This window comes from Vibrio alfacsensis (genome assembly GCF_019670485.1).
In the GTDB taxonomy this organism is placed as follows: domain Bacteria; phylum Pseudomonadota; class Gammaproteobacteria; order Enterobacterales; family Vibrionaceae; genus Vibrio; species Vibrio alfacsensis.
This window is the reverse complement of sequence record NZ_AP024165.1, coordinates 865073-1787818: the sequence shown is the minus strand read 5'-3', so window position 1 is coordinate 1787818 and position 922746 is coordinate 865073. Positions and strand designations below refer to the sequence as shown.

The window sequence follows — 922746 nt, the reverse complement described above, 5'->3', positions numbered from 1 at the left end:
AATAAAGCCACTAACAATGGCAACGGGCACACACCGTACACCACCCGTGGTTTGAATGACTGGAAGAGTAAAGTCCATCGCCGTTGCGCCGGCATAACCAATTGCAGTGCAAGGGTAACGTTGAATTAGCAAAGGAATGGCCACAAGAGCCAGTAACTCTCGCATGAGTTCAATAAGGAATGATGCGCCACCAAAAATTGGCCCAAACGCATCACCCATTAAAATGCCAGCAAGTGAGTACCAACCAAAGCCTGAAGACATCGCAAGGGCTTGATAAAGCGGAATGTCCAAAATGGCTGCTGCAATGACCCCACCTAGCATACAAGTCACAATAATAAGGGCGGCAATCGCCATACCTTGCTTATTCAAGAGAATTTGCTTTAACGTCAGGCCACTATTTCGAAGTTGAATGCCAATGAAAAACAGTAGCAAAAACAAAATCCATTCGCTTGCAGTATCCACCCAGGACAGACCAATGGGTAATAATAGTCCCGCGGCCAAACCACCCCCAACAACCACGACAAGTTTTATTGACTCTAGCGCCATAGAAGAAAGTGGTAGTTTTTTAGAATTGTGATCCGTTTGAAGAGGGATTAATTTGTCGATAATCGGCAAGGCTAATAAGTTACATATACTCAAGCAAAAGAAAAAGGTACCAGCGTAAAGCAAGATCGTCTGTAAGTTCGTCCCTAAGTTATCAAGAGCGGCTAAGCTTAACCCCATTAATGATAAAATGACGTAAATCAGATAGGAGGTAGAACGGTTGATTTTCTCGAGAACAGAAGCACGAGAAATTGGTATTAAATACCCCACAACAAGTGGGGCAAATATAAATAGCATCCCTGAAAACATAAGACTCAGAAATTCCTTTGTGAGATAACCGCACTATTTCAGTATTTATTAGTAAATCGAATCTAATAAGTGAAAGAGCCTACGGAACGATTGTTTGTTGATTAAAGACCACTCGCTACGAGTACATCGCTAATTTTACGCTGAAAATCGACATTACTCATGTTACTCAAGTCATAGAGTATTTCTGCGCCAGTTACATTAAACTCAACGTCATGATCTTCAATACGTTCATCTTGATTACGGAACATCAGTAAGTGGTTGGCAATTCTCGCGATATCCAAATAACTGACTTCAGGGCGTACATCAAGGTACTTTTCATTAGAAGATACTTCTCTGAAATCATTATCAAAGCCCCAACTTTCCAAAACCAGTTTACTGGTTGCTGAACAGCGAGTCTGGAAAATTTGTAATGCGATGTCTGCGTCCAAGTAATTACCTCTGTCCAGATAGAGGTGGTATTCATTGATTAAGCAGAAAAGGCCAATATCCGCCAATAGGCCAACTAACAGCGCTTTTTCTTGTTCAAGGTGACCGTACGTTGAAGGTTCATGCTTTCGAAACTCTTGAACCACCATGACCATGGTTGCGCCCAACTCTCGAGAAACGGCCGCACTCTTCATCAAAATGAGATTACAGTCTTTAGACAGGTTGACAGAATGTTTCAACTGTTCAATGGCTTGTGCGGTAACAATGTCTCGCACTCGCAGGATACCTAAACGAGAAACCGCAGTACTTAAGTCGGTACAGGTAATGTTGCGACGATTGAAAATAACGGAATTTGCCACACGAATGACGACCGCAGCTAAACCTGGGTCTTCAAGCAATGCGTTGGCCACATCAATAATAGTGGTGTTTTCTTCAGTGCATAGCTTTTGAATCTTTAAAACGACATCGGGGATCGGAGGTAGCGAGATTTTTCCAGTAGAAATTGACTGTTCTACCAGTTGTGCAAACTCTGATTCCAGTGCTTTTATAAGCTTGTCTTTATTATTTGGCAGCCAAAAAAATGATAAGTGTTCCATTTATATTATAGTGCTTAAGAACTTTTAGACAGTTTACCCTTACAACGAGTTACTTATCAATCAAATGAGAGGGTTATCGTTATATTTGCTTTATTCGATGTTTGATTCTTGACGTCGTATTCGTCAAAAAAATAGCACTAGCAATTAATTTATGTGAAACTAATCACAGATATAGCAACTCCTGTTTGTCTTATGTGACGCAGATCCTAACTTATTTTTTATCGTTAAGTATGATTAGGAAAGTTGGTGAGCACAAATCACAAAAATATCGCCAACATAATAACATTTTATTCGCTACAAGCTGCTGTATATCTGGCGACTCGCTAATCGGGGTAATTTATTCAGATTAAAGAGGTCAATGGAAATGACAGACCAAGCTTTTTTTATGTATGTAAGCAGTTTTACTAAGTTTCAAAAACGTTCTATGTTTGGTGGGATTGGGCTATTTAGCAATGATGCCATGTTTGCTTTAGTGAGTAATGATAGCTGTTACTTGCGTGGTGGAGATGGGCTTGATGAAGAGTTTATTCGACTAAATTGTGAAAAGTATAAGCACGTCAAGAAGCAAACCACGGCAACCGTTAATTACTATGAAGTGACAGAGCTATTTGAATCTGGTTATGCGGGCTTAGATGAATTATTAAATAGATCCATCGAGTGTTCAGTGAAAGAGCGCAAGTATCAACGTTCTCTCGCAAGTAGACGTCTGCGCGATCTCCCAAACATGCAGCTTACTTTAGAGCGTATGGTTAAAAAAGCGGGCATTGATGATGTTGAAATGTTCTTAGAATTAGGGCCCGTTGAAACGTTTAACAAAGTAAAAGCTGCTTATGGTAGCGATGTTGACGTGAAACTGCTTTGGAAGTTTGCTGGCGCAGTTGATGGCGTTCACTGGAAACTGATTCAAGAACCTCGTAAAAAACAGCTCCTTGCTATGTGTGAGTAGTTTAGTGATTACGTCACCTATTTTTAGCTAATGAAAAACTTGCGATATAGGTGTTGGTACAGAATAACGTTAGTAATGACTCATTCGAATGAAGTTCGCGAGTCATAATATACAAAGTGTTGGAAAGTTAAAAGGAAGTTAACGTTTTTGACCGCTTCATGGCGACTGTCATTACAACGCAAAAGTTATAAAAAAAACCGAGGTTTTGCCTCGGTTTTTTTGATCGTATAAAGGTTCTAGAAATAAAACTTAGATTCTGGCTTAGAACTTAAAGCGTGTAGTGAACATAAGTTGATCACCGTAGAAATCATTAATACGAGCTTCAGCACCTAGAGAGAATAGCTCTGTTGAGTGGAAACGTGCGTAAGCTGAGCCCATCCAGTCGTCATCGTTGTCGATAGAAACGTAGCCAACTTTGCCGCCCACTTCAAGTTGAGGACCAAGCCACTGGCGAACACCTAGGTTCAGTTCCATGCCCACATCAGCACTGCTAGAAGATGATGGTTGAACGACGCGCATTAGCATTGCACCTGTTAGGTCTGCCCAGTTGTTGACTGGAGAATGGAAACCAAAACCTGCAGCAGAGTCGAAATCACCGTCGAACTCAGAGTCGATGCGAGCAATAATGTGTGCGTTTGGGTGAATAGATTTGCTAAAGCCAGCACCGAATGTCACTGGGCTTGCACCAATACGTGCTTCGAAATAGTCGTAGCTAAAATTGCTCATAGTTGCAGGTGAGTTGTAATCGTCTGCAGCTAGAGCGTGGTTTGATGCCATAAGTAGAGCCGCGGCTAATAGTGTTTTACGCATAACTAACGATAAACCTTGTTCAATTTTTCCGTGGGCGCAAGTCATTCCAATCGCTGAAAACAACGAGTCATGTTAGCTTGTTATTACGCTAACGATGAACACGGGGCTACTTTGATTGGTATAAGCACTTGAACCGTAATCTGATTTGTTCGACATCATAATAAAAACGGTGGTCTACGACCAACAAAAATGTGTCGATGTTTTGTCAATTGACTCAATTGTGCCAACTAAACAGCAAAAAACGCGCCATCTCAACTCGACATGGCGCGTTTTTTAGATTTTTCTTACTCACCGAAACTGGCTCGCCTCTCTGACATGGCATTCAAAATGGCTTCTGAATCGAGAATTGCTGTCCAAGAGAGTAAGTTATCATCGTTTTCTATCATGAAAGCAGTCAGTTGCGAGATGATTGCTGAGCGAAGTGTTTCGCCATGCCATGGTTTAGCAATGTAATAGTCGAGGCTAGCATGGTTAACGGCTTCAACCGTGTCTTCAAGGCCAGCTTGTCCAGTTAATAATACTTTGCGTGCCGATTTAGTGTCGTTATTTTGACTCAATTCAATCAAGAAGCTGATACCAGTTTGTTCTGGCATGATGTGATCACACAAAATCAGTGCTAATTTGATGCCTTCTTCCGCCATTTCTTCGATCACCTGTTTGGCTTCTGTGACGGATTCTGCTCCTTCAACGATGAAGTTGTCTTCAAATGGCATCAGATCTTGAAGGACACTATCTAAGACTTCTCTTTCGTCATCTACGCACAATATTAGATACTTAGTCATGCTTGATCTCCTTCTTGAGTAATAGGTAACCAGACTGTCATGCACGTGAATTGGTTGAGTTCTGACTCAACGTCTATCCATCCTCGATGACTGGTTACAATTTGTTGGCAGATAGAAAGCCCAATGCCTAGGCCAAAATTGCCTTCTTTTTTCGTTGTATAGTTGAGCTCAAAAATTGCTTTTTTCTGTGACTCTGGGATCCCACTGCCGTTGTCGCGGAAAGAAATGACGGCGTAGGTCTGTTGGTGTCTTGTGACCAGTTTTGACTGGATAGTCAGTATCCCTCGTTCAGGAAAAGCATCAATCGCATTCGATATGAGGTTGGTCCAAACCTGTTGCAGTGCGATGGGTTGGCACAATGTCTTCGGCAGATCTGCGTATTCTGTTCTGACCGTGTGCAATTTGAGCTTGTTTTCAAAAATCACTAATGTGTCTTCAATGCCTTCATGGAGATCGGCAAAATGCAACGTCTCGTCATCTGAGCGAGCGTAGCCTTTGAGGCTTTTTACCATATCGGCAATTCGAGCCGCACAAACGTTAATCGAGCGAAGCGAAGAACCGACTTGATGATATTGCTCAAATGTAGTGAGCATATCGAGTGACTGATGTTTTTGTTGTTTGATCTGTTCAACAAGCGCTTGATCCGTCTCTAAGCCTAAGTTAACTATTTTTTTGGCCAACGCTCGTTCAGGTAATATATGGCAAAGTTGTTTTACACGATCTCTTAACTCGGAAGTGGAGGCCGGTTTGGCCGTTCGTGCTCGATTTAGTAGTGCGACACCTTGATCTTGTATTTCGTGACTTGGGTGTATTGTTAAGAGTTGTTCAAGAGTTTGGGTGAGGTTTTCAACGCCTCGTAATATGGCGGCAATTGGGTTATTTAGCTCATGCGCGACGCCTGCAACAAGTTGGCCGAGCATAGCCATTTTCTCACGCTCAATCAATTGCTGATGGGCCGACTCTAATGATTCTAAGGTTTTTTGCAGTTGCAGTTTTGTATTGATGCTGCGTTGAAGGCGACGATTGAAATGTCGCAAAAGCAGGTTGGTAAAAAGAGGCAGCAAGTTTGAATCGCTTTGCATGACTTTGCGAAATACATTTCTATCTAACTTGATGACTTCGGTTTGAGTCAGGGTTAATGCGGTAGAAAAGGAGTGTTCTCCGGTGACAAATGACATACTACCAACAATGTTACCTTTCGAATGACGGACGACTTCACGCTGCATACCAAGTTCATCGCGTTTATATAAGGCGACTTCACCGCTGGTAATAAACCACAAAAAACTATTGGGTTCGCCCTCAATGGTCAGCAAGTGCTCTGGAGAGTATGTGCGACAAGCGGTTGTATCCTTGTTTTGCTCGAAAAAATCCTGCAGTGCATTAATGACTTGTTCTGCCAGCGCGGAATCAGACAGGGCATGATAGTCATTTAAAAAACCGGCCTGAAAATTACTCATTTGGTTTTCAATATGAGCTCGGAGCAATTTATGTTGGTCAAGGATTTGGCTGTAATTAAGTAGCTCGTCTTTGTCATGGCGTAATACGAATTGTGTGAGCTCTTTTTGTGCCGTATTGAACAAGACATTATCAGGAAGTGGCTTGGTTAAACAGTGATCAAGACGTCCCTCATTGACGGCAGTGAGGATTGCGTCAATATCCGATGAGCAGCTGATTAATATCTTGCGGGCTTGTTCAGTGTGCGGTTTGCGATCGAGACCAATCAGAAAATCAACACCGTTAAATTGTGCGTGATGGCTTGCGATCACGAGCGCGACGGTTTGCTCTTTTTCTTCTAAGTATTCAAGAGCGTGTTGGGCTTCTTCAATTGACTCCACAGAGAGGATGTCAAATTTACTTGAAAACGCAGACAACTCTAACCGAAATTGCTCGGCACTGATGGGGTTGTTGTCGAGGCACAATACGGCGTAACGGTTCACTGGCGTTGAGGCTCCGGTAATATACTTGCGTTGTTCACCATAGCAATTTTGGCATACTCTGGTTGAGAGCTAGGTTTTATTCTGAACTTGTTTGAATAGTTAACCGTCAATACTCTGATTTATCTCAATGTTTTAACCTCGCAGGGTTTAGGTTAGACTGAGTACAAATACTTAAAAAGTGACGTTATGGAAAATTTAAGAAAAATTGGAGCGATTGGCGGTGCTGTCGCGTTGGCTCTTTGTTGGCCACTTGCTGTTGGGCAAATCGGACAATCCATTATTGAAGATGGTATTGCGAATATGAACGACGACATGTTTAAAAGTGAAATCGTTCAATATGACCGAGGCTACCTTTCTTCCGTTGTGCATACGCGCTACACCGTTATCGACCCGGTATTGAAAACGGAGTTAGAAAGAGATGGTCTGGCGACGACATTTGATGTAACGAGCCAAGTTTCACATGGTTTGACGAGTCTAAGTGCGGATTCAGAGTTGGTCGACAATGACATGTTACCTCTAACAATGCATAGTCAAACCCAACTGAATGGGAATACAGAATTTACCGTGAATTTGGACAGTTGGAATTACCAAAATGAAGCGCAAGGCGTTTCGGTATCAACCAGTCCAATGGAAGTGACGGGAGATATTACTGTACTAGGGGATCTCAATTACGCGGTTTCTATCCCATCCGTTCAGGTCGATTTTGATAATGGTGAAGAAATATTCCTCAATAAACTGACCGGTCATGGAAAAGGAAAACAGGCTAAAGGTTACTGGCTCGGTGAGCAAACATTTTCACTGCAAAAGTTGGACGTATTAGATGCATCACTTACTCCTATTTTTGTCATTGAGAACGCAAGCTATAGCGGAGTGACAAAACTAGATGAAGCTGGAGAGAAGTTAAACAGTAACCTCAATCTCGGCGCCCAAAAAATGCATTTAACCGATGGCACGATTGTGGATGACTTTAAGCTGGATTTCTCGATTGCAGATGTTGATAGCCAATCATTCGACCAGATTATGTCGATTTACCAAAGCTCTACAATGCTGGATACACAAGAAATTGAAAGCTTGTTGCCTTACATCGATACTTTATTCAGTCAAGGTTTTAACTTATCGGTTAATGAACTCTCTCTTGCGTTTGGCGAAGGCAAGTTTCGAAATGAGTGGCAACTTTCTGTACCTCAAGGAACCGATAATATTACACAGGATCCGATGAAGTTAATGATGGCGACAACGGGGTCATTGAGCACTTACTTCTCAGATGAACTTGTCGAACAGTACCCATTTATTCAAGAGGGTATCGATGAGTTAATGGTGATGGAGCTGATTGAGAAAAAAGACAATGGCTATGAGCTAAAAGCGCAAATTTCTGATGGAAAACTGAAGTTTGAAAATGGTCAAGAGTTTCCGCTGATCACCTTGCTGATGCCAGCTTTGATGCAATAGAAAGTGATAACGAAGTAACAATGACTCGGCTCATTCGTTTTTGAGAACATTATTTGATATTGTTTGATAATTGCAATGTGGGCGAACGTTATTTTTATACAAAATGAGTTTTTATCTTTTTCAGTTCAAAAAGAGGTCGTAAGACCTCTTTTCTTGTTTTTCTCCCCGCGAAAACGTGATATTAATTTCGTAATCTTTACTTAGCAGGAGCAATGAGCATCATGGAACAAAATACGGATAACGTATTTAACTTCAGTGCAGGGCCGGCAGGTCTGCCAAAAGCAGTCATGCAGCAAGCACAAAAGGAGCTAATTAACTGGCAAGGCCTTGGTACTTCAGTGATGGAAATCAGTCACCGAAGCAAAGAGTTCATCAAAGTTGCAGAGGAAGCTGAGCAAGATCTTCGCGATCTGTTAAGCATCCCTGACAATTACAAAGTGCTATTTTGCCAAGGTGGTGCTCGTGCTCAATTTGCAGCGGTTCCGCTTAACCTACTGGGTGATGCTAAAACAGCGACTTACATTGATGCTGGTTACTGGGCAGAGAGCGCAGTAGAAGAAGCACAAAAGTACTGTGAACCCGACGTATTTGATGCAAAAACAACGATTGATGGAAAAATCGCGGTGTTGCCAGCCTCAGAGTGGAAAATACTACCTGACGCGGCTTACGTTCATTTTTGTCCAAACGAAACCATTGATGGCATTGAAATCAATGAGTTGCCTATTACAGATAAACCAATCGTCGCCGATATGTCTTCTACGATTCTATCTCGTGAAATTGATGTATCAAAATACGGGGTAATTTATGCTGGAGCGCAAAAGAACATTGGTCCATCAGGCATAGCAATTGCCATTGTACGTGATGATCTACTTGGCCTAGCCAAAAAGGTATTACCGAGTATTTTGGATTACAAAGTGTTGGCAGAAAAAGAATCCATGTTTAATACGCCACCGACGTTCGCCTGGTATTTGTCTGGTTTAGTTTTCAAATGGCTAAAAGGACAGGGCGGAGTTAAAGCTATTGAGCAAGTTAACCGCGATAAAGCGCAATTGCTATATGAGTACATCGATCAATCAGATTTTTACCGAAATGAAGTGCACTCGGGTAACCGTTCATTGATGAATGTGCCATTCCAACTTGCGAAACCAGAGCTAGATGGTGTTTTCTTAGAACTTGCAGACGCAAAAGGTTTGAAATCATTAAAAGGTCATCGTGCGGTTGGTGGTATGCGAGCTTCAATCTACAATGCAATGCCAATTGAAGGCGTACAAGCACTGGTTGATTTTATGCGAGAATTTGAACAGCAATACGCTTAATCATTCGCTATGATATACTTCGTTAAAGCGTCGCAATTGCGGCGCTTTTTTGTGTGTATTTTTACTAATGCTTGTTTTACTAACCGTTATAGCGACAAAAATTTTTGTTACCGATGCTCGGCGCAATTGATGATTGTTGTTAGTGAGAGATATAGCGCTCAACTTATTCGGTTAAGTGGAAGTTCGGTTAAGTGGAAGCATACGCACAATTTCATTGAGTCTCTTTTGAATACGCGATTTAGGTTCGCTATTTTTGTCCCATCACCAACTACCGAGAATTCTAGTGAGACAACTCTGCCTAATATTTATGTTTTGCTTCTCTTCATTGGCCTTTACTCAAGAGATTCAAGTATGGAGTGGTATTGAGTATTCAACCGTTGCTGAAATCAAAGAGCGCTTTGAGGCCGAGACCGGTAACACGCTCACTATTAGGGAGTTCGATGTCAATAATATTCGCTCAGAACTTTTATTGGCAAAGCAGACAAGCATTACTGTGCCTGATGTAATTTGGGTCCCATCCGACTTTCTTGGCTTACATGATTATTTTGATTTGGCAGAGATCCCACTAAATTGGATAGATGAACAGGAAATTGAGCCCAAAGCGCTGGAGTTGGTGACCGTTGGAGATGCCATTTATGGGGTACCGCTTGGTTTAGGTAATCATTTAGTTTTGTATGTGAATACCAAACTGACGGATGATCTTTATCCGACTTGGGAGAGATTGCGCAGTTTGGCTGAGAAAGGACAGATTTCATTGGCGATGCAATATCCCAATATGTACTTCTTGATGTCATTTATACCGATGTTTTCGGATCAGCGTTTTGAACCTGTTACCACCTTTGATACGGACACATTGGCAGCAGCCCTAACGTTTTATGGGCGGTTACTTAAAGATGGGGTGCTTAAAGGTCGTTATACGCAAGAACAAGCTCGTGCTCAATTTGTGAATGGGGAAGTGCCTTATCTGATCGATGGGGATTGGGCGTTAGGCGAGCTAAGGATGCATTTTTCCGATGAGTTGAAGATAAGCCGTTTGCCAACGTATAACAATCATCATATGCACTCTCTAAGCGGGGGGAAAGTGTTAGCGTTTAATGCGCAAGCGATGCTCGTTCCTGAAAAACGAAAAGCGATGAAAACGTTAGCAATGATTGTTCAAAAGCCTGATTTTATTGAAGACGTTATCATAAACCAGAATCTGATTTCGACCAATCAAACGATTAATCGCAAGTGGTATGACAAAACTCATTCCTATTACAGTGACCTTTACCGAGAGTTGTCGCCATCTTATGTAATGCCAAGTTCGGTGGAAATGGCGGTGACATGGGAAGCATTAATACGCGGCTATAAAAGATACAGTGCAGGCATGCCCGCAGAAGAGGCGGCAAAGTTCGTCATTGAGTTCATTAATGAGCATTCTGAGCGTATTCACAGTAGTAGGAAATCATCATGATAAGTTTACGTAATATTTTAACGTTGATTGTTGTGATGGGCTCTTTGTTACCGGCGTATTGGGTCGGAACGACGATGATCGACAAACACCAAGACGATCTCTTAGTTCAAAAAGAGCTTAAGTTAGAAAACAGCACCAAAGGTATTCAGAAAAGTATAAAAGAAGATCTCACGTTTATTACTAACTTAACCAGTTGGTATTCGAAAGATCGTTTGCTGGTTCAAGGGATGGAAAACGTGCTTTATTCCAGCATTATCTGGCAGATGATTGAAACCTTTGAAGAGTTAGCAACCAATGTCAGCACGACTTACATTGTGGATAAAAATTGGCAGCCGATGTATGAAAGCAATGGTTCTGTTTATCATTTGGAGAAAAGTCGGTTATTAAAAAAAATTCGTGCGGCTGCATCCGTTTATAAACAAGGAAAGATGTTGCATACCACTTATTTTGACGAGGGGCTGGTACTAAAAGGAGGACAGAACGGTATTGCATTAGTGAGCCCTTTGTTGCCTTACACGCTGCTTCCTGAATCTGAATATGAGCCTCAAGGCTATATTGTGGTTTTGATCTCTTATCAAAACCTTATCCAGATATCTCAGCCATTTTTGTATAAGCAAGAAAGTGTTGATTTCCATTATGGGGATGTCAGCAATACAAAAGGAGATGGGGATCGCCACCTTTCCACGGTAGAGATACCAAATGGTCATTTTGTTGAGCCGCTTGAAATTTCTATGATTCATTCCGTTTCTAACGTAGTACGTGATCAGGAATTGAAGCAATCTAAACAACAACTGAATAATATCATCATAGCGACGTTAATCGTGACTTTGTGCATTGCCATATTGGCGAGTCGTTGGCTAACCCAACCAATTCGACAAATGGAGGAGGTGGTGCGCAGCTTTAAGGATAACGAGCGTCCCGATCTGCAAGCAAAAAGAATTCAGTTTAAAGAATTTAGACAGTTGATGAACTTGCTTGATTCGATGTGGCTACAAATCACCAATTATGTTGAAGAGCTAGAAGTTCGTAACCAAGCTCTGCATAAAGCAAACCAAAGAGTGCAAGAGACGAATGCTCAGTTAGAAAACTTTAATCAAGAACTGGAGCATTGTGTTGGTGAGCAGACGGCGGAATTACGAACTAACTTAGCCAGAGAAGAAGCCCATAAAGCCCATTTAATGACGTTAATTAATTTTACAACGAGTCATGCAGGGGTTGGTTATCATGCAATTCCGGATTTGATCAATTCAGGCCTACTTCGACTGTTCCCTCATTCAGATATGAGTTTTAGCTTTCTAAGGCCTAAAGGAAACCGTATTAAAACCATGTGTTCTTCTCATGGTGAAGTCTTAGGCTATTTTGATTATGGCTCTTATAAGATGAATGATGAAGAGCGACTCCTACTCGAGTTGTTCAAAAAACAGTTGTATTCCTGGTTGGAGCTTGAGGATTTCGCTCGTAGAGATAAGTTATCTAAGTGCTTTAACCGTAAAGCGTTTGATGAAGATTATGAATTTGCTTGTCAATCTGTTGCACAGAATCGTTGGGATTCGATGGCAATGATTATTATCGATATTAATGGCTTAAAAACGCTCAATGATACGTATGGTCATGACCAGGGCGATATCCTCATTATGAAATCAACGCGCCTTATTCGCAGTATCTTGGGTGATGGTCATTCTTTGTATCGAATTGGGGGTGATGAGTTTGCGGTGATTGCACAAAATCATGGTAAGCAAGAGCTTGAATCACTCGTAGCGGCGCTAGATTCAGTGCAGCAAGATCAATGGATTGAATTTTCTGAGAACCATCGCTATCCAGTTAAATTTTCTGTCGGTGGTGAAACAAGTGAAGTGGCATCACTAAATTGCTTGATATCAATGGCCGATGAAGCGATGTACCGTAAGAAAAGAGAATTTTATTCCGTGTAGTACGTTACTTTGCAAAGTGTGTTCTTTTGACTAGATCACGACGCTGCATCGTACATTAGTTTTGTACGAACAATGACGGAATCGAATGAGACAAAATGTAAACGGCCAGCGTAGGTTTTCTTACTTCTGGCCGTTTTTATTAGAGATGTTCGTTCATGGAATCTCAACTAACTTAAATTGTGTTAATTGGAGCTTTGTTAATTTGAACTGCAGTTACTCTGAATGTGACTTACTTAGTATGGAAAATTTGCTCTGTTTCAAGTGAGGTCAAAGCACGAATTTGGCGCCACACGTAGTAAAAAATACCGAACATCATCAGCATACTTGGAATGGCTATCATCGGGTAGCTATATAACGTGAGCTTACCTAACTCTTCATTGAAAGCAGCAGTGCCAGCAGGGCTTGTCACAATCCAAGTAGCAAGGAAATAGTTCATTGCTGAGGAGAACGCAAAGGTACTCGCAAATAGGTAGTTTGATGACATGAGACAACGCTCAAATTCCTCAGTGCGGCCATTCTCAATCAAACGCTCTTTGATTAGAGTCAGATTCAAAATGGTGTCGTTGAGTAGCATCTTTTGCATAAATGGGTAGCGAGTGAACGTTGAGCCCAACACTGCTAAACCAATGAGGCCAGGAATCAAGGCTTCTTTAAGCGCTAACCAGCGCGTATCAAGTTCTAATAAACCGATGCCACCTGTTAATAGCACACTGACAAAGCCAAGTGCAGCGATAAAGTTAAACTTCTTATTGCGAATAAGATCCATGCCACCATAAATAATAGGAAAGAGCAAAGCGACAATGAGTGCCATTGCTGTTCCCAAATGCTCTTCGCCACTAAATTTCATCAAGATGAAAGAGGGGATGAAGACGTTAAAGAGGATCTCGAATAAGGGATTCGACTTTTTTGTGGTCGTGTTACTCATAATTTCTAATGACTCTATTGTATCGGATACGATTTCACTTCGAGGGGAAGTGTTTACTGCTCAGCCGCAGATGTAAAGTATTAAAGCGTCGGTTTATGTAACGACTTATGAAATAAACAGCACTGAGCACATAGTCTATATGCCGCTGAATGATTTTATGAACAAAAATCAGACGCGAAAAGCTCGATGCACAATAAGAAAGGCTCATCAATCGATGAGCCTTGTACTAAACGTTAATAGCTATATCGATTGCCACAGCTGGTGGTATCGGCCTTTTTGTGCAAGCAGCGTGTGGTGATCACCTTGCTCGATGATCTCGCCTTGCTCCATTAAGCAGATGTTGTCCATACTCTCTAGCTCAATTAAACGGTGGGTAATAAATACGACCGTTTTATTGGTGAAGTGCAGCTGGAACAATTCCATCACTTTTTGTTCGGTGCGCTTATCAAGACCTTCGGTTGGCTCATCAAGAAGTAGGATAGGGGCATCTCGCAATAGAGCTCGAGCAATACCAATACGGCGCTTTTCGCCTCCAGATAGCTGACGACCACCATCACCTAACCAGGCGTCCAGCCCAGGTTCATCTAGCAGATTTGCTAGTTCCACTTTTGTTAGAATTTCGACAAGTTGATCATCACTTGCTTCTGGAGCGGCAAGTAATAAGTTATCTCGCAGTGTGCCATTTAAAACGTCCACGCGCTGGCTTACTACTGTGATCGCAGCACGCAAATCGGACTCACTCCAATCTTGAAGTGGAGCACCACCAATACGCACTTGGCCTTTGTTTACGTCCCAGTAGCGACATAGCAATTGTATTAATGTTGATTTACCTGAACCCGTTTGACCAACGACCGCCGTTTTTGATCCAAGCGGTAACGAGAGCGTGAGATCCTTTACTACTTTCTGCTGGCCATCAGGGTAAGTGAAATCAATATTGTCGAATTCAATATCCATTGGTAAATCTGGTCGCTCAGATTGCTCGGGGAAGATAACATCAGGCTGTGCCAGAATGACGTCATTCAAACGACGTGCAGACGTTAAGGTTTGACCCAGATATTGGAATGCACCTGCAATTGGCATGAGGATCTCAAAACTTGCCATGGTTGCGAATGCAAAAAGCGCAATCCAAGGATCGGGCGCACGACCACCAACACCATCCGCCGCAAACCATAGCATAACCACCAACGTTAGTCCGTTTGCTAACATAAGCAAACCAGAAGCCATACCAGTTAGATTTGCGTTTACGAACTGGTTCGACAGCAGTTGATTTTGCTTTTCAAGAATCGCATTTCGGTAACGCACTTCTGCGCCAAATAGACTCAATTCGCTGTAACCTTGCAGCCAGTCTAATGTCGCAACACGCAGTTGAGCTTTATTTTGAGTGAGGTGCTCACCATTGTGTTTACCAAGTTTGTAAAACAGCACCGGCCATATCAGCAGCATAACCGTTAAGATGCCACCTAATAGAATAGCAAGATGCCAATCGAAGAACGCTAAAACGGCGGTCATCGCTAAAATGCCGAAGATACCAACAATTACTGGGCTAATAAGACGCAGATAAACGTGGTCCATTGCATCGACATCAGCCACTAAGCGATTCAGGAGGTCTGCATCACGTAAAGTTGAAATACGGCCGGGAATAAGCGGTGCAAGCTTCTTAAAGAAGAATATCCGTAGGTCGGTCAGAAGCTTGAATGTTGCATTATGACTAACAACACGCTCTCCCCATCGACCAGCGGTACGTGCCATCGCTGCACCACGTACCCCTGCACCAGGCAACATGTAGTTGAAAGTTTCACGAGCAATGGTGAGGCCAGCAACTGCTGATGCAGAAATAAACCAACCAGAAAGAGTTAATAGTCCAATAGAGGCCGCTAGAGTGAGGAATGCTAATAACATGCCTAACGACAAGCCAAACCAATGTTTTTTATACAGCTTTAGATAAGGGAGTAAATCACGCATCTAAGTTCCCCTTGTCTGATTCACGTTGAGCGAGGTTCGCTGCCAACATTTCTTTAAATAAACCATCTTGAGAGGCTAACGTAGTATAGTCACCACGTTGAACGATTTGACCTTGTTGCATAACAAGAATTTGCGACACATTTTGTAGTGGCGCAAGTTGGTGAGTGATCATCAAGTTGGTGGTAGACGCCGTGTATTTACCAATGCCTTCCATAACAAGCTTTTCACTACGAGCATCCAAACTTGCTGTCGGCTCGTCCAGCAACCAAAAACGACCATTTTGCAACATCGCACGTGCAAGCGCGAGACGTTGCGCCTGACCGACAGATAAGCCTCCGGAACGGTCGGAGACCTGGTAATCCAAACCGTGCATCTCAACAAATTCAGAGGCATGAGAATCATGGAGTACCGAGTGCACTTGCTGATCTTGAATATTTTGTTTACCAAGAGTGACGTTGTCACGAATACTGCCGTGCAGAAGCATTGGGTTTTGACCAATCCAACTGATGGCCTTACGCCATGTGGATAGATCCAATTCAGACAATTCATCACCGTTTATCTTCAGGCTGCCTTTGTATGGCATAAAGCCAAGGATAGTATTCACTAAACTGGTTTTACCGGCACCACTTGGTCCGACTAACGCCGTACTTTGGTTTGAATCTAGTGTGAAACTCAGTGGGCCAGCCAACTGCTTTCCCTCAGGGCTAAAGACAATCAGGTCCGTCGCTTCAATATGAATGGCTGAATTTGGCTCTATTGCTTTATTGCCATTTTTGACTTGATCAACATCTAACTCAAGAAACTCTACGATACTTTCGGCTGCACCAACAGCTTGCTGCTTGGCGTGGTAAAACGTACCAAGGTCACGCAGTGGTTGATAAAATTCAGGGGCAAGAATCAAGATGAAGAGGCCCGCGAATAGAGTGACCCCTGTACCGTAGTAGCCAAAGTTGAGTTCACCAATGTAGCTAAAGCCAAAGTACACCGCGGTAATTGCGATAGAGATAGAGGTGAAAAACTCAAGAACAGCTGAAGATAAGAACGCAATCTTTAACACATCCATGGTGCGAGTGCGAAATACTTCAGAGGCCCCTTTCAGCGTCTCTGTTTCGGATTGAGTGCGGTCAAACAGACGAATGGTTGTCATCGCTTGTAAACGATCATAGAAATGACCGGATAAGCGTTGCAGTGCTTTAAAATTCTTGCGGTTGGCATCCGCGGCTTTCATACCAACAAGTGCCATGAACATCGGAACTAACGGAGCAGTGATAAGGAAAATTAGACCCGCAGCCCAGTTAATCGGGAAGACCACTACGAGAATGATAAAAGGCACGAGTACAGACAGTGACATTTGTGGTAAGTAGCGAGAGAAGAAGTCTTGCATATCTTCCACTTGCTCTAAGATCAGTGTTGCCCAACTACCGGCAGGTTTGCCTTTAATGTAAGCGGGGCCAAGCTGGTGGACTTTATCTAGAATCAGTTGGCGGATGTAAACGCGGATTTGCTCACCACAGCGGTAACCTGCGATTTCGCGTCCCCACGTACAAGCTGCGCGCCCAATAACGGTGACGCCTAATCCGACGAAATGCCAAACAAGATCATTTTTGTCGACATGTTCAATGATTAACTGATGAAGAATGGAGGCGAGCAGGGCTGCTTGAGCCAATAAAAACACGCTTGATAGTACGCCTAGGCCTATCGCAACCATTAGCCAGCGCTTGGCCAACTTACTCTGTTGCTTAAGCCACTTATTCAAGCTGCTTTGCTTTTTCTTATCCATTATGAAGGCTTAATGATAATTGTTTTAATGAGGCGGTAGTATACAAAAGAAAACCCAGCGGGAATACCGCTGGGCTGTAAGGATATGACACAAATGTGAAAAGTTATATGTCAATATATCTTAGTGAGCAAAGGTTATTCAGGTAGTGCATCTAGGAAGCGTTCTGCATCTAATGCTGCCATACAACCTGTACCCGCAGAAGTGATTGCTTGACGGTAGTTATGGTCCATCACATCACCTGCGGCAAAGACACCTTCAACACTGGTTTGTGTTGCGTTACCCTCAAGACCTGATTTAACGATGATGTAACCGTCTTTCATGTCGAGTTGGTTTTCAAAGATTTGAGTATTTGGCTGGTGGCCGATTGCGATGAATGCGCCCATGACTTCAAGATCTTCAGTTGCACCATTGTTGACATCTTTAATGCGAACGCCGGTGACACCCATATCATCACCTAGCACTTCATCGAGTGTACGATCCGTATGGAGAATGATGTTGCCACTTTCTACTTTGTCCATCAGTCGTTTGACGAGGATTTTCTCTGCGCGGAATGTGTCGCGACGGTGAATGAGGTGAACTTCAGAAGCAATATTTGATAGGTAAAGTGCTTCTTCGACTGCAGTGTTACCACCGCCTACCACTGCCACTTTTTGGTTACGGTAGAAGAACCCATCACAGGTTGCACATGCCGAAACGCCACGGCCTTTGAACGCTTCTTCGGATTCTAAACCTAAGTATTTCGCAGATGCACCAGTGGAGATGATCAACGCATCACAGGTATACTCCGCCGAGTCACCTTTTAGACGGAACGGGCGTTGAGACAATTCTACTTCGTTGATGTGATCGAATACGATTTCTGTTTCGAATCGCTCCGCGTGCGCTTTCATACGCTCCATCAAATCAGGACCAGTCAGTCCTTCCGCGTCACCGGGCCAGTTTTCTACTTCTGTTGTTGTGGTTAGCTGGCCACCTTGCTGCATTCCCGTCACAAGTACCGGATTTAGGTTAGCACGTGCTGCGTATACCGCGGCAGTGTATCCGGCTGGACCAGAACCAAGAATTAATAGTTTACAGTGTTTTACGTCGCTCATTATGGCTCCAAAGAGGGCAGAACATTTCTCTCGATTGTAGGGAAATTCTCCGTGCTTTAAAAGCATAAACGGCGGCCTCTGTTCGAATTAATGGTTATAGGTTAGAACTTGCTGATGCGCATAAATCGTGGTTTTAATGCAGCATAAAATTCTGTTTGTAGTAGAGAACGCTAGTTTCAAATGTCGCCAATGCTCAGGATTGAATGTTTAATCTGTCATCGGTTGAATTCTTAGCATGGTATGACGTTTTATGTAATATGTTGAAGCTATCAACGTCAAATGCTGGCAATTGCAGAATATTTGCGTATCCTATGATGTAAATTAAATGTTAAATAAACAAGCTAGATGTGCCTCATTAAAGGAGCCAATGATGTTACATTCACGTGAGAACACCCTACATTTAACCCAGCTCAGCATGGCAGCCATTGAGCAGCTTTCGCCATCATTTAATGGCTTACCACGCACGGAACATGCAGATGGTCAATATCGCCTTAGACGTTACTCTGTGGTTGGTTTTGAAAATGGACAAGTTGTGGATTTAAATAAAAACAGTTTTGTCCAATCTTCGGATATCAACCGCTTTCAAGGCGATGTCGTTCGTCAATTTGAACCGATTGAAAAGGAAATCATCTCAAGCGAGGGATTCCGAGAGATGTGTGCTTTGTTTATGAACGCAAATCATTTAGCGGATGGACAAGAAATCGAGATTCATCAGATTCGAATTACGGCCATTTATGATGAAACCCAAGTTGCCCCAGAGGGGGTACACCAAGATGGATTTGATCATATCGCTTTAGTTGGTGTGGGGCGTCATAACATCATGGGAGGGGACATCATGTTATATAGCAGTCATAACCAAGCACCGTTTTTTAGGAAAGTGTTAGAGAATGGAGAAGTGGCTATGTTGGCAGACAGTAAGTTGTGGCACAACGCCGTCCCAATTCGCTCTGTTATTAATGATCAAGAAGGTCATATGGATGTTTTTGTTTTGACAGCAACGGACAAGCGCAATGAACTTCAATCTTAATCAGGTCAGAGAGCAATTCCCTGCATTGGCTCAATATCATAATGATCGACCGGTGACATTTTTTGATGGCCCGGGCGGGTCGCAGGTACCGCAAAGGGTATTGGATAGGATGGTTAGCTATCTGGGCCGTTTTAATTCAAACCTTGGTGGGCATTACTTTTCTAGCCAAGCAACCGTCCAAGTGATGCAGTTGGCGAGAGAGTCAGCACAAGCGCTCTTAAACGCACCATCCTCAGGCAATATTGTGTTTGGCGCAAATATGACTTCTCTTACTTTTCAATTGAGTCGTGCAATCAGTCGTGATTGGAAGGAGGGAGATGAAATCATCGTTTCCTCATTAGATCACTATTCAAATGTATCGAGTTGGCAGCAAGCTGCGCAAGACAAAGGGGCGGTTGTTCATCAAGTTCGAGTTAATGAAGAAGACTGCACATTAGATCTCGACCATTTGAAAAACTTACTCAATGAAAAGACCCGTTTGGTTGCAGTGACTTACGCTTCCAACACGACAGGCTCGATTGTAGATGTTCAACGTGTCGTTGACATGGCCCATCAGGTTGGTGCGCAGGTGTATGTTGATGCGGTTCATTACGCGCCTCATCATTTAGTGGATGTGCAAGAGCTAGAATGTGACTTCTTAGCATGTTCTGCGTACAAATTTTTCGGTCCTCATGTCGGTATTGCATACGTGGCAGATCAGTGGCTACATACGGTTAAACCATATAAGGTTGAGCCTGCCACGAATATTGGCCCTGGGCGCTTTGAAACGGGCACGCAAAGTTTCGAAGGATTGGCTGGCGTCACCGCAGCGGTGGATTACTTAGCACAATTTGGAGAAGCAGGCTTGCCACTTCGCCAGAGACTAGAGCAAAGTTACGCTTTGTATAATCAACATGAAGAGCGATTAAGCGCACATTTTTTACAGCGTTTAAGCGCGCTTGATGGTGTTAATTTATTCGGTATTAATCACGAAAGCAGTCAACATCGAACGCCTACTTTTGCTTTAACATTTGATAGATACTCTCCTGAATTTATTGCTAAGACGTTAGGGGAGCACAATATCTGTGTTTGGAATGGTCACTTCTACGCCTTGGGTTTGGTACGTCAATTAGGCTTAGAGGAGTCGGGGGGCGTGGTTCGTATCGGTTGTATGCACTACAACACCACGGCGGAAATAGATATGTTGTTTGATATACTGGAAAACATCCTTGATGCCTAAGTGATACTATTTTCAGCAAACAAAGCTCGAGTGATTGACTCGAGCTTTTTCTTTTTGGGAGAAGTAAATGGCTTAAGCACTTACTTCTATTTCGTAAGATGTAAATTTACGGATGTTGATCACACCTGAATCAAAGATCAAATATTGACCTTTAATACCTTGCAGCGTGCCGGAAACAATCGGGTTTTTGTCAAAGTTGTGTGACGTAATCTTGATTGGATGCTGCTGAACCGGGTAGCTCAAATCGGTAATACTCTCAGTCAAAACTTCAATCGCATCATCACCATACTGTGCTTTGATCTCTGCAATTTTGTCTTCTACTAATGGTAATAGTTCGTTGAAGCGCTCTTGTAACGGCATTGGTTCACCGTCGCCTTTTAATAGCGTTCTCCAGTTAGTTTTATCGGCAATGTGTTTCGCCAATTCCACTTCAATTAAACCTGAAATTTGACGAGTTTTCACCTTGAAAATAGGCAGGCCTTGAGTTGCACCTTGGTCAATCCAACGTGTTGGAATTTGCGTGTGGCGTGTAATACCTACTTTTAAGCTAGAGGTGTTTGATAGGTAAACGAAGTGGTCAACCATACAGTTCTCTTCGCCCCATTTAGGCTCGCGGCAGGTGCCTTGTTCGTAGTGACAAGTTTCTGGCTTCATAATGCACATATCGCAGCTTGCTAATTTCTTCATGCAAACGAAGCAATGACCTTGAGAGTAGCTTTTTTTAGTCTTCTTGCCGCAAGAGCAGCAGTAAATGTTACCCGTGTGGGTAAGAGTCAGAGTTTGACCGAGAAACGCACTCAGATCGACTTCTTCATCACCTACAGGAAGACGGTAACTGACAGCACCGTCAAGAGATGCACGCATTTTTTTTAGCGTACCAGTAGCAATTATTGACATGACATTACTCATTATTGTGTTTTTGACCAGTATATACCTTACCAGCCTATAGATGGAGAGGAATGCTTCATAGAAACCGACTTAAACCTGTATTTGTTGCTTTTTTTGCAGAATGAGGGTGCCTGACGTGAATTGCTTCGCAAATCAGTGATTTGTCGTAAAATCATACAGACGTGAAGCAGGATCACGTTTAACGTGTGCGCTGCATGTGTTTAAAGTGAGAATGTGAGCTAAAAATCACTTTTTGACTTGCCAAAATACTTTATTTGCAAAGGCAAAAATCTTTCAGTACATTGCACGATATAAATAGGGCGATTGATAGTCACTGGGCCAATCATGATGAAATGGATACACAAATTTGTTTTTACCTTGTCGATATGCACGATCAGTTTGGTTGCGCTTTATGCTTTGCTTGGTGATACGCGCAAGCTTGTGGTAACGCCGGAACAGTTCAATATCCATGCTACGAATGACGCGAGTGCTAATGGTCTTAGCAAATCAGAAATCACATACAATGAACAAAGTCTCACTCTGGACTGTGATTTACAGAAAAGTACATACGCTTGGCCGTATTGTGGTATTTCGGTCTATACCGATGTAAAAGAAGCCACAAAGGGATTAGATCTCTCTAGCTACCATACCATTCGTCTGACTCTGCGTTATGAAACCGCGGGTATTGGGGAGAACCCGAACAAAAATCTTCGAATTTACCTAAGAAATTACAACTCCGCATATTCTATTCCTCAAGATGAATACACCATTAAATACAATGGTATGCAATTTTCACCTTCCAGTTTTAGCGAAGTGATTGAAATTCCAATTAAGAATCTTCAAGTGATGACGTGGTGGCTAAACGATAACAATGTTGCCATTGAGCACTCTGCTCCTGAGTTCTCCAATATAACTCGAATTGATTTAGCGACAGGCGCTGGCGCGGCACTGGGCAAACATAAAATCGTTATTGATAAGATTGAGTTTGAAGGTGCGTATATCGAAGAGTCGACATTGTTGTTTGCATTACTTTTTTCATGGATGGCATTAGGGCTTGCATTTTCATTACATGAAATGCGTAAAAATAAAATTGCCTATGACAAAGCAAGCAAACGTCATCGCCATTTAGAAAAGGTGAATAGCACACTAAGAGCGCAAAATTGTGAATTCGCTGAGTTAGCACACCGTGATGCGTTAACGGGTGCGATGAACCGTCATGCTGTACATTCCTGGTTAGAGCAGCAAGCTCGCCATGTTCGTTGGGGGTATGAGTCGTTTTCAATCCTATACTTGGATTTAGATAAATTTAAGCGCGTTAACGACAAATATGGCCATCAAATGGGGGACGATATATTGCGGGAGTTCGTGATGGTGATTGCGAGCAATATTGATGCAGATGACCGTTTGGTACGATGGGGTGGAGAAGAGTTTGTTGTTTTCTGTCCGGAAACGAATATCGAGCAGGCCGTTAAAAAGGCAGAAGCGGTGCGCAAAAGTGTTGAAAAGCATTTATGGGTTCATGGTGATACGTTGACGTGCAGTATTGGTGTGGCTCAAATGGAAAATGAACGAATTTCAGAGACCATGGCAAGAGCGGATGAAGTGCTTTATTTAGCCAAACGTAACGGGCGAAATCGCATCGAAGTGAACTATGGCACTCAAGTAAACAGTGGCACTCAAGTAAACAGTGGCAGTCAACTGAACACTGGCTCTCAAGTAGATAATGGTAGTTAAGTGAAGTCAGATACTGAGGCTCATTTTTAGGCCCGACAACCTTAATCCCCACAACTAACTTAATCTCACTACGTTAATTTCAAAAACCAAGAAGAAAAAAGGTGGCCGATTGGCCACCAAATAGAAACTGCTGCTCAATCTCGGTGTGAGAGGGGGAGGTGATTACATTTATCACCAGAACAGCAGTGTGTTGTGGTTTAATAACTTACCAAAACAGCCAAGCAAATAGCGTCAGCGCGCCGATGCAGGCAATATTTAGAATTACCCCGATCCTCATCATTTCTTTTTGCTGAATGTGACCCGTACCAAAGACAATCGCGTTTGGTGGTGTTGCGACTGGCAACATAAATGCACAAGATGCAGCTATCGCGATTAATGCGGAAAGAATGACCGGTGACAGCCCTAGCGCTTCAGCAATCGTGGCGAATACCGGAACAAGCAGCGCAGCACTCGCCGTGTTACTCGCAAATTCAGTAAGGAATACGACGAAAGCGACGACTGCCAGGATAGTAAGAAACACGCCAGCTTGCTCTAAGAAACCTGTCAGACCATGTGCAAGAAACACACTTGTACCCGTTACCTTTAAGACATTGCTAAGACAGATACCACCACCAAAGAGAATGAGTACACCCCAGTCGGTCGTTTTTTCGATGTCTTTCCATTCCACGGCGCGAGACGCCCCCAACAGTAGAATTGCACCGATAGCAACCAGCGTATCGAACTTGGCAAATCCGCCTAGCATGGCATTGATCGGTTTACTAAAGATCCAAAGTGTTACGGTTAAAAGGAAAATAGCCAAAGTCACCATTTTTCCGTTGGTCCACTCCACAGGTTTATGAGAGAGCTCGAAAGTATGGCTAAGATCCGGCTTAGTGACGGTGTATAGAACTAAAACAGCGATAGGTAATAAAATTAGTGAGATAGGTAGGCCGAGTTTCATCCAGTCGGTAAATCCTAAGCCAACTTCTGCGGCTGCAATCGCATTGGGCGGGCTTCCGACCAATGTTGCAATACCGCCGATTGAAGCACTATAAGCGATACCAAGCAGTACGAATAGAAATGTACGATGGTTTTTTTCTGCATCTAATTTGCTCATTACGCCCAAAACAAGCGGTAACATCATTGCTGTCGTCGCTGTGTTTGATATCCACATTGATAGTGCAGCACTCACACCAAACAACATAAAGACAGCCACCGACATTTTTCCGCCTGCGATGAGCAACACTTTGTCAGCGATAGCGCGATCCAGTTTTTGTTTATGTAGTGCCGCTGCGAGTGCAAAACCGCCAAGAAATAGGAAAATGATAGAGTTGGAAAAATTGTTGAGAGCAGTTTGGGTATTAAAAACACCGAGAAATACAGCAAGCAATGGGATTAAGAGCGCAGTAATACTTACATGAATTGCTTCGGTTAGCCAAAGAATTGCAACGAACACTAAAATACACAATCCGGTCACGACTTTGGGGGCAAAGGGTAGCGTGTTGAATAGCAAAACAAACAGCATGATATTGAACACTAAAATCATACTGTTGCGAGTGAAGAACCAGTTCTTCAATGTCACAGCAAATGCGGTCATGGTTAGGCTCCTTTATTCCTGCCGTTTTGTTGATTTATTATGGCAAGGTAACTGACTTGTAGTTATTTATTGATTAAATGTTACATGCAAGCGCGATTGGGATTTACGGAGATTGAACCGAAAAATAAGAAAATGTGACGCCAATAATTGGAAATGGGTAGAAAGCTACCCATTTAGTGATTTGGTTTTCGTGTTAAGAATAACACCAGGTATACAAGAGTCGCGTCGAGCGGTGATATAAGCTAGTTAGCTTGTTTTTGTTGGACGGATTCTTTTTGATCTTGTGCTTCTAGAGGAGGTCCTTCCGCGACTTGTGAAGCGGGTATTTCATCTTCAGTGTTCGTCTTGTCGACCGCGACAATAGGCACTTGAGGACCAAGGAAGCGAGGTTGGGTATCCATGATGTAAAGGTCTAAAAAAGCTTTTACTCGAGCCAGCAGTTCACGGGTACGCATTGAGGTCTTTTGTTTATTTGTCGTTGGTCCCGCAACCGCAAGACACTGCGCATCAATATTATAAGCATCAGCAATAAACAGAGCTCGTTCACAATGAAAGCGTTGTGTCACGATGAGGAAGCGATCGGATGCAAAAATCTTTTTTGCTCGGACGATAGAATCGAGCGTACGAAACCCTGCATAATCAAGGTGAATTACCTCTTCTGGTACACCTGCTTTTAGTAGATCACGTTTCATCGTCCATGGCTCATTGTAAGAACGGTGCGCGTTATCTCCACTGAGGAGAAACTGTTTTATCTTACCTTGTTTGTAGAGTTCAATGGCTGAGTTTATTCTGTGGGTGTAATAGGTATTGAGTGTTTTTCCTATGTACTTACTAGTGCCAAGAACCACCGCCACTTCATGATTCGGAACTTGCTCGTAATTGGTATAAATTTGATCCTGTGCTTGAAGTACAACCCAGCGGTCAATTGCGATAACCGTGCACAACAGGCCGAGAACAGAGATCGACCAAACCAAAGCAAAACGCTTCCATGACAACTTAAGCTTCCACTTTGATCTTATGCGAGAAAACAGCAAAACGTTCTATGTCCTTAATGAAAAAAGAGTCTCTCATCATATCTTATAGAATTAAAGAGAGAAGCCCAGAAATGCCAAAATATGGTTAGGAGGATGAAAAATAGCATAAAAAATAAAAGCCCCCGCAGAGCGAGGGCGAATTATTAGACAAATCGTCTCATTGCTTAGAATGCTGTGCGTTTGTAACGGCGGTAAACTGGCTGCCAGAATGCTTGGTCAATGGCATCATTCAGTGCTTCGTCAGTAATTTCTAACGCAACACCTTGCTCAATCGCTTTTTTAGCAACAGCGAATGCAATCTTCTTCGATACCAAATGAATTTCTTCTAATGGTGGAAGCAGTGCTCCGTGACCATTGATGGCAAGCGGAGAACAAGTCGCAAGTGCTCGGCTTGATTCCTGTAACATTTCGTCCGTTACTCTTCTTGCATTAACCGCAAGCACGCCTAGACCTATACCTGGGAAGATGTAACTGTTATTACACTGGGCGATAGGGTAAGAACGACCCTCATGCACGACGGGCTCAAACGGGCTACCTGTTGCAACAAGAGCTTCACCATTTGTCCAACGAATAATGTCGTTTGGTGTTGCTTCAACACGACTTGTTGGGTTTGACAGTGGGAAGATAATTGGACGCGGACAGTGTTTGTGCATTTCTTCGATGACTTCTTGGCTAAATAGGCCTGGCGCACCAGAAACACCGATAAGTACGGTTGGTTTAGCGTTGTGCATCACATCAAGTAGTGAGAAAGCATTCCCTTCCGTTTCCCACTTCTTCGTGTTGTCGAACTTCTGAACGAGACGCTGTTGGAAATCAAGTAAGTTCGGCATGCCTTCTTGCAGTAGGCCCCAACGGTCGACCATGTAAACTTGAGATCGTGCTTTTTTATCAGAAATGCCCTCTGACACCATCTGAGCGATGATCGCTTCGGCAATGCCACAGCCTGCTGAGCCCGCGCCTAAGAAAGTAATACGTTGGTCAGAAAGTTTTGTTCCCGCAGCTTTACATGCCGCAAGTAGTGAGCCTACTGTGACCGCCGCGGTTCCTTGAATATCATCATTGAAACAACAGATACGGTCTTTGTAGCGTTCTAGTAATGGCATCGCATTTTTTTGAGCGAAATCTTCGAATTGGATTAACGCATCTGGCCAGCGACGTTGAACCGCTTGGATAAACTCCTCAACAAACGCATCGTAGTCAGGGCCAGTGATGCGTGGATGACGCCATCCCATGTACATAGGATCCGCTAAACGTTGAGGGTTGTTTGTACCAACATCCAGCACGATAGGCAGCGTGTAAGCTGGGCTGATACCACCACATGCGGTGTACAGTGATAGCTTACCGATAGGAATGCCCATGCCACCGATACCCTGGTCACCCAAACCTAAGATTCGTTCGCCATCGGTTACAACAATCACTTTTACGTTATGGTTTGCTGCGTTGTTTAACAAGTCGTCGATGCGATCACGGTTCGGGTATGAGATGAACAAACCACGGCCACGACGGTAAATGTTAGAGAAGTTTTCACAAGCTGCACCCACAGTCGGAGTGTAGATGATAGGCATCATCTCTGAAATGTGGTTTTGAACTAAGCGATAAAAAAGCGTTTCGTTTGTGTCTTGGATGTTGCGCAGGTAGATATGCTTATCCATGTCACTTTCGAAGCTTTTGTACTGACGGTAGGCACGCTCTACTTGCTCTTGGATAGTTTCGGTCGTTTCAGGTAGAAGACCATCTAAGTTGAACGAGCTGCGTTCTTCTGTCGTAAATGCACTGCCTTTGTTCAAAAGCGGAGTTGCCAAAAGAGCCGGTCCCGCAAAAGGGATATAGAGTGGGCGCTTGTCGTTGTTCATTGGGTGCCTTTATGTAGGGTTGTGGGATGCGGGTAAAATTCTAACGGGTTCAGTATTTAGTTGTAAACAATCGTTGATGCACATCAACGTAATGTCGCAAAAAAAATTAATACCCGATGAAAATATCGTCAGTATAGCCACTGTAGTGATTCCTAAAGCAAGAATTTTTCACTTGAGTATAATAGGGCGTTCTAACCACATACGATCCTTTCATTTATGTCTCAATTGCCTATTGATAGCTTAAAAGCTGAATTTGACCAACTCGTAAGTCACCATCACCTTGTAGTTGAAGCTGAAACGGGGTCCGGTAAATCGACTCGTTTGCCAATATGGGCTGCCAATCATGGCCGCGTTTTGGTCATTGAGCCGCGTCGAATTGCTTGTACGTCATTAGCTGAATTTCTGGTTGAGCAATCTGGTCAAGCATTAGGCACGAAAATTGGTTATGCGATTAAGCTCCATGCGCACTTTGATGAGAACACACAAGTTGTGTTCGTCACACCTGGGGTCGCATTGCGTTGGTTTGCAGAAGACAAGCTTACAAACTTCGATATTGTTATGGTGGATGAGTTTCACGAGCGCCGCTGGGATATTGATCTCCTTACTGCAATTTTAAAGCAAGAAAATCAGCATCGTTTAATCGTCACTTCTGCAACGTTAGAGGGCGAAAAACTGGCTGAGTATTTAGGGGCAAAAAGACTTCGTTCTAATGGGCGTTGCTTTCCCGTGACGGTGACATATCGAGCGCGTGATAGTCGTTATTTGCCCAATAAAAAAGGTTGTGAGAATGATGTCGTAAGTACCGTCAAAGAAGCGTTAGAAGATGAAGATGGCGATATTCTTGTCTTCTTACCCGGGCGTAAAGAGATCACTCAATGCGCTCAGATGTTGCAGCATATTGAAGACGTGCTGGTGGTCAAATTGCATGCATCGGTGAGTGATGATGAAAGGCATCGTGCACTTACCACTCAAAATCAGCGCAAGATAGTGTTAGCGACCAACGTGGCGGAGACGTCTTTGACGATCCCGAATATCCGTGTCGTGATAGACAGCGGTTTAGAGCGTCGGACTATTCAACGAAACGGGCGTACTGCTCTGATGTTGACCAATATTTCTAAAGCCAGTGCCGCACAACGAATGGGTCGAGCAGGCCGGGTTTCTGAGGGAGCGTGCATTCGTTTATATGGTGAGCATGCGCCACTGGAACTCGTCACGCCACCGGAGCTTCATCGTGAAGAACTCGTGGAGCCAATGTTGGCAGCCGCTTGTTGTGGCTATCCCTTGTCGAACCTTCCATTTCTTGAAACATTGCCCGAGAAATCATTAGCTTTGGCCGCGCAAACGTTGCGTTCAATGGGAGCGATTGACGAGCAAGGTAATGTCACTGACCATGGCAAAAAGGTTTACCCGCTGCCGATTGATGCTTTGTTTGCAGATTTGGTTACCCGTATTCAAACAAAAGCAGAAAAAGAGGCGATGATCGATTTGGCAGCAGCGTTATCTGTACCTGCTCAGTTGTACCAGTTGCAGAGTGGAGAGGCAGCAGAAGCATTAGACCAGCAAGAAACATTCGGTTGCGATGTGGCTTTGATGACTCGTCTGGTGCGTGGTGAACAACTGCCCGGAGTAAACGTTGATGTGAGTGTCTTAGAAGAAGCACAGGGTTTAGCCAAACAGATGCGAGCGGTTTTTGAACTGCCCGATCTTGAAGTTGCCTCGCGTTATAAACGAGACGTATTGGTTAAAGCGATGGCTAAACTGCATCCAGAGATCGTATTTGTGCGGCGTGAGCGTCGGCGAGATGCGCTTGGTAATGGCACGATGGAAATGATGGTTGGTCGCAATAGTCGGTTCCCAGCAGCAAGTGAAGCGGCTTTGGTTTTAGATAGCCACAGCTTACCCGGACGAGGTGTAAAGCAAACGCTCAATCTTGCTTCAGTTATGATGCCAATTTCGCTCCGTTTGTTTAGAGAGTTGGAGCTAGGTGAGTGGCAGCAAGGCGAAACGAATTATGAAGAAGAATCGCCACGTGCCACCATGCATTTGGTTTATGCCGGTCGTCGTATCTTTACAGAGTACCAAGCACTTAAAGGTGAAGTTGCACTTCAATCCATTGCAGAGATGATTGAAGATGAAACGCTGTTGCCTGAATTTGCGCCATTAAGAAAACAACAAATTCAGCATTGGAAGATCTACAACGCACTTGGGTTAAACTCAGATCTTATCGATAAAGGGGCAATTGAAAATCTGACTTTTTCATCGTGGTTGGTCGAACAATTGGAAGCACTGGGTGTAGAGAGTATTGAAGATATTGAGTTGCTCGAAGCGAAAGACATCCCATTTAAAGGCGTTCCCGAGTGGGAATACGAGGATTTCGCGGAGAAGTTTCCATTAAAGCTGGTTTTAGCGGGACTAAAGCTCGATGTTGAGTATTTTGTCTCTCGAAAACTGGTCCACGTCATTTATGCAGAGGGAAGTCGAAAAGCTGATCCAAAGCGGTGGGAATTGCCGCGATGGTCTGGATGGAAAGTTCAGTATAAAAAGGCGAGTCGAGTCATTGACGTTAAATGATAGTGAGGAATCGTTCTTTGGTTTGTTTATTGCTGCTTTCTTTCAAAAACGGTCATCCGTTGGTTGTTGTTTATAATTAAAAAATATGAATTAAATCGACATTCACACATAGCTAATATGTGTATGGTTTGTTATGAGATTGATTTTAATATTTCCTTTTGTAAATAAAATCGGGAATAAAAGACCAATGTTTTATATCCTATTGCTATATCAAAGTAATTGTACGATATTTCGTATAACTCAATTTTGTTGGGTGTAGAGGTATAGGATGAAGCACCAAGGAAAGACATGCATTGAATTCGACTACACCAGTTTTTTAGGCGCATCAGGAAGTAAAAAATGGACCTTCGTTGAGGCTTTTTCTACTATTGCTCCTATTTTTGGTTTGTTGTGGAAGCAAAACATCGCAGAATTAAGCAAACCAGAGGATCGTCTCTGGGAAGCAGCATTAAAATCGATGTCTTCACGTCAAAGCGACGAATCAAATCTCGTGAAGTTAGCAAAGCTAGCTCAGCATGAGGGAATACAAGAACTACGCGTAGTCATGCCTTATTCGTTAGACTCAGAACAAATTGAGTACATCGAAGCTCGAAGTCAACTAAAAGTAGATATCACAGAGCAAGACGTACTTAACTTGAAACTCTAACGAGAAGTATGAAATCAATAAAGCGACCGCACAACCGGTCGCTTTTTTTGTTTGGATTCCGGTTGATTTTTAACCGGGTAGCTAATCAATTAGCCCGTATTCTTTGCTAAGAATTTCAATGATCTCCGCTTTCGGGTTGTCACTGAGTGCGATTGGTTTTCCTGTGATCTTTTCAGCAATACCAATGTAAGTGCGAGAAATATCCATCAATGATTCAACTGGAAGATCATTATCACGGGCTAATGCTTCACGCTCAGGCATACGCTCTTTATTGAGTAAAATGTCCGGATCTGGGAAGTGGTTAAGTAAGAACTGGCGGAACCCTTCTTTTGAGTTTTCAACAATGTTGCCCGCTAAGTATTCTTTTGTATCCCAAATACGTGAAGAGTCCGGTGTGCCCACTTCATCCATGTAAATTAGCTTTTCGTTACCAACGGCGTCATGTACATAGCCAAACTCAAACTTAGTATCAACAAACGTTTGGTCAATGGCTTCAAGCGCATCGCTAATAACACTGAAACCCTCTTTTAATAGCTTTTCGTATTGCGCGATGTCTTCTGCACTTGAGAAGTTAAATGCTCCAAAGTTGTCGACAATATTTTGGCGAGTAATATTCACGTCATCCGCTTCAGGAACGCCTGGGATACCTTTCAAAATGCCTTTAGTTGATGGTGTCATCAGCAGTTCTGGTAGGGCTTTGTCTTTCTCTAAGCCTTCAGGGAGTTGAATACCGCAGAATTCGCGTTCACCATTCGCATAAGCACGCCACATCGAACCTGTAATGTACTTACGGCAGATCGCTTCTATTTTAACTGGCTTCGCTTTTTGAACAATCCATACAAACGGGTGAGGTATATCAAGAATATGGCTATCAGCTAGACCGTTATCTTTAAACAGTTTAAACCAGTGATTCGAAATTGCGTTTAGTGCGGCGCCTTTGCCCGGAACGCCTTTTAGGCCGCCCTCACCATGCCAGATACAATCGAATGCAGAGATGCGATCACTAATTACCATAATGGCTAATGGCGCATTAGGTGCGACATCGTATCCTTTTTCTTTGATCAGTCGTGCACTGTCTTCTTCTGTTAGCCAATAAACAGAGCGAACTTTTCCGCTGTGTACTGGTTTTTTTGTGCGAATTGGCAGGTCGTCATTGACGGCAAGTACTTGATTGGCAAGGCTCATTGCGACATTCCTATCATATTATTCAAACGTCATAATAGAGGATATATTCAGCAAAAAATTAACGCTAAATAAATCGAATGTGGGCATCATACCAGAACTATTTTAAGTCGCCAGATAAAAAGCAAACGTTTGCTTATTTTTCTTAGAATACAAAAAAGCCTCCCAAAACAAGGAGGCGAGATGCAGGATGGATAACGTCGATCTTATTAGTGGTACTTATTCACTCTGCCGTCGACGAAAAAGACTTCACACTGATAACGTTGAGCAATATTACGAAGCATCGACTGATTCATTGGTGCAATCTTACTTGATGCAACAACGGCACTTGCATTGCCAGAACGAATCGCCTTGATGACGATTTCAACTTCAGAAAGTTGCTGAGATGGTTTCATTTGAATGATGTTTTGACAGCGAATATTAGAACCAGCAAGTTGTTCAAAATCAGGGCGAGGGCACTCAGCCGTAAACAGGATCCACTGTTTTTGTTGAGACAACACGGCCAACTTAGAAAGAAGTTGGTCAGACACATCCATAGGTTGCGTTGTTTGCGCCAATACGTTGTAGCGTGAGTATGTATGAGATTGACTTTGTAACTGCATCTTACTGTTCCTTTATACATGCTGTATGTCTATACAGTAGTTTGTTTTTGAAAAGTGATCAACCAATTTTTATGAGTGTAAGAGCGTATATGGATATAAATAGTCTTTTGTTTTTACTTTAACTGATTGAAATTAATGGTTTTTATTGAAATGTGCCTATGATGAAATAGAACAGAAAAATGTGAGGTGAGTGGCAGGTAAGAGGTAAAAGCAGTCAATGATCAGTACTGTATATACAGGTGTTCAGTACTGTTCATACAGTACTAAAAGGCTAAGTGCTGCATAGCTAAATCGATCTAAGTGAGCCCTTTGGGTATTAAGTGGCATCAAAAAAGCGCCTTAAAAAAGACGCCTTTGAAAATCAGTTCCGTTGATTTTTTTGTTTAGCCTAATTGCTGTGCCATGCGTTCGCGCATTTTCATTTCGCCTTGGTTGAAAAGGCGGACATCGATTTTTGCAATGTCGTAGCAAGATTCGCAAGAACGATTAAATTTACCATCGAGGTAATCATGACGAGCAACAAAACTAGGTTTTTTGCACCAGTCGCAGGTGCCTTCTTCTGTGAACATTGATTTTCTCCCCACCTACATGAATTTGAGTCGCTAGGTGTTATTTTTCACGGCCATTATGACATAGAAATCATATTGAAGTTAAATGTCTGTTAATTCGTTTGAGAGCGAGATCGATTGCGAGCCTTTGATTTCAGGAAATAAGATGTTCAAATAGAAGTAATAGAGTGATTATTTACTGTTTTGTAACATTTTGTGAGATTACGTTGAAAGCGTGATTTAAACGTTTCATTTCTTCCTGAGAGCCTCGCGAATCAGGGTGATAGAGTTTTGACAATTGTCTGTAGCGCAGTTTCAGTGCTTTACTGTCAGGAATTGAGTGAGGAGTATAGCCAAATGTTGCACAAGCAATGGCTAAGGTTTGACTCTCTGACTGGCTTTTAATTTTTTTAAACTCTTTGAAGACTTTTTCTAGCTGACGTTTGAGCTGTTTGTTTGTAAATTGAAGCTCATTTACTTGTGTTTGTAGGCGTTGAGATTCTGACACATCGTTTACGGTATCCGCTTTCGTTTTTATGGTGTGTCTACGATATGCACCAAACCCAAGTAATATAACAAAGATGATCCCTGTTAAGGTGTACCATTGGTAATGAGTGTCGGTGTTCTGCTTCGGTCGATGTTCAACTTTTTCACGCATTTCTTCGTCTGTGGCTTCTTTATCGAGCGTTACGATTTCTGAGAGTTGCTTGGCGCGAAGTTGATTGAAGCGTTGCTCCAAGAATTGATTGTACGCCTGCTCGGCTTTAGGGTTTTTAAGTGCAGCGAGTTGATACCATGCTTCGATGAGATCTGCATTGGACACATCGGTCTGATGATGCTCGACAAAACTAGCTAAGAGAAATCCACGATCTTGTGGGTCATTGAGCGCAACAGATGTAAACCAGTAAACCGCTTGGGTAAAATCCACACGCCCAGTAAGCCCGCGAGCGTAATCTTCTGCCAATTGTTTTTGTGCGGGTATAAAGCCTTGATGGGCAGATTGCTCTAGCCAATATCGAACATCAGGGCGCGAGGCGGATTCATTCGTTAAGGCGAGCGATTGTGCCAGTTCAAATTGCGCTTCAGGTTGAGTAGGAGTAGGTGTTTGAGTTGCACATGCGCTGTACGATACGCAAACGCTAAAAATAAGGCTATAAGCAGTGGTTTTGAACGACATTGTGTGTCAGGTCTAGCGAAAGTCGCTAGACCTGCTCCGATAATATGATCTATTACCGATATGGTGCTACCAAATTACTTCAGTGGCAAGATCTGGATTTCAACACGACGGTTGCAAGCACGACCTTCTGATGTTTGGTTTGAACACAGTGGGTTACGCTCACCGTAGCCACGAGCAATCGCGCGGCCTGGTGCAACGTTTTGTGACACTAAGAATTGACGTACAGACTCTGCGCGGCGCTCAGAGAGTGTTTGGTTGTATGAATCACTACCAGTGCTGTCCGTGTAGCCATCAATTACTAGGCTTGTGTCTGGGTACTCAACGAGGATACGAGCCACACCACGTAGTGTATTATGGATGCCTGCGTCTAGTTGGTAAGAGCTTGAAGAGAAGCCAATGCCGTTTTCCATACGAAGTAGTAGCTGGTTTTCACCAACGCGCTCAACCTGTACACCAGAGTTAAGTAACGCACGACGAAGTTCGGCTTCTTGTTGATCAAAGTAGTAACCAACACCAGCACCAGTTGCACCACCAGCAGCGGCACCAATTAGCGCGTGTTTACGTCGCTCTTTCGCATTGTCACCTGTCGCAAGACCAATTGCTGCACCAGCGATCGCACCGATCAGAGCGCCTTGCGTCGTTGAATTTGTTTCGTATTCGCCCGTTGTGGCATTTTGACGTTGAGTGGCTTGACAGCCAGTAAGAGCAAGCACTAACGCAAGTGCGATAGACATCTTTTTCAAGGGAAAATCTCCGTATAAAATTGAGGCGCAAATGCGCCTCACAAAGTGATTCGAATTATGGAGTAGGTGTTATTGATATTTGTTATGCGAACGTCAGATTGATAAGCGTGTTGTAAGCTTTTTCTTGTTGTTGGCGACGTTGTAACCAAAATTACGATCGGTTTGTTGTATCACCTAACATTTTTCTCGCTTGTGCGCCGCCAACCCCTCGGTTTACCGACACCTTGCGACCTTTTTTTAAGCCAACTTCGTAATCTTCGGTCAGATTTTTCATCGCTTCTTTGAGTTGTTTCTTGAACGTTTCACGATCAATATTCTTGAACTCTTTATCTATGTAATTATTGATTTTGTTTGCTGACTCTTCATCAGGTGAGATCACCGGTAGCTTTTCTAGCGCACCCTCGACCCAACCTGAAACATAAGAGTTTACGCGGCGAGTGACTTCGAGCGAAGAGGTGCCAGAGCCTGCAAAACTATTTCGAAATTGGCCAGTACTTTCATTTAGCTCGCGATAGATGATATCAAAAGCGAAAGCAGCGAAAATTGCGCGGTCTGCCTCACCGATAAATTCAACACGTTTAAGCCCTTTGTGATTCAATAGTACGGCTTCAACACCAAATTTAGTGTTAATGCCTCGAATCACGCGCAATAGTGTAGAGCTGATATTGGCTGGCAACAGATGTGAGGATTGAGTCTTACCCATTTTGATAAACTCAATATCATCTTTGTCTAAGCCATATTTGAGCATGAGGTTGTGCGCCATTTTTATAGCGTTAGCAGCTTCATTCACATTGGCGGAGTTGCCCAGTTCTAAACACTTGGCAATTTTTTTCAGAGCTTTTTGTTTATCCATCGACGACCAGTCATGAGTACCAAAATTTAAGAAGTCGGATATATTACCTTTTTTGGCTCAAAAACGAAACAAGGGGCGTGAGGGGAATAGGAAAAGAAAAAACAAACCCCTTATGGAAAGGGGCTTGATGAGGGTTATGTTCTTTAAAAAAGTTACAGACCGAGTTGGTCAAGTAGATCATCCGCTTCGTTTTTAGTGCTTACTGTACTCGCAGTGCTTTTTTCCATGCTTTTGCGTGTTGCTTCTAAAATGTCATCTGGGTTTTCATCTTCGACCACGTCAAACTCTTCAAGTTGGATGAATTCAGTTTTATCCATAGCCAGTTCTAGATAGAAAATATTGTTGTTTTCTGTTGAGAATGTCACGCGACGTGCCTGAGGGCGATCTAGGTTGGTATCCACTTGCAATATGACTTGTTTATTAAGCGCGAGCATTTTCGGTTGGTTTTGTGTGATATTGGTTTGCAGTTCTTTGCGTATCTTATTCGTGAAGTTACCAACCAATTGATTCATCAGTTCACCAAGGACATCGCCAACTTCATCAGAAGTATGTGAGATCGCAAGCTCTTCTTCAGGCATGCCCATGTTACGCATGTAGTTGGTATAGATCTCAAGTGCCGCTTTTGCTGTGAAGTTAATAACAACAAGCCCGGTAAAACCGCCATCAAACAAGACAAAGCAACCAAAGTCAGGCTTTAAGCTCGTTTTATTGATCTTTTGCACCATTGCCGAGTAGTTAATTTGAGAAGACGTAGCCGAAGTAAGAACACTTGAGACGGATTTGCATAATTTTAGGAGGATATCTTCGGTTGTGACGACTTTATTCTTTTTCATTATTAGAGCTCATTATAAAAAGGCGATTTATCCCTAAATGTAAGGCATCCGACCTAAAGAAATAAAGCATAAGTTCATATCTTCTATTGAGATTCTGATTTGAACGCTTTTTTAAATGTTGTAAAGTGAGGGAATTCAAAGAATATGACTCCATTCACGTTGTTTACTTGCTCTTTGAACAGGATGCAATGTGAATGATTAAGAATTAGATAACCCGCAGCTGATCGGATCAGCGCAGTAGGGGCAGGAAGCAAATGTTACCAAGATTACACTCGCAAACGGATGTTGATCCTCTTGTTCTTCGTTTTCTTAAAGAACTCGAACACGCCGGGTTTACTGGCGATATCGAGAGCCAATATTCCAGTCGTCTTGCGGTTGCCACTGATAACAGTGTCTATCAGCAATTACCTCAAGCTGTGGTTCATCCTCGAACCACACAAGATGTCTCTCTCATCGGTAAACTCAGCAATAAGGAAGAATACGAACGCATTACGTTTTCTCCTAGAGGTGGTGGTACCGGCACAAATGGCCAATCGCTCACTAAAGGTATTGTGGTTGATCTGTCTCGTCACATGAACCGAGTTCTAGAAGTGAACGAACAAGAAGGATGGGTGCGTGTTCAGACCGGGGTCGTGAAAGACCAACTGAATGATGCCATTCGTCCTTATGGTTATTTTTTCTCTCCAGACTTATCGACCAGTAACCGCGCTACCATTGGTGGCATGATCAACACGGACGCTTCTGGGCAAGGCTCATTGAAATACGGAAAAACGTCCGATCACGTACTTTCACTCCAAGCGGTGTTTGCTGATGGATCAATTTTAGAGTCAGATCTTTCTCACGGATTGCCAAACGAGGGTGAATTTGCGGATACCGCCATTCGGGTCACAGAGTCGGTTTGCCGAGAAAAGCGTCAGCAAATCAATGATAAATTCCCCCCTCTAAATCGTTTTTTAACTGGTTATGACTTAAAGAACGCTTATGATGAAGAGCAAGATCGTTTCGATATTACCCGAGTGCTGTGTGGGGCTGAGGGGTCGTTGGCATTCATTACTGAAGCTAAATTGAACCTAACGCGTATTCCTAAAGCTCGTACCTTGGTTAACGTAAAATACAATAGTTTTGATTCAGCGCTGCGTAATGCACCATTTATGGTTCAGGCGAATGCGTTATCGGTTGAAACGGTGGATTCAAAAGTTCTTAATCTCGCTAAGCAAGACATTGTTTGGCATACCGTCAGCGACTTAATCACCGATGTTCCAGACAAAGAGATGCTTGGTATTAACATGGTGGAATACGCGGGTCAGGATGAAGAAGAAGTGGCGTCTCAAGTCGCCTATCTGACGGCCAAGCTAGACGACATGTTAGAAACGGAAGAAGCTGGCATCATTGGCTATCAAGTGTGCAGTGATGTAGCAAGCATCGGGCGTATCTATAACATGCGTAAAAAAGCGGTGGGTCTACTTGGCGCGGCAAAAGGTCGCGCTAAACCCGTCGCATTTGCTGAAGATACTTGCGTACCACCAGAAAACTTGGCTGATTTTATTGTTGAGTTTCGTGAGTTATTAGATGCAAAGTCCCTTAACTATGGCATGTTTGGTCACGTGGATGCTGGCGTATTGCACGTTCGTCCGGCACTCGATCTGTGTGACCCTCATCAAGAAGCGTTGATGCATGAAATCTCTGATGAAGTGGTCAAGCTGGTGGCGAAATATGGCGGTTTGATGTGGGGTGAGCACGGAAAAGGATTTCGTTCAGAATACGGCCCAGAGTTCTTTGGCGAAGCCTTGTTTACCGAGTTAAGGCGCGTAAAAGCGGCTTTCGATCCACATAACAAAATGAATCCAGGTAAGATTTGTACACCACTCAATAGCGACGCGGAGCTGGTAAAGATAACCGACACCAAGCGCGGTTATTATGACCGACAGATTGACGTTCAAGTCCGTGATAGCTTTAAACAAGCGATGGAATGTAACGGTAACGGCTTGTGTTTCAACTACGATACTAGTTCGCCAATGTGCCCTTCGATGAAAGTCACGGCAGACCGTCGTCACTCACCAAAAGGGCGTGCGGGTTTAGTACGTGAATGGTTACGCCAGCTCACGGAACAAGGTATTGATATCCTCGACTTAGAGCAACAAACGCTGGAAAACAAAACCTCTGTTAAAACGATGATTGATCGTGTTCGTCATTCGATCAATCGTCGCCATGAATACGATTTCTCACATGAAGTTTATGAGGCGATGAATGGCTGTTTAGCGTGTAAGGCGTGTGCAAGTCAGTGCCCGATTAAAGTCGATGTGCCGAGCTTTCGTTCTCGTTTCCTTAATATTTACCACTCACGCTATCAACGCCCAGCGAAAGATTACTTGGTATCAAACATTGAGTCGATGTTGCCATTGATGGCGAAAGCACCAAGTGTTGTGAATGGGGTATTAAAGCAATCTTGGGTACAGAGCTTAACGGCCTCGGCAGTGGGTTACGTGGATGCTCCTTTATTGTCTGTACCGACGCTAAAACAGCGCGTAGACAGTTTAACGACAGCTTATGACTTGCAAGCACTAAGAGGCTTACCAAGCGAAGACAAACAAAACCATGTGTTGATTGTTCAAGACCCATTTACCAGTTACTACGATGCTGATGTTGTGGAAGACTTTATTAAGCTCGTTAAAAAGCTGGGTATGAATCCTGTTCTTCTGCCGTTTAAACCTAATGGTAAAGCACAACATATTAAAGGGTTCCTACGCCAGTTTAAGAACACGGCGCAAGATACGGCAAAATTTTTGGAAATGGTGGCGGATTTAGATATCCCCATGGTTGGGGTTGATCCTGCATTGGTGCTTTGTTATCGCGATGAGTATGAGGAAATCCTAGGAAGTAAACGCGGAAAGTTTGACGTATTGACCGCGCATGAGTGGTTATACCCAAGATTGAGCGAGTTCACCGCTATTGAGTCTGGTGAAGCAACGCCCTGGTATTTATTTGCGCACTGTACCGAAAAAACAAAGCTGCCGAACGCTGAAAAAGAGTGGGGCGCAATCTTTGCTCATTTTGGTGCAACGCTGAATACGGTTCCGGTTGGATGTTGCGGTATGGCGGGGACCTTCGGGCATGAAGTGGATAAACTGTCTATGTCTCGTGATATCTATGATCTCAGTTGGAAGCCAAACTTGGATAAACTCGATGCTGAACGCTGCTTGATTACAGGTTATTCATGCCGAAGCCAAGTGAAGCGCTTTGAGAATGTAAAACCAAAGCACCCAGTCCAAGCATTGCTAACCTTGCTATAATACGTCTTGAAAGCCCAGTCTAACTGGGCTTTTTGTCACTAACAGCTTGTCATACGACGATGAATGCGTTCATTTCATAAGGACATGAAAATTGAAGAAACTTGAGCTAAAAGTCCCACCTGTTGCTTTGTTCTTGCTGGTGGTATTACTGATGTACGGCTTAAAAGAGATGATGCCGGGGCTAAAAATTACCGTACCATTTGTGGGTTTTGTATCTATCGGGTTAGCATCGATTGCCATTTGTGTTGGTGTCGCGGGTGTTATGGAGTTTCGCAAAGCAAAAACGACGGTAAACCCAGTCAAACCAGAGTCTGCGTCGACAGTGGTTGATTCGGGCATTTTTTCTTATACACGTAATCCAATGTACGTTGCATTATTACTCGTCATCATTGCTTTAGGCTTATGGTGGCAACACTTGAGTGTGATTTTGTGTAGCGTATTGTTTGTCGCCTACATGAACCGGTTTCAAATTAAGCCTGAAGAACGTGCACTAGAAAGGTTGTTCGGTGAAGATTACGTCGATTACAAGAATCAGGTACGTCGATGGATTTAACGAGTCTTATAAGAGTAAAAGCAATAAAAAATAGCCCAGCAGAGATGCTGGGCTATTTTTTTAATTTTTGCAGCGTTAAGCCGCTTTAGCGAACTTTGCTAGGAATGCATCCTTACGTTCATGAAAACGCTGTACAAGATCGTCAACGGCGTCTTGGTCATAAGGTTTAAGGCCACTTGCGACCATTCGTTTGATGCCTTTGCCTACAATTTCGCCGTCTTGTTTAAAGGCAAAGTTGAGTGTTACGACACCGCGTTTGCCTTCAACATCGAAAGTCGCACCTGTGAAGTCCACTTCCGGATGAGTAAGATCGAGACGGCAGAATTCCACTTCCATACTTTCGTAGATAACAAGAGGGCGCTGGCAGTTGATCATCATTTGTTTCTCTTCCATCAGAGGAACCATGATGTGAGGGAAGTTCATCCCTGAGAATTGAACGTAGTTTGTCACTACATGTTCAATAAATGCTGGGTCATGGTTAGTTTCACCTTCACGAGACATGCGTAAGTATTCTTTGCCTGCTTCGTCGATGACTGCACTTTCTTTCTCACATTTATTTTCAATGTGAAGTGCAACACCATCGTTCACCATTCCAGAGAAGTTAAAACGCATCTTTTGGCTGATTCCCTCTTTGCTTAGTAGAACCGCAAAAAGTAGGTCGCCTGGTACGCAAAAGCGTTTATTATCTTCATCGTGAATAGGGTTGTAATCACCAGCAACGCGCTTAGCAAAGTGACTTGCCTGCTCGCGAGTGAACTGAAATTGGTGATTAGTGCTTGAAAAATAAGGTGTTAGAAACATAATTTTTACGTAGTAACCAAAACTGTCAGAGATTATATGCGAATATCTGCGTAGCAATGGTCCATCCAGTGAAAACTTCACGGTATCTTAACAATGAAACGATAATGCAAAGGAATAAAGTGTCCAAAAGGACGCGCTTACCTCGTATTGTTCAATATATTAATCAATCAACAAGTTATCCCTTTCACAGTAAGTAAGTTATCAGAGTCCGTGCAGAAAAAAGATGGGGCTCCATTTTCATTGGTTAGCTCGATACGTAAGAGACAGTAAAGGCTCCAGCGAGGAGCCTTTATATTTCGCCAAACCTTTTGTATTTCGTGGACCCTTTTTTCTTAGAGGCTTGGACGACTTAGTGCACGCTAGGCAATAAGCTTTCTGGCATCAGCGCATTGTGCAGTGCCAATTTGAGTAACGCATTAGCATGTTCAATATCGGGTGCAAAGAATCGGTCTTTATCGTAGAAAGAGACCTTTTCACGTAGCATTTGCTTCGCGATTTCAATGCGCTCTGATGACTTATTCGGCGCTCGGAAATCGAGACCTTGAGCTGCGGATAGGTACTCAACCGCTAAAATACCACGCGTGTTTTCTCCCATCTCTTTCAAACGACGACCTGCGAACGTAGCCATTGATACATGGTCTTCTTGGTTCGCGGATGTTGGCAAGCTATCCACAGATGCAGGATGTGCTAGCGTTTTATTTTCGCTCGCCAATGCTGCAGCGGTAACTTGAGCAATCATAAATCCAGAGTTCACGCCGCCATTGTCGACAAGGAAAGGAGGAAGCTTAGATAGAGCACTATCAATAAGTAGCGCCATGCGGCGTTCTGATAAGCTACCAATTTCGGCAATCGCAAGGGCGAGATTATCCGCTGCCATTGCGACGGGCTCTGCATGGAAGTTACCACCTGAGATAATGTCGTTATCTTCTGCGAACACAAGTGGGTTGTCTGAGACGGAGTTTGCTTCTACTTGTAATATGTCTGCAGCATTACGGATTTGCTGCAAACACGCGCCCATCACTTGAGGCTGACAACGCAGTGAGTATGGGTCTTGTACTTTTTCACAATCAGTGTGAGATTCACCAATTTCACTGGTTGCTTCAAGCAGATGACGGTATGCATGAGCGGCGTCCATTTGGCTGCGGTGACCACGTACGCGGTGGATACGTGGATCGAATGGTCGACGGCTACCCAGTGCCGCTTCTACCGACATTGCGCCACACACCGTCGCCGATGAGAAAAGGTCTTCTGCGATGAACAAGCCCTCAAGCGCAAAAGCTGTTGAAGCTTGCGTACCGTTAAGAAGTGCAAGCCCTTCTTTTGGGGCAAGAGTGATTGGCTCAAGACCTGCGATTTGCAGTGCTTCTAAACCGGAGATGATTTTCCCATTGTGGCGAGCTTCCCCTTCACCTAGCAGTACAGTGCTCATGTGAGCGAGGGGAGCTAAGTCACCAGACGCGCCAACGGAACCTTTTTTGGGTACGCATGGGTAAACTTGTGCATTGACCAAATCAATCAACATATTGATGACTTTTAAACGCAAGCCAGAGAAGCCACGGGCGAGGCTGTTAATTTTTAGCACCATCATCAAACGAACAGTTTCGTCTGACATTAATTTGCCAATACCAGCAGCATGAGAGAGAACGATGCTGCGTTGCAACGTTTCCAGATCTTCTGGTGCAATGCGCGTATTGGCTAACAAACCAAAACCGGTGTTAATGCCGTACACGGTGCGATCTTCAGCAATCACGCGGTCGACGACTTGTGTGCTTTCATCAATTGCTGGAATGGCTTCTGGATCGAGCGTAAGGTTGACAGGTGATCGGCTCACCTGACGCAGTTCGTTTAAGCTAATATGGCCTGGCTTTAGCGTTAAATTGAGCATTTCTTTCATCCTTACTTCAGCTTTTTCAGTTCTTCGTTGAGCATTGGTAAATCCAACTTTTGTTCGGCAGCGCATTGTTTTGCGATGTCGTAGCCTGCATCTGCGTGGCGCATTACGCCCGTTGCTGGGTCATTGTGGAGCACGCGAGCGATACGCTCGGACGCATCTTCGCTACCGTCACAGCAAATCACCATGCCAGAGTGTTGAGAGAAACCCATGCCAACGCCACCACCATGATGCAGCGACACCCAAGTTGCACCACCTGCGGTGTTTAAGAGGGCGTTGAGTAGTGGCCAATCTGAAACCGCATCGGAGCCATCCATCATCCCCTCGGTTTCTCGGTTTGGACTGGCAACCGACCCAGAATCAAGATGATCACGACCAATGACCACAGGCGCTTTTAATTCACCGTTTTTGACCATCTCATTGAATGCTTGGCCGAGACGTTCGCGATCTTTCAAGCCAACCCAACAAATACGTGCTGGTAGGCCTTGGAACTGAATGCGTTCACGTGCCATGTCTAACCAGTTATGCAGATGCGGATTGTCAGGAATGAGCTCTTTCACTTTTTGATCGGTTTTGTAGATGTCTTCTGGATCGCCAGATAGGGCAGCCCAGCGGAATGGCCCAATGCCTTCGCAGAATAGAGGTCGAATGTAAGCAGGTACGAATCCTGGGAAATCAAACGCGTTCTCAACGCCTTCTTCCAAGGCCATTTGGCGAATGTTGTTGCCGTAATCGAGTGTCGCTGCGCCACGGCTTTGTAGGTCCAGCATCGCTTGCACTTGCACTGCCATGGACTTTTTGGCCGCTTTTACGACGGCTGCTTCGTCTTGCAAACGCATTTCTGCGGCGTGGGACATGCTCCAGCCTTGAGGCAAATAGCCATTAAGTGGATCGTGTGCGGAGGTTTGATCGGTTACGACATCTGGGGTGATGTTACGTTCAACCAATTCTGAGAAAATATCAGCCGCATTACCTAGCAGACCTACAGAGATTGGGGTTTCGGACTCGTTGATGATCGCCAGAGCTTCATCTAGCGATGTGGCTTTTTCGTCGACATAGCCAGTACGTAGGCGGTAATCAATACGTGACTCGTCACACTCGACAGCAATCATTGAAAAACCGGCCATGGTGCCAGCCAATGTTTGCGCACCACCCATACCGCCCAAACCGCCAGTGAGAATCCAGCGACCTTTTGCATCGCCATCGAAGTGTTTTTTCGCCACCGATACAAAGGTCTCGTAAGTACCTTGAACGATGCCTTGTGAGCCAATGTAAATCCAGCTGCCTGCGGTCATTTGGCCGTACATCATCAAACCTTGTTTATCGAGCTCATTGAAGTGCTCCCAGTTTGCCCAATGTGGTACGAGGTTTGAGTTCGCGATGAGAACGCGAGGTGCATTTTTGTGGGTAGGAAAAACACCCACCGGCTTGCCAGATTGCACTAAAAGAGTTTGGTCGTCGTCGAGTCTCTCTAATACTTCAACCATTTTATCGAAGCATTCCCAATTGCGGGCCGCACGACCAATACCACCATAAACCACTAAAGAGTGTGGGTGCTCAGCAACATCTGGGTCAAGGTTGTTCATTAACATGCGAAGAGGGGCTTCAGTAAGCCAAGATTTGGCGCGCAGTTCATTACCGCGTGGAGCACGAATTGTTCTGCTTGTATCAAGTCGTGGATCTTGTCCCTGGCGCTGTGTCATTTTAAGACTCCTTTAGTTTCACGTGTAAACCAAGTTCATGCTTGGTCTTTGTTGTTTTTAGGACTTATGCTCTTTTTCAGCCATCGCATTGGCAATATCCCAGCATAAGCGGGCGGCCAATCGAGCCGTCTGGCTGTCGACGTCGTAAGTCGGGTTGTACTCGGCAATGTCTGCCAGCATTAGCTTGTTTTTGTAATGTAGGATTCGGTCGAGGAACGGTGAAATGATGTCGTAGCTGACACCTCGTGCCGCAGGCGCACTGACTCCCGGAGCGGTAGCTGCAGGAAAGACATCCAAATCGATCGTCAAATAGAGGTAATCGCAGTCATCAATAAAATGCTGTAATTGGGTTAAGTGGTAGCTGTGGTTCATGTAGCACAGTTGCTTGTCTTCTACATACCAAACATTCAGTTCATCCGCTTTTTGAAAAAGTGCCTTGGTATTGCTGCTGCGACTCACACCAATACAGGCATAATGGAATTTCCAATCATTGCGTTGGCAAAAATGATGGATCTGATTAAACGGGGTGCCTGAACTTGGCTTAACATCAGCAAGCGAGCTTTCAAAAGCGCGTAAGTCAAAGTGAGCATCAAAATTAATAATGCCAATCTTTGGTTGTTTTTCTGGGTGATGGGTTTTGAAAAATTCAGCTAATCCAGAAAAGGAGGCCCAAGCGATTTCGTGCCCGCCACCAAGCACAACGACAGGGCTATGTGGGAGAGCTTGGGCGATAGTTTGCGCGCATTGGGCCTGACTGCTTTCTAGCAAGTCATCTTCACAAATGACGGTGCCAAGATCATAGAGTGGCGTCTTTTGGTGCCATGCTAAATTTGCTAACGCTCGACGGAGTAGATCTGGGGACTTCTTCGAGCCGATACGGCCTTTGTTTCTTGCTACTCCTGCATCGGTGGCAAAGCCAAGAATCGAAACGCCCTTATTAAGTTTTTCTAACTCTTCAACCGAGGTGTTTTTTATAACGTGATGGACACGCTTTCCTAGTTCGCCATCTTCGGCATCGTGGCGGCCTTGCCAATGAAAAGGCGCATTATTTAGGTCGGATTGGGCCATCTTATCGTCCTCCGTGAGAAACATACTCACCATTTACTATACGACCTACCAACCGTTTTGCCCCGACTTGGTAGCTAAGATCCGCAGGGTGTTCGATATCCCAGATAGAAAAGTCCGCATCAAAGCCAACCTCAATAACACCGCGTGACGTACCATAACCTAATGCTTTCGCCGCATTTTCAGTGACGCCGCGCAACGCTTCTTGTGGGGTTAAACGGAAAAGCGTACATGCCATATTCATCATTAGCGTTAAATCGGCAAACGGTGAGGTTCCTGGATTGATGTCAGTGGCAATCGCCATTGGAATGTTGTGTTTTCTTAGCGATTCTATCGGTGGTAATTGGGTTTCTCGGAGGTAGTAAAATGCGCCTGGAAGCAGTGTGGCAACCGTTGATGAGTTCTTTAGTGCAAGCACGCCTGTTTCATCAAGGTATTCAATATGATCGGCAGATAAGCCTTGATACTGCGCGGTTAATGCTGTTCCGCCTAAATTAGAGAGTTGTTCAGTATGTCCTTTTATACTCAAACCATGCTGTTTAGCGGACTGAAATACCCGCTCAGTTTGCACGAGGTTGAATCCGATGGATTCGCAAAATACGTCAACGCTGGTGGCCAAATTTTCTTGTGCCACGAGAGGGATGATATCGTCACAAATGTGTGTGATGTAATCATCCGCCCGACCTTTGTACTCTGGTGGAATTGCGTGAGCGGCAAGTAGCGTTGTGGTGATTTTTACTTTGCGTTCTTTTTCTAGCGCTTTAGCGGCACGCAGCATTTTGAGTTCATCATGAAGTGTCAGTCCGTAGCCTGATTTCACTTCAACTGACGTTACTCCGCTGGCGAGTAGGCCATCAAGACGAGGGAGAGCGAGTTCAATAAGTTCCTCTTGCGGCGCTTTACGGGTGGCATGAACGGTAGAGAGAATCCCACCGCCTTGCTGAGCAATCTCTTCGTATGGCACCCCATTGAGTCGCATTTCGAATTCGTTTGAACGGTTTCCGGCATAAACAAGATGCGTGTGACTATCAATGAGACCCGGCATCAATAGCTTGCCGTTGAGGTCTATCGTTTGGTCGTATTGGTTTGGGCTGAGAACAGATTCGCTTTGCACAGCATCTTTACCTCTTTCAGTCGTGCTAACGGCGATGATTTTGCCCGATTGAATGCCAACGCGAGCAGGCGGAGAGGGTAAGTAACCCATTTCTCCCTCTTGCATCGTGACCAGTCGAGCATTTTCTATCAGCAAATTCATTTCTGTTCATCCTAAAACGTAATTGATTAAATGTATATACAAATAAATAGGAGAAAAAAGCGTCACTGACAAGAGTTATGTTGCTGAAATGTGATCAAAGTGAAGAAGTTACACCTAGTTTACAATAGAATCTTAGAGCTTAATTTGTATTTGTTGCCAGGATGGTAAAGTAACGCCGTACTCACCAGTTTATCTTGGCTCCAAGTACGGCGATTGAGCAGCAAACATGGTTCGTTTGCCTGCATTTTTAGATCTTGTTTAACACGTCCATCAGGAATGATGGCCTCTACCGTATGTTCAATGGCACTGAGTGGGCAATTGTTAGAAAGGTATTGATTGGGTGTCATACAGGTAAAGTCTTGAGTCAAATAACTCGGAGCATATTGACTGTTTACCCAACGCAGCTCCAATTGGATTGGAACATTATCTTCGTAATGGATGATTTCACTGTAAAAGATTGTTTTTCCTAGCATGACGCCAAGTTTGATCGCAATGCTATCATCCGCTTTAAGTGCAATTTGTTTAAGTACTTCACTGTGATGTGTATGGCCACGATTGCTAATTTCATCCGCAATATTACGAATATCGAGCAGAGGAGATTCTGATTTTTCTGCGGGATCGCAAACAAACGTGCCAAGGCGAGGACGGCGTTGAAGTTTCCCCTCATTTACCAAATCTCGGATCGCCTTATTGACGGTCATTCGACTGACACCAAACTGCTCAGTTAACTCAAATTCCGTTGCGATGCGGTGTCCAACCATCCACTCACCAGAATTCATCTTATCTAGGATAAATTGCTTAATTTGTATGTAGAGTGGTGCAGACATAATGATTTCCTTTTAATTGACTATACAAATAGTGCGTAATCTATGTACAAATTGCAAATGACACGTACTATTTTGTGAGTTGTTAAAAGGAATTAGTCCGCATTCTTATCGTCTATTACTTGCAGGAGTGGCGTCTGTTGTGTAAACAGGTATCCATCTAATTAAAATAAAGAAGACAGTCACAAAAGGAATAACATGTTTAAAAAACTTAAAGCATCGCTTGGCATTGGCTCAGCAAAAGTCGATACAATTTTAGATGAAATGAGCATTTTCCAAGGTTCGACCTTGCGAGGGCACGTTCAAATTAAAGGTGGCGATGTCGAGCAGCAGATCGATGCTATTACACTTAAGCTGAATACAGAAATGAAAGTAGAAGCGGATGACAGTGTGAGCTATCAAACATTCACCATTGATCAGTTGAAAGCGGTCGAGCCGTTTGTTATCCAGCCAAACGAAGAAAAGCAGGTTCCATTTGAATTAAAACTGCATGATGAAACGCCAATCACTGCCGTTAGTGCATTAAAGAATCAATGTCATGTATGGGTTGAAACAACGCTAGACATCGGCTTTGCGATTGATCCTCGTGACCGTGATTATGTCGAAGTAAAACCGTTGTCAGTTGTTTCTCGGGTCATAAGATCGATTGAGCAAGCGGGTTTTACGATGGTCAAAGCAGATGTGGAGAAAGGCTTCTTGCGTGGCAATGGCTTTTCCTCTCGTTCTGGCATTTATCAAGAGCTAGAATTCCGTAACAATGGCTTTATCTCGACAAAAGAGATCGAATTGTCATTTATCCTTGATGGCGCTGTTGTGCATTGTTTGGTGGAAATTGATCGTTCGTTCAGTATGTCTGGTGACCAATATCGTTCATTTACATTACCGTTGGATGCGTCTGACAGCCAAGTCGCTTCTGCTCTAGCACCTGTTATTGGTTAAAACGATTTTTGTTTCTCGTTCGTTCGACAGCTCAGTACGAAGATTAATACGATGAATAGACGAGATTGATAAGTGAGTGCCAACGTTCAAATAAGCTGAAATTCATGGCTTAATCGTGCTTTGGTACTTTTTCTTCTGCGTTATTTTTCCTTAGTTCCTTAGTTCCTTAGTTCCTTAGTTCCTTAGTTCCTTAGTTCCTTAGTTTTCCAGTGCCCCAGTCCGTTTTCCATCTATCAATCTTCTTCGGTTACGCAAAGCGATAGCTAAGTTCCTACAATAAAGCTCTAGTCCATTTGCGGGTTGTTGGCCTGTTTAACTTCTCTTCAATATATAGGCTGAGAGACAGGATCAAGAGGCCCCATGAACTTTAGTTATACAGATGAACAAATCATGATTGAACAAAGTGCATCCAACTTCTTCAGTGAAGTATCTCCGATAGAATCTGCGCGTGAGATCATGGTGACAGAGCAAGGTTATGACGTAAAAGTATGGCAGAAAATCTGTGATGAGATGTTTTTCCACGGCATTCTCATTCCGGAGGAAAATGGTGGGTTGGGGCTTGGTTACGTCGAGTTGTGCATCGTGCTTGAACAAATAGGTGCGAAACTCGCTTGTTTACCATTTCATGCCAGTGCGTGTATGGCAACCAGTGCCTTATTGGTTGCGGGAAGTGACTATCAGAAACAGTACTATTTTGAGCATTTACTTCGAGGGGAGGTAGCGACTCTCGCCTATACCGGTATCCATGCAGGAACTAAGACCGGTTGGGGTTGTGATGCTGTAGATGTGACCTATCAAAAGCAAGGGCAGCAATATCGGCTTAATGGGACTTACCGTTATGTTTCTTTTGGCCATAACGCTCAATGGCTCATTTTGGCTGCAAGGAAAAAGGGTACGCGAGGCAAAGAGGGGATCAGTTTATTTGTTACAAAAGCCGACACTCCCGGGATATCCCGCCATTTACTGCCGACAATGGATCAAACACAAAAGCAAGCTCAAATAGAATTAGATAATGTCTTTCTCGATGCATCATGTGTGATGCCAAATGAGGGGCATTGTGGTGAAGCGTTACATACAGTCATTGCCGTTGGGCAGATTGGATTAGCAGCGGAACAATTGGGCGGAGCTCAAGCCGTATTAGAACAGACAGTTCAATATACCCAGCAACGAACTCAATTTAACCGTCCGATTGCAAGCTTTCAGGCCGTGAAGCATCAAGCGGCAGATATGATGTTAAAAGCAGAGGCCGGCTGTTCTTCCGTCTATTACGCGGCCTGCACGGCGGATGCAACACCCTTGGCTCGGCCAACGAGCACTGAGATCACCTTGAATGGCCGTCAACCGCTTTCAGAACGACTCTATGAGTTATACCAAGCGGCCAGTATCGCTAAGAGCTATTGTTCAGACGCTTATTTTTTTAATGCTGCAACGGCGATTCAGCTACATGGCGGGGTCGGATTTACATGGGAATTTGATGTTCATTTGTATTTTAAACGCGCTCAGGCCAGTGGCGTTATGTTAGGAAATTCTGCTTACCATCATGAGTTGATTGCGGAGCACTTATTGCCGCTTGCAACAAAGTCAAAAAAATAATCATCAGGAGCTTAATATGAAACTGACATTTAGTACTGAAGATGAGCTGTTTCGCCATGAAGTTGCTAATTGGTTAACTAACCATCTTGTCGGTGAGTTTGAGCCGTTACGCTTTCGAGGAGGTCCTGGTGATGAACACATGTTTACTGAAGAGCGTAAAGTGTGGGAGCAGCAATTAGCAAAAGGTGGCTGGACCTGCATCGGTTGGCCATTAGAAGATGGTGGTCGTGGTGCAACGATAGAACAGCAGGTCATCTTCCATGAAGAATACGCACGCGCTGGTGGGCCTGGTCGAGTCGGGCATATCGGTGAGGGTCTTGCCGGGCCAACTATCTCGATGTTTGGCACAAAGGAGCAAAAAGAACGCTACCTACCGGGTATTGTCTCGGGTAAAGAACTGTGGTGCCAAGGGTATTCGGAGCCTGATGCGGGGTCCGATTTAGCCGGGGTGAAAACAAAAGCCCGTTATGACGAGGCGATCAATCAGTGGGTGATCAGTGGCCAAAAAGTGTGGACATCATTGGCGATGGATGCTGATTGGTGTTTTGTTATTGCGCGCTGTGAGCCTGGTTCGAGCGGCCACAAAGGATTAGGTTTTTTTCTCGTTGATATGGTACAAGCGAACGTTCAAGTTCGTCCGATTAAACAATTGACAGGAACTTGCGAATTCAATGAAGTGTTTTTTGATGACGCAGTGGCCGCCGATATTATAGGTGAGCCAGGTGATGGTTGGCGCATTGCCATGGCACTGCTGGGGCTTGAGCGTGGAGTGTCAACCCTTGGTCAGCAAATGTTGTTTCAAAACGAACTCAACGAAGTGATTGAATTAGCCAAAAAGAATGGGATGGCCGATAGCTGTGATATTCGTCAGCGAATAGCGAAAGCACACAGTGAACTTACCATCATGCGTTATAACTCATTACGAATGTTGTCGTCTAAACAGTCTGGTCAGTTACAAAAAGAGGCATTAGTTTATAAGCTCTTCTGGGCGAGCTGGCATCGTGATTTAGGCAAACTTGCCATGGATGTGATGGGCCCAGAATCGGAAATATTGGCTGGCGAGTCGTATGACTTAACGCGTTTGCAATCATTATTTCTATTTACTCGCTCTGACACCATATATGGTGGAACAAATGAGATACAACGAAATATTATTGCTGAGCGTGGGCTGGGAATGCCAAAAGAGCCGAAATTATAGGAGTATGTGACAATTAAACACGACTATCAGAATGAGATTGACTTGGCATTTTCAAGTGTGCATTTATTCTATGATTAAAACGAAGTGTGATAAAAGTTTTTTACCTTGAATCCTATCCAAGAGTCTTCGTGAGGCACGCATGAAAAGTAAGTGGCAAGGTCTTGATGGTCATATACTTGATACGGCTCGAATAGCGATAGTCGTTATCTTAGTATTTTCTATTCTTAATATTGCTCACTTTTACATGGCGCTCAAAATATTCCAGGAAAATATCGCAGATTCGGCACTTCAAAGGACGACTAACTACATTTCAAGAACACTAAAGGATGTCAATAATACGTATACATGCTTAAGTAAAACCTTGGCTGAAATATACGAGTATAAGCTACAGGGTCCCTATAATATTGATGCGATTTTACTAGACCTTAAGAACAAGAAAGAACAACTTTCTGTGCATACTATTGGTTTAGTAGACATTCGAGATAACCTCTATCTGGATAGTTTTGGTCGTGTACTTTCGATTGATACGACATCGGAAAGAGATCAATGGGTTCAAGAGTTTATAGACCAACCGGAAGATTCTCGCTATCACTTCTATGACCCCGATCAATCTGAATACGAAGCACTTTATTCCTTTTATTATGATCACAAACTTAAAAATCATCTTGGTCAAGTCATCGGTATTTTTGGCGTAGGGATAAACTATGAAGCGTTCTACAGCAAGGTTCAAGGGTTGGATGAACAAGTTAGTGTTTTATTCTTAACTAAAGATGGAGAGGTGCGACTTCCAAAGAAGAATAAAGGGGAGTCAATATTTACTCTTTTCAAGAGCATATCATCAGAACAATTTGAAGCGGCTAAAATGCAGGACCGTATTGTTTATACATACAGCTTAAATAAGAGTGAGCTGTTATATATACACTACTTTAAAGACATTAACAGAATGCTTCTTATTAAAATGAATATTACAGATTACTATGTTCAATCTATTAAGCAGCATATATATTCATTTTTAATTGGATTAGGCTTAACGATAGCTATTGTAGTCCTAAATTTATTTAATAATTTATACCAGAATAAAAAATTATCGCGTACTGCTTATTATGACTCACTGACTCTTTGCCGAAATCGGCAATACCTTGAAAGTAGAATGCAAAAACGTGGTTATTGGCAACATGTTCAGCAATCAGGTCATTCGTTGATTGTTTTTGATATTGACCATTTTAAACATGTTAATGACACGTATGGACATCTAGAGGGTGATCGCACATTAACACAAGTTGCATCAATCGTTAGACGCTGCTTAAGAGAAAGTGATGAGTTCATTCGATGGGGCGGGGATGAATTCATTGTTCTTTTTGACATTAAAGCTCATGAAGCTGTCCACATTGCTAACAGAATGCGGGAAAGCGTTAAACAAGAAACGATGGTTTCATTGTCTATAGGCGTTACGGATATCTTGATAGATGACAGTTATACATCTGCAATGGGTAGGGCCGACTGCGCGCTATATGAAGCAAAACAAAGTGGCAGAAATCAGGTAAAAGTGCGTTAGTAAATAGGCGGTTTTTTGGGGGCCGTTAGCTATAATTTCAGCTTTTTCATCAGTTTTTAATGTTGGATAGTCTGATAAAAATCAAATAGAGTCAGGACGCTACCAATTAATGATAAATATTATGATTGAAAAATGAATGTCTCTCTATGAATAAAAATTGTGATGTCATAAGTGATGCGAAAATATAAATAACGCTAAAGATCTGTGCTGTCCTTATTAATGCGCATTAGGCGCTTATGAATGCGCAACTTTTGAGGCTGGTTATTTTTAAAGATTTGAAATTAAATATACTGCTCACATCCAACGAGGTTTAGATTAACTGAGGTTGGGTTGGGGATTGAGCCCAAATAAATTGACATTTACTAATACATATTGAGATATAAGAATGAAAAACACTATCATTGCACTAGCACTTTCTGGCTTCGCAGCTTCTTCTTTCGCAGCTTACGATCCAGCTTCTCAAACAATGCAATGGACTGGTACTGTTCCTGCTGCAACTATCGCACCAGATGCAGGTTACGTGATTAAAACTACCAGTGCTCTAGGCCTGATGAACGGTACAGTAAACTTCCAAAACGTTGCTGGTAAAGTATCTGTAGAGTCTTCATCTGAGCTAGCGTTCGAAGTACTAAAAGACGTAGATGCTGATGGTACTGTATCAGAAGGTGATACTAAACTAGCTTACGGTCTAACATTGACTAACGTAAAAGTTGGTGTTGATGGTGCAGCACCAGCAGAACAAGCTGATGGCTTCTTCCAAGTTAACCTAAACGGTGTAGCTCTAGCTAAAGATGCAGCTCAAGCTATCGCTGTAGACGCGGCTCCATCTGCATTCAAAATTACTCACAATGAAGCAGTAACTTCTACTCTTGAAGCTAACCAAGATGTAGTACTACAAGCTGTAGTAGCAATTGCACCTACTGAAGCTTAATTTTTATCTGACTAAAAATTAATTAATCAAATAAGTCTAGGCCCGTTATTATTATTAATTTCGGGCTTTTTGGGTTTGCAAAAGTGTTTATCAAAAAAGTATTTACAGTAGTGCTGTTGAGCTCAATTGCTTTCACCTCTATTGCGGCAGGTCGATTAGCACAACAAGAATTACATACCAGTGTTGTTATTCATAATGATAACAAAGGGGGCGCGATAAATATTGTTTTGAAAGAAAATAACTTCGAAGCAATTTATGATGTTGACCGAAACCACTTCTTAGATCATCGAACAGGTTTTAACGTAATACCAGTAGATGGTGCTGTAGATTACCAACTGAAATTGAATGTATCTGATCACTTTTGCAAAGTATCAAATAAAGACGAACTGACAGAATATATAGGCGTATCTTTACAGATTGATAACACACCTTTTTTATTAGGTGAACCAACGGAAAGAATATATCACGCGTCGTCTACCAATTGGCACGAATTGATTTTTAAATATCCGAAGGTCGAGCGGCAGTTAAGACCGATTGACTGTTATGGCATGCTGGCAATAACGGCTGAACTGAGTGAGGGAACAATATGAAATTAAACAAACTAACTATAGCAATTTTCATGTTCCCAAGCGTAGTGGCTAATGCGAGTGACTACCCACTAGAATTCGCGGATTTTTTTGAAGAACAGTTGCGTAATGTTGAAGTGGTTATTTCGGGTGAAACTCTTAGTGAGCGTATTTTTGGTTATGTAAACTTCGATTCTTTTCGATTAGATATAGATGAGAAAAACAGAAACACGCTCGTTAGTTATTTGACGGATCGCAAAGTTAATGCAAGCGCCATAGAAAAAATTGTGGCCTCATTGGTTGAAGGGGTTAATGCAAATCCCGGTTGCAAAGGTGAAATAAGTTATTGTATTCCTAAAATAGACAACCAAACGGCAGTGTTTACGTACGATTACGACAACAATGTCTTGCGTATTTTCCCAACATCGTCGTCGCTGATTTCCGGAAGTGACTCAATTCAATATTATGATGGTTTACGTCAAGATAATGCGCTGATAAACAACTCGAAATTATACGCATCATCCAGCAATGACCAAAACAATGTGTCTCTGAATAATAGTACTTTGCTCGGTGTGCCATACGGGTATGTTGAAACAACAAATCGTCTATCTAATGATAACGATTCGTTTGAACTCTATTCTGCCCGTTATATTGGCGAGGTTGGACGTACTCGAGTTGAAGTGGGTTATCAAAGTCAGCACACATCTGATAATTTTAATTCAACGGATAGCTTACGATATGGTGCTAATTTTTCAGGTACCCAAATAAGCATTGGAAGTAGTCGTAACTTGTTGATAGGAAAAGATAAGTCAACACAGAGAATTTATTTTTTTGCCCCACAATCAGGCACGCTAGAAGTGTATCGCGGTACACGGTTACTGCTGACCAGAACGGTGTATCAAGGTGAGAACTCAATAGGTTACGATGAATTGCCCGGTGGTGTTTATGATCTAAATATTGTCGTGAAGCGCGGTGATGAACGCTTGCTAGATGAACAGCGAACGGTAGTGAATAACAATCGATATCAGTTGGATGTTGGTGGTATTGATTATCGCCTGGCTTTTGGTGAGCTTGAAAAAGCCGATATAACGCATACCTATGTTTACAGTGCTGCGAGTTATCGCAATAGCGAAAAGATCATTTTTGCTGGTGGTCTGGGTAGTGATGGTGATGACAACCTTATTCAACTTGGTGCGACTTACACCCTCGACGGTGATTCAAACGTGCAGTTTTCTGGTGGTTATTTTGATGATCAAAGCCACTATTTACAGGCACAAATGCAAGTTGGCCCTTTCCTAGCGTATGGCAAGGAATTCAAGCCTGCTGATGGATCATTTGACGAGAAGAAAGACTTCGCTTCAGTTCTTTATGGAGAAGGTGGATTTGACGAAATCGGACTGTCCTACTCAAGCAACATTCTCGGTGGTTCTGGATTTATTAATCTTTCTTCCGCGAATTATGAACTAGACAAAGAATATTGGCGAACCAATAGCTTGTCATTGACGTGGTCTAGAAAGTTGTTCGGAGGGGATTTCAGTGTTAATGCGACGTTGAGTGAGAGTGAGTATCAAGAGCAACTTATGACTATGGTGAACTGGAGTCACCATTTAGGTGAAAATTCACAAATAAGCACATCAGCCACCATGGATAAGAATGGCCTTAGTCAAACACAACTTGATGTTCAGCATTTATATGAAAGTGATAGTTGGAGCGCTAGATCATCAATTGGTACCCGCCGAGATCAAGAAAACTCAGATTTCCACGGAACTGCATCCATAAATGGTAAAAATGAATTCGTTCAATATGATGCCTACGGGTATGCAGCTTCAGATGGCGATTATTCCGTGTCGGGAAGCTTAGAGAGTAGTCAGATTCTGACGCAATCAAAGGCTTGGGTTACGTCTGAATCAAGCCAGTCGTACCTTTACATTGAACCCAAAACAGAGGGTAACGAGCCAATAGAGGCGGGACGTAATGTTTACTACAACTTGGTGAGAGATGATGACCTATGGTTGTCAAACAAGGTAGCTACAGGAACTCAACAAGTGCATAGCTTACCAAGCTATGTTCAGTTGGACGTAAAGTTAGATGCAGAGTTGGAAGGGATAGAGATTGCTGAAACAAGTAAACGCTTCTTCGTTCAACCCGGAACCGTTTTTGATGCGTCACCGGAAATAACTTCTGTCGAAAGCCAAATTATAGTTTTAAATAATATGTTTGGTGAACCAATACGCCAAGCGAGCTGTGTTGGTGACGGTTGTAAAGGTGTTGAACCAGTATCAGACGATGGTATTTTCCGCCTCAACTATATTGCGGAAAAACCGTTCAAATTGGTCTCAAGTCGAAAATTGTGCGTTTACGATGCAAAGGCTTTTGGCAATGCTTACGTGAACTCATATTGCTTAGAGGGACTAGACGATGCTGGTATCGATGATGCGATAGTCTTGAGTACCACTGCCGATGGTATAGAAGTTGGCAAAGTTTCAAAACAAGGGTTTATTTACTTAGGCCGTTATCGAACCAGTGAAGAAGCTGAATTGATACTTGAACGACTTCGCGAGGTGAACTTACTGACTCATCATGTCAGCGTCGGTGAAAACCTTTATGTATACGTTAAGCACCCACATGAATATACGGTGGCACAATCTTCGCTCTTAGAGTCGTTGGAAAAATACGCGATCTATGACGCCATCGATCAAGAACAACAATTTGGTATTCGATAAATGAAAAAACTAATCCTTAACTTAGCTATATTAACCAGTATTACAAATCCAGCGCATGCGATTGGTATCGATGCATTAATAAAAGTTGCGGAAGATGGTGAGGCGGTTTTCACTGTTAGCAATGGCGACGGTTACCGTCAATTCATCTCTGCCGTAATTTCTGATGTTGCGGTAGAAAATGGCCAGTTGAAGACAATCCCATACACTCGTGAAAATTTGGCAGATTGGAGTTTAGAGGTTAAACCATCGCGTACCGTACTCGATGATAACGCAACTAAAACATTTAAAGTGATCAGTAGTAAAGTCAATCAAGAGCATGACCACGTTTATCAAGTGACGTTTGTGCCAACGCCTTATTTTGAGAATGGTGAACGCCCGCAACATGCCGTGCAGATGGCCGTTGGTTTTGCTCCGATCATGATTGTCCCTGCGAAAGAAGACAAACCGATTCGCTACGATATCCGACACAACGGAGATAAAGTGAACATTACTAATCTTGGTCAAACATATCTCAATATTGTCTTGGATGGTTGCAGCGACAGCACACCGATGGCTGAGCGTTCTTCATGCAGCAAAGTAGTATACGCATTGCCAAATCGCGATCTCGTTGTCAACCTTGATGGCGAAATGTTGAAAAAACCATCCTTGGAAATGAGTTTGATGACTCATAACAATGATTTCAATACGAAATTTGAGTTAGAGAAAAATACTCACCATGCCAAATAGGGATTTGTGATGAGTCGTATATTCGTAACAATATTTGCGCTTTTATCTGTGTTTCAAAGCAACGCTTCTATTTTGGAGGCTCAGATTCGAACTGGAAGTCTGCAATGGCGTTCTGGCATCGAAAGTGGTGGGCATCTAATGTCAAGCCAATGGGATCTTCCGATAGCATTGCCTACGGCTTTGCGAATAGTACCAGCAGGTCCTGTGAATGTTGGGGCGGAAGAATTACTGGTTCTAACCGGTGAGGGGGGGGAGGTAAATATTCCGTATACAATACTTGGCATGGAGTATCGGTTGTCGGAGACTCCAGCCAGCGAAGTTGATGAACGTGGTACAGCAACGGCTACACGCAATGGCGATGTCGTTAAAGTGCTGGGGGCTGGAATTGCAGATAAGGGATATCTTTTTAATGCACAGAAAGCACCATTTAGCCACTTCAGGCCAATATTTAAGCGTATCGATCATGCAGAACTTGTTGAGGCATTTAAAACTGCCGATGTATCTAAAGGGGTATATCGAGGAAAGGTGACATCTTCAATAAGCTATGAATATTATGTAAATGGCATTAGAAATAAATTCGTACTCCCTTTTAGCTTTGAATTTGTAATTAACTATAATCCCGCGATCATTAATAGTGTTTCAATTATTAGCGGCAACGGTGTCATTAGTCCTCGTTATTATGGTTACCCTCAGCGTGTAGTTGGTGGGGAATCCCATTATGTATTACGTGCAGATGGCGATTTTAAGTCTGGACTAAAAATGGGTTTACGTTCATCAAGACAGCCTGATGGACATTTTTATATGAAACATCAAGGCACGACTGAATCCCAAAATCCGGACACTAAAATTTACTATAACGTTAGATGCTCTAGTGGTTGTATTGGATCGGGTGATATTATTAAAGATGGCATAGCGCAAATTAATGACACTAATGAAAGGGTCTCAATTAACATTACAGATAACGACAAAAATAGCGACATTGGAATAACAATTAGCTTCAAGGATAAGCCCTTATCTGAACTTAATCACGGCACTTATCAAGATTCATTTGTCTTGGTTTTTGAAGCTCTTCTTTAAATATCATTGGTTTGTATCATGTTTCATTTTTTATATAAAGTACGCGTTTTTCCATTGTTGTTAGTTTTTTTGTCATCAAATGCATTTTCAAACATGCATGAAAATAATAATCAGTATTTTACTTTATCTACTGAATATGGGTATAAAATTCATGACAATCAAAAAAACTCTCAAGGTGACAGCTCAATAGGAATAAGTGTTGGCTATCAATTAAATAGCGATACTGGCGTCTTTGGTCGATATGCTATTGGCTCTAAAGGGCAAGAAGTAACATCACTTGGAGTTAGTAAACATTTCAACATTAATGATAATTGGTTTTGGAGTGGTAGTGTTGGAACGGCAATGTTGGATGAACCATTGGATAGGTTAAAGCCAGAATTAGGGATTTTAATCAACCGAAAAATAGATGAAAGATTTTCTTTAAACTTTGGCGCAAATATTATTTTAGATCAAAAGTTCGATCATATTTCAAATGCGCAGTTCGTGGTCAGTACCAGTTTTAAATTTGGTGCGGGGTACGCTAAAAATATAGAAAAATATGGTCTTCATGATTCTGCTTCTAACTTAGCTAGTGATGATACTACAAGCGGTGAAAATCTGCATAGTTCCGACAATACAGTTAAAAAACGAAATGTATTGAATAAAACGAGCATTCATTTCGATTTTTCTTCATCGGAAGTGAACTCAGATCCAAATGTCGATTTAAATGGCAATATTATTTTAATTGAATTAGTAGGGCACACCGATAGTATTGGTAGAAAGGAATATAACCAGCGTTTAGGTTTAGAAAGAGCATCTAAAGTTAAAAAGTGGTTTGTTGATAAAGGTATAGATCCACAAAAAATAAAGATATCTTCTAAAGGTGAGAGCGAGCCAGTATCGAGTAATCAAAATTTACAAGGGCGAAAAGAGAATAGAAGAGTAGATATATACATTTGTAATTGATCTTGATAATTATCTAAATTCAGATGTTGCTTTTATTTTTAATGGTTATGTGTGTATGGAGTATACATATGCCTTAATTAAAAAGAGGAAATATGGGATAGCAACTTTAAATGTGGGTGAGATGGAAATTAAAAAATATTGGAGTAACGTAGAGCATTCGATAACTAATGCATCCAATTTAGAGGATGTAGTGGCTAAGCGTAAGCGTTCTTGTCCAGGCGGAGCTAAGCTATCCATGAAAGTCGTGAATGGCGTGCTTTTCGAGCGGAATTATTCTAATAAAAAACTTAAGTTATGATGTTGTCATATTATTCATGTGATTACTATAAATGCTTGTAAAGCAGGCTTTAATCAATCAGCAATGAGAACTTAAGTTTGCGCAAACAAAAGTTAAGCTTATGCAAGAGAGGGCGTTTGGATTGAATTTTGAACGAGTGCGCTTAATGTAGTGCTGTTTATTTTTCTTAACTTGTAATACAGCATATTTTAGTTAAGGGCTTAATAGTTAAGATAACCAAAATGAAGTGTTGAACGTGGAAAAAGCAAAATTTAGACATCGCATACTGGCGCTTTGTTGCTTAGCCAGTCTTTCGGGTTGTAATGATGATTCGGAAAATTCATTGAATCCTCACCCTGCTAATGAGTTGAAAGCGATTAATGGCTTGTTAATTGTAAATCCTAACGCTCCTTTACATGAACTTGGCCGTTTTTTTAATGGTGATAATGTCACGATAAAAAATATGAGATCACAGGATCTCATTCGTTGTCCAAAGCCAAATGTATCGGGACTACAAGCGACTTTTGCTTTGCAAGGGGGGGAGCTGTGTACCTATGAGTTCGTCGTGCAAGATCATTATGGTCAAACAGCGTCTTCATTGATTAATGTGCTCTCAACCAGCAATGAAGATCCACTTTTACCAGCGATTTCTAAAGCTATGTACGCGGGAGGGGCCGCGATCAATATCGAGCTGGAAAATGAGTTGGCATGGCCTGATGGCTTCGAGCTTGATTTGGCGAGCGTGCAAGTTCAAGGACAAGACGTTAATCTGGGTAGTGCATTAGGCGCGGATGGTAACACAATCGCTTACACGCCCGCTCCCTATGCCGGTTGGAACCAAATCAGTTTCCGCATACGTAGTGTAAGTAACCCTGATGACTATATGTTAGGGTCAGTGATCATTGCTTTATCAGAGCAAGGGAACGTAGCACCTGTTATTAATCAACCGCATTATGACTATAATGAAAACACGGGAAACCGTGTGCTTGACGCGACCCGACTTTTGGTTGATCTTGAAAATCTAGAGGGTTTGGCAATCGACGATGACAATTGGTATTTGGTATCAGCAACCAGCCCATCTTCATCTGTTGAATTGTTCGATGATGTCTCGCAAACGAATAAAAAGTTCTATTTTACAGCCCCCACTTTGGGGAATCATGTCGTTAGTTATATTGTGGCCGATACTCGTGGTGGTTATGCATCAGGATTAATGAACATTTACGTAGAGCCAAGACAAAAAGAACCAAACTGGGTCGATGTGGTCATTGAAGGGAGTGGTTATAAAAATACGTTTATCGCGACAGAACGTTATAGTGATATAGATTCAGGAATCGAAACAGAACCCTATTGGGACACCTCGATGAAGAATACGTTAGCGTTGTTCACTCCAGAGCAAGCGGAACTATACTGTCAGACAAAGGGGCAGCTTCCAACCGTTTATGAGTTTGAGCGCGCAAGGCAACGGGTTATCGCGGGTACGCAAACCTCAGGAGACTTCTCTAAATGGCCCAAGCAACGTGCATATATTGTAAAAAGTGATTCAGGCAATGGCTACAAGCGATATAGTTTAGTTGATGGTGGAGCGAAAGATTATGACGGTCGTCCTGGCTATGTCAGTTGTGTAAACCAGCATGATTTTACGATGGACACCTTGTTACATACAGTCGTGGCCAATAATCTAACCTATCAAGTTTTACGTATACAAAAATCGGATCCGGCAGATGAATATCTTATTGAGGCCTTGGCCGTTAATGGCAGTACTATCGTTCCGGACATCGCGATTCATCAAGAGAATGTGAATGAGCTAGAAACGGTTGTCACCATTAGTGGCGTTCAATCTGGACAATTCCGCTTACAAGTTTCTAACGAGATGGATCCGAGTCAACAACTGGTTAGTGATATGATTTCAATCATCGGAGATGCCGCGACTACAGAGTTAACCCACAGTTTCAGCAAAGATGATCCAGAAGCGCCCTATCAGCAAGAGCTCACCGCTGACGATGCCGACGTATTAAATGTTAATCTCGATTTCAACGATATAAATGGTAACCCAATTGCAGATAAATGGTATGCGTATATAGCAAACACGCAAAAAATGTATACCGAAAAACCGCTCGAGCAAATGATTACGGACCAAAATGGCCAATTGACAATTCCAATGAAAGCGTCGTTGTCGGCATTGGCCGGAGAGTTTGAGATTAATCGATCGTTTCACATCGATGTCAATGGTGAACCAAAACGGGTATTGGTGAGGGTTATACACCCAAACCGATATGTTACGGTGGAAATGACGCCGCTCGAAACCGCTCGTCTTTACACAAAATCGAGATTCCGAGTGTTAAACGCAGTTAACGAAGCAATTCCAGCAACTTTACAGATAGTTGGCGGTGAAATCGGTTCAATTATTCACATTGATGGCTCTGATTACGTGACAGAAATTCCCGTCCCTGTCGAGGGCGTTGAAGTGATGGTATCGATGGCCATCAATAATAACCCGGCTCATATTGAATTTGCTTTGGACGGTTCGCCAAGTCGCCCGAGTATTGATTTGCTAGGCATGACACGTTCGCATATAACTTTGACAAACACAGTTGAAGGGTTGCCGATTGAACCGGGTGCCCCATCAGGCCCTGATGACAAACAGGCTAGTCGTAATTTCTGGCGAGAACAAATGGGTGATAATGATGTGTTGTGTGTAGAGCGCACCCGTTCGAATACTTCATTAGCACAAGAATTTTTTCCGCCGATTATGGGGCCCGACGATGTGGGGAAATTGGCAATCTTGATTGATCGCGCGAAAGGAGGCACCAGATTGTATAGGATTGATGGCGGATATTATTCAGTTAATGACACGTCCGCTGTTGCTGGGTCTGCGGTAACGTATTGGGATGGGCGAGACTGGACTCGGCTTAATCAAAACCTCCATCCGATGATAAGAACCTGCGCTGAATTTTTCGCGCTATAGCGGTAAGAAATGAGCATTATGGTGAGCCCTATTTTTTCAACTAGGGCTCAGATTGATGACGATTCCTTTTTCAAACTCGGGGCTTTTTGGGAGTGTTACCCGCGTTGGTATCGCTATCAAGGATATTCCCGTTTTGAACATCAACGGTTTCGTCCTAAAATACATTGACAGTTTGACACTAAGCCAACTGCGTAAGCAGTTGGTTTTTTTTATGCACTTCATTTGAGCGTTTCATCTTAAGAATAGGGCGTGGACTCATAGTGTTATCGATATTTCTATACGCCTATTCGATAACGGTCTAGCTAGCAAGCGAGACCATTGTCAGCAGTCCGAGCCCTACATTTTAAAGCAGGCTTTTGTTAGTTAGGGTTTGGTTGCAAGAGTTGATCGCAAATCCTACCGTTCATCAAAGTGACGTAGTGGTGTTATTGCTTGATTGGAATGCGCAAAAGAACAAACAAAACGCGCAAACAAGCATTAAGTGTGTAGGTGATATTCGTAAGTATTTACTGCAACTGAGATAATATAATTTTACCTCATTCAAATGGATTATGCTTAAAATTAAAAAATGTCGCTTGATAGCTATTACATTGTGTACAGTTTTATTAATGGCTTGCAATAACGAGTCGAATCACAATAGCGATACCACCTTACCATCTTTGTCTGCCAACGATATGTTTATCTCTGCACTCCCCGGAACTTGGCTGACGCTATCTTCATACGTGGACGGAGATAACCCGCGAATTAGGCAGGTGATGCTAAGCGATTCTCTGACTCTACAAGAGGGTGAGGCGTGTCCTTTACCGGAGTTTGCACAGCTTAGCGTAAAACCTAGCCAATTAATGGGTGTATTTTGTCAATACCGACTCATTATTAACGATGATCATCAACAAACGGTTTCTTCGACACTTAACCTCTTTAGTTCATCCTCACCAGAGCCAACGTTACCAGAGCTTAGCTATGCCGCGACTCTTAATGAATCGGTGTATCTGAATTTTGCCGAAGTGCTTGGTGAGCAATTTCCAGATGGGTTTCGTGTTCGCCAGGGCACGCCAGCCATGATTGGTGATCCCAATAATCTCGGACGTGCCGCTACAGACAATGAAAAAATAAACTTCATTGCGCCAGCCAGCCCAGGCTGGACTCGGGTGTTGTATACCTTGGAAAGTGAAGTTGATACCTCCAATACTAAGTTGGGGTCGATCTATTTTACGTTCACAGCACAAGGTTCGGAAGCGCCTGAAATCACGCCTGCTCATTACGATTACAATGAGCAGATGTCGATGGCCGTTGAAACCATGCAAACCTTGACGTTGGATTTATCCGCTCTGGAAGGACTTAGCATTACTGACGATCAAGAATGGCAACTGTTGGAAGTCTCCAGCCTTACAGCCGATGTGGAAATAGTGGATAAAGAACAAGTCGGAACTAAAGTGTTTCGTTTTAATGCAACCACACCAGGGCAACATTTTGTCAGTTATGTCGTAGCGGATGTGCACAATAATATCAGTCGAGGTGTTATCTCCCTCAACGTGATTGCGAAAGAGCAAGCGAAGACTTGGTCGAATATCAGCTTTGAGTATGCGCAAGGCAGTCGAACGTTTACGTCGCCACCACGTTACAGCGAGGTGATAGAAGAATTGAAGATCGACGCGGTGTGGGATAGCGATGTTCAAAACACGCTGGCTAGTTTTACCCCGACAACAGGGCAATATTATTGTGAGAGTGAAGGTGCAATCCCATCCATTTTGGAATGGCAAACGCTTTGGGAGCGCGACCGTGCCGCGAATACGGTGGGGGATCGTTTAGTCAATTGGCCAAAACAACGCTCTTACCTTGCTAAATCAGCCGATGGTTTGGGCTATATGTTGTTTGATTTGATGAACAAGTCAGCCGAACCGTGGACGGATGGTCAAAGTGCCTATATAAGTTGTGTGAACCGTCATAATTTGGAGCTGGATCAGATAGTAAAAACCGTCGTGGCAGACAATAATCAATACCCTGTTGTAACGGTGTTTAACGTTAAACCGGGAGTAGAATATGATGTTGAAGCTCTCTCGGTAAATGAAGCTGCGGCCCTACCCGAATTGAATATTGAGAAGTCGGCTGTCATCGATGGTCAATTTGATGTGATGGTCAGCACGATTCAAGCTGGGCAATTTCGCTTGAGAGTATTTAATTTGGCTAACCCAAGCGAGCAATTAATCACGCAACCAATTTCCATTATTGGAGATGCTGCGACGACAGAGTTAACCTACAGTTTCAGCAAAGATGACCCAGAAGCGCCCTATCAGCAAGAGCTCACCGCGGACGATGCCGACGTATTAAATGTCAATCTCGATTTCAACGATATAAATGGTAACCCAATTGCAGATAAATGGTATGCGTATTTAGCAAACACGCAAAAAATGTATACCGAAAAAACGCTCGAGCAGATGATTACTGACCAAGATGGCCAATTGACAATTCCGATGAAGGCGTCGTTGTCGGCATTGGGCGGAGGATTTGAGGTTGATCGATCGTTTCACATCGATGTTAATGGCGTGAATCAGGAAATTGTGGTGAGAGTCATACACCCAAACCGATATGTTACCGTTGAAATGACGCCGCTCGAAACCACTCGACTTTACACAAAATCGAGATTCCGAGTGTTAAACGCAGCTAACGAAGCAATTCCAGCAACTTTACAGATAGTTGGCGGTGAAGTCGGTTCAATTATTCACATTGATGGCTCTGATTACGTGACAGAAATTCCCGTCCCTGTCGAGGGCGTTGAAGTGATGGTATCGATGGCCATTAATAATAACCCGGCTCGTATTGAATTTGCTTTGGACGGTTCGCCAAGTAGACCGAGTGTTAATTTGGAAGGCATGACACGTTCGCATATAACTTTGACAAACACAGTCGCAGGGTTGCCGATTGAACCGGGTGCCCCATCAGGCCCTGATGACAAATTGGCTAGTCGTAATTTCTGGCGAGAACAAATGGGTGATAATGATGTGTTGTGTGTAGAGCGCACCGCTTCGAGTACTTCAGTTGCACAAGAATTTTTTCCGCCGATTATGGGGCCCGACGATGTGGGGAAATTGGCAATCTTTATTGATCGCGCGCTAGGGGGTTCCAGACTGTATAGGATTGATGGCGAGTATTATTCAGTTAATAACACGTCCGCTGCTGCTGCGGCTGCGGTAACGTATTGGGATGGGCGAGACTGGACTCGGCTTAATCAAAATCTGCATCCGGCAATATGGGACTGCGCTCAATTTTTCGCGCTATAGACGGTAAGAAATGAGCCCTACTTGTTAAGCTAGGGCTTTGTTACTGGATTTATAAATGTGCAAGAGCGCGCGTTGAATGCGCAGGCGAAAGGTGGAATAGAGAATGTCGAGCTGAGTTTATTTACAATCCGCCAATGATTAACTTACACGTTTTGTAACTATGAATGGTGGAATTGCATTCCCAACGATTATCATCTGTTCTTTTCTACTCGCTGGTTGCGGGAATGACGGGGATGAAACGAACACAACATCGCCCCCTTTAAGCGTTCAAGATGGATTTATATCTGCAGGTGTTGGAACATCGGTTGATCTTTCACCGTACATTGACGGAAACCAACCGCGCATTACGGCAATCGTTGCAAGTCAGGATCTATCTGCCGGCGGGATGCAAGACTGTCCCGAGCTTGTTGCATCGGATTTGAGTGTGCAAGTTGAGCAAGAAAGCGGTATTTTTTGTCAATATCAATACACAGTGGAGGATGCACATCAACAAACAACCACTGCAAAACTGAATCTATTCAGTTCATCCTCACTCGCGCCAACGTTACCAGAGCTTAGCTATGCCGCGACTCTTAATGAATCGGTGTATATGAATTTTGCCGAAGCCCTTGGTGAGCAATTTCCAGATGGGTTTCGTGTTCGCCAGGGCACGCCAGCCATGATTGGTGATCCCAATAATCTCGGACGTGCCGCTACAGACAATGAAAAAATAAACTTCATTGCGCCAGCTAGCCCAGGCTGGACTCGAGTGTTGTATACCTTGGAAAGTGAAGTTGATACCTCCAATACTAAGTTGGGGTCGATCTATTTTACGTTCACAGCACAAGGTTCGGAAGCGCCTGAAATCACGCCTGCTCATTACGATTACAATGAGCAGATGTCGATGACCGTTGAAACCATGCAAACCTTGACGTTGGATTTATCCGCTCTGGAAGGACTTAGCATTACTGACGATCAAGAATGGCAACTGTTGGAAGTCTCCAGCCTTACAGCCGATGTGGAAATAGTGGATAAAGAACAAGTCGGAACTAAAGTGTTTCGTTTTAATGCAACCACACCAGGGCAACATTTTGTCAGTTATGTCGTAGCGGATGTGCACAATAATATCAGTCGAGGTGTTATCTCCCTCAACGTGATTGCGAAAGAGCAAGCGAAGACTTGGTCGAATATCAGCTTTGAGTATGCGCAAGGCAGTCGAACGTTTACGTCTCCACCACGTTACAGCGAGGTGATAGAAGAATTGAAGATCGACGCGGTGTGGGATAGCGATGTTCAAAACACGCTGGCTAGTTTTACCCCGACAACAGGGCAATATTATTGTGAGAGTGGAGGTGCAATCCCATCCATTTTGGAATGGCAAACGCTTTGGGAGCGCGACCGTGCCGCGAATACGGTGGGGGATCGTTTGGTCAATTGGCCAAAACAACGTTCTTACCTTGCTAAATCAGCCGATGGTTTGGGCTATATGTTGTTTGATTTGATGAACAAGTCAGCCGAACCGTGGACGGATGGTCAAAGTGCCTATATAAGTTGTGTGAACCGTCATAATTTGGAGCTGGATCAGATAGTAAAAACCGTCGTGGCAGACAATAATCAATACCCTGTTGTAACGGTGTTTAACGTTAAACCGGGTGTAGAATATGATGTTGAAGCTCTCTCGGTAAATGAAGCTGCGGCCCTACCCGAATTGAATATTGAGAAGTCGGCTGTCATCGATGGTCAATTTGATGTGATGGTCAGCACGATTCAAGCTGGGCAATTTCGCTTGAGAGTATTTAATTTGGCTAACCCAAGCGAGCAATTAATCACGCAACCAATTTCCATTATTGGAGATGCTGCGACGACAGAGTTAACCTACAGTTTCAGCAAAGATGACCCAGAAGCGCCCTATCAGCAAGAGCTCACCGCGGACGATGCCGACGTATTAAATGTCAATCTCGATTTCAACGATATAAATGGTAACCCAATTGCAGATAAATGGTATGCGTATTTAGCAAACACGCAAAAAATGTATACCGAAAAAACGCTCGAGCAAATGATTACGGACCAAGATGGCCAATTGACAATTCCGATGAAGGCATCGTTGTCGGCATTGGGCGGAGAGTTTGAGATTGATCGATCGTTTCACATCGATGTCAATGGTCAACCAAAACAGGTACTGGTGAGGGTTATACACCCAAACCGATATGTTACGGTGGAAATGACGCCGCTCGAAACCGCTCGTCTTTACACAAAATCGAGATTCCGAGTGTTAAACGCATCTAACGAAGCAATCGCAGCAACGTTACAGATAGTTGGTGGTGAAGTTGGTTCAATTATTCATATTGATGGCTCTGATTACGTGGCAGAAATTCCCGTCCCTGTCGAGGGCGTTGAAGTGATGGTATCGATGGCCATCGATAATACTCCGGCTCACATTGAATTTGCTTTGGACGGTTCGCCAAGTAGACCGAGTATTGATTTGCTAGGCATGACACGTTCGCATATTAAGTTAGCAAACACAGTCGCAGGGTTGCCGGTTGAATCGGGTGTCCCATCAAGCCCTGATGACAAACTGGCTAGTCGTAACTTCTGGCGAGAAAAAATGGGTGATAGAGATACGTTGTGCGTAGAGCGCACCCGTTCGAATACTTCAATTGGGCAATATTTTTATCCGCCAATAATGGGGCCTGATGATGTGGGGAAATTGGCAATCTTTATTGATCGCGCGGAGGGGGATAGCAGAGTGTTTAGGATTGATGGAGCATATTATACCGTTAGTGATACGCATGAGACATATCTTCCGGCTGCGATTTTGTACTGGGATGGGCGAGACTGGACTCGGCTTAATCGAACCCTCCATCCGATTATAGGAACCTGCGCTGAATTTTTCGCGCTATAGACGGTAAGAAATGAGCACTATGGTGAGCCCTACTTGTTCAGCTAGGGCTTTGTTACTGGATTTATAAATGTGCAAGAGCGCGCGTTGAATGCGCAGGCGAAAGGTGGGGTAGAGAATGTCGAGCTGAGTTTATTTACAATCCGCCAATGATTAACTTACACGTATTGTAACTATGAATGGTGGAATTGCATTCCCAACGATTATCATCTGTTCTTTTCTACTCGCTGGTTGCGGGAATGACGGGGATGAAACGAACACAACATCGCCCCCTTTAAGCGTTCAAGATGGATTTATATCTGCAGGTGTTGGAACATCGGTTGATCTTTCACCGTACATTGACGGAAACCAACCGAGCATTACGGCAATCGTTGCAAGTCAGGATCTATCTGCCGGCGGGATGCAAGACTGTCCCGAGCTTGTTGCATCGGATTTGAGTGTGCAAGTTGAGCAAGAAAGCGGTATTTTTTGCCAATATCAATACACAGTGGAGGATGCACATCAACAAACAGCCACTGCAAAACTGAATCTATTCAGTTCATCCTCACTCGCGCCAACGTTACCAGAGCTTAGCTATGCCGCGACTCTTAATGAATCGGTGTATATGAATTTTGCCGAAGTGCTTGGTGAGCAATTTCCAGATGGGTTTCGTGTTCGCCAGGGCACGCCAGCCATGATTGGTGATCCCAATAACCTCGGACGTGCCGCCACAGACAATGAAAAAATAAACTTCATTGCGCCAGCCAGTCCTGGCTGGACTCGGGTGTTGTATATCTTAGAAAGTGAAGTTGATACCTCCAATACCAAGTTGGGGTCGATCTATTTTACGTTCACAGAACAAGGTTCGGAAGCGCCTGAAATCACGCCTGCTCATTACGATTATAACGCGCAAATGTCGACAACCGTTGAAGCTATGCAATCTTTGACGTTGGATTTGTCTGCTCTAACAGGGCTGACCATCACTGACGATCAAGAATGGCAATTGCTGGCAGTGTCAAGCCTTACCGCAGAAGTTGAATTACTCGATAAAGAAACCGTTGGCAATACCTCGTTTCGTTTTGAAGCCTTATCGCCAGGTGTTCACATCGTGAGTTTTTTGGTGGGTGATGTGAATAACAACAATAGCCAAGGTTCAATCGCCATCACGGTTATACCTAAAGAGCAAGATAAAACGTGGTCTGAAATTGTGGTGGATGGTGCTAATTACAATAACATATTTACCGCACCGCCAAGATATAGCGATGTGGTTGGTACCCTAGCCGTGACACCAAGTTGGGATCCCGAGGTGGAAAACACGTTAGCAAGCTTCACTCCAGAAGTGGCAATGCGCTATTGCAATCAGTACGGCAATGTTCCTACATCTCAAGAGTTAGCACGACTATGGTCACGAGACCATGCAGGCACTACGACAGGAGACCGTTTATCTAACTGGCCAAAAGAGCACTCTTACATTGCAAGGCGTATGGATGGCAACTTTGAACTCATGGAGCTGGACTCTTCTGAGGTGACGCCTTGGGTTGACGGTAAAAAGGCGTATTTGACGTGTATCCGACATCATGATTTGTCGTTGGATATGGTGGTCCAAACAGGTATAGCGAATGGGCAGAACATCAAGGTTGCTTTGGTCCAAGGTGTTAGCCCTGAAAACAACTATGAACTAGAAGCTATAGCCATAGATTCTGATGATGTTGTGCCTTTTGTGAACCTTGAGCAAGTGATGATAAACCCCAATCAATTTAGCGTGCTGGTCAACAGTACTCGGGCCACTGAGTTTCGCATACGAGTCACAAACCAAGAAGACAGCAATGAGACTGCAACCAGTCTGGGCGTCACATTGCTCGGCGATGCAGAGACGGCTCGATTGAGTTACCACTTTTCGAAAGTTGACCCGGAGGCTGCAGGGCAACCTGGCGTGGGTGGTGAAACCGAATACAAACTGATAGCGGATGAACTGGACGAGTTAGTGGCAACATTAGTCATCACTGACGAAAATGGCAATCCAGTTCCTGATGTGAGACTTGTTTATGAGTCAAATACGGCAACAATATTGGTTGACACGGCGCCAGAGACGATGTTGACCAACGATGTTGGTGAAGTCAATGTCGACATCCGCGCAACGGCAGCATCCGTTGGTTCTGAATATGAATTGTTACGTTCAATTTGGATCAATCTAAACAATGAACGGAATGTCGTGGCTTTCCCTATCGTATCGAGTTCTTTTTATGACACGTTGGGGCTTAGTGACTTGAATATTTCAGGGCTTGTCAAGTACGCGACGTTAAAGATAGTCGATTATAGAGGTCGACCAAAGCGAGGTATCGTAAGGCAGCGACTTGCTGGGCGAGATGGCTTGATATTACATGTGGTTGGGCTTGAAGTAACGCCAACGGATATCGCTGTACCAGAATCAGGCGTTCAAGTTTTTCTGGCATCACATTTAAAAAACAGTGTCGTGGAGACAAGGTTTGAAGTAAGCAGCTCTCCAAACTACGCTATGTTGTCACTGGATACGTCGTTAATCCCTAGAAAGAAATCGGCCACAACTACAGGTAAATTAGGGCAGTATGATGCTGTGAGGGAAAGATTTGTTGGTATTGATTCTCTTTGTGTTACCCGTTCACGCGGCAACGATTCGGGTTACCTACCAAACCTTACCAGTGCGGATGTAGGGAAAACGTATATTCAGTTTAATTCGGGTACCAATTTGTGGACAAATATGTATAGAGAAAGTGATGGTAAAGAGATTAGGGTTTCAACCAATGCTCAAAGGACGTTTTATTGGACAGGGACAGTCTGGGTAATGCAAAATAACTCGGCAGCCGCAATCTTTGATTCATGTGCTGAGTTTCTTAAACTATAATAAACAAAATGTAATAACCAAGAGCTAACATTCATTACGTTGCGTTGGTTAAGTGCTTTTAAAATAAAGGCCCACTATATGTGGGCCTTTATGTTTTTGAAATAGATATTTGCAAGCTTTTCATGGTAAGCTATATTATGAAAGCACCAAGGTTTACAATCTATTTTAAGTAAAATTAGTGAATAATAACTACATTATGTGTGCAGTGCTAATGGATTAAATTAAATGTAGCTTATTTTCTCGGCCAAGATTTGGTACTTCTAAAATATTCATCAAAATATAATGCTCAAAGTTGATTTCAATTGGGTTACGTAGAACAATGTAAGACTTCTCTCCCATCACTTCATGAGAAATGACGCTCCTTCCCTCGGTTTTACAAACGCTTTCTACATATTTACAAAACATCAAGTTTGCCTGAATGACAGGTTCATCGTTGTCTTCTATCATTTCTGTAAGATCACTTTTATCTTTAATGAACAACCTTTCTGATTGCTCGTTTGAAATGACAATTTTATCATTCTTAGCGTTCACTAGAGCCATAGGAGTAGGAGAATTCTTAATTAGAATCTCAAGGGATTTTAATACGGACATTGGTTTACCTCATTTTGTTTCATATATAATACAAAATGAGGTAAAACCAGGTTAGTTAATAATTAACAATGAGGATTACTAACTGATTAGTTAAATTATTTTTTAAAAAACAATAGCTTGCGCTGAGGTTGGTTGTAATTATTAAGTGTGAATTGCTTTCCATTTTGCGCATCATTGCATTGAAAAAACGACCGTTTCAGGTCGAGATTCATATGCAATTGGAAGAAAGACAGTCAATGTATCAGCAAGCTAATAGCTATTTAGTTAAAGAAGAAAAAGAAAATATTGCTGAAGGATTAGTAAATATTACTGCTAATGTTAAATTTAGTGGCAGTTATAAAGGAAGTATAAGGGTAGGAATGTACGCTCAACCTCAATGGATAACGGTTATCAATGCAAATTACAAAGTTACGATCAAAGATAACAGAACCAAAGCAAGCCACATATTACTACAAGGTTTGAATATCCTATATGGAGATTATACGATACACATGCCAGATAATGTGCAGATTTTGCTAATATCTCCAGATTTTTATGATTCGATTTCAATACCAAAATTCAATTATGGGTTAGTGAAACATGTGCATGGTAGGTTAATTGAAGATTTGCTCGAAAGGACCAAGATATCCATCAAGCCTCAATATGAGTTGTTAGCTATTGCACATCTTATTGGTGTTGATCAATATGACATTGTAGTTGACGGGAAGTTTGATAAGGTTATGAAAATCATTAGAGATAAAGCAAGTGATCCAAATTTTAACTTGGATATGCTATGTTCATTGTCACATATGTCACGAAGAAAGGTACAATATGTGTTGAGCGAAAAAGGGCATTCATTTCTCGAATTAACTAACAAAATTCGGGTGAGAAACTTAAAAGAAACGCTGACAATAGAACCAAATTTGACACTCACACTAGCATTGAACCAGGCAGGGTTTAGTAGCTATAGTAATGCAGCCAGAGTCTTCAAGAATACTTATGGTATGACGATTACTGAATTTCTGACTTCTCAATAATTAATGTTTAATATAAGTAGATAAAAGCCCAATAGTTCTATTGGGCTTTTTTAATATAAGTTTTATGATAAGCGTAATATAGGTATTGATGCCGAAAACATTGGCTTAAATGGCTTGCTGTCATTGTTTTTAGTCAACAAGTCGTCCGGCATTTATGAGAGTTGCCGCTCTTTATTTACATGTTTGTTCAATAGAATGCTATATATTTCTGGTTTTCTAATGTGTTAAGTTGTAACTAATGAATTGGTTTAGTTGTAAGTTATTAAACGGTTTTATCAGAATTTTTTCTCGAAATATTTTTTTTGATTCCAAAATGTGTTTGTATTCTAGAACGGCACTTTCACTTCCCGTAATTAAAATTGTTATATTATCAAAGTTGGTGATTGTTTTTAATATGTTCTCGATGTGCTCGTTTGCGTAACTGAATCTTGAAAATAAACGTATACGAGTATCCAAGTCTAAAATTAGTACGATACTGCCATTTTCTTCAACTAAATGCTGAATTTTGTCGAGATTGATATTACTAATGTTATTGACTTGCATTATTGGCATGTTTTTTTTATGTGTTCTCAAATTGAACTTGATAGAGCTTCGAATCGGCTCAAATTCGCTAATTACGGCTGTCAACATGTTGAGTGCCACCCATCAATTAGTGCTTTCATTGGCGTTGGCTTAGAGTAAAAGTAACCTTGTAATATTGCATTGTTGTCAATCTTTAGAATCTGCTCTTGCTGTTTAAGTGTTTCTACGCCTTCAAAAACAAACTTGGTAAATCCCATTTTTCTCAACATTTCAATAAGATATTTCAGATGGCAGAATACGTCACCATCGGTATCGATATTATCAATTAGGGACTTGTCTAACTTTATTTCATCAAACTTGTTTTTAACCAATAAAATTGAGTGAGCGTAACCTTTTCCAAAATCGTCAAGTGAGATTTTAATCTTGCCTTGTTGTAGTTTGGCAATGTTCTTCGCGAACAATGCTCTGTTGTCAATATCACTATATTCTGTGATTTCTAGAGTAATGCCTTTACCTTGAACCTCAGTGAGACAAAAGTTTACAAATGCATCATTCATAATGCTTTTCGCATTGATGTTTACTGATGTATTGACGTCAATCGCGTGGAGGCATAGTTCTTTCATCACTTGCTTGATAACAAGAATGTCTAATCGAATTGGATCAGGACAGGTTTGAACAAATTGCTCTACATTGATTTTGTGCTTCGGCCTTAACAAAGCTTCACAAGAGATCATTCGTCCATGCATGATTTTAGGTTGGTAGTGCATCGTAAATTCGTACATGAGACGCTCTAAGTTTAAGTTTAAGTTTAAGTTTATTTGATTAAGGCCAGAGTCTAAGAGGCCTGTATCAATTGAGCAATCCCAATGCACAGGGCTGTCCGATTTATGCACAAATCGCATTAACTGCGCGCGTTAGCGTACTCCAAGTATATTTTGCCCCCTCATACAAATTTGTTTCGTAAACGTGCAATGTAACTTCTTGAATGTGCAAGCTTTAGATCAGAGTCTAAAGGTTAGTTTTACAGATGATTAGAATTACTCGTCGTTATTTCGATATGTGAGTGGTCGTTAGCTGTGACTTAAATGGTTTCAGTTCCAACCACGTTACTTTCGTTTGTGTAATTTTTAGAGATTATATGCACAATAAATTAATTTTAGCGTCCATGGTGTCGCTTGCGCTTACAGGGTGTGGCGGTGATACGGTTATAGGAACTGCCCCAAGTAATAATCAGCCTCCGTTTGTACCCTCGATACCCAATTTAACGGTTGCTCCAGGTCAAGATTTCACTTTTGAGATTAGTGCTGAGGATGATCAAGTATTGACTTATGCATTAGAAGGAAATCCTGAGTGGATCACTATCGATGCATCGACCGGTGTCGTTTCTGTTGATGCAGATGCATCCGTCGTGGGAGACTATACTTTCATGGTCGTGGTTTCGGATGGGGAACTACAGTCTAGCCAGTTGATCACTTTAAAGGTATCCAACGATTTACCTGAAACAGGTAACAGTGCGCCTATTTTCTCCGATATTCCGCAACTCACGGCCCGTACTCATTACCCTTTGAACTATTACGTAAAGGCATCGGATGCTGAGGGTGATTTCGTTTCTTACTCACTGGCCGAGCAGCCTGCTTGGGTGACGATTGATCCCGAAACGGGGTTGCTGACTGTGGCGGCTAAGAGTGGTCATGAGGGTGACTATCGTTTTCTGGTTAAAGCACATGACGGACAAAAGGAATCGTCGACAACGATTTTATTGGTCGTTGAATATGCTGAAGCGCCGGTGACGCCCCCAAGCAACCAAATTCCAAACGTTCTCAATATTCCTACGCAGTTTGCTAAGTCTGATCATGAGTTTTCACTGCGAGTCGCTGCGAATGATCTCGATGGAGATATCTTAACTTTTGCCTTACAGGATTCGCCAAATTGGATCGCGATTAACCCTGAGACAGGCTTGATCACTGCAACACCAAGTGCGGAACAGGTTGGGGAGCACACCATTAACGTTGTGGTGACAGATGGAAAGGTGGATGTGGTTAAGTCTTTTGCACTTAACGTTGCCCTTTCAATGACTCCGGTTGACCCTGACGCAGTGCAGACGGCACCATTTGTGTATGATATTCCGACCTTAAATGTGAAGTCTAATCATCAATTAGCGTATCGCGTGAAAGCGTCAGATAAAAACCAAGATGCACTGACTTTTGAGCTTAAATCTCAACCTCACTGGGTCAAAATTAACCCATTGAGCGGTCTTATCACTGCGATGCCTTTGGATGGGCATGTTGGTCGTCACAATTTTACCGTGGAAGTGACCGACGGTGTGTTTGTGGTCTCTAAACCCGTTCAGTTGGAAGTCGAGCTGGCGGAAGTTGAAGATAATAGAACGGCTCCTGTTGTCGAAGCGATCCCTGAACTTTCAGTGAAAGCGAATCAGCCTTTGAATTATCGTGTGAAAGCCACCGATGCAGATGGTGATACGCTCAGTTATAGCATTGCTGAACAACCTGGCTGGATCGGTATTGACCCGCTTCTCGGTTTAATTGTTGCCGAGCCACAACCTAGCCATGTTGGGCGTCACGTGTTTACACTAACCGTAACCGATGGTGTATTTGATCAAGTACAATCATTTACGGTGGATGTGGCACAAGCGGATGCACCAGATCTTCCTAATTTGGCACCCGTGATAGACGAGATTGATGATATCAGTGCGAATGCTGGTCAATTAACGACTTACAGGGTAAAGGCGTCTGACGAAGACGGTGATGTTTTAACTTACTCGGTGGAATCTTCGCGTAGTTGGATTTCTATTGATGCAAGAACTGGCTTGCTATCTTTTAGGCCTGAAGTAGGGCATGAGGGACGCTATCGTGTTGCGGTGAATGTCGATGATGGCAAAGAGACGTCGAGTAAATCATTCATTTTAGAGGTCGTTTCAGCACCAATTTCGAATGTCGCACCTGTAATCGAAACTATTCCTGCGATAGAGGCCGCCGCCGGTCAGCAAACTACTTATCGCGTGAAAGCTTCAGACGCAGATGGTGATGCACTCTCATTTTCACTGGAAAGCGCTCCTGCTTGGATCACGATTGATGACATTGGTCTGTTGAGTCTAGTTCCAACAGAAGACGTGCTCGGTGAGCACACATTTACAGTTGTTGTATCAGATGGTTATTTGACCACCAAGCAAACCGTAACGACGTTAGTTGAAACTGTGACGGAGCCTGATGGTCCGGATATTCTGCCGATGGTATATAACGCGACATTAACGGCTTCAGGCAAGCGGATATCTGGGCAGGTGCTTTGTAACGGCGAACCACTAACGTTGGGTTCGTTTAAAGTGACTGAAGAAGAATCGACGACTTGCCATCTCGGTCATGTGGAGTTGGGTTCATTTGAACCTAAACCTTATCCAGATCTTTCACCAAGTCGTCCACTCGAAAGCGATATGGCTTTTGAACTTAGCTCCATTCATGGTGTTAATGTTACTCGTGTTTTGCAGGCTATAAATGGTTGTGAAACCACAGATGAGCTGTGCCTAGAGGAAATAAACGCATATGACATTGAGGGCATTTTTCAGCAGTTAGACGATACGACCGCAGTGAATGCATTCTTGCAAGCACTTGAAGAAATGGAAACGGATGATATTAACAAATCACCAACCTCGCATGTTAACACTGATATCGTTCCCGCTGTATCTGGTGGCAGTAATGATCTGAACAGTCCGTTTGTTTCTTCTGTTGCTGAAGATTTATTGGTGTACAAACCTTCTGTTGAATCCAAAGTAATGACACAAGCCGTGCTCACTGATGTGAATAATATTCCGTTGATGGGGGTTGAATTTTACTCAAACAACGCACGAGGGGTCACGGATGAAAATGGTCACTTCGAATATCTTTGGGGGGATGAGGTTTCATTCGGAATTGATACTTTTGAATTTGGTTCGATCAAGGGTAATCGTATTGACTTTAAGCTTGCAGATGTCACGAGCAACAAGATCAAACAAGATAACATCCAAGCGTTTGTTGAACGCTATGCGACCAATCGTACCAGCCATTTCGAATTTGCGCCTTTAGTCAAAAAAACATTTGAGATTTACCCTAATGTAATCAATGAAATCATTAGCTTAGATCTACCGAATGGCGGTAGGTTAGAGGGGACAGATTTCGCGTTGCCAAATGAATTCGAGGCCCAGTTCGAACAAGGTGAAGCGAGCGAAATTGACGCGGTGTTAAAACAGCACACGACAGGGTTTACTCGTGCGATCAATCTTTACCGTGCCGCGGGTGATACAGCGTATGTGACTGATTCTCTGAACCGACTATTTTCAGATGTAGAGAACTTCCATGTATTTCATGACGGCTACACATGGTATTCATCGGTGGGTCCGGCTCGTGCGATGAGAACGCTCAACTTATCAAATAGTGCATTCCCAATCATGATGCCACGTAACGACCGCAACGGTCAGCTTCCATTTGGTCAGCCACAGAAATGGACTCGTGATGGTAAGCCTTTTGTTGTGAGCCACCCGGGAGTCACTATGCCTCCGGTTCCTTTGGTATCGTCTGACAGCGTGACTTATAACTTGCCATTTGTCGCTTCGGGTGAAATTGGTCGAGGTAAGGTTATCTCGATGGGCAACATTTACTACCTTGATATTCTCGCTTGTCCAAATACGTTTTGGTCGACGCACTCAAACGAGATGAGTGTTGACTCTACGACGAAAACTTGTACGACAAAAGCGTCAACAAGTGATAAGCGGTATGACAACGGGGACATGAAGCGATTTTTCAAGAACACCTTTGAATGGTTGGGGGTCACATCGGCTAACATTGCGACGAACGTTGATAGAGCTTACCATTTTTTAGGGACTAAACCGACGGGACTCAACTACCCATTTTTCGTCAGTGATGAATATGGCTTTGGTGAGATGCGTTTCATTGAGAAAGGGGGATTTGGTTCTCTTTCTGCTAAAGAAACGCCATTGGTGATATTGCGTGGTTATGAGCCGACAAGAATCGAGCAGACGATGAGCCATGTGCTGACGGCTGACCTAAGCAAGCCACTACTGACAGTGGAAGACGTGAGTGCGTTAATAAATTACGTGAACGATGGTGGTAACGTTCTGCTTATTGACACGATTTTAGGCAACAACCCTGAGCCGATTGGTCGATTGGTTGATGCGGCAGGCATCGCATTAGGCAATCAAAACGTAGCACCTGTATATCAAAACTACTGTGGTACGAGTTATTACTGTAGACCACCAACGCCTAATGTACACGTACAGTACTCTTCAGATGTTGTGATCCTAGAGCGTATTAATATGCTGGAAAATGGTGACTTGCCGTACACCGTAAGCGCTGATGGGCATGTGACATGGAGCAAAGATACACCAGTAATGCACATCCCAACCTTTGAGGATGAAAATGGCACAACGCATTACGCTAAGATGAATGTCTCTGGAGAGGAGGAGAAGCAGGCGGCGATTACTAAGTTGCAAGCGGCTTTCCCCGGCACACCAGTATGTAGCAATGATTATCAATACGAGTTTAACTGTATTGAATTTCGTCAAGGACATGGCCGCAACGAACGTGGGCCGTATGGTCGTACAGATTTTGACCGCTATAACGTTGATGTAGCGAGCATGGTGAAGGCGGCCAATCTCGGTCAAAACATCACAAAACTGGCCGAGCACGAACTTTACTATCGCTCACGAGGTCACCAAGGTAAACGTTTGTCGCAAACTGACTTGCATCAAACATATGACAACATGTCTGTTTGGATGTGGAACGATAACCAATATCGATATGATTCAACGATCCAAGACGAGTTAGGTTTCGAAACCTTGGTCAACTACCTAAACTGCTATACAAGCAATCAACATGGTGGTGGCACCTCTTGTCCAGAGGATTTAAAAGCCAAATTAGTTTCTAACGGTATGATTTATGGTGATGAGCATGGTGAGCTTGCCGGTCAAATGAACCCAAGCTACCCACTTAACTTTGAGGAAAAGCCGCTTACACGAATCATGTTAGGTCGTTCATTTTGGGATCATGATATTAAGGTGGATACCACTTCTTATCCGGGGCGAGTGACAGAATCGGGCACTAATGCAACCGTTAGCATTATGACTGGTGGACGCAAGGTCACCATGTCAGCCGGCAATATGCAGTCGACAGGATTGTGGGCTAAGCAGCATGAAGAAATCACCGTGACAGGCGGGGTTGCCGCGTCAATTAGCGTAATGTTGGCTGATAACCTCACAGGAAGACCACAACATGAGTTAAGCTTGAAACGACCACCTCGTATGCAAACATCGTTTGATCATGACGGAACAAGCACGACCTTTAGCGTACCTTATGGTGGATTGATCTATATTCAACCAAGAGGCACGGCAGAAGACAATGTCGCGAATTTCACATTTAATAACGTTGTTAAAGCGGCATTCTATAAAGATGGTACCTGGATAACAACGCCACAAGAAACGTCGGTCAAGATCGCTGAAGTAGATACGGGGCATGTTGTTTATACAACGCCTGTTGCAAATGTCACCGCTCAGGATATGTCGCAGTTTGTTGCTGATATGAATCGTTTCGCCAATGCAACGAGTGATTTCTATGGACGAGATGAAACATCGTCGGAGGGCCTCCATCGCCGCTTCACTTACGACGATCTACCGGGCTATCGTCATCGTTTTGTTAATGATGTGCAGATCTCTGTAGGCGCCGCTCATTCTGGTTATCCTGTAATGAGCAGTACTTATTCACCGACAGCAACGACGATACCTACGCAACCAAAAAATAACTGGTTGTTGTGGCACGAGATAGGTCACAATTTGGCCGCTGCACCATTTAGTGCGCAAGGGTCAACAGAAGTGACCAACAATTTGCTAGCACTTTATATGCAGGAGCTCGACGGTCGTAACGAAAATCCACGTATGGATCGCATTATCTTTGACATCAAAAAAGCACCGACGTGGCTAAATGCTTATGCAGGGCATGCTTGGTCGGAGGGCAACGCAGGTATTCGTTTGGTTATGTTTGGTCAACTGAAAATTTGGGCGGAGACCCATTTTGATATTGATGATTGGTATGCAGATGGTGAACAAAAACCAAGCATCTACAACCATGACCAAGGTTGGAACCTGTTTAAGTTAATGCATCGTAAAGCTCGTGGTGATACTCAAGGTGACACTGGGATTAATTATTGTGATTCTCGTGATGTTGGTTTAAACGAAGGTGATCAAATGATGCTTTGTGCTTCTTACTTAACAGGCTATGACCTATCGGAATTCTTTACCACGTGGAACGTAGGTGAAAGTAGTGTGGTAAATCCACAAGGAGAGGTTGAATATTCTGGTGGTATTTCGCCGCAAGCATTGTCGGTATTGGCGGAGCTTGAACTACCAGAACCAGAAATTAATCCGCTGTCAATCAGTAGTTTGCCTCACTAACTTGACTTATTAAACCCCGCTTTCGCGGGGTTTTTTATACCACTAGTGAGCGTTATTTCCCCCAAGATTATAGTTTGTAAGATATTACTAATATGGGTTTTACATCTGGGCGAAGTTGGAATTCTTGTATAATTAAACCTTGATCGCGTGCGATGCTTGAAAGCAGGTTAGGAGTGATAGGATTAGAATCAACAATCGTTTTTAAGCTTGGAGTTGGCACTCGACCATTCCATTTTAATGCAACGTCGGCTAGAGCCAAGTTTGGAGCGAACAACACAAAAAAAATCAAAGTGGTTACACGCATAGAAATTCCTTTTCTAATTAAACGAGGGGTAAATACACAATGATAATTACTGGTCTGATCTGTTAGGTCAATTAAAAATGCGCAATTCAGTTTTTAATGTGCGCAAAGTGAGAGGGGGTGTCAAAATAATGATAGATATTGCTTGACTTCATAAGTTTCCTTGTGCCGCAATTTTCTAAATCTTGGTTTTTTATGAACACAAAAGAATTTCAGGAAATAAACTAGCAAGGACTATGAATTATTCTGGTTAGGTATTAATAAGATGAACGTCAATATATGAATTTCAGAATGGTATCTTTTATGAGGTGGAAATGATTTTAGAAGTTAAGGTTAACTTTATCTCAGGTGCTAGTTGGTGACTATAAAATGAAATAATGGAAGATAGAAAGCAAAGAGAGGGGCTAGCTGTTACTGGAAAGCCGATCTCTTGCTGATGAATTGTAGAGCCAAGGTAAAATATTTGGCTGTTAATTAATAAGGTTATCTAACTTCGATTATGTAAGATAATCCTTAATATTTAGTTCGTATGTATTTGTTTTCTATCAGTGTTTAAATGAAAATTTTTAATGCTAGTTAAAACATTACCTTATACAAGGTACGCGCATATTGAAAGCGTCGTTGCTGTTAAACAGCAAAATGGCACACTCACTATTTAGTCGGTAGGATTTTAATTTTACTGAAAACGCTTTCCTGTTATCAGTTGCCATGTGTTTTATTATATAACCTAATTTAGTGGGTTTATATGTAACGTTGTACTCATTTCCATGTCGAAATTCACCTTTTTCATTAGATGAACCACTGTTATGAGTTACAAGATAGTTGATATTAGAACCTTTTTGAATTGATAGCACATGCCTTTCAGTATTATCTACGATGACATAAGATTCCCACTCTGATTGAATTGAGTTAAAAATAAATAATAAAAACAAATTAAGTAAAAATAATCCAATGGTCGCTATAAGAAGTATCTTATTCTTTCTCACAATTTACCTCATGACTACTTTTGGAAAAACGACAAATGTGTCCGTTAACCCTGAATAAAATTTCACCATCTGATTCGCTAATTATTTGGTCGTAGCGATCTGAATTAAGATGAATGTCTAAGAATTCTTGTCTTTTTATTTTTCTTTCGTAAATTCCTAGTGATAGTAATATCGAAGATATTGTTAAAAAAAATATCAGAGAGTAATAGATAGCTAATTTTGTTTTTTCTTTTAACAATGAATTTGATTTTTTTATATTTTGTTCAAGTTTATCTTTTTCATCAATCAGTTCTGTTTCTACAGGAATAGAGTTAGTGTTTAAATAAGCGCTGTGATTAAGAATATATCCAACATTTCGTAAATGCTGTATTACATTTTTTTCACTATCGTATATTGATTTTCTGGTTTTATTGATTATCTGAGGGAGGCTTTCTGGTGATATTGCTTGACTAGGCCAAATTGTATTGATGATTTTTTCTTTTGATACAGGCTCTTTGGATGGGTTATACAGGCAATGTAATAATTCCCACTGTTTTTGTGTTAGTTTTACTTCTCTCAGGGTGTTGATGGAGCCATCCCTTTCTAAGGGATAAATTTTGTTTTCTGATAGGACCCAACAAGTTTGTCCTAGTCTAACTATATCATTGTTTTCCATCGTTTCTTTGGTCTTCATAATTGACGAATATATCAAAGTTGTTTCATTGATCACTTGTTATAGACGAGATAATCGAAAAATAATTGATGTTTATTTGACCGCGCTTTCATCGTATAAGCGTTGTTTGAGTGTTAGGGTTTTAATTTTCTATAACCATTATCTAAATTATAGCGATCATTATACAACAAATTGTACCCAAATTTTAACGACGCGCAACGTCAGATATCTAGAATGCACAAGTCTACATATGTAATGCATAACTTTTGATGCTTGTAATATTTACATTACATTTTGCGCTTGATTGTTGATTATCTTCACAAATTGAACCTTTGTTATCAATGCTTCTTTTAGAGATGCAACGCTCATTGCATGCCGTAGCTTCATCCCATTTGTCTATTCAGGGTGGCGACAATGAGAAAAGGCTTAAATTGATATTTGCCTTGTTATTTCATCACCATCCATTAGAATGCCTAGGAATGCAAAGCCGTGTACATCCGTATTTGTACCAAGTTTTGTACCAAATTCAGTTTTTCTACACAAAAACAACATATAACCAATTGATATTTAATTGGTTATGCAAATTTCAAGTGTTGCTTGGTATGCAACACCACTGTAAAGGACATAGCATGCCTATTATTACTCTTCCTGACGGCAGTCAGCGTCAATTTGACAACCCAGTATCTACAATGGAAGTTGCGCAATCGATCGGTCCTGGTCTTGCGAAAGCAACGATCGCTGGTCGTGTAAACGGTAACCGCGTTGATGCGTGTGATCTAATTGAAGAAGATGCAAGCCTAGAAATCATCACAGTTAAAGATGAAGTAGACGGTCTAGAAATCGTTCGTCACTCTTGTGCTCACCTTCTTGGTCACGCTTTAAAGCAACTTTACCCTCAAGCTAAAATGGCGATCGGTCCAACCATCGACAACGGCTTCTACTACGACATCGACCTAGACGAGTCTCTAACGCAAGAAGATTTAGAAAAGATCGAAAAGCGTATGCAAGAGCTTGCGAAAACTAAGTACGAAGTTGTTAAGAAAAAGGTAAGCTGGCAGGAAGCACGTGATACATTTGAATCACGTGGTGAACCATACAAAGTGGAAATCCTAGACGAAAACGTATCTCGTGATGATCGTCCAGGCCTTTACCACCATGAAGAATACATCGACATGTGTCGTGGCCCTCACGTTCCAAACATGGGCTTCTGTCAACACTTCACGCTATTGAATGTTGCAGGTGCTTACTGGCGTGGTAACAGCGACAACAAGATGCTTCAGCGTATCTACGGTACGGCTTTCCATGATAAGAAAGCGCTAAAAGCGCACCTAACTCGCTTGGAAGAAGCGGCGAAGCGTGACCACCGTAAGATCGGTAAGCAACTAGACCTATTCCACATGCAGCAAGAAGCACCAGGTATGGTGTTCTGGCACCATAATGGTTGGTCTATCTTCCGTGATCTAGAAGTGTTTGTACGTGACAAACTTAATGAGTACGACTACCAAGAAGTAAAAGGCCCATTGATGATGGACCGTGTTCTTTGGGAACGCTCTGGTCACTGGGACAAATACGCAGACGCAATGTTTACGACTTCTTCTGAAAACCGTGAATACGCGATTAAACCAATGAACTGTCCTGGTCACGTTCAGATCTTTAACCAAGGTCTAAAATCGTACCGCGACTTACCGCTACGTATGGCTGAGTTTGGCTCATGTCACCGTAACGAACCATCTGGTGCACTACACGGTATTATGCGTGTACGTGGCTTTACTCAGGATGACGCTCACATTTTCTGTACTGAGAGCCAAATTCAAGAAGAAGTAACAAATTGTATCAAGATGGTGTACGATACGTACCAAACGTTCGGTTTCGACAATATCGTCGTGAAATTGTCTACACGTCCAGAAAAACGTGTTGGCTCTGATGAAATCTGGGATCAATCAGAAGAAGCATTGAAACAGTCTCTAGAATCAATGGAAATTCCATACGAGATTCAAGAGGGTGAGGGTGCGTTCTACGGTCCTAAGATCGAGTTCACGCTATACGACTGTCTAGATCGTGCATGGCAATGTGGTACTGTTCAGTTAGACTTCAACCTACCAGGTCGCTTAGGTGCAACTTATGTAGGTGAAAACAATGAGCGTCTTGTTCCGGTAATGATTCACCGTGCAATTCTAGGTTCACTAGAGCGTTTCATTGGTATTCTTATCGAAGAATATGCTGGTTTCTTCCCAACTTGGTTGGCGCCAGAACAAGCAATTCTTATGAACATCACTGACAAACAGTCAGATTATGTTCAGGAAGTAGTACAAAAATTACAAAAAAGTGGAATTAGAGCTAAAGCGGACTTGAGAAATGAGAAGATTGGCTTTAAAATCCGCGAACACACTTTGAAGCGTGTACCGTATATGCTTGTAGTCGGTGACCAAGAAATGGAAGCTGGCGAAATCGCAGTACGTACTCGTAAAGGTAAAGATCTCGGTAAATTTAAAGTGGATGATTTCATTTCTTACATCCAAGACGAGATTTCAAGCCGTAAGCTCAATCTGGAGGAATAAGCTATTAAAGGCGGAAGACGCGGCCAACAGCCGGTAAAACAAAACCCGCACCGTTTGAACGGTGAAATTCGTGGCGTTCGTGAAGTTCGACTAACAGGCGCTGACGGTGAATCAGTTGGTATTGTTTCAATCCAAGAAGCACTAGCAGCAGCCGACGAAGCTGGTATGGATCTTGTTGAGATCAGCCCTAACGCCGAGCCACCTGTCTGTCGTGTGATGGACTACGGTAAGTTCCTCTTCGAGAAGAGCAAAGCTGCGAAAGAGCAGAAGAAGAAGCAAAAACAGGTTCAGATTAAGGAAATTAAATTCCGTCCTGGAACTGATATTGGAGACTATCAGGTAAAACTACGCAACCTGACGCGTTTCCTTGAAGAAGGCAACAAAGTGAAAGTAACTATTCGCTTCCGTGGCCGAGAAATGGCACACCAAGACATCGGTGTTGATGTTCTTCATCGCTTGAAAGAAGATACTGTAGAGTTTGCTGTAGTAGAATCTTTCCCAAGTCGTATTGAAGGTCGTCAGATGATCATGGTACTTGCCCCTAAAAAGAAGTAATTAACGGCTCATAAAGTAATTAAGACCTAGCCGTTTCCCTTTCGAGGGTAAGCGGTTGGGTTTTGTTCGCCCTAATTACATTGTTTATTAAACTACTACAATGCGGAGTTATTCATCATGCCTAAGATGAAAACCAACAAAGGTGCTGCTAAGCGTTTCAAGAAAACTGCTGGTGGTATTAAGTACAAGCACGCTACAAAACGTCACATCCTGACTAAGCGTACTACTAAGAACAAGCGTCAACTACGTCCAAATGCAATCCTTCCTAAGTGTGAAGTGGCTGCAGTTCTTCGTATGTTGCCATACGCTTAATTCTTTTTAGTTATCAATCGTTTAGTTTAGGAGAAGCATAATGCCTCGCGTAAAACGTGGTGTACAAGCTCGTGCACGTCATAAGAAAGTTCTAAAACAAGCTAAAGGTTACTACGGTGCACGTTCACGTGTTTACCGCGTAGCTTTCCAAGCAGTTACTAAAGCTGGTCAATACGCTTACCGTGACCGTCGCGCTAAGAAACGTCAATTCCGTCAACTTTGGATTGCACGTATCAACGCAGCATCTCGTCAAAATGGTCTATCTTACAGCCGTTTCATCAACGGTCTTAAGAAAGCATCTATCGAGATCGATCGTAAGATCCTAGCCGACATCGCAGTATTCGACAAAGCAGCATTTGCTGTACTAGTTGAAAAAGCGAAAGCTGCTCTTTAATTAGCAGTTTAGGTTTAAGAAAAGGGGAGCATTAGCTCTCCTTTTTTATTTGTGCTAGTCATTTCATTTGTAGTGAACATTTTATTGGTTCTTGTTCTGTACGATTTATCACAGTCAAAGCTATATGGAGATAGGCTTCAATCACTCCTCATCCCATCCAAATTCTTTCCTAATCTATTTTTCTCTTCTGATGCAACTCTGCAATTAGTAACATCCTGTCGGTTTACATCGCGAATACACATGGTAACGTAAGTGAATCATTAAGTTATCTTTCAGAGGTTATATATGATCTATACAACGACCGATACTATTCCTGGCCGTGACATCGTTGAAATCAAAGGTGTGGTCACTGGGAATGTCGTTCAATCTAAGCATATTGGACGTGATTTCATGGCTGGTCTCAAAAGCATTGTTGGTGGTGAAATTCGTGGTTATACCGAGATGATGACTGAAGCGCGTAATATCGCCATTCAACGTATGGTAGAAGAAGCGTCGAGTAAAGGGGCGGATGCAATTGTCGGTATTCGTTTTACTACGAGTTCGATCGTTGACGGCTCATCTGAGATATTGGCCTTTGGCACGGCAGTGAAACTTGGTTGATCCGTATTCAGGAAGTGCTTTTTCTGTCGTTAGAGATACGACGGAATCATCTTGTGCATTAATACGCATACGTTTGTAGTATTTGGTGTACGTATTATTTTTGTCGTTACTATATTGCTTGGTTTTATATTTCTCTATTTGGTTTGTAGCGGGCTATTGTTCTGAGTTTTTGTTGTTTTCTTTTGGGTTATTTTTCAAGGGGAGTGTTCGATGAGTAGAGCATCCGTTTATACTCACAAGAAAAAACAACGTTCAAATCGGTAAGTGATATATAAATTCATAGTTTATATATAAAAATCTGAACTTATTGCTTGCTATGTTGTTCTAAGTTGTTACAAATATAATAAAGATGTAACAACTGGAGGGGGTTTAATGAGAGAGCTAACACCGGAATATTTGTTAGCGGCTTTACGGCAAGCAATCAAGACGAAAGGATTAACATACCGAGAACTATCAGAAAAAATGGGCATGCCGTTGTCCACCTTTAAGCGACATTTAACAAGCACCAATCTCGCGCTTGATAAGCTGCTTGAGTATTGCCGTGCCATCGATTGTACGTTGGATGAATTACAGAAGTTGGCAAATCAACTTCAAGCGGAAGATCAGGACTATTTCAGCCATACACAAGATGAAGTGTTTTTTCAGTTTCCCCATCTTTATGATTTTTATCGTGAGTTACGTATGCTGCGTGGTAAGGATGGTTATACCATCTTGATGAAAAAGTACGGCCTTTCGAAGCAGAGTATGGCGAGTTATCTTGGCGCCCTTGAACTACTCGATTTAGTCTATGTTGATGAAAATAATAATATTACATTACACGGCCCGCTTTATTATCGCTATGCGGAAAACTCAAAACTCAACGATAAATATACAGAGATCATTAAAGATCAGACAACGACCTATGATAAGTGTGTTCGAGTCGCACTATCCAGAATGAAAATTACGGAAGAACAGCTGCTTGTATTAGAAGACTTGGTGGCAAAAACCGTATTGGATTTTCATTCAAAAAATGTAGTCGCAGAAAACTTTAATGTGTCTGATTTTACGAATGTTCTATTGATAGCAGGCCCACATCAGCCCGTGACATTTTCAAATGGGATTGTTCAAACGGATGATAACTTTATTGATGATATACGCTATGCCATTGCTTCTGCGGGAGAGAAGCCAAGTCTCTCAATTTAGCTCATGATCGCGTGTAGTTTCTGGGTATTATGGTTCTTGGTTTTTGGTTCTTGGTTCTTGGGCAGCTATATCGGTGCTGATTAACATGCTGGTCGCTTTTCGCTGCCAGCGATATTTTTCAGTCATCAAGATAACGGTATTTTCATAAATGAATTGGTCTCTTTATGAACAACGCCGTTTACGAGAAACCTGCGGGTTTGTTGCTTAAGCTGCTTTTTTCACGTTTTTGTGTTCTTTTTATTCAATAACCTCTTCTTTTTGTAATTCAATTTGGCTTTGTTGACGGGTTTGGCTACTATGTACAGCTATCAAAAAACCAATCACTCCCTTATGGATACTACCAGTAGGTAGATGAGGAAACGATGCAACATCTAGAAGAGATCATTGCTAACGCGAGTGCAGCAATTGAAGCAGCAGAATCGCTAGTCGTACTTGATGAAGTGCGTGTTCAGTATCTAGGTAAGAAAGGTGAGCTAACTACTCAACTTCAAAGCCTAGGTAAACTACCACCAGAAGAGCGCCGTGAAGCGGGGCAAGAGATCAACAAAGCGAAAGGTGTTGTTCAGCAAGCTATCGCAGCTCGTAAAGATGCACTACAACGTGCAGAGCTAGAAGCAAAGCTAGCAGCAGAAACGATTGACGTGACACTACCAGGTCGTCGTATCGAGAACGGTGGCCTACACCCAGTTACTCGTACTGTTGAGCGTATTGAGAAGTTCTTTGGTGAACTTGGCTTTAATACAGAGTCTGGTCCAGAGATCGAAGATGCATTCCACAACTTTGATGCTCTGAATATCGCTGCGGATCACCCAGCGCGTACTGACCATGATACTTTCTTCTTCAACCCTGATTTGATGCTTCGTACTCATACGTCTGGTGTACAGATCCGTACAATGGAAAATGGTAAACCACCATTCCGTTTCATTGCACCGGGCCGTGTATATCGTAACGATTACGACCAAACGCACACGCCAATGTTCCACCAAGTGGAAGGTATGCTAGTTGATGAAAATGTAAACTTTGCTCAGCTAAAAGGCATTCTGCACGATTTCCTATGTAATTTCTTCGAAGAAGAAGTTGAAGTTCGTTTCCGTCCATCTTACTTCCCATTCACTGAACCATCAGCTGAAGTCGATGTTATGGGCAAAAACGGCAAATGGCTAGAAGTACTAGGCTGCGGTATGGTTCACCCGAACGTACTACGTAGCGTAGGCATCGACCCTGAAAAATACTCTGGTTTCGCATTCGGTATGGGTGTTGAGCGTCTAACAATGCTTCGTTACGGCGTAAACGACCTACGTGCGTTCTTCGAGAACGATCTTCGTTTCCTAAAACAGTTCAAGTAATCCAGGGGATAAATCACTATGAAATTCAGCGAATCATGGCTTCGTGAGTGGGTTAGTCCTTCGATTACCACTGACGAACTAACTCACCAAATTACAATGGCGGGTCTAGAAGTTGATGACGTGCTACCTGTAGCAGGTTCGTTCAACGGCGTTAAAGTTGGTCACGTTGTGGAATGTGGTCAACACCCAGATGCAGACAAACTGCGCGTAACTAAAGTTGACGTGGGTGAAGAAGAGCTTCTAGACATCGTTTGTGGCGCACACAACTGTCGCCAAGGTCTGAAAGTAGCAGTAGCAACCGTTGGTGCTGTTCTTCCAGGCGATTTCAAAATCAAAAAAGCGAAACTACGTGGCCAGCCATCTCACGGCATGCTTTGTTCATTCACTGAACTCGGTATCGACGTTGAGTCAGACGGCATCATGGAACTAGCAGAAGACGCAGTAATCGGTACCGATTTCCGTGAATTCCTAGGTCTAGATGACGTAACGGTAGACGTAGACCTAACAGCAAACCGCGCTGACTGTTTCAGCATTCGTGGTCTAGCTCGTGAAGTTGGCGTACTAAACCGCGCTGACGTGACTGAGCCATCAGTAGAAGCAGTAGCCGCTTCAATCGAAGACAAAGTGTCTATCGAAGTGAAAGCGCCAGCTGCGTGTCCACGTTACCTAGGTCGTGTGGTTAAGAACGTAAACGTTCAAGCTGAAACGCCACTATGGATGCAAGAGAAATTGCGTCGTTGTGGTATTCGCTCTATCGACCCTGTAGTAGACATCACTAACTACGTTCTTTTAGAGCAAGGTCAACCAATGCACGCATTCGATCTAGCGAAGATCGAAGGTGGCATCGTAGTTCGTATGGCTGAGCAAGGTGAGAAGCTAACACTTCTTGACGGCAGCGAAGCAGAACTAAACGCAGATACACTAGTTGTTGCTGACCACAAGAAAGCACTTGCAATCGCAGGTATCTTTGGTGGTGAAGAGTCTGGTGTAACAACTGAGACTAAAGACGTTCTACTAGAGTGTGCATTCTTTGCACCTGACCATATCCGTGGTCGCGCACGTAGCTACGGTCTTCACACTGATTCTTCAATGCGTTTCGAGCGTGGTGTGGATTACGCACTACAAGTAAGCGCAATGGAGCGTGCAACTCAGCTTCTTGTTGAGATCTGTGGCGGTGAAGTAGCTCCTGTTGTTGCAGTAGAGTCTGAAGCAGACCTACCTAAGCCAAATAAAGTTGCTCTACGTCGTACTAAGCTAGACAACCTACTAGGTCACCACATCGCTGATGCTGACGTAGTAGAAATCCTAGAGCGCCTAGGTCTGACTGTTGAAGCTTCAGAAGAAGGTTGGATGGCAGTAGCGCCAACATGGCGTTTCGATATCGCAATCGAGCAAGACCTGATTGAAGAAGTTGGGCGTATCTACGGTTACGACAACATCCCTAACCAGCACCCAGTAGCAGCACTTAAGATGCACAACCACGTTGAAGCGGATCTTCCACTGAAACGCGTTCGTGATCTTCTTGTTGACCGCGGTTACCACGAAGCAATTACATACAGCTTCGTTGAGCCAGAGCAACAAAAGCTAGTTGTTCCAGGTGTTGAGCCGCTAATTCTGCCATTCCCAATTTCTGCGGATATGTCAGCGATGCGTCTTGGTCTTATCCAAGGTCTGCTGAACACAGTTGTTCACAACCAGAAGCGCCAACAGCCACGTGTTCGCCTATTCGAATACGGCTTACGTTTCATCCCATGTGAATCTGCAGAAAACGGCATGCGCCAAGAGCCAATGCTAGCGGGCGTTATTGCTGGTACTCGTGGTGAAGAGCACTGGGATATTGAAACGAATACTGTTGATTTCTTCGACCTTAAGGGCGATCTAGAAGCGATTCTAGAGCTATCTGCGAACGAAAAAGCGTACTCTTTTGCAGCTCTATCTGCTGAAGACAAAGCGGCGAATCCAGCTCTTCACCCAGGTCAATCAGCGGCAATCATCGTTGATGGTAAGCAAGTTGGTGTGATTGGTACGGTTCACCCTGAGCTTGAGCGTAAGTTCGGTCTAAACGGTCGTACTATCGTATTCGAAATCGAATGGTCTGCAATTAACAACAAAGTGATCCCTGAAGCGGTAGCACTTTCTAAGTTCCCTTCAAACCGTCGTGATATCGCGGTAGTCGTGGACGAAGCGGTTGCATCTGGTGACATCGTTAACGCTTGTTTAGAACAAGGTGGCGAGTACCTTAAAGATGCGAAACTGTTTGACGTTTACGTAGGTAAAGGCGTTGAAGAAGGTAAGAAGAGCCTAGCAATCGCTCTGACTCTACAGTCACTTGAGCGTACGCTTGAAGACGCAGATATCGCTGGTGCGGTTGACGCTATCGTTGCTCACGTATCTGAGAAGTTTGGTGCGGCTCTACGTGACTAAATAGCGTATCGCTAAACTTGATTAAAGACAAAAACCCTGCCAGAACGGCAGGGTTTTTTATTGAAAGCGAATCGTGGAAAGCGAGTCAATTAGAAAAGCAAGTTCATTAGCAAACCCCGTTATTTTCTATGAATGACTCTACAAAGAATAGAATGACTACTAATAGTCATTATTGCTGAGATTGCAGTTTTGCTCGGATAAAATCACGGTGATCAACATACAGTAATTCTGCCGTTTTACGGATAACAGCATCTTCTAGCGGATCGAGCTCTCCATCGGCATACGCGACATCCCACATACTCTTAATCAAATCGTAGCGAGTTTCTTGAGGAAGATCCCTGAGCTGAGAAGTAAAGTCATAAATCGACGCAGACTCATTAGATTTTTCCTGCGCTTGTTGAAGCAGTACTTCAGTCTCTTCTTCATTAAGAGACAATAGGTGCATTATTAACGAACGTTTGGTTGCTTGTTCTCTTTCATCGATCTCATGGTCTGCCCCTGCGACTTCACAAAGCAGACAGGCAATGGCCAAGTTGGGGGAAAAAGTACTGGAATGACTAAGATCAGAGCCCTCGATAAGCTGCTTAAACAGTGCAGTGAGAGAATTAAACATAACGATCCCCATGTTAAAAAGTGATGTATCAAAGATGGGGCCGGATTATGAATATCTCAAGTTTTCCATACCCCTTATTCAAAAAAGCATACGAATTTGGCTTCTTGATTGTTCACTCTTGATGGCAAACTTCCTTTGCTCAATGGGTTGCGAAAGCTGGTATCGTTATGCCTATGCCTTATTCTTCAAGTTTAGTGGGTGGAAAGTGAACCTCGTTTCCATCACTAGTGAGAATACTAATTTGGCTTGGTTTGCCATTTTCTTCTAGCCGTAATTCACCAATCGCACTTTGGTTTACTAAGCGGTAGAAGTCATGGTTACTTGGGGCTCGTTTGAATATCTTAAGGCGCTTACGTTTCGTGAACCAGTTTAATGGCGAACGCGGGCTATAGAGTAGGCGGTCCATTGCATCGCAAAAATTGAGTAGGGCGGTCGGAAACTGATTTTTAAATCCACTGCAAGTGATTTGGTAGATATTTGGGCTGTTTTTTCGGTAACGCAACTTAATGTCGTAAGCAAAAGAGTAGTGAACATCACCAGACAAAATCACAAAGTTGGTCGGGGTTTTCGTATGCGTAAATATGCTAATGAGAGTATTTGCACTGCCGGGGTGCGCCATCCAGTTTTCTGCATCAATGACTAAAGGTTGGCCGCAACTGGTCATGACACGTTGTAGCATCTCAATAAACTTGACTCCAAACATCGGCGCGGCCGAAACGATAATGACTTTGTCTTGATTCATCAACTCTTGCTGAAACTCAATTAAAGCCTCCCAATCCATCAAACCTGATGGCTTATTCATGCGTGACTCTGAGCGCCAGCGACGGGTACGAGTATCGAGAACGACGACTTTAGGTGATGTATGTACGGTGTAGTGCCATTCTTCAAAGCGATATAGGTACTGAATAAATTGGTTTTGTGCTTCGTCGGTGAGTTCATCGAAGTAACGATGCGCATACTCCATGAACGTAGTATTAAACTTCTCCGGCGCGTTACCCCAACCTTGGCATAGCCAGTAGGCGATCAATCCGTTGCCGATGATACGATGTGAAAACGCATTTTCTGTTGCGGCTTTTTCCCAGCCGACCGTTAAATTCCAGTCATCGGTGATATCGTGATCATCGAAGATCATATAAGTTGGAATATGAGCCAGTAGTCGCTGAACGTTGTTTAGACCAGATATAAATGCATCGATATGCATTTTTTCATCACGCCAGTGCTGTTGCCATTTCGGGCTTAACTGTTTACCGCCAATAGAGAAGCCGAGGTCGAGAATTCTATCGCGGTTTATCAATGTCCAAGGTATTGGAGACCAAACCAGCAGATACATTGCGAAAAATTCAGCAAAACTAATTAAGTGGTTTTCACTCTCTCTTGAGCTGAAAATGGGCACACCTTTGTGGGGGAAGAACTTGGCTATCAAGCTTCCATCATCAACAAAGTGCGGCAAAATATGATCGCGACCGTAGTAGCAATCAGGATGTCGATAGAGCTCTTGAGTATTTTTGATAGGCGCTTGATCAAAGGTCTCATCTGGAAGACCGAGTAACTGAATAAGTTGTTCTATCGCATCAAGCATTGGCCCAGCAACGTGATCGGCATAGATCTGGTCACCACTCATTAGGAGCATGTCAGGGCGATCCGTCACTTCTTGTTTGGCTACTTTTGCATCCGCTGTAACGAGGCTGTCTTTACTAAAATGATGCGGATTACGGCACGACCCATGAAGCAGGTAATCCGCCTTTTCACTGATTACAAACTCAATACCATTTTGGGCGTTTGTATCGTTTTCATAAGCAAGGTGCGGCATCAGTGTTGTCAATGGACCGTCTTGGGTATGTATTTGGTAGCGAAGTGCTTGCCCTGAGGGGTAGTTACCTTGAAGTGTCAGCATACATACCCAAGCATTTTTACCTACTTGAAGCTGCTGGTGTGGTGAAATTGCTTCTGAGTAAAGTGCGCTATCGGAATGTGCATCAAATATATCAACAGCGCCATCTAAACGTTTTGTTGTGACTAACCAAATGTTGACCTCTGCCGGGGTCACTTTTCTTAAAATTGGGCCTGCGATGATCAGAGGTAGTTGGTTTGGCTCATTGGCCGATAGCGGTGTTGGCAAAGTGGTTCCTTATGCGTTTGAGTCTTCTTCAAGGAGTTCGATAACTTGTGAGCTGCTAAGTTCATGACCCATAAGAAATAAGCCTAACATAGCATCCGTTTTTGAAGTGTTATCGGCATCTTCATCAAGGATTTGTTTTAAGCGGGTACGAATGAGCTCAATTTCATGCTCTACAAAACCACGACCTTCTTCATCGCCTTGGCCCTCGTCAGGTGCATTATCAAAGCGTAAAAAGAGCATTTCCCCGTCGAGTTCAGTTTCAACTAAGCGTTCGGGTAGCCATTCATCACCCATAACGATATCGGGATCGGCCCCTTGTGGCAGAGTGTTGAAAATGGAGATGAGTTCAGATGCTTTCACGATAAATAGTGGTTTCTAGTAGTGATTTCCTATTGTATCGGCGAATCCACTAAAAATCTAAATCTCAATAGTGTTGATAAAGAAAAAAATACAACGTTGAACATTGGATAAACAACTTGAATGAAAATAATCAAACTCTTACGTGTTTTTTTCACGCGTTGAGCGTTAAAGTAGTAAGGTAACGGGTTAAATTTCCATTTATATTGAACCCCTTAAATTTAAAACCTAAGTTACTGAGTTATACCGTGAAACAGGAATGTTATGAAACACTTCACTAAGGCAAGTTATGCTGCGGCGGGAATACTATGTAGTTTGCCAGTCGCTGCTGAGTTTTCAGTCTCTGAACAACAATGGGGAATTGCGGCGATGTATCGGACTGCTTCAATTCCGTTTTACACCGCGGATGATGATTCAACCGTGAGTACTTTTGTCCCGATGATGTTTTTTGAAAATGATTATGTTTACATCGACGGGATAGAGGGGGGCGTTTTTATTCATAATAGTGAGGATTCCAATTGGCGAATTAGTGCTATTACGCGGCTTAGGTTTCTTGATATTCCCAAATCGGTGCAAAACGCTTTCGAGGGAGACCGAGCAGATTTCGGCGGTCAAATTCGTTACAACATTGATGATAATTGGCGTGCTGAATTTGAAGTAATGACGGATGATGAGTTTCAATTTCATACTAACTATCGTCTTGCGGCCAACTATGAGTTTGGTGATTGGGAGTTAGAACCCGCTTTCACTGTTCGTTATAAAGACGCGGACTTTAACAGCGCCTATTACTCGTTTAAGGACGTTACGGGCGAGAGTATTGGCGCAGGCATTGATGCAAACTTAGGTGTGAAAGCGCGTTACCACGTCGTATCGAACTTATATCTATTGGGGCAAGCAAGCGTTACTCGTCTTGATAGTGCAGCTTACGATAGCCAAGTGGTCGAAGATCGTTATGAGAGTGAAGTGTTTATCGGGTTTGGTTTCTTCAATGATAAGTCTAAAGCGTCTAAATCAGAGCTGAGCAATCGTCCTTATTTACGTGTTGCACATGGCTGGGCAACACCATCTAATATCGGTGATATCTTCAAACTGAACGCGGAAAAAGATGAGTACAATAACCAACTTACGTCGTTATTCTATGGCCATCCGTTAACCGATGAAATATTTGGTTTCCCGCTTGATATTTATCTAACGCCGGGTCTTGTTCACCATTGGTCTTCGGATGTGCAATCATCGAGTACTGAATATGTCGTGGCGATCAAAGCGTATTACACGTTCAATTGGCCAACCCAGTGGCGCTTTGGTGTTGCAGAAGGGATGTCTTACATTGATAACATCACTTACATTGAAGGAACGGAGATGGAAGAAAAGGGATATACAGCAAGTAATCTTCTTAACTATCTCGACTTTTCGTTTGATGTTAATGTAGGCGATCTGTTCAATCAGAAAGATTGGGAGAATATGTGGGTAGGTTATTCCTTACATCATCGTAGTGCCATTTTTGAGAGTGCTTCCCAATTTGGTCGCATCAAAGGTGGCAGTAACTACAATACCATCTATTTGCAGTATGATTTTTGATATGAATGCTTAAAACGCTAAAACGCCCTCGTATTTAAACATGAAAAGCTCCGATGAAACGGAGCTTTTCTATTACGATTCTAAGAAGCTTCTTCTATAGAACGGGTCTAGATTTGTTCCCAAGGTGAGCCTGCAACGCCTGGCTTGTCGCCTTTTGTCCACCATTTGGCTTTGTAATTTAGGCCTTGGTAAGTCGCTTGGTCACCACCGTTGTAGACTTTAGATGCACTCCATTCTTTTACAGAACCGTCATCTTTTTCTTGCCATACTTCAGATGATCCTGGTGTATCACCTTGTGTCCACCACTTAGCGGTGTACTCGACACCATTGTAAATGACTTCATCTCCACCTAGGTAAACTTGGTCTTTGTTCCAAGTGTCACCATCGGGTGCTTGTGTGCCTTTGATATTTATTGTCACGGAAGATGACGTTTGTGATTGGGCATCTGACACCGTTACGATGACGTTTAAAGTGCTGTCTTTATCTGATTCTGGAGTAGGAACGGACACCGTCGCCATGTTTCCATTTTGAACTATTGTTCCAGCAGACGCAGTAAACGTTAAGGTATCCTGATCAACATCAGTTGCAGATACCGAGATGGTTGCGATATCACCGGCAATGACATCAACAGATGCAGGAGCGTTGAGCGATGGAGGCGTATTCACTTCTTCACCTGTTCCTTTGATATTGATTTGTACGGTTTTTACATCAGAACGTTTTCCATCTGTTACCGATACAGTCACATGCTCAGTCGTATCGACCGCTGTTTGTGGGGCTTTGAATATTACCGTTGCGGTATTGTCACTGCTTTCAATCAACTGTGCATTTGAAGCAGAGAATGAAAGTGCATCACCGTCTTTATCCGATGCAGATACCATGAACGTAATGGTTTGTCCGGATTCCGCCTCAAATGCAGTTGGTGCGGTTAGAACGGGTGCGTGGTTCGGTACAACATCTTGGCTGAATACCGCATCGATTTGTTCTGCTAATGGTGAGCTTAGCTCAGAACATTGTTTTAGTTTGGCACCAAAACTGGTAAATGAGCCTTTACACTCAATGTCACCATGAACTTGCCACACGATGATACCGCCCAAATCGTGGTTAACAATGTACTCAGCTTTCTCTCGAATTGACTGAGGATCGTCATAGCTCAAGAAGTACTTACCATTTACCGCATAAGGGGCACGAGCGTTATCATCCCAGTGATGCTCCCAGCTTGGTTGTTTTACAAGATAGTTGTAGTTTGGTTGGCCTTCAAAATTTGCCCAGTTAGTCAGATCCACAGACGAGAGCGTAGGGCCATCGACCTCAAAGTTAACCATTCGCTTATCAGTTGGTGCTCCTAAATATGCGGTCGTTTCCGTGGTTTGCACGCCACGGCCGTAGAATGCTGCGCCGAAGTTAATTTTGTCTGCTGGGATACCACGCTGATTTACCATCCAATCTCGAAGTGTATCAATCGTTAAACCTGCGAATTCTTCTTCAGGATACGGGTAGAGAGGAGAGTTATGACCGGTAACATTAGACCAGCCGCCATTTAGGTCATAAGTCATCATGTTAAAATAATCCATAGAATTTACTAGACGTTCCCAGTCAAATCCCTCTAGTGCAGATGGCACCGCTTTGAATGCTGCTGTTAACAGCTTATCTTTTCCGATACGCTCACGGATGTCTTCCATTAATTGCTCGAAGTTGTCGTAATCTGCCTCTGTACCAACGAAGTTCATACCACCTGTCCCAGGATACTCCCAGTCGATATCGATACCGTGGAAACCCAGTGCCATTAACTTGTCCACATCTGCAAGGAAACGCGCTTTTTTAACTGGATCAGCAGCCACTTCTGGAAAGTGCTTTGACATACTCCAACCACCGATTGAAGCCATGACTTTCACGCCTTTTTCGTTGGCTAAATCGATAAGACCAGGTGCGCCACCCGCTTTTTTCAGTGGGAGCGGCATTTCACCGGTAACACCCGATGGTTCGTGTTTCCAGCCATTACCATTTGGAACAAAACCTTGCGCTTTTACTTTTGCGAGATTTTCTGCTTCCCACGCTTCATTACCTGGATAAGACCAAAGGTATTCTAATTCACCCCATAGGATGTGCAGATCCCAGCTAGAATAAACATCGGTGTATAATAGAGAACCTGGTTCTTGCACCGCATCAGGCTGATAGATTTTCTTGTTGCGTAAATCACCGCTGTGTAAAGAACCATCTTTTGCAACGCCAAAAAACGAGTAGTTCAGAATGGAATAGATATCCATATTCACATTCAGATGGGTTGCTTCTCCTGCGACGCTAAAGCCGTGTTGTGGGCCTTTCCATGCCTCCCATTGCGTCAGGTAGCCAATCACATTTTTGTCATGCGCTGGCGCTGCATATAGGGATGTGCTTATTAGCAAAGAGCTGGCGATAGACGCAGCGATTGCGGTCAGTTTAATACTGCTTTTCATTTCGGTTTCTCCACGCGATGTTTTTTTTGCATTTATATATCGCTTAATTCATTCCGCAAATAAATGATTCTAAGTTTGGTAGCGTGGTTCCAATTTGGTTGTTTTTGGACTTGTGGATATAACTTGTTTTTGAAGCAATATCAGATATTTGCAATGGATCTTTGAGCGGGGGAGAAACCGTTTAACGAACAAGATAAGGAGCAATATAACCAAGTTGATGATGTTTTATGTGAGATGATTTGAGGCAGGACGAAGATAGGTTCGCGATAAAATCAAACAACGAAACGAGAGAAATTCTCTCGCTCCGTTAGTCAATAAGTCATAATTTCTGACGTGGTTACACGAGTGCAAGCAGTTGGTCTTGCGCTTCAGTCATGCCTTTTGTTGCCGCATCTTCACCCATATTCAGGGCTTCAGCGTAAACAAATTCGACGTCAGTAATGCCAATAAAACCCAGTACAGTGCGTAGGTATGGCGTCATAGTATCCGTTGGTGAGTTTTTATGGATACCACCACGAGTCGTAACGACGATCGCTTTCTTACCCTCAACGAGTCCTTGCACACCATTTTCAGTGTATTTGAAAGTCACACCTGCACGAGCAATTAAATCAATCCAGTTTTTAAGCTGAGTTGGAATCGTGAAGTTGTACATTGGCGCGGCGATGATCAAAGTGTCTGCCGTTTTGATCTCTTCAATCAAAGTATTGGAAAGGTTAACAACTTGTTGCTGTTGCTGAGACAGATCTTCTGTAGCGCGTAATGCAGTCGCAATTGCAAAATCCAACACTGGTAGTGGTTCGGCAGCTAAATCACGGACAGTAAGGTTCGCATGGTCTACATTTTTGATATAGTTTTCAACCAGTTTGTTTGATTGAGAGTAATCGCCTAGGATGCTTGATTTTAGAGCTAGTACGCGAGACATAATGGATTTCCTTGAATAAGTGCTTTCGGCTATGGGATGTATTATAGGCGGTACATCGAGGCTCAAAATCCTGCTTATTTGCTCAAGTTGTTCGAAATATTTGAATAAGATTGAGAGTGGCTTTCCGTTATCCTGTTTTCCCCCTTGTGTGATACAATCTGCACAGATTTATGTAATGAAAAGAATAGGAAACGCTTTGACTTCGTCACAGCCCCCAAAAAAGACCTCTGCTGAAAACTCAGCGGCACCAGAGACTGGTGTTTCAAAGGCACAAGCAACTCAGACCGCCGCTCCACAAGTTCACGTGAATAGCGCAGCGTCACTACGCAAAGCATTAAGTCAATGTATGATGCGTGATCGCTTCCGTTTAAGTAAGCGAATCTCAGGTGCGAGCAAAATTAAGAAAGACGCGGCGCGTAATGCTGTGTTTGATGAAATCGCATTAGATATCGCTAAATCTATGATGGTGGTCGAGCAACGTAGCCGTTTTCAACCTACGATTGAATATCCAGAAATCCTGCCAGTTAGCCAAAAGCGTGACGATATTGCTAAAGCGATTGAAGCGCACCAAGTGGTTATTGTTGCTGGTGAGACAGGCTCAGGCAAAACGACGCAATTACCAAAAATTTGTGCAGAACTTGGACGTGGCAAGTTTGGTCTGATTGGCCATACTCAGCCGCGCCGACTTGCCGCTCGTTCGGTTGCAAACCGTATCGCAGAAGAGATGGAAACTAAGTTAGGCGACTTTGTCGGTTATAAAGTTCGATTTAACGATCAGATCTCTGAAAATACGCAAATCAAATTGATGACAGACGGTATCTTGTTGGCTGAGATCCAACATGACCGTTTTTTAAATCAATATGACACCATCATCATCGATGAAGCGCATGAACGTAGCTTGAATATCGATTTCATCCTAGGTTACTTGAAAGAGTTGTTGCCACGTCGTCCTGACTTGAAAGTGATCATTACGTCGGCAACCATCGACCCTGAACGATTCTCTAAGCATTTTAATAATGCACCGATCATTGAAGTCTCCGGTCGTACTTACCCAGTTGAGACCCGATACCGCCCCCTAAGCGGTGATGACGACACCGATCGTGATCAGCTTGAAGGCATTTTCGAAGCCGTAGATGAACTGTGTGATGAAGGTTTAGGTGACATTCTGATCTTCATGAACGGTGAACGTGAAATCCGTGATACCGCAGACGCCTTGTCTAAACGTAATCTTAAAAGCACAGAAATCGTGCCGCTTTATGCGCGTTTATCAGCGGGCGAGCAGAATAAGATTTTCCAACCTCACGCAGGTCGTCGAATCGTATTGGCGACCAACGTAGCGGAAACGTCGTTAACAGTTCCTGGCATCAAGTACGTTATTGACCCGGGTACGGCACGTATTAGCCGATACAGCTACCGAACCAAAGTTCAGCGTCTTCCAATTGAACCTATCTCTCAGGCAAGCGCGAACCAGCGTAAAGGTCGTTGTGGTCGTGTGGAAGAGGGTATCTGTATTCGTTTGTACTCAGAAGATGATTTTGAGTCACGTCCAGAGTTTACCGATCCAGAAATTCTGCGTACCAACCTAGCGTCGGTTATCTTGCAGATGACGGCCCTTGGCTTGGGTGACATTCAAGCGTTCCCATTTGTGGAAGCGCCTGATAAACGCAATATCCAAGACGGTGTGCGTTTGTTGGAAGAGCTTGGTGCCATTAACGCAGAAATCAGCGATCCTAAGAAACGACTAACGAGCATTGGTCGTCAGCTTGCTCGTCTGCCAATCGACCCACGTTTAGCGCGTATGGTACTGGAGGCGCCAAAGCAAGGTGCGTTGAAAGAAGTGATGATCATTGCAGCGGCGCTATCCATTCAAGATCCGCGTGAGCGTCCTTCAGACAAACAGCAATCGTCAGACGATAAACACCGCCGCTTCTTCCATGAAGAATCGGATTTCATGACGCTTGTTAACTTGTGGGATTACATTCAGAAGCAGCAAAAAGCATTAACAGGTAACCAGTTCCGTAAGCAATGTAAGCAAGACTACCTGAACTACTTGCGTGTGCGTGAGTGGCAAGATGTGTACTTCCAAATTCACCAGTCTATGCGTGAAATGGAATTTAAATTAAACACGGAACCTGCATCATACCATGGTGTACATAGCTCAATCTTAGTTGGTTTATTGTCCCATATCGGTATGAAAGACCAAGAGAAGAATGAGTACCAAGGCGCGCGTAATGCTCGTTTCCATATCTTTCCAGCATCGGGGCTATTTAAGAAACAGCCTAAGTGGATCATGTCGGCTGAGTTGGTTGAAACCTCAAAACTTTGGGGTCGCATCATTGCAAAAATTCAACCTGAATGGATTGAACCACTGGCGAAGCACTTAATTAAACGCAGCTACAGTGAACCGCATTGGTCTAAGAAACGTGCTGCGGTCATGGCGCATGAAAAAGTGATGCTGTATGGCGTACCAATCGTGCCGAAACGTTTGGTGAACTATGGCAGCATTGATGCCGCAGTGAGCCGTGAGATCTTCATTCGAAGTGCGCTGGTGGAGGGAGAGTGGGAAACTAAACATGCATTCTTCAAGCAAAACCGAAAACTGTTGCAAGAAGTGGAAGAGCTTGAGCACAAATCACGTCGCCGCGACATCTTGGTTGATGATGATGAGTTGTTTGATTTTTACGATCAGCGCGTTGGTACAGAAGTAGTTTCTGGTAAGCACTTCGATACATGGTGGAAAATTGCCTCTAAAGACAACAAAGAGCTGCTCAACTTTGAAAAAGAGATGCTGTTCAAAGGCGATGCGAGTCATGTGACGGATTTGGATTACCCGAACTTCTGGCATCAGAATAACCTGAAGCTCAAGTTAAGCTATCAATTTGAACCCGGAGATGACAACGATGGTGTGACTGTGCATCTACCGCTGCCAATTTTAAACCAAGTTGAACAAGCTGGCTTTGACTGGCAAATACCGGGCTTGCGTCATGAGCTGGTGGTCAGTTTGATCAAGTCTTTACCGAAAACAATTCGTAAGAACTTTGTCCCTGCACCAAACTACGCCGATGCGTTTTTGGCTCGTGTAACGCCGATGGAAGCGCCACTTCTTGATTCGTTAGAGAAAGAACTGCGCCGCATGACTGGCGTGGAAGTTTTGCGCGAAGATTGGAATGTGGATCAAATTCCAGAACACTTGAAAGTGACATTCCGCGCGGTTGACCATAGAAATCGCAAGTTAAAAGAGCATAAGAATCTCCACGAATTAAAAGAAAGCTTGAAAGAAAAAGTTCAGGAGACGCTTTCAAAAGTCGCGGATGATGATATTGAGCAGCAAGGTTTGCGAACGTGGAGTTTTGGTGAACTGCCGAAGGTGTATCAACAAAAACGTGGCGGTTACGATGTTAAAGCGTACCCTGCGATTGTCGATACCAAAGACAGTGTTGAGATCAAACTGTACGAGACTGAATTCGAGCAAGTGACGGCAATGCAAGCGGGCCAGCGCCGTTTGATTTTGTTGAATGTGCCATCACCGATTAAATATTTGCACACCAATTTACCGAACAAATCAAAGCTCGGGCTGTACTTTAACCCTTACGGAAAAGTATTGGATCTGATTGACGACTGTATCGCATGTGGTGTTGACAAGTTGATCGAAGAGCAGGGTGGTTTGGTATGGGAACCAGAGAAGTTTGAGGCTTTAAAAGAGCACGTCCGAGCGGAACTGGGCGATACCGTTGTTGAGATCGCACAGCAAGTTGAAACCATCTTGACAACGGCGTTCAATATTAATAAGAAATTGAAAGGTCGTATTGATTTCACGATGGCATTTGCGTTGTCTGACATCAAAGCGCAAATCGAGAGTTTGATTTTTAAAGGTTTTGCAACAGAGTGTGGCTGGAAACGTCTACCGGATATTCTACGTTACATGCGTGCGATTGAGCGTCGTATGGAGAAGCTACCGATTGATCCAAATAAAGATCGCTTGCACATGCTTAAAGTGGAATCAGTAACCAGCGATTACAAAGAGCTACTGAATAAAATTCCGAAAGGCATGGTGATACCAGAGAACGTAAAAGAGATTCGTTGGATGATTGAAGAGCTTCGGGTTAGCTTCTTTGCTCAACAATTAGGCACACCGTATCCGGTGTCTGATAAACGAATCAAAAATGCGATTGATGCTTGCTAACTGGTCAGTACAATAGCGACAGTTTTTTGTAGGGTTTGACGGGTTATCGAATGCTTGGTCACTTGTGGCCTTAGCTGGTACGGTAATTGCTATCACACTTCTATAAGTGTTTTTAAGTCATAAAGGAGGCAATGGTTCGCCTCCTTTATGTTTGCAGTACCCATCTCTGAATCAAACAGCAGTGGGTGATATTAAAGAGTAAAGGTTGATGATGAAGAAAACTCTATTGGCAGTGGCACTTCTTGGTGCTTCTTCTGCAGCGATGGCGGACTCATGGATTTATGGTGGTGCTTCTGTAGGTCAGTCTGACTACAAAGGCGAAACAGACACGTCATACTCTGTACACGTAGGTACAGGTATTCTGCCAATCATCGGTATTGAAGCTGGTGTTACTCAGCACGGCGAATTTAAAGTTGCAGGTAAAGAGACCAAGCTGACTTCTTACTACGCAGCACTTAAGCCAAGCATCGATTTTGGCCCACTTCACGTATACGCGAAAGGTGGTATCCACCAGTGGGATAAAAAAGTGAAAAATGGTGCAGATGATGATGATTACGATCTAATGTACGGTGTGGGTGCGGAATACTTCATTTTCGGTCCAATGTCTGTGGGCGCTAGTTACATGAACTACACTGCGGGTAAAGACGACATTGGTACGTTCTCTCTAAACGCAACACTACACTTCTTATAATCATCTAGCTGTGATAATGAGGAAAATAAAACACCGGCCAATTTGCCGGTGTTTTTGTTTTTGTCTAACGATTTTCTTCAGTTTAGTTTTTAACAGTGTGTCTAAGACGCCGATTTTTCGATGTTTTAATTGGCTATAAGCGTTAAGGCATCCGCTTCATCAAGTGGTTGTTTGGTACGCTTGATGACCAATGTAAGACGGATCAGCATTGCAATTGCAGCTATGGTTAAACCCGTAACAATACCAACCCAAAAGCCTTTCTCTCCCATTGCAGGGACAATTTCATCGGTAATACCAAGCAGCATGCCCAGCGGTAGGGCGAGGCCCCAGTACGCAAGGATAGCTAAAATCATTGGGATCTTTGTGTCTTTATAGCCGCGAAGCGCACCATTGGCAGAGGTTTGCAGTGCATCACTAAACTGGTAAACCGCGGTGAACATCAAAAGTGTCGCTGCTGTGGCTGATACGATAGGGTCGGTGGTGTACAGGCGTATGATCCAATCTGGGAAGAGTAGGAAAAACGCGACAGAGACCAAAGACAACCCTGCTGTGGTAACGACACCCACGAAACTACGATGAGAAGCGCAAACTAGCTTTTTCTCACCTAATGCATGCCCGACACGAATGGTAATACCAAAAGAGAGGCTCATCGGGATCATATAAGTCATGCTTGAAATATTGAGCGCGATTTGTGCTGCAGCAACGTTTTCTGCGCCAATACGACCAATAAGAAGTGCAATGACAGCAAATATGCTGCCACAAACGGCGATATTTAGACCAATAGGCATTCCGAGTTTAAACAGCTGTTTGATTTCTTTCCAAACAGGTGCCAAATCTGCGAAGTGAAGAATCGATTTGTAATGGTGATGACGCTTGATATAACTAAACAGTAGGCCTGACATCAACCAGTAGACTAAACTCGTCGCCCAACCACAGCCAACGGCCCCAAGGGTAGGCATACCAAACTTGCCGTAGATCAGAATGTAGTTAACAGGAATGTTGACTAATAGACCGATGACAGAAATCAACATAGGCGCGCGGGTGTTATTCATCCCCTCACAAAAGCCATTTAAGGTGTAGAACAGAGCAATGCCCGGAACACCGAAAGCAAGTGCAACGACATAATCACTGGCAATGGGAATGATTTCGCTTGCGACGCCTAAACTTAACAGGATTGTCTCACCGAGTAGTAGGTAGACAATCAAAATGGTGCTAACGAAAGCAGCGAGCCACATCATTTGAATGAACGAGATTCGGATACTATCGTAATTTTGTGCGCCGCGGTGATAAGCCACTACCGGAGTTAGGGCCATAATGATGCCACGAAGCAATAGCGAAACGGGTAGCCATAAACTGGTGCCTAATGCAATCGCAGCAAGATCGGCAGCGCTGACTTGGCCAGCCATTGTCGTATCTACAAAGCCCATTGATTGGGTAGCAAGTTGCATTAGGATGATTGGGATCGACAAATGCAGCAGTGCGCCCGATTCTTTAAAAAAACGAGTAAAAGAGGAAGGTGTGTTTTGCATGGATGTAAGTAAACACCAATATCAATGCACCAATGAAAGCAGGATAGCGTTGTGCATTGTAGGGTGTGCCCCGTAGGCAAGCGAAATATACGGGCTTTTGTTGTTCGATTCAATGTGTAATTGAGATCACAAAGAAACGTTTGCTTGTTGTGGAAGTAAATAAAAAAGAGTCAATTGATTGATTCAATTGACTCTTACAAACATCAAACGAGTGTACAGTGTTGATTACATTGCCGCTTTTTTAGCTTCTGCTACCCAAGAGTCGAAGAGGCCTTGATTTGCTTTAATCCAACCATTTACATGAGACTCGATGTCTGCAGAGCTATTTTTCCCTTGGCTCATCATCATGTTTTGAGCGCTCACGTCATTGATGTCGAGTTTTACGATCTCAAACAGTTTCGCCGCAGATGGATTTTTTTCTGCAAATTCTTTGTTTGCCACAATACGCATTGAGTTCATTTCAAACCCGTAGTTTTTGCCATTTGCTAATGCTGTGTCGACATCTTTACGCTCACCTGGCAGCGCAGAGAAAGGCACTTCTAGCCATACCACGTCTTTACCCGGAATTAATACGCCACTTACCCAGTAAGGTGTCCATGTGTAATAGAGAATCGGGTCGCCTTTCTTATAACGTGAGATGGTATCTGCGATGATTGCTGCGTAGTTACCTTGGTTGTGAGTGACAGTGTCACGAAGTTTGTAAGCGTTTAACTGCTCCTCAATCACCATTTCACAGCCCCATCCTGGGTTACAGCCGGTTAGATCAGCTTTACCATCACCATTCGCATCAAACAATTTCGCTAACTCAGGGTCAGTCAATTGGCCAATGTTGGTAATGTTGTATTTCTCTGCGGTCTTTTTATCAATTAAATAACCTTGCGCAGCCCCACTGACGTATTGACCTTGACGATAGAATTTCTCGTCACCACCAGACATGGTGTATTTATCCGCATGAAGAGGAAACCAACCTACCGCAAGAAACGTGGCGTCGCCTTTTGCAATGGAAGTGTAGCCAACGTTGTAATCGACTTCTTTGGTTGGTTTTACATCGTAACCTAGCGCTTCTAGGGCACGGTTAACAATCAAAGTTTGAAAGGTTTCTTCTGCAACGGTGGATTGAACTGGCTGAACAGAAACGCCTTTGCCTGGAAGATCATTTGCCAATGCGCTCATAGAAAAGGTCATTGTCGTCAAAGCACCTGCCGTTAGGGCTTTCTTCCATGAATTAGTCATTTGTATTTCTCCTTAATTTTAGGTCAGGTTGTTTCTTCTTTCTTGTCAGTTGTAATAGGCCAGAGATAGGGCCGGTGTGATACCAACGCACTTTCGTATTTCCGGCGTTGACGCCAAGAACTTGAGTAATGCGGTCAAGTAAGATCGCGAGAATGACGATGCCGATACCACCGACAGCGGCAAGTCCCATATCCAATCGGCCAATTCCTCTTAATACCATTTGACCTAAACCGCCAACGGCAATCATGGAGGCAATCACGACCATTGACAGTGAAAGCATCAATGTTTGGTTTACCCCAGCCATAATGGTAGGTAGAGCTAAAGGAAGTTGGATTCGATAAAGCATCTGTTTCTTGCTTGCGCCGAACGAGTGACCGGCTTCAATAAGCTCTTCAGGTACTTGTTGAATACCAAGAATAGTGAGTCGAACGACTGGAGGTAGGGCAAAGATGATGGTCACGACGACACCTGGCACGTTACCGATACCAAATAACATGACGATAGGAACCAAATACACAAACGCCGGGGTCGTTTGCATTGCATCGAGTATTGGCCGCACGATTTTTGCGGCGGTTTGACTGCGTGCTAACCAAATACCCATAGGGAGACCGATGAGCAGGCAAAAGAAAACGGAAGTGAGCACCAGAGACAGCGTCGTCATCGCTTGCGTCCATGCGCCAATTAATCCGATAAAAATAAGAGAAAGCAGCGTCGCCACGCCCAAACGCAAATTAGAAAATTGCCATGCGAGTAAAAATAGAATCAACAGCATGAAAGGCGCTGGGGTGGAAACCAATGCGGTTTCAAATGAAGAAAGAATAAAATCAATGGGAACTCGAATTGCTTGAAAGACGGGCCTGCCGTGCTCAACGAGCCAATCTAACCCTGACTCGACCCAAGTATCTAACGGTAACACGGCATCTTGAAATGGATTCATTACATCAAATGTTTTCTCATCTACCGTTTCTGTGTTGAGCCAGTCATTATTTGCCGTTGTTGGTGAATCTTGTGCCCACGGATTACTTTGAGCTTCCGTTTCTTGAGTCGTCTGTGACCATGGATCGTTGTTGGTTGTTTCTGATGACATCACATTATTCCTTATCCAACGTTTGTAAGAGACGCGATTTTGTCACGACACCAAAGTAGGCACCTTGCTCATCCACAACAGGGACGGCGTAAGGAACGTTAGCAACGGTTCCGAGGATTTCGTTGATGGATTGTTGCGGTAGTAAAGTCACGCCATCTTCAAGTTGTGCACTGGCTAGGGAACGGTTTTCTTTGTGAGCGAGGCGTAATGAGTCTATCGAAACAATGCCGGAGTAGTGGTTAGAACGGTCAACGACGATGCCATAATCTCGATCATGATCCATCAGAATCTGCATCGCTGAACCAGGCCCATCGTGTTCAGACTTTTTAAATACAGCGGCAGGCTTCTTACGAGCAATGTCTTTTGCGGTGAGCACACTGGCGACATTCACCCCGCGGAAAAAGGCTTCAACATAATCGTTGGCAGGGTTATGGAGTATTTCATCGGGTGTTCCTACTTGAACCACATCGCCATTTTGCATAATCGCGATTCGGTCACCGATTCGCATTGCTTCGTCTAAGTCATGAGAAATAAAAACGATGGTTCGCTTATCATCGTTTTGAAGACGAATCAGCTCATCTTGCATTTCAGTTCGAATAAGAGGATCGAGTGCTGAAAAGGCTTCATCCATCAGTAGGATATCTGGGTCGCAAGCGAGCGCTCGAGCCAAACCGACACGCTGCTTCATTCCACCGGACAATTCATCAGGATAAGAATCGGCGTTTGCTTCTAGACCAACACGTTGAAGTGCATCGAGGGCGCTTTTATTACGCTCGTTGAGGTTAACCCCCGCTAATTCGAGACCAAACGCGGCATTTTCAACGACGGTCATGTGAGGCATCAGAGCAAAGTTTTGGAATACCATTGAGATGTCGTTTCGGCGAACTTCTCTTAACTCATCGTCGGAAATATGGGCGATGTCATTGCCTTTAAGGTAGACGCTTCCCTTGGAGGGTTCGATTAATCGGTTAAGTAGGCGAACTAACGTAGATTTTCCTGAACCAGACAGCCCCATGATGACAAAAATTTCTCCCTCATTGATTGAGAGCGAGACATTATTAACACCGACCGTTAATCCAGTTTGCTCAAAGATCTGATCTTTATCTATGCCTTTCTCTATCAATGAGAATGCTCGTTCGGGATTGTCACCAAACACTTTATACAGTCCCTTAACTTCCAGTATGGGATCCATTTGAATTGTCCTTAATGTATATGGTTTATCGTCAAATGTTTTGTACTCTAAGCAAAAGTGGCGAAAATTTCAATAAAACAGTCAATTTGATCCTGCTTTATATGGGGTGGTAATGAACGTTTTTCTGATTGATTTGGTGATATCTTATTGATATTTATCTGTCGGTTTGACTTTGAAACTAAATGAGGTGACACGAGTGTTATGGTTGTCAGATATGATTTGATTATTCGTAATCTAATTAATTAAGTGCTCAATTAGTGTGGCATTGTGATTTTGCATTGACATCATACTGGTTGGGTTAAAGACTTTATGCTGAATATCGCATCAGTTGTTACTGGGTATAGATTTATTTATTGCTTGATTCCTATCTTGGTGATATTTATCACTACAGTTTAGGAAGTACATGGAATAAAGAATGGAAGCCGAGCAATTAGAAGTTCTCAACTTCATTAGCCAACACCCTCCTTTTGATGATCTACCAGAAGAACAACTTAGAAACATTGCACTGAATGCGGAAGTCGCTTATTACCGAGCGGGTACTGACATTCTTAAAAAAGGCGATGATATTCGTGATCTCTACATGATTCGTAGCGGTGTAGTAGAAATCTATCGACGCAAAGGTGAGTTGTACAACCGCTTTGATACTGGTGGTGTATTTGGCCAGATGGGCCTATTGATGAACAACCGTGTTCGGATGCCAGCAAAAGCAATAGAAGATACTCTGGTGTACTGCATACCAGAAAAAATCTTCGTTGAACTTTGCGATGAATTTGAGAATTTTGCGGACTTCATGGAATTAGAAGACAGTGCAAGATTGCGCACTGCTGTTTCTAATCATTCAGATGGCAACGATTTTACCACGGCTAAAGCGCGCAAAATATTAAGCCGAGAACCCGTCACTTTAGAAGCGACCGCAACCATTCAAGAAGCGGCAATATTGATGGCCGAAGAGGGGGTGACAGCCTTACTCATTGTTCGACCGTTTGAAGAATTGACGGAAGAAGATGATGATCAATTGTTGGGTATTTTGACTGACCGCGATCTCTGTATTCGAGTCTTAGCGCAAGGAATTGAGACCAACATTCAAGTCAGCGAAGTCATGACCTATGACGTCGTGTCACTCGACTATAGTGCATATGTGTTTGAAGCTATGCTTACGATGCTGCGGTATAACGTTCATCATTTGCCAATTTTAAAGGACCGCAAACCAATTGGCGTGATCAGTATGACGGATATTGTTCGTTATGAATCACAAAACAGTTTGTTGCTCGTGAGCTCTATTTTCCAACAAAACACGGTGGAGGATCTTAAAGCTGTCTCTAAACAGGTGAAAGATTGCTTTGTTCGCATGGTGAGTGAAGATGCCAACGCGCACATGGTTGGCCGAGCGATGTCGGTGATTGGTTCTAGCTTTAAACAGCGTTTAGCTGAACTTGCAGAGCAAGAGTTTGGTCCTGCTCCGGTTCCTTACTGTTTAGTTGCAATGGGCTCGATGGCGCGTGATGAGCAGCTCATCGTTACAGACCAAGACAATGCTCTTATTCTTGATAACAGTTACGATCCACAAAAACATGGCGAGTACTTTGCGCAGTTCGCCAAGTTTGTTTGCGATGGGCTAGCAGAATGTGGTTATACCTATTGTACTGGCGATATCATGGCAACCAATCCTGAATGGCGTAAAACACGCGCCGAATGGGAAGAATGTTTTGCTAACTGGATCGATAACCCAACGCCAGAGCGACTACTCAATAGTAGTATCTTTTTTGATTTACTTGGCGTGCATGGCCGAGTGAAGTGGGCCGAGCAACTGAGTGGATTTATTGCTCGTCGTGCTAAGAAGAACAGTCGATTTTTGGCTTGTATGGCTTATAACGCCATTCTTCGGACGCCGCCGCTGGGCTTTTTCAAAGACTTTGTGATGGAGAAAGACGGGCGTCATCGAAATTCCATTAACTTGAAGCGCCGTGGTACTGCGCCAATGGCAGATTTGATACGTGTTCATGCTTTAGCGATTGGTTCTCGCTCGCAAAATTCATTTGAACGTCTGGATGACATTAACAATGCGGGAATTTTACCGAAAGGGCGTGGAATGGACTTGAAAGACGCCATGGAACTGATTTACATGGTCCGTATTCGCCATCAAGCATTGGATATTGAAAATGGCGAAGAGCCAGATAACAATATTGAGCCTGAGCATATGTCCGAGTTTGAGCGCCGGAATTTGAAAGCGGCATTTCAGATTTTAAGTAACGCCCAGAATTTTATTAAGTTCCGCTACCAGAGAAGCAGCAAATAATGTGGTTTTCTAAAAGTAAGCAGGGTGATTCACCATTACTTAATACAAGTCAGACTCCTGAATGGGCAAAGTTGTTTCAGCAATTGGCTGCCCAGGCGAAAGACGAACGACTTAAGCGTTACTACTCAACACCAATTACAGATGGTGATACGCCGCTTAAAGACGTGTCTTTTGTGTCGATCGATTTTGAAACTACAGGTTTGAACGCAGAAGAAGATGCGATTCTAACCATCGGTCTTGTGCCTTTTACTATCGATAGAGTTCAATGTTTGGGATCACGTCATTGGATCGTGAACCCGAACCGAGAGCTAAATGAAGAATCAGTGGTTATTCATGGTATTACCGATTCTGAAGTACGTAATGCACCTCAATTAGAAGAGATACTGGACTCGATCTTAGAGGCGATGAGCGGAAAGGTGGTTTTGGTCCACTATAAAAATATTGAGCGCCAGTTTTTCAATAACGCGTTATTAAACACAATAGGGGAGGGTATTCAATTTCCGGTTGTGGATACCTTAGATATTGAGTATGCAATTCAAAGGCGTCAATGCGAGGGGTGGATAAATCGACTAAAAGGTAAGAAACCGGGATCCGTGCGTTTGGGGCATGCTCGAGAGAGGTATGGTTTACCTGCTTATCAGCCTCATCATGCTTTAACGGATGCATTGGCAACGGCGGAGCTATTTCAAGCCCAGTTACAGTACCATTTTGACCGCGAAATGCCGCTGTCTAAAGTTTGGCAATAAAAATTATTAGTCGTCCCGATAACAAAATAAAATGCGTTATCGGGGTGTTTAACGTTAAAATTACAGCGTAGAGCAATAATTCTAAAGACGATGCAAGAATCGTTTACAAGCGATACGACAAGTGACGCAAGAAAGCCATCACTCCCAGTCCTACATTTTTTATTTGGTCACAGATTTTAAGGAGATAAATCGTGAGCACTGACAACAACGGTGGCATTCAACGCCCCGACGGTAAAGTTAATGCTATTGATACTGACTACCAGATTGGTCAGGATAACGTAGCGTTAAAAGTAGGCCCATTCGGCCTCGACATTCACAACCGAGTATTTGCAATTTCAGGTATGTCGATCATCCTGTTCGTAGTGCTAACACTTGCTTTCAGACAACAAGTTGAACCGTTCTTCTCTGGTTTACGTAATTGGCTTGTCTCTAACCTTGATTGGTTCTTCCTTTCTGCAGGTAACATTTTTGTCGTTGTGTGTTTGCTGTTAATCGTAACGCCGCTAGGTCGCGTGCGTATCGGTGGTACAGAAGCAACGCCTGATTACACCTATGCAGGTTGGCTAGCGATGTTGTTCGCAGCTGGTATGGGTATCGGCCTGGTCTTCTTTGGTGTTTCTGAGCCAATGTCTCACTTTAGTGCTGCATTGGGTGGCGTGAACGTCGAGGGTGGTGTTCGTACTGACTGGGCTCCCCTAGGCGCTGCGCAAGGCAATACAGAAGCCGCTTCTGCACTAGGCATGGCTGCAACGATTTACCACTGGGCACTTCACCCTTGGTCGATTTATGCACTATTGGCTCTAGGTTTGGCGATTTTCTCGTTCAACAAAGGCCTACCTCTAACGATGCGTTCTATTTTCTACCCACTTTTCGGTGAGCGCGTTTGGGGTTGGGTTGGTCACGTGATCGATATTTTGGCTGTTATCGCTACAGTATTTGGTCTGGCGACGTCTCTAGGTTATGGTGCATCTCAAGCTGCTACAGGTCTGAACTTCTTGTTTGATATTCCTGTGAATAATACCACTCAGGTTATACTGATCGTGGTTATTACAGCACTTGCATTGATTTCTGTGGTTGCTGGTTTGGATAGTGGTGTCAAACGCTTATCTGAAATCAACATGGGACTAGCTGCGTTGTTGCTATTGTTTGTGATCATCGTTGGTCCAACATTGGCGATCATGACCGGCTTCTTTGAGAACATTGGAGCGTACCTAACTAATATCCCGGCGTTGTCCATGCCATTTGGTCGTGAAGATGTAAACTACTCACAAGGTTGGACTGCATTCTACTGGGCGTGGTGGATCTCATGGTCACCATTCGTAGGTATGTTCATTGCACGTGTATCTCGTGGTCGTTCAGTTCGTGAATTTATCATTTGTGTTATTTTGATCCCATCAACTGTTTGTGTTCTTTGGATGACGGCGTTTGGTGGTACGGCAATTAGCCAATACGTGAACGATGGTTACCAAGCGGTATTCGACGCAGAACTGCCACTTAAACTGTTTGCGATGTTAGATGTGATGCCGCTGTCTGAAATCACTTCTATCGTTGGTATCATCCTAGTTGTGGTGTTCTTCATCACTTCAGCAGACTCAGGTTCTCTAGTTATCGATACGATCGCGGCTGGTGGTAAAGTGGATGCACCAACACCACAACGTGTATTCTGGTGTACGTTTGAGGGCTTAGTTGCGATTGCGCTAATGCTAGGTGGTGGTCTTGCAGCTGCTCAAGCAATGGCGGTAACAACGGGTCTACCATTTACTATCGTTCTTCTTGTTGCAACGGTATCTTTGGTGAAAGGCTTGATGGATGAACCTCGTCCATCGTCTAAATCGGCGAAGAAAGCGAAAGCTTAATCTCTTCACCTCAAAAGATAACAAAACGGCATGCTTTGGCATGCCGTTTTTTTTTGCGTATTTTTTGCGAAAACAAACTCTGTTAAAAAGCTCCGTATTGTTTAGGCCATCCTTTCGTTCATTAACAAAAAATCTTGCGACACCCTATAAATAAATTAGACCTCAAATAAAATAACTTTTCATGCTTAATTTAATTTCATGTGATAATAATCACAAAAGTCGTCTTTAAATAGGCTTGGGTTTGATTTCTACTACCAAAAAATGCTCATAATACGCCCGAAATTAATTAGAGTACGAAAGGATATGTATCTACACATGATCACATCAGCTCCTTGGGTGATGTATCCAGAAATTGGACAGGACCCAAGTCAAAAATGGATTTTTCGCGAGCCTAGAGCGGCCGATGGTGATGAAGTTTACAGCTTGATCGCGGACTGCCCTCCGCTCGATATGAACTCTTCTTATTGTAACTTTCTCCAATCCACCCATTTTTCTAAAACCTGCATCTTGGTCGAACATAAAGGCAAAGTAGCGGGCTTTATTTCTGGCTATCAAAAGCCATCAGAGCCTAGCGTCCTATTTGTTTGGCAAGTGGCGGTTGCTCCTCATGCTCGTGGTAAAGGGCTCGCATTTACTATGCTCGAAGCGCTTTTGAATCGAGATGGGCTAGAGAATATTTCCGCAATAGAAACAACAATTACCGAAGACAATGCGGCATCGTGGGCACTGTTTAAGAAGATCGATGCGAAACATGGCAACTTTGGTGAGGTGACGACTTTCTTGGACGAAATGGAGCACTTCAAAGGCAAGCACGATACAGAATATCTTTATCGTATTCCCCTCAAATAACCTTTACTTACTAGGAATTAAATAAACGGTCTCATCATGGATATTTTCAAAAAGCAGGAATCTAACGTTCGTTCATACTCCAACAGTTTTCCGGTGATCTTTCGTAAAGCAAAAGGGTGCTGGCTAGAAACAGAGCAAGGTGAGCGCTACCTAGACTTCCTCGCTGGAGCGGGATCTCTAAATTACGGACACAATAATTCAGAGCTTAAACAGGCATTACTTGAATACATCGAAATGGATGGTATTACTCATGGCCTTGATATGCATTCAGAGGCGAAAGCTTCATTCTTAGAAGCGTTAGATGACCTTATTCTTAAGCCAAGAAATTTGGAATACAAAGTACAGTTCACCGGGCCAACGGGAACAAACGCGGTAGAAGCGGCATTAAAACTGGCCAAAAAAGTAAAAGCAAGAAGTTCGATTGTTGCGTTTACTAATGGCTTTCATGGTTGCACTGCTGGGGCCTTAGCCGCGACAGGTAATCAGCATCATAGACAAGGTGCGGGCTCACCACTTAACAACGTTACGCGTATTCCATTTGAGGGCTATGCAGGTATTGATGGCTTAACGCTGTTTGAAACCATGCTTAATGATAACTCAGCGGGCATGGATAAACCGGCGGCGGTTTTAATTGAAACTGTACAAGGAGAGGGGGGGCTAAACGTCGCTTCCAACGCATGGTTACAGAGATTAGAAAAAATATGCCATTCCAACGATATTCTCCTCATTGTTGATGACATTCAAGCTGGCTGTGGCCGAACGGGTACATTCTTCAGTTTTGAACCGTCAGGTATTAAGCCAGATATGGTTACGCTATCAAAATCCATTGGTGGTTATGGTTTACCAATGGCTGTTGTATTGCTCAAACCAGAACTTGATCAATGGAAGCCTGGTGAACATAACGGCACGTTTCGCGGAAATAATCACGCATTTATTACTGCAGCAAAAGCGTTAGAAGTCTATTGGTCAAATGACAACTTTGAACAACACATCAAACGCTGTTCAGAGAAAGTTGATGAAGTGATACAACGCTGCGTTTCTCGTTTCCCAGAAATGTTTGTGCAGCGCAAAGGGCGCGGCATGATGATTGGAATCGAATGTCAAAACGGCCAGTTATCGGGTGATATCGCCAAAACATGTTTTGAAAAAGGCATGGTCATTGAAACGGCAGGCCCGAATGATGAGGTTGTGAAGTTTTTCTGTCCGTTGACCATTACCAACGCTGAGCTGGATCAAGGCCTAACAATATTTGAAGACGCAGTGGAAGCCATTGCAGCAAAACACTTTAAGAAAGCATCGTAACAAGGAAAGAATTATGATCGTTAGAACACTCGATGAGTGTCGCAACAGCGAAAGACGCGTAGTTTCAGATAACTGGGAAAGCGTTCGTATGCTGCTGAAAGATGACAATATGGGCTTCTCATTTCATATCACGACGATTTACGAAGACACCGAAACTCATATTCACTATCAAAACCACTTAGAGTCGGTTTTCTGTATGAGTGGAGAGGGCGAAATCGAGGTTGTTGGCGGTAAGACTTACCCAATTAAGCCCGGTACGCTTTATATCCTTGATAAGCATGATGAGCATTATCTACGCGCTTATAAAAACAAAGAAATGGTTATGGCATGCGTATTTAATCCACCGATTACCGGTACGGAAGTGCACGATGAAAATGGTGTCTATCCTCTCGTGGATTAACCATGTGTATTTGGGGTGAATTTACCCCATTTCCCCATTTCTTTTAAACATGACCAATTATTAAGGCCCCGCCCATGACCTTTACCGTAGAAAAAATCGGCGGTACATCGATGACTGCATTTGATGCGGTTCTCGACAACGTTCTTTTGCGTCCTCAAAATCCATATAACCGAATCTTTGTCGTGTCTGCGTACAGTGGAATGACGGATGCTTTACTTGAATGTAAGAAAACAGGCAAACCCGGTGTATATCAACTTATTGCGAAGCGAGATGATAGCTGGCAAGATGCGCTTGCGTATGTTGAAAGCCGAATGCTGCTGACAAACGAACATATTTTTGCTGATCCGATGAACCGAATGCGAGCAGATAAATTCATCCGTTCTCGTATCTCAGAAGCGAAAAATTGTGTTTCCAATATTCTTGAAACATGTCAGTACGGCCAATTTTCACTAAGGCACTATTTGCCGCAGATCAGAGAGTTTTTGTCTTCTATTGGAGAGGCGCATAGTGCTTACAATACGGCTCTAAAACTGAAGAACATTGGCATTAACGCAAAGTTTATTGATCTATCTGGTTGGGATAATCAACAACCCAAAAGTTTGGACGAAACCATTAGTAGCGCATTTGATGACATTGATGTGTCAGAAGAACTGCCAATTGTTACGGGGTACGCGTACTGCAAAGAGGGCTTAATGCACACCTACGATCGTGGTTACAGTGAAATGACATTTAGCCGTATCGCAGCCATTACCCAAGCAGACCTCGCAATTATTCACAAAGAGTACCATTTAAGCTCCGCTGATCCTCGTGTTGTCGGTGTCGACAATGTGAATCCGATTGGATCAACGAACTACGACGTCGCCGATCAGTTAGCCAATCTTGGTATGGAGGCGATTCATCCCAACGCGGCGGCAGGATTACGTGAAAGTGGCATCGAGCTACAAATCAAAAATACATTTGAACCAGAACACGATGGCACATTGATCTCGTCCGATTATCGCCCGGATACTGATCGTGTTGAAATTATTGCAGGCAAGCAGAAAGTGTTTGCATTGCATCTGTTCGATCAAGCTATGGTCGGCAAGGTGGACAACGTTAGCTACGAGTTAATGGAACTCATCGCTGATGCCAGAGTTAGCTTAATAGGAAAAGAGATGAATGCTAACTCGATTACGTATTACCTTGGTGGCAGTATGGACAGCTTGAACAAGGTTCTCTACAAAGCTGAGAAACGTTATCCTCAAGCAACAATCACGGGGCGCATGGTTGCATTAATATCTGCGATAGGCTCTCAAATTGATACCAATAAAACATTAGCAGAGGGTGTGCTCGCATTGATGAACAATGGCGTAACACCAATTGCACTGCATTCATCAATGAGGAATGTAAACGTACAATTTGTGGTGAGTGACAGCGAGTATCAACAAGCCATCTGTGCGCTACATGACGAGTTTTTTGAGCACGATAAGAGCGTAGCAGGGTCTGTGAACGTTGCTTAAATTCGTTGTTTTGTCTCGGTAAGCAGCGCTGGGGTTTAGTATCCTTGTGTTGCTTATCTCTTAGTAATATTTATCAAATTGACAATTTTTATTTAATTTCAGATTCATTCCGTATGCTATAGAATGTTGCGTTTTTTGCGTCAACATTTGGAACCTAGAGTTCTCTAATTGGTTACAGAAATTATAATTATTAGTAATAGCGATATGATAAATATTAAAAAAGCAACACTATCAGTATTAATTCTTTCCACCTTATCCGGTTGTGGAACGGACTCAAAAAATAGTTCAGAATTGGAAGCATTTCAAACCATCAGTGGCTTAGCATCAGATGGCGGTGCAATAAAAGGTCAGTTGACAATTAATGATGGCATTAACGGTGCAACGCGTATTTCCAATGAAAATAAAGTGATTAGTGTTTTTGATAATGGCCAATTCAATATAAATAATGCGAATGATATTTCTTATCCGGTGCTCATTAAAATAGAAGGGGCACACGGTATTGAGGCGACTACAGAATATTCACTACTGTTAAACAATGAAAACTCTCGTGTTAACTTGTCTGCTCTAACTCGACTCATAGTTGGTAAGGTCGCTGGTGTGGATGCCGACACTGTTTATCAGGATTTTTCGAAATATAAAGCACTATTTACTGAAGATGACGTGAACAAAGCACAACGTGGAGTATTGAAAGTAATAGCGCCTCTTTTAAATGCCGCGAAAGTGGATAGTGATGTAAATTTATTGTCATCTATTTATCAAGCCAACTTCACCCATCTTGATAGCATTTTATCTACACTTCATATCGAATATAGTAATGAAGAAGCAATAATGACTTATATTCCAAATAAGGAATATTCGGTTACTTTACCTTATAAAGAATCATGGGAAAATAAAACATTGATTCCATCTGGTAGTGATAGCATTCAACTGGAAAAAGATTTGAGTGTTATTCATCAAGCAAGTGAAATACTAGAAAAAATGATCCTGCTAAAGGACGATCGAACTACGTTTGAAGAGTTACTTTCGCCTAGTGCTCATTGGTTTGGCAATGATTATCAGTCACTTCATGATGGTTACTTTGCAATATTACCTGCAGAAAAAGATCCAGACTTAAAACGTCATCGCGATCTTGTAATTTTAGACAGCCAGCCTGAAAAGCAACGATACCTAGTCGGTTACACAACTTCTTTTGAAGCAAGTACTGCATCCAGCGTTTCTCGCGATCAAGCCTGGTTCGAATATGTCGATGAAGAATTGAAGTTCTTGGGTGATGATCAAGCCTTTCCAACGTCATTTTATGCGTTATATAAATTGAACACATCGCCAAAAGATTACAATTGGCCATGGATGGGAAGTGAGGAGTTTCGTTGGGTATTCGAGACAACAGGGTTTCTTGCTGAGAAAGACTGCACGGAAGCACTGGATCGTGGTCACTGGACGTGGGGTGATGGTGCGAGCGAATTTATAAACAGCCTTGCTTCATTGAGTGATGTTTTTCCTGGTTTGAAATACGTAACGGTGACCTCACCAACTGATGTAGAAATCAAGCTTGATAAAGTTTTTCGAGACCCAAGTGACAAAACTTGTCATTTAATTGATAGTCAGAATCAAATCAGTGGTCTTTTAGATGGGTACAAGATTGATTTGAACAAAGATAAAATCAAATACAATCAAGAGTATAACGTTAACTTTGTTTATGAAAATAATACCATGCTAACAAAAACGATCTATCTAACTCAGCCTCCTGAGAAGAAAGAAGTGATGTCAAGTTATCTTGCGAAACTAAAGGACTTAGATGGTCAAAAAGATTCGTTTTATTACGACTGGGAGCGTGAAAGTAATTTTGTTGTGGAGGGCGATTTGTACGTTTTCTTCCCTAACCATGAGGGTGTAGGACAACGAATCAATATTGAAGAGGGAAAAACAGAAGTTCGCACTAAAACAAGCGATGATGTGCTTAGAATTTTCCACACAGGTTTGGACCCTTATGGTCGAGTTATTTATAACTACTATATCTCTCAAGATGAACAGCCTTTGAAATAAGAAAAATGAATCAAAAAGAGGAGCCAAACTGGGCTCCTCTTTTTGATCTAACTTCAATATTAACCAAAAGCATCGGTCTTTTGTTTTAAGAACTCAATCAAAGTTCGGACTCGTAACGGCATCAAGGCTTTTTCTTGGTATACCGCATAAATTGGAATCTCTAAATCGTGTACATCAGGCAGGATGCGCACCAAATCTCCTCGTGCTAACTCATCTTTCATCATAAAGCTTGGCATGATGGCAAACCCTAAATGATTCAGAACAAATTCTTTGACCGTCGCTGCAGTTCGAACTTGCACTTTAGGGCTGTGAACTAAGCGAGTGACCTGGCCTTGAGCGTTGGTCATCGTAAGTTGTTTGTCTCCGTGGACGATGTGGTGGCTAATCCAATCAAGCGATAAAAGGTCTTCGTGCGTGGAAACGGTTTTAACTTTGCTGAGGTAGGTTGGTGTGGCACAAAGCATATCTTTGAAATAGCCAAGCTTAATTGCGTACAGGCTTGAATCCTCAAGAGCTGAAGATGCCCGCAACGCTATATCACAGCGAGATTCAATCAGGTTGCTGTAACTGTCGCTCTCGATAATATCGAGTTTGATTTCAGGATAGAGGTGCAAGAATTCACTTAATATATCCACCAAAGCAGAGCTAGGCGTGGATATCCGAATCGTACCGCTTGGGACTTGGTTGGTATCCTGTGTTTCTGCGTTTGCTTCCGAGGCAATATCGTCAATCAATTTGCACTTCTCATAATAACGCAACCCTGCATCAGTCAACGAAAGTGAACGGGTCGTGCGATGCAGTAAGCGAGTATTCAGCGCTCGCTCAAGTTTAGAAACAATCTGTGAAACGCGCGCTTTACCTATATCAAGCTCATCTGCTGCTTGAGTGAAAGATTGCTTCTCTGCCACTTTGGCAAAGATCATCATGTCATCGAGTGAAATCATAAAGGCAACTGTTTTGATGTTATGGTTTATTAGCGATTGCCTAACCATAATTGTTTAGTAAAAATGAACAATTAGTTTAATCAAAGGCTAATTATCTATCAATCATCAAACGATATAGTGTCTCCATCGACAGCGGGAAGCCAAAACAGCTTGGTCATTTCCGCCTAATCAGACAGAAATAATGTAAGAATTGATTGGAGAAATCATCATGTCAGATCGCAAAGTTCTAGTAACAGGAGCATCAGGTAAACTCGGTTCACAAGTGGTAAAAGCATTGCTTGAAGAGTTATGTGTCGACCCAAGCCAATTAATCGTTACCACTCGCAGCGCAGATAAACTGCAAGCGTTAGCAAATCAAGGTGTGGACGTACGTGAGGCAGATTTCTCAAGTCCAGAGTCTCTAGAAAAAGCATTTCACGGTGCAGACAGTATGTTGCTGATCAGCATTGATGCGTCAGGCCCTCGAACTCAAGCGCATTTGAATGCGGTTGCCGCAGCAGAAAAAGTCGGAGTGAAACACATTGTTTACACATCAATGCCATCGGTAGAAAACTCGCCAGTGATGTTTGCTCATGAGCACGAAACGACTGAAAACGCGATCATGGAGAGTGCAATTGCCAATGCGACTATTTTGCGTAATAACTGGTATTTTGAAAACCTAGTAGACTTTTTCGCAAGTATTTTACAATCGGGCCATTGGTTAACGTCAGCCGCAGAGGGTAGGGTTGCTCAGCTTTCTCGTAAAGATTTGGCCTATGCAGCAGCTTGCGCCGTTGTTAAACCTGCTCAAGGAAAAGTAGTCTTGCCAATGAATGGCATTCAATCTATGACTCATGCTGAGATGGCGAAAATTATGGATTGCGTATTGGGGACTTCTATCAATATGGTTTATTTAACGGATGAACAGTACCAAGCTCAGCTTGAATCATTTGAGCTGCCTGCGCCAATCGTTGAGCTATGTGTAACGATGGACAAACATAACCGTGGGAACTATTCAGATGGCACAAGTGACGTATTTGAACAACTGACTGGTAAGCAGCCTCAGCGTTTTGACGCTTGGCTGGAAGAACATAAAGCAGTGCTACAAAAACTAGCGAACGTTTAAGACAGCTTGAAAAAAAGGGACTCACTTGAGTCCCTTTGGGTTTTGCAAAAGTGGTTAACCCAAGCTTTCAGTCACCACTGGTTTGGTATTTCGTCTTGCAATTAAGTAGGCGATGCCACCCCAAAAGGCAGTGAGTGCCCAAAGTGCGGCCCAATATTGCGCGACTTGCTGCCATGTTGCACCCATTTGGTTGAGTGCCAAAAAGCCTTTGATTGCCCATGTACTTGGGCTTAAATCTGCAAACCACAGCAGAGGTGCAGGGATTGATTCAACAGGCCAAATAAAGCCAGCTAAAAAGATCAATGGCATCGAGCTCACCAAAACTACCAGTGTTACTAGTTCACGCCTTGGTAACAAGTATCCAAGCCATAAGCCTAGACCACAGCAGCCAAGTAAGAATGGTAACAACAGAGTCAGAAGTTCACTGGCGTTCGCAATGTGATTGACGCTCAAACGCTCGAAACTAAAACCGAAGTAATAGGCACTCAATAAGTAGTAAATAGCGACAAAAATGGTCGTTCTAGCGAGTAATAGTGAGCCAGTCGCCGCTTGTGACCAGTAGCCGCGGCCATGGCGTTGCGTACCCGTTTGTAACCCTACGGCCATGATTAGTGTTTGTTGAAGAATCAACACAAAAACAGCCGGCACAACATACTCAATGTAACCCATCGTCGGGTTGAACGTTGGCTTCATATTCAGCTTAATGGCCGAGTAGTTGTGGCTTGCCATGCTTAACGGGACACCATCAATCAGCATTTCGCTTACTTTAACTTGCGCTCCGAGCGTGCCAGCAGCTTGTGCTAGCCCCTCCACAACAGTGCCATAAACGAGAAAGTAAGAGGCATCTGCCGCATAGGCCAACGTCGGACTTTTTCCTAGCATTAGGTTTTTATAAAAATGCTCAGGAATGACCATGAACCCGGTTATCTCTCGGTTCATGAAAGCTTGCTTGGCATCTGCGATGGTGTACAAACGGGTGACGACTTTGACTTGCGGAGTGGCATCCACCATTCGTTCAAGCTTCAAACTGGTTTGGCTGCCGTCCAAGTTCACAATGGCGATAGGTTGCTCGCGTGGTGTTTGCTGTGCGTAGGGGAGAGGGTACAAAAACGAATAAAATACCACGCCACCAAAAACCGTAAGCACCACTACAGGGTTTGTTAGTACGGAGCGCAGTTCCGCTTTGAGCAATTGCAGAAATGTCATATCAGCTCCTGTTTGCTGTCACTTGATGAAGTGTCTTCAAGCAATGCGGTATTTCGATGTTTTGCAAATAACATAGCCGTGATGAGCAGCGGGATAATATAACCAACCATTGGCCATAATGAGGCAATGGATTGAGCAGCACTGGCACCATAGTTAGCTTGATCGACCTGAACTTCAATATAGTGAGTGATCGGCAGCAGACTTCGCCATGCATGTGCTAGGGCGTTCATGTCTGAGACCGGAAAGGTAATCCCCATGAATGCAAAGCTCGGAGCAGTAAATGCACCTGCAAAGCTCATTGCTCTTGCTGGATCCATTGATAGGAAGAAGAACAAAGTGCCCATGATGATACAAGCGATTACCGTGAAAAGTTGAGCGAGTAACATGACCAAGTAACTCCCCTCCATTGGCCAATCCAGTATCATATAAAACCAGATTAAGAACAGAGCACCTTGGGCCATAAAAACGGGCACATATTGACTTAAAATCTTGCACAACCGAGCCAATGGATGGGCACCTAAGAACTCGAAACGGTGTTTTCCGTTGCCATAGAGTCGAAAATGCGCAGCAAGAATCAAAATGGTGCCAACCACAATACCGATTTGCCAAATCGCAGGCACAATCGCGGTGACCAAAAATTGGGCGTAGTTGGTGTTGCGGTTGAACAATGCCGTGATTTGTGTCGATATAGGAACGGCTTGGCCAACGGCAGCAAGTGTTGTCGTATTGCCTTTTGCAAGATTAGCCATGGTCTCAATTTGAGCATCAAAATAGCCTTGAGATTGAGCAACGGCAGAGTTAATCAACTTCGCAACTAAGATGTATTGGCTATTGAAAAACACCGATAACTGAGGCTGCCGATGCATCAGGATGTCTTGATCGAAATTGGGTGGGATCACCGCATAGGCGTAAATATCGCCCTCAATCATGGCGTTCTTTGCTTCTGTTGCGCTGGTGTATTGATAATCCACTGATAGCGTAGATGAGGCATCGAGAGAATAGATCATCTTACGTGACAGCTGTGAATGCTCTAGGTCCACCACTCCAATGGGTAGGTCTCGAGCGATACCAGCCGAAAATACCCCCCAAATGGAAAGGGCTAGCAAAATCGGCATCCAAGTTAGGCACGATAGTAACCATTTATCGCGCCTTAGGACTTGCCATTGTGAGATTTGAATTGTCATCGTTCTCAGCCTGCGTTGTTACAGTTCAACCACAACACTCATGCCCATTCGCAGTTCAGGTTCTGGTTGAGTAGGACGAGCTTCTACTTCAAATGTACGAAGATCAAAACCTTTCGATGCATCGGTTGCACGCCACGTAGCAAAATCCCCCATCACAGCAACATGCGACACTTTAAATTCGATCTCTTTGTCTAGCGCAGGAAGATACGCTTTGAATGTGGTGCCTTTGGTGAAGTGTTTAAGCAAGTCTTCACGTACATTAAGTGTTGCCCAAGCGTCTTGCATATCAATAACGGTGACAACAGGAAAACCTTGCGGTGCCAGCTCGCCGCTTTGTAGCAACACTTTTGAAACTTCGCCATTAAACCAACTAAATATTTTGGTGTCTTTGGCGTATGCTTCTACCTCTGCAACCGCACCTGCGGCCATTTTGGCTTTTGCTGCAGCGGCAACTTTAGTTTCACTGCGTGCGCCTTCTTTCGCCATTTCATACATTTGGAACGCCGCACTTTCGGTGTATTTTGCTGCTTGATATTGGGTTAGTGCTTCATCACGCTTTTGTTCCGCTACCACACCATCTTTGTATAGGTTATTCACACGTTGGTAAGTTTTCTCCATCAGATTTGCAGCGGCTTTCGCTTTTAACCATTGATCTTTTGCCGCTTGAACTTGCTGCTCGCGAGCCCCTTTCTCTGCTTCTAGTGCGAGTGCTCCAGCGGCTTTTTCTCCCGCTTTGGCTTGTTCGAGTTTCGCTTCAATCTCAGGGCTAAGAAGCGTAAATATGAGCTGACCTTTTTCTACTTCATCACCTTTGCGCACCAATACCTCATCGATACGTCCTGGAACTTTTGACGAAATGCTGTATTGCTGTGCTTCAATTAAGCCCTGCAATCGAGCCGGCTCTGGTTGGTAAGCTTGGTAAAATTGATAACCGACCCAAGACGCAATACCCAAAGCACAAAGTGATAATAAAGCGGGTTTGATAGATTTTGCTGCCATGACTTAATTTGCCTCTTTGGATGTCGACGTTGGTGTGTAAGCGGTATGTTGATATTGTGTGAAACTGTTCATTTCGCTGCTTAGAGCGAGGAGTTTGGTTAGCGAGATTAAATAGCGAAAGCGTGCCGCAGATTGTTGCGTTTCGACGCTTGCAACATAGAGCTGGGCATCGACGACATCGAGTGATGACGACAACCCTTGCGTGAACGCTTTTTCACGTAATCGCAGGTTCTCGTTTGCCAACGCAATGCTAGACTCAAGGCCTTGTACTTCGTCTATTGCTTGCTGAGCCTCCAAATACGTTTTTTGTACCAATAGCGATAAGTCTTGCTTGGCTTGTGACTTCAATGCATCAACCTGTGTCACCATGCTTTGAGCCGCTTTCACTTTTTCACTTCGTCCAGTGGATTCAATCAAGGGGATATTTACACCGACACCCACCATCCAATCAGGCTTCATCTGACTTGCGAGAGAATCGTCCTCGTACAAACTGTAGTCACCGTAAAGATAAACTTCTGGGTAGTATTTGCCTTTTTCCGCTTTGATCAAACTGGATGCTTGCTTGTGTTTTGCATCGAGCAAATCCAACCCAGGGTAGGTGAGAAGGGTCTGGTCCACAAATGCACTCAATGGCGGAAGACGGTCGTTGATAAAAAGTGATTCAGATGGTTCAACGGATTCGTTTTGAGCAAGAATGGTACCCAGTGCTGCTTGAGCGATGCTTAAATCACTGGCTGCTTTGCGCGTTTCCACTTTTGCTTTATCAAGGGATGCATCGGCTTGAAGGCGTTCAACACGAGCGATTTGACCTTGCTCTTCCATCTTTACCGCAAAGTTACGATGCTTGGTTAAGCCTTTTTCAACCGCTTGGCGGGTCGCTAACACTTCTTTAGCAAGTACCACTGAGAAGTAGTATTTAGACAGGTCTTCAAAGCGCGCTTGTTGTTCCATCGCGAGCTGACTTTTTGCTTCGTCCGTTTTACCTTGAGCGGCCGCTTGCGCTGCGTTGATGCGTCCACCAGTGAAAATAGGCCAAATAGCACGAATAGAAGAAGTAAAAATGTCACGTTCTGTAATCGTGGAGGTGGCGTTAAGAAATGGGGGGATCGCGATGTGCGCACCTGTGCTATCAAGAACTTGTTGAGCAGATAGCGTTACGTCAGTGTCTAAACGGGTGTAATTCGCACCGATACTCACTTGAGGTAAATTAAGATTGCCTGTCGCGTCTTGTTGGTATTGGTAACTTTCAACATTGGCACGTTGTGCTTTTAGAGAATAGTTATTCTCTAGTAGCAAGTTCCACGCATTATCGAATGTGATAGGGGCCGAGTGGCAAGCAAAAGAAATGGAACTGCTAAGCAGGCCTAGGACCCATAACTTTCCGGTTGGTTTCATAGTGGCTACTTTATTTTAGAGTAATAGCTCTAATATAAAGTATTAGTAAGAAAGAGTTAAGTGATTATAACAAAGAATTGTTGATAAATTGTTGCGCTCAGTCCGTTTAGGTCGAACTGAGCACAGAGTTTGAGCGAGTTACTTGATGGATGGGCAGTGAAATTCTGCTCTCCATTCAAGTTGACGGGAACCTCGCATTGTATTCAGCAAGTCTTTACCAGTCATCTGTGGGAACGACAGCAGCACCTTTAAATCTGATGGACTCGTGTCGTTCTTTTCATAAGCTCTGACGTGAGTAAACGTTGAATACATATTTTGTGACAGCATAGCCTTACTTAGGCAAATTCCAAATGTATCGCGTTCCATGTTTTGGTGTTCCTTCTAACTATAAAAAGCACCTCTGTTTTTCGCTATTTCCTTAGCAGATGGTGTCCAAGTGGTTTCCTACGATCAGTCAATGCATATTATTAGTATAGGTACATTTTCTGACATCATCGTTGAGCGTGGTAAATAGACTTCCATTTTTGCTGCGTTATTATGCGAAACTCTATTGGTTTCTTGATGGAAAATTATACAGTGCAAAAGCTCAAAACGCCTCAAAAAGAACTAAATCTGGTGTGATTAAAATCAAGGTTTTGGTTGGATTTTCATCAAACATTATCGAGTAATAAGGAGGCTTTATATGATTCAAGCAAACGTTTGCCTTATTTATAGATTGAGTCATCGAGACGTTCTTATCCCGAGTTAAGCCTAAGTAGAATGCGATTCGATTGTTAATTCAGCAAATTAGTGCTTTCACTTTAATTGCTTTGAGTCTACGTAAGTTTGGTTTTTTATTAAAATACAAATAGTTAATAAGAAAGTTGTAAATTATTTAAACGTTTGCACTACCAAGTATTGATGTAAATCAAATAGTCGTAGACAATACTGCCCCGTGTCGGACTTCTCCTCCGCAGAGCGCAAGGTTGTGCTCTAAAGACATAAACGTTCCGAATAACTTTAAAACGTTGGATTTAACGCTATGTTTAAGTCAAACCGCTATGTTTAATTCAAACCGCTATGTTTAATTCAAACCGATATGTTTAAGTTAAACAGCTGGTGTTGAAGTCAAACAATAAAGATATTTGGGACCATAGGCTTTACCTATCAACGTAATAGGTAAGAGCAGCTTTCTATTGTTAGGTGTCATTGATAGGGTTGGCTCAATCCTTTAGCCGTATCCAGGCACACAATAAGTACCTCGTTTTTAAGGGAAAGATGATGGTAATACCAGAAAACAGCAGCATCGTTATTTTTGGTGCTTCAGGTGACCTTACATACCGTAAGTTAATTCCTGCTTTATATCACCTGTATGCGAATAAGCAGCTTCCAAGCAACTTCGCCATTTTAGGGGTAAGTCGCACTGAATACAGTGACCTTTCTTACCGCGAAAAGCTAAAAAAATCGCTTCAAGAAATGGAGAAAACGGAGCCAGAAACGCTTAATGCATTTATCAATCATCTGCATTACCAAGCAATCAATACTTCTGACACACCAGATTACAGCAAGTTGGCAACTCGTTTAGACCAGTTAGCCGACGAATACCAATTCGAACAACGTAATACGCTTTTCTATCTTGCGACGCCACCAAGCCTTTACAGTGTGATCCCTGCAAGCCTTGCAGCTCACGGCCTGAACAGTGAGGATGACGGCTGGAAACGTCTGATCATCGAAAAACCGTTTGGTTATGATCTTGAATCTGCGCGCACCCTAGACAAAGACATCCACGAACATTTTCAAGAGCATCAAATCTACCGTATCGACCATTACTTAGGTAAAGAGACGGTACAGAACCTGCTTGTCTTGCGTTTCTCTAACGCGATGTTTGAGCCACTGTGGAACCGTAACTTTATTGATTACGTGGAAATCACAGGCGCGGAATTTTTAGGCGTAGAAGAGCGTGGCGGTTACTACGATGGTTCAGGTGCAGTGCGCGACATGTTCCAAAACCACTTGCTGCAAGTTCTAGCAATGGTGGGGATGGAGCCACCAGCACAAATTAACGCGGATTCTATGCGTGATGAAGTCGTGAAAGTGCTGCAATGCCTTAAACCTCTGGATGAAGATGCGCTGCGTAACGATCTCGTGTTGGGGCAGTACACCGCATCTGAAGTACGTGGCCAGCAACTTCCGGGTTACCGTGAAGAAAACGGCGTAGCAGATGATTCTCGTACCGAGACTTACATCGGCCTGAAAGCGTACATCAACAACTGGCGTTGGAATGGCGTGCCTTTCTACGTGCGTACAGGTAAGCGTCTACCGACTCGCGTGACTGAGGTGGTTATCCACTTTAAACAAACACCACACCCAGTGTTTGGTCAAAGTGCGCCAGAGAACAAGCTGATTATTCGTATTCAGCCAGACGAAGGCATCCAAATGAGCTTTGGTCTGAAAGAGCCGGGGGCAGGCTTTAAAGCGAAAGAAGTGAAAATGAACTTCCACTACGCTGACCTGCAAGAAACCCAAATGCTAACGGCTTATGAGCGTCTACTTCTTGATGCGCTAAACGGTGATGCAACGCTATTTGCTCGTAGCGATGCGGTTGAAGCGTGTTGGAAATACGTTCAACCAATTCTAGATTTCAAGCAAGACCCACAAGCGCTATTCGGATACGCATGTGGTACATGGGGGCCTAAAGAGGCTGATGACTTGCTACAGCGTGCTAACCGCGCTTGGCGTTTCCCTTGTAAAAACCTAACAGACACGGACTACTGCGAACTATGATCAATCACAAGATCTACCAAACAGCAGATCAGGTAGTAGAAAGCCTAGCAAATGACATGAAGTCGTTTAGCGAAATGGGCCGACCTGTTCACATCTCTCTTTCTGGCGGCAGCACACCTAAAATGCTGTTTAAGCTATTGGCAACCGAGGCTTACGCAACGTCAATTCAGTGGCAAAATCTTCACTTTTGGTGGGGTGATGAGCGCTGCGTTGCACCTGATGATGCAGAAAGCAATTTTGGCGAAGCGAATGCGCTTTTGTTTAGCCAAGTGGGTATGCCTGCTGAGAACATTCACCGTATTCGTGGTGAAGATGAGCCAAAAGCAGAAGCACAGCGCTTTGCGAAAGAGATGAGCGATGTGATCCCAACGGAAGATGGCACTCCTGTGTTTGATTGGATCTTGCTTGGTGTTGGTGCAGACGGTCATACCGCATCGCTGTTCCCAGGTCAGACAAACTACGATGATGAGAACCTATCAGTATTAGCTTCTCATCCTGAGTCTGGTCAAATTCGCGTATCAAAAACGGCACGTGTATTAGAAGCAGCGAAGCGCATTAGTTACTTGGTACTTGGCGCTGGTAAAGCGGACATTGTTGAAGAAATCAACAGTTCACCAGCGCAAGACCTTCCATATCCGGCAGCGAAGATCCAAGCGAAAGCGGGCCTGACGGAATGGTATTTAGATTTAGACGCAGCGGCAAAAATCGCTTAGTGCGGTCGCTGGTCGAATAAAAGACAATTGGAGAGAAACAATGAAAGGTGATATCGGTGTAATCGGCCTTGCTGTAATGGGTCAAAACCTTATCCTAAACATGAATGACCACGGCTTTAAAGTTGTGGCTCATAACCGTACTGCTGCGAAAGTAGACGAGTTCTTGGAAGGCCCTGCGAAAGGCACAAACATCATCGGTGCATACTCTCTAGAAGAACTCGTAGAGAAGCTAGAAACACCACGTAAAGTGATGCTAATGGTTCGTGCGGGTGAAGTGGTAGACATGTTCATCGATGCTCTAGTTCCTTTACTAGACAAAGGCGACATCATCATTGATGGTGGTAACACAAACTTCCCAGATACCAACCGTCGCGTTGCGGCACTGCGTGAAAAAGGTATTCACTTCATCGGTACTGGCGTATCTGGTGGTGAAGAGGGCGCACGTTTTGGTCCGTCTATCATGCCTGGTGGCGCACCAGAAGCTTGGGAAGCGGTTAAGCCTATTTTCCAAGGTATCTCTGCAAAAACTGACGCTGGCGAGCCATGTTGTGACTGGGTTGGTAACGACGGTGCAGGTCACTTCGTTAAGATGGTTCACAACGGCATCGAATACGGCGATATGCAGCTTATCACTGAAGCTTACCAGTTCATGAAAGATGGTCTTGGTATGTCTGCCGATGAGATGCAAGCTGTATTCGCAGATTGGAACAAGACTGAGCTAGACAGCTACCTAGTTGAAATCACCGCAGACATCCTTGGTTACAAAGACGAAGATGGTGAAGCGCTTGTTGAGAAGATCCTAGATACAGCTGGCCAAAAAGGTACAGGTAAGTGGACAGGCATCAACGCGCTAGACATGGGTATTCCACTAACGCTAATCACTGAATCTGTATTTGCTCGTTGCCTGTCTGCATTGAAAGACCAACGTGTTGAAGCTGAGAAACTGTTCGGCAAGACAATCACACCAGTTGAGGGTGATAAGCAAGAGTGGGTTGATGCACTTCGTCAAGCGCTATTGGCGTCTAAGATCATTTCTTACGCTCAAGGTTTTATGCTAATGCGTGAAGCATCGAACGAAAACGGCTGGGATCTAAACTACGGTAACGTAGCGCTAATGTGGCGTGGTGGTTGTATCATCCGCTCTGCATTCCTAGGTAACATTCGTGATGCGTTTGAAGCGAACCCAGAGATCGCATTCCTAGGTTCAGATGCTTACTTTAAAGGCATCCTAGATAACTGTATGGGCGCATGGCGTAAAGTTGCAGCTAAGTCTATGGAAGTGGGTATCCCAATGCCATGTATGACTTCTGCGCTAACGTTCCTAGACGGTTACACAACGGCTCGTCTACCAGCGAACCTACTGCAAGCTCAACGCGACTACTTCGGTGCTCACACTTACGAGCGTACAGACCGTCCACGTGGTGAGTTCTTCCACACTAACTGGACAGGTACAGGCGGTAACACTGCGTCGACCACTTACGACGTTTAATTTGTCGTTAGTAAACAGATAAACTCAAAAGGATGCTCAAGTAGCATCCTTTTTTTATTTGTTGTCAACGAAAAGCCAAAGGGCACTTAGGCACTCTTTTCTCTCGTGTTACCTTTGAAGTGGTGACCGAACTTATCATTCAAGTAAAGAATTGCACTGACAAACAAAGCCACAACAGACACAGTAAACAGGGCATGCATATTTAAAACCCAAGCGAATGTGGCTGTAAGAAAGGCAATAAAAGAAAACATCCTGCTGAATGACATGATACGACCAAGTTTAGTACTTTTCATAACGCCTCCCAGAGCTTAGTGGGTAGTAATTAGAGCTTTCACTCCGCAATTGAATTGTCTCTTTTTCATCCAAAAGATACCCAAAAAGTGAGCTAAATATTTCTCAAAAAAGATTAAATATTGACCTGATAGACAGTTTTTTGATGATGCAATGCTGTGAGTTTGGTTGCATAAATGTCGTTTAGTCATTTTTGATGGTCGAGAAAATCAAAATTGATTTCTAGTTTTAGCTAAAGTGAATGTATCCCAACTGATAAAGCAGGAATCTCCTATGTTAAAGACTCAACTAAAACGTGTTGTATTGCTTACCAGCCTATTAGTTTCATCATCTGTGATGGCGGCAACGAGCAATTACAATACCGATATTCCATCTGGCATCATGACCCCCAACAAAGTAGAAATCAGCATTGGTACTTTGAACTTTAAAGATGGCGTACCAAGTGAGCAAACCATGGATGTGCTTTACGATAACTTAGACACGATGCGTGCGACAGAAGTGTTTATGAATGCCATTCCAATGGCATCGCTAGAAGCTTTGCGAATCGGGCATGAAAAAATGGGTCTGACTGAGTCTAACCAAGTGATGCTGTTTGATCAGTTGATGGATTCCAATCCGCTATTTTTAACGGGTAACACGGACACGGTTTATGCGTCGGCGTTCTTAGATCTTGAGCGTGATGGCCCAACGGTGGTAGAAATTCCACCCGGTATGGGGCCGACAACCGTGAATGATGCATTTTTCCGCTTTGTGACAGACATGGGCGTTGTCGGCCCAGATAAAGGCGAGGGGGGCAAGTATCTGATTTTGCCACCAAACTATAAGGGAGAAGTACCGGAGGGATACCATGTTTCGCAATCGAAGAGTTATGTAAACTGGTTTATTGCCCGTGGCTTTTTGAAAGATGGCAAGACTGATGCGGCCGTTAATGCTTACCATTCAGGATTGAAGATCTACCCACTTGCGAAAAAAGGCAATCAACCTAAGATGGAGTTTGTCTCAGGAAGTGGTAAAGCATTCAATACCATCCACGCCAATGATGAGCATTTTTATGATGAGATAAAAACCGTCATCGACAAAGAGCCGATTGAGTTTATTGATCCAGAGATGCGAGGTTTGATCGCGACGATTGGTATACAAAAAGGGAAACCGTTTAATCCCGATGAGCGAATGCAAAAGATTTTAGCTGATGGCGCTGCCATTGGTAATGCAACTGCTCGTGCACTGATGTTTAACCCTCGTACTGAAAACGCCTACATTTGGGATGATCGCAACTGGAAGACTGCGTTCATTGGTAATGATTATCAATGGTTGCTTGATGAGGGTAACGGCGGACGCAACCTAGATGCGCGAACCTACTTCTTCTATATGGCGACGGTTAATACGCCTGCGATGGCACTTAAAATGGTAGGTAAAGGTTCTAAGTATGCGATTGTCGATAAAACGGCGAAAGGCGACTACTTTGATGGCGGAAAAAATTACAAGCTGACGATTCCTGCTAATGTGCCAGCTAAGAACTTCTGGTCAGTGGTGGCGTATGACACACAAACGCGTTCTGAGCTACAAACAAGTCAGCCATTTCCGAGTAAGAACGATAAACGTGATGATATGACGGAAAACCCAGATGGTTCGATCGATTTGTACTTTGGTCCTGAGGCTCCGAAAGGCAAAGAAGCAAACTGGATTCAAACGGTTCCGAATAAAGGTTGGTTTACTATCTTACGTTTATACGGCCCACTAGAACCTTGGTACGACGGTTCTTGGAAACCAAGTGACATTACTGAAATAAAATAAGCCATTTAAATCAGCCGGTCTTCGATAGACCGGCTCAGACTGCTGACAAAGGTCTAGCTTTCAAGCTAGACCTTTGATCTAATAGGGGTATCGAAATATGGATACTCCGACATGCTTCAAGAACCGACTCCGCAACAATACGAACTGGAAATGGTAACGATGGAACAGTTGGTTCCTAAAGACCATTTAGTGCGTAAAATCGATAATGCTATCGACTTTGAATTCATTCGTGATGAAGTCGCTCATCTTTATTGTAAAGATAATGGGCGTCCACCTGTTGACCCTGTTCGTCTCTTCAAAATCATCTTACTTGGCTACATCTTTGGCATAAAAAGTGAGCGTCAGCTCGTTAAAGAAATTGAAGTGAATGTCGCTTACCGTTGGTTCTTACGGATGTCATTAACAGAGAAAGTCATTCACGCATCTACTCTCAGCCAAAACCGCATTCGTCGCTTTAATGGCACGGATGTATTCGAACGTATTTTTATTAATATCGTAGAGCAAGCCATATCGAAAGGTTTGGTCGCGGGTCAAGAGCTCTTTACGGACAGTACTCATCTCAAAGCGAACGCCAACAAGAATAAACACACCAATAAAGTCACGGCGGTTCGCGCGAGTGCCTATCTTGATATGCTGGATGAAGACGTCACGTTAGACCGAGAAATAGCGGGCAAGAAGCCGCTTAAGGCTCGCGGATCAGAGTCAAAAACAAAGAATACTAAAACCAGTACTACTGACCCAGAGAGTGGCTTCATGACTCGTGATAATAAGCCACAAGGCTTCTTCTATCTCGACCATAGAACCGTTGATGGTCAACACGGAATTATCCTCGATACCTATACCACTGCAGGTAACATCAATGACTCACAACCTTACGTTCAACGCTTAGATTACACGCTTGCCACATTCCAATTGAACCCGATAGCTGTTGGACTGGATGCAGGCTACTTTACCGCCCCAGTGGCGGAGTCACTTGAACGTCGAGGTATTCTTGGCGTGTTCGGTTATCGACGCCCATCGAGAACGAAAAATACATTCAAAAAGAAACACTTTACTTACGACGCACAAAGAGACAGCTACCAATGCCCGAATGGTCAGGAGTTGCTTTATAAAACCACATCACGTGATGCCTACCGAGAATACCATTCAGACCCCAAAGAGTGTGCGTTCTGTCCAATGAGGAATGACTGCACTCAAAGCAAAAACATGAAGAAAGTGATTGCTCGGCATATCTATAGCGATGCAGTAGAGAGAGCAAATCAAATGCGGCTCTCTTCCTACGGAAAAAAGACTTATCGACGTCGAAGTGAAACCGTAGAACGGAGCTTCGCAGACGCCAAGCAACATCATGGTCATCGTTATGCTCGCTTTCGAGGTCTAGCCAATGTGCAAATGCAATGTTGGTTGGCAGCAGCAGCTCAAAACATCAAGAAGATAGCGTTGGTGATGAGTTATCTACGAAAAATGGGCTTAAACATGGCAGAAATAAGGCAAATACTTGCTTCTGTATGCCTATGTAATGAATGGAAACTTCTGCGCACGATATAACAAAAAATATCGCGATCGCGACCTACGGTCGCTTCCAAAAAAGAACCCCGCTTAAAAAGCGGGGTTCGTCATCAATCTGAGCCGGTCTTCGATAGACCGGCTTTTTAATTGCATTTCGGTGGCTAGTTTTAGGCGGAATTGCAAAAGGTAGAAGTAAAAAATAAAAAGAGTCAGTTTGCTTGGAGAAGTGCTTGTTTTATAAAGGTCTCTACTTGAGCAATGATAGGGTGTTGATAGAAAGCGCGGTGATACTGTATGCCCACATCAAACAGCATCGGTTTCGCTTCAAATTTCAACGGAATTCGGCTAACACTTTCTGGTATCAATGCATCTTCTATGTACATACCCACAAACACATATGGGCTGACTCTGACACAGTCGAGCGCAGCTGTCATGGAAGAAACCGTGAGTTTTTGTTCTAGTTTTACACCGGTCATCTTCCGTACTCGTTCATAATAAGCGCTGACATCAAGTGACCCCATTGATACGCGAACGGTTTCTAAGTTTTCCATCTCTTCTAGTTCTAAATCTGCTTGTCCACTGAGAGGGTGATGTTTGTTTACGTATGCATAGAGTGGCACTGAGCTGATCTTACGCTCGACCATCCTTTCATTGAGCACATTCGGGAAACCACCAATACCAATGGCGACGGTGCCTCGTTTTGGGTTTTCAATATTTTCAATCGACCAATCAATAAAAGCGATTTTAGGTTTTTGCTCTTCAGTGGTTAGGGCTGTGACTAACGGAATGGTCAGCATACTTGATAACGGGTTAATGATACTGAACACGTATTCGGTTGTGTGTGGGCTCGCATTAAAGCTTTTGGCTAATTGAGGAATTTGCTCTAGCTGTTCTAAAGGCTCGCAGATCGCTTGGCAAAGTTGTTGGCAAAAAAGCGTTGGTGTATATGCGCCTTTTTCTGCGTTGAAAAGTTCATTGTCAAAGCGCTGTCGGCATTCTGCTAGATAGCGCGTAAATGTCGCTTTGCTGATATCTAGGGTGTGACACACTTTGGCTTGTGACTTTTGTTGAATCAACAAGTGAAGAAAGCGATACAAATTTAAATCAATGGTATTTTTCACGTCATCGTTGCCTTTAAGTGTCGAGCGTTAAGTATTAACTGGTCTCCTCCGTGGTTCCAATAAAATTTTAAACAAATTTTTCTTTTGTGACATGCAGTTAGCGAGTAATTGGGTTTGGTCGCACTTGTGATATTGAAAATAAGATTACGTAAAAGATGAAAAAGAGTGTTAGGTAAGCCTTTGATCTCCTCCTATAATTAGCGACATACGGAGGATGTTTGAATGATAAACATCCCTTATTTTTTTAAGCCTACAAACAAGGATTCAACGAGAGTTGATGTTGTTTACGTTTACCAAGAAGGTATTTTACGATAATTAATTGAGGTTCATACGATGACTCTTAACAAGTACTTTGTTTTTATTCCAGCAGATTTGGATCAGGAAACTCACAAGGAACAGGAAGTGATATCAGAGATGGAAACTCAACGTCAGGCATTAGTAAAACAGGCGCAGCAACAAGGCGGACTGTAATATCATTCGTAGTAAATAATGGTCAATCTAACTAGTTTGTTTTAACGCTCGAACACTCAGTTTACTTATTGTGGTTTACTTACTGTGATTGGCATAAGGCTAGATTCAAAATAAGAAGAGCACCGAATGTGGTGCTCTTCAGACTGCTGACAAAGGTCTAGCTTTCAAGCTAGACCTTTGATCTAATAGGGGTATCGAAATATGGATACTCCGACATGCTTCAAGAACCGACTCCGCAACAATACGAACTGGAAATGGTAACGATGGAACAGTTGGTTCCTAAAGACCATTTAGTGCGTAAAATCGATAATGCTATCGACTTTGAATTCATTCGTGATGAAGTCGCTCATCTTTATTGTAAAGATAATGGGCGTCCACCTGTTGACCCTGTTCGTCTCTTCAAAATCATCTTACTTGGCTACATCTTTGGCATAAAAAGTGAGCGTCAGCTCGTTAAAGAAATTGAAGTGAATGTCGCTTACCGTTGGTTCTTACGGATGTCATTAACAGAGAAAGTCATTCACGCATCTACTCTCAGCCAAAACCGCATTCGTCGCTTTAATGGCACGGATGTATTCGAACGTATTTTTATTAATATCGTAGAGCAAGCCATATCGAAAGGTTTGGTCGCGGGTCAAGAGCTCTTTACGGACAGTACTCATCTCAAAGCGAACGCCAACAAGAATAAACACACCAATAAAGTCACGGCGGTTCGCGCGAGTGCCTATCTTGATATGCTGGATGAAGACGTCACGTTAGACCGAGAAATAGCGGGCAAGAAGCCGCTTAAGGCTCGCGGATCAGAGTCAAAAACAAAGAATACTAAAACCAGTACTACTGACCCAGAGAGTGGCTTCATGACTCGTGATAATAAGCCACAAGGCTTCTTCTATCTCGACCATAGAACCGTTGATGGTCAACACGGAATTATCCTCGATACCTATACCACTGCAGGTAACATCAATGACTCACAACCTTACGTTCAACGCTTAGATTACACGCTTGCCACATTCCAATTGAACCCGATAGCTGTTGGACTGGATGCAGGCTACTTTACCGCCCCAGTGGCGGAGTCACTTGAACGTCGAGGTATTCTTGGCGTGTTCGGTTATCGACGCCCATCGAGAACGAAAAATACATTCAAAAAGAAACACTTTACTTACGACGCACAAAGAGACAGCTACCAATGCCCGAATGGTCAGGAGTTGCTTTATAAAACCACATCACGTGATGCCTACCGAGAATACCATTCAGACCCCAAAGAGTGTGCGTTCTGTCCAATGAGGAATGACTGCACTCAAAGCAAAAACATGAAGAAAGTGATTGCTCGGCATATCTATAGCGATGCAGTAGAGAGAGCAAATCAAATGCGGCTCTCTTCCTACGGAAAAAAGACTTATCGACGTCGAAGTGAAACCGTAGAACGGAGCTTCGCAGACGCCAAGCAACATCATGGTCATCGTTATGCTCGCTTTCGAGGTCTAGCCAATGTGCAAATGCAATGTTGGTTGGCAGCAGCAGCTCAAAACATCAAGAAGATAGCGTTGGTGATGAGTTATCTACGAAAAATGGGCTTAAACATGGCAGAAATAAGGCAAATACTTGCTTCTGTATGCCTATGTAATGAATGGAAACTTCTGCGCACGATATAACAAAAAATATCGCGATCGCGACCTACGGTCGCTTCCAAAAAAGAACCCCGCTTAAAAAGCGGGGTTCGTCATCAATCTGAAGAGCACCGAATGTGGTGCTCTTTTTTATCTTTCAAATCTCATCTTTTCATTTTTTCAATTCTCACATGTTGTCTTTCAAGACTCGTCACTTGAGTACACCAAGGCTTTTCAGCTTGCGATAAATGGTGTTACGGCTCAACCCCAACATGCGGGAGGTTTTGCTGATATTACCTTGGTTCGCCTGATAGGTTTTTACTAACTTGTCCTCTACGGTTGAACGCATATCTTGTTCGCGCTGTACATCAACCGTTCCTGACGCGATAGATTGGCTGAGCTTTCTTGCGAGATGGCTTGGTACATGACTCAGCGTAAGTTTTGCTTCATCCTGTGCCATTAAAGCAGACACTTTAATCAAGCTGTCCAATTCCCTTAAATTGCCCGGCCAAGCATAGTTCATAAGAAGGGACAATAGGTGAGGGCAGATCGCTTGATCCGATTGTGCGTGGCGGCGGTGTATATTTTCAATCAGGGCTTGTTTGTCGCTGCGTTCCTCAAAGCGGGGTAACTCAACGATAAGGCCGTTGATCCTATAATACAGATCTTGACGAAACTCACCCTGCATAACGAGTTGCTCTAAGTCTTTGTGTGTGGCTGCGATGATTTGAGTGTCAACTTGAACGGTTTGGTTGGAACCCACGGGCAACACGGTCTTATCTTGCAGAACATGCAACAATCGACTTTGGGCCTCAAGTGGTAGGTCGGCGATTTCATCTAAAAATAAGACGCCGTTGTGTGCTTGCCGAATTTTACCCTGATAACCTTTAGGGTTGGCTCCGGTGAACGCGCCTGCTACGTAACCAAACAGTTCTGATTCGACCAAATCTTTCGGCAAGGCTCCACAGTTAACTGAGACTAAAGGCTCGCTTTTTCTCTCACTGTTTTGATGTAAAGCCTTAACGAATTCGTTTTTGCCCACGCCGGTTTCGCCCAAAATCAGTAGGCTAATGTCTTTATCGATAACTCGGTTTGCTTGTTGCCAACAATGTTCAACATTCGCATCACCGTAATGGAGATCGTTTGAAGCGGCGATGGTTCGGGCTGTTTTTCTCTTCGTTTGTCCGTTTGACAATGGCTGAGTCTTAAAAACGAATGTTTGAGTGCTTGTTGTATTGTCCAAGATGGCGTCGAGTGATTGTCCAACCACATTATTTTGGTCGAGAAGCTGCGAAGCTACTTGGTTGTGAGCAAGAATTTGTCCCTCTTCATTTGCAATGATAATGCCTTGCCAACCACTATTGAGTAAGCTTTGCTCACAGGCGAGATCTACCCGAATATGACCTTGCGGTATTTGGTTCAGCAGTTGATTTTCGATCTGTTGCACCATGTTTTGAACCAGCACCTGAGTAGAGAAATCATGCTTTTTCTGTTCACTCGTGATATCGAGCACTCCCATTAGATTGCCCAAATGATCGAAGATAGGACTGGCAGAGCAGCTAATAAAACGGTGCTGCTGAATAAAGTGTTGATCGCCAATCACAGAGACCGGTTTTTCTTCAAATAATGCGGTGCCGATGGCATTCGTTCCTTTCAGTTTTTCTTGCCAGCACGCCCCTGAACTAAGAGCAATCTCAGTCAGCTTTTCACGAAATTTTGGTTGGCCCCAACTGCCAATGATAACGCCATCCGCATCGGTTAGGATCAGTCGACTGTCACTGTGAGCGAACAGTTGGTTAAATAAAGGTAATGCAAACTGCTTAACCGTATCAATGAGGAAGTGAAGCTGGTGGCGCCTATCTTGCAAAAATGCTGAAGTGACACGAATGTCTTCTGGTCGACGACGCTGTTTTAAACCGGCTTGCTCACTTCGATTCCATGAAGTAGAAAGCCAGTTGCTGTTGGTAATGTGTTGAAGTTCCATGACTGTACCATTTTGTCACAGTGAGGGTGTGCCATTTTTGAACACTTGAACACTCGTGTTCTCACGACATATAGGCTCGAGCATCACTCACTTAGATTGTTATCGCTCAGTAATCATAGTTTTACATTTAATTAACAACAAGCCGTAAGTTGTTGGCATGTGATTTGAGTAATGCACTTTCAGAGTTGAACACTCAAATGTTTAAAACAAACAATGAATGAGAACAAAAGGAAGAGTTATGATCTATGCACAACCAGGTAGTGAGAATGCCATTGTTAATTTTAAAACGCATTACGATAACTACATCGGTGGCGAATGGGTAAAACCGACCAGTGGCGAATATTTTGATAATACATCCCCAATCAATGGTCAGTCGTATTGTAAAGTGGCTCGTTCATCTGAAGCGGACATTAACCTTGCATTGGATGCCGCTCACAATGTAAGAGCGCAGTGGGCAAAAACCAGTGTTACTGAGCGTGCAAACATTCTACTGAAAATTGCAGACCGTATTGAACAAAACCTCGAAGAGCTCGCGGTAGCGGAAACTTGGGAAAACGGCAAACCCGTTCGCGAAACACTCGCGGCAGATTTACCTTTGGTTGTCGATCATTTCCGCTATTTTGCTGGCTGTATCCGTGCGCAAGAGGGCAGCGCTGCCGAGCTTGATGAACATACCGCGAGTTATCATTTCCCAGAACCCATCGGCGTGGTTGGCCAGATCATACCTTGGAACTTCCCAATGCTGATGGCGGCATGGAAACTTGCGCCTGCGTTGGCCGCTGGTTGTTGTGTGGTACTTAAACCTGCGGAACAAACACCTACGTCGATTTTGGTTCTCATGGAAAAAATTGGCGATCTTCTGCCCGCTGGTGTTGTGAACGTGGTCAATGGTTTTGGTTCCGAGGCGGGCCAAGCACTGGCAACCAGTAACCGAATCGCCAAGTTGGCATTCACCGGATCAACGGAAGTCGGTAACCACATCCTTAAGTGTGCGGCTGAAAGTTTGATTCCGTCGACGGTAGAGTTAGGTGGTAAGTCGCCAAATATCTATTTCCCTGATGTGTTTGATCATGAAGATGAGTACCTAGACAAGTGTATTGAGGGCACATTGCTCGCGTTCTTTAACCAAGGTGAAGTGTGTACCTGTCCGTCTCGCGTCTTGGTTCATGAATCGGTCTATGACAAATTTATTGCTAAAGTTGCCGAGCGCGCGAAAACCATCAAGCAGGGCAATCCGTTAGATACCGATACTCAAGTTGGCGCACAAGCATCGCAAGAACAGTTCGATAAGATTCTTAGTTATTTAGAAATTGGTCGTCAAGAGGGAGCGAAAGTGGTGTTTGGCGGTGAAGTTGCTAAACAAGAAAGCGACTTGGAACAAGGTTACTACATTCAGCCAACCTTGTTAGAGGGCCACAACAAGATGCGCGTGTTCCAAGAGGAGATATTTGGACCAGTTATCGCGGTTACTACCTTTAAAGATGAAGCCGAAGCGCTCGCTATTGCGAACGACACGGAATATGGTTTAGGGGCAGGTGTGTGGACGCGCGATCAAAATTTAGCTTATCGCATGGGGCGCAACATTGAAGCGGGTCGTATTTGGATTAACTGTTACCACGCTTATCCTGCACATGCTGCATTTGGTGGCTACAAGAAGTCAGGCATCGGCCGAGAGACTCATAAAATGATGCTCGATCACTATCAAAATACCAAGAACTTGTTGATCAGCTATGACGTTAACCCGCTCGGATTTTTCTAACGCCGCACATTTTTAAAACAACAAGAAAAAGCAGTAAAGCAAAGCCCCGATTTTTCGGGGTTTTTTGCTGTAATGGTCATCTAAAAACTCACGTTTTTTCCACACCTCGACTGATAACTTAGCGCCAAGCTAACCGTTAATCTTTGTTTTATTAACGCCTAAATAAACATCAAGAACTTTGCGTTTACATCAGTGGTGGCGCAGGGATAGAACCGTACACAAGCTGTCGTTGGTTCATCAGATTTTGAGATAACTAAATGAAAAAAAGAACCTCATTAATTCCGTTACTTTTCTTGTCGAGCTTGGCCTACGCCGAGAGTGACTACGTGGTTGGTCAATTGGTCCCGGAGAAAAGTGTGGTGATAAAAAGTGAAGTGGCAGGTGTGGTTGATTATTACCGTTATGATAACGGTGACGGGGTCACACTTGGTCAAGAATTGCTGTCCCTGTCATCTAGCGATTACTCATTGAATGTTGAGTTAGCCCGCAATGAGCTGGAAGTCAGTCGAGCGGAATTATATATTCAGGAAAAGCAGTTAAAGCGCTATGAATCACTGCTAAAGAGCAAAGGGGTATCGGCCAGCGACGTGGACAACCAGATCCGCGTAACGAATATTGGCCGAGCTCAGTTCAATGTGAGTAATACTCAATACAAGATTGCCGCGAGAAAATTAGACAAAGCGACCCCTGATGCGCCTTTTGATGGTGTGATCATTAATCGTGCTGTTGAGTTAGGACAGTTTATCTCGGTTGGCGATCCACTCTTTACCATTGCAGATATGGATAGGCTGAAAGTTCGCTTCCATCTTTTAGAAATGGATTTCAACAAGTTCAGCAAAGGAGAGAAAGTCAAAGTTGAGATCCCATCGGTTGAGCAGATCTTGGATGGCACCGTGACGCTACTTTCTCCTGCTTTTCAAAATTCTGAACCGGGCTTTTTAGTGGAAGTTACGGTAGATAACGGTGCCGGAAAACTCAATCCTGGCATGGAATCTTATGTGTATTTTAATGATGAGGAGGTAATGTGAACGGCATTCTAGATATACTCTCTCATCGTAAATTTGCCGCAAAAGTGCTAACAATTTTGATCATCAGTATCGGGGCTTGGACGGCGTATAACCTACCGTTAGCTGAAAAGCCGCGGTTTGACTTAGGCAAAGGAAACATTGTTACGGTTTATCCCGGAGCAAGCGCAAAAGACATCGAGAGCAATATTACGAGTAAGATCGAAAAAGAGCTGCTTTCTATTTCTGGTTTGAAAGAATTTACCTCTACATCGGAAACTGGCGTGTCAAACATCAGTGTGGTGTTAGACAGCAACGTTTCAGACCCAAATGCGGTCTATCAAGATGTTCGAGATGCCTTGGCAAGAGTCTCTGATCTTCCCTCCGGTGTTACGGATGCGCCTACGCTGTCTATCAAGAAATCATACAGTCTTGATTTTATGGTAGTGGGTATCTCCGGTGATGTTGGTTACAAATCGTTAAGAGCAAAAGCCAAAGACCTAGAACTCGCTTTGCGACGAGTAGAGGGCATTGGAGAGGTTTATACCGTCGATTTACGTGCTCCTGAGTTTCTTATTCAGATCGAACCTATATCGTTAAGACGCTACGGATTGACTCTTGATCAAGTCGCGACACTGATTGCGGAGCGCAACACTTTGATAAGTGGTGGTAGGCTCGAAACACTGAAAAATAACCCAGAATTGATGACTTCAGCAGAGCTAGATAGCCTTGAGTCACTTCGAGAAATGTTTATCTCATTTAGCCCAACTATCCAGTTGAAAGATGTCACCGGCGTGATTGAAGATGGTTTCGAAAAAGGCGAAGTATACGGCTCAATCAATGGTAATAAGAGCATTCTATTTGATCTTCGAACCAACGAAACGGCGGATGTGATCAGCACTTCGAACGCAGTAAAGGCACTACTAGAGAAGCAACAAAAGTTATTGGGTAACGATTATAAAGTTGAAATAGGCTCTGACCTTTCAGAGGATATCCAAGAGAAAGCCCGTATTGTCAAAGATAATGGTTTGGTCGGACTTGGATTGGTGCTGATTACGTTAGCTCTATTTTTAGATCGACGTATTGCATTTTGGGTCGCTGTTTCCATCCCAGTGTGTATTTTCGGTACGCTTGCTCTTCTTCCTGCATTCGGCCAGATTCTGGATGTCTTTACCTTGTCTGCGCTGATTCTTATCGTCGGGATCATTGTGGATGATGCCGTCGTTGTAAGCGATAAGATCGTGGCCTTGGTGGAAGAGGGATACCCTGTAGAAACCGCGGTAAAGAAAGGCGTAAAGAGTGTTTTTCCTGCGGTGATGGCAAGCATACTATCAACGATGATTGCGTTCGTTCCGTTGCTGTTTTTACCGGGCAACAGTGGCAAACTGGTTTATGTCATTCCTTTAACCGTTATCATCGCGTTGTGTTTTTCATTTATTGATGCACTATTTTTTATCCCTGCGCATTTGAAAGGCATTTTGAACAAGCAAGGGCAAGTTCAAAAGAAAGCAGTATTGAACCTACGTGTATTTAATCGCTTAATCGAGTATGTGATTCGACGCAGCAAAATTGCGCTTCCTGTTATTACGGTGGTGATCCTATGCTTAGGCGTAATTTCGTATCAGAGTTTGAGCTACTTATTCTTCCCAACCGATGGCGCTTATTTGATTGAAGTGAGCGCGGAATCTAATCCTGAACTGGATTTAGACGATGTTTGGGCAGAGACTCAAAAGTTAGAGTCGCTGATCAAAAGTACTGCTGAGGTAAACTATTGGTACGGTGAAGTAAGTTCACCAAACAGTTACTGGGTGATTTCGCTGACACCACCAAACCGTCGAACAAGAACCGCTGAGCAGATCGTTGAGGAGTGGGAAGAAAAAGCCGCGCAAATCACTGGGCTTGCTCAGATTGAGTTTGATATTGATGGTGGTGGTCCACCCGTTGGTCGTCCTGTTGATCTGCGCGTAGTCGGAGGTACGGACGCTGGGCGCGAAAACCTAGCCAATGACTTGACTGCTTATATAGCGGCATTGGAGGGAACAAGTCGTGTTCGCCGTGATTTGAATGCACCCGCACCTCAGATACAAGCGGAGCTGCAACACCAATGGTTAAAGTACTATGGCATCAGCGCAAACAAGATCGGAGATATCATTAAGTTTGCTATTGATGGACAAAGAGTGACTCGTATCTTTAGTGGTGAAGAAGAAGTCTACTTTCGTGTTGCGTTAGAAGATGACGATAAATCTCTTAGAGAGCTCGGCAATATTTTGGTTCGGTCTGGTAATAATGAATTAGTACCATTGAGTAAATTGGTGCGTTGGAAGAACGCCGACGGTGAAGCGCAAATCAAACACTTCAACGGTGAGCGTGTGATCCGCGTGTCTTCTGGAGTTGATGCCACTGTCACAGATCCTGTGGCGGTATTTACAGCGGTGCAAGATGCCTTTGCCAATAAAGAGTATGGCGGGGCCTCGATAGTCGCAACCGGACAGATTCTTGAAACACAAGAAGCGCAACAGGGGTTCATTGCTGCGATAAGTGTTGCGTTTATCGGCATCGCTTTACTGTTGGTTTTGTTATTTGATCGACTGCGTGAAACCTTGATTGTGTTGAGTGTGATTCCATTTGGTATCGCAGGCGCTTTGTTTATTTTGTTTATCCATCATCAAGTGTTAAGTTTTTTCTCGATTATCGGCATGATTGCTTTGATCGGCATTATGGTGAACAACAGCTTGGTCTTAATATGGCATTTTAGAGAGCATGAAGCAGAATGTAATCACAGCAATGTATTGGAGTTTGTGATTCGTGGAACGCTGAGTAGGGTAAGACCGATAACACTAACGACGATAACCACCGTTGCGGGGTTGATTCCACTGGCCTATGGGGTGGGTGGATACGATAACTACATGTCACCGATGGCTCTTGTTGTTGGTTGGGGATGTGTGATTTCCATGATAGTGACCCTGACGGTTATTCCGTCTATCTACTTATGGACGTATCGTCGGCAACAAAAAAGACCAAAAGCAATCAGTGCGGATAACCTGAATGAAGCATGGGGGCTTAAGTAATAAACAATTAATATTCGTCCATTCAAAATAAGCACCGCTATTCAAAATGATCTAGTGCCCGCAGCAAGTATCTGTGGGCTTTTACTTTTGAACTAGTGTGAAGTGAAGCACTGTTCATAAATACTTACTGATCAATATCTTCTCATTTTCTTGATTCTATTCAAGATGTGATCTTTAACGTTATCAGTTTGTTAATGCTTGCTATAATTACGTGGCTATAAACAAAGGAAATAAGGACGTTCAATGTTAAAACTCAAGCATATTGCTGTTGCGGCTTCCCTTGCTGCTCTTAGTACAAGTTTTTCCGTTTCTGCAAAAGATACGTTCGTCACCATTGGTACGGGCGGTGTAACTGGTGTGTATTACCCAACGGGTGGTGCAATTTGTCGCCTAGTAAACAAATCACGAGCTGACCACGGTATTCGTTGCTCTGTCGAGAGTACGGGTGGTTCTATTTATAACATCAATACGATTCGCGCTGGTGAGCTAGATTTGGGCATCGCTCAGTCTGACTGGCAATACCATGCTTACAATGGTTCAAGTAAATTTGAAGATAAAGGGCCATTTAAAGAGCTTCGCGCCGTATTTTCTGTTCACCCAGAACCGTTTACGGTAGTAGCTCGTAAAGACGCTGACATCAAGACATTTGATGACCTAAAAGGCAAACGTGTAAACATCGGCAACCCTGGTTCAGGTCAGCGCGGCACAATGGAAGTGTTGATGAAAGAGTACGGTTGGACGAATGATGATTTCAAATTGGTGTCAGAGTTGAAAGCATCAGAGCAATCAAAAGCCCTGTGCGATAACAAAATTGACGCAATGATCTACACCGTTGGTCACCCGAGTGGCGCAATCAAAGAAGCGACCACCTCGTGTGACAGTGAAATCGTTACCGTTGCGGGTCCAAAAGTCGATAAGTTGGTTGATGATAACAGCTTCTACCGTATCGCAAATGTACCTGGTGGGATGTACCGAGGATCTCCAGAAGATGTTCAAACATTTGGTGTCGGTGCAACTTTTGTTTCATCATCGGCAGTGCCGGATGAAGTGGTCTACAACGTGGTGAAAGCGGTATTTGAAAACTTTGATGACTTCCGCCGTCTACACCCAGCATTTGCAAACTTGAAGAAAGAAGAAATGGTGAAAGATGGTCTTTCTGCGCCTCTTCATCCTGGTGCAGAGAAATACTATAAAGAAGTGGGCCTGATTAAATAATCACGCTTTCAACGAATAAAAAACGCCATCGTATTTTGCGATGGCGTTTTTGTTGCTTGTATTGTCTGAACTTAGGCATTAGGCATAGACGTCAATAAAGAAGTAAATCGTAATGATCGTTGATGATAGTGCGACAAACGCTTTTACGTGGATAGGGTTTAGTTGCCGAGAGACACGAGCCGCTAAGTAGCCACCTACTAAAGTACCAGCCATTACAACGCTGCCCTTGGTCCAATCAATTGAGCCATTGGCGACGAAGATGACGATAGCGATAAGGGACACACAGGTAGAAACCAATAGTTTAAGTCCATTCATTAGATTGATGTCTTGATGGCCAGCCACAACTAAATAGCTTAATACAATGACCCCTAATCCAGCATTAAAGAAACCGCCATATGCAGACACACCAACGAGCAGTAAACTGAGTGCGATAATCCCAAGAATACCCGCATGTTTAGAACCTTTTGTCAGTGATTTGATGGCATGTGTCATGCGTGAGCCAGTTAAAAACAGCACGGTAGCGAACAAAAGTAGCCACGGGATGGCTTCGAGAAAAACGGATTCTGGCGTGTTAAGTAAGAGGTAAGCACCAATCGCGCCACCAATCAAACTGAACGAGATAGTGAACATCAGTTCTTGTTTGTTTTTTAGGATCTCCTCTCGAAAACCGATAGCCCCACTTATGTATCCTGCACAAGAAGCATAAGTATTAGTCGCATTTGCTATGATTGGCGGAACACCAACAGCCATAAGCGCTGGAAACGTAATAAAGCTACCACCACCAGCGACCGAGTTCATGATTCCTCCTACAACCCCAGCAGCAAACAAGAGTGCAAATTCAAGTAGCATAAACGTCCTTTTCTTATTTTAACTTTGAGACTTGTTATCGTTTTTGTTAACACTACGCAACTCCGATAAAGAAATAAAGTAGCGTTTAGTCAAAGAGCTAAGGACATCTGCAGTCGGTTCTGTTCGTGGCGCATCGCGTTACATAAGCCATTTGGTTTATGAGATTTGCGAAAGTGAATTTTGATGGATGATGAAAAAAGGCGACTTGATCACACCTGCCACAAGCAAATTGTGCCGATACTTGATGGATGTTTGGGCAGCAGAGTCTCACAAATCGACGGCTAATTGATGCCGGAAATAGATAAAGGAGAGGCTTGGTTACAGTGAAATGGGATCCATAGACGTTGTTGTGAGTTTGTATTAAACCGAGTTGGTCACAGAGTGGATAATAGGAGGTGAGAGGTGAAAGGATCATGTTTGTGTGGCGCTATCGAGGTGGTAGCACCAGAACACAATGAAGTGAGTTTATGTCATTGTAACATGTGCCGAAAATGGTCGAGTGGGGCATTTCATGCTTTGCATGGTGGTCAAGACATTCAATTTATAGGTGCAGAACCAACGCGTTATCGGTCTTCGGAATGGGCTGAACGAGGCTTTTGTAGTGAATGTGGTACCCACTTGTTTTACCACTTATTGGTTAATGATGAGTATGTGCTTTCAGCCGGATTATTTGCATTGTCGGATGCTAAATTGACGCTCGAAATATTTACGGATGAAAAGCCAGAATATTACGCACTCCATCAAGATAGTCACAAGATGACAGGGCGGGAGGTCTTTGAGCAGTTTGCTCCGAAAGAGTAGTTATTACTGCTTGGTCCTTGACCCTGGTTCTTTGAGCATCGAGCACAAACTATTCTTATCTGTCGCGGTTTGATGGCGGGCGTCCAGTCAAGGTCTAGATTCGAGTTAGTACGGCGTGGCAGTGGTGTCGCGCTGGATTCTGATGTTTGTTTAACTCATGCGCTTTAATCCAAGTCGTTTTAGTTCAAATGCTTCGCTCCAAGTGGTTTTTCTTATCCGGAATAGGCTTTGTTGCCTCTGATTTTGTGACGATGCTACGTTTTTCATTAACATCAAATGTTTAAGTACCACTTGTTTTGTTACCAAGGTTGATAAGTTAGCAATCTCGACAATACTGTTAGAGAAAGAGCACTAATTTTCAGCATCTTAGTTGTTTACTCATCCCTAAAATAATCACAATTCTAATACCATGGAGGGTAAGAGGCGGTGAAATTTGAAGCTGTAACATCACACAAGTTTTCTATTCGATTTACCGTTGGAAGTTTATTCATCTTTGCCACCACCGTGACAGCATTGCTTGGGATCGGTATGCAGTACTATTTCAGTAAGCAAATGGCGGAAGAAAACGTTCTTACTCGCTTGAGCATGACCGCCGCTGAAGTCAGTAGTCATATTCATCAAATCGATATCAATGCAACCAGTACCGCGAGCATATTGCGCAGTATCGTTGATTACAGTCAGACGACCTTTAGTGAGCAAGAAGTTCGAAGCGTATTTATTGAGGTACTGGGCGACAACCCAGAATTTTACAGCTTGTATTACGCGAATCAGGATGAAGATTTTTACCAAATCATTAATTTACATCCATCGCTTAATATTAGAGACAAAATCGGTGCAACTAATGATGAACGCTGGGTTGTCATTAAAGTAAATGGGGCAGGAGACGCTCGATTGAAACGCACGAGTTATTACACCCAAGACTTACAGCAAACACGTCAGACAGAAGAGAAGAGTAATTTTTACCCAACGAGACGGCCTTGGTTTGATAAAGCGCCAAGAAACAATGTTTATAAAACGGATCCTTACTTATTTCAGCACCTAAAAATCACAGGGCAATCTTATTCTGTGCGAAGTAAAGGTTCTGTCATTGGTGTCGATATGGTGTTGTCTTCTGTCATCGATAAAATTTCCTCTTCTGAGTTTGGAATGATGGCTGATAGTGGCGTTGAATCTTTTATCTTTAACAATCGTGGTGAAGTCATCGCCTCCAATGTGGATATAGATACGGGGCTGAAAATGCCAGATTCCATACCCTTGGCATTAACACAACGGGAACGTCAGCTCATTGAGAGCAAGGGAACACTGGTAGTTTCTAATCAAAATGACTGGGCACCCTATGATTTCTCACAAGCGGGCAAGCCTGACGGTTATGCGATTGATATATTAAGGCTGATTGCTCAGAGAACAGGAATCAAGCTGGATTTTGTTAATGGCTTCAACTCGATGGAGCTTGAGGAAAAATACACCAAAGGAGAGATTGACATACTTCAGCCTATTGTGGGGACTCATGAGGTATCGGGTATAAAAAGTGTCCCTATATTTAAGGTCGAACCTGCGGTTGCCTCCACGGTTGGCAATTTGATGCCACAGACGCTGAGTGATTTATCTGATTTCAAACTAGGGGTCGTGGCGGGTTTCGGTATGAAAGAGTGGGTGCTAGAACGTTTTCCAAGTGCCAATGTTGTAGAGTTAACTAACTTAGATGCAGCTAAACGCGCCTTGCACAAAGGAGAAATTGAATACCTTGTTGATAGCTATTTAACACTTAGAGAAATGGAAAATTTGGCGGAACTCACTCAAGCAAAAGTCGTTAAATTGAAAGAGCCAAGTATTGAATTTTCTTTCCTGATGAAGCAAGAAAATAAACAAATGATGGACATCATTAATCAGGTGATTAACGAGATTACGCCTATACAAAAAGCCATTTTAGCAGCGAAATGGTTTCGCTCAGAACAATGGCGGGGGAGCTTCATACCGTATCCGCAAGTATACCAATACGTCACTCAGGATGATAAGCATCGAGTTATGAATGAGGTCCAAATTAAAGGGCAAGATAAGTTTCTCTATATTACGCGATTGCCATCTCCCCGTGGCACAAGCGACTTTTTTGCTGTATTGGTACCGGGAGACATGGTTACTGATGCCGTAACCAGCCGATTATTGAAGGCGATAGCTATTTCCGCATTTGCAATGGCGATACTCCTGCCTGCTGCTTGGAAGTTTGGGTCGCCAATTGTTCGGCCTATTCTTGCACTGCGAGAAGAGACAAAAAAAATTAAACTGCGTAAGTTTGATCTGTTAACGCCCGTTAATACAAGAATTAAAGAAGTGTCTGAACTGTCTGATTCCATCTCAAAGATGTCGGATGAGATACAGCAACATGAGAAACAGCAAGAAGAGTTTGTAGAGTCGTTTATCAAGCTTATCGCTCAAGCCATCGATGATAAATCTCCTTATACAGCGGGGCATTGTAACCGTGTTCCTGAAATTGGTTTAATGCTTGCTGAAGTCGCTGAGCAGTGTCAAACAGGATCGCTTAAAGACTTTCATTTTAAGGACGATGATGAGCGTCGGGAATTTCGTATCGCGGCATGGCTACATGATTGTGGAAAAATAACCACGCCGGAGCATATTGTCGACAAAGGGACAAAATTAGAAGCAAATTATAATCGTATCCATGAGATCAGAACGCGATTTGAAGTCTTGAGGCGTGATGCTGAAATTGATTATCTAAAAGCCATTTATGAGCAAAAAATCGATTCACAAAGCGCATTAAAGGTTTACGCAAAACGAACCCATCAACTTGAAATGGATTTCGAGTTCATCGCGAACGCGAACGTGGGGGGGAGTTTATGGGGGAAGATAAAATTGCTCGAATACAGCAAATTGCCAATCAAACGTGGGTACGACATTTTGACGATGGTATCGGATTGTCACCCATAGAGGAGATGAATCGCCAACCAAATAACCACAACCTTCCTGTGATTGAAAAACTACTTGATGACAAGCCCGAGCACATTATCAACCGAACACGTGAAATGGAGTTTGATCCGAAGTTCGGAATAAAAATGAAAATACCCACTCATCAATATAATTTGGGTGAAATGTACAATCTCTGCATTTCAAGGGGTACGCTAACGGAAGAAGATCGATTTAAGATCAACGAACACATGATCAGCGGAATAAAAATGTTAGAAGCTCTTCCGTTTCCTCCAGAGTTACGCCGGGTGCCACGTTATGCTTCAACTCACCATGAAACCTTAAAAGGTACGGGTTACCCACGGAAACTAACGGCGGATGATCTCTCTATCCCGGAAAGAATCTTAGTTATTGCGGACATATTTGAAGCATTAACCGCTGCAGATAGACCCTATAAAAAAGCGAAGCCAGTCAGTGTAGCTATCGATATTATGTACAAAATGGCGCTCGATGATCACCTAGATATGGAGTTGTTCATGCTATTTTTGGAAAGCGGTGTGTACTTACAATACGCAAAATCTCATATGCCTGAGCAGCAAATTGATGATGTAGACATTCAGAAATACAAACAAAATGTGTAATCGGCCCATTTTTGCTTTGAGAACAACCTGAGTTCACTAGTTTTATTTAATAAAAACAGCTGATTATCTATATTGCCAATTGTCAACAATGTCTTTTTTAAACTTGGTTATTTGCGGTTTTTTGCAAAGATTTTCACTAATTACGCCATTTCGACTCATACCTTAGTCTAAATTGTCGACAATTTACTTGATTGTCGACAATGTTTTCGTTTACTCTGTATTTAAGTTAACAACTGGTTAACAGTTGTTGTTGAAAAAATGAGTGCCGAATGATGAATACAGAATTGAAAGCTCGCACTACAAATGCGGTTTCTGATAAAGAAAAGACGAAGTCGACAACATTGATGGACACGCTGGTGGATTCTATCGTCAATGGTGTGATTCCATCGGGAAGTAAAATATCAGAACCCGAGCTCGCCAAGCAGTATCAAGTGAGCCGTGGTCCATTAAGAGAAGCAATGATGCGTCTTGAAGGGCTTGGCCTTATCGAACGAATCCCACATGTCGGGGCTCGAGTCATCAAGCTTTCTCCTGAAAAATTGATAGAACTGTATGCGGTACGTGAAGCGCTAGAGGGAATGGCCGCTCGATTGGCTGCGCGTCATATTACCCTTGAGGAATTACACCGTTTAGAAATGCTATTGTCGACACATTCTCAACATATTGACGAAGTAGAAGGGGCGTCCTATTTTCATCAGCATGGTGATTTTGATTTCCACTACCTCATTATTCAAGCAAGCCGAAACAGTAAATTAATCTCTCTTCTGTGTAACGAGCTATACCATCTACTGCGTATGTATCGTTATCAATCTCCTCGCGCACAATCTCGTCCTAATGAAGCGTTAAAAGAGCACGAGTACATTTTGCAAGCGATTCGCAATCGTGATGAAGAACTTGCAGAAATGCTAATGAGAAGACACATCTCAGGCAGCAGAAAGCTGATTGAGGCACAAATCTTACATTCAGAAAGTCAAGACTAGAAGGAAATTGTCATGAGCTTATCTCCGGGGGCGAAGTTCAGACTCGCCGTAGAGCAAAATAATCCATTACAGATCGTTGGTACGATTAATCCGTACGCGGCAATGATGGCGAAAAATGTCGGTCATCAAGCTATTTACTTGTCAGGTGGGGGGATAGCCAATGCCTCATACGGTTTGCCTGATTTAGGAATTACGACCTTAAACGATGTGTTAGTCGACGTTGATCGTATTACGAACGCTTGTGATCTGCCATTGCTGGTGGATATTGATACCGGATTTGGCGGTGCTTTTAATATTGCTCGTACGATTAAGGCTATGGAAAAAGCCGGCGCAGCAGCGGTTCATATGGAAGATCAGGTCGCACAAAAACGTTGTGGTCATCGCCCAAACAAAGCGATTGTGAGTCAGCAAGAAATGGTCGATCGCATTAAAGCTGCGGTTGATGCTCGTCAGGATGAGAGTTTTGTCATTATGGCTCGCACCGATGCCTTGGCAGTTGAGGGGATGGATAGTGCTATTGAACGCGCCATTGCTTATGTGAAAGCTGGCGCTGACATGATTTTCCCTGAGGCGATGAATCAATTGGATCAGTATCAACGATTTTCAGCGGCTTTAGAACAAGCGACAGGCAAGCATGTACCGATTCTTGCCAATATCACCGAATTTGGTCAGACACCACTGTATGGCTGTGAAGAGCTTGCTCAGTCTAAGGTCGACATGGTGCTTTACCCATTGAGTGCTTTCCGAGCGATGAATAAAGCGGCAGAAAATGTTTATAAGCATTTATTAGAAGTCGGCAATCAAGAAGCGCTAATTGATTCGATGCAAACACGTAAAGAGTTATACGAGCATCTCAATTATCACGATTACGAGGATAAGCTAGACAAGTTGTTCTCTGAGGGGAAATAGCCCTACGTGGTAGATAAACAAACGGAAGACCAAGAAATATTATTTAAGAATCTCTAACCCAATAACGTGAAATTCGTCTGGCGTCAAAAATGGCCCCTAAAGGGTATCGCTCCAAAGAGAGAAAGTCAGACAGAAAAGGAGTTCAACAATGCCTCATTCTGTAGAAAAGAAAGCGGAAATAGGTGGTGCTGGTCTACGCGGCCAAAGCGCTGGAAGCACAGCTTTATGTACTGTCGGTAAAACGGGGACAGGTCTGACATATCGTGGATACGATATTACTGATCTTGCCAATCATGCGCAGTTTGAAGAAGTGGCGCACTTATTGTTACGCGGTCACTTGCCAAATCAGCAAGAACTCGACGCATACAAAACACATTTACTCAGTTTGCGAGGGCTTCCTGCGGAGCTTAAGCAAGCATTAGAACTCATTCCTGCGGATGCTCATCCAATGGATGTGATGCGAACAGGTTGTTCTATGTTGGGCAATTTGGAGCAAGAAATGGATTTTGAGCAACAGCTTCATGCTACTGAGCGAATGCTGGCGCTTTTTCCTGCCATTATTTGTTACTGGTATCGCTTCAGCCACGATGGCGTCCGAATCAAAACTCACGATAACAGTGAAGACAGCATTGGCGGTTATTTCCTAAAACTGCTTACTGATAAAGCACCAAGCGAAACACACAAAAAAGTCATGCACTGTTCTTTGATTCTTTATGCAGAGCATGAGTTCAATGCATCGACATTTTCAGCGCGCGTGTGTGCCTCAACACTTTCGGATCTTCATTCTTGTATTACGGCTGCTATCGGTACGCTGCGTGGTCCACTGCATGGTGGGGCCAATGAAGCAGCTATGGAAATGATTCAAGATTGGCAGACACCAGATGAAGCGGAAGCAAACATTCTTAAGATGCTTGAAAATAAAGATAAAATCATGGGCTTTGGTCATGCGATTTATCGTGAAAGCGATCCGAGAAATGCGCTGATCAAACGCTGGTCAGAAGCTCTATCTAAAGAAGTTGGAGACACACACCTGTATGCGGTTTCTGAACGTGTTGAATCGGTCATGAAACGCGAAAAAGGCTTGTTCTGCAATGCCGACTTTTTCCACGCGTCGGCTTATCACTTTATGGATATTCCAACTAAGTTGTTTACGCCGATCTTCGTTATGAGTCGATTGACGGGTTGGGCAGCTCACGTTTACGAGCAACGTGCGAACAACCGTATTATTCGCCCAAGTGCGGATTATACCGGCCCTGATCATCAAGATTGGGTACCAATCGAACAACGCTAGCGTATGACGGCCCTCTGCGTTTAAGTAGGGGGCGTCTTTTCATCGCGCATGTTTAATTACACAAAACCGCGGTGAGTTCAGGTAAAGACAGACTGAATGGAAGCAAATCTCATGAGCATAACGACAACGATCAATACTCTCTATCGCAAGCCTCTTCAAGGAACACAACTCGATTACTTCGACGCACGAGAAGCCGTTAACGACATTTCACCCGGGGCGTACGAAACCCTACCATATACCTCGCGAGTCCTCGCAGAACAATTGGTTCGTCGGTGCGACCCTAATGTACTAACGAATAGCTTAAAACAACTTATTGAACGCAAGCGAGACCTCGATTTTCCCTGGTACCCAGCTCGTGTTGTTTGTCACGATATTCTTGGACAAACTGCTTTAGTCGATTTAGCAGGCTTACGCGACGCGATCGCCGATGAGGGTGGGGACCCATCGAAAGTGAACCCAGTGGTTGAAACACAACTTATTGTGGACCATTCACTCGCGGTGGAACATGCGGGTTTTGATCCTGAAGCGTTCGATAAAAACCGCGCAATAGAAGAGCGTCGTAACGAAGACCGATTCCACTTTATTGAGTGGTGTAAAACGGCATTCGAAAATGTCAGCGTGATTCCAGCGGGTAACGGCATCATGCATCAAATTAACCTAGAGAAAATGTCCCCAGTCGTGCAAGCGAAACAGGGAATTGCTTACCCTGATACTTGTGTCGGTACAGATAGCCATACGCCTCATGTCGATGCTCTTGGCGTGATCGCCATTGGTGTTGGTGGATTGGAAGCCGAAACCGTTATGTTAGGGCGACCATCTATGATGCGTTTGCCAGACATCGTGGGCGTGAAATTAACGGGTAAACGTCAACCTGGTATTACCGCGACAGACATCGTTCTCGCCATTACAGAATTTTTGCGTAACGAGCGAGTGGTTTCTTCATATTTGGAGTTCTTCGGCGAGGGCGCACGCGATCTTACGATTGGAGATCGTGCCACCATCTCGAACATGACACCGGAATATGGTGCAACGGCGGGTATGTTCTACATTGATGAGCAAACCATCAAATACCTTAAGTTGACGGGTCGAGATGATGAGCAAGTTAAGTTAGTCGAGAGTTACGCGAAGCAAATCGGTTTATGGGCAGATGATTTAGAGAGTGCACAATATGAGCGTGTGCTCGAATTTGATCTCTCAGCCGTTGGACGCAATATGGCAGGTCCGTCGAACCCACACCGTCGATTGCCGACTTCGGAGCTAGCATCACGTGGCGTTTCAGGCGAGTGGCAAGAGAAGGATGGTGAACTGCCTGATGGTGCAGTGATCATTGCCGCCATTACTTCTTGTACTAACACCAGTAACCCTAGAAACGTCGTGGCTGCAGGTTTAGTTGCACAAAAAGCCAATCAATTGGGTTTAGTTAGAAAGCCGTGGGTGAAAACGTCTTTCGCGCCAGGTTCAAAAGTTGCTCGTCTTTACCTAGAAGAAGCGGGGTTGTTGCCAGAACTTGAAAAACTTGGCTTTGGTATTGTCGGTTATGCATGTACCACTTGTAATGGTATGAGTGGAGCGTTGGACCCGAAAATTCAACAGGAAATCATCGACCGAGATTTGTACTCAACGGCAGTACTTTCAGGAAATCGAAATTTTGATGGCCGAATTCATCCATATGCAAAACAAGCATTCTTAGCATCCCCTCCTTTAGTTGTCGCTTACGCATTGGCCGGTACGATTCGCTTTGATATTGAGCGTGACTCACTAGGTACAGATAAAAACGGTAAACCAATTTACCTAAACGATCTGTGGCCATCGGATGAAGAGATCGATGCTGTGGTGGGTGAATACGTGAAGCCAGAGCAATTTAATCAAGTCTATATTCAGATGTTCAAACTCAATGATGAGGTTCGAAATTCAAATCCTCTTTACGATTGGCGTCCAATGAGCACGTATATTCGTCGCCCACCTTATTGGCAAAAAGAGGGAGAGGGTGCGCTCGCAGGAGAGCGGGCTTTGTCAGGTATGCGCCCGCTTGCTGTCTTGGGTGACAATATTACCACCGATCATTTATCGCCATCGAATGCGATCTTGGCGAGCAGTGCAGCTGGCGAATATCTAGCAAAAATGAATGTGCCAGAAGAAGACTTTAATTCCTATGCAACACACCGTGGAGATCACTTAACTGCACAACGAGCAACGTTCGCGAACCCAAAATTGTTCAACGAAATGGTGAAAGAAAATGGGGAGGTTGTTCAAGGCTCATTCGCAAGAGTAGAGCCAGACGGTCAAGTCATGCGTATGTGGGAAGCAATCGAAACTTACATGAATCGCAAACAGCCTTTAATCGTTGTCGCTGGCGCTGATTATGGTCAAGGTTCTTCACGAGACTGGGCGGCAAAAGGGGTCCGTTTGGCTGGCGTAGAAGCGATTGTTGCTGAGGGTTTTGAGCGCATTCACCGTACGAATTTAGTTGGTATGGGCGTTCTGCCTTTGCAGTTCAAATCTGGTGTAAATCGCAATACGTTAGAACTCGATGGTACAGAGATCTATGACGTGATCGGCGAGATCACACCTGGCGCAGATTTAGCGCTAGTTATCACGCGTGTGAACGGGGATGAAGTGGATGTGCCAGTGACGTGTCGATTAGATACCGAAGATGAAGTTCACGTTTACAAAGCGGGTGGTGTATTACAGCGTTTTGCCCAAGACTTCTTAGCGCAATAGTGAGGGTAACAATATGGATACTCATACACAAAGCCAAATCAAAGTCCCTGCCACTTACATGCGTGGTGGCACCAGTAAAGGCGTGTTTTTCAATCTTGAAGATTTGCCCATTCAGGCGCAAGTGCCTGGAAAAGTGAGAGACGACCTACTGCTGAGAGTTATTGGCAGCCCAGATCCATACGGAAAGCAAATTGATGGAATGGGAGGGGCGACATCAAGTACGAGCAAAACGGTCATCGTTTCTAGAAGCCAACGAGCAGACCATGATGTGGACTACTTATTTGGACAAGTCTCTATTGATAAACCCTTTGTCGATTGGAGTGGCAATTGCGGTAACTTGTCTGCTGCGGTCGGCCCTTTTGCTATCCATGCTGGTTTATTGCCTGCAGATCGAATTCCGCAAGATGGCATTGTGACGGTTAGAGTCTGGCAGGCCAACATTGAAAAAACAATTCTCGTACACGTCCCTATAGTCAATGGGTTTGTTCAAGAAACGGGTGATTTCGAGCTTGATGGCGTGACGTTCCCAGCGGCTGAAATTCAAGTCGACTTTGTTGACCCTGCCGATGGTGAGGGGAGCATGTTCCCAACCGGTAATTTGGTTGATGATCTGATAGTACCAGAAGTAGGAACATTTAACGCGACGTTGATTAATGCGGGAATACCAACCATTTTTATAGACGCAGAATCGATAGGCTACCGAGGAACGGAACTGCAAGAAGACATTAATAATGATGTACAGGCATTAGCGATGTTTGAGTCGATTCGTGCTCATGGTGCGTTGAAAATGGGGTTGATCAACGCGTTAGAAGAAGCTCAAACCCGTCAACACACACCTAAGATAGCGTTTGTATCGAAGCCCAAACGTTACTTATCTTCGAGTGGAAAAACGGTCACCGAAGAAGAGATTGACGTGGTCGTGAGGGCGCTCTCAATGGGCAAATTACACCATGCCATGATGGGAACCGCTGCCGTTGCGATTGCTTCAGCCGCGTGTGTGCCTGGTACTTTAGTGAATTTGGCCGCTGGTGCAGGAAAAAAGGAGTCAGTCGTCTTTGGTCATCCATCAGGAACATTAAAAGTAGGAGCAAAAGCGACGGAAGCCGCTCAAGGGTGGCGCGTGGAAAAAGCCATCATGAGCCGTAGCGCGAGAATCATAATGGAGGGCGTTGTGCGAGTGCCCTCGGATATCTTTAGATAACGAATTTCAACTTTATAAGTAGGAATCTACCTCAGGACATACTGGAGGATGCAATATGTCTGCATATCAGAAAGAGTACGATTGGGCACAAACGGAACCAGAAAGCTTTTGGCGAGCTAAAGCCGAGAATATAGATTGGTTTGAAGCGCCAAATACCATTTTAAAAAATGATGAGAATGGGATTGAACGTTGGTTTCCTGATGGGGTTCTCAATACTTCTTGGTTGGCGTTGGATTACCATTGTGAACAAGGGCGAGGTGATAATATCGCCCTGATTTATGATTCTCCAGTGACGGGTATTAAACGCCAGTATAGCTACATCGAAATGCGCGACAACGTTGCTAAAATTGCGGGTATGCTATCCAATCAAGGCGTGAGTAAAGGCGACCGAGTGGTCATTTACATGCCGATGATCCCTGAAGCGGCAATGGCAATGCTGGCGTGTGCGCGTCTTGGTGCAATTCATTCTGTGGTATTTGGCGGTTTTGCTCCAAATGAACTTGCTGTGCGAATCGAAGATGCAGAGCCTAAAGTGATTCTTACCGCATCTTGTGGAATTGAAATTAATAAAGTCATTCCCTATAAACCACTTGTCGATCAAGCGATCATGGACAGTCGTTGGAAACCAGATAATGTCTTTGTGTTGCAAAGGCCGCAATGTGAAGCTGAACTCTCGTTAGAGCGTGACTTAGATTGGCAGACAGAGTTTGGCGCGGCATTGCCTCATGCGTGTGTTCCTGTATTGGCGACAGATCCGCTTTATATTCTTTATACCTCAGGGACAACGGGCAAACCTAAAGGTGTGGTTCGCGACAATGGCGGTCATGCGGTTGCAATGAAGTACTCAATGACCTCGATTTACAATATTCCCCAAGATGGCGTATTTTGGGCAGCATCTGATGTAGGGTGGGTTGTTGGCCATTCTTACATTGTTTATGCACCTTTGATTCACGGTTGCACCACGATTTTATTTGAGGGTAAGCCAGTAAGAACACCTGACCCAGGCGCGTTTTGGCGAGTATGTGATGAATACAAAGTAGATGTCCTTTTTTCTGCTCCAACCGCATTCCGAGCGATAAAAAAAGAAGATCCTGAAGGCCGTTTTATCCAGCAATATGACCTCTCTAATCTGCACTCCATATTTATGGCAGGTGAGCGATTGGATCCACCAACACTCGAGTGGGTTCAAAGCAAAACCAACAAGCCGGTTATCGATCACTGGTGGCAAACAGAGACCGGATGGGCTATTGCAGGAAATCCAACCGGTGTCGAAATGATGCCAGTGAAAGCAGGTTCGGCAACCAAGCCTATCCCAGGCTATCAGGTTGAAATTCTTAATGAGCTAGGGATGCCAGTGGGTGCAAACCAACAAGGTTTTGTGGCGCTGAAACGACCATTGCCACCAAGTTGTTTGCCAACGGTATGGCGTAACCATGATCGCTTTGAAACAGGTTATCTAAGTCAATTCTCTGGTTATTACGTATCGGGTGATGGAGGCTATCTGGACGAAGAGGGTTATCTATTCATCATGGGCCGAATTGATGATGTGATTAATGTCGCGGGTCACCGATTATCCACCGGTGAAATGGAAGAAATTGTAGGTGGACATCCGGCCATTGCGGAATGTGCTGTTGTAGGAATCCATGATGAGCTTAAAGGGCAGTTGCCACTTGGGTTTGTCGTCTTAAAAGATGGCATTAAAGTGGATGAATTTGCTCTTGAAGGTGAACTCGTTGGTAAAGTTCGTAACGAAATCGGCGCGGTAGCGTGCTTTAAACATGCGTTGGTGGTTGATCGCTTACCAAAAACTCGCTCAGGCAAGATCTTGCGCCGCACCATTCGTCAAATAGCAGACGGTGAACAATACACAGTGCCGTCGACTATTGATGACCCAAGTAGCCTAAATGAGATTGAAAGGGTATTAAAACGCTAGCGTAAGATCTCTTTATTGGATTGAATCATTAGTCTGAGACAGTGTTTTAAGTCATTTTTTGTTCAAAAAACATTGGTTCAAAAAACAATTATTCAAAGTACGTGTGTTCAAACCATTTATACTCAAAACCCCTTACGTTCATAGCCCCTTATACAGTTTTTACTAGGGAGTGTTGGAATGTAAGGGGTTTTCTTATTGGCATTGGCGAGCGATAGTAGAGCAGGTATTAGGTTGTTACCGCCTATTAAACGGCTTGCTATCTTTAAAATTTGCGAAGACACTAAATGGACTATTTTTATGGACCTTTGTGTATGTCGGCATTTCTTATCAAACCAGCTAGTTTCGAGGATTTGGAATCTCTTAATGATCTCATGTTTGAACTGCATGATGAGCATCATCATCAATCCCCAGAATTTTTTAAAACGGCAGAAGAGATCGAGCAAGAGAAAAGTATTGCCCGTTATCTTGATGATCCGGAATGCTTGGTCTTTGTAGCAGCGATTAATGAAACAGTTATAGGGTTTGTATCAGGACATTTTTGCGAGCTAATTTCGACAGTGAGCAAACCTGTGTTAATGGGAAGCATCGATGAATTGTATGTCGTACCTGAATACCGAAAACAGGGTGTGGCAAAACAGCTTATTGATCGTATGGAAACCATGTTTTTAGATTACGGTGTTCAGCAAATGTTTGTCGAGGTTTGGGATTTCAATCAAACTGCGATGTCGTTATATGGGAAACACGGATTTGGTCATCATATCCACTGGTTGAGAAAGACGTTATCTCGCTAGACTGCCTGAGTATGAGTATGAGTATGAGCGTATTGTCGGAAATGAAGTCTCATTAGTGAGATTGCGATGTCTTTGATTCAGTTTTTCTGACACGAATTTTAAATAACTGGCAGAATCACGTCCTAAATTTTACGGTTCTATCAATTTCTAGGTAGTGTCCTTGATTTTGCCATGACGATGAGTATTGCTGCGGTATTCGCTCAGCGTAGATTGCCATATCGGAAGCATTTTTGACATGAGCAGCAAATAGACTCATTATTGCTTAATTTCCATCGAAAAATATTCATACAATTGCCATGATAGCAATGAATGAGTTCTTTCTTTAAAGGTTGTATTTTGTGCTGAGACACTTCTTTACTCTGTTCTTATTTTTCTGCTCGTTTATTGTATCACCTGCTGTTGTAGCAACCCCCTCAACGGAGGGTTTGAAAGGGGCAATTTGTATTGTCCGGGCAGATAACAAAATTACGGTAATACATGAAATCCTTACGGATAAAATCTCATTGCCCGGCGGAACGATTATGGAGGGAGAGCCTCCTCAAGTCGCTGCACAAAGGGAAACGTGGGAAGAAACGGGCTTGGTGGTTACTGTAGGAAAAGAGCTAGGTCGTTCTGACACGGCGGTATTTTACGATTGTGTATCAGACTCAGAAGTCGTGGCGTTTTCAATGACAAACTCTTTAGGTGGAAATGAAATTCCAACCTGGTTTGCCCCGCATTATGGGGTGGAGGTTGCTTCCGCGATGCTATTGTCACCACGAGAGCTTGTTTCATCGCTCTATCGATACCCAAATCAGTGGTCTCATGTGACTCAGATGTATGAGAAAGCAACGGAGCAGCCAGTCCAATACGTCAATCAGCTAATTGATTCTGCTCCTGCATTTCGTCAGATAGAACTCGCGTGGATGGTCGATCTTCAAACTTGGGCAGGGTCATTCTCTTCGACCAGTCGAGATACCGCTTGTGAGCTAGCAAAGTTAGTCACAGGGTTAACGAATCCAACCTTTCTGTTGTTTTTATTCCCATTTGTGATGATGAAGTTTGGCATCCGTTTTGTGCATCGCTTATTTTTTGCAATTGCTGCAACATCCTTGATGGTGTTGGTTGCACAACAAGGATTTTCCTTACCAAGGCCACACGTTTATGTACCGATTGCTGAATTAACCCATAGTTTTGGTTTTAGCTTCCCAAGCTTACCAATCGCGGTGTGGTTCTGTGTGATGACATTTATCTTCCAACGTACGCAAAGTTTTGGCCTTAACCGAACTACGCTACTTGTTGTTTTAGTAACACTTATCGTGATGGTGTGTAAGTTCTTCTTAGGAACCGCGTTTGTTCTTGATATGGTTGTTGGGGCAATATTAGGAAAACTGGTCGCCTGGCACGTACTGCGATTAGAAGGTAAGCCCGATGTGAATATCGATGACTTGCTTTGCTCAAAAAGCGTGTGGTTTGTCATGACGGGTATAACGGCTGTGATTTCGGTTATATGGCCGTTACCAGTATTTGTTAGCTGGCTGGCGATTCTCATCACGATGTCAGCGTTAGTGCTTACCTATAAAGAGGCAGAGGGTGAATTTGAGCGTCGTCAGACGTTGTTTGTCATCCTTGCTTTGTTATTAGTTGATCAGTTGTATTGCTATTTTGAAACGTTAGTGTCATTTAGCAGTTTATGGTCGCTTGTGATGAACACGTTGCATTATCCACTGCTAATGTTGTTGTTTATGGTACTCGCGAAAAGGCTGACCGCTAGGACGGTTGATCTCAAAGTCTAATACCTACACATAAAGAAGCCTCGCAATTGCGAGGCTTCGTTGTCTTTATCGTAAAGAAAAGTTGTTATGCTTGCGTGTTACTAAGCGTTGAGTACAAATTTCTCTATTGATTTTGCTACACCATGGTCATCATTGCTTTCAGTAATGTAGTCTGCAATTTGCTTTGTTTCTTCCATGGCGTTTGCCATTGCAATTCCTAGACCTGCGTATTGCAGCATGTGGTGGTCATTTTCAGCATCACCCATACAGATCACTTCGTCTGCACCAATGCCGAGGTATTCAGCGATCGCAGCAACACCGATACCTTTGTTGCTCGCTGGGTCGAGAAATTCTAGGAAGAATGGGGCACTTTGTACCACTGTAAACTCTTCACGAAATTCGGCGGGTAGGGCGTTAATAACTTCACTCAGTTTGTTTGGTTCTGCAACCATCATTGCTTTGATGATGGCATGATCATCTTCTAACGCTTCGAAGTTCATTTCGGTAATCTCAAGGCCGTTGATCTTGGCTTCGATATCTGTATATGGGTTGCTCTCTGTAGTAATCAGGCCATGCTCTTGGCTAAATGCATGAACATACGCACCTAGCTCTTTGGCTTTACGAGCGATTTTCTTTGCCGCTTTACCATCAATGATCTGTTGATGAATGATTTCGTTGGTGCCAATGTTCTTAACCATTGAGCCATTGTAGTAGAGGACAAAATCTTTATCAGAGTCGATGTTCAGCTCATCGAGTTTGTCCTGCATGCCTTCAAGTGGACGGCCAGAAGCAAGTACAACCGTTACACCAGCCCCACGGGCTCTAGCAATAGCATGCTTGTTTTCTTCTGAAATTATTTTATCGCTGTTTAACAGCGTACCGTCCATATCAAGAGCGATCAGCTTATACATCTTTACTTACCTTAAAAATTGGAAACCTGTGTATGAAACTACAAAAGAGTCTATTTTAACAATTATTTTTTGGGTTTAAATTGACCTAGATGCGGCTCTCAATTAAGGTCTTCGCCTCTAAGTATGATGAGTTGAGTGAGTTCCACGTTGTATAAGCTAAATGAGATGTTCGAAACCATCCAAGGGGAAGGGGTTTTCACGGGTGTACCAGCGGTATTTGTGCGTTTGCAAGAATGTCCGGTTGGTTGTTCATGGTGTGATACCAAGCAGACATGGTTTGCGCAAGAGGAAGATCAACGCTCAATTGGTGATATTTTGTTGAAAACTGAAGACTCTCCAACATGGTGTTTCGTCTCTGCCGATGCCATCGTATCTGAATACAAAAAACAGGGGTTTAATGCTAAGCATATCGTTATCACTGGCGGCGAACCGTGTATTTATGATTTACGTGCATTGACGGAAGCATTTGAATCTATGGGTTGCCAATGTCAAATAGAGACGAGTGGCACATCAGAGGTCGTAACTTCGGATAATACGTGGGTGACAGTGTCACCTAAAGTGGCCATGAAAGGTCGATTACCAGTATTGAGAAGTGCTTTAGAACGTGCGAACGAAATTAAACACCCGGTAGGTACGCAAAAGGATATTGACCATCTTGATGAACTCTTATCTTCTGCAAACATTGAAGCAACAACAGTGATTGCATTACAACCCATTAGCCAAAAGCCAAGGGCAACTCAACTTTGTATTGATACCTGCGTAGCGCGCAATTGGCGTTTGTCAGTTCAAACTCATAAATATTTGAGTATTGCTTAATACCAATCACAGTAAGTGAAACCTGGAGAAAAAAGATGAAGAAAGCCGTGGTTGTTTTTAGTGGCGGACAAGATTCAACAACATGCTTGGTTCAAGCATTACAAGAATATGATGAAGTGCACGCCATTACATTTGATTATGGTCAGCGTCATAAACTTGAGATTGAAGTAGCGGAGAAGCTAGCAAAAGATCTTGGCGTAACCGCACACAAAGTAATGGATGTGGGTCTATTGAATGAATTAGCGATTAGCTCACTTACTCGTGATGACATACCTGTTTCTCATGAACTTCAAGAAAATGGTTTACCGAATTCGTTTGTACCTGGACGCAATATCTTGTTCTTAACGCTTGCGGGCATTTACGCTTATCAGATTGGTGCAAAGGCGGTGATTACTGGCGTGTGTGAAACTGACTTTAGCGGTTACCCTGATTGTCGTGATGACTTTGTAAAATCGATGAACAACGCTTTGGTTAAAGGCATGGATCGCCAGTTTACAATCAACACACCTCTGATGTGGTTGAATAAAGCAGAAACATGGGCACTTGCCGATCAATATGACGCACTGAATTTGGTTCGTGAAAATACCTTAACGTGTTACAACGGCATCATTGGTGATGGTTGTGGAGATTGCCCGTCTTGCGATTTACGCAAAGCGGGCTTAGAAGAGTATTTAAACAACCAAGAGATGGTTATGAAGTCGTTGATTCAAAAGCAGCAGGCGGAAGATCAATAGGTTCATTGTAAGCATCGATTATCGCGTTTCGGCCGTTTCTTTTGGCTTGATATAGAGCTTGGTCTAATATCGAATACAGTTCGTCGAAGTTAGTGAGTGGCTTCGATGTTGATAAATAGGCCAAGCTTGCTGTGACGCTAAGCAGTTGATTATTTGAAGTTTTTATTCGTTTTTCTGAAATTGTCTTGTGTATGCTTTGCACACGAAACGGAACATCGATCTCGTCAACGTTTTTCAGCAACAAGACGAACTCTTCTCCTCCTAATCGACCTAAATATTCGTCTTTATTGAGCTTCGCTTTTAATGCTTTGCTGACATGCCGCAATACCGCGTCTCCCGTTGGGTGACCATAGTTATCGTTGATTAACTTAAATTTATCTAAGTCAATTAGAATTAGGACGTAGCGCATGTCGTCTGAACATTTGGCGCATTGATCTTTAATCTTATCAATAATTGCACTGCGGTTTAGAGAGCTTGTGAGCGTGTCTAACGTTGATTTGATTCTTGTCCTGCGTTGGACGAATAGGCTTGCTATCAATAAAATGATCAAACAGAAGATGGCAAAATTGTAAGCGCGTTGCTGATCGCCTAATTTTTCTACTTCGAGTAGTTTTAAGCTTCGTTCATTATTGATTTTGGCCAGTTGTAGGTCGTATTCATATTCATTTTTGGTTAAGTCTAGCGCTTCGATGGCTTTTACGTTGTTAGCATCTCGGTTAGCCAGTTCAAGCGTTGCGTAATTTTTATAATGAGCGAGTGCTTTCGAAAACTCCCCTAAACTGCCATAAACTTGCGAAAGCAGTAACTGTGCTTTTGCTTGTAATGCAGAGGTTGAGTTAGTCAGTGACAAGTTAAGTGCAGCTTGACCATGTTCTAACGCCTTGTCTTGCATGTCATGTTTTAAGTATGCAGATCCCGCAGCTAGGTGGCTTTCCGTTTGGAGGCGTATATTGTCATATTGCTCACCGAGCTTTAGCGCTTTTCTGATCATCGGTACTGCGCTTTTAAGATCACCTGACTCTATGTAAGCCGATCCTAATCCGAGATAGGTGAGGCCTTGGCCGTATGGGTAGTTTAAGCCATCGAGAATCGTTAGAGCATTTTTATAATGGCTGATCGCTTTATCGTAGTCTTTTGATTTGTTGTACATTGCCGCAAGGCTATGTTCGACTTGAGCGACTTCCAAAGGTTTAGCATCAAGTTGGCGCGCCAGTAATGCTTGGATGAGATATTGCTCAGATTGTTCAAACTGACCTAGCTCACTAAGTAAATTACCCACATCGTTGTATACGCCCGATGTGTCACTTTGAGCGGGCATGTTATTAAGAATACGTCGGTAGAGGTTTAACGCGATATCGTACTCACCGCGAAAATCAAAGTTATTCGCAATCACACGTATTGCTAAATCAGACGGAATACTTTCAGGGTGCCCGTTGGAAAACTGTTGCATGAGTGAAGAGCAGAAGAAATTCGATTTGTGATACTGCCCTTGTTGATTGAGCGTATAGCACAATTGATAATTCATTAGCGCTTTACTTTCTAAGTCCTGTTGTTGTTTTGTTGCCTGTAACAAAGATGAAAATAGACTTACTGAGGCATCACAATTACCGTTTTTACGCTCTTTTAGTGCTTGGATATATTTAGACTCAAGCTTGGCAAAACGATTGTCCAAAATCTGACTACTTCCATAATACGGTTGATTGATGTTAGACATATATTCATAAATCAAACCACTTACGTATAGTTTTTCACTGTCTGTATCTGCAGTGTGATATCGATCTTGAAGCATACTCAGTGCTGAGTTTACGTTTGTTTTTAGTGTTGCTTGATAAACAGCATGCCATTGAGTGATGTTTTGTGTATCACTCGCGTATGCTTGGCTGCCTAATAAAAGTGACGCAAGCAAAGAGAGCAGCGTGCGCATAGTGGTGTAACCTTATGTAATTTATTGTATAGATCTGCAGACATGATATCCCAAGAGAGACAATGCCTTTGTGACAAACTCAAAAGGAATCGATAAAGGTATGGGAAAAGTAGGTGTTTTTCTGTGGTAAATTCAGACTTTGTAAATGGAACAAACAAGACCTCAACATAGGGATGAGGCCTTGTGCAGCTAAACTAGGTGATATTAAGCAACGTATAGCTTAGCGAGATCTTGAGGTTCAACCTCTTTGCCTTCTAATTGTGCGTTCCAGTTTGTACCTACAAGAACGCCATCTTCAGCTAGAGTTAGAAGCCAATCTTCAACAAAGATATCTAGAGGGATCTCTAGTACTTCGAAATCTGCCCATTCTTCAACGTTGTGTGCTTGCGCGTCTTCTTTTGCAGACCAAAAAGGCATCACTTCGCTGCTTTCGAATTCCGTAGAATCACAAGATAACCAACCTTCTTCGTTACGTAGGCCCCAAACTAATTGGTTTGCTTTTGATTCCGCAACGAAAAGTTCAAGGTTTGCTTGGATATCTGTTGTAAGTTTGCTCATTTCAAAACTCTCATTGTTATGACGCGGCTAGATTAACACTAAAGCGTCGATTCCTAAAGCACAATACAGCCAAGCTCACATGAAAAAGAAAAGGAGCCGAAGCTCCTTTAGTTAACTTTTGGGAAGAGTAGTAAATATAGTCCACTCTTTTTTGATTTCACCTTTGTATCCGATAACCGATGCCGTGACTCTGCGGTTGAGCGCATGGCTCACTTCATCTGTTCCATCTGTCGCAAGATGTGTATCACCAAAACCGACGATTTTAACTCGGTCGCTGTCTATGCCGTAATTGAGTAGTGCTTTTTCTACGTTCTGAGCGCGTCGTTTAGATAGCTCTAGATTATGTGGAGCGCTTCCTGTTTTGCTTGCATAGCCTTTCAATTCAATTGAGGTGTCTGGATACTCTTTCAAAAAGTCAGACAATTGCATGATCTGCTGTTGAAAGATAGGATTAATCTCATCAGAGTCGTTTGCAAATAACACTTTTACTTGCATCTCTTCTGACGAATCAATTCTCTCGCCACAGCCGTCATTGTTTATTTCAGAACCGACGGCAGTACCAGGGCACTTATCGCGAGCATTAATTACGCCATCACTATCATCATCGAGTAGATCGGCGATTTGCTCCGATTGTGGTGCTGGTATGTAATCATACTCGTCTTCATTTTGCGCTAGTGCTTGATAGGAAGAGGTGATAATACCTAAAGCTAATAAAATCTTAACTGCTTTCATGCTTAGTACTCCACTCTCTGATTCCATTCCGTTGGCACATCAACGCGAAGTGCGTTTAACAACTGACCAGTTGCATTCATCACACGGTATTTTGCATACTGCTCAGCGTATTTGGCATCCAAATAATCTTTGCGGGCTTGAAAAAGCTCATTTTCAGTGTTGAGCAAGTCAAGCAGGGTTCGTTTTCCGATGCGGTATTGTTTTTCGTAAGCAATTACCGTTTCTGCTGCGGAATCGACATGATCAGAAAGAAACTCTTTTTGCTGTAGTGTAAGGTCGAGTGCGCTCCAAGAAAGGCGAAGGCCTTCTTCAACGTTTTTATATGCTCGTTCTCGTAGGTCTTTTGCTTTGTTTAATTGATAAGCATAACTTTCTGCATTGGCTGCATCACTTCCGCCATTAAACAGGTTATATCGCATTCGCAGCATTGCCGTTGTTTCATCTGTACGGCCTTCAACACCGCCTGCATCATCACGCCATGTTTGAGCGGCTTCCACAGAAATCGTAGGGAAGTATGTTCCTTTTGACTGTTTGTATTGGAATTTTGCTGAATCAACATCGGCCATAGAGACTTTAATTACTGGGTGCTCGTTGAACGCTAAATCAACCGCGTCATCGACAGTGTAAGGGATGAAGTTTTGATCTGCTCTGGGAAAAATAAGGCCTTGAGGAGACTGGCCAACGATGCGTGTAAACATTGTATGGCTATCAAAGAGATTATTTTGCGCAGCGGCTAGATTACCATGTGCTTTGGCAAGACGCGCTTCGACTTGGGTTAAGTCGGCGGTCGAGCCAATACCCGAATTCACGCGCTTTTTAATATCTTGATAGATCTTCTTGTGAACTTTCAGATTGTTTTCAGAAAGTGTCAGAATTTCATAAGCTTTTACTGCATCAAGATAGACTTTGGTGACTTGTAATGCGGTGTCTTGAGCATCCGCGAGTAATTGATAGCGCACTGATTCTGCATCAGCTGCTGTTCGATCGATATCGTTAAGAGTTGCGGAGCCATCCCAGATCAATTGAGTTAAAGTGATGGTCGCTTCTTTACGAGTTAAATCAGTTTTTTGTTGAGTATCTGCTGAGTCAATACCCTCGTAACCGATCCCTGCATCAAGGTCGACAGATGGAAGGTAAGCACCGCTGGATGCATCGTTCACATACTGCTTACTCACGAATTCATTGAACGCGCTTTTGATATCGGGATTTGTTTTGAGCGTATTTTCAACCGCTTGCTCTAGGGTTTGACCTAAAGCAGGGCTAGCAGCTAATACACCTAAACATAAGGCGTTTGCATGAGTCCACTTCACTGTGATTCTCCTAAATTAAATGATGTTAGAGGTAAAATTATATTTATTAATCAAAGACCTCTAAGGGCGTCAATAATCTAACGTACAACCCTGCTCATAATCAACCATACAATTCATTTACATCTCTTGAAATTTGTCACTAAGCATTAAAAAACCAAATGAATTTACATTAAGTATTTAGTGGCTACAGGGTTCAAGAGTGAGTTGCAAGTGTTATTAGCCAAATATTAGTGATGTCGCTTTCGTCCCTCAATTGTTGTGAACTGTATGGGTAATATATGAGATTAAAGTTGTAAATTAGTGTTAAGAGTCTGTTATTGCGTTATATTATTGGGCAATATATAACAAATTAACATCATTGGTCAAAATATTGACAGTAATTTTCGGTTAGGGGTTTTTATGGAGAATACAGCCTTAGTTTCACTTAGTGGACGACTTGTAGTAATAGGTTTGGATGGGGAATTAAAAGTTCTTAATGATGGACAACAGCCTCTACCAGGGGAAGTCGTCATCGCTAAAAATGACGCTGATTCCGAACGCGTACAAGTACAACTTGTAAACGAAGATGGTATTCAAGACATCTCTGACGATGTTGCTCAAATTATCAGTGCTTTAGAACAAGGCCAAGATCCGACGCAAGTAGGTGATGAATTTGCACCAGCTGCGGGCGAAAGTAATGGCTCCAGTTTGCAAGCTAGCGGTACAGTTGATCGAATCGGTGCTGAATTGCTCGCAGATACCGATTTCGAAACGAATGGCTTACAGTCTTTAGGCTTATCTCAAACTCAAAGCCTTACGTTGCTAGAGCAGTACACTAACTTTAGCCCTGAATTTGTCGGTGCTAATAATGCGCCGTCAGGTGAAAATATGTTAGTGACAACAGATGAAGATACGCCAATCAGCGGAACACTTTTAGCGACTGATGAAAACTCTCAAGACACGCTTACTTTTAGTCAAACATCGGACCCACAAAACGGCACAGTAGTCGTTAATTCAGACGGAACTTGGACGTATACACCAAACGAATTTTTTAATGGTACTGATAGTTTTACTGTAGAAGTTTCTGATGGAAAAGGTGGGGTTGATAGTTTAACTATTGATGTAAATGTTCAGCCAGTGAATGATGCGCCTGTTATCTCTATTCCTGAAGCAGGAATTGATGGTGTTATCTCTACTAGCGACTTAACTGACGGAGTCCAAGTAACAATTGAACTGCCGCGTGGTACTGGCGTTGGAGATACTCTTGTCTTAAGAGATATCGATGGCACTATCTTATCTGAGCTTACTATTTCGAGAGAGAACTTTGATTCCGGCTCATTGGTGATAACGGTCCCAGCGCCGGAAGATGGAACTTATACGTATGAAGCACAAATAACCGATCCTCAAGGTAATATTGGGCCAGTATCAAACGAAGCGTCCTATAAAGTAGACACCATCATCAACAAGCCAAACATCGACTTGATGGACTCAAGTGACAGTGGCGACAGCAACCGCGATGATCTGACTCACGACAATACCCCAACGTTTGCCCTAGGCAACATCGACAGCGATGTGGCAGGCGAAGCCATCGTGGTGATGAAAGACGGTCAAGTGGTTGATGGTACGTTGGAAAACGTGAACGGCACTTGGCAGTTCACCCCAACTGAGGCGTGGGCCGATGGCGAGTACGACCTGACGGTGCAAGTGACGGATACGGCAGGCAACAGCGCCACGTCAGACGCGCTGACGGTGACGATCGATACCGAGGCGGCCGCCACCATCACCATTGATGACATCACCGACGACAACATCATCAATGCCGCTGAATCCAACGGTCAAGTGACCATCACGGGCTCAGTCGGTGGCGACGCGAAAGCGGGCGACACCGTCACCCTAACGGTGAATGGCCAAGATTACACGGGCCTAGTGCAAAATGACGGCAGTTACAGCATCGAGGTGGACGGCAGCGACTTAGTCAGTGATGCCGACCGCACCATCGTGGCGAGCGTGACGGGCACCGATGAAGCGGGTAACGAATTTATCGCGACCACCGATACCACTGGCGACAATAAAGATGGCGATTACGACGTCGACACCGGCATCAACAAGCCAAACATCGACTTGATGGACTCAAGCGACAGTGGTGACAGCAACCGCGATGATCTGACTCACGACAATACCCCAACGTTTGCCCTAGGCAACATCGACAGCGATGTGGCAGGCGAAGCCATCGTGGTGATGAAAGACGGTCAAGTGGTTGATGGTACGTTGGAAAACGTGAACGGCACTTGGCAGTTCACCCCAACTGAGGCGTGGGCCGATGGCGAGTACGACCTGACGGTGCAAGTGACGGATACGGCAGGCAACAGCGCCACGTCAGACGCGCTGATGGTGACGATCGATACCGAGGCGGCCGCCACCATCACCATTGATGACATCACCGACGACAACATCATCAATGCCGCTGAATCCAACGGTCAAGTGACCATCACGGGCTCAGTCGGTGGCGACGCGAAAGCGGGCGACACCGTCACCCTAACGGTGAATGGCCAAGATTACACGGGCCTAGTGCAAAATGACGGCAGTTACAGCATCGAGGTGGACGGCAGCGACTTAGTCAGTGATGCCGACCGCACCATCTTGGCGAGCGTGACGGGCACCGATGAAGCGGGTAACGAATTTATCGCGACCACCGATACCACTGGCGACAATAAAGATGGCGATTACGACGTCGACACCGGCATCAACAAGCCAAACATCGACTTGATGGACTCAAGTGACAGTGGCGACAGCAACCGCGATGATCTGACTCACGACAATACCCCAACGTTTGCCCTAGGCAACATCGACAGCGATGTGGCAGGCGAAGCCATCGTGGTGATGAAAGACGGTCAAGTGGTTGATGGTACGTTGGAAAACGTGAACGGCACTTGGCAGTTCACCCCAACTGAGGCGTGGGCCGATGGCGAGTACGACCTGACGGTGCAAGTGACGGATACGGCAGGCAACAGCGCCACGTCAGACGCGCTGACGGTGACGATCGATACCGAGGCGGCCGCCACCATCACCATTGATGACATCACCGACGACAACATCATCAATGCCGCTGAATCCAACGGTCAAGTGACCATCACGGGCTCAGTCGGTGGCGACGCGAAAGCGGGCGACACCGTCACCCTAACGGTGAATGGCCAAGATTACACGGGCCTAGTGCAAAATGACGGCAGTTACAGCATCGAGGTGGACGGCAGCGACTTAGTCAGTGATGCCGACCGCACCATCTTGGCGAGCGTGACGGGCACCGATGAAGCGGGTAACGAATTTATCGCGACCACCGATACCACTGGCGACAATAAAGATGGCGATTACGACGTCGACACCGGCATCAACAAGCCAAACATCGACTTGATGGACTCAAGTGACACTGGCGACAGCAACCGCGATGATCTGACTCACGACAATACCCCAACGTTTGCCCTAGGCAACATCGACAGCGATGTGGCAGGCGAAGCCATCGTGGTGATGAAAGACGGTCAAGTGGTTGATGGTACGTTGGAAAACGTGAACGGCACTTGGCAGTTCACCCCAACTGAGGCGTGGGCCGATGGCGAGTACGACCTGACGGTGCAAGTGACGGATACGGCAGGCAACAGCGCCACGTCAGACGCGCTGACGGTGACGATCGATACCGAGGCGGCCGCCACCATCACCATTGATGACATCACCGACGACAACATCATCAATGCCGCTGAATCCAACGGTCAAGTGACCATCACGGGCTCAGTCGGTGGCGACGCGAAAGCGGGCGACACCGTCACCCTAACGGTGAATGGCCAAGATTACACGGGCCTAGTGCAAAATGACGGCAGTTACAGCATCGAGGTGGACGGCAGCGACTTAGTCAGTGATGCCGACCGCACCATCGTGGCGAGCGTGACGGGCACCGATGAAGCGGGTAACGAATTTATCGCGACCACCGATACCACTGGCGACAATAAAGATGGCGATTACGACGTCGACACCGGCATCAACAAGCCAAACATCGACTTGATGGACTCAAGTGACAGTGGCGACAGCAACCGCGATGATCTGACTCACGACAATACCCCAACGTTTGCCCTAGGCAACATCGACAGCGATGTGGCAGGCGAAGCCATCGTGGTGATGAAAGACGGTCAAGTGGTTGATGGTACGTTGGAAAACGTGAACGGCACTTGGCAGTTCACCCCAACTGAGGCGTGGGCCGATGGCGAGTACGACCTGACGGTGCAAGTGACGGATACGGCAGGCAACAGCGCCACGTCAGACGCGCTGACGGTGACGATCGATACCGAGGCGGCCGCCACCATCACCATTGATGACATCACCGACGACAACATCATCAATGCCGCTGAATCCAACGGTCAAGTGACCATCACGGGCTCAGTCGGTGGCGACGCGAAAGCGGGCGACACCGTCACCCTAACGGTGAATGGCCAAGATTACACGGGCCTAGTGCAAAATGACGGCAGTTACAGCATCGAGGTGGACGGCAGCGACTTAGTCAGTGATGCCGACCGCACCATCGTGGCGAGCGTGACGGGCACCGATGAAGCGGGTAACGAATTTATCGCGACCACCGATACCACTGGCGACAATAAAGATGGCGATTACGACGTCGACACCGGCATCAACAAGCCAAACATCGACTTGATGGACTCAAGTGACAGTGGCGACAGCAACCGCGATGATCTGACTCACGACAATACCCCAACGTTTGCCCTAGGCAACATCGACAGCGATGTGGCAGGCGAAGCCATCGTGGTGATGAAAGACGGTCAAGTGGTTGATGGTACGTTGGAAAACGTGAACGGCACTTGGCAGTTCACCCCAACTGAGGCGTGGGCCGATGGCGAGTACGACCTGACGGTGCAAGTGACGGATACGGCAGGCAACAGCGCCACGTCAGACGCGCTGACGGTGACGATCGATACCGAGGCGGCCGCCACCATCACCATTGATGACATCACCGACGACAACATCATCAATGCCGCTGAATCCAACGGTCAAGTGACCATCACGGGCTCAGTCGGTGGCGACGCGAAAGCGGGCGACACCGTCACCCTAACGGTGAATGGCCAAGATTACACGGGCCTAGTGCAAAATGACGGCAGTTACAGCATCGAGGTGGACGGCAGCGACTTAGTCAGTGATGCCGACCGCACCATCGTGGCGAGCGTGACGGGCACCGATGAAGCGGGTAACGAATTTATCGCGACCACCGATACCACTGGCGACAATAAAGATGGCGATTACGACGTCGACACCGGCATCAACAAGCCAAACATCGACTTGATGGACTCAAGCGACAGTGGTGACAGCAACCGCGATGATCTGACTCACGACAATACCCCAACGTTTGCCCTAGGCAACATCGACAGCGATGTGGCAGGCGAAGCCATCGTGGTGATGAAAGACGGTCAAGTGGTTGATGGTACGTTGGAAAACGTGAACGGCACTTGGCAGTTCACCCCAACTGAGGCGTGGGCCGATGGCGAGTACGACCTGACGGTGCAAGTGACGGATACGGCAGGCAACAGCGCCACGTCAGACGCGCTGATGGTGACGATCGATACCGAGGCGGCCGCCACCATCACCATTGATGACATCACCGACGACAACATCATCAATGCCGCTGAATCCAACGGTCAAGTGACCATCACGGGCTCAGTCGGTGGCGACGCGAAAGCGGGCGACACCGTCACCCTAACGGTGAATGGCCAAGATTACACGGGCCTAGTGCAAAATGACGGCAGTTACAGCATCGAGGTGGACGGCAGCGACTTAGTCAGTGATGCCGACCGCACCATCTTGGCGAGCGTGACGGGCACCGATGAAGCGGGTAACGAATTTATCGCGACCACCGATACCACTGGCGACAATAAAGATGGCGATTACGACGTCGACACCGGCATCAACAAGCCAAACATCGACTTGATGGACTCAAGTGACAGTGGCGACAGCAACCGCGATGATCTGACTCACGACAATACCCCAACGTTTGCCCTAGGCAACATCGACAGCGATGTGGCAGGCGAAGCCATCGTGGTGATGAAAGACGGTCAAGTGGTTGATGGTACGTTGGAAAACGTGAACGGCACTTGGCAGTTCACCCCAACTGAGGCGTGGGCCGATGGCGAGTACGACCTGACGGTGCAAGTGACGGATACGGCAGGCAACAGCGCCACGTCAGACGCGCTGACGGTGACGATCGATACCGAGGCGGCCGCCACCATCACCATTGATGACATCACCGACGACAACATCATCAATGCCGCTGAATCCAACGGTCAAGTGACCATCACGGGCTCAGTCGGTGGCGACGCGAAAGCGGGCGACACCGTCACCCTAACGGTGAATGGCCAAGATTACACGGGCCTAGTGCAAAATGACGGCAGTTACAGCATCGAGGTGGACGGCAGCGACTTAGTCAGTGATGCCGACCGCACCATCTTGGCGAGCGTGACGGGCACCGATGAAGCGGGTAACGAATTTATCGCGACCACCGATACCACTGGCGACAATAAAGATGGCGATTACGACGTCGACACCGGCATCAACAAGCCAAACATCGACTTGATGGACTCAAGTGACACTGGCGACAGCAACCGCGATGATCTGACTCACGACAATACCCCAACGTTTGCCCTAGGCAACATCGACAGCGATGTGGCAGGCGAAGCCATCGTGGTGATGAAAGACGGTCAAGTGGTTGATGGTACGTTGGAAAACGTGAACGGCACTTGGCAGTTCACCCCAACTGAGGCGTGGGCCGATGGCGAGTACGACCTGACGGTGCAAGTGACGGATACGGCAGGCAACAGCGCCACGTCAGACGCGCTGACGGTGACGATCGATACCGAGGCGGCCGCCACCATCACCATTGATGACATCACCGACGACAACATCATCAATGCCGCTGAATCCAACGGTCAAGTGACCATCACGGGCTCAGTCGGTGGCGACGCGAAAGCGGGCGACACCGTCACCCTAACGGTGAATGGCCAAGATTACACGGGCCTAGTGCAAAATGACGGCAGTTACAGCATCGAGGTGGACGGCAGCGACTTAGTCAGTGATGCCGACCGCACCATCGTGGCGAGCGTGACGGGCACCGATGAAGCGGGTAACGAATTTATCGCGACCACCGATACCACTGGCGACAATAAAGATGGCGATTACGACGTCGACACCGGCATCAACAAGCCAAACATCGACTTGATGGACTCAAGCGACAGTGGTGACAGCAACCGCGATGATCTGACTCACGACAATACCCCAACGTTTGCCCTAGGCAACATCGACAGCGATGTGGCAGGCGAAGCCATCGTGGTGATGAAAGACGGTCAAGTGGTTGATGGTACGTTGGAAAACGTGAACGGCACTTGGCAGTTCACCCCAACTGAGGCGTGGGCCGATGGCGAGTACGACCTGACGGTGCAAGTGACGGATACGGCAGGCAACAGCGCCACGTCAGACGCGCTGATGGTGACGATCGATACCGAGGCGGCCGCCACCATCACCATTGATGACATCACCGACGACAACATCATCAATGCCGCTGAATCCAACGGTCAAGTGACCATCACGGGCTCAGTCGGTGGCGACGCGAAAGCGGGCGACACCGTCACCCTAACGGTGAATGGCCAAGATTACACGGGCCTAGTGCAAAATGACGGCAGTTACAGCATCGAGGTGGACGGCAGCGACTTAGTCAGTGATGCCGACCGCACCATCTTGGCGAGCGTGACGGGCACCGATGAAGCGGGTAACGAATTTATCGCGACCACCGATACCACTGGCGACAATAAAGATGGCGATTACGACGTCGACACCGGCATCAACAAGCCAAACATCGACTTGATGGACTCAAGTGACAGTGGCGACAGCAACCGCGATGATCTGACTCACGACAATACCCCAACGTTTGCCCTAGGCAACATCGACAGCGATGTGGCAGGCGAAGCCATCGTGGTGATGAAAGACGGTCAAGTGGTTGATGGTACGTTGGAAAACGTGAACGGCACTTGGCAGTTCACCCCAACTGAGGCGTGGGCCGATGGCGAGTACGACCTGACGGTGCAAGTGACGGATACGGCAGGCAACAGCGCCACGTCAGACGCGCTGACGGTGACGATCGATACCGAGGCGGCCGCCACCATCACCATTGATGACATCACCGACGACAACATCATCAATGCCGCTGAATCCAACGGTCAAGTGACCATCACGGGCTCAGTCGGTGGCGACGCGAAAGCGGGCGACACCGTCACCCTAACGGTGAATGGCCAAGATTACACGGGCCTAGTGCAAAATGACGGCAGTTACAGCATCGAGGTGGACGGCAGCGACTTAGTCAGTGATGCCGACCGCACCATCTTGGCGAGCGTGACGGGCACCGATGAAGCGGGTAACGAATTTATCGCGACCACCGATACCACTGGCGACAATAAAGATGGCGATTACGACGTCGACACCGGCATCAACAAGCCAAACATCGACTTGATGGACTCAAGTGACACTGGCGACAGCAACCGCGATGATCTGACTCACGACAATACCCCAACGTTTGCCCTAGGCAACATCGACAGCGATGTGGCAGGCGAAGCCATCGTGGTGATGAAAGACGGTCAAGTGGTTGATGGTACGTTGGAAAACGTGAACGGCACTTGGCAGTTCACCCCAACTGAGGCGTGGGCCGATGGCGAGTACGACCTGACGGTGCAAGTGACGGATACGGCAGGCAACAGCGCCACGTCAGACGCGCTGACGGTGACGATCGATACCGAGGCGGCCGCCACCATCACCATTGATGACATCACCGACGACAACATCATCAATGCCGCTGAATCCAACGGTCAAGTGACCATCACGGGCTCAGTCGGTGGCGACGCGAAAGCGGGCGACACCGTCACCCTAACGGTGAATGGCCAAGATTACACGGGCCTAGTGCAAAATGACGGCAGTTACAGCATCGAGGTGGACGGCAGCGACTTAGTCAGTGATGCCGACCGCACCATCGTGGCGAGCGTGACGGGCACCGATGAAGCGGGTAACGAATTTATCGCGACCACCGATACCACTGGCGACAATAAAGATGGCGATTACGACGTCGACACCGGCATCAACAAGCCAAACATCGACTTGATGGACTCAAGTGACACTGGCGACAGCAACCGCGATGATCTGACTCACGACAATACCCCAACGTTTGCCCTAGGCAACATCGACAGCGATGTGGCAGGCGAAGCCATCGTGGTGATGAAAGACGGTCAAGTGGTTGATGGTACGTTGGAAAACGTGAACGGCACTTGGCAGTTCACCCCAACTGAGGCGTGGGCCGATGGCGAGTACGACCTGACGGTGCAAGTGACGGATACGGCAGGCAACAGCGCCACGTCAGACGCGCTGACGGTGACGATCGATACCGAGGCGGCCGCCACCATCACCATTGATGACATCACCGACGACAACATCATCAATGCCGCTGAATCCAACGGTCAAGTGACCATCACGGGCTCAGTCGGTGGCGACGCGAAAGCGGGCGACACCGTCACCCTAACGGTGAATGGCCAAGATTACACGGGCCTAGTGCAAAATGACGGCAGTTACAGCATCGAGGTGGACGGCAGCGACTTAGTCAGTGATGCCGACCGCACCATCTTGGCGAGCGTGACGGGCACCGATGAAGCGGGTAACGAATTTATCGCGACCACCGATACCACTGGCGACAATAAAGATGGCGATTACGACGTCGACACCGGCATCAACAAGCCAAACATCGACTTGATGGACTCAAGTGACAGTGGCGACAGCAACCGCGATGATCTGACTCACGACAATACCCCAACGTTTGCCCTAGGCAACATCGACAGCGATGTGGCAGGCGAAGCCATCGTGGTGATGAAAGACGGTCAAGTGGTTGATGGTACGTTGGAAAACGTGAACGGCACTTGGCAGTTCACCCCAACTGAGGCGTGGGCCGATGGCGAGTACGACCTGACGGTGCAAGTGACGGATACGGCAGGCAACAGCGCCACGTCAGACGCGCTGACGGTGACGATCGATACCGAGGCGGCCGCCACCATCACCATTGATGACATCACCGACGACAACATCATCAATGCCGCTGAATCCAACGGTCAAGTGACCATCACGGGCTCAGTCGGTGGCGACGCGAAAGCGGGCGACACCGTCACCCTAACGGTGAATGGCCAAGATTACACGGGCCTAGTGCAAAATGACGGCAGTTACAGCATCGAGGTGGACGGCAGCGACTTAGTCAGTGATGCCGACCGCACCATCGTGGCGAGCGTGACGGGCACCGATGAAGCGGGTAACGAATTTATCGCGACCACCGATGAAGGGCGCTATGATGTTCAAGTCTCGCCACCTAACTCTGAAGACTTCTCTATCAACATCGGTGAGTCTGGTTCGTCAAAAGTCATTTTTGATGATGGAAAAGGGTCTATTGAAGGGGATGGCTCAGACCATATCTCTGACGAGTTTGATGATTCGCAACCAGACACGCAAGTTGGCGTTGTCATTACCGAATTACCAGATAATGGAACACTGACTTATGATGGTGTTGAGATTACCGTAGATGATCTAGCCGTGTTTGATGATCAAGGAAATGTTCTGCAAGAGGGTACGGTATTTGAAAATCCAAATCTGATTGAATACACCCGTGATGAACACCCAGAAGGTTTCCTACTTGGTGTTAGAGATGAACAAGATGTCGATAACGATTCACCTTCGAAAACAGATTTCTACAACTGGGGTGAAGCTACGGATGATCCATCCGTGCGTAAATTGATTCTGGCAGATGGGGACGTCATCACTATTACTGCTGATAAAGAGGGTCAAGGAAGCGACGACCTGATCCAGTATAATTCTAATGCGAATCATGTTGGTTATGGTGTGGGCGTCGGCAAAGGAAACGGTATTGAAGAACGTGAATCAATTACCATCAACTTTGAAAGTCGCCCTGCAGATAGCATCACCCTTGGGCTAGATGGTTTAGGCGGTTATTTTGAAAAAGGTTTAGATGATCGACTCAATAACGGTTCTAGTAACGAGTCAAAAGTCACGATTGATGTGACATGGCTTGATGCCAATGGAAATCGTCAAACGACACCTTTCGAGTATCAAAAAGAAACCAAAGGAAATTCCGACTTATTCCATGAAATCGTGATTCCATCTGAACAGTTCGAATTACCGAATGGGGCGATGATTGAGTCTGTTGAATTATCGACAGTGGGTAATGGTAACTGGGAACTACGTTATATCGATACGCGTTCTGATGATTCATTTGACTATCGAGCGGTCGATTCTCATGGTAATTACAGCGACGAATCTACCGTTACGATAAACAATGCCCCAGACGCAGTTGATGATCCTCAAGGATACACCGTTCAACTCGGTTCTTTCGCTGACAATCAAAACTGGCAGGTTGATGGTGTCGAGATAAAAGCCTTTATTGGTCACTTAGGTGATCGTAGCGAAGATATAGAGCGTGATATTGAGACAACGGATCGTCATAAACTTGGTGTTGATGGCGATATTAGCACTGGGCCAGGCGAACAACTTCAATATGACCGTGAGACCGGGCAGTCAGAGAAGCTCGAAATTACATTGCCTAAACCAGCGACGAGTTTTTCATTTGCCGTTGCGAGTCTATATGCGAATGAGGGCGGCACTGAAAATCATGAGCAGGGTATGTGGACAGCATACTTAGACGGTAAGCCAGTCCAAAGTGGCGTGTTTAGTTTAGAGTCTGGAAAAGATGGTCAATTCTCTGTTGATTTAGAAAGCGTTGCATTCGACTCGATTGTTTTTGAAGCGACTGAATTCACTTCACACCCTGACAAATTTGAAGGTTCTGATAATGACTCTTCTGATTATTTCTTAACGGGATTCGAGGCCACAGGAGCGGGGGCGTACGCGGTTAATCAGAGTGAGGGTGAGATTCGTATCCCGATGTCAGAAATTCTAGCCAATGATGTCGATATAGATGGTGACACTCTAACTATCACGGCCTTTAACGAGTTTGGTGAGCACCACGTTCGTATTGAGGGCGATGAAGTTGTATTTGATTTTGTGGACAGTTTCCATGGCGAAACCTCTTTTACTTACACGATTACCGATGGTAATGGAGCAAGCGATACGGCAACAATTAATGTAATTGTTAACCCTGATGTCGATTTAGTCTCAGTAAGTAGTGTTAACACTTTGGGAACGGAGGTTGAAGAGGGAGAGTCTCTCACTTTTGTGGTAAATCTATCCGCTGAGTCACAGCTTGGTCAGCAACTAGAAGTAGACTTTGGAACCAACGTAGGTGAATTAGATGCTGCTTCAAGTGCCGATGTGAAGTTGGGAGAATTGCAATTTACCAACGGGGTTACCTATAACGCTAACACAGGTTTATTGTTCGTTCCTCCTGGCGTTGAATCGTTTGAAATTATTGCTCCGACCGTTGATGACATACTGGATGAGTCGTCTGAGAATTACACGATTTCAGTAGGTGGAAAAGAAAGCACAGGCGTGATTCTCGATAATGATGAGTCTACTGCAGCTTCAAGCAAAGAGATATCGGGAATAGAAGACACGGTGCTTCTACTATCGCTTGATAATTTTGGTGCAGAGCCAGGCAGTTCAATTGTCATTACCGGATTGCCATTGGATGGAAAGTTGGTTGTGAATAAGGGTACGGAGCAAACCCCAAACTGGGTAGAACTGAACACCGATACGATCACATCTGAGCAACTTGAGTCTGGTTTGATAGGATTTAAGCCAGAAGAGAATGAGTCCGGCTCAGATGATTTCAACTTGAATGACGTCGGAAATAAATCGAACGATTATGCCGAAATTAAATTTAAGGCTGTCAGTGAAAATGGCACATCAGAAGAGCACACATTGACGGTTGATATCACTCCTGTCGCTGATGGGCCAAGCATTAGTGTGACGCTTGGGGATATGGTGAAATCGGATGCCACTTCGTCTCATCATGCTGATGTGATTGCTACTGTCGGTAAGAGTGAAGCAGAGAATAATGGCCTTGCTGTTGAAATGGGACTAGACAATTCCCTACCATCCCATTTAGGTAACAACAACGACTATAGTGATACTGATACTCTGTTTGTTGGCGGTAACAACGTCGATTCTATGTATGGTGGTGGAGGGGATGATGTCTTTGTTGGTGGCGCACAAAATGATTCATTCTATGGTGATGACGCGACTAGTAATACTGCTCATGATGGTACTGATACTGTTTACCTGACAGGTAAGTTTGAAGATTATAAATTCACTTTCAAAGATAACCATGGTGGAGATGTACCATATTGGATCGTACTCGATACTAAATCAGTTGATTCAGTAAATGATCACACTGGTCAAGAAGATCGCGGTGATCATTTATATGAGATAGAGCGAGTTGTATTTTCGGATAAGGTGATCGAACTTAACCCAGATGGTACATATGAGGTTCTTCAGGATAGTTGGATCCCCGTTGATATTGACGTAGATCTTGTCGATACGGATGGTAGTGAAAGTCTTGTTCAAACGGTTACAGTTAATGGTCTTCCGGAAGGTATTGAAGTCCATGTCAATGGTAAGCCTATTGCAGCAGAAGCCGATGGTTCATTCATAGTGCCAACTGATGCTGACGGAAAAGTATCGTTCGATATTAAAGTGCCGTTTGATTACGATGGTAGCTTAGATTTTCCAATGAGCGTTACCGCTACTTCGGTAGAGTCGTCTAATAGTGATAGTGCTTCTAGTACTGAAACGGTTGATGTAACAGCGCGAGAATACGCGATGGAATCAGGTTCACATGGTAATGACACCATTGATGGTAGTGATAATCATGATTTGATTGTTGGTGACGTGCAGGGTATTGAGATTGTTGCCGGAGAAGACTACAACATTGCGTTCGTATTGGATACCTCTGGGAGTATGGGAAGTCAGGTTGGAACTGCTAAGCAAGAAATATTGGATGTATTTGATAAACTACAAGAAGCAGCCAACCAAGGAACGGAACCTGGAACAGTAAATATTTTACTGACTGAGTTTGAATCACAATCGACACTTATTGTATCTGTCGATTTGAGCTCAGCGACAGCGAGAGATGATTTTGTTAAGGAGCTAAATAAAATCGAGAATTCTGGTTGGGGTAATACGAACTATGAATCAGGTCTGCAATCGGCGGTAGACTGGTTTGGCGAACAGCCTAACCCTGATGGCCAGAATATTACTTACTTTATTACAGATGGTAATCCAAACACGCACACAGATTTAGATGATCTAGCTCAGAATGATTTCTCAAAAGTGATTCTGGATGTAGACTCAAATGGTCAGTTAGTGACGTTAGAAACTATTGTAAATGATAACAACTATAGTCATGGTCAAGCCGTTAGTTACAAAGGAAATATCCTGATTGATCAACATGGGTACGTATACTCTCCGTTTACGGGTCAACAGATTGGAGCAATTGATCTCGAGAACGGCGAGCTAGAGTACGATGATGAAGGTGGTAAGTCAGTCCAAACTCAGCATATGTATCAAGTATTGGCAGCCCTATCGACGGTTGAAGCAATTGGTATTGGGACTGGTGTGAGTGACAGCACGCTTCAACAGTACGATACCGATGGTGTAGTGGATTCTAAGATTGATGTATCGAAACTTGCAGAAACCATTCTTGGTCAAGATATACCACTGAAGCAAGGCTCTGATACTATTCATGGTGGTGAGGGTAACGACATCCTACTCGGTGACTTGGTTGAGTTTGGTGCGAATGAACAAGGTTTGAGTGCTATTCAATCGCATGTTGCTAGTCAAACTGGACAAGACATCTCATCAGTTGATGCTGAAGATATTCATAACTATGTGAAGGATAACATTCAAGAGTTTAACCAAGACCATACAGGCGACAAAACTGATTATCTGTATGGTGATGAAGGCGACGATATTATCTTTGGCCACGGCGGTAACGATATTTTAGTTGGTGGGGCAGGTAATGATATCCTCGTCGGCGGCGACGGTGATGACATCTTCCAGTTTGTTGATCAAGGTGATGGTATCCGAGATGGAGAAATGGATATTGTTAAGGATTTCACCTCTGGTGAAGATAAGCTTGATCTGAGTGAATTACTCGATTCATACGATGATAGGAGTATGGATGATGTACTTAGCGTAACGCTTGAAGGGAGCGATGATCTGAAGGTCACCATATCAGACGGAGATGAGAGTCAATCAATAGTGTTAGAGAATGCGGCTTCGCAATTTATTGAGCATATTTCTGATGGAAACGTATCTGATTCAATTCTTAACGATCTGCTGAAAGTGCAAGACACATTCAATAGCTAAACAAAAAGGGCCGAAAGGCCCTTTTTTAGTATGGGGTTATTTGTCGTAATTGATAGGCACGACAGCGTTTTGCTTTAGACGGTGATCAAAGCACCTTACAAGCAAAACCTTTTAGGTAGAAACCTTCTGGGTAAGCACTGTCTGTTGGGTGATCAGCGGCTTGCTCAAAGCGCTCTACAAACTTCACTTGACGGCCTGAATCCAAGGCCGCATCAGCGATGATTTTCTGGAATAGATCGGATGTCATTAAGCCAGAACAAGAATAAGTAAGCAGTGTTCCACCTGGTTTAAGAATTTGCATGGCGAGCATATTGATATCTTTGTAGCCATTTGCACCAGAAGTGAGATTGCTCTTGCTTGAAACAAACTTTGGTGGGTCCATGATCACGACATCAAATTGAGTCCCTTGATCGCGGTATTCACGTAGCAGTTTGAATACATCTGCGTTTAGGAACACAGCACGTTTTTTTGAAATATCAAACTCGTTTAATTCAGCATTAAACTTAGCAGTATCTAATGCTGGCTGTGAAACATCGGCATTGATAACGCGTTTAGCGCCACCTTTAAGTGAGTACAGTCCAAAACCACCAGTGTAAGAGAAGCAGTTGAGAACCTCTTTATCTTTAACGTACTTCATTGCTTGCTGACGGCTATCGCGTTGGTCTAGGTAAAAACCTGTTTTATGGCCGCCAACAATGTCCACGCTAATTTTGACGCCGTTCTCTTCAATGACGACAGATTTTGGTGGCTCTTCACCATGAAGTACACCCGTGACTTCTTTCAAGCCCTCTTTTTTACGTACCGCGACGTCAGAACGCTCGTAAACATGACACTCTGGGAAGCATTCAACCAGCGCATCAACAATCGCCGTTTTGTTATATTCCGCACCAGCGCTAAGCAATTGGCAAACGAAATAGTTTTGGTAGCGGTCAATAGTAACGCCTGGCAAACCATCAGACTCTGCCGCGATGAGTCGATAGCCAGTTAAACCGTCACGTTCGATAATATCTTCACGAAGCAGTTGCGCATCTTTGATGCGTTTAGTGAAAAACGCTTTGTTAATGTCTTCTTTATTGAAGCTCCAGATGCGAGCGCGGATTTGAGATGCTGGAGAATATGCTGCTTTTGCTAGCCATTTTCCGTCGTGAGCGAATACATCAACGGTTTCACCAATAGCGGGTTCGCCCTCAACTTTACTGATACCGCGAGAGAAAATCCAAGGATGCTTGCGCTTAACCGATTTCTCACGACCTTTTACCAAATAGATAGCAGCTGTCATATCTTTAGCTCTTATTGAATCAAGAAAGGGTCGTATTGTCCGGGATGTTGTTGGTAAAAGCAATAAGTGTAAACAATCAATAAAATACGATGCGGACAAAGGAGTACAGGGGAAAAAGTACAGGGAAAAAAGGGGCCACCGAAGTGACCCTATATGCAATTGTTATGTAATTATGCTTTCAATCCTGTGAGTAAGGATTCCATCGCATCACTTTGTTGACGTAGCTGCTCTACATTTTGTGAAGTATTTGAAATCATGGTGCACACATTGTTTGCTTGCACTCGAATCTCTTCAACGCTTGATGCAATATTGTCAGCCACAACGCCTTGTTCTTCGGCAGCGGTTGCAATTTGGATACTGCTGTCTGAGATACTCAGGTTCTTATCCGCTAAAGACCCAATTTCCTGATTGACCTCAGTCATTAAGCTTTGACCGTCATTCGCGTTATTAACCGTCACTTCCATCAACTTAGTTAATGATTGGCTGTTACGTTGTAGCGACTCAATCATTGATTGGATTTCAACGGTTGCTTGCTGGGTTCTGCCCGCTAGAGCTCGAACTTCATCCGCAACGACGGCAAATCCACGACCTTGTTCACCAGCACGAGCTGCTTCGATAGCAGCATTTAACGCCAGTAAGTTGGTTTGCTCTGATATGCCATTGATGGTTGTGACCACTTCATCGATTTGCGCGGCGTTAGCATCAAGTTCTTCAACGGCATGTGACGCTGATTGAATTTCGTTAGAGAGAGAAGAAATGGAAGCCAGCGTATTTTCTACCTTGATTTGACCCGATTGAGCAACACTGCGAGCATCTTCTGTTTGTTCACTAGAGTTGTGGGCGAGGGTAGCAACTTCACGAATAGTAGATGCCATTTCTTCCGTTGCACTAGCTAGCGAGTTTAGGTGTTCTTGCTGTGTATTAGAAATGTTCGAGCTGTCTTTGATGGATTGATTGAGATCGGAGCTGATTTGTTGCATAAGCGCTACCGACTCTTGAATAGAGAGCACCATCTTTTGTTCACGTTCTGCAACTTTGTCGATAGTAATCGCGATTTCACTGAACTCATCACGGACAGGGAAGAAATTCATACGTGCTGTTAAGTTGCCATCTGCTAACGTATTAAGTGCTTTGTTCATCGTGAACATCGCACCGCCAATGAACGTCATGATGTAATAAACACTCAATGCAACGAGAACAAGGCTAACTAAGATCACTGAAACTTGTATTGTCGAAAGGGCTGACCACAATGATTTGTCATGATTGGCGACCAAACTGTACGAACCATCTAAGACAGAGATAGATCCTGGGCCAGAACCAATAGAAATTGTGCTTGAACCAGCAATTAAACTTGCTACTTGTGACTGAGAAAGGTTGCCAGCTTCAATAAGGCCTTTCATTAGCTGAAGCTCTTCAGCGTACATGTTCGTAATGAGGGCATCCGCAGCACTATTCATAACAAATGTGAGGATGACGATAGCGAGAAGTGGAAGAAAGAAAAGCAAATAAAACTTTTCTTGAATCTTTAAGTGGATGAGATATTTATCAATCCAGCGGAAAGGAATTTCTTTCATAATTATTATAACCATACAAAAACCCACTATCCTTAGTGGGGTAAATAGACGGAAATAATATATCACTCAATGAAAAGGAGCGGTATGCGGATGAACCTAAAGTGTGAGAAGTTTATAGTAAAAGGTCATGTTCAAGGTGTAGGTTTTCGTTATCACACATCACACCAAGGGCTTAAGTTGGGGCTAACAGGTTACGCAAAAAACTTGAACAGTGGTGATGTTGAAGTGATGGCCTGCGGAACGCAGGATCAAATATCCGAGTTTGCTTTATGGCTAGAGGATGGTCCGCGGACAGCAACGGTCGAAAGTGTGTTTCGAGAGTCAGCCTCTTATAAACCTTTCCGCGGATTTAAAATATTATGATCTTACAAGCATTTAGCTGGCTTAGGCAGGCCGGCGAGTTTTGTCGCTTGCTTTGCTGGGCCTTTTTTAAACAGCTTAAATAGATATTTGCTGTTTCCCTTTTCAGGGCCGTGAGCCTTTTCCATTGCCTTTACAAGCATTCTCACCGCAGGTGATGTGTTGAACTCCACATAGAAATCACGAACGAAGTGAATAACTTCTAGATGCGCTTCGGTAAGCTCAATTTCTTCTTCTTTCGCTAAAAGCTCAATCATACCTTCTTCCCACTGTGTGTGGTCAAGAAGATAGCCTTGAGCGTCGGTTTCAATTTGTTTGCCGTTGTAAACGAACATGATGTGTTATCCGCTTAATTGTCTTTGATGATTATAGGGTAGCGTAGAGCTAAGGGATTGCTCAACAAAAGAATCAGTTATGGTCACTGAATGAAGCGAAAACATACAACACGTGTTCAATAGATGATGGATTCATAGTCGTGCCATAGCAAACTGATGCTGACATGAGAATATTCACAAAATTGAAAGTTCATGCATTTGGTTGGAAAAATTCCCGAGTAGAGACTTGGGTTTTTGCATATTAAGTCAAATTAAAGTGATTCTTTGGGAGGGGCATAGAAAAGAAAAAACCCGAAGTAAACTTCGGGCTTTTAACGTTGAGAGTCAATCTAACGTCTAACGAATTAGTCGTCGTTCATGATGCCTAGAATGCTTAGTAGGCTGATGAAGATGTTGTAGATTGATACGTACAGTGTAATCGTTGCTGAGATGTAGTTTGTTTCGCCGCCACGAATGATGCCTTGAGTGGTCATCAAAATAGCCATGGTAGAGAACACAATGAACAAGCTGCTCATTGCTAGATGTAGGATAGTTGATTGGATAAAGATGCTCGCAATCATCCCGACTACTAAAACAACGAATAGCGACAACATCAGGCCGCCCATCATAGATAGGTCGCGCTTAGTTGTTAGAGCGTAAGCAGACGCAGCCATGAATGACAAAGCGGTACCGCCAAGTGCTGTAAGAACCACATCGCCCATACCAGCGCCGATGTACATGTTCAGGATTGGACCAATAGTGTAGCCCAAGAAGCCCGTAAATAGGAACGTAAACACAAGGCCCATACTGTTGTTGCGGTTTTTCTCTGTCAAGAACAGTAGGCCGTAGAAACCAACCAACATTAGGATAATGCCCGGACGTGGTAAGTTAAATGCCATTGAAACGCCAGCAACCAGTGCTGACCATAGTAAAGTCATTGAAAGTAGTGCATATGTATTACGCAATACTTTGTTGGTTTGTAGAGCACTCTCTTGAGTAGTAGTACGTGAAAACATAGGACTGTTCATAATCTTCCTCTATAAGGGACCGTCTTATCTTTGATATATAGACATATATGGGCCCGAAAGTTCAAAAAATCAAGCCCGACACGTCTATCTCTAGAACAAAATAATAATAGAAATAGTGTGTTATGTATGTGGCAACTTGTAACACAATATTACCGTCTTGCATAGCTGCGATGTACGCAGACTCGTTTTGTGTCTGCTTTGTTATTAAGTCTCGGACAAAAAAGACAAAGTAGGTCACTATCGCCCGTGGAGATTTACGGTTTATTCAATGGCTAGAGAAGTAATGCTTACAGAAAAGCGCTGAAATAGAAATCAGCGCTTAACGTTTTCCCTTGCCGTTACGACTATTGGGACGGTTTTAATGGTGAAGAATCTGAGCTAAGAAGTTTTGTGTTCGATCAGATTGTGGGTTCTCAAAGAAATCGATAGGGTTATTTTCTTCGATGATTTCACCTGCATCCATAAAAATGACTCGATCAGCCACTTCTTTGGCAAAACCCATTTCGTGCGTGACACACAACATGGTCATGCCTTCTTCTGCCAGTTCGACCATAACATCCAGCACCTCGCGTACCATTTCTGGGTCGAGTGCGGATGTTGGCTCGTCAAACAGCATCACTTTTGGGCTCATGCAAAGAGAGCGAGCAATAGCAACACGTTGTTGTTGGCCACCTGATAACTGCCCCGGGTACTTATCGGCTTGATCAGGAATCTTTACACGTTCCAGATACTGCATGGCGACGGCTTCAGCTTCTTCTTTAGGCATTTTCTTAACCCAAATAGGCGCCAAGGTACAGTTTTCCAACACCGTGAGGTGAGGGAATAGGTTGAAGTGCTGGAAACACATCCCAACTTCTCGGCGGACTGCTTCGATATTTTTCAGATCTTCAGTGAGCTCAGTGCCTGAAACATAAATGCTGCCAGCTTGGTGCTCTTCTAGGCGGTTTATGCACCTAATCATGGTCGATTTACCCGATCCAGACGGGCCGCAGATGACGATTTTCTCACCTTGCTTTACTTCCAGATTGATGTTCTTTAGTACGTGAAACTCACCATACCATTTGTTCATGTCCTTGAGTTGGATCATGTAGTCTTGTTGTTGCGTCATAATACGTCCTTGATCTTGATGAGCTATCGTTTGTGGCCGGTATGAAGTTTGTTCTCAAGCCATATCGAGTAGCGCGACATGCCAAAACAAAATACCCAAAACACTAACGCGACAAATACATAACTTTCTGTAGCGAAACCTAACCACTCTGGGTCGGTATTCGCTGCTTGACCTATGCCTAGTACGTCGAACATACCGATAATCAGTACAAGGCTGGTGTCTTTAAATAAGCCAATGAAGGTGTTTACTATTGATGGGATCGTGATTTTAAGAGCCTGCGGTAAAATAATCAGTCCCATCTTTTTCCAATAACTTAAGCCTAGAGCATCAGCAGCTTCGTATTGACCTTTTGGAATGGCTTGTAAACCCCCACGGACAACCTCCGCCATGTATGCAGCACTAAACATGACCACACCTATGAGCGCACGTATGAGCTTGTCGGTTTCTGAACCCTCAGCCAAGAACAGAGGCAGCATGACAGATGCCATGAACAGAACTGTGATAAGTGGAACTCCACGCCATACTTCAATGTAGACCGTACAGATACTTCGGATGATTGGCATGTCAGAACGTCGACCAAGAGCTAATGCAACCCCAATTGGTAAAGAAACAACGATACCGACAAGCGCAATGATCAGCGTGACAAGTAGGCCGCCCCATTTGTGAGTATCGACCACTTCAAGACCGAATACGCCTCCGTATAAGAGTGCAGCAATGATAAAAGGGTACACATTGACAAAAAACAGCCAGATCCAAATACGCTTCGGCGTTTTTTCATACGCGAGCAGTGCAGTAAAAATAGCCAAGCTGATGTAGAACAGACGAGGGCGCCAAAGCTCAGATTCTGGATAGAAGCCATACATGAATTGTTCCCAGCGCACGCTGATGAATACCCAACATGCGCCGTCTCGGCTACAGTCATCTCGTGTACTGCCAATCCAATCGGCATTGATGAACGCCCAATCGATGATATTCCAAAGAGCAGAAAAGACGATGTACGCTAAGATGAGTGTGACGATCGAATTGACAGGCCCATTGAATAGGTTTTTGCGTAACCAGCCGATAACCCCGACAGTGTTTGCTGGAGGAGGTAGGTCTGGTTGGAATTGATGTATGCTCATATTATCTCTCCACCAGCGCTACTTTACGGTTGTACAAGTTCATTAACGCAGAAGTAATCAAACTTAAGGTTAAGTAAACGCCCATCGTCATCGCGATGATCTCTATCGCTTGCCCGGTTTGGTTTAGCGTCGTGCCAGCAAATACAGAAACCAAATCAGGATAACCAATGGCCATCGCCAGAGATGAGTTTTTGGTTAGGTTTAGGTATTGGCTAGTAAGAGGTGGAATAATAATACGTAGAGCTTGCGGAATAACGACGAGCTTCAGGGTTTTCGATCTTGGCAGACCGAGAGACATTGCAGCCTCAGTTTGCCCATGGCTGACCGCGTTAATACCAGAGCGTACGATTTCAGCAATAAATGACGCGGTGTATACGCTTAGTGCTAATAAAAGGGCCGCAAGCTCAGGAATAATGCTTATCCCGCCACGGAAATTAAAGCCTTTCAACTCCGGATAATTCAAAGAAATCGGCATACCTGCCATGAAATACACTATAAGTGGTAATACAATCACCAAGCCCAAAACAATCCTGCCCATTGGTGTTTGTTGACCAGTAAGGCGTTGTTTGTTTTTAGCCCAGACGCTGATAAAAATGCTTGCAATAAGCCCCAATATAAACGCTGCTATAACAAAACTACTGCCACTTTCCAGCACAGGGGCAGGGAAATATAGTCCTCGGACATTAAGGAAAATCGCCTCACCAAGGCTAAGACTTTGACGCGGTGATGGTAGCGCTTGAAGAACAGCAAAGTACCAAAAGAAAATCTGTAGAAGTAGAGGGATATTACGAAATGTTTCAATGTATACCGCAGCCAGTCGGCTAACTAGCCAGTTAGAAGAAAGGCGGGCAATACCCATTGTGAAACCAATGATGGTCGCGAGAATAATACCAAGCACAGAAACCAATGCAGTATTAAGCAGACCAATAACAAAGGTTCTACCATAAGAAAACGTTTCGTCATATTCGATGAGAGTCAGGCCAATACCAAAACCTGCTTCTTGATCAAGGAACCCAAACCCAGTGGCGATACCTCGAGCTTCTAGGTTGTTAAGAGCATTATTTACGATTGTGTAGAAAAAAAATACCAGTGCGGCGACGGCAATGATCTGGAAAAGAGCGGAGCGAAAGACAGGATTGTAAATCAGGCTTTTATTTCCGCTTGGCTTGGACATCGTACTTGGCGATGCATTATTTGTCGGCTTCATACAGCGATAACCTCAAACCTATTTATAGATTTACTCACTAAAAAGGGCGGCTAAAAACCGCCCAGTGAAAATCGTTTTATTAGCGGATTGGTGGCGCGTACATAAAGCCACCAGCATTCCATAGAGCATTGACACCACGAGAAATTTTCAGTGGTGAACCTTCGCCTACAGTACGTTCAAAGCTTTCACCGTAGTTACCCACTTGTTTGATGACTTGGTATCCCCAGTCATCACGAATACCTAAGCCTTTACCTTTAGGTCCGTCTACACCAAGAATACGCTTAATGTTTGGATCTTTTGATTTCAACATTTCATCCGCGTTCTTAGAAGTAATGCCGTATTCTTCTGCATTCACCATTGCAAACAATGTCCATTTAGCGATGTTGAACCATTGGTCATCACCTTGGCGAACCACAGGTCCTAGCGGCTCTTTTGAAATGATTTCTGGAAGTACGCTAGCTGAAGATGGGTCTTTAAGGTTTAAGCGAAGTGCATAAAGACCAGATTGGTCGGTAGTAAGTACGTCACAACGGCCCGCATCGAAACCTTTTGAGGTTTGCGCTGCAGTATCAAATACGACAGGTTTATATGCCATGCCTTGGTTACGGAAGTAATCGGCTAGGTTTAGCTCTGTTGTTGTACCTGATTGCACGCATACAGATGCACCATCAAGCTCTTTAGCGCTTGAGATACCAAGATCTTTCTTCACCATAAAGCCTTGACCGTCGTAGTAGTTAACGCCTACGAAGTTCAAACCAAGAGCAGTATCACGATGAAGCGTCCAGGTGGTGTTACGTGAAAGCACATCGATTTCACCAGACTGAAGTGCAGTGAAACGTTCTTTCGCGGTTAGGGGTACATATTTAACTTTCGTTTTATCCCCAAGAACGGCAGAAGCCAGCGCTTGGCAATATTCTACGTCGATACCTTCCCATTCACCTTTTGAGTTAGGGTTTGAAAAGCCAGGTAAACCTGTACTTACGCCACAAGTTAGAAAACCTTGTTTTGTGACTTTGTCCAGAGTCGTGTCTGCTGCTTGAGCGGTAGTACTCATCATTGCAGTAGATGCCGCTACGACGGAAGCAAGAATTGTGAGTTTGTTTGCCATGTGTATCCTTCCTGTATGATCCATGTTAAATCAGGAGTGGCCTGATGCAACGTGTCCAATTCGTTTATTGTTCTATCCTACGTGATTGATTCTGAAGAGACGGTAATCGGCAAATCAATCAGTTATAAGCGTAGAAAAGGATTTGTTAATTCTCAAATATATAATTTAAAAAGAGTTTTGATGAGAATCACAAATTGCCTTACAAATTAGGATGACGAAATGTTAACTGATTGTAAATAGTGCAATTGGGTAACGTTTTGGTGCACTAGCACATTCGGGAATGGTGAGAGAATAAACGTAGAATAATTGTTTGTTATTAAAACTATCATCAGTTGAGCAAAAGTCACCAGAGACAAAATTCGAACAAAAATTGTTTCTGGTGATGAAACAAGATGAAGTGTTTGCCCTATTTTTGGTAGCATGAGAGGGTTATACCCAAGTGACTTAAAGGCACAACACGTATACAAGCGTTGTCCGTTCAATGTCGTCATTTCCGCTGAATCAAGCGAGCAAGGTTATTTGGGTATATTTATTTGAAGTGGTCATGGATTGAAATGCGTTATTTTCCTCTGTTTTTAGATTTAGTAGATAAGCCAGTATTGGTGGTCGGCGGTGGCGAAGTAGCAAGCCGTAAAGTCGAGGCTTTGTTGAAAGCAGGAGCTGCCGTTACCATCGTGTCGCCAAGTCTTGTTGATTTTTTAAGTAAGCTTGCACAAGAGCAGCAAGTGCACTGGATTCAACGTTTCTATTCAAGTGACATTGTCACAAGTTCTTTTGTCCAAGTGTGGGCGACAACAGACAATCCTGACCTCAACCATCAAGTGTATAAAGATGCAAAAGCGCTCGGAATTTTAGTCAACGTCGTCGATGATAAGCCATATTGTGACTTTATTACGCCATCAATGATCAATCGAGGACGTATCCAAATTGCCATTTCTAGCGGCGGGGCATCTCCGGTTTTAATTCGAAATATCCGTGAAAAGCTAGAAGCCATTCTTCCGCAAAACATGGGGTTAATGGCAGAATTTGCAAATTCTAAACGTAATTCCATCAAAGAAGCTCTGCCAACGGTCGATTTACGCCGTAAGTTTTGGGAAAACTACTTTTCGCATCCCGACGTTGAAAATGCGAAAGACAATCGTGAACTTGAAGTGATTTATCAGCAAGCGATGTCAATGCCACTCGATAGTGAGGGTAGTTGCACATGGATTTATGTAGGGGCTGATGTAGAGATGTTGCCTATAAAAGCAGTACGCTATATGCAGCAGGCAGAACTGGCATTGTCTTCGATAAAATGTGAGGCCAATGTCATGGAGTTGGTAAGAAGAGATGCAGAGCGTGAGTCTTTTTCTTGTGCGGCTGAGCTTTCCAACATGCTGAGGCAAGCAAAAGAAGATAAATTGCGCGTTTGCGTGCTTATTCCCCAAGGAACGAACGAGTTTTCGCTTCTGCAAGGGCAGGATTTGGTTATCTAACCGAGTCGCTGGATCTCGACAAATACAAAAACGCCGACAAAATTATCGTCGGCGTTTTTCATTCTACTTTATACTTCAATTAACAAACATCAAACGTTAACTGGTGCGTGTGATTAATCACGGAAGTTGTTGTACTGGAACGGGATACCCATTTCTGCTTCTCGGATCGCTGCAATAGTCGCTTGTAGATCGTCACGCTTCTTACCAGTAACACGTACTTTGTCACCTTGAATAGAAGCTTGAACTTTAAGCTTTGCATCTTTGATTAGCTTAACCACTTTTTTAGCGGTTGGCGTATCGATACCTTGGCGAAATGCAATGTTTTGGTGCCAGTTACGGCCCGTCACTTCAGGTTCTTTCGCATCCATTGCATTCGCGTCTACGTTACGTTTTGCCAAATGGCTGCGCAAGATGTCACGCATTTGCTTTAGCTGGAAGTCACCTTCAGCAGACAGTTTTACGTTTTCTTCTACTAGCTCAAAGCTCGCATTTACATTGCGGAAATCGAAACGAGTCGATAGTTCACGGTTCGCGTTATCAACGGCATTACGTAGTTCAACGTTATCGATTTCTGAAACAATATCAAACGATGGCATGAAGATTCCTTGATTATCTTGTTATAGGGAAATTATTTACTGGATTTAACTGCTTCTGCCAGCATATCTAGCATGGTCACAGTATCATCCCAACCTAGACATGGGTCGGTAATAGATTGACCGTAAGTTAGGTTGTTAATATCAGTCATTGGCTGATTGCCTTCAATAATGAAGCTTTCTGCCATGATACCAGCAATTTGTGTACTGCCAGATTTAATTTGGTCACAAATATCTTTTGCAACGTCAATTTGTTTACGATGTTGCTTTTGACAGTTTGCGTGGCTGAAGTCAACAATCAGGCGTTGTGGCAGATCGAACTCAGCAAGTGCATCACACGCTTGTTTTACCGATGCTTCATCAAAGTTAGGACCTTTTTCACCACCGCGAAGAATGATATGACCATATGGGTTACCACTGGTACGGTATACCGTCATACGACCATTCTTGTCCGGAGAGTAGAAATAGTGTGATGCTTGAGAAGCGCGGATAGCGTCAATCGCAATTTTCACGTTACCGTTTGTCCCGTTTTTGAATCCAACCGGACAAGATAGCGCAGACGCCATTTCACGGTGAATTTGAGACTCGGTTGTGCGAGCACCGATTGCCCCCCAAGTGATGAGATCAGCAATGTATTGACCTGTAATCATATCAAGAAACTCTGTTGCGGTTGCCAAACCAAGTTTGTTGATATCCAGTAGCAGCTTACGGGCTTTATGAAGACCAGCTTCAAGTGCATAAGAGCCATCTAGGTTAGGGTCGGTAATTAGGCCTTTCCAGCCTACTACTGTGCGAGGTTTCTCAAAGTAAGTACGCATAACAATAAATAGTTCGTTTTTGTACTTATCTTGAATTTTGCTAAGGCGTGTAGCGTAGTCAATCGCAGCTTCAGTGTCATGAACTGAACATGGACCAACGATAGCAAGGATACGATCATCCTCACCCGTTAAAATATTTTCAATTTGACGACGAGATGTAGCGATACGGTCAGCGACATCATCGGTGATTGGATGTGTGCTGCCTAATTCTGCTGGAGTCGGCATTGGACCCAAAGGTTGGGTTCTCAATTCATCTGTTTTAATAGGCATGTTATAGCTTTATTCTCTATTGCGAAGCGGTAAAGATAACGGAATTACACTTAGGAATAAACCGTTTCACGGGATTCTTATCTAGTAACTATCGAATTGTATACAATTTGGTTAATGGGTATTGATGTAAGTTATGCAAAAATGACAGGAATTGATCTCAACATCAATACATAGTTGTTTGAATTTATTCCTATTTGTTCTGAGTTAAGGTGAAAAGAACGAAAGTGATGGACGCGTGAGGGTCAAAAAATGCAAATCATAGTGACGCTGTCACGGTTTGGGTACCTCTACGCTTCTGATGTCACCTTTTTTTAACATCTCTTTGACAGCAAAAGCGATTACTGATTAACTGGTCAGACTTGTTTGGAAAGGAGTCCAAAAATGTTGTCTTCCGTTCGTCGTGCCAATCTTTATCTTAATCTATTCGGATTTTCTAAAGTGCCACTCATTTGGCTATGCCGCCCAAAGATCCTCGCTATTGATGACAAGCATGTAGAAGTTAAAATTCCACTTCGTCGAAGAACGAAGAATCACCTCAATAGCATGTATTTCGGTGCGTTAGCAGTAGGTGCCGATGTGGCAGGTGGTTTTTTGGCGATGAGCAAGGCGAAAGATCAAGGTGAACGCATATCTTTGGCCTTTAAGGGAGTAAAAGCAGAGTTCCTAAAAAGGCCCGAAGCGGATGTACATTTTGTTTGTCATGACGGCCCCGTGATTGATGAGATGTTACGGCTCACGCTAGAAACGGGGGAGCGAGTGAATCGAGATGTAAGAATTACTGCGCTATGTCCAAGTATCAATGGGAATGAGCCTATGGCTGAGTTCTCGTTAACACTGTCCATTAAAAAAGCGGCAATAAAAAAAGCAGCTCAAAAAGAAGCTGCTTAGTTTGAGATTCCATCGTTTAGATCTAAGTGAGTTCGATTTTCTCAATAGACACGATTTTCGAACGGTTTAAGACCACTTTCCAACGATAGTAAATGGGCTCATCTGTGTGATTGTCCTCTTTGACAATCACATTGAGCAGATGGCGTTTTTCAACGGATTCTTTACTCACTTGACCATCATTTAAACGATATACGCGGTTCGAGCTTTTATCCATCAGTCGGATAATTGGCCGCAAGCTGACGTTCAACGTTTCGCGAGTTTGTTCGTAACCACTCAAAAAGAGTGACGTCGCCATTTCGGTTTTCGCATGGTAATGAAGAATCTGTTCTTCACGCTGCACAACTCGTTTCTTACGAATGTTCTGGATTCTGTCTGGCAAGTTGGACAACGTCTTGTAGTCTAGCCACTCCAATTTTCGGCCCACGACTTTTTTCGTGGTCGGGTCCATGTACTTTTTACGCCACTTTGGTTTGCCCTTACGAATCCAACGCCACATTGCATCGCGAAGATCATCTTTAAAGATCTCACGTAACGCATAAATAAATGACATTGCGACGATAAACGATGCCGAGATCTCACCAAGATAATCACGTGCGAGGATCACGGTCGAGGTTACTACCACCATCACTAATCCAGTTGCAATACCTTTTATAGCTCGCTTGATGTTATTACCCATCGATGTGGTTTTTTCACGTAATACGATAGGGTGCTCAATCAATCGTCTTAGCAATCGCATTTTATTTGAAAGACGGGTGACGTCTTCCACAATACTTGCTGAGTTGTAATTGTTTAGTTTGCGGTGAGCTTGTTCTTTTTCGCATAGCGTAATCAGGCGCTCTTTGATCGTGCCGTAGTCGCCCTCGCGTGGGAGGTGAGCGACAAGAGACAGAAAGCGCTGTTCAGTGTACCAAGACAAGTAGTTGTCGATGTTCACATAGTATCGCTTTAAGTTTTCTTCATACGGGATAGAGCGGCGAAGACGTTTGAGAATATCAAGTGTTAGTTCGATAACCTCGTCGACTTCGTCAGCCGTAACACTGTCATCTTTTTCGTGTTTGTTGAGAGCAGCAACGGCTTTATCCAGTGCGATAACGTATTGATAGGCAAACAAACTCAAACTAACACGGTATTGTTGGTTTGACAGTCGCCCACGTTTGGCCAATCGGCTGTGAACAAGAGGAAGCAGAACCTCTGTACTGTAGTAGGAACGCTTTTGAGTAATAGACGTATAATAGAACTCAGATTCACTGATAATATCGGCGTTTAAGCCCAGCTCGCCAGGGACAAAAATATAGATATCAAGATCGAGTGTTTTACTCTTCGCCAAGGCATGGCTGATTTTTAGGGTGACAGAGTCTTGTTTGTCGACGGTGACCAAGAAAAGCTCCTGATATTGCTAACGCATCCTAAGCCTTAAAGCGTCAGTAAGTTGTCTTAACTTAAGTAGTTGTCCTAACCTAAGTAGTTGTTCTGAATTAAGGGCGACTAGGATAAATGGTTGATCGACGACAGCATAGCAGAGAGATTTGCTTTTCTCTCTGATTTTCTTATGAGTTTGGGTATAATCGTCAGTAAATTTAAAAAGAGACAAATTCAATGATTAAAATTGGTCAAATTAACAGCTTAGAAGTCATTAAAAAGGCTGATTTTGGCATCTTTCTTGATGGTGCGGATTATGGTTCGGTACTGCTACTGAACAAGCACGTTCCAGAGGGTACCGAAATAGGTGATCGTCTTGATGTATTTCTTTACTTCGATTCTGAAAGCCAGCTTGTTGCGACCACTGAAAAGCCCATTGCCCAAGTTGGCGAGTGGGGCTTAATGAAAATCGAAGGCATCAATGTAACGGGTGCGTTCGTAAGTTGGGGAATTAGCGACAAAAATTTGCTTATCCCATTTAGTGAACAACGTGCTCGCTTTACCGAAGGTCAAAACATTTTGGTTTATGTCTACACAGATAAAGCATCTGGCCGCATTGTAGGTACGACGAAATTTAATAAATGGCTTGATAAAACACCTGCAAACTATGAAGTGAATGAGCAGGTCGACTTAATCATTGCAGAGCGCAGCCAACTTGGTTACAAAGCTATCGTGAATGGAAAGCATTGGGGAATGATTTTCCCATCTGACGTTTTCGGTAAATTATTCATTGGTAAGCAACTGAAAGGTTACATCAAACAGATTCGTGAAGATGGTAAGATCGACCTAGCACTTCAAAAAGTGGGAGTGGCGAAGATGGATGACTTGTCGATGAAAGTGCTAGAGTTGCTTGAAAAGAAAGGTGGTTATTTACCACTAAATGACAAGTCAACACCGGAAGCGATTTTTGATGCGTTTCGTACGAGTAAAGGCACGTTTAAAAAGACCATTGGTGGTTTGTATAAACAGGGCAAAATCGTTATCGAAAAAGACGGTATTCGTAGCGTTTAGTGCATAAAACACGATGAAAAAAAAGGGCCCAAACTCGTCCTTATTTTGGGCCTAGGGGAAATAGGCTCCTAAGAGCCTGCGCTAAACTTGTAAACCAATGTTTGTTAAATAATGTTCTTGGTTTGTTTAATAATGCTCTTCTAAAGAACGTACCAAAGCAGAGCAACGATACATTCAGTTTAGTACAGAGCACTTAGATAGCTAGTTATCCCCATTTACATTGAGTTGTGACAAATTTGAATAGTGAAAAAAACCATCGTAGAGCGATGGTTTTTTTGTTTAATCGAATGTCAGGATTAGAAAAGGTTCTTGTCGCGAACGAGTTCCCTTGGCAATCCATTCTTAATGCGGTTACTTACCCATTTACCAAGACCAATGATTGCGCCATCATACTTAACCAGTACTTCGCCTTTACCGGTTTGAGCCCCTGCGGGTATGTTTTGTGGGCGAACATCTCGGCCCATGTACCATTCGCGAGCTTCTTCGATCGTCAGTTCAATCGTATTTTTCTCTGTCCCAGTCGCTAGGGCAGTGGCGACTTGGTGTTGCCAGCGATAACCATTCTTATGAGATTCTGCGATTTTGATTCCCATACGAGAAAAACGCAGCTCACCAATCATGGCTTCTAAAGCGTTAGGGAATAACCACACATCTTTATCACGAATCCAAACAGTGCTATCGCTTGGGAGTTCAATATCCAACGCAGTATGAAGTTGCTTTTCGATATCTACGGATTCTTTAGCTGATGCTTTCACGAAAGGAAATTTACCCATTCGCTTTTTCACTTTCGGTGCTTCGACCGCGGATAGCTTGCGAATACGCGCAACAAAGAAGCCCTCACAATCATACACTTGAGGGAAAATATGCAAAAAGCCTTCGTCAGTCAGTGCTGCGTTCGCATTTTCAAACAAACTTTCTAAACTTTCAAATTCAACCGCATCCCCAAATGTCTCTTTTAGATGATGGCAAACCTGTTGGTTCTCTTCGGTACTCAACGTACAAGTGGAATAAACCATTACGCCGCCTGGTTTTAGAGCATGGAAAGCACTTTCAATCAGATCTTTCTGCGTGTCTGCAATTTCAATTACTGACGATTGTGTCCAGTTCTTCATTGCATCTTCATCTTTACGAACGGTACCTTCGCCTGAACATGGCGCATCGAGTAATACCGCGTCAAATTGTTCTGGTAGCCAACCACCAAAGACACGACCATCGAAGTTACTTAGTGCGGCATTACGTACGCCGCAACGCTCGATGTTCGCGTGAAGTACTTTTACACGACTCGCAGCGTATTCATTCGCGACCAAAACTCCGTCGTTATTCATTAGCGCTGCGATCTGAGTCGTCTTTGAGCCGGGAGCGGCAGCAGTGTCTAGAACAGCCGCATAAGTTTCATCATTCATGAATAATGCAGATACGGGCATCATAGAACTGGCTTCTTGGATGTAAAATAAGCCAGACATATGTTCAGCGGTGTTGCCTAATGGTACGCTCGATTCATCAGCATCGATCCAAAAGCCAGTTTCACACCAAGGAACCGGTGATAATTTCCAACCTTTTGCTTCCGCACGCTCTAAAAATGCTTCAACACTGATTTTGAGTGTGTTGACACGAATACTTTTACGTAATGGTTTTTGGCATGACGCAACAAAGTCATCCATGTTGAGGTGAGCAGGAAGAATAGTTCGGATTTTTTCCAGAAAAGCTTCTGGGATGTAAACGTTCGGATGCAAAGTGGAATCTCGATTGCAGAATTTGAGGCAAATAATATACGAAAGCGGGCCAGAAACGAATACTTGCTCAGGGCTGGATAATAAAAAAGAGCAGCGATGGCTACTCTTTGATATTTATTCTTAGCTATTTGACTCGCTTAACGATAGAGCGACTAAGCTGGTATATGGGGTCTGTCGTTAGAATCATAAGCATAAGGCATTAAGTAAGCATAAGATATTAAGGCTTTGGAATGGCGGTATGCCACTTAACCCAGCTTTCCTCTGCTTGTGGATTCAAGTAAAACGAATGTCCGCTTTTGGCCACTGGCGCAATGTTTTGTTGCTCTGGCGTAGAAAATGCGATACCGCCGCGAACAAGGCTATCAATCGTCCCCGCTTTAATGTTTGCTCCAGTGATACCGATAGACACATCCACACCGGATACATTCCAGAACACGCTATTTTGGCGAACCAGATAAGCGTATTTTGGTTGAATTTCGATACGAGTCATCACTCGGTCTGCAAACTCACCAAGGCGAACATCCGTGACTTGGCCGACTTCAATTTGACGATACAAGATAGGGGTGCCTATTTGGACTGAACCACGTTGTTCGCTTTGCAAAGTGAAAGAAATGCCTTGTTCATTCTGTTGGTGTTTTGCCAAAGAGAACTTAAATTTCGCATCGCCTTTACCTGGCTCAACACTGATTGATTTTGCCACTAATGCACCTAAGTTCTTCACGCCGCCTAAGCCAATTTCTGGTTCCGTTAACCAAAAATGCGAACCTGAAACAGCAATGTTATCCACGTATTCTGGCAAAATTCTAGCGGTGATATCGACAATCTCACGGTGGAAGTTCGGTACAACTAGCGTTACTTCACCCACTTTTACGCCCTGATATTTTATCGGCATACCTTGTGTGACTTCTTGAGTGCCATCAGTCTCTAAAGAAATGACTCGGCCGTATTTTCGTGCTTGCTTGTGGTCTTGGTAGAGTTTCCAACGCTCACCTGTTTTATTCTCAATACCAGGAATAGAATCGAAAGCAATACCACCTTTAATGAGGGACTTGAGAGGTTGTGCTTTAACGCTGATGCCAGCTAGGGTTGCGTCGATCTCTACACCAGAGCGATTCCAAAATACGGTCTGCGCGGTAATTAAATGGGCATAGCGATTTTCTATCGTGGCATTCACAATGACGCCACCGTCAACCAATCTAAAATCAGACACGCTTCCGACAGGGTGGTTACGATACAGGAGCGGACTACCTTTAGAAATTGGCGGTAACTCAGAAGCAAACAAACTCAGAACTTTTGAACCAGTTTGGTTGTACTGCGCTAACTCTGCCAAAGATTTGCTTTGGAACAATTGATATTGCGTTAAGATGCTATCGGAACCTTGAGTGACAAAACTGATGGATCCACTGAGCAATTGTTTTGCAGGCGGAACAGTGACACTCAGCCCTGATTCGGTAAGCTCTGCTGATGCACTCCCTGTAACGTAAAAGCGGTTATTCGACTTGATGAGATGTTTGTATTCATTGTCAATGAGAGCATCCATAAAGACTTCGTGTTTGGCTTTTTCTGCGTTTTTCGCATCAAGTAAGCCAACTTTAATGATCGAACCTACGACAATGCCTTTGTAAAGTACATTTGCACCACTGTCTAAGCCGAATGAATTATCAGATACAAGGCGAATCATGATGGATTTTTCTTGTTGCTGATTGAAAACACTTTTACGAATGGCCGTAAAGCGACGAGAACGCTCACCGTCACCAGGAACAATCGTTAAAAAGTTGCCGCGCACTAAGTTGGTGATATTTTCGATGCCGTAAAGCGACACTTTTGCTTCTTCTAAAACAAAACGTGTTCCGGAAGTTAGCATGTCACTAAAAGCAGGTTGAATAGCGGCAGATGCTAAGATGACTTCTCGTCCCTCGGATAGATTCAAATCGGTAATTTGGCCAACCTCTATCCCTCTGTACATGATAGGCGCACCCTCACCACTGACTTTATTATCATCTGGTAATGCTATTTTGATCGGAATACCACGACCAGCGGTTTTCAAATCTTTGTATAAGCGAAATTGAGAATTTTCGTCAACAGGTTCACCATCATCTGGGGAGTCGACAGCGATGGCACCGCTGAGTAGGGCGCTCATGCTTTCTAATCTAACGTCAACACCGTCAAAACCGATGCTTGTACCAATACCACTGACGTTCCAGAATCGGCTGCGGTCATTAATTAAATGGCGATACTGTTCTTGAATATTGGCGCGAATGGTAATCGACTTAGCATCTTCATCCAGTTGATAACTAAAGACTTCACCAATTGGAATTTTCTTATATACAATCTGGGAACCGATGGATACTCCACCTAAGTCTCGGCTTTTTAGCTTAATGTTTAAGCCTTGATTTACATGTAAATCTGTCGGTGCAGAGTCTAACGCATGAAACTTAGTTTCAAACTTGTCACTTTCGCCTGGCTTGATCGAGATATAGTTACCGGAAACTAACGCATCTAACCCTGTCACCCCGCTTAAACTTGCGGTTGGTTTTACGAGCCAAAAACGGGTTTCTTCATTGAGCAGTTTTGTCGCTTCTGGGTATATATCAGCATCGACGTAAATGCTTGTAAGATCTTCAGACAAGTTTATGTCTCGCACCATGCCGACTTCTAGACCTTGGTAACGAATGGTGGTTCGACCTGCGACTAAGCCTGCCGCGTCGGAAAAGTAAATCTGAACTCGTTGGCCCGCATCATGGATTGATTTGATCACTAGCCAACCTGCTAACAGCATCGTTAGAATCGGTAACAACCACAGGGGAGAAAGTCCCTTGCTTTTCCGAACATCCGGTACGTATGACGTTTGAGAACTTTTCTGATCACTCATTAATTGACTCTTTTTTAGATTGTTTTGGGACTTGGTCCCAGATAAGCCTAGGGTCAATGCTATCAGCTGCAAGCATTGTGAATACCACGACCAGTCCAAACGCAACTGCGCCATATCCTGGGGTGAAATCGAGAATCTGACCACGATCGACTAACGTCATCATGATTGAAATAACAAACAGGTCCATCACTGACCATTTGCCAATCCATTTAACCGCGAAATAAGCCATCATTCGCTGTTTTTTAAATACAGTACGTTTGAACTTAATGCATAGAAGTATGTATGCCAACCCAAGAATTTTAGCCACAGGCACGACGATACTTGCAACAAAGATGATAAATGCGATGCCATACATATCATTTTTCACTAACGCAGCGACGCCAGAAAAAATCGTATCTTCAAGTCTTTGTCCATTCGTAATTAATATTGAAATAGGGACAAGGTTGGCAGGAAAAATCGCGATGGTTGCTGCCGCGAGGTAAGCCCACGTTTTTTGAATAGAATGTGGCTTACGGTGATACAGCGCATGATGACAGCGACGACATTTGTTACTTTCTGGTTGCGATAAATGACATTCATGACAATGCACATCTTTATGTTTAAACGTATAGGTGGTTTCAGTTTGCCATGCTTCCCAATAGCGCCGAATACTTACTCGAGAAAGAAGCAGCACTGTCGATATTTGCAATAGAACCAGACCGATTAACCCCGGCCCAACATAAATGTCGGAATAATCTTGTAGCTTGAAACACGAAATGGCGATGCTAATAAGGAATACATCAATCATGACCCAATGTTTAAGGTGTTGAGCAAGCCACAGCGAGATTTGAAACCCTCTAAACCATCGCTGATGCAGCGAGAAATGTGCGGTAACAATAGATCCACAGACGATAAGAGGCGCGATAGAGCTACAAAAGAAAATTAACAAGGCTAAAAGAACAAAACCTTCTTGCATCAGCGCGATCATGCCAGACGGCAACGTCGCAGGTATCATCACTCCAAATAGTCGAATGCTGATAAAATCAAAGAAATGAGAGGGGATAAAAAGTAATAGGCAGGTAATCGCAATCGCTAGGTTACCTGACAAACTTGGATTTCCGCCTCGGTAAAGCTCATAACCACATCGAGGGCAGTGCGCCACTTTGCCTTGAGCGAGAGGAACGATATCAACGGGCAGTTCGCAACCCTGACACAAACGTACTTTTGCTGGTGGGTTGGTGTGTTTAGATAGAGAGGTCATAGAGACCCCTCTGAATGTTGGTTATGCGTGTGATTGAATTCCACCATATAACGTTTGATATAAGCCTTGTTGCTCAACGAGCTCACCATGAGTACCTGTTTGTGTCACTCTTCCGTCTTCGAGTACGTAGATTAAATCTGCTTGTTTAACGGCAGATAATCGGTGTGCAACGATTAAAGTCGTTCTACCACGTAAGAATTCAGTTAATGCTTTATGTAAGGCAGCTTCAGTCGCTGTATCCAACGCTGACGTTGCCTCATCCAGAATGACGAACTGTGGATTACTTAACACCATTCGAGCAATCGCCAGTCTTTGACGTTGACCACCTGACAAGCGAATACCATTTCGTCCAATTTGAGTCTCAAGGCCGTTGCTAAGTTGTGATATCACATCTTGCAACTGAGCAACTTCTAATGCTCGCCATAATGACATTTCATCAAAATGTCCGCCTAAAGTCAGATTATGCCTCAAGGTGTCGTTAAATAGTATAGGTTGCTGTAATACAACGGCAATTTTATCCCTTATCACATCAAAACTAATATCGTCTGTTAGCTCATCATTGAAACGGATGGTACCGCTATTTTGACGATAAACGCCGATGAGTAATTGAATCAATGTTGATTTGCCACCGCCACTAGCACCGACTAAGGCGACTTTTTTACCCGCAGGTATATGCAGCGATAGGCTATCTAGCACTTTCGTTTCATTGTTGTACGAAAAATCCACATGTTCAATACGAACGTCAACTTCTCGATCTTCTTTGAAAGGATTCACCTTAGATACCGGTCTGTGTTCTTCTTCTAGCTCTAGTAGGTCATTAATTCGCTTTAACGCGGCTTTCGCGCTATACCACGAAAATTGAATGCCTAATAGCTCTTGAACTGGAGACAGCATAAACCAAAGGTAACCAAACACAGCAAAAATCTGGCCAATGGTCAGGTCGCTAAACATCACCATAAGCATGGCAACGGCGCGAAATAACTCAAAGCCAATTAAGAACAAGAGAAACGAAACACGACCCGCGGCTTCCGATTGCCAAGCGTATTTATCCGCATCGATTCGCACTTGATCGGCGTTCGTTTTTAGTTGTTGTAGAAACTCACGCTCTTTATTCGCAGCTCGTAGTTGATAAATGCCATCGAGCGTCTCAACTAAGCGATTTTGAAAAATCTCAAACGAGTGGTTTTCTTTGCGTTTAAGGTGCTTAACCATACTTCCCAACTTACGTGAGAAGTAAATGACGATAGGGTTGACTAAGAGAATAAATAAGCCAAGGCGCCAATCAAGCCAAAGAAGAACGATGGCGGTACCAATAACGGTAAGAAAACTTATAACGAACTTAGCAAGGGTAGACCCAATGAATTTATCGATCGTTTCAATATCAGTAATAAGATGAGCATTGATACCACCACTGCCTTTCGTTTCGTACTGACGAATACTAATGCGACCAAGTTTGTCGATCATCTTGCTGCGCATCTCGAAAGTGATGGTCTTAGACACGAGTGTAAATTGACGACTTTGAACAATATTAAGAACTTGGCTCGCGGCGCGCATGAGCACAACTAAAAATAGTGTAAAAAAGATATAACCAGTCGGTGTATGCCATGCTTCAGGCAAAACGGCATTCATTGCGGCTAGGCCAGATGCAGGTTTGTCCAATAGAACTTCGTCGACCATCAATGGCATAAGAAGTGGGATTGGAACACTAATCAAGGTCGCAAGTAGGGCGATCAAGTTGGCTATTATCAGCTTTGACTTGTGCTTTTTTACTTGAGTTATCAACCAAGAACGGCTAATAGTGTCGTTTATTGGGTTCATTTTAATTGAGAATAATTCCTATTATAAAGTAGGTGTGCATTTTAGCTACATACTACGAGAATGGAAGCCTTAATATGCAAAAGGGAAAGTAATATGAACATAGAACAATACCAAAGGCTTACAAAACAAGCGGTCGCATTGATCGAGTCTGAGTCTGATTACATTGCAAACCTAGCCAACCTAAGCTCACTGTTATTTATGGAACTAGAAAATCTTAATTGGGCAGGTTTTTACTTGGTAAAAGGTGAACAACTTGTTCTCGGTCCGTTCCAAGGCAAGCCAGCCTGTGTTCGAATTCCAATGGGCAAGGGTGTTTGTGGTACGGCAGCAGAAACAAACCTTGTACAAAGAGTATACGACGTTCATGAGTTTGAGGGGCATATTGCTTGTGATGCTGCGAGTAATTCAGAAATTGTGATTCCATTTTCTATTAATGGAGAAGTTGCTGGTGTATTAGATATAGATAGTCCGAACATTGGCCGTTTTAGTGAAATTGACGAAGAAGGCCTGGTTCATTTCATGGCAGAAGTAGAAAAGCTGCTTAATTCACACGCGAACGACGCATAAATTCACCCATGAGTGTGGTTTTTCCTTGGCATGTCTCTATAATACGAGAATATTTTTCTTAATGCTTCGCGGAAATCCGCTTAAACCAGGACCCCTCATGACTGAAAAGTTAAAAAACAGCAAAGAAGTTATCGCATACATTGCTGAATGTTTCCCTAAGTGCTTTACTTTAGAAGGTGAAGCAAAGCCTCTGAAAATTGGTATTTTTCAAGATCTTGCGGAACGTCTAAATGAAGACGAAAAAGTAAGCAAAACTCAGCTTCGTGCAGCGTTAAGACAGTACACTTCATCATGGCGTTACCTACACGGTGTAAAAGCTGGTGCAGAACGTGTTGATCTAGATGGCAACCCATGTGGCACACTAGAAGAAGAGCACGTTGAACACGCTCAAGCGACACTGGCTGAGAGCAAAGCTAAGGTTCAAGCTCGTCGTAAAGAGCAAGCTCAAAAAGCTCGCGAAGAAGGCAAGGCAAAAGCAAAACCAGCGGCTAAGAAACCGCAACAGCCTCGTCGCCCAAGCAAGCCAAAAGCACAAAAACAAGAAAAGCCTGTAGAAACACGCACACTAAATGCTGATGAAATTACTGTTGGCAATGAAGTTAACGTGAACATGGGCAAAGGAAACATGGCTGCGACCATTGTTGAGATCAATAAGGAAGATGTACGTGTTCAACTTGCTAACGGCCTACAAATGGTTGTGAAAGCGGAGCACTTGCGCGCATAAGGGAGATACTCCTACGCATGAAATGCCGTTCAAAAGTGACACTGTTTGCTGCTAGCTTTTTGCTAGCAGCTTCAGCTCAGGCTCTCGAAGCCAAATTAGACAGGGATGATTTGCCGGTTCTTGCTCCAGAAGTGCAGCATGAAACAGCCAGCAAACGTGTAACATCTCGTTTTACCCGCTCTCATTATAAACATTTCAATCTGAATGATGACTTTTCTAAAGCGATCTTTGAACGCTATGTAGAGATGCTTGATTACAATAGAAATATTTTTACTCAAGATGACATCAATTCATTTAGCAACTGGTCAATTCAATTGGACGATCAGCTTAAAGCTGGTAACAACAAAATTGCCTTTGATGTTTATAACCTTGCAATGCAAAAACGTTTCGATCGTTTTGCGTATGCGCTAACGTTACTCGACCAAGAAATCAAGTTTGATACTGATGACAAGATCGAGTTAGATCGTTCTGAAGCTGCTTGGCCAAAAGACGAAGCAGAAATCAACGAACTTTGGCGTCAACGTGTTAAATACGATGCTCTAAATCTGAAATTAACCGGCAAAGAGTGGCCGGAAATTAAGGAAATGTTAGAGAAACGCTATAACAACGCAATGAAGCGCATTACACAAACACGCAACGAAGATGCATTCCAGCTATATATGAATGCTTTCGCTCGTGAAGTGGATCCGCATACTAGCTATCTTTCTCCTCGAAACGCAGAACAATTCCAATCAGAGATGAACCTTTCTCTTGAAGGCATTGGTGCTGTACTTCAAATGACCGATGACTACACCGTTATTCGTTCTCTTGTTGCTGGTGGACCGGCGTCTAAAAGTAAACAACTGGGTGAGGGTGATCGCATCATTGGTGTTGGCCAAGATGGCAAAGATGTTGTCGATGTGATCGGTTGGCGTTTGGATGATGTTGTTCAGCTAATTAAAGGTCCAAAAGGGACTAAGGTGAACTTGCAGATCCTGCCTGAGGGTAAAGAAGCCAAGAGTTACGTTGTCACTATCGTTCGTGACAAAGTGCGTCTGGAAGATCGTGCGGTTAAATCTGAAATCATTGAAAAAGACGGTAAGAAGATTGGCGTATTAGAAGTGCCAAGCTTTTATGTTGGTCTATCCAAAGATACAGATAAACTGATATCTGAGCTGAAAACTAAGAACGTAGACGGCATCATTGTTGATTTACGAAACAATGGTGGTGGCGCGCTTACCGAAGCAACGGCATTGACAGGTCTTTTCATTAAAGAAGGGCCAGTGGTTCAGGTCCGTGATAGCTATGGTCGAATCAAAGTTAATGCCGATACTGATGGTAACGTAAGCTATGATGGTCCATTAACGGTACTGATTAACCGTTATAGTGCATCAGCATCAGAAATTTTTGCTGCAGCAATGCAAGACTACAATCGTGCAGTCATACTTGGTGAAAACTCGTTTGGTAAAGGTACTGTTCAACAGCATCGCTCATTGAATCATATCTATGATCTTTTTGATAAAGAACTTGGCTATGTTCAATACACAATTCAGAAGTTTTACCGTATTGACGGTGGGAGTACTCAGAATCGTGGCGTTGCACCAGATATCGCTTATCCAACAGCTGTTGAAGCCAGTGAAACCGGTGAAAGTGTTGAAGATAACGCACTGCCATGGGATAGCATTGATAAAGCAAAATATGATGTGTTTCCAAGCAATGATACTTTGATTGCTTCTTTAACAGAACGCCATAACCAGCGTATTGCAAATGAAATGGAATTCCGTTTCATCAAAGAAGATATTGAGAAGTACCGCAAAGAAAAAGACGATAACTGGTTGTCTCTAAACGAAAAAGTGCGTGAAGAAGAATCAGATAAGTCGGAAGCACTTCGTTTGAAACGCATCAACGAACGTCAAGCGACATTGGGTAAACCTGCGTTTAAATCTTTAGATGATATTCCTAAAGACTATGAAGCCCCGGATGTTTATCTTGATGAATCAGTGGCGATCACGGTTGATATGATCAATCGCTGATATTTGCTGCGTTGTTTGAGTAAAGCAACAAACGGTCAAACCTAAAGAGTGAGTCATAATGGCTCACTCTTTTTTTATTTAACGGGCATATTTTATTTGGTGTTATGTACAAAAAGACAAATCGCTTTTCTTTTCCTTCATTGACTACTCCTAACAACGATTGATTAAGCAATGTAGACTTTCTTATCCCGAGTTAACGTTAAGTACTGATCGGAATGCATAACCCATGCTTAATTTTCTCCAATAATTTACGTGATATAGATCAAATTTTTAGCGTAAATGAGATCTAAAGCCTAAGCTAAAAGAAAAGCATAAGGGTGCCGAATATGAAATGGTTCATGATTTTACTTAGCTTTTGCTGCTTTAGCGTATCAAGTGCAGAAGACTTGAAAGAAGATAAATTGAGTCAGTTTGATACGCCGTTTCTAATCGGGGATTGGTACTTGATGAACCCCAATCCAGAGGGAACAACGGAAGACTTTCTTGCTATCAAACTTAATCTTGGTTCTGACTATACATTTTCTATCGATATCCAGAAAAAAGATTATTCGATAGACCACTGGGAAGGTCTATATAATGCCAATGAAGATACCATCATACTTGGCCTAGATTCCGACGCGCCTCAAATCTACGCATACCGCAATAACCACAATACACTGGACTTAAATGGGGTTACCTTTGTCAAAGGTTTACCAAATGCGCTTGCTGGTATTTGGTCCAGTTCTCATGTCGCTGGCGATGTGATGTTGGCTAACAACATTAATCAGATGGATCTCATCCTTCAGCCTGACTTTGTCTTTATGTTTCGAATTTCGAACGAGTCAGGTGAAGAGTCGGTGAAACAAGGTGTCTATTACACCGAAGGTGAACACCTAATTCTCATGTACGAAAATGGTGAGCAAGGTACGACTTATAAACTGAAGCAAAACGAATTGACTATTGAAGATTCGAGTGGAGAAATGTACGCCGTACTAAATCGAGTCACGCCATAACCTATTCATTGATACCCAAGGCATCTCAATAAAACAAACTTGTTGAGGTTACTTGGGTCTATTAATTCGCGGTGCATGATTAATAGTGAAATATTCTGATGTTGATTAAATGTTAAACAAACGACAAAGCAAAGGCACTAAAAGCACCGTTTTTTCGTAGAAAGACTTGTATTCTGATACCACAACCCCTACAAATAGCTTATATCGTGATACCAGTAAGAGGTGTTTGAGCCTCTCGTCCTGGTATTTTTGTGGCTCTATATACAAGGATTTATGGACATGTCTCAAGCTCCTCAAGCGAAATATCGCAAAGACTATCAAGCACCATCACACCTTATCACTGATATTGATCTCACGTTTGATCTTTATGACAACGACACAATCGTAACGGCCGTTTCAAAAGTTATACAAAACTCAGATTCGACAAAATTAGAACTAGACGGCGAAGGGTTAGAGCTGCGCTGCGTAAAAGTGAACGGTGAAGAGTGGTCACATCATGAAGTAAAAGAGACCTCTCTACTTTTAGCGGAACTGCCAGCAGAATTTGAACTTGAGATCATCACAAAGATGGATCCTGAAGCGAATACAGCGCTTGAAGGTTTGTACAAATCGGGTGGTGCATTCTGTACTCAGTGTGAAGCGGAAGGCTTCCGTCGCATTACTTATTATCTAGACAGACCTGACGTACTCGCAAAATACACGACAAAAGTGATTGCAGACAAAACAGCGTATCCATTTTTGCTGAGTAATGGCAACCGTATTGCAGAGGGTGATTCAGAAAATGGTCGTCATTGGGTACAGTGGCAAGACCCTCATCCAAAACCAGCTTACTTGTTTGCACTTGTTGCTGGCGATTTTGATGTTTTACGCGACAAATACACAACAATGTCGGGACGTCTTGTTGATCTAGAAATCTTCGTCGATAAAGGTAATTTAGATCGAGCCGGTCATGCAATGACGTCACTCATTAACTCAATGAAGTGGGATGAAGAGCGCTTTGGTTTAGAATATGACCTTGATATCTACATGATCGTTGCCGTTGATTTCTTCAACATGGGTGCGATGGAGAACAAAGGGCTGAACATATTTAACTCTAAGTTCGTCCTAGCAAATGATCAAACAGCGACAGACCGTGATTACCTTGGCATTGAAGCGGTTATCGGTCACGAGTATTTTCATAACTGGACGGGTAACCGAGTCACTTGCCGTGACTGGTTCCAATTGAGTTTAAAAGAGGGATTAACCGTATTCCGCGACCAAGAATTTTCTTCAGATCTTGGTTCACGTGCCGACAACCGAATCGATAACGTTCGTATTATCCGTGGTCCTCAATTTGCGGAAGATTCAAGCCCAATGTCACACCCGATTCGTCCTGACAAAGTTATTGAGATGAATAACTTTTACACATTAACCGTGTATGAAAAGGGAAGCGAAGTGATCCGCATGTATCACACGCTGCTTGGCGAAGAGGGATTCCAAAAAGGCATGAAGCTGTACTTCGAACGTCATGATGGTACGGCTGCAACTTGTGAAGACTTTGTCTGTGCAATGGAAGATGCCACAGGTGTGGATCTTACTCAATTCCGTTTATGGTATAGCCAGTCAGGCACACCAACACTTCGAGTAAGCAGCGAATACAATACTGATCAAAAGACTTACGCACTAACGGTTGAACAGTTTACTGAACCGACACATGACCAAGCGATTAAGCAAGCACTGCATATTCCATTTGATATTGAGCTATATGCACAAAACGGTGATGTGATTCCTTTGATCATGAACGGCGAATCTGTGCATCATGTTTTAGATGTGAAGCAAGATAAGCAAACGTTCGTATTTGAAAATGTGGTTGAGCGACCAGTCCCGTCATTGCTACGTGAATTTTCTGCGCCAGTGAAACTGGAATACGACTACAGCGACGAAGAGTTAAGTTTCTTGATGAAGCATGCAACCAATGATTTTGCTCGTTGGGACGCAAGCCAAATGCTATTAGCAAAATATATCCGACAGAATGTAGTTAACATTCAATCGGGTAGTGAAGTTAAACTTTCAGATGAGTTGATTGATTCATTCCGAGGTGTACTTCTTGATGCAAACTTAGAGCCTGCGTTTATTGCTCAAGTGCTTTCTCTTCCGTCTATCAATGAAATTACAGGTTGGTACAAACAGGTAGATATTGATGCGGTTGATGCAGTACTTAATAGCATTACAGTGTCACTTTCTAAGGCGCTTGAAGATGAACTGAGTGCGACATATCACAGCTTGCGTCAAGCCGAGTACAATATTGGGCATGATGCAATTGGGAAACGCGCATTACGCAACCGTTGTTTGCAATTCTTGGCTCACACCGAGAAAGGTAATGATCTTGTTATTGCTCAATATGACGCGGCGAACAATATGACCGATACCATCGCGGCAATGAGTGCTGCGAATAGTGCTCAGTTAGCATGTCGTGAAGCGTTAATGTCCGACTACAGTGACAAGTGGAAGCATGACGGCTTAGTTATGGATAAATGGTTTGCGCTTCAAGGTAGCAATCCTGTAGAAGATGCGCTAGAAAATGTGAAAGCGACCATGAGTCATGAAGCATTTAGCCTGAAGAACCCAAATCGTACCCGTAGCCTGATCGGTTCATTCCTGAACGCTAACCCAGTACGATTCCACGATAAGTCCGGCTCTGGCTATCAGTTCGCAGGGGAAATTTTACGTCAGTTGAATGACACCAACCCACAGGTTGCATCACGCATGATCGATCCACTTCTTAAGTTCCGTAAATACGATGAGGGTCGCCAAGCGTTGATTCGTGCCGAGCTTGAAAAACTCAAGTCGATGGACAACTTAGCAAAAGATTTGTTCGAGAAAGTGACAAAAGCGCTAGACGAATAATCCACGAGAGAATAGGGTGGCAATCAATGCCACCCTCACTTTTTATGTAATTTCGAAATATGAACCAATACCATTTCTCCCTCAATATTTCATATCAAACATTTCTTTCACATTACAATGGTGCGGCAAGTTCGGTTCAAGTCATTACCGACAATGGCTTGCGATTGCAACTACCAGCACTTAGGTTTCGACCATTTCTTAGTCAATTAGGTATTCGAGGCCGTTTTAGGCTAACAACTGACCAAAATAATAAGTTTATCAAGTTAGAAACTCTGTGATGCCCAATATTACTAGAGAGTTAAACAGGAATCTTAGTCACATAATCAAACATTTCACCTCTTACCACTACGAATACTTGTTAAACATTTGTAATTAACCTTTTACAATAAGTCTATGCATTACCTATGCTTAGATTCGGGATGAATACCCGAACTGAGTCCCCCTACAAAACAACAATTCTAATGTGGAGTGTGAATATGACCGCGCGTGAAAATGTAGTGCCGGTTCTGCTTGAAAAGGTGTACCAACTGATTCAAGACAAACTCGAGCTTTCTCACCAACCGCTTGTAACTAAACTTGCTCAACACTTATTTAGTAACATTGCTGATGATGATTTGATTCAGCGAAATGAATCTGATCTTTATGGTGCTGTTGTCAGCCTTTGGCACCATATCAATGAAAAAAAACCAGCAGACATTTCCGTAAGGGTATTTAATCCAACGGTGAGTCGGCAAGGTTGGCAGTCCACACATACTATCGTGGAAATTGTTGTTCCAGATAGTCCATTCTTAGTCGATTCAATTAAGATGGCATTGAATCGTCTCGATCTTGTTTCGCACTTAATGTTAAACAACCCAACGCAACTGGAACGTGGTGAAAAAGGCCAAGTGACGGATGTAAATGGTCAAAGCGGAATTCTTCAATCACTTTTCCATATCGAAGTTGACAGACTCACAAGTAAAGATGAAATGCTTACCCTTAAAGCGGAGTTGCTTTCAATTCTTTCCGACACGCGTCTAGTGGTTGATGATTGGAAACAAATGGTCGACAAACTAAAGATCGTGACAGATGATCTTGAAAACAACAAAGATCGTGTTTCTATGAACACAGATCGTTTGGATGAGACAATAGAATATTTGCGCTGGTTGGGTGATCACAACTTCACTTTCATGGGATACAAAGAGTACGATCTTGCTAGTATCAATGGAGACAATGAACTCTGTCCTGCAAAAGAGAAAGGGCTGGGGCTGTTTGCTGATGAGAAACGAGTTCGTAGTATTAAATTATCTGAGCTGTCAGATTCTGCTCGTCTAGAAGCCAAAAAACCATATGCACTGATTATCACTAAAGGCAATCAAGCTTCAAGGATTCACCGCCCGGCATATACCGACTACATTGGAGTGAAGAAGTTTGATGAAAATGGAAAAGTGATAGGCGAACACCGATTCACTGGCCTTTATACGTCAGCGGTTTACAACCAAGCCGTGCAAAGCATTCCTCTTATTCGTGAAAAAGTTGGACGCATTCTTGAGGCAAGTGGTTATCGCCTAGGCTCATACTCCTATAAAGCTCTGCACAATATCTTAGAGAACTACCCACGAGATGAACTGCTTCAAGCTCGAGAAGAGGAGCTGTTGGAGGTAGGAATGGGCGTAGTTCAAATGCAAGACCGTGATTTATTGCGCTTGTTTGTTCGTAAAGACCCATTCGGACGCTTCTTTAGCTGCATGGTGTATGTGACGAAAGACCGTTACAACACAGAGCTGAGAAAAGAAACTCAACGCATTCTTAAACAGTACTTTGGGTGCGAGCAAGAGGTTGAATTTACGACATTTTTCTCAGAGAGCCCACTTGCGAGAACCCATTACATTGTTCGTGTAGACAACAACAATATAGATGTAGATGTGAAAAAAATTGAGCAAAACTTGATGGAAGTATCGACCTCTTGGGATGACCGCCTTAAAGAATCTATTATTGCCAACTTTGGTGAAAGTAAAGGGCTTCCACTATCTAAAGAGTACATGAGCGCGTTCCCTCGTTCATATAAAGAAGACATGATGCCAGGCTCTGCAGTTGCGGACATCGAGCGCTTAGAAGCATTAAGTGACGAAAATAAACTTGGGATGCTGTTTTATCGCCCTCAAGAGGAAGCGGTAGATTCAAAAGCAGTACGCTTAAAACTGTACCATCGTGATGAGCCAATCCACTTATCTGACGTCATGCCGATGTTGGAAAATTTAGGTCTGCGCGTGATCGGTGAATCACCTTATGAGATCGAAACAAACAACGGACAAACGTTTTGGATCCTTGATTTCTCAATGCTTCATAAGAGCGAGAAAACCGTTGATCTTCGTGAAGCTCGTGATCGTTTCCAACAAGCATTCGCAGCAATCTGGGCTGGAGATTTAGAAAGTGACGGCTTTAACCGCTTGGTATTAGGAGCGTCATTATCTGGCCGTGAAATATCAATTCTTCGTGCTTATGCTCGATACATGCGCCAGGTTGGTTTTCCATTTAGTCAACAGTACATTGAAGAAACCCTAAGTCACTATCCAGATTTGGCAACCGAACTGGTATCGTTATTTGTTAAGCGTTTCGATCCGAAACACAAAGGAAGTGAGAAAGGTCAAAAAGATCTCATTAAAAAAATCACTGAGCAGTTAGATCATGTAGAAAGCTTAGATGACGACCGTATTATCCGTCGTTATATGGACATGATCATGGCCACGCTTCGCACTAACTATTATCAAGTTGATCAAGATAAGCAGCCAAAACCTTGGTTATCATTGAAGATGAAGCCAAGTGAAATCCCAGATATTCCTCAACCAGTACCAGCCTTTGAAATCTTTGTGTACGCTCCAGACATCGAGGGTGTGCATCTACGTGGTGGAAAGGTTGCACGTGGTGGTCTGCGCTGGTCAGACCGTCAAGAAGACTTCCGTACGGAGATTCTTGGTCTGGTTAAAGCGCAACAAGTTAAGAATACGGTTATTGTCCCAGTCGGCGCGAAAGGCGGCTTTGTCTGCAAGCGTCAGCCAACGCTAACGAGCCGTGATGAAATTTTCGCTGAAGGTCAGCGCTGTTACAAACGTTTTATCCGAGCACTGCTCGACGTTTCTGATAACATCATAGAGGGTGAAATCAATCCACCTAAGAGTGTTGTTCGCCACGACGAAGATGACCCATATTTGGTTGTTGCCGCTGATAAAGGTACAGCAACGTTCTCAGATTTAGCGAATTCAGTCTCTGCAGAGTACAACTTCTGGTTAGGTGATGCCTTTGCATCTGGTGGCTCTAACGGTTACGACCACAAAGCAATGGGCATCACTGCAAAAGGTGGTTGGGAATCGGTTAAACGTCACTTCCGTGAAATGGGTATTAACTGCCAAACAACAGATTTTACGGTTATCGGTGTTGGTGACATGGCGGGGGACGTATTTGGTAACGGGATGCTACTTTCGAAGCATATTCGTCTTCAAGCTGCGTTTAACCACATGCATATCTTCATTGATCCAAATCCAGATTCGGCGATCAGTTGGAAAGAGCGCGATCGTTTATTTAACTTACCAAGATCGAGTTGGGAAGATTACAACGCAGAACTGATCTCTAAGGGTGGTGGTGTTTTCTCCAGACGTTCTAAGTCAATCCAGTTAACACCTGAAATCCAAAAAATGTTGGGGACTAAAAAAGCGTCTTTAGCGCCCAATGATCTCATTAAGATGATCTTACAAATGGAAGTGGATCTGCTTTGGAATGGTGGTATCGGCACCTATGTTAAAGCGTCTAGTGAAACGCATACAGACGTTGGTGATCGTGCGAATGACGTGCTGCGTATTGATGGGCGCGACTTAAGGGCCAAAGTCGTCGGTGAAGGCGGTAACTTGGGCATGACACAGTTGGGTCGTATTGAATACGCGAAGACAGGGGGACGAGTAAACACGGACTTTGTTGATAACGTAGGTGGCGTAGACTGTTCGGATAACGAAGTTAACATTAAGATCTTTTTGAATGGTCTAGTTTCAAACGGCGATCTTACCGTTAAGCAGCGTAATCAAATTCTAGAATCTATGGAGGACGAAGTCGGCGAAATCGTATTGGATGACGCATATCGACAATCTGAATCTATTTCCGTGACTGAACAACAAGGTGTAGGCATCGTCAAAGAGCAAATGCGCTTTATTCATACTATGGAAAAAGCCGGGTATTTGGATCGCGGGTTAGAGTACATTCCTGATGATGAAACACTAATAGAACGAGAAAAACAGGGCGTAGGTTTAACAAGACCTGAACTATCTGTTCTCGTTGCCTATGGAAAAATGGTCCTCAAAGAGCAATTGGCCGTTGATGAAATAGCAAATGACGATTTCCATGCTAAACAACTGGTTGAGTACTTCCCAAGTGAGTTACGCCGTAACTATAAGCAACAGATGAATCAACATCCACTTCGTGCAGAAATAATTGCTACTGCGCTTGCGAATCAGATGGTGAATGAAATGGGCTGCAACTTTGTCACTCGATTGCAAGAAGAGACAGGGGCATCGGTTGTAGATATAGCAAATGCTTATAGTGCAAGCCGTGAAATCTTTGAGCTTGCGGAGATTCTTCAACAAACGCGAGCACTAGATAATATTGCGACAGCACAGGCCCAATATGAAATCATGTTTTATGTTCGTCGTGCATTGCGTCGAATTTCTCGTTGGTTGTTACGCAATCGTAGCGCGAAAAGTCGAGTCAGTGAGTTAATCGACATGTACAAAAAGGATGTGCATGTGATTACTAAAACACTTGATCAGATGCTCGTTGAATCAGAAGTTAAAGAACACAATGAATTGGCTCAAAAATGGATTGATAATGGGGTAGAAGAGAGATTAGCGCACCATGTTGCTCGTCTTTCAAGCCTCCAATCTGCACTTGATATTTCAGCGGTTGCAAGCGAGACAGGAAAAACGGTTGAGCAAGCATCGAAGCTATATTTCAACTTGGGCGATCGCTTATCTTTGCACTGGTTCTTAAAACAGATCAACGGTCAAGCTGTCGATAACAACTGGCAAGCATTAGCACGAGCAGCATTTAGGGAAGATCTTGATTGGCAACAACGTCAGTTGACGGCACAAGTATTGAGCTGTGGCTGTACAGTTGAAGAGTTAGATGTGATGCAAGCACTTGAAGATTGGATGTTAAGTAATGAGTCTTCTTTGCAACGTTGGGAGAGCATACTTAATGAGTTTAAAGTTGGTTCTGTACACGAGTTTGCCAAATTCTCAGTTGCGTTACGTGAGTTGGTGCTTTTAAACCTCAACTGCTCATCTAGTGATTTGTCTTCCTAGTGTTGCATCATTATCAATCTATATGTGTAACCTTTAATGTATAGAATTGAACGTAAATAGATAGAAGCCTAGTTTTGAACTGGCCCCCAATAGTTGGACACCAATTATTGGGGCCTTTTTTATGACCAAATAGATTATTTATAATCAATCGTTTATAACCAATTGCTTATAACGGATGGCTTGTACCAAAGCGATCCGTTACGTCGTCACTCAATGTAGCACATTTTTATGGAAGAAATCGTTTGCTAAATAAAGATAAATAGCAAAAATGCATTGGAGAAGTGAAAATAACCTCATGATTTTGCAGAAAAAACACTGGGTTTATATGTTATTTTGCAGAATTCAATCATTTTCATTGAATTACTTTGGAAAAGGGTAAATAATATTGTCCCGTTTACACGGGGCTTTTTTCTTTCGGAGGCACAATGCTCTACCGTCTAGCCAGAACTGGCTTTTTCCAACTTGATGCCGAAAAGGCACATGATCTTGCAATTCAAAACTTCCAGCGCTTTAACGGCACACCACTTGATTTATTCTATCGCCAACAATTACCAAATCGTCCAGTAGAATGTATGGGACTTACTTTCCGTAATCCTGTTGGTTTAGCTGCGGGTTTGGACAAAAATGGCGAATGTATAGAAGCTTTTGATGCCATGGGCTTTGGTTTTATCGAGGTCGGTACAGTAACACCTCGACCTCAGCCAGGTAATGACAAACCAAGATTGTTCCGTCTTCTTGAAGCTGAGGGTATTATCAATCGAATGGGCTTCAATAACGAAGGTGTCGATCATCTTGTTGAAAACGTAAAGAAAGCGAAATTTAATTGCGTTCTCGGGATCAACATTGGTAAGAATAAAGACACACCAATCGAGAAAGGTGCAGAAGACTACCTGATTTGTATGGAGAAAGTGTACGAATACGCAGGCTACATTGCGGTGAACATTTCGTCTCCAAATACTCCGGGACTTCGCTCTCTTCAATACGGTGCGGCGCTTGATGAATTGCTCTCTGAACTAAAAGCAAAACAGTCAGAACTTGCAGAAATACATGGTAAGTATGTACCACTGGCTCTTAAGATTGCGCCAGATTTAACTGATGATGAAATTGTTCAAATTTGTGACTCATTAGTGAAGAACAACATCGATGGTGTTATTGCAACTAATACAACGCTCGATCGAACAATTGTTGAAGGTATGAAGCACGCGAATGAAGCGGGTGGTTTGAGTGGCCGTCCTGTTCAATTACGTTCGACAGAAGTTGTTCGTAAGCTTCATGAGCAACTAGGCGATAAACTTCCGATCATTGGGGTAGGTGGCATTGACTCTTACGTAGCCGCTAAAGAGAAAATGATGGCAGGTGCGCAATTGGTGCAAGTTTATACAGGCTTCATCTATCATGGTCCTGGCTTAGTACGTGATATCGTTAAGAATCTATAATACATGCTATTAACTCGTTGAGAATTCGACGCTTGTTACTAAAAAAGAGGATATGGTTTCCTCTTTTTTTTTGGCCGTTCATTTGTAAAATTTGAAATTATGAGAAGGTAATTAAGCGTCTTACCTCTTACTACTGATCAAATGAATCAAAAGAGAACGGAATCATGCTTAAACCCAGCGACAAATGGAATTGGTATTTTGATGAGCAAAGCACTTATCTAATGCTGGATTTGGGAGAGGATATGCTCTTCCAAACCAACCTTAGCCGTAAGTTGTTGGTCAACTGTGCTTTCTCACATAATGAATTTACCGTTGATGATGCCAGCGCATTTCAAACCTATAGCGAAAGAATACGCTGCTTGGACATCAATGAATATCGCCAAGCTGAGCTGACACTTTATTGTGTTGCCGCCAAGCGCTTCCATAAACCGGTACAACCAAAGAGCTGGTTTTTCGATGCTCAATCTTGTGGCCACGAACCAGAAGAGGGCGATATGGTTTTCTTAAACAATCAATACTCAGATGGTGTTTTTATCGTTCTTGAGGCAGGAGATTCATCAAGTCTATGTGCATACGTAGGGCAGGATGAGTTTTTACTCGATGGAAACAAGTGTTTGCAGTTTGGGCAACCGATTAAGGTTATGCATGACCGAATGAGCTGTGCTAACCATCTGTTTATTCTGACTCCGATGGCGATGGTCGGGTAGCTTTCCTTTTGATTTACTCATAATTTCGTTCCTTTGTTTTTATTAGTCGGCCAGATAGGCCGATTTTTTTTGCCCCCATATAATCAAACTTCCAGTTTTTGAATCATTGTCACATTGAAACTTGAATGAAAACTCATCAATCAATCATGAGCTGGCTCACTATTATCTCAAATTATTCAATCTAATTCGTACCGATTTCACCGTTCCGATTGGTTGTTTCTACATCATTAATTCCCCTATAAGAGCAATTTGAAATAAAATTACGATCAATCTCATTGGCTGGTATATACCAATTTTTAGGTAAATAAGTATTCACTTTCAATTTAAGCGATGAAATTGAGATAATGTTTTGGAAAGGGTTTTAGCGATTGGTAAACGACTTGGTGTAAGTTTCAGATCATCGGTTTGGGCGGTATTTGTACTAACAAAATGAAAATACCTTTAAAAACGAGGCATTGATCGTAAAGTCAGGTATAATTAAAGCCATTTTTTATCAGCGAAAGAACACTATGAATCAATATCTCGCGGTAACTTCAAATGGCATGGAGAACTTGCTTGTTGAAGAACTGACAAATCTGGGCATTGAAAACGCAAAACCAGTACAGGCAGGCGTTAAATTTAAGGCAACGAAAGAGCAAATCTATCGCTGTTGTTTGTGGAGCCGCTTGGCGTCTCGATTTGTACGTGTTTTATCGGAATTTACTTGTAACGACGACATGGATCTTTACTTGTCGACGTCTTCGATTAATTGGGTAAATCAGTTCCATAGCTCAAAGCGATTTGTCGTTGATTTCAATGGTACTAACCGTGAGATCCGCAATAGCCAATACGGAGCAATGAAAGTAAAAGACGGTATCGTTGATTGTTTCGAGAAGAAAGGCCTACCTCGCCCTAATATCAGCAAAGAAAACCCAGACATCCGTGTTCACGTACGTTTGCATAAAGACAAAGCGATTTTGGGCGTTGATATGGTAGGTAGCGGTCTACATCAACGTGGTTACCGCCCAGAGTCGGGTCGTGCACCTTTGCGTGAAACGCTTGCAGCCGCGATCATCATGCGTTGTGGTTGGGACGGTCATCAACCATTATTAGACCCAATGTGTGGTTCTGGTACGCTATTGATTGAAGCGGCAATGATGGCAGCGAACATGGCTCCCGGTGTTAAGCGTAAACAGTGGGGCTTTGAAGCATTAGAAGACTTCGAACCTGAGCTTTGGGCTGAAATAAAATCAGAAGCAAATGTTCAGGCTCGCCGTGGCGTCAAAAAAGTTGACGCTAAGTTTTTTGGCTTCGATAACGATCCAAAAGTACTGAAAGTTGCTCAAGACAACGCACGTCGTGCCGGTGTTGAAGAACTGATTGTCTTTACTCAAGGTGATGCAGCAACGCTAACTCGTCCTGCAGGTTTTGAAGCAGGTGTTATCGTATCTAACCCTCCATACGGCGAACGCTTAGGAACTGAGCCTGGTTTGATTGCGCTGTACACTGCATTTGGCGGCCAATTGAAAGCTGAATTTGGCGGTTGTAAAGCATCCATTTTCTCAAGTTCTGACGAACTACTTAGCTGTTTACGTATGCGCGCAGATAAGCAGTTTAAATTGAACAACGGTGCGTTACCGTGTCACCAGAAGAACTATAGCATCGCTGAGCGTAGTTCCGATGAAGTGAAAGGTGCGGATACTCATGCTCAAATAGCGCCAGATTTTTCAAACCGTTTGAAGAAAAACATCGGTAAAATTGGCAAGTGGGCGAAAAAGGAAAAGTTAGATTGTTATCGTATCTACGATGCCGATCTTCCAGAGTACAACGTTGCTATTGATGTTTACGCAGACCAAATCGTGATTCAAGAATACGCAGCGCCGAAAAATATACCGGAAGAAAAAGCAAAACGTCGCCTAACGGATATCATTCGCGCAACGATTCAAGTGACGGGCGTTGAAGCGAATAAGGTAGTGCTCAAGGTTCGTGAAAAGCAAAAAGGTCGCAGTCAATACCAAAAACTAGGTCAAGTTTCCCAGACTTTAGAAGTTAATGAGTACGGCGTTCAACTAATCGTGAATTTGCATGATTATCTGGATACGGGTCTATTCCTAGATCATAAGATCACTCGTCGTCGACTTGGTGAAATGGCGAAGAATAAAGACTTTCTAAACTTGTTCGCGTACACCGGTAGTGCGACAGTTCACGCTGCTGTTGGCGGTGCGCGCTCAACGACGACAGTTGATATGTCCAATACGTACTTAAACTGGGCAAAAGACAACATGCAGCTCAATGGTTGTGTGGGCCGTCAACACCGTTACGAACAAGCAGATTGTTTGCAATGGTTAGATAACGCGAAAGGGGAATACGATCTGATCTTTATCGACCCGCCAACGTTCTCTAACTCTAAACGCATGGATACCTCGTTTGATGTGCAACGCGATCACATTAAATTGATGACGAACCTAAAACGATTGTTACGTGATGGTGGTACGATCGTTTTCTCTAACAATAAACGTCATTTCAAAATGGATGAAGCAGCATTAGCAGAGTTAGGTTTGAAAGCACAAAATATTTCTTCCCAAACTTTGCCGTTAGATTTCTCACGTAACAAACACATCCACAACTGTTGGCTTGTTACCCACGCAGAGTAAATAAGGATTTTAAGTAAAAGGATGTTAAACGTGCTTACATTATACAGCACTGAAGGATGCCATCTCTGTGAGATGGCATTAGACCTCGTCAAACAAACGGGTCTTGCCGAACAAACTCACGTCGTCGACATAGCGTTTGACGACGTACTCTTTTCTCGTTACGGCGTCACAATTCCCGTTCTAAAATTTCAAGAATCTGAGTTGAACTGGCCGTTCGACTTAAATCAACTTACACATTGGTTGGATAAAAATGGCATTACTTACCGTTCATAACGCACAACTTGCATTTGGTGACCACCCATTGCTAGATAAGGCAGAATTTGCTTTACAAGAAAACGAACGTGTTTGTTTAGTCGGCCGAAATGGTGCAGGCAAGTCAACATTAATGAAAGTGCTTGCTGGTGACATTATCCTCGACGATGGCAAAATTCAAATCACTCAAGACGTGGTGGTTTCTCGACTAGAGCAAGATCCCCCTCGTAATCAAGAGGGTACGGTTTACGAATTTGTATCCGGTGGCCTAGCCGAAGTAGGAGAACACCTTAAGATCTATCACGATCTTCTTGATCTTGTTGCAATTGACCCAAGTGAAAAGAATATAAATCGACTGGCGAAGATTCAAGAACAGCTTGATCACTCAAATGCATGGCGTTTTGATGACCGTGTGAAGAACGTTCTTAGTGCTCTTAAACTAACCCCTGAAACAAAACTCACGGACTTATCTGGCGGTTGGCAGCGAAAAGCCGCATTGGCACGTGCGCTAGTGTGTGATCCTGATGTTTTGTTATTGGATGAACCAACTAACCACCTTGATGTAACGACTATCGAATGGCTAGAGGGTTTCTTAAAAGACTTTAAAGGCTCGATCATTTTCATTTCTCACGACCGTGCGTTTATTAAATCCATGGCGACACGCATTGTTGATTTAGATCGCGGTCAATTGGCATCTTTCCCTGGTAACTATGACCAGTATTTGATTGATAAAGAAGAGATGCTGCGTGTTGAAGAGATGCAAAACGCAGAGTTCGATAAGAAACTAGCTCAAGAAGAAGTTTGGATTCGTCAAGGAATTAAAGCACGTCGCACACGTAATGAAGGTCGTGTTCGAGCGCTTAAAAAATTGCGTGAAGAACGCAGCGATCGTCGTGAAGTTCAAGGTAAAGTCAACTTGAACATAGATGATGCATCACGTTCAGGCAAGATCGTGTTCGAAGCCGAAAATGTTTCTTTTGCTTTTGATGGTAAAAAGATTGTTGATGATTTTAGCTTCAATATCATGCGTGGCGACCGCATCGCACTTATCGGCCCTAACGGTTGTGGTAAGAGTACTGTACTAAAATTATTACTAGGTCAATTGGAAGCGCAATCAGGCCGTCTACACTGCGGTACAAAACTAGAAGTGGCGTACTTTGACCAATACCGTGAAATTCTCGACCCTGAGAAAACGGTTATTGATAACCTTGCTGATGGTAAGCAGGAAGTGATGGTCGGTGGACGCCAACGTCATGCATTGAGCTACCTCCAAGATTTTCTATTCGCTCCAAAACGTGCAAGAACCCCAGTAAAAGCACTTTCTGGTGGTGAAAAAAATCGTCTTTTGCTTGCTCGTATCTTATTGAAACCAAACAACTTACTGATTCTCGACGAACCAACCAACGATTTGGACATCGAAACGTTGGAACTTTTAGAAGAAATGCTTGCCAATTATCAGGGCACATTGCTGCTTGTGAGTCACGATCGTGAGTTTGTAGACAACACTGTAACCACCAGTTGGATCTTCGAAGGAAACGGAGTTATCGAAGAGTTTGTCGGCGGTTACCACGACGCAAAACAACAGCGTGAACAGGCGCTTAGTTCGCGTAACGCGGTTGAAAAAGCAGCGAAGAAAGAGAAAGTGGTTGAGGAAACTCCCAAAACGACACAACCTAAGAACAATTCGAAGAAGTTATCGTATAAGCTGCAAAGAGAATTAGAAGCTCTTCCAGCTAAACTAGAACAATTAGAGTCGGACATTGAGACATTACAAGAACAAGTGAACAGTCCTGAATTTTTCACGAAATCTGTAGAGCAAACTCAACCGGTATTGGAACAGCTCGCTGCTGTAGAGCAGGAGTTAGAAATCGCATTCGAGAGATGGGAAGAACTCGAAGCAATGCAACAGGATAGTTAAGAATTCAATGAGTTGTAAAAACAAATTCAAATTAACCGCTGTCGCTTTGATGGTAGGCACAGCGATGAACGCTAATGCGGCACTGTATAATGTTTATGAAATTTCGTCCCCGTTGGGAGACATAGAGACTCACGGTGTTGCAATTGCTGCGTCAAAAGATGGTGAGACATGTTGGAAGTCTGATTGTAATGCCAATGTAGACCAATACCCAATGGGTTTGGAAACAAGGCAATACGGTGCAGCGGGTTTCGACTATCGCAGCGAAACGCCTTTTAATATTGGGCGAGGTTTTGACTATCTGACTGATGGGCGTGATGGCTTCGAATTTTATTGTGATGTTTTCTTAGACTACAACGACACATATTGTGATGAAAGTTGGACAAGACGAGAATACGATCTTGGCTATAGCAGAGAACTTAACGGCCAACTTGATAACTCTTTAGCCTACGTCGTGCCAGAATTGGAAGGTTTTGAAAGTAAAAGCACGAATACGGTTATCACTCAAATTACTCAAGACGGTAGCGTAACGGGTAATTATAACCATGAAGAGATTCGTAATGTCGCTTTCACAACTGGTCTTCCTCTTCTTGAAAAGCAAGAACTAGAAAGCAAAAATCGCACGCAAGCATTCGGTCGAGTAGAGCTTGATAATGCGGTTTATGTAGCAGGCAGTATCTCTACAGAAATCAGTTCTGAGCCAGGCTTTCGTTCGTCACAAGCAGCCTTTTGGAAGTTTGACAAGTCCGATCCTAACGCAGAGCCGCAGAACGGTATCTACAATTGGAATGGTGGTTCTGGCTATGACGGTGGCCGTACTTCAAATGCAAGTATGAGAGACATTGCTGTTCTTGGTGATAAAATTTTCGGTGTTGGGTATAACGCTGATAAAGACGAATACCCTAGAGCTACAGTATTTGTTGTCCCAACCGATAATAGTGAAGATCTTACCTTTTATAGTTTGAGTTGGCCTCGTACCGATCAAGACAACTATGAGAATAGTATTCTCTATGCTATAAACGAGAATAAAATCGCAGTAGGAACAGCAAAGTATTACACAGGGACCGGTTTCAACCGAGCTTATCCAAATCAACTGTTTTACGTAAAAGATGTTGAAAGCGATCGTGAAGCACATTTTGTCTCCGAAGGCATCTTGTTTGATGGCGCGAACACAAAAGTAGGTTCAATCAATAACTTCAACGAGTTAGTCGGGACGACAGATTTCGATTCTCGTCCAGAAATTGACAGTACACCAAGAAGACAAAGCGCATTCATCACCACGCTAGCAGCTGATTCCTTGGACGATGGCGGCAAGCGTTATGAAGAGTTATACGGCTCTCAACCTCGTTTCTTAGATGACCTAACTAACGGTGATGCAGTCACTGACAATAACCAATACCGCATCATTGAAGCAAGCGATATTAATGACGCGGGCGTTATTTCTGCAACTGCATTGAAGTGTCAAAGTGGATACAACAGCACGGCTCATAATGCTAAATGTGGTGACGGCAGCTCAGGCTTAGAGAAAATTGTTGCGGTTAAGCTGATCCCAATTCAAGGCGCAACGGCAGACAACATTCAACCACGCGGCATGGAAAGCGAGTCTGTCGACCGTCAAGGTGCGGGACTTGGTTTATGGGCTTTGACATTGCTAGGATTGTTAGGGTTCCGTAGAAAATAGTCATAAATTTTCAATTCAAGCACAGGCTCACAAATCTGAGCCTGTGCTTTTTTTTTGCCTTGAGAAAATTCATAAACTGATCGATTCTTGTAGTTGGAGTCATAAAAACTCCATTTAAGTTTCACAATAACAGCTGTACGTTAGTAAATGGACCTGTATGAGGAATTAACTATGAAGAGACAAAAGCGTGATCGCCTAGAACGAGCTCAATCTCAAGGATACAAAGCTGGTTTAAATGGTAGGTCTCAAGAGGCCTGTCCTTACCAGCAAATTGATGCTCGGTCATATTGGTTAGGTGGTTGGCGTGATGCCAGAGATGAAAAACAATCTGGTCTCTACAAATAACTCTCCACATACAAAAGAAGGATTTGAAAGGGCTCGTTATGAGCCTTTTCTGCATTTAGTGTCGCGCAGACGATATTGGCTTCAGAACATTTTGTTTGAAATAAAAAAGGCTCCTGAGGAGCCTTTAGAGCATGAATGGTGTAGGGGAGTTAGAAGCTAGAAGTATCTTGGAACAAGCCCACTTTTAAATCTTTAGCTACGTAGATTTCTTTTCCGTCTACACAAACGCGACCATCCGCAAGTCCCATAACCAGTTTGCGGTTCACTACACGCTTCATATGAATTTCATAAGTCACTTTTTTCGCGGTTGGTAGGATTTGACCGGTAAACTTCACTTCACCAACACCAAGCGCACGACCTTTGCCCTTGCCGCCAACCCATCCAAGGAAAAAGCCAACCAATTGCCACATCGCATCTAGGCCAAGACAACCTGGCATGACAGGGTCACCTGGGAAGTGGCAATCAAAGAACCAAAGATCTGGAGTAATGTCCAATTCCGCTATGATCAAACCTTTGCCAAAGTCACCTTCAGTTTCTGACATTTTGCTAATGCGATCCATCATCAACATGTTAGGCGCAGGTAGTTGTGGGTAACCCGGACCAAACAATTCGCCTTGGCTAGACGCAATAAGATCTTCACGGTTATAAGAATCACGTTTGTTTTGCATTATCAATTACTCCAATTTTTGACAAATGCATCTTAGTGAACACGTGTACGCTAAACAACTCCGATCAGTACTAGACAAACCAGTTTTTGATGCGCTCCACAATTCCTTCAGAATGTTCGTGTCTTTCAAAGTTTTCAATGCGTTCGGCAATTTTACTGATGATGCTGTCATCTTCACCACGGAATGGTTTGTCCATTAACAGTGGAATTGCTTCATCAACCGTTGATACTGACCAAATATGGAACTCACCATTTTTGATGCTATCGATGACTTCTTTGTGCAGTGCAAGGTGCTTTAGGTTTGTTTTTGGCATAATGACGCCTTGCTCACCCGTAAAGCCTTGATGCTTACAAACTTGGTAGAAGCCCTCAATCTTTTCATTTAAGCCACCAACCGCTTGGACTCGGCCAAATTGGTCAACCGCACCTGTAACAGCAATCTGTTGATTAACAGGTGTCTCAGATAGGGCACTCACTAAGCAACAAAGCTCTGCGAGAGAAGCACTGTCGCCATCAACCTCACTGTAAGATTGCTCAAATACTACAGAAGCGGAATATGGAAGTGGCTCATCAAGGTTGAGCGCTGAGCTTACAAAGGCTTGCATGATCATCATACCTTTCGCATGCAAGTTACCACCGAGTTCAGCTTTGCGTTCAACGTCAGAAATATCACCATCACCGAAGTGGATAACACAAGAGATACGTGCCGGCTCACCGTATGAAACAGGGTGTCCAGCCATATCGATCACGGTTAAACCGTTGATCTGTCCGATCTGCTCGCCAGTCGTTTCAATCACAACTTGACCATCGCGAATATCATCAACAGCGCGTTGGGGCAAATAAGATTCACGATAGTACTTGTCATCAATTGCCTGATCGATAGACTCAAAACTGATGGTATTTGTATTGCAGTGCTGACTTGCAAGGCCAAGCAGTTGGTTATGCCACATAACGCCAATAGGAAGATAATGTTGGTCTTCGGTATAACGCATACCGGCGAGCATTAGACGTTTAAATGCCGTATCTTCTAAACGAGGAAGCTGGTACTTATGACATATCCAATGGACCAATCCAATGTATTGTTCTAGGTTGCGCTCTGACAAATGAATGTCTTCTTCAACCTCTGTATACATGGTTAGGCCTGCAGAAAAATCATCATCGACGTATTCAATCTCAGCTAATTGATTTCTATCACCGGTAATAATTAACTTAACATCATACATTTTCGCTTCGACGGATGATGAAGGAATACGAGTAGGTGTTACGTTTAACGGTTCAAATGGTGCACCTTGAATCGCTGATTTGATGCTCGGCCAAAGGGCAGGGTTTGCTAAAATTAAATTGGCGGGCACAATTAGATAACCACCATGTGAACAAGAAATGAGCCCAGGTTCGAACGTTACTTTCCCATCTAAGTCGACACGAATACGATCAAATAGCGCTTTCGCATCCAATGACTCCGTAATTAACACAGGAGCATCAGTGCAATTTTTCACCGCAGCGTGAATGAAACCACGATATACTGAATTATCAGTACAATTTACAAGTAGGATACGAGTAAGTCCTTTGATCTCTGTAAAACGCGTAATCGTTGTGGTCAACCGTGGTTGAAGATCTGAGAAGCTCTTTGCTTGAATAGTAGAAGCAGAATTCAACAGAGTTTCATAAGGTTCAAAAGAGGGCGTGACATCTTGCCAGTTAAGTGGGTTCATTAATAATCATCATAATTTAATATTGGCGCCATTATAGCGAAATGCCGGTTAACTCCCTAGTCCCAATTGCTTGAATATAAGCCAGAGCGATAACCGCGTGAAATCAGTGATCAATATCGACTCTCTGTTTACTTTTGATTGCTGAACGCCTCATCATGGGTTACGCTGTCACTAGATATGCTTTGAGGAACTATTGGATGAAATATCAGCAACTTGAAAATTTGGAATGTGGTTGGAAATGGAAATATCTCATCAAGAAATGGAAAGATGGTGAGGCCGTGACACGCCATATTGATACAAGTGAAGCCGATCATGCAATAAATGAACTTCGCAAGTTAGAGCATGAACCGACACTTGTTCTTGCTTGGATAGAAAAGCATATGTCTGAAGAGCTAGAAAATAAGCTCAAGCAGGCGATTCGAGCAAAACGAAAACGCCATTTTAATGCCGAACAAGTTCATACCAAGAAAAAGTCTATCGATCTAGATTATCGTGTTTGGGAAAAACTATCCGGTAGAGCGAATGAGCTGGGCTGTACATTGTCTGATGCGATTGAATATTTACTATCTGAAGCGTCGAGAAGTGAAAAGGCAAGTCAGAAAGTAACTTCGATTAAAGAAGACTTAAGTAAATTGTTATCTAGTTAAGGAGTGCAAGATGCTATATGTAATACTCATTGCTGCTGTTGTTATCTTTTGGCTAGTTGCCGTTGATAGACCTGTACTTAAAGTGTCTTTTGATCATGGAAAGATATCGAAGATTAAAGGTCATATTCCACCATCTTTTAAGCATAATTTGCAAGACATCGTCGATCACAATTCATTTGCTGGAGAGATGAAAGTTTATAACCAGCGCACTGGTATGCGTTTAACTTTTTCGAAAGAAGTACCAAAGAAAGTACAGCAAAGAATCCGTAACGTATTTCCTCATCAGGGTTTTAAAACAAATAAGGGCAAAAAGAGCGCTTAGAACTTGAATGACATATCAGTTACTTACCATTTTTAAGCGGGACGCATTATTAGCGTCCCGTTTTTATTTGTGAGAAGACTAAAAGTAATCTTTATATAAGTCATGATGTTAAGCGAGAAATAGAATGCATTACGTTGTCACTTTATTGGTTTTATTATGTGTGAGTTTTGGGGTTTATTCTGATGATTCTGAATCGAACCCTTTAGCAAAAAAGATCAAGCATAAGTTACAAAAGAAAGTGGATAAAGAGTTTAGCCACTATCAAGGATACTGCGATGTAATGATAGAAATGGAATACAAGAGTCAGCGAGCAATAATAAAAAAGATATCGGGAAATGGAGACAGCAAAGTCTGCAAGTCCGTCAGATCTAATCTGAGAATAGGGAAACAATATCGATACGATCGTACGGAAAAATACATTCGATTACACATAACGACCAGTGATTGAAAATACAGTATTAGTGCAAATATTGGAATTAACATCACATTTAATTTACGAGTTGTTCATTTGAATGATAAAATCCAACCAGGACAAATAGAACAACGTTAGGAATAAGTTTGTTGCTCACAAATAAAAAATACACTCAAGAAGCAATAGACATCGCAAAGAAAGTATCCGTAGAAGTAGAGCAGAGGCATGCTAAATGGCTAGCAAGCATGACCCATGTCGTTGATCAATCGCAAGTTGATAAACTTCTTAGCTTACAAGGACGATACTGCGAAGATGTTATCTTTAATGAAAATGAAAGAATAACGCGCCATCAGCGAATTTTGCTTATGTGCGAACAGGAACGCGTGAAAGAAAAGCGCCAGCAGATTGCAGATCGGCAAAAAACGTTACAACGTGTGGTCTCTGATATTTCAAAGGTCGCTGAGAATATCCTCATTGAAAGGCTTAAGTCTTTTCCCGTCGAAAGACTTTGTAGTGGCATCCCATCTTTCGATCAATTCGCCTCATTTGCTTATTCACCATCTTTGTCTTTTACTAAATTATCAGCACTAACGGCAAGTAATCAGCTCAGTGCGACAATCTTTGATGTCATATCAAACTCTCGATATGGTGGAAGGAATACGTGTTCAGGTAACACAAATATTGACCCAAAAGTGGCAATAGGCCAGATTGGCATTGAGAACTGTAGGCGGCTATTTCCCATTTTGATGGCGCGTCCAATGTTACGCTGGAATGACAAAAATATTCAGGTTCTTGTTCCAAAACTTTGGCAACAACTTGTTTTAACGTCAAATGTGGCCAAGATGCGGCTAGAAGAAGCCCGTGTTCGGGATGCAGATAGTGGCGTTCTTCTCGGAACGTTAAGAACACTTGGTAGTGTTATCATCATTAATCACTTCACCTCAGCATTTGAAGACGCAGTGGTAGAAGTCATGCTGAACTATAGAAAGGCCAATCGCAGAGAAGAATACTATGCCTGTGCAGATGTAAAAATGAATACAGCATGTCTGCCCAAAGTGCTTGTTGAAATGGAATCGATAGTAACTCGGAAGTTACTCAACACGTTTGATTGGCCCCAAAGCGTTGAACATTTAAAAGCCGCAATTTTAGAAGATCTTGACCAAATACCAATTTTACAGCGAAGCCAATATGGTGCGGCGCTAGCGCAGGCTAGGGCTTATGCTATCTACGATGGTCTTTCAAGAAGTGGACTGTTTTTTGAAAAACATAAACCATTTTGGTTCGCTAACGTTCAAATATCCGGTGAAGCACTGACAAGCATCAGAATGCACGCACCAGGGAAAATGACATCTATGATGTAAGAACTCCGACACAAGATAATTACAGTGTAACTTTTCTATGAATTTAGAAGCGACCAAGTTGGTCGCTTTTTTTGTTACACGACATAAAGTCTTTGTCTGGACTAACGCATGCGACGACCCGAACATTAAATCAAGCCAGTGACAGTTAGCCAAGAGTCGCAATGGGTTGCCATCAACACATCAACAATGATATTGAGCAACACAAATAAAAAAGTATAGCTTATCGATAAGCTTAGAGACTTGGAAGAATCGTCGACTTAATTAAGCTAAGTTCAAGCCATAGAAGATTCTTATTACCCAAGTTAGAACGAAACAGTCATGTCTTAGCTTTGTAACCTGATGGAGCGTTGGAGAAATAATAATTAGCCATGAATTGTTAGGTGAACAAAGTATTTGAACTAGTGAGGTTGGTAAACTCGGGGCTTGCGTTTAGAGTGTGGGATCCAAAGCCCGTCAGCGATCATCCATTGGCGAAGCGTTTCCAAGAATGGATGTGGCATCTCGGCGCTTTAACTTATTGTTTAAAACATCTTGGATAATGGAGAAACGTTGCAATTCATGGTTATCGCTTTGGGCTTACAAATTAAGTGCGCATTATATGTGTTATGTTAAATAAAGCGTGGTTATATTCGTAATCTACAATACTTTGGGCTCCTATTCCTCCCAGATTTTAAAATCCGAAGGATTTTATCAGCATCATTAAACATAATCGTTATTTACCATAAAATACTTAATATAGATCTTAATAATCTATCGATAATTAAGATCTATATTAAGGCGCTACGCTGTTTCTGAAAATGATTGAATCACTTTGCAGATATCTTGTCTGCGAATTGGTTTCGATATGAATCCGTTCATGCCAGCATTTAAACAAGTTTGCTTATCGCTATCTAAAGTATGAGCTGTTAGCGCGATAACTGGAATTGAAATGCCTTTTTTCCGAAGTTCTTTCGTTGCAGTAATGCCATCCATGACTGGCATTGAGACATCCATGAAAATCATATCGACATTTATCTGGGACGATTCTAAGAATGCTAATGCTTCTTCACCATGATCGACGATATAAACATTGTGACCCAATTTGCTGAGCAATAATTTAATGACAAGTTGATTCGATTCAGTATCTTCCACAATGAGAAGGTTCATAGATTTTGTTTGCATACTTGATGAGACGCTCTCCGGTCCCACAGGAAACTTGCGAGACAAAATCGGTATCGTAACTTTAAATGTCGAACCTTTGCTTTCTTCACTTTCAACTTGAATGCGACCTCGCATCATCTCAACTAAATGTTTTGTAATGGCTAGCCCAAGACCTGTGCCTCCGTAACGTCTAGTGATCGAATTGTCACCTTGGTGGAACGCCGTAAACAAATGTTCTATCTTATCGTTAGCGATACCGATGCCCGAATCCGAAATAACAAGAGTCAATTTATTGTGGGCTTCTTCACTTACGGATACTTGAACGCTGCCAACGTCAGTAAATTTAATCGCATTACCAATCAAATTAAAAAGTATTTGAGAGAGCCTGGTGGAATCAATCCAGTATTGTTTCGTGTTATCTAACGCTAATGTAAAGTCCAGATTAATATTCTTGTTGATAGCCGTTTGTTTTTTCTGTGAAATTAAATTTGTTACAACGTCACCTAGGTCGACCCATTGTTCATTTAAATGAAATCTTCCCGACTCTATTTTGGATAAATCAAGAATGTCACTGATGATCGCAAGTAGAAGCTCTGCAGAACACTCCATTTGATTAAGTGCTTCACGTTGTTCAATACTTAATTGTGAGTGTGTGAGTACATCAAGCATTCCCAACACGGAATTTAGTGGCGTGCGTATTTCATGACTCATCATGGCAAGGAACTCAGACTTTGCTTGGTTTGCCTTTTCTGATTCTTCTCTCGCTTTTGCTAACTGCGCAGTTCTGACATCAACGATACGTTGTAACTTTTCTTTAGTTTCGATATCAATAACTGCTCGTTCAATTAAAGGTCGAAAACGTCGCAGCGTTTCTTTATTTTCTATACTGAACTGGCCCTTTTGGGCGCCAATCAAAAGGATGATATTTTGGGTAACTTCAGAGCGAATGCCAGTTAATATGACCGAATTGACATGACTTTGGATAAAACTGTTCAAGTGATTGAATTCACTCAAATGTAATGGTTCGAATAACAAAATGCATTCACCATTGAGCGCCCTATCGGTGACGTTACCCTGTGACCAATTCATCTTTTCAAAGACATGATTCGTAGAGATAAGCGTTTTGAATGCTTGTGCACTAGATTCACGGGTAATCACAATAAAATCATCGAAATCGATGTATTTCTTTAACACGTTATTCAAACCAGAAAAGATCTCGTTCCGGTTTTTAGCCTCACTCATTGCGGAGATTGCCGACAAAATCGCATTGTTCTCGTCTGCTAGCAGTTTTTCACGATGCCTAGCTTGTTTGAGTTCAGCTAAGGCTTCTTGAAGGGCTTCCTGTTGATATATCTCTAAATAATTATCTGTCATAAGGTTTGTGGAAAATTGCTGATGAGATCATCAAGTTTCCATGTCCATTTTCGCCACCTATAAATCTACCTTGTTCACCAAAAGTAAAAGGACAGATAAATGGTAAGTGGTCTAGTTCCCGGTTAATTTGCTCACAAACTGCGTTGATATCTTGCTTTAAGTGCAGCATAGGTCCGGCACAAAAGATATTCACTACACCAATTTTTTGTGACTTTTCTAATTTTTGATTAAATGCGTTATTGACCACCCTCGCCGCTCGAGCGATCAGTTGCTTTCGACAACCTTTCATTAGCGTTAAGGTTTCCCCTTCTTTAATCGTGGAAAACAGTTCGATCCCACCATCAGGTGTTTCTCTTATCGGATGAGACAGTTTGTAATATGGCCTTTCAAAAAGACTACCTGCAAAGCGACCAAGAGGATATGCGCTAGCATTTGTAAATAAGAAGAACTCTTTATCAATCTGCGTGTCCTGATGATTTGTCCAGTCTCTATAGACATCTAAAGCAGATTGATGATCAATTTCGAGTAAGCATCGACCTTTTGTTTTCGTTGCGGTGCCAGTAATGCTTGTTGGTGAGTGTCCTGCACTAAAAGCAACATCGACTGGTTGAGATGAATAAAATAGAGTTAAGCTAATGCCGTGTTGTTCACTACCTTGCGCTGAAATTATTGACCAACGCCCCTCAATGTTATCGTCTGCGGCAGAACCACCTATAATCGGTACCAAAGTACGAAACCGATCGTCGATACACTCTATGATTTGTTCTTCATTTCCCGGTGTCGCGTGCAATAAAATGAGATTCGGCACCTCTCCTGGGCGTTTTGCATGTAACAAGGCCATGTCCAGAGCTTCATTTACGCTAACCTCGATATTGTTACTATACCTAGAAATACCGGTCCCATATGAATGTTGACCAGAATCATAGATCGCGAATACAGCAATAACTGGCCCTGTGTGGTACCCGTGATTGGTCATGACAGCTTGACAGGAGCTTGCTCCATGAAATGAAATGCCAGGAAATTGCTCTAACAGTGCCTTTTGGATCGCCCGAAAATCGTACCCGTCTGTGTAATAACAAATGAGATGACATAAGTTCGTTTGAGCAAGTTCTGTTCGAAATTTCTCAATCGCTAAATATTCGTCAGCGATATGAGTGAATAATGTTTGACAGTACATACGATTTTAATATTGATTGCCACTCTTCTTTTATACCAGTGCAATTAATTAGAGCTACATTAAATTGCATTAGTTGTACAAAGAAGAGCCAATTATTACGTGCCAGATCTAATTTATAAATACACTTCGACATTATTTTGGTTTAATTTGAATCTAATCACCCTATCTTCAGAAATACGATGCCATTTAACATTTAGATATTTATCGTCAACTTCAAGAAAACTGCCACTTTGATTTAGATCAATTTTTATACTGCTATTTTCCTTAAGTTCAAGCGAAAAACCATCAGTTCGCTTATTTATTACGACTTTCTCTGCCCCAATTGTTACATCACATCGCTGTTTTTGTGAACAATCAACCGTGCTATTAGTCTCGTAAGTAAAGGTGCGCCAGAAAAATGCAATAACTAACAGACTGAGCATGATTAAGATTTGTGCAAGTCTTGCCTTTGTTAACTTTTGTGCAGCCATAATTCCTAATATCCTTGTTACAAACTTCAAACTTTTTAAATAAAAAATGATTTCCTGAGGTCCAGTAAGGTTACTACTCTGTCATTGAATTGTTAATTCAAGTATAGTGACGCACTGAAAATGCCACTTTTTATTAAAGTCAGCAATGGAAATAAAGTGATGATAACACTTCAGTTCTAGAGTTTACTTGGGTGGTGTTACGACGCAAGTCGTGTTGGAAGTAAAGTGTAGTTAATTAGAAATTGGAAGCATGCAAATGAGCCAAGTAAAGCAGCTTGAACAAAACTACAACTATACAGTCGTTCGCCAATTTACCCTTGTGACCATTTTATGGGGCATAGTTGGTATGGCTGTTGGTGTTTTGATTGCCGCTCAATTAGTTTGGCCACAGCTAAACTTTGATACGCCGTGGTTGACGTACAGTCGTTTACGTCCACTGCATACTAATGCGGTAATTTTTGCGTTTGGTACCAGTGCTCTGTTCGCAACATCTTATTATGTTGTGCAGCGTACCTGTCAAACACGTCTTTTTGGTGGCCCACTCGTTGCCTTCACCTTTTGGGGATGGCAAGCAATCATCTTAGCCGCAGCAATTACTTTACCTTTGGGTTTTACGTCCGGTAAGGAATATGCTGAGCTAGAATGGCCTATTGATATCGCGATCGCGATTGTATGGGTTTCCTACGCTGTGGTGTTCTTCGGAACACTGATTAAGCGTAATACGTCCCATATTTATGTGGCTAACTGGTTCTTCGGTGCCTTTATTATCACAGTAGCAGTACTTCACATAGTGAACAGTATGGCTATCCCTGTTGCACTAGGTAAATCTTATTCGATTTATTCTGGCGCCGTGGATGCAATGGTTCAATGGTGGTATGGACACAATGCAGTAGGATTTCTACTCACTGCTGGTTTCCTAGGTATGATGTATTACTTTGTCCCTAAACAAGCTGAACGTCCTGTTTATTCTTACCGTCTGTCTATCGTTCACTTTTGGGCATTAGTTTCTTTGTATATTTGGGCTGGTCCTCACCATCTTCATTATACCGCGCTACCTGACTGGACACAGTCTCTAGGCATGGTTATGTCATTGGTTCTATTCGCACCATCTTGGGGTGGTATGATCAACGGTATCATGACGCTATCTGGTGCATGGCATAAACTTCGCTACGACCCTATCCTACGTTTCCTTATCGTTTCATTGTCATTCTACGGTATGTCTACTTTCGAAGGTCCGATGATGTCGATCAAGACAGTAAACGCACTATCGCACTATACAGACTGGACAATTGGTCACGTTCACTCAGGTGCTCTAGGTTGGGTTGCTATGGTTTCCATTGGCTCTGTATACCACCTAGTTCCTCGTCTATTTGGTCAAGAGCGCATGTATTCGGTTAGCCTAATCAATGTTCACTTCTGGCTAGCGACTATCGGTACGGTTCTTTACATTGTCGCAATGTGGATCTCTGGTGTAATGCAAGGCTTAATGTGGCGCGCAGTTAACTCTGACGGCACGCTAACTTACAGCTTTGTTGAATCTGTAGAAGCATCTTACCCGTTCTATTTCGTACGTTTCCTAGGTGGTTTCATCTTCCTATTTGGTATGTTCCTAATGGCATACAACACGTACAAGACGGTAACAGCGCCTAAAGAAAGCTTAAAAGCTATCCCTCAACCGGCATAAGGAGATTAAAGAATGAGTAATAATTCGAATAATCGCCACGAAATCCTCGAACGTAATGTCGGTTTGTTGGCTATTTTCATCGTCTTTGCAATTAGCTGGGGTGCGCTTGTAGAAATCACTCCTCTGATTTTCCAGAAGCAAACGACAGAGCCTGTAGAGAATCTACGTGCTTACACGCCACTGGAAATGGAAGGTCGTGACATTTATATCCGTGAAGGTTGTAACGTTTGTCACAGTCAGATGATTCGTCCATTCCGTTCGGAAACCGAGCGCTACGGTCACTACTCGGTTGCTGGTGAAAGCGTTTGGGAACATCCATTCCTATGGGGTTCTAAGCGTACTGGTCCAGATTTGGCGCGTGTTGGTGGACGTTACTCTGATGAATGGCACCGTGTTCACCTAATCGATCCTCGAGAACTCGTACCAGAATCAAATATGCCAGGTTTCCCTTGGCTAGAAGAGAATGTACTTGACGGCAAACTAACGCAGAAGAAGCTAGAAATCTTCCGTAATCAGTTTGGTGTTCCGTACACAGATGAACAAATCGCGAATGCGGCTAAAGAAGTAGAAGGTAAAACAGAGATGGACGCAATCATCGCTTACCTTCAGTCTCTTGGTCATGCAATGAAATAAGGGGGTCACATGGATTTCGGTACAATTCATAGTATTTATACCGTGGTGCTCTTCGCTAGTTTTATTGGCATCGTTTGGTGGGCATTTAGCAAAAAGCGTAAGGCTCGCTTTGAAGAAGATGCCAACTTGGTGTTTGCTGACGAAGAACAAACGACCCCAAATAACCAAGGAGTGAAGAAGTAATGACTACATTCTGGAGTCTCTGGATTATCGTGATTACTGTCGGTACGCTAGTCGGCTGTGCGATTCTCCTTACTTGGTGCGCTAAAGACAAAATGGGCGTCGAGGAAGGGGAGGACATGGGCCACGAGTACGATGGTATTCGCGAGCTTAACAACCCTTTGCCAAAGTGGTGGACTTATCTGTTTGTTAGTACATTTGTATTTGCAGCAGTATATCTGACACTTTTCCCTGGTTTAGGAAATTTCAAAGGTGTCCTAAATTGGCAAAGTTCGGACCAAACAGTCCGTTCATTGGAAGAGTCTAAAGAGGCCATCGCTAGAGCCCAAGAGAATAAGCAGTTAAACCAGTATGCGAAAGAGCTTGATGATGCAGATGCTTACTTTGGCGAAGCATTCCGTGCACTTGCTCATAATGAGAATGGTCTACGCCCTATTCCTGAAATTGCTCAAGACCCCGAAGCAATTAAAGTGGGTCAACGCTTATTCTTGCAAAACTGTTCTCAATGTCATGGTTCGGATGCCCGCGGACAAAAAGGTTTCCCTAACCTAACCGATGATGCGTGGCTATACGGCGGTGAGCCAGCAGCAATCGTAACAACGGTAATGGATGGTCGCATTGGTCAAATGCCAGGCTGGAAAGATGCCCTTGGTGAGCAAGGCGTACAAGAAGTGGTGAGTTACACGCTTAGCTTATCTGGCCGTAAAGTAAACGCACGTGAAGCGGCTGCTGGTAAAGCACGATTCGTAGTATGTGCAGCTTGTCACGGTACCGATGGTAAAGGTAACCCTGCAGTTGGTGCACCTGACCTTACCGATCAAGATTGGCTATTTGGTGATTCTCGTGCAGACGTAACAGAAACGGTAATGAATGGCCGTTCTGGTGTGATGCCGGCTTGGAAAGACATTTTAGGTGAAGACAAAGTTCAACTTGTTTCCGCTTATGTATGGAGTCTAAGCAACACTGATAATAAGTAACATTTCAATAACAGCCCCTTTTACAGGGGCTGTCTTTCCTTTAAATTTAAAGCCTTACAATTTTTTCATTTAGCTGTTGAGAACTTTTTTATGGTAAAGCCTTGGTATAAACAATTTTGGCCGTGGTTCCTGATCATCCTGCCTCTTACCGTGATTGTATGGACGATCGTTACAGTGGTCGTATTCGCCAATAACTCAGTATCTTTGGTCGCCGAGGATTACTATAAAAAAGGAAAAGGGATTAACATCGACATCAGTAAAATGAATGTCGCTCGAGATCTTGGTCTTAATGCAAGCGTCTCCTCTGATGACAACAATATTATTATTGCCTTTGTGAAAGGCAGCTTGCCCCACTACCCAGCGTTAACCGCAACGTTTACCCATCGCACCTTGCCTGACCGTGATTTCACTAAGTTGTTAACGGCGGATGCAAAAGGCAATTATCGTTTTACACAGGAACAATCGATACAAGGACCTTGGTTCGTGGAGCTACAACCTCACAATAACGAGTGGATGATCCAAGGACGAGTCGAGTTTCCAGCATTACCAACAACATTAATGAAGTAAGTCTATGTGCAAATCCTGTTATCACTGTGGTGAAGATGTACCAGCCAACACGGATTTCAAAGTCGAAATATTGGGCGAAGCTCGCGATATGTGTTGTCCAGGTTGTGAAACGGTCGCGCAAACTATCGTTGAGAGTGGTCTTGTTTCCTACTACCAATACCGAACAGCACCAGCAGAAAAAGCGGACTTAATTCCGGAGCAACTTCAAGCTTTGATTCATTACGACAACGAAGACGTTCAATCAGAGTTTGTTCGTAATAATGAAAATACATCTGAAGTCACGCTGTCTCTTGAGGGTGTTTCTTGTGCGGCTTGTGCCTGGCTTATCGAAAAACAAGTTTCCGGAGTTGAAGGATTGGTATCGATTCGTGTGAATACCACGACCAACCGTGCGCTCCTTGCTTGGGATAAAACACAAGTACGTCTAAGTGAATTGTTGTCCGTCATTCACAAACTGGGCTATAGAGCGGCACCATTTGAAGCGGATAAACAAGAAGCGGCGTATCATCAAACCATGAAGCAATACCTCTACCGTCTTGGTATTGCAGGCCTTGCGACAATGCAAGTCATGATGCTTGCTGTTGCGCTCTACCTTGAAGTCTTCGGTGATTTAGAACCAGAGTTTAAAAGCTACTTTCGTTGGGTGAGTTTGATCTTTGCAACGCCCGTCTTGCTTTACTCTGCATTGCCGTTCTACTTAAACGCTTGGCGAAGCATTCGTGGACGTACACTCGGCATGGACGTCCCTGTTTCTATCGCGCTCATATTTGCCTACGTGGCGAGTTTAGTTGCAACCGTCACTGAACAAGGTGAAGTATTCTTCGAGTCTATTTCGATGTTTACGTTTTTCCTGTTAGTCGGCCGGTTTTTGGAGATGCGTGCTCGCCGTAAAGCTGCAGCGGCAAGTGGGAACCTGTTAAAATTGATTCCCGCCATCGCCACAACATTAGATGGCGATCAAATCCCTGTAAAAACACTCAACATTGGCGATCGAATTCGTGTCCTTCCTGGGGAGCACATCCCTGCCGATGGCAAAGTCATTTCTGGTCGTATTCATATCGATGAATCGATGCTTACAGGGGAATCCGTTCACGTCGTTAAGAAAATTGGTGACGCTGTCTATGCCGGTACATTAAACGGAGATGAGTCCTTTGAATTGGAAGTGACGAATTCGAAAGCAGATTCAATGATCTCGAATATTGTCCGCTTACAAGATGAAGCTCAGCACTCAAAGCCTAAGATCGCTGAAATCGCAGACGTAGTAGCGCGCTATTTTGTTGGTGCCATTCTCATCATTTCTGCCGGAACTTGGCTTTACTGGCATCAAACCAAACCTGATGATGCGTTTTGGATTATGTTGTCTGTTCTTGTCGCGACTTGTCCATGTGCCCTTTCCTTAGCGACACCAACAGCATTGACTTGTGCAACTTCTCGTATGGGCAATTTTGGTATTTTGCTGCGTAAAGGGCATGTGTTTGAGACCTTATGCAAGATAAATCATCTTGTCGTTGATAAGACGGGCACATTGACAAAAGGTGACATTGAAATCAGTGAAACTAAAACCTTTGCCAATTTAAATGAGTCTGAAGTACTTTCCATTGCAGCAGCGCTTGAGGCTCACGCAAACCACCCAATTGCTCGTGCGTTTTCAGGGTTTAGTCGAGAAGATATCACCGTCAGTGATGTTCAAAACGTCATTGGTTCTGGCATTCAAGGTAATTGGAATAGCAAGACAGTAAAAATTGGTAGTGCCACTTTTGTGGTTGGTGAAAGTCGAGCCGAGAGCAACGCTGTATATCTTTCTGTAGATGAACTGCATGTCGCCACTTTCTACTATCGCGATCCCATTCGCAAAGAGAGTAAAGCATTCATACGACGTTTTGCAGATGCTGGAATCAAAACAACACTTCTAACGGGTGATTCATTACAAAACGCTCAGTCCGTAGCAAATGAAATCGGCATTGACAATGTGATTACATCAGCGAAGCCTGAAGATAAACTCGCATATCTTAAAGGATTGGATAAAAACGACATTACAATGATGGTTGGTGATGGTATTAACGATGCACCAACACTTGCAGGAGCTCATCTCTCCGTTGCTATGGGGGGTGGTACTGATGTTGCAAAAGCTTCAGCGGATATGACGTTATTAGGCGATAATTTAGAGAAGTTGTTAGAAGCTCGCACACTTGCCATCCGAACGCGAAAAATCATTCGAGAAAACTTGGCTTGGTCTTTAGGGTACAACCTGTTAATTTTGCCATTGGCCGTGGCGGGGTTAGTTGCCCCCTATGTCGCAGTAGTTGGCATGTCGGCGAGCTCTATCATTGTTGTATCCAACTCTTTACGGTTACTTAAAGAGAAGTAAGTAAGAGATCAAACATGGAAAGTCTGTATATATTAATCCCTATTGCCATCGTATTGGTCTGTGTCGCGGTGGCTATTTTCCTTTGGGCGGTCCGTAGTGACCAATTTGAAGATCTTGAACGTCAAGGCCACAATATTCTTCTCGATGAAGATGAAACACCAAACACTAACAAAAAGACAAACATTAATAAAAATCGATAACCCTATATTATGAATCCTGATTTTATTGGTGCCTTTATGATTGGCCTCGTTGGGGCTGGTCATTGCATGGGCATGTGTGGTGGCATTGCATCGCTTCTTTCTATTGGTTCGCAAAACAACAAACCGTCTCGCTCAATACCCATTTTTTATAATTTTGGTAGGCTCATTAGCTATGGTGTCATCGGTGCACTTGTAGGCGGTGCAATATCCGGTTTGTCGGAGTTAAGTGGGCTCACTCAGTCACTGGCATGGTTACGCCTTGTTGCCGCATTTTTCATGATTCTTGTCGCGCTGTACATTGCAAAATGGTGGCATGGTTTATTGTTCTTAGAAAAAGCAGGCCAGCATTTATGGAAATACATCTCTCCTGCCGGTAAGCGTTTATTACCATTAAAACACCCTACTCATGCCTTGCCATTTGGATTTATCTGGGGCTGGCTACCCTGCGGGTTGGTTTATTCCGCGCTCACTTGGTCTGCCGTTTCTGGTAGCGCGATAAACGGAGGATTCATTATGCTTGCGTTTGGTATTGGAACCCTACCATCAATGCTCCTTGTCGGTTATGGCGCGAATTACTTTCAGAAATTGCAAAAATCGTTAATATTTAGAAATATATCAGCATTAATACTCATCATTTATGGCCTATATACCGCGAGTGGTGCGATAAAAATGCTTGGTTTCATATGAAATGAAAGTCGTTTCGAGCAATATTTTTGCTACCCTTTAAGATCAAGCAGTGATAAAATATTGATGTATATCAAATAGTGAAAGGTTGTTATGATTTCTGAAAAGCCTGCAACAAAGCGTATCCAATCAGGTGGTTGCGCGATTCATTGCCAAGATTGTAGCATTAGCCAACTGTGTATTCCGTTCACTCTGAACGAATCTGAATTGGATCAGTTGGATCAAATTATCGAGCGAAAAAAGCCGATCCAAAAGGGTCAAGAGCTTTTTAAAGCAGGTGATGAGCTAAAATCTTTATATGCTATCCGCTCTGGTACAATCAAAAGTTATACCATCACTGAGCAAGGCGATGAGCAAATTACAGCGTTTCACTTAGCTGGCGATCTTGTTGGTTTCGATGCGATTACTGGTGACTGCCACCCGAGTTTTGCACAAGCACTAGAAACATCTATGGTGTGTGAAATCCCATACGAAATCTTAGACGACCTGTCAGGTAAAATGCCTAAATTGCGTCAGCAAATCATGCGTTTGATGAGTAACGAGATCAAAGGTGACCAAGAGATGATTCTTTTGCTTTCTAAAAAGAATGCTGAAGAACGTCTAGCGGCTTTCCTATACAACCTATCAACTCGTTTTTCACAACGTGGTTTTAGCCCTCGAGAGTTCCGTTTAACCATGACTCGTGGTGATATTGGTAACTATCTAGGTCTAACGGTAGAGACAATAAGCCGTCTACTTGGTCGTTTCCAAAAATCGGAAATTTTAAGCGTTAAAGGTAAGTACATCACTATCCTCGATCATGATGCATTGATGGAACTTGCTGGCGTAAGCAAAGAATAATTTGCCCCATCTATTGATGTAGCTCGAAAATGAGCTACATCATATTTCTTCCAAAATCCTATCAAAAACCCTCAAATATTCTGCCAAACTGAGCTACAGTAAAAATGTACCTTGTGTACTCCAATATACTGATTTACCTTATATTCAGTATTTGGTTTTACGATAATAAGTGGGCTTAGTTATGAGTATATACAGTAAGATCCTTGTTGTTGCTGACATCAATAATGATGAACAGCCTGCACTCGCCAGAGCCGTTCAGCTCGCACGAAAAAGTGTCTCTAGAAGCCGAATCACTTTTTTCCTATCTATCTACGATTTCTCGTACGATATGACTTCGATGCTGTCGGTTGACGAGAGAGACGCAATGCGTCGTGGGGTAATACATCAACGTGAGCAATGGATGCGTAAAATTGCTCAACCTTATTTAGAAGATGGTTTCGATTTTGATGTTTGTGTTGTTTGGCACAACCGCCCTTATGAAGCAATTATCGCCGAAGTGTTTGCCGGCGACCACGATATCCTAATTAAAGGGACTCGAAAGCACGATGTTCTTGAGTCGGTTATCTTTACACCAACTGATTGGCATTTATTACGCAAGTGCCCGATCCCTGTACTTCTTATCAAAAATTCAGATTGGCCAGAGCACGCTAATATTCTTGCTTCCGTGCACGTTGGTTCTGAGAACCCTACGCATATCGACTTAAATGATTCAATGGTAGAGCGACTCAAAGAAATCACTAATCGACTGGACGCTGAACCTTACTTGGTTAACGCCTACCCTGTTACGCCTGCTAACATTACGATCGAATTACCTGAGTTCGACCCAACCACATATACAGATGCGGTTCGTGGGCATCATCTAACAGCAATGAAAGCGCTTCGTCAAAAGCACGGCTTAGATGAAGAGCAAACCATCGTAGAGCAAGGTTTACCAGAAGACATTATTCCCGCAACAGCAGCTAAACTTAATGCCGCAATGGTGATTCTTGGGACGACGGGTCGTACCGGTCTATCTGCAGTATTTATTGGTAATACGGCTGAACATGTGATTGATAAGATCAATTGCGATGTACTTGCGTTAAAACCAAATGGGTATATCAGCCCACTTGATCCAAATACTGCGACATAATGGTCTAACGCAAAAAATCATCAGATATAAAAATCCCCCAAATTGGGGGATTCTTTTTAAGCTTGATACATTTTTTTAAGCTGGAAGCAGTTGCGATGCTTAGTATCCTGGGTCAGTACGTTATCTAACTAACAGCTCATTTATTAAACAGCATGTTCATCTAACGGAATGTTCATTAAACTGAATGTCTGGCCATCGCTATTGCTAGCCTCTTCTTCTAACAGATGCTTGTTATCTGTTAGATGTTAGTCACATCAATAAACATAGACTCGTCGATGTTTGTTGAAGATACCACAGCTTCGCTGAATTCATATTCCTCACGGTTACCTTCACGATCAAGTGGCAGGTTTACGAAATCAAATAACTCACGGTCAGCTAATTGGCTTGGACTTACATTTTGAATGGATTTAAAGATCGCTTCTACTCGACCAGGCGTTTTCTTATCCCATTCAATCAACATCGCTTTAATTGATTGACGCTGAAGATTTTCTTGTGAGCCACAAAGATTACACGGAATAATTGGGAACTCTTTATGTTCAGCGTACTTGATCAGGTCTTTTTCGCGGCAGTATGTCAGTGGACGAATGACTACGTTACGACCATCATCTGAACGAAGTTTAGGTGGCATTGCTTTCAAACGTGAGCCGTGGAACATGTTTAAAAACATTGTTTCGACGATGTCATCCATATGGTGGCCAAGCGCTAGTTTTGTCGCACCAATTTTTTCTGCAAACGAGTAAAGTGTGCCACGACGCAGACGTGAACATAAACCACAGGTTGTCTTACCTTCTGGCACTTTCTCTTTCACTACTGAGTAAGTATCTTTATCTACGATGTAGTAAGGAATGTTCAGCGTTTCAAAATAGTCAGGTAGGATATGCTCAGGGAAGCCTGGTTGTTTTTGGTCAAGGTTAACCGCAACCACGTCAAACTTGATTGGCGCTGCCTTTTGTAGATTCAGCAGGATATCAAGCATCGCAAATGAATCTTTACCACCACTAATACATGCCATTACAACGTCACCTTCTTCGATCATGTTGTAATCAGAAATGGCATTACCAACATGTCTTCTTAGACGTTTCTGAAGCTTGTTGAATTCAAGGGTTTCTTTTCTTGTATCTATTTGGTTCATTGCGGGCTCTCACATCGCCGAAAAATCGACTGTAGGACTTCCTAACATGGATTTATTTGGGGCGTGGATTATACGAGCTTTTTGCGCAGGATTAAATGTTTGTCTGTATCGAGAGGTAAAGAAAAGCACACTAAATGAGGTTCGGCAGGGTCATAAATGAAAAGGAGCGTTAAAATTTCGCTCCTTTTACCAATAAAACCTATTCAGTGGCGCTCGGAAGATATGGCAAAACTCTCGTCGTTGATTCGGGTAATATCATATAACCACCCTCACCGATTTCATCAAGAGCAACCTGCACTTTGCCATCTACTATTTTTTTCTCGATTCCATTGGATAACACAATCTTACCGTTAAGGTCATTGGCAAATTCCATCGTTACCCCTTGCACTTGCGGAGTAAACCAACCAGCAAACATCCCACCTAAGTCCTCAAGCATTGCCTGCATTTGTGGCATTAACGGGGCAAGTTGCTCATAAGAGACTTGCCCAGCTAGTGGGCTTTTAGTCATCACGACCAAAGAATAATCACAACGCGTATCTTGTTGTGTCTGAACAAACACCAAAGGGTTTGCTGATTTAAGGTTTTTATCGACAGGAAGTGGCAATTCCTTTGTAACTGGTATCACAAACTCTTCGTAATGCTCTTCCTTTTCCATCCATGCTTTTTCGATATCACACAACTTTTTGGTATTCGCATCAACGAAAAACACGCCAACTTTGACGTCATCGTGCCCCTCTTTCGTGTTGTTTTTTAATTGTGTATAGAGCTTAGAATACGTAAACATGTATTCTTGAGCGTGAGTTGCAGGCGTTGCTAACATTAGCATTGCGCTGCCCAATAGGCTTAGGCTTAACTTCTTCATCCGTTTCGTCGTTTCTTTTTATTGCGTCCAATAGGCATTATTGTGACGAATCATGGCTCTCAAATCATTAACGTAGGCAATCCCTCGTTCTGAATATGCGAGTAAACCGTGAGTCAATTCAGTCGCCGTCGAGACTGACAATAAGTCCTTGTTATTTTTTGCCAAATTTGCGCGAATATCTCTCAAATCTGCGTAAGCTCGGTTACGGTTCACATTCATAAAATAACCGTGAACAGACTCTTGTACAGATTCGAATTTTTTAACTTCGTGCTTTTGTCCTGCTCCACGTTTGGCAGGAATAATTCCGCAACCCGTCTTATAACACCATTGACCAAATAAGTTATTTGCTTGAGTTGCAAAACGAGAGGTGCCCCACGCAGATTCATTGGCTGCTTGGGTTAAAACCAACGCCTCTGGGAGAACATTTACTCGCTTTAGCATTTCATCAAGCCATTGTTGGCTCATGCCACTGTCTCTTAAAGGGTAAGAGTATAAAGCCGCCAATCTCTCTGCATATGAGATTTGCTCTTTGGTGACATTCCCAATGCGCAACGACTCCAAAAATGCTCTTTCTTTTTGGATGCGGCGGTTTTCTAACGCGATTTTAGGGCGAAGAAAATCAAAGAATGCGGTTTTCTTTGCTTTGATATCCTTAATAGAAGCGAAATCGGGAATGTCCCCAATATATGGTAGATGTGACAAATCCGGATGCGTTATTGGGCCATGAATAACACTAGGATCAATTGCGCTTCTGTACTCGCGGTCATAATGCAAATAAGGTCCAATTGAAACAAAAGTGGCGGCTATAGAGATAGCCGCCACACGTAAACTCATTGATTTTAGAGATTTAGGCATCAAACACCTGTGAATTACCGTCGTGATCGTTATCTTTCTTTTGCGTTGCAACGATCTTCAGCTTGATACCAAACATTTCGCGGTACAGGATCCCTTTCATATGAAAGAAGAAAGGGAGCACAAAGATCAAGCCTATTCCGTAGAACATCGCAGCGACAATAAACATCAACATCACGCTTAAGTAAAGCCCTGCCACGACAAATAACTTTCTGTTTACCGCTCGAAACGATAGCCAAAGTGATTGCATTGGCGAAACTTTCTTCTCACAAATCAGCAGGATAGACTGACTAAACGCTAACGCGAAATAGAGAGATACTAAAGGTAGATAAATGGCAATAGCACCTTGAAGCATCAAGCTAAACAGGGTTGCCAAAATAACAGGTACCGTGAATTGAAGGCCTTTACCCACATGGCGAATTTTTGTTTTCAACCCAGCAATGTGGCTCATAGCCATAAGGCTTACGCCTGCAAAAATTGGGGCGCTGATCACTTCGTAACTGAAGTTCGCAACGTAAATAGCGCCTGCGATATCTGCAGTAAATGCTTCTGGATTTTCTAATGCACTTAGAATAACACTCGGATCCCCCAACTGAAGCTGTAGGGCAATGTAAAAAATACCAAGTTGAACGAGAAGTAGCAGAATGATCGCTGGAGAGAACGACAAAAATTGTTGAATGGTTGTACGCCAAGCTTCACTAAAAACAGCCCCAGCTTTCAGTTCGTACTGACCAGAAAGTGCGCGTTCTACATTCCCGCCAAGATTGAAATCTTTCTCAAAATCGTTGTTCATATTTTATCCAAGGTTACCTTGTAATATTTGTCTGGAAAACCAGTTAATTAATGTGGGCGTTAGTATAAAGAAATCTTTCCCTGTCTAAAACGATAATCGGCCCCTTTCACTTGCAATATCTACGAATTGGTCGATAATTACACACTCTCAAACCCATGAATTTGAAAACAATTGCATAACCAAAAACAACTTTAACAGATTGTATTCTCGCACTTTCTAAGGCGATAAACACAGTATGGTAAGGATTGTTTACTTTTGCCTGCAAATTTTTTTCTGTTTCATGATAAGAAAATGCTTTGATTTCACAATTTTGGTGATTATGATGCGCGCCTCAAAAGTGAATGACTAATGTCACATCAATTGGTCCAAACCCAATTTGAACGTGGGAGAAATACAGACGTTGAACGCTAAACAGCAAGCAGGAAAGCCAGTAGTTCGTCTATCTGGTATTAGCAAGAGTTTCGATGGTAAGGAGATCATCGGTAATTTAAATCTGGATGTTAATCATGGTGAGTTTCTGACGATTCTTGGCCCGTCTGGTTGTGGTAAGACTACAGTTTTACGCATGATCGCAGGTTTTGAAACGGCAGATAACGGTCAAATCGTATTAGATGACCAAGATGTAACACAGGTTCCTGCTGAACAAAGGCACGTCAACACGGTATTTCAGAGTTATGCACTCTTCCCTCACATGACCGTATTCGAAAACGTTGCTTTTGGTCTTCGTATGCAGAAAACACCTGCAGCTGAGATTGAGCCGCGTGTTATGGAAGCGCTACGCATGGTTCGCCTAGAAAAAATGGCACAGCGTAAGCCACATCAACTTTCTGGTGGTCAACAACAACGTATCGCTATTGCGCGCGCAGTTGTGAACAAGCCAAAAGTACTACTCCTTGACGAGTCGCTATCTGCACTTGATTACAAACTTCGTAAGCAAATGCAAATCGAGCTTAAACAATTGCAGCGTCAACTTGGTATTACTTTCATTTTCGTAACACACGATCAAGAAGAAGCCCTATCGATGTCTGACCGCATTATCGTTATGCGTGATGGCGTAATCGAACAAGATGGTTCACCGCGTGAAATTTACGAAGAACCTAAAAACCTATTTGTTGCTCGCTTTATCGGTGAGATCAACGTATTTGACACCACAATGCTTGAGCGCATCGATGAGAAGCGTATTCGTGCAGAAATCGAAGGTGTTGAGTCGATTGTTTACTACGATCAAGAAGCACAGCCTGGTGACAAACTACAAGTACTACTTCGCCCTGAAGACTTGCGTATCGAAGAGATCAAAGAGTCTGAAGAGAGAGGCATCGTAGGTCACGTTACCGAGCGTACTTATAAAGGTATGACTCTAGATTCTGTAATCCAGTTGGATTCAGGCATGCGCGTGATGGTAAGCGAGTTCTTTAACGAGGATGATCCAGATGTGGACCACTCTCTCGGCCAAAAAGTCGCTATTACTTGGGTTGAGAGCTGGGAGGTAGTACTAAATGATAAGCAAGAAGCTTAGTCTTCAGAACGCGATCATTACCCTAATCGTAGGTTGGTTAACACTGTTTGTGTTGATTCCGAATCTAATGATTATCGGTACAAGTTTTTTGACGCGTGATGAAGCAAACCTAATTGAATTAACGTTTACTTTTGACAACTACCTACGATTGTTAGATCCACTATATGCAAAAGTGCTAATGCACTCTTTCTATATGGCAATCGTTGCGACGTTATTGTGTTTGGTAATTGGTTACCCATTTGCCTATATTGTCGCAAAAATGCCGCCAAAATGGCGTCCATTTATGTTGTTTTTGGTGATTGTTCCATTTTGGACCAACTCTTTGATCCGAACTTACGGTCTAAAGATTGTTTTAGGTACTCAAGGTATTTTGAACAAATCGTTGATGGCTATGGAAATCATCGATAAACCGCTGCGCCTGATGTACACAGAAACTGCAGTAATGATTGGTCTTGTGTACATCTTGCTTCCATTTATGATCTTGCCGCTTTACTCGGCAATTGAGAAGCTTGATAACACGTACATTGAAGCGGCGAAAGATCTTGGTGCGAACAAGATCCAGACGATTACTAAAGTCATTCTACCGTTGACCATGCCAGGCATTATTGGTGGCTGTTTATTGGTACTACTTCCTGCTCTAGGTATGTTCTACATTTCAGATCTACTTGGTGGCGCGAAGAACCTACTGATTGGTAACGTGATCAAGAGCCAAGTGCTCAACGCTCGTGACTGGCCATTTGGTGCGGCAACAAGTATTGCCCTCACCTTTGCAATGGCTGTGATGCTTTATGCTTACTACAGAGCTGGCAAACTATTGAATAAGAAAGTGGAGCTAGACTAATGGGACGCACAATTAGATTTAGCTTTATGACGCTGGTATACGCATTCCTATATTTGCCTATCATCGTCTTGATTGTTAACTCGTTTAATGCCAACAAATTCGGCATGAAATGGGGCGGATTTACCACCAAATGGTATGAAACTTTAGTCAACAACGACAGCTTGGTCCAAGCGGCTTGGCACTCGTTAAATGTTGCGGTGTTTTCTGCGACAGCTGCTACAATTATTGGTAGCTTGACGGCCGTTGCTCTATTCCGCTACTCCTTTAAAGGAAAAGGCGCAGTTAACGGCATGCTGTTTGTGGTAATGATGTCACCGGATATCGTGATGGCGATTTCATTGTTGGCACTGTTCCTTGTATTAGGGGCGCAGCTTGGCTTCTTTACGCTTTTGATTGCTCACATCACATTCTGTCTTCCGTTTGTCGTGGTAACGGTTTACAGCCGCCTTAACGGGTTTGATGTGAAAATGTTAGAAGCCGCAAAAGACTTAGGTGCAAGTGAATGGGTTATCTTAAAGCAGATTATCCTCCCTCTTGCTAAGCCAGCGGTTGCTGCAGGTTGGTTATTGAGTTTTACCCTGTCTCTAGACGACGTAATTATCAGTTCGTTTGTAACGGGTCCAACATATGAAATTTTACCATTGAAGATTTACTCAATGGTGAAAGTAGGCATTTCTCCTGAGGTAAATGCCCTCGCAACGGTAATGTTGATTGTTTCTTTAACTCTAGTAGTGATTTCTCAGTTGCTAGCAAGAGAAAAAGTAAAGTAGAATCCGCTTCCGGAAATTTCACGAAACAGAATGGTCATCGCCATTCTGTTTTTCTATCTAACGTCCAAAAAGGTTTGGACAACGTTTGGTTTGGAGCTAACGTCAATGAAAAAATGGGCTACTCTATTAGCTGGTAGTGCATGTGCGCTTTCTCTGTTCTCTGGTTCAGCGGCAGCGGACGACAAAGAATTGGTATTTATGAACTGGGGACCTTACATTAACAGTAATATCCTAGAGCAATTTACTAAAGAAACAGGCATTAAGGTTATCTACTCGACTTACGAGTCGAATGAAACTTTGTATGCAAAGCTAAAAACTCATAACCAAGGTTATGACCTAGTTGTACCTTCAACTTACTTCGTAGCGAAGATGCGTGACGAAGGTATGCTACAAAAGATCGATAAGACTAAGCTGAAGAACTTCGGCAACCTAGATACAAACTACCTAGACAAGCCTTACGATCCAAAGAACGACTACTCTATCCCACACGTTGTTGCAATTACTGGTCTAGCAGTAAACGCTGACATGTACGATCCAAACGATTTCCAAAGCTGGGCTGATCTATGGAATCCAGAACTTGAAGGTCAAGTAATGCTGATGGACGATACTCGTGAAGTGTTCCATATTGCACTACGTAAACTGGGTTACTCAGGTAACTCTACGGATCCAAAACAAATTGATGAAGCGTACGCTGAGCTACAAAAGCTAATGCCTAACGTTCTCGTATTTAACTCTGACAACCCAGGCGCTCCTTACATGTCTGGCGAAGTTGGTGTGGGTATGCTTTGGAACGGCAGTGCCGCTGCGGCTCAAAACGAAGGCATGAACCTTAAGCTAGTATTCCCTAAAGAAGGCGGTATCGGCTGGGTTGATAACTTTGCAATCTCTTCTGGTGCGAAGAACGTAGAAGCGGCTCATAAGATGATCGACTTCCTACTACGTCCAGAAATCGCAGAGCAAATCTCTCGTGACACTGGCTACCTAACAGCGGTAAAAGAATCGAACGCTAAGTTCAAAGACGTTGCCCCACTGTTCCCATCGCAAGAAGACCTTGACCGCGTTGAATGGCAAGACTCTGTAGGCGATCTGACAGTGAAGTACGAAGATTACTTCCTAAAGCTTAAAGCAGGTCAATAATCTGTTTAATAAGCCATCTACTAAATGAAAATAGGCAGCAATACGCTGCCTATTTTTGTAATTGACTGATATAATTTTATACCCAAGTAACTTTAGGTCTTATAAACGCCGACAAAAGGTTATTTGGTTATACGTAGCTAGGTTTATTTGACACGGCTTCAAACATTGTCACCTATTTATCCAATAATGATTGAGGTTGGTGATCCGAATAAACAGGATTGTGCTTATCGCAACATAACATCTATCAATACCTATCGGTGTTGGTGTTGCCTGTTGCTGAACAAAACGGAAAACAAATGAAAAGTAAAATCTACGCAAGCGCACTGTGTGCAGCGACGTTGTTCGCTACCCCGGCAATGGCGGCTGATCAAGAACTGTATTTCTACAACTGGTCGGAATACATTCCAAATGAAGTTCTTGAAGACTTTACAAAAGAAACTGGTATCAAAGTTATCTACTCAACGTACGAATCTAATGAGAGTATGTACGCGAAGTTGAAAACTCAGGGTTCTGGTTACGACTTGGTAGTACCGTCTACCTATTTCGTATCTAAAATGCGTAAAGAAGGCATGCTGCAAAAGCTCGACAAAGCGAAACTGTCTCACTTTGACGACCTTGATGCTAATTTCTTGAACAAACCGTTCGACCCAAACAACAACTACTCTATTCCTTATATTTGGGGTGCAACGGGCATTGGTATCAATGCGGACATGCTAAGCAAGTCATCAGTTTCAAAATGGGATGATTTCTGGGATAGCAAGTGGGAAGGTCAACTAATGCTGATGGATGATTCTCGTGAAGTATTCCATATTGCATTAACTAAGCTAGGTTACTCGCCAAACACGACTAACCCAGATGAAATCAAAGCCGCTTACGAAGAACTGAAAAAGCTAATGCCAAACGTATTAGTATTTAACTCAGACTTCCCAGCGAACCCATACCTAGCAGGTGAAGTATCACTTGGTATGCTTTGGAACGGCTCTGCGTACATGGCTCGCCAAGAAGGTGCGAACATCGACATCATCTGGCCAGAAAAAGGCGCTATCTTCTGGATGGACAGCCTTGCGATTCCAGCTGGTGCGAAGAACGTTGATGCTGCGCATAAGATGATTGACTTCCTACTACGTCCAGAGAACGCAGCTAAGATTGCACTAGAGATTGGTTACCCTACTCCAGTGAAAACTGCGCACGACCTGCTACCGAAAGAATTTGCAAATGATCCAAGCATTTTCCCTCCACAAGAAGTGATGGATAGCGGTACATGGCAAGATGAAGTTGGTGAAGCAAGCGTGCTTTATGATGAGTACTTCCAAAAGCTAAAAGTAGACAACTAATCAGTTCGTCAATTTAGTCTAGAAAAGCGGCCTCGGTCGCTTTTCTTGTATCTAGCCTGCCTCTTTTGTCTGAAGCACAATTAGATACGCAGCTTGAAACACAAACAACCTGAATGCAAAAAGGCATCGAATCAATTCGATGCCTTTGTAATATCTAGGATCTATCTATTTGTTTAAGCGCTGGTTTCATTTTCAAGCGCCAAAATTTCCTCAACGAGCCGTGGCACTTCAATGCTTGCTTTTCCATAGCGCTTCTCTTCAAACTCACTTTCAACTGCACTTGGTTCTAGATTGATTTCAATCGTATGTGCCCCATGCATCTTCGCATCGTGAACAAAACCAGCAGCGGGATACACCACGCCAGATGTGCCAATAGATATGAACAAATCTGCCTCTTCGAGTGCAGCGTATATTTCGCCCATTCGGAGAGGCATTTCACCAAACCAGACAATGTGTGGTCGCATTTGCGCTGGAATTTGGCAACAATGACACAATTCACCAGTTTCAATATCGTCGGAGTGTTCGATAACTTGATTTGATTCACTGCAACGCGCTTTGAGGAGTTCACCGTGCATGTGAATGATATTGCTGCTACCGCCTCTCTCATGCAAATTATCGATGTTTTGAGTAATAACGGTAACTTTTCCATCGAGTTCAGCCTCTAGACGTCCTAATGCAATATGTGCAGCATTCGGTTTGATTTCTTCTCCTTGAAGCTTTTTACGACGTTGGTTATAAAAGTGTTGAACGAGGTTTGGATCGCGGTCAAAACCCTCAGGGGTTGCCACGTCTTCTATTCGGTGATTCTCCCAAAGGCCATCTTGCGCTCGAAATGTTTGAATACCGGACTCTGCAGAGATGCCTGCGCCGGTAAGTACGACAATATTTCTGTATGGGAAATTCATAACCTATCCTTGCTGCTCTTTTTAGTAAGCTTAACACTGATACAAAAACAACAATAGTAATAAGGATTAGACCATGGTCGTAAGCCTGCTGATTTACCTCTAATTTCTGCTTTAAAATAGGAATTTTTGAAATAAAAAAGCCTCGCGATTGCGAGGCTTTTAAGCAGAGAAACCGTTTTACAGGTTAGGACCAGTAGATGGTCTGTGTGGCATATTGTTGCGCAGTTGGTTCATACCTTGGTACATACGTAGGAACCATACCAAAATCGCCAGTGTCGCGAAAAGCATTCCTACCCAAGGAATAAAGTAAGCAATCGTATCGAGTAAGGTACTGTGTACCCAATAATCGCTTACACCCACCAATACACCATTTGACGTTGCAACCGTTACAATCAGCACCACAAAGAACGTGAAGTACAGAAAGAAAGTACGAATCAAGCCGTAATAATGCGAATTCACCACATCGCTATCATCGCCTTTATCCAAACGGTAACCAGCATAAATGATTGCAATAACGCCTGAGATCAAAAACGTAAACGGGGTTAGACAGCTCAGGATGTATGCAACCCAAATCCCGTTATGATGTTTGTTCATTCGTTTTCGCTCCTTTTACATCCGTCTGTGCAGCGTCTGCCTCTCCCATCGCTTCTTTGGACTTAACTTCGTTGTACCAAAGATCATGGTGTTCTTTTGCCCAAGTTTCATCAACTTCGCCTGTCACCATGCCCTCTAAAGCACCTTCCATACCGAATAGACCGATATAGATGTGGAAGATAAAGCCACAGATTAAGATCAATGCTGAAATTGCGTGAATGAGGTTAGACAACTCCATATCGCGACGAGTCTGGCCGAAAATTGGGAAATCCAGAACTAGGCCACTCACTGCTGCGATAGCACCGAAGAAAATCAACAACCAATAAATGGCTTTCTCACCACCGTTAGAGAAACCTGCCGATGGGTGCGTTCCTTTGTGTTTACCTACCATACCCCCCATTTTCATGAACCAACGAATGTCAGTCATGTTAGGGATAGATTTGCGCCACCATTTTAGTAGTACAAACATCAGCAAGATAAAGAACAGAGGCCCCATATAGTTGTGGTATTGCTTCGCGAGCATCACCACAAAGCCCCAGAACTCTGTAGGTACATACGGTTTCAAGAAGTGCTTACCATAAACCAACATTAAACCACTGAATGCCAACGTTAGGAAAGTAAACGCCATGCTCCAGTGAAGTGCTCGGTCTAGGCGAGACCAACGTTTGATCTTCTTGCCTGTACGAGGTTTGCTTAACATCAGAGGACCTACGAATACGTAAGCCATGATAACCATAGCGATACTGCCGAAAATAGCGACAGCACCAGCCGGAGACATCCATTTCTCTTTAAGAATGTACCATGTCTCACCCGGAGTACTGATGAGTACACCATGCTCCGCTGATTTTGACGTGGTATAACCCGATTGCCCCTCTTTGACCTGACGCCAGAAGTCTGCACCTGCAAGTTGAGTCATCTCCTGTTGTACCACTGGAGAGGTGTCTTCTTGCGCAGACGCTGGCATTGCAAAGGTCAATAGCAATGCTGTCATTAAAGACAGCATTGCAAGAGACGCACGTTTAAGAGTATTTAACATGAGTCTCTCCTAACTTAGCTTTTCGTTGCGTCGTAAGAAAGATCGTTACCGTCTGTCCAACCTGCGTTTTTCGCACCACGCTCTACGACACGCTGACGGAAGATGTCAGAAACTTTCTCTGCATCACCCGCTAGCAGTGCTTTCGTTGAACATAGTGACGCACACATAGGGAGCTTACCTTCAGCAATACGGTTCGCACCGTACTTCTCACGCTCTTCTAGTGAACCTGGTTCAGTTTCAGGGCCGCCTGCACAGAATGTACATTTGTCCATCTTGCCACGCTCACCAAATGATGCTTGTTTCGGGAACTGAGGTGCACCGAATGGACAAGCAAATAGGCAGTAACCACAGCCGATACACAGGTCTTTGTTGTGAAGAACGATGCCATCTTCAGTGTGCTCGAAACAGTCTGCAGGACATACGGCCATACAAGGCGCATCTGTACAGTGCATACAAGCAACAGAGATCGAGTTTTCACCTGGTTCACCATCATTCAGTGTTACCACGCGGCGACGTTGAATGCCCCATTCAAGCGCATCATCATTCGCGTTTTTACATGCAGTCACACAGCCGTTACATTCGATACAGCGTTTGGTGTCACATAGGAATTTCATTCGTGCCATTGTCAGACTCCTTACGCTTTACGAATGTTACATAGGGTTACTTTTGTTTCCTGCATCAAAGTAACAGGGTCGTAACCATAAGTGGTTGCTGTGTTAGCGGCTTCGCCAATCACATAAGGATCTGTACCTTCTGGGTACTTAGAACGTAGGTCTTCACCTTCGAACTTACCACCAAAGTGGAACGGCAAGAACGCAAGTCCCGGTTTCACTCTACGGGTTACCATCGCTTTCACCTTGATACGGCCTTTTTCTGCACCCTCAACCCAAACGTCATCGCCATCTTTGAAGCCAAGATCGTTTGCATCTTTCGGGTTCACTTCAACGAACATTTCTTGTTGAAGTTCAGCAAGCCATGGGTTTGAACGTGTCTCTTCACCACCACCTTCATACTCAACCAGACGACCAGAAGTCAGAATGATTGGGTATTCGCCAGACTTGTCTTCTTTTTGAATAGACTTATAAAGCGTTGGTACGCGGAAGATGGCTTCTTTGTCGTCCCAAGTTGGGTAATCGGTTACAAGGTCACGACGTGGCGTGTATAGCGGCTCACGGTGTAGCGGTACGCGGTCTGGGAATGTCCAAACGATCGCACGCGCTTTCGCGTTACCAAATGGAATACAACCGTGCTTAATTGCCACGCGTTGAATACCGCCGGACAGGTCAGTTTTCCAGTTTTTACCTTCCGCTGCTGCTTTTTCTTCAGCCGTTAGGTCGTCCCACCAACCAAGCTGTTTAATTAGCTTGTCAGAGAACTCTGGGTAACCGTCTTTAATCTCACAACCTTTTGAGTAGCTGTCTTCAGCAAGTAGGCTTTGACCTTCGAATTCCACACCGAAACGCGTACGGAAGTTACCGCCACCTTCTGCAACTGTCTTGGACGTATCGTAAAGAATGTGTGTGCCTGGGTGCTTCATCTCTGGCGTACCCCAACATGGCCAAGGTAGACCGTACGTCTCACCATTCACAGGACCACCTTCTGCTTCCAGAGATGTCTTGTGGAATGTGTGCCAGTTCTGTTGGTGTGCTTTTAGACGCTCAGGACTTTGACCGGTGTAACCGATCGTCCACATACCTTTGTTGAACTCACGAGTGATGTCTTCGATCACTGGTTGATTGTTTTCAACACGGATATTTTTGAACAATACGTCTTCATAGCCCAGTTTCTTAGTCAGCAGGTACATGATTTCATGGTCAGGCTTAGACTCAAACAATGGTTCGATTACCTGATCACGCCACTGAATAGAACGGTTAGAAGCCGTCACACTGCCGTGTGTTTCGAATTGAGTCGTTGCAGGAAGCAGGTAAACGCCATCGGTACGATCGTTCATTACCGCTGCGACTGTTGGATATGGATCAACAATGACCATCATATCCAGCTTCTGCATCGCCTTTTTCATCTCAGGACCACGGGTCTGAGAGTTTACTGCGTGACCCCAGTAGAACATCGCACGGATATTTTCACGTTGACGAATGTTGTCTTTGTTTTCAAGAACACCATCCACCCAACGAGATACAGGGATACCTGCACTGTTCATTGGCTTTTGACCGCCGTAAGCGTTGTCATCAAAGCGACCTTTGATCCATTCAAAGTCGATATCCCACACTTTCGACCAGTGACGCCATGAACCTTCAGACAGACCGTAGTAGCCTGGTAGTGTGTCAGATAGTACGCCAAGGTCAGTTGCGCCCTGTACGTTATCGTGACCACGGAAGATGTTTGCACCGCCGCCTGATTTACCGATGTTACCTAGCGCAAGCTCAAGTACACAGTAAGCACGAGTGTTGTTGTTACCAGTAGTATGTTGAGTACCACCCATACACCACACGATACAACCCGGACGGTTTTCAGAGAGTAGTTTCGCTGTTTGATAAACTTCAGATTCAGGAACGCCCGTTACGCGTTCAACTTCAGCAGGCGTCCACTTCGCTACTTCAGCACGGATTTCATCCATACCGAATACACGTTGACGAATGAACTCTTTGTCTTCCCACTGGTTAGCAAATACATGCCATAGAACGCCCCAAATGAAAGCAACGTCTGAACCCGGACGCAATGACACATAATGATCCGATTTCGCAGCTGTACGTGTACGACGAGGGTCCGCAACGACAATTTTACAGTTGTTCTTCTCTTTCGCGATCAGAATGTGCTGCATGGCAACTGGGTGTGCTTCTGCAGGGTTAGAACCAATGAACAGCATTGACTTACAGTTATGCATATCATTGAAAGAGTTAGTCATCGCGCCGTAGCCCCAAGTGTTTGCTACACCGGCAACGGTTGTTGAGTGACAGATACGTGCTTGGTGGTCAACGTTGTTGGTACCCCAAAGTGACGCCATCTTACGGTATAAGTACGCTTGTTCGTTACTGTGTTTCGCACTACCCAGCCAGTAAACCGAATCAGGACCCGACTCCTTACGAATGTCCAACACCTTGCTACCGATTTCTTCAATCGCTTGATCCCAAGAAAGCTTTTTCCACTTACCGTTTTCAAGTTTCATTGGGTATTTCAGGCGACGTTCACCGTGGCCGTGCTCACGAAGAGCGGCACCTTTTGCACAGTGTCCACCAGCGTTAAATGGGTGGTCGAAAGCAGGCTCTTGACCTGTCCAAACACCATCTTGAACCTCAGCGTAAATACCACAACCTACAGAGCAGTGTGAACAGATCGTACGTTTCTGTTCAACTTTTGCTTCTGGATCAACGCTTTTTGCTTGTGCTTTTTTCATCATGCCTGGTGCAAATAGGCTTGCACCAACAACAGCACCACCAGCAGCAAGCGAGGTGTTCTTCATGAAAGCACGACGTGAAACGCCAAGCTGATTAGTTTCTTTGCTCACACTGTCGGAGCGTTTGACAAGTTTCATCCGTTATCTCCTAAAGTGTTTCGTAGTAATCGCGAATGTGTTGAGTTTCACGATACCCTTTCTTCTTCACGTCTTTTTCAGAAGATTCAACCGTTTCTGAAGCGCTTGCCACTTTTGTTGTACCAGCGACAACCGCACCAGCAACGGCAGCAGTTGTTAAGCCTTTCAGGAGATCCCTACGGCTTGTGTTTATTTCATTATTATCTTTCATCATTGCTTCCTTACCTTACGGTAGATCTTTGGAGGCATACGCCCCTCTATCGATATGACCAAGTACTGCTCGATTACTCGTAATCAGTGACGTTTTTCACATCAATTTTTAATTTATGTTTACTGCTTTGGGTGTTCACACTAAAACGAACTTGCTCTAGCGTTAAAAATGCATCGCATAGATGAGCGACGGGCTTATAGAATTTCGCGTTATTAGCGTTTTCTAGTTGCTTAGTGAATGAGCCAAACCAAGGTGCAAGATGTTTATTAAACACCGTTTGTTGCAGCGTTTCTTCTTCATTGGTTAGCATCGCCATCACTTCGCAAAGTGCGGCAATGTGATCTTCTGGTTCTTTGACGTTTTCATCACGTTCAAAACCTAGCAACTTCAAATCATGACGAATTTCAGCCAAAGGCTTTTCCATAATGGAACCTGTCATATGCCATGATCCAAAAGGCATCACTTCGCCGCGCCCGATACCAATAAAAAGATCTTGGTATTCATCTTCTAGCGCTTCGCGATTTGATTCTTTCGCCGCTTGTTGCAAGGCGAGCCACGCTTTTTGCATTGCACTTTCTGATGGTTCAACTTCTAATGAGCTCAGAAATTCAATCATTTCAGACGTTGGTGCACCGCGAAAAAGGGCTGACAGAACTAAGTAAATCTCTGTTCTCAGTGTTTGTTCTTGTTCTAGTTGCGTATCCACTGCGAGCTCCTAGTATTTAAGTTGTTTCATTGGATCTGTCGCCATCGATTCAAACATATCGATCACACGACAATCTTCACACATCGCAATACGGTTAATTGCCGCTTCATCTGAGAAATGAGAGTGACCACGTAACTTAGTCTGTAGCATGTCAATCATAGATTGCGGAGCGAAAGGTTTGTGACAACGAACACATTCCGCTGCTTTTTCCTCATGAATGACAACCGCTTTCTGACGTTCTTCTTTTACCCAGTTCATGCGAGGTGTTAGCGTCAGAACATTTTCAGGACACGCTTTTGCACATAAGCCACATTGAATACAGTCTTGTTCAACGAACTTAAGCGATGGTGAATCACCGTCAGTATGCAGAGCGCGTGTTGGACAAACCGCTACACAACTCATGCACAACGTACAATCTTTGCTTTCACAAGAAACATTGCCATAAGGTGCATTCGCTGGCAGTTCAACAATGTTTTCTACTGGAATACGTGAAGACGTCATTGCATCAAGCGCAGTAAACAAACGCTGACGCTTATTACCTTGTAGATCGCCTAACGCAAGATCAAACGGGTCAGTGCAAAGTGTTGGAGGACCTTCGCGTAGTGACTCTAAGTAAAGGATATCAATCGTTTCTTTTGCGATACCTAGTTGATCAAGCAGCTCTTGCGCGATACCTACTTCATTATTAAGTACACGAATGATGGTTTGCGGCATAAAGCGAGAAGCCGCAAAAAGAACTTGAGTTGCACCGTTAACCAGCGCAGCGAACCAAGTATCGATACCGATAGATGGCAGTTCTTCAACCACAATCGGAATCACGTTATCTGGTAGTGCTTTAAGTGCCATTACATTGTATGTTTCATGGCGAGAACTACAGATAAGAACAATAGGATCAAGTCCACCAGCAAGCTCGTAATTCGCTAACGTACGTTCAATAAATTTCTGTGTTTCTTCAGGATTTGGTAGTGCGTAATGAATGGCTTCTGTTGGACAAGCCGTTGCACACGTACCGACACCTTGACAAAGGTAAGGGTTGATCTCAATTCGATGACCCGTTTTGTCACTGCCCTCACTTGATAGCGCCCCTGCAGGACAAGCATCCACACAACGCTCACAGCCTTTTACGCCACGAGAGCTATGCGCACATAGATCGGTATTTAGACGAAAGAACTTAGGCTTGTCGAATGTCCCCATCAACGTTGGGATTTCTTCAAGTGCTTCAGCAAGTTTCGGATAGCCACGACCAACTGGGTAGTAACCAGGAACCGGAACTTCTTCTGACATACAGCTATTGAGGCAAAGATCCAAAACGATATCGAAACAATCACTATTGATTGCAACTTTCGCTAAGTTGTTTGTCAGGCCATGATTCTCAATAAGGACTTCAAATGTACCTAAGAACCCAGATACCTGAACGGAATTTGCATAATACAGTCCAGCGTTTTCCCCTTTCTCACCATCCGTAGAAAGTAAAGTCACGCTATTCATTTGAGACAATTGTGCAGCTGCACTCTCAATGATCGCTGTTGGACCAACAATCAGTGTATTACCACCACTTTCGTAGCTCACCGTTGGTGGGATAAGATTCGTCAACTCTACGGTATTATCAAAAGCATACAGGCGTGCTTTACCGTTATTGGAAGTTGCTTGTTCTAATAATTGTTTCAACATTGCTCGGTTCCATCTATGAACATGGATAGTCTTTTCCATCTTTCATTGTAGTTAGCAGGGACAATTCTGCTGTCCAACTTGTCAGTAACTACCCTTTTGAGTAGTAAATCCATGGGTTTATGGATTGCCCCTTTTGCTGTTTACTTCAACAAAACTGGTAATGCCCATTTATAGCAAATGTCGTGCCAATTAAATTCTGCCTATTTATCAGCTAATTATCGTCTTTTGGTAAAAAATTTAAGTATAAAAAAACCGACCGAGACATTTTGTCCCAGTCGGTTCATTGCGTGTTTAGTCAAAATGTACCTATTCTTTGTGTGGTATATTTTGTCCCATTTCTTCACGGTTAAATTTCGTCTCTGAAATACCATTCTTATCGGATACTGTTTTTATATACAGTTCTTTTTCGTCTTCGAGAGTTACCTCACTTTCCGAGAGTTCTGGCTCTACCGCTTCGATATCATTTTCTTGTTTAGATTCAGTATCTTGTGCATTTTCTTTCACAGGCTCTTCTACTGTTTCATCTTCCGTTTCCTCTTTCACCCAATTACGCAGTGTTTCTGCTACGCCCTCTGATAGTGACTTAAGGTTACTGTAGTCGTCATCATAATCGTCTAAACCATCACGAATATTGAACTCTTCAGACAAAAACATTTTACGCAACGCTGCTTTCTTAACACTTTCTGATGCTTCAGAGACCAATAGTTGCGCAACGGACATTTCTTCTGGCTCCGTTGGCTCAGATGTCGTGCTTTCAGTAGGCGCTACCGTCGTTTCTGCTTGTTGAGCGTCTGTCTCATCCGTTGGTTGTGCTTGTGGCACTCCTACCTCGGTAGAATCGCGAGCCGTTAATACCTCTGCTTCTACCTGCTCTGTTGTTGACTCTTCTAACTTACGTTTCGACCAACGGCTAAAAAAACTAGTTGCCATTCGCTCTACCCGCTCCTTTGCGTTTTTTGCGTCTTACTTCAATCAGTTCACCATGACGGCCTATGAATGCTTCCATCCACGCTTGTACCGCCAAAGGCATGTCATTAGACAATACTAAATTGTCACCATCCATATACTGCGCTGCGACCGTTTGTGAGGCCGTCAGCAGTTGAATGGTTGGTTGTTCACCGGAATCCTCGTTATCCATCACTAAAAAGAGTTTTGGCTGCTGTGAACTTAAATTGAAACGATAATCAGAGCGCTCGTCTTTGTGTAACTGAAGTAGACACACATGCTGAGTCTCTTCCGTTGGGGCGATGTCAAACGCCATGAGTTGCCATTGAGTCGTTACCCAAATACCAGTCGTAATTTCATGTTCAACTAACTCGATGCCAATTGGCCATGATGCTTCTGTTTTTTCGAATTCTGTTCCAAACTCTTTTGTATCCGACATAACTCACCCAATTTTATACGTTGTTTTCGTTTTTAATCCCGCAACTGAAAGCAATAAACAAGCCAAAGTAACAAGTGCCACCAAACAATTCATAATAAACCATTCGCAATAAACCGTTCCAAATAAACAAGCGGCAACAAACAAGTCCGTTTACACTCACAATTACGTGAACCATCAATACAACCCTAGTAAAACTGTCATTTATATCCTGTTTTATTCGTGCGAGAGTCTCGGATTAACCTAAAATTGACAGAACCCGAGCATTTTGTTGCTTAATGGCTATGTTGGAATAAGAATTGCTTTACGAATTTTGAAATAACAAACGACTTATCGATGAGAGTATTACATTACTCTCTTATTCATCAGGACATGACTGTGGTAAAACCAAACATTATCAAAACCAGTGAGAATCCCCTTCAAACCATCGAAGTAGAAGTATACGACGAGTATGGAGAAAAGCTCACCAAGCAAATTGCCTGTGAACGCCCTCTTACGGTTATGCTCAACTGGAAAGAAATCGTCACACTAATGACGCTTGGCTCCCGTCCAGAAGCGCTGGTGTTAGGTTATTTAAAGAATCAGAGCTTTCTTTCAGATCCTGAAGCGATTGAATCGGTGATCATTGATTGGGAAACCCACTCAGCTGCCGTAATCACCAAAGAAAATACAGAACACTTAGAAAGTGCGTTAAAGAAGAAAACCGTAACGTCAGGTTGCGGTCAAGGCACGATGTACGGCAATGTAATGAAGCAACTTGAAGATTATCAAGTTCCTCAAGTTCCACTTAAACAATCAGAGATCTACACCGCATTAGAAGCGCTTACGCATTATAATGATACCTACAAAAAAGCCGGCGCAGTGCATGGCTGTGCGGTGTGTAAAGGTAATGAAGTGCTGTCTTTTGTGGAAGATGTTGGTCGTCACAACGCGGTTGATACGTTAGCTGGCGAAATGTGGCTAAACCAAGAAACAGGTGACGACAAAATTTTCTACACTACCGGTCGCTTGACTTCAGAGATGGTGATTAAGGTTGCTCAAATGGGCATTCCTGTTCTGTTATCTCGTTCTGGCGTGACCCAAATGGGGTTAGATTTGGCGAAGAGATTCGGTATTACTACGATAGCACGTGCTAAAGGGTTACGTTTCCAAGTCTTTACCGGTGCAGAAAAAATTGATTTTGATGTAAAAGGGAATCAATAGCGTCACACCTATTCATCAGGTAAAATGAAAAAGTGTAATAATACAGATTCACAAAGGATGTGAACTATGTACAACGATCAACTGTGGGATTATCTACTCACCCCTAGCGGGCTTATTATTTCAATGTTGATTACTTTCGGCCTTGTTGGAATCGTTGCCTACCTGACGAGACAGTTTAAGGATTGATACTGACATAAAAAAAGACCTCATATTGAGGTCTTTTTTGTTATCAAGTCTTTACTAGAACGTCATTAGCCTACGATACCACGAGACGCAAGGAACTCTGAGTAAGTGCCCTTAAAGTCTGTGATTTTGCCATCGCGGATTTCAATGATACGCGTAGCTAGCGAGTCTACGAATACACGGTCGTGCGATACGAAGAACAGAGTGCCTTTGTATTGCTCTAGTGCCGTGTTTAGAGATTCGATCGATTCCATATCCATGTGGTTGGTTGGTTCGTCCATTAACAGCATGTTTGGTTTGTGCATCATTAGCTTACCAAGCAGCATACGACCTTGCTCACCACCAGACAGTACTTTCACAGACTTCTTGATGTCATCTTGGCCAAACAACATACGACCTAGGAAGCTACGAACCACTTGCTCGTCATCGCCCTCTTGACGCCATTGACCCATCCAGTCTGTTAGGTTTAGGTCTTCTTCAAACTCATGAGCGTGATCTTGCGCGTAGTAACCGATGTTTGCGTTTTCGGACCATTTGAACTCACCAGTACGTGGCTCTAGTACACCAGCAAGCGTGTTTAGTAGGGTTGTTTTACCCACACCGTTCTCACCGATGATAGCAACACGCTCGCCTACTTCGAAAATCGCATTAAAGTTTGCAAACAAGTCGTGTTCAAAACCTTGGCTTAGGTTTTCAACAATCAGAGCGTTACGGAATAGCTCTTTAGACTGCTCAAAACGAATGAATGGGTTTTGACGGCTCGACGCTTTCACTTCATCAAGTTTGATCTTGTCGATTTGCTTAGCACGAGAGGTTGCTTGTTTTGCTTTTGATGCGTTTGCAGAGAAACGCGCAACGAACGTTTGAAGTTCAGCGATTTGTGCTTTCTTCTTCGCGTTGTCGCTTAATAGACGTTCACGAGCTTGAGAAGCCGCCGTCATGTACTCATCGTAGTTACCTGGGTAAACACGTAGCTCACCGTAATCCAAGTCAGCCATGTGCGTACATACTGAGTTTAGGAAGTGACGGTCGTGCGAGATGATGATCATGGTGCAGTTACGCGCGTTTAGCGTGTCTTCCAACCAACGGATCGTATCCATATCCAAGTTGTTGGTTGGTTCGTCTAGTAACATTACGTCTGGATCAGCAAACAGAACCTGAGCTAGAAGCACACGAAGTTTCCAACCTGGAGCGACTTCACTCATTAGGCCGAAGTGTTGCTCCATTGGAATACCCACAGCAAGAAGAAGCTCACCTGCTTTCGCTTCTGCCATGTAACCGTCCATTTCAGCAAACTCTACTTCTAGGTCCGCGACTTTCATGCCGTCTTCTTCGCTCATTTCTGGCAAAGAGTAGATGCGGTCACGCTCTTGCTTCACTTCCCATAGTTCCTTATGACCCATGATTACCGTATCGATAACCGTGAACTCTTCATAAGCGAACTGGTCTTGGTTCAGTTTTGCAACGCGCTCGTTTGGATCGTAGCTTACGTTACCGCTAGTTTGCTCGAGCTCACCGCTCAAGATCTTCATAAAGGTTGATTTACCACAACCGTTAGCCCCGATTAAGCCGTAGCGGTTACCTTCGCCAAACTTAACTGAGATGTTTTCAAATAGCGGCTTAGCGCCAAATTGTTGAGTAATATTCGCTGTGGAAATCAAAACCTTTACCTTAGCAATTCAAGTTTATTGGGAAAAACCGCGCAACGTTACTGCTTAAGGCTACTTACTGCAAGTTTTGTTTTTATTAATTAGTGAGAAAAAACCATCTTCCCGACCGTATTTTTGAGAATTCGCTAACAAAAAGTACGTGCTTTTGTATAAATACCAACCTCTCATCTCAAGTTTGATACAGGCACTTACCTATGACACAGGCCTGACATAATTGTTCGCTTGATTCTTATAGTGCGACCTTTCCATTCATTCCGTATGCAATCTTATTACTGTCCACCTTATTGCTTTAATGCGCTCATTAAGCGGATCGCAATATTCTCCTGCAGTAACTTACGAAAACTCGCATATGGCAATAAAACAACTACACTAACTCTAACCTTATAAGTTTTAAGAGAATTTTATGCATTCTATGGTGCGCATTTTAATGCTAATCGGCCTCGTACTTTCTTTGCCTGCTCATGCAAAGTGGGAGTATGAATTTCAGCCAGAGCCTCAAGTACAACCCGTAGCACAAGAAATTGCTCAGGAAATAAATCAATTACCTGAGCAATTATTCATGTCTGACCGTGATAAACGTAAAGTCAATCAACTGCTAAACGCTGTTATTCACGAGCAGCGTAAACAAACTCTGATTTTCGATGAGCGCTTAAATACCTTTCGTGAATCAGGTGGCGATAAGGAATGGTTCGATACTCAATCTGCGCATTTAACCCTTAACAGTCTTGGGCAAAGTAAAGAGCACCTATTAGAGTTAACAGACCCTATAACGCATGACAAACTCACCGGATTCGGCCCTTATGGTGTGACTCAATTTAAACAGGAGTGGCATCAGACCAAACTTAACGCCGAGTACTTACTGTACTTCCAAGTTCGTTCGTTTCAATCTCTGGTTCAAGAGATCCTTATTTCACCGATCCCTGTGGTGTGGGCAGGAATTAAAGTACTGTTCATCTATTTTGGTTTGGTGTGGTGGTTAACCAATAGTAAACGCATCATTACCCTGTTTCGAGAAACACAACTCGATAATATCGCCAAGCCCCCAATTTGGGTTCGCATGATTTGGTACATCAGCCGAGCGCATCGCGCAATTGCTTGGTTGATTGCGATTACACTCTCGCTTCGCGTACTTTCACAAATCCCAAGTTTACAGCACTTAATCATTCTAGAAATTTTTACTTGGTGGGTATTAGGCGGATCTATTGCGATCAGCTTTATTCTGGAGTTTGCTTATCGTAACAGTCGCAGTACTAGCCAAGAAGTCATTGCCCTGCGCCTTTCAACCATTCGTCGCTATGTATGGAGCGCTATCGTGGCGGGTGTCATTCTGCAAATTTCTATCCGGACGCTTGGTAAAGGCACCATTTACTCTTGGATATACAGCGCACTGTTTTTCTGGTTTGTGTTGGTGACGCTATCAGTATTGCGTCTATGGCGGAAGAAAGTCTTCGAAGTCGCAGAGAAGCTCTCTGAACGTCCCGTTTGGGTGAACTGGTCTATTCGCCGCAAAGACACTTTGTTCTTAAGCATCATCGGTACAGCAATTTGTGCGGTGTGGATTACGCTGCATAGCTTTAAACATCGTATCGTCGCCATGCTCTCTAATTACACCATGTTTAGCCAAGCATTGGCGTACTTATTCCGTATCGAAGTCGCCAAACAAACCGGCAACAACGGTACTGACACCAATCTAGTGCGCATTAAAGGTGATCAAGCGTTCGAATATGTTCTACCAGGTAGCGAAAACAGTGAATTGGTGGAGTACGCCTCAGATGAACTTAAACAGCTTTCGAAGTATCTACTGACAGACAGCCCCGCAGTGTGTGTTATTTCAGGTGAGCGAGGCATTGGCACAACCACATTCTTGCGTACGATCTTGAGTAAAGTTAAAAATGCCGAGCCACTTTATTTAAACTGCCCCTATGCCGGTTACAACGAGTTACTGAAAGAGTTAGCAACCTATTTAGGCCTGGAACAAGAAGCCACGGAGATACAGGTTCTTGCTCATCTACGCAAAAGTGACACGCCGTATCTCATTGCGGTTGATAATGCGCAGCGTCTAGTAAAGCCCATGGTTGGAGGGCTAAGCGGTTTAATCAAGCTGACTAACTTACTTCGTCGATCTAAAAAGAATCATCGCGTGGTTATCGCTATTGAAAAAGCGAGTTGGCGCTTTGTCGATCGTGCTCGCGGAGAGCGTCTTCTATTTGATTGGGTTGAGTTTATGCCTCGTTGGAGTGAAAAACAGCTTTGTGCGCTCTTTGATAGCCGAATTAACCAAGACGTAGAAAACCCAGTGACTTTTGATGGTTTGGTGGTTCCAAAGCAATGGGACCAAGAGGAGATCACCGAAGAAGAGCGTGCTAAACAAGGTTTCTATCGCATTCTTTGGCATTACGCTGATGGTAACCCTACGGTTGCTTTGCGTTTCTTCCGACTCTCTCTTCGTCAAAATAAAGAGACACAACACGTGGTAGTGCGTTTATTCCATGCTCCAGAGTCACAAGAGCTAGAAAAAATGCCAAAACCCATGCTGGCCGTACTTCGTTCCATTGTTCAGCTTGAAGTCGCGTCGCCAGAAGAACTGTCGGACTGTACTCAGCTAAGTATTGCAGAAGTCATTGGCACTCTTCGTTACTTCCAAAGCCGCGGTTTTATTGAGTGGGGAGAAGACAAAGCTCGTGTTTCTGACCATTGGTTCCGCCACATTACCAACGTTCTTGACCGTCAACATTTATTGGTGAAATAACGATGAAAAAACTACTCACCGTATTGGCTCTTTGTTTATTGAGCACCCCAGCATTGGCGACTGAAGAGATCGCGAGTGTGGACAATATCTCGCAAATCGCAAGCTTGATCCGTTGGAGTGGCGTGTTCTTTTCTATTATCGTCATTGCATGTACTTGGCTGTTACTTAAATTCATGAGTTCGATGGTAGAGAGCATCGGTAGCCAGTTTGTGCAATATCGAATGGTGCTGCAAAAACTGCAATCGTTCTTGCAATTCTTTATCTATTTAACCGCAGGCTCTGTCGTATTTATGATGAGCTTTCGCATTAATGACCAAATCCTCGCTTTGATTGGCGGTACGCTGGCCGTTTCCGTTGGTTTTGCGATGAAAGATCTCGCAGCATCATTCATCGCGGGGATGACCGTGATGGTTGACCGTCCGTTTCAGGTTGGTGACCGCGTCACGTTTGAGGGAAACTACGGCGATGTGATTGCGATTGGTTTGCGCTCGGTCCGTATGCGTACGTTAACCGATGACATCATTACCATTCCGAACAACAAATTCTTAAGCGAAGTGGTTGTCAGCGGTAACTACGGTGCTTTGGATATGCAGGTTGTGATCCCGTTTTATGTCGGCATGAATGAAGACATTACCCTCGCCCGTGATCTTATTCAGGAAGCCGCATCTTCAAGTCGCTATATCCACCTACCAAAGCCAGTAACGGTATTAGTGAAGCAGACGATTACCGATAACTACCTTGCGATTCAACTAACCTGTAAAGCATACGTAGTCGATACCGCATACGAGAAGCTGTTTGAAACCGATATCACTTTGCGTGTAATGAAAGAGTTTAAGAAGCACGGTATCAATCCACCGAAAATTGCTGTGCATACGGGATAAATGGGCACTACTGCTTATTAACCTCATTAACCTCATTAACCTCAACAACCGATTGGTCGGTACTAAAAGGGTCAGTGATTACACTGACCCTTTTCAGACTGCTGACAAAGGTCTAGCTTTCAAGCTAGACCTTTGATCTAATAGGGGTATCGAAATATGGATACTCCGACATGCTTCAAGAACCGACTCCGCAACAATACGAACTGGAAATGGTAACGATGGAACAGTTGGTTCCTAAAGACCATTTAGTGCGTAAAATCGATAATGCTATCGACTTTGAATTCATTCGTGATGAAGTCGCTCATCTTTATTGTAAAGATAATGGGCGTCCACCTGTTGACCCTGTTCGTCTCTTCAAAATCATCTTACTTGGCTACATCTTTGGCATAAAAAGTGAGCGTCAGCTCGTTAAAGAAATTGAAGTGAATGTCGCTTACCGTTGGTTCTTACGGATGTCATTAACAGAGAAAGTCATTCACGCATCTACTCTCAGCCAAAACCGCATTCGTCGCTTTAATGGCACGGATGTATTCGAACGTATTTTTATTAATATCGTAGAGCAAGCCATATCGAAAGGTTTGGTCGCGGGTCAAGAGCTCTTTACGGACAGTACTCATCTCAAAGCGAACGCCAACAAGAATAAACACACCAATAAAGTCACGGCGGTTCGCGCGAGTGCCTATCTTGATATGCTGGATGAAGACGTCACGTTAGACCGAGAAATAGCGGGCAAGAAGCCGCTTAAGGCTCGCGGATCAGAGTCAAAAACAAAGAATACTAAAACCAGTACTACTGACCCAGAGAGTGGCTTCATGACTCGTGATAATAAGCCACAAGGCTTCTTCTATCTCGACCATAGAACCGTTGATGGTCAACACGGAATTATCCTCGATACCTATACCACTGCAGGTAACATCAATGACTCACAACCTTACGTTCAACGCTTAGATTACACGCTTGCCACATTCCAATTGAACCCGATAGCTGTTGGACTGGATGCAGGCTACTTTACCGCCCCAGTGGCGGAGTCACTTGAACGTCGAGGTATTCTTGGCGTGTTCGGTTATCGACGCCCATCGAGAACGAAAAATACATTCAAAAAGAAACACTTTACTTACGACGCACAAAGAGACAGCTACCAATGCCCGAATGGTCAGGAGTTGCTTTATAAAACCACATCACGTGATGCCTACCGAGAATACCATTCAGACCCCAAAGAGTGTGCGTTCTGTCCAATGAGGAATGACTGCACTCAAAGCAAAAACATGAAGAAAGTGATTGCTCGGCATATCTATAGCGATGCAGTAGAGAGAGCAAATCAAATGCGGCTCTCTTCCTACGGAAAAAAGACTTATCGACGTCGAAGTGAAACCGTAGAACGGAGCTTCGCAGACGCCAAGCAACATCATGGTCATCGTTATGCTCGCTTTCGAGGTCTAGCCAATGTGCAAATGCAATGTTGGTTGGCAGCAGCAGCTCAAAACATCAAGAAGATAGCGTTGGTGATGAGTTATCTACGAAAAATGGGCTTAAACATGGCAGAAATAAGGCAAATACTTGCTTCTGTATGCCTATGTAATGAATGGAAACTTCTGCGCACGATATAACAAAAAATATCGCGATCGCGACCTACGGTCGCTTCCAAAAAAGAACCCCGCTTAAAAAGCGGGGTTCGTCATCAATCTGAAAAGGGTCAGTGATTACACTGACCCTTTTTCTTATCATTTTTCTGTGTGGCGATATCAGAATATCAAATTATAACAATAAGTTAAGCGATATTGGTCACTTCAAGCAGCAGCTCAGCTTTCTTCGGCAGGTAAATACTGAACGTACTGCCCTTGCCCCATTCCGACACCGCTTTTAACTCACCGCCAGTTTGGCTCAAAATACTTTGTGAAACGGATAACCCAAGGCCTGTACCATCTCGTTTGGTGGTATAAAATGGCGAGAAAATACGGCTTAAGTTTTCTGGTTTGATGCCACATCCCTCATCGGTAACATGAATCACCGTGCCTTTGATGTCGCCGTCTTCAACCCAATCTTCGCTGATAACCGTCAACTTACCTTGACCATCCATCGCATGAATCGCATTCATTTGCAGGTTCACCAGTATTTGCAATAAATGATGGCGATTTACCTCTACTGGTGTATGGGCTTGCAAGAGCGTGACAAACTCTATGTCTCGCTTCTTGGTACCCGTTTTCACCAAAGTGATACTCTCGTCGACAATTGGGTTGACGTGTTGCCACGTTATTTCATCCTGTACGCCACCTTGACGACTGTACTGCAACAAACTTCGCGTGATATTACGAATACGGTCAATCTGGGTATGAATGGCATCCAGCTCTTCTTGAACACGTTGAGCATCTTCTCCTAACTCAAACTGGATCAACTCTACATTGCCCAGTATCACTGCACTCGGGTTGTTGATTTCATGTGCAATACCAGCCGTTAGTTCGCCTAATGCAGCCAGTTTCTCATGTACAACTAACTTGTTCCGAGTCTGATTGAGCAATTGGATATGTAACTCTAGCTCTGCGGTTTTTTCTTCAAGACTCGCCGTACGTTTCTGAACTTTTCTCTCTAGCTCGTTTGCCGCAAATTGAAGTTCATTTTTACGCTGCCTTAGTAGGTCCAGCATGTTGTCAAACTGCTTCGCTAGTTGTGCTAACTCATGCTCATCGTCAAGATCCAGTGGTCCAATGCGTGTTTCTTTCCCCAATTGAATCATCTTAACAACGCGATGAATGTGTTCGATCGGATTAAATAACTCTCTAGACCCCCGATAAACCATGACTCCAGAAATAAAGAGCAACAGGACAGTAATAACACTGATTTCAACAATGTTGGTCATGTACGCTTTCACAAATGGCCACATCAAGTAACCGGTATAAAGCATGCCAATAACATTGTCGTATTGGTCTTTGATTGGCTGATACGCGGTGATATACCAAGCGTCATACACATAAGCACGATCGACCCATTGCTTACCCTCTGCCAGTACCTGGTCGTACACCTCGTTACTGACTCGCGTCCCTACCGCACGACCCACACGTTGGTCACTGTCCAGTGGTACGTTGGTGCTCACACGTAAATCATCCAAAAATACGGTAATTGTGCCTACAGGACGGAGTAAATCTTGATCGCCAAGATAGATAAGGTCGCGAATTTGGTCTACCAACATGGTACTGTTGTTTAGCAATATCCCGCCATCTAAGAAGCCGATCAAATCGTTCGCTTGATTGTATACGGGAATCACAGTGCGACTGACAAGACCGCGCACTTCTACGCTTCCATCTTTAAGAATCGGCACTTCTGCACGTTTCGCCAGATCTGGATCTAACCGCTCTAACTCCGCTTTATCTAGCACATCGAAGAAAGATTCCCGCTTAGTGAGATCCATAAAACGAAGTTTGTTTTTCATTGAATCAACACGTTGGAAAGACAGAAAATCCAGATCGTAACGTTTCTTTTGCTCTGTTACCCACGGCTGAAGCTTCGCCTGAGGAAGATTTTGATTGATGCGCGTTCTAAAGTCATAAGACTCAGCAAACGACTTAACGTAATTCGCCTGCTTTTGCTGCAGTAAGGTAATACTATTGTTGGCCACGCCTAGACGTTCAGATACATCGAGCAATGCGTTTTGCCATGTATAGTGGATAGACCAATAAATCGTAATCCCAATTAACGCAATAAGTGTCAAAAAAATAGGCGCGGAGGTAAGAATCAATAAGCGATATCTCACCATGGTTCTAAAGCGGTGTGTCCATTTGGTCACGCTTTTACTCTGCCAACTATTCGGCATATCCCTCGCCCTCAGAATCCCATTCTTTGTACTTGCGTTCTAACGTCTTACGCGCGACACCCAAATCGCGCGCGGCTGCCGATTTGTTACCATCATGCAGATTTACAATCTGTTGAATGTGCGCCTTTTCTACGTCTTTCAAGGTCCATGTGTTGGGATAGCCCTTGCCTGAAAATTCTGTGTGTTCAACACTCGTTGATTGAACATCGTTCTGTTCTGTTTGGTTAGGCGCATTTGTGATTACTGGCTTACCTCCGAGTTCACGCCAATGGTGTGCCGGTGGTTTGCCTAATAAGATACAGCGCTCTATTAGGTTTTTAAGCTCACGTATGTTGCCCGGCCATTCATATTCGCTCATGGCTTCCATATCTTCGTGTGCCCACTTTGGTGCTTGCATACCCAATTCACGGGTCAGCATATTGCTAAAGTAAGGAACCAGATCGAAAAGATCGGCTTTTCGTTCACGTAATGGCGTGACTTCAATTTTGAGAACGTTCAAACGGTAGTAAAGATCGCTACGAAAATGCCCTTTATTGACTTCTTCTTGCAGATTTCGGTTAGTTGCGGCGACGATTCGGACATCAATACTGATCTCTTTTTCAGAACCAACCGGACGAATGGTACGTTGCTCTAACACTCTCAATAGTGAAGCTTGCATGGACAATGGCATTTCACCAATTTCATCCAAAAACAAAGTACCGCCGTTCGCTACGCGAAACAGACCTTCACGTGACTTCTTCGCACCTGTGAATGCACCTGAAGTATGACCAAACAACTCACTCTCAAGAAGCTCAGGGGCAATTGCGCCACAGTTCAACGGAACAAAAGGGCCAGAACGTGCGCTCGCTTGGTGGATGCCTCGAGCGACTAACTCTTTACCTGTTCCCGACTCACCCTCTACCAAAACGGAAGCACGCGATGGTGCAAATTGAGTAATAAGCTGCTTTAGTTCATGGGTTTTATCGGAGCTGCCAATGATTTCTGAATTGTTGTAGCGCTGATAATCACGCTTCATGACATATTGCATGCGTTCATTCAAACGGCGATCCATACATCGACTGACGGCTTTAAGCATTTGCTCTAAGTTAAAGGGTTTAAGGATAAAATCTGATGCCCCCAACTGAAGTGCACGAATGGCAATTTCTAAATCCGCATAACCGGTCATAAAAATAACATCGGCGCGTTTGTCGTCATCTTCAAACGCCTCTTCCCACTCTATCCCTGAACGACCTGGTAAATTAATATCTAACAGGATCAAATCGTAATGGCGTGCACAACGTAATACTTCTGCTTCTTCGATGCTTCCTGCGGTATCGACTTGCGAAAATAATTTACCCAAAGCTTTTTTCAGGATTGCTTGCATGCCGAGTTCGTCATCGACGACGAGTACTGAAAATGCGTTATATTGTTGATGTGTACTAATATGGGATTGAGTAGACATATTTACCCCAGTTGGATTCAGATGGGACAGAGTGTACCAAGTTTGAGTCGAGATACCCTACAAAAAGTGCGACATTTTGTACCAACTCTAATTTTTATGCAAATAAGTCCATGAATTAGCGCATAAATCCAACCTTTTTCGCTTGTAAAATGTTGGCATCTTGTTTGCTATAAAGAGATTCCAAATGACCTCAGGATGTGGGACTGCTTTTGGCACAATAAACCGTGCTTAGGGGGCAATACCCAGCCACATTCTCTCACCCTAAGGTGACTTATAATTTGAGCGCGCTCTGACGCTCTGGCGACTTCTTCAGTTTATCTAGACTCTAGAAGCCAAAAATCATTGGAAAGGAAACAAATAAAAATGAAAAAAATTGCGCTGACATTGGCCGCAACGTCAATCACTCTTGTAAGCTACTCTACTTTTGCGGCTCAAGATGGCGAACACATTCGTCTGGCTACTACGACAAGCACTTATCACTCAGGCCTACTGGACTACCTCCTTCCACAATTTGAAAAAGACACCGGTTACAAAGTCGACATCATCGCAGCAGGTACTGGTAAAGCGCTAAAAATGGGTGAAAATGGCGACGTAGACCTAGTGATGACTCACGCACCAAAGGCTGAGGGCCTCTTTGTTGAAAAAGGTTACGGCGTTCTTCCACGTAAACTGATGTACAATGATTTTGTTATCGTTGGTCCTAAATCGGATCCCGCTCAAGTAAAAGACGACAAATCGGTATTGGACGTTTTCAAAGAAATTGCGGACAAAGATGCTGTCTTCATTTCTCGTGGTGACGACTCAGGCACTCACAAAAAAGAATTGGGTATCTGGGCACAAACAAAAATGGAACCTAACTTTGGTGGCTACCGCAGTGTAGGTCAAGGTATGGGTCCAACACTCACCATGGCGGCAGAAATGCAAGGTTACACTATGTCAGACCGTGGTACTTGGCTGGCTTACCAAAACAAACTGGATCTTGCGATCCTTTTCCAAGGCGACAAAGCACTGTTCAACCCATACCAAGTTATTTTGGTCAATCCAGAGCGATACCCAACCATCAATTACCAAGGTGCAAAAGCATTCAGTGATTGGTTGGTGAATCCTCGTGGTCAGGAGCTGATTAATAGCTTCCGTCTCAACGGGAAACAGTTGTTTGTTGCGGATGCTGAGAGCAAATAACGCAATATGAATCTTGCTGATACGACACTGGAAGCCCTGCGCTTATTAGTGAATTTTGATGCAGACCTATGGGAGATCGTCGCGGTCTCCTTTAGTGTTTCTATTACGGCAATATCTTTAGTGATATTACCATCAATCTTGATGTCTTTCGTCCTCGCCTATACCGACTTTCGTGGTAAATGGTTTTTGTTGTCGATTGTGAACACCTTGCAAGCCGTACCCACCGTTGTGATCGGCTTATTGCTTTACATGCTGCTATCGCGGGCTGGCCCTTGGGGAGGCTGGCAAATGCTGTTTACCCAAAAGGCGATGATCTTCGGTCAAATGATCATCTGTTTTCCAGTTCTCGTGTCGATGATGCACGGTGCGCTGCAATCAAGTGATCGCCGTATTGTGGAAACCGCAATTACGTTAGGCGTCTCGATGCCGCGTATCGCTGCTACTATGATCTGGGAGACTCGATTTCCTATTATGGCAGCGGTTATCGCGGGATTTTCACGTATCGTGACCGAGGTGGGCTGCTCAATGATGATTGGGGGCAACATTATGGGTGTGACACGAAATATACCCACTGCAATTGCATTAGAAAGCAGCAAAGGTGCGTTTGCACAAGGCGTTGCACTGGGAATTGTATTACTATCGTTAGCGTTAGCGCTTAACTTCCTCTTATCAAGCATGAGAGGCAAAGGCTATCTAAGAACATGAAGCAAGCAATCGACTCGCCTTCAACCCAATATAAGGGTGTATTATGACTATTAAAGTAACCGCCGAGCAGTTGTCCATGCGATTTAAGGAGCGTGTGCTTTTTCACATCCCTGAGCTTGCCATTGGGCCAAATGATGCGATTTACCTAAAAGGTGATAATGGCGTTGGTAAAACGACTCTACTTAAAATCCTAGCAGGCCTCTTGAAAGCCTCAACAGGTAAAGTTGTCGCACCAAAAGATACTTGGTTAAAAAAATGGACACGCCGCAACGGTCGTGTCGATGTTATTTACCTCCATCAGTCTCCTTACCTTTTTGATGGCACTGTCTTTGACAATGTTGTTTATGGAGTGAAATATCAACAAAATACCGCAAATGATAAGCGAGCACAGGTCATCAATGCATTGCGCATGGTCGGCTTGGAAACATTAGCGGATGAACATATCTCTGTTTTATCTGGCGGAGAAAAGCAGCGCGTGGCTATGGCAAGAGCGTGGATACTTAAACCGTCAATTCTATTAATGGACGAGCCGAGTGCCTCTCTCGATCAAGAATCTATTGAACGCCTTGTCATCATGGCAAAAGATCTTCTAGATCGTGGTTCTAGCATCGTGATCACAAGTCATCAAGCCAACGCATTGACGGATTTATGTAAAAAACAGTGGTGGATAAAAGACAAGACTTTGGTAGAGTCTCCACTGTTGTATGTCATACCAAAAGAAACATCCCAAGAGAACGCATATGCTTCAGCCAACACAAACTAGTTGGGTCATATTGGCTGGTGGACAAGCCAGCCGTATGGGTGGAAAAGATAAAGGTCTGATTGAATTGAATCAGAAGCCACTCATTGAACACGTTATCGAACGTTTATCACCACAAACTCCTCGCATTTTGATCAATGCGAACCGAAACCAAGACGCTTACTGCATCTATGGTCTCGTTTTTGGTGACCAATTTGCAAACTTCCCAGGACCAATGGGTGGAATCCATGCGGGCTTAGTCCATGCGGAGACCGATTGGGTTGGTTTTGTTCCTTGTGATAGCCCACAAATCAACACCGACCTGGTCGAGCGTTTCTGCCAAGCAGTAAAAGAAGATACTGATATATTGGTTGCACATGATGGTGATCATCAGCAACCCGTCTTCACGCTTTATCACAAGCGCGTGCTGCCAAAACTGACCGCGTTTTTAGAACGTGGCGATCGTAAGATCATCCTACTCTACAAAGAGTGCAACACTAGTTACGTTGACTTTAGCGACTCACCAAACTGTTTCGTCAACTTGAATACCCCAGAAGAACTGGCGCAATTTGGACAACTCGAATCATGAAACACACGCTAAACATCCCTATTCTTGGTTTTGCTGCCTACTCCGGTACAGGAAAAACCACTTTGCTTGAAGCATTACTACCGAAGTTGACCGAAGCGGGTCTGCGCATTGGTATGCTCAAGCACGCACATCATAACTTTGATGTCGACCAACCAGGCAAAGACAGCCACCGCTTACGCAAAGCTGGCGCATCACAAATGCTGATCTCTTCTCGTAACCGTTTTGCTTTAATGACAGAAACGCCTGAATCGGAATCAGAATTTGATTACTTACTGACGCGTTTCGATCAAGATAAACTTGATGTGGTTTTAGTTGAGGGCTGCAAAAACATTGCTTTTCCTAAGATCGAATTGCACCGTGAAGAAGTCGGCAAGCCTTGGCTTTATCCAAACGATGAAAACATCATTGCGATTGCTTCAGACAGCGGCGAATTGGAATCTGAACTGCCACAAATGAACATCAACGATCTTGAAGCAATTGCCCAGTTCGTTATTCAGTATGTTCAAGAAGCGAAAGCACCAAAGAGCAAAGAGAAAGAAGCCGCTTGCTGCGATACCCTCTCTCCTGCTTTCCTTTCCGTGGTTCAAGGCCAAGAAAAGATCCTATCTTTGGTGAACACGGTTACTGAAACCGAAGCATGTAAGATTGAAGATGCATATGGTCGTGTGCTTGCAGACCACGTGGTGTCCCCAGTGAATGTTCCGCAATACACTAACTCAGCAATGGACGGTTACGCAATTCGTGGCGATGACGTTGATCGTGACAGCTATCAAATCGTTGCTGAAGTGCTCGCTGGTCACGCTTACGACCAACCTCTTGAAACAGGTCAAGCAGTCAAGATCATGACGGGCGCTCCAACACCTATCAACGGCGATACGGTAGTAATGCGTGAACAAGCTTCCCAAAACGGCGACACTGTCACGTTCAATGGCGCGAGCATCAAACCGGGGCAAAACGTTCGCCAAGCGGGTGAAGACCTAGCAATGGGCAGCGATGTGTTTACCGCAGGGACTCGCCTCGCCTCTCCTGAGATGGGTATGATTGCTTCTCTTGGTTTTGGTGAAACGAACGTGTTCCGCAAGTTGAAAGTTGCTGTGTTCTCTACGGGTGATGAAGTGCAAGCGCCGGGCTCTGAGCAGAAAGCGAATTCAATCTACGATTCAAACCGTTTCACTATCATGGGTATGTTAGAGAAACTCGGCTGCGAGATCTTGGATTTCGGTATCCTAGAAGACAACGAGCAGTTGATGATTGAAGCGCTCGAAAATGCTTCTGCGCAAGCCGACGTCGTATTAACGTCTGGCGGCGTATCCGTTGGTGATGCGGACTACATCAAACTTGCATTAGACAAACTGGGTCAAATTAATTTCTGGCGTATCAACATGCGCCCTGGTCGTCCGCTTGCGTTCGGTCAAATCAACGATAAGCCTTTCTTTGGTTTACCAGGTAACCCTGTGGCTGTGATGGTTTCATTCATTAACTTTGTCGAGCCCGCACTGCGTAAGATGCAAGGTGAACAAGGTTGGAAGCCACTCAAAGTCAGCGCAATTGCGACAGAAAATCTGCGCTCTCGCCAAGGCCGTACCGAATTTAGTCGTGGTATTTACGAGTTAGACGAAACAGGTCGTTTAACGGTTCGCACAACGGGCAAACAAGGCTCAGGTATTCTGCGTTCAATGAGTGAGGCAAACTGTTTAATCGAGATCTCCCCGGCTGTTGATACAGTAAAATCAGGAGAAAGCGTGACAATTATCCCACTTCAAGGCAGAATCTAGCCCAACTTAAAATAAGAAGGTCAGCGTGTCTGGCCTTTTTGTTGATGACAGAAACACTTTTCAGAGAGACAGCTATGGCTCGCACCATTCTTTACACTTACAAAGACCAAGACAAAGAACTGACGTTCTCATACCAGCAACACCGTAACATTCAAGAAGCGGTTGCAGAAGCAGAAGGTATCGATATCACTGAGTTCCTAAAGATGGAGCAACAAATCGAAGCCGTATCTGACACTAAAGCGGTACGTAATTACCGTGATAACCATTTCAAAAAGTTAGGCTTTAGCAAAATCACATTGGCTCAAAAAGAAAACTTGGGCGTAGGTAAAAAGAAAAAATAAGCCTAGTGACAACAAGCTTAAAATACAAAAAGCCCGGTTTATCACAACAGGGCTTTCTTCAATGGTAATTTGTGCACTTTTCGTAAGTAAGACTTAAAAGCTTATTTAATATTTAGGAATGCCGCACCACGTACGCCACCTGAATCACCGTGTTTTGCTTTGATGATCTTCGGACATTTCGCTACAGAAAGCAGGTACTTAGGAATACGTTTTGGCATCTCTTCGTAAATCAGTTCGAAGTTAGATAGACCGCCGCCTAATACGACAGTATGTGGATCAACGGCCGTAAATAGGTTCGCAAAGCAAATCGCCAACAACTCCATAAAGCGTTCAACATGTTCCACCGCTTTTTCTTCACCGTCAGCATGAGCTTTAATGATATCGATCGCTTTCTTCTCTTCACCGTAATAATGAGCGTAAATCAACTCAAAGCCACGACCAGATAAGTAGCTATCTAAACACCCTTTTTTTCCGCAACCACAGCCCAACAGAGGCGCGTTATCACCTAGGTGGAACCATGCATCAATAGGAAGGCGAGTATGGCCCATCTCACCCGCAACGTGGTTACGGCCAGAAAAGATTTTACCATCCAATACCAAACCGCCACCAAAACCTGTGCCCAAGATCAAACCAAGCACTGATGGTTCGTTTTGAAGTTCTTCATCCCAGGCTTCAGAAAGCGCAAAACAGTTCGCATCATTTTCAATTTTAACGCTGCGACCAATCTTCGCTTCTAAATCTGCTCGAAGTGGCTTTCCTTTTGCCGCGGGTACGTTAACGGTAAGCACGGTTGCATCATCCGCGTCTTCCATACCTGGCAAACCAAGACCAATCGTTCCCTCGCAGCCAAATTCTGCATCGTATTTATTAACGAGACCAGCGATGGTTTCTACCAATAAATCATAGTTGTCTGTTGGGGTTGGTACACGTTCTGTAGCAACACGTTCAAGTTTTTCATTAAACGCACCAAACTCAATTTTAGTGCCACCGACATCAAAGCCGTAATACATGCAATTCTCTCCTAAAATGCTCAACCGACTCCCAAAATCCAAAATATAGGTACTGGAGTCAAACTTTAAACATTATCCATATCTGTACGCCTGCAAACCGTGACCCAATCCAGATTTATCCTCTCGTTAAAGCCAGTTGAACAACAAGCCATCAACAAAAACTCATTCCTTAGAGTTAGCTCTCGATTTTGGCCCATTCTTTGAAACGTTTCAGGTGTGGTCGAGACCAGTCGATTTTAGCCCTAGTTTTTGTCAGCATATAAGTTTCGCGGAACGCTTCAAACCACAATTGCAGACACTCGGAAGCTTGCTCCTCTCCAGCTTGCTTAAGCACCAATGTAGCCACCTCTGCCGTCGACAAATGCTGCTCATTATCTGACCTGCGCATCATGTATTCAGACAAGGATTCCGGCTCAATAGAAAGCACCGGTAAAGACTTAAGAAACTCAGATCGACGGAAAATCTTACGCGCCTCTCGCCAACTGCCATCAATAAAAACCAGCAGCCACTTTTTATTTGTCCCATCTGCATTTAACACGCGCTCAGGATTCAATCCATCCAATAAACGCTCGGACTCATCCACGTAATCTGATGGGAACACAATCACTGGCTGATACTCATCACTTTTTAGTAACGCAAGCATCTCTTCAGATGGTTCTGTGCGATTCCATTGATACACGTAAGTCTCTTGAATCGTATCAGCTATCAAGCGTCCGGTATTGCTTGGTTTGAACACTTCGTTTTCTGACACAATCAGCATGCAGGCAATATTAGATTCAATGTTCGGCTGAACGTCGCACAAACAATATTGCTCAGAGACCTGACAATAAGGACAGCGAACCACTTTACAACCACGAGCATTAAATGGCTTCGTTGAGATAGATTGACGGTGCTGGTATAAACGATGGAAAGCGTGAATTCTCATGGATAGAAAGTGCCAGTTGTTAGGGACTGTTGATTTTTCGCGGTGAAACTCAGCTTGAAAGGTCAACATACCCTATGAGTGCATGTATAAAATAGAACGCGATTCTACTTGCATCATCAATGAGTCTCAAGGAATCGTGGTAAGCGGGCTAACATCCAATTTAAGTCTACCGTTACACATAAGCCTTTCTTCTCAGTGAAAGATACCATGAAGTCTCAAGGTCTTTAGAAAAAGTGAATCAATCAAGGAAATTAGCATGACCGAAACTGCATTTAGTGACCCATCCTGGCTACGACTCAGTATCTTTATTGGGGTACTGATTCTTTGTGCCTTATGGGAAAACAAACTACCAAGAAGAAAGCTAACCGTCGATCGAGCATTCCGTTGGTTTAACAACCTCACACTGGTCGCGCTCAATAGTGTCGTTATTGCCGTTATTATGCCAATTGTCGCTTTTCAAGCAGCCGTCATCGCTCATGAAAATCAGTGGGGGTTGCTCAATGTACTTGCCTTGCCAAATTGGTTAAACGTGCTGATTGCCGTCGTATTGCTCGACCTCATCATCTACCTACAGCATTTAGTTTTCCATCGCATTAAACCACTGTGGAAGCTTCACCGAATGCACCATGCCGACTTAGATGTCGATGTCACAACAGGAACACGATTCCACCCTATAGAAATCTTACTCTCTATGGTGATAAAAATTGCGTCTGTGTTTGCTTTGGGCGTTTCCCCTATTGCCATCGTGGTGTTTGAAATTATATTGAATGCGAGTGCGATGTTTAACCATAGTAACGCCAAACTACCACTTATACTCGATGCGAAGTTACGCAAACTTATCGTCACACCAGACATGCATCGTGTTCACCATTCCGTTATTCCACAAGAAACCCACTCAAACTTTGGTTTCTTCTTATCTGTCTGGGATCGATTGTTTGGCACGTACCGTGCTCAACCGAAGTTAGGTCATGATGATGTTGAGATCGGTGTCCCGGAGATCAGAGACCAAACGGAACAACGCCTCGACAAACTGCTCACTCAACCATTTCGTTACGCTAAGAAATAAACAACCAAAAAAATCAACAACCAGACTTAACGGAATATCTGACGTGAATGGCGGTTCTTTTGCGAATTCCACAACCAAAACGACACGCCAATTGAAAATCCTAATAGCAGAGTCTGCCACTGCAGCTTTCCGGCATTCTCAAGTATACCTAGCCCATAATGAGCATAAGAATTAAAGCCGACGCTCGTCAGCAGAATAAATAACAGTAGAATTAAACCAGAACGGCGGTGCTTAATGAGCAAGTATACGGCAAGTAAATCAACGATCCCCAAAGCACTCCAATACAAATTTAACCAGGCTGGGGCAAAATGATATGGTAAGAAACCATCGACAATATTGTCATAAATATGGGTCACACCACCTACTGTCAGGCAAAGGCATAGGATAAATACTACGAATTTGTCCATCATCGTTTCCTTTCCTTATCTGAATGAATGCGCTAAGCATATAGAAATCAGCTTGATATTTATAATCTCATCACTATTTTTGAGATCGACAATGTCTTTCATCGATAGTGCTTGCTGAGGGCAGTAATCGTCACATTAAAAATAACAACGATACGTCCCCTATTTTTCTGTCCGCTTCTGATCAAAGCATAGCGTTTTGTTTCCTAACTCGCCGAAAAGCTTACCTTACTTCAACATTTTTTATTTACGGCCGGTATTCATTCGCGTTGACACGCAATTGAAGTGTTTCAGCTTTGAAACTTAGTATAGAAAAGGCTATAACAAGTGCTGCGATGGTTTAAAATGTCGTGCCAGTGACTTTTAAAATGCAAAGTACAAAATCATATTCTAGGTTTATCGAAGCGACGATAAGTTATATGACTTCGCTCATAAAATTTTACTCAGTACTTTAGGGTGAGTGATTTGGGTCGTAAGAATTAGATAGGGTATCGTATTTCCACTCATGCTGAGACAGCTTGGGTATATTGTTGACAGGTGGATGTTGTGCGTCGAGTTTATTTTCCTTTGATAATTAGTGCTTTTATAAGTGCATGTTCATCTGGGCCTGAGCCGGAATCGAAAGTGAACAGCTCCCAACAGTTGAACCAAGCGGTATCCGTTAATGAGTTACTCTCAGAAAATGTTGATTTGTTTCAATTTTATAGTGAGTGGCAAGGGACTCCCTATAGATTGGGAGGAACAAAAAAATCAGGCATAGACTGCTCAGCATTTGTTCAGAAAGCGTTTGTTGAGGCGTATCAAATGTCACTACCAAGAACGACGCGCCAACAATCTAAGCGAGGTATAAAGATGAAATGGTCTGATGCCCAACAAGGCGACTTAGTTTTTTTCAAAACCAATCGTTCGACCTATCACGTCGGTATTTATTTAGGCAATAAACAGTTTATGCACGCATCGACTTCGAAAGGTGTCATTATTTCAAGGATGGATAATCCATACTGGGCTTCTAAATTTTGGCAAGTGAGAAGAGTTACGCTGTAACCCTTCTAATATCCAACGCCCCTACTGAAGCTCCAATGTAGCTCCAACGTGAAAATCGAACGGAGTATAATTGAGGAACTTGGGAAGAGAGTCTCTAGTCGTATGTTGCAACTGCGGTATCAAACAAATTTTTTACTAGTGCAATGTATTCATCTAGAAATGCGATCTGTTCATTTGTCGCTTTCTTAGCCCATACACCGGCGAGTACTTCACTCAAGTCAGCAACAACAGCATCGGCTTCTTTTAGTAATTTGAAACGAACACTTGAATGCAGTTCAGGATTTTGTTCAAAAATCGCCATGATATTAGATGCAATCATGTCCGTAACCACATCTTCAATGCTTTCTGAACCCGTGTCACCCACTTCTGAAGTGAAAATATTCAAGTTAAGTGACAAATGCTCAATAAGAGCGAGGTATCCATCGGTTTCTACAACCACTGCGTTTCTCCATTTTGTACAAGCCTTCGAGGGTGAAAGCAAAATCGTATCAATAGTAAGACATATACCCACGTGACTTCAAGATGCAGAACTCAGAGCTTTGTCACTGATTTAAACTCAAATTCAACAAGATATACCCATAATCAATCTTGATTATGAATGCGCGTACAGTTTCTACCATTTTCTTTCGCTATATAAAGCGCAGCATCCGCAGACTTTAGCCATTGAGTATGGTTTTCAAAGCTGCATTTATACTCACATACGCCAATACTTACCGAAAAATTGATAGATTTATTTTCTACCATCACACACTCTTTTTCGATGCTAGTTCTTAACCGTTCGGCAAAATTGAACGCTTGCTCTTGATTTGTATTCGGCAGTAACACTGTAAACTCTTCACCACCAAAACGCCCGCAAACATCACTGCTTCTTGCCGTTTTCCTTAATAGCGAAGCGGTATGGCGTATCACCTCATCACCAGAGTGATGCCCGTAGGTATCATTTACTTTCTTAAAATGGTCAATATCAAAGATAACGAGTGAAGAGGTTCTGTCGATGACGCTCAATCGAGAAAACTCCTCCTTTAAGGATTGCTCCCAAAAAGCACGATTAAATAGCCCGGTCAAACCATCTTTACGACTGATTTCGGAGAGGTGTTGGTTTGTTTCACGCAGGTGGATACGATTTCTAGCCGTTTCTGAGACATCATTGACTTGGATTGCAATATGACTAATAGAACCAGACAACGAGTGCAATGGCGTGATTACGATATCTTGATACATCAAGTTGCAACTGTTTGATACCGGAGAAAAGTTATTAAATTTGAAAAGATAAGGTCTATTTTCCCAGCTAGAAAAGGAACGCGTTTCAAGCTCGGCGCTTGTTTTTAATTTTGTTTCTAGCCACGTTTTAGGCAGTTCTTCAAAATGATCAAACAAGCATTCACCTAATATATCCTGCGACAGCACACCGCTGTAGGACTGCATAAAGCTATTCCAAACGCACACTTTGTATTCACGATCTAACACGATGAGCCCTGAATCCATCGTATCTAAAATCTGGGTGACCCAATGAAAATTGGCAATATCCAACGATAAATCAGACATTAAATTGACTCCATGATTTCATAGATAATATCAACCGATGGCTTGTCAATAAGAAACAAAACTTCACACTCAAAATCGAGTTCCTCAGCCATATAGGTGTACTCCATAGTAAACAAATCACCCGATTCACATTTACTCTCATCATATGGAGTGAGTGTCTCTAAAATACTTGGTTGACGCATTGAAAACTGCTTATCTAACTGCGTACCTAAAGAGGTCAAAAATGATGACACAAGTAAATTTGAGACATTCAAAATGATCTCATTGTAGGGAGTGAACTCAGCCAAATAGCCGAGTCTTTCACCAATTTGGTTGATGTCATTTCCTCGCAAACACACTAGCGCTTCACCATGAATACCACCACCAACAAAGCGTTGAGCAACCGCAACAGAGCGATCTCGACTAATAACGTCAACGAGCGTCATATGTAACTCCCCCCTCGTTAACGGACCAACATGTGGGACAGGTAAGTGAATAAATTCTTGTAAGTGGTCAGCCATAATTGCGGCCCCTTTACCAAGAGCAATATTCGCAATTTCTCTAAACTTCACCAACGGAGATATTTCACGCTTGCCACTGCCGCTGTTCGGTGCCCGCTGTCCCCCATTTTCAGCATAACGTAAGCCGATTCGTTCATAGAGCGGGACAACTTGCTCCCTCGCTAAGGGTTTTGCGATAAAGTCCAACGCCCCGAGATCGAGACAGCGTTGCTTTGCCTCTTGCTGAATGTCTCCAGAAACGACCACAACTTTCGTCGGGTACTGGCTTACTGGTAGTCGTTTGAGTACTTCGAAGCCATCCATGACTGGCATGGTCAAATCTAAAAACAGAACGTCAATATTTTGTTCAGCTAGAATCTGTAGTGCTTCGGCTCCGTCTTGCGATTCCAACAGACGCATTGATGACTCTTGCACGATAGAGCGAGAGATCAACTTTCTTGCAACAGCAGAGTCATCACAAATCAGTATTTTCATGCAACGATTGGAACCCAAGTCAAAAAATTAATGATACTCGCTGTATCCAAATAGCTCCATATGATAGTTCGATAAATCATGAAGTTATAGGAGACATGATTCACACTTATGCACATTTACCCTTATCGCACACCAATTTGTTATCGAAGTTTGCGTCAAGTGGCGTCAATGTTCTGGCATTTATCCTAAACTATTGTTGGTCAAATAGATTAACGAGGTTTTGTATGTGGCAAGCAATATCGCAACAGCTCTCTGATACTTTGTTGTTCGAATTTCAAATCAAAGAGAAAGTAAGACTTTCTGGAGGGGATATTAGTGAAAGCTATATGATCAACGATGGCGAACAGCGCTACTTCGTTAAGATTAATGACCGAGAATTTCTCTCCAAATTTGAAGTTGAGGCGGAGAGTCTCCACCTTTTACGTGAAACATCGACCGTATTTGTACCTGAAGTCGTTTTAGTCGGAAAAACCAAAACACATGCGTTCATTATTTTGAACTACCTCCCGACCAAACCGTTGGATGATCCAAAGAACAGCTTCGTTTTTGGACAAAAGCTAGCCGAATTACATTCATGGGGCGAGCAAAAAGAATTTGGTTTCGATACAGACAATTACATTGGTTCTACATTGCAGCCAAATCAATGGCATAAGAAATGGAACGTCTTTTTTGCCGAGCAGCGTATTGGCTGGCAGTTGCAACTCCTAAAAGAAAAAGGCATTTCTTTGGTCGACATTGATGACTTTATTGGCGTCGTGAAACAGCTTCTTGCCAATCACACACCATCCCCGTCATTACTTCATGGTGACCTTTGGAATGGTAACTCTGCTCTAACTCCATTTGGCCCTATCTGCTTTGATCCTGCTTGCTATTGGGGTGACCGAGAATGTGACATGGCTATGACGGAATTATTTGGTGGATTCCAACAAGAATTTTATCAAGGATATGAATCAGTTATGCCTCTTCCTCCTGGTTACGATGACCGTAAAGATGTCTATAACCTCTATCATGTCCTTAACCACTGTAATCTTTTTGGTGGTCACTATTTGGAACAAGCACAGTCCACAATAAAGAAAATCATTTCTTATTGATTTAACAGGTAAATCACATTTCAAAATGTAAATTTTCGACGCAAATCACTTTCAAAATATCCCCAAGCTCAAATGCTGAGTTTGGGGTCAACTTTTGTACTTATTTCGACTCAATTAGCAACAACAACACCTAATATTCTAGTTAACTCTGCTTAGATTGTACCTCAACCTAAGAGGTGAGTGATTAAGGGCTGTATTTTCGTTATGCCAAAAAATTAGAAAACTATGTATTTGGAATTCTAGGCATTTAGAAATCTAAGTATTTATAAAACTAATTAATTATAGATCTACGTAACTATGAATCTACGTAACTATTGTTCCATGTAACTGTAGATCTAAGTATTAAAAGCCCTGCAATACGAGGAGTTTTGTATGCAAAATTATACTGAAAGACATGTAAAATGCCCCCATTGTGGGCACTCAATTGGCATTACTCTAGATGCGAGTAATGGAAACCAAGAATTTTATGATGATTGCCCTGCATGCTGTCATGCCATTCACTTAAATATGAAAGTGGATGAATTACATGACAAAGTAGAGCTGTTTATCGACGACAACTATGAATAGGAAAGCACACTAAATGTCGAACATGATTACCGGAGTCTAGACAACGTGAAATGAGCACCCTAGATTCACATTACCGATAAAGCATTGAAAAAAGGAGCAATCAAATGCTCCTTTTGTGTTTTACAAGTCACGCTCTTTTTACACTAAAACAAATGGTACACACGAAAGCAAATGGTACACTCAGGAAAACGGCAACTAAGCCAAGTGTTTCGCCGCAAGGACTCGTTCAACCGTATCGACAATGGCTTGTGTTTGAGGATCAAATTCAATATTCACCTTATCCCCCACCTTACGACCACCAAATAAGGTTCTTTGTAAAGTTTCAGGAATCAAATGCACCGAGAATCGATTATCCGTCACTTCTCCAATCGTTAGAGAACAACCATCTAAACCAATATAGCCTTTTGACAACACATACTTCATTGAACCCTCAGGCACTTCAAACCAAATCGTACGGTTATTGGGCGTATCAAGCACCTCTACAATCTGCCCCATGAGACTAATGTGGCCAGACATGCTGTGCCCGCCAATCTCATCGCCAAATTTTGCTGCACGCTCAATATTAACGCAGTCTCCAGACGTTAGTTCTCCTAGGTTCGTTAACGCTAGCGTGGCTTGCATCAAATCAAAGCTGACTTGCTCGCCCTCTATTTTTGTCACCGTCAAACAACAACCATTATGAGCGACCGATGCGCCGACCTCTAGTCCCTGCGCTAAGTGCCCTTGTAATTCAACGATATGAGTTTGAAAACGTTCCTTTTTATCAATGTGAACAATTTTCGCTGTGCCCTGCACTATTCCTGTAAACATCATCATTACCTATTTTTGAAGTACTGGCTTTGTACGTTTTGGTATTCGCTCTACGCCAATATCTATCTTGTGTATCGGTATATTTCGCGTACCTGCGTCAAACCGAGAATAATCGTAAATGCAGACGCCGAAAGTATGGTATCTATTCGAACAATTGTTTATTATCGCCGCGGAGTTTCTAGAGACATTTTTTCACCATATTGTAGTGAAAATCAACCACCCGTTTATCACATCTTCGTTCTCATGCACTCTAAAATATTTAGGAAAACGCGATCGGCTACGCTTCGCCAATTTTCCTTACACCCAATCAGTGACAAAGCTCTAGTTTATTAAACTTTTAAGCCACTGATGTATATAACGTTTTCATAATCACTTTTGTTCCACTCTGGAGTATTTCGTGCATCGCTACAAAGAAGAGGCGTCAAGCCTAATTAAGCTAGCAACCCCTGTGTTGATCGCTTCTGTCGCACAAACAGGCATGGGTTTTGTTGATACCGTCATGGCTGGCGGTGTGAGCGCAACGGATATGGCTGCCGTTTCTGTTGCTTCTAGCATTTGGTTACCATCCATTCTATTTGGTATTGGGTTACTAATGGCGCTCGTACCAATTGTTGCCCAATTGAACGGCTCCGGTCGCCGAAATCAAATACCGTTTGAAATTCAACAAGGTGCGGTACTTGCGCTTCTGATCAGTGTGCCTATTTTAGGTGTGCTATTTCAGACTCAATTTATTCTGCAGATCATGGACGTTGAAGCGGTGATGGCAGAGAAAACCATCGGTTATATCCATGCCGTTATGTTTGCTGTACCTGCGTTCTTACTATTCCAAACGTTGCGAAGCCTAACAGATGGCATGTCTTTAACAAAACCGGCCATGGTGATCGGCTTTATCGGACTTATGCTAAATATCCCACTTAACTGGGTATTCGTATATGGTAAGTTTGGTGCACCAGCCCTTGGTGGTGTCGGATGTGGCGTGGCGACAGCCATTGTTTATTGGGTAATGTTCAGTCTTTTATTGCTTTACGTTACAACCTCTGCCCGACTAAAAAGCATCAATCTTTTTGGTGAATTCCATAAACCACAGCTAAAAGCGCAAATTCGCCTATTTAAGCTTGGTTTTCCTGTTGCGGCTGCACTCTTTTTTGAAGTAACGCTGTTTGCCGTGGTTGCGCTTTTGGTTTCACCGCTTGGTTCAATTGTTGTTGCAGCACACCAAGTTGCTATCAACTTCTCATCACTGGTGTTCATGCTACCAATGAGTATTGGTGCCGCAGTCAGTATTCGTGTTGGTCATCGCCTAGGTGAAAATAATGTAGATGGTGCTCGTGTTGCGTCTCGCGTTGGTATCATGGTCGGCCTCTGCTTGTCGTTTATGACGGCATTTATCACGGTAGCTTTCAGTGAGTCCATTGCGAAACTATACACAAGCAATGCAGAAGTCATTACCCTTGCAATGCAATTGTTTATCCTGGCCGCTATTTATCAATGTACCGATGCGGTGCAAGTTGTCGCAGCAGGCGCACTTCGCGGTTACAAAGACATGCGAGCTATTTTCAATCGTACATTTATTGCGTATTGGATCCTCGGTTTACCGATGGGTTACATCCTAGGCCGTACAGATTGGATTGTTGAACCGATGGGCGCACAGGGTTTTTGGCTAGGCTTTATTATTGGCCTAACTTCTGCTGCAATCTTACTTGGTGTTCGTTTACGTTGGATGCATCATCAAGAACCACAAGTACAATTGAATTTTTCACAGCAATAACTTTTGTAAAAAATAAATTTAAAGCCAGCGTTGTGCTGGCTTTTTTGATCCAAACTGCTGCTTCATCTGTACAACCGTTGAATATACTCAACCTCAACTGGGGATAAAAATTTTACATTATCTAATTTGTAAATGGCTGCGATTTTCCCGACTTAAGGTTCAATATTTAAGTGGACTCGACCTACAAGATGACTGAGGGATAGTTGTGAAAGCATCACTTACGACAACGATATTCGCAATACTTACGCTTTGGCTTAGTGGATGTGATTATTGGCAACAGCCAGAGCGCAGGTTATTTGAAAAGTACAATCAACGCTTAGCGAATGTACTTGAGGTCGCTCCAACGACCACTACCGAATCTCCCCCCATCACCATTCCCGATAAACGATCCCTTTTTCATGAGTTGCCTCGACTTTCCCTAGGTTTACTCGAAAGCTACCAACTAAGAGAATGCGGCCTATTTCATTTACTTGCAGAAAAAAACTCCTCGTTAGGAAAAGTTCAAGACGCTTTTTATAACCTAGACTATCAAACGAGTTTGTTGCGCACGCTCAACACTTGTCTGAATGACTTTGCATTAAATGAACAAGAAAATAAAAAGTTGGAACAGCTCTATAAGCTCAAATGGCAACACTTGTTAGTACATTTAGATAATGTTTTTCTTGCCAGTGACGTGATGCGAAAACAACTGACTAGTGCTCGATGGCTATCAACTGAAAGTAAGAACCAAATCGCGCCTATCAAGGATGCTTTTTTTATGTTCGATCAATTCTATCAAGCGCCGTATCAGGTTATCTCTCGTTTACCCGATACCCCTGTTACCCTTTATCAAGAATCGTTAGAAAAAAGCCGTACCATTGGATCACTCTATTACTCTTTGCTCAACGCTGCAGAATGGCTCAAACAAATCACTCAAATGCTTGAACAAAACCAAGCAAACATTATCTGTAATGCCAACCGAGATACGACACAATTTCGGTATCTAAGAAATGTCTTTCAAAACGTATATATTGATGAAGTTCAGCCTTATATGGCGTTTCTCGACAGCACCTACCAGCAACTGAGCGTAGGTATTGATCTGATCAACAATAGAATGGCCGCTCATGGAGAGCACTATGGCATCAAGAACGCTCATGATGCATTTCGAAGAAACACAATTGCACACGTCGAGTTTTGGAAAGACCTTTTCAAACGTTGTGGAACCAACGTAGGACGTAATTAGAAAGGAATTACCACCTCCAAGGAAGACAGGTTTAAGACAAACTATTGCACTCTTTCCCTTAAAAATCGTGCAAATCTAGGCTTTCCTGTATGGGTATGACCATTGTGTCGAAACGTTATTGTTGTGCCAATCTGAGGAGGGGTTTTCCTCAACTCGTCAGTAAATCCACTGCCAATGTAAAACTCTGTACCATCGTCCAATCTTACCAATAACGCGCCCATCATACCGAGTAAGCGACCTGTACCAGGCTTGTAGCCTATCACTCTCGCTTCGGCATCTTGATATCGTTTCAGCTTAAGTAAGTCACTGCCTCTCCCTGCTTGATATCGGCTAGAAACCTTTCTTAGCATGACGCCCTCACCATCAGACTGTGCAATACGATCCAGTTGATAAAACAGGTGCTCCTCATCTTTTATCGGCCGATGCTCGACGTATTTTATGTGCTGGGCATCGATATCAAACACCAATGCTTGAATATTATAGTAACGTTTCTGGTAGTCTCCCGCCGAGTATGGCATGTCAAAAATCATGAAATCGATCTGTCGCCATGCCGCTTCAACTGGCTTTTTATCAAGTACGGTTTGCTGGACTAAATGGAAATTCCCTCGCCCAGCCCACAACTCCCCATCCAGCGGGAAATCTGGCAGAGCTTTCGTAAACCAGTCAGGCGCATAGATACGATTCCCATTGCGTGTCACGAAATGCTGCCCTGTCCAGTAGGCTCTTATGCCATCTAACTTTTCACTATACCAATATTGGGAGACATCAATACCATTTTGGTACGACTCAGCTAACGACACAGGAGGCAATGGTGTGGACTCTGCATAAATCGGCGCAGAAGAAAGAATCGCTATTGATATTAGTGTGAGTTTGAGCGGCATGGGCGAACCTTAAATGTTATATCGCCCCTATTGAACCGAAGTTTTTAACATTTCGCCATTATTGACTGCAACTATACGATCCATCGCACGATACACAAGTGATATATGCAATCAAACCAATACAATTAACTCTAATATACCCAAGTAACTTCGATTAAGGTTGCCATTGTTCTCGCATTCTCTCTATGACATCACTCGGAACATTGTGAATACTTTTGAACGTTCCGCCGCAAACTTTAATTTCAAATTCGATATCATGCTTTTTGCAGTATTGTAAGTAACGCTTCATTTCCCAATGCCTGACAAATGTATTACTCACAATCACGATATGGCTTCGTTTCAACCATTTTTTGGTTTGGCAAAAACACCAGTCATGTGCATCGCCAAGCTTATTCTGATCAAAGAGATAGTCTCCCTGGGCATTTTCAAAATACATATCTGCTTCGAAATGTTTTGCATTCAGACAATAAGCCAGTTGTTTAGCCAATGTCGTTTTACCCGAACCAGGCAAACCGCGGATTAAAATGAGTTTTGCGTTGGACATAATACGCTTCAGAGAAGTTAAGGAGGCAGCACAGTAACGTATTCCTACTCAAAATGCAGCTCTAAAAAAATCCCCCAACCGAAGTTGAGGGACTCTATATTATTGACTCGATTGATAACTAATCTTGCGGATTAATTCACTGAACCGTAATTCAATGTATCAACACCTAATGGACTATTTTTAGGTTTATCCAAACCTAACGTTTTCACCATATTTATTGCTTGTTGACTAATACCACCTGAGTACACTTTCGTGCCATCTGGGTTAGTCATTGATGTCTCGCCAACATTCCAAGCGGTAAAGAAGTCACTTAAGTCATAGTCTGAAACGTAAGAGCTACAAACCATCATGAGATCACCATTAGATAGGCCTGTTTCACGCGAGCTACAATAGTTCATGCCACCATTGTCACCTTGAACATCACCACGTGCTTTACGATGCATCAACTTGAACATGTTCCAGCCCTCATCTTCGCCATAAATGGTTGGCTTAACGTCACCGTTGCTGTACCAATCATCAATCTTGAAGTGCACTTTTGCCCACAGTTTAAGCTGACCAAACATGACTAAGCGCATGCCTGCATCACCATGAGACCATGCATGACCATCATTCGCATCTAACCACATCGGTGCTTTTTTGATGTCGAAAATAATGCGATCCATTCGAGGATTATCATTGCGTCCCTCAAGCTCCTGCATGTAAAGTGCTAAAAGGTTGTTGGTCACTTCGGTACTACCCGGCGCATTGAACGGCGCAGAAGCAAGGTTGTGGCCTACTTCATGCCATAGTAGCCAATCATTTTTCGCCTGAGTTGGGACATTAGTACTCTTCGCGTTAAAGCTCGAGTTCATTACTGGATAGCCCGAGTGCGCCGCACCAATTGAGATCTGAACGTCGTTGACAAAACGGTGACGGAACTCTTTTAGTTCAGGATATGTGAAACGACGATGAGCGCCCTCTTCTGTCACTTCATCACGGCCATAAAAATCACTCGCTGCATCCGCAAAACGGTTCATGTCTTTTGCAAATTGAGCTATATCGATTGAGGTCACATTGTTGATTGGCGTTGTGTAAATGAACGAGCCTGTATCAATTTCTGCAATTGGCGCAGTCGCAGATTCAGGCGTATTTATCCACTTGCCGTCTTTCCACCATGCTGCTGTTTCTACGCCGTCAAGGTTAAACGTCACAACATCAAGATCACGCTCTTTTGGTTGGATATAAATCAAACCACCGTAAGGGGCTTTAAATGTAAGATTCACACCATCATAATCGTAGCTTGTTTGCATACGTGGCGGACGTTTCAATGCCGTTTCATGATTAGGTTTACCTGTTAAATCATCCGCCATCATGACCGAAATCGTTGCTTTAACGCCACCAGACACCTTGACTTCTTGCAATTGAGGAGCCCAGAAGCCTGTAGACTGGTTGTTGCCCGCTGAATAGGTGACAGCTTTACCGTTGGTTTGAATGTCCGCACTACCGTTAGAAGTAACACCCGGTGTACGACCTGGATATTGCGTGGTATCAACGGTAATTTCGTTATCCCAGAACGAACGACCCAACATGATACGCGTTAACGGTTTCTCCATGTAGTTCAATGGGTAACTTGGGTTCATTTGCCCCTTAAGCTCACCCTCACCATAGATCATCCCATTGCTTACTAACGAAGCTTTTAGATCGACTGGACACTGTGCTTCAACAGTATCGGTTTGATGTTGATCATTGGTATAACAGTTTAAGAATTGCACGGTTTGCTTAAAGCCAAGCTCGTCTTGAATACCTGTCTCATAACGGTATGGGTTATCATTCCACATCCAAATTGACAAGTTGTCGTATGTTTGATTTAGCTCTGTGGTAGATAAACGAATCCCTTGCTTGCCTTTAGTACGGTAATACAGTTCATGGTTGTATAACGCCGTAAAGTTAGTGCCAAGGTTTGCTGCTTTTACCATGCTCTCTACAACATCTTTGCTCACTTCATAGCGATCAAAATCTGGACGATGATAAGCACCACGAACGGTGTAACCATGACCTGAGCGTGTTTCAATACAGTTAAACTCGTACTCGTATTCATTTTCACATAAAGGGGTGCCTTTAAACGCAGCTTCTAGCTCTGCAATCGCGGCCTGACGCTCTTGTGGAGAGTTGACAAAAATACGAGCTTGTTTGGTCAGCATCACTGGCTTACCTTGAGCATCAAATTCAGGCTCACCTTCAGCATTCAGCTTAGGCATTTCGTAAGTTGGGATCTCAAACTTAATTTTAGTTTCGTCTTTAATCCATTCAACCGAACCGTCTTGATTAACGGTAAATGGCTGCTTTCCATCATTGTCTTGGAAGCGCTCCAACACAACCATCTCTGTTCCACCCTTAACATGCAAGTTCGGATATGGAGACTGACAGTAGTACGAGCTGCCACAAAATGCTTGGTTTGTTGGTGTTACGTTTTGACCACCAACCGACATACCTGCTGCATCAGCCAAACGACCAATAGGCTCTGGGTTTGCTATTTGAATGGCATCCATAAATAAGATATTACCGCCCTCATTGACATACTTAATCAATGCGGTGATATCGCCTTGTGTGAAGTTAGGGTTGTCTAAATCAGCCACAAACTGATTCGTCATACCATCTTGAACCAGTTTTGGTGGGTAAGCTTGCAATATTAGAATTGGCGTATCTACTGCGGAAAGACCATCAAAGCCACCTTTGCTTAACTCCGTTACGTTACCAAAACCAAATTCTGGACTCACGAAGAAATCATATTGCATACCTAACGCTGAGTTTTGATGTGCAAAATACGCTTTGTCGATATTCGTCGCAACACTCATACCTTGCGTAGACTGGCCACCATTAAACCATTGGAACAAGTTCGCAAAAAATTGCTTCATGCTACCATGATCATCATGTTTCGGGTTTTCAGTCTTTGTCGATGTACACGTTTTCGCGTCACTGTCGATCTTAACAGATCGGTTATTCCAATAGTTTTCTGGACATGACAGGATGCTCGGGTACATTCCGTTACCCATCATCACAATCTTACCTGTTCCGATCTCACCCGCAGTGACAAATGGGAAGCCAAAGGTAGCGTTATCTTTATTCACCGTTGGGATCGCAGGCATATCGATATCTGGCCACTGGGCAATGTATGGTCGACCTTCACGCGTCCATGCTTGCTGCTCACCAAAATCAAGTTCACGGTTGATGTCTGCACGAGGCATCATGACTGGGAATGCGCGGTTAGAGAGATTTAGAGCTCGCATACCACGTGTATAACCCGTTGCTCCGTAAAACGCGCCGTTATCATTGAAGACATGGAATGTATTCACGTTGCGGAAAATGGCGTTTAATGATTCAGTGACGTACTTACCGCTGTCCAGTGATAGAACCTGTGGCTGACGCAAAGCTGTCGCAAAAGACGCTGGTTGCCGTAATGCTTGGTCGATGGTCGCTGTCAGACCATTGTTGAATTGTTCTTCAAAATCATTCGGAAGTGAAAAATCAGAGCCCTCAACCTCGAGCTTGCCGCCATTTGGAAGAGACAAATTGATCAACTCATTGATCACGTTCGGATACATAGCAAACGTATCTTGGATCTCTTGCGTAATTTCAAGCTTACCATTTGAATTAAAAGCGTAGCGTTCGAGCAGAGCCTGAATATTCGCCTTGGTAACATTATTGTCCGTGACGTCAGTCAGTTTATAGTCGACCTTATTACCTTGAACTTGACCAAATTCAAATGTGTCGATACCAAACGTTAACGTATCACCCCAAAGATATTCAAACTCACCTTTTTCATCGGTTAAGCCGACCGAATTGGCTGAAAAGTAGCTAATACCAACAAGAGGCTGACCATTAGCATCCGTCAGTTGGCTGCGCGTCAACACTTTGCTTTCCGCGCTAGGTTTGTATGAATAGGCCGACTCTGCATTTGCTGATACAAAGTTTGAGTTCAGATCGCTATTTGCATCAGGATCAACGGCCGGAACCACTTTATCATCAACGTGAGAACTCGGTGCCTTACCGACTTCGTCGGTTGCTTCCTCTTCTTTTGAAGCGAAGTATGCGTCTACCGCTTCATCGCTTAATCCTTGATTAAAAACATCTTCAATATCGAAAGCGTCTATTTCTTTTAAGCAAATTTCGTCTTGAGTCTCACATACATCGATAGACTGAAGTACTTTGGTGACGTTATCACCGTGAATGCTTGCCAGATCAAATGAAGCTTCTGCTTTATCATTGCTGATGCTGTCACGAATTTGCTTTGGAAATGGCGCAGTAAAATCACCAAGTTGCACGGTACCAACGGTACAGCTAAAACTGGTTCCTTGAGAGACTTCAAAAGTACCGTCAATTAACTCTTTTCCGTTGCAGGTTACCTCACCTATTACTCGTTTGTTTGAAGCAAACAATGTACCGATATAAGTTGTTGGTGGAATAATATCAGTCGGTGGAACGACTATAGGTGGCTCCAAATCCGTTGGCGGGACAACTACAGGTGGTAATATATCAGTCGGTGGAACAACTTCTGGTAAATGTGCGATTGGATCATCGTTATTACATCCTGTAAGAACGGTAGATAGTACCGCAATCGCGATTAGATTCTTCTTCATTTAGGCTTTTTAGTAATTATATTATGGAGCACTATTGTAAATAATCGCTCTAACTTAGACGACTAGCATTTGCTATGCTATCAACAAAAAGCCGTTGATTTAAAAGAAAAACCTGCTGATTTATTCACCTATTTCGCCATGTTTTTGACGTTAAAATAATGACGCACAAAAAACCGAGTCGCTATAGCTAACTCGGCTTTCACTTGTACACGTTGAACGTCAAATTAGGTTACTTTCTAACTTTCGGTCTTTGAAAAAATATTCTCTATCGTGCGGTCCTATCTCACGCATCACCCGACACGGATTGCCTACCGCGACAACATTTTCAGGAATGTCTTTTGTTACAATACTGCCTGCGCCGATCACTGAGTTCTTACCGATGGTGACGCCTGGAAGCACAACCGAATGCGCACCAATCCAAACATTATCACCAATATGCACGGGCATATTAAACTGAGCCACTTGTCGCCTTAAGTCTGGGTCAATGGGGTGCCCTGCCGTTGCCAGTGTGACGTTGGGCCCAATCATCACATGATTGCCAATATAGATATGGGTGTCGTCAACCAACGTCAGATTGAAGTTCGCATAAACATGATCACCAACATAAGTGTGGCATCCCCAATTAGCGCGTAGTGGCGGTTCGAAATAGCAATTCTCTCCTACACGACCAAATAAACGATGAAGTATTTCATTGCGTTTATCCCCTTCTGAAGGGCGCGTTTGATTGTAGTCATACAAAACTTCTAGGCATTGCGTTTGCATCTCTGCTAATTCTTCGTCAGTGCACAGGTAGACTTTTTGACTATGCAGAATCGCTTTTTTATCCATGATATTTCCTGATAAAGGGGATGTTCTATACGCAAATCTAACAAAAGAATCGCTTCGATAAATTGTTAAACTTCATAAAAAATACCAAAGGTGGACGTAACAGAAAGAGAACTGTTAGCTCATGATTTAATTTTGCAATTTATTCGTTCTCTTTCGGCGATCCAATCGGGCTTTTAGCTTTTTGTCTTTACGTTTGAGTGCACGGAAGAATTTAGATTCTTCGTGATACCAGCCGATCACACTCAGAGGAAACCCAACTAGCACGATAATAAGTAAATCTGTGGGAAGTTGCTGTGTAATATCATTAACTGACTTCAACCCACCAAATACGATCAGTCCAATCACATTGCCAAGGAAAAATGCACAAAAAATCATCAGGAATGTCTTCACGATATAATGCCACTTGCCTTTTTTACGCTCTTCTCGCCAGTAGACATATTTGTGCTCACGGTTGTACATCATACCTCCATTCTTCATCTAAGATTTTTTACCGCATCCCTTTACCGTAATTGTCTAGTTGTCTTAGCGACATTGTCACAACGATTGCCTTTACAACAAATTAGGTACTCATGACGAGCATGCTACTTACGACAACATTGCCCCTTTAGTAAATGATGGGAGCCGTATATGAATAATCATAGTGTTGAATAGAAGATTTCGCGTGTCAGAACGACGAGACAAAAGGAAAATCCATATTGGGATTTCAAACTCACAGGGTCTTGATAACAGGTCAAACGTATTCTGGTTCGACCTTAGAAAATTGAAGTAAAGAGCTTTACGTTTAACACTCTATGCTTGCTATCACTCAGCGCTTACAAACATTCTGTGTTTACTAACATTCTGTGTTCACTAGCAATCAGTGTTTACGAAATACCCAAATTGGGCCAATCAGCAAAAACTGAACATCTTCGAAAAATGACGGTTTCTTTCCCTCAATCTTATGGCCTATAAATTGGAATGCCCACAATACGCCAAACAACAATATCGAAATGTGTAACACTGGCCAGCCTAGAAGTTCCATCGACCAAATCAAACCAATACACGCTATCGTGTAGCCGATCATCATAATGAATACGCTTATCGATAGGCGGAAGTAAAACACCCAAGCAGGTAAAGCGACCAGCCATACCCAATTGAGGTGAAATCCAGCTAATGGTAGTTGCGGAATAGACCAAATCAGACCAACGACAGAAAGAAAAATGCCAGGTACCGCAACCTTATGAATCTTTTGATTAATGGGATTTTGATGGCTTTCACCATATGCTTCAAGCCATTGAGCAAGCGTTCGCATAACTTCACCTTTAACACTGTTACAACATTTATATAGCGCCTACGCGTTAAAGGTGCGAGTTTTTATTAAAAGATATGGATAATCGACAATCTCAAGCGTACCTTTGCAAATAAATACCTCAATGTGAAGATACTTTACATGAACATTCTATTCGCCATGATCCCGGCTTTTTTCTGGGGCACGACGTACGCCGTCACACAGTTTACTTTGCCAGACTGGCCACCCGTATTACTTGGCGTGCTGCGGGCGCTCCCTGCTGGATTACTATTGCTTGCGATCAAGCCATCCTTACCGAAAAAACAAGATTGGAAAATCCTCATTGCATTAGGGACCGTCAATATCGCGCTGTTCTTTGGCCTTATTTTTGTTATGGCACTGACCTTGCCCTCTGCAATATCTGGCGTAGGCATGATCTCCGTTCCTGTTTTCGCGATGTTATTTGGGTGGGTCATCTACCAACGTCGCCCAAATTTAGTTCAAGCCACCAGCGGTGTTGTACTGATTGTATTGGCGTGGTTTCTATTCGACCCAAGCTCTATCACGCTTAACCCAATGGGCTTGATGGCGATGCTTGGTGCAATTATGTGCATTGTTATCGGTAGCAGTGTGACCAAATCTCTGGGTTCTAAAATGCATTGGTGGACGGTGCTCACTTGGCAGCTCATCTTAGGTGGGGTCATCCTATCAATTGCAGCATTGGTTTTGGCAAGTGTTAATCCAGAGCCGTATCTTCACGCCGTACAAAACACATCAACGACGAATCTTCTTGGTCTTTTGTGGGTAATTGTACTCAATACGGCATTAGGCTACGGGTTGTACGTATGGTTATTGCAACGTATGTCTGTCGTAGATTTTACGTTTGGTGGTATCGCAAACCCGATAGCAGGCATTTTATCGGGATTTATATTACTTGGAGAAAGCTTCACTGCCGTTCAATACAGCTTAATGGTGGGCATGATTGTCATGTCACTCGTTCCACAATTTGTCATTTCAATGAAGCAAAAGCGAAGTAACCCTCTTACCAACAGCAGCGAGTCTTAACTTCGTCATTCATGCCAAACAAAAATGCCACCCGTTTAAACGAGTGGCATTTTTCGATTCGAATTTCTTTTTTTCGTTATTAAATGACGGTTATCAAAACCATTGTTTGGACGACAAAATTTAACTTAAGAAAGCTTCTTCATCTGCATACCCATGAAGATAAAGCTGATCCCCTCGATAAGTAACGAGATACCAACAAATGTCCCAAGCAAAGTCGTAGAAAATGCCGGATCATCCAATAGCATGAAGAAGTAACCGCCAATCAGAACAGAAATCACGCCACTAAACACTATCACGTTGCTGCTCGGCAAACTGCGATTGCTCAAGCCAAAGAACATACGAGTTAAACCATTTAAGATCATAACAATCACCATCAGCATAGTGATGGTAACTAGACCGGCCAAAGGCTTAAATAAGATGAATAAGCCGCCAATGATGTAGAGCACCGCACTCAATACGTACCATAATTTTTCACCCCATGCCTTAATGGACAAGGTGTGATAAGCCTGAACCAAACCACTGAATAAAAGCACTGCACCAACGATGGTTGAGATGGTTACCCCTGCCAATACAGGCAAGCTCATTGCTCCAACCCCCATCAATGCGATGATTACGCCAACGATAACGAAGTATTTCCAACCTTTAGACAAAAATGTTGGTTGCTGTGATTGATTAGAATTTTCCATTAAATGCCTCTTGAATTAAACGCGAGTTGCTAATTTAGTCTAGTCTAAGAAATTATAGACAGTTCACAGACTTAACCGCATTTGGATAGCGAGATGTTAAACCTATAACAAAAACTCGCCTATACGCTATTTATGAATACTAAGTTTCATGAATGTGAAATTAAACCAGTGCAAATCAAGGAGATGGAGAGTAGGATTAGCAGCTTTTCTAACGCTCATTGCCTGTTGACCCGAGTGTCCCTACCCCATTATTTTGCAGGCTACGTTTTGAGGATGATATTTTGCTTGAGCATCACATTCGGACTTTCATCGCAGAGAAGTTGAGTTCAGTCGGCATCAATAGCGATCCTTATGGGATCGAGTTTACCGGTATTTTTATCCTTGCTAGCCTCACCGTTGCCGCAATCAGCTATCTCATTGTTCATCATTTAATCGTGAGATCTGTGAATAACGTTTTACAAAAGGCAAATAAACCGCTGGCGGATAGCTTATCAAAGTACGACGTTCTCGAAAAACTTTCGTTACTTATCCCTATTATGATATTGGATGTGTTCATCCCACTTGCCGTTGGTCATTATGAGTGGCTTTCCGCCATTTTTGATCGCGTTCTGAGCATATCCATATTGGTCATCTTTGTGTGGATGGTCTTCGCGCTACTTGATGCATTAAACGACATCGCTACCTTTAAAGGCATCACCCGAAAAATGCCGATTAAGAGTTTCGTTCAGTTAATTAAACTCTTTACATTCTTTGTGGGCGTGGTGGTATCGATGTCGATACTCGCAAACGAGTCCCCGGTGATCTTCCTATCGGGGCTGGGCGTTGCAACAGGTTTTGTCATGTTGGTGTTTAAAGACACAATATTAGGTTTTGTCGCCGGTATTCAGCTTTCAGCGAACCGAATGATCAGCTTGAATGATTGGATTCAAATGGATGCTTATGGTGCGAACGGAACAGTAGAAGAAATCTCACTTACCACGGTTAAAGTGAGAAACTTTGATAATACCGTTAGCATGTTGCCTGCTTATGCGTTAGTTCAAAATGCGTTCATTAACTGGCAAGGCATGTCCGATTCTGGTGGTCGTCGCATCAAACGTGCAGTTAATATAGATGTCACATCGATTCGCTTTTTGTCTGATGAAGAAATAGAAAAGCTAAAGAGCATTCGTATTTTACGCCAATACATCTATGAAAAATCACGCGAGATTAATGAATACAACGAAGAGATGAGTGACGAGCCCGCTTTTGGCAACCTGCGTCAAATGACAAATTTGGGGATGTTTCGTGCGTATATCAACGCTTATCTCAGAGCGAGTAAAGACATTCACCAATACATGTTAATCATGGTAAGACAACTTGAGCCAACTCAAGAAGGTATCCCTCTACAAGTGTATGCTTTTACCAATAATACGGATTGGGCACATTACGAGGGCGTTCAAGCGGATCTATTCGATCATATCTATTCCATCATGCCCTTGTTTGGTTTGAGACCTTATCAAATGCTCACCAGCAATGATGCGTTTCAGTTTGTGCTATCTGATACGACATCTCGCTCATCAATTCAGAAAAATCCATAAGACTCCTCTACACAATAAAGGGGGAATTTTCTTCCCCCTATGTGACAAAATGATAAAGACGCTATCTGCATCTACATCTACATCTACATCTACATCTACAAAACAAGTGTTACAAATCACTAACTGTACATGAATTGCCAAAAACCAAGTTTCAATTCAATGCGATGTGATTAAGGCGTCACGTCTTCGACAGCAAATGTCCCGTTATCAAGCTTGCGTTTCACTTCTTGTGTTTGATTGAAATCGATTTTATTGAGATCCACTTTCTTAATTCGGCTATCGCGCATGGTTTTATAGTAGAAAAACCCGTTATCCTGATCAATCACCGATGTCCATTGCGTAGCACTTGGCAAATCTGGAATGTGCTCACGGTACTCTTGGCTAAACTCGGTGCCAATTGGAATATCAAAGTTGTTCAAAATATGAAATGCTTGCGATACCGCTTCTTCCGATGTTTTAGATTCTGGTGCCGTATTCACAAAGAATGCAGCGCGGACAAAACGCGATGGCGGCGTGATATCTCCCGGAAGGCCAAGGAAACCTGAACCTATGCCAAAAGATTTTGCCTCAACGTTGCCAAACTTTGCTGGTGCGCTTGTACCAGGTTGTAAGTGTATATAATTACTCAAGTTAGTCACTTGCCAAGGGAACGTTGGAGAGTTGGTCAACACACCTACTTCGTTATCGTAAATATGCACCTGACCTTGATCCATGATCTCAATAACAATGTTTTTTCCATTGCGATCCGTTACACGCCAGTGTCCCGTTGGTGAGGGCTGGCCTTTAGCATCAAGGTAAACTGGAACAATATCGATGTTTTTCATTGCGGTTTTAACTTCATCAACTGTTTTGAATTGAGAAAGCATCCAACGAACAAAGTCCATATCGGTAATGCTGTCTTTACGGTCTTGTGGATCGTAGGCTTTTAACGAACCATAACCCTTGAAGTAGAACAAGCCTGCGGTCAGCCCCTCTTCATTAACGCCCTCACCGATAAATCGGTCGTCGCTCACAGAGATCCCGACAAATCCATATTTACTCTTCCAGCTCAAACCTTGCTTTTGATCAGGCATGGTTGATGTAAACGAGTAGTTTCTTGGTGCAACAATCAACTTACTATTTAAGTCATTTTCACCCCATTCTATCGTACGGGCATGAACGTGGTCATTAGCGGTGGTTGATAGTGATATACCTGTGCACGCCATCGCTGGTGCGATGATACTGGCTGACATTGCAATTGCGAGGAGGGTTTTCTTTAACATTTTTACGTCCGCTCTAAAGAGGAAAATACTTAACCAGTATACTCCTTACCTTTCACATGACACCAAAATATTATCAAACTCAAATGGATAACTGGAAACCTGTATAGCTCAGTTTAATCTAACGTCTAGATACGTTGAACCTCGATAGTAAGAAGCATTAATTTCCATGTTTTTTATGTGGAAATATCCGTTATTCAATACAACACTTAAAGAAAAGGAGGTCATGATGAAAGAGTTTAAAAATATTTTATTCGTAAATCACGGGTTGGAAGGCAAGAGTCACGGACTTACTCAAGCTATCCAAATTGCAGAAAATAACCAAGCCGATCTTAAAGGACTCATCGTCTGCCCATCTTTACCTGCCAGTATGCTCGATTATGAAGCGACATATGAACAATCGCTCATTGATGCACTCGCTACAAATATGAGTGAGATCCAAACTAAGCTTGGCACAACCAACCACCCGAACCCATATCCTATCTCCATAGAATGTGGCAGTTACCCCGCGGTACGGATTATCCGCTCCGTTCATCGTCATCATAATGATTTATTGATTAAGGACGCCGAACTTCAAGATGACGACACTAAAGGCTTTAAAGCACTGGACATGAAACTCCTGCGCAAGTGCCCTTGCCCGATTTGGTTAAACAAAGCATCGAGCAAAGCCGCAAACGCGTTAAATGTGGCTGTCGCCATCGACCCTTGCGTCTCCGACCCCGCAGAGCAAGGATTAGCAATTCGATTGCTACGATTAGCCCGCTCAGTCGCAGATTCAACTAACGGTACACTTCATATCGTTTCCTGCTGGGACTTTCATCTAGAAAGCTATCTTCGTCACCATAGTTGGATTCAAATTGAAGACAGAGTGCTAGATGCTCAAGTCGAAATCGAAAAGAAAACGCACCGCGAAGCGCTAGAGGGACTCATAGAGAAGTCCGCGATCAAGGGCGATCAGGTTGTGCACCATTTACACGGAACGCCAGATGATGAAATACCAAATTGGATACTAGAGAAAGACATTGATGTTTTAGTAATGGGCACCGTCGCTCGCTCAGGAATCCAAGGGCTGTTAGTCGGTAACACCGCAGAAAACATCTTCCAGACCGTTAACTGCTCACTCGTGGTACTCAAACCCGACAACTTTGTATCACCGATCCAATAAATGTATGGAGAGGATGACGATGCCCATGTTTATCGGCACCAATGTTTAACGGTGCTAATGTTTAACTGTGCTAATGCTAAACAACCTCCATACCTAGTGACACATTTGTGAGCGCTATCATCCATTTAACTCACTTCGTTGATGATGGCGCTCAAGCTCATTCAGTTTAGGCTTTACGTTTCTCAATTCTCTCTATTGCTGTTCATAAACGCGCGACAAATGAATAGGTGTGGTTTATTCTTGAAATTAAACCGTGTGAAAGGCGCTATGTATGAAAGGAATCATATTTACAGAATTCATGGAGTTAGTTGAGAGCCACTTTGGTTTAGAGGTCTTAGATCAAGTCTTAGAGGCATCACATGATGAGGGCATCTATACTTCTGTCGGCAGTTACGATCATCGAAGCCTCGTCAAACTCATCGTGAACTTAAGTAAGACGACAGACATTCCTGCAGAAAAACTCCAAGAAATCTTTGGTGAAACCGTATTTCTCAATTTACTGAGAACCATCCCCCCCCAAGCCAGCTTAGTAAAAAGTGACCATTGCTTTCAGTTTATTCGCCACGTAGAAGAATATATTCACGTCGAAGTAAAGAAGCTATACCCGGATGCCGAACCACCACGATTTGAATTTATTTCTGAAACTGAAACCCACTTAGTGATGAATTATAAAAGCGCGCGTTGTATGTCCCACGTTTGCTTTGGGCTAATTAAAGGGTGTGCAAAGTACTTTAATCAAACCGTCGACATTGAAATGGAGCCTCTTAACGCCAGTGGCAGTGAAGTGAAATTCAACGTCACTTTGAAGTAATCGAACATGACTAATGAGTACCTCTCAGCCAATACCGCGTTACTAAGAAAAATTGAGCGTGAGATTGCATCCAGAAAACAAGCGGAAGCGCTCCTAGAACAAAAGAGCTTGGCTTTATTTGAAGCGAACCAAAAATTAGAGCTTGCAGTGGCACAGCTTGAAAAAAGTTCAGCTGAAAACCTAATCAAACTCGAATTTCAACAACAAGTCGATGCGCTACTGATTCATTTTGGGCGTGTCTTTCTGAGAAAAAATCTCGACGACATTATCCTTGATAATTTTACCCAAAAGCTGACTGAAAATACCTTGATAGAACAATGTCGTCTTGTCGTTTTACAGCATCATGATTTAGGTTTAGCTAATCAACAGTACGGTCAACTCAATGCGAACGTCGACCTAAAGGATGGTGAATGGCTCAATGGTGAACTTCAGCTCCCTTTAACTATTCATAACGAAAGATATGGCAGCCTGCGCATCTTAGTGAGAAATCAAGACATCGACCAAGCATTCATTAAGCGTTCAATTGTGCTTGTCACTGAGCTGTTATGTGGGGCAATAAGTCGGCAACACACGATCTATCGTAACATTGAGTCACGAAAGATTGCAGAACAGTCTGAACGGTCAACTCGTGACTTTCTCGCCATGATTAATCACGAGTTAAGAACACCACTCAATGGCTTACTCGGTACGTCCGAACTACTCAGCGAAACCGCTCTTAACCATCAACAGACGATGCTCGTCAATAACCTGTCTCAATCCGGTGAGCTATTAAGAACCATCATTAACGATCTCCTCGATTTCAGTAAGATCAATTCAGGCATGTTTGAATTGATACCCAGCCAGTTTGAAGTGAGATCACTAATTAGCACCTTAGAAAGTATCTTTGAACACAAAGCACAAGAGAAAGGCTTGCTATTCGATATTACAGCCAAAGATAACCTACCCAATGCAATTGATGGCGATCTTGAACGGATTACTCAAGTATTCGTGAACCTAATTGGCAACGCAATTAAATTCACAGATAAAGGTTCTGTTTTGGTCACCCTCGATTGGGAAAATGATCAACTGTCGTTCTCTGTTCAAGACACTGGGATCGGCATTAATGAAAACTCTCAAGAGAAACTGTTTCAGCCATTTACTCAAGTGGATCGTTCTAGCAAAAGGGCATATGAGGGAACCGGATTGGGGTTGGCGATCTGCCAACAATTGATTCAGTTGATGGGCGGTCAGTTATCACTCCAAAGCCAAGAAGGTATTGGCACTCAATTTTACGGCACAATTCCGCTCAAGTCGGTTGGTGACGATTGCTTGCACTTAATAGACACTCCCAAAAAAATGATCCACATTTCAAGCGAACTTGCCATCCTTGTCGTAGATGACATTTTGCTCAATCAAGTCATTATAAAGGAGATGCTCAACAAACTCGGTATTGTTGCCGATATTGCCGCAAATGGCATCGAGGCGTTAACTTCCGCGGAAAAAAGAAACTATGACCTCATTTTTATGGATTGCCGCATGCCAGAAATGGATGGCTTTGAAGCGACAGTCGAATTAAGGAAGCTGAAGTTTGACAACCCCATCATCGCACTCACTGCAGGCACGACACTAGAAGAGCGTAAAAAATGTATTGAGTGTGGCATGAATGATATTTTAACAAAACCCTATACCTCAGAAGATCTAAAGTCCGTTCTGTTAAAATGGACATCCTGATAAATCCTACTTTTTACTCAATCTAGCGACTCATCTTTTAGACTCTCAATATGAGAAAACTCTATTCTCATATTGAGAACTAATTCTATCCAATTGTTTTTAGTGATAATTATTTTAGGCACGTTCCCTGCTCTATCTAAGTAACCCTTATTATGGAGTAGCTATTATGGAACTGCGAAAAATCGACATTAACGAACAATTACTCACTCTTTCAGTTATTGGTGACTTTGATGCATCGTCAAGCAAACAAGCTCAAATCATTATCGATGATGTTCTCACTCATGACTCTCACTCAGAGATTGAGATCGACCTAAGACACGTAGAATTTCTTGATTCTTCAGGCATTGGCGCCATCGTATATTTGTTTAAACGCTTAGTAGAGTCTGAGCGTCATATGCGAATCGAACATGCTCACGGTCAGCCATTAAAGATGTTGCAACTGTTGCGTATTGGCAGTGCCATCCCTCTCAATCGCACATCTCATTCATCACAGACAAGTACTGAACAACCTGTTCATTAACTCACCCTATTCATAAACGAATAAAGATACGAAAGCTGCAAAGAGACGGTTGGCTAGGAGGCTTATCATGCGTTCACATAAGTTGGGAACATCATACAAATTAGCATTACTGCGTAAGCTTACAACAAAGAGCATTTCTTCTGTTCGAGTTGGAAGCCTACTCATTGCAAGTATGTTATTCAATATGGGTTGTGTCAGCTATCCTGAGCAAGGCCAAGGAGGCTTAGGTGAATACACGACCATGGCAGACTTCTCACCCATCCTTCCTGACGAGCCACTAGGCCCTGAGCATGGCCTACGCTTTGACTGGCAACTGGCGCGGTTACAGCTAGACAGCCTAATTCGTGAGGGGGCTGAATGGTGTTTTCCCGCAGCTGTCATACAAGCAAAAACAAAAGAAAACCGAATCGCCCGTGAGCTTGAGGGTAACTTACTGCTCGATGCGGCCAACGATTTGGTGATTTTACGTAAAAACTTATCCCAGCTGGAACATCAACTGGACTACGTAACGCGAGAAGCACGTTGCGAGCCACCGAACCAACAAACTATTGGCGCAGAAATCGCCATCATCGAACAGCTTGTTTCACTGCTCAATGTCGATAATCAATTTGCTATCGACTCGACAGAAATTAATCCTAAATACATGGGTAACCTTGCCGAAGCGGCCAATCTTCTCAAGCAGCACCGACAACTCAATCTCAATGTTACCGGCCATGCCGATGCAACGGGAGATGCGGAATATAACCAGCAGCTTGCGATGGGCCGCGCAAAACAAGTTGAAAGATACTTAACCATCTTTGGCCTTATGCCATCACGAATCCACACGCACTCTGTTGGAGAATCTTTACCTCTATTTGAGGGAAACTCTAGCGCCGTCAAACTCACAAATCGCCGCGTGAGTATCGACATTGTGTCCACCGCCGCTCAAGGGGGCGACCATGAAAACTAAATTTATCACCTCGATGAGACACGCTATTTATCGTTTCGCCCTTTTATTTATGTTGCTCATTGTGCTGACGTTCACGTTTGCCTCTGCTTATGCCAAGCCTGTTCAAATTGGTGATTTAATCCAAGTTAATTTGCCCGGAGAGCCATCGCTTAACCGAAGCTTCCAAGTGGATAAAAGTGGTCGTATTGATCTTCCTGAGATCGGCCATGTTTACGTTGCAGGTTATGAAGATTCACAACTGACCAAAGCTGTACAGTCTCGTCTAAAACAGGTTTTCAGAGACGTGTCTAACGCCAAAATTTACATCGCAGAGCGACAAATTCTGATTTCTGTTCAAGGGTATGTGCAATCACCTGGGGAATACACTTTGCCTCAGTCCACTACAGTCCAAATGGCGCTTCATGCTGCAGGGGGCTTACGTGCTGGTGCGCAGCTCGACAAATTTCAATTAAAGCGTGGACGAGAGACCGTGGTCTTTAATTACAAACAGTTTCTCGACAGTGGTAACGCAAATGGGCTTCCTCAATTACAGTCTCTCGACAATTTGTTTATTCCTGCCTCACCAATGGTTGGCAATATTGAGCAAGAGTTCGACGCAGCAAAACTGGCTAATTCTGGTGACAGCGCCGATTCGCGATCCGCGGTTAAAGTGTTTGGTGAAGTGAACGCTCCTGGTTCATTTAGTTACAAAGAGGATATGGATCTGGTCGACATTATTATGCGATCAGGCGGCGTAACACGATACGCAAGTGTCGAGCAAATCCGCGTGATTTCCAACAACCGCCCTACACTGTTCAACCTTAAAAAATACCTCGATAGTGGCGATCAATCTTTGCTGCCAATTTTGGCAAAAGGCGCGACCGTTTTTGTGCCTAAGATGGAAGAAGAAATTAAATCCGGTTCAAATACCGTATATGTGATGGGTGAAGTGGCCGAACCGGGTGCGTTTCAAGGCAACAAAGGCGCGACGTTCATGGATATTTTGGCCAATGCCGGCGGCCCTACTCGTTTCGCAGAGTCACGTCAAATACGCATCATTAAAGCCAATGGTACAGTATTGAACTTTGACCTTACCGCTTTTACCGAGGGACTTGCGAGCAAAGCGCCACCAGCTATCGCACCGGGCGACGCCATTTTTGTTCCAGAAAAAACCGACATGAATGAAAAATCATGGCTTAAAGTTTCCCCTAATCGAGCGGTAAGTGTGATTGGTGAAGTCGTCCGCCCTGGCCGTATCGAATGGTCAAATGAAATGGACTTAATGGATCTTCTTTCTCACGTTGGTGGCCCAACCTTGCGTGCAGACACCACCACCATTGAAGTGGTCACCAGTGGCGGTAAAACGGTGATTTTCGATCTTGATGCATTCATCAAAAACGGCGCTATGCGCTCTCAACTTCCTCACATTGCCGCTGGTTCTGTCGTTCGTGTTCATGACTTACCGCAAGACCCATCAGACAATAAATCACAATGGGTTCGTCAAAGCTCCGATGCATCCATCTACGTGTTTGGCCAAGTCAATGCGCCGGGTCGTTATCGCTTCACCAAAGAAATGCACTTCCTCGATATCCTCTCGGCAGCCGATGGGCCAACGTTGGACGCGGATATTCACAACATCCGAATCACTCATCGTGACAAATCTTATTCCAAAGTCAGCAAGCTCAACTTATCGCTCTACTTTGAAACTGGTGATGAGTCTTTACTTCCATCCGTAACCACTGGCGATACCATCTATATTCCTGAAAAGAACAAAAACTGGCTCGACCGTTCAAAAGAATCGACGGTTCGCGTTCTTGGTGCTGTCAACAAACCCGGTCGATATGTCTTTGACGACAACATGACAATTCTTGATCTTCTCGCCGAAGCGGGTGGACCTCATGAACAAGCTTATCTAGAAAAAATCAGTGTCGTTAATATGTCTTGCTGCCAAAGCCAAGCCGTGACATTTGATTTGGTGGAGTTCAGTAAAACAGCGAACTTTCGAAAACTTCCAGTGCTAAGAGCTGGAGACACCGTGTATGTCCCCCATCAGCGCGATAGCTTCATGGAAAAAGCCCGTAATGGATTAGACGACGTTCTAAAAATCGCCACCACGATCGTTTTAATAGGAGCACTCTAATGACGATGTCGAGCACACTTGTCGAGGTCGAACAGTTGTTCATTCAATTAGAGCTTAAGTGCAGCAGCAGTGTCTGTGTCACAGCTGATAAATCAGGTGCAGGTGCGACTTCTCTAGCCATGGCATTAACCGAACGTTACTTGCTCTCGGGTTACCGAACGCTTTATGTTGATTTCAATTTGTTTAATCCAAGTTTTCAAACCGTGGAAGTGAGCAGAAACGAAACGGTCACAGACTATCAACCTGTTCACTCTCTCAACTTAATCGAGCACAAGCGTGTGCAAAAGGTGTTTGCTGGATTCATGGCACCACCAAGCAAGTCCGAACAGATGCCTTTTCGGGCCCCGCTTTCATTGCAAACACACTTAGCAACCTGGCTGGAAACCTACGACCGCGTGGTTTTCGATACTTCACCACTTGCACAATGTAATCAATCCAATATTCCTACAACTGTGGTGGCGAACCAGTGTGACGCCACCATTCTTGTGGTTGCAGCACAAACAAGCTCTAACGAAAGTGTGCTGACTGCATTAAATCAACTTGAAGCGAACGATTGCCCGTTTGTTGGTATTGCTCTAAACCAATTTCGAACGCGCTCCCTCTCCGAGGACATCATGAGTTCGCCCTTTTTCTACCGGACGCTTCCACGACGGATTCAAACAACATTCGAACGTTTTATGAGTAAATATGCCCTATTTCAACAAGCCACATGAGATACGGCTCCCACATATCCGACGATAAATGAGTGACGAAGGTGTTACAAAGATGATAAAAACATGGATAAAGAGATTATGGACGACCAATAACGTCGAAGATCGCCCTCAAGCAAACTCGCATAAAAAGGAGTCTGACGTAATGGAAAGCAAGAATGATTATCTCATTAATCACGATACGATTGATCAAATTGTAAAAGACACCAGCATAGAGATACTGCCACTCTTAATTGAGAACTACCTTGAAGAAGCGACGCTTCGTTCAGATAACATTCTTAAGGCATTGGATAAACAAGATTTTGAGACTTTAGAGTTTGAAGCCCATACTTTAGGTAGCACTTCGTTAGCGATGGGCGCAACAGGATTGGGGTTGTTAGCACGAAAAATCGAAACGGCTTGTTTAAATGGAACGCCTACGAAAGCGTTGGAACATAAGATGGAGTTTCAACAACTCGCGGAACAATCCAAACTTGCCTTTTCCAAAATACTAGAACAGGCTAAAACTGAATAAGTACACCTATATATTACGTCATTGGCTTTAGAAGAAATGGTAAGGATGCACTATGAGACCAAAGGTACTGTTAGTTGAAGACTCAAATTCGCTGGCGATACTCTATCAACAATATGTTAAAGATGAGCCATATGACTTATTTCACGTTGAGACAGGTAGAGACGCAAAGGCTTTCATCGAACAACAGAAGCCACAGCTCGTCATTTTGGATCTCAAATTACCGGATACCACTGGCGAAGAGATTCTTGACTGGATTATTGAACAACAATTCCCTAGCGCGGTCATTATCGCTACAGCGCATGGTTCTGTAGATGTCGCCGTTAAACTGATCCAAAAAGGGGCGAACGATTTTTTAGAAAAACCTATCCAAGCAAACAGACTAAAAACATCCATTCAACTTCACCTCAAACAGGCCAAACTTGAACACTTAGTCACTAAACTAGAAACCACGTTTGACCGTGCGAACTTTCATGGGTTCATTGGTTCTAGCCTACCCATGCAAGCCGTGTACAAAATCATCGAATCGGCCGCCCCAACCACTGCCAGTGTGTTTATTCATGGGGAAAGTGGAACGGGTAAAGAAGTCTGTGCAGAAGCCATTCACCGAGAAAGCAACCGAGCCAATAAACCCTTTGTGGCCATCAATTGTGGCGCAATTCCACGTGACCTTATGGAAAGTGAGATCTTTGGCCACGTAAAAGGTGCATTTACAGGCGCAACGAGTGATCGAAAAGGTGCGGCGATGCAAGCCAATGGCGGAACCCTTTTCCTCGATGAGCTTTGTGAAATGGAGTTAGACATGCAGAAGAAGCTACTGCGTTTTCTGCAAACGGGCACATTCACACCACTGGGTGGTAATCGTGAACTGAAAGTAGACGTTCGGATCATTTGCGCGACAAACCGTGACCCTTTACAAGAAGTATCGCAAGGCCGATTTAGAGAAGACCTATACTACCGAGTGCATGTGATTCCAATCGAGCTTCCTCCCCTAAGAGAAAGAGGCAAAGACATTGCGACACTTGCCAAACATTTTGTTCGAGTTTATGCCAAACAAGATGGCAAGCATTTCAATACAATCTTGCCTGATGCAGAAAAGATCATCATCAATTACGATTGGCCAGGTAATGTTCGACAGCTTCAAAACATCATGCGCAACATTGTAGTACTTAATGATGGTACGAAGGTGAAACGTGAACATCTCCCTGCGCCCTTAAACCAAACCGCTGGGCAAAAGCAGTTAACCCGTCAGAGCCCACAAACTATTAGTGTAAATAACGAGCCATCTCGTTCCGCTTCCGCTCATACCGAGTCATCGTCAACGGTGGGGACTGCTGAAAGCCTAGGGCCAAACGCAACAACCATAAATAGCGCGGCATTCGCAACCAATAATGAGAGCATTGAGTCGGATATTATGAGCAAAATTTCTGATGGCGGAAATACGGAGACTTCTCAAAGCGTGCAAGTTAAACCAATGTGGCAAGTGGAAAGAGAAACGATCCAAAACGCGATCGAAATATGCAATGGAAATGTCTTAAACGCTGCCGTGTTACTCGATTTGAGCCCATCAACGGTTTACCGTAAAAAGCAACAATGGGAAGCGGACGATGAGCAGATCCAAACCCAGATGTGATCTCGTCAACGCACCAATACGCCAAGGTGAGCTATGGATACTGATTGATAGCCTCACCTACGGTGGGATTGAAACCCATGTCGTGGAGCTTGCTCAGGGTCTTAAAAGCTATTATCGTCTTAAAAGCTATTATCGCCTTAAAAACGATTATGGCCTTAAAAGCTATTATGCTCTTGAACCTAATCATAACGTTGACATGGTTCCTGACTTAGATACCAATCAAGACCTAAATAACAGCCATCAAACCGTTCGCGTTGTATTGGTTGAACGATATGACCAATCTGCTGCAATTATCGACAAACTGCGTGCACACTCAATACCTTATAGTTACCTCGATGAACTCAATGCTTCCAGCACGACAAAAATCACTGCGAAGCAACCCAACATACTGCGCCAATTGATTGCCGCCATAAATTGCTATCGGCCGCGCCTTATACATGCACATGGTTACAAAGCCAGCATCTACAGTAAACTCTGTAAGTTACACACTCGCCATCGATTTAAACAAGTGACGACGTTTCATGCCGGAGAAACACCTGTGGGAAAAGTTAAATGGTACGATCGACTTGATCGCTATTCCGCTTTTCTATCCGATGTTTGCTTAAGCGTTAGCCCGTCGATTCAAAGGAGGGTTCCACATAAAAGCCATGTGCTAAATAATTTTATTTCTTTACCGTACACCCGAACAAGCATCTCTATAGACGCTCAAAGTAATCCAGCACAACAGGATAACAACAAACCAAAACAGGTCGCTTTTGTTGGACGATTGAGTCATGAAAAAGGGCCTGACCGATTCATTGAACTCGCCAAACAAAGCCCAGCTAACGGCTTCTGTTTATACGGCGATGGCGATATGAGGAAAAGTCTTGAGTCGCACGCTAGCGCTAACGTCAAATTCGCTGGCTTTCAACCTAATATGGCCGATTGCTGGCACAATATTGATATTCTGCTCATAACATCTCGATTTGAGGGATTACCTATGACAGCAATTGAAGCTATGGCACGAGGTATTCCCGTCATTTCTCTCAATGTTGGGGCAATCTCGACGCTTATTACTCACAGGCACAATGGTTGGGTTGCACAAGACATGACAACACTGTTCCAATGCTTGGTGGAATGGGAGGAAATGGATTGGGTTGCTCGGCTTGAGATTCAGTCCAATGCATACCAAACCATTAAGCAGCATTTTTCAAGTGAAGCCGTCATCCCACAAATCATCAAACTTTATTCTTGAATTGATTCTCAATTTGACAATCTAAACCACCCCGCGCCAACTAAAGATAAAAACCTTAATATTCAACACATTAAACATGGCACTTGTCTTGCTTTGTCTCTATACGAACAAATTTTGTCTTTATAAGAACAACATGTCTTTGTGCGAACAAAGTGTTGCTATAGAAATAAAACGAAAACAAGAGATGCTTACCATGAAGAAAACATCCCAAGTTAGGTTTGGCTCAGTTAGGAATATTCTGTTTGTTCACTATGGCGATCAGTGGATACGAGGCAGTGAAGTGTGTTTGCTCAACTTAATGACCAGTCTAAGTAATAAGTTCAATCCCATTTTGTGGACAAATAATGACGCTTTACATCAGCGAACGATTGAAGAAAACATCCAATCTCATTATGAAGAGTTTTCCGTCTTATTTGGCTGGTTGAGCCCAAAGCTCGATTTCTCTGCGACTTGGCAATTAGTGCGACAAGCTTGTTCATTCATTCGTGAATATGACATCCAATTGATCCACGTAAACAGTGCCGCACCAAACCAATGGGTCGTTCTTGCCGCGTATCTCATGCGTGTACCTCTCACTACTCAGTTACACTGTCACTACAATCTACGTGACCGCGCCGGTTTGCTCCTGCACTTATGCCCTCACATTATCACTGTGAGTAAAGCGGTTAGCCTTGGCATGCTTCAAGATGGTTATCCGAGTTCTCAACTGAGCGTGATTTACAACGGCGTAGCTCACCATCACCACCACCACCATAGCGCAAGCAGCTTGCCATTATCTGTCAAAGAGAAACTCGCAATACCACAATGCGATCAAGTATTGATAAGTGTCGGCTCTCTCATCGTTCGTAAAGGCTTTGATAGACTTATCCACGCCTTGCATGCCCTATCAAACAAAGCCGGAGAAGGGCCTAATGTTCATCTTGTCATCATTGGTGATGGCCCTTGCCGAAAACCATTGTCATCACTTGTTAGGCGCTTAAAGTTAGAGCATCTCATTCACTTTGTTGGAGAACAGAGTAATGTCCAGCATTGGTTAGCGGGTGGTTGTGACGCTTTCATTAGTGGTGCACGCAGTGAGGCTTTTGGCCTTGTGTTAATCGAAGCAGCATTTGCAAAACTCCCCATCATCGCGCCAAACGTGGGCGGAATTCCTGAGGTCATCCACGACCAACAATCAGGTATTCTCTATGATTCATCTCAATCTGAGGATGGCATTGCTCATGCAATAAGCCAGGTTTTGCAAAACAAAAAATACGCAAAAATGCTGGCAAATAACGCGTTTGAACGTGCCAATACCCACTTTTCATTGGAAGCCAACACAAACGCTATCGAGTCACTCTACGATTCAATTCTTTCTCGACGTTCAGCAGTTCATCAATCACGCGTAACGCAATTAAGCCGCGTTATCAGTGCCTTATATCGTCCTGTGCGCACGTTTTTAATCTCTCGCTTTAAGCATCTCGCCACGCCCAAAACGGAGGTCATGTCATGAACTCATTCACTTACATGATTTATGATCCAATTCCTTTCAATGGTGGGTCAAAAATCGCCACTCGTCATATGTTAGAACAACTCCCTAACACGACTACCTGTCACATTTTGACCGCAGATATAGCGAGTTGGCACCGCTTTCGCACCCAAACATCGGCAACGACGCAAGCATCCGTATCGAAACAGACATCGGCATCTAAACAGACATTAAACAATCGCAAACTCATTTTGCATGAGCTGAAATGTCCTGCTTCTTTGTATCAAAGTACTCAAGGTGTGATGTATTGGATGTCACAGCTGATTTTTTTATGTCAGATCGCGTTTGTCTGGTCACTTGCATCGTTAAGAAGTACATCGCCACTGAGTAAGCTCATCCTTATCTCCGGCCCTGGTATTGATATGGCAGGCTACCTGTTTGCTCAAGTTACGCGTCTATTTAAAGCAATACCCATCATTCAGTTTATACATGGTCCGGTATTTGGCAGTAGAGCGGTGGCATGGTGTCTAAAGCAGGGGCACACTACCTTTTACCTCGACTCTTCTAAAAACTATATCTCACGCTTACTAGGTCTTGAAGATGACAAACCATTACCGCATCATTTCCATACGTTTATCAACGGTATCCCTGCGTCTCAGTGGCCAACAAGCAACGGTTCTAGCCAAAATAAGCAAACGCAACAAAATAGGCGCTCAGTGAACAGCCCAACTCATAATCGGTCAAGAGCACGCCCCACACTGTTTTGGGCAGCATCACTACTCAAATGGAAAGGACTTGACCATTTCATTGAGGCCCATCAAACCGCAGATTTATCGAATAAAGCCATCACCAAGATTTGTTACATCAAGCCTCAAAACTCCACTTTGGAACAGAGTAACGCGCCGGTTCAACGACTAAATATTGTTTGGTTTGAAGCGCCGGAAAATATTGATGATATTCGCGCAACTGCCGATATCTTTGTCTCGACAAGTCAAAGTGAACCGTTTGGCATGTCAGTACTTGAATCATTAGCCGCTGGTCTTCTCGTCGTCATTCCTAAAGACGGCGCATATTGGGATCAAGTGCTCACACATCATGTCAATTGCATAAAGTATGACATCTCTGATGAGAGCGCTTTGGCAAAAACATTGGCGGAAGTTGTGAAATCTATCGAGCAGTTACGCCCCATCGCAAATCAAGGCCGTTTAGTTGCCGATCGTTATCGAGCAAACATCACCTACTCTTCCATAGTCGAAGCACTCTTAAATCAAGACCCAGCTAGCCAACGTTCCGCGACCCTAAACTCAACAAAACAAGGCTCAACAAAACATAACGCTACAAAACAAAGTTCAACCAAGCAAGACGCAACAAAAGAGGAAGTGGCATGAGGTTGTCTGCGATAAAGAATATTGCGAGTTATGGCGTGGCACTTTGCATTATGAAAGGCACGTCATTACTCATGCTGCCTCTCATTACGCGTTACTTATCTCCCACCGAATATGGTCAGTTGGAGCTATTGACCATCACAAGTTCATTTATTGCCTTGCTGACTTGTTGCTCTTTGCATGAGGCACTCTATCGTTTCGCCCTACACGATAAGAAAAATGAATCGTTCGAGCGTGTCGAATATAAAGCAAACCAAATCTTCACCATCACCCAACTCGTCTCCTTAGGGTTAATGTTGGGCATTGGCTTTACCGCACTTTGTTTTTACCAAAGTGTTGAAGCACTACTCAGCCATTACCACTTACAGCTTAAAGACATTGTCATTTTGAGCTTATCTTTATGCATAGGAGGCTCTTTATCGATTGGGTTAGCCTGGTTGAGAATGAAAGACGACATAAAAAACTTTGTAGTGATTTCCATTACCACAACTCTGATTCAAGCCCTATGTGTTTTGCTCTTACTTGAATACGGATATGGTATAACCGGTGTATTACTGGCCGGATTATTTACCCATCTCATGCAATGGTTCTGGGTGACCAAAACGTCCGGTTTACAATTCGTAACACCGACTCGGTTACTCTTTAGCCTGACCATGAAATACACCATTCCACTCACCGCTTCTACTCTTGTTGCGTTTGGACTCAACGGCGCAGAAAGGTGGCTTGTCTTAGCAAGCTCTGACCTAGAGACGCTTGGGCAGTATGCGATTGCCAGTAAGTTCGCTTTGGCGGCATGTATCCTTATGCAACCTTTTGGGATGTGGTGGATGCCCAAACGATTCGCAATGCTAAACAGTGATGTCAGCATGACCGAGCGAATTTCGCTATTGGGCATTGTTTTGATCGGCGTAATTATCATTAGCGTTGCTGCAACAAGCCAACTATTACTCACCTTTGTTCTTACTACAGATTACCAATTCGCCATTACGTTCATTCTAGGTACACTCTTTATGGTACTCGGAAAAGAAATGGCAGAGCTTATCAACCTCGGCATTCTCTACCAGAAACAAACGAATACTCTGTTTGCTATTAATAGCGCCACGACCATAATTGGGATTTCAGGATGCGTTTTCTTTCTCGACCTAGGTGTCTGGGCTGTCATGATAATCATTGGCGTGTTCCAGCTCATAAAAGCCCTAAGCGTGTTTTATTACAGTCAACGAGCTTTCCACGTCTTTTCTCACGCAAAAATTCTCATTGCCGTCCCTGTCATCTCTGCATGCTCATTGTTTGGTATTTATTGCGCTTCATCCCCCGTAATGGTGAGTGTTATCGCCCTCATCGCTTTACTGCTGTTTTTAACGATGGCGCTAACACTTACTAGCCCAGAGCATCGAATAACGCTAAGACGCGCCCTATCCCAAGCAATCCGTCGTTCAGGATTCGCCCATGATTGATAACCAGATTGATAGTCAAGATCGTGGCCTTATCGGGGCTGGTACGCTTTTTTTCATTATGATGGCTCTGAGCGCAATCGCTGTGAGCTGGTACTTTTTCCCTCATCCATTTATTGGCTTAGCCATCGCACTTATTCCTTTGGCATTATTATTCACCGTAAGAATGCTGTTTTGGTTTATGCTGCTGTTCGTCGTGTTTTCATTTTTCCGAATTCACGAGGTTTTCCCTTTCCTAATACCATTAAAGTTGCCTCTTCTGTTCTCTCTCGGCGCGTTATCCTCCATTTGTTGGCATCTTTTCATCAGTCGAAGTCTTAATGTTTACTGGCACCCATCAATGACATGGCTGCTGTTATTCTGGCTAGTCGTTATTAGCAGTATCGTTTTTGCTTCAAACAGAGGTGTGGCGATGGCCTCTTTTCAATCGATATATTGGAAAATTATGGTGATGACACTAGCGATTATTTGGATCGTTACCGATAAAAAATATCTCGCAAAGACATGTTGGGTGATCATCATCTCAGGTGCTCTGGTTAGCATGGTTGCGTTGTATAACACGACGATGGGTATTGGTTTAGTCGAGGGAAGCCGCGTAACTATTGGCCGCGCGATTGGTTCAGTACTGGGCGATCCCAATGATTTGGCGCTTGTTTTGCTGTTTCCAATGGGATTTAGTGTCAGCGTTATTTTAAGCTCACACATCAGAGTTCAATGGCGGATTTTAGCCACAATAACGACCTTGTGCCTAACTCTTGCTATTATTGCTACGCAAAGTCGCGGTGGTCTTCTAGGTATGCTAACGGTCTATGCCTACTTTTGTTCTCAAGTTATCCGATCCAGGTTGATGTTAATTACCATCGGGTTACTTGGTGCGGCTTTGCTCTATGCCGCGGCAGGTATTTCAGGTAGAGCCTCCGGAGGAGCAGCTGAAGTAGGTATAGACGCATCCGCAATGGGAAGACTTTACGCTTGGGAAGCCGCGGCGAAGATGGCATTAGATAACCCATTGTTCGGTGTCGGGCTTGATAACTTCTACTTCAATTATTTTTATTACAGCGCCCATTGGGATGGGCTTAATCATGCCGTGCACAGTACGTGGTTTGGTGTGTTAGCTGAAACGGGTTTTTTAGGACTGTTTTTGTTTGTCGGACTCATTATTTCACTATTAAAAGCCGCTCATTCGACCATTGTAAAACTCAACACAACACTAGGCCCCCCCCAGAAGATACGCACAGCAATCAACACGGGTACCTCCTGACATGTGCAAAAGCGGTGTTTGCTGGCCTACTTGGTACCATTGTGTCAGGTACTTTTCTTACCCAGGGGTTTGTTTGGCCAATCTATATATTGGCAGCGCTGACCGTTTCTGTATCAAAAATAGCGCAAAATTGATTCTCAATATGAGAATCACCACAAGAGCACAAGTTAAGCCATTGTTTCACATATAAATATTAGTTGGCATAAAGCATGTAAAGACATTGTAGCAATCTATTTTAAAGGGACGCACTATGCTAACGAATATGACATTCAAATTAAAAACATGGCTTAAAACCAGTAACTCCCAATCTGCGAAGTGGCTATTTCGTACGTTAAAATCAATAGCCGTTTTCGATCTCCCTCTACCACAATTTATCAATCTCGCGTTGTACAACGTTTTGTCCTTGATACGGAATATTTACCAAGGGCTCTTTCGCGTATTCATATTGACACCAGCCTTTCGCGGTCGTTGCTCTCAAAGTGGCAAGCAGCTTTACCTCTATGGAGGCCTACCTTTTGTTACTGGGCCTTTAGATATTGAACTTGGAGACTATTGTCGAATCTCCGGACAAACGACGTTTTCTGCCAGTAGTCATACCCACCAGCCCAGTTTACATATTGGAAATAACGTTGATGTCGGCTGGCAAACAACGATGGCTGTCGGTACAAAAATTATCATTGAAGACAATGTAAGAATCGCTGGACGCAGTAACTTCTTTGGTTATTCAGGGCATCCGATTGACCCTGAAAAAAGAGCCAGAGGCGAAGCCGACGATCTCAACCAAATTGGCGATATCATACTGAAACGCGATTGCTGGCTAGGCACAAATGTGATCGTAAAGGCAGGGGTTACTATCGGTCAAAACAGCATTATCGCGGCTGGTAGCGTCGTGACAAAGAGCATTCCGGACAACGTCATTGCTGCGGGGAATCCTGCAACGATTGTTCGTCATATTGACACATCATCGACTCGGACACCGTTGGAGGCCGATTATGCATGATTTAATTGTTTTTGGTGAAGACTTTGGTGGACTGCCATCCAGTACTCAACACATCGTTAAGCTGTTAAGCCACAACCGCAAAGTGCTTTGGATTAACTCCATTGGTCTCCGAAAGCCAAGATTAAGTAAAAAAGACACCTTACGAGTGTTCAAAAAGCTTATTTCCCGTTCTGGAAGTAAACACACTTATAGTGACACAAGCGATAGCCGCGCTGAGAATATTACGGTCGCCAATATCAAAACCATCCCTGCGCCAAAATATGCTTGGGAACGCTCGATTGCGAAACGGATTATGCTCCATCAACTTCGCCCTCTCATTAAGCGTCTCAAATTAGAAAACCCTATTCTTTGGACCTCATTACCAACTGCGTCAGATTTATGTGGCGAGCTCAATGAAAGTGGCGTGGTTTACTACTGTGGGGACGATTTCGGCGCTTTAGCGGGTGTGGACCACAGTACCGTCTTGGAGCATGAGCACCAATTAGCACGGCATTCTAACCTGATCCTTGTAGCAAGTGATGCAATGCGCCCCAGGTTCCCTGCCTCTAAAACACTCCTTGTTCGCCACGGCGTTGACTACTCGTTATTCTCGACGCCTATTGAACGTGCGAACGATCTCCCAGCAGGAAAGCCCATTGTTGGCTTCTATGGCAGTTTATCTGAGTGGCTCGATCTTAACTTTATTCAAGAGGTAGCTAACGCAAAATCTGATTGGAACTTTGTTTTTATTGGCCCCCAAGAAAAACCCGTTCCGGAGTTATCAGCATTGAGTAATGTTTACTTGCTTGGCCCACGCCCTCACCACCAGCTGCCAAGTTATAGTCAGCATTGGCAAATGAGCTGGCTTCCATTCAAGAACAATGCACAAATTAAAGCATGCAGTCCACTCAAATTGATGGAGTACATTGCGTCAGGTACACCTATCGCGGCAACTCGATTTGACGCCACTAAGCCGTACAACCAGCAGATCAATGAGGTTCACAGTAGCAATGCAATGATCGCCCTGCTTGACCATCCTGAGCAGTGGATTTGTCCTGATCGCCATTGTGTTAAAGAGGAGAGCTGGCAGCAACGTGCTCAGTTCGTCGATTGGCTATTGGAGTTGTTATGAATACAAAAAGCATTAGTCAATTGAAGTTGAGGCTGTTCAATATCATCATCGCCGGCTGGCGACAGCGTTGGGTCATCGCGCTACCTATGTTGTTGCTACCCATGATCGCCTTTGTCGCATCCAACATTACCCCAGCAACCTATAAATCTCATACCAGCTTGTTGATTCAAGAAACGGCGAAAATGAACCCATTTCTTGAAGACATTGCGGTATCCACCATGCTTAACGACCGTTTAAACGCCATTCAAACCCTGTTAAAGAGCCGACACATACTTGGCATGGTTGCCTCTGAACTAAACCTCGTCAATGAACATACATCAGAAGCAGACAAAGAAAAAATCATCGCACATATCGCCTCCCATTTGACTGTGCATCAAATGGGTAAAGATTTACTCAAAATTGAATACCGCTCCGAGTCTAAAGAAGACATGAAACCCATTCTTGAATCGGTCAGTCGTCATTTTATTGAACAAGTTCTGGCACCAGAGCGTTCCTCTATTGTTGATTCAAGTAAGTTTTTGGCACAACACATTGATAAGCGCCTTTCTGCTTTACAAAAATCAGAAGAAAAACTGGCTCGATACACTAACGAGCATACTGCACTCACACCGGAGCTTCAGTCTCAAAGCTATGCACGTTTGGCCATGCTGAAACAACGCCTCGCAGAAAAGCAAGCTGAACTATCCGGCGTTGAACGGAGTTTGGGTTCGCTAGATCAGCAGCTCTCGCAAACCAACCCTGTGGTCGGTCGGATTGAAGATCAAATCATCGAGGCTCGCAGTGAATTGACCCTGCTGCAAGCAAAATACACCAACAATCACAGTGCAGTACAAGCTAAACAACGCGATTTAGACCGATTGGAATCTGAGAGAGAAACACTGCTCGCCTCGAAACAGTATAATCTCGATGCTGATCAGCTTTGGGACGTTGCTAGTAGCCAGCATTTAAATGCAAATAACACGGTACAGCCATTATTGATTTCTCAGCTCACTTCTCTACAAAAAGAGCGCGGCCGATATGAATCTCTCAAAGAAGAAACGAACCGCTTGAACAATATGATCTTAGATTTAGAACTAAAATCACACCAATTCGGCGACCATGTGAAAGAGATATACCGATTACAACGCGATGTTGAAATGAAACGTCAGTTGTATGAAGAATTAATCCAACGGTACGAAATGGCTCAATTGACAGGCTCACTAGGTCGGTTTGAAGAGAGCAAACGAGTGAAAATTATCGATCGCCCTTATACACCTACGCGACCATCCAACTTCTCTACCTTGCTATTTGTTGTCTCTGGTCTCGTAGGCGGATTCGCACTTGGGGTTGGTATCGCCATCATCCTTGAATTGTTTGACTCTACCATTCGCACCAAATCAGATATTAGCGCAATCACCTCAGTTCCGGTTCTAACCGTACTTCCAAAATTTACCTCGCCGAGCAGTCAAATTGATTCTCAAACTTAAATGAGCACAGAACACATATAATAAGCGATTAAAAATCAATATCTTAATGTAGGCACAATAAATGCAAACAACAAATGTAAGTTGTCACAAGCATTATGTAGGCATATTAATGTTGATTGAGGAGAATACGATGGAAACACAAAAAATTGCCCATATTGTTCAACACCTCAAACCCGGAGGCTTAGAAAGTCTCGTGCTTGACATGATTCAGTTCTCAAGCGCCAACGCCGTAGTAATAAGCCTAGAGGGTACAAAAAAAGAAGCCATCCGTGACTGGCCCAAGCTCGCCAAATACCAAGATAAACTTCACTTTCTGAATAAGCAGCCTGGCTTGCAGGGCTCATTACTGATCAAGCTTCACAAATTGTTTAACCATCTACAGTTAGATGTGGTCCACACCCATCATATTGGCCCTCTTCTTTATGCCGGAGTCGCCTCTAGAATGGCTGGTATCAAACACCGCATTCATACCGAACATGATGCATGGCACTTACGCAACCCGAAGAGACGAACACTCGAATCAACAGCGCTAACACTCGCCCAACCGATCGTTGTCGCAGATGCCAAAAAAGTAAGCAGCCACCTACAAAATTATTTTCCAAAACAGCACATTCATACCATCGTCAACGGAATCGATACCCGCCGCTTTGTTCCCGGAAATAAACAGGACCAACGATTACGTCTCAATCTTCCTTTATCCAAATTGCTCATTGGGAGCGCTGGCAGACTAGAAACAGTAAAAGGCCATGACCAATTGATCTCTGCCCTACGCCACTTGCCAAATCACACTCACTTGGCTATCGCAGGTGATGGTAGCCAACGAGAATCATTGGAAGCACAAGCAAACATTCTCGGTCTTGCTGATCGAGTCCATTTTGTCGGACACATAGAAAAAATAGAGCACTTCTATCAGGCATTAGATGTATTTTGCCTACCATCTCGGAATGAAGGTTATCCCCTCACTGCACTAGAAGCTCAAGCCTGCGGCATCCCTACCGCGGTCACCAATGTCGGCTCAGCGAAAGAAGCTCTTTGTCCAAATACAGGCGTTCTTCTCGCTTCAAATAATGTCCGTCAAATGGGGGCAACGCTTAGAAAGATGCTCCTAAACCTAGAGGTATTCAGCACCCACCCACGCAAGTTTGTCTGTGCTGAAAATGACATTCGCAAAATGGTTTGGTCGTATGAACAACTTACGACACCCAACCAAATAGCACTACGCTAGCGGGAGATTCAGTATGACTTACGTTGATTTATTCCTCATGACTGCTTGGGTTTTATGTCTTTTTCTTATTATTTATCATCATATTGGGTATCCCTTATTACTCAAATATCTTGCAAAAAAAAATAATGGTAACGAACACAGCCTAACTCAACAAAACAACGCTGATTACCCAAGTGTCACGGTGATCATCCCAGCCTACAATGAGGAGCAATGGATCGCAGACAAATTGCGAAATTGCGCGATGATAGACTATCCCCGCTCTCGCCTTACGATCAAACTTTACTGCGACGGGTGCAGTGATAACACGGCAGAAATCGCCCGGGAAACGATTCAAGAAGCAATATGCTCCGATACCTTGTTTGAAATTATCGAGTATTCCAAAAATCGAGGAAAGGTGAATATTCTCAACACTGCAATGCAAAGTGTTACGACCGATCTCACCGTGCTCACCGATACCTCAGCGTTAATCTCCATAGACGCTCTGCAGATTGCTAAATCGCATTTTGAGAATGAAAAAGTTGGGGTTGTTAATGGCCAGTACGTCATTTTTAATGCGGCCACTGAGGGAGAAGATGCCTATTGGCACTACCAAAATAAAATAAAAAAAGCAGAAGCCCATCTCGCCACAACAATGGGCTCACACGGCGCATTTTACATACTCCGAACGTGTTTGTTTGAGCCACTAGATTCAGCCACTATCAATGATGATTTCATCCTACCCATGCAAATCGTGAAAAAAGGCTATCTTTCGGCATACGATGCGAACGTTGTCGCAACGGAATTAGAGCCAACAACGTTTAAAAATGACTTCTCAAGACGAGTGAGAATATCAGCAGGAAATATGCAACAAATCATTACGTTATCTGCACTATTTAACCCAAAGTTCAAAACAATTGCCTTTGCTTTCGCGTCAGGTAAAGGACTGCGCTTGCTAACTCCTTACCTAATGATTGGTGTTTTTATCTGTAGTTTTTTACTGCGCGATTTCCCCATATTTGAATGGTTCTTAATTGCTCAATTACAACTCTATGCGGTAGTCATTATCACGACTATTTTTGGTAAATTGATCCGCTTTAAACCATTGCAATGGCTCAATTATCTACTCATTGGTCATACTGCAAACTTTATTGGTGGCATTAAATACTTATTAATTAAGCGCGCTTAATGGCTCACTCGAAATGACTCAACGAGTCCGTTCATTTTGATAACCACACTCGCAACAACACCCATTTTTCGAAACAACAGCCATCTTTCGAAACAACTTGGAGTAATACGTTATGGATAACTATTTACGCTCAAAACGCTCAGTAACCATGTGCAAACGTGTGGTCGATATCTCGGGGGCGATCATCGGCCTGCTAGGTCTACTACCAATATTGCCATTTATCATGTTGGCTATTCGCATGACGTCCCCCGGCCCGATTTTTTATACCCAACTTAGAGTTGGCAAATCGCACATAGACCACGTAGAGCTATTTGAAATCATCAAATTTCGGACCATGTACCAAGATGCCGAGGCACGAACCGGTGCCACTTGGGCGACAAATAACGACCCTAGGATCACACCTGTCGGTCAATTTTTGCGGAAAGCCCGACTCGATGAATTGCCTCAACTGATTAATGTACTCAGAGGCGAAATGTCATTAATTGGACCGCGCCCAGAACGACCAGTTTTCTATCAAAAACTAGAGCAAAACATCCCATTCTTTACCGACAGAACTTATGGTGTGTTACCTGGCATCACCGGACTTGCGCAAGTTAATCAGGGGTACGATACATCCATTGAAGACGTAAGAAGAAAAGTCGGATTTGATCACGGCTACGCACTATCCCAGCATTCACTAACAAGTTGGTTTAAAACTGATTTGATGATTACGATGAAGACATTCGTGATAATGCTAGATGGTCGAGGACGATGATGGACAAGAGATTACAAGATACGAACACCAGAAACAACTGAGCTACGTACCCAAATTTTATTCCTAACCATTCAAATTGAATGGTACGTCCGAGTGGACTGATGTCTCTCTTCGCGTAGAAAATCCAATTGTGACGATAACTCAAACCCACCTAAGGTCAACAGAACAAATCAGGGCACTAAATGGCGAAGTGTCGCACTTCGGACTTGAATTCGGGTGTTGGATTGAGTGTATCAGCACCTTATATCAAAACGGTTGTGGGGGAAATGAGGCATCGAATATTATTAACTATAATTATTGATACCATCATCAATAACTACATCTCCTATGTCGCCTGAACAACTGTCCACCATCATTGACCAAATCTATTCTGCAGCACTTAACCCCAACGAATGGCGTGACGTAGCTTTAGCTATTCAATCAGTCATTGGCGCCCATACAGTAAATTTTGTAATCGAAGATACAAAGAATAAAAAGTTTCGATTCCTTTTCACAAATGGAGCAACTTTGGATCAGCTCGAAGTATACGGTAATAGTGTCATGAGTCATGATGAGCTGACTGCACATTACAACGCGAAACCAACAGGTATTGCATACCTCTCACAAGAAGAATGGACTGTACCGCAACTGAATAATTTCTCAGCTTACCAAGAATTCTACAAAGAAATTGGTAGCACATACTTCATAGGAGGAGAGTTTTATCGCTCCAAAAACTCAAGGGCTTACGTCTCAGTTGCTCGATCTCATCTCGACCCATTATTTACAAAAGAGAACCAGAGTGTTATGCAGCTATTGCTACCTCACCTTAACCGTGCGCTATGCATTGGTATGCATTTTATAGAAAAAGAGAGTCAAATTAATAGCCTCAAAGGTGATTTAAACCATCTTCAAGCCGCAATAATATTACTGTCAGAAAAGGGCAACTTGACACACGCTAATGCCCTGGCAGAACCTTATATTTTGAATAACTTAACTAATAAAGGGAACTGCCCTGTACGATTACCAGACTTGAGAGCTAACAGACAGATCCAAGAAAGCATAAGGCGGATACTAAACTCAAGCGAAATCCACGAGCCCATTTATACAAATTTTGAACACATCGGGGGCAACACACCGCCATTTGTACTTCTTGGTACAACGAGTCCAATACACATCACTGGGCAGGGGATACCGCGAAGTGTTTAATTATCGTAATCCCTGCCTCTCCAGAACATATTGTCACTAACAATGTGAAAATGATGTATGACCTATCAAACGCTGAAGCGAGGATCCTTAAAGAATACCTCGATGGTAAAAATGCTCGCGACGTAGCACAATCTCTCTTTGTTTCAGAATCGACAGTCAGATTTCACGTTCGAAATATTCTTCTCAAAACACATTCGAATTCAATGTTAGAAGCGACCGTAAAAACGTTGAAAATGCTATCTCTAACTATTATATGATCACTATCGCTCAATATCTGAGACCGCAATGTTCGTTATAAAAGACTAACAAGTGATAAATTAAGCTTGAAATATTATAACGCTCAAGTTGTTGAAATCATGGCGAATGTCAAAGCAATAAACAAGGTCATAGGACTAGCTATATCCGTCAGAAGCTGGCGGCTAGTTACATATGGTGTTGTTTATCTTCTCGCTAATTTAATCAACAAAGCCTACACAAAGCATTCAGAAAAAATGCGTATAGTTAAACTTATTTAATATCATAAACTTAACTCTTCTATAGGAACTAAAACGTTTAAACATTCTGCTGTCGTTAAAGAGTCGCATACTTTAAAGTCCGCTATGAGAGCAGGTGGAAATTCTCCATTTATATCAAAGAACTTATTAGAACTTGATACGTTATAAGATGGTTTAATTCGGAATGATAGTTGCGCAAGAAAATATGCTTTATTTTCATCTTTATTAACATACTCTCCTGACAAATAGATATTAGATAAAAACACCAAAGCATCTACATCCCCTTTACTTGCAGCAGTCCAAATATAAACAAGACCTTTATGTATATCACCTTCATTTCTTACACGTTTAAGAAGTTCTATTCCTAATACCCTCAAGGCCAACGCATTGCCTTTTTCAATAGATTCCTCAAACAATGGATTATATTTACTTTTATTATCTTTTTGCAAACGATAAATATAAGCCAACCCAAAACTCCCGATTGGATAACCATGTTTTTTTGCTAACATAAAATGCTGTTGTGCTTCGGTTAATTTTCCCATTGAAACATATACTCTCGCTAATTCAATATGCGCCGGAGAATATCCATTTTTTATTGCCTCATTAAAGTAGTAAATTGACTTCACTATGTTTTTTTCTAATCGACTACAACCACAGTAGTAAGCACGAGCAAGAGCAAAACTCCCAAAACCATTGTGTTGCGATTGTGCACTTAACATTATTTCTAAGCCTTTATTTTTATCCTTTTCTATTCCAAGTCCAAAAAAATGCATATAACCCGTCGCGGCCAATGCATGAAGATAATTCAAATCCCTTGGGTCTGAGAACATCAGCACTGCTTGATATAAAGCTAGGGCTTTATCAAAATTATATTCAGTATTAAGTTGCAGTAGATAGCTATCGGCCACCTCCAATTTCGCAAGTGTAGACCCTTTCCAAGCTGCAGCTTGATAATAATTCATTGCAAGCTCGGGATCAGGAACGGTACCAACTCCTACTTGATGATAACGTGCTAGAGTATAAAGAATATGTGAATCTCCATTTTTTACCAAGGTGTTTATTATATTAAAAGCTTTACTCTCATTTTTCTCTACACCACTACCACTTTCATACGCCAATGCATAACGTAATGCTGCTTTATCACTTCCTTGATTTGCAGCGTAACAAAACAAAACAAACTTTGAAGATTCAAATTGACTTGGGGTATAGATATCCATCTGAATGGCAAGGGCAAGTAGCGACTCTGGTTTTAAAGATTTTGCTTTATCAATAAAAGCGCTGAATCTTGGAGGTAATGATCTTTCAAGGTTACTAATTTGGCTTTCAACATCAAACGTTGAACAGTTAGCAAAGGCCTGATTAAGCGATAACATTAAGAAAAATATAATTAAATTAACTAGCAGCATAAATTTTTTCATTCGTAAAGCCTCATGAATTGACAAAATACACTTTCATATCGTTAAGGTTAAGATGTGTTTCATCAAACGTCACTATCAATATCAATAGTTATTCAATAAAAAACACCCACCATATGAAAACTATCAATTTCGATAGGGCGAAAAATAATTATCATTCCTAATCTTATATTACTAACGCATAGTTGCTAGCCAATTGGCAACTAGAGAACTCATGTCATCAGAAAAATAGGAGTGTATAATGAAACAACTAGTTATGGCGATAATTACCTTACTACTGCTCGTACCGCAAATCAATGCGCGAGATAGGCATGACCGTACAATTATCATTGAAAACAACACTAGCTTTCGATTAACATATTTTTGGGTAGCAAATGTAGGAGGAGACTATTCTCCTAGAGACTTGCTTGGTCGCTCAACTATAAGACCATATTCTGAACGAGAAGTAGATGTTGAAGATTATTCAGGATATTGTATGTATAACGTTCTGGCAGTATTTGAGGATGGCGAAGAAATATTTGACACAATAAATGCATGTGAAGACCTGTATTTCTCAGTATACGAATAATAAACTGGTGACCAATAGAGGGAGAATTTATCAAAAACTTCACCTCTGCAGTATTTACAATTTAACATTAGTTACAGATTGGTTTTATTGATTCTGCCGCATTAAAAACACAAAACCATGTAGCTCATAAAGCCTAAAGAATGTGGGCTATTCTTGCAGTTGAGAATGCACATGCGACGAGTTGATGTTGGGAACAAGTGGATGTCTTCCTCATTAAATTTTTTAAATGAAAACGTACCGTTGCCTTGCTGACGAATAATGCTTCCGATATTTCCTGCACGTTCTTTCCTGTCATCAATAATCGTAATACATTGTACTCTTTATTCGTAAGATCATAATGGAGCGCAAGTACTGGTTGAGCCTTTGTCGATGAACCTAGGCAAAATAGAATGCAACATGCATTGTCACCTACCCAATTTTGATGATTGTACCTAGGACTCCAAGGCAAAAAGACTAGTGTTTTTCTCTCCGCTTTCTCAAAGTATGGAATACTACAACCCTCGCTATACGCGCTACGATGCAAGATGGCATCAATTACCTTATGCACTTTTAATGTAAGCTTATGAGATGGTAATTTGATCGGGTAAGTCGTTTGACTTTGTGGTCGCTTATCAAGAAGCTCACTAGCAGCATCATTAGAAAATAGTATTTTCCCGAAATGGTTAAACATAACGACTCCGGCATCTATGCAATTAAATCCATATTCAAGTTCGTGAACGCGTGCATCATAGTCCAATAACTGTTGATTGATAAACATCGAACGTTTGAGATGAGTAAGTAGTCGCTGCAGTGCAATTTTGCTTTCTTTCGTAAATAACGTGTCATTCGCAGCACGAGCAATAGACAAGTATGCCCGTCTATCCGATGTTTTATAAAATTGTCCCGTGGCAAAATAGGTCATGCGGTGACGAGAATAAAACTCTTGGTAAGACCGAATCTTACTTAATCTATCCTGGCCCCAAAAATGTTGCGACAGCATAGCTGTTCCCGTCGGCGTCGCGTCAAAAATCTCCAATACTGGATCGTCATTCATGATGTCTCTTGAATAATGCTCAATGGCACTTTGATCAAGCGCACTACAGTAAACATAAGCCAACTTACTCGGGTTTAAATCCTCGACGACAAAATTCACATTATGCCCTCCAATCGCCTGTAATATTAAATTGGAAATCGAGGACCATTGAGACGAGTCTAGCGAAGCGCCATAAATTTGATCAATCAGGGCTAGTAGTTTCTGCTCATGCATTGCAAGTACTTAGAAGTTTGTTTGCCATTATCAAATTTTAGTTCGCTCTCCCATCCTCCTCCACCCATTCAAAAGTCTTCTTACAATGCGTAATTTTTTCCATCCGGTGAGATGTCCAAAATAACAGGATTTGTGCAAACACGTCGCATTGTGCTTTCATCAATCTCAGTAGTAAAAACTTTGAGCCTGATTAACATCCCTTCATTTTGGGGGGTAAACCAAGTTCAGTGACAAAGGCGAGCAGCTAATTGAAAAGAAAGAAAAAATTGAGGAAATAAAAATTTCTCAAGCATCAATTGCCCAAGAGATCAGAATTCAAAGGTCGGCTATTTCAAAAGTTGCCATAAATAACGACTATGTGACAACCACCAGCACATTAGAAGCTTTATGCCGATATTTTGATTGTAAAATTGAAGATTTAATCAAATACATACCCGAAGATTAATTTCATTCGCTGAATCTAGAGTACGTGTAGACAGTTCAGCAAGCACTTTTATCGAGTAACTGAACTGACTCATTGTGTTTAATCAAAGAGTAAGCGGGCACGACATTTTATTCCGTGCCTAAAATACTTGGAGTCATGAAGATCTATTTTTGTATTGAAAGCCTAGCTACAGTTAGGCTAGAGATCTTTAAACGACAGGCACAAAAAAGCCCGCTAAATTAGCGGGCTTTGGTGCTTGTTCACGAAGAACTAAAATTTGGTGGGTCCGACCAGATTCGAACTGGTGACCCCTACCATGTCAAGGTAGTACTCTAACCAACTGAGCTACGGACCCAAATTTTATTCCTAACCATTCAGATTGAATGGTGCGTCCGAGTGGATTCGAACCACCGACCCCCGCCATGTCAAGGCGATACTCTAACCAACTGAGCTACGGACGCATTTTTCTGGAACGAGATGGATATTAGCTATATCCCATCAGGGGTGCAAGCATAAATTCACACACTTTGATTCGTTTGGCGAAAATCTAAACTCAAGACCTGTTTTTAGATGGTTTTATCACCACCCATCAAACGTAGTGAACATAAAAGTGTGATCTATCTAACTTTTCTTTGTTGAACGGATACATCTTTAATTGTCGTATGGCACTTCACTTAACATCCAAATCTGCAACGTTTGGGAGACATTCGGGCAATCACCAAACAGAATTTGATATTTGGGTGTAAAAGGCTCGCCAATATACGTGGTTCTAATCAGCTTCCCGGTTTTCAAGTCGACTTGTGTGCTCACTCGGCCTTTGAAGTTTTGGAAAATGGCAAATTGCTCACTGTGATAAACCATCTGCTCGCGATAAAACAAGAAATGGTCTTGCGGAGTACCCGTCAGCTGACACTCAAGTGGTTTAAGTAAAGGCTGCCCATTGACACTAAATGCCAGTAGAAATGTTGAAAGAACCCATCCTAATCGCATCACACTTCCCTATTCTTGTGTTTTTATCAAAGTATAGGCCTTTCTCAAACGATGGGATCCCTCAGGATTACAGCTTCTAAATACTGGGCTTAGATAAGTACTGGTCTTATATAAGTAGCGCGCTCATATAAGAAAGGCTTCAACCCTTTGAGCCAAAGCCTTTGTTATTACCTTGAAGTGAATAGACGCTTATTCATCTTCCGTATCAAACACGACATTATAGTTTTCAGTGTACGTACAATTTGGTTGGCGACTACAGGTAAAGAAACGTCGTCCTTTAAACTCGCCCTGATTCGCGGTCTTTATCACCATTGGACTACCACATTTCTTACAGAATCGAATTTCTTTATCTGATTCAATTAAATCGATATGGGCGGCCAAAAGACGACGCAAACGCCCTACTTGATAGCTATGCTTCACCGATGCACCAATCAGAGGCAAGTTGGCTGATTTGCATACATGCATGAGCAGTTTTTGTCGTTCAACTTTGCCCTTAGTCAACAGTTGCCCGTTATCGAGCTCAACAATAACGCGAGGCTCCAAAGTTCTTGGGTCACAGATTACGTAATCAAAATAGCTGCGCGCTATTCGATTGCTAGCAACAAACAACTGTTTTTTATTTTTAATACTTTTGGGAGTGATTACACTCGCCATATTCACTTTGGCAAATACTACTGCATGTTCGCCAACTGCGGATCTTAGCGCATTGTAAAACGCGCTTTCTTGTCCTCTAAGCAATGGCCCTTTGCTTTGATACGGATAATCTCGAGTATCATCATGTTTGATCACATACTTTTGAATAATGAAGAAGAATACGACAAGAAGAACAACAATGATAAAGATGTTGGTCATAGATAAAATGCGCCCAAAACAACGAGTTACTCAAAGCCTAAAGGGAAAACTTAGCAAGAGCAACAAAACCCCAAAATTTCGGAGAAGATAATAGCAGTCCTTATCAATTTGGGCACTAACCAGATATTAAAGAAATGAACTCGCTTTGAATGTCAGCCTCATTCGCGATCATTGGACTGAGTTCTTATGTTCTCATCCATGTTTCGTTCGATTTTGAATGCGGACCTACCTAAGATATGCACCATCATTAATATCAATGCAGCTTCCATTTATGTATTGAGGACTTTGGGAACCTAACCAACAAATTGTTTTAGCAATCTCTTTTGGCTGTGCAAAACGTCCTGTCAACGCTGATTCTTTTATCTGTTCAAGACGACGAGGGTCAATTGACTCCATCATCGAAGTCATAACTGGTCCACTCGCAATGGCATTGACGGTAATTCCATGTGGGCCAAGTAACTTAGCAAAACTCTTCGTTGCATTCAGCAAACCTGATTTGGTTACACCATACCAAATATCTGGATGACCAATGTGACCCGCAATTGAAGTATTATTAACTATACGACCTGAACCTTGTACTTTCATTTTCTTACCGACTTCTGTCATAAGCGCAACAGGAGCCTCAAGATTCACCTTGAGCGTCAATGCTTTCATCGCATCAGGATAATCATCATATGGTGCGGAAATCATGACGCCTGCGTTATTAACCAAAACATCAATTACCGGTAAGCTTGATATTAGGCTCGGAATTGTGGATAAGTTTGTCAGATCAAATTCAATACATTTAACTCTATTGTCATCCAACAATTCAAAATCATTGAACTCTCTAGCGAGCGCAATAACATTGTATTTTGCATCTAAAAATTGTGTGCAGATTTCGCGCCCAATGCCGCCAGATGCTCCCGTAACCAAAACCGTCTTATTCATATTGTGAGCCCTAACTCTAATAACCAATTTGAGAGGCAATTATTGGTTTAGCTAACTCAGCACATCAAAGAAAATTTAGTGAAATAAAGTAGTATTCCTAAACGAAAACTAAAAATCCCCAAAAGACACACTATGGGATAGGCCTCCCCATAGTTTTAAATTGAGCAATTTGAACGCAGCCAGTACTTATCAATCAAAGAACTCAACTAGTAGCATCATGCTGATTCTCTGGCATCGCAGCAATAAAAGCAGGCAATTGGTTACAAGCTTCCACAACAGCAGTGATAATGGGATAAGACGTCATATCAACGCCAAAACGCAGCGCATTGTAAACTTGCGGCACCAAGCAAATATCAACAACAGAGGGAGAGTCAGTCACACTGTAGATACAGTTTCCATATTGTTGTCGATGGCGGGTTAACTTTTCTTCTAATGCTGTAAAGCCCTCGTGTATCCAATGATGGATCCATTCAACTTTGTTTTCTTGATTGCAAGACCACTCCCTTTCCAAATACTGCAACACGCGTAAGTTATTAAGCGGATGGATCTCCATTGCAATATCCTGGGCTATCGCCAACGCTTGATAGCGAAGCGGCGACGGTTCTGGGATGACAGGAGCTTGTGGATATTGCTCATCGAGATACTGAATGATGGCAAGAGACTGATTTAGCTGAATATCACCATCGACAAGCACTGGCACAAGCTCAGAGGCGTTTAGCTCATGATATTCCGCGCTGTGCTGCTCACCGCCGTTACGTACCAAGTGAACCGATTGAGACTCGTAGCCCAACGCTTTTAAGTTCAAACAAATGCGCACTCGATACGCCGCCGAAGAACGCCAGTAGCCGTAGAGGGTGATATTTTCGCTCATCGCTTCCTTGCCTCACATTTTAGTGTTTTAAATATTGGCTGACTTGTTGATCAATCGCGCCAAAGATCGAGTTACCATCTGTATCAAACATCTCTAGCTTGATTGAGTCACCAAACGACATAAAGCGAGTTATCGGCTTGCCATCACGAATGGTCTCTATCATGCGTACTTCTGCGATACAGGAATAACCCACGCCACCCTCTTCGATAGAAGTGCCGTGATCTGTGCCCTGCTTGTTCGATACTGTGCCCGAGCCAATGATTGCACCCGCAGAAAGTGGACGTGTTTTGCTAGCATGGACAATCAAGTCAGCGAAATCAAACGTCATATCGACACCTGCATTTGGGCAACCAAATGGCTTGTGGTTGTATGTAGAAACTAAAGGCAAATGAACTTTGTTCTCATACCACGCTTTACCCAGTTCATCTGGCGTTACTGCAACAGGAGAGAACGCCGATGACGGTTTCGATTGGAAGAAGCCAAAGCCTTTCGCCAACTCCGCGGGAATCAAACCACGCAGTGACACATCATTAACTAGCATGATAAGACGAATGGATTCTTGTGCTTCTGCAATACTTGCGCCCATTGGTACGTCACCGGTGATCACGGCAACTTCGCCTTCGAAATCGATGCCCCACTCGTCGCTGGCAAATTCAATGTTGTCGCAAGGGCCAATAAACGTGTCTGAGCCGCCTTGATACATCAAAGGATCGGTCCAGAAGCTTTCTGGCATTTCTGCACCGCGCGCTTTACGCACTAGTTCGACGTGATTGACGTAAGCACTGCCATCTGCCCATTGATATGCGCGTGGCAATGGTGATGCTAGATAGTGGGATTCAAACTCTTCACTTCCCGAAACCGCACCATTGTTTAGCGCGTTATAAAGTTCTTCCAGTTGTGGAGCGACTTTGTCCCAGTTATCCAATGCCACTTGCATGGTCGGCGCGAGATGCATCGCGTGGAAAATTTCGGTTGCCGGAACACATTGTGTCAGGTCTTTGCTCACGACCATCAACAGACCATCGCGAGTGCCATTTTTCTTGGTTGCTAATTTCATCCTTGCCCCTTACTTCTCTTGCCAGCTATAGACGTATTCTTTGTTTTCAACCTTATCGAGCTCGTCAGAAAACTCGAGGGCGTGGCGCGTATCAATCATCACTGCCACTTCATCGGTAAACTTCTTCTTATATTCCTGACCCGCTTTGAATGCTTTCGGATGAGGACCGTGAGTAAAGCCTGCCGGGTGGAAAGTCACCATGCCTGCCTCTATATTGTCACGGCTGAAGAAATCCCCTGCGTGGTAGAACAAGACTTCGTCATAATCGTCATTGTTATGATAGAACGGCACTTTCAGTGCGCCAGGATCGCTCTCGATTGGACGAGGTACAAACGTACACACCACGAATCCAGCACCAACAAACGTTGTGTGGGCAGAAGGTGGTAAGTGATAACGATGTGACATCAAAGGTCGAATATCACGCCAGTTCACTTTCACCACGGCCAAGTCGCCGTGCCAACCAATCGCATCAAGCGGGTTGAATGGGTAAGTAATCATGCTGACTTTGTCATGGCGCTTCACATGAACTTGAGTTTGATCTTCTGAGTACTGCCCGCGGAATTCGTCGTTAATGGAAGGCGTTTCCAGAACCGCTGGGTCGAATACAGCGTGATTGCCCACCATGCCTTTTTCTGGCAAAGAATAAGCAGCATCGGTGTTTTCAATCATCAGAACAAACATTGGTTCGCTTGGTTCTAAGCGCCAACTGGTTGAGCGTGGGATCATTACGTAGTCGCCTTCGCTCACTTTGAGATGACCATAGTCGCAATAAAGGTCTGCAGTGCCGTGATGGATGAATAACAACTCATCGCCATCGGCGTTACGCACTAAGAAGTCCATCTTCTCATCCATACGCCATACACGGATCTTACAGTTGGCGTTGTGTAAAAGAAGCGGCACTGCCCAAGGTGAAATCTGACTCGCCGTTTCGACTAAGTTGAAATCGAATGCGCGAGGTCGCAAGTCGCCCTCCCACTCAGACCAACCTGTCGGTGCGTGTTGGTGATGAAAGTGTACCGCTGGGCCGAAGAACCCACTTCGACCTGCTTCACGTTCGTAAATTGCCTCTTCCGGGAAATCAGCATGTGCTTGCTTAGAGCACACTCCCTCCCGATGAGGAAATGTGATCCATTTATGCATCGCTTAGTACTCCTCGGCGGATTTGATCTTCTTCAATCGATTCAAACAGTGCTTTGAAGTTACCCTCACCAAAGCCCTCATTGCCTTTACGTTGAATGATTTCGAAGAACACCGGTCCAATAACAGTCTGAGTGAAGATTTGCAGCAAGATGCCATCTTTAGTTGGTGCGCCATCAATCAAAATTCTCATATCACGCAGTTTGCTGACATCCTCCCCATGGCCTTTCACTCGTTCATCAATTTTCTCGTAGTAAGTGTCTGGTGTAGGCATAAAATCCATACCGCGGTCACGTAGGGTTTGAACGGTTTGGTATATATCATCCGTGCTTAGCGCTATATGCTGAATACCCTCACCGTTGTATTCGCGGATGAACTCCTCAATCTGAGATTTGTCATCCGAAGATTCATTGATTGGAATACGGATCTTGCCACAAGGAGCCGTCATTGCTCGGCTGACAAGACCTGTCAATTTACCCTCGATATCGAAGTAACGAATTTCGCGGAAATTACCAATGCGCTCGTAGAACCCAGACCACACATCCATGTTACCTTGCTTGACGTTATGGGTCAGATGGTCAATTTCGTACATACCTACGTCGGCTTTTGCAAGGCGCTCGTCCGCATCGTCATAGAAACGAAAATCAACGTCGTAAATACTTTGTTTGCCGTAACGGTCAACAAAGTACAGCAAGCTTTCACCGATGCCATAAATAGCAGGGATACTCAACTCCATTGGACCAATTTCAGTTTTGTATTCAACACCGCCGTTATCCAGTGCTTGCTTAAGGGCTACATTGGCATCTTTTACACGAAACGCCATTCCGCACACGGAAGGGCCATGAAGTTTAGAAAACGCTTCTGCCTGACTATGAGGCTGAGCATTAACAATGAAGCTAATGTCACCTTGTCGATACAGCCACGCCTCTTTAGAACGGTGTTTTGCGATCTCAGCAAAGCCCAACGAAGAAAAGAGTGCTTTTAGTTGTTCAATACCCACGCTATCTGCTGCGGTATATTCAACAAACTCGAATCCATCCGTGCCTAATGGGTTGTAGGTGTCCACCATGACTTTCTCCTCAATGTTACTGTTATAGCTAGAAACAGCCGTTATGCCTGGAAACGTTCTTTACGCCAGAAAACTGTCGGCTTACTTAGAATCTATTTCTAACTTGGCGCAGGAGAAGATAAATTGGAATAGTTGGCGAAAAATCGGTGACTTAGCGAATACTGCCAATGAATGTAAAAAATTTGTTACGCCCGGAGCGTTAATTTTAAAGCCAAAAGCAATGACAGTTAAAATAACTTATTATCAGCAACTTATCGTTTTCCTTTCGCAATACAACCCAGCTTGCCAATGTAAACAAAATGTTACCAAACCATTGAATGGCCGCTTTATTTGACGCAGCAGGATGAAGATGGGGCATCAAACTGGCAACAGGATATGTTACCAGTTCTAGAAGAGGTGATTAGATTGAACACTGCCAATTAGAAGTAATAGCTATAAGTAAATTTCAGCTCTGTCCCTTGTCTATTGTGGCCGAAGCTTTGCTCGACATCATCAAAGTACTCGGTGTAAGTGATTTTTCCCCAATGTTTGCGGTTTTGTGCAAGTGGGGTTTGAAATGCGAGATCCAGTTGAAGCTGGTTTATCGTTCCCACCGTTCCACCAAAATCTAATGAACTAAACTGCGGGTTAATTTGAACGTGCGTACCATTTTGATGCAAATAGATTGAGTTCAAAAAGTTAAATTGAACGCCCCAGGTATAATCATCCACCAGCCCTAGCTTGCTGTAAGTACTATTGTTCTGTCCCACTGCACCAGCAAGAATTGGGAATGACAACCAATTTTTGAATGGCGTATCAACACGGATCAAACCGCCCACCGCAAACAATCGATCAGAAATGGCATCGGTAAAACTGGTTTCAATATAATCTAGAGAGATGCCGGCCATAGGCGCATGCTGCCACTCTGTATGAGTCACTTCAAAGTACCTAGCGCGTACTTGTGACAAGTTAAAATCGTCGCTACCCACTTTACCGTTTTCCTGGCCCTGAATGGTTAGCTGCCCCAAAAACAGATTGCCATTACTTTTCCCCCCAGACATCTGACCCTGAATTTGAACAAAATCATTGTCCTCTTCATTAAAGCTCTGTTTTCCGTAAGTGATATTTACTACCGACGAGACCTTAGTATGGTCACCTGGATCTGGCGCATCGTCTGGCGTGATATGTTCATCTGCTATAGCGTGAGTTGAGAAAAGAATAAGTGCACTACTTAAAGCTATTTTTTTATAATTTGTCATGGTCGGAGAACCTACTTTGTGCGTTATTGGTTTGTCAGCTTCTATGAGCTAAATTCGAACTCACTCTAGAAAATTTACACACACAGCGATAACAAAATAAAAAAACATAAAATAAAAAAAAGTATAGTGTCGGAAATGTTTTATTTAAAAACATGCACTTAAAAAGACCCACATCCCAAACCACCTCGCCCACATAAATATTACAGAATGATTTTAAATTGCTGATATATTTTCCTCGCCCATTCCATGATATTAATTTTCACTTCGACTTTAATTTATAATGACCGGATTCGCATTTTTGATATTTGGTTTTCGTTCTGGTCCACTTTTTGCGTCTGATCAAATGCGTGATCGATTCTTCTCGGGTAGCATAATCCTTGAAATAACAGAAAGAGAGAATTCAATGCCTAAGTTATCCTTGGAGCCACCGGTATATAAAGTGGGAGATATATACTTTTCCCCGACTTCCGGCGTTATCGATAATCAAGGAGAGCTATCGAGATTAAGGGCAAGGGAAGCCAATCTATTTAATGAGCTAATCAAGACCTTTCCAGAAGTTCTGTCTCGAACCACGATAGAAGAAACGCTGTGGAAAGACTCTTACGCAACAAATGCGACCATTAATCAAACCGTGAAAGCGCTGCGATTTTCTTTAAAAGATATCGATAGAACCTTGATTAGAACGATCCCGAAACAAGGCTACGTTCTCGCGATCGCACCAATAAAAGAAAATGGCTATGGTGATCTTAGCCCTTGCTTTACGTCCCCGAATGAACAGGTTACTGAAGAAATTGATACGAACAAAAGTTCATCTGAAGACTCAAACCAACCGATACATTCCATTCGAGTGGTTGTCGCGGTGTGCACAATAGCTATTGCTTCTTTCGCTTTATCTGCCTCTGGGTTGTTTGTGTCGGAACCTAATAGGGTAAGCCAAAAATACGGAAATCACTGGGTATTGTTTGAGCCCACTGAAAACGAGTTATCTTCTCTGCCTGTAAAGCCAGATGAAACAACAAAATACATAACAAAACATGCGAATTACTATCGAATCTGTTCTGAGAAACAAGGAGTATTAGAATGCCAAAAAGTCGATTTCTAATTCTACTCATCATCTCAGGAGTGATTGCACTTTCCAGTTTTGCTGGGACGAAAGTCTATCGTTATTTAAACGACCCTTTTCAACTTTACGAGGGGGCGTGGCAAGGTGACGGTACGCTATTCATCGGAGATAAAAAAATCCATTCTGTGGCCATAATGCTAGTTGAAGATGGCCAGATTAGACTCTCGGTGAACAACCGATATGGTGATTTTAACTACACCTATGACGGTACACTCAAAATTCGAAAGCATGAACATATTAGTGCTCATTTCGATATTGTGAACCGACAGGTACGAGGCTTAGAAGAGTTTGTTAAAAATACTCATATCGACATCCCAATGGGAGGAAGCTTACTTCGCTTGAATGCATGGCGACTTGATGAGGGACGTCTTTTTATCGATGTAGAGCAAAGTAACAACTTAGATGTCTCTTATGTTTTAACAAAAAAATCAGATGGTTAGGATTGTTTTAGTTTTTTTTATTTTCTAATTTACAAAAACAACTTTTTTTCTTCTAAAGATACTTTTTTTGGTTGGAGCGAAAACAACCCTACGCGTTTAAATAGTGCCGATGACAAATCAAAACTATAACGACACGAGCTCTCGCTCTTCAACCAAAAGGTATCTACTATGACGGTATCCGCTTCTACACTTCCTACACCGGAAGAAAAATCAGGGTTAGCCAAATGGTTTCCTCTGATTGTTCTTCTTGCGGCACAGTTTTCTACGATGGCCGATAACTCTGGTCTCGCGATTTCAACTGACGCTCTTATTGCTTTACACGGCGCAACCATGCCACAAATTCAAATGGCCAATGCCATGTATCCTCTTATTGCAGGTGCAGGCATGATTGCTGGTGGTTTAATTGGCCTTATCATTGGCTGGAAACGCCAAATGGTCATCGGCGCGGGCATGCTTGCCGCCGCTTCATTTGGTGCAGCCTTTGCGCCAAACATGGAAGTATTAAACTATGGCGCACGCGTTGGTGCTGGCCTTGGCGCTTGTTTGTTGATCCCAGCTGTACTTGCCAATGTCGCTGGTATTTATAAGGGCAAAGATCAAGCCATTGCTTTCTCGGCTATCGCGGCATTGGTTGGTCTTGCAAGTGCTATTACGCCACTTTTGTTTGGCTTTATTCTTGATGTAGCAAGCTTCCAAGTAGCCTTTATTGGTTTAGGCATCTACTGCTTACTCGTTATGTTCGGTAGCATGAAGTTGCCAACGCTAGAATCGAGCCCTTTTAAAGGTAAACTGGATACTGTTGGCATTGCGCTAGCTGGCATCGGCTTACTGTGCTTTGTAACGGGCCTGTTGAAAATCTCTGAATGGGGCCTAATTGCACCACTGACTGACTTCTCAATCCTTGGCATCTCTCCTGCAATTCCAACGGTTTTACTTGGTGCTGCAATTCTCAAAGCCCTTATGGTTTGGGAGCGTAAATTTGAAGCACAAGGTGGTACACCACTTCTTCCATCGTCTTACGTTAAAAACCCTCAGGTTGTCGTTGGCCTAGTACTATGTGCAACCATCTTCTTGCTATTTGGTGCGACAGGATTCATCAACGTATCTTACATGCAGCTTGTTGCTGGTATGAGTGCATTTTCCTCTGGTATGGCATTATGTGCTTTCGCATTAGGCATGATGATCGGCTCACTAGGCGCACCGGCAAAGCTTGCTCACCTCACCTGTCAGCGCATCTGCCAGCTTGGATTCATTATCGCGGCCGCAGGCACAGCACTCATGTTCCTTGGATTTACCGCTGAGGGAATTACTTTCTGGCAGTACATTTCTCTGACTATTTTTGGTACTGGTGCGGGTCTGCTAGCATCTCAAGCATCGATTGTTGTTACCTCAGCACTTGATGAACGTGAAGCACAGCAATCCGGTGGTATCCAAGCGACATCTCGTAACGTTGGACAAGCATTTGGTGTTGCAATTCTTGGTTCAGTTATGCTGTTCTCACTAACAGGTGCGATTAAATCAAACGTTGCTGAGCACGAAGCACTGTCCGCTGAAACCAAGCAAATCATCATCGAGCAACCATCATTACCGTTCGTATCTAACGCAATGGCAGTTGATCTGATGGAAGACCTGATTGTGGATAAAGAAGAGCAACGCATCGTGATCGAAGTGATGGCAGAATCTCGCTTACAGTCAGTCCACTATGCTCTGTTTGCACTTATTGGCTTAATGCTTGGTGGCTTAGCCCTTTGTTCAAAACTTCCCCAACGTTCTTTAATGAATAGTTAAGGTTGACCTTTAAGCCTCGGTACTACCGGGGCTTTATTCGTTTCAACCATACCATTTCAGTCACCCAGAGAGACACTATGGATAAGACTAAAGATAACAAAACAAGTTGGTTGCTCATTGCGTTGTGCCTCGCGCAATTCACACTTTCGGCAGACGTCGCCAACCTTTCTATCTCCACTTCTGCTCTCGTCACCGTCTTCCAAACGGACATTTCTAGCATCCAATTTTTGGGCAGTGTTCAACCTTTAGTCGGCGCGGCATTTATGCTCTCAGCCAGTATATTGGGTCTCATCATTGGTTGGCGGCGATTACTCATTTTAGGAACTTCAATTGGGCTAGTATCGACGATTGGATTCATCACCATCGATAACCTAACGACCATTTCTCTGTTCATTCGTCCACTTGCAGGGATTGCTTCGGCGTTGATATTGCCAGCGGTACTTGCTCTCGTCGTTGCGCACTTTCCTGGTAAAAAACGCGCAGTGGGTTTCGGGTTAATGGCAGCATCAACGGGGTTAGCAGCAGCATTGATTCCCCTTGTAAGTGGTTGGCTTCATGACAGCACACAATGGGTTTGGCCATTTGTTATTATCGCTATTCTTTATTTTCTGAGCCTAATCAGTGCCATCTTTTGGATTCGACCAATTCACACCAATCAACCAGCCAAATTTGACTTTTTAGGCGCAACTCTTGGGGCAATAAGTACCGTTACCATCTTCTTTGGTTTGATTAAAATGCCTTATTGGGGACTTTTCTCAGTATTAAACGGGGCGAACATTCCTCAATGGCTTGTCTTTGTCACACCATTTAGCCCTGCCCTATTCTTGCTCATACTTGGCTCGATATTATTTGGCTTATTTCTCTATCAACAAACCCGATTCGAGCAAACGTATGGTTACGCTATTTTGCCTTTTAGTTGGTTAAAGAACCGATGCTCTCGCACAGGGTTTCTTATTCTATCTTTGATGTATCTTGTATTAGGAGGGAGCAGCTTTGTCGTGGTCACCTATTTGCAAGTCGCCATTTCGCTTTCCACCTCCCATTCTGGTGGCATTATTTTGCTCTTTTCTGCATGCATGATCGGGCTTTCTATTGGCACACCACTCCTATTCAAAAGCCAATCCGCAAAGCGTCTATGCCAAATTGGATTTTGCGTCATGGCTGGTGCGGGCGTAATTTTGCTCTTATCCAGTCAGAGCACAAGTATCTTAATACCTTTCTATCTTGGTATGGCATTACTTGGAGCATCAATGGGTATTTTGGCGTCCCAATGTCCGGTGATCATTACCAATGCTCTAGGTGAGCGCGAAGCAGAACAGTCTGGTGGACTACAAGCAACCGTAAGAAACATTGGCCTAGTGTTGGGTATTAGCCTATTTGGTGGCATTAACCAATGGACAATGGATCACAACATTCGCTCCAACCACGAAATTACCACGTACTTTCCTCATGCATTTGTTACTGACCTCAACCAGGTTTCACATGTCCCTTACGTTGATGACAACCGATTAGATGTTTTAATCGAGCATTACAATCTCGATCTTCATCAGGCGAATTATTTGCATCAATCCAATGCTAACGCGAGATTACTCGGCTTTGATATGGCGATGAGTCTACTTACATTCACCGCTCTTTTGGGTTGTTTTGTTAGTACTCGAGTTCAAAAACAACCCGCAATAACGACGGCAAAATCGACGCACTCTCTTATTCCGTCAAAATAATCTCCACTGCAAGTCTTTGAACGGTATGACTCTGCTTTATACCGTTCGAACGCTTACTCAATTCATATCCTATTCTCTGCATCTACATCTACATCTACATCTACATCTACATCTACATCTACAAGCGTATCGTTGTAATGATTTCAGCTACCATCTTTTGTGCGATACGTCGCTCCTTACCAATATTTAGATACCAACGTTCTCAATGTGCAAAGCGTGTTAAAACGGACGTCATTCAAAAGAATCATCAAACAAAAGCCTTTCCTCTTAGAGTTGCCGTATGGAAACCTAAGCGTAGTTAGATTGTTCCCACACTAAGCCGCGAATTAACCAAAACAAGAAGCTCAACGCGATGTAGGGCTGTTAATCTGAGACTTGTACCTTGGCATGACATATGCCGCTCACACTGACGTTGGGATATAAACCGTGACTATCTATCGATAATAAATACAAAAAAAGAGCGCTTATTGCGCTCAGATTGATGACGAACCCCGCTTTTTAAGCGGGGTTCTTTTTTGGAAGCGACCGTAGGTCGCGATCGCGATATTTTTTGTTATATCGTGCGCAGAAGTTTCCATTCATTACATAGGCATACAGAAGCAAGTATTTGCCTTATTTCTGCCATGTTTAAGCCCATTTTTCGTAGATAACTCATCACCAACGCTATCTTCTTGATGTTTTGAGCTGCTGCTGCCAACCAACATTGCATTTGCACATTGGCTAGACCTCGAAAGCGAGCATAACGATGACCATGATGTTGCTTGGCGTCTGCGAAGCTCCGTTCTACGGTTTCACTTCGACGTCGATAAGTCTTTTTTCCGTAGGAAGAGAGCCGCATTTGATTTGCTCTCTCTACTGCATCGCTATAGATATGCCGAGCAATCACTTTCTTCATGTTTTTGCTTTGAGTGCAGTCATTCCTCATTGGACAGAACGCACACTCTTTGGGGTCTGAATGGTATTCTCGGTAGGCATCACGTGATGTGGTTTTATAAAGCAACTCCTGACCATTCGGGCATTGGTAGCTGTCTCTTTGTGCGTCGTAAGTAAAGTGTTTCTTTTTGAATGTATTTTTCGTTCTCGATGGGCGTCGATAACCGAACACGCCAAGAATACCTCGACGTTCAAGTGACTCCGCCACTGGGGCGGTAAAGTAGCCTGCATCCAGTCCAACAGCTATCGGGTTCAATTGGAATGTGGCAAGCGTGTAATCTAAGCGTTGAACGTAAGGTTGTGAGTCATTGATGTTACCTGCAGTGGTATAGGTATCGAGGATAATTCCGTGTTGACCATCAACGGTTCTATGGTCGAGATAGAAGAAGCCTTGTGGCTTATTATCACGAGTCATGAAGCCACTCTCTGGGTCAGTAGTACTGGTTTTAGTATTCTTTGTTTTTGACTCTGATCCGCGAGCCTTAAGCGGCTTCTTGCCCGCTATTTCTCGGTCTAACGTGACGTCTTCATCCAGCATATCAAGATAGGCACTCGCGCGAACCGCCGTGACTTTATTGGTGTGTTTATTCTTGTTGGCGTTCGCTTTGAGATGAGTACTGTCCGTAAAGAGCTCTTGACCCGCGACCAAACCTTTCGATATGGCTTGCTCTACGATATTAATAAAAATACGTTCGAATACATCCGTGCCATTAAAGCGACGAATGCGGTTTTGGCTGAGAGTAGATGCGTGAATGACTTTCTCTGTTAATGACATCCGTAAGAACCAACGGTAAGCGACATTCACTTCAATTTCTTTAACGAGCTGACGCTCACTTTTTATGCCAAAGATGTAGCCAAGTAAGATGATTTTGAAGAGACGAACAGGGTCAACAGGTGGACGCCCATTATCTTTACAATAAAGATGAGCGACTTCATCACGAATGAATTCAAAGTCGATAGCATTATCGATTTTACGCACTAAATGGTCTTTAGGAACCAACTGTTCCATCGTTACCATTTCCAGTTCGTATTGTTGCGGAGTCGGTTCTTGAAGCATGTCGGAGTATCCATATTTCGATACCCCTATTAGATCAAAGGTCTAGCTTGAAAGCTAGACCTTTGTCAGCAGTCTGAGCGCTTATTGCGCTCTTAATATCGTAAGTTGAATGCCTTTGCCGTTATGCGACTTCAGCTTCTTTTGCTGGCGTTGCTGCACGAGCATGCACCGTGACATCACCGCCCAATACCGTTGCATGAACATGGATGTCTTTGATCTGCTCTTTAGGCGTATTCAAAGGATCGGCATCTAGTACCGCAAAATCAGCCAGCTTTCCTGGTGCAATCGAACCTTTGTTATCTTCATGGCCCATTAGGTATGCTGCACCTAATGTTACCGCATGAAGCGCTTGTTCTGCCGTCAAGCATTCTTCTTCGCCATACACATTGCCAGAGAATATGCATTTACGATTCATCGCGCCCCACATCATAAATAGTGGGTTAACCTGTGTCACACCGTCATCACAGTGGATAGAAAAAGGAATGCCTTTTTTCGCAGACGTTTGGAATGGATTCAAGCGCTTAACAAGCTCAGGTCCAACAGTTTGAGTGGCGTGCACATCTCCCCAAACCGGTACGTGCGTACCAAATAGGTTATGACAAACGCCTAGCACTTTCATGCGGTCCATTTGCTCGTCCGTCACCATTTGATTGTGCTCTAGGCAGTGACGTGCATTTGGCATCGGCGTGTCTTTTTGCATACGCTCGATAAGGTCTAACAGTTTTTCTGTTGTACCATTACCGTTACAGTGGAAAGAGATATTGTAGCCCGCCTTATGGAAAGGAAGAGAAGTTTCATAGATCTCTTCAATATCACGAGTCAATGATGTACTTGGCTTGCCATTATAGAATGTTTGTCCGTCTAATAAGTTAGCAGTAAACCCTTGAATAGAACCATCAGTATTCACATATTTAACGCTACCGATGCTCAAACGATCGTTGTTCTCTGCTTTCATCGCATTCACTTCATCCACGCTGAATACGCCAGCAAGTGGGTATGCAGTCACACGAAGTTTAAATGCTGGGTTTGAACTGAGTGCTTGATACAACGGATATGGGTTCGATGGGATACCCATACCACAATCAGCAACGGTCGTTACGCCGAGTGAATGCGCAATGTTCGCGTAATCAATCAATGTTTTTCCGATAACAGCAGGATCAGTGCCATAATTAAATGCGCCAACATTTAGTGCACGATACAGATCTTTCATCTCTGCAATGTCACCCGTTAGTCGGCCGTTTTCACGGAGAATAAACTCTGGATCATCATCTAAGCTATACCCTACTTTTTCGATTGCTTGCGAATTCATTGTGGCTAAATGACAACTCGCATGCATGAAAAAGACTGGAGAATCATCAACCACTGAATCAAGGAAATCGCGGTTCACTACGGAGCCATCGGTCATCAATAATGGGTCAAGACCCCAAAGGTTAAGCCAATCACCTGTTTTCCCTGCATTATCATGCTCTTGTTTTAGTTCTTTAATGCGGGCTTTTAGTGTCTCTTCCGTTGAGCAACCTTTGAGTAGTTTGCCACCAACACCTAAGCGATCATACTGGCCGCCATACTCGAACATGCCTGTAAACAGAGCCGCCATCAGTGGGTGCATGTGTGCTTCAATAAAGCCAGGAACAATCGTTTTCCCTTCAAACTGAGCGTCATGACGGTAAGAGATATTTTCCGTATTTAGGAATGTTTCAGCCTGATCTTTAGTGCCCGTAAAAAGTATTTTTCCACTTTGTACAACGACTGCATTTGCTTTTGGTTGTTCTTCGTTAACGGTAATAAAGCTACCAGTGTATAGAACCGTTTCATTGTTGTATTCAAGACCTGGATTAAGCAATGTTTTTGTTGTCATAATTAAACTCCGAACATGTAGGATACGTGTTTGTTTTTTGTGTACCCTTTCAAACTGCCTCAAACCATCGTTGCTTTCGAGAATTTAAAAGTGAAATAAAATTATCAAATAAAATGCGTTTCTAAAAAAAACTCAATAGCATGAATTTATTGTATTTTTTGTCAAAGATGGTTTTGGTGTCGTTCGAAAAACATGTGCACTTCAAAGGTACCAATTGGGATGTCAGACGCTTCAAATCGATCTTTCCTGTTATCCACTACCGCATAGACGATCACAATAGCTAGGATGAATATCAGCCCGACAAAAACCAGTATTCTTGTGTAGAATCCCATAGTACAGCCCTCTTTTTTGGTTGAGTGCTATTTATAGGACGTTTATTTCCCTCAATTATTGACAAGTGACCTTTTAAAACAATTTCTCACTTATTATTATTTCTTTTGGTCTAACTTTTTTCTTAATGATAAATATAAAAATACCCAGCATTGCCGGGTATTTTTGCAAAATAAGTGACTCTACTTAATTTTTACAGTTCTCTACTGATAAACTTTCTTCAGAATCGCCACACTCTTTTTTATGTGTGCCATCACGGTAGCTGGTAAAACGCTCCCAACGACCATCACTGTCATGGCTCGTCATGATTTGACTAGGTTCACTAGCTACAGCGCTAAAATCATTTTTCGTACGGTGCCAATAATCTGCACCATGGGCTTGCTCGCTGTAAAAGTCGGTGTTGATCACATCTCTTACTGGCTTCAAATCTAACTCACTGACCGTATCTGTTACCCCTATCAAGTGCTCAAAACCACTGACAGTACCTGGGTGGTAAGTATGTTCGGTATAACTAATCAACATATGGTCTTGATAGTTTTTTGTCACCAACGCTTGTGTCACTTCACCACGAGCAGTTAAACATGAATCCCAATCCCCTACCATGCTATACATGGTATTGCGTACACCTGAAGATTCTTCCAGCAATGTTTCAAGCCATTCACTACGTGCGCAATAGTATCCGCTCTCAGCTGGTTCTAAACTGATTGTCGACTCAATATTCACACCATCACGCTGATTGGTAACCATTTGATGCTTATCGTAAAGTGATATTTTAGTATCTAGATCATCAGACATCAGATAGGTTTCTGAATGGAAGTTCCCATTCGATGGTTGAACAAACTCATAACGGTACCAACTTTCATTATACCGAGTGGTACTGCTGTCCCACATCCCTAAAAAGTACTCTACCCAAGCGAAATCCGCTTCAGGGTTAGCATCAACAAGTTGTTTTGTTTCAGTGTAAGATTTTTGTAATCCCGGAACCAACGCTTTTGCTAACTCATGCAGAGCGGTGTCACCACTAGCTACATAATCTCCATATAGCTCATTGACAGTCACGTTATAGCGCTGTGCTACTCGGAACTCTTGCTCTTTTAGACGCTGTGAAATATCCGCTCGTAGCGCTTCCTCTTTAAGAATAGAATCACAAGATAGTCCACTTGATTGTTGGCTGCGAAGTTCTTGCTCCACTTGCTTCCAAACAACGGACGTCAGTGGCGTCAAATTCAGTAAATCTTGATCCGTTGTGAGTGCAAATTGTGGAGGGAATACCATTTGATACGCTTCTCCAATTGGCGTATCTGGAGTATCTGTATCAATAGCGTCCTCTGGCACGTCTACCACTAAAGGAACATATTTTGCACACTGCTGATATTGACTTGGAATGTTTAGTTCAAAATCGCCCTCACCTTGTGTTGTGACATTTGGCTCATTCGCATCAAGCTGATTGTTTAAATTCAAATCCAAAAAGACGGTTGCACCAATGATATAACCATCTATCGCTTTGCCTTTCAAAAGAACAGATTGACCAGAATCACTATCACTGCTGCTCCCACCTCCACAACCAACTAACACTGAAACTAGAGAACTCAATAAAGTGAGTTTACGCACGTTCATAACCTTTCACCGTACATTGTATTAATTTATGTCCAAACGACCTTAATCGGCGTTGGTGTTATTTTTATGTTAAACATCATGCTATTAAAACTAATGGAAACATGATGTTACATTTATAAATGTATCACGATAAAGCTAATTCATTTAATTCAATGATGGGTAAATGCCACTTTTGTCATACTTTGTATGTCTCTTTTTTTAATTGGTACAATAAATAATCACAGTGCCTACAAAAACCACTCCACCTTTCTGAATTGTCGTTTCACAACGTTATGGTTAAATTGAAAATCAACGCTTTTACACCCACCAGCAGAGAGCGTGACCACACCATCACTTCATGACTTTTAATGGTCAGAAGAATGTCAGGCAGGTGTGTTTTTTGATTCAACGCAGTTTTCAGTTCCGCTAGGTATGTAATAAGAGGTGTTCTGTTCCCTATCGAGCCACGCCTTTCGGCTGATTCTCGAGTAATAAACAAAGAGACATGCAAATGACACAAATTAATCAAGAGCGCCTGATTGATCACTTCTGCCAACTGGTTCGCATTGATAGCGAAACAATGAATGAAAAACAAATCGCAGAAACACTTGCCGAACAGTTAGGCGAACTCGGCTTTACTGTTCAAAAATTGCCTGTACCTGAACATATTTCGAACGGCTTTAACGTATACGCACGTCTTGAGGGTAAAAAAGAAGGCTCAATTCTAATGAGCTGCCACATGGATACAGTAACACCGGGTATTGGTATCGAGCCGATCATTGAAGATGGCATCATCCGTTCAAAAGGCAATACGATCCTTGGTGGCGACGATAAATCTGGTATCGCAGCCATCATGGAAGCGGTACGTTGCATTCAAGCTGAGAACCTTGAGCACAAAACGCTTGAGCTCGCATTCACGGTGCATGAAGAAGGTGGTCTATTCGGTTCTGAATACTTCGATATGTCACACGTCACGTCAACTGAAGCGATCGTATTGGATACAGGTGGCCCTATCGGAACTATCGTAACGGCAGCACCAGGTCAGCAAAAAATCGTTGCGACAATTAAAGGCCGTCCAGCTCACGCGGGCTTGGCTCCTGAAGAAGGCATCAGCGCAATTATGGTCGCAGCTGACGCAATCAACCAGATGAACCTACTTCGCATTGACGAAGAAACCACGGCGAACATCGGCATGGTTAACGGCGGTCAAGCAACCAACATCGTGATGCCTGAGCTTACTATCGTAGCGGAAGCGCGTTCGCTAAACGGTGCAAAACTAGATGCACAAGTAGAACACATGATCTCAACATTTGAGTTTGTGGCTCAAAAGCACGGTGCAGAAGTAGAAATCGAATCTAGCCGCGCTTACGATGCCTTTGTTATCGAAGAAGATAACGCGCACGTTACAGCGATCAAAGCGGCGTTTGCCGATATGGGTATCGAAGCATTCACTAAAGGCACAGGTGGCGGTAGTGATGCAAACAACTTCAACAAAAAAGGGTTAACGACAGTAAACCTATCGACTGGCATGGCAAAAGTACACACGACTGAAGAATTCATCGCTGTTGAAGATATGGTAAAAATTACCGAGTTCGTTAAACATTACCTTGTGAAATAAGTACTCGATAACCATCGTCATGATCCCTTTCATTGCGCTGTTTGAACCCGGCTAGGTGAAAGGGATTTTTCCCCAATTGTCTTTATTTCGTGCCAACTTAATGCGCTTTCCATCATTTATCTTTCTCTGGCTCACTTTTTGAGACCAACTAGCTCGTCTTTTAATCCCTTATTACAACCGTGTTAAAACTCAATTGTGCATCGAATTTATACAATATAAATTTGAACTGTATTCAGGATGAACGGAGTGCTAACAGGATGAAACTACCCAAGCTCTATTTACAAGCAGCAACCATGCTCATCAAAGATATGGCAATTATTCCGATTTACCGTCCAGGCAACGATCAATATTTGGTCAAGCCTTATTTTGGTTGCTATGAGCGTACTAACCCCGAGTCGTCATACTACCGTAGGAATGTCTATGTGAAAGTCCACTAATGGCATGCTTTGGGCCTGGGTATCTTACCCGGATCTCAGGCCAATTTTTTATTCATTACAATTCGACACTAGTAAGCGCCCCACTTCGGTTAATTGAACCTACCCATGGACGCTTAACTTGGAAAGGTGAAGATATGCTCAGGCTGGGTAAGAACACACTTGCTCAAAGACGTCGCGAGGTTCAATTACTGCCCGGCGATCTCCCTTCCCCACTCAGCCCACCGAGCGGCTGCGCCTTTCGTACACGATACCCCGAAGCCACGGAGCTGTGTGGACAACAAAATCCCACTAAAACAGGCTCAATGGGACATCATATTTATCGTTCAAACATGAATTTAGGAAGTCTTTCATGAATACCACTTCTACTGTAAACCAACGCCTAACATCGCTGCGTAATGCGATGGCTAGCAACGATATCTCCGCTTATATCGTGACCAATAACGACCCCCATAATAGCGAATATTCTGCAGAGCACTGGTTAGCTCGCAGTTGGATCTCTGGCTTTACAGGATCAGCTGGTGATGTGGTGATCACAGAGCAAGGCGGTGGTTTATGGACCGATGGACGTTACTACATTCAAGCTGAAGAACAACTGCATGGCACAGGCATTGATTTGTTCAAGGCTCGCCAACCAGAAACACCAAGTATTGCAAAATGGCTTGCAGCAACGTTGCCAGAACATAGCGCTGTCGCTGTGGATGGGCGCTCAATCAGTTACACATTTTACCAAGAACTAAAACAAACCCTTGAGCCAAAAGGAATTCGCCTTATTCTCGACCTTGATTTACTCACGCCGATTTGGCTAGAGAGACCAAACCGTCCAACAGCCAAAATCTTTGACCACCCTACTGCATTTTCTGGAGTTACCACCCAAGAAAAACTCGTGAAAATCCGCACTTGGCTACAAAAAGATACGGCGGATTGCATACTAATCTCCACGTTAGACGACATAATGTGGACATTAAACATTCGTGGTGGTGACACCTTGTATTGCCCGGTGTCAGAAGCCTACTTGGTTGTAGAACCAAATCGTGCAACGGCATTTATCGACAAAAGCAAACTGCACCCAGAGTTAGAGAAAAAGATCAACGAACAAGGCGTCAGCGTTCGCCATTATGAGTATGTTAGCCAGTATGTGAATCAACAATGTGAGGGCTTAACGCTTGCATTCAGCCCATCTTACACTGACAGCTTGCTTGTTAGCGCCATTGAAAGCTACGTATCGCTAAAGCCAGCGGCCTGCCCGGTTACCGAAATGAAAGCCATCAAAAACTCGACCGAGCTGGCCAACCTCGAACAGTCATTGACGGACGATGGTGTCGCAGTAGTCAAGTTCATGAGTTGGCTAAACGACCAAGTCCCAAGTGGGCTTGTTACTGAACTGTCCGCCGAAGCACAGCTCAAAAGCTACCGACGTCAGACTCGCCACTACGTGAGTGATAGTTTTCGAACCATTGCTGGGTTTGCAGCGCACGGGGCAAAAATGCACTACGCCGCAGATGATGAAAGCAATGCCGTCGTTAACGAGAGCAACTTTTTCTTAGTGGACTCAGGCGGTCAATACTTAGGCGGAACAACAGACATCACCCGTACTTTCCACTTTGGGTCTCCGACCATTAAGCAACGTAAAGATTACACCTTAGTGCTTAAAGCGGTCATTCGACTGACTCAGACTCGATTTATGAAAGGCTCTACGGGTGCTAACCTTGATATTATGGCGCGAGGCATACTATGGCAGCATGGCATTGATTACAAATGTGGTACCGGGCATGGCGTTGGTATTTGCCTAAATGTTCATGAGGGCCCACAAAACTTCTCTCAAAGCCACCGTGAAGTCGCGCTAAAACCCGGCATGGTGATCACTAATGAGCCTGGCGTTTACCGCGAAGGGGAATATGGCGTGAGGATTGAAAACATCATGAAAGTGATCAAAGTAGAACAAAATGAATTCGGTACATTCTATGGATTCGAAACCATCACGTTAGCACCGATCGCGACCAACGCGCTAGATCTATCCTTACTGGATCAAGGTGACATCGACTGGTTGAATCACTACCACACTCGCGTTTATAAAGCACTGAGCCCAACGCTGGATAACCATGATAAAGCCTGGCTTCAGCGAGCGACTCAGTTTATTGAAAAATAGTCAGAAACGCTTTCATTTTCATTTCAAACTCCCCAGTTTGATTGCCAGTCTCCGGACTGGCTTTTTTGTTTCAGTTACCTTCATTTTACTATTTTATCTTTGCCCATTTTTCTAAAAAAAAACGGCCTACTCGACAATAGATCTAGCTGACCTAAGCCAGTTGATTTTACGATTTGATAATACCTTTTACGAAAATGCCTCCCATACTTTGAGAGGCTCTGAAGCATTTACGACTCGTTTTATGCAGATAATCGATATGAGTTTCCACGAGAATTACAACTAAAAATAGTGGTTGTGTATCGATCAATTCATTGCTGGAGGTGTCGTTAACCAAAGCATATCATTTAGCATATTGTCATAACCATAATGATAGACCGCATTCATATAATCTTTACTCATTGTGTCTAAGCCATCGCCAACTAAGTCATCATCAATATGTGCAAAGTTAAACATCATGTTGTTAGACTTTGTGTAGTTATATATAAATTCCACGTCTCCAACCCCTTGACGACGGGTAAGAATGGATAGTGCCCGAATAGATATCGAGGAAATACTATTGTCGATAGCCTCAAACTTAGGCTTAGACTGACCATTTCTTATCACGTATACATTTTTCTTGTGGCTGGTTAAACTTGGAACCGCTTCACCTAGCCACTGAGGAAATAAAAAAACTTGCCTTGATACTCCGCCATCCACATGCAACTCTTCATATATAACACGGTCTGACTCAATAAATATTGGTTTTGCTGGGAACAGGCCAGGTATAGAACTGCTCGCTATAATAATATCTTGAATTAACTTCTTCGAGTTTTCAGTTTTTATTTGTGCGATTCTTCCTATATCCCAAATGGACATTTTTTCATTATCAAGATTGGTTGTCGCAATCAGAAGTATTCTACCTTTATCTCTCTCGGCAGCGATTTTGCTAATTATAGTATCATCAACAAACGTTCTTACTTCATTTTCGAATCCATCCGTATTCATAATTGAAGCTTTAAATGGCAATTTTAATAGTGAGTTTCTTTTAAAGATTTCATTTAGTGATGGTTGTGTATAATATTTAGCCAACTCGTCATCATAATTACTACCTAAAAACGCAAAAATTGACACTATCGCACCGGTTGAAATACCTGTCACGACATCGAAATCAGGACGATCACCTTTATCTGTCCACGCATTGAGTATCCCTGCAGCAAAAGCGCCATCGACACCACCTCCAGAAATTGCAAGGTAATTGACTTCACTTTTATTATGCGAGTAATAATTTAGATATTTCAGTTGTTCTATTGTGCGATAATTTTCATCACTAGGCGAATATTCATCCCAAAAACGCAAACCACTCTCGTTAAGAGGATTCATGGACTCAGATTTTATAGATACATTTCTCTCAGCCATTGTTCCGCAAGCTGACAAAACAATAGTTAAAATTGAAATCAATAATTTTTTCAAAAACGACCTTTATGCTTTCTTCAATAACATTTATAACGTAAAAAAATTTTGCACTATTGTGAGCGACTATTTAAATTCAATCGTAACAATGCACTAATGAAAAATACCAATACAACACTCAGAAGCATAGACACAACGATAGAACTGAAACGATAAATAATTGAAAAGAAACCATCAGAACCACCAGGAATCGTAACGGTTGTGAGAGGGACAAATAGAGCCGCCATCGCAGATACTGAGATCGTCGCTTTGGATACATCCAAAGTTTGCATGTAACACAAAGGCCCCATAGCAATAGTTAACAACAACCAGAAAAGAAACACATGCTCAAACCAAACCCCGAGCAGCAACAGCACAGATACGCCAATAGCACATCCGAGCATTGTCCCTGCTACTCGAATAATTGACATTTCAAATACACCAATAACCGTCATTGGGGCTAATATAACAATGATCGACGCATATGCTGCGGATGAATCATACAGATCTATTGTTTGAAAGATCACAAATGCGATCATTACCACCATCCAAACCATGATCACTTCACCATAACGAATCACAATTGGGGTGACATCATTATCTTGTTTATTTTCTTCCTCGTCTCGATTACCCATACTAGGAAATAGAAAACATGCAAGTGAACAAATTAAAGCATTTACTGTACACATGACGATGATCGTTATGGACATATCTTCCATATCCATAAATTCATAGCTAAACAAACTTAAGTATATCGAACCTAGCAGTAATCCCATAAAACCCAATAGAAACGTCTTTTGGTTAACCATCGCTAAAGACATACATAAGAACACGACCGAAGCACACATAAACAAAATGAATGGATGAGACTTAAACATGCTCCATATCAAACTAAAAATAATGATATTGATCAGAGCAGACATAAATATCATCACGATGATAAGGGGGTTAAATTTGTCCATCTTACCCAAAGTGAAAAACGGCAGAAGGACAGCGAGAAAACCGAAATCCCAATCAAAAATCAAACTTAACGCTAAACCTAAAGAGCATGCAAACCAAATTCTGAATATTTTCATCACGCCTCCCTAGTATATGTAGTGGAGAACGCTAACCAATCGGATTCTAATATTTGCAATTAATTGCCAAAATTTGCTCTCTCCAGAATATAACACCATGCTAACTCTGGATCCTACAAATAAGGACTCCGGTAGTGGCTTATCATCTTCCAGATTAATTCTGGTTCTTTGTGCGTCTCTTATCCAACGATTATTTACCTGGATATCAGTTAACATACCATCAGGATATTGATGGGCTGAAGCTACCCCTTTATCTCGTGTGGCAACATTATAGTGATAAACATCACCAGGATAGGCATCAAACGCCACAATTGCCTTGTATTTACCATCAACCATCGCCACCGATTTTTCTCTAAAATCGGCTGCAAGCCACATCGAACTGTTAGGGATAAGAGATATTAGGGGGGCATGAGCATTCACAAGTGTGCCTACATTCAATCTCAAATTAGTCACAACACCATCACTAGGAGCACGGACTATCGTATTCTCAAAGTTCAACTTTGCATTTTCAACTACACTTTTTGCAATGCGTACTTCTGTAATTGCTCCATGTTTGTTCCCGATTTGAGCATTTATTGCAAGTAAGTTCTGCTTTTCTATTTCAAGGCTAGACGAAACATATTCGTAGTTTTTGACCGACTCATCTAATACGGATTGAGAAACAACTTGTTTTTTCGCTAGTTCGTCGATGCGCTTATAGTCTGAAAGTGCATTTTTATATGATGAGTGTGCCCTTTTTACACTGGCTTCCGCTGCTCTTTTTTGAGCATATAATGCCGTTTGTCGCTCTTTTGCTAGTTCTAAGTTTAACTCTGCTTGTTTGAGCGCTATTTCATATTGCCGACTATCTATCGTAAATAATGTATCCCCCTCTTTTACATCTATGTTATTTTCAACTTCAACACTCGTCACCAGTCCGGAAACCTCTGGAGCAACTTGTATCACGTGACCATGAACTCGTCCCTCGGTCGTCAATGGAGCAAATCTATCTGCTGAAATGATATAAAAAAAAGAGACCAAGAACAAAATGCACAAAATTTTAATTAGTCTTAAAAACTTTGCCTTATCAGTCATTTAAACCTCCCAAAATTCTGTCCAACTACGATTAAATCATGACTACTGACAGAGGTTATATGCGTTCTATCATTTTCAACTCGACAAACAGAAAAGAAAACCAATTACGCGATTAGACATGGCATACTCCGTGTCATGATGTCTGCATATACCTTAATTTTTTATGCATTTAATCTACTATCTCGACTCTCATATAAAAACAAAATTAAAAAACAATAAAATGACAAAAAATAGTATGAGCATAAAAAACCATTTTTTATTTTTATTGACATTACTTATAAAACATAAGAAATACTATTGTGTTAATAGGTAACAGTCGATCTTCCCATCTGCCTCCCAAAAATGGAAAAGCTCCACGACAGCGGAGCTTTAAAGTCATAAAATTATTATTAATACTAAATAATCATAGATTTAGTAGACATTATTAAACTTAATTTCTTAATACCGTCTAACTAAAGGTAATTACCGTCTTAATTTTTGTGAGTTCACTGTGCTCTAATGCATCAGACATCTGCTCGAATTTAAAAACTACAGGTACGCTCACTTCAACACTGTTTTTTGAAATACGTTCAAGTAATACTTCACCATTTTGCATTAAAGCATGCCAATCTTCATTATCGCCATAATCATGTAGCGCTCCTAGCGCTATTTCGTGGTAAGAAATTGTACGAGTAAATGGAGGGTCAATAGGTTTCGGTATACGATCTTGAATGCAGACAATGTGCCCATTGGCTTTTAATAGTGAAACCAAACGAGCAGCATTTTCCCCACTAATTGCATCAAAAATAGCGAAATATTTGGTGCTGACTTGAGACTGCTCTCGGTAAACCTGACGAACACCCAACTTGTTTGCACGCGCTTCACTCAAGCTAGCTGAGACAACATCAACGACATAGCCAGCATTGACGAGGATCTGGGACAGCAAATTATTAACCGCGCCAAAACCAACGATAAGCACTTCTCTTTGACGGGTTAACGGAATTTTTTCAAATGCTTGCCACGCGGTAAGCATCGGACAAGGCAACGCGGCAGCAAGTTCAAACGATAGGCTCTCAGGTAGCAGCATCACTCGCTCAGCATTCAAAACAATACACTCAGCAAAGCTACCATGGCGAATTAGTGAGCCATGGTACGCAACTCGGCGTCCAATTAAACTCGTATCAACGTTAGACCCAGTTCCTACAATGACACCAGCACCATCTACACCAGGAACATGACCGTTCGGCCAATTTAAAGGGTTTGTTTTGATAAATTTCCAATCGACAGGGTTAATGCCAATCGCTTTGTTACGCACTAAGATTTCGTTGTCACCTAAAGTTGACGTTTCTGCCTTACCCAGTGTAAGACTGTGTGTCTCTGTTCGATATTGCCAAATTTGATATTGTTCCATCTCATTTCCATTCGCTTAGTGAAAAAGAAAAGACTCCAAGGGGTGGCGGTATGATTGTGTCAGAAATGGGATTGATGCATACCCCTTGGGTTGGTGCCATAATCGTTCTCATAGCACTCGTTCTAACTCGCATGAGTGGCCGCCTTGATAAACGTACAGCAATTCATATATCACAAGAAAGCGCACTTGTGAGATAAGCAACACTGCTACCGTTAAGATCTGGTCAATGCCCAGCCCTGCATTGGCCAGTTCATTTTTACTTAGAATCAGTTTATGGCCCATACAACGAAAGCTGTTTTCCTCTGTTCTTAGTTCCTTATTTAACCCCAACACTTAATACACGATACTCATCATATATCGCTTCAGTTGGTCTATCCTTTGTAAATGGAATACTTCCTAATAAACGCAAGGAGATGCTAACAATGATTACCCCACCGAACACCAACCATACCTATCCGCGATCTTTTAGCCATATTGGCATTTCGGTTCCTGATTTAGATGCGGCAGTAAAATTTTATACTGAGGTTCTAGGCTGGTATCTGATCATGAAACCCACCGAGATTCTTGAGGATGACTCGGCGATAGGTGAAATGTGTACCGATGTATTTGGCGCTGGATGGGAACGATTTAGAATTGCTCACTTGTCTACTGGTGACCGAGTTGGTGTGGAGATCTTCGAATTTAAAGATCAAGAAAACCCAGAAGATAACTTTGAGTATTGGAAAACAGGTATCTTTCATTTTTGCGTGCAAGACCCTGATGTAGAGGGACTCGCAGAAAAGATTGTCGCGGCCGGGGGTAAAAAACGTATGAAAGCACCCCGCTATTATTATCCAGGAGAAAAGCCATATCGAATGATCTATATGGAAGACCCGTTTGGTAACATTCTCGAAATCTATAGCCACAGTTATGAGTTGCACTATTCTGCGGGCGCATACTAGACGTTGAAAGATTCATGGACTAGACAACATCCCAATAGCATAAGGTGTTACTACTTGTGCTACGGAATTTCTCTTCTAAAAAGTCAATCACTACCCTCACTTTTGCTGCAAGGTTATCCGTCTCAAGATAAAGTGCACTAATAGATTGCTGTTCTAGACTAGTCGAAACGTCGTAATTTTCTAGTAAAGGGACCAACTTACCACTCTTTAATTCTTCCCCAATCAACCAAGTAGGAAAAACCACTATCCCGCTTCCACCCACCGCACTTGCGACCAAGGTTTCCGCATTGTTACTGTAGAGTGACCCAGAAACCTCATACGGTTCTAATTTATCCTTGCCGACAAACCAACGCTGCAATCCACTGGTGCCCTTAAACACAAGACAGTTATGTTGTTCGAGTTCTTCTGGTTTACTTGGGATGCCATAAGACTTTAGATAACTTGGGCTTGCCGCCATTATATAGCGCTGCTTGGCAAAACGTTTCATTCTTAGGGAAGAGTCTTGCGGTACACCAATGCGGATCATTAAATCAATCGACTCTGCGGCGGGATCGACAAAGGCGTCAGTCTGCTGAATTTCAACTTTAAGAAGTGGATAACGTTCTAATAGTTCCGGTAGATAGGGAGCGATGTGAAGCCGTCCAAAAGCAACCGGGGCACTGATTTTAACGGTGCCACGAGGTGTATTTGCTCGCTGTTCGATGTGCTCAACAACACGTTCATACTGATTGATAATATCCGTACATTGCTTATTAAATGCCACGCCTTCATCGGTCAATGAGATCGAACGGGTATGTCGATGTAACAGTTTGGTGCCGACTTTCTCTTCTAACTGTGCCATTTTACGAGACACTGACGATGGTGTCATATCTTGCCGACGTGCCACTTCAGAAAAATTGCCAAACTGTGTGGTCATCAAAAATAGTTTTATTTCCAATAAAGACACATCGTAATTCACTTACTTTCTCCCTTTTTATTAGGTAAGTAGGGTCTGCTGACCTAGCCAAAGATTAAGGCCTAAACGCAAATAAAGGCAAGCTAATGCTTAGCTTGCCTGAATGTTAACTGGTTATGCAGTGAGAATATTTTCAGTCACGATGAAGTGCGCATCCTCAGTAAAAGATTGAAATTGCTCTACAATCTTTTGCATTTCTTCGGTTTGAATATCGCTTAGAAAGGCGTCTACTGAGTCAATCTGAATCACCTCAAAATAATCCCATGGTGACGGCTTATCTTGACCAACCATGCTGATGCCTTTAAACACCTCAAAAGATGAAACGCTACTCAGTTTGTTTACCGTTGGCAGATCAGACTCTTTTGCCCATTGGAGGTAAAGGGCTTCGTTAGTCGTCGATTTTAGATTAAAAAAGACAATGAGTGTTTTAGCTGACATATTTTGGATCCTTTATAAGGTTAGTCATGTTTTCTTTTGTCACAGGCGCTTCTAACACTTTTTGTGTTTGAGCATTTGCGAGATAAATACAAACCAATGCGCACGCAATACACACCATTGCTGCAATACGCCAATAATTCAGTTCAATCGGTGCATTACCAAGCCAGCCTTGGGTATCAATCACTAGGCTCATGATCATCTGACCTAAAATAGTTGCCACCGTGGCGATGGCGACACCAACTTTAGGCACAGCTGCAACCATTACGATCATATAGATAATGCCAAACAGTGCTCCCGCAAGTTGCCACTTAGGCACCGTTAAAAGCGTTGCGTCATAACTCGGTTCAAAGAAAAAAATCAATAGCCCAGTAATGACCGTACCCATGCTAAATGTAAGTAAAGAGCTTTCAATCACCCCCACTTTTTCGCCAAGTTGGCCGTTGATCGCCGCTTGAGCACTCAGGGCCATGCCTGACGCAATCGCAAGTAAAATAATTAGTGTCATTACTGCCCTCCCAAGTAGACAAAACAAAGTGCCAGAAAAATAAACACCACACCAAGCATACGCAATGGATTAGTGGCTTGTTTTGTCATACCGAACCAGCCGAAGTAGTCAATCGCAAAGCTCTTCGTAATTTGCCCGAGCAAAACGCAAACCATGGTCATCGCCACTCCCAAAATCGGTGTCGATAACGTTAGTGTGACCACGTAAATAGGCCCTAATAAACCACCGATAAGTTGCCATTTTGGAATGGTATTCCAAGCAGAGAACTTTCCTTGCGGAGTAAAATGACGAATCATCCAAAGCAGCGCTGTACCCACACCAAAGATACTCAAGGTTGCCCATAAGTGACCGACTTGCTCGCCTAGAGGACCTAAAAGGCCTGCCTCGAAAGACAGCCCCATGCCCGCGAACACAATCAGAGCAATAAATATAATGTTCATCGTGGGTCAAACAGCTTCACAGAAGAGTTTTTTGCGTAAGCTTTACCTTTTGGATAAGACACAAGCTCTAACTGCATTCCCCAAGGTGCCATAAAGTAGACCCATGATTCGCCCTCCGTTGGGCCTTCAGTCATGATGGTTGGCTCACCAAGCACTTTAATACCTTGATCTTTTAGATACGAAACGGCCGCGTCCATATCCTCAACGTAGAAAGCAAGATGATGACCGCCAATGTCGGCGTTATTTGGTGCTGTCTTATTGCGTTCTATCGTGTCTGCGTATTCAAAGATCTCTAAGTTAATCCCCTTCGCGCTCATCACTGCAATCTTGGTGATTTCCGCTCGTGCGTGAACATTTAAATGATCTTGCATCCAATCGTCAGTCGAAGCGAATGGACCAAACTCGTAAGCCAATTCAAAATCAAAGTGCTCTCGGAAGAATGTAATCGCTTCATCGAGGTTTGGAACCGTGAACCCAATGTGATCTGGTTTCTTTAATCCTGGAATAACCATTAGAAATCTCCTCGTTCGTGACGGATTTTGTTCAATGCTCCCATAGTGGTTGCACCCTTATTAAAACCTGTGTATGCCGATGCAAATACAATGAGCTCTTCTAGCTCTGCATACGTCGCGCCTTGCTTAAGCGCCATATCAACATGTGCACCAAATGGGTTACCTTCACCGGTGACATTTAAAGCCATTTGGTCAATCGCAATACTAATTAGAGCTTTAGTTTTCTGATCAATTAAAGGCAATCCCCATGCTTCACCAGCAACACGTACTGTCATGTCACCCCATGCTGGGTTGATTGATTTAAGGCCATCAATCAGTGCTTGATCATCTAACACTGCATTTTCATATTTCTTAGTCATACTCGACACTCTCTTTGTAGATAAGACTCGCCGTAGCGGATGGCGTGCATTATAGAGATCGGTACATTTGGAAAAACCAGAGGAATGGAACAGGACCTATGCAAATTCTGCACAGATGGTGTGAACATAGGAGTTCTGGGAGAGGAAAAAGCCCCAGCGAGAAGTAATCTTTATGAAGAAACCGGTAGCTAGAAGCTATACTTTGTATTTTTATACTAATAGCTTTGCATTTTTATACTAATAGAGGGAGAGCAATTACTACTCACTCCCCTCCCCAAGATTAAGCACCAATTAAGGAGAACCAAAAGTCGACTGAAGAATAAACCATAATTTGAGCGCTTTCGGATCACTCTTGATATGTCGTTAGTATCGCCTTGAGACGTTCAATATCGACGGGGATCAGTGTTGATTTGTCGCCTTGCCTAATAATTGCACCGTTATCAATAAGCTCTCGAATCACTCGGGCATAAGCTCGTTCTGTACAACCAAATCTTTCAGCTTCTTGATACATATATGCATGGTTGATCCAAGGCGTCTGTGACGTATGTCTTTGGATCAGATCTTTTATAATATTGAATTTAAGAGGGTACAACGCTCGCTCTAAAGCAATGTGCATTGTAAATTGCTGAATAGTCGCAATGCGATGATTGAGCCAAAAGGCCGCTTTACTTTCTCTCAACAAAAAATCTCTTAGATGTTCTGTTGGAATCACTAAAAGCTCCAGTTTATCGGCCGCAATCATATCAAATGAACTTAACTTTTGAGAAAAGTATTCAACTTCACCAAAAAGATTATCAGCTAAAGAGTAATCACCTAAGCTGAGTATTTTCCCATTCTCCGCAGTATGCCTAATCGTAAATTTAGCCGGAGATGCCCAATACACATCTTTGACCATTTGGTGCTGTTTAATGATGTATTCCCCTTTATTAACAGCAACCTTTCGAAAAGCTTGATTCTCTACAAAACCTCGAAAAAGATCATAGCCATCCTGCAACAAAACCTCATCCATACTCGATAATTCTCTTAACTCTTATGTCCGTTTAAATCGGTCTTCTAACCAGACAATTGTCATGTTTTCAGCACAATATATTGGGTTAAATTCTTTCGCGATTGCTTGTCATCACCCTATGACTTGCGGTGCTCGATACCTAATTTTCGAATTCGAACAACTAGATTAAGCACACCGTAAGCAGCGAATTTCATTTTATATCCGGAACAACATGAAAACTAATCAAAATCACTCAATTACACTCGCAAGCATTGCAATGGCGCTCATCGTGCTTAGCCCGCTAGCGATTGATATCTATCTACCCGCATTTAACGATATTGCGTCCTCTTTGGACGTAGAACTCGAAAACCTCCAAGCCTCTATTACCTTTTTTATGATCTCTTTAGGGGTGGGACAACTTATTGTAGGGCCTCTATCAGACAAATATGGTCGAAAGCCAATTGCTTATTTGGGCGTCGCCATCTATGTAGTGAGTTCTGTTGTTGTGTATTTCGCGTCATCGATTGACATACTTCTTGCGGCCAGATTTGCTCAAGGTTTTGGCGCCAGCGCAACAACAGTGGTCGCATTTGCATTAGTGAAAGATAACTTTAATGCGTCACAAAGTAGCCACATGATCAGCTACCTTAATGGCGCTATGGCAAGTGTACCTGCTTTAGCACCAACTTTAGGTCATTGGCTCACAATTCACTATGGCTGGCGGTCAAACTTTGCATTTCTCGCAATAATTAGCTTGGTAGTCGGTGTATTAGTTTGGCGATTTGTCAATGAGATGCCACGAAACGAACAACAAAATCAACAGCCTTTCATTGGCGTTAAACGTTTTATCGCAATCTTAAAAGAACCCACGTTTGTCTTTCATGCCACGCTTTGTGCGCTTACAACTAGCGCGGTACTGGCATACATTACATCAGCACCTATTTGGTTAGTATCTCATGTAGGGTTAACGGCTTCTGAGTTTACGCTTTGGTTTACCATCAATGCCGTTATTAACATATTAGCCTACATAGTCACCCCGTTAGCGATAAAGAAATTCAATCGAAAAAATGTATTGCGATTTGGCTTAATTCTTACCGTAGCATCCGGTATTTTTATGCAAGTATTTGCTCACCAGTTGACTGCTTGGAGCTTTATGTTGCCAATCTTTATCGCCTCTATTGGTTTTGCTGGCATTATCGCCCCTTCAGCGGCACAAGCACTGAGCGTATTTCCCAATCAAGCAGGCACTGTTGCCGCTTTGTTGGGTTTTATTCAACTTAGTGGAAGTGGATTAGTGACATACGCAACTCAGACTCTCGATCTTCCTATACCCGACTTGGTCACTCTCCATATGTGGCTTGTAATACCCGCCTTTGCCGTTCTTTTCGGCAAGCATAAAAACTATGTTTTCCAACCAGAATAAGTACGTCTGAACGACGCTGTATCACCCGTGAAGGTTCCGGACAAGTCATCGATTTGGATTACGGGCATGGGTTTTAATGTACTTCAGAGCAATTTCGTGTCAGCCGAACGTGGGCTGACACGTCATTAACACCAAAGCCTTGGGAGGAAAAACATTGAGGGAAACGGAAAAAGCCATCTTGAAAACTCAAACGTTGTGATGACAAAAAGTTCAGATAATGCATCGTTAAGAAACGGATTTATAAGAACTTATCTCGTTCATCCATGCATTCACCCGAACCCATCTCGAATTCACGACAAATCCAAGGACGGTTTTCATAAATTGAACACATTAAACTGTCTCTGTCTAAAGCCGCGCACCATCCATCGTCTAGTCGCAACATTGTCTCGCCACCGTACTGATCACGTTTGATAAATTTATCCGGGACGCCTGTGTCAGAAATAATCATCACTTCGAGACGACAACAGCAAGCTTGGCAATTTGAGCACGATATATTGGAGGGTTTAGGAGGAACAGTGAGTATATTCATAAGTCACGACAATCAGAATAATTGTGCATGATACCGCAAATTGTGTACGAATTTCTTGTATTTCTGAAATTACTTTTCTTGTAAGCCATATTCCACATAGGGTTTTATTGATAAGAGTATTAAACAAAAAAGTTAACTTGAACGGTATGAGCACCACTTGATTGTTCGGATTCACATTGATGCGTAGCTTAAAACGGGTTATACATAATCTTATGTTATTCAAAATGTTGAATTATTCATGACACATCATGAAATCCTAAAAATTCGTAATGTGCGCTACTTCCTGATGTTCAGAAGCAGTTACTTTGCACGTTTTTACTATCCGGTATTCACCCTACTCTACTTAGATTACGGCTTAACCCTCTCACAATTTGCCATGCTCAATGTGGTTTGGGCCGCGACGATTGTTCTTGCAGAGGTACCATCAGGGGCTTTTGCCGATACTTTAGGCCGAAAAAAACTCGTAGTGCTCTCTTCGATTGTCATGTTTATTGAAATCGCCATGATCGCGTTCGTTCCTACTGGCAACCCCTCTTTCGTCTTCATTGTCTTTTTGATCAACCGGGTGCTGAGCGGCTTGGCGATGGCCTTGGCAAGTGGTGCAGATGAGGCTCTCGCTTACGACACCTTAAAAGAACAAGGTAAAGAAGAGTTATGGCCACGTGTTTTACAAATTCAACTTCGTATCGCCTCTAGCGTCGGGATTGTCGTCACGTTAGTTGGCGCAGCGATGTACGACGTTAACTTTATGGCGAATGTATATCAGTTCCTCGGCTTGCCGATACCTGAAAGCACGCAAGACATCATGCGCATCCCTGTTTATGCGACACTTGTTGTCGCTATGATCGCCATCTACGCCGCTTTCAGTATGAGGGAGGAGAAAAAGAAACGAACAACTGGCGAGCACAAACTCACCTCCACTATCGCAAGTATGAAGCTGACACTAAACACGGCTAAATGGGTCATATCAGCCCCGTATGTGCTCTTCATTTTGCTCTATTACAGCTTGTTCGAGCACACTTCACGCATGTTCTTAACCATGAATAGCCAATACTATCGGGCGATTGATATCCCAATCATCTATTTTGGTTTCATTGGCGCGGGAATAAGTTTATTGCAAATAGTATTCGCAGGACAAAGCCGCCGATTGGCAGAACGCATCGCGCCGAAAAAGTTCATTGCCATAATGGGGTTGGCAACCATGGCGACCTACTATTGGATCAGCCTTGGTTGGTCAATTTATGGGGTCATTCCTGCCCTGATTTTGATTTTCATCGTGATGACGGTAAACATTTTCATCAGTTATCACCTCAATAAAAAGACAGAGTCTCACAACAGAGCAACCGTACTCAGCTTCAAAGGGTTGATGTTCAATCTCGGCTACGGTCTCATCGGCATTTTGTACGCCTACTATTACAAATTGCTTTCTCAACATTACACTCAAGAGCAAATAGATCAGTACATCGACTTCATCGCGTCGCTGTCTTCTTTCTTTTACTATTTCTCGTTTTTATTTATTACTATAAGCGCATTTTTCTATTTTAAAGACCGGAAGAAAGCGATTTTCTAACTTGCGACATCAACAGCCAATGGGCTCTGGGATCATGAAAAGAGTTTAAGTTTACGCTCATCGAATTGCAGCCACTGAGATTCATTGAAATGGCTATGATTGATTAAGATTACTAAGATCAATTTTGACTGATGTTAGTGCTGCTTTTCGAACCGTGCAAACGCAGTTACACTACGCCCAAAATCTCTTATCCGAACTGCATCTATGACCGACGCCGACATCGAGCTACAACATATCTGGTTAGAAGTCCAAACCGAGCGCTGGCAAAACCTGTCGCGCTTTTTGTTTAGCTACTATTGTTACCAACATAACCTTGTCACTAAAAGCAACAAAGTGTGCTGGGAAACGGCACGTGCAAATCTACCTGTTTCAGCGTCAATTCAAACGCGTAAAAATGCCATTATCGAGCCACTGATTCCGGAAGATGCGGTCATTGGTTTGCTCAAAACCATCCATAAAGATGGAGACATGACATTGGAAGCGATGCAAAAGACACTAAACGATTTTTTGCATTATGTTGTGATCAGCAAGAGTGAAAAAATCCAACTCAAGCCAAACATGCCCGTGAGTTGGTATCAACACGATCACAAGCCTGTAATGGCACGTTTTGAACAAGCCGGAATTATAGTGAAGCCAAAATGAAAAAAGCGCCTACTAAGAGGCGCGTTCGGTCAATATTGGAGAGTCATGCCTGGACGAGAGGATCCGTGTAACCGAAAAATCTGTTTTACTCTTGAATACCTCGAATACGTACATTCCTTCGGCGTAAAATCTCGAGAGTCACCAACAAGCAAACGGACATAAAAATCAGAAGTGTGGCAACCGCTAATATCGTAGGACTGATCTGCTCACGAATCCCCGACCACATCTGTCTTGGTACGGTTTTTTGCTCTGCGCCTGTCAGAAACAGCGCCACCACGACTTCATCAAACGAGGTGCCAAACGCAAACAAACCACCGGAGATCATGCCGGGCCGAATCAAAGGAAACGTAACATGGCGAAAGGTATAGACCGGATTTGCCCCTAAGCTTGCGGCAGCTTTCACCAAACTCTGATCAAATCCACTCAACGTTGCAGTCACGGTGATCACCACAAACGGCGTTCCTAATGCTGCATGCGCTAAAATGATACCCATGTAAGTTTGGGATAATCCCAAGCGCGTGTAGAAAAAATACATCGCCGCCGCTGAGATGATCACAGGGACAATCATTGGCGAGATTAACAATGCCATGATCGTATTTCGAAACGGCAAATGACTGCTCGCCAAACCCAACGCTGCCAACGTCCCCAATCCTGTCGCAATAAGGGTCGCCATCAAAGCAATAAAAGTACTGTTTTTTAGCGCCAGCAACCACTGCTCATTGGTGAACATATCTTGATACCAGCGCACTGAATATGCTTCTGGATCAAGGTTTAGCATTCCCTCGGTAAACGTAAAATAAGGCGTTGCATTAAACGATAAAGGAATAATGGTAAGGATTGGCGCAATGAGAAAAAACAGCACAAAGCCACAAAAGAGCAAATACCCCATGTAGGCGATTCGTTCACCTTTTGACGCATAATTTGGTAACGCCATGATCAACCCCCAACTTTAATATTATTAATGCCTACGACTCGGTTAAACACATAAAACAGTGCCAATACTACAAACAGCAGCAATCCACCTAACGCCCCTGCCATTCCCCAATTCAGTGACGTTTGCATGTGGTAAGCAATCATGTTCGAGATCATCTGTCCGCTTCTTCCACCCACCAATGCAGGGGTGATATAGAAACCAATCGACAGGATGAACGTAAGCAATGCGCCAGCTCCAATACCCGGCAGAGTTAGTGGCATATAGACTTTTACGAATGCCACAAAAGGTGTCGCTCCTAACGAACGAGCCGCTCGAAAATAGGTAGGGCTGATCCCTTTCATAACGCTATATAACGGTAAGATCATAAAAGGCAACAGAATATGAACCATTGAAACCACCGTTCCAAAAATGTTATGGATCATCTGAATCCGCTCAGTGGTTACGCCACTCCAAATGAGTAAATCGTTTATCACCCCTTGGTTTTGCAGCAAAACAATCCACGATGTCGTGCGAACCAACAACGAGGTCCAAAAAGGCAACAGCACAACTATCAGCAGCAAATTGGCGCGTTTATCCGGTAAGTTAGCTAAAAGGTAAGCCACTGGGTACGCCATCACCAAACAAATTGAGGAGATTAAGATCGACATCCAAAAAGTTTTAAAGAAAAGGTCAACGTAGATCTGGCGTTTTTTTGGTTGGGCTTCGATTTCTCCTGAATCATTCACTTGCATATCCAGCGCAGCTAAATAATGATTCATGGTTAGTGCGCCACTGAGGTTTTTTAGCGCGGCCCAATACTTGGCGTTTTCCCAACGCTTATCAAGTGAGGCTAACTCACTCACCGTGGTTGGCATTGCATCGAGCCGAGACAACTTACGTCCTGTTTTCATAAGTAAACTTCGCATCCCCGACACTTCTATGTTCATGCGATTCGCGATTTTAGGTAAGGTTTTGCTCTGGTACAAAGCCAACACTTCCGTTGAAAAGGCTTGAATGACCTCTGGCTGTGGAAGACCTTGATAGTCCCATTTAGCTATCGCATTGACCGTTTGAGGTAAAGCCTGTGGGATCGCGCGATTATCGACACTGCGATAGAGCATTTCAAGAATAGGAAAAGCAAAAGTCAGTAAGATAAAGCAAACTAATGGCAGCGTAAGCAGCACAGATCGAATGGTTTTTCTTCGCTCCGCTTTCTTCAACTGTGCTTTTAGATCCTGAGGCGGATGAGCAAATTGTCGCTCCACTTCAAGCACTGAGTTTAACGAGGTGAGTTCTCGACTCATGCGGCCACCTCTTCGCTTGATGTTGGAATACCGTCAAGGGCATGACAATCTTGATGATTCCAGCCTACTCGACAAAGCGTGCCCGGTGTCAGATCCAATTGTGTGCGACTGTCGTTCGGAAGCTTAATAACAAGGTGACCAACGGTCTCGACTTCAACCACCAAGCGATAATGATCACCGTGATAAATCAACTCACGTAAAATACCTGATACGTGGTTGTCACATTGATTTCGCTCAGGCTGAATCTGGATTTTTTCCGGTCGAATTGAAAGCGTGGTTTGCTCACCGGCTTCATTAACTCTCACTGGTGTTGCATAAATACTTTCTCGGCCAACCTGAACCACACAATGTGATGATTCGATGCTCTGTACCGTTCCTGAAAGCTGATTGTTTTCACCGATAAACTGGGCGACAAAGGTATTGCTCGGCGCTTCATACAGTTCAGTAGGAGAAGCGAGTTGCTGTACTTCCCCTTGATTAAACACCGCAATGCGATCAGACATGGTCAGCGCTTCATCTTGATCGTGAGTCACATACAAAATCGTAATGCCGAGTTTTTCATGAAGATGCTTGATCTCCATTTGCATCTGTTCGCGAAGCTGTTTGTCCAATGCGCCAAGGGGCTCATCCATCAACACCAATTTAGGCTCAAACACCAATGCTCTAGCAAGCGCGACTCGCTGTTGCTGACCACCAGAAAGTTGCTTGGGGTAACGGTTAGAAACATGCCCCAGTTCAACCATATCCAAGACGTTCTTGACTTTACTCTGAACAATATCGCTCGATAACTTGCGTACTTTCAGAGGAAAGGCAAGATTCTCGGCAATGGTCATGTGGGGAAATAGTGCGTAGTTTTGAAATACCATGCCGATATCACGCTTGTGCGGAGCAAGGTTGTTCACGGGGACACCGTCGATATAAATCTCTCCGCCTGTTGCGGTTTCAAACCCTGCTAGCATCATTAGACAGGTGGTTTTCCCAGACCCCGATGGTCCTAGCATGGTGACAAATTCACCGGGTGCAATATCCAAGTTGAAATCTTTTACAACCAGATTGGTGCCATCATAAGTTTTCTTAACGTGTTGAAAGCTGACATAGTCCTTGTTTGACGTACTCATGGCTTCCTCCTCTCATTTTTTTGAAACATCAAGAATGAGCAGAGCGTCGACTAACGCCCTGCTAAACAGGCAATTACAGATTGTATTTTGAAAGGTCTAAACGGGTTGCCAATGCATGTTCAACCAACTGAATAACTTGCTGACGTTCTTCGCCTTTAAGCAGTTGTCGTGGCGCTCGAACTTGCTCTGAACCACGGCCACACACTTGTTCGGCCAGTTTGATACACTGAACAAGAGTTGGGATCGTATCTAAACGAAGCAATGGTAAGAACCAACGGTAGATCTCGAGAGCTTCTGCGTAACGACCTTGGCTCGCCAGTTTGTAAATCGCAACGGATTCTTCTGGAAATGCGTTTGTCAGGCCCGAGATCCAACCAGTCGCGCCTAACATTAATGATTCCAATGCAATGTCATCTACACCGCTAAACACAGTAAAACGATCGTCAAACTTATTATAAAGCTCAGTAATACGGCGTGTGTCGGTTGTCGACTCTTTGATTGCGACAATGTTTTCAAACTCAGCCAACTTCGCCATAATATCCAGATTCACATCAACACCGTACGAGACCGGGTTGTTGTAAATCATGATTGGCATTTCTGGCGTGGCCTCTGCCAGTGTACGGTAGTAGTCGAATGTCTCACTTTCAGAAGTACGGTAGACCATCGCTGGCATCACCATGCAACCATCAATACCAATTTCTTTTGCATCTTGCATGTAATCAATCGCCGCAGTGGTAATTGACTCCGCAGTCCCTGCGATAAGTGGCACACGACCGTTCACCACTTCTTGCGCGGCTTTCAATACTTGGCGTTTTTCATCTGGGTATAGCGCACAGTTCTCACCTACGGTGCCAAGGCAGATGATGCCATTCACACCATCTTTAATCTGATTATCAATGACCGTTTGGGTTGCATCTAAATCGATCGACTGATCTTTACGAAATTGTGTGCTTACTGCTGGATATACACCTTTCCAATCAACTTTCATGAACTTCTTTCCCTATATGTATATTGTATGCAATTTTAAAAGGCGAGCAAAAATGCTCATGCATGGCTATCAATGCCACTTTCGACTAACACCGCTTTTACTGCGGCCAAATCAGCTAAGGCACTGCCGACTGATTTGTATAAGGTGATCACCTTATCACTCTGACGCCCAGCGACTTGTTGGGCGCAAAGTTCAGGCAATTCACCTCGAATCTCCTCCGGAGTAAATACGCCCTCTTGAATTGGGATCAATAAATCCCCGGCTTCTGCGAGCACATTGACCCGACTATCAACGTAAACCTCTGATCGTTGAACTGCATGAGTATCGCATTCACGCTTATCGAGATCGTGATTACCGACCAAATCAATGTGCGTACCAGCTTGAACCCAGTTCCCATTAAACAATGGCGTTGACGAAGCGGTAATACAGCTGATGATATCAACATGGCTAACGACTTGATCTGGCGTCTCTACAATGGATATGTCAAATTGACGTTCAGCAGGCAACGACTGATATTCGCTAGAAGACAAAATCTTATCTACCGTTGCCACGGACTTGTCTGGATTACGACCCCAAATATAAACGTGCTTGATTGGACGAATCGCCGCATACGCCCAAGCAAAATAAGGAGCAAGATTACCCGTACCACAAATCAGTAGCTGTGAAGCGTCTTTTCTCGCTAGGTAATCTGCCGCTAATGCCGATGCAGCAGCCGTTCGCCAAAACGTCAATACCTTGCCATCCACAAGTGCAATCGGATCACCATCCCCTCGCTTAAACACCAGTAACTTTGAGGCTAACGTATCTTTGCCTTGTGCCGCGTTTTGCGGGAAATAGGTAAACGCTTTAACGGCGATTAACTCTTGGTTCCATGCGGGCAGTAAAGCAAACGCCTCGTACTTGCCCTCTTCCAATGGCATAACGCGTCGCTGAGGAATCGTCGCAGGTTGCGCGTAAATATCTCGCATGGTTTCTATGAGCGATGTCATGGTTAAACATTGCGCAACTTGCTTTGCATCGATAACTTTCATTCTTTCTCCGAGAGTGAACAAATCAGACATAGAATTGGCAGCTATTAGAACCTAGTTCATCAGATATAAACTAGGTTCCAACTGGATTAACGCTTAATTAAGCAGCCAAGTATTGAACTCTTCATTTAGCTCATCAGCATAATCTGACCACCACTCATCGTTGATCAAAAATGCCGTTTCAAAATTTTGTGGTGCCGTCGGCAAGTTGGCCAAAATCTCTGGGCTGACTTGAGCTGAAGAGGACTTTCGCGTTGGGCCATAAGCGACATATTTCGCTTGGTCAGCCAACGGTTTAGTGCCAGAGGAGAACGCGATAAAGTCGAGTGCAAGTTTGGTATTTTCACTTCCCTTAGGGATCGCCCAGCCATTCATGTAACCCATTTGACGATCCCAAATAATACGAAACGGCTGTCCCTCATCTTGACGAGCATTATGAATACGACCATTAAATGCCGAAGCAATAACCACCTCTTTATCCGCTAACATTTGTGGCGGCTGCGCGCCTGTGGTCCACCAGAGCACTTCTGATTTAATGGTATCGAGCTTAGCGAACGCACGTTCACGCCCCTCCTCTGTCTCTAACAGACGGTACACTTCTTCTGGTTTTACCCCATCCGCCAATAGCGCCCATTCAAGATTACCTTGGGGTTGTTTTTGTAAAGCTCGTCGACCTGGAAAAGTTTTTAGATCAAAGAGGTCAGTCAACTTGCTCGGCACTGCTTTTCCTTTAAATGCTTCTTCATTCACCGCTAAAACGGTCGATACCACGATGGTATTGATTGCACATTCATGAATTGCGCCGTCAATAAAGTCTTCATCAGCAGGTGTGCCGTCAGAACCAGGAGGCAAGATGCTTGGGTTCACGGGTTCTAACAATCCCTCTGCACAACCTCGTACAATGTCTGGTTTATCCAGTGAAACAAGGTCCCAACGCACGTTGTTCGCTTCCACTTGCGCTTTTATCTCCGCTAAGCCACCACTGAAGTCTTCTGAGACAATTTCAACGCCTGTCTTTTTGATAAATGGCTTGTGGTAAGCCTCCACTTGACTCTTAGTAAATGCACCGCCCCAAGAAACGACGGTCAATTTGTCTTCTGCGTATGCAGACGTCCCCAACAGCATTCCTGAAATTAAAATCGCCAGTGGTGCTTTCGTCATTCGTGACATGGATTACTCCTTTGATTGTTTTCTGGCGGCATCCGCATACGGCTGTTGGATACCATTAATGTTGCATTTTTGTAAACGATAGCATTAAATATATTTTATACAATATTTAATGTTAAAAATTTTTAGGCAAATCTATGTAATGTGAACGGCGCCAAATTGACCGATGGTACAGACTCTGCAATAAGCTCAGAGATCAGATCTGCTGTAATTGCCGCTTGCGTTAATCCCAAATGCTGATGACCAAAAGCCAACAGAATTTTTCCGTCACAAATTCGGTCTATGATGGGTAGCGAATCACTGGTTGATGGACGATTGCCCATCCAAGTCTCTTTTTGTTTTGATGCATTCAAGCCCGATTGAAACATCGCATTACCCTGTTGATATAACATCGCCGCTCGCGCCATATTGGGCGGAGATTTTACATCAGCATATTCAACTGTCCCGGCTAAACGAAGCCCACCTCGCATCGGCGTCATGATAAATTTTCGGTCTGCTGAACTCACAGGAAACGGGAGTGATTTATGCTTGTCATCCATCATTAAGTGATAACCTCGCTCTGCTTGTATGGGCACATTTATCCCGGTAAGTTGTTTTACCAACGTCTTGGAATATACACCCGCAGCAACCACAATCTGGTCAAATCGATATCGCAGTGCATCGGCTAGGAGGCCACCATTTTTCCGTAAAGCATCAACTTCTTTAAGCTCGATTCTACCTCCCAACTTTTCAAAAGCGCGACTTAGCTCAAGGCATATAGCGTAAGGGTCAACCGTATGGCCGGTGTCAGGGAAAAAGACACCCACCTGCACGTTTTCACTGATTTCAGGAAGCCGTCCTCGTATTTGACTTTGTGTCCAAATTTCGTAATTCACGCCCTGGTTCATCAACTCCGCCAGTGTCCTTTGATACTGTGCAAATAGGCGTTTACTTTCAAACGTCAACAATGAACCATCCATCTTGATCAACGTGCTTTGACCGATCGATTCCAATAGTTCAAACCAACTTTTTACCGATTGCTCATTCAGCGTTTTGATTGCCCGAGTCGAGGCTTTGGAAGCAGACGGTGTCGCGTTTAACAAAAATCGAATCATCCATCCGACCGTTTTAGGTAAATCCTGCCAACGGATCGAAACCGGACTTTCTGAACTTAAAAGCATCTTTGGCAATTGAGGGATCAGGCTCGGTGTAGAAAGCGGAAATACTTGCTCAGTTGCAATATGACCAGCGTTACCTTTAGAACAGCCACTTCCAACACCGTTAGGATCAAAAATTGTCACCTGATGCCCTTGCTGTTGCAACTTCAAACCAATTGCCAATCCAATGACGCCTGCGCCAATGACCGCGATGCTGTTATTTGATGTCCCCGCTTCACCCAACATGAATATGCTCCAAATCACAGTTGAAAAAGTAGATTGTATACAATATATTTTACATCACGATAACATCAAGCATGTTTGATTCAACCCATTTTTTCAGCAAGGAGCGAAAAATGAGACAAGGAACCTTTTTCTGTATTGATGCTCACACCTGTGGAAATCCTGTCAGATTGGTTGCTGGTGGTGTCCCCCCTCTCAAAGGCGATACCATGAGCGAAAAGCGTCAATACTTCTTAGAACATCACGATTGGATCCGTCAGGCGCTCATGTTTGAGCCGAGAGGGCACTCGATGATGTCAGGTTCTGTTGTTCTGCCCCCTTGCAGTGACAACGCCGATGCCTCCATTCTTTTCATTGAAACCAGTGGCTGCTTACCAATGTGTGGTCACGGCACAATAGGCACCGTCACTACGGCGATTGAGAACCGCTTAATTATCCCAAAACAAGAGGGTCGCTTGATTCTTGATGTTCCAGCAGGTCAGATTGAAGTTCACTATCAAACAAAAGGTGACAAGGTCACATCAGTCAAAATATTTAACGTGCCTGCCTATCTCGCCCACCCAGACGTGACGGTTAACGTTGAAGGGCTCGGCGAAATTACCGTCGATGTTTCATACGGTGGAAACTACTACGTCATTGTCGATCCACAAGTGAATTTTGCCGGGCTAGAGCACTACTCACCTGATGAGATTTTGATGCTCTCGCCAAGAGTGCGTGCGGCAGTCTCAAACGCTGTTGAGTGCATTCATCCTGATGACCCAACGGTTTGTGGCGTGTCTCACGTACTTTGGACAGGAAAACCAACACAAGACGGGGCAACGGCTCGCAATGCCGTGTTCTATGGCGATAAAGCACTGGATCGCTCCCCTTGCGGCACCGGTACGAGCGCAAGAATGGCCCAATGGCACGCGAAAGGTAAGCTCAAACCCGGCGAAAATTTTGTGCACGAAAGTATTATTGGCAGTGTATTCAATGGCCGAATTGAAGGGGTAACGGAAGTCAACGGCAGAGCCGCAATTTTACCGAGCATCGAGGGTTGGGCGAAAGTTTATGGCCACAATACCATCTGGGTCGATGATGAAGACCCATATGCATACGGATTTGAAGTAAAGTAAGAATAGAAAGGAATAGCAATGAACCCACAGACACACGATGTTATTTACGAAAGCGATGTTTTTTACGCAAGAAATGCTTTTACTGGCGAAACCCTGCCTACGGCTTTTTCCGTACACGGAAAAGAAGAAGTCGCACAAGCAGCGCACGCTGCCGCAAGAATCGCCCGTGATTTCAGACGGTTGAGTAATGAAAAACGAGCAAGTCTTCTCTGCTCCATCGCTTCAGAGCTTGAAGCGCGCAGCGAAGATATTGTTGCTCGCGCTCATTTAGAAACGGCGCTGCCAGATGCTCGTTTAAAAGGAGAAATTGGTCGCACTGCAAACCAGTTGAGACTCTTTGCTGACGTTGTTAAATCAGGCAGTTATCACCAAGCCATTTTTGACACCCCTAACCCAGAGCGTCAACCGTTACCGAAACCGGATATACGACGCCAACAAATAGCGATTGGGCCAGTCGCGGTCTTTGGCGCCTCTAATTTTCCTTTAGCGTTCTCCGCCGCGGGTGGCGATACCGCTTCTGCATTAGCGGCGGGTTGTCCAGTCATTGTAAAAGGTCACACCGCGCACCCGGGCACCAGTCAGATTGTTGCAGAGTGCATCGAAAAGGCCCTCGATAAAGAGCAGTTACCGCAAGCGATATTTACGCTACTTCAAGGTAATCGCCGCGAACTTGGTCAGGCATTGGTCACACATCCCAAAATCAAAGGCGTTGGATTTACTGGTTCTGTCGGCGGCGGACGTGCCCTATTTAACCTCGCTCAACAAAGACCTGAACCTATCCCTTTCTATGGTGAACTTGGCGCGATAAATCCAACCTTTATTTTGCCTGACGCGATGAAAGCCAATCCATCTCTAGCCGAACAGTTTGTGGCTTCCATGACCATGGGGTGCGGACAATTCTGTACCAAACCTGGCGTGGTATTTGCCATTAACTCCCCAGAGACTCAAGCCTTTATCGAGACTGCACAAGTGTTAGTCCAACAACAATCTCCATCGACACTGCTCACGCATGGTATTAAGGATAACTATCAATCTGAGATCGAGAATCGCAGTGCTGACAAGGGCATTACCGTCACTTACTCCGAAGCGCAGTTACCTAATGTTCCTGCAGCCCTGTTTGTGACGGATAGCAAGCACTGGCGTAGCAATCCTGCATGGGAAGAAGAAATCTTTGGCCCTCAGTCTCTCATCGTGGTCTGTGAAGATTTTGAAGATATGCTTGCACTGAGTGAAACGCTGACGGGATCGTTAACCGCCACCGTCCACGCCAACGCCAAGGACCATTCTCAAGCACAACAATTGATCCCATGTTTAGAAGAAATGTCTGGCCGCCTTGTCTTCAATGGTTGGCCAACGGGTGTTGAAGTTGGTTACGCTATGGTGCACGGAGGGCCATACCCAGCATCAACGCATTCAGCTTCCACTTCCGTTGGGGCTGAAGCCATTCATCGTTGGTTGCGCCCTGTCGCCTATCAAGCACTACCAGAGGCGTTGCTGCCAAACGCCTTGCAAGCAACGAATCCACTGGGCATCCAACGTAGTATTGATGGTTTAGTGAAGTAATCAATAAATAGCTCGAAAAGGCACCAATTGGTGCCTTTTATTTCATGCTACTTCTCAAAACCCAGTTTCACAGTTGGCTTAATCCTAAAAAACAATAAACTAAAGAAATTGGATACAATATTTATTTTAAGGAAGACTTCAATGTCGCAAAAACCTGTTTTTAAAACGCGAACTCAGCTTGTTGAGGAAGCGATTCGTACTCAGATCCTGAAAGGCGAGTTAAAAACTGGTCAGCCTTTACGTCAGGACGCATTGGCAAAAGAGTTCAATGTCAGCCGAATTCCCGTTCGTGAAGCGTTAGTGCAATTAGAAGCACAGGGATTAGTGAGCTTTGAGCCTCACAAAGGGGCGACCGTCACCGAATTATCTCCAGACAAAATCGAAGAGTTGTTTGAACTTAGAGCTGTCGTTGAATGCCACATTCTCGAACGTGCGATTCAGAACATGACCGAAAGCGATCTTGAACGAGCTCGTGAAGTTCGCGAACGTTTTGAATCGGTCGTGAACAGTGGTGATGAGATCGAAGAATGGAGCAACTACAATTACGAGTTTCACAAAGCGTTATACGCTCCTGCAAATATGCCAGAAACCATGGACGTTATTTACAGTTTAAATACGAAGTGCGACCGTTATATACGCATGCAGCTATTATTCACTACCGGCATTCAAAAGGCTGAGCAGGAGCACTTAACTTTGTTTGAAATGTGCCAAAATCGCGATATTGAGGGTGCAAAATACTTATTGAAAAAGCACATCTTAGAAGCAGGCACGGCGATTCGCAATCTGCTTTTAGAAAGACAAAATACCGCCAATTAGTCTCTGTCAGGATAATTTTTTAAATGGAAGTTGGACCAAAATTTCTTCTAGCGGCACTTCGAAAGAAAATCAAAGATGAGGGGCTTTGTTACAGCGCTTTGTCAGAAAAAAGTGGCATTCCTTTATCAAGCATTAAGCGCCATCTTCATAACCCATCCTTAGGGCTTGATAAAATTATGCTCTATTTGAACCATCTCAATACCGATCTTATCGAACTGGCTAACCTAGCTAATCAACTGCAGCATGAAAACGAACAAATGCTGACACAAGAACAAAGTGCGCTATTTCTCGAGCATCCCTACCTGTTAGACTTCATCTATATGGTCACATCTCGCAACCTTGCTCCTAAAGAGATCGCACAAACGTATGGGTTATCTGAGACGAGTTTACGCTTTTATTTGCGCATTGCTGAAATGCTTGGTTATGTTGAAGATTTTGGCGATGGGCTATTTTACCGTTCAGGACGACGTTTTTTGCTGGAAGAGGGTTCTGCGCTCGATTCACTCTTTCGTGAACGCTTTCAAGAAGAGTCACTGTCTCACGAAATAAACCCTGGAATTTGTGTTGGCCGTATCCGTTTGACTGATTCACAACGGCTACAACTAGAGGAAGATGTCTACAACAAATTAATTAAGCTTAATGCAATAAATACATCAAACAATGATGGTTCAGAAACCAATATTATGATGCGCTGTACACCAGGAACGCAGATTTTTTTCTCTGATCACATTCCCAATATAGATGGCGAACTGCTTAAGTATGTAGCACAACTCACCGACAAAAACGCATTAATACATAAGTTAACTGCATTAGATTAGATTTATAGTTTTATCTCATAGCCATGTTTGTATTCGATTTTTCAAACATGGCTGTTCTTCTCTTTATTAAATAACGACTTCTTCTGCAGTAATTACTTGCCCACACTGTGAAACAACCTTATTTCTGCCGTTTAACTTAGCGTGATACAAACATTTATCAACGTTATCTAACAAATAATTAGCGTCATCTGTTTCACTTGGAAGACAGCTATACACACCAATTGAGCTAGTTAACTCGTGCTGCACGCCTTTATTTTCATTTGAAATGAGAATGTTAGCGATTGCCTTACGTGTATCTTCTGCTCGACATACCACTTCTTGGTGGTCTGCTCCGATTATGACCACTAAGAACTCTTCCCCGCCCATCCGAAAAGACGTTTCATCCAATTCGTAAAATTGGTCGGATAACATACTTCCTAACTTGGAAATGGCCTCATCGCCTTTTAGGTGACCAAGTCGATCATTAAGCAATTTAAAATGGTCTATATCAATGAAAACGAAACTAACAATGCTGCTTTCTTTTCTCGCTCTCGATAGCAAATCCGGCATCATCATATTAAAGTAACGGCGATTATATAAACCGGACAACTCATCCGTAATAGCCAGCTTTTGAAGTTTTGTATTGAGTTTTTTAAGTTCTCTTTCAGCAACAAAGCGACGATGTTTTTCTCGAACTAACTCGATCGACTGGGTTGATACTTCAAAGTACATTTTTAAAACGGTATCAGTGACTAACCCGTGTATCCCTTGTAGCGTGTTCAATGCATTGGTTTTAGCCTGGTTCAAAGAACCCGTGCTTTCAAATTCTTTAAGTGCAAGCCCCATTTTCTTGTCATCACCAAGAATATGAAAAACAAGCCATCGAATCAAAAAATGGAGGATATGTTCAATCGATTCTTGCCAGCTTAAAGTTTTCGATTCGGCCTGTATTTTGTTTACATCTTTAACAAATGTGGAATGGCATTGTTGGTGCTCTTCATTCCATTCATCACCCGAAAAACAGCGACTCCACACGCCCTCCTCATAGGCAAAGTGATAATGCGCGTACTCTTTCAAATCATTGAAGATTTCATCAACTTCGACTCGATTATCATAAATCAACGTATTTGCGAGTTTATTAACCAATAAAAACAGATGATGATGTTGTTCATCAACTTTTTTTATTCCAGTTTCGAAGTTGTGATTCCAGGGGAAAATAATCAGTTCAGTATCTGACATACAATTGCATATAAAGAGAGAGTTTCGTAACAAATAGTACCCCAAGTCATTTCAAGTGCAAATAGCCATGATCAATGTAAATTTGGAACCAATAAGACAACTTGTTGAAATAGATTGAAAACTACTTCTTTTAAAATTATTTATTGGACAAAAAAGCGCCACCATTTAGTAGCGCTATTATTAATCTATTGTTGATCTTGTTCAATCTGATATTAGGGGTTTTTAATGTTTATTATTATTTCGTTTTTAACCAATGATCAAACACATTTAACAATCTATCCAGCTCATCAAGCAAGGGCTGCGTATCTGCTACGACATTAGCCATCTTGCTCTGTTCCCAATCTAGAGCAAGCTGGACTAATGTATCTTGCATTAGCATTGAAGCTGAGCCTTTTAAGCGATGTATCACTTGAGATAATTCGGTCCCCTGCTTAATCAAGTCTCGTTCAGAAAAGAAAGAGGTGATCACCACTTCCATGACTTCCTTTTGCTCGTTCAAACCATAATCTGATAACCACACCAAATCCTTATTTTCTTGTTCGGAGCTATCTCCATCATTGCATTTTTCCTGCGTCAAATACGCTTTCAAAACCCAGCTCAGTTCTTCAAGCGTATACGGTTTATAGATGACATGAGACATACCCGCATCGGCGGCTTTCTCAACCACAATTTTAGAATCTTCAGCCGTACACCCAACAACCTTTAGCTCAGATAAGATTGGATTTGAGCGAACCTTTTTAGTCAACTCGTAGCCATCCATATTCGGCATATGACAATCGGTGACAACCAAATCCAATTCAGCGCAGTGCTTTAGAATATAATCGTATGCTTCTACTCCATCTTGGGCAAATGCAGGTTGTAAGCCCAATTTAGAAAACTGCTTACTAAACAACAATCGATTAATTGGATCATCATCTACCACTAAAACATTGCCAGAAAGGCCAAGTTTTGTACTCTCTAAGTCGGTTTTTAGCCTTTCTTCTTGTTTTAGTGCATTAAGAATTAAATCTGGATAAATGTTTCGCCACCCTGTTGGCATTGAGATTGTTGATCCACTTTGGCGAACATTCCAAATCTCCAACCACTTGTTTATTTCAGGGCGATCAGAAACTGCGGCACAATCACTCACATCCAACATAAAAGCATTGTTCGTCGGTAAACTGACTCGCATACAAGAGCCTCGGCCAGAATCCGTTTGGACATCAATGGTCCCTGACATCATTTCAACAATGCTTTTTACGATCGTCAGCCCCAAGCCGGTGCCACCGTATTTTCGAGTTATGGAGACGTCTGCCTGAGCAAATGGGGTAAAGATTCGCGATAATTGCGCTTTACTCATACCACAACCAGTATCACTCACCTCGATGTCTAATCGATCCCGAGTTAAGGCCACCTGCACCGTGATCTCCCCCTCTTGAGTGAACTTTACGGCGTTACTAAGCAAGTTATTCAGCACTTGTACGACACGTAACCAATCGAGCCTAGCCATAGAATATGGCGTTAAACTCCAATTAACCGTGAAACCGACGTGTTTCATCACTGCATTCGATTCGTAGGTACGCAGTATCGGCCCTAGCTCCGAATAAACGTTGCCATTTCTCGCATCAAGATGAAACTGATTCGCTTCTATTTTTGATATGTCTAATATGTCATTGACGAGCAACCTCAAACGGTTTGCGGATGTTTGTGCATTTGACAGCAATTCAATGTTTTCAGTACTTTCTACTTTGCCATCCATCAATTCCATCAAGCCAATCATTGCCGCTATAGGCGTTCTCAACTCATGACTAATGGTCGCTAAAAACAGATCGCGTGACTTTATTGCTTTTAATGCTTTCTTGTTCGAATCTTCTAATTTTTGTTTCTGCTTTTCCAATTTGGTGTAATCATCAAAAACCATCAAACGATAACGTTTATCGTCATTCATACCACTTATTTCATCTTCAATGATTCGTAAGTGACGGTGTGAATAACTGCATTGGCAGACATGTCCACTTACACCATCAAACTTATTCCCTTGATATTTAAGCAAGCATTGACCGGTTTTAAAATTGCCACAACGCATTCCATGTTTATTAAATGCTTTGTTAGACAGTACCAAAGCATTCGACTCATCATAGATCGCTATCATGCTTGGCAAGCGGTCAAGTAAATCACTCAACCATTTTAGGCGTTTAGCATTTTGATGCGCAACTTCGTCTGCTTTTAACAGCGATTTTGACAATCGATTGGCTTGAGTTTGATAACCCACCAACACCAGTAAAAACAGTGACAATGTGGCGAGTGCACCAATTACAATATCCGATTTATCATAGCCATATTGAGCGGTCACTCGATGATGTTTGAGTTGTAACAGTTCCACTTCATTGGCACTGATCAATTTAAGCACATCATTCATTATCGATTGCAGCAATGTACCGTTTGAATCTAGCTCAAACCCTAGCTTCATGCGAAATGTATTCATGTTCCCATTCAAAACAATGTTGTAGACTTTTCGGCTATCGTCATACGCATAATTTTCCACAACATAAGTTGGGACGTATGCATAGTCCACTTGCCCTTTTTCCATTGCATCAATTATTGATAAATAGTCGTCATATAGGATGGGGATATCAATTGGGCTAAATACTTTGTTTAATAAAATGCGTCTGGTGCGATCTAATACTGCGGTTGACCCGTGACCAGATTTGTTTTTTGATTCAATCTTTACCCAATTAATCTCGCCAAACGCGTGAGTGAAAATAAAACCCTCTCTCTCAACATCAATAATGGCTGGAATAAGATCGACAACATTTGCGTCCAGCATTTCAACCGAAGATCGGCCATTTTTAGGTACATACTCAAACTGGATGCCACTTTTTCTCGACATCAACGCCATCAAATCATGAATTTGACCGACCTGTTTATTCGTATTCACATCCTTGTACGAAAACGGTCGCATATTTTCATCAATGGTATAACGAATGACACCACGACCATATTCAAGATGCAGCGCTTTTAACAAAGCCTCTTTACCTAACGGATCGATCAAAGTATGTTGATTTTTGTCTAACGATGGTCGTACCTCGGTTAAGTACTGATTCACTTGCTCAAGTAACTGCGTATTTGATTTGGCTATTGCTATTGAAGCCTCAAAATCTGGTAATGGACTGAAGTAATTGATATATCCTACCCATTCGCCGAATGTACGTTCTGATAAATACTGCTCTGCCGATACAACATCGGTATAGATGGCATCAATATTTCCCTGAGAAAGTGCCTGCATTAACAAGCGTTCGGTCTTGTAGACAGTGAGATCGGGCACTTGCAACTCAGACAAAAGATCGCAGTAAATTGAAGAACGAACGCACCCCCAACGCAATGTATTTATCGGCTTAGACTTGAGTTTTGAGTGGTAGAACCAAACCACCGATCGCAGATCAAAAATTGGTTGGCTGTAATTAAAGTATTTTGCCCCGTCGAGGGTTTTGGTGTAACCCACCGCTAAATCCACTTCACCCAAATACAAAGCTTTGAGTAGATCATCTCGTTCACGGAAAAAACGGTGTGACACTGTCGCGTCAATAGAAGCAGCAAAACGCTCCACAACATCGGCATAATTACTGTGATTTTCCCCAATACTGGCGGGCTTCCACAAATACTTATGTGCGTCATATTGACGACCAATCACAAGCTGTTGTGTGTCTTCATTTTGGGGAGAGATTGAGGTAGCAAATGTTTGACTAGCAAGTAGTACAGAGGACAGCAGTAAGAGAAGCAAGCGCTTCATGGTTTACATCCATTTATAATTTATCTTTTTACATTATCTCTGTTTATAAATCGCCTCTCTAGGCATATCGTCACTAAATATTTTTGTGCTCATGATAAAATCTAACCTCGCAAACAAACATGCCGTCGATAAAAATCAACGGCATGTTTATGGGGTATAACCTTACTTTACTTGAGTTCAATCCACGCTTTACGTTGCAGTTTATCCATATACGACCACGCCATAAAGCGACTGACCTTTTGACCTTGACTCATCTCTATGACACGAATCGCTTTCACGCCCAGATTTTCTAATTGCTTACGCATTGGGCGAACATTGTCTTTCTTAGAAATCAACGTGGTAAACCAAAGCACTTGTGCTCCAAACGCTTGGCTTTCATTAGCCATTTTACGAATAAAGGCCGCTTCTCCACCCTCACACCAAAGCTCCGCATTTTGCCCGCCAAAATTTAACGTCGGCGTATTGGCTTTCACTGGGTTTATTTGAGTTTTTACGCCTTTTTTACGCTGATTGGCTTTCAAGTTGTCGAGCTTACGTTGACTCCCCATCGAAGCTTCTTCTGCCGAGCGGTGAAAAGGCGGGTTGCACGTCGTCACATCGAAGCGATCATTCGGCTGAATAACACCACGATAAATATAAGCGTTACTCGCTTGTTCAACGAGCTTAATCTTGCCGTTTAATGACCCATTACGATCGACAATCGCCTGTGCAGATTCAATGGATTTAGGATCGACATCGCTGCCTACGTATTGCCAACCATATTGTGAGACACCAACGATAGGATAAATGCAATTCGCGCCCACGCCGACATCCAGCGCTTGAACATGACGATGTGGATACTTGCCTTTTACCTCGCCATCAAGCAATTCTGCAACACGATGTATGTAATCAGCACGACCAGGAATCGGTGGACACAAATAGTGTTCCGGAATGTCCCAATATTCGATATCGTAGTACGCAGCAAGCAGTGCTTTGTTCAGCATTTTTACTGCTTTCGGATCCGAGAAGTTGATCGAATCTTCCCCTTTCGGGTTCTTAATAACAAATGGTTTTAACCGAGGCTCTGCTGCGATTAATTTGTTGAAATCATAACGACCTCGATGGGCATTACGCTCATGCAAACCACTCTTAGCCACCTTAAAAAATTCTACTTCGCTCTTTTCTTTCAACCCTTTTGCTTTCATCGCAGGCTTATTCTTCACACGCTTTGGCTTGGCATTCGTTGCTTCTTTGCCCGACTTAGATTTCACGGTTTTCGGTTGAGCTTGTTTCGCGTTGTGATTATTGTTTTTCATTCGAGTTCGCTTTTAAATCGAGATAAATCATAAATAAACGAGCATCAAATTCGAGTTGGTGATACTCAGGTTCCATATAGCAGCAAAGTTGGTAAAACGCTTTATCGTGATTTTTCTCACGCGTGTGCGCCAACTCATGCACAACCAGCATTCTCAATAACGGTTCTGGCGCCTCTTTAAACACATTCGCAATACGGATCTCGTTCTTCGATTTCAGTTTACCGCCATGATTTCGGCTAATCACACTGTGCAATCCGAGGGCATTGTTCACCACATGAATTTTCTTATCGTAGACCACTTTACTGATGGGAGCGGCTTTCTTCATGTAACGATTTTTGATCGCGATGGCATACTCGTAGAGCGCCTTTTCACTTTTAATTTGGTGTTGGTCTGGATAACGTTTTTCGAACCAAGGAATAAACTTACCATTGTCTACCGCTGAGCTTACTTGCTCGACAATGTTTTGCGGATAACCTTGTATGTATCGAAGTGACGGATGCATGAATATAAAGTCTGCTATGACAAAGGAAAGGCGCTAAATATACCTGAGATGAGCAAGAGTTTCATCTTAGGTTTCAGCTTTCCTTTATCACTAAACCTCGTTAAACTTCGCCTCCCGACGATAATGGAGAGAAATTGAATGAAACGTGTCGTTCTTTATGTCAAAGACAAGTGTCCTCACTGCAAAGATGCTCAACGTTATCTTGATTCGAAAAACATTGTTTACCGCTTGTGCAATGCGAAAATGCAACGCGGTCGTAAAGAGTTAGATGCGCTTGGCGTACGCTCGGTGCCAGTGTTAAAAATTGGGGATCGATTAATGATCGGTTGGAACCCAAAAAACTTCGAAAAGATGTACGGCAACAATTGATCGCTAACGATCCGCTCTAAAGACGTCTATTTAAACAAGCCCGATTTTAAGACAACCACTTTGAAGGGCTTCTGAATCAAGGTATTTGAACCCGAATTAGAAGCTCTTTTTATCAAACATATCGCTTTATAAAGTCGATGAACGTACGATCGGCAATCGACAAATAACCTTGCTTTCGCCATGCCAGCGCCAAATCCAACTTAACGGGCGGATCAAATGGAATACCCACCACATCACGCTCATGTTGCGTCACTAACTCCAGTAATGCGGTGATCGCAAACTCCTGCCTTACAATGCTCAGGATTAACGGCAACAAGTTCGTTTCAAAGGAAGACTTCACCGTAAATCCATGCTCTTTACTCACCTGATCCAAAAATTCTCGGTGAAAATAGCCATGTTGAAACATCACCAAATCGTGCTCAAAAAACGCTTCAAACTGCACACTGATCTGCTGAGCCAGTTCGTGATCTGGTGCAACAACTGCCACCATCTGACTGGTAAACAAGTGGTCGGTTTCCAGATCATCAGGTACGTTATCACAACTTATCACGCCGATATCCAACTGCCCATTGAGCAACATATTCCGAATGGATTGCGTTCCCGCTTCTACCAACGTCAGTTTTAGATCTGGGTACTGACTTTTAAATGCCATCACAATCCTAGGAAAAAAGTAACTGCCCATCATAGACGGTGTGCCTAACCGTACTTCCCCCTTGGTTAAGCCTTTAAGTTCATTGATAGCCAGTTGAGCATCATGTAACTGTTGTATTACTCTTTTGGCGTGTAGAAGCAGTGTCTCCCCCTCTTTGGTTAGGCTAATTTTTTTGTCATCTCGCCTAAATAACGTCACTCCCAAAGATTGTTCAAACTTCTTAATAGAAATGCTCAATGCAGGTTGAGCAATGTGCAGAGCTTTAGCCGCATGAGTCACGTTGCCGTGCTCTGCTACCGCCAAAAAATGTTTAAGCTGTTTCGATTCCATGAGATCAAAAATATATACCCACCATATTTTTAATATATTTTTTCAATCCTCGTAGAACTGATAAATTGATCACAGTTCTCAGACTTACTCCCTTTAGGCAGGACATATGATCCGTTTTGGCACTCCGGAATATTCACGCATCACGCTCTCACTCGCGCTTGGTTCTTTTTTGGTGTTTTCTAACCTGTATCTGCTTCAGCCCATGCTGCCAAGCTTTGCTGCCCATTTCACGATTTCAGAAACACAAGTGAATTGGTTGTTTGCTTCCACAACTCTAGCACTCTCTTTTAGTTTGGTTCCGATGGCGGTTCTTTCGGAGTCGATTGGCCGTAAACCTGTGATGATGTTTGGCTTATTCTCAATACCCGTGCTATCAGCGTTGATGCTCTTTGGTGATTCATTTCTTTTCTTGGTCATGTGTCGTGCACTTATCGGTATCGCTCTGGCCGCATTCGCCGCTGTTGCGGTGGCCTACATGGCGGAAGAGTTAGACCAACATGCGTTCTCGATGGCGATTGGCACTTACATTGCTGCCAACTCTCTCGGAGGCATCGCGGGACGAATTAGCGGTGGGCTATTAGCAGACAACTTTAGCGTACACATCGCAATTGAAGTGATGATGGTCGTCACGCTCATTGGCGTTGCCAGTGTTCAATACTTACTGCCGAAACAACGAAACTTTACGCCATCATCCAACACGTTAAGGCATCAGCACCGTGCTATTGCTGGCCACTTTAAGAACCCAAAAGTATGGTTTGCGATGCTGATTGGCGGCTTAAATTTCGCCTTGTTTGTTAACCTCTATTCCGTGATGGGGTTTCGCTTAGTTGCAGCACCACATAACATACCGGTCGGTTTGGCTTCACTTATCTTTATCTGTTATTTAGGGGGGACGTTTTCATCCCGATGTGCAGGCCATTGGAGCAAGCGTTACTCCGCGATTGTCGGGATGTTGCTTGGCGCAGTAGTTAGTATGGCCGGTATGTGGATCGCAGCGTTTGAAAGTATTGCAGCAATGCTTATTGGGCTTTTGATGATCAGCTTTGGCGCATTTTTTACTCACACCTTAGCTTATGGTTGGGTCGGACAAACCGCAACACATAACAAAGCGACGGCAACGGCACTGTATTTAGTTCATTACTATATTGGTGGCAGCTTGGGTGGTTTCTTATTACTGTATTGTTGGCAACATGGCGGTTGGCCTAGCGTTTTAATCGGTGGAAGCATGCTATACATCGCCATGTTCGCTACGATTCTCTATTTAAAACGCATGAGTAAACAGCATGGAGAAGGTGAACCTACGAATATGACTCGCTTGGAAAGAAGCTAAATCTTGGAAAGAAGCTAGATAATGCTATGCTTGCGCCACACTCATAACTATAAAGTCGTATGCTAATGCGCTCAACACAAGAAATACCAAATACCGATATCAACACCATCACTCAACAAGTCGACCAATGGCTCAATGATGTAGTGATTGGGTTAAACTTATGTCCCTTTGCAGCGAAACCGCAACGGAACAAACAGATTAAGATTTTCGTCAGTGAGGCAAATCAAGAAGAAACCTTACTTGAAGATATCTTATTACAGTTGATTGAACTCAATAACACCGAGCCCAAAAAGTTGGAAACTACGCTCGTTGTGGTACCTAACATGCTGCAGGATTTTTGGGACTATAACTTCTTTATCGATTGGGTTGAGGGGTTAATCAAGCAACAAGATTGGGAAGGTATTTTCCAAGTAGCAACATTCCATCCAGACTATTGTTTTGGTGGTTCAGAACCGGCAGATGACGAGAATCTCACAAACCGGTCACCTTACCCTGTATTCCATCTTATTCGTGAAGAAAGCATGGAAAAAGTACTCAAACACTACCCAGATCCAGAGTCGATTCCAGAGACCAATATTGCTCGAGTTTCGTCCCTAACTGAAGATGAACGTAAGAAGCTCTTTCCTTACTTGTTTCGCTAACCAATCTCTACTCTGGATAATTTAAGCCCAACACATAGGGTTTATTTTTCTTTCTCCGGTTAATTTTTGATCGAGAAAGATCAACAGACCCTATAGGCAGATTTCTAACCAGTTAGAATCGGAACACTTGGGGATCAAAGTTCGGTTTGATATGATTGCGACCTCAATTGATTCAATGGACATTAGAATGCAACTGTCAAAGCTAACCCAAGAGATTTTTGATCACTTATACCGTGACATCACCGAGTTCCGTAGCACATTCGACCTACCAGTCGCAGATGTCGCAAGCCTAGACGCACAGGCAGACACGTTACACACGTCTCTAGCGATCGAAGAGTTGACCGAACTAGCAGAAGCAGATTGCAAGACAGAACAAGCTGACGCAATCATCGACAGCGTTTATGTTTTAATGGGCCGCCTAGTACATCTTGGCGACAGCAAAGTTGAAGACAATCTAGCAATCAGCTACCTAATCGATCTATTGCTTAACGTTGCAGTAAACCGTGGTATCGACTTTATTCCTTGCTGGGATGAAGTACACTCCAGCAACATGAGCAAAGTGTGCCGCAACGAAAAAGAATACGCAGAAACAGAAGCATTCTACGCAGAACAAGGCATCAAATTAATGGCCGTTCAAAAAGGCGAGTACATCATCGCTAAATGTGCCGAAGACTTTGTCTCTGAGGGTAAAACGGTTCGTAAAGGCAAAGTACTAAAATCGGTTTACTACCGCCCTGCCGATCTTAAGCCGCTGACGCAATAAATATAGAATATCAATTCGATATCTTACATTTAAAAACGCTCACCTTTCGTGAGCGTTTTTTTATTCTTTTCCTACCCTTTGCCTGGTGAGCCTAACGCTAACTTGATTTTGACCATTCCCATTCATGCTTCAATAAATTAGACTCGAGTAACGTCGCTAGATTGTTTGAATTAATGAGAAAAGGAATGCCCATGAGCTCAAGTATGATCCTTACCGAGTCACTGATCGAAAGTGGTCGAGATATCCCACTAAAAGAGCTGCTGTATGCAAAACGCGTACTTGATAACTACATGGCAGTAGCGAAAGAAAGCAGTCCATTAGAACTACTGGCTGAAATGAAAACAGCGGCGAAACAGGTGGATTACTTCACGTCTGACAATACGCCTTGTGAGGCACGAAACGTTATTTGCCAAATGATAAGCGAAATTGAAAGCGCCACATCTTTTGAAGATTTTAAAACACTGGCAGGTAAACCCTCACTTGCGCTCAACGAACTCATTGAAGATAGAGCACAACTGATTAAGCATGAACGTGAATTGCTCCTTGCCTCTGGTTATGATGCCTCTCGTATCTAGCAATTGTGCGTGATATGCGCCAATTTTCTAATTCAGAACGAGTATAACGCTCGAAAACAACAAAGGAGCTCATTGAGCTCCTTTACTTATACTAATCCGCTTTGTTCATGCTAATCTGTTTTGCCTATGCCAATCTACATTGCTTATGCTGTGGCTCATTAAAGGCCAAAAAGGCCAAAAGTCACAGTCCTAAGTTATCCGATAGCTCTTTAATTTGTTGTAAATCCATTTTGTGGACTTCAATAAGCTGGTCAACTTGGCTCAAGCGGGAATTCGCTTCATCATGCTTATCACAAGCATCAGATTTTACATCCCAAGATTTCCCCTCAAGAAAAACATCACATTCTCTCTTCAGTTTTTCGATTTTAGGAAGTAGCGCCACACGCTCTTTTTGCAATGATTCAAGCTCTTGAGAAATCTGGAGTTCTTTTTGGAACACTTCGCGGGAACGCTCGAACATCGTCGCTTGTATATCCGCCTGACGGTTTAATTTATCGTTTTCACTCTTCGTACTGCTTAGCTTAGTTTTTTGCTCTTTCACCTGAGATTCAAGTGATAGATTCACCTTTTCTACTTCAGTTAATTGTTCTTGAAGTGCTTGCAGCTCCGCTTTATGTGTTTGTTCTTTTTCTGCCAATAACACCGCTAGCTTTTCTTCGATCTCTTTGTCTAACCCTGCTTCACGTGTCTTAACTTGAGAGGCCAAGTTTGATTTATCTTGAGCTAGCGATTGATACTTTTCTTCCAGCACTTGATAAGTAGACTCCCACTTATTCGCGGTTAGTACAGAGCCAGCTAATCCCCCAAAAGCTAGACCTAATACTGCCGCAATCGCGATATAAATCTGGGTACGCTTATCGCGTTCTTCAATGACAACTACTTCGTCTTGTTCTTCAATTTTATTATGAGAAGTCACAGCATTTTACTCCAAGGACTCTACTGATTTTGCTAGCGAGTGAGTTCCGCAATCATGATAGACGCGGTATAAATCAAAAACGCACTGATCAATGTAATGATGGTCACTTTTTGAACTTTTTCATTTGTGCGATAGCGAAAAAGCACAAACGCCAAAACAATCAATACCGCAATAGCTAACAATCTGGTCATATCGCCTCCTTGCCCAGCATTAACAACGTATCTGATTCCATAGATAGGCTCTTGAGAAATCATTGTAACTCATTTCTACGTTACTTATGGTCAACTTAGCGTAGAAATTAAAGTAATTCTCCCCTGTCTGATCAATTTTTCATCCTAAACTGAACAACTTATCACTTTTTACCCTGCCTCCTATTGGAAAACCGAATCAATCTTCTCCATAAAATAAGTGTGGAAATAAGAACAACAAAACATAGTTTTTCCAACAAATGTACGATTGCCCCAACCTACTACCAGCAGTTCTGAAGAATGGTCGTGGAAATAAATCTTCATTTGGGTGTTGAATTGGTAAAAAAACATGATAGAGTTCACACGTTAATGATGACCAGCATCATTAACTAACCTTTACTCATTTATTTGAGTAAATGTTCCGATGAAGACTGCAGGAGAGAGGTTATTAACCAAAACTTAACATTTGGTTAGAGTAACCCGCCGAAGAATTAACTATTTCAGGTGCTACCTAGGTAGCAGGGACTGTAGTTGGAGGAACCTCTGGAGAGAACCGTTAAATCGGTCGCCGAAGGAGCAAGTCCCGCACATCTGTGTGGGGTGAAACTCTCAGGCAAAAGGACAGAGGAGTGGAAAGTAACAACCTAACTATTGTTTGGCGTTCCCGCCTTCTTTTAACATAGCTTGGCTCTATTAGAGATCCATGATCTCGACCTTTCCCTCTTCTCCTTATTAGTTGTTTTATTAAGGGGAAATCATGAACGACCTATATTCTTTACTTCAAACCATTGATAATTTTGTCTGGGGTCCACCACTGCTAATTTTGCTAGTGGGTACCGGTGTTTACTTCACTTTTAGCCTAGGCTTGATCCAGTTTAAGCACCTACCGACTGCGTTAGCGATGGTATTTCGTAAAGATAAGTCATCTGATAAACAGGGTGACGTTTCTAGCTTTGCAGCACTGTGTACTGCACTTTCTGCAACTATCGGTACTGGTAACATCGTCGGTGTTGCTACTGCAATTAAACTTGGTGGTCCGGGTGCCCTATTCTGGATGTGGCTTGCAGCCCTATTCGGTATGGCAACAAAGTACGCTGAGTGTCTACTTGCAGTAAAATATCGCCGTGTTGACGATAAAGGCCAAATGATTGGCGGCCCTATGTACTACCTACAATATGGTGTTGGCTCTAAAGCGCTCGCCATCATGTTTGCGGTATTCGCTTTAGGTGTTGCTTGTTTTGGTATTGGTACCTTCCCACAAGTTAACGCAATCCTTGATGCAAGTGAAATATCTCTTGGTGTAGACCGTGATTTAGCCGCTTTCATCCTGACGCTATTAGTGGCGTTTGTCACACTAGGTGGTATCAAATCGATTGCAAGTGTGGCAGGTAAAGTTGTACCAGCCATGGCTGTATTCTACGTGTTAGCATGCTTGAGTGTGATCATCATGAATGCCGACCAGTTGCTTAACGCAATTGAGTTGGTGTTGGTGTCTGCTTTCACCTCTACCGCTGCAACAGGTGGTTTCTTGGGTGCGAGTATTATGCTGGCTATCCAATCAGGTATTGCTCGTGGCGTATTCTCGAACGAATCTGGTTTGGGTAGTGCACCAATGGCAGCCGCAGCCGCGAAAACAGACTCTTGTGTTGAACAAGGTTTGATTTCAATGACGGGTACTTTCTTCGATACCATCATCATTTGTACCATGACAGGCCTTGCTCTGATCCTTACTGGAGCATGGCAAAGTGACCTAGCTGGTGCAGCGATGACAACCCACGCGTTTGCGGTTGGTCTAAATGCAGAAACATTTGGTCCTATGCTGGTATCGATTGGTCTCATGTTCTTTGCATTTACTACTATCTTGGGTTGGAACTACTACGGCGAACGCTGTGTTGTGTTCCTACTTGGTACAAAAGCAGTGCTACCATACAAACTTATCTTTGTGGGTTTGGTTGCCTCTGGTGCGTTCTTTCACCTAGATATGATTTGGCTATTGGCTGATATCGTAAACGGATTAATGGCAATTCCGAACCTTATTGGTTTGATTGCACTTCGTCACGTTGTATTAGAAGAAACCAAACTGTTCTTCAAACCATCTTCTCAATCGGATGATTTTGACGCAGTAAAAGCATAATTGGCATAGACAACCAATTACTAGAAATTGATTTGCTAAGAACGAAATTGCTAGAAACGAATAGCCCGCTGATGATTCAGCGGGCTATTTACGTTATCGGTGAAGGTTTGTTGTTTAAACGCTCCCAAATAACCTCAACTCCGGATAACCGAAGCCATTTCGCACGATATATTATGGTTTTTCAATCAGCAATTTAACACCAAGCGCGACAAGTACTGCACCAGTAGCACCCTCCATCCACTTCATAAAGCGCGCATTCTTTAGTAGGCTCTTCGCCGAGTTCAGCGCTCCAGCTAAGCTGCACTGCCAAAGCATCGCAATAATAAAATGAATACCCGCCATCAACATCGACTGCGCGAGCGGAGAACTCTCTGGATTCACAAACTGTGGTAAAAACGCGAGATAGAAGACTGCCGTTTTCGGATTCAAGACATTAGAAAGAAAACCCTCTCGGAAAGAGCGCTTGCCACTGTATGCTTGATGAGCCTGCTCGGCTACGGAAATCGTTCCATTGTTTTTTGTCAACGCTTTCAGGCTGCTCACCCCAAGCCAAATAAGATACGCCGCTCCCACACTTTTCACTATTTGGAAAAGCTCTGCTGATTGCGCCAATATTGCAGAAATACCGACCGCAGAGAAAAATGCGTGTACAAATAAGCCAAAACAAATGCCTAAACTTGTTACGCACCCGTCCTTAAGCCCTGCCCGACTCGTATTTCTGATAACTAAAGCAGTATCAAGGCCAGGCGTGAGCGTCAGTATCGTAATCGCAATAAGAAAGGCTTCAAAATTCAAAATGTCCATATTCATAAATAACTCAATCAATTTTCCCGATCAATACCGCCAATCCGGTGGTTTCGCAAGCAACTTTTGCAGTGTGCTATACAAGTCACTGAATTTGTGCACAATGGACCTACACAAGTTGTTAAAAAATAGTAAATTAATGCACTTCTAAAGGCATAGTGTGTACACATCCATTGTATGCTGCCTAATGAAGTAGAACTTAACGTTCAAGGACCCCACCAGGGGCGTTTAAGGAAAGAACATAATAAAGAGTAGTCACATGAGCGCATTTCAAAAACTTATCGCACATTCAAAAAAAGTCTCCCATTTTGATCACCTTGCATCCATCGTCGGCTGGGACCAAGCTGCAGTAATGCCAGCAGGCGGCGCAGAAGCACGCTCTAATGCCATCGCAGAACTGGACGTTCACATTCATTCATTGATGACGCAACCACACCTAGGCGATCTCTTTGCTCAAGCAGAGGAAGAGCCGCTATCCATCAATGAAAAAGCCGAACTGCGCGAAATGAAGCGCAACTGGCAACAATCCAACTTACTTCCAGAAGCCCTTGTCCAAGCCCAATCACTGGCTGGTTCAAAGTGTGAACATGCTTGGCGTACACAGCGTGGTGACAATGACTGGACTGGTTTCGAGAAGAATTGGGCAGAAGTCGTGAAACTGTCTATCGAAGAAGCTCAAATTCGTGCAGAAGCTAATGGGACCACCCCTTACGATGCCATGCTCGATATTTACGAGCCAGGAACAACATCTGCATCACTCGATACTTTGTTTGCCGACGTAAAAACGTGGCTTCCGAGTATGATCGATGAAGCCATTGAAAAACAAAGATCGAGCAATATTCTTTTGCCTAACAGCCATTACCCAACAGAGAAACAGAAAGCGCTAGGGTTAGAAGTCATGCAGTTACTGCAGTTCGATTTTGACCACGGCCGTCTAGATGAAAGTATTCATCCATTCTGTGGTGGCGTACCTACCGACGTTCGAATTACGACTCGATACGATGAAAACGAGTTTGTTCAATCATTGATGGGGATCGTGCACGAAACTGGGCATGCACGCTATGAGCAAGGCTTGCCTAAATCGCTTGCAGATACACCAGCCGGCCAAGCTCGTTCAATGGGCATCCATGAATCCCAATCTCTATTCTTTGAAATGCAGATGGGACGCAGCCAAGCATTTATTGAACATTTGGCACGATTAGCTACAAATCATTTTGATGGGCCTGAGTTTGCGAAAGCCAACCTAGCCAAAATCTATACCAAGGTTGAGAAAGGCTTTATTCGTGTTGATGCCGACGAACTCACCTACCCTGCCCATGTCATTTTACGATACGAAATTGAGCGTGATTTAATGAATGGCGTTATCCAACATACAGACGTGCCAGAGCTTTGGAATGAAAAGATGAAAACCTATCTTGGTTTATCCACTGACGGGAATTATAAAAATGGCTGTATGCAAGATATTCATTGGACTGACGGGAGCTTTGGATATTTCCCTAGCTATACATTAGGTGCGATGTATGCAGCTCAGTTCATGTCGGCGATGAAACAAACCGTGAACGTCGATGATGCTGTTCGTAGTGGTGACTTAACACCGATTTTCACTTGGTTGGGTGACAACATTTGGAGTAAAGGCAGCTTGCTAACCACTGACGATCTTGTTCGTCAAGCCACTGGTGATGTTTTAGATGCGAAACACTTCAAAAACCATTTAGAGAATCGTTATCTGCGTTAGTATGATTTACTCGAATAGACAAAGCCCAGAATCAAGTTCTGGGCTTATCTTTACTGATACAGCTTATCAGTTAGATTGCAGGTGCAAGTCTTGGTTTATACAAACAGCACTCACCCTCTGGTCGTGTTTTAAATCGTCGGTGTAACCACATATATTGACTTGGACAAGCCATAATCGATTTCTCAACAATCTTGTTCACAAACACAGCAGCTTGCTCGGGATCATTTTTCGGGAAACCATCGACTGGCTCACTCAAGGTTAATGTATAGTGCCCATCTTCACCACGAACCATGGTAAAAGGTACAATCGCACAATCAGTCGCATCCACCAACAGGCTGGTTCCCGTTGTGGTACAAGCGCGTTCGACCGCAAATAAAGGGGCGAATGTTGAACGACGAACACCATAATCATGATCAGGCGCATACCATACTCGTTGACCCGTATTGAGTGCATCTAGCATGCCTTTTACGTTCTTTCTGTCGATCAATGTACGATTTGAACGAGAGCGCCCCTTGTACTGAAAGTAGTCAAAACAAGGGTTATTATTAGGGCGGTATACGCCCATCCCCGACTTTTTAATGCCAAACGCTCGAGCACCGAGCTCTAAGTTCATTGAATGGACAGCAAGCATCAGCGCGCCTTTGCCCTGCGCTTCCAACGCTTCAAGATGCTCCATTCCTACAATGGTAACATGTTTATTTACGCGCTTATCAGACCAAAACCACGCCATAGCCGTTTCGAACAGCGCGATCCCTGTATTATCAATGTTGTCTTTTAAGATTGCAGCTCGTTCATGCTCAGCCATTTTTGGGAAGCAAAGTTCTAAATTTCGTTTAATCGTAACTTGTCGTTTTTTCATCAATCGCATCGCTAAACGTCCAATGCCTCGCCCCAACAAAAGTTGAAGTTTGAAAGGAAGTAAACTTAGCGAATACATAATGCCAATAATGATTAGCGTTCCCCAATAACGAGGAGTGAGAAAAGCGGCCTTAAATTTTGGTGCTTTGTATTTGTTCATGAAAGTGTCATCAGACGTGCTCGTCTTATAGGTCCTTAAAAACAACGATAAATAGAAAGACCTTTTACCATTGAGCGTGCTTATTTTTATAAAGCGCGCGAATTCTATGGGCGGAATGCAGTGTAAACAACAAATATTTGCTAATATTGCGTCAGACATCGTCATTTCTAAAACAGAATTTACGGTGTCCATAACAATTTTCGTTATTCATAACCAAGGAAAAAGCAAAGCCGGAAAACCAGTGACAACAACCACTTTCCCTACAAGCTTTTAAACTGAACAATCCGTCATCATATTCCATTCTAACCGTTTGTTTTTCTTCTCTCCCCAGTGTACAGTCTCGCCAGCTTGCCCTTTATGTAACCCTTTACTTTAGTCGGAATAACCATGACTCTCGATACCTTGATTGCTTTCGGCGGGATCGTCTTTTTTCTTGCCGTGATTCCAGGACCAAACGCACTGCTTATTTTATTTACGGCACTCACCCAAAGCCGTCGTTTTGCTATCGCAAATATACTTGGTGTTGGACTGGGCTTTCTGATTCATGCTTTTGTTTCTGCAAAAGGCCTGAGCTTGTTGCTTTCCCAGTCGGCATTAGCGTTTAATGCATTGAAATGGATGGGGGTAGCGTATTTAGTATGGCTTGGTATCAACAATCTAAAAAGTGGATTTAAACTGGCCGATAAAAAACTAAAGTTAGATCGTAAAATTGAAAAACAGACGTTCAAACAGGCATTTATTAAAGGGCTCTTAACCAACCTACTCAATCCGAAAATCGTGCTCTTCTATCTTTCGATTTTCCCTCAGTTCGTTCAACCACAACACATTCTAGAACAAAGCATGATGCTTGGTGCTCTTCAAGCCACGATTGTTGCACTATGGTTCTTGTTTGTTATTTTCTTTGCCCACAAAGTCAAAGCGACACTAACGTCTTCGAAAACCAGTAAATGGCTCAACTATGTGAGTGGCGGATTATTTATCTTCTTTGGCATCGGTTTAGCGAATACCCACCTGTAATGGTTCTCAGAATAAACCATTCAATATCTGACTGGTTTATTCTCGCCATATCACTCTGGTGTGCTAAAAATATTCCAATGACCACGTGAATGCTTTCGCACGAACACATCAATTCATATCGACACTTTGCGACAAACTGCCGTTCAACAAGCCAAGCAAACGTTTAAATTGATGACAAATAAAACGCTGAGATTTCAACTCATTTTTGAGTAAATACATACCATTTTTGGCTATATACCCATCGACGCCTACCGCCCTACAATACGGCGGTCTTACTTGTAGCACGCGGGTTCATCTAACTGACCCGCCGCTCAATCAATAAAGGTATCGAATGAGCAGTATCGCCAAATCCGCCGTCAAACTCAGTGTCTTTTCTGTCATCATGATCACGGTTACTTCCGTAGACAGCATAAGGAACATTCCGGGTGCCGCCTTATTTGGTAGTCACGCTATCTCGTTCTTCTTACTTGCTGGATTATGCTTCTTCGTCCCTACAGCGCTGGTTTGTGCTGAGTTAAGTACGACCTATCCGCACCAAGGTGGGGTTTATCTATGGGGAAAAGAAACCATTGGCCCTAACTTTGGCTTCGCGACTGTCTGGTATCAATATGCGGAAAACATCGTTTACTATCCTCCACTGATCTCTTTTATTGTTGCAACAGGTGCTTATCCGTTCTTTCCAGAGCTCGCCCAAAATAACATCTTCATGCTAATCATGATCAACGTGATCTTCTGGGCGCTAACATTGGTCAATATCTTTGGGTTGCGCTTATCGTCACTGATTACCAATGTATTTGGCACACTTGGACTTATCTTTCCAATTCTGTTGATCATCGCACTAGGTGGATATTGGGCCTATACCAACCCAAGTGAGTCACACATTTCACTTCGTCACGTGTCAGACTGGTTACCTGACTTTTCTCAAGATGGCATTGGCGCTGGCTTTACGGCTGTTGTACTTTCACTAACGGGGCTTGAAATCACCACATCATACGCAAGTGAAGTCGATAACCCTCAAAAGACTTATCCGAAAGCGCTGATTGTATCGACCGTGTTGATTCTGGTTTCATTGACTGCGTGTTCGCTTTCCATCTCTTCCGTGGTATCAAGTGAACACTCTAGTCTGAGTGAGGGCGTCATTCTGGCATTCAAAGCATTCTTCGACGATTTGAACATGTCATTTATGCTACCTGTCATTGCGCTTGCGATCGTGTTTGGTAGCCTAGCAAGTTTAAATAACTGGATCATTGCACCAACAAAGAGTCTTCATGTGGCAGCAAAAGATCACTTTATGCCAATCGCGCTGTCAAAAGAAAACAAAAACCAAGCACCTGTGCCATTGTTGTTGCTTCAAGGCGCGATTGTTAGTGTGCTTTCTTTAGTGTTTATCTTAGTGCCAAACGTAAACCAAGGCATGTGGCTACTCAATATTTTGATGACCCAGCTCTACATGGTGATGTACATCTGCATCTTTGTGAGCTTCTTGGTTTCTCGTCGTAAACACGCAAAGATTGAACGCCCTTTCCGCGTTCCTGGTGGGAAATTCGGAATGATGCTCGTTGCGACACTGGGCTTGATCAGTTGTGTAGTGACTATCTTTGTTTCGTTTGATGTACCTGCTGGAATCAGTGCCGAAACCGGGGCTTATGCGCTTATCCTTGGCTTTATCGCTTTTAGTTTGCCAGCGATTGCCGCGGTTATCTATCGTAACCGTAAACTGCAGCAGCAAGGCCAGCTCATTGAGGCTATGGCAAACTAAAAAAAACAAGAGCGAACTGCTCGCAATAAATGCATATTAGTCATGCCTATTCGATAGAAACAAAAAACGCAGCATTCATCGCTGCGTTTTTCATATTCAATTCAATCAACGGCTTAATGACCAACGGTTTTAGATAGTAAGTTTACGATCAAAACGCCGGTGAGAATAAAGCCAATTCCTACCATCGCCGCTAGATCGAGTTTTTGTCCATATAAGAAGTAACCGACTGCAGCCACCAAAACGATGCCTGCCCCACTCCATATTGCGTAAACAATCCCTACTGGCATGCTTTTCACTGTCACAGATAACAAAAAGAAAGCGATGCCATATCCAATAATAACGATGGTGCTTGGCATTAGCTTGGTAAATTGCTCTGTTTTAGGAATGTTAGAGGTTGCAATCACTTCACACACAATCGCAATAGACAACGCCACCAATGGAGGCATAGAAATAAGCATTTTGAACATTAGGCATTCACGCTCAATTGACCTTAATTCGATGACATATCGAATTTCTAAGCCGCGCATTATAAACAAAATTGCCAACCCGAACAGTAAATGTGAAGTAAATCACCTTTACTATTATGAAACAGTCATCCTTAAAGCCCATCACGAGCCTTACGTAGGATCAGCGACGTAGGTCAACTCACCGTCATATGGTGTTTTTGTGCGATAGCAAAGTAAATATGCATATCAATTGGCTCTGGCGTATTCAGTAACATCTTGCCAACTTCTCGCTGAAAATGGCCATAATTTCCTAACTCATCGGTCAAACCAAGCTGCTCATAGTTTTCTAAGTTTGAGAACATCCCATAAGCATATTGGTAGCGCACTAAGTCATTCTCTTTTTGATAATCGAGCGCTGCTAGCGCTTGGTCGATCTCTACTGGCGAATAGTAATGCTTATCCCCGAACGACCGCAATAATACCTTAGGTACCTCTTGCGCAATGCTCTGAATGACTTCTTTTTTCTTTAACATTCCAAACATACAACCCTCCAGTAACACGATGAAACGAGTGACTTGCACCATGAGCTCCAAAATCGGCGCATAGATTTATACTAGCTCGATCCCAATCCACTCATCAAACTATACTGATCACGTTGCATTCTTGTGTAGCCAGAAGTTTAAGTGGGGTCACACATATCTCAACAAAGTATGCATCACATCGAGTGAGTAAAAAACATCCTCATCCTTATCTCATCCATGATGCCAATGGATAAATGAACACTTGGAAATGAAACCGACGTTATTGACCGTTCATACTCACCATTTCTTTTATCAGTAATTCGCAGTTAGCGACGTCATTCACGACACTCTTGTATCGACATCCGAAACAAATTACGTTAAGTTTAGATGTATAGACGTCTAAATTACAGCTTATGGAGAGAGCCGTGCCAATTAGAATTCCAGATCAGTTACCCGCGACCGATGTACTTAGAACCGAAAACATTTTCGTGATGAGCGAAAGTCGAGCGGCTAGTCAGGAAATCCGCCCTTTACGTGTGCTTATCCTCAATTTAATGCCAAAAAAGATTGAAACTGAAACGCAGTTCCTTCGCTTACTTTCCAACAGCCCGCTGCAAGTCAACGTGGAATTGCTTCGAATTGATGACCGCCCAAGCAAAAATACGCCTACGGAACATTTAGATACGTTCTACCGACAATTTGAAATGATCAAAGCAAAAAACTTTGATGGCATGATCATAACAGGCGCACCGCTTGGGTTAGTTCAGTTTGAAGACGTTATCTATTGGGATCATTTAAAAACCATTATGGAATGGGCAAAAGATCACGTTACCTCTACACTTTACGTGTGTTGGGCGGCACAGGCTGGGCTAAAACTGTTGTATGGCTTACCAAAGAAAACACGTAAAGAAAAACTGTCCGGCGTGTATCATCACAATATTCATCATCCGTACCATCCTGTGTTGAGAGGGTTCGATGACACTTTCTTAGCGCCCCACTCTCGATATGCCGACTTTTCGCCTGAGTTTTTAGAAGCACATACTGATTTAGATATTCTTGCAACTTCTGATGTCGCCGGTGTTTATCTTGCCTCAACCAAGGATAAGCGAAACGTCTTTGTAACTGGTCATCCCGAGTACGATTCTCATACGCTACACAACGAATACATTCGAGATCTCGGTGAGGGGATGGAGCCTGCTATTCCTGTTAATTATTACCCAAACAACAACCCAGATAATCCACCATTCGCCAGCTGGCGCAGCCATGGGCATCTATTATTCTCAAACTGGCTAAATTATTGTGTTTATCAGCAAACGCCATACGATTTGGATCACTTTAGTGAAGCGGCATTCACTAAAGATGACTAAATCATTAGAAAAGATGAATACGTGTTTCTTTAATCGCTCGTTTCTAAATACTGGACTTTTTGATAGATAGTTTAAGCCGTCATTTGACGGCTTTTTCATGCCCCTTGCCAACCTGCTCGCATAGTCATTCCCTACTCGTGAGTTTCAACGCATGAAACCATATCCTATCTACAGATGAAGTTTATTGACGAATAAAGATAGATGTAAGGACAAAAAATGACGTTCACTCAAGTTAAGGCATGCGTAATAACCAGTCTATTTAGCCTTTTGGGGTGCGTTACCGTTCAAGAAGATCAAGTTCATCAGCACACCGATCCTATTGCCTTATCAGAGTCGCGCATTGCGCTTGGATTGAGTTATCTAAAAAATGGCAGCATGATCCAAGCTCACAACAATCTACAGCAAGCATTGAGTTATGCTCCGCACTATTATCGCGCTCAGTTATCAATGGCACATTATTACGAATCCGTCGGTGAAGACACCAAAGCTGAGCAGTTGTACCGCCGCGCATTTGAGCAACATTCACAAAATGGTGATGTGCTTAATAACTATGGCACTTTTTTGTGTAAGAAAGGAAACTACGTTTTGGCGGATACGCTGTTCAAGCAAGCCATCGAACGACCAAACTACTACTTAATACCCGTCAGCTACGAAAATGCGGCGTTCTGTGCGTTAAAAGCAAACGATCAAGACAAAGCCATTGTCTATTTCTCTCGTGCTATCGCTCATGACCCACACCGCCCTAAATCGATTCTCCAGCTTGCGAAATTAGAAATAGACCGGGGAAATTATACGGACGCAAGACTCAGACTGATTCGATTTAATCAAGCATATGGCCTTAGCAAGCCATCTCTTCAACTCATGATCCAATTAGAAAACAAAGCTGGTAATGATAAGTTAAAACAGAAGTACCAACAAAAGTTGGACAATTTGAGTTAAGAGGACCAACCAGAAAGATCAACAGTCCCTAATCAAACAGCAAGTACGCTTTACCATCCAGGGTCACTTTTTTCACGCGAGTACGAAATACATCGCTCAATGCTTTTTCTGTGAGGACTTCGTTCGCATTCCCTTGAGTATGCAGAACACCATTACTCAGCATTAGGACTTTGTCAGCATGTCTTAACGTTCGATTGAGATCGTGATTGGCAACCAAGACACACACTCCTTGTGCGGCAACGGCATTAATCAACAGATACAACAACCCCTCTTGTGCTATATCCAGAGGCGCGGCAGGTTCATCCAAAATCAGTAATTGAGAATATGGGTTGATTGTTCGCCAGACTTGCAAACACACACCAGCCAGTCGAACTCGCTGCCATTCTCCCCCAGATAACGTTTGAATACTGCGATAGAGCTTTTCTTGAAGTTGGACAAGCTCAATGACCTTATTCACGGCTTCTTGGACTGTGGCATCTGCAATGTTGCACCAACTCGGTAATGACAATGCAAGATATTGAAATACATCAACGTTAAATGCAGGCCTCGATTGCTGACATAAATAGCCACGGACGTGAGCTTGTTCCGACAGCGGCATCGCTAAAAGAGCTTTGTCATTAATAAGCACTTCCCCACTAACATTATCTCGCGATGTAAGCGTGCCGGAAATCGCTGCTAGCAATGTGCTTTTTCCTGAACCATTTGGCCCAACCACGTGCACAACTTCCCCGGCTTTACATTCAAAAGACAAGGGTAATAATCGGTTTCCCACCGCGATGTGTTTAACGTGCATCATGACTTTTCACTAACATCCAAATGAATATTGGCGCACCGATGGACGTGGTCATGACACCCAAAGGCAGCTCGGCTGAATCAAGCAATAAGCGGGCACCTATGTCAGCAAACACCAACAAAGCCGCACCGGATATCGCCGATAAAGGCAATAAATATCGATTCTCGGTACCAAAAGCCAATCGCAATAGATGTGGTACCACTAAACCAACAAAACTAATGATGCCACCTAATGCGACAGAACCTCCCACCAATATGGAAATAGCAAGGATCAATTTCCAGCGCAGCTTATGGACATCAACGCCCAATTGCATCGCATGGGTTTCTCCTAGCATAAGCTTATCCAAGGGCTTGCCTTTGCAACATAACCAAATTAATACCGGCAACATCACTAACGTGACACTGTGTTGATACCAGCTCGCACCGCCAATGCTGCCCATAAGCCAATACATAAGCTGACGTAAGCTTAAGTCATCACTGAAGTAAAATGCCCAGGTAACAACCGCGCTAGACAAAATACCCAATGCTACACCAACTAAAAGCAAACGTGCCGTCGTCAAATGCATAGCTCTCGCGATCCCCACTAAAATCACCGTAAAGAGCATCGAACCTGCAATCGCAGACAACATAAAAACCATCGGTGACGGCAGCACAGGAAAAGCAAACATGACCAAGACCATGGCTAAGCTTGCACCGCCGGAGATACCAAGTACTCCCGGTTCCGCAAGCACGTTCCCAAGTAACACTTGTAACGTTGCACCAGATACTGCCAACGCGGCGCCAATAATTGCAGCAGCCACTAAGCGAGGCAGACGTAAATCCCACAACAGTTTTTGTTCAAAAGAGGACAGTTCATGAAAAGGAGAAAGGAACACCTCACCAACCATCAAATGGACGGCAGATAACAGCATGAGCATCGCTGACATAATCAAAAGATTACGTTGCCAGCGTCGCTCTTTATTGAGGATAAGTTGTTGAAAATCCATAGCGACCGATAAATAAAAATGAGGCCTAACCATACAGTTAAGCCTCAGTAAATTGCAAATGACTTCGACTGCTCATTTTACCTAAATGAGCTGACTGGGATTAATCGTAGACCAATTCACCATCTTCATAGCGTGTTTTCACTTCACACACCATTAAGGCCGCTCGTTGTCCTATCGCAACACGTCGATTGGGGAAAACAATCGCTTCATTGTCATTTTTCGCCATCAATGGTTTATCACCATCGTGCCCAAAGACTTCACCATGCACAAACGAGGTAAAGTTCTCAACATTGTCATCAAACATAAAATCAAAATCATCATGCAAACGCACAATGGTTCGACTGACTCGATACTTAATGCACGGTTTCGATAAATGCTCAGCAGGAGTCTCAGCAATAAGGTTGCGAAGAGCCAAATCAAATGCAGTGAGTTTATCTAAATCATTTTCCCCAATACGGGCAACGCGACCTAGTTCCATCGTCAATGCCTGAGCACCATAGCTTTCTGCACTAAACCAACTAAACGTGCTAGACGGTGAGTTCGAAAGCAGTATCGCTTCAATGTGTGCACTGTCTAAAAAATCAATCAACGCTTTGCTACGAACTGGGTGTCGAGTTTTTGGACTCACCGCAAACGTGTAGTGTTTTGAACCACGAATCGCGCAATGCAAATCTAAATGCCAACGTGTCTCTGTCGCTGTGCCTTGATAGAAATCTCTCACTAAAAACTTCAGCGTATCTGCGATCGCGAGCTCTTTGGTTGGCTCATGTACTTTTTCATCAAACAGACGATTGAGGTTTTCTTCAAGAAATCGCGTATGCGCCAGTGTAGATTCTGGGTGAGCGATAAGAAATAGACAGCGAGCATCAATTTTTTGGAAGCCAGATTCAACATCTTTAATGATTGAATCCACCAGTTCCATCGGCGCGGTTTCATCTCCATGAATGCCGCATGAGATAATGATGTTCTTGGTATCTTGAGAGTAATCGGCAGGGATCACCTCAAGCACACCGCGCTGGTAGAGCTTAAGTTTTACACCGTTAGACAGAACCTGTTCCGCCGGTGCAACATCAATGTGTACATCTAACGTGTCAGTTAAAAACGATTGGCGAAAAAGAGACTTCGTCATGCGTTACTCCTTAATAGCACGGCGGGTATGTTAATAAATTGTACAGTGAATTTATGTTGTGGCGATCCCACTTATGGATAGCAACCCACAATTTTATCGAAAATCCGATTTATTTCCGCGCCATACGCTAATTTCAAGTATTGATGCGTTTATTTTTCAAACAATTACAAAGTGTTAGGGCTGTGTACTTTACCACAGCCCTAATTAAGATCCTTATGATTTGATCAACTTTGCGTACGGTTTGTGTACTTATTCACTGCGCTGTGAAAGTAACCGCTCAAACTCGTCGACTTTCTCACGCACGAGTTCCACACTCTGTTGCCAAAACTCCGGTTGAGTCAAATCCATCGACAAGTGCTTATCCACCACATCTTCTGCCATCATATTACCGGTATCGCGTAATAGTTCGACGTAATCACCGTAAAAACGCTCCCCTTTCGCGTCACGCTGCGCGTAAATGCCTTTACTGAATAAGAAGCCGAACAGATATGGATAGTTATAGAAACTCACACCAGAAATAGAGAAGTGAAGTTTACTTGCCCAAAAATACGGATCGGCTTCACTCATTACTTCCCCGTACCAGTCTTTCCAAGTATCCGACATCAACTCACAGAAGTTTTCCGCAGTTAGTTCCCCCTCTTGGCGGCGCTCATAAAATGCTTTTTCAAACTCATAACGAACTGGGATATTAACCATCAATGCCAGAGCAGAAGATAACTCTTCCCACAGCATTTCTAATTTTTCATCGACGCTATCGGCTTTCGAGATCAGGTGATCTCGAACGATATTCTCCGCAAAGATCGAGGCGGTTTCTGCCAACGTCATTGGGTAGTACGTTTGGCAAAGCGGCAAATCACGAATCACCCAGTTGTGGAATGCATGACCAAGCTCGTGCGCCAGCGTCATCAAATCAGAACGACTGCCACTCCAAGTCATGAATACGAGAGGTGTGCGCGTTGCTGGTAACTTAGTACAGTAGGCACCTAAACGCTTGTTAGCATTTGGTGCAGCATCAATCCAACCATTTTGCACCATCATACGAACAAACTCAGACATGTCTGGATTAACGGTTTCAAATGCCTCGCAGATAACGTCGATGGCTTCATCAAAGTCATACACTTTTGCATCGCCATTTAAGGCTGGCATAGCAGCAAGATGATTCCAAGGTTTCATCTCATTAAGGCCATGCACTTTGGCCATCAATAAACCCGCTTTTTGGCCAATATCACGGCTGTCTTTGGCAACGCTCATCATCGCATCAAGTGTTTCAGCCTTAATGCGACTACCGTGCAAACTCGGGTCTAAAAAGTGGACCTCTCGCTTTGATGAACGTTTTTTATTTTCCGTCAAACGCCAACCAGATAGTGCGTTTAAAATCGCAGCAAACGATTCTTGATGCGTTGCCATTGCTTTTTGAACGCCTCGCCATGCTGCTTCCTGACGGTCAAACTCTGAACCATAAAGGATACTCGCTGCTTGAGAAAAGCCGAGTTCTTCACTGTTGCCATCCGCGTAATCCAATTTGACTTTCAAAGATCCAGTCAAGTTATCATAGAGTTTACCCCATGCGGATTTACCATCAACACTCATCGCCGCAAGCAGTTTTTCTTCTTCTGTGCTTAGGCGCGTATCCGCCAACTTACGAGCGTTTGCAATGGAAAATGCTTGACCGCTGATGTCTGAATTTTCGTGGTCAAGTACGCGAGCAATAAACTCATCATCAGCGTGCGTCAGCGTCAGATCAAATGCGCTGTAAGCTTGAGAGAGCTCAGAGAAAATGCGTGTCATTCGACCAAGTAGCGCTTTAGCTTCTGCATTAGTTGCATCGACAGACGCATAGCAGTTGGCGAAATTTGCAATGGTACCCGCCAAGCGACTTGCGGCTTCGCTGGTCAAAATTGCATTTTGCATCACCTCCACCGAATGACAGTCCGTTGACTGCTTGTTCAGAAGGTCAATACATTGTTCAACTAACGCAATATCATCTTGAATTCTAGGGTCAGCGAGATCGTTATAAACGATAGATAAATCCCAGCTAGGAGTCGTCATTTCTGGTTCCTTTTTATGTAATTCATCCCACCATTCCTTACATTTCCAATGCAAAGTACAGATGGAAATCTTCCGTGACTAACAAAATTATTCCATTATTGGTACGCCTATTGAACGAACTGAGGCGTAAATTTGGTCATCGATGGTAATGGTTATATGTGTTACTGACGCATTCCCAATCGCTAATGTCGAATACCATCGCGGATTGCGCCAATCTACACCCAAAATATGGGCAAGAATTATTCTTATTACGCCACCATGCGTGATAATTAGCAAGTTGTCATTGATATCATTGATTATTTGAGACCATGCACAAGTTACACGCTCAGCAAACATATCTAAAGACTCGGCGTTTGGCAGCGTGTGTTGCGCTGGGGCTTTCCAAAAGGCATCCAGCTTGCTCCAATGCTCTGCCAACATGTCAAAAGGTACGCCATCAAAATCGCCAAAATCGAGTTCTTTAATATTCGGTTCTACACATAAAGGAAGCAGTTGTTGATCTGCAAGCATTTGCGCCAAATCATAACATCGAGACAAAGGTGAACTGATGACTCCTCCAATCTCTTTGCCCCTGTCATTCCACGCTTGGGCGATGCTAACTTGCTCTGGCCCATCAACTTTTAAATCAGCCTGTCCGTGTAACCCAGGGGCGGCATTGACTTTTCCGTGGCGTAGCAGATAAATATTTAGCGTTTTCATCTCATTAAATCCTATGATTTCAATTCAAGGGGCAGGCCTGCTGCGACAAAGGTGACACGGTCACAAATTTGCGCCAATTGTTGATTCATTCGTCCTGCATTATCAACAAAATACCGAGTCACTTGACCTAATGGCACAATGCCCATGCCGACTTCATTCGAAACAAAAATGAGTGTCGCACTTGATTCACTTACCGCTTTGACCAATTCTCTGATCTGAACTTCTAGCCTGTCATTGCTGCATTCATCACCTAACTGAAAAATCCAGTTGTTCAACCAAAGCGTTAAACAGTCCACCAACACCACATCATTTGAAGAAAAACCACGAATGTTCTCCGCTAGATGCAACGTACATTCATGCTCTTGCCAGCCCAACCCTCTCTGTTTTTGATGATGAGCAATTCGCTCCCGCATCTCATCATCAAATGGATGCGCGGTAGCGACATAGTGTAGCTTCATGCCTTTTTCTTGAGCCGCTTTCTTAGCTCTGGTTTCTGCTAGGGTTGATTTCCCGGAGCGTGCTCCGCCTAAGATAAGTTGCTTCATGAACAGTGAAAATATGCGATAAGTGTAAGATAAACCAGTAATTCTGAAAGCTGTTGAGCCGCACCTAAGCAATCCCCGGTAAAGCCGCCAATACGTTTCAGTAACCACGCCTTAAAGATGGCACGAAAAACTAACAGCACAAGCGCAATCAGAACCGCCAATGTTATCCCTAGAGACAACCCAACAACGCCAGCAGTAAAGAGCAGTACTGCCACTTCGAGAGTCGACTGTTTGTTTGCTAAAGGCTTACTTTTTGAAGTATCAGCATCACTCACGTAGGGCATGTCATAAATCAACGTCGCTGCGGTTGCTCGGCTTACGGTATAAGCCACGACAATGATAATCCAAAATTGGGGTTCAGAGACCAACTCACGCCAAAATACAAACTTTGCGAGTAACGCCATAACCAATGCCGCTGCACCATAAGTCCCAATACGACTGTCTTTCATGATCATTAGGCGACGTTCAACCGTCATCCCTCCGCCAATACCATCGGCCATGTCTGTTAACCCATCTTCATGAAACGCGCCGGTTAACAGCAAGCTAAAGATCATGGTCAAAACAATCGCGACAGTTTGAGGGAACAGTAACACCGTAAGTGAGTACAGCGCGGCACAGAGTAAACCCAGCACTACGCCAACAAGTGCGAAGTATCGCCCTGCTTGATTCATGCGTGCTTCACTATAAGGTAAATTTGCTGGTACAGGTAAACGGCTAAAAAAGCTGACGGCCAACAAGAAAAGCTCGCCTTGATAACGCAGCGAGCTTGCTGGTGATGATGTATTGTTGAGAGTAGACACTAAACCGTTACTCCTGCACTCTCAAAACTGGCCATGTTATTGTAGAACTGAGCTGCTGCTTTCACCAAAGATAACGCCAATGCTGCTCCTGTTCCCTCCCCTAAGCGCAAACCAAGGTCTAGTAACGGCTCTGCTTGCAGGCACTCTAAAACAAACTTGTGACCGTTTTCTTCGGAGTTATGAGCAAACAACATATAGTCGCGTGTCTCTTCATCGAGGAGTGTCGCGACATAAGCGGCAACAGAGACAATAAAACCATCCACCAGCACTGGCGTTTTCAAACGTGTTGCTTCTAGGAATGCGCCTACCATTTGGACGATTTCAAATCCTCCAACTTGCGCCAAGGTTTCTTTAGTCCCCAAATCACGACAACGACTCACGCCTTGAGCTACCAACTTGATTTTGTGATTCAGTTGCGCTTGAGTAATCCCTGTTCCATAACCAACACAGTGGTCGACTTCTAAAGGACTCAATGCGGTAAGCAACGCAGACGCGGAACTTGTATTTCCGATGCCCATTTCACCGAACATCAACAGGTTTGAACCATTGAGAATGCTGTGCTCTGCGACCTTTGCACCATACTCCAAACCCAATGCAACTTGCTCTAAGGACATCGCAGTTTGCTTCGCAAAGTTTGCGGTACCATTACCTAATCGTTTTTCAATTAGGTTTGGGTGATTTTTAAAATCAGGAACAAGCGTTTCTATTGACGACAACATGCCACAATCGATCACTTTAAATTCAATTTGGTTGAGGTCACAAAAGCAATTAATCGCAGCACCACCAGACAAAAAGTTGGCTACCATTTGTTGAGTAACAGCACTAGATGCAATACTGACGCCCTCTTCCGCAATACCATGATCACCTGCGAACACAAGCATCGTTGGTTTGCGAATTTCAATGCTTTCAACTGCCGTAGATTTATCTTGGCTTTGGATCAGCGCCAGTTCTAACGCCACCTTTTCAAGGAGACCGAGCGCACCGATAGGTTTGGTTTTGTTATCAATACGCGCTTGGATTTCTAAAGCATAAGAGCGATCCATCATAATGGTTCCTTCTTGTTATTTTTGACGAGCAACGGAAAACGTCTTTTCTAAGTTCGTTCAATCTCAGCAAAAAATGAAACTTTGCGGCCTTTCACCGACTTCGATTACCAGGTGTACGTTTTCGATTACCTTGGGTAACTATTCGCTTGTGTAACTGTTCGTTTGCGTAACGATTACTTTGCGTAACTTACAGCCAAATGCAATTGGCGCGCCTTTAATACGCGACAAAGCAAATTTTGACAAATTCAGAGATCGTGCGTCCACACAAGTGCGCCAAAATCGATATTTATACAACATCCTTATCGCTGAAAATCTCGACGTTCATTGAGTAAACCTGCTAAGTGTAACTTGCTATCGATCATTTTCATCTGACTTTCTCAAATTGAAACGCATTTTTTCAATTTGAGAATAAAACGAATATGTTTCCCCTCAAAGACGCTTTCCTCACTCGAACAATTAGCGCGGCAGATCATCAATGATAACCACTCTCACATGGATTATCAGCTTTAAAAAAGAGACAAATACAATAATTCAAAGTGCTGATTTTACGATAATTTAACCAGCCAGCGCACGATCAAACCATCAAGTTCTGGATTTGATTTTATTTTGCAAAACTTTGTATATCGTCGCCCCAAATAAAACATTGGCACGTCGAATGCATGGTTTATTACAATCGCTACATGCATTGATAAATAAGTCAATAACAACAATAAGCGAGGATCTATGTTTGCAAATCAAACCCATCGCACCGCTAAAAAAGACAAACCTAAACCCAAAAACCAAAAACGTTCCATTCCGTTGTCCCTGTCCTAAAAGCTCTGGCCCACCTTTTGTGGGCCTGCTTCATTTTCTATTTTCGCGCCAAAGTCGACGCACTCATAACGTCAGTTCACTTTGATCAAATTCTCTCAGCGTCAATGCATTCATAACAACGACTCATTTAAAAAGCAGTCTAACCCTTCAACGCGGGAGCATGCACATTATTTGCTTGTCAAAATCGGCTAACTCGTCAAAATCGGTTAGCTTGTCAAAAGCAGTTAACCGAACAAAAGCACTTGACGCATTAAATACGCTACAATAGCGTAAGCATCTGTTCTCTATGAGGAAGAAGACAATGAGTAATAATTCAAATACCTGTGTAATTATTGCAGGCGCAACAGGGCTAGTTGGCAAAGAGGTCATGTCCACATTAGTTTCGCAGCCGAGTATTCACACGCTTTACTCATTATCTCGTCGAGCACTAAGCGAGGTCAGCGATCCTCACAACAAGATCATCCCTATCATTGACGCGGAATTGTCCATTCATGATTGGGATGAACAAAAACCCTCTCCTCACATCGGATTTATCTGCTTAGGTACGACATTAAAGCAAGCTGGCAGTAAAGAAGCGCTGCGCAAAGTCGATGTAGAATTAGTGTGTAAAGTAGCACAGCAAATGAAAATGATTGGCGTCAAGCGTTTAGCGGTGGTTTCTAGCCTTGGAGCTAATGCCTCTTCTTCATCCCACTATTTAGCTTGCAAAGGCCACATGGAAAAGAACATTGAAAAAATGGGGTTCGATGAAGTGGCCTTCGCAAGACCCGGACCATTGACTGGTCAACGAGAAAATCCTCGAACAGACGAGAAGATCATTCAAAGCGTTTTTAAGATCATTAAGCCAGTGATGTTAGGGAAACTATCCAACTTTATTCCAATAGCCGCTCAGGACGTCGCCAAAGCGATGATCTATCAAGTTTTCAGTTACCAAGAAGAACCAATCATTTACTTACACCGCAACGAAATGATGAACCTACTCGCGCACTATGATTAGTCACACAAACTTCTCATTTACTCTGACTGCACCTCCATTTTTCATGGCTTGCGTAGATTTTTAAAGTTCGCGTGGTGAGCGTTCACCTAGCACATATTTACGGTTGTGCTTTTCACCGGATATTCTTTCATCTTTCGTTGCGAGTCAAAGCGTTGAATGGTCTAATACTGCCATCGGTTCCATAAACGGTAAGCATCATGCACCAAGACAATCAGCCCACTTTCTTTTTCTTTGACTATGAGACTTGGGGAACAAGCCCAGCCAAAGATCGCCCTAGCCAATTTGCTGGCGTTCGTACCGATGAGAACTTTAATATCATTGGCGAACCTTTGGTGATGTACTGCCGACCACCCGCGGATTATCTCCCGTCTCCAGAGGCTGCTTTGATTACCGGTATTTCACCGCAAAAAGCGATGCAAGAGGGCCTTTCTGAGCCTGAATTTATTGCAAAAATACACGCTGAGCTCTCTAAGCCAAATACCACAAGTCTTGGATACAACAGCATTCGTTTCGATGACGAAGTCACCCGTTATACCTGTTACCGAAACTTTATCGACCCTTATGCATGGAGTTGGCAAAATGGTAACTCGCGCTGGGACTTACTCGATGTTATGCGTGCTTGTCACGCTTTGCGTCCTGAGGGCGTGGAGTGGCCAGAAAACGAAGAGGGCTTTACGAGCTTTAAGCTAGAGCATTTATCAGTGGCAAATGGCATTGAACACAGCAATGCCCATGATGCAATGGCAGATGTCATCGCTACCATTGAAATGGCCAAAAAAGTCAAAGCTGCACAGCCTAAGTTTTTCGACTACTTCTACTCAATGCGCCACAAGCGTAAACTTAATGAGTTAGTCGATATCGTCAACATGACGCCATTAATGCACGTTTCTGGCATGTTAGGGCGAGAGTGTCAGTACACCAGTTGGATTGTGCCTGTCGCTTGGCACCCAACCAATAATAATGCGGTTATCACGATTGATTTGGCAAAAGATCCTCAACCAATTCTTGAGCTGTCGGCAGAAGAGTTACACCAGCGCTTATACACCAAACGTGAAGAATTAGGCGGTCAACTGCCTGTGCCGGTAAAACTTGTTCATTTAAACAAGTGCCCTATTCTTGCTCCGGCGAAAACGCTGACGGCCGAAAATGCCGAATCCATTGGCATTGATCGTCAGAAATGTCTTGATAACCTTGCCTTGCTGCGTCAACACCCAGAAATTCGTGAGAAGCTCATCAACCTATTCTCTATTGAGCGTCAGTTTGAAAAAAGTGATGATGTCGATACACAGCTTTATGACGGTTTCTTCTCACCCGCCGATCGTGCAGCAATGGACATCATTCGCGAAACGGATCCTATCAATCTCGCGGCGCTTGATATCGAATTTGGCGATAAACGCATAAAACCCTTGCTATTTCGCTACCGAGCACGTCATTATCCAAACACGTTAGATGAACAAGAACAAAGACGCTGGACGCTCCATTGTCGTGACGTTTTCGAAAGCCAAATCGAAGAGTACATGCTTAATTTAGAAAACTTAGTTCACGAACATGAAAGTGACGAAAAAAAGATAGCAATACTAAAATCAGTCTATCGTTATGTAGAGAGTCTAGTCTCATAACTTCTTTCCTTATTCAAGCGCACTTTCGGGTGTGCTTGTTGTTTTATATGCTGTCAAAATGATTAAAAACCGACTTTTACAACTGATCCATTTGCTCATCTCCTTTGCATTAATTATGGGAGCACTTGGTATCGGTAACACCATCCAAACATTTACTGGCATTTCCGTTCCTGGCAGTGTCCTAGGAATGCTTGTCCTCTTTTTATCCATGGCTCTTGGACTTGTTAAAGTAGAATGGGTCAAACCGGGCGCCACACTTTTTATCCGCTACATGATCCTTTTGTTTGTCCCGATCAGTGTTGGCCTAATGCAACACTTCGATATGTTGATTGCCAATGCACTTCCTATCTTTGCGAGTGCCGTAGGTGGATCGCTCATTGTGTTAGTCAGTCTTGCTTGGTTCCTGGATTATTTGCTAGAGGAGAAAAACTAATATGTGGTTAATTGTCACTATTGTTGTTTTCTTCGTAGCTCGCCAAATTGCAATCAAAGTGAACAACCCGATTGCCAATCCGCTATTGATTAGTATCGCGGTATTGATCCCATTGCTTATGTTTCTCAACGTTCCATTTGAAACATACTACGCGGACAATGAATACATTAGCTTCCTGCTGCAACCAGCAGTCGTCGCTCTTGCCTATCCACTTTACGAGCAATTACCCCAAATCAAGGCCAATTGGCGCATCATCGCGCTCGCTTGTACGCTGGGCAGTGTGATGTCAATGCTAACCGCAACACTCATCGCTGTTGCCTTTAAAGCAGATATCAGTTTAATCGCAAGTCTTGTTGGTAAATCCGTGACGACGCCTATCGCAATGGAAATCTCAAGTCATCTTGGGGGGGAAGCGGCCGTTGCGGCAATCCTCGTTCTCATTGTGGGTTTGTTCGGGGCAATTCTGGCTTACCCAATATTCAATCTTATCGGAATTAAGCACCCTATCGCTCGAGGCCTGACTATGGGCACGGTTTCACACGCCTTAGGAACCGCGACGTGCGCAGAGAAACAGCCAGGAGATGCCGCGTTCTCATCTCTTGCTCTCGTGTTGTGTGGCATCATTACATCGATTCTTGCCCCTAGCTTCTTTGCTTTAGCGGTGTGGTTATCCCAATAATCACTCCTTGGTTTTCTATATGCCCGAGTTGATTCTCACACTTGGGCATCCTCACTCCCCCAAAATAACGAAATCCAACTCAATTTCTCCTTAAAATTCGCAATATGCACAAAAGTTGATATGGTTATTTGTAGGGCTGCATAATACTAATCCCTGTCAAAAACGGTTTATTCAAAGGGGTATCAAGCTTGATAATTTCTTTCTGACTTACTGTGATAGGCATAACATTTCACTTCTGTGCAATCGAATACATGTGTGAGCTCACCCTAATTATGTAAATACCATTAACATTACACGCATTAACGTGATCTAAAGCACGGAACGTTTTCACTTTTCGCATAGAATAACTGTCCATGCAATAACAAGGATTCAACATGAAACGTCGCATTGAACAGGCGCTTTCAAGCGCTCCAGAAGCACTTTCAAAACATCTTGCTCCTATCGTACAAGCGGACGATTTTGATGCCACTCTTTCAGAGCAACAGTTCGCACAATTGCTTGCAGCGACAGGCATGTCTGATAAAGAGCTTCGTGTTGCTCTACTTCCTTTTGCGGCAGCGTTCTCTTATGCGCCTATTTCTGAATTCTATGTAGGTGCGATTGTTCGTGGTCTTTCCGGCCGCTTATACTTCGGCGCAAACATGGAGTTTTTCGGTGTTCAACTCGGTCAAACCGTCCATGCTGAACAATCTGCGATTAGCCATGCTTGGATGAAAGGCGAACGTGGTGTTAAAGACATCACAATCAACTTTAGCCCTTGCGGTCATTGTCGCCAATTCATGAACGAACTATCAACAGCAAAAGATCTAAAAGTTCAGCTACCAGAACGAGAAGAGAAATCTCTACACGAGTATCTACCAGAAGCATTTGGCCCCGCAGATCTTGGTATCGAATCAGGTTTAATGGCAGAAGTCATGCATCAATTTACTTGTGATGAAGACGATATGCTCATCCAGAAAGCGGTCGATGCGATGAACATAAGCCACGCGCCATATACAAACAATTTAAGTGGTCTAGCACTAGAAATGGCAGATGGCCGAGTGTTCCAAGGGGCTTACGCGGAAAACGCCGCATTCAACCCAAGCCTTCCACCTTTGCAAGTTGCACTCATTCAGATCCTGCTTGCCGGTGAAACGTTTGATAACATCAAAGCCGCTGCACTCGTTGAGAACGCACAAGGGAAAATCAGCCATCTCGCCGATACTCAATCCACGCTAGAAGCACTAAACCCAGATATTCCTGTGACTTTTGTGAACGTTTAACCCACCCAACGCTTTTGATATAAGGCTCTGCTTTTAGTGGAGCCTTTTTTATTATAAAAAACCGCACGCAAACGTTTGCTTCATCATGAAAATTCAGTATGATCCCCTGCAAATTCGGTTTCATCACTTTATTTTTAAGGGAACACTATGTTCGGTACAGCTACTAGCAATCAAGCTACTCGTGTATTACTTTTGGGCTCTGGTGAGCTAGGAAAAGAAGTAGCAATTGAATGTCAACGTCTTGGCTTAGAGGTCATCGCATGTGACCGTTATGCAAATGCGCCAGCCATGCAAGTTGCTCATCGTAGTTACGTTATCGACATGCTTGATAGTCAAGCTCTAGAAGAAATCATCAACAAAGAGCAACCTGCATACGTTGTTCCAGAAATTGAAGCGATTGCAACAGACAAATTGGTTGAGCTTGAAGAGAAAGGCTTAAACGTCGTTCCGACTGCAAAAGCGACCAAACTCACTATGAATCGCGAGGGCATTCGCCGCCTTGCAGCAGAAGAACTCGGTTTAACCACATCCCCTTACCAATTCGCCGATAGTTTCAGTAGCTTCAAAGCCGCCGTAGAACATGTCGGTATCCCTTGTGTGGTTAAGCCTGTTATGAGCTCTTCTGGTAAAGGACAAAGCATTATCAAGACAGAAGAAGATGTTCAAGCCGCTTGGGATTATGCACAAGAAGGTGGCAGAACAGGCGCAGGCCGCGTTATTGTCGAGGGGTTTATCGACTTCGATTACGAGATCACACTCTTAACCGTTCGAGCAGTCGACGGGGTTCACTTCTGTGCACCCATTGGCCATCGCCAAGAAGATGGTGACTACCGTGAGTCATGGCAGCCACAGGCTATGTCTGAAAACGCATTAAAAGCCGCGGAATATACCGCGGAGAAAGTGGTAAACGCACTGGGTGGTCACGGCATCTTCGGCGTGGAGCTGTTTGTTAAAGGTGACAAGGTGATCTTCAATGAAGTCTCTCCTCGCCCACATGACACTGGCATGGTGACGATGATTTCACAAGAAATGTCGGAATTTGCATTACACGTTCGCGCTTTTACCGGCATGCCAATCAACAATGTCGTTCAATATGGTCCGTCCGCATCAGCCGTTATTCTTGGCCAAGGCACATCGTGCGATATTCGCTTTGATAACCTAGCGACCGCACTCGCACAACCACAAACTCAAGTACGTTTATTTGGTAAACCGGAGATCGACGGTCGTCGACGTCTTGGCGTCATCCTTACTCGACGTAAAACCATCGAAGATTCGATTGAAGATGCCGTAAATAACGCATCTAAAGTACAGATCGTTTACTGATCTTCTCATCAACTAAAGAGAACAAAAAGCGCAGCTCAGTGAGCTGCGCTTTTCTTTACATAAATTTCAATCAAGAGATCGCCAGTTACCTCATTTCAGGATAAGAGCGTCTTCACCGCTTAGATTACCTACGGCAGGTTATGTACTCTCGATTAAGTACACTTCTTCAGAAAAGCGACTTAATCCCTGCTTAGCAATTTTAGGATGAGTTTCATCCGCTTGATCCACATTGAGGCATGTTACCTTGTACCCTTCAAACAATTGCTCAATTTCTTCAACAGGAACACTGAATGGAGGACCGGACATTTCATCCTGAGGATAATTCAAGGTAATTAACAAAATTCGTCCATTGGGGTTCAATAGTGATTTAATTCTACTTGCGTAGTCGATTCGCATGTCTTGCGGCAATGCGACTAGCGCTGCACGATCATAAACAATATCGACCTTAGACACTGGCGCTGTAAAGAAATCCCCGGTGTACACGGAAAGCTCATCGAATTGATATAACTCATGCATTCCATTGACAGGTATCACGGTTGGGGTATAAAAATGTTCAGCAAAAAACGCTCTTACCGCAATCTGGCTAAGCTCAACGCCTTGAACATTGTCATGTTTCGACGCTAGCCAGATAAGGTCCTCTGATTTACCACACAGAGGAGCAAGCACTACATCTTCTCGTTTCGGATTGGTTCTCTGCCAAAATACAGGTAATAGCGGGTTCACCTCATCAAGGTGAAAACCAATTTGATTGCTGGCCCATTTTTGATGCCAAAATTCTTGATCTCTCATTTTACTTCTACTTGTCGGCTGATGGTTATTGGAAGTGTTGTCCTTCTCTTTTGTTGGCTAAGACTAATGATTTTTTCAAATTTGTCTATGACGTTCATCTTCCGTTAACAATGAAATGTTAGGATAGTTGCTGTTCAAGAATGAACGTTTTGTTTATCTGCGGGTCAGAATAAATGAAAAGTAAAATGGTGATCTACAACACGATTTCACTACAAGCTAGACGATGAGTATTGGAATTATTTTGTTAGCCCCCATTTAATAGGTAGTACCTGATTTGCGAATCTTAGTGACCTTTTCGTTACCCATTTTCTAAGTGTATGCAAGTTAAGGAGAGTGAATGAGCTTATTTTTACGTACTACAGCATTGATGCTATTAGTACTAAGCCGTGCGCCGGCATTCGCCGCACTTCCAAATTCGCCGAGCAACGAGCAAAATCGTTCTGAAAGTCAAAACGAAGTTTGCTCAAAACTGTTCAAACATAGCCTCAGTGGCCTTTACGGTATTCAATCCCTTGATACCCAGCCAACTCAGCCTTATACCGATTTCGATATTCTCTACAGCAAAGCTCACCAAGCACAATTCGAACTCGAGACCATCTGTAAAAGTACCGCCCTACTTACCAATGCACAGCCATACTTTGCAGGTGTTAAATCTAAACAACGCTCAATTGAAAAAATTACTCACGAATTAGATGGAAAAGTTGAAAGAATCACCGACCTCGCCCGCGCTACGATCGTTGCAGATGACGTGGCTAGTTTGGTTTCCATCTATGAAGCGCTAGAGCGTGAAACAACCATTGTAAAAGTTAAAAACCGCTTTAAGAAGCCGACACCATCTGGGTATCGCGATCTCAACCTTTTGGTGCGCCTACCAAAGACCAACTTAGTCGCAGAGGTGCAGCTTCATTTAAAGGCCATTGCAGAAGTAAAAAACGGCCCTGAACATGATTTGTATGAAAAAATTCAAAATGTTGAGCGCTTAGCATTGATGGAAAAACGTGACCTAAATGAATGGGAAATGGCGTCGATAAAACAGATGCAAAGCCAATCTAAAAACTGGTATCAACAGGCTTGGCAGCCTTATTTAACGACGCATCTTGAAGCGGCATAAACACCACGGATTTTCAAAGCGATAAAAACAACAAAACCACCCATTGAGGTGGTTTTGTTTTAGCGTGTTACTCTGCCACAAAGTGACTAACCGCCTAATTTACTGTTCTTTGCTTACTGTTCTTTTCTTAAGTTCTCTACACGGGCTTTCAGCTTTTGACCCGGGCGGAACGTAACAACACGTCGAGCAGTAATGGGAATATCTTCACCGGTTTTAGGGTTACGACCAGGTCGTTCATTTTTGTCACGAAGGTCAAAATTACCAAATCCTGATAGCTTAACCTGTTCGCCACTTTCAAGTGCTTTACGAATTTCTTCAAAGAACACTTCCACCGTTTCCTTGGCGTCCCGCTTACTAAATCCCAATTTTTCAAACAGGTTTTCTGCAAGTTCGGCTTTTGTGAGCGCCATAAAACTTTCCTCAAAGCTATGTTAAACAATGCTACCTATATGTAGCGCTAGAGCAGTTTTACCCTACCAATTCAACAACATATCGGGCGTACATCAGGAAGTGTATGACAAGCTTATGATTTTCGCCAACTTTTTTCATGGCTAATTTAAGATTTATATAAACTTAAATACTTGCGAGGCACTTCAAATTTTGAACTTGGTAACACATATGACCAAAAATAAAAAATTAACTAGATAATTTAATTGCCATAAAAAGAAAAAACAGCATTAAATCCTATTTAATAGAAATATCAGAGTTGGTACATTTTACATACAATTGACATAAAACCTGTCGATATTTCAGTAGCTTGTAAAAATACACGTTCTAAAAAAATCAGATATAAAAAAGACCGAGTGTAAGCACTAGGTCTCATAATAATAGCTTTTTTGTCTTTAGCCTACGTTATCCACGTATCTAATATTTCGTTTTCAACTGATTCTTGCCCAACTGCGCAAATTGAAACCGCTTGGAGAGATCACTACAGCATCGTCAATGCAAGCTTGGCGAGATTATAGGCATCAACATAGCCAGAGTGCTGTCGCCCCTCCCACTCAATACCTTTCGCTTCTTGCGCCGCTTTATGACCAATACGTTTCTCTTTCATACGATTTTGAATTCGATACAAAGTAGCGAGGTTAATAAACTCTGAAAAAGGTGCATCTAACCCTTTCTGTCTGCATTCTTCAAGCAAGATAAGGTCATCTCGTCCCCACGAGGCATAAATTTTATTGCGCCCGCCGAAGTTTTTGATGATCGACTTAATGACGTCTGCTAACGGTCTACCTTGTTTTTCAATTTTACGTGGTGTGATACCGGTTAATTCTGCACAAAACAGAGACACTTCATCGTGTTCTGGTTTGACATAGTATTGGGCACGCTTGACGATCTCACCTTTCAACAAATCTATTTCAGCCAAACCAACTTCAATAATTTCGCCAGTGCGGCCAGCGCCGTTTTCGTTCCAACAACACATTTCTAAATCGAAGCAGACGATACGGTTATGGTTCATAGTTTGTTTTCGTTCCTAACGTAAATGGAAAGCGAGAGATTCTACCGCAACACTTTTCAAAACTCGAATTTGCTCGATGATTTAATCACCAATCGATACCGAATTTCGGCCATTTTCCTTACTTTTATAGAGCTGTAGATCGACTTTATGGAACAAGGTCTCAGGATCTTCGTCTTTATGTACTATCGCCCCAATGCTTAATGAGCAAAAAACAGACGATTTCGCGTATTCAAATGGAGAGTTTGATACCACCCTGCGGATTTTTTCCAAATATGCGGCTAATTCGTTCTTATCTGTAATACGCGACAATATACAAAATTCATCCCCTCCCGTGCGATAAAATCTATCCCACGGCCCCAGATTCGCATTGACTAACTTTGTTACATGCAGCAACGCTTCATCACCGGCTAAGTGCCCAAATTTATCATTGACGAACTTAAAACGATCAACGTCAAAGCTGACCAACGTAAAATCCAACCCACTATTAATATAGTGAAATAAGTTATCGTTAAAAACGCGTCGATTGTACAGTTGGGTCAGTGAGTCCAATTCCGCCATTCGCTTGAGTTCAACCGTTTTTATATCTAGCATTACTGCCAGTCGTTCTTTTTCACGCGATTGAAGATTGACGGTATAACTGATTAAGCAAGCGATAAGAAAGCCAACAGCGCCAATTCCATATAAAATTGATTTCTCCCACGCCGTTACTGTACCAGAGAGCTTAAAGTCCACTCGCCAGTCTCGATTCGGAAGTTGAACGGTGCGGCTGATCACTTTCCCCGTTACCTCATTCCAGTTCTCACTCTGAAACAAGATCGGATCGTCATTCGCATCAAAGCCTAAGTCTTCAACTTTGATAGACATATCGAGCTCGGTAGCGGTTTGAGTTACTAATCCTTCAAAATACACCGTGCTTCGCACAACCCCAATCACGACGCCATAAAGTTCTTGATTGTCAAAACTGAATACAGGGTGATAAATCAACAGCCCGCTTTTATGGATTGATGGTTCAAAACCATCTTGTATCAAACGTACTTTGTCAGAAATATTAGGACGATTAAACGTGAGCATGTCATCCAAAATCAGATCGAATCGAAGTCTCGAGGAATAGAAGCCTAAGATGGCAAGATTCTCTTTCGTCCTTGGATACACATCGGTTGCTATAAAGGCGGGTAAACCATCTGTTAATTGATAACCGAACGTCTTACTGCCATTTTTAGGCACGGTATAAATTTGAAAACCCGGGATATTTTTCCGCGTGTTCGCTAAATATTGTTCGAGCTGATTAGGCTCAACACGTTGCATCCATTGCAAACCAATTAAACTTCTAGAGCCATTGACCACGTGTTCTGCATAACGGGAAAAGTGAGCCCAAGAAGATGGGTCGACAGAATGTAAAAAATTCGCTCCAGAACCAATGAACTCAAGATCGTTTTCAACGGCGAGCTTTAGGGATTCAGCCTGACGGTCTGCCAAGGTTTCGAAAATGGTCATGGTGTAGCGTTGCTGAATTTTATACGCAATCCCAACCATGCTCGCAGTAACGCACATAACCGCTATAAAGGCCGCGATAGAATAGGAATAACGTTTAAAAATACTCTGCTGAGCCGTGCTATAAGTCATTTAGCAAACCATGTTTTGGCGCTTGGTCAAACTTTGGAAGTTATTGAAATAGTGCGCCACAAGTGAATAAACAGCAAGCAATGACGTGATTGCATCGTCTAATCGCTGAATTTTTATGCTAATCATGCGTGATATTTGCGAATTATTACAGCCTTAAGCCTTGAATATGCTAACATCGAGCATCATTTTAATGTCTAAACTTGGTGCAGGCCGCAAAGACAATTCTTAGCGTCAATACCTATGAGCCAATGCCGAGCACCAGTCAATCAATAGAAAGAGAATAATGTCATGAACATTGATTTGAACCTAATTCCTCAAACGTTCGATATGCTTCACGCTGGTCTTGCTGTTTCGAGCGTTTTACTTCTTCTGATTGCGGTTTCTCGCAAATCTAAAGTTGTTGAGAAAGTGGTCGAAAAACCTGTCGAGAAAATCGTCGAGGTGGAAAAGCCAGTTGAGAAAATCGTCGAAGTAGAAAAAGTTGTCGAAGTCGAGAAGATCGTCGAACGTGTTGTCGAAGTTGAATCAAAACTTGCAACCGCATCAACAGACTCTGCAATGCAGCTACTTTCTATCATGCAGCAAGAAGCACGTCTGATCGACTTCCTAAAAGAAGACTTAACGTCATTCTCTGATGAAGAAGTAGGTGCGGCAGCACGTGTCATCCACACTGGCGGCCAAAAAGTATTGAATGATTACGTTACGCTTGCAAATGTACGCAACGAAGACGAAGAAACTCGCATTACGGTTGAAGAAGGCTTTAACCCACAAGAAATCCGTCTAACAGGCAATGTTACAGGTAACGCACCATTTAGCGGCACGTTAGTTCATAAAGGTTGGAAAGCAACATCAATGAACCTACCAAAACTTGCTGAAAACTACGATGCATCTGTGATTGCTCCAGCTGAGGTTGAGCTGTAATGGAACACATGAATCAAGAAAACCATTCTCAAGAAACGTCTGTTGAAACACAACAGACGCCGAAATTCAGCGTTGGTATCGACTTAGGTACGACACACTGTGTGATGTCATTTGTCGATACGCACGACGAAGATGCGCGCGTTGAAGTGATGCCTATCCCGCAACTTACTGCGCCTGGCACGGTAGAGACTCGCAGCCAGTTAGGCTCTTTCCTATACCAGCCGCACGAAAACGAAATGAACCCGCAATCACGCGTTCTACCGTGGTCAAGCGAGCCAAAAGCTCTGGTTGGTGCGATTGCACGTAACCTAGGTTCAAAAACACCAATTCGTCTTGTTGCAAGTGCGAAATCTTGGCTTTGCCACGCTGGTGTGAACCGTCGTGATGCGTTCCTACCAGCAGGTAGCCCAGAAGAGGTGGAAAAAGTATCTCCACTTCGTGCGACAGAGCTTTACCTAGAGCACTTAAAAGACACTTGGAATCACGCGAATCCAAACCACAACCTTGCAGACCAAGACGTGACTATTACGGTTCCGGCTTCTTTCGATCCTGCTGCTCGTGATCTAACGGCAGAAGCAGCACGCAACGTTGGTTTCGTGCACCTAACGCTTCTAGAAGAGCCACAAGCTGCGCTTTACAACTGGATTGATAACAGCGACGACAAATGGCGCGACGAAGTTGAAGTTGGCGACATCGTGCTTGTGGTCGACATCGGTGGTGGTACAACCGACCTTTCTTTAGTTGAAGTCACTGAAGACGACGGTAACCTAACTCTGAACCGCATTGCGGTAGGTGAACACATCCTACTTGGCGGTGACAACATGGACCTTGCACTTGCGTACCGCTTGAAGATGAAGCTAGCGCAGGAAGGCAAAGAGCTACAACCATGGCAAGTTCAGGCGATGACGCACGCATGTCGTGACGCAAAAGAAGCGTTATTGAACGACAGCGAACTTCAGTCAGTGCCAATCGTGGTACCAAGCCGTGGATCGAAACTGCTTGGCGCAACACTTAAGACTGACCTGACTCAAGAAGAAGTACAACAAACACTGGTTGACGGCTTCTTCCCTCAAGTTGCGATTACGGACCACCCTGTTCAACGTAACCGTGGTGCACTAACGCAAATGGGTCTGCCTTACGCACAAGATGCGGGCATTACTCGTCACATTGCAGCGTTCTTGTCTAAGCAAGCCAATGCCCTTTCTGCTTCAGGAAATGGCGCAGAAGCCGCAACTCAAGATTTCAACCCATTCGCTAACATGCCTGGCATGCCAGGTGCGGATACAGCGCAATCGGCTGACTTCATCAAACCAACCGCAATCCTATTCAACGGTGGTGTTCTAAAATCGAAACTTCTCGCGACTCGTCTAGAAGACACGATCAACGAATGGCTACTTGAAGCAGATGCAGAAATGGCAAAACGCCTAACGGGTGTGGATCTAGACCTTGCGGTTGCTAGCGGTGCGGCTTACTACGGCTCAGTGCGTCGCGGTCAAGGCGTTCGTATCCGCGGCGGTATTGCTTCGGCATACTACGTGGGTATCGAAAGTGCAATGCCAGCGATTCCAGGCATGGCACCTCCAATGGAAGCACTGTGTGTGGCCCCATTTGGTATGGAAGAAGGCTCAAGCGTTGACGTACCAAGCCAAGAATTTGGTTTGATCATCGGTCAGCCAGTTAACTTCCAGTTCTTCGGCTCCACCGTTCGTCGTGACGACCTAGCAGGTACTCACCTAGACTACTGGGCACCAGAAGAGCTTGAAGAGCTGCCAGAAATTCAAGTAACGCTGCCTGTATCTGAAGGTCGTCGTGAGGGTGAAGTGGTTCCGGTAACCCTAGCCTCTCGCGTAACCGAGCTTGGTACGCTTTACTTAGAAGCCATTGCTGCTGATAACGGCCAAAAATGGCATGTTGAGTTCGATGTACGCGAAGACGCGAAAAGCGACTCAAATGAAGAAGAATAAATAGAAATCAAACGGCATCCAATCGGGTGCCGTTTTTAAATACACGAAGGTTTGTATGGCATCTCCTCGTTTTCTTGTTGGTATTGACCTTGGCACCACAAACACTGTGGTCGCGTACTGTGAAATCACCGACAATCTTGAACAATCCGAAGTATCCCTATTTAACATCGATCAATTAATTGGTCCGGGTGAAGTGGTTCGTAAACCACTCCTGCCCTCATTTCGCTATCATCCAGCGATAAGTCAAATTTCTCCATCCGATCTTACTCTTCCATGGGACCATGAACCCGTCTCTGGCGATATTAATAACGTGATCGTTGGTGAGTGGGCTCGTGAATTAGGTGCGAAAGTCGAAGGACGTCAGGTATCCAGTGCGAAAAGCTGGTTATCACATCAGGCCGTCGATCGCAGTTCAGACATTCTTCCTTGGGCTGCTGCGCAAGACGTAGATAAAGTCTCACCCGTCATTGCCAGTGCAAGCTACCTCAACCACATTCGTCAAGCGTGGAACTACCGTCACCCTAGTAACAAGCTAGAAGACCAAGATGTCGTTGTGACCGTTCCTGCGTCGTTCGATGAAACCGCACGTAAGCTCACGCTTGAAGCTGCGCAGCTAGCGGGTTTAAAGAAAATCGTCCTGCTCGAAGAGCCACAAGCGGTGTGTTACGACTGGTATGCGCGCCACCAGCAAACCGCAGCCGATGAGCTAAAAGAGCTACCACTGATTCTGGTGTGCGATGTTGGTGGTGGTACCACCGACTTAAGCTTAATTGAAGCGCGTTTTTCTTCTCAAGATGAACTTGCCCTTGATCGTATCGGCGTTGGCGAACACTTGATGCTTGGTGGTGATAACCTAGACCTCGCATTGGCCCACCTCGCGGAAAGTCGCTTTGCTCAACAAAAAGGAGAACAAAGTAAGAAACTCACCGCGGCAAGCCTCACCAAACTGATTCAGCAAACTCGCAAGGCGAAAGAAAACCTACTTTCTGCAAACGCGCCTGAAGAAGTAAAAATCACTATGCTAGGCAGTGGCTCTAAACTGCTCGGCGGCACAAAAAGTATTGCTCTGAGCAAACAAGAAGTGCACCAAATCGCCTTAGATGGCTTCTTCCCGCTTTCTAATTTCAGTGAAGTACCAGATAAGCGTCGCAGTGCGGTCGTTGAGTTTGGTCTTCCATACGTTGCTGACCCTGCGGTGAGTAAACATGTTGCCGAGTTCTTAACCCAGCATCAGCAAGTGTCTCGTGCCGCTCTTGGCATTGAAGACGATAAGCAAAACGCAATCCCAGTGGGCTTATTGCTTAATGGCGGGGTGTTTAATAGTGACCTTGTCACCGAGCGCGTAACGACGCTACTTTCTAATTGGGGTGACACGCCTATCACCGTTTTAGATAACCCCCATCCAGATTGGTCGGTGGCACTTGGTGCTGTTGCCTTTGGTAAAGCGCGTCGTGGCGCACAACTAAAAATTGGTGGTGGCGCAGCACGTTCTTACTTCTTGCATCTTCAAGAAAAGAACAAGATGGGTAAAGCACTTTGTTTGCTCGCAAAAGGTACAGAAGAAGGTCACGAGATCCGCTTAAGTGGTCGTCGTTTCTCGCTTACCCTAGGTGAACCCGTTCGCTTTAACCTGCTGACTTCTACCCACGACACCCTAACCAATAACACCGCGATTCAAAATGGTGTGATGGTTGACGTTGATCCCGACTTGTTTGCTCCTCTACCACCTTACATCACCACTCTTGAAGGCGATGGTGCCGAACTGCAACCGAACCAGAAAGAACGCGTGGAAGTGCAACTTGCGTGTCAGTTGACTGAAGTCGGCACGCTTAAGATGGAGTGTGTCAGCACGGAAGACGACAGCAAACGTTGGGAGCTGGAATTCGAAGTTCGTAACAAGCAAACCGATGAGAACGAACAAGTTAAGCTCCACCCTAAATTGAACGAGTGTAAAGAGCAGATCGCACGCTTATACAGCGGCAACAAGAAAAGCGCAGAAAGCAAAGAGATCAAAACCTTAGCCAAAGATCTTGAGAAGAAGCTCGGCAAACGTGACGAGTGGGATTTCACCACCCTACGTCAATTGTTCGATACTTTCGCCCAAGGCCGTAAACGTCGTCGCCGCTCTGAGCAACACGAGAAAAACTGGCTTCGTTTGGCAGGGTTTGCACTGCGTCCGGGTTTTGGCGATCCCACTGATTCATGGCGCATCGAGCAAGTTTGGGGCCTTTACCAACAAAACATTCAATTCAAGAACCATCAGGGTTGGACCGACTGGTGGGTATTCTGGCGCCGCATCGCCGGTGGTTTGAGCCAAGAGCAGCAAGAAACCATCTTAGCAGACATTGCGAAATACCTGCATCCGGGAGCGATGAAAAACCCACAATCAGCAAAATCCGCGCAAGACATGGGTTACGAATCTATGGTGCGATTGTCTGCATCTCTAGAACATCTAGAAGTCGAAGACAAAGTTCTATTAGCAACGTGGTTCTTGAGCAAGGCTATCAACCACAACCAGTTCGAACAAGCGCACTGGTGGGCAATGGGTCGCTTGGCATCACGTACACCGTTATATGGTAGCCAGCATAACGTCGTTCCTCGCGAGCAAGCTGAACAGTGGTTACCGAAATTGCTAGACCAAGATTGGCAGAAAGAGCCTATGATTGCATTCGCAGCCGTAATGATTTGTCGTAAAACTGGCGATCGCCTATTCGATATTTCAGACGACTACCGCGCGCAAGTTCTTGCTAAACTGAAACAGAGCAAGGTGCCAGAGTCTTGGGTATCGTTGGTTGAAGAAGTGAAAGAGCTGTCAGAGAGCGAATCGAAACGCGTCTTTGGTGATGCACTGCCTAGCGGGCTCACTCTGGTCAATCATTAATATTAATGCACGCCTAAACACAACAAAGCCCTCTCAATGAAGGGCTTTGTTTTATTCATATTGACCACTGACATGTTGACCACAAACAGTACGCTAATTCACCTCAGTATTGATCACCACATCACGTGTTTCATTATCCATATCGCTGATCCCCACCACGGAGACTTCTCTGTCTGATAGATGTTCAATCATGCTATCTTCTAACCCGCCATCCGTCATCCACGCATAAAACTTTTCTGCTACTTGCTCCGAACCTTCTCCAATAAACGTCAACGTGACTTTCTTCATTTGTGACACTCCATCAATTTACGATTCAGTCGCTTAAGCGTAGTATGTTTCGCAAATATCGACATAAACTAGGACTAACTTCTTTTATGAGTATCGAAAAATTTGACGCCATTTATCAGCGCGCAGCTGAACGCAAAGGCGGAGAGGAGCGACTAGAATCTCTTTTGTCTCGCCCACTAAGCAAAGAAGAAATTGCAACGATTCCCGATGATCGTTGGTTAGCGGCGTTTTCGATGAAAGTATTCCAAAGTGGTATTTCGTGGAGTGTGGTTCGCAACAAATGGCCGAACTTTGAGGAAGTCTTTTTCGGCTTTAAAATTGAGCCGCTATTGATGCTCTCTGACGAGCAGTGGGAAACCAAAGCGACTGACAAGCGCATTATTCGCCACCTCACCAAAGTCATGTCGATTCCTGCCAACGCTCGTATGATCCACGAAGCAAAAATCGAATACGGTTCGTTTGGCAAAATGGTCGCGAATTGGCCAGATGATAAAATCACCGATCTATGGGCGTATTTGAAGAAACGCGGCAATCGCTTGGGCGGAAATACTGGTCCTTACACACTTCGCCAAATGGGCGTCGACACCTTTATCTTGTCTAGTGACGTTGAAGCTTATCTTCGCAATTGTAAGATCATTGAAGGGGGTAAAGACACCAAGAAATCATTGGATGCGGCCAACAAGGCCTTTGCTCAATGGCAGAAAGAAAGCGGCAAAAGTTTAACCGAGATCAGTCAAATCATTGCGTTTAGTACCGGGGATAACCGAATTTAGCATTACTGTCACTGATAACTCTGTTGTATTGGAAGTCAGCTCTGGGCTTGCTATCTGCTATCTGCTATCTGCTATCTGCTATCTGCTAGGGGAATGTAACAATAAATTCACACAATTTTGTTGCATCCTCAGTTTGCAGTGAGAGATCGGACCTATTTCCCTGTGCTCAAGTAAATACAACACAATCTATTGTTTTCTGCGCTGTGTAAAAAATGTGCTTGTAAACTCATCATTTGCCTCAATAATGGTTCCATAGAAAATTCAATCATTTAAAGCAGGAGGCGTAATGAGAATATTCTGGCAGCTTCGTTGGTATTTCCAACTAAAATGGAAACATTACGTGGGTTCCATCCTATTGTTTGCCTTGATCTCCGCACTCCAACTTATTCCCCCTAAAGCCGTCGGCATCATTGTCGATGGGGTTGTCGATAACTCTCTTGAGGCATCGACATTGATCCTTTGGCTGCTTGGTCTTGCAGCTGTACTTGCTACGGTTTACGGTTGCCGAATTCTCTGGCGAATCTGGCTATTTGGCGCCAGTTGGGAATTGGGTGCGATTTTGCGTAACCGCCTATATCGTCATCTCTCTACACAACCACCACGATTTTTTGAGCGTTTTAAAACGGGTGATCTCATGGCAAGAGGCACCAACGACGTTCGAAACGTGGTGATGACCGCTGGCGAGGGCGTGCTGACCGCAGCAGATTCCTTAATCACTGGCATTGCAGTGCTGATTATTATGGTCACCCAAATAAGCTGGAAACTGACGGTTATGGCTCTGCTGCCCATGCCCTTTCTTGCGATCACCATATTCTTTATCGTACGTGTTTTGCATCAACGTTTTCGTACCGCTCAAGAAGCATTTTCTTCCATGTCAGACATGACTCAAGAGTCGCTAAACGGAGTGAGAATGCTGCGCGCGTTTGGTTTAGAAAACCGCGAACAACAACGTTTTGAACAGGTCGTCAATGACACCGCAGAGAAGAACATAGCGGTCGCAAGAGCAGATGCACGCTTTGATCCTGCCATCCAGTTGACTATTGGCCTATCTTTCTTATTGAGCATTGCATCCGGTGCGTATTTAGTTGAGCAAGGTGAAATCTCACTTGGGGACTTAACGGCATTTACCATGTACTTAGGCATGATGATATGGCCAATGCTCGCCTTTGCTTTTCTGTTTAATATTCTGGAGCGCGGCTCAGCCGCCTGGAATCGACTACAAGAAATCTTTGATGAAAAACCTGACATCGTGAGTGGCCAACAACCCCTCGGTGATGCCCCACTTCCGCTGCGAATCCAAATTGAGCAGTATCATTGGTCTCAAGATTTGCCCCCCGCTTTGAGTAACATTGACATTACGCTAGAACCCGGAAAAATGCTTGGCATCGCCGGGCCTGTTGGTAGCGGAAAATCCACGTTGCTTTCTCTTCTATTGAGACAATATGATTTGAAGAAAGGTACGATTCAGTTTGGCGACATTGAAATCAAAAATGCCATTTTACCTCAATGGCGAAACCGCTTTGCGATCGTAAATCAAAGCCCTTTTCTGTTTTCTAAAACCATTTACGACAATATCGCTTTAGGCAAACCGGATGCAAGCGTCGAAGAAGTGCATCGCGCAGCACAACTGGCCTGCATCCATGATGATATCGAAAAATTCCCGCATGGCTACCAGACAGAGGTCGGAGAAAAAGGCATCACCTTATCCGGAGGACAAAAACAACGGATTGCGATTGCTCGGGCTTTGTTACTCAATGCCCAAGTATTGGTATTAGATGACGCGCTGTCTGCCGTCGATGGTCGAACTGAACACAAAATCCTCCATAACTTGGAGACACATTATCGCGATCAAGCGCTTATTGTCATTGCTCATCGTTTAACCGCACTTGAAGCTGCCAATGAGATTGTTGTGCTTAATCACGGCCACATCTCCGAGCGCGGACAGCATCATTCGTTACTCGAACACCATGGATGGTATGCAGAGATGTATCAATATCAAAAACTTGAACAGGCAATGGAGGAGTAACCCGTGAAACAAAGCGCGCTATTTAAAAGGCTCCTGTCTTACCCATTATCTCAGCCTAAACCGATGCTCATCGGTCTCGGTCTATTGTTTATTGCTGCAGTAGCAAATGCCGGCGGGCCATGGCTGATACAGTATTTTATTGATGAACATATAACGAAAGGAAACTACTCAACAGATGTCCTGATTCCTTTAGCGGTAGGTTATATTGCTCTACAACTTGTCTCCGCAACGTTCCAATATCTGCAATCGCTACAATTTGGCATTGTGGCGGCCAATACCATCAAAGTGATACGAAAACAGGTATTTTCTGGCGTAATCAATCAGCCACTCTCTGAGTTTGATTACACACCAGCAGGAAAATTAGTCTCTCGGATCACCAATGATACTGAATCTCTGCAACAATTTTATGAGCTGCTCATCGCTGCGGTTGTCAGAAATCTCGTCATGATTTCGGTCATGCTCGGCGTCATGCTATACATGAGCTGGAAACTGACGCTTGTCGTTCTCGTTCTGCTGCCGATCGTGATTGGTTTCATGTACTTATTTAAGCGATTAAGTACAGAAACTTACCGCAATATGCGTGACCTCCTATCGGATATTAACGCCAACTTAAGTGAATCCATTCAAGGTATGAGCGTGATTCAACTCATGCAACAGGAAGCGCATTTTAATCAGCAATTTAATGACCTAACTGCTGAACACTTAGCCGCATCGAAAAAAGTCATTCGTCTTAATGGCATTCTATTGCGTCCGTTAATGGATTTACTTGCCGGCCTAGCGCTGCTTTCTTTAGTCGCGATTTTTGGCTTTAACGGCGTCGAGTTAATTGGTGTTGGTGTGCTTTATGCTTTCATTAGTTACCTTGCGAGAGTGACCGAGCCGCTCATTGAAATGACGCAGCAATTAGCCCTATTGCAACAGGCATTAGTATCGAGTGAGCGCGTGTTCGAATTAATGGATGCTAAAGCTCAAACCTATGGCGAAGATACCCAACCGTTAGCATCGGGGGCCATCTCGCTAGAGAACCTGACTTTCAGCTATGATGGCAAACAAAATGTGCTCAACGACATCACTTTTCAAGCCAAGCATCAAGATTTCATCGCTTTAGTGGGTCACACTGGCAGTGGCAAAAGTACGTTAGCGTCTCTGTTAATGGGATTCTACCCAGCGGAAAACAACTCGCTGTCCATCGATGGCCGCCCAATCAGTTCTTTAGCGAAAGATGTCATCAGAAAAGACATTGCCATGGTTCAGCAAGACCCACACATTCTCCCTACAACGGTTCAGGAGAACATTGCCCTTGGTAGAACCATTACCGATGAACAAATATGGGATGCGCTAGAAAAAGTCGGTTTAGACCAACAAATCCACCAATACCCAAACGGGTTACAGACGCAATTAGGACAAGGAGAGACCAACCTATCAGCAGGCCAGAAACAGTTACTAGCACTCGCTCGCGTACTGGTCGCGAAACCTAAAATTCTCATTTTAGATGAAGCAACCGCGAACATTGATTCAGGCACGGAAGTCCTGATCCAGAAAAGTTTGGAAGTGTTACGTCAAGACATGACTCTTGTGGTTATCGCACATCGCTTATCCACCATTTTAAACGCAGACCAGATCATCGTCCTTCATCATGGGGATTTAGTAGAAAGAGGATCACACCAATCACTGCTAAAACAAAACGGTCGTTACGCCAAAATGTATCAACTTCAGCAAGCTAATAGGCATATTCAGCACATTGAAGAAATGGAAGACAAGCAATTTGAAGAAGCCGTTTAAACGGAGTTATTTACAGGGTCCAGAATCCATTACATAGCCACAGTACGAAGCCATGTAAGTTTGAATGTTCACTGCGCTAATTCAACTCAAATTGATGGTTCTCTACTATTGACTGTTTACTCGCTACTCCCTGCTCTCCCCCCAAGCCCGTGACGAAGTTCACGGGCTTTTCTCATGTTTTATTCATAAACGAAACAATTTCTTTATTTCTTACCTATTATTGACATAACCGCTCGCTATTCTAAGCGAGGTCGTTGTAGAATCACGTAAGCTAACGACTCGTCGTCTTATACTTAAAATAGTTTCAGCCGTTAAGTATATCTTTGAAAATGTTATGTACATCTTCGAAAATATAGTGCGCTTGCACTTTAGTGCGACGCTCGAGTTTCGTGTCTGCCACATTCAATATTGCATATTAATTTCATGATTGAAGTCCATGGATCAAGATAAGTTTACTAACATCTATCGCTTGCCAGGTTCGCTACAAATTCGAATCGCTAAATGGCAAAAGACTTTCCGCGGCACCTCTGATTTAGTTCTTCATCAGGTGCTAATGGAACGTAATAAGCAGTTTAAAAAGCCCCACTTTTTACCAAAGGGCTGGTGTATCACACCTATTGATGAGAAAGACATAACCATCACTCATCACGGTAAATATATTCAGACCGTCATGCGCACCATGATTGATAGAAAAGTGTCTTATAAACGTCTTTTTTTATCTCGCATGGAAGTGGAGAAAGCGGAGCACGTTCTGCGTGAATATAAGCTTGAGTGGGTGAGAAAGCACAATCAGATTGCCAAAAAATACAATCAAATTAAGAAAAAGCAGTATATGAACTTTGCCCGAGAAGAAGAGGAAACGATTTACCCCTCCATCCCTAAAGGTGAGTTTGATAAAACGCTTTGGAACAAATTGGTCGTCTCTACTTTTGGGCCTGAGAAAAAGTACAAAAATCCACACTACGTACGCAAAGCTGACTTCTAAAAAATCCCCCGGAGAAATTCGGGGGATTTTTATTTTCCATTATCATCGTATGACTTTGAGTAATGTCACTCTTTCGAACAACGTTGAAAGCCGTTTGCATTACCATTATTGAACATCCACATTGTGAATAGAGACTTTGTGGATAGAGAGCTGCGGCGATGAGAATATTTGGATGCAAGCCGCAGCGTTGTTGAATCAATTAATGACGAGCGTCAGCGCCAAATTCTACTTCTTTATAGATATCGGCCAGCGACTTCTTGCCTTGTTTGTCTTTGGCTGAACGCTTTTTAGGGTAGTAATGATACTCTTGGTCTAGCAAGGCTTCTTCATGCTCTTTTGCAGACTCAACGAACTCAGAGTTCGCCATTGCTTGTTGGCGTAAGCGGTTTACTCTTTCTAGGGTTTCCCACAACATACTTCACCTCCAAACTACTTACTGTATATAAATACAGTATTATTTATAATTTCCTCCTCGTCAACTTTTTGCTTCCTTATTCACTCGTTACATTAAACCCATTGCAGCATAGTGCTCCGGATATTTGTGGATGATTTGCTTTAAATAAGCTTGGTGATCGCGCAAAGCATTAACGCATTCATTGGACAATAAGCCTTGATACACTCGTTTTTCTAACTCTAACAACGCATAAGGAATTGACCACGCTTGATGATATGGATGATGCGTGGTCATCACGTCAAACACGTTCGCAGTAGCCACGATTTGGGCGGAAATTGGAATATCACCATGGCTTAACCCATAAGGATAACCAGAGCCATCGAGGTTCTCATATTGGTAAGCCATAATTTGTTGGAATATAGTGACACTTTGGTGCACAGGATTCCCTATACGCTCAACGATGTTGTCCGCAGTTTCCACGCATTGTTCAATGTGTTCGCTCAGTAACGCCTCTTGCTCTGCATTCTTGCAACGACGATTACAAATCAGATCAGTAGGCAGTTTGATATTGCTAAGGGCATGATACCGAGCAAACATGCCAATTTGCTCGACCATTTCATCACTAAAATGATGCCTGTCAGCCAATCGCGCCGCGATTAATTGCGCGTACATCCCCATTCGCTTGCTGTGCGAATAAACTTCTGGTGAGTAACTTGGCAACAAGTTTTGTACTTTTTCCGCTAGCAGTTCAATGGCATTCACAACGTGATCTTCTGATTCCACGGCAAACTGCACCATATCAAAATAGGGCTTTAACCCATTTAGCGCCTCTGCCCTAAAGGCATTGGGTTGGATAGAATTCAGAAAGACAAAACCCGTGAACGTTTGACGATCATAGCAAGGAATTGCGACGGAAGAATGATAGCCCTGCTTTAACAAGGTTTTGATACGTGGACAATGGCGAATGTCGTTTAAATCATTCACGACGCGAGGAATAGCATTGTCGGCAGAAATGCTCAGATGATGCAATTTACGAAGTGGCGCTTCATGATGGGCCAAACACCAAGTATCGAACTCACTTTCAGCAAAAGATTTAAGCAGGCCTTGTTTAGGATGAAATTTGGCAAACGACACCCTATCAACACACGGCAAATGTGCTTGCATTCGATTCTTTAATGTTTGCATTTGCTCATTGAGCGATTTTGCAAACGGGTAAAAACTCCGGTGCGCCATACTTCACCTCCACACCATGTAGAGAAACCAGAAGAAAACCCCACGAAAGTCAGCATCTGTGATGTAATTCGAGCAGTCTTTCTTCCCCTAAATTATCGACATACCACAATTTAAGTGTACGAAATAAAACCAAATTTTTGCCAATTTTTTCAGTTAGAATCGCAACGTAGCTTAATCCAGATCAAAAAAGCCAGTACTCGTCGGGCACTGGCTGTTTTATACAGTTCGATTTTTTGATACCAATTGGTTTGGTTTTAACCTAACGCAGGAAGTACACCCAAGGTAATAAGAATTTGTGCCATTACGATGCCTGTGCCAGCTACACCTGTTATAACTAGCGCGCCTTGACCACCAGCAACTCGGTATTCGCCAGTAAACTCTTCTGAGCGACGAACTTTTATAATCATCACCAACGGTAAGAAGATGGCAAGAATCGCTAAAGCAATAGCGGCGTAACCCAGTGCCATAATAAAGCCTTGTGGGTAAAACAGTGCAAAGCCTAGTGGTGGTGTAAATGTAACGACAGCGGCAATCAAACGGTTTGGCTTATCGCTATCGCCCTTGATGGTGTCTCCCAAGAATTCAAATAGACCTAAACTCACACCGAGAAAAGAAGTAAGAAGCGCAAGGTCTGCAAATAAACCGACCACACTACCTAAATTAGACTGATGAACCGTTTGAGATAGTTGACCAATTAAGGCGCTCAAACCACCATTTTCAATTAACGTATCTTGGCTTACCACGCCAAGCGTGACAATTTGCCAGAAAATGTAAATCACTAATGGGATCGTTGATCCTACAATGATTGCTTTACGCAGTGATGATGTATCACCATCTAAATAGTTGACGATTGCAGGAATACTGCCGTGAAAACCGAACGACGTAAAGATAACGGGAATCGCCGCAACAATCAGCCCCTGCTCTATCGGCATGCTCAATAAGTAAGATTCGGTCACGTTCGGAGCAAGGAAAGACAGCACCGCAATCATGGTCACCATCTTCAGGCCAAATAGTACACGATTTACTTTATCGACCGTGCTCGTCCCCACCGTCACCACCAGCATCACGATAAGTGTGAAGATGATGGTTGAACTCGAACCTGAAATATCTAAACCAAACCACTCGGCTAGACGATCACCAAACTGAGCACCACCACCCGCGATGTAAGCCGCACACAATGAGTAAAACAAGAAAAGCATCGCAAAGCTCGCTACCCACTTACCTTTTTGACCTAAAATTTGTTTGGCGAGAGTGTGAAGCGTTGCACTACTGTCAGCATACTGATGAAGTTCCAGCATAAGCAATGCAGTAAAAGCCATCAATGCCCATAAACCTAGCATGATGGCCAAGGAAGTAGAAAAACCAATGCCTGCAGAAGCAAGAGGAAGTGCTAGCATACCAGCACCAATCGTAGTCCCTGCAATGATTAGGGTACTACCAAATACTTTAGATCGACTCATTGTATAATTATCTTTACGGCTTAATAAGATTCATCAGCATCAAATCGGGTAAAAACCCATGTCATTAGACGCCAAAATTGGTATGAAATCGATTCTGTAGGATCTTTATGATAACGTCAAGTAAAGTGTAAGGATAATAAACCACAACTGTATATTATAATTTACACCAAGGCTATGTAGATATTTCAGCCAATATCTGGGCGCATTCTTGCTCATTCATAAACTTCGGAACTGGATAGTTCCAATGCGCTTCTTTTAGGATAAGTCGCACAAGCTCTTGCGTATCTGAAGTCTGGACCTTATCTGTCACTTGCTCAATTCCGATAACCTGATACAAGTTCTCAATTCTATCGATAAATGCTTGTGCGCTTGGAATCTCTTCACTTTCCCCCACCTCTAACGCTTCACTTAGTGCAGACAATTGAGGCTCTATTTCAGACAAAGAAAAACGAAGTACTGGCAGCAGAGCCAAACCATTTGCCATACCATGAGGTAAGCCATATTTCGCACCCAAGTTGTGCGAAAATGCATGCACGTAGCCCAAACTTGCTTTGGTAAACGCCAGTCCCGCGTAATACGACGCCATCGCCATCTTGTGCCTCGCGTTAACGTCACTGCCCTTTTCAACTGCGCGCGGCAAATATTCGAAGATAAGCTTCATCGCCGCGACTGAGTAGGCTTTCGTTTCTTGCGTTGCATTACGAGAGATATATGCCTCTAACGCATGGGTAAGCGCATCAATGCCGGTGTCAGCCGTTATTTTTGGCGGTAAGCCAAGCAACAAGTTCGCATCTAGAGCAGCCATAAGCGGAACCAACTTAGGATCCATCAATGGTGTTTTTTTGTGTGTATTGGGTTCAGAAACAACCGCCGCGATGGTCACCTCTGATCCGGTCCCGGATGTCGTCGGTATAACAAATAAAGGTGCGGGCGTTCGCCAAACGCGGAACAACCCCGCTAGCCGTTTTATTGGGCGTCGATTGGTCACTCTTGCTCCGATGACTTTGGCACAATCCATTGCTGAGCCGCCACCTAGCGCTAAGATCGCATCACACTGTGACCGATAATATACATCTAAACCATCTTCTACTTGTTCATAAGTCGGATCGGGCTTCACTTCTGAATACAAGACCACCTCTAAGCCTTGCGATTGTGCGCTTTGTGAAATTTGATTCGCCATGCCTATTTGCGCTAACCCCTCATCGGTCACCAAAAGCAACTTTTTGAAGCCAAGTTCCGCTATCGCTTCGATGAGTTCATAAGCACTGCCTGCTCCAGAAAACAGCGTAGGCCTAGGCATAGGAAGAATGTGCGCAGCCACTTTTAGTCCATTAGTGTAACCACGATAGAGCAGATGTTTCAGCATACCCATTCCTTTTCCGTATCTGAATCGATTTGAAAGATCGTTAAGCCTTGTTATTTTAGACGCTTTTTCAATCACTTCGATGCGTTAACATCACAGAATATGGAATGAGTGTAAAAACACGATTCGAAACATAAAAAAGGGGCAGTGCTTAACACTACCCCTACTATTTAACCTCAACTCATCAACTTGATTAGTGTGCGATATCCAATTGGTTGTCTTTTACGCCGTTGATACGGAACCAACCTGCAATGCTGAATCGCTCAGCGTTTGTCGGCAACACTTCATGTGGGAATTGTTCCGATAAGAACACGAACAGACGACCTGATCGCGGAGGAATCGTCGCGATTTTATTGTCATTCAAATCGTACACCACCAACTCACCAGCATCTTCTTCGCTCCACGATTCGTTCATGTAGAACACTGTGGTTAGACGGCGGTTTTCATTGCCTTTAAAACAATCAAGGTGTTTTTGGTAGAAGTCACCTTTCTCATATTTCGCAAAGTGTGCTTCATACTCAAACAAACCCAGGAAGAAATGGCGGTTTGCTTCTAAGCGAATCGCTTCCATTTTGTCTAAGAAAGACGTGACGGGCTCACCCATATCACGCTTTAGCCACTGAATTTTATCACTGCGGATTGTTTCAATACGCGTTACATCATCATTGCGGCCAATACGTGCGTTCTTCCAATTTTCGGGAATACAGTCACGTAGCTCTATCACTTCCTGCTGTGAAAGAAAATCATCCCAAATGTAATATCCGTCCGTTGCTAACGCATCGATCAGTTTGTTCATTCTCATTATCACTTGTTTATTTTGGGAGCTTCTATATAGAAAATGCGTGCTACAACGACAAATGGCATTTTTAATCGAAACGACAACCGTTTGGTCAACCAAAGTTTTTCATGTAAAAAAGCCGCTCAGAAGAGCGGCTTAATAGACTTCAATGACTGCGTTTCACTTATCGCATTTAAGTCAGTTATCGCGTTTGAAGCGCAATAGAACGAGGTCGGATTGGACGAATTCTTTGAATAACTGGACGTTGTTTTTTCTTAAGCTGGATATGACACATCTCCAACACTAAACCAAATGCCATCGCGAAATACACGTAACCTTTGTTGATGTGAATAGCGAAGCCTTCTGCCATCAACAGACCACCAAGCAATACTAGAAACAGTAGAGCAAGGGTCTTAAAGCCCGGGTAACGCGTCACTAGGTTGTTGATTTTTTCTGCCGTTAACACCATTACAATCGCCGATGAGATGATCGCCGCTACCATGATGGGTACTTCGCTCGTTAAACCAACCGCAGTAATCACCGAGTCCATCGAAAACACCGCATCAACCGCTACGATCTGCAGTAGAACCACTGCCAAGCCAGTACGGACGTGGGTCGAGTGACCGTGTTCAGTGTGTGTTAACCAACTCCACAACTCTTTCAAGCTTTTCGCCAGTAGGAACGCACCACCTGCAATCATAATCAAATCACGACCAGTAAACGCATGAGCGCCAAAGCTGATTAATGGCTGAGTAAGTTGCATGATCCAAGAGATCGAGAACACCAAAACAATGCGCGCTATCACCGCAAGGCCAATACCTAGGTTGCGGGCAAGTTTACGCTGTTGCAGTGGTAATCGTTCACACAGAACGGAGATGAATACGACGTTATCAACGCCTAAGACAACTTCAAGAGCAAACAAGGTCGCGAAGATAGCCCACGCTTCTGGTTGCATGAAAAGCTCTAACATGAGTACGCCTCCGATGATTGGAAGCCATACAGTGAATTGTTCAGTCGACTAAAGGGGTCGTCCATTAAGTTTATTTAAACCTCTGTTACTTAAGAAATGCGAGTAAATCATCTCCCACGCTTGGGCGCAATCCCTTATTTTGACCGGCTTTTGTTCCCAATAATTCGTCCTCTAAAGGATATTGCCACTACCGCCCTCATCAAGGGCCGAGTTGAGCCAAACTATTGCATAGAGCACGAATGGAAGCGCCTATTTTTTCGTGCTTCAGTAATCGTAAAAAAATGTTTCATAATAATATTTTGATATACTGAGAAAAATAACCCGAATTAGCCTGTCGAATGGACTATTTAACACTCTCACGCATTAGCCTTAAGCACCTAACCGTTTTGCACATGCTGCTTACGACACACAGCGTCACTCAAGCAGCAGAACAGTTATATGTTACGCCATCGAGCGTCAGTAAAACGCTCAGTCAACTGCGGGATATCCTAAAAGATGAGCTTTTCTATCGTGACGGAACTCGATTAGTTCCGACCCCATTTGCGCTCAATATTGGGCCATCAATCCATGGTATTCTATCGAGCATGAACGGTTTGCTCTACCAAGGCTCATTCGATCCTGCACAGTATCAAGGCTGCTTTTCTCTTGCGATGCGTGAAAGTACGTTTGAGATTTTCGCCCCAATATTGCAGTCTCTTTCAACACAAATCGGCGACAGTGCGCAGCTGCATGTCTACGCAAAAGAACAAATGAACTTTGATTCACTGGTCCGTGGCCAAGTCGACTTTATGCTGCTACCGCACGATATTAGTCAGCCCCCAACCAGCAATAAAGACTTGGTTTGGCAGGCCATTTTAGAAGATGAAATGATCTGTTTGATGGGAAATCAAAACTCACTGGTGAACAAGGCGCTTTCCATCAACGCATACTTGAATGCAAGACATTTAGGCATTCACGACAAAGATTTATCACAACCTTACTTTGAACAAAACTTAACCCAACATCATGCCAAGAGAAACGTCGCGATGACGGTAGCTGACTTTGGATCGGCTGCAGTGATGTGTCATCATTCCGATTATCTGTTTACTTGCTCAAAGCTGTGGGCGAACGCGGCCTTGCAAGCCAAGGGGTTGGTTCAAAAGCCTCTCCCCTTTGAATATGGGCAAGTGGCGTATAGTTTGGTTTGGAACAAAGCGAGCTTAAACGATCCCGCTTTGCAGTGGTTGCAACAACAGCTTTTCAACGCAAGCAATACTCTTGTTGCCAAGCCTTAATAGGATATCTGATGACGTAAATTGATCAAACTAGGCCTTTTAAACGAATACTTGAGGCATCGTCATTGGGCGGGTAACGAAGTGACTTAGCTGAGCATGAAATCGTTCCATTTCTGTTTTTGAACATTTCTCCCAATCTAACGCCTCCCCTGTGACACCGTGATGTTGAAAAGCGTTTAGGCGAATCTGTACCGATTCCGGTAAGGTTTGCAGATAACGACCTACCGCTTCAGCTTCGATATCCAAATCACTTTTTCCCGGAATATGGAGTAAACGCACTTCGTAGAGCTTATTTGCTTGAGCAAGATGTTGAATGGTTTGAAGTACACGATGGTTATCACGGCCCACCAACCACTGATGTGTCTCTCGCTGCCATGACTTGAGATCAATCATTGCACCATCCATATATGGCAAGACACGCTCCCAACCAGAAATCGACAGGGCCCCGTTGCTGTCGATAAAACAGGTGAGATGCTGCAATTCAGGATCTTGCTTTATTCTTTTAAATAACGCGATGATGAAAGGAAGCTGTAAGGTAGATTCCCCACCGGATACTGTTACACCGCTAATAAAAAAACGTTGTTTACGTATCAAATCGAGCATTGCTTCAACAGAATAGTCAGTAATTTTTGGATTAGAGTGATGCTGACATATTTCTATACAACGATCGCAGTGGGTGCACTCCTCTTTTAGCCAAACAACGTTGTTGTTTTCGTTGAACTTCAGCGCGCCTGCTGGACACTCCCCAACACAATCACCGCAATGATTACAGTGATTGATCGTGTGGGGATTGTGGCAAGTAATACACTGATAATTACAACCCTGTAAGAAGACAACAAGACGGTTTCCCGGCCCATCAACACAAGAAAAAGGCAGGATACGGCTCACCTTTGCTCGTAGATTGTCTGTACGTCTTGTCATCTTATCGTTACCTATCCCCAATTACTTTGCGTAAGTCGGTGACATTTCGTGACTCACCACACGAGGTGAGCGCGCTAGAATAGCCGTATTTTTTGCCGCTTCCGCCCCTAAAAACGTCGTGTTTGTACGCGAACCCTCTGAATCGTACTTTGCAATATCCGACAGTTTCACCATATAACCCGTGACACGGACCAGATCATTGGATGCAACGTTCGCAGTGAACTCACGATAACCAGCATTCAGCGCACCTTTGCACAGGTTAAACATGGCTTCTGGGTTTGATTTTACCGTTTCATCGATGGTCAAAATATCACTGATCCCAGATCGATAATATTGATGGTGTGCGGCTGTCGCTTGCACGTAAGACACGGGATCAGGCTCAGTACCATAAGGAATACGTACACCCGGAGTGACGTCTAAATCAAGACTGATGCCCCCTTGAGCGTGTAATAACGCTTTACCCTCAAGACCATATTTAACCGGCGTGCTGTCGACCAGTTCAGCAAGTTTCGCAGAAATGGCGTGACCGAGTTCATTCGCGATCTCATCCTGACCGTAGCGGCTCGCAATGCCTTCTTTGTCTAGTAAAACGTTCACCGCTTCCGCCATGCCGTAAATCCCGTACATTGGCGCAAAGCGAGACGCTTCAATGAGGCCCTCTTGGGTTAAGAAGCCTTTAAAAAACTCTGATTTTTCGTGTAAGTGTGAAGCACGCGCATCCATGAGTTCGACCATCAAACCATGGTACTCTGGTAGCACATTCGCAAAGAAGTCATCGCGGTTATCTGCACGCATTGCTGCCTCTTTAAGGTTCATACGTACTAACGTGTTCGATCCACCAGCCAAAGGCAAAGAGTTATAACAACTCACAATACCAAATCGACCACCATCGTAAGCATTTGCATGAATTGGGTAATTAGCAATGTGTGGCTTGCTACATTCACAAATATTTTGTGTCGCTTGTTTCAACAACTCATCTGGAGTCACGGCTTCGTCGTACATGAACGTCAAGTTTGGGGCAATTTGCTTGAGTTCTGCATCTACTTTCAAAATCGTACGACAAATGATGTTATCTGATGGGCCGATATTCACGTGCATGAATGCATCTGGCAATGTGCGATCAAGCATGATCCAGAAGTATTTAAGCTTCTTGTAGATTTGTGCTTCCGTCAGTTCCCCAACATAGGGCATTAAGACATCATCAAGTTGACCGAGGTAAACCGGGATGTTCGTTACTGAAGGCACATGATGATAAATGATGGTCAGCATGTTGATGGCATCATCGAAATCTTCCGCTGGTGATAACTCCAAGTATTCTGAACCTTGAGAAAGAAACTTTGCGTAATCAGGCAAAACATAGCGTGGCTTAAACGGCGCATGCCCCTCAAACATGTCACATATCACGCCTTGCTGCATCGCGGTGCTCACCTCATCAGAGATGGTCATATATGGAATGCTGGCTTCAGCTTCTAAAGCGAGGATGTTGGATTTTTGTTTTGGCGACAAATTGCTGTCAGTAGCAATAGTAAGAAAACGCTGTTGAAGATCAGATAAGCTTTGAATCATCTGGGATATTCCTGAAGAAAATACGACGGTTAACCCTTTGATATCAATCGTTCAAAAGGTTGATGCTGATTTTATGCGTCTTTTGTCTTTTCCACTAATGAATAAAAACAAAAGAGTTATTTCCAATTCAGAAATAACTCTTTTGTTGTTCGTGCGATTCATCGATAGCGAGGTGCGGATATCAGGTATAAGGTTAGCGATTAGCGATTAGCGATTAGCGATTAGCTATTAGCGATTAGCGATTAGCGAAAGCCTAGCTTCGACTCGTTGCGGATAACATCACACCCGCGCTAATAAACACTCCGCCAGTTAGACGATTAAATAACTTAGCGCGACCTTTTACAAACAGCCAGTTTGACGTTTTCACCCCGAGCAATCCGTAAAAAACAAGCCAAGTTAATTCAAAAACAACAAAAGTGCTCGCAAAAACAATGTACTGGGTAAACAATGGTGCGGATGGATCAATGAACTGGGGAAATAGCGCAGTAAAAAAGACGATCGCTTTAGGGTTGCTTGAGCCCACGATAAAGCCACTGGTAAAGGCACTCAAATAGCCTGATGTAGGCTGCTCTGCATTTCCTTTTGTAAAATCGGTTTGTTTTGAACGTAGAGCTTGAATGCCAAGCCAAATCAGATAGGCCGCACCACACCATTTAATGATATTGAATACCAGTTCAGAAGAGGCAATCACGACTCCAAGCCCCGTAAAAGACAATGTCAGAATCGTTGTAATCGCAGTTAAACTACCCAGTGCTGTAAAAAACGCAGATCGAAAACCACTACTGACGCCTTTACTTAAACAAAGCAGAGAGCTAGGCCCTGGAGAGGCCGTAAGGACCAATATCGCAAGGGTATAATAAATCCAAGTATCAAGTTGCATCAGGCTTTCCTTATCCAATGTGAGGAGCAAAGTATTTCCATCCATGAAATACTTGCTATACCCGAGCTAACTCAAAATACTTGGGCATAACTATGCAATCAACATACTGCCTATATGCAACCATGTAAAGCGATTAATATTCACTCTTGTCTAATATGGACACTTATATTGGGGCGCTCTTTCATTAAAAATACCTTTCGTTGCAAAAGGTGTGAGAGCAAAGCCAAGTCACCCACTTAATCGTAGAAAGGTTTTGGATCCACCTCGAGTGATACAGGAGAAACCGCTTTTTCTATTTTGAGCGTACTGTGTTTGAGATCCAGCATGCTGACTTCAACATAACGTTTATATTTACGAGAATAAAAACACTTTACGATCGGTTTAAGTGGTTGCGAAGCGTTTGATGTCCATACAATCGCCACTCGACCATCACTTAGTTCCACAATCGAGCCGACAGGGTATATTCCAATGCAGTTAATGAACTTATAAACGAGATCGGCATCGAGATGGAATGGCGTCAAACTCAACAAAATTTTAAATGCTTCTGCAGAGCTCATTCCCTTTTTATAAACGCGTTCAGACGTTAGCGCATCATAGATATCAACAACACAGCTCATTCTCCCGTGCAATGGGATCTGATCACCGGACAGCCCCAAAGGGTAACCTTTACCATCAAGTTTTTCGTGATGCATTAAACACACATCACGACTCACATCACTTAACCCTTTCACACCAAGAATGATGCGTTTCGCATATACTTGATGCAATTTCATATGTTCGAACTCTTCAGGCGTCAAGCGGGCCGGTTTTTGCAAAATATCGTCATCGACTTTAATTTTGCCAATATCGTGAATAATGCCACCAATTGCCAGCTGTTTAAGCGTATCTTTGCTTAAACCCAGATGCTTACCAAACGTCACCAATAAACACGCCACATTCACTGAATGCTCAAGCAAGTAAGAGTCTTTTTGACGCAATGCAGACACGCATTGCAGCGCATCAGAGTCAATAAAAACACTCTCGATCATGTCATCTGCCCATGACTCAATCTCATCGACTTCGAGAACTTTCCCCTCGAACGTTTGGTTAAGTAACTTTTGGGCCAAGCCTTTGGCTTCTGCGATCAGTTTTTTCGCTCGTTTATGCTGTACTTCTCGGGAACGAAATGTACGGGGAATCTTCGGTGTAGTGAGCAATTCGCCGGCTTCAACCGTAATATTGTGAGGCTCTTCGACGGGCTTAATAATGCATTCTTTTGCCGAGAGTTTCTGGTCCACCCATACGTACTTTACGCCACTATCTTGGAGCTTTTTAATACCCAACACACTCGAAACGCGTCCAGCATTGGCTAAGTTAATTCGCTTACTTTGCTGAATAGCGGTGACGAACATTCCAATGCTGAGATCTGCTATCGCTATTTTTATCGAATCTTCTTGTTGGAATTGCATATTGGTATGTTCATTAACTGCTCATAGAATTGCGTAGGATTATATGAGATCAGCCCATCCAACGTTAGAAAAAACTGACATTAATGCGTGATCAGTCAACTAATGAGCAACAGTTATGCTACTAACCCATTGTATTGACGTGGTTACTGATTACTATTTCATCAATAAATATCTCTTTTCTCATTTTGTGGCGTATATCAATAATACTAAGTTATAAACGACTGATACTGTTCACCAAGTTATGGGAAAATCAACATTTAGAGCAATAGCTCTATTTTACAACATCTAATGCGCATGAGAGACTTAGCTGATTCACACTTTAGCTTTCTTTATAAGTGGACAACAACACATGCCTTTAGACTTTCATCAGGCTTTGATTTTCGTTGCCACTTTTGATGGGCTGCGGAGGAACTATCTTGTCTACCAAGGCTGAACTAGCAATTTCTGACCACGACCGTGAATTTCTTCGAATTGTTGAAGAAAAATTCATCCACATCTTTGATGTTTTTAGTGAAGGGCTCTTCTATATGGATGAGTTCGGCACGATGGTCTTTTACAATCAATCTTTTTATGAGCAGTTCGGTATTGATGCGGGACGAATAACCTTAGAACAATGGCTTGCTTTGGTTCATCCATTAGATAGAGCATTATTATCCCAGCGTGTCGACCAACACATTAGTAGCAAAAACACAAAAGTTACGACGACCTATCGATTGCGAAAACCTAATGGTCAATACATTTGGGTTGAGGGCACGGCGTTAACTAAAGAGAGCCAATTAGGGCTTTATATGGTTGGCAGCCATCGTGATATCTCAGATAAAAAGTTGATGGAAAGTTACATCCATCAGGTTGCTTTTCATGACAACGCCTCGGGTATGGCCAACCGCGCCCACTTACTATTTGACCTCAATAGCATTGCGAATAAAGACCTACAACATTCATCTATTTTCTACATCCAAATTGAAGAAATCCGCTCTTACTTAAACCAATATGGCAGTAAAATTGTCGATGGTTTGGTCGAAAAGCTCATTCGTACCGTCAGTACTCTTCCATCAAAAGACAGCTCAATCTATCGCGTTCATGACGATGCCTTTGTCGTTCTCGTGCCAAACGAATGCAATCTCGATGTGCTCCAACAATACGCAAAAACCATTAAAAGCAACTATCATGAAGCCGTTGTCGAAGACGGTATTTCACTCGGTAGCAACATCAGTATTGGCTTATATCCTTGCTTTTCCACTGAACATCCCGCCGAAGAGATTTTGCGCAAAGTGGCACGCACATGCCAATACGCCAGTGAGAAAAATAAAGACCGTATCGCCATTTATAACCAAAAAACGCAATTAGCCGTCGATCGTTACTTTTTTATAGAGCAAGGTCTAAAAACGGCATTGCAAGAAAAAACGCTAAGTGTGAAGTTCCAACCCATTATCGATGCCACGACGCGACAAGTGGTGAGTTTTGAATCACTTGTGCGTTGGCGCAGCATAGAGTTTGGAGAGATATTTCCAGATGAGTTCATTCCGGTGGCAGAAAACAAAGGCCTAATCATAGAGCTTGGCTATCAAGTTTTTGCTAAGGCATGCCAGTTCATAAAACGCTATCGAGAAAAGCATCACAATCAGGTTCGAGTCAATGTTAACGTCTCAGTGCTGCAATTATTGAACAGTGAGTTCCCTGCCAAAATTAAAAGCATTGCTGAAGAAATAGGTGTAGACCCTCAAGCCATTGTATTGGAACTGACTGAAACGTTCATTCTCGATAACAATCAAGCGGCAATTGCCCCACTCAACACGCTAAGTGAGCTTGGATTTGCGCTCTCACTGGATGATTTTGGTGCAGGTTATAGCTCTCTCAACTGCTTCTTTGATTTACCAATGACACAAATCAAAATCGATAAATCAATGGCTTGGAAAACACTGACTAATCATTCGTCTCAAGCATATCTGCAGTTCTTAATCTCGATTTGCAGAGAGCAGAATATAGAAGTGGTTATTGAGGGTATTGAAGACGCCAAAATGGGTGACTTTTTCACAGAGTTAGGCGTAGATTATCTACAAGGCTATTGGTTTTCAAAGCCCCTCTCTGTCGCGAGTGCAAGTCACTATACGCTGAATCAGCAATAAGACGTTAAATCAGTAAAACGTTGAAATTCTGATTGGCAATAAATACAACCCGACTGACGCTATCCCTGAGCAGCACTATCTTTGCTCAGGGATATGCCTGTCATTTTAATTCTACCTTTTTACTTATCCCTTTTTATCGCAATCTTTCTAATACCACGGCTTGGTCTAAATATTCATGGTATTCGGTATAGTCTAATCCCATATCGAAAATATATTTCGTTACTAGGTTTCTTACACACTCGACCAATTGTTCAGCTTGCCATGGTTTTTCAAAATAACGATCAATACCTGCCGAATTGATTGCGTTTATGGTATCCGTGTGTGTCGCCTGCCCAGTCAGCAGCACTTTGCGAGTACGGATAAAACGGCTGTCTTGGGAAACTTCGGTTAACAATTCAACGCCTGTTTTCCCTGGCATGACGTGATCTGAAATGATCAGTGCAATCATTTCACCATCTGCATCTAACTCTTCCATCAGTTCGAGCACTTCATCGGCAGACTCGCAATCTTCGATATTGAGCCATGGGCTCAATGACTGTAAGTCTTGCAGAACGGCGCTTAACACCTCTCGCTGATCATCAACGCAAATTAAATTAAGCTTGTCCATGTTCATCCTCTACCGGTAATTTAATTCTAAATATGGTTTTTTCGCTGTCACTTTTCACCGCTATGGAGCCGTTATACCCCGCCACGATGCGCTTTACGATCGACAGCCCTAGCCCTAAGCCAAATGACAGTCCCCCTTTTTTGGTGGTGAAATTTGGCTGAAAAATCTTTCGGCGCGTCGCTTCATCAATCTCTGGACCATTGTTTGCTAGCGTCACCAGAATTTTGCTTTTACTGACCCGTGTTTGTATTTCAATGACTGGCGAGTCGGTTTCTCTCATTGCATCACAAGCGTTCTTCAAAATGTTAACCCAGACCTGAACCAACTCCGTTTGCGAACCCATAAACAAAGGCAACTCAGCAGGGCTAAACCGCACACTCACCCGCCTTAAATCGCTTTGCAATAAAGCCAATGCTTGATTAATGGAGTCATTTACTCGTAACCCATCTTCCTTATCGATATCGGTTCGTCCGAGTTGCTTAACCGATTTCACAATGCCCACGGTATGTTTTGATGCAATTCGCAAGTCGTGTAAATCTCTCCCCATTTGCCAATAGCGAATGGCTTCTTCAGGTTTCTTCAACCAGTGCTCATTGAGGCTGTCCGTCGGTACTGCTCGGGCTAATTCACGAGCAAGATCTTTCGGCAGTCCGTAATATTTCTCGAAATGTCGGCCTCGTTTACGTGCCTCACAGGAAGACACCTTCTGCCCTTGCATTAAACCGAAATCAAAGAACTGACTCGCTTCCGGATGCACTTCTTCCAACAATTCCATAATGACCGATTCTAAGCGCTCGGATTTACTGCTGACGACACCAATTGCATTATTAAGCTCGTGTGCAATGCCCGCCGCCAGTTGCCCAAGTGTTGTCATCTGCTCTGCGGTATGCAGCTTTTGAAGCGCTTTCTCTTTACCGAGCGCTTCTTGCATCGCTCGACGCTGACGGCGTGACAATTCATTAACCATCACAGGCATAAATTGCGCGGTCAATGGGCCATACTGACTCGCTTGCACCGCAGGCGTATTGCGTTCGATCCAAGCTAACTCGACGTCTGTTTGTGCAACCACGGTGGACGAGGCCGTCCAGGTACCTGAGAAAAAGCTGTGTACACCAATAAACGCCCCCTGTGATGCAGCAAATACTTGAGTCTGTTTTTTCCCATCTTCAGAGTAATAGCCTGCAAGCTCGCCAGATAGTACGTAATAAAGTCGTTCGTTATCGCCATCTTGCTCAATCAAAATAGAGCCCTCCGCCACAGTAATGCGGCGCTCTATTTGACTGAAATAACGCTCGACTAGCGCATCTAATTTACTTTCGTACATTGCTTATCCAATGTGACCAACCGTATGAAGTATCCATACCATCACGAAACTGAGTAAGACACCTACCACGCCCAGCACTACCCCAACTTTCGCCATTTGATTACTCTGCACATTCCCTGTCGCGTGTGCTAGCGCATTCGGTGGCGTACTGATCGGCAAAGACATGCCCAACGACGCAGCAAAGGTCACGACTAGGATCAAGGTTACCTCTCCACCCAATGGAGTGAGGGAAGCCATTGATGTGCCGAGCGCAGCCATAATTGGCATGAGTAAGTTAGCGGTTGCGGTATGAGACATAAAATTGGCCATAACTAAACATAAGAACGCCGCGCCAAACAGCACCACATAAGGAGAAAATTCATCAAAGGGAATGCTGTGGACCATTAAGCTTGCTAACCCCGTTTTATCAAGTGCAAGACCCAGGGCAATACCACCAGAGACGAGCCAAAGCACATCCCACGATATCTTCTTCAAATCTTCTTTATTGATGATGCCCGTTAAGGAAAAGACAGCTACGGGAATCAATGCCACCGTATAAGAGTTCATGCCATGTGCCGATCCCATTAACCAGAGCAAAATCGTACCTGCAAACGTGATATAGACGATCATGGCTTTCGGCGTTTTTAAGAATTTGCTCTTGATGTTCAAATTGATGGTCGTTTGCTCTGCTTTATATAAAAAGCTAATCAAGAACCAAGCTAATGTCATCATCACCACAACAAACGGCACGCCAAACACCATCCATTCACCAAAAGTAATCAAGTTGTCACCAACTAAATATTTCAACGCGATAGCATTTGGCGGGGTTCCGATTGGCGTGCCAATCCCGCCAATATTAGCCGCGACCGGAATGCATAATGCAAACGCGATTCTACCTGGGTCTTTGGGTCCAAATACTGCAATAACGGGCGTTAGAATGGATAGCATCATCGCGGTTGTCGCCGTATTTGACATAAACATGGAAAATATCGCCGTGATAAGCATTAAACCTAACATCACGTACTTCGGGTTTTGACCAAATGGTTTTAGCAATACACGAGCTAAGTTCACATCCAAACGATATTTGGTCGCGGCCATTGCAAGGAAGAAACCACCAAGAAAGAGCATGATGATTGGGCTTGCAAACGTCGCCATGATCTCGTTGTATTGCAGGAGTTCCCCAAAGTGAGGTTGGCCCTCGTCAAGCCGAAAAAGAATAATGCTCTTATTAGAAACGAGTAACAATTCAAGCACAATGATCACCACAGAGGTGGCGTAAATGGGAATAGGTTCAAATACCCAACAAAGTGCAGCAAGCAAAAATATTGCAATCACTCGCTGTTGAATGATCGTTATCCCATCAAATGGAAACGCTGATAACGGCATCAGCAATACGAGCAAGGGAATGATCGTTGGGATAATGTATTTAAGATAAGGGCGCATAGTACTACTTCTCTTCCTGAGCTTCTCTTCCTGAGACAGTTGGCCACGATATAACAAGCGTAAGGTGCCATGAAATTAAGGAGCGATTCCTTTTGGCTTCCTTTCGCCACTCCAAACGGAAATTATGCGCGCGCTTTCAATTTCAAATTCTAGGACTAGATCAATGAATGGTTATTCAAATTGAAAAAGTTGACGTATCTGTGTTCAAGCTCACTAATTAGATAGGCGTTGCTTCTCTCCATCAGGTAATTTTTGACGTCACTCCACGTGATCGGCTCTAGCTAGTCTGGACACTTCACCGAACTTACGAGCGCTTTAGGGCACTTCTTTCTGAAGTTGGACTCTACTACTGTAGTACTTTATCAACCCTACATACGTCGATAGTGTCATTTTGTTCCCCAGGCCACTATAGCCAGACTGTGGCCAGTGCAAGCCACTGTGCTTTTTAACCCACTCTTTAAACTCTGGAGTTTGAAGTATATTTATTAACTGTCGAATTTCATCTATCGTAATGTCGAAGTCAGATAGCGCTAACTCTAATTTAACTATAAGCCGCTTCAGGTAACATTGCTGAGACATCCATCTATACAGAATTTCTGGAAATGACGTATTTGGCGCTAAATCGTGGCACTCTTTACACATCAGGACTAGATTATTGGGGTGCTCGTTCCCTCCCAAAGATTTAGGAATCACATGACATATTTGAAGTGGAGCCTTACGCCAACAACTCAAATACGTGCTTCCTACTGCATCGTAACGCCCTTCCCAAAACTGCCCACAAGACCAACATGTGGGTTCATTAACATCAATAAACGTGCCGAACGAATTAGGTTTATCTCGCCAATATTCAACGACCTCACCAATATCAATCACTTTTCTTTTCATACAGTCCTTCGCGCTATAACGCCTAATTCTTACAAACCCCATCATGATTTATAAATAAAACAAGGGTTACATCGCCCCTTCTGATCTAATGAATCTCGCTAAGGAAGATAACTTTGTTGTTCGAAAAGTATTGGCCGCTAACGCACCTAATGGGATGTTACTGCCTATTGACTGGCGGAGGCTCATATGTGTTATAGGGGTACTAAATATTTATGTACAATCTCAGCATGTCTTTGTGTTGAATACCGTTTTCATAGATTGGCTCAGGGTAGTTTAGCAAAAAATGGTCTTTGATGATTGAGTCTACTCGAAAGCCTAAACGCTGATAATAAGTCAGCTGATAGCCAAATGTTCCCGTACCAAGCTCTACACGATTGATTCCCTTGCTTGGTAACTGAGATAGAACGAGCTTTAACAGCTTAGAACCAATACCTTGACCTTGTAGCTTTGGAGATACAGATACATTGAATATCTCAGCAAGACTGTTGGTCTGCGCTTTAACAATACAAACCGCTAAAACTTGTCCATTGTCTAATGCAGCAAAACACCATGAATCAGCTAAATACGAAGCGATACTCGCTTCAGAAGGGTCAGCTTCAAGCAATAACTCTAGTGGAATTTCGCTACTTTTAACTTCGATATATTGCATTTTTCCTCCGATAAACATAATGCCCAATTCTTACGAATCCCCTCATAAATTCTATATAAAACCTTGGATTCAAGTACGAAGTGCGACACCTCTGAACATAAAAACAGTGAGATGCGATAATCATGAACTTTGCTCCCGCCAAGAAGTAAAAAACATGAAATACACGCACCTCACTGAGAACGAAAGGTATATGATTTCTGCACTCAGAAAGCAAGGAATTAGTACCGCTAAAATAGCTAAACAACTGGGTCGTCACAAAGCGACTATCTATCGAGAAATTGAACGCAATTCCCGATACAACAGACACTTTAAAAGGTACTCCTATCAGGCGTGGAGAGCCCAACAAATGGCTCGCAACCGGCTGAGTCGCTCGCGCAGAAATAAGCGCTACAGCGAAATCGACTTTAGGTTACCTGAAGCCTTGCTACGACTGGATTGGAGCCCTGACCAAATCGTCGGATACCTAAGGGTAAGAGGCTATCCAACAATGAGCCACGAGCTCATTTATCAGCATATTTGGAACGACAAAACTCTCGGTGGAACACTATGGAAGCACCTATGCCAATCCACTAAGAAAAGGCGTAAAAGGTATAACTCAAAAGACAGCCGAGGTCGGCTGGCAGCAAAGCGCCATATTACCGAAAGACCTGCAAAAGCTGAGCATCGAAAAGAGCCTGGTCATTGGGAAATTGATACCGTCGTTGGCCGCGGAACCAAGCACTGTATCGTGACTTTAGTCGACAGAATGACTGGCTACACTTTTATTGGGCAAATGGACGACAGAACAAGCGAGTCGCTCAACGTAAGAATGAGCAAAATCATGACCCGCTCTGACTTACCGTTTAAGACGATAACTGCGGATAACGGCACTGAATTTCATGGTTACACGCAACTAGAAAAACATCATAACTGCCTGTTTTACTTTACAAATCCATACCACTCATGGGAGCGAGGCACTAATGAAAACACCAATGGCTTGATACGACAATACTTACCAAAACGAACTTCTATGTCACACGTGACACAGAAGCTCTGTAATGAAATTGCACACAAATTAAATACGCGCCCACGCAAAAGACTTGGGTATAGGACACCAACGGAGTATATTCATGCGCATCTGTAGAAAGTGTCGCACTTCAAACTTGATACTAAGCCTGTACTCGCAGCATCATCCCACCAAACTGATGTCTAGAAACCTTTACTGGATACTGGTACTTCCGGTTTCCAAAAGTTATTGTCAATTCACAACAGTCAAATTCATCTCGGTGGTTATTGACGTAACGCGCAAACCTTTCCAAAATCCTTTCGTCAGTTATAACTATTTGTGTTACCTGATCTGGATTGCGAAAAATTGACTTTGCATCTGAGAGTTGATTGGAATCGACTGGCTTAGCCTCACAAGACAATACTAACTTTTTAGATTCGACAAAAACCTTAGAATTAATAACATTTATCTGGTCTTCACCAAATTCATGCCAAAATTCAAAGGGAGTTGTACCAACTCTTAAATCAATTGAAACTGCCATTTTTTCTCCTAAAGGCATAACGCCGCATTAAGGTGTGAGCAACGCTACCACGAAACTTAACCATACCACCATAAACACGAAACCCAACGATGGAATGAAAAATGCCAAGCGTTGGGAATCACTCTTAAATGCTTTGTTAACTGCCTTTCAACAATATAAAAAGAGCCCACATTTGTGAGCTCTAAAAACTTAATGCACTAGCGGCAAACTCCGACCTACTGCATTCTCGATTATTTGAAAATACGAGGCTTCGTCATCTTTTGAAGCTATATTAAATATATTTGTACTATAATTTTCTGCCAAGTTTATTTGTTGAATTACTTCTTGCTCTTTCTTAGCTGAAGCTGAGTAAACAAAATAACTACAAACCTCACCTTCTAATGACTTTTGCCCCTCAGCAAAAGTCATGAGCTTCATCGTTGTTTCTTTCAGCTTAGACTTGGTATCTAATACATCGTAATCGATTACCTCAGTCAAATGAAACTTTCCATTTTTCAATAGAAAATCAGCAGTAAGACCGGTGGCTTCATTGAGCATGTAATTTGAAACTATTTTATGTTCGCTCAAGCCTGATTCATCTTTTGCTAATAACTCAATTGATGAAAATTTACGTTTTAATGTTGTAATTAGCCTTGTATTAGTACGATTGGAAGACTCTCGAACTGAATATGGCTTAATTAAAGCTTCAAATAACTTTTCTACTTTCGATTCGTATTGAGAGAAATGATCAACAGAAAATGAAGCTGTTTCCGAAAGTGTAATACCTCCAGGAAAGCTCGCTAATAGGTTATTGAACTCTTCTGGTGTCGCTGCATAGTCGGATAAACTTACAAGGCTATGCTTAACTTCTAACATCATTTTCTGAGACGACGAATTGTCTAACATTCTCAGTTTCGATGCAGACTTTAGTAACCTTATATCTATCGTGTCTTTGAACACTATCAAACCAATGTTCACTACTTCGCCACGCATTGGGTTAGGCATGTAACGAACTACTGCATAGTCAAACCATTGCATTACACCACCCCCTTAAGTTTTTCAATTCGCTCATTGAACTCGTCTGAACCCCACCAATTTAGAATGATGCTCTTATCTTTCTCACTCATCCAACTATCGTGCATTAAGTTTAGAATTGACTCAATATCTTCGCGAGAAATTTTCGAAATTTCGTCCAAAACCTGAAGTGAAGCAGCTTTATTGTAACATTTATGCTTACGAATAAAGTCATTACACATAGCTGTCTTGCTTTGCGGCTGCAAGCTTTCAAAACCAAATGGATCGGTTTCTTTCCATGCACGGCTAAAATCAAATGCCAGAGCGATCTTTGTATTGTTGAAGCTATCGCGGAAAATGTAGTTTCCAAAGTGACGGTCTTCATTATTTACAAAGAGATCGAATGCATACACTTTACTTAAGAAGGTGTCCAAATCTTCAACAACTGTCTTACCAGTTAAGATATCGAGTATTTTAGGAACTGCATCAATTGTTGTTACCCCACCTTCCCACACAGAACCGAAAGCCATAGAACCACACGATAACTTCACATTTTCGAAGGCAGGAGTCGGAATAGAAACCAAGCGAGCTAAATGGTGGCAAAAGAACTCAGACGCAGGCACGAAACCATTATTGTCTTTTGTGGTTTTAATAGCGTAGTGCTTACCGTCACGCCCTTTACCAATCAACGAAAGATCTGCGCTGTTTTGCTTACTTGGGTAAGTCTCAACGATTTCAATAGGAAATAACACCTGTTGTTGAAACTGCGGAGGCACTACGATTTTGGTCTCTTCGCTATTTGCAGCTTCAAGTTTCTTTTCAGTTGTCACAGCTATTTCCTTAAATTTTAGAGAGTTAATACGCGCAGTATTCTATACCATTAGCTTAATTAGACAAACTAAATTATGTGTATGAACTAAAGGCAGTTAACGCCCTGCTAAGGGGTGAGCAACGCAATGCCGAAGCCGCCGCAAACCACCTTAATCACTAAATTCAACGCATAGTAAAAATGCCACGCGTTGCGAATCCCTCTTGAGCAGTTTGTTAGTCGCGAGGCACCGAGCGACAATTTTAAGCCGAACTAAACTTTGCGAACAACAAACTTTATGTGCTTTGATGCACTTGCGTCAGGCGTAGTCTCAAAGCGGCTACTCAATGAAACCACTTGGAACAAACAACGCCGTAGAAAACGGACTGACAACACCAAAAAACACTTTTTGAAAGCCAATCTCACAGTGCGGACTTTCAACAAAGTCACTGAAACCACGTGGAACTTACCACACCAGAGAAAACGTCCTTTCAGCAAGTAAATAAGCTTTTAAACCAACAAACTCACCGAGCAGATTTGCAACCAAAAACAGATTTTCGATTGCCCCGCTCTATCACCACCAAAGAACGAAACAACCGCTTGGAAATTAGCAATGAATTGATCTAGAACCGATGAAACTGAGCTTTGACCGTCGAAGATGGAGCTATGAATCAAACAACCAGTAGCCAAGTTTTGAGCTTAGAAACATGATTTTGACCGCTAGCTTTTTCTGGCGACTAACGCCTTGTTAAGGTGTGAGGCACGCAATACAGAAGCTTCCGCATACCACCTTAACCACTAAAACTAACGCATAGTAAAAATGCCACGCGTGCCGAATCACTCTTGAACAATTTGTTATGTAGCCGACTTTCAGGTTAGTGCTTTCTGTCCAATTTGGATTTTGGGCGCAATACCTGCTTTGCGATACAAAGCTAGAGCAGATTCATTGAAAGAATATACCTCTAACCACAGCTCTTCTCCGCCGTTAGAAATAGCCCTTTCTTCAAATGCCTCTATTAGCGCCAGTCCAACACCCTGACTCCTAAAGCGTGAATCCACTACAATCTGTTCAACGCTTGCGATCTTTCGCTGTTTGAGCGTCCAAGACTTACGAACCCATAGCTCACCAAAAACAAAACCTACTAACTGCCCTTTGCTTTCGGCTACCAGACAAATCGAGCTTTCACTTTCGATTATCTTGTGCAGGTCTATTTTTTGTTCAATTTCTTCCGGTGATAAAAAGTCATCAGGTAAATTTGCTTGATGATACTCATTAAGCTGAAACTGTAGTTTCTTGATAACACTGATATCTTCAATGCGAGCTTGGCGAATATTTAACATATATAAATCCTTTTAACTTACCGTCCTCTCGCGGCTACATAACGCCCAATTAAGGTGTGAGCCACGCGACCACGACACTAAAATTGAACACCGTAAACACTAAACTTGACCAAAACCAAAAATGCCAAGCGTGGGGAATCACTCTTAAATTGTTTGTTAACTTACATTCTCAAACAGTTTCGTCAGCTTTTTTAGTTCGACCTCTTTTGACTTAAGTCTGCGAGATTCTTCGATAATACTCTTGTAACACAAGTACGTTGCCGAGATTTCACTTTTTACTCTGCTCTCAATGAGGGAGTAATTACTGTCTTCATACATATCCCAAACCCCACAACCAGACTCAAATTTTAGTCCTTTTACAAACTTATTCATTAACCCGTTTTTAGGTGCAGGATACATATAGCCTGTATTTAGGTTAAACAAAGGAGTTGCTATCTGAGACAAATCCATTACTCGAAATTTATTCTGTAATTCAAAGGCTTGCTGATTTGATAGTAACTTGTACCTTTTGAATAACTCGAACAAGATCGGCACGTCTGAAGATGAAATACCGATACCGCACAAAACAGCTGACCTCGTACCATTGTGTGCTTTGCTGACTTTTTCTGAGGCTTTAACTAAAACATCAAGTATTCGCTCAAGGAGCACACGCTCATTATTTTCGTGCTCCCACAGCCAATAGCTTTTAATTTTTTTTGGAATAGCATCATCGTGGGTTTTGTCGACAGTAAAGCCGTTTATACTTAAAAAACCACCACCTAGAATTCGGGATGCTTTATCCCATGGGTTATAACAAAAACCTACTTCCTTTCGCGACTTTTCAGGAACATAAAATTCCAGATCAAAAATAACTGTAATGCAGCTACCTAATTTAGTTTTCAATTTTGATGTACCTCCATGTAAGTTAACGCCCAGTTAAGGGGTGAAGCACGCAATGACCAAGCCGCTGCATGGCACTTCAACACCTAAATCAACGCATACCAAAAATGCCACGCGTGCTGAATCCCTCTTGAACTGTTTGTTATGTGAATTTATGCCTCTGATATATAAACACTTACTTCACGATCTTTACCTTGCATGCGATTTGTCTGATCGCCTACGTATTTTACACCGAGCTTTTCAATAACTGATTTTGAACGCTCATTTCCAACTAAATGCATTACTTTTAATCTTGTTAATCCATAATGCTTTTTTGAAAATGAAATCAAAACCTTAGATGCTTCTGTAGCATAACCACTGCCCCAGTAAGGAACGCCTAACCAATAGCCCAGAATACCCAAACCATTTTCCAGTTTTGGAAAACTAACAGCACCAATAAGCTCAGAACTCTCTTTTAGGACAATGGCATAGACAATACCTTTACCACTTAAAAACAACTCAGCATGTGTACGAATCCAATTTTCAGCATCACTAACTGTATATGGATACGGTATATTTGCCGTCATTTCTGATATTTGCTTGTCGCCAACCAACTCTGAAACACGCTCAGCGTCAGACATAGAAAATGGTCGTAATATTAGTCTTTCACTTTCAATTGCTTGCTGCATAATTTCCCTATTCACATAACGCCCTGTTAAGGGGTGAGCGACGCAATACCGATGCCGCGGCATACCACCTTAAACACTAAAACCAACGCATAGTGAAAATGCCACGCGTTGCGAATCCCTCTTGAACAGTTTGTTAGCTATTGATTGCACACTTAAAGTTTTGATATCTCGTCAGAGCAAAATTCAACTAGCAGACCATCCTCAAGCCAAACCTCATACAAAGGGCCACCAAAGTGTTTTCTAAAACGATGAACTAATTGATGTTTCTCTGCTATTGCGACTAACTCATCTACCGTTTTGTTTGCTTCGAGCATAAAGTGAGAAGCATGAAAATTTTGGTTTTTACCTTGCTCTTCATAAATTGCAGCTAAGTCACCGAACGTCAATTTATACTGCACTGGAATGAACTCTATTAGTTCATTATCACTCTCACTCCAAACACACATCCATGCACCAGTCATTGTCTTTGACGGAAATGCTTTAGCCTCACCATTTGTAAGCTCAGCTAAAATCTCCGAGCTACGCTTCGGCTGGTATGAGTTAATAGATAAATGCTTAATTTTCATTTAATTTCTCGATCTTCCCTGAGATAGCTAACGCCGCATTAAGGTGTGAACAACGCATCCACGGAACTTAACCATACCACCGTAAACACCGCACTCAAAGTTGGAATGAAAAATGCCATGCGTTGAGAATCACTCTTAAATGCTTTGTTATGTGCGTACTAAACATTGCCACTGTCTGATGAATTGAAAGAAAACATACGCACTTCATCACGAGGAAACCAGCCCAATTTTTCATAGAATGATTGAGCATTAAGATTTTCGTTTGCGACAAACAAATGAGTTTTAGCTATACCCACTTTTGCAAGAGCATTTACTGCCGATGAAATCAGTTGCTCACCAAAACCTTTTCCTCGGAACTTAGAATCAACAGCCAAGTGCTGCACATAACCCCTGCGACCATCTGTACCAACCAGAATTGCACCTACAATCTTGTCGCCACTTAGAGCGACAAAGCTAAGATTCGGATTGCGTTCTAAATATTTACCGATGTTTTCCTTTGAATCAGCATCTCGCAATAACATAGCTTCTGTTTCTGACCACAATTCAATCACTTGTGCGTAATCTGAGATTTCCATTTCCCTAATCAAACCACTTTCCTTTTAAATTACATATAAGCACATAACGCCGCGTTAAGTGGTGAGCAACGCTAACCACCCAACCTAAACCATTGTGACATAGCCACTAAAACCAAAGTAGACCGAAAACGTCAAGCGTTGGGAATCCGTCTTAAACGCTTTGTTATGTTTTTATGAGCCTATATTGATATAATATACCCAATTTAATTCATACAAACAAAGACCTATGACTACAGATAATCCAGCAGCACGCTTATTGGCAATACTACAACAAGGCAAAACGTTCCCTCCCACAACACCAACTAAAGATGTATGGGAGAAAATATTAGGTATTGACGAGCAAGGTGTCGGAAAAGAGTCATTACTTATGGCAAAGCTAAGCCAATTTGTATTACTACCGCATCAGGTTGAAAAGCTCATAGCGGAGCATTATCCAGAGCTATCTGAAAATCTCCGGTATTCAATGGATAAGCTACAGAGTGCTGTTTTAGGACAGAACCTAAGTGGACAATGGACTTCATTTTCAGGTCATATCGACCAACATAGCTTGTCCACCCTTTCAATGGCCGCTGCATTACTAGACCATAAATTAGATACAAAATTAATAGAGAGTGAGCAACTGCAAGGCTTCAAAACAAAAATTCAAGATATTCTGGATACGTCGATTCAATCGAATCTAAATATGGAGTTTAAGAAGTATATACAACACTATATGCAAAAAATCCTTACTGCTATTGACGATTATTTAATCTCTGGCGCACAACCTATTCTAGATGCTCTTGAAGCAACTCTTGGTCACGCTGTTCTTGACCCGGAATTCAAAGAAGACTTAAAGGAAACAGAAACTGGTAGCAAGATACGAGAGGTTCTTGGCGATTTAGCAAATGTTGTAACTATTGCAACAGCTGCAACCGGTGCTATCGCATTTATCGCCAATAATGGAGTTCCATTATTGAACTAATTTTGATTTGCGGTGAATTAAAACTCGCCGCAAAAACATAACGCCGCGTTAAGTAGTGAGCAACGCCATCACGAAACCTAACCATACCACCTTAAACACAAAACCAAACGATGGAATGAAGAATGCCATGCGTTGGGAATCTGTCTTAAACGCTTTGTTATAACACAATTGCTACACGTCACTTTCCGTTAATATCTGTCGACAATTTCGTACAGTAAGAACGCGAATTTCATGGCTGAGGCTATATATGATTCGATAGTGACCAAACAAGATTTCGCGGTAATTAGTATGAGGTAGCTCCGGAACCATTCGCCCCATTTCAGGCATACTTGAGAGAAGGTCTGTTTTGTCGAAGACCTCATTAACCCAGTTTTCTGCAGCCACTGGATTATCTAGTGAAATAAACTCAGCTGCATCACCTAACTTTTGTAATGCTAGTGGTGACCAAACTACTTTCATTTCTTAAGACGCCCCAACACTTGAGCACGAGCGTCTTCATTGGAAACACCTAAACCGGAAGCTAACTGTGCTTCAGCAGTACGCATTTCTTCTAGTAACTCGATCTTCTCTTGCATCGCTTCATATTCCGCAACATCAAGGACAACCGCGACACCTTTACCACGTTGTGTGATTACTAGCGGTCTGCGAGTTTCGTTAATCTGTTTAATAAATGACGTCACGCCAGCACGAAATTCAGACAAAGGCTGAATATCTTGATCAAAATGGATACGGCTCATATCGAACTCCTAACAGTACAGTTTAATGTACAAATAATAGTTCAACTAGCCATTTTAAACAATAGGCTGATTTTGTGTTATAACGCCCTGTTAAGGTGTGAGCAACGCAATACCGATGCTCCCGCATACCACCTTAAACACTAAAACCAACGCATAGTAAAAATGCCACGCGTTGCGAATCACTCTTAAACAGTTTGTTATGTCTATGCTAACCACCTAGAAAATCTAGTATTTTTTGTCCAGTACCTAGACCTCGTTTGTAAAACTCAGTGTGACCGCAGCTACTGCATGATAAGAAATAAAAACGGTGTTTATTGTAATTGAAAAATGTACTCCAAAATCCACCACTGGCTCTTAGCTCACCAACCTCATATGACTCTGAACCACATTTATCACAGCAGTATTCAAACTTCGATTTCACTTTGTCATTCCCTAACAGGTGGTTTGCCATCTGCTTGTTTGCAAGCTCTTTGCCTAAAACCCCGCACTTTTCACACTTCAATGATGAGTGTTCATTGCTATGCCCGCACCCAAAGCACTCCCATTTACTATCCATATTTCCTCTTATAGGCATAACGCCCAATTAACGTGTGAGCAGCGCAAACACTGGACTTAAATACTGCGCCGTAAACACTAAACTCAACCTGAAGTGAAAGCGCCAAGCGTTGCGAATCACTGTTGAATTGTTTGTTATGTTTTACCACAAACATATGATTTACTTGAGAAAGAACTGCTATTTCTGACTATTTTTCTGAAGCAAACCACAAGGTAAGAACCAACTTGGCAGCCAAAAGTGATTAACCCAAAACCAGTAATTCCACTTCCCTGCCCAATGAGGCAACACGACCAAGCACCAACAAGTACCCTTTCTTTCCAGTCAAAGCGCGAAACAATGTTGAATTGCCGAGGCAACTGCCAAATTAAAATGCTGCTGGGCAAAGAACCTCAAAGCGCCTTTAAGCCAAAGAGACTGAAACCTAGACTACTCGACCTGACAATGAAGCAACCCACGAACATTGGCATGTTTTACGGCCTATGAGATTCAAGAACTTAGGCCGACAATGCGGATTTGCTGAGTCTACTAGGGACGAATTGCCAAAGGGACAAAGAACTAGAGCCTAAGATATTTAAGCCCTTGAAATACAAGTAAACATAACGCCCAATTAAGGGGTGAACAACGCCTCCACCCAACCTAAAACATTGTGCCATAAACACTAAATTTGAAGTAGAAGCAAAAATGCCAAGCGTTGTGAATCCCTCTTAAATTGCTTGTTATACCAATTATTTCTAGCTTACAGATTTTTCGGTCATCTTCGAGAGTAAAAGCTTCTACGACCTGCCCAGGTAAATAATGGCTTTCTGATCCATCTCGAATCGTTGCAGTCTTTTTACCTGATAGGATTTGACGCTCTAATTTAGTGAAAAATGTGATTTTATCCAAAAACTTACACCTACTTCCTTACAGGTTCTTCCAAGCATATAACGCCGCATTAAGGTGTGAGCAACGCTACCACAAAACTTAACCATACCACCGTAAACACAAAACCCAACGATGGAATGAAAAATGCCAAGCGTTGAGAATCACTCTTAAATGCTTTGTTAGGTTAAATTTAGACCATCGCATATCAACCATCTGATTTTCTGTTACTATACAAGACTATACATCAAAACTAAGGTTCGAGATGGAAGTTAAAATCCTAGATACTAAGCAAGAAGGAAGCGCTACTTGCTACTTAACAAAATTCTTTATGTCTGAATATTTAGAAAATTTACCTGATGATTATAGGGATTGGAATGTTCAGCGAGGAATTGTGACTAATCACTACTTAGACAAGATAATAGATACTCTATTACAATCAAAACATATACCTCCTCTCGTTCTGATCACAGATAATGTAAATGCCAGCGGTGACAAAGCTCGGCTTGAAAGTTTTCAAGTTCTAGACGGACTTCAACGAACACACAGATTAAAATTAATCCACAATAGTGTAAATTTCATAAAAAACACCCCAGAAATAATAGAAGAATCTAAAATCCATGGTGTATTAAAGTCTGTAAGAAAGCACTCCAAGTCAATAACAGAAAATAATGCAACCTCACCTGTTGTTAGAAAACTATTATCAGAAATTGAGTCTGGTAATAGTATTGATAATTTATTTGAATTTGAGCAATGGGCAGAGGTTTGGGAAAACTTATCTTTAACTGAACAAGTTAATAAAATGCTACTACTAAATGCTGGCCATAAGTCAGTTAGTAAAAAGCACCAAATTGAAATAATATTTCACAATATAATTTCCAAACTTGAAAACGAATTAGAAGACAAGTTCACCATTGTTCGTGAAAGAAACGTAAGTTCAATAAGTGCTAATAAAAATAGACCTGTCGGGCAGTTCAGCTTCTCACATATAGTTTCTGGTATGATGTCTCTAGATCAAGGAAAGCCCGTCACTATTAACGCAAACTTATTAAGCAAGGTTCAAGAAGATATAGATAACTATACTTTAAGTTATGATGAGATTTTAGAACTATGCAGCTTCTTAGCTGATTTAGACTCCTCACTATTCAATGAATACAATGACATTGGGCTGAAGTGGTTAGGAAAAGAAGTGGTTGTTACTGGTCTGCTTGGTGCAGTGGGTATTTATGCAGAAAAGCACGGTATATCAACAACCGAATCATTAAATATCACCAGAAATAAGTTAATTCCTAATCCATCGATACTATCTTTAAATAATTATGACGATATTAGAAATGGACTAGATGTCTCAAAAATAAACATTGGAAAAGTTAATAAATCAGCGGTTACAAGCGCAATAACAGATTTACTTGAAGCTAAGGTATCAATCGTCGATTGGAATAATGCATTCTCAGGTGGTGTATAAAATGAACAACACCAACGCAATTTATCAATCAATAATTAATAGTATTGAGCGCCTTACCTCGCAAGAATCCATTACAACTATTGAAGAAATATATAATGATGATGAGGTTAACCTTGCCAAACTATATGATTTGGAAGAAAGCCTTACTAATATTCTAGGTGAAATCAATAGTTATAAAGAAGCTAATGCATTTTTTGATAATTTCTCAGAACTATATGATTTATTAAGTAAAAATGCTGAAATTATAAATCACCAGTCCAACATTTCTCTTAAGAGCTTAATGTATGCAATTAAGCTTGTTAGACTACTAGAAAATAGTTTTGAAACAATTCCTGAAGAGGATATTATTCCATTTTCGGAGTTCACCAAGTTCGACGAAATCCCTCATTTTATTAAAAGCCAGTTTTATTTATATACAGGCAATGAAGATTATGAAAACGCAATGGTATTCATTAATACTGAGGATGGAATTGACAATCTAATACAAAGTAATGAAGAAATACCAGATTCATTCGTAATACTCATTCTTAATTTCCTAGCCAATCATAACTTTGAACAAAACAAAAAGCTATTGATAATAAAATCACCTGAGACCGAAATTACTATTAACAAGGCAATTTCCGCGTTAAAGCTACATTTGGTATGTTCTGGAGATAGCTATCATAAAATAGAAACAACACAACGTAACAACCTCAACAAATTCAAAGAAACGATCTCTCTTTCCAAGAATTACAATCAATTTGATGATTCTTTAATGATATTAAGTGAATATAATAGTAGGAATGAACTATTAAATAAATACCTTAGTATTTATCACTTGGTTGAAAATTTCATGTGCCGATTCCCGTTAGTTCGACTACAAAACAACAACAATGGAAATATGTTTTCCATACGAAATTTTCGTGACATGTATGACGATCTCGATGGTAAAGAGATAACTATGATCCGTAACTTTTTCAAGGTAATATTTTCCGAAAACTACAGGTCAAGCTATTTTTTAAATATTGCACATGATAAATTTAAGAACCTTGTAAATAATTCTATAATGACAGAGCCCGATATTGACGATGCTTTAATTAAATTAGGCATGATAAATAAAGGAATTGCTTTGACTTATGATACTGTCAGTAACTATAGTGCTGGTCAAGTGAGATCTGAATTACCACAAAAGTTAGCAGACATGGTATATGGAATTAGAAACTCCATTGTTCATAATAAAGAAACCGAATTTCATCTTTCACATGAATATATGGAGCCTTGCATTTACGATCTAATTAACTCTTACGTATTAGATATACTCGAGTTAGTATTGTTAGATCTAATATGCAATGAAAATGACATCATATGGTATTCTTACTCTCGTATTAAATTATTTGAAGACTAACAAACTGGTGCGAACTAAATTTATTTAAGTTCGCACATTCTTAACCTAACGCCCTGTTAAGGGGTGAGCAACGCAATACCGAAGCCGCCGCATACCACCTTAAACACTAAAACCAAACGCATAGTGAAAATGCCACGTGTTGCGAATCCCTCTTGAACAGTTTGTTAGTTGCGTACTCAAGGCATATACAACGCTACTACATCAATACTTAAGGTTTGAGTAATTGAATAAGCAGAAATCAAAATGGGTAGTAGAACTTCAACAACCAACCGACAGATAAAGATTGGTTTTGTGAGTTTATTCCTTTCCATTAGATCTAACTGTATGCCAGCAGCCTGTTCTCCATATGGCTTTTTCACGCTCGGTGCAGCTTGAGTCGCACGCTCGAACACCAAATCCAAATGCTTTGATTTAGTCAAAAGAGACCATCCCTGAAGCTCAGATGCAATGTAGATGGAAAAACTGACCAAGTAAAAAACAGTAATAGCCGTAATTAACAGCATTAACGCTTCCAAATTTGAGGTTGAAAACGCTATACCAAATGCTGTTATTTGGGTGGGAATAAGCCCGACTTTAGTTGTAACGAGACCAACAAGGCTAGCAGCTAAAAGGTTACGCCTTACTTTTCTCGTTGTTTCATTTAATGGTTCACGAAGTTGATCAGTAATGTGTTCCATAATCCCTCAAGTCTAATTTAATCCAATAGCAACTAACGCCCGCTTAAGTGGTGAGCAACGCAATACGATGTTTCCGCACACCACCTTAATCACTAAAATCAACGCATGGTAAAAATGCCACGCGTTGCGAATCCGTCTTGAAGCGTTTGTTAGGTTAATCGTTTTTCTGCCAATTGCCCACGTTCACCAAGCTCTCCGACATCAAACCAACCATGTTTGCGATAGAATCTAACGGCTTGCAAATTTGCAGGAATATAGCGTAGCTGAACATATGCACATTGCTCGTTTTTGAGCTGAGTACATATGAAATCCACTAGTTTTTTACCTAAACCGTTGTTACGAAATTCAGGTAACAAATACAGCAAGTTAATATAGCCAAACTTTATACCTTGCTCATCCATCAAGCCATTTCGAAATTCTATTTGACCGATGACCTCATTGTTTTTGAGAACATGATAAAAGCCAGAATTGAATAGCCACCGACTTGATAGACACCTTTTAGTTAGACAAAATGACTAATAGAGAGGTGCTTATGAGCAGCAAAAGATATCCAGAAGAATTTAAAATTGAAGCAGTCAAACAAGTAACTGAAAAAGGTCATAGCGTGGCTGATGTTGCTGCGCGACTAGGAACAACGAGCCATAGTTTGTATGCGTGGGTTAAACGCTACGGTCCCAACTCTTCACAATACCAAGCTCAATCTGATGAAAGTGCTGAAATTCGTCGACTTAAAAAGGAATTGCAGCGGGTAACAGAAGAGCGAGACATACTAAAAAAAGCCGCGGTGTACTTCGCAAGCCAGTCCGACTGAGGTATGCCTTTATTAAAGCGAATCAGACCATCTGGTCTGTTCGACGCATGTGTAAAGTCTTTGGAATTCACCCAAGCGGTTATTATTCTTGGCTAAAAAATCCAGATAGTAGACAAGAAAAGCGGCGAAAATACCTTCTCGGACTGATAAAGCAATTTTGGCTGGAGTCTGGCTGTGTGTATGGTTATCGAAAAATCTACAGTGACCTGCGAGATGAAGGGGAAATCTGTGGAATTAACCAAGTTCATAGCCTAATGAAGCGAGAAGGTATTCAGTCGCAAAGAGGCTATCGAAAGCCACGCCCCAAGGGTGGTGCCGAAAACATCATTGTTCCTAACAAACTCTCAAGAGAGTTCAACCCGATCGCGCCCAATCAATCGTGGGTAACTGATATTACCTATATCAAAACGCACGAAGGTTGGCTGTATTTGGCGGTAGTTGTAGATCTATTCTCTCGGCGAGTAATTGGTTGGTCAATGAAAAGTAGAATAACTAAAGAACTTGTCCTAGATGCTTTGCTAATGGCGGTTTGGCGCCGTTCGCCTATAGGAAAAGTGCTCGTCCACTCAGATCAAGGTAGCCAGTATACCAGTCACGACTGGGACTGTTTTTTGAAACAGCATGGTCTTGAATCAAGTATGAGTCGCCGTGGTAATTGTCACGACAATGCGGTTGCCGAGAGTTTTTTCCAGTTACTCAAAAGAGAAAGAATTAAGCGGAAGTGCTACACCACTAGAGAGGAAGCTCGTATGGACATCTTCGAATATATTGAGATGTTCTACAACATTAAACGCCGACATGGTTCCAATAATCAGTTGTCGCCAGTAGAGTATGAAAAGCAATATGAAATCAAGTTAAAGAGTGTCTACTGATTTGGTGGCTATTCAATCGCAGAAAATTTTTGATTTAAAGTGAACGAACTAGAGTTCTCATCAGTAAATAAGTTTGATTGCTCTAGTGCTACTGGGCAGTTCTCAACCACAAACTCTCGAAATGCAAATAAAAGCCTATGATTTCTGATAATTTCTAATTCAGGACCCCAATTATAATTTTGAACAAATACTTTCTTCATCGAGCCTCCTTTAGGAAACATAACGCTCTGTTAAGGTGTGAGCAACGCAATAACAAAGCCACCGCATACCACCATAAACACTAAACGCAACGCATAGTAAAAATGCCACGCGTTGCGAATCACTCTTAAACAGTTTGTTATGTTTATTTAGCCCACTTAACCACACCATTAGCTTGGCATGAAGTTACACCAGTCAAGCCATTACGCCCCATTGAAATTCGTATACGTTGCTCATTAAGAGGCTCAATCTCTCTACCAACATTGTCAGCATGGTCCCATGCAATAGCAGTAAGCTGACTTTTACAAGCTTCCGCTAGAGCGTCACTCTCTGGGATAAATTGGTATCGAGAATAGTAAACCGTGATTCCAAAACCATCTTCACGTTCCTCGATACCATACTCAGTATCTTTATCATAAGTGGACAATGGAATATTTGTATGACTTACAGGCGTCGCACAACCGACAAGTGAAGAGGTCAGAAGTAAGCCCAATAGTAATTTTTTCATCAGTAACTCTTTAAAAACCTATAACTTCGACAATATACAACACGGAATTCCAATAATAAATATAACGCCCGCTTAAGTGGTGAGCAACGCAATACGATGTTTCCGCATTCCACCTAAATCACTAAAATCAACGCATGATAAAAGTGCCACGCGTTGCGAATCCGTCTTGAAGCGTTTGTTATGTGTATTGGCTTAAGTGATTCTCTATAAATTCGATATCAGCTCGATAAAAATCACCAAGTGGAATAGCACTTGGCTCAAGCCAAAAGAAAGTTTGCTGCCTAACTTCATCAATCATCTGAGGCTCAGTATCATTACCCGCACGTAAAACAACATAATGAATTTCACCACCAAAATCATTTTTAGCTTGATGACTACCGAGTCGCTTTAAACCTTGCAGTCCCGTTTCTTCCCACAGCTCTCTAACTGCTGCTTGATTACCTGACTCACCAGGGTCAATAGAACCGCCTGGGAATTCAAATACCATTCCTTGCCCTCGTCTGAAGCGCTTTTGGATAAGAACTTTTCCATCTCTTACGACCACGCCCATTGCAATATTTTTCATGTGAACTTTCCTTGTTCTTCTAAATACACATAACGCCGCATTAAGGTGTGAGCAACGCTTCCACGAAACTTAACCATACCACCGTAAACACAAAACCCAACGATGGAATGAAAAATGCCAAGCGTTGGGAATCACTCTTAAATGCTTTGTTATGCAACACTTACATGTCAGCAACCAATTCGTAGAATACTAATACGTCAAATGGCTTACTGAAAAAACTGCTGTTTGTTAAAAACGTTTTGATTTCCCCACTTAAAGCATCAAATTTAGCTTGCGACTCTGTATTAAATGGAAATGTCATTTTCTCCGTCGCTTCAATTAATTCCAAAGTGCTCTGACGCTTAGCATTGTTTTTTGCAATAAGTATACTGTACGCCAGTTCTTTTTTCTCGCTAAAACTACAGCGTTCAATCGCTAAATAATTAATGTGAGCTAATACCGGAGTGAGTTCCTCAAGTCTTTGCTTTGCAAATTTTAAGGTATCTTCATCGGGTTTATTTTTCGTTGAGATCTTACTACAAACGGCTATACGAGAACCCAAAGCATCTATTGAATTATTTAAGTCAGCGAATAGCTTATCTTCAACACTTTGACCAGCATTGGAAAAAATTGAAAATACCATCAAAAAAAATGTAAGAGCTATTCTCATAATTTACACCCATCAGATATAGCTTTCCAAAACCTGTACTGCTTTCTGTCTGTTACATGCTCTAAGGCTTGTTCCGTAGCAATATTTTCAATTTGTCTAAGCTTAATAACGGTAAGAGCGTTGTAGGATTTGAAATAATACTCCCAGTTTGCTTGGGTTATATTCCACGCAGTTTGTCCTGCATCAGAAGAAACTCCTCTACCGACTGCGATACTAACATCTCGTGCTTTATGCATAGTATCGCTTGCTGGAATTGCAGAGATAGCTTTGGTTACACCACTACTCCCTGCTCCTTTGACTACATTTCCACCAAAGATATTAATTAAGTTTCCAAGTGAGATAAAGAATTGCGCACTTTTCTCCAATTCATGTAGCTCATTTATTCTGTCTATCGCGGCTAAGCTTTTATCATCGAAAACAACACCGACAATTGCTGGGCACTTTTCCATGTTTTACTTCCTCCATATGAACAATGAAGCACATCTTACAACAGTAGAAAGTTAAAACTTGTAGCATATGTGTGAATAGGGACGAAATTCGAAATGTTCGTGTTGCATAACGCCCTGTTAAGGTGTGAGCAACGCAATACCGAAGCTCCCGCATGCCACCTTAAACACTAGACGCAACGCATAGTAAAAATGCCACGCGTTGCGAATCACTCTTAAACAGTTTGTTAGTTTTATTGCTGGCGACTCAGTAACAAGCTTGCTCCAGACATAGCCAAAAAAGTTGCACAACCTCTATTGAAGCGCTTTGCCATTTTCGGCTTCGTAAACCACTGCCTTAAATACATCCCAAAGATCGCGTAAATCGATATTGCACCCATTTCTAAAATTAAGAACGTAGCCCCTAAAGCGAAGAACTGTTCATTTACACTCGCTGAAACATCGACGAACTGTGGTAGGAAGGCGGTAAAGATTAAGATCGCCTTTGGATTACCAGCGGCTAGCAAAAATTCTTGTTTAGCTAAACCTAATCGGTTGCGAGTATTTTCTAGTTCAGAAACAGGACTTGCTTCCGAACGCCAAAGATTAAAGGCAATCCACAACAAATAAGCCGCGCCCACAATTTTAATCGTTAGAAATAGAGTCTCAGAAGCATAGAGAATGACTGCTAAACCAGAAGCAGCCAAGGCAATCATTACAGCGAACGCAACAATACGACCAAGTCCCGCAATAAAAGCGGACTTGAAGCCGTAACAACGAGCATTGTTCATGGACAATAGATTGTTTGGACCAGGAGTCATATTGAGCGCAAAACACGCAGGTATAAAGAACAATAACTTCCAGATTTCCACAATATTCCCTCCATAAAACTAACGCCCAATTAAGGTGTGAGTAACGCTACCACGAAACTCAATCAGACCACTGTAAACACCATACTCAAATTTAGAATCAAAAATCCCAAGCGTTAGGAATCACTCTTAAATTGTTTGTTAGCTGTCTGTTCGATTACTTCTCGTAATTGGCTAGGTAAAATCGTACTGCCTCCTTTATGCAACATCGCATGACAATTTGGGCATACTGGAATCAAATCTTTTACTGGATCTACTTGATACAAAGCGTTGACCTTAGCTAATGGAACAATGTGGTGAACATGGATAAACTCCTTTCCAAGTTCTCCATATACTTTTTCAAAATTAAAAGAACAAATCTTACATATGTAGCCATGTATATCTAAACATTTTTTTCGAGCACTTTTATCTCTTTCATAGGTATTTACTGTTATTTGTTTCTTTGCACCCTCAAAGTATGGAGAACCACTTTCAAATACTTCGTCAGCAAATAGGATATCTTGTTCAATCGCAAAATAATTCGTACCATCAACTAATAACTTTCGTTTTTCTAGATAAGGTTCAAAACCGGAGAAAACAGTATTGCCATTTCTGTTTTGGCGAGTTTTAGTCCTGAATATGAGTAAATCATAGCCCTCATCTCTTACTTTACGGATATGTTTTAATGAATGAGCAACACCATTCTTTGACCATGACTCAGAAAGAATTAATTGGCTACTTTCTCCATTCGCTGAATCTAAACTAAAAAGCACCTGCTTGCGCTCATCATTACAATAAGAATATTTACCTTGTGTAGATTTGAAGGACAGACCCATTACCCTATTTACAAAGCTAGTTCTTGATTCACTCTTCATATTTCTCGTTTCCCCGAAAATTAATAGGACAGCTAACGCCCTGTTAAGGTGTGAGCAACGCAATACCGATGCCACCGCAGACCACCCTAACCACTAAACGCAACGCATAGCAAAAATGCCAAGCGTTGCGAATCACTCTTAAACAGATTGTTATATGTTGGCTCAAAGTTCCACAGTCATAGCTACATGAGCTAGTTCAACTGAAAACATAAAACCAAACTTAGCCAATAAAACACATGATTTTTCACTATCATCTTCAATCTTGCTAAGTACATTGTTAACAAAATCTCTGTCCCGCTTTCGAACATATGCCAATGTTCTAGGCAATTCTTTAAATTCGATAGATGACTTCATTAGGTCATGAGCCAATTTATTACGAATGTTTTTCACCTCATGCAAAGGTGGTAAAAGTTCTCGAAACTCTTTCTTTTCGGATTGGTCTTCAAACTCATAAATGTTGATAAATGATTTCAACGTATCAATTTTCTTTCCTAACATGGATTCTTTAATATCAGGATCGATACAAGTAAGAAGATGACTAAGTTTGTGCTCAATTAAAAGCACAATACTAAAAAACACACCAGTCTTAGCATTAGACTCTTGTGTTCTAGCCCTGAACCACTTGTTGCCCTCTGCGACTATTTCTTTCAGTCTTTGAGTATTTTTTTTCGGTGACTCAGGCTTCCTATATGTGATAACGGGCGTAATATTCGACTTAGGCTTTCTTTTGTAATAGCCAAATTTATTGAGCAACTTTTCCACAATTTCCTCTTAAACATATAACGCCGCGTTAAGTAGTGAGCAACGCGACCACCTAACCTAAACCAATGAACCGTAAACACAAAACCCAACGATGGAATGAAAAATGCCATGCGTTGGGAATCTGTCTTAAACGCTTTGTTATATTTGTAGTTCTCGACGAACATAGGTTTAACCTACAGTGCCATTAACAAAACTCTGCTAGATCTTCCTCGTCAAGATAGTAGTTTGGAATTTCGTCATTTGGATCATATTCTGATGCCACACTTTCAGCTGCACTATGAATATTATCCATGTTTTCTAAATAATTGTTTATCGCTGACTCTCTATCATCATCGGTTTCAAAGTAGTCATTCAGCGTACTAGCTAACACCCGAAAAACGTATCGATCTCCATCTAATTCACCGACAAACTCAATCGAACGAGGATTGATCTTGTATTCGTAGTCTTCAAACTCAAATGTCCATTCATTCATATTCGTACTCCTTGATCGAATCAAAACGAAGATGAATGTAGTACCATAAAATCGAAAATTAAGTATGAGTAGTTGATCACGAACAGACAAATAAGTGCAGGATTTCAATACAAATATAACGCCCTGTTAAGGTGTGAGCAACGCAATACTGAAGCTCCCGCATACCACCTTAAACACTAAACGCAACGCATAGTAAAAATGCCACGCGTTGCGAATCGCTCTTAAACAGTTTGTTAAATTTCTTGTTTACGATTAAACCAGTTCGTATGCCATGTCAATATAGTCCCAACCATTTTCGATGAGCTCACGGATTGAGTGCAAATATACGCCAGCAAGTTCATGCCCTCCAAAATGAGGATGTGGAGTTTCTAAATCTAACGCGGCTCCCTCTGTTACCAAATGAAAGAATTCTCTTCTATGGTTAACTCGATGTCCTGCCATTACCTCATGGGCAGCTTGCTCTGCCTCTTTCATATTCGGGACTTTCCATAGATATTGAATGTACATTGGCTTTGCAGTTCCAGACGAGTGTAATTGCTTAATTCTCCGACCTGGATTAACTGATAATCCTATCTTTATTTCATTTGGGTTCGTACTGTTTACAAATATGTATACATACCCTGGTCTCTTGGGCGATATTCCTACCATAGTTTTATACTCTCCATGTTTCATCTAATGTTTTCAAAAAATCTTTTATCTCGCTGCTAAGAGAAATTTAACGCCGCGTTAAGTAGTGAGCAACGCTGCCACCTAACCTCAACCATTGCACCGTAAACATAAAACTCGACTAGAGCTGAGAATGCCAAGCGTTGCGAATCTGTCTTAAACGCATTGTTAGGCTTTTATTTTTCGGCAATGTCCATAACATATTTGCTTTGTAAGCGGTACTATAACGCTCAAGAGTTTTTGAATAGACTTCGGAGCGGACTGCGTCAAAAGATGGGCCTCTTACTACATTTGAGTCTGTTAATGACTCAATAGCACGCATTGGCTCATCAATATAGCTATATTGGACATCTTTATAGAACGATAATGGCGCTTCCAACTTGTATACTTTACCAGTAACTAACCGAACACAGATATACATTTTTGGCATACACTTAGGCACTTCAACTTTACTATATTGACACTGCTTGATATACGACTTTACCAATACTTTCGAATTAAGGTGGACTATAGAGAATGCCCCAGAAAGTACAGTTTGATCTAAAGCCTCATCCTCACGAGAGTTATTACCCAATAAAATTCTATATGGGCTGAAATTACCCATTCTTCGATCAGATGTTCCGTCTATTACATGATAAATGTGACTAATATGAGCGTTCACAGGACGCTGATTTATAATTTCAAGTTTGGACTGACCTCGAAATTTAACCTTTAATTTTGGCTTGTTCGAATATAGTGCAAACATCACTGCGCTAAAAGCACCTATCCCTGAAAACCAAGTTCCAAGCATAGTTAAAATTTCCAAAGTATCTTTGCTCAAAAAGTTCTCCAATATCCATTTGAAAGCCTAACGCCCAATTAAGGGGTGAGCAACGCTACCACCCAACTTAACGCATTGTACCGTAACCACTAAAATTGAAGTAGAACCAAAATGCCAAGCGTTGGGAATCCCTCTTAAATTGTTTGTTATGCGTGTGCTGATTTGTGCGCCTGTTTTAGAGCGATAAATTGCTCAGCAAAATCTTCAGCTAATTCTCTACTGTCTGTGATAGTAATGCTTTCATTATTGTATTGAGCATTCTTAGTCCAGTTGTATGAGCCATGAACTACCTTTTTAAAGTCAATTACACAAAATTTATTGTGCATGATTTTCTTACCCCAAGGACTTGAGGGAGCAATCTTATAGTACTCAATACCTTTGGTTGCGAAGTCTAGACCGTATTTGCTTGTTGTAGAATCATCATTAACGATGACCTGTATATTTAGACCATCACGGTGCTTGTTAAGTAAAGCATTCCCGATTTCTTTATCGGTGAACCAAGCCATCGCTACCCATATTGAGAATTTTGCTTGCAAAATGCTTTCTAAAATTCGCTGACGTATTTCCTGAAAGTATGCTTCCACATCAACGGTGGACTCTTCAATGTTAGAGCCCGAGACAATAAAAACACCGAGAGAGTTTTGTTCTAGCGAGTAGCCGTCGTGCTTAATGATCTCGTTAATACCAACGGCTAGTTCGGCATAGTTTTCTGAACGCCTACTATCGACTAACCCCTCAACCATTAACTTCATTTGATTAGTCCCATTAAGAGACTTTACAGTTTTTAGAGCATAATCTTTTCGGCTAGCAGATTCAGGTAAACCACCATTTTGAAAAGAATAAACGTCCCTAACACCAAATAAATTGAAGAACTTCACCAGATCAGGACCCGACATATAGGGAGCGTCTGAATCGTCACCTGTGACAAAACCTTTTAGAGCTTCAATAGAAAAATCTGATAATCTCATACTCTACCAATATTCGTAAAAACGCATAACGCCCTGCTAAGGGGTGAGCAACGCAATACAAAAGCCGCAGCATGCCACCTTAATCACTAAAATCAACGCATAGTGAAAATGCCACGCGTTGCGAATCCCTCTTGAGCAGTTTGTTATGTGTTTTCATCCGAAGCTTTTGGAGCAGTATTCTTTGCTATCTGAATCAATGTATATGAAATGCCACATATGAAAAATTTAGCTATCCATAACATTATCCCGGATACGAGAGCACCAATACCTAGTTGAATTCCATGAAAGACAGTGGAAAAGATACCAACTGCCACTATTAGTACAGCTAGACATGTTACAACCACATCCATGATTCTGATTAGTGACTCAAATTGCACGACTTTTTTCATTTACACTCCTTGTAATTCATTTAAAAGCGAATATTCACTCAATTTAAATAGCAGGCTCGATGCAATCTTGACCAAGACACATAACGCCCTGTTAAGGTGTGAGCAACGCAATACCGATGCCGCCGCATACCACCTTAAACACTAAACGCAACGCATAGCAAAAATGCCATGCGTTGCGAATCACTCTTAAACAGATTGTTATAGCTCAGCGATGTGCGACAGGGTTTCTGGGTGGCGCTGAACCAACTTTAGAAGGGTTACTGCTTGTCCATTTGGTGCGCTACGCCCTTGCTCCCAGTTTTCTAACGTACGAGATGATGTGTGCAACAAACGAGCAAAAACACCACGAGACATATTAAACTGCTCTCGAATACTCACGATTTCATCAGGTGAGATATTTAACTCACTGATGTCGTTAACTTGATGAGTTTTAAGGGTAAGCTTGCCCTCTGAATGCTCTTTAGCCTCAACAAGTGCTGAACTTAACTCTGCAAATAAATCACGATTGCTCATTACGCCACGCCTCCATAAAAGCCTTTAGTTGTTTCTTTTGGTCTGCGGTTAAGTCGGACATTTCATTCTTGCCGTAAATCGTCAGCAAGTAGAAACGACGCTTTTCATCGAGGAAGTAATAGATAACGCGAGAGCCACCACGCTTGCCCTTACCTTTACTTGCAACTCGAATCTTTCGCAAACCACCTGTACCTTGAATCACGTCACCCTGCTTCGGGTTAGACATTAACTCAGCTTGAAAAAGCCTAAACTCATCATCGCTAAGATATTCATTACGGTACTTTTCAAATATGGTTGATTCGACAAATACACTTTTCATACGCAAAGTATACGCAAGTGACGTACAGATAGCAAAACTATACGTGATTAACGTAGCTATAATTTTTGGAGCAGTAAGTCTGACCTGAGCTATAACGCCCAATTAAGGTGTGAGGCACGCTATACTGATGCTTCCGCATACCACCTTAACCACTAAAACCAACGCATAGTAAAAATGCCACGCGTGCCGAATCACTCTTAAATTGTTTGTTATATTTATGCTGCTTGAGCTTCATATGTGCTTAACTTAACCAACAGATCACGACATAAGTTTAAGACTCGCTCCGAAGTTTCCGCAGAGATCGCTTTTTGGTCGTGCACTGTTACATTTCTATTTCGGCGAACTTCATCAAGTAGTTCAATATCACGAGATTCCAAAATACTGTGTTTGCTAGCAAGCTGCTGGAGGTGATACATACTTACCATTTTAGAATTAGGATCGAGTTCATTTAGCAATTGACGTAATGTTGATTCAAGAACCTTACTGGCTTCAAATACTGCAAGGTCGTACATGCCAGATTTATTTAACTCTGACGCTCTGTTGAGTGAATCTAATATTCGATTTTTAGCATTTGTGTTTTCTGCGTCTAAGAACTTTTGCTTAATGGATCGAGCAATAAACAAGTAAACATTCTTACCAACATATCCAGTTAGGAATGCAGCGACACCACTAATGACTTCAGGTGATAATTGTTCAAATAGCTTACTTACTTGCGCAAGAAGGATAGTTACGCCCCAAAATAGAGAGAATATTGGAGGAATGATCAAGGCGAATGAGTAACAAGCATTGCTCAGCTTATCTAGCCATTCACTATGTTTTGAAGACGCAAACTGTAAAGAAATAAAGTAAACTGCCAAACCTAGCACACTAATGAGTAAAAGGTACGCAGCCTTAATCGTTAAGCTCATTCCAAAGAAAAGAAAGCCCAAATCACCATATTGATCAATCAATGGTTTGATAGCAAAAATCGTAGCTAACAAACCGACTGTAAATCCTACTTTGGTTTTAAAAAAATCATCCACTCTTACGATCTTCCTCAATAAATATAACGCCTTGTTAAGGTGTGAGGCACGCAATACCGAAGCCTCTGCATAACACCTTAACCACTAAAACCAACGCATAGTAAAAATGCCACGCGTGCCGAATCACTCTTGAACAATTTGTTATGTTTATTTCCCACGAAGAGAGACCTTTTCAATGTAAAACCCAAGCCAACCTTGCTTACCACAAGCTTCAACCATGCTACCTATATCAATGCTATCTCGCATCAGCTTTTTCGTAGGGTACCAAAAAGTACGATTCGACTGAGGGGCTTCAATCGTGATATCACTAAGACCAAACATAACCCTCCTACCCTCGGCAGCGTTTGAGAGTTTGCCGACATGACAATAGCCTTGCCCTGTTAAAATCGTAGTAATTAATAAAACGCGAAAAAATGGCAATAGAAGAATTGCGATAATCGGGTATGCAAAAAGCCCAGAGAATATTAACACCTGCCATCGATTGAAACCGGCTTTATGCCTAAGTCTATGAGCCATAACTGCCCATACACTTTTTCCATTCACTTTCCCAAAGATTACAAATGCCAAGTAACAAGCTGTACAAACAGGTAAAAACCGATAAACGATGAAGTCAAAATACGCACCAGACATATCAAATGGCAGTCTAAATACAATGATTGAAATACCAAAATATATCGCGAAGAAGAGACTCACACTGTTGATAGCTGACATTTTTATCCTTTAAACATAACGCCCTGCTAAGGGGTGAGCAACGCAATACGAAAGCCGCCGCAAACCACCTTAATCACTAAAATCAACGCATAGTAAAAATGCCACGCGTTGCGAATCCCTCTTGAGCAGTTTGTTAGTTTGCAAACCCAAAGCGTTGACTTTAAGTCACTTTAAGCTTTGCAAACAATAAACTTTATGTGTTTTGATGCACTTAAGTCAGGCGTAGTCTAAAAACGGCTAGTCAATGAAACCACGTGGAACAAACAACGCCGCAGAAAACGAACTAACAACACCAAAAAGCGGTTTTGGAAAACCAATCTCACAATGCGGACTTTCAACAAAGCCACTGAAACCACATGAACTTACCACACCAGAGAAAACGCCATCTCAGCGAGTAAATCGATTTTGTACCAACAAACTCAACGAGCAGAGTTTCAGCAAAAAAGTTCAACTCAGTTAACCCAAAAATCGCCGCACCAAAGAACAAATCAACCTTTGAAACGATGCGAATTTTGGGTTTACACCACGCAAGTTAACACTGAAATGAGTGCCGATACGACAACTTCAACTTTGAGCTATTACCACTAGATCTTGCGATATAGCTGCGTTTTTCCTCTTGCAAACTAACGCCCTGCTAAGGGGTGAGCAACGCAATACCAAAGCCGCCGCAAACCACCTTAATCACTAAATTCAACGCATAGTAAAAATGCCACGCGTTGCGAATCCCTCTTGAGCAGTTTGTTATGTGAAATTTTTGCTCGCCCTCACCATTAGTTTGCTAACCATCAACTTTAGGTTTAATAGGTGCAATAAGCATATAGATAACCCAAGCAAACCAAGAAACAAAGAGTATGGTAAGTACCCAGGCGAGCTTTTCCCGACCTGTGGTTTTATTGGATTTTAAAACTAATACAAATGGAGTTAACCAGACGATAAAAACTGCCCATATCATCACTGAACCGTATACAGAATTCATAAAACATCCCTGTGGTTATATAGCCTTATTCATTCAGATAACCATGACAGAGACGCAAAAGCAATGTTAGTTCAGCAAATACATCAACTTACGTTCAATTATGATGTAGAAACCAAAATTACACATAACGCCCAATTAAGTTGTGAGCAACGCTACCACCGCACTCAAACACTGCACCATAATCACTAAACCAATTGAAACCGAAAGCGCCGAGCGTTGCGAATCAGCTTGAATTGTTTGTTATGTACGTTTCATTGCGACCACGGAATATATATGCCAATGCTTCATTCTACCTAATGAAGTTTTCGCTGTTTCATCACGTTCAAAGAACCTGACTATTTCAAATCCCGAGAACAGAGCCTTTACTTCTGATTCCGACAACGATGTTGTAGGACTACGATAGTTGTTAGCCCAACTGTCTTTGAAACCCATGAAGTCACCAGCAAACACCCCACCGATTTCAATTGAAGATTTGATATTGCTCCAAGTCGATGCAAATTGGTTTGGGTCAGCGAAGAACAAACTGGAGTTGGCGATAACTACACCAGATTTTGGATAGTCGAACGACTCAAACGAGGACTCTGAAATATCCACTAATGACTTTGACCCGAACCTATCTCTACAAATAGCGACTGAATCAGGATTAATATCGAAGCCATGAACTTGATAACCCTGTTGATCGAGGTATTCAATATCACTACCGGTTCCACAACCACAGTCAGTGGCTACTTTGAGGTTTGATTCATTGAGTCTGACAGCAAATTCCGTACGTTTTGAATGTAGGCGAGATAGTGCCTTTTCGTAGTACTGACGCCAAATTTCAGCATTTTCATCCATAAATTTCTGATTTTCCGTAAAAGTACATAACGCCGCATTAAGGTGTGAGCGGCGCTTGGCTATACTTGAGCGAAGCGAAAACGCCAAGCGTTGCGAATCACTCTTAAATGCTTTGTTAGCTAATGGCTTTTTTATATAGCTCCGGTTTAGGGTAATTTTCAATCGTTAACCTAGAAGGGTGTCTACCGCTTCCATCGGCATTGTTAGCAATACACAAGTACTTTTTATCTGGATAGTTCTTGATTATCTTATTTACTACCCTTATGTAACCTTTGCCAGTTGCAATAACTATTAGGCTATGTCGAGCAACAGCTTTATCAATGAATTTTGAATTTATTTCTTCCGCCTCTTGTGAGGGCTGGATTTTTTTTGGATCGGAGGAGTAAGAAGGATGTACATTAACTAATTCAAAACCACTCCATCCCCACATAACAGCAAGGGTAGTAATATTCGCTAATGTTTGGTCATACTTTAGCTCGTCTGCGATTGAGGGGTTTTCACATATAAACAATCCCCTAGGCTTTGTCTCTGACTTAGCTTCCCAATATTTGGTCAAAAGAAATCGAAACTTTCCGCAACTTGATCTTGAGCTTGTTGTTTTGACAACACTACTCGCCTTTTGAACTTTCATCGTACTCCTACTGTAAACTGCTATTTGCTAACGCCCGCTTAAGTGGTGAGCAACGCAATACCGATGCTCCCGCACACCATCTTAATCACAAAAATCAACGCATGGTAAAAATGCCACGCGTTGCGAATCCGTCTTGAAGCGTTTGTTAGCACTCATTCTCAACAACAAGGCACGCTTGTGAAACTTGTTTTGCGAAGTCAGCCAGCACATGGTTGAACACAATAGTGTCGATACTTGGATACGGTGTTAAGCACGCTGTTGTAGTAAACAGTAGCGATAATACGGTACAGTCAATAGGCTCCAAGTGACCAAAACTACTAGCGCCAACTAGAAATAAGGGATTTTGCTCGTTACAACTGGTACCCAAATTCGCATAGTTAACTTTAGACAGAGCGTGGTTTTTTTCACATGCCCAAGAAAAATAGGGGCGATAGTGGTCGAGACCAACTAACTCTTCCAACGTCTTTAATGATATGTATTTGTTTTTGCCGATGCCATTATCTGTGGCTAAAGGTCTAGCCCATTCATAGTCGCCTTTTCTACCATAATCCTCACCGAGAATTGCTAATGCTTCCGCTTCTCGAAGCAAGTTTGCTTCCCGCATTTCCTCAGTAAACGGAGCATGATTTAGACGCTGATGATATTTGTCGTAACAGCGCATACCATTGGCATTTTTTACATGCTCAGACAACAGAAATCTAAAACCCGATTCTTTAGATAAAGCAATAGCTCTCGCACAAACAGCTAATTCATGCGATGTACGCCAACGAGCCAGAGCCCCATCCGCAAAACCCGCTGAAACTAAAGCTTGAGTTTCACGAGCCACTAGAATTGCTTTTGCATGAAGTTGAATTAACGCTATGAACTGATGATCTTCAGCTTTTTCGGCAGACTCTTCATTGTGTTTTCTATATTCAGAAACAACCTCAAATGCTAATTGTATATAACTGTCGAACAGACTAAATGCTTGCTCCCACTTCTCTACATTAAGAGACTCAAATTCACGCCTTTCTAGCAATGTATTTTGGTAGCTTTGAGATGAAAAATTCAGGTAATTCTTGATCATTGGCTCTGCAATGGACTTTGTTATTTCAGTCAACTTTTCACTCGACATCTCACCAAGTTCTTCAGCTAATTCGTAAAGCTGATCTTGCATATCTCCAAACTTATACCCAATTGTCAATTTATACTCCTATGAGTGCTAACGCCCTGCTAAGGGGTGAGCAACGCAATACCGAAGCCGCCGCAAACCACCTTAATCACTAAATTCAACGCATAGTAAAAATGCCACGCGTTGCGAATCCCTCTTGAGCAGTTTGTTAGTCGCGAGGCACCGAGCGACAATTTTAAGCCGAACTAAACTTTGCGAACAACAAACTTTATGTGCTTTGATGCACTTAAGTCAGGCGTAGTCGCAAAGCAGCTATTCAATGAAACCACTTGGAACAAACAACGCCGTAGAAAACGGACTGACAACACCAAAAAGCGTTTTTGGAAAGCCAATCTCACAGTGCGGACTTTCAACAAAGTCACTGAAACCACGTGGAACTTACAACACCAGAGAAAACGTCCTTTCAGCAAGTAAATAAGCTTTTAAACCAACAAACTCACCGAGCAGATTAGCAACCAAAAACAGATTTTCGATTGCCCCACCCTATCACCACCAAAGAACGAAACAACCGCTTGGGAAATAGCAATGCATTGACTTAGAACCGATGAAACAGAGCTTTGACCGTCGAAGATGGAACTATGAATCAAACAACCAGTAGCCAAGTTTTGAGCTTAGAAACATGATTTTGACTGCTAGCTTTTTCTGGCGACTAACGCCTTGTTAAGGTGTGAGGCACGCAATACCGAAGCCTCCGCATACCACCTTAACCACTAAAGCTAACGCATAGTAAAAATGCCACGCGTGCCGAATCACTCTTGAACAATTTGTTATGTGTTTAATGAGCACCTTGCTTGTGATAGCTCAGAATAAACTGTTTTTGCTTACGATCTAGCAACTCTAGGGCTTCAGCCACCGCTAATCCAAAATCAACGTACCCATTGGGCATCGCTGTAACTATGCGCTTGTCGACTTGTACTAAAGACTCTTCATAGATAGCTCCCTCCCAATATGGTCGAGTGAGCTGTACCGAAGATTCTGGGGCGTATTTTTCCGTATAATTATGGGTAATTTTGACGCCTTTTAGAATGCCAGCTCTTGCTAAGACTAATACTCCTGCACATATGCCACCAATAACTAATGATGATTCATGAGCTTTTTGGATGAAGCTAGCAATTTGGTCGCTTCCCATTATTGAGTCGGGATTTCCTCCAGGGATCAGAAGAGCTTGATAGTCCGTAATACATATGTCCTCAAAGTTAACAGTGGGGCAAATTCTTAGACCTGAGGAATCGGTATGATTGTGGTTCTCTGGGGTGGTGATATCAACTCTCCCATACGCTCCTAAACACTCTATCGCGTACATTACTTCATAGGAAATAGCCCCCGGATAGAGCAAAACCAGTGTTCTCTTTGTCATTATTTCCTCTCTCCGTACGGAACACATAACGCCTTGTTAAGGTGTGAGGCACGCAATACCTAAGCTTCCGCATAACACCTTAACCACCAAACCTAACGCATAGTAAAAATGCCACGCGTGCCGAATCACTCTTGAACAATTTGTTATGTGGTTTTCCCACGTAGTCCTATTAAGTTTCCAAATGGGTCCTCAACTTGGCACATTGAAAGCCCATCTTCGATTTCCATTGGTCCTCGATAAAGGCACGCACCGAGTTCTTCAAAATGAGCCAGAGCAACACGTAAATTATCTACTGACCAGTAAACAACTGTGCCACTTTTACCAACACCAACCTTTTTGTCTGCTCGAACTATTTCTAGTGAGAAACCATTTAAATCAAGCGCTGTGAAGTCAAAGTCAGGATGGTAAACCGGAACGGCTTCTGGAAAAGCTTTCTTGTACCATTCAAGCCCTTTCACTACATCTGGGACATGAACAAGAACCGCTGATGGATTCATAATTTTTCTCCAACCACATAACGCCCTGCTAAGGGGTGAGCAACGCAATACCGAAGCCGCCGCATACCACCTTAATCACTAAATTCAACACATAGTAAAAATGCCACGCGTTGCGAATCCCTCTTGAGCAGTTTGTTAGTCGCGAGGCACCGAGCGACAATTTTAAGCCGAACTAAACTTTGCGAACAACAAACTTTATGTGCTTTGATGCATTTAAGTCAGGCGTAGTCTCAAAGCGGCTACTCAATGAAACCACTAGAACAAACAACGCCGTAGAAAACGGACTGACAACACCAAAAAGCGCTTTTGGAAAGCCAATCTCACAGTGCGGACTTTCAACAAAGTCACTGAAACCACGTGGAACTTACCACACCAGAGAAAACGTCATTTCGGCGAGTAAATTGGCTTTTGTACCAACAAACTCTCGATTGCCCTGCTCTGTCAGCACCAAAGAACAAAACAATCGCTAGGACACTTGCAAAACTTTGGACTTAAAACAGCTGAAAATGAGTTTGGACCAACGACGATGAACCTGTGAGCCGAACAATCAGCAGCCAAATTTTGAGCTTAGAAACATGATTTTGATTGCTAGCTTTTTCTGGCGACTAACGCCCTGTTAAGGTGTGAGCAACGCAATACCGAAACTCCCGCATACCACCTTAAACACTAAAAGCAACGCATGGTAAAAATGCCACGCGTTGCGAATCACTCTTAAACAGTTTGTTAGTTTTAAGTTTCGTCTGGCACAGAACGTGCCTTTGCTTTGTAAAAGGAAACAGGATCTTCATTGGAACCACAACAACGCGCAAACAATTGAAGAGCCAAGGCAGATGGAGTTAAATCTACTGTATTATTTTCTGGGTCATATCCGCCCCCCCAACCACCAAACAAGCCTAACCCAGATAAACGATCCATTTCTCGGTCCAATCTGTGAATATCTGAACATCCGGTAATCTCTGTTACGACCGTATCATTTAATACTAATGTCTCCGATTGGATATAGCCTTTGGAAGTAACATACTTGTTTGCAGTTAAACACGAATACTCGATGATTTTTACTTGTATTGAAGTTAGCTGACTGACTAGGTCAATAAAAATATGATTGCTATCATCAGGGCAATAGTCCAATGATGAAGATAACAAACCAGCCCAAACTTTTTGCAGTTCAGGAGTATCAGCAAATGAGCCATTCTCGATGATTTTCCAAGCTAATAAAGGATGAACAGACTTTCCCTCTATCCCCCCATTCGCCAAAGCAATTTCTTGTGCTTTTTGCTCTATTTTCATAGCATTATTTGCGCGCCAAACTTTGACTTTATCTTGGAAATACAGTCCAAGCTCTTCAGCAACAGGCATGCAGATTTTACCCAAAAACGAACCGACACCATCTACACTTTTTTCAGCAGCCCTAGCTACTGGCTTGATTCCTAATAAATCACTAGAAGATTCCATATAACCTCTTAAAACTAACGCTCTGTTAAGGGGTGAGCAACGCAATACCGAAGCTGCCGTATACCGCCTTAATCACTAAATTCAACGCATAGTAAAAATGCCACGCGTTGCGAATCCCTCTTGAACAGTTTGTTATGTTTGGGGCTCAAGAGTTCTGCTTAACTCTATTTCCCTACCTGCGACTAAGTTTCCAGTAGGTATAAAACCACAATTTAAGTAGAAATCTTTTGGACCACCTGTGCTATCTACAACACTTGTATAAAGAGCCGATGCTCCAAACTCGTTAAGCAACTCTGAACTTAACAACTCGATGGCTCTACGACCATAACCTTTTGATTGTTGTGTCTGATCTAGCATGAATCGCCAAAGGAAAAATTTATCTGCGTAAACGTCTGCGTTTACCAAGATGAAACCTACTGGCTTATCTTCGGCATAGATGCCACGAAACCAAGAAAAATCCATAAAGTTCGCTTCAGCCAATGAAATAGCATTGCTATCAATATGATTTAATTGACTTTTAGCAACTTGTAACTGGCAGATTTCATAGAAGTTATCATGGTCAATTCTTCTTAGCTCTATGCTCATAGTGACAATTTCCCTCCGAAAACATAACGCCCTGCTAAGGGGTGAGCAACGCAATACCTAAGCCGCTGCATACCACCTTAATCACTAAATTCAACGCATAGTAAAAATGCCACGCGTTGCGAATCCCTCTTGAGCAGTTTGTTAGTCGCGAGGCACCGAGCGACAATTTTAAGCCGAACTAAACTTTGCGAACAACAAACTTTATGTGCTTTGATGCATTTAAGTCAGGCGTAGTCTCAAAGCGGCTAGTCAATGAAACCACTTGGAACAAACAACGCCGCAGAAAACGGACTGACAACACCAAAAAGCGCTTTTGGAAAACCAATCTCACAGTGCGAACTTTCAACAAAGTCACTGAAACCACGTGGAATTTACAACACCAGAGAAAACGTCATTTCAGCGAGTAAATTGGCTTTTGTACCAACAAACTCACCGAGCAGAGTTGCAACCAAAAACAGACTCTCGATTACCCTGCACTGTCAGCACCAAAGAACAAAACAACCGCTAGGACAGTTACAAAGCTTTGGACTTGAAACAGTTGAAACTGAGTTTTGACCATCAACGACGCACCTGCGTATCAAACGATCATCCTCGCAATTCTAAGCTTAGAAACATGATTTTGATTGCTAGCTTTTTCTGGCGACTAACGCCCAATTAAGGGGTGAGCAACGCTACCACCCAGCTTAAAGCATTGTACCGTAAACACTAAATTTGAAGTAGAACCAAAAATGCCAAGCGTTGGGAATCCCTCTTAAATTGTTTGTTATATGCACAGAATTTCGACTTGCTTAATGGCGTCAGAGAATACTTTATGACACTTAAAATCGGGCTTACTTCCTAATTTATACCAGAAGAAATTGAACTCATGCCCACCGTCATCTTGAGTAAAGAAACTCCAGTTATTTGGTGGTTCTTGGTCTATTTCGCAAAGCACAAAATGCCACAAATGATTTTGAAAACCACTTTCCCAGCAGCCAAGATAGCGAGTGCTTGATACACTGGATAACCCTGACTCCTCTTCCAATTCTCTCAAGGCAGCACTTTCGATAGAAATATCCGACTGTTCTAGTGTACCTTTAACTAGTTGAACATCAGCTAATGGATGTTCAAACAACAGTAACTCACGATAGTTTCCTGATTTTCTGAGCACTACAGGGCAGACTTTGACTTCCCTTTTTCGGACTCTTTCTTCCACTGAACTCTCCCGTGCATATAACGCCCTGTTAAGGTGTGAGGCACGCAATGCCGAAGCCTCCGCATACCACCTTAACCACTAAACTTGACGCATGGTAAAAATGCCACGCGTGCCGAATCACTCTTGAACAATTTGTTATGTGCCTTTGCGAATAGAGCCCCAATACACTTTGTGCCTGTCAGCCAAAGGAATGATTTTATATTTTTGAATACCAAGCAGGCACCCAACCCTTGAATGCCCCTCAACTAAATGAGGTATGCCAGATTTACCACCAAGAACATTTGCATCTAGAAATATCGGTGGAGTTAACCAAGTGCCATGCTTTTTCCAATGATTGAGTACTTCCTCTCGGCAATCAATCACTGCCTCTCCAACGTCGTTGAAATGCGATGCATCTTCAGATACCTCCTCAAGGAAATCAGGAAATGAAGCATTGCTACCTATCTGCAAAAACTTCGTCGTATCAAAATCAACTAGCTCCCACTTTAGATCAAGAAGTGATAGATCACCGTAGAGAGCTAAAAAGCGACTGTTGGCATTATGATCAATATAAAACTGCTCAATCACAGAATCAGGCGCACTAACCCCATACAGCTTGAGTAAATCGATACTCTTATCAGTGCTATATGGATCTAGTGCAATTTTCGACAAGTCTTTATACTTCAATTTATTGCCTCAAAATTCTGGTGGCACATAACGCCCTGTTAAGGTGTGAGCAACGCAATACCGAAGCTCCCGCATACCACCTTAACCACTAAAACCAACGCATAGTAAAAATGCCACGCGTTGCGAATCACTCTTAAACAGTTTGTTAGTCGCGAGGCACCAAGCGACAATTTTAAGCCGAACTAAACTGTGCAAACAACAAACTTTATGTGTTTTGATGCACTTAAGTCAGGCGTAGTCTCAAAGCGGTTACTCAATGAAACCACTTAGAAAAAACAGCGCCGCAGAAAACGGACTGACAACACCAAAAAACGCTTTTGGAAAACCAATCTCACAGTGCGGACTTTCAACAAAGTCACTGAAACCACGTGGAACTTACCACACCAGAGAAAACGTCTTTTCAGCGAGTAAACTTGCGTTTGAACCAACAAACTCACCGAGCAGATTTGCAGCCAAAAACAAATTATCGATTGCCCTGCTCTGTCAGCACCAAAGAACAAAACAACCGCTTGGACACTTGCAAAACTTTGGACTTTAAACAGCTGAAACTGAGTTTTGACCATCGACGATGAAGCTGTATACAAAACAAACAGCTGCCAAATTTTGAGCTCAGAAACATAATTTTGATTGCTAGCTTTTTCTGGCGACTAACGCCCTGTTAAGGTGTGAGCAACGCAATACCGAAGCCGCCGCATACCACCGTAAACACTAAACGCAACGCAAAACAAAAATGCCACGCGTTGCGAATCACTCTTAAACAGTTTGTTATGTGCTACTTAACGTGCTGATTTATTAACTTTTCCAACTTTGATTGCGCTGCTTCAAACCAAGTATGAAGCTCTTCATTAGCTTCTATATAAGGGTGGTTACTAGGAATCGTATCTCCATTTTCGAGCTTTGGTTCACTTAGTTCATCCATTCCTAAGCTGATGATATCTTTAGAGATAGAAGTATCTATCTTTGACTGCCGAAAATATAGGCTACACAAAGTGTCAATCTTGATTCCAAGCCCTACAAACTTTTCAATAAGCTTTTCGTCGTGATCCTTACCTAGATTGAGCGAGCGATTTACCTCGGTACCTAACGAGTAAAACTCATATACGGCTCCTGTAAGCTCTTCTAACTTTTCTATAGCCCTTTCCTTGCTATCCCGCTTCCTAATGAACCATTGATTTAGCAATAAAAGAGTAACAGCAAGAATTGTCGATATAGCGACAGTAAATAGCTTCGCTTGTTCTGTAGGCTCAGAGAATACCGTAGAAAACCATTCAAATATCATCAAAATTCCTTACATACTGCGATAGCACATAACGCCCTGCTAAGGGGTGAGCAACGCAATACCGAAGCCGCCGCAAACCACCTTAATCACTAAAATCAACGCATAGTAAAAATGCCACGCGTTGCGAATCCCTCTTGAGCAGTTTGTTAGTTTGCAAACCCAAAGCTTTGATTTTACGTTATTTTAAACTTTGCAAACAATAAGCTTTATGTGTTTTGATGCATTTAAGTCAGGCGTTGTCTCAAAGCGGCTACTCAATGAAACCACTTGGAACAAACAACGCCGCAGAAAACGAACTCACAACACCAAAAAGCGCTTTTGGAAAGCTAATCTCACAATGCGGGCTTTCAACAAAGTCACTGAAACCACGTGGAACTTGCCACACCAAAGAAAGCGTCACTTCAGCGAGTAGATCGGCTTTTATACCAGCAAACTCAACGAGCAGAGTCTCAGCAAAAAAATTCAACTCAGTTAACCCAAAAGTCGCCGCACCAAAGAACAAATCAACGGTTGAAACGATGCCAATTTTGGATTTTCACCACGCTAGTTAACACTAAAACTGAAAGCCTGTACGGCAACTTAAACTTTGAGCTTTTACCACTAGATTCTTGCGATATAGCTGAATTTTTCCTCTTGCAAACTAACGCCCTGTTAAGGTGTGAGCAACGCAATGCCGAAGCTCCCGCATACCACCTTAAACACTAAATGCAACGCATAGTAAAAATGCCACGCGTTGCGAATCACTCTTAAACAGTTTGTTAGTTGCGTATTTTATAGTCGTTCAAATGCGTTCCCGACAACAGAACTTTTAGCCACAAGAAATACTCGTCTTGATCTGGGCGCAGAGTGATTTTGTATTGCAAATCTTCAGCGTCGCTAGCATTAAGCAGTAACTTACCACTGTACGGTTCTAAACTAATGAGGCTAATGTTTGGTATATCATCGTCTAAAATAGTCATTGGTAAAAATTCGATGTCGATTGGAAATTGATATAAAGCCCTATCCGTAGCCGCTATGAACAGCTCGACGACATCAATAAAGTTTTCGGTTTCATCTTTACTTGGGGTGTAATAAGCATGTTCAACGGCATTTCTTACCCGATTTAGCTTTGTAAGTATCCTTGGCGTAACGATGCCACATTTTGCTATAAATTCTATATATTTAGGAAAACTAGCATACCTAGCCCCTTTAGTTTTTATAGCATCAAAACCGAACAAACTAGCAAGCGTTTCCACTTGCAAATGCAACGCCCTTTTTGCATTTGAAAATGAATTTATACGCCCCTTATCAGTTTTATCCTGCTCAAAATCAGCGATAGCAAACTCAAGGTAATGCTTTGCTGTTTTTCCGCCTTTTACTTCAACGTTCCTACTTGTGAACGTAAAGTCAGGATCGAAGTCTGAATAACAAGTAGGGATTGGAATCATAAAACCTCACGTTTAATTGAAGCAACTAACGCCGCATTAAGGTGTGAGCAGCGCTTGGCTATACTTGAGCGAAGCGAAACTGCCAAGCGTTGCGAATCACTCTTAAATGCTTTGTTATGATTGTGGTCGGGGAATCGTATATTCATAGAAAACCACACCACTGTCCCTAGCGGGTTGCGCTATGAACCCCAGCTTAATAAGTAATTTCGCTGAAGCAACATTAGATTGGTCAACACCGCCTGTGAGTTTAAGCCAAGATTCGGATTTCTCGACTTCATGTATGAAACCTTGAAGCAATTCACTAGCTAACCCTTGTCCCCAGTATTCTTCGGCAAGTAAATAACCGATATGGGCACACTCGTCATTTTCTACATAGGCGAACAAGAAACCTATTAGTTCGTTATCCTCGATTTTTACTTGAAGTAAGCGGCTCTCCAACAACATTCGCTCAAGCCAGATTCCGGCTTGTTCACCAGAACCTATCTCGTGGAAATATGGAGGAAGATTTTCTACAACTGCTGGCGTGAGGATTTGAGGAATTCGTTCTAGCAAATATGAGTGTTTAGACAAATCAAACTCTTCAGTAATTTCAACTACTTTCAGCCTCTGACTTTCAAATGATATTGCCATACAACCTCCCCATTTCGATAAAAATCATAACGCCGCATTAAGGTGTGAGCAGCGCTTGGCTATACTTGAGCGAAGCGAAACTGCCAAGCGTTGCAAATCACTCTTAAATGCTTTGTTATGTACGTACTATAAATTCGTGATGAGCTGTTTTAGCTTTGCGACTTCTCTACCGTGTTCTGTAAGTTCACGACCACCCTCGCAGTTATGGCACTTCTCTCTGCTCTCTTTAGTTAGAAAAAGCTCATATGTATCTTTGGCTTCTTCATTTCCTAAACCGATATCCAAACATGTTTGCTCAAACTCAGCAAAAGACGGCTTACCAGCTTCTTCCCAAGCTCTCCTCACGTCAGAGTATTTGCTATCAATATCATCTGCCCAATCACCGTACTTGCCAATAAAACGAGCTCGAGCAAAACTAATAGTAGAACCACTTCCCGTACAAACTGAACAAACTTTGGTACGTTCTTGTGATTCAATCTCTTCAATTAACATATTGATAAAACTCAAATTTACCTCCTAGTACATAACGCCCTGTTAAGGTGAATAGCCACCGACTTGATAGACACCTTTTAGTTAGACAAAATGACTAATAGAGAGGTGCTTATGAGCAGCAAAAGATATCCAGAAGAATTTAAAATTGAAGCAGTCAAACAAGTAACTGAAAAAGGTCATAGCGTGGCTGATGTTGCTGCGCGACTAGGAACAACGAGCCATAGTTTGTATGCGTGGGTTAAACGCTACGGTCCCAACTCTTCACAATACCAAGCTCAATCTGATGAAAGTGCTGAAATTCGTCGACTTAAAAAGGAATTGCAGCGGGTAACAGAAGAGCGAGACATACTAAAAAAAGCCGCGGTGTACTTCGCAAGCCAGTCCGACTGAGGTATGCCTTTATTAAAGCGAATCAGACCATCTGGTCTGTTCGACGCATGTGTAAAGTCTTTGGAATTCACCCAAGCGGTTATTATTCTTGGCTAAAAAATCCAGATAGTAGACAAGAAAAGCGGCGAAAATACCTTCTCGGACTGATAAAGCAATTTTGGCTGGAGTCTGGCTGTGTGTATGGTTATCGAAAAATCTACAGTGACCTGCGAGATGAAGGGGAAATCTGTGGAATTAACCAAGTTCATAGCCTAATGAAGCGAGAAGGTATTCAGTCGCAAAGAGGCTATCGAAAGCCACGCCCCAAGGGTGGTGCCGAAAACATCATTGTTCCTAACAAACTCTCAAGAGAGTTCAACCCGATCGCGCCCAATCAATCGTGGGTAACTGATATTACCTATATCAAAACGCACGAAGGTTGGCTGTATTTGGCGGTAGTTGTAGATCTATTCTCTCGGCGAGTAATTGGTTGGTCAATGAAAAGTAGAATAACTAAAGAACTTGTCCTAGATGCTTTGCTAATGGCGGTTTGGCGCCGTTCGCCTATAGGAAAAGTGCTCGTCCACTCAGATCAAGGTAGCCAGTATACCAGTCACGACTGGGACTGTTTTTTGAAACAGCATGGTCTTGAATCAAGTATGAGTCGCCGTGGTAATTGTCACGACAATGCGGTTGCCGAGAGTTTTTTCCAGTTACTCAAAAGAGAAAGAATTAAGCGGAAGTGCTACACCACTAGAGAGGAAGCTCGTATGGACATCTTCGAATATATTGAGATGTTCTACAACATTAAACGCCGACATGGTTCCAATAATCAGTTGTCGCCAGTAGAGTATGAAAAGCAATATGAAATCAAGTTAAAGAGTGTCTACTGATTTGGTGGCTATTCAAGGTGTGAGCAACGCAATACCGATGCCGCCGCATACCACCTTAAACACTAAACGCAACGCATAGTAAAAATGCCACGCGTTGCGAATCACTCTTAAACAGTTTGTTAGCTCTTGTCCCAACTAAGCAAAATATATGCATGATGCTCCCAATGTAACTTTTTTATCGGAATTGATAACTCATGCGCTAGATTCAAAATTGTAGGCTTGTAAACTTTTGGAAAAGCGTCGCCAAGAATTATCGAATGTACACATTGCAATAGGTCTATGTAAATTGGAGCTGATGTTGATTCCAAAGACGTAGGTATTGCAACATACCTAAACTCCATTTCATCTTTGTAGTCTGGTTGCTTTGTAAAGAAAAGCTCCTCAACATGCTGATTTACGAAGCTTATTGCAATTTCACTAGCTGAGAGACTATCTAGTTCTGAACCATCTATATCTAAACAAGGTATATTACGATTTAGATCTGGTTCTTCATACCGAACATCCCCGTAACCAACTTGATAATTTGATTCAAGTTGCATTTTCAATTGATTAATTAATTTAGATTTGGAAACAACGATACATACGCCTTTGTGATTATCACCATATTGAGCCCACATTCTAGATTTAAGAGCACCGTGAGAACGCAAATTACCATCGACGATATCATTTTGGCAAAGTGATATAAATTTGGATTTTTCTCTTAACAACTGGTCTATTAGGAGTGTAGCTTCATCAACTTTTTTGTCATGGTGTTCTTCCCATCCCCACCCAACAGCATCCGTTAACTTAGGCTTATACTCCTGAGGGTCATTAGTACCTGAAAACTCTCCCATCCGAAGAGTTTTATTAAACAGAATATGCTCCAAAGCTGTTTCTTTGCGAGTGAAATGGAACAGCGCATCTGCGGATGCTATGAATTTAATATAATCATCATTAATATTGTATTGTAATTTCAAAGTCTTTCTCCAGAAGAGAGCTAACGCCAAGCTAAGGGGCGAAAAACGCCACGCGTTTTGAGTCCCTCTTTAGCGCTTTGTTAGCCCTTGAGCCGCACTCTCGCGGCTTGCCGCCAACCGACGATAAAAACAAAACACAGCATAATATGCCGAAACCATTCTTGTTTAGACAACCAAGAAACAACCCCTTAGCTATGAATTCAAACACGGCAATGAAGGTTTAGACACTGGACACAAACCTACGTTGTTTCTGCTGACTTAGTTGTTTGAAAAGCCAAAATCACACAACTCATTTATTGAGAAAACCAGACACAAATCACCGGCTATGAAAAGCCGAATTCGCTCGTCAAACCTCGGAAAAAAAATACATTAAATATGAACAGCGGCTAACGCCCAATTAAGGTGTGAAGCACGCGACCATGACACTTAATTTGACCACCGTAAACACTAAACTCAATCCAAACCAAAAATGCCAGGCGTGCTGAATCACTCTTAAATTGTTTGTTAGCTCTTAAGTGCAAAGGCTCTATCACCAATTATATGTACTTTGGTGCGTTTCATTTTAACAGGCGCATCTAAAACAGACTGTAAAGTACTTATTTGCGTTATATCAGACAAGTCACCAACATGAAGCTCTAATGCTCCCCTTTTGTTGAGTGCCTTATCTTCAGCACCAATCGCTAACCTATATTCTGTTTGCCAATCAAAACGATGATCTTTGCTGTAAACACCTAGAGGACCTGAGTAACCATAAAGTGGTTTATAAGTAACTCTCCCCAAGCCTTTGTGCAGAAACTCAGGCTTAAATATACCTTTCCGACTTCTTAAGGCTTTAACGTAGCGTTTAACAAATTCAACAGGATTTGTAATTATCAGTATATGATCACCAAACTCTTTAAACCGCTCATCAAAAACAATTCCCTCATCCGTTTCGCCCGTCACCTTTCCATTTTCATTATCTGCAACACACCCCATAGAAAAAATGAATATGTTCTTAGTATTGTCATATTTAATACTAGCGACTGCTTTTTTACCTAAATCAAACTGTTTTCCATCAATCTCAAGAATGAGTTTATTTTTTTTGATAGCTCTAGCCACACCATGAACATTCTCATGCGGATCAGCCCGAGTATCCATGCCACTACTCTCATCCTTAAGTGAAGCAAAATAATCAAGACTATTCATATAGATTAGTCCTTTTTGCATCTGTTCTAGCCGCTCTTTGGAGGACACTTTAAACAGTGTCCATATTTTTTGCGAAGGAGCAGCGTCATCAAGAAGATTACTAAACATATTCCACCTCAGTTTGGATGTCGTAAGAGCTAACGCCGCGTTAAGTGGTGAGCAACGCCGACCACCCTACCTAAACCATTGTGATATAAACACTTAAAATGAAGAAAGCCGAAAATGCCGAGCGTTGGGAATCCGTCTTAAACGCTTTGTTAGCTGCGTTTCAAAACTGGTAATACTTCAGCGGTTTCAGTATCTAGCATTTCTAAAACACTTTCAAAACCATGTATAGGCGACCAACCTAATTTCTCACGTGCGGACGACGAATCATATACGCGATCTAAGCTTTGAGGTAATTGCCAACTTCTTTGTTGAAATGCTAGCGCGATTTCTGGGCTCTTACGTTTGATAACAGCTCCAGCGTCAGTATATAGAGCTTCACAATCAGAAAAATGAAAAGGGGTTGAGCCTGAGATTATAAAACGATTAAAACCGCTTAAGCGTTTTTCCACAGCACATAAATGAGCATTTGCTACATCGCGAGCATCAATACCACGAGTCAGGCGAAATACAGCCATTAAATCCGCAGGCTCAGGAAAGCATCTCGACATTTGCAGCACAGTCACTGGAAGCTGAAACAGGTTTGAAATTTCTTCTAGCTTAGTTTCAGCCGCAATTTTACTTTTATGATAAATCGACTTGGGTTGAGGGGTGACTTCCTCATCAATCCAACCCGCAATACTTTTAGGTGTCGAAGCATAGCCATACAACGCAGTTGTACTGGTAAAAATAAAGTGCTTAACACCTGCTTTCACGCCAGCCAAAGCCAATTTCTCAGTCGCATCTACGTTGATAGATGTAAACTCTGAATCAGGTACTAAACCAACATGAGGAGCATGAAGAGCCGCAGTATGAACGATGACATCAATATTTTCGAGAACCCCATCAATCAGAGCACTATCACGGATATCACCAATGTAATCGGCTGTTGAGCAAGGTGTTTTATCAATGCCGACTACTTCATGTGTCCGCATTAATTTAATATAGATTGCACGCCCGACTCTACCCGCAGAGCCTGTTACCAAAATTCTCATTACGACACCTTACTAATGATTAACCTCAAAGCAGCTAACGCCGCGTTAAGTGGTGAGCAACGCCAACCACCCTACCTAAACCATTGTGACATAAACACTTAACTCAAAGTATGCCGAAAACGCCAAGCGTTGGGAATCCGTCTTAAACGCTTTGTTATAGCGCTTTTGTGTACTTCTCTTCTAGTGCATCCAGTTGGCTACACAGAAAGTCGTAACCTTCGCTGAAATGGTTATTTAACTTAACTAACTCAGAATTATCCTTTAGAAGTTCCTTCAAATCTGTTTCATCAAACTCTGGCTGAGGATTTTCAGTGAGGTAAGTATCGATGTTTTGCCAAGCTCTTTTGTACTGAGAGAACCGATTTGCCCAAAGGTAGTCTTTTTTATCAATAATTTGGTCTATATGATCAAATTGATTTTCTAACGCGGAAAACTCAATCTCTAATTGGTTTTTGCAGTCTGTGATTAACTGATTTATTTGTTCTTTGTCCTCATGAGATGCGGAAATTACTTGCCTCGCATGATATTTGTAAATATACCACTTCATGTTTTGGCTATTAATTCTTCTTAAGGTTACTTTCGCATCCCATATATAAGCGAGATAAGGACCTAACTTAGTTTGGTTTATCCAACTATTCACACCAATAACTGCCGCTATTGCGGCGATAATTGTAGCACAACCTCCGAGAAAGCTTCCAAATGCGCCAATATCAGATAATGTTTGGCTAAATGCTGAACGGTCGTCTACATAGGCAGACATTAAAATGATGGCTCCAGCAGTCCCTAACGCAAAACTAAAAAAGCTAAACCAATATTTCGTAAATTTTTCCATGTACCTAATCCATTGGAGCGCTATAACGCTGCGTTAAGTAGTGAGCAACGCTACCACCAAACCTAAACCATTGCATCGTAGACACAAAACCCAACCATGGAATGAAAAATGCCATGCGTTGGGAATCTGTCTTAAACGCTTTGTTAGGGCTATTTTTCCGACTTCGACTGCTGTGCTTGCATTGTCAACTGTTCTACACGTTGGTTGATGAACAAGTATAAGTTAGAAGAAAACATCCCCACAAAAATCGCAACCAACGCCATCGTATAAAAATTACTAGGAGTATCACCAATCACAGTAGGCTCTACACCTTGCTTTTCTAAATGAGGAGCAACAATTGCTAGTAACACACCACTTTTAATACCGATCCAAGAAAATGTTGCCATAAATCCAGAAGAAATGATCAAAGAAACTTGCTTGGCAACACTAATTCCAGACATCAGAACTCGTGAAATAGCGCCAACAGCCCCTAGCAGAAATGGGATCAGCAGAACCACTAATGCATTAAACGCTTGATTTATAATAACTAGCGTTTCTTCGTTTATCTGATAGATACCACGATTGGCTATAGAAACACTAGTCAGAATCATCAACAAAAGGCTGAATAACATAAATAAGCTTAATATCTTTCTTTTTTCTTCATATGCTTCCGAGTTCTGCTTACTGGAGCTGATTGTTGTACTATTGTTCTCCTTGATATCATCATCTGACGCTCCCGAATTATCCTTAACATCAACATTATCAACTGAGTGCAATTTCTTAGTTTGTTCTTCTTTATTCATACCTAACCTAATTATTATCGAATAGCCCTAACGCCTTGCTAAGGTGTGAGTAACGCAATACAAAAGCTACCGCACAGCGCCTTAATCACCATAAGCCACCGCAAAGTAGAAATGCCACGCGTTACGAATCACTCTTAAGCAATTTGTTAGTACATGCGCTACTTCTATTTATGCGCTCCAAGATATTGAAAAGTGGCATGATATGAAAGGCTTTGAACACTGAAGTGAGACGGGCAGCTACAAAACTTTACCCCAGATGAAAGACGAAAGTTGGCTAGAAGAAAAACGCACTGAACTGCCCTACTTTCACTTGCTTCAAATTAGAAAAGGATTCTTTCCTAGTACTTCAAAAACCACACCAAAAGTAATCAAGGTTCTCTCAAAAGCAACCACGAAAATGAAGAAGCGCCAAAGAAATAGGCTAAGAGTTAGAAGCCGTAAACGGTAAAATCCAAGCGAACACTCCGCATATAGTGCCACCGGAAAGAACGTGAAAGGCACTAACTGAAGAGTGTAAACACGAACACCAAAACAGATAAACACCAAAACTTATGACCTTTGATGTCAAACCCGTACTAACGCCTTGTTAAGGTGTGAAGCACGCAATACCAAAGCTTCCGTATACCACCTTAACCACAAAACCTGACGCATGGTAAAAATGCCACGCGTGCTGAATCACTCTTGAACAATTTGTTATGTGTATTGGCTTAAGTGATTCTCTATAAATTCGATATCAGCTCGATAAAAATCACCAAGTGGAATTGCACTTGGCTCAAGCCAAAAGAAAGTTTGCTGCCTTACCTCATCAATCATCTGAGGTTCAGTATCATTACCCGCGCGTAAAACAACATAATGAATTTCACCACCAAAATCATTTTTAGCTTGATGACTACCGAGTCGCTTTAAACCTTGCAGTCCCGTTTCTTCCCACAGTTCTCTAACTGCTGCTTGATTACCTGACTCACCAGGGTCAATAGAACCGCCTGGGAATTCAAATACCATCCCTTGCCCTCGTCTGAAGCGCTTTTGGATAAGAACTTTTCCATCTCTTACGACCACGCCCATTGCAATATTTTTCATGTAAACTTTCCTTGTTCATCTAAATACACATAACGCCCTGTTAAGGTGTGAGCAACGCAATACCGATGTTTCCGCAAACCACCTTAACCACTAAACACAACGCATAGTAAAAATGCCACGCGTTGCGAATCACTCTTAAACAGTTTGTTATGCCTGTGGTGATTAGAGCGATTTTGTTCGATTACTCTACGTCCAAGCCAGACCTTTTAGCTATTTCAGTTTCAAAACCATCGATACTCTTTTGGTTCTTTTTAAGCCAGTATTTTTCTATACCCTCTGTACCTTGTTTTTCTGACCAATTAGCTAGGTCTTCCCTGTCTCCCTCATAACTAAAGTAAGGAACTGACATTCCGCAGGAAGACTGTACCAAATCGACGTCTAGGACAAAGATTTGTCTAGCAGCAACACTTTCCGGAAACATCGGTGCATACTTACCCCAACTATCGTCTTGAGAATGCAAAACAGTAGCCTTACCATAGGCTCGAAGGATTAGAGGAGAGCCCTCAAAAGCACAAAACATAACGGTCATTCTTGGATTTTGAATGACATGTGATGCTGACTCATTACCACTTCCTGTAAGGTTCAACCAAGCTATTTGCTTTGGGTTTATAACCCGCAAGGAATCTCCACCTTTAGGGGACAAATTCACACTACCACTCTCTGCAGCGGTAGCTACAAAATAGATTTTTTGCTGTCCAATAAATTCAATGTGTTTATCGGATAACTCTGAAAATTGCTTACCCAAAACGATTAACCTCCATGTTAGTTTTCGATAAAAGGCATAACGCCCTGTTAAGGGGTGAGCACGCAATACCAAAGGCGCCGCATACCACCTTAACCACTTAGACCAACGCATAGTAAAAATGCCACGCGTTGCGAATCCCTCTTGAACAGTTTGTTAGGCGCGTAGCCACCTTTTATAACTGAATCTCAACTTTGTTCGGTACATATGTAGGGATAGACAACTGCTCATCTATATCTTTGAACTTTGGCTGTTGAGGCATCAATTCTATTATCGCGTTCAGTTCTTCAAAACTGATACCGACAACTCGGCAAGCAGTCATCAAACCATTTATAAAGTGCTTTTTATCCTGCTTTTGCTGTTGCTCACTTGTAGGAATAGACGAGTACAATTCGCACTCTTTCGTTAATAAGGCTAGAAGTTCTTCTTTTGAGGTTTCCATATACAAACTCAGTTACTAGATAGTTTGGACACATTATCAATGATTTAAGACACAGCTTCCAAGAGCTTGATCTTACGTTTTAAACCAAGCGCCTAACGCCCTGTTAAGGGGTGAGCAATGCAATCCCGAAGCAGCCGCATACCACCTTAATCGCTAAAACCAACGCATAGTGAAAATGCCACGCGTTGCGAATCCCTCTTGAACAGTTTGTTAGGTGCGTAGCCAAAGTTGGTAAAAGTCGGTTTCATCGTGCTTGGGATTCTTGCGCACGAACTCCCAACCATGGCGCTTGTAGAATGTGAGAGCTCTATGGTTAGTTCGGCTTACTGAAAGTACAGCACGCAAACAACCCGCTGTACTCAACGCGCTTACAATATAATCCTGCAATTTTGCAGCGAGTCCTGAACCACGAAAATTCGGCTTTAAGTAAATGAGATGCACATAGCCAGTCTCCGGCTCGGGTGAAAAGCTACGAAACTCTAACTGCCCTGCAAACTGACCATCCACAAATATATGGATATAGAACCATCCTGATGTTGCTAGCCGGTCTAATACTCGTTCACGATAACCACTGATGAAGTCGTCGAAACCATCGTAATGCCCAAAACTACAAAAGTATGCATCTTTTCTCGCAGCAACGCACAATTCGAAATCATCAATGTTTATCTGCTGAAAAGCAATTTCCATACTTACCTTTTCCTTCAAGCACCTAACGCCCAATTAAGGGGTGAGCAACGCTACCACCCAACCTAAGGCATTGTGCCATAAACACTAAAATTGAAGTAGAAGCAAAAATGCCAAGCGTTGGGAATCCCTCTTAAATTGTTTGTTATAGCGATCTTACAACACCCACGATACTATTTGATACTTTAGTAAAAGGGGTCTTTTTCCAGTCAGCATAATGTCCTACTAGCTGTAAGCCAGCACTTTCTAGACAGTTAACGATCTCATCTATTGAACGATATTTGAGCTCTATTTCACTATGGTATTGCTCACCACTTTCGTAATCCCTACGGATGTGATGAAGCATCGTATCATTGGAATGAGGGTGTACACAGTCCCAGCCGTACACTTTAACTTTTCCCCCCTTTGGGCTTATATATGAAGACCAATACTCATAACCACTGGTTACTTCTAGATGCTTTGGGGATGGAAGCCGACAATCAAAAATGAATGTACCATTGTTACCCATATGATTTTTAATCTGATTTAGCATGGACAAGAAGTCAGCATCAGAGATAAATGCTTGAAACGCATTACCAGTCATAGAGACTACATCAAATTTGGTGCCTATATCGAAATTGGTCGCATCCATTTCATAGAATGAAATATTGTTTATCGTTGCGGATTTTTCTATAGCGAACTCGACCATTGCCCCTGAAAAATCTATGCCTACTACATGAGAAGCCTCATTGGATAAAGGAATCGTGACGATGCCTGTTCCACAACACACATCTAGAAGCGATGACGCTTGTTGGGAAGTTAATATGTCACGTAGAAATGAGATTTCATTAGCATAATCTTCACCATACTGTGCATCATATTCCTCGCCTGACCAAAATTCACTCTTGCTTTGTTTCAACGACTCTTCTCCTTGAGCATGAATGCGCTATAACGCCTTGTTAAGGTGTGAGGCACGCAATACCGAAGCTCCCGCATACCACCTTAACCACTAAAACTAACGCACAGTAAAAATGCCACGCGTGCCGAATCACTCTTGAACAATTTGTTAGCTGGTTGTCTCCACAACATCGGAGACGACCAAATTGAAACTTGTTGCCTGAATAAACCACTCATGCCAAGGCATCGTTTCCTTAAAGCCATCAAAGTGGAATGTGCTTCCATCAAACTTCGCATTCATGATTTCATCAATTGGGTACTCTGGCGTTTCGTGGCTGATAGGTGCAACACTATTTAACCAGGTGAGACTTTTTTCATTGGATACGTTGTATAGAGTCATCACCCCATTTTGAACAATTAGATCGCTTCCATTTGAACTTGGGTGCTCTTTGCTGATGAAAATACCACTGAGAGCGATGACAATCTTGGAGTCAGTTCTGGAGACATCTTTGATAGATACATCATGAAAGTTCATCTTCTCAAAGTCGGTATTAATTTCCATATAACCTCCTACCAGCTAACGCCCTGTTAAGGGGTGAGCAACGCAATACCGAAGTCGCCGCATACCGCCTTAAGCACTAAAACCAACGCATAGTAAAAATGCCACGCGTTGCGAATCCCTCTTGAACAGATTGTTATGCGACTGGTGATGATAGCTTTGAATTTGCCATTCTTACGATCTGGCGGACGGGCTGCAAATGAATTTCAGCAATAATTGCGGATACAAAACCCATTATCACTACGGGAATGCCAACCGAAAAACTAAACCACATTGCGCCACTTAACTCTGGCTGCCCCCACTGACTAAAAAGCGACGATAGAATTGAAAAAAGTGCCAGCGTCAAAGCGATAAGCTGAGTCCAAGTATGAGTAGACACCACGAAAGTATTTGAATAGGCACTTTTCCGAATAATCGCCTTACCCGTTAATGCCCCCATTTTCACTCGAATACTTGAATTGCTACCAGAGACTTCATAGCCCTGAGCAACTAACTGATCAATTATTTCTTCCACTCGAAACTCCTATTTCTGGGTCGCATAACGCCCAATTAAGGGGTGAACAACGCCACCACCCAAACCTAAAGCATTGTGCCATAAACACTAAAACTGAAGTAGAAGCAAAAGTGCCAAGCGTTGTGAATCCCTCTTAAATTGCTTGTTATGCAATTACTCCCATTCAAACACGGAACCAAATAAGCAATGAAGAAACAATGCGCCTTCGTCGTTTAAATAGTAATTAGGTGTAGAAGAACCGGCTAATGTAGGTACAGATACAATTACAAGTCCATGAGATGCTAGAGCATGACCAACAGATCTAGCGACTTGCCTTTCACTCTGCTCTTTGAGTAACTTCAACTGATAACAATTTAAGCTGTTAACCGCAGATGAAAACTGCATAAAGTATTCATAATTCACAGTACCACGTACGTAAGCAGAGAAAACCGTCCCTATCAATGAAGGCTTTTCAATATCATCTGATGCGTTCAGCAACAGCAATAAGTTATCATTAACTCTAGCTTGATGTTCGGAGTCTTCAGATAATTTTCGGAAGAACTCATCCCTTTCAACTGTAGATACTTCACCGAGGTGGAATACGAATTTTTGTAGCTTTTTAATGAAATAGTAATCGCTAATGCTACATCCGAAGTTTTTGAGTTTTACTATCAGCCCTAATAGAGGAATATTGCCGAGCAACTCATCACTAATCTTCGTATCTAAAAAAGCTTCTGTTAAGTCTAAAGCAGCATCAACACCATCTTTTCTATTGATTGTTTTAATTAGCTCATTACCCACTTTCTTCTCCAATTGCATAACGCCAAATTAAGTAGTGAGCAACGCTACCACCTACCTAACCGATTGTGCCGTAAACACTAAAGCTGATTCAAACCAAAAGTGCCAAGCGTTGCGAATCTGCTTAAATTTATTGTTATGTGCGTGGTTGAATTCTTACTACAAACTTGGTTCCGGTAAAACTGGTGGCGTGCTGTCCATATAAGTTAAGAAATTTTCCCACAATTCATGCGTTCTTTGCTTAGTTAGCTTAGTTTTGCAAGATATACCCATGACACCACGAATAGTTCCATCACGCCATTGTGTATATACCGAATCACAATGTGAGGACATATATGTTTGCCAGTCCGTTTGAGCTAGCTTCATCGCTTCGACTAACTCTGGGTCAAACGAGTTATGGTCAAAGCTAGCCTTTAGGTATTTCTCTAGCTCAGTTTTCGCTGCATCAAGCTCAATAGCGGCACACTGATTTACCTCGATTGTTGTAAACGCGGTATCGCAATCAATAACTTCCTCATCAGCAAGGGCGCCAAATGAAAGACTAGCTAAGGCTATGATTAGACTCTTTTTCATTGTTTTCTCCGAAAGCACATAACGCCCTGTTAAGGTGTGAGCAACGCAATACCGAAGCTCCCGTATGCCACCTTAAACACTAAAACCAACGCATGGTAAAAATGCCACGCGTTGCGAATCACTCTTAAACAGTTTGTTAACTGTCATTAGATACCGACTACCTCTCCCTCCGCACTAGATTCCGCAAGCATCGTTGTTAAGTAGTCAGTCATGTTAGGCGATTTTAGGAGAGTCTTAGATAGATGGTTGGATAAACTAAGTAACAACACAGCTAAAGCCATACCTGACTTTTTGTCATGAGTGTATTTCAATCTAGCCAGTTTAGTTTTGATGATTTGCTCATCCCAAGGTTCAAATACATATGAGCTAATCGGGTTACCCTGATTGTCGGTTTCTAGCTGAGTAACGATGGCACCATCCAGAAAGCACATTACGTTTGGATTGCTATTACGATTATTTTGGGCTAGCTGTGCTCTCACATCTGCAGTCGTGCAGTTACCTGAACCTCCAAAAACCATGAAGTTAAACAAGTTATTTCTGATATCTTTGACACCTGAAATACCAAACTCTTCTCCTAATTGAACTCCATGTCCAATATAGTGCTTATTGACAGCCTCGCGAACCATTTGGCTTTTTAGCGTATCAATTGAGTTGGAAAAATTAACTATTTGCTTACTGTTTTTGTTATACGTGGATTTTATTTCACCGATAGCGTAAACAGATTCGTATGGAAAGTACTCAGTACCATTTTCAGTGTCATATAAAATCGGTGTAGCACTAGAATCAGCTATAATTACGTCAAACTGTGCACTGATATTTAAGTTCTTGTCTACAATATGCCCATGCCCAACATAGTACTTTTCGGGTAATCGCTTTCGGAGAAACTTACGGATTGGAATTTCAAGTTCGTCCCCACTCGCATCTATATCTCCTGTTGCATGAACAATAGATACTGACCTTTTGCTGTTCAGCAAGTCTTGAGCTTCTTTTTCGTAAATATCGCCAATACGAAGTGTTTTCATACTTTCTTCAACTTTCCAAAATGTTGCCAATGACAGTTAACGCCGCATTAAGGTGTGAGCGGCGCTTGGCTATACTTGAGCGAAGCGAAAGCGCCAAGCGTTGCGAATCACTCTTAAATGCTTTGTTAGCTATTCATTGCTATGTGAGTAAAACAGAACATAGTCTTTTAGAAAATATGCAAGCCACATGAATTTTGTAGCATGCTCATAAAGCTCTTCGTCCGATAAGCTATAAGCTGATTGTTGGAATTTAGTATTTCTCAAATGCATAATCGAATTGCGCATATCGATTAACTCTTTATACAGATCCATACATGGGAAGTTTATTGATTCGAGAAGTTGACGCGAATTCTTTCCCTTATTGAGGTAACTGTGCAAAAATGTTTCAACCATGGCAGCAGCGATTGATATTGAAGCTAGCCAGTTTCCACAGCGAAAACAGTTTTCTAACTCCCATGTCAAGTGCTGATGTTGAAAATAACCACCCTCATGTTTCCCAAACAAATAGTTTTCACCTTTGCCTACAGAATCTCTTGCCTGCTCAAGTGCAATGCGATTCAACTCAAGCATAATTTTATCTCTAGCTAACCACTGCTCAATCTTTGGGGCTTCAAACTTGTTGCCTACAATATCCAATTTTTCTTGCATCTATTCAAATTCCTGAGTCACTTGAGGATAGCTAACGCCCAATTAAGGGGTGAACAACGCCTACCCCAAACCTAAAGCATTGTGCCATAAACACTAAAACTGAAGTAGAAGCGAAAGTGCCAAGCGTTGAGAATCCCTCTTAAATTGCTTGTTAGGCAAATTTTCCTGCGCACTCACTAACTTGGTTTGAAAGCAGGATACATTAAACACGATAAGCAACCAATTACCCACTGACTTTTTTTGATTCAAGAACCACTGAAGTCGCTATGTTACAGCCTAGGTTTCAGCAACCACGAAATGCGACTTATCAGCGACAAAGTAGCTTTTGAGCCAGAGAAACTAAAAGCTGCGAAATAACAACAAAATGAAAGCTTCGATTAACTTGCCCTTTCCAAACTTTAAGCCAGTGAAACTCGCAGCCAACCGACACTAAAAGCCAATGAGACAACCCACGAAATTTGGCATGTTTTACGGTTAGAGGGATTCAAGAATTTGAGCCGACAATGCTGAATTGCCGATTACGAAAAAACGGAAGGCCAGAGGGAACCAGAAGATTAGAACTAAGAACTTTTTTGCCCTTTGCCTAACGCCCTGTTAAGGTGTGAGCAACGCAATACCGATGCCGCCGCATACCACCTTAAACACTAAACGCAACGCATGGTAAAAATGCCACGCGTTGCGAATCACTCTTAAACAGTTTGTTATGTTTTTATTGACAACTGAACTCCTGTCATACATACTTTGCGGCGTGTGAGTAAAGCCTAACGTTGCCGCGACGCCTCGGTATCGTAAGCGTTATGTAAGAACGTCGGTGTTAGGGTTCACACACCCACCTCCTTTATACTACAGACTATTATGACATCTACGAACATTTACCTCGATGAAAGCGGTGACCTAGGTTGGACTTTTGACAGTCCTTATCGTAGAGGCGGTTCCAGTAGATATTTAACCATTGCTAGTCTCATTGTAAGCCCTGAAAAAAAGCATTTGCCAAAACGAATGATAAAGAAACTTTATCAAAAGTTTAAATGGGATCCGAAAGTAGAAAAGAAATGGTCAGAAATGACTATTGAAGAGCGTACCGAATTTGCAACTCGTGCTAAAAGACTTGTTGAAGCCAATCCTGACGACATCAAGTATGTATCTATTACTGTACGCAAACAAAACGTCCAAGCGCATATTCGAACTGATGCCAATAAGCTATATAACTACATGATTAGTTTATCATTAGTTAAACACATGAAGCTTTTTGACAATGTTACTTTTATTCCCGACCCTCGAAGCGTAAAAGTAGAAAGTGGCAATAGCTTACATGACTATTTACAAACTGAACTTTGGTTTCAAGAATCCGTCTCAACTGTATTAAAGACTCAACCTCTTGATAGCTCTGCTTGTACAAACTTGCAGTTTGCAGATATGCTATCAGGCATTGTACAAGGTCACTTTGAAGACTCAAACTCTGAACCTTGGCGCATCCTCTCTTCCAAAATTAGTTACAACACGCTGTTTTTCTGATTAAAAACATAACGCCTTGTTAAGGTGTGAGGCACGCAATACCTATGCTTTCGCATAACACCTTAACCACTAAAGCCAATGCATGGTAAAAATGCCACGCGTGCCGAATCACTCTTGAACAATTTGTTATATGATATTTTTGAGGTCAACAACTTCACTAACAACTACATCTGAACACAATTTATGTGTATTTAACCAATTCTCTATTTCCGTACGCTCTTTGTCTGTTATCGATGTATAGCGACCTTGGGAAAGAACAACTGCACTGAAGTCATTTTTTGAATGACCACCGTAAAATGTTAAATCTTGATCCCCAAGAAATGTAAAAAAATCATCAAAAAACAGTTCACTATCTTGAGCATCCTCATAATCAAACTGAAACTTAACTTGAACGCCGAATTTGGCAAACTCATCTAAAAATAACTTTTTTCTTACACGTTTACTTTTTTGATTCTTCATATTTCTACCCATATCATATAACGCCCTGCTAAGGGGTGAGCAACGCAATACCAAAGCCGCCGCAAACCACCTTAATCACTAAAATCAACGCATAGTGAAAATGCCACGCGTTGCGAATCCCTCTTGAGCAGTTTGTTAGCTTGCAAACCCAAAGCGTTGATTTTACGTTATTTTAAACTTTGCAAACAATAAGCTTTAAGTGTTTTGATGCACTTAAGCCAGGCGTAGTCTCAAAGCGGCTACTCAATGAAACCACGTGGAACAAACAACGCCGCAGAAAACGAACTTACAACACCAAAAAGCGCTTTTGGAAAACTAATCTCACAATGCGGACTTTCAACAAAGTCACTGAAACCACGTGAATTTTCCACACCAGAGAAAACATCATTTCAGCGAGTAAATCGGCTTTTGTACCAACAAACTCAACGAGCAGAGTTTCAGCAAAAAAGTTCTACTCAGTTAACCCAAAAGTCGCCCCACCAAAGAACAAATCAACCGTTGAAACGATGCCAATTTTGGATTTTCACCACGCTAGTTAACCCTAAAATTGAAAGCCAATACGACAACTTGAACTTTGAGCTTTTACCACTAGATCTTGCGATATAGCTGCGTTTTTCCTCTTGCAAACTAACGCCGCATTAAGGTGTGAGCGGCGCTTGGCTATACTTGAGCGAAGCGAAACTGCCAAGCGTTGCGAATCACTCTTAAATGCTTTGTTAGAGTGATGTTTCACCTAGCCCACATTATGTTCTTTTACACAAGTATCTATAAACTGACGTCCTAATGAAGTCACAATCAGTGTTTTACGGTCAACTCTTGATTTTCGTTCGGGTAGAGCGTCCACATAGTCAATAACTGCCTTAGTGAATGGATGCTCTTCTAACTCTTTATACACTTCACCAATTAGCACATAATTTTCAGGGATTTCAATCAAGCCTAAGCGAGCAAGGTTATCAAAATGGTTTGGCAATTTGTTTGAGTCTATACCTGCCCTATCACCTAGCAAACTGAAATGTCGAAACTGATCTTGACCACCTGAACCATCTGCTCGGTTATTTCTAATTGTTACCAGAGGCTCTGAACCAATTTTTTGCAACTGACTTAATATCTTCGCTTCTTCCGTTGAAAGCTGTTTAATAATTTCTACAAAGCTTGGGTGGGCATTTTCGGTCGTCCGACTGTCCATAGACGCTGCCACTAAGTTTGCATATAGATCTCGCAACTCTTCAATTGAACCTGTATAACGCAATGATTCCAATGCAGGTCCCACAACATGAGCAGGAGGAGTTACGATGTTTTCTGCTGGTGTATTCTCAAGTTTTGCGGATACTTTATGGTCCACAAAATCCTTTATTTTGTCGTACCCCCACACCAAAGCCGATACAGGAGCAAGAGCTACGTTAACAGTTTTTGCTAACGTGCCTAATGCCTTACCTATTTCTTTAGCTGCTGGTTGTATTGCATCTTCATATACAGGAACAGCCTCAACTAAGCCAGTAACCGCGTTTATAGTTGAATTAACATTGTTATTATCATTATCACTGGACATACTTTTTCCTTATCACTCTAACGCCGCATTAAGGTGTGAGCAGCACTTGGCTATACTTGAGCGAAGCGAAAATGCCAAGCGTTGCGAATCACTCTTAAATGCTTTGTTAGCTTAAAGTAACTCACTATCCACATTTGATGACGATACTCGCTTCTCTGCCTCATTCGTCATTGTATCTAAACTGTAAGCAGAGCCAGATAGACTAAAGCGAGATACTTTAAAGTGCCCACTTTCCATTGGAATAGCGATCCCAAATTGACTACTTTCTTTAGCGGTTCTCTCAACCTGATCGAAGTTATCAAAGATCAACACATTCTGATTGCCTACCTGATCTCCGCAAACGAGATTAAGATTTAGAGACCCTGATTCGGCATTTACTAACACTGGATACTTATTACCTTTTGTACAAGTTATATCAACACCAATTAAAAATAGGCACTGCTGATCTTCAAAATAACAATACTTCCCAAAAACATGACCACTTTTATTAATAGTTGCGGCGTAATAGTAATCGTTACTATCAGTATTAATAACCCAATCTTTATGAATAGTCTCAGCAGCTAACACCGAAAAACTGGCGGATAAAGTAAACAAAAAAAGTAGAATTTTTTTCATACGTTTGACCTTAGGTTTCAACATTATCCACGTATTATAGCCAATACAAACTCAGTAGCATATTGGCGAATTAGACGGATTTAAGCTAACGCCCTGTTAAGGTGTGAGCAACGCAATACTGAAGCCCCTGCATACCACCTTAAACACTAAAACCAACGCATAGTAAAAATGCCACGCGTTGCGAATCACTCTTAAACAGTTTGTTAGCCGCTCATTCCCAAAGGCTATTGCTTACCCAACAAGAACTTACGCAAATCTCTCTCTGCACGCATAACAAACAGAATAAACACTTTGTCACCGTCTTGTTTATAGAAAACACGACATGGATTAACGACAACTTCACGATAACTTAAATATTCTAGCTCGGGTGGAATACGACCTGACTCTGGGAAAGTTTGTAGGCGTTCGACTTTGGAGAAGATCGTTTGTACTAACTGCTTTGCAGCTACGATATTTTCAAGTGCGATGTATTCAGCGATATCATTGAGGTCAGATAACGCTGGTTCAGTCCAGATTACTTCAGCCATTTTGACATTTTGTCCTTGGCTTCATCATGACTTACAACTTTACCATCAGCTAGTGCACGCTCACCTCGTGCAATACCCTCAAGAATAGCTAAACGATTTTGCATAAATTCGTAGTCATCAACATCAACTAGATACGCAGATGGCTTACCATGCTCAGTAATTAACACTGGTTCTTTGGTGTCGTGGAGATCGGCGAGGATCTTAGTTGCTTGACGTTTGAGTGATGTAACTAGTTCTACTTTCATGAGAGCTGCTCCAAAGGAATACTAAAGTGATACTATTCTATCACTTTGAGTATAGCAAGCTCCATGACGGCTAACGCGCAGTTAAGGTGTGAGAGACGCAGATCCACCCTAACCTAAAATAAACTCTGATAAATCCGTGCCTATTTGGGCACTAAAACCCCAATGCGTTTCGAATCGCCTTGAACGTCTTGTTATTCCGCAACTAAAGTCGGCTATGTTTACGCCTAATCTTTTGATATGACGAGAAATTTTCGGTATGCAGGCAAAAATCGAAGCCGAAGTATTTGGCAGCTCACTACCTTAAATCGCTTTAGCGTCACTCTTTAATTGCTGCGCCATATTAAGGTGCGCTTAAAGCGCTTTAAGGCTAGCATGGAAATGACCAATATTCGCCCTTTTCGCCGCTTTTCCACCCTATTACCCCGCCACTTTCACTCTTAGGCTACAACCACGTACATTCAGCCTGAGAGATCCGTTGCGGAAATAACGCCGCATTAAGGTGTGAGTGACGCTTGGCTATACTTGAGCGAAGCGAAACTGCCAAGCGTTACGAATCACTCTTAAATGCTTTGTTATGCAAATTTTTCACGACGCATCGTTGTAATCGAATACCCCATTTCACGATACTTTTCACAACGTTGTTGTAGAAACTCCGGATACTGACTTTCTTCAACCTCATTGAAGCCAATATGCTTGTAGAAATCTGTTACATGAGCAAGTGGCATACAATAGGCGGTACGCAAATTTAAAACAGGCTCAATGAGCTTAAGAAATTGAAGTCCTAAACCTTGACCTTGAAACTCACTCGCAATGTACATGCCCCTGAGTATCGTCACGTCATTGATAAGCTCAACTTTCACTGAGCCGATAATCGCACCATCGTTGAGGCAGATAAATGCTCTTTCAGTATTAGACCAAGCGCTATGATAGCCCTGCTCTTTATAGAATTGACCAACAGCGTCTTTCATAGAGCTATCGGCTTCAAAAATTCTCATTTTCACTCCATTTGCATAACGCCGCATTAAGGTGTGAGCAGCGCTTGGCTATACTTGAGCGAAGCGAAAACGCCAAGCGTTGCGAATCACTCTTAAATGCTTTGTTAGCCCTGTGGTTGACTAGTACATATAACCTAGCCAATCAAAATGTCCAACACCCCACTGCTTATCTCTGAGTGGTTTCACATACAGTTCATCAACATGCTCTACAGCAACTCCAAAGTTGGTGTGCTCGTGAAGCCTTAACCAAGACTGCATGCACTGGACTTTGTTAAAGCCATTTGAAGAGTAGAAATCATCTAACTCAGATATGAGGATTATAAAATCAACGTCTTTAGTTTCGGCAAATGCCGATACTTCTGACAACATAAAAGAGCCAATACCTTGCCCTCGATAACGTTCATCAACACAGAAGTCGATTACGCCCAGAACCTTATGTATTTCCCCACCGACGCTCACGGCTCGGTAGTCCAGTCCAAGATAGCCAACCAACTGTTCACCTTGAAAATGAAGAGCACGCATATGAGGTAACTGTTTAAAGTAAGAGCGACTTACTTGGCTATCTGGGAAAGCTTGATTTCTTAACGCTTCGATTGCCTTATGATGCGATTCTGAAACGTCAATTTCTTGCAGGATTTCCATATCGTTTCCTCGAAAAGGGCTAACGCCTTGCTAAGGTGTGAGTAACGCAATACAAAAGCTACCGCACAGCGCCTTAATCACCATAAGCCACCGCATAGTAAAAATGCCACGCGTTACGAATCACTCTTAAGCAATTTGTTAGTACATGCGCTACTTCTATTTGTGCGCTCCAAGATATTGAAAAGTAGCATGATATGAAAGGCTTTGAGCACTGAAGTGAGACGGGCAGCTACAAAAGTTAAACTCGATTGAAAAACGAAAGTTGGTTAGAAGAAAAACGCACTGAACTGCCCTACTTTCACTGGCTTCAAATTAGAAAAGGATTCTTTCCTCGTACTTCAACAGCCACACCAAATGTCATCAAGGTTCTCTCAAAAGCCACCACGAAAATGAAGAAGCACCAAAGAAATAGGCTAAGAGTTAGAGGCCGTAAACGATGAAATCAAAGCGAACACTTCGCATATAGTGCCACCGGAAAGAACGTGAAAGGCACTAACTGAAAGGTGTAAATACGAGCGCCAAAACAGATTAACACCAAAACTTATGACCTTTGATGTCAAACCCGTACTAACGCCCTGCTAAGGGGTGAGCAATGCAATACCGAAGCCGCCGCATACCACCTTAATCACTAAATTCAACGCATAGTAAAAATGCCACGCGTTGCGAATCCCTCTTGAGCAGTTTGTTAGTCGCGAGGCACCGAGCGACAATTTTAAGCCGAACTAAACTTTGCGAACAACAAACTTTATGTGCTTTGATGCATTTAAGTCAGGCGTAGTCGCAAAGCAGCTATTCAATGAAACCACTTGGAACAAACAACGCCGTAGAAAACGGACTGACAACACCAAAAAGCGTTTTTGGAAAGCCAATCTCACAGTGCGGACTTTCAACAAAGTCACTGAAACCACGTGGAACTTACCACACCAGAGAAAACGTCATTTCAGCGAGTAAATCGGCTTTTGTACCAACAAACTCACCGAGCGGAGTTGCAACCAAAAACAAACTCTCGATTGCCCTGTTCTGTCAGCACCAAAGAACAAAACAATCGCTAAGACACTTGCAAAATTTTAGACTCAAAACAGCTAAAACTAAGTTCTAATGATCGACGATGAGTCTGTGTACCAAACAAACTGCTGCTAAATTTTAAGCTCAGAAACATGATTTTGATTGCTAGCTTTTTCTGGCGACTAACGCGCAGTTAAGGTGTGAGAGACGCAGATCCACCCTAACCTAAAATAAACTCTGATAAAGCCGTGCCTATTTGGGCACTAAAACCCCAATGCGTTTCGAATCGGCTTGAACGTCTTGTTATTCCGCAACTAAAGTCGGCTATGTTTACGCCTAATCTTTTGATATGACGAGAAATTTTCGGTATGCAGGCAAAAATCGAAGCCGAAGTATTTGGCAGCTCACTACCTTAAATCGCTTTAGCGTCACTCTTTAATTGCTGCGCCATATTAAGGTGCGCTTAAAGCGCTTTAAGGCTAGCATGGAAATGACCAATATTCGCCCTTTTCGCCGCTTTTCCACCCTATTACCCCGCCACTTTCACTCTTAGGCTACAACCACGTACATTCAGCCTGAGAGATCCGTTGCGGAAATAACGCCCAATTAAGGGGTGAGCAACGCTACCACCCAACCTAAGGCATTGTGCCATAAACACTAAAATTGAAGTAGAAGCAAAAATGCCAAGCGTTGGGAATCCCTCTTAAATTGTTTGTTATAGCGCTCTTACAACACCCACGATACTATTTGATACTTTAGTAAAAGGGGTCTTTTCCCAGTCGGCATAATGTCCTACTAGCTGTAAGCCAGCACTTTCTAGACAGTTAACGATCTCATCTATTGAACGATATTTGAGCTCTATTTCACTATGGTATTGCTCACCACTTTCGTAATCCCTACGGATGTGATGAAGCATCGTATCATTGGAATGAGGGTGTACACAGTCCCAGCCGTACACTTTAACTTTTCCCCCCTTTGGGCTTATATATGAAGACCAATACTCATAACCACTGGTTACTTCTAGATGCTCTGGGGATGGAAGCCGACAATCAAAAATGAATGTACCATTGTTACCCATATGATTTTTAATCTGATTTAGCATGGACAAGAAGTCAGCATCAGAGATAAATGCTTGAAACGCATTACCAGTCATAGAGACTACATCAAATTTGGTGCCTATATCGAAATTGGTCGCATCCATTCCATAGAATGAAATATTGTTTATCGTTGCGGATTTTTCTATAGCGAACTCGACCATTGCCCCTGAAAAATCTATGCCTACTACATGAGAAGCCTCATTGGATAAAGGAATCGTGACGATGCCTGTTCCACAACACACATCTAGAAGCGATGACGCTTGTTGGGAAGTTAATATGTCACGTAGAAATGAGATTTCATTAGCATAATCTTCACCATACTGTGCATCATATTCCTCGCCTGACCAAAATTCACTCTTGCTTTGTTTCAACGACTCTTCTCCTTGAGCATGAATGCGCTATAACGCCCTGTTAAGGTGTGAGCAACGCAATACCGATACCGCCGCATACCACCTTAAACACTAAACGCAACGCATAGTGAAAATGCCACGCGTTGCGAATCACTCTTAAACAGTTTGTTATGCATTTTCTACCGTGGTGCACTGTTATAAATACGTTCAATTTCCGCATCCGATATTTCACGATGTTGATCTATTGTATTGAACAAAGAACGCATGACGTCTTGAACATCAAGATCGGTACCAAGCTTATAATTATCCCTTACTTCCAATAATTTAAAAATGACATATAGAAGCTTGCTCGTTTCTAGTATGGCTCTAGCTGATAGTTGAGAATTGACTAGTACTTTGCCATTTTCTAGTTGTTTAGCGTTGTCGTTCTTCTTGTTTATTACACTTTTCACGACTTTATCGTGTAACTTAATTTCTTTTAGAGCTTTTCTAATAGGAAAAGGAATATCTGCACCAAGCCCTTTCTGCAAATCGTTTAAATAGCCCCAATCTATTTCTAATGGCTTTACTCGGCTGTTACGAACAGGATGCCTAAACTCATCGAGCAAACTATCAAGTATAGATTCAAGGCTTTCTCTGATATCTTCCAGCTCTAACCATAGATTTTCTTTGTACTTTTTTTGTTCTCTGCCTGACTTTCTTTCACCAAGTACGAACGCAATTAAAACACCAACTATAGACATAGCCGCAATTATTATATCGTTCATGTAACCTCATTAATGCATAACGCCCTGTTAAGGGGTGAGCAACGCAATACTGAAGCCGCCGCACACCACCTTAATCACTTAAACCAACGCATAGTGAAAATGCCACGCGTTGCGAATCCCTCTTGAACAGTTTGTTATGCCAATTTTTCCCGCTGTGTATAAGCATCATTGATCATTAAAAATGTATGGTGCATCCGCAACTTCGATTGAGCATACAAATCCCGCACTTCAGCTAACGAGAAGAACTTTGCACGACCTATTTCATGGTTGAATTTCGGCAATATGACTTGGTCTTTAACTTCTGTAACCCAGACATGACGTAATACTAATTCACCATCATCAAAACGTCCTGCATAGGTATTTAAGTAGTTCTCTAAAGCAACTTCTAAACCCGTTTCTTCTGCAATTTCCCTGACCGCTGCCTCTTGAGGAAACTCTGTAGATTCAACGCTTCCTGACGGTATATGCCATAGACCTTTCTTTTAGCCGGTTAGCTCTTGAACCAATAACACTTCATTGTGCTGATTGAAAATCACAGCTCCAGCAGCTTTTGCCGTAACTTCTATGTGATGCTGAATCCCATATTGCATCTAATTCTATCCTCATCCATGAGAAGTAAAGTAAAAGTGGCATAACGCCCTGTTAAGGTGTGAGCAACGCAATACCGAAGCTCTCGCATACCACCTTAAACACTAAAGCCAACGCATAGTAAAAATGCCACGCGTTGCGAATCACTCTTAAACAGTTTGTTATACGAAATTTCTTAAGGTTCCACGCTACACAGCCCTTTAAGCTCCGTGATTGACCCACGTTTGACTCCAAAACTGATCAACTGAGCATCGAACAAATCATTTGATTCACGTCCCGTTATAATGGTCAGGACCTCGCCCCGATTGCCAGTGTAGAAAAGGTTGTAAGAGTCTTCGATAAACCATTTATCGCTGTTCACAGCTCTCAAAGCCCCATCCAAGTCCAGCGTATCATTTGATGTTTTGTTTTTAACGATCTTTAGAAACTGCTCTATTTGAAGGTAATCTGGATCAATTGCGTGCCCATTCGCATAGCGCATATATTTAGTGAACTTACATTCAACTGTACTTTCTGCACTAACCACGTTCGCAAAAGAGATAGACAACAAAATTACTATTCTTAACACTGTTCGCATTTTTCTCGCTGCTATAGCCATTTAATAGTTACTAGGGTGGAAATTAACACGATTTCGTATAACGCCGCGTTAAGTGGTGAGCAACGCTACCACAAAACCTAAACCATTGTGCCGTAAACACTAAAACTGAATCAAACCAAAAATGCCAAGCGTTGCGAATCCGTCTTAAACGCTTTGTTATATGCACAGAATTTCGACTTGTTTAATGGCGTCAGTGAATACTTTATGACACTTAAAATCGGGCTTACTTCCTATATTATGCCAGAAGAAACTGAACTCATGCCCACCGTCATCTTGAGTAAAGAAACTCCAATTATGCGGTAGTTCGTGGTCTATTTCGCAAAGCACAAAATGCCACAAATGATTTTGATAACCGCTTTCCCAGCTGCCAAGATAGTGTGTGCTCGATACACAGGATAGTCCTGATTCTTCTTCCAATTCTCTCAAGGCGGCACTTTCGATAGAAATATCCGACTGCTCTAGTGTGCCTTTAACCAGTTGAACATCAGCTAATGGATGTTCAAACAACAGTAGTTCACGATAATTTCCTGATTTTCTGAGCACTACAGGACAGACTTTGACTTCCCTTTTTCGGATTCTTTCTTCCACTGAACTCTCCCGTGCATATAACGCCCGCTTAAGTGGTGAGCAACGCAATACGATGTTTCCGCACACCACCTTAATCACTAAAATCAACGCATAGTAAAAATGCCACGCGTTGCGAATCCGTCTTGAAGCGTTTGTTAGCTTTACGGCTGAAAGACGTCAAAGAAGTTTTTTTCTAACTGCACACAACTGATCAATTTTGCTTTGTAGATTAGTTATTGGTAACTCCCACTCAGTCTTGACCAATGCTTTCGAGATTAATGAGTTTTGCATCAACTTAGCGATTTTTGATGGGACATCATCTAAATTGCGCCCATTCACAAAGGTGTCATCATCATAATCGTGTGGGTGGGTTTCGATTGCGTTAGCAATTTTTAACTTCTCAATGAGTTCATTCAATTGCTCAATCTCAAACTTGTGCTCCACCTGATTAATCTGTGCTTTCCTCGCTTTACGTGCGTAGAACACCGACACACATGCAGCTAATGCTGATACGCTCATTGGGATTAACCGCGACCAATCCAACTCTTCCACTTTTACCTCTCAGTTATACTCTTGGAAAGCTAACGCCCTGTTAAGGGGTGAGCAACGCAATACCGAAGCCGCCGCAAACCACCTTAAACACTAAAACTAACGCATAGTGAAAATGCCACGCGTTGCGAATCCCTCTTGAACAGTTTGTTAGGCTAATGATTCAATGGCTTGGAACCGAACTATACAAAAGTCTCTTTGAAAAAGATGCTTGAGGTTATTGAGTAACTCTTGTTCGGAATAACTGCTATCTATGTGAATTTCAGCTCCAACGACTGATGTAGAGTTTATCCCTTTAATTGCTTTAAAATCTTCAGCCAACAGTTTTAGTTGCTCTTCATATCGATCTTGCTCTAATACTGGAAATGGGCAATCTCGTCCCAAATCGTTTTCAGTTAACTTTCTAGTTTTAATAACAAAATTCATTTGATACTCCTATTAGCCTAACGCGCAGTTAAGGTGTGAGAGACGCAGATCCACCCTAACCTAAAATAAACTCTGATAAATCCGTGCCTATTTGGGCACTAAAACCCCAATGCGTTTCGAATCGCCTTGAACGTCTTGTTATTCCGCAACTAAAGTCGGCTATGTTTACGCCTAATCTTTTGATATGACGAGAAATTTTCGGTATGCAGGCAAAAATCGAAGCCGAAGTATTTGGCAGCTCACTACCTTAAATCGCTTTAGCGTCACTCTTTAATTGCTGCGCCATATTAAGGTGCGCTTAAAGCGCTTTAAGGCTAGCATGGAAATGACCAATATTCGCCCTTTTCGCCGCTTTTCCACCCTATTACCCCGCCACTTTCACTCTTAGGCTACAACCAGGTACATTCAGCCTGAGAGATCCGTTGCGGAAATAACGCCCTGTTAAGGTGTGAGCAACGCAATACCAATGCCGCCGCATACCACCTTAAACACTAAAACCAACGCACAGTAAAAATGCCACGCGTTGCGAATCACTCTTAAACAGTTTGTTAAATTCACTTTTTAGACGTGTTCCGGAAAGTATCAGCGAGCTGCTCTAGTACCGCTTTGTACTCGACGTTTGTCATTGAATCCACTTTAGAAATGTCTGGCAATTTGTTGGGATCCATTTTAGATATTTTCCCAACCTTGCTTTGAAAGTTAACTTCTTCCGTAAGCGCAAAACGGGCTAATTCTAAATTGCGTTGAGCCCTTGCCTGATCTATTACATTGTTTGGGCACAAAATGCTGCCATCTGTGGACACTCCTACATATAACGAATTGTTTTTGTAGTCATTACGTAAGTCTGAAGATGCCTTTACTGACTGCATTGCATCATTGTAAACCTGCTCATTTCCACCAATAAAACACAATGCTGCATTGTTTATGGTTTCTTGGTTCAATTTGGATTTATGATCTCTGAGACGTTTCATAGTTTGTTTCCAATCAACGTCAATCCCAGCAATCAATCTACGACCAGCTCCGTATAGAATTTGGCATTTTGCTAATTCTTCTCTCGCTATATGAGACAATGTGTAAGATCGTGCATACGCCTTTTTCTTAAAAAGTAGCTCTGATTCTCGGATAAGCCCTCTTGCGTTAGTTACTAACGCTGTCATGTACTCATCAATTTGATTGATATTTAGCGACATTTTCTGCCTCCGTGAATTTAACGCCCTGTTAAGGTGTGAGCAACGCAATGCCGAAGCCGCCGCAAACCACCTTAAACACTAAAACCAACGCATAATAAAAATGCCATGCGTTGCGAATCACTCTTAAACAGTTTGTTAGTCGCGAGGCACCGAGCGACAATTTTAAGCCGAACCAAACTTTGCGAACAACAAACTTTATTTACTTTGATGCATTTAAGTCAGGCGTGGTCTCAAAGCGGCTACTCAATGAAACCACTTGGAACAAACAGCGCCGTAGAAAACGGACTAACAACACCCAAAAGCACTTTTTTGAAAAACTAATCTCACAGTGCGGACTTTCAACAAAGTCACTGAAACCACGTGGAATTTACAACACCAGAGAAAACGTCATCTCAGCGAGTAGATCGGCTTTTGTACCAACAAACTCGCCGAGCAGAGTTGCAACCAAAAACAGACTCTCGATTGCCCTGCACTGCCAGCACCAAAGAACAAAACAAACACTGGGACAGTTACAAAACCTTGGACTTGTAGCAGCTGAAAATGAGTTTGGATCAACGACGATGAATCTGTGAACCGAGCAATCAGCAGTCAAATCTTGAGCTCATAAGCATGATTTTGACTGCTAGGTTTTTCTGGCGACTAACGCCGCATTAAGTGGTGAGCAACGCACGACCACGGAACCTAAACCATTGTGCCGTAAACACAAAATTTAAAGCAAACCGAAAGTGCCGAGCGTTGGGAATCCGTCTTAAATGCTTTGTTATGCGATTTTACCCAACGTGTGCTGCAACCTTGTGCGCTACTTGGTTTGCTGTTTCATGTGAATTATCTATTGAAAGCAGATTTTCATGTTTAATACCAACAAACTTCATGTCAGTCAGCAACTTATCCATTGTATCTAAACACGATAGTTTGTACGAATTTACTCGCTCATCTGACTGCGACCTTTCTCTGATGATGTCGTGACTTGGGTTCAAGTGAACTGGATGAACTTCAATTCCATTGTCTGCAAAGAACTCTAGGTATTTATTGATTTCAACCGCATCACTTTCAAAGCAAGTCATATATGTCATGACTAGATGGGTAACACCTATTTCTTGAGCTTTAGCTATCGTTGTTCTACGAATTTGATTCGTGAAATCAAAGAAGTCCTTATCACCAAATTCATCGTAAATTGACAAACTTAGGTCTACTGCCAAATGGTTGTGAAAAAGCTTATAACCAAAATGTTCTGCTAACTCTTTCGCTACTGTTAATTTTCCTGCTGCTGGCGCTCCATGCAACCATACTAATTTCATACTACTATCCTTGATATTGTGCGAATCGCATAACGCCCTGTTAAGGTGTGAGCAACGCAATACCGATGCTTCCGCATACCACCTTAAACACTAAACGCAACGCATAGCAAAAATGCCAAGCGTTGCGAATCACTCTTAAACAGATTGTTAAGCTGCATTTAGCCACTTACTTAGATCTAGTTCTGGCTTCACTTTTTCTTGCATTACTTTCGAGCTAGGTAGAGATGTAAAGTCGATGTCTAGTACTTGCTGAAGTGTTTCGCTAGGTTCATACGCCAGTTCAAAAGAGCAAGCTTCATTAACGATATGAGCTACTTTTTGTATTTGAGAAACAAATAGCTTTATATCACCATCTTGAACAATTATTTGTACACCATCATACGTTACGCCACTGCCGCTACTACCTGCGTAAGAAGTTAAATGCAGTGAATCGGCAAACTTTCGAACAGTAGATTGCATTTCAACCAAAATCCGGTTTTGGTCAGGCTTCGAGCATGCCGTAAGTTCCGTCGATTGCTCAACAAAACGTGTGACCATAGAGTCGAAGCTATCCCAAACACTAGCTGGTACAGAGAAATCACCATATCTCGCATTCGGGAATAGTGCTTTATGTAATTTCCTTGGGGAGGATGTGTGAAGTTTGCTATTCCACGTCTTATTCAGGTACTTTTCAAACTCTTCGATATGTTTGTAGTAGTTAGAAAAGCTATTTTGTTCATTCGCAACACGTATTTGCTCTTTGGTTTGCTCTGAGCGATGGTTCGCAGCAAGCAAAGCAACGATTGGTATGATTAGAGCTAAGATAGCTAGAGGAACACGAAATACTACCAAGGCATGATTAAAACCAGCATATGAATAATCTGGGGTTATCTGAGAATTAATACCGACGATCAGCGCGACAATAATTGCAAAGCTAATAAAAACACCTACCACAAGCCAAAGAACCTTTAGCTCGATTAGGCTTTTTTGTGGATCAAAACGCAATTTGTTCTTCATTGTTTCTCCTGCAGCTTAACGCCCTGCTAAGGGGTGAGCAACGCAATACAAAGCCGCCGCAAACCACCTTAATCACTAAATTCAACGCATAGTAAAAATGCCACGCGTTGCGAATCCCTCTTGAGCAGTTTGTTAGTCGCGAGGCACCGAGCGACAATTTTAAGCCGAACTAAACTTTGCGAACAACAAACTTTATGTGCTTTGATGCATTTAAGTCAGGCGTAGTCTCAAAGCGGCTACTCAATGAAACCACTTGGAATTAACAACGCCGCAGAAAACGGACTGACAACACCAAAAAGAGCCTTTGGAAAGCCAATCTCACAGTGCGGACTTTCAACAAAGTCACTGAAACCACGTGGAACTTACAACACCAGAGAAAACGTCATTTCAGCGAGTAAATCGGCTTTTGTCCCCAACAAACTCACCGAGCGGATTTGCAACCAAAAACAGACTCTCGATTGCCCTGCTCTGTCAGCACCAAAGAACAAAACAACCGCTTGGACACTTGCAAAACTTTGGACTTAAAACTGCTGAAACTGAGTTTTGACCATCGACGATGAATCTGTATACCAAACAAACAGCTGCCAAATTTTGAGCTAAGAAACATGACTTTGATTGCTAGCTTTTTCTGGCGACTAACGCCCTGTTAAGGGGTGAGCAACGCAATACAAAAGCCGCCGCAAACCGCCTTAAACACTAAAGCCAACGCATAGTAAAAATGCCACGCGTTGCGAATCCCTCTTGAACAGTTTGTTATACATTTTGTTCCCGCGCCAACCGTCCTTTAGGCTTGTACTCTTGGAGTAGCTCACGAACCATAAACTGATAATCAGGATGCTTTTTAAAACTATAAGAGATGAAAAACGCTTTCGTAGCTTCCGCCGAACTCAAGTGTTTAATTTCTCCGACATTTTCACCTACAACTAAGCTAAATTTAACACCTGGAATGTAAAATATATGATGGTGATAACCTAATTTTTTGGAAGAAGTGGGGAAAGACACTTTTGGCATAATATCTTCATCGGTATCTACGTAAACCGCTAGGTATGCGTTCGAAGGAAACCCTTGCTCCCCAAGGAGGTAACGACGGAACTCTTCTTGGTAACGTGAGCCCAGTGACTTTTGATTAGAGTTTTTTGCCGTTGGCCAAGCTGAGGCGCGCCAAACGATACTTGCTGCAAAATATAGATAGCAGTCAATATTAGGGAATTCGTTCTGGATTGGGTTAAACCAACGTTCCCCTCTGATACTTGCAAATTGCTTTGCACTTTTTAGGCGCTCTAGAAGCGGGAACTTGTCAGTGCCAGCATGGCACTCTGACACAACAGCATTTTCCCCTAGGCGAGAAAAGCGTAATTCACACTCAGAACAAAGAAAATGTGAAGTAACTTGAAAATCAGAATAGATCGAAGATTTATCATGGCTTTGATTTAAAACTAGATCATCACCATCGAAAGCCCCTTTCAATTTTTTGTAAAGCGCCTTTGGCATGAGATGACTATTTCTTAACTCTTTGTGTTCTAAACAAAGACCGCACTGACCTAACCTCAAAGTTCCACCTTTCATAAAATGTATAACGCCCTGTTAAGGGGTGAGCAACGCAATACAAGAGCCGCCGCATACCGCCTTAAACACTAAAACCAACGCATAGTGAAAATGCCACGCGTTGCGAATCCCTCTTGAACAGTTTGTTAGCCCTGTGGTTGACTAGTACATATAACCTAGCCAATCAAAATGTCCAACACCCCACTGCTTATCTCTGAGTGGTTTCACATACAGTTCATCAAGATGCTCTACAGCAACTCCAAAGTTGGTGTGCTCGTGAAGCCTTAACCAAGACTGCATGCACTGAACTTGGTAAAAGCCGTTTGTAGAGTAGAAATCATGTAACTCAGATATAAGGATTATGAAATCCACATCTTTAGTTTCAGCAAATGCCGATAATTCTGACAACATAAAAGAGCCAATACCTTGCCCTCGATAACGTTCGTCAACACAAAAGTCGATTACGCCCAGAACCTTATGTATTTCCCCGCCGACACTAACAACGCGATAATCCAGTCCAAGATAGCCAACCAGCTGTTCACCTTGAAAATGAAGGGCACGCATATGAGGCAACTGCTTAAAGTAAGAACGACTTACTTGGCTATCTGGAAAAGCTTGATTTCTTAATGCTTCGATTGCCTTATGATGCAATTCTGAAACATCTATTTCTTGTACGATTTCCATATCGTTTCCTCGAAAAGGGCTAACGCCTTGCTAAGGTGTGAGTAACGCAATACAAAAGCTACCGCACAGCGCCTTAATCACATAAGCCACCGCAAAGTAAAAATGCCACGCGTTACGAATCACTCTTAAGCAATTTGTTAGTACATGCGCTACTTCTATTTATGCGCTCCAAGATATTGAAAACTGGCATAATATGAAAGGCTTTGAACACTGAAGTGAGACGGGCAGCTACAAAACTTTACCCCGATTGAAAGACGAAAGTTGGCTAGAAGAAAAACGCACTGAACTGCCCTACTTTCACTGGCTTCAAATTAGAAAAGGATTCGATCCTCGCACTTCGACGGCAGTACCAAAGAAAGACAACTCTGACTTCGTAAAAACCACGAAAGAGAAGAAGCGCCAAAGAAATAGGGTAAGAGTTAGACACCGTAAACGGTGAAATCAAAGCAAACACTCACCATATAGTGCCACCGGAAAGAACGTGAAAGGTACAAACTGAAACGTGTAAAGACGAGCGCCAAAACAGATAAACACCAAAACTTATGACCTTTGATGTCAACCCCGTACTAACGCCCTGTTAAGGGGTGAGCAACGCAATACCGAAGCCGCCGCAAACCGCCTTAAACACTAAAACCAACGCATAGTGAAAATGCCACGCGTTGCGAATCCCTCTTGAGCAGTTTGTTAGTTTGCAAACCCAAAGCGTTGATTTTACGTTATTTTACACTTTGCAAACAACAAACTTTATGTGTTTTGATGCACTTGAGTCAGGCGTAGTATCAAAGCGGCTTCTCAATGAAACCACGTGAAACAAACAACGCCGCAGAAAGCGAACTAACAACACCAAAAAGCACTTTTGGAAAACCAATCTAACAATGCGGACTTTCAACAAAGCCACTGAAACCACATGAACTTACCACACCAGAGAAAACGCTATTTCAGCGAGTAGATCGGCTTTTGTACCAACAAACTCAACGAGCAGAGTTTCAGCAAAAAAGTTCGACTCAGGTAACCCAAAAGTTGCCGCACCAAAAAACAAATCAACCGTTGAAACGATGCCAATTTTGAATTTTCACCACGCTAGTTAACACTGAAATTGAACGCCGATACGACAATTTCAACTTTGAGCTTTTACCACTAGATCTTGCGATATAGCTGCGTTTTTCCTCTTGCAAACTAACGCCGCGTTAAGTGGTGAACAACGCTACCACCTCACCTAAACAATTGTGCCATATACACTAAAGCTGAATCGAACCAAAAATGCCAAGCGTTGTGAATCCGTCTTAAACGCTTTGTTATGTTCACTTACCCTAAACCACCGAGAAACTTAGGCAACATTGCTAGATCTCGGATTTGATCGACTTCAGATTTGGTCAAGTTACGGCAGACATATGGAAATGCCTTTAACAAGATTTCTTTCTCTTGGTCAAATGCTTCGGCGCTGTATTCAATAGTAGGGTCGTTCAATTCGTTGCAAAATCCCATTACAGCTCTCAAGTAAAGAGTTGGCGTGAAATAATCTTTTAGATCTGCCCATGCATCTACATAACCATCAGTGAAGTATCGAGCAGAGTGAGAGAGCTTATAGTCGCAATCGCCACCACAACAAACGTACTGATTTCTGATTTTCTTGATTGCTACGTCATTTACAGTTTCATATTTACTCCAAGAAACTACCCTACCAATACTTTCATAGCCAAGTTCTTCTCCGCAACAATGACATTTAAAAGGTTCAAAGTCTGAGAAGATTTGAGCTGGTTTCGGATTCTCATCAGCCCAAGACTTATATGAAACAGGGAAGTATCGTTTTGCTAATTCGAGACAACTACTATTTTTGAGCAATGTTTGCTCAATCTTTGATGAATCGAAAAACTGGTGCTCAATTTCAGTAATACTTTCAACTTTAGCTACTAAACCAGATGAGGGTAATGTTGAATAAAAACCGATAAACCCGTCGCAACCATGAGCACGTAGCGAGTCTAGGATTTCTGGCTCGTCAGTTTTAGACACAGATGAACCTGAATGAGCTTTATGCTTACAACTAACAAGCCAACGCACTTCGGTATCATTTGCTATACCTTTTCTTGTTTCAATCAGAAGTAGATCTTTTCCACCATCAGCACCTCTTCCGGGAGCTGATTCAATTTTATAGCCTAAGTTGTGGAAGAAATCCCGTGCAAAAAGCTCGAATTTGTCTTGTTCACCGCCACCCTTATGTGGCATGGGAATCTCTTTAAAATCTAATATTGCCATCCGTATTTCCTGCTTGTGAACATAACGCCCTGCTAAGGGGTGAGCAACGCAATACCGAAGCCGCCGCATACCACCTTAATCACTAAATTCAACGCATAGTAAAAATGCCACGCGTTGCGAATCCCTCTTGAGCAGTTTGTTAGTTTGCAAACCCAAAGCGTTGATTTTACGTTATTTTAAACTTTCCAAACAATAAACATATGTATTTTGATGCACTTAAGTCAGGCGTAGTCTAAAAGCGGCTAGTTAATGAAACCACGTGGAACAAACAACACCGCAGAAAACGAACTCACAACACCAAAAAGCGCTTTTGGAAAACCAATCTCACAATGCAGACTTTCAACAAAGTCACTGAAACCACATGAACTTACCACACCAGAGAAAACGCCATTTCAGCGAGTAAATCGGCTTTTGTACCAACAAACTCAACGAGCAGAGTTTCAGCAAAAAAATTCGACTCAGTTAACCCAAAAGTCGCCGCACCAAAGAACAAAGTAACCGTTGAAACAATGCCAATTTTGGATTTTTACCACGCTAATTAACTGTGAGTTCAGACTCCGATACGACAATTTTAACTTTGATTTTTTACCATTAGATCTTGCGATATGGCTGCGTTTTTCCTCTTGCAAACTAACGCCCTGCTAAGGGGTGAGCAACGCAATACCAAAGCCGCCGCATACCACCTTAATCATTAAAATCAACGCATAGTGAAAATGCCACGCGTTGCGAATCCCTCTTGAGCAGTTTGTTAGTTTGCAAACCCAAAGCGTTGATTTTACGTTATTTTAAACTTTGCAAACAATAAGCTTTAAGTGTTGTGATGCACTTAAGCCAGGCGTAGTCTCAAAGCGGCTACTCAATGAAACCACGTGGAACAAACAACGCCGTAGAAAACGAACTTACAACACCAAAAAACGCTTTTGGAAAACCAATCTCACAATGCGGACTTTCAACAAAGCCACTGAAACCACATGAACTTACCACACCAGAGAAAACGCCATTTCAGCGAGTAAATCGGCTTTTGTACCAACAAACTCAACGAGCAGAGTTTCAGCAAAAAAGTTCGACTCACTTAACCCCAAAAAGTCACCGCACCAAAGAACAAATCAACCGTTGAAACGATGCCAATTTTGGATTTTCACCACGCTAGTTAACACTAAAATTGAAAGCTAATACAAAAACTTAAACTTTGAGCTTTTACCACTAGATCTTGCGATATAGCTGCGTGTTTCCTCTTGCAAACTAACGCCCTGTTAAGGGGTGAGCAACGCAATACCGATGCCGCCGCATACCACCTTAACCACTAAAACCAACGCACAGTAAAAATGCCACGCGTTGCGAATCCCTCTTGAACAGTTTGTTATATGCGTGGCTAAAGGGGGTTCATAACTTGCAGACTTGTTAATCAACGACTTTGAAGCTTATAAAACACAAGCTTTTTTCTGTTGGGTAGATCTTTCGCAAAATCCATTTGAGCATGAAGACAAATGGAAGATTTTCTGCTTTTGCGTGCTTTCTGTTGAGTTTATCGAAGTTCACATGCTCAACACCGACAATTTCTAGTCTACAGATTTTCCGCCCATCTTCGTGAGTAAATGCTTCAACAAGCTGACCTGGATAATAATGGCTTTCAGATTTATCCCTAATCGTTGCAGTCTTTTTACCAGAAAGAATCTGGCGCTCTAGCCTTGTAAAAAATGTAATTTTATCCACCATTGAACACCGCTTCCTTACAGATTCTTCCAAGCATATAACGCGCAGTTAAGGTGTGAGAGACGCAGATCCACCCTAACCTAAAATAAACTCTGATAAATCCGTGCCTATTTGGGCACTAAAACCCCAATGCGTTTCGAATCGCCTTGAACGTCTTGTTATTCCGCAACTAAAGTCGGCTATGTTTACGCCTAATCTTTTGATATGACGAGAAATTTTCGGTATGCAGGCAAAAATCGAAGCCGAAGTATTTGGCAGCTCACTACCTTAAATCGCTTTAGCGTCACTCTTTAATTGCTGCGCCATATTAAGGTGCGCTTAAAGCGCTTTAAGGCTAGCATGGAAATGACCAATATTCGCCCTTTTCGCCGCTTTTCCACCCTATTACCCCGCCACTTTCACTCTTAGGCTACAACCACGTACATTCAGCCTGAGAGATCCGTTGCGGAAATAACGCCCAATTAAGGTGTGAGGCACGCAATACTGATGCTGCCGCATACCACCTTAACCACCTGAACCGACGCATAGTAAAAATGCCACGCGTGCCGAATCACTCTTAAATTGTTTGTTAACTTTCTAGAACTCAAAGTCCAGCCAATCATCGTCTTGAACTGAACCTGATTCACTTGGGCAAGTTGGAGTTGGCTCCAATAAGTTGACCAAACGTTCTCCTTGGTTTAGCAAATGATCATAAGTCATAATTGAGAGATTGCTTAATCGTGAGTTTAAACCGTGTAAGGCTTTGTGTTTTTCGGGAGTCCAATCATGAGACCTACCAATGACTATCGTAGCTCTTGGATGGTAAGCCACAATCTCTGGGTGGTCAGCTAGCCCTTTAGACGCAACATCATTGAAAACGTCCAAGTATCTGTGACATTGCCCAATAGCCTTAGATACTTCTGACGAAAAGTAAAAATTACGATGAGAGCTATCATAATTTAACACCTCCATGTTCGGACGTTTCAGCTCGATTATATCTCTGAAACCACCGATAACATTCGATAGCATTAAATCCAAGTGGTCATGAGGAGATATAGCTCTTACATCGTCGTTAACTACATAAGCATTTCCAAAAGCCCAAGGATACTCTTCACACCATTTTTGATAGATCTTCTCATCGTTTTCTTGGTTGTTGAGATGATTTCTCAACTGATTTACTGCCGATTTCATATCTTTGAGTCGGATAGAGCCCTTGAGAGCATTAGCTAACTCATCTGATAAATCTGCATTTTCAAGATGCTTTACAATTTCACTTTGAGACAATACTGAAGTAAGCGCATTAGCAACCGATTGAGGATCATGTTCAGCAAGCTGTGCAGTACCATCATTAACCCTTATAAGAAGAAAGTCGCCCTCTGTTTCATTTTTTACAGCAACATGGGACTTGATTGCCTCATATAACTTCAATAAAGACCCTGCCTGTAAAGACAACGATTTTTCGTCAACGGGAAGCAAGCCAAAGGGTGTATTTTGCTTTTTGTACGTAATAATTTTTCCCGCAAGATCTACACCTTGAGAGTTCGTAATGTAAAACGGCACAAAATCTATCCTAGAACGTGATGTTTCGTGAATTACAACTGGATCGCTGTAACCTACATTTCCAGACTTTGCCTGTTTCTTACCAATTGAGCCTACTGACAATTTTACCTCCCAACTCAAAAGAAAGTTAACGCCCTGTTAAGGGGTGAGCAACGCAATACAAAAGCCGCCGCATACCACCTTAATCACTAAATTCAACGCATAGTGAAAATGCCACGCGTTGCGAATCCCTCTTGAACAGTTTGTTATATGCGTGGTTCAAGGGGTTTCATAACTTGCAGACTTGTTAGTCAACGACTTTGAAGCTAATAAAACACAAGCTCTTTTCTGCTGGGTATATCTTTCGCAAAATCCATTTGAGCATGAACACAAATGGAAGATTTTCTGCTTTTGCGTGCTTTCTGTTGAGTTTATCAAAGTTCACATGCTCAACACCGACAATTTCTAGTCTACAGATTTTCCGCTCATCTTCGTGAGTAAATGCTTCAACAACCTGCCCTGGGTAATAATGGCTTTCAGATTTATCCCTAATCGTTGCAGTCTTTTTACCAGAAAGAATCTGGCGCTCAAGCCTTGTGAAAAATGTAATTTTGCTCACCATTAAACACCTGCTTCCTTACAGATTCTTCCAAGCATATAACGCCCAATTAACGTGTGAGCAGCGCAGACACTGAACTTGAACACTGTGCCATAAACACTAAACTCAACCCGAAGTGAGAGCGCCAAGCGTTGCGAATCACTGTTGAATTGTTTGTTATGTTTTACCACGAACGCATGATTTACTTGAGAAAGAACTGCTATATCTAACTAGTTTTCTGAGCTAAACCACAAGGCTCGAACCAACTTGACCGCCAAAGGTGATTAACCTTAAACGTGTAATTCCACTTCCCTGCCCAATGAGGCAACCCGACCAAGAAACAACAAGCGCCCTATCTTTCCAACCAAAGCGCAGACAATGGCTAATTGCCGAGGCAACTGCCAAGCCGAAATGCTAATTGCCTAAGTACCCAGAAGCGACTTTAAGCCAGTTAAACCCGAAGCCAACCGCCACGACCTATCAATGAAGCAACCCACGAACATTTGCATGTTTTACGGGCTGAGAGATTCAAGAAATTAGAACGACAATGCGGATTTGCTGAGTCTACTAGGGACGAACTGCCAGAGGGATAAAGAACTAGAACCTAAGACACTTAAGCCTTTGAAATACAAGTAAACATAACGCCCTGCTAAGGGGTGAGCAATGCAATACCGAAGCCGCCGCAAACCACCTTAATCACTAAATTCAACGCATAGTAAAAATGCCACGCGTTGCGAATCCCTCTTGAGCAGTTTGTTAGTCGCGAGGCACCGAGCGACAATTTTAAGCCGAACTAAACTTTGCGAACAACAAACTTTATGTGCTTTGATGCATTTAAGTCAGGCGTAGTCTCAAAGCGACTACTCAATGAAACCACTTGGAACAAACAACGCCGTAGAAAACGGACTGACAACACCAAAAAACGCTTTTGGAAAACCAATCTCACAGTGCGGACTTTCAACAAAGTCACTGAAACCACGTGGAACTTACCACACCAGAGAAAACGTCATTTCAGCGAGTAAATCGGCTTTTGTACCAACAAACTCACCGAGCGGAGTTGCAACCAAAAACAAACTCTCGATTGCCCTGTTCTGTCAGCACCAAAGAACAAAACAATCGCTAAGACACTTGCAAAATTTTAGACTCAAAACAGCTAAAACTAAGTTCTAATGATCGACGATGAGTCTGTGTACCAAACAAACTGCTGCTAAATTTTAAGCTCAGAAACATGATTTTGATTGCTAGCTTTTTCTGGCGACTAACGCCGCGTTAAGTGGTGAGCAACGCTACCACCTGACCTAAACCATTGTGACATAAACACTTAACCCAAAGTAAGCCGAAAATGCCAAGCGTTGGGAATCCGTCTTGAACGCTTTGTTATGCTCGTCTTTCCAGCAATGACGTAATGTCTTTTTTGAACTCATCCGAGAGACGTTCGAACTGCTCTGGTGCAACCAAATTTTCTTCACACATTAACATGAGCTGAATAAATGCCTTATTGCGAGAATGACCATCAAAGATAAGCTTCATCTGCTTTTCTGACGTTTTGGAATACTGACACATAAAATGAAACCTTTCCCCTGCCAGTTCTGACTCGTCAGTAATAGTTTCAATGACTTCGTTCAGTTGTCTCGTGCAATACAACTGAATTGCTTCATTTTTGATTTCGCAAAAGACTTTCCAATCAGACTCTTTGATACTCATGCCAACCTCCTTAAAGTTCCATTTTTCAGCATAGAGCATAACGCCCTGTTAAGGTGTGAGCAACGCAATGCCGAAGTCACCGCATACCACCTTAAACACTAAACGCAACGCATAGTAAAAATGCCACGCGTTGCGAATCACTCTTAAACAGTTTGTTATATGTACCGTTTACTTATCTATGATTTTACTAAGAAATGACCAAATATTTTTCAGCTTATCATTGAACAAAGAGACTAAATTTATGCATTGGTCCTTTAATGAACCTTTACATTCTTGCCCGCTTAGTAATTTTTCAAAGTCCCCTTTTGAATCTTCTAATTTTATGCATTGCTGCTTTGAAAAATCAATTAAATAGGACTCCGTCTCTTTTTTTACATCATTTTCCGTTCTTCCTATTACCGGATCAGTAAAATATAAGCATCTAAATACGAACTTGGAATGAAAGGTATAAACACTTGCAAGATCGGTTAGCACGGCTTTGTGACTATTCTTTAGAGGGTTAAGCAAATATCCATTTTTTGATTTCAACGCACAATCAGAGGTTATATCCAATATCTCATAAGAGTTATCAAACTCTATCCAACAATGAAAAAGACTATCTATCGACTTGTCATTACTAGTCAAACTAAAGTTCTTAATAAGATCTATATTGCTTTCGGTCTCATCACTGGCATGTAAGAAACCGACTACAACCCTGGGGGACAATCCTAGTGATTTGAGATCATTTACAATTGACAGGTGAGCCGGAAGACAATTGTTCCGTAAATAATAATCTGTAGGATATCTATTACCTTTAGCATGAGTCACCCACATAGGTTGATTATTTCTTGGATTTAGATAGTTCCTGCGTAGAACATTCACCGCTTTAGATTTCAACTGGTCTACAATTTGATTTGTTAAAACCGATGTATGCTTTAGCTTTACTATTTGTTTATTCATGAGGTTCTTCATTAATTTTCGATTGTACATATAACGCCGCATTAAGGTGTGAGCAACGCAACCACGAAACTCAACCTTACCACCGTAAACACAAAAACCAACGATGGAATGAAAAATGCCAAGCGTTGGGAATCACTCTTAAATGCTTTGTTATGTTTGTTGTGAAGTATGCTCGTAAGTCTCTAGTGCTTTATTTAAAAACAGCTCAACAGCAGCCACGACGCTTTCAGTATTCTTTTCAAACTCCACCAAATGTTCAAAAATTACCGCAGCTGTTTTTTCTAAGATAATCTCGTCTGATAAACCAATTTTTGTCAGATCTCCACCAAGTATACGTTTTGCTTTTCTTGCAGTATCAACCCACTCAAGTTCTTCATCGTGATACTTATCATGATGGATAACACCATTTCTCTCCAAGCGATATGATGAACACGCCTTATTCACTGACTTTAGAAGTGAAACCAAATCAGCCCTAATAACCTTACCATTCGTAATTATTGCTTGATGGTTCACTGAATCCTTTGCCATCTGTATGTCACATAAAAAATTGGTGAAAATTAAAACACGATCATAGATTGTTCGACTTCTGATTAGATAATTCTCGATGTGAAACTCGATATACTCTGCAATCTCATGTTCGTTTGGGCAAAATTTGTAAGAGTGCCTCAAGCACTGCTCAGAGATTTTTAGCTTTTTTATCGCCGTTTCAATTGAGCGACATGTTTTCCAACAATCAACATGGTACTGCTCTAAAGCTGTTCTATCTGAACCTTTCTTATGTGTAAAAAGGTCACGTCCAAAAGAATCATATATTTTGTGCTTCAAGGTTTTCTCCCAAAAACATAACGCCTTGTTAAGGTGTGAGGCACGCAATACCGAAGCTCCCGCATACCACCTTAACCACTAAAACTAACGCACAGTAAAAATGCCACGCGTGCCGAATCACTCTTGAACAATTTGTTAGCTGGTTGTCTCCACAACATCGGAGACGACCAAATTGAAACTTGTTGCCTGAATAAACCACTCATGCCAAGGCATCGTTTCCTTAAAGCCATCAAAGTGGAATGTGCTTCCATCAAACTTCGCATTCATGATTTCATCAATTGGGTACTCTGGCGTTTCGTGGCTGATAGGTGCAACACTATTTAACCAGGTGAGACTTTTTTCATTGGATACGTTGTATAGAGTCATCACCCCATTTTGAACAATTAGATCGCTTCCATTTGAACTTGGGTGCTCTTTGCTGATGAAAATACCACTGAGAGCGATGACAATCTTGGAGTCAGTTCTGGAGACATCTTTGATAGATACATCATGAAAGTTCATCTTCTCAAAGTCGGTATTAATTTCCATATAACCTCCTACCAGCTAACGCCGCGTTAAGTGGTGAGCAACGCTACCACCTTACCTAAACCATTGTGCCGTAAACACTAAAGCCGAATCAAACCGAAAATGCCAAGCGTTGGGAATCCGTCTTAAACGCTTTGTTATATGCCAACTCGAAGATAGCTCGACTATTGAGTAATTTGCATGGAGACAATTTGAAAATGCCCAAGAAAGCAAGGTGATACATTTAAAGAAGTAAATGTTTTCTACTCACTGAAAAGGAAAAAGTGTGCTTAGGTTGATAGGTGGCCAGCGACGAAGCCGACTCCAGTAGCCCACGTTGTTTCAAACAATGAACTAAAGAAAATACGAGTACGAGCTAAAAGTGTCTGTCCCATAGGAACCCCCTGATTTTTGTCTGCAGTGGAAATTGAAGCCATCTGGATACTAAGGTAACGTAAAAGCACAAAAAAAAGAGCTACGGAGCCAACAAACGTCCAAGGAATCGAACCTTGACCCATCTCCCCAATCAGCCTAAGCACACTCTAAGGGGATGCGTATTATACAAGAAAAACAATAAAGTAGAAGTCCAAAAGTGCGCTACTGCACACTGGCATATAACGCCCTGTTAAGGGGTGAGCAACGCAATACTGAAGCCGCCGCACACCACCTTAATCACTTAAACCAACGCATAGTGAAAATGCCACGCGTTGCGAATCCCTCTTGAACAGTTTGTTATGCCAATTTTTCCCGCTGTGTATAAGCATCATTGATCATTAAAAATGTATGGTGCATCCGCAACTTCGATTGAGCATACAAATCCCGCACTTCAGCTAACGAGAAGAACTTTGCACGACCTATTTCATGGTTGAATTTCGGCAATATGACTTGGTCTTTAACTTCTGTAACCCAGACATGACGTAATACTAATTCACCATCATCAAAACGTCCTGCATAGGTATTTAAGTAGTTCTCTAAAGCAACTTCTAAACCCGTTTCTTCTGCAATTTCCCTGACCGCTGCCTCTTGAGGAAACTCTGTAGATTCAACGCTTCCTGACGGTATATGCCATAGACCTTTCTTTTAGCCGGTTAGCTCTTGAACCAATAACACTTCATTGTGCTGATTGAAAATCACAGCTCCAGCAGCTTTTGCCGTAACTTCTATGTGATGCTGAATCCCATATTGCATCTAATTCTATCCTCATCCATGAGAAGTAAAGTAAAAGTGGCATAACGCCTTGTTAAGGTGTGAGGCACGCAATACCTATGCTTTCGCATAACACCTTAACCACTAAAGCCAATGCATGGTAAAAATGCCACGCGTGCCGAATCACTCTTGAACAATTTGTTATATGATATTTTTGAGGTCAACAACTTCACTAACAACTACATCTGAACACAATTTATGTGTATTTAACCAATTCTCTATTTCCGTACGCTCTTTGTCTGTTATCGATGTATAGCGACCTTGGGAAAGAACAACTGCACTGAAGTCATTTTTTGAATGACCACCGTAAAATGTTAAATCTTGATCCCCAAGAAATGTAAAAAAATCATCAAAAAACAGTTCACTATCTTGAGCATCCTCATAATCAAACTGAAACTTAACTTGAACGCCGAATTTGGCAAACTCATCTAAAAATAACTTTTTTCTTACACGTTTACTTTTTTGATTCTTCATATTTCTACCCATATCATATAACGCCCTGCTAAGGGGTGAGCAGCGCAATACAAAAGCCGCCGCAAACCACCTTAATCACTAAATTCAACGCATAGTAAAAATGCCACGCGTTGCGAATCCCTCTTGAGCAGTTTGTTAGTCGCGAGGCACCGAGCGACAATTTTAAGCCAAACTAAACTTTGCGAACAACAAACTTTATGTGCTTTGATGCACTTAAGTCAGGCGTAGTTTCAAAGCGGCTACTCAATGAAACCACTTGGAACAAACAACGCCGCAGAAAACGAACTGACAACCCCAAAAAGGCCCTTTGGAAAGCTAATCTCACAGTGCGGACTTTCAACAAAGTCACTGAAACCAAGTGGAATTTACAACACCAGAGAAAACGTCATTTCAGCGAGTAAATCGGCTTTTGTAACGACAAACTCACCGACCGGAGTTGCAACCAAAAACAGACTCTCGATTGCCTTACTCTGTAAGCACCAAAGAACAAAGCAACCGCTAGGACAGGTATAAAACTTTGGACTTAAAACAGTTAGAACTAAGCTCTGATGATCGACGATTAATCGGTGTACCAAGCAAACAACTGCTAAATTTTAAGCTCAGAGACATGATTTTGATTGCTAGCTTTTTCTGGCGACTAACGCCCTGTTAAGGTGTGAGCAACGCAATACCGAAGCTACCGCATACCACCTTAAACACCAAAAACAACGCATAGTAAAAATGCCACGCGTTGCGAATCACTCTTAAACAGTTTGTTAGTTGAATTGTTTCACCGCTCTACACTTGGGAAAAGTTGAACAACCCCAAAACTGTTTACCTATATTTTCACCACGCTTGGTTTCACGCAACACCATTTCAGAGCCGCAACGGGGGCACTGATTTGAGCTAGCTTTGGATGTGACAACTTCTTTGACATGTTTACGATGCTTTAAATCCGTAATAACTCCGCGCTTTAACTTTATCTGGTTTATAGACTCAGTTAACCAAGCATAATCCTTGTCAGAGAACACTACCTCGTTAAATTGCTGAATGTATCGAATACTTCCTCGAGCATAGGTAACGTTTGGAGGCATTTCGGTTTTAAAGGTGCTGTCGCCGATGAAAACAATAACTGAATGCAAGTGCTCTTCACTGCAACCTAACAAAGTTTCCAGAGCTTTTATGTGCTTGTAATTCTGATGCAGTGGGTTTTGAAATTTAGAGGAATGACGGTAAATCTTTTGTGTCCACTGTTTCTGGCGAGCCGAGCCAAATATCCAACCTTTCATATTCTTAGTTTCAACGACAAAGATGCCATATTTAGAAACCACAATATGGTCGACTTGAGTTGTACCATCGCTAGTCGGCAACGTTACGTCTTTTATTAGCGTGTAATCAGACTCCGGTAATTTGGACAAAAGACGGTTCACGAGAAACTCACCGAATACACCTTTTAGCCACCTACTTTTGAAAACGCTAACAATGAGCAATAAAGGCACTAGATACCAGACTTGCGCAAACACATTAAGAAATGCTTCAAAAATATTCACGGATTTTCCCTATTCAACTAACGCGCAGTTAAGGTGTGAGAGACGCAGATCCACCCTAACCTAAAATAAACTCTGATAAATCCGTGCCTATTTGGGCACTAAAACCCCAATGCGTTTCGAATCGCCTTGAACGTCTTGTTATTCCGCAACTAAAGTCGGCTATGTTTACGCCTAATCTTTTGATATGACGAGAAATTTTCGGTATGCAGGCAAAAATCGAAGCCGAAGTATTTGGCAGCTCACTACCTTAAATCGCTTTAGCGTCACTCTTTAATTGCTGCGCCATATTAAGGTGCGCTTAAAGCGCTTTAAGGCTAGCATGGAAATGACCAATATTCGCCCTTTTCGCCGCTTTTCCACCCTATTACCCCGCCACTTTCACTCTTAGGCTACAACCACGTACATTCAGCCTGAGAGATCCGTTGCGGAAATAACGCCGCATTAAGGTGTGAGCAGCACTTGGCTATACTTGAGCGAAGCGAAAATGCCAAGCGTTGCGAATCACTCTTAAATGCTTTGTTAGCTTAAAGTAACTCACTATCCACATTTGATGACGATACTCGCTTCTCTGCCTCATTCGTCATTGTATCTAAACTGTAAGCAGAGCCAGATAGACTAAAGCGAGATACTTTAAAGTGCCCACTTTCCATTGGAATAGCGATCCCAAATTGACTACTTTCTTTAGCGGTTCTCTCAACCTGATCGAAGTTATCAAAGATCAACACATTCTGATTGCCTACCTGATCTCCGCAAACGAGATTAAGATTTAGAGACCCTGATTCGGCATTTACTAACACTGGATACTTATTACCTTTTGTACAAGTTATATCAACACCAATTAAAAATAGGCACTGCTGATCTTCAAAATAACAATACTTCCCAAAAACATGACCACTTTTATTAATAGTTGCGGCGTAATAGTAATCGTTACTATCAGTATTAATAACCCAATCTTTATGAATAGTCTCAGCAGCTAACACCGAAAAACTGGCGGATAAAGTAAACAAAAAAAGTAGAATTTTTTTCATACGTTTGACCTTAGGTTTCAACATTATCCACGTATTATAGCCAATACAAACTCAGTAGCATATTGGCGAATTAGACGGATTTAAGCTAACGCCTTGCTAAGGTGTGAGTAACGCAATACAAAAGCTACCGCACAGCGCCTTAATCACCATAAGCCACCGCAAAGTAGAAATGCCACGCGTTACGAATCACTCTTAAGCAATTTGTTAGTACATGCGCTACTTCTATTTATGCGCTCCAAGATATTGAAAAGTGGCATGATATGAAAGGCTTTGAACACTGAAGTGAGACGGGCAGCTACAAAACTTTACCCCAGATGAAAGACGAAAGTTGGCTAGAAGAAAAACGCACTGAACTGCCCTACTTTCACTTGCTTCAAATTAGAAAAGGATTCTTTCCTAGTACTTCAAAAACCACACCAAAAGTAATCAAGGTTCTCTCAAAAGCAACCACGAAAATGAAGAAGCGCCAAAGAAATAGGCTAAGAGTTAGAAGCCGTAAACGGTAAAATCCAAGCGAACACTCCGCATATAGTGCCACCGGAAAGAACGTGAAAGGCACTAACTGAAGAGTGTAAACACGAACACCAAAACAGATAAACACCAAAACTTATGACCTTTGATGTCAAACCCGTACTAACGCCTTGTTAAGGTGTGAGGCACGCAATACCGAAGCTCCCGCATACCACCTTAACCACTAAAACTAACGCACAGTAAAAATGCCACGCGTGCCGAATCACTCTTGAACAATTTGTTAGCTGGTTGTCTCCACAACATCGGAGACGACCAAATTGAAACTTGTTGCCTGAATAAACCACTCATGCCAAGGCATCGTTTCCTTAAAGCCATCAAAGTGGAATGTGCTTCCATCAAACTTCGCATTCATGATTTCATCAATTGGGTACTCTGGCGTTTCGTGGCTGATAGGTGCAACACTATTTAACCAGGTGAGACTTTTTTCATTGGATACGTTGTATAGAGTCATCACCCCATTTTGAACAATTAGATCGCTTCCATTTGAACTTGGGTGCTCTTTGCTGATGAAAATACCACTGAGAGCGATGACAATCTTGGAGTCAGTTCTGGAGACATCTTTGATAGATACATCATGAAAGTTCATCTTCTCAAAGTCGGTATTAATTTCCATATAACCTCCTACCAGCTAACGCCCTGTTAAGGGGTGAGCAACGCAATACCGATGCCTCTGCAAACCACCTTAATCACTAAAACCAACGCATAGTAAAAATGCCACGCGTTGTGAATCCCTCTTGAACAGTTTGTTATGTGCGTGGTCAAGATCTCACTCGAATTGGTTTTCGCCGGAATTTCACCGGCTCATCAGTAGGTTGAACCTAAAACCGCGGTTGAGTCCCGCCGATGATAGAACCTTTAGAGTTGCATGTTGAACAAAGTTCGATACGTGTTTAAAGATTTCTACTACCATAAGCACTCCTCCTTTAGTTTGAGACGAGAGAAAACCAGCAAGTTCTGCCAACAAAAATGAAGCCCAAAAGCCCATTTGTTCAGGTTGTAAGTAAATGAAGGTTGCCATCATCAGCCTAAGGGAACCACCGCAAAGGGACATTTAATGTTTCGGCTTTACTCTACTTACATTTATATTATGACATGGAACCTAATGATAACTAACCATTTTTTCGAGAAAGCACATAACGCCGCGTTAAGGTGTGAGTAACGCAATACCGAAGCTTCCGCATACCACCTTAAACACGAAAACTTACGCATAGTAAAAATGCCACGCGTTACGAATCACTCTTAAACGCTTTGTTAGGGGCGTACTGATATTCATTTTGCAGTTCATTCAGCGTCGTGACATGAAGTTTAACTTTAACATTGTAACGATTGATAAAGTTACGCAAAGTATGTTCAAGCAACCCTAGCTCAAAGTTGGGAGTATCCATAACAGCAAAAATATGCAGGGTAAACTCCTTAGGATCAAAACCTTGGAAATGCTGTGATACCAGTTCTGATTGTTCTAACACCCTAGCTAACCTTGACGGATCTACATTTCGACTTCTGAACAACTTAACTTCTACCGCATGCACTTCAGTTTCAGTAATGCCTACAGCATCATATACCGCTGCACTACGCAAATTAGGAAGGTCGAACCTAACGTCGGTCTTAAAGTTAATAGACAAGTCCTTAGACATTTTATTTACTGCAAGTTTTTCAGCAAATGTGACATCTGCCATCAATTGACGATGAGTTGCAGTTCTCAATTCAATGACACTCTCTTCGGATTGATGGGCTTGCTGCTCCTTGTCATTTGCATCAGTCGTAGAAGACGCGTTACCTGAAGCATCTTCAGCTTCAATTTCTTCAATCTCTTCTTGTAACTTTCTGCCCTGCTCTTCTGGTGACGCTTTACCATAAGGATTAATGAAGTGTTTCTCATCTTTATAATCTGATGGCGCGTAGAGAACTCGGTGGTTGAAGTTCAAAGTTAAGAAAAAAGCACCGACCAAAAATATGGGAAAAAACATTAAGAACCAAATGTAAACACTCTGGTTTTCAGGTTCAATGAACGGTAAAACTGTCGTTCCACTTATTTCTGCAATAGCTGCAAACATAGCAATTACTGTGAGCGGATTCTTAATATGCCCAATTTTTTCTACCAACGTAGAACTCCTATTACTTTTTGACAAACTTGCCACATCGAAAAGCCCCTAACGCCCAATTAAGGTGTGAGTAACGCTACCACGAAACTCAACCATACCACCGTAAACACTGTACTCAGATTTAGAACCAAAAACCCCAAGCGTTAGGAATCACTCTTAAATTGTTTGTTATATTGAACGAGCTCCCTAAGTGTATCAATGTACTCCAGTACCCTTTTCCGGTTGTCCGCGTTTAGTTCATTGCCACATACTTCTGAGCGATATTTGATAGTCGGACTAGAGTATATTGGCAACTTAATTTTTTCATAGCTCATTACTGTTCCCGCATTTGAGCATTTATACGCTCGTGCATATGGCTTTATTAAATGCCGGTTCTCTGGTCTAGTTGACCTTTCTAGTTCCCCTTGAAGAAGGGAAAAAAGAAAGGTTTCTGAGTGATTAGCCCACATAAGATGCCCGAACTCATGTTCTAATACATCAGTAGAAGCATCGTCAGCAAGCAGAATATAGCTATCACTTAATTCCCAGTCAGTAGCGCCCATAGTACCGTCCTTGAAAATTAGGTGGCGATTGGGTACAACAAACACATAGAAATCCAAATGACTATCACGTAACGGTTGTATCACATCACGTCCCACAGCCATACTGCCTTGGCTATGAATTTCATCAAAGTACTCCTCGCCCGAAAGTGCTAGATCAACATACCTAAACGAAGCAAGTTCTCTGCTTAAAGGCAAACATGAGTTCGATAATATCTTGTTTGATTGCCTAATTTGCTGTTCAGCTATAGATTTTGTATAAGACTCTTGTATTGATGAGTCAACAAAGTATGAAACCTTTGTGACTAGGGGGGCTTCCATTGAACAGACGGGCAAGAACAGCTCACTCTCATCCAATTCGGTGCGATCTGGCCGATTGAAATAAAACAAAGCTATTGTGACAACGAACGAAATTAAAACCACATACTTTTTCATTAGCTCTCCAATTACCAGTAGTCAATATAACGCCCTGTTAAGGGGTGAGCGACGCAATACCGAAGCCACCGCACACCACCTTAATCACTAAAACCAACGCATAGTGAAAATGCCACGCGTTGCGAATCCCTCTTGAACAGTTTGTTAGGCGCGTAGCCACGTTTTATAACTGAATCTCAACGTTGTTCCGTACATATGTAGGGATAGATAGCTGCTCATCTATATCTTTGAACTTTGGCTGTTGAGGCATCAATTCTATTATCGCGTTCAGTTCTTCAAAACTGATACCGACCACTCGGCAAGCCGTCATCAAACCATTTATAAAGCACTTTTTATCCCGCTTTTGCTGTTGCTCAATTGCAGGAATAGACGAGTACAATTCGCACTCTTTCGTTAATAAGGCTAGAAGTTCTTCTTTTGAGGTTTCCATATACAAACTCAGTTACTAGATAGTTTGGACACATTATCAATGATTTAAGACACAACTTCCAAGAGCTTGATCTTACGTTTTAAACCAAGCGCCTAACGCCCTGTTAAGGGGTGAGCAACGCAATACCAAAGCCGCAGCAAACCACCTTAAACACTAAAACCAACGCATTGTGAAAATGCCACGCGTTGCGAATCCCTCTTGAACAGTTTGTTATGCTTGTTCTATCAGTAGGCACAGTGAAATTCCAACGCTGCATACAGTTGGACTATGCCTAAAGAGGTCTTATTTATGATGCTCTTTACTACGCGAATGCTCGGCATACTTTTGGGAAATGAGTTGATGGATATGAAGTCCTGTTTTACGGACAAGATACCAATCTATCGCTGCTAAAATGACCAAGCCTATTATAGTTCCCATCTAAAACCCTCCTTACACATCGAATCATAACTCTATCAAACCGCTGATAAATTAGATAAGACAGAACGCAATTTTTGTTGGGCAGCGATGGTTTTCAGAGAGGTTAGAGTCAATTAATGGATAAACCCCTCATTTCTCGTAAAGATACTAGTGCAGATACAAGGTGATATTTGTTGAATCCGTAAAGTGCCCATACTTACAAGTTTGAGAAAAAGCATAACGCGCAGTTAAGGTGTGAGAGACGCAGATCCACCCTAACCTAAAATAAACTCTGATAAAGCCGTGCCTATTTGGGCACTAAAACCCCAATGCGTTTCGAATCGGCTTGAACGTCTTGTTATTCCGCAACTAAAGTCGGCTATGTTTACGCCTAATCTTTTGATATGACGAGAAATTTTCGGTATGCAGGCAAAAATCGAAGCCGAAGTATTTGGCAGCTCACTACCTTAAATCGCTTTAGCGTCACTCTTTAATTGCTGCGCCATATTAAGGTGCGCTTAAAGCGCTTTAAGGCTAGCATGGAAATGACCAATATTCGCCCTTTTCGCCGCTTTTCCACCCTATTACCCCGCCACTTTCACTCTTAGGCTACAACCACGTACATTCAGCCTGAGAGATCCGTTGCGGAAATAACGCCGCGTTAAGTGGTGAGCAACGCTACCACAAAACCTAAACCATTGTGCCGTAAACACTAAAACTGAATCAAACCAAAAATGCCAAGCGTTGCGAATCCGTCTTAAACGCTTTGTTATATGCACAGAATTTCGACTTGTTTAATGGCGTCAGTGAATACTTTATGACACTTAAAATCGGGCTTACTTCCTATATTATGCCAGAAGAAACTGAACTCATGCCCACCGTCATCTTGAGTAAAGAAACTCCAATTATGCGGTAGTTCGTGGTCTATTTCGCAAAGCACAAAATGCCACAAATGATTTTGATAACCGCTTTCCCAGCTGCCAAGATAGTGTGTGCTCGATACACAGGATAGTCCTGATTCTTCTTCCAATTCTCTCAAGGCGGCACTTTCGATAGAAATATCCGACTGCTCTAGTGTGCCTTTAACCAGTTGAACATCAGCTAATGGATGTTCAAACAACAGTAGTTCACGATAATTTCCTGATTTTCTGAGCACTACAGGACAGACTTTGACTTCCCTTTTTCGGATTCTTTCTTCCACTGAACTCTCCCGTGCATATAACGCGCAGTTAAGGTGTGAGAGACGCAGATCCACCCTAACCTAAAATAAACTCTGATAAATCCGTGCCTATTTGGGCACTAAAACCCCAATGCGTTTCGAATCGCCTTGAACGTCTTGTTATTCCGCAACTAAAGTCGGCTATGTTTACGCCTAATCTTTTGATATGACGAGAAATTTTCGGTATGCAGGCAAAAATCGAAGCCGAAGTATTTGGCAGCTCACTACCTTAAATCGCTTTAGCGTCACTCTTTAATTGCTGCGCCATATTAAGGTGCGCTTAAAGCGCTTTAAGGCTAGCATGGAAATGACCAATATTCGCCCTTTTCGCCGCTTTTCCACCCTATTACCCCGCCACTTTCACTCTTAGGCTACAACCACGTACATTCAGCCTGAGAGATCCGTTGCGGAAATAACGCTTTCTATACGGCTATATGCCGGGTTTCACGCAGGCTACCGCCGTCATTCACCTAGAAAGAAAAATGGATGCTAACACTTATATCCATGAAACAAATAGAAAAATAGTATGAAACTGCGTGCTCAAGCACGCAATTAGACGGCGGAATAAAGCCTAATTACAGTTTGAACGCTAAATTAATAGAACTGTATAAAAAACCAGGTAAATTGAGTTATGAAAAGTCAGTTTTTACTTAGCGTAAAAGAACACATGATCGCGCGGCACTATGCAAAGAAAACGATTGAAAGTTATCTATTCTGGATCAAACGATTTATCGTCTTCCACCAGTTGGCTCATCCATCCAAATTAGCGGAAGACGATGTAGAACGCTTTCTAAGTCACTTAGCAATAGATGAAAAAGTCGCGGTGAAAACTCAGGCCCTCGCACTTAACGCTATTTCATTTCTGTATCGTGAGTATTTTCGAATGCCTCTGTCATTAGACATGCGCTTTCAAAAGTCCCTGACTGAGAAAAAACTCCCAGTAGTATTAACCAGAGAAGAAATGCGCCGCTTTGTCCTGCATATCGATCCAAGATATAAACTTCATACTCAGCTTCTTTATGGTTCTGGCCTAAGGGTAATGGAATGCTTGCGACTTAGAATTCAGGATATCGATTATGACTATGGTGCCATTCGTGTTTGGCAAGGCAAGGGCGGCAAGAATAGAACCGTGACGTTAGCAAAAGAATTACATGAGCCTTTGAGAGCTCAGGTTAATCTTGTTCGAGATTATTACAAAAAAGACCGTCATGTCCCTGGATATGCTGGTGTCTATATTTCTGATGCATTGAGGCGAAAATACCCAGAAGCTGAAATGGATTTCAACTGGCACTTTCTATTCCCATCGACAAAACTAAGCATTGATAAAGAAACCGACGAACTTAAACGTCATCATATCAATGAAAGTGCCATTCAAAGGTCAGTAAAACGTGCGGCGAAAGACGCTGGTATCGAAAAAACGGTCACGTGCCACACTCTGCGACACAGTTTTGCTACCCATCTTTTAGAATCAGGAGCCGATATCAGAACCGTACAAGAGCAACTTGGGCACAGCGATGTAAAAACAACACAAATCTATACCCATGTCATTGAACGCGGAGCAGGAGGAGTATTGAGCCCCCTTTCAAGTCTCTAGTTAATAGTTTCTAGTTAAATAAAAACCACGCATGGCTCGTTCTTGCGCGATTGCAACAAAATATCATGCGTGGCTTCTAATTAAGTGTACTAATACATATTAAGTTATATTGTTAAGTGCGTTCGCCGAGTTTGACGTTGCCTTTGGTGTCAAACCACAACGCTTGGGAACGGCGGCGGCCAAGCAACATTGGGCCATCATCGTAAAACAAGAAGTTTTTCCAATGCTTTTTAAACGTCGACCACTTTGTTTCGATGATATTGTACTTCTCGTAACAAAAGTAGACGGTTACATCATCTTGCCAATCAATAAATGCCGTGACTTCTTCTGGCAATTCAGGCTCGTCTGCGTCCCAAGCTGCCATCCAATCCACTGCATCTGTCCAATTAGACTCTTTCATTGGCCAGTCTGATGAGCTCAAGCGTTCCATATCCGGACTTTGCGCACTGATGTTTTCTTTCCAAAACTGTGCTGCACGAGCCTGATTCATCGGCTTGATAAACTCCAGTTCGTCTTCCGGTACCGGCATCGACTGGTGGGTAAAAATCCATTTTCTTTGGTATTCATCCAAAGGCAAATAAGACATTCCGTCTCCTTTATTACGACTTCAACCAACCTTTTTCGGTGGCTTCTTCAATCAGTTCCTTGGCTTTGTCCCATAAGGTAACAGAGCCAAATTCAATTCTTTTATTAATCGTCAACGCTTGGTCACGTGTGACGTTATTCTCGATCCAACTTTGACCATTGTTGTGATAGTTCAGCAACATTGGAATTAAGCGATCCAGCGCTTTTGCATACTTAGCATCATCTGTTTGGGCCGCTTCAAATTCGTTCCATAACGCAAGCAGCTCGTCACCTTGTTCAATGGGTAACATACCAAACAATCGCTGCGCGGCTTTTTGCTCTTTCTTTTCTTGCTCTCTTGATGCTGCTGTATCATAAACAAAGGTATCGCCTGCGTCGATCTCTACGACATCATGGATGAGCAGCATTTTCATTACTCGAGTGATATCGACAGGTGCATTTGCATGTTCTTGCATCAAAACAGCCATGAGTGCGACATGCCAACTGTGCTCACCACTGTTCTCTAATCGTCCATCAGCACTTTTTACACGAGTACGGCGAAGAACACTTTTCAGTTGGTCCAATTCAATCAACAACGCTATCTGCTTTTCCAATCTGTCCATTTATCGTGCCTCTGCTTTCCAATTTGTGTTGGTCAATGAGGTCAACACATGGTCTTGCCATTCACCATTGATCAACAAATAGTTCTTTGCATATCCCTCTTTCTCAAAACCAACATGCTTTAGAACCGCTTCACTGCGTTTGTTATGGGGCATATAGCCAGCTTGAATGCGGTGCAGCTTTTGCACCTCAAACATGTAATCACAAGCCATCTTCAACCCGCGACGCATGTACCCTTTTCCTTGCGCGTCTTCTGCAAGCGAGTAACCAACGTTACACGCATAGAAAGGAAATCGTGTCAGGTTACTAAAAGAAAGCGTACCGAGCATTTTGCCTGATTCTGCATGCACAAGTAGGCAGTAATAACCAAGGCCCAATCGATGTAACTCATTAAGTTTGATCAGCTTTTGTAGCCAATCGTTGACAGAATAAAAGGCTTCTTCTCGTTTGGGTTCAAAAGGTTTGAGGTATTCTCGGTTCGTTTGAAAATACTCTGAGATCATATCTGCATCGCCGATTTCAGCAGTACGTAGAAGCAAGTCGCCGTCCAACTTGTGAACGGCGATTGAGGAGCTTTTATCTTCCATTATGATGAATCACTTCCATTTAATTTTGGCCTAGTTTTTGCGAATACCGTAATCACGCAGTTTGTTCGCGATAGAGGTATGGGAGACATTCAATCGCTTCGCTAACTTACGACTTGACGGAAATGATTGATACAAACGCTCTAAAATTTGCGATTCGTAATCACGCATGATCTCATCAAGTGAACCATCAAGGTTAAGTGTCGCGCTGCTTCCGCCCATGGCTTGTGGTTGTGGCAAATTGAAGTTTTCGACTTTCAGAACATGGCCATCCATTTCGGTGAGTGCACGCAGTACCATGTTATCTAACTGACGCATATTGCCAGGCCATTGGTAATTCGCAAGCGCATCCACCAAAGCTTCATCCAACTCAGGTTTATCTATACCAAGTTGTTGAGCGTGCTTGGTAACAAATAAGTCCAATAACGGAGCCACATCATTAGAACGCTTACGCAAAGGAGGAATATTAAGCGTTAACACATTCAAACGATAGTATAAGTCTTCACGGAACTGGCCCGCTTCGGCAAGCTCAGCAAGATTATGCTTAGTAGAGGCGATAATGCGAACATCAACGTGCATTTCATCTTCTGCGCCTACTCGACGGAAATTACCATCTTGTAAAAAACGCAGCAGTTTGATTTGCAAATGTGAGCTCATCTCGCCGATTTCATCAAGAAATACGGTACCGCCATTCGCTTGTTCAAAGATGCCTTTATGGCCTTGCTCATGATTGAATGAACCCGGCGCATGACCAAACAGTTCGGTTTCGGCTACATCGTCAGGCATAGAGGCACAACTTAGCACCAAAAATGGCTTATTTGCTCGGCTTGAACGGCTATGACACGCTTTTGCGAGCATTTCTTTGCCTGTGCCCGTTTCGCCCTCAATTAAGAGTGGTTGGTCCAAAACTGACAACTTTTTCGCTTGATTCATCAGCGCCTTATGGCGGTTAGACAAACCCACAAAATGCTCAAAGCCCAATTGGTTTTGCAGTGGCAGTGTCTCTTCAATTTGCACACCATGTTGACTAGAGCGAATGGTCATCAGCGTGCTGGCTAGTGTCGAGTTTTGTGCTTCATCCTTGATATAGACGGGCATCAATTCAAGTATGTAATCTAAGCCATCTATCACCAAGCTTTCACGTGTGCGCGCATTGACACCCTCGGACCAACGAGAAAAACGGACGCTTGGCAATAATGTGCCGATTTGTGTGCCTATCACGTCTTGCTTGTGCTGGCCAAGGAGAGAAAGCGCCGACATATTTGCCATATCGACTGCGCCTTTAAGATCAATCGCGAATACAGGATCAGGGAGGTTATCCACCAATGAAAGCAGTTCCGTGTTATGGCGCTCCATTGGCATAAATTGGATTTTACGTACGTCTTTTACCCCAGAAATACGACGGATTTCGGCCATTAATTCACTAAAGGTATCAAAATCGATATCTGGGCAATTCAGGTAGATGATGCCACTGATATCAATTTCGATGCCACGTAAATCGATGCTTTTAGACGCTAAAATATCGAGCAATTCTCGGGTTAAACCGAGCCTATCTTCACAAAAGACTTCAAGACGCACTGAAAATATCCCAATTCACAACTGTCAGGAAAAGTTGACAGTAGTTTCTACCATGCGTGGAATGGCGTCAAGCAATCCTCTTCATCAAAGGTGATATTGATTACGGTTTCATCGTAATTGATGCAACTTTCGCCACGACTTCTTTACGAATCGTACCCAATTTGACTTGTCGCTCTGGGTACCAAGGTAATGGGCGTAGCAACGCCATGGCTTTAAGACCTAAACGAGCCGTTAAGATACCCACACCTAAGCCTTGGCCTGCCCTCGCCGAGATTTTTCCGGCGAGATCCATCGACATCAAATCCATGCTGGCATCAATAGCAAGTTCACTCGCGCCCGCAGCCGCCATATTCACGAACACCGCGCGCAGCAATTTAATACGAGAGGCATAACCAAGTTCTACGCCGTACACTTTAGATAAGTTGTCGATCATCTTGAAATTTCGCCACGCCACCAGCAACATGTCAGCCGCCGCTAATGGGCTTACGGCGACCAATGCTGCAGATTCTGTCGCGTGTTGCGAAACGATCTTAGTGGCAAGTTTATCTTGTTGGCTGACCACCATCGAATCATACATATCAAGAATCTCTGCATCACTGTGTGCTGGGTTAACGCTGTTTTTCCAACGGTCAAAGCCTGGATTTTCTGCCAGTACACCACTTTGCTCCGCAACCTTTTCGCAAAATGCTTTACCTTTACCCACACTCTGACTATCGATCAGTGCTTCACTCTCTTCCTGCACACTGAAGTGGTGACGAAGCTTGCGTAACTTCCAAAGCTCCTTACCTAACGCGCCTAAACCAAAAGAGGCGATCGTGGTGACAAAACCAGCCCAACCCAAAGCAAGCCAATCTGCGGTTTGAACAGCCGTAATCACTGAGTCCACCGCTTGCCACCCAACAAGGCCTGCAAAAGTCGCAAACAAACCGGCTGTCAGCCATTTACGGCTAGATTTCGGGCGAATAACCTGCTCCAGTTGTAACTCTTGATCGGTTTCTTCTTGATGTTCTTGAATCTCAACAGGTACGAAAATTTCTTTTTCGGTGAACGTCTTTTGAGCGGTCAGCTCAGGAGAACACTCGATTTCTTCCCGGTGCATAACCTTTTCTGAGAAGACTTGTTTTTGTTTCAGTTCGCTCATTTCAGTTTATCTCCCAACAAGTATTCCAGTGCTTTATCTAAGCGAATGTGTTTCATCGGCTCGTCACTCTCTGATGGCATCGGACGGAAAGAAGTAAAGTCAAAACCACTGTTTTGCCAGTAGGCTGAATTTGGCAGTTTCTTCGGTACTTCGCCAGGAAACATGGTCATTGTTTCCCCCTCGATTGTAGTGCCTTGGAGTGCAGGCACCGTCTTATCTCCTGATGCAATAAAACCTGAAGTCGTCGCTTGAATCGATGCAATGCTCATGCAGCTCATTTCAATGTTCTCATAAGCCGCGGTTTGCCACGCAGGGTGTACCATCTGTTGTAACAACGATACCAAGTGTGGGTGCTGATCGGGTGTAACGTGATCGGCTTTCGTTGCAGCAAACAGGACTTTGTCGATTTTCGGAGAAAACAAACGGCGCAAAAAGCTACTGCGACCATAACGGAAACTGTGCATGATCTGCTCGAGCGCTTGACGCATATCATAAAAGGCTTCATCACCTGCGTTGAGCGGCTGCAAACAATCCACGAGAACAATTTGACGATCAAACGTAGCAAAATGATGCTTATAAAACGCTTTCACGACTTTTTGTTGATATTCATGATAGCGCGCTTCTAACATGGCTAAATTGCTGCCTTTTGTGGGTTTAGACTCTGAATTAAATCGACATGGGAAGAACTGCAGTACAGGCGCACCGACTAACTCTCCCGGCAGAACGAAACGCCCAGGCTGAACCCAATGCAATCCCGCCTCTTTGCAGGCATGCAGATAATCAGTGTAAGCTTGCGACACTTTTTCAAGCTGCTTTTCATTCACATCAGCGTGTAAATCAACCTGTTCAAGCGCATCAAGCCACTCACTGGCAAGATCACTTCGCTGACCTTTTAGCGCATCAAACTGAGAGTGAGACCAAGTAGCAAAATCCATGTCTAACAATGGCAAATCAAGCAGCCATTCACCCGGATAGTCAATAATATCAACATTCAACACGGCCGTTTTGCTGAGCAACTTTTTGGTCGTTTTTTTCGGCTTGTATTTCAGCGCCAAACGAATCTCACTCACATCACGAGTCGGAATCGGCCATTGAGGCGGCGTGGCATGAATTTGATTCATTGCGTCATCGTAAGCAAACCGAGGCACCATCATGTTGGCTTGGGGTTCTCGCTTTGCACCAATCAAACGCTTGTCTCTGGCGGCAGTAAGCAGTGGCAAATTATCGTGAGTGGCAGTATGCAGCAGTTGATTGACCAGCGAAGTAATAAAGGCCGTTTTGCCCGCACGAGACAATCCCGTTACGGCAATCCGCACGTTGGAATCCATACCTCGGCTAATAAAATCATTCACTTCTTGCGTTATTCTTTTCATTCTTGTTATCTCATCAAGTCTTGCTACGCAGTGTAATTTTATCAACCTTAATCGAAGATGAACAAAACATTCACTGCAAACTATGCCTGCATAAAACGCAAAAGCCTCTGAGAACGTCAGAGGCTTAAAGAATTATTTAAATCGGTGGAAACTAATCTTCTTCTATCAACTTGTAGATAACAAACAAAGCGATTTCTAGAATCAGCCACAATACACAAGTAATGGTTACGTATTTTTCATTGAAGATACTGATGCCATGAAGAATCAAGTCATAGCCAACAAAGCTACCGATCACAACAGCAAGAACGATTTGTAGAATCTGAATAAAACGAGGCATGTCGTCTCCTAATTACAGTCAGCATAACAACATCATTTGCTATGCCTATAAATGTATATCCTTAATTATATAGACAAAAAGTGCGGCTTTCGCCGCACTTTTGTCAAATGTTTGCTAGTTAAATCAGCACCTTGTCACATTCTCTTACTTGAGATAGATAAAATCTCTTGATTGAGACAGATAAAATCTCTTGGTTGAGACAGATAAAATAAGGCGCTTAGTACGGATTTAATCGCGAAACAACATAATCATCGTGCAAGCTACGCTTCCATCTCTTGGATTTTTACTTTCCAAGTATCTGGACCAATTTGGTGCGCGTTTGCTCCGTTTGAATCCACCGCAACGGTGACTGGCATGTCTTCCACTTCAAACTCATAAATCGCTTCCATACCTAAATCTTCAAAGGCCACCACGCGTGCTTTCTTGATCGCTTTTGCAACCAGGTACGCAGCACCACCGACGGCCATGAGATAAACCGCTTTGTGGTTCTTGATGGACTCAACCGTTGCAGGACCACGCTCGGCTTTACCTATCATCCCCATGATGCCGGTTTCTTCGAGCATCATGTCGGTAAATTTATCCATTCGCGTTGACGTTGTCGGTCCTGCCGGGCCTACCGCTTCATCACCCACCGCATCAACCGGACCAACGTAGTAAATGAACTTGCCTTTGAAATCCACGCCAGCTGGTAGCCCTTCACCCGCTTCTAGCATGCCTTGAATACGTTTGTGCGCAGCGTCACGCCCCGTCAGAATTTTACCCGATAGAAGAACCGTTTCACCCGTCTTCCATTCTTGTACATCTTCTTGGGTTACTGTATCTAGGTTCACGCGACGTGTGTTCTCGCCTGCCTCCCAAGTGATGTCAGGCCAATCTTCCAGCTTCGGCGGCGTAAGCTCTGCCGGGCCACTGCCATCGAGAGTGAAATGAACGTGGCGCGTTGCCGCGCAGTTAGGGATCAAACACACTGGCTTAGAAGCGGCATGCGTTGGCGCGGTTTTGATCTTCACATCAACAACGGTTGTTAGACCGCCAAGACCCTGGGCACCAATACCCAATTTGTTCACGCGATTGAAGATATCAAGACGAAGCGCTTCTTCTGCGTTTTGCGGGCCACGATCAATCAACTCTTGGATGTCGATGTGCTCCATCAAAGATTCTTTTGCTAATACGGCGGCTTTTTCTGCCGTACCACCAATACCGATACCCAGCATCCCCGGAGGACACCAACCAGCTCCCATCGTTGGTAGCGTTTTCTCTACCCATTCTGCGATATCATCTGATGGGTTTAACATCACCATCTTGGTTTTGTTTTCGCTGCCGCCACCCTTTGCTGCAATTTGAATTTCAACCGTATTACCTGGCACCATATTGATGTGCACAACCGCTGGCGTATTGTCTTTGGTGTTGATTCGCTTACCTGCTGGGTCCATCAAAACCGAGGCACGCAATGGGTTATCCGGATTGGTATAGGCTTGTCGAACGCCTTCATCGACCATTTGCTGAACCGTCATGTCGGTAGAATCCCACTGCACACCCATACCGATATTAACGAAACACGTTACAATGCCTGTGTCTTGACAGATCGGTCGATGCCCCTCTGCTGACATACGAGAGTTAATAAGAATCTGTGCAATCGCATCTTTCGCGGCTTGGCTCTCTTCTCGGTAGTAAGCTTTCTCAAGCGCTTGAACAAAGTCTAGTGGGTGGTAGTAAGAAATATACTGTAGCGCATCAGCAACACTGCTGATGACGTCCTGCTTGCGTATTACCGTCATTGCATGCCTCATTATTGTTATGCTTTGCTTCCATTATTGGCTTGGCTTCTGTCGTCTTTGTTGAGCTTATTGCTCTCAATGAGCATATTTTATAACGGCTTATTTTTTAGACTTTTATAAACAAACCTTTATAAACATTCGTCGAACGGCTGATATCGACACACGATTCAAAGAAGTCGGCCTTTCATATAGTAAAACCACCTTTAAGCCTTTGTATAGAGGTAGTTTGGCTATACAGACGTTTATGATACTCTTGCTGCCCATCACATGCCATGCAGTGAACGAACTCTTTGTCACAATTTAAACAAATGAACAACATGGACACACAATTGCTCAGTTTTCAAACGTTGGATTACTCACGCGATCTCGCCGCTTCCATTTTTTCTCGTATTGAACATTTACCTTGGGCAATGCTGCTCCGTTCTGCTTCTGATACGCACATTGACAGCCGTTTCGACATATTGGTTGCAAAACCGATTGCAACCCTCGAAACGATCGCAAATGACACTCATATACACACGACGACTCAGCAATACACAACGCAAGCTGACCCATTTGCTCTACTTGATGAATTGCAACAAGCGCTGTTGCCGACTCTCAAGTTAACAAACGAGTGGGATTTGCCTTTCGTCGGTGGGGCCTTAGGGTACTTCAGTTACGATTTAGGTCGCCGGGTAGAAACCATGCCAGAACTTGCGAACAAAGATTTGCAGACGCCAGACATGGCTGTTGGTCTGTATGAATGGGCATTGATCGTTGACCACAAACTTAAACAAGCGTGTTTGGTAGGGCAAAACATTGAACAAGCTTGGCAATGGCTGAATTCACAATCTCCAGCGAATGTTGAAGACTTTAACCTGATAGGTGATTGGCAATCGAACATGACGCAAGCGTCTTACGCTTCACGTTTTGATCGCGTGCAAGATTACCTGTTAAGTGGCGACTGTTACCAAATCAACTTGGCGCAGCGTTTTAACGCCCCTTATCAAGGCAGTGAGTGGCAGGCATACGCCAAACTCGAAGCGGCCAACCTTGCGCCTTTCTCCGCATTTATCCGCATGCCTCATTCGGCAATCATCAGTGTGTCACCTGAGCGTTTTTTGGAGCTGAAAGACAACGTCATTGAAACCAAACCCATCAAAGGCACACGCCCACGAAGTTTGGACCGCGAACAAGATCAAGCAAACGCTCGTGATCTACAAACGGCGGAAAAAGATCAAGCCGAAAACTTAATGATTGTCGATTTGCTGCGCAATGATATTGGCCGTGTCGCCTCTGCGGGCAGCGTTCATGTTCCGAAGCTGTTCGATATTGAAAGTTTCCCTGCTGTGCATCATCTAGTCAGCACCATTCGAGCGCAGTTGGATGCGCAATATAATGCTGCCGATTTACTGCGAGCTTGCTTTCCAGGGGGGTCTATCACTGGCGCGCCGAAAGTCCGCGCGATGCAAATCATAGAAGAGCTAGAGCCACATCGTCGCAGCGCTTACTGCGGTAGCATTGGCTATATCTCTCGACATGGTCGAATGGATACCAGTATCACAATTCGCACACTCGTTGCAGAAGACAACCGCCTTTACGCATGGGCAGGTGGTGGCGTCGTTGCCGACAGTGATTGCGCGGCAGAGTATCAAGAAACGCTCGACAAGTTATCAAAGATCCTTCCGGCGTTAAAATAGGTCGCTCACGTCATTAAGCCAGATTTCTCATCAGAGGCAAGTCCATTTAGGTTTGCCTCTTTTTTATCGCATGTTTATAGCATGCCGCTAGTACTCAGAACGCCGACTCTGCATTTCAATCAGCATTGGTTTGTTTCGGTGGATGCTTTCTGAAGTGAATGCTTTCTTAAATAGATGCTTTCTGAGATGGATACGTTCTGATTTCGTTAACACTTGTGACTTTCGCTCAACGCTAACCACATTCAAAGTAGCCATTCGCTTCGTTTCCCTATAAGTTGAACCTACTCCTATCACTTATAGAGGGTGCCTTAATGATAAATCGTTCAGAAAAATATCTAAGTCGCCCATCAAAACCTAAGATAAGTCCATAATAATAACAAGCGAAAGGAATCTATTTTGGTTATCGACAAAGCAACCCTACTGCAAAACTTCCAACTGCATTTGCCGACCGGCTATCATGACGAGTCTCTCAAGCGGTTAGCCAATCTAAACCAAGCATCATTGCGAGATGCGGCGGTTTTGATCGGTTTTGTAGAACGAGAAAGCGGATTACAGGTCATATTTACCAAGCGAGCCACACATTTACGCCACCACCCTGGTCAAATTTCATTCCCTGGGGGGAAGTATGAACAAGCCGATGAGCATTTAGTGAATACTGCATTGCGTGAAGCCGAAGAGGAAATTGGCATATCACCAGAACAAATCAATGTCTTTGGCCAACTCAGACCGCTGCCAACGATTAGTCAATTTAATGTGACGCCTTTCTTAGCATTCATTTCTCCCGACTACACTGCGCGGATTGATCCGAACGAAGTGGCGGAAGTTTTTGAAGTCCCCGCAACTCACATTTTGAATCCGGAAAAACTTTTCAGCTCCAAATTTAGTTTAAAAAACAGCCACCACAGGGTGTTTGCGATTCCCTACGAGCGCCATTTTATCTGGGGCATGACGGCACAAATCATCGAGTCGATGCAAAAACACATCATCACTAAATGACAAGCTTATCAACGACAGGTTTACTTTTTGACCAATCATCATGTGCATCAATATTAATAAAAAGTTATTTTTAAAACATAGTTTCACATTAGTCTAATTAACCGTTTTCAACGCAAACGCTTGCGGAGAATAAATTTCACACAACCACCCTTTCAGATTAGTTTTCCTAATTTCTAGCATTAGCATTTATCAAGTGTGGCACGTCATTTTCGTGATAAAAAGCAGGTTTTTGACATATCATTCGATAAGCTCGAGCAATATATGATTTAGATCCAATTTTTGTAATGTAAAATCTTGCAAAATTGCTCTCGACTTATTTCCTGTTCCCAAAAATGAGTAACTCAAAAATGACTACAACTACTTCTGCGGCTTCAACCGCACAATCGTCTAGTAAGTTTACTTACAAAGACTTCACTTGGTGTCTATCCCTATTCGGTACGGCAGTAGGTGCAGGTGTACTATTTCTTCCAATCAAAGCAGGCGCTGGCGGTTTTTGGCCTCTTGTTATCCTTGCTCTAATCGCGGCACCAATGACTTGGTTCGCACACAAATCTCTAGCTCGTTTCGTACTATCTGCGAAAAACCCAGACGCAGACATCACTGACACAGTAGAAGAGCACTTCGGTAAGACTGGCGCAAACCTTATTACTTTTGCCTACTTCTTTGCTATCTACCCAATCGTACTTATTTACGGTGTTGGTATTACAAACACAGTTGATTCTTTCCTAGTTAACCAAATGGGTATGGAGTCAATTCCTCGTTGGTTGCTATCAGGTGCGCTGATCCTTGCAATGACTGCAGGTGTTGTATTTGGTAAAGAACTTATGCTGAAAGCAACATCAGCAATGGTTTACCCACTTGTTGCTATCCTACTGGCACTTTCTGTTTACCTAATTCCTGATTGGAATACATCTATGATGGAAGTTGCACCAAACTGGGGTGAAGTACCGACTATCGTTTGGCTAGCAATTCCAATCATCGTATTCTCATTCAACCACAGCCCAATCATTTCTCAGTTCTCTAAAGAACAACGCCAACAGTTTGGTGATGACGCAGTTAAGAAAACTGACGCTATCACTGGCGGCGCAGCAATGATGCTAATGGGCTTTGTAATGTTCTTCGTATTCTCTGTTGTTCTTTCTCTATCTCCAGAAGCACTAGCAACAGCACAAGAGCAAAACATCTCTGTTCTTTCTTACCTTGCTAACGTTCACGAATCTCCACTGATCTCTTACATGGGTCCTCTAGTGGCATTCGCAGCGATTACTTCTAGCTACTTCGGTCACTTCCTAGGTGCACACGAGGGTCTAGTTGGTCTAATCAAGTCTCGCTCTCAAACGCCTGTAAGCAAAATCGAGAAAGGCTCACTAATCTTCATCGTAATTACGACTTGGATCGTTGCTATCGTTAACCCAAGCATCTTAGGCATGATTGAGACAATGGGCGCTCCAATGATTGCAGGTATCCTATTCTTGCTTCCTGTATTCGCAATGCACAAAGTTCCTGCAATGGCTAAGTACAAAACTTCAGCACCTGTACAGCTTTTCACAGTTATCTGTGGTCTTGCAGCGATTACTTCTGTAATCTACGGCGCTCTTTAATCACCGCTCATTTTTTAGCGTGATTAATTCAAGAATATAACGATAAAAACAAGCCTCCCAACTCCCCTTGGGAGGCTTTTGTTCTGAGGTAATCGATATGATTAGTGTTTTTGATATCTATAAAATCGGCGTTGGTCCTTCAAGCTCACACACAGTAGGCCCGATGAAAGCGGGTAAAGAATTTATTGATGATCTTCGTTCAATGGGAAAATTGCGCGACATCACTAAAATCACCGTTGACGTTTATGGATCACTATCACTGACAGGGAAAGGTCACCACACCGATATCGCTATCATCATGGGTCTTGCTGGCAACACTCCTGAGAAAGTAGACATCGACTCTATCCCGGGCTTTATCGCTCGCGTAGAAGAAACTGAGCGCCTTCCTGTTGGCATGCACTGTCACACAGTATCGTTCCCTAAAGATGGCGGTATGAACTTCCATACCTCTAACTTGTCGCTACACGAAAACGGCATGCAGATCCACGCTTGGATCGATGACGAAGTCGCGTACTCGAAAACGTATTACTCTATCGGTGGTGGTTTCATCGTCGATGAAGAAAATTTCGGCAAAGAAGAAGAAAACCCAATCAAGGTTCCTTACACATTCACAACAGCTGAAGAGCTTGTGAACCAATGTAAAGAGCACGGTCTTTCTATCAGTGCTTTGGTGATGAAAAACCAAGCAGCACTGCACTCAGATGAAGAATCTCGTACTTACTTTGCGAACATCTGGAAAACCATGCGTGAGGGTATGGAACGCGGTATGAATACAGAAGGTATTCTACCTGGTCCACTACGCGTACCTCGCCGTGCAGCAGCACTTCGTCAACAGCTACTGACTTCTGAAAAGACGTCAAATGATCCAATGGCAGTAGTTGACTGGGTAAACATGTTTGCTTTCGCAGTAAATGAAGAAAACGCTGCCGGTGGCCGTGTTGTAACAGCGCCAACGAATGGTGCATGTGGCATCATTCCTGCGGTATTGGCTTACTACGACAAGTTTATCCAAACCGTGACAGAGAAAGATTACATCCGTTACTTCGCAGCATCTGGTGCGATCGGTGGTCTTTACAAGCGTAACGCTTCAATCTCTGGTGCAGAAGTTGGCTGTCAAGGTGAAGTTGGCGTAGCGTGTTCTATGGCGGCGGCTGGCCTTGCAGAGCTTATGGGTGGTAGCCCTGAGCAAGTATGTATGGCGGCAGAGATCGGCATGGAGCACAACCTAGGTCTAACGTGTGACCCAGTTGCAGGTCAGGTACAGGTTCCATGTATCGAGCGTAACGGTATCGCGGCAGTGAAAGCGATCAACTCAACTCGCATGGCACTGCGTCGTTCTTCTGCTCCGACAGTATCTCTAGATAAAGTTATCGAGACGATGCTAGAAACAGGTAAAGACATGAACGCAAAATACCGTGAAACGTCTCAAGGCGGTCTAGCAATTAAAGTGATTTGCTAATAAAGTTATTTGCTAAGTCTTGCGAACTAACAACAAACCCGAGCCATTGGTTCGGGTTTTTTCTTTCTGCTCTCTTCTCTCTGGGCCCTGTCCTATTTTGAAAGCCCCCTTAGATTGAAAAAGCTGTCCATCATTAAAAAGTCCCTCACCTTATCATTGATACAAACACTGCGCCCTATTGTATAATGCGGCTATCATCACCGCTTAGCTGACGCATGCACTATGATTGCGATTAAACCGACTCAATTAAAAGACTTCTCTAGCCTGCTACAACTTGAAGTAGACAAAGATCAAGCCGCATTTTTTCTGCCATTCGATTTGGCGTATCAAAAGCGCAGTAAGTCACAAGTCTTCTATACCATCTTTTATGATTACCTCGTTGTGGGTTATCTCATCATCGACAAAGCGTTTGCACAGTATGTGCCTTTCGCCAAACGCCATGAATTAGGGCTAAGCTATATCGTCATCGACAGACGCTTCCAACGACAAGGGATAGGCAAAGCGACACTGGGAAAACTCATGGTTTATGGGTATGCAATAGATACTCAGAGTAATTCTATTTGTGCCACCATCCCACAAAAAAATGCCGTTGCCATGACGCTTTTTGAATCAGCAGGGTTTGAAAATACGCAAAAGTCATTGTATGACGAAAGTGGGAAAGCAATGATTGTTCGCCATGCGTTAAGCTGATCTTCTGAATGGATTTAGCTCAGGCTGGATTTAACTCTGGATTGATGTAGATCTGACTTGATTTAGTGACAAAAAAGGCAAGCTATCCATCAGCTTGCCTTTCTTATCTCATTATTTGTTATTGTTCTAACTTCAATTGTCTTTATTGCGAATTTATTCGCCCTTGTAAATGCAGCCTGCTGTACAAGTTTCTTTGATTTCGACTTTGCTTAATAGTGACAACGTTGGCTTGAGTTGTTGCCAAATCCATTTTGCTAAAACCTCACTTGTTGGGTTTTCTAACCCTTCAATATCATTAAGGTAGTAATGGTCCAAACGATCATAAATTGGTTTAAATGCCGCTTTAATTTCAGCGAAATCCACAACCCAACCGGTGTGCGGATCAACCTCACCTTCTACATAAAGACGAACAAGAAAAGAGTGTCCGTGCAAACGACCACATTTGTGACCCTCTGGCACGTGTGGCAGGTGATGTGCAGCTTCGAACATAAACTCTTTGTATAATTCAGTTTTCATCTTAAATCTCAGGCTAAAAAAGAGACGCCATACTAAGGAATTCAATCCTTGATGACAACCTTTATGCCAATCTCCTTTAACGCAATCAGCAGCGGCCTTTCCCTCCTCTAGCAAAACCATCATTTAAGCGTTTAATTAACCCATTTCCCGGTAAAAAAGAGCAAAGAGAGAACAAATAGAAAATTTCTGTCGTTTAAAGTGAATATAAAGGTTGAAGCTCTCGAATTGACAGGTAATATGTTGCGATGAATCTTTAGAATTCTATCCAACGCAACACTCGCCCGTTTTTTGTACAAACGAGTAAAAAGACAGACTCTTTGATTTGTGTTGCGTTGTTTTTATGCCTTAACGGAGAATATTTAAAACATGACTTACGCGCCTGTATCAGACGTTTTGAAAGGTCAACTAGCGGTAGACAGTGAAGTAACTGTACGCGGTTGGATCCGTTCACGTCGTGATTCCAAAGCTGGAATCTCTTTCCTTGCCATTTACGACGGCTCTTGTTTCGACCCGATTCAGGCCGTGGTCCCTAATAATCTTAATAATTACAACGACGAAGTACTAAAGCTAACGACTGGCTGCTCTGTTGAAGTAACGGGTAAGATTGTTGACTCTCCTGCGGCAGGTCAAGCATTCGAACTAGCGGCAACTGACGTTAAAGTTGTTGGCTGGGTTGAAGACGCTGACACATACCCAATGGCAAAAACTCGTCACTCTATTGAGTACCTACGTGAAGTTGCGCACCTACGTCCACGCACAAACGTAATCGGTGCGGTAGCACGTGTACGTAACTGTCTAGCTCAAGCGATCCACCGTTTCTACCACGAGCAAGGTTACTTCTGGGTATCTGCGCCGCTGATCACAGCATCTGACGCAGAAGGCGCAGGTGAAATGTTCCGCGTTTCTACGCTAGACATGGAAAACCTACCACGTACTGACGATGGCAAAGTGGACTACAACGAAGACTTCTTCGGCAAAGAGACGTTCCTAACAGTATCTGGTCAGCTAAACGCGGAAGCTTACGCTTGTGCACTAAGCAAAGTTTACACGTTCGGTCCTACTTTCCGTGCTGAGAACTCAAACACAAGCCGCCACCTAGCAGAATTCTGGATGGTTGAACCTGAAGTTGCGTTCGCGGAACTAGACGACGTTGCAAAATTGGCTGAAGACATGCTGAAGTTCGTATTCAAAGCCGTTCTTGCAGAGTGTCGTGATGACCTTGAGTTCTTTGCTCAACGTATCGATAAAGAAGCGATCACTCGTCTAGAGCAGTTTGTTTCTTCTGACTTCGCGCAAGTTGATTACACTGACGCAATCCAGATTCTTCTAGATTCAGGTCGTGAGTTCGAATTCCCAGTTGAATGGGGTATCGATATGTCTTCTGAGCACGAGCGTTTCCTAGCGGAAGAGCACTTCAAAGCGCCTGTAATCGTTAAGAACTACCCGAAAGATATCAAAGCATTCTACATGCGTGCTAACGATGACGGTAAGACAGTTGCTGCGATGGACGTACTAGCACCAGGCATCGGCGAAATCATCGGTGGTTCTCAGCGTGAAGAGCGTCTAGACATCCTAGATGCACGTATGCGTGAAGTGGGTATCGATCCAGAACACATGAGCTGGTACCGTGACCTACGTAAATACGGCACCGTGCCACACGCGGGCTTCGGTCTAGGCTTCGAGCGTCTAGTCTCTTACGTAACAGGTATGGGCAACGTTCGTGACGTGATCCCATTCCCACGTACTCCTCGCTCTGCGAACTTCTAATCATCGCTGTACGAGTCAAATTGTAAAGACCTCCCTCGTGGAGGTCTTTTTTTATCCGTCACTAATATTGGTCATTTTTGAAACGTGATTTCTCATTCTTCTCGGTAGCAATTTTATCTCCAAAGTGTGAGATTATGTTCCATACTTTCAATGATATGAAAGAACACCGAGGATAAATAATGAAACTGTTTACGATGGATGACCTCTCCTATCGAGGCGTACACAAAGGGGTTCACAGCTGGGATCACCCAGATAGTTCAATTCCATATTATTGGCATCCAGATTGGCTACATATCGCAGAAGATGCGCTAGGGGTTCACCCAAAAGCAAAATTGGATGTGCCTGAGGGTGAAGTCGCGACAGAAGAGCACGCTAAGGCCGCAATCATCAAACATCTCAATGGAAACTAACAAGCAACATTTCCATACCTTTCACAAGGTTAAAGTCTAACAAGATCAGATGATTGGTATGAATGAGAACTGTGCAACGTATTCGGTTATTCATCACCAGAATAAGTAGATGGTCGTCACGTTAATTCTTTGTGTGTCTGTTACATTTATGAAGTAAAGGTGATGCACCTCAACCCATGAAGATGAGAGATGATAATAATGACAAAGTACAATGAAAATGACATTCAGTATAAAGGCGAATCTAACGGCGTTCATTCATGGAGCACGCCATCTGGCCAACCTTACTACTGGCACCCTGATTGGTTGCACGTTGCTGAAGATGTCACCGGCTCACACCCAAAACAAAAACTCGAAGTGACGGGTTCTGAAGTCCCTACAGAGAAACACGCTTTAAAAGCGGTTCTAAAACACATGAATGAGTGGGCAAGTAGCAAGCTATCTTCAAACCCTGATATTGAGACCAATGCCATTGAATCAGAAATGAATCTGAAGAAATAACAACGAACCTCTTCTGCGCGCCCGATGTTGGGCGCGCGTGTTTTCCATGTGTGCGTTCAGTTGTTCTCTGCGCTCTCCTACTGCTCCCCACGCTTTCCACTCGAAACTCACTGTAAAGCCCTTATTCAATATTAAAGCAGCATGCACGAACGTAGTCGCGAACACTTGATATATGAGCGAAAACCTAATGCATGAGCGAGAACCTAACGTATGAGCGAACAGTTAATGTATTAGCAAACTGTGAGATATCGTGGTTAATTTCCAATCAACTTAAAAATTAAGTTTGGATTTTCAGACGCTAACTCATGAGAATGCATAGTAAAAAGGCCTGCTTTGTTATCAATCTGTTTCAAATCGAGACTTTTTTAAGTTTTCTTTTCTGTAACTGTTGTATCCAATATTGCTGGAAGGTATAAATGACCTCAGACCCTTTCAATTCACATGGATGAAGATTATGTTTGAAAAATTACTTGCCGCTCCGGCAGACCCTATTCTTGGACTAACTGAAGAGTTTAAAAAAGACGCTCGCGCGGAAAAAATTAACCTTGGTGTGGGTATCTACAAGAATGAGCAAGGCGAAACCCCTGTTCTTGCTACCGTAAAAAAAGCCGAAGCTGCATTAATTGAAACAGAAAAAACCAAATCTTATCTAACGATTGAAGGGACGGCGGAATACGCACTCGCTGTTCAAAAACTGTTGTTTGGCGCAGACGCTGAGATTGTGGCTGAAAAACGTGCAAAAACAGCACAAGCCCCAGGCGGTACAGGTGCTTTACGTGTTGCTGGTGAGTTCATTAAACGTCAACTTGGCGATGTAAAGATCTGGATCAGCAACCCAACGTGGGCAAACCACAATGGCGTATTTACGGCCGCAGGAATTGAAACTGCGCAGTACAGCTACTACAACGCAGAAACAAAAGACAAAGACTTTGACGCGATGCTAACGGATCTTCAGGCGGCATCAGCAGGTGACATTGTGCTTTTGCATGGCTGCTGCCACAACCCAACGGGTATTGATCCAACGGCAGAAGAGTGGGAAACACTGGCTAAGCTTGTTGCTGAGAAGAAACTGCTTCCACTGTTTGATTTCGCTTACCAAGGTTTTGCTAAAGGCGTAGAAGAAGACGCGGCAGGTCTGCGTATCTTTGCTAAGTACAATAAAGAAATTCTTGTTGCGAGCTCTTTCTCTAAGAACTTTGGCCTATACAATGAACGTGTTGGTGCATTTACGCTAGTTGCAGAATCAGAAGACGTTGCAACCACGGCATTCTCTCAAGTGAAAGCTATCATCCGCTCTATCTATTCAAACCCACCCGCTCACGGCAGTGCTGTGGTGACTCACATTCTTAACGATGCTGAACTGCGCGCAGAATGGGAAGCTGAAGTTGCAGAAATGCGTGATCGTATCCAAGAGATGCGTGAGCTATTTGTAACAACGTTGAAAGCAGAGGGCGTGGATGCTGATTTCAGCTTTATTGAACGCCAAAATGGTATGTTCTCATTCTCAGGTCTATCAAAAGAGCAAGTAAATCGCTTGAAAGACGAGTTTGCTATTTACATCGTTGGCTCAGGCCGCATTAGTGTTGCAGGCATGACAAAATCGAACATGGGACCTCTATGTAAAGGTATTGCTGCGGTTCTATAAATCAGCAAGTAAAATTGCAAAAGGTCAGCGTATTGCTGACCTTTTTTGTATTTATGCTCCTGGCTGCCACCGACATAACGACAGCAGTACCGTTCTAGTAAACGAATTTAAAACTCAATCCAACTTCATTGATCTCTTCTGACGCTTCACCTTGATAATCGGTATCTCGATATTGATAGTAAAGTCCTGTGCCAATCACATCATGCCACTGATAGTTGAAACCAATTTTGTAGTTGTTTTCATCCACGATATCACTACGGTTAAGGTAAATTTCAGCCGTTGCGATAAGTTTTTCACTGATCAAATAATTGGTCCCTACCCGAACGCCCTGAATGAACTCACTTTCTGAAGATAACGTGCTATCCGTATCATCGTTGGTTGCTTTGGCTTTAATCGCCCCCAAACTGTAAATACCATAGATGTCCCATTGCGCATTAATACCATAACGGTAACCGCCACCCACTAACAAACGGTCAATGCGTAAAGTGTAAATATCGGGGTGGAAAAACTGCGCAGTGTAATCAAGGTTGAACAGCCAGTTATCGGTAAAAAGATAGTTACCGCCAAGACCGACCGTGGTCGCATTTGAATTATCTAACCACTCTTCATTGGTCGTTCCCGCACCAACATCAAGATGAATATGCTCATAGCCAAACTTGCTTACTTGTTCTGCTTCTGAAGCAACGCTCATCATCGGTAATGCTACAAGAGGTGCAGCTAATAATATTCTTACCATTTTACTTCCTTTCATGAGTGTCATTCAAAGTGCTCTTCTATCACTCTTATTCTTTACGAGTTCTTATTTGGAACTCAATTATTCTTAGAGCATTGCTCTTTTCATACCGTTTACATTCTATTGATTTAATTCGGCATCTTCATGACAGCGTAGCCGAATTGAGAACGATTTGCCGTGCTGCTCATCGGAATCTTATCATTCCGCACGAAAAACAGTGATCCGATAAGATTCTGTTTTAAAACTAAGTTAAGATTACCTTACCACTTGCAAACGAAAAGGCACCTTGATGGATGCAGAACTTCTCGAGATATATAACTTTCTCGCCAAGTATCCCCCGTTTAACGAGCTACCCGAAGAAACTCTCACCAAGATCACCGAAAACATAGAGATCTCTTATTACCGACAAGATACGCCAATCATTCATTTTGGCGATCAAATTAACGATCTGTATATGGTAAGAAGTGGTGTGGTCGAAGTGTATCGACGCAAAGGGGAGCTTTATAACCGACTCGATGAGGGTGACCTTTTTGGGCAAATGGGTCTACTGACAAACAATAAGGTCCGTTTCCCGGTTAAAGCGATTGAAGACTCCCTACTCTACTGTATTCCTCAAGATATTTTCCAAGAGCTGTATGATAACTTCGACAGTTTCGCTGACTTTGTTGAAGTTGAAAACAGTGCTCGCTTACGACAGGCGGTCTCGGAAAACAGCGACGCTAATGACCTCACTACCTCAAAAGTGAAAACCCTCCTCACCCGCGATGCTCCAACCATCGGCAGAAATCAAACGATTCAATCGGCTGCCCAGTTAATGGCTCAGGAAAATGTATCGTCATTGCTGATTGTCGACCCTGATTTCACTCTTGATGAAGACGATCCACAATCTCCTGTCGTGGGCATCATTACCGACCGTGATTTATGTACACGAGTGTTAGCTGAGGGCTTGTCCCCACAAGATGATGTAGCGACGGTCATGACAACGGAAGTGATATCACTCGATCACAATGCCTATGTGTATGAAGCCATGCTGACGATGCTTCGCTACAACGTACACCACCTACCTGTCGTCAAAGATCAAATGCCAATAGGCATCATCGAAGCAACGGATATTGTTCGCTATGAATCGCAGAACTCTCTGTTGTTAGTGAGCAGCATCTTCCAACAGCAAACTATCGAAGATCTTGCCATTGTTGCCGAAGAAGTAAAAAGCAGTTTTGTTCGCTTAGTCAATGAAGATGCTAATTCACACATGGTTGGTAGCGCGATGTCTGTTATCGGTCGCAGCTTTAAACAACGCCTACTTGAAATGGCTGAAGAAGAATTAGGTCCTGCCCCTATTCCTTACTGTTTCTTGGCGCTCGGCTCCATGGGCCGCGACGAGCAATTATTGGTCACAGACCAAGACAACGCGATCATTCTTGATGACAGCTACGATGAAGCGCAACACGGCAAGTATTTTGAAACATTGGCACAATTTGTCAGTGACGGCCTAAACGTTTGTGGTTATAAATACTGTACAGGCGACATTATGGCAACCAATCCACTTTGGCGTATGACGCGTTCTCAATGGGAAGAGTGCTTTGCCGATTGGATTGATGATCCAAACCCAAAAGCGCTACTCAACGCTTCTATTTTCTTCGACTTAGATGGTGTTTATGGTCGCTTGAAATGGGCAGAGCAATTGACCAGCTTCATTGTTCGACGGGCTCGAAAAAACAACCGATTCTTAGCCTGCTTAGCACGCAACGCACTAAACCGAACACCTCCGTTAGGGTTCTTTAAAGATTTCGTAATGGAGAAAGATGGCCAACATAAAAACTCGATTAACCTGAAACGTCGCGGCACCGCACCGCTAGTTGATCTTATTCGTGTTCATGCTTTAGCCGTCGGTTCACGCGCACAGAATTCTTTTGAACGTCTTGATGACATTATTGATGCCGGCATCCTACCTAAAGGACGAGCTCAAGACTTAAAAGATGCCCTAGAGTTTATTTCTATGGTTCGCATTCGCCACCAAGCGGTCGACGTTGAGCTAGGTATGGATCCTGATAACAATATCGAGCCAGAAAATTTGTCTGACTTTGAACGCCGCAACCTAAAAGATGCATTCCAAATTTTGAGTAATGGTCAGAACTTCCTCAAGTTCCGTTACCAAGCGAGCAATAGCTTCAAGTGAGGTACGTGATGATTAAGAAGTTGTTTCAAAAACCGACCATTCAATGGCCAACTAAGTTTAAGCATAAACAAGAGCGGGCGACGGATGAGCGGCTCATTGCGTTTTATGGCCATGATCTGCCCGATGCAAACACGCCAATCTCTGAGGTTGAGTTTGTTGCAATGGACTTCGAAACTACTGGGCTAGATCCTCATAAAAACGGCATCATCACCATAGGGTTAGTGCCTTTTAATCTCAATCGAATTTTTTTGCGTCAATCCAAGCATTGGAAAGTAAGACCGCAAGAAAAGCTGGCTGAAGATTCTGTCATCATTCACGGTATTACTCATAGTGATCTGATTGATGCGCCTGATCTCAATGAAATTCTCAGTGACATTTTGGATAGCCTGAGCGGAAAAATTGTCGTGGTGCACTATCGAAGAATTGAACGCGAGTTCCTCGATCATGCGCTTCGTAGCCGTATCGACGAGGGCATCGAGTTCCCCGTACTGGACACATTAGAGATTGAAGCGAATATTCAGCAAAAACTTCATGGTGGCATCTGGAACAAAGTTAAAGGGAAAAAGCCAGAATCACTGCGCTTAGCCCAATCTCGTCGACGATATGGCCTGCCGGACTATACGCCTCATCACGCGCTAACCGATGCCATAGCAACGGCAGAACTATTGCAGGCTCAAATCGCTCACCACTATCAGCCAGATCAACCCATCGGCGATTTCTGGCTTTAATATCAATATAAAAAATTTAATACCAATATAAAAAAGGAGCCAATCATCGGCTCCTTTTCATTTTTAGGTCTTTACCATTCTAGCGAACTAGCATACTAAAATGGTCGTCCGTCACTACAGCTTAAAGCGGTTGATCTCTTGCTCTAGTTCTCGAGACAAGGTTGATAAATATGACGCTTGGTCTGCAGCTTGCTGCGCTTCTACCGCAAGTTCATTTGATACATCGCGGATACCCTCGGTATTACGTGTAATTTCCGTCGTTACCGATGCTTGCTCTTCTGCCGCTGATGCGATTTGCGTTGCCATATCACTGATTCGCTCTACTGCGGTGTGGATCTGAGTAAGGCTCACTGCCGCTGCATTGGCGTCATCAACGCTGGTATCCGCCAAACGGCGACCGTCATCCATGATACCAACCGCTTTTGCAGTGGTGCCTTGAAGCATTTCAATGGTTTCTTGGATTTCTTTCGTTGATGCATGAGTTCGCTGACTAAGCACTCGGACTTCATCTGCAACGACCGCAAAACCACGACCTTGCTCACCCGCGCGAGCCGCTTCGATCGCCGCATTTAGCGCCAATAAGTTGGTTTGCTCTGCAATGCCCTGTATCGTTGATAAGATTGCATTAATGCTGTTTCCATGCGCTTCAAGCTCTTGAATGACATTCGTCGCAACCTGCACTTCATGAGCGAGGCTTTGAATGGACGTTTGCGTTTGCGTAACTTGCTCAGAACCATGAACACAGGCTTGTACCGCTTCTTCAGAATTGTTTGCGGTATTATCTGCATTGCCCGCAATTTCTTGTGTTGCCGCCGCCATTTCATTCACAGCCGTCGCAACCATGTTAATTTCATCTTGTTGGTAAGAAATGCGTTGGCTACGTTCTTGAGCTTGCTGAGCCGTAGTTCGCGCTTGCTCTGATAGTGCTGATGACACATCACTCAACTTGACAACCATGGTATGCATGTTGCCCACAAAGCGGTTAAAGTTCTCAGCAAGCTTACCGACTTCATCGTCACTACGAGGTTCTAGTCGTTGAGTTAAGTCACCCTCGCCTGACGCAATTTCTTCAAGAGCTTTCGATACTCGTCCAAGATCGCGGAATAAGAACCCGACAAGCCAAGAAACGGCGATAATTACGGCGATAGTGATCAAGACCGCTGTGATGATCATTTCACTCAAAAGCTGCGAATGCCCTGCTTCTTCTGTTGCACGATCCATTTCGATCGCGAACATCCAGTGCGTTCCCGGCACTTTACTGAAATAGAATAGCTTTTCTTGACCTGCAATCGTTGCGGTTTCAATGGTGCCAGTGTTGGCTGCACGCTCTATGGAATCTTTGGAAAGTTCGTTAGAAAGGTTAGTGATTGGTTTAAGCGTTAAGCTCTTATTTGGATGAGCGAGGAAAGTGCCAGTATTCATATCAATCAACATGGCATATGCATTTTGACCAGCATTAAGACTGATGACATCCTCTATTAGTTGATCAATCAATACGTCTGCACCAACAACACCAATAAAGCGACCATTTTTCATGACTGGCTCTGCAATCGTCACGAGCAATGCATTCGTGATGGCATCTTGATAGGCTTCGGTAATGACCTGCTTACCGGCTGCATTCGCTTCTTTATACCAAAGGCGAGTACGCGGATCGTAATCAGCACGATTTCGCTCAGGGTGAGAACGGTACATGTCACCCTCTGGCGTACCAAGGAAGATATCGTCAAAGCCCCCGGCTTTACGTGCTTGTTGTAAAAAAGGCACAACATCACGCTCTGTGGAGTAATCATTGAAAGCTGTTGCGATATCTTTACGAATGGCAACCCAATCAGCGATCCCCTCTGAAGCCGAGTTACTTAGGCTCTGTGCTCGTGAATAGACACCTGAACGAGTCTGATCAAACAATTGACCAGCCGACAACCAGGTTAATGCTGTCGCCATAACGACAACAGCGGATAGGCTTGCGCCAATTAGCTTTTGTTTTAGTGTTAGTTTCATCATTATTATAGAATAGAAGTTGGGAGAACAGTTAAGGCGAGCAAATATTACACATTTTTACACAACTAATCACGTTCTTTTATTTATAAAATTGAAATGATAAATCATTGTTAAATAAAGATTTAATTCGTCATTTTTTTGTCTATCGTCATAAAAATTACACAAAAAAAGCCAGTATAAACACTGACTTTTTAAGTTACTAATATCTAACCAATTTTTATAAAATTGGGCCGTTATTGACGCTCCGTTCGCATACCCATCACCAAACTCACGCACATAGCAAGTAAGACAAAGGTAAATGGTAAGGCAGTCGAAATCGCCCCGGCTTGAAGTGCTTGAACCGCTTCCGAACCACCAATCCAGAGTAGCGCAACGGCAATTGCCCCCTCCATAAACGCCCAAAATACACGTTGAAGTACGGGTGCATCGACTTTACCACCAGCTGTGATGCTATCAATCACCAACGATCCTGAGTCTGAAGAGGTAATGAAAAATACCAATACCAGTACAACGGCAATAATCGAAAGTATGTTACCAAACGGCAAAACATCAAACATTTGGAACATAGCAAGTGACACGTCAGTCAGGCCATTCGCGCCCAAATCACCGACATTGTTGATCACTTGATCGATTGCTAGACCACCGAAGACCGACATCCAAATGAGTGTTACTGCAGTTGGGACAATTAGAACGGCAGTAATGAACTCACGGACCGTACGACCGCGTGATACTCGTGCGATAAACATACCCACAAATGGTGACCATGAGATCCACCAAGCCCAGTAAAATACCGTCCAACCTTGGAACCAAGCTTCGTCAGTGCGACCAAATGGGTTACTCAATGGCACTAAATTTTCCACATATGCCATCAAAGTGGTTGGAATTGAGCCTAAACTTACTGCCCAACCAATCAAACCAACCAGAATAAGCAACAAAAAGGCGATAATCATGTTGATATTACTGATGACTTTTACACCGCCATCAATGCCACGGATAACCGAAACAACTGCTAATAAAGTGACGACAGTAATAACGACAATTTGCAACCCGAGTCCAGGCTCAACACCAAACACATGGTGAATACCACTCGCCGCTTGTTGCGCCCCCAAACCTAGGGAAGTCGCTAAACCAAATAAAGTCGCCAGTACAGCAAGGATATCAACAATGTGACCAGCCCAACCCCATGCACGATCGCCCAATAGCGGGTAGAAAATCGAACGCATGGAAAGCGGCAAACCCTTATTGTAAGTGAAGAATGCAAGTGACAGTGCCACAACACCGTAGATTGCCCAAGGGTGTAAACCCCAGTGGAACATGGTCGCGCCAAGTGCAAGCCTTGCGGCCTCCGGAGTGTTCGCTTCAACGCCTAATGGTGTCTCATACCAACCAGTGAAATACGCCACCGGTTCTGCCACACTCCAAAACATCAGGCCAATACCCATGCCAGCGGCAAACAACATGGCCAGCCATGACATGAATGAATAATCCGCCACAGCATCTTTACCACCAAGGCGAATCTTACCCATTGGTGAAACGATAAGGCCTAAACAGAAGATAACGAAGATATTACCTGAGATGATGAACAGCCAGTCAAAAGAACTGATGATTTTCAGCTTAATGCCATCCAGTGCGGTTTTTGCGGTATGCGCATCTAGAACTAATGCAGCGACAAGAAAAAGTGCGATGAAACCAGCGCTAATACCAAACACTGGGTTATGTACGTCAAAGCCCCATTTCTGGACATTATCTTGACCAACCGTATAGTCGGTACTGTCGATACTGTACTTATCTATACCTTTTGTCATTGTTCCTCTCTTTTGTGCTTTCTTAATTTGATAAAAACATCAAAAATCATTTGAGCACGATACATTTAACTTTCCAGAAAGTCGCAGATCCTACCATTTGAGGTTTTTTTGTCTATCACTTGCTGATAAAAAATCCAATTAACCTGTTTTGAATCAGTAAAACCCATCTAAAGTAGCAAACTTATTCATTGCTCTGTTTAGACTACGAATATTTATTACTATAATCATTTTAGGAGATCTTCTATCACTTGCATAAATCCGCGTGACAAAACTCTCTCAATGCTATGAATTGCAAAATTGCTGATGCCCAGCATCACTAAGCCCTTTTAAAAACAGTGCTTTTGAGTTAGTGTCACCTCGTAATATGCTTCCTAAACGACTGGATGAAAAAATTGGAAAAGTACGAAGAAGTTTTGGTCTCGATTCGTCAGATCATCCGAGCGATCGACCTACATTCTAAAAAGCTAAGTAAAGAGTCTGGGTTGACTGCCCCTCAGCTGATCCTAATGCGCGCTATCAGCGAGTTAGATAACGTCACCATTAAACAGCTGTCGAGCCATACCAACATGAGCCAAGCAACGGCAACCACAATATTGGACCGCTTAGAGCGTAATAAATATGTGGAGCGTCGCCGTAGTGTGGAAGACAAACGAAAAGTGCATGCTGTACTTACGGAACAAGGCATCGCCGTACTCGAGCAAGCACCGACCCCACTTCAAGAGCACTTTATTAGTCGTTTTCAAAAACTTGAAGAGTGGGAGCAAAGTCTGCTGCTTTCTTCAGTCCAACGCATTTCTACGATGATGAACGCTGAAGATATTGACGTTGCTCCAATGCTAGAGTTGGGCAGCATCACTAAACCAGAATAAACTTCTTCATGAGCGCTCATTGTCTAAATTAAACCGACTATGTGCGCTCGCCTTTAATCCGTTAAACCTGTCTCAAACGCGTATTTGGCCAGTTCAGCCGTCGAGTGTAAATCCAGCTTATGCTTTATATTGTGTCGGTGGGTTTCTACCGTTCGGTAGCTTATATCAAGTAAAGTGGCGATCTTTTTGCTGCTATTCCCTTGGGCGACCAATTTGAGTACCGCCTCTTCACGGCGACTTAATGGGTTTGCTTTTTGTGCCACAGGTATCACATCTTGAGTGAACAATGTTTGAGTGACTGACTCACAAAAATACGTTGATCCCTGATTGACTGTTTTAATCGCCTGCACCATTTTTTCTGCTGAAATTTCTTTCAACATGTAGCCAACGGCTCCCGCCTGCATCACTTTCATGATGTATTCGCGGTTGTCATGCATCGTCAGCATCAACGTTTTGCATTGAGGGCATTCTTCTTTGATTACCCCTGTCGCCTCGATGCCATTCATGATTGGCATGCTAATATCCATCAAAACCACATCCGGGCTTAAATGTTTAACGACCTCTATCGCTTCTAACCCATTACTTGCCGTGCCAATCACATCAATGTCTGGCTCTAGCTCTAAGCGAGCCATAAATCCATCTAGTACCACTTGATGATCATCGACAATCACCACACTAATTGGTTTATCCATAAACTAATCCATCTAAATCTAACAGTACGGTAATTTCCGTGCCTAAACCTGGTTCACTCATCAGCTCAAATTCACCACCAATGAACTCCACACGTTCACGCATATTCCGTAATCCTATCCCTTGTTTATGAGCAGCAGAGCTCACCATAAAACCTTTACCATCATCCCGAATCAGTAATTGAAGAATGCCCCCCATTTTATTCAGTGTCATCGTTACGGTTTTAGCCTGCGCATGTTTTTCTATATTATTCAATGACTCCTGCGCTACTCGATAGAGCGTGGTAGAGACTTCCGACTTGAGTTTGGTTTGGGCGGTATCAAAATGGCTGTCAATTTCAATCCCTGAATGAGAGTGAAAATCCTGAAGTAAGGTCGTCAGCGCCGCCTCTAAGCCAATGTCGTCTAAGGCACTTGGACGTAATTGATGAGAAATATGGCGAACTTCACTGATCGCAGTCATCAAAGAGCGCTGAGATTTTTCTAGATGTGACTTTAGTTTTTGATCTTCAATTCGATGCTCCATCAACTCTAAGTGGCACTTACTCGACACTAACAACTGGTTGATACCATCATGAAGCTCCCTAGCTAGGTGCTTTTTTTCGTCTTCTTGAAACATCACCGTTTTATGAGCAAGCTCTTTGAGATTCTTATCTGCCAATCGGTGTTCATGTAGATTTATCGCCAACGTAAAGACGATAATCACCGCGACTGTGACAACCAAAATCACCACTACTGTGAAAAATGTCGTTTCTATATTCCGATTAACCGCGGCTCGCATATTAGAAACTTCTCGGCTGACATCTTCAATGTATAGCCCAGTTCCAATCATCCATTGCCACTTATCAAGCCATGCCGCATAACTGAGTTTTGGTACGGTTTCTCCCGTGGACGGCTTTTGCCATAAATACTGATGGAAACCACCACCTCGCTGAGCTTGATGCAATAACGCCTCAATCAAGCGATCTCCATTTTGGTCTTGGATATGAAGTAAGTTCTGTCCCGTCAAATCAGGTTGAATGGGATGAACAAGATTAGTGCCGTATTGGTCATACGCAAAAAAGTACCCATCTGAGCCATAGCGTAGACGATTAAGAATGGCTTTGACTTGGGCTTTCGCGGCACTTTCATCAAGATGGGGATCGTTATAGATATGCGAGATGGCATCAAAAGCGAGATCGACCGTATCTTTAAGCGCGGCTTCTTTCGATTGGATGAGGCTTTGATGAAAGATTTCCACTTCTCGTTGACCAAGCGTTTTAGCCTGATAGATAGAAATCCAACTGATGCTCGCGGTCACCAATAACACTGGAATCAAAGCCAGCAAGATGAGTTTCGCTTTAAGAGGCATTTCATCCTCCATGAAAAAACTGCCTATCCTTACGAATAGGCAGCTTAACAACTTGTGCTACAAGGTGGAAACTTACAGCTCACAGTTTCCTAATTTAACTCTCATACCAATCACCGCTCTAATCATAGTTACTATTACCATCAGTTACGACGATTGGCATCAGCCACTACATGCCATAAAAACCTGGGAAAACCAAGATCGAGGCGAGGACCGCAATCTGAATGGCAATGAATGGCATTACTCCTCTGTAAATATCTTTTGTCGTTACCCCTGCCGGAGCGACACCTTTCAAGTAAAAGAGGCTAAAGCCAAATGGCGGAGTTAGGAAAGAGGTCTGTAAGTTCATCGCAATTAATATCGCAAACCACGTCATGTTGATGCCCATTAGCTCCGCTACGGGTGCGATAATAGGAACGATGATGAAACAGATTTCCACAAAGTCAATGAAGAAGCCTAGGATAAGGATAACAAGCATCGTAATGATCAAGAAACCCCATTTCTCACCCGGCAGCTGCATCATCCACTCTTCCACTAAGTAATCACCACCCGTATAGGTAAAGGCCATTGAGAACGCGGTCGCACCCAATAAGATAGCAAAGACCATCGCCGTCACTTTTACCGTTTCTTTAGATGCTTCGTAGACCATCGACCAGCTAAACTGTTTGTACAGAAGTGCAAGCACTATCGCCCCTGCTCCACCTAACGCTGCCGACTCAGTGGGTGTCGCAATACCTGCGAAGATCGAACCCAGCACGACGACGATCAGCGCAAGAGGAGGGATCACGGCTTTCAACGCGGTGATCACTTCGTCTTTTCGGCTGATAGATTCATCACGATCAATTGGCTGAGCCGCTTCAGGGTTCAATTTAGCGTAGATAAGAATATAGATTACATACGCGCCCACCAGCATTAGTCCGGGCCAAATCGCCGCTTGGAATAAATCGCCAACTGGCACACCGAGCACATCCCCAAGTAGGATTAATACGATAGAGGGTGGGATAATTTGCCCGAGTGTTCCTGACGCGCAAATAGTGCCGCATGCCAAGCCTTTATCGTAGTTGTACTTGAGCATCACTGGCAGAGAAATCAGGCCCATCGCCACAACAGACGCTCCCACAACCCCTGTAGAAGCGGCCAATAAAGCGCCCACTAATACGGTAGAAATGGCAATACCACCGCGAACACCACCGAATAGGCGTCCCATGGATTCAAGTAGCTGTTCTGCTAATCGAGTTTTTTGTAAAACCAACCCCATGAAAACAAACAGCGGTACGGCCATCAGTACCGTGTTCTCCATAATGGACTGAATACGATATGGCATGAAAGCAAACATCTCGATGCCCTCAGCCCACACGCCAAAAATTAATGCGATGCCTCCAAAAGTAAAGGCAACAGGAAAACCAAGCAGTAACGCAAACAACGCTACAAAAAACATCACTATACCGATCATTCTGACTTCCTTTTACGACTTACCGTTGTTACCGGCATAGATGAGATGAGGGTTCACGATTTTGTTGATCGAGTGCAGTAACAATCCCACGCCACTGATCGCCATAAACAAGAATGAAAGTGGGATCATAGCCTTAATGATCCAGCGGTAAGGCAAACCACCTGGGTCACCTGATGTCTCACCCAATGCATAGCTTTCTTTAGCAAAGTCGATACCAAACCAAGCAACCAAGAGGCAAAACGGAAATAGAAAAAGTAACGTGCCTATGATGTCGATAATGGACTGCGCTTTGTAAGATAAACGCTCATAAAAAATGTCGACTCGTACGTGGCCACCGGACTTAATCGCGTATGGGACACCAAGTAGAAATACAGCAGAGAATAAGTGCCATTCCATCTCTTGAAAGGCAATCGATACGTCGTTAAACACATAACGCATGACAACGTCATACACCACGTTCGCTAACAACAAGATAAATAGGATACTGGATAACCATCCTAGAAAGTCACCGAAGCGGTTAAAGATTCGCTCAATATAAATAAGGCTTCTCATTCCGAACTCCATGGAACGTGTAGAATGGCTCCGCTATGATGCGGAGCTCTGTTATGCCCAACACCTGGACGTGTCGGGTATAGAGACTTCTCAAAGAGAAGTTTTTCTTGGGCTTCATTCGCAGGCTAATTAAGGGTATAAACTCAACGTTAGCCTGCGTGGTGAAGTTATTGCTGAGCTTGGCTGTTCAAGTAAGCTCGGTGAGAAATATTAGACCAAGGGCGCACTTGCTCGATGTAGTTTGCTTGAGATTCTTGAATCTCTTTCGCTAACGCATCTTTCTCTGCGTGCACTTTAAGTAGACGTTCATTTGCTTCACGCAGAGCAGAGATAACCTCTGGTGGGAAGTCTTTCACTTGTACGTCTGGATATTCTGATTGGATAGACGCCCAGTTCTTTCCACTTTCGTGCTTAGATTGTGTGTACATGTCGTACGCAGCTGTTTTCATCGCAACTTGAAGAATGGCTTTCAGATCATCAGGTAAACGGTCCCAAGCGCGTTTGTTGATTAGGAACTGTAATTCTGTGCCCGGCTCATGCCAACCTGTGTAGTAGTAAGGCGCGATCTTGTGGAAACCCATACGCAAATCTAGTGATGGACCGACCCACTCCAATGCATCAATCGTGCGACGTTCTAGTGATGTGTAGAGCTCACCCGGTGCAATATTGGTTGGTTTTGCACCTAGCTCAGCAAGAATCTCCCCCGCGAAACCTGGGATTCGCATTTTCAAGCCTTGTAGATCATCGACAGACTTGATTTCTTTTTGGAACCACCCGCCCATCTGTGTGTCCGTGTTACCACCAGGGAACGACAATAGGTTATGTGGAGAGTACACTTTTTCCATTAACTCCATACCACCACCGTAATAGAACCATGCATATTGTTCTGTTGGCAGCATACCAAAAGGCATCGATGTAAAATAAAGCGTGTTAGGCACTTTACCTTTCCAGTAATAAGACGCCGAGTGGCCCATGTCATACTGGCCGGATTTCACCATATCAAACACACCCAATGGCGCTTTATGTTTGTTTGCAGAATCAATACGAATTTGCAGGCGTCCATTTGACATTTCTTCTGCCATTTTCGCCATATTTTTGGTCGCATCACCGAAAATAGGAAAATTAGGTCCCCACGTTTCCGCCAGTTTAAGGCGATACACTTTGTCGTCAGCAGTCGCAGAAGTTGTGACGAATGCCATCGCAGCAACCATTGCAGTTGCCTTGAGCACTCGCTTCAAAGATTTTTGGATAAGACTCATCGTTCACGTCCTTTGTCACCAAGGTTATTGTTGTCATCCATTTCACAAGGATTCGAGATAAAAGATGAATCATTATTAAGAGGTTAGAAATGGGCATGAACACGCACAGAGTCAGTAGAAAATATAGAGCATTAGCCATTGGTATTACGTATTACTACGTAAGATTTATCCCAATAATTAAATTTTAATCGTTTTATCAAGCTATTAATAAAACCCAAAAGTAGAAATCATATAGAAAATACATACGTGCTTTACTGCGCGAAAATTTACATACTATTTAAGGAAATGTGACAAATGGCAGGTTTGTGACGCTAAAATAATATCTGCTCGAACAAATGAGTGATGTAAGCAGAAGCTATGGTCCCACATGTGTTTGCGTCATTGGGACGACAGATATTGGATAAAAAAATACCCCGAACTTAGTCGAGGTATTAAGAGAGAATTACAGCGGTAATTAAACTGCTTTATAGATAACTTTGTTACCTGCTAACTGCTCTTTTTGAACTAGGTTTTCTTCAAGAAGCTTTTTAAGCGCGCCTGTTGCCCATGATGCTGCTTTTGTATCTTCTTGGCCTGCTGCTAAGCCAATACCTTTAGGGTTGATACCCTCTGCATTTGCAACAACGATGTCTAACACTTGTTGCTGCTTAGGCGTCAGTGCAACCTCTACAACTTTTGCTGCAGCCACTTTCTTCTCAGCTACTGCTTTCTCAACAACAGCTTGTTCCGCGACAAGAGGTGCCGCTGCTTTTTCAACAACAGGCTTTGCAGCTTTTGGTGCTGCAGCTAAGTTCGCTACTGTCGCTTTAATGCGCTTTTGCAGTTTCATCTGCACTTTACGCTTATGAGCAAGTCTCATTGAATATTTCTCCAGTTCACTGCATATCAGCAGGGATGAAAATTTGAAGCGCGTTTTATACCAAAATTTAGAAGCAATTTGTAGGTTTTCGCGGTGAAACGCGATGAAAAATGCGCTCCAGGCATAGAACGTCTACTATTTAAACAGATAAATTGTGAACGGATTTATTGAATACTGGGTATAAAAACAGAGGTATTAACGCACATCAAACTTTAAGCGCCCACCGCGCTCATGTTCAAGGTGACAAGTATGGAAACTCTGCATATCACGAATTCTCATTTCAAATCCGATGCACCAATCAACCGCCTGATCATGCTGTTAGTTGTGCTCATTACCTTGTTCTTGGTTTCCATTGCTCCAGGTTGGAAACAGGCCATGCTTTCTGTGGTATTGATGGCAATCATCGTTGGTTTCGCGATCATCATGATCAAAAAAAGCCAAGTAGCGTTCACCTTAACGGCTTCTCACTTCCAACAACATTTATTCAAAGGTGGTTGGGTCGTTCGTTGGAAGAATATTGACACCATCGGGATCTGCACGTACCAACAAGAGGGGTGGCATCAACCTCTCCCTTGGATTGGCATTCGACTCAAACACTATTCTCCGTATCTCAATGCCATTTGCCCTCGCATTGCGACAGAAGTGCTACTTAGCCAGCGGGCACTTTTATACTTGGGTGCAAAACAAAATCACTGTGAGACGAAATTCGAAGATATGGTGCTTGATCCTGCCCCTTATATCAGCAAAGAGGGCATTCACTACGACGGCTTGCAAGCGATGCTCGCCAATCGAATGAAATATCAAAGAAAGTTCTACGGCTATGATGTGTTTATCTCAGCCAGTGACTTAGATAGGGAGGCAGAGGAGTTTGTAGGATTGGCTCGACGATACTTAGCGGCCGCCGAGCCAGATATTTGATTTATTAAATCTATGACTTATCAGTACAGTGGCATTTCGTCAGCAACGAATGGGTTTGTTTTGCGCTCGTGACCAAAAGTCGATTGTGGGCCATGACCTGGTACAAACGTGACATCGTTACCGAGAGGCCATAATTTCTCTTTTATCGAGCTGATAAGCGTGTTGAAATCACCCTGAGGGAAATCAGTACGACCAACGCTACCGTTAAATAATACATCGCCCACAAACGCAAGACGCGCCTCTTCACTGTATAGCACAACGTGACCCGGAGTATGACCTGGCGTGTGGATCACATTGAGTGTTTGATGACCAAAGGTGACAGTGTCACCATCATTTAGCCATTGGTGTGGTTCAAACGCCTCTGTTAGCGGAAAACCAAACATTTGGCTTTGTCCCTCTAACCCCTGCAACCAGAAGTTATCTGCTTTATGCGGGCCCACAATTTCTGTGCCGCCTAGCAATGCAGACAATGGCTCTGTGCCACCTACGTGATCAAGGTGACCATGAGTGAGGACAAGATTTACCACGTCTACGCCCAACTCTTTAATGAGCATCGCAAGCTGCTTTTCGTCACCGCCCGGATCAATCACGATGCCTTTCATGGTTTCATCACACCAGACGATAGAACAGTTTTGAGAGAAAGATGTTACTGGAACAACTTGATACTTCAGAGCCATAGATAACCTATACCGAATTAATTTGCATAAAAACTGCCGCAACTATGACACTAAGACCAAATGACTTCAAGCTTTGTACCAAGGGGACTCTCCGGGACTCAATAACAGCGTATCAAGCGCTTACTCATCAACCACGCCAAGAACGGACGGCGCCCGTATCAATATGGACAAAGTTGCTGTTTGGGTAATAACCTACACCGCCCGCTTTAAGGTTTAGTGCAGCTTCACGAACCGTCGACAACTTTACACCATCCAAACGAAAGTCGATTGCCCTACCCTCCATGTGCATACTCTTTTTCGCTACGCCAGATGAACCATTGCGTAAAGACGCATTGGTTTTTGGCGAACGATAACCAGAGATCACAATCACTTCAGCTTGCGTACCAATTAACTTTTGGATTTGGCTTATTTGATCAAACAAACGTCGGTCCATAGGATGCACTTCATTACGACGGTGGTCTCGACAGAAACGATCTAGCCGTTTCAATTCTTCATCGACGTATGCCTTACCATCGAAATAGCAAGACTCCATAAGTTCACCAGTGTTTAGATTGTTCATGGCGAGCACACGAGGTGCATGAGGCAAAGATGCCCAAGCCATTGTTGGCATCGCGGATGCAACAACGACACCACCAGCGCTCATTTTAAGAAAATCTCGACGGGAAAATTGACGACTGACCATTTACAACATACTGCTCAATAACTAAACGAAAAGCGGACATTACCGAAAGCGATGTAACACGTCAAACGTATAAATCGCGCTTGCTTGTCACATTTTGGCTTGTTTTTTCGTTTAATTATTGAACAGAAAAAGAATTTTCTAAATTGTAAATTTTATTAAATAACCTCAACTCGGGATAAGAAAGTCTACAGTGCTTAATGGATACACCACTAAAGCCAATATGAAAGTCAGTACGGCCATTTTAGATGGATAACAAGGCAAAATGACAAGTCAATAGCTCGCCTATTGCGGTTATTTTAACGACGTTAGGCGCTAAAAGTGCCGTCCTGAATGGCTTAGGTTATCCAGAGTTGAGGTTAAATACTCAACCTTGGTGGTCATATTGATAAATATCGTCACGATAATACAACGTCCCTTCTTCAAGCCACGCCGTTTGATAAATAATATGTACCGGAATACGCTCGCTTAGTGGGACTGAAGTGTTCGAACGGTAAGCATTCTGACGCTTTTTCTCAAAACGCTCTTCAAGACCTTGAGTTTTAAATAACAATTCAGCCAATTGATCCGCATTTTCAACACGGACACAACCCGAGCTAAAAGCACGACGATCTTTTTCGAATAGCCCTTTACTTGGCGTATCATGCAGATAAATAGCCTTAGGGTTTGGCATATTGAATTTGTACAAGCCTAACGCATTATTTGAGCCTGATGATTGTCTCATTCGATAAGGAAAGCTGCGTGGATTCACCGTCGCCCAGTTGATGGTAGTAGGGTCAATGATCTCCCTTGATGTCCACGAACGGATGATCTGGATATTATTTTGCATCAGATACATTGGATTTCGCTTCACTTTCGGGATGATGTCTTTCACCATGATTTTCCATGGTACATTCCATGTCGGATTAAGAATGACGGAGTCTAGGTTTCCAGTCATGATGGGTGTTTTTCGAGTGGCTCTCCCTACCACCACTTTTGACTCAAACAGCGGCTGCCCATCATGCCAATAGGTGACTTGGTAACCCGGTACATTAACAAAGACAACGTTATCTCGTTCTTTTGACCAAATTCTCGAACGCTCGGCATTGAGTGCTAATAAATGCAAACGTTGATTCGGTGAGACATTTATCCAACGCAGAGTATTTGGGCCAATCACTCCATCTTGCTTTAAACCATGGATACGCTGAAACTCAATAATCGCCAGCTCTAGATTTTCATCATAGGTTGGAGTCTCTGGGTCAAGATAACTCACATCCAAGCCAACAACAGCCAATCTATCCAACAATACAGCCTTATCGTTAAGCGCATCGCCAACTCGAAGTAATCCTTGCTGTTGGTATAAGGGATAAAACGCCTTTGCATGTTCAGCCAAAGAGGCATAAGTCATTTGAAACGCATCATCTTTTTGAAGGGGCGAACGTAAATCAACCAACAAAGCGCCGAGCTTTCCAACTAATATCTCATTACTTAATTTTGATAACGTTTCGACGTTGGGAGCAGGAAATTTTACGTGTATTTTGTCCGCGAAAAGCCAATTAATGCCCTCTGAAGGGACTTGCTCAAGGTAACTCAAATACATAAGCAGAGAATCGGTCATCACAAGATCAAAATCGAGCTTATCACCTCGCAGACGTACGCTTTCTATGCGAAGTAATTGATCATTGAATTCTTGACTCACATCCGCCAAAGACACCAACTTCATTTGCAGAAGTAACGCTTCAACGTCTTGTGCGTTTTCCCAATTCAAACGGTAATTTGTGGTTTGATACAATTGCTCTAACACATCTGGATAGTGAATCATTTTTTCGATCGACAACTGCTCAACGGCTCCCGCTTGATCGGTCTGTGCTGAAGCCTCCGAAGAAACGACGGTGGAAAAACTGTAAAATGGCACACTGAGTGCGGCTATAATGAGAACTCTTGCGATCACTGATACAACCCTTGCCCTACTTATTATTAAAAAAGTATGGCAAATATCTCACGACTTGCCGCGTTAAAAGTAAGAATCCAGAGTCAAAATCGCAAACAATAATCTGATTGCCTGCTCACCAAATAGACTTTCTAAGTCATTCAGGACCAATGATTGCCTTATTCAATACCCCTCCAGATGTGTCTAGCTGAGCGTTACGGTACAAAACGTTCAACTTTTACCAAATACAAAAAAACCCCACAGGCGTGAGGTTTTTACAATTCAATAACAGGTTAAAAGCGATGCCTTTAACTACGTTATGTTTAAAAATTTATACGTTATATTTAAACTTTTAAATGGTGCTTACCATGTGACACTTTAGCTTTCAAATAGCTTTCATTGCCATCTTTGATGTGGGCGGAGGTGTTAATCACTTCCTCAATCTCAATGCCATACTCAGCAAGTTCACGAATTTTCTTTGGATTATTTGTTACCAAACGAATCTTGCTTACACCAAGTGCCTCTAACATCTGCGCAGCTTCGGTAAAGTCACGTAAATCGTCGTCAAAACCTAGGTGGTTGTTAGCCTCATAAGTATTCATACCCTGGCTTTGAAGACGATATGCGTCAATCTTGTTGTAAAGGCCGATACCGCGACCTTCTTGACGAAGATACAAAATAATACCGCCTGACTCACCCATGCGATTGATGGTCTCTTCCAATTGTTCACCACAATCACATCGTGACGAGTGGAATACATCACCCGTTAGACATTCAGAATGCATACGCACTAACGGCGTATCTTGCGATTGATCTGCTTGTTTAAAGATAACTGCTACATGCTCTTTGTCTGTCTTTAGACCATGAAAAGACAGGATTTCAGCATCTATGTTACTTTTTGCCCCGACTTTAAAATCAACTCTGGCACGTACTTCCGCCATATCTACACTCACTCGATTTATTGCTTGATGCATTTTCGTTATTGCATTCATGGGATTGCTCTCATCTGCCCTTCAACTATGGGGACTGATACCCAATTTTTCAATGTTGAGATCACTATGAGATCTATTCTTATTTAGCTTTTTGGTCAATATCCAACTCGAACATGACCGATGGCGACTTTACAATTGTTATAATATAACATTTAAAGTGAACTACAATAAAAAACCCCAGACAAATTTGCCAGGGGTTTCGCATGTTTTGTTTAGAACGCAACAATCTCATCAATGTGTTTGATTGCGCTTCCAAACTTTAAGCTCTATCCAAACTGCTTCAAGTTCTTGAATTTCTTCTTCAGTCAAGACAGCGAGTGATGATGTGACTTGTGGCATCTTCGGTGACTGCAATGCACGAATCTGCGAATAAAAGTCCTTTTTTAATTGCGATATTACTGGATCCACTGCATACACCTGCTTAATTCTTTATTACGTCTTCAGCTCAAATTAATAAATATTGATTCACTAAAACACTCATAAATTCGCACAAATAATATCATTCCGCTTGCTCTGTGCACGATTAGTTTCAAATTGTGGAATTGTAATCACATTAATCGTGGTTAATCTTTTGAAGCTCATATGTGTCGTATTGCATTTTAAAATTGATTATCCATTAAACCTAAATTCTCAATCAAATAGGCCAATCAAACTCACCTTGTTAACAGAAGCATAGAAAATTGGTTAGAAAACATTTTATATCGCTTTATTTTAAAGCTCACATATACCCAAGCGACCTCGATGTGCTCGGCCGGAACTGGCTATTGAACTAACGACGGCGCACTCTTGGTACTGGCTGAATATGCGGTCGCGTTTTTGGCATTTGTACACTCGGACGAGGACCAGGCCGCTGCACGTTGGTGTTTGGCAACGCTTTCTTTTTCTGAACTTTTTCTTTTAGTGCTTTCTCTTGCAAGACTGTATCTTGCAACACGGCTGATTCAACACGCTCTGGTCGGCTTTCCCATTTGTTCTGAATTTCTTGTTTTTGTTCATCCGGAAGTGATTGCCAATGGTCGTCAAGTTGACGCTTCATATTGTCGATATTGGCTGACATGTCGTCGTCTTTCCAATCTTCAACTTTGTCTTTGATGGATTGTTGTTGCTCCTCATCTAAGCCATTCCACCACTCTTCCAACTTTTCTTTGTAATCATCATTGTCATCACAACAACCTGGATAATAATAGACCCAGTAATCATCATGATCATACCACCAAGGGTCATAGTAACCCGTAGGGTAATAAACAGAAGAGGCTCCAGAATTCGAAGAAGAAGTGCAGCCCACCAGCATCGTTCCCGATAATAGAACCAATAGACTCAACGTTATTTCTTTCATGCTACTTCCTCTGCCCATTGTTTACCCTTTAAATCCGTTTATCACTCAGGTCTGCTTAAACGTTATGCCTGTCTATAGATTTCAATTTGTCTATAGCTTTCAATTTGTCTTTAACTTTAAACCTGTCTCTGGCTTTGAATACAATGAGAATTCAAATCCACCGACAAATTTATACGCCTACATAAGTGCTTTAGCTTGATTGATCGAATTAATGATCTGCGCTCGATCTAAACTAGGATCATTAGATTCTAGTAAAATTATCCAAGTATCAATGGCTTCTTGGAAACGGAACGACAAAAAATGGTCGTTTGCGATCAAAGACAAGGCGACCTCATTGTGCGGCTCTATCTGTAATGCCTGATCCAGAAGCAAACTGACCTCATCCGTCATGGATTGCTGATAAAGGTAATATAACGTCGTTGCCTTTGCAGCAAGTTGGTTAGCATTAACAGGATCGGTTAGCTGAATTGCATAGTCGAAGCAGATCAATGCACCGTCAAGCTCTCCCTCCATCAAATAGCTCTGCCCGAGCTGAAACCACAACTCCGCATTGTTAGGGGCTTCCCTTAACTGTGTTTGAATTTCTTCCATAATGTCACGGACTGCCATCATTCGAGACATTTCTGCTTGCGCAGGCTCTGACGAGGTTTGACGAAAATATAAGAAGCTTACGCTAGTAAAAACAACGATCAACGCACAAATGCCCAACCATTGATGCGACTTCACTTTTGACGCGCCAAGCAATAGAACTGCGATGAATAACCCCATCAAAGTGATGGCGCCAAAAAACCAAACCGACATATGGCTGATCCATAAACAAAATGAAGTTTAGTTTACTGGTTTCAAGTTTAAATTGCGTGATTCAGATACAAAAAAGCCGAGCGTGTTTGCTCGGCTTCTAAATTTAGCGATTTAGAGAAGAATTACTCTTCTTCAGAACCTTCAGACGCATCATCTGCTGCTGGCGTTTCTGTCACTTGTTGCTCTGCATTTGCATCTACTGTTGCTTCCGATTCTTCACCTTCTGGCAGTTCCACTTCTTCAACTTCGTCGATACGCTGTAGACCAACAACCGATTCATCAGATGCTGTGCGGATCAGCGTCACGCCTTGTGTGTTACGACCCACTTGACTAACCTCTGCAACACGTGTACGCACTAGAGTACCAGCGTCGGTGATCATCATCATCTCGTCGCCTTCTTCTACTTGTACCGCACCAACGACTGGACCGTTACGCTCAGAAACCTTGATAGAAACAACACCTTGTGTCGCACGACCTTTAATTGGGTACTCTGCCAATTCGGTACGTTTACCGTAACCGTTTTGCGTCACAGTCAGGATATCACCTTCGTTAGACGGAACGATGAGAGACACAACTTGGTCATCATCTGCCAGTTTCATACCGCGAACACCAGATGCAGTACGTCCCATTGCACGGACTTTGTCTTCGCTAAAGCGAACCACTTTACCTGCTTTCGAGAACAGCATGATATCGCTATTGCCCGTTGTGATATCAACACCGATTAGAGAGTCATCATCACGTAGGTTAACTGCGATTAGGCCGTTAGAACGAACGTTCGCGAACTGATCAAGAGATGTTTTCTTAACGGTACCATCACCGGTTGCCATAAAGATGAACTTATCAGCACTGAACTCAGACACAGGAAGAATTGCTGTGATACGCTCGCCATCTTCAAGAGGCAAGATGTTTACAATTGGCTTACCACGAGCGGTACGGCTCGCATGTGGCAATTGATAAACTTTTAGACGGTAAGTCTTACCACGAGTAGAGAAACACAAAATGTTATCGTGAGTATTCGCAACAAGCAGGCGCTCGATGTAATCCTCTTCTTTCATCTTGGTTGCGCTCTTACCTTTACCACCACGACGCTGAGCTTCATAGTCGCTGAGTAATTGGTATTTAACGTAACCTTCGTGAGACAGTGTCACAACAACATCTTCACGAGCAATAAGCTCTTCTAGATCGATGTCATGGCTCGCCGCTGTGATTTCAGTACGACGAACGTCACCAAACGCATCACGCACCGTTTCTAGCTCTTCACGGATCACTTCCATCAAACGCTCAGTACTTGCAAGAATGTGCATTAACTCTGCGATTTCATCTAGAAGTGCTTTGTATTCGTCAAGAATCTTCTCGTGCTCTAGACCGGTTAGACGGTGTAGACGAAGTTCTAGAATAGCTTGTGCTTGGGTTTCTGTTAGGTAGTAAAGGCCATCACGGATGCCGTATTGATCTTCAAGCCATTCAGGGCGAGCTGCGTCAGTGCCAGCACGCTCAAGCATTGAGGCTACGTTACCTAGATCCCAACCACGAGATACCAAGCCAACTTTAGCTTCTGCAGGTGTTGGTGCATTTTTGATTAGCTCGATAACTTCATCGATATTAGCAAGAGCAAGAGATAGTGCTTCAAGGATATGAGCACGCTCGCGCGCTTTGCGTAGTTCGAAGATCGTACGGCGAGTAACCACTTCACGACGGTGATCAACGAAACACTTCAACATCTCTTTCAAGTTGAATAGTTTTGGCTGGCCATTATCAAGCGCAACCATGTTGATACCGAAAGTAGTTTGAAGTTGAGTTTGAGCGTAAAGGTTGTTCAGAACCACTTCGCCCACTGCATCACGCTTACATTCGATAACGATACGCATACCGTCTTTGTCAGACTCGTCACGTAGCGCACTGATGCCTTCAACTTTCTTATCTTTAACTAGCTCAGCAATCTTCTCGATCAAGCGAGCTTTGTTCACCTGGTAAGGGATTTCAGTGACGATAATGGTCTCTTTACCATTTTTCTCCACTTCGATTTCCGCTTTTGAACGCATGTAGATCTTACCGCGACCTGTTTTGTACGCGTCTACAATGCCTTTACGGCCGCTGATCAGCGCCGCTGTAGGGAAATCAGGACCAGGGATGTAATCCATTAGCTCATCAATCGTGATTGCTTCATTATTGATGTATGCAAGGCAGCCATCGATCACTTCGCCAAGGTTATGTGGCGGGATGTTGGTTGCCATACCTACCGCGATACCCGAAGAGCCGTTTACCAGTAGGTTAGGAATTTTAGTCGGAAGAACCGCAGGAATCTGCTCAGTACCATCATAGTTAGGCACATAGTCTACGGTTTCTTTATCTAGGTCAGCCAGAAGTTCGTGGGCAATCTTCGCCATACGCACTTCGGTATAACGCATTGCCGCAGCAGAGTCGCCATCGATCGAGCCGAAGTTACCTTGACCATCGACCAGCATGTAACGAAGTGAGAACGGCTGAGCCATACGTACGATAGTGTCGTACACAGCACTATCACCGTGTGGGTGATATTTACCGATTACGTCGCCGACAACACGGGCTGATTTTTTATATGGTTTGTTCCAATCGTTGCCTAGTACGTTCATCGCGAATAAAACGCGGCGGTGTACTGGTTTTAGGCCATCACGCACATCTGGAAGAGCACGACCGACGATGACTGACATCGCGTAGTCTAGGTATGAACCTCTAAGCTCATCTTCAATGTTTACGGGCGTGATCTCTTTAGCTAAATCGCTCATAGAGCCATTATCCCTCTATTATCTGATCGTAATTACGATACGTGTAAGGTGCAAAAATATAACACACAATTCATCAACGGGGCATCACTTTCCCGCTCCTTTTATCAGGTTGTGAGCTTGGTTATGTGTTAAATGAGGAGAATTTGCACATTCGTCCCATATCTTTATGAAAACTGACTACATTTCCACCACTACCGTTCAAAAATCTCCTCTGTTGCGATTGTGAGAGAAGAAGCAGTTTTAACGTATCGTACCATTAGAGTATAATATCGCATTCCAAAGGACTATTTGCGAAGCGATATAACTATCATGACAACAGCACAAAACGTTGACCCAAGTGAAATTAAGAAATTCGAAGAGATGGCTTCTCGTTGGTGGGATCTAGAGGGTGAGTTTAAGCCTCTGCATCAAATTAATCCGCTTCGCTTAAACTACGTTCTCGACAAAGCAGATGGCCTATTTGGGAAAAAAGTGCTCGATGTTGGCTGTGGTGGCGGTATTCTCGCTGAGAGCATGGCAAAAGAAGGCGCATTGGTGACGGGTTTAGACATGGGCAAAGAGCCGTTAGAAGTTGCTCGTCTGCATGCACTAGAAACAGGCACTAAGCTTGATTACATTCGCAGTACGATCGAAGAACACGCTGCAGAACATGCCGGTAGTTATGATGTGGTGACGTGCATGGAAATGCTTGAACATGTGCCAGATCCTCTTTCTGTCATTCGTTCGTGTGCAACCCTGGTCAAGCCAGGTGGTCATGTATTTTTCTCAACATTAAACCGCAATATTAAATCGTATCTATTTGCTATTGTTGGGGCAGAAAAGCTGTTGAAGATTGTCCCAGAGGGCACTCATGATCATGAGAAATTCATCAAGCCCGCCGAAATGATGAAAATGATCGACCAAACTGATCTGACAGAAATGGGCATTACGGGTTTGCACTACAACCCTCTAAATGACAACTACAAGCTAGGGCGTAATGTGGATGTGAATTACATCGTGCACACCACGAAGTGTTCACTATAAGTGAGAGCGTTCTCTAAAGACGAAAGTGAACGTCAAAAGTTAAAGCGCTCGCCATCAACTTTACTCATTGGGTGAAAGACTCCGTCTTGTAAAGTATGCTATGCACTAAAAGCGGTAGCACAAATGCGCCGCTTTTTTTGTCAATTTCTGAAGAAAAAAAGTGCACTAGATTCCATTTTAACCACTCCATTTTTAACAAACAAAAACTATCAAAGATCAAGGAAAATATTTTTACATGCGGTTATTTATGAACCGATCTGAAAAGTGACATTTTCCCCTTTCAAGTGAGCCCTTTTCTCATCGGTTAGTATTCACTTACTGTTTTTTTTCTTTTTGTTAGTTATCCACAAGTCATCCAAAAGCTGCACCTTGATAAATTGGCACAATAGCACTATCTTGTAACCCGAAATCCAGTTAACCCCTATATCTTGTGTTTCAGCTACAATATATAGATAGACTATGATCACAAAGCCGCCGCAACTTTTACAAGTTTTGCACATAAACCAACAAAAATACGGCTTTTATCAGTTTTCTTAGGGAAATAAAGCAGAATGAACCAAAAACTTACCGTCACTAAGCGTGATGGCCGCAAAGAAAGTATCGACCTGGAAAAAATCCACCGAGTGATCACTTGGGCCGCAGAGGGTCTAAATAACGTTTCGGTGTCTCAGGTAGAACTGCGCGCACATATCCAATTTTACGAAGGTATTACCACGTCAGATATCCACGAGACGATGATCAAATCTGCTGCAGACTTGATTTCAGAAGAGACTCCGGATTATCAATATCTCGCTGCTCGACTAGCGGTATTCCACCTACGTAAAAAAGCGTACGGTCAATACGAGCCACCAGCTTTGTATGACCACGTATCTCGCCTTGTGGATTTAGGTAAGTACGACAGCCACATTCTGGAAGACTACACAAAAGAAGAACTCGATGAACTTGATGCGTACATCGACCACAAGCGCGATCTCGACTTTTCTTACGCTGCTGTAAAACAGTTGGAAGGTAAGTACTTCGTTCAGAACCGTGTATCAGGCGAGATCTACGAAAGTGCTCAGTTCCTCTACATTCTCGTTTCTGCTTGCTTGTTCGCAAACTACCCGAAAGAAACGCGCCTTGACTTCATCAAGCGTTTCTACGATGCGACGTCAACATTTAAGATATCTCTACCTACACCAATCATGTCTGGTGTACGTACTCCTACTCGTCAGTTCAGTTCATGCGTACTGATCGAGTGTGGTGATAGCCTCGATTCTATCAACGCGACGGCGAGCTCAATCGTTCGTTACGTTTCTCAACGCGCTGGTATCGGCATCAATGCGGGTCGTATCCGTGCGCTAGGTTCTGAAATCCGTGGTGGTGAAGCATTCCACACGGGCTGTATCCCATTCTACAAATACTTCCAAACCGCCGTTAAGTGCTGTTCACAGGGTGGTGTTCGTGGCGGTGCAGCAACAGTATTCTACCCACTATGGCACGGTGAAGCTCGCTCACTGATGGTTCTTAAGAACAACCGTGGTGTTGAAGAGAACCGTGTTCGTCACATGGACTACGGTGTTCAGTTGAATAAACTGATGTACCAACGTTTGGTTGAAGGTGGCAATATCACGCTATTCTCACCATCTGACGTACCAGGTCTATACGACGCATTCTTCGAGAACCAAGCAGAATTCGAACGCCTATACGTTCAATACGAAAATGATCCTGCAATCAAGAAAGAAACGGTTAAAGCGATCGAAATGTTCACGCTGCTGATGCAAGAGCGCGCTTCAACAGGCCGAATCTACATTCAGAACGTGGACCACTGTAACACTCACAGCCCATTTGACTCTGAAGTTGCGCCTGTTCGTCAATCTAACCTTTGTTTGGAAATTGCACTGCCAACGAAGCCATTGACTAACGTTGAAGATGATTCAGGCGAAATTGCACTTTGTACGCTTTCTGCGTTCAACCTTGGTGCGATCAAGTCTCTAGACGATTTTGAAGAACTGTCTGAACTTGTTGTTCGTGCGTTAGATGCACTGCTTGATTACCAAGACTACCCACTACCGGCTGCTTATAAGTCAACAATGAACCGCCGTACTCTAGGTGTAGGTGTCATCAACTACGCATACTACCTAGCGAAGAATGGCGTGAAGTACTCTGACGGCAGTGCGAACAGTCTGACTCACCGTACATTCGAAGCCATTCAATATTATCTATTGAAAGCATCGGTAGCACTTGCGAAAGAGCAAGGTAAATGCCCACTGTTCCATGAAACGAACTACGCGAAAGGGCTATTACCAATCGACACGTACAAAAAAGACGTTGATCTAATCTGTGACGAAGCTCTGCAATACGACTGGGATAGCCTACGTCAAGAGATCATGGAACATGGTCTACGCAACTCAACGTTGACGGCGCTAATGCCATCTGAGACCTCTTCTCAGATCTCTAACGCAACAAACGGTATTGAGCCACCACGTGGTTATGTGTCAGTGAAAGCATCAAAAGACGGCATCTTGAAACAAGTTGTGCCTGATTTCACAGAGCTTAAAGATAACTATGAACTGCTGTGGAACATTGGCGCGAATGATGGTTACCTGCATCTTGTTGGTATCATGCAAAAATTCATTGACCAGGCGATTTCTGCAAACACAAACTACGATCCGTCACGCTACGAAAGTGGTAAGGTACCAATGAAGAAACTACTTCAAGACCTACTCACTGCGTACAAGTTTGGTGTAAAAACACTTTACTACCATAACACACGCGATGGCGCGAAAGACGACCAGAAAGACGCGGTTCAACCGCAAGATGATGATTGTGCAGGCGGCGGTTGTAAGATTTAATCTTCCCGACACTGAACAATCCACAGAACCAAATTATCGAGAACCTCCCTCTACGGGGAGGTTTAAAAGGAATTGAGGCATTATGGCTTACAGTACTTTTAACCAGAACAAAAATGACCAACTAAAGGAACCAATGTTCCTAGGTCAATCCGTTAACGTTGCACGCTACGACCAGCAAAAGTTCGAAATTTTTGAAAAGCTGATCGAAAAGCAATTATCTTTCTTTTGGCGCCCAGAAGAAGTTGACGTGTCAAGCGACCGTATTGACTACAACAAACTGCCAGATCACGAGAAGCATATCTTCATCTCAAACTTGAAGTATCAAACGCTCCTAGATTCAATCCAAGGTCGCAGCCCGAACGTTGCGCTTCTTCCACTTGTTTCTCTGCCAGAGCTAGAAACATGGATTGAGACCTGGTCATTTTCTGAAACGATTCACTCTCGTTCATACACGCACATCATTCGCAACATCGTGAACGACCCAAGTGTCGTGTTTGATGACATTGTTGAGAACGAGCACATCCTAAAGCGTGCAAAAGACATCGCGCACTACTACGATGACTTGATCCAAACAACGAACGATTACCATCGTTACGGCGAAGGTTCGCATGTTATTAACGGCGAAACAGTTAAGATCAGCCTTTACGAGTTGAAAAAGAAACTCTACATCTGTTTGATGTCTGTGAACGCACTAGAAGCTATTCGTTTCTATGTAAGTTTCGCATGTTCATTTGCTTTCGCTGAGCGTGAGCTGATGGAAGGCAACGCAAAAATCATCAAGCTCATCGCTCGTGACGAAGCGCTGCACTTGAGTGGCACTCAGCATATGATTAACTTGCTGCGTAACGGCCAAGATGATTTCTCTTTCATGCAAATCGCAGAAGAAGCAAAACAAGAGTGTTTTGACCTATTCAAAGAAGCGGCAGAGCAAGAGAAAGAGTGGGCAGAATACCTCTTCAAAGACGGCTCTATGATCGGTCTAAACAAAGACATCCTAAGCCAATACGTTGAATACATCACAAACATTCGTATGCAAGCGGTTGGCCTACCTGCGGCATACCCTAACGCAACGACAAACCCTATTCCTTGGATTAATGCGTGGTTATCATCAGATAACGTTCAAGTTGCACCACAAGAAGCAGAAATCTCTTCTTACCTTGTTGGTCAAATTGATAATGAGATCAGCGCTAACGACTTTGAAGGATTTGAGCTGTAATGCCAACAATCAAAATCAACAAACTTATCAGCATTGAATCCAATCCATCCAATACGATTTTGGAGACGATGGAACAAGCTGGTCTGCTGCCTGAATACAATTGCCGCGATGGTCACTGTGGTGCTTGCCGCTGTAAGCTGGAGTCTGGCGAAGTGGAGTATGTTGGTTTTGCAATGGCTTACACACAAGCGGATGAAATTCTGCCTTGTATCTGTAAAGCAAAATCCAGTGTTTCACTGAGCGGTGTTAACTATACGATGAAAGAAAAACGCGCATAAGTTTAGTTCTAGTGAATACTAAGAAGCCAAGGCGATTGCCTTGGCTTTTTGTTATCTGTGTATCTGTAAATCTGCAAGTTGAGCATCGCTTAAAGCGCACTATTCGGAATGTGCATCTCTTTCACTGTCTCAAGAAACGCATATCGAGCGGACATCGGTTTGCGTTCCAAGTAGCGTCTTAGCAAGTCGAGCGCCACTGCACTAATAACTTTCACCTGGTCATCACGCTGATACTTTCTTGATAGCTTATACAATGCCCCCCACTCTCCTGCCTCTGTGGAGAGCGCCACAGAAAAGACACTATCGTCAATATTTCCCGTCACCAACGCTAAGTCTGTCCCGCATTTCTCACGCGTAGCACCGGCAAACGCAAATGTCGCAGCAAGCGGATCATTTTCATCCAAAATCGTAGCATGCTGACCCGACAACACCCACCCATGACCAAATTGTTTTGCTATGTTTTCGTTCCCGTTGAGCCAATAGGTTAAGTGCCCTGCACTGCTCTTTTCAGAAACTGACAATGTTAACCGTTTATCCGCCAACAGTTGTCCAACATGATCCACCATGGGCATATCGACACTCACGGTATTGGTTTCAAGATGCTTGTGAATAATCTGCATGAGCTTCACGCGCTGTTCTACTTGATTCGATGGACCAAATAATTTTACTTCAATAAATGGCAAATAAGAGCGATAACCCAGTTCGTAACCTTGAGGAAGTTTCATTTGGTCAAGCGTATCTGAAATCCCGGATTCAGAAAGTCCAAACGTGTAAATACGACTACAAGACGAGCTTTCCACTTCAGGGAAGTGTTTCTTTAAATCCGGTAAAACCTGAGTTTCAGCCATAAGTTTAAATTCACTCGGTACACCCGGGGTGAAATAAAATATCGCATCGTTGATCAGCATCTTAAAGCCACAAGCCGTACCAATAGGATTGTCTACAATGTCCGCAATTTCGGGCAACATAGCTTGTTTTAAATTGCTGTCAGGCATAGGAATACCACGTCGAGCATACATGGCTTCTAAGTGTTCTAACCATTCTCTAAACAGTACCAATTTACAATCAGCCGCTCTTGCCGCTGCCGTTGCACTCATGTCATCCGTCGTGGGACCTAAACCGCCATTAACGATCACAACATCATTATTGAAGCTCAACATCAGGAATTCTTCGATTAGGCTAGATAGTTTATCACCGACTGTAGAGCGTTTGGTTAAGCCAAAACCATGTTGATAAAACAAGCTAGATAACCACGCCGCATTCGTATCAACAATATCACCGTGAAGCACTTCTTCACCGGTACTAAGCATAGCAATTTTCACAACTGACTCCTGAAATTGGGCAACATTCACTTTTTTTCGACTTTATGCCTATATCATTTTCATTTTATTAGACTAATCTCTTATACCTAAGCAACCTAAACCGATGCCTTTCAACAAGAATTCTGCACCTTAAAGTCACTTAGGTATATCTATTTGTTGAGATTAAATTTAGGTCAACTATTTTCATGGCTGTGCTTTTAAGGGATAATTGTGCGCCAGATCATTAAACCAACAACTCGGAGACCTCTGTGTCAAAATCATCCATGTTCAAGAAGACTTTTAGCGGTCTCGTACTGACAGCGTCTGCAGCTGCAAACGCTAGCCAATATGATATGACTCGCCATAGTGAGTTTTCTTACACACCTGATTGTTTGTCAGGTTACTGCGAAACGACCACGCTGTATAGCTTCGAACCTCAAAATCGCCGCTTCGCAATGGGACTGGATAGCAATGACTCACTTGATCTTGATGCTGGTCTTCAACCGAAACATCTTATTGTCCCAAAAGACAAAGATTGGGATTACCTTATGGGGCAAACTTACACCATTTTAGGTCTAAGTGTTGCGACTGTTGGTTTGATGACGTTTCTACCAGAAAGTATTACCAAATGGGACGACGATGATCGTGACATGAGTAAGCTCGGCAGTAAGTGGAAAGACAATGTATCAAGTGGTCCTGTGTGGGATCGTGATGAACACTTTCTTAACTACATCATGCACCCATACTTTGGTGGTGTGTACTACACGGCAGCACGTCACGCAGGTTACAACGAATTCGAATCGTTCTTATACTCTGCAACGATGTCGACATTCTTTTGGGAATATGGTGTAGAAGCGTTTGCCGAAGTGCCATCATGGCAAGATATTTTCATTACGCCATTTTTCGGTGCAGTGGTCGGTGAAATGATGCTCAGCGCAGAACAAGATATTATCGCTGGCGGTGGAGAAGTCATGGGATCAGAAACCATGGGTGATGTATCACTATTCTTCCTAAACCCTGTCGGCCATATTCACTACTGGGTGTCAGACGCTTGGGGCGGCAGCGCAGAATTCCAGTTCGCCTCCTCTCCTTGGTTTGGTAACCAGGATGCGGCTAAATTCGCAATGAACGCTGGAGCAAGCTACGATCGCCAATTCTATGGCTTTGAGATGAAAGTCTCTTTCTAAGTGATTGAGAATATTTAAAGCAAAGAAACACATTCAAATAGCAGTCTCCGGACTGCTTTTTTTGTGCCCTAAGCGTAGTTTTCATTATTTGCGTCACGAATTAGTGTGAAAAATTGACCTTTATCAAACATTACCCTCTCTCAGCACCTACACTGAAATAAAAGGACTTATTCCAATAACTTAAGTTCCAATCACTTCAGCGATGCGTAAATGCGTGCCGCGTCCAAACCTTAACTGGGAGGGGACATTATGAACACTGTATTTATCGTAAACTTCGTCGGTCAGGCTTCACCTGCGACCATCAAACAACTTGCGGCGGTCACACATGAAAATGGGGGCAAATGGTTAATCAGTAAAGTGAACTTTATTGAAGACCAAGTGGCTGGCGTGATTAAAATTGAGCTTCCTGAAGAAAACGCCGAGACAGTAAAAGACGCGTTCTCTGCTTGTCAAACCCTAGTCGTGAAGTTCGTCGACTCCGGCCCTCATTCACACCGTGAAGAGACGATATTTCAGTTACGTTTAGATGCCAATGACCGCGGTGGCATCGTCAACGAGATCACTCATGTACTTGATAGCCAAGGTATATCTATACTTGATATGGACTGTCAGCGAGTATTCATTGCCGGCGGCGGTGGTATAAGTTCCAGTTTGTTTAGCGCAAAACTGGCCATCAAACTACCAAGTGAACTTGAACTCGATGACGTGGTGAATGAGCTTGAATCATTAAGTGAAGACACTCGCGTGATTGTAGAAAGCTAATCGCTGGATTGTAGAATATTTTCAAACGATATCTCATATAGCTAGTTATTCACGAAGCACAAAAAAGAGCAGCCATCGCTGCTCTTTTTACGTTTCCAGCGGGTGGATTAGTGGTTATTTCACCGTCCACTGAGATAACGAACGTTTGAAATCTGAGTAATCAAATTCGTTTAGCTTTTGAATCTCACCATTTGAACGTTGGCAATACACAGATGGCATACGCAAGCCATTAAACCAGTTCAACTTCACCATGGTGTAACCCGCACTATCTAGAATATGCAGACGCTGGCCGATCTCCAGTGGTTGTTCAAAGTTCGCCACACAGAACTGATCACCAGCTAAACAAGAGCACGAACCAATGACGTATTCATGCGCACCATTTTCTACCGCTTCAAGAATCGATGCTGGCTCGTTATAAATCAGCGTATCTAAGCGGTGTGCTTCCGTTGCCGAATCCACAATCGCCGTCTTCTTCACGTTCTCAACAATGTCTACTACAGTCACAACAAGATCCGTGGTCTTAGTGATGATTGCCTCACCTGGCTCTAGGTACATTTGTACGCCGTGCTTTTCAGAGAAAGCTTTCAGTGCAAGACCCAATTTCTCGATGTCGTAGCCCGGCCACGTAAAGAACACTCCGCCGCCCATGCTGACCCAATCCAGTTTATCGAGATATTCACCGAACTGTTTTGAGATAGAATCTAACAAGGCGATAAACGCATCGACGTCTTTGTTCTCACAGTTCATGTGGAACATTACCCCATCAATACCATCGAAAATTTCTGCATTGATGTGGTCTGCTTGCACACCGAGACGAGAATATTGGCGTGCTGGGTTCGCTAAGTCTTGACCTGCGTAGCTCACACCTGGGTTTAAGCGCAAGCCAATCGACGCTTTGCCCTCAACAATATGACGGTATGCGGTTAATTGCGATTGAGAGTTGAAGATCATCTTGTCACAGATATCCGCGACTTCTCGCACGTCATCTTCGCTGTAACCCACACTGTATGCGTGTGTTTCACCGCCAAAGGTTTCGTAGCCAAGCTTTACTTCAAACGGGCCAGAGCTGGTTGTGCCATCTAGGTAAGGCTTGATGATGTCAAATACACCCCATGTGGAAAAGCACTTCAGTGCGAGCACTAACTTCACGCCGGAGATGTCTTTTAGCTGCTTCGCTTTCTCAAGATTCTCAATCAGCTTATCTTCATTGATCATGAAGTACGGGGTTTTAAGTTGCTCTTTACTCATAACTAACCATTTTCATCACACGTTAACCCCTTTAGCGTCCCCTTTAAGAGAAGGAGACCGGGAGGGGTTAAACTCAAATACGACAAAAGCAGTCACGGCTTTTGACTATGACTGCTCGAATTATCTAAACAAGTTTAATAACAAAACTTATTTGTTCAGTTCGTGAATCAGCGGTAAGCCTTGACCTGCCTCCAATTCCTGAACGTGCCAATCTAGACCAATTGTTGGCATTGTTTCTAGGAACGGATCTGGGTCTAGCTGTTCCATGTTGAACACGCCTTTGTCAGCCCATTTACCACGGAAGAATTGCAGCGCTGCTGTGATCGCAGGAACACCTGTCGTGTAAGAGATCGCTTGGTGCTCAACGTCTTCGTACGCGACTTCATGGTCCGCGTTGTTATAAATAAACACGCTGCGCTCTTTACCGTCTTTCTTACCTTGAACCCAAGTACCGATACACGTTAGGCCAGTGTAGCCAGGTGCTAGAGACGTTGGATCAGGCAACATCGCTTTTAACACGTGTAGAGGTTGAACGACTGTACCGTCGTGTAGCGTTAGTGGTTCTGGACTTAGTAGGCCAATATCACGCATTACGTTGAAATAGTTTAGGTAACGGTCACCGAAACCCATCCAGAATTCAATGCGTTTCGCCGGGATGAATTCTTTCATTGAGCGAACTTCATCGTGTGCCATTGAGTACACTTTGTGTGAACCACAGTTCGGAAAATCGAACTCTAGCATACGAGAGTGGCAAGGTACTTGTTTCCACTCACCGTTTTCCCAGTAGAACGAATCGCCTTGGATCTCAAGCATGTTCGTTTCTGGGTCAAAGTTGGTTGCAAACTTCTTACCGTGGTCGCCTGCGTTCACGTCCATTACGTCGATCGTATCGATTTCATCAAACAGATGCTTCACTGCGTACGCCGCGAATACCGATACTACGCCAGGATCGAAACCCGCGCCTAGGATACCCGTGATGCCCGCTTCTTCAAACTTCTCACGGTAGCCCCATTGCCAATCATAAGCTTCAGGCACTTGCTGACCTTCAGAACATAGGTCAACCGCTACTGATGTGTCTAGGTATGAAACTTTTGCTCGGTAACACGCTTCCATGATTGGCATGTTAACCCACGGAGGACCCGCGTTAATTACGAGATCCGGTTTTACTTCTTCAATAAGAGCAACCAGAGAATCTACGTCGTCAGCGTTCACTGCACGCGCTTCTAGTTTCTTAGCTGAATCTTTCAGGTTGTTTTTCTTCTGAATCGATTCGATGATCTTCTCACACTTACCGATAGTACGTGATGCGATTGTGATATCACCCAGAACGTCGTTGTTTTGTGCTGCTTTATGTGCAACAACCCAACCAACGCCGCCTGCACCAATCTGTAGAACTGCCATAGTTTTCCGTTACCTTTATTAAACTAGCTCAACTGCTAGCGTGTTGATTTTCAAGAGCAAAGATTCAAAGTCCGCTGTCGTTAGACAAGGATTCAAAATCGTAAATTTAAGAGCGGTCTTACCATCAACGATGGTTTCACCAAGAACTGCGATACCGCGAGTCAACGCTTCAAGACGCAATGCTTTGTTCAGTTCATCTAAATCTGCAGATGCGTTGTTTGTGCGTGCATTAGTTGCGCGGAATAGAACCGTAGAAAGTGCTGGGTCAGCCAGAAGTTCAAACTGATCGTGTGCGCGAATCATGTCAGCCACTTGTTGTGTTTGTGCTAACAAGTGATCGTACATATCGCCAAGTACTTTAGGACCCACGTTTTGCATCGTCATAAAGACTTTCAATGCATCAAAACGCTTCGTGGTTGCGATGGATTTGTCGACCAAGTTTGGCAGCTCATCGTGTTCACGGTTTAGGTAGTCCGCATGATGAAGTAAAAACTTGAAGTTCGACTTGTCATTCACCAGCAACGCACCACAGCTGATTGTTTGGTAGAAGAGTTTGTGGAAGTCGACACTGATCGAGTGTGCACGCTCTACACCTTTCAGGCGTGATTTGTGGCTACTTAGGATCAATGCGCCACCGTAAGCACCATCAACGTGCATCCACATCTCATGTTTCGCGGCCATATCAGCAATGAAATCGAGATCGTCGATGGCACCGTGGTCGGTCGTGCCCGCCGTGCCAACAATGGCGAATGGGATCAGACCGTCTGACTTCGCCTGGGTTAGAACTTGATCTAACTGAGTAACATCCATTGTACCGTCAGCGTTCGCATCTACAGTCATCACGGCTTTCTCACCCAGTCCCATCCAAGATGCTGACTTTTGAACCGTGAAGTGTGATTTCTTCGAACATACGATACGAAGTTTGTCCGCGTAATCAGGAAGACCCAATTTTTGGATTGAGTGGCTGCTTAGCTTGTCTGCAATCCAGTCACGCGCCAGCATTAAGCCCATCTGGTTGCTTTGCGTACCGCCGCTAGTAAAAATACCGTCGGCCTGCTTAGCTAGATCGTATTTATCGCACAGCCAGCCGATCACTTTTTGTTCAACGTAAGTCGCTGACGATGCTTGATCCCATGAATCCATCGATTGATTCAATGCCGCGATCATGGCTTCGGCTGCGATTGCTGGCATTAAAGGAGGTGTGTGTAGGTGAGCAATACAATCTGGATGTTGGGTGAAAATCGCATTCTTTGCAACGAGCTCAGCCGCATCATCAATCACCGATTTTAGTGATGCGTTCTTGTTATCCAAATCAACCGAATTGATAGCCGCTTCGAGTAATTTAGGATCCATTCCTGAGTAGGGTGCGTTCACCTGTTCGAATACCGACTTCATCGCTGCTGTCGTGTGATTCATTACAGACGCAAATTCAGCGCTGCCAAGTTCACCGGTTTGAATGAAATGCTTTTTCCACTCTTCTTGTGGGGCAGTTTCAATGTAGCTACCACCCGCCGCGATAATTGCGTCTTCCAATACTCGGAGGGCAAAATCGATTTGCTCGAAAGAGATAATGAGCGGAGGAAGGAAACGGATGACTGAACCGTCGCGGCCGCCCTTTTCTACCATCAATCCACGCTCAAGCGCCGCACGTTGAATAGCAAGAGTAAGTTGGCCATCTGACAAAGGCTCACCAAACTTGTTTAATTCGCCACTTGGGTGTTTAATCTCAACGCCAAGCATTAAACCTCTGCCGCGTACATCTGCAATACAGTTAACGCGTTTTTGAATACTCTCAAGACCAACGCGTAGATACTGACCGGCAACGTTCGCATGTTCAACAAGGTTGTCGCGCTGGATAATTTCTAGTGCTTTTGCACCTGAGACCATTGCAAGTTGGTTGCCACGGAAAGTACCCGTATGCTCGCCAGGCTTCCATGTGTCGTGTTGTTTGTTGATCACCAATAGTGACATTGGCAAGCCACCACCGATTGCTTTAGACAAACATAAAATATCAGGAATAATACCTGCCTCTTCGAATGCGAAGTTGTAACCCGACTTACCAACACCACATTGAATTTCGTCGAAAATCAGCAATATGCCGTGATCGTCACAAATGCGTCGCAACTCACGTAACCAGAATGCAGGAGCAGGAATAACACCACCTTCGCCTTGTACTGGCTCGACAATGATCGCAGCGGGCTTCATGATGCCTGCCTCATCGTCATTCAATAAACGTTCTATGTAACGAATACTCGCTTTCGCGCCCTCGTCACCGCCTAAACCAAATGGACAACGTAAGCTGTATGGGAAAGGCATAAAGTGTACGTCTGACATCAAACCGGTACGACGAGCCTTAGTGCCCAAGTTACCCATCATACCCATGGTGCCATTCGTCATACCATGGTAGGCACCACGAAAAGCAAACATAGTGTTACGGCCCGTGGTTTGTTTAGCGAGCTTAATCGCCGCTTCAACGGCATCAGCCCCTGACGGACCACAGAATTGAACAACACAATTGTCACTCATAGCTTGAGGAAGAAAGTCTTTCACTGACTTGATGAAATGCGTTTTCGCCGATGTTGCAATATCAAGTGTCTGATACGGCAAGCCCGCATCCAACTGCTCTTTTAGTGCTTGGTTAATTTCTGGGTGGTTATAACCCAAAGCTAGCGTGCCTGCACCAGCTAAGCAGTCCAAGAAGATTTGACCTCGAGAATCTTCCACCAAACACCCATAAGCTTGTTTGATCGCAATCGGTAAGCGACGAGGATAAGAACGAACTTCAGATTCATGTTCCTCCTGCTCAATCAAAATTTGATCCGGCGTTAAATCATAAACCCCATCAACAATAGGAATCTGAGCAGAAAAGAAATTTGCGATAGTATTATCGACTTCAAAGGCAGTGCTCATACTACATAGTCCCTTGAATTATAATTATTCTCTTTCCTATATTTATTTTTATTAACATTAAATAGTAGGAAATAGATACAACTCCGTACCGCCGAAACAAAACGACAGGTACAGATACACCGTCTCAGGTAAGCGAGACTTTTAACGATGTTGAGGAATAATCAAGGCTCCGTAATGCACCCGTTTTGAAGAACTGGACATTTCGGTAAGATGAAGCTGATTAGTGTGTGTGTGTTAAAAAGTTTCAATGTTGGGTTTCCCATAAACATGCTGAACTTACAGCATTAGTATCCCGTCTATCGACAAATGGCTTTGCCAATACCTACCCTACGTAATGTCACAATCAGCTTGAATGGTCATTACGCGTATCCCCCAGAGATGTGCCGTATAATTACGCTCCGAGATTGCGCGGAAATTTATCACAAATTAAAATCATCTGGCAATAATTTTTCACATATCACTCATAAATGATACTAAGCCGAATAATACGTAAGCAGTGAGTTATGCCGAGAAAGCCACTTGAGAAAAGCATGTATTTCAGCAAACTAATGATTCTAATCAATATGTTATAACGCGCGGATCAGCCATTTTGACAAGCAAAAATGAACAAATTTTTACTATGACCAGTCTTACTAGTGTATGGGATGTGTATTAGAACAGACAGAGGTGAACGGGTATTGTTCTGGATGAGATTGGGAAAACAACGAATGGAACGCACATTTAGACAAATGTTCAGATACTAAAAAGCCCAACATAAATGCTGGGCTTTGAAGTTTGGAGCGACACACGAGGTTCGAACTCGTGACCTCAACCTTGGCAAGGTTGCGCTCTACCAACTGAGCTAGTGTCGCAATGTTTGAGATGGTGCCCCGGGCCGGACTTGAACCGGCACAACGCGAACGTCGAGGGATTTTAAATCCCTTGTGTCTACCAATTCCACCACCAGGGCACACAAATTTCTTTGTGATGCCTTTACAGAAAAGTAAAACACCATCCGATACCGCTAAAAAAGCCATATCTTTAAATTTTTGGAGCGACACACGAGGTTCGAACTCGTGACCTCAACCTTGGCAAGGTTGCGCTCTACCAACTGAGCTAGTGTCGCATTTATTCTCGAAAGTCATTCACTTTCAAAATAATGGAGGCGCCTCCCGGAGTCGAACCGAGGTCCACGGATTTGCAATCCGCTGCATAGCCACTCTGCCAAGGCGCCATCTTTGTGAATGAAGTCACCTTCTTTCACCACCCTTTCAAGCTGTGCTCTCTTGGGTACGGGATGCATTCTACGGATTCGAGCATTCGAGTCAACACTATTTTTAGTTTTTTAAATCGTTTGACCACAATTTGTTCGAAACACCGTAAATTGCTTGGTTTTAATACTAAAAAAATCCCAAATACACTTGTTTATCATGAATATTGGGCTACTACGCTAGCGAATATCAATAAAAGATCTTCCCTTATTATCATTAAGTATTACTTGTTAAACGCGACATTTAATATGAAGAAAACAAAAATAAGACTTAGATCACATTCATGATGATTTTTATTCTGGGATAAAAAAAGCAGGCCATCAAGCCTGCTTCTTAAAATGCTATTCGTACGAGCGGTAACAATCAGTGATGCTCTTCATTGAGCAAGTCATCTTTCGCTGCAGCGAGATACTGAACCATTGACCAGTAAGTCAGGAAGGTCGCAACGTAAAGCGCACCAAAACCAACCCATACCATCCAATCGTCGTAACGCCAAATCAGAACCCACAGTGCGAACATCTGTGAAACGGTCTTCACTTTCCCTACCCATGAAACAGCAACACTGGCTCGTTTACCAATTTCAGCCATCCATTCACGCAATGCAGAGATAATGATTTCACGCGCTATCATAGTCACTGCTGGGATAGTGACCCAAATCGTATGGTAATGTTCAGTAATCAAAATTAAGGCTGTGGCGACAAGTACTTTATCCGCAACCGGATCGATAAAGGCACCAAAGCGAGAGGTTTGGCCCAATTTTCGGGCTAACATGCCATCTAACCAATCCGTAAAGCCTGCAACCCAAAATACCATTGCGGCGGCAAATGGTGCCCAAGAGTAAGGTAGATAGAAGACAACCACAAAAACTGGGATTAGGAACAGTCTTAGTAGGGACAGAATGTTCGGGATATTCAAACGCATTTTATTATTCTCTTACACATTGCGGCTTAATGTTGCGGGATTTTCTTTATTGTTTCAATGCTTGGAAAATAATTTCTGCCAAAGAGTGGCTAATTCCTGGCACTTTGGCGATTTCTTCGACACTCGCACGCTTCAATTCCTGTAAACCGCCCATATATTTGAGCAAAGCTTGGCGACGTTTCGGTCCTACACCCTCAATTCCTTCTAACGCACTGGTTCTTCTCGTCTTTCCACGTTTCGCTCGATGGCCTGCGATTGCATGATTATGACTCTCATCTCGGATATGTTGAATCAAATGCAATGCTGGTGCATCACTTGGCAAATTAAACTCACCACCATCTACGGTAATTAAGGTTTCAAGACCTGGCTTACGGGTCACCCCTTTGGCAATACCGATCATGGTTGGACGCTTTGGCCAATCTCCCCAATATTGCGAAATAATCTCATGGGCACGATTAAGTTGACCTTTGCCACCATCAATAAAGATGATGTCCGGTATTTTCTCGACATCCAACTGTTTAGAATAACGGCGCTCTAATGCTTGTCCCATCGCAGCATAGTCATCGCCTCCGGTTATCCCAGTGATGTTATAGCGACGATACTCTTGCTTAACCGGTCCCTCACTATTGAAAACCACACAAGAGGCGATAGTACTCTCCCCCATCGTATGAGAGATATCAAAACATTCCATACGAGTAATGGACTCCAATCCCAGCACTTCTCGTAGAGCTTTGAAGCGTTGGTTAATGGTCATCTTATGGTTAATCTTCGCAGTAAGCGCGGTCAGAGCGTTTGTATTGGACAACTTCAGATAACGGCCACGAGAACCTGTTGGTGATGTGTGGAACCGTATTTTCCGCCCTGCTACATCACTTAGCGCTTGCTGAAAAGAAGCGATGTTCTCTCCCAACTCTTGATTCAAAATGATACGTGTCGGGATCGTACGAGCTTCATTGTGGCTCAAATAGTATTGAGATAAGAAACTATCAAAGACTTCCTGTTGACTTGTATTGTGAGGGATCTTAGGAAAATGACTTCGACTTCCGAGCACTTTACCTTGGCGAATCATCAGAATGTGTATACAAGCGATGCCTTTTTCTTGTGCAAAACCTAATACATCCATGTCATCCAAAGTATCCTCAGATACAAACTGCTGCTCTTGCACTCTTCGAATCGCTTGGATTTGATCTCGAAACTTAGCCGCATCTTCAAAACGAAGTTGTTGACTAGCTTGTTCCATCTTCACAATCAGCTGTTCTAGAACTTGCTTGTCTTTCCCTTGTAAAAATAAACGAACGAAGCCCACTAATTCTGCGTAGTCTTGATCAGAAATGATTGTACTGACGCATGGGCCTGCACATCGACCAATTTGATACATCAAACAAGGACGAGTTCGGTTGGAATAGACCGTGTCTTCGCATTGACGGACGGGAAATATTTTCTGTAGTAAATGCAACGTTTCGCGAACCGCCCCTGAGTCGGGATACGGACCAAAATACTCACCTTTACGCTTTTTCGCACCACGATGCATCGACAACCGTGGATGTTTGTGGCCACTTATAAAAATGTAAGGGTAAGATTTATCATCGCGCAAAAGCACGTTGTATTTAGGCAAATACTGCTTGATGTAATTATGCTCAAGGATAAGTGCTTCTGTCTCCGTATGCGTGACAGTGACATCAATTTTGGCAATATTACTAACGAGGGCGCGAGTTTTCTCGCTGTCGACTTTCTTACGAAAATAACTAGAAAGGCGCTTTTGAAGATCTTTGGCTTTACCGACATAAATAACAACAGCCTCGGCGTTGTACATTCTGTAAACGCCGGGCTGATGAGTGACTGTCTTGAGAAAGGAAGCCGAATCGAAAATAGGATTCACGCTAAAGGGTCTCGGTATCCAGCATTCCGTGGCGGATCGCTAAGTGTGTTAACTCAACGTCACCGTTAATGTCCAGTTTATTAAACAAGCGATAGCGGTAACTATTGACTGTTTTTGGACTTAAATTCAATTGTTCAGAAATATCCGTTACTTTCTGGCCTTTGGTGATCATCATCATGATCTGCAATTCACGCTCTGAAAGGTCTTTAAATGGATTTTCTGACGCAGGCGAGAATTGACTCAATGCCATCTGCTGCGCAATTTCCGGAGAAATATAACGTTGTCCACTTTTAACCACACGAATGGCATTGACCATCTCGTCGGGACCTGCACCTTTGGTTAAGTAACCAGAAGCCCCCGCCTGCATCACCTTAGTTGGGAACGGATTTTCCGTATGAACGGTCAAAACGATAATTTTTACATCAGGATTCACGCGAAGAATTTTCTTTGTGGCTTCTAAACCGCCGATACCCGGCATGTTCATATCCATCAAAACGACGTCGGCATGATTACTACGACACCATTTTACTGCTTCTTCACCGCTGTCAGCTTCTCCTGCTACGTTCATTCCACGGACGTCTTCAATAATACGTCGTATCCCTGTGCGAACCAGCTCGTGATCATCTACAAGGAAAACATTTATCAAACTTGTATCTCCACACTTGGTTTGGCTCTGCACCCACATAATGGTAATTAAATGTGGATATCAGTATGAGGCCTTATACTAACGCATTAGGCACAAAATTGCTTTCTTTGAATATGTGCTGAAACGCAAACTTTAGCAAGAACTTATTCACCAGCCACTCAATTGTTCAAAAGAGCAGAATGCAGAACCAATTTTAAATATTACGCTAATTAACAACATAAACGCCCATAAATCAAGAAACTAAGTTTCATATTGTTCAGTTAAGCTAAATATCTAGAACAAATGGTCATTCGTTAAGCAACCGTTTCCCTATCACCCTACTTCATGAATAGTACTATCTCATTACCATTTGCTCGTGCGATTCCATTTAACCTCAACTTGGGACTAAAAAACTATATTGCTCAATTTATGAGTGATTTAATCAAATACAAAAGTCAGCACGGCTATTTTAGAGGGGCGATGAGACAAAAAGGCAAGTCAATCGCGGGTCTATAACGTTCATTTTAACGACATTAGACGTTAAAAGCCCCGTTTTGAATGGCTTCGATTATCCCGAGTTGAGGCTATTTAGGCCATTGAGTGATAGAATCATTACTTATTTCGACTGTTAAGGTTTCCCACTCTTGAATATCCAGCAAGGCTTTCTTCTGACTCGACAAGCTCGAGATATAAAAGGAAAAACACAAATAGAGCTTTGGCTGTCAACAGATAACGGCCCAACTCAACTGCTGATTCAAGAAGAAAAACCGATATTTTTTCTCCTGCATGACCATATTGAACAAGTCAAAAAGTTGGCTCAAGCTCATCATATTACTTGTGATATTCGCCCGTTAGAGTTAAAGAATTTCCAACTCAAGCCACTCGCAGCCTGCTATTCGCACACTACCCGAGATGCATTGGCGCTGCAGGATCTACTAAGCCAAAATGAACTGACGCACTACGAGGGCGATATACGACTCGCGGATCGCTACTTAATGGAGCGCTTCATTAAAGGAAGCATGGAGTACACCGGTAATATACAAATTCAAAATGGTTTCCAACGAGTCCTAAATGCCAAATGTCGCCGTGGTGAATACCAACCGAAACTTCATGTCGTTTCACTCGATGTAGAGTGTTCTGAAAAAGGCATTTTATACTCAATTGGGTTAGACAGCCCTGCTGACTCTCGCGTCATCATGATTGGTACGCCTGAACCGGCAGAAACGTCGATTCAATGGGTAAAAGACGAACGTGCCTTGCTTGAAGCATTAATCGATTGGTTTAACTGTTTTGACCCAGACGTAATTATAGGTTGGAACGTTATTGATTTTGATTTTCGCTTACTGCATAAGCGTGCTGAGTGGCATAACATGAAGTTAATGCTTGGCCGTGCTGATCAAGCGAGTTTTTTCCGTAGCTCAGCTCAAAGTCAACAAGGGTTTATCTCGATACCTGGGCGTGTCGTTCTAGATGGTATTGATACCTTAAAGACGGCGACCTATCACTTTCGCTCTTGGTCACTGGAATCGGTCTCTCAAGAACTGCTTGGTGAGGGTAAAGAAATTCATAACGTGCATGACCGAATGGATGAAATCAATCGCATGTACCGTTCCGATAAACCCTCGTTAGCAAAATACAACTTACAAGATTGTGTTTTGGTAAACAAAATCTTCAATCATACTCACCTACTTGATTTTGCCATTGAGCGCTCTCGCTTAACCGGTGTCGAGCTTGATCGCATTGGCGGTTCTGTCGCGGCGTTTACTAACTTATATTTACCACAGATTCATCGCGCGGGCTACGTGGCACCAAACCTACACCCAGAAGATTGGATTGCGAGTCCCGGCGGTTATGTGATGGACTCAATACCCAACCTGTACGAATCTGTTTTAGTCTTAGACTTTAAGAGCCTTTACCCCTCTATTATTCGCTCATTTCTCATTGACCCAATGGGGTTGATTGAGGGCTTACAACAAGAAATTGGCAAACTCGACCATCAATCTGTTCCCGGCTTTCGAGGCGGCCAATTTCATCGCACCAAACACTTCTTACCAGAGATGATCGAAAACCTCTGGGCAGCCAGAGATATCGCAAAGAAAAATAACGAAAAAGCATTCTCTCAAGCAATTAAGATCATCATGAACTCATTTTATGGTGTTTTGGGCTCTTCTGGTTGTCGCTTCTTTGATACACGCCTCGCGTCTAGCATCACTATGCGTGGGCACGAGATCATGAAGCAAACTAAGGTGCTCATCGAAGAGAAAGGCTATCAGGTGATTTATGGGGATACGGACTCGACTTTTGTGTCTTTAAATGGCGCGTTTAGCCAAGCAGACGCAGATAAGATTGGTAATGAGTTGGTCGACTATATTAACCAATGGTGGAGTGACCACTTGCGTCGCGAGTACAATCTAAACTCGATCCTTGAACTCGAATATGAAACCCACTATCGCAAATTTTTGATGCCGACGATTCGTGGTGCAGAAACTGGGTCGAAAAAACGCTACGCGGGTTTAATTGGAGAGGGTCAGAACGAGCGCATCATCTTTAAAGGACTCGAAAGCGCACGAACAGATTGGACACCATTAGCACAGAAGTTTCAAAACACGCTGTATCAAATGATATTCCATGGTGAAGATCCGAGTGATTACGTTCGCGAGGTTGTAGAAAAAACCAACAGCGGTGAGTTCAATGATCAGCTGGTGTATCAAAAACGTCTGCGCCGCAAGTTACACGAATACCAAAAGAATATCCCCCCACAAGTACGAGCTGCGCGTATAGCGGATGATATCAACGCAAAACTAGGACGCCCTTTACAATATCAAAACCGTGGACGTATTAAATATTTGATCACCGTAAATGGCCCTGAGCCTAGAGAATACTCATCAAGCCCAATCGACTATCAACACTATATTGATAAGCAGTTAAAACCTGTCGCTGATGCGATCTTGCCGTTTATTGGTACCGATTTTGAGCAATTGTCTGCCCCACAGATGGGACTATTCTAAACGTCGTTATACGAAGCCATGAACTCAATCAGAAACGACTTCGCATAAGGTTAGAATCAACCAATTCGAAATTCGGTTTTTTGATATTGCTTCACCAACCAATCACCGAAGACGTCAATGAGCCCAACTACCGAACGCTTAGGGATACTCCGACCTGAAAGTAAAATACCAAGACGTTCAATCTCAACTTGTTTTTCTGGGTGGTACTTTAAAAATACCTCCCCACACTCGATAGGATCATCAAACCAACGCTTATCTCGGTACATCACCAACGAATAGGATGCTCTTAGCAACTTCTTAGCGATCACCACTTGCGCACTCACTAACTCGTCAATACTTTGCGCTTGAGCTATCTTAGTTCGATACACCGTTAGCCAGTCTTGCACATCCATGTTCCAGTGCTTGGCTATCTCCCAACTTGGTTCATAATCCCCAAAGCAATCACTTAAATCATTGCCATAGACGCATACACAGCAATGTTTCAGCATAAAGCCCCAAGTAAAGATGCTATCTAGATTCGCGACGTCACTGACGACAGCAGTGCGGATCGCTACGCCCTTTACATGTGGGTATCCCTGCTGAGCACGCCACTTAACCGTATTGATTAACGTCCCACGATTGCTTTCAAAGGCCGTTTTTGTCACCACGACCAAATCAAGATTAGATTGACCTGAAACCGCCGTCTTTCGTGCCACACTTCCATAAACATATACACTATGTAGATTAGGCCCAAGCCCGCCTTTTAGACACATGATAACTTCACGGATCAACGGCGCGAACTCTGGTTGAAACGGTTGCTGTGGATTAATTACAGGGAGAGACATGAAAGAAAACGCGAACTCAAGCATATTACAAACGATGGGTTATATGATCCACTAGCCTTGCGTTTGAATCAAGCCCGTTACAATGCTTATTGATGATCGAATTACTGCGATGAATTTAGGTGCCAGATAACAAAGTTGGGTATATAATCACAAAGTTTTGCTTAATAAGTGTAATAGGAAAATACAATGCCAAAGGCAAGTGAAATCAAAAAAGGCTTCGCAATCGAGTCTAATGGTAAAACTCTTCTAGTAAAAGACATCGAAGTAACGACTCCTGGTGGTCGTGGCGGTTCAAAAATCTACAAAATGCGTTGTACTGATCTAACGACAGGCGCACGTGTGGATGAGCGTTACAAGTCTGATGACGTTGTTGACACAGTAGAAATGAACAAACGTGCAGTAATGTACTCATACGCTGATGGCGATGAGCACATTTTCATGGATAACGAAGACTACTCTCAATACACATTCAAGCACAATGAAGTTGAAGATGAGCTTCTATTCATCAATGAAGACACGCAGGGTATCCACATCATCCTAGTAAACGGCGCTGCTGTTGGTATCGAGCTTCCATCTTCTGTTGAACTTGTTATTGAAGAAACAGATCCATCAATCAAAGGTGCATCTGCTTCTGCGCGTACTAAACCAGCACGTTTTGCTTCTGGCCTTGTTGTTCAAGTTCCAGAGTACATCGCAACTGGCGAGCGCGTAATTGTGAACACAACTGAACGTAAGTTCATGAGCCGAGCATAAGCATGTCTGATTTGATTTCTTACGACGACGTTATCGACGCAGCGTACGACATCTTCCTTGAGATGGCTCCAGACAACCTAGAGCCTGCTGATGTCATTCTGTTTACTGCACAATTTGAAGATCGCGGAGCGGCCGAACTTGTTGAAACTGGTGATGACTGGGTTGAACATGTTGGTTTCGAAGTAGACAAAGAAGTGTATGCAGAAGTTCGTATCGGCCTAGTAAACGAGGAAAATGACGTACTTGATGACGTATTTGCTCGTATGCTAATCAGTCGAGATCCTGAACATAAGTTCTGTCATATGCTTTGGAAACGTGATTAAAACGTTCACCAATTTTGCATACAAACACCAGCCTCGTGCTGGTGTTTTTTTATGTCTAAATCCCAAGCTCTAAGCTCTAAGCTCTAAGCTCTAAGCTCTAAGCTCTAAGCTCTAAGCAGTGTAATAAATTCGTTTCAAAGGCAATAGGTAAGAAAGTAAAACAAGGGATAAAAATAAAATAATGGATAAGAAAAAGGCCTGCCAATTGGCAAGCCTTTCAAATGTTTCGCTAATCATTAACGATGCTTATTGCGTCCACCTTGTTCGCCAGCCGATTTACTTGGCTTACGACGAGACGGGTTATTGCTGCGACCTTTTGGTGCGCTTACTCGCTCTTCATGGCGCTTAACTGCACGGCGAATTTTTTGGCTACGTGCACGTTCACGCTTGCGTGATGTATTTTCTTTATCAAGATCAAGCATGGTTTCTTTCTCTGGACGAAGTTCTACTAACTCGCGTAGGTAGTTTACTTCTTTCAGATCAAGCTCCATCCAACCGCCACGTGGCAGTTTTTTATCTAGATAGATATCGCCGTAACGAACACGCTTCAAGCGGCTCACTGTCGTTTCTTGCGATTCCCACAGACGACGTACTTCACGGTTACGACCTTCGTTGATCACGACATAAAACGTGTGGTTCATACCTTCACCACCCGCATATACCACGTCTTCGAAACGCGCTAGACCATCTTCTAGCTCGACTCCGCGAACGAGATTTTTTACTTTTTGTTCTGTAACGTCACCGAAAACACGAACAAGGTATTCACGTTCAACTTGGCGACTTGGGTGCATTAGGCGGTTAGCCAATTCACCATCAGTAGTGAATAGCAACAAGCCTGAAGTGTTTGCATCAAGACGGCCCACTGAAATCCAGCGAGAACCACGAATCTTTGGCAGACGATCAAAAACTGTGCGACGACCTTCCGGATCGTGACGAGTACATAGTTCACCTTCCGGCTTGTAGTATGCCAGTACGCGACAAATCACTTCTTCTTGTGCCTTTGCAGACACAACGTGACCGTCGATTCGAACTACGCTGTTCTCATCTTCTAGTCTCTCACCAAGTTTAGCTACCATGCCATTTACACTAACGCGACCAGATTTGATTAACGCTTCAATCTCGCGACGAGAGCCGTGGCCAGCACGTGCTAATACTTTTTGTAACTTTTCGCTCATTTATCTACCTATGTGTCGTCTTCACAGACGTCGAGACCGAAATTGGCCTTCATTATGCAAGTTACCCAGTTAATGGGATTTTTTTCAGTCGGATATTATACGAGATTCTCAAATTTAATGTAAGCAAAATCGACCAAAGAATCGCTCATCAAATTCTCGAAAAATTCCATTCTCTTTTTGTGATTCTGTGACAAATAATCACAAAAAAGGAGGCAAACATGCCTCCTAACGTTTTTGACTGTATAAATAAACAACCTTTATCAACGTTCTTAATCGCTAAAAATATTACTCAAACGGAGCTGGATCACCGGCACCTACACGAGCAATTACCGCGTCGCCTTCGCTAAAATCAACAACTGTTGTCGGCTGTTCACCAAGGTAACCGCCATTAAGAATCACGTCTACTACGTGCTCTAGCTTGTCACGAATGTCTTCTGGGTCCGATTCCGTTACGTCATTGCCAGGCAAGATAAGCGAGGTAGACATCATTGGCTCACCCAATGCTTCTAACAAATCCAACGCGATACGGTTGTCCGGAACACGAATACCAATCGTCTTGCGTTTCGCATTCATTAAGCGACGCGGCACTTCTTTTGTACCTTTGAAGATGAATGTGTAAGGACCCGGTGTGTTATTTTTTAGTAGTCGGAATGCCGAGTTGTCAACACGTGCATACAGAGAAAGCTCCGACAAATCTCGACACAACAAGGTAAAGTTGTGTTTGTCATCCAGACGACGGATCTGACAAATTCGTTCCAACGCCTGTTTGTTCTCCAATTGACAGCCTAGTGCATAACCTGAATCGGTTGGATACACAACCACGCCACCACTACGAATGATTGCTACTGCTTGACTGATCAAGCGAGCCTGTGGGTTTTCTGGATGAACGTAAAAAAACTGGCTCATTGTAATTCCTCATTATCGAACCTCTCGGCTCTATATTTTATGGAGTCTTAATTTCGTTGCTATTCAACGAGGGATCAATTCCCCAATCTTTCCAAACTGGTTCTACGCCCGCAGGTAACCAGAGGTTTCTTCCCAACTCCATCCACGGTGATGGATAGTGAAAATCGCTGCCTTGGGAAGCTAATAGTTTGTATTGTATAGCATAATCCGCCAAAGTGCGCCTTTCTTGTTGCGCTTGTTGAGGTTGCGCTACTTCCATCGCATCACCGCCAGCTTCAACAAACGCTGCTAATAGACGTTTTACCCACTTAGCTGTCAGTTGATAACGCCCAGGATGCGCTAACACCGCATGTCCACCAGCGGCATGAATGGCATCGACGGCTTCTTTCATCGAACACCAGTTTGGTGGTACATATCCTGGATTCGTGCGCGTTAGATATTTCTTAAATACCATCTGCATGTTCTTAGCGTAGCCATTATCTACTAACCATTTTGCAAAATGAGCTCGTGTAATTGGCGCGTCCCCTGCAATGTGTTGGACTTCTTCTAAAACCCCCTCTCGCGTCGCTTTCTGCAATCGCTCGGCGATCATTTCAGAGCGCGCAACGCGATGCGCTTTTTGTTGTTGGATAAGATTCGTCAACGCTGGGTTTTCAGGATCCACATTCAATCCAACAATATGGATATCTTTGTTCTGCCAAACCGTGGAAATTTCGATACCGTCGATGATTTTAATCGGAAGATTATTCTCTTCTACGTATTGCTTGGCCGGAGCTAAGCCGTCAACCGTATCATGATCCGTGATCGCCAACACCTCGATATCAAAACTTAGTGCCCTATCCACCAAATCACTCGGTGTAAATCGACCATCCGAGGCAGTAGTGTGGCTGTGTAAATCAATTCTCATTTTTTTGTCGTTTTAATGCTGTTTTGGGGTTGACTTTTAATCTCTGCACTAGTTTACTAGTACAAAAATACGAAGTACCTATTGTAAGGCTCACTATGTTACAAGAATTTAACCAAGACCAGAAAGCGAAAGTTTCAGTTCGTCTCAATAAGACGAGTTCTGCTGATCTAGCTTGGTGGCGCACTTGGACAAGTTCTTGGTGGGCGAACGTGTACTTTTAGTTTAGAGAATTAAATGTCGCAAAGCCCGCTAGTTCAGCGGGCTTTTTTGTTTTGTCGTCCACCTCACATTTAACTGCTTAAACATTCATCAATTTTAACTACGACTCGATTGGGTGAACGTTTGCTTTATGCGACTATGTACGACAGGAAGATACAACAGCTATAAGGAGGTCTTGTGAACAAGGCCATAGAGATTAAAACGCTTGGACAGTTAGAGGTGATAACAACACCTGTTCCTTATACTCAAGATCCAACGCGCTTGTTTCACACATTATGTGAAAACAAAACGGACAGTCTATTGCTAGAGTCCGCTGAAATTGATTCAAAGCAAGATCTAAAGTCGTTACTTATCGTCGATTCGGCCGTTCGCATGGTTTGCTTTGACCATACGGTTACCATGACCGCGTTAACAAACAACGGCAAAAACCTACTAACGCACCTCTACCAAAATGTGCGCGGTGAAGTCACTCGTCAATTCAAAGACAACACGCTTACTTTAGAATTCACTCAACCATGTGACACACTCGATGAAGATTCCCGCTTGCGTGAGGCCTCCTCTTTTGATGCGCTGCGCTTGATTCAACACAGCTTTGATATTTCTGAGCAAGACAAACACGCGATTTTCCTTGGTGGTCTTTTTGCTTACGACTTAGTCGCGAACTTCGAGCCACTTGGCGATGCAGAAGCAACCAACCAATGCCCAGATTACGTTTTCTACATAGCGGAAACGTTGTTGGTTGTGGATCATCAAACGGAATCTTGTCAGCTTCAGGCCACATTGTTTGTTGATGATTCAGAAAAAACAACGCTTGAAACTCGAATCGAAGAAATCAACGCTCAATGTGCTGCGCCAAAACGGCTACCAAGTGCAGAGCAAATCGCAGATATCACGGTTGAACCAAGCGTCTCTGATGAAGACTTCTGCCAAATCGTTCGTGACTTAAAACAGTTCGTAGTGAAAGGCGATGTATTCCAAGTTGTGCCGTCACGTCGATTCACTCTACCTTGCCCGTCACCACTCGCGGCATACAAAGAGCTTAAACAAAGTAACCCAAGCCCTTACATGTTCTACATGCAAGATGAGCTGTTCACTCTGTTTGGCGCATCACCAGAAAGTGCGCTTAAGTATGAAACCGACACCAACCAAATTGAAATCTACCCAATCGCGGGCACGCGTCGCCGTGGCAAACGTCCGAACGGTGAAATTGACTTTGATTTAGACAGCCGTATCGAACTTGAACTGCGCACCGACAAGAAAGAAAACGCAGAACATATGATGTTGGTTGACCTAGCACGTAACGATGTAGCGCGTATTGCTCAAGCTGGCACTCGCCACGTGGCAGACCTATTGAAAGTGGACCGCTACAGTCACGTGATGCACTTGGTATCACGCGTGGTCGGTCAACTACGTGAAGACCTAGACGCGCTGCACGCATACCAAGCGTGTATGAACATGGGCACGCTGACAGGCGCACCTAAGATTCGCGCAATGCAGTTGATTCGCGATGTAGAGCGCGCACGTCGCGGTAGCTACGGTGGTGCAGTTGGTTACCTAACTGGTGAAGGCACACTCGACACGTGTATCGTGATCCGCTCAGCGTACGTTGAGAACGGCATTGCTCAAGTTCAAGCTGGTGCAGGCGTGGTGTTCGACTCTGACCCACAAGCGGAAGCAGACGAAACGCGCGGCAAAGCACAAGCGGTAATCTCTGCTATCCAAGCAGCGCATAAGTCACAATAAGGAATAGGGTTCAGAGATGGCTAATATCATTTTTATCGACAACTTTGACTCGTTCACCTACAACCTTGTGGATCAATTCCGCTCGCTAGGTCACTCAGTCAAGATTTACCGAAACAACATCCCAGCACAAACCATTGAACAAGCGGTAAACGAGCTTGAAAACCCAGTGGTTCTGCTATCACCAGGTCCTGGTGCACCGTCAGAAGCAGGCTCAATGCCAGAACTGATTCAACGGATGAGAGGCAAAGTCCCGATGATCGGCATTTGTCTTGGTCACCAAGCGATTGTTGAAGCGTACGGCGGCACCGTTGCTGGCGCAGGCGAAATCATTCACGGTAAGGTCTCTATGATGGAGCACCAAAATCATGCGATTTACCAAAACCTACCATCACCACTTGCAATTGCGCGTTACCACTCGCTAGTTGCGACCAAGGTTCCTGAGAGCCTAACCATCACAGCAGAAGTGAATGACTTGGTAATGTCTGTTGTACATGAAGAAGATAAAGTTTGCGGGTTCCAGTTCCACCCGGAATCTATTATGACGACCTACGGAGCAACACTGTTGGCCAATGCCATTGAATGGGCACTTGAAGAACAAACTTCAGCAAGCCCACTCACTGCTTAAAAAGCGCTTGGCACATAAGAAATTTAGGAGAGGAAACATGGAAGCAATCATCAACCCTATTATTACCAAATTGTACGAGCAAGAGTCTCTGACTCAGGAAGAGAGCCAACAGCTGTTCGACATCATTATCCGTGGCGAACTAGACCCAATTTTGATGGCGTCAGCACTGACTGCACTAAAAATCAAAGGCGAAACACCGGATGAAATCGCAGGCGCGGCGAAAGCACTGCTGGCAAACGCAAACCCATTCCCTCGCCCAGATTATGATTTCGCAGATATCGTCGGTACTGGCGGCGACGGTCACAACACCATCAACATTTCAACCACTGCGGCGTTTGTTGCTGCAGCATGCGGTCTAAAAGTAGCGAAACACGGAAACCGCAGTGTTTCAAGCAAGTCTGGTTCTTCTGACCTTCTTGACTCGTTTGGTATCAACCTAGCCATGAGCGCCGAAGATACGCGCAAAGCGGTAGACGATATCGGTGTGGCTTTCCTATTCGCACCTCAATACCACGGTGGTGTGCGCCATGCGATGCCAGTGCGTCAAACTATGAAAACACGCACCATCTTTAACATTCTTGGTCCACTGATTAACCCTGCTCGCCCTAACATCGAATTGATGGGCGTTTACAGTGAAGAACTGGTTCGTCCAATTGCAGAAACCATGCTACAAATGGGTATGAAGCGCGCCGCTGTAGTACACGGCAGTGGCTTGGACGAAGTAGCAATTCACGGTGAAACAACCGTTGCCGAAATCAAAGACGGTAAGATCACGGAATACAAACTAACGCCTGCAGACTTCGGTTTAGAAGCACACCCACTAGAAGCGATCAAAGGTGGCGATCCTGAAGAAAACAAAGCGATCATCACTCATATCCTGACGGGTAAAGGCACTGATGCACAATTAGGTGCGGTAGCGGTTAACGTTGCTCTGCTAATGCGCCTATTCGGCCATGAAGATTTGAAAGCCAACACGCAACAAGCGATTGAAGCAATGAATTCAGGCAAGGCATACCAATTGGTACAGCAACTTGCCGCACACGCTTAAGGAATTGATGAAGATGACTGACTTCAACACTCAACAAGCCGACAATCTGTCTCAACACGTTTCTAAAAAAGAAGCAGAGATGGCAGAGGTTCTTGCCAAAATCGTACGAGACAAATACCAATGGGTAGCAGACCGTAAAGCGTCACAACCACTGAGCACATTCCAATCGGACTTGCTTCCATCTGATCGCAGTTTTTACGATGCATTGAGTGGAGAAAAAACGGTATTCATTACGGAATGTAAAAAAGCATCCCCATCAAAAGGCTTGATTCGTGATGACTTCGATTTGGATTACATCGCGTCGATTTATAACAACCATGCTGATGCGATTTCAGTTCTGACCGATGAAAAATACTTCCAAGGTAACTTTGATTTTCTTCCTCAAGTGCGTGGTCAAGTCAAACAGCCAGTTCTATGCAAAGACTTCATGGTAGATACCTACCAAGTTTACCTAGCGCGTCATTACAGCGCCGATGCTGTGCTACTGATGCTTTCTGTCCTGAATGACGAAGAGTACAAAGCGCTAGAGGAAGCAGCACACAGCCTAAACATGGGTATCCTGACCGAAGTGAGCAACGAAGAAGAACTGCACCGCGCGGTGAACCTAGGCGCACGCGTTATCGGTATTAATAACCGTAACTTGCGTGACTTGAGCACGGATTTACATCGCACCAAAGAGCTGGCACCGACGATTCGCGAACTCGCACCAAACGCGACCGTGATTTCCGAATCAGGTATTTACACGCATCAACAAGTTCGTGATTTAGCGGAATACGCAGATGGATTCTTAATTGGCAGCTCGCTGATGGCAGAAGACAACCTAGAACTTGCTGTACGCAAGGTGACGCTTGGAGAAAACAAAGTGTGCGGTTTGACGCATCCAGATGATGCTGTCAAAGCGTACCAAGCAGGGGCTGTATTTGGTGGCTTGATCTTCGTAGAAAAATCGAAACGTGCGGTTGATCTTGAAAGTGCTCGCATGACGATGAGTGGCGCACCGCTTCGATATGTCGGCGTATTCCAAAATCACGACATTGACTTTGTTGCTTCCATTGTTACGTCACTTGGGTTGAAAGCGGTGCAGCTGCATGGCCAAGAAGACCAAGCTTACGTCAACAAGCTGAAAACGGAATTACCGGATGGCGTTGAGATTTGGAAAGCCTACGGCGTTACCGATACGAAACCAGCATTGCTTGCAGACAACATCGACCGCCACCTGCTAGATGCACAAGTTGGCACTAAAACCGGCGGAACCGGACACGTGTTTGACTGGTCCCTTATCGGCGACCCTAGCCAAATTATGCTAGCTGGCGGACTGTCGCCAGAAAATGCCCAACAAGCCGCAACACTCGGTTGCTTGGGATTAGATTTAAACTCTGGTGTAGAAAGTAATCCGGGTAAGAAAGATTCACATAAGTTGCTCGCGGCATTTACCGCCATTCGCAACTACTAAAGCTATTTTAAGCTAAAAAATTTAAAGCTATTCGTAGCGAAAAATTACGAGAAGGAATATCACGATGGCAAAACTGAATGCCTACTTTGGCGAATACGGCGGTCAGTACGTTCCGCAAATTCTAGTTCCAGCGCTAGATCAACTAGAGCAAGCGTTTATCGATGCGCAAGAAGATCCTGAATTCCGCAGCGAATTCATGACATTACTTCAAGAGTATGCGGGTCGTCCTACGGCATTAACTCTAACTCGTAACCTAACCAAAGGCACGAAAACTAAACTGTACCTAAAACGTGAAGACCTACTTCACGGCGGCGCGCACAAGACCAATCAAGTGTTAGGTCAAGCGTTGCTTGCGAAACGTATGGGTAAAAACGAGATCATTGCAGAAACAGGTGCAGGGCAGCATGGCGTAGCAACCGCACTCGCGTGTGCATTGCTTGGGCTTAAGTGTCGCGTTTACATGGGAGCAAAAGACGTTGAGCGTCAAAGCCCGAATGTTTTCCGCATGAAACTAATGGGTGCTGAAGTGATTCCTGTACACTCTGGTTCTGCAACACTGAAAGACGCCTGTAACGAGGCACTGCGCGACTGGTCTGCAACTTATGAAGATGCTCACTACCTACTTGGTACAGCGGCAGGTCCTCACCCATTCCCAACGATCGTTCGTGATTTCCAACGTATGATCGGTGAAGAAACGAAGAATCAGATTTTGGCTCGCGAGGGTCGTCTGCCAGATGCCGTTATCGCGTGTGTGGGTGGCGGTTCAAACGCTATCGGTATGTTTGCTGACTTCATTGAAGAAGAGAGCGTTCGTCTAATCGGTGTTGAGCCTGCTGGTAAAGGTATCGATACTGACCAGCATGGTGCGCCGCTCAAACACGGCAAAACAGGCATCTTCTTTGGCATGAAAGCACCATTGATGCAAGACCCTAATGGTCAAGTGGAAGAGTCATACTCTGTCTCTGCTGGCTTAGACTTTCCATCGGTAGGACCACAGCACGCACACCTTAATGCGATTGGTCGAGCAGAATACGACAATGTCACCGACGATGAAGCCCTAGATGCGTTTCAAGAGATTGCTCGTAATGAAGGCATTATCCCTGCCCTAGAATCTTCCCACGCTTTAGCGCATGCACTGCGTATGGCTCGTGAGAACCCAGAAAAAGAACAATTATTAGTTGTGAACCTATCAGGTCGTGGTGATAAAGATATCTTCACTGTGCATGCCATCCTAGAAGAAAAAGGAGCGATCTAATGAGCCGTTATGAAAAGATGTTTGCGCGCCTAAACGAGAAAAACCAAGGCGCATTTGTACCGTTCGTAACGGTTTGCGATCCAAATGCCCAGCAGTCATACAAAATCATGGAAACCTTGGTGGAATCTGGTGCTGATGCTCTTGAGCTCGGCATCCCATTTTCTGATCCACTAGCCGATGGCCCAACCATCCAAGGCGCTAACATTCGCGCGTTAGACTCAGGTGCAACGCCGGATATCTGCTTCGAGCAAATCAGCAAGATCCGAGCTAAGTACCCAGAGCTGCCTATTGGCCTATTGATGTACGCAAACCTTGTGTACTCACGCGGAATTGAAAACTTCTATGAACGATGTGCAAAAGCAGGCATCGATTCAGTACTGATTGCCGATGTACCGACCAATGAAAGTGCAGAGTTTGTCGCGGCAGCGGAGAAATTTGGCATTCACCAAATCTTTATCGCCCCACCAACAGCCAGTGACGAAACACTAAAGCAAGTATCTCAGCTAGGCGGTGGTTACACTTACCTGCTTTCTCGCGCAGGCGTAACAGGTGCAGAGACCAAAGCAAACATGCCTGTCGGTCATATGCTAGATAGGCTGAATCAATTCAATGCACCGCCAGCACTACTTGGCTTTGGTATTTCTGAACCCGCGCAAGTAAAAGAAGCACTTGAATCTGGTGCCGCCGGCGCAATCTCAGGATCAGCCGTAGTAAAAATCATTGAAGTTCACGTTGAACAGCCACAGGTTATGCTCGACAAACTTAAAGAGTTCGTAGTAACGATGAAAGCTGCAACACAAAAATAACGGATTACAGAACTAAAAATATGAGATCGATTCCTTAAGCGCCATGTGGGGTCGATCTTTTTTTTAACATTTCATTTCAAAGTGCCCTCCTTTATTACTATCTGTTTTATAAACAACACCAGCTAAAAACATCAGCCAGATCGATAGCAAACGATTGCAATTGGCTAATAAATTATCATCAATCAAGGTTTTCTCACTTAGCGAACCAGTTTGTACCGATTTTGTATTGCTAATTGTGAATGATAAGTGTAAAACTCAACCCGATATAATTATCCAAATAACAACATTAGATTGGTGGGTAATTTTAGGACTTTACATATTATTAGCACAGAGGTTATGGAAGTGTTAAAAGAAAAGAGTTTGCTAAACAACATTGGCGTTCAAGTCGTCATTGCAATGATCTTGGGTACTGCCGTTGGTGCCGTTATGGGTCAAAGCGCAACAGTATTTGCACCATTAGGCGCAATTTTTATCAATTTGATCAAAATGTTAGTCATCCCATTGGTTGCTGTCGCATTGATTTCAGGTGCTGCTGGTCTTGGTAACAGTCAATCTGCTGGTAAAGTGGGCCTTGTTACCCTTGGTTACTTTGGCTTAACGTCGGCGCTGGCTGTCGCTCTGGCTTTAGTCATGGGCGAGATCTTCAAGCCAGGTATGGGCATCGACATTAGCGGCGTCGAGGGATGTTCTCTGCTGAGTATGCTTCAAAAGGTGATTTACCTACTTTCTGGGCAACCATCACTGGTATGATCCCAACCAACGTTTTCCAATCACTGAATGAAGCCAATATTCTACAGATCCTCGTATTCTGTATGTTCTTCGGCATTGCTATTTCTAAGCAAGCAAAAGAACGCCGCGACCCTATCATCAACGGTGTTAACTGTATTGTTGATGCGATGGTTTGGATGATCAACAAAGTGATGATCATTGCACCAATCGGTGTATTTGGTCTAATGGCAGAAGCCGTGGGTACGTTTGGTTTCGGCGCACTCATGGTCGTGTTCAAACTGTTCCTCGTCTACGTTGCCGCGATTCTGATCTTTGGCTTCGTTGCATACCCATTGATGGTTCATATTTTCACTAAGACATCGGCGAAGAAGTTCGTCTCTGCGATGAAAAAACCACAAGCGGTTGCATTGTCAACAGCATCTTCTATGGCTACTCTGCCAGTAACGATGGATACGTGTGAGAAAGAGCTTGGCGTAAGAAACTCAACCGCTTCGTTCGTTCTGCCACTAGGCGCAACCATCAACATGTCTGGTAATGCCATCTACTACGGCTTAGTTGCTATCTTCTTTGCGCAGTTATTCAACATTGATTTGAGCATGGGTGCTTACATTGCCATCATCGTCACCTCTACGTTAGGTGCGGTAGGTCAAGCTGGTGTTCCTGGCCCATCATTCTTGGTTGTAGCAGTACTGTTAGCCGCAGGTATTCCTATCGAGGGTCTACCACTTCTGTTCGCTCTTGACCGCATCTTTGACATGATTCGTACTGCTCTAAACATCACCGGTGATGCTGCATGTGCGGTGATTGTAGACGCTTTAGTAGAAGAAGAAGTTGCAGAACAAGCGGAGCTTCAAAAACAAGAAGCTTAAATAATTAGAGGCTGAGTTGTAAAAGGCACAGACTGACAGATATTTAATCTCTAGCCGCTCCTCATGAGCGGCTTTCTTTATAGTCATAACAATAAGTTTTTATCTCCCCTATTCCCTCTCACTATTCACATTAGTAGAGATTCCGTTAGACTGTCTTCAACTCAACAACTAAGTAGTTTGTGAAAAATGAAGCAAATCCTTGATTTTATTCCACTCATTATTTTCTTTGCTCTATATAAGATGTACGACATCTATGTTGCGACCGGAGCACTCATCGTTGCAACCGCCATCCAACTGGTTCTGACTTTTGCTCTGTACAAAAAAGTCGAAAAAATGCAGCTGATTACGTTTGTTATGGTCGCTATCTTTGGTGGGATGACGATTTTCCTCCATGATGACAATTTCATTAAATGGAAAGTCACTATCGTTTATGCCGCATTTGCAACGGGTTTAGCAGTGAGCCACGCAATGGGCAAATCTGCTATTAAAGGCATGTTAGGCAAAGAGATCACGTTACCGGAAACTATCTGGACCAAAATAAATTGGGCTTGGGTCGGTTTCTTCACATTTTGTGCAGGCTTAAATATCTATGTCGCGTTTAACCTACCTCTGGACGTGTGGGTCAACTTCAAAGTGTTTGGTTTACTTATCGCTACATTCGCTTACATGATTGCGACTGGTTTTTATATCTATAAGCACATGCCAAAAGAATAAGCATATGCCAAAAGAATAAGCACATGCCCAAAGAATAAGCACATACAAAAGAACAGAGTGAGCAAAAAGAAAACGCCTCCGACATATCGGTTGATGATTAAAAACTCAATTTTGCTATAATCCAATAATACCGATTAATTACAGCGACCCTAGGGTCGCTGTTTTGTTGCTTGCGCCATAAACTTGGGCGCATTTTGAGCTTCATTTTTTGCATATTTTTTTATTTGGGATGTCATAATGAGTGAAAACGGTCAGTCACCTAAAGGGCAATTGCTACTAAGAACCCTAGCAATGCCAGCCGATACCAATGCTAACGGCGATATCTTCGGCGGTTGGATCATGTCTCAGCTCGACCTAGCTGGTGCAATTTTAGCGAAAGAGATTTCCTCTGGCCGCGTCGTAACGGTTTCTGTTTCTAGCATCACCTTTAAAAAACCGGTTAGTGTGGGTGACGTGGTATGTTGCTATGGTGTCTGTACGAAAATTGGTCGTACTTCGATGAGCGTAGATCTTGAGGTCTGGGTCAAACCGGTAAAAGTCGATGCCGTAGAAGACCGTTTCATGGTTTGTGATGCGACTTTTAACTACGTTGCAATTGATAGTGATGGTAAGCCTCGTCCAATCAATAAGTAATAGACGTTCGTATTGCAACGAATTACGAAGAAAGCACTCACAAATTCAAATGTTGGCTTGTGAGTAGCACAAAAAAGGCGTTAAATTAGGAGTTTACCTCCTCAATTAAGGAACTATGCCATGTGGTACGTCATTTTTTCCCAAGACGTAGAGAACTCGTTAGAAAAACGCTTGAGTGTTCGTCCTCAACACCTTGAGCGCTTACAGCAGCTTCAAGACGAAGGTCGCCTACTCACAGCAGGCCCTATGCCAGCCATTGATTCTGATAACCCTGGTGAAGCTGGATTTACTGGTTCAACGGTTATTGCAGAGTTTGCGTCATTAGAAGATGCACAAGCATGGGCGGATGCCGATCCTTATATCGCGGCAGGCGTTTATGAAAACGTGATCGTAAAACCGTTCAAGAAAGTATTTTAAGTTATGAAAAAATTACTGTGTCTATTCCTTGCCTTTGGTGCACTTGCAGGCTGTTCATCAAATGATGATAAGCAACGCCAGCTTGAGTTGATGGCTTCAAACCGCGCAGGAGTATTGTCTGCAGGATTGCCGCTTGAATACGGCCCACTTAAAATCATGCGCATTTCTGCCAATAAAAACGTCGTAGAGATGATGATGATTTATAACGACGATGCTCTCGGTGCCAAACCATTAAACCAAGTGCTGAATACCAGTATTTACTCATACTGCAACACGCCAGCCGTTCGTGAACAGATTGATATGGGCTTGCTGTATCGCATTAAGATCCGCAATTCACGTGGTCAATTGATGGCAGATGAATTGGTTTCAGAGCAAAGTTGTACTGCAACTCAACAGCCACAGTAATTATCTCGCCAATCGATTTCATTCAATTCGGCGTGGACTAAACAGATAAAAGCGAGGACAGATAACCTCGCTTTTTTATGCCATATTAATCGTAGTCAATAACGGTTTATTATTGCTTATTATAAGTCTAACTCTGCACGTAACTTCTTCGTTGCAGACACCAAGTTCGATAGTGCAGCTTCAGTTTCTGCCCAATTTCGAGTCTTCAACCCGCAGTCTGGATTAACCCACAAACGCTGGGGTGGGATTTTCTCCGCCGCTTTCTTGATAAGACTTTCAATCCATGCCTCTGTCGGAATATTTGGCGAATGAATATCATACACCCCCGGACCAATTTCATTGGGGTAATTAAAGTCTTCAAACGCTTTGAGCAATTCCATGTTTGACCGGGAAGTTTCAATCGTAATGACGTCTGCATCTAACGCTGCGACAGAGTCGATGATCTCATTAAATTCGCTGTAGCACATGTGAGTATGAATTTGAGTTTCGGATGTAGCGCCTGCGGCTGAAATCTTAAACGCGTCTACCGCCCATTTTAAATACTCATCATGGTCACGTTTTTTCAAAGGCAAGCCCTCACGAATTGCAGGCTCATCAATTTGGATAATGTTGATTCCCGCACTTTGTAAATCGGTCACTTCATCACGCAGTGCAAGGGCGAGTTGCTGTGCAATCTGTTTGCGAGAGATGTCTTCCCGTGGAAATGTCCAACACAGAATCGTCACTGGGCCTGTAAGCATGCCTTTCATCTTCTTACTTGTGAGTGATTGTGCGTAAGTAGACCATTCAACGGTAATCGGTTTTTCACGTTCAATATCGGCAACCACTATCGCAGGCTTAACACAACGTGAACCATAGCTTTGTACCCACCCAAACTTGGTCGTTTGGAAACCATCTAAGTTTTCGGCAAAGTATTCCACCATATCATTGCGCTCTGCCTCACCATGAACGAGGACATCCAGATCGAGCGCTTCTTGTCGCTTCACCGCATCAGCGATGTGACCCTTAAGTGCCTGTTTATAATCTGCTTCAGACAATTGACCATTTCGGAACGCATTTCGTTGTACTCGAATTTCTCCCGTCTGTGGAAAAGATCCAATTGTTGTGGTTGGTAAAAGCGGCAAGTCGAGGGCTTCAGCCTGATGTGCAGCTCGCTCCACATAAGGCGCACTTCGCTGTGCAAGTGATGCACTGATGCTATTCAAACGAGACTGAACCTGAGGCTTATTTACATGCGTTGCGGTTTTACGATCTTTAATTGGTTGACTATAAGTGTCGCAAGCAAAAATCGCATTTTGATCGCCATCGAGCGCTCGCCCCAATAACGCCACTTCAGAGACTTTCTGCTTCGCAAACGCAAACCAGCTTTTTACTTCCTCGCTCAGCGCTGGTTCTAAATCTAAATCCACTGGGCTATGAAGCAGTGAACAAGACGTTGCGATCCACAACTTATCACCAAGTCGCTCTTTAACAGGTTGCAAGCGCAGGAGCTGTTCACTCAGATCAGAACGCCACACATTACGACCGTTAACAACGCCCGCAGAAAGCACCCAATCATCGGGCAATTTTTCGACGACCTCCTCCAGTTGCTCAGGTGCAGCCGACAAATCAACGTGTAATCCATCCACACTCAAACCAACAATCTTATCTAATGTATCGCTAACGGAATCAAAGTAAGTAGTGAGCAATACCTTTATGTCACAGCGAATAACTTGATAAGCCAATTTGAACGCATCAGCCCACTTATCTTCAAGTTCAAGAGACAAAATAGGCTCATCAATCTGCACCCATTCCACTCCCTGACTTGCCAGTTTAGCAAGTATGGCTTGGTAAGCCGCAAGTAAACGAGGAAGCAATGCGAGGCGATCAAAGCCCTCCTCAACCTCTTTTCCCAAATATAAGTAACTTAATGGCCCTAATAATACTGGCTTGACACTATGGCCCGCTTTAACCGCTTCATTCACTTCTTCAAACAGTTGTGGCCAACTCACTTCGAAAGTATCGTCTTTACTAAACTCCGGCACAATATAGTGATAGTTAGTGTTGAACCATTTCGTCATATCTGAGGCAGCAGCGCCTGAACACCCACAATCAGCTTTCGATTGACCACGACCTACTGTAAATAGCGTGTCCAAATCAGGAAAACCTGTCGCATGACGTTTTGGAACATGCCCAAGAAGTAATGTCGTCGCTAATACGTGATCGTACCAAGCAAAATCCCCTGCTGTTGTAAAACTAAGCCCGGCTTCTGACTGTATGTTCCAGTTTTTATCGCGTAGCGTTGCTCCTACATGTTTCAGTTCCGCTTGGTTGATTTCACCGCGCCAATATTTTTCCTGTGCAAATTTGAGCTCACGTTTTTCTCCAATGCGAGGATAGCCAAGAATATGCGTTGTCGTTGCCATGTCCGTATTCCTTATTCACTGTTTTATCTTAAGGCAGAACATCAAGAACTTTCGTAGGTGATTTACGTGAAGAACATTTATCAAGATGTCTGGATGGCTAAAACTATCACTCCCATTGTCTGAATGAACAACCTCCAATTATTCAACGTGTTTATTAGAAAAATTCATGGTCATGTTCATTAAGTCAATAATTAGCCGTCTAGACGTTTACATATCCGGATAATATGGGTAAGTTAAGAATACTCATGACAGGGAAATAAGGATGAAAGAGATTCATGGTAGAATTAAAACATTTGCGCACCCTCACTTCGTTAAGAGATACCGGGTCACTCACTGCGACCGCGACAGCATTGCACCTGACGCAATCTGCTCTCTCTCATCAAATTAAAGATCTGGAATCTCGTATTGGTGGGCAATTGTTTTTACGCAAAACTCGCCCGGTTAAGTTCACATCGGAGGGCGAGATCTTGCTTCGTCTTGCTGACGATATCTTGCCAAAACTGGCAATGGCAGAAAATGATATTGCAAGCTTAAAAGAAGATGTAAATGGTCGGCTGCACATGGCGATTGAATGCCACTCTTGCTTTCAGTGGCTAATGCCTGCCCTCAAGGAATACCAACTCACATGGCCAAGCGTCACATTAGACTTTTCTTCTGGTTTCGGATTTGAACCTCTACCCGCGTTATTAGCCGGAGAGCTTGACTTAGTCATCACCTCCGATATTCAACCACGTTCCGAAGTGCATTACGAACCCCTGTTTGATTTTGAAATGCGATTAATCACTTCTACCACTCACCCTTTGGCCAATAAAGATACGATAGAACCGGCTGATCTTACCGATCAAACCATGCTTTCTTACCCAGTACAAAAACAAAGGCTCGATGTCGTAAAACACTTCTTGCAACCGGCAGGCATTGAGCCTGCGAAATGGAAACAGGCGGATAACACGCTAATGCTTGTGCAAATGGTATCGGCAGGATTAGGGGTCGCGGCACTTCCAAACTGGGCGATTTCAGAGTTTTCTCGCCAAGGGTTAATAACCAGTAAACCTTTTGGTGACGGACTATGGCGTCGTTTATTTGCAGCAACGCGAAATTCAGAGAAAGATAAACGTTATCTACAAGCGTTTTTTGCAACCGCACGTCAACAATGCAAAAGCCACCTTGACGAAATCAAAGTGGCTTAAGTCATAATAAATAATTGAGATTAGCGTTCGTAAGATTTGAATTGGTTGGTGAGTGGGTCATATTGATAACCGAGCATATCAAGTTTACCCACAACTGATTCAACGTCCATTTCATACATTGAAACGAGATCTTCAAAGCTGTCGCACTCTAAGCGCAGCTTCTCATTAACGATACCTAGCAAAATGATGCTATCCCAGTTCGTAACATTGCTTAAGTCCATCGCGACACTCCTCTAAACCAAGGTGTTTAACCTCTATTCTGCTCAATGTCGATGCCACATTGATATGAGGTTATTTAGTAAGCGTAGACTCAATCTAATGATTTGAAAGTGAGCTTGGTCTAAATAACCTCAACTCTTTATCTTGATGGACCCAACTTCAGTTTTGCTTAAGCACCAAGTTGGAACAAACCTTGTAAACTCGTCATGGCAGCAAGTGCAAGTAGCAATGCCGCCGCCAACTGAACCTTATTTGCTGTTTTGTGCGTGAATATGTGCCAGCACCAAACCACGATCGCAATCACCAACATTGCCAGTGACGCTAAAATGTGTTGTGTCACAGAGTGCAGTGTTGCTTCATCTAGCTGATAGGCAGAGAACAACGTCATCACCACCAGCATCATACCGGAGACAACGCCTGTCACTGGTAAAATTCGGTGGAACGCTTGCAGACGACTGCGTGCAATGACCAAAAGTAACTGTGCAAAAACGGCACCAAGAAAGAAAACCATCAATGCCATCGACGCGCCAGCTGCCCAATGAGGCTGTTCGAATATTTGGATGCTCACATAAGCAAAAGCCAAACCATTGGCTAAATGCAGTGCCCATAGCGGCCCTTTTTCGCGGGTTTTCTTGGTCTGAACTTGAGAATAGAAGTAGAAAATCGCAAACACGATCATGAATCCTTCAATTCGAAGTGACGCCACTGCTAACCAAAGTACGCCAATCGACGGCAGCATCTTGTGCAAACGTCCACGTTGCCCCGGACAAATATCGCCCTTAATCATAAGCAGCGTTAACAGCGCTTGTGCGCCAAACAACATTGGAGGAAAAGTTAACAGCAGTTGTTGAATCATGTTGAATACAAACTCAAAAGTCATTTTGGGATGGCGATAATATCAAATCACTTATCGCCAAACCACCTAAACCCAACATCGCTATTCTGTAAATGGTAGCTAAACTGACGCTAAATAACTCAGCACATCCTCTTGGGTCAATAAGCCACGAAACTCATTTTGAGAATCGCACAAAACCCAAGGAAACGGGGAGCCAACGTTAATATTTTCTTTAATTGTCGACACAGGCGAATCAACACTGACACTCGCAAACTCGGTATCCATAATTTTACTTAAGGGGTGCTCCCAAACATGTAATTTCATTTTGGTACATGTATTTGCTTCCATTTCTGCACTCAGATATTGTTCGAGTCGTTCTTTGGTCACCAAACCGATGCATCTATTTGAATCCATCACTAACAGGGGCACCTGCGGTTGAAGATTCACAAACTCCATCGCCAAAGAAAGCGGTGCATTCTGCTTTAAACGTCTAATATTTGAGTGACAGAACGTTAAGAGTGGTGACTCCGATACTTGTTCCTGGACCACATTATCAAAAAGTGTCTCATAAGATATCTTGGTTTTAAACGCACTCAGTGGAACGGCAGGTGAAAACAAAAAGCCTTGCATATAATCAACGCCAATCGATGTTAAGACGTTGAGTTCTTGCTCACTTTCAACCCCCTCTGCGACAACTTTTACATTTAACTTATGCGCAAGTTCAGTGATCATTTTAACGATATTGTAACTGGTACTATCGACCACAATATCTTTAATGAACTTACGGTCAATTTTGACTAAATCGAACTGATCTTCTTTAAGGTAAGCGAACGATGAATACCCCGTTCCAAAATCATCAATAGCAACATCGATCCCTAACTTCCTTATTTGCTCCAAAGCAACACTATGCTCCTGATCTTGTTCAAAATAGGCGGTTTCTGTCAATTCAATAGTGATGTTGCTTGGGTTAACCCCACTCTCTAAAATGATCTCAAAAGAGCTTTGTAAAACTTGTAGTGCATTCAATTTGGTATTTAACGAACGATTAATGGTTAAACCAACTTCCGCACCGTAAATACCCTGAATATCAGGCAATTGGCTTAGTGCACTTTTACAAACAACGTCATCTAGTGCAGAGATCAGTTCTAGGTCCTCGATGATCGCAATCATCTCTTGAGTATCAAAGGTCTCTGTTTCATTAGAAAAACGAGCCAACGCCTCAAACTTGACGACATTGCCCGTGCTCACTTCAACGATTGGCTGAAAATAAACATCAACCGCTTCATTCTCTATTACCTTGTGTAAAAAATCTTCAAGGTAAAATCGCTTAACCAACTCACTATGTAACTCACTGCTATAAAAATTGAAATAACTGCGATCGTCAGCACTCGATGAAACCATGGCTTGTGCGGCATGGGCAATCGCATGTCCAGCGGTTTGAGCATCATAACCTAATACCGCCACACCGGTTTGGCCCTCAACAATCGTAGAATACACACTCGATCCAACTTCGTTTTTCAAATCCGTTAAAAAACCACGCAAAACCATCTGAATCAAACGCAATGGGCTCAGCCACTGGCACTGTGGCGTTTGTAAACATATAGCAAAAACATCTCGCGATAATTGACCAGAAAGGCTCACATGGCGACTTCGCATAATGTAATCAGAAAAACATAACTGTTGCTCTAATCTAGATTGAGAGGAAAAAGCAGGTCTAAACGTAATCACTACGCTAATATTTTTTGAACGACTACATTGAGCCAAATTGATCAATTGCTCTTCAAACTCTTTTCTGGGTGGTAAAAATGCAGAAAACTGCCCCCGATTCTCGCCAGCATTAATTTTCTTCCATAATAACGATGTGGAGATATCGGTACAAAAATCGAAATAAAGTGTTTGGCCAGAGATGAAGTTAATACGATAGATACTATGGTAATGAACCTGATTGCTGCCATTTTTAGTACGGCTCATCAAACTTCCGTTCCAATAGCCTTTGCTGTCAATTTCTTTCCATAATTGTTCGTAGAACTCTTCACCATGCTGTTCTGAACGAAAAAAAGAGGTTTTTTCGCCAATTAATTCATCACGCAGATAACCCATTTGGTATTGAAAGGCACTGTTGCATCCAATAATGCAGAGATTTTGATCCGCTACCGAAATTCCTACGTTAGGTAAATCAAAAACCGTATCTAGAATGTTCGCGATATCCTCCAACCCTGAAATACACACTTGAGGAATCAAAATACCTCGGATTTCATGATCATTAAGGCGCTCAAAACGGATATCGACGAGCACGAGGACCCCTGGATTTGGCATCAAACAACACGAGAGAAATCCATCTTCTTCGCTTGTTTCACTATCCACAATTTTTTGTTTGATCTCCTCAATCTGGCTCGTACGCGAATGCTTAAGCAGATCGTCAATGCCATTTATGGGGTGTGGTAAGTGAAAAGCCGACATAATTTGTTGTTGATCAGCAACAAATTCACAGGTGTCGGTATCGTAGTACCATTCTATTGCCCGACTTCCCTCGGGTGTTACATGCACATCTCCTTGTGCAGTAGCCAGTAATTTTGCCATTACCAACCTCCAGCCTAATTCAGTTATCTTATTGGTTTTCAAGTAACCATTTCGTATTTATATTGCTGAACCTAATGATTTCCTAGCCTGGCATACACCAATACATATATGCACACCGTTTAGTATAGATATAAACATTGTTTTGTGTACAGAAACTTGTTTATTTAAAACACAACTTTTGTGCGCCTAACGACTATTTAAGCTAACCGTTTTAAGCTAACCGTTACTATGTGGATATTTTGTTAACAAACCCAGCAGAGAGCTAGGCAACTAGAGCAATTACAGTATCAGTGCTCAATAATAGTATCAGTGCGATTGATAATCGCCGTCTCTCTGGGCTTAATATTGTTCTTAATACTCTCCATCTTTTGATTACTTGGGCATAAAGTCATTTGGGTATAGATACCTGATCACCAAATCGCTATAATTCGCGCTCCCTGGAACAGAGAGCAAAATATGACCAACGACATTATTCCTATTCATGAGTACAAAAAATACTGGGCTGAGTGTTTTGGTACGGCATCATTCTTGCCGACCAGCCGCAAAGAAATGGATGCCCTAGGATGGGATAGTTGTGACATCATCATCGTCACGGGTGACGCATACGTGGACCACCCGAGCTTTGGTATGGCGATCATTGGCCGCCTTTTAGAAGCACAAGGTTTTCGTGTAGGTATCATTGCTCAACCAGAATGGCAAAATAAAGATGCATTCATGCAACTTGGTAAGCCAAATCTGTTCTTCGGGATCACGGCGGGTAACATGGATTCCATGATCAACCGCTACACTTCTGATAAAAAGCTTCGTCATGATGATGCTTATACACCAAACAATGAAGGTGGCAAACGACCAGATCGTGCAACCTTGGTTTACTCGCAACGATGTCGTGAAGCCTACAAAGGCACGCCTATCGTACTAGGTGGCATTGAGGCAAGTTTGCGCCGTGTTGCGCACTATGATTACTGGTCTGATAAAGTCCGCCGCTCAGTTCTGCTTGATGCAAAAGCAGATATCCTATTGTTCGGTAACGCAGAACGTGCCTTGGTCGAAGTGGCCCATCGTCTAGCGGATGGTGAAGACATTTCTACCCTCACGAATATCCGCGGTACTGCGGTTAACTTGTCTGCGGAGCCAGCTGGCTACACGATCATCGATTCTTCTCGCATTGAGAAGCCACGTAAGGAAGCGTTCGTACCGAAGAACCCTTACGAAGTAGAAACGGAATGTGAGACGAAAAAGGAGGAGCCCGTTGCTCAACCAATTACGATTCGTCCATCACGTCATGACGCTGCAACCACTGCTGTGCGCCTGCCTCCTTTCGAGAAGCTTAACAACGACCGTATCCTGTATGCGCACTCAAGCCGTGTGATGCACTTGGAAACGAACCCATACTCTGGCCGCGCTCTCATTCAGCGTCATGGTGACCGTGAACTTTGGGTAAACCAAGCACCGATTCCATTGACGACAGAAGAGATGGACTATGTATTCGGCTTGCCGTTTGCGCGTGTTCCGCATCCGATGTACGGCAAAGCAAAAATTCCTGCCTACGACATGATCAAGACTTCGGTTAACATCATGCGTGGCTGTTTTGGTGGTTGTTCTTTCTGTTCAATTACCGAGCACGAAGGTCGTATCATTCAAAACCGTTCTCAAGACTCTATCATCAATGAGTTGGAAGAGATCCGCGACAAAGTTCCGGGCTTTACGGGGACGATTTCTGACCTTGGCGGCCCAACAGCCAACATGTACCGCCTTGGCTGTAGCGATCCAAAAGCAGAAGCGAATTGCCGTCGCCCATCTTGTGTGTTCCCGGGCATCTGTAACAAGCTCAACACCGATCACAAACACACCATCGATCTTTACCGTGCAGCACGCAAAGTAAAAGGCGTGAAGAAAGTCATGATCGCTTCTGGCGTGCGTTACGACCTTGCGATTGAATCACCAGAATACGTAAAAGAGTTGGTGACTCACCATGTTGGCGGCTACTTGAAGATTGCTCCTGAGCATACCGAAAAAGGCCCACTGGATCTGATGATGAAGCCGGGCATGGGCACCTACGATCGCTTTAAAGAGATGTTCGAGAAGTACAGCGCGGAAGCCGGTAAGAAGCAGTACCTGATCCCTTACTTCATCTCGGCACACCCTGGTACCGAAGACGAAGATATGCTGAACTTGGCATTGTGGTTGAAGAAAAACAACTTCGAGTGTGACCAAGTACAAAACTTCTACCCATCGCCGATGTGTAATGCAACGTCGATGTACTACTCAGAGACCAACCCTCTGAAACGCGTGAAGTACAAACAGCGCGAAGATGTGCCAGTAGCAAAAGGTGAAAGCCAACGTCGCCTGCATAAAGCACTACTTCGCTACCACGATCCAGCCAACTGGCCAATGATCCGTGAAGCACTTATCAATATGGGCAAAAAGCACCTGATCGGTGATAAGCCTAGCTGTTTGGTTCCTGCTGAAGATGTGGATGCACTGACACCTGCGCAACGCCGTAAGTCCGGTCGTCACGGTGCAAACCGATTCGCAACTAAGCACACTAAAAACCAACCGGGTTTTGGTGGTCACTTGAACAAACGCCCTGAGGGTGGCTCTCGCGATGGCAAGCCTGCAGGCAATCGTAACGGTTCTGGTAAAGCACAAGGCGGACAAAATGGCCAAGGCCGTGCTAACCAAAACAATGGTGCAAATGGCCAACGACCAAGCAATGGCCAACGCCCTAATTCCGGATCACGAACTGGCGGTAACAACCCAAACCGTTCAAATGGTGCAGGCTCTCAAGGTAAAAGTCATTCTCAAAGTCAAGGTCGTTCGCAAGGGCAAAGCCGTCCACAAGGACAAGGAAAGCCGGCCGGACAACGTAAACCTAAGCATCGTTAAGCGAGTGCCGTCAATTCAATAAAACTTGAATACTAAAAAGGGCTCCAGAGATACCTCTGGAGCCCTTTTGTTTTGTCTAAATCTTGTTTAGAAAGAAAGCTTATTTCGCTACGTTACCCGCCACGTTTAGTGCATCCCAAGTACGTGCAAATGGTGGAGCATAACAGAAGTCCATGTAGCCTAACTGCTGTGTGGTCATCTTCGCGGTGATGGCAACGGCCAATGCGTTGATTCGGCCCACGGCACCTTTCTTACCAACGATTTCGCCGCCAAGTAACACGTTGGTTTCTGGGTGGTAAACCAGCTTCACTTTGATGTCTTCTTGACCTGGGTAGTAATCCGTTTGGTTCTTATCCGAGATGGTCGAAACTTTCACTTCCAAGCCATGCTCTTTCGCGAGAAGCTCGGACACGCCTGTGCATGCCAGTTCGTAGTCCTGCACTTTCAAACAAGACGAACCTAAGAAGCCTGTCATGTAAGTGTCTTTGCCTGATAGCTTATCCGCCATCATGCGAGCTTGTTTATTTGCGGTGGTTGCAAGCGGAACGTATACCGATTTACCTAGCGCCATGTGGTGAACCACTGCACAGTCACCCACTGCATAAATGTGCGCATCTTCCGTTGCGCCAAACTCGTCCACGAGTAACGCGCCGTTAGCGGCTTTTGGTAACTCGAACGCTTCTGTGTTTGGCTTAAAGCCTAGTGACATGATCACCACATCCGCTTCCACATTACCGTTGTCGGTTTCTACAATGTAACCGCCCTGTTCTACGTCGCGAATCGCCGATACGCTACAACCGGTTTTTAGCTCAGCGCCAGATTCTCGAATCGCGCCTTCTACCACTTCAATCATTTCAGGGCTGAACTGGCGGCTCATCACATGTTGTTCGCGTTCGATGATAGTAACGTGCTTACCTAATAAATGTGCCGCATCGAAGACTTCTAGACCGATAAAGCCACCGCCGATAACGCAAACTCGTTGTTTGTTGCTGTCCTTAAGCGCTTCTTTTACTGCCAAGCCATCTTCCATACTGGTTAGCGTGTATACGTGCTCTGGGTTGAACTCACCGAACGATGGCACGATTGGACGCGCACCCGTTGCGATAATCAGCATATCGTAATCAATGATGCTTTCTTCGCCTTGTTGACGAACGCTGATCTGCTTTTTAGCTTGATCAAGTGCCACCATTTCAGTTTCAACACGTACATCTAAGCCGGATTTGATCGCTTGTTCTGGCGTACGAGAGATCATGCGCTCGGTGTCATCAAACATGCCACCAGCGAAGTAAGGTAAACCACACGCGCCAAATGAGATGTAATCGCGCTTGTCCAGCACAATCACTTCATCCGATGGCTGATTACGTTTGTATTTCGCTGCGAAACTCATACCAGCAGCGCTACCGCCTACGACAACAACTTTCATATTTATTACCTAAAATAACCTGAACTCAGGAAAACGGAAGAGCACCCACATTGGGTGCTCTAAGTTAAGTTTAGAATTATACCGCCGCTTCTTTTGCTACTGTTTCAGTAACATCTGCGTTGTATTGCTCAGTGTTTAGTGAGCCATTCTTCTTCGCGGTAACAACACCTGACAACATAGAGCCAGAGATGTTAAGCGCAGTACGTGCCATGTCGATAAGCGCTTCGATAGAAACCAGAATCGCCACAACCGTAATGTCTAGACCCATGATAGTCAGCACCGCTACTGCTGCAAACGTTGCACCGCCACCCACACCTGCGATACCGAATGAAGCAATCGTAATAACCGCAATCAGTTGTAGGATGAAGCTTAGGTCAACAGGCATGCCCATCACTTGCGCCGCCATGATAGCAAGCATCGCTGGGTAGATACCCGCACAACCGTTCTGACCGATACTGGTACCGAATGTTGCTGACATGTTTGCCGTTTCTTCGTCCACACCTAGACGTTGAGTTTGAGTTTCAACGTTCAGTGGAATCGCTGCCATGCTTGAGCGAGAACCGAAGCCAAATACTAGCACTGGCCAGATTTTCTTCATGAACTTCGCAGGAGACAGGCCGAACATAGACACCATCACGAAGTGGATAGCGAACATTACACCGATTGCCACGTAGCTTGCTAGTAGGAAGCGACCCATTTCTGCTAGTGCGAACAAATCGTTTGTCATCATGAACGTGGTCATCAGAGCAAATACACCGTAAGGCGTCAGCTTTAGAATTTCACGAACCATTGAAAGTACCACTTCTTTTGCAGAGTTGATGAAATCAACAAAGCTTTGCACTTTTTCAGGCTTACGGTTTTTCACTTGCAGGATACAGTAGCCAAGGAACATACCAAACAATACGGTTGATAGTGTTGAAGTACGCTCTGAGCCCGTTAGCATGTCAAAAATGTTGGTTGGGATGATAGACAGCGCCATACCTGACAGGCCACTATTCGTCATTGCATCTTGCGTTGCGACTAGTGCATCACCACGAGCTTCAATTGCACCGTTAGAGCCAATGGTACTGACGAGTGCGTTTGCATCGATACCGAATAGGTAGATACTTGCGATACCAACGCCAGCTGAAATAGCACAAGTGAAAAGTAGAATACCGATGATTTTTGGTGCAATACGTGATAGCGCACCACCGCCCTCTACGTTCATGATCGAAGAGATCATCGCCACAAATACGAGTGGGATAACGATCATTTGTAGAAGCTTAATATAGCCTTTACCGAACACAGAAATCAGTTCAGCAAAACCTGCCGTTGCCACGTTACCAACGCCAAACACCAACTGAATCGCACCGCCGAATAACAAACCCGCCGCAAGTGCGCTTAGTACGCGGAAGTTAAAACTTTTCTTTTGTTTCTTAAAGTTCGCGAGTAATGCATAAAATCCAAAAAACAGGATGCTTAATCCAATGAATGAAACGCTCATGAGAATCTCCTATTGATACCCATTTATATCCGACAATCGGTTATTTTTTGTATGCTATGGCTTCAACTTCAACCAAGGCGTCTTTTGGTAGTCTTGCCGCTTCAACGCAAGAACGAGCAGGTGCATTCTCTGTGCCAAACACTTCCGTGTACACTTCGTTAAATGCAGCGAAGTTTTCCATATCGGATAAGAAGCAGGTCGTCTTCAGTACCGTGTCTAAACCCGCACCACTTGCTTCTAAAACCGCTTTTAAGTTTTCTAAAGACTGACGCGCTTGCTCTTTGATGCCGCCTTCAACAAACAGCATGGTTTCAGGAACCAAAGGCAATTGGCCTGAAGTGTAAACCATCTCGCCATAAGCCGTACCTTGAGAGTAAGGACCAATGGCTGCAGGGGCTTGTTCAGTGGCAATAATCTGTTTCACAATAAAACTCCTAACTAATTAAAAATGATAAATTTATTCTGATTTAAACTCGCGGATAAACTTGTAAACAGCCTGACGACTGATCCCAAGTTGCTCTGATACTTGTGTGGTCGTTTCTTTTAGCTCAAACACGCCGTTATCAAACAAACAACGAATAATGGCTTTGTTACGACCTTTGCATGAGATCGTCGCGTCTTGCTCGACTTCGACTATTGCAGCGCTCAATGCCTGCTTGATCACATCATTTGCGTTATTACTGAATGTCTCACTGACTAGGGTTTGTGACACATTGCACTGAGGCAAAAGCGTTTTAACGATCTCCGGAAATGGGTATGACAAGTTCATATTGATGCAGAGCATACCAATCGGCTTTTGTCCGGGACCGGCCAAAATACACGAGGTCGATTTAAGTAATGAACCATCGGCAGCATTGGTAAAGTAGCTTTTTGGTGAGACTTCTCCAGTCTTCTCAAACGCTCGCCACATTCTTAAACCTAAGTCGGTAATTGGCGAACCGATTTTACGGCCAGTATGATGACCATTTACGATCTTCACCACTGAATTTTCCAGACTTTCAAACGAATGAATGACCACCTCGCAATAAGGGCCAATTAAGTCGGCAACAGTGTCAGCAACTCGGAAATAGTTGCTTAAGTACTGTCGATCTTCATCGCTGAATCGAACTTGATTTACACTCATTATTTTGGTTTACAATTTTGAACTCAATGACAATAAACTACTTCTTTAGAGTTAATTCAGCAATGCTAAGTAAACTTCTGTAAACCGCAATAAACGTACAAAATCGCAGCAAAATGCATTTTTTCATTTAAATTTGCGTACAAATTTCGAACTAGATCACCAAAAAACCAGCAATTAGGTTTAATTTTTTAAATCTCATCAAAGTTTAAATATTTAAAATCTAAAGTTGCATTTTTGAGCACTTTACTGATCTAGAACAAATTTTCACCTCGATAAAAAAATCGACCTACACGACCGGCGGCTAACAATAAGACGACGGAGATCTCAAAAAGACGAGAGCTCAAGATTTCTATTACCCCTCCCCCTATTGCCCCTGTTACCAAAATAAACCAAATAAAATAAAAAAGACCGAGCTTATTGGCTCGGTCTAGTGGGTTATTCAATGTTAATGAGAATCATGATCGGCAAGTCATGGACATTAAAACAACCATTACGACAACTTAAACTTGCTCAACTCGTCATGCAGATCGGTTGCTTTCATTGTGAGTTCATTGCTAATTTCTACCGATGAGGTCATGGTGTCCATTACCTCTACTGCCGTGTCATTGATGATCACAACGTTACGGTTGATCTCTTCTGCGACTGAGCTTTGCTCTTCAGCCGCTGACGCAATCTGGTTGTTCATATCATTAATCACATCAATAGCCTGATTGATCTCTGATAACGCCAAATGAGCAGCCTGTGTTTCTCCCTTTGTATCAATGGCTTGCTTTTGGCTTTGTTCCATCAGTACGACAATAGAATGCGTTTCTTGCTCTAATCTAGATAGCATAGTGCGAATCTCTTCCGTCGAGCCTTGAGTGCGATTAGCAAGGTTACGTACTTCGTCAGCAACCACCGCAAACCCACGACCAGCTTCTCCTGCACGGGCAGCCTCAATCGCCGCATTGAGTGCAAGTAGATTGGTTTGGTCAGCGATGCCTCCAATCTCACTCAAAATACTCTGAATCGCCGTACTTGATGCCACAAGATTTTGAGTTTGTTGCTGAGCATCATTCACTTGTAGGGCTAAGCTGCCAACTGCATTTGCGGCGTTGCTCATGCGAGCCATGCCATCTAGGCTGTTGCTCTGCACTTGGCTTGCCGCTGCAGCAGCTTGAACCGCAGAGTTTGCGACTTCGTGCGCGGTTGCGCTCATTTCATTAATCGCCGTTGCCAGCGAGTTAACTTCATTGACTTGAGCATTGAGTTGATCGCGTGACACTTCTGCACGAGCCTGACCCTCAGCGGCACTTTTATCCACTTGATCCGCTGTCGCCATAACGGTCAATAGCATTTCTTGCATGCGGGATAAGAAGGTATTAAACCAATGTGCAAGTTGCGCCGTTTCGTCTTTACCCTTGACCTCAATACGATAAGTCAGATCGCCCTCGCCCTGTGCCGCGTCTTTGAATCGCTCAACCAGATTGCTGAGTACGTTGCCCAAAGAGTTCGCAATATAAGCCATTGCCGCGATCCCAATCAGAGCGGCGATGATCCCAGCCCATACGCCTTGCTCTAGTGCTTTGGCATTCTGCTCATCACTCCATGCTGTATATTCGTCAACACTTTTTTTCAAATGAGTCGTTGGAACCGACACCATCACCACCCATGGCGCATCGCTTGTATCAATCGATGTAATGGCATACTCGTCCCCACCAAACGTTACTAGACCCGCACCTTGTCGCTTGGCAATAGATTGAATCTTTGACCATTGTGCAGCCAATTCTGAGGAAACTTTTTTACCGACCATACTTGCGGAATGACTGTCGGCTAAGGTAATACCTTTCCATGATGTAATAAGGATTTTTCCCTGACCATCAAACAAATGACGCGCAAATTGTTCACTTTGGCTTTGCAACTCATGCAGCGACAAGTCGAAACCTAATGAGCCGATAATCTTTCCATCTTGTTTGATTGGTTGGCTAATGGTCGTAATGAGCTCTTGTTTGCCACGAACCATGTACATATACGGTTCCATCACAAACGTTTTACCGGTTTGGTAAGGCATCAAATGCCAATCGTCAATTCGCTCACCGTTGCTATTTAGCGCAGTATTATTAAAGCTCTCCATCGCAACCGCATCGAAGCTATTTTTAGAATTTGGGGAGAAGAAAGGGGCAAGGTAGCCTTGGCTATTAAAACCATCTGCCGGATTCAATGTTGCTTGTTGTGGCCACGTTTTATCTTGCCACACCATATAGCCCGCAAATACGGCCTTATTTTGTGCTTCTAGCGCCGCGATAAACTGTTTAACAATAAGATCTGGCGTTGCATTTGTTTTTGAACTTAATTCTAGAATAGAACGCGCTTGCTTGAGGTTAGCTAATACAGGATGAAGCTGATTGGCAACATTCAACCCTTGCTGAATCGCGGTGTTTTGCAAATCCGTTGTAGTCGCGTCTGTCAGTTGCGTTTTGACTTTCGCCGTGACCTGTTCACTCACCTCGGTAAAAGCGTTGGTTGTCATCCCCATCGCAATCAATAGGGTGAACGCCATCGCGCCACCCGCACTGACTGCAATTCGCGTACGTATACTATTAAACATGTTCGTCTCTATCGCTGATGATAGCAATCTCAGTAAATAACCTGTCATTCTCGCGTGTTATAACGCTTTAAAACGCTCAGCAGTTACCGTGATTGATATAAATTGACCATTAAAATTTTCGTGGATTTTAAACAAGAAAAGCGAACAGAGAATGAAAGAATGTGAACAGAAAAAGAATGAAAGAATAAACCTTATTAACAACGATAACTATCAGGCTGATTGATGCTCATCACTGGTAATTGCCAAACCCAACTCCACTTTAAAATTTCAACTATAACCAACTGTATTTATTGTGTTTTTGTAGAATATCAGTTACCCAAAATTCTTAATAACAAAACTATTACTAGCTTGATAACAAAAGAATCCACACAACAATAAATGTGACTTGCATCACAATTTATTTTTTATGATTGGATTTATCGATACTTTTCAATTCGTTACTTGCCCACAAAAGCCAAAGGTTTGATAGCCTAGGGCGAGCCTTTTATCGAAATACCCACTTAGTGCTTAATAAATAGTTACTCACCATCCCCGTTAGTATTCCCATGACCAATGCCACATACACCATCAAATCTTGAGTCCCTAGTACCAGCGTTACTCCTTTGAATACAATGAAATTTGGTAACGCACTGATACAGGCGCTTGCCATAAATTTTTGCCACTGTACCAATGGGTTGTATTTTTCAGCGTGAGAAAAAGTGAGTTTACGATTGCCAAACCAAGTTGTCGTCGCGGCAAACAAAAAAGCGATGCCACGAGCGATCATTAGCTCCATGCCGAACCATTGGTACAACGCGGTAAATATGAGTGTGTCGACGACAAAGCCGACACCTCCCACGAACGCGAATTTAAATAAGCTTCTCATGCCCTACCCTGTGACACAGGTATAAAGCGAGCGCTTTGATTTGGCAGTAAACTCAGGGGAGCAGCTCAAGGCTTGCTTGTGAATCAAAGCATCCACCTCATCCGACTTACCAATTAAGTGAAACGTTTTCAGGTTGTTAAGTTCGTTTACACTGTCGAGTTTCTTCGCTTGCCCTTGACTGTAAAACTGGCCGGAAAATGGGCGTTTACCAACATAGAAAGCAGGTGCACTATCAACTATGTTTTCAAATATCACGCGGTCACTCTTACTGTCTGCCTTACCCATATTCAGTACTAACATCGCGATCATCAGCAATGCGGGTAACACCGCTGCGGTGCCGGTCAGCCATTTAAAGTCGTGCTTATCCACCAGCATAGCAATCAAGATACCTAACGCTGGCACGCCCGGTAGTACATAAGCAGGAAGAATATTCCCTGCCATCGTAAACAAGATCATAGGTGAGATTAACCAGCACATTAAGAAACTAAATAGCCCTTGATGATCTGTCTCGATTGCTTTCAATACGTTACGGCGTTTCCACGCCAATATCGGCAAAACTAGAGACCAAGGCGCTGCAGACTGTAACCAGAACAGCCAAATCATACCGCGAGGTTCATCATGAGCAGAACCATATAAGTCCCCCTCCCAGCCGCTCACAACAAAACGCTTAAAGTGTTCACCAACGATAAAATAATCAATGAAACCCGGCGTCGCACGTTCTGCCATAATGTACCAAGGTAAGGCAACCACCAGCATCAGAGCCAAGCCGGATAAGAGCGGGAATCGTTTCCACAGTGCTTTAAATGCACCAAAGAAACCATGCTGCAGTACAAGCCATGGAAATACAGCTATCCCCATAATCACAATGGCGACAGGCCCTTTAGCTAATAAGCCACACGCCAAGCCAAAGAAGCCCAAGTAGCCCCACAATCGACTGTGTTTATCTTTGCCCAACCAACAATAATAAAAACCGACCATCGATATCGTCATTGCTAACGTCAGAGCCATATCCGTCATGACTGCGCCAGCAGCGATAGAGAAAATGCCACACGTGGCCAGCACTAACGCAGCAATCAGTGCACTAAAGCCTGCCCGATAAGCCATAAAAGCCACCAATGCAATGGTTACAACGCCCGCCAACCAATGAGGTGCTCGCACCGCAAACTCATTCAAACCAAAAAGTTCAATGCCATACGCACTCATCCATGTAAACAGAGGCGGCTTACCCCAAAAAGGCACCCCATAATCAAATTGAGGCGTTAGCCAATTGCCTGTTTCCACCATTAAACGCGCCATTTCGCCATAACGCGCCTCAGTGGTGTCCATCAAAGGATAAGCCGCGAGTGAAATGAGGCGAAGTACAAGAGCAAATGCCAATAACAACCACAGGTGGGTTTTATTAATACTCATGATTACGCGGTTTCTCCTAATTTAAACTTTAAAGGCGGGATGGTTTGATGCTTTGCCGGTTGCTCGTAAACGGATTGAACGAGATACAGTGGGCGTTGTTTGGTTTCGACAAAAATACGACCGATGTACTCCCCTAATAAGCCGATAGACAGTAGCTGAATGCCTCCCAACGCAAGCTGCACTACCATCATTGATGGATAACCAGAAACGGGGTCACCAAGCACGACCGTCTTCATCACAATCAATGCGCCATAAACAAAGGCACTCAACGCAACAAGTCCACCAACGACCGTCGCTAAGCGCAGTGGTCGAATAGAGAATGACGTAATGCCGTCCATCGCGAGACCAATGAGTTTGAGGTAGTTCCATTTGGTTTCGCCACAAAAGCGAGCATCACGCTCAAATTGAACCGTTGCCTGCTTGAATCCCGGCCAAGAAAAGATGCCTTTCATATATCGATTGCGCTCTGGTAACGCATTAATGTGTTTAACGACTTCTGCGCTCAATAGACGGAAATCACCGACGTTCTCCGGTACATCTAATTTCGCCATGCTATTAAGCACTTTGTAAAAGCAAGCGGCCGAGAAGCGTTTGAACCAAGTTTCACCGTGGCGTTCGCTGCGCTGCATGTTAACCACGTCATAACCCTCGCGCCATTTAGAGACCATTTTTGGAATAAGCTCTGGCGGGTCTTGCAAATCCGCATCAATCACGATCACCACTTCACCTCGGCAATGCTCTAGACCGGCACTCATCGCCGATTCCTTACCGAAGTTGCGACTAAGCGCAATACATCGAATGTCACTCGTGGACTGCATAAAGTTCTGTGCAATCATTAAACTGTTATCTTTGCTGCCGTCATCAACATAGATAATTTCACAGAGTTCAGGCATACCATCCAATACAGCAGTTAAGCGGCGATGAAATTCAGGTAAGACTTCTTGCTCATTAAAGAACGGCACTACAACAGACAAAACTGTTTGAGGCTCAGTGTGTTGGCTCACCTTTGAAAAGGTTGCTTCGTGAATATTGAAGGTTGTCATGCTACTCTTCCACTGTATCCGATGAATGGATGTAGCTTACAAAGAACGGCGTGAAAGAGTTGTTGTTGACATCTTTTTCACACCCTTAGTGCATAATGTTCGGTTAAGGCACATACCACCAAGTAACCTCAAAAAACGCCGAATTGGAGAGCAATACATGAAACGTGTTCTGTTAGTGGAAGATAATCGAGAAATTGCAGGTATGCTGTTCGATTATTTTGAGTGTGCAGGTATGGAACTTGACTATGCGGACAACGGTGAACTCGGCCTTAAATTAGCGATGGAAAACACATTCGATATCATCTTACTCGACTTGATGTTACCTCGTATGGATGGCCTCACTGTCTGTAATAAACTCCGCGATGCCGGCAACAACACACCGGTTTTGATGCTCACTGCGCTCGACAGCAGAGATGATATGCTCAAAGGGTTCCAACACGGTGCCGATGATTACCTCACCAAACCTTTTGATCTGGATATTCTAGAAGCGCGCATGACCGCATTGATTCGTCGTTACCGTGGCACCGTGGCATCGAGCAAATTGGTATACGGAGAGGTTTCTATTGACCAAAAAACCCGCAAAGCGTATCGCCAGGACAAATTACTTGCCTTAAACCCAACCACTTACGCCATTTTAGAAATGCTCGTGAAAAGTGCCCCCGATCTGGTTACCCGTGAAGAAGTGGCATTTCGCCTGTGGCAAGAAAATGAGCCAAATAATGACGTATTGCGTAGCCATATCTATCAACTACGTAATCAATTAGACAAACCGTTCGAAAAACACTTACTGATGACCATCCCTAAAGTGGGTTTCCGTTTGGAGTCTGGGGCATGATTCACCGATTACTATCGAGTTCACAAAGCACGCAAAGTATGACGGGTCGCCTTGCGCTGTTTTTCTCTCTAGTCTCGGTTGTCATTGGTATTTTCTGTTTTTGTATCATCACAGGTTCGCTGCTTTGGTCGGAAGATCGTGTTGGTGAACGCCGCATCATGATCGACAAAAAAGAAGCCATAGAACATTTTCAAGCTTATCCCGAGCAAGGCCGCCTTAAACTCGATTTATTAACCATCGCCTATAACGATGTCGCGTTAGTCCCAAAAGAGTACCAATCGTACCTCATTGGCAAAAAACACTTTCTTGATGAAGTTGGGGACGAACGGTATTCAAGAATGATCTATATGAGTACTTACACTTACCAAGGTAAAGAGCATCCCATCATTCTTATCTCACTTATCGATGAAGTCGAAATTACGTCTGAAGAATTCATTATGGTGGTCGCCATGGTGCTTTCTGTGGTGGCGGTGCTGATTTTTTTATTCGGCAATCTATTACTCAAGCTTTCTCAACGCTTAATCGAACCCGTTAACTCGCTGAAAAATCAATTGGATCAGCACCAAGGTGACCCAACGCAAACTTTTAGTGTGCCAGAGGGCTCCGCTAAAGAATTTCAGGCTCTGGCAACGGAGCTCAATGAGTACCGTCATAAGATTAACCAGGTCATCAAACGAGAACAAGCCTTTGCTCGCTATGCCAGCCATGAGTTACGCACGCCACTGACTGTCATGAAAGGCTCAAGCAGTATGTTGGCTAAAAGTGCTAATACGGATTTTCAATCGCGACAAGTCCATCGTATTCAAGAGGCGACGCAACAGATGTCGACCATGGTTGATGCACTACTAGGGTTAGTTCGTTATGAGCGAAACACCGATGATTCACCAACAAGAAGTATTACTGAGCAAGAAATAAAACAAGTCATTGCGCAAAACCAAGCTCAAGCCGATGAAAAAAATCTTGATTTCGATATACAAATCGATGGCCATCCAACCACGCGTGCTACCAATGCTGTGCTGACTATTATTTTAGGCAACCTTGTCCGTAATGGCATCGCGGCAACACCATCCGGTGCGATTCACGTCCACATGGACGATAAGCAAATTTCAGTTCGAGATGAAGGGGATGGGCTTTCTGATATTCCTCACTCCGATGGTCATGGCTTAGGATTAATGATTGTCGATGACTTATGCCAACGATATGGCTGGCAATTTAAAATCGCTACACACCCAAAAGGCGGCTGTGAGGCTGTGATTAAAATCGCTTCAGAACATCAAGAGTAACCGAAGCGATCTTGGCATAAATACATGAGGCCTCGATTTGTGCCAGACAAACGTTAAAATTGGCGCAAACCAAGGCCTCAGAATACAGATATGACGTTTTATTCGCTCTAGCTTTATTTCGTTCTAGCTTTATTTCGTTCTAAATGTGCAGTTCTGCTAGGCGTTGATATTCATCACACCCTACTTCCGATTGCTCACAAACAGACAGCAAATCATCAATGAAAAATCGTAACGCGCGAGATTCGATCGTTCTGATTGCCGTTTGCTGCTCCTGCGATAAATAACCGTAAATGCTTGCCGCGCCAAAGTCGCCAAATATCATCTGTCCTTGCGCATTGACCAAAGTGTTATGCGCATACAGATCGCCATGACACACTTTGTTGTCGTGCAAGTGATGAAACACATCAATCATCTGTTCAACGATAAGAGTAATCTGCTTAATTGTCAGTGAGAAGCCAACAGGAAAAGTGTCTCTTGTGCAGGTATCTAGTGTTGGTGGCAAGCCTAAGTTGTAGTAGTTGTCAGGAATAAGTTCCATCACCAACGCAAGCTCAGTAACGTCATCAACTTGTGCAATCGACTTCACCAAATTGTTATGCTGCCCCGCCTGCAAACAGGCTTCGAGCTCATCCTGTGGGAAACCATCACTGGTCACTTCACCTTTGAATATTTTTACGGCCACTTCATTTGGAAAATCGTAATCCAAATCCAGCCAATTGGCATGGGAGATCACCCCACTCGCCCCTTGCCCTAGCACGTGATTGAGTGAATAGCTGCTCTTCGAGACTTTAGGCACACTGTCTAATGAAGAGGGATGCAGGCAAAAAGGATTCCCTGCGAAAGCGCACCACGCCAGCTTTGGTAGCTGCGTCAATACATCAGGAAAACATTCAAGTTGGTTAGCCGAGAGACGAATTAGCTCCAGATTAACCAAGTTTTTCATGCTGTTTGGCAGTTGCTTGATTTGGTTTCCCGCTAGCGCCAGCTTCTTTAATCTCGGTCTTTCACCTAGGCTGTTGGGAAGTGTTTCAATCTCATTGTCAGTCAAAATTAACCAACGTAACTGAGCAGGAAGTGACGCTTCACTTACTGTTTTAATTTTGTTGGTTTTAAACCCGACCATCTCAAGACTTGGCAATTTTCCCAACACATCTGGCAAATGCGTGAATCGGTTGTTAGAAGCAAAGATGATTTTTAGCTTCGTCAGCTTTTCCAGTGCTTCAGGAAGCTCCGAAAGCGAGTTACCCGATAAGTCTAACACTTCCAGTGTGTCTGCAAGCTCTATAATCTCCATAGGAAAATCCGTTAGCCCCTCAGCTAACTTGAGTTGTTTGATTCCTAATAATTGCCCTGATTTTAGTTGTTCTAGAGTCTGCAAACCTAAGCTTTCCTATTGTCTAAATTGAGGCGCGCAGTTTACGTGGCTTAAACTAGAAAAGCGAGAACAGAGAAACAACAGAAATACTGAAATTTCTATAATTTAAGCACTAAGAGCACAAACAGGTTTAACGTAACAAGAAGAAACTAAAATGCAGCAGTACTGGCTTTTTATCTGGCTTTATTGACGTTACACTACGTGCCCTCTCAACCAAAAGGTCACGTGGTAAGCACGTCAGCAGTCGCATGAAACTCTCTGAAAGTCCAATCACTCAGCATTGCTTTAACGGCCACACTTTCTTCATCAAACGTGATGACATGCTGCATTCTCATTTTTCTGGGAACAAAGCACGAAAATTTATGGCGTTATTGGAAGAACATCATAACAACATTCGCACCGTGATCAGCTATGGTTCTGCTCAATCGAATGCCATGTATTCGCTGGCTGCTCTAGCACAAATTAAAGGCTGGCAGTTTGAGTTTTATGTTCAACACATCCCATCATGGTTGAAGCAATTCCCTTTAGGTAACTATCGTGGCGCCGTTGATCTAGGGATGCAAATCACTGCGATGCAGGAAGTCGAGTCCGCGCTTCATCCAAGTGAATACATCAAACAGGTTCGTGGACTTGATGAAACGACACTATTCATACCAGAGGGTGGACGAGCCAGTATTTCTGAAGCCGGCGTAAAGCGACTCGCTATGGAGATCCTTGACTGGACACGGTTAGAGGGCAACAAACAATTTGTGGTGGCATTGCCATCAGGCACTGGGACCACGGCACTGTACTTAAGTAAGCACCTCAAACCTCATGGAATAGAAGTGCTCACCTGTGCTTGCGTTGGGGATGCAGACTACCTAACCGAACAATTCAATATGCTCGAACAGGAAAACCACCCAACCATTCTGGCTGTGCGCGACAAGCATCATTTTGGTCGTTTATATCAAGGTGATTACGAAACATGGCAAGCATTGCACGATCAAACTCATATTGAATTCGACCTGCTTTATGACCCTTATATGTGGCAATGTTTACAACCATGGCTAGCGGAGAACGAAGACAAAACCCTCATCTACATTCATCAAGGCGGGTTACTTGGCAACGAATCGATGCTGCCAAGATATCAGCGTGAGTTCGACTAACTAAGATCTATTGGCTAAATGAAATCCGTCAACTAATTAGGGTCTGTTGACCTTTCGAGCTGATTTTTACAAAGAAAGATAAGTAGATCCTAACTTCTACTATTTAATTAGCGTCAAAATCTCTTTGAATACTGACGCACGACAATCTTCGACCATTTCATACAAGCACATTTCTACGCCAGTTAAACCAACACCACTTGCGGTCAGTTTTGCCAATGCTAGTGCTTTGTTCGCAGGCGTTCGAGAAGAGATCCCATCCGTTACTAGCTCTACTCGGAAACCCATTTGGCGCAGCGAAACCGCAGTCTGATACACACAAATATGCGCTTCAATCCCGCACACCAACCATGTGTCGACGTTGGTATTCTCTACCGCAAGTTTAAACGTGGACGCTTTGCAGCCATCAAACGTGTACTTCGCGATTGCTAGATGGTCGGTTGCCAACACTTCACGGATAGGCTCTACCGTTGGCCCCAAACGCTCAGGATTTTGTTCTAGCCAAACGATGGGTAAATCCAGTGCTTTCGCCCCTTTTACCAACTTAGTGATATTTTCAATCAAGGCCTCGCTTTCGTGCATTAAGCTAGCAAGCTTACCTTGCACATCGACAACAATTAAACCAGTGGTGTTTTTCGACAGCATACTCATATCCTATGAAACGCGCCCATGAAAGGCCCATGAGAGATAGAGACAATGTATCAAAATCTCCCTTTAACCTAATAAACCAATCATGCAAAGTCATTGTTCGCTCACGCTATTGGAATTTTTCTCGAAATAGCTCAATCAAAGCTTTCACTTTATTTGGTAAAAAAAGATTAGACGGATAGATCAACGTCAGATGTTGTTGCGAATGTGAGTACTCTGGCAGCACTTCAACGAGCTGGCCATCTTCTAGCGCGGGCTTAGAATGTACTTGAGGAATAAAAGCGATGCCGTTGCCCGCAATCGCCATTAAGCGCAATAGGTTCAAATCATCCGATTTCACAGTGACATGGTATTTGGGATCCAACAAATCTGCGTTATAGCGGTTAGTTAACAATCGGTGATGCTCAAGGTCATCAATGCTTTCAAGCGGAGGATGGGTATCAAGATACCCTTTCGAGGCGACAAAATGGCTTCGATATGGCAATAAACTGAACTGCACGTAACTGTCGTCAGAGACTTTCGCTACGCTCGGTAACAGCTGAAGATCGAACGCTTGACGCTTAAGATCAACACTCTCTTGGTGATTTTCAATCTCCACCGACATATCAGGATAACGCGTGGTGTATTCATTAATGATCGAGTTAAACGCCGCAGAGCTCATCAATGCCGATGGGATCGCTAACCGTACTTTTCCTGTCAGTTCCTGCTGATAGTCGTCCATCACATTCAAACCTTGCTGAATATGTTCAATCGGTTGCCCTACTAACTCAAATAGGCGCTTCCCGTGTTCTGTTAGCTCTATGGTTCGCGTGGTACGAATCAACAATTGGCAGCCCAAAGCTCTTTCTAATTCTTGCAAACGGCGGCTCACTTTCGAGCGTTGCAATTGGTTGGCCTCTGCCGCTGCGCTGATGCCGCCATGTACGATGGTTTGGCTAAACAAATAAAGATCATCAAAACTAACGTTCATTGTCCTACTTTTAGGTCATTCATGTTCTTATTTCGATTCTACTGAAATGTGATCAACTTCTCTATAATTCGCTCTATTATTTGCTTGCCAGCATCAAAAATTCGGGAATCTCTTATGACAGCGGATCATAAATTCAAACACTGGATGCGAACACTTATTGTCCTATTCATTGTGCTATTTTTCTACATTATCATTGCTGATCGCCATGCTCCCATTACCACAGAAGGGCGCGTTCAAGGTTACGTCGTCCAAGTCGCACCAGAAGTTTCAGGCAAAGTCATCGAGGTCTTAATTGATAACAACCAATCCGTCCTCAAAGGCGATGTCTTGTTTAAAATCGACGATCGCAAATACAAAATTGCACTTGAACAAGCTAAGTTGTCTTTGCAATCCGCATATGAGAAAGAAGCCACGCTTTACTCTCAACGCGAGGCAGCCATTGCCAACATCGCTCGAGCTCAAGCTACTTACAATAATGCACATCGTGAGTACATGCGTTTGCAAAAACTGTCGAGTCAAAAAGTCATCTCTCAGTCCACTCTCGATAATGCTTTTGCACAAAACCAAGTTTCTCGCTCGGCACTCAAAGCCGAACAGCAAAATTTAAAAGTCATTGAAGCGCAGTTGGGCGCAAAAAAAGGTCAGAGTACTGCAGTAAGAATCGCACAAAATGGGATTGAAAAGGCACAACTTGATCTTGCCAATACAGAGGTGCTGGCACCAAGTAATGGCGTGGTAACCAACTTACAATTGGAAGTCGGATCTATGGCAAACACCAACATGCCAATGCTGACATTTGTGCCGACAGGCTCCATGTGGGTTGCTGCGGACTTTCGTGAAAAATCGGTTGCGAGTGTCGATAAAACCTACCATGCGTTAGTCGCATTTGATGCCAATCCTGGTGCGGTCTATGACTTCGATTTATCCAGCCGAGACTACGGTGTGGCAGCTGCGCAGCAGACACCAAATGGTGCGTTGACCAAAGTTGAGGCCAATAACCGCTGGGTTCGCGACGCGCAGCGCACCCGTGTGAATCTAACGAGCCAAGAAGCATTGCCGCCCTCTCTGTTTGTGGGCTCACGCGCTACCATTGTGCTCTACCCAGACAACAGTCCATTTTGGCAACTGATGGCTAAAGCACAGATCTACCTTGCGAGCTGGTTCCACTTTGTCTATTAGGTGATGATCATGAAAACCTTACGAATTTGGTTTGGTTGCTCGATGGGATTGGCCTTGAGCATGCTGTTTGGTTGGTCTTATGGCTTCTTTGCTGTCATGCTTCCGCTGTTTGTGCTTGGCCGTTTAGACCATTTTAGTCTCCCTATGGTGCTCATGGTGCTGTTCTCTGCGGTTTGGAGCACAGTACAAGCTACGTTTATTTTGGAGTACCTTCAGTTCCATCCTACGTTGATGTTGGCTGCTGTTGGTATCATGATGCTGTTCAAATGCATCGCAATGATGAACCCAAAAACCTATTTATTCGGTTACATGGGTCTGCTAGTGGGTTCAATCGTGCTCAACTTTGCTAGCTACGACTTTATCGATATTGAAGAATTCAACGTTAACTTGTGGGTTATCTCGTTTTGTAACATCTTTGTTTGCGCGCTCGCCTATTGGTTGTTTCCTGAACCGGAATCTAAAATGGTTCAAACCGAAATGACCACGCCAGTGAAAAGCGATATCGACTACATTAGCCAAGTTGCCATGGGCTGGGTGGTGGCAATGGCGGCATTTGTCGTGTTCCAAGTAGGTGATTTGTACGACTCCCTTTCTGCACAGGCTTCAATACTCATCATCCTTACGCCAATGACACTGGCTGGTTCAATGGCAATGGCAAAAATCCGCATTATCGGCACGGCTTTAGGCTGCATGGCGGGAATGGCAGTTCAACTAATCTTGGGAAGTTGGTTTGGTCACGGATTATTATTCTGGCTTGCGTTCACTATCGCGATGGGCCCCTTTTGTCTCTGGTTAACAAAAGGACAAGTGAAAGGCGCAATTGCATTTTCTGCGATGTCTGCACTTTCAGTTCCACTAACCACGTCATTAGTACCTGAGCAGAAAGACGCGTTCTTCTCTATATTGTATCGCTTCAGTTCAATATTTGTCGCAGTATTGCTCACTGCTATGGTGATGTGGGTGGTGCACCATTGGATTCGTATTGTACTGCTCAAGCATCCCGAGATACGGGGAATGAGCGAGAATGGCGCATAATGTCTATATGATGCTCCAAATATTCAGATCCAGATTCTTGTTCTGAATCGAATAATGCATAGAAGAAAGGTCGATACTAGCGTCTGTTGACCCTAACATATCGACCTTATTATGTTTTTTCTTGAAAAATAGTTACTATTTCGAAGAAGTTTGTTTGTCTATCGCAACAAGCTGTTCAAGTAATAGCTTTTGCTCACGATCAAGCGAACCCAATACTTTTTTTAAGTTTGTTTGATAAGTATCAAGCACGTTTTTGTCCGCACTAATGGCAAGATCAAGTTGGCGCTCGTACTTCTGCAAAACTTGTGTCGTGCGCTGAATATTGTTCATATTTTCACGATGTTCCGCATGCATAAAGTACAGTGTGGAGGCCGCGGTAATAATCACAACTAACTTATCAATCGATAGCCAACCCGACTTGCTTTCATTCTCACTAGCCAATTGCTCAGATATTGCTTGCTCACTCATTATTCCATGCCTACTAATTTCAATTTAAATTTAATTCGTTCTGCAGTGCGCTGCAGTTCCTGCAATGTTTGATCCTGCAAGTAGGATTGGTATTGCACTAAGCCCGTCGCTGCCGCATAAGCCACTAATGCTGAAATGATCAACCAGCGATGAGACTTAATGGCTTGCTTCAATTTTGTAATCAAAACAGATCCCCTCTACATTTAAATCGGCTCTGGCCTTCAACTTCTTGTTGGCGAGAAATCTGCAACAAATTTTCAATGGTTAATGGCGGCATCTGAAAACACTCATAAACACTCCCATTACCACGTTGAACAAAAATCAAACTGTTATAGCGTTCTCTATCCGTATTATGAATTCGCTTTATTTGAGGATTATTGGATCGCTGCATCACGGTCAATGCTCGCTGTTCAAGAAGTTCGCGTATAGACACTCGCCCCATCTGCTTGATCTCTTTCCAACCTTCCATTGAGTCATAGTTTTGTAATAGCAACAAAGCATCTTGGGCTGGATTTGGCTTGAGGAACCATTTCTGATCCAATAGATAGCCAACCTCTTTACTAGCCAAGATGTTTGGCAACGCAACTTCCTCTAACTGACCATCGCTGCCATAATTCAAACCAGCATAAAATCCCATCCTTTCATCGCGCTTAATGACAGCGACGTTAAAGTCGTAAGGGACCTCAACTTGGCCTGATATAACAACCAAATCTCGTGCCAACTGGTCAAATCGTTGAGTCTGTTCAAAAGTACGGTAAATGTTGTTAGGTCGCTCACTCTGTGCCTGTGTATCAATCATACCTGACAGCGCGGTTAACCCTTGGCCACCAGTCACATGCAATAACCACTCTTCAATATCGATGATGCCGCCCAATAATGTGGCTGTCGCTTTATCCAACAAGTTCAGTTCAGCAGTCTGTACAACCGTCTGTTCAATAAACTCATTCATGGCCATTGCGTATGAGTTTCTATGATTAATTCCGACAGTACCTATTAAGGCAATCCCGATACCAATCACACTAAAATAACTGACGCCTATCACACGGTTGCTTTGATAACTGGCACGACCAAATTGGAAAAGCAGGGAGAAGATAGCAAACAAACTCGCAGTAATCGCCACAGGAGGGATGAATGATAAACGAACCGCATCACTACCTATTTGATAGAACATCCCTCCTGGTGCAAACGCCGATTGTGCCGTTGCATCGGTTAACATACGCACAAAGTTTGCGTTGTCTAGTGATGCCACCCAACGTTTAAATAGTTGTTCGCGCCCTGTCGTATGTTGGTAGCTACTATAGTAATGCTCTTTTAAGATCTGCTTGAACATCGCTCGAGTGCTACTGTGCTTAGCAATATCGACCTTATCCATATTTCGATTGCTAAATTTTAGTTTGCTAGTAGCTTGATATTGACGCCATGTTTTATCAATTTCTACACGAGCACGTTCTTGCAACGAACGGCGAATCGGCGTTGAGTCAGTGCGTGACCACGTTGCCGACACTTTGTAACCTTGATCCCGAGCAACTTGCACCACGATTTGCTTAATGGCAGGTTGGGTAACGAATTCATGTTGATCTAGATCATCGTCAAACGGGTATCGGTGCTCCAGATAAGCGATTCGAGCATCTTGCAGTTTGGCTCTAAATGACCGCGTAATACCGGCTAAGTACTTGTGATATAACCAAGGCTCATCATCTAAACTCAATAGACGTAAACCTGCAATTCGGCCCGAATCTATTTCATTTTGCATATAGTCGTGCCACTGTTGGCGTAATGCATCGACACAATTAGAATCACAGCTTTTCGCACGTAGGCGTTGAACTTGCCCACGATAAACTTCTACATAACGTTTAACTAAAGGTTCAACAAATTCCGCTTCATTATCAAAACCTTGCTGATAAACCAGCCATTCTTGAGCCAATTGCGCATCAATTTTACGTTGCAACTCACCAAATTCACGCTTAAACGCACTTGGCCCTGTATAATCCTGACGAATTTTTGCAATCGCTCTTTGAGTTGCCAAATAATGTTTTAGCTCTTTATCGTATTGTGCTCGTGCTTGCTTATATAGAGGGAAAATTTTGCTATTAAAATACGCTTCTTGATCACGCTCCATCAAAGTGACCATCATATTTTCGGTCTGAGCGGCAATCGTGCTATCAACAGCAGAAGACATCAAAGCCAATGATGGCAATAATGCAACGAGAAGCTTACGACGTTCGTCATCGGCAACGATCGAGTTCATAGCCTCAGCACGATCAAAAACCACCATTTGGCGATCTAACACTTCTTTAAACAAGAGTGATCGTACTGCAGCAAGCTTAGTTTCTGGCGATGTCGAGATGACCAGTTGATCAACCGTGATGCGCAGCGCAGGTACCGATGCGACCCAAAGCAGCATAAACACCACAAAGCGACGGCTGAAAGCACCAAAAAATGGCACCATGTTTAACGCCAGCATGTGCTTCGGAATCGCAGTTGCGACCGCTAACGCCAAACCAAATCCACTGACGATACGACCAATCAACTCAACATGTTCAGCCAACTGCGCATATTCGCCCACTAAAGTTTCTAGGCCTGATGCATAGAGTTGTACGAGCACAGTATTTAACGACACCTCAACCCACATATAAGCAAGTAGGCCAGGTAGAACGATAAAAAGCAGCAACAGAATTGGAATAGATCCCTTGTTGGGTTTCGTTGCGGTCACGTTTTGGTTAGGCACCATGTTTGCCTCCAAAGACGATCACTTTCTTTTTACGTGCACTGCTATCGTCAGCTTTGGAGTGGCACAACGCTTGGTTACTCTGACCTTGCCCCGCTGAACATCGGTCGATCAAAATCGCAATATCACCTCGATAGGTTAGGTAGCGCCCAGTTGATAGCAGAGACTGTTGCTGCTTAAGTTGATTAAAATCCGCATCAGCGGGCAACAATGAAACAAGTTTTACCTGAGATTTGGCACTTTCTCGGCTATAGCGTTCGGTAGGCACACTGATCATCGTGCCCTGAGTCAGAGCTTGGCAGCTGCGTAAAACATCACCTTGACTAAGTACTAAAGCGCGAGGCATATCTACCGCATCTACAAATTGCATCGACAGCTCACCCACGGAAGAAGCACGTTGACCAGTCGCAATCAAAATATTCCTTGAAGCAAATGACAGGTGCTTTTTCTTTAAAAGCTTATGCTGCTCGCCAGTAACCAACAATGTTTGGTCAAGGTAAGCAAAATGCGTTGCCCAATCTCGAACTAAGGTTCCCTTATCAATGCTCGTCAAATCAAACAAAACACTATCAAAAGAAACAGTTAAAGACTCAAGTGTTTGTGAACGACTATCGTTTGGGAAAAAGAAGTAATCATCACCTTGTTTTTTTAAGGAGACAAGAGTGTAACCAAACGAAGAAGATTGGTACTGTTCAAGCTCTTTGAGCAAAGCAGTACGAGTCGCTATCGGATAAAGGCAACTACCCTCGTCCAAAGGTACAATTCGACCAAAGCGATCGAGCACTAAGCCGCGTTGCACAAGTGCATCTTGTAACTCACTGTTCTTTACTGATTCATCAGCATAATCTGGTAAATTGAGCGTGAATGACAATGTAGGTGCTTCATAAGGGATAGGTGGAGGACTAGAGCAACCGGCTAATACTAACAACAGTACAATCCAACATATATTCCGTTTCATTTTGGGTTTTCTGTTCCAATTTCAAAAATTCGGCGAATTTTACATTATTTTGTATGCCATTAATTGACTAAGAGCACATTGCTCACTTTTATTTTTTTACTCGCTCAATATACAACCACTCGCATTTTTATTAGCGGTCTCGCATTTGTACCTCAATACAAAAAATTAACAAATCCACCTAAAGCAAAATATATAACTGTTGATTGTTGATGTAACTCACAAATACGCACTCCAAATACTAGATTCTTTCATCAAATATTTTTCATTCAGCTAATCTGCGCCGGTTTATTATCGGCTCATAGTAAGGATGACCAATGCACCATTGCGGTAACGGCCTGTATCTTCAGGATAAATTTTGCACTCAATGCGGAGAGGAAGTTGAGGAAAGCAAAAAGTTGCTCACGTTAACGGATATCGAACCAAACCTACTTGATGACTTAATTCAATCTTGCCCAGAAGCCAAAACCTTTACAGGTCGTCTAAAAAATAGTTTCTATTACAAGCGTCGTAATAAAGGCGGCAACATTACCTTTTCCTATTGGTGGGTTACCCTAGAAAATGCCGATGGTGAAGTAAAACAGATCAGCATCAACGCTGAAAACAAGGCTTTCAACAATCTAAAAAATGGTACTGTCATCAGCTTACTTGAGCCAACTGGCATTAATCTACACTACCTATTAGACGATGCAGCAAAAGGGATTGTGACTAATGACTTGCTCGCTTCTGGCGTCATTCTTCACAATGATGATGGGCAAGTATCCACCCTAACCAATCACTATAACTGCAGCAAGCCCCGCATGGGAGGCTTTATCGGTCTCGGCCTGATACTGGCAATTATCGCCACCGCACTCGTGGCTGGTATGTCAGATATGGGTGATGGCGCGATTCTAGTTGGCATTTTTATTAGCGTAGCCTGCATGGTGCCTCTATATAACAGCAACGTTACTGCTTTCCAAAAAGAATTCGCCCGTAAAGAAAGCATTACCGCAACCTTGGCAAAAATTTTAGAGATAAGTAAATACCAGCTCGGTTTCCATAAGGTTGAACGCACAAATCGTGATGATGATATCTTTTGTGGGGCTTGCGATCACCGCATTCAATTAGACCTAATGTACTGCCCTCAATGCGGAACAAGTCAAACTATCCATCAGAATCTGCAGCCTTCATCAGAAAATGAACCTGACTCTGTCGCTTGTATGAATGAAACCACAGAGTCGCCACTGCTTTTAGAGGAACCTCAACCCAAAGAATCCTCTAAAAAAAGTATTCGTGAGATGCGCCTAGATAAAATGAAAGAGTTTTATCAGTCTCACCAACAGGAATTCATATACCGTCATGCGCTAAGTCCAAATGAGAAATTTGATGGTAGCGCTTGGTGCTATATGGTTCAGGTCACAGACCGCAACATGAATACCGATGTGAGCGATGTAACCTACACTGAAACCTACACGATTCGCGATAAACACGGTTTTTACGACACGAAAACCACTAGACATCGTGTTCGCGATTCTAAATTATCCGGGAAACTCACCGTAGAGGATGAAACCGGCGAGATTTTTGAACAATGGCTACCTGACTCTTTAATGGCGCACACTGAAGTGGGTGATTACCTGTTGATTGGCTACTCTCGTCGTCAGAAAAATGATAGGTATCGAACGTATAGTGAGTACTACTACAACATCAGTAAAGGCCGTTGGGAAATGCCTGAATCAATACATGATTACGGTGAAACAAGCCTACTGTCAAAGTTTTTGGTGCTATTAGTCGCGGTAGGATGTGGGGCACTCATCTACCAAACCCGAACCCTAGAGTTAGGTGCAGGTCTGTTTGGGCTATTTATGGTTGGTGTCGCGCTCAAGTCTCGCAATACGAACAAAGCCAATAACAAAAATGCGAGTGATTTGATTCAGCCAATTATGGACACTCTATACCGAGTTCGTGACAACAAAAAAGAACTGTTGGCTTATCTTGCTAAACTGAAATAACGCTAGATTTCACCAATAAAAATAGCTCTAGATTGCACTGACTAAAAGCAGAAAGACTCGATGTCAAACCCGGATCTTTCTGTGCTTTCTTCACTCAGATGGACTCTAGAGAGTGAGCATATCTAACAGTTCAAACGAACCTCTATTGAATGACAAGCATCGCAAGTGCGCCAACGGCGACGCCACAACTAAATGTTCCTACACCAATAACTAACGCATTAGGTAGTGGACTAGGATCTTGGCCAATATCGCTACCTGCACCGTCTTCCTGCGCAGCGACTAATAACATGGAATAGTCTATTTCAAATGCAGAAGCGAGAGAGCGTCCAGTTTCAAGTAAGGCGCTGCCATGCAGTTCTACCCTTTGAATAGTACGCAAACTCAAGCCACAGATATCGGCCAATTGCTGTTGTGTCCAAGCCCGGCTTTGTCTAAGGTTACGAATTTTTGAGGTGTCTAATTGCATCCATCTACCCCTTATGTTGCGACGGCAGTTGCTACTAATCCAAAAAACAACCCACTAACAAAAGCGATAGATATACCTTTAAGAACTTGACGATGAGTCATACCAAATTTGTACTCATCCACACATTTTTTGTCGCGTATTAAATAAACTGCGACAGCCCCAAATAAGTGCATGTGTAATTGAATCTCTAAATCGTCGTTCTCAATGTTAATCGGGTGGCTCGATTTTAAACGCCAATTGCGTTTTTCTGAGACCAACACATCATCAACATAAATCCATTCTTTGCCACTCAACATTGAGCATTGAACAGTAATATCATGCCCTTTCCACTCGAAGTAACTGGTTAAAATCGTCTTCCCTGTTTGCATCATATTTCCCTATTTTTGTTTGACTCTCCAAGCGTGCCGAAAAAATCCTTTCTCTCCAACGACGTCTGGATGACTGTCGTACTATTGTCATATTCAACCGTAGTGACACTGACATGACAGTACTATTATTTCAAACACTTACGTTATTTAACCTTATCAATAGCTCACAATCAAGATTAAAAAATTTAGCACGTCATGCCCTCTTGCACACTTATTACATTGTAAAAGCGAGCAGAAAATCGACGTGCTAGACATCGTAATTATGCCATCCAGATCCGTGCTAGCATTCCAATCGGTGTTGTCACACCAGTGGTAATTGAACTCACTTCACCCTCTTTTATCACATAGATGGTTGGTGTGACGCTGATATGCCAATCTCGCATAATTTGGCTATTGGGATCATTGATATTGTTAAACTGATAATCTTTGACCTGCATAAATTGCTCGACCCTTTCCTTTGGGCCAGAAGATCCCGACACCGCCACCACTTCATAGTAGTCACTCAACCAACTTACGCTTGGACTGACAAACTTACACGCCGGACACCACGTTGCCCAAAAGTACACCACAACGGGTTCTTCATGGCTTTTGGCAATCACATCGACAAATTCGCCATCGGCCATGATCGCACTCAGAGGCGGTGCTTGTTCGTTGGGAATGTCTTTGGTCCGATACCAATCCATACCAATAGACAGTACGGTCACCATGAGTACTATTTGCAACGCTTGACTAAGCCAATACTTGAACGACTTGTGCTTTTTTACAGTACTCACTTCGTCACGCCTCCGCTTGCCCGTTCGATGGCTTTAACGACCACTTCGTCAGTTAGAATAACAGGCAAAGGGATACCCTCTGGGGCAGCAGGACCATAAACGATGTTGAACGGCACGCCAAAACGACCATGCGCACGCAAGAAGTCAGTAACGGAACCGTTTGGATGCGTCCAATCGCCTTTTAAGGTTGCCACATTTGGGCTTTGCAACATTGAATACACCGGATCTTGCCAGATTACCCCTATCTTGTTGGCTTTGCAGGTAACGCACCAATCCGCTGTTACATCAACGAATACAACACGACCATTTTCCACGTGATCCGTAATAGCTTGACTTGATAACTTCTGCCACGCCAAATCTTCTGGCAATGGTGTGGCCCAATGTTTAGTCGTCATACTACCCAACACTAGGCCACCAGCAATCAGTATTAAAGATACGGCACCAGATAACGCCAACGCTTTATCGCCATAGACACGCTTCACACAAACCATGATGTAAATAAACGCAACTAAGCCAATGAGTATTACCCAGAATATTGGTAAGTGATTCGCCAACAGAGACAACAACCAAACACTGGTTGCCAGCATCATGATACCAAACACGATTTTCACAACGTTCATCCATTGCCCTGGCTTAGGCAGTTTCAATGCGATACTAGGGAAGATAGCGACGACAATCCATGGTAGAGCCATGCCTATTGCCAATGCAGTGAAAACAGCAAATAAGGTGACCACATCCGCCCCTAAAGCAAAGGCAACAGCAGTGCCTAAAAACGGTGCTGAACATGGTGTCGCCAATAGAGTTGCGAACATTCCTTGAACGTAGTGACCAAACAGTGAATTGTCGCCCTTAGACGCTAGCCAGGTATTCGCACCAGATGATAAGCGAATTTCAAACAAGCCTAACATGTTGGCACCAAATAGCGCGGTGACCAATACCATCACACCAAGGAACCAAGGGCTTTGGAACTGAACGCCCCAACCAATTGCGCTGCCAGTCAGTTTAAGGACCAAAATAAAGCCTGCAAGAATCCAAAACGACGTCAAAATTCCTAATGAAGAAGCAATAAATTGGGTGCGAATTTGGCGGCGTTCGACACCTTGGGCAGCAACAATGCTGCTTAGTTTCATGCCTAACACCGGTAGTACACACGGCATAATATTAAGAATCAAACCGCCCAATAGCGCAAACAAAAAGATGCTTGATAGCGGCGTGTTCGGCAGAGCCTCGGTAATAACCCCAGATCTGGCCAATGTGGCCTCCTCTGCCAATAAGTTATTGTCCTTAACAGAAATCAACACGCCTTGGTTGGCCAAATTCACTTTACCAAGCCACGAATTTACTCGGTAATTGGCGGTTAGGGTATTGCCCTCATGCTGTACTTCCTCAAGTTTAAAACTGTAATCTCGAGTGAAGTCCTCTGCGCCATCGACCAATATTTCTGGCGTACTCCAACCTTGTGTGTTGTTCACCGTAACTTGGAGCTTAGATTGCTCGGCATCCCAAATCGCTTGGGTCACATCAATAAATGGTGAGGCTTGCGGTACACGACTCAAAGCTTGTGCATAAGTAAACATCGCGTCTTCATTGATTTGCAAATAAGACGGAATGAAAGCGAGTTGAATGTGGTAATCCGTTAGCACACAGATCGTGGTACACGAAGACAACGTCAGGGTCGCATCAATCATCACAGGCTTGCTCATGTATTCAACATGGAACGTCATCGGGAAAACGGTATCCCCTTTGTAACCTAACGTCTCGACACCAAGTAGCTCGTACTTTTTAGGATAAGGCCATTGCCAATCTACGTTCGTCAGGTTCTGAGAATTGTCCCACTTAATTGAGGGCGCAACGCCTCCCTCACCCGGCGAACGCCAATAGGTTTTCCAATCGCCACTGAGTTTGACATCAAGGTATCCTGTTACGGTTTTGGCTTGACGATCTTGCTGCCCGGTAAGCACCAGACGCGTTTGTACTGGCGGGTGTTGCGGGTTCGTAAGCCATCCTGTATCAGTATCCGAAATATGGGCAGAGGGCTGAGCATGACTAGACGCTTGAATAGTCGTTGGATTTTGGCTTATTGCTTGGGCCTGAAATAGGGATTGTGCCTGAAGTGAAGGCTGTGCTTGAACAAATAGCGAGCAGACACTCACAACTAGCGTCGTGATAAACAATAGCGTTGTGCGCGTCGTTTTAGAGATGTAATTCATAGTTATTCCTAATTAAAAACAAGTGTAATGGACGAGGTTCGTCATTAGGGACTTGTCATTCACGGAATACACACAGAGTGAGATGAACTCGATATTTTCGGGCTATCGGTTCGGTCCATTGCCTTTTTCTGGCAACCGCGCAACCGCGCCACACCACCAAAGTAAAAAAGCCAACAAACAGCGCAATAACCAAGGTTTCCAGTTGCTGCTGAGCAAATTGAATCAGCTTTTCCGATAGTTCACACTTATCTAAACCGTATCCGCTTTCTGTTTTTACGGTTTTGGCTTCACCATCAATCAAAATCGATTCAGCGCTTAGCTCCGATTGCATTGGGCAATCAAACATCAAACCTGCATTTTTCATCAGACACACGACAATAACCCAGCCAATTAATGCTAGGAGCCATTTGCCATTTTTTTGTGAGGCAACAGTGCGTAAACTGGATGAATACATGCTCGTGTTAATCAATGTGAAAACGTTGGGAATCATACCCAAGTAAATGAAAAGCTCAAGAAGTAGCACAATGTCCACCGATATGATTAGTAACGAAGTGTGATAGTCTTAAGATTCCAATCTCATTACGTTATTCAACATGCTCAATAAAGTTAATCTTGCTGACATTCGCTCGTTCGTTTTGATCGCGCAACTGGGTAATTTCACCAAAGCCGCTGAAGCGCTCTCCGTTTCTCGTTCTCATGTGTCTCGCCAAATCAGTGGACTAGAAGCGCAAATGGGGGTGACCTTACTGACTCGCACTACGCGAACACTCCGCCTGACTCATGCCGGAGAGCGTTTCTACCAAGAGTGTGAAAAAGCACTGCACGACATCGACCAAGCCTTGATCGCCGCTGTCGACGACACTCAAGAAGTGCGTGGTTTGATTCGCATCAATTGTGTAGGTGGTTACATCGGCGAGGACATCATTGCCAAATACGTCAATGAATTCATGTTGGCATACCCTAACGTTGTCGTGGATTTAGACTTTTCTTCACCACGAATTGATTTGATTGAAGATCAATTCGATGTCGCAATTCGCATGGGCGAGTTGGAAGACGCAGGCTTTGTGGCGTGTAAGCTAATGATGATTGATATGGTCACGCTTGCAAGCCCGAAATACGTGAAGACCTATGGCGAACCCGTCACACCAAAAGATTTGGCGAAACACCGCACGCTAACGGGCTCAGTCACTCGCTGGAGTTACCGCAACGTTGCTAACCCGAAAGAGCACAGCGATGTGATAGTGAAAGGCAATCTGCGTTGTAAGAACGGCCGCGCACTTGTGATGGGCGCACTACACGGTAACGGAATTATTCGTGTGCCATTGAGTTACTGTGACGAGGAAGTCGAGCAAGGCAAATTGATTAAAGTGATGCCTGAATGGGAAATCCCATCCGTACCGCTATCCGCCATTTTTCACCGTGACCGTTACCAACCTAAACGTCTTCGTACCTTCATCGATTTCGTCAAAACCAAGTTTGAACAAGAGTTTTAGTGTTCGTTCTGCCCTAACCTGATCACAAAAACGCCTCCATCTGGAGGCGCTTTATCTTAGTGACTAAATTGAGTTGGGGTACTTAAGTGAAAACGTAACGATTACGCTTGTGCTGGTACGCTCTCTACTTGAGATTCTTGTTCAGCGTCCTCTTTGTTGAAGCCTTCGTGCAAATGGTAGTAACGTTGGTAAATTACACCACTGATGGTCATCATAATCGCTGGCAGACCAATCATCATAAATTCTAGACCCATGATGGTACTTGCTGATTGCTCTACGTTTGGCACATAACCCACAACAGACAGACCCACACCGACAATGAAACCACCTGCTGCGCCTGCGAATTTCACAAGCATGGTTTGTACTGAGAAGATAACGCTCTCGCTACGACGACCTGTTTTGTGCTCGCCGTAGTCCACAACGTCAGCCAGCATTACCGTTTGCAGCGCGTTTGCGATACCCACACCAAATTTAATTGCCGCACCCGCCATACCGATCATTAGTGCGTTAGCTGGAGCGATGAAACCCATCAGTAGTAGAAGTACACAAGACAGAATTGGGAAGCCACAAGCGATAGGCCATAGAAGTTTACGTGGTAGTAGAGAAGCGATACGAGGGAACAAGAACACACCCGCTACTTCTGCTGCGCCTGCAACCGCCATGTAAACCGGGAATAGCTCTGCGTTACCTAGTGCGTAAGAGAAGTAGTAAATCGCAAAGCCACCAACCAATAGGTTCGCAATTTGGAAAGACAGAACCGTGCCGATTAGCGCTTTAAGCTGGTCGTTTTTACCGATGATAGTTAAAACGTCTTTGAAGCTGAATTTCTCTGCTGGTTTTGCGTTAGCTGGTGCTGCTTTCTCTTTTACGTTGCGAGCAATCAAGAATGCGCTCATTACAAACAGAACCGCAATCAGCATCGCAACGTTGAAGAAACCGTCACCTTGGTTGCCGTTACCTAGCTCACCCACGATGTGCAGACCGTAAGTACCAGTAACAAACCATGCAAGGCTCGCGAACAAACGTGGCCATACCACCAGCTTTTCACGTTCTTGGCGAGAGCTTGATAGCGCCGGAATCATTGACCAGTAAGGGATATCCATAATGGTGTACGTTAGACCCCAAAGGATGTATGCCGCTGCTGCGTAGATGTAAAGCGTAGTACCTTCAAACATGTGAGTACTGAAAAGGCCAACCAGTACTACTGCGTTTAATAACGTACCAATCACAATCCAAGGGCGGAATTTACCGAATTTTGAGCGCGTGTTGTCCACGATCACACCCATCATTGGGTCAGTAATCGCATCAATAATACGAGCGGCTAAGAAGATGGTACCAACGAAAGCAGCAGACAAGCCGGCTACGTCAGTGAAGTAGAACATTAAGAAGATGTAGATAGGTGCACAGGCAAAGTCTTTACCGAGTGCGCCAAGACCGTAAGACAGCTTGGTTTGTAGCGTAATTTTATCAGACATAATCGTTCCTTAGTGTCGTACTGCTATTCATTCCCCTAACTAGAATTCATAACGTCGACGTCTTTTATTTATATTTCGATGCTAATGCTACTGACCTGCCACTTTTGTTACTGTGATCCATTACCACTTTATGGAAACGTTTACAGGGAAGTTTTTAAAATGAGACATCGAACAATATTTCAGACAAACAACGTGACCAAACCTAATAAAAACTAGCTAGTTATCATCAACTTAATAATTTAGACACTGAAAACGATTTCAATTTAACTAATAAAAATACAACGCAAAAAGCCGTACAACCTTATAGGATGCACGGCATACGTTGACGATTTATAATCGATATGTCGCGAATATCGCGAAGTTTAGTGAAAAGTGTTAACTAATACGCTCAAACTTCACTAACATTGCACTTTCTGCATCAAGAATTGGCATAGTTAATCCCACTTCTTCACACCAAGCTCCTGACAGTTCGCAACCCGATTCAGTCCAAGGTGGCTGATAATTAACGATATCATCGTAATTCGATGGTTTATCTAAAACGGACACGCTATATGTCGCCTTTGGATCTAACCCCGGTAATCGCAAGTGGCCACTTAGCGAATTAGTTGGCATCGCAAGCTGCGCAATCATCACCACTGCTTCCGATTGATCGTTTGAGACAACCGCATGAATTTGATGTGCTTTATCGTCAGTTGGCACACGCCATGTTCGACCGCTATGCAACAGTGGGCGCAGCATTTTATGCAGCTTGATATAGCGCTCAAAACCTTGCTTTTCTGCTTGATCTTCTTTCACCGGATCAAGCTCAATGCCCATGTGACCAAACAGTGCCGTCAGACCTCTGAATTCAATGCTGTGGCGACGCCTTGTGCTGTGACAATGGCTTGCTCCAATGTGACTGCCCATGACCTCTGGCGGGAAGAAATAGCTCATACCACGCTGAATGGTTTGACGCTCGAGTGCGTCATTGTTGTCCGAAGCCCAGAATCGATGCGTGCGTTTCAGAACCTCAAAATCAATACGACCACCACCAGCGGCGCAAGATTCGATCTCTACATTCGGGTGTTTTTCACGAACTTTATCGACTAGCTGGTAGTAACGTTGGGTTTGATTGTGCGCCGCAGCCTGACCGAGGTGAGCTGGCTGTACAACTTCACGGTTCATATCCCACTTGATGTAGGAGATGTTGTAAGTCGATAAGAAATGATCCAAGCGCTCAAACAAGAAGTTAAACGCATCGTCATTTTGCAGATTAATCACATATTGATTGCGACCTGTTGGCTGCTCGTAACCGTCAACGGCTAATAACCATTCTGGATGAGTACGATATAAATCCGAATCTTTATTGATCATCTCTGGCTCGAACCACAGACCAAATTCCATACCGAGTTTATTCACGTGCTCAACTATCGGCTGCAAACCCTTTGGATACTTAGTTTCACATAGGAACCAATCCCCTAGCCCAGCTTTGTCACCGTTGCGCCCTTTGAACCAACCATCATCAATGATAAAGCGTTCAACCCCCATCTCCGCCGACTGAGTTGCCATCGACATGATGTATTCTGGATCGTGGTCGAAGTAGATGCCTTCCCACGTATTAAGGTGGATTGGGCGAGGTTTGTCCGTGAAATCACTCGGTAAAATCGTTTCGCGTACATGAGAGTGGAAATGATGACTCATACCGTTAAGGCCAGTATGACTGTGACTCGCATACAGCCATGGAGTGGTTACGCTTTCCCCCTCGTTCAGCGCAACTTCCCCCGGCAAATAGATGACTTCCGCTTGCATGTATCGACGGCCATCTGCTTTTACATCCACACGCAATCTGTGATTACCACTCCATGCAAAATGGAAGCCCCACACATCACCGCTCATTTCATCGAAGCTTGTTGTACCAACAACAAGCGCAGGATAATGCTCATGTGAGGTACGTCCACGACGGTTTTCTTGTTGGTAACCGCCTTGCAATAAAGGCTGGCGAACAGTTTGAAACTCGTGCACCCAACGGCCGTAGTATGTCATCAGCTCATTTGCACGAGCGGGTAAAGGTAAGGTATTGGCAAGACGGTTGACTTGGTAAACGCCCGATTTAACGTTAGTCAATGTATGACGAGTTTTCACAACATCGTGTGCATCTAGCTTGAGCTCTGTCGTTAAGTGTAAGCCTGCAATAGTGTCTTCGCTTGCAATCACTAAGCTATCTTTGGTCTGTTGAATATCCGTGATAACAAACACTGGCGCCCAATCTTGTCCGTTACGATGCCCCTCTACACCAGGGCTACTAAACACACCGCGACCAAGCTCAGGGTGCAGAGTTATTGAAACGTCTGCATCTAGCCGTCCGTATGGCACAGGGCGTTGCAGAGCTAGTCGGTAACGTTCAAGATCACCACTGACTTTTTGTCCCCAATGTAGGATCTCGGCGTACTCACCTAACTCTACAATCAATTGCGTCTGCTGACCTGCTAGCTCAATCAATGCTTTATCCATCATCTTGTCTTACCTTGGAACTGGAAATTACGTCGCATCATAATGAAAAAAACAAAATAATCTGTGACCCATACCAAATTCATGGAAACGTTTACAATCTAATTTCAAAACTGTTAATTAGTGTACTATTGTTGTTCTTGTCTTATGTTTCACTTCAAACCGTCATTTCATTTGCGTTTTTTACAGATGACTAAAAGTAGAGCACCCAATCTAGACCCAGTCCAGACCAAAACATAGAAATCAAAAAATAAAGATATAATTCAATAGTATAAGACCACAAAAACATCAATAAAACGATAGAATTTCACCGTCTACTCGCTCTTCTTTATTAATGCACGATTTCATTTGCCTACATAACACTCACTTAGCCCTTTCGCCCCTTGCAGTGGTTAACCGACCACCGTATTCTTAGGACTTCGAGATTCCTGTGAAGTGTCTCTCTTGGGTCCTAACTAATAATCCCAGCTTGACGATACTAGCGATTGCCGTGAGCTCAACAGCCACAAACACTTGCTGTATAGACTTCTTTGTCTCACACGCCCAATTGACTTCAGTTGGGCTACCTTTCCTCCTCCAACTTTTCACAACCTCAATATAAATAAGTAAATACAACGTCTTAAAACCATCTTTACTATTTCCCTAGCTCACCACCCGCCAACTTTTTATCCACATACACCCCAGATCAAGAAAACGATTCCAGACAACTATCTTAAAAATCGAGCTTAATATGTGCCGAACGAGCAAAATTAAGAGATCAAAATCACACAAAATAGTAATAAACCCATCAATAGACCAAAAATGCCAACCTCATCATGAAAACGTTTCCAGAGTTTATTTACACTGCGCAGCGAGTTAGGACTCAAATAAAAAACAAATCCATAAATAAAAATAAAATGGAGACACTTCATGAAACAAAAGACGCTTGTAAGAGCGCTTGGGTTAACCCTAGCCCTAACCCCTCTTGCTGGGATCGCAGCAGTGGAAAACGTAACGTACTTTGGCTACGCCAAGTGGGGCAACATTTACACTGATAACGACCAGCACAATGACGGAAAAGGTGAACGTAATGACGTGATTCGTGCAACCCAAGGTTACGGTAACTATCGTCTTGGTAATGAGTTGAACTGGTGGGAAGCAGGCGTAAAAGCGGACGTTTGGCAGCAAGGCGAGGCCTACTTTGATACTACATTATACCTTGGCAGTGGTGAAAGCTGGGGTGATGTTAGCCTTATTCAAATGTGGTCTGCGGGTCACGGTCTGTTCGATGGTCAAGCAGATGCCACGATTTGGGCTGGTGAACGTTTTTACCGTCGTCATGAAGTTCACATGATCGATATCAAATACTGGGATACCTCAAGCACAGGTATCGGTATTGAAAACTGGGATCTTGGCTTTGCAAAAGGTCATATTGCGTGGATGGCACCAAAATCCAGCGCTGATGACCGTACGCTTCATAACATTGATGCTCGACTAAGCGAAATTGAACTGAGCGACAGCGCGGATCTAACCGTTGGCTTGAACTACGTTTTCACTCAAAACTCTAGCTATGACCAAAGCGACATCACCACGTCTGGCGCTATGCTCTCAGCGCTTTACCGCCAAGCTTGGGACTACGGTTCAAATACGTTCGCTTTCCAATATGGAACTGATGCGCTGGCTGGCGGCCTGATGAGTGCTGAAGGTGGCTCCAATCGCAAGTACAGCACAGGTGTTGAGCATGATGGTTACAGCTGGCGAATCTTCAACTCTGGCGATCTGAACGTGAATGAAGATTTCCAAGTGATGTATTCCATCGCGTACCAAGACAAAAATCTTGATAACAACGATGGTGATAAATGGTTCAGCGTTGGTGCTCGCCCTCAATACAGCTGGACTGAATACATGGCAACCGCACTAGAAGTTGGTTACGAATCGGTTGAAGCACAAAACGGCGCAGGTACTAACGACATGTACAAAGTGACCGTGGCACAAATGTTTCAAGCTGGTAAAGGAGTTTGGGCTCGTCCATCCATTCGTCTATTCGCAACCTACTCAGAAAAAACCGACGAGTGGAACCGTGGTTCTAAAACCTATGGTCAGGCACAAAGTATCAATGCGAAAAATGTAGACGAAGTAACTTTCGGCTTTAACGTCGAAACATGGTGGTAACCCAATCCGGCTACTATTTTTGAACCCAATGGGGAGAGCGACGTGCTCCCCCCAAACAGGACAAAACAGATGAAACTAAAACCGCTCGCTACTTTATTTATTGCACTGTCTCTAACAGCATGCAGTGGCTTACCAGAACAAGCGTTCAATACCGATTTGAGCAATCAAGCTTGCTGCTCAACATTGGCGTCTTTGCCTCTGACTGCCCTATCGGTTCCATTCCACCAGCAAATGGTCATGGATGCGGATTTGCCAAGCGTAAGCCGCGCGGTTTTACTTTCTTCAGATTCCGCATCATCACAAGCACTGCCAGTGATGACCTACCAGATTTCGTCTGATGCGCCATTCTCGCTGCTCGTTCGCTCTTATGTTGACAAAAATGCGCTATTTGCTGCGAATGTCCTGATTTACGACGCGAAATGGCAGCTTCTAAACGATTACTCAGCGAAAGACTTTAACTACCACACAACGGGCATGCGCGGCTTGGAGCGTATCGAGAAAGTGGTAACAATAAACCCGCAACTCAACGGTGCGAAGTACATCGTGATTGCTTCAGATCCATCACTATTAGACGCGGAACTAAACCGTAAGCGTCAAGAAGAAGTTTACGCTGAATCGCAAAACGTCATTGGCAATAAACAACTTCCCCTCAAAGCGAAATACCAACCTTTTGGTGTTATTGACGTGACGGTAAGTGCCTCCAACAACAATGTCGTGCTAACACTGTTGGCTGAATTGGGCACACAATCCAATGAAACAGCCAAGACAGAGTTAACGCCGGCTGCATCGCCAGAAACGCAAGACGAATGGTCGTTGTATCAATCTCAAATCGATACAGCACTCAAAGATAACGATGTAAAACAAGCCGCTGAGATTGCGAATCACGCGGAACAGCAAGGCTTTACTCAAGCGAATGATTATCTCGTGAAGCAACTAGCGAAATAACGCTTCACGACAAAAATGCAGACTCGCTCGCTTCTGCACCTATTGCGGGAGCGAAACAAAATTAGAAACAAAAAGTTAAGTAGGAACACCATGAAGGCATTTTCAGACATTCTCCAAAGACGCGACTGGGAAAACCCACAATCAGTGAACATTCACTGCCTTAAGGCTCACAGCCCTCTTTCCAGCTTCCGCAATATTGACCATGCACGCGATGGTGTTCATGCTCAGCGAAAATTGCTGAACGGACAATGGAAATTCAAACTGTTTGATGCACCAGAGCAAGTTGATGGTGAGTTCATTGAAACGCAATTCAACGACACCAACTGGGATAACATTACTGTTCCATCTAACTGGCAACTTCAAGGTTACGATAAGCCTATCTACGCCAACGTGAAATACCCATTTGAGGTAAACCCGCCGTTTGTACCAAGTGATAACCCTACGGGTTGCTACCGCACTACCGTGTTACTTTCACAAGCAGACCTTGCGAACACACAACGCATTATCTTAGATGGTGTGAACTCGGCTTTCCACCTTTGGTGTAATGGCTCTTGGGTCGGCTACAGTCAAGACAGCCGCCTACCATCTGAATTCGACCTAACGCCTTACCTTGTCGCGGGTGAAAACAGCTTAGCGGTAATGGTCATTCGCTGGTGTGATGGCAGCTACCTAGAAGACCAAGATATGTGGTGGCTAAGCGGTATCTTCCGCGACGTGACTTTGCTGTCTAAGCCACAGCACTGCATTGAAGATGTGTTCATCACACCGGATTTAGACGCGTGTTACCGCGATGGTTCTCTGTCGGTTGTGACTTCAATTTCTGCGCCGGACACCTACCAAGTTCAAGTGCAGCTGTTTGACGGTGAACAAGCTGTGACAGAGCCACGTATCGACCGTCCGCACAACCGTCGTATTGACGAACGTGGCACGTGGGATGACGTGGTATTCCAAACATTGCACGTACGCGAGCCAAAGAAATGGACAGCGGAAACACCGAACCTTTACCGCTTAGTCGTTTCACTGTTGGATGAAAACGGCACGCACCTAGAAAGCGAAGCGTACCCAGTGGGCTTCCGTAAAGTCGAAATCACCGATGGCCAATTGAAGCTAAACGGTAAGCCTTTGCTGATCCGCGGTGTGAACCGTCACGAACATCACCCAGAGCTTGGTCATGTGATGACAGAAGAAGACATGATCCGTGACATCTGCTTGATGAAACAATACAACTTCAACGCGGTACGTACGGCGCACTACCCAAACCACCCTCGTTGGTACGAACTGTGTGACCAATACGGCTTGTACGTGTGCGATGAGGCGAACATCGAAACGCATGGCATGCAGCCAATGAATCGCCTATCGAGCGATCCACAATGGGCGCACGCTTACATGAGCCGCTACACCCAAATGGTGATGCGTGATAAAAACCACCCATCGATCATCATCTGGTCTTTAGGTAACGAATCCGGTCACGGCAGCAACCATAATGCGATGTACGCTTGGTCTAAAAACTACGACCCTTCTCGCCCAGTGCAGTACGAAGGCGGTGGTTCAAACACCACAGCAACCGACATCATTGCGCCAATGTACGCGCGCGTGAATACGGTCATTGAAGACGAAGCTGTGCCTAAATGGGCAATCAAGAAATGGGTGTCGTTGCCAAATGAAACTCGCCCTTTGATTTTGTGTGAATACGCACACGCGATGGGCAACAGTCTGGGTAGCTTTAATGATTACTGGGATGCGTTCCGCGATTACCCTCGCCTACAAGGCGGCTTTATTTGGGATTGGGTGGATCAAGGCTTGAGCCAATGGGATCAGAACGGTCAACACTTCTGGGCCTACGGCGGCGACTTTGGTGATGAAATCAATGACCGTCAGTTCTGCATCAACGGTTTGATCTTCCCAGATCGCACGGTTCATCCAACGTTGGAAGAAGCAAAATACTGCCAACGCATGATCACGGTGTCACTACAAGAGCAAACCAAAGACGCTTGTACACTGTTAGTGACTAACGAGAACTTGTTCCGCGCGACCGATAATGAGCAATTGAACTGGTCACTACTAGAAGATGGCAAAGTCATCCAAACGGGGTCATTCGCGCTTAACGTGGAAGCAGACAGCCAAGCAAGTATTGAGATTGCCCTTAGCTTCGCTCCAAAAGCGCAGGCGCAATACCACTTAAATACCGACATTACTCTGATTGCTGCAACACCTTGGGCGGAAGCTGAGCACGTCGTCGCTTCTGAGCAAATGGCGCTACGTAATACAGTAGGCCTTGTTCTTCCAGTATTGGAAATGCAACCAGCCCCAATGCTAACGCAGCAAGACAACACCATTTTGGTGTCTAGCTTGGATGAAAAACATCAATGGCGTTGGGATAGACAAACTGGCTTGATGACCGACTGGCATGTTGATGGCAAAACGCAAATGCTTGCGGCACCACAAGACAACTTCTTCCGTGCACCACTGGATAACGACATCGGCGTGAGCGAAATCGACAATGTCGATCCAAACGCTTGGATGTGTCGTTGGGACATGGCGGGGATCGGCCAATGGGAGCGTCAATGTGTCGCTTGCCGCAGTGAAACCCTGACGCATGCAGTGAAAGTGACCTCGACCTTCGCTTACCATTTTAATGGTGAAGTACAAGCGATCACCACTTGGACGCACACACTGAGCAACAGCGGTGAAATGACATTGGCTGTCGATGTGAAGCTGGCTGATGATTTACCACCAATGCCACGCATCGGTTTGGAGTTCGAACTGCCATTAAATGAGCAAAATGCACCGATCACATGGCAAGGTTTAGGCCCGTTTGAAAACTACCCTGACCGCTTGGCAGCAGCACGTTTCGGCTTACACACACAGACACTTGAGCAAATGCATACGCCGTACATTTTCCCTACAGACAGTGGTCTACGCTGTGGTACGCAATGGTTGAAGGTGAATGAGTTAGAAGTCTCGGGTGACTTCCAGTTCAGTGTGAGTCAGTACGCTCAGCAGCACTTAGCAGCAGCGAAACACACTAACGATTTGGTTGCAGAAGAGAAGATTTATGTGCGCCTAGACCATAAACACATGGGTGTCGGCGGTGATGACTCTTGGAGTCCAAGCGTACACAAAGAATTCCAATTAACGGACAATCAATACGCGTACCGAGTGACATTCAAGCCTGCTCAATAACGCGTCCAAAGAAACATAATAACCCCACAACACGTCAGTGTGGTTCTATCCCCAAGTTTCGGCTTGGGGATTTTTTGTTCAAGCGACTTCTATTTGTTTTAAAAGCTTGATACACCGCCACTATTCTCACTTGGGTGTTTGAGTTCATCCGCCTTGCATTGTTAAATAAAGCAAATTTCAGATCCTGAGTTCCCTCCCTATGGCTACTATCAAAGACGTCGCAAAAGAAGCAGGCGTATCCATTGCAACCGCATCTCGCGTGATCAATAACGCGCCTCACACTAGTGATGCAGCTATTGTTGCTGTTAAAGAAGCAATGGCAAAACTTGGTTATCGCCCCAATGCCAATGCTCGTGCTTTGGTGAACAAATCCTCAAATGCCATTGGTGTTTTAGTTAACGATGTATCGGCACCGTTTTTTGGCACCATGGTCAAAGCCATCGACACCATTGCAAACGAGCAAGGAAAGCAGCTTCTTATTGGTAGTGGTTATCACGATGCGCTCAAAGAACGCAATGCCATTAATATGCTGCTCGACAGCCAATGTGAATCGTTAGTAGTCCACAGTAAGGGCATGACCGATGCCGAACTCACATCACTCGCAGATGATATTCCCGGCCTAGTCGTAATCAACCGAGTAGTACCAAACATGGCTTCTCGTTGTATTGCTCTCGATAACCGTAAAGGCTCCTACATCGCGACCGAGCATCTTATTCGTAATGGTCATCGACATATTGGTTATCTTTGCTCAAATCATGATATCGAAGATGCTCATGACAGACGCGAAGGCTATCTAGATGCGCTGCGCGACAACGGCATCGAGATTCGCGAAGAGTACATTGAATATGGTGAGCCAGATGAAACTGGCGGTGAGCAGGCCATTGTCAACTTGTTAGCCAAAAACACTCCGGTTACAGCAATCGCCACCTACAACGACTATATGGCCGCTGGCTGTATGACCTTACTGCAAGAAAATGGCATTAACATCCCTGAGCACATGTCCGTCATTGGCTTTGATGATGGCCACATCGCCCGTTATATATACCCTCGGTTGACAACCATTCGCTACCCAATTCAAGTAATGGCAAACGAAGCGGTGAAACTTTCCCTACAGTTGGTTGCAGGTCAAGAAATGGAACGTTCTGAGTGTAAACTCTTTATGCCAATCCTTGTGCGTCGTGCATCTGTAGGCTCAAACCCAAAGTAAACCGGTGCTATCGCCATATAACCCAGAGCCATACCCTTGTAACCCAGAGCTAGAGCCAAGTAACCGAGAGCTATAACTAAGTAAAACAAGCGCATATTGTAAAAAAATAGTATTCTTAAAACCTAACTTTCAAAAATAGTTACTGAATGAATACTCAACCTAACTCACAACAACTGATTGCCTGTGAAGAATGCGGCTTAGTGGTCCGCATTCCTGACATCGATCAAGGGCAAAAAGCACATTGCCCTCGCTGCAATCATTCACTGACAAAAATCAATGCTAAGCCTTACCAAAGCATGATTGCGGTATCTGTTGCGTGTTTGATCATGTTGGTATTGAGTGTTTCATTTCCCTTTATGTCATTTAGCGTACAAGGCTTATCGCAAGAAATTACGTTAATGCATGCGGCCAAAATGTTGGCTGAATTTCATAATGCCTTGCTCGGTGCGCTGCTACTTGGGACAGTATTGGTCCTGCCCGGTATTTACGTCAGTCTTATTCTCTTTTTGCATATCCAGGCCCTAAAAACTCGTCAAAACGCGTTATCTAAAAAGCACCAGCGTACCGCTACCGTATTGTGCCGTATTATCTTCCGTGTCGAGCCATGGCTAATGGTGGATGTGTTCTTAATTGGCGTACTCGTAAGCTTGATAAAAATTGCCGCACTCGCAGAAATCGGGATGGGTAACTCGTTTTGGGCATTCTGTCTCTATACCGTATTGGTCGTAAAATGCATTTCCATGGTTGATAGAAGTTGGCTGTGGGGCCACTTTATTCCCGTGATCGATGTTCCAAACATCAAAGAAGGGGATACGCACCATACCCACAATCATATCGGTTGCCATACTTGCCACCAGCTCAATCCTATCGCTGACAAAAAGCACCAAAAATGCATTCGTTGTCATAGTCCTATTCATCGCTATAACCCAAGCGATAATTTGCAAAAAGCGTGGGCATTATTGTTTGCTTCCATTATTTTTTATATCCCAGCCAATTTATACCCGATGATGTATACCGTTAGCCTCGGAAAATCGGAGGGCTCAACCATCATGGAAGGAGTGATATTGCTTTGGAACCTTGGCTCTTACCCGATTGCAATGGTCATTTTCTTTGCAAGTGTTTTTATCCCAATGGCGAAAATGCTGGCGCTAGCTTGGCTCTATTACAATGCACAAAAAGCGCAGTATTTACCGCCCGAGGAAAGCATCTCGCGCCTTAAAGTCTATCGCATAACTGAGTTTATTGGCCGTTGGTCGATGATCGATATTTTTGTTGTCGCTATCTTAGTTGCGCTGGTTCAACTGCATAACTTAATGGCGATTTACCCAGGCCCTGCGGCGCTATCCTTTGCTGCCGTAGTTATTTTAACCATGCTTTCTGCCATGACTTTTGATTCACGTTTGCTTTGGCAACAACCTCATCATAATACGCAGAAACCACAAACGAATAACTTAACTGAGAAAGCTAAATATGAGTGACGATAATCAGGCAACCGCTCAAATAAAGCCTAAAAAGCAGGTTTCTGCGATATGGATAGTACCGATTCTTGCTTTAGCGATGGGGGCTTGGATGCTGTTCCAATACGTAACCAGTACTGGGCCACAGATCACGCTTAAGCTCCCAACCGCAGAGGGTATCGAAGTCGGAAAAACTGAGATTAAAGCGCTAAATGTAAAAGTTGGCGTGATCACTGACGTCAAGCTCAGCAAAGACTACGATCACATCATTGCTACCGCACAAATGAACAAAGACGCGAAACGAATGTTGAGTGAAGATTCGATGTTTTGGGTAGTAAAACCGCGCATAGGCCGCGATGGTGTCTCAGGCTTAGAAACTCTACTTTCTGGCGCGTACATCCAACTGCAACCAGGCAACTCTAAAATAGTAAAAGAGCATTTTAATGTCCTTGATATTCCTCCTGTGGCAGCACCTGATGCAGAAGGTTTGCGTTTGGTACTTACCCATCGTGAGGCAGGTAAACTCGGCGTGGGTGATCCTGTCATCTATAAAGGGTTTACTGTTGGTCGAGTTGAAAAAACCAGTTTTGATGTCGACTCACGTAGAGCTTTATATCAACTGTTTATCTTTAAACCATACGATAGCCTAGTGCGCACGAAAACGCACTTCTGGCTAACTTCTGGCATTGATTTACAGCTCAATGCAGAGGGTTTTGAAGTTAAGTTTGGTTCATTAGAAAGCTTAATCACTGGCGGTGTCACTTTTGACACCATTCCTGGTGCAGGTACGGGCAGTGAAGTCACCGAAAACATGACCCAATTCCGCCTATTCGACGATGTCAAACAGGTTCGAGAGGGTATGTACGACGACTACATTCAATTTGTCATGATGTTTGAAGAATCCGTACGCGGGCTAAAACGCAAAGCTCCGGTTGAGTATCGAGGCCTTCGTATTGGCACCGTCATGAAAGTGCCGATGCGCATGCCAACGCCGGAAGAAGATTTCTCTGCGAAGAAGATCCCTGTACTGGTTCGCATCGAACTGGGTCGTGTGTATGAAAATTTACCATCGACCAAACTGCCAATGTTTAAAGAGCAGCTCAAAAACGAATTTGCTAAAGGGCTACGAGGAACACTCAAAACCGGTAACTTACTGACAGGGGCATTGTATATTGATACGGATTTCTATCCTGAAGAAAAACCTTATGTGCCTAGCCAGTTTGAAGGACTAGATGTATTCCCAACCAAACAAGGTGGGTTTGCTCAAGTGCAGCGACAAGTCAATGAGTTCCTAACCAAGATCAACCGTTTACCGATGGAAGAGACGTTAGATTCCTTAAATGCGACATTGAAAACATCTGAGCGCACGCTCGCGTCTGCAGAGCGTGTTGCGAGTAGCGTTGATAAACTTCTGAATCAAAGCGACACACAACAAATTCCGGCAGATATTCGCCAAAGCCTACAGCAACTGCAAAAAACACTGGATGGCTACGGTCCAAACTCAACCATGTACAGTGAAATGGAATCAACACTGCAAGAGCTTGAACAAGTGATGAGTGAGTTCAAACCTGTATTAAAACAGCTCAATGAGAAACCAAACTCATTGGTATTTGGTGAAGATGACATCAATGATCCAATCCCAGTTAGAGGGCAAAAATAATGAAACGTGGACTTTTATTGATTTCTGCTCTTTTGGCAGCCTGTAGCAGCGCACCGGAAAATTCGAACGCGCTATATGTATTACCAGAAGCAAGCTCCGTAACAATAAACGATTCAGTGATCGCTCAACGCCCTCAGTTGGTCGTGCGTCCAGTAGTGCTTGCAAGTTACCTCGCTGATAGTGGTATTGTTTATCGTACTTCAGAAACCCAAATCATTCAGGCAAAACACAATCAGTGGGCGCACAGTATTTCTGAACAAATCACTCAACGTGTGATCAATGAATTACGTGGCAAACAAAGCCAATATTGGCCTGTTGAAGTGAATAACCTTCTTGATCAAACTAGCGAGAATAAACTGCAGCTGACACTTAGCAAGTTTAATGGCAGTTATGATGGTAACGCGGAAATTGAAGGGGAATGGCTACTCATTGATGCCAATGGCAAAGCCAAGAGTAGCGCTCCTATCAAGATTAGTATGCCATTGCAGGATGAGGGTTATGATGCTTTAGTGGATGCCCTTTCTATCGGGTTAAACAACCTGACCGATCAAATCGCAACACAACTCTGATTATTTTCGCCCACTCTGTTTTATGAGTGGGCGACTTTCATCTCCCCCGAAATTGAGTAGTGCATTTTTCTCAATGAATACTATTTTAAAGTACTCACTTCTCCTCGTTTTGATCTTCTATTCTGATCATCTTCAACCCCAAAATACCGAAGCCAAGCTCCAATAACAGGTAAACAACTAATAACCAATGTGGCATACCATCAACCAGTAAGCTCAACATTCGACCAGTCGCTAAACCCAGCATAAAAATAACTAAACTATAGAGCGCAGCTAGGCGGTATTTAGCATTGAATGCACCAATAACCCAAAACATGGCAAGCGCCAAATACAACCCCATAACCGCACGAAAAATGTGACTGACATTAACTGGTGAAGCATCAATCCCAAATAAGAAAGAAAGCGAATCAACAGGTGAAAAACCATAAGACAAAGCTATGGGGATGAGACCGGCTGTTGCAAAGAGAAGAAAAGAGCTCTGAATTTTCATGGTATGTCCTGGTTGGCTGCATGATTTACAGCATAGTCAATAAACGAAACACGTTGCATTACTAATGGATAAAATAATATTAGCCTGCACCAATGCAATTCGCTGAACCTTATCTGTCAACTCTATATTGAAATGGGATTCGTCACGCATTCGAAATTTGGAAATCCTCACCGCATGCTCTACGCTAATTATGCGCAATCAATTTAGTATTTTCATTCACACGGACGTTGATATGACTAAAATAGCTCTCCCCTCCATTGCTCTTATCTCCTCACTTACCGCAATTCCCTGTGCTTTGTCTGCAGAGACAACATCACCACAAAGCCCTTGGCAACACAGTGTGGAAATCTATATGTTGGCACTCAATATAAACGGTGATGCGACCATGGGTAATTTTTCATCCAGTTTGGATGTTGACCCGAAGTTCATCATGGACCATATCGATATTGGAGCGATGGCTCGTTTAGAGGGCGTATATCAAAACAAGTGGGGCTACTACATCGATTATAGCTTTATGAATTTGAGCGGTGATGTGAACAACTTGTCTGGCCTATTACCTAACATAACGTATCGCGCAGATTTGGAAGTACGACAAGGCGTGCTTGAAGCAAAAGCGTTTCAACGTGAAGTGTATTCGTTCGGAATGATCGACTACATGTTTGGTTTACGTTGGTGGGACAATGACATCAAAGGCAAAGTGTATCGTAATGACAATCGTATTCTGGTGGATAGACTCAACATCAAAGACGACTGGGTCGATTTTTTGATGGGCGTAAGATGGCTCAATGACCTCACGAATAATTGGCGTTTTCATGCGAGTCTCGATGCAGGCTTAGGCGCAGACACCCGTTTTACTTACGCGACACAGATTGGACTCCGTTACCGAATGAACGATTGGTCCGATATTAACCTTGCATACAAATCGACTTGGGTTGATTACGCCAATGAAGGCACCTTTGAATACGATACTGCATCACATGGCATGCTAATAGGGCTCGGGTTGTATTTTTAAGGTCTATATGTTGCGTAACAATTTTAGAGCGTTAAATGCTCAGGAAGCGCTCACTCACTGATCTTAATCATATTTAGAAAAGGAAGACTCATATACTCTACGCGCAATTTAAAACATCCATCATCTGACCACATGGTCTTTAGATAAGGCGCTTGAGCTGCAATGTCGATTACTATTTCTGATCTAATCACTGCTCTAAACAAAGTAGAGCATATCCATAAGATACAGGTAGAAAATGTGCACCTGTTTTTCAAAACAAATGAAGCCATTGTGTTGAATGCGTTTAAAGAAATTATCTCTCGTGACTCTATTGATGAACGCTTTATGATCATTGATAAAGAGTTTTCTGCTCTCGGTGATGTGAAGACTTACCTGCTAGAAGCATCGTACTTGGTCAGCTAACTACTTTTAACCGTCAAATAAAACGCCCCAAATCAATTAAGACTCGGGGCGTTTTAATGAGTAAATTCTTCAATTATTCGTTGAACAGCAATTCTATTGGTTTAGTGCTCACTAACGAATTGAAAGAGAGTTCACTAATTGGCAGAAAGCTTATAACGGTCGTCAATTACCGTTGTTTCAGGGTAGGCTTTCCCACTCTTCATTGCTTTTTCTGTTTCTTTCTTAACCGATGTATCTAGCCAGAAATTACCAATGTCCATTGGGTGCAAAATCCATTCGGTATTTTTTGTCATACCATCGTCAGCAATCTTGACCCAACGCCAGTGAGCGTAACGAGTATATGGCACCATATAGCCAGGTACGATCACGTTCGCATCGCCCACATACTTCTGGATCTGACGAGACAACTCATAACGTTTCTGCTGATCAAATTCGTTATCGTACGTTTCTATCAGTTTATCAAGCTCTGGGCTACTGTAGTTCGTATGCGCATTCGTTTGGGGTTTATTGGTATTGTCTGAGTGAAAGTACTCCCAATAAGCTGGGATTTCACCTGATCCCATATTCAAGAAAGCTAACTGGTGTTTTTTCTCCAATACGTACTTAAACGCAGAAGATCCATCGACAAGATTCAAAGTAAAATCAAGCCCCGCCAATTTCGCCTGCTCTTTCAAATAAGCAACTCTTGGTGTAAGGAAGTTATACCCATAGGTGATGGCAAAACTTAAACGTTCACCTTTATCATTGACGCGGATACCATCTGAACCGACTTTATCAAAGCCCGCATTCTCAAAATGTTTTACCGCAACTGCTGCATCAAATTTTGGTGGTGTGTTGTCTGGGTTATCATACTCCCCATGCCCAAACCCTAGGCCGTGAGGTTTGCGAGAGTAATCCCCTCGCATGATATTTTCGATCATGCCATCATAGTCTGTTGCCGCCATAATGCCCTTACGCACTTCTAGGTTATCTAACATCGGCATGGCGGTATTCATCCATAAACCACCCGCACCTTGAGGTGACTGATTGAAGCCCCAGTATTTTTGGATGTAACCTTTTTTATAGCCATCACTGCCCGTTTTATCGTGCCAAAGATTCGGCAGAACCATCTCAAAGTAATCTAGGTTCCCTTTTTCAAAATGTTTCATCGCGATGTCTTGATCACGGATAACGGTAATACGCACTTTGTTTACGTTGTAACGATTTTTGTAATAACGATTGTTGTAACCCCACCAATCTTCACCAACATGTTTAAACGTAACGCTTTTGCCCTTTTTCACTTTATCAATGAAGTAAGGGGCAGCTGTAGGCTCTGTTTTGAAGTTAAATTTACGAACAAAGTTGTCTGGCATGCCATCGTTATTTTCGTCTTTCTCACCATCAAAATAGTGCTCCGGACGCGGTTGAAAACCATTACTTGGCATGTTAATCAACACCATCAGCGAATCATGACTTTGTGCCACGGCAAGGTTCACTTTAATGGTGTAATCATCAATTTTTTCAACACCAACAATGCTTGTTTTGAAGAAGTCGTTGTACCATGGATCAATGATGTCTTCTGAAGTGTAATACTTCATCATAAATACGTAGTCATCGGCGGTGATCTTCTCACCATCAGACCATTTTGCGGTTTCATCTAGCTGAAAATAAACCGTCTTAAAATCATCACCAAATGCCCATGCTTTCGCCAATTGAGGGATCCACTTGCCAGTATTAGGATGGCGTTGAGCAAGCTTTGGCGTTCCGTCCATTAAATATTGACGTAGCCCTGAGTTCGCATCTGGACCGACACTACGTAGAGTTTGAGGAAAACTCGGAATATAAGTGCGGTACGTTCCGCCTCTCACCGCTTCTTCTGAAGCAAATAGCGGCTCATTGTTATTTGAAATCCATTCGATATCTGCTGGAAGCGCAGTGGCATTAAGCTGAAAACTGGTTGCAGCCAATGTCGCCAGTGCCGCAATTGGCAGGTTTTTCATCATCGTATTCTTCCTTGTTGTGTATGCACGGCAAGGCTTACTGAATAGCAACAAGTGAATCTCAAAGGAACTACGCTTTAAGCATAGTAAAGGAAATAATCGTGACTAATACAAAGTGAAATCCGACTCACTTCTGCATTAATATCAGAGAGTTTCACGAGGCCATCCTAGACCTTACAACGCAGTGAATGCATCCACATCATAGTATTCGTTACACATTTGTAACGCAACCCGTCCATAACACATGGTTGCACTTTCACTCAGTCGCAGCGACTTATGTTAGTAAAATGTGATCACAACAGTACCATCATCTAACTCTCCAGCCAGAGACGACACTTACAAATGTGCAGATATGTAGATGTGAACAGGAAAAATAAAAAAAGGTGAAGTGTTTCCACTTCACCTTTCGTTTCCAATGTAACGAAATTTACATGTTCGCTAAACTGTTATTGATGGATTTAAGTACTGCGGCAGGATCATTCGCTTGAGTAATTGGGCGGCCAATCACTAAGTAATCCGAACCCGCTTGAATCGCATCGACTGGTGTCATAATACGGCGTTGATCACCTTGCTCTGAGCCTGCAGGACGAATACCTGGCGTCACCAATTTGAATTCTTTACCAAGCTCACCCTTAAGCAAAGAAGACTCCTGTGCTGAACATACAACACCATCTAGGCCAGAGTTCTTCGTTAACGTCGCAAGACGAATGACTTGATCTTGAGGAGCGACATTCAAGCCAATGCCCGCTAGGTCACTCTGTTCCATGCTCGTTAACACCGTAACACCGATAAGTAATGGGCGATCTTTACCATAAGGCTCTAAAATCTCGCGCGATGCTGTCATCATGCGCTCACCACCACTTGCATGTACGTTCACCATCCATACACCTAGTTCAGCGGCTGCACGCACCGCTTTTGAACACGTATTTGGGATATCATGAAACTTCAGGTCTAGGAACACAGAGAAACCGCGTTTATGAAGTTCACGTACGAAATCAGGACCAAATAGCGTAAACATTTCCTTGCCTACTTTAAGGCGACATGACGCAGGATCAATTCGGTCTACGAATGCAAGCGCATCCGCTTGGTTATCATAATCCAGTGCGACAATAACTTTTTGGTCGATCATTTCATCTCCTAATTATTTTTGTTCTTGAGTTCTTGTTAAAGAAAAAAAGTTAAAAAAATGCAGCGGACAAAACATTCTGCCTGCTGCATAAAATTTATTCACCGTCCAATCCGCGGATTGGCTTAATCGTCCCCCATCCCTTACAAGATGGACAATGCCAATAAAGGGAATGAGTAGAAAATCCACATTTCCTACAACGATAATGTGGTTTTACTTTTAGTTGTTCACCAACCATTGCCTGTAGCGTCGATAAACTATCTTTTGCACGGCCATCTTCAGCTTCCGCAATATGATAATCGATCAGACGGTAGAAACCTTTCATGGTTGGGTTTTTAAGTAATTGCTTGGTCAACAGCTCTTGCGCTGCACCAACACTCTCATGATGCGCGACTAACTGCGCCAGCATGAGCTCAGATGATACGCCAGCTTTCTTATCAATACAGGCTCGTAAGAACTCGACCAACTCGTCTTCTTGGCCTAAGTGGTGGTAACATTCTGCGACCGTCGGCAAAACATCACTAATGAAGTCTTTGTCTTGTTCAAGCACACCCGTTAGATACTTGATGGTATGTTTGTAATCTTCTGATTCCAAATAAATACGACCAAGGGCAATGCTCGCTCGTACACATTTTGGATCTTCTGATAATGCTTTTTTGAAATGTTGAATCGCTTTATTGGTATGACCATCCGCTTGATCCAACATGGCAAGTTCACACCAGAAATGAGCAATATTTATGCGAATTCGAGTGCGCTTCTTACTCATCTTAGCTAGCTGATTGGCGTAATGTATGGCTTTTTCCCACTCTCGCGTCTGCTGGTAAATAGTCACAAGTTGCTGAAGTGCGCTTTCGCGATGGTCAGGCTCTTCTACCAACTGCTCAAAGATTTTTTCTGCTCGGTCTAAGAAACCCGAAGCCATGTAGTCTTTAGCAAGCTGTTGAAGTGCGAGATTCTTCTGATCTAGCGTTAAACCAGAACGAGAAATGAGGTTTTGGTGAATACGAATTGCACGGTCGACCTCACCGCGAGAGCGGAAAAGATTACCTAACGCTAGATGAGTATCTATCGTTTCATCGTCAACTTGGAGCAATTCAATAAAGTGGTCAACCGCTTTATCTGACTGATCAGATAGAAGCAAGTTAAGACCCGTCACATACTGACGGGATATTTGATGAGATTGCTTCTGCTTGTCTTGCTGAGCACTGCGGTGCCCCATGTACCAGCCATAGGCAGCGGCTATAGGCAATAACAAGAAGAGTAGTTCAAGCATTAAAGTTAAGCCTTATCCTTATGCCTGTTTTGCGACTGCTGGCTTTGCAGGCTTCTCTGCAACAGCGGGCTCATACTTTTTAAGTTTCTTTTTCAAACGGCGAACTTGAAGTTGAGTCTTAAATTGAATGCTAGCAAAAATTGCCCACGCAAGGCCAAAGCCGCCCACAAAGACCACACCCAATAGTGTTGATAAGTGAAATTCACCTTTCGCCAAAAGATAATTGAATGTGACAATCTCTTGGTTTTGAGAGCCTAATGCCAGTGCAATTAAAAAGAGAGCTAAAACAGCAATGATTTTTATAATTTTCATGTTACATCACCCTTTGAGGAGTAAGTAGGTAAGATTATGCAGGAAAATGTTTCTTCAGACCACGTATATTACCAATATTCTAGTTATAAAAAAGCGGCATACACGAGAGTATGCCGCTTTTTCAAACTAATGAGATAGTCTTAACTATCGATATTTACGCGCTCACGAAGCTCTTTACCAGGCTTGAAGTGAGGAACGTATTTACCTTCTAACTCTACTTTATCACCCGTTTTAGGGTTACGGCCTACACGAGGCTCACGGTAATGAAGAGAAAAACTACCAAAGCCACGGATCTCAATACGGTCACCGCTCTCTAGCGTAGAGGCCATATGCTCTAGAATATCTTTTACAGCATCCTCTACCTCTTTCGCTGATAAATGTGTTTGCTCAGCGCAGAGTCTTTCAATCAGTTCTGACTTAGTCATGGTTGCCCTCTTTGAGTGTCTTTATCACCTATTATAGTAAGTAATACTAATTCCAACAAACACTTGCTATCAATTCTAGACAAATTTTATGCAAAATGCGCAATCAGAAAATGGCTTTTTTTTAAGCAATTATCGGCATTAGTATTAGTACTAATTTTATCGTGATAATAAAAAAGGAGCCTTGCGGCTCCTTTTTAGCTTAAGCGAGTAAATTATTCGCCTTTAGCAGCTTTGAAAGCGTCAGCCATTGCATTACCAAAAGCAGCTTCGTCTTGCTTGTTGATAGATGCCATTGCTTCTTGCTCTTCAGCTTCATCTTTAGCTTTGATAGATAGGTTGATTACGCGGTTCTTACGGTCAACACCTGTGAACTTCGCTTCAACAACATCACCAGCGCTTAGGATTAGAGAAGCATCTTCTACGCGATCGCGAGATACTTCAGAAGCACGGATGTAGCCTTCAACGCCTTCTGCGATTTCAACTGTAGCGCCTTTAGCGTCAACAGCAGTTACAGTAGCGTTAACTAGAACACCTTTCTTGTTATCAGCAACGTAAGCATTGAATGGGTCGTTTTCCATTTGCTTAACGCCTAGAGAGATGCGCTCACGCTCAGCGTCTACTGCTAGAACAACTGCAGAGATCTCGTCGCCTTTCTTGTACTCACGTACAGCTTCTTCGCCAGCAACATTCCAAGAAATGTCAGATAGGTGAACTAGACCATCGATGCCGCCGTCTAGACCGATGAAGATACCGAAGTCAGTAATAGACTTGATCTTACCAGTAACTTTGTCGCCTTTAGCTTGTGCTTCAGCGAATGACTGCCATGGGTTAGCTTTACACTGTTTCAGGCCTAGAGAGATACGACGACGTTCTTCGTCGATTTCAAGAACCATAACCTCAACTTCGTCGCCAACATTAACAACTTTAGATGGGTGGATGTTCTTGTTAGTCCAATCCATTTCTGAAACGTGAACTAGACCTTCAACGCCTTCTTCGATTTCAACGAAGCAGCCGTAGTCAGTTAGGTTAGTTACGCGACCAGTTAGTTTGTGACCTTCTGGGTAACGCTTAGCGATTGCTACCCATGGATCTTCGCCTAGTTGCTTAAGACCTAGTGATACGCGAGTACGCTCACGATCGAACTTAAGAACTTTAACTTGGATCTCGTCACCAACGTTAACGATTTCAGATGGGTGCTTAACGCGCTTCCAAGCCATATCTGTGATATGTAGAAGACCGTCAACGCCACCTAGGTCAACGAACGCACCGTAGTCAGTAAGGTTCTTAACGATACCTTTAACTTCAGAACCTTCTTGTAGAGTTTCTAGAAGCTCGTCACGTTCAACGCTGTTCTCAGATTCGATAACTGCACGACGTGAAACAACTACGTTGTTACGCTTTTGGTCAAGTTTGATAACTTTGAACTCTAGCTCTTTGTTTTCTAGGTGAGCAGTGTCACGGATTGGACGTACGTCTACTAGAGAGCCAGGAAGGAAAGCACGGATACCGTTTAGTTCAACAGTGAAACCGCCTTTAACTTTACCGTTGATGATACCAACAACAGTTTCAGCTTCTTCGTAAGCTTTCTCAAGAACGATCCAAGCTTCGTGACGCTTAGCTTTCTCACGAGAAAGTTGAGTTTCACCGAAACCATCTTCAACAGCGTCTAGAGCTACGTCTACTTCAGCACCAACTTCAAGTTCGCCAGCAGCGTTCTTGAATTGTTCAGCAGGGATAGCAGATTCAGACTTAAGACCAGCGTCAACAAGAACGTAACCGTTTTCGATAGCTACTACAGTACCTTTAACGATGCTGCCTTGTTGGAATTCTGTTTCGTTTAGAAACTCTTCAAAGAGTTGAGCAAAAGATTCAGTCATTTATTTAATCTTCAATAAATTAAACTTCCACGGGTATCCTACCGCATGGGGTTATTAAATTCGCCAGTCATCATCCTTGCGACCAACGCTCTTAGTCTAACTGAGCGTAATTACTCAGCTAGCTTCGATTCGATATATTGTAGTGCTTTTTCTACCACTTCGTCGATAGTCATCGACGTAGAATCTAGCACAAGCGCATCCTCAGCAGGGCGTAGTGGTGCCACTGGGCGGTTACGATCTCGATCGTCACGCTCTTGGATCTCGCTTAAAAGGTCAGCAAATTTAACATCTAACCCTTTATCTTGCAACTGTTTAAGGCGTCGATTTGCACGCTCTTCTGCACTCGCATCAAGGAATATTTTTGCTTGCGCCGTTGGGAACACAACCGTGCCCATATCTCGGCCATCAGCAACGAGGCCAGGCGCTGATTCAAACGCACGCTGACGACGCAATAATGCTTCACGAACACGTGGCAAAGCAGCGACTTTAGACGCGGCCATCCCCGTTTCTTCTTTACGAAGCTCACCAGAAACGTCTTCGCCCTCAAGAATCACTTTAACGAGGTCGCCTTCAGCGATGAACTGAACATCTAGGTGAGTCGCGAGTGGGACAAGTGCATCTTCTGACTCAGTGTCTACACCGTGGTGAATTGCAGCGAGTGCAAGCACACGATAGATTGCGCCAGAATCGAGAAGTTGAAAGCCCAACTTCTTAGCTAGCAACATACACAGCGTGCCTTTACCTGCGCCGCTAGGTCCATCAACGGTTACAACCGGAGTTTGAGAGGACATGTTCTTCTCCACCTATAATTTCTTTTTCAGCAATTTGCTCGGTTTTCGAGGCGCGCATTATACGGCGAATCGCGCCATGGAGCGAGGAAAAATGTCGCGTAAAGCATTACATTTCCAATACGCTTTTGATTCACGCCATTGTAAAAAGTTCAAATAAAAACAGCGAGAATCTTCACTCTCGCTGTTTTTATGTTCGAACGTTATCTATGTGATTAAACAATAGGCTTCTGACCGCGCTCTGCTAATTTAAGCACCACACTGTCAGCGACTTTGCTTGCCACACCGGCCAACTTGTCTGCCAGCTTTTTCTTCTGCACATAATGGATAGATAGCACGGTTTTTTCTTTACATGCTGCGACGACTAAGTCATCTGATGTGCTGATTTCGTCCACAAGCCCCAACGCTTTCGCTTGCGTACCAAACCAGTGCTCACCTGTTGCCACTTTCTCAAGCTCCAGTGCAGGACGGCGTTCACGAATAAAATCTTTAAACAGAACGTGTGTTTCTTCCAGTTCTTGCTTGAACTTATCACGCGCTTTGTCTGTATTTTCACCAAACATGGTTAACGTACGCTTGTATTCACCTGCGGTAAGTTGTTCGTATTCGATATCGTGTTTTTTCAGTAACTTATTAAAGTTTGGAATCTGTGCGATGACACCGATAGACCCGACAATGGCAAAAGGTGCAGATACAATTTTGTCTGCAACACATGCCATCATGTAACCACCACTTGCTGCCACTTTGTCGACAGAAATAGTCAATGGCAATCCTGCGGCCTTAATGCGATCAAGTTGAGAAGATGCCAAACCATAGCCATGTACCATGCCGCCGCCAGATTCTAAGCGAAGCAGCACTTCATCACCCTCTCGTGCCACCGCTAATACAGCAGTGATTTCTTCACGTAAAGAGCCCACTTCTTTGGCGTCAATGCTGCCATTGAAATCCAATACAAATAGATGAGGTTCACGTTTGCTATCTAGCGCGCCATCTTTACTGGCTTGTTTGATTTCTTTTTCGCGTGATTTGTTTTTCTCTTTTTCTTCTTTCTTAACGGCTTTATCACGAGCTTTAATGAATGCCTCATCATGTAGATGATGTTCTAGTTGCTCAATCGCTTCTTTATGACGTTCTGAAAGGTTAGTTACTTCCAATTCACCTTTCGCAGTCCCCGAGCGACTGCCCGCAGATTTTGCAATCACCAACAATACAATGACGGCTGCAACAACGGTGACAATTTTGGCCAAAAACAGGCCGTAATCTAATAAAAATTCCAATGAGAGTTCCTCTATCTCATACCAGTAATTTGCCTATGCATATCATGTAAAACACCATTTGTGTACAACGGCTAACTATTTGTTTCAATATAAAAACCGATACAGCAATACAGTAAACATGCAACTCAAGCGCTGGAATTGGTATAACACATGAATTGGTGTATTGTAACCATCTTGTCACGATTACCAAGATTTTCCAGTGAGAAACAGCACGCTTTATGTTCATATCATCTCAGATATGCCTATCTAACTGTGTCGCTTGGATGTCGTGTCTATATATCGGAACTATATACAATAATAAGGAATAATCACCGTGAACTACTCCGTTTCAGCAGATGCCTTAAAAGGTAAAGTCATTCTTGTAACTGGTGCAGGAAATGGCATCGGTCGCCAGTCAGCACTTTCTTATGCACAACACGGTGCTACAGTGATTCTACTCGGTCGAAATGTTAAAAACCTTGAATCCATTTACGATGAGATTGAATCCGCGGGTTACCCTCAACCAGCGATTATCCCGCTCGATCTCAAAGGTGCGACTAAACAGCACTATATTGATATGGCGGAAACCATTGAGGGACAGTTTGGTCGTTTAGATGGCCTATTACACAATGCAGGTGTCCTTAGCGCGCTATGCCCATTTGAGCAAATCAACGAAGAAGACTTCGATGACATCATGCAGATCAACGTGAAAGCCGAAGTATTGATGACTCAAGCGCTGCTGCCTATTATGCGTAAGGCAGAAGCGGGTCGCATCATCTTTACCTCTTCGACCGTTGGTCACTCTGGGCGTGCTTTCTGGGGCCCATACGCCATTTCTAAGTTCGCGGTGGAGGGTATGATGCAAGTTCTCGCTGATGAATTGAGCGATACGCCAATGCGAGTTAATGCCATCAACCCAGGTGCGACACGCACTCGCATGCGTGAAAAAGCCTACCCGGGCGAAGATTCAAACACACTAAAAACGCCTTTAGACATTATGCCGTTATATCTTCATTTGATGGACCCAGCAGTCACTGATGTAAACGGCCAGTGTATCGACGCACAACCAAAGTAATCGGCTTAAATTACCTGACACAATCGTTCAAAAAGACAGCTAATGCTGTCTTTTTTCATCTTCCTCACTACAAAAATCTTGCGACTTTTTCTTATGGAAATATACTGTACAAATATACAGGTATCATTCTATGCAAGACATCATCCAACACTTAAAAAGCCAACATCTTGTTTGGCAAGCAAATTTAACCAAAGCAGATACTCATCAAACTCTGCATAGTTCTGGCTTTACAGAATTAGATGCACTACTCGGCGGCGGTTTCCCTCCCTATGGCGTAGTAGAAATGGAGTCAATTGGCAGTATTGGTGAACTGCGTTTGCTTGCGCCTTACTTAGAAGCATCGCTTTCAAGAGGGGTAACGGCATTCATTCAACCACCAGCGCTGATGAATTCATTGTTCCTGCACAGCATTGGTTTGGACATTAACCAAGTATGGATTGTGACGCCAGATCATTCCAGAGATGCGTTATGGGCGGCTGAGCAATGCCTCAAAAGCGGCGCGTGTACCAACGTTTTGCTATGGCAAGATGAGTTAGAGATCCACCAAGTAAAACGTCTGCAAGTGGCAAGTGAGCAAGGCTGTTGCCCTCTGTTTATGCTCAAACCCAACATGAGTAATCGCTTATCCTTGCCAGTGTCGCTCAGTTTGAAACTGCAAGCTCACGAACAAGGCATAAGTGTCGAGGTACTGAAACGCAAAGGCGGTTGGAGCAAAGGCAGTGTCAACATCAACTTCCAACATCGCTACCCACAATTAGTGATGCCAACCACGACTCACATTCCGTCGACGGTGGTGAATTTCCCATTGGCGCAACAAGGTTAGAGATATGGCTTTGTGGATTTACTTGCACTTCCCTCGCCTGCAACTCGATGCCCTCTTTGGTGATAATCAAGAGCAGCCGGTGGTGATTGTAGAAAGCCAGCGCTGTCGGATCATTCAATACAACGAGATCGCCGAGCAACAAGGCATTAAGCCAAACATGGGCTTAGGCAGTGCCGCGTCCTTGTGCCGAGATTTACAAGTGCATCCGTATCATCCACAGACCGAATTGAGCAAGCTACAAGAAATTGCTCGGTGGTTGTATTTGATCACATCTGATGTCGTACTCATGCCAAACCAAGGTATTTTACTGCGCGCCACCCCAATGCTTAATCTGTATGACGGGCTACTAAACTATTGGAATAAAGTCAGCGCTCACTTATCGGAGCTGAAACTGAGTTTTCAATTCGGATGTGGCTTTTCGCCTTTTTCTGCCAAATTGATGGCATTAGCAGGGACGAACGTCATCAACGAAGACAAATCTGCCATACAACAAGCCTTATCGCCACTGCCGCTAACATTGACGGATTTATCAAACACTACCGTAGAGAAACTACAACGTGTAGGCGTCACCACTCTACAAGGCTTGCTTGAGTTGCCATTGCAAGACATCGCGCGCCGTTTCGACATTGATTTGGTGAACTACGCTGGCCGACTGACTGGGCAATTCAAACACCCTGTTGATTTTTACCATCCAACCGAATCATTCCAAGTGTATCTGGAATTACTGTTTGAAATTGAAAACGTACAATGGGTAGAAAAACCGCTCGTTAAGTTACTGCATCAACTCGAAACCTTTCTTAAGCTGCGCGATAAAGTTGCATTTGAGCTGCGTTTAACACTCCACCAGCGAGACAAACAAGAGCAGCACATTCAGCTCACATCCGCACAAGGCGATTACTTGTGTCAACGTTGGCAACAACTCGCAAGTTTGAGTTTGGAATCCGTCATGTTAAACGGCCCTGTTATCGGTCTGACGTTACAAGTAGAACGCCAAGGTGAACCTTTAAGCTCTGCACGCGACATCTTTGCTGGGCAAAAAGGACAAATGAACGCATTAGAGCTGCTCTCTTTATTGCAAGCGAAATTGGGCAAAAGCGCGGTACTCAAACCCAATATTGCCTGCGACCCAAGGCCAGAGAAAGCCAGCCAATATCGCCCAGCTGACGAGCCGGATGTATCAATTAACACCATCCCTGCTCTGCTGCGCCCCGCGATGCAATTACCCGAACCTATCGCGCTACAAGAGCAAGTATCGTTAGTCCATGGACCAGAGCGTATTGTCTCTGGGTGGTGGGACGGCGATGAGATCATGCGAGATTACTATATTGCGCATACCAAGCAAGGTCGCTGGTTATGGATATTTCGCGATCAACACAAGCACTGGTTTCTCCATGGCTATTTTTGTTAAATCGACGGTTATTTTTGTTAAATCAACAGTAATTTTTATTAGGTCGCTATGAGTTACGCAGAGTTGTTTTGTCAGTCCAATTTCTCCTTTCTCACTGGCGCTTCTCATGCAGAAGAGTTGGTATTGCAAGCGGCGTTTTATCGCTATCAAGCCATTGCGATCACCGATGAGTGCTCGGTTGCTGGCGTAGTGAAAGCCCATGCGACCATCGAGCAACATAAACTCGATATCAAGCAGATTGTCGGCAGCATGTTTTGGCTCAATGAAGAATGCCAGGTGGTACTGCTTTGCCCTTGCCGCAAAGCTTATGCAGAACTGTGCCGTATCATCACCAATGCGAGACGCCGCAGTGAGAAAGGCCGTTATCAATTGTCTGAATGGGATTTGATGTCGATTCGTCACTGTTTCGTGCTGTGGCTCCCAACTCATCAAGAGAGTGACCATTACTGGGGACGTTGGCTTCAGCAGCATCACTCCGGCCGCTTATGGGTTGCGATTCAGCGTCATTTAGGTGGTGACGACGATGCCTACACCACACACTGTGAATTATTAGCAAACGAGTTCCAATTGCCGATTACCGCTTGTGGCGGCGTCTTAATGCATGCTGTTGAACGTTTACCTTTGCAGCATGTCCTGACAGCAGTCAAGCATGGTTGTAGCGTCGACAAGCTCGGCTTTAGTCGTTCATCCAATGCAGAACGAGCATTGCGTCCATTGAACAAACTGTCTCGGATTTACAAATCCGAATGGCTAGCAGAAAGCACTCATATCGCCAGTTTATGCGAATTCAAGCTTTCAGAGCTGAAATACGAATACCCAACAGAACTCATCCCGAATGGTTACACGCCAGACTCTTATCTGCGTATGTTGGTTGAGCGGGGTAAAAAACTGCGGTTTCCTGATGGCGTACCTGCCAAAATCAATCACACGATTGAAAATGAACTCAAGCTCATCAAAGAGTTGGAGTACCAGTATTATTTTCTCACCATTCACGACATCGTAATGTTCGCCAAGCAACGAGGTATTCTCTATCAAGGTCGTGGCTCTGCGGCAAACTCGGTGGTGTGTTACTGCCTAGAAATTACGGCTGTCGACCCTAGACAAATCTCGGTCTTATTTGAACGCTTTATTAGCAAAGAACGAGATGAACCACCAGACATTGATGTCGATTTTGAACACGAGCGCCGTGAAGAGGTCATTCAATACATCTATAAAAAGTATGGCCGTGAGCGTGCTGCTTTAGCTGCAACTGTGATCAGCTATCGCTTTAAAAGTGCCGTACGAGAAGTAGGTAAAGCGTTAGGGATTGAAGAAACTCAATTGGACTTCTTCATCAAGAACGTTAATCGACGTGATCGTGACCAAGGTTGGCAAGCGCAAATCATCGAGTCGGGATTACAGCCGGAATCGTTAAAAGGTCAGCAGTTTATCCAGTTAGTGAACGAGATCATCGGCTTTCCGCGTCATTTATCTCAGCACGTAGGCGGCTTTGTGATTTCTTCTGGTCCTTTGTATGAACTGGTGCCTGTCGAGAATGCTTCAATGGAAGATCGCACCATTATTCAATGGGATAAAGATGATTTAGAAAGCTTAAAGCTATTAAAAGTCGATGTGCTCGCACTCGGCATGTTGAACGCGATACGTAAATGCTTTCAACTGATTGAGAAGCACCACCAGCGATCACTGTCGATTGCCGAGATCACGCGCTTACAAGACGACCCGCACGTGTATCACATGATCCAAAAAGCAGATACGGTTGGCGTATTTCAAATTGAGTCTCGCGCGCAAATGAGCATGCTGCCACGTTTAAAGCCGACACGTTACTACGACTTAGTGGTACAGATTGCCATTGTTCGCCCGGGCCCAATTCAGGGTGACATGGTGCATCCATTTCTTAAGCGACGTAATGGCGAAGAGCCTGTCAGCTATCCATCGGAAGAAGTCAAAAGCGTACTAGAGCGCACCATGGGCGTGCCGATTTTCCAAGAACAAGTGATCAAACTGGCGATGGTGGCGGCCGGGTTCAGTGGCGGTGAGGCCGACCAACTGCGCCGAGCAATGGCAGCATGGAAAAAGAACGGCGATCTCGCCAAGTTCAAACCAAAACTTATCGATGGGATGCGTGAACGCGGTTATGACTTAGACTTTGCTGAGCGCATCTTTGACCAAATTTGTGGCTTTGGTGAGTATGGCTTCCCAGAAAGTCACTCTGCCTCTTTTGCTGTGCTGGCTTACTGCTCTGCATGGTTGAAATATTACTACCCTGCGGAGTTCTATACTGCCCTACTAAATAGCCAACCGATGGGTTTTTATAGCCCTTCGCAACTGGTCCAAGATGCTCGCCGACACGGAGTAGAGGTGTTACCTGTCTGCGTCAATCATTCTTCGTATCAGCACCATCTGGTTAAATGTTCCAATGGCCGTTTTGGTGTTCAAATGGGCTTTCGCTTAGTAAAAGGGCTGAATCAAGAAAGTATCTTGCGATTGATCGAACATCGTCCGAACACAGGCTATCGCTCAATCCAAGAGGTCAAACAGATCTTACGAAACCGCCGTGATATTGAATTACTTGCCTCTGCCAATGCGTTTCAGATCCTGTCTGGTAACCGCTATAACGCTCGCTGGGCAGCAATGGATTCGCTATCTGATTTGCCCTTATTCAATCATATGGAAGAATCGATGCCGAGTTACCAAATACAACCATCTGAGTATGAGAACTTAATTGAAGATTATGCCAGCACTGGATTGTCGCTTAGCCGCCACCCAATAACCTTGCTAGAGGAAGCGGGTCAATTGCCGCGCTTTACCCGAATGAAACAGCTCGTAGAAAAAGCGCACAAGTCCTTAGTGACAGTCGTAGGAGTCGTCACGGGCAGACAATCTCCTGGCACCGCTGCTGGCGTCACTTTTTTCACTTTAGAAGATGATACTGGCAATATTAATGTCGTGGTATGGGGCGCTACGGCCCGTGCACAAAAACAAGCGTACCTCACATCAAAAATACTTATGGTGAAAGGCATTTTAGAGCGCGAGGGGGAAGTCACTCATGTGATCGCAGGAAAACTTATTGACTACACGCACCATCTTGCCGAGTTGCAAAATAAATCACGAGATTTCCATTAGAGAATAGAACGTAAAAGAGGGAGGTTCCCCTCCCTCTGTCGATCCACTGAATTATTTATCAGCTTCCGCTTCCATACGCTCTTTCTTGTATTTCCTATACAGTAACACGGATAAAGTCATAACGACTTTCGATGTTAGCCATATCATGAAAAGGAAGTACCCTATATTTAGTGACTAATAGGTAAAAAGTGACGTGATATACGCTACATATTTAGTGTAAAAAATATGTTTAAAAAGCATAACAAACCATGGCAAATTTATCACGCCCAAATATGATTGGCGCTGTTACAAAATAATTAAATACTTATTGATACAACCTGACGAAGGCGTTCCTGTGCCACTTGCACAAGAAGATCTGGCTGGAATTTAGAAATAAATCGGTCACAACCTACCTTTTGTACCATCGCTTCATTAAAGCTGCCACTGAGTGATGTATTTAACGTAATGTACAATTTCGCCATACGTGGATCAGTACGAACTTCATGCGTTAATCGATACCCATCCATCTCTGGCATTTCGGCATCGGTGATCATCATTAACAACTCTTTTTCTACGTCTTTTCCCTCATCACACCAACGTTTTAATACCGTTAATGCTTCAAGGCCATCTCGGCACTCAATGATGTTCAAACCAAGCTGAGACAACGTATCTCGAACCTGATTACGTGCTGTGGAAGAATCGTCAACAATAAGCACATTACGACCAATCATTGCTTGGCTAAGATCATGATCCAAAACACCGTCAGAGATACTTACATCATAATGTACGATTTCGGCTAACACCTTTTCTACATCAATGATTTCAACGATTTGAGACGTTTCACCGTCTTTGACTTGAGTAATGGCAGTGAGGTAATTAGAACGACCGGATGTCGACGGTGGGGGTTGAATCTCGGTCCACGCAGTATTGATGATATTGCGAACCGGCCCAACTAAGAAGCCTTGTATGGAACGGTTGTATTCCGTGATAATTAAATTCTCTTCTTCAGGTTCACCGCGCAAGTTAGGAAAACCAATCGCACAACGTAAATCAATCACAGGCACAGCCTCACCACGTAAAGACGCGACACCACGAATGTTATAGTGAGAACCCGGCAGTTTCGTTAATGGAGGAAGTTTAATCACCTCTTTCACTTTGAAAACGTTAATCGCAAATAATTGACGACTATTCAACGTGAACAGCAAAAGCTCCAATCGGTTTTCACCGACCAGATTTGTGCGCTGATCAACCGTATTTAACACTCCGGACATACCACTACCTAACTTTGAATGACAACGTTCACTCTTAATAGAAACCCTGTTGAAACAACAGAATAAACTTTTTTATGAGTGTTTTATCTACCCGAGAGTAACCTTAAGGTACTAGGATAAATTGCTAATGGAAATTACATTAATGCTCCGGATATAGCAACGGAGCTAAGCTCAGATTGGTGCTCTACATCAAAATGAAAATCAAAAAAGGGCGAACTTAACTGCCCACCCTTTGCAAATAACTCAATCAGACAGAGAAAGATTATCCCTCTATCACTTTCATCAGTAACTGACCATCATACAAGGCCTGCTTAATCAACGCGGCTCCCGGCATCGTTGCCTGCTTATAAAAACGCGACTCTACCAACTCTAAGTCTTTATGGTAAACCGGTAAGCTCTGTTCTTCGATACAACGACGGACCGCAGGATAAAGGACTTCTTTCGCCTGATTGATCACACCGCCAATCAAAATTTTCTCTGGATTGAACAGGTTGATCACAATAGCAATCGCCGAGCCCAAATAGCGCCCTAGCTTTTCTATTACATCGACCGCTAAAGGATCACCATTCGCTGCCGCTTCGCAGATGCTCTCAATGCTCATCTCTTCTTGTTCAGCAAGAATCGATGCCTCACCACCCGCGATACGAGTGACCACTTCTTCCCGAATGGCTTGTGAACTTGCGACGGTTTCAAGGCATCCTATATTTCCACAGTGACAACGCTTACCGTTCGGATCAATTTGAATGTGGCCAAGCTCACCAATGTTACCATGACGACCTTGTAGCACACGCCCATCGAGAATGATCCCTGCGCCTAAACCATGGTGAATCGAGATAAGTACAGAGTTATCGTTATCTTGAGAGTGCCCAAACAGCTTTTCTGCCAACGCCCACGCTCTCGTATCATTGGCAATAAAGACCGGTAAGCCTGTTGCTTTATAGATCTCTGGACCTAGTGCCAAGTTTTCAACATTGTAGTGAGGCATTTGCAGAACAATACCCTGCTCGGAATTAACCAGACCAGGCAGCGTAATTGCAATACTGGTCACACGATCCAGCTGATCAGAATATGTTTGGAAGAATTCATCAATTTCGTAGAGCAAGCGTTCAAGAACGTCCTCTTGGTCACGCTCATGGATATCGATCTTGGTATCGATAAGCACATCTCCACCAAGCTCATGTAATGCAATGGTTAAGTAGCCACGGCCAAGACGCATCGATAGAAATTGCCAACCTTCATTATTGACCTGTAATCCGACCGCTGGACGACCACGGCTAATTGCCTCTTGAACGGTCGTTTCATGGATCAAATGGGCTTCAATAAGCTCTCGAGTGATTTTAGTGATACTCGCAGGCGCAAGCTCACTTTGCTTGGACAAATCAATACGAGATATTGGACCCTTGAGGTCAATTAGTTTGTATACACGACCAGCATTGACCTGTTTGATATGATCAATATGGCCCGGTTGAGCCATGTACATCTTGCACTCCGAAATTCTATAACCGAGTAATTTTTTTACTTTGCGAAGGAATTGTGAAGTGAATTGATAAATCCCCGTGACAAGCATCACGTAGAAACATGTTCGTTTGTGTATTCAATCAAATAACCAACAAACAACACCTGATAAATTATCTAAAACGTCACTTATTTTACTCTTTAAAATTGGTGAAAAAACAGACTGCATCGTATTTGCCATGAACATTTAGGGAAAATACGAACAACCTTTACTGGCTATGCATATACTTAGTCGAGTGATCTGCCCTACACCTGAATTCTTCGGAGAATCTATGACTTCAATATTAAGAAGAACAAAAATTGTCACAACGCTTGGCCCATCAACCGATAAAGACAACGTCCTCGAGGACATCATCAAAGCTGGCGCGAATGTGGTACGCATGAACTTCTCTCATGGCTCCAGCGAGGACCACATCCAGCGCGCACAAAAAGTTCGAGCTATCGCAGCAAGGCTTGGACGCCAAGTCGCCATTTTAGGTGATCTGCAAGGTCCAAAGATCCGAATTTCCACGTTCAAAGAGGGAAAAATCCAACTCAATGTCGGTGATAAATTCACACTGAATAGTGACCTTGCAAAAGGAGAAGGCAAGCAAAACGCCGTGGGCTTAGATTACAAAGAACTTCCACAAGATGTATCGCCTAACGATGTTCTATTGCTGGATGATGGCCGAGTGCAACTGCTAGTGACAAGCGTAGAGGGTAATAAAGTCCACACTCGAGTGACCGTTGGTGGTCCGCTATCAAATAACAAAGGCATCAATAAAAAAGGCGGAGGCCTCTCTGCTGATGCACTCACAGAAAAAGACAAAGCAGATATCTTAACCGCTGCAAAAATTAAAGTGGATTACCTTGCAATTTCATTCCCTCGCAATGGTGAAGACATGCACTACGCTCGACGTTTAGCTCGAGATGCAGGCCTAGAAGCGAAGCTTGTTGCTAAAGTAGAGCGTGCTGAAACCGTTGCGAATAATGATTCTATTGATGACATTATTCTTGCCTCTGATGTCGTAATGGTCGCTCGCGGTGATCTTGGGGTAGAAATTGGTGACCCAGAACTCATCGGTGTGCAGAAAAAACTGATACGCCGAGCACGCAGTTTAAATCGCGTTGCTATTACTGCGACCCAAATGATGGAATCCATGATGTCAGCACCGATGCCGACCCGTGCAGAAGTCATGGACGTAGCAAACGCAGTACTCGATGGCACCGATGCCGTCATGCTCTCCGGAGAAACCGCTGCAGGGCTGTACCCTGTTGAAACGGTGAAATCGATGGCAGAAGTATGCATTGGTGCAGAGAAAATGTCAGAAGCCAGTCTCTCTACGTACCGACTCGACCGCACTTTTGCAACGGCAGAAGAAACCATTGCCATGTCGACAATGTATGCGGCTAATCACATGGAGGGCGTTAAAGCCATGATTGCCCTTACAGAGTCAGGCCGTACTGCGTTGATGATGTCTCGTTTAAGCTCAGGATTACCGATCTTTGCGCTGTCACGAAACGAGTCAACACTTAACCGTGCTGCACTTTATCGTGGTGTTACCCCGGTCTATTTTGATTCAAAAGGCGGCGTAGGCTTGAGCACTGCTCAGGAAGCGATTTTAACACTCAAAGAGCAAGGACTGTTAGATGAGGGCGATCTGGTGATCATCACCCAAGGCGATATTATGGATGTCGTTGGCTCAACAAACTGCATGCGTATCCTTTCCGCGTGATTAAGCGCCACATCGCGCCATAGCTTAAAGCAGGACTCCTTAAAAAGAGTGATCGCTAGAAACCAGGAATACACAAACCACAAGGGCTCAATTACCGAGCCCTTGGATTATTAGTAGAGAGATAATGATTTGCACATAGATCGTTATTGGTACAGGTTGTCGCTTATAAAACTATCATTCAAGAAAACAAGCATTTTTAGTAAATATAACTTCAATGAGAATGCGCATTTAGCCCAGATTAAGCGCTCGCCCTGCCATCAATGTTGAGTTGATCATACAATTGAATCAAGTTAAAACCAGCTTGCAGTCCAAGCTGATAATCATGCTCTAACGCCTCTGGGTCACTCAATAACGATGACGACTTCAATTCTTCTTTTGGAGCCAACTGCAAAATAAACGTGTCATCTGGTGGCGCGGATAAGAACGCCTGCGTCAGTTCAAAAGTCTGATAATGAATCATGAGCATATCGGCTAACCCGGAATCAAAATTCTCGCCAACCAGATGACTGAGCCTATACAAGTTATCTGCTCCAAATAACCAACGACCACCATTGAGTAATTTGCGACCTGAAAGTTTAGAATGGTGCGCTGCATGAATTTTTTGCTGTAAAAACTCTCCCCAGTCCGCTTTCCACTGGCTCATTTTCTGCTGCCAAGACTCTTGCACCGAGTTAATGGATTCGCGATACCATTCAACACCACTATCACCAATTTCGCTTTGGGCTTTTGCTTCTGACTCAGAAAAGGGTTCGGTACGAATCACAATAATATTGCGCGCATTTTGTCGCCAAGCCTCTTGAACAGGAATCGAAGCCGAAACGCCACCGTCCACATATTTTTGCCCGTTGACCTCTACAGTACCTTGGTACAGCTTGGGGATCGCACAGGTCGCAACCATTGTGTTTAGCCAGTCATCACTCAAGATTGGTAAGTACTGATCCGCGAGAGAATTAACATTTGTCACCGCAGCAAACGCTCTGCGCTTCCCTAAGGCTCTTTTGCCTAAATCAAGGTCGAGTTTATACGGATAATCCTGAATCCGCTCTAACGCCCATTCTAGGCCCAAATACTGCTTATTTCGTATATATCGAATTAGATTAAAAAATTCAGGGGAGGTCGTTAAATCGGTAATGAATGCTTTACCCAAGCCATGTTGTCGGCATAGGTAGGCACATAAGTTCAGCGCACCCGCAGAGGTACCATAGAATTCGTCGAAAGGATCAAAATTAGAGAGTAAAAAAGCATCCAATACACCAGCGGTAAAAATCCCTCTCTGCCCTCCTCCTTGTGCAACAAGAGCAGTTTTTCCACGCCTAAAATGTTCATAAACAGAAACATCAAGCTCGGCATGGCAATCAGTGATAATACCGCTGTTCCGGATCATGGCTAGATTGCCATTCGTTAGGCCGTCGTGATCGCAATAATTCCAAATGAGAGCAGGACTGCGAAAACGACAACGACAATAAATAGGGCAGATTTTAGATCGTGTTCCATAGATACCTCCTTGCTTGTAACAAATTAATAACACCTGTGTGAATCATGTTCAAGAATTGCTTTATTTAGTCGCACGATTTTGGCTAAGGCATCACAATTAGCTTAGTCGTAATAAGGAGATACCACATGAAGAATCCATCTAACTGGTTAGTTAGCAGTGTATTATTGAGCCTCTCTATCAGTGCTCAAGCAAGCGTCAGTATTACCCCTTTTATTGGCTATACAGGAGGCGGCTCTGTTGAAGATCAAAACGAGCGCACCTATGACATAGACCAAGCACTCAACTTTGCCTTTGCAATAGAGACACCTTTAGAACAAGGCAGAATTGGCTTATTCTACTCAAACCAGTCTTCAGATCTGCAAAATATAGGCAACGCTTCAAATATTCATTATCTTCAGTTTCAGAGCAGTATTTATTACCCTGTGTCACCTCAATGGCAAACATACGTAGGACTTGGTCTTGGTGCATCTTATGTAGATGCCGATTGGGTTGATAATAAATATGGATTTTCTGGAAGTGCATTTGGTGGTGTTGAATATGAAATATCCAAGCACTTTGCTTTTACCGCCCAAGTTCGATGGCTTGGTACCGTCGTGGACAGTGACACCTCTGGTGCTTGCGTGCTACCAACTGATGGCTCAAGCTGCTTTATAAAATTTGAAACCGATTGGATGAACCAATTCCAATCGAATATTGGCATCACCTATCGTTTCTAAACACCCTTCACTCAACTTAACTCTAGACAAAAAATTTAGTCCCGAGGCACGAAAATGCCGGGAGATACCGGCATTAGAGCGTGGGTAGTGTTAGAAGTTGTACTTAATACCCACCGCGCCACCGATTTGAAGATCTGGTCCTCGATACAAGTCTAATTCTGGATGAATCTGAGCATAAAGATCCCACCCTTTTGATAAATCCCAGTTTAGGCCTAAGGGAACACGCAAACCGAATTCATCATCCCATTCGTACCAACCACCAACACCGACATACCAGGTCACAGGCATACCTTGTTCAAACGAGCCCCGCTTAGCGATGTAGTCAAATGCCATGCCATCATTACCAATGATGCCACGATATTTGTCTTCCACCTCAATCACTACGCTTAACTGTTGATCTACAGCCATACCGACAGAAAAATTGCTCGGCTCATTAGCTAGTGTACTAAAACTTGGTATTAAAGCGGCCGCTAAGACGACTTGCCTCTTCATCCCTCATCTCTCCCTTTAAAAAAACAGCGTACATTATTCAAACATGTCACTAAAATGCTATGTCAATCAGGGGTAAGAATCGGTTTAGAAAAGAATGGAGAATGTAAGGCTGAGAACAAGATCACGTTGAATTTGTGGGAAGTGATAATGCAAGTGAACGGCCGGATTATCAGCAAACACTTTTCCAAAAAAACGCGTTAGCATTCGAAATTGAACTTTTTATTTGAAAACAAACTTTAGTATTCAAAAATAAGCTTTAGCGATCAAAAAAGGAGGCCGAAGCCTCCTTTCAAATCATCAATGATTGAGATTAACCCTGGTTACGGATCCACTCATCCATTTCTGTTTTCAGGTTGTCAGACTTAGTACCAAAGATAGCCTGAACACCACCTGCTACAACTACAACACCTGCAGCGCCTAGTTGTTTTAGTCGATCTTGGTCAACTGCTGCTGTATCCGCTACTGCAACGCGTAGACGTGTAATACATGCATCTAGACCTGTGATGTTTGCTTTGCCGCCGAATGCAGCAACTAGCTCACCACCCATCTCTGAAGCCGCTGTCGCAGATTCTTCAGCAGACTCGTCTTCACGACCTGGAGTTTTTAGGTCAAGCGCTGTAATCACAGCACGGAATACTACGTAGTAGATCACAGCGTAAACTAGACCAACAGCGATCATCAGACCCATCTTCTGAGCGTGGCCAGATAGAACTAGGAAGTCAATTAGACCGTGTGAGAATGATGTACCGTGTACAAAGCCTAGAGTGTTCGCAACAACGTATGCAGAGCCCGCTAGTAGAGCGTGGATACCGTAAAGTACAGGAGCAACGAATAGGAATGAGAATTCGATTGGCTCAGTAATACCTGTTAGGAATGAAGTCAGAGCTGCTGACGCCATGATACCCATAACTTTCGCGCGGTTTTCTGGTTTAGCACAGTGAGCAATCGCGATTGCTGCCGCTGGTAGACCGAACATCTTGAACATGTAACCACCCGCTAGCTGACCGAAGCCATTACCAGCAGCGCGTGATGCTTCATCCGCAACTAGGTAACAAGTTAGTACGCCGTTTTGAGTTTCACCCGCAGCATTCACACAAGTACCAGCTTCGAAAAAGAAAGGTACGTTCCATACGTGGTGTAGACCGAATGGAATTAGAGTACGCTCAATAACACCGTAGATACCAAACGCTAGTTGTGGGTTTTGGTGTGCAGCCCAGTCAGAGAATGCAGAGATTGCACCGCCGATTGGTGGCCATACGAAAGAAAGAACAACTGCAAGGAAGATCGCAGCGAAACCAGTAATGATTGGCACCGCACGCTTACCAGCGAAGAAGCCAAGGTATTCTGGAAGTTGGATTTTGAAGAAACGGTTAAATGCCCAAGCAGCAACACCACCAACAAGGATACCACCTAGTACACCTGTGTCGATTTTTTCAACGCCCATGATACCAGCCATTACGCCAAGCGTAGCAGTCATGATACCGTAACCAACGATAGCAGCAAGACCAGCTACACCGTCGTTGTTTGTGAAGCCAAGTGCTACACCAACAGCAAATAGAAGTGCCATTTGGCCGAATACTGAGCCACCAGCTTGTTCCATTAGGTTAGAAACGATTTCTGGAATGAAGCTTAGGTGAGCAGCACCCACACCTAATAGGATACCTGCGACTGGTAATACTGATACTGGTAGCATCAGAGCTTTACCAACTTTTTGCAGGTTTGCAAAAAGGTTCTTAAACATGTTTATGCTCCTGATAAATTATAAGTATTATTTGGGCACTAACGGCACACCCCCGTAGCCTAAATGTTAGCACCCAATGAAAATGTAACCACACGTTGCATTATATTTTCCGGCTCTAAATATATATTGATGACCCTCAAACTTTCCACATAGTTACGAAATTTAGTTTCAAAACAAGTCTCAGATCACACCGAAAAACAGTCCATGAAATGCTTTTCATCACACGTAAATATTTGTTTTATAAGGACATCGACATGAAGCCAATTAATTTCAATCCGTAAATAAAATAAATACCCATGTTATTTTTAGTAACAAAATTACATTTGCACTATTTGAAAGCAGTTAAATCAACAAAATCAGTAAACATCAACCAAAACGCTCTTTTTGCCGACTTTATAACCAAAAAAGGAGCCAGCGCTCCTTTTTAAATGCAATTTATAGTTTTTGTTGCAAAAAAAGATTTTGGAAATTTTCGGTGGTTTTTCGACCAACCTCTGCCAGTGAGCAGTCTTTCAACTGCGCAATATAGGCGGCAACTTCAACAACGTAAGCGGGTTGATTCTCTTTTCCTCGGTGTGGCACTGGTGCCAAATAAGGCGAATCGGTCTCAATTAGAAGCCTCTCAAGAGGCAAAGCTTTCACAACTTCTTTCAATTCCGTCGCTTGACGAAACGTCACAATCCCTGAAATTGAGATATAAAAACCCAGTTCAAGAGCCGCTTCTGCAAATGGTAAGTCTTCCGTGAAACAGTGGATCACACCGCCACATTTATCTGCCCCCCCTTACGTAAAATATCGAGTGTGTCTTTGCGTGCATTACGAGTATGGATGATAAGTGGCTTGTTTAACTCTACCGCCAAATCGACTTGCTGCTCAAAACGCTCTTTTTGTAAGGCCGCAGTTTCAGGTTTGTAGTGATAATCCAAACCTGTTTCGCCAATAGCAACCACTTTGTTGTGGGAAGCGTATTTGTGAAGCATCTCCATAGAAAAAGCGCTTTCTACATCTAACGGATGTACACCACAAGATGCATAGACGTTGTCGTAAGGGGTAATCATTTCCAACATTTTAGGAAAGGAATCCAGCGTCACGCCAACGGACAGAAGCTCTTTTACATTAGCTTGTTTTGCTTTATTGATAACGTCTTCTACATTGAGATGAAGATCGTCATAATTTAGTTTGTCCAAATGACAATGGGAATCTACGAACATAATGCCTCTCGTGATTCGATTAACCAATTCATTGATAGTAGTTCAAGGTTTAAACCCGGAAAGTGTTGAACTTGCGCTTTTAACTCAAGTAACTTCTGAGATGCCACGTAAAGTCCGTTATAACTATCTGGCTTAAACTGCGCTGCGCCTGGTAAGTGATCGGCGTCAGTAACACCAAACTGAGCTTTCTGAGCATCAGTTAGCAAATACCAAGCCCAATCCAACGTTTTGTTGGGATTCTTAGCCATCAATGACGCACATTTAAAAATATCCGACATAGGCAATGTGAGTGTCTCAATAAAGCAGCGCTCGAAAGTCTGGTATTCATCTAACTCGCCACTTTGCAACGCCTCTAGCGTATTAATAGGTGACCCCATATAGAGCTTGAGCGCATACTCAGGAACTGACGAGGCGCCTTTATCGCTAAGCCAAACCATCGCTTGTTCGCGACTTGGAGGCGTCACGACCCAGTGTTGACAACGGCTTTGAATCGTCGGTAACAAACGATCTTGATTATGCGTCACCAATAAGAACAAACACTTTTGTCCTGGCTCTTCTAACGTTTTTAATAATGCGTTAGAGGCAGATTCATTCATTGCATCAGCAGGGTCAACAATGAACACCCGGTAGCCATTGAGCTGAGATGACTCCTGCGCAAGACGATTGCATGCACGAATTTGGTCGACCGTAATCGACTTACCCTCTTTCTCTGGCTTAACCCAATGTAAATCGGGGTGACTGTGAGATTTCGTTAATTGGCAGCTATGGCAAAAGCCACAAGGTTCGCTACTGTAATTTTGGCACAATAACGCATGGCTAAAATACTCAACTAACTTGTCGACCGCTAGACCTCGTTCACTTTGTAACAGTAGTGCTCCGGGAATTCGGTCTGCGTCTAAGCTTGTTTTGAGGTTATCCCAAACGGGCTGTAACCATGGAAAATCATTCAACATGAACCACCTCAATCCACATTATGCTTACTGCTTTGCAAGCCACTCATTTAGAGCGGCTTGAATATCTTGTGAAACGTTTTCAATAGTCTGCTCAGCATTGATCACTACGATGGTGTCGTCTGCATTTGCGAGCTCTAAATAACGCTCACGAGTGCGTTCAAAGAAACTGATGTCCATCTTTTCAATACGGTCTAGCTCGCCACGACCACGTGCTCGCTCAAGGCCAATACGGGGATCGATATCCATATAGAGTGTGAAAGCAGGCTTGAACTCACCTAGGGTGGTATCTCGCAAATTCTTCATCAGTGCCGCATCAATTTGACGGCCCCCACCTTGATAAGCTTGAGAGGACAAGTCATGACGATCACCTACGACCCATTGATCATTTGCTAGCGCAGGTTTAATCACGTTTTCCACTAACTGAACACGTGCAGCATAAAGCAAAAGTAGCTCAGTCATATCTTTTAGATCTTCGCCTTCGTGCTCTTCTTTTACTAGTGCACGCATTTTCTCCGCTAGCGGTGTGCCTCCGGGCTCACGAGTATTCACAATGTCTTTGATGCCAGCGGCTGTCAGCGTATCTAAAACGGTTTTAATTGCTGTGCTCTTACCTGCGCCCTCTAGGCCCTCAACCACAATAAAGTTTGCTTTCATCATTTATTCTTTCTTAGTTCTCTTAAATAGGCACGTACAGCACGATTGTGCTCTGCAAGAGATTTCGAAAAGACATGTCCGCCCTTTCCACTTGCTACGAAATATAGATAGTTGCTATTTTCTGGATTTAATGCCGCTTCTATCGATGCTTCACCCGCCATTGCGATTGGTGTAGGGGGCAATCCATTGATGGTGTATGTGTTATATGGTGTCGGCGTACGCAAGTCTTTCTTACGGATATTACCATCGTACGCATCCCCCATACCGTAAATTACCGTCGGATCCGTCTGAAGACGCATACGTTTGTTAAGACGGTTAACGAATACCGACGCCACACGCTCACGTTCTGAATCAATCGCGGTCTCTTTTTCTATAATAGAAGCCAAAATCAATGCTTCGTATTTGTCTTTTAATGGTAATTTTTCCTGACGCTCATCCCAATGGGCATCAAGAATGGTATTCAGTTTGCTATGCGCTCGCTCAAGGATCTGAGTTTCACTTGTGCCTGCCGTGTAGTGATAAGTCTCTGCTAGAAACAAACCCTCGAGTTTTTCTCGCTCAATACCTAACTTTTCTGCCATCTGCTTTTCAGACAGCCCAGTCAAATCATGCTTTACATAAGGCGCATCGCTAAGCTGTTCTACCCACTCGGAAAAACGGCTACCCTCAACAAAGGTAATCGCAAATTGGTGCTCTTTACCTGTATTGAGTTGCTCAAGCGTTTGGTACAAAGATACATTAGGTTGTATTTGATAAGTTCCCGCTCGCACCTGAAGCAACTCAGGATAAAGGCGAGGCATCAAACGCGTATAGTCAGATGCTTCAATGACTTTCTCATTAACCAAATCACGCATGACTCGATGGAAGCTAGTGCCATTTTCAACCGTAAACAGCTGAGGCTGTGTGATAAGAATTGGCGAGTTAACGTATTGCTTAGTTTGTGAAACAACGTAAAAAACACCTGCTGCACCAATAACGGCGATCAGTACAACAAAAGCAAACAGTTTTTTAATCACGTATTTAAATTCCCTTGAAGTCGTCGTGTTAATTTTCCTATCGGAAAAACAATCTTATTATCTGGCGTTGAAAGGCTCGTTACCGGAGCAACTCCTAATAGCGAGTTACATATCCACACTTCATCGGCTTCAACCAAATCTGGTAGTGTGAAAGTGTCGACTATGAGTTGCTGACTTTCGGCGCGAAGCAATTCCAACACTTTACGGCGCATCACGCCAGCTACACCCGACAAGCTTAATTCCGGAGTGTACGTTTTATTATCTTTAACCCAAAAAAGGTTTGCCATTGTAGTTTCAATGACATGATTTTGCACATTTAACGTCACCGCATCTGCAAAATCTGAACCATCGATTTCTGCCTTTGCAAGTACCTGCTCTATTCGATTATTGTGCTTATGACCTGCAAGGAGTGGTTGAATGCCAAGGCGGGTTTCACAAACGCCTAACTGCACGCCATTTTCTTGCCATAACGAGTAGTGCGACGGAAATGGAAAGCTCGAAATGGTCACTACAGGGCCACCTACATCAATTGGGCTATAGCCCCGCCCACCGGCCCCTCGGCTGATGTGGATTTTGATACCCGCAGACTCATCTTTCAACACAGCCTGCATAGACCAGTCCAAAACAGTATTCCAATCAGGAAAAGGGATTTGCAATGTTGCTAAACACGCTTCCATGCGTTCAATATGCGCTGGCCAATGTTCTAACTGGCCACACTTGGTTTTAATCGTAGTAAAACAGCCGTCACCATATTGGAAAGAACGGTCACTAAGCGAAACATGTGTTTGTGGCAGTCCATTTACCCAGAACATTCAGATACCCTTATTTTCTGATCGACAAATAAAACAAAACGGCTCAATGCTAAGCATCGAGCCGTTAAAATACAAGTTTCGCGACTGAATTATAAAACAGTCTGAGTAATTACTCAGCGAATTTTTTGAATACTAATGAGCCATTTGTACCGCCAAAACCGAACGAGTTACAAATCGCGTATTCCATATTTTCTACTTTACGTGCAGTATGCGGAACAAGGTCGATATCTAGACCTTCTTCTGGATCGTCAAGGTTAATGGTTGGTGGAACAATTTGATCAACCAAAGACATTACTGTGATGATAGCTTCAACAGAACCAGCAGCACCTAAAAGGTGACCGGTCATCGACTTAGTAGAAGAAACAAGTACTTGTTTCGCACCCTCTTCACCAAGCGCACGTTTCACGCCTTTGATTTCAGCAACGTCACCAGCTGGAGTAGATGTACCGTGAGCATTCACATAACCGACTTGAGTACCAGTGATGTTCGCATCACGCATTGCCGCTTCCATCGCTAGAGCACCACCAGAACCATCTGAACTTGGCGAAGTCATGTGGTAAGCGTCACCAGACATACCGAAGCCAACAAGCTCTGCGTAAATCTTAGCACCACGAGCTTTAGCATGTTCGTACTCTTCAAGTACCATCATGCCAGCACCATCGCCAAGAACGAAGCCATCACGGCCTTTGTCCCATGGGCGAGATGCTTTTTGAGGCTCATCGTTACGAGTAGATAACGCTTTAGCAGCACCAAAGCCAGCCATACCCAGAGGCGTAGAAGCTTTCTCAGAACCACCAGCAACCATTGCGTCTGCATCACCGTATGCGATCATACGTGCTGCATGGCCAATATTATGAAGACCTGTAGTACATGCTGTAGAAATCGCAATATTTGGACCGCGAAGGCCACGCATAATAGATAAGTTACCAGCAACCATGTTTACGATGGTCGATGGAACAAAAAATGGGCTAACTTTACGAGGGCCTTTTTCAACAAGTGCTGAATGACCCGTTTCGATAAGCTCTAAACCACCGATGCCTGAACCGATTGCAACACCAACGCGAGCTGCGTTGTCTTCAGAAATTTGCAGACCAGAATCGTCTAATGCTTGGATACCCGCGGCAATGCCGTACTGGATAAATAGATCCATTTTACGAGCATCTTTTTTAGACATGTATTCTGTGCAATCGAAGTCTTTCACAAGACCTGCAAAACGAGTTGAGAAATTCGTAGCATCAAAGTGTTCGATATTAACAATACCACTTTGACCTTCTAGCAGGGCTTTCCAAGATGATTCTACTGTGTTGCCGACCGGTGACAACATACCCATGCCAGTGACAACTACACGACGCTTGGACACGATATAATTCTCCGGGAATTGAATGTTTCTATGAGAGGATAGAAGAAATTAGAAAGAACACAGGCGGTCTAGGAGACCGCCTGGGAGAGAAACTTACTGAGCGCTGTTTACGTAGTCGATTGCAGCTTGAACAGTAGTGATTTTCTCAGCTTCTTCGTCAGGAATCTCAGTGTCGAATTCTTCTTCTAGAGCCATAACTAGTTCTACAGTGTCTAGAGAATCCGCACCTAGATCGTCAACGAATGAAGCTTCGTTTTTAACTTCTGCTTCGTCCACACCTAGCTGTTCAACAATGATTTTCTTTACGCGTTCTTCGATGTTGCTCATTTTTCTTTTCCTTTACAGATTTCGCCTAATGCGATGATTCCGTAGTTTATTCGAACTATTGAAAGTTGCAAGGGGGTCCTTGCTGGTCAAACCACAAATTTAGCGAAATTAACCGAATTTCAATACATTTTTGACTTAAATCATGCACAAATCTTGCGCATAACCGTGACAACTTCATGACAGTTAACTGCAACTATAGGCTATTTTTCACAAAGTAAAATAGCTAATTTTGCATGAACTGTGCATTAAACCATGTACATGCCGCCATTTACATGCAAAGTTTCACCAGTAATGTAAGCAGCTTCAGGTGATGCTAAGAACACAACTGCTGATGCAATTTCACGTGGATCACCCAAACGACCGGCTGGCACATTCGACAACGTTGCTGAACGTTGATCATCATTTAGCGCCTTTGTCATGTCTGTCTCAATGAAACCTGGTGCAACCGTGTTTACTGTTACGCCACGAGAAGCCACTTCACGAGCCATTGACTTAGTAAAGCCGATCACGCCGGCTTTTGCTGCAGCGTAGTTCGTTTGACCAGCATTACCCATTGTACCAACGACAGAACCCACATTGATGATACGACCTGAACGTTTTTTCATCATGCCGCGTAGAACCGCTTTAGACATGCGGTAGATAGGCGTTAGGTTCGTATTGATGATGTCATTCCATTCATCATCTTTCATGCGCATTAGTAGATTATCGCGTGTGATACCGGCATTATTTACTAAGATATCGATCGCACCGAACTCTTCATTAATGGTTTTCAGTGTCGCTTCGATAGACTCAACGTCAGTCACGTTAAGTGCTAGGCCTTTGCCATTTGCACCTAAATATTCACTGATTGCCGCTGCACCGCTTTCAGACGTTGCGGTACCAATTACTGTTGCACCACGCTCAACCAAAAGTTCAGCGATCGCGCGACCAATACCACGGCTAGCGCCAGTTACTAGAGCAATTTTGCCCTCTAGATTCATCATTGTTTGCGTTCCTTATGCTTCGGTAGGCTGATTATTTTGCCGCTTCTAGAGAAGCAACATCGTTTACAGCCGCTGCATCTAGCGTTTTAACGATTCGTTTTGTTAGACCAGTTAGAACTTTACCTGGGCCCATTTCAAGCAGCTTTTCTACGCCTTGCTCACTCATTAACTGAACACTCTCTGTCCAACGAACAGGACTGTGCAATTGACGAACAAGTGCGTCTTTGATTTTTGCCGGATCCGTTTCTGCTGTCACATCAACGTTGTTGATCACAGGAAGCTGTGGTGCATTGAATTCGATAGACTCAAGAGCTACTGCTAGCTTCTCTGCTGCTGGTTTCATTAGTGCACAGTGTGACGGTACTGAAACAGGAAGAGGAAGTGCACGTTTAGCACCGGCTTCTTTACATAGTGCGCCCGCGCGCTCTACGGCATCTTTACTACCCGCGATAACAACTTGGCCAGGCGAGTTGAAGTTTACTGGAGAAACGACGTCACCTTGTGCAGCTTCTTCACAAGCTTTTGCAATCGCTTCATCATCTAGACCGATGATCGCGTACATTGCGCCAGTACCGGCTGGTACCGCTTCTTGCATAAGTTGACCACGTAGCTCAACCAGCTTGATTGCTTCTTTAAAGTCAATCACGCCAGCACATACTAGTGCTGAGTATTCACCTAGGCTGTGACCCGCTAGGTTTGCTGGTTGCTCAAGACCAAGCGCTTGCCATACGCGCCAGATAGCAACAGATGAAGCTAGCAAAGCAGGTTGAGTACGGAAAGTTTGGTTTAGATCTTCTGCAGGTCCATTTTGAACAAGCGCCCATAGGTCGTAACCTAGTGCATCAGATGCTTCTGCAAATGTTTGTTTTACTACGTCATATTGTTCGCCTAGATCAGCAAGCATGCCTACAGCTTGTGAACCTTGACCTGGAAATACGATAGCAAACTTGCTCATGTTGTTTTCCTTTAAGCAAAGTAAAAAGAAATAAGATGCACCGTAGTGCATCTTAAATTTTGAATTCTTGTGAATCTTAGAATTTCACCAGAGCTGAGCCCCAAGTGAATCCGCCGCCAAACGCTTCAAGAAGCAATGTTTGACCACGTTTAATTCGACCATCACGCACCGCTTCATCTAGTGCAGTAGGCACGGTTGCAGCTGATGTGTTGCCGTGTTTATCAAGTGTAATCACGACTTGGTCTAGTGACATCGAAAGTTTCTTCGCTGTCGCTGAAATAATGCGGTAGTTCGCTTGGTGCGGTACTAACCAGTCTAGTTCAGACTTGTGCATATCGTTCGCTTCAAGCGTATCTTTAACTAGCTTAGATAGCTGAGTTACTGCCACTTTGAATACTTCGTTACCCGCCATGTGCAGCCATTTGTCAGCATCTTTGCCACGCTCTGGCACAGGTAGGCTCAACAGATCGCCAAATTGGCCGTCTGAGTATACGTGTGTAGAGAGAATGCCCGGCTCTTCACTCGCGCCAATCACTACCGCGCCTGCCGCATCACCAAATAGGATGATGGTTGAACGGTCCGTTGGATCACACGTTTTAGACAATGCATCTGCGCCAATCACGAGTACGTTTTTACACATACCTGATTTGATGTGTTGGTCAGCAACAGACAATGCGTATACAAAGCCTGAACAAGCAGCGGCTAAGTCGAATGCAGGACAACCTTTAATGCCAAGCTTTCCTTGCACCTGACACGCAGATGAAGGGAAAGTATGGCTACTGCTCGTGGTCGCAACGATAATTAGGTCGATATCATTTTTATCAATGCCGGCCATATCGATAGCATTTTCAGCTGCGTAGAATGCCATGTCTGCAACCGTTTCATTTTCTGCTGCAATTCGACGCTCTTTAATACCAGTGCGAGCGACAATCCACTCATCACTTGTATCTACCATTTTCTCGAGATCTGCGTTAGTACGCACCTGAGATGGCAGGTAGCTGCCAGTACCTAAAATTTTGCTATACATGAAGACTAATAATGCCTCTCGAGTAAAACCGCTTCCAAACGATCGCTAATACGGCTGGGTACTTGTCGTTTGACCTCGTGTACTGCCTCACCAAGTGCATTGACAATAGCAGATACATCCGCACTTCCATGGCTTTTTATGACAATGCCGCGCAATCCTAGCAAACTTGCGCCGTTATACTGGTCGGGGTTCAGTGTTTTTAGTTCATTAAATAGCCGAGAAAACAACTTTCTAGCAATCCAACCTTTTATTGATGAAGCCATCATGCTGGTTTTTATTTTTTCGATAAAAAGTTGAGCTGTTCCCTCACTGGCTTTCAAGCATACATTACCAACGAAGCCGTCACACACGATGACATCAGCAACGTCATGTAAAATTTGATTACCTTCAATATAACCGACAAAGTTAACAGCGTCGGTCTGAGAAAGCATTTCAGCACAGCGTTTGACTAAATCGTTCCCTTTTATCTCTTCAGCACCGATATTCAGCACAGCAACACGAGGGGGACGTCGTAAATGCTGTTCCACTAGTGCACTCCCCATCACAGCGAACTGAAACAGGCTATCTGCATCGCACGATACATTCGCACCAAGATCAAGCATCCAAGTACGTTTTCCGCTTATGGTTGGTAAAGCCGAAACTAAAGCAGGTCGTTCAATGCCAGGGAGTAACTTAAGAATAAATCGGGAAAGCGCCATCAGTGCGCCAGTGTTTCCACCGCTCACACAAGCATCTGCCTCGTTTTCAGAAACGAGATCGATGGCCACGCGCATAGAGCTGCCTTGGCTATTACGCAATGCTAATGATGGTTTTTCTGAATTTGATATCACTTTCTCGCTATGGCGTATGCTTAAACGAGAACTGGGAGATATACCTAATTGAGATAATTGAGACGTGATCAAATGTTGATCACCTATAAGAATCACTTTTAGCTCTGGGAAATGAGACAGTGCCTGCACGGCGGCAGGCACTGTTACGCGTGGACCGAAATCCCCGCCCATTGCATCAAGTGCAACGGTAATATTTTGCAAAGGATCAACCTTACTTGTTGATAACCTTTTTGCCACGGTAGTAACCTTCAGCAGTTACGTTGTGACGTAGGTGAGTTTCACCTGAAGTTGCATCTACAGAAAGTGCAGCTGTAGTTAGTGCATCGTGTGAACGACGCATACCACGCATTGAACGTGACTTCTTGCTCTTTTGTACGGCCATTGACCCTACTCCTATACTATTGGGTTCAAAGCTGAGAAAGTATTAGAGAATACCTATTACTTTTTCAAACTTTTCAAAACGTCGAATGGATTCGGTTTCTCTTCCTCAATTTCTTCAGGAATTTCACCAAAAACCATGTTATTTGAATCAACGCTACAATCCGCTTCATCATGCATTGCAATTTGAGGTAATGCTAAGATGAACTCGTCTTCAACCAGTTGTATAAGGTCTAATTCACCGTACTCATTTAGATCTACCAAATCATAAATTTCTGGTGCTTCCTCTTCTGTCTTCTCACCGTAGTAAGGAGTGTAAAGGAATTCAACTTCACACGGATGTGTGAATACCTCATTACAACGCTGACACTCTAATTCGACTTCGATGTTAGCTTTACCAGAGATAACAACAAGTCGCTGTTCATCTATCTCAAATGACAATGAGACTTCTGCGTCGCGTTTTACGCCATCAGTCATTTCCGCTAAGCGTTTAAAAAGACTAGCTTGGATGATGCCATCGTAATCTAATCGTTTCTGTGCCGCTTTAGCCGGATCAACCGTTCGCGGTAATTTTACCTTTTGCATAGGGCGCGAATATTATCTTCCAAATCAAAATTAGTCAAAGAAAAAGGCAAAAAAGTTATACTTTTTTACGCTTAACATACAGAGCATTAGCCAGAATCAATTTCAATCGATTATGCTATAGAAAATGCTTGCGTGAATTGTAATTCAAAATGAAAAATTACCAACTTGTTTTAGCCTCAACTTCACCTTTTCGTAAACAATTACTCGAAAAACTGTCGTTACCTTTCGTTTGTTTGTCCCCACAATGCGATGAGACACCTTTGCCTAATGAGACACCATTAGAACTGGTAAAAAGACTCGCTATTGGCAAAGCAACATCCTGCGATATCGTTCAAGCCAGCTTAGTGATCGGTAGCGATCAAGTGTGCATGATAGATGGTCAAATTATCGGTAAGCCCCTTAACCGTGAACGTGCCATCGAACAATTACTTGCTCAAAGCGGCAAAGCAATTACTTTTTATACTGGACTTGCCGTATACAACTCAGTGACGAAGCACACCGACGTCGGTGTAGATACGTTCGAAGTTCACTTTAGAGAGCTAACGCAAGAACAAATTGAACGTTACGTCGATAAAGAAGAACCCTTTTATTGTGCTGGCAGCTTTAAAAGTGAGGGGATGGGTATTTGCTTGTTTGAAAAATTGGTCGGCAAAGATCCTAATACGCTTATAGGACTACCTTTAATTGACTTAATCGACATGCTTCAAGCTCAAGGGTTTGATGTGCTCTAGTGCTCTAGTGCTCTATTGCTCTATTGCTCTATTGCTCTAGCACCCAATAATACGGTGGCCGAACATCAAAACGTCCATCCGACATTGTCTCAAGTGATTAAGTTCGAATGGCTAAGTTTCAAATGATTAAATTTTAAATGAATAAGTATAGAGGGACAAAAGGGAGTCCATGACTCCCTTTCTATTGTTATTTTGCCTTAGTCAATTCGCTTTTTCTCAAGCCAACAAGCACTTTTTCAAGTTTCGCGCCCATCGGTGCATTGATTTCCATCCACTCGTCATTGGTTGGATGTTGAAACTTAATATTTGCAGCATGCAGGAACAAACGGTCGAGCCCGACTTGTCCTGTGTAAGCATCAAACCGGCGATCGCCATAACGATCATCCCATGCAATAGGATGCCCTGCATATTGAGTGTGCACACGAATCTGATGAGTACGGCCCGTAATTGGACTCGCTTGAATGAGTGTCGCTTGTTCAAACTTTTCTAAGATTTTAAAGCGTGTCTCAGATGGTTTACCATTTGGATTAACTCGCACGATGCTGTTCACTTCGTTTTTTAGCAGCGGCGCATTCACCATCTTACAACTGTTTTTCCATTGCCCCATTACGAGTGCAAAGTAAAACTTCTTAACCGTTTTTTCACGGAATTGCGCCTGTAAGTGGCGAAGTGCGGAACGCTTTTTCGCTACTAACAAAATACCTGAAGTATCGCGGTCAATACGATGGACCAACTCAAGGAAACGAGCCTCTGGACGCAACGCTCTTAGTGCCTCAATCGCACCAAATTTAAGGCCGCTACCACCGTGAACCGCCGTACCAGATGGCTTGTTCAAAACCAGTAGATGATCGTCTTCAAAGATGATCATATTTTCTAGCTCTGCGACCTTATTCAACTTGGTACTTGGTGCTACATCGGCTTCTTTACTTTCAACCGTGACTGGCGGAATACGCACAAGATCACCAGCTTTCAGTTTATACTCAGCTTTAACGCGTTTTTTATTTACACGTACTTCCCCCTTACGCACGATTCGATAAATCATACTTTTCGGGACGTCTTTTAATTGGTTGCGTAAAAAGTTATCAATACGCTGACCCGCCATATCTTCGTCAATGTCGACGAACTGGACTTGTGTTCTTATTTCGCTCATGGCCGCTATTGTAAACGCAAATCTGTACGACTTCACATTATTCTTGATACAAAAGAATTAGCGAACGGCAAAAATGACACAATAAGCTGCCAACCTTTTGTTTAATTTATGAAAACCGTCATCTGAGTTCAGTGCATATTGCGTATCTTTATCAATATTCCACTTCCAAATGCTTATGAAACAGCCAGTTATAAATTATAAAAATTGAATTTAGCGCTGATTTTTCTATCGTTTGCGTGAAAGCCGATTGCTGATATCCACGAGCACTGCTATAGTTCACAGCTGCTAAGGAGGGTTTGGTTACATTTTGTTCACTACCATTCATTTATCCCCAGCAATGAGAGTAGGCTGTTGAAGCTCAAGTGCAGCACTGGCGTAAGACACGTTGAATTCAACACACTTGCCTCTCTACTCCTCGCATATTCACGTTGAGTATCTACCGCCCGAATAGCGGGTCACAAGTTTACGTTTCCAAAGAAACCCAAAAAATTTGTGATGACTGAAGTGCCCCAGAGCATCCCCTTCCAGCCGGGAGGCTGCAAAACATAGCCATGGGATCAGGCACCGTGAAATAGCGAAAAAAAGTGGCAAGTAATTAAAAATATAAAGAAAAGACAACGAGAATTTTCAATGAAAAGAATGTTAATTAACGCAACTCAAAAAGAAGAGTTGCGTGTCGCTCTGGTTGATGGCCAGCGACTTTTCGATCTTGATATCGAGAGTCCAGGGCATGAATCTAAAAAAGCGAATATCTACAAAGGACGTATTACACGTATCGAACCAAGCCTTGAAGCCGCATTTGTTGATTACGGTGCTGAGCGTCATGGTTTCCTCCCTCTTAAAGAAATTGCCCGCGAATATTTCCCTGAAGGTTACACTTACCAAGGTCGTCCAAGCATTAAAGAAGTGCTGACTGAAGGTCAAGAAGTCATCGTACAAGTGGAAAAAGAAGAGCGTGGTAGCAAGGGCGCAGCTCTAACTACTTTCATCTCTCTAGCAGGCAGCTACCTTGTTCTTATGCCTAATAACCCTCGAGCTGGCGGTATTTCTCGCCGTATCGAAGGCGACGAGCGCACTCAACTAAAAGCGGCACTAAGCACACTAGAACTGCCACAAGGCATGGGTCTAATTGTACGTACTGCTGGCGTTGGAAAGAGTGCAGAAGAACTTGAGTGGGATTTGAACGTACTACTTAACCATTGGAGTGCGATCAAAGGCGCGGCAGATTCTAATCCTGCACCTTTCTTAATCCACCAAGAAAGTAACGTTATCGTTCGTGCAATTCGTGACTACCTACGTCGTGACATCGGTGAAATCCTAATCGACAGCAACACCATTTATGAGCGTGCTAAAGAGCACATCAAATTGGTTCGTCCTGATTTCATCAGCCGCGTTAAAAAGTACGAAGGCGAAGTGCCACTATTTAGCCACTACCAAATTGAAAGCCAAATCGAATCAGCTTTCCAACGTGAAGTGCGCCTACCGTCTGGTGGTTCTATCGTAATCGACCCAACAGAAGCTCTAACTTCTATCGATATTAACTCTGCTCGTGCAACGAAAGGTGGCGATATCGAAGAGACAGCACTGAACACCAACTTAGAAGCAGCAGACGAAATCGCTCGTCAATTGCGTCTACGTGACCTTGGTGGTCTGGTTGTTATCGACTTTATCGATATGACACCAGTACGCCACCAGCGTGAAGTAGAAAACCGCTTACGTGAAGCCGTTCGTCTAGATCGTGCCCGCGTTCAAATCGGCCGTATTTCTCGCTTCGGTTTGTTAGAGATGTCTCGTCAGCGTCTGAGCCCTTCTCTGGCAGAAGCAAGTCACCATATTTGTCCTCGTTGTACGGGCACAGGTGTGGTTCGTGACAACGAATCTCTTGCACTTTCTGTTCTTCGTCTGATCGAAGAGGAAGCGCTAAAAGACAACACTGCGCAAGTACTTGCCGTTGTACCGGTACCAATCGCGTCTTACCTTCTCAACGAAAAACGTCGCTCTGTGAACCACATTGAACGTAACCAAGAAGTGAAAATAACGGTTGTTCCTAACTCAGATATGGAAACACCGCACTTTGAAGTGATCCGTGTTCGTGAAGGCGAAGAGTTTGACCTGCTTTCTTACCTACTTCCAAAGAAACTGGAAGCAATGAAAGAAGCAGAAGGTAAAGATACGGGTGAAACTGAAATCAAACCAAAGCGTATTGAAGAACCTGTACTAAAAGGTTTTGCTGCGCCTCAAACCGCTCCAACTCCAGCTCCAACTTCAAAACCTGCGCCTGTAGCTAAGAAGAAAGAAGCAGAACAAGAAGAGAAGCCAGGTCTATTCAGTCGTCTGATCAAAGCACTAGGTAACTTCTTCTTTGGTGGTTCTGAAGAAGCAAAAGAAGAACCAAAACAAGAAGAGAAGAAACCAAATCGCGATAACAAGCGTCCTCGACGTGATCGTAACGACCGCCGCCGTGGTAACCAACGTGATAACCGCGATAATCGTGAAAACCGCGATAACCGTGATAACCGTGATAACCGTGATAACAAGCGTCGTCGTAAACCTCGCGATGAGCAAGCGTCAGAGCAGAACGAAGTACAACAGCAAACGAACAAACAGCAAAACCGTAACCAGAAGCGTAAGCCTAAAACTCAGCAAGCTGAAAAAGCTCAAGAGTCTAAAGCAAATGCAAAAGTAGCGGAGAAAGGCCTGCTGTTAGCGGCTGAAGCTCGTACTGAACCAAAATCAGAAGAAAGCAACGCGAAGCCAAACGCGAAAACAGAAAAAGTGAAAGAGCGCCGTCAACGTCGCAAACTGAACAAAGCTGTACGTGTTAAAGATCAGCTTGCATCTGAACAAGTTATTGAAGAACCAATTCAAGCGGTTCAACCTGTAGAGACGCCTGTTGAAAAAGTAGTAGAGCCAACTTTAGATACAGCAGTCGACACGCAGCAAGATAACAAGCAAGGCGAAAAACAACGCCGTAATCGTCGTTCACCACGTCACCTACGTGCAAGTGGTCAACGTCGTCGTCGCGGTCGTGATCGTCGCCCTAACCCATTCCGCCTACGCAAGGGTGGTGTTGCCTCTCCTGAGATGGCAATGGGTAAAGTGATGCCACGTTACATTCCAAAACCAGCTCCTAAGAAAGAAGAGCAAGTAAAAGAAGAAAACGTAGTAGCACCTGCAGTGTCATCAGCATCAGTACCAGCGATGCAAGGTGGCTTTGCTTGCCCTGAAATGGCAATGGGTAAAGTAATCATTCGTCACGAAGCACCTGTGATTGCAGAAGCACCAATGGTTGTTACTGAAGCACCAGTTGTTGAAGATAACGTTCAACAAACAGTAGAACCAATCGTAGATGCGCCGATCGTGGAAACAGCCTTGACTGAGAACACGGCATCAGAAACGGCTGAAACACCAGTTGAGCCAATCGCTGAAAGCGTTGAAGTGCCAGTAGCTAAAGTAGTAACGGAAGAAACTGAAAGCGCTGTGGTAGAAACGCCAGTTCAAGCTCCAGCTGTAGAAGAGAAGAAGGAAGCTTCTGTAGAAGTCGCTGACAAGGCTCCTATCGCAGCAGTAGAGACTAAAGCGAACGTTATTCAGGTTGTGTCTAAGCCACGCGCTAGCGCACCTATGACAAAAGCACCTGGTCCTCAAGAGCTTCGCGAAATTTCTGTAGCGCCAGCACCGTTAAAAACTGAGCGATACGCATCTAAAGGTGCGGGCAGCCAAGTTGCGACAAACCGTGCGTCTGCAAAAATGACTAAGCCAAACTTTAGCTAATCAAAAAATACGCGAACTAATTGAAAGGCTGCCGAAAGGCAGCCTTTTTTGCTATTTATCTCTCTCATTCATATTGTTCACATTAATATCAATGACTGATCACATTTGTGGTTCATTATTCGTATCATTCTTGAACTTAATCACACTTTTAGGTAGCATTCGCCGACTCTAGTTTTCGACACCATTCTGATGCTGCTCTTTTCCATTACAGTTTGTACTGATAATTGTAAGCGATATACCTGTTATTAGTACTGATGCAAACACGAATATGTGTCGAGAGAAAATTCATAGCCAAAAGAGCTCGATAATAAACATGTTCGAATTTCCGCAATTTTCTAAGCACTCCGTAAAGAACGATGTGCTATCAGGTCTGACCGTTGCTCTTGCATTGGTACCTGAAGCTGTAGCCTTTGCATTCGTCGCCGGCGTAGACCCTATGGTTGGTCTATACGCGGCATTCATTGTAGGCCTTATCACATCAATTTTTGGTGGCCGTCCAGGCATGATTTCTGGTGCAACTGGCGCAATGGCCGTTGTCATGGTTTCTCTAGTTGCTAGCCACGGTGTTCAATATCTCTTTGCTGCCATCATGCTAGCCGGCATCCTCCAAATTGCTGCAGGTCTATTTAGACTGGGCAAGTTCATCCGAATTGTGCCTCACCCTGTCATGATTGGTTTCGTCAATGGTCTTGCTATTGTCATTTTCCTAGCTCAGCTTGGTCAATTCAAAGCACCAGACATCAACGGTATGTTAACGTGGCTTCCTCAAGAGCAAATGTTACTCATGCTAGGTCTTGTTGCATTAACAATGGCTATCATTCATTTTCTACCTAAGTTCACAACAGCAGTACCATCGTCTTTGGTTGCAATCGTAACCGTTACCGCTCTTGTGATTGGATTGGATCTTGAAACACGCACCGTTGTCGATTTTCTACGCACCATGTCTGGTGACGAAGCCGCAACCTTAGCAGGCTCACTACCAACATTCGCTATTCCGACCGTACCGTTTACGCTAGAAACTCTGCAAATTATCTTGCCTTACGCGATTATTCTAGCGGCTATCGGTCTCATTGAATCATTGCTTACGCTGACGGTTCTCGATGAGATGACAAACTCTCGTGGTCAATCCAACCGCGAATGTATCGGCCAAGGTATGGCGAACATGACATGTTCTGTATTTGGCGCGATGGGTGGTTGTGCGATGATCGGTCAATCAATGATCAACGTAAACTCAGGTGGTCGTGGCCGTCTATCAGGTATCGTTGCTGCAGTCGCACTGCTGATTTTCATCTTGTTTGCATCATCACTGATTGAGATGATCCCACTAGCGGCGCTTGTTGGTGTCATGTTCATGGTTGTGATTGGTACGTTTGAGTGGGCAACATTCAAGCTTGCACGCCGTGTGCCTAAGCAAGACTTCTTCGTTATTGTTCTCGTTACGGTCGTCACTGTACTCACAGACCTTGCCGTCGCCGTCGCGGTTGGTGTGATTGCATCAGCACTGATGTTCGCATGGCAACACGCAAAACACATTTACGCAGATACACGCTTAAATGATGAAGGTTCAAAAGAATATAAGATCCACGGTCCAATCTTCTTTGGTTCTGCGGCCAATTTCCTTGAACTGTTTAACGCTCACGGCGATCCAAAAGACATCATCGTAGACTTTGCGGATTCTCGTGTCACCGACCATTCAGCGATTGAAGCGATCGAAACGCTCGCAGAACGTTACGCAGCCCTAGGCAAGACATTGCACCTACGTCACTTAAGCCCGGACTGCCGTAAGCTTCTCGATAAAGCAGGCAGTTTGGTGGAAATCAATGTCAAAGAAGACCCTAGCTACAAAGTCGCGACTGACGTATTAGCAGGTTAATAACACAAAAAGGGATGAGCATGACTCATCCCTTTTGTTAATCTGGTGATTACTCGCTATTGAGCGATTATGCAGACTATAGTTTTTTCAAAAGGACGTCTGATGCTTCTTCTATGAGATCAAGTACCAATTCAAAGCCTGCATCTCCACCATAGTATGGATCTGGAATTTCATCGTAATCTGAATCTGAATGGCTCAAAAACAGTGAAATTTTACACTGATGCTCAACAGGACATAGATCCAATAGATCGCTAAGATTTGCCTTATCAGCGGCTAAAATCAGATCAAACTCTTCAAAATCCGACATTTTTACTTTGCGGGCTTTCATGCCTTTAAATGAATAACCTCTCGCTTCACCCGCTTGCATCGCTCGTGAATCAGGACGACTTCCTGAATGGCAACTAATTGTACCAGCGGAATCAACGGTTAAAGGGATGCTCTGCTCCAGTGATTTTGCTCTCAGTACCGCCTCGCCTGTTGGTGAGCGACAAATATTACCCATGCAAACTACCAGTACCTTTTTCATTTTATTCCCTGAATTATCGGTGGTTTTTCTTCACGATTTGTTGATCTATCATAGCGAGATAATTTAGCAAACCCAAGCACACGAATCACAGGAAGTATTATGTCTATCGACGAGAACAAAGCCGCGCGTCACAAAGCTCGCCAACAAAAAGTCAAAGAACAGGTAGACGCAAAAATTGCGGCCGCTCAGGAAGAAAAAGGCCTATTACTGATTATTACTGGCAATGGGAAAGGCAAGTCAACATCGGGCTTTGGCACTATTGCGCGCGCTGTTGGGCATGGCCTAAAGTGCTCAGTAGCTCAGTTCATTAAGGGCACATGGGATAATGGCGAACGGAACTTACTTGAAAAACTAGGTGTTGAGTTCCAAGTAATGGCAACTGGCTTTACATGGGAGACTCAAAACAAGAGTCAAGATACTGAAGCTGCGCAGTTAGTATGGCAAGAATGTAAGCGTATGCTGCAAGACGAATCCATCGATGTGATTCTATTTGATGAACTGACCTATATGGTTAGCTACGGGTACATTGACTTAGATGAAGTTGTTGAAGCGCTGAACAATCGTCCTAAGATGCAGTCGGTGGTCATCACAGGTCGTGGGGCTCATCGTACTCTTATCGAGATGGCTGACACTGTATCTGAAGTAAAGAATGTAAAACATGCTTTTGAATCGGGCGTTAAAGCACTCAAAGGCGTTGATTGGTAAATTTGCCAGTAACCAATTTAAATTACCGGCTCATTTGCTCGTTTGTCCCCAGACTTTACATCTAACTGATAGGCATAAAAAGGGTTAGCGTAATGCTAACCCTTCCTTACAACGGTTCTTCCCGAGACCAAAGAACTAAATTAGCGAAATAGATTTTTTAACAATCCATCTACGGCTTCTTTCGTTTTCTCATCTTTAATTTTGTCCGTTAGCTTTTCAACGCCACGATCGATTTCTTTCTGTGCTTTTTGCTTCAACACATCATCAAAAACTAGCTTGAACTTAGGATCTGCCCATTTCCCAGAAACATTAATTGGAATGGTAATATCTTTAAGTTCGTCGATATTCTTACCACCTTGGCCCTCTAACGACCCAACAACCGAAGTGCTGATCGTAAAGTCCACTGTCTCATTTAAGTAATTCGCAGCCCCTTTACCACGCACACGCAATAATGGCGATTGAGCTTGAAGATCATCGGTAGAAACCTGGCCTTTATTCAGCTTGAGGGTCGCCGTCATCGCACTAAAGTCGGTTTTCTTCGTTTCGTCAGTCCCCTCTAGACTATGACCTTTAAACTTCGCGTAGTTTTCGCGAATCAATTGAGCAACGTTAATGCCATTTACGGCACCATCAGTAAAGTTAATCGCGATCGTGCCGATAAGGTTTTTCTTCACCCCTGTAGGCGTCAAGCTTTTGCCACTGACGTTCACATCAATATTACCCGTGCCCTCTAACATGTCGTTATCTGCTACATCAACAAGTAGTGGTTGCACATGTACACCTTTGATTGATTGCTTCGCGCTATAGCTTGCAGGAGAGTGACGAGCATCTAATTTAGCGGTTGCTGAAATCGTTCCTTGGTAAAGCTTAGAACTGAAAGATGCTAACTCAAATACCCCGCGATCAATCGAGAAGTTCGCGTTTACCGCTTCCATTTTTGCGTTAGCCAGTTTGAACTGATCGATCGTAATGTCACCTTTCACATCCAATGTTTTCAATGCTGATAGATCCGGCTCTACCTCTGGGCCTAATGGAGCACTAGTACCGCCTGATGTAGGTTTGTCATCCGCCGGCGCTTGCTTGTTTAAGCCGAGGAATTCATCTAAATCGATGTTTGGACTATGCACAGCAAAACGAACCTTAGGAATGTCGCCCAGAGTTACATCTGCTTTACCATTGAGCGCAATCGCATTCGCGGTCAGTTTCTCTAACACAAAACTCAAATGGCTCTTGGTCAAATCAAACGAAAGATCTGAAGTCATGTCAACTTTCATTGGCGACTGAGGCAGAGCATCACCATCAAAGCTTGCGTTCAATGTCAGTTTGTTTAGTTGCACTTTGCTGATCGCCTTATCGACTGACAGCTCACCGCCACCTTGCATATCCAGCTTCATGCCACCCGCTTCACCTTTTAGCGCGTAGCTTAGGTTGTTTACCTTATTGAACTCAAACGTATCTAAACCAATGGTTGCTGATTCAATCTTGTTAGTAGCATCAGCATAAGTTGCATCAAAGTTGATGTTTTTTAATGCGTAGCTGGCAAGGCCTTTTGCCAATTTGAAATCCGTTTTGCCTTGCGCAGTGAACGTTTGGGCGTTCATCTCACCTTTCACGCCAAAATCAGCCGTTGTCCAGTGATCAAAAGCAAACTGAGAGAGGTTTAGTGAGATATCAGAAAGCTTGATATAGGTGCCAGCTTGCTTGTCTTGAACTTCAACATAGCCGTTTGAGATAGAGACGCCTGCAAGATTGATCGTCCAATCAGAACCTGAACTTTGCGATTCTGCGGCTTGTTCTGACGCCGCTTCTCTCGTTTGTTCTGCTTGCTGAGTTTGTGCTTGGGTTAACGCATCGATGTTTTTAGTGCCATCTTTCAATGTTTCAAGATAGAACTCAGCGCCATCCAGTGTGACCTTGCCAATTTCTAACTGTTTGCTTAATAGTGGCATAACAGAAACATCAACACCCACAGTGTCGACTTTAAACAAGTTTGTCTGGCTAAAGCCTTGTGGGTTTCTTAACTCAGTTCGACCCAGTTCGAAACCAATTGATGGGAAAAACTGCCAACTGATGTCTCCTTCAACGACCAGCTCTAGGCCCGTTTGCTTTTGTGCTTGTTCCACGATAAGTGGCTTAAACTGATTAGGGTTAACAAAAACAACCAACGCTAAAACGACGGCCAAAATCGCCACAACCGGTATGGCAACAATTAAGAGCAGTTTCTTCATTCGCATTTTCCTTGCTCGTGTGTTTTCAAAATTATAATAGCTGACTCAGCATTCCTAAGACCGTTCCCTTAGTTTGCGAAAAAGTCTTTTATCTACTTTACAACTGGCTAATTTAAAAACAAAAAAAAGAAGTGACACCTAAGGTGCCACTTCTTCATTCAAAAATAAAGTGATATAGCCGTCTAAAAGCTTAAGCTTTCAGAAGTTTTGCAATGTGTGCTTTAAGAACATCAATCGCGATACGGTTTTTACCACCACGAGGTACGATGATATCCGCATATTGCTTAGATGGTTCGATAAACTGCATAAACATTGGACGAACCGTTTGCTGGTATTGTTTAAGAACAGATTCCATTGTACGGCCACGCTCTTCAACATCACGTTTCACGCGACGCAATAAACAGATGTCCAATGGCGTATCCATAAATACAGTCGCGTGCATAAGATCGCGCAGGCGAGGATCCGTAAGCAACAAAATACCCTCAAGAATGATAACCTTTTTCGGTGTCATTAGGGTTGTCGTTGCGGTACGAGTATGGTCAGCATAACTGTACTCAGGCACTTCCACCGCTTCACCGCGCACCAATTTTTCTAGGTGATCGCATAGCAAGTCGTGGTCTAACGCGCTCGGGTGGTCATAGTTAGTCTTTACACGCTCTTCCATGCTTAGGTGGCTTTGGTCGTTGTAGTAGCAATCTTCCGTGATAACACCGATTTGATGATCGCCCACTTTCTCGCGAAGCTCATTGTAAATCGTGCTCGCGATCAGACTTTTTCCAGAAGCAGAAGCGCCAGCAATACCTACGATGACGCATTGATTAATATCAGACATTAGTTTGCACCCGATGATGATTTTCTAGTCACATAATTAGATAAACTGCTTGATTATAGGGAGTTCACCCCTTAGATACTAGCTGGATTTAGGGTTTAGTTATAACTTTCTATTTACCCAGAGGATTAATCTCCGGGCAAACGTTAAAATGAACAACTTTCAACCACAGCAAGCTATTTAATCAGTTTACCATTGTAAAACTGATTGCATCTGGCTTCGACTTTCCTTGCCAATACATCGTACTACACACACGATCAGCAAGCTGTTTATAGTAACCGGCATGCTCACTTTCCGGACGTCTTGCAACCGTTGGCATACCGACATCAATGTCTTCTCGCATTGAAAGATGCAAAGGAATTTGTCCTAATAATGCTAAGCCGAACTCGTGTGATATTTTTTCTGCTCCACCAGTGCCAAAAATATGTTCAACAGCGCCACATTGACCGCAAATGTGATAACTCATATTTTCAACGACGCCCACGACCGGCACGTTCACTTTATGAAACATGGCGGCACCTTTACGTGCATCAGCTAAAGCCAAGTCTTGCGGTGTTGTGACAATGACCGTGCCTGTTACTGGAATTTGCTGCGAAAGTGTCAGCTGAATATCCCCGGTGCCCGGCGGCATATCGATGATCAAATAATCTAACTCCGGCCAGTCGGTCTCGGTCAACAGTTGCGACAGCGCTTTCGAAGCCATAGGACCACGCCAAATAGCTGCCTCTGACTTATCCACTAAATAACCAATAGAATGAGTATAGATTCCATGAGCAAAAATCGGAGACATCCATTTCGCGTCACGCACATCAGGTTTTGCATCTTCTTGACCAAGCATCATTGGTACTGAGGGGCCATAGATGTCTGCATCAAGTAAGCCGACTCGCGCACCGGACTTGGCAATGGCTAATGCGAGGTTAACCGATGTGGTCGATTTCCCTACTCCACCTTTTGCAGAACTGACCGCAATAATATTTTTTACACCTTTCACCGCATTATTAACTTGGGTTTCAAGTGATTTAACCGCTTGTGTTATCTGGTAAGGAAAATCAGGTACGGTCCCCGAAGATTGCTGATCTTTAATCCAATCGCCTAGCGCTGATTGAAGTTCGTTACTCGCAAAAGGCAGTGTAATTTGAATACCGCCTTGGGCTGGGATCCCAACGATCCCATGGATATCTGCCCAACTTTCCACTAATTGTGGGTGGTGAAACTGGTTGAGCCAATGACAAAAATCTTGTTTTGAAGTGAACTGATGCATAAGGTCTCCTTTTATACTCAAGTCACCTAAAGGGGCTTGGGTACAGTACCTCTAATCGTAGCACTCAGTGAGCCGATTCAGAACCCCAAAAAAACTAAGGCAATCCATGGTTTGATGCCTTGGCGTTAGGGAGCTCATGGGGTAGTATTATCCATCAAAATTTTTTTATACATCTCAAGAAGCGAATATTAAGTATGGCAAACGATCCAAGACTCTCTACTCCAAGGAAATTATTGGTAACTTGTGCCCTTCCGTACGCTAACGGTTCGATCCACCTAGGTCACATGCTTGAGCACATTCAAGCTGACATCTGGGTTCGCTACCAACGCCTACGCGGCAACACTGTAAACTTCATCTGTGCTGACGATGCTCACGGCACACCAATCATGCTAAAAGCACAACAGATGGGTATTACACCAGAAGAGATGATCGCTGCTGTAAGTGAAGAGCACCAAAAAGACTTTGCTGGCTTTGATATTAGCTTTGATAACTACCACAGCACACACTCAGAAGAGAACCGTGAGCTAGCTTCTCACATCTACCTAGAGCTGAAGAAAAACGGTTTTATCTCTAGCCGCACGATTTCTCAACTGTTCGACCCTGAGAAAGAAATGTTCCTACCAGATCGTTTCGTAAAAGGTACTTGTCCGAAGTGTAAGTCAGAAGACCAATACGGTGACAACTGTGATAACTGTGGTGAGACGTACAGCCCAACTGAACTGATCAACCCTAAATCAGCAGTGTCTGGCGCGACTCCGGTCATGAAAGACTCAGAGCACTTCTTCTTTGATCTTCCTCAGTTCGAAAGCATGCTAAAGGAATGGACTCGTTCTGGTTCTCTGCAATCAGAAACTGCTAACAAAATGCAAGAGTGGTTTGAGTCTGGTCTTCAGCAGTGGGATATCTCACGTGATGCACCTTACTTCGGCTTCGAAATCCCAGGTGAGAAAAACAAATTCTTCTACGTATGGCTAGATGCACCGGTTGGCTACATGGCTTCTTTCAAGAACCTATGTGACAAAACTGACGGTCTAGACTTTGAGGAATATTGGAAAAAAGACAGCACAGCGGAACTTTACCACTTCATCGGTAAAGACATCGTTTACTTCCACTCTCTATTCTGGCCAGCTATGCTAGAGGGCAGTGGTTTCCGTAAGCCAAACAACGTATTTGTACACGGCTACGTAACCGTAAACGGTGCGAAGATGTCTAAGTCTAAAGGTACGTTTGTGAAAGCAAGCACTTACCTAGACCACCTAGATCCAGAGTGTCTACGTTACTACTACGCGGCTAAACTAAACAGCCGTATCGACGACCTAGACCTTAACCTTGAAGACTTCACGCAACGTGTAAACGCTGATGTTGTGAACAAGATCGTTAACCTAGCATCTCGTAACGCTGGCTTCATCTCTAAACGTTTTGAAGGCAAGCTTTCTGAAAACTTTGCGGAGCCTGAACTATACAACGAGTTCATTGCTGCAGCAGACCGCATCGCAGAGCTTTACGAAACTCGTGAGTTTGGTCGTGCAATCCGTGAGATCACGGCGCTAGCAGATAAAGCTAACCAATACGTTGATGAAAAAGCACCATGGGTTGTCGCAAAAGAAGAAGGCAAAGATCAAGAACTGCAAGAAATCTGTTCTGTAGGTATTAACCTGTTCCGCGTTCTAATGACTTACCTGAAACCAGTTATGCCTGCACTAGCAGCGCGTACTGAAGCTTTCCTTAACGAAGAGCTAACTTGGGAAGGCATCGCGGCACCGCTTACTGGTCACGAAATCACGAAATTCAAAGCACTGTTCAACCGTATCGATCCTAAGAACATCGAAGCGATGATAGAAGCATCGAAAGAAGACGCAGCAGCTGAAATGGCAGCAAAAGAAAAAGCAGAAGCTGAGAAGACTAAAGCAAGCCAAACTGAGCTTGATAAAGATCCAATCGCTGAAGAGATCGAGTTCGACGCTTTTGCCGCCGTTGATATGCGTATTGCTCGCATCATTTCGTGCGAAGAAGTACCGAAAGCAGACAAGTTGCTTAAGTTCCAACTAGACATTGGTGGTGAAACTCGCCAAGTATTTTCAGGTATTAAGTCAGCGTACAAACCTGAAGAGCTAGAAGGCAAGCTAACGGTGATGGTCGCTAACCTAAAACCTCGTAAGATGAAGTTTGGTATGTCTGAGGGTATGATCCTAGCAGCAGGCCCTGGTGGCAGCGAACTATGGATCCTTGAACCACACGAAGGTGCTCAACCAGGTATGCGAGTGATGTAACTCGTTACTTTACGGCGAAAATAAATTATCCCCACCCAATTTGGTGGGGATTTTTTTGATAAAATTCACACTTTTGGGGAGTGAACGCACCAAATGTGTACGCAGCTTTTCACAATATATTCACAACCATTTGTTTTATAACAACTTAATTATTGGCATCAAAACTGCTCCCACTTAGTTGCTAGGTCAAAAGCACTAACAAGGAGTTGGTTATGTTTGTTTTGATTTCTACTTTGATCTCCGTTGCCATTCTGGTTGGGATCTACCACTTAGCGGATAAGCGAGCAAAGCAACACGCTCGCAAGTACCGATTACTCATTCTATTACGGGATGTCACTTGCCTACTTCGTCGCCATCGAGCGGTGACACATCATGCGTTCCAAGAACAGCAACCCCTTGACGATGAGATTGCAGCTATCAACCAAGAATTAAACAGCACACTACATCAATTAGTGGAAACGTCTCGTTTTGAGAACAAACCCATGTATCGCGTGCTTCAAATCAAAATCGAGAAGTTGTCGAAGCAATGGCAAGAACACTCATTAGCTCGAAATCAATTAGAACATGGCAAACTTATTCGCCATACCTTGTTTTTGATGGATGAGGTAACCATAGCTTGGCTTGCCGTTGTTCAAAGAGATGACCTCTACGACGAATATCAGATGAATTGGCAAACGGTCATGGACAACTTAGAGACGCTTACTCAACTGCGTATTAGCATTCAAGATATTCATACTCCAGGTGGCGTAATGCGAATAAAAAATTACGCTTCAGTCATGATTCGAAAGCTCAATCAATTAGCGGTCATTACTCCATTAAGCATCGCGGCCCCGATACCTACAAAATCAATACATACTTTGAATGAATATATTGATGGCCGTGGTCAAGCGCTGAGTGAAGAAGACCTCTATAGTATTACCTCTGAATTTTCTCTCGCTATATTTAATAGCTATGAACAAATACTATCAGATATCGTGGAAACCATATATCGGCCCTTGCCCACGTTACGTCTTGCATAAGCTATATATCACTACATACAATAACGCATAAAATAAAACCGCAGGCTCTCACCTGCGGTTTTTTGCATCCATTTTTCAGCAAAATAGTCTGCTGAGGATTGTTTGCTAACTTGAGTTTGCTAATACCTTAAGTTTACTAACTCGTCGCTAATTAGCGTTAGTGTTCAACTTAGCTATCATCTTCAGTAAAGTTAGTTGGCAACTCTTGCTTCATTTCGTTCCAGATTTGCGCACTTTCCATACCGTAGTGACGGATCAATACTGGCAACTGGTCTCGTTGGCCTGTTTCACACGTTTCTAACAACTGTTGATAGAACTTTAGCGCCAATTCACGAGAAGCAGGATTAGAAAAGTAGTAACTACCCACACGATCATAAAGCTTTCTCAGTCCATTGAAGATCAGACCATAAATTTGGTTACCAGAATGGAATGCCAAACGTTGGAATAGCATGTAATCGTAGTAGTTGAATGTTTTCGCAATCAAAATTTCCTGGCGCTTCGCTTCATCTTTTTCGTTGTCTTCTTTAACACTTTGACGAATTTTATCAGCGTATGGGGAAGCCGACATAAACTCATCCCAAGACGGGGCTTGAATCAACGCTTCACAAGAATCAATAACATTTTTGATTGTTCGCTCAGAGCTCTCTTTATTTGCTTTGAAAGCATAGCGCATAAAAATTGGGCTGATATTGGTACGCGCGGCAAGTAAGTCTTCTACGATGTTCGTTGCGTTATCAACGTCTAGCGTCATTAACGTATCTAAAATATGTAAACCCGATGTCTCCATAAACTGGTTTACTTTGGTTGGTTTACCATGCTGAATGGTCAACCATCCATCACGAGCTAAACGCTGTAATACTTCACGCAATGTGGTTCGAGTAACGCCGATGAGTTCTGATAGTTCACGTTCAGCTGGTAAAATAGAGCCTGGTGGAAAACGGCCGTTCCAAATGCTCTCAATAATATATTTTTCTGCAAACCCTGCAGGGCTCTTAGCCTTAATGACCATTCTATTTTTATCCAATATTGATTTCTAAGGGTCGATGCGACTCATCATACCACTACTTAACGATTTGCGAAAATTAACGATCAATAAATGAAACGAAATCTCAATATAGAGTTAATACTCTATATATAATCTCAATGCAAAATAACCGTTCTTAGAATCCAACTGGCTAAAACTGATAATTTGATTAAATCACTTCCACCACAAAGCAAGAATAAATAAAGCTTACTTCGTCACATTTTTCTGTTCAAAATATGCAAAATAAATTTGTATTGCCGGATGAATATTCTCTCTTAACTGCTCTTTTCTACTAATTGCACTGCATTTAAAATGCTAGGTGATTTTTCTTAAGCTTTTCATGCTATAGTAACGCCGTTTTGATCGCGTTATTACAATAAAAAAGTGGCTTTAGTCGGAAGCATTACGTTTTGTGATTGACTAAAAAATGCCGGCGTGTAGAGTTTGCGGTCAAAAGTGAGCGGTGCTTAAGTTCAGGGGAAGTAACTTGGCAAGACTGCAGTACCATAATGGATTGTTGTTTTTCTAAGTTGCTGTTTTAAAAGACTAACCAATAAGTCTAACAAACAGATACTTAAGCACTATTTAATAGTGTCTATTCATCATTTTGTTATAAAGAGAAATATCATGCCGATGTCGCTCGGAAATGCTTTTATCAAGAACTTTCTTGGTAAGGCGCCAGATTGGTACAAAGTTACCATTATTGCCTTTCTAATTCTTAACCCAATAGTCTTCTTTCTAATTGACCCTTTTGTCGCTGGTTGGTTGCTTGTAGCGGAATTTATTTTCACACTTGCGATGGCGCTAAAGTGTTACCCACTTCAACCTGGTGGTCTACTCGCCATTGAAGCCGTCGCCATTGGTATGACGACTCCGGGTCAGGTAAAGCACGAACTTGTAGCAAACATAGAGGTATTGTTACTGTTGGTATTCATGGTAGCGGGCATCTACTTCATGAAGAACCTACTACTGTTCATCTTCACTAAGATCTTGCTTGGCATCCGCTCAAAGACCCTACTTTCATTAGCGTTCTGTTTTGCAGCGGCTTTCTTGTCAGCATTCTTGGACGCACTGACGGTTATCGCGGTAGTCATCAGTGTCGCTGTAGGCTTCTACTCGATTTACCACAAAGTCGCTTCTGGTAACCCAATTGGTGACCACGATCATACTCAAGATGACACCATTACTGAATTGACTCGTGATGACCTAGAAAACTACCGTGCATTCCTACGTTCTCTACTTATGCACGCGGGCGTTGGTACAGCCTTAGGTGGTGTAACAACCATGGTGGGTGAGCCGCAAAACCTAATTATCGCCGACCAAGCCGGTTGGCTATTTGGTGAGTTCCTAATCCGCATGTCACCAGTGACATTACCTGTTTTCTTCTGTGGTTTGATCACATGTGCGGTTGTCGAAAAATTAAAAGTATTTGGTTACGGAACTCGCCTGCCTGACAACGTTCGTCAAATCCTTGTCGATTTTGATCGTGAAGAGCGTAAAACTCGCACAAACCAAGACGTAGCAAAACTGTGGGTGCAAAGCATCATTGCCGTTTGGTTAATCGCCGCTCTGGCTCTTCACTTAGCCGCTGTAGGTTTGATTGGTCTGTCGGTGATTATTCTAGCAACGTCATTTACCGGTGTTATCGAAGAGCACTCGATGGGTAAGGCGTTTGAAGAAGCATTGCCGTTTACTGCTCTACTGGCTGTATTTTTCTCTATTGTTGCAGTCATCATCGATCAAGAGCTATTTAAGCCTGTTATCGATGCGGTTCTTGCCGTTGAAGATAAGAGTACACAGTTAGCGCTGTTCTATGTGGCAAACGGCTTACTTTCAATGGTGTCTGATAACGTATTCGTTGGTACGGTGTACATCAACGAAGTAAAAGCAGCATTGGTTGAGGGTTTAATTACTCGTGACCAATTTGACCTACTGGCAGTGGCTATCAACACAGGTACTAACCTACCGTCGGTTGCAACGCCAAACGGTCAAGCGGCATTCCTATTCCTATTGACATCAGCGCTTGCTCCACTTGTTCGTTTATCTTACGGTCGAATGGTTGTCATGGCTCTGCCATACACTATCGTGTTGGCTCTTGTTGGCCTAATGGGAATCATGTTCTTCTTGGAACCTGCAACAGCATTCTTCTACGAAGCTGGGTGGGTTGTACCAAGCAGTGCCGATTTAACGCCTGCCATTTCTGTTGGTCACTAAAAATTTATGTTGATAAGGAAACTTATCCAAGATAAAAAGCTCTGAGTAATCAGAGCTTTTTCTATTTCAAACAGGATTGAAAACCGTGGCTATTTTTGCATCACTTAATCAATTTTCGAAAGGACGCTTATCTTGGCTCCTCCTCCTTTTAGCAATTGTCTTTTTTGAAGCCTGTGCGCTGTTTTTCGAACACGTCATGATGTTAGCACCGTGCGTAATGTGTATTTATGAGCGTGTGGCGATGTTAGGTATTGCTGGAGCAGCATTGCTAGGTTTCATCGCGCCGAATAATGCCGCAGTAAGATGGGCCGCATTGGCCGCATGGGGGGCAAGTGCATACAAGGGCTTGATGCTAGCGATGCAGCATGTTGAGTACCAATTCAACCCATCACCTTTTGCTACTTGTGATCTTTTCGTGACGTTCCCAAGTTGGGCCCCCCTTAACAAGTGGGCTCCTTGGATGTTTGAAGCTTACGGTGATTGTGCAAAAGTAGTATGGCAGTTCCTTGGTCTTTCAATGCCTCAGTGGCTTGTGATCATCTTTGCAGGTAACTTGGTTGTGCTCGCATTTGTTGTCATCGCTCAGTTCTTCAGCACCAAAAACAAGAACCCTATCCGATAAGCACTCTCACTAGCCTTAGTGAGACTCATGGTACTTTCGAAAACATATGTCTCGTCCTAAAAGACGTTGACAGTTTTATACTAAGCCAACTGCGTTAGCAGTTGGCTTTTTTTAATGAACCTCATTTGGAGTTTTCATCCCGAGACTAAGGTGCGGTCTCATATTGTTATAGATATGTCTCGTCCTAAAATGGGTTGACACATTGAAGGCGAGAACTGGCTTCAGCAATGTATGCCTAGTTCGAAGCTACTTTTAGGTACGACTTACGAGCCAATCAATTGTCTGAATTGGTATTTCCGCAGCACTGTTTGAATTTTTTGCCACTTTCGCAAGGACAAGGATCGTTGCGTCCAACCCCTTTGAATGGGTTTAGACTTTTCGATTTTTTGCCAACCATCAACTCATCCGCTCCCAAAGCCACTTCATTGATCATTAAATCAAATTGCTCAACGAAGTCACTGAATGCTGGCGGAGTATCGATACCTGCTTCACGCATGTATTGCTGCGTTTGTTGTTCATCAATGGCTAACATCATTGTCGTTAGTAGCGCTTGCAGCATACGCTCAAGGCCATCATTGAGCGTCACATCTTGCCACTGCTCTTCAATCATTGGCCAAACAGACATAAAGCCCTCAGCAAAGTCTGCCAATTGCTCCGCATTGCTTTCAGTCAACGCAAGAATGGAATATTCATTGCGTAAGATATAGTTATGCTGCTTGTGGATCTGCAGTTCAACAAGAGGTTGAATCGCTTTGTAGCCCTCACCTAAAAGCGGTGCTAACCAGGTTTCTGGTGCCAAAGGTTTCGTGGTTAGGTTGGCTGCCAGTACTGCGCCTTCCATAAATAGTGAAGATTCTTCAAACTGAACTTCACCTTTCTCAATTAGTGTGTATTGCATGATATCTGGTTTCCCATGAATTTGGCGGCATTATACCCTAGCCCTAATAAGATGCTAGTTGACGTGGAGTCAAGCGAATGACTCTTTTAATGACAAACACCCCCCACACCGCTACAATCGCGTTCCATTTTCTCACCAAACTTTATTAGGCAAGCTATGCGAGTTGTATTAGGCCCGATGGAAGGCGTTTTAGACCATTTGATGCGTCAAATTCTGACTGAAATAAACGACTATGACCTATGTGTCACCGAATTCGTTCGTGTCGTCGATCAGTTACTGCCTGATCATGTATTCCATCGTTTGTGTCCCGAACTACTTCAAGGTTCGCAAACCGCTTCCGGCGTGCCTGTTCATGTGCAGTTGCTCGGTCAAGATCCTCGTTGGATGGCTGAAAATGCAATCAAAGCGGCGGAATTGGGCGCACGCGGAGTCGACTTAAACTTTGGTTGCCCTGCTAAGTTGGTGAACAAAAGTAAAGGGGGCGCAGCGTTACTTCAGCATCCAGAACTTATTCATAACGTCGTTAAAGCATGTCGCGATGCCGTTCCTGCCAACATTCCAGTAACAGCAAAGATTCGACTTGGTTGGGAAAACCCAGAAGACTGTTTTGAAATTGTTGATGCGATTCAATCTGCAGGTGCGAATGAACTGACTGTGCACGCTCGTACAAAAGAAGGGGGTTACAAGGCCTCTGAGATCAAATGGGAGTACATCACTAAGATTCGTGAACGTTTTGATATCCCATTAATTGCCAATGGAGAGATTTGGAACTACGAAGATGGACAGCGCTGTATCGCAACAACAGGCGTTGACTCTTTGATGGTATGTCGTGGCGCGTTTAATATTCCGAATTTAGGCAACATGGTCAAACACAACCACCAACCGATGCCTTGGTCAGAAGTGGTTGAACTGTTGATTTACTACTCGCAATTTGAAATGAAAGGCGACAAAGGCTTGTACTATCCAAACCGTGTTAAACAATGGTTTTCTTACTTGCGCCAAGCTTATCCAGAAGCAAATGAACTTTTCCGCGAAATTCGCGTGTTCAACAAAGCGGCTCCGATTGTTGAACATATTCAGCGTTATCGAGATAAACGACAAACGCAAGTCGCGTAATCTGCGTCTATTTTATTTATAATCCAATATCAAAAAGGGCGATTCAATCGCCCTTTTTGATAACTGTCCCATATTTTAGAACAAGACGTATCAAGTAAACTTAATAGCAAATTTTGTTCTTACCCGTTGTTTTCGCTTGGTACAATTTCTCATCTGCAGCTTTGAATAACTCATCAAAACTTGCTAGTTCCGTCGAAGATTGAAACACCACGCCACCTGAGACAGTGAAGCCTTGCTCTACCACTTTCGTTGAACTTGACACGATAGACTGCGAAACTCGCTCTAGGATCCGTTTCATACTCTGAATGTTTTCATCATAGATCGCCACAACAAACTCCTCCCCACCAAAACGAGAAGCCACATCAGAATGGCGAATATTGTGTTTAATGCAATCCGCCACAAGACGAATAGCATCATCACCAACATCATGGCCAAAAGTGTCATTGATGGATTTAAAATCGTCGATATCAAATACTGCTAGGGCTATGTTTTTCTTGGTCATTTTGTTGCGCCATACCGTCTGCATGCCTCGGCGATTTAGCAAACCTGTCATTGGATCTTTTGCGGCCAAATTTTCAAAATAACGACGTTCCGTTCTCGCATTCACCAAAAACAATGCAACTGTACTTAGTACATAAATAAAGAAAGCCACGGCGACACTGTATTTTTCGAACACCATAAGATTTTTGATTTCATCCCACATATTATATTCATAATACAAGGTGTGGTTATCACTCAAACGATCATTTTCAATCGATTCGATACGAGTGCTATTTTCAGGCAGCGCCATTACGTTCGAAATTAGGTGCACGCGTCCAGCAAGGTTATTGGTTGTTTTAAGCAACTCCTGAACATCAAAATCTATCGACAACACGCCTTGATGTCGATCATCGTGGTAGACAGGAACCGTTAAACTAATAACCTGACCTTCGTGACGATCAAGCATCGGGGCGGGGCCGGACATCGTCACTTTGACGGTATCTTGAGCCGTTTTTTGCCAAAATGGCCTCGCTTTTAACGTATCCCATAACTCTTGAGTAAAGTACTTTGCATAAGTTTCAGGGGAAGAAATGACATAGCCGTGTTCATCGATGTAATGAATACCAACAATATGTGACTCAAGATCATGCAAAAATGAAAGAGAGGGAGCAAAACCCGCCTTTTTTTCAGCGAGTTTAAATAGCTCACTATCTGGTTCGCAAAGCGCTTTTTGACCCACAATCATATAATCCAATTCAACAGCAGGCAGGCCACCAGAATGCGTATTTTCTAGAAGTAACACATCGATCGGCCATATGTAACACAAACCATTTTCCAACATATGGTTGTGTTCTTTGAATAAGGGATGCGTTGGATTGGAGTAATTGACAAAACTATAATCTAAAGCAGTGAGCACCTTAATGGCACGACCTAATGCACGGTCAACTTGTGCGTATTCTAAATCAATATATCGATTCATCGCGTCATAATAATTTTTTGCTGTCACGACCATTACGACGCAAAACAGGAAAAACGGAAAGAAAATGACAAACTTGAAACTGAATCGCCTTTGATTACCCATTAATTACCACGACTGCCTTATACCGACCCTTGAACAGCATATGCCATTCAAGGGTTGTTTATAGTTTTTTATTTATGTATTCATAAATTGTAATAAATTCACTATCCGGTGTCACTTCAGTTGCCATAATTTGGACGTCAATGCTGGGATATTGACAGAAATATGACGCTCATAGTTAACTTTCTCATTTGAATCGCAAATTTGAATCAAGTGTTTAGCATTTAAACCAAGTTTCCATAACGGAATGTCTATCAATTCTACATCTTCACTGAAGTTAAATGCTGCTACGATCGTTTCTTCTCCAAGTTGACGCGCAAAAACCACGGTTTGTTTGGATTCATACAGCCATTGAAAACTACCTGATTGCAATGCACGGTATTGCTTTCTGATCGCGATAGATTGCTTGTACCGACCTAACCATTGTGAGTTTTCGACCTCATTCCAAGGAAAACAACGTCGGTTATCCGGGTCTAAGCCCCCTCTAAACCAACTTCACTGCCATAATAAAGGCAAGGTGTCCCAACATATGTCATCAGGAATCTCAGCGCCAAACTCATCTTTTTCTCATGCCCTTCCAACAGCGTGAAAAAGCGTGCTGTGTCATGACTATCTAACTGATTCAACTGAGAGAGTTGATTAGCAAACGGGATTTTGGCTCTGGCTTCATCTATCCATTCTTTAAAGTCACCCACGCAGATATCGATAGGATCGTACATGATGTCCTGCTTAGCGATTAACGCTCTGACAGGATGCGCAAAGCCATAATAGTTCATCGCGCCATCCTCTTGCCCACCTTGCAACCATTGCGTCGCTTCAAAAAAGTGCTCACCTAATACATAGGCCTCCTGATTAATCGACTTGGTTGCCTGACGAAACGCTTCAACATAATGGGCATTATTCTTTGCGCCCTCTCCCTCACCGAGCATATGGATAACATCAAACCGCCAACCATCAACAGAATATGGCGGCTTAAGCCAATGCTTGATCACTGCGTCGTCACTTTGATAAATCTGGTTGCGTACTTGCTCGTTCTCAAAATTCAGTACCGGCAAGTTCCCAATGCCTTTCCAACCGATATAACGGTTAGATTCTCCCTCGAAAAAGTAATAATCACGGAAATCAGATTTAGGATGACCATATGCCCCATGAGCTTCTTGTTTGATATCAAACCATGGATGATGTACAGATGTATGATTAAATACCGCATCCAAAACAATCCTCATCTGCTTACTTCGGATCTTTTCACATAACCCCGCAAACTGCTCGTTGGTGCCGAACATAGGGTCAATATTAAGGTAATCTTTCGTATCGTACTTATGGTTACTTGGCGCGGAAAAAATAGGGTTAAAGTACAAAGCCGTGACACCCAACTCATCCAAGTAATCCAATTTCTGCTCAACGCCCTTCAAATCGCCACCGAAGAACTCTCGGGCACCGGTGTTTTGGTGAGAGCCGACCGCCTCGCCCCAAGATTTCACCGTGGTCTCTGGGTCGTACTGAGCGTAAGCCTTGCGAATCGCGAGTTCATCTTGGCTCGCTGCAAAACGGTCTGGGAAGATCTGATAGAAAACTTGCTTTTGAACCCAACTCGGCGGCTGAGACTGCGTATTGAGCTTAAAATGAAACTCTTTAGGTGGCATTCGCTTTTGTACACCACGCCCATCGAGCCAAAACTGCTGACTGCCTTTTACCAACTTGAAAACGTAGTGCGTAACATCCCGATCTAGGTTTACAGCAAACTGCGCTTGCCAAAGTAATAGCTCTCCAGCTTGCCCACATAAGGACATTTCAATCAAGTATTCTTCATTGTCAGGTTCGCATCGAACATGTACACGATCAAAGGCGATACTCTCAGTTTTCAAAATGACGGTAAGCGTTTCACCATCAAACGACAAACCATCTGATGTCTGGCTATGGAAGATAAATGGAAGGGTCATGGCAAGTGCTCTTAGTATTGGAATATTCCACTATTTTATTAAAGAGTAATTGCCTGAAAATCCTCCTTTTTAAATTACCGTATAGATCATTTTCACAAGGAGGATCACACTTGGTAGGCGTAGACGCAGTGTTAATAAAATTAGTTCAGCAGCAAACTATCATCTGCTAATTCTTCACCGCGCACTTTTGAAAACATATCTAACAAATCTGGGACCTGCATATTGGCACGCTGACCGCCTGCTACATCCAAGACAATCTCACCTTGATGGAGCATTACGGTTCTATCACCGCAGGCTAGTGCATCTTTCATAGAGTGCGTTACCATCATTACTGTTAAATCAAATTCGTTGACAATTCGCTTGGTTAAATCGATAACAAAGGCGGCCATACGAGGATCGAGCGCTGCCGTATGTTCATCTAACAACAACAGTTTACTGTCTGACAGCGTTGCCATGACCAAACTGACCGCTTGCCGCTGACCGCCAGACAACAAACCAATGCTGTCACTTAAGCGATCTTCTAAACCTAAGCCTAAGATACTAATGCGATCTTGAAACAACTTTCGACGTTTTGATGATAGGGCCATACCCCAGCCGCGTCGTTTACCACGCATGTAGGCCAAAGCCATATTTTCCTCAATGGATAGGTCACCACAGGTACCCGCCAACGGGTCTTGGAACACACGCGCACATTGCGTTGCTCGCTGATCCACACTTTTTCGCGTGACATCTTGCCCATCGATGATGACTTGTCCGCCAATCATCGGCGTTTCGCCAGTAACAGCACCAAGAAGAGTCGACTTACCGGCTCCGTTTGAACCAATTACGGTAAGAAATTGGTGCTCTGGCACTTCCAACGAGACACCTTTCAACGCCCTGTTTTCTAAAATGGTTCCGGGATTAAAGGTCACTTGGATATCATTCAGTTCAATCATAGTGCCTCTCCTGATCCATTTTTAGATGCCGCTTGTTTCGCATCCATGACGCGCTGCTTAGCTTTAAGGGATTGTTTTATCTTTGGCGCGATAAGCGCAATGGCAACCAATAACGCCGTCACCAAGTTAAGGTCTGATGCTTGCAAACCAAACATGCCAGAACTCAACGCAAACGCAACAGCGAGTCGGTATAACACTGACCCAAGAATGACGGCGCAAACCGCCACCCAAATTTTCCGTCCAGGAATCAACGTTTGCCCAAGGATTACCGCAGCTAAGCCGACAACGATGGTTCCCACGCCTGAGGTGACATCAGCAAAACTGTTCGTTTGAGCAAACAACGCCCCAGCAAACCCAACAAAACCATTAGAGAGCGCTAAACCAAAATAGGTATAGAATCCGGTACTTGCACCTTGAGCGGCGACCATTCGTGCATTAACGCCCGTGGCGCGCAGACCAAGGCCAAAGTCACTGTTTAACAAACGAACGACAAGCCAGGCTGAAACCAGAACAAGCATCCCAACCACGAGAGGTCGAATAAACATGGGATCACCCATCGCTTCAAAAGGCGTAAGAATCGTCTCTTCACCTAATAGCGCCATATTGGGTTTACCCATGATGCGAATGTTGATGGAAAACGCCGCAATCATGGTAAGAATGGAAGCCAATAAATGAAGAATTCCACAGCGAACAGCAAGGAAAGCGGTCACCCAACCTGTCATCCCACCAGCAATAACCGCCAAGCCCGTCGCGACCCAAGGATTAATACCTGCAACAATCGCAGTAGCCGCCACAGCCGCCCCCATAGGAAAGCTGCCATCAACGCTAAGATCGGGAAAATCGAGAACACGGAATGTAAGGTAAACGCCCAAGGCGACCAAGCCGTAGATAAGTCCTATCTCGAGCGCACCAAAAAAAGCAAATGCAGACATAACTGCTCCTTTCTGCACAAATTAGGTTTCGCATAGAATAGGCCGGTAAGCGCCGACCTAAAAACTACGCTTACTGCATGCTGGTCGCACGTTTAACAACAGAGCTTGGTAACTGGATACCCAATTTCGTTGCAGCACCTTCATTCACGACAAGATCAGAACCCGTCGCCACTTTAGCATCAAGCTTTCCTGGCTCTTGCCCATCTAAAATAGCCGCAACATAATTCGCAGTTTGTACGCCGACTTGGTAATAATCAAAACCTAGCCCTGCAATTGCGCCTTTTTCCACGTAAGATGTCGCACCGCCAAACACTGGTTTTTTCGCTTGGTTCGCCGCCACAATCATCCCCTCAATAGCACTGGCAACCGTATTGTCGGTCGGTGCGTAAAGAACATCAGATTTCGCTGCAATAGCTTGAGTTGCGGATTGCACATCTGCACTTTTTAATGCTGTTGCTTCAACAACCGTTAACCCTTTTGCCTGCGCGTTCTCCTTTAGTAATTTCACTAAGGTCACAGCATTGGCTTCACCAGGGTTGTAGACCACACCAATAGTCTTCGCAGCAGGAATAATTTCTTTTATTAAGTCAACGTGTTGCGCAACCGGAGACAGATCGGATAAACCCGTTACATTCTTACCCGGTTGTTGCATCGTTTTTATAAGCTTAGCCCCCACAGGATCGGTGACCGCGGTAAACACAATTGGAATAGTACGCGTCGCGGATACCAATGCTTGTGCTGATGGTGTGGCAATGCCTACCAGTACATCTGGATTTTCTCCCACAAACTGACGCGCAATCTGAACCGCAATAGCAGGGTTACCTTGAGCCGTTTTGTAATCAAATGCCAAATTCTTACCTTGCTCATACCCTTTTGCTTTCAGTCCATCAAGCAACCCCTGTCTGGCGGCATCTAAAGCGGGATGTTCAACAATTTGAGAAACGGCGACCGTTGCGGTATTGGCAATAACAGCAGTCGATGAAATGGCAGCCGTAATGGCTAAAGCAGCAGTAGCGAATAGTCGTTTGGTTTTCATCATATCTCCTTGATGTAGCTCCATCCTTGTCTCTCATTTCATTAGAACATAGGCTCGTTCTCATTGAAGAAATAAGAGTACCGTTTAAATTCCTGTGCACTTTTTGTGCATCTCTTGAATCATTATTACCGTTAAGTGTTGGAAAAGAAAAGGCGCATTTAACAAACAAGTAACAAATGTGATCGCGAGACTGATATTATCGAACAGAAAATATAGGTAAACAGAGAGAATGGAGAGGAGAGATAAGAGAGAAGAGAGAAGAGAGAAGAGAATACGGCAAATTCAAAAGCCGAAGTTGAATTGAAAGGGAGCAAAGATGCAAACTCTGACGAGACTTTCTAGCGGTCGTCATGAATACGACCACTAGTTCAGTGTCAACATGAAAAATGATTTGGTCGACTTATCAAGGCCAACCTAGCAGTGAGATAACGACTAAAAAAAGTTAGAACCAACGCTCTAGTGATGCTTTATCTAACTGACGAAACGCGCGATTCAAAATCACCGCTAACTCTTTATACCGTGGTTTTGCCTTTGCAGGCTCCAGTGCAAAACCCGTTTCAGTAATTTTTTGATGCAGCTCTCGATACCAAGATGCAAGCGCTGGTGGCAATTTAGTATTTGATCGACTACCTAACCACCACATACCTTGCAAAGGCATGCTAATTGCGAACAGTGCAACGACGATGGCTTGTGGCAATGCGTCATAGTTATTAAACGCCATCTGGGTAAGAACACTGATCGCAGCAACAGCAGGCATCACTTTAATACCAAAGCGAGTCGCTTTGATTATGCGTTGCTCTGGAAAAATGGCGTTCAGCTCTTTGCGAACCGGCCAGATCTCCATGTAACTTTGACCATCTTTCAGGCTATGGAACAATCCGACTTTATTACTCATACCACTCTCTCACTAAAAAATAGTTGAACATATCAACTGAAGGCGCAAAAAATTGATGAAAGTTAATATTCTTTCAAAAATTTTTTGTTATCATTGCCCATTATCGCTATCCTTTGCAGACCCTCAATCTCATTGTTGCCGTTATTTACAATTTAAGCAACTCCGAGATGACCTATCTGCACGGATCGCTGCATAGTGATGAATGGGTTCATCACTATTTCTTTATACGGATTTAGAACAATTTTTGACCAAGAGTGGTACGCAGCTTCGCTGGTATCGTCTATTCTTGTGATTAATTTTCATCCTTAACTGATTTTTTGTCAGACGAATAACAGGTAGTCATACATGTCTAAGCTAGTTTTAGTTTTAAACTGTGGTAGTTCTTCTCTTAAATTTGCTGTTGTTGATGCAGAAACTGGTGCTGAGCACCTAACCGGTCTTGCTGAGTGTCTTGGTCTTCCAGAAGCTCGTATGAAGTGGAAACTTGATGGCAAGCACGAAGCTCAACTAGGTGCAGGCGCAGCTCACGTAGAAGCACTATCTTTCATGGTAGAAACTATTCTTGCTTCTAAGCCAGAGCTTAAAGCTAACCTAGGCGCTATCGGTCACCGTATCGTACACGGTGGCGAGCAGTTCACTCAATCTGCACTTATTACTGATGAAGTACTAAAGGGTATTCAAGACGCTGCTACATTTGCACCTCTTCACAACCCAGCGCACCTAATCGGTATCGAAGCGGCTAAAGTAAACTTCCCTGGTCTACAAAACGTTGCTGTATTTGACACTGCGTTCCACCAAACTATGCCAGAAGAGTCTTACCTATACGCTCTTCCATACAACCTATACAAAGAGCACGGCATCCGTCGTTACGGTATGCACGGTACTTCACACCTATTCATCACTCGTGAAGTTGCTAACCTACTAGACAAGCCAGTTGAAGAAGTAAACATCATCAACTGTCACCTAGGTAACGGCGCTTCTGTATGTGCAATCAAGAACGGTAAATCTGTAGATACTTCTATGGGTCTAACTCCTCTTGAAGGTCTAGTAATGGGTACTCGTTGTGGTGACATCGACCCAGCTATCATCTTCCACCTACACGACGCTCTAGGTTACTCTGTTGAACAAATCAACAACATGCTAACTAAAGAGTCTGGTCTTGCTGGTCTAACTGAAGTGACTTCTGACTGTCGTTTCGTTGAAGACAACTACGGTGAGAAAGAAGAAGCGACTCGTGCAATGGACGTGTTCTGTCACCGTCTAGCTAAGTACGTAGCAGGTTACACAGCTTCTATGGAAGGTCGTCTAGACGCAATCACGTTCACTGGCGGTATCGGCGAGAACTCTGGCCCAATCCGTGAAATGGTTCTTAACCGTCTAGCTATCTTCGGTATCGAAGTAGACAGCGAAGCAAACCTTAAAGCGCGTTTCGGTGGTGAAGGTACTATCACTACTGCAAACAGCCGCATCCCAGCAATGGTTATCTCTACTAACGAAGAGCTAGTAATTGCTGAAGACACTGCTCGTCTAGCAGGTCTTTAATCGAATTAACTGGCTAGCCATCGGCTAGCCAGTTTTTCTTCCAAAGAATTTTTTAGGGGCTCAACTCCTATTCTCTAAATCTCACAGAATAAGAGTTGAGCTTTTATCCCCCAATAGCTAAAGGTACTCTACGAATGTCTCGTACTATTATGCTTATCCCTACAAGCGCTGGTGTTGGTCTAACTAGCGTAAGTATGGGTGTTCTTCGCGCTATGGAGCGCAAAGGCGTTAAGGTTTCATTCTACAAACCAATTTCACAGCCACGTTCTGGCGGTGATCAACCTGATCTAACTTCAACTATCGTTGGCTACAACAGCGATATGAAGATCGGTCAATCTATGGCGATGTCTGTTGCTGAAAGCCTAATTGGTAACGACAACATGGACGAACTGCTAGAAACTGTTGTTGAGCGTTACAACCAAATCAACAAAGATGCAGACGTAACACTTATCGAAGGTCTAGTACCAACTCGTAAGCACCCATTCGCTAACCAAGTGAACGCAGAAATCGCGGCGACGCTTGGCGCTGAAATTGTTCTTGTTGCTACTCCAGGCACAGATAACCCAGCTCAACTTAAAGAGCGTATCGAAGTTGCATGTTCTAACTTCGGTGGTACTAAGAACAAAAACATCTCTGGCGTAATCATCAACAAGCTAAACGCACCTGTTGACGAAGCTGGCCGCACTCGCCCTGACCTATCTGAAATCTTTGACGATGCAGACAGCGCGAAGCAAAACGAAATGAAAGTGATGGAAATCTTCAACACTTCTCCAATTCGTGTATTAGGTTGCGTGCCATGGAGCATCGATCTGATAGCTACTCGCGCAGTTGATATGGCTCAGCACCTAAATGCTGACATCATCAACGAAGGTGATATCGCGACTCGTCGCATTAAGAGCATCACTTTCTGTGCACGCTCTCTGCCAAACATGATTGAGCACTTCAAACCAGGTTCTCTACTTGTTACTTCAGCAGACCGTCCAGACGTAATCGTTGCAGCAGCACTTGCAGCAATGAATGGCGTTGAGATTGGTGCGGTTCTTCTAACTGGCGGCTACGATATCCCTCAAGAGATCGTTGGTCTATGTAAGCCAGCATTTGAGACGGGTCTACCGATCTTCAAAGCACAAGGTAACACTTGGCAGACTTCTCTGAACCTACAAAGCTTCAGCCTAGAAGTTCCAGCTGACGATAAAGAGCGCATCGAGTTCATCAATGAGCACGTTGCAGGTCACATCGATGGCAACTGGATTGAGTCAATGACGGAAGGTACTGAGAAATCTCGCCGTCTAAGCCCACCAGCATTCCGTTACCAGCTAACTGAGTTCGCTCGTAAAGCCGGTAAACGTATCGTTCTTCCTGAAGGTGATGAGCCACGTACAGTAAAAGCTGCGGCTATCTGTGCTGAGCGCGGTATTGCGGAATGTGTGCTTCTAGGTAACCCTGAAGAGATCCGTCGCGTTGCTGAGCAACAAGGCGTAACACTAGGTGCTGGCGTAACGATCATCGATTCAGACGCAGTTCGTGAAAACTACGTTGCTCGTCTTGTTGAGCTACGTGGCGCGAAAGGCATGACTGAAGTCGTTGCTCGTGAAAAACTACAAGACTCAGTATTCCTAGGCACAATGATGCTTGAGAACGACGAAGTTGACGGTCTAGTTTCTGGTGCGGTTCACACGACTGCGAACACTATCGTTCCTCCGTTCCAAATCATCAAGACTGCACCTGATGCATCTATCGTATCTTCAGTATTCTTCATGCTACTACCTGACCAAGTATTGGTTTACGGTGACTGTGCGATCAACCCAGATCCAACAGCGGAACAGCTTGCTGAAATCGCTATCCAATCTGCTGACTCTGCAGCGGCATTCGGTATCGACCCTCGCGTTGCTATGATCTCTTACTCTACTGGTGAATCTGGTAAGGGTGCAGACGTAGATAAAGTACGTGAAGCGACTAAGATTGCTCAAGAGAAACGTCCAGATCTAGTGATCGACGGTCCTCTACAGTACGACGCAGCGATCATGGAAAACGTAGCTGCTTCTAAAGCGCCTAACTCTCCAGTAGCAGGTAAAGCAACAGTATTCGTATTCCCAGACCTAAACACGGGTAACACGACTTACAAAGCGGTACAACGTTCAGCAGACCTAGTATCTATCGGTCCAATGCTGCAAGGTATGCGCAAGCCAGTTAACGACCTATCTCGCGGCGCACTGGTAGACGACATCGTGTACACAGTTGCTCTAACTGCGATTCAGGCTGATCAAGCTGACCAAGCTCGCGAAAAAGCAGTTAACTAATAACTTAGCTTCTTCCAAAAGTAAAACCTCGCCACGGCGAGGTTTTTTATTAGATTCAATAAATCAATAACTTAAAAGGCCTTTTAAAAAATCAGTAAATGACCAAAAACAAAGCGGCACCAAACAATACACACCCCGTCATGATTGGTGCAACTTTAGACCAAAGCGCTCTATCGCCAATCGCCACCACCATCCCCATCTTCACAATCGTATTAACTGAAGCGGCAAGCAAAATACCAAGGGCTGCGGTCGTCACGCTTAACGTCTGCGTACTTTGTCGTCCAAGTGCAAGAGAGATGGCGTCCACATCGGTAATCCCAGATAACGCTGACAATATCAATACACCTGCGCTGCCAAACCAATTGGACAACGCATGAGACAACAACATGATAACAGCCAATACCACACCGAAGAACAGAGCTGACTGTAATGCGAGTGGGTTCGTTTGCTTATTGGATTGTTGAACTGACTCAACCTCACTTTTACGCCATATCCACCAAGCAGGTAGATACAATGCAATCATCATGGCCATGACTATTGGCCACAGCAAACGAACGAGTTGAGGGTTCAAAACAGACAATACGATGAGTAATCGAGGAAACATGGTTCCGCAACTGAGTAAGATCCCACTTGCTAATAACGGGCTAATGCTTGGCTGCTCACGAGACAGATGAGAAAATTGAAGCGTTAATGCTGTAGAGGAGCTCAAACCAGCAAAGACAGAAGTAAATAAGATCCCTCGTTTCGTCCCACCTATCTTGATGGCGAAATAACCCACAAATGAAATACTGGCGATTAACACTACCATCCACCAAATCTCATAAGGGTTAAGCGCTCCCCATGGTCCATACGCTTGATTTGGCAAAAGAGGCAACAATACAATAGAGATCAATAACAAACGCAGTGCCGCATCAAGTTCGTATTCTTGAAGACGCTGTAGTGCTTGATGCAGCTCTTTTTTATTATCCAAAACCACAGCAGTAATAACGGCGGCAGCCGCAGCGAGCACCGCTTCACCAGATACCGCTAAGCTACCCAAAACAAACGTAACAATAAGACTGACTACGCCAGTAATACTGATATCTTCACTTTTCTTTTGCTGAGCAATAAAAGCAATACAAGCGAGAATCACCAACGCAATAAGTGCAAAACCAAGTAACAATGGTGAGTATATCGAGGCAAGAATACCGACTAAACCACCAAGCAAACCAACGAGTGAAAAAGTCCGAATCCCCGCAACACGACTGCCCTCAACACTGTTGCGCATTACCCAACCACGTTGCGTACCGACAATCGCCCCGAGCAGTAATGCTATAAACAAATTCCAGATCTGATGATCACCGCTGACAAACTCGTTGATATCCATACCCCACCTCGACAAAGATCGGTTGTTATATCATCAGTTTATGTGAATCTCAGGAATAAGCTGTGATGCTAAATAGATATTGAGAAAAAGAAAAACGCCATATTACATAACCGCAACTCGCGAAAACCGTAGTCTTTCAGCAATATAGACTTTCTTATCCCGAATTGAGGTTACATAGCATTTTTTAGAAAAGTTTGAATCTATATGATGTCTCGCCCATGAGGTGTATCCAAGTCTAAATACGGCCCTTTTGGCACGATTTGAGTTGGATTGATCCCGGTATGGCTAAAATAATAGTGTCGCTTAATGTGGTAAAAGTCCGTAGTCTCGGCAATCCCCTCAACTTGATATAACTCTTTAAGGTATCCCTGAATATTGGGATAATCGGCAATGCGTTGTTTATTACATTTAAAGTGACCAACATAAACCGCATCAAAGCGAACAAGCGTGGTAAACAAGCGCCAATCCGCTTCGGTAATGGTATTGCCTGCCAAGTATCTGTGAGCCGCTAAATGTGCATCAATCTTATCTAACGCAGAGAAAAGCGAATCAAAGGCTTCTTCATACGCTTCTTGCGTGGTAGCAAAACCGCATCGATAGACACCATTGTTAATATTTGGATAAATATAATCATTCCATTCATCAATGGCATCGCGCAAATGCTCTGGGTAATAATCATCGTTGTTACCCGTTAGATCATTAAACTCAGCATTAAACATACGAATGATCTCAGAAGACTCATTAGAGACAATGGTATTGGTCTTTTTATCCCACAGTACAGGAACGGTAACTCGGCCCGTGTAGTCTGGCTTCGCTTGTGTATAGATTTGATGCATTCGAGTATGGCCAAATAGGGGTTCTGGCAACCCCATTTGCCATCCCTCACTGAGCATATCAGGGCATACAACGGTGACGTCAATGTGTGTCTCTAAACCTTTTAATTGACGAAAAATCAGAGTGCGATGCGCCCAAGGACACGCGAGAGATACATAGAGATGATAACGGCCAGATTCTGGTTGAAACTTGGCATTTGACTTATTTTCAATCCAGTCACGAAAGCCCGCATCTTCGCGTACAAATTGACCTTTGCTTGCTTTGGTGTCGTACCAAACATCATGCCATACACCATCGACTAACTTTCCCATTATTCGCACTCCTAAATCATATTTTCCTTAAGAGTATAAAAAGAGAGAAAAGAGAATAAATAGGAAAGATTCGCTGAACTTGTTCGAAATATTGAAATGAGACAGATAAAAAAGAGAAAACAGAAGAGAGAAAATCTTGAGAAGACAAGGCTTCCACCTCATGACAGAAAGTGAAGTGGAAGCACAAATATTACTTGGCGTGATTCATATAACCATCAAGAACCGCGACGGTGTTGTAACCTAAGTCATCAACCGCATAACCACCTTCAAACACAAACAGCGTCGGTAAGCTTAATGCCCCTAGCTGACGACCGATCTCTGCGTAATTGTCTCGGTTGAGCTTAAAGTAACTGATTGGGTCATGCTCATAAGTATCCATCCCAAGTGAGATCACCAAAGCATCAGCACCGAACTGTTTAATTTTCTCTAATGCCGTTTGCAACGCAGGACCATAGAGCGTCCAATCTGTCTTACCTTGAGGAAGCGGGAGATTCAGGTTAAAGCCTTTGCCAGCTCCCTCACCTTCTTCATCCGCAAAGCCAATGTAATGCGGGTAATCGTAGTCAGGATCGCCATGAATGGATACAAACAGCACGTCATCACGCTCATAGAAAATGCTCTGCGTACCATTCCCATGGTGGTAATCAACATCCAGAATCGCCACTTTTTGCTTACCTTGACGACGCAATGATTCTGCCGCAATCGCCGCATTGTTGATATAACAGTAACCGCCCATCAAATCAGGTGCTGCGTGGTGGCCTGGCGGGCGACACAATGCAAATACCGATTGCTCACCTTGAGCAATAAGATCGGCGGCAGTTAACGCACAATCGACCGCTGATTGAATCGCTTCCCAGCTGGTTTTCGTGATTGCGGCGGTCATATCAAAGCTGTAGTAGCCGAGTTTACCCTCGATATCTTTCGGAATACGATGACGTAAATGACGTGGACTAACAAAACAGTACGGTGACGCATCGTGCTCACTACCAAACCGCTCTTCCCACTCCGACCATGCCGACTGCAAAAAAGCCACGTAATCAGGCGTATGAACCCAAGTCATTGGCTCTGAGCCATAATTGTTTGGCTCCATCACGCTAAAACCACCGTGCTGTTCAATGGCATTCAATACCATATCTGCACGTTCTGGCTTTTCAAAACAAGGGGTTGGTTCGCCAGAAAGAAATTCGTATTTAACGCGATGCAAACGCTGCTTTTCGCTATAGATAACTTTCATTACTTTTTCAGCTCCATCCAGTAACGCTCGTAAACACCCACAGCATCACCAACACTACCTAGAAATTGACCTTTTTTCTTCACATCTTCTGATGGGAAAATAATTTCACTATCGCGAATCTCTGCTGGCAAATGAGTGAGAGCCTGTAGGTTTGGCACGGCATAACCGATTTCTTTTACCACTTCAGCTTGGTTCTCTGGTCTTAGCAAAAAGTTAATGAAAGCGTAGGCGGCATCTTTATTCTGTGCTTTTTCTGGAATAACGATGTTGTCCATCCAGAAAATTGCCCCTTCTTGTGGGTAAACAAAACGAATTGCTGGGTTTTCTTGAAGCGCACGGTAAGCGGTGCCATTCCACTGCATACCAACATTCACTTCACCCGTGATAAGCGGTACGTGAGGTGCGTCTGAGTTAAAAACCATCACGTTTGGCTTAAGCTTTGTTAAACGTTCAAACGCTTGTTGCAGCTCTTTCGGATCTTGCGAGTTCACACTGTGACCACCTAAGATCAATGACATACCCATTACATCACGCACATCATCGGTGAGCAGAAGTTGACCGGCATATTCACTGTTCCACAAGTCTGCCCATCCGGTTAATTTGCTACCATCAACCACATCAGAGTTATAACCGATTGCTGTACTGCCCCACATGTAAGGCAGAGAGTATTGGTTTTGAGGATCAAAGCTTTGATTCATAATACTTGAGTCAAGCTGTGAAAAAGAGTCGATCTTAGACTTGTCGATGCGATGCAGTAATCCATCATTCGCCAATTTGGACACATAATACGTCGATGGCACGACAATATCGTAACCCTCACCATCAATAAGCTTTAGCTTAGCGTACATGGTTTCGTTACTTTCAAACGTCGCGTAATTAACTTTAATACCGGTTTCTTTGGTGAAATCTTCAATGATTGACTGAGGAAGATATTCAGACCAGTTGTAGATATTAAGTGTCGTGGAAGCCCAAACAGGAGAAGAAGAAAGAAGGCCAACTAGGGCCGAAGCAACAAGAGAATTTTTCATTTACGTTAACATACTATCATTTTGTCATGACACGAAATTGTGCCGCGCGGATTAAATAGCAGTAGATTCGGTATAGCAAGACTGCCTAGCCCTAATAGTTGATATTGCTCACAATTATCAATAGACCTTACCTATTATGTGGACATTTAATAATTTTAGTGCTTGCTAAAATGGTAGGTATAAAAAAAGCGCGACCCGAACAAAGGAGTCGCGCTTAAGCCCGTCACAGGCTGAATTTAATTACACTTCAACGTGTAGGCAAGACACGGCATGGATATCAGTGCCTTGGATACTTGGCTTTGTCTGGGAGCACACGTCCGTTGCTTGTGGACAGCGGGTGCGGAACACACAGCCTGATGGTGGATTGATTGGCGATGGCAAATCCCCTTCCAGCATTTGAATTTTTTTGTTACGTTCAAGCTCTGGGTCTGGGATTGGCACTGCCGACATCAATGCACGCGTATATGGGTGTTTGGGATCGGCAAATAGCGCCTCAGCTTCACCCAGTTCAACGGCATTGCCCAAGTACATAACCAGTACACGGTCAGAGATGTGCTTCACAACTGACAAGTCGTGGGCGATAAATACCAACGATAAACCAAGTTCTTTTTGAAGCTCTTTCAGCAAGTTAACCACCTGAGCCTGGATAGATACGTCCAATGCGGATACAGGCTCATCACAGATGATCATCTTAGGTTTCAGTATTAACGCACGAGCAATACCGATACGCTGACACTGACCGCCAGAAAACTCGTGCGGGTAACGGTTGATAACATTCGGCAACAGGCCTATTTTTGTCATCATCTCTTTCACGCGATCTTTGACTTCTTGCTTCGTCAGTTCTGGATAAAACGTCTCTAGTGGCTCAGCGATGATGTCGCCAACTGTCATACGCGGGTTCAAAGACGCCAAAGGATCTTGGAAAATCATTTGGATTTCTTTGCGCGTTTCACGGCGTTGGACGTCTTTCATCTTCGTCAGATCTTGTCCCAACCAAACCACTTCACCTTCAGTTGCTTCCACAAGGCCAATGATGGCGCGAGCAAACGTCGATTTACCACAACCAGACTCACCAACTACCCCAAGAGTCTCACCTTCATATAGGCGAACGTTTACACCGTCTACCGCTTTTAGGCTTGAAGGTTTTGACCAAGGCCACGCAGATTTTGATGCAATGCTGAAGTGAACTTTCAGATCAGATACATCCAGAATTAGCTTTTTATCTGTACTCATTTACTCCAAGCCTCCCATTCAGAAAAACATGCACGCTGACGACCATCACCAAATGGCGTCAAGATTGGTGCTTCACGCTTACAACGATCCATCACACGGTGGCAGCGATCTTGGTAAGGACAGCCAGGTGGTAGACGAAGCAAGTTAGGCGGGTTGCCTGGAATTGTTGGCAGGATCTCGCCTTCTGTATCCAAACGAGGAATAGCCTTCAATAGCCCCTCCGCATAAGGATGGCTTGGGTTGTAGAAGATTTCGTTTACTGTGCCGTACTCCATGGTACGACCCGCGTACATTACAAGCACTTTGTCACAAGAACCCGCTACGACACCAAGGTCGTGCGTGATCATGATGATTGCGGTATTAAACTCAGATTTCAGTTCGTTAAGCAGATCCATGATCTGCGCTTGAACCGTTACATCCAACGCCGTTGTCGGTTCATCCGCAATAAGCAGTTTTGGACGACATAATAATGCCATTGCGATCATTACGCGTTGGCGCATACCGCCTGAAAACTCGTGTGGGTACATGGTAATACGTTTACGGGCTTCTGGAATTTTCACCGCTTCAAGCATACGCACTGATTCTTCAAACGCTTCGGCTTTACCCATACCTTTGTGCAGCATCAGGACTTCCATTAGCTGATCGCTCACTTTCATATATGGGTTCAGTGAGGTCATTGGGTCTTGGAAGATCATTGCGATCTGTTCTGCTCGAACCTTATTCAACGCTTTTTCTGGCAGATTTAGGATCTCATTACCTTCGAACTTCGCGCTGCCAGAAATGATTCCGTTTTTCGCTAGCAAACCCATGATAGCGAATACGGTTTGTGATTTACCTGAACCCGACTCACCTACAATACCTAAGGTTTCACCTTGGTTTAGGGAGAAGTTCAAATCGTTGACTGCGGTCACGATACCATCTTGGGTAGTAAACTCGACACGCAGATCTTTGACATCTAATAAACTCATCATTGCTTCCTTTATTCTTTCTAATTTTAATTATCTGTCTTTTGGATCCAACGCATCGCGCAGGCCATCACCGACGTAGTTGAAACAGAATAGAGTCACCACCATGAAAGCCGCTGGGAACGCCAGCTGCCAGATTGCGACTTCCATTGTTTGCGACCCCTCTTGTAGAAGTGCGCCCCAACTTGTCATCGGTTCTTGAACACCAAGACCAAGGAATGAAAGGAATGATTCAGTCAGAATCATGCTTGGGATAAGTAGTGTTGAGTAAACCGCTACAATACCCAGTACGTTTGGCACGATATGGCGAGTGATAATCTTCCAATTGCTCACACCACAAACGTGTGCCGCTTCAATGAACTCTTTGCTACGAAGGCTTAGCGTCTGGCCACGTACGATACGAGCCATATCTAGCCATGCAATCGCACCGATAGCAACGAAGATAAGAACGATGTTACGCCCAAAGAATGTCACTAGTACGATAACTAGGAACATGAACGGAACCGCGTACAGGATTTCAAGAATACGCATCATGATACGGTCAACTTTACCGCCAATGAAGCCTGAAGCTGCACCGTAAAGTGTACCAATCACAACCGCAACCAATGCACCTAGCACACCCACCATCAGTGAGATACGCCCACCAATGAGAGTACGTACGTAAAGATCGCGACCTAAACTGTCCGTACCAAACCAGTGCTCTGCACTTGGACCAACATGCATCGCATACCAATCTGTGTCATCAAACGCATAAGGTGCCATCATCGGCAGGAAGATAACCGCAAGGGTCATCAGTGCAAGAATGAACAAGCTCACCATCGCTGCTTTGTTGCGCATAAAGCGAATACGGGCGTCTTGCCATAAACTGCGGCCTTCAACTTCCAGATTCTCTGCAAATTTTTCGACCGCTTGAAGATTCTCTTTTTTCGTTAACATAACCATACTTCCCTGTTAGTAGCGAATTTTCGGGTCAATCATTGCTAGCAAAATATCAACGATAGCGTTGAACAGAATAAATAGGAAACCGATCAAAATGGTCACTCCCATCACTAGCGAGTAGTCACGGTTAAACGCGGCATTGACGAACAGTTTACCGATGCCAGGTAGGCCAAAGATGGTCTCAACAACCACCGAACCAGTAATAATGCCGACAAACGCAGGCCCCATGTATGACACAACAGGTAGTAACGCCGGTTTTAGAGCGTGTTTAATGATGATGTAACGGTAACTCAACCCTTTCGCACGAGCAGTGCGAATAAAGTTACTATTCAGTGTCTCAATCATTGAACCACGGGTGATACGAGCAAACGTGGCGACATAAAGCAGTGACATGGCAATCACTGGCAACACCAAATATTGCCACGAGCCATCATGCCACCCGCCCGCTGGGAATAAATTCCAATGCAAAGAGAACACATAAATCAATGCAGGCGCTAGCACAAAAGATGGCATTACCACTCCGGCCATCGCAGTAGACATGATGGTGTAATCCAGCCACGAATTTTGCTTGAGTGCGGCGATTGTGCCGATCGTTACGCCGAGAATAACGGTGAAAATAAAGGCAATAAAACCGACTTTTGCAGAAACAGGCAATGCGACCGCGATCAACTCATTAACGGTGTAATCTAAGTATTTGAACGATGGTCCAAAGTCACCTTGAATAACATTAGTCAGGTAGGTGGTATATTGCTCAAATACTGGCTTATCTAAACCGTATTTGGCTTCAATGTTCGCCATAACTTCTGGCGGTAAAGGACGCTCGCTCGAGAATGGGTTACCCGGTGCGAAACGCATGAGAAAGAAAGACACGGTGATCAAAACCAACATGGTCGGGATCGCCTCAAATATCCTTTTTGCGATGAATTTAAGCATAAACTCACTCTTTCAGTCTGTGACAGTTAAAAAATTTGATAGTAGGCACTGCACGTCCAAAATAGGTACGTGCAGGCCTTATTCTTATAGTCTTGAAGCTAAGTTATTACTGAGCTTTGATGTAAAGATCTTTTGAGTAGATCTTTTCTTCCGCGTTGTTTGCAGGGAAACCACCAACGTGCGGATTAAGCAGACGTGAACGAACATACTGATAGATAGGCGCGATTGGCATATCTTTCGCCATCAGTTTTTCAGCTTCTAGGTAAATTGCCGTACGCTCTTCTTCTGAAGTCGATTGGATCGCCTTTTCAATCAGAGCATCGTAATCTTTGTTGCCCCAGTGCTGACCACCTGTTGTGTTCGAACTCACCATAAGGGTTAGGAAAGAAGATGCTTCGTTGTAGTCACCACACCAACCTGCGCGCGCGACTTCGAAATCACCTTGGTCTTTAGTAGATAGGTATGTTTTCCACTCTTGGTTTTCGAGCGTAACGTCTAAACCAAGTGTTTTCTTCCACATAGAGCCTAGCGCTACTGCTAGTTTCTTGTGGTTTTCATCCGTGTTGTATAGAAGAGAGAATTTAAGAGGATTGCTCTTACCGTAACCCGCTTCCTCAAGTAAACGTGCAGCTTCAGCGTTACGCTCTTTTTGCGTCATCTTGCCGTAAACCGGTAGTTCAGGGTCAAAGTGCGCTGTAATTTCAGGCGTGAGGAAGTAAGCAGGCTTCTGGCCTTGGCCAAGAATCGCATTTGCAACGATGTCACGGTCAATCGCGTAAGAAATCGCTTTACGAACACGAGGGTCGTTAAATGGTTCTTTTTTAGTGTTGAATGAGTAGTAGTACGTACATAGGCTACCCTCAACCGATACCGACTCTGGGTGTTCTTTCTTCAAACGTTTGAAGTGCTCAGTTGGCAGCTTGGACGTAAAGTCGATTTCACCAGACAAGAAGCGGTTCATCTCAGCAACACCGTTCTCGATTGGAAGGTAAGTCACTTTATTGAGAACGGTCTTATCGTTTTCCCAATACTGAGCGTTACGAACCAGTTCAAGACGCTCATTCACAACCCATTTGTTAACAACATAAGCACCATTACCAACAAAGTTTTCCGGTTTAGTCCATTGGTCACCAAACTTTTCAACGGTTGCTTGGTGAACTGGTTTCATTGTCGTATGGCCCGCCATCATGACAAAGTATGGAACAGCGGTGTCTAGCTCAACCACAAGTGTGTGATCGTCAGTCGCCTTAACACCAAGTTCACTCTTATCTTTCTTCCCTGAAACGATGTCTTTCGCGTTTTTCATCTTGGTGTATTCCATGTACCAAGAATATGGCGAAGCCGTTGCAGGATCGACAGCACGTTGCCAGCTGTACACGAAATCTTGCGCGGTTACAGGATCGCCGTTAGACCATTTTGCATCTTTACGCAGGTGGAATGTAAACGTTTTGTTGTCTTGTGTTTCCCAACGTTCAGCAACACCTGGAATCGTGTCACCATCAGCATTTTGGTTCACTAGGCCTTCAAGAAGATCACGAATCACATGCGACTCTGGAACACCTTGAGATTTGTGCGGGTCAATCGTCGCAACCTCAGTACCGTTACCACGAACAAGTTCTTGTTTATCAGCAAGTTTAGTACCTGCTGGAACATCAGCAGCAAAAGCAATAGTAGAAGTAGCAGACACTGCCAGACCAGCACCTAGAAGAAGGGCTTTGGTGATTTTGTTCTTATACATGCGTAAAACTCCAAGTTTTTCATTAGCATCCATGACTTCTTTGTAAGGCTCTGGAACGGTCAGTGCTTTAGAATTTTTTTGTGCACATTTTGAGCATAAAACTCTAAAACCTTACAAAGACTGCGGCACACATTAGCAATCATCAAAGTAATTTGCCATAAACAATCGGCAAAAAAACTAATAATTCTGTAATTAGTGCTTATATTTAGCAATAAATACCAAACAAAAAGTATTGCTTAGCGAAATAGGAACTAACGCGTCCGCTTTGCAGCTAAAACTATCGATAAATCTAAAATTAAACGAATTTTTAGCATCATTCGCTAGGTATTTCGCAACAAATTAACATTTGCAACTCTTAGCGTCTAACCAATAATCGTATATGTATCGCTCGATATTGCTGTATTGTGAGCAACATCACCGTGACTAAAAAGCAGATGAATACTTGGTATAATTTGCATTAGATAAAGGCATGGAAGAACAAAAAGCCAGAATGAAAAAGGCCAGAGGGATTAACCTCTGGCCTTTCATATCAGATAGGTAACGCAGTAATGGCTTTACTTTTCCCAGCGTCGCGCAGCCTGATGATCAGTCTCACGTGACTCAATCCAGCGGTTCTCACTGGTTGTTCGCTCTTTTTTCCAGAATGGAGCCTTAGTTTTCAAGAAGTCCATGATGAACTCGCAAGCATCAAACGCTGCGCCACGATGCGCGCTAGAAACGCCAACAAAAACGATTTGGTCGCCGGTATCTAAATCTCCAACACGGTGAATAACACGAACGCCTAGCAGTGGCCAACGTGATTCGGCCTCATCACAGATATCAATCAGACTTTTCTCAGTCATGCCCGGATAATGCTCAAGATGTAGTCCAATGACATTATCGCCAAGATTCATATCGCGAACTTTACCGATGAATGTCACTACCGCACCAGAGGCTGTCCCCTCAGATAGTCGTTGGTACTCATGATCAACAGAAAAGTCTTCTACTTGTACAGAAACGCGAGGATCCATCTTAGCCCCCTGTTACCGGCGGGAAGAAAGCGACTTCATCGCCCGATTTTACTTGCGTATCTAACGGAACAATCGATTGATTTACCGCTGCTAACAGCTTACCCGGCTCAAGAGCTAGGTCCCACTTACCGTCTTGGTTTGCACCAACATCGACTAAGTGTGCTCGGATCGCTTCCACGCTATCAAATTGGTCTTCTAGCTCAAGACTATCAATACCAACGAGCTCGCGAGTTTGAGCAAAGAAAAGTACTTTAATCATTATTCCGCCTTGAAGTGTCCTGATTTACCGCCCGTTTTTTCTAATAAACGAACTTGACCAATCACCATATCTTTTTGTACCGCTTTACACATATCGTAAATCGTCAATGCTGCTACAGAAGCCGCTGTTAACGCTTCCATTTCTACGCCTGTCTTGCCAGCAAGCTTACATACGGACTCGATACGAACTTTGTTTTCCGCTTCAATTGCTTCCAATTGAACTTCAACTTTAGACAACAATAGCGGGTGACAAAGTGGGATCAAATCCCAAGTTTTCTTTGCAGCTTGAATGCCAGCAATACGTGCTGTTGCAAACACATCACCTTTATGGTGCTGACCAGAAACAATCAGTTGTAGTGTTTCTGGGGCCATGTGTACAAACGCTTCTGCGCGTGCTTCACGAACGGTTTCCGCTTTTGCAGATACGTCCACCATGTTTGCTTCGCCGGACGCATTGATATGGGTAAATTGGGTCATCGTTTTTGTTCGCCTTTTAGAAAGGTTATACAGATAGGTGTGGCATGAAGTTGCAAGGACGGTGGCTTGCATCCAGTTGCTGCTTGATGATCTTTGTCCAACCAGTACGGCATGCACCTGTTGATCCAGGCATCGCGAAAATCACGGTGTGGTTAGCAAAACCTGCGATCGCACGAGACTGAATCGTTGATGTGCCTATTTCTTCATAAGACACTTGACGGAACAATTCACCAAAACCCTCAACTTCTTTGTCGAAAAGTGGCTTAAGTGCTTCTGGAGTGCTATCACGAGAAGTAAAACCAGTACCACCAGTGATCATAATTGCCTGTACATTTTCATCTGCAATCCACTGAGAAACAATTGCACGAATCTTGTACATATCATCAATAACGATCTGTTTGTCAACGACGTTATGACCCGCTTCTTTTGCATGCTCAACGAGGTAGCCGCCAGAAGTGTCATTTTCTTCAGTACGAGTGTCAGAGACCGTTAGAACGGCAATATTTGCAGCTTGGAATTTGCTTTCAGCGTGACCCATTTGTTCACCTATTCTCTAATTTGATTTTGATACGCTAGGTATCGATTCTGGAAAAGTCATCAGAAGCCACGTCAGCTCCTGATGTAAAATCTGAATTTAACCGCCGATAGACGCAAGATGTGGCGTCATACCAGTATTGCCATCATGCAAGAAGTGACTCACGGATTTCGTTTGGAGTTGCGCTTGGATACGCTCAATCAATTCGTTTTCTTGCTCGTCACGTTCTAGCAGGTCACGTAGCTCAACACCATGATCACCGAACAAACAAAGGTGCAGTTTACCCAGTGCCGATACACGAAGTCGATTACAGCTCTCACAAAAGTCTTTTTCATAAGGCATGATCAGACCGATTTCACCTTTATAATCTGGGTGAACGAATACCTGTGCAGGTCCATCATTGTGAGAACGAACTTTGAGTAACCAACCATTTGCAATTAATTGATTTCGAATTGCGACACCAGAGACATGGTGCTTAGTAAACAAATCATCCATCTCACCAGTTTGCATTAATTCAATAAAACGCAGTTGGATAGGACGATCTTTAATCCAGTTAAGAAAAGCCGGAAGTTCGTTGTGGTTGAGGTCTTTCATCAGTACCACGTTGACTTTCACTTGATCAAAACCCACTTCAAATGCTCGTTCAATACCATTCATCACTTCAGTGAACTTATTTTCACCCGTGATTTGATGGAACATGCGAGGATCTAAGCTATCAACGCTAACGTTAATATGAGTAAGGCCGGCATCACGCCATTCTGCCACTTGCTTCGCCATGCGGTATCCATTGGTCGTCGTTGCGACTTTTTTGATACCCGGCGTGGTTGCGACTGAGTGAATAATGTCAGTAAAATCTTTACGTAAACTCGGCTCACCACCAGTGATACGAACCTTTGAGGTACCACAATCTGCAAACGCCTTAACAACGCGTTTGATCTCTGGTAGAGATAAAAAGGACGAGTTTTTATTGCCCGATGGCTTGTAGCCGTCAGGAAGGCAATAGGTACATTTGAAATTACATACGTCAGTCACAGACAGACGCAAGTAATAGAACTTACGATGAAATTTGTCTTCGAATTGTTGCGCCACGGAACACCTTTCCAAACACGGGAGGCATGCTCATTTCCAATCATGCCCTTGTGACAGAATGTCACTGGCTCAAAACGCCTATCCATAGACTTAGCATAGTGAGCTCGGAGTTATGGCAACCAAGGGAAATCCCCCTGATAGCTTTGCTGTGTAAAATACTTAAAATTTGTAATGGGATCCAGACTTAAGCACGAAAAAACCGCTTAATAGACACAATTTACCGCTTATTAAGTACCGTTACACTCTTCATTAAGATAAATTGTAGTCGTTTTTGCCCAATTATTAGAAGAACGAAATGAATATCTACACCGAAAAAAAAGTGGTCGCAGTTGGCGGTGGTCACGGGTTAGGCCGTATGTTGGCGGCACTCAAAGACTTTGGTAGCAATGCAACTGGTATTGTTGCAACAACAGATAATGGTGGTTCTACGGGCCGAATTCGTCATTGCCAAGGGGGCATTGCTTGGGGGGATACTCGTAATTGCATCAACCAGCTTATCACTGAGCCCTCAATTAGTTCGATGATGTTCGAATATCGATTTAAAGGAACTGGTGAACTTGACGGCCATAATCTGGGTAACTTGATGCTAACAGCGTTGGATAACTTATCCGTGCGCCCACTTGATGCGATCAACCTGATCCGCAACATGCTCAAAGTCGATGTCAATATTCTGCCAATGTCTGAGCATCCATCTGACTTAACTGCGCTTTCTATCGACGGACAGATAGTAACGGGTGAAACCAATGTCGATGAAATGGATACCGATTTACGTCGTCTCGATTTATCACCAGAAGTACCAGCGACGAAAGAAGCCGTCACCGCCTTATCTGAAGCTGATGTCATTATTCTTGGTCCTGGTAGCTTTTTAACGAGTATCATGCCACCGCTGTTGCTACCAGAAATTGGCAAAGCTATCGCGACCAATAGTAAAGCGAAAGTGATTTTCGTTGCGAACCTAAGCCCAGAATATGGCCCAGCAGGCCGCATGAACATGGCACAGAAACTAGAATGGTGTGAACGTGCCTGCCAAGGTCGAAAAATTGATGTCGTGCTGGCTGAAGAGACAGAACAAGAAGTACTAGATAATTGGAACGTAGTCACAGAATCATTGGCTTCAACAAACCGCGATTGGCGCCACGATCGTGACAAGTTAAAACTTGCTGTGGAAAACCAATTGATCACCAAATAAGTCAATTTTCAAAAAGCATATATAACAAAGCCCATTCAATGATGGGCTTTGTAATTCTAAACGTATTCTAACAACATTATTTAGTCCAAGCGCGATAAGCCTCTTGAGTGCGCTCTAATAGCTTAAGCATCTCATTAACTTCTGGCCCTTGCGGTGTTAGCGCACACGATTTTACTTTAGCATCAATCGTGACAGCGAGCTCACAAAGCTGATCCGCACCAAAACTCGCAGCACTGCTCTTTAAAGCGTGGCTAATCTCTCTTAGATAGGCATCTTGTTCCTCAGCTTGAAAGCGAGAAAGATTCATAATATACGTGTCTAGTTCACCAAGAAAAATTTCCAACAAAACAGGCACATTATCACTGCCAATATCTAGCGACAATTGGTCTATCTTGCTCTGATTTAATATATCCATATTCATACGTTTTGTTTTTCTTCTTTCGTTCCCCAAGCTTGAAGCTTACGATAAATCGTTGATGGGCTGACATCTAAATATCCTGCCGCTCTAGGAATATTCCCATCACAAGCCTTGATCGCCTGCTCAATGGCTTCTTTTTCAGTCATCCATAACGGGGTGATGTCTGACGCCGTTATCGCCTTTTGAGGCATTGGGCTTACAATGGCACGGCCAACAAGCGGCATATTAAGCGGAGGCGGTAGCATATCGATGGTAATCTCTTTACCATTATTTAGCACCACGATATTCCTCAGAACGTTTTGCAATTGACGAACGTTTCCAGGCCACTCATAGCGATTAAATTTATCAATCACGTCTTGAGAGAAACGAACAAAGCTCTTGCCTTCTTCATGAGACATGTAACCTAATAACGAATAAGCGATTTCGATAACATCCTCACCACGTTCTCTTAGTGGTGGCAGGTGCAACGGAATCACATATAAACGGTAATACAAATCTTCACGAAAGCGCCCTTCTTGCACCTCTTTCCATGGGTCCCGGTTCGTCGCACATACAAAGCGCACGTCCACACTCTTCATTTTTGAAGAGCCCACTTTTTGGAATGTCCCCGTTTGGATGAATCTCAAAAGCTTGGTTTGTAAATCCAAGTCCATTTCACACAACTCATCAAGGAACAAGGTACCACCATCGGCGAGTTCTGCGGCGCCTTGACGATCATTAGCAGCGCCCGTAAACGCACCTTTTACGTGACCAAACAACTCGCTCTCAATGAGGTCTTTTGGAATGGCAGCACAGTTAATGGCAATAAATGGCTTATCACCGCGTTTACTCGCTGCGTGAATGGCTTCAGCACACACTTCTTTACCCGTACCACTCTCACCGGTGATAAAGATACTCGCTTTACTACTGGCTGCAGAGTCAATAGTCCGGTAAACCTGCTGCATGGTTTGGCTACTGCCGATAAAACCTTGATAACTTTGGTTGCCCGGATTGTTAGCTTCGTTTTTCAGCTTAGTGGCTTTGCGAATCGCATTATTTACGGTAACGCGTAATCGGTCTGCTTCACATGGTTTGATCAGGAAATCTTGAGAACCATGACGCATCGCTTCTACAGCGGTATCAATCGAGCCGTGAGCAGTCATGAAGATAACAGGCACACTTGGGTGACTATCTTTAACCTTATGTAGCACATCCATTCCCGTCATATCTGGCAGACGAAGATCTAACAGAATAAGGTCAGGGGTGCGATGATTTAAACTGTCGATCGCTTCTCGGCCAGTACCGACAATGTTAATGTCGATGCCAAGAGGCGTAAGGTATGAACGGTATAATGCGGCGACAGACGCGGTATCTTCAACCATCAAAAGATAACGAGACTTTTGACCATCTGGTTTATGTTGCATAATCTAGCCATTTTTTGTTGTATTTTAAATAATAATCGCATTACGCATTGCATTTTGCAAACAAACTGTCTGCAATGCTTAAATTTACAAAGTGACTTAGATTAAATATCAATATGTTAAAAAATGGCACAAAGCATGCTGTCTTTCAAGTGACCCCTCGGGTCACCTAGCCAACTGACGTTGTTAGTGGGTTCTGTGCCCACAAAAAAGCCAATAGATCCGACTGCCTATTGGCTATTTTTTTGTGTCCATGACATCCCTAACCGTTATGTCGCCCCATCAGCACGGATAAGCGATGAATACCCTCTAGCTGTTGGTAATAAATTGCGCGCGTAACTTCTCTATTTCATCACGTTTTTGCGCGGCCAACTCAAACTCAAGATCTTGAGCATGCTGATACATCGCAGCTTCAAGGCGGCTGATCTCTTTGTCCAATTGTTGTGGGGACATCACTTCATAAGTTTGCGAGTGCTCTGCTACTTTGGACAGCGGTACCTGCTTATTATTACGTTGACGCTTAGACTTGGTAATATCACCCAGTTCCATAATGTCTTTGATATTGCGCTTCAATGCCTGCGGTTCAATCCCCATCTTCGCATTGTAGGCCTGCTGCTTTTCACGACGGCGTTCCGTTTCATCTATCGCCTTTTTCATCGATTTAGTGATCGAGTCACCGTATAAAATCGCCTTACCTTCAATGTTACGTGCAGCACGACCAATCGTCTGAATGAGTGAACGCTCCGAACGTAAGAAGCCCTCTTTATCTGCATCAAGGATCGCCACCAGCGAAACCTCGGGCATATCTAAGCCCTCACGCAACAAGTTGATTCCAACCAACACATCAAACTCACCAAGACGTAGGTCACGAATAATTTCAACCCGCTCAACGGTATCAATATCCGAATGCAAATAACGAACGCGAACATCATGTTCATGAAGATATTCTGTTAAATCTTCCGCCATTCGTTTTGTCAGTGTAGTGACCAAAACACGCTCATCTTTTGCTGAACGAATTCGGATCTCAGACAACAAATCATCAACTTGAGTCGCCACTGGGCGAACTTCTAATAACGGATCGAGCAGCCCTGTTGGGCGCACAACCTGATCCGCTATCTCACCCGCTGATTTTTCAATTTCATAATTTCCTGGCGTCGCAGAAACAAAAATCGTTTGTGGCGAGATGGCTTCAAACTCTTCAAACTTCATTGGACGGTTATCCAACGCAGACGGCAAACGGAAGCCATACTCAACCAAAGTCTCTTTACGTGATCGGTCACCTTTGTACATTGCGCCAATTTGAGGCACCGTCACATGCGATTCATCAATGATGAGCAAGCCATCATAAGGCAAGTAATCAAATAGTGTTGGGGGCGGCTCCCCCTCCGCTCGACCACTTAAGTAACGCGAATAGTTTTCTATGCCCGAGCAAAAGCCGAGCTCATTCATCATTTCAATATCAAATTGGGTCCGCTGGCTAATACGCTGTTCTTCAAGTAGTTTGTTATTGTCTAGCAAATACTTCTTGCGTGATTCCAACTCAACTTTGATGTTTTCGATCGCTTCAAGCACACGATCTCGCGGCGTTACATAGTGAGTTTTGGGATAAATCGTAAAACGAGGCAAATCACGTTGTTTCACCACTCCAGTCAGCGGATCGAAGACACTAATACAATCCACTTCATCATCAAACATTTCAATACGAACGGCATCTTGATCTGATTCCGCAGGGAAAACGTCAATCACTTCCCCTCGAACACGGAACTGGCCACGTTCAAATGCGACGTCATTGCGTGAGTATTGCAGCTCAGCAAGGCGACGTAGCATATCGCGCTGATCAATCACATCACCACGACGCAAGTGCAGCATCATTTGTAGGTACGACTCTGGATCACCCAAACCATAAATAGCAGAAACCGAAGCGATAATAATCGCATCTTTACGCTCTAATAGTGCCTTGGTCGCCGACAAACGCATTTGTTCAATATGAGCGTTAACCGAAGCATCTTTTTCAATAAAGGTGTCTGTCGTAGGCACATAGGCTTCTGGCTGGTAATAGTCATAGTAAGAAACAAAATACTCAACCGCGTTATTTGGGAAAAACGCTTTCATTTCGCCATAAAGTTGCGCAGCAAGTGTTTTATTCGGTGCGAGCAAAATTGCCGGACGTTGGGCCTGAGCGATCACATTTGCCAACGTGAAAGTTTTACCCGACCCCGTTACGCCTAAAAGTGTCTGGTGGGCAAGGCCATCATCCAGTCCCTCTAATAACTTTTTGATCGCCGTAGGCTGATCGCCTGATGGCTGATAATCAGAGACCAGCTCATAAACTTTACTCATACTTTCCCTCAAATTTACTGCACTGAAGCTGTATATATATACACCTTGAGAAATGAAATCTACGTTTGTCTAGGATTTATAGCTCATTGTCATTAATTTTTGCGATTTATTGACTTAACACTAGCCATTTTTTTCTGACTCTGATATATTTCTTCGCCCTACAAGACGGACCGCCCTGGTTCACTAAAGATTTATTTCCACAAGTTTTCCCCAAAATCAGCTAAAACGCATTTTTATCCCCAGTAAAATAATTTTCAACCAACTTGGTTATATTTCCTACAACTCCAATAATCTCTTGTTTTATCGGTGTATTAGATGCGAAATTGCATAAAAATCTCACACATTAACAATACCTGTTGCATATAAGACAATGTTACTCAGATTTCATCAACATACTTATCCACAATTTTAGTGGATAAGTAATGCTAGCCCTTTACTGGCAAGGACTACAAAAAAGTAAAGCCTGAAAAGAAATATTTTTCACAAAAATATGTTTTTAAAATATTGACACGTTTTTAAGTGCTCGGTAATATTTGCCCCGCTTTCAAGCAAAGCAATTCCTCCTTAGCTCAGTTGGTAGAGCGACGGACTGTTAATCCGCAGGTCGCTGGTTCGAGCCCAGCAGGAGGAGCCACATTCCAGAATAAGCCGTGTCGAACGACGCGGCTTTTTCGTATCTGCTCTCCGATACCAACATGAGTGCGATGTTAAGTTGCGCCATCAAATTACCTCTTGCAACCCCGACTGACTAAAAGCCCATCACTCAATCCGTATTACTATTGATTTACCCATAAGTTTTAATTTGCCCAAAAGTTCACTGTATCAAGCAACATATTTGTATGTTTCAACACCAGGATTATCCATAAGTTATTGAAACTTAAATTAATGCAATTTAATCATCTAAAAAATGAAAAGCATTCATTTTACTCATACATGGTAACCCCCTACGATTGACAGGGTTAAGAATGGTTCCGTCCTACTCGTCGCCTCCATTCTATTTATCAATAACTTAGGGGTTTACTAATGACTATTCCGACGACTGATATGCTAGACGCATGGGCTGGATTCACTGCTGGTAAATGGCAAAACTCTGTCAACACTCGTGACTTCATCCAAAAAAACTACACACCGTACGAGGGAGACGAGTCCTTCTTAGCCGAGGTTAGCACATCCACTTCAGCATTGTGGACCCAAGTCCTTGAAGGCATTAAACAAGAAAGCCGCACACACGCTCCTGTTGATTTTGATACCGATCTGCCATCAACGATTACTTCTCACGATGCGGGTTACATCAACAAAGATCTAGAAAAGATCGTTGGCTTACAAACCGATCAACCACTAAAACGGGCAATCATCGCTAATGGTGGTATTCGCATGGTGAAAAACTCGTGCGAAGTTTATGGCCGCGAATTGGATCCAACGGTTGAAAAGATCTTCACTGAATACCGCAAAACTCACAACAAAGCATGTTTCGACCTGTACACCAAAGAAATCTTAGCGTGTCGTAAATCTGGCATCATCACTGGTCTTCCTGATGCCTATGGCCGTGGTCGTATCATTGGTGACTACCGTCGTATCGCCCTTTACGGTATCGACTTCTTAAAAGCGGACAAAAAAGAGCAATACAACTCGACACAAACTTTCCTAGAGCGCGGTGGCGATCTTGAGAAAACGCTTCGTCTACGTGAAGAAATTGCAGACCAAGTTCAAGCGCTTGAAGACATTCGTCAAATGGGTTTGAAATACGGCATTGATATGTCGCTACCTGCAAAAACAGCGCAGGAAGCGATTCAATTTACCTACTTTGGTTATTTGGCGGCGGTTAAATCACAAAATGGCGCAGCAATGTCATTAGGTCGTACATCGACTTTCCTAGACGTTTACCTAGAACGTGATATCGCAAATGGCTTGATTGATGAATCGCAAGCACAAGAGATGATCGACCACTTCATCATGAAACTGCGCATGGTTCGCTTCCTTCGTACACCAGAATACGATTCATTGTTCTCTGGCGATCCAATCTGGGCAACAGAAGCGATGGCAGGTATGGGAGTTGATGGCCGTACGCTAGTATCTAAAACGACATTCCGATACTTACATACGCTCCACACTATGGGTCCTGCTCCTGAGCCGAACATGACGATTCTTTGGTCAGAGCAATTGCCAGAAGCGTTCAAGCAATACGCGGCAAAAGTGTCGATTGATACCTCTTCTGTTCAATATGAAAACGACGATCTAATGCGTCCTGATTTCGATAATGACGACTACGCGATTGCATGTTGTGTGAGCCCGCAGATTGTTGGTCAGCATATGCAGTTCTTTGGTGCACGTGCCAACCTTGCAAAAGCGCTGCTTTACACTATCAATGGTGGTATTGATGAAAAATCAAAAGCGCAAATTGGTCCGGTAGTGGACAAAGTTCAAGATGAAATTCTCGACTTTGATACTTTGATGCCACGCTTCGATAACATGTTGGAATGGCTAGCAACGCAATACGTCACAGCCTTGAACATCATCCATTACTCGCATGACCGTTACAGCTACGAAGCGTCACTGATGGCATTGATGGATCGCGACGTGCACCGCACTATGGCGTGTGGTATTGCAGGTCTGTCTGTTGTCGCTGACTCGTTGGCAGCCATTAAATACGCGACCGTAAAACCCGTTCGTGATGAAGATGGCATCGCCGTTGATTTCGAAATCGAAGGTGATTATCCAAAATTTGGTAACAACGATGCCCGTGTTGATGACATCGCTTGTGATCTGGTTGAGCGCTTCATGAAGAAAATTCAGAAAATGCACACCTACCGTGAAGCAGTGCCAACTCAATCGATCCTAACGATCACATCTAACGTGGTTTACGGAAAAAAAACGGGTAATACGCCCGATGGCCGTCGCGCAGGTATGCCATTTGGCCCGGGGGCAAACCCAATGCACGGTCGTGATGAAAAAGGTGCGGTTGCGTCTTTGGCATCGGTTTCTAAACTGCCATTTGCTTACGCGAAAGATGGTATTTCTTACACTTTCTCAATTGTGCCTAACGCATTGGGTAAAGATGAGTTGAGTCAAAAGAAAAACCTAGCCGCATTGATGGATGGTTACTTCCATCACGAAGCAAGCAACGAGGGCATTGCGATTGAAGGTGGCCAACATCTTAACGTCAACGTTCTAAACCGAGAGATGTTATTGGATGCAGTTGAACATCCAGAGAAGTACCCTCAATTGACGATTCGAGTGTCTGGCTATGCGGTACGTTTTAACTCCCTCACTCGAGAGCAACAACAAGACGTGATCAGCCGAACCTTTACAGAAAAACTGTAATCGCCAGATTGTAAAATAATCAAAGCTCATGCCTCTAACTCATTAGGGGTATGAGCTTTTTTCGTTTCTGGCAAACCACAAGAAGTGACACCAAAATCATCAACAACACGTGCGTTAAATCAGTGGCGGTAATTGCGCTTGTCTTTGTTAACAACCATTCATCAAAGTTTTCAATTTCTTATTAATTCATCCACTCCCATCACAGAGACGTATATTTTTCCATCGTGTGCATAAAACCACACCGTTCACTGGTTGTTATTGGTGTCACAAAACACGATAATATCGGGATCGGATTTTATGAACGTAATAACTATGACCGAATATATTTTGTTGTTGGTTGGCACTGTGCTAGTGAACAACTTTGTACTGGTGAAGTTTTTGGGCTTGTGTCCTTTTATGGGCGTGTCTAAAAAACTGGAAACTGCCATTGGTATGGGCCTAGCAACGACATTCGTGCTAACGCTTGCATCTGTGTGCGCCTATCTAGTAGAAAGCTACATTCTTCGTCCATTGGGCATTGAATACTTAAGAACCATGAGCTTTATTTTGGTGATCGCCGTTGTGGTGCAATTTACCGAAATGGTTGTGCACAAAACCAGTCCAACCCTTTATCGTCTGCTGGGCATCTTTTTACCATTGATCACGACGAACTGTGCGGTTCTAGGTGTAGCTCTGCTTAACATCAATGAGAACCACAATTTCATCGAATCGATCATTTACGGTTTTGGTGCGGCTGTCGGCTTCTCACTGGTTCTGATCTTGTTTGCTTCCATGCGTGAGCGTATCGCTGCAGCTGACGTGCCGGTTCCATTTAAAGGCGCCTCTATCGCGATGATCACTGCGGGCCTGATGTCTCTTGCCTTTATGGGCTTTACAGGTTTGGTGAAGTAAACGATGAGTACCATTCTAATAGCGATCATCGCGCTTGCAGCCCTTGCAGCGGTATTCGGTGCCATACTTGGTTTTGCATCCATTCGCTTTAAAGTAGAAGCGGATCCCATTGTTGACCAAATTGACTCTATTCTTCCGCAAACACAATGTGGACAATGCGGCTATCCTGGCTGTCGCCCATACGCTGAAGCAATTGCTAACGGCGATAAAATCAATAAGTGCCCTCCAGGTGGTCAAGCAACCATTGAAAAGCTGGCAGATTTGATGGGTGTTGAAGCAGAAGAGTCGGCACACGATCTCGACAGCAAGGTAAAAACCGTTGCTTTCATCCATGAAGATATGTGTATCGGTTGTACTAAGTGTATTCAAGCCTGTCCGGTTGATGCGATCGTCGGCGGCACAAAAGCCGTTCATACCGTCATCAAAGACGAATGCACCGGTTGTGACTTGTGTGTATCCCCTTGCCCAACAGACTGTATTGAAATGATTCCTGTGGAAACCACCACAGAGAGCTGGAAGTGGAAACTCAACGCCATTCCAGTGGTTAACATTACGGATGCTGCTAACGCAGCGAACGTGACTGATTCAATTAAATAAGGTTTCATATGTTGTCTTTGATTGAACAAATTCGTACTGGTTCGCTATGGGATTTCCCAGGTGGCGTGCATCCGGCAGAAAATAAAAAGCAATCCAACAAAGCTGACTTGGTTCATGCTGCCATTCCATCAGAAATCGTCCTGCCGTTAAAGCAGCACATTGGTAAAGCAGGTAATCTATTGATTACCGTCGGCGACACAGTGTTGAAAGGTCAACAATTAACGGCTTCAGACAGTGGCTTCACCGTTCCTGTTCATGCCCCGACTTCTGGTCAAGTTACCGCGATCGAACCACGTACTGTTGCTCACCCATCGGGCTTGAGCGAACTGTGCGCCGTGATTACGCCTGATGGTAACGACACTTGGTGTGAAAAAACGCCGGTTGCCGATTACACCCAAGAGTCTGCCGATACGCTGATTGACGTTATTCGTCTTGCAGGCATTTCAGGCATGGGTGGCGCAGGCTTCCCAACAGCTAAGAAAATCCAATCAGGTATTGCGCGTACTGAAATTCTTATCGTCAACGCGGCAGAATGTGAACCTTATATCACTGCCGATGACAAACTCATGCAAGAGCATGCGGACGAACTGATCCAAGGTATCGAGATCGTCGAGCATATCCTTAAGCCAAAACTGACCATCATCGGTATAGAAGATAACAAGCCAGCGGCAATCAAAGCGCTAGAGCAAGCGGCGATGAACAAAGACATCGTGATCCGCGTTATCCCAACCAAGTACCCATCTGGTGGTGAGAAACAGCTCATCAAAATTCTGACCAACAAAGAAGTACCAAGCGGTGCTATTCCTGCAGACATTGGCATCTTGGTGCAAAACGTGGGGTCTCTGTATTCAATTAAACGTGCCGTTGTTAATGGCGAGCCAATGATCAATCGTATCGTGACGCTGACAGGGAAAACCTTTAAGCAACCACGTAACGTTTGGACGCTTCTTGGCACACCAGTTCAAGCGCTGTTGGATGAATTTGGCTACAAAGCGGATAAGAAACTTCAGCGCCTGATCATGGGCGGTCCAATGATGGGCTTCACCCTCCCCCACGCTCAAGTTCCAATCACAAAAACAGCAAACTGTATTTTGGCACCGAAACGTCGAGAGATTGTATCGGACCAATACGAAATGGAATGTATCCGTTGTAGCCAATGTGCTGAAGCTTGCCCAGCTTCGCTATTGCCACAGCAACTTCAGTGGTATGCAAAGAGCCAAGAATACGACAAGTTAGAAGAGCTAAACCTAAAAGATTGTATTGAGTGTGGCGCGTGTGCGTTTGTGTGTCCTAGTGAAATTCCACTGGTTCAATACTATCGCCAAGCGAAAGCTGAAATCCGTACTCGCGCTCAAGAAGCGGCATCAGCAGAACGTGCCAAGTTGCGCTTCGAAGAGAAAAAAGCACGTATGGAGCGCGAAAAGACAGAACGCGAGAATCGCTTTAAGAAAGCCGCTGATGACCGTCGTAAAGATATGAAGTCATCGGGCGGTGACGATGCGATTGCTGCAGCGATTGCTCGTGTGAAAGCACAAAAAGAAAACACCGAGGCACAAGCAGAGCCGGCAATGAAACCTGCGGTTGCTGCCGCAATTGCGAAAGCAAAAGCCAAACAAGCGGCCGCAGCTCAATCAGGCGCAGCTGAACCGGATAACTCAGAAATGGCGAAATTGCGTGAAGAACGCAAACGTCTTGCTCGTGAACGCAAGGCCGAAAAAGAACAAGGCGAAGCACCTGTAGAAAGTGCTGATGATAAAAAGTCAGCCGTTGCTGCAGCGATTGCCCGAGCTAAAGCGAAAAAAGCTCAACAAGAAGACACATCAACACCTACTGAAGCGGGTGATAAGAAAGCAGCCGTCGCGGCAGCTATCGCCCGAGCTAAAGCGAAAAAAGCACAACAAGAAGATTCAACCGAGTCTGTAAAAGCTGAAGCGCCAGCAGAACAAACGGAAGATCCGAAGAAAGCTGCTGTTGCCGCTGCGATTGCTCGTGCTAAAGCGCGCAAAGCTCAGCAAGAAGACTCTACGGAATCTGCAGAAGCGGAAACACCTACGGAGCAAGCTGACGATCCGAAGAAAGCTGCAGTTGCTGCTGCCATTGCTCGTGCTAAAGCGCGCAAAGCTCAGCAAGAACAATCAGCAGAGCCTGCTGAAACAGAAGCATCTGCTGAACAATCTGAAGATCCAAAGAAAGCCGCTGTTGCTGCTGCCATTGCTCGTGCTAAAGCGCGAAAAGCTCAGCAAGAACAATCAACGGAGCCTTCCGAAACCGCTGAACCCACTGAGCAAACGGACGATCCAAAGAAAGCTGCTGTCGCTGCTGCCATTGCTCGTGCTAAAGCACGCAAAGCTCAGCAAGAACAATCAGCAGAGCCTGTTGAAACCGCTGAACCAACGGAGCAAACGGACGATCCAAAGAAAGCCGCTGTCGCTGCTGCCATTGCGCGCGCCAAAGCACGTAAAGCTCAGCAAGAACAATCAGCAGAGCCTGCTGAAACCGCTGAACCAACTGAGCAAACGGACGATCCAAAGAAAGCCGCTGTCGCTGCTGCCATTGCTCGTGCCAAAGCACGCAAAGCTCAGCAAGAAGCAAATAAAAATAATACTGAGGAGAACGAGTAATGTCGTTTTTTATTGCCAGTTCACCACATGCTCACAGCCGTCGTAGCACGCCTGACCTAATGAAGTGGGTAGCGCTGTGCGCTCTCCCTGGCTTAGTGGCTCAAACCTATTTCTTTGGTTGGGGAACGCTCATCCAATTGGTGTTCGCGATTGCAATCGCAGTTTCACTCGAAGCTTTAGTCATGCTAGCTCGTAAACGCTCGCCAATGCGTGCGCTGCGTGATAACAGTGCAATCGTAACCGCATGGCTACTGGCTGTCGCGATCCCACCTTGGTCTCCATGGTGGATCATGGTCATTGGTTTGATCTTTGCTATTGTCATTGCCAAGCACTTATACGGTGGAATTGGTCAAAATCCATTCAACCCAGCAATGGTTGCTTATGTTGTATTGCTGATCTCTTTTCCGCTGCAAATGACCAGTTGGAGTGCACCGTCATCCTTGATGACTGAGCATGTCAGCTTTGCTGATACTTTATCGATCATCTTCACTGGCTACGACTTTGATGGTTTATCGCTACAACAGGTGCGTGCCGGTGTCGATGGCGTGACAATGGCAACACCATTGGATGCGTTTAAAACAGGTATCCATTCAGGAGCAACGCCAAGTGAAGTGCTATCTCAACCAATGTTTGGCAGTCTTGCGGGTATTGGTTGGCAATGGGTCAATATCGCCTACTTCATCGGCGGTCTTGTTATGATCAAAAAGCGCATCATCCAGTGGTACATTCCAGCCGGTTTTCTTGCAAGCTTAACGATTTTAAGCGGTGCATTTAGCTTACTAACGCCGGGAGAAACTGCATCACCAATCTTCCACCTACTATCAGGTGCAACGATGTTAGGTGCATTCTTCATCGCAACGGATCCTGTTTCAGCTTCTACTACGGTGAAAGGTCGCTTAATTTTTGGTGCGCTTATCGGCGCATTGGTATTTATTATTCGAAGTTGGGGCGGCTTCCCAGATGGCGTTGCATTCGCCGTTCTGCTTGCCAATATGTGTGTGCCGTTGATCGACTACTACACCAAACCAAGAACTTACGGTCACTGAGGTAAACATGTTAACCGCTATTAGAAAAAATGGTCTGACACTGGCAATCTTCGCCTGTGCAACAACCGGTCTTGTGGCACTGACTCAGTACCTGACTAAAGATCAAATTAAGCTACAGGAGCAAAAACAACTGCTCTCTGTTCTTAACCAAGTAATCCCACAAGAGATGCATGACAATAATTTGGTCGCGTCATGTACTATGGTATCTGCACCCGACCTAGGCACCGTGCGCTCAATGCCAACATATATCGCAACCAAAGATGGTCAACCAACGGCTATGGCGATCGAGTCTATCGCCCCAGATGGCTACAATGGTGAAATTAAGATCATTACGGGTATCGATAATCAAGGCAAAATTCTTGGTTCCCGAATCTTAAGCCACCAAGAAACACCGGGATTGGGTGATAAAATTGATTTGCGCGTAACGGATTGGATTTTGAGTTTCACAGGAAAACAAGTGACCGAAGAAAACTGGAATTCTTGGCATGTTCGCAAAGATGGTGGTGACTTCGATCAGTTTACTGGCGCAACCATTACCCCTCGTGCGGTAGTGAAAGCGGTAAGAAACACGGTAAATTACGTAAACAAATCCCGTAATGATATTCTGAACCAGCCGCTAGACTGTGCAGGAGAAAGTCATGAGTGAAAATAAACTGCTAATGAAAAACGGCATGTGGAGTAATAACCCAGCCTTAGTGCAACTTCTTGGGCTATGTCCTTTGCTTGCGGTTTCTTCTACCGTTACCAACGCACTTGGTTTGGGTATTGCAACCTTACTGGTTCTAGTCGGGTCAAACGTGACGGTTTCAATGATCCGTAACTACGTACCGAAAGAAATCCGTATTCCTGTTTTCGTTATGATCATCGCAGCATTAGTGACCTGTGTTCAGCTATTGATGAACGCTTATGCTTACGGTTTGTATTTATCTCTGGGTATCTTCATCCCACTGATCGTAACCAACTGTATTATCATCGGTCGAGCAGAAGCATACGCATCAAAGAACGATCCACTGCCTGCTGCACTTGATGGTTTTTGGATGGGCTTAGGTATGACAACAGTATTGGTCATACTGGGTGCGATGCGCGAACTTATCGGTAACGGAACATTGTTTGATGGTGCCGACCTACTATTAGGTGACTGGGCTGCCGCACTGCGTATTCAAGTATTCCACTTCGATAGCAGCTTCCTACTAGCATTGTTACCGCCAGGTGCTTTCATCGGCGTAGGGCTTTTAATTGCACTGAAAAACGTTATCGATAGCTCAATTCAGGCACGTCAGCCGAAAGAAGAAAAGCCTGCTATTGAGCGTGCTCGCGTCACTAACGCATAATATAAAAATTATAAAATCAAGGCTCTACCACTCGTAGGGCCTTTTTCATAAACCGCAAAGACGGGTTTGGAAGTCAGCAATGAATAAAATCAAAAGAATTGAAATTCTCGAACGACTTCGAGAAAACAACCCCCATCCTCAAACAGAGCTCAACTGGAGCACTCCATTTGAGTTACTCATCGCCGTCCTGCTTTCTGCACAAGCGACGGATGTAAGCGTGAACAAAGCAACAGACAAACTCTACCCTGTTGCCAATACGCCACAAGGCATTCTTGATTTGGGTGTCGATGGGTTAAAGGAATACATCAAAACCATCGGGCTATTTAACTCGAAAGCAGAAAACACCATTAAGACATGTAAGATCTTATTAGAAAAACACAATGGTGAAGTGCCCGAGGATCGTGCAGCACTTGAAGCGCTACCCGGCGTTGGACGAAAAACCGCTAACGTCGTACTGAATACTGCCTTTGGTTGGCCGACCATCGCTGTCGATACGCACATTTATCGCGTTTCAAATCGCACTAAATTTGCAATGGGTAAAACCGTCGACGACGTAGAAGAAAAACTTCTCAAAGTAGTGCCAAAAGAGTTTAAGCTTGATGTACACCACTGGCTGATCCTTCATGGGCGCTACACTTGTGTGGCTAGAAAACCACGCTGTGGAAGCTGCATCATCGAAGATTTATGTGAATTCAAAGAAAAAGTGTACCCAGACGAATAAACTCGTCTGAAACAATCGCTAGGAGCAAAAAATGTCAAACGGTCGAATTCTTCACACCATGTTACGCGTGGGTGATTTAGACAAATCAATCAAATTCTACACTGAAGTAATGGGTATGCAGCTACTTCGTACTAACGAAAACAAAGAGTACGAATACACGCTCGCATTCCTAGGTTACGGTGATGAATCTCACGGTGCCGTTATCGAGCTGACTTACAACTGGGGTAAGACAGAATACGACCTAGGCACTGCTTTTGGTCATATCGCAATTGGTGTGGACGATATCTACACAACATGCGATGCAATCAAAGCGGCAGGTGGCAACGTTACGCGTGAGCCAGGTCCAGTAAAAGGTGGCAGTACACATATCGCTTTCGTTAAAGATCCTGATGGTTACATGATAGAGCTGATCCAAAACAAACAAGCATCTGCAGGGCTAGAGGGTTAACACTCCCCCGCATTAAAACTTGCACATTACAGGCAGATCTGAGATCTGCCTGTAATTTATCAAAACAGATAAACAAACCACTTTACATAATAATGATTATCGTTTAGGTTTTGCCGCGACATGAATATGCGGGACAGCGATAATGATCAGTGAATGGGAACAGCACACACTTCTTGCCGATACAGCACTTCAACTTGATGACCCTATTCGAAGTATTCTCCATTACCAACAAGCACTTAGCTTAAGTGAAGATATCAGCGAGTGCATTGAAATCGATGCCGATGAGCGCCTCTTGATTTCTGTCATTTCATGCCACAATCTTGCGCAATTTTGGCGTTGGGCAGGAGATACCGAGTATGAGCTCAAATATCTTCAATTGGCTTCAGAAAAAGTACTGACATTGATTCCTCAATGCCCAAACAAGAACTGCGCGAGCTTCATTGACTCCATAGGCTGTTGTACAAAAGCACTAATAGATTTTATGAAGCGCCACCCAAATCCATCAATCGCCAAGCAAGTAGAAAAAATTGATACCGCAACAAACTGCGAAATCATCGCAAAATTCCGCTTAAACTGAGATTCATAAATCGTACTTCCCGCTATATAAAAAGCTCAAGACGTCATGCTATATAAAAAACGCCAGAGTAAAACTCCGGCGCTTTTCAGTCGTTCCACTTTTAATGTCTCGTCAGACTTGTGCTCGCCCAAGAGAAATGACCACTCGGCGGTTCTTATCTTTGCCAATTGGAGAGCCATTATCTGCAATTGGGCGACGCTTACCGTAGCCTTGAACTTGGATTCGATCCTCTGGTAAACCGAGTGACTGAAAATACGCCCGCAGCGATTCAGCTCTGCGCTCAGACAGACTCTGGCTTGCACTTTTACCATCCGTTGAATCGGTATAAGTAGCGACTAATACCAAATCAATGTCCTGATTGTGTCGAACATAATCGGCAATCTGAGCAAGACGCTTTTTCGAAGCCTTAGTCAGCTGATCGCCTTGACGTTCATAATGAAGAATGGTGAATGCGATGTCTTCAAAACTGTATTTCAACAAATTCGAGATACAATCACTAAACGCATTGTATTTGCTTTGAAAAAGCACCGATGACAATGAGACCTCAATTCTTTGATCGCGGCTTTGCCAGTCTTGATAACTAAACGTAGGATAACGCCCTTTCTCTAACTCAGAGAGGATACCCCAAGCAGTCTGCCCACCCACATAGCCGTCAAACTGTTTGAAAAATTGGAGGTTCGTTAAACGATCTGCATGCTCGCCAGGTCGCCATGGCGGAGGCATAGAAATCAAACTCACGTTGCGCGTCTCTCCCATGGGACGACGCATTTTTAACTCAAAATCCAAGTTAATTTTTTTACTCGCACGAGATGAAAATACCGCATCACCGAAATTTGGAATCGGATGAACAAGTTGGCATTCCAAAGGCGTATTCATCACCATTTCCCACTGAGATTGTTGTGGTGTGGCAACATAACGCTTCCCCATCGAGGCAACACTGCTCACACTGAACAAGGACAACGCAATACCGGTGGTTACTAGCCATCTATTCATCTGGGTACAATCTCTCACGGCAGTCAATTGCCGCTTCGTTGAATCAATTAAAAACGAATCTATTTATGCAAAAATCCCGCCAATATCGTGCTTTTGTCACCATGTCATGTCTATTTGAAATACCGATTAAAAATAGCATTACCCTTTGTATTATCTAACTCAAACATCCACCCCCAAGCCAATTTCCATACTATTTACTTAAGTAACAAAGAGTTAAATGAATACATAAAGAGAAATACAGCGAGTTATTTTATGCGCCGTACGGTTTTTACGCCGTTCTAGCAAGTAAATAAAGCGATAAATAACATCACGAGAATAGTGGATGTTCTCAACCACCGTTTTTGGTTATAAATCTTCGACACGATATGTAAAACAGAATTTTACATTTATCTAAAATTGCGGTTTTTCTCATCGATATAATCTGCAATAATGCAATGTTCGTCACACTAAAATAAACCAACATGACTATAGAAAATGAAGCTCTAACCTTGAAAAAACGCTTTCGTGGTTATTTCCCAGTGGTAGTTGACGTTGAGACCGCAGGTTTCAATGCGCAAACTGATGCACTTTTGGAAATCTGTGCCGTAACCTTATCGATGGATGAAAACGGCGATCTGCATCCGGCTTCCACCATTCATTTTCATATCGAGCCTTTCGAAGGGGCCAATTTAGAGAAAGAAGCTTTAGATTTTATTGGTATTCGAGATCCGTTTAGCCCTTTACGGGGCGCCGTGTCTGAGCAAGAAGCACTAAAAGAAATTTATAAGCTAATTCGTAAAGAGCAAAAAGCAGAAGACTGCTCTCGTGCGATTATGGTTGCACACAATGCTGCATTCGATCTAAGTTTTGTAAATGCAGCCAATGAGCGCTGTAAGCTGAAAAGAGTCCCTTTTCATCCTTTTGCCACTTTTGACACCGCGACATTAAGTGGACTTGCCTATGGACAAACCGTACTGGCCAAGGCATGTAAAACTGCTGGGATGGAATTCGACAATCGTGAAGCACATTCGGCGCTTTACGATACGCAAAAAACTGCAGAGCTATTCTGTGGCATCGTCAACAAATGGAAGGCCCTTGGCGGTTGGCCGCTTGTCGACGAAGAATAATAAATAAACACAACATATTGGGAATAGTATGAACCCTGTCGTTATATCTGTGTGCGTCATGCTTGTATTAGCATTGATGCGCGTAAACGTGGTGGTAGCCCTCACGTTTAGTGCCATCGTTGGTGGCCTTGTTGCTGGCATGAGCCTTGGAGACACCGTCTCTGCATTTGAAAGTGGCCTTGGTGGTGGTGCAACTATTGCGTTGAGTTATGCAATGCTTGGTACATTCGCCGTTGCGATTTCAAGATCGGGGATCACCGACTTACTTGCTAAAAGCGTCATCAAACGTTTAAATGGTAAAGACACCGCCGCTTCTACAACGGGCCTAAAGTACGCCGTACTTGTCGCTCTTGTTCTTGTTACTATGTCTTCTCAGAACGTTATCCCAGTCCACATTGCGTTCATTCCAATTTTAATTCCACCTCTACTTGGTGTATTTGCGAAGCTGAAGCTAGACCGTCGTTTGGTTGCTTGTGTCCTGACTTTTGGTCTGATCACGCCATACATGGTTCTACCGATCGGTTTTGGTGGTATTTTTCTCAACAATATTCTTTTGAAGAACCTACATGACAACGGTTTGACTGATGTTGTCGCGAGCCAAGTCCCAACAGCTATGCTATTGCCTGGCGCGGGTATGGTCTTTGGTCTTTTAACTGCTATTTTTGTCAGCTACCGTAAACCACGTGAGTACAAAGAAACGGAACTAACCGTTGTTCATGAGTCAGGTGAAAAACTCAATAAGAAGCACATTTTTGTCGCTGTTCTGGGTATTATTGCCGCACTCAGCGTGCAACTTTACACTGGCTCAATGATCATCGGGGCGCTTGCTGGTTTCATGGTGTTTACATTCGGTGGTGTTATCGCATGGAAAGAAACCCATGATGTTTTCACTAAAGGTGTGCACATGATGGCGATGATCGGTTTCATCATGATCGCAGCGGCAGGCTTTGCAGCGGTAATGAAACAAACGGGTGGCGTGGAAACACTGGTTCAATCACTTTCGACCAGTATTGGCGATAATAAGCCTCTTGCCGCCCTGCTTATGCTCGTTGTCGGCCTATTAGTTACGATGGGTATTGGTTCGTCATTCTCGACCATCCCAATCCTAGCAACCATTTACGTTCCACTCGCGCTGGCATTTGGCTTTTCGCCAATGGCAACCATCGCACTCGTTGGTACGGCAGCCGCTCTAGGTGATGCTGGCTCTCCAGCGTCTGACTCAACATTAGGTCCAACATCAGGCCTAAACGCAGACGGGCAACACGAGCACATTTGGGAAACCGTTGTTCCAACCTTTATCCACTACAACATTCCACTGATCATCTTCGGTTGGATTGCTGCGATGGTACTTTAATCCTCTGTTCATAATGATTAAAACGAACCGAAAGCCAAAACGGTAAAATGGACAGCTACGAAAAAGCCGCTCGATTGAGCGGCTTTTAGTTATTTACATCGTAACGAATAAAGCGAAGCTTATTGCGCTGGCATGTTCTCAATGATGCGCTCTCGAATAAGCTTAAGTGTCGCTTCTGTCGACAAGTAATCCACTTCAATAGGGAAATAAGCATCATCAATTTGTAGAACCAGACTCGGGTAAGCATTCACGCCCAAACCTTTCGCTAAGCTCAATTGATCTTCAAAAACACCCTCTAGTAACGCGCCATCCATGTCGTTCTTAAACTGTTGAACGTTTAATCCGATCTCTTTTGCTAACTGCAAATGGGTCGCCTCTTCATGAGGTGGCATAGCGCGCAGATAGTACGCGTGCTGAATCGCTTCTAGCATCTGCTCGTAAGAATCTTGAAAACCTGCTGCGATAACCGCTCGACAGGCTTGGTACGTACTGCGCACCGGAGTGCATAGCGTCCAGAAATCGTAATTAAATTTGGTACCAAGTTGCGCTTCGATTTGTTTCCAAATTTGCTCAATTTTCTGCTGCATTTCTGGTGGCATTGGCAGATTAGTATCTGGCGCAAGCCCACCCACCACATACTCGAACTGAATCACCCCTGGTAGCTGCTGTTTTAATTTGTCAATGGTTGGTTTGTAACCCCAACACCAACTGCACATAGGGTCATGTACGTAGTAAAGCTTTATATTCACTGTAATTTTTAAACCTATAAAATCAAAAACTTATGATAGAAACTTAATGAAGTGGCGACCAAATGGCGACAAATCTAATTTACATCTTGGTTTTTGCTTGATCTCTGCTGTTAAAACTCTCTTTCTGGCAACATAGCTTAAAGTACATAGTTGTCCCATTTCGGATTCTTATAAAAATCCGAATGAAAACAATGATGCTTGCTCGTTAACTTCGAAGATATGCCAACATCTAACCGTAATTATACCTTGCCACAAACTGAAAAACTCAATTATCTTTGATACACGACGAATTTCAAAAGACGCCAGTGAGCATTCACTTTGAGCGATGTAAGCTCACTTACAGCGACGAAATTGTAAAAACAAATGTGTGCTTATCATGCCCATTCTGTATTGGTGTATTAATGCAGTGATAACTTTATTGTTGCTCAGAAACGAGCTTGATCTATTGTATGAACACACTTTTTCTGGGGTAGACAAAGTGACTTGAAGCCATAAATGTATTATTTGGCATTTACGAGCACTGGCAGTGCTCTTTATCCATATTATCTAAGTATTTCAAGCGTCATCAAACTCGACCTTTGCGTCTAAAAATGCATGAGTTTTTTACTCATAAATATCTAATTTCACTTAGCCAAAATTTGCAGTTTTAATTGAGCTTCTAATTACTCAATTAAGCTCGCAAAACAACAATTCTTGTACTTTAATCAAAAGGATATAGGGAATGTTGGATTAGGTTTATGAAAAAGATAAAAGATGGCAAAAAGACTAAAGACAAAAAACAAACAGTCAAAGGCCAAGTGAAGAGTAAGTCGGACGCGAATAAAAGAAGAAAAGTAAAACTATTTTCTAGTCTAAAGATCCGAGTACCGCTACCTAGTAGCCTCATGCTAATTCTCCCATCTTTTAATGTAAGAGCGTCAGAGGACCCAGTAAGCCAAGCACAAAATGAGAATGTTCAGTCCAATGAAACTTCAATCCATAAACCTAACTTGGAGGATTCAGACAAACTCGTAGATCCCTCATCTACTTCAAACAACCCTTCAATATTATCAGTAGATGAAAGCATAAGCGAAGGTGTTACTGAAGAGACAAAAACAGGTGCTCTTACCCCATCGCATCACCTCGCACCTCATAGTCACCCAATCATTCATCGACTTTCCAATGCCACTACGCAGCCCTCAATTTCACATACCATCGACAACAATACACAAACAATAAAGACATCTCCTACGCACACTAGCCCTATAACTCCGCATAGTCAGACTTATGTAGAAGAAACAATTCAAGGTACCTATGGCCAGTTACACGTTGATAAAAATGGTCATTATCAATTTACTTTAGCCCCGAAGTCTCCAGCATATTTATTGCTCCAAAAGCAAGAACCAGGTACGGACACATTTACAGTCCAACTAACAGACGGAACAAAGCTCATCATTCAAGTTCCGGTAATGGGTAAACAAGATTCACCAACCATTACTGGCCAGCTTTCAGGTCATCTCGAAGAAGACAATAATGTGGATAGCCACGGTTTTTTAACAACAAGTGGGAAAGTGGACGTCCTAGACCCAGACCATGGTGAAAGTGAGTTAACTCCAGAGACGATACATGGCCAATTTGGCTCTTTATCTATAAATTCTCAGGGCTACTGGCAGTACACTGTTGATAATTCTCAATCAACGATTCAAGCGTTAACGAATAACACTTCACTGACTGAAACATTTACCATCCATACTAAAGATGGCACTCCACAAGTGCTACAAATGTCAATTGGTGGAGAAAATGACAATGCGCTTGTCTCCGGTAATGACAAAGGGCAAGTATATGAAGACCTTTCTACTCACATCACAGGAAAGCTATCTATTCGTGACGCCGACACCGGCGAAGATCATTTTTCCAACACTGATATCGTAGGTAGTCTCGGTACACTTCATTTGACTAATTCGGGGCAATGGACCTATGACTTGGATAACACGAACCCAGCAGTCCAAGCACTAGGTAAAGGCTCGACAGTTACCGACACCATAACCGTACATTCGGTCGATGGAACTCCTCATCAAGTAATTATCACTATTAACGGAACCAACGATGCTGCCGTTGTGAGCAGTGCGACTGTTGCTGTTGATGAAACGGATAAAGCTGTTACATCTTCAGGTACTTTGACCAGTACCGATGTCGATAACCCAGATAACGCCTTCACTCCAGATTCGGTCACAGGCACCCATGGCAACCTCACCATTGATGCCAATGGTCATTGGGAATTCACCGCCAACAGCGCATTTAACCAACTGAATGTTGGCGACAAAGTTGAAGAGACCTTTACGGTTACCTCTGTCGACGGTACTCCGTCTACTATCAAAGTCACCATCAGCGGCACTAATGATGCTGCCACCGTAAGCAGCGCAACTGTGGCTGTTGATGAAACAGATACTCCAATCACTGCTTCAGGTACTTTGACCAGTACGGACGTGGATAACTCGGACAATGCCTTTACCCCAGATGCGATCACAGGCACACACGGCAACCTAACCATTGATGCCAATGGCCATTGGGTCTTCACCGCCAATAACGCGTTCAACCAACTGAACGTTGGCGACAAGGTAGAAGAGACATTCACTGTCACCTCTGTCGATGGCACTCCGTCAACCATCAAGGTCATCATTAACGGCACTAACGATGCGGCGACGGTCAGCAGTACGACTGTGCCTGTTGATGAAACAGACACGGTAATCACAACTTCAGGTACCCTAACCAGCACCGACGTTGATAACCCTGACAATGCCTTTACCCCAGATGCGATCACAGGTACTCATGGCGACCTAACCATTGATGCCAATGGTCACTGGGTCTTTACCGCCAACAGTGCATTCAATCAACTGAATGTCGGTGACAAAGTTGACGAGACATTCACAGTCGCCTCTGTCGATGGTACCCCGTCAACTATCAAGGTCACCATCAACGGCACTAATGATACGGCAACCGTAAGCAGCGCAACTGTGGCTGTTGATGAAACAAACAAAGCAATCACCACTTCCGGTACCCTAACCAGCACCGATGTCGATAATCCGGACAACACCTTCACTCCAGATTCGATCACAGGGACTCATGGTGACTTAACCATTGATGCTAATGGTCACTGGGTCTTTACCGCCAACAGTGCATTCAATCAACTGAATGTCGGAGACAAGGTTGAGGAAACATTCACGATAGCTTCTGTTGATGGTACTCAGTCCACGATTAAAGTAACCATCAATGGTACCAACGACGCTGCAACCGTAAGCAGCGCGACTGTGGCCATCGATGAAACGGACTCAGCAATCACAACCTCTGGTGCCCTAGCCAGCACCGATGTCGATAATCCGGACAACGCCTTTACACCAGATTCGATCACAGGTAACCACGGCGACCTAACCATTGATGCCAATGGTCATTGGGTCTTCACCGCCAACAGCGCGTTCAACCAACTTAACGTTGGCGACAAAGTTGAAGAGACATTTACAGTAACCTCTGTCGATGGCACGCCATCCACGATCAAAGTGACCATTAATGGTACCAATGACGCAGCTACGGTGAGTAGCGCAACGGTAGCCGTCGATGAGACTGACTCAGCGATTACAACTTCTGGCACCTTAACCAGTACCGATGTCGACAACCCAGATAACGCATTCACTCCGGCTTCGATCACGGGAACTCATGGCGGTCTAACCATTGATGTCAATGGTCATTGGGTGTTTACGGCCAACAGCGCATTCAACCAACTTAATGTTGGGGATAAGGTAGAAGAGACGTTTACAGTAACATCTGTGGATGGCACACCATCCACGATCAAAGTGACCATCAATGGTACTAACGATGCAGCTACAGTGAGCAGCGCGACTATCGCCGTCGATGAAACTGACACGGCAATAACCACATCAGGCATCCTAACCAGCACCGATGTCGATAATCCGGATAACACCTTTACACCAGATTCGATCACAGGTACACACGGCGATCTAACCATTGATGCCCATGGTCATTGGGTGTTCACTGCCAACAGCGCATTTAACCAACTGAATGTTGGCGACAAAGTTGAAGAGACCTTTACGGTTACCTCTGTCGACGGTACTCCGTCTACTATCAAGGTAACTATTAACGGTACTAATGATACAGCTACTGTGAGCAGCGCGACTGTGGCTGTTGTTGAAACAGATACTGCAATAACCACATCTGGCACCTTAACCAGTACCGACGTGGATAACCATGACAACGCCTTTACGCCAGACTCGATCACGGGTACCCATGGCGCCTTAACCATTGATGCCCATGGTCATTGGGTGTTCACCGCCAACAGTGCGTTTAACCAACTTAACGTTGGCGACAAAGTTGAAGAGACATTCACGGTAGCTTCTGTCGATGGCACTCAATCGACAATTAAAGTAACTATAAACGGCACCAATGACCGCCCTACCATCTCAGGTACCTCAAGTGGCGCAGTTATCGAGCAGGGCTTGAACACCGCAGGAACCCCCGATGCGACAGGGAGTTTAATTGGAAATGATATAGATAAGTCTGACACCATTACGTGGGCAATCAATCAACCTCAAGGCCAATGGGGAACGTTGTCGATTGATCAGAATGGTCATTGGCACTATCAGCTCGACAATTCGGCCGGTGGTACCGCAGATAAGCTAGCAGCTGGTGAACATCAGACTGAATCATTCTGGATCACCGCTACCGATTCAGCTGGAGCAACAGTCCCTCATAAAATCGTTATCGATGTGCAAGGTAGTAACGACAAACCAATTGTCAGTGCGTGGACTCAGCTTCCTGCGGGAAAAGAAGATCAACCTGTAACCATAAAAGCTTCTGATTTACTAACGCATGCAAGCGATGTGGATAGTAGTGATGTACTGCACGTGACGAATCTGCAAGCCACACACGGTAGCCTGACTGACAACAAAGACGGCACTTATACCTTCACGCCAGACAAAGATTTTAACGGTGAAATTCGACTCACCTATGATGTAGTTGACGGTCATGGTGGTAGCGTCAGTACTCAGGCTAAATTCGATCTTACAGCCGCTCCAGATAACGCGATTATTACCGACGCACAAACCAATGCAGACTTGCGGGGCGTGACTGAAGATCGCGGTTATATAGACACCCACTATCAATTGCATTACGACGGCAAATTAAACATCCAAGACCCTGATGCGGGAGAGGCACAGTTTGATCCCAATATTGGCCCACAAACCTATCAAGGTATTGGCTACGACACCAAGTTGGGTGGGCACATACTGCTCATGCGCGATGGCCATTACACCTATACGCTCGACAACCGCAATATACAGAACTTAGCGCAAGGGGAAGTGAAACACGATTCAGCCGTTATACGCTCAGCAGATGGTACAACGCATACGATAGAGCTCACGGTTCATGGTACCAACGATGCCCCAACCATCAGTGCACAATCCCACTCAGTGACTGAAGGTGGAAGCTCTCTAAATGGACAAATGGTTGGCCAAGATATCGACACAGGTGCGCCCTTGACTTACAGCGCACCGCAGATTGATGGCTTGGTGGTTAATCCGGACGGCAGTTATAGCTTCAACCCCGCTCACTCTAGCTATCAATCGTTAGCATCAGGTGTCACGAAAACGCTGACTGTTCCCGTAACAGTCACAGACGAACATAATGCGAGCAGCACTCAAAACCTCTCAATAACGATTACAGGCGTTAATAACTCTGCCGTTATTGGCGGTGTCGACACGGGTGACGTAACCGAAGGTAATGCTGGACAGAACATGTCCCCAGATTATGCTCAACCGGGCATGGCTCACTTAGTAAGAAGTACCATTAGAGCCAGTGGCAAGCTTGTTATTTCAGACACAGATACAGGAGAGGCGGAGTTTGATACACACGGACTTGGCTTTAATTACTCTGGTCAATATGGAGACCTACTTCTTCGAAAAGACGGAACTTGGTTCTACCACGCTGATACAGGACAAATTCGTAGCACTGGTGGACTCGCAAGCACCCGAGGAACAGCCATCGACCAACTCGGTGAAAATCAGACTCTGACTGACACCATCACCGTTTATTCTAAAGATGGCACATCGCACGATATTGTCATTACTATTCACGGTAGCAACGACAGACCTTACTGCGCTTCCGAAGTACAGCTCAATTCAGGCAAGGAAGACCTAACTCAAACCATCACAGCAACCGAGTTATTGGCAAATACAGTTGACGTAGACGCCAACGATGCAGGCAAGCTCACTATCGCCAATTTGCATGCTGATCATGGCTCTATTCTGGACAACAAAGACGGAACTTATACTTTCACACCCGATAAAGACTACAACGGGCAAGTACATTTCACCTACGATGTGAAAGATGCACACTCAGGTACGACGCATACCGAAGCAAACATGTTACTCACTCCAACTTGCGATGCTGCTCTGATCACTGGCTCTGGTTCGACACTCAAAGAGGATGTTAATCTCGGCACCGCGCCGGGTGATCGAGGCAAGTTACAAGCTTATGGGCAACTTATTGTGGTGGACCCAGATGGTCCAGCCGAGTCGGGCTTTGAAGACCCACTAACGGCTGGTTTGTATAAAGGAAGCTTGGGAGGTTCACTGCAGGTTAACCCAGATGGTCAATATATGTATAGCCTTGGTAACTTCAGGGTGGACTATCTGAAAGAGGGTGACGTCGCACATGATCGCTTCACTGTACACAGCCTGGATGGCACAACGCACACCTTGGAATTTAAGATTCAGGGTACTAATGATGCGCCCTACATTCGGGGCAACCTGCATCATGCCGTTTGGGAAGATGAAGCAGTACTGCATGGTAAGTTGAACGGGACGGATGCCGATGTGGGAGATCAGCAACACCTCCTCTACTCTACAACAGCACATGTAGCAGGTTTTCATCTTAATGCCGACGGTAGCTATACCTTTGATCCCTCAGACTCCGCCTATCAGCACTTGACTGGACGAGATATATGGGGCTCAGCGATCAAAATCCCTGTCACCGTTACCGATCAAGATGGCTTAAGTACCACCCAGAACCTAAGCATCAGTGTGATGGGGCGGAATGATGCTCCGGTTGTTTCTGCTGATGTCCAGTTGGCTTCAGGCACTGAAGACACCAGTGTGACCATGCATGCCTCAGATCTTCTTACCAATGCGACCGACGTGGATGATTCCGAGACGCTCAGTCTGAGTATCTCTGGATTGCGTTCGGATCACGGCTCCATCACCGACAATCATGATGGGACTTATACCCTCACTCCAGACCCAGATTACAACGGCCCTGTTCAATTTTCTTACACAGTTAAAGACCGTAATGGAGCGTCGACACCTGCACATGCAACGCTCGCTTTAGTGCCGGTTGATGACAAAACACAGTTTAGTGGTGTTGACCATGGTGTAGCTACTGAAGATGTCGCCACACATATGTCGACCAATGTAAACATCATGGACGCTGTTGATTGGCAAGCGTTACAAATTAAAGATGTGGACAGTCCTAATAAACAAGTGACGGTTGAGTTTGCAGGACAACACTACACATGGAATTTGGGCAGTGACCTAGATGTGATGACCCCCTATGGCAAATTTCAATTTCACACCATAAAAAGCGGGCCTCACACCGGAGAACACTCTTGGAGCTATATTGGTGATAACAATAATGTTCATGTTCAAGAGTTAAAGCACGGTGAATCAGTTACGGAGTCGATCAAGCTAATCGCCACTGACGGCACCGAGTTCCCTATCCAAGTGAAAATTAATGGCACCGAAGATGGAGTCGTCATAGATTCTCAGTCGGAGCTTGGTCATGTCGTAGAAAATGCTCTGACAGGTGCATCTGTTTCAGGTAGCGTAGCGGCTCATGATGCTGATCTTCATGATTCCGTGAGCTGGACAACAACGCCTGCTAACGGTGTTAGTGGTCAGTATGGTGCGTTTCATCTGAGTGCCGATGGCCAATGGCACTATGACGTTGACCAAAGCAAAGCAACAAAACTCGGCGATGGAGACGAATACTGGGAGCACTTTACCATTGAGGCTGTGTCTACTGACGGAAGCAAGGTCTCACAAAGTGTATCGGTTGTTGTACGCGGCAATAACGACGTACCAGTGGTGAGTGGTGAGGTGATGTTACCGTCTGGTAAAGAAGACTCGTCAATGCACCTTACGCAGGCACAACTTGTTTCCAATACTACGGATATCGATTCAAACGACAGAGGTTGGTTGCACGCTCAAAACCTAACGGTAGACCACGGTAATGTAATCGCCAATTCGGATGGTAGTTTTACATTCGCTCCGGATCCTAATTACAATGGCCCAGTTCATTTTACTTATGATGTTGCTGACAGGCATGGTGGAGTTACACATACAGGAGCAAATACGACCCTAGCCGCTATAAATGATGCCGCTCGCTTTAAAGGTGACGACACTGGGAGCGTGACCGAGGATCAAAATGTTCACCCATCTGTGCAAGGCAACTACTCTAATAAATTAGAAGCTCAGGGACACCTTACGGCCATCGACCCGGATGCTGGAGAATCAGGCTTTGATTACCATACGCTGATCAGCGTTCCCTCACATCCTAACTGGGCTCCCTACCAATCCGCGCTTGGTGGTGAGTTAGAGATAGATCAACAAGGAAGATGGCACTATTACATCGACAACCGTAAGCCAGAAGTTCAAAGCCTAGGTGCCGGTGAGGCGCTCACGGATACTGTCACGGTTCATTCAAAAGATGGGACGACACATGATATTACCCTGACAATACACGGCACCAATGATGATCCTGTGGTTTCAGCAGATGTACAGCTCAGCGCTGGGAGAGAAGATACGACCCACATCATCACATCAACAGATTTACTAACACATGCTAGCGATGTGGATAAAAACGATCTAGGTCAACTCTCTGTGACTCATCTTTCTGTTGACCATGGCTCGATACTCGACAACGGCGACGGCACATTCACTTTGATCCCTGAACCGGACTATAACGGCCAGTTACACTTCCAATATCAAGTCAATGATGCTCATGGGGGAAGTGCTCCTGCTTCTGCTTTAATGTCAGTTGTCGCAGTGAATGATCGCCCGGATGTTCAACCGCTGACCGATAGTGTGAAAGAAGATTCAACCAGTAGTCATTTGGTTGACCTACTCACTGGTGCAACGGATAAAGAAGGCGATTCATTATCAATTTCCCATATCGGTTACTCGGTCGATGGCTCGATTCAGACGGGTAATGTGCCGGATGGTTTTGCCCTTGGGGCTGACGGCCACTCGTTGGTAATCGATACAACTCATTCTGCTTTTCAGCACTTAGCGGTTGGGCAGACGCAACAAGTTGTGGTGAATTATATTGTTGGTGATGGGCATGGTGGGCAAACTCCTCAAACGGCAACCTTTACTATTGAAGGAACGGATGACAAAGCCGTACTCACATCCAATGTGATTCAGATGACCGAATCTGAGGCATTAAAAAGCAAAACGTCAGTTTATCAGGGGAATTTACAACTAACCGATCCAGACACAGGTGACCACACTCAGTTCGCATTTAGTGGACGTTATATGGGACAGGGTTATGCCCCAGGGAGTCTTTATATTTGGCCAGATGGTTCTTACGAATTTCGCATGGAATCAGCAACAAACCGTCATGCGGATGATCTGGTTGATAGTTTGCATAAGGGGGAATCTTTAGAGTTCCCATACCAAATTAGAACAAGCGACGGTCAAAGGCTCAATATCATTGTCAAAGTGATAGGTGAGGACGACAATGCACGAATCACTGTCGGTCAGTATTCGTCGCTCGACAATCACGCCAACGAAGACAACATAGCGCCGGGAGGCACACACCATCAAGTGTGGAGTGGCGGCAATTTACATGTGATCGATCCCGATCATGGTCAAGCGGGATTTGTTACTCAGAGTTTTGATACACCAGAAGGTGGGCATTTCTCCATTAATGTTCGCGGCGGATGGCAGTACACAATAGACAACGCCAAACTACAGCATTTAGGTGAGGGGCAAAGCTACCAGAAAACCTTTACGGTTGAATCGATTGATGGAACGGCTCAGCAAACTATTACGGTGACAGTACACGGTACCAACGACACACCTGTCGTTACTTCCTCGGTTAGCTTATCTCAAGGCTTAGAAGACACACCAATCACATTGAACGCGGCGGATTTACTCGCCCATGCCAGTGATGTTGATGACAACAGTCAATTGAGTGTGCACAATTTGAGTGTCAATCATGGTCAGGTGGTCGATAATCTAGACGGAACTTTTAGTTTTACCCCAGAGAAAAACTATCACGGACAGGTACAGTTTATTTATGACGTCAAAGATGAACATGGCGCTTCGGTATCGACGTCCGCCACAATGAACTTGTCTGCCGTTAACGATGCGGCAACATTTACGGGTGACTCTGGCAGCATAGACGAAGATACAAATATTCACCACAACGTGCGTACCACGGGGTCAGCAACCATTGCTGATGCCCTTGTTTGCCATGGGCACCTGATTGTTTCTGACGCTGATGGTCATGGCGAAGCGGCACTAGATCTTAAGGGGCAACAGAAATTATCTCAGGATGGAACCTATGGTCATTTCGACATCACTAGTCGTGGGACGTGGGTTTATATAGCAGACAACAAGAGTACACCGATTCAAGACTTGGATAATGGACAAACTCTTACTGACAGCATTGAGATTACCTCCCAAGACGGCACCAAACATTCTATTACAGTGACGATTAGTGGATCAACGGACAGACCAACGATGCATAGTTTCACTGATTCGGGCGTTCAAAGTACCGGTCCAATTGAGGGTAATCTCATCTCGGGTGCAGGAACCTCACAAGGCACGGCGTCAGCGGCGACAGATTCAGACTCAAATGCTCACCTTGTTCTTCAAGATATACAGATAAAGGATCCTGTGTCGGGGAGCTACGTGACTGTAACTCCTGGTCATCCTCATGCCATAGCGGGAATTGGCACACTGGCTATTGAAGCCAATGGTCACTATATCTTTACTCCTGAAACGGGGTTCACTGGGAAAGTACCAAACATGGTGTATCGAGTCGGAGACGACGGAGGTACACCAGTCAATGATTCCTCTCAAAACACGCTATCCATAGAGGTTAAGCCACCAGCTCAACATGCGCCAACGGTTACCCCCCAAACGGTCACAAGCGATGAAGATCAAAGTCATACTTTTACCGCCGCAGAATTTGGCTACCAAGATGCTGATCATGATGCACTAAACCACATTACGATCACTCAATTACCTTCTCATGGTCTGTTAACGCTCAATGGTCTGGCTGTCACTGCAAATCAACAAGTCTCTAAAGCGGAATTAGACGCTGGGCATCTGACCTTTACTCCAGTAAAAAATCAGAGCGGCACTAATTATGCTCACTTTGAGTTCAGTGCGAATGATGGGCATCAGGATTCGGCGAGCGCATCCATGATAATCGATGTGAATGCGATTAATGATGTGCCGACGGTTGGGTCAAGCTTTACCAGCTTATTGGAAGATACGCCTCACAACTTTACCAAAGCCGACTTCAAATACGCAGATGTTGATGGGGATTTATTACATCACATTACTATTACCAACATCGCTCATGGCTCATTGACACTCAATGGGCGGGCAGTTTCTGTCGGTGATGACGTAGCGGCTTCCGATTTAGCTTCTTTAGTTTACACCCCGGCACAGAACTACCATAGCGTTGGGGCGAGTGGGCTTGGAGGCATTCAATTTACGGCAAACGATGGTCATACCGACTCTAAGTCCGGCATGTATCTAATTAATATCGTCGCGGTTCCTGATCCTGCCACATTCAGCGGTGACTCCACAGGTCATGCTCAAGAAGATACTCATACCCAAGCCTCTGGCACATTGAGTGTGACTGATCCTGATGGCTCACAAGCTTTCATTTCAGTACAAGGTGGCGTGGGTATTGTAGGAAGCAAAGGGTATGGTCATGCTCACATAGACAGTAACGGGCATTGGACCTATAACCTTTATAATAACCACGCGATTGTTCAACAGTTGAAGCAAGGACAAACTGATACTGAGACAATCACCGTACAAGCAAAAGATGGTACAACTCATGACATCATTATTACGATAACGGGTACTAACGATGCACCTACTGTCTCAGAACATCCCCCTGGTAGCAGTCACTCAGTAAATGAAGACACTAACCAGAACGCTAGAGGGCAACTTGATATAAATGACATTGATGGTGATGCAGTTGGCGTAACTGTAGATCCAAGCCATAGTGCTCAATTTGGTTCTGTTCAATTTGATAGCCAAACCAACACTTGGGCTTATCACTTAGACAATGCCAACCCTCAAGTTGATGCATTAAACGACGGCGATACACTTACCGATAGGTTTACATTGCTTGTCGATGACGGGCATGGTGGTAAGGTTTCGAAAGAGATTGTCATGACCATCAATGGTCACACCGATCCTATACCCTACACGCCACCAACTATCAGTGTCACTGTCGATACAAGAAATGCTCACCATGTGACTGCTGGTATTACCGTAGACACAGTACAAGCTTATGCTCATAGCATCGGACAATCCGTTCGAACAGTGTCAGGACACCATGAGATTGAAGGCCACGGAAACAGTGAAGTATTTATTGTGCAAGGTAGCCTTCACGAAGAAGCCGAGCTCAAGAGTGGTAATGATATCTTGTATATAGGAGGTCGATTAACCGACGAAGAAATAGAAGGTGGGAGTGGTCGCGATACGCTTATTCTGGGAGCTTACAACCGTAACAATGCACCAAGACTGCACAGTGACAAAATAGGTAATATGGAAATAGAAAGTATCGAAAATATTATCTTGGGTGACGGGACGGTACTGAAAGGACAACTACCACCGAACTTCCCTTCAATCGGACACGATCACTATGAAGTACCCGTGAATATCCAAGCGCACCTATCTTCCAGTGATGACTCGGTTTCAAGCATTCGACTTACTCATCTACAGCAAGAGTTAACGCTACAAAGCAACGGACATAACATCAATGCTAATCAGGATGGTAGTTACACGGTGCCAGCTAATGGGCATTTCGTTGTCATATCCACACACCCAATCAGCAGCGGACATCACTATTTTGAAACAGAGGTAACAACGTACAACTCAGTAACCGGCGTCACCGCTGTAACAACAGAAGATTTACACGGACATATTCAAAGCCATGTGAATCCGCCGCCTCCACCACCGCCGCCAGTGCAACACGATGAGCCAGATTTCACTCCATTGGATGGCGTACAAGACTTTACGGTCACTTCAGACGTTTCATCAAGTGCGGACTCACCGTTAGACGGCCAAGCACAAATTGGTCATGAGCACGCTACCGGTGCAGCTGCCTACCTAGATGCACTGGGAATTACTCCACCCCATACAGATACTGATACTAGTCAACATACACCCGCTGATCTCGACATTGTGTTGGCACAAGTCGATCAGCAACATACTGTAGATTACGATCAAGCGCATTTGGACATGTCGGATGCACTTGAACACCATGATGCAGCCAATAACCATAACCAAGATGATGAACACCATCATCACAACGACGTTGATGGACTACCAGACATAGATCCAAATAACTAATGGTTGGTGACTAATCAATAATGAAATAAACAAAAGGGAGCACGCTATGTTGCTCCCTTTTTAATGATTATTGCATTTTCCGGTTTGAACAAAGAAACATCTGTCGTTCTTTGAGTTATCTTTCACCAAACGCCACACTGATGTTGGTATAGATCGGCTTCCATAGGTATTGAAACACCGACTTCTCACCAGTCGTAATATCTACTTCACCTGTCATGCCTGGCAAAATAGAAAAACTTTCAGGGTTATCACGGAAGTATGGCGTCTCAATCGATACTACGACTTCATAATAGATCTCGCCTCTTTCACTTTGACTGGTGGTTGGCGAAATGCTTTCAACCTCCCCTTTCAACGCCCCAAAGCGACTGTAATCAAATGCGTCGATCTTGATTCGAGTCGGCTGTCCCACGCTCACGAAGCCAATATCTCTTGGTGATAAACGCGCCTTAAAATCGGCTTGGCCACCAACAGGGACGATTTCTACGACTGTACCACCGGGCTGAATAACACCACCGTTCTGTGTGCTTGGTAGGCTTTGTACTAAGCCTTGTAATGGCGAGACCAACAAAGTGTTCGTCAATTTTGCTTGGCTTGAGCGCACTCTTGCGTTCAGTGCCGATAAATCAGATACCGCTTTAGAACGATCATCGCTCACTTTTGCTTTCGCTTCAGCAAGAAGTTGCTCAATTTTTTGCTCATTACTGTCTGCTTGCTTAATCAGGACCGACTTCTTACCATGCGTTTCTTCAATTTTTTGTTCTATACTCGCCAGCTTTTGACGCATTTCAAGTACACGCAAACGTGAGATGTTTCCTGCTGTATAGCCTCTTTCTAATATATTCAATTCTTGCTTAGTAGCGTTCAGCTCTTTCTCGTAGCTAGGTAGCGATTTTTCGACACTGCGAAGCTGCTCTGCGATCTGCTCACTGTCCTTTTCAAGAACAATACGCTTTTGAAAATACAGCCCTTTCTGAGCATTCAGTTGTGCCTTTTGTTGACTAACAATCTCTGGGTAATCAATCTCAAACTCACCAAAATTCGGTTCACGATTGTCAAGCAAAGCGTTCATTCGCTCTATGCTGGCCAACAACGTGACTTGTTGAGACTTCAGTTCCTCAAGAGCGGTGCGTTGGAAAGTGGCATCGAATTCGACAAGCGGTTGGCCTTTCTCAACCAGTTGCCCCTCTTTGACTAAGATTTGCTTTAACTTACCACCAATAGCACTTTGTAATACTTGCTTTTCCCCTTCAGGAATCACTGCACCTTTCGCTTTCGCTATTTCATCAACTTGAGTGACCACAGACCAAGTGACAAAAGCAACGACACACAAGGCGACCGACCACGTAGCCAAGGCCAATGTGCGAGCAGTGTTTTGTGACTCCACAAGTTCACCGTAGCGTTTACCCGTCTCGATAGGTTGTTTAGCCATTAGCGACTCCTTGCTTAGACTCTGACTGTTCTTTAGATAACTGTTGTTTTAGAGAAATTTGTTGTTCCTGCAACGCTTGAGACTCAGAAGACTGCTTCTGTTCCAATGGACCAGCGTAAACTACAGCCCCTTCATCTAATACCACGACTTTATCTGCAAACTTAATAAGATCCGGGTCGTGAGAGGTGTAGATCACCGTCGCTTTCCCTCTTTTTGAACTCACAAACTCACCAAATACACGCTTGGCATTTGGATGGCTATCAGGCACTGGATTATCCATTAAGAACAAGGGGTAGTCATACACCAACGCTTTTGCATCAATTAGGATCTGAGCAACAGTGCCTGACAACATGTCAAAAATGCTATCCGGTTGAATACTACTGATCGATGTATCCAAACCATCAGCCAACGTAGAGAACCATCGCTGTCCACCGACCATCTCAATCGCAGAAATCATTTTCTGCTCTTCGACTTTATGTCCATCATTTAACCACTCTCGAATACTCAGCGTAAGCAAATCTGGATAGGCAGCACGAATGAAGCACCAATGGCGATAGAGCTGCGGGTCGTATTGCGCAAGGTTAACGTTTTCAAGCTCAACCATACCGTTTTGTATAGACTGCAAACCGGATAGCACTTCAATTAATGTTGATTTACCGCTTCCAGAAGGACCAGTAATCGCGACCACGTCACCTGATTCAATGTCAAAACTCACCCCATTTAAAGCGGGACGACTCTGCTTTGGGTACCGTAACGTCACTTGAGTTAACTTCAAGTTAGGCGCTGTCTTCGGCAACGGATGATGCTGATAGCTAAACTCACGCTCAGAAGGCTGAGACAAAATACGGTTCACCTGCAATTTGGATTGATTAAAGCTATTGAAACGCATCGCACTATTAGCCAATACCTGGGCTGGCCCCGTTACTTTTGATATCAACATCATTGAAGCAATCAAACCACCAGGGGTCATTACTTGCTCAAATATAAGCCCAATACCTAACCCCATCACAGCCAATGTCGAACCCACACCAATGAAATAGTAAATAGAGGTGTATCGACTCTGATGAACTGATTGATTGAATGCCACAGTAGAAGCCAGAAGATTGGCCTTCTTAAAGCGCTGAATCCAATGTTCTGATAAGCCCGCACTACGAATAAAAGCCAGCTTAGATGACAACTCATTAATCATATTTTGACGATTAGTGCCCGCAACTGTCGACTGCATCGAGCGCTTGCTGCTTGAACGTATCGAACGTTTTGCTAACAAGTAATAAAGAATCAAAGAAACTATTGGTACCAGCACTAGCCACCCGCCCAACACCCCTATTGCAAGCACAAAAATAACGATAAAAGGCAGATCAAAAAGTGCATTTCCAAGTGGCCCTGATAACACACCGGAGATACGTTCAGACAACATGACTTGATTTTGTTGGCTAGAAGACGCCGTTTGCTGATTCTGAGCATAGCTATTTCTTAAAAGACGCTGAACAAGAGACTGAGATATCTCACGACTTACTCGGTTGGATACCGAAGCAAACACTCGACTTCGCAATGTTCGTAGCCACCCCATCATCACAAACAACAGGGCAGCACCAATAGCAATACCTTGTAGCTCATGTCCTGCATCCCCACCGATAACGTGGTCGTAGATCGACATCGTTATAAATGGTACGGCAAGTGCGAATAAATTGGTGATAAAGCTGACTAGAAGCAATTTAGGAATGATAGGGCGAAACGCATGTAATCGGTTTCCTACCCAGTCCGGAGAGGGCTTCTCCAATGGCGCTCCCTCTATAACGATACAAAATTGTGGAACGACGGAGATGTCGTCATTGGCATCAGAAGAGATAAACTGCTTCGACTCTACATGCCCAGAGAGCAATTCATTTTCACCAAGTACTAGCAAGACTAATTTGTGTTCACCAACTTCATCAAGGTTGGCAACCAGCCGATATGGCAAGGCAAGCCTATCAAACATCGCGAACATTTCGTCTAATGACTCTATACCGTTCTCCTCAACCCATTGGTGTGCAAACAACTGGATATTTGCATTCACTTCCAACTGCCTAAGAATAGAGAGACTTTCCGTTTCCAAATGGTTCAACACATCTCGTCGAGCACTCGTTTCCGAACAGTTACTAGCATCTAAACGGTTCATGCGAGAGCCTCCTGTTTGCTTACCCCTTCTATGGTAATGGTTCGACTTGCCAATTCGCGAAGTTTTTCATGATAGCTCACCATCAAAATGGTACGCCCGGCAGACACTTCTTCTTCCAATACTTTCATTAGGTTCCCTAGGGTATCGAGATCAAGCGAAGCATCAGGTCTCTCCAACATGATTAAGGGTTTATCACTTGCTAACTGAGTGGCGATATTGAGCATTTTGATGTTACCCATACTCAACAAAGGAGCACTCGTATGTCCAACCTGTGTCTCTAAGCCATCAGGTAAACGAGTTATCTCTTTTGCTAATCCCAAGCGCTCTGCATAATCATTGGCACTTTGTGTTCTCTCGGGATCAAAGCCACACAAGTTGTCCAAGATAGTACCCGATACCAATTGCCCTTTAACGCCACAATAGGCAGTGGCTTTAGCTACTGATTCAATTGAAACGGCATCCCCATTGATAAAGCATTCACCTGCTTTCAAATCGTCAATACCAGCAATAGACGATAATAAATGGCTGTTGGTATGACGATCTACACTCTCCAACAATACCAATTCACCTTTGCCAAGAGTCACATCTAAATGAACAAGATCACCATACCTTTCGATAGTCGCATGCTTTATCTCTAGCGCATCAAAGCCACCCTTAGTTTCCAAATCAAAGGAGGTAATTTGAGCTTCATCAGAAACGGAAGAGTTAGAAACAGACGTGCCACTCAGCTTTTCTATTGCTTGGTTAGCACTATGTATAGAGTTAAGCTTGATACGAATTCCAACCAGAGCGCTTAAAGGGGCAACCGCCCTACCCGATAAAATAGAACATGCCGCCAATCCACCTGTGGTTAATTCGCCATCCAACACCCACAAGCTACCAGTAACCACCAATAAAACTGAAGTCGCTAATGCTGCAAGTTGTATACACTCTTGCGCAAAGGCATTCTGTTCTTCTTCTCTCGCTTTTGACTGAGAACGCACATTATTTAGCGACTTAAATTGATTAAAAATCCGAGATTCAACAGCCTGTCGCTTGATACCTTGGATGGTTTGACTGAGCAGAATCAAGAACGCTTTTCGTTCCTGCTCATCTTGCGAAGCGGCCTCGCTTAAACTTTTTACACGTATCGAAGACACCCAAACCACACCGAGTGTCATGAGCCAAACTGCCAAAGGTATTGCCACTAACTCTCCACCGATATATGCCACCAAGGCTAGGAAAATCAATGCAAAAGGCAAATCAATAAATCCAGCAAGCAACCCTCCGGAATACCAGTCTTTGACCTTCGCAACAGAGCCTAATCCTACCTCTACACCACCAACGCCAAGATGACGAAGATGATCAGATGAAGCAGTCGTCACTTTTTCAACTAAATTTTGGTAGGTCGTTTTCTCGGTATTACTGGCTGCTGCCGATAAAAGCCAAGTGCGTACAAACCGAATTAAAGCTTCCATACCAACGGCTAACGTCGCCCCTGCTAATAAAAGAGTAGCGGTACCGTAGCTTTGATTAGGGAGAATACGATCGTAAATTTGTAAAACCGTTAACGGAACGGCAAGAGAAAGCAGATTTATGAGTAAAGAAGGCAGTATAACTTTTCCTATCACTCCTTTATTTTTCACTGAACTTACAGGCATACACAATCCTTATCCATGCTTATGAAATAAGATTGGTACACAGTTTGATGATATGCAAGGTAACAAGCTGAATTTAAAATAGAAAAACTAGCTCAATCACTCGTTTCATTTCGAAGATATTTTTGAATGTCCACAGCATCAATTTGACTTGAAGCCATAAATTGAAGAGCAAAGCGTTTATACACACCAGAAGTAAGGAATAATTCGAACAAATCTCTATCTAGATGATTGTCTTCCACCATAAAGCTCATAATTCGAATAGATTCCGACAATGACTTCGCCTTTTTATAAGGTCGGTCAGCACTGGTTAGAGCCTCAAATACATCTGCGATTGCCATAATTTTCGCTGTAATTGGCATATCTTCACCTTTGAGGCCCATCGGGTAACCAGTCCCATCTATTTTTTCATGGTGACCACCAGCGATCTTTGACACATTCCTCATGTGTTTTGGAAAAGGCAGAGACTCAAGGATCTTTATAGTTTGAATGATATGATCGTTAATGATGAACCTTTCCTCATTGGTCAGGGTTCCTCGTTGAATAGATAAGTTATATACCTCGCCTAAATTGGCTTGGTGAGATGTAGGCTTCAGAATAAATCGTTCTTCATTGGTTGGAGGAAAATCCCAAGGGACGAGGTGCTCAGGACGATCACTCAACAACGGCTCATTAACCGGAAATTCACACTCTTCTGTATAGCGTTGCCTTTCGGCCCAAGAAATGCCAATGGTTTTACTTAGGGTTCTCGTCCAAGTCTGCGCTGCAATCTTATTTAGACGCTCAAGAGCTTCATCATCCACAAACTCACTTCCAAGGTTGAGATTTGCGATAAACTCAAAGTCATTATCGATTTCCAAATGTCGTTGCTGTAAACGCTCGTGAAATTCATCCGGTAGTTGGGCTGTATTTTCTTTAAGTAAGCTTATTTCACTTTCTCTTTTAAGGACTTCAAAACGCATTCGTATCTCGTGAATACGATCATAAATAGTTTCTAGTTTTGTAGCCTTGTCAACAACATACTCAGGGGTCGTTATCTTGCCACAATCATGTAACCAACTTGCCATGTTGAGTTCATCCCATTGCTTAGAAGTGAGATTAAAGTGACGAAATACCTCATTATCAGACTCTTGCGCAGCCTGCGTTAACCACTTCGTAATAATTGGAACTCTTTGACAGTGATTTCCTGTGTATGGCGATTTTTTATCTAATGACCCTGCAAATACCTGAATAAAAGAATCTAATAGTGCTTTTTGGTCATTAAGCATATTGTGTGTTTCTATGGTAACGGATGTAAAACCTAACAGCGTGTTTAGGTAATCAGTGTACTGCTCATAATGTTCTCTTGCGCTGCCATTCTCATACAAAACACCAAAAGAACCAATTACCTCTCCCGAACGAGATGAAAGCGGTATACAAATAATTTCGCCGTTGTCTCCCTTATCCCATTGAAGATCAATCCTAGGAAGCTCGTTGACATTGAAAATGGCAGGTTTCTTTGCAATGAAGATTTCTTGAATAAAACGACTGGCACCTGAAACTGGCACATCCTTAGCTTGCAGCTTGTTTTCTTCAATGCCCTCCCACCAAACAAACTTTGGAACTAAGCTCTTTGTGCCAACATCTAACAAGTACAGAAAGACGCCATTGGCGCCAACAGCATGGGCTGTATCTCGACATACTAAACTAAGCATGTCATCCAGATTTTCTTGCCTCGCAATGCTATTGGTTAAAGAAATAAACTGCTTGATAGTTTCTTGGGTCGACATCTGTGCATAATTGAGTTCGTGAATTTCTCTAATAAAACTATCTTCTAGAGGAGTATCATCAAACCTAAACCGTTCTATTTCTAGCGCCCTTTTTGTTACTCGCTGAATGGGCTTAGAAATGTATGTGGATACCACATAAATAACTGGCAACATTAAAATCAGGATCAGAAGAGATGCATAGATCGTTTGTTTTTTGATGAGTAAACCAGTGTCAAACAAATCTGCAGTCTTGGTCGCCATTAACAGGTGAATATGCCCACTGTTCAACGGCTTAATTGTGACAACCTTCCCGAGCCAGCTCTCTCCATCAAATTTGAACTCCCCCAATACTCCTTGGCTCTGCTCTTTGTCTTCATCTAATAGTTTTAGAAGCACATCGCTTTTCAAATCATCTATGGCTGGATTTCGGGACTCATTCACACCTTGATTTGCAATCATGGCATAAACATCACCCTCATCGTTATACAAAGCTCTCAACGATGAATTAGTCGATAGAGTGTTCTTTAAAGAGGACTGTAAATCTTCGAGTAACACGCCAGCAGTAACAACTGTGCCCCCAGGACTCCTCCTAAAAACAGTTATACCGAGCGAGTCTTTACCCAAAATATGTATCGGCTTAGATACCTTGTTCGAACTATCGGCAGCCAAACTTTCCCAGTTTGGTGTATTGCTTAATAAAGGAGCAACATCTAAGTCTACGGAATGAATTTCTAGAAACTCACTATCAAGCCCTGTTGTATACAGTGCTCCGCCTTTCTTGTGTATAAGCAAGTATCGAGTATTTGGGTCAATCGCTAAGTTCTCGCGTACCGTTTCATTTTCGAGGTGAATAACTCTAAATAAATCACCAGAAGGATAGTAGAAAGAATAGGAAATGATGTGTGGGAACTGATCTAAGAGGTAAGTGATCTTTGGCAGCAACTGCTCCCGCTCTTCGAACGTCGTTGCATGATTTTTATCACTGTGAGCAAAAGAACTTAACGCCGAGAAAGCGGTGCTGTAATGGCTATTCAGTTTGTACCTTGTTTCAAGCTCAATACGATCAAACAGCTTACTGTTTGCTTCTAAGATGAGTGTTGATAGACCTTTATTAGTAACAAAAATCTGAACGCCTGATGCGATAACGACAATGAAAAGGATTATCACCGTAAGGTGTATATGTATAGGTAGAACCTTTATACTTTTTTTCATTATCATTTACCCAACTAGACGATCACCTGCTTATAAAACAATAGTATCTAATTGGATTAATAGTATATTTTCTTTGTTATCTTATGTCTCAGGGCCTAGTCTCATGAATGACATACCCACCATACATTCATATAACAATCCGATATACTACCTGGTGAAATGATAAATATGTGAATTCAGTTTTTGTCGCTAACCCTCAAAAAAGACATTTTTCAAACACCTAAAAAAGAAAAAGGAGCCAATGCGGCTCCTTTATATTCTATCGCCAAATGTGAGCATTTACGAATTACTCAGCGTCACCTTCAACGCGCGCAGCCGCTTCTTTGATAAGAGGCTGAAGTTCACCTTTTTGGAACATTTCCAAAATGATGTCACAACCACCAATCAACTCACCTTCAACCCATAGTTGTGGGAATGTTGGCCATTGAGCGAATTTTGGTAGCTCAGCACGGATATCTGGGTTTTGTAGAATGTCTACGTAAGCGAACTTCTCACCACAAGCCATTAGTGCTTGTGCTGCTTGAGAAGAGAAACCACAGCTAGGTAGTTTCGGTGATCCTTTCATGTACAGCAGGATTGAGTTTTCAGAAATCTGCTGTTTGATTTTATCGATAGTTTCCATCGCTTCCTCATTCATGGATGTGAACTTTAATTATTGCCACATTCTACTCAATAAATGCAGAATAAAAACCATATAATTGATACGGCTTTTACTTTCCGATCCCAAAATATTTTCATATCGGGGTTTTAATAAAGTAAAAACTTGCTAAAATACTTTTCAAGTCAGTCGTAACGACTACATATAAATAAAATCATTGGAAGCAATAGAAAGGTAACCCTTTCATATCTATGGAGAATCGAGCAATGGCATTTGAACTACCAGCTCTTCCTTACGCAAAAGACGCACTAGAACCACACATCTCAGCAGAAACTCTAGATTTCCACCACGGTAAGCACCACAACACTTACGTTGTTAAGCTAAACGGTCTGATCCCTGGTACTGAGTTCGAAGGCAAAACGCTAGAAGAAATCATCAAAACTTCAACTGGTGGCGTGTTCAACAACGCAGCTCAAATCTGGAACCACACGTTCTACTGGCACTGTCTTGCACCAAATGCTGGCGGTGAGCCAACTGGCGCAGTTGCTGATGCAATCAACGCAGCATTCGGTTCTTTCGAAGAATTCAAAGCGAAGTTCACAGACGCAGCAATCAACAACTTCGGTTCTTCATGGACTTGGCTAGTTAAGAAAGCTGACGGTTCTCTAGAGATCGTTAACACTTCTAACGCAGCGACTCCACTAACAGAAGAAGGTACTACTCCACTTCTAACTGTTGACCTATGGGAACACGCGTACTACATCGATTACCGCAACGTACGTCCTGATTACATGAACGGCTTCTGGGCTCTTGTAAACTGGGAATTCGTAGCAGAGAACCTAGCGAAGTAATTTACTTCCCCCAAGTTCAATTTAGTCTGATTCAAAAGCTCGTGTTTTCACGAGCTTTTTTGTTTTTGATTCATATATCTGAAAGAATTAATCCTAAAGTTCTTCCTCTTTATGCCGTTATAGAAGCATCAACGAGGAACATCATGCAAATTCATACTTTAGATAAAGCGGCAATCATCAACGAGCTTCAGTTCGGCAATGGTATCAACCATGCTGTACATGATGGTCGTCGTGCCGATTTTGCTCTAATTATGTCCATGTTTTCTAATGACGTGCGTGATGTCGTTCCAGTCGAAGAAGTTCAAGAAACGAAAACAAGCGATGATATTCTTCGTCATCAATTCGGTTTATCTCAGCCGCAAGTACTGCGTTCAGACAGCAGCAGTTACGACATCGCAGCAGAACAAGCAAAACAGTTCCATTCTGCGGGGCTGCCATCAGCAAAGCTCAGTCACTACTTAAAGCCCGATGCCCTTACCTACATGCCTCAGGATACATTTGATCTGCCAGAAGAGGTTTACCATAACCTATCGGGTCATGAACGACGTAGCTTAGGTAAGCGAAATAAAAGTTTGATTCCCGAAGCGGGCCTCTATAATCAGTTAGTTACTGCACAACGCCAATATCAAATTCAAGCACAAGCGTAGCAACGATGTTTTCGTGATATAAATTACATTTCAAGCACGTTAGAAATGTGACTCATTGCCAATTCCTAGACATTACCTACCATTGACCAAGCGTTGTTTGAACGCATTCACACAGAAGCTCTAAATTTTCATCCATGCTGTTAGCTCGACCCTTTCTTGTATTGTTTACAAATACACATACAGTGAAGTTGCTATGGATATAAAAAACTCAGTCATCCTCATTACCTCCGCTGGTTCTCTGCTCGGCAGAACTTGTTCCAGTCACTTTGCCCATCTTGGCGCTACGGTCATATTGTGCGATGAAGATCGAAATGATCTAGACACAACCTACCAACAGATCCGCATTTTTTCAGACAAGGTATATGAGATAAATGTTTGTAGTTCCAATACCACATCTATCAACTTGCTCTTTGACCAAATCGAGTCTCTACTCGGGACGGCACCAGATGTCATCGTCAATTGTTGGACTTGCTCTCCCATGCCTAGCCTGATGGCACCTGAACCAATGAGTTCTTATATCGATCATCTATCCTCAGCCGCTCGTTTTTTATATACCTATGGTCAAGTCAGTGCAGAACGATTTCGCACCAGCAATAAGAAAGGCGTGATCATTAATGTTATTTCACATGAGGATCATAATAATTTTACCGGCGTAGAGAGTATAGCCGCATTGGTATCTGGCTTTACGGCCAGTTGGGCGAAAGAGCTAACCCCTTTCAATATTCGTGTCGGCGGAGTGATTCCATCACTTAGCCAAGCAAAAGATATTGAAACATTGGATGAACGCCATTGGGCAGAAATACAAGATGAGTTAGTTAGGAACACGGCGTACATTGTGACTAATGATTATTTCAGTGGAAGAGTGGTGACAGCAGAAGTGTAATACCAACGCATTATTTATTTACCCTTATCTAAACCAATGTATAAACCAATTCAAGGCGAAACAAAATCAATAAAAAAGCCCCAACCTTTCGGTTGGGGCTTGAAGTTTCCCGATTAAGATTTCGTGCTAGCGAAAACCTTATCTCATGAACAACTCTTAATTACGCGTCAGCTTTTTCTTTTTTTGCTTTTGGCGCAGTTTTCGCTGCTTCTTGGTCTGCTTTCTTCTTGATTACAGTAGTACCTTCGAAAGTTTCACCTTCAACGAATGCTTTACCGTAGTAAGAAGCCATTAGCACTTCTTTCAGCTCAGTGATTAGAGGGTAACGTGGGTTAGCACCTGTACACTGGTCATCGAACGCTTCAACAGCTAGCTCGTCAAGTTTCGCTACGAAGTCAGCTTCAGAAACACCCGCCGCTTGGATAGACATTGGGATATCTAGGTCGCCTTTCAGCTCGTCCAACCATGCTAATAGACGTTCAATCTTCTGAGCAGTGCGGTCACCTTCTTGGCTTAGGCCTAGGTGGTCAGCAACTTCAGCGTAACGACGACGTGCTTGTGGACGGTCGTATTGAGAGAACGCAGTTTGTTTAGTTGGGTTGTCGTTCGCGTTGTAACGTACAACGTTAGAGATTAGTAGTGCGTTCGCCAAACCGTGAGGTAGGTGGAACTCAGCACCAATCTTGTGCGCCATAGAGTGACAAACACCTAGGAATGCGTTCGCAAATGCGATACCAGCGATAGTTGCCGCGTTGTGTACTTTCTCACGAGCGATTGGGTCGTTTGCACCGTTCGCGTAGCTTGAAGGTAGGTACTCTTTAAGCATCTTAAGCGCTTGTAGAGCTTGACCATCTGAGTACTCGTTCGCAAGAACAGATACGTAAGCTTCTAGAGCGTGAGTTACTGCATCGTAACCACCGAATGCTGTTAGAGACTTAGGCATGTTCATTACTAGGTTCGCATCAACGATAGCCATGTTTGGCGTGATTTCGTAGTCCGCTAGTGGGTACTTAGCACCAGTCTTGTCGTCTGTAACAACAGCGAATGGAGTAACTTCTGAACCAGTACCTGAAGTTGTAGTGATACATACAAGCTCAGCTTTCTTACCCATTTTAGGGAACTTGTAGATACGTTTACGGATGTCCATAAAGCGCATTGCTAGTTCCGCGAAGTGAGTTTCTGGGTGCTCGTACATTACCCACATGATCTTCGCAGCATCCATCGGTGAACCACCACCTAGAGCTAGGATTACGTCAGGTTGGAAGCTCTTCATTGCTTCTGCACCTTTCTCAACAACAGATAGTGTTGGATCCGCTTCTACGTCGAAGAATGTTTGAACTTCGATGCCTTGCTCTTTAAGCAGTTTAACTACTTCATCAGCGTAACCGTTGTTGAATAGGAAACGGTCAGTTACTAGGAACGCGCGTTTCTTACCTTCTAGGTCGCTCATTGCGATTGGAAGGCTACCACGACGGAAGTAGATAGACTTAGGTAGTTTGTGCCACAACATGTTTTCAGCTCGCTTAGCTACAGTTTTCTTGTTGATAAGGTGCTTAGGACCAACGTTTTCAGAGATAGAGTTACCACCCCATGAACCACAACCTAGAGTTAGAGAAGGCGCTACGTTGAAGTTGTAAAGGTCACCGATACCACCGTGAGTAGTTGGGATGTTTACAAGGATACGTGCAGTCTTCATCTTGTCACCGAAGTAACGGATGCGGTCTGCGTTAACGTCTTGGTTAGTGTAAAGACCAGATGTGTGACCGATACCACCGATTTCAACCATTGTTACCGCTTGAGCAACTGCGTCTTCGAAGTTATCAGCACGGAATAGACCTAGAGTTGGAGATAGTTTCTCGTGAGCGAACTCATCATCGATCGATACTTTACCTAGGCCTTCACCTACAAGAACTTTAGTGTCAGCAGGAACTTTAACGCCAGCCATTTCAGCGATTGCTGGAGCAGGTTGACCTACGATTTTCGCGTTTAGCGCGCCGTCGATAAGAAGTACTTTACGTACTTTATCAGCGTCAGCCTTAGATAGAACGTGAGCTTTGTGAGAAGCGAAACGCTCTTTCACTTCGTCGTATACTTCGCTAACTACGATTGCAGCTTGCTCAGAAGCACATACTACGCCGTTATCGAAAGTTTTAGACATTAGGATAGAAGCAACAGCACGTTTGATGTCAGCTGTTTCATCGATAACGACAGGAACGTTACCTGCACCTACACCGATTGCTGGCTTACCAGAAGAGTAAGCGGCTTTAACCATGCCTGGACCACCAGTAGCAAGGATAAGAGCGATACCGTCATGCTTCATAAGAGCGTTAGAAAGCTCTACAGATGGTTGGTCAATCCAACCGATGATGTCTTTTGGAGCACCCGCTGCTACTGCTGCATCTAGAACAAGCTTAGCTGCGTCGTTAGTAGAGTTTTTAGCGCGTGGGTGTGGTGAGAAGATGATACCGTTACGAGTCTTCAGAGAGATTAGAGATTTGAAGATCGCGGTAGAAGTAGGGTTTGTTGTTGGTACGATACCACAAATAATACCTACAGGTTCTGCGATAGTCATCGTGCCTAGGTTTTCATCTTCTTCAAGGATGCCACACGTTTTTTCGTCTTTGTATTTATTGTAAATAAACTCAGACGCGAAGTGGTTCTTGATTACTTTATCTTCAACAATACCCATACCAGACTCAGCAACCGCTTGTTGTGCTAGCGGGATACGAGCGTGGTTAGCTGCTAGAGATGCTGCACGGAAAATTGCATCCACTTTCTCTTGAGAGAACGTAGCAAATTCTTCTTGAGCCGCTTTAACGCGAGCTACTAGAGCATCTAGTTCAGCCAAATTAGTTACAGGCATAGGGAATCTCCTAAAATTAACAAATATTAAAAACTTTTTAGTAAGGCTATTGTGTTTCGTTTTTACTGTTCATCAGTGACTTAACAAACAACCGTCTTAGTAAATTGCTTTCAGGACTGAGTATAATATTTCAGAGTGTGAAAAAAATTGACTTGGATCACTTCTCTCTCTCGAAATACCTCAAAAGTAGTGGTTTACCACAATAAAGCAATCTAAGTAACTGATAAATAAGAAAATAAAAACCAAGCAACTTCAGTACAAAAAAACAGCATACAGATTTAAAACTTTAAGAAACAACAATAATGTGTAAAAAAGTTTCATTTTTAGCCAACAAAATTACATGTAGAGCCAAATTTTTGTGCTACTGAGAGTATATCCATTTCGACTTATCTCTCTACAAACCCACTTTTTTTTTCTCAAAAATGTGCGAATGTTAACGTTTGTGCAAATCAGTATACTACCTCACTCCACTCTCTCATTCAGTTTCTACGTAACAAATCGTTTCCATGTAGCATACATTTCATTTAACAATTAGTTTTTCTCACAAATAGTGGGGCAAATACGTTAGTTTTTTTCATTTCTTCCTGCCGCCGTTTTGCCTTACATTACCGCCTAAAATTACCTCCTCTCTTTTTCACTACGGTGAACATTTACGAGTAAACAACATGCAAACTTTAGAGTTAGCGATTTTCCTACAGTTTTTCTTGGGTTTGGTCGCGGCAGTGAACCCTGTCGGTATCATGCCTGTATTCGTGTCATTGACGGGCCATATGACGCCTGAAGAGAAAAACAAAACCGCAACGACAGCCAATATTGCCGTAGCCGTCATTTTGATCATTTCACTATTTGCTGGTCAGTTGCTGCTAGATATGTTCAGTATTTCTCTCGATTCTTTCCGCGTTGCTGGCGGTTTACTACTGCTAAGCATTGCGTTCTCGATGATGAGCGGTAAGTTAGGCGAGGATAAGCAAAACAAGCAGGAAAAAACTGAATACGTAAGCCGTGAACAAATTGGTGTTGTACCTCTTGCTATGCCTCTTATGGCAGGTCCTGGTGCGATCAGTTCTACGATTGTCTATGGGGCTCGTTACCCAAGCATGATGGACACGGTCGGTATTAGCGTAACGATTATGCTGTTTTGCTTCTGTTCTTGGTTGCTGTTTCGTTCTGCACCATTGATCGTGCGATTCCTTGGTCAAACGGGTATCAACGTGATCACACGTATCATGGGTTTGATCTTAGGTGCACTCGGGATTGAATTCATCGCAAATGGCCTAAGAAACCTATTCCCTGGTTTAGCCTAAGCTTCCCAAATTCTGGTATGATGTTGTAATCCGTTTCATTTTAACGCTGACAATGCAACATCATGCCTCGCAAGTCTCTTAAGCATCATTTATATGTCATCATCTTTGGCACCCACACACGTGCTGGCCGTGCATTTGATATCGCCCTGATTGCTGCGATCATTACTTCTCTTGTGGTGCTCATTCTTGAGTCTTTACCATCGGTAATGACTGAGTGGTCTCAAGAGTTACGTTATATTGAATACACGTTCACTGCCCTATTTACCCTTGAGTACCTACTAAGGCTTTACTGCTCTCCTAAACCGAAATCTTATGCCACCAGCTTTTATGGTGTTGTGGACCTGCTTGCCATATTGCCAACGTACTTAGCTATCTTTTTCCCCGGCGCATCCTTTATGGGCGTCGTCCGATTACTGCGTGTGATGCGAATCTTCCGAATTCTAAAGCTCGTTCGTTATCTGCAAGATTCCAATGTTTTATTACGCTCGCTTCTGATGGCTCGTCGCAAGATCTTTATCTTCTTTAGTACCGTTGGGATTCTCGTCATTATTTTAGGGTCACTTATCTTTGTGATTGAAGGGCCTCACAACGGATTTACCAGTATCCCGAAAAGCATTTATTGGGCGATCGTGACGATCACAACCGTTGGATACGGGGACATGGTTCCTCAAACCAATTTAGGTAAAGCGATCGCTTCAATCACGATGTTATTAGGTTATTCAATCCTAGCGGTTCCAACCGGCATTATTACTGCAGAGCTCAGCAACGAAATGAGTGCGCATAAAGAGCTAGTAAAATGTCCGAACTGTAATCGCTCTGGGCACGATTCTGATGCGATACATTGCAAGCACTGCGGAAGCGAACTGGCAGATCCTGATAATCGAGTCGTGGCTGGAAACGAAAACGAAAAGAGCTCCTGATGGAGCTCTTATGTTAAGTCGTTTAGAAAATGGGGAGATTACGCTTTCTCTGCAAGGATAATGCGCAGTGTGCGACGCAGAGGCTCTGCTGCCCCCCATAAAAGCTGGTCACCGACGGTGAACGCATTTAGGAAGTCATCGCCCATTGCCATCTTACGTAGACGACCAACAGGAATTGAAAGCGTGCCGGTTACTTTTGCAGGCGTAAGTTCTTGAGCCGTAATATCACGATCATTTGGAATCACTTTCACCCAGTCGTTGTGCGTTGCGATGATTTCTTCGATTTCATCCATTGGCACATTTTGCTTTAGCTTAATCGTCAATGCTTGAGAGTGACAACGCATCGCGCCGATACGAACACAAGTACCATCGATTGGTACTGGCGCATCTTGGAAGCCAAGGATCTTGTTCGCTTCTACGCCCGCTTTCCACTCTTCTTTACTTTGGCCATTATCACGCTTCACATCAATCCAAGGGATCAACGAACCGGCAAGCGGCACACCAAACTTATCCGTTGGGAAAGAAGAGCTGCGCATGGTATCCGCAACTTTTTTATCGATATCCAGAATAGAACTTGCAGGGTTCGCCAACTCTGAGCTCACCGAATCGTTGATGACACCCATTTGAGAGATCAGCTCGCGCATATTTTGCGCACCTGCGCCAGACGCTGCTTGGTACGTCATTGCGCTGGTCCATTCAACCAAACCTTTCTCGAATAGACCACCAAGCCCCATTAGCATCAAGCTCACCGTACAGTTACCACCCACAAAGGTGTTAGTACCACCGTGAATGCCTTGTTGAATTTGCGCTAGGTTCACAGGGTCCAGAGTAATGATAGAGTCTTCTGCCATACGCAATGTAGAAGCTGCATCAATCCAGTAGCCTTTCCAACCTGCTTGACGAAGGGCTGGGTAAACTTTCTCTGTGTAAGCACCACCTTGACACGTAATAATCGCATCAAGCTGTTTTAAACTGTCAATATCAAACGCATCTTGAAGTAAACCCGCTTCTTTGCCGACCTGACTGTTTACAAATAGGGGGGCTGGGATACCTACTTGAGATGTACTGTAGAAAACAGGTTCGATCAAATCGAAATCTCTTTCTTCGACCATGCGCTGCATAAGTACAGAACCAACCATGCCGCGCCAACCTACTAAACCTACTCTCATTGCTTTAACTCTCCATGTATATTTTTGAATCTGTCACCATAGTTCAATTTTCGACACAAAATCTCAAGCCCTAATGTGCAAATAACTGCAACTTTTTTAACCTTCAGGCGAAAAGTTCACTACCCATTCCCTTTTTTATGCTTTTGTTCCTACATATGACCAAATTCATCTCAGGATAAGTGACGATTTTGCAAAACATGGTCTTACCACTCAATGAGAAAAACAACATTTGAAGCACAAAATATTCACACCACAAAACATTTATGACCACTTAGATTAAAGTTTTGTGGTGGCAAATTTTACATACAAACGTTTGCGCGGACTAAAGTCAAGATAAAGCACCAAAAGTTCGAAATATAATTTTTGTTAATGTATGTTATGCGCGATTACAACAGGGAGCGGCTTTCCTCTATTGCTCCGAGAACGACAGAGGCACACATGAAGCAAGTTACAACACGCCTTCCTAGCCTGACTCAGGTACTGATCTCGCTAGGTTTATTTCTACTTTTGGCATTTTCATTTACAGCCAAATTAAACCTACCTATCCAGCTTGCACTGTACATTGGTTGGTTCATTATCATCCTACTTGGGTTAAAACTTGGTCATAAATATCAAGACCTAGAAAAGGCAGCGTTAAATGGTATTTCTAACGGACTTGGCGCAGTACTGATCCTACTCGCGGTTGGGGCACTAGTCGGGACTTGGATTTCAGGCGGTATTGTTCCGACCATTATCTACTATGGTTTAAAAGCCATCCATCCATCTATATTCTTACTTGCGACCATGATTATCTGTTCGTTGACGGCGTTAGCGACAGGAACATCTTGGGGCGCAGCAGGTACCGCGGGCATTGCAATGATGGGCATTGGTCAAGGCCTAGGCGTACCTGCACCCATCACCGCCGGTGCCGTACTGTCTGGATGTTACTTCGGTGACAAAATGTCGCCGCTTTCAGATTCCGTCATTCTTGCCTCTTCTATGTCAAACGTAGAGGTGGTTGAACACATTAAAGGCATGCTGCCTATCGCCCTAATCAGTTACATCATCACTGGCATCATGTTTACCGCGTTTGGTTTCCATTTCGCAGGTAAAGTAGACATGAGCCAAGTGGAATCTGTCATTCAAGCAATGGAACAACAGTTTTACATTACCCCTTATTCCTTTGTCCCTGTGATCATCGTGTTGGCATTGTTGGCACTGCGCATGCCTTCATTCCCAGTGATCAGCTTTGGCTCTCTATTAGGAATTGTTTGGGCTGTCATGATTCAAGACGTCGACTTCCTTACAGCTTTCAACACCGCTTGGGCACCATTTGCGATCACTTCTGGCGTCGATTTTATCGATTCCATTCTAAATCGTGGTGGTATGTCTTCCATGTTAGGCTCCGTCGCAGTGATCGTATTTGGCCTTGGCTTTGGTGGCTTGCTCGATAAAGTTGGCGTACTAGAGACCATCGCAAAACTGTTCGAGCGACGCGTACAAAGCGCGGGTTCACTTGCAACAAGCACCATCGGTACTGCATTTATGGGCAATGTCTTTGGTTCTGCAATGTACGTATCATTGATTTTGACACCGAAAATTTGTGCCAAAAACTATGATCGCTTAGGTTACAAACGTAAGAACCTATCTCGTAATGCGGAATTTGGTGGCACATTAACCTCTGGTATGGTGCCTTGGAGTGACAACGGTATCTACATGGCAAGCATCTTAGGTGTCGCGACATTATCTTACGCACCCTATATGTGGCTGAGCTTTGTCTGCATCATCGTCACCATTTTCACCTCTTACATGGGATGGTTCGTTGATAAATGTGAACCTGCTGCGATGGCAACAGAAGAACAAGCAGAAAACGAATTCGAACAGCAAACGGCATAAGCTCTTTTAATAAAAACAGAAAGGACCGAATCTCGGTCCTTTTTTGTTTTTATCGATTTACGTTTCTATGTATTGGCCATCGTGCAATCTATGTATTAGCCATCGTACGATGAATCATGCAGATTTTGTCTTGGCTTTTACTGCTGAGCGTTTACCCAGCGTATAGCCCAGTATCAACGGTGCAAAGAAAATCACTAAGATGAACAAGATAAAGTAGATAATGGTGCTCTTCACCAATTCAATCAGCTTATCCATTGCAAGATTCACCACCTCTTGAGATACGTGGTCTAAGTCTTTCGCAAATTTTTCACGCTCACTTGTGATGATCTGTGCGATCTCTTGACGCTCTCTTGCAACCATCACTTCCAACGCTTGGCGCTCTTCACTCAGCTGAGTCAAACGTTCTTCCGTTTTCTGATCGATATCTTCAACCAAAGGTTGCAACTGTACTGCCATCTGCTCGGCTAAATTGCGCATGTATTCAGGATTATTGTCGATGAAGTCTTTTAGCGATTCGGAGGTCACTTTCAAACTGTTCAACGCCGCGTTGACCTGCTCAATGCTTGCAGAGCTGTTTAAAGCCAACAACTGCGCTTTCCAAGTCATGATTTTTGGCGTTTGTTCTGAAACCAAGCTTAAGCGATCCGATACATCACCAATCGCCTCTGGCATCGTACCAAGGGTCGTTACCGCTTCTTCTTCACTGATTTGGCTTGCAGCAAGCCAAGCACGATATGCAGGAGTGCGGATCATACTCAAATCAGCAAAGGGATACTTCTCAACAAAATTGGCGACAAATAATGTTGTGTTGTCATACACCTCTTTCTTCAACAAAGACTGCGCGAGTTTATCCACTTCTTTTGCTAAGTGAGCAGACACAAGCTTTGCTTCATCGGAGATAAATAAATCTTTGCCCGGGCCCTGATGGAAAAATTGATTCATCTGGTGAGTAAACACCCAGGTATCGATCAATGATGCCATTGGCGACACTTGATAAGCCGCCGCTTGCAATCCCTCTTCTGCATTTATCTTCCACAACAGAATATAGGATTGATGAACCTTATCTTTTGGCTCATAACGGTCGTGCAGCACATCAGCAGCTTGCTCAACTTGAGCGAAAAACTGCTGAGCATACTCTCGAGTCATGATACGCATATTCAGCTCTTGCTGAGTTAATGGAACGGTTTGACTGTCTATTTTGATTTCTAATAAAGAACACCCAGAGAGCAGTAAAGCCAAACAAGTCATTATCACTGAGGACAATCGGCGAAAAGACATAAATATACCCATGTTTAAAAATCTATAACCTTTACTTTAATATCCAGTATTGTAAGTCAGAGAAATATCAATCTGTTAGCAGTTTTCATTGTTGAGAACTTGCTGGGCAAACGTAATGCTCTGCTCAAGAGTATGGCTCAATTGATTGATCAGGTCTTCTGACACTTGCTCGCCACTTTTCAATACGTACTCAATATCTCGAGCAATTCCATATAAAGGCATGGCACCCAAGCTACCCGACACCCCTTTTAGGCTATGAACAATGCGTTGAGCACTTTGCTTTTCACTTTTTAGTTGTACACGAAACTTTTCTGCGTCATCTTTATGCTCCTTAATAAAGACCTCTAACAGCGTGCGAATCGCATCCTCATCTCCAGACATAGAATCGAGCATTTTTTCGATATCTAAAACTGGAGAAGAATTAACAATAGTGCTTCTCTCGAATGCCGTCACGGGAGAAAGTTCTGTCTTTTCTTTTTCTTTTTCTTTTTCTTTTTCTTTACCAAGATATTGAGGTTCGTGCGGCAAGCAATTTTCACCCGCATTTATCGTGCTGTCTTTTGAATCAGACGCTGGCCGGTTATCACTTGCTGGCCTCATTGCTTTTGTTCGTTCATTAAGAAAAAACCAAGTAATCAGCGCAATAACACTACCACTAAGCAATATGACAAAGCCGAGGTAAGCCACAAGCTTTTTCTCCAGCTCAGCACTAATAGAAGCAAGTTGGTTAGGCAGCTCAGGTGTCAGTAATTTATTCGCTAAATGGCCGCCTTGAGCATGAGCGGCAAGTACATTTGATGTTTGGGCAAGCCGACGTAAGAAAATAGATTGTTCATGCTTTGGAAGCGTTTGGGATTCCGTAAAAAGAGAATCAAGCTGACGGTAAGTATCGGCACTGGTCGCAGATTCGCTAAACATGGATTCAAATACAAGCGCTCCAAGTCGATAATACATACTTTTAAGTTGTGCCGAATTCGCGTTTGACTCACGGCTCTTATAAAGCTGATCCGATAAATCCATCAACGTACTATCACTGGCGATAAACACTCTTGCTTCTTCAAGAAATCGGTCTGTGTTATAGAACAGTTGCGTTAAGTCAGGATTTTTACTTGGGCCATCGGACTGACTTTCTAATTGCAGGCGAACGGCTGAGACGAGTTGTAACTTAAGGGAGACTTGATCAATATGCTGAGCACGATAAGGCAGTTCGAATTGAAATATATTACGAACTTCATCGACCTTACTTCCCAGCTCTTTCACGGTCAAAATGGTTTGCATGGTCTGCTGAGCTTGGAACCATGCTCCTGACGTTAACGCTACCCATAACGCGATCAATAACCATACAACACCATAGCGCCCGATTTTACGTTGCCGCACTTTGCCCTGCCCTCATTATTTGCTGATATAGCAAGATTTGTTGATATAACAAATCTTTACTCTAAACTTCTCGCGAAATTTGAGTATAGATGATCATCGGTTCATGAACCGACTCTTAAGTCATAAAAAAAGAGAGCACATGGCTCTCTTTTTCAATTAATTGCGACTCAACTGATCTTTTAGATTCGGCGGCGTGCCTTTGATCGTCAAAGTATCGGTTTCTGGATCGTAAAAGATTCGCTCGCCAAGCAGTAAGCTATCAAAACTGATATTCAAACCACCGCCAGCACCCACATATTTCGTGAGTTTACGAACGGTAGAGCGATCCCCAGGGAAAGAGTCTTCCAACTCGTAACCTTGGGCCTTGGTGAAATCCACAAAGCTGGTGCCGTCTTGACTCGTTGGTAACTCACCAGACAGTTCCACAATCTGAACTTCATCGCCAGACTTAATTTGTTCGTTGCAGTAGTTATAGACCTGTTTTTTGTATTCGTTCGCTTCTTGTTTTTCTAACTTAGAATCCGCACAGAAATCTTCCACCGCCTGCATCAACACTTGGTTTTGCTGCTTCGTATCTAGGCCAATATCTGCTTGTAGGAAATCGAGGAAGAAATCGGCCACTTTACGGCCAACACGGCCTTTGATGTAAGAAAGGTAACGATTTGAATCACGATCAGTGTCGTAGCTAGACAAATCAATACGCGCCACGATGTCCATCTTTGTGATATCAAGATAATCCGTTGCACTAATGTCCAAGCCTTCTGTCACTTTCAGACTTTGGTTCATTGGTAAGATACCGATAAACAAATAATCAGTCGCCAGACTCTGATACTCGGCAAACACCAAGATGCCCTCATCGGCAAATGGGTACTTAACCAATTCTTCTTTCAGTCGATTTGCACTTAATTGTGAGAAGTCATAGAAATCACGCTCACCTTTGCGCATTTCTTGAAGCCAAAATTGAAATTCGCTGTCTGATTGGAAAGAACCAAACCCCTTTCCTGCTTTTGAGTGGAATACACGATGTAACTCCGCAACCAGGTTTTCGGTTGAGGTATCGTTTTCTAGCGCGGCTGGACGAAAGTTAACAACCAGTTCGTCCTGGTCGTTTTTGCATAGTTGATGCAAAATGACATTTGAAAGATGAAGGCTCATAGTGATTTTATCTTGCTACAAGGTTTTAGTTGTTAGGCATTGTAGGTTATCATAAGCCGCTTTTACTATCATTATTAGAGTCTTTATGCCGATTACATCTAAATATACTGACGAACAAGTAGAGAAAATTCTTGCTGAAATGGGCGCTGTTCTAGAAAAACACGCTGCTTCACCTGAGTTGACGCTAATGATTGCCGGAAATATTGCAACCAATGTCCTAAACCAACAAGTTGCTGCTTCACAACGCAAACTGATTGCTGAAAAATTTTCTCAAGCACTGATGTCTTCTCTTGAAGTGCCAAAATCACACTAATCACGGAAAATAGAACAAGTACATGGTAGACAGCGGAAACTCATACGGCGAACGCGTATCTCGACTGGTTGGTTGGGGTCACTGGTTTGCATTCTTCAACATCGTAGCTTCGATGTTGATTGGTACACGCTATATCGTTCAGTCGCCTTGGCCAGAAACCTTAATGGGGCAGTTTTACCTTGCCGTATCTTGGGTTGGTCATTTTGGCTTCCTCGTTTTCGCTCTATACCTGTTAGTTCTATTCCCGCTGACGTTTATCCTGCCATCGAGGAAATTATTCCGCTTGGTGGCAGTGATATTCGCGACTATTGGCCAAACGATACTTTTGGTCGATACCCAAGCTTACCAATCGATAAACTTGCACCTGAACCCTGTGGTTTGGGAATTGCTGTTCAGTGAAGATAAGAGTGCAATTAGTGCTGACTTGCAACATCTTTTTGTTGTTATGCCTCTGATCTTCCTTGTTCAACTGGCTCTTTCTGAGTGGGTTTGGCGCAAGCAACGTAAACTGTCTCACAAACACATAGGCCGCCCACTTGCCGCCGTGTTTTTCTTAAGTTTCATGGCTAGCCATTTGGTTTACATTTGGGCCGATGCATACTTCTATAACCCAATAACGAGCCAACGTTCTAACTTCCCGCTTTCTTATCCGATGACAGCGAAAAGCTTTATGGAAAAACATGGTCTTCTTGATCGTGAAGAGTACCTAAAACGCTTGGCGGAAAACCAAGAGAACGTAAATTTAATCAATTACCCTCTCGAAAAACTTGAATTCAATCGTCGTGGTAGCAAGCTAAATGTGCTGATGATCAGCATTAATAACCTCCGAGCCGATGCGCTAAACCAAGACGAAATGCCAAACTTGTATCAGTTTGCGCAAGACAACCAAAATTTTGTCAATCATTACAGCTCAAGCAATGATACTTACGGTGCGTTTGGCTTGTTCTATGGGCTTCCAAGCAGCTATGCGAGCGGTATTAAAGCGCAAGGCACTGCCCCTGTGCTACTTGATGTCCTTAGCGACCAAGAATACAGTTTTGGCCTATTCAGTGGTAATGGCTTTGAAGATGACCTTTACTCAGAAGTTATCTTCCGCAACCTTAACCTTGCCCAGCAACTTGATGGGTCTCAAGCCCACACAGATAAACAATCTATTAGTGATTGGAACACGTGGCTTACAGAGCAAGCAAAACAACCTTGGTTTAGTTTTATTGAAGTGACAACCGTAGATAACTTTGAATCGGAGCCGGCTTCATCTAATCAAGAAACCTCCGCTGGCGAACGTTTCAAGAGAGCGTACAAACAAGCAGTCAAATCTGCAGATATTACCGTTGATAGCGTTATTGAATCCTTAGAACAGCAACAGCTTCTCGATAATACAGTGGTTATCATTACTTCCAATCATGGTAGTGAGTTCAACGAAACCAATACGAATAGTTGGGGCGCGAACAGCAATTACAGCCGCTACCAGCTTCAGGTGCCAATGATCATTCATTGGCCTGGAATGATGCCTGGTGAATTTTCTCACAGTACGAGCCACCTCGATCTTTCTGTAACGCTATTGCAAGATATGCTAGGTGTTTCCTCAAACCCTTATGATTACAGCAGTGGTCGAAATTTATTTGATGAAAGCCGCCGTCGTTGGATCTTAGCGGGTGATACTCGTGAGATAGCATTGATTACAGGCGCTCAAACTACCGTTATCGATAAATTCGGGAACTACAAGCTGTTTGATGACAATTACAAACGTCTAAGAGAGACCTCGCCTAAGCTACCCGTGCTTATGCAGGGGCTGACCGAACTACAACGTTTCTATTCAAAAGCGAATTAATGATAATAAAAAGCTCTCACCTCGAGGGCTTTTTGTCTATTTAGCAAGCAAACAACACAAAATTGCACACGAAACGTCCAAACGAATAAAATAGGGGTTTACATGCTTTTCAAAGCCTTATATTATTCGCGTCAACAACGGAGAGATGGCTGAGTGGTTGAAAGCACCGGTCTTGAAAACCGGCGTACGTTAATAGCGTACCTAGGGTTCAAATCCCTATCTCTCCGCCACATTTAGAAAGCTCGCATTTATTGCGAGCTTTCGTCGTTTTAGGGCAGTGAACATTTCAAACGGGATTTTGAAATCCCTAGTTGAGCGCAACCCCGGCACTCCGCCACATTCAGTAAAAAGGCCGCTAAGAAATTAGCGGCCTTTTTCGTATCCAAAGGCTCAAACAAGGATTTGTCCAAATCCCTCCTTGAATGCAAGCCCAGCACTCCGCCACATTTAGAAAGCTCGCATTTATTGCGAGCTTTCGTCGTTTCAGGAGAATGAAAGTTTCAAACAGGATTTTGGAATTCCTCGCTGACCGCAGCACCGCCCTATTTCGAAAAAGCCCGCTAAGTGATTAGCGGGCTTCTTCGTATTTGAGGATTTTAAACGGTTTTGCACAAATCCTATCTTGAGTGCACATCCTACAATTCGCCGTGCGAAGAATGCGGTGATCCTAAACCTTAGCTGAACGCCACTCGTACAAGTCTCTCCATTGCCCTGCAGCATTGATAGAAATACTGGTAAAGCCATTTACTTACACAACCCCCTAGGCAAAAAATATCGACAACATCACACCAAACGAAGTGACATGATAAGATTCATATACTTGGTGGTAATAACAAAAAATGTCAGGGGATTTGTTAGGTGTTTATAACTGTTCACCACCAGCAAACATTCTTATTATTCGCCTCGGCATATAGCAGTCTCTTCTTACTGCGTAAGCTAAATCCATCCATTCGTTGTGTATAACAACGTCTACGGCTAGAAAAATAAAATTGGGCAAGGATGCCCAAACTCAAACAATGAACATACGGATTTACTCTCAAGCTTCCACTCGCTGAAATCCCCTATCGACTTAATCACGCGATTAGAAAGTATCATGCGCTGCACAGATCAGTTGCATGTGTACTGGTACAAGATCGCTATGGTCAGTTCGATACCCACCACCTACCACAGCAGCAATAGGAATAGATAGGTCTTTCATTAATTGCATTAAGAACCGATCCCGCTCATAAATCCCTTGTGTTGAAACATTAAAATACCCAAGCTCATCGTCTGTGTGGATATCGACACCCGCGTCATAGATCACCATATCTGGCCGATGGAGATTAACCGCCATTTGTACTACTTCCTTGAATGTCAGCAAATACGCTTCATCGCCTGTCCCTCTTCCTAGAGGCACATCAAGATCGGAATCGGGTTTTCTTGCAGGGAAGTTCTTATCACAGTGAAAAGACAAAGTAACAATATCAGGCTCATCTTCACATAGCGTTGCTGTCCCATCCCCATGATGCACGTCACTATCAATGATCAACACTCTATCGACTGACTCTTTCGCTAACATATGCTTAGCAGCAATGACCAGATCATTGAACAAGCAGAAACCACTACCGAAATCTTTATGGGCGTGGTGGTACCCACCGCTTAAATGTATCGCCACTCCGTGTTCTAAGGCTTTCTCTGCCGCCAGAACGGTGCCCGCGGCTGAGGTCAGCGTTCGGGTAATCAGCGCCTCACTCCAAGGGAATCCAATACGTCGCATTTTTGCAGCAGGCATTGTGCCATTGACAAGATGTTCGACATACTCCTCGTCATGCACGCGTTTTATCTCTTCTAATGATAAGGACTGTGGTTGGAAAAACGCAATACTGGCTCCCCAACGCTCGTTCATCGTCTTCTCTTTTACCGCTAGATAAAGATATTGGTATTTCATGATTGGGTAACGATGACCATCAGGCAGTGTAAGCTGAGAGTAAATAGGATGATAAATGAGAGGCAGCATCAGATATTCTTGTTGTTGGTCGTAGTTAAATCTTACCAAGTTGCTAAGCCGATACCAATCGTTGCCAATAGTCGTTATCAATAATGGGGCTTTTACTTGTTACTACTCTCGACTTGAGTGAAGTCTCACGATAATTGGTATAACTTACCCCCAAAAATCAAAAAACAAACAAAAAAAGAGGCAACCTGCTGGCTGCCTCTTGATATTAAATCCTGTTCCGTTGTTCGTTGACCAAACGAACATATAGGGATAAAACCCAAATTCTTATCCCTATGAGTTGACTAGTTAACGCGGTATTTCGCGATGATCTCTTCGTCAAGTTCAACACCAAGTCCTGGTGTGTTTGGTACTGCTACGTAACCATCTTCAAATGCGATTTGGTTTTTCACTAGTGACGTAAACAGTGGGCTTGTGCTTTGAGAGTACTCAATTAGATCACCGTGCTCACGAGACGCTAGGAAGTGAACCGTTGCTGCAATCAGAATACCTGTTGAGAAACCGTGTGGAACCAGCTTCATACCCGCCATGTGTGCCATGTCGTAGATCTTCACCATTTCAGTGATACCGCCACAACGTGTTACGTCTGGTTGAACGAAATCCGCACCTGATTTTTCAATGAAGTTAGCGAACTCGTAACGCGTTGTTAGCGTTTCACCACCAGCCAATTTTTGCGTAGTCGATTGAGAAACCTTACGGTAACCTGCTAGTACGTCATCAGTGATTGGCTCTTCAATCCATAGTAGGTTGAACTCTTCTAGCTTCTTCGCCATTTCAATCGTGTGGCCAGCCGTGCGCCATGCACTTGCTAGGTCGATCGCGATTTCAACGTCTTTGTTGATGCCACGTGCAGTTTCGCAAACTGTCTTGATGATTTCGTAGTCAGTTTCAGCGTTTTTGCCTAGTGGACCACCACCAAACTTCAGTGAAGTGAAGCCTTGAGCTAGAAGTTCTGTCGTGCGAGCAACGTTCTCTTCTTTCACAGCTGATGGGATGAACGTACCGTATGCGCGGATCTTCTCACGGAATTTACCGCCTAGAAGTTGCCATACTGGCACTTTGTAGAACTGACCTGCGATATCCCATAGCGCCATGTCGATAGCAGAGATTGCGTGGATCATGGTAGAGCGACGACCTGCGTAGTGCGTACCGTTGTACATTTTGGTGTATAGGCGTTCAATTTCTAGAGGGTTTTCACCAATCAGTAGACGCTCAAGACCTTGAGAAGAACCATGGCTTTGTGTTGCTTTGATACACGCTTCGATCATCATTGGCGAGCTGTCAGATTCACCGACACCAGTGATACCAGCGTTAGTATGAACGCGGATTAGAACACCATCTTCACCCCATTCACACGCTTCATCAAGAGCAGGAACGCGTAGGTGGATAACTTCTACTTCAGTAATTTTCAATTCGTTAAATTGCATTTTATTTCTCTAATATTGGCAATGATTCTTTCGTATATATTCAAATTGTGGAGCGATTTGATTTGAGAGAAAGAAGCTGTCAGCACCACGGCTGACAGCCAATTTGATAGGAATTACGCCGCTGCTTTTTCTTGTGCAACTGGCTTCTTGATGAATTTGTCGCCTGCAGTGTAAATACATAGTGCGATAACTACGGTCACAACACCTGCCAGTTTTTGAAGTGTCATCACCTCACCTAGTAGGAAGTAAGCAACGATCATCGCAAATAGCGGAAGAACGTTCAGTGCCATTGTCGTGATAACCGCATCTTGTGTTTTTAGTGTTGCCACTTCCCATAGCGCGTAAGCGATACCTGAACATAGCAAACCAAGCGCTAGAATACTGCCGATGTGTTTACCGTTCTCAACCAATACAGATGCTGAGCCGAAGTCTGCGCCAGTCACTAGGCCAAGGAACACAAGGGCGATCGTTGCTGCTGCGAATTGGTAGAAACAGCTAGAAAATGTATCGTAACGAGAGTTTAGGTCTGAGCCGAATTTACCCAAAATGTAGTTGTACGTCACGAAGCCAAGTACACCGAACAGTGCGAATAGGTGACCTAGGTTTAGACCTTGGATCTTGTTCGATGGATCGTAAGCAATCACACCTGCACCGACTAGAGATAGCACAACAGCAAATACTTTTGGTGCAGACGGCTTGATCTTGTCGATAACAAATACCGCTAGCATGGTTAGGAACGGAGCCATACCGTTGATAACACCGATCTCACCTGATGACGTGTATTCGTAAGCAAGAATCGTGAAGTAAAAGAATACCGCTTGCGCAGAAACACCTGCTGCTGCTAATAGAAAACCATCTTTTTTGTTTTGGATTTTCTTCAGCGTATGCTTCTTAGAAAACATAAATAGAACCACAAAGCCTAGTGTTGCAATCGCGTAACGCGCAACAGCTAGAACAACAGGATCCAGTTTACCCGCAAGGACACCGCCTAGAGGGAACGATGCACCCCAAAGGGCTGCACAGACAAGGGCAATAGTTAGACCAAGTGATTTATTTGGAGCAGGTTTACTCATTTTATTTATCTCGTATAAAGGAGTTGCAATAACTCCTTTTGGATACAACTTAATTATTATTGTGGGCAAATACCGATAACGTGTTCTAAACGTTGATCTTTTTGGTACAGAGAAGCGTAAGCAAAACCAACACCTTCTAGGTTGGTCGGCTCGCCATTTGCAACATCAAACACGCGCTCAACGATCTTGTTCGATACGTTGTCGATAGTGTCTGTTGCATCCATGATTCCACAAGCGTTGATATCCATATCTGCAGTAATTAGAGAGCTGTTACCAGACACTCGGATTACTGGAACGATTGAGTTGTTAAAGCCTGCAGCACCTGCAGTCCATAGGATTAGCTGACAACCAAGAGACGCAAAGTGCATTGCTGCACCACCACATAACATGGTTGTTTCCGTTAGGTAGAAACCTGGTGTTGTTGGTTTCTCACGGTGAATGTGGTTAATGCGAAGACAGTCTTGAATTGGACGAGTACCTGTCTTGTGCATTGCACCTTGTGATTTTTCATCGATGGTCGTTAAACCGCCAACACTGTTACCGATAGACATGGTTTCCGTGCCTTCGATTACATGCCAACGTTTCAGATCTTCAGCGATCAGACGTTCAATTTTCTCACCAACTTCAGGCGTTACTGAACGTGCTTTAAGAATGTCTTCACAACCTAGCAGCTCAAGTAGTTCACCTGCCATGGTTGTTGCGCCCATATCAATTAGTTTGTCAGATGCCGCACCAACAGATGGGTTAGACGCTAGACCACTTGATGTATCAGAACCACCACACTTGATGCCAATACGCAGTGCCGATACAGGGGCATCAACACGCTCTACGCTATCAGCGTATGCTTTTAGCTCTTTTGCTAACTCAATACCATCTTTAATTGTCTCGATAGTACCTTTGTTCTTAATTACCGTTAGCGTGTGAACTGGCAGACCTTCTTTACGTACTGGCTCTGCAATCATTTGCGGGTCAATTGAACCACAGCCCATTGCAATAACAAGTACGCCAGCGATGTTCGGGTTCGTCGCAGTATGAATGATCGTATCGATCATCTCTTCGTTACCACCATACATACAGGTGTAGTGGTTTGTTACGACAACTGAATCATCAATTTCTTTACTGATGTTACGTGCGATACCTTCACAACACTCATCAATAGCAACAATCATTACGCTGTTACGAATACCAAATGTACCGTTTGGACGAGGGTAACCTTTAAATGTCATGGTCATTATTGTTCGATCCCCATTTGTTTAATGATTTCTTCGATGATTGCTTCTGGAATGTCTAGGCGCTCGCTGCGAACGTTTTGGACATGAACAAGTTGACCTTGTGGAATTTCAACAATCGACTTACCGATTGAATGACCACATTTCAAAATGTGCTCATCATTCGCGATATCGCCAAGCGCAATCTTGTTACCAAAAGTGATCTTTTGTAGCGCTTTAATTTCTGCGATGACTTCGTTGTCTGCTGAAATGATCTGAACTAGTTCGTGTTTTTCTACATCACCAAGTAGCGTTGCTACATTGTCTGTAGAAGAAAGTTTTATTGCTTTCATTGTATTTACTCTGTCTTATCGTTAAACAGTTAATTGTCCATTGTCCGACAATCGGCATTATACAGCTAAACAAACGTCAAAATATGATTAAAGTCACATCTTGGTGTAATACTTTTGAATGTTCTAATAAGCATATGATGAAAGATTTATGGAAATGAAAATAAGTAAACAGACTATTGCACAGCAAGTTATTGAGTTTATTAAAATTAAGGAGGTAGCAATCCGGTTTGATTGAGAGAAATGATCATTGAAAAGAAAACACAAAAAGATCGTTTACTTTTTGAAATGAGATATACGCCACACTAAAGTGATTGGTCAAAGAGGGGGGGGTTGTTCAAAAAACATCCAGATTGATACTCAAACCTCTACCGCGGGAGTTGCAAAAGCCAGCAAACGACATGCGCAAAAGAATTCAGATCAGTTTCTTAACGTTGATGGAAATGAGTTACCTTGGTAAACGTTAAGCATCAGTAACTTAACATTGAACGATCGAAATCCATGGTTTTCATCGCTCAATTTAACCATTCCGCCCCTTTTCCAACTTGAAATTCATCAAATCCATTCCAGACTTAGTGAGAATATGAACCAACTAAGGAGAGTGGCAATGGCTGCAGATAAAGATTTGGTCAACTTCAGTGAGGATCATGAACTCAATTACTGCTTAAGAAGTGCAGGAAAACGTCAAACTCAAGCAAATCGTGATGCACTTGTCGACTTGGGAAAACAGGTAAAACAAGATTTAGGTAAGCGCGTTCTTACGCAAGATGATGTACGCGGTGCAATTCACAACAACGGGGATTTGTTTGACTGATTAAGCTCGATATTTCATGAGGCTGATGCACAAGCGGCACACTATGGGGCCGCTTTATTTGCTTATCTCGCCACAAGCTCTGTATAGATGCTAATGCGTCAATAGATGCTTAAGACGTCAATAGTGACTTAACGATGCCCACTTTTACGATGATTTTCGGCTGGTACTACTGGACGTTGCCCCGCCGCTCTTCGCATAATTTCGCTTTTTACGTTTAAAGGCTGGCCGTTCCACTTTTGGCAAATGACGTAGCGATTCTGGAATGGGGCCAGACTTAACCTCGCCCATCAAACGGTCAATACGTTGTTCTAATGCAAGCATAAACGGCTGATACGCTTGATTTCGCTCTGCCATTCCTTGTAGTTGGTGCTCCCAATTTGCCGTCATATCAGGATAAGTCGCATCCATAGGCAGCGCATGAATGAGGCCTCTGCCCGCTTGTGAGCTAAGAATCGATTTACCCTGACGCATTAATAATTGACGTTTAAACAAGGTATCCAAAATACCCGCGCGTGTTGCCTCTGTACCAAGACCATCCGTTTCACGTAGGATTTTTTTCAATTCTTTATCTGCCACATAACGCGCAATACCTGTCATTGCTTGTAATAAAGTAGCTTCTGTAAAATGCTTTGGTGGCTCTGTTTTACGATCGTTAATTTCACCTTCGCGACAAGTCAGTATCGTCCCTTTTTCTAACGGAGGAACTGCATCAATCCCGTCGTCCTCTTTATCAGTTTTTCCCATTAAAGATTTCCAACCCGGCTTCACCAACTGACGGCCTTTCGCGATAAATGTCCCACCCGCAATATCAAATACCAGTTTAGCCTCTGCATACACAGCAGCAGGGTAAAATTGCATTAAGTACTGACGAGCAATCAACTGATACACTTTCATCTCATTGCCGGATAACGCATTCACATTAGCTTGCTTTGGCGTTGGGATAATCGCATGGTGAGCATCGACTTTTTTGTCATTCCACGCTTTAGATTTGATAGACAAATCGGCCCCTTTTACGGCAGATTGGAGCTCTTTTGCATTATTAGCGATAGCAGAAGTCACCGACCCCGCTTGAGCATAATGTTCTAACGGCAAGTATCGGCAATCTGAACGAGGGTAAGTGATCAACTTATGCTTTTCATACAGAGCCTGACAGGTATCAAGTACTTGTTGGGCGCTCATGCCGTAACGTTTTGCGGCATCAATTTGCAGGGCAGATAAAGAATAAGGCAATGGCGCAGACTGTTTGGTTTGCTTTTGCTCTGATTCCGTCACTGTAGCAGGTTGATTCGCAATACGGTTAGCTACGTTCTCCACCAGTTTTCGATTGAGTATTCTTCCCTCTTCGTCTTGCCAAGGCTTACATGCATCACTTGGCTTCCAACGAGCACGAATATCAAACGATCCGTTGTGATCTTGATAAGGAATTAAAGCATGCAACGTGAAATAGTCTTTGGGAATGAAGTTTTCAATTTCTTCATCACGCCGAACCACTAAGCCAAGCACTGGCGTTTGAACTCGTCCTACCGACAACACACCTTGGTATCCCGCCTTTTGCCCAAGCAATGTGTAAGCACGGGACATATTCATGCCATAGAGCCAATCGGCACGAGAACGAGCAAGAGCAGAAACAGACAGTGGAATAAAATCTCGGTTGCTGCGCATGGAGCTTAATGCACGCTTAACTGCGGGTAAGTTTAAGTCTGAGATGAGCAGACGTTGCGCCGCCGCTTTTTTGGTTTTCGACAGTTTGCAATAGTCCAAAACCTCATCCACCAGCAATTGCCCCTCCCGGTCAGGGTCTCCGGCGTGGATCACTTCGGTCGCTTCTTTAAGGAGCTTTCGGATCACCGTGAGCTGTTTACTCGCACTTTTTCTCGGTCTTAATTGCCATTGCTGTGGAACGATCGGCAAATCTGCCATGTTCCATTTTTTATAACGGTCATCATAGGCATCAGGCTCAACTTGTTCTAACAAATGCCCGATACACCAAGTAACCACATCACCATTGCCACAGCGAATAAAGCCTTGATCTTTCTTTTGAGGATTTGGCAGTGCCGCCGCAATCGCGCGACCTAAACTTGGTTTTTCAGCAATAAAGAGACGAGACATAAGATTTGATAAATCATAAAAATTAGGGCCACATTATCTAATGTCGCCCTAACAAATCAAGAAAAACTGTACAGATAAACAGTAAACAATGAACGAAATGGATTATAAAAACTCAACAAACTTAGAGAGTTCACGCTCTGGCACTTTCATTGCAGTACAGCCTGGCGTCCCTAAATAAAGAAAGCCGACAATTTGATCGTCGCCTTTCAGTCCAAAAGCTTGGTGTACTTTTGGATGGAACATCCACTTCCCGGAACGCCAAAAACCTTGGAAACCTTGAGCAACGGCTGCCATTTGCATTGCTTGCGCAGCGCACCCAGCGGATAAATATTGTTCTAGAGCCGGTACTTTTTCATGCTCGGTAACTTTGGCAATCACGGTGATCACCATTGGCGCACGAAATGGTGCATTTTTCACTTTTTCAATCACAGCGTCATCACTGTTTTCCGCTTCCGCAGCGTTAACTAAGATATCAGAGAGCTTCTTTAAACTTTCACCTTGAGCGATAACAAAACGCCAAGGCGTGAGAGCCCCATGGTCTGGCGCGCGTAAGCCCGCTCGAATAATATTCTCCAACGCTTTCCCCTCAGGTGCAGGGGCAGACAATTTAGCGATAGAACGACGATTAAGCAAAAGCTCCAGAGCATCCATGAACAAGTCCTTATACAGCAAAAGCATTATTATTGGTTAACTTTAGCATAATCAAAAAATACGAATAACTACTTATTTCTTAAGGCATTAAACAAAAGAATAAAAAAGGCCACACGCAATGTGCAGCCTCTCAAAGTACAGCCTAGAGCTTATGAAAACACTCTGACTAGTGAAAACGACTTTACTACAGTTTCACGGCCAGTTTTACTCCTTGACGAATCGCGCGTACGGCATCCAATTCACCCGCATGGTCAGCACCACCAATAACATGCAGTTTTTCACCCAGCTGAGACCATTTGTCTTCAAAAGGTCGAACCGATTCTTGTCCAGCACAAATAACAACCTTGTCAGCTTCAATCAAACGCTCCTGACCATCGACATGAATGTGCAACCCTTTATCGTCGATCTTATCGTAAGAGACGCCACCAACAAGATACACACCGCGTTTTTCCAACGTACGCTTGTGGATCCACCCTGTTGTTTTACCCGGGCCTTTGCCCACACGCCCCTTACGACGTTGCAGGACCCATACTTCTTTATCACTAATAGAATCAGGATACGGATATAAACCACCTGGCTGAGACATTTCTTTATCAATACCCCATTCGTGAAGCCAATCATCCAGAGTTTGTCCCTCCGGTTCGGTGATCATGGTTGCGACATCGACACCGATGCCACCCGCACCAACAATCGCCACTTTCTCACCTACAGGGGTCTTGTCACGTATCAGTGTTTGGTAATCCACCACTTTGTCTGGGTTATCAACGCCCTCAATGTTCACTTTACGCGGCGCGACACCAGATGCCATGACTACTTCATCATATTCGGTTAGCAAATCGTAATTGGCCTCTGTCGATAAATGCAGGTTTACTCCGGTTTCATCAAGGCGATTAGCAAAGTACCGAATGGTTTCACGAAACTCTTCTTTGCCAGGAATCTGCATCGCAAGGCGGAATTGCCCCCCAATACGATCGTTCTTCTCGAATAAATCGACTTTGTGGCCACGTTCAGCAAGAGTAGTGGCACACGCTAATCCCGCGGGCCCCGCCCCTACAACCGCAATGTTTTTCTTTTTAAATGCTTCTTCCACCACAATTTCGGTTTCATAGCAAGCGAGCGGATTCACCAAGCAGCTGGCTCTTTTTCCTTTGAATACGTTATCCAAACACGCTTGGTTACAACCGATACAGGTATTAATGAACTGCGATTTTTCTTGTTCTGCTTTAGCGACAAAGTATGGATCAGCGAGGAAAGGACGAGCCATAGAGACCATATCAGCATGGCCTGAAGCTAAAATGCGTTCAGCTTCTTCAGGTGTGTTAATTCGGTTACAGGTGATGATAGGAACAGACACGTGAGGTTTCACTTTTTCCGTCACCCAAGTAAATGCCCCTCGAGGTACTTGCGTGGCAATCGTTGGGATCCTTGCTTCATGCCAACCAATTCCGGTATTAATGATGGTCACACCCGATTCTTCAAGCGCTTTCGCCAATTCAATCACATCTTCAAACGTGCTGCCCTGCTCGACTAAGTCCAACATCGAAAGACGGAAAATAATAATAAATTTATCGCCAACTGCTTTGCGCACTGCTTTGACAATTTCCACTGGGAAACGCATGCGCTTTTTATAGCTACCGCCCCATTCGTCATAGCGCATATTGGTACGCTTACATAAGAACTGATTGATCAGATATCCCTCTGATCCCATCAACTCAACACCATCGTAGCCCGCCAGTTGAGCAAGCTCAGCGCTGTTCGCGAAAGCCTCAATCGTTTTCTTAATTTGACGCTCACTCATTTCACTCGGTGCGAACTTGGCTATCGGCGCTTTCATTCCGGATGCGCTCTGAGCAAATGGGTGCATTGCATAACGGCCTGCGTGAAGAATCTGCAATGCAATTTTACCGCCGTGCTTGTGTACCGCTTCGGTCACAACTCGATGAGCTTTAGCATGTTTTGGCTTGCTGAATTCTGCACTCAAAGGATGCAGTCGGCCGCGTAAATTAGGCGAAAAGCCACCGGTCACAATCAAACCAACACCGCCTTTCGCACGCTCTTCATAAAACGCGGCAAGTTTTTGTAATCCTTCCTTGTGCTCTTCTAAACCAGTGTGCATTGATCCCATCAAAACGCGATTTCGTAACTGAGTGAAACCGAGGTCTAATGGCTTTAACAAATGTGGGTACATGGCAGACATCATTCAGCATCCATTTTTATTTTTGTGGTCTGACCAGAGTACGTCTGAGTCATCAAAAAATCAAACAGGCGTTTACAATTTTGTAACACCGATCAATCTCAATCGAAAATATGCCAATTATCGGTTGGGCGTGATAAGCTAAAAAAATTGTTATCTTTTGAGATCTTAGAGATAAGAACCCATACTTTATAGGATTAGGGAAAGACTATCTCATTTTGGAGACAAGATGAAAAAACTCATCAAATTTATTGGTCTGATATTTAAAGGGATTTGGAAAACAATCACTTTTGTTAGGCTGGCATTGGCAAACCTGATCTTTTTGGTGCTTATCGCCGTTGTTTACCTAGCCTTTACCTACTCAGGTGACGGCCTCCCTGTTGTCGAGAAAGAGTCCGCGTTGGTCATGAATTTATCTGGCCCTATCGTGGAACAGCGTCGTTACGTGAACCCATTAGATTCAGTCGCAGGGTCCATGTTGGGTAATGAACTTCCGAAAGAGAACGTTCTTTTTGACGTCGTCGATACCATTCGCCACGCGAAAGATGACCCGAAAGTGTCCGGCCTTGTGCTTGCTCTTAGAGATTTACCAGAAACGAACCTAACTAAATTACGCTATATCGCCAAAGCATTGAATGAATTCAAATCAACTGGCAAACCTATTTATGCGGTCGGTGACATTTACAACCAAAGCCAGTATTACCTTGCCAGTTACGCTGACAAAGTATACCTAGCGCCTGATGGTGGTGTGTTGATTAAGGGCTACAGCTCTTACTCTATGTACTACAAAACGTTGCTAGAAAAGTTAGACGTTTCTACCCATGTTTTCCGCGTAGGTACTTACAAATCAGCGATTGAACCATTCATTCGTGACGATATGTCTGATGCGGCAAAAGAATCAGCAACGCGTTGGATCACTCAACTTTGGAGTGCATACGTTGATGACGTCGCAAATAATCGCAACATCAACGCTAAAGTACTGAATCCAACCATGGATGAGCTACTCGCAGAGATGAAATCTGTTGATGGCGACATCGCTCAGTTAGCGGTCAAGCTTGGCCTTGTCGATGAGTTAGCAACCCGACAACAAATCCGCGGCTTGTTTGCGAAAGAGTTCGGCAGTGATGGTAAAGATAGCTATAACGCATTAGGTTACTACGATTACCTCGCCACCATTCGCCCAAATTTCAATGTTGCTAACGATGACATCGCAGTTGTGGTCGCAAGTGGCACCATCATGGATGGTCAACAACCTCGCGGCACGATCGGAGGTGATACGGTTGCAAGCCTGCTTCGTCAAGCTCGTAATGACGACAAAGTCAAAGCCGTCGTGTTACGTGTTGATAGCCCAGGGGGCAGCGCATTTGCCTCTGAAGTGATCCGAAACGAAGTTGAAGCGATTAAAGCCGCCGGTAAACCTGTTGTGGTTTCTATGTCGAGCTTGGCCGCCTCTGGTGGCTACTGGATCTCTATGAGTGCAGATAAAATTGTGGCACAACCTACCACGCTGACAGGTTCCATTGGTATTTTTAGTGTCATTACGACATTCGAAAAAGGCTTTAGCAAGCTAGGGATCAACACGGATGGTGTGGGCACTTCGCCGTTCTCTGGTGAGGGCATTACAACGGGCCTTTCTGAGGGCGCGTCACAAGCATTCCAACTTGGTATTGAGCACGGCTATAAGCGTTTTATCTCACTGGTTGGAGAAAATCGTGGTATGAAACTCGATCAAGTTGATGATATTGCGCAGGGCCGCGTTTGGACCGGACAAGATGCGCTGTCGTTTGGACTGATTGATCAAATGGGTGACTTTGATGATGCAGTGAAGCTAGCAGCTGAACTTGCAAACGTAACGGACTACAACATCTATTGGGTTGAAGAGCCACTTTCACCATCAGAGCAATTTATTCAAGAGTTCATGAATCAAGTTAAAGTCTCTCTTGGTATTGATGCGACAAGCTTACTGCCAAAAAGTCTCCAACCTGTCGCAAAACAGTTGGAAGCCGATGCAAGTATGCTGCAAAGCTTCAATGATCCAAAAGGCTATTACGCTTTTTGTCTAAATTGCCAAATGCAATAGCGTGACTTAACAGATGAAAAGGGGCGTCTCTGTGCGAGAAGCCCCTTTTTATTAGGTGTCATTTCGCTATAATCCTCGCCACTGTTCCCCTACATGAAAATAAAGTAGAACGATGACTAGAAAACATATCTACATCGCTTACACCGGTGGCACCATCGGTATGCAGAAATCCGACCATGGCTACGTCCCTGTCGCTGGCTTTATGGAAAAACAATTAGCAAGCATGCCTGAGTTTCACCGTGCAGAAATGCCGGAATACACCATTCATGAGTACGAGCCACTTATCGACTCATCCGATATGACGCCAGCCGACTGGCAACAGATCGCAGATGATATTCGTGATAACTACGATAACTACGATGGCTTCGTGATCCTGCATGGCACAGATACTATGGCATACACAGCCTCTGCCTTGTCTTTCATGTTAGAGAACCTTGGCAAACCTGTTATCGTGACTGGCTCACAAATTCCTTTGGCGGAATTGCGCTCTGACGGTCAAGCAAACTTGCTCAATGCGCTGCACATTGCCGCAAATTATCCGATCAATGAAGTAACGCTGTTTTTCAACAATCAATTAATGCGCGGTAATCGCAGTACGAAATCTCATGCTGATGGTTTCAACGCCTTTACATCACCAAACCTACCTCCTCTTTTAGAAGCGGGCATCAACATCCAAATCAGCAATAATGTTGCGGTAGGAACAAAGCCAGATGGTGAATTCAAAGTACACAACATCACACCGCAACCTATCGGTGTCATTACTATGTACCCTGGCATCTCTCATGAGGTAATTCGCAACACACTTCGTCAACCTGTGAATGCGATGATCTTACTGACTTTTGGTGTGGGTAACGCTCCGCAAAATCCTGAATTGCTTGGTCATCTAAAAGAGGCCTCTGAGCGTGGGGTTATCGTGGTCAATCTAACGCAATGTTTAGCGGGAAAAGTGAACATGGGTGGCTATGCCACAGGTTGTGCGCTGGCAGACTCTGGCGTGATCAGCGGCTTTGACATGACACCAGAAGCAGCGCTAGCAAAACTGCATTACCTGCTTAGCCAAAACCTGTCCTACGAAGAAATCAAAGACAGAATGCAGCAAGTGTTACGCGGCGAAATGAGCTTGTAATAGAAAGGCTTTTCACCAACGCGGTCTGGTAGACCTCGCTTGCGCTTTCGACAGTAAATAAGCTCAAGCTCAAAAAAGCCCAATCATCGTGATTGGGCTAATCATTCCATAACGTCAGCGATGATCAGGTGAGGTTTGGGTTCACTCGAACGATGTCATGCTCTTCTTGGCTAAATTGCTTCTTCAATTCTTGCTTGGATTTAAAACTGATTTCACCACCGGCCGCCACTGTCATGTGTTGGGCTTCCGTATTGTGCTTTGATTGATACAACATCACAGCTTGCATACATGAATCTCGCTGCTCCTTAGAAAGTGTTGTACCCTCAGGCCATCTTCCTGTTTCCACGGCGTAAACTAATCGGTCATAGACTTCTGGCGTGATCGCTTTTAATAATTGTTCAGTGTCCATAATGTACCTTCTTATTACATTCTATTCACAGAACATAGCGACTTAGTAAACAGAGTCAAGAATACAGAAATGAATTGGTGTAACGGATCACAAGCGAAACCATGAAATATACATACTGGGTACTAGCAAGCCTCGCAGCATTGACGTTAACGGGCTGCTTAGAGGGAAACATCACAACAGAAGAGTTGTGCCAAAAACACCCTAAGCTAAAGTGCGAGCAATTGAACATGGACGACGGGCAATGCCGCATACCAAGAACGAATCTTGTTTGGCATCGGTTTGAATTACTTAAATCACCAACCGAGGCGAACAAAGTCACTGAGTATGGTCTCGTTGCCGAATATCGAAAGTGTTTAGAACTCGCTTCACAGATATCACCCATCGATCAAAGCGAACTAAAAAGAAAACGTTTTGAGTCTTTGGTGAACAGTATTGATGAACTGGATCGCATCGTTGCCGAACTGCAAGGGTCGGATGATCCCGCGACCTTATACTTTTTATGGACGCAAACTGGTGATGAACAGGCTCGTCGACAATTTCTGCAAAAAGAGGGCAAACCAGAACTCAATACGCCTGAAATGCAGTATGCCCTAGCGACTTTCTATACTGGTCGAGATCCACAAAAAACATTGGTTTTATTAAATAACGCATTGTCGATGTCAAACGAAACCAATGTTAATCCAGTGATACTTAAATCGATGGCGAGCATTAATCAGGGACTTGGCAATAAAGAACGCGCGTACATTTGGGCGATGGTAGCTAAGCGATTTGATGTACCACTTGCTGATGAAGCGGCGTTAAAACGAATGTATAACTTCGCCGATCCAGAAAAATACGATGAGTTAGATGATCTCGCGAAGTCACTCACCAAATCGATAAAAGCAGGCACCTATTCGTCGAGCATGCTTCCAACGCCGCAATAAAAAATCGGTTCCTATAAAAAACACACTGCAATACAAATTAAGAAACTCCCACAAATGTTGGGAGTTTCTTGTCATTCAGCCCTTTCATATTGATGATTAATGGGATACATCGGTTGAAAGGATGAAACATTCTTTGTTCAAATATCACACTTATTGGTCTGATTTGTTGAAAATTAACGACACCGAATTCACACAGTAACGTTCACCTGTCGTTTGTGGGCCATCTTCAAAAACGTGACCTAAATGACTGTCACAGGCTGCACATCGAATCTCAGTTCTTACCATTCCGTGACTTAAATCCTTTATATAATGAACCGCATCGTCATTAATAGGCGCATCGAAACTCGGCCAACCACAGCCAGAGTCATACTTGTTCTCCGAGACAAACAGAGGCGAGCCGCAGCATGTGCATGCATATACCCCTGTCTCTTTATTATGCAGTAGTTTGCCTGTAAATGGCGGCTCTGTACCTTGCTCTCTACAGACTCGAAACTCTTCATCTGATAGCTGCTCACGCCACTGTTTATCAGACTTCGTCACTTTGATTCCGCGTTGTTTCATTGATGGGCATTCCTTCTTTGTTCTTTTTAGCTATGACTTTTTTCGCAAAAAACTTGCCTCTCGTAACATTTGTAGCACATACTTTCTCACCAGAACACCATGTGTAATTGATTTGCTACGAGTTCTTATCTCAAAAGTTATATTACGCCAACTGGAATGTAGAATAACCAGCAAAAAGTTTAAAAAACGAGCATTTGAGAAGAGTTGTTAAAAAAAGCGTCGCATTTTTTTGACTTTAGACAATTTAAGTCCGATTATCTCTTGCAGATGTTTACTGGATTCTGTAATTTTACTACCAGTTATCTTTAATCAGAAATTAAGTTGTGGAGCAACTATAATGACTATCAAAGTAGGTATTAACGGTTTTGGCCGTATCGGTCGTTTCGTATTCCGTGCAGCGCAAGAGCGCAACGACATCGAAGTTGTAGGTATTAACGACCTTATCGACGTAGATTACATGGCATACATGCTGAAGTACGACTCAACTCACGGCCGTTTCAACGGTACTGTTGAAGTTGAAGGCGGTAACCTAATCGTTAACGGCAAAACTGTACGTGTAACAGCTGAGCGTAACCCAGAAGATCTAAAATGGGATGCAATCGGTGTTGACGTAGTAGCTGAAGCAACTGGTCTATTCCTAGACGACGCTACAGCTCGTAAGCACATCACAGCTGGTGCTAAGAAAGTAGTTCTAACTGGTCCTTCAAAAGACGCTACTCCAATGTTCGTAATGGGCGTTAACCACGCTTCTTACGCTGGTCAAGACATCGTTTCTAACGCTTCTTGTACTACTAACTGTCTAGCGCCTATCGCTAAAGTTCTTAACGACAAGTTCGGTATCGAATCTGGTCTTATGACTACAGTTCACGCTACTACAGCTACTCAAAAAACTGTAGACGGTCCTTCTGCTAAAGACTGGCGCGGTGGTCGTGGTGCTTCTCAGAACATCATCCCATCTTCAACTGGTGCTGCTAAAGCTGTAGGCGTTGTTCTTCCAGAACTAAACGGCAAACTAACTGGTATGGCTTTCCGCGTACCAACAGCTAACGTTTCTGTAGTTGACCTAACAGTTAACCTTAAGAACGGCGCATCTTACGAAGCTATCTGTGCAGCAATGAAAGAAGCTTCTGAAGGCGAACTAAAAGGCGTTCTAGGTTACACTGAAGATGCAGTAGTTTCTCAAGACTTCATCGGTGAAGTTCAAACTTCTGTATTCGATGCTAAAGCTGGTATCGCTCTAACTGATAACTTCGTTAAAGTTGTATCTTGGTACGACAACGAAATCGGTTACTCAAACAAAGTTCTAGACCTAATCGCACACGTTTCTAAGTAATTACTACTTAGCTAACTAGCGTTAGTCAAGCTTGTGTTTGATACATAAGATTTAGATAAAAGGCGGCTGAATAGTCGCCTTTTTTGTATCTGAAATTTGAGGGAGCTAACCTCCCCCAGCATAGGAAACGACTCATGGAATTAAAAACTCTCCCTACGTTAGCGGTTCTATCAGACAACGTGACGATCGTCGAAATCGATCAGGTAAAGGTCGTCCGTGTGATTCACGAAAAGGCAACCGCAGGCATTGCACTGCATGGGGGTCACGTTATTTCTTTTACTCCAGAGGGGCAAGAAGACCTGATCTGGATGAGCGAAAAAGCGATTTTCGATGGTAAAGCAGCCCTTCGTGGGGGCATTCCTGTTTGCTGGCCATGGTTCGGTCGTATTGCAGCTCCTGCTCACGGCTTTGCTCGCAGCTCTGAGTGGGAATTAGTCGAACATCGCGAAAATGATAATGGCGTCATCGTTGAGCTTGCTCTACTCCCAACAAAAGAGACACTCAGTATTTGGCCTCACCTGTTTGATGCTCGTCTAATCGTTGAAGTTAGTGACCAACTGAAAGTGACACTGAAAGTCACTAACATCGACGAAAAGGCTTGGACATTCTCAGGCGCGCTGCATACATACCTCAATGTGGGTGATATTCTGCAAGCTCAAACCACAGGGATGGGTCCAGAATATATCGATAGCCTAAAAGGCGGCGAAATCTGCCAAGGCGGTGAAGTATTGCAACTCACCGACACCATTGATCGAGTTTACACTCAGCCAGAAGCGCAAATTTTGGTGAAAGATCCAGTATTGGCACGAACGCTCAGCGTAGAAAACCAAGGCCACAACTCTGCTGTTTTGTGGAACCCTTGGGCTGAGGGCGCACAAGGCATGGGTGACATGGCAGACAGTGGTTACGAAACCATGATGTGTGTCGAGTCCAGTGTTCACGCTCCAAGCATCGAGCAAGGCAAAACCCTACAGCCTGGTGAAAGCCATGAGCTGATCACGACGATTTCAGCACTTTAATCGCAAATAATGGCCAGGTCGACTGGCCTTTTTTATTTCGCCTCTGCACCCCTTTTTGATAGAATCTGCCGCCTTACTGTCTGTCCAGAGATCGTCATGAACTATCAATGCCCCCTATGCCATCAGCCTTTAGCACTCACCGCGAAGACGTTTAAGTGTGAAAACAACCACCAATTTGATTTAGCAAAAGAAGGCTACGTCAATTTGATGCCTGCGCACCATAAACGCTCAAAGGATCCAGGTGATAACAAAGAGATGATGCAAGCACGTCGTCGCTTCCTAGAGGGAAACCATTACGATCCAATGCGTCAAGAAGTCGCTCGTCTTTGCACGAAATATACAGAAGGGACTGAACACCAGCTATTAGACATCGGCTGTGGAGAGGGCTACTACACCAACCAAGTTCAACAATCTTTGCGAGCGCAAAGCGATGATGCATCTGTATACGGTTTAGATATCTCAAAAATTGCTATTCGTTACGCTTCTAAGCGTTATCCAAATTGTGATTTCAGTGTAGCTTCCAGCCATCGACTTCCATTTTCGGACAACTCACTGGATGCCATATTACGAATTTATGCGCCATGTAAAGCCGAAGAGCTACAGCGCGTGATCAAAGACAATGGCGTGATCATTACCGTCACACCTGCTGCGCGTCACCTCTACCAATTACGTGAACGTATTTACCAAGATGTCCGAATGCACAATGAAGAGCCGGAGGTCATTGAGGGCTTCGAACTCGAGCATCAACAGCAGCTCAATTACGAAATGGCACTCAAAGATGCAACCGCTTTTGATTTACTACAAATGACGCCTTTAGCTTGGAAAGCGAGCGATGAACTCCGCGAAGAATTAAAGTCCACTACACTATTTAAGTGTGAGGCAGACTTTATGTTGCGTGTTTACCGTAAAAAATCCGTAAATGTGGTCAATGAAGATTAATTAAAACCGATAAGCATTCTCATTATCATTGATTCATTGCGTAGCCTCCATTAATATCACTAGACATTTTTGGAGGCTTTTCAATGCGTTTTTCTACTCTAGGCTTAATCTTTGCCGGCTTACTTACTGGTTGTGCATCAACCACTTCATCTCTTCCTAGCGTGGCTTCTTCAGAAGTTGCCAGTTTTTATGATTATCAGCTATATACACCATCCGGCAAGCCACTTTCCCTTAATTCATTGACTCCCGAACTCAAACAAGCGGACGTTATTTTGATCGGTGAATGGCACACTCATGCTGGAATACATCGTTTCCAAACAGACATGCTAAAACAGTTAGCTTCTGATGCTCGTCCTGTCGCACTATCTATGGAGCAAATTACACGGAATAAACAATCGGTCGTCGATGCGTACTTAAATGATAAGATTGGTGAGCAATATTTCATCAAACAAAGCAATGCTTGGCCAAACTACGAAAGCGATTACCGCCCTCTAGTTGAATTTGCTAAACAGGCAAATATCCCCGTCATTGCATCTAACGCGCCCAAAGAGATTGTTCGTTGTATTGGTCGTCAGGGAACGGCTTATATAGAAAAACTTAATGCCGAAGAGCGTCGTTTTATTGCCGAAGACATTAATACGGGGGAGAGTCCTTACAAAGAGAAGTTCATGGCTTCCATGCATCATGGGAAACCAGAACAAACTGAACGACAGTATGCCGCTCAAGTGACATGGGATGAAACCATGGCGGACTCTATTGTTACTTTCCTTTCTATGAACCCTGATACACAAGTGATTCATATCGCGGGTAAATTCCATACGGAAAATGGGTTAGGAACGGCTGCGTCTATCCTAAATAGAAATCCTAATTTGAACGTTGTTGTCATCACGCCAACGCCAGACATATCAACGTCAAGTTCAGATTACCAACTTAATGTGTTGGCTCCGCCAGTACGCTACGTACAAGATGCTCATCGCATGGCTGCTTATAAAGATCTCGCACAACGCAACCACGACCTCCAATGTAAATAACCAATAAGACTTCATCATTGCCCCTCCCCTTGCTCAAGTTATCGGTGCGATACAAGCGTCACTCCGTTTAGCTTCCAATAACTTGAGCTTTTCAGGCCTATTTTTTGCTTATATTCACTTTCGAAAAAACATCGGCAATGTTTCGCCATCGAATTAATTAAAGAGATTTCATAAATAGCCGATATAAAAACAACTGCTTTTTACCCACACTCAACAACCATTGAGTGCATTGTACAAATGAGGTGACAAATGACTCCTGTAGGAAGCAAACCGGTCCAAACTTATGCTGCCCTATCTAACCAAGTGGATAAAACAAAAGCCACGACTTCCAGTGAGCTAACATCCACCAATGTAGAAGCGTCAGCGTTAAAAGCTGAGCAAAATAAAGTGACCCTATCCGCAGAGGGAAAAGCACTTCTAGCAGCCCTTGAGCAAATTGACCACGAAAGCAAAAAAATAGAAGCCGAGAATAAAACGGTAAGCGAAAAAGTAGAATCATTTGCCCACGGCGCGCTGGGAATGGATCATCCAGACACCATCGAAGAGGAAGAGGACAGCTCTTACTCTGCTGGCCAATACCTCTCCGCAGCCATGACCGTTGGAGGCATTCTACTGGCACTTGTTTAAAAATCGTGTTGCATAAGTTCAAACAAGGCTTTCTTTCGTTACGACAATTATATTCATTTGAACCATTTTTTCACCTAACCCCATAATGATTAACTATTCATTAACGGACGATGAACTGTGAAAAATGCATTTTCTCTGATAGACAAGCCCACTTTTTTTGGCGCTATCGCGCTTCTCCTTTCTATTGTTTTTCCTCTCATTTTGTTTCCTGCCGAAGGCGCTGAGTGGATTGCAGTTGCAAAAACATTCATGACTGACAAGTTGGGTTTCCTCTACTTAGCTCTTGGCCTTGCTGCATTCATCTTTATGATTTATGTCGTATTCAGTGACATGGGCCAGATTAAGCTTGGCGATCCAGATGAAAAGCCTGAGTTTGCAACCTCATCTTGGGCAGCCATGTTGTTCTGTGGCGGCATCGGTGCAAGTATTCTTTATTGGGGTTGTATTGAATGGGCGTACTACTATCAATCGCCGCCTTTTCAGCTTGAGCCCGGAAGTGAAGAAGCCGTACGTTGGGCGGCCACTTACGGCCTATTCCACTGGGGGCCAATCGCATGGTCAATCTACTTAATTCCTGCTCTGCCGATCGCTTACTTCTTCTATGTTCGTAAGCAACCAGTTCTTAAAGTATCAAGCGCATTGATGCCTGTACTTGGCGAATCTCGCAGCAAAGGCGCGGCCGGTAAAGTTGTTGACGTATTGTTTATTTTTGGTCTGCTTGGCGGTGCGGCAACCAGTTTGGGCTTGGCTGCGCCACTGATTGGAGAGGGCCTGCACCACTTATTCGGCCTGCCTAAAAACACATTCAGCCAAGTCTTAGTTCTACTCATTTGTACCGCTATTTTTGCTTACTCTTCTTACGCAGGTATGGAGAAAGGCATCAAGGTACTGAGTAACATCAACTTCTGGGGTGCAATGGGACTGCTTGCGTTTGTATTAGTCGCAGGACCAACCATCTTCATGTTGGAAACAGGTTTAGACTCTATTGGTCGTATGCTTTCTAACTTCTTTGTGATGGCAACATGGGCGGAACCATTTGGCGGCTATGGCAGCTTTGACGACACGCACTTCCCTCAAGATTGGACCATCTTCTACTGGGCATGGTGGCTAGTATTTGCTCCAAGTATGGGCTTATTTGTGGCTCGTATTTCCCGTGGCCGTACGATCAAGCAAATGGTTGCGGGTTCCATCTTTTTTGGTTCACTCGGCTGTTTCTTATTCTTCATGATTTTGGGTAACTACGGTCTATCACTTCAGCTTTCCGGAGAACTCGACGTTGTAGGCATCCTGAATGCAGAGGGGGCAACAACCGCTATCTTCGCCATGTTAGATGCTCTACCAATGAGCACGCTTGTGATCGCCGTATTTACCGTGCTTTGTATCATTTTCACTGCAACGACGTTTGACTCAATTTCCTACATCCTTGCTTCGGTGGTGCAAAATAATGTGACAGAAGAACCAATGCGTTGGAACCGCATGTTCTGGGCATTTACTCTGTCATTCTTACCAACGGTGTTGTTGTTCATGGGTGGGTTAAGCACACTACAAACGGCGGCAATCGTAGGCGGGTTACCACTGTTGGGTATTTCTGTGATGCTGATGATTTCTGCAGTACGTGCGACTTCACTAGACATCAAACATCAAGAAGACTACGTAGAGCCAACCATCAATATCGAAGAACTACCGGATATTGACCCATGGTCGAGTGAGGGCATGGCAATGGCCAAGTTCGAACGTGCTCGTGATGCGGCACAAGAAGCAGCAGAAGATGAACGCCTTGCGCTTTCTGAATTACTGAAAATGCGTAAAAAAATCCGCGCGTTTGCTCTTGAACATAGTGACGACAACGATTTTGCTGATCACCATTTGCCACAAGAAATGCAAGATGAATTGCAACGCCTTGTTGATAATGTGGTGAAAGCGAAAGAGAGAAAACTCGAACTGTCCGATACTGCCCAACAGTCTCGTATCGAGTTTAATCAACTCGTGGCCCAAAGTGCTGCTCTTGCAGTTTAACTTTAGCTCATGAACTTCCACTCCTAAATCTAATCAAAGCCCACTTCGGTGGGCTTTCTTATTGCTAGCCAATCAGTCTTTTCGATCCGACCAAGCACCACTCTGCCCTGTTCCTGTTCCTGTTCCTGTTCCTGTTCCTGTTCCTGTTCCAAAACGAGCTTAGTCAAACCTTATTAATCATCAAGGTCCTTTCCTCTCTTAGGCATATTAAGGGGAGTGCGTTCTATCCAGTCTGGAAAACTCACTTAAGATTATTAGGGTCTGTTTATATCCCCATATATGAGAAACAACAAAAAAAAGCACCGAGCCACTTACGTGGTCGGTGCTTAGGTTTCGTTATTGAGGTTTAGTCGATTGACATTTTACGGGTGAGCAATTCGCCCTTTAGTGTCATGACTTAACGCTTTATTCAGTTCCGCTTCTACATGACCAGGGGCGCGAGTATTCGCCGAGATCAAACGATACATAGCCGGAATAACGAACAACGTAACCAAGGTGGCAAAGCCCATTCCAAAGAAGATAACCGTACCCACTGCAACACGGCTTTCATATCCCGCACCAGTGGAGACAATCAAAGGAATCGCGCCTGCCAGAGTGGTAAATGCTGTCATCATGATTGGTCTTAAACGACGTGCCGCCGCATCAATGATTGCTTTTTCGAACTCGATACCGCGATCACGTAATTGGTTCGCAAATTCCACAATCAATATGCCGTTTTTCGTTACCATACCAATCAACATTATCATGCCAATTTGGCTGTAAATGTTCATCCCTTGACTCATGACCACAAGCCCTAAGAAGCCACCAAACACACCCATCGGCACGGTAAACATCACAACAAGTGGATTCACAAAACTTTCAAACTGAGCCGCTAGTACAAGATATGCAACAAGCAACGCTAGTGCAAACACCACAGCTACACTCGCTTGGTTCTCTTTAAAGTCTTTAGACTCACCCGAGTAACTCACCGAAATATCACCCGGTAGATTGTCTATCGCTTGTTGATCTAAGAAGTCCAACGCTTCACCTAATGTGTAACCGTCTGACAGATTCGCTTTGATCGTTATGGACTTTTGCTTGTTGTAATGCGAAAGACGAATAGATGCCGCGACTTCCTCGATATGAGTGACCGAATCCAACGTCACCAATTCACCACTGTTAGTGCGCAGATAGATTTGGCTTAAATCTTCCGCATTGCTGAAACTGTGCTCATCACCACGTAAATAAACATCGTACTCTTCACCACGTTCGACGTAGGTTGTTTCACTCTTACCACCTAGCATGATTTCTAAGGTATCGGAGATCTCTTGAACACTCACACCAAGTTCAGCAGCTCGTCGCTTATCTACCGTAACCAATAACTCTGGTGTTTTTTCGGAATAATCAATTTCCGCACCTTCCATCATTGGTGACTCTTCCGCTTTGTTTTTCAACAATTCAGCCCACGTTAGCAACTCTTCATAATCAGAGCCCCCCAACACAAATTGAACAGGTTCACTTGAGCCGCCTCGGAAACCCGGCATGAACGGGAATACACGAACATCCGGAATACCAGCAAGTGATTTACGCACTTGATTCAACGCATCTTGAGCGGTCACATTACGTTCGTTCCAGTCATCCAGAATCATAATAACGAAACCAGTTTGGTCACCCGCTTGACCACCAAAGGCTGGCGTCTGAATGCTAAATGATTTCAAGAACCCTTGACCAAGCAAAGGCATCAAACGGTCTTCAACAATATCCATGTTCGCCGACATGCGATTATATGAGGTTGCATCAGCACCACGAACAAACGCGAAGATAACGCCGCGGTCTTCTTGTGGCGTCAATTGAGCTGGCACTTGGTTCATTAACACGTAGCTGCCGCCCATACACGCCAAAATAACCAGCGGAGCACCCCAACGTAACTTAAGTGCGCCTTTCAGGGCTTTTCGATAACCAGTTTCTAAATGTGAAAACAGCTTATCAACGGCCTGGTTAAAGCGATTTGGCTTCACATTCGCTTTAAGGATCTTACTGCCAAGTACTGGCGTTAACGTCAATGCGATCAAAGAAGAAAAGATCACTGACATCGCCAACAATACTGAAAACTCGGTAAATAACAGTCCGACCATACCATCCATAAAGGAGATTGGCAGGAATACCATCACAAGCACCAACGTCGTTGCGATAACCGCAAACCCTACTTCTCTGGTCCCTTTATAGGCTGCAAGCAGTGGGGATTCACCTCGTTCGATATGATGGAATATGTTTTCTACAACAACGATCGCATCATCGACCACCAAACCGATAGAAAGAATCAGTGCCATTAGCGTGATCAAGTTGATAGAAAAGCCAAAGTAATACGCCGCAATGAATGACGAAATCAGCGAAACGGGCACCGTAACAGCTGGGATCAAGGTCGCGCGCGCTTGACCAATAAAGATATACAGAACAAGAATAACCAAGCCTCCCGTGACAAATAGGGTGCTATATACTTCTTCTATTGAGCGTTCGATAAACACCGTCGCGTCATAATCAATCGCGAGGCGCGTACCCTCTGGTAAAAATTGTTGGATTTTATCCACTTCGCTGCGCACAGACTTAGCAACTTGCAGTGGGTTGGCATCCGATTGAGGAACCACCCCCAAACTGATATTAACGATGCCATCACTCTTAAAGGTGGAGTTTTCGTTCTCCGCGCCAATAAATACATCTGCGACATCTTTTAGATAGATAGGTGTGTTATCACTCGCGCGCTTCACAACCAAATATTGAAAATCTTCCGGTGTATTATATGTACGAGCAGTACGCACAGACATCACGGTTGAGTCATTACGCACTTCACCACCAGGGCTTTCTAGGTTCTCTTTGCGTAGTGAAGAGGTAATGTCCGACGCGGTCACCGAACGGCCCGCCATCAGGTCTGGCTTGAGCTTCACGTACATAACTTTGTACAAACCACCAGACAGATCAATAGAGCTCACCCCGGAGATCAAGCTAAAGCGGTCCATCAGCACTCGCTCAGCATAATCAGTCAACTGTGTCCGGTCCATTTCCGACGAGCTCAAGTTTATGTATAGCGAGGCTTCGCCCGAACCGTTGTTTTTAAACACTACAGGATCGTCAGCTTCATCTGGCAAGGATCGCTGAGCACGAGCCACTGCATCACGAACATCACTCACACCCGTGTTTAGGTCATACCCCAATTCAAAGGTGATGGTAATACGCGACATGCTGTTACGTGTGGTTGAGCTGATTTCATCAATCCCACTGATACCAGAAAGCTGATCTTCCAGCACGGAGGTAATTTGGCTTTCAATAATGGTCGCCGATGCCCCTTCATAGCGCGTGCTGATCGAAACAACTGGACTTTCGATGTCGGGCATTTCACGTACGGCAAGTTTAGTAAATGAAACAAAACCAAACACACAGAGCAGCAAACTCAATACTAACGCCGCAACAGGACGTTTTACTGAAACATCAGAGAGCAACATTAGTTCACGTCCTTAGCTGCTTGATTTTTCGAGCTCTTTACCTCAGCTTTTACGGGTGCCGTGATTTCTTTAACTTGAACGCCATCACGCATGTTCACGATACCTTGAACCACAATTTTATTACCAATCTCAACGCCAGATTCAATCACGACCTCATTACCCACTCGCGCACCTAGGCGAACTTCTTGACGCATTGCCTTGTTGTTTTCATCAACCACATAAACAAAACGTTTGGTGCCTGAATACTCCAAGGCTTGCACCGGAATAATTGGCGCTTCAATAGCAGGGAATGCCAGAGACGCATTCATCAACATGCCTGGTTTTAGGTGATTTTCAGGATTATCGAATTGAATACGAACACGCAAGTTCAATGTTTCTGCATTAATACGAGTATCGATGCCTTTCACTTTTCCGGTAAATACTTGTTGATTCCAAGCGCTAGTCGTAGCGTGCACTTCCATACCAACAGAAAGCATCGAAAGGTAGCGTTCGGGTACTTGCAGATCCAACTCCATGACAGACAAGTCGTCCAGAGTCAGCAGTTCTGAGCCTGCACTCACCATCTTGCCTCGGCTAAAGTCAATGAAACCAACAGTACCTGCAAAAGGGGCGCTAATATGAAGATCCGATAGGTTCGCTTTTGCTGCATCAAGACGGGCTTCACCGATCTCAACTCGGGCTTTTTGCGCATCAATTTCAGTCTGTGTAATCGCATTGCGCTTTACCAAACGCTGAAACTCTTTCAATTTACGCAACTCGTCTTTTAAGTAAGCGTTGGCTTCTACTAATGCAGCTTGCGCTTTTTCGTCATTAAGTTGAATCAACAACTGCCCTTGTAAGACGTTCTGGTTAGCACTTACCGAGATTTGCTTCACCTTACCAGACACTTCAGAAGCGACAATCACGGATTCTGCCGCTTCTAACTTGCCAATAAGAGATAAAGATTGGTTGATTTCGTGTACTTCTACTTGCTCTGTCACAACCGTAACAGCAGATGGACCTCGCTGTGCCGCAACTGCCATTGGTGATGACATTAAAATAGAAAGCGTTAAAACAGATAAAGTGGCTCTCATGCTCATAATTTGAAGTCAATTAGGTCTATGTCATTAAATTGATGCCAGTTTATCAGTTCATATCGTCAGTAACGTCAAGGAGTGTAAATTCGAACAAATAGTTATCGACGAGAAACTTGGTGACAAATTGCTCGCTGCCAAGACAAAATGGTGAGTTTCTATCATCTTTGCCCAAAAAGGCAGCATTCGGCGTAAAAACACAAGAAAAACGCTTTACAGCTTGGTCGAGTTTGCTATGATTCGCTCCGCACTTGAGAGTTGTGTTGGGAAAACAGCTTTTAAGCATGCTCTAGAAGCATGAAAACACCCTGGAGGGGTTCCCGAGTGGCCAAAGGGAGCAGACTGTAAATCTGCCGGCTCCGCCTTCGATGGTTCGAATCCGTCCCCCTCCACCATATTTCTTCTTGTGACTTTGTCGTGAGAAATTGCTTGAAAAGCGCGTTGGGAAAACACTTTTTAAGTTTGCTCTATGAAGCATAAAAAATACCCTGGAGGGGTTCCCGAGTGGCCAAAGGGAGCAGACTGTAAATCTGCCGGCTCCGCCTTCGATGGTTCGAATCCGTCCCCCTCCACCATATTCTTCTTATGATTTTGTCGTAAGAAACTGCTTGAAAAGCGCGTTGGGAAAACACTTTTTAAGTTTGCTCTATGAAGCATAAAAAATACCCTGGAGGGGTTCCCGAGTGGCCAAAGGGAGCAGACTGTAAATCTGCCGGCTCCGCCTTCGATGGTTCGAATCCGTCCCCCTCCACCATATTCTTCTTATGATTTTGTCGTAAGAAACTGCTTGAAAAGCGCGTTGGGAAAACACTTTTTAAGTTTGCTCTATGAAGCATAAAAAATACCCTGGAGGGGTTCCCGAGTGGCCAAAGGGAGCAGACTGTAAATCTGCCGGCTCCGCCTTCGATGGTTCGAATCCGTCCCCCTCCACCATATTCTTCTTATGATTTTGTCGTAAGAAACTACTTGAAAAGCGCGTTGGGAAAACACTTTTTAAGTTTGCTCCATGAAGCATAAAAAAACACCCTGGAGGGGTTCCCGAGTGGCCAAAGGGAGCAGACTGTAAATCTGCCGGCTCCGCCTTCGATGGTTCGAATCCGTCCCCCTCCACCATATTCTTCTTATGACTTTGTCGTGAGAAATTGCTTGAAAAGCGCGTTGGGAAAACACTTTTTAAGTTTGCTCTATGAAGCATAAAAAATACCCTGGAGGGGTTCCCGAGTGGCCAAAGGGAGCAGACTGTAAATCTGCCGGCTCCGCCTTCGATGGTTCGAATCCGTCCCCCTCCACCATATTAAGAAGCCAGCTCATCGAGCTGGCTTTTTTCGTTCTGTGCACCTAACTTTTCAAACCACGCTTGTGGATCTCTCCCCAGATCTTTGTCATTTACCACAGATATAATCCTTTCCTTTCTTGTTCACTTAATATTCCCCGCGTACCATTAATACCCACGTACCTTTCATATAAAGAGATTTCTCTCAGTAAGACAGTGAGAATCAAGCAAAGCAATACTCAATTCAAACACGCCAAAGTGATCAAGGTAATACCAAATAAATTAAGTACTTTGAGTTGGCGTAGGGAAAATGCTTCAGAACAAAGTGAAAACTATCAATAAATCACTATTTACTATCATTGTTCTTAATCCTGATATTGATACCAATTCGAATACAGGATGCTCAGAAGATTATGATAAATGGCTTGAACAAACAATTGAGCAAAAGAGTGTTCAAGAGTTGTTTAGATTAGTACAGATACAAAAAATCCCGCTAGTAAGCGGGATTTTATTAAGACTAAATTGAACGCTGTCGGTGATTAACCTTGAATACCAACAATCAACCATGGCGCATTTGGCACGGTTAGATCTCGTTCTAGGTGCCAGATATCTTCGATTTCTTCTTCGATACCTTCTTGTGCATCACGGTAACGACCACTGAACTGTAAGCTTAATTGTGCTTTGCTCGCATCGTAGTCTGCACGTACGATCTCTGCATCAACATACATCACATCAGTGTGCTGTTCACCATCTAGCTTCGCACGTTCTGCTTTCAAGTCTTCAAACAGGCTTGGAGATACGTATTCTTCGATAGTGTGCAGCTGGTTATGGTTCCATGCACCTTGCAAGATTCGGTAGTGCTCACGAGAGCCATTGATGAATGCTGCTTGGTCAAAACCTGGTGGGTAGTTATGTGGGATATCAGTTTGTGAACCGAAACCACCAAAACCACCCGCATTTGTGTTTGGCTGCTGCTCAAAGTTTTGCATGTTTGGTTGCTCAAACTTAGACGCATTGCCGCCAAATGCAGGTTGCTGACGATGCTGATTCATACTGCCTTGCTTGGCGCCAAGCATACCGCGCATCAGTTTGAAGATAACGAAAGCAATCAAACCGATGATAAGAATATCCATAAATTGGATACCTTCGAACGCACCACCAAAGAATGCGGCCAATAGACCACCAGCAAGAAGACCACCAAGTAAACCACCCATCAAGCCCTTTTTACTTGATGATTTAGCACCTTGTTCTTTACCAATGGTATTTGTGTTTTGTTGCTGCTGTTTAGGAGCAGGCGCAGTTTTGTAACTCTTACCAAACGATTTACCACCACCGAATTTCTTCGCTTCCGCGATCGGCGTAACGGCGACAGTAAACATCAGTAAAGCAACAATCGAAAATAAACGTTTCATCGTTATCCTTAGTGTTGACGATAAGTGTCTCAGCATTCAGCTCACTCATAAAGAATAGATGAACTCATGCTAAAGATGAACATGTTGGCATCATACCCCCGATGGCGGAACAATGAAACAATCCAAATAAGAAGACATGTATCAGAATATTGCCAAAGCCTTACACATCTCACTACCCTAGCTTATTGACGCATATTCCGTAGCTGTCTATCATATTGAACGATGTTCAATAAGTTGTTTTAGATTATGGCGCGCAGAAACGATCACACCAGAGAAGAGCTAATCAGTTTGACCTTAACCACAGTCAAACAGTTTTTAGATGAGCATTCTTACCACGAACTAAGCCTTCGTAAGATAGCCAACTTGATTGGTTATGTACCAAGCACATTAGTCAATATTTTTGGTAACTACAATTTATTGCTTCTGCACGCGGTTGCGCAAACTCTAGATGAGTTACAGCAAGAAGCCGTAAAGGCAACCAAGAATAGTAAAGATGCTCAACAGGCACTCTTCGAGCTTGCCTACTGTTACCATGATTTTGCACAGCAGCACCCCCATCGTTGGCAACTTGTATTCGAACACAATATGAATGGCGCACAACTTCCCGAGTGGCATGCTAAGCGCATTGATGGCATGACAGGCATGCTGGAATCACTGCTTACACAAATTGCGCCTCACCGTTCGGGATCCGAGGTACTGCAGGCAAGTCGTGTATTGTGGTCCGGCGTTCATGGAATAACGTTACTCAGTGTTGATGACAAGTTCTTCTCTAGTGAACCAATAGATGGAAAAGAGCTCATCAACAACCTCCTTTCCAATTACCTGACTAACTGGTAATCGAGGAGCATTCATGTCATCAGACAGCCAGTCGTCCTTATTGCGTCAACGAAAGTTTTTGCCTTACTTCATCACTCAGTTTTTTGGCGCTTTCAATGACAATATCTTCAAGAATGTACTGTTGCTGTTTGTTGCTTTTGCTGGTTCAAGCGCACTACCAATCTCGAGCAACTTATTTATAAACTTAGCGGCCGGACTTTTCATCCTGCCCTTTTTTCTTTTCTCTGCTTCCGCCGGTGTTCTGGCCGACAAATACGAAAAATCATGGTTTATTCGTAAGGTAAAGCTATTTGAAATCGCCATTATGGCCGTCGGTGCGATTGGTTTTATCACTGAAAGCTATAGCATTTTGCTACTTCTGCTCTTCCTTATGGGAACACAATCCGCTTTTTTTGGTCCTGTAAAATACGCACTATTACCGCAACAACTCTCAGACAAAGAATTGGTTCCTGGTAACGCTCTCGTTGAAGCAGGAACATTCATAGCGATTCTGATTGGTACGATTGGTGCGGGTTTCATCGCCTCAGCTGAAAATGCTAAGTATATTGCTGCGTTTAGCGTGGTCATTTTTGCATTACTTGGTTATTTAGCCAGTCGGCATATCCCTTTCGCACCATCTAGTGCGCCAGATATTCAATTTAAATGGCAACCGTATAAACAAACCAAACATACCCTTTCTATTGCGAAATCTGATCGTATCGTTTTCCAATGCATTATGGCCATTAGCTGGTTTTGGTTTTTGGGGGCGGCTTATTTAACTCAGTTTCCAAACTTCACCAAAGTGTATTTAAACGGTACAGAGACGGCCGTATCTTTCCTGCTCGCTCTGTTTTCAGTCGGTATTGCCTTAGGCTCATTGGCCTGCAACTGGTTTTCAAACCACCGTATTGAAATTGGCATTGTTCCGATTGGAGCGTTAGGCATCACGATTTTCGGCTATTTGATGGCGACATCCATCCCAGATGAATTACCAAGATTCCACACGTTATTGGCGTTCATTCGCTACGCTGATCTGTGGCCGCTGTTCTTTTATTTATTGATGATAGGTATATCGGGTGGTTTATTCATTGTTCCTCTCTATGCCCTTATGCAGCATCGAGCCAAAGAAACAGAGCGTGCCCAAGTTATTGCCGGACTGAACATCTTTAATTCTTTGTTCATGGTCGGCAGCGCCATACTGGGAATTATTTGCTTGAGCGTGCTTGAAATGAGCATTCCTCAGCTATTTGCGCTCTTAGCCATATTGAATTTCTTGGTGGCCACCTATATTTTTCTGCAGATCCCGATCTTCGTTGTGCGCTTTGTTGTATGGATGCTGACTCACACTATTTACCGCGTAAAACATAAAAATCTCCATCACTTGCCTGAACATGGCGGTGCGTTATTGGTGTGTAACCACGTGAGTTATATGGATGCACTATTATTAAGCGCCGTGTGCCCACGATTGATTCGCTTTGTCATGGAGGAAGATTATGCCAATTTACCCCCATTACGACGTTTCCTCCGCCGAACCGGAGTTATCCCTATTTCTGCAAATAATCGCACCTCCATTCGCCGTGCTTTTAGCGATGTAGAAACAGCACTCAATGAGGGACATATCGTCTGTATTTTCCCTGAGGGCAAACTCACCTCAGATGGCGAAATGAACGAGTTTATGCGAGGCATCGACATTATTCTTCGTCGTAGCTCAGTGCCTGTTATCCCAATGGCATTAAAAGGCTTATGGGGCAGTTATTTCAGTCGTGCAAAAGGCCGCGCTTGTTCAGGGTTGCCGACACGCTTCTGGTCTAAGTTGGAAATTGAAGCAGGTTCTCCTGTCGCACCAAAAGATGCCACAGCTCAAGCGATGTTTGAAAAAGTGAAAGCTCTAAGGGGCGATTGGCGGTAATCATGAAAGACAGATTCAGTGGTATTGAACATTCGTTTAGTTTTTCTGAACGCAGGTTCAGATCATTAAGACTTTCTGATCATTCGCGTTGCGATATACTCAAACTTTCATCTAACTAACTCGAACTGCCCCTTTGAATATTAAAAATGTCCCTTTTGGGTTGGCACTGCTATTTTGCTTCACCCCTTTTGTGTCTTCTCCTATTGCGCTTGTCATTGGTTTCCTTTTAGCCAGTTTTAGCCTTGTGCCTACAGAGCTTCCTATCGCTTCATTCACGAAGAAGCTGCTGTCTTATTCCATTATTGGCTTAGGGTTCGGTATTCATTTTAAAGAAGCGCTCGCTGTCACCTCTGATGGTATTGGCCTAATCATTGCCACCATTGTCGGCACGCTCGTCATTGGTATGTTGATCGCCAAAACCATCAAGCTTGAGCGAACCACCGCTTACTTAATTGCGTCTGGTACCGCCATTTGTGGTGGCAGTGCGATTGCAGCTGTAGCGCCAGCGATCAAAGCAAAAGACGAACAAATCGGGCTAGCCCTCGCTACCGTATTTGTTCTCAACTCTTTAGCCCTATTTATCTTCCCTGTCATTGGTCATGCACTTGGTCTTGATCAACACACGTTCGGCACTTGGGCGGCAATTGCTATTCATGATACTTCATCAGTGGTGGGGGCGGCCTCAGCCTACGGAGAGGAAGCGCTAACCACAGCGACAACACTAAAATTGGCGCGCGCATTATGGATCATTCCAGTGGCTCTGATCAGCGCAGTCATTTTTTCTCGTGGAAACAAGGATGAGAGTAAAAGTAAGTTAGTTATACCTTACTTCATTTTCTGGTACTGCGCTGCGATTGCGTTCAGCGATTTCTTCCCTCAGTTTGAAGCGATTTATCAAGGTATCTTCGCTATCGCAAAACAAGCGCTTGTGGTGTGTTTATTCTTAATTGGTTGCAGTATTTCAGTATCAAAATTGAAATCTGCCGGGGCGAAACCCCTGATGTTTGGTGTCACCCTGTGGGTACTGATCTCTACGACATCATTAGGATGGTTACTGATTAGCTGATTTGTCTGTCGCTAATTACGGGCCGTTTTTTGAGGCTGAGTTTGATCGTCCTTTCGCACACGTTGGCTTTTATGAACTAACACTAAAGCAATCGCAACGAGAAAGGCGGTCAACTCAGCGAGCGAACGCGTTAATCCCTCACTGCTAACTGCAATACCAATTTGCAAAAACACCGATGCAGCTAACACGAATTTGATCATCCTGAACCTTATGCTTAATTTCCTAATCTTTAAGCATGATTATAATTCAGAGTTATAAGGATAAGAAATTCCGTTTCCAACTAACACATAGCAAAATTGACTATGTTGTTAGCATTTCCTTTTAGATCATTGCGTCTATATCGACTGTTTTAGCTCGCGTTGCAACCATTCTTTCACCGCTTTACGCGATACTTTAATTCCACTTTCCAATAAGGCTTGGGGCATTACGTAGTAGGCTATCGGCCATTTGAACTTTTCAAGATGCGCTCGTAAATGCATCTCGTATTCGTCCTTAGTTGCCATCGTGTCGGTTTGCAGCACCGCTATCGGGCGATGACCAAACTCAGCATCTTCCATCGGCACCACAATACTTTGAGTAACACCATCAATCCTATTCAATACCGCTTCAATCTCTTCACAATGAACGTTCTCACCCCCAGAGATAAACTGGTTATCTGCACGACCAATGATCTTGAGTTCATTGCCTTGCCACTCACCAAGATCTTTACTGTCAAACCAACCATGTTCATCCACTAGCGATGTAAGATCTCCTTGATAAAAGTATCCTTTTGCAAGCGTCTGACCGCCAATATAAATCCTTTCATTGACTAACTTAATGTCACGATTTTTCAAAAGATGTCCCGCATTACTCATACGGTCAATTTGTTTGGCCGTTACGGTAGATGCCGCTTCCGTCATGCCATAACCTAGCCAAGTTTCTATACCCTGCTTAGTCGCGCTTAATGCCAATTCATGGGCAACATGACTACCTCCAAGCAGAACATGCGTAAGAGACAGCTCAACTTTCCCATCTAATAAGCGCTTGAGCTGTGTCGCGACTAAAGATGCGTGAGATGCACCAATGATGTCTTCAGTAAGATTGCCACTTCCAACCTTAAGTGTTGCACCAGCAAACAACCAACGATAGACAATCGCAAGTCCAGAAACGTGGTAAAGCGGCAAGGAGAGCAACCACGTGTTCTGCTGATTAAATCTAAACTCACTCAATAAACCTTGAGCGGAAGCAAGATGCTGCCTGTGCGTATGAGCAACAGCTTTGGGTGTCCCTGTCGAACCAGAAGTGAATACAATAGAGGCGAGTGTATCGTGTTGGTAATCTTCTGCTGAGAAAGTGAGCTCGGTGCTTTCAATCACAGGATAGGAGAGCAAAGTAACATCAAGTTGTGATAGTTGCATCTCTGAATATGCCGTCGCCGCGTTATCAGCAAACCAAACAAAGCGTTGCTGATTTGATTTATACAGAGTGGTTAGCTTACCTTGTAGTGCCTCTATAGGCTGTGACATGGTCAACGCAGCAATCGCGCCGAGTTGCTGACTCGCCAGGTAAAACCAAAGTGTTTCTACTTGGTTTTTGCCCACTAACGTTACCACATCCCCAGCCGTCACACCTTGCAGTTGAAGATAGCGAGTATATCGGTCGACACGAGCCGCCAATTGCTGCCAACTAAATGACTCTGTGGTGGTTTCAAGTGCAATAGAAAAAGGGCTCACTTGAGCCCAATACTTCCATGGTGCACTCGCAATAGTGTCTATGCTGAATGCCACACTAACTCCTGCTCTGATAGAGGAACAATTGGAAGTTCACACTTCGGCCAACCTTGCTCGAGCTGCGCTTTGAATAAGCTTATTGTATCTAATCCTGGGATCTCATCAGGCAACTGCCATTGCGCGAAACGGGCAAGTTGAGTGAGGCCTAGGCTGGATTCAATACTTGAGCTTAAAACGGCTTTCATCCCTAGCGATTTGGCTTTTTCAATGAGCTTAATACAAAAATCAACGGAACCAATTAATGTCGGCTTAATGATGATGGTTTTTACACCTGTCAGATCTTCTAAACTAAAATCTTCACGACGCACAGCATCCTGTAATGTTTCATCCCATGCGATCGCAATGCCAGTATTTATCGCAAACGACAAACTGTCGCCCGGGGAACGGCACGGCTCTTCCAAGAAAGTAATGCGTTGGCGCAGAGACGGGGCAACATATTTGGCAAATTGTTGCGCTTTCTCTGGTGTCCATGCACGATTTGCATCAAGACGTAACGTTAACTGTGGAATAGACTCAAGAAACAGATTTACAAGCATGCCGTCACGAATAGGCTCATAAAGCCCAACTTTTACTTTCGCGACTTTCTCGCCTTCCATTTCATTCAGTTTTGGGATCAACTCATCTGGATCGCCATTACATAATGGCGCCGCTTGATACTGACCTTGCTCAGGTAAGCCACCAGTTAGCTCTAACTGGGCCATCGATAAACCGAATGCAACCGACGGGAACATATGTTTATAGTCGATCGGTAAATGAGCAACCCAACGTTCTGCTTGCTCTTGAAGTTGAACGCCCGCTTCTTGTGTGCTTTCAAGACTGAAACCAACCAAAGGCGCCACTTCACCTCGGCCCAGCTTGTCACCCTCAATCAACTCAATGATGTAACCGACACGCTCAGTTAACTTGTTATCACGCAGTATTACGCCACTATCCATCGGCAAGCAGTAACGATAAATCTTCGCTTTACGCATAATTCGAATCCTATGTAATGCTACATAACCTGAGCACCGCAATGAGAAAAGTCATTAGCTTCCCAGAAGGCGAGGCGCTCAGGACGAATAACGAAACAGAGGAGCTCATGGCTCCTCTCTTTTATACGGGTTATGGGTTACGAGGGAACTTATCGAAGTCTGGGCGACGTTTCTCGTTAAATGCGTTACGGCCCTCTTGGCCTTCATCTGTCATGTAGAACATCATGGTCGCGTTACCCGCAAGTTCTTGCAGGCCAGCTTGACCATCACAGTCGGCGTTCAATGCCGCTTTCAAACAACGCAATGCCATTGGGCTGTGCTGTAGCACTTCACGACACCAACGAACGGTCTCTTTTTCTAGATCCGCTAGCGGAACCACGGTGTTTACTAGGCCCATGTCTACCGCTTCTTGAGCATTGTAGAAGCGACATAAGAACCAGATTTCGCGCGCTTTCTTTTGACCAACGATACGAGCCATATAAGACGCACCCCACCCACCATCGAAAGAGCCAACTTTAGGACCTGTTTGACCAAATTGAGCATTGTCAGCCGCAATCGTTAGGTCACACATCATGTGCAGCACGTGACCGCCACCAACCGCCCAACCTGCAACAGACGCAATCACTGGTTTTGGACAAGTACGAATATCACGTTGGAAATCCAACACATTTAGGTGATGCGTACCTTGATCATCTTTGTAACCGCCGTAATCACCACGGATCTTCTGATCACCGCCAGAACAGAATGCATCTTCACCAAGACCCGTTAGGATGATAACGCCGACACCTGAGTCGTAACGTGCATCTGCAAGTGCATCAATCATTTCTTTTACGGTTTGAGGACGGAATGCATTACGCACCTGTGGACGTGCAATGGTAATTTTTGCAATACCATCTACCGATTTATGGTAGTGAATGTCTTCATATTTTTCGCCGCAATCTTTCCATTGAACTGGAGCGTAAAGTTCTTCTTCAGAAATGCCTACTGTTTTAGCCATGGTGATTCCCATTGTTCTCGTTGCTCTCACTAAAGTGAGAATGAATTATTTGATTTATTTGCATCGCAAACTGCGCAGGTTGCTCTTGATGGGCATTGTGCCCAGCCCCTTCAATTTGTCGATACGCCAATCCGCAGTTTTCGGCCAATTGGCTAAATTTTTTATCTTTCGCACCACATAAGTAATAGAGTGGTACTGCTTGTTTCAGCAATGTTGGCAGCAAATAGGATTGCTTCGATAAAGAGGTCGCAAGCAACATATTCGCAATCGCCGAGCCAAGATTAGCACTTCGTTTTGCCACTAATGTTTGTCTTTGCTCATGGTTTAGTGAAGAAAACACGGGCTGTTGGTACCAATCGTTCAAAACGCACTCAAGTGGCTCAGTTTTAAAGCGCTCAGCCCAATAAGTATCATTTTCCAATCTTGCTTGTTTTTCTGACACAGTTTGCAACCCAAAGTTTCCCCCCTCAATGATCGCCCCTCTCATATTGAGATCTTGGAAACATTGATGGGCAAGGCCATGCATTGCAATTCGTCCCCCCATTGAGTAACCAATCAGAATAAAAGATTGTTGTGAGGGAAATAATAAAGATAGTGTGGATTTGAGCCGTTTGCAGCAATCACTCAGGTCACTGCAATGAACCGATTGGCTTTGTCCATGACCAGGAAGATCAATGGTTACTCGATGATATTGAGAGAGTTCACTTAAACATGCTTGCCAATCTAACCCGCTGCCAAGCAACCCATGCAAAAACACCAAAGTGGGCTGATTGCCACTTTGGTGTTTTTCAGTTGCGGAATAGTATTCAGAATAGAGCATGTAAGTTTTTATTAAATGCCTTTAAATGCTCAGCAGCCTGATTGGCCGGCGTTTGCACTTCTACCAACAGTGCGTTCTGACCGTTTGCTAAGTGTTCATTCACAGCACGTTGGTATTCTTCCAATGAACTTGGCTTTAGATAACTCAAACCAAACTGCTTTGCCGCATGCTCAAATTCATACCCATGTGGCATCTGATAAAATTGCTCACGACGAGACTGGGGAACAGGCAGCAAATCGAATATGGCACCACCATCATTATTCGTCACCACGATGACGGTCGGCAACTTCGTATGTGTAAACAAAGATAAGGAATTCAGGTCGTACAGCGCAGATGTATCACCAATGTAGATCAGCAATGGATTTTGTCGTGCACGTTGCACGCCACTGGCCGTTGCGAATAGACCATCAATACCGGACGCACCTCGATTTGTGAAAACGTCTGTAGCATTAAGCTTGCCAAACATGTCGACAAAGCGAACAAACAAACTGTTGCCCAAGAATAAATCTGTATTTTGAGCGCGTACGTTAATATCGACGGCTAATGCAATTTCGCTTAGTTCTGTTTTAGGATTTGAGATAAACAGTTGATTCGACTGCTCAATAACTCTCTGAATATCTTCCGCTAATTGATCTGCCCAACCAGCATACAGAGACTCAGTGTAAGCCGTATGACTTACCCAACGACAAGGATCTGCCACCCAATGCGTCTGAGGTAAGTGACTCTGGTTGTCACGCTCTGGGCGAGAAGAAATCAGCCAATAATCAACCTGTGAGTGTAAAGAGACTTGTTTCTCAATCCACTGGTTTAAACGCTTAGAGATAATTCGGCTACCGAACTGTACAATCAGATCGCACTCGCCTAATTGCTGCGCAAACACCTCATGCTGAAGCCACAGATCATAGTAGGCCCAATTCGAGCTTACACCACTTTGTGGATCAGCAAATACTGGCCACCCCATTGTTTCAGCAAATGCTGTTGCAGCCTGAGCTTGCTGCAAAGGCAAACTACCAATAACAACCACGCCTTTTTTGTCGCCGTAGCTAGGAAGTTCGCCTACGCCTTGAGACAGAAAACGTTGGCAATATGTCGCTGTACTATTTCGCCAACGAGCAACCGTATCAAGATAAGGCTGATAAGCGTTTTTCTCACCATTTGAATAAAGCGGCTCTGGAAATGCACAATTAATATGCACAGCACTGCCCTTTTGGCGTTGAGTAAACATGACTTCATCAATAGAGGTCAGCAACCAATTCAACGGTGTCGATAACGCCGGACTTGGTAAGTTTAAGCTGTCAGAAACGTGCCCAGAGAAAATGCCCAATTGGTTAATCGCTTGGTTTGCACCACAACCCACCAATTCAACAGGTCGGTCAGCGGTCAACACCACCAGTTTTTCACCCGTTAGCTTCGCCTCTGCAATTGCTGGTAGCAAGTTTGCCACCGCGGTGCCCGATGTCACGATCACTGCAACCGGCTCATCGCTTGCTTTTGCCAAGCCAAGCGCCATAAATCCCAAACCACGCTCATCGAAATGAGTATGAATCGTAAGGTTCGGGTTATCGGCCGCTTCTAAAGTTAGAGGGGTTGAACGAGATCCCGGTGCGATGCAAACATGATTTACCCCACAACGGTTCAATTCCAATAAGATGGTTTCAGACCAAATACGGTTAAGTACCGCTTGATCGACGTTCATGACGCCACCCCTAGCGGTGGGTGTTCTGAAATAAGTGAAAGTAATGTCGACATCTTTTTATCTAACTCAGACCATTCATGCTCTGCAATCGAACCTGGAACAATACCTGCTCCTGCAAATAACTGAACTTGATCCCCTAGGATCAATGCGCTTCGAATGGCGACACAAAATTCAGCGCGTTCATGGCTAATATAGCCCATAGACCCGGCATACCAACCTCGAGCAAACGGCTCATTATCAAGAATAAACTGCATCGACTCTTTACGCGGCAACCCGGCTACGGCCGCTGTGGGCTGCAGAGCAGAAAGCAGTTGAACACCGTTTATTCCAGAGTGTAATTGCGCATGAATATGACGCTTGAGATGCTGCACTTTTCTTAATCGAACTAAACTCGCTTCTTTATCGACTTCAACCGCTTCAGAGTGAGGTTGTAAACGCTCGATGATATCGTCTACGACATATTGATTTTCGTTGAGATTTTTCGAGTCATTCGACAACCAATTTGCCAATTCCATATCTTCTGCAGCGTTGCTACCACGGCCTATGGTGCCCGCAAGCGCTTCGGTATGAAGTTCATGCCCAACTCGGGAGTAAAGTCGCTCAGGCGTCGAGCCCATAAAGCTGTGCTTGCTGTCTAAGCTAAACAAAAAATGGAAGCTATGGTGATTATTTAAATAGCTGGCTTTTAATAACTGAGCAGCACTGAGTTCTGTGTCTAAATGAACAGAAGACTTACGTGCCAAGACCACTTTCTTGAAGTCATCGTTTTTAATCCCAGTCAGCACCTTATCAACTAGTTCATGCCACTGAGATTCCGATGGCGAATGTTCGATAGATAAAATGTGCGACGAAACGGGCGCTAGGCTTTGTACATCACAAACCAGTTTCTGCAAACCAGCTAATGTACGAGTTTTATCGTCTGAAATGTTAACGGCAAGAGACCATTGCTGATCAAAGCGTATCAATTCTATTTGTGGCAGAAAAAAGAACGACGGCATGCAACGGCGATTTTTTTCATGTTGGCCATCAAATGAACGACCACCCCAAACTCGCTGCCCCTCACCCAGAATGGTGTAAGCAGGCCCAGGTTCTACGAATGTATGGAGTTGCCCAAGAGCAACAACTTCTTCACGAGTATCACGGGACTGCCAGTAAAACTTGGGAAAAAGTGGTTGTGCCTCTAGCCAATCAATAAATGCGAAATTTGGTTTCACACTTAGAGGTTCGACTAGACGTGTTTGATTGCCTTCCGCTTGCTGAACTCGCTCGATAATTCTCTTTACGGCTTGATGGAACTGTGACAAATCAACCTCGAAATACGTGAGGATAAGGAATAACTGACGGCTACTCTAAGTTTAGACCCAAAGCAAATCAAGGTGGTATGCGATCTTTTGCAAAATCCTGTGATTGAAGCCGAACAAAAATTAGCCAGCAACAGGATAATTTACAGATATTTATTCTAATAAATATCAAATTACTGTATTTTAATAAAGAAATTAACGATTTTTTAGGAATTACGCAATGCAAAATATCGGGATGTCGTCAAAACTCGACAATGTATGCTACGACATTAGGGGGCCTGTACTCAAACATGCTAAGCGCATGGAAGAAGAAGGGCATAAAATCCTAAAACTAAATATCGGCAATCCTGCCCCATTTGGTTTTGATGCCCCAGACGAGATCCTGGTTGATGTCATCCGTAACCTACCAACGTCTCAAGGTTACTGTGATTCCAAAGGCATTTACTCTGCACGTAAAGCCGTTGTACAGCACTACCAACGTAAAGGCATTCGTTCACTGGATGTCGAAGACGTGTATGTGGGCAATGGCGTTTCTGAACTGATCGTCATGGCAATGCAAGCGTTACTGAATAACGGTGACGAAATGCTGATCCCATCGCCAGATTACCCATTGTGGACGGCGTCTGTCGCATTGTCTGGTGGCACACCTGTGCACTATATGTGTGATGAAGGTGCGGACTGGTACCCAGATCTAGACGACATTAAAAAGAAGATCACTCCAAAAACACGCGGTATTGTTCTGATCAACCCAAACAACCCAACGGGTGCGGTCTACAATCGTGATTTCCTACTTGAAGTGATTGAAATCGCCCGTCAGCACAACCTGATCATTTTTGCCGACGAAATCTACGACAAAGTGCTTTACGATGGTGCGACACACACATCCGTTGCAACATTGACTGATGATGTTTTGGTGATGACATTTAATGGCCTGTCTAAAGCGTACCGCGTTTGTGGTTTCCGTGGCGGTTGGATGTTCCTAACAGGGCCAAAGCACCTCGCTCAAGGCTACATCAGTGGTTTAGAGTTGCTTTCCTCTATGCGCTTATGTGCCAACGTACCGATGCAGCACGCCATTCAAACGGCACTAGGCGGATACCAAAGCATCAACGAGTTGATCTTACCGGGCGGCCGCTTACTTGAACAGCGCAACCGTGCATGGGAGTTGATCAACCAAGTACCTGGCGTTTCTTGTGTAAAACCAAAAGGCGCAATGTACCTGTTCCCAAAAATTGATACTAAGATGTACAACATCAAGAACGACCAACAGATGGTGCTCGACTTTTTGAAACAAGAAAAAGTGCTTCTTGTGCAAGGTTCGGGATTCAACTGGCCTAAGCCTGACCATTTCCGTATCGTGACGCTGCCACACGTAGAAGACCTTGAAACGGCAATTGGACGTTTTGAGCGATTCCTATCGACGTACAGCCAGTAGTAATTACTGCTGATCTCTCATATGCTTAGAGGAGCTCCCAGTGAGCTCCTTTTTCATATCTAATATCCACATCTCAACATAGAGCTGAATATGTGGGTAGACAGGAGAGAGCAATGAAAGAAAGCCATTTTTTTGCCCATTTGGCACGCATGAAGCTGATCCAACGCTGGCCTTTGATGCGTTCAGTCTCGCCAGAAAACGTGTCTGAGCACAGCCTGCAAGTCGCCTTTGTTGCTCACGCCCTCGCTCTCATTAAAAACAAGAAATTTGGCGGAACCCTAAACCCAGAGCGTATTGCTATTCTTGCGATGTATCATGACTCAAGTGAAGTATTAACGGGGGATTTGCCGACACCGGTCAAATACTACAACCCAGAAATTGCAAAAGAATATAAGAAGATAGAAGCTGCAGCGGAGCAAAAACTGCTCTCGATGTTGCCGGAAGAGTTTCAAGATGATTTTGCACCTTACCTCCTCTCTCATTCCGCCCATGAAGAAGACGCTAAGATCGTCAAACAAGCCGACTCCATTTGTGCCTACTTAAAATGTTTAGAAGAACTCAGTGCAGGCAACCACGAGTTTGCTCTGGCAAAAAAACGTCTCGACATCACGTTACAAGAAAGAAAAACCCCTGAAATGAAATATTTCCTCCATACCTTTGCGCCCAGCTTTGAGTTATCTTTAGATGAAATCAGCTAGTTAACGGAGAGTCCCGTGTCATTTGATTTACCAAGCCAGTGGCAAGAACGCCATGATGATGAGCATAAAATTCGTCGTGATGACCACCGTAGCCCGTATCAACGAGATCGCGCACGGATCCTACACTCCGCGGCTTTTCGACGCTTACAAGCAAAAACCCAAGTTCATGGCAACAGCTTAGAGGACTTTCATCGTACTCGCCTGACCCACTCGTTAGAAGCGGCACAGCTCGGAACCGGCATTGTTGCACAGTTAAAGAAGAAACAGCCTGAGTTTCGAGATTTACTGCCATCTGACAGCTTAATAGATTCCTTGTGTCTCGCTCACGACATTGGGCACCCACCGTATGGACATGGCGGCGAAGTGGCGCTGAATTACATGATGCGAGATCACGGCGGCTTTGAGGGCAATGCGCAAACCTTTCGTATTGTGACCAAATTGGAGCCATATACCGAACACTTCGGAATGAACTTGTCGCGCCGAACCTTACTTGGTCTCATCAAGTACCCTGCACTACTCAGCCAGACGCGTTCAGAGCGTTTACCGAACCCGGTTGAACATCAACGCAAACTCAAAGCAAAAGACTGGAGCCCTGCAAAAGGCATTTACGATTGTGACAAAGATCTGTTTGATTGGGTCATTGCCCCATTAACGGATGAAGATAAAGCGTTACTGAGCCAAATGCGTTGCAGACCAAGCTCAGATTTAGAGCACAGTAAAACACGTTTTAAATCGCTCGACTGCTCCATCATGGAGTTGGCCGATGACATTGCTTATGGCGTGCATGATTTAGAAGATGCCATCGTTCTGGGCATGGTGACTCGTCAGCAATGGCAAGAGGGAGCGGCAAGCAAACTGGCAGATTGCGGTGACCCGTGGTTCGAAACTCACATTGGCTCCATTGGCCAGATGCTATTTAGTGGCAAACACCATGAACGCAAAGATGCGATTGGCGGTATCGTTAACGCCCTGCTCACCAGTATCTCGATTAAAGTCGTTGATGAGCCTTTCCGTAATCCATTACTTTCATGGAACGCTTGTTTAGAGCCACAAATGGCAAAAGCACTTGAAGTGCTCAAGCACTTCGTTAGTAAGTATGTAATTCAAGTGCATCAAGTTCAGATTGTTGAGTACAAGGGGCAACAGATCATCATGGATTTGTTTGAAGCGCTAAGTGCAGACCCAGAGCGCCTGCTGCCACAGCACACATGTTCATTATGGCAACAAGCAAAGTGCGAGAGTGCAAAAATGCGTGTTATCGCGGACTATATCTCTGCAATGACCGATGGCCATGCCCAAAAACTTCATCGCCAGTTGTTCTCTTCCATTGTGTTATAAACAATGTTTTATAAACAACGCGTTGTAAACCGTGTGTTGTAAATCAAGCGTTCAACAATAAGCTATTTACGTTTGCAATAAACTACTCACCTTTCAGATAGTTCTTCTCAAATACGCCCGGAGGCATCTGGGCGATTTGAAACTCAATCATTTTTTCAAAAGCATTCAAAAGCGGTGAAAAATCTTTGTTTGGCTCAAGCAAGCTTAAAGCGTAGTAACCCGCCTCTACTGTCGACAAGCTGTTTTCAGATGGTGCTTTACGAATCGTATAATGGCCTTGAAGATCTTCAGGTAGCTTGACCGTTGGTATGCCGTGTAAATTAGTCGAAAGCTGCCACATTTTGTAGGCTTTCTTCCACGTACCATCAAGCAAGATAAGACGCATTTTTTTTTGTCCTGTCACGCTACTATTGGCAAGTTCAGACAGACAAAGCGAAGATTCCGACGGGTACAGAATAAAGTGTTGATAGTGGTCATCGGCAAGATATTCATTGAGCAATGCATCATTAGAAAAATCCTCACCAATTAGACAAGTACAACAATTTAAACTCAAATTGAGAATCCGTGCCGTACCCAGAGGACGATGTTCTTCACTCGTATGCTGAAGAATGATAAGTTCAACCTCGTTTCCTAGCGGTACAACCCATTGGCAAATACAAGCTTTGCGTGATTTTCCACATTGAGAACAATAACGAGACATAGTGTGAACCTTTATACATTGCTGAGCATCATCAGCATTATCTGTTTAATACTTCAATTCGAACCGATGGCAAGCCTTGCCGAATGGCACGCTTACAATATACGCCACGGTGAATGGTGGCGAATCGTAACAGGAAATCTCACCCATACCAACTTTGCTCACCTCGGGATGAACATTGCTGCATTATGGATCATTGGTTTTATTTTTCGTCCTACCATGCGCAACTTTCTCGTTGTCTTTATATTGCTGTGTACTTTTGTTGGAACGATAAATCTATTTACCAGCCTGTCTATTTATGTCGGTCTATCCGGTGTATTGCATGGACTTTTTGGCTTTTGGGCACTAAGAGAAGTTTTCGAGGGTAGAAGAAGCAGTTTACTGTTAGTGGGTGGCCTTATTGCGAAAATTGCTTGGGAGCAGATCTATGGCCCCTCAGTAAGCACTACAGTAATGATTGGCGCAAAAGTTGCCATTGACGCCCATTTGATTGGCGCGATTGGAGGCTTAACAATGGTGTGCATAGAAAAAGGCTTAAAGCGTCGTGTTTTTGGCTAATCATTCGCAACAATAAACAAAAAAGCCCGAACCCTAAAAGTCATCGGCTCGGGACAGCAGTAATCGGATGAAACTGATTTATCTGTTTTCTCAGTAATCAAGGTATGCTTATTAAGTCTTGATTTTTACGCGAACGACACCGTTAAAGTAGGATTCGATCCTCGTTTTTCTTCACGGTAGCATCGCCAATACCTTTTACATTCGTCAAATCTGCAGCCGTTTTAAATGGCCCATGCTCCTTGCGGTAATCAACGATATCTTGTGCTTTCTTTTCACCGATACCGTTAAGCAAACTCGCAATTTCTTGTGCCGAAGCGGTATTCACGTTTACGGTAATTTCAATTCCGTCATACTTTGCTGCTTTATTGCTTGATGTCTCTGCGCTGCCAGTTTGGCTGTCTGTAGCCCAAGCTAAAGAGCTCAACAACATTAAGCTTATTGTTAAAATCCATTTCATGTTTTTTCCCTTTTATGGCTATGTTAGGTATTCATCTCGCCAGCTATTTACTCCAATTGGTATCCGCTAGCGAACCATCGACACTACTCTAAAAAAGCCAATCTAGGCATGAAAGTGACTACCGAAAAAAATAAAACGAGCCGCGAATGCGGCCCGTTTTTGTCAACATGCAAATTACATCAAGAATGCTTAGTTGCTCACAACAAAATATTCAATATCTGTATTTTCACGAAGTACAGCAACCACAGAAGACAAGTCTTGCTGAGCTGATGCACGTAGCATTTGCATTGCAACTTGCTGTTCTAATGAACTATCAAGCTCTGCATGAACGGCGTCAAGTTCGATAACAACGATGTTACCGTCTAGATCTTTTGACTGACCGAACACTGGCTTACCATCAACTGGTTTTGCCATTGCAAATACCGTTGTTGCTAAAGGAGAACGACGGTCGATCGATTCTTGTTCACCAAACGCTAGATTGTTTTCAGCAAGAATATCCGTGTTGCCCTCTTTAAGCGCTGCAACAACTTTTGTACCTAGTTCAATTGCGCCTTGCTCACCTTTGACACGAGACAGTTCAGCAACAACTTGACCTTTCACTTCATCTAGTGGTAATACCGTTTCATCACGAGCGTCTTCAACACGTACAACAATGATGTGCTCAGGTGCAATTTCAATCGCTTCTGAGTTCAGACCATCTTCTTTCACTTCTGGGCTTAGAATCGCTTGAATTACCGCTGGGTTCTTCAGAACTTCTGGAGCATCAACTTGAGAGATGAAATCCGTTGTTTTCACTGCTTGGCCAACCGCTTTAGACGCATCGTCTAGAGAGTCAGGGTATTCGAATGCCACCTTTTCAAGCTCACTTTGTAGCTCATAGAATTGATCAACGGCTTTTTGGTCAATCATTTCTTGTTTGATTTCTGCTGCAACTTCAGAGTAAGGCTTCGCAACAGCACCTTTAAGCTCTTCTAGTTTAATGATGTGGTAACCAAAGTCCGATTTCACTAAACCTGTCATGTCGCCAGGGTTCTTAAGTGCAAATGCCGCTTCTTCAAATGAAGGATCCATCACATCGCGCTCGATCCAACCTAGATCACCACCGTTTTCAGCGCTGCCAAAGTCTTCCGATTTTTCTTTTGCGACAGTTGCAAAATCAGCGCCTGCATTTAGCTCATCAAGAATCGCTTGGGCTTTCGCTTCATCATCACCCTCAACAAGAATATGAGCAACGCGACGTTGTTCTTCTGTTGAATATTTATCTAGATGCTCGTCGTAGTATTTCTTAACGTCTGCGTCAGAAACTTGAATTTGCTTCTTAAGCGCTTCAGCAGAAAGCTCGATGTAAGCAACTTTTACTTGCTCAGGACGAGTAAAGTTATCTGGATTCGCTTTGTAGTACTCTTGAATTTCTTCGTCAGTAAGATCTACTTTTTTCGCAAACTCCGCCAAATCGATGGTGATAGTGCGAACGTCACGAGTTTGAGTTAGCAGTTTGCCTTCTGCCTGAACTTCGCCAGGTAGCGTAAACTCACTGGTTTGCAGCGCGTTCAATAGTTGCTCACGAACCAATTCACGACGCATGTATTCTGCAAATGAGTCTGGAGAGAAGCCTGCACGACGTAGAGACGCTTGGTAGACCTCTTGATCAAACTTACCGTTAGATTGGAACTGAGGCATTTCTAGAATCATGCTACGGACTTGAGCGTCACTAATACGCAGACCTAACGCTTCTGCTTGTTGATCAAGCAATACGTCATTGATCATACGATCTAGAACGGATTTACGGAAAGATTCCACGTATGCAGGGTCAGCCAGCATTTGAGAGAAGTAATCACCCAATTGAGCTTGCATGCGATTACGCTCATTTTGGTATGCCATCTCGAACTCACCACGAGCAATATCGGTATTTCCAACTTTCGCTGCAACATTATTGTTACCGCCAGCAACGTAGCTACCTACACCTGCGAAAACGAAAGATAGGATGATAAGTCCAAGGATAATTTTGACCGCGATGCTATTCACGCCTTCGCGTAGTCGATCCATCATAATTTAACTGCTCTCCACAAATGAAGCCAACTGCTTCTAATAGAAATAATGTCGCAATAATATCAGAAAAAGAAATGCGCATCAGTAGGATGCGCATAATTTAAAAAAGTTCGGCTCTTTGTTTGTAAATTTTTGTTCCAAACGCACCGTTTGAGCAAAAATCACGCAACAGCCTTTGTAAACTCTACCTTGCGTTATCGATAAGACATCACTAGGAAAGAAGAGTTACAAGAAATTAGTTACAAGCGTCTTTAAGCGCTTTACCCGCTTTAAACGCTGGCACTTTCGCTTCTGCGATTTGGATTTCTTCACCAGTCTTAGGGTTACGACCTGTGCGAGCTGCACGAGTACGTACGCTAAATGTACCAAAGCCAACAAGTGCAACTTGGTCACCAGACTGAAGCGTACCACTTACTGCTTCAATGAATGCGTCTAGAGCGCGGCCAGCTGATGCTTTAGAAATATCTGCGTTTTGTGCGATTTGTTCTACTAACTGAGTTTTATTCACTGTGATTTCCCCTTAATGTCATCTGTGATTATTTTTGTGATGACTTTCGTTCCATTGTAAAGAAAAAATGTGCCACCCCTTATATTTCAAGGGCTGACAGCTATCGAGCTTAAGTTAGCTTCCAAAAAAAACGCTGACAAGCCTTTTTGAGCCTATCAGCGTAAAGTTTTACTTATTTTTGCTGCACATCACTATTTTTTAGCGTCGAACTCAACGCCTGTCGGGTCTCGCTCTAGTGCAACTTTAAGAACTTCGTCAATCCACTGTACTGGAATCACTTGAAGGTCAGCAATGACGTTGTCTGGAATCTCTTCCAAATCACGCTCATTGTCTTTAGGGATCAGGACTGTTTTGATGCCACCACGGTGCGCCGCAAGCAACTTCTCTTTAAGACCGCCGATAGGTAGGACTTCACCACGTAGTGTGATCTCACCTGTCATACCGACTTCTGCTTTAACTGGGTTACCTGTCAAGCTAGAAACCAGTGCAGTACACATTGCAATACCCGCACTTGGGCCGTCTTTTGGTGTTGCGCCTTCAGGAACGTGTACGTGGATATCACGCTTCTCGTAGAAGTCTGAGTTAATACCCAGCTTCTCAGCACGCGAACGTACAACCGTCATTGCCGCTTGGATCGACTCTTTCATGACATCGCCAAGTGAACCTGTTTGCGTCAACTTACCTTTACCTGGCATCGCTTCGGTTTCAATCGTCAGTAGATCGCCACCTACTTGTGTCCAAGCTAGACCTGTCACTTGACCGATGCGGTTACTGTCGTCCGCTTTACCGAAATCATGACGTTGAACACCTAAGTACTCTTTTAGGTTGTCCATTGTTACCGTCACAGATTTCAAGCTACTATCTAGTAGAATGTTCTTCACTGCTTTACGACAGATCTTCGAGATTTCGCGCTCTAGGCTACGCACACCCGCTTCACGTGTGTAGTAACGAATAATGCCGATGATTGCCGAATCTTCGATCGTAATTTCATGTGGCTTAAGACCATTGCGCTGTACTTGCTTATCAACAAGATGACGCTTCGCAATGTTTAGCTTCTCGTCTTCTGTGTAACCAGAAAGACGAATCACTTCCATACGGTCTAACAACGGGCCCGGAATATCCATCGAGTTCGAGGTTGCTACGAACATCACGTCAGACAGATCGTAATCCACTTCTAGATAGTGATCGTTGAATGCGTTGTTTTGTTCCGGATCGAGTACTTCTAGCAGTGCAGAAGACGGATCGCCACGCATATCTGACGACATCTTGTCGATTTCATCCAAAAGGAAAAGAGGGTTTTTAACGCCAACTTTCGACATTTTCTGAATGAGCTTACCTGGCAACGAACCAATGTAAGTACGACGGTGACCACGAATTTCCGCTTCATCACGCACGCCACCTAAAGCCATGCGAGTGTATTTACGACCAGTCGCAGCCGCAATAGAACGACCTAGAGACGTTTTACCGACACCAGGAGGCCCTACAAGACAAAGAATCGGACCTTTCAGCTTGTTGATACGGTTTTGTACCGCTAAGTACTCAAGAATACGTTCTTTAACCCGCTCTAGACCGTAGTGATCTTCGTTTAGAATCTCTTCTGCTTTCGCAAGGTTCTTCTTAACTTTCGAGCGTTTCGCCCATGGCACACTTACCATCCAGTCGATGTAGCTACGTACCACGGTCGCTTCAGCCGACATTGGCGACATCATCTTAAGCTTTTGTAGCTCTTGTTCTGTCTTCTCGCGTGCGTCCTGAGGCATTTTAGATTCTTCAATCTTTTGCTTCAGTGCTTCAAATTCATCTGGCGCATCTTCCATCTCACCAAGTTCTTTCTGAATCGCTTTCATTTGCTCATTCAGGTAGTACTCGCGTTGAGATTTCTCCATCTGCTTTTTAACACGGCCGCGGATGCGCTTTTCAACTTGAAGAAGATCAATCTCAGATTCCATCTGTCCCATCAGGAACTCAAGACGCTCTGAAATATCTACTGTTTCAAGAACTTGCTGTTTATCCACCAACTTCAATGGCATGTGTGCAGCAATGGTATCAGCCAAACGAGCCGCTTCTTCAATCCCCGTTAGCGAAGTCAGTACTTCTGGTGGGATTTTTTTGTTTAGCTTAATGAAACCTTCAAACTGGTTGATCGCACTACGTACAATCACTTCTTGTTCACGTTCATCTAGCTCAGGCGTAACGATATATTCCGCTTCAGCAAGGAAGAAGTCGCTTTCTTTAAAGTGATTGATCTTCGCACGCTGCTGACCCTCGACCAACACTTTTACTGTGCCATCTGGTAGCTTAAGCAGTTGGAGAATCGTCGCTACCGTACCTACTTCAAATAGGTCATCAACGGTCGGCTCGTCAGTATCAGCTTGCTTTTGTGCCACAAGCAGAACTTGTTTGTTTGTTTCCATCGCCGTTTCTAGACAGCTAATCGATTTCTCACGACCGACAAACAATGGAATAACCATGTGTGGGTAGACCACTACGTCACGTAGAGGTAATACCGGGATCTCGATACGCTCGGAACGTTCCAAGTTCATATAATTCTCTCTTCCGCTTTCACGTTTAACGTATTACTTAAGCCAGTATATGGGGTCTAATTGTTTGGATTCAATAAGAGAAATAAAAAAAGGAGGTAATTACTTACCTCCTTTTTAATTGATGCTGATTTTATTCTGCTCCAGCGGCCTGGCTGTCGGCATTGCTGTAAATAAGCAGCGGTTCTGACTCACCATTAATCACTGATTCATCAATAACAACCTTGCTTACGTCGGTTGCCGATGGCAGTTCATACATGGTTTCAAGTAGAACGCTTTCAAGAATTGAACGTAGACCACGAGCACCCGTTTTACGTTCCATTGCTTTCTTAGCAATAGCACGAAGTGCATCTTCACGGAATTCAAGCTCGGCATTTTCCAGTTCAAACAAAGCGGCATATTGCTTAGTTAGCGCGTTCTTCGGTTCACATAGGATCTGAATTAGCGCTTCTTCATCAAGCTCAGTCAACGTTGTTGTTACTGGTAGACGACCAATGAATTCTGGGATCAGGCCGTATTTCACTAGATCTTCAGGCTCAACCTGAGTAAATAGTTCACCTACAGTTTTGGTTTCGTTCTTAGAACGCACTTCTGCGCCAAAACCAATACCTGTGCCTGTTGCTACACGCTGTTCAATCACTTTATCAAGGCCTGCAAATGCACCACCACAGATGAACAAGATCTTAGATGTGTCCACTTGTAGGAATTCTTGCTGCGGATGCTTACGACCACCTTGTGGTGGCACCGATGCAACCGTACCTTCAATAAGTTTTAGTAGCGCTTGCTGAACACCCTCACCAGATACGTCACGCGTAATTGATGGGTTTTCAGCTTTACGAGAAATCTTGTCAATTTCATCAATGTATACGATGCCGCGTTCAGCCTTAGCTACATCGTAATCACATTTTTGCAGAAGCTTCTGGATGATGTTTTCAACGTCTTCACCAACGTAACCTGCTTCGGTTAGTGTCGTTGCGTCAGCCATTGTAAATGGCACATCCAGGAATCGAGCTAACGTTTCTGCAAGTAGCGTCTTACCACTACCTGTAGGACCGATAAGAAGGATGTTACTTTTACCAAGTTCCACGCCTTCGCTCGTTGTATCACCATTACGTAAACGCTTGTAGTGGTTATATACCGCAACTGCGAGCACTTTTTTCGCGTAATCTTGTCCGATCACATAGTCATCAAGGTGTTCACGGATCTGTTTTGGCGTTGGTAACGCTTCAGATTCTTTCTTAGGGAGAACATCCTTGATTTCTTCGCGAATGATATCGTTACATAAGTCGACGCACTCGTCGCAAATGTAAACTGACGGACCTGCGATTAGCTTGCGAACTTCGTGCTGACTTTTGCCACAGAAAGAACAGTACAGCAATTTGCCGCTGCCACTTTCTTTGCTTTTATCTGTCATTCGCTAACCTCTTAGCCTTTACTCTTTATGAATGAGTGTATATCAAATTTAGCCAAATTGCGCTGGCTAAATTACTCGCCACGACGGCTCAACACTGCATCCACAATACCGTATTCTACTGCTTGATCTGCCGACATGAAGTTATCACGATCGGTATCACGCTCAATCACCTCAAGAGGCTGACCAGTGTGCTCAGCTAATAGTTTATTTAGCTTTTGCTTAATAGTCAGGATTTCCTGAGCATGGATTTGGATATCAGAAGCCTGACCTTGGAAGCCACCAAGTGGTTGGTGGATCATCACGCGTGAGTTAGGCAGAACATAACGCTTACCTGGTGCACCACCAGCAAGCAGGAATGCGCCCATAGAACAAGCTTGACCCATACATACAGTACTTACATTTGGCTTGATGAACTGCATGGTGTCGTAAATTGACATACCCGCAGTTACGCTGCCGCCTGGAGAGTTAATGTATAGGAAAATATCTTTATCTGGATTTTCAGATTCTAGGAAAAGTAGCTGAGCCACGACAAGGTTTGCCATGTGGTCTTCCACTTGACCCGTTAAAAAGATCACGCGCTCTTTAAGCAGACGTGAATAGATGTCGTAAGAGCGTTCGCCACGGGAAGTTTGCTCAACCACCATTGGTACTAGCGCGTCAATAATTGGCGACATTGCATTTTTTTCTTGGTAGCTCATATTCTTATGTCCCTAAAATAAATGGCCCGGATGATGAGTATCATACGGACCATTGTTAGCAGAATAGTTAACGCTAAGTCAACCTTCTACGCAAGATAATGCTTATTAAGCAGCAGGTTGTTGGTTAAGTAGCTCGTTGAAGCTTACTTCTTTCTCAGTAACCTGTGCTTTAGCGATGATCGCGTCGATAGCTTGCTCTTCTAGAGCAACGTTACGCATGTTGTTCATCATTTGTTCGTTTTGCTCGTAGTAAGCAATAACTTCTGATGGATCTTCGTAAGCTGTTGCCATCTCTTCGATAAGCGCTTTTACTTTCTCGTCGTCTGCTTTTAGCTCTTCAGACTTGATCACTTCACCAAGTAGAAGACCAACAACTACGCGACGTTTAGCTTGCTCTTCGAATAATTCACGTGGAAGTTGTGCAGCTGCTTCTGGGTTACCACCGAAGCGTTGTGCAGCTTGTTGACGTAGAACGTGGATCTCTTGATCGATAAGTGCAGCTGGTACGTCGATTGGGTTTTGCTCAACTAGGCCGTCGATAGCTTGCTCTTTGATGCGGTTCTTAATAGCTTGCTTAAGTTCGCGCTCCATGTTCTTACGAACTTCAGCTTTAAGTGCGTCAACGCCGCCTTCAACAACACCGAACTTAGCAACGAATTCGTCGTTTAGTTCTGGAAGTTCACGAGCTTCAACTTTGTTCACTTTGATTGCGAACTTAGCCGCTTTACCTTTTAGGTTTTCAGCGTGGTAATCTTCTGGGAAGTTTACGTCGATTTCGAATTCCATACCTTTAGTTTTACCTTCGATACCGTCTTCGAAACCTGGGATCATGCGACCTGCGCCCATTTCTAGTGGGAAGTTCTCAGCTTTACCGCCTTCGAACTCTTCACCGTCGATAGAACCAACGAAGTCAATGCTTACACGCTTACCAGCTTCTGCAGCTTCTTCAACTTCTGCCCAAGTAGCTTGTTGCTTACGTAGAGTTTCGATCATCTCTTCTACGTCTGCTTCATTCACTTCTGTTGTTGGTTTTTCAACAGTGATGCTTTCTAGGCCTTTTAGCTCAACTTCTGGGTAAACTTCGAAAGTTGCAGTGAACACTAGATCTGCGCCTTCGTTGTTTTCAACTGGAGCAAAAGTTGGTGCGCCAGCTGGGTTGATTTTCTCTTTTACGATCGCTTCGATGAAGTGGCGTTGCATAACTTCACCAAGAACGTCTTGACGTACAGCTTTGCCGTACATTTGAGCAACCATTTTTAGAGGCACTTTACCCTTACGGAAACCATCGAAACGACGGTTTTTAGCGATGTTGCGTAGTTCAGCTGTTACAGCGTCTTCGATGTTTGCAGCTGGAACAGTAATGTTTAGACGGCGCTCTAGGCCTTCTAGCGTTTCAACAGTAACTTGCATTATATATAAACCTCTAAAGTGGCCCGGTCTTCCCGAGCGTATGAGCGAGACTCTGTGAGTTCACGCTTCATCCTTGTGTAGTGTTCTGTCCGAACACCTAAGTTAAATCGAGTATCGATGTTGAAAATCAACACCGGACTAATCAGTGATATCTTCAGCACATTGCCAAAGGTATCTCCTATTAGCCTCAGGACAGAATTTTTAGACGCGACATTCTAGCGATCTGTCGCTACCCTGTCGAGCCAATAGCCACTATGTGGACATTGTCTGCACTAAATTCTCGAATACCGACACAAAATTGGACAAAAAATACAAGACACCCGTCCACTTTGCCCCGCCAGCATATCTAGAATGGGGACAATAGCGACTTTTTCAAGAGAATCGACAGCTTTTTTTATTGAAAAACCCAAAAAGAGATCTTGCTCTTGTTTTACTCCATAGAGTTGAAAACTAACACCCCAGTCATGACTACAAAATATTAACATTCAATAGATATTAAAAAGGCATCAATAAGAAGTGCAAGTTGTGAGCTGGAAGTGCAAGTCGCTGAATTTGAAAAAGCAGCCATTAAACGTGCTTTATGAGAAAACAACAACCATATCCAACTTTTCATGGAACAATCGAATGTTGCTCAAAAAAACTGATACAAAAAATGCACACTATCAAACCAATGAGAAACGGGTTAATTAACGTACAAACGAACGCTTGTTGTCAGTATGAAATTGAACCATACTTTGAATTATGTAAGCAGAAAGGTTCATATGGATATGGGCGAAAAAACTAAAATTCCCGTCATTACAGATACGGTTGAGGTCGATGGCCTGTTCCAAGAAGAACGGCGCTCAAGAGAAGATCGCCGAAAAAGTAGAAAAAAATGGATTGGCTATGATAGAAGAATAAAGCCAGATCCAAGGCGACCTGAGTGCAAATCCATAGATGAAGAAGTGTAAACATTCACACCTCTTTTGTTTTTATCCCCCAATACGATTCATTACTTGGTCATGATTTTTGGTGTCATTTGCATTGTTGGCATCATGTTGATACCCACAACACAGAGAAACAATAATAAGGAATAATAAAGGGTAAAACCCACTCCGACGGCAAAACGCGATGGGTAAATAAATGACACATTTAAGAAGAGCAGCTAATTTCCATTTTTTTGCCCCACTCCGGTGGCAGTTTAGCGTATTCATCCCACTCCATTTGCTCATCGTAAGGACGCTTTAGCAGTTCAGCGAGTCGATTTACTTCACTGAAATCCCCCTCTTCGGCCTTATCAATAGCAAGTTGTGCGAGGTAGTTACGTAAAATGTATTTAGGATTCGCTTGACGCATCTTTGCACAGCGACTCTCTACTGACACACGTTCCCCCTGTTCGTCCACTTCTAATTCACAGCGAGCAAGATACCGATCCAGCCATGCACTTGCCGCTTCTCGATCAATACACAAATCAATGACAGCTTGAGGAGAGTTAATATCAAGACAAGAGAGTTCACGGAAGAAACGCGTGTAGTCAGTCTTGTTTTGATGCAGCAGCTCAAACATGGTTTCAAACAGACGTCCATCGTCACTGACCTTAGTGTGAAGCCCTAGCTTAGCGCGCATGAGTTCGCTGAATTTCTGACTAAGTCGAACTTCAAATCTCCCAAGTGCGGCTTCTAAATCCTCTCGCTCAATCAATGGTGACAAAGCATGTGCTAACGCTGACAAGTTCCACAATGCGACTCTAGGTTGTTGTTCAAATGCATAACGACCTTGATAGTCTGAATGGTTACAGATGTAATTGGGATCATAATCATCAAGGAAGCCAAACGGACCATAATCGAAAGTCTGACCTAATATCGACATGTTATCGGTGTTCATCACGCCATGCGCAAAACCATAAGCTTGCCAATACGCGATCATCACTGCGGTTTTATCTACGATGCACTCAAACATTTCAGCATAGGGCTTTTGCACTGCCAAGCATTGAGGGAAATGCCACTCTATCACTTTATCTGCAAGAAGCTTTTGTTCGCTCAGTTGGTTGGCATAGAAAAAATGCTCAAAGTGACCAAAACGAATATGGGTTTCTGCTAGCCGGATTAGCAACGCGCCATATTCCATTTTTTCTCGATAAACAGGCGTATCACTGTCCATCATCCCCAGCGCTCTAGTGGTTGGGATGCCAAGACCTGCCATGGCTTCGCTACACAAATATTCACGAACAGTCGAACGCAAAACCGCTCTACCATCGCCCATTCGTGAGTATGGAGTCAGCCCTGCTCCTTTAAGATGAATATCGAACCAAGTCCCATCTTTATGCTGCATTTCGGCCAAAAGTAAACCACGTCCATCACCTAAATCTGGGTTATATACCCCAAACTGGTGGCCCGCATATTTCATTGCTAACGGAAAAAATGGCGCAAAATCCTCTAGTCCAGAAAATACACTCAAGACCTCGTCACCTGCATGTTCTGGCAAACCAAATTGCAATGCGAGCTCGCGATTCCAAGCGACCCAACGAGTATTATCTAAAGGTTGGGGAGCAATACTCGTGAAGAATGCCGACGGCAGTTCGCTGAACCGATGGGTAAAATGTACCCCTTTCCAGATGGACATAATGATTCCTTAAATACGACTTCCTGTTAATGAGTATACGCCGTGTATCAAGTCACTTTCAGCCACGAAATATACAGGGGTATTCGCGCGCTAAAGAGAATAATGATGAAAGAAAAAAATATCCAAACAACAAGCGATGAGTAGAGAGAGCGCTCTGCGACAATGAGCCTGAAGCAAAGCGCTGTAAACCTGAAGAAAAGTGCAGCCTTTTAACTAGGCAGGAAACTCTTCGTTATTCTGCTGAGGCTCAGATTCCTTGCTGAAGCGAGATCGTTCAATATCCACAATCGTTCGATAACTCAATGACAACAATGCAATTTGATAAGCCCCAAACACACCAAAGAGCAGACCAGAAACAAGCATAATGCCAATGTGAGAAAACTGAGCAAAAACAAGTTGGCTCACTGTGCCTGCCAACAGTGGAATGACACCCATTAAAATGAAAATCTGTTTTTTGTAAGGACGGCTTTTTCGCCATGAATGCGCAAGGCCGCGTGGTTCGTGATCCAATGCCGTTGCAGGAAGCACCAGTGACCAACGAGAAAGTAACCAATATGCGGGGATACTCGAAATCAGAGTAATGATGCTTATCAATAACTCACTGTTAACGTCGCCGCTTTCTGAGACCACCAAAAAAGTAATCGTAAATAACGGTAACCCAAGCGTCACGATCATGGATATACCGAACAAAATCCACCAACCTATAAAGCGGAGCTCTCGCATTGATAAACGCACTACATCCAGTGCAGATTGCATATACTCATGAGCCAAATAGATTCGATGAATCCGCACGGCAGCCATTGCCGCCACCAAGGGGTAAAGCACCAGTGTTGTGAAAAAGAACCCACCGCTGAAGTTCGGCTCTGCCTGCATCATCGCTGATTGATACTGAGTGATAAAAAAGACATGCACCACGATCAATGGAATGCATGCGATAGTGATAGCAAGAAGATTCGCCCTCACCATGAAGAGTGCCTCTGAGCATATTTTCCCGACAGCAAACTGAAGATTTGTAGACATGGTCCATCCTTGATAATCAATAACCTGCTAATAGATTACGCTACTTAGAGAGGCGACCGAATGTAGTGAGGATGAGAATCGTGCCATTCACTCGATATAAATCAAAGTACATATAAATAATGCGAGCCGACTCTACTATTTTACACGTAGAGAAGCCCGCATTAAGAGTAATAAAATACCGTTTTCTTAAATAAATTAACCGGTTAATACATTGTCTTCTGGATACTTAATCAATGTTGGTTGAGGACGCGCAAGCATATAAGCCAATGTTAAAGGCCCAATACGACCAATGATCATCACTACAATCATGATGTATTTACCCGGTTCCGACAGCTCTGCCGTTAACCCGGCCGTTAACCCTACCGTAGCAAATGCCGATATCGTTTCGAACATCACCTTATCGAAAGCTGCTTTCTCAGTGATCATCAGTAAAAACATCGCAGTGGTTAGAATCGCACCACTTACAACGATGATCGCCAGTGATTTGGTCACGGTTTGCCAGTTTACCGTACGTTTAAATATCACCACGTGTTTCTTTTGACGAAGAAACGCCCATGTCGCCATAAACGCGACGGTAAAAGTCGAGACTTTGATACCACCACCCGTTGAGGTGGACCCAGCGCCAATCAGCATGAGAACGATCATCACTAACAAGGCAGGCTGAGTAAACTGTGCTAAATCGACACTATTAAAACCCGCAGTGCGCGCGCTTGCAGATTGAAAGAACGCCGCGAGCCATTGCCCTGCCACGGGTAGAGATTCCATCGTATTCGGATTGTGTCTTTCCAAAAGCCAAAACAGTAGTGTGCCAACGACAAGCAGTACTGGTGTCGCGATAAGCATGATCTTGGTGTGTAAATGCAAAAAGTGGAACCCACGACGCCAATTCAGCCATAGATCACCGATGACGGTAAACCCAAGGCCACCAAAGATAAATAAGCCCGATAAGGTTATGATCACAACGGGGTCATTAACAAAGCTCATCATGCTGTCAGAAAACAGTGCAAACCCGGCATTGTTAAACGCTGAGATAGAATGGAAAAGCGCATAGAACATTCCTGTCTGCCATCCCATTTCAGGAACCCAACGGAATGAAAGAAAGACAAAACCTATCGCCTCTGCCACCAACGCAAACGTGACGATCCTTTTGACCAATCGACGTAAGTTAACTTGGCGATCTTGCCCGAGCGCTTCTTTCGCAAGAGCCTGCTGACGCAAACTTAAGCGTACTCCGAACATATAGAGCAAAACGGCAGATAATGTCATCTGACCTAATCCACCGATTTGCATTAAAAACATGAGCAGAATTTTACCCGCTAACGTGAAGTGCTGCCCTGTATCCACGACCCCTAAACCAGTCACACTGATCGCCGAGGTGGCTGTAAATAACGCATCCGTAATGGACAACCCCGTCACAGAAAAAACGGGTAAAGTCAGTAGCACCGCTGATGGCAATAACACACCGAGAAAGCTCAGCAATATAATGCGTGGTTCGTCACCTTTCGCATTTTTTTGTTTGCTATCTGGGACGTAAAAAACGCCTCTTTGATGAAACTGCTTCATAGTGATTTTAACTTGCTGGCCAACTTGTCCTGTGGGCCGACCACAATGATTAAATCACCGATCTCCAACGTTGTTGTTAACTCTGGTGCTTTGGTTATTTCTGGGCCGCGTTTAAAGCCGAGTACTTGAACCCCCTCGACTTTGCATAAGGCAAGATCACCAAGTGTTTTGCCCATCCAACGAGATCCGATCACGAACTCTGTCATCGCAAGACCACTGCCTAATGGATGAAACTCTAAAACACGTTTATCGAGCATCTTACGTGCAACACGAATCCCCATATCACGCTCAGGCATAATGATGTGGTCTGCACCGATTTTTTGTAGGACGCGAGCTTGAAAACGATCGTTCGCTTTTACCCAAACCGATTTTACGCCCGCTTCTTTTGCGATTAATGTCGTCAGGATGCTTGCGTTCACATCGGCGCCAATGGCAATCATAACCATGTCATAATCGTCTAATTTAAGCTCTGCAACCGTCTCTTCTTGAGTACAATTCGCCACAATCGCTTGGCTAACAAACCCAGCGGCTTCTTTAACTCGCTCTTCATTAATGTCTACCGCCAATACTTGGGAGCCGGAGTCTTGCAGTTCTTTACATACAGCCAAGCCAAAGCGGCCAAGACCAATTACAGCAAATTGCTTATCACCCGTTTTCATTCGTGCCTCATTTGTGCATTGAATAGCAGGCGCAAAAGTCTGCGCCTATTCCCTATCATCTGCAAATCAGACGACAAAAATTGACAGAACATTAACTCAGACTACTACGCGATAAATAAAGCGTAAGACAAGAACGCCAACATTCCACCATTAAAGTCAATTAAATCAAAATAATGGCAAGAACATAAAACCAAATGTGAGACTGTCGTGGTTCTATCGGCAAAAACGGTTTTCAAAAAGCTAGAGTATGAAAAAACAAAGAAAACAAAGAAAACAAAGAAAACAAAGAAAACAAAAAAGCCGCATCGAAATGCGGCTTAAGAAGTAAAGCGTATTATTTATCTTGGGGTTTACGTTTATTTTTAGGCACGTAATTCAAAATGGAAATTGGCACAGGCTTTCTTGGCGCAAAGCCTTCAATTTCTACACGTTCTAACAAATGACCTAAACGGCTTTCAATCATACATAGATTTTTAAAGTCGTCTTTCGATACCAATGAGATCGCTTCACCTTGCGCACCAGCACGACCTGTACGACCAATGCGATGCACATATTCGTCTGCAGGGAATGGCAAATCGTAGTTGATCACTACTGGTAAATTGTCGATATCAATACCACGAGCCGCGACACCCGTTGCCACTAAGTATTGAATCTTACCTGCTTTAAACTGCTCGATCAGTTCTTGGCGTACACGTTGATTACGGCCACTGTGGAACGCTTCTGCAGCAATGCCTCGCTTTTCTAGTTGAGTAACAAGCTTCGCAGCACCGTGTTTGGTTTCGATAAACACCAACACTTGAGACCATTCATTTTCTTGCAACATATGGCTAAGCAGCGATGACTTCATGTCTTTATCTACTGTCGTGATCCATTGTTTGATGTTTGATTTCGATGCACTGTGTTTCGCGATCGTGATTTCTTCTGGATCAACAATGACATTTTTCGCAAGATCACGAACTGGATTCGATAGTGTCGCAGAGAACAGTAAGCTTTGAATATCTTCAGGCATGCAATCAACAATCTTATCGATCGCATCAATGAAGCCCATATCAAGCATTTTATCGGCTTCATCCAGAACCAACATTTCAACTTCATCGAAGTGAATAGCACGTTGACCATATAAATCAATCAAACGGCCTGGGGTGCTCACGACAATGTCTACCCCCTCAATCAGTGCTTGTTTTTGCGGCGCGTAATCCACACCACCAAACATCGCCATTGAGCGTAACGGTAAATTTTGAGCATAAGCTTCAATGCTTTGATGCACCTGAAGAGCAAGTTCGCGAGTTGGTGTCAAAATGATCGCACGTGCGCGTTTTTTACGTTGCGTCTCGCCTGTGCTGAGTTTTTCTAAAATCGGTAATACAAAGCTTGCAGTTTTACCCGTGCCCGTTTGTGCTGCAGCAATCAGATTACGACCACGCAGAACAATTGGAATGGCTTTTTGTTGGATAGAAGTCGGTTTTTCATAACCCAGCGCCTTCACCGCATCGGTGATAGGTGTGCTTAAACCAAGCTTAGAAAATGGCATAGAAACGTCTCAACAGAGGAAATGGGCGCGTAGTGTATCAGAATCCAATCTAAGTAACAGAACCAATCACACCAGAACACTAAGCAAGGATGATAAACAAATTCTATCCTTTTAATAAGGCATTCGATTGTTACAGCGTGATGATTTATTCACCACTTCACATTTCTCTGTTTTAAATCAAATTAAACTTTAAGTGTGTATATCACTGGAAAACTACATGGACATTTTATTACTGGTTGGATTAATCGCACTCAATGGTGTGTTCGCCATGTCGGAGATTGCGTTAGTCACGGCCAAAAGCGGTCGACTGAAAAAGTTTGCCGAACATAACTCTTCTGCCCGCCTTGCTCTGCAACTGAAAAACAATCCCACACAATTCCTTTCTACCATTCAAATTGGCATCACCGTTATTGGTATCTTAAGCGGCATTTTTGGTGAAGCGACACTCTCTGTTCCCTTTGAGCACTGGCTAGTCACCCAGGGCTTAGAACGTGAGGTTGCAACCGTTTTAGCCACTGCCATTGTGGTGGTGGTCATCACTTACTTCGCGATAGTGATTGGTGAATTAGTGCCAAAACGCTTTGCTCAGAACAACGCCGAATATATTGCTCTGATTGTTGCGTATCCAATTCACTGGCTTGCAAAAATAACAAGACCATTCGTTTGGCTACTGACCACCTCTACTGATGCGATGCTCAAGTTATTTCGTCAAAACAATAATGGAGAAATCGTCACCGAAGAGGACATTTTTGCGGTGATGAGCGAGGGCTCAGAATGTGGCGCCATCGAACCTCAAGAGCAAATAATGATCCGAAATTTGCTCCATCTCAATGACCGTCTTGCACTCTCGCTCATGACCCCACGCTGCGATATGCACTACCTAGATTTGGATTTGCCACTCGATACTATTTTGAAAAATCTTCGTCAAACCCAGCACTCTGTTTGGCCCGTGTGTAAAGGCGGACTTGATAACATCATAGGTACCATTTCATCCAAGGTATTGCTAGATGAATACAATGATCTCTCTATTTCTCGCTTAGCGAAACTACTCAAACGTTCACGATTTGTTCCTGAATCAATGAAAGGTTTGCCGCTACTTAACCACATGCAACAAACCAGCACGGAAATGGTGTTCATTGTTGATGAGTATGGCGACGTACAAGGGCTCGTCACCCATTATGATTTGTTAAAATCCATCGCTGGCGAACTGGGCATGGCCCCTCAACAAATTTGGGCAAAGAAACAAAAAGATGGCAGTTGGGTTATGGATGCGCTTATTCCCCTTAATGAGCTCAAATACAAACTTGAGTTGAGTAGTATTGAGGGCGAAGAAAGTGAGGGGTTCCAAACGCTTAATGGTTTCCTTACTTGGCTAATTGGGCGCGTTCCAACTCAAGGGGAGAAGGTGGATTACCAACGATGGCAATTTGAAATTCTACACGTAAAAAGCAACCGTATTATGCAGGTAAAAGTTATCGAAACGGCACCAGAAAAAGACCCGGAACTTGAGCATTAAATAGAGAATGAAGAATAAGAAAACCGAGAGCTTTTAGCTCTCGGCAACCGTCATTTTTACCAAATTGATTAACCGATGAGTCACTAGAATCAACATATCTCAGGTCTCTAGTAGACTATAAACGTGACTATGACCGCTAAAAACGACAAAACCCCGATAACTCATAGAGCTATCGGGGTTTCTAAATAAATGGCACGCCCTATAGGATTCGAACCTATGACCACATCCTTAGAAGGGACGTGCTCTATCCAGCTGAGCTAAGGGCGCGCTACAGGGACAGGATTATACGAGTTCAAACGCTGAAATCAATGGGTTTTCATAACATTCTGTTCTGAATGCCTAAAAAAAGGCCACCGAAGCGATGAATGTTCAAAAACACCACAAAGCAAACGTTTGCGTATGGATGTTAAATAGATTTTCTGCGACAATGCGCCGCAAATAATTTGCCTTCTCAATTTAAAAAGGAAAGTCATGACTGCTCAAAATATAGATGGAACTCTTATTTCCCAAACTGTTCGATCAGAAGTGGCAGCACGCGTGAAAGCTCGCGTAGAGGCAGGCCTTCGTGCTCCTGGTCTTGCGGTTGTACTTGTTGGTGAAGATCCGGCTTCTCAAGTGTACGTTGGCAGTAAGCGCCGCGCTTGTGAGGAAGTGGGCTTTATCTCTAAGTCTTTTGACCTTCCTGCTACAACATCAGAAGCAGAACTGTTATCTCTCATTGATGAATTAAACAATGATGCAGAAATTGATGGCATCTTAGTTCAATTACCTCTTCCTGCGGGTATCGATACCACGCATGTACTTGAACGTATTCATCCAGAGAAAGATGTGGATGGTTTCCATCCATACAATGTCGGCCGTTTAGCACAACGTATTCCTAAACTGCGCTCTTGCACACCAAAAGGCATCATTACGCTGCTTGACCGTTATAACATTGACCTACGAGGCAAACACGCTGTCGTGGTTGGCGCCTCTAATATTGTTGGTCGCCCAATGACGCTTGAGTTACTGCTAGCAGGCTGCACAACGACAACGTGTCACCGCTTTACTAAAGATCTTGAAGGTCACGTTCGTCAGGCCGATCTAGTGGTGGTAGCAGTAGGTAAACCAAACTTCATTCCTGGCGAGTGGATTAAAAAAGGTGCCGTGGTCGTTGATGTGGGTATCAACCGTCTTGAATCTGGCAAACTTGTTGGTGACGTTGAGTATGATAAAGCACGCGAGAGCGCTAGCTTCATCACACCAGTACCAGGTGGCGTAGGCCCAATGACAGTCGCAAGCCTAATTGAGAACACCATGTTAGCGTGTGAACAATTCCACACAGCCAAGTAATATTCTCTAACTACTAAAAAGGCTCCTGACGGAGCCTTTCTCGTTTATCGGTCAATGACCAATTCAAACCATTACAAGCTTAGAATCACGCCCGCAATGGATGCACTCATCAGGTTTGCCATCACGCCTGCAGCAATTGCACGAAAACCGTATTTCGAGATAAACGCACGTTTCTCTGGTACCAGTGATCCTAAACCGCCGATCAACATTGCCATGGTCGAAATGTTCGCAAAACCACACAGAGCAAATGTTACGATAGCTTGTGAGTGTGCACTTAGTTCAGACTTCACTTCCATTAATTGAATGAACGCGACAAACTCATTCACGACAACCTTGTTACCAATCAACGAACCCGCCACAACTGCTTCATTCCATGGAATACCTAATAACCATGCGATTGGCGCAAATAGGTAACCAAGTACAAGCTCGAAGCTCAGTTCCATGCCAAATAAGCCGCCAAACCAACCTAGCATGCCATTTAGCATCGCAATAACACTCACGAAAGCCAAAAGCGTTGCACCGACTGCCACTGCAATGCGCAATCCAGACATTGCACCATCGGCCATGGCTTCAACAACGTTTGTCGCACGAGGCATTTCAATCTGATCTAAATCGATATCCGGTGTTGTCGTGTCCGTTTCTGGCATCATGATCTTAGCCATTAACAAGCCTGCTGGTGCAGCCATAAATGCCGCTGCAATTAGGTAGTTAAGATCCACACCTAGCGATGCGTAGCCCACAAGAGTACCACCTGCAACCGATGCTAATCCCCCTGTCATCACAGCAAAAAACTGTGAATCCGTCATGTGCTTTAGGTATGGTTTTACAACCAACGGGGCTTCGATCATACCTACAAAAATATTGGCGGTTGCAGAGAGAGATTCGGCACGGCTTGTGCCGAGTAAACGCTGTAGACCACCGCCAATCAAGTTGATCACTTTTGGCATTAAGCCGATGTGGTACAAACCAGAAATAAGAGCAGAGAAGAAGATGATGATGCCAAGAACGTTAATCGCAAACGTAAAGCCACCAGTTGCTAGGCCACCAAATAGGAATGCAATCCCCTCTTGGCCGTAGTTGATTAGGTTAGACACCGCACCAGTGACTGCGTTTAGCGCATCTTTACCTGCAGGGACATACAGCACCAACAACGCGAAGATGATTTGCAAAGCAAATGCTAAAGATACCGTTCGAAAACGAATGTTTTTACGGTTAGTCGAAAGCAGCCATGCTACGAATAGAATGGCTACAATACCAAGAATTGAGTTCATAAAATGAATCCGACAAAAAGGGGGAACAGGAAAGGCGTCGGATTGTATAGAGTGAAAAAATTGGTGCAAGTCGGGTATGTTAACAACCTGAAAATGTTGGCTGTATATTATTTGCACACAAAAATAACTTACTGAATTACATCAAGATAAACGTTTGCATTTGCTTATTGTTTCCATATGGAAAATATGTTTCTGAAACAAGAAAAATTTTGTGATGTAAATCACTTTATGGGTTTTCTATTTCGGCAATGAAATATACGGTGCTAAACGCTGATCCCAATGACAAGGCGATCCTATCTTTTGTTTGATAAATTCAATAACAGCAGAAATCTTTTTCGGCATATGTTGACGGCTTGGATACACCGCATAAAACGGCATGGTTTGGCTCGCTCGCCAATCTGGCAACAGCTGAATCAATTTCCCCGTTCGGAATTCATCACCCAATAAGTACGTCGCAAGATACGCGATTCCCCAACCCGCAATCGCCGCATCTCGCACCGCCTCAGCCAGATCTACCGAATAGTTACCTGATACTTTCACGTTGAGATCTTGCTCGTGATTGGTAAACGCCCAACTGGTGTAATCACGCTCCCAGCTGCGGTAAATTAGACAGTTATGTTGTGACAGGTCGTTAGGCTCGGTCGGTGTGTCATGCTTCATTAAGTAGTCTGGCGATGCCGCCACAACAAATTGACTATCAGCCAAGCGCTGCGCGATATACCCCTCAGGCAAATGCTCATTGTTGGTGATCCATAGATCTAAGCCCTCTTCGAGCATATCGACTTTGTAATCGAACAAATGCACTTCTACCTGTAACTGGGGATAACGTTCTCTGAGCTCTTGAATAGCAGGAATAATGTGCAAGGTTCCGAAAGACTGCGATAGACCAAGACGTACCAAACCGGCGACTTCATCACGCTGGCTTTCCATCTCAAAGGTGGCGCTACTCACCGCTTGTACCACTTGCTGACAATGATGATAAAACGTCTGCCCCGCTTCCGTTGGCGTGAAGCTACGAGTGGTACGCTGTACGAGCTTGATACCTAAAGAAGCTTCTAACTGGCTAAGCTGTTTACTGACGTGAGAAACAGACACACCTAGGCTCTTTGCCGCGGCGGTAAAGTTTTTATGTTTGATCAACGCAGAGAAGATCACCATTTGTGCAGCACGTTCAGATAACACGCAAACCTCATTTAAAAAACAGAAAACAAAGGGCTCCGAAGAGCCCCTTTAAAATTCATAGATGCATCAAATTAGAATGTTATGCGGTCAGCTAAATGACTTACCGCTAATGCGAAGTAGTAAGAGCGATTCCACTTCATCAACACATTGTAGTTGTTGTACACCAAGTAAGTTCGACCATTTTCATCATCAGGCATGATCAGCCAAGCTTTGATATCTTCGTCCAATTTAGGAAGTGGGCTGCCATCGTATTTCGTAATACCAAGCTTACTCCACTCTTGCAGATACTTACCTTTCTCAGCTTCGCGACCTTGCAGATTATGATCGATGCCGTGTGGTACTTTTACCTGGCGACCCCATGTAAAATTGTCGTCCCAACCCGATTCGCTTAGATAGTTCGCGGTAGACGCAAAGACGTCGGCCTCTGATTGCCAGATGTCTTTTTTGCCATCGCCATTACCATCTGCGGCAAAGCGCAAAAATGAACTTGGCATAAATTGACATTGGCCCATCGCGCCCGCCCACGACCCTTTAAAACTCTCTAGCTCGATATGACCTTCATCTAAGATTTGCAGTGCTGCCATGGTCTCTTTACGGAAGAACTCCTCACGGCGACCTTCAAATGCCATGGTCGACAACGCATCGATCACACGGAAGTTTCCGGTAAACTTACCAAAGTTACTTTCCACGCCCCACAGTGCTACGATAAAACGAGGCTGCACGCCATATTCGTCACCAATGCGTTTTAACTCAGCATAGTGTTCTTTATAAAGCGATCGAGCCTGCTTTACTTTCCATTCAGGAACCGCCCTAGGAATGTATTCATCCAGAGTCAGTTTTTTCTCTGGTTGATTGCGATCGGCTTTCACTGCGCGTGGTTTATATTCCACATTTGCAAAAGCGGCGCTGATCACCTGTTCTGAAATGCCTTTATCACGGGCCTCTGCACGCAATTTATTGAGGTAGTCATCAAAGCCCTCGCTGCTTGCAAAGGCTGAAGTGCACATACCAACGCTGAGCATGGCTGCCAGTATCTTTTTCATATCGCCCTCCTTGAGCGAGGCAGTGTTCCCAGATGAGAAGCGCGAGTGATTATTCGCCTTTCTGCTGGGCTTTTTGTTCTTTGTATTTTTCTAATAGGTTTTCTGGTGGTGGTGGCAGTTGCAAGAAAAAGCCATCCGTTGTCAGTGATGCTTTCACTTTTTCGATATCAACTTGCGCTAAAGTACGACCTTCAAGTTTGATGGTCATGACCGGCATAGGCTTACCGAACATTTGCATCAGGGTGTCAGGAACTTGTGAAAAATCGTCCTTTTTCGGGATATAGAGATAAGTGCCTTCTTTTTTGGAGCTTTTATAAATAGAACAAAGCATGACAAGCCTTTTGTGCTGATTTACCCACTTTCAGTGTGGATTAAGTTGAAAACGTAAAATTCTCGCAAACTTGTTAGCAAATTTGAGATTAATTCACTTATTTGCTCACTCGAGAACTTGCTGCGTCAAAGGATGAAATATAACATGACAGACCTAGTTTAAGGCAACGCTCTTTCAATAAAGGCAAGAAGTCCACGATGACCCATTCACCAGACCTTAAAGGTAGCAGTTTTACGTTGTCAGTTTTACACCTTCCTGATAGCGAGATCGCGAAAACTGTCGAATTTTTGCAAGAAAAGGTTTCTCAAGCGCCCTCTTTCTTTGCATCCGCGCCTCTGGTTATCAATATAGCAAAAGTAGAAAGCGATATTGATTTCACAGAACTCAAGCAAGGTATCGCTGACGCAGGCTTTATTCCTGTCGGCGTCACAGGTTGCAAAGATAAACGGACTCAAAACCTCGCCTCTGAAGCAGGCTTTGCCATAATGTCTGCGAGCAAGTCTCCAGCGCAAGCCCCGGTTAAGATGGCTCCGACAAAAATCGTCCGCACACCTGTTCGTTCTGGTCAGCAGATTTATGCTAAAGATGGCGATTTAGTCGTACTGGCTCATGTCAGTGCCGGGGCCGAAGTGATAGCCGATGGTTCGATCCATATCCACGGCACCCTTCGTGGACGCGCGATTGCAGGAGCAAGCGGGCAACAAGAAGCTCGAATTATTTGTCACGATTTACAAGCTGAGCTGATTTCTATAGCAGGAGATTACTGGCTTAGCGATCAAATTGAGAGTGAGTATTGGCAAAAGAAAGTCATGATCAGTAAAGCCGAAGAATCATTACTTCTAGAAACACTCACGATTTAGTCTAAAAAGGAAATAAAATGGCACGCATTATTGTAGTAACGTCTGGCAAAGGTGGCGTTGGTAAAACCACTTCAAGCGCAGCCATCGCCTCGGGTCTGGCTCTGAAAGGGAAAAAGACTGCGGTGATCGATTTTGATATCGGCTTGCGTAACCTCGACTTGATCATGGGCTGTGAGCGTCGCGTCGTTTACGACTTTGTTAACGTAATCAACGGCGAAGCAACGCTAAATCAAGCGTTGATCAAAGACAAACGCACAGACAACTTGTTCATTCTTCCAGCTTCCCAAACACGTGATAAAGACGCACTAACAAAAGATGGTGTGCAACGTGTATTCAATGAGCTAGATACCATGGGCTTTGATTTTATCATCTGTGACTCTCCAGCAGGCATCGAGCAAGGTGCTCTGATGGCGTTGTATTATGCGGATGAAGCGATCGTAACGACCAACCCTGAAGTCTCTTCAGTACGTGATTCTGACCGTATTCTCGGTATTTTGGACTCAAAATCTTTGCGCGCAGAGCAAGGCCTAGAGCCAGTTAAACAGCATCTACTGCTTACACGCTACAACCCTGGCCGTGTTAACCAAGGTGAAATGCTAAGCGTACAAGACGTTGAAGAAATTCTGCATATTTCATTACTGGGCGTCATTCCAGAAAGCCAAGCGGTGCTAAACGCATCAAACAAAGGTGTACCAGTGATCTTTGATGAGAACACTGACGCTGGTATGGCTTACTCTGATACCGTAGAGCGCTTGCTAGGGAATCAAGTAGAATTTCGTTTCCTTACTGAGGAGAAGAAAGGACTCTTTAAACGACTGTTCGGAGGCTAGACATGTCACTATTAGAATTTTTCCGCCCACAAAAGAAATCATCGGCAAACTTAGCAAAAGAGCGTTTGCAGATCATTGTCGCGGAACGTCGTAGCCAGAATGATCCAGCGCCTTCTTATCTACCTCAACTTAAAGAGGATATTTTGAAGGTGATCAGTAAATACGTAGCGATTGACCCAAACATGGTCGATTTAACGTTTGAGCACAAAGATGATGACATTTCAGTGCTTGAGTTGAACGTGAAACTGCCAGACGATGAGAAGTAAACCACTTTTCGATTTTGCTTTAGTGTCGTCCTCTTCGTCATTCTGGACAGGGGGGGACGAGCGTGATTCAGAATCGATTACTAGTGTGCTCGGGTTGTTGATAAGAGGTTTTGAATTCAAATCAAGCTGCCAGTAGATTCCTAGTCTCACTTAGGTTCGCTGGAATGACTCAAGACCCCTTCGTCATTCTGAACAGCGAGGCACGAGCGTGATTCAGAATTGATGACTAGTGTGCTCGGGTTGTTGAAAATAGGTTTTGGCTTCAAAGCCAGTTACATATGCGTGTTACAAAAAAGGTTGGCGATAGTGCCAACCTTTTTTATTTATTTTATTTCAGAGCGCTATTCATTTTTTCACCCAGAAGTTCAAGGCGCCAGCCTTGCATCACATCGGGTAAGCGTGCTGGATCTCGGTCTTTTTTCCACACCCAACTAATAATTTGGTTTATCTGTTTTTTAGACGCTAAAAACTCAGTCGCTAAACCTGATTTTTGCGATGCAGTTTTCACTACATCTTTCATGTTCTTGAAGACTTGCTTGTAACCTGGGTAATCCATCAAACGTTCAAGTTTGGCTGGGTATTCATCCGCTGGGGTCTGCTTCGCTTGTTTCACGATGGCCGCAATTCTAGCCCCGTGGCGGTTAATCGCTCGTAAGTCGATACCCTCAGCTTCCATCTTCTTAAAACCCGTTAAACCTAAACGAGCAACCGTTAGCAAATCGCCTTCTTTAAAAATAAAGTTCAACGCTAAATCACGTTTGATAGCTTCACGGTAGCGCCACGTTGCTAGCGGCTTAAGAATCGCAAGTTCAGATGGTCTTAACTGCCAAGCTCCTTTAATATCAAGGTAGGCGTTCTCTTCATTGATGCTACGAATTCGTTTAGATACCAGTAAGTCACTTTCTTGCTGTACAGCATCCCACCAGCCTGCTTCCGTCACTTTATCAAGTAACGTCTCGTACAGGGGCATGAGGTAATGAACATCCGCCGCCGCGTAATCTAACTGCTTTTGTGTTAGTGGACGTGCCATCCAATCAGTGCGAGATTCACTTTTGTCTAACTCAACACCTAAGTACTCATTCACCAGAGTAGCAAAGCCAGTAGAGAGACCGTGACCAAGGAATGCCGCCATCAATTGTGTGTCTACCATCGGGAATGGTGTACAACCAAAGGCATTCTGGAATACTTCCAAATCTTCGCCACAAGCGTGCAATACTTTCAATACTGACGTGTCTTTTAACAGATCAATGAAAGAGGTCATGTCCGTCAGTTCTGTCGGATCAATCAAAGAAAGTTGTTTGCCATCGAAAAGCTGAATCAGACCTAGTTGCGGGTAGTAAGTCCTGATGCGGACAAATTCCGTATCGAGCATAACCACGTCTGCTTCTCTGGCTAGAGCGCAAACTTCTTCTAGGTCTTTGTTTTTCGTAATGATCTGATAATTCACATGCTTCTCGCTATAAAAAAATGCCAGCAAAACGCTGGCATTCTAACACTATTTGGCAATAAATGATTGTTGCACAAAGAAATCCGCTTATGCGCTCTTCTTCGCAAGTTCTGCGTCATTTTCTTCACGCAGTACACGGCGTAAGATCTTACCGACGTTAGTCTTTGGTAGATCTTCACGGAACTCAACCAATTTCGGCACTTTGTAGCCTGTTAGGTGTTGGCGACAATGTGCAATCACTTCATCTTTGGTCAAGCTTGGATCGCGTTTCACCACGTAAATCTTAACCAACTCACCAGAGACTTCGTGAGGCTGACCGATTGCAGCCACTTCCAATACTTTACCGTGCAATGCAACCACGTCTTCGATTTCGTTCGGGTACACGTTAAAGCCTGACACAAGAATCATGTCTTTTTTACGATCAACGATGTGCAAGAAACCTTGGTCGTCAAATTTAACGATGTCACCCGTTGATAACCAACCGTCTTCGTTGATCACTTCTTTGGTCGCTTCAGGACGCTGCCAGTAGCCTTGCATTACCTGCGGACCACGAACTTGTAGCTCACCCGTCTCTGTGTTTGCTAATGGGTTACCTTCTTCATCAACAATACGCACTTCTGTTGATGGTACAGGTAAACCGATAGAGCCATTGTACTCAACCAGATCGTGTGGGTAAGCCGCAACAAGTGGAGAGCATTCTGTTAGGCCGTAACCCTCTAACAAGTAGCAACCCGTTGTTTTTTGCCATTTTTCAGCAACAGCACGTTGAACGGCCATGCCGCCACCAACAGCAAGACGAAGATTACTAAAATCGAGTTCATGGAAATCTTCGTTGTTCACAAGTGCATTAAATAGTGTATTTACACCAGTAATAGCCGTAAATGGGTATTTCTGTAGCTCTTTGACGAAACCAGGAATATCACGCGGGTTGGTGATCAGCAGGTTGCGGCCACCCATTTCAACAAACAGCAAACAGTTCACTGTCAGTGCAAATACGTGGTACAGCGGCAGCGCAGTAACAACAAGTTCACGACCTGGAGAAAGAACCGGGCCGTAGGCACCTTTTGCCTGCATCACGTTTGCAATCATATTACGGTGAGTCAGGATTGCGCCTTTCGCCACACCGGTTGTACCACCAGTGTACTGCAAGAATGCGATATCATCGCCAGACATAAACGGCTTCACGTACTGAAGGCGACGCCCCTTGTGCAACGCTTTACGCATTGAGATTGCACCAGGAAGATCATACTTAGGTACCATGCCTTTTACGTACTTAACCACGAAGTCGACAAGCGTACCTTTCGCGCGCGGTAGCATTTGGCCAAGACTGGTTAACACCACGTGTTTCACTGGTGTATTTTCAACGATCTGCTCGAGTGTGTTCGCAAAATTAGAAACAATAACAATCGCTGTTGCGCCTGCATCATTCAATTGATGCTCAAGCTCGCGAGGCGTGTAAAGGGGGTTTACGTTCACCGCAATACAACCCGCGCGCAAAATACCAAATAGCGCAACTGGGTATTGAAGCAAGTTCGGCATCATAAGAGCAACACGGTCGCCCTTTTTCAGCTTCAGATCATTTTGCAGATAGGCAGCGAATGCTCGGCTACGCTCTTCCAATTTACGGAAGGTCATGACTGAGCCCATGTTCATAAATGCTGGCTGGTCTGCGTATTTCTGTACAGACTGCTCGAACATTTCAACCAAAGACTCATATTGCTCTGGATTGATGGTTTCAGGTACGTCACTTGGATAACGTGAAAGCCATGGTTTATCCACGATGTTACTCCTCGTTTATAACTGGCTAAAAAATAGCGTCCTTTTTATTATGGGCACTATTACAGCACAGCAAACGTGCTTGAGCACGTAACTCTCAAACACTTGTTTAAATTTTGTTAACTACACCAAGAATTCGCTCTGCGACTTCGAGTGTTTGCTCTAAATGGCAGTGATGCCCACCAGCAACGGAGACCACTTCAGGAGGGTTGGTTCCCCAATCGACTTGATGAGACTGTAGATGCTGGAATCCTTTATTTCCCAATACGATAAGGTGAGGGCAACGTATTTGGCTAGTCACCGCACTCGCATGCTCTTGTGACATACGATAAAGCGATGCACATTTCAGCCTAACATCGTGTCGCCAATACCATTGGTTGTCGCGTAATACGGTCGCACGCTCAACAATAGGTAATAGCTGCTCAGCGGTAAGGTGGTTGGCTTGCATACGTAGCTTTACCGCCAACTCTAAGGAGGCGATAGCTCGCTCTGATTTACGGCGTTGTCGCGTTCTGCTCAGTACACCATCACGCAGACGTTGCACTGCATTCGATGGAGGCTCTGCCAATGGCCCAGCTCCCTCAATTTGCACCAATGCTTCAACTTGCTCAGGAAACGCTGCACTATAACAACTTGCGATTAAAGCACCAAGAGAATGCCCTACTAAGACCAATCTGTTTGGCGACAATTCAACCAATAACTGGTGCAAATCATCAATATAGTCATGAAATGGGTAATAGTTATCGAACGATTTATGGCTAGACTTACCATGACCAAACAGATCGAGCGCCAATAAATGGAGTTTAGGGTTAAGTCGATGAATGTGAATCATCAACTCTTTGAAGCTTCCAGCATTATCCATCCACCCATGAAGAAAAACGACTGAAGTGTCAGTCGTTTTTTCGTTTCCGATTTCAAGTGCAGCCATCGTCCCACTTGGTAACGTGAAATAGCGTTCATTCATCTCGGATTATTTCACCTGTTTGATCACCTTGCCATCTTGTGGAAAATCATTTCGCCACATGCGGCAGTTAATGGAATAACATGGATAGTAATAAGTTGGGGTATCGTACATTCGCACACGTTCTTCTATCTTCCATAAGCGATATCCATCACCTTGGATAATTGGAAAAACATAGCGATGCTCACCAATTCGACCTTGTTCTTCCCCTGCGCCTTTACCAACGACCGTAATAAGTCGTCCCTCACTAAAAGCAACGGGTTCCAAATAGCCATCAAAATAAACCGCGAAACGACCTGTTGGCTCTTGATTGAAATCCGGCTTACCTGATTTGTTGATCGGAAGGTTAACGATCTCCAGACGAGTTTTGTTTTGTAGATTCTCAACATTCGCGATAACGCCACCGAGGCGAACATCCGTCGTCGCCTGACCTTGCTTCTGAGCGAACACTTTATAATCCGTCACAACCTGCTCAGTACTCGCATTTAATTCTTCAGGAAGTGAGCTGCAAGCAGATAACCAAAAAGCGGAGACAACCACCAGTAAAATACGTCCAGAAAACTTCATAAAACCTCGCTATGTTACCCCGCCATATTTATGGTGTTGAGGTGCTTCACACATAGATATCGACACCAAGCAATTGAGCAAGTTCCTCTTTTTTCGCTCGATTCATAACGTCCATATACTCTTCCATTGCTTTACGTGCCTGCCCCTCTGGTAAATCATATTGCACTTGAGCACGGTGAATTTGCGATTCGTCTACTTGTTTTATGGAATACGCGACAGCGTTCGCCACTTTCGAGGGTTGACCAACACTCTGCTTATCTTGCGCTTTCTTTACCTGCCCCTTTTTACCGACTTTATTGGTACGATTCGCACCGGGTATTAACGCAGGAGGTAAACCATTGATAGACGCCATAACACTCCATAAAAAGACAAGGCATTCGCCCTGTATTATTTATATGAAAACTAAGTTTTGATAAAGATAAAGTCTTGATAAAAATAAAGTTTCGATAAAAAAATAAGACTACTCGCGACCCGGAAGTTTTTTCCACGTCACATTATCACGCAAGTAAACCGGACTCGATTCTTCAACTGGCACGGTATTGCCTTTCTCGAGTTCCTGCTTAGCAAGAATCACGATATCTTGCGAATCAGGGTAAAGCACATCACACCCCGTTAAATTGAATGGCAGTTTGCCAAGGTCTTCTTGATAGGCATCCCAACCAGTACCCGCTTTAGTCCACGTTTTGTCGTCCGCTTGCGCTTCTTCTGCTAGACGGGCTGGTGGAATCACGCATTCTGAATCTACACCTGTCCATTCACCGTTCTCTTGGCGAGTGTAACGAGCCCAGTAAACCTCACTCATACGCGCATCAATAGCGACAGCTACATCTGTCGCACCGTGCAGGCGGTAACTAGCTTGCGCCATCGCAGCCAATGTCGAAATACCAATCATTGGTAGGTCAGCACCAAATGCTAAACCTTGTGCGATACCAATTCCGATACGAACGCCAGTAAAGCTGCCTGGACCACGACCAAACGCCAATGCGTCTAGATCTTGTAGAGTCAGACCCGCTTCTTTCAGTACTTCGTCTACCATAGGCAGTACTTTCTTAGTATGGTCACGAGGAGCAACCTCACTGCGTGAAATCACTTGGTCATTAACCAGTAGCGCAACTGAACAGTTTTCAGTTGCTGTATCGATAGCAAGAATTTTTGCGCTCATGTAACTCTCTACAATTCTTCTTTGATTTATTAATGCCACAGCACATTTAGTCTGTGACAGATTGTTCTGTTTTCAGGAATGTCTTTATTCGTTCCAAATCCCGAGTCCTTGGAATTGGCGGTAAACTGCCGAGGAAGATGCCACCATAATCACGCGTCACCAAACGGTTATCACAAATGATTAACGCTCCACGGTCTTTTTGGTCTCGAATCAAACGTCCTACCCCCTGCTTTAACGTGATGACCGCATCAGGGATTTGTACTTCTGCAAATGGCTCTCCACCACGTAATCGACAGTCTTCGATTCGGGCTTTGAGTAGCGGATCATCAGGGGCAGTAAACGGCAATTTATCAATGATAACACAGCTCAGCGCATCACCTCTAACATCGATCCCTTCCCAGAATGCACCAGTCGCCACCAGCAGTGCATTACCCAGTTCCATAAACTCGGCAAGGGTCTTTTGTTTACTCATCTCACCTTGCATAAGCACGGGTAGATCGAGCACTTCTCGGAAACGCTCCCCAAGCTCACGCATCATGCTGTGCGAAGTACATAGGAAAAAACAACGACCATCATTTTCTTCAATGACCGGCGCAAGCATTCGCACCAGTTTATCGGCTAAACCCGGGCTATTGGGCTCTGGCAAATAACGCGGTACACACAGGCGAGCTTGCTGCTCGTAATCAAAAGGAGACGGTAACGAGAACTGCTGCTTAGGCTTCAGGCCCAATCGCTCAGTAAAATGCTTAAAGTCACCCGACACCGCGAGAGTTGCCGAGGTGAATATCCACGCACCTTGCTTGATTTCGATTTGCTCATGAAACTTATCCGCTACTGAAAGCGGAGTAATGTGCAAAGCAAAATGACGTGGTGAGGTATCATACCAATAGGAATAACCGGTAATATCCACATCACACACGCGATCAATACGCCCTTTGATCAGGTTCGCTCGTTCAAAAGCAGTATCTAGCAATTGGCTTCGGCCCAAAGCCAACTTCAATACATCAATCGCCAAATCTAAGCTGTCGATTAAACGCACCAATTCCCGCTTGATAGACCCCGATTGCATGGCTTCTCGCCAGTTGCCCCGAAAACCAGGTTCACCAAGAACAATGCGCATATCCATCGCACTTTGCATCAATTTATCGCCCACCTTTTGCAGTTGACGCATGTCTTTTGCTTCGGTGCGATAGGCGATTTCGATGTCTTTCGCCAGTTCATGAACTTGACGACTCGACACGGTTTGACCAAAGTACTCGCTCGCAATATCTGGCAACTGATGCGCTTCATCAAAAATGAACACATCCGCTTCCGGGATCAATTCACCAAAGCCCGTTTCTTTGATCGCCAGATCGGCCAAAAACAGATGATGGTTAACGACTACGATGTCGGAATCCATCGCGCGTTTACGTGCTTTCAAAACAAAGCAATCGGTGTAGCTTGGACAGTCTTTGCCTAAGCAATTGTCGTTGGTTGATGTAATAGTAGGAATGATCAAACTGTCTTCAGGCAAATCCTCACAGTCGCCTAAGTCGCCGGTCTTAGTTTCCGATGACCAAGATCGTACTTTGACCAGTTGGGTCAATAATGTAGGGTCTGATTCATTGGTATGGCTTTCAACCATCTGTCGGCTTAGTCGATCCAAACACAAATAGTTGGAGCGCCCTTTTAACAACGCAACTTGTCCATAGAACCCAAGCGCACGCACCATTAACGGTAAATCGCGATGATACAACTGCTCTTGTAAGTTTTTTGACC

Annotated in this window: 769 protein-coding genes, 15 tRNA genes, 11 pseudogenes, 3 riboswitches and 1 other annotated feature (2 of these 799 only partly in view); of the genes and pseudogenes, 334 read left to right on the top strand and 461 right to left on the bottom strand. The window is 43.6% G+C overall.

Going from position 1 to position 922746, the window contains the following annotated elements:
• Window positions 1-852 carry the 5' portion of a LysO family transporter gene (locus tag VA249_RS08330; protein WP_128810706.1) on the bottom strand. It extends 54 nt beyond the left edge of the window, so the window shows 852 of its 906 coding nt (coding positions 1-852); its start codon is at window positions 850-852; its stop codon lies off the left edge, out of view.
• A 101-nt stretch (window positions 853-953) separates the two neighbouring features.
• Window positions 954-1874 (bottom strand): HDOD domain-containing protein, encoded by a 921-nt coding sequence (locus tag VA249_RS08325; protein WP_221067658.1) that lies wholly within the window; start codon window positions 1872-1874, stop codon window positions 954-956.
• A 358-nt stretch (window positions 1875-2232) separates the two neighbouring features.
• Here VA249_RS08325 and VA249_RS08320 point away from each other — a divergent pair, with 358 nt between their 5' ends.
• Entirely contained in the window at window positions 2233-2820 is a 588-nt protein-coding gene (locus VA249_RS08320) for a TfoX/Sxy family DNA transformation protein (RefSeq protein WP_221067657.1), read from the top strand.
• Window positions 2821-3081: 261 nt separating this feature from the next.
• Here VA249_RS08320 and VA249_RS08315 read toward each other — a convergent pair whose 3' ends face one another.
• From VA249_RS08315 to VA249_RS08305, 3 genes are all read right to left on the bottom strand, one after another.
• Complete coding sequence (locus tag VA249_RS08315; protein WP_221069903.1) at window positions 3082-3630, bottom strand: hypothetical protein; 549 nt, start codon at window positions 3628-3630, stop codon at window positions 3082-3084.
• Window positions 3631-3914: 284 nt separating this feature from the next.
• Window positions 3915-4412: a response regulator gene (locus VA249_RS08310; protein WP_221067656.1), complete on the bottom strand. Its 498-nt coding sequence runs from the start codon at window positions 4410-4412 to the stop codon at window positions 3915-3917.
• Window positions 4409-6349: an ATP-binding protein gene (locus VA249_RS08305; RefSeq protein WP_221067655.1), complete on the bottom strand. Its 1941-nt coding sequence runs from the start codon at window positions 6347-6349 to the stop codon at window positions 4409-4411. The genes VA249_RS08310 and VA249_RS08305 overlap by 4 nt, the downstream gene beginning before the upstream one ends.
• A 186-nt stretch (window positions 6350-6535) precedes the next feature.
• Here VA249_RS08305 and VA249_RS08300 point away from each other — a divergent pair, with 186 nt between their 5' ends.
• The 4 genes from VA249_RS08300 to VA249_RS08285 all read left to right on the top strand — a co-directional run bounded on the left by VA249_RS08300 (window position 6536) and on the right by VA249_RS08285 (window position 12498).
• Window positions 6536-7798, top strand: a complete 1263-nt coding sequence (locus tag VA249_RS08300) for a DUF945 family protein (RefSeq protein ID WP_221067654.1) — start codon at window positions 6536-6538, stop codon at window positions 7796-7798.
• Window positions 7799-8019: 221 nt separating this feature from the next.
• On the top strand, window positions 8020-9114 hold the full coding sequence (gene serC, locus VA249_RS08295; RefSeq protein ID WP_221067653.1) for a 3-phosphoserine/phosphohydroxythreonine transaminase: 1095 nt from the start codon (window positions 8020-8022) through the stop codon (window positions 9112-9114).
• Between the two features lie 307 nt (window positions 9115-9421).
• Window positions 9422-10567 (top strand): sugar ABC transporter substrate-binding protein, encoded by a 1146-nt coding sequence (locus VA249_RS08290; RefSeq protein WP_221069901.1) that lies wholly within the window; start codon window positions 9422-9424, stop codon window positions 10565-10567.
• A complete protein-coding gene (locus tag VA249_RS08285; protein WP_221067652.1) occupies window positions 10564-12498 on the top strand; it encodes a sensor domain-containing diguanylate cyclase in 1935 nt (644 codons plus the stop codon). Before VA249_RS08290 ends, VA249_RS08285 begins: the two co-directional genes overlap by 4 nt.
• A gap of 229 nt (window positions 12499-12727) precedes the next feature.
• Here VA249_RS08285 and VA249_RS08280 read toward each other — a convergent pair whose 3' ends face one another.
• The 4 genes from VA249_RS08280 to trxB all read right to left on the bottom strand — a co-directional run bounded on the left by VA249_RS08280 (window position 12728) and on the right by trxB (window position 18256).
• The gene (locus VA249_RS08280; protein ID WP_221067651.1) at window positions 12728-13423 is read right to left on the bottom strand and encodes a VC0807 family protein; all 696 of its coding nucleotides are present in this window, start codon (window positions 13421-13423) and stop codon (window positions 12728-12730) included.
• A gap of 240 nt (window positions 13424-13663) precedes the next feature.
• Window positions 13664-15385, bottom strand: a complete 1722-nt coding sequence (gene cydC, locus VA249_RS08275) for a heme ABC transporter ATP-binding protein/permease CydC (RefSeq protein ID WP_221067650.1) — start codon at window positions 15383-15385, stop codon at window positions 13664-13666.
• Window positions 15378-17165, bottom strand: coding sequence for a heme ABC transporter permease/ATP-binding protein CydD (gene cydD, locus VA249_RS08270; RefSeq protein WP_221067649.1), 1788 nt, complete (start codon window positions 17163-17165; stop codon window positions 15378-15380). Before cydD ends, cydC begins: the two co-directional genes overlap by 8 nt.
• 134 nt (window positions 17166-17299) lie before the next feature.
• A complete protein-coding gene (gene trxB, locus VA249_RS08265; protein ID WP_211916451.1) occupies window positions 17300-18256 on the bottom strand; it encodes a thioredoxin-disulfide reductase in 957 nt (318 codons plus the stop codon).
• A gap of 370 nt (window positions 18257-18626) precedes the next feature.
• Here trxB and VA249_RS08260 point away from each other — a divergent pair, with 370 nt between their 5' ends.
• Window positions 18627-19283, top strand: coding sequence for a 2OG-Fe dioxygenase family protein (locus tag VA249_RS08260; RefSeq protein WP_211916553.1), 657 nt, complete (start codon window positions 18627-18629; stop codon window positions 19281-19283).
• Window positions 19267-20502 carry a cysteine desulfurase-like protein gene (locus VA249_RS08255; protein WP_221067648.1) on the top strand — a complete coding sequence of 412 codons (1236 nt, stop codon included), beginning with the start codon at window positions 19267-19269 and terminating at the stop codon, window positions 20500-20502. Before VA249_RS08260 ends, VA249_RS08255 begins: the two co-directional genes overlap by 17 nt.
• A 72-nt stretch (window positions 20503-20574) precedes the next feature.
• Here VA249_RS08255 and VA249_RS08250 read toward each other — a convergent pair whose 3' ends face one another.
• Entirely contained in the window at window positions 20575-21399 is an 825-nt protein-coding gene (locus tag VA249_RS08250) for a DUF2797 domain-containing protein (protein ID WP_221067647.1), read from the bottom strand.
• Window positions 21400-21738: 339 nt separating this feature from the next.
• Here VA249_RS08250 and VA249_RS08245 point away from each other — a divergent pair, with 339 nt between their 5' ends.
• Window positions 21739-23124: a GGDEF domain-containing protein gene (locus VA249_RS08245; protein ID WP_221069899.1), complete on the top strand. Its 1386-nt coding sequence runs from the start codon at window positions 21739-21741 to the stop codon at window positions 23122-23124.
• 205 nt (window positions 23125-23329) lie between these two features.
• Here VA249_RS08245 and VA249_RS08240 read toward each other — a convergent pair whose 3' ends face one another.
• From VA249_RS08240 to VA249_RS08230, 3 genes are all read right to left on the bottom strand, one after another.
• On the bottom strand, window positions 23330-24700 hold the full coding sequence (locus VA249_RS08240) for an SLC13 family permease (protein WP_221067646.1): 1371 nt from the start codon (window positions 24698-24700) through the stop codon (window positions 23330-23332).
• 242 nt (window positions 24701-24942) lie between these two features.
• Window positions 24943-25734 carry a SanA/YdcF family protein gene (locus VA249_RS08235; RefSeq protein WP_221067645.1) on the bottom strand — a complete coding sequence of 264 codons (792 nt, stop codon included), beginning with the start codon at window positions 25732-25734 and terminating at the stop codon, window positions 24943-24945.
• Window positions 25735-25898: 164 nt separating this feature from the next.
• Window positions 25899-27587, bottom strand: coding sequence for an NAD-dependent malic enzyme (locus VA249_RS08230; RefSeq protein WP_128810724.1), 1689 nt, complete (start codon window positions 27585-27587; stop codon window positions 25899-25901).
• 216 nt (window positions 27588-27803) lie between these two features.
• On the opposite strand from VA249_RS08230, the gene VA249_RS08225 reads away from it, so the two are divergent.
• Together VA249_RS08225 and VA249_RS08220 are read left to right on the top strand one after the other, a co-directional pair.
• Window positions 27804-30158, top strand: coding sequence for a helicase-related protein (locus VA249_RS08225; protein WP_221067644.1), 2355 nt, complete (start codon window positions 27804-27806; stop codon window positions 30156-30158).
• 268 nt (window positions 30159-30426) lie between these two features.
• Complete coding sequence (locus VA249_RS08220; RefSeq protein WP_221067643.1) at window positions 30427-30804, top strand: transporter; 378 nt, start codon at window positions 30427-30429, stop codon at window positions 30802-30804.
• Between the two features lie 81 nt (window positions 30805-30885).
• Here the strand turns inward: VA249_RS08220 and VA249_RS08215 are convergent, their stop codons facing one another.
• The 7 genes from VA249_RS08215 to VA249_RS08185 all read right to left on the bottom strand — a co-directional run bounded on the left by VA249_RS08215 (window position 30886) and on the right by VA249_RS08185 (window position 36742).
• Window positions 30886-31989 (bottom strand): phosphoribosylaminoimidazolesuccinocarboxamide synthase, encoded by a 1104-nt coding sequence (locus VA249_RS08215; protein WP_221067642.1) that lies wholly within the window; start codon window positions 31987-31989, stop codon window positions 30886-30888.
• A gap of 206 nt (window positions 31990-32195) precedes the next feature.
• A complete protein-coding gene (locus VA249_RS08210; protein WP_221067641.1) occupies window positions 32196-32588 on the bottom strand; it encodes a SulA-like leucine-rich domain-containing protein in 393 nt (130 codons plus the stop codon).
• Between the two features lie 383 nt (window positions 32589-32971).
• Complete coding sequence (locus VA249_RS08205) at window positions 32972-33157, bottom strand: hypothetical protein (RefSeq protein WP_164837171.1); 186 nt, start codon at window positions 33155-33157, stop codon at window positions 32972-32974.
• Between the two features lie 175 nt (window positions 33158-33332).
• Window positions 33333-34313: a J domain-containing protein gene (locus tag VA249_RS08200; protein WP_221067640.1), complete on the bottom strand. Its 981-nt coding sequence runs from the start codon at window positions 34311-34313 to the stop codon at window positions 33333-33335.
• 74 nt (window positions 34314-34387) lie between these two features.
• Window positions 34388-35056: a YiaD family glycine zipper/OmpA-like lipoprotein gene (locus VA249_RS08195; protein WP_128810729.1), complete on the bottom strand. Its 669-nt coding sequence runs from the start codon at window positions 35054-35056 to the stop codon at window positions 34388-34390.
• A 151-nt stretch (window positions 35057-35207) separates the two neighbouring features.
• Complete coding sequence (locus VA249_RS08190) at window positions 35208-35909, bottom strand: DUF2786 domain-containing protein (RefSeq protein ID WP_211916462.1); 702 nt, start codon at window positions 35907-35909, stop codon at window positions 35208-35210.
• Between the two features lie 152 nt (window positions 35910-36061).
• A complete protein-coding gene (locus VA249_RS08185; protein WP_211916463.1) occupies window positions 36062-36742 on the bottom strand; it encodes a DUF3334 family protein in 681 nt (226 codons plus the stop codon).
• A 254-nt stretch (window positions 36743-36996) separates the two neighbouring features.
• Between VA249_RS08185 and ydiJ the strand changes: the two genes are divergently transcribed.
• A complete protein-coding gene (ydiJ, locus tag VA249_RS08180) occupies window positions 36997-40032 on the top strand; it encodes a D-2-hydroxyglutarate dehydrogenase YdiJ (protein ID WP_221067639.1) in 3036 nt (1011 codons plus the stop codon).
• 91 nt (window positions 40033-40123) lie between these two features.
• Window positions 40124-40585 carry a methyltransferase family protein gene (locus tag VA249_RS08175; RefSeq protein WP_128810733.1) on the top strand — a complete coding sequence of 154 codons (462 nt, stop codon included), beginning with the start codon at window positions 40124-40126 and terminating at the stop codon, window positions 40583-40585.
• Window positions 40586-40660: 75 nt separating this feature from the next.
• Here VA249_RS08175 and VA249_RS08170 read toward each other — a convergent pair whose 3' ends face one another.
• From VA249_RS08170 to hutC, 6 genes are all read right to left on the bottom strand, one after another.
• Window positions 40661-41386 (bottom strand): DUF3581 domain-containing protein, encoded by a 726-nt coding sequence (locus VA249_RS08170; protein WP_221067638.1) that lies wholly within the window; start codon window positions 41384-41386, stop codon window positions 40661-40663.
• A 349-nt stretch (window positions 41387-41735) separates the two neighbouring features.
• Window positions 41736-43271, bottom strand: a complete 1536-nt coding sequence (hutH, locus tag VA249_RS08165; protein WP_221067637.1) for a histidine ammonia-lyase — start codon at window positions 43269-43271, stop codon at window positions 41736-41738.
• Between the two features lie 11 nt (window positions 43272-43282).
• Entirely contained in the window at window positions 43283-44980 is a 1698-nt protein-coding gene (hutU, locus tag VA249_RS08160) for a urocanate hydratase (protein WP_221067636.1), read from the bottom strand.
• Between the two features lie 57 nt (window positions 44981-45037).
• Window positions 45038-46048 carry a formimidoylglutamase gene (gene hutG, locus VA249_RS08155; RefSeq protein WP_221067635.1) on the bottom strand — a complete coding sequence of 337 codons (1011 nt, stop codon included), beginning with the start codon at window positions 46046-46048 and terminating at the stop codon, window positions 45038-45040.
• A gap of 1 nt (window position 46049) precedes the next feature.
• Complete coding sequence (hutI, locus tag VA249_RS08150; RefSeq protein WP_221067634.1) at window positions 46050-47300, bottom strand: imidazolonepropionase; 1251 nt, start codon at window positions 47298-47300, stop codon at window positions 46050-46052.
• A 119-nt stretch (window positions 47301-47419) separates the two neighbouring features.
• The gene (gene hutC, locus VA249_RS08145; protein WP_221067633.1) at window positions 47420-48127 is read right to left on the bottom strand and encodes a histidine utilization repressor; all 708 of its coding nucleotides are present in this window, start codon (window positions 48125-48127) and stop codon (window positions 47420-47422) included.
• 195 nt (window positions 48128-48322) lie between these two features.
• On the opposite strand from hutC, the gene VA249_RS08140 reads away from it, so the two are divergent.
• From VA249_RS08140 to VA249_RS08075, 14 genes are all read left to right on the top strand, one after another.
• Complete coding sequence (locus VA249_RS08140) at window positions 48323-49063, top strand: sporulation protein (protein ID WP_221067632.1); 741 nt, start codon at window positions 48323-48325, stop codon at window positions 49061-49063.
• Window positions 49064-49423: 360 nt separating this feature from the next.
• Window positions 49424-50656, top strand: coding sequence for an acyl-CoA dehydrogenase family protein (locus VA249_RS08135; protein WP_221067631.1), 1233 nt, complete (start codon window positions 49424-49426; stop codon window positions 50654-50656).
• Between the two features lie 16 nt (window positions 50657-50672).
• The gene (locus tag VA249_RS08130; RefSeq protein WP_221067630.1) at window positions 50673-51854 is read left to right on the top strand and encodes an acyl-CoA dehydrogenase family protein; all 1182 of its coding nucleotides are present in this window, start codon (window positions 50673-50675) and stop codon (window positions 51852-51854) included.
• Between the two features lie 139 nt (window positions 51855-51993).
• The gene (locus VA249_RS08125; protein WP_221067629.1) at window positions 51994-53409 is read left to right on the top strand and encodes a GGDEF domain-containing protein; all 1416 of its coding nucleotides are present in this window, start codon (window positions 51994-51996) and stop codon (window positions 53407-53409) included.
• A gap of 385 nt (window positions 53410-53794) precedes the next feature.
• Complete coding sequence (locus VA249_RS08120) at window positions 53795-54340, top strand: hypothetical protein (protein ID WP_221067628.1); 546 nt, start codon at window positions 53795-53797, stop codon at window positions 54338-54340.
• Window positions 54341-54423: 83 nt separating this feature from the next.
• Entirely contained in the window at window positions 54424-54930 is a 507-nt protein-coding gene (locus VA249_RS08115; protein ID WP_221067627.1) for a hypothetical protein, read from the top strand.
• The gene (locus VA249_RS08110) at window positions 54927-57629 is read left to right on the top strand and encodes a TcfC E-set like domain-containing protein (protein WP_221067626.1); all 2703 of its coding nucleotides are present in this window, start codon (window positions 54927-54929) and stop codon (window positions 57627-57629) included. The genes VA249_RS08115 and VA249_RS08110 overlap by 4 nt, the downstream gene beginning before the upstream one ends.
• A complete protein-coding gene (locus tag VA249_RS08105) occupies window positions 57630-58355 on the top strand; it encodes a hypothetical protein (RefSeq protein WP_221067625.1) in 726 nt (241 codons plus the stop codon). It begins immediately after the preceding gene.
• Between the two features lie 9 nt (window positions 58356-58364).
• The gene (locus tag VA249_RS08100) at window positions 58365-59432 is read left to right on the top strand and encodes a hypothetical protein (RefSeq protein WP_221067624.1); all 1068 of its coding nucleotides are present in this window, start codon (window positions 58365-58367) and stop codon (window positions 59430-59432) included.
• Window positions 59433-59450: 18 nt separating this feature from the next.
• Window positions 59451-60377 (top strand): OmpA family protein, encoded by a 927-nt coding sequence (locus tag VA249_RS08095; RefSeq protein ID WP_221067623.1) that lies wholly within the window; start codon window positions 59451-59453, stop codon window positions 60375-60377.
• Window positions 60378-61117: 740 nt separating this feature from the next.
• Window positions 61118-63619 carry a hypothetical protein gene (locus VA249_RS08090; protein WP_221067622.1) on the top strand — a complete coding sequence of 834 codons (2502 nt, stop codon included), beginning with the start codon at window positions 61118-61120 and terminating at the stop codon, window positions 63617-63619.
• Window positions 63620-64227: 608 nt separating this feature from the next.
• A complete protein-coding gene (locus VA249_RS08085; RefSeq protein WP_221067621.1) occupies window positions 64228-66897 on the top strand; it encodes a hypothetical protein in 2670 nt (889 codons plus the stop codon).
• A 160-nt stretch (window positions 66898-67057) separates the two neighbouring features.
• Window positions 67058-69778, top strand: coding sequence for a hypothetical protein (locus VA249_RS08080; RefSeq protein WP_221067620.1), 2721 nt, complete (start codon window positions 67058-67060; stop codon window positions 69776-69778).
• 172 nt (window positions 69779-69950) lie between these two features.
• Window positions 69951-72635, top strand: coding sequence for a hypothetical protein (locus tag VA249_RS08075; protein WP_221067619.1), 2685 nt, complete (start codon window positions 69951-69953; stop codon window positions 72633-72635).
• A 216-nt stretch (window positions 72636-72851) separates the two neighbouring features.
• On the opposite strand, the gene VA249_RS08070 is transcribed toward VA249_RS08075, so the two are convergent.
• Complete coding sequence (locus tag VA249_RS08070; protein WP_221067618.1) at window positions 72852-73226, bottom strand: hypothetical protein; 375 nt, start codon at window positions 73224-73226, stop codon at window positions 72852-72854.
• A 212-nt stretch (window positions 73227-73438) separates the two neighbouring features.
• Between VA249_RS08070 and VA249_RS08065 the strand changes: the two genes are divergently transcribed.
• A complete protein-coding gene (locus tag VA249_RS08065) occupies window positions 73439-74242 on the top strand; it encodes an AraC family transcriptional regulator (protein WP_221067617.1) in 804 nt (267 codons plus the stop codon).
• Between the two features lie 623 nt (window positions 74243-74865).
• Here VA249_RS08065 and VA249_RS08060 read toward each other — a convergent pair.
• Window positions 74866-75546: an EAL domain-containing protein gene (locus tag VA249_RS08060; RefSeq protein ID WP_221067616.1), complete on the bottom strand. Its 681-nt coding sequence runs from the start codon at window positions 75544-75546 to the stop codon at window positions 74866-74868.
• A 356-nt stretch (window positions 75547-75902) separates the two neighbouring features.
• Between VA249_RS08060 and VA249_RS08055 the strand changes: the two genes are divergently transcribed.
• Entirely contained in the window at window positions 75903-82217 is a 6315-nt protein-coding gene (locus tag VA249_RS08055; protein ID WP_221067615.1) for an SslE/AcfD family lipoprotein zinc metalloprotease, read from the top strand.
• A gap of 67 nt (window positions 82218-82284) precedes the next feature.
• Here VA249_RS08055 and VA249_RS08050 read toward each other — a convergent pair whose 3' ends face one another.
• Complete coding sequence (locus VA249_RS08050) at window positions 82285-82521, bottom strand: hypothetical protein (RefSeq protein WP_221067614.1); 237 nt, start codon at window positions 82519-82521, stop codon at window positions 82285-82287.
• A 969-nt stretch (window positions 82522-83490) separates the two neighbouring features.
• Entirely contained in the window at window positions 83491-84159 is a 669-nt protein-coding gene (locus tag VA249_RS08045; protein WP_221067613.1) for a winged helix-turn-helix domain-containing protein, read from the bottom strand.
• 626 nt (window positions 84160-84785) lie between these two features.
• Here VA249_RS08045 and thrS point away from each other — a divergent pair.
• From thrS to pheT, 8 genes are all read left to right on the top strand, one after another.
• Window positions 84786-86714 (top strand): threonine--tRNA ligase, encoded by a 1929-nt coding sequence (gene thrS, locus VA249_RS08040; protein WP_099078768.1) that lies wholly within the window; start codon window positions 84786-84788, stop codon window positions 86712-86714.
• A 54-nt stretch (window positions 86715-86768) separates the two neighbouring features.
• Window positions 86769-87269 carry a translation initiation factor IF-3 gene (gene infC / locus VA249_RS08035; protein WP_256997334.1) on the top strand — a complete coding sequence of 167 codons (501 nt, stop codon included), beginning with the start codon at window positions 86769-86771 and terminating at the stop codon, window positions 87267-87269.
• A gap of 117 nt (window positions 87270-87386) precedes the next feature.
• Window positions 87387-87581 carry a 50S ribosomal protein L35 gene (rpmI, locus tag VA249_RS08030; protein WP_128810778.1) on the top strand — a complete coding sequence of 65 codons (195 nt, stop codon included), beginning with the start codon at window positions 87387-87389 and terminating at the stop codon, window positions 87579-87581.
• Window positions 87582-87621: 40 nt separating this feature from the next.
• The gene (gene rplT, locus VA249_RS08025; RefSeq protein ID WP_004727974.1) at window positions 87622-87975 is read left to right on the top strand and encodes a 50S ribosomal protein L20; all 354 of its coding nucleotides are present in this window, start codon (window positions 87622-87624) and stop codon (window positions 87973-87975) included.
• A gap of 285 nt (window positions 87976-88260) precedes the next feature.
• On the top strand, window positions 88261-88575 hold the full coding sequence (locus VA249_RS08020; RefSeq protein WP_221067612.1) for a heavy metal-binding domain-containing protein: 315 nt from the start codon (window positions 88261-88263) through the stop codon (window positions 88573-88575).
• Window positions 88576-88947: 372 nt separating this feature from the next.
• Window positions 88948-89757 (top strand): helix-turn-helix domain-containing protein, encoded by an 810-nt coding sequence (locus VA249_RS08015; RefSeq protein ID WP_221067611.1) that lies wholly within the window; start codon window positions 88948-88950, stop codon window positions 89755-89757.
• A gap of 362 nt (window positions 89758-90119) precedes the next feature.
• Window positions 90120-91103, top strand: coding sequence for a phenylalanine--tRNA ligase subunit alpha (gene pheS / locus VA249_RS08010; RefSeq protein WP_128810780.1), 984 nt, complete (start codon window positions 90120-90122; stop codon window positions 91101-91103).
• An 18-nt stretch (window positions 91104-91121) separates the two neighbouring features.
• Window positions 91122-93527 (top strand): phenylalanine--tRNA ligase subunit beta, encoded by a 2406-nt coding sequence (gene pheT, locus VA249_RS08005; RefSeq protein WP_221067610.1) that lies wholly within the window; start codon window positions 91122-91124, stop codon window positions 93525-93527.
• A 169-nt stretch (window positions 93528-93696) separates the two neighbouring features.
• Here pheT and VA249_RS08000 read toward each other — a convergent pair whose 3' ends face one another.
• From VA249_RS08000 to VA249_RS07990, 3 genes are all read right to left on the bottom strand, one after another.
• Window positions 93697-94140 (bottom strand): tellurite resistance TerB family protein, encoded by a 444-nt coding sequence (locus VA249_RS08000; protein WP_128810782.1) that lies wholly within the window; start codon window positions 94138-94140, stop codon window positions 93697-93699.
• Window positions 94141-94318: 178 nt separating this feature from the next.
• Entirely contained in the window at window positions 94319-96259 is a 1941-nt protein-coding gene (locus VA249_RS07995; RefSeq protein ID WP_221067609.1) for an alkaline phosphatase D family protein, read from the bottom strand.
• 9 nt (window positions 96260-96268) lie between these two features.
• Window positions 96269-96619 (bottom strand): VC1380 family protein, encoded by a 351-nt coding sequence (locus VA249_RS07990; protein ID WP_221067608.1) that lies wholly within the window; start codon window positions 96617-96619, stop codon window positions 96269-96271.
• 261 nt (window positions 96620-96880) lie between these two features.
• Between VA249_RS07990 and VA249_RS07985 the strand changes: the two genes are divergently transcribed.
• Entirely contained in the window at window positions 96881-98194 is a 1314-nt protein-coding gene (locus tag VA249_RS07985) for a MipA/OmpV family protein (protein WP_221067607.1), read from the top strand.
• A gap of 107 nt (window positions 98195-98301) precedes the next feature.
• On the opposite strand, the gene VA249_RS07980 is transcribed toward VA249_RS07985, so the two are convergent.
• Entirely contained in the window at window positions 98302-100647 is a 2346-nt protein-coding gene (locus VA249_RS07980) for a glycosyl hydrolase family 18 protein (protein WP_221067606.1), read from the bottom strand.
• A gap of 337 nt (window positions 100648-100984) precedes the next feature.
• The gene (locus tag VA249_RS07975) at window positions 100985-101569 is read right to left on the bottom strand and encodes an FMN-dependent NADH-azoreductase (protein ID WP_221067605.1); all 585 of its coding nucleotides are present in this window, start codon (window positions 101567-101569) and stop codon (window positions 100985-100987) included.
• A 196-nt stretch (window positions 101570-101765) separates the two neighbouring features.
• Between VA249_RS07975 and hrpA the strand changes: the two genes are divergently transcribed.
• Both hrpA and VA249_RS07965 read left to right on the top strand, forming a co-directional pair.
• On the top strand, window positions 101766-105752 hold the full coding sequence (hrpA, locus tag VA249_RS07970; RefSeq protein ID WP_420864274.1) for an ATP-dependent RNA helicase HrpA: 3987 nt from the start codon (window positions 101766-101768) through the stop codon (window positions 105750-105752).
• Between the two features lie 211 nt (window positions 105753-105963).
• The gene (locus VA249_RS07965) at window positions 105964-106443 is read left to right on the top strand and encodes a porin family protein (protein ID WP_221069897.1); all 480 of its coding nucleotides are present in this window, start codon (window positions 105964-105966) and stop codon (window positions 106441-106443) included.
• Between the two features lie 125 nt (window positions 106444-106568).
• On the opposite strand, the gene VA249_RS07960 is transcribed toward VA249_RS07965, so the two are convergent.
• The 4 genes from VA249_RS07960 to proV form a co-directional block, all read right to left on the bottom strand.
• Complete coding sequence (locus VA249_RS07960; RefSeq protein ID WP_221067603.1) at window positions 106569-107972, bottom strand: MATE family efflux transporter; 1404 nt, start codon at window positions 107970-107972, stop codon at window positions 106569-106571.
• Between the two features lie 225 nt (window positions 107973-108197).
• Window positions 108198-109205, bottom strand: coding sequence for a glycine betaine/L-proline ABC transporter substrate-binding protein ProX (gene proX / locus VA249_RS07955; RefSeq protein WP_128810789.1), 1008 nt, complete (start codon window positions 109203-109205; stop codon window positions 108198-108200).
• On the bottom strand, window positions 109198-110292 hold the full coding sequence (gene proW, locus VA249_RS07950; protein WP_221067602.1) for a glycine betaine/L-proline ABC transporter permease ProW: 1095 nt from the start codon (window positions 110290-110292) through the stop codon (window positions 109198-109200). The genes proX and proW overlap by 8 nt, the downstream gene beginning before the upstream one ends.
• Window positions 110293-110296: 4 nt before the next feature.
• Complete coding sequence (proV, locus tag VA249_RS07945) at window positions 110297-111484, bottom strand: glycine betaine/L-proline ABC transporter ATP-binding protein ProV (protein ID WP_221067601.1); 1188 nt, start codon at window positions 111482-111484, stop codon at window positions 110297-110299.
• Between the two features lie 415 nt (window positions 111485-111899).
• Here proV and VA249_RS07940 point away from each other — a divergent pair, with 415 nt between their 5' ends.
• The 8 genes from VA249_RS07940 to VA249_RS07905 all read left to right on the top strand — a co-directional run bounded on the left by VA249_RS07940 (window position 111900) and on the right by VA249_RS07905 (window position 122475).
• Window positions 111900-113780 (top strand): DUF294 nucleotidyltransferase-like domain-containing protein, encoded by a 1881-nt coding sequence (locus tag VA249_RS07940; protein WP_221067600.1) that lies wholly within the window; start codon window positions 111900-111902, stop codon window positions 113778-113780.
• Window positions 113780-114526 carry a 3'-5' exonuclease gene (locus VA249_RS07935; RefSeq protein WP_221067599.1) on the top strand — a complete coding sequence of 249 codons (747 nt, stop codon included), beginning with the start codon at window positions 113780-113782 and terminating at the stop codon, window positions 114524-114526. Before VA249_RS07940 ends, VA249_RS07935 begins: the two co-directional genes overlap by 1 nt.
• A gap of 191 nt (window positions 114527-114717) precedes the next feature.
• Entirely contained in the window at window positions 114718-116382 is a 1665-nt protein-coding gene (locus VA249_RS07930) for a BCCT family transporter (RefSeq protein ID WP_221067598.1), read from the top strand.
• 315 nt (window positions 116383-116697) lie between these two features.
• Window positions 116698-117231 (top strand): diaminobutyrate acetyltransferase, encoded by a 534-nt coding sequence (gene ectA, locus VA249_RS07925; protein WP_221067597.1) that lies wholly within the window; start codon window positions 116698-116700, stop codon window positions 117229-117231.
• Window positions 117232-117267: 36 nt separating this feature from the next.
• On the top strand, window positions 117268-118533 hold the full coding sequence (gene ectB, locus VA249_RS07920) for a diaminobutyrate--2-oxoglutarate transaminase (RefSeq protein WP_221067596.1): 1266 nt from the start codon (window positions 117268-117270) through the stop codon (window positions 118531-118533).
• A 13-nt stretch (window positions 118534-118546) separates the two neighbouring features.
• Window positions 118547-118933, top strand: a complete 387-nt coding sequence (locus tag VA249_RS07915; RefSeq protein ID WP_128810797.1) for an ectoine synthase — start codon at window positions 118547-118549, stop codon at window positions 118931-118933.
• 74 nt (window positions 118934-119007) lie between these two features.
• Complete coding sequence (locus VA249_RS07910; RefSeq protein ID WP_221067595.1) at window positions 119008-120432, top strand: aspartate kinase; 1425 nt, start codon at window positions 119008-119010, stop codon at window positions 120430-120432.
• 168 nt (window positions 120433-120600) lie between these two features.
• Window positions 120601-122475, top strand: a complete 1875-nt coding sequence (locus VA249_RS07905) for a hypothetical protein (RefSeq protein WP_225927089.1) — start codon at window positions 120601-120603, stop codon at window positions 122473-122475.
• A gap of 59 nt (window positions 122476-122534) precedes the next feature.
• Here VA249_RS07905 and VA249_RS07900 read toward each other — a convergent pair whose 3' ends face one another.
• Window positions 122535-123419, bottom strand: coding sequence for a LysR family transcriptional regulator (locus tag VA249_RS07900; RefSeq protein WP_221067594.1), 885 nt, complete (start codon window positions 123417-123419; stop codon window positions 122535-122537).
• Between the two features lie 208 nt (window positions 123420-123627).
• Between VA249_RS07900 and VA249_RS07895 the strand changes: the two genes are divergently transcribed.
• Complete coding sequence (locus VA249_RS07895; protein ID WP_221067593.1) at window positions 123628-124524, top strand: SDR family oxidoreductase; 897 nt, start codon at window positions 123628-123630, stop codon at window positions 124522-124524.
• A 54-nt stretch (window positions 124525-124578) separates the two neighbouring features.
• On the opposite strand, the gene VA249_RS07890 is transcribed toward VA249_RS07895, so the two are convergent.
• The 5 genes from VA249_RS07890 to VA249_RS07870 form a co-directional block, all read right to left on the bottom strand.
• A complete protein-coding gene (locus tag VA249_RS07890; RefSeq protein ID WP_221067592.1) occupies window positions 124579-125730 on the bottom strand; it encodes an ABC transporter permease in 1152 nt (383 codons plus the stop codon).
• Window positions 125727-126914 (bottom strand): ABC transporter permease, encoded by a 1188-nt coding sequence (locus VA249_RS07885; RefSeq protein ID WP_221067591.1) that lies wholly within the window; start codon window positions 126912-126914, stop codon window positions 125727-125729. The genes VA249_RS07890 and VA249_RS07885 overlap by 4 nt, the downstream gene beginning before the upstream one ends.
• A gap of 18 nt (window positions 126915-126932) precedes the next feature.
• Window positions 126933-127913 (bottom strand): HlyD family secretion protein, encoded by a 981-nt coding sequence (locus VA249_RS07880; protein WP_221067590.1) that lies wholly within the window; start codon window positions 127911-127913, stop codon window positions 126933-126935.
• 3 nt (window positions 127914-127916) lie between these two features.
• The gene (locus VA249_RS07875; RefSeq protein WP_221067589.1) at window positions 127917-129308 is read right to left on the bottom strand and encodes a TolC family protein; all 1392 of its coding nucleotides are present in this window, start codon (window positions 129306-129308) and stop codon (window positions 127917-127919) included.
• Window positions 129309-129446: 138 nt separating this feature from the next.
• On the bottom strand, window positions 129447-129674 hold the full coding sequence (locus VA249_RS07870) for a hypothetical protein (protein ID WP_128810803.1): 228 nt from the start codon (window positions 129672-129674) through the stop codon (window positions 129447-129449).
• Window positions 129675-130568: 894 nt separating this feature from the next.
• On the opposite strand from VA249_RS07870, the gene zwf reads away from it, so the two are divergent.
• From zwf to gnd, 3 genes are read left to right on the top strand one after another with little or no spacing between them, the layout of a single operon-like run.
• On the top strand, window positions 130569-132071 hold the full coding sequence (gene zwf / locus VA249_RS07865) for a glucose-6-phosphate dehydrogenase (protein WP_221069885.1): 1503 nt from the start codon (window positions 130569-130571) through the stop codon (window positions 132069-132071).
• On the top strand, window positions 132068-132784 hold the full coding sequence (gene pgl / locus VA249_RS07860; protein ID WP_221067588.1) for a 6-phosphogluconolactonase: 717 nt from the start codon (window positions 132068-132070) through the stop codon (window positions 132782-132784). Before zwf ends, pgl begins: the two co-directional genes overlap by 4 nt.
• A 40-nt stretch (window positions 132785-132824) precedes the next feature.
• Window positions 132825-134273 carry a decarboxylating NADP(+)-dependent phosphogluconate dehydrogenase gene (gnd, locus tag VA249_RS07855; protein ID WP_221067587.1) on the top strand — a complete coding sequence of 483 codons (1449 nt, stop codon included), beginning with the start codon at window positions 132825-132827 and terminating at the stop codon, window positions 134271-134273.
• An 86-nt stretch (window positions 134274-134359) separates the two neighbouring features.
• On the opposite strand, the gene VA249_RS07850 is transcribed toward gnd, so the two are convergent.
• Entirely contained in the window at window positions 134360-134566 is a 207-nt protein-coding gene (locus tag VA249_RS07850) for a hypothetical protein (protein ID WP_221067586.1), read from the bottom strand.
• Between the two features lie 271 nt (window positions 134567-134837).
• On the opposite strand from VA249_RS07850, the gene VA249_RS07845 reads away from it, so the two are divergent.
• Together VA249_RS07845 and VA249_RS07840 are read left to right on the top strand one after the other, a co-directional pair.
• On the top strand, window positions 134838-136358 hold the full coding sequence (locus VA249_RS07845) for a DUF1254 domain-containing protein (protein ID WP_221067585.1): 1521 nt from the start codon (window positions 134838-134840) through the stop codon (window positions 136356-136358).
• Window positions 136359-136469: 111 nt separating this feature from the next.
• Window positions 136470-137906 (top strand): IS1182 family transposase, encoded by a 1437-nt coding sequence (locus VA249_RS07840; protein ID WP_221067583.1) that lies wholly within the window; start codon window positions 136470-136472, stop codon window positions 137904-137906.
• Window positions 137907-138076: 170 nt separating this feature from the next.
• Here VA249_RS07840 and VA249_RS07835 read toward each other — a convergent pair whose 3' ends face one another.
• Entirely contained in the window at window positions 138077-138988 is a 912-nt protein-coding gene (locus tag VA249_RS07835) for a LysR family transcriptional regulator (protein ID WP_221067584.1), read from the bottom strand.
• A gap of 333 nt (window positions 138989-139321) precedes the next feature.
• Between VA249_RS07835 and VA249_RS07830 the strand changes: the two genes are divergently transcribed.
• Both VA249_RS07830 and VA249_RS07825 read left to right on the top strand, forming a co-directional pair.
• Window positions 139322-139459: a hypothetical protein gene (locus VA249_RS07830; RefSeq protein WP_164837178.1), complete on the top strand. Its 138-nt coding sequence runs from the start codon at window positions 139322-139324 to the stop codon at window positions 139457-139459.
• A gap of 215 nt (window positions 139460-139674) precedes the next feature.
• Window positions 139675-141111 (top strand): IS1182 family transposase, encoded by a 1437-nt coding sequence (locus VA249_RS07825; protein WP_221067583.1) that lies wholly within the window; start codon window positions 139675-139677, stop codon window positions 141109-141111.
• 166 nt (window positions 141112-141277) lie between these two features.
• Here the strand turns inward: VA249_RS07825 and VA249_RS07820 are convergent, their stop codons facing one another.
• The gene (locus VA249_RS07820) at window positions 141278-143050 is read right to left on the bottom strand and encodes a sigma-54-dependent Fis family transcriptional regulator (protein ID WP_221067582.1); all 1773 of its coding nucleotides are present in this window, start codon (window positions 143048-143050) and stop codon (window positions 141278-141280) included.
• Window positions 143051-143288: 238 nt separating this feature from the next.
• Here VA249_RS07820 and exaC point away from each other — a divergent pair, with 238 nt between their 5' ends.
• The 4 genes from exaC (at window position 143289) to VA249_RS07800 (ending at window position 150096) form a co-directional block, all read left to right on the top strand.
• Window positions 143289-144809, top strand: coding sequence for an acetaldehyde dehydrogenase ExaC (exaC, locus tag VA249_RS07815; protein WP_221067581.1), 1521 nt, complete (start codon window positions 143289-143291; stop codon window positions 144807-144809).
• Between the two features lie 257 nt (window positions 144810-145066).
• Window positions 145067-145837 (top strand): efflux RND transporter periplasmic adaptor subunit, encoded by a 771-nt coding sequence (locus VA249_RS07810; protein ID WP_221067580.1) that lies wholly within the window; start codon window positions 145067-145069, stop codon window positions 145835-145837.
• Window positions 145834-148881, top strand: a complete 3048-nt coding sequence (locus VA249_RS07805) for an efflux RND transporter permease subunit (protein WP_225927088.1) — start codon at window positions 145834-145836, stop codon at window positions 148879-148881. Before VA249_RS07810 ends, VA249_RS07805 begins: the two co-directional genes overlap by 4 nt.
• Window positions 148882-149124: 243 nt before the next feature.
• Entirely contained in the window at window positions 149125-150096 is a 972-nt protein-coding gene (locus VA249_RS07800) for a TAXI family TRAP transporter solute-binding subunit (RefSeq protein WP_221067579.1), read from the top strand.
• Between the two features lie 78 nt (window positions 150097-150174).
• Here VA249_RS07800 and VA249_RS07795 read toward each other — a convergent pair whose 3' ends face one another.
• On the bottom strand, window positions 150175-150945 hold the full coding sequence (locus VA249_RS07795) for a sulfite exporter TauE/SafE family protein (RefSeq protein ID WP_128810825.1): 771 nt from the start codon (window positions 150943-150945) through the stop codon (window positions 150175-150177).
• Window positions 150946-151347: 402 nt separating this feature from the next.
• Here VA249_RS07795 and VA249_RS07790 point away from each other — a divergent pair, with 402 nt between their 5' ends.
• The 10 genes and pseudogenes from VA249_RS07790 to VA249_RS07745 all read left to right on the top strand — a co-directional run bounded on the left by VA249_RS07790 (window position 151348) and on the right by VA249_RS07745 (window position 166907).
• The gene (locus VA249_RS07790; RefSeq protein WP_221067578.1) at window positions 151348-151746 is read left to right on the top strand and encodes a GFA family protein; all 399 of its coding nucleotides are present in this window, start codon (window positions 151348-151350) and stop codon (window positions 151744-151746) included.
• Window positions 151747-152172: 426 nt separating this feature from the next.
• A pseudogene (locus tag VA249_RS07785) lies at window positions 152173-155306 on the top strand (HD domain-containing phosphohydrolase).
• Window positions 155307-155578: 272 nt separating this feature from the next.
• Window positions 155579-156286 (top strand): GntR family transcriptional regulator, encoded by a 708-nt coding sequence (locus VA249_RS07780; protein WP_128812272.1) that lies wholly within the window; start codon window positions 155579-155581, stop codon window positions 156284-156286.
• A gap of 12 nt (window positions 156287-156298) precedes the next feature.
• Window positions 156299-157195, top strand: a complete 897-nt coding sequence (prpB, locus tag VA249_RS07775) for a methylisocitrate lyase (RefSeq protein ID WP_221067577.1) — start codon at window positions 156299-156301, stop codon at window positions 157193-157195.
• Window positions 157196-157343: 148 nt separating this feature from the next.
• Window positions 157344-158486: a bifunctional 2-methylcitrate synthase/citrate synthase gene (gene prpC / locus VA249_RS07770; protein ID WP_128810828.1), complete on the top strand. Its 1143-nt coding sequence runs from the start codon at window positions 157344-157346 to the stop codon at window positions 158484-158486.
• 111 nt (window positions 158487-158597) lie between these two features.
• Window positions 158598-161207, top strand: coding sequence for a Fe/S-dependent 2-methylisocitrate dehydratase AcnD (gene acnD, locus VA249_RS07765; RefSeq protein WP_221067576.1), 2610 nt, complete (start codon window positions 158598-158600; stop codon window positions 161205-161207).
• Window positions 161208-161220: 13 nt separating this feature from the next.
• Entirely contained in the window at window positions 161221-162408 is a 1188-nt protein-coding gene (gene prpF, locus VA249_RS07760; RefSeq protein ID WP_221067575.1) for a 2-methylaconitate cis-trans isomerase PrpF, read from the top strand.
• A 55-nt stretch (window positions 162409-162463) separates the two neighbouring features.
• The gene (locus VA249_RS07755; RefSeq protein ID WP_221067574.1) at window positions 162464-164341 is read left to right on the top strand and encodes a propionyl-CoA synthetase; all 1878 of its coding nucleotides are present in this window, start codon (window positions 162464-162466) and stop codon (window positions 164339-164341) included.
• A 311-nt stretch (window positions 164342-164652) separates the two neighbouring features.
• Entirely contained in the window at window positions 164653-165132 is a 480-nt protein-coding gene (locus VA249_RS07750; RefSeq protein ID WP_221067573.1) for a GNAT family N-acetyltransferase, read from the top strand.
• A 338-nt stretch (window positions 165133-165470) separates the two neighbouring features.
• Entirely contained in the window at window positions 165471-166907 is a 1437-nt protein-coding gene (locus VA249_RS07745) for a bifunctional NUDIX hydrolase/phosphatase PAP2 family protein (protein ID WP_221067572.1), read from the top strand.
• Window positions 166908-166987: 80 nt separating this feature from the next.
• Here VA249_RS07745 and VA249_RS07740 read toward each other — a convergent pair whose 3' ends face one another.
• Entirely contained in the window at window positions 166988-167797 is an 810-nt protein-coding gene (locus VA249_RS07740) for a Cof-type HAD-IIB family hydrolase (RefSeq protein WP_221067571.1), read from the bottom strand.
• Between the two features lie 165 nt (window positions 167798-167962).
• Here VA249_RS07740 and queE point away from each other — a divergent pair, with 165 nt between their 5' ends.
• Window positions 167963-168613, top strand: a complete 651-nt coding sequence (gene queE, locus VA249_RS07735) for a 7-carboxy-7-deazaguanine synthase QueE (RefSeq protein WP_164837247.1) — start codon at window positions 167963-167965, stop codon at window positions 168611-168613.
• Window positions 168614-168648: 35 nt separating this feature from the next.
• The gene (gene queC / locus VA249_RS07730; RefSeq protein WP_221067570.1) at window positions 168649-169347 is read left to right on the top strand and encodes a 7-cyano-7-deazaguanine synthase QueC; all 699 of its coding nucleotides are present in this window, start codon (window positions 168649-168651) and stop codon (window positions 169345-169347) included.
• Here queC and VA249_RS07725 read toward each other — a convergent pair.
• From VA249_RS07725 to VA249_RS07710, 4 genes are all read right to left on the bottom strand, one after another.
• Window positions 169304-171271 carry a tetratricopeptide repeat-containing diguanylate cyclase gene (locus VA249_RS07725; protein WP_221067569.1) on the bottom strand — a complete coding sequence of 656 codons (1968 nt, stop codon included), beginning with the start codon at window positions 171269-171271 and terminating at the stop codon, window positions 169304-169306. The genes queC and VA249_RS07725 overlap by 44 nt on opposite strands.
• 204 nt (window positions 171272-171475) lie before the next feature.
• The gene (locus VA249_RS07720; RefSeq protein ID WP_128810837.1) at window positions 171476-171829 is read right to left on the bottom strand and encodes a DUF2750 domain-containing protein; all 354 of its coding nucleotides are present in this window, start codon (window positions 171827-171829) and stop codon (window positions 171476-171478) included.
• Window positions 171830-171940: 111 nt separating this feature from the next.
• Window positions 171941-172561: an OmpA family protein gene (locus VA249_RS07715; protein ID WP_221067568.1), complete on the bottom strand. Its 621-nt coding sequence runs from the start codon at window positions 172559-172561 to the stop codon at window positions 171941-171943.
• A 2-nt stretch (window positions 172562-172563) separates the two neighbouring features.
• Window positions 172564-173871 carry a TolC family outer membrane protein gene (locus tag VA249_RS07710; RefSeq protein ID WP_221067567.1) on the bottom strand — a complete coding sequence of 436 codons (1308 nt, stop codon included), beginning with the start codon at window positions 173869-173871 and terminating at the stop codon, window positions 172564-172566.
• 399 nt (window positions 173872-174270) lie between these two features.
• On the opposite strand from VA249_RS07710, the gene VA249_RS07705 reads away from it, so the two are divergent.
• Window positions 174271-189252 carry an Ig-like domain-containing protein gene (locus VA249_RS07705; protein ID WP_221067566.1) on the top strand — a complete coding sequence of 4994 codons (14982 nt, stop codon included), beginning with the start codon at window positions 174271-174273 and terminating at the stop codon, window positions 189250-189252.
• Window positions 189253-189337: 85 nt separating this feature from the next.
• Here VA249_RS07705 and VA249_RS07700 read toward each other — a convergent pair whose 3' ends face one another.
• A complete protein-coding gene (locus tag VA249_RS07700) occupies window positions 189338-190531 on the bottom strand; it encodes a class I SAM-dependent methyltransferase (protein ID WP_221067565.1) in 1194 nt (397 codons plus the stop codon).
• 170 nt (window positions 190532-190701) lie between these two features.
• Window positions 190702-192105: a methyl-accepting chemotaxis protein gene (locus VA249_RS07695; protein ID WP_221067564.1), complete on the bottom strand. Its 1404-nt coding sequence runs from the start codon at window positions 192103-192105 to the stop codon at window positions 190702-190704.
• A gap of 90 nt (window positions 192106-192195) precedes the next feature.
• Between VA249_RS07695 and yccX the strand changes: the two genes are divergently transcribed.
• Entirely contained in the window at window positions 192196-192468 is a 273-nt protein-coding gene (gene yccX / locus VA249_RS07690; protein ID WP_221067563.1) for an acylphosphatase, read from the top strand.
• Between the two features lie 2 nt (window positions 192469-192470).
• On the opposite strand, the gene VA249_RS07685 is transcribed toward yccX, so the two are convergent.
• The 6 genes from VA249_RS07685 to VA249_RS07660 all read right to left on the bottom strand — a co-directional run bounded on the left by VA249_RS07685 (window position 192471) and on the right by VA249_RS07660 (window position 198351).
• Window positions 192471-192800 carry a TusE/DsrC/DsvC family sulfur relay protein gene (locus VA249_RS07685; RefSeq protein ID WP_128810845.1) on the bottom strand — a complete coding sequence of 110 codons (330 nt, stop codon included), beginning with the start codon at window positions 192798-192800 and terminating at the stop codon, window positions 192471-192473.
• 344 nt (window positions 192801-193144) lie between these two features.
• Window positions 193145-193807 (bottom strand): Bax inhibitor-1/YccA family protein, encoded by a 663-nt coding sequence (locus VA249_RS07680; RefSeq protein WP_005446774.1) that lies wholly within the window; start codon window positions 193805-193807, stop codon window positions 193145-193147.
• Window positions 193808-194165: 358 nt separating this feature from the next.
• Window positions 194166-194915 carry an amino acid ABC transporter ATP-binding protein gene (locus tag VA249_RS07675; RefSeq protein ID WP_128810846.1) on the bottom strand — a complete coding sequence of 250 codons (750 nt, stop codon included), beginning with the start codon at window positions 194913-194915 and terminating at the stop codon, window positions 194166-194168.
• 23 nt (window positions 194916-194938) lie between these two features.
• Window positions 194939-196036, bottom strand: coding sequence for an amino acid ABC transporter permease (locus tag VA249_RS07670; protein ID WP_221067562.1), 1098 nt, complete (start codon window positions 196034-196036; stop codon window positions 194939-194941).
• Window position 196037: 1 nt separating this feature from the next.
• On the bottom strand, window positions 196038-197243 hold the full coding sequence (locus VA249_RS07665; protein ID WP_221067561.1) for an amino acid ABC transporter permease: 1206 nt from the start codon (window positions 197241-197243) through the stop codon (window positions 196038-196040).
• 79 nt (window positions 197244-197322) lie between these two features.
• Window positions 197323-198351 (bottom strand): amino acid ABC transporter substrate-binding protein, encoded by a 1029-nt coding sequence (locus VA249_RS07660; RefSeq protein WP_221067560.1) that lies wholly within the window; start codon window positions 198349-198351, stop codon window positions 197323-197325.
• A 554-nt stretch (window positions 198352-198905) separates the two neighbouring features.
• On the opposite strand from VA249_RS07660, the gene VA249_RS07655 reads away from it, so the two are divergent.
• Window positions 198906-199826: a precorrin-2 dehydrogenase/sirohydrochlorin ferrochelatase family protein gene (locus VA249_RS07655; RefSeq protein ID WP_221069883.1), complete on the top strand. Its 921-nt coding sequence runs from the start codon at window positions 198906-198908 to the stop codon at window positions 199824-199826.
• Window positions 199827-199939: 113 nt separating this feature from the next.
• On the opposite strand, the gene VA249_RS07650 is transcribed toward VA249_RS07655, so the two are convergent.
• Together VA249_RS07650 and VA249_RS07645 are read right to left on the bottom strand one after the other, a co-directional pair.
• Window positions 199940-200422 carry a YajQ family cyclic di-GMP-binding protein gene (locus tag VA249_RS07650; protein ID WP_128810850.1) on the bottom strand — a complete coding sequence of 161 codons (483 nt, stop codon included), beginning with the start codon at window positions 200420-200422 and terminating at the stop codon, window positions 199940-199942.
• 32 nt (window positions 200423-200454) lie between these two features.
• Window positions 200455-201507 carry a 3-deoxy-7-phosphoheptulonate synthase gene (locus tag VA249_RS07645; RefSeq protein WP_128810851.1) on the bottom strand — a complete coding sequence of 351 codons (1053 nt, stop codon included), beginning with the start codon at window positions 201505-201507 and terminating at the stop codon, window positions 200455-200457.
• 381 nt (window positions 201508-201888) lie between these two features.
• Here VA249_RS07645 and VA249_RS07640 point away from each other — a divergent pair, with 381 nt between their 5' ends.
• The gene (locus VA249_RS07640) at window positions 201889-202395 is read left to right on the top strand and encodes a DUF4442 domain-containing protein (protein WP_221067559.1); all 507 of its coding nucleotides are present in this window, start codon (window positions 201889-201891) and stop codon (window positions 202393-202395) included.
• Between the two features lie 22 nt (window positions 202396-202417).
• Here VA249_RS07640 and VA249_RS07635 read toward each other — a convergent pair whose 3' ends face one another.
• Window positions 202418-203773 (bottom strand): hypothetical protein, encoded by a 1356-nt coding sequence (locus VA249_RS07635; RefSeq protein WP_221069746.1) that lies wholly within the window; start codon window positions 203771-203773, stop codon window positions 202418-202420.
• Between the two features lie 218 nt (window positions 203774-203991).
• Between VA249_RS07635 and VA249_RS07630 the strand changes: the two genes are divergently transcribed.
• Window positions 203992-204825 (top strand): CvfB family protein, encoded by an 834-nt coding sequence (locus tag VA249_RS07630; RefSeq protein ID WP_221069744.1) that lies wholly within the window; start codon window positions 203992-203994, stop codon window positions 204823-204825.
• A 296-nt stretch (window positions 204826-205121) separates the two neighbouring features.
• Here VA249_RS07630 and rsmF read toward each other — a convergent pair whose 3' ends face one another.
• The 4 genes from rsmF to VA249_RS07610 all read right to left on the bottom strand — a co-directional run bounded on the left by rsmF (window position 205122) and on the right by VA249_RS07610 (window position 212488).
• Complete coding sequence (rsmF, locus tag VA249_RS07625) at window positions 205122-206558, bottom strand: 16S rRNA (cytosine(1407)-C(5))-methyltransferase RsmF (RefSeq protein WP_221069742.1); 1437 nt, start codon at window positions 206556-206558, stop codon at window positions 205122-205124.
• A gap of 217 nt (window positions 206559-206775) precedes the next feature.
• The gene (locus VA249_RS07620) at window positions 206776-209430 is read right to left on the bottom strand and encodes an MlaD family protein (protein ID WP_221069740.1); all 2655 of its coding nucleotides are present in this window, start codon (window positions 209428-209430) and stop codon (window positions 206776-206778) included.
• Window positions 209423-210670, bottom strand: coding sequence for a paraquat-inducible protein A (locus VA249_RS07615; protein ID WP_221069738.1), 1248 nt, complete (start codon window positions 210668-210670; stop codon window positions 209423-209425). The genes VA249_RS07620 and VA249_RS07615 overlap by 8 nt, the downstream gene beginning before the upstream one ends.
• 21 nt (window positions 210671-210691) lie before the next feature.
• Window positions 210692-212488 (bottom strand): ABC transporter ATP-binding protein, encoded by a 1797-nt coding sequence (locus VA249_RS07610; protein WP_221069736.1) that lies wholly within the window; start codon window positions 212486-212488, stop codon window positions 210692-210694.
• Window positions 212489-212581: 93 nt separating this feature from the next.
• On the opposite strand from VA249_RS07610, the gene VA249_RS07605 reads away from it, so the two are divergent.
• The 14 genes from VA249_RS07605 (at window position 212582) to rmf (ending at window position 233965) form a co-directional block, all read left to right on the top strand.
• Window positions 212582-213055 carry a GAF domain-containing protein gene (locus VA249_RS07605; protein WP_221069734.1) on the top strand — a complete coding sequence of 158 codons (474 nt, stop codon included), beginning with the start codon at window positions 212582-212584 and terminating at the stop codon, window positions 213053-213055.
• Window positions 213056-213152: 97 nt separating this feature from the next.
• A complete protein-coding gene (gene proQ, locus VA249_RS07600; RefSeq protein ID WP_211920030.1) occupies window positions 213153-213779 on the top strand; it encodes an RNA chaperone ProQ in 627 nt (208 codons plus the stop codon).
• A 17-nt stretch (window positions 213780-213796) separates the two neighbouring features.
• Complete coding sequence (prc, locus tag VA249_RS07595) at window positions 213797-215791, top strand: carboxy terminal-processing peptidase (protein ID WP_221069732.1); 1995 nt, start codon at window positions 213797-213799, stop codon at window positions 215789-215791.
• 326 nt (window positions 215792-216117) lie between these two features.
• Window positions 216118-216783 carry a hypothetical protein gene (locus VA249_RS07590; RefSeq protein ID WP_221069731.1) on the top strand — a complete coding sequence of 222 codons (666 nt, stop codon included), beginning with the start codon at window positions 216118-216120 and terminating at the stop codon, window positions 216781-216783.
• A gap of 279 nt (window positions 216784-217062) precedes the next feature.
• A complete protein-coding gene (gene pepN / locus VA249_RS07585; protein WP_221069729.1) occupies window positions 217063-219669 on the top strand; it encodes an aminopeptidase N in 2607 nt (868 codons plus the stop codon).
• Window positions 219670-219728: 59 nt separating this feature from the next.
• Window positions 219729-219947, top strand: a complete 219-nt coding sequence (locus tag VA249_RS07580; RefSeq protein WP_221069727.1) for a DUF2835 domain-containing protein — start codon at window positions 219729-219731, stop codon at window positions 219945-219947.
• Window positions 219948-220145: 198 nt separating this feature from the next.
• Entirely contained in the window at window positions 220146-224996 is a 4851-nt protein-coding gene (locus tag VA249_RS07575) for an NAD-glutamate dehydrogenase (protein ID WP_221069726.1), read from the top strand.
• 425 nt (window positions 224997-225421) lie between these two features.
• Entirely contained in the window at window positions 225422-226432 is a 1011-nt protein-coding gene (gene pyrD, locus VA249_RS07570) for a quinone-dependent dihydroorotate dehydrogenase (RefSeq protein WP_211920025.1), read from the top strand.
• 164 nt (window positions 226433-226596) lie between these two features.
• Window positions 226597-227139 (top strand): cell division protein ZapC, encoded by a 543-nt coding sequence (locus VA249_RS07565; protein WP_211920024.1) that lies wholly within the window; start codon window positions 226597-226599, stop codon window positions 227137-227139.
• Window positions 227140-227648: 509 nt separating this feature from the next.
• Window positions 227649-229772, top strand: a complete 2124-nt coding sequence (gene rlmKL / locus VA249_RS07560) for a bifunctional 23S rRNA (guanine(2069)-N(7))-methyltransferase RlmK/23S rRNA (guanine(2445)-N(2))-methyltransferase RlmL (protein WP_221069724.1) — start codon at window positions 227649-227651, stop codon at window positions 229770-229772.
• Between the two features lie 21 nt (window positions 229773-229793).
• Window positions 229794-230045 (top strand): glutaredoxin family protein, encoded by a 252-nt coding sequence (locus VA249_RS07555; protein ID WP_164837182.1) that lies wholly within the window; start codon window positions 229794-229796, stop codon window positions 230043-230045.
• Entirely contained in the window at window positions 230023-231942 is a 1920-nt protein-coding gene (locus tag VA249_RS07550; protein ID WP_221069721.1) for an ABC transporter ATP-binding protein, read from the top strand. Before VA249_RS07555 ends, VA249_RS07550 begins: the two co-directional genes overlap by 23 nt.
• Window positions 231943-231949: 7 nt before the next feature.
• Window positions 231950-233620: a DUF3466 family protein gene (locus VA249_RS07545; protein WP_221069720.1), complete on the top strand. Its 1671-nt coding sequence runs from the start codon at window positions 231950-231952 to the stop codon at window positions 233618-233620.
• Between the two features lie 171 nt (window positions 233621-233791).
• On the top strand, window positions 233792-233965 hold the full coding sequence (rmf, locus tag VA249_RS07540; RefSeq protein ID WP_005532367.1) for a ribosome modulation factor: 174 nt from the start codon (window positions 233792-233794) through the stop codon (window positions 233963-233965).
• A 149-nt stretch (window positions 233966-234114) separates the two neighbouring features.
• On the opposite strand, the gene fabA is transcribed toward rmf, so the two are convergent.
• Both fabA and VA249_RS07530 read right to left on the bottom strand, forming a co-directional pair.
• Window positions 234115-234633 (bottom strand): bifunctional 3-hydroxydecanoyl-ACP dehydratase/trans-2-decenoyl-ACP isomerase, encoded by a 519-nt coding sequence (gene fabA / locus VA249_RS07535; protein WP_221069717.1) that lies wholly within the window; start codon window positions 234631-234633, stop codon window positions 234115-234117.
• Window positions 234634-234703: 70 nt separating this feature from the next.
• A complete protein-coding gene (locus VA249_RS07530; protein ID WP_221069715.1) occupies window positions 234704-236344 on the bottom strand; it encodes a S16 family serine protease in 1641 nt (546 codons plus the stop codon).
• 197 nt (window positions 236345-236541) lie between these two features.
• Here VA249_RS07530 and matP point away from each other — a divergent pair, with 197 nt between their 5' ends.
• The 4 genes from matP (at window position 236542) to VA249_RS07515 (ending at window position 239086) form a co-directional block, all read left to right on the top strand.
• Window positions 236542-236991: a macrodomain Ter protein MatP gene (gene matP, locus VA249_RS07525; RefSeq protein WP_128810870.1), complete on the top strand. Its 450-nt coding sequence runs from the start codon at window positions 236542-236544 to the stop codon at window positions 236989-236991.
• Between the two features lie 10 nt (window positions 236992-237001).
• A complete protein-coding gene (locus tag VA249_RS07520) occupies window positions 237002-237313 on the top strand; it encodes a DUF3634 family protein (RefSeq protein WP_211920019.1) in 312 nt (103 codons plus the stop codon).
• 124 nt (window positions 237314-237437) lie between these two features.
• Entirely contained in the window at window positions 237438-237761 is a 324-nt protein-coding gene (locus VA249_RS24105; RefSeq protein WP_225927113.1) for a hypothetical protein, read from the top strand.
• 110 nt (window positions 237762-237871) lie between these two features.
• Entirely contained in the window at window positions 237872-239086 is a 1215-nt protein-coding gene (locus VA249_RS07515; protein WP_221069713.1) for an HDOD domain-containing protein, read from the top strand.
• Window positions 239087-239866: 780 nt separating this feature from the next.
• Here the strand turns inward: VA249_RS07515 and VA249_RS07510 are convergent.
• From VA249_RS07510 to VA249_RS07500, 3 genes are all read right to left on the bottom strand, one after another.
• Window positions 239867-241600, bottom strand: a complete 1734-nt coding sequence (locus VA249_RS07510) for an ATP-binding protein (RefSeq protein ID WP_221069711.1) — start codon at window positions 241598-241600, stop codon at window positions 239867-239869.
• Window positions 241590-242777: an FIST signal transduction protein gene (locus VA249_RS07505; RefSeq protein ID WP_221069709.1), complete on the bottom strand. Its 1188-nt coding sequence runs from the start codon at window positions 242775-242777 to the stop codon at window positions 241590-241592. The genes VA249_RS07510 and VA249_RS07505 overlap by 11 nt, the downstream gene beginning before the upstream one ends.
• 113 nt (window positions 242778-242890) lie before the next feature.
• Window positions 242891-243247, bottom strand: coding sequence for a hypothetical protein (locus VA249_RS07500; protein WP_221069707.1), 357 nt, complete (start codon window positions 243245-243247; stop codon window positions 242891-242893).
• Window positions 243248-243503: 256 nt separating this feature from the next.
• On the opposite strand from VA249_RS07500, the gene ccoN reads away from it, so the two are divergent.
• The 10 genes from ccoN (at window position 243504) to uspE (ending at window position 252509) form a co-directional block, all read left to right on the top strand.
• Entirely contained in the window at window positions 243504-244931 is a 1428-nt protein-coding gene (gene ccoN / locus VA249_RS07495; RefSeq protein WP_164837183.1) for a cytochrome-c oxidase, cbb3-type subunit I, read from the top strand.
• A 12-nt stretch (window positions 244932-244943) separates the two neighbouring features.
• The gene (ccoO, locus tag VA249_RS07490) at window positions 244944-245564 is read left to right on the top strand and encodes a cytochrome-c oxidase, cbb3-type subunit II (protein WP_005441610.1); all 621 of its coding nucleotides are present in this window, start codon (window positions 244944-244946) and stop codon (window positions 245562-245564) included.
• A gap of 9 nt (window positions 245565-245573) precedes the next feature.
• Complete coding sequence (locus VA249_RS07485; RefSeq protein ID WP_005396487.1) at window positions 245574-245747, top strand: cbb3-type cytochrome oxidase subunit 3; 174 nt, start codon at window positions 245574-245576, stop codon at window positions 245745-245747.
• Complete coding sequence (gene ccoP / locus VA249_RS07480) at window positions 245747-246721, top strand: cytochrome-c oxidase, cbb3-type subunit III (protein WP_221069705.1); 975 nt, start codon at window positions 245747-245749, stop codon at window positions 246719-246721. The genes VA249_RS07485 and ccoP overlap by 1 nt, the downstream gene beginning before the upstream one ends.
• A 90-nt stretch (window positions 246722-246811) precedes the next feature.
• Window positions 246812-247288 (top strand): FixH family protein, encoded by a 477-nt coding sequence (locus VA249_RS07475; RefSeq protein ID WP_221069703.1) that lies wholly within the window; start codon window positions 246812-246814, stop codon window positions 247286-247288.
• Window positions 247289-247292: 4 nt separating this feature from the next.
• On the top strand, window positions 247293-249656 hold the full coding sequence (locus tag VA249_RS07470; protein ID WP_221069700.1) for a heavy metal translocating P-type ATPase: 2364 nt from the start codon (window positions 247293-247295) through the stop codon (window positions 249654-249656).
• A 14-nt stretch (window positions 249657-249670) separates the two neighbouring features.
• Window positions 249671-249856 (top strand): cbb3-type cytochrome oxidase assembly protein CcoS, encoded by a 186-nt coding sequence (gene ccoS / locus VA249_RS07465; RefSeq protein ID WP_128810875.1) that lies wholly within the window; start codon window positions 249671-249673, stop codon window positions 249854-249856.
• 9 nt (window positions 249857-249865) lie between these two features.
• Entirely contained in the window at window positions 249866-250543 is a 678-nt protein-coding gene (locus VA249_RS07460) for a sulfite exporter TauE/SafE family protein (protein ID WP_221069699.1), read from the top strand.
• Between the two features lie 90 nt (window positions 250544-250633).
• Entirely contained in the window at window positions 250634-251380 is a 747-nt protein-coding gene (locus VA249_RS07455) for an FNR family transcription factor (RefSeq protein WP_128810876.1), read from the top strand.
• A gap of 181 nt (window positions 251381-251561) precedes the next feature.
• Window positions 251562-252509: a universal stress protein UspE gene (gene uspE, locus VA249_RS07450; protein WP_128810877.1), complete on the top strand. Its 948-nt coding sequence runs from the start codon at window positions 251562-251564 to the stop codon at window positions 252507-252509.
• Window positions 252510-252747: 238 nt separating this feature from the next.
• Here uspE and ttcA read toward each other — a convergent pair whose 3' ends face one another.
• The 4 genes from ttcA to VA249_RS07430 all read right to left on the bottom strand — a co-directional run bounded on the left by ttcA (window position 252748) and on the right by VA249_RS07430 (window position 256148).
• Complete coding sequence (ttcA, locus tag VA249_RS07445) at window positions 252748-253641, bottom strand: tRNA 2-thiocytidine(32) synthetase TtcA (protein ID WP_128810878.1); 894 nt, start codon at window positions 253639-253641, stop codon at window positions 252748-252750.
• Window positions 253642-253840: 199 nt separating this feature from the next.
• The gene (locus VA249_RS07440) at window positions 253841-254503 is read right to left on the bottom strand and encodes a DUF2987 domain-containing protein (protein ID WP_221069697.1); all 663 of its coding nucleotides are present in this window, start codon (window positions 254501-254503) and stop codon (window positions 253841-253843) included.
• An 18-nt stretch (window positions 254504-254521) separates the two neighbouring features.
• Complete coding sequence (locus VA249_RS07435) at window positions 254522-255358, bottom strand: glucosaminidase domain-containing protein (RefSeq protein WP_221069695.1); 837 nt, start codon at window positions 255356-255358, stop codon at window positions 254522-254524.
• Window positions 255351-256148 carry a DUF2189 domain-containing protein gene (locus tag VA249_RS07430; protein ID WP_221069693.1) on the bottom strand — a complete coding sequence of 266 codons (798 nt, stop codon included), beginning with the start codon at window positions 256146-256148 and terminating at the stop codon, window positions 255351-255353. Before VA249_RS07430 ends, VA249_RS07435 begins: the two co-directional genes overlap by 8 nt.
• Before the next feature lie 400 nt (window positions 256149-256548).
• On the opposite strand from VA249_RS07430, the gene potA reads away from it, so the two are divergent.
• The 5 genes from potA (at window position 256549) to VA249_RS07405 (ending at window position 261746) form a co-directional block, all read left to right on the top strand.
• Window positions 256549-257664 carry a spermidine/putrescine ABC transporter ATP-binding protein PotA gene (gene potA, locus VA249_RS07425; protein WP_225923917.1) on the top strand — a complete coding sequence of 372 codons (1116 nt, stop codon included), beginning with the start codon at window positions 256549-256551 and terminating at the stop codon, window positions 257662-257664.
• Complete coding sequence (gene potB / locus VA249_RS07420) at window positions 257645-258505, top strand: spermidine/putrescine ABC transporter permease PotB (RefSeq protein WP_211919001.1); 861 nt, start codon at window positions 257645-257647, stop codon at window positions 258503-258505. Before potA ends, potB begins: the two co-directional genes overlap by 20 nt.
• Window positions 258505-259275: a spermidine/putrescine ABC transporter permease PotC gene (gene potC / locus VA249_RS07415; RefSeq protein WP_221069691.1), complete on the top strand. Its 771-nt coding sequence runs from the start codon at window positions 258505-258507 to the stop codon at window positions 259273-259275. Before potB ends, potC begins: the two co-directional genes overlap by 1 nt.
• Before the next feature lie 105 nt (window positions 259276-259380).
• Entirely contained in the window at window positions 259381-260412 is a 1032-nt protein-coding gene (locus VA249_RS07410; RefSeq protein ID WP_211919003.1) for an extracellular solute-binding protein, read from the top strand.
• Window positions 260413-260708: 296 nt separating this feature from the next.
• Window positions 260709-261746, top strand: a complete 1038-nt coding sequence (locus VA249_RS07405) for an extracellular solute-binding protein (protein WP_128810884.1) — start codon at window positions 260709-260711, stop codon at window positions 261744-261746.
• 173 nt (window positions 261747-261919) lie between these two features.
• Here the strand turns inward: VA249_RS07405 and cobB are convergent, their stop codons facing one another.
• From cobB to VA249_RS07355, 10 genes are all read right to left on the bottom strand, one after another.
• Window positions 261920-262651 carry a Sir2 family NAD+-dependent deacetylase gene (cobB, locus tag VA249_RS07400; RefSeq protein WP_221069689.1) on the bottom strand — a complete coding sequence of 244 codons (732 nt, stop codon included), beginning with the start codon at window positions 262649-262651 and terminating at the stop codon, window positions 261920-261922.
• A gap of 177 nt (window positions 262652-262828) precedes the next feature.
• Entirely contained in the window at window positions 262829-263245 is a 417-nt protein-coding gene (locus tag VA249_RS07395; protein ID WP_128810887.1) for a hypothetical protein, read from the bottom strand.
• Entirely contained in the window at window positions 263229-264281 is a 1053-nt protein-coding gene (locus VA249_RS07390; RefSeq protein WP_221069687.1) for a formate dehydrogenase subunit gamma, read from the bottom strand. Before VA249_RS07390 ends, VA249_RS07395 begins: the two co-directional genes overlap by 17 nt.
• A gap of 14 nt (window positions 264282-264295) precedes the next feature.
• Entirely contained in the window at window positions 264296-264904 is a 609-nt protein-coding gene (fdh3B, locus tag VA249_RS07385; RefSeq protein WP_128810889.1) for a formate dehydrogenase FDH3 subunit beta, read from the bottom strand.
• An 11-nt stretch (window positions 264905-264915) separates the two neighbouring features.
• Window positions 264916-267771 carry a formate dehydrogenase subunit alpha gene (locus tag VA249_RS07380; protein WP_221069685.1) on the bottom strand — a complete coding sequence of 952 codons (2856 nt, stop codon included), beginning with the start codon at window positions 267769-267771 and terminating at the stop codon, window positions 264916-264918.
• A 10-nt stretch (window positions 267772-267781) separates the two neighbouring features.
• Complete coding sequence (locus VA249_RS07375) at window positions 267782-267982, bottom strand: twin-arginine translocation signal domain-containing protein (protein ID WP_221069878.1); 201 nt, start codon at window positions 267980-267982, stop codon at window positions 267782-267784.
• Between the two features lie 73 nt (window positions 267983-268055).
• On the bottom strand, window positions 268056-268688 hold the full coding sequence (locus tag VA249_RS07370; RefSeq protein ID WP_221069684.1) for a TorD/DmsD family molecular chaperone: 633 nt from the start codon (window positions 268686-268688) through the stop codon (window positions 268056-268058).
• Window positions 268689-268697: 9 nt separating this feature from the next.
• Window positions 268698-270359, bottom strand: coding sequence for a 4Fe-4S dicluster domain-containing protein (locus tag VA249_RS07365; protein WP_128810892.1), 1662 nt, complete (start codon window positions 270357-270359; stop codon window positions 268698-268700).
• Window positions 270360-270665: 306 nt separating this feature from the next.
• A complete protein-coding gene (locus VA249_RS07360) occupies window positions 270666-271289 on the bottom strand; it encodes a DUF3306 domain-containing protein (RefSeq protein ID WP_221069683.1) in 624 nt (207 codons plus the stop codon).
• Window positions 271279-271743 carry a DUF3305 domain-containing protein gene (locus VA249_RS07355; RefSeq protein ID WP_128810893.1) on the bottom strand — a complete coding sequence of 155 codons (465 nt, stop codon included), beginning with the start codon at window positions 271741-271743 and terminating at the stop codon, window positions 271279-271281. The genes VA249_RS07360 and VA249_RS07355 overlap by 11 nt, the downstream gene beginning before the upstream one ends.
• 375 nt (window positions 271744-272118) lie before the next feature.
• Here VA249_RS07355 and VA249_RS07350 point away from each other — a divergent pair, with 375 nt between their 5' ends.
• Window positions 272119-272943 (top strand): formate dehydrogenase accessory sulfurtransferase FdhD, encoded by an 825-nt coding sequence (locus VA249_RS07350; protein WP_221069876.1) that lies wholly within the window; start codon window positions 272119-272121, stop codon window positions 272941-272943.
• 251 nt (window positions 272944-273194) lie between these two features.
• Here VA249_RS07350 and VA249_RS07345 read toward each other — a convergent pair whose 3' ends face one another.
• Entirely contained in the window at window positions 273195-274787 is a 1593-nt protein-coding gene (locus tag VA249_RS07345) for an ABC-F family ATPase (protein ID WP_221069681.1), read from the bottom strand.
• 412 nt (window positions 274788-275199) lie between these two features.
• Between VA249_RS07345 and VA249_RS07340 the strand changes: the two genes are divergently transcribed.
• The 3 genes from VA249_RS07340 to VA249_RS07330 all read left to right on the top strand — a co-directional run bounded on the left by VA249_RS07340 (window position 275200) and on the right by VA249_RS07330 (window position 280033).
• The gene (locus VA249_RS07340; protein ID WP_221069680.1) at window positions 275200-277545 is read left to right on the top strand and encodes an ATP-binding protein; all 2346 of its coding nucleotides are present in this window, start codon (window positions 275200-275202) and stop codon (window positions 277543-277545) included.
• 2 nt (window positions 277546-277547) lie between these two features.
• Window positions 277548-278426 carry a mechanosensitive ion channel family protein gene (locus VA249_RS07335; RefSeq protein ID WP_221069209.1) on the top strand — a complete coding sequence of 293 codons (879 nt, stop codon included), beginning with the start codon at window positions 277548-277550 and terminating at the stop codon, window positions 278424-278426.
• A 170-nt stretch (window positions 278427-278596) separates the two neighbouring features.
• Window positions 278597-280033, top strand: coding sequence for an IS1182 family transposase (locus VA249_RS07330; protein WP_221067583.1), 1437 nt, complete (start codon window positions 278597-278599; stop codon window positions 280031-280033).
• 161 nt (window positions 280034-280194) lie between these two features.
• On the opposite strand, the gene VA249_RS07325 is transcribed toward VA249_RS07330, so the two are convergent.
• Window positions 280195-282231 (bottom strand): sensor histidine kinase, encoded by a 2037-nt coding sequence (locus VA249_RS07325; RefSeq protein ID WP_221069677.1) that lies wholly within the window; start codon window positions 282229-282231, stop codon window positions 280195-280197.
• Complete coding sequence (locus VA249_RS07320; protein WP_221069675.1) at window positions 282221-283672, bottom strand: sigma-54-dependent transcriptional regulator; 1452 nt, start codon at window positions 283670-283672, stop codon at window positions 282221-282223. The genes VA249_RS07325 and VA249_RS07320 overlap by 11 nt, the downstream gene beginning before the upstream one ends.
• 363 nt (window positions 283673-284035) lie before the next feature.
• On the opposite strand from VA249_RS07320, the gene VA249_RS07315 reads away from it, so the two are divergent.
• The 6 genes from VA249_RS07315 to VA249_RS07290 all read left to right on the top strand — a co-directional run bounded on the left by VA249_RS07315 (window position 284036) and on the right by VA249_RS07290 (window position 289003).
• Window positions 284036-284854 carry an ABC transporter substrate-binding protein gene (locus VA249_RS07315; RefSeq protein ID WP_221069215.1) on the top strand — a complete coding sequence of 273 codons (819 nt, stop codon included), beginning with the start codon at window positions 284036-284038 and terminating at the stop codon, window positions 284852-284854.
• 6 nt (window positions 284855-284860) lie between these two features.
• Window positions 284861-285559: an ABC transporter permease gene (locus VA249_RS07310; protein WP_128810899.1), complete on the top strand. Its 699-nt coding sequence runs from the start codon at window positions 284861-284863 to the stop codon at window positions 285557-285559.
• A gap of 43 nt (window positions 285560-285602) precedes the next feature.
• A complete protein-coding gene (locus VA249_RS07305) occupies window positions 285603-286322 on the top strand; it encodes an energy-coupling factor ABC transporter ATP-binding protein (RefSeq protein ID WP_221069673.1) in 720 nt (239 codons plus the stop codon).
• Complete coding sequence (gene mobA / locus VA249_RS07300) at window positions 286300-286887, top strand: molybdenum cofactor guanylyltransferase MobA (RefSeq protein WP_221069671.1); 588 nt, start codon at window positions 286300-286302, stop codon at window positions 286885-286887. Before VA249_RS07305 ends, mobA begins: the two co-directional genes overlap by 23 nt.
• Window positions 286884-288662: a bifunctional molybdopterin-guanine dinucleotide biosynthesis adaptor protein MobB/molybdopterin molybdotransferase MoeA gene (locus VA249_RS07295; protein ID WP_221069669.1), complete on the top strand. Its 1779-nt coding sequence runs from the start codon at window positions 286884-286886 to the stop codon at window positions 288660-288662. The genes mobA and VA249_RS07295 overlap by 4 nt, the downstream gene beginning before the upstream one ends.
• Before the next feature lie 74 nt (window positions 288663-288736).
• Complete coding sequence (locus tag VA249_RS07290; RefSeq protein ID WP_221069222.1) at window positions 288737-289003, top strand: DUF2960 domain-containing protein; 267 nt, start codon at window positions 288737-288739, stop codon at window positions 289001-289003.
• 101 nt (window positions 289004-289104) lie between these two features.
• Here VA249_RS07290 and nagK read toward each other — a convergent pair whose 3' ends face one another.
• Together nagK and VA249_RS07280 are read right to left on the bottom strand one after the other, a co-directional pair.
• Window positions 289105-290013, bottom strand: coding sequence for an N-acetylglucosamine kinase (gene nagK, locus VA249_RS07285; protein WP_221069224.1), 909 nt, complete (start codon window positions 290011-290013; stop codon window positions 289105-289107).
• Between the two features lie 175 nt (window positions 290014-290188).
• A complete protein-coding gene (locus tag VA249_RS07280; protein ID WP_221069667.1) occupies window positions 290189-290938 on the bottom strand; it encodes a tRNA-uridine aminocarboxypropyltransferase in 750 nt (249 codons plus the stop codon).
• A gap of 256 nt (window positions 290939-291194) precedes the next feature.
• Between VA249_RS07280 and VA249_RS07275 the strand changes: the two genes are divergently transcribed.
• Window positions 291195-292004: a sterol desaturase family protein gene (locus VA249_RS07275; RefSeq protein WP_221069665.1), complete on the top strand. Its 810-nt coding sequence runs from the start codon at window positions 291195-291197 to the stop codon at window positions 292002-292004.
• A 26-nt stretch (window positions 292005-292030) separates the two neighbouring features.
• Here the strand turns inward: VA249_RS07275 and VA249_RS07270 are convergent, their stop codons facing one another.
• The gene (locus VA249_RS07270) at window positions 292031-292411 is read right to left on the bottom strand and encodes a hypothetical protein (protein WP_221069866.1); all 381 of its coding nucleotides are present in this window, start codon (window positions 292409-292411) and stop codon (window positions 292031-292033) included.
• Between the two features lie 534 nt (window positions 292412-292945).
• Between VA249_RS07270 and VA249_RS07265 the strand changes: the two genes are divergently transcribed.
• On the top strand, window positions 292946-293452 hold the full coding sequence (locus VA249_RS07265) for an NlpC/P60 family protein (RefSeq protein ID WP_221069663.1): 507 nt from the start codon (window positions 292946-292948) through the stop codon (window positions 293450-293452).
• A gap of 94 nt (window positions 293453-293546) precedes the next feature.
• Here the strand turns inward: VA249_RS07265 and VA249_RS07260 are convergent, their stop codons facing one another.
• The 3 genes from VA249_RS07260 to VA249_RS07250 all read right to left on the bottom strand — a co-directional run bounded on the left by VA249_RS07260 (window position 293547) and on the right by VA249_RS07250 (window position 295971).
• Complete coding sequence (locus tag VA249_RS07260) at window positions 293547-293891, bottom strand: DUF3802 family protein (protein ID WP_128810906.1); 345 nt, start codon at window positions 293889-293891, stop codon at window positions 293547-293549.
• 143 nt (window positions 293892-294034) lie between these two features.
• Window positions 294035-294997, bottom strand: a complete 963-nt coding sequence (locus tag VA249_RS07255) for a GGDEF domain-containing protein (protein ID WP_221069661.1) — start codon at window positions 294995-294997, stop codon at window positions 294035-294037.
• A complete protein-coding gene (locus VA249_RS07250) occupies window positions 294997-295971 on the bottom strand; it encodes a response regulator (RefSeq protein ID WP_221069660.1) in 975 nt (324 codons plus the stop codon). The genes VA249_RS07255 and VA249_RS07250 overlap by 1 nt, the downstream gene beginning before the upstream one ends.
• Window positions 295972-296195: 224 nt before the next feature.
• Between VA249_RS07250 and VA249_RS07245 the strand changes: the two genes are divergently transcribed.
• Window positions 296196-297062 (top strand): fructosamine kinase family protein, encoded by an 867-nt coding sequence (locus VA249_RS07245; protein WP_221069233.1) that lies wholly within the window; start codon window positions 296196-296198, stop codon window positions 297060-297062.
• 372 nt (window positions 297063-297434) lie between these two features.
• Window positions 297435-297629, top strand: coding sequence for a CPXCG motif-containing cysteine-rich protein (locus VA249_RS07240; RefSeq protein WP_128810909.1), 195 nt, complete (start codon window positions 297435-297437; stop codon window positions 297627-297629).
• Window positions 297630-297824: 195 nt separating this feature from the next.
• Here VA249_RS07240 and VA249_RS07235 read toward each other — a convergent pair whose 3' ends face one another.
• The gene (locus VA249_RS07235) at window positions 297825-298439 is read right to left on the bottom strand and encodes a riboflavin synthase subunit alpha (protein ID WP_221069234.1); all 615 of its coding nucleotides are present in this window, start codon (window positions 298437-298439) and stop codon (window positions 297825-297827) included.
• Between the two features lie 397 nt (window positions 298440-298836).
• Here VA249_RS07235 and VA249_RS07230 point away from each other — a divergent pair, with 397 nt between their 5' ends.
• Together VA249_RS07230 and VA249_RS07225 are read left to right on the top strand one after the other, a co-directional pair.
• Window positions 298837-300207 (top strand): MATE family efflux transporter, encoded by a 1371-nt coding sequence (locus VA249_RS07230; protein WP_221069657.1) that lies wholly within the window; start codon window positions 298837-298839, stop codon window positions 300205-300207.
• A gap of 205 nt (window positions 300208-300412) precedes the next feature.
• Window positions 300413-301429 carry a DUF3080 domain-containing protein gene (locus VA249_RS07225; protein WP_221069656.1) on the top strand — a complete coding sequence of 339 codons (1017 nt, stop codon included), beginning with the start codon at window positions 300413-300415 and terminating at the stop codon, window positions 301427-301429.
• A gap of 41 nt (window positions 301430-301470) precedes the next feature.
• Here the strand turns inward: VA249_RS07225 and VA249_RS07220 are convergent, their stop codons facing one another.
• From VA249_RS07220 to VA249_RS07195, 6 genes are all read right to left on the bottom strand, one after another.
• The gene (locus VA249_RS07220; protein WP_221069654.1) at window positions 301471-302310 is read right to left on the bottom strand and encodes a DNA ligase; all 840 of its coding nucleotides are present in this window, start codon (window positions 302308-302310) and stop codon (window positions 301471-301473) included.
• Between the two features lie 154 nt (window positions 302311-302464).
• Window positions 302465-302857: an AAA family ATPase gene (locus VA249_RS07215; RefSeq protein ID WP_338062325.1), complete on the bottom strand. Its 393-nt coding sequence runs from the start codon at window positions 302855-302857 to the stop codon at window positions 302465-302467.
• 128 nt (window positions 302858-302985) lie between these two features.
• Complete coding sequence (locus VA249_RS07210) at window positions 302986-307470, bottom strand: SslE/AcfD family lipoprotein zinc metalloprotease (RefSeq protein WP_221069651.1); 4485 nt, start codon at window positions 307468-307470, stop codon at window positions 302986-302988.
• Window positions 307471-307689: 219 nt separating this feature from the next.
• Window positions 307690-308298 (bottom strand): sugar O-acetyltransferase, encoded by a 609-nt coding sequence (locus tag VA249_RS07205; RefSeq protein WP_221069642.1) that lies wholly within the window; start codon window positions 308296-308298, stop codon window positions 307690-307692.
• A 126-nt stretch (window positions 308299-308424) separates the two neighbouring features.
• Entirely contained in the window at window positions 308425-308757 is a 333-nt protein-coding gene (locus VA249_RS07200; protein WP_221069863.1) for a hypothetical protein, read from the bottom strand.
• A 397-nt stretch (window positions 308758-309154) separates the two neighbouring features.
• On the bottom strand, window positions 309155-309589 hold the full coding sequence (locus tag VA249_RS07195; protein WP_221069640.1) for an Mpo1 family 2-hydroxy fatty acid dioxygenase: 435 nt from the start codon (window positions 309587-309589) through the stop codon (window positions 309155-309157).
• A gap of 138 nt (window positions 309590-309727) precedes the next feature.
• Between VA249_RS07195 and VA249_RS07190 the strand changes: the two genes are divergently transcribed.
• Window positions 309728-310630, top strand: a complete 903-nt coding sequence (locus VA249_RS07190) for a DMT family transporter (protein ID WP_221069638.1) — start codon at window positions 309728-309730, stop codon at window positions 310628-310630.
• Window positions 310631-310755: 125 nt separating this feature from the next.
• Here VA249_RS07190 and VA249_RS07185 read toward each other — a convergent pair whose 3' ends face one another.
• Window positions 310756-311316 (bottom strand): HdeD family acid-resistance protein, encoded by a 561-nt coding sequence (locus tag VA249_RS07185; RefSeq protein WP_221069637.1) that lies wholly within the window; start codon window positions 311314-311316, stop codon window positions 310756-310758.
• A gap of 281 nt (window positions 311317-311597) precedes the next feature.
• On the opposite strand from VA249_RS07185, the gene VA249_RS07180 reads away from it, so the two are divergent.
• Window positions 311598-312893: a mechanosensitive ion channel family protein gene (locus VA249_RS07180; RefSeq protein ID WP_221069635.1), complete on the top strand. Its 1296-nt coding sequence runs from the start codon at window positions 311598-311600 to the stop codon at window positions 312891-312893.
• Between the two features lie 170 nt (window positions 312894-313063).
• Here the strand turns inward: VA249_RS07180 and VA249_RS07175 are convergent, their stop codons facing one another.
• A complete protein-coding gene (locus VA249_RS07175) occupies window positions 313064-314155 on the bottom strand; it encodes a linear amide C-N hydrolase (RefSeq protein WP_221069634.1) in 1092 nt (363 codons plus the stop codon).
• A 223-nt stretch (window positions 314156-314378) separates the two neighbouring features.
• Here VA249_RS07175 and VA249_RS07170 point away from each other — a divergent pair, with 223 nt between their 5' ends.
• The 23 genes and pseudogenes from VA249_RS07170 to VA249_RS24310 all read left to right on the top strand — a co-directional run.
• Complete coding sequence (locus VA249_RS07170; RefSeq protein WP_225927111.1) at window positions 314379-315317, top strand: universal stress protein; 939 nt, start codon at window positions 314379-314381, stop codon at window positions 315315-315317.
• A 271-nt stretch (window positions 315318-315588) separates the two neighbouring features.
• Window positions 315589-316128, top strand: coding sequence for a heme NO-binding domain-containing protein (locus VA249_RS07165; RefSeq protein ID WP_221069632.1), 540 nt, complete (start codon window positions 315589-315591; stop codon window positions 316126-316128).
• Between the two features lie 6 nt (window positions 316129-316134).
• Window positions 316135-317838 carry an ATP-binding protein gene (locus tag VA249_RS07160; protein WP_221069631.1) on the top strand — a complete coding sequence of 568 codons (1704 nt, stop codon included), beginning with the start codon at window positions 316135-316137 and terminating at the stop codon, window positions 317836-317838.
• Between the two features lie 166 nt (window positions 317839-318004).
• Window positions 318005-318358: an STAS domain-containing protein gene (locus VA249_RS07155; protein ID WP_221069629.1), complete on the top strand. Its 354-nt coding sequence runs from the start codon at window positions 318005-318007 to the stop codon at window positions 318356-318358.
• Between the two features lie 172 nt (window positions 318359-318530).
• Window positions 318531-319307, top strand: coding sequence for an OmpA family protein (locus VA249_RS07150; RefSeq protein ID WP_225927123.1), 777 nt, complete (start codon window positions 318531-318533; stop codon window positions 319305-319307).
• Window positions 319308-319356: 49 nt separating this feature from the next.
• The gene (locus VA249_RS07145; protein ID WP_225927122.1) at window positions 319357-321426 is read left to right on the top strand and encodes an SLBB domain-containing protein; all 2070 of its coding nucleotides are present in this window, start codon (window positions 319357-319359) and stop codon (window positions 321424-321426) included.
• Entirely contained in the window at window positions 321426-322139 is a 714-nt protein-coding gene (locus tag VA249_RS07140) for a tyrosine-protein kinase family protein (RefSeq protein WP_221069253.1), read from the top strand. Before VA249_RS07145 ends, VA249_RS07140 begins: the two co-directional genes overlap by 1 nt.
• Before the next feature lie 52 nt (window positions 322140-322191).
• Window positions 322192-322650 (top strand): Hpt domain-containing protein, encoded by a 459-nt coding sequence (locus tag VA249_RS07135; protein ID WP_221069624.1) that lies wholly within the window; start codon window positions 322192-322194, stop codon window positions 322648-322650.
• Window positions 322651-322702: 52 nt separating this feature from the next.
• On the top strand, window positions 322703-324280 hold the full coding sequence (locus VA249_RS07130) for a sigma-54-dependent transcriptional regulator (protein ID WP_221069622.1): 1578 nt from the start codon (window positions 322703-322705) through the stop codon (window positions 324278-324280).
• Window positions 324255-325514, top strand: a complete 1260-nt coding sequence (locus VA249_RS07125; protein WP_221069620.1) for a glycosyltransferase — start codon at window positions 324255-324257, stop codon at window positions 325512-325514. The genes VA249_RS07130 and VA249_RS07125 overlap by 26 nt, the downstream gene beginning before the upstream one ends.
• Window positions 325515-325707: 193 nt before the next feature.
• Window positions 325708-327006: a glycosyltransferase gene (locus VA249_RS07120; protein ID WP_221069618.1), complete on the top strand. Its 1299-nt coding sequence runs from the start codon at window positions 325708-325710 to the stop codon at window positions 327004-327006.
• A complete protein-coding gene (locus tag VA249_RS07115; RefSeq protein WP_221069616.1) occupies window positions 327003-328370 on the top strand; it encodes a glycosyltransferase family 4 protein in 1368 nt (455 codons plus the stop codon). The genes VA249_RS07120 and VA249_RS07115 overlap by 4 nt, the downstream gene beginning before the upstream one ends.
• Window positions 328367-329824: a lipopolysaccharide biosynthesis protein gene (locus VA249_RS07110; RefSeq protein ID WP_221069606.1), complete on the top strand. Its 1458-nt coding sequence runs from the start codon at window positions 328367-328369 to the stop codon at window positions 329822-329824. The genes VA249_RS07115 and VA249_RS07110 overlap by 4 nt, the downstream gene beginning before the upstream one ends.
• Window positions 329825-329882: 58 nt before the next feature.
• Window positions 329883-331216, top strand: a pseudogene (locus VA249_RS07105) (O-antigen ligase family protein).
• 116 nt (window positions 331217-331332) lie between these two features.
• On the top strand, window positions 331333-332082 hold the full coding sequence (locus VA249_RS07100) for an acyltransferase (RefSeq protein WP_221069604.1): 750 nt from the start codon (window positions 331333-331335) through the stop codon (window positions 332080-332082).
• Window positions 332075-333193, top strand: a complete 1119-nt coding sequence (locus VA249_RS07095; RefSeq protein ID WP_221069602.1) for a glycosyltransferase — start codon at window positions 332075-332077, stop codon at window positions 333191-333193. The genes VA249_RS07100 and VA249_RS07095 overlap by 8 nt, the downstream gene beginning before the upstream one ends.
• Before the next feature lie 11 nt (window positions 333194-333204).
• Complete coding sequence (locus VA249_RS07090; protein ID WP_221069857.1) at window positions 333205-334659, top strand: GumC family protein; 1455 nt, start codon at window positions 333205-333207, stop codon at window positions 334657-334659.
• 130 nt (window positions 334660-334789) lie between these two features.
• Window positions 334790-335884, top strand: coding sequence for a glycosyltransferase (locus tag VA249_RS07085; RefSeq protein WP_225927110.1), 1095 nt, complete (start codon window positions 334790-334792; stop codon window positions 335882-335884).
• 37 nt (window positions 335885-335921) lie between these two features.
• Window positions 335922-337049 (top strand): glycosyltransferase family 2 protein, encoded by a 1128-nt coding sequence (locus VA249_RS07080; RefSeq protein ID WP_221069853.1) that lies wholly within the window; start codon window positions 335922-335924, stop codon window positions 337047-337049.
• 148 nt (window positions 337050-337197) lie between these two features.
• Window positions 337198-337803, top strand: a complete 606-nt coding sequence (locus VA249_RS07075; protein ID WP_225927121.1) for a sugar transferase — start codon at window positions 337198-337200, stop codon at window positions 337801-337803.
• A gap of 327 nt (window positions 337804-338130) precedes the next feature.
• The gene (locus tag VA249_RS07070; RefSeq protein ID WP_221069599.1) at window positions 338131-338988 is read left to right on the top strand and encodes a hypothetical protein; all 858 of its coding nucleotides are present in this window, start codon (window positions 338131-338133) and stop codon (window positions 338986-338988) included.
• Window positions 338989-339038: 50 nt separating this feature from the next.
• On the top strand, window positions 339039-339245 hold the full coding sequence (locus tag VA249_RS24315; RefSeq protein WP_221069597.1) for a LuxR C-terminal-related transcriptional regulator: 207 nt from the start codon (window positions 339039-339041) through the stop codon (window positions 339243-339245).
• A 1-nt stretch (window position 339246) separates the two neighbouring features.
• Window positions 339247-339401, top strand: a pseudogene (locus VA249_RS24310) (IS5/IS1182 family transposase); the annotation flags it as partial.
• Between the two features lie 104 nt (window positions 339402-339505).
• Here the strand turns inward: VA249_RS24310 and VA249_RS07055 are convergent.
• On the bottom strand, window positions 339506-340900 hold the full coding sequence (locus VA249_RS07055) for a tetratricopeptide repeat protein (protein ID WP_221069595.1): 1395 nt from the start codon (window positions 340898-340900) through the stop codon (window positions 339506-339508).
• A gap of 238 nt (window positions 340901-341138) precedes the next feature.
• Here VA249_RS07055 and VA249_RS07050 point away from each other — a divergent pair, with 238 nt between their 5' ends.
• The gene (locus VA249_RS07050; RefSeq protein WP_221069593.1) at window positions 341139-341465 is read left to right on the top strand and encodes a hypothetical protein; all 327 of its coding nucleotides are present in this window, start codon (window positions 341139-341141) and stop codon (window positions 341463-341465) included.
• 133 nt (window positions 341466-341598) lie between these two features.
• On the opposite strand, the gene VA249_RS07045 is transcribed toward VA249_RS07050, so the two are convergent.
• On the bottom strand, window positions 341599-342711 hold the full coding sequence (locus tag VA249_RS07045) for a helix-turn-helix transcriptional regulator (protein ID WP_221069591.1): 1113 nt from the start codon (window positions 342709-342711) through the stop codon (window positions 341599-341601).
• Between the two features lie 247 nt (window positions 342712-342958).
• On the opposite strand from VA249_RS07045, the gene VA249_RS07040 reads away from it, so the two are divergent.
• On the top strand, window positions 342959-343156 hold the full coding sequence (locus tag VA249_RS07040; RefSeq protein WP_221069851.1) for a helix-turn-helix domain-containing protein: 198 nt from the start codon (window positions 342959-342961) through the stop codon (window positions 343154-343156).
• A 257-nt stretch (window positions 343157-343413) separates the two neighbouring features.
• On the opposite strand, the gene VA249_RS07035 is transcribed toward VA249_RS07040, so the two are convergent.
• The 9 genes from VA249_RS07035 to hppD form a co-directional block, all read right to left on the bottom strand.
• Window positions 343414-343490, bottom strand: a tRNA-Val gene (locus VA249_RS07035).
• Window positions 343491-343519: 29 nt separating this feature from the next.
• A tRNA-Val gene (locus VA249_RS07030) sits at window positions 343520-343596 on the bottom strand.
• A gap of 190 nt (window positions 343597-343786) precedes the next feature.
• The gene (locus tag VA249_RS07025; RefSeq protein WP_211919130.1) at window positions 343787-344125 is read right to left on the bottom strand and encodes a hypothetical protein; all 339 of its coding nucleotides are present in this window, start codon (window positions 344123-344125) and stop codon (window positions 343787-343789) included.
• A 189-nt stretch (window positions 344126-344314) separates the two neighbouring features.
• Window positions 344315-344977, bottom strand: a complete 663-nt coding sequence (locus VA249_RS07020; protein ID WP_211919132.1) for a DUF2726 domain-containing protein — start codon at window positions 344975-344977, stop codon at window positions 344315-344317.
• A gap of 225 nt (window positions 344978-345202) precedes the next feature.
• The gene (locus VA249_RS07015) at window positions 345203-345904 is read right to left on the bottom strand and encodes an SDR family NAD(P)-dependent oxidoreductase (RefSeq protein WP_221069580.1); all 702 of its coding nucleotides are present in this window, start codon (window positions 345902-345904) and stop codon (window positions 345203-345205) included.
• A gap of 202 nt (window positions 345905-346106) precedes the next feature.
• A complete protein-coding gene (gene maiA / locus VA249_RS07010; protein ID WP_221069578.1) occupies window positions 346107-346775 on the bottom strand; it encodes a maleylacetoacetate isomerase in 669 nt (222 codons plus the stop codon).
• A 19-nt stretch (window positions 346776-346794) separates the two neighbouring features.
• Window positions 346795-347832: a fumarylacetoacetate hydrolase family protein gene (locus tag VA249_RS07005; RefSeq protein WP_221069274.1), complete on the bottom strand. Its 1038-nt coding sequence runs from the start codon at window positions 347830-347832 to the stop codon at window positions 346795-346797.
• A gap of 9 nt (window positions 347833-347841) precedes the next feature.
• A complete protein-coding gene (locus VA249_RS07000) occupies window positions 347842-348972 on the bottom strand; it encodes a homogentisate 1,2-dioxygenase (protein WP_221069577.1) in 1131 nt (376 codons plus the stop codon).
• A complete protein-coding gene (gene hppD / locus VA249_RS06995) occupies window positions 348965-350038 on the bottom strand; it encodes a 4-hydroxyphenylpyruvate dioxygenase (protein ID WP_221069575.1) in 1074 nt (357 codons plus the stop codon). Before hppD ends, VA249_RS07000 begins: the two co-directional genes overlap by 8 nt.
• A gap of 43 nt (window positions 350039-350081) precedes the next feature.
• Here hppD and VA249_RS06990 point away from each other — a divergent pair, with 43 nt between their 5' ends.
• Complete coding sequence (locus tag VA249_RS06990) at window positions 350082-350372, top strand: hypothetical protein (RefSeq protein WP_221069573.1); 291 nt, start codon at window positions 350082-350084, stop codon at window positions 350370-350372.
• Between the two features lie 85 nt (window positions 350373-350457).
• Here the strand turns inward: VA249_RS06990 and VA249_RS06985 are convergent, their stop codons facing one another.
• On the bottom strand, window positions 350458-351276 hold the full coding sequence (locus VA249_RS06985; protein WP_221069572.1) for a hypothetical protein: 819 nt from the start codon (window positions 351274-351276) through the stop codon (window positions 350458-350460).
• 403 nt (window positions 351277-351679) lie between these two features.
• Here VA249_RS06985 and VA249_RS06980 point away from each other — a divergent pair, with 403 nt between their 5' ends.
• The 4 genes from VA249_RS06980 (at window position 351680) to VA249_RS06965 (ending at window position 356348) form a co-directional block, all read left to right on the top strand.
• Entirely contained in the window at window positions 351680-352378 is a 699-nt protein-coding gene (locus VA249_RS06980) for a winged helix-turn-helix domain-containing protein (RefSeq protein ID WP_221069570.1), read from the top strand.
• Entirely contained in the window at window positions 352357-352839 is a 483-nt protein-coding gene (locus VA249_RS06975) for a hypothetical protein (RefSeq protein WP_221069569.1), read from the top strand. The genes VA249_RS06980 and VA249_RS06975 overlap by 22 nt, the downstream gene beginning before the upstream one ends.
• 168 nt (window positions 352840-353007) lie before the next feature.
• Entirely contained in the window at window positions 353008-354627 is a 1620-nt protein-coding gene (locus VA249_RS06970; protein WP_221069567.1) for an MFS transporter, read from the top strand.
• Between the two features lie 77 nt (window positions 354628-354704).
• Complete coding sequence (locus tag VA249_RS06965) at window positions 354705-356348, top strand: MFS transporter (protein WP_221069565.1); 1644 nt, start codon at window positions 354705-354707, stop codon at window positions 356346-356348.
• 553 nt (window positions 356349-356901) lie between these two features.
• Here VA249_RS06965 and VA249_RS06960 read toward each other — a convergent pair.
• The 3 genes from VA249_RS06960 to VA249_RS06950 all read right to left on the bottom strand — a co-directional run bounded on the left by VA249_RS06960 (window position 356902) and on the right by VA249_RS06950 (window position 362143).
• Window positions 356902-358338 (bottom strand): IS1182 family transposase, encoded by a 1437-nt coding sequence (locus tag VA249_RS06960; protein ID WP_221067583.1) that lies wholly within the window; start codon window positions 358336-358338, stop codon window positions 356902-356904.
• Between the two features lie 121 nt (window positions 358339-358459).
• The gene (locus VA249_RS06955; RefSeq protein WP_221069563.1) at window positions 358460-360196 is read right to left on the bottom strand and encodes an amidohydrolase; all 1737 of its coding nucleotides are present in this window, start codon (window positions 360194-360196) and stop codon (window positions 358460-358462) included.
• A 516-nt stretch (window positions 360197-360712) separates the two neighbouring features.
• Entirely contained in the window at window positions 360713-362143 is a 1431-nt protein-coding gene (locus tag VA249_RS06950) for a hypothetical protein (RefSeq protein ID WP_221069561.1), read from the bottom strand.
• A gap of 490 nt (window positions 362144-362633) precedes the next feature.
• Between VA249_RS06950 and VA249_RS06945 the strand changes: the two genes are divergently transcribed.
• From VA249_RS06945 to VA249_RS06935, 4 genes and pseudogenes are all read left to right on the top strand, one after another.
• The gene (locus VA249_RS06945) at window positions 362634-363740 is read left to right on the top strand and encodes a M20/M25/M40 family metallo-hydrolase (RefSeq protein ID WP_221069559.1); all 1107 of its coding nucleotides are present in this window, start codon (window positions 362634-362636) and stop codon (window positions 363738-363740) included.
• Window positions 363741-364009: 269 nt separating this feature from the next.
• Window positions 364010-364177, top strand: a pseudogene (locus VA249_RS06940) (peptide ABC transporter substrate-binding protein); the annotation flags it as partial.
• 167 nt (window positions 364178-364344) lie between these two features.
• Window positions 364345-364530: pseudogene (locus tag VA249_RS24095) on the top strand (oligopeptide ABC transporter ATP-binding protein OppF); the annotation flags it as partial.
• Window positions 364527-366323 (top strand): aminopeptidase P family protein, encoded by a 1797-nt coding sequence (locus VA249_RS06935; RefSeq protein WP_221069557.1) that lies wholly within the window; start codon window positions 364527-364529, stop codon window positions 366321-366323. The pseudogene VA249_RS24095 and the gene VA249_RS06935, both read left to right, overlap by 4 nt.
• A 303-nt stretch (window positions 366324-366626) precedes the next feature.
• Here the strand turns inward: VA249_RS06935 and VA249_RS06930 are convergent, their stop codons facing one another.
• The 4 genes from VA249_RS06930 to VA249_RS06915 form a co-directional block, all read right to left on the bottom strand.
• Window positions 366627-367772 (bottom strand): patatin-like phospholipase family protein, encoded by a 1146-nt coding sequence (locus VA249_RS06930; RefSeq protein ID WP_225927109.1) that lies wholly within the window; start codon window positions 367770-367772, stop codon window positions 366627-366629.
• Between the two features lie 53 nt (window positions 367773-367825).
• Complete coding sequence (locus VA249_RS06925; RefSeq protein ID WP_221069555.1) at window positions 367826-368827, bottom strand: DUF2955 domain-containing protein; 1002 nt, start codon at window positions 368825-368827, stop codon at window positions 367826-367828.
• A 9-nt stretch (window positions 368828-368836) separates the two neighbouring features.
• Window positions 368837-369901, bottom strand: coding sequence for an HlyD family secretion protein (locus VA249_RS06920; protein ID WP_221069553.1), 1065 nt, complete (start codon window positions 369899-369901; stop codon window positions 368837-368839).
• Between the two features lie 448 nt (window positions 369902-370349).
• On the bottom strand, window positions 370350-371291 hold the full coding sequence (locus VA249_RS06915; protein WP_221069550.1) for an alcohol dehydrogenase catalytic domain-containing protein: 942 nt from the start codon (window positions 371289-371291) through the stop codon (window positions 370350-370352).
• A gap of 41 nt (window positions 371292-371332) precedes the next feature.
• On the opposite strand from VA249_RS06915, the pseudogene VA249_RS24090 reads away from it, so the two are divergent.
• Both VA249_RS24090 and VA249_RS06910 read left to right on the top strand, forming a co-directional pair.
• Window positions 371333-371488 (top strand): annotated as a pseudogene (locus VA249_RS24090) (MFS transporter); the annotation flags it as partial.
• A 225-nt stretch (window positions 371489-371713) separates the two neighbouring features.
• A complete protein-coding gene (locus tag VA249_RS06910) occupies window positions 371714-372232 on the top strand; it encodes a lactoylglutathione lyase family protein (RefSeq protein WP_128810952.1) in 519 nt (172 codons plus the stop codon).
• A gap of 19 nt (window positions 372233-372251) precedes the next feature.
• On the opposite strand, the gene VA249_RS06905 is transcribed toward VA249_RS06910, so the two are convergent.
• From VA249_RS06905 to VA249_RS06875, 7 genes are all read right to left on the bottom strand, one after another.
• Window positions 372252-373190 carry a LysR family transcriptional regulator gene (locus VA249_RS06905; RefSeq protein WP_221069549.1) on the bottom strand — a complete coding sequence of 313 codons (939 nt, stop codon included), beginning with the start codon at window positions 373188-373190 and terminating at the stop codon, window positions 372252-372254.
• A 111-nt stretch (window positions 373191-373301) separates the two neighbouring features.
• Window positions 373302-373625 (bottom strand): hypothetical protein, encoded by a 324-nt coding sequence (locus tag VA249_RS06900; protein ID WP_221069547.1) that lies wholly within the window; start codon window positions 373623-373625, stop codon window positions 373302-373304.
• Window positions 373615-374130, bottom strand: a complete 516-nt coding sequence (locus tag VA249_RS06895; protein ID WP_128810954.1) for a DMT family transporter — start codon at window positions 374128-374130, stop codon at window positions 373615-373617. Before VA249_RS06895 ends, VA249_RS06900 begins: the two co-directional genes overlap by 11 nt.
• Window positions 374130-374570, bottom strand: a complete 441-nt coding sequence (locus tag VA249_RS06890) for a DMT family transporter (protein WP_128810955.1) — start codon at window positions 374568-374570, stop codon at window positions 374130-374132. The genes VA249_RS06895 and VA249_RS06890 overlap by 1 nt, the downstream gene beginning before the upstream one ends.
• Window positions 374567-375082, bottom strand: coding sequence for a VOC family protein (locus tag VA249_RS06885; RefSeq protein WP_221069544.1), 516 nt, complete (start codon window positions 375080-375082; stop codon window positions 374567-374569). Before VA249_RS06885 ends, VA249_RS06890 begins: the two co-directional genes overlap by 4 nt.
• On the bottom strand, window positions 375082-375441 hold the full coding sequence (locus tag VA249_RS06880) for a carboxymuconolactone decarboxylase family protein (protein ID WP_128810956.1): 360 nt from the start codon (window positions 375439-375441) through the stop codon (window positions 375082-375084). Before VA249_RS06880 ends, VA249_RS06885 begins: the two co-directional genes overlap by 1 nt.
• Before the next feature lie 346 nt (window positions 375442-375787).
• Window positions 375788-376450 carry a Crp/Fnr family transcriptional regulator gene (locus tag VA249_RS06875; RefSeq protein WP_221069542.1) on the bottom strand — a complete coding sequence of 221 codons (663 nt, stop codon included), beginning with the start codon at window positions 376448-376450 and terminating at the stop codon, window positions 375788-375790.
• A 211-nt stretch (window positions 376451-376661) separates the two neighbouring features.
• Here VA249_RS06875 and VA249_RS06870 point away from each other — a divergent pair, with 211 nt between their 5' ends.
• Window positions 376662-377852, top strand: coding sequence for a multidrug effflux MFS transporter (locus VA249_RS06870; RefSeq protein WP_221069540.1), 1191 nt, complete (start codon window positions 376662-376664; stop codon window positions 377850-377852).
• 238 nt (window positions 377853-378090) lie between these two features.
• On the opposite strand, the gene VA249_RS06865 is transcribed toward VA249_RS06870, so the two are convergent.
• On the bottom strand, window positions 378091-378381 hold the full coding sequence (locus VA249_RS06865; RefSeq protein WP_221069311.1) for a YkgJ family cysteine cluster protein: 291 nt from the start codon (window positions 378379-378381) through the stop codon (window positions 378091-378093).
• 238 nt (window positions 378382-378619) lie between these two features.
• Between VA249_RS06865 and VA249_RS06860 the strand changes: the two genes are divergently transcribed.
• Together VA249_RS06860 and VA249_RS06855 are read left to right on the top strand one after the other, a co-directional pair.
• Window positions 378620-379951, top strand: coding sequence for an MFS transporter (locus VA249_RS06860; protein WP_221069538.1), 1332 nt, complete (start codon window positions 378620-378622; stop codon window positions 379949-379951).
• A 204-nt stretch (window positions 379952-380155) separates the two neighbouring features.
• Window positions 380156-380593, top strand: a complete 438-nt coding sequence (locus tag VA249_RS06855; RefSeq protein WP_221069536.1) for a hypothetical protein — start codon at window positions 380156-380158, stop codon at window positions 380591-380593.
• A gap of 85 nt (window positions 380594-380678) precedes the next feature.
• On the opposite strand, the gene VA249_RS06850 is transcribed toward VA249_RS06855, so the two are convergent.
• From VA249_RS06850 to VA249_RS06820, 7 genes are all read right to left on the bottom strand, one after another.
• On the bottom strand, window positions 380679-381527 hold the full coding sequence (locus VA249_RS06850) for an ABC transporter permease (RefSeq protein ID WP_211919202.1): 849 nt from the start codon (window positions 381525-381527) through the stop codon (window positions 380679-380681).
• Between the two features lie 2 nt (window positions 381528-381529).
• Window positions 381530-382810, bottom strand: coding sequence for an ABC transporter permease (locus tag VA249_RS06845; protein WP_221069534.1), 1281 nt, complete (start codon window positions 382808-382810; stop codon window positions 381530-381532).
• Window positions 382807-383928, bottom strand: a complete 1122-nt coding sequence (locus VA249_RS06840) for an ABC transporter ATP-binding protein (RefSeq protein ID WP_221069532.1) — start codon at window positions 383926-383928, stop codon at window positions 382807-382809. Before VA249_RS06840 ends, VA249_RS06845 begins: the two co-directional genes overlap by 4 nt.
• A gap of 73 nt (window positions 383929-384001) precedes the next feature.
• Window positions 384002-384916: a dihydrodipicolinate synthase family protein gene (locus VA249_RS06835; RefSeq protein WP_221069324.1), complete on the bottom strand. Its 915-nt coding sequence runs from the start codon at window positions 384914-384916 to the stop codon at window positions 384002-384004.
• Between the two features lie 56 nt (window positions 384917-384972).
• A complete protein-coding gene (gene lhpI / locus VA249_RS06830) occupies window positions 384973-385947 on the bottom strand; it encodes a bifunctional Delta(1)-pyrroline-2-carboxylate/Delta(1)-piperideine-2-carboxylate reductase (RefSeq protein WP_221069529.1) in 975 nt (324 codons plus the stop codon).
• Between the two features lie 93 nt (window positions 385948-386040).
• Window positions 386041-387114, bottom strand: a complete 1074-nt coding sequence (locus VA249_RS06825; RefSeq protein ID WP_221069526.1) for a polyamine ABC transporter substrate-binding protein — start codon at window positions 387112-387114, stop codon at window positions 386041-386043.
• A 122-nt stretch (window positions 387115-387236) separates the two neighbouring features.
• Window positions 387237-388493: an NAD(P)/FAD-dependent oxidoreductase gene (locus VA249_RS06820; protein WP_221069525.1), complete on the bottom strand. Its 1257-nt coding sequence runs from the start codon at window positions 388491-388493 to the stop codon at window positions 387237-387239.
• Between the two features lie 110 nt (window positions 388494-388603).
• Between VA249_RS06820 and VA249_RS06815 the strand changes: the two genes are divergently transcribed.
• The 4 genes from VA249_RS06815 to VA249_RS06800 all read left to right on the top strand — a co-directional run bounded on the left by VA249_RS06815 (window position 388604) and on the right by VA249_RS06800 (window position 392802).
• Window positions 388604-389605, top strand: a complete 1002-nt coding sequence (locus VA249_RS06815; protein ID WP_221069523.1) for a 4-hydroxyproline epimerase — start codon at window positions 388604-388606, stop codon at window positions 389603-389605.
• Between the two features lie 18 nt (window positions 389606-389623).
• Window positions 389624-391168: an aldehyde dehydrogenase (NADP(+)) gene (locus tag VA249_RS06810; RefSeq protein WP_221069521.1), complete on the top strand. Its 1545-nt coding sequence runs from the start codon at window positions 389624-389626 to the stop codon at window positions 391166-391168.
• 141 nt (window positions 391169-391309) lie between these two features.
• Entirely contained in the window at window positions 391310-391984 is a 675-nt protein-coding gene (locus VA249_RS06805) for a GntR family transcriptional regulator (protein WP_221069336.1), read from the top strand.
• A 23-nt stretch (window positions 391985-392007) separates the two neighbouring features.
• The gene (locus tag VA249_RS06800; RefSeq protein ID WP_221069519.1) at window positions 392008-392802 is read left to right on the top strand and encodes a transcriptional regulator; all 795 of its coding nucleotides are present in this window, start codon (window positions 392008-392010) and stop codon (window positions 392800-392802) included.
• Between the two features lie 66 nt (window positions 392803-392868).
• Here the strand turns inward: VA249_RS06800 and VA249_RS06795 are convergent, their stop codons facing one another.
• From VA249_RS06795 to VA249_RS06780, 4 genes are all read right to left on the bottom strand, one after another.
• Window positions 392869-394020, bottom strand: coding sequence for a GGDEF domain-containing protein (locus VA249_RS06795; protein ID WP_221069340.1), 1152 nt, complete (start codon window positions 394018-394020; stop codon window positions 392869-392871).
• 235 nt (window positions 394021-394255) lie between these two features.
• Window positions 394256-397789 carry an ATP-binding protein gene (locus tag VA249_RS06790; RefSeq protein WP_221069517.1) on the bottom strand — a complete coding sequence of 1178 codons (3534 nt, stop codon included), beginning with the start codon at window positions 397787-397789 and terminating at the stop codon, window positions 394256-394258.
• Between the two features lie 167 nt (window positions 397790-397956).
• A complete protein-coding gene (rlmF, locus tag VA249_RS06785) occupies window positions 397957-399084 on the bottom strand; it encodes a 23S rRNA (adenine(1618)-N(6))-methyltransferase RlmF (RefSeq protein ID WP_221069515.1) in 1128 nt (375 codons plus the stop codon).
• A complete protein-coding gene (locus VA249_RS06780; protein WP_221069346.1) occupies window positions 399071-399586 on the bottom strand; it encodes a M48 metallopeptidase family protein in 516 nt (171 codons plus the stop codon). Before VA249_RS06780 ends, rlmF begins: the two co-directional genes overlap by 14 nt.
• A gap of 138 nt (window positions 399587-399724) precedes the next feature.
• Between VA249_RS06780 and VA249_RS06775 the strand changes: the two genes are divergently transcribed.
• Entirely contained in the window at window positions 399725-399955 is a 231-nt protein-coding gene (locus VA249_RS06775; RefSeq protein ID WP_211919249.1) for a glutaredoxin family protein, read from the top strand.
• Between the two features lie 112 nt (window positions 399956-400067).
• Here VA249_RS06775 and VA249_RS06770 read toward each other — a convergent pair whose 3' ends face one another.
• Window positions 400068-400937, bottom strand: coding sequence for a LysR family transcriptional regulator (locus tag VA249_RS06770; protein ID WP_221069348.1), 870 nt, complete (start codon window positions 400935-400937; stop codon window positions 400068-400070).
• Window positions 400938-401043: 106 nt separating this feature from the next.
• Here VA249_RS06770 and VA249_RS06765 point away from each other — a divergent pair, with 106 nt between their 5' ends.
• From VA249_RS06765 to VA249_RS06750, 4 genes are all read left to right on the top strand, one after another.
• Window positions 401044-402267, top strand: coding sequence for an MFS transporter (locus VA249_RS06765; RefSeq protein WP_221069512.1), 1224 nt, complete (start codon window positions 401044-401046; stop codon window positions 402265-402267).
• A 59-nt stretch (window positions 402268-402326) separates the two neighbouring features.
• Window positions 402327-402908 (top strand): DUF1415 domain-containing protein, encoded by a 582-nt coding sequence (locus VA249_RS06760; RefSeq protein ID WP_221069352.1) that lies wholly within the window; start codon window positions 402327-402329, stop codon window positions 402906-402908.
• Window positions 402909-403095: 187 nt separating this feature from the next.
• Complete coding sequence (locus tag VA249_RS06755) at window positions 403096-403671, top strand: nucleoside triphosphate pyrophosphohydrolase family protein (protein ID WP_211919257.1); 576 nt, start codon at window positions 403096-403098, stop codon at window positions 403669-403671.
• A 191-nt stretch (window positions 403672-403862) separates the two neighbouring features.
• Entirely contained in the window at window positions 403863-404246 is a 384-nt protein-coding gene (locus VA249_RS06750) for a hypothetical protein (protein ID WP_221069510.1), read from the top strand.
• A 181-nt stretch (window positions 404247-404427) separates the two neighbouring features.
• On the opposite strand, the gene VA249_RS06745 is transcribed toward VA249_RS06750, so the two are convergent.
• Both VA249_RS06745 and VA249_RS06740 read right to left on the bottom strand, forming a co-directional pair.
• Window positions 404428-405162, bottom strand: a complete 735-nt coding sequence (locus VA249_RS06745) for a chromosome partitioning protein ParA (RefSeq protein ID WP_221069508.1) — start codon at window positions 405160-405162, stop codon at window positions 404428-404430.
• A 32-nt stretch (window positions 405163-405194) separates the two neighbouring features.
• Window positions 405195-405353 carry a hypothetical protein gene (locus VA249_RS06740; RefSeq protein ID WP_128810983.1) on the bottom strand — a complete coding sequence of 53 codons (159 nt, stop codon included), beginning with the start codon at window positions 405351-405353 and terminating at the stop codon, window positions 405195-405197.
• A gap of 421 nt (window positions 405354-405774) precedes the next feature.
• A riboswitch (glycine riboswitch) is annotated at window positions 405775-405888 on the top strand.
• Window positions 405889-405890: 2 nt separating this feature from the next.
• Window positions 405891-405978: riboswitch (glycine riboswitch) on the top strand.
• 129 nt (window positions 405979-406107) lie between these two features.
• On the opposite strand from VA249_RS06740, the gene VA249_RS06735 reads away from it, so the two are divergent.
• Window positions 406108-407484 (top strand): alanine/glycine:cation symporter family protein, encoded by a 1377-nt coding sequence (locus tag VA249_RS06735; protein WP_221069507.1) that lies wholly within the window; start codon window positions 406108-406110, stop codon window positions 407482-407484.
• A 171-nt stretch (window positions 407485-407655) separates the two neighbouring features.
• Here VA249_RS06735 and VA249_RS06730 read toward each other — a convergent pair whose 3' ends face one another.
• On the bottom strand, window positions 407656-408288 hold the full coding sequence (locus VA249_RS06730) for a LysE family translocator (protein WP_221069848.1): 633 nt from the start codon (window positions 408286-408288) through the stop codon (window positions 407656-407658).
• A gap of 259 nt (window positions 408289-408547) precedes the next feature.
• Here VA249_RS06730 and VA249_RS06725 point away from each other — a divergent pair, with 259 nt between their 5' ends.
• Entirely contained in the window at window positions 408548-410023 is a 1476-nt protein-coding gene (locus tag VA249_RS06725; RefSeq protein ID WP_221069505.1) for a carboxypeptidase M32, read from the top strand.
• Window positions 410024-410093: 70 nt separating this feature from the next.
• Here VA249_RS06725 and VA249_RS06720 read toward each other — a convergent pair whose 3' ends face one another.
• Window positions 410094-411041: an LpxL/LpxP family Kdo(2)-lipid IV(A) lauroyl/palmitoleoyl acyltransferase gene (locus VA249_RS06720; RefSeq protein WP_221069503.1), complete on the bottom strand. Its 948-nt coding sequence runs from the start codon at window positions 411039-411041 to the stop codon at window positions 410094-410096.
• Window positions 411042-411428: 387 nt separating this feature from the next.
• On the opposite strand from VA249_RS06720, the gene VA249_RS06715 reads away from it, so the two are divergent.
• Together VA249_RS06715 and VA249_RS06710 are read left to right on the top strand one after the other, a co-directional pair.
• Window positions 411429-412058 carry a LysE family translocator gene (locus VA249_RS06715; RefSeq protein WP_221069501.1) on the top strand — a complete coding sequence of 210 codons (630 nt, stop codon included), beginning with the start codon at window positions 411429-411431 and terminating at the stop codon, window positions 412056-412058.
• 331 nt (window positions 412059-412389) lie between these two features.
• The gene (locus VA249_RS06710; RefSeq protein ID WP_221069499.1) at window positions 412390-413817 is read left to right on the top strand and encodes an APC family permease; all 1428 of its coding nucleotides are present in this window, start codon (window positions 412390-412392) and stop codon (window positions 413815-413817) included.
• A gap of 113 nt (window positions 413818-413930) precedes the next feature.
• On the opposite strand, the gene VA249_RS06705 is transcribed toward VA249_RS06710, so the two are convergent.
• Window positions 413931-414263 (bottom strand): DMT family transporter, encoded by a 333-nt coding sequence (locus VA249_RS06705; RefSeq protein WP_221069846.1) that lies wholly within the window; start codon window positions 414261-414263, stop codon window positions 413931-413933.
• A 194-nt stretch (window positions 414264-414457) separates the two neighbouring features.
• Window positions 414458-414805 (bottom strand): hypothetical protein, encoded by a 348-nt coding sequence (locus VA249_RS06700; protein ID WP_221069497.1) that lies wholly within the window; start codon window positions 414803-414805, stop codon window positions 414458-414460.
• Window positions 414806-415209: 404 nt separating this feature from the next.
• Here VA249_RS06700 and metA point away from each other — a divergent pair, with 404 nt between their 5' ends.
• Both metA and pilW read left to right on the top strand, forming a co-directional pair.
• The gene (gene metA, locus VA249_RS06695; RefSeq protein WP_221069369.1) at window positions 415210-416151 is read left to right on the top strand and encodes a homoserine O-acetyltransferase MetA; all 942 of its coding nucleotides are present in this window, start codon (window positions 415210-415212) and stop codon (window positions 416149-416151) included.
• Between the two features lie 216 nt (window positions 416152-416367).
• Entirely contained in the window at window positions 416368-417090 is a 723-nt protein-coding gene (pilW, locus tag VA249_RS06690) for a type IV pilus biogenesis/stability protein PilW (protein ID WP_221069371.1), read from the top strand.
• 28 nt (window positions 417091-417118) lie between these two features.
• Here the strand turns inward: pilW and btuD are convergent, their stop codons facing one another.
• From btuD to cobT, 8 genes are all read right to left on the bottom strand, one after another.
• The gene (gene btuD, locus VA249_RS06685; RefSeq protein WP_221069494.1) at window positions 417119-417886 is read right to left on the bottom strand and encodes a vitamin B12 ABC transporter ATP-binding protein BtuD; all 768 of its coding nucleotides are present in this window, start codon (window positions 417884-417886) and stop codon (window positions 417119-417121) included.
• Complete coding sequence (btuC, locus tag VA249_RS06680) at window positions 417873-418868, bottom strand: vitamin B12 ABC transporter permease BtuC (RefSeq protein WP_221069491.1); 996 nt, start codon at window positions 418866-418868, stop codon at window positions 417873-417875. Before btuC ends, btuD begins: the two co-directional genes overlap by 14 nt.
• A gap of 100 nt (window positions 418869-418968) precedes the next feature.
• A complete protein-coding gene (locus tag VA249_RS06675; protein WP_221069489.1) occupies window positions 418969-419997 on the bottom strand; it encodes a succinylglutamate desuccinylase in 1029 nt (342 codons plus the stop codon).
• A 249-nt stretch (window positions 419998-420246) separates the two neighbouring features.
• Entirely contained in the window at window positions 420247-422046 is a 1800-nt protein-coding gene (locus VA249_RS06670) for a M3 family oligoendopeptidase (protein ID WP_221069478.1), read from the bottom strand.
• Between the two features lie 87 nt (window positions 422047-422133).
• Entirely contained in the window at window positions 422134-422745 is a 612-nt protein-coding gene (locus VA249_RS06665; RefSeq protein ID WP_128810996.1) for a histidine phosphatase family protein, read from the bottom strand.
• Between the two features lie 11 nt (window positions 422746-422756).
• Window positions 422757-423290, bottom strand: a complete 534-nt coding sequence (cobU, locus tag VA249_RS06660) for a bifunctional adenosylcobinamide kinase/adenosylcobinamide-phosphate guanylyltransferase (RefSeq protein WP_221069477.1) — start codon at window positions 423288-423290, stop codon at window positions 422757-422759.
• A complete protein-coding gene (locus VA249_RS06655; protein ID WP_221069383.1) occupies window positions 423287-424090 on the bottom strand; it encodes an adenosylcobinamide-GDP ribazoletransferase in 804 nt (267 codons plus the stop codon). Before VA249_RS06655 ends, cobU begins: the two co-directional genes overlap by 4 nt.
• Window positions 424090-425136, bottom strand: coding sequence for a nicotinate-nucleotide--dimethylbenzimidazole phosphoribosyltransferase (cobT, locus tag VA249_RS06650; protein ID WP_221069385.1), 1047 nt, complete (start codon window positions 425134-425136; stop codon window positions 424090-424092). Before cobT ends, VA249_RS06655 begins: the two co-directional genes overlap by 1 nt.
• A 1114-nt stretch (window positions 425137-426250) precedes the next feature.
• Here cobT and VA249_RS06645 point away from each other — a divergent pair.
• The 6 genes from VA249_RS06645 to purT all read left to right on the top strand — a co-directional run bounded on the left by VA249_RS06645 (window position 426251) and on the right by purT (window position 432262).
• The gene (locus tag VA249_RS06645) at window positions 426251-426946 is read left to right on the top strand and encodes an NAD(P)H-binding protein (RefSeq protein ID WP_221069475.1); all 696 of its coding nucleotides are present in this window, start codon (window positions 426251-426253) and stop codon (window positions 426944-426946) included.
• A gap of 197 nt (window positions 426947-427143) precedes the next feature.
• A complete protein-coding gene (gene sbcB, locus VA249_RS06640; RefSeq protein WP_221069473.1) occupies window positions 427144-428565 on the top strand; it encodes an exodeoxyribonuclease I in 1422 nt (473 codons plus the stop codon).
• Window positions 428566-428623: 58 nt separating this feature from the next.
• The gene (locus VA249_RS06635; protein WP_221069471.1) at window positions 428624-428998 is read left to right on the top strand and encodes a CidA/LrgA family protein; all 375 of its coding nucleotides are present in this window, start codon (window positions 428624-428626) and stop codon (window positions 428996-428998) included.
• A 1-nt stretch (window position 428999) separates the two neighbouring features.
• The gene (locus tag VA249_RS06630) at window positions 429000-429677 is read left to right on the top strand and encodes an LrgB family protein (protein ID WP_211919319.1); all 678 of its coding nucleotides are present in this window, start codon (window positions 429000-429002) and stop codon (window positions 429675-429677) included.
• A gap of 374 nt (window positions 429678-430051) precedes the next feature.
• Complete coding sequence (gene cdd / locus VA249_RS06625; protein WP_221069469.1) at window positions 430052-430939, top strand: cytidine deaminase; 888 nt, start codon at window positions 430052-430054, stop codon at window positions 430937-430939.
• Window positions 430940-431086: 147 nt separating this feature from the next.
• Window positions 431087-432262, top strand: a complete 1176-nt coding sequence (gene purT / locus VA249_RS06620; RefSeq protein ID WP_221069467.1) for a formate-dependent phosphoribosylglycinamide formyltransferase — start codon at window positions 431087-431089, stop codon at window positions 432260-432262.
• Between the two features lie 138 nt (window positions 432263-432400).
• Here purT and VA249_RS06615 read toward each other — a convergent pair whose 3' ends face one another.
• Window positions 432401-433051, bottom strand: coding sequence for a thiopurine S-methyltransferase (locus VA249_RS06615; protein WP_221069464.1), 651 nt, complete (start codon window positions 433049-433051; stop codon window positions 432401-432403).
• 337 nt (window positions 433052-433388) lie between these two features.
• Here VA249_RS06615 and VA249_RS06610 point away from each other — a divergent pair, with 337 nt between their 5' ends.
• Complete coding sequence (locus VA249_RS06610) at window positions 433389-434162, top strand: RelA/SpoT domain-containing protein (RefSeq protein WP_221069429.1); 774 nt, start codon at window positions 433389-433391, stop codon at window positions 434160-434162.
• Between the two features lie 113 nt (window positions 434163-434275).
• On the opposite strand, the gene ihfA is transcribed toward VA249_RS06610, so the two are convergent.
• The 3 genes from ihfA to VA249_RS06595 form a co-directional block, all read right to left on the bottom strand.
• Entirely contained in the window at window positions 434276-434572 is a 297-nt protein-coding gene (gene ihfA, locus VA249_RS06605) for an integration host factor subunit alpha (protein ID WP_128811007.1), read from the bottom strand.
• Window positions 434573-435090: 518 nt separating this feature from the next.
• Entirely contained in the window at window positions 435091-435621 is a 531-nt protein-coding gene (locus tag VA249_RS06600; RefSeq protein WP_221069462.1) for a 3'-5' exonuclease, read from the bottom strand.
• An 81-nt stretch (window positions 435622-435702) separates the two neighbouring features.
• Entirely contained in the window at window positions 435703-437244 is a 1542-nt protein-coding gene (locus VA249_RS06595; RefSeq protein ID WP_221069431.1) for a sensor domain-containing diguanylate cyclase, read from the bottom strand.
• Between the two features lie 288 nt (window positions 437245-437532).
• On the opposite strand from VA249_RS06595, the gene VA249_RS06590 reads away from it, so the two are divergent.
• From VA249_RS06590 to VA249_RS06580, 3 genes are read left to right on the top strand one after another with little or no spacing between them, the layout of a single operon-like run.
• Entirely contained in the window at window positions 437533-438165 is a 633-nt protein-coding gene (locus VA249_RS06590) for a DUF2760 domain-containing protein (protein ID WP_221069433.1), read from the top strand.
• The gene (locus tag VA249_RS06585) at window positions 438165-440129 is read left to right on the top strand and encodes an Hsp70 family protein (protein ID WP_221069459.1); all 1965 of its coding nucleotides are present in this window, start codon (window positions 438165-438167) and stop codon (window positions 440127-440129) included. The genes VA249_RS06590 and VA249_RS06585 overlap by 1 nt, the downstream gene beginning before the upstream one ends.
• Before the next feature lie 55 nt (window positions 440130-440184).
• Complete coding sequence (locus tag VA249_RS06580; protein WP_221069457.1) at window positions 440185-443010, top strand: Hsp70 family protein; 2826 nt, start codon at window positions 440185-440187, stop codon at window positions 443008-443010.
• A gap of 93 nt (window positions 443011-443103) precedes the next feature.
• On the opposite strand, the gene VA249_RS06575 is transcribed toward VA249_RS06580, so the two are convergent.
• The gene (locus tag VA249_RS06575) at window positions 443104-443298 is read right to left on the bottom strand and encodes a hypothetical protein (RefSeq protein WP_164837191.1); all 195 of its coding nucleotides are present in this window, start codon (window positions 443296-443298) and stop codon (window positions 443104-443106) included.
• A gap of 86 nt (window positions 443299-443384) precedes the next feature.
• On the opposite strand from VA249_RS06575, the gene VA249_RS06570 reads away from it, so the two are divergent.
• The 4 genes from VA249_RS06570 to VA249_RS06555 all read left to right on the top strand — a co-directional run bounded on the left by VA249_RS06570 (window position 443385) and on the right by VA249_RS06555 (window position 448864).
• Window positions 443385-444071 (top strand): DNA-3-methyladenine glycosylase I, encoded by a 687-nt coding sequence (locus VA249_RS06570; protein WP_221069455.1) that lies wholly within the window; start codon window positions 443385-443387, stop codon window positions 444069-444071.
• Window positions 444072-444357: 286 nt separating this feature from the next.
• Window positions 444358-446097 (top strand): ABC transporter transmembrane domain-containing protein, encoded by a 1740-nt coding sequence (locus VA249_RS06565; protein WP_221069442.1) that lies wholly within the window; start codon window positions 444358-444360, stop codon window positions 446095-446097.
• Between the two features lie 3 nt (window positions 446098-446100).
• On the top strand, window positions 446101-447879 hold the full coding sequence (locus VA249_RS06560) for an ABC transporter transmembrane domain-containing protein (protein ID WP_221069452.1): 1779 nt from the start codon (window positions 446101-446103) through the stop codon (window positions 447877-447879).
• A 436-nt stretch (window positions 447880-448315) separates the two neighbouring features.
• Complete coding sequence (locus VA249_RS06555; RefSeq protein WP_211919348.1) at window positions 448316-448864, top strand: MSHA operon transcriptional regulator; 549 nt, start codon at window positions 448316-448318, stop codon at window positions 448862-448864.
• A 199-nt stretch (window positions 448865-449063) separates the two neighbouring features.
• On the opposite strand, the gene VA249_RS06550 is transcribed toward VA249_RS06555, so the two are convergent.
• From VA249_RS06550 to VA249_RS06525, 6 genes are all read right to left on the bottom strand, one after another.
• Window positions 449064-449279, bottom strand: coding sequence for a hypothetical protein (locus tag VA249_RS06550; RefSeq protein WP_128811017.1), 216 nt, complete (start codon window positions 449277-449279; stop codon window positions 449064-449066).
• Window positions 449280-449366: 87 nt separating this feature from the next.
• Window positions 449367-450491, bottom strand: coding sequence for an HD-GYP domain-containing protein (locus VA249_RS06545; RefSeq protein WP_221069450.1), 1125 nt, complete (start codon window positions 450489-450491; stop codon window positions 449367-449369).
• A 254-nt stretch (window positions 450492-450745) separates the two neighbouring features.
• Window positions 450746-451951, bottom strand: a complete 1206-nt coding sequence (locus tag VA249_RS06540; RefSeq protein WP_128811019.1) for an aromatic amino acid transport family protein — start codon at window positions 451949-451951, stop codon at window positions 450746-450748.
• Between the two features lie 172 nt (window positions 451952-452123).
• A complete protein-coding gene (locus VA249_RS06535; RefSeq protein WP_221069448.1) occupies window positions 452124-453317 on the bottom strand; it encodes an iron-containing alcohol dehydrogenase in 1194 nt (397 codons plus the stop codon).
• A gap of 190 nt (window positions 453318-453507) precedes the next feature.
• Window positions 453508-454110 carry a 2OG-Fe(II) oxygenase gene (locus tag VA249_RS06530; RefSeq protein ID WP_211919356.1) on the bottom strand — a complete coding sequence of 201 codons (603 nt, stop codon included), beginning with the start codon at window positions 454108-454110 and terminating at the stop codon, window positions 453508-453510.
• A 184-nt stretch (window positions 454111-454294) separates the two neighbouring features.
• Window positions 454295-455062, bottom strand: a complete 768-nt coding sequence (locus VA249_RS06525) for a TerC family protein (RefSeq protein WP_221069446.1) — start codon at window positions 455060-455062, stop codon at window positions 454295-454297.
• 338 nt (window positions 455063-455400) lie between these two features.
• On the opposite strand from VA249_RS06525, the gene VA249_RS06520 reads away from it, so the two are divergent.
• Entirely contained in the window at window positions 455401-456336 is a 936-nt protein-coding gene (locus VA249_RS06520) for a LysR family transcriptional regulator (RefSeq protein ID WP_221069444.1), read from the top strand.
• Window positions 456337-456375: 39 nt separating this feature from the next.
• On the opposite strand, the gene VA249_RS06515 is transcribed toward VA249_RS06520, so the two are convergent.
• From VA249_RS06515 to VA249_RS06500, 4 genes are all read right to left on the bottom strand, one after another.
• Window positions 456376-457257, bottom strand: a complete 882-nt coding sequence (locus tag VA249_RS06515; RefSeq protein ID WP_221069443.1) for a YjjW family glycine radical enzyme activase — start codon at window positions 457255-457257, stop codon at window positions 456376-456378.
• 21 nt (window positions 457258-457278) lie between these two features.
• A complete protein-coding gene (locus VA249_RS06510; RefSeq protein WP_221069440.1) occupies window positions 457279-458823 on the bottom strand; it encodes a YjjI family glycine radical enzyme in 1545 nt (514 codons plus the stop codon).
• 253 nt (window positions 458824-459076) lie between these two features.
• On the bottom strand, window positions 459077-459703 hold the full coding sequence (locus tag VA249_RS06505) for a LysE family translocator (protein ID WP_221069844.1): 627 nt from the start codon (window positions 459701-459703) through the stop codon (window positions 459077-459079).
• Between the two features lie 236 nt (window positions 459704-459939).
• A complete protein-coding gene (locus tag VA249_RS06500; protein ID WP_221069438.1) occupies window positions 459940-461151 on the bottom strand; it encodes a cyclic di-GMP phosphodiesterase in 1212 nt (403 codons plus the stop codon).
• 395 nt (window positions 461152-461546) lie between these two features.
• Between VA249_RS06500 and VA249_RS06495 the strand changes: the two genes are divergently transcribed.
• Entirely contained in the window at window positions 461547-463277 is a 1731-nt protein-coding gene (locus VA249_RS06495) for an EAL domain-containing protein (RefSeq protein ID WP_221069842.1), read from the top strand.
• A 133-nt stretch (window positions 463278-463410) separates the two neighbouring features.
• Here the strand turns inward: VA249_RS06495 and VA249_RS06490 are convergent, their stop codons facing one another.
• The 5 genes from VA249_RS06490 to VA249_RS06470 all read right to left on the bottom strand — a co-directional run bounded on the left by VA249_RS06490 (window position 463411) and on the right by VA249_RS06470 (window position 468164).
• On the bottom strand, window positions 463411-463884 hold the full coding sequence (locus VA249_RS06490) for a response regulator (RefSeq protein WP_221069436.1): 474 nt from the start codon (window positions 463882-463884) through the stop codon (window positions 463411-463413).
• A complete protein-coding gene (locus VA249_RS06485) occupies window positions 463871-465208 on the bottom strand; it encodes an ATP-binding protein (RefSeq protein WP_221069434.1) in 1338 nt (445 codons plus the stop codon). Before VA249_RS06485 ends, VA249_RS06490 begins: the two co-directional genes overlap by 14 nt.
• Before the next feature lie 3 nt (window positions 465209-465211).
• Window positions 465212-466630, bottom strand: coding sequence for an SLC13 family permease (locus tag VA249_RS06480; protein ID WP_221069432.1), 1419 nt, complete (start codon window positions 466628-466630; stop codon window positions 465212-465214).
• A gap of 315 nt (window positions 466631-466945) precedes the next feature.
• A complete protein-coding gene (locus VA249_RS06475; RefSeq protein ID WP_221069430.1) occupies window positions 466946-467515 on the bottom strand; it encodes an HNH endonuclease in 570 nt (189 codons plus the stop codon).
• 202 nt (window positions 467516-467717) lie between these two features.
• A complete protein-coding gene (locus tag VA249_RS06470; RefSeq protein ID WP_221069428.1) occupies window positions 467718-468164 on the bottom strand; it encodes a GNAT family N-acetyltransferase in 447 nt (148 codons plus the stop codon).
• Window positions 468165-468318: 154 nt separating this feature from the next.
• Between VA249_RS06470 and VA249_RS06465 the strand changes: the two genes are divergently transcribed.
• A complete protein-coding gene (locus tag VA249_RS06465) occupies window positions 468319-469287 on the top strand; it encodes an IS30-like element ISVa6 family transposase (protein WP_221069427.1) in 969 nt (322 codons plus the stop codon).
• A 25-nt stretch (window positions 469288-469312) separates the two neighbouring features.
• Here VA249_RS06465 and VA249_RS06460 read toward each other — a convergent pair whose 3' ends face one another.
• The 8 genes from VA249_RS06460 to VA249_RS06405 form a co-directional block, all read right to left on the bottom strand.
• A complete protein-coding gene (locus tag VA249_RS06460) occupies window positions 469313-469690 on the bottom strand; it encodes a hypothetical protein (protein ID WP_041061568.1) in 378 nt (125 codons plus the stop codon).
• A gap of 189 nt (window positions 469691-469879) precedes the next feature.
• On the bottom strand, window positions 469880-470707 hold the full coding sequence (locus VA249_RS06455; protein ID WP_221069425.1) for a DUF3037 domain-containing protein: 828 nt from the start codon (window positions 470705-470707) through the stop codon (window positions 469880-469882).
• Window positions 470707-471513 carry a HipA family kinase gene (locus VA249_RS06450; protein WP_221069423.1) on the bottom strand — a complete coding sequence of 269 codons (807 nt, stop codon included), beginning with the start codon at window positions 471511-471513 and terminating at the stop codon, window positions 470707-470709. The genes VA249_RS06455 and VA249_RS06450 overlap by 1 nt, the downstream gene beginning before the upstream one ends.
• 848 nt (window positions 471514-472361) lie before the next feature.
• Window positions 472362-472832, bottom strand: a complete 471-nt coding sequence (locus tag VA249_RS06435) for a GNAT family N-acetyltransferase (RefSeq protein ID WP_065646338.1) — start codon at window positions 472830-472832, stop codon at window positions 472362-472364.
• A gap of 156 nt (window positions 472833-472988) precedes the next feature.
• Window positions 472989-473714 (bottom strand): hypothetical protein, encoded by a 726-nt coding sequence (locus VA249_RS06430; RefSeq protein WP_050935566.1) that lies wholly within the window; start codon window positions 473712-473714, stop codon window positions 472989-472991.
• A gap of 149 nt (window positions 473715-473863) precedes the next feature.
• Complete coding sequence (locus tag VA249_RS06420; protein ID WP_221069421.1) at window positions 473864-474379, bottom strand: GNAT family N-acetyltransferase; 516 nt, start codon at window positions 474377-474379, stop codon at window positions 473864-473866.
• A 152-nt stretch (window positions 474380-474531) separates the two neighbouring features.
• Window positions 474532-474945 carry a hypothetical protein gene (locus VA249_RS06410; protein WP_130341096.1) on the bottom strand — a complete coding sequence of 138 codons (414 nt, stop codon included), beginning with the start codon at window positions 474943-474945 and terminating at the stop codon, window positions 474532-474534.
• A 158-nt stretch (window positions 474946-475103) separates the two neighbouring features.
• On the bottom strand, window positions 475104-475520 hold the full coding sequence (locus VA249_RS06405; RefSeq protein ID WP_050907381.1) for a GNAT family N-acetyltransferase: 417 nt from the start codon (window positions 475518-475520) through the stop codon (window positions 475104-475106).
• Window positions 475521-475746: 226 nt separating this feature from the next.
• On the opposite strand from VA249_RS06405, the gene VA249_RS06400 reads away from it, so the two are divergent.
• Complete coding sequence (locus tag VA249_RS06400; protein ID WP_221069419.1) at window positions 475747-476481, top strand: hypothetical protein; 735 nt, start codon at window positions 475747-475749, stop codon at window positions 476479-476481.
• Window positions 476482-476652: 171 nt separating this feature from the next.
• Here the strand turns inward: VA249_RS06400 and VA249_RS06395 are convergent, their stop codons facing one another.
• From VA249_RS06395 to VA249_RS06375, 4 genes are all read right to left on the bottom strand, one after another.
• Window positions 476653-476940 carry a type II toxin-antitoxin system RelE/ParE family toxin gene (locus VA249_RS06395; RefSeq protein ID WP_017046277.1) on the bottom strand — a complete coding sequence of 96 codons (288 nt, stop codon included), beginning with the start codon at window positions 476938-476940 and terminating at the stop codon, window positions 476653-476655.
• The gene (locus tag VA249_RS06390) at window positions 476937-477218 is read right to left on the bottom strand and encodes a type II toxin-antitoxin system Phd/YefM family antitoxin (RefSeq protein ID WP_025633738.1); all 282 of its coding nucleotides are present in this window, start codon (window positions 477216-477218) and stop codon (window positions 476937-476939) included. Before VA249_RS06390 ends, VA249_RS06395 begins: the two co-directional genes overlap by 4 nt.
• A 208-nt stretch (window positions 477219-477426) precedes the next feature.
• Window positions 477427-477774 (bottom strand): zinc ribbon domain-containing protein, encoded by a 348-nt coding sequence (locus VA249_RS06380; RefSeq protein ID WP_203508314.1) that lies wholly within the window; start codon window positions 477772-477774, stop codon window positions 477427-477429.
• 636 nt (window positions 477775-478410) lie between these two features.
• Window positions 478411-478659: an ASCH domain-containing protein gene (locus VA249_RS06375; protein WP_225927107.1), complete on the bottom strand. Its 249-nt coding sequence runs from the start codon at window positions 478657-478659 to the stop codon at window positions 478411-478413.
• A 241-nt stretch (window positions 478660-478900) separates the two neighbouring features.
• Here VA249_RS06375 and VA249_RS06370 point away from each other — a divergent pair, with 241 nt between their 5' ends.
• Window positions 478901-480100 carry a hypothetical protein gene (locus tag VA249_RS06370; RefSeq protein ID WP_221069417.1) on the top strand — a complete coding sequence of 400 codons (1200 nt, stop codon included), beginning with the start codon at window positions 478901-478903 and terminating at the stop codon, window positions 480098-480100.
• A 1-nt stretch (window position 480101) separates the two neighbouring features.
• On the top strand, window positions 480102-481484 hold the full coding sequence (locus VA249_RS06365; RefSeq protein WP_221069415.1) for a hypothetical protein: 1383 nt from the start codon (window positions 480102-480104) through the stop codon (window positions 481482-481484).
• 176 nt (window positions 481485-481660) lie between these two features.
• On the opposite strand, the gene VA249_RS06355 is transcribed toward VA249_RS06365, so the two are convergent.
• Together VA249_RS06355 and VA249_RS06345 are read right to left on the bottom strand one after the other, a co-directional pair.
• The gene (locus VA249_RS06355) at window positions 481661-482161 is read right to left on the bottom strand and encodes a hypothetical protein (RefSeq protein WP_221069413.1); all 501 of its coding nucleotides are present in this window, start codon (window positions 482159-482161) and stop codon (window positions 481661-481663) included.
• Between the two features lie 149 nt (window positions 482162-482310).
• Window positions 482311-482583 carry a GNAT family N-acetyltransferase gene (locus VA249_RS06345; RefSeq protein ID WP_242598081.1) on the bottom strand — a complete coding sequence of 91 codons (273 nt, stop codon included), beginning with the start codon at window positions 482581-482583 and terminating at the stop codon, window positions 482311-482313.
• Window positions 482584-482693: 110 nt separating this feature from the next.
• On the opposite strand from VA249_RS06345, the gene VA249_RS06340 reads away from it, so the two are divergent.
• Window positions 482694-483844, top strand: a protein-coding gene (locus tag VA249_RS06340) for an IS3 family transposase (protein WP_221069358.1) whose coding sequence is annotated in 2 segments (ribosomal slippage) — window positions 482694-482931 and window positions 482931-483844 — 1152 coding nt in all. Because the reading frame shifts where the segments join, the coding sequence is not laid out codon by codon here.
• Between the two features lie 8 nt (window positions 483845-483852).
• Here VA249_RS06340 and VA249_RS06335 read toward each other — a convergent pair.
• The 21 genes from VA249_RS06335 to VA249_RS06180 all read right to left on the bottom strand — a co-directional run bounded on the left by VA249_RS06335 (window position 483853) and on the right by VA249_RS06180 (window position 498064).
• Window positions 483853-484044 (bottom strand): hypothetical protein, encoded by a 192-nt coding sequence (locus VA249_RS06335; RefSeq protein ID WP_221069411.1) that lies wholly within the window; start codon window positions 484042-484044, stop codon window positions 483853-483855.
• Window positions 484045-484187: 143 nt separating this feature from the next.
• The gene (locus VA249_RS06325; RefSeq protein WP_038899247.1) at window positions 484188-484550 is read right to left on the bottom strand and encodes a hypothetical protein; all 363 of its coding nucleotides are present in this window, start codon (window positions 484548-484550) and stop codon (window positions 484188-484190) included.
• 178 nt (window positions 484551-484728) lie between these two features.
• Window positions 484729-485115, bottom strand: a complete 387-nt coding sequence (locus VA249_RS06320) for an NUDIX hydrolase (RefSeq protein WP_010648800.1) — start codon at window positions 485113-485115, stop codon at window positions 484729-484731.
• Window positions 485116-485275: 160 nt separating this feature from the next.
• Entirely contained in the window at window positions 485276-485764 is a 489-nt protein-coding gene (locus tag VA249_RS06315) for a hypothetical protein (protein WP_039977134.1), read from the bottom strand.
• Window positions 485761-486213, bottom strand: coding sequence for a hypothetical protein (locus VA249_RS06310; protein ID WP_042603355.1), 453 nt, complete (start codon window positions 486211-486213; stop codon window positions 485761-485763). Before VA249_RS06310 ends, VA249_RS06315 begins: the two co-directional genes overlap by 4 nt.
• 230 nt (window positions 486214-486443) lie before the next feature.
• On the bottom strand, window positions 486444-487061 hold the full coding sequence (locus tag VA249_RS06300) for a LysE family translocator (RefSeq protein ID WP_221069407.1): 618 nt from the start codon (window positions 487059-487061) through the stop codon (window positions 486444-486446).
• A gap of 113 nt (window positions 487062-487174) precedes the next feature.
• A complete protein-coding gene (locus VA249_RS06295; protein WP_221069405.1) occupies window positions 487175-487912 on the bottom strand; it encodes an HNH endonuclease in 738 nt (245 codons plus the stop codon).
• 162 nt (window positions 487913-488074) lie between these two features.
• Entirely contained in the window at window positions 488075-488674 is a 600-nt protein-coding gene (locus VA249_RS06285) for a hypothetical protein (protein ID WP_221069402.1), read from the bottom strand.
• 184 nt (window positions 488675-488858) lie between these two features.
• Complete coding sequence (locus tag VA249_RS06280; RefSeq protein ID WP_017817947.1) at window positions 488859-489146, bottom strand: hypothetical protein; 288 nt, start codon at window positions 489144-489146, stop codon at window positions 488859-488861.
• A gap of 252 nt (window positions 489147-489398) precedes the next feature.
• Window positions 489399-489794, bottom strand: a complete 396-nt coding sequence (locus VA249_RS06270) for a GIY-YIG nuclease family protein (RefSeq protein WP_225927118.1) — start codon at window positions 489792-489794, stop codon at window positions 489399-489401.
• Window positions 489795-489933: 139 nt separating this feature from the next.
• The gene (locus VA249_RS06265) at window positions 489934-490632 is read right to left on the bottom strand and encodes a hypothetical protein (protein ID WP_221069398.1); all 699 of its coding nucleotides are present in this window, start codon (window positions 490630-490632) and stop codon (window positions 489934-489936) included.
• A 146-nt stretch (window positions 490633-490778) separates the two neighbouring features.
• Entirely contained in the window at window positions 490779-491600 is an 822-nt protein-coding gene (locus tag VA249_RS06260; protein WP_221069396.1) for a phospholipase D-like domain-containing protein, read from the bottom strand.
• Window positions 491601-491743: 143 nt separating this feature from the next.
• Window positions 491744-491989: a hypothetical protein gene (locus tag VA249_RS06250; protein ID WP_077261314.1), complete on the bottom strand. Its 246-nt coding sequence runs from the start codon at window positions 491987-491989 to the stop codon at window positions 491744-491746.
• Window positions 491990-492187: 198 nt separating this feature from the next.
• Window positions 492188-492502, bottom strand: coding sequence for a helix-turn-helix domain-containing protein (locus VA249_RS06240; protein ID WP_017049537.1), 315 nt, complete (start codon window positions 492500-492502; stop codon window positions 492188-492190).
• Window positions 492489-492821: a type II toxin-antitoxin system RelE/ParE family toxin gene (locus VA249_RS06235; RefSeq protein WP_012600340.1), complete on the bottom strand. Its 333-nt coding sequence runs from the start codon at window positions 492819-492821 to the stop codon at window positions 492489-492491. The genes VA249_RS06240 and VA249_RS06235 overlap by 14 nt, the downstream gene beginning before the upstream one ends.
• Window positions 492822-493036: 215 nt before the next feature.
• Window positions 493037-493843 (bottom strand): hypothetical protein, encoded by an 807-nt coding sequence (locus tag VA249_RS06225; protein ID WP_221069394.1) that lies wholly within the window; start codon window positions 493841-493843, stop codon window positions 493037-493039.
• Between the two features lie 147 nt (window positions 493844-493990).
• Window positions 493991-494554 carry a hypothetical protein gene (locus VA249_RS06215; RefSeq protein WP_221069384.1) on the bottom strand — a complete coding sequence of 188 codons (564 nt, stop codon included), beginning with the start codon at window positions 494552-494554 and terminating at the stop codon, window positions 493991-493993.
• A gap of 778 nt (window positions 494555-495332) precedes the next feature.
• Complete coding sequence (locus VA249_RS06200; RefSeq protein ID WP_054757413.1) at window positions 495333-495530, bottom strand: hypothetical protein; 198 nt, start codon at window positions 495528-495530, stop codon at window positions 495333-495335.
• Between the two features lie 240 nt (window positions 495531-495770).
• Window positions 495771-496367, bottom strand: a complete 597-nt coding sequence (locus tag VA249_RS06195; RefSeq protein ID WP_221069382.1) for a class I SAM-dependent methyltransferase — start codon at window positions 496365-496367, stop codon at window positions 495771-495773.
• 115 nt (window positions 496368-496482) lie between these two features.
• On the bottom strand, window positions 496483-496998 hold the full coding sequence (locus VA249_RS06190) for a DUF1643 domain-containing protein (protein ID WP_221069380.1): 516 nt from the start codon (window positions 496996-496998) through the stop codon (window positions 496483-496485).
• 145 nt (window positions 496999-497143) lie between these two features.
• Complete coding sequence (locus tag VA249_RS06180) at window positions 497144-498064, bottom strand: DUF5677 domain-containing protein (RefSeq protein ID WP_221069379.1); 921 nt, start codon at window positions 498062-498064, stop codon at window positions 497144-497146.
• A 364-nt stretch (window positions 498065-498428) separates the two neighbouring features.
• Between VA249_RS06180 and VA249_RS24305 the strand changes: the two are divergent.
• Window positions 498429-498692, top strand: a pseudogene (locus tag VA249_RS24305) (hypothetical protein).
• 252 nt (window positions 498693-498944) lie between these two features.
• Here VA249_RS24305 and VA249_RS06165 read toward each other — a convergent pair.
• From VA249_RS06165 to VA249_RS06130, 4 genes are all read right to left on the bottom strand, one after another.
• The gene (locus VA249_RS06165) at window positions 498945-499526 is read right to left on the bottom strand and encodes a DJ-1/PfpI family protein (RefSeq protein WP_221069377.1); all 582 of its coding nucleotides are present in this window, start codon (window positions 499524-499526) and stop codon (window positions 498945-498947) included.
• A gap of 143 nt (window positions 499527-499669) precedes the next feature.
• Complete coding sequence (locus VA249_RS06155; RefSeq protein ID WP_041061520.1) at window positions 499670-500023, bottom strand: VOC family protein; 354 nt, start codon at window positions 500021-500023, stop codon at window positions 499670-499672.
• Between the two features lie 729 nt (window positions 500024-500752).
• The gene (locus VA249_RS06140; protein WP_076671051.1) at window positions 500753-501475 is read right to left on the bottom strand and encodes an Abi-alpha family protein; all 723 of its coding nucleotides are present in this window, start codon (window positions 501473-501475) and stop codon (window positions 500753-500755) included.
• Between the two features lie 132 nt (window positions 501476-501607).
• Entirely contained in the window at window positions 501608-502060 is a 453-nt protein-coding gene (locus tag VA249_RS06130; RefSeq protein ID WP_221069375.1) for a GNAT family N-acetyltransferase, read from the bottom strand.
• A 252-nt stretch (window positions 502061-502312) separates the two neighbouring features.
• Here VA249_RS06130 and VA249_RS06120 point away from each other — a divergent pair, with 252 nt between their 5' ends.
• Window positions 502313-502615, top strand: coding sequence for a hypothetical protein (locus VA249_RS06120; RefSeq protein WP_140336088.1), 303 nt, complete (start codon window positions 502313-502315; stop codon window positions 502613-502615).
• Between the two features lie 208 nt (window positions 502616-502823).
• Here VA249_RS06120 and VA249_RS06115 read toward each other — a convergent pair whose 3' ends face one another.
• Window positions 502824-503255: an NUDIX hydrolase gene (locus VA249_RS06115; protein ID WP_221069372.1), complete on the bottom strand. Its 432-nt coding sequence runs from the start codon at window positions 503253-503255 to the stop codon at window positions 502824-502826.
• A gap of 135 nt (window positions 503256-503390) precedes the next feature.
• Window positions 503391-503921: a hypothetical protein gene (locus VA249_RS06105; protein ID WP_221069370.1), complete on the bottom strand. Its 531-nt coding sequence runs from the start codon at window positions 503919-503921 to the stop codon at window positions 503391-503393.
• Window positions 503922-504177: 256 nt separating this feature from the next.
• Between VA249_RS06105 and VA249_RS06095 the strand changes: the two genes are divergently transcribed.
• Complete coding sequence (locus VA249_RS06095) at window positions 504178-504459, top strand: hypothetical protein (protein WP_221069367.1); 282 nt, start codon at window positions 504178-504180, stop codon at window positions 504457-504459.
• Between the two features lie 234 nt (window positions 504460-504693).
• Here VA249_RS06095 and VA249_RS06085 read toward each other — a convergent pair whose 3' ends face one another.
• The 5 genes from VA249_RS06085 to VA249_RS06055 all read right to left on the bottom strand — a co-directional run bounded on the left by VA249_RS06085 (window position 504694) and on the right by VA249_RS06055 (window position 507764).
• Entirely contained in the window at window positions 504694-505200 is a 507-nt protein-coding gene (locus VA249_RS06085; RefSeq protein WP_221069365.1) for a hypothetical protein, read from the bottom strand.
• A gap of 250 nt (window positions 505201-505450) precedes the next feature.
• Window positions 505451-505666: a hypothetical protein gene (locus tag VA249_RS06075; protein WP_225927106.1), complete on the bottom strand. Its 216-nt coding sequence runs from the start codon at window positions 505664-505666 to the stop codon at window positions 505451-505453.
• Window positions 505667-505958: 292 nt separating this feature from the next.
• Complete coding sequence (locus tag VA249_RS06065) at window positions 505959-506627, bottom strand: hypothetical protein (RefSeq protein ID WP_000612320.1); 669 nt, start codon at window positions 506625-506627, stop codon at window positions 505959-505961.
• Between the two features lie 114 nt (window positions 506628-506741).
• Window positions 506742-507257, bottom strand: coding sequence for a GNAT family N-acetyltransferase (locus VA249_RS06060; protein ID WP_221069360.1), 516 nt, complete (start codon window positions 507255-507257; stop codon window positions 506742-506744).
• A gap of 126 nt (window positions 507258-507383) precedes the next feature.
• The gene (locus tag VA249_RS06055; RefSeq protein ID WP_104411071.1) at window positions 507384-507764 is read right to left on the bottom strand and encodes a hypothetical protein; all 381 of its coding nucleotides are present in this window, start codon (window positions 507762-507764) and stop codon (window positions 507384-507386) included.
• A 96-nt stretch (window positions 507765-507860) separates the two neighbouring features.
• Here VA249_RS06055 and VA249_RS06050 point away from each other — a divergent pair.
• Window positions 507861-509011, top strand: a protein-coding gene (locus VA249_RS06050) for an IS3 family transposase (RefSeq protein WP_221069358.1) whose coding sequence is annotated in 2 segments (ribosomal slippage) — window positions 507861-508098 and window positions 508098-509011 — 1152 coding nt in all. Because the reading frame shifts where the segments join, the coding sequence is not laid out codon by codon here.
• 119 nt (window positions 509012-509130) lie between these two features.
• Here VA249_RS06050 and VA249_RS06040 read toward each other — a convergent pair.
• From VA249_RS06040 to VA249_RS05935, 16 genes are all read right to left on the bottom strand, one after another.
• The gene (locus VA249_RS06040; protein ID WP_221069357.1) at window positions 509131-509967 is read right to left on the bottom strand and encodes a DUF2971 domain-containing protein; all 837 of its coding nucleotides are present in this window, start codon (window positions 509965-509967) and stop codon (window positions 509131-509133) included.
• 504 nt (window positions 509968-510471) lie between these two features.
• A complete protein-coding gene (locus VA249_RS06035; RefSeq protein WP_221069355.1) occupies window positions 510472-511260 on the bottom strand; it encodes a hypothetical protein in 789 nt (262 codons plus the stop codon).
• 149 nt (window positions 511261-511409) lie between these two features.
• Window positions 511410-512291, bottom strand: a complete 882-nt coding sequence (locus VA249_RS06030) for an NAD-dependent epimerase/dehydratase family protein (protein ID WP_221069353.1) — start codon at window positions 512289-512291, stop codon at window positions 511410-511412.
• A gap of 154 nt (window positions 512292-512445) precedes the next feature.
• Window positions 512446-513123, bottom strand: a complete 678-nt coding sequence (locus VA249_RS06025; protein ID WP_221069351.1) for a hypothetical protein — start codon at window positions 513121-513123, stop codon at window positions 512446-512448.
• Window positions 513124-513272: 149 nt separating this feature from the next.
• Window positions 513273-513905: a hypothetical protein gene (locus VA249_RS06020; RefSeq protein ID WP_221069349.1), complete on the bottom strand. Its 633-nt coding sequence runs from the start codon at window positions 513903-513905 to the stop codon at window positions 513273-513275.
• A 693-nt stretch (window positions 513906-514598) separates the two neighbouring features.
• Entirely contained in the window at window positions 514599-514985 is a 387-nt protein-coding gene (locus VA249_RS06010; RefSeq protein ID WP_010648800.1) for an NUDIX hydrolase, read from the bottom strand.
• A gap of 181 nt (window positions 514986-515166) precedes the next feature.
• Window positions 515167-515730 carry a pyridoxamine 5'-phosphate oxidase family protein gene (locus VA249_RS06000; RefSeq protein WP_221069347.1) on the bottom strand — a complete coding sequence of 188 codons (564 nt, stop codon included), beginning with the start codon at window positions 515728-515730 and terminating at the stop codon, window positions 515167-515169.
• 172 nt (window positions 515731-515902) lie between these two features.
• Window positions 515903-516169, bottom strand: coding sequence for a hypothetical protein (locus VA249_RS05995; RefSeq protein ID WP_221069345.1), 267 nt, complete (start codon window positions 516167-516169; stop codon window positions 515903-515905).
• A 210-nt stretch (window positions 516170-516379) separates the two neighbouring features.
• Window positions 516380-516856 carry a GNAT family N-acetyltransferase gene (locus tag VA249_RS05985; protein WP_005500215.1) on the bottom strand — a complete coding sequence of 159 codons (477 nt, stop codon included), beginning with the start codon at window positions 516854-516856 and terminating at the stop codon, window positions 516380-516382.
• 142 nt (window positions 516857-516998) lie between these two features.
• Entirely contained in the window at window positions 516999-517751 is a 753-nt protein-coding gene (locus VA249_RS05980) for a class I SAM-dependent DNA methyltransferase (protein WP_221069343.1), read from the bottom strand.
• A gap of 147 nt (window positions 517752-517898) precedes the next feature.
• The gene (locus VA249_RS05970; RefSeq protein ID WP_108654715.1) at window positions 517899-518291 is read right to left on the bottom strand and encodes a hypothetical protein; all 393 of its coding nucleotides are present in this window, start codon (window positions 518289-518291) and stop codon (window positions 517899-517901) included.
• A gap of 133 nt (window positions 518292-518424) precedes the next feature.
• Window positions 518425-518802, bottom strand: a complete 378-nt coding sequence (locus VA249_RS05960) for a hypothetical protein (RefSeq protein WP_017191301.1) — start codon at window positions 518800-518802, stop codon at window positions 518425-518427.
• A 153-nt stretch (window positions 518803-518955) separates the two neighbouring features.
• Window positions 518956-519582 (bottom strand): hypothetical protein, encoded by a 627-nt coding sequence (locus tag VA249_RS05955; protein WP_225927104.1) that lies wholly within the window; start codon window positions 519580-519582, stop codon window positions 518956-518958.
• Window positions 519583-519738: 156 nt separating this feature from the next.
• Window positions 519739-520152, bottom strand: a complete 414-nt coding sequence (locus VA249_RS05950) for a lysozyme inhibitor LprI family protein (RefSeq protein WP_221069830.1) — start codon at window positions 520150-520152, stop codon at window positions 519739-519741.
• 146 nt (window positions 520153-520298) lie between these two features.
• Window positions 520299-521174 (bottom strand): DUF6602 domain-containing protein, encoded by an 876-nt coding sequence (locus VA249_RS05940; RefSeq protein WP_017097816.1) that lies wholly within the window; start codon window positions 521172-521174, stop codon window positions 520299-520301.
• Between the two features lie 129 nt (window positions 521175-521303).
• Window positions 521304-521822, bottom strand: coding sequence for a hypothetical protein (locus VA249_RS05935; protein WP_221069339.1), 519 nt, complete (start codon window positions 521820-521822; stop codon window positions 521304-521306).
• A gap of 855 nt (window positions 521823-522677) precedes the next feature.
• On the opposite strand from VA249_RS05935, the gene VA249_RS05925 reads away from it, so the two are divergent.
• The gene (locus VA249_RS05925) at window positions 522678-523337 is read left to right on the top strand and encodes a DUF3800 domain-containing protein (RefSeq protein WP_221069337.1); all 660 of its coding nucleotides are present in this window, start codon (window positions 522678-522680) and stop codon (window positions 523335-523337) included.
• 126 nt (window positions 523338-523463) lie between these two features.
• Here VA249_RS05925 and VA249_RS05915 read toward each other — a convergent pair whose 3' ends face one another.
• From VA249_RS05915 to VA249_RS05875, 7 genes are all read right to left on the bottom strand, one after another.
• Window positions 523464-523796, bottom strand: coding sequence for a 50S ribosome-binding protein YggL (locus tag VA249_RS05915; protein ID WP_221069302.1), 333 nt, complete (start codon window positions 523794-523796; stop codon window positions 523464-523466).
• A 733-nt stretch (window positions 523797-524529) separates the two neighbouring features.
• A complete protein-coding gene (locus tag VA249_RS05905; protein ID WP_221069335.1) occupies window positions 524530-525345 on the bottom strand; it encodes a DUF4393 domain-containing protein in 816 nt (271 codons plus the stop codon).
• A 111-nt stretch (window positions 525346-525456) separates the two neighbouring features.
• A complete protein-coding gene (locus tag VA249_RS05900) occupies window positions 525457-525960 on the bottom strand; it encodes a hypothetical protein (RefSeq protein WP_221069297.1) in 504 nt (167 codons plus the stop codon).
• 224 nt (window positions 525961-526184) lie between these two features.
• A complete protein-coding gene (locus VA249_RS05890) occupies window positions 526185-526487 on the bottom strand; it encodes a type II toxin-antitoxin system RelE/ParE family toxin (protein ID WP_221069333.1) in 303 nt (100 codons plus the stop codon).
• Window positions 526475-526732 carry a type II toxin-antitoxin system Phd/YefM family antitoxin gene (locus VA249_RS05885; RefSeq protein ID WP_005448240.1) on the bottom strand — a complete coding sequence of 86 codons (258 nt, stop codon included), beginning with the start codon at window positions 526730-526732 and terminating at the stop codon, window positions 526475-526477. Before VA249_RS05885 ends, VA249_RS05890 begins: the two co-directional genes overlap by 13 nt.
• 572 nt (window positions 526733-527304) lie before the next feature.
• Window positions 527305-527727, bottom strand: a complete 423-nt coding sequence (locus VA249_RS05880) for a GNAT family N-acetyltransferase (protein ID WP_221069331.1) — start codon at window positions 527725-527727, stop codon at window positions 527305-527307.
• Between the two features lie 120 nt (window positions 527728-527847).
• Window positions 527848-528369, bottom strand: a complete 522-nt coding sequence (locus VA249_RS05875) for a GNAT family N-acetyltransferase (protein ID WP_221069329.1) — start codon at window positions 528367-528369, stop codon at window positions 527848-527850.
• A 796-nt stretch (window positions 528370-529165) separates the two neighbouring features.
• On the opposite strand from VA249_RS05875, the gene VA249_RS05865 reads away from it, so the two are divergent.
• Window positions 529166-529468, top strand: coding sequence for a hypothetical protein (locus tag VA249_RS05865; RefSeq protein WP_221069327.1), 303 nt, complete (start codon window positions 529166-529168; stop codon window positions 529466-529468).
• A 621-nt stretch (window positions 529469-530089) separates the two neighbouring features.
• On the opposite strand, the gene VA249_RS05860 is transcribed toward VA249_RS05865, so the two are convergent.
• The 10 genes from VA249_RS05860 to VA249_RS05780 all read right to left on the bottom strand — a co-directional run bounded on the left by VA249_RS05860 (window position 530090) and on the right by VA249_RS05780 (window position 537800).
• Complete coding sequence (locus VA249_RS05860) at window positions 530090-530842, bottom strand: class I SAM-dependent DNA methyltransferase (RefSeq protein ID WP_221069325.1); 753 nt, start codon at window positions 530840-530842, stop codon at window positions 530090-530092.
• Window positions 530843-531000: 158 nt separating this feature from the next.
• Window positions 531001-531588: a hypothetical protein gene (locus VA249_RS05850; RefSeq protein ID WP_050917578.1), complete on the bottom strand. Its 588-nt coding sequence runs from the start codon at window positions 531586-531588 to the stop codon at window positions 531001-531003.
• Window positions 531589-531722: 134 nt separating this feature from the next.
• On the bottom strand, window positions 531723-532052 hold the full coding sequence (locus tag VA249_RS05845) for an NUDIX domain-containing protein (protein WP_225927116.1): 330 nt from the start codon (window positions 532050-532052) through the stop codon (window positions 531723-531725).
• A 299-nt stretch (window positions 532053-532351) separates the two neighbouring features.
• Entirely contained in the window at window positions 532352-532774 is a 423-nt protein-coding gene (locus VA249_RS05835) for a hypothetical protein (RefSeq protein WP_171052044.1), read from the bottom strand.
• A gap of 156 nt (window positions 532775-532930) precedes the next feature.
• Complete coding sequence (locus tag VA249_RS05830; RefSeq protein ID WP_221069292.1) at window positions 532931-533362, bottom strand: NUDIX hydrolase; 432 nt, start codon at window positions 533360-533362, stop codon at window positions 532931-532933.
• A 156-nt stretch (window positions 533363-533518) separates the two neighbouring features.
• Window positions 533519-533860 carry a hypothetical protein gene (locus tag VA249_RS05820; RefSeq protein WP_017191243.1) on the bottom strand — a complete coding sequence of 114 codons (342 nt, stop codon included), beginning with the start codon at window positions 533858-533860 and terminating at the stop codon, window positions 533519-533521.
• Between the two features lie 180 nt (window positions 533861-534040).
• Window positions 534041-534316: a hypothetical protein gene (locus VA249_RS05810; protein ID WP_038887404.1), complete on the bottom strand. Its 276-nt coding sequence runs from the start codon at window positions 534314-534316 to the stop codon at window positions 534041-534043.
• Between the two features lie 554 nt (window positions 534317-534870).
• The gene (locus VA249_RS05800; protein ID WP_221069323.1) at window positions 534871-535506 is read right to left on the bottom strand and encodes an AbiV family abortive infection protein; all 636 of its coding nucleotides are present in this window, start codon (window positions 535504-535506) and stop codon (window positions 534871-534873) included.
• A gap of 770 nt (window positions 535507-536276) precedes the next feature.
• Window positions 536277-536804 (bottom strand): ATP-binding protein, encoded by a 528-nt coding sequence (locus VA249_RS05790; RefSeq protein ID WP_221069321.1) that lies wholly within the window; start codon window positions 536802-536804, stop codon window positions 536277-536279.
• 147 nt (window positions 536805-536951) lie between these two features.
• Entirely contained in the window at window positions 536952-537800 is an 849-nt protein-coding gene (locus VA249_RS05780) for a hypothetical protein (RefSeq protein WP_086047002.1), read from the bottom strand.
• Between the two features lie 243 nt (window positions 537801-538043).
• Between VA249_RS05780 and VA249_RS05770 the strand changes: the two are divergent.
• A pseudogene (locus VA249_RS05770) lies at window positions 538044-538347 on the top strand (hypothetical protein).
• 206 nt (window positions 538348-538553) lie between these two features.
• On the opposite strand, the gene VA249_RS05760 reads toward VA249_RS05770, so the two are convergent.
• The 6 genes from VA249_RS05760 to yqfB (VA249_RS05695) all read right to left on the bottom strand — a co-directional run bounded on the left by VA249_RS05760 (window position 538554) and on the right by yqfB (VA249_RS05695) (window position 546135).
• Window positions 538554-539366, bottom strand: coding sequence for a hypothetical protein (locus VA249_RS05760; RefSeq protein ID WP_221069317.1), 813 nt, complete (start codon window positions 539364-539366; stop codon window positions 538554-538556).
• 141 nt (window positions 539367-539507) lie between these two features.
• A complete protein-coding gene (locus VA249_RS05750) occupies window positions 539508-540029 on the bottom strand; it encodes a GNAT family N-acetyltransferase (protein WP_005433929.1) in 522 nt (173 codons plus the stop codon).
• A gap of 1305 nt (window positions 540030-541334) precedes the next feature.
• Window positions 541335-542282, bottom strand: a complete 948-nt coding sequence (locus tag VA249_RS05735; RefSeq protein ID WP_221069316.1) for a restriction endonuclease — start codon at window positions 542280-542282, stop codon at window positions 541335-541337.
• 1401 nt (window positions 542283-543683) lie between these two features.
• Window positions 543684-543998 (bottom strand): N(4)-acetylcytidine aminohydrolase, encoded by a 315-nt coding sequence (gene yqfB / locus VA249_RS05715; protein WP_221069314.1) that lies wholly within the window; start codon window positions 543996-543998, stop codon window positions 543684-543686.
• A gap of 573 nt (window positions 543999-544571) precedes the next feature.
• A complete protein-coding gene (locus VA249_RS05705) occupies window positions 544572-545636 on the bottom strand; it encodes a Shedu anti-phage system protein SduA domain-containing protein (RefSeq protein WP_221069310.1) in 1065 nt (354 codons plus the stop codon).
• A gap of 184 nt (window positions 545637-545820) precedes the next feature.
• Window positions 545821-546135 (bottom strand): N(4)-acetylcytidine aminohydrolase, encoded by a 315-nt coding sequence (yqfB, locus tag VA249_RS05695; RefSeq protein ID WP_004401149.1) that lies wholly within the window; start codon window positions 546133-546135, stop codon window positions 545821-545823.
• An 843-nt stretch (window positions 546136-546978) separates the two neighbouring features.
• Between yqfB (VA249_RS05695) and VA249_RS05685 the strand changes: the two genes are divergently transcribed.
• A complete protein-coding gene (locus VA249_RS05685) occupies window positions 546979-547281 on the top strand; it encodes a hypothetical protein (protein ID WP_221069308.1) in 303 nt (100 codons plus the stop codon).
• Between the two features lie 207 nt (window positions 547282-547488).
• Here VA249_RS05685 and VA249_RS05680 read toward each other — a convergent pair whose 3' ends face one another.
• The 6 genes from VA249_RS05680 to VA249_RS05640 all read right to left on the bottom strand — a co-directional run bounded on the left by VA249_RS05680 (window position 547489) and on the right by VA249_RS05640 (window position 551763).
• A complete protein-coding gene (locus VA249_RS05680) occupies window positions 547489-547815 on the bottom strand; it encodes a hypothetical protein (protein ID WP_025633776.1) in 327 nt (108 codons plus the stop codon).
• A gap of 168 nt (window positions 547816-547983) precedes the next feature.
• Window positions 547984-548754, bottom strand: coding sequence for a hypothetical protein (locus tag VA249_RS05670; protein WP_221069306.1), 771 nt, complete (start codon window positions 548752-548754; stop codon window positions 547984-547986).
• Window positions 548755-548904: 150 nt separating this feature from the next.
• Entirely contained in the window at window positions 548905-549579 is a 675-nt protein-coding gene (locus tag VA249_RS05665; RefSeq protein ID WP_031850734.1) for a Cthe_2314 family HEPN domain-containing protein, read from the bottom strand.
• A 135-nt stretch (window positions 549580-549714) separates the two neighbouring features.
• Window positions 549715-550107 carry a hypothetical protein gene (locus VA249_RS05655; protein ID WP_108654715.1) on the bottom strand — a complete coding sequence of 131 codons (393 nt, stop codon included), beginning with the start codon at window positions 550105-550107 and terminating at the stop codon, window positions 549715-549717.
• 708 nt (window positions 550108-550815) lie between these two features.
• Complete coding sequence (locus VA249_RS05650; RefSeq protein ID WP_225927116.1) at window positions 550816-551145, bottom strand: NUDIX domain-containing protein; 330 nt, start codon at window positions 551143-551145, stop codon at window positions 550816-550818.
• Window positions 551146-551430: 285 nt separating this feature from the next.
• Entirely contained in the window at window positions 551431-551763 is a 333-nt protein-coding gene (locus tag VA249_RS05640; RefSeq protein WP_221069302.1) for a 50S ribosome-binding protein YggL, read from the bottom strand.
• A gap of 246 nt (window positions 551764-552009) precedes the next feature.
• On the opposite strand from VA249_RS05640, the gene VA249_RS24300 reads away from it, so the two are divergent.
• Complete coding sequence (locus VA249_RS24300) at window positions 552010-552276, top strand: hypothetical protein (protein ID WP_420864270.1); 267 nt, start codon at window positions 552010-552012, stop codon at window positions 552274-552276.
• Between the two features lie 242 nt (window positions 552277-552518).
• Here the strand turns inward: VA249_RS24300 and VA249_RS05625 are convergent, their stop codons facing one another.
• The 7 genes from VA249_RS05625 to VA249_RS05575 form a co-directional block, all read right to left on the bottom strand.
• A complete protein-coding gene (locus VA249_RS05625; protein WP_221069300.1) occupies window positions 552519-553292 on the bottom strand; it encodes a nuclease-related domain-containing protein in 774 nt (257 codons plus the stop codon).
• A gap of 524 nt (window positions 553293-553816) precedes the next feature.
• Window positions 553817-554320, bottom strand: a complete 504-nt coding sequence (locus VA249_RS05620) for a hypothetical protein (RefSeq protein WP_221069297.1) — start codon at window positions 554318-554320, stop codon at window positions 553817-553819.
• Between the two features lie 751 nt (window positions 554321-555071).
• Window positions 555072-555464, bottom strand: coding sequence for a hypothetical protein (locus tag VA249_RS05610; RefSeq protein WP_108654715.1), 393 nt, complete (start codon window positions 555462-555464; stop codon window positions 555072-555074).
• Window positions 555465-556077: 613 nt separating this feature from the next.
• Window positions 556078-556953 (bottom strand): hypothetical protein, encoded by an 876-nt coding sequence (locus tag VA249_RS24245; protein WP_195764979.1) that lies wholly within the window; start codon window positions 556951-556953, stop codon window positions 556078-556080.
• A 143-nt stretch (window positions 556954-557096) separates the two neighbouring features.
• The gene (locus VA249_RS05595; RefSeq protein WP_221069294.1) at window positions 557097-557927 is read right to left on the bottom strand and encodes a hypothetical protein; all 831 of its coding nucleotides are present in this window, start codon (window positions 557925-557927) and stop codon (window positions 557097-557099) included.
• Window positions 557928-558090: 163 nt separating this feature from the next.
• Window positions 558091-558357 (bottom strand): hypothetical protein, encoded by a 267-nt coding sequence (locus tag VA249_RS05585; RefSeq protein ID WP_013571723.1) that lies wholly within the window; start codon window positions 558355-558357, stop codon window positions 558091-558093.
• Window positions 558358-559522: 1165 nt separating this feature from the next.
• On the bottom strand, window positions 559523-559954 hold the full coding sequence (locus VA249_RS05575) for an NUDIX hydrolase (protein ID WP_221069292.1): 432 nt from the start codon (window positions 559952-559954) through the stop codon (window positions 559523-559525).
• Between the two features lie 649 nt (window positions 559955-560603).
• Here VA249_RS05575 and VA249_RS05570 point away from each other — a divergent pair.
• Window positions 560604-561566, top strand: coding sequence for an integron integrase (locus tag VA249_RS05570; RefSeq protein WP_221069290.1), 963 nt, complete (start codon window positions 560604-560606; stop codon window positions 561564-561566).
• A gap of 112 nt (window positions 561567-561678) precedes the next feature.
• On the opposite strand, the gene VA249_RS05565 is transcribed toward VA249_RS05570, so the two are convergent.
• The 8 genes from VA249_RS05565 to VA249_RS05530 form a co-directional block, all read right to left on the bottom strand.
• The gene (locus VA249_RS05565; protein ID WP_221069281.1) at window positions 561679-562152 is read right to left on the bottom strand and encodes a DUF2947 domain-containing protein; all 474 of its coding nucleotides are present in this window, start codon (window positions 562150-562152) and stop codon (window positions 561679-561681) included.
• A 13-nt stretch (window positions 562153-562165) separates the two neighbouring features.
• Window positions 562166-562753: an HD domain-containing protein gene (locus VA249_RS05560; protein ID WP_221069279.1), complete on the bottom strand. Its 588-nt coding sequence runs from the start codon at window positions 562751-562753 to the stop codon at window positions 562166-562168.
• Window positions 562754-563338 carry a ribosomal protein S5-alanine N-acetyltransferase gene (gene rimJ / locus VA249_RS05555; RefSeq protein WP_221069277.1) on the bottom strand — a complete coding sequence of 195 codons (585 nt, stop codon included), beginning with the start codon at window positions 563336-563338 and terminating at the stop codon, window positions 562754-562756.
• 30 nt (window positions 563339-563368) lie between these two features.
• Window positions 563369-564913 (bottom strand): transcriptional regulator TyrR, encoded by a 1545-nt coding sequence (gene tyrR / locus VA249_RS05550; RefSeq protein WP_221069275.1) that lies wholly within the window; start codon window positions 564911-564913, stop codon window positions 563369-563371.
• Between the two features lie 100 nt (window positions 564914-565013).
• The gene (locus VA249_RS05545; RefSeq protein WP_221069273.1) at window positions 565014-566054 is read right to left on the bottom strand and encodes a YcjF family protein; all 1041 of its coding nucleotides are present in this window, start codon (window positions 566052-566054) and stop codon (window positions 565014-565016) included.
• Window positions 566051-567427, bottom strand: coding sequence for a YcjX family GTP-binding protein (locus VA249_RS05540; protein ID WP_221069271.1), 1377 nt, complete (start codon window positions 567425-567427; stop codon window positions 566051-566053). Before VA249_RS05540 ends, VA249_RS05545 begins: the two co-directional genes overlap by 4 nt.
• Before the next feature lie 151 nt (window positions 567428-567578).
• On the bottom strand, window positions 567579-567764 hold the full coding sequence (locus VA249_RS05535; RefSeq protein WP_221069268.1) for a hypothetical protein: 186 nt from the start codon (window positions 567762-567764) through the stop codon (window positions 567579-567581).
• Between the two features lie 260 nt (window positions 567765-568024).
• Window positions 568025-569542: a fumarate hydratase gene (locus VA249_RS05530; protein WP_211919505.1), complete on the bottom strand. Its 1518-nt coding sequence runs from the start codon at window positions 569540-569542 to the stop codon at window positions 568025-568027.
• Between the two features lie 308 nt (window positions 569543-569850).
• Between VA249_RS05530 and pabB the strand changes: the two genes are divergently transcribed.
• Window positions 569851-571221 carry an aminodeoxychorismate synthase component I gene (gene pabB / locus VA249_RS05525; RefSeq protein ID WP_221069826.1) on the top strand — a complete coding sequence of 457 codons (1371 nt, stop codon included), beginning with the start codon at window positions 569851-569853 and terminating at the stop codon, window positions 571219-571221.
• Window positions 571222-571308: 87 nt separating this feature from the next.
• On the opposite strand, the gene VA249_RS05520 is transcribed toward pabB, so the two are convergent.
• Window positions 571309-571476 carry a hypothetical protein gene (locus VA249_RS05520; protein WP_221069267.1) on the bottom strand — a complete coding sequence of 56 codons (168 nt, stop codon included), beginning with the start codon at window positions 571474-571476 and terminating at the stop codon, window positions 571309-571311.
• Window positions 571477-571617: 141 nt separating this feature from the next.
• Here VA249_RS05520 and VA249_RS05515 point away from each other — a divergent pair, with 141 nt between their 5' ends.
• From VA249_RS05515 to VA249_RS05500, 4 genes are all read left to right on the top strand, one after another.
• Window positions 571618-572217: a CoA pyrophosphatase gene (locus tag VA249_RS05515; protein ID WP_221069265.1), complete on the top strand. Its 600-nt coding sequence runs from the start codon at window positions 571618-571620 to the stop codon at window positions 572215-572217.
• A gap of 347 nt (window positions 572218-572564) precedes the next feature.
• On the top strand, window positions 572565-573818 hold the full coding sequence (locus VA249_RS05510; RefSeq protein ID WP_221069263.1) for an aromatic amino acid transport family protein: 1254 nt from the start codon (window positions 572565-572567) through the stop codon (window positions 573816-573818).
• A gap of 97 nt (window positions 573819-573915) precedes the next feature.
• Window positions 573916-575277: an L-serine ammonia-lyase gene (locus tag VA249_RS05505; protein WP_099080867.1), complete on the top strand. Its 1362-nt coding sequence runs from the start codon at window positions 573916-573918 to the stop codon at window positions 575275-575277.
• Window positions 575278-575499: 222 nt separating this feature from the next.
• Window positions 575500-575967, top strand: coding sequence for a GNAT family N-acetyltransferase (locus VA249_RS05500; RefSeq protein WP_221069261.1), 468 nt, complete (start codon window positions 575500-575502; stop codon window positions 575965-575967).
• Between the two features lie 153 nt (window positions 575968-576120).
• Here VA249_RS05500 and queD read toward each other — a convergent pair whose 3' ends face one another.
• The gene (gene queD, locus VA249_RS05495) at window positions 576121-576483 is read right to left on the bottom strand and encodes a 6-carboxytetrahydropterin synthase QueD (RefSeq protein ID WP_221069259.1); all 363 of its coding nucleotides are present in this window, start codon (window positions 576481-576483) and stop codon (window positions 576121-576123) included.
• A 366-nt stretch (window positions 576484-576849) separates the two neighbouring features.
• Between queD and asnS the strand changes: the two genes are divergently transcribed.
• From asnS to VA249_RS05475, 4 genes are all read left to right on the top strand, one after another.
• Entirely contained in the window at window positions 576850-578250 is a 1401-nt protein-coding gene (gene asnS, locus VA249_RS05490) for an asparagine--tRNA ligase (protein ID WP_221069256.1), read from the top strand.
• A gap of 179 nt (window positions 578251-578429) precedes the next feature.
• A complete protein-coding gene (locus tag VA249_RS05485) occupies window positions 578430-578660 on the top strand; it encodes a hypothetical protein (RefSeq protein WP_164837204.1) in 231 nt (76 codons plus the stop codon).
• Window positions 578661-578858: 198 nt separating this feature from the next.
• Window positions 578859-579158, top strand: a complete 300-nt coding sequence (locus tag VA249_RS05480) for a hypothetical protein (protein ID WP_221069247.1) — start codon at window positions 578859-578861, stop codon at window positions 579156-579158.
• A 454-nt stretch (window positions 579159-579612) separates the two neighbouring features.
• Window positions 579613-580803: an amino acid aminotransferase gene (locus VA249_RS05475; RefSeq protein ID WP_221069244.1), complete on the top strand. Its 1191-nt coding sequence runs from the start codon at window positions 579613-579615 to the stop codon at window positions 580801-580803.
• Between the two features lie 94 nt (window positions 580804-580897).
• Here VA249_RS05475 and VA249_RS05470 read toward each other — a convergent pair whose 3' ends face one another.
• Window positions 580898-581539 carry an outer membrane beta-barrel protein gene (locus VA249_RS05470; protein ID WP_221069243.1) on the bottom strand — a complete coding sequence of 214 codons (642 nt, stop codon included), beginning with the start codon at window positions 581537-581539 and terminating at the stop codon, window positions 580898-580900.
• A gap of 286 nt (window positions 581540-581825) precedes the next feature.
• Between VA249_RS05470 and VA249_RS05465 the strand changes: the two genes are divergently transcribed.
• Together VA249_RS05465 and VA249_RS05460 are read left to right on the top strand one after the other, a co-directional pair.
• Window positions 581826-583715: a DUF294 nucleotidyltransferase-like domain-containing protein gene (locus VA249_RS05465; protein ID WP_221069241.1), complete on the top strand. Its 1890-nt coding sequence runs from the start codon at window positions 581826-581828 to the stop codon at window positions 583713-583715.
• 8 nt (window positions 583716-583723) lie between these two features.
• Window positions 583724-584443: a 3'-5' exonuclease gene (locus VA249_RS05460; protein WP_221069824.1), complete on the top strand. Its 720-nt coding sequence runs from the start codon at window positions 583724-583726 to the stop codon at window positions 584441-584443.
• A 114-nt stretch (window positions 584444-584557) separates the two neighbouring features.
• On the opposite strand, the gene VA249_RS05455 is transcribed toward VA249_RS05460, so the two are convergent.
• Window positions 584558-586441 carry a methyl-accepting chemotaxis protein gene (locus tag VA249_RS05455; protein WP_221069822.1) on the bottom strand — a complete coding sequence of 628 codons (1884 nt, stop codon included), beginning with the start codon at window positions 586439-586441 and terminating at the stop codon, window positions 584558-584560.
• Between the two features lie 233 nt (window positions 586442-586674).
• Window positions 586675-588246, bottom strand: coding sequence for a BCCT family transporter (locus VA249_RS05450; RefSeq protein ID WP_211919528.1), 1572 nt, complete (start codon window positions 588244-588246; stop codon window positions 586675-586677).
• A gap of 392 nt (window positions 588247-588638) precedes the next feature.
• Here VA249_RS05450 and VA249_RS05445 point away from each other — a divergent pair, with 392 nt between their 5' ends.
• Window positions 588639-589115 carry a MarR family winged helix-turn-helix transcriptional regulator gene (locus tag VA249_RS05445; protein WP_128811113.1) on the top strand — a complete coding sequence of 159 codons (477 nt, stop codon included), beginning with the start codon at window positions 588639-588641 and terminating at the stop codon, window positions 589113-589115.
• A 53-nt stretch (window positions 589116-589168) separates the two neighbouring features.
• On the opposite strand, the gene VA249_RS05440 is transcribed toward VA249_RS05445, so the two are convergent.
• The 6 genes from VA249_RS05440 to VA249_RS05415 all read right to left on the bottom strand — a co-directional run bounded on the left by VA249_RS05440 (window position 589169) and on the right by VA249_RS05415 (window position 595275).
• Window positions 589169-589807 carry a response regulator gene (locus VA249_RS05440; protein ID WP_221069231.1) on the bottom strand — a complete coding sequence of 213 codons (639 nt, stop codon included), beginning with the start codon at window positions 589805-589807 and terminating at the stop codon, window positions 589169-589171.
• The gene (locus tag VA249_RS05435; RefSeq protein WP_221069227.1) at window positions 589800-591155 is read right to left on the bottom strand and encodes a cache domain-containing protein; all 1356 of its coding nucleotides are present in this window, start codon (window positions 591153-591155) and stop codon (window positions 589800-589802) included. Before VA249_RS05435 ends, VA249_RS05440 begins: the two co-directional genes overlap by 8 nt.
• A 166-nt stretch (window positions 591156-591321) precedes the next feature.
• Window positions 591322-592605 (bottom strand): TRAP transporter large permease, encoded by a 1284-nt coding sequence (locus tag VA249_RS05430; protein WP_221069225.1) that lies wholly within the window; start codon window positions 592603-592605, stop codon window positions 591322-591324.
• Window positions 592606-592617: 12 nt separating this feature from the next.
• Entirely contained in the window at window positions 592618-593157 is a 540-nt protein-coding gene (locus VA249_RS05425; protein WP_211919537.1) for a TRAP transporter small permease subunit, read from the bottom strand.
• A 167-nt stretch (window positions 593158-593324) separates the two neighbouring features.
• Window positions 593325-594416, bottom strand: a complete 1092-nt coding sequence (locus VA249_RS05420; RefSeq protein ID WP_221069223.1) for a TRAP transporter substrate-binding protein — start codon at window positions 594414-594416, stop codon at window positions 593325-593327.
• Between the two features lie 454 nt (window positions 594417-594870).
• Window positions 594871-595275 (bottom strand): MarR family transcriptional regulator, encoded by a 405-nt coding sequence (locus VA249_RS05415; RefSeq protein WP_211919541.1) that lies wholly within the window; start codon window positions 595273-595275, stop codon window positions 594871-594873.
• A 249-nt stretch (window positions 595276-595524) separates the two neighbouring features.
• Between VA249_RS05415 and VA249_RS05410 the strand changes: the two genes are divergently transcribed.
• Complete coding sequence (locus VA249_RS05410) at window positions 595525-596193, top strand: DUF2982 domain-containing protein (RefSeq protein ID WP_221069221.1); 669 nt, start codon at window positions 595525-595527, stop codon at window positions 596191-596193.
• 20 nt (window positions 596194-596213) lie between these two features.
• Here the strand turns inward: VA249_RS05410 and VA249_RS05405 are convergent, their stop codons facing one another.
• From VA249_RS05405 to gyrA, 8 genes are all read right to left on the bottom strand, one after another.
• Entirely contained in the window at window positions 596214-596870 is a 657-nt protein-coding gene (locus VA249_RS05405; protein WP_221069220.1) for an MBL fold metallo-hydrolase, read from the bottom strand.
• A gap of 127 nt (window positions 596871-596997) precedes the next feature.
• Window positions 596998-597552: a peptidoglycan L,D-endopeptidase MepK gene (gene mepK, locus VA249_RS05400; RefSeq protein WP_128811122.1), complete on the bottom strand. Its 555-nt coding sequence runs from the start codon at window positions 597550-597552 to the stop codon at window positions 596998-597000.
• Between the two features lie 364 nt (window positions 597553-597916).
• The gene (locus VA249_RS05395; RefSeq protein ID WP_476756275.1) at window positions 597917-599479 is read right to left on the bottom strand and encodes a L,D-transpeptidase family protein; all 1563 of its coding nucleotides are present in this window, start codon (window positions 599477-599479) and stop codon (window positions 597917-597919) included.
• 323 nt (window positions 599480-599802) lie between these two features.
• Window positions 599803-600450, bottom strand: a complete 648-nt coding sequence (locus VA249_RS05390) for a GTP cyclohydrolase II (RefSeq protein ID WP_221069218.1) — start codon at window positions 600448-600450, stop codon at window positions 599803-599805.
• A 231-nt stretch (window positions 600451-600681) separates the two neighbouring features.
• Window positions 600682-600858 (bottom strand): hypothetical protein, encoded by a 177-nt coding sequence (locus tag VA249_RS05385; protein WP_221069216.1) that lies wholly within the window; start codon window positions 600856-600858, stop codon window positions 600682-600684.
• A 361-nt stretch (window positions 600859-601219) separates the two neighbouring features.
• Window positions 601220-601786 (bottom strand): hypothetical protein, encoded by a 567-nt coding sequence (locus VA249_RS05380; RefSeq protein ID WP_221069214.1) that lies wholly within the window; start codon window positions 601784-601786, stop codon window positions 601220-601222.
• Between the two features lie 177 nt (window positions 601787-601963).
• Window positions 601964-602587, bottom strand: coding sequence for a tetratricopeptide repeat protein (locus VA249_RS05375; protein ID WP_221069212.1), 624 nt, complete (start codon window positions 602585-602587; stop codon window positions 601964-601966).
• 122 nt (window positions 602588-602709) lie between these two features.
• On the bottom strand, window positions 602710-605352 hold the full coding sequence (gene gyrA, locus VA249_RS05370; protein WP_221069210.1) for a DNA topoisomerase (ATP-hydrolyzing) subunit A: 2643 nt from the start codon (window positions 605350-605352) through the stop codon (window positions 602710-602712).
• Window positions 605353-605661: 309 nt separating this feature from the next.
• On the opposite strand from gyrA, the gene ubiG reads away from it, so the two are divergent.
• The 4 genes from ubiG to yfaE all read left to right on the top strand — a co-directional run bounded on the left by ubiG (window position 605662) and on the right by yfaE (window position 610703).
• The gene (gene ubiG, locus VA249_RS05365) at window positions 605662-606375 is read left to right on the top strand and encodes a bifunctional 2-polyprenyl-6-hydroxyphenol methylase/3-demethylubiquinol 3-O-methyltransferase UbiG (protein WP_221069208.1); all 714 of its coding nucleotides are present in this window, start codon (window positions 605662-605664) and stop codon (window positions 606373-606375) included.
• 551 nt (window positions 606376-606926) lie between these two features.
• Window positions 606927-609209, top strand: a complete 2283-nt coding sequence (gene nrdA, locus VA249_RS05360) for a class 1a ribonucleoside-diphosphate reductase subunit alpha (protein WP_211919557.1) — start codon at window positions 606927-606929, stop codon at window positions 609207-609209.
• A gap of 82 nt (window positions 609210-609291) precedes the next feature.
• Window positions 609292-610425, top strand: coding sequence for a class Ia ribonucleoside-diphosphate reductase subunit beta (gene nrdB / locus VA249_RS05355; RefSeq protein ID WP_128811131.1), 1134 nt, complete (start codon window positions 609292-609294; stop codon window positions 610423-610425).
• Window positions 610425-610703, top strand: a complete 279-nt coding sequence (gene yfaE / locus VA249_RS05350; protein WP_128811132.1) for a class I ribonucleotide reductase maintenance protein YfaE — start codon at window positions 610425-610427, stop codon at window positions 610701-610703. The genes nrdB and yfaE overlap by 1 nt, the downstream gene beginning before the upstream one ends.
• A gap of 89 nt (window positions 610704-610792) precedes the next feature.
• Here the strand turns inward: yfaE and VA249_RS05345 are convergent, their stop codons facing one another.
• Window positions 610793-612025, bottom strand: coding sequence for a CinA family nicotinamide mononucleotide deamidase-related protein (locus tag VA249_RS05345; protein ID WP_221069206.1), 1233 nt, complete (start codon window positions 612023-612025; stop codon window positions 610793-610795).
• Window positions 612026-612288: 263 nt separating this feature from the next.
• Between VA249_RS05345 and VA249_RS05340 the strand changes: the two genes are divergently transcribed.
• Both VA249_RS05340 and VA249_RS05335 read left to right on the top strand, forming a co-directional pair.
• Entirely contained in the window at window positions 612289-613191 is a 903-nt protein-coding gene (locus VA249_RS05340; RefSeq protein ID WP_221069818.1) for a DUF3943 domain-containing protein, read from the top strand.
• Window positions 613192-613440: 249 nt separating this feature from the next.
• Complete coding sequence (locus VA249_RS05335; protein ID WP_128811134.1) at window positions 613441-613953, top strand: glycine cleavage system transcriptional repressor; 513 nt, start codon at window positions 613441-613443, stop codon at window positions 613951-613953.
• Window positions 613954-614067: 114 nt separating this feature from the next.
• Here the strand turns inward: VA249_RS05335 and nspC are convergent, their stop codons facing one another.
• From nspC to uvrY, 10 genes are all read right to left on the bottom strand, one after another.
• A complete protein-coding gene (gene nspC, locus VA249_RS05330; protein ID WP_221069205.1) occupies window positions 614068-615201 on the bottom strand; it encodes a carboxynorspermidine decarboxylase in 1134 nt (377 codons plus the stop codon).
• A gap of 147 nt (window positions 615202-615348) precedes the next feature.
• Window positions 615349-616602: a carboxynorspermidine synthase gene (locus VA249_RS05325; RefSeq protein ID WP_005430654.1), complete on the bottom strand. Its 1254-nt coding sequence runs from the start codon at window positions 616600-616602 to the stop codon at window positions 615349-615351.
• Window positions 616603-616620: 18 nt separating this feature from the next.
• Entirely contained in the window at window positions 616621-619512 is a 2892-nt protein-coding gene (locus VA249_RS05320) for a pyridoxal phosphate-dependent class III aminotransferase (protein ID WP_221069204.1), read from the bottom strand.
• A gap of 775 nt (window positions 619513-620287) precedes the next feature.
• Window positions 620288-620363, bottom strand: a tRNA-Gly gene (locus VA249_RS05315).
• A gap of 11 nt (window positions 620364-620374) precedes the next feature.
• A tRNA-Leu gene (locus VA249_RS05310) sits at window positions 620375-620461 on the bottom strand.
• 80 nt (window positions 620462-620541) lie between these two features.
• A tRNA-Gly gene (locus VA249_RS05305) sits at window positions 620542-620617 on the bottom strand.
• A 34-nt stretch (window positions 620618-620651) separates the two neighbouring features.
• Window positions 620652-620725: transfer RNA gene (locus VA249_RS05300), tRNA-Cys, on the bottom strand.
• 400 nt (window positions 620726-621125) lie between these two features.
• Complete coding sequence (gene pgsA, locus VA249_RS05295) at window positions 621126-621683, bottom strand: CDP-diacylglycerol--glycerol-3-phosphate 3-phosphatidyltransferase (protein ID WP_128811138.1); 558 nt, start codon at window positions 621681-621683, stop codon at window positions 621126-621128.
• A gap of 46 nt (window positions 621684-621729) precedes the next feature.
• Entirely contained in the window at window positions 621730-623562 is a 1833-nt protein-coding gene (gene uvrC / locus VA249_RS05290) for an excinuclease ABC subunit UvrC (RefSeq protein ID WP_128811139.1), read from the bottom strand.
• Between the two features lies 1 nt (window position 623563).
• Entirely contained in the window at window positions 623564-624208 is a 645-nt protein-coding gene (gene uvrY, locus VA249_RS05285) for a UvrY/SirA/GacA family response regulator transcription factor (RefSeq protein ID WP_128811140.1), read from the bottom strand.
• A gap of 623 nt (window positions 624209-624831) precedes the next feature.
• Here uvrY and VA249_RS05280 point away from each other — a divergent pair.
• Window positions 624832-627195 (top strand): DNA polymerase II, encoded by a 2364-nt coding sequence (locus tag VA249_RS05280; protein WP_221069203.1) that lies wholly within the window; start codon window positions 624832-624834, stop codon window positions 627193-627195.
• A 56-nt stretch (window positions 627196-627251) separates the two neighbouring features.
• Here VA249_RS05280 and VA249_RS05275 read toward each other — a convergent pair whose 3' ends face one another.
• Window positions 627252-628019 carry a nucleotidyltransferase family protein gene (locus tag VA249_RS05275; RefSeq protein WP_221069202.1) on the bottom strand — a complete coding sequence of 256 codons (768 nt, stop codon included), beginning with the start codon at window positions 628017-628019 and terminating at the stop codon, window positions 627252-627254.
• Between the two features lie 186 nt (window positions 628020-628205).
• Here VA249_RS05275 and efpL point away from each other — a divergent pair, with 186 nt between their 5' ends.
• Together efpL and VA249_RS05265 are read left to right on the top strand one after the other, a co-directional pair.
• Entirely contained in the window at window positions 628206-628772 is a 567-nt protein-coding gene (efpL, locus tag VA249_RS05270; protein ID WP_128811143.1) for an elongation factor P-like protein EfpL, read from the top strand.
• A 2-nt stretch (window positions 628773-628774) separates the two neighbouring features.
• Window positions 628775-629095 (top strand): HI1450 family dsDNA-mimic protein, encoded by a 321-nt coding sequence (locus tag VA249_RS05265; RefSeq protein WP_128811144.1) that lies wholly within the window; start codon window positions 628775-628777, stop codon window positions 629093-629095.
• 236 nt (window positions 629096-629331) lie between these two features.
• On the opposite strand, the gene rluB is transcribed toward VA249_RS05265, so the two are convergent.
• The 3 genes from rluB to rnm all read right to left on the bottom strand — a co-directional run bounded on the left by rluB (window position 629332) and on the right by rnm (window position 632083).
• On the bottom strand, window positions 629332-630270 hold the full coding sequence (gene rluB / locus VA249_RS05260; protein WP_211919577.1) for a 23S rRNA pseudouridine(2605) synthase RluB: 939 nt from the start codon (window positions 630268-630270) through the stop codon (window positions 629332-629334).
• 285 nt (window positions 630271-630555) lie between these two features.
• Window positions 630556-631176: an L-threonylcarbamoyladenylate synthase gene (locus VA249_RS05255; RefSeq protein ID WP_211919579.1), complete on the bottom strand. Its 621-nt coding sequence runs from the start codon at window positions 631174-631176 to the stop codon at window positions 630556-630558.
• Window positions 631177-631213: 37 nt separating this feature from the next.
• A complete protein-coding gene (rnm, locus tag VA249_RS05250) occupies window positions 631214-632083 on the bottom strand; it encodes an RNase RNM (protein ID WP_211919581.1) in 870 nt (289 codons plus the stop codon).
• Window positions 632084-632178: 95 nt separating this feature from the next.
• Here rnm and trpL2 point away from each other — a divergent pair, with 95 nt between their 5' ends.
• The 12 genes and pseudogenes from trpL2 (at window position 632179) to VA249_RS05190 (ending at window position 642999) form a co-directional block, all read left to right on the top strand.
• On the top strand, window positions 632179-632304 hold the full coding sequence (gene trpL2, locus VA249_RS05245; RefSeq protein WP_128811148.1) for a tryptophan operon leader peptide: 126 nt from the start codon (window positions 632179-632181) through the stop codon (window positions 632302-632304).
• Window positions 632251-632354: a sequence feature (Trp leader region), on the top strand. (Overlaps the previous gene by 54 nt.)
• A gap of 125 nt (window positions 632355-632479) precedes the next feature.
• Window positions 632480-634045 carry an anthranilate synthase component 1 gene (locus tag VA249_RS05240; RefSeq protein WP_221069201.1) on the top strand — a complete coding sequence of 522 codons (1566 nt, stop codon included), beginning with the start codon at window positions 632480-632482 and terminating at the stop codon, window positions 634043-634045.
• Between the two features lie 16 nt (window positions 634046-634061).
• Window positions 634062-634670 (top strand): aminodeoxychorismate/anthranilate synthase component II, encoded by a 609-nt coding sequence (locus VA249_RS05235; protein WP_221069200.1) that lies wholly within the window; start codon window positions 634062-634064, stop codon window positions 634668-634670.
• Between the two features lie 37 nt (window positions 634671-634707).
• Entirely contained in the window at window positions 634708-635718 is a 1011-nt protein-coding gene (trpD, locus tag VA249_RS05230; protein ID WP_104024714.1) for an anthranilate phosphoribosyltransferase, read from the top strand.
• A 13-nt stretch (window positions 635719-635731) separates the two neighbouring features.
• Entirely contained in the window at window positions 635732-637171 is a 1440-nt protein-coding gene (gene trpCF, locus VA249_RS05225; RefSeq protein WP_221069199.1) for a bifunctional indole-3-glycerol-phosphate synthase TrpC/phosphoribosylanthranilate isomerase TrpF, read from the top strand.
• Window positions 637172-637235: 64 nt separating this feature from the next.
• Window positions 637236-638426 carry a tryptophan synthase subunit beta gene (gene trpB / locus VA249_RS05220; RefSeq protein WP_211919593.1) on the top strand — a complete coding sequence of 397 codons (1191 nt, stop codon included), beginning with the start codon at window positions 637236-637238 and terminating at the stop codon, window positions 638424-638426.
• Complete coding sequence (trpA, locus tag VA249_RS05215) at window positions 638426-639232, top strand: tryptophan synthase subunit alpha (protein ID WP_128811153.1); 807 nt, start codon at window positions 638426-638428, stop codon at window positions 639230-639232. The genes trpB and trpA overlap by 1 nt, the downstream gene beginning before the upstream one ends.
• 336 nt (window positions 639233-639568) lie before the next feature.
• Window positions 639569-640830 (top strand): annotated as a pseudogene (locus VA249_RS05210) (dicarboxylate/amino acid:cation symporter).
• 186 nt (window positions 640831-641016) lie between these two features.
• Window positions 641017-641544 (top strand): septation protein A, encoded by a 528-nt coding sequence (locus tag VA249_RS05205; RefSeq protein ID WP_221069198.1) that lies wholly within the window; start codon window positions 641017-641019, stop codon window positions 641542-641544.
• Between the two features lie 237 nt (window positions 641545-641781).
• Complete coding sequence (yciA, locus tag VA249_RS05200) at window positions 641782-642177, top strand: acyl-CoA thioester hydrolase YciA (protein WP_128811156.1); 396 nt, start codon at window positions 641782-641784, stop codon at window positions 642175-642177.
• Between the two features lie 120 nt (window positions 642178-642297).
• On the top strand, window positions 642298-642594 hold the full coding sequence (locus VA249_RS05195; protein ID WP_211919603.1) for a YciI family protein: 297 nt from the start codon (window positions 642298-642300) through the stop codon (window positions 642592-642594).
• Between the two features lie 3 nt (window positions 642595-642597).
• Window positions 642598-642999: a GspS/AspS pilotin family protein gene (locus VA249_RS05190; RefSeq protein ID WP_221069197.1), complete on the top strand. Its 402-nt coding sequence runs from the start codon at window positions 642598-642600 to the stop codon at window positions 642997-642999.
• Window positions 643000-643118: 119 nt separating this feature from the next.
• Here the strand turns inward: VA249_RS05190 and metE are convergent, their stop codons facing one another.
• Entirely contained in the window at window positions 643119-645404 is a 2286-nt protein-coding gene (gene metE, locus VA249_RS05185; protein ID WP_221069196.1) for a 5-methyltetrahydropteroyltriglutamate--homocysteine S-methyltransferase, read from the bottom strand.
• Window positions 645405-645679: 275 nt separating this feature from the next.
• Here metE and VA249_RS05180 point away from each other — a divergent pair, with 275 nt between their 5' ends.
• Window positions 645680-646591 carry a LysR substrate-binding domain-containing protein gene (locus VA249_RS05180; protein ID WP_221069195.1) on the top strand — a complete coding sequence of 304 codons (912 nt, stop codon included), beginning with the start codon at window positions 645680-645682 and terminating at the stop codon, window positions 646589-646591.
• 20 nt (window positions 646592-646611) lie between these two features.
• Here VA249_RS05180 and VA249_RS05175 read toward each other — a convergent pair whose 3' ends face one another.
• From VA249_RS05175 to VA249_RS05165, 3 genes are all read right to left on the bottom strand, one after another.
• Window positions 646612-646812 carry a DUF4250 domain-containing protein gene (locus tag VA249_RS05175; protein WP_128811161.1) on the bottom strand — a complete coding sequence of 67 codons (201 nt, stop codon included), beginning with the start codon at window positions 646810-646812 and terminating at the stop codon, window positions 646612-646614.
• A 167-nt stretch (window positions 646813-646979) separates the two neighbouring features.
• Window positions 646980-647690: a hypothetical protein gene (locus VA249_RS05170; protein ID WP_221069194.1), complete on the bottom strand. Its 711-nt coding sequence runs from the start codon at window positions 647688-647690 to the stop codon at window positions 646980-646982.
• 75 nt (window positions 647691-647765) lie between these two features.
• The gene (locus tag VA249_RS05165; protein ID WP_221069817.1) at window positions 647766-650225 is read right to left on the bottom strand and encodes an EAL domain-containing protein; all 2460 of its coding nucleotides are present in this window, start codon (window positions 650223-650225) and stop codon (window positions 647766-647768) included.
• Between the two features lie 456 nt (window positions 650226-650681).
• Between VA249_RS05165 and VA249_RS05160 the strand changes: the two genes are divergently transcribed.
• Complete coding sequence (locus VA249_RS05160; RefSeq protein WP_221069193.1) at window positions 650682-653111, top strand: YgiQ family radical SAM protein; 2430 nt, start codon at window positions 650682-650684, stop codon at window positions 653109-653111.
• Window positions 653112-653211: 100 nt separating this feature from the next.
• On the opposite strand, the gene VA249_RS05155 is transcribed toward VA249_RS05160, so the two are convergent.
• The 8 genes from VA249_RS05155 to VA249_RS05120 all read right to left on the bottom strand — a co-directional run bounded on the left by VA249_RS05155 (window position 653212) and on the right by VA249_RS05120 (window position 663045).
• Window positions 653212-654534, bottom strand: coding sequence for a CoA-disulfide reductase (locus VA249_RS05155; RefSeq protein WP_221069192.1), 1323 nt, complete (start codon window positions 654532-654534; stop codon window positions 653212-653214).
• 76 nt (window positions 654535-654610) lie between these two features.
• On the bottom strand, window positions 654611-656017 hold the full coding sequence (locus VA249_RS05150; protein ID WP_221069191.1) for a cation:dicarboxylate symporter family transporter: 1407 nt from the start codon (window positions 656015-656017) through the stop codon (window positions 654611-654613).
• A 40-nt stretch (window positions 656018-656057) separates the two neighbouring features.
• Entirely contained in the window at window positions 656058-656441 is a 384-nt protein-coding gene (locus VA249_RS05145; protein ID WP_128811165.1) for a RidA family protein, read from the bottom strand.
• 33 nt (window positions 656442-656474) lie between these two features.
• Entirely contained in the window at window positions 656475-657140 is a 666-nt protein-coding gene (locus VA249_RS05140) for a helix-turn-helix transcriptional regulator (RefSeq protein ID WP_206513190.1), read from the bottom strand.
• 490 nt (window positions 657141-657630) lie between these two features.
• Complete coding sequence (locus VA249_RS05135) at window positions 657631-659727, bottom strand: methyl-accepting chemotaxis protein (RefSeq protein ID WP_221069190.1); 2097 nt, start codon at window positions 659725-659727, stop codon at window positions 657631-657633.
• Between the two features lie 484 nt (window positions 659728-660211).
• Window positions 660212-660592 (bottom strand): GtrA family protein, encoded by a 381-nt coding sequence (locus VA249_RS05130; RefSeq protein WP_221069189.1) that lies wholly within the window; start codon window positions 660590-660592, stop codon window positions 660212-660214.
• A 3-nt stretch (window positions 660593-660595) separates the two neighbouring features.
• On the bottom strand, window positions 660596-662002 hold the full coding sequence (locus VA249_RS05125; RefSeq protein ID WP_221069188.1) for an ArnT family glycosyltransferase: 1407 nt from the start codon (window positions 662000-662002) through the stop codon (window positions 660596-660598).
• Window positions 662003-662004: 2 nt separating this feature from the next.
• Entirely contained in the window at window positions 662005-663045 is a 1041-nt protein-coding gene (locus VA249_RS05120) for a glycosyltransferase family 2 protein (RefSeq protein ID WP_221069187.1), read from the bottom strand.
• Window positions 663046-663202: 157 nt separating this feature from the next.
• Between VA249_RS05120 and VA249_RS05115 the strand changes: the two genes are divergently transcribed.
• Window positions 663203-663880, top strand: coding sequence for a response regulator transcription factor (locus tag VA249_RS05115; protein ID WP_221069186.1), 678 nt, complete (start codon window positions 663203-663205; stop codon window positions 663878-663880).
• Window positions 663877-665163 (top strand): sensor histidine kinase, encoded by a 1287-nt coding sequence (locus VA249_RS05110; protein WP_221069185.1) that lies wholly within the window; start codon window positions 663877-663879, stop codon window positions 665161-665163. The genes VA249_RS05115 and VA249_RS05110 overlap by 4 nt, the downstream gene beginning before the upstream one ends.
• 139 nt (window positions 665164-665302) lie before the next feature.
• Here VA249_RS05110 and VA249_RS05105 read toward each other — a convergent pair whose 3' ends face one another.
• Window positions 665303-666541 (bottom strand): leucine-rich repeat-containing protein kinase family protein, encoded by a 1239-nt coding sequence (locus VA249_RS05105; protein WP_221069184.1) that lies wholly within the window; start codon window positions 666539-666541, stop codon window positions 665303-665305.
• 245 nt (window positions 666542-666786) lie between these two features.
• Here VA249_RS05105 and VA249_RS05100 point away from each other — a divergent pair, with 245 nt between their 5' ends.
• Window positions 666787-667683, top strand: a complete 897-nt coding sequence (locus VA249_RS05100; RefSeq protein ID WP_221069183.1) for a pyridoxal-phosphate dependent enzyme — start codon at window positions 666787-666789, stop codon at window positions 667681-667683.
• A 99-nt stretch (window positions 667684-667782) separates the two neighbouring features.
• Here VA249_RS05100 and VA249_RS05095 read toward each other — a convergent pair whose 3' ends face one another.
• Together VA249_RS05095 and VA249_RS05090 are read right to left on the bottom strand one after the other, a co-directional pair.
• Window positions 667783-668325 (bottom strand): hydrolase, encoded by a 543-nt coding sequence (locus VA249_RS05095; RefSeq protein WP_221069182.1) that lies wholly within the window; start codon window positions 668323-668325, stop codon window positions 667783-667785.
• 112 nt (window positions 668326-668437) lie between these two features.
• A complete protein-coding gene (locus tag VA249_RS05090; RefSeq protein ID WP_221069181.1) occupies window positions 668438-669298 on the bottom strand; it encodes a LysR family transcriptional regulator in 861 nt (286 codons plus the stop codon).
• A 114-nt stretch (window positions 669299-669412) separates the two neighbouring features.
• Here VA249_RS05090 and VA249_RS05085 point away from each other — a divergent pair, with 114 nt between their 5' ends.
• Both VA249_RS05085 and VA249_RS05080 read left to right on the top strand, forming a co-directional pair.
• Window positions 669413-670477: an HlyD family secretion protein gene (locus VA249_RS05085; protein ID WP_221069180.1), complete on the top strand. Its 1065-nt coding sequence runs from the start codon at window positions 669413-669415 to the stop codon at window positions 670475-670477.
• A gap of 9 nt (window positions 670478-670486) precedes the next feature.
• The gene (locus VA249_RS05080) at window positions 670487-671512 is read left to right on the top strand and encodes a DUF2955 domain-containing protein (RefSeq protein ID WP_221069179.1); all 1026 of its coding nucleotides are present in this window, start codon (window positions 670487-670489) and stop codon (window positions 671510-671512) included.
• 135 nt (window positions 671513-671647) lie between these two features.
• On the opposite strand, the gene VA249_RS05075 is transcribed toward VA249_RS05080, so the two are convergent.
• The 4 genes from VA249_RS05075 to VA249_RS05060 are packed head-to-tail and all read right to left on the bottom strand — an operon-like array spanning window position 671648 to window position 675666.
• Window positions 671648-671980 (bottom strand): hypothetical protein, encoded by a 333-nt coding sequence (locus VA249_RS05075; RefSeq protein ID WP_221069178.1) that lies wholly within the window; start codon window positions 671978-671980, stop codon window positions 671648-671650.
• The gene (locus VA249_RS05070) at window positions 671980-672165 is read right to left on the bottom strand and encodes a hypothetical protein (protein WP_221069177.1); all 186 of its coding nucleotides are present in this window, start codon (window positions 672163-672165) and stop codon (window positions 671980-671982) included. The genes VA249_RS05075 and VA249_RS05070 overlap by 1 nt, the downstream gene beginning before the upstream one ends.
• A complete protein-coding gene (locus VA249_RS05065) occupies window positions 672162-674711 on the bottom strand; it encodes a hypothetical protein (protein ID WP_221069176.1) in 2550 nt (849 codons plus the stop codon). The genes VA249_RS05070 and VA249_RS05065 overlap by 4 nt, the downstream gene beginning before the upstream one ends.
• Window positions 674701-675666, bottom strand: a complete 966-nt coding sequence (locus VA249_RS05060; RefSeq protein WP_221069175.1) for a hypothetical protein — start codon at window positions 675664-675666, stop codon at window positions 674701-674703. The genes VA249_RS05065 and VA249_RS05060 overlap by 11 nt, the downstream gene beginning before the upstream one ends.
• A 314-nt stretch (window positions 675667-675980) precedes the next feature.
• Between VA249_RS05060 and VA249_RS05055 the strand changes: the two genes are divergently transcribed.
• Window positions 675981-677651 carry a hypothetical protein gene (locus VA249_RS05055; protein ID WP_221069174.1) on the top strand — a complete coding sequence of 557 codons (1671 nt, stop codon included), beginning with the start codon at window positions 675981-675983 and terminating at the stop codon, window positions 677649-677651.
• A gap of 142 nt (window positions 677652-677793) precedes the next feature.
• Here the strand turns inward: VA249_RS05055 and VA249_RS05050 are convergent, their stop codons facing one another.
• The 5 genes from VA249_RS05050 to VA249_RS05030 all read right to left on the bottom strand — a co-directional run bounded on the left by VA249_RS05050 (window position 677794) and on the right by VA249_RS05030 (window position 681922).
• The gene (locus tag VA249_RS05050; protein ID WP_221069173.1) at window positions 677794-678117 is read right to left on the bottom strand and encodes a helix-turn-helix domain-containing protein; all 324 of its coding nucleotides are present in this window, start codon (window positions 678115-678117) and stop codon (window positions 677794-677796) included.
• Between the two features lie 11 nt (window positions 678118-678128).
• A complete protein-coding gene (locus tag VA249_RS05045; protein ID WP_221069172.1) occupies window positions 678129-678485 on the bottom strand; it encodes a hypothetical protein in 357 nt (118 codons plus the stop codon).
• A 260-nt stretch (window positions 678486-678745) separates the two neighbouring features.
• Window positions 678746-679258 (bottom strand): protein disulfide oxidoreductase, encoded by a 513-nt coding sequence (locus VA249_RS05040; protein ID WP_221069171.1) that lies wholly within the window; start codon window positions 679256-679258, stop codon window positions 678746-678748.
• Entirely contained in the window at window positions 679255-681468 is a 2214-nt protein-coding gene (locus VA249_RS05035; RefSeq protein ID WP_225927102.1) for a protein-disulfide reductase DsbD family protein, read from the bottom strand. The genes VA249_RS05040 and VA249_RS05035 overlap by 4 nt, the downstream gene beginning before the upstream one ends.
• A 55-nt stretch (window positions 681469-681523) precedes the next feature.
• Window positions 681524-681922, bottom strand: a complete 399-nt coding sequence (locus VA249_RS05030; RefSeq protein ID WP_225923926.1) for a hypothetical protein — start codon at window positions 681920-681922, stop codon at window positions 681524-681526.
• Window positions 681923-682061: 139 nt separating this feature from the next.
• Here VA249_RS05030 and VA249_RS05025 point away from each other — a divergent pair, with 139 nt between their 5' ends.
• The gene (locus VA249_RS05025; protein ID WP_221069170.1) at window positions 682062-682961 is read left to right on the top strand and encodes a LysR family transcriptional regulator; all 900 of its coding nucleotides are present in this window, start codon (window positions 682062-682064) and stop codon (window positions 682959-682961) included.
• Window positions 682962-683062: 101 nt separating this feature from the next.
• On the opposite strand, the gene melB is transcribed toward VA249_RS05025, so the two are convergent.
• Both melB and VA249_RS05015 read right to left on the bottom strand, forming a co-directional pair.
• Window positions 683063-684436 carry a melibiose:sodium transporter MelB gene (gene melB / locus VA249_RS05020; protein ID WP_221069169.1) on the bottom strand — a complete coding sequence of 458 codons (1374 nt, stop codon included), beginning with the start codon at window positions 684434-684436 and terminating at the stop codon, window positions 683063-683065.
• Between the two features lie 375 nt (window positions 684437-684811).
• Window positions 684812-686929 (bottom strand): alpha-galactosidase, encoded by a 2118-nt coding sequence (locus tag VA249_RS05015; RefSeq protein WP_221069168.1) that lies wholly within the window; start codon window positions 686927-686929, stop codon window positions 684812-684814.
• A 903-nt stretch (window positions 686930-687832) separates the two neighbouring features.
• Here VA249_RS05015 and VA249_RS05010 point away from each other — a divergent pair.
• The 7 genes from VA249_RS05010 (at window position 687833) to VA249_RS04980 (ending at window position 698095) form a co-directional block, all read left to right on the top strand.
• Complete coding sequence (locus VA249_RS05010) at window positions 687833-689074, top strand: carbohydrate porin (RefSeq protein WP_221069167.1); 1242 nt, start codon at window positions 687833-687835, stop codon at window positions 689072-689074.
• Between the two features lie 69 nt (window positions 689075-689143).
• Complete coding sequence (locus VA249_RS05005; protein ID WP_221069166.1) at window positions 689144-690019, top strand: MalM family protein; 876 nt, start codon at window positions 689144-689146, stop codon at window positions 690017-690019.
• 90 nt (window positions 690020-690109) lie between these two features.
• Complete coding sequence (locus VA249_RS05000; RefSeq protein WP_221069165.1) at window positions 690110-693202, top strand: beta-galactosidase; 3093 nt, start codon at window positions 690110-690112, stop codon at window positions 693200-693202.
• A 199-nt stretch (window positions 693203-693401) separates the two neighbouring features.
• Window positions 693402-694409, top strand: a complete 1008-nt coding sequence (locus VA249_RS04995; RefSeq protein WP_221069164.1) for a substrate-binding domain-containing protein — start codon at window positions 693402-693404, stop codon at window positions 694407-694409.
• A gap of 146 nt (window positions 694410-694555) precedes the next feature.
• On the top strand, window positions 694556-695887 hold the full coding sequence (locus VA249_RS04990; RefSeq protein WP_221069163.1) for a paraquat-inducible protein A: 1332 nt from the start codon (window positions 694556-694558) through the stop codon (window positions 695885-695887).
• Window positions 695880-697526 (top strand): intermembrane transport protein PqiB, encoded by a 1647-nt coding sequence (gene pqiB / locus VA249_RS04985; RefSeq protein WP_221069162.1) that lies wholly within the window; start codon window positions 695880-695882, stop codon window positions 697524-697526. The genes VA249_RS04990 and pqiB overlap by 8 nt, the downstream gene beginning before the upstream one ends.
• Window positions 697526-698095: a PqiC family protein gene (locus VA249_RS04980; protein WP_221069161.1), complete on the top strand. Its 570-nt coding sequence runs from the start codon at window positions 697526-697528 to the stop codon at window positions 698093-698095. Before pqiB ends, VA249_RS04980 begins: the two co-directional genes overlap by 1 nt.
• A gap of 94 nt (window positions 698096-698189) precedes the next feature.
• Here the strand turns inward: VA249_RS04980 and VA249_RS04975 are convergent, their stop codons facing one another.
• On the bottom strand, window positions 698190-698582 hold the full coding sequence (locus VA249_RS04975) for a DUF4345 domain-containing protein (RefSeq protein WP_221069160.1): 393 nt from the start codon (window positions 698580-698582) through the stop codon (window positions 698190-698192).
• A 232-nt stretch (window positions 698583-698814) separates the two neighbouring features.
• On the opposite strand from VA249_RS04975, the gene VA249_RS04970 reads away from it, so the two are divergent.
• Together VA249_RS04970 and VA249_RS04965 are read left to right on the top strand one after the other, a co-directional pair.
• Window positions 698815-699594: a hypothetical protein gene (locus tag VA249_RS04970; protein ID WP_221069159.1), complete on the top strand. Its 780-nt coding sequence runs from the start codon at window positions 698815-698817 to the stop codon at window positions 699592-699594.
• A gap of 162 nt (window positions 699595-699756) precedes the next feature.
• Complete coding sequence (locus VA249_RS04965) at window positions 699757-699996, top strand: hypothetical protein (RefSeq protein WP_128811196.1); 240 nt, start codon at window positions 699757-699759, stop codon at window positions 699994-699996.
• Between the two features lie 134 nt (window positions 699997-700130).
• On the opposite strand, the gene VA249_RS04960 is transcribed toward VA249_RS04965, so the two are convergent.
• The 8 genes from VA249_RS04960 to sohB form a co-directional block, all read right to left on the bottom strand.
• The gene (locus VA249_RS04960) at window positions 700131-701978 is read right to left on the bottom strand and encodes an extracellular solute-binding protein (RefSeq protein ID WP_128811197.1); all 1848 of its coding nucleotides are present in this window, start codon (window positions 701976-701978) and stop codon (window positions 700131-700133) included.
• 424 nt (window positions 701979-702402) lie between these two features.
• Window positions 702403-703104 carry an orotidine-5'-phosphate decarboxylase gene (pyrF, locus tag VA249_RS04955; RefSeq protein WP_221069158.1) on the bottom strand — a complete coding sequence of 234 codons (702 nt, stop codon included), beginning with the start codon at window positions 703102-703104 and terminating at the stop codon, window positions 702403-702405.
• Window positions 703105-703198: 94 nt separating this feature from the next.
• Window positions 703199-704374: a lipopolysaccharide assembly protein LapB gene (lapB, locus tag VA249_RS04950; protein ID WP_211919671.1), complete on the bottom strand. Its 1176-nt coding sequence runs from the start codon at window positions 704372-704374 to the stop codon at window positions 703199-703201.
• Between the two features lie 18 nt (window positions 704375-704392).
• Window positions 704393-704686, bottom strand: a complete 294-nt coding sequence (locus VA249_RS04945; RefSeq protein ID WP_221069157.1) for a lipopolysaccharide assembly protein LapA domain-containing protein — start codon at window positions 704684-704686, stop codon at window positions 704393-704395.
• Between the two features lie 140 nt (window positions 704687-704826).
• Window positions 704827-705111, bottom strand: a complete 285-nt coding sequence (gene ihfB, locus VA249_RS04940) for an integration host factor subunit beta (RefSeq protein WP_005438967.1) — start codon at window positions 705109-705111, stop codon at window positions 704827-704829.
• 212 nt (window positions 705112-705323) lie between these two features.
• A complete protein-coding gene (gene rpsA / locus VA249_RS04935) occupies window positions 705324-706988 on the bottom strand; it encodes a 30S ribosomal protein S1 (protein WP_221069156.1) in 1665 nt (554 codons plus the stop codon).
• Between the two features lie 110 nt (window positions 706989-707098).
• Window positions 707099-707779, bottom strand: coding sequence for a (d)CMP kinase (gene cmk, locus VA249_RS04930; protein WP_128811200.1), 681 nt, complete (start codon window positions 707777-707779; stop codon window positions 707099-707101).
• A 212-nt stretch (window positions 707780-707991) separates the two neighbouring features.
• On the bottom strand, window positions 707992-709053 hold the full coding sequence (gene sohB / locus VA249_RS04925; RefSeq protein ID WP_221069155.1) for a protease SohB: 1062 nt from the start codon (window positions 709051-709053) through the stop codon (window positions 707992-707994).
• 313 nt (window positions 709054-709366) lie between these two features.
• On the opposite strand from sohB, the gene VA249_RS04920 reads away from it, so the two are divergent.
• The 4 genes from VA249_RS04920 (at window position 709367) to VA249_RS04905 (ending at window position 715461) form a co-directional block, all read left to right on the top strand.
• Window positions 709367-710107 (top strand): YciK family oxidoreductase, encoded by a 741-nt coding sequence (locus tag VA249_RS04920; protein WP_221069154.1) that lies wholly within the window; start codon window positions 709367-709369, stop codon window positions 710105-710107.
• A gap of 130 nt (window positions 710108-710237) precedes the next feature.
• Complete coding sequence (imuA, locus tag VA249_RS04915) at window positions 710238-710930, top strand: translesion DNA synthesis-associated protein ImuA (RefSeq protein ID WP_221069153.1); 693 nt, start codon at window positions 710238-710240, stop codon at window positions 710928-710930.
• Window positions 710931-710934: 4 nt separating this feature from the next.
• Complete coding sequence (locus VA249_RS04910; RefSeq protein ID WP_221069152.1) at window positions 710935-712338, top strand: Y-family DNA polymerase; 1404 nt, start codon at window positions 710935-710937, stop codon at window positions 712336-712338.
• A gap of 48 nt (window positions 712339-712386) precedes the next feature.
• Window positions 712387-715461, top strand: coding sequence for an error-prone DNA polymerase (locus VA249_RS04905; RefSeq protein ID WP_221069151.1), 3075 nt, complete (start codon window positions 712387-712389; stop codon window positions 715459-715461).
• 296 nt (window positions 715462-715757) lie between these two features.
• Here the strand turns inward: VA249_RS04905 and VA249_RS04900 are convergent, their stop codons facing one another.
• Window positions 715758-716711: a chemotaxis protein CheV gene (locus tag VA249_RS04900; RefSeq protein WP_221069150.1), complete on the bottom strand. Its 954-nt coding sequence runs from the start codon at window positions 716709-716711 to the stop codon at window positions 715758-715760.
• A 262-nt stretch (window positions 716712-716973) separates the two neighbouring features.
• Window positions 716974-718191, bottom strand: a complete 1218-nt coding sequence (mlc, locus tag VA249_RS04895; protein ID WP_221069149.1) for a sugar metabolism global transcriptional regulator Mlc — start codon at window positions 718189-718191, stop codon at window positions 716974-716976.
• A 307-nt stretch (window positions 718192-718498) separates the two neighbouring features.
• Here mlc and pyk point away from each other — a divergent pair, with 307 nt between their 5' ends.
• Window positions 718499-719941, top strand: a complete 1443-nt coding sequence (gene pyk, locus VA249_RS04890) for a pyruvate kinase (RefSeq protein ID WP_221069148.1) — start codon at window positions 718499-718501, stop codon at window positions 719939-719941.
• Between the two features lie 238 nt (window positions 719942-720179).
• Here the strand turns inward: pyk and VA249_RS04885 are convergent, their stop codons facing one another.
• Both VA249_RS04885 and cydH read right to left on the bottom strand, forming a co-directional pair.
• Complete coding sequence (locus tag VA249_RS04885; protein WP_221069147.1) at window positions 720180-721325, bottom strand: patatin-like phospholipase family protein; 1146 nt, start codon at window positions 721323-721325, stop codon at window positions 720180-720182.
• A gap of 17 nt (window positions 721326-721342) precedes the next feature.
• Window positions 721343-721435 carry a cytochrome bd-I oxidase subunit CydH gene (gene cydH, locus VA249_RS04880; protein WP_128811207.1) on the bottom strand — a complete coding sequence of 31 codons (93 nt, stop codon included), beginning with the start codon at window positions 721433-721435 and terminating at the stop codon, window positions 721343-721345.
• Between the two features lie 126 nt (window positions 721436-721561).
• Here cydH and VA249_RS04875 point away from each other — a divergent pair, with 126 nt between their 5' ends.
• Window positions 721562-722152 (top strand): outer membrane beta-barrel protein, encoded by a 591-nt coding sequence (locus VA249_RS04875; RefSeq protein WP_221069146.1) that lies wholly within the window; start codon window positions 721562-721564, stop codon window positions 722150-722152.
• Between the two features lie 90 nt (window positions 722153-722242).
• Here the strand turns inward: VA249_RS04875 and VA249_RS04870 are convergent, their stop codons facing one another.
• The 15 genes and pseudogenes from VA249_RS04870 to yceD all read right to left on the bottom strand — a co-directional run bounded on the left by VA249_RS04870 (window position 722243) and on the right by yceD (window position 735476).
• Window positions 722243-722644: a hypothetical protein gene (locus tag VA249_RS04870; RefSeq protein WP_221069145.1), complete on the bottom strand. Its 402-nt coding sequence runs from the start codon at window positions 722642-722644 to the stop codon at window positions 722243-722245.
• A 310-nt stretch (window positions 722645-722954) separates the two neighbouring features.
• Complete coding sequence (gene ptsG, locus VA249_RS04865; protein ID WP_221069144.1) at window positions 722955-724385, bottom strand: PTS glucose transporter subunit IIBC; 1431 nt, start codon at window positions 724383-724385, stop codon at window positions 722955-722957.
• 435 nt (window positions 724386-724820) lie between these two features.
• A pseudogene (locus VA249_RS04860) lies at window positions 724821-725596 on the bottom strand (TatD family hydrolase).
• Window positions 725587-726549 (bottom strand): DNA polymerase III subunit delta', encoded by a 963-nt coding sequence (locus VA249_RS04855; protein ID WP_221069143.1) that lies wholly within the window; start codon window positions 726547-726549, stop codon window positions 725587-725589. The pseudogene VA249_RS04860 and the gene VA249_RS04855 overlap by 10 nt, the downstream one beginning before the upstream one ends.
• A 24-nt stretch (window positions 726550-726573) precedes the next feature.
• Window positions 726574-727206 (bottom strand): dTMP kinase, encoded by a 633-nt coding sequence (tmk, locus tag VA249_RS04850; protein WP_221069142.1) that lies wholly within the window; start codon window positions 727204-727206, stop codon window positions 726574-726576.
• Entirely contained in the window at window positions 727203-728219 is a 1017-nt protein-coding gene (gene mltG / locus VA249_RS04845) for an endolytic transglycosylase MltG (protein WP_128811214.1), read from the bottom strand. The genes tmk and mltG overlap by 4 nt, the downstream gene beginning before the upstream one ends.
• Entirely contained in the window at window positions 728216-729031 is an 816-nt protein-coding gene (pabC, locus tag VA249_RS04840) for an aminodeoxychorismate lyase (RefSeq protein WP_221069141.1), read from the bottom strand. Before pabC ends, mltG begins: the two co-directional genes overlap by 4 nt.
• A 109-nt stretch (window positions 729032-729140) precedes the next feature.
• Window positions 729141-730391, bottom strand: coding sequence for a beta-ketoacyl-ACP synthase II (fabF, locus tag VA249_RS04835; protein WP_221069140.1), 1251 nt, complete (start codon window positions 730389-730391; stop codon window positions 729141-729143).
• A gap of 93 nt (window positions 730392-730484) precedes the next feature.
• Window positions 730485-730718, bottom strand: a complete 234-nt coding sequence (gene acpP / locus VA249_RS04830; protein ID WP_004406112.1) for an acyl carrier protein — start codon at window positions 730716-730718, stop codon at window positions 730485-730487.
• A gap of 245 nt (window positions 730719-730963) precedes the next feature.
• Window positions 730964-731698, bottom strand: coding sequence for a 3-oxoacyl-ACP reductase FabG (gene fabG, locus VA249_RS04825; protein WP_164837254.1), 735 nt, complete (start codon window positions 731696-731698; stop codon window positions 730964-730966).
• A gap of 34 nt (window positions 731699-731732) precedes the next feature.
• Complete coding sequence (fabD, locus tag VA249_RS04820; protein WP_221069139.1) at window positions 731733-732656, bottom strand: ACP S-malonyltransferase; 924 nt, start codon at window positions 732654-732656, stop codon at window positions 731733-731735.
• A gap of 76 nt (window positions 732657-732732) precedes the next feature.
• Window positions 732733-733683 (bottom strand): beta-ketoacyl-ACP synthase III, encoded by a 951-nt coding sequence (locus VA249_RS04815; protein ID WP_221069138.1) that lies wholly within the window; start codon window positions 733681-733683, stop codon window positions 732733-732735.
• 5 nt (window positions 733684-733688) lie between these two features.
• Entirely contained in the window at window positions 733689-734714 is a 1026-nt protein-coding gene (plsX, locus tag VA249_RS04810) for a phosphate acyltransferase PlsX (protein WP_128811219.1), read from the bottom strand.
• A 10-nt stretch (window positions 734715-734724) separates the two neighbouring features.
• Window positions 734725-734895 (bottom strand): 50S ribosomal protein L32, encoded by a 171-nt coding sequence (rpmF, locus tag VA249_RS04805; RefSeq protein ID WP_004414666.1) that lies wholly within the window; start codon window positions 734893-734895, stop codon window positions 734725-734727.
• 56 nt (window positions 734896-734951) lie between these two features.
• A complete protein-coding gene (yceD, locus tag VA249_RS04800) occupies window positions 734952-735476 on the bottom strand; it encodes a 23S rRNA accumulation protein YceD (protein ID WP_128811220.1) in 525 nt (174 codons plus the stop codon).
• Window positions 735477-735625: 149 nt separating this feature from the next.
• Here yceD and VA249_RS04795 point away from each other — a divergent pair, with 149 nt between their 5' ends.
• Window positions 735626-736207 (top strand): Maf family protein, encoded by a 582-nt coding sequence (locus VA249_RS04795; protein ID WP_221069137.1) that lies wholly within the window; start codon window positions 735626-735628, stop codon window positions 736205-736207.
• A gap of 187 nt (window positions 736208-736394) precedes the next feature.
• On the opposite strand, the gene rluC is transcribed toward VA249_RS04795, so the two are convergent.
• A complete protein-coding gene (rluC, locus tag VA249_RS04790; RefSeq protein ID WP_221069136.1) occupies window positions 736395-737357 on the bottom strand; it encodes a 23S rRNA pseudouridine(955/2504/2580) synthase RluC in 963 nt (320 codons plus the stop codon).
• A gap of 630 nt (window positions 737358-737987) precedes the next feature.
• Between rluC and rne the strand changes: the two genes are divergently transcribed.
• Together rne and VA249_RS04780 are read left to right on the top strand one after the other, a co-directional pair.
• Entirely contained in the window at window positions 737988-741131 is a 3144-nt protein-coding gene (rne, locus tag VA249_RS04785; RefSeq protein ID WP_221069135.1) for a ribonuclease E, read from the top strand.
• A gap of 313 nt (window positions 741132-741444) precedes the next feature.
• Window positions 741445-743004: a SulP family inorganic anion transporter gene (locus VA249_RS04780; protein WP_211919692.1), complete on the top strand. Its 1560-nt coding sequence runs from the start codon at window positions 741445-741447 to the stop codon at window positions 743002-743004.
• A gap of 76 nt (window positions 743005-743080) precedes the next feature.
• Here VA249_RS04780 and VA249_RS04775 read toward each other — a convergent pair whose 3' ends face one another.
• Window positions 743081-743530 (bottom strand): low molecular weight protein-tyrosine-phosphatase, encoded by a 450-nt coding sequence (locus VA249_RS04775; protein WP_221069134.1) that lies wholly within the window; start codon window positions 743528-743530, stop codon window positions 743081-743083.
• A gap of 99 nt (window positions 743531-743629) precedes the next feature.
• On the opposite strand from VA249_RS04775, the gene cobO reads away from it, so the two are divergent.
• Entirely contained in the window at window positions 743630-744235 is a 606-nt protein-coding gene (gene cobO / locus VA249_RS04770; protein WP_221069133.1) for a cob(I)yrinic acid a,c-diamide adenosyltransferase, read from the top strand.
• Between the two features lie 140 nt (window positions 744236-744375).
• Here the strand turns inward: cobO and VA249_RS04765 are convergent, their stop codons facing one another.
• The 3 genes from VA249_RS04765 to apbC form a co-directional block, all read right to left on the bottom strand.
• Entirely contained in the window at window positions 744376-746463 is a 2088-nt protein-coding gene (locus VA249_RS04765; protein ID WP_221069132.1) for an AsmA family protein, read from the bottom strand.
• A 190-nt stretch (window positions 746464-746653) separates the two neighbouring features.
• On the bottom strand, window positions 746654-747295 hold the full coding sequence (gene udk / locus VA249_RS04760) for a uridine kinase (protein WP_128811227.1): 642 nt from the start codon (window positions 747293-747295) through the stop codon (window positions 746654-746656).
• 181 nt (window positions 747296-747476) lie between these two features.
• Window positions 747477-748553: an iron-sulfur cluster carrier protein ApbC gene (apbC, locus tag VA249_RS04755; RefSeq protein ID WP_221069131.1), complete on the bottom strand. Its 1077-nt coding sequence runs from the start codon at window positions 748551-748553 to the stop codon at window positions 747477-747479.
• A 194-nt stretch (window positions 748554-748747) separates the two neighbouring features.
• Here apbC and metG point away from each other — a divergent pair, with 194 nt between their 5' ends.
• Complete coding sequence (gene metG, locus VA249_RS04750; RefSeq protein WP_221069130.1) at window positions 748748-750823, top strand: methionine--tRNA ligase; 2076 nt, start codon at window positions 748748-748750, stop codon at window positions 750821-750823.
• A gap of 212 nt (window positions 750824-751035) precedes the next feature.
• Window positions 751036-751842: a hypothetical protein gene (locus VA249_RS04745; RefSeq protein WP_221069129.1), complete on the top strand. Its 807-nt coding sequence runs from the start codon at window positions 751036-751038 to the stop codon at window positions 751840-751842.
• 169 nt (window positions 751843-752011) lie between these two features.
• On the opposite strand, the gene fadR is transcribed toward VA249_RS04745, so the two are convergent.
• Entirely contained in the window at window positions 752012-752851 is an 840-nt protein-coding gene (gene fadR / locus VA249_RS04740) for a fatty acid metabolism transcriptional regulator FadR (protein ID WP_211919699.1), read from the bottom strand.
• A 642-nt stretch (window positions 752852-753493) separates the two neighbouring features.
• Here fadR and nhaB point away from each other — a divergent pair.
• The gene (nhaB, locus tag VA249_RS04735) at window positions 753494-755080 is read left to right on the top strand and encodes a Na(+)/H(+) antiporter NhaB (protein WP_128811231.1); all 1587 of its coding nucleotides are present in this window, start codon (window positions 753494-753496) and stop codon (window positions 755078-755080) included.
• Between the two features lie 85 nt (window positions 755081-755165).
• Window positions 755166-755702 carry a disulfide bond formation protein DsbB gene (dsbB, locus tag VA249_RS04730; RefSeq protein WP_221069128.1) on the top strand — a complete coding sequence of 179 codons (537 nt, stop codon included), beginning with the start codon at window positions 755166-755168 and terminating at the stop codon, window positions 755700-755702.
• Between the two features lie 274 nt (window positions 755703-755976).
• Here the strand turns inward: dsbB and VA249_RS04725 are convergent, their stop codons facing one another.
• Window positions 755977-756600, bottom strand: coding sequence for a YecA family protein (locus tag VA249_RS04725; RefSeq protein ID WP_221069127.1), 624 nt, complete (start codon window positions 756598-756600; stop codon window positions 755977-755979).
• 156 nt (window positions 756601-756756) lie between these two features.
• Here VA249_RS04725 and dusC point away from each other — a divergent pair, with 156 nt between their 5' ends.
• Window positions 756757-757716, top strand: a complete 960-nt coding sequence (gene dusC, locus VA249_RS04720) for a tRNA dihydrouridine(16) synthase DusC (RefSeq protein WP_128811234.1) — start codon at window positions 756757-756759, stop codon at window positions 757714-757716.
• 100 nt (window positions 757717-757816) lie between these two features.
• On the opposite strand, the gene VA249_RS04715 is transcribed toward dusC, so the two are convergent.
• The 6 genes and pseudogenes from VA249_RS04715 to yfbV all read right to left on the bottom strand — a co-directional run bounded on the left by VA249_RS04715 (window position 757817) and on the right by yfbV (window position 765012).
• On the bottom strand, window positions 757817-759277 hold the full coding sequence (locus tag VA249_RS04715) for a diguanylate cyclase (protein ID WP_221069126.1): 1461 nt from the start codon (window positions 759275-759277) through the stop codon (window positions 757817-757819).
• Window positions 759278-759388: 111 nt separating this feature from the next.
• Window positions 759389-761214, bottom strand: a pseudogene (gene malZ / locus VA249_RS04710) (maltodextrin glucosidase).
• Between the two features lie 140 nt (window positions 761215-761354).
• Complete coding sequence (locus tag VA249_RS04705) at window positions 761355-762149, bottom strand: ABC transporter ATP-binding protein (protein ID WP_221069125.1); 795 nt, start codon at window positions 762147-762149, stop codon at window positions 761355-761357.
• Window positions 762146-763081, bottom strand: a complete 936-nt coding sequence (locus VA249_RS04700; RefSeq protein ID WP_221069124.1) for an ABC transporter permease — start codon at window positions 763079-763081, stop codon at window positions 762146-762148. Before VA249_RS04700 ends, VA249_RS04705 begins: the two co-directional genes overlap by 4 nt.
• Before the next feature lie 70 nt (window positions 763082-763151).
• The gene (locus VA249_RS04695; protein ID WP_221069813.1) at window positions 763152-764117 is read right to left on the bottom strand and encodes an ABC transporter substrate-binding protein; all 966 of its coding nucleotides are present in this window, start codon (window positions 764115-764117) and stop codon (window positions 763152-763154) included.
• Between the two features lie 442 nt (window positions 764118-764559).
• Window positions 764560-765012 (bottom strand): terminus macrodomain insulation protein YfbV, encoded by a 453-nt coding sequence (gene yfbV, locus VA249_RS04690; protein WP_211919708.1) that lies wholly within the window; start codon window positions 765010-765012, stop codon window positions 764560-764562.
• Between the two features lie 345 nt (window positions 765013-765357).
• Between yfbV and VA249_RS04685 the strand changes: the two genes are divergently transcribed.
• Window positions 765358-766554, top strand: coding sequence for an acetate kinase (locus VA249_RS04685; protein ID WP_221069123.1), 1197 nt, complete (start codon window positions 765358-765360; stop codon window positions 766552-766554).
• Between the two features lie 134 nt (window positions 766555-766688).
• Window positions 766689-768854: a phosphate acetyltransferase gene (gene pta, locus VA249_RS04680; protein WP_128811239.1), complete on the top strand. Its 2166-nt coding sequence runs from the start codon at window positions 766689-766691 to the stop codon at window positions 768852-768854.
• A gap of 91 nt (window positions 768855-768945) precedes the next feature.
• Here pta and VA249_RS04675 read toward each other — a convergent pair whose 3' ends face one another.
• The 14 genes from VA249_RS04675 to moaA all read right to left on the bottom strand — a co-directional run bounded on the left by VA249_RS04675 (window position 768946) and on the right by moaA (window position 782804).
• A complete protein-coding gene (locus tag VA249_RS04675) occupies window positions 768946-770220 on the bottom strand; it encodes an MgtC/SapB family protein (RefSeq protein ID WP_221069122.1) in 1275 nt (424 codons plus the stop codon).
• Between the two features lie 200 nt (window positions 770221-770420).
• A complete protein-coding gene (locus VA249_RS04670) occupies window positions 770421-771365 on the bottom strand; it encodes a glutathione S-transferase family protein (RefSeq protein ID WP_221069121.1) in 945 nt (314 codons plus the stop codon).
• A 190-nt stretch (window positions 771366-771555) separates the two neighbouring features.
• Window positions 771556-772599 (bottom strand): histone deacetylase family protein, encoded by a 1044-nt coding sequence (locus tag VA249_RS04665; RefSeq protein WP_221069120.1) that lies wholly within the window; start codon window positions 772597-772599, stop codon window positions 771556-771558.
• Complete coding sequence (locus VA249_RS04660) at window positions 772599-773627, bottom strand: ABC transporter substrate-binding protein (protein WP_221069119.1); 1029 nt, start codon at window positions 773625-773627, stop codon at window positions 772599-772601. Before VA249_RS04660 ends, VA249_RS04665 begins: the two co-directional genes overlap by 1 nt.
• 240 nt (window positions 773628-773867) lie before the next feature.
• The gene (gene oppF / locus VA249_RS04655; protein ID WP_221069118.1) at window positions 773868-774860 is read right to left on the bottom strand and encodes a murein tripeptide/oligopeptide ABC transporter ATP binding protein OppF; all 993 of its coding nucleotides are present in this window, start codon (window positions 774858-774860) and stop codon (window positions 773868-773870) included.
• On the bottom strand, window positions 774857-775828 hold the full coding sequence (gene oppD, locus VA249_RS04650) for an ABC transporter ATP-binding protein (protein ID WP_009707275.1): 972 nt from the start codon (window positions 775826-775828) through the stop codon (window positions 774857-774859). Before oppD ends, oppF begins: the two co-directional genes overlap by 4 nt.
• Window positions 775829-775858: 30 nt before the next feature.
• Window positions 775859-776761 carry an oligopeptide ABC transporter permease OppC gene (oppC, locus tag VA249_RS04645; protein ID WP_221069117.1) on the bottom strand — a complete coding sequence of 301 codons (903 nt, stop codon included), beginning with the start codon at window positions 776759-776761 and terminating at the stop codon, window positions 775859-775861.
• 15 nt (window positions 776762-776776) lie between these two features.
• Window positions 776777-777697 (bottom strand): oligopeptide ABC transporter permease OppB, encoded by a 921-nt coding sequence (gene oppB, locus VA249_RS04640; protein ID WP_211919717.1) that lies wholly within the window; start codon window positions 777695-777697, stop codon window positions 776777-776779.
• A 106-nt stretch (window positions 777698-777803) separates the two neighbouring features.
• Window positions 777804-779435: an ABC transporter substrate-binding protein gene (locus VA249_RS04635; protein WP_221069116.1), complete on the bottom strand. Its 1632-nt coding sequence runs from the start codon at window positions 779433-779435 to the stop codon at window positions 777804-777806.
• 554 nt (window positions 779436-779989) lie between these two features.
• A complete protein-coding gene (gene moaE, locus VA249_RS04630; protein ID WP_221069115.1) occupies window positions 779990-780445 on the bottom strand; it encodes a molybdopterin synthase catalytic subunit MoaE in 456 nt (151 codons plus the stop codon).
• Between the two features lies 1 nt (window position 780446).
• A complete protein-coding gene (gene moaD, locus VA249_RS04625; protein ID WP_221069114.1) occupies window positions 780447-780704 on the bottom strand; it encodes a molybdopterin synthase sulfur carrier subunit in 258 nt (85 codons plus the stop codon).
• Window positions 780704-781180 (bottom strand): cyclic pyranopterin monophosphate synthase MoaC, encoded by a 477-nt coding sequence (gene moaC / locus VA249_RS04620; protein ID WP_005433216.1) that lies wholly within the window; start codon window positions 781178-781180, stop codon window positions 780704-780706. The genes moaD and moaC overlap by 1 nt, the downstream gene beginning before the upstream one ends.
• Window positions 781181-781205: 25 nt before the next feature.
• Window positions 781206-781718: a molybdenum cofactor biosynthesis protein B gene (moaB, locus tag VA249_RS04615; protein ID WP_128811251.1), complete on the bottom strand. Its 513-nt coding sequence runs from the start codon at window positions 781716-781718 to the stop codon at window positions 781206-781208.
• 96 nt (window positions 781719-781814) lie between these two features.
• Entirely contained in the window at window positions 781815-782804 is a 990-nt protein-coding gene (gene moaA / locus VA249_RS04610; protein ID WP_221069113.1) for a GTP 3',8-cyclase MoaA, read from the bottom strand.
• Window positions 782793-782926, bottom strand: a riboswitch (molybdenum cofactor riboswitch). Its footprint overlaps the gene before it by 12 nt.
• A 173-nt stretch (window positions 782927-783099) precedes the next feature.
• Here moaA and VA249_RS04605 point away from each other — a divergent pair.
• Complete coding sequence (locus tag VA249_RS04605; protein ID WP_221069112.1) at window positions 783100-783993, top strand: YvcK family protein; 894 nt, start codon at window positions 783100-783102, stop codon at window positions 783991-783993.
• A 76-nt stretch (window positions 783994-784069) separates the two neighbouring features.
• Here VA249_RS04605 and luxU read toward each other — a convergent pair whose 3' ends face one another.
• The 3 genes from luxU to uvrB form a co-directional block, all read right to left on the bottom strand.
• Window positions 784070-784414, bottom strand: coding sequence for a quorum-sensing phosphorelay protein LuxU (luxU, locus tag VA249_RS04600; protein ID WP_221069111.1), 345 nt, complete (start codon window positions 784412-784414; stop codon window positions 784070-784072).
• Window positions 784411-785814, bottom strand: a complete 1404-nt coding sequence (gene luxO / locus VA249_RS04595; protein ID WP_221069110.1) for a quorum-sensing sigma-54 dependent transcriptional regulator LuxO — start codon at window positions 785812-785814, stop codon at window positions 784411-784413. Before luxO ends, luxU begins: the two co-directional genes overlap by 4 nt.
• A 306-nt stretch (window positions 785815-786120) precedes the next feature.
• Window positions 786121-788151, bottom strand: a complete 2031-nt coding sequence (uvrB, locus tag VA249_RS04590; protein ID WP_221069109.1) for an excinuclease ABC subunit UvrB — start codon at window positions 788149-788151, stop codon at window positions 786121-786123.
• A gap of 558 nt (window positions 788152-788709) precedes the next feature.
• On the opposite strand from uvrB, the gene VA249_RS04585 reads away from it, so the two are divergent.
• The 11 genes from VA249_RS04585 to VA249_RS04535 all read left to right on the top strand — a co-directional run bounded on the left by VA249_RS04585 (window position 788710) and on the right by VA249_RS04535 (window position 799704).
• Window positions 788710-788785: transfer RNA gene (locus VA249_RS04585), tRNA-Asn, on the top strand.
• 389 nt (window positions 788786-789174) lie between these two features.
• Entirely contained in the window at window positions 789175-791472 is a 2298-nt protein-coding gene (pflB, locus tag VA249_RS04580) for a formate C-acetyltransferase (protein ID WP_221069108.1), read from the top strand.
• A 312-nt stretch (window positions 791473-791784) separates the two neighbouring features.
• On the top strand, window positions 791785-792363 hold the full coding sequence (rsxA, locus tag VA249_RS04575; protein WP_042523119.1) for an electron transport complex subunit RsxA: 579 nt from the start codon (window positions 791785-791787) through the stop codon (window positions 792361-792363).
• Window positions 792364-792366: 3 nt separating this feature from the next.
• Window positions 792367-792960 carry an electron transport complex subunit RsxB gene (rsxB, locus tag VA249_RS04570; RefSeq protein WP_128811257.1) on the top strand — a complete coding sequence of 198 codons (594 nt, stop codon included), beginning with the start codon at window positions 792367-792369 and terminating at the stop codon, window positions 792958-792960.
• Between the two features lie 8 nt (window positions 792961-792968).
• Window positions 792969-795581 (top strand): electron transport complex subunit RsxC, encoded by a 2613-nt coding sequence (rsxC, locus tag VA249_RS04565; RefSeq protein WP_221069107.1) that lies wholly within the window; start codon window positions 792969-792971, stop codon window positions 795579-795581.
• Entirely contained in the window at window positions 795581-796627 is a 1047-nt protein-coding gene (rsxD, locus tag VA249_RS04560) for an electron transport complex subunit RsxD (RefSeq protein WP_128811259.1), read from the top strand. The genes rsxC and rsxD overlap by 1 nt, the downstream gene beginning before the upstream one ends.
• A gap of 7 nt (window positions 796628-796634) precedes the next feature.
• A complete protein-coding gene (gene rsxG, locus VA249_RS04555) occupies window positions 796635-797273 on the top strand; it encodes an electron transport complex subunit RsxG (protein WP_211919727.1) in 639 nt (212 codons plus the stop codon).
• A complete protein-coding gene (locus VA249_RS04550; RefSeq protein ID WP_221069106.1) occupies window positions 797266-797958 on the top strand; it encodes an electron transport complex subunit E in 693 nt (230 codons plus the stop codon). The genes rsxG and VA249_RS04550 overlap by 8 nt, the downstream gene beginning before the upstream one ends.
• Window positions 797959-798037: 79 nt before the next feature.
• Complete coding sequence (nth, locus tag VA249_RS04545) at window positions 798038-798679, top strand: endonuclease III (RefSeq protein WP_221069105.1); 642 nt, start codon at window positions 798038-798040, stop codon at window positions 798677-798679.
• Between the two features lie 31 nt (window positions 798680-798710).
• Complete coding sequence (gloA, locus tag VA249_RS04540; protein ID WP_221069104.1) at window positions 798711-799127, top strand: lactoylglutathione lyase; 417 nt, start codon at window positions 798711-798713, stop codon at window positions 799125-799127.
• A gap of 142 nt (window positions 799128-799269) precedes the next feature.
• Window positions 799270-799704: a DUF2753 domain-containing protein gene (locus VA249_RS04535; RefSeq protein ID WP_221069103.1), complete on the top strand. Its 435-nt coding sequence runs from the start codon at window positions 799270-799272 to the stop codon at window positions 799702-799704.
• 111 nt (window positions 799705-799815) lie between these two features.
• Here the strand turns inward: VA249_RS04535 and motY are convergent, their stop codons facing one another.
• A complete protein-coding gene (gene motY / locus VA249_RS04530; protein ID WP_221069102.1) occupies window positions 799816-800697 on the bottom strand; it encodes a flagellar protein MotY in 882 nt (293 codons plus the stop codon).
• A gap of 461 nt (window positions 800698-801158) precedes the next feature.
• Between motY and rnt the strand changes: the two genes are divergently transcribed.
• Both rnt and VA249_RS04520 read left to right on the top strand, forming a co-directional pair.
• Window positions 801159-801803, top strand: coding sequence for a ribonuclease T (gene rnt / locus VA249_RS04525; RefSeq protein WP_221069101.1), 645 nt, complete (start codon window positions 801159-801161; stop codon window positions 801801-801803).
• A gap of 28 nt (window positions 801804-801831) precedes the next feature.
• The gene (locus VA249_RS04520) at window positions 801832-803157 is read left to right on the top strand and encodes a Na+/H+ antiporter family protein (protein ID WP_221069100.1); all 1326 of its coding nucleotides are present in this window, start codon (window positions 801832-801834) and stop codon (window positions 803155-803157) included.
• Window positions 803158-803276: 119 nt separating this feature from the next.
• On the opposite strand, the gene VA249_RS04515 is transcribed toward VA249_RS04520, so the two are convergent.
• Window positions 803277-803906: a DsbA family protein gene (locus tag VA249_RS04515; RefSeq protein ID WP_211919732.1), complete on the bottom strand. Its 630-nt coding sequence runs from the start codon at window positions 803904-803906 to the stop codon at window positions 803277-803279.
• Window positions 803907-804643: 737 nt separating this feature from the next.
• On the opposite strand from VA249_RS04515, the gene VA249_RS04510 reads away from it, so the two are divergent.
• Complete coding sequence (locus VA249_RS04510) at window positions 804644-817558, top strand: VCBS domain-containing protein (RefSeq protein ID WP_225927101.1); 12915 nt, start codon at window positions 804644-804646, stop codon at window positions 817556-817558.
• Between the two features lie 115 nt (window positions 817559-817673).
• On the opposite strand, the gene VA249_RS04505 is transcribed toward VA249_RS04510, so the two are convergent.
• The 5 genes from VA249_RS04505 to VA249_RS04485 form a co-directional block, all read right to left on the bottom strand.
• Entirely contained in the window at window positions 817674-818987 is a 1314-nt protein-coding gene (locus VA249_RS04505; RefSeq protein ID WP_221069099.1) for an HlyD family type I secretion periplasmic adaptor subunit, read from the bottom strand.
• Entirely contained in the window at window positions 818980-821145 is a 2166-nt protein-coding gene (locus VA249_RS04500) for an ABC transporter transmembrane domain-containing protein (protein WP_221069098.1), read from the bottom strand. Before VA249_RS04500 ends, VA249_RS04505 begins: the two co-directional genes overlap by 8 nt.
• The gene (locus tag VA249_RS04495; protein WP_221069097.1) at window positions 821142-822785 is read right to left on the bottom strand and encodes an ABC transporter transmembrane domain-containing protein; all 1644 of its coding nucleotides are present in this window, start codon (window positions 822783-822785) and stop codon (window positions 821142-821144) included. Before VA249_RS04495 ends, VA249_RS04500 begins: the two co-directional genes overlap by 4 nt.
• A 92-nt stretch (window positions 822786-822877) precedes the next feature.
• Entirely contained in the window at window positions 822878-825742 is a 2865-nt protein-coding gene (locus VA249_RS04490) for an HD domain-containing phosphohydrolase (RefSeq protein ID WP_221069096.1), read from the bottom strand.
• 286 nt (window positions 825743-826028) lie between these two features.
• Window positions 826029-826364 (bottom strand): Grx4 family monothiol glutaredoxin, encoded by a 336-nt coding sequence (locus VA249_RS04485; RefSeq protein WP_221069095.1) that lies wholly within the window; start codon window positions 826362-826364, stop codon window positions 826029-826031.
• A gap of 242 nt (window positions 826365-826606) precedes the next feature.
• On the opposite strand from VA249_RS04485, the gene sodB reads away from it, so the two are divergent.
• The 3 genes from sodB (at window position 826607) to VA249_RS04470 (ending at window position 828721) form a co-directional block, all read left to right on the top strand.
• The gene (gene sodB / locus VA249_RS04480; protein WP_221069094.1) at window positions 826607-827191 is read left to right on the top strand and encodes a superoxide dismutase [Fe]; all 585 of its coding nucleotides are present in this window, start codon (window positions 826607-826609) and stop codon (window positions 827189-827191) included.
• Window positions 827192-827334: 143 nt separating this feature from the next.
• On the top strand, window positions 827335-827838 hold the full coding sequence (locus VA249_RS04475) for a VC2046/SO_2500 family protein (protein ID WP_221069093.1): 504 nt from the start codon (window positions 827335-827337) through the stop codon (window positions 827836-827838).
• 193 nt (window positions 827839-828031) lie between these two features.
• A complete protein-coding gene (locus tag VA249_RS04470; RefSeq protein ID WP_221069092.1) occupies window positions 828032-828721 on the top strand; it encodes an SDR family oxidoreductase in 690 nt (229 codons plus the stop codon).
• A gap of 160 nt (window positions 828722-828881) precedes the next feature.
• On the opposite strand, the gene adhE is transcribed toward VA249_RS04470, so the two are convergent.
• Window positions 828882-831584 carry a bifunctional acetaldehyde-CoA/alcohol dehydrogenase gene (gene adhE / locus VA249_RS04465; protein WP_221069091.1) on the bottom strand — a complete coding sequence of 901 codons (2703 nt, stop codon included), beginning with the start codon at window positions 831582-831584 and terminating at the stop codon, window positions 828882-828884.
• A gap of 665 nt (window positions 831585-832249) precedes the next feature.
• Here adhE and VA249_RS04460 point away from each other — a divergent pair.
• Both VA249_RS04460 and VA249_RS04455 read left to right on the top strand, forming a co-directional pair.
• The gene (locus VA249_RS04460) at window positions 832250-832888 is read left to right on the top strand and encodes a YchE family NAAT transporter (protein WP_221069090.1); all 639 of its coding nucleotides are present in this window, start codon (window positions 832250-832252) and stop codon (window positions 832886-832888) included.
• 62 nt (window positions 832889-832950) lie between these two features.
• The gene (locus tag VA249_RS04455; RefSeq protein WP_221069089.1) at window positions 832951-833808 is read left to right on the top strand and encodes an ion transporter; all 858 of its coding nucleotides are present in this window, start codon (window positions 832951-832953) and stop codon (window positions 833806-833808) included.
• 38 nt (window positions 833809-833846) lie between these two features.
• On the opposite strand, the gene asd is transcribed toward VA249_RS04455, so the two are convergent.
• Window positions 833847-834977 (bottom strand): aspartate-semialdehyde dehydrogenase, encoded by a 1131-nt coding sequence (gene asd / locus VA249_RS04450; RefSeq protein ID WP_221069088.1) that lies wholly within the window; start codon window positions 834975-834977, stop codon window positions 833847-833849.
• A gap of 438 nt (window positions 834978-835415) precedes the next feature.
• Here asd and nhaC point away from each other — a divergent pair, with 438 nt between their 5' ends.
• Window positions 835416-836852, top strand: a complete 1437-nt coding sequence (gene nhaC, locus VA249_RS04445; protein ID WP_221069087.1) for a Na+/H+ antiporter NhaC — start codon at window positions 835416-835418, stop codon at window positions 836850-836852.
• 114 nt (window positions 836853-836966) lie between these two features.
• Here the strand turns inward: nhaC and VA249_RS04440 are convergent, their stop codons facing one another.
• The 3 genes from VA249_RS04440 to yejK form a co-directional block, all read right to left on the bottom strand.
• The gene (locus tag VA249_RS04440; protein ID WP_221069086.1) at window positions 836967-838130 is read right to left on the bottom strand and encodes a chemotaxis protein; all 1164 of its coding nucleotides are present in this window, start codon (window positions 838128-838130) and stop codon (window positions 836967-836969) included.
• A 75-nt stretch (window positions 838131-838205) separates the two neighbouring features.
• Window positions 838206-839507 carry an Hpt domain-containing protein gene (locus VA249_RS04435; RefSeq protein WP_225927100.1) on the bottom strand — a complete coding sequence of 434 codons (1302 nt, stop codon included), beginning with the start codon at window positions 839505-839507 and terminating at the stop codon, window positions 838206-838208.
• Window positions 839508-839663: 156 nt separating this feature from the next.
• A complete protein-coding gene (gene yejK, locus VA249_RS04430) occupies window positions 839664-840662 on the bottom strand; it encodes a nucleoid-associated protein YejK (RefSeq protein WP_221069085.1) in 999 nt (332 codons plus the stop codon).
• 85 nt (window positions 840663-840747) lie between these two features.
• Here yejK and VA249_RS04425 point away from each other — a divergent pair, with 85 nt between their 5' ends.
• The 3 genes from VA249_RS04425 to VA249_RS04415 all read left to right on the top strand — a co-directional run bounded on the left by VA249_RS04425 (window position 840748) and on the right by VA249_RS04415 (window position 843036).
• Window positions 840748-840975: a YejL family protein gene (locus tag VA249_RS04425; protein WP_128811274.1), complete on the top strand. Its 228-nt coding sequence runs from the start codon at window positions 840748-840750 to the stop codon at window positions 840973-840975.
• A 22-nt stretch (window positions 840976-840997) separates the two neighbouring features.
• Entirely contained in the window at window positions 840998-842806 is a 1809-nt protein-coding gene (locus VA249_RS04420; protein WP_221069084.1) for a DUF3413 domain-containing protein, read from the top strand.
• A gap of 139 nt (window positions 842807-842945) precedes the next feature.
• Window positions 842946-843036 (top strand) — tRNA-Ser (locus tag VA249_RS04415).
• Between the two features lie 851 nt (window positions 843037-843887).
• On the opposite strand, the gene VA249_RS04410 is transcribed toward VA249_RS04415, so the two are convergent.
• From VA249_RS04410 to VA249_RS04390, 5 genes are all read right to left on the bottom strand, one after another.
• Complete coding sequence (locus tag VA249_RS04410) at window positions 843888-844802, bottom strand: histone deacetylase family protein (RefSeq protein WP_221069807.1); 915 nt, start codon at window positions 844800-844802, stop codon at window positions 843888-843890.
• Between the two features lie 281 nt (window positions 844803-845083).
• Window positions 845084-846226 (bottom strand): mandelate racemase/muconate lactonizing enzyme family protein, encoded by a 1143-nt coding sequence (locus VA249_RS04405; protein WP_211919741.1) that lies wholly within the window; start codon window positions 846224-846226, stop codon window positions 845084-845086.
• Between the two features lie 113 nt (window positions 846227-846339).
• Window positions 846340-847299: a DMT family transporter gene (locus VA249_RS04400; RefSeq protein ID WP_221069083.1), complete on the bottom strand. Its 960-nt coding sequence runs from the start codon at window positions 847297-847299 to the stop codon at window positions 846340-846342.
• A gap of 56 nt (window positions 847300-847355) precedes the next feature.
• On the bottom strand, window positions 847356-848531 hold the full coding sequence (locus VA249_RS04395; protein WP_221069082.1) for a UxaA family hydrolase: 1176 nt from the start codon (window positions 848529-848531) through the stop codon (window positions 847356-847358).
• Window positions 848531-848860, bottom strand: coding sequence for a UxaA family hydrolase (locus tag VA249_RS04390; RefSeq protein ID WP_211919744.1), 330 nt, complete (start codon window positions 848858-848860; stop codon window positions 848531-848533). Before VA249_RS04390 ends, VA249_RS04395 begins: the two co-directional genes overlap by 1 nt.
• 604 nt (window positions 848861-849464) lie before the next feature.
• Here VA249_RS04390 and VA249_RS04385 point away from each other — a divergent pair.
• The gene (locus tag VA249_RS04385) at window positions 849465-849671 is read left to right on the top strand and encodes a hypothetical protein (RefSeq protein WP_128811280.1); all 207 of its coding nucleotides are present in this window, start codon (window positions 849465-849467) and stop codon (window positions 849669-849671) included.
• A 144-nt stretch (window positions 849672-849815) separates the two neighbouring features.
• On the opposite strand, the gene VA249_RS04380 is transcribed toward VA249_RS04385, so the two are convergent.
• The 3 genes from VA249_RS04380 to VA249_RS04370 form a co-directional block, all read right to left on the bottom strand.
• Window positions 849816-851780 carry a DNA topoisomerase III gene (locus tag VA249_RS04380; RefSeq protein WP_221069081.1) on the bottom strand — a complete coding sequence of 655 codons (1965 nt, stop codon included), beginning with the start codon at window positions 851778-851780 and terminating at the stop codon, window positions 849816-849818.
• Between the two features lie 102 nt (window positions 851781-851882).
• Window positions 851883-852431 (bottom strand): NAD(P)H nitroreductase, encoded by a 549-nt coding sequence (locus tag VA249_RS04375; RefSeq protein ID WP_221069080.1) that lies wholly within the window; start codon window positions 852429-852431, stop codon window positions 851883-851885.
• Window positions 852432-852615: 184 nt separating this feature from the next.
• Window positions 852616-854628: an NADPH-dependent 2,4-dienoyl-CoA reductase gene (locus VA249_RS04370; RefSeq protein ID WP_221069805.1), complete on the bottom strand. Its 2013-nt coding sequence runs from the start codon at window positions 854626-854628 to the stop codon at window positions 852616-852618.
• 226 nt (window positions 854629-854854) lie between these two features.
• On the opposite strand from VA249_RS04370, the gene sppA reads away from it, so the two are divergent.
• Complete coding sequence (gene sppA, locus VA249_RS04365) at window positions 854855-856705, top strand: signal peptide peptidase SppA (protein ID WP_221069079.1); 1851 nt, start codon at window positions 854855-854857, stop codon at window positions 856703-856705.
• Window positions 856706-856817: 112 nt separating this feature from the next.
• Window positions 856818-857831: an asparaginase gene (gene ansA, locus VA249_RS04360; RefSeq protein ID WP_128811283.1), complete on the top strand. Its 1014-nt coding sequence runs from the start codon at window positions 856818-856820 to the stop codon at window positions 857829-857831.
• Between the two features lie 124 nt (window positions 857832-857955).
• Here the strand turns inward: ansA and VA249_RS04355 are convergent, their stop codons facing one another.
• Window positions 857956-858240 carry a YeaC family protein gene (locus tag VA249_RS04355; RefSeq protein WP_128811284.1) on the bottom strand — a complete coding sequence of 95 codons (285 nt, stop codon included), beginning with the start codon at window positions 858238-858240 and terminating at the stop codon, window positions 857956-857958.
• Window positions 858241-858341: 101 nt separating this feature from the next.
• Here VA249_RS04355 and VA249_RS04350 point away from each other — a divergent pair, with 101 nt between their 5' ends.
• On the top strand, window positions 858342-859163 hold the full coding sequence (locus tag VA249_RS04350; RefSeq protein ID WP_221069078.1) for a DUF2989 domain-containing protein: 822 nt from the start codon (window positions 858342-858344) through the stop codon (window positions 859161-859163).
• A gap of 150 nt (window positions 859164-859313) precedes the next feature.
• Here the strand turns inward: VA249_RS04350 and msrB are convergent, their stop codons facing one another.
• The gene (msrB, locus tag VA249_RS04345; RefSeq protein ID WP_128811286.1) at window positions 859314-859724 is read right to left on the bottom strand and encodes a peptide-methionine (R)-S-oxide reductase MsrB; all 411 of its coding nucleotides are present in this window, start codon (window positions 859722-859724) and stop codon (window positions 859314-859316) included.
• Between the two features lie 337 nt (window positions 859725-860061).
• Here msrB and gap point away from each other — a divergent pair, with 337 nt between their 5' ends.
• The 6 genes from gap (at window position 860062) to VA249_RS04315 (ending at window position 866689) form a co-directional block, all read left to right on the top strand.
• The gene (gene gap, locus VA249_RS04340; RefSeq protein WP_128811287.1) at window positions 860062-861057 is read left to right on the top strand and encodes a type I glyceraldehyde-3-phosphate dehydrogenase; all 996 of its coding nucleotides are present in this window, start codon (window positions 860062-860064) and stop codon (window positions 861055-861057) included.
• A gap of 134 nt (window positions 861058-861191) precedes the next feature.
• Window positions 861192-862076, top strand: coding sequence for a D-hexose-6-phosphate mutarotase (locus VA249_RS04335; RefSeq protein ID WP_221069077.1), 885 nt, complete (start codon window positions 861192-861194; stop codon window positions 862074-862076).
• A gap of 96 nt (window positions 862077-862172) precedes the next feature.
• Entirely contained in the window at window positions 862173-863015 is an 843-nt protein-coding gene (gene rlmA, locus VA249_RS04330) for a 23S rRNA (guanine(745)-N(1))-methyltransferase (protein ID WP_221069076.1), read from the top strand.
• Between the two features lie 83 nt (window positions 863016-863098).
• A complete protein-coding gene (locus tag VA249_RS04325; protein WP_221069075.1) occupies window positions 863099-864046 on the top strand; it encodes a ChaN family lipoprotein in 948 nt (315 codons plus the stop codon).
• A gap of 249 nt (window positions 864047-864295) precedes the next feature.
• Window positions 864296-864673, top strand: coding sequence for a hypothetical protein (locus VA249_RS04320; protein ID WP_221069074.1), 378 nt, complete (start codon window positions 864296-864298; stop codon window positions 864671-864673).
• 117 nt (window positions 864674-864790) lie between these two features.
• Window positions 864791-866689 carry a BCCT family transporter gene (locus VA249_RS04315; RefSeq protein WP_221069073.1) on the top strand — a complete coding sequence of 633 codons (1899 nt, stop codon included), beginning with the start codon at window positions 864791-864793 and terminating at the stop codon, window positions 866687-866689.
• A gap of 362 nt (window positions 866690-867051) precedes the next feature.
• Here VA249_RS04315 and vmeF read toward each other — a convergent pair whose 3' ends face one another.
• Window positions 867052-870165, bottom strand: a complete 3114-nt coding sequence (gene vmeF / locus VA249_RS04310) for a multidrug efflux RND transporter permease subunit VmeF (RefSeq protein ID WP_128811293.1) — start codon at window positions 870163-870165, stop codon at window positions 867052-867054.
• Window positions 870165-871244, bottom strand: a complete 1080-nt coding sequence (locus VA249_RS04305; protein WP_221069072.1) for an efflux RND transporter periplasmic adaptor subunit — start codon at window positions 871242-871244, stop codon at window positions 870165-870167. The genes vmeF and VA249_RS04305 overlap by 1 nt, the downstream gene beginning before the upstream one ends.
• 304 nt (window positions 871245-871548) lie before the next feature.
• Here VA249_RS04305 and VA249_RS04300 point away from each other — a divergent pair.
• The 6 genes from VA249_RS04300 to VA249_RS04275 all read left to right on the top strand — a co-directional run bounded on the left by VA249_RS04300 (window position 871549) and on the right by VA249_RS04275 (window position 872530).
• A tRNA-Tyr gene (locus VA249_RS04300) sits at window positions 871549-871633 on the top strand.
• 95 nt (window positions 871634-871728) lie between these two features.
• A tRNA-Tyr gene (locus tag VA249_RS04295) sits at window positions 871729-871813 on the top strand.
• 94 nt (window positions 871814-871907) lie between these two features.
• Window positions 871908-871992: transfer RNA gene (locus VA249_RS04290), tRNA-Tyr, on the top strand.
• A 94-nt stretch (window positions 871993-872086) separates the two neighbouring features.
• Window positions 872087-872171: transfer RNA gene (locus VA249_RS04285), tRNA-Tyr, on the top strand.
• A 95-nt stretch (window positions 872172-872266) separates the two neighbouring features.
• Window positions 872267-872351 (top strand) — tRNA-Tyr (locus tag VA249_RS04280).
• A 94-nt stretch (window positions 872352-872445) separates the two neighbouring features.
• Window positions 872446-872530: transfer RNA gene (locus VA249_RS04275), tRNA-Tyr, on the top strand.
• Between the two features lie 520 nt (window positions 872531-873050).
• Here VA249_RS04275 and VA249_RS04270 read toward each other — a convergent pair.
• Entirely contained in the window at window positions 873051-873923 is an 873-nt protein-coding gene (locus VA249_RS04270) for a Tim44 domain-containing protein (RefSeq protein WP_211919755.1), read from the bottom strand.
• A gap of 246 nt (window positions 873924-874169) precedes the next feature.
• On the opposite strand from VA249_RS04270, the gene VA249_RS04265 reads away from it, so the two are divergent.
• The 3 genes from VA249_RS04265 (at window position 874170) to VA249_RS04255 (ending at window position 877714) form a co-directional block, all read left to right on the top strand.
• A complete protein-coding gene (locus VA249_RS04265) occupies window positions 874170-874760 on the top strand; it encodes a TetR/AcrR family transcriptional regulator (protein WP_221069071.1) in 591 nt (196 codons plus the stop codon).
• Between the two features lie 13 nt (window positions 874761-874773).
• Window positions 874774-876648, top strand: coding sequence for an MFS transporter (locus VA249_RS04260; protein ID WP_221069070.1), 1875 nt, complete (start codon window positions 874774-874776; stop codon window positions 876646-876648).
• 160 nt (window positions 876649-876808) lie between these two features.
• Window positions 876809-877714, top strand: a complete 906-nt coding sequence (locus VA249_RS04255) for a YeiH family protein (RefSeq protein WP_211919972.1) — start codon at window positions 876809-876811, stop codon at window positions 877712-877714.
• An 11-nt stretch (window positions 877715-877725) separates the two neighbouring features.
• On the opposite strand, the gene VA249_RS04250 is transcribed toward VA249_RS04255, so the two are convergent.
• The 7 genes from VA249_RS04250 to VA249_RS04220 form a co-directional block, all read right to left on the bottom strand.
• On the bottom strand, window positions 877726-877914 hold the full coding sequence (locus VA249_RS04250) for a hypothetical protein (RefSeq protein WP_128811299.1): 189 nt from the start codon (window positions 877912-877914) through the stop codon (window positions 877726-877728).
• Window positions 877915-878049: 135 nt separating this feature from the next.
• Window positions 878050-879480 carry an o-succinylbenzoate--CoA ligase gene (gene menE, locus VA249_RS04245; protein WP_221069069.1) on the bottom strand — a complete coding sequence of 477 codons (1431 nt, stop codon included), beginning with the start codon at window positions 879478-879480 and terminating at the stop codon, window positions 878050-878052.
• Window positions 879465-880454, bottom strand: a complete 990-nt coding sequence (gene menC, locus VA249_RS04240) for an o-succinylbenzoate synthase (protein WP_221069068.1) — start codon at window positions 880452-880454, stop codon at window positions 879465-879467. Before menC ends, menE begins: the two co-directional genes overlap by 16 nt.
• Before the next feature lie 130 nt (window positions 880455-880584).
• Window positions 880585-881451, bottom strand: a complete 867-nt coding sequence (gene menB, locus VA249_RS04235) for a 1,4-dihydroxy-2-naphthoyl-CoA synthase (protein WP_128811301.1) — start codon at window positions 881449-881451, stop codon at window positions 880585-880587.
• A complete protein-coding gene (gene menH, locus VA249_RS04230; protein ID WP_221069067.1) occupies window positions 881444-882271 on the bottom strand; it encodes a 2-succinyl-6-hydroxy-2,4-cyclohexadiene-1-carboxylate synthase in 828 nt (275 codons plus the stop codon). The genes menB and menH overlap by 8 nt, the downstream gene beginning before the upstream one ends.
• On the bottom strand, window positions 882258-883967 hold the full coding sequence (gene menD, locus VA249_RS04225) for a 2-succinyl-5-enolpyruvyl-6-hydroxy-3-cyclohexene-1-carboxylic-acid synthase (RefSeq protein WP_221069066.1): 1710 nt from the start codon (window positions 883965-883967) through the stop codon (window positions 882258-882260). The genes menH and menD overlap by 14 nt, the downstream gene beginning before the upstream one ends.
• Window positions 883964-885271, bottom strand: a complete 1308-nt coding sequence (locus VA249_RS04220) for an isochorismate synthase (RefSeq protein ID WP_221069065.1) — start codon at window positions 885269-885271, stop codon at window positions 883964-883966. The genes menD and VA249_RS04220 overlap by 4 nt, the downstream gene beginning before the upstream one ends.
• Window positions 885272-885488: 217 nt before the next feature.
• On the opposite strand from VA249_RS04220, the gene VA249_RS04215 reads away from it, so the two are divergent.
• The 3 genes from VA249_RS04215 to VA249_RS04205 all read left to right on the top strand — a co-directional run bounded on the left by VA249_RS04215 (window position 885489) and on the right by VA249_RS04205 (window position 888739).
• Window positions 885489-886703 (top strand): pyridoxal phosphate-dependent aminotransferase, encoded by a 1215-nt coding sequence (locus VA249_RS04215; RefSeq protein WP_128811305.1) that lies wholly within the window; start codon window positions 885489-885491, stop codon window positions 886701-886703.
• 113 nt (window positions 886704-886816) lie between these two features.
• Window positions 886817-887401: a 5'-deoxynucleotidase gene (gene yfbR / locus VA249_RS04210; protein WP_221069064.1), complete on the top strand. Its 585-nt coding sequence runs from the start codon at window positions 886817-886819 to the stop codon at window positions 887399-887401.
• A gap of 15 nt (window positions 887402-887416) precedes the next feature.
• Window positions 887417-888739 carry an anti-phage deoxyguanosine triphosphatase gene (locus tag VA249_RS04205; RefSeq protein WP_221069063.1) on the top strand — a complete coding sequence of 441 codons (1323 nt, stop codon included), beginning with the start codon at window positions 887417-887419 and terminating at the stop codon, window positions 888737-888739.
• 82 nt (window positions 888740-888821) lie between these two features.
• On the opposite strand, the gene VA249_RS04200 is transcribed toward VA249_RS04205, so the two are convergent.
• Window positions 888822-889439, bottom strand: coding sequence for a tRNA-uridine aminocarboxypropyltransferase (locus VA249_RS04200; RefSeq protein WP_221069062.1), 618 nt, complete (start codon window positions 889437-889439; stop codon window positions 888822-888824).
• A 3-nt stretch (window positions 889440-889442) separates the two neighbouring features.
• Here VA249_RS04200 and rrtA point away from each other — a divergent pair, with 3 nt between their 5' ends.
• Window positions 889443-889994, top strand: coding sequence for a rhombosortase (rrtA, locus tag VA249_RS04195; protein ID WP_221069061.1), 552 nt, complete (start codon window positions 889443-889445; stop codon window positions 889992-889994).
• Window positions 889995-890136: 142 nt separating this feature from the next.
• On the opposite strand, the gene VA249_RS04190 is transcribed toward rrtA, so the two are convergent.
• The 8 genes from VA249_RS04190 to VA249_RS24025 form a co-directional block, all read right to left on the bottom strand.
• Window positions 890137-890451, bottom strand: coding sequence for a ComEA family DNA-binding protein (locus VA249_RS04190; protein WP_128811308.1), 315 nt, complete (start codon window positions 890449-890451; stop codon window positions 890137-890139).
• Between the two features lie 189 nt (window positions 890452-890640).
• Window positions 890641-892500 (bottom strand): peptidylprolyl isomerase, encoded by a 1860-nt coding sequence (gene ppiD, locus VA249_RS04185; protein WP_221069060.1) that lies wholly within the window; start codon window positions 892498-892500, stop codon window positions 890641-890643.
• A gap of 235 nt (window positions 892501-892735) precedes the next feature.
• Window positions 892736-893008: an HU family DNA-binding protein gene (locus tag VA249_RS04180; RefSeq protein ID WP_128811310.1), complete on the bottom strand. Its 273-nt coding sequence runs from the start codon at window positions 893006-893008 to the stop codon at window positions 892736-892738.
• Between the two features lie 191 nt (window positions 893009-893199).
• Window positions 893200-895551 (bottom strand): endopeptidase La, encoded by a 2352-nt coding sequence (lon, locus tag VA249_RS04175; RefSeq protein WP_128811311.1) that lies wholly within the window; start codon window positions 895549-895551, stop codon window positions 893200-893202.
• A gap of 130 nt (window positions 895552-895681) precedes the next feature.
• A complete protein-coding gene (gene clpX, locus VA249_RS04170; RefSeq protein ID WP_128811312.1) occupies window positions 895682-896962 on the bottom strand; it encodes an ATP-dependent protease ATP-binding subunit ClpX in 1281 nt (426 codons plus the stop codon).
• 71 nt (window positions 896963-897033) lie between these two features.
• Window positions 897034-897660, bottom strand: coding sequence for an ATP-dependent Clp endopeptidase proteolytic subunit ClpP (gene clpP / locus VA249_RS04165; protein WP_211919766.1), 627 nt, complete (start codon window positions 897658-897660; stop codon window positions 897034-897036).
• A 105-nt stretch (window positions 897661-897765) separates the two neighbouring features.
• Window positions 897766-899070: a trigger factor gene (gene tig, locus VA249_RS04160; RefSeq protein ID WP_128811313.1), complete on the bottom strand. Its 1305-nt coding sequence runs from the start codon at window positions 899068-899070 to the stop codon at window positions 897766-897768.
• A 272-nt stretch (window positions 899071-899342) separates the two neighbouring features.
• Window positions 899343-899555 (bottom strand): hypothetical protein, encoded by a 213-nt coding sequence (locus VA249_RS24025; RefSeq protein WP_225923904.1) that lies wholly within the window; start codon window positions 899553-899555, stop codon window positions 899343-899345.
• A gap of 282 nt (window positions 899556-899837) precedes the next feature.
• On the opposite strand from VA249_RS24025, the gene VA249_RS04155 reads away from it, so the two are divergent.
• Window positions 899838-900020 carry a hypothetical protein gene (locus VA249_RS04155; protein WP_221069803.1) on the top strand — a complete coding sequence of 61 codons (183 nt, stop codon included), beginning with the start codon at window positions 899838-899840 and terminating at the stop codon, window positions 900018-900020.
• Window positions 900021-900201: 181 nt separating this feature from the next.
• Here VA249_RS04155 and VA249_RS04150 read toward each other — a convergent pair whose 3' ends face one another.
• The 5 genes from VA249_RS04150 to VA249_RS04130 all read right to left on the bottom strand — a co-directional run bounded on the left by VA249_RS04150 (window position 900202) and on the right by VA249_RS04130 (window position 906444).
• Window positions 900202-901671, bottom strand: a complete 1470-nt coding sequence (locus VA249_RS04150) for a protein adenylyltransferase SelO (protein WP_221069059.1) — start codon at window positions 901669-901671, stop codon at window positions 900202-900204.
• A 213-nt stretch (window positions 901672-901884) separates the two neighbouring features.
• Window positions 901885-902691 carry a sugar transporter gene (locus VA249_RS04145; protein WP_221069058.1) on the bottom strand — a complete coding sequence of 269 codons (807 nt, stop codon included), beginning with the start codon at window positions 902689-902691 and terminating at the stop codon, window positions 901885-901887.
• Between the two features lie 195 nt (window positions 902692-902886).
• Window positions 902887-904254 (bottom strand): TrkH family potassium uptake protein, encoded by a 1368-nt coding sequence (locus VA249_RS04140; protein ID WP_221069057.1) that lies wholly within the window; start codon window positions 904252-904254, stop codon window positions 902887-902889.
• The gene (locus tag VA249_RS04135; RefSeq protein WP_128811316.1) at window positions 904251-904913 is read right to left on the bottom strand and encodes a potassium channel family protein; all 663 of its coding nucleotides are present in this window, start codon (window positions 904911-904913) and stop codon (window positions 904251-904253) included. The genes VA249_RS04140 and VA249_RS04135 overlap by 4 nt, the downstream gene beginning before the upstream one ends.
• Before the next feature lie 334 nt (window positions 904914-905247).
• The gene (locus VA249_RS04130; protein ID WP_221069056.1) at window positions 905248-906444 is read right to left on the bottom strand and encodes a DEAD/DEAH box helicase; all 1197 of its coding nucleotides are present in this window, start codon (window positions 906442-906444) and stop codon (window positions 905248-905250) included.
• Between the two features lie 217 nt (window positions 906445-906661).
• Between VA249_RS04130 and VA249_RS04125 the strand changes: the two genes are divergently transcribed.
• Complete coding sequence (locus tag VA249_RS04125; protein WP_221069055.1) at window positions 906662-907960, top strand: hemolysin family protein; 1299 nt, start codon at window positions 906662-906664, stop codon at window positions 907958-907960.
• Between the two features lie 190 nt (window positions 907961-908150).
• Here VA249_RS04125 and VA249_RS04120 read toward each other — a convergent pair.
• Window positions 908151-908227 (bottom strand) — tRNA-Arg (locus tag VA249_RS04120).
• Between the two features lie 204 nt (window positions 908228-908431).
• Between VA249_RS04120 and folD the strand changes: the two genes are divergently transcribed.
• A complete protein-coding gene (gene folD / locus VA249_RS04115; RefSeq protein WP_221069054.1) occupies window positions 908432-909292 on the top strand; it encodes a bifunctional methylenetetrahydrofolate dehydrogenase/methenyltetrahydrofolate cyclohydrolase FolD in 861 nt (286 codons plus the stop codon).
• Between the two features lie 71 nt (window positions 909293-909363).
• Here the strand turns inward: folD and VA249_RS04110 are convergent, their stop codons facing one another.
• The 4 genes from VA249_RS04110 to VA249_RS04095 form a co-directional block, all read right to left on the bottom strand.
• Window positions 909364-910563 carry a NupC/NupG family nucleoside CNT transporter gene (locus tag VA249_RS04110; RefSeq protein ID WP_128811333.1) on the bottom strand — a complete coding sequence of 400 codons (1200 nt, stop codon included), beginning with the start codon at window positions 910561-910563 and terminating at the stop codon, window positions 909364-909366.
• A 237-nt stretch (window positions 910564-910800) separates the two neighbouring features.
• Window positions 910801-911745 carry a LysR family transcriptional regulator gene (locus tag VA249_RS04105; RefSeq protein WP_221069053.1) on the bottom strand — a complete coding sequence of 315 codons (945 nt, stop codon included), beginning with the start codon at window positions 911743-911745 and terminating at the stop codon, window positions 910801-910803.
• 71 nt (window positions 911746-911816) lie between these two features.
• A complete protein-coding gene (locus VA249_RS04100; protein ID WP_221069052.1) occupies window positions 911817-912788 on the bottom strand; it encodes a lytic murein transglycosylase in 972 nt (323 codons plus the stop codon).
• A 49-nt stretch (window positions 912789-912837) separates the two neighbouring features.
• Window positions 912838-913119, bottom strand: coding sequence for a YcgL domain-containing protein (locus VA249_RS04095; RefSeq protein WP_211919777.1), 282 nt, complete (start codon window positions 913117-913119; stop codon window positions 912838-912840).
• 197 nt (window positions 913120-913316) lie between these two features.
• Here VA249_RS04095 and minC point away from each other — a divergent pair, with 197 nt between their 5' ends.
• Genes minC through minE form a run of 3 tightly spaced genes read left to right on the top strand, consistent with a single transcriptional unit; the run spans window position 913317 to window position 915075 of the window.
• Entirely contained in the window at window positions 913317-913979 is a 663-nt protein-coding gene (gene minC, locus VA249_RS04090; RefSeq protein WP_221069051.1) for a septum site-determining protein MinC, read from the top strand.
• Window positions 913980-913996: 17 nt separating this feature from the next.
• Window positions 913997-914809, top strand: coding sequence for a septum site-determining protein MinD (minD, locus tag VA249_RS04085; protein WP_128811336.1), 813 nt, complete (start codon window positions 913997-913999; stop codon window positions 914807-914809).
• A gap of 2 nt (window positions 914810-914811) precedes the next feature.
• Window positions 914812-915075 carry a cell division topological specificity factor MinE gene (gene minE / locus VA249_RS04080; protein ID WP_128811337.1) on the top strand — a complete coding sequence of 88 codons (264 nt, stop codon included), beginning with the start codon at window positions 914812-914814 and terminating at the stop codon, window positions 915073-915075.
• Window positions 915076-915403: 328 nt separating this feature from the next.
• Here minE and rnd read toward each other — a convergent pair whose 3' ends face one another.
• The 7 genes from rnd to VA249_RS04045 form a co-directional block, all read right to left on the bottom strand.
• Entirely contained in the window at window positions 915404-916522 is a 1119-nt protein-coding gene (gene rnd / locus VA249_RS04075; protein WP_221069050.1) for a ribonuclease D, read from the bottom strand.
• An 87-nt stretch (window positions 916523-916609) separates the two neighbouring features.
• Entirely contained in the window at window positions 916610-918301 is a 1692-nt protein-coding gene (fadD, locus tag VA249_RS04070; protein WP_128811338.1) for a long-chain-fatty-acid--CoA ligase FadD, read from the bottom strand.
• Between the two features lie 106 nt (window positions 918302-918407).
• Window positions 918408-919262 (bottom strand): alpha/beta fold hydrolase, encoded by an 855-nt coding sequence (locus tag VA249_RS04065; RefSeq protein ID WP_221069049.1) that lies wholly within the window; start codon window positions 919260-919262, stop codon window positions 918408-918410.
• A 6-nt stretch (window positions 919263-919268) separates the two neighbouring features.
• The gene (locus VA249_RS04060) at window positions 919269-919826 is read right to left on the bottom strand and encodes a Slp family lipoprotein (protein WP_221069048.1); all 558 of its coding nucleotides are present in this window, start codon (window positions 919824-919826) and stop codon (window positions 919269-919271) included.
• Window positions 919827-919872: 46 nt separating this feature from the next.
• Window positions 919873-920178 carry a chromosome partitioning protein ParA gene (locus VA249_RS04055; RefSeq protein ID WP_221069047.1) on the bottom strand — a complete coding sequence of 102 codons (306 nt, stop codon included), beginning with the start codon at window positions 920176-920178 and terminating at the stop codon, window positions 919873-919875.
• Window positions 920179-920286: 108 nt separating this feature from the next.
• On the bottom strand, window positions 920287-920988 hold the full coding sequence (gene tsaB, locus VA249_RS04050) for a tRNA (adenosine(37)-N6)-threonylcarbamoyltransferase complex dimerization subunit type 1 TsaB (RefSeq protein WP_221069046.1): 702 nt from the start codon (window positions 920986-920988) through the stop codon (window positions 920287-920289).
• A gap of 46 nt (window positions 920989-921034) precedes the next feature.
• Window positions 921035-922746, bottom strand: the 3' portion of a protein-coding gene (locus tag VA249_RS04045; RefSeq protein ID WP_221069045.1) for a DNA repair helicase YoaA. It continues 214 nt past the right edge of the window; only the last 1712 of its 1926 coding nucleotides appear in the window; its start codon lies off the right edge, out of view — the gene reads right to left on this strand; the stop codon is at window positions 921035-921037.

What these genes read in the sequence shown, in the direction of transcription:
- VA249_RS08325 (WP_221067658.1), bottom strand. Translation starts at nt 1,874, where the DNA reads ATGGAACACTTATCATTTTTTTGGCTGCCAAATAATAAAGACAAGCTT.
- VA249_RS08320 (WP_221067657.1), top strand. Translation starts at nt 2,233, where the DNA reads ATGGAAATGACAGACCAAGCTTTTTTTATGTATGTAAGCAGTTTTACT.
- VA249_RS08315 (WP_221069903.1), bottom strand. Translation starts at nt 3,630, where the DNA reads ATGCGTAAAACACTATTAGCCGCGGCTCTACTTATGGCATCAAACCAC.
- VA249_RS08310 (WP_221067656.1), bottom strand. Translation starts at nt 4,412, where the DNA reads ATGACTAAGTATCTAATATTGTGCGTAGATGACGAAAGAGAAGTCTTA.
- VA249_RS08300 (WP_221067654.1), top strand. Translation starts at nt 6,536, where the DNA reads ATGGAAAATTTAAGAAAAATTGGAGCGATTGGCGGTGCTGTCGCGTTG.
- serC (WP_221067653.1), top strand. Translation starts at nt 8,020, where the DNA reads ATGGAACAAAATACGGATAACGTATTTAACTTCAGTGCAGGGCCGGCA.
- VA249_RS08290 (WP_221069901.1), top strand. Translation starts at nt 9,422, where the DNA reads ATGTTTTGCTTCTCTTCATTGGCCTTTACTCAAGAGATTCAAGTATGG.
- VA249_RS08285 (WP_221067652.1), top strand. Translation starts at nt 10,564, where the DNA reads ATGATAAGTTTACGTAATATTTTAACGTTGATTGTTGTGATGGGCTCT.
- VA249_RS08280 (WP_221067651.1), bottom strand. Translation starts at nt 13,423, where the DNA reads ATGAGTAACACGACCACAAAAAAGTCGAATCCCTTATTCGAGATCCTC.
- cydC (WP_221067650.1), bottom strand. Translation starts at nt 15,385, where the DNA reads ATGCGTGATTTACTCCCTTATCTAAAGCTGTATAAAAAACATTGGTTT.
- cydD (WP_221067649.1), bottom strand. Translation starts at nt 17,165, where the DNA reads ATGGATAAGAAAAAGCAAAGCAGCTTGAATAAGTGGCTTAAGCAACAG.
- trxB (WP_211916451.1), bottom strand. Translation starts at nt 18,256, where the DNA reads ATGAGCGACGTAAAACACTGTAAACTATTAATTCTTGGTTCTGGTCCA.
- VA249_RS08260 (WP_211916553.1), top strand. Translation starts at nt 18,627, where the DNA reads ATGTTACATTCACGTGAGAACACCCTACATTTAACCCAGCTCAGCATG.
- VA249_RS08255 (WP_221067648.1), top strand. Translation starts at nt 19,267, where the DNA reads ATGAACTTCAATCTTAATCAGGTCAGAGAGCAATTCCCTGCATTGGCT.
- VA249_RS08250 (WP_221067647.1), bottom strand. Translation starts at nt 21,399, where the DNA reads ATGTCAATAATTGCTACTGGTACGCTAAAAAAAATGCGTGCATCTCTT.
- VA249_RS08245 (WP_221069899.1), top strand. Translation starts at nt 21,739, where the DNA reads ATGAAATGGATACACAAATTTGTTTTTACCTTGTCGATATGCACGATC.
- VA249_RS08240 (WP_221067646.1), bottom strand. Translation starts at nt 24,700, where the DNA reads ATGACCGCATTTGCTGTGACATTGAAGAACTGGTTCTTCACTCGCAAC.
- VA249_RS08230 (WP_128810724.1), bottom strand. Translation starts at nt 27,587, where the DNA reads ATGAACAACGACAAGCGCCCACTCTATATCCCTTTTGCGGGACCGGCT.
- VA249_RS08225 (WP_221067644.1), top strand. Translation starts at nt 27,804, where the DNA reads ATGTCTCAATTGCCTATTGATAGCTTAAAAGCTGAATTTGACCAACTC.
- VA249_RS08220 (WP_221067643.1), top strand. Translation starts at nt 30,427, where the DNA reads ATGAAGCACCAAGGAAAGACATGCATTGAATTCGACTACACCAGTTTT.
- VA249_RS08215 (WP_221067642.1), bottom strand. Translation starts at nt 31,989, where the DNA reads ATGAGCCTTGCCAATCAAGTACTTGCCGTCAATGACGACCTGCCAATT.
- VA249_RS08210 (WP_221067641.1), bottom strand. Translation starts at nt 32,588, where the DNA reads ATGCAGTTACAAAGTCAATCTCATACATACTCACGCTACAACGTATTG.
- VA249_RS08205 (WP_164837171.1), bottom strand. Translation starts at nt 33,157, where the DNA reads ATGTTCACAGAAGAAGGCACCTGCGACTGGTGCAAAAAACCTAGTTTT.
- VA249_RS08200 (WP_221067640.1), bottom strand. Translation starts at nt 34,313, where the DNA reads ATGTCGTTCAAAACCACTGCTTATAGCCTTATTTTTAGCGTTTGCGTA.
- VA249_RS08190 (WP_211916462.1), bottom strand. Translation starts at nt 35,909, where the DNA reads ATGGATAAACAAAAAGCTCTGAAAAAAATTGCCAAGTGTTTAGAACTG.
- VA249_RS08185 (WP_211916463.1), bottom strand. Translation starts at nt 36,742, where the DNA reads ATGAAAAAGAATAAAGTCGTCACAACCGAAGATATCCTCCTAAAATTA.
- ydiJ (WP_221067639.1), top strand. Translation starts at nt 36,997, where the DNA reads ATGTTACCAAGATTACACTCGCAAACGGATGTTGATCCTCTTGTTCTT.
- VA249_RS08170 (WP_221067638.1), bottom strand. Translation starts at nt 41,386, where the DNA reads ATGTTTCTAACACCTTATTTTTCAAGCACTAATCACCAATTTCAGTTC.
- hutH (WP_221067637.1), bottom strand. Translation starts at nt 43,271, where the DNA reads ATGCTCAATTTAACGCTAAAGCCAGGCCATATTAGCTTAAACGAACTG.
- hutU (WP_221067636.1), bottom strand. Translation starts at nt 44,980, where the DNA reads ATGACACAGCGCCAGGGACAAGATCCACGACTTGATACAAGCAGAACA.
- hutG (WP_221067635.1), bottom strand. Translation starts at nt 46,048, where the DNA reads ATGGCCCAATCCGACCTAAATAATGCGCCTTTTCATTGGCAAGGCCGC.
- hutI (WP_221067634.1), bottom strand. Translation starts at nt 47,300, where the DNA reads ATGAATTTGCTGATAGAAAATGCTCGACTGGTCACGATGCAAGAGGGA.
- hutC (WP_221067633.1), bottom strand. Translation starts at nt 48,127, where the DNA reads ATGTCTGCACCACTCTACATACAAATTAAGCAATTTATCCTAGATAAG.
- VA249_RS08140 (WP_221067632.1), top strand. Translation starts at nt 48,323, where the DNA reads ATGTTTAAAAAACTTAAAGCATCGCTTGGCATTGGCTCAGCAAAAGTC.
- VA249_RS08135 (WP_221067631.1), top strand. Translation starts at nt 49,424, where the DNA reads ATGAACTTTAGTTATACAGATGAACAAATCATGATTGAACAAAGTGCA.
- VA249_RS08130 (WP_221067630.1), top strand. Translation starts at nt 50,673, where the DNA reads ATGAAACTGACATTTAGTACTGAAGATGAGCTGTTTCGCCATGAAGTT.
- VA249_RS08125 (WP_221067629.1), top strand. Translation starts at nt 51,994, where the DNA reads ATGAAAAGTAAGTGGCAAGGTCTTGATGGTCATATACTTGATACGGCT.
- VA249_RS08120 (WP_221067628.1), top strand. Translation starts at nt 53,795, where the DNA reads ATGAAAAACACTATCATTGCACTAGCACTTTCTGGCTTCGCAGCTTCT.
- VA249_RS08110 (WP_221067626.1), top strand. Translation starts at nt 54,927, where the DNA reads ATGAAATTAAACAAACTAACTATAGCAATTTTCATGTTCCCAAGCGTA.
- VA249_RS08105 (WP_221067625.1), top strand. Translation starts at nt 57,630, where the DNA reads ATGAAAAAACTAATCCTTAACTTAGCTATATTAACCAGTATTACAAAT.
- VA249_RS08100 (WP_221067624.1), top strand. Translation starts at nt 58,365, where the DNA reads ATGAGTCGTATATTCGTAACAATATTTGCGCTTTTATCTGTGTTTCAA.
- VA249_RS08095 (WP_221067623.1), top strand. Translation starts at nt 59,451, where the DNA reads ATGTTTCATTTTTTATATAAAGTACGCGTTTTTCCATTGTTGTTAGTT.
- VA249_RS08090 (WP_221067622.1), top strand. Translation starts at nt 61,118, where the DNA reads ATGAGATCACAGGATCTCATTCGTTGTCCAAAGCCAAATGTATCGGGA.
- VA249_RS08085 (WP_221067621.1), top strand. Translation starts at nt 64,228, where the DNA reads ATGGCTTGCAATAACGAGTCGAATCACAATAGCGATACCACCTTACCA.
- VA249_RS08080 (WP_221067620.1), top strand. Translation starts at nt 67,058, where the DNA reads ATGAATGGTGGAATTGCATTCCCAACGATTATCATCTGTTCTTTTCTA.
- VA249_RS08075 (WP_221067619.1), top strand. Translation starts at nt 69,951, where the DNA reads ATGAATGGTGGAATTGCATTCCCAACGATTATCATCTGTTCTTTTCTA.
- VA249_RS08070 (WP_221067618.1), bottom strand. Translation starts at nt 73,226, where the DNA reads ATGTCCGTATTAAAATCCCTTGAGATTCTAATTAAGAATTCTCCTACT.
- VA249_RS08065 (WP_221067617.1), top strand. Translation starts at nt 73,439, where the DNA reads ATGCAATTGGAAGAAAGACAGTCAATGTATCAGCAAGCTAATAGCTAT.
- VA249_RS08060 (WP_221067616.1), bottom strand. Translation starts at nt 75,546, where the DNA reads ATGTACGAATTTACGATGCACTACCAACCTAAAATCATGCATGGACGA.
- VA249_RS08055 (WP_221067615.1), top strand. Translation starts at nt 75,903, where the DNA reads ATGCACAATAAATTAATTTTAGCGTCCATGGTGTCGCTTGCGCTTACA.
- VA249_RS08050 (WP_221067614.1), bottom strand. Translation starts at nt 82,521, where the DNA reads ATGCGTGTAACCACTTTGATTTTTTTTGTGTTGTTCGCTCCAAACTTG.
- VA249_RS08045 (WP_221067613.1), bottom strand. Translation starts at nt 84,159, where the DNA reads ATGGAAAACAATGATATAGTTAGACTAGGACAAACTTGTTGGGTCCTA.
- thrS (WP_099078768.1), top strand. Translation starts at nt 84,786, where the DNA reads ATGCCTATTATTACTCTTCCTGACGGCAGTCAGCGTCAATTTGACAAC.
- rpmI (WP_128810778.1), top strand. Translation starts at nt 87,387, where the DNA reads ATGCCTAAGATGAAAACCAACAAAGGTGCTGCTAAGCGTTTCAAGAAA.
- rplT (WP_004727974.1), top strand. Translation starts at nt 87,622, where the DNA reads ATGCCTCGCGTAAAACGTGGTGTACAAGCTCGTGCACGTCATAAGAAA.
- VA249_RS08020 (WP_221067612.1), top strand. Translation starts at nt 88,261, where the DNA reads ATGATCTATACAACGACCGATACTATTCCTGGCCGTGACATCGTTGAA.
- VA249_RS08015 (WP_221067611.1), top strand. Translation starts at nt 88,948, where the DNA reads ATGAGAGAGCTAACACCGGAATATTTGTTAGCGGCTTTACGGCAAGCA.
- pheS (WP_128810780.1), top strand. Translation starts at nt 90,120, where the DNA reads ATGCAACATCTAGAAGAGATCATTGCTAACGCGAGTGCAGCAATTGAA.
- pheT (WP_221067610.1), top strand. Translation starts at nt 91,122, where the DNA reads ATGAAATTCAGCGAATCATGGCTTCGTGAGTGGGTTAGTCCTTCGATT.
- VA249_RS08000 (WP_128810782.1), bottom strand. Translation starts at nt 94,140, where the DNA reads ATGTTTAATTCTCTCACTGCACTGTTTAAGCAGCTTATCGAGGGCTCT.
- VA249_RS07985 (WP_221067607.1), top strand. Translation starts at nt 96,881, where the DNA reads ATGAAACACTTCACTAAGGCAAGTTATGCTGCGGCGGGAATACTATGT.
- VA249_RS07980 (WP_221067606.1), bottom strand. Translation starts at nt 100,647, where the DNA reads ATGAAAAGCAGTATTAAACTGACCGCAATCGCTGCGTCTATCGCCAGC.
- VA249_RS07975 (WP_221067605.1), bottom strand. Translation starts at nt 101,569, where the DNA reads ATGTCTCGCGTACTAGCTCTAAAATCAAGCATCCTAGGCGATTACTCT.
- VA249_RS07965 (WP_221069897.1), top strand. Translation starts at nt 105,964, where the DNA reads ATGAAGAAAACTCTATTGGCAGTGGCACTTCTTGGTGCTTCTTCTGCA.
- VA249_RS07960 (WP_221067603.1), bottom strand. Translation starts at nt 107,972, where the DNA reads ATGCAAAACACACCTTCCTCTTTTACTCGTTTTTTTAAAGAATCGGGC.
- proX (WP_128810789.1), bottom strand. Translation starts at nt 109,205, where the DNA reads ATGACTAATTCATGGAAGAAAGCCCTAACGGCAGGTGCTTTGACGACA.
- proW (WP_221067602.1), bottom strand. Translation starts at nt 110,292, where the DNA reads ATGTCATCAGAAACAACCAACAACGATCCATGGTCACAGACGACTCAA.
- proV (WP_221067601.1), bottom strand. Translation starts at nt 111,484, where the DNA reads ATGGATCCCATACTGGAAGTTAAGGGACTGTATAAAGTGTTTGGTGAC.
- VA249_RS07940 (WP_221067600.1), top strand. Translation starts at nt 111,900, where the DNA reads ATGGAAGCCGAGCAATTAGAAGTTCTCAACTTCATTAGCCAACACCCT.
- VA249_RS07935 (WP_221067599.1), top strand. Translation starts at nt 113,780, where the DNA reads ATGTGGTTTTCTAAAAGTAAGCAGGGTGATTCACCATTACTTAATACA.
- ectA (WP_221067597.1), top strand. Translation starts at nt 116,698, where the DNA reads ATGATCACATCAGCTCCTTGGGTGATGTATCCAGAAATTGGACAGGAC.
- ectB (WP_221067596.1), top strand. Translation starts at nt 117,268, where the DNA reads ATGGATATTTTCAAAAAGCAGGAATCTAACGTTCGTTCATACTCCAAC.
- VA249_RS07915 (WP_128810797.1), top strand. Translation starts at nt 118,547, where the DNA reads ATGATCGTTAGAACACTCGATGAGTGTCGCAACAGCGAAAGACGCGTA.
- VA249_RS07910 (WP_221067595.1), top strand. Translation starts at nt 119,008, where the DNA reads ATGACCTTTACCGTAGAAAAAATCGGCGGTACATCGATGACTGCATTT.
- VA249_RS07900 (WP_221067594.1), bottom strand. Translation starts at nt 123,419, where the DNA reads ATGATTTCACTCGATGACATGATGATCTTTGCCAAAGTGGCAGAGAAG.
- VA249_RS07895 (WP_221067593.1), top strand. Translation starts at nt 123,628, where the DNA reads ATGTCAGATCGCAAAGTTCTAGTAACAGGAGCATCAGGTAAACTCGGT.
- VA249_RS07890 (WP_221067592.1), bottom strand. Translation starts at nt 125,730, where the DNA reads ATGACATTTCTGCAATTGCTCAAAGCGGAACTGCGCTCCGTACTAACA.
- VA249_RS07885 (WP_221067591.1), bottom strand. Translation starts at nt 126,914, where the DNA reads ATGACAATTCAAATCTCACAATGGCAAGTCCTAAGGCGCGATAAATGG.
- VA249_RS07880 (WP_221067590.1), bottom strand. Translation starts at nt 127,913, where the DNA reads ATGGCAGCAAAATCTATCAAACCCGCTTTATTATCACTTTGTGCTTTG.
- VA249_RS07875 (WP_221067589.1), bottom strand. Translation starts at nt 129,308, where the DNA reads ATGAAACCAACCGGAAAGTTATGGGTCCTAGGCCTGCTTAGCAGTTCC.
- VA249_RS07870 (WP_128810803.1), bottom strand. Translation starts at nt 129,674, where the DNA reads ATGGAACGCGATACATTTGGAATTTGCCTAAGTAAGGCTATGCTGTCA.
- zwf (WP_221069885.1), top strand. Translation starts at nt 130,569, where the DNA reads ATGGTAATACCAGAAAACAGCAGCATCGTTATTTTTGGTGCTTCAGGT.
- pgl (WP_221067588.1), top strand. Translation starts at nt 132,068, where the DNA reads ATGATCAATCACAAGATCTACCAAACAGCAGATCAGGTAGTAGAAAGC.
- gnd (WP_221067587.1), top strand. Translation starts at nt 132,825, where the DNA reads ATGAAAGGTGATATCGGTGTAATCGGCCTTGCTGTAATGGGTCAAAAC.
- VA249_RS07850 (WP_221067586.1), bottom strand. Translation starts at nt 134,566, where the DNA reads ATGAAAAGTACTAAACTTGGTCGTATCATGTCATTCAGCAGGATGTTT.
- VA249_RS07845 (WP_221067585.1), top strand. Translation starts at nt 134,838, where the DNA reads ATGTTAAAGACTCAACTAAAACGTGTTGTATTGCTTACCAGCCTATTA.
- VA249_RS07840 (WP_221067583.1), top strand. Translation starts at nt 136,470, where the DNA reads ATGCTTCAAGAACCGACTCCGCAACAATACGAACTGGAAATGGTAACG.
- VA249_RS07830 (WP_164837178.1), top strand. Translation starts at nt 139,322, where the DNA reads ATGACTCTTAACAAGTACTTTGTTTTTATTCCAGCAGATTTGGATCAG.
- VA249_RS07825 (WP_221067583.1), top strand. Translation starts at nt 139,675, where the DNA reads ATGCTTCAAGAACCGACTCCGCAACAATACGAACTGGAAATGGTAACG.
- VA249_RS07820 (WP_221067582.1), bottom strand. Translation starts at nt 143,050, where the DNA reads ATGGAACTTCAACACATTACCAACAGCAACTGGCTTTCTACTTCATGG.
- exaC (WP_221067581.1), top strand. Translation starts at nt 143,289, where the DNA reads ATGATCTATGCACAACCAGGTAGTGAGAATGCCATTGTTAATTTTAAA.
- VA249_RS07810 (WP_221067580.1), top strand. Translation starts at nt 145,067, where the DNA reads ATGAAAAAAAGAACCTCATTAATTCCGTTACTTTTCTTGTCGAGCTTG.
- VA249_RS07800 (WP_221067579.1), top strand. Translation starts at nt 149,125, where the DNA reads ATGTTAAAACTCAAGCATATTGCTGTTGCGGCTTCCCTTGCTGCTCTT.
- VA249_RS07795 (WP_128810825.1), bottom strand. Translation starts at nt 150,945, where the DNA reads ATGCTACTTGAATTTGCACTCTTGTTTGCTGCTGGGGTTGTAGGAGGA.
- VA249_RS07780 (WP_128812272.1), top strand. Translation starts at nt 155,579, where the DNA reads ATGAATACAGAATTGAAAGCTCGCACTACAAATGCGGTTTCTGATAAA.
- prpB (WP_221067577.1), top strand. Translation starts at nt 156,299, where the DNA reads ATGAGCTTATCTCCGGGGGCGAAGTTCAGACTCGCCGTAGAGCAAAAT.
- prpC (WP_128810828.1), top strand. Translation starts at nt 157,344, where the DNA reads ATGCCTCATTCTGTAGAAAAGAAAGCGGAAATAGGTGGTGCTGGTCTA.
- acnD (WP_221067576.1), top strand. Translation starts at nt 158,598, where the DNA reads ATGAGCATAACGACAACGATCAATACTCTCTATCGCAAGCCTCTTCAA.
- prpF (WP_221067575.1), top strand. Translation starts at nt 161,221, where the DNA reads ATGGATACTCATACACAAAGCCAAATCAAAGTCCCTGCCACTTACATG.
- VA249_RS07755 (WP_221067574.1), top strand. Translation starts at nt 162,464, where the DNA reads ATGTCTGCATATCAGAAAGAGTACGATTGGGCACAAACGGAACCAGAA.
- VA249_RS07750 (WP_221067573.1), top strand. Translation starts at nt 164,653, where the DNA reads ATGTCGGCATTTCTTATCAAACCAGCTAGTTTCGAGGATTTGGAATCT.
- VA249_RS07740 (WP_221067571.1), bottom strand. Translation starts at nt 167,797, where the DNA reads ATGTATAAGCTGATCGCTCTTGATATGGACGGTACGCTGTTAAACAGC.
- queE (WP_164837247.1), top strand. Translation starts at nt 167,963, where the DNA reads ATGTTCGAAACCATCCAAGGGGAAGGGGTTTTCACGGGTGTACCAGCG.
- queC (WP_221067570.1), top strand. Translation starts at nt 168,649, where the DNA reads ATGAAGAAAGCCGTGGTTGTTTTTAGTGGCGGACAAGATTCAACAACA.
- VA249_RS07725 (WP_221067569.1), bottom strand. Translation starts at nt 171,271, where the DNA reads ATGCGCACGCTGCTCTCTTTGCTTGCGTCACTTTTATTAGGCAGCCAA.
- VA249_RS07720 (WP_128810837.1), bottom strand. Translation starts at nt 171,829, where the DNA reads ATGAGCAAACTTACAACAGATATCCAAGCAAACCTTGAACTTTTCGTT.
- VA249_RS07715 (WP_221067568.1), bottom strand. Translation starts at nt 172,561, where the DNA reads ATGAAAGCAGTTAAGATTTTATTAGCTTTAGGTATTATCACCTCTTCC.
- VA249_RS07705 (WP_221067566.1), top strand. Translation starts at nt 174,271, where the DNA reads ATGGAGAATACAGCCTTAGTTTCACTTAGTGGACGACTTGTAGTAATA.
- VA249_RS07700 (WP_221067565.1), bottom strand. Translation starts at nt 190,531, where the DNA reads ATGACAGCTGCTATCTATTTGGTAAAAGGTCGTGAGAAATCGGTTAAG.
- VA249_RS07695 (WP_221067564.1), bottom strand. Translation starts at nt 192,105, where the DNA reads ATGAAAGAAATTCCTTTCCGCTGGATTGATAAATATCTCATCCACTTA.
- yccX (WP_221067563.1), top strand. Translation starts at nt 192,196, where the DNA reads ATGAACCTAAAGTGTGAGAAGTTTATAGTAAAAGGTCATGTTCAAGGT.
- VA249_RS07685 (WP_128810845.1), bottom strand. Translation starts at nt 192,800, where the DNA reads ATGTTCGTTTACAACGGCAAACAAATTGAAACCGACGCTCAAGGCTAT.
- VA249_RS07680 (WP_005446774.1), bottom strand. Translation starts at nt 193,807, where the DNA reads ATGAACAGTCCTATGTTTTCACGTACTACTACTCAAGAGAGTGCTCTA.
- VA249_RS07675 (WP_128810846.1), bottom strand. Translation starts at nt 194,915, where the DNA reads ATGACGCAACAACAAGACTACATGATCCAACTCAAGGACATGAACAAA.
- VA249_RS07670 (WP_221067562.1), bottom strand. Translation starts at nt 196,036, where the DNA reads ATGAGCATACATCAATTCCAACCAGACCTACCTCCTCCAGCAAACACT.
- VA249_RS07665 (WP_221067561.1), bottom strand. Translation starts at nt 197,243, where the DNA reads ATGAAGCCGACAAATAATGCATCGCCAAGTACGATGTCCAAGCCAAGC.
- VA249_RS07660 (WP_221067560.1), bottom strand. Translation starts at nt 198,351, where the DNA reads ATGGCAAACAAACTCACAATTCTTGCTTCCGTCGTAGCGGCATCTACT.
- VA249_RS07655 (WP_221069883.1), top strand. Translation starts at nt 198,906, where the DNA reads ATGCGTTATTTTCCTCTGTTTTTAGATTTAGTAGATAAGCCAGTATTG.
- VA249_RS07650 (WP_128810850.1), bottom strand. Translation starts at nt 200,422, where the DNA reads ATGCCATCGTTTGATATTGTTTCAGAAATCGATAACGTTGAACTACGT.
- VA249_RS07645 (WP_128810851.1), bottom strand. Translation starts at nt 201,507, where the DNA reads ATGCCTATTAAAACAGATGAATTGAGAACCCAACCTTTGGGTCCAATG.
- VA249_RS07640 (WP_221067559.1), top strand. Translation starts at nt 201,889, where the DNA reads ATGTTGTCTTCCGTTCGTCGTGCCAATCTTTATCTTAATCTATTCGGA.
- VA249_RS07630 (WP_221069744.1), top strand. Translation starts at nt 203,992, where the DNA reads ATGATTAAAATTGGTCAAATTAACAGCTTAGAAGTCATTAAAAAGGCT.
- VA249_RS07620 (WP_221069740.1), bottom strand. Translation starts at nt 209,430, where the DNA reads ATGAGTGATCAGAAAAGTTCTCAAACGTCATACGTACCGGATGTTCGG.
- VA249_RS07615 (WP_221069738.1), bottom strand. Translation starts at nt 210,670, where the DNA reads ATGACCTCTCTATCTAAACACACCAACCCACCAGCAAAAGTACGTTTG.
- VA249_RS07610 (WP_221069736.1), bottom strand. Translation starts at nt 212,488, where the DNA reads ATGAACCCAATAAACGACACTATTAGCCGTTCTTGGTTGATAACTCAA.
- VA249_RS07605 (WP_221069734.1), top strand. Translation starts at nt 212,582, where the DNA reads ATGAACATAGAACAATACCAAAGGCTTACAAAACAAGCGGTCGCATTG.
- proQ (WP_211920030.1), top strand. Translation starts at nt 213,153, where the DNA reads ATGACTGAAAAGTTAAAAAACAGCAAAGAAGTTATCGCATACATTGCT.
- prc (WP_221069732.1), top strand. Translation starts at nt 213,797, where the DNA reads ATGAAATGCCGTTCAAAAGTGACACTGTTTGCTGCTAGCTTTTTGCTA.
- VA249_RS07590 (WP_221069731.1), top strand. Translation starts at nt 216,118, where the DNA reads ATGAAATGGTTCATGATTTTACTTAGCTTTTGCTGCTTTAGCGTATCA.
- pepN (WP_221069729.1), top strand. Translation starts at nt 217,063, where the DNA reads ATGTCTCAAGCTCCTCAAGCGAAATATCGCAAAGACTATCAAGCACCA.
- VA249_RS07580 (WP_221069727.1), top strand. Translation starts at nt 219,729, where the DNA reads ATGAACCAATACCATTTCTCCCTCAATATTTCATATCAAACATTTCTT.
- VA249_RS07575 (WP_221069726.1), top strand. Translation starts at nt 220,146, where the DNA reads ATGACCGCGCGTGAAAATGTAGTGCCGGTTCTGCTTGAAAAGGTGTAC.
- pyrD (WP_211920025.1), top strand. Translation starts at nt 225,422, where the DNA reads ATGCTCTACCGTCTAGCCAGAACTGGCTTTTTCCAACTTGATGCCGAA.
- VA249_RS07565 (WP_211920024.1), top strand. Translation starts at nt 226,597, where the DNA reads ATGCTTAAACCCAGCGACAAATGGAATTGGTATTTTGATGAGCAAAGC.
- rlmKL (WP_221069724.1), top strand. Translation starts at nt 227,649, where the DNA reads ATGAATCAATATCTCGCGGTAACTTCAAATGGCATGGAGAACTTGCTT.
- VA249_RS07555 (WP_164837182.1), top strand. Translation starts at nt 229,794, where the DNA reads ATGTTAAACGTGCTTACATTATACAGCACTGAAGGATGCCATCTCTGT.
- VA249_RS07550 (WP_221069721.1), top strand. Translation starts at nt 230,023, where the DNA reads ATGGCATTACTTACCGTTCATAACGCACAACTTGCATTTGGTGACCAC.
- VA249_RS07545 (WP_221069720.1), top strand. Translation starts at nt 231,950, where the DNA reads ATGAGTTGTAAAAACAAATTCAAATTAACCGCTGTCGCTTTGATGGTA.
- rmf (WP_005532367.1), top strand. Translation starts at nt 233,792, where the DNA reads ATGAAGAGACAAAAGCGTGATCGCCTAGAACGAGCTCAATCTCAAGGA.
- fabA (WP_221069717.1), bottom strand. Translation starts at nt 234,633, where the DNA reads ATGCAAAACAAACGTGATTCTTATAACCGTGAAGATCTTATTGCGTCT.
- VA249_RS07530 (WP_221069715.1), bottom strand. Translation starts at nt 236,344, where the DNA reads ATGAACCCACTTAACTGGCAAGATGTCACGCCCTCTTTTGAACCTTAT.
- matP (WP_128810870.1), top strand. Translation starts at nt 236,542, where the DNA reads ATGAAATATCAGCAACTTGAAAATTTGGAATGTGGTTGGAAATGGAAA.
- VA249_RS07520 (WP_211920019.1), top strand. Translation starts at nt 237,002, where the DNA reads ATGCTATATGTAATACTCATTGCTGCTGTTGTTATCTTTTGGCTAGTT.
- VA249_RS24105 (WP_225927113.1), top strand. Translation starts at nt 237,438, where the DNA reads ATGCATTACGTTGTCACTTTATTGGTTTTATTATGTGTGAGTTTTGGG.
- VA249_RS07510 (WP_221069711.1), bottom strand. Translation starts at nt 241,600, where the DNA reads ATGACAGATAATTATTTAGAGATATATCAACAGGAAGCCCTTCAAGAA.
- VA249_RS07505 (WP_221069709.1), bottom strand. Translation starts at nt 242,777, where the DNA reads ATGTACTGTCAAACATTATTCACTCATATCGCTGACGAATATTTAGCG.
- VA249_RS07500 (WP_221069707.1), bottom strand. Translation starts at nt 243,247, where the DNA reads ATGGCTGCACAAAAGTTAACAAAGGCAAGACTTGCACAAATCTTAATC.
- ccoN (WP_164837183.1), top strand. Translation starts at nt 243,504, where the DNA reads ATGAGCCAAGTAAAGCAGCTTGAACAAAACTACAACTATACAGTCGTT.
- ccoO (WP_005441610.1), top strand. Translation starts at nt 244,944, where the DNA reads ATGAGTAATAATTCGAATAATCGCCACGAAATCCTCGAACGTAATGTC.
- VA249_RS07485 (WP_005396487.1), top strand. Translation starts at nt 245,574, where the DNA reads ATGGATTTCGGTACAATTCATAGTATTTATACCGTGGTGCTCTTCGCT.
- ccoP (WP_221069705.1), top strand. Translation starts at nt 245,747, where the DNA reads ATGACTACATTCTGGAGTCTCTGGATTATCGTGATTACTGTCGGTACG.
- VA249_RS07475 (WP_221069703.1), top strand. Translation starts at nt 246,812, where the DNA reads ATGGTAAAGCCTTGGTATAAACAATTTTGGCCGTGGTTCCTGATCATC.
- VA249_RS07470 (WP_221069700.1), top strand. Translation starts at nt 247,293, where the DNA reads ATGTGCAAATCCTGTTATCACTGTGGTGAAGATGTACCAGCCAACACG.
- ccoS (WP_128810875.1), top strand. Translation starts at nt 249,671, where the DNA reads ATGGAAAGTCTGTATATATTAATCCCTATTGCCATCGTATTGGTCTGT.
- VA249_RS07460 (WP_221069699.1), top strand. Translation starts at nt 249,866, where the DNA reads ATGAATCCTGATTTTATTGGTGCCTTTATGATTGGCCTCGTTGGGGCT.
- VA249_RS07455 (WP_128810876.1), top strand. Translation starts at nt 250,634, where the DNA reads ATGATTTCTGAAAAGCCTGCAACAAAGCGTATCCAATCAGGTGGTTGC.
- uspE (WP_128810877.1), top strand. Translation starts at nt 251,562, where the DNA reads ATGAGTATATACAGTAAGATCCTTGTTGTTGCTGACATCAATAATGAT.
- ttcA (WP_128810878.1), bottom strand. Translation starts at nt 253,641, where the DNA reads ATGAACCAAATAGATACAAGAAAAGAAACCCTTGAATTCAACAAGCTT.
- VA249_RS07440 (WP_221069697.1), bottom strand. Translation starts at nt 254,503, where the DNA reads ATGAAGAAGTTAAGCCTAAGCCTATTGGGCAGCGCAATGCTAATGTTA.
- VA249_RS07435 (WP_221069695.1), bottom strand. Translation starts at nt 255,358, where the DNA reads ATGCCTAAATCTCTAAAATCAATGAGTTTACGTGTGGCGGCTATCTCT.
- VA249_RS07430 (WP_221069693.1), bottom strand. Translation starts at nt 256,148, where the DNA reads ATGAACAACGATTTTGAGAAAGATTTCAATCTTGGCGGGAATGTAGAA.
- potB (WP_211919001.1), top strand. Translation starts at nt 257,645, where the DNA reads ATGATAAGCAAGAAGCTTAGTCTTCAGAACGCGATCATTACCCTAATC.
- potC (WP_221069691.1), top strand. Translation starts at nt 258,505, where the DNA reads ATGGGACGCACAATTAGATTTAGCTTTATGACGCTGGTATACGCATTC.
- VA249_RS07410 (WP_211919003.1), top strand. Translation starts at nt 259,381, where the DNA reads ATGAAAAAATGGGCTACTCTATTAGCTGGTAGTGCATGTGCGCTTTCT.
- VA249_RS07405 (WP_128810884.1), top strand. Translation starts at nt 260,709, where the DNA reads ATGAAAAGTAAAATCTACGCAAGCGCACTGTGTGCAGCGACGTTGTTC.
- cobB (WP_221069689.1), bottom strand. Translation starts at nt 262,651, where the DNA reads ATGAATTTCCCATACAGAAATATTGTCGTACTTACCGGCGCAGGCATC.
- VA249_RS07395 (WP_128810887.1), bottom strand. Translation starts at nt 263,245, where the DNA reads ATGAACAAACATCATAACGGGATTTGGGTTGCATACATCCTGAGCTGT.
- VA249_RS07390 (WP_221069687.1), bottom strand. Translation starts at nt 264,281, where the DNA reads ATGTTAAATACTCTTAAACGTGCGTCTCTTGCAATGCTGTCTTTAATG.
- fdh3B (WP_128810889.1), bottom strand. Translation starts at nt 264,904, where the DNA reads ATGGCACGAATGAAATTCCTATGTGACACCAAACGCTGTATCGAATGT.
- VA249_RS07380 (WP_221069685.1), bottom strand. Translation starts at nt 267,771, where the DNA reads ATGAAACTTGTCAAACGCTCCGACAGTGTGAGCAAAGAAACTAATCAG.
- VA249_RS07375 (WP_221069878.1), bottom strand. Translation starts at nt 267,982, where the DNA reads ATGAAAGATAATAATGAAATAAACACAAGCCGTAGGGATCTCCTGAAA.
- VA249_RS07365 (WP_128810892.1), bottom strand. Translation starts at nt 270,359, where the DNA reads ATGTTGAAACAATTATTAGAACAAGCAACTTCCAATAACGGTAAAGCA.
- VA249_RS07360 (WP_221069683.1), bottom strand. Translation starts at nt 271,289, where the DNA reads ATGGCAACTAGTTTTTTTAGCCGTTGGTCGAAACGTAAGTTAGAAGAG.
- VA249_RS07355 (WP_128810893.1), bottom strand. Translation starts at nt 271,743, where the DNA reads ATGTCGGATACAAAAGAGTTTGGAACAGAATTCGAAAAAACAGAAGCA.
- VA249_RS07340 (WP_221069680.1), top strand. Translation starts at nt 275,200, where the DNA reads ATGCATTCTATGGTGCGCATTTTAATGCTAATCGGCCTCGTACTTTCT.
- VA249_RS07335 (WP_221069209.1), top strand. Translation starts at nt 277,548, where the DNA reads ATGAAAAAACTACTCACCGTATTGGCTCTTTGTTTATTGAGCACCCCA.
- VA249_RS07330 (WP_221067583.1), top strand. Translation starts at nt 278,597, where the DNA reads ATGCTTCAAGAACCGACTCCGCAACAATACGAACTGGAAATGGTAACG.
- VA249_RS07325 (WP_221069677.1), bottom strand. Translation starts at nt 282,231, where the DNA reads ATGCCGAATAGTTGGCAGAGTAAAAGCGTGACCAAATGGACACACCGC.
- VA249_RS07320 (WP_221069675.1), bottom strand. Translation starts at nt 283,672, where the DNA reads ATGTCTACTCAATCCCATATTAGTACACATCAACAATATAACGCATTT.
- VA249_RS07315 (WP_221069215.1), top strand. Translation starts at nt 284,036, where the DNA reads ATGAAAAAAATTGCGCTGACATTGGCCGCAACGTCAATCACTCTTGTA.
- VA249_RS07310 (WP_128810899.1), top strand. Translation starts at nt 284,861, where the DNA reads ATGAATCTTGCTGATACGACACTGGAAGCCCTGCGCTTATTAGTGAAT.
- VA249_RS07305 (WP_221069673.1), top strand. Translation starts at nt 285,603, where the DNA reads ATGACTATTAAAGTAACCGCCGAGCAGTTGTCCATGCGATTTAAGGAG.
- mobA (WP_221069671.1), top strand. Translation starts at nt 286,300, where the DNA reads ATGCTTCAGCCAACACAAACTAGTTGGGTCATATTGGCTGGTGGACAA.
- VA249_RS07295 (WP_221069669.1), top strand. Translation starts at nt 286,884, where the DNA reads ATGAAACACACGCTAAACATCCCTATTCTTGGTTTTGCTGCCTACTCC.
- VA249_RS07290 (WP_221069222.1), top strand. Translation starts at nt 288,737, where the DNA reads ATGGCTCGCACCATTCTTTACACTTACAAAGACCAAGACAAAGAACTG.
- nagK (WP_221069224.1), bottom strand. Translation starts at nt 290,013, where the DNA reads ATGTATTACGGCTTTGATGTCGGTGGCACTAAAATTGAGTTTGGTGCG.
- VA249_RS07280 (WP_221069667.1), bottom strand. Translation starts at nt 290,938, where the DNA reads ATGAGAATTCACGCTTTCCATCGTTTATACCAGCACCGTCAATCTATC.
- VA249_RS07275 (WP_221069665.1), top strand. Translation starts at nt 291,195, where the DNA reads ATGACCGAAACTGCATTTAGTGACCCATCCTGGCTACGACTCAGTATC.
- VA249_RS07270 (WP_221069866.1), bottom strand. Translation starts at nt 292,411, where the DNA reads ATGGACAAATTCGTAGTATTTATCCTATGCCTTTGCCTGACAGTAGGT.
- VA249_RS07255 (WP_221069661.1), bottom strand. Translation starts at nt 294,997, where the DNA reads ATGTCTGATTTATCGTTGGATATTGCCAATTTTCATTGGGTCACCCAG.
- VA249_RS07250 (WP_221069660.1), bottom strand. Translation starts at nt 295,971, where the DNA reads ATGAAAATACTGATTTGTGATGACTCTGCTGTTGCAAGAAAGTTGATC.
- VA249_RS07245 (WP_221069233.1), top strand. Translation starts at nt 296,196, where the DNA reads ATGTGGCAAGCAATATCGCAACAGCTCTCTGATACTTTGTTGTTCGAA.
- VA249_RS07240 (WP_128810909.1), top strand. Translation starts at nt 297,435, where the DNA reads ATGCAAAATTATACTGAAAGACATGTAAAATGCCCCCATTGTGGGCAC.
- VA249_RS07235 (WP_221069234.1), bottom strand. Translation starts at nt 298,439, where the DNA reads ATGTTTACAGGAATAGTGCAGGGCACAGCGAAAATTGTTCACATTGAT.
- VA249_RS07220 (WP_221069654.1), bottom strand. Translation starts at nt 302,310, where the DNA reads ATGCCGCTCAAACTCACACTAATATCAATAGCGATTCTTTCTTCTGCG.
- VA249_RS07210 (WP_221069651.1), bottom strand. Translation starts at nt 307,470, where the DNA reads ATGAAGAAGAATCTAATCGCGATTGCGGTACTATCTACCGTTCTTACA.
- VA249_RS07205 (WP_221069642.1), bottom strand. Translation starts at nt 308,298, where the DNA reads ATGGATAAAAAAGCGATTCTGCATAGTCAAAAAGTCTACCTGTGCACT.
- VA249_RS07200 (WP_221069863.1), bottom strand. Translation starts at nt 308,757, where the DNA reads ATGTACAACCGTGAGCACAAATATGTCTACTGGCGAGAAGAGCGTAAA.
- VA249_RS07195 (WP_221069640.1), bottom strand. Translation starts at nt 309,589, where the DNA reads ATGCGAACGCTTGCTCAATGGCTTGAAGCATATGGTGAAAGCCATCAA.
- VA249_RS07190 (WP_221069638.1), top strand. Translation starts at nt 309,728, where the DNA reads ATGAACATTCTATTCGCCATGATCCCGGCTTTTTTCTGGGGCACGACG.
- VA249_RS07185 (WP_221069637.1), bottom strand. Translation starts at nt 311,316, where the DNA reads ATGGAAAATTCTAATCAATCACAGCAACCAACATTTTTGTCTAAAGGT.
- VA249_RS07175 (WP_221069634.1), bottom strand. Translation starts at nt 314,155, where the DNA reads ATGTTAAAGAAAACCCTCCTCGCAATTGCAATGTCAGCCAGTATCATC.
- VA249_RS07170 (WP_225927111.1), top strand. Translation starts at nt 314,379, where the DNA reads ATGATGAAAGAGTTTAAAAATATTTTATTCGTAAATCACGGGTTGGAA.
- VA249_RS07165 (WP_221069632.1), top strand. Translation starts at nt 315,589, where the DNA reads ATGAAAGGAATCATATTTACAGAATTCATGGAGTTAGTTGAGAGCCAC.
- VA249_RS07160 (WP_221069631.1), top strand. Translation starts at nt 316,135, where the DNA reads ATGACTAATGAGTACCTCTCAGCCAATACCGCGTTACTAAGAAAAATT.
- VA249_RS07155 (WP_221069629.1), top strand. Translation starts at nt 318,005, where the DNA reads ATGGAACTGCGAAAAATCGACATTAACGAACAATTACTCACTCTTTCA.
- VA249_RS07150 (WP_225927123.1), top strand. Translation starts at nt 318,531, where the DNA reads ATGTTATTCAATATGGGTTGTGTCAGCTATCCTGAGCAAGGCCAAGGA.
- VA249_RS07145 (WP_225927122.1), top strand. Translation starts at nt 319,357, where the DNA reads ATGTTGCTCATTGTGCTGACGTTCACGTTTGCCTCTGCTTATGCCAAG.
- VA249_RS07140 (WP_221069253.1), top strand. Translation starts at nt 321,426, where the DNA reads ATGACGATGTCGAGCACACTTGTCGAGGTCGAACAGTTGTTCATTCAA.
- VA249_RS07135 (WP_221069624.1), top strand. Translation starts at nt 322,192, where the DNA reads ATGATAAAAACATGGATAAAGAGATTATGGACGACCAATAACGTCGAA.
- VA249_RS07130 (WP_221069622.1), top strand. Translation starts at nt 322,703, where the DNA reads ATGAGACCAAAGGTACTGTTAGTTGAAGACTCAAATTCGCTGGCGATA.
- VA249_RS07125 (WP_221069620.1), top strand. Translation starts at nt 324,255, where the DNA reads ATGAGCAGATCCAAACCCAGATGTGATCTCGTCAACGCACCAATACGC.
- VA249_RS07120 (WP_221069618.1), top strand. Translation starts at nt 325,708, where the DNA reads ATGAAGAAAACATCCCAAGTTAGGTTTGGCTCAGTTAGGAATATTCTG.
- VA249_RS07115 (WP_221069616.1), top strand. Translation starts at nt 327,003, where the DNA reads ATGAACTCATTCACTTACATGATTTATGATCCAATTCCTTTCAATGGT.
- VA249_RS07110 (WP_221069606.1), top strand. Translation starts at nt 328,367, where the DNA reads ATGAGGTTGTCTGCGATAAAGAATATTGCGAGTTATGGCGTGGCACTT.
- VA249_RS07100 (WP_221069604.1), top strand. Translation starts at nt 331,333, where the DNA reads ATGCTAACGAATATGACATTCAAATTAAAAACATGGCTTAAAACCAGT.
- VA249_RS07095 (WP_221069602.1), top strand. Translation starts at nt 332,075, where the DNA reads ATGCATGATTTAATTGTTTTTGGTGAAGACTTTGGTGGACTGCCATCC.
- VA249_RS07085 (WP_225927110.1), top strand. Translation starts at nt 334,790, where the DNA reads ATGGAAACACAAAAAATTGCCCATATTGTTCAACACCTCAAACCCGGA.
- VA249_RS07080 (WP_221069853.1), top strand. Translation starts at nt 335,922, where the DNA reads ATGACTGCTTGGGTTTTATGTCTTTTTCTTATTATTTATCATCATATT.
- VA249_RS07075 (WP_225927121.1), top strand. Translation starts at nt 337,198, where the DNA reads ATGTGCAAACGTGTGGTCGATATCTCGGGGGCGATCATCGGCCTGCTA.
- VA249_RS07070 (WP_221069599.1), top strand. Translation starts at nt 338,131, where the DNA reads ATGTCGCCTGAACAACTGTCCACCATCATTGACCAAATCTATTCTGCA.
- VA249_RS24315 (WP_221069597.1), top strand. Translation starts at nt 339,039, where the DNA reads ATGATGTATGACCTATCAAACGCTGAAGCGAGGATCCTTAAAGAATAC.
- VA249_RS07055 (WP_221069595.1), bottom strand. Translation starts at nt 340,900, where the DNA reads ATGAAAAAATTTATGCTGCTAGTTAATTTAATTATATTTTTCTTAATG.
- VA249_RS07050 (WP_221069593.1), top strand. Translation starts at nt 341,139, where the DNA reads ATGAAACAACTAGTTATGGCGATAATTACCTTACTACTGCTCGTACCG.
- VA249_RS07045 (WP_221069591.1), bottom strand. Translation starts at nt 342,711, where the DNA reads ATGCATGAGCAGAAACTACTAGCCCTGATTGATCAAATTTATGGCGCT.
- VA249_RS07025 (WP_211919130.1), bottom strand. Translation starts at nt 344,125, where the DNA reads ATGCGATTAGGATGGGTTCTTTCAACATTTCTACTGGCATTTAGTGTC.
- VA249_RS07020 (WP_211919132.1), bottom strand. Translation starts at nt 344,977, where the DNA reads ATGACCAACATCTTTATCATTGTTGTTCTTCTTGTCGTATTCTTCTTC.
- VA249_RS07015 (WP_221069580.1), bottom strand. Translation starts at nt 345,904, where the DNA reads ATGAATAAGACGGTTTTGGTTACGGGAGCATCTGGCGGCATTGGGCGC.
- maiA (WP_221069578.1), bottom strand. Translation starts at nt 346,775, where the DNA reads ATGAGCGAAAATATCACCCTCTACGGCTACTGGCGTTCTTCGGCGGCG.
- VA249_RS07005 (WP_221069274.1), bottom strand. Translation starts at nt 347,832, where the DNA reads ATGAAATTAGCAACCAAGAAAAATGGCACTCGCGATGGTCTGTTGATG.
- VA249_RS07000 (WP_221069577.1), bottom strand. Translation starts at nt 348,972, where the DNA reads ATGCATAAATGGATCACATTTCCTCATCGGGAGGGAGTGTGCTCTAAG.
- hppD (WP_221069575.1), bottom strand. Translation starts at nt 350,038, where the DNA reads ATGGTGGACACCTACAACCCATTAGGCACGGATGGATTCGAGTTTGTT.
- VA249_RS06990 (WP_221069573.1), top strand. Translation starts at nt 350,082, where the DNA reads ATGCCTGGAAACGTTCTTTACGCCAGAAAACTGTCGGCTTACTTAGAA.
- VA249_RS06985 (WP_221069572.1), bottom strand. Translation starts at nt 351,276, where the DNA reads ATGACAAATTATAAAAAAATAGCTTTAAGTAGTGCACTTATTCTTTTC.
- VA249_RS06980 (WP_221069570.1), top strand. Translation starts at nt 351,680, where the DNA reads ATGCCTAAGTTATCCTTGGAGCCACCGGTATATAAAGTGGGAGATATA.
- VA249_RS06975 (WP_221069569.1), top strand. Translation starts at nt 352,357, where the DNA reads ATGCCAAAAAGTCGATTTCTAATTCTACTCATCATCTCAGGAGTGATT.
- VA249_RS06970 (WP_221069567.1), top strand. Translation starts at nt 353,008, where the DNA reads ATGACGGTATCCGCTTCTACACTTCCTACACCGGAAGAAAAATCAGGG.
- VA249_RS06965 (WP_221069565.1), top strand. Translation starts at nt 354,705, where the DNA reads ATGGATAAGACTAAAGATAACAAAACAAGTTGGTTGCTCATTGCGTTG.
- VA249_RS06960 (WP_221067583.1), bottom strand. Translation starts at nt 358,338, where the DNA reads ATGCTTCAAGAACCGACTCCGCAACAATACGAACTGGAAATGGTAACG.
- VA249_RS06955 (WP_221069563.1), bottom strand. Translation starts at nt 360,196, where the DNA reads ATGACAACAAAAACATTGCTTAATCCAGGTCTTGAATACAACAATGAA.
- VA249_RS06950 (WP_221069561.1), bottom strand. Translation starts at nt 362,143, where the DNA reads ATGAACGTGCGTAAACTCACTTTATTGAGTTCTCTAGTTTCAGTGTTA.
- VA249_RS06945 (WP_221069559.1), top strand. Translation starts at nt 362,634, where the DNA reads ATGACACAAATTAATCAAGAGCGCCTGATTGATCACTTCTGCCAACTG.
- VA249_RS06935 (WP_221069557.1), top strand. Translation starts at nt 364,527, where the DNA reads ATGAATACCACTTCTACTGTAAACCAACGCCTAACATCGCTGCGTAAT.
- VA249_RS06925 (WP_221069555.1), bottom strand. Translation starts at nt 368,827, where the DNA reads ATGAAAATATTCAGAATTTGGTTTGCATGCTCTTTAGGTTTAGCGTTA.
- VA249_RS06920 (WP_221069553.1), bottom strand. Translation starts at nt 369,901, where the DNA reads ATGACTGATAAGGCAAAGTTTTTAAGACTAATTAAAATTTTGTGCATT.
- VA249_RS06915 (WP_221069550.1), bottom strand. Translation starts at nt 371,291, where the DNA reads ATGGAACAATATCAAATTTGGCAATATCGAACAGAGACACACAGTCTT.
- VA249_RS06910 (WP_128810952.1), top strand. Translation starts at nt 371,714, where the DNA reads ATGATTACCCCACCGAACACCAACCATACCTATCCGCGATCTTTTAGC.
- VA249_RS06900 (WP_221069547.1), bottom strand. Translation starts at nt 373,625, where the DNA reads ATGTCAGCTAAAACACTCATTGTCTTTTTTAATCTAAAATCGACGACT.
- VA249_RS06895 (WP_128810954.1), bottom strand. Translation starts at nt 374,130, where the DNA reads ATGACACTAATTATTTTACTTGCGATTGCGTCAGGCATGGCCCTGAGT.
- VA249_RS06890 (WP_128810955.1), bottom strand. Translation starts at nt 374,570, where the DNA reads ATGAACATTATATTTATTGCTCTGATTGTGTTCGCGGGCATGGGGCTG.
- VA249_RS06885 (WP_221069544.1), bottom strand. Translation starts at nt 375,082, where the DNA reads ATGGTTATTCCAGGATTAAAGAAACCAGATCACATTGGGTTCACGGTT.
- VA249_RS06880 (WP_128810956.1), bottom strand. Translation starts at nt 375,441, where the DNA reads ATGACTAAGAAATATGAAAATGCAGTGTTAGATGATCAAGCACTGATT.
- VA249_RS06875 (WP_221069542.1), bottom strand. Translation starts at nt 376,450, where the DNA reads ATGGATGAGGTTTTGTTGCAGGATGGCTATGATCTTTTTCGAGGTTTT.
- VA249_RS06870 (WP_221069540.1), top strand. Translation starts at nt 376,662, where the DNA reads ATGAAAACTAATCAAAATCACTCAATTACACTCGCAAGCATTGCAATG.
- VA249_RS06865 (WP_221069311.1), bottom strand. Translation starts at nt 378,381, where the DNA reads ATGAATATACTCACTGTTCCTCCTAAACCCTCCAATATATCGTGCTCA.
- VA249_RS06860 (WP_221069538.1), top strand. Translation starts at nt 378,620, where the DNA reads ATGACACATCATGAAATCCTAAAAATTCGTAATGTGCGCTACTTCCTG.
- VA249_RS06855 (WP_221069536.1), top strand. Translation starts at nt 380,156, where the DNA reads ATGACCGACGCCGACATCGAGCTACAACATATCTGGTTAGAAGTCCAA.
- VA249_RS06850 (WP_211919202.1), bottom strand. Translation starts at nt 381,527, where the DNA reads ATGGCGTTACCAAATTATGCGTCAAAAGGTGAACGAATCGCCTACATG.
- VA249_RS06845 (WP_221069534.1), bottom strand. Translation starts at nt 382,810, where the DNA reads ATGAGTCGAGAACTCACCTCGTTAAACTCAGTGCTTGAAGTGGAGCGA.
- VA249_RS06840 (WP_221069532.1), bottom strand. Translation starts at nt 383,928, where the DNA reads ATGAGTACGTCAAACAAGGACTATGTCAGCTTTCAACACGTTAAGAAA.
- VA249_RS06835 (WP_221069324.1), bottom strand. Translation starts at nt 384,916, where the DNA reads ATGAAAGTTGATTGGAAAGGTGTATATCCAGCAGTAAGCACACAATTT.
- lhpI (WP_221069529.1), bottom strand. Translation starts at nt 385,947, where the DNA reads ATGAAAGTTATCGATGCAAAGCAAGTTGCGCAATGTTTAACCATGACA.
- VA249_RS06825 (WP_221069526.1), bottom strand. Translation starts at nt 387,114, where the DNA reads ATGTCACGAATGACGAAAGCACCACTGGCGATTTTAATTTCAGGAATG.
- VA249_RS06820 (WP_221069525.1), bottom strand. Translation starts at nt 388,493, where the DNA reads ATGTTGGGTGAAGCGGGGACATCAAATAACAGCATCGCGGTCATTGGC.
- VA249_RS06815 (WP_221069523.1), top strand. Translation starts at nt 388,604, where the DNA reads ATGAGACAAGGAACCTTTTTCTGTATTGATGCTCACACCTGTGGAAAT.
- VA249_RS06810 (WP_221069521.1), top strand. Translation starts at nt 389,624, where the DNA reads ATGAACCCACAGACACACGATGTTATTTACGAAAGCGATGTTTTTTAC.
- VA249_RS06805 (WP_221069336.1), top strand. Translation starts at nt 391,310, where the DNA reads ATGTCGCAAAAACCTGTTTTTAAAACGCGAACTCAGCTTGTTGAGGAA.
- VA249_RS06800 (WP_221069519.1), top strand. Translation starts at nt 392,008, where the DNA reads ATGGAAGTTGGACCAAAATTTCTTCTAGCGGCACTTCGAAAGAAAATC.
- VA249_RS06795 (WP_221069340.1), bottom strand. Translation starts at nt 394,020, where the DNA reads ATGTCAGATACTGAACTGATTATTTTCCCCTGGAATCACAACTTCGAA.
- VA249_RS06790 (WP_221069517.1), bottom strand. Translation starts at nt 397,789, where the DNA reads ATGAAGCGCTTGCTTCTCTTACTGCTGTCCTCTGTACTACTTGCTAGT.
- rlmF (WP_221069515.1), bottom strand. Translation starts at nt 399,084, where the DNA reads ATGAAAAACAATAATCACAACGCGAAACAAGCTCAACCGAAAACCGTG.
- VA249_RS06780 (WP_221069346.1), bottom strand. Translation starts at nt 399,586, where the DNA reads ATGCATCCGTCACTTCGATACATACAAGGTTATCCGCAAAACATTGTC.
- VA249_RS06775 (WP_211919249.1), top strand. Translation starts at nt 399,725, where the DNA reads ATGAAACGTGTCGTTCTTTATGTCAAAGACAAGTGTCCTCACTGCAAA.
- VA249_RS06770 (WP_221069348.1), bottom strand. Translation starts at nt 400,937, where the DNA reads ATGGAATCGAAACAGCTTAAACATTTTTTGGCGGTAGCAGAGCACGGC.
- VA249_RS06765 (WP_221069512.1), top strand. Translation starts at nt 401,044, where the DNA reads ATGATCCGTTTTGGCACTCCGGAATATTCACGCATCACGCTCTCACTC.
- VA249_RS06760 (WP_221069352.1), top strand. Translation starts at nt 402,327, where the DNA reads ATGCTAATGCGCTCAACACAAGAAATACCAAATACCGATATCAACACC.
- VA249_RS06755 (WP_211919257.1), top strand. Translation starts at nt 403,096, where the DNA reads ATGCAACTGTCAAAGCTAACCCAAGAGATTTTTGATCACTTATACCGT.
- VA249_RS06750 (WP_221069510.1), top strand. Translation starts at nt 403,863, where the DNA reads ATGAGCTCAAGTATGATCCTTACCGAGTCACTGATCGAAAGTGGTCGA.
- VA249_RS06740 (WP_128810983.1), bottom strand. Translation starts at nt 405,353, where the DNA reads ATGACCAGATTGTTAGCTATTGCGGTATTGATTGTTTTGGCGTTTGTG.
- VA249_RS06735 (WP_221069507.1), top strand. Translation starts at nt 406,108, where the DNA reads ATGAACGACCTATATTCTTTACTTCAAACCATTGATAATTTTGTCTGG.
- VA249_RS06730 (WP_221069848.1), bottom strand. Translation starts at nt 408,288, where the DNA reads ATGGACATTTTGAATTTTGAAGCCTTTCTTATTGCGATTACGATACTG.
- VA249_RS06725 (WP_221069505.1), top strand. Translation starts at nt 408,548, where the DNA reads ATGAGCGCATTTCAAAAACTTATCGCACATTCAAAAAAAGTCTCCCAT.
- VA249_RS06720 (WP_221069503.1), bottom strand. Translation starts at nt 411,041, where the DNA reads ATGAACAAATACAAAGCACCAAAATTTAAGGCCGCTTTTCTCACTCCT.
- VA249_RS06715 (WP_221069501.1), top strand. Translation starts at nt 411,429, where the DNA reads ATGACTCTCGATACCTTGATTGCTTTCGGCGGGATCGTCTTTTTTCTT.
- VA249_RS06710 (WP_221069499.1), top strand. Translation starts at nt 412,390, where the DNA reads ATGAGCAGTATCGCCAAATCCGCCGTCAAACTCAGTGTCTTTTCTGTC.
- VA249_RS06705 (WP_221069846.1), bottom strand. Translation starts at nt 414,263, where the DNA reads ATGCCTCCATTGGTGGCGTTGTCTATTGCGATTGTGTGTGAAGTGATT.
- VA249_RS06700 (WP_221069497.1), bottom strand. Translation starts at nt 414,805, where the DNA reads ATGTTTGGAATGTTAAAGAAAAAAGAAGTCATTCAGAGCATTGCGCAA.
- pilW (WP_221069371.1), top strand. Translation starts at nt 416,368, where the DNA reads ATGACGTTCACTCAAGTTAAGGCATGCGTAATAACCAGTCTATTTAGC.
- btuD (WP_221069494.1), bottom strand. Translation starts at nt 417,886, where the DNA reads ATGATGCACGTTAAACACATCGCGGTGGGAAACCGATTATTACCCTTG.
- btuC (WP_221069491.1), bottom strand. Translation starts at nt 418,868, where the DNA reads ATGGATTTTCAACAACTTATCCTCAATAAAGAGCGACGCTGGCAACGT.
- VA249_RS06675 (WP_221069489.1), bottom strand. Translation starts at nt 419,997, where the DNA reads ATGACGAAGTCTCTTTTTCGCCAATCGTTTTTAACTGACACGTTAGAT.
- VA249_RS06670 (WP_221069478.1), bottom strand. Translation starts at nt 422,046, where the DNA reads ATGACGACTCCTAGCTGGGATTTATCTATCGTTTATAACGATCTCGCT.
- VA249_RS06665 (WP_128810996.1), bottom strand. Translation starts at nt 422,745, where the DNA reads ATGAAAACGCTAAATATTTATCTGCTACGCCACGGAAAAGTCAATGCC.
- cobU (WP_221069477.1), bottom strand. Translation starts at nt 423,290, where the DNA reads ATGAAGCAACTTATCTTAGGCGGAGCACGCTCCGGGAAATCAACCCTA.
- cobT (WP_221069385.1), bottom strand. Translation starts at nt 425,136, where the DNA reads ATGATGGATCGCTCTTATGCTTTAGAAATCCAAGCGCGTATTGATAAC.
- VA249_RS06645 (WP_221069475.1), top strand. Translation starts at nt 426,251, where the DNA reads ATGAGTAATAATTCAAATACCTGTGTAATTATTGCAGGCGCAACAGGG.
- sbcB (WP_221069473.1), top strand. Translation starts at nt 427,144, where the DNA reads ATGCACCAAGACAATCAGCCCACTTTCTTTTTCTTTGACTATGAGACT.
- VA249_RS06635 (WP_221069471.1), top strand. Translation starts at nt 428,624, where the DNA reads ATGATTAAAAACCGACTTTTACAACTGATCCATTTGCTCATCTCCTTT.
- VA249_RS06630 (WP_211919319.1), top strand. Translation starts at nt 429,000, where the DNA reads ATGTGGTTAATTGTCACTATTGTTGTTTTCTTCGTAGCTCGCCAAATT.
- cdd (WP_221069469.1), top strand. Translation starts at nt 430,052, where the DNA reads ATGAAACGTCGCATTGAACAGGCGCTTTCAAGCGCTCCAGAAGCACTT.
- purT (WP_221069467.1), top strand. Translation starts at nt 431,087, where the DNA reads ATGTTCGGTACAGCTACTAGCAATCAAGCTACTCGTGTATTACTTTTG.
- VA249_RS06615 (WP_221069464.1), bottom strand. Translation starts at nt 433,051, where the DNA reads ATGAGAGATCAAGAATTTTGGCATCAAAAATGGGCCAGCAATCAAATT.
- VA249_RS06610 (WP_221069429.1), top strand. Translation starts at nt 433,389, where the DNA reads ATGAGCTTATTTTTACGTACTACAGCATTGATGCTATTAGTACTAAGC.
- ihfA (WP_128811007.1), bottom strand. Translation starts at nt 434,572, where the DNA reads ATGGCGCTCACAAAAGCCGAACTTGCAGAAAACCTGTTTGAAAAATTG.
- VA249_RS06600 (WP_221069462.1), bottom strand. Translation starts at nt 435,621, where the DNA reads ATGAACCATAACCGTATCGTCTGCTTCGATTTAGAAATGTGTTGTTGG.
- VA249_RS06595 (WP_221069431.1), bottom strand. Translation starts at nt 437,244, where the DNA reads ATGACTTATAGCACGGCTCAGCAGAGTATTTTTAAACGTTATTCCTAT.
- VA249_RS06590 (WP_221069433.1), top strand. Translation starts at nt 437,533, where the DNA reads ATGAACATTGATTTGAACCTAATTCCTCAAACGTTCGATATGCTTCAC.
- VA249_RS06585 (WP_221069459.1), top strand. Translation starts at nt 438,165, where the DNA reads ATGGAACACATGAATCAAGAAAACCATTCTCAAGAAACGTCTGTTGAA.
- VA249_RS06580 (WP_221069457.1), top strand. Translation starts at nt 440,185, where the DNA reads ATGGCATCTCCTCGTTTTCTTGTTGGTATTGACCTTGGCACCACAAAC.
- VA249_RS06575 (WP_164837191.1), bottom strand. Translation starts at nt 443,298, where the DNA reads ATGAAGAAAGTCACGTTGACGTTTATTGGAGAAGGTTCGGAGCAAGTA.
- VA249_RS06570 (WP_221069455.1), top strand. Translation starts at nt 443,385, where the DNA reads ATGAGTATCGAAAAATTTGACGCCATTTATCAGCGCGCAGCTGAACGC.
- VA249_RS06565 (WP_221069442.1), top strand. Translation starts at nt 444,358, where the DNA reads ATGAGAATATTCTGGCAGCTTCGTTGGTATTTCCAACTAAAATGGAAA.
- VA249_RS06555 (WP_211919348.1), top strand. Translation starts at nt 448,316, where the DNA reads ATGGATCAAGATAAGTTTACTAACATCTATCGCTTGCCAGGTTCGCTA.
- VA249_RS06550 (WP_128811017.1), bottom strand. Translation starts at nt 449,279, where the DNA reads ATGTTGTGGGAAACCCTAGAAAGAGTAAACCGCTTACGCCAACAAGCA.
- VA249_RS06545 (WP_221069450.1), bottom strand. Translation starts at nt 450,491, where the DNA reads ATGGCGCACCGGAGTTTTTACCCGTTTGCAAAATCGCTCAATGAGCAA.
- VA249_RS06540 (WP_128811019.1), bottom strand. Translation starts at nt 451,951, where the DNA reads ATGAGTCGATCTAAAGTATTTGGTAGTACCCTAATCATTGCAGGGACT.
- VA249_RS06535 (WP_221069448.1), bottom strand. Translation starts at nt 453,317, where the DNA reads ATGCTGAAACATCTGCTCTATCGTGGTTACACTAATGGACTAAAAGTG.
- VA249_RS06530 (WP_211919356.1), bottom strand. Translation starts at nt 454,110, where the DNA reads ATGAACAAACTGATCGATGCGTTAGCAACGGACGGATATTACATTTGG.
- VA249_RS06525 (WP_221069446.1), bottom strand. Translation starts at nt 455,062, where the DNA reads ATGTTAGAGCTTTTCATGCAACCAGAAGCGTGGGCTATCTTCGCGACC.
- VA249_RS06520 (WP_221069444.1), top strand. Translation starts at nt 455,401, where the DNA reads ATGGACTATTTAACACTCTCACGCATTAGCCTTAAGCACCTAACCGTT.
- VA249_RS06515 (WP_221069443.1), bottom strand. Translation starts at nt 457,257, where the DNA reads ATGACAAGACGTACAGACAATCTACGAGCAAAGGTGAGCCGTATCCTG.
- VA249_RS06510 (WP_221069440.1), bottom strand. Translation starts at nt 458,823, where the DNA reads ATGATTCAAAGCTTATCTGATCTTCAACAGCGTTTTCTTACTATTGCT.
- VA249_RS06505 (WP_221069844.1), bottom strand. Translation starts at nt 459,703, where the DNA reads ATGCAACTTGATACTTGGATTTATTATACCCTTGCGATATTGGTCCTT.
- VA249_RS06500 (WP_221069438.1), bottom strand. Translation starts at nt 461,151, where the DNA reads ATGCAATTCCAACAAGAAGATTCGATAAAAATAGCGATAGCAGATCTC.
- VA249_RS06495 (WP_221069842.1), top strand. Translation starts at nt 461,547, where the DNA reads ATGGGCTGCGGAGGAACTATCTTGTCTACCAAGGCTGAACTAGCAATT.
- VA249_RS06490 (WP_221069436.1), bottom strand. Translation starts at nt 463,884, where the DNA reads ATGGACAAGCTTAATTTAATTTGCGTTGATGATCAGCGAGAGGTGTTA.
- VA249_RS06485 (WP_221069434.1), bottom strand. Translation starts at nt 465,208, where the DNA reads ATGTACGAAAGTAAATTAGATGCGCTAGTCGAGCGTTATTTCAGTCAA.
- VA249_RS06480 (WP_221069432.1), bottom strand. Translation starts at nt 466,630, where the DNA reads ATGCGCCCTTATCTTAAATACATTATCCCAACGATCATTCCCTTGCTC.
- VA249_RS06475 (WP_221069430.1), bottom strand. Translation starts at nt 467,515, where the DNA reads ATGAAAAGAAAAGTGATTGATATTGGTGAGGTCGTTGAATATTGGCGA.
- VA249_RS06470 (WP_221069428.1), bottom strand. Translation starts at nt 468,164, where the DNA reads ATGCAATATATCGAAGTTAAAAGTAGCGAAATTCCACTAGAGTTATTG.
- VA249_RS06465 (WP_221069427.1), top strand. Translation starts at nt 468,319, where the DNA reads ATGAAATACACGCACCTCACTGAGAACGAAAGGTATATGATTTCTGCA.
- VA249_RS06460 (WP_041061568.1), bottom strand. Translation starts at nt 469,690, where the DNA reads ATGGCAGTTTCAATTGATTTAAGAGTTGGTACAACTCCCTTTGAATTT.
- VA249_RS06455 (WP_221069425.1), bottom strand. Translation starts at nt 470,707, where the DNA reads ATGCAATGGTTTGACTATGCAGTAGTTCGTTACATGCCTAACCCAATG.
- VA249_RS06435 (WP_065646338.1), bottom strand. Translation starts at nt 472,832, where the DNA reads ATGTTAAATATTCGCCAAGCTCGCATTGAAGATATCAGTGTTATCAAG.
- VA249_RS06420 (WP_221069421.1), bottom strand. Translation starts at nt 474,379, where the DNA reads ATGCAGCAAGCAATTGAAAGTGAAAGACTAATATTACGACCATTTTCT.
- VA249_RS06410 (WP_130341096.1), bottom strand. Translation starts at nt 474,945, where the DNA reads ATGAAAATTAAGCATTTATCTATTAACTCATACCAGCCGAAGCGTAGC.
- VA249_RS06405 (WP_050907381.1), bottom strand. Translation starts at nt 475,520, where the DNA reads ATGGAAATCTCAGATTACGCACAAGTGATTGAATTGTGGTCAGAAACA.
- VA249_RS06400 (WP_221069419.1), top strand. Translation starts at nt 475,747, where the DNA reads ATGACTACAGATAATCCAGCAGCACGCTTATTGGCAATACTACAACAA.
- VA249_RS06395 (WP_017046277.1), bottom strand. Translation starts at nt 476,940, where the DNA reads ATGAAAGTAGTTTGGTCACCACTAGCATTACAAAAGTTAGGTGATGCA.
- VA249_RS06390 (WP_025633738.1), bottom strand. Translation starts at nt 477,218, where the DNA reads ATGAGCCGTATCCATTTTGATCAAGATATTCAGCCTTTGTCTGAATTT.
- VA249_RS06380 (WP_203508314.1), bottom strand. Translation starts at nt 477,774, where the DNA reads ATGGATAGTAAATGGGAGTGCTTTGGGTGCGGGCATAGCAATGAACAC.
- VA249_RS06370 (WP_221069417.1), top strand. Translation starts at nt 478,901, where the DNA reads ATGGAAGTTAAAATCCTAGATACTAAGCAAGAAGGAAGCGCTACTTGC.
- VA249_RS06365 (WP_221069415.1), top strand. Translation starts at nt 480,102, where the DNA reads ATGAACAACACCAACGCAATTTATCAATCAATAATTAATAGTATTGAG.
- VA249_RS06355 (WP_221069413.1), bottom strand. Translation starts at nt 482,161, where the DNA reads ATGGAACACATTACTGATCAACTTCGTGAACCATTAAATGAAACAACG.
- VA249_RS06335 (WP_221069411.1), bottom strand. Translation starts at nt 484,044, where the DNA reads ATGAAGAAAGTATTTGTTCAAAATTATAATTGGGGTCCTGAATTAGAA.
- VA249_RS06325 (WP_038899247.1), bottom strand. Translation starts at nt 484,550, where the DNA reads ATGAAAAAATTACTATTGGGCTTACTTCTGACCTCTTCACTTGTCGGT.
- VA249_RS06320 (WP_010648800.1), bottom strand. Translation starts at nt 485,115, where the DNA reads ATGAAAAATATTGCAATGGGCGTGGTCGTAAGAGATGGAAAAGTTCTT.
- VA249_RS06315 (WP_039977134.1), bottom strand. Translation starts at nt 485,764, where the DNA reads ATGAGAATAGCTCTTACATTTTTTTTGATGGTATTTTCAATTTTTTCC.
- VA249_RS06310 (WP_042603355.1), bottom strand. Translation starts at nt 486,213, where the DNA reads ATGGAAAAGTGCCCAGCAATTGTCGGTGTTGTTTTCGATGATAAAAGC.
- VA249_RS06295 (WP_221069405.1), bottom strand. Translation starts at nt 487,912, where the DNA reads ATGAAGAGTGAATCAAGAACTAGCTTTGTAAATAGGGTAATGGGTCTG.
- VA249_RS06280 (WP_017817947.1), bottom strand. Translation starts at nt 489,146, where the DNA reads ATGAATGAATGGACATTTGAGTTTGAAGACTACGAATACAAGATCAAT.
- VA249_RS06270 (WP_225927118.1), bottom strand. Translation starts at nt 489,794, where the DNA reads ATGGTAGGAATATCGCCCAAGAGACCAGGGTATGTATACATATTTGTA.
- VA249_RS06260 (WP_221069396.1), bottom strand. Translation starts at nt 491,600, where the DNA reads ATGAGATTATCAGATTTTTCTATTGAAGCTCTAAAAGGTTTTGTCACA.
- VA249_RS06250 (WP_077261314.1), bottom strand. Translation starts at nt 491,989, where the DNA reads ATGAAAAAAGTCGTGCAATTTGAGTCACTAATCAGAATCATGGATGTG.
- VA249_RS06240 (WP_017049537.1), bottom strand. Translation starts at nt 492,502, where the DNA reads ATGAGCAATCGTGATTTATTTGCAGAGTTAAGTTCAGCACTTGTTGAG.
- VA249_RS06235 (WP_012600340.1), bottom strand. Translation starts at nt 492,821, where the DNA reads ATGAAAAGTGTATTTGTCGAATCAACCATATTTGAAAAGTACCGTAAT.
- VA249_RS06215 (WP_221069384.1), bottom strand. Translation starts at nt 494,554, where the DNA reads ATGTCAGCTATCAACAGTGTGAGTCTCTTCTTCGCGATATATTTTGGT.
- VA249_RS06200 (WP_054757413.1), bottom strand. Translation starts at nt 495,530, where the DNA reads ATGAATTCTGTATACGGTTCAGTGATGATATGGGCAGTTTTTATCGTC.
- VA249_RS06195 (WP_221069382.1), bottom strand. Translation starts at nt 496,367, where the DNA reads ATGGATGAAAATGCTGAAATTTGGCGTCAGTACTACGAAAAGGCACTA.
- VA249_RS06190 (WP_221069380.1), bottom strand. Translation starts at nt 496,998, where the DNA reads ATGAAAGTTCAAAAGGCGAGTAGTGTTGTCAAAACAACAAGCTCAAGA.
- VA249_RS06180 (WP_221069379.1), bottom strand. Translation starts at nt 498,064, where the DNA reads ATGATCAAGAATTACCTGAATTTTTCATCTCAAAGCTACCAAAATACA.
- VA249_RS06165 (WP_221069377.1), bottom strand. Translation starts at nt 499,526, where the DNA reads ATGACAAAGAGAACACTGGTTTTGCTCTATCCGGGGGCTATTTCCTAT.
- VA249_RS06155 (WP_041061520.1), bottom strand. Translation starts at nt 500,023, where the DNA reads ATGAATCCATCAGCGGTTCTTGTTCATGTCCCAGATGTAGTGAAAGGG.
- VA249_RS06140 (WP_076671051.1), bottom strand. Translation starts at nt 501,475, where the DNA reads ATGGAATCTTCTAGTGATTTATTAGGAATCAAGCCAGTAGCTAGGGCT.
- VA249_RS06130 (WP_221069375.1), bottom strand. Translation starts at nt 502,060, where the DNA reads ATGAGCATAGAGCTAAGAAGAATTGACCATGATAACTTCTATGAAATC.
- VA249_RS06120 (WP_140336088.1), top strand. Translation starts at nt 502,313, where the DNA reads ATGAAACCACTTGGAACAAACAACGCCGCAGAAAACGGACTGACAACA.
- VA249_RS06095 (WP_221069367.1), top strand. Translation starts at nt 504,178, where the DNA reads ATGAAACCACTTAGAAAAAACAGCGCCGCAGAAAACGGACTGACAACA.
- VA249_RS06085 (WP_221069365.1), bottom strand. Translation starts at nt 505,200, where the DNA reads ATGATATTTGAATGGTTTTCTACGGTATTCTCTGAGCCTACAGAACAA.
- VA249_RS06065 (WP_000612320.1), bottom strand. Translation starts at nt 506,627, where the DNA reads ATGATTCCAATCCCTACTTGTTATTCAGACTTCGATCCTGACTTTACG.
- VA249_RS06060 (WP_221069360.1), bottom strand. Translation starts at nt 507,257, where the DNA reads ATGGCAATATCATTTGAAAGTCAGAGGCTGAAAGTAGTTGAAATTACT.
- VA249_RS06035 (WP_221069355.1), bottom strand. Translation starts at nt 511,260, where the DNA reads ATGTTTAGTAATCTTCTTGATGACGCTGCTCCTTCGCAAAAAATATGG.
- VA249_RS06030 (WP_221069353.1), bottom strand. Translation starts at nt 512,291, where the DNA reads ATGAGAATTTTGGTAACAGGCTCTGCGGGTAGAGTCGGGCGTGCAATC.
- VA249_RS06025 (WP_221069351.1), bottom strand. Translation starts at nt 513,123, where the DNA reads ATGGAAAAATTTACGAAATATTGGTTTAGCTTTTTTAGTTTTGCGTTA.
- VA249_RS06020 (WP_221069349.1), bottom strand. Translation starts at nt 513,905, where the DNA reads ATGAATAAAGAAGAACAAACTAAGAAATTGCACTCAGTTGATAATGTT.
- VA249_RS06010 (WP_010648800.1), bottom strand. Translation starts at nt 514,985, where the DNA reads ATGAAAAATATTGCAATGGGCGTGGTCGTAAGAGATGGAAAAGTTCTT.
- VA249_RS05995 (WP_221069345.1), bottom strand. Translation starts at nt 516,169, where the DNA reads ATGGAAACCTCAAAAGAAGAACTTCTAGCCTTATTAACGAAAGAGTGC.
- VA249_RS05985 (WP_005500215.1), bottom strand. Translation starts at nt 516,856, where the DNA reads ATGGAAATTGCTTTTCAGCAGATAAACATTGATGATTTCGAATTGTGC.
- VA249_RS05970 (WP_108654715.1), bottom strand. Translation starts at nt 518,291, where the DNA reads ATGGAAATTAATACCGACTTTGAGAAGATGAACTTTCATGATGTATCT.
- VA249_RS05950 (WP_221069830.1), bottom strand. Translation starts at nt 520,152, where the DNA reads ATGAAAAAGAGTCTAATCATAGCCTTAGCTAGTCTTTCATTTGGCGCC.
- VA249_RS05940 (WP_017097816.1), bottom strand. Translation starts at nt 521,174, where the DNA reads ATGAAAACACTTCGTATTGGCGATATTTACGAAAAAGAAGCTCAAGAC.
- VA249_RS05935 (WP_221069339.1), bottom strand. Translation starts at nt 521,822, where the DNA reads ATGCAAGAAAAATTGGATATTGTAGGCAACAAGTTTGAAGCCCCAAAG.
- VA249_RS05925 (WP_221069337.1), top strand. Translation starts at nt 522,678, where the DNA reads ATGACATCTACGAACATTTACCTCGATGAAAGCGGTGACCTAGGTTGG.
- VA249_RS05915 (WP_221069302.1), bottom strand. Translation starts at nt 523,796, where the DNA reads ATGAAGAATCAAAAAAGTAAACGTGTAAGAAAAAAGTTATTTTTAGAT.
- VA249_RS05905 (WP_221069335.1), bottom strand. Translation starts at nt 525,345, where the DNA reads ATGTCCAGTGATAATGATAATAACAATGTTAATTCAACTATAAACGCG.
- VA249_RS05900 (WP_221069297.1), bottom strand. Translation starts at nt 525,960, where the DNA reads ATGAAAAAAATTCTACTTTTTTTGTTTACTTTATCCGCCAGTTTTTCG.
- VA249_RS05890 (WP_221069333.1), bottom strand. Translation starts at nt 526,487, where the DNA reads ATGGCTGAAGTAATCTGGACTGAACCAGCGTTATCTGACCTCAATGAT.
- VA249_RS05885 (WP_005448240.1), bottom strand. Translation starts at nt 526,732, where the DNA reads ATGAAAGTAGAACTAGTTACATCACTCAAACGTCAAGCAACTAAGATC.
- VA249_RS05880 (WP_221069331.1), bottom strand. Translation starts at nt 527,727, where the DNA reads ATGAGAATTTTTGAAGCCGATAGCTCTATGAAAGACGCTGTTGGTCAA.
- VA249_RS05875 (WP_221069329.1), bottom strand. Translation starts at nt 528,369, where the DNA reads ATGGAAATCCTGCAAGAAATTGACGTTTCAGAATCGCATCATAAGGCA.
- VA249_RS05865 (WP_221069327.1), top strand. Translation starts at nt 529,166, where the DNA reads ATGAAACCACTTGGAACAAACAACGCCGTAGAAAACGGACTGACAACA.
- VA249_RS05850 (WP_050917578.1), bottom strand. Translation starts at nt 531,588, where the DNA reads ATGAACGATATAATAATTGCGGCTATGTCTATAGTTGGTGTTTTAATT.
- VA249_RS05835 (WP_171052044.1), bottom strand. Translation starts at nt 532,774, where the DNA reads ATGGCTATAGCAGCGAGAAAAATGCGAACAGTGTTAAGAATAGTAATT.
- VA249_RS05820 (WP_017191243.1), bottom strand. Translation starts at nt 533,860, where the DNA reads ATGAGCGTATCAGCATTAGCTGCATGTGTGTCGGTGTTCTACGCACGT.
- VA249_RS05810 (WP_038887404.1), bottom strand. Translation starts at nt 534,316, where the DNA reads ATGAATTTTGTTATTAAAACTAGAAAGTTAACTGAAAACGATTTGGGA.
- VA249_RS05800 (WP_221069323.1), bottom strand. Translation starts at nt 535,506, where the DNA reads ATGTCGCTAAATATCAATCAAATTGATGAGTACATGACAGCGTTAGTA.
- VA249_RS05790 (WP_221069321.1), bottom strand. Translation starts at nt 536,804, where the DNA reads ATGAAATTAGTATGGTTGCATGGAGCGCCAGCAGCAGGAAAATTAACA.
- VA249_RS05780 (WP_086047002.1), bottom strand. Translation starts at nt 537,800, where the DNA reads ATGAAGAACAAATTGCGTTTTGATCCACAAAAAAGCCTAATCGAGCTA.
- VA249_RS05760 (WP_221069317.1), bottom strand. Translation starts at nt 539,366, where the DNA reads ATGAAAGGTGGAACTTTGAGGTTAGGTCAGTGCGGTCTTTGTTTAGAA.
- VA249_RS05750 (WP_005433929.1), bottom strand. Translation starts at nt 540,029, where the DNA reads ATGGAAATCGTACAAGAAATAGATGTTTCAGAATTGCATCATAAGGCA.
- VA249_RS05735 (WP_221069316.1), bottom strand. Translation starts at nt 542,282, where the DNA reads ATGGCAATATTAGATTTTAAAGAGATTCCCATGCCACATAAGGGTGGC.
- yqfB (WP_221069314.1), bottom strand. Translation starts at nt 543,998, where the DNA reads ATGGTGGATAAAATTACATTTTTTACAAGGCTAGAGCGCCAGATTCTT.
- yqfB (WP_004401149.1), bottom strand. Translation starts at nt 546,135, where the DNA reads ATGGTGAGCAAAATTACATTTTTCACAAGGCTTGAGCGCCAGATTCTT.
- VA249_RS05685 (WP_221069308.1), top strand. Translation starts at nt 546,979, where the DNA reads ATGAAACCACTTGGAACAAACAACGCCGTAGAAAACGGACTGACAACA.
- VA249_RS05680 (WP_025633776.1), bottom strand. Translation starts at nt 547,815, where the DNA reads ATGAGTATCAAAGAGTCTGATTGGAAAGTCTTTTGCGAAATCAAAAAT.
- VA249_RS05670 (WP_221069306.1), bottom strand. Translation starts at nt 548,754, where the DNA reads ATGAATAAACAAATAGTAAAGCTAAAGCATACATCGGTTTTAACAAAT.
- VA249_RS05655 (WP_108654715.1), bottom strand. Translation starts at nt 550,107, where the DNA reads ATGGAAATTAATACCGACTTTGAGAAGATGAACTTTCATGATGTATCT.
- VA249_RS05640 (WP_221069302.1), bottom strand. Translation starts at nt 551,763, where the DNA reads ATGAAGAATCAAAAAAGTAAACGTGTAAGAAAAAAGTTATTTTTAGAT.
- VA249_RS24300 (WP_420864270.1), top strand. Translation starts at nt 552,010, where the DNA reads ATGAAACCACTTGGAACAAACAACGCCGCAGAAAACGAACTGACAACC.
- VA249_RS05620 (WP_221069297.1), bottom strand. Translation starts at nt 554,320, where the DNA reads ATGAAAAAAATTCTACTTTTTTTGTTTACTTTATCCGCCAGTTTTTCG.
- VA249_RS05610 (WP_108654715.1), bottom strand. Translation starts at nt 555,464, where the DNA reads ATGGAAATTAATACCGACTTTGAGAAGATGAACTTTCATGATGTATCT.
- VA249_RS05595 (WP_221069294.1), bottom strand. Translation starts at nt 557,927, where the DNA reads ATGAAAAAGTATGTGGTTTTAATTTCGTTCGTTGTCACAATAGCTTTG.
- VA249_RS05585 (WP_013571723.1), bottom strand. Translation starts at nt 558,357, where the DNA reads ATGGAAACCTCAAAAGAAGAACTTCTAGCCTTATTAACGAAAGAGTGC.
- VA249_RS05570 (WP_221069290.1), top strand. Translation starts at nt 560,604, where the DNA reads ATGAAAAGTCAGTTTTTACTTAGCGTAAAAGAACACATGATCGCGCGG.
- VA249_RS05565 (WP_221069281.1), bottom strand. Translation starts at nt 562,152, where the DNA reads ATGTCTTATTTGCCTTTGGATGAATACCAAAGAAAATGGATTTTTACC.
- VA249_RS05560 (WP_221069279.1), bottom strand. Translation starts at nt 562,753, where the DNA reads ATGGACAGATTGGAAAAGCAGATAGCGTTGTTGATTGAATTGGACCAA.
- rimJ (WP_221069277.1), bottom strand. Translation starts at nt 563,338, where the DNA reads ATGGAAGATAAAAGCTCCTCAATCGCCGTTCACAAGTTGGACGGCGAC.
- VA249_RS05545 (WP_221069273.1), bottom strand. Translation starts at nt 566,054, where the DNA reads ATGAGCGAACTGAAACAAAAACAAGTCTTCTCAGAAAAGGTTATGCAC.
- VA249_RS05540 (WP_221069271.1), bottom strand. Translation starts at nt 567,427, where the DNA reads ATGAAAAGAATAACGCAAGAAGTGAATGATTTTATTAGCCGAGGTATG.
- VA249_RS05535 (WP_221069268.1), bottom strand. Translation starts at nt 567,764, where the DNA reads ATGCCTCGTTTTATTCAGATTCTACAAATCGTTCTTGCTGTTGTGATC.
- VA249_RS05530 (WP_211919505.1), bottom strand. Translation starts at nt 569,542, where the DNA reads ATGACGGTAATACGCAAGCAGGACGTCATCAGCAGTGTTGCTGATGCG.
- pabB (WP_221069826.1), top strand. Translation starts at nt 569,851, where the DNA reads ATGAACAACATGGACACACAATTGCTCAGTTTTCAAACGTTGGATTAC.
- VA249_RS05520 (WP_221069267.1), bottom strand. Translation starts at nt 571,476, where the DNA reads ATGGCTACTTTGAATGTGGTTAGCGTTGAGCGAAAGTCACAAGTGTTA.
- VA249_RS05510 (WP_221069263.1), top strand. Translation starts at nt 572,565, where the DNA reads ATGACTACAACTACTTCTGCGGCTTCAACCGCACAATCGTCTAGTAAG.
- VA249_RS05505 (WP_099080867.1), top strand. Translation starts at nt 573,916, where the DNA reads ATGATTAGTGTTTTTGATATCTATAAAATCGGCGTTGGTCCTTCAAGC.
- VA249_RS05500 (WP_221069261.1), top strand. Translation starts at nt 575,500, where the DNA reads ATGATTGCGATTAAACCGACTCAATTAAAAGACTTCTCTAGCCTGCTA.
- queD (WP_221069259.1), bottom strand. Translation starts at nt 576,483, where the DNA reads ATGAAAACTGAATTATACAAAGAGTTTATGTTCGAAGCTGCACATCAC.
- asnS (WP_221069256.1), top strand. Translation starts at nt 576,850, where the DNA reads ATGACTTACGCGCCTGTATCAGACGTTTTGAAAGGTCAACTAGCGGTA.
- VA249_RS05485 (WP_164837204.1), top strand. Translation starts at nt 578,430, where the DNA reads ATGAAACTGTTTACGATGGATGACCTCTCCTATCGAGGCGTACACAAA.
- VA249_RS05480 (WP_221069247.1), top strand. Translation starts at nt 578,859, where the DNA reads ATGACAAAGTACAATGAAAATGACATTCAGTATAAAGGCGAATCTAAC.
- VA249_RS05475 (WP_221069244.1), top strand. Translation starts at nt 579,613, where the DNA reads ATGTTTGAAAAATTACTTGCCGCTCCGGCAGACCCTATTCTTGGACTA.
- VA249_RS05470 (WP_221069243.1), bottom strand. Translation starts at nt 581,539, where the DNA reads ATGGTAAGAATATTATTAGCTGCACCTCTTGTAGCATTACCGATGATG.
- VA249_RS05465 (WP_221069241.1), top strand. Translation starts at nt 581,826, where the DNA reads ATGGATGCAGAACTTCTCGAGATATATAACTTTCTCGCCAAGTATCCC.
- VA249_RS05460 (WP_221069824.1), top strand. Translation starts at nt 583,724, where the DNA reads ATGATTAAGAAGTTGTTTCAAAAACCGACCATTCAATGGCCAACTAAG.
- VA249_RS05455 (WP_221069822.1), bottom strand. Translation starts at nt 586,441, where the DNA reads ATGAAACTAACACTAAAACAAAAGCTAATTGGCGCAAGCCTATCCGCT.
- VA249_RS05450 (WP_211919528.1), bottom strand. Translation starts at nt 588,246, where the DNA reads ATGACAAAAGGTATAGATAAGTACAGTATCGACAGTACCGACTATACG.
- VA249_RS05440 (WP_221069231.1), bottom strand. Translation starts at nt 589,807, where the DNA reads ATGGATAAACCAATTAGTGTGGTGATTGTCGATGATCATCAAGTGGTA.
- VA249_RS05435 (WP_221069227.1), bottom strand. Translation starts at nt 591,155, where the DNA reads ATGCCTCTTAAAGCGAAACTCATCTTGCTGGCTTTGATTCCAGTGTTA.
- VA249_RS05430 (WP_221069225.1), bottom strand. Translation starts at nt 592,605, where the DNA reads ATGATCGGTATAGTGATGTTTTTTGTAGCGTTGTTTGCGTTACTGCTT.
- VA249_RS05425 (WP_211919537.1), bottom strand. Translation starts at nt 593,157, where the DNA reads ATGAGAAGCCTTATTTATATTGAGCGAATCTTTAACCGCTTCGGTGAC.
- VA249_RS05420 (WP_221069223.1), bottom strand. Translation starts at nt 594,416, where the DNA reads ATGAGTCTTATCCAAAAATCTTTGAAGCGAGTGCTCAAGGCAACTGCA.
- VA249_RS05415 (WP_211919541.1), bottom strand. Translation starts at nt 595,275, where the DNA reads ATGAGACTTGCTCATAAGCGTAAAGTGCAGATGAAACTGCAAAAGCGC.
- VA249_RS05410 (WP_221069221.1), top strand. Translation starts at nt 595,525, where the DNA reads ATGGAAACTCTGCATATCACGAATTCTCATTTCAAATCCGATGCACCA.
- VA249_RS05405 (WP_221069220.1), bottom strand. Translation starts at nt 596,870, where the DNA reads ATGGCTCTGAAGTATCAAGTTGTTCCAGTAACATCTTTCTCTCAAAAC.
- mepK (WP_128811122.1), bottom strand. Translation starts at nt 597,552, where the DNA reads ATGGTCAGTCGTCAATTTTCCCGTCGAGATTTTCTTAAAATGAGCGCT.
- VA249_RS05390 (WP_221069218.1), bottom strand. Translation starts at nt 600,450, where the DNA reads ATGAATGCAATAACGAAAATGCATCAAGCAATAAATCGAGTGAGTGTA.
- VA249_RS05380 (WP_221069214.1), bottom strand. Translation starts at nt 601,786, where the DNA reads ATGAAAGAAATAACGTTGAGTCTATTGGTTCTATTATCGGGAACGATG.
- VA249_RS05375 (WP_221069212.1), bottom strand. Translation starts at nt 602,587, where the DNA reads ATGTCGGTTTGGTTTTTTGGCGCCATCACTTTGATGGGGTTATTCATC.
- gyrA (WP_221069210.1), bottom strand. Translation starts at nt 605,352, where the DNA reads ATGAGCGATTTAGCTAAAGAGATCACGCCCGTAAACATTGAAGATGAG.
- ubiG (WP_221069208.1), top strand. Translation starts at nt 605,662, where the DNA reads ATGACAACAGCACAAAACGTTGACCCAAGTGAAATTAAGAAATTCGAA.
- nrdA (WP_211919557.1), top strand. Translation starts at nt 606,927, where the DNA reads ATGAACCAAAAACTTACCGTCACTAAGCGTGATGGCCGCAAAGAAAGT.
- nrdB (WP_128811131.1), top strand. Translation starts at nt 609,292, where the DNA reads ATGGCTTACAGTACTTTTAACCAGAACAAAAATGACCAACTAAAGGAA.
- yfaE (WP_128811132.1), top strand. Translation starts at nt 610,425, where the DNA reads ATGCCAACAATCAAAATCAACAAACTTATCAGCATTGAATCCAATCCA.
- VA249_RS05340 (WP_221069818.1), top strand. Translation starts at nt 612,289, where the DNA reads ATGTTCAAGAAGACTTTTAGCGGTCTCGTACTGACAGCGTCTGCAGCT.
- VA249_RS05335 (WP_128811134.1), top strand. Translation starts at nt 613,441, where the DNA reads ATGAACACTGTATTTATCGTAAACTTCGTCGGTCAGGCTTCACCTGCG.
- nspC (WP_221069205.1), bottom strand. Translation starts at nt 615,201, where the DNA reads ATGAGTAAAGAGCAACTTAAAACCCCGTACTTCATGATCAATGAAGAT.
- VA249_RS05325 (WP_005430654.1), bottom strand. Translation starts at nt 616,602, where the DNA reads ATGGCAGTTCTACAGATTGGTGCAGGCGGCGTTGGTTGGGTTGTTGCA.
- VA249_RS05320 (WP_221069204.1), bottom strand. Translation starts at nt 619,512, where the DNA reads ATGAGCACTGCCTTTGAAGTCGATAATACTATCGCAAATTTCTTTTCT.
- pgsA (WP_128811138.1), bottom strand. Translation starts at nt 621,683, where the DNA reads ATGCGTTTGAATATCCCGAACATTCTGTCCCTACTAAGACTGTTCCTA.
- VA249_RS05275 (WP_221069202.1), bottom strand. Translation starts at nt 628,019, where the DNA reads ATGTCTCTCCCTGTAATTAATCCACAGCAACCGTTTCAACCAGAGTTC.
- efpL (WP_128811143.1), top strand. Translation starts at nt 628,206, where the DNA reads ATGCCAAAGGCAAGTGAAATCAAAAAAGGCTTCGCAATCGAGTCTAAT.
- VA249_RS05265 (WP_128811144.1), top strand. Translation starts at nt 628,775, where the DNA reads ATGTCTGATTTGATTTCTTACGACGACGTTATCGACGCAGCGTACGAC.
- rluB (WP_211919577.1), bottom strand. Translation starts at nt 630,270, where the DNA reads ATGAGCGAAAAGTTACAAAAAGTATTAGCACGTGCTGGCCACGGCTCT.
- VA249_RS05255 (WP_211919579.1), bottom strand. Translation starts at nt 631,176, where the DNA reads ATGAGCCAGTTTTTTTACGTTCATCCAGAAAACCCACAGGCTCGCTTG.
- rnm (WP_211919581.1), bottom strand. Translation starts at nt 632,083, where the DNA reads ATGAGAATTGATTTACACAGCCACACTACTGCCTCGGATGGTCGATTT.
- trpL2 (WP_128811148.1), top strand. Translation starts at nt 632,179, where the DNA reads ATGTTACAAGAATTTAACCAAGACCAGAAAGCGAAAGTTTCAGTTCGT.
- VA249_RS05235 (WP_221069200.1), top strand. Translation starts at nt 634,062, where the DNA reads ATGGCTAATATCATTTTTATCGACAACTTTGACTCGTTCACCTACAAC.
- trpD (WP_104024714.1), top strand. Translation starts at nt 634,708, where the DNA reads ATGGAAGCAATCATCAACCCTATTATTACCAAATTGTACGAGCAAGAG.
- trpCF (WP_221069199.1), top strand. Translation starts at nt 635,732, where the DNA reads ATGACTGACTTCAACACTCAACAAGCCGACAATCTGTCTCAACACGTT.
- trpB (WP_211919593.1), top strand. Translation starts at nt 637,236, where the DNA reads ATGGCAAAACTGAATGCCTACTTTGGCGAATACGGCGGTCAGTACGTT.
- trpA (WP_128811153.1), top strand. Translation starts at nt 638,426, where the DNA reads ATGAGCCGTTATGAAAAGATGTTTGCGCGCCTAAACGAGAAAAACCAA.
- VA249_RS05205 (WP_221069198.1), top strand. Translation starts at nt 641,017, where the DNA reads ATGAAGCAAATCCTTGATTTTATTCCACTCATTATTTTCTTTGCTCTA.
- yciA (WP_128811156.1), top strand. Translation starts at nt 641,782, where the DNA reads ATGAGTGAAAACGGTCAGTCACCTAAAGGGCAATTGCTACTAAGAACC.
- VA249_RS05195 (WP_211919603.1), top strand. Translation starts at nt 642,298, where the DNA reads ATGTGGTACGTCATTTTTTCCCAAGACGTAGAGAACTCGTTAGAAAAA.
- VA249_RS05190 (WP_221069197.1), top strand. Translation starts at nt 642,598, where the DNA reads ATGAAAAAATTACTGTGTCTATTCCTTGCCTTTGGTGCACTTGCAGGC.
- metE (WP_221069196.1), bottom strand. Translation starts at nt 645,404, where the DNA reads ATGGCAACGACAACGCATATTCTTGGCTATCCTCGCATTGGAGAAAAA.
- VA249_RS05180 (WP_221069195.1), top strand. Translation starts at nt 645,680, where the DNA reads ATGGTAGAATTAAAACATTTGCGCACCCTCACTTCGTTAAGAGATACC.
- VA249_RS05175 (WP_128811161.1), bottom strand. Translation starts at nt 646,812, where the DNA reads ATGGACTTAAGCAATGTTACGAACTGGGATAGCATCATTTTGCTAGGT.
- VA249_RS05170 (WP_221069194.1), bottom strand. Translation starts at nt 647,690, where the DNA reads ATGACTTTTGAGTTTGTATTCAACATGATTCAACAACTGCTGTTAACT.
- VA249_RS05165 (WP_221069817.1), bottom strand. Translation starts at nt 650,225, where the DNA reads ATGGCAAAATTACTGGCTACTGCACAAGGAGATGTGCATGTAACACCC.
- VA249_RS05160 (WP_221069193.1), top strand. Translation starts at nt 650,682, where the DNA reads ATGACCAACGACATTATTCCTATTCATGAGTACAAAAAATACTGGGCT.
- VA249_RS05155 (WP_221069192.1), bottom strand. Translation starts at nt 654,534, where the DNA reads ATGAAAGTTGTTGTCGTAGGCGGTAGCGCTGCTGGTATGAGTTTCGCA.
- VA249_RS05150 (WP_221069191.1), bottom strand. Translation starts at nt 656,017, where the DNA reads ATGAGCGTTTCATTCATTGGATTAAGCATCCTGTTTTTTGGATTTTAT.
- VA249_RS05140 (WP_206513190.1), bottom strand. Translation starts at nt 657,140, where the DNA reads ATGAGTGTAAATCAAGTTCGATTCAGCGATGAAGATCGACAGTACTTA.
- VA249_RS05135 (WP_221069190.1), bottom strand. Translation starts at nt 659,727, where the DNA reads ATGTTTAATAGTATACGTACGCGAATTGCAGTCAGTGCGGGTGGCGCG.
- VA249_RS05130 (WP_221069189.1), bottom strand. Translation starts at nt 660,592, where the DNA reads ATGAGAAGCTTATTTAAATTCGCGTTCGTGGGAGGTGTCGGCTTTGTC.
- VA249_RS05125 (WP_221069188.1), bottom strand. Translation starts at nt 662,002, where the DNA reads ATGAGTATTAATAAAACCCACCTGTGGTTGTTATTGGCATTTGCTCTT.
- VA249_RS05120 (WP_221069187.1), bottom strand. Translation starts at nt 663,045, where the DNA reads ATGACAACCTTCAATATTCACGAAGCAACCTTTTCAAAGGTGAGCCAA.
- VA249_RS05115 (WP_221069186.1), top strand. Translation starts at nt 663,203, where the DNA reads ATGAAACGTGTTCTGTTAGTGGAAGATAATCGAGAAATTGCAGGTATG.
- VA249_RS05110 (WP_221069185.1), top strand. Translation starts at nt 663,877, where the DNA reads ATGATTCACCGATTACTATCGAGTTCACAAAGCACGCAAAGTATGACG.
- VA249_RS05100 (WP_221069183.1), top strand. Translation starts at nt 666,787, where the DNA reads ATGAAACTCTCTGAAAGTCCAATCACTCAGCATTGCTTTAACGGCCAC.
- VA249_RS05095 (WP_221069182.1), bottom strand. Translation starts at nt 668,325, where the DNA reads ATGCTGTCGAAAAACACCACTGGTTTAATTGTTGTCGATGTGCAAGGT.
- VA249_RS05090 (WP_221069181.1), bottom strand. Translation starts at nt 669,298, where the DNA reads ATGAACGTTAGTTTTGATGATCTTTATTTGTTTAGCCAAACCATCGTA.
- VA249_RS05085 (WP_221069180.1), top strand. Translation starts at nt 669,413, where the DNA reads ATGACAGCGGATCATAAATTCAAACACTGGATGCGAACACTTATTGTC.
- VA249_RS05080 (WP_221069179.1), top strand. Translation starts at nt 670,487, where the DNA reads ATGAAAACCTTACGAATTTGGTTTGGTTGCTCGATGGGATTGGCCTTG.
- VA249_RS05075 (WP_221069178.1), bottom strand. Translation starts at nt 671,980, where the DNA reads ATGAGTGAGCAAGCAATATCTGAGCAATTGGCTAGTGAGAATGAAAGC.
- VA249_RS05065 (WP_221069176.1), bottom strand. Translation starts at nt 674,711, where the DNA reads ATGGTGCCTAACCAAAACGTGACCGCAACGAAACCCAACAAGGGATCT.
- VA249_RS05060 (WP_221069175.1), bottom strand. Translation starts at nt 675,666, where the DNA reads ATGAAACGGAATATATGTTGGATTGTACTGTTGTTAGTATTAGCCGGT.
- VA249_RS05055 (WP_221069174.1), top strand. Translation starts at nt 675,981, where the DNA reads ATGCACCATTGCGGTAACGGCCTGTATCTTCAGGATAAATTTTGCACT.
- VA249_RS05050 (WP_221069173.1), bottom strand. Translation starts at nt 678,117, where the DNA reads ATGCAATTAGACACCTCAAAAATTCGTAACCTTAGACAAAGCCGGGCT.
- VA249_RS05045 (WP_221069172.1), bottom strand. Translation starts at nt 678,485, where the DNA reads ATGCAAACAGGGAAGACGATTTTAACCAGTTACTTCGAGTGGAAAGGG.
- VA249_RS05035 (WP_225927102.1), bottom strand. Translation starts at nt 681,468, where the DNA reads ATGAATTACATCTCTAAAACGACGCGCACAACGCTATTGTTTATCACG.
- VA249_RS05030 (WP_225923926.1), bottom strand. Translation starts at nt 681,922, where the DNA reads ATGTATTCATCCAGTTTACGCACTGTTGCCTCACAAAAAAATGGCAAA.
- VA249_RS05025 (WP_221069170.1), top strand. Translation starts at nt 682,062, where the DNA reads ATGCTCAATAAAGTTAATCTTGCTGACATTCGCTCGTTCGTTTTGATC.
- melB (WP_221069169.1), bottom strand. Translation starts at nt 684,436, where the DNA reads ATGTCTGATAAAATTACGCTACAAACCAAGCTGTCTTACGGTCTTGGC.
- VA249_RS05015 (WP_221069168.1), bottom strand. Translation starts at nt 686,929, where the DNA reads ATGATGGATAAAGCATTGATTGAGCTAGCAGGTCAGCAGACGCAATTG.
- VA249_RS05010 (WP_221069167.1), top strand. Translation starts at nt 687,833, where the DNA reads ATGAAACAAAAGACGCTTGTAAGAGCGCTTGGGTTAACCCTAGCCCTA.
- VA249_RS05005 (WP_221069166.1), top strand. Translation starts at nt 689,144, where the DNA reads ATGAAACTAAAACCGCTCGCTACTTTATTTATTGCACTGTCTCTAACA.
- VA249_RS05000 (WP_221069165.1), top strand. Translation starts at nt 690,110, where the DNA reads ATGAAGGCATTTTCAGACATTCTCCAAAGACGCGACTGGGAAAACCCA.
- VA249_RS04995 (WP_221069164.1), top strand. Translation starts at nt 693,402, where the DNA reads ATGGCTACTATCAAAGACGTCGCAAAAGAAGCAGGCGTATCCATTGCA.
- VA249_RS04990 (WP_221069163.1), top strand. Translation starts at nt 694,556, where the DNA reads ATGAATACTCAACCTAACTCACAACAACTGATTGCCTGTGAAGAATGC.
- pqiB (WP_221069162.1), top strand. Translation starts at nt 695,880, where the DNA reads ATGAGTGACGATAATCAGGCAACCGCTCAAATAAAGCCTAAAAAGCAG.
- VA249_RS04980 (WP_221069161.1), top strand. Translation starts at nt 697,526, where the DNA reads ATGAAACGTGGACTTTTATTGATTTCTGCTCTTTTGGCAGCCTGTAGC.
- VA249_RS04975 (WP_221069160.1), bottom strand. Translation starts at nt 698,582, where the DNA reads ATGAAAATTCAGAGCTCTTTTCTTCTCTTTGCAACAGCCGGTCTCATC.
- VA249_RS04970 (WP_221069159.1), top strand. Translation starts at nt 698,815, where the DNA reads ATGACTAAAATAGCTCTCCCCTCCATTGCTCTTATCTCCTCACTTACC.
- VA249_RS04965 (WP_128811196.1), top strand. Translation starts at nt 699,757, where the DNA reads ATGTCGATTACTATTTCTGATCTAATCACTGCTCTAAACAAAGTAGAG.
- VA249_RS04960 (WP_128811197.1), bottom strand. Translation starts at nt 701,978, where the DNA reads ATGATGAAAAACCTGCCAATTGCGGCACTGGCGACATTGGCTGCAACC.
- pyrF (WP_221069158.1), bottom strand. Translation starts at nt 703,104, where the DNA reads ATGATCGACCAAAAAGTTATTGTCGCACTGGATTATGATAACCAAGCG.
- lapB (WP_211919671.1), bottom strand. Translation starts at nt 704,374, where the DNA reads ATGCTTGAACTACTCTTCTTGTTATTGCCTATAGCCGCTGCCTATGGC.
- VA249_RS04945 (WP_221069157.1), bottom strand. Translation starts at nt 704,686, where the DNA reads ATGAAAATTATAAAAATCATTGCTGTTTTAGCTCTCTTTTTAATTGCA.
- ihfB (WP_005438967.1), bottom strand. Translation starts at nt 705,111, where the DNA reads ATGACTAAGTCAGAACTGATTGAAAGACTCTGCGCTGAGCAAACACAT.
- rpsA (WP_221069156.1), bottom strand. Translation starts at nt 706,988, where the DNA reads ATGACTGAATCTTTTGCTCAACTCTTTGAAGAGTTTCTAAACGAAACA.
- cmk (WP_128811200.1), bottom strand. Translation starts at nt 707,779, where the DNA reads ATGTCCTCTCAAACTCCGGTTGTAACCGTTGATGGACCTAGCGGCGCA.
- imuA (WP_221069153.1), top strand. Translation starts at nt 710,238, where the DNA reads ATGCAAGACATCATCCAACACTTAAAAAGCCAACATCTTGTTTGGCAA.
- VA249_RS04910 (WP_221069152.1), top strand. Translation starts at nt 710,935, where the DNA reads ATGGCTTTGTGGATTTACTTGCACTTCCCTCGCCTGCAACTCGATGCC.
- VA249_RS04905 (WP_221069151.1), top strand. Translation starts at nt 712,387, where the DNA reads ATGAGTTACGCAGAGTTGTTTTGTCAGTCCAATTTCTCCTTTCTCACT.
- VA249_RS04900 (WP_221069150.1), bottom strand. Translation starts at nt 716,711, where the DNA reads ATGTCCGGAGTGTTAAATACGGTTGATCAGCGCACAAATCTGGTCGGT.
- mlc (WP_221069149.1), bottom strand. Translation starts at nt 718,191, where the DNA reads ATGTACATGGCTCAACCGGGCCATATTGATCATATCAAACAGGTCAAT.
- pyk (WP_221069148.1), top strand. Translation starts at nt 718,499, where the DNA reads ATGACTTCAATATTAAGAAGAACAAAAATTGTCACAACGCTTGGCCCA.
- VA249_RS04885 (WP_221069147.1), bottom strand. Translation starts at nt 721,325, where the DNA reads ATGATCCGGAACAGCGGTATTATCACTGATTGCCATGCCGAGCTTGAT.
- cydH (WP_128811207.1), bottom strand. Translation starts at nt 721,435, where the DNA reads ATGGAACACGATCTAAAATCTGCCCTATTTATTGTCGTTGTCGTTTTC.
- VA249_RS04875 (WP_221069146.1), top strand. Translation starts at nt 721,562, where the DNA reads ATGAAGAATCCATCTAACTGGTTAGTTAGCAGTGTATTATTGAGCCTC.
- VA249_RS04870 (WP_221069145.1), bottom strand. Translation starts at nt 722,644, where the DNA reads ATGAAGAGGCAAGTCGTCTTAGCGGCCGCTTTAATACCAAGTTTTAGT.
- ptsG (WP_221069144.1), bottom strand. Translation starts at nt 724,385, where the DNA reads ATGTTTAAGAACCTTTTTGCAAACCTGCAAAAAGTTGGTAAAGCTCTG.
- VA249_RS04855 (WP_221069143.1), bottom strand. Translation starts at nt 726,549, where the DNA reads ATGTTGAATGATTTTCCATGGTTACAGCCCGTTTGGGATAACCTCAAA.
- tmk (WP_221069142.1), bottom strand. Translation starts at nt 727,206, where the DNA reads ATGATGAAAGCAAACTTTATTGTGGTTGAGGGCCTAGAGGGCGCAGGT.
- pabC (WP_221069141.1), bottom strand. Translation starts at nt 729,031, where the DNA reads ATGTTCTGGGTAAATGGACTGCCACAAACACATGTTTCGCTTAGTGAC.
- acpP (WP_004406112.1), bottom strand. Translation starts at nt 730,718, where the DNA reads ATGAGCAACATCGAAGAACGCGTAAAGAAAATCATTGTTGAACAGCTA.
- fabG (WP_164837254.1), bottom strand. Translation starts at nt 731,698, where the DNA reads ATGAATCTAGAGGGCAAAATTGCTCTAGTAACTGGCGCTAGCCGTGGT.
- fabD (WP_221069139.1), bottom strand. Translation starts at nt 732,656, where the DNA reads ATGAGCAAGTTTGCTATCGTATTTCCAGGTCAAGGTTCACAAGCTGTA.
- VA249_RS04815 (WP_221069138.1), bottom strand. Translation starts at nt 733,683, where the DNA reads ATGTATAGCAAAATTTTAGGTACTGGCAGCTACCTGCCATCTCAGGTG.
- rpmF (WP_004414666.1), bottom strand. Translation starts at nt 734,895, where the DNA reads ATGGCCGTACAAAAGAGCAAGAAGTCACGTTCAATGCGTGGTATGCGT.
- yceD (WP_128811220.1), bottom strand. Translation starts at nt 735,476, where the DNA reads ATGCAAAAGGTAAAATTACCGCGAACGGTTGATCCGGCTAAAGCGGCA.
- VA249_RS04795 (WP_221069137.1), top strand. Translation starts at nt 735,626, where the DNA reads ATGAAAAATTACCAACTTGTTTTAGCCTCAACTTCACCTTTTCGTAAA.
- rluC (WP_221069136.1), bottom strand. Translation starts at nt 737,357, where the DNA reads ATGAGCGAAATAAGAACACAAGTCCAGTTCGTCGACATTGACGAAGAT.
- rne (WP_221069135.1), top strand. Translation starts at nt 737,988, where the DNA reads ATGAAAAGAATGTTAATTAACGCAACTCAAAAAGAAGAGTTGCGTGTC.
- VA249_RS04780 (WP_211919692.1), top strand. Translation starts at nt 741,445, where the DNA reads ATGTTCGAATTTCCGCAATTTTCTAAGCACTCCGTAAAGAACGATGTG.
- VA249_RS04775 (WP_221069134.1), bottom strand. Translation starts at nt 743,530, where the DNA reads ATGAAAAAGGTACTGGTAGTTTGCATGGGTAATATTTGTCGCTCACCA.
- cobO (WP_221069133.1), top strand. Translation starts at nt 743,630, where the DNA reads ATGTCTATCGACGAGAACAAAGCCGCGCGTCACAAAGCTCGCCAACAA.
- VA249_RS04765 (WP_221069132.1), bottom strand. Translation starts at nt 746,463, where the DNA reads ATGAAGAAACTGCTCTTAATTGTTGCCATACCGGTTGTGGCGATTTTG.
- udk (WP_128811227.1), bottom strand. Translation starts at nt 747,295, where the DNA reads ATGTCTGATATTAATCAATGCGTCATCGTAGGTATTGCTGGCGCTTCT.
- apbC (WP_221069131.1), bottom strand. Translation starts at nt 748,553, where the DNA reads ATGCATCAGTTCACTTCAAAACAAGATTTTTGTCATTGGCTCAACCAG.
- metG (WP_221069130.1), top strand. Translation starts at nt 748,748, where the DNA reads ATGGCAAACGATCCAAGACTCTCTACTCCAAGGAAATTATTGGTAACT.
- VA249_RS04745 (WP_221069129.1), top strand. Translation starts at nt 751,036, where the DNA reads ATGTTTGTTTTGATTTCTACTTTGATCTCCGTTGCCATTCTGGTTGGG.
- fadR (WP_211919699.1), bottom strand. Translation starts at nt 752,851, where the DNA reads ATGGTCATTAAGGCTAAGAGCCCTGCAGGGTTTGCAGAAAAATATATT.
- nhaB (WP_128811231.1), top strand. Translation starts at nt 753,494, where the DNA reads ATGCCGATGTCGCTCGGAAATGCTTTTATCAAGAACTTTCTTGGTAAG.
- VA249_RS04725 (WP_221069127.1), bottom strand. Translation starts at nt 756,600, where the DNA reads ATGCAATACACACTAATTGAGAAAGGTGAAGTTCAGTTTGAAGAATCT.
- dusC (WP_128811234.1), top strand. Translation starts at nt 756,757, where the DNA reads ATGCGAGTTGTATTAGGCCCGATGGAAGGCGTTTTAGACCATTTGATG.
- VA249_RS04715 (WP_221069126.1), bottom strand. Translation starts at nt 759,277, where the DNA reads ATGGGTAATCAAAGGCGATTCAGTTTCAAGTTTGTCATTTTCTTTCCG.
- VA249_RS04705 (WP_221069125.1), bottom strand. Translation starts at nt 762,149, where the DNA reads ATGATTGAACTGAATGATATCCAAGTGACCTTTAATCCCGGAACCATT.
- VA249_RS04700 (WP_221069124.1), bottom strand. Translation starts at nt 763,081, where the DNA reads ATGTCTGCATTTGCTTTTTTTGGTGCGCTCGAGATAGGACTTATCTAC.
- VA249_RS04695 (WP_221069813.1), bottom strand. Translation starts at nt 764,117, where the DNA reads ATGAAAACCAAACGACTATTCGCTACTGCTGCTTTAGCCATTACGGCT.
- yfbV (WP_211919708.1), bottom strand. Translation starts at nt 765,012, where the DNA reads ATGAGTAATAAAGTCGGATTGTTCCATAGCCTGAAAGATGGTCAAAGT.
- VA249_RS04685 (WP_221069123.1), top strand. Translation starts at nt 765,358, where the DNA reads ATGTCTAAGCTAGTTTTAGTTTTAAACTGTGGTAGTTCTTCTCTTAAA.
- pta (WP_128811239.1), top strand. Translation starts at nt 766,689, where the DNA reads ATGTCTCGTACTATTATGCTTATCCCTACAAGCGCTGGTGTTGGTCTA.
- VA249_RS04675 (WP_221069122.1), bottom strand. Translation starts at nt 770,220, where the DNA reads ATGGATATCAACGAGTTTGTCAGCGGTGATCATCAGATCTGGAATTTG.
- VA249_RS04670 (WP_221069121.1), bottom strand. Translation starts at nt 771,365, where the DNA reads ATGGGAAAGTTAGTCGATGGTGTATGGCATGATGTTTGGTACGACACC.
- VA249_RS04665 (WP_221069120.1), bottom strand. Translation starts at nt 772,599, where the DNA reads ATGAAAGTTATCTATAGCGAAAAGCAGCGTTTGCATCGCGTTAAATAC.
- VA249_RS04660 (WP_221069119.1), bottom strand. Translation starts at nt 773,627, where the DNA reads ATGAAAAATTCTCTTGTTGCTTCGGCCCTAGTTGGCCTTCTTTCTTCT.
- oppF (WP_221069118.1), bottom strand. Translation starts at nt 774,860, where the DNA reads ATGAGTACAGATAAAAAGCTAATTCTGGATGTATCTGATCTGAAAGTT.
- oppD (WP_009707275.1), bottom strand. Translation starts at nt 775,828, where the DNA reads ATGAGTTTATTAGATGTCAAAGATCTGCGTGTCGAGTTTACTACCCAA.
- oppC (WP_221069117.1), bottom strand. Translation starts at nt 776,761, where the DNA reads ATGTTAACGAAAAAAGAGAATCTTCAAGCGGTCGAAAAATTTGCAGAG.
- oppB (WP_211919717.1), bottom strand. Translation starts at nt 777,697, where the DNA reads ATGCTTAAATTCATCGCAAAAAGGATATTTGAGGCGATCCCGACCATG.
- VA249_RS04635 (WP_221069116.1), bottom strand. Translation starts at nt 779,435, where the DNA reads ATGTATAAGAACAAAATCACCAAAGCCCTTCTTCTAGGTGCTGGTCTG.
- moaE (WP_221069115.1), bottom strand. Translation starts at nt 780,445, where the DNA reads ATGGATCCTCGCGTTTCTGTACAAGTAGAAGACTTTTCTGTTGATCAT.
- moaD (WP_221069114.1), bottom strand. Translation starts at nt 780,704, where the DNA reads ATGATTAAAGTACTTTTCTTTGCTCAAACTCGCGAGCTCGTTGGTATT.
- moaC (WP_005433216.1), bottom strand. Translation starts at nt 781,180, where the DNA reads ATGACCCAATTTACCCATATCAATGCGTCCGGCGAAGCAAACATGGTG.
- moaB (WP_128811251.1), bottom strand. Translation starts at nt 781,718, where the DNA reads ATGGGTCACGCTGAAAGCAAATTCCAAGCTGCAAATATTGCCGTTCTA.
- VA249_RS04605 (WP_221069112.1), top strand. Translation starts at nt 783,100, where the DNA reads ATGAATATCTACACCGAAAAAAAAGTGGTCGCAGTTGGCGGTGGTCAC.
- luxU (WP_221069111.1), bottom strand. Translation starts at nt 784,414, where the DNA reads ATGAATATGGATATATTAAATCAGAGCAAGATAGACCAATTGTCGCTA.
- luxO (WP_221069110.1), bottom strand. Translation starts at nt 785,814, where the DNA reads ATGCAACATAAACCAGATGGTCAAAAGTCTCGTTATCTTTTGATGGTT.
- uvrB (WP_221069109.1), bottom strand. Translation starts at nt 788,151, where the DNA reads ATGAGTAAAGTTTATGAGCTGGTCTCTGATTATCAGCCATCAGGCGAT.
- pflB (WP_221069108.1), top strand. Translation starts at nt 789,175, where the DNA reads ATGACTATTCCGACGACTGATATGCTAGACGCATGGGCTGGATTCACT.
- rsxA (WP_042523119.1), top strand. Translation starts at nt 791,785, where the DNA reads ATGACCGAATATATTTTGTTGTTGGTTGGCACTGTGCTAGTGAACAAC.
- rsxB (WP_128811257.1), top strand. Translation starts at nt 792,367, where the DNA reads ATGAGTACCATTCTAATAGCGATCATCGCGCTTGCAGCCCTTGCAGCG.
- rsxC (WP_221069107.1), top strand. Translation starts at nt 792,969, where the DNA reads ATGTTGTCTTTGATTGAACAAATTCGTACTGGTTCGCTATGGGATTTC.
- rsxD (WP_128811259.1), top strand. Translation starts at nt 795,581, where the DNA reads ATGTCGTTTTTTATTGCCAGTTCACCACATGCTCACAGCCGTCGTAGC.
- rsxG (WP_211919727.1), top strand. Translation starts at nt 796,635, where the DNA reads ATGTTAACCGCTATTAGAAAAAATGGTCTGACACTGGCAATCTTCGCC.
- VA249_RS04550 (WP_221069106.1), top strand. Translation starts at nt 797,266, where the DNA reads ATGAGTGAAAATAAACTGCTAATGAAAAACGGCATGTGGAGTAATAAC.
- nth (WP_221069105.1), top strand. Translation starts at nt 798,038, where the DNA reads ATGAATAAAATCAAAAGAATTGAAATTCTCGAACGACTTCGAGAAAAC.
- gloA (WP_221069104.1), top strand. Translation starts at nt 798,711, where the DNA reads ATGTCAAACGGTCGAATTCTTCACACCATGTTACGCGTGGGTGATTTA.
- VA249_RS04535 (WP_221069103.1), top strand. Translation starts at nt 799,270, where the DNA reads ATGATCAGTGAATGGGAACAGCACACACTTCTTGCCGATACAGCACTT.
- motY (WP_221069102.1), bottom strand. Translation starts at nt 800,697, where the DNA reads ATGAATAGATGGCTAGTAACCACCGGTATTGCGTTGTCCTTGTTCAGT.
- rnt (WP_221069101.1), top strand. Translation starts at nt 801,159, where the DNA reads ATGACTATAGAAAATGAAGCTCTAACCTTGAAAAAACGCTTTCGTGGT.
- VA249_RS04520 (WP_221069100.1), top strand. Translation starts at nt 801,832, where the DNA reads ATGAACCCTGTCGTTATATCTGTGTGCGTCATGCTTGTATTAGCATTG.
- VA249_RS04510 (WP_225927101.1), top strand. Translation starts at nt 804,644, where the DNA reads ATGAAAAAGATAAAAGATGGCAAAAAGACTAAAGACAAAAAACAAACA.
- VA249_RS04505 (WP_221069099.1), bottom strand. Translation starts at nt 818,987, where the DNA reads ATGGCTAAACAACCTATCGAGACGGGTAAACGCTACGGTGAACTTGTG.
- VA249_RS04500 (WP_221069098.1), bottom strand. Translation starts at nt 821,145, where the DNA reads ATGAACCGTTTAGATGCTAGTAACTGTTCGGAAACGAGTGCTCGACGA.
- VA249_RS04495 (WP_221069097.1), bottom strand. Translation starts at nt 822,785, where the DNA reads ATGCCTGTAAGTTCAGTGAAAAATAAAGGAGTGATAGGAAAAGTTATA.
- VA249_RS04490 (WP_221069096.1), bottom strand. Translation starts at nt 825,742, where the DNA reads ATGAAAAAAAGTATAAAGGTTCTACCTATACATATACACCTTACGGTG.
- VA249_RS04485 (WP_221069095.1), bottom strand. Translation starts at nt 826,364, where the DNA reads ATGGAAACTATCGATAAAATCAAACAGCAGATTTCTGAAAACTCAATC.
- sodB (WP_221069094.1), top strand. Translation starts at nt 826,607, where the DNA reads ATGGCATTTGAACTACCAGCTCTTCCTTACGCAAAAGACGCACTAGAA.
- VA249_RS04475 (WP_221069093.1), top strand. Translation starts at nt 827,335, where the DNA reads ATGCAAATTCATACTTTAGATAAAGCGGCAATCATCAACGAGCTTCAG.
- VA249_RS04470 (WP_221069092.1), top strand. Translation starts at nt 828,032, where the DNA reads ATGGATATAAAAAACTCAGTCATCCTCATTACCTCCGCTGGTTCTCTG.
- adhE (WP_221069091.1), bottom strand. Translation starts at nt 831,584, where the DNA reads ATGCCTGTAACTAATTTGGCTGAACTAGATGCTCTAGTAGCTCGCGTT.
- VA249_RS04460 (WP_221069090.1), top strand. Translation starts at nt 832,250, where the DNA reads ATGCAAACTTTAGAGTTAGCGATTTTCCTACAGTTTTTCTTGGGTTTG.
- VA249_RS04455 (WP_221069089.1), top strand. Translation starts at nt 832,951, where the DNA reads ATGCCTCGCAAGTCTCTTAAGCATCATTTATATGTCATCATCTTTGGC.
- asd (WP_221069088.1), bottom strand. Translation starts at nt 834,977, where the DNA reads ATGAGAGTAGGTTTAGTAGGTTGGCGCGGCATGGTTGGTTCTGTACTT.
- nhaC (WP_221069087.1), top strand. Translation starts at nt 835,416, where the DNA reads ATGAAGCAAGTTACAACACGCCTTCCTAGCCTGACTCAGGTACTGATC.
- VA249_RS04440 (WP_221069086.1), bottom strand. Translation starts at nt 838,130, where the DNA reads ATGTCTTTTCGCCGATTGTCCTCAGTGATAATGACTTGTTTGGCTTTA.
- yejK (WP_221069085.1), bottom strand. Translation starts at nt 840,662, where the DNA reads ATGAGCCTTCATCTTTCAAATGTCATTTTGCATCAACTATGCAAAAAC.
- VA249_RS04425 (WP_128811274.1), top strand. Translation starts at nt 840,748, where the DNA reads ATGCCGATTACATCTAAATATACTGACGAACAAGTAGAGAAAATTCTT.
- VA249_RS04420 (WP_221069084.1), top strand. Translation starts at nt 840,998, where the DNA reads ATGGTAGACAGCGGAAACTCATACGGCGAACGCGTATCTCGACTGGTT.
- VA249_RS04410 (WP_221069807.1), bottom strand. Translation starts at nt 844,802, where the DNA reads ATGCTGCCTCTCATTTATCATCCTATTTACTCTCAGCTTACACTGCCT.
- VA249_RS04405 (WP_211919741.1), bottom strand. Translation starts at nt 846,226, where the DNA reads ATGCAATTTAACGAATTGAAAATTACTGAAGTAGAAGTTATCCACCTA.
- VA249_RS04400 (WP_221069083.1), bottom strand. Translation starts at nt 847,299, where the DNA reads ATGAGTAAACCTGCTCCAAATAAATCACTTGGTCTAACTATTGCCCTT.
- VA249_RS04395 (WP_221069082.1), bottom strand. Translation starts at nt 848,531, where the DNA reads ATGACCATGACATTTAAAGGTTACCCTCGTCCAAACGGTACATTTGGT.
- VA249_RS04390 (WP_211919744.1), bottom strand. Translation starts at nt 848,860, where the DNA reads ATGAAAGCAATAAAACTTTCTTCTACAGACAATGTAGCAACGCTACTT.
- VA249_RS04385 (WP_128811280.1), top strand. Translation starts at nt 849,465, where the DNA reads ATGGCTGCAGATAAAGATTTGGTCAACTTCAGTGAGGATCATGAACTC.
- VA249_RS04380 (WP_221069081.1), bottom strand. Translation starts at nt 851,780, where the DNA reads ATGTCTCGTCTCTTTATTGCTGAAAAACCAAGTTTAGGTCGCGCGATT.
- VA249_RS04375 (WP_221069080.1), bottom strand. Translation starts at nt 852,431, where the DNA reads ATGGATGCTCTGGAGCTTTTGCTTAATCGTCGTTCTATCGCTAAATTG.
- VA249_RS04370 (WP_221069805.1), bottom strand. Translation starts at nt 854,628, where the DNA reads ATGTCTGCCATGTACCCACATTTGTTAAAGCCATTAGACCTCGGTTTC.
- sppA (WP_221069079.1), top strand. Translation starts at nt 854,855, where the DNA reads ATGAAAAAACTCATCAAATTTATTGGTCTGATATTTAAAGGGATTTGG.
- ansA (WP_128811283.1), top strand. Translation starts at nt 856,818, where the DNA reads ATGACTAGAAAACATATCTACATCGCTTACACCGGTGGCACCATCGGT.
- VA249_RS04355 (WP_128811284.1), bottom strand. Translation starts at nt 858,240, where the DNA reads ATGGACACTGAACAATTATTAAAAGCGATCACGCCAGAAGTCTATGAC.
- VA249_RS04350 (WP_221069078.1), top strand. Translation starts at nt 858,342, where the DNA reads ATGAAATATACATACTGGGTACTAGCAAGCCTCGCAGCATTGACGTTA.
- msrB (WP_128811286.1), bottom strand. Translation starts at nt 859,724, where the DNA reads ATGAAACAACGCGGAATCAAAGTGACGAAGTCTGATAAACAGTGGCGT.
- gap (WP_128811287.1), top strand. Translation starts at nt 860,062, where the DNA reads ATGACTATCAAAGTAGGTATTAACGGTTTTGGCCGTATCGGTCGTTTC.
- VA249_RS04335 (WP_221069077.1), top strand. Translation starts at nt 861,192, where the DNA reads ATGGAATTAAAAACTCTCCCTACGTTAGCGGTTCTATCAGACAACGTG.
- rlmA (WP_221069076.1), top strand. Translation starts at nt 862,173, where the DNA reads ATGAACTATCAATGCCCCCTATGCCATCAGCCTTTAGCACTCACCGCG.
- VA249_RS04325 (WP_221069075.1), top strand. Translation starts at nt 863,099, where the DNA reads ATGCGTTTTTCTACTCTAGGCTTAATCTTTGCCGGCTTACTTACTGGT.
- VA249_RS04320 (WP_221069074.1), top strand. Translation starts at nt 864,296, where the DNA reads ATGACTCCTGTAGGAAGCAAACCGGTCCAAACTTATGCTGCCCTATCT.
- vmeF (WP_128811293.1), bottom strand. Translation starts at nt 870,165, where the DNA reads ATGTTGCTCTCTGATGTTTCAGTAAAACGTCCTGTTGCGGCGTTAGTA.
- VA249_RS04305 (WP_221069072.1), bottom strand. Translation starts at nt 871,244, where the DNA reads ATGAGCATGAGAGCCACTTTATCTGTTTTAACGCTTTCTATTTTAATG.
- VA249_RS04270 (WP_211919755.1), bottom strand. Translation starts at nt 873,923, where the DNA reads ATGAAACGTTTATTTTCGATTGTTGCTTTACTGATGTTTACTGTCGCC.
- VA249_RS04265 (WP_221069071.1), top strand. Translation starts at nt 874,170, where the DNA reads ATGGCGCGCAGAAACGATCACACCAGAGAAGAGCTAATCAGTTTGACC.
- VA249_RS04260 (WP_221069070.1), top strand. Translation starts at nt 874,774, where the DNA reads ATGTCATCAGACAGCCAGTCGTCCTTATTGCGTCAACGAAAGTTTTTG.
- VA249_RS04250 (WP_128811299.1), bottom strand. Translation starts at nt 877,914, where the DNA reads ATGATCAAATTCGTGTTAGCTGCATCGGTGTTTTTGCAAATTGGTATT.
- menC (WP_221069068.1), bottom strand. Translation starts at nt 880,454, where the DNA reads ATGCGTAAAGCGAAGATTTATCGTTACTGCTTGCCGATGGATAGTGGC.
- menB (WP_128811301.1), bottom strand. Translation starts at nt 881,451, where the DNA reads ATGGCTAAAACAGTAGGCATTTCTGAAGAAGAACTTTACGCTCCAGTT.
- menH (WP_221069067.1), bottom strand. Translation starts at nt 882,271, where the DNA reads ATGCTCTATTCTGAATACTATTCCGCAACTGAAAAACACCAAAGTGGC.
- menD (WP_221069066.1), bottom strand. Translation starts at nt 883,967, where the DNA reads ATGAACGTCGATCAAGCGGTACTTAACCGTATTTGGTCTGAAACCATC.
- VA249_RS04215 (WP_128811305.1), top strand. Translation starts at nt 885,489, where the DNA reads ATGCAAAATATCGGGATGTCGTCAAAACTCGACAATGTATGCTACGAC.
- yfbR (WP_221069064.1), top strand. Translation starts at nt 886,817, where the DNA reads ATGAAAGAAAGCCATTTTTTTGCCCATTTGGCACGCATGAAGCTGATC.
- VA249_RS04200 (WP_221069062.1), bottom strand. Translation starts at nt 889,439, where the DNA reads ATGTCTCGTTATTGTTCTCAATGTGGAAAATCACGCAAAGCTTGTATT.
- VA249_RS04190 (WP_128811308.1), bottom strand. Translation starts at nt 890,451, where the DNA reads ATGAAATGGATTTTAACAATAAGCTTAATGTTGTTGAGCTCTTTAGCT.
- ppiD (WP_221069060.1), bottom strand. Translation starts at nt 892,500, where the DNA reads ATGATGGATCGACTACGCGAAGGCGTGAATAGCATCGCGGTCAAAATT.
- lon (WP_128811311.1), bottom strand. Translation starts at nt 895,551, where the DNA reads ATGAACTTGGAACGTTCCGAGCGTATCGAGATCCCGGTATTACCTCTA.
- clpX (WP_128811312.1), bottom strand. Translation starts at nt 896,962, where the DNA reads ATGACAGATAAAAGCAAAGAAAGTGGCAGCGGCAAATTGCTGTACTGT.
- clpP (WP_211919766.1), bottom strand. Translation starts at nt 897,660, where the DNA reads ATGAGCTACCAAGAAAAAAATGCAATGTCGCCAATTATTGACGCGCTA.
- tig (WP_128811313.1), bottom strand. Translation starts at nt 899,070, where the DNA reads ATGCAAGTTACTGTTGAAACGCTAGAAGGCCTAGAGCGCCGTCTAAAC.
- VA249_RS24025 (WP_225923904.1), bottom strand. Translation starts at nt 899,555, where the DNA reads ATGTTAATATTTTGTAGTCATGACTGGGGTGTTAGTTTTCAACTCTAT.
- VA249_RS04155 (WP_221069803.1), top strand. Translation starts at nt 899,838, where the DNA reads ATGGGCGAAAAAACTAAAATTCCCGTCATTACAGATACGGTTGAGGTC.
- VA249_RS04150 (WP_221069059.1), bottom strand. Translation starts at nt 901,671, where the DNA reads ATGTCCATCTGGAAAGGGGTACATTTTACCCATCGGTTCAGCGAACTG.
- VA249_RS04145 (WP_221069058.1), bottom strand. Translation starts at nt 902,691, where the DNA reads ATGTCTACAAATCTTCAGTTTGCTGTCGGGAAAATATGCTCAGAGGCA.
- VA249_RS04140 (WP_221069057.1), bottom strand. Translation starts at nt 904,254, where the DNA reads ATGAAGCAGTTTCATCAAAGAGGCGTTTTTTACGTCCCAGATAGCAAA.
- VA249_RS04135 (WP_128811316.1), bottom strand. Translation starts at nt 904,913, where the DNA reads ATGAAAACGGGTGATAAGCAATTTGCTGTAATTGGTCTTGGCCGCTTT.
- VA249_RS04130 (WP_221069056.1), bottom strand. Translation starts at nt 906,444, where the DNA reads ATGCCATTTTCTAAGCTTGGTTTAAGCACACCTATCACCGATGCGGTG.
- VA249_RS04125 (WP_221069055.1), top strand. Translation starts at nt 906,662, where the DNA reads ATGGACATTTTATTACTGGTTGGATTAATCGCACTCAATGGTGTGTTC.
- folD (WP_221069054.1), top strand. Translation starts at nt 908,432, where the DNA reads ATGACTGCTCAAAATATAGATGGAACTCTTATTTCCCAAACTGTTCGA.
- VA249_RS04110 (WP_128811333.1), bottom strand. Translation starts at nt 910,563, where the DNA reads ATGAACTCAATTCTTGGTATTGTAGCCATTCTATTCGTAGCATGGCTG.
- VA249_RS04100 (WP_221069052.1), bottom strand. Translation starts at nt 912,788, where the DNA reads ATGAAAAAGATACTGGCAGCCATGCTCAGCGTTGGTATGTGCACTTCA.
- VA249_RS04095 (WP_211919777.1), bottom strand. Translation starts at nt 913,119, where the DNA reads ATGCTTTGTTCTATTTATAAAAGCTCCAAAAAAGAAGGCACTTATCTC.
- minC (WP_221069051.1), top strand. Translation starts at nt 913,317, where the DNA reads ATGACCCATTCACCAGACCTTAAAGGTAGCAGTTTTACGTTGTCAGTT.
- minD (WP_128811336.1), top strand. Translation starts at nt 913,997, where the DNA reads ATGGCACGCATTATTGTAGTAACGTCTGGCAAAGGTGGCGTTGGTAAA.
- minE (WP_128811337.1), top strand. Translation starts at nt 914,812, where the DNA reads ATGTCACTATTAGAATTTTTCCGCCCACAAAAGAAATCATCGGCAAAC.
- VA249_RS04065 (WP_221069049.1), bottom strand. Translation starts at nt 919,262, where the DNA reads ATGAATGAACGCTATTTCACGTTACCAAGTGGGACGATGGCTGCACTT.
- VA249_RS04060 (WP_221069048.1), bottom strand. Translation starts at nt 919,826, where the DNA reads ATGAAGTTTTCTGGACGTATTTTACTGGTGGTTGTCTCCGCTTTTTGG.
- VA249_RS04055 (WP_221069047.1), bottom strand. Translation starts at nt 920,178, where the DNA reads ATGGCGTCTATCAATGGTTTACCTCCTGCGTTAATACCCGGTGCGAAT.
- tsaB (WP_221069046.1), bottom strand. Translation starts at nt 920,988, where the DNA reads ATGAGCGCAAAAATTCTTGCTATCGATACAGCAACTGAAAACTGTTCA.